The organism is Microbacterium proteolyticum (assembly GCF_030818075.1).
In the GTDB taxonomy this organism is placed as follows: domain Bacteria; phylum Actinomycetota; class Actinomycetes; order Actinomycetales; family Microbacteriaceae; genus Microbacterium; species Microbacterium proteolyticum_A.
The window spans coordinates 56,344-979,089 of the sequence record NZ_JAUSZZ010000001.1; the positions used below are offsets into that span (position 1 = coordinate 56,344).

Consider the following 922,746-nt stretch of genomic DNA (forward strand, 5'->3'; position numbering starts at 1 on the left):
CGGGACAGTTCCAGGCCTACTCGCACTACGTCATGCCCGGCGGCCTGGTGCAGTCGTTCATCGACACCATCGGCACCAGCGACAACTTCGTCCGCGGCGGAACCCTCGCACCGACCGTGCGCGTCGACATCAACGGCAACGCCGTCACGGTCGACCGCTCGTACGGCAAGAACGGGCTCGGCGCATGGGCGGACATCCCCTCGGGCTACGCGCACGAGATCGCCCCGACGCCGGACCCCCGGCCGATCGGCTGACACCCTTCCCTCGAACGGGGCCCCGCTGCGGCGGGGCCCCGTTCCCCCTTTCCGCGGTTCGCGCGCGGCCGGCTGCGGGCATCTCACCCGCCCCCTCGCCCGTCGTCACCCCCTGGCGGACCACCGCGTAATCTGGGTCTCACCACCCCCCGGGGGCGGGGTGCCGAGGAGTTCCGGTGCTGATGAATGCCACGACGATGGCCGACGCGATCCTGCATGCCCTCGGAGGGCCCGACAACGTCGCGTCCTCGACGCACTGCGCGACGCGTCTGCGGGTGAACCCGCGGGATGCGGCACGGGTGGATGCCGCCGCACTCGACGCCGTCCCCGGCGTCCTGGCGACGCAGGTGGTGGGTGAACAGGTGCAGGTCGTGGTGGGCCCGGGCCGGGTGGACGAGCTCGCCGCGGCATTCGCGCGGGTGCTCTCACCCGAGCCGACGGTCCCCACGCGCCGCCTTCCGACTCGCGTGATCAGCGTGATCGTCGATGTCTTCACCCCGCTGCTGCCCGCGCTCGTGGCCGGGGGCCTGCTCACCGCCATCCACAACGTGCTCGCCGGCCCTGGCGCGTTCGGTGATCTGGCCGCAGTGGAAGCCGTACCGGAGTTGCGAGGTCCGGTGGCCCTGGTGGGCATGCTGGGCGCGGCGGTCTTCGCCCTCCTGCCCGTGCTGCTCGGCTTCGCGGCCGCCGGACGCTTCGGCGGGAGCCCCTATCTCGGTGCGGCGATGGGCGCCGCCCTCGTCGCCGCCCCCGGACTCGCCGCCGTCTCGGCGCTGCCGGCCATCCACCTGACCCCCAGCACGGGGTGGGTGCTCGACGGGATCGACGTGCTCGCCATCGATTACCAGGGCACGGTGCTCCCGATCATCGTGATCTGCTTCGTCCTCGCCCGCCTGGAGCGCTTCTTCGGTCGGCGGCTACGGGGTTCGGCTCGAGTGCTGCTCGTGCCGCTCCTGACGTTGCTGACCACGGGGCTGCTGGCCTTCCTCATCCTGGGCCCGACGCTGCGCTTCCTCGGCGACACCGCCGCCGAGGGCATGGAGTGGCTGTACACGAGCGCCGGAGTGGTCGGCGGCACCGTGGTGGGCGCGGTGTACTCACCGCTCGTGGTGACCGGTCTGCATCAGGGATTGATCGCGATCGAACTGGGCCTGCTGTCGACCGGCGGATCGTTCATCTTCCCCATCGCCGCGGCCGCCAACGTCGCCCAGGCAGCGGCCACGCTCGCGATCTGGGTCTCCGCACGGCGCGGGTCGCGACTGCGCGCACTCGCGGCGACGGCGACCGTTCCGGCGGCGCTCGGCATCGCGGAACCGGCGATATTCGGCGTCACTCTGCGGCTGCGCGCACCGTTCGCGATCGCCGTCGGCGCGACGGCCGTCGCCGCGACCCTCCTGGCGGCGATGCACGTGCAGGCCGTCACCCTCGGGGCGGCCGGAGTCTTCGGCTTCGTCTCGATCGCCCCGGGCCGGGTCGGACCGTTCCTGGCGTGCCTCGGGGTGTCGATCGTGCTGTCGTTCACCGGGACGCTCCTGTGGGCACGCTGGCGGCAGCGGGGCGGGCGTCCGCTCGAGAGCGACGGGGCCACCGAGCCGAGCGACGAGACGACGGTCCGCTCCCCGGCGGCGGGGACGCGGCTCGACGTGTCCGCCCTGGCCGACCCGGTGTTCGCCGCCAGGGCCCTGGGCCCGACGTCCGCGGTCGCGCCGTCCTCGGGTCTCGTCTCCTCCCCCGCAGCGGGAACGATCAGCGCCATCGCGGCCGCCTCGCACGCGTACGGCATCACCACCGACGACGGCACGGAGCTGCTCGTGCACGTGGGAATCGACACCGTGCGGTTGGCGGGCCGAGGGTTCCGGCCGCTCGTGCGCGTCGGCGACCGGGTCGCCTCCGGCGATGCGCTCGTGCATGTCGACCTGGCCGCGGTGAGGGGGGCCGGGTTCGACCCGGTCGTGCTCACCATCGTCACGAACGCCGACGAGCACCAGTACACCGACATCGCGGGGGGCTCCGAGGTCGCCGTGGGGACGCCCCTGATGCGGCAGACGCGCGTTGCGAAAGAAAACTGATTAACCGCTTGACCATCCTCTCGACCGCTTGCTAGCGTCTGCGTAACCGATTAACCATCCCGGTTCATCGGTCGCCGTGAGTCTCAACGAGGAGTCATCCGCATGCACGAACGAGGGTTCTTCCGCCCGCCCCACGCCTGGGTCGGCGACGTCATCCCCTGGCAGGAAGACGGACGCTTCCACCTCTTCTATCTGCACGAGTCCCGCCGCACCCCCAAGGTCGGCATGCCCTGGCACCGCGTGATCACCGACGACCTCGTCACCTTCACCGAGACCGGCGAGGCGGTGGCCTCCGGCGGCCCGGATGCCGACGACTTCAACGTCTACACCGGCAGCGTCGTCGTCGAAGACGGCATCCACCACGTGTTCTACACGGGGCAGAACCCCGCCCACGTCGGCTCCGACGGCCTCCCCCTGCAGCTCGTGCTGCACGCCACCAGCACCGATGGCATGCGCACCTGGCAGCGCCACCCCGAGCACACGTTCGGCGCGACGGCCGGCTACGAGACGGCCGACTGGCGCGACCCGTTCGTCTTCCGCGACGAGGCCGCGGGTCTGTGGCGCATGCTCGTCACCGCCCGCCACGCCGAAGGCCCCGAGCGTCGGCGAGGGGTCATCGCCCAGTGCGTGTCGCGCGATCTCCTCACCTGGGAGGCCGCGGAGCCGTTCTGGGACCCCCGCCGCTACATCGCGCACGAGTGCCCCGAGGTCTTCGAGTGGAACGGCTGGTGGTACCTGGTGTACTCCGAGTTCAGCGAGTCGTTCACCACCCGATACCGCGTCTCGCGGAGCCTCCACGGCCCCTGGACGGTTCCCGCCGACGACTCCCTCGACGGGCCGCGCGTACTACGCGGCGAAATCCGCAGCCCGCGACGGTCGGCGCTTCTTCTTCGGCTGGATCGCCTCCCGCGAGGGCGGAACCGACGACGGCGCCTGGCAGTGGGCGGGAACCCTCTCGGTGCTCGAAGCCGAGCAGAACCTCGACGGAACGCTCCGCTTCCACCCGCCGCGCGAGCTGGTGGAGACCTTCGACAGGGGCGTGGCCGCCGCGGCATCCGGCACCGTCCTCTCGGCCCCCGACGGCTACGCCGGTCTCGTGTTGACCGAGACGATCCCCTCGACCTTCCGCGTCGACGCCGTGTTCGACATCGCCGCGGGCACGACCGAGTGCGGGCTGCTGCTGCGCGCGAGCGCCGATGGCGACGAGGGCTACGCCCTGCGCCTCGAGCCCCGGCGCAACCGCCTGGTTCTCGACCGCTGGCCGCGCCGACGCACCGGCGGCGAGCAGTGGCAGATCTCGGGCGACGTGCCCTTCGCCGTCGAGCTGGAACGCCCGGTCGACCTCACCCCGGGTCCGCACCGCATCGAGGTGATCGTCGACGGCGACCTGTGCGTCGCCACTGTCGACGGCGCCGTCACTCTCAGCACGCGTCTCTACGACCGCACCGCCGGCGGTGTCGGCGCCTTCGTCGGCGAAGGCAGCGCCACGATCCTCAGCCTCGACGTGTCCACACGAGAAGCGCGCTTCCCCGCCTCTCAGCGCGACGACCTCCTCGTCGCCTCCTCCTGAGCCCACCCGCACCCGCACCACACACATCAATGGAGATTCACATGGTCAACCACGCCCGCACGGCATCCTGGCTCGCCCTGGCAGCCGCCACCGCCGTCGTCCTCTCCGGCTGCGCCGGCGGCGGAACAGGGGGAGACCCCACCGACGTCAACCCCGAGGGCGAGATCACGCCCCGCGAGATCTCGTGGCTGCTCTCGCGCCCGGCCGACGGCGGGGTCATCACCGCGATGCAGAAGATCGCGGACGAATACGCCGCCGACCACCCGGGCTTCGCCCTCAACCTCATCACCACGCCCGACCGGCCCAGCTACATCCAGAAGTACGAGACCCTCGCCGCGGCGAACAAGCTGCCCGAGCTCTTCGACACCGATGCCACCCCTTTCGCGCAGAAGCTCGCCGAACAGGGCCGCATGGTCGACGTCGATCTGCTGCTGGACGACCTGGGGCTCGCCGACGACTACCGCGAGGCGGCGCTGAACTACCAGCGCTTCGACGACGGGTCGCTGTACATGGTGCCGTTCGAGTTCCAGCTGGAGTTCTTCTGGTACAACCGCGACCTGCTGGCCCAGGCCGGTGTCTCGGTGCCCGCGACCCTCGACGACTTCGCCCCCATGTGCGAGGCGCTGCGCGCCCAGGGCGTCACCCCGATCGCCCTCGACGGCGCCGACGGCTGGCCCCTCGAGCGCTACATGGCCTACTACCCCTTCCGTCAGGCGGGCCCGGAGTACGTGCAGGAGCTCAAGACGGGCGAAGCGAAATTCTCCGACGCCCCCGGCCGCGCCGCCGCCGACTGGCTGTACGGCCTCGGTCAGGCCGGGTGCTTCCAGGAGGGCTTCTCGTCGACCGGCTATGCCGACGCCCAGGCGCAGTTCACCTCGGGCAAGGCCGCGGTCTACAACATCGGCACGTGGGAGCTCGCGAACCTCGCCACCGACAAGCTCGACGCGGGCGTGCGCGACAGCGTCGACTACTTCACGCTTCCCACCCTTCCGGGAGCGGTGACCGCCGACGACGAGTACGTCGCCCCGTCGGGCATCGGAATGGCGGTCAACGCCTCGACCTACGACCCCCTGGTGCGCGACTTCCTCGCCTTCGCGCTCGAGCGCTACCCCGCCGAGGTCGCCGCTTCGGGCGCCCTGTCTCCGACCACGGATGCGGCGACCGAGATCCCGGCGAACGCCACGCCGCTGTACACCCGGGCGATCGAGCAGGCCGGCGAGGTCGGCGAGGAGCTCGCGATGCCCTGGGACACGCAGCTCGACCCCGCCACCAACACCCGCCTCCAGCAGGAGTTGACCCTCCTCGTGCAGGGCGACATCACGCCCGACGAGTTCGTCAGCACCATGGATGCCGCCCTGACGGAGAACGTCGGTGACTGACACGCTCGCACCGAGCCGGCCCCGCGTCACCGGGGCCGGCCGGCCCGCCCCCCGCCGCCGTCCGCTCAGCACCTCGATGCTGCCCCGGCGTTCGGGCCTGGCCGTCGCCGTCTTCCTCGTGCCGCCGCTGCTGCTGTACGGCGCCGCCGTGCTGCTGCCCATCGTGCAGTCGCTTGTGCTGAGCCTGTTCGAGTGGGACGGCATCACCGACCTCGAGTTCGTCGGGCTCGACAACTACGTCAAGATGTTCACCCGCGACGACGTCTTCTGGACCGCGTTCGGCAACGCCCTCGGCTACCTCGCGATCTGCCTCGTGCTGCAGCTCGGCGGCGCTCTCGCGGTGGCGGGGCTGCTCACCGCCCTCCCCCGGGCGCGCGAGCTGGTGAAGACCCTCTACCTGCTGCCGGCCGTCATCTCCACCGTGGCGATCGCCTTCCTGTTCCTGCGGGTCTACTCGCTCGAGCCGGTGGGTCTCGTCAACCAGCTGCTGGCGTGGGTGGGCCTGGAGGGTCTGCAGACGGCGTGGCTGTCGAACGTGCAGACGGTGCTCGCCGCGGTGTCGATCCCCGAGGGATGGCGTTTCACCGGCCTCTACATGCTCATCATCTACGCGGCCCTCATCGCGGTGCCGAAGGAGCTCGAAGAGGCCGCGCGCCTCGACGGCGCCTCGTGGTGGCAGACGTTCTGGCGCATCCGCTTCCCCTACATCCGCCCGGTCTGGATCACCACGACCGTCATGGCGACCACCTTCGCCCTGCGCGGCTTCGACATCCCGTACCTGCTCACCAACGGCGGGCCCGGACAGTCGTCGGAGCTGTTGACCACCTACATGTACAAGACGGCCTTCGTCCACACCGACTACGGCTACGCCAGCGCGATCTCGGTCTTTCATCGTCGTGGAGTGCCTGGTCGCCGTCGGCCTGATCTTCCTGCTGCTGCGTCGGAAGGACGCGTGATGAGCACGACCCTCGCCCCCGCCCCCATGGCATCCGTTCCCCTCGAGCCCGCACCCGCACCCCGGCGCGTGCACCGCTCGCCGCGCCTGCGCGTGCAGCGCACCCTGCTGACCGTCACGGTCGTGCTGATCGTCGTGGTCCAGGTGTACCCGTTGCTGTGGCTGTTCCTCACCAGCTTCCGCACCGCGAGCGACTTCGCCGGCGGCGACCCGTTCGCCCTCCCGCGCGAGTGGACGCTCGAGAACTACTCCCGCGCGTTCGGCACCGGCAACCTGCTGCTGAACATCGGCAACTCGCTCATCGTGACCCTCGGGGCGAGCGCCCTCATCGTGGTGGCGGGCATGATGGCCGCCTACGCGCTGCAGGTGCTGGGCTTCCGGCTCAGCGGGTTCGTGCGCGCGCTGTTCCTGCTCGGCATCATCGTGCCGGTGCAGATCGCGCTCGTGCCGCTGTTCATCGACTACTCGCAGGTGGGGCTGCTCGACACGCACCTGTCGATGATCCTGCCGCTGGCGGCGTTCTCGCTGCCGATGGGCGTCTACCTGTTCTCGTCGTTCTACGAGTACATCCCGCGCGAGCTCTACGAGGCGGCGTCCCTGGACGGTGCCGGCCCGTACCGCATCTTCCTGCAGATCACGACGCCCCTGTCGGTGAACACGATCATCACCGTCGTCCTGGTGAACAGCATCTTCATCTGGAACGACTTCATCTTCGCGAACACCTTCGTGCTCTCCGACGGGCTCAAGACCATCCCGCTGGGCCTGCAAAACTACATCGGAGCGATGGGCAACACCGACTGGACGGCGACGTTCGCCGCGGTGTGCGTCACGGTGACGCCGCTGCTGCTGGTGTTCCTCGTGCTCAACAAGGCGATGATCGCCGGGCTCGAGAGCGGAGCGACCAAGGGATGAACGCGAGGACCCCCTCATGACCCACGACCATGCGCGACGTGGCGAAGGCGGCCGGCGTCTCGGTCGCGACCGTGTCGCACGTCGTCAACGACAAGCCCGGCGCCCGCATCGGCGAAGACGCGCGGCGCCGGGTGCAGGAGGCCATCGTCGCCCTGGGCTACCGCCCGAACGCGCTGGCGAAGACGCTGTCGGAGGGGAGCTCGCGCTTCATCGGGCTGGTGGCGGATGCCATCGCCACCACGCCCTTCGCCGGGCAGATCATCCACGGCGCCCAGGACGAGGCCTGGCGGCACGGTTTCGTGCTGCTCGTGGCCAACACCGAGGGCAACGCCGCCGCCGAGAACGACGCGATCGCGATGATGCTGGAGCACCAAGTGCGCGGCATCCTGTACTCCACCTGGTACCACCGCGAGATCGAGGTGCCGCCGCCGCTGCAGCACACCGAGACGGTGCTGGTGAACTGCTTCGCCGCCGACGACTCCTTCGCCGCCGTCGTCCCCGACGAGGAGCAAGGGGGACGCACCGCCACTGAGCAGCTGCTGGCGGCCGGGCATCGCCGCATCGCGTTCGTGAACACCACGTCACCTTCGCCGGCGCAGGTCGGTCGCCTCGCCGGGTACCGGGCAGCCCTCACCGCCGCGGGTGCCGACGTCGACGACGCCCTGGTCTTCGAGGCCGCTCCCGAGCAGGAGGGCGGCTACGACGTCGCCGAGGCCGTGGTCGCCTCGGGCGCGACGGGCGTCTTCTGCCACAACGACCGCGTCGCGATGGGACTCTACGACGGCCTGCGTGAGCGCGGGCTGCGCATCCCCGACGACATCGCCGTCATCGGCTTCGACAACCAGGACGTCATCGCCGCCCACCTGCGGCCCCCGCTGTCGACGGTCGCCCTCCCCCACTACGAGCTCGGTGCCGCAGGGGTGCGCACGCTGCTCGGTCTCGAATCGCCCACCACCGGCGCGCGTCAACTCATCGCATGCCCCTCCATTCCGCGAGAGTCCGTATGAGCCTTCCCCGCCCGCGCTTTCACCTCACCCCCTCCCGCAACTGGATGAACGACCCGAACGGGCTCGTCTTCACGGGCGACCGCTGGCACGCGTTCTTCCAGTACAACCCCGAGGGCAACGACTGGGGCAACATGAGCTGGGGCCACGCCTCCAGCGCCGACCTTCTGCACTGGGACGAGCATCCCGTGGCGCTGCCGCACCGCCCCCGTGAGCAGATCTTCTCGGGGTCCGTCGTCGCCTCCCCCGGTGACACCCTCACCGCGTACTACACGAGCGCGTACGACCGCGGCATCCAGGCCCAGTCGCGCGCGACCAGCGTCGACGGCGGCTTCACGTGGACCCCGGATGCCGCGAACCCGGTGCTCGATCGCTCGAGCTCCGACTTCCGCGACCCCAAGGTGGTCCGCATCCCCGGCGGCGGGTGGCTCATGCTCACGGTCGAGGCGGTGGAGCGCCGGGTCGTGTTCTACGCCTCCGACGACCTGCTGGCCTGGAGGGAGGCGGGCTCGTTCGGCCCCCTCGGGCCGGAGGGCGTCGTGTGGGAGTGCCCGGATCTCGTCCACCTGCCCGTGGAGGGCACCGCGGAACGGGCCTGGGTGCTGCTGCTGAGCACCAACCCCGTCGGCGACGACGCCGACCCCGCGGGCTCCGCGATGCACTACGTCGTGGGCGAGCTCGCGGGCGGCGTCTTCCGCTCGGACGCCACGGACCTCCGCCCGCTCGACCACGGCCGCGACCTGTACGCGGGTGTCACCTTCGACAGCGCCCCGGGCGGTGCCGCGGTGATGCTGGGGTGGATGAGCAACTGGCGGTACGCCCACGTCGTACCCACCGCGCCCTGGCGCGGAGCCATGTCGCTGGCGCGGACGCTCGGTCTGCGCCGCATCGACGGGGCGTTGCACCTCGTGCAGCGGCCCGTCCTTCCCCCCACCGCCACGGGCGATGCGGCCCTGCTCACCGTCGAGCCGCACGCGGTGATCGAGGTGGCCTGGGACCCCGCCGCGACGGGAGCCGTGCGCGTGCGGCTTACCGGAGAAGGGGATGCCACGGTCGACGTCGTCCACGATCCCGGTGCCCGCACCCTCAGCGTCGCCCGAACGGGTTCCGCCGCGGAGGCCCTTCACCCCGACTTCCCCGGCGAGCGCGCGGCGCCCCTCGTGGGGGCGGCGGGTGCGCTGACGCTCGTGATCGACGGCCCGCTGCTGGAGGTGTTCGCCGACGACGGCGCCACGGTGCTCTCGCACCTGGTGACCCTCGGTGGCGGGCCGCTCACCGTCTCGGTCACCGCCGAGACCGCGGTCGTCCCCGCCGTGCGCGTCAGCGCGGTCGGCGACATCACCGCCCAGGAAGGTCCCGCGGCTCCGGCGGCCGCGTGACCGCTGTCTCCCCGAACCGCCGGCCACCACCCGGCGGGTGCGTCGTCGCGCCCGCCGATCACGAGGAAGTGAGAAGCACCATGCCGTTCGAGATCTCCCGTCGCGCCCTCCTGCAGGGCGCCGGGGCCGGGGCCTTCGGCCTCGCCCTGGCCTCCGTCGCTCCCCCGGCCGCCCAGGCCCAGACCGCATCGCAGCGCGCGGTGTTCCACATGACGCCGCCCGCCGCGTGGCTGTGCGACCCGCAGCGCCCCATCGTCTCGGGCGGGCAGTACCAGCTCTACTACCTGCACTCCGACGTGAACAACGGACCCGGCGGATGGGACCACGCCACCACCGACGGCGTGAGCTTCACGCACCACGGCACGGTGATGCCGCTCACGAACGGCGTGCCGGTGTGGTCGGGGTGCCTCGTCGTCGACACCGCGAACACCGCCGGATTCGGGGCGGGGGCCGTGATCGCCCTCGCCACCCGACCGACCGACGGCATTCGCAAGTACCAGGAGCAGTACCTGTACTCCTCGCACGACGGCGGCTTCAGCTTCACGATGCTGCCCGACCCCGTGCTGGTCAACACCGACGGTCGCACCGCGCAGACCGCCGCCGAGATCGACAACGCCGAGTGGTGCCGCGACCCGAAGGTGCACTGGGACGCCGCGCGCGGCGAGTGGGTGATGGCGCTCGGTCGCGCACGGTACGCCGGGTTCTACACCTCGCCGAACCTGCGGCAGTGGACGTGGACGAGCAACTTCGACTACCCGAACCCGCAGCTCGGCGGCATCGAGTGCCCCGACCTGTTCGAGATGACGGCGGACGACGGCACGCGTCATTGGGTGCTGGGCGCCAGCATGGACGCCTACGGAATCGGTCTGCCCATGACGTACGCCTACTGGATGGGCACGTGGAACGGCACCCGCTTCGTCGCGGACGACCTCACTCCCCAGTGGCTGGATTGGGGATGGGACTGGTACGGCGCGGTCACCTGGCCGAGCATCGAGGCCCCCGACACCACGCGCCTCGCGATCGGGTGGATGAACAACTGGAAGTACGCCGCCCGCGACGTCCCCACCGACGTCACCGACGGGTACAACGGCCAGAACTCGATCGTGCGCGAGCTGCGCCTCGAGCGGCAGTCCGGCGGCTGGTACAGCCTGCTGAGCGCCCCCATCGCCGCCCTCGCGGGCCGTGCCACCTCCACGGTCACGCTCCCCGACCGCACGGTGGACGGCAGCGCCGTCCTGCCGTGGAACGGGCGGGCCTACGAGCTCGAGCTCGACATCTCGTGGACGGATGCCACGAACGTCGGCGTCTCGGTCGGGCGGTCGGCCGACGGCTCCCGGCACACGAACATCGGCAAGTACGGCTCCGACCTCTATGTCGACCGCGGTCCGTCCGAGCGCAGCGGCTATGCACTGGCCCCGTACACGCGCGCGGCGGCCCCCATCGACGCCGCCGCCCGGTCGGTCCACCTGCGCATCTTCGTCGACCGGCAGAGCGTCGAGGTGTTCGTCAACGCCGGCCACACGGTGCTGTCGCAGCAGGTGCATTTCCTGGAGGGCGACACCGGGATCTCGCTGTACACCGACGGCGGCCCGGCCCGGTTCTCCGGCATCACGATCCGCGAGTTCGGGGTGCCGGTGTAGGGGAAAGAGGGGGATCGACCGGGGGCGCCCGCGCCGCGGCCCCGGTCGCTATCACAGCCGGGCTCGAGCAGTCCAGGCCCCGGCACCGCAGCGGCATCCCGTAGAATCATCCGGAGCAAGGGGAGTACTCCCACCGCGACGATCTCGTCAGTACGGTTCACGCCATCGTGAGCCCGGGACGTCGGCCCCATCGCCGGGTGGAGGAGACCTTGGTGTCCTGCTGTACACCTTTTTCCCTTGGAGGCCGTCTTGGGCGTCACCCCCCTCGTCTGGATCATCACCATCGCGGTCACGATCGCGTTCTTCGTCTTCGAGTTCTTCGCCCACGTGCGAAAGCCCCACGAACCGACCGTCGGCGAGTCCGCTCGCTGGTCGGCGTTCTACATCGGCCTGGCGCTGCTGTTCGGCGTCGGCATCGGCGTCTTCTCGGGGTGGACCTATGGCGGTGAGTACTTCGCCGGGTATCTGACCGAGAAGGCGCTGTCGATCGACAACCTCTTCGTGTTCCTGATCATCATGACCGGGTTCGCGGTGCCGAAGAAGTACCAGCAGAAGGTGCTGATGATCGGCATCGTCATCGCGCTCATCATGCGCGGCGCATTCATCGCGGTGGGTGCGGCGCTCATCGAGAACTTCTCGTGGATCTTCTACATCTTCGGCGCGCTGCTGCTCTTCCTCGCCTACCGTCAGGCGTTCTCGCACGGCGACGACGACCCCGCCAACGGCAAGTTCATGAAGTTCGTCCGTCGCATCCTCCCCGTGAGCGAGGAGTACAACGACGACAAGCTGACCGTCCAGAAGAACGGCAAGCGCTTCGTCACCCCGATGCTGCTGGTCATCATCGCCATCGGCTTCATCGACCTCGTCTTCGCGGTCGACTCCATCCCGGCGATCTACGGCCTGACGCAGGAGGCGTACATCGTCTTCACGGCCAACGCCTTCGCGCTCATGGGTCTGCGCCAGCTCTACTTCCTCATCGGCGGTCTGCTGGAGCGCCTCGTCTACCTCGCACAGGGCCTGGCCGTCATCCTGGCCTTCATCGGCGTCAAGCTCGTCCTGCACGCCATGCACGTCAACGAACTCCCGTTCATCAACGGCGGCGAGCCGATGCTGTGGGCGCCGGAGATCCCGATCTGGTTCTCGCTGCTGTTCATCGCCGCGACCGTGGCCGTGGCGACGTGGCTGAGCCTGCGGAAGACCCGCAACGACGCAGAGAAGAACAAGCGCGAGACCTTCGACGGCGAGAAGGTCATCCACGCGCCGGAGGACTGACCCCCGCGTGGGGCCCGTGGCATCCACCAGTCCCCTGACGAGCGAGCACAGCGGGCCCGCGGCGTGAGCCGCGGGCCCGCTGTCGCATCTCACGCCTGTGCGCAACCCCGACGATCACGTCAGGGCGTCGGCCTACCGTTGCCGGCATGACGCGATTCGGCTACACCCTCATGACCGAGCAGAGCGGCCCGCGGGCGCTCGTGGACTACGCCGTCGGCGCCGAGCGCGCCGGCTACGACTTCCTGGTCTCCAGCGACCACTACTCCCCCTGGCTGACCAGCCAGGGCCACGCCCCGTACGCCTGGACGGTGCTGGGAGCCGTCGCCAACGCGACCACCGACGTCGAGCTCATGACGTACGTCACCTGCCCCACGGTGCGGTACCACCCCGCGGTCGTGGCGCAGAAGGCGGCCACGCTGCAGCTGCTGTCCGACGGGCGCTTCACCCTCGGGCTGGGTTCGGGAGAGAACCTGAACGAGCACGTCGTCGGCGAGGGGTGGCCCGCGGTGCACGCGCGCCAGGACATGCTCGTCGAAGCCATCGAGATCATCCGCGCCCTGCACACGGGCGACCTCGTCACCTACGACGGCGAGTACTTCCGCGTCGACTCGGCCCGCGTGTGGGACGCGCCCGACGGCGGCGTGCCGATCGGCGTGGCCGTCTCGGGCGAGCACTCCATCGCCCGCTTCGCCCCGCTCGGCGACCACCTCATCACCACCGAACCGGATGCCGAGATCGTGCAGGGCTGGGACGAGCACCACGAGGGCGAGTCGCGCAAGATCGGCCAGATCCCGATCAGCTGGGATCCCGACAAGGATGCCGCGATCGCCCGCGCGCACGACCAGTTCCGCTGGTTCGCCGGCGGCTGGTCCGTGAACGCCGACCTGCCGACTCCGGCGGGTTTCGCCGGCGCGTCGCAGTTCGTGCGCCCGGAAGACGTCGCGGAGTCCATCGCGTGCGGCCCCGACCTGGACGAACTCGCCGAGAGCGTGCGCCCCTTCATCGACGCCGGGTTCACCGACATCGCCATCGTGCAGGTCGGCGACGAGCAGCAGCAGCGCTTCGTCGACGAGATCGCCGAGCCCCTGCTGGCAAAGCTCCGCGCGCTGTGAGGCGCCGGGGGGCGCGGACGCGGCGCGCCCCCTGGCATCCGTCGACCGGGTGAGCCCGTCAGGAGCGCAGCGACGCTGAGCCCAGCGTTCTCTCCACGGTGATCTCGAGCACCACGCGCTCCGGGTTCACGCGCGGTTGCCGGTAGCGGGCCGCATACAACGCGACGGCGTGCGCCACGGCATCCGGATCGTCCGTGACCCGGGCCGGCCCCTCGAAGCTCAGCCAGCGCCCGCCGTCGACGGAGCAGACCGAGGCACGACCGCTTCGCGCGGCGTTGACGAACTTCTGGGTGCCACGCGACCCGATGACGCGCACGATGCCGTCTTCGTAGGTGAACCCCACCGGAACGGCGTGCACCCGCCCGGAGCGGCCGATGGTCGAGAGGGTGGCGAGGTGGTGTTCGCTCAGGAAGGAGCGCGCGTCGTCGGTCAGCACTACTCCAGCGTGCCACGCGGCAGCAGGTCGGTCACCGTCTTCGACCCCGAATCCCAATGGCGCACCCCGGTCGCGGTGACGGCCAGTTCGCCCTCGCCCGCGTCGGAGAGCACCGCGAGGGCCTCCCCCACCCGATCGAGGGGCACGCGCCGCGCCAGCGTCACGTGGGCCGTCCACTTCCCCGGGTCGGGTGTGGACGGCATCGTCTCCGGCGCCGGCGAGCTCGTGGACGCGAGCGTGGAACGCGAGCAACGCCGTCGACGGGATGACGGAGCGGGCGATCACCCGCGAGCGCCCGGCCCCGAACAGCAACGGCGCGCCGAGCGTCAGCGCGAGCGGAAGGTCGGCGGCGAGGGCGGCGAGGTCGGGCGGCGCCAGTTCCGGGCGGACGAGCAGGGTGATGTGCGGACGGTTGCTCTCGCCGGTGTGCCGGGCCTGGCTCGGCAGATCGGCGGCGATCATCGCGTCCCACTCTCGACGCACCGCCGCATCAGAGGCCGCGTCGAAGACGAGCTCGAGGCTGACGACAGCGCTCATGGGCGCGTCACCGCGTCGACCACCATGCCGCCGCGACCAACAGCGGCTGGAAGAACAGGCGGACGAAGCGCTTGCGGTCTGTGTCGAGCCCGAAGGCGGAGCGGCCTTTGCGCCACTGATCGATGTTGCCGGGAAAGATCGCGACGAAGAACGCCGTCAGCGCGGCGCCGACGCGCCGACGCTCCCGCGGGAGGGCGACGAGGGCGAGCCCGAAAGCGGCTTCGACGACACCGGATGCCACCACCACGGCGTCCCGATCCAGCGGGCCGTGCTCGACGAGGGCGTCGGGCACCTGCGCCTGGAAATCACGCCGGGCGAAAGTCAGGTGGGCGATACCGGCGAACATCATGGCCGAAGCCAGCAGCCAGCGCACGACAGATCTCATGCTGCGACGGTAGTTCGCCGCCGGAGCCTCCTCCCGGGGTTGACGAACGTGAGCTCGTCCCTTCTGCTCGCTACGGCCTTCGTCCCGATTGCGCAACCCCGCGTGGTGACGAGTCAGCCCCGGTTGACTGGATCCATCACCGAAGGAGGTGCACCATGACCATGACGAACGCCACGTCCCCCGCGATGCGGGAAGAGGATCTCGATGCCCTCCTCGTCCGAGCGGCGGCCGGCGATTGCGACGCATTCGTCGCGTTCTACGACGCGACGGCGCCGCGTGTCTACGCGATCCTGCTCTCGTTGACCGGGGTCGCCGCGGAGGCCGACAGGCTGATGGAAGGCGTCTACGTCGAAGCCTGGGAGCGCATGCGAGGGCGAACGGCCCCGCCCTGTCCCGGCTTGCACTGGATGTCGGCCCTCGCGCACCGCAGCGTCGCGAGCCGCTGACCCGGCGGCACGTCCGTCAGCGGGCGTCGGCCCTCTGCGGTGCCGGACTGTCGTGCGGGTCGAGATCGATGGTCAGCCCGCTGGACGAGTTGGCGGCGTTCGCATACGTCTGCAGCAGGGCGTTGTCGAGGGTCTCCGGCTCGGCGGCACCGAACACGAACCGCAACGGGATCGACGGCTGGATCCAGATCGTGCTCCGACCGGACTGCTCCCCCATCGGATGACGCCACGACATCGTGAAGCTCTCCCCCCGGCGGAGCTTGGTCGCGATGACGACCTTCACGTGCGCGAGGAGCCGGTCGGGGATGTCGATCGGGCTCGGGGACGAGCCATAGAACAGTGAGCCCATCAGCCTCTCCTTCCGGGACACCCGGCCCTTTGGATTTTACGAGGTCGCCTCACCACCGCAAAGGAATTCGCGATGAACACCCGGCACGGCGGCGCCTCCAGCCTCAGCCCGCCAGTTCTCCGGCGTGAGTCGGGTCGGCTCAACTAGACTGTCGGCACGGGTGGCAGAGCCTCGAGGAGACGCATGACGATCGAGACCGAAGATGACGCCGTGACGACCGCCGCCCGTGCGGTGGAGCGACTGCGCCTCGCCGAAGCCCGCTTGGCACGCCGACGCCAATCCGAGTGCGGCCCGAGCGAGAACGCCCGCGCAGCCATGCGTCTGGTGCTCGAGCGCGCCGACGCCCACTCCACGGTCACCCCCACCGAGATCGCGCACTACCTCGGCATCTCGGCCGCGTCCGTGACGGGCATGCTCGACCGACTGCACGCGGGCGGGCTCATCGACTTCGTCGTCAACCCGGCCGATCGGCGCAGCAAGTTCGTCGTGCCGTTCGACCGTGCGACGGATCCGGATGCCATCGACCCGGTCACGGCGCGGATTCGCGCCTTCGCCGCCGAGCTGCCCGACGGCACGGCCGGCCACGTCGCAGCGTTTCTCGACCGCGTCCGCGAGGTCGTCGACACCGAGTGCGCCTGATCTGCGGGGTCAGGCCCGAGGAGCCCCGTCGGGGTCGGGCTCGGCGATCACAGTCAACCCCTGCGGGGCGCTCGCCTCGTTCATCAGGTCGTCCACCCACCGCCGGTTGAGGTGCGGCAGTCGGCTCCCGTAGAAGTGGAACACCAGCGGGATCGACGGCGAGATCCACAGCGAGCGCGTTCCACTGCCGTCGGCCATGGGGAAATGGAACATGAAGGGCTCGTTGCGTCTGAGCTTGTTCATGAACACCACGCGAAGGTGGGACAGGGTTCGGTCCTCGATGTCGAAAGCCTGCCCGAAGCTGTTGTAAACCAGTTTTCCCACAATGACAATCTATAGCCCTGCTCGGACTAATCATTCAGGAGCCGGCGGGCAGGGAGCCGGATAAAGTGCTGCTCGTGCCGGCACCGCACTCGACCTCGACCCGACGCCCGCTGCCGCGCGGTCCGCTGATCGTGGGCGCCCTGCTCGTCGTGCTCGCGCTGATCGTCGTCTTCGCGGTCGGTCGTCTGACCCTCGCCGCGGCGGATGCTGCGTCCGCCGCAGCGCCGGCCGTCGGCACGCGGATCCTCGCCTCCAGCACCTCGACGGCGGCGCGTGCGTCCGTGTCCGGGGGCGGTGCACGCGAGACCGCCGCCGCGGACTGGCTCGCGAGGCAACCGACGACGGTCTGGCTGACCCCGGAGGGCGACCCGATCGACGCGGTCCACGACCGGGTCGTGCGTCTCGCCGATGAGGCGCGCGGCCAGGATGCGGCGCTCTCGGTGGCCGTGTACGGACTCCCCGACCGCGATTGCGGCAGTCATTCCACGGGCGGCCTGGACCCGGAGGACTACGCCGAGTGGACGTCCCGCATCGGACGAGCCCTGGCATCCGCCGCCGGTCTGCAGAAGATCGTGATCCTCGAACCCGACAGCGTCGCGCTGTCACCCTCGTGCGGCTCCCTCACGGAGCGCGCAGGGTACCTGCGGACGGCGGTCGACAACCTCTCCGGTCCCGGCACCTGGATCTACATCGACGCGGGCAACTCCGCCTGGCACCCGGCCGAGGAGATGGCAGAGCTTCTACGGGCGACGGGATTGCTGTCGTCGGTGCGCGGAGTCGCGCTGAACGTCTCGAACTACCAGGACACCGCCTCCGAGTTCGCCTACGCCCACGAGCTGTCCGACCTGCTGGGCGGAACGCACGCGGTCATCGACACCTCCCGCAACGGCGCCGGTCCGGCAGGGGCGCAGTGGTGCAACCCGGCCGGCCGACGCGTGGGGAGCGAGGGGGGGTCCTACGGAGACGGTGTCGTCGACACGAATCTCTGGATCAAACCCCCCCGGCGAAAGCGACGGCGCGTGCAACGGTGGCCCCGCGGCCGGTGCGTGGTGGCCGGATGCCGCCATCGAGTTGACGAGAGGGCTCGTCTGACCCGCACCCCCGGGGGGTTGCGTCGCGAAATGTGTCAAGATTGCGCTCGTCGCTATGCGACACCGCGTCTCGGGGGAGAATGCGGGCGCGAAAGCGCGAATGCGGAGGAGTGGGTCAGATGAGCGACAACCTGGAGCGCGTGAAAACGGCGGTGATCGTCGAGGACGATCCCGATATCCGCCACCTTCTCGCCGAGGTCCTCGAGTCGGCAGGCTTCTCCACCGTGTCCGTCGGGAACGGTATCGACGGGGTGCGCGCCGTGATCACCTATCAGCCGCTCATCACGACGCTGGACGTCAACATGCCCGGCATCGACGGGTTCGAAGCCGCCCGGCGCATCCGGCAGCAGAGCGACACGTACATCATCATGCTGACGGGACTGGAAGAGGAGGCCGATGTCGTGCTCGGCCTCGGCGCCGGCGCCGATGAGTACGTGGTCAAGCCGTTCCGTCCGCGAGAACTCCGCGCACGGATCGAAGCCCTCCTGCGCCGACCCCGTGCCGGCGAGCCCGGTGCGCCGAGCACCGCGCCGCGCCAGGAGCGGGTCGGCCCGTCCTTCCCCACCGCCCGCCCCGAGAGCGAGGCCGCGTCGCCGCCCGCTGGAAGCGAGGTCGTCGTCCTCCCGCCGCCGGCGGGAGAGGTGGCGGAGGACGCGGGACACGCCTGGCTCGTGCACCGAGACCTGCTGCTCGACCCCGACAGCCGACTGGTGCGATTGAGTGGCGACGACCTGGAACTCACCCGCACCGAGTTCGATCTGCTCGCAACGCTCATGGAGTCCAAGCGGCGCGTCCGCAGCAAAGCCGATCTGACCCTGGTCCTGCGCGGCGAGTCCTACGTGACGAGCTACTTCGTCGGCGATGCCGACAAGCGGGCCATCGAAGCGCACATGACCAACCTGCGTCGAAAGCTCGGCGACAATCCCGCCAATCCCCGCTACATCGAGACCGTGCGCGGGGTCGGGTATCGCCTGACCTCGGAGCTCGTCGCCTCCTGATGCCGGCGGCGACGGCGGATGCCTCGGCCGCGGTCGTGACCGAGGCATCCATTTCTCCGATCGTTCGGGCCATCGGAGCCGGGAGTTCGTCAGACCTTGAAGCCGTGCTGTCGACGAACGAGCTTGGAGAACATCATCAGGGTCTGCAGCACGGTGACAACGCCGACGATCGGCCACCCGACCCAGAGGATCGAGGACTGCGCGAGCGGTCCCACGAGCACCCAGATGACGGCGAGCGCGATCGCCACGGCGACGAGGACGACCAGGGGCACCCAATGGCCCAGTCCTCCACCGCGCTCCGCCTTGGCCTGCATGGCCCAGTTGTCCACCTTCTTGCGAGACAGGAAGCGCGACCACGAGCGGACGAAGTGACTGATGCGCACCCACATGAACACCTCCGCGGGCACGAAGAGCACCGCGAAGAGGATGTCGGTGCGATCGACCTTCGCCATGGTGCACGCGATCCGCAGGTTCAACAGCATCGCCACGGCCGGCGGAATGAGCCACCACGGCGAGAAGGCGTACGCCCCGATCGAGAGAGACCCGGCGAGCAGCGTCAAGAAGGCGACGCGGACGAAGAGGTTCGTCAGCATGCCGAAGTTCTCGAATTACCGCAGACGCAGGTTGGGGTGGAAGGGCTGGCCCTTGGTGTCCCCGCGTTGGCCGGGCCACATGAGCTCGATCGCCCCGTAGGTCCACTTGACCTGCTGGGCGTCGTACGCCGAAAGGGTGGTCATCCCGCCCACGTCGGCCCGGGCCACGGGGCTGATCTTGGTGAGGTAGCCGGCGCTCTTGATCTGCAGGGACAGCAGGGAGTCCTCGACCTCGGAGTCCTTGACCCACGGGGTCGACTGGTGGTTCTGCGCCATCGCGTCTCGCAGTGCGGTGGTGGAGAAGATGGAGAACTGACCCCCCCAGCACCGCCATGTTGCGGCCACGCAGCATGTTCTGCAGGTTGAACGCGGCGAACTGCGTCCGTTGCCCGGCGATCAGGAACCGTGCCATCGCCCCCCGGATGGGCGCGTCGTCGATGGTGTAGATGGCCGAGATCCCGCCGATGCGGGAGTCGGAGACGGCCTCCGCCTCGAGGTACTCCACGGCGCGGGGGTCGGCGACCGTGTCGCCGTCGACGCCCAGGAGGTAGTCGTAGCCTTCGACGAGGGAATAGCCGTAGTTGAGGGCGCCGACCTTCTTGTCGGGGTTCTTGCCGATGTCATGAACGAAGACCTCGGTGAACTGCTCGCCGAGTTCGGTGTGCAGCTCGTGAGGACCGCTGTAGTTCGAGGCGATCCTGACGGTGGCGTCCGAGGTGTTGTTGACGACGACGTGGATGACGTCGGGCACGCGGGTCTGTCGCAGCAGCGCCTCGATGACACCGGCGATCGACTCCTCCTCGTTGTAGGCGGGGATGACGCACCCGATCGTGGAGCGGTGGACGCAGGAGTCCTCCAGGATCGCCGCGAAGTCGTCGACGAAGTGCTCCTCGTGCTCGTTCGCATGCTCCTGTGCGTGCGGACGCAGCTCTCGCGCGGGAGCGGTGAAACTTCGCACATCGGTCATGGCGGTGCCCTCCGTTCGGTGATCGCTGTGTCGGCCGGTCCCCACTCTGGATCCTCGCCCGCAACACGTCCGCCGCGGCGGAGCACCGTCTCCGCAAGATTGCCTCAAGATTCTCCGCGCTCGCAGAAGGAGGCGGTCATCTCATGATCCTTCTCGCCCTGTTCTCCGCCATCACCGCGGCGGGTGTGGCGCTGGCGATCCTCCTCCTCGCCTACGGCCGCCCCGAGGACGACCGTGGTGGCGCCCGCGCGGAGATGGTGCGCTACTTCGGGATGGCCGCCTTCGCCGCTTTGCTGTGCGGCGCCATGAACGCTCTCGAGACGGCGGGCGGCGGGGTGGCGGCCGCGGCGAGCGGCAATGCCACGAACGTGATGTCCGTCGGATTGTTGTGGGCGGGTGCGCGGCACCTCAACCATCGACGCGCCGTCGGCGCGATCGGGATCGCCGCGGTGGGGATCTTCCTGCTCGGTCTGACCTTCCTCATCCCCCTCGAGAACGCGACCCTGCTCAAGACCGCGGGACTGGGGGTGTTCGCCGTCATGGGGGCTCTCGAGTGCGCGCGGCGCCCGCTCGGCGACCTCCGGGGCAGTCGCCTCCTGGCGTGGACCCTCGGTCTCTACGCCGCGTACAACCTCACGCGTCTGATCGTGGTCGCCGTGGTCGGCACCGCTCCTCTCCTGGAGCCGGGTCCGATCTCCGCCGAAGCGACCGCGCTGGTCAGCGCCGTCACCATCGCCCTCGTCTCCATCGGTACGGTCCGCGTCGGGCGGCAGCTCGACGACCGGCCGTCGCCCGGCACACGAGCCCACGATCGGGGAGTCCTGCGGCGCGAGACCGCGCGCCTCATCGGCGCACACGGGAGCGCGCGGATCACGCTCGTGCAGCTGCCCGAGCTGGATCTGATCCGCACCGCTCACAGCGTCGCCCACGGGCGGGAGATGCTGCGGGCGGCGGCCGGCGCGGTCGACGACGCACTGCCCGAGGTGGTGACGGGTCTGCCCGGGCGGGACACCGTGTTCGCGGTCTCTCCCGTGAGCGTCGAGACCGACTGGATCGAGTCCGCGGTGCGACGCGCCTTCGCACGTCGCATGCCCTCATTGGACTGCGTCGACGTTCCCGACCTGCTGTTCGAGCACCGCGTCATCCGGTCGGTCGACCCTCTGTCGTCCCTCATGAGGACGGCCCGTCAGCGGGTGAGCCGTGCCGACCGCTGACAGGCCCGCGCCGACACCGCGGGGGGCGGAGAGCGCAGGCGCACCGGGCTCCCCGGCGTCTGGATCCCCTCTCGATAGGGTCGAGGCCATGGCATCCCCGAGGAGCGGCGTCCCGGCCCCCTCGGTCGCCGCGCGCGACGACGACACGAGCGGTCCCGGTGGGCGGACTCGGTCGGTATGGCTTCTCCAACTCCTGCTCGGCGCCAGCGTCATGATCACCGTGCTGCTGGTCCAGCTGATCGAACCGACGTTGTTCTCCCACTGGCCGTTCTCTTCCGGCGTCGGCGTCGTGATCGCCCTCACCGCGGTGGCCATCGTCATGCCCTGGCACCGGCTGCCGCGCGCCACGGTGTCGGTGATCCCCTTCGGCGACATCCTCGCCGTCGGGTTGATGAGCGTCGGGACCGACCTCCGGTTCGGATTCTTCTGGGTCTTCCCCATCATGTGGATCGCCGCCTACTTCTCGTTGGTGACCCTCATCTCCGCTCTCGGATCCATCGCCGTCATCATCCTCCTGGACGCGACGCTGAACGCCACGGGGCCCTCGTCGGCGCTCCGACTGCTCGTGGTCCTGCTCTCGCTGACGTTCATCGCCATCACCGCGTACCTCTCCGCCCGGCAGACCCGCGCCTTCAAGCAGCTGCTCAGACGCCAAGCCAGACGCCTGCAGGGCACGCTTCAGCGGGTGTCGGGCCAGGAACGACGCGTGTCGCAGATGCTGAACGGGTTGGATACCGGCATCGCCCGGCTCTCAGCGGAGGGAGAGGTCCTCGCCCTCAATGACACCTACGTCGCCCTCTACGGGATCGAGCGCGACGAGCCCCAGCGCCCCGGGCGTTCGGTCGAGTACTCGACCCTGCACGGCGACCCCCTGCCCGACAACGAGCGCCCCTTCGCCCGCGCCGCGCGAGGCGAGCAGTTCGATGACGAAAGGGTGTGGCTCTACGATGCGCGCGGCGACTGGCACGCGCTGTCGGTGTCGACGCGTCGACTGGCCTCCTCCGGCGAGCCCGAGAGCACGCTGCTCATCGTGCACGACGTGACGGCGCTGATCGAGTCCGAGCGCGCGCGCGAGCGGTTGGCGGCAACCGTGTCGCACGAGTTGCGCAATCCCCTCACGGCCATCATCGGTCATGCGGACCTCGCCCTCGACGGCCCCGACCTCCCGCCGAAGGTCCGGGAGCAGCTCGAGGTCATCTCCGCCGCCGGTGAGCGCATGCAGAAACTCATCTCGGAGATCCTCGCGGCGTCGCGAGGGGTGTTCCGCGAACCCGCGGCCCCCGCCGCCGCCGACGCCAGCCGCATCATCGCGTCGTCTCTCGAATCATTCCGCCCCGTGGCCGACGCGCGCCGCGTGCGCGTGACCGACGAGCTGCCGCCGAGGGCCGACGTGGCCGGAGACGGTTTCCGCCTCCGGCAGGCCTTCGACAACATCCTCAGCAACGCCATCAAGTACACGCCCCCGGGCGGCACGGTCCTCATCACCGCGGAGACCTCGCCGGACGATGTCATCCTGCGCTTCGTCGACACCGGGATCGGCATCCATCCCGACGATCTGGAACGCGTCTTCGACCCCTACTTCCGGGCGCGCACAGCCCGGGAGAGCGCGACACCGGGGACCGGGCTGGGAATGGGGATCATCCGCAGCATCGTCGAAGATCAGGGGGGCTCCCTCTTCCTCGACAGCGAACTCGGCGTCGGCACCACCGTGACCGTCATCCTGCCCGCGCTCCCCGTCGACCACGCCGGGTGAGCGCGGCGCGTGCGTCCGAGGCGGTCACCCGCCCGACGTGCCGGTGCCCTCCACGATCGCCACGGTGAGCGAGTCGGTCGCGGTCTGCTTCGCGTACTCGTCCGAGGTGGGGGTCGTCTGCACCAGATACTCGAAGGTGAACAGCAGGGCGACGAAGGTGGCTTCGGGGGGCACCTCCCCGACGGTGAAGGTCTGGGAGTAGCTGTACGGGGAAAGCACCAGGTATCCCGGCGCACTCGTCTCGTCGGTCTGAGAGGGCAAAGGGGAGAGCGACTCATCGGCGTTGCCGGGCACGGCGGTCATCGTCGCGCGCTCCAGGTACACCTTCTGGCCGTCGTCCGGGGTCACGGTCGTGACCATCGACACGCTGACCGGTTTGAGAGCGGTCGCCGTCCAGCGATTCATCCCCAGTTCCGACCAGTAATCGACCTGCGCCGCCACCGCCCCGGCGGTCAGCGAACGCTGCGTGGACCCCGTGGACAGGTCGTTGGGCACGGGCTGACGCGGGGCCGAGCCGGTCGTCTCGCTTCCCGTGGGGGTGGGCACTGCGGTGCTCTGCGCCCAGGGCGGCGAGCCGCACCCCGCCATCGCCAGGACACCCGCCCCTGCAGACATCCCCACCAGAAGCCTGATGCCTCGCACACCGAGTCCCATGCGTTCTCCCCCGAGTCCGTTGGCTCAGTGTAGGGCGAGAGAGCGCACGCCCCGTCGGGGGACCTTCCCGCCCTCGCGATGTGCTAGCGGAGACCGCTGACGCGGAGCGCCGTCACCTCAGCCGTGACGAGGATCGGCAGGTGATCGCTCAAGCCCTGCGGGAGCGTCTTGATGTGCGCGATGTCGAAGCCGACGGATGTCGCGAAGTCGTAGTGCCCACGGAAGAAGCGATAGCGCGTGTAGGTGCGCGCATCGCTCAGGGTGAGCTCGTAGCCCTGGTCGCGGACCTTCTGCCCCAGGTTCTCCTTGAAGACCGGGTAGTTGTAGTCCCCGACCATCAGCGCCGGAAGGCCGGGCCCGAGATTCTGCAGCTCCGTGAGCGCCGTCCGGATCTGATGCCGGCGCAGGGAGTTCAGCGCGGTCAGCGGCGCCGCGTGGAACGAGGCGACGATCACGTCGCGACCGGTGTCGATGTCGCGCAGCCGGACCCCCAGCATCCGCTCCTCCGCGGGTTTGAGGACGTAGTCGTGCAGCGACTTCTTGAGCGAGAGCGCCCGCACCTCCTCGGCGCGGAAGGTGTTCTCGCGGTAGTACACGGCCAGGCCGAGCCTGTTGCGCTGGGTCGCCTCGGCCAGGCGCAAACCGCCGACCTGATCGGGGATGTCGCTGGTGTCGCACTCCTGCAGACACAGCACGTCCACCTCGTGCTTCTCGACGAGCGCGGTGAGCTCCCCGGCGGCGCGGTGTTTGTTGAGGTTGTACGAGATGACCTTCATGGCGGTGTCAGCATACGACTGTCGGCGATGGGGCCTCCGAGGGTTGCGTCGCCCTCGGAGGACGGGATCAGGATGCCGGGTCGTCGGCATCCCGCCGATTGCGCGTCTGCTGCGCACGCGCCGCCAGCAGGTCGTCGGCCGGGTAGCCGACCTCGGCGAGGACGAGGCCCCGCGCGGCCAGCACCTTCGTCTCGGGGATCCGCAGGCGGGCATCGCGGATGGCCACCACGTCGTCGATGGCGATGCGTCCCTCCCCCACGGCGACGCACGCACCGACCAGCGCGCGGACCATGCTGTGGCAGAAGGCGTCGGCGCGCACGTTGGCGACCAGAACACCGTCCTCGCCGCGACGCCAGTCGTATTCGAGCAGGGTGCGGATCGTGGTCGCCTCCTCGCGCGCCTTGCAGTAGGCGGCGAAGTCGTGCAGGCCGATGAGGCGCGAGGCGGCGGCATCCATCGCCTCGAGGTCGAGCGTGCTCCGCAGGGACGTGGTGCGCAGCCGGTCGAGGGGGTCGTAGCCGGTGGTCGCGTCGGCGAGCCGGTAGGAGTAGCGGCGCCACACGGCCGAGAAGCGGGCGTCGAACCCCTCCGGTGCCCGTGCGGTCCGGCGCACGGTCACGTCGGGGTACAGACCCAAGACGCCCCGCATCCTGCCTGCGAGAGCGGCCACGGCGTCCGTCTCGTCGTCGTCACGGCGACGCCGCGGCAAGCGCGCGATCTGATCCTCGTCGAGGTCGAGATGAGCGACCTGTCCCGACGCGTGCACACCGGCGTCGGTGCGACCGGCGACCACCAGTCGCGGCGTCCCTCCGACGATGCGCGCGAGCGCCGCCTCCAGCTCCCCCTGCACCGTCCGCAGTCCCGGTTGACGGGCCCAACCTCGGAAGTGGGTGCCGTCGTAGGCGATGTCGAGGCGGATACGCACCCCACCAGCCTACGAGCGCGTCGCCGCCCGGGAACGACGATGCCCCCATCCGGAACCGGATGGGGGCATCGTGCGCGGTGAGCAGGGCTCAGGCCTTGGCGTCGTCCGTGACGGCGTCCTCGGCAGCCGCCTCGGCGGCGGCGCCCTCCTCGGGCGACTCGGCGCCGGCGTCGGCGGCCTCGTCGGGGGTGTTCTCCTCGGCGGGGGCCTCGTCGGCGACGGGCTCCTCGGCGGCCGGGGCGGCCGCGGCGGCGGGAGCCGCAGCGGACGCGCTCGACGCCTTCTTGGCGACGGGCTCGAGCACGAGCTCGATCACGGCCATCGGGGCGTTGTCGCCCTTGCGGTTCCCGACCTTGGTGATGCGGGTGTAGCCGCCGTCACGCTCGGCCACCAGGGGCGCGATCTCGGTGAAGAGGGTGTGCACGACCTCCTTGTCGCCGATCACGCTCAGCACGCGACGACGCGCGTGCAGGTCGCCGCGCTTGGCGAAGGTGATGAGGCGCTCGGCGAGCGGACGCAGGCGCTTGGCTTTGGTCTCGGTCGTCTTGATGGACTTGTGCGTGTACAGCGCTGCGGCGAGGTTGGCGAGAAGCAGACGCTCGTGGGCCGGGCCGCCTCCGAGGCGGGGACCCTTCGTGGGCTTGGGCATGTCGTGTTACTCCAGTGGAAGGTGCGGTCGGGTCCGACCGGGGTCAGACGGTCTCTTCGTCGTAGCCGCTGTAGAACTGGGCGCCGTCGAAACCGGGCACCGAGTCCTTGAGCGACAGGCCGAGGGAGGTGAGCTTGTCGCGCACCTCGTCGACCGACTTCTGACCGAAGTTGCGGATGTTCATCAGCTGCGTCTCGGAGAGGGCGACCAGCTCCGAAACGGTGTTGATGCCCTCGCGCTTGAGGCAGTTGTACGAGCGGACCGACAGATCGAGGTCTTCGATCGGCATCGACAGCTCGTTCGAGAGGACGGTCTCGACCGGCGCGGGGCCGATCTCGATGCCCTCGGCCTCGACGTTCAGCTCGCGGGCGAGGCCGAACAGCTCGGTGAGGGTGCGTCCGGCCGAGGCGACGGCATCGCGCGGGGCGATGGATGCCTTGGACTCGACGTCGAGGACGAGCTTGTCGAAGTCGGTGCGCTCACCGGCACGGGTGGCGTCGACGCGGTAGCTGACCTTGAGCACCGGCGAGTAGATCGAGTCGATCGGGATCTGACCGGCCTCGGCGTACTCGTTGCGGTTCTGCGTGGCCGAGACGTAGCCGCGGCCGCGCTCGATCGTCAGCTCGAGCTCGAACTTGGCGGTGTCGTTGAGCGTGGCGATGACCAGCTCGGGGTTGTGCACCTCGACGCCGGCGGGAGCGGAGATGTCGGCGGCGGTGACCTCACCGGCGCCGGTCTTGCGCAGGTACGCCGTGATGGGCTCGTCGCGCTCGCTCGAGACGACCAGCTGCTTGATGTTCAGGATGATCTCGGTGACGTCTTCCTTCACGCCCGGGATGGTGCTGAACTCGTGCAGGACGCCGTCGATGCGGATGCTCGTGACGGCCGCGCCGGGGATCGACGACAGGAGGCTGCGACGCAGCGCGTTGCCGATCGTGTAACCGAAGCCGGGCTCCAGCGGCTCGATGACGAAACGGCTGCGGAACTCCCCGATCTTCTCCTCGGTCAGAGTGGGACGCTGTGCGATGAGCACTATGTGTTCCTTTCGATCACGTGCCCGCTATATGACACGTGTAATGGGGTGAGGTGTTGAGTTGTACTCGCGGGACGCCGCGTCACCTGAGCGGTGCGGTGCGGCATCCGGAAGTCTTCTTCGCGCGGGAGCGCGGCGTTCCCGGGGAGCGAAGGTGCTCCCCGGGAACGGACGCGTCAGACGCGGCGACGCTTGGGCGGACGGCAGCCGTTGTGGGCCTGCGGCGTCACGTCCTGGATCGAGCCGACCTCGAGGCCGGCCGCGGTCAGCGAGCGGATCGCGGTCTCACGACCCGAACCCGGACCCTTGACGAAGACGTCGACCTTCTTGACGCCGTGCTCCTGAGCCTGGCGAGCGGCCGACTCCGCGGCCATACCGGCGGCGTACGGCGTCGACTTGCGCGAGCCCTTGAACCCGACACCGCCGGACGAAGCCCAGCTGATGACGGCACCCGAGGGGTCGGTGATCGAAACGATGGTGTTGTTGAACGTCGACTTGATGTGGGCCTGACCCACGGCGATGTTCTTCTTCTCCTTGCGGCGCGGCTTGCGCGCGGCGGACTTGGCCTGTGCCATGTGCGTTCTCCTGAATCCTGACGCTCAGCCCGCGGCTTAGCGCGCCTTCTTCTTGCCGGCGACGGTGCGCTTGGGGCCCTTGCGGGTGCGCGCGTTCGTCTTCGTGCGCTGACCGCGCACCGGGAGGCCGCGGCGGTGGCGCAGGCCCTCGTAGGAGCCGATCTCGACCTTGCGGCGGATGTCGGCGGCGACCTCGCGACGGAGGTCACCCTCCACCTTGTAGGTGCCTTCGATGTGGTCGCGCAGCGCGACCAGCTGGTCGTCGGTGAGGTCCTTGACGCGGATCTCCTGGCTGATGCCGGTCGCGTTCAGGATCTCGACGGAGCGGGTGCGACCCACGCCGTAGATGTAGGTAAGTGCGATCACCACGCGCTTGTCGCGCGGGATGTCGACGCCGGCGAGACGTGCCATGCGGCTCTCCTCAGAGTGTCGTGGAGGTGTGGAGCAGGATCGGTGCTCGGGCCTCCGACCCGAGGTGTCCCCCGGCCGCTTCCGCGGACGGGATCTGATCCTGCCGATGTGTATTCAGTTGGAAAGGTTGTGCGAACTGGAAGAGATCAGCCCTGGCGCTGCTTGTGGCGCGGGTTGCTCTTGCAGATCACCATCACGCGCCCGTGACGACGAATCACCTTGCAGTGGTCGCAGATGGGCTTGACGGAGGGGTTGACCTTCATGATGTTCCTGTTTCGCTGTCTTCGAATCGCCGGGGCGGTCGTTACTTCTCGGCCGGACTCAGCGGTAGCGGTAGACGATACGACCGCGGGTGAGGTCGTACGGGCTCAGTTCGACGACGACGCGGTCCTCGGGGATGATGCGGATGTAGTTCTGTCGCATCTTGCCCGAGATGGTGGCGAGCACCTTGTGACCGTTGGTCAGTTCGACACGGAACATCGCGTTGGGCAGTGCCTCGGACACCGTGCCCTCGATCTCGATGACACCGTCTTTCTTCGCCATAAACTCGCTCACGCTCAGTTGCAGACCGGCCGGTCTGCGGTGGATGGGGTTTCGGTGCCTCGACACGCCAAGGAAGGCGCAACGCACCAAAGATCAAGCATACGTGGTAATGCCCGCCCAGGCAACTCGCCGGGAGTGTCGTCACCCGTTCAGGCGGTCGACGATGTCCTTCTGCGGGTCGCCCGTCAGGTCGGGCTTGTTGGTCAGGGTGGTGCCGTTCACGACGATCGTCGGTGTGGCGATACCCGTGGCGCCCTCCTGCAGAGGCGTCTTGGCCGTCATCGCCGTCACGAAGCGGGTGTACGTGCCGTCCTCGATGCAGGTCGCCACGGCATCCGATGCCCCGACCGAAGTCGCGACCGAGGCGAGGGTGGCGTCGTCGAGTCCCGCCGTGTTCTCCTTGGGCTGTTGCGCGTACAGCGCCTTCACGAACGCCGACACGTTGGCGGGGTCGTCGACCGCGACGCAGTAGGCGGCGTTCGCCGCACGCGTCGAGTACTGCGTCCCCTGCGAGAGGCGGTCGAGGATGGCGATCGGGTGGATGTTGAGGGTGATGGTTCCCTCGTCGACCAACTGCTGCAGCGTCGGCCCGTAGGCCTGCTCGAAGGAGTTGCACACGGGGCACATGAAGTCCACGTAGGTGTCGACGGTCTGCGCTCCCGACCCCACCGCGATGGCGCCGGTCGCGGTGTCGACCGCCGACGACTCCGGGAGCGTCCCGGGAGACGTCGCCTGGCTGTTGGCGAACCAGACCACCCCGCCCACGATGAGGACGACGACGAGCACGGCCGCCGTCACCCCGAACGCGAACCAGTTTGTGGACTTCCGTGCGGCAGCCATCATCAGTCGATCTCCTTCGGCACCACGCCGAACGGCGCGAGCTTCTCGGCACCGCCGTCGTGAGCGGTGAGCACCCAGATGCCCCCATCATGCACGGCGACGCTATGTTCCCAGTGGGAGCCGGCCGTGCCGTCGACACTCGACACGGTCCAACCGTCGTCCTCGACGAACGTCGCCTGGTCTCCGATCACGACCATCGGCTCGATCGCCACGGCGAGTCCGGGGCGGACGTCGGCGCCGCGCTCCGGGGTGGCGTAGTTGAAGATGCTCGGCGACTCGTGCATCTTCCGCCCGATCCCGTGCCCGACGTAGTCGCGCAGGATGCCGTACCCGCCCTCGGGTGCGTGCGTCTGGATATACTGCTCGATCGCCGCGCCCACTTCACCCAGGTGGGTTGCGCGGCTCAGGGCGGCGATACCGGCCCACAGCGACCCCTCGGTCACCTCCGACAGACGTCGGCGGGGCGCGACCACCTCTTCCGGGGCGTCACCCGGAACGATCACGGTGAACGCCGAGTCGCCGTTCCACCCTCGGAACTCCGCCCCCGCGTCGATCGACAGGATGTCCCCGGCCTCCAACGGACGATCGTTCGGGATGCCGTGGACCACCTGCTCGTTGACCGACGCGCAGATGGTGTGGCGGTAGCCCCGGACCATCTGGAAGTTCGACACGGCACCACGCGAGGTGATCAGAGCGGATGCCGCGGCGTCGAGCTCGAGGGTCGTGATCCCCGGCTCGACCAGGGCCCGGACGGCATCCAACGCATCGGCGGTGATCAGACCGGGCTCGATCATCGACCGCAGGTGCGCGGGCTTCTTGTAGACGGAGGAACGCAGACCCACGTCACGCAGCCGGCGACGCGAGGAGGCCGCGTGCCTCGAGGGCCGCGAAGATCCGGGCGGTCACCTCGTCGAGGCTGCCGACGCCGTCGATACGGTCGACGATCCCGCGGGTGCCGTACACGTCGAGGATCGGCGACGTCTCACGCTCGTAGATGCCCAGGCGGGTGGCGATGGCCTCTTCGGTGTCGTCGGAACGCCCCTGCTCGACCGCGCGGGCCGTGAGACGCGAGATCGACTCCTCGCGCGGCACGATGAGGGCGATGACGGCATCGAGCGACTCGTCGCGACCCTCGAGGAACTCGTCGAGGTGCATGACCTGCGCGAGATTGCGCGGGTAGCCGTCGAGGAGGAAGCCCTCCGCCGCGTCGGACTGCGCGAGACGGTCGCGCACGACGGCGCTCGTGAGCTCGTCGGGGACGAGGTCGCCCCCGTCGATGATGGCCTTCACCTGCTGGCCCAACTCGGTGCCCTCGGCGACGTTCGCGCGGAAGACGTCGCCCGTGGAGATCACCGGGATGCCGAGCGCCTCGCCGACGCGGACGCCCTGCGTGCCCTTGCCCGATCCCTGGGGCCCGACGATCAGAAGACGCGCGGTCATCGCAGCAACCCTTCGTAGTGACGCTGCTGGAGCTGAGCGTCGATCTGCTTCACGGTCTCGAGGCCGACACCGACGATGATGAGGATGGAGGCGCCACCGAACGGGAAGTTCTGGTTGGCACCCACGGTCGCCAGCGCGACCAGCGGCAGCAGCGCGATGAGACCGAGGTAGATGGACCCGGGCAGCGTGATGCGCGTCAGCACGTAGTCGAGGTACTCGGCTGTCGGCCGGCCCGCGCGGATGCCGGGGATGAACCCGCCGTACTTCTTCATGTTGTCGGCGACGTCGACCGGGTTGAACGTGATCGCGACGTAGAAGTACGCGAACCCGATGATGAGCAGGAAGTAGATCAGCATGTACAGCGGGTGGTCGCCGCGCGTGAGGTACTGCGAGATCCAGGTGACCCACGGCGCCGGCTCCTGGCCGGGCTGCGGCTGGTTGAACTGCGCGATGAGGGCGGGGATATACAGCAGCGACGAGGCGAAGATGACGGGTACCACGCCGGCCATGTTGACCTTGATCGGGATGTAGGTGTTGGTCCCGCCGTAGGTGCGGCGGCCGACCATGCGCTTGGCGTACTGCACGGGGATGCGCCGCTGAGACTGCTCGACGAACACCACGAGGGCCACGATCACGATGCTGACGGCCAGGACGAGGAGGAAGACCTCGACACCGCGGGCGTTCAGGATCGACAGCATGGCGCCGGGGAAGGTGGCGGCGATCGAGGTGAAGATGAGGATGGACATGCCGTTGCCCACGCCGCGCTCCGTGACGAGCTCGGCGAACCACATGACCAGACCCGTGCCGGCGGTCATGGTGATGATCATGAGCAGCTGCGCCCACCAGATGTCGTTCGTGAGCAGCTGCTGGCACTCGGGGACGCCGGCCGAGCCGAAGAGCTGGCCCGAACGCGCCACCGTCACGAGGGTCGTCGACTGCAGCAGTGCAAGCGCGATCGTGAGGTAGCGGGTGTACTGCGTGAGCTTGGCCTGGCCCGCCTGGCCCTCTTTGTAGAGGGTCTCGAAGTGCGGGATGACGACGCGGAGCAGCTGCACGATGATCGTCGCCGTGATGTACGGCATGACGCCGAGAGCGAAGATCGACAGCTGCAGCAACGCGCCGCCCGAGAAGAGGTTCACCAGGGACAGCAGCCCCTCGGTACCGCCGGACTGGGCCAGACACTGCTGGACGTTGGGGAAGTCGACGAAGGGCGTCGGCACATGCGCACCCAGCCGGTACAGGGCGATGATGCCCAGCGTGAAGGCGATCTTCCGCCTCAAGTCGGGCGTGCGGAATACCCGCGCGATGGCGCTGAACAAGGGAGGATCCTCCAGAACGATCTCGGCGCACAGCGGGGCGCGCACCGAATCAGCCTAATGCAGAAGGGGCCGACGGCCCTCAGGCCGCCGGCCCCTTCTGGGTCGGGCGTCAGTTGACGGAACCGCCGGCGGCGACGATCTTCTGCTCGGCGGAGCCGGAGACCTTGTCGACGGAGACGGTCAGCGCGACCGAGATGTCGCCGGTGCCGAGCACCTTGACCTTCTCGTTCTTGCGCACAGCGCCCTTGGCCACGAGGTCGGCGACGGTCACGTCGCCACCCTGGGGGTAGAGCTCGCCGAGCTTGTCCAGGTTCACGACCTGGTACTCGACACGGAACGGGTTCTTGAAGCCGCGGAGCTTCGGGGTGCGCATGTGCAGCGGCATCTGCCCACCCTCGAAGCCGACCTTGACCTGGTAACGGGCCTTGGTTCCCTTGGTACCGCGACCGGCCGTCTTACCCTTCGAGCCCTCACCGCGACCGACACGGGTCTTCGCGGTGCGAGCGCCGGGGACGGGACGCAGGTGGTGGACCTTGAGCACGCCGGGGCGCGCCGCGGGGGCTTCCTTCTTCTCGGCCGTCTTGGCGGCCGATGCCTTCTTCGGGGCGTCGACCGTCGCGGTCTCGTCCTTCTTGGCAGCCATTAGTCGATCTCCTCAACCTTGACGAGGTGGGCGACGGTCTTGACGTAGCCGCGCGTCTGCGCGTCGTCGGGACGGACGACCGAGTCGCCGATCCGCTTGAGACCGAGCGAGCGCAGCGTGTCACGCTGGTTCTGCTTCTCGCTCACCTTGGACTTGATCTGCGTGACCTTCAGACGCTCGGCCATCAGGCACCTACCTTCTGAGCGGCGGCCTCGGCGCGCACGAGGCGGGCCGGGGCGACCTGGTCGAACTCCAGTCCGCGGCGGGCGGCCACGGCGCGGGGCTCCTCGAGCGCCTTCAGCGCCTCGACGGTCGCGTGCACGATGTTGATCGTGTTCGACGAGCCGAGCGACTTCGACAGGACGTCGTGGATGCCGGCGCACTCGAGAACGGCACGGACGGGGCCACCGGCGATAACACCGGTACCGGCGGCGGCGGGGCGCAGGAGCACCACACCGGCAGCGGCCTCACCCTGGACGGGGTGCGGGATGGTCGAGCCCGAGCGGGGAACGCGGAAGAAGTTGCGCTTGGCCTCTTCGACACCCTTCGAGATGGCGAGGGGGACTTCGCGGGCCTTGCCGTAGCCGACACCCACCACGCCGTTGCCGTCACCGACGACAACGAGTGCGGTGAAGCTGAAGCGACGACCACCCTTGACGACCTTCGACACGCGGTTGATCGTCACGACGCGCTCGAGGAACTGGCTCTCGTTGCGGTCGCGCGAACCACGGTCACGCTGGTTGGTGTTGCGCTCGCGACCACCGCGACGCGGCTCGCGCTCACGCTCGGCGGGCGCCGTGGCCGCAGCCGCACCCTCAGCCGGGGCAGTCTGGTCGGTCACTTCGGTCTCCTTGTTGTCACTCACAGGTTCAGCCCTCCTTCGCGAGCTCCGTCGGCGATCGCGGCGACGCGGCCGGCGTAGCGGTTTCCGCCACGGTCGAACACGACGTCGGACACGCCCACGGCCTTGGCACGCTCGGCGACGAGCTCGCCGACCTTGCGGGCCTTGGCGGTCTTGTCACCGTCGAAGCCGCGCAGGTCGGTCTCGAGGGTGGAAGCGGAGGCCACGGTGTGGCCCTTGCTGTCGTCCACGACCTGGACGAACACGTGGCGCGCGGAGCGCGTCACGACGAGACGGGGGCGCAGCTCGGTGCCCACGACCTTCTTGCGAAGACGCGCGTGGCGACGAGCACGAGCGACGGACTTTGTCTTGACAGCCATGGTCACTTACCACTCTTTCCGGCCTTGCGGCGGACGACCTCGCCCGCGTACCGCACACCCTTGCCCTTGTAGGGCTCGGGCTTGCGGATCTTGCGGATGTTGGCTGCGGCCTCGCCGACGGCCTGCTTGTCGATGCCGCTCACGGTGAGCTTGTTGTTGCCTTCGACCGTGAGGGTGATGCCCGCGGGCGGGTCGATCAGGACGGGGTGCGAGAACCCGAGAGCGAACTCGACGGAGCTGCCCTTCTGGGCGACGCGGTAACCCGTGCCGACGACCTCGAGGCCCTTGGTGTAGCCCTGGGTGACACCGATGATGTTGTTGTTGATGAGCGTGCGGGTCAGGCCGTGGAGCGACCGCGACTCGCGCTCGTCGTCGGGGCGGGTGACGAGAACCTGGTTCTCCTCGACCGAAACCTCGAGGGGCTGCGCGACGGTGAGCGCGAGCTCGCCCTTCGGGCCCTTGACGGAGACCTCCCGGCCGTTCACCGAAACGGTGACGCCGGCGGGGATGTCGATGGGAAGACGTCCGATACGCGACATTCTCAGATCACCACACGTAGGCGAGGACTTCCCCGCCGACGCCCTTCTGCTCGGCCTGACGGTCGGTGAGGAGACCGGAGGAGGTGGACAGGATGGCGACGCCGAGCCCGCCGAGGACCGTGGGGACCTCGGTCGACTTCGCGTACACGCGGAGGCCGGGCTTGGAGACGCGCTTGATGCCGGCGATCGACCGCTCGCGGTTCGGGCCGTACTTCAGGGTCAGGTTGAGGGTCTGGCCGACGCGCGCGTCCTCGACGCTCCAGTCGGCGATGTAACCCTCCTGCTTGAGGATGGCGGCGATGGTGGTCTTGAGCTTGGAGCTCGGCATCGACACGGAGTCGTGGTGCGCCGAGTTCGCGTTGCGCAGACGGGTCAGCATGTCTGCGACCGGGTCTGTCATCGTCATGTGTTGCTTCTTTCTTTCATGAGGTTTCGGCTGCCGTTACGCGACAGCCGACCTTCGATGAGGGGCCCCCGGGAACCCGGGGGCCCGAGGGGTCAGGCCTGCGCGTCGGCCGACTGGAAGGGGAAGCCGAGCTGGCGGAGCAGCGAGCGACCCTCGTCGTCGGTCTTGGCGGTGGTGACGATGGTGATGTCGAAACCACGCACGCGGTCGATGCGGTCCTGGTCGATCTCGTGGAACACGGACTGCTCCTGGAGACCGAAGGTGTAGTTGCCGTTGCCGTCGAACTGCTTGGCCGACAGACCGCGGAAGTCGCGGATGCGGGGCAGAGCGAGGTTGACGAGACGGTCCACGAACTCCCACGCGCGGTCGCCACGCAGGGTGACGTGCGCGCCGATGGCCTGGCCCTCGCGCAGCTTGAACTGCGCGATGGACTTGCGGGCCTTCGTGACGATGGGCTTCTGGCCCGTGATCTTGGTGAGGTCGTCGACCGCGCCATCGATCACCTTGCTGTCGCGAGCCGCCTCGCCGACACCGGTGTTCACGACGACCTTGACCAGGCCGGGGATCTGCATGACGTTCGCGTAGCCGAACTCCTCCTGCAGGGCCTTCTTGATCTCGGTGTTGTACTTCTGCTTCAGGCGGGGCTGGATCTTGCCAGCCACCGCGGCAGTGTCGGTGCTCATGTTCAGAGGTCCTTGCCGCTCTTCTTCGCGAAGCGCACGCGGACGGTGCGCTTGACGCCGTCCTTCACCTGCTCCTCGACACGGTGGCCGACGCGGGTCGGCTTCTTGGTCGAGGGGTCGACGATCGCGACGTTCGAGATGTGGATCGGGGCTTCGAACGTCTCGATGCCGCCGGTCTTGGTGCCGCGCTGGGACTGGCCCACGCGGTTGTGCTTGGTGACGTAGTTGACGCCCTCGACGATGACGCGGTTCTGCTCGGTGAGGACCTCGAGGACCTTACCCTGCTTGCCGCGATCGCCGCCCTTGTCCTGCTTCTTGCCCGAGATGACCTGGACCAGGTCACCCTTCTTGATTTTCGCCATGATCAGATGACCTCCGGGGCGAGCGAGACGATCTTCATGAACTTCTTGTCGCGAAGCTCACGGCCGACCGGTCCGAAGATACGGGTGCCGCGGGGCTCCCCGTCGTTCTTCAGGATCACGGCGGCGTTCTCGTCGAACTTGATGTACGAGCCGTCGGGACGACGGGTCTGCTTGACGACACGGACGACGACGGCCTTGACCACGTCGCCCTTCTTGACGTTTCCACCCGGGATCGCGTCCTTGACCGTGGCGACGATGACGTCGCCCAGGCCGGCGTAGCGGCGGTTGGAGCCGCCGAGCACGCGGATGGTGAGCAGCTCCTTGGCGCCGGTGTTGTCGGCGACCTTCAGCCGGGATTCGTTCTGAATCACTGTTTACTCCTTGGGTTCCAAGCGAGCCGCGAGGCTTACTTGGCCTTCTCGAGGATCTCGACCAGGCGCCAGCGCTTGGTGGCGCTCAGCGGACGGGTCTCGTTGATGACGACGAGGTCGCCGATGCCCGCCGAGTTGGTCTCGTCGTGCGCCTTGACCTTGGAGGTGCGGCGGATGACCTTGCCGTAGAGCGGGTGCTTCACGCGGTCCTCGACCTCGACGACGATCGTCTTGTCCATCTTGTCGCTGACGACGTAACCACGACGCGCCTTGCGGTAACCGCGGGCGTTCTCGTCACGGACGTCGTGCTCGGCGTGCTCGTGGCCGGCGACCTGCGCCTCGGCCTTCTTCGCGGTAGCCATTACTCCGCCTCTTCCTTCGCGGCGTCGTCAGCGGCATCCGCCTTCTTCGCCTTGCTCTTCTTCGCCTTCGCCGGAGCCTCGACCGGAGCCGGGGTGGCGCGGATGCCGAGCTCGCGCTCACGGATCACCGTGTACAGACGCGCGATGTCGCGCTTGACTGCACGGATGCGGCCGTGGCTCTCGAGCTGGCCGGTGGCCGACTGGAAGCGCAGGTTGAACAGCTCTTCCTTGGCCTTGCGCAGCTCCTCCACGAGGCGCTGGTCTTCGAACGTGTCGAGCTCGCTCGGGGCGAGCTGCTTGGTGCCGATCGCCATTACGCGTCGCCCTCCTCGCGCTTGATGATGCGTGCCTTCAGCGGCAGCTTGTGGATGGCTCGGGTCAGTGCTTCACGAGCGAGTTCCTCGTTGACACCGGCGACCTCGAAGAGGACGCGACCCGGCTTGACGTTGGCAACCCACCACTCGGGGGAACCCTTACCGGAACCCATGCGGGTTTCGGCCGGCTTCTTGGTGAGCGGACGGTCGGGGTAGATGTTGATCCACACCTTTCCACCACGCTTGATGTGACGGGTCATCGCGATACGAGCGGACTCGATCTGACGGTTGGTCACGTAGGCGGGGGTCAGAGCCTGGATGCCGAACTCACCGAACGACACCTGGGTGCCGCCGGTGGCCTGGCCCGAGCGACCGGGGTGGTGCTGCTTGCGGTACTTGACCTTGCGGGGGATGAGCATTACGCCGACGCTCCTTCTGCCACGGGGGCCTCGTTGCGCGGGCCACGGCGACGGTCGCCACCACGGTCGTCACGACCGCGCGACTTGGGCGCGTTGGCCTGCTCGCGGGCGAGCTCCTTGTTGGTGAGGTCGCCCTTGTAGATCCAGACCTTCACGCCGATGCGGCCGAAGGTCGTCTTGGCCTCGTAGAAGCCGTAGTCGATGTTCGCGCGGAGCGTGTGCAGGGGCACACGGCCTTCGCGGTAGAACTCGGAGCGGCTCATCTCGGCGCCGCCGAGACGACCGGACACCTGGATGCGGACACCCTTGGCGCCGGCGCGCTGCGCGCCCTGCAGACCCTTGCGCATCGCGCGACGGAACGCCACGCGGGCCGACAGCTGCTCGGCCACACCCTGCGCGACCAGCTGAGCGTCGGCCTCGGGGTTCTTGACCTCGAGGATGTTCAGCTGGATCTGCTTGCCGGTGAGCTTCTCGAGGTCGGCGCGGATGCGCTCGGCCTCGGCGCCGCGGCGACCGATCACGATGCCCGGACGGGCGGTGTGGATGTCGACGCGGACGCGGTCACGCGTGCGCTCGATCTCGATGTTGCTGACACCGGCGCGGTCGAGCGACGTGGTCAGCAGGCGACGGATCTTGATGTCCTCGGCGAGGTAGTCGGCGTAACGCTGACCGGGCTTCGTCGAGTCCGAGAACCACCGCGACACGTGGTCGGTGGTGATGCCGAGGCGGAAGCCGTACGGGTTGACCTTCTGTCCCATTACTTGCTCGCCTTCTTGTTGGCGCGAGCCGGGGCCGCCTCAGCGGTCTCGGGCGTCGCGAGCACGACCGTGATGTGGCTCGTGCGCTTCTTGATCTGGAAGGCGCGACCCTGAGCGCGGGGCTGGAAACGCTTGAGCGTCGTGCCCTCGTCGACGTACGCGTTCTTCACGTACAGGTCGGCGTCATCCAGGTATTCGTTCGTCTTGTCGGCGGTCACGCGAGCGTTCGCGATGGCCGAGGCGACGAGCTTGTAGATCGGCTCGCTCGCGCCCTGGGGCGCGAACTTCAGGATGGCGAGGGCCTCTTCGGCCTGCTTGCCCTTGATGAGCGCGACGACACGACGAGCCTTCTGAGGGGTCACGCGGATGTGTCGCACACGTGCGATGGACTCCACCATTTCTCTCTCCTCCTCGGTCGCCTTAGCGGCGACGGCCCTTCTTGTCGTCCTTCACGTGGCCGCGGAAGGTGCGGGTGGGCGAGAACTCGCCCAGCTTGTGGCCGACCATGGTCTCGGTCACGAACACAGGGATGTGCTTGCGACCGTCGTGCACGGCGATGGTGTGTCCCAGCATGGCGGGGATGATCATCGAACGGCGCGACCAGGTCTTGATGACGTTCTTCGAACCGGCTTCGTTCTGCGAGACGACCTTGCGAAGCAGGTGCTCGTCGACGAAGGGGCCCTTCTTAAGGCTGCGAGGCATCTTCCTCTACTCCTACTTGCGCTTCTTGCCGGCGGTGCGACGGCGGACGATGAGCTTGTCGCTCTCCTTGTTCGCGTGGCGGGTGCGGCCCTCGGCCTTGCCCCACGGCGAAACAGGGTGGCGACCACCGGAGGTCTTACCCTCACCACCACCGTGCGGGTGGTCGACCGGGTTCATGGCGACACCACGCACGGTCGGGCGGACGCCCTTCCAGCGCATGCGGCCGGCCTTGCCCCAGTTGATGTTCGACTGCTCGGCGTTGCCGACCTCGCCGATCGTCGCGCGGCAGCGCACGTCGACGTTGCGGATCTCGCCCGAGGGCAGACGCAGCTGCGCGTAGGGACCGTCCTTGGCGACCAGACGCACCGAGGCGCCGGCCGAACGGGCCATCTTCGCACCGCCGCCGGGACGCAGCTCGATCGCGTGGATCACGGTACCGGTGGGGATGTTGCGCAGCGGCAGGTTGTTGCCGGGCTTGATGTCGGCACCGGCGCCGGACTCGACGACGTCGCCCTGCGACAGCTTGGCCGGGGCCAGGATGTAGCGCTTCTCGCCGTCGGCGTAGTGCAGCAGCGCGATGCGCGCGGTGCGGTTGGGGTCGTACTCGATGTGCGCGACCTTGGCGTCGATGCCGTCCTTGTCGTTACGACGGAAGTCGATCAGACGGTACTGACGCTTGTGGCCACCACCGATGTGACGCGTGGTGATGCGGCCCTGGTTGTTGCGGCCACCGGTCTTCGACAGCGGGCGCAGCAGCGACTTCTCGGGCGTCGATCGGGTGATCTCGGCGAAGTCGGCCACCGACGAGCCGCGGCGACCGGGCGTCGTGGGCTTGTACTTGCGAATAGCCATTGTTCTTGTCCTCTATCCCGACCGTCAGCCGACAGACGTGAAGATGTCGATGGTGCCCGACTTCAGCGAGACGATGGCGCGCTTGGTGTCCTTGCGCTTGCCGATGCCGAAGCGGGTGCGACGGGCCTTGCCCACGCGGTTGATCGTGTTGACCGAGGCCACCTTGACGCCGAAGATCTTCTCGATGGCGAGCTTGATCTCGGTCTTCGACGAGCGGGGGTCCACCAGGAAGGTGTACTTGCCCTCGTCGATGAGCGAATAGCTCTTCTCGGAGACGACCGGCTTCAGGATGATGTCGCGCGGGTCCTTGTTGACGGCGGTCATGCCGAGACCTCCTCGGTGGCAGCGCTCTTCGACGCGACGAATGCGTCGTAGGCGGCCTTGGTGAAGACGATGTCGTCGGAGACGAGCACGTCGTAGGCGTTCAGCTGGCCGAAGGTCAGCACGTGGACGTACGCGAGGTTGCGCACGCTCTTGATGGTCAGCTCGTCATCGCGGTCGATGACCACGAGGACGTTCTTGACGGCACCCAGGGCGGTCAGCGCGGTCGCCGCGGCCTTGGTCGAGGGAGCGCCCTCGATGCCGAAGCTGTCGACGATGTGCAGACGCTGTCCACGAGCACGGTCGCTCAGCGCACCCAGCAGGGCGGCGGCGATCATCTTCTTGGGGGTGCGCTGGCCGTAGTCACGGGGCTTCGGGCCGTGGACGATGCCACCACCGGTCATGTGCGGCGCGCGGATCGAACCCTGACGGGCGTTACCCGTGCCCTTCTGCTTGAAGGGCTTGCGGCCGGCACCGGAGACCTCGCCACGACGCTTGGTCGAGTGCGTGCCCTGGCGAGCCGCGGCGCGCTGCGCCACGACGACCTGGTGGATGAGGGGGATGTTCGTCTTGACGTCGAAGAGGGCGGCGGGCAGCTCCACGGAGCCGGCCTTGTTGCCGTCGGCCTTCACGACGTCGAGCGCGAGAGTCGAGTCAGCCATGATCAGGCACCCTTCACTGCGTTGCGGACGTAGACGATGCGGCCACGAGCACCGGGGACGGCGCCCTTGACGAGCATCAGACCCTTCTCGGCGTCGACGGCGTGCACCGTGAGGTTGAGGACGGTCACGCGCTCGCCACCCATACGGCCGGCCATGCGCATGCCCTTGAAGACGCGGCTGGGGGTCGACGAGGCGCCGATCGAGCCGGGCTTCCGGTGGTTGCGGTGCGCACCGTGCGATGCCGAGACGCCCTTGAAGTTGTGGCGCTTCATGACACCGGCGGTGCCCTTGCCCTTGCTGGTGCCGACGACGTCGACCAGCTGGCCGGCCTCGAACAGGCCGTCGACGGTGAGCTCCTGGCCCAGCGAGTAGTCGGCGGCGTCCGCCGTGCGCACCTCGGTGAGGTGGCGGCGCGGGGTCACGCCTGCGGCGTCGAAGTGGGCCGTGAGGGGCTTGTTCACCTTGCGCGGGTCGATCTGGCCGTAGCCGATCTGCACGGCGTTGTAGCCGTCCTTCTCGACCGAGCGGAGCTGGGTCACGACGTTCGGGGCGACCTCGATGACGGTGACGGGAACGAGCTTGCCGTTCTCGTCCCACACCTGGGTCATGCCGAGCTTGGTGCCGAGGAGGCCCTTGGAGATCTTGGAGTTGATGTCAGCCATGTCGAACCTCAGAGCTTGATCTCGATGTTGACATCGGCCGGGAGGTCGAGACGCATCAGCGAGTCGACGGCCTTGGGCGTCGGGTCGATGATGTCGATGAGGCGCTTGTGGGTGCGCATCTCGAAGTGCTCGCGGCTGTCCTTGTACTTGTGGGGCGACCGGATGACGCACACGACGTTCTTCTCGGTCGGCAGGGGAACCGGGCCCACAACGGTGGCGCCGGCACGGGTCACGGTGTCGACGATCTTGCGCGCCGACGAATCGAGGCCGGCGTGATCGTACGACTTCAGGCGAATGCGGATCTTCTGTCCCGCCATTGTCTGCTCTCTCTCTTTCTCGCGTCTTACCCGACCTGGGGCATTGGACGCACGGTGGTGCTGATGCACCCTGGCACTTCCCCTCGCTCGCGCGAGAGATGCTGCACCGCTGTTCAGCTGTCAAACCGGAAGCCATGGCGTCCGGCCCGCCCCTCGCACGCACGCGTGCGAATCCCGTGAGGGATGAGGGGGTTCGGTGTGTGTTCTGCTGCCCGCGGCCCAGGACCCTGCGCTCGCGCGCCGCCTGTGCACTGCCGTGACAGTGATCCTGGCGCGCGCCGAGCGCACGCCGGAATGTGGAACTGGTCTAGTCTACGTACCCGTCGGGCGTGTCGCAAACCCGGGCGTGTCGCGTGCAGAGATTCTTCAGCAACGCCGCCCCGGCGGAACGCGACGGCGCCGCCCCCATCGGGAACGGCGCCGTCGCGTCGAAGCGATTCAGGAGTTGCCGAGGTTCTTGTCGATGTTCGCCCGGACCTCGTCGACCTTGGCGTGATGCTCGGCCGGTACGACCTTCTTGATGGCCTCGGACGCCCCATCGAGCACCTTGTCGCTGACCTCTTCGGCCTTCTCGCTCTTGAGCGCCTCCTCGATCTTGTCGCGGTTGTCGTCGAGGAGCTTCTTGCCCTTCGCGATGATGTCGTCCACGCCGCTCATTACGTCTCCTCACCGGGCCGACCACCGTGCCGGCCTCCCGGAACATCATGGTGGCGCGCCGCCGCCGGCGGAAGCCCCGGCATCCACCCCGGGAACGACGAAGGCCGGGCCCGAAGGCCCGGCCTTTGCCGAGTGAAGTCGAAGAGACTTACTTGATGATCTTGGTCACCGTGCCGGCGCCGACGGTGCGGCCACCCTCACGGATCGCGTAGCCGAGGCCCTCTTCCATGGCGATGGGCTGGATGAGCTCGACCGACATCTCGGTGGTGTCACCGGGCATGACCATCTCGGTGCCCTCGGGCAGCGTGATGACGCCGGTCACGTCCGTGGTGCGGAAGTAGAACTGCGGGCGGTAGTTCGTGAAGAACGGGTTGTGACGGCCGCCCTCTTCCTTGGACAGGATGTACGCCGTGCCCTCGAAGTTGGTGTGCGGGGTGACCGAACCGGGCTTCACGACGACCTGGCCGCGCTCGACGTCGTCACGCTTGGTGCCGCGCAGGAGCAGACCACAGTTCTCGCCGGCCCAGGCCTCGTCGAGCTGCTTGTGGAACATCTCGATACCGGTGACCGTGGTCTTCTGCGTCGGGCGGATGCCGACGATCTCGACCTCGGAGTTGATGCCGAGGGTACCGCGCTCGGCGCGGCCCGTGACGACCGTGCCACGACCGGTGATGGTGAAGACGTCCTCGATGGGCATGAGGAACGGCTTGTCCTTGTCACGCACCGGGTCGGGGATGGACTCGTCGACGGCCTCCATGAGCTCGACGATCGAGTTGACCCACTGCTCGTCACCCTCGAGAGCCTTCAGGCCCGAGACGCGCACGACGGGGGCGTTGTCGCCGTCGAAGTCCTGCGACGACAGCAGCTCGCGGACCTCGAGCTCGACGAGCTCCAGGATCTCCTCGTCGTCGACCATGTCGCTCTTGTTCAGGGCGACGAGCAGGTAGGGCACGCCGACCTGCTTGGCGAGCAGGACGTGCTCACGGGTCTGGGCCATCGGGCCGTCGGTCGCGGCGACCACGAGGATCGCGCCGTCCATCTGCGCGGCACCGGTGATCATGTTCTTGATGTAGTCGGCGTGGCCGGGCGCGTCGACGTGAGCGTAGTGACGCTTGGGGGTCTCGTACTCGACGTGCGAGATGTTGATCGTGATACCACGCTGACGCTCTTCCGGCGCCGAGTCGATCGACGCGAAGTCACGCTGAACGTTGGTGGCCGACGGGAACTTGTCGGCGAGCACCTTCGAGATGGCAGCGGTGAGCGTGGTCTTGCCGTGGTCGACGTGACCGATCGTTCCGATGTTCACGTGCGGCTTGGTCCGCTCGAACTTGGCCTTAGCCACTGGGTCCTCCTCAGGACGTTGGTTGCGAGGTTCCGGGCGCTGGATTGCGACCGGTTCTTCGCAGGGATGGTTCTCAGATTACTAGAGAGTCGATGTTCAGTTTGAGTGGATGCCGGGAACCCGGGCAGAAGCCGGGCGCCCGGCATCCACGAGAGCGGTGTTACTCGCCCTTGTTCTTCTGGATGATCTCGTCGGCCACGGCCTTCGGGACGTCGGCGTAGCTGTCGAACTCCATGGAGTAGACGGCGCGGCCCGAGGTCTTCGAGCGCAGGTCGCCGATGTAGCCGAACATCTCGGACAGCGGGACGTTCGCGCGGACGACCTTGACGCCGGCGGCGTCCTCCATCGACTGGATCTGGCCACGACGGGAGTTCAGGTCGCCGATGACGTCGCCCATGTACTCCTCGGGAGTACGCACCTCGACGGCCATGATCGGCTCGAGGATGGTGGGGTTGGCCTTGCGGACGGCCTCCTTGAAGCCCATGGAGCCGGCGATCTTGAACGCCATCTCCGAGGAGTCGACGTCGTGCGAGGCACCGTCGAGGAGGATCGCCTTGACGCCCACCATGGGGTAGCCGGCGAGCACGCCGACGTTCATGGCGTCCTGGAAGCCCTGGTCGGTCGGCGAGATGTACTCGCGCGGGATACGACCACCGGTGACCTTGTTCTCGAACTCGTAGGTCTTGTCGGCCGTGACCTCGAGGGGCTCGATCGCGAACTGGATCTTCGCGAACTGACCCGAACCACCGGTCTGCTTCTTGTGGGTGTAGTCGTGACGCTCGACCGACTTGCGGATGGTCTCGCGGTAGGCCACCTGGGGCTTTCCGACGTTGGCCTCGACCTTGAACTCGCGCTTCATGCGGTCGACCAGGATGTCGAGGTGGAGCTCGCCCATGCCCTTGATGACGGTCTGACCGGTCTCGGCGTTCTGCTCGACGCGGAACGTCGGGTCTTCTTCGGCGAGCTTCTGGATGGCGACACCCAGCTTCTCCTGGTCGGCCTTGGTCTTGGGCTCGATGGCGACCTCGATGACCGGCTCCGGGAAGGTCATCGACTCGAGCACGACCTGGTTGGCCGGGTCGCAGAGGGTGTCACCGGTGGTGGTGTCCTTCAGACCGATGACGGCGTAGATGTGACCGGCGGTGACCGAGTCGACCGGCATCTCCTTGTTGGCGTGCATCTGGAAGATCTTTCCGATGCGCTCCTTCTTGCCCTTGGTCGCGTTGACGACCTGGGCACCGGAGTCGAGGTGACCCGAGTACACGCGGATGTAGGTGAGGCGACCGAAGAACGGGTGCGTCACGATCTTGAACGCCAGGGCCGCGAAGGGCTCCTCACGGTCGGCGTGGCGCTCGATGACGACCTCTTCGTCCTTGGGGTCGTGCGCCTCGATGGCCGGCACGTCCAGGGGCGAGGGGAGGTAGTCCACGACCGCGTCGAGCATCGGCTGCACGCCGCGGTTCTTGAACGCCGAACCGCACAGCACGGGGTAGAGCTCGGAGTTGATCGTCATCTTGCGGATGGCGCCCTTGATCTCGGCGACCGTGAGCTCCTCACCGCCGAAGAACTTCTCGAGGAGGGCGTCGTCGGACTCGGCGACGGTCTCGAGCAGCTGCTGACGGTACTCGGCGGCCTTGTCGGCGAGGTCGGCCGGGATCTCCTGGATCTCGTACTTCGCGCCCATGGTCACGTCACCCTTGGCGTCACCGGGCCAGACCAGCGCGCGCATCTCGACGAGGTCGATGACGCCCACGAAGTCGTTCTCCGAGCCGATGGGCAGCTGGATGACCAGCGGCTTGGCCTTGAGGCGGTTGACGATGGTGTCGACCGTGAAGTAGAAGTCGGCACCCAGCTTGTCCATCTTGTTGACGAAGCAGATGCGGGGGACGTCGTACTTGTCGGCCTGACGCCACACGGTCTCGGACTGGGGCTCGACGCCCTCCTTGCCGTCGAAGACGGCGACGGCACCGTCGAGCACGCGGAGCGAGCGCTCGACCTCGACCGTGAAGTCGACGTGGCCGGGGGTGTCGATGATGTTGATCTGGTTCTTGTCCCAGAAGCAGGTGACGGCGGCGGAGGTGATCGTGATGCCACGCTCCTGCTCCTGCTCCATCCAGTCGGTGGTCGCGGCACCGTCGTGCGTCTCACCGATCTTGTGGTTGACGCCCGTGTAGAACAGGATGCGCTCGGTCGTCGTGGTCTTGCCGGCATCGATGTGCGCCATGATGCCGATGTTGCGGACCTTGTGAAGGTCGGTGAGCACGTCTTGTGCCACGGGTGTCTTCCTTACCTGTTGGGAGGTTGATGCCGGGCCCATCGGAGGGTCCGCGACCGGGGTGCGGCCACGGACCCTCCGCGGGTTTTACCAGCGGTAGTGCGCGAAGGCGCGGTTCGACTCGGCCATCTTGTGGGTGTCCTCGCGGCGCTTGACCGCGGCACCGAGGCCGTTCGAGGCGTCGAGGATCTCGTTCTGCAGACGCTCGGTCATCGTCTTCTCACGACGGCCCTTGGCGTAGCTGACGAGCCAGCGCAGCGCGAGCGTGTTCGCGCGGTGCGGCTTGACCTCGACGGGAACCTGGTAGGTCGAGCCACCGACACGGCGGCTCTTGACCTCAAGGGTGGGACGGACGTTGTCGAGCGCCTTCTTGAGCGTGGCGACGGCATCCTGGCTGTTCTTCGCCTCGACACCCTTGAGGGCGTCGTAGACGATCGACTCGGCGATGGACTTCTTGCCGTCGACGAGGATCTTGTTGACCAGCTGGGTGACGACGGGAGCGCCGTACACCGGGTCGTTGACGACGGGACGCTTCGGGGCGGGACCCTTACGAGGCATGGTTCTCAGCCCTTCTTCGCGCCGTAGCGGCTGCGAGCCTGCTTACGGTTCTTGACAGCCTGGGTGTCGAGCGCACCGCGGACGATCTTGTAACGGACACCGGGGAGGTCCTTCACACGACCACCGCGCACGAGCACGAGCGAGTGCTCCTGCAGGTTGTGGCCCTCACCGGGGATGTAGGCGGTGACCTCGGTCCCGTTGCGCAGCTTCACGCGAGCGACCTTGCGCATGGCCGAGTTCGGCTTCTTGGGGGTCGTGGTGTACACACGGGTGCACACGCCGGCCTGCTGGGGGTTCGACTTCAGCGCGGGAGCCTTGGTCTTCGAGACCTTCGGCGAGCGGCCCTTGCGAACCAACTGCTGAATGGTTGGCACGTTCTCTCCTTGATTGGCTGGGGGGGGTTCCTCTCGGTCCCACCCAGGTGCTGCACGGTGACAGCGGTCGTGTCTCCCCCGACACCTCGCTCATCTTGCGATTCGTGACGTGTCGGGCTCACGTGTGATCCACCGCGCGACAGAATGATCGGACGCGATTGTGGTGGATATGCCGTGGGGGCGACCTGTTCGCAGATCGATCCCTGAGATGGTGCGAGCGTTGATCCGCATGACTCGCCCGAGGGCATGACGCACGGCGCGCGTGAACGCACACCCGCTCAATGATACGCGCTCCCCGGGGGTGGGGCAAACGTGTGCAGCTGCCCGTCGCGCCGCCTCCCGCATGCCGTGCGCTCAGCCGAGCAGGAGGACGACGCCGACGACCGCAAGCGCCACCACCGCCGCACTCACGACCGCGAGAACGAGAAGGCGTCCCCCTCCCCGAGCCCGGCGAGGGTGCACCGACGCGGCATCGCCCACCCGTGTCGTCGGGTCGGCGGGGGCCCGGGACACACGGACGGGCGCGTGGACGCGCGGCGCGTACGTCTCGCGCTGCAGTGCCGCGGGCACATGCGCCTCGCGCACCCCGTCGCGAACACCCTCGGCTTGCGCCCGGAATCCGTCGCGTCGGCGCAGACGGGCGCCGGCGGCGGTGTCGTCGGCGGCGATGTCGTCGGCCGCGGTGTGGGAGGCGACGGATGCGGCGGGAGGAGTGTCGGTGGCGTCGGTGTCGGAGGGAGGAGTGTCGGCGGCGGCGCGGTCCGCCTGGTCGTGGGCGTCGCCGGCGGCCGCGCCGGGATGGATCGCCCGAACGAAGGCGACGGCGTCGGTGGGGGCGCTCCCTGCGCGCGCCGCGTGAGGGTCGTCCGGCAACCCCGCCGTGTCGCGGCCGTGGTGGGGCGCCGACGCGGTCGCGGCATCCGCCGCGCGGCGGGAACGCACCGTGACGTCGGCATCGGCTTCGCCTGGGTGCTCTCGGGCACGCCGGTCGCCCGCACCCGAGGGCACGGTGTCGCCGTCGGGTGACGCCGACGCGTACTCCCCCGTCGCCCCGGTGGGGATCTCGGCGAGCGGCGCATCGGCCGTCGGATCGGCGGGCCGCGACGGCGTCGTCTTCCCCGGCCGCGTCTCGGCCCGACGCGACACACCCGCATCGTCGAGCTGCTCATCCTCCCGGATGACGTCATCGCGGCTGCGGGTCGCGCCGCGTCGCGACCGGATCGTCGCGTCGTCGTCGTCCGACGGCGGCAGCACCGGCCATGCCCGCAGGCGCCCCGCCCAGAGCGTCACATCGTCGGGGTCGTCCTCGCGTACTCCGTCATCGCTCACGCGTCGCTCCGCGCCAGCCGGACCTCCGCGTCCCCGAGGAAGAAGCGCGCACCGGCCTCGATCTCCTCCCCGCGCGGGGCCTCGACGTCCGTGCCCATGACAGTCGCGAACAGCACGCCGTTCGTGGAGTCCAGATCGGTCACGAACCAGGTGTCACCGCGCAGATTCAGGCGCGCATGCGTCTTGGACACCGTGCGCGTCTCGTCGGTGATCGCCACGAGCTGGGCATCGGGGTGGGCGGCATCCGGTGCGGGTCGGCGTCCGAGGATGACGACATCGGAGGTCAGCGCGATGGGCGTACCGCTCGGGGGGACGAGCATCCACGGGATGCGCTTGCGGCGCGTCACGACGGTGCGGTCGAGCGCATCGAGGTCGTCGTCGCCGGAGAGCGAGGGAACCTCCGACTGCGAGTAGAGCGACGACACGGAGGTGCGCGCCGACCGCGGAGTGCCCGCCTCGGGCACCTCGGAGACCGCGGAGACCGCCTCGGACAGCTCCGGGAACTCCTCCCCGGGCGCGAGTACCGATGCGCGTGCGATCGGCGTCGTCTCGGGCGAGGGACGGGTCAGGGGGACATCGGCGGCGGGCGCCTCCTCCACCACCGCGCGTTGCGTCCGCCGGGATGTCGGCGGGACCCACGGCGTGACGGGTCGTTCCGAAGGGACCTCGGGGTCGTCGTCGCGCGACCGTTCATCGAACGCCGGGGACGGCGCTGGGCCGCTCGCCTCCCCCGGTCCGTCCGCGGGTGCCCCCGGGTCAGGGAGGGCGGCGTCACCGCCCGCACGGGGTGTCTGCGGCTCCACCGACTCGTCGTGCGGGACGGACACCGCCCGCAACGCGTCGAGGGAGTGACCGCGGCGCGGGCCGGCGGCGCGGGGGCGGACGTCCTCGCGCAGGGCGTCGAGGACGTCCGACACCGCCCCTTCGGGCACGGAGTCGTTGCGACCGTCTCGAGGGTCGTCGTCGGAGCGGCGACGCGGAGGGAACGACACCGGCGCCGGATCGCCGGGCGGTGCCCAGTCGGCGGCGGCCGGAACGGCATCCGCCAACGATCCGGTGGGCGCAGCGAACGGCGTCAGCACCGGTGCCGACGGAGGGGTGGCCTCCGCCTCGCGGCGCTCGGGGTTCGAGCCGTCGATGCCTCCCACAGGATCGGGTGCCCAGCCGTCGCGGGCCGGGCTCGAAACCTCGGTCGTGCGCTGAGGATGCGGTGTCCAGGCTCTGAGCGCCGGGCCGGATGTGCCATCGGCACCCTGCGCGTGCGGAGTCACCCCGTCGCCGGCCGGGCTCGAGACCTCGGCCGGGCGCTGAGCCTGCGGTGTCCAGGCGCTGAGCGCCGGGCCCGATGCGCCGTCGGCACCCTGCGCGTGCGGAGTCACCCCGTCGCCGGCCGGGCTCGAAACCTCGGCCGGGCGCTGAGCCTGCGGCGTCCACGCGCTGAGCGCCGGGCCCGATGCGCCGTCGGCACCCTGCGCATGCGGCGTCCACCCGCTGAGCGCCGGGCCGGACGCACCTTCCGCGCCCTGCGCATGCGGCGTCCACCCGCTGAGCGCCGGGCGCGACGCGTCGCCCGCGGTCGCGGCATCCGGTGTCCATCCGCCCACGAGCGGCACCGAGGCGGGGGCGTGGTCGTTCCCGCGGCGGAACGGCCCGACGCGCTCCTCCGAGCGCTCGTCCGCCTGGTCACCGGACCAGTGCGCCGATCCCCATCCGAGGATGCTGGCCCACACGACGGGAACGAGGGCGCCGACGACGGTCAGCCCGGCACCGCCGCCGAAAGCCCTGGTGATGCGGTGGACGGCGACGATGAAGACCACCGCGAAGGCGATCGCGCCGAACAGGGGCACCACGTTGAGCAGCACGAGCCACGGCGAGAACTCGCCGCGCTGGAGGATCGTCGCGACGTTGACCACGGGAATCCAGGCCTTCCAGGCGGGCTCCCCCATCTTGTGGAACATCGCGACCAGGGCGAGCGCGAACCAGACGTACAGGACGACGATCAGCGCGAGCGACGCCATCCCGAGAAGAACCAGTGTCGAGTCGGTCATGTCGTGTCGCGTCCCGCCGGGGCGGCGGAATGCTTTCCCCTCTCGTCGCGATGCGGCGGCTTCCGGCGCGGGCGGCGCGGGGCGACGAACCGCAGGAATGATCTCAACGATACGGCCGCGCGCAGACGCTGCCACAGACGCGGGCTGCGCAGCGCGCGTCGCTCCTCGTCGACGATGCACCAGAACGCGGCCGCGTCGTCGGCGCTGACCGTGCCGGCTGAGAACACCGCCCGGTCGGCGTCGTCGGCCAGGCGGATGCCGGCGGGGGTCGCGAACGCCACGGCGACTTCGCGGCGCGTCGGCGCACGCGGCACCGAGCGTCGAGCGTCGACCCCGGCATCGACGTACTCCTCCCAGCCGCCCGCGATGGCCGCACGCGGGTCGGGATCGCCGCGGCGACCACGGCGGCGCAGCAGCTTCACCAGGACGATCGCCAGGAAGGGCCCGAGCACGACCAGAAGGGAGAGCACCAGGATGCCCCCGACGCGGAGGACGGTCCACAGCCGGGTCAGGTCGAGTCCGGTGTCCGTCCGCTGGTCGTCGTCGCGGGTGTCATCCTCCTGCACCGGCTCGGGCGGAACGACCTCCTCGACGGTGTCGGGCCTGACCTCGGTGACGTTCTCGGGATCCTGCTGCTGCGTGAGGTCGAGGCTGGGCGACTTCTCCCACTGCGGCGTGGCGTCGATGGGCGCCCAGCGTCCGTCCGTGCCCTGCACCTCGGTCCACGCACCGACGTCGCGCGCGCGGCACACCCCCGCGGCGCACGTGGGCAGGGTCGGATCGACCGAGCTCAGCCGGGTGCCGACCACGACGCGGGCGGGGAAGCCCAGCTCGTGGGCGATGAGAGCCACGGCCACCGCGAACTGCTCGTCGTCGCCCACGGCCGCGACGAAGTTGTCGGATGCAGCGGCTCTCGGATCGTCCTCCCGTTGCAGCAGCCTCTCGAACATGCGGTCGACGCGCGCGACCGAGTGCCCCGACGCGCTCGGCTGCAGCTGATACCCCGGCAGATCGGCCGTCCAGGTCGGGGGCGCCGCCCCCTCGAGGGCGAGGCTGTGGCTGAGGTACCCGCGGTCGCGCAGGAGTCGCACCAGCGCCTGCAGCGCGGCGCCGTCCGACCCTGTCGCATGCTCCTGCACCCAGCGCCGGAGGTTGTCGCCGCCCGCGACGCCCGTGCTGTCGGCCGGGGAGGTCAGCGTCGCGAGCTCGACGGCATCGGGCTCGACCGCTCGAAGGAGATAGCGGTCTCCCGGTCGCAGCCCGCCCTCCGCGATCTGCACCCCGGCCTGCGCCTGGGCGCTGTAGTAGAACCGGTCGGCCAGGACCGTCCGCCGGTCGCCCTCGAACGTCGCCTGCGACAGGCGACCGGCGGTCGGCATCCACAGCCCGGCGAGATCGACGATCTCGACCTCGGCCTCGACGGCACGCCCCTCGCCGGCGTCACGGGAGGACGGCAATCTGACGAACCCTCCGCCCTCGCCGGAGGCTCGGAAGGTCTCGCCGTCGTACTCGTCGAGTGTCGCGATGCGGATGCGCTCGGGAAGCTCGCCGCCGCCGACACGGAACAGAACGTCATCGGAGCGGGTATCGGAGAACAGCGCACGGTACTCGGCCAGGGGACTCGCCGCCTCGGCGATCTGCCGCTCGGGCCCCGCAGCCGACCGGAGCACACGGCGATCGGCATCCCGAGCCGCCGACGGGACGACCGCCACCGTCGCCACGACCGCGACGACGACCATGGCGGCCCCCAGCGCCGCACGACGGCTTCCGGCGCGAGAACCCGCTCGACCGGCGTTCGCACCCGCGACGCCACCGGTGCGGGACAGGGCGCGCGCACGGTCGTCGCGGGCGCGCCAGGCCAGCCAGAGCACCGCGGCCAGCAGTGCTCCCAGACCGACGGCCGTCTCGACGGGCGCGGGGACCTCGAGGGGTCCGATCGACGAGACGGCGCTCGTGACACCCCGGCCGAAGAACAGCCCGAATCCCGTCATCCCCATTCCCGCGACCACGGCGAAAGAGGCGCTCCTGCCGGAGCGGACCGAGAACGCCAGCGTCATGGCCGTTCCCACGAGGAAGACCACGAGGGCCGGGACCAGGAGGTTGCGGTAGGTGCCGACGGGCAGATCGACCGTCACCAGGTCCTTCCAGGCGACCACCACGCCGGCGAATGCCTCTCCGAGTCCGCTCATCGCATCGACGAACGACGTCATCCGCGACGGCACCGCCACGGGGACGGCCAGCGCGGCGAACGCGACGATCAACGCCGCCGCGAGCGCCCATCCGCCCCACCGGCGCCACGACACCAGCGCGACGACCGCCGCGCCGACGACCGCGGCGACCACCACCAGCAGCAGAAACGCTCCGGTCGCGTACACGGGCCACGCGGCGACGGCGGCCAGGACGACGCTCACCGCGGTGTAGACGCCTCCGGCCACCCACCGGGGAGCCGACGACGGTTCGATCACGCGGGCAGGCGAGGCCGCGTCACGGCGCGCACTCACGAGGCCGCCCCCCGCACCAGCAGCCCGGAGAGATCGTCGAGGGGTGCCGATGGTGAGCACCGTGAGTCCGGCCACGCTCTGCATCCTCGGGTGCGCGCGTTCGTCGCAGATCACGGCTGCCACCGCGGTGTCGGCGGGGAACGCCAAGGCGGCGAGCCGCAGACGCGAGACCGGGACCGCCGACCCGACGACGACGAACGCGATCGACAGGCGTTCGTTCGCTTCGGATGCCAGGCGGCACACGTCCTCCACCGGCATCGTGTCGTCGTGCCGCTCGAGGCCGCTGAACCCGTCGAGCATCGCTCGCGGCGACGCCACCGGGAGATGGCGGATCGCGCGCAGCCGCCCCTTCACCACGCGCGGGATCTCGGACCCGGTGACGACGTCGATGTCGCGGGCGTCGCGGACGGCGCGCAGACCCAACGACGCCGCGGCCGAGACCGCGAGCTCGTACTCGTCGGCATCCGTGTACTCCGTCGTCGCCGCGGCGAGCACGACGGCCATGCGCGAGCGCCGGGACTCTTCGTACTGGCGGACCATGAGCCGTCCGGTCTTGGCGGTGGACTTCCAGTGCACCTGGCGCCGCGCGTCGCCGGGCACGTACTCGCGGATGGCGTGGAACGACATGTCGGCGTCCACGAGGCGGCGCGTCGCAGCCCCCTCGAGGTCGCGGATCAGACCGGCGCTGGTCGAGGGCAGTCCCACCGTGCGCGGATGCACGAACAGGTCGTGGACGTCGTCGAACGTATGCGCGCGCCGCAGCAGACCGACCGGGTCGCTGCGGACTGTCGTCACCGGCCCGATCCGCACGACGCCGCGAGGAAGCGGGGGGACCTCGAAGGGCTCGGCGCTCGTGTGCCCCGGACGGAGGAACGGCACCGCGAACTCGACGAGCCCACGGCCGACCGGGATGTCCAGCCGACCGGGCAGTGCGGGCCGCGCGCTGTCGTTGCGCACGACGATCCGCCCGGTCACGCCGTTCCCGGCGACGACGCGCTCGTGCTGCAGCGCGAGGTCGACGTCGTAGGCGCGGGCGCTGAAGAGGAACGGAATGCTCATGGCGAGCAACAGCAGCGCCGCCGAGCCCGCGACCATCCACTCGACCCACCCGAACAGGATGCCGAGCAGCAGCCCGACCGTCGCGGCGGCGGCCACGACGGTTCCCGCCGGCCGCACCGTGCGTCCGGCCCAGCGCCCGGCGGCCACGACCGCATCGGCGAGAAGGCGCCACAGCTCGGTCGCGCGCACGATGGCACGGACGACCCGACGCCGGCGGCGCACCGCGGTCGAGGTGATCGACGTGCGCGAGGCGGTGCGCATCGTGCCGGCCGACGTGCGGGTCACGCGCGACGCGGTCAGATCGGTCTCGGGCACGGCTCACCACCCGTCGACGGCGGCGCCGGCTGCGCTCGGGGCATCGTCACGCGCTCTCGCGCTGCGTGGGCGGGAGCGTGTCGAGCAGCACCTGGCCGATCACGGCCTCCGGGGTGACGCCGTCGAACTCCGCCTCCGGGTGCAGGATCAACCGGTGCGAGAGCACGGCCACGGCGAGAGCTTTCACGTCGTCCGGTGTGGCGTACGTGCGGCCCTGAGAGGCCGCACGGGCCTTCGTCGCCCGCGTCAGGGCGAGCGCGCCGCGGATGCTCACGCCCAGGCGCACTTCGTCGGCCGTGCGGGTGGCATCCACGAGCCGGGCGATGTAGTCGAGGACGAGCGCATCGACGTACACGGATGCCGCGAGATCGGCCATGCCGACCAGGACCTGCGGGGTGACGATCGGGCGCAGGTCCGCCGTGGCGACCGGGGCGCCGTCGAGGATGCGGACGGTCGCGGCGTGGTCGGGGTACCCGAGCGAGGTGCGCAGCAGGAAGCGGTCCAGCTGCGCCTCGGGGAGGCGATAGGTGCCGGCCTGCTCGACGGGATTCTGCGTCGCCAGGACGAGGAAGGGCACGCCCACCTGACGCGAGACGCCGTCGATGGTGACCTTCCCCTCCTCCATGACCTCCAGCAGCGCGGACTGCGTCTTGGGGCTCGCGCGATTGATCTCGTCGGCCAGCACGATGTTGGCGAAGATCGGGCCGGTGTGGAACTCGAATGACCCGGTCTTCTGGTCGTAGACGGTGATGCCGGTGATGTCGCCGGGCAGCAGGTCGGGCGTGAACTGGATGCGGGTGTTCGTGCCCTGCACCGACTGCGCGACGGCCCGGGCGAGCGATGTCTTGCCCGTGCCGGGGACGTCTTCGAGCAGGACGTGACCGTCGCTCACCATGGCCGTCAGCACGAGCTCGACGACGTGGCGCTTGCCGAGGACGGCGCGCTCGACGTTGTCGGCGATCTGCGAGAAGGTCTGGGCGAACCAGGTGGCCTGCTCCTGGGTCATCGTCATGAGCGTGTTCCTTCGGACTGTCGGGGGAATGGATGCCGGGCCGGCGGGGATCAGGGAGCGGCGGTGCCGGGTGTGCAGGGGCCGTCGAGCTTCGCGGTGGCCGGGTCGAGGTTCCAGCCGGGCTTCGACCAGTCCACGGCGACGGTGATGTTCTCGACCCGGGTGGCGCCGACCGGGACGAGGGTCGGATCGCCGTCGACCGTGGGGAGCACCCCGCCGTTCTCGTCGCGATAGACGACGGAGTCGTAGGTGGGGACGATGTTCGCCCGATCGCCCGCCGACGTGCCCTCGGCGCGGAGCCTGCCGCCGCCCTCGCAGCTGGCGATCTTCCACGACGCCTGCACCTGGTACGGCGCGCTGCCCTCGGCCGGCTTGACCACGCCGCGTTGCGACTGCGTGCCCCAGACGTCGTGTTCGAAGTACACGAGGATGTTCGGGTCGCGGTCGAAGACGGTCGATCCCGGACCCCAGTTCTCGTACTTCACCTTGTTGCGGCGCGGCGGGGGGCTGCCCGCCTCGATCTTCGGGACGAGGTACCACCGGGCGCTGTTGCCCTGGACCTCGGCTCGGGGATCGACGCGGAAGGTGTAGCCGCTCGGAGCCGCGCTGTCCTGTGCCACGTCGATGCTCTTCTTGATGCCGACGGCGCCGTACGACTCCCCGCGGAAGAACGTCTCGACGCACAGGGTGTAGTCGTAGGTCTCGCCGTTGTCGCGGCCCGGGAACTCCTCGCGCGCCGACCCCGCCCCCGGCTGGCAGCGCGACCGGCCCTCGGAGATGTCGTACTTCAGCTCGACACCGGTGCCGTTGGGCTGAGCGGAGCCGTCGGCCACGACGGTGGACTTCTCGTTGCCCGTCGAGCGCGAGGTGAGGTTGAGGACGAGGTTCTGCGCCGCCCCGACCCCGTGCGCGACGCCGATCAGTTCGCTGCCGTTCGCGGAACCTCCGAGACCCGGTGGCACCGTGAAGCGCGAGATCGGGCGGACGGTGATGCTGGTGGCGTCGTTGGAGCCCACGACGAACCCGCGCACGGGAACGACGTCCTGGTTGCGCCCGACGTCGACGCGGACGGTCTCGCCGACGGGGCTGGAGATCTCGAGCGTGCCCGTCTCGGCCCCGTCCACGCCGCTGACGACGAGATCCGCAATGCCTCCCTCGCCGTCCGTCTTCACTGGCGTGAAGGCCAGCTCACGCGGCTTGTTCGGGGCGCGGTACGCCCACCCACTCGTGCGCACCGCGCCGCGCGACTCGCCGACGGCATTGACCGCGGTGACGACGTACTCCCGTTGCTCGCCGTTCGGCGCGGAGATCGGCGGGCACGACCCGTCGGATGCGCACCGACCGACGACCTGCCCTCCGGTGCGCACGGTGAAGCCGGACACAGCGGGGTATGCGCGCCCGGACTCCCCCGTGTCCACGCGCAGGGTCAGGGAGCCGTCGGCGTAGGCCGTCTGCCGCACGCTCGCGGGGGCGCGGGGGTAGCCCAGCAGGTCGAGGACGACGCGGGCGTCGCGGGTGGACGCCGTCGTGCGCCCCTGGGCGTCACGGAGCGTGACGCTCGCGCTGCAGGTCGACCCGGGGGCGTCCTCGCTCCAGGACGCCGCGATGCTCGTGGGGGAGGCGACGGAGAAGCTGATGCCCGCGCACGCGGCCGTCGGGCTCACCGCGACGACCTCGAGCGGGGTCCGCGGGAGCGGATTGACCTCGCCCGGGATGCCGATGACGCCGATCGTGCAGGCGCTCCCCGACGCTTGCGAGCACTGCGACGACGTCGTCCCTCCCTGCGGGAGCGTCGACGGCGCCGCGCCCACACGCAGCGTCAGACGAGCCGGACTCACGGCGGCGTGACTCGTGATGGAGATCACGGCGGCGTTCTCGGCGCCGGGCACGGCGCGGTCACTGCCCGTCACGGTGACGATCGATCCGTCGAGGGAGACCGTGAAAGCAGACCCGGAGTACTCGAAGGCGTAGCGCACGCCGGCCTCGTCCTCCCGACCGAGCTGCCACGTGGTCATGTTGCGCAGATCGAAGGTCTCGGTCTCGCCGGGTCCGACGGTGAGGGCCCCGGGTCGCAGCTCGGGCTGCGGGTCGCGCGCCACGACGCCGATCGGGACCGTGAGCACCGTCCATTCGTCGCTCCCGGCTGCCCGGACCGGTACGCGGCAGGCGTCCGTCCACGGGGAGCCGCTTCCGGCGTCGTAGGTCACGACGGAACCGGCGACGGTGCAACGCCCTTCGGCGCGGACGCCGGTGGGGGTGACCTCGGTGCCGACCTCGAGCGTGGCGCGACGGGGAAGGGCCACGAGGGATGCCATGTCGAACGAGATGGACGCGAGCTCGTCGACCCGCTGCGCGGCGTTGGGACGCAGGGACAGGTTCAGATCGTCGTCGCCGGGGATGCGCAGGAACGCGTAGGTGGTGACGTCGGCGTCATCGACACGGCCGGTCACCGCGAAGGGGATCACCCGCCTCGTCGCCGGCAGCTCGCCGGAGAGTCGTCGGCCGTCCAGACGCACGTCAGCCGGGTCGCCCCACAGGCCCACGTCGAGATCGGCGACGTCGCCGCCCGACCAGGTGGCCTTGCCGGCGAGCACATCGACCCCCGTGACGAAGTCGTCGCGGTTCTCGACGGTCAGCACGGTGTCGGCGACGACCGGGTAATCGGGCACGCTCTCGCGCACCACCTTCACCACGATCAAACCACGCCCGGTGTTGCCGGAGTCCGAGGCGACGTCGTAGAGGAACGACAGGGTTCCCGGCTGCTCGCCGGCGCGGATCACGACGGCGGTGTCCGTCACGGTGTCGATGAAGGCGTCCAGACGCGCGAACTCCGGATTGGCGCTGCCGTCGACGAGTTGCTCGGGCAGATCGGGGCGCACTCCCGTGAGGGCGAGTCGCCCCTGCGTGGGGTCGATGTCGTTGGCGAGCGGGCTGACCCGAATGGTGCGATCGGGCCCCGCCTGCACCTGCACGTAGTCGGTGAAGGTGATCGGGCTCGGGTTCGCCTCGGCTTCCAGGACTCCGATCCGTACCGTCCCCTCCCCCGTGAGCCCGGCGGAGTCGGACACCCGATAGCGGAAGGACACCTGCCCGCGGTCACCCGGGATCGAGGAGTACACGATCGCCGACCCGTCCGGGGAGACGGATGCCGTGCCGCGATCAGGCTGCACGACGATGCGATCCAGGGTCACCGCGTCGCCGTCGGGGTCGATGCCGAAGGCGGGGAAGTCGATCGAGGTCGTGCCCCCGCTCAGCACCCGGCCTTCGAGGTCGTCGGGCAGCGGCGCCCGGTTCTCGTCCGGACTCAGGACCGTGATGCGCACCGTCGCCTCGTCCCACAGGGACGGGGTGCCGGTGCTCGACACACGGTAGGTGACCTCGTAGGCGCCGGGCGTCGTGGGGGCGAGGTAGCGCAGCAGTCCACCCGAGGCGAAGGCGAGGCCGTCCGCGGCAGGAGCGGCCTGGATGCTCGAGGGGTCGAGCGTCGGTCGCCCGCCCGCGGGAGAGATGTCGTTGTCCAGCACGGGGATGTCCACCTGCGCGCCCACGCGGACGGTCACGGTGTCGTCGACGGCGATCGGCGCGATCTCCGGTGCCGGTGGCAGCAGGTAGACCGTCGCCTCGCCCTCCACGCGAGATCCGTCGTCGTCGGTGCCGTCGCTCACCGCGTATGTCACCGTCCCGAGCAGCCCCGCCGACCCATCGGAGGTGCTGCCGGAGATGCGCAGATCGTTCTGGCCGACCGTGTCCACCGTGAGCGAAGCGCCATCCTCGGCTTCGGCGACGACGTCGCTGAGGAGCAGCACGCGACCCGTCGGATTGGAGACGGCACGGAAGACGTCGAGGGTGGCGTCCTCTTGCGGGCGGACGAAGGCGACCACGGGCGACGTCGACAGCTGGGCCGGGGCGTCGGCCGGCAGCAGGGTGATGCGCGCGGTCCCGTTCGCATTGCGGCCGCCGCCGTCGACGGTGAAGTCGACGCGGTAGACACCCGGCTCCGCGGCGGTGAGTTCGAACGCCGTGCTGCCTCCGACGACCGTCGCGGTCGCGGCCGCGCCGTCGAGGACGCGGACGGAGGAGAGGGTGACGTCGCCGGCGGTGCCCGTGACGTGCGGTCCGACGTCGACGGGCACGGACGAGCCGACGGTGTCGACGACGGCGAACGACTGCACCGAGAGGCCGGGATCGGGAGCGACGCGGACCACGAGGGCCTTGGTGGTGGTCGCACCTGCCGTATCGGCGACGGTGACGTCGAGCTCGATGTTCTGCTCGCCACCGGACCCGTCGTCGGCATGCTGGTAGACGACGTCCCCGCCGGGGGTGGCGGCCACCGAACCGACACCGCCGGGGTTCGTGACCGAGAGAAGGAGGAGCGGGTCACCCTCGGGGTCGACCCATCCGGGCAGCACCGGCACCGTGATGGTGCCGCCTCGCGCGACCTCGGGCGTGGGCCACGGCTGCAGGCACGTCGGGACCCCGCACCACACGGGTGCGGTGTTCGCAGCGGGTGGCGACACCGTGAGCGTCACGGTGGTGGCGGCGGAGGTCAGACCGTCAGCGGTGGTGCCGTCGGTCACCGCGTACGAGAAGGTCGCGGTGCCCGCGGCGTCCGGAGCCACTCGCACCGCGAGCCGCTGGCCGGAGTCGGTGAGGGTGAGCGCGCCGAAGCCGGGGTCGAGACCCGTCACGCTCTCACCGACCACGCTCAACACGTCTTCGTTGGGATCGTGGTCGTTGAGCAGCACGGGCAGGGTGACCAGGCGGCCGGAGCGTACGCCGAACGCATCGGGCTCGGCGATCGGGGGCTTCGGATCGAGCACGACGCTGAGCTGCTCCTCGCTCTGCACCGCCGTCTGCTCGGTCCGATCGTCGAGCGACCAGTTCTGGCTCGACGCGACGAGCGCGCCGTCGGGCACCGTCCACACCCACCCGGTGCGCGTCTCGTTCAGGATGATGGCGTGGTCGGTCGCGACGAAGACGGGGCGGCGCTGGTCGGGCATTGTCGCGCCGGCGTAGTCGAGCCCGGTCTCGCCCCGGTCGGACCGCCAGAGCGTCCCGCGGGAATCGCCGGGGAGCAGCCACGCGGCGTACGCGACACCCAGATGCCACACGGGCCGGGCCGGCTGCCCCAGGACGTTGCCGCCGCCGCCCACCTCGCGGCGCGGCGCGGAGCCATCGGTGGGGATCGTCCACAGCGACTGATCGTCGGCGAGGAAGACGGCGCGGGCATCGGGATCGGCATCTCCCACCACGACCTGGTCGCCGGTCTCGATGTCGACGGGGTCCTCTCCTCGCACCCACACGCGCCCGACCTCGGAATCGATGAGCACCCAGGTGTCGCCCGCGGCCGAGAGCACCGGCGCCGCCGTGTCGGCGTCCAGGGCGTCGCGGCCGCGGAGTTCATCGGAGTCGATGTCGTAGCGGATCACGGACGCATCCGCGGAGGAGTAGGCGAACAGCATCCCCCGGTCATCGAGCGCGAGTGCATCGGCGGTGTAGGCGGCGGCATCGTCGTCGCCGGCGACGCCGAAGGGATCCAGCTCGGCGGCGACCTGCCCGGCGCGGCTCAGACGGCCGGCGAAGAGGGTTCCGGCATCCGTCCGGTACACGACGAAGTCCCCGGCCGTCACGACCGACGTGGTCCCGGGGGGCGTGTCGGGGGCCGCCTGCAGCTGCTCCTCCTGCAGGTCGATGGGCTGCGCCTCGTCGATGCGCGTGAGCTTGCTGAAACTGTCGGTGAAGAGATACGCCCCGTCGCCGGCCTGCGCGACCTGGCTGGGGTTGCCGGCCGCGCGCACCGTGTCGAGTTCGCCGACCGCGGTGTTCACCCGGGCGTAGCGCTGCCCCTCGCCCGTCTGCAACGCCCACACCGACGTGTCGACCTCGGGCGTCTGCTGGGCGTCGAGGCCCGGCCAGACGATGCTGGCCGTCACGATCAGCGCGGCCGAGACCACCGCCGCGGTGACTCCGGCGAGCGTGGTGCGCCTCATCGGAGCACGCCCGTCGCGACGAGGGCGGCCGCCAGCACGCCGCCGGCGGTGACGACCGTGGCCGCGGCGAGCACCCACGGCAGCGGGTGGAACCGGCGCGCCGCAGGGGCCGCGATGTCGGTGTCCTCATCACGGGCGTACCCCGCGACTCCGGCCGACGCGCGGTGTTTGCGCGAGACCTCGCGCTCGACACGGGTTCGCACGGGCCCGCGCAGCGTCCCGTCGGCGAAATCGACGGAGCGTGCCGCGGGTGCCCACTCGGCGGCGGGCACCTCGAGCGGAGTCGCTGCGAGGCCCTCCTCGGTCTGCACAGCCTGGAGCGCCTCTCCGAATTCGCGGGCCGTGGGGTAGCGATCGGCGGGATTGCGCGACATCGACCGAGCGAGCACCCGTTGCAGCGCCGCCGGGACGTCGGCGCGCGAGATGTCGGTGTACGAGGCGCGGGCAATGCGCCGACGCAGCTGCTCCCGGGAGTTCTGCCCCTTCTCCCGACGCTCGAAGGGGCTGTGACCGGCGAGTAACGAGTACACGGTGGCGCCCAGGCTCCACACCTCGCTGGTGACGGTGCCGGCGTTCTGCTCGGACACGACCTCGGGGGCGCTCCACGGCACCGACATGGCCATCATCTCGTCGGCGCCCTGTCGGGCGAGCGACGACGAGATGCCGAAGTCGGCGAGCACGGGGGCGCCGAAGGTGGTGACGAGGATGTTGCTGGGCTTGACGTCGCGGTGGATGAGCCCGGCGTGGTGGGCCGACTCGAGAGCGCCCGCCATGCGCACGCCGATGGACAGCACCTCCGCCACCGGCATCCGCTCGACGCGGAAGCGCTGCGCGAGCGAACCGGGGCAGTACTCCATGACGATGTAGGGCCGGCCGTCGGCCGAGATCCCCGCCTGGTAGACGGTGACGATCGATGGGTGCGCCGACAGATGGGCCAGCACGTCGGCCTCGGCGTTGAACATGCGCAGGAGATCGGGATCGCGGACGTCGCTCGGCAGGACCTTCACCGCCACGTCGCGGCGCGGCATGTCTTGGCCGTAGAGGAAGACGTCGGCGAAACCACCCGAACCGAGCGGACGGATGTACGCGAGCCCGGGCAGGATGGGCGGCGACGAGGGAAGTCGCTGCGGCATCGAGCTCCCTCCGGACGATGCGTCCGCGACACCACCGGCGAACGACCCGACGATGCTAACAAAGTCGCATGGTCGCCCCCGCCGCGCATCCACAGGCGGTTCAGGATGCCGGGGGCTCGGACTCCCGCGGATCGAAGGGGGCGTCGAGGGAACGGGTCAAGTCGTCCAGCAGGGCCGCGATCTGGGGCTCGACGTACTCCGCGACCGCCGCCTGGATGCGCAGGCGATGGTGCAGGAGGATCGAGCACACCTCCCGGCCGATCATGTTCGCGTAGTCGTCGGCGAGCCCGACCTCCTGGCGCAGCGCCGCCTTCGCGGCATCCGACAGCGGCGGAAGGGCCGGAATCGCGGCGTCCTCCTCGGCGGCCAAGCCCGACAGCGTGAAGAGGAACGGCGACCCGGGCTCGGGGTCGGGGTCGAGCGGCATCCCCTCGAACTCCGGTTCGAGGCCCTCCGACGGGCGGTAGGAACGGCGCCGGTTGCGCTCGGCCTGCTGGTCGAGCTCGGCCTGGAGCATCGGGAGGTTGCGGGAGGTGTACTCGGCGACGGCATGGTCGACGATCCCCTTCACCCGGGTGGACAGCCCGTGCTGCACACCATGCGGCACGTCGGCGCCGAGGCCCGCGGCGGAGAGCACCGGCGACCCGAAGCATCGCCGGCAGGGCGCGACGCGTCCACGATGGTTCGCCGGCTCCCACCGGGGCAGCCAACGCAGCCAGGCGTCCACCGCCTGACCGACCTGGCTCTCGAGCGACCGCTCCACGTCTCTACGCTAGTCCGACACGCCCGGGAACAGCCGGATGCCACGATCACCGCGCGTCTGGAGGCCCGTGCTCGTCGTCCTCCCAGCTCCACCGCGGGCCGGTGGTGCGTGCACGGACCAGGAAGACGCCGAACAGCGCCGCCGCGAATCCCGCACCCGCGACCACGGGTCCGGCGAAGCCGACCGCGACGCTCCCGGCGGCGGCGACGCCGCGGGCGAAGTCCGCTCCGCTGACGAGGGCACCGACCACGACCCCGGCGACCTCCCCCACGTAGGCGGCGATTCCGCACGGCACCGCGGTGAGATAGCTCGGCGGCGCCGCCCGCAGGCCCCAGAGCAGAACGCCGGCGAAGGACGCCAGCGCCGCCAGTTGACCGATCACGCCGGGGACCGCACCGAGACCCCGCACCGGGATGACGTCGGCGTCGAGCACGAGGCTCACCACCCCGAGGGCCGCGATGGAGAGGGCGATGAAGACGACGGAGGCGAAGACCACCGCGACCGGCGGGGTGACCCCCGCCGGTCGCGGCTCGTTCGTCATGGCATCCGTCTCAGCGCTGCGAGAGCTGAGGACCGGCCTCGAGCGTGCGCTCGTACTCGCGCTGCGCCTCGGCATTGAGTTCGGTCACGCGGCGACCGCGGGCCGCCACCCACGCGCCGAACCAGACGGTCAGCTCGCGACCCAGCACGAACGCGACGATCGCCAGGGGTGCGAGGACGTTGCCCTGCAGGAGCTCGACCGACTCGCGCGCCGTGATCATCCAGAACGGCGCGGCCAGGAGCACGCCGAGAAGGTGACCGGCCCACGCGATCACACCGACGACGAGACCCCACACCACCCAGTGGCCCCAGCGGCCGCGGTTGATCAGCGCACCCAGGAACCAGAAGCCGATGTAGAAGGCGACGGTGGGGACCCACAGGCCCCACGTGGTCAGCGCCGACAGCGCTGCGGTCCCCAGGTCGGCGATCTGGAGTCCGTCTGTCAGCAGGCGCAGGCCGAGGATCGCCGCCAGGTAGAGGGCGGCGAACGCCAGGGCCGCCAGCAGACCGATGGCCCCCGCCGCGCCGCGGTTGCCGCGCGGGCGCGGAGCCTCGGGTGCCTGGACGAAGATGGGCTGGGGTCCACCGTAGGCACGGGTCGGTTCCTCGGAGGCCGGCGTGGTGGCGGCTGCGGCACCGGCGGCGGCAGCGCCCGTTCCGGCGACGGCCGCGGTCTCGGCGGCCGGGGAGACCGTCGTGGGGGTGTCGTCGTGGTGCACGGTCGACGAGGTCGACTGCTCCGGCTCGGCGGAAGCGGCGTACGCGGCCCAGCGAGCGTCTTCGTCGTCGAGGTCGACCGACGATGCGGGGGCCGCGGGCGACGCGGACTGCGGCGCGACGGGTGAGGCGTCGTGCACGACGGGCGCCGGGTGGTCGCGACGCTCGTCGACCGCCGCGGCGGCGTCGCGCTCCTGCTGCTCGCGGTCGCTCCAGGCGGCCGCGGCCGCCTGCGGGTCGACGGCATCGCGACGGGCGGCCTCGGCGTCGGCGAGACCCTCGTGGGCTCGACCCACGACGTCGTGCGCGTCGTCGGTCGGCTCGACGACGGGGTCGCCGTACGAATCCTTCGGTGCAGCGACCCGGTCGCCGCCCGACGTGTTGTCGCTCATGGGATCTCCTCACGCGGTGATTGCGGCGCAAGGCTAACCCGCCGGCGGCGACGCGACGCTTAGGCGTGCCGACGGAAGTGCGTCTCGACCGTGTCGGAACCTCGGCCTAGGGTGTTGCCATGCCCCGTCGCCCGCCCCGCCCGGCCGTTCCCGCGGTCCTCGTCGGTGTCGCCGTGCTCGCGCTGACCGCGTGCGCCCCCGCCGCCGAGGAGGCGGCCCCCGACACCCCGTCCCCGGTCTCCTCCTCGCCGACCCCGTCGAACATCCCCACGTTCTCGCGGGCCCCCACCGACGTGCGTCTCCCCGCGGACTGCAAGGCGATGCTCTCCGCCGACGTCCTCGCCCAACTGGGCACGGTCCCCCTGAACGACCCGGCGCTGGGCGCATCCGGCGTACAGCCCGACGGCTCGCTCATCTGCATCTGGCGCGACCCGGGAGCCGACACGACGGGGCTGACGACGACGATCTCGCGGATGAACCGCGGGCCGGCGCTCGACATGCTCAACGATCTGGTGTCCACCCAGGGGTTCAGCTGTTACACCCCCGACGCCGGCACACGCTGCGAGAAGACCTGGATCAACGACACCTACCCCGTCAACGACGGGCGCACACTGTACTGGCGCGCGACGACGTGCTGATCGACACCCAGTACTCCAATCTCGCCCCGACGGGTTACACCTCGAGCATCATCTCGTCGATCTTCGGGTGACGTCCCTCCCCCGTCATCCTCCGAAGAAGGCGTGGGATGCCGCGTCCTCGGCGTAGCCGTCCGGCATCCAGCCGCTGAGCGTCGACGACACCCACCGATCGCCGCGCAGATCGTGAACCTCGTCGACCTCGCCGGTGGTCCGGACGCAGTGCGTCACCGCGGGCTGCGACGCATCGGGCGCCGACGTGCACGCGAAGCCCTGGGAGGCGAGTGCCGCCACCGCCGCCGCGGCGCCCTCCGGTGACACGGTGGACACCGTGGTCTCGAGGAAGCGACCGCCCACGCCCCGCCAGTGGCACGTCACGACCGTGGTGGGCTGGGCCGCCGCGACGGCCTCGGGAGTCGACAGCGCCGCCGTGCGCCGCTGCGACAGCAGTGCGTCGGGTGACCACACCAGCGACGACCACATCGGCTGGGAGTAGAGGCGCCGGCACTCGGTGGCCGGGGTCGCGGGCTCCGCGTCGACCGTCGCCGACGGGCTGGTGACGCTGCGGAGAGTGTCCCCCACGAAACCGATCGCTCCGGGGATGCCGGGGGCGGCGAGCACCCCCAGGCCCAGCACCGCAGCCAGACAGAACAGCCCCACGGGCCATGCCAGCCACAGGCTGCGTCCACCGATCCGGGCCATGCATTCCTCCGCGACAACGGTAGGCGCACTCCCCCGGCCTCGACGGCACCCGACACGCCGCGTGCCGTACGCGTCACGAACGGGATACACGCCGGACATGACGAAGGCCCCCGGCAGAAGCCGGGGGCCTTCGTTTCACCAGGATGCCGCGCCGAGGCATGGCATCCGTCGATCGGGGTGGAGCCGGACGTGCCGGCTCCACCCGTCATCAGTTGTCTTCAATCGGCTCGGTCGAGCGAGCGAGCTCGCTCTCCTCTCGCCTCGATCAGTTGTAGGTGCCGGGCGTGAAGTCGTCCGTCGAGAAGCTGTCGAAGTCGACGTAGCTCAGATCGGCGTCGGAGTACGCACCGTCGGACGCGAAGATGCGGTTGGGGTACCGCTCGCTCTTGGCCTCCTCCGTCGCCTCGACCGTGACGTTGCGGTACTTCGCAAGACCGGTTCCGGCGGGGATGAGCTTTCCGATGATGACGTTCTCCTTGAGGCCGACGAGCGGGTCGCTCTTGCCCTCCATGGCCGCCTGCGTGAGGACGCGGGTGGTCTCCTGGAACGACGCGGCCGACAGCCACGACTCGGTCGCGAGCGACGCCTTGGTGATACCCATCAGCTCGGGACGACCCGACGCGGGACGCTTGCCCTCGCCGACCGCCTCGCGGTTGATGGTCTGGTAGCGCTTGAAGTCCACCAGCTCACCGGGCAGCAGGTCGGTGTCGCCGTGGTCGACGACGGTGACCTTGCGGAGCATCTGTCGGACGATGACCTCGATGTGCTTGTCGTGGATCGGCACACCCTGCGAGCGGTACACGCCCTGGACGCCGTTGACGAGGTACTTCTGCACCTCGCGGGCACCCTGCACGCGCATGACCTCCTTGGGGTCGAGCGTTCCGACCTGGAGGGGCTCACCCACCGAGACGTGCTGGCCGTCCTCGACCAGGAGCGTGGCGCGCTTCAGGACGGGGTAGACCACCGGCTCGTCGCCGTTGTCGGGCGTGAGGATGACCTTCTTGGCCTTGTCGGTCTCGTCGATCGTGATGCGGCCGTCGGCCTCGGCGATCGGCGACGCACCCTTGGGGGTACGGGCCTCGAACAGTTCCTGCACGCGGGGAAGACCCTGCGTGATGTCGTCGGCCGACGCCGAACCACCGGTGTGGAAGGTACGCATCGTCAGCTGGGTACCGGGCTCACCGATCGACTGGGCCGCGATGATGCCGACGGCCTCGCCGATGTCGACGATCTTGCCGGTGGCCAGCGAACGACCGTAGCACTTGGCGCAGACACCGACGGCCGAGTCGCAGGTCAGCACGGAGCGGACCTTGATCGTCTCGACGCCACCGGCGACCAGCTTGTCGATGAGCACGTCGCCCACATCGTCGCCGGCCTCGGCCAGCACGGTGCCCTGCGCGTCGACGACCGCCGTGGCGAGCGTGCGGGCGAACACCGAGTTCTCGACGTTGGCGTCCTTGACCAGGTCACCGGTCGAGCCCGCCGCGGCGATCGGGAGCTCGAGGCCCTTCGACGTGCCGCAGTCCTCCTCGCGGATGATGACATCCTGCGAGACGTCGACGAGACGACGGGTGAGGTACCCCGAGTCGGCCGTACGGAGGGCCGTGTCGGCCAGACCCTTACGGGCACCGTGCGTCGCGATGAAGTACTCGGCGACCGACAGACCCTCGCGGTACGAGGAGATGATCGGGCGCGGGATGATCTCACCCTTGGGGTTGTTCACCAGACCACGCATACCCGCGATGTTGCGGATCTGCAGCCAGTTACCACGGGCGCCCGACGACACCATGCGGTTGATGGTGTTGTCGGCGGGGAAGTTGTCCCGCATCGCCTTCTGGACCTCGTCGGTGGCCTCGGTCCAGATCTTGATGAGCTCCTGACGACGCTCGGCGTCGGTGGTGAGACCCTTCTCGTACTGGCCCTGGACCTTCGCGGCCTGCTTCTCGTAGCCCGCGACGATCTCGCCCTTGTTCGGGGGCGTGAGGATGTCGCTGAGCGCCACGGTGACACCCGAGCGGGTGGCCCAGTAGAAGCCGGCGTCCTTGATCCGGTCGAGCGATGCCGCGACCTCGACCTTGGGGTACTCCTCCGCCAGCTTGTTGACGATCTGCGACAGCTTGCCCTTGTCGGCCTGTTCGCGGACGAACGGGTAACCCTTGGGGAGCGTGTCGTTGAAGATCGCCTGGCCGAGCGAGGCGTCGACGAGACCGTGCTTCTCGTAGCCCTCGGGCGCCTGGCCCTCGAGGAACGACAGGCCGGGGATGCGGATGCGCGCCTTGGCCTGCAGGTCGAGGGTGCCCTCGTCCTTGGCCAGGATCGCCTCGCCCACCGAGCCGAACGCACGGCCCTCGCCCACCGCACCCTCCTTGAGGGTGGTGAGGTGGTGGAGGCCGATGATCATGTCCTGCGAGGGCAGGGTCACCGGGCGGCCGTCCGACGGCTTCAGGATGTTGTTCGAGGCGAGCATCAGCACACGGGCCTCGGCCTGGGCCTCGACCGACAGCGGCAGGTGCACGGCCATCTGGTCACCGTCGAAGTCGGCGTTGAACGCCGCGCACACGAGCGGGTGCAGCTGGATGGCCTTGCCCTCGACGAGCTGGGGCTCGAACGCCTGGATGCCGAGACGGTGCAGCGTGGGTGCACGGTTCAGCAGCACGGGACGCTCGCGGATGATCTCTTCGAGCACGTCCCAGACCTCGGGACGGTAGCGCTCGACGGCACGCTTGGCGGCCTTGATGTTCTGCGAGTGACCGAGGTCGATGAGGCGCTTGATCACGAACGGCTTGAACAGCTCGAGCGCCATCTGCTTGGGCAGACCGCACTGGTGCAGCTTCAGCTGGGGACCGACGATGATGACCGAACGACCCGAGTAGTCGACGCGCTTTCCGAGCAGGTTCTGGCGGAAACGACCCTGCTTTCCCTTGAGCATGTCGCTCAGGGACTTCAGGGCGCGGTTGCCGGTACCGGTGACGGGGCGACCGCGGCGGCCGTTGTCGAACAGGGCGTCGACGGCCTCCTGCAGCATGCGCTTCTCGTTGTTGACGATGATCTCGGGGGCACCGAGGTCGATCAGGCGACGGAGGCGGTTGTTGCGGTTGATCACGCGACGGTACAGGTCGTTCAGGTCGGAGGTCGCGAAGCGGCCACCGTCGAGCTGGACCATCGGGCGCAGCTCCGGCGGGATCACCGGAACGACGTCGAGCACCATCGAGGCCGGCGTCATGCCGGTCTGCAGGAACGAGTTGACGACCTTCAGGCGCTTGATCGCACGGATCTTGCGCTGGCCCTTGCCCTCCGAGATCTGCAGGTGGAGGCTGTCGGCCTCGGCCTGCAGGTCGAAGGTCTCGAGGCGGCGCTTGATCGACTCCGCACCCATGTGAGCCTCGAAGTACTGACCGAAGCGGTCCTGCAGCTCGTGGAAGACGTCGTCCTCGGGCTTGAGGGCACCCACCTCGAGCGTGCGGAAGTCCTCCCACACGCGCTCGAGCTTGGCGATCTGCTCGTCGGCGTTCTTGCGGGCCGCCGTCATGTCCTTCTCGGCGGCGTCCTTGACCTTCTTCTTCTGGTCGGCCTTGGCGCCCTCCGCCTCGAGGGCGGCGAGCTCCTCCTCGAGCTTGGCCAGGCGCGCGGCGATGCGGGCATCGCGGCGGTCGCCGAGCGTCTTCAGCTCGAGACGGATGTTGTTCTCCTGCGTGGCGAGGTCGCGGTGACGAGCATCCTCGTCGACCGAGATCACCATGTAGGCGGCGAAGTAGATGACCTTCTCGAGGTCCTTCGGCGCCATGTCGAGCAGGTAGCCCAGGCGCGAGGGCACGCCCTTGAAGTACCAGATGTGCGTGACGGGCGCGGCGAGCTCGATGTGGCCCATGCGCTCACGGCGGACCGAGGACTTCGTGACCTCGACGCCGCAGCGCTCGCAGACGATGCCCTTGAAGCGCACGCGCTTGTACTTGCCGCAGGCGCACTCCCAGTCGCGGGAGGGTCCGAAGATCTGCTCGCCGAAGAGACCGTCCTTCTCGGGCTTCAGCGTGCGGTAGTTGATCGTCTCGGGCTTCTTGACCTCACCGAAGGACCAACGACGGATGTCGTCGGCGGTGGCCAGACCGATACGGATCTGATCGAAAGTGGTTGATTCGAGCACTGGTTCTCCTGTGTCGGAATTCTCTGAAATCTGAGCTGGGTCGCTGAGCTGGAAGCTCAGATCTCGTCGATCGACGAGGACTCGAAGCGGCTGGAGATGTTGATGCCGAGCTCCTCCGCGGCGCGGAAGGCGTCGTCATCCGTGTCGCGCAGGTTGACCGCGGTGCCGTCGGCCGAGAGGACCTCGACGTTCAGGCAGAGCGACTGCATCTCCTTCATGAGCACCTTGAAGGACTCGGGGATGCCGGGCTCCTGGATGTTCTCGCCCTTGACGATGGCCTCGTACACCTTGACGCGGCCGAGGATGTCGTCGGACTTGATCGTGAGGAGCTCCTGCAGCGCGTACGCGGCACCGTAGGCCTCGAGCGCCCACACCTCCATCTCACCGAAGCGCTGGCCACCGAACTGGGCCTTACCGCCGAGCGGCTGCTGGGTGATCATCGAGTAGGGGCCCGTCGAACGCGCGTGGATCTTGTCGTCGACCAGGTGGTGCAGCTTCAGGATGTACATGTAGCCGACCGAGATGGGCGCCGGGAACGGCTCGCCGGAGCGGCCGTCGAACAGGCGCGTCTTGCCCGAGCGGTCGACCAGGCGGTCGCCATCGCGGTTCGGGATCGTCGAGTCGAGCAGACCCGCGATCTCGTCCTCGAACGCACCGTCGAACACGGGGGTCGCGACCTTCGTGCCGGGCGCGGCCTCGCGGGCCGACTCGGGCAGCTGCGCGGCCCACTCCGGAGTGCCCTCGACCTTCCAGCCCTGCTGGGCGATCCAGCCGAGGTGGAGCTCGAGGACCTGACCGAAGTTCATGCGGCCCGGGATGCCGAGCGGGTTGAGGATGATGTCGACCGGCGTGCCGTCGGCGAGGAAGGGCATGTCCTCGATCGGGAGGATCTTGGCGATGACACCCTTGTTGCCGTGGCGGCCGGCGAGCTTGTCGCCCTCGGTGATCTTGCGCTTCTGGGCGATGTAGACGACGACGCGGCGGTTGACGCCCGAGCCGAGCTCGTCGTCGCCGTCTTCGGCGTTGAACTCCTTGACGGCGATGATCGTGCCCTGCTCGCCGTGGGGCACCTTCAGCGAGGTGTCGCGGACCTCGCGGCTCTTCTCGTTGAAGATGGCACGGAGCAGACGCTCCTCGGCGCTGAGCTCGGTCTCGCCCTTGGGCGTTACCTTGCCGACGAGGATGTCGCCGGGACGCACCTCGGCGCCGATGCGGATGATGCCGCGGTCGTCGAGGTCCTTCAGCAGGTCGGGGCTGACGTTGGGGAGGTCACGGGTGATCTCCTCCTTGCCGAGCTTGGTGTCGCGCGCGTCGACCTCGTACTCCTCGATGTGGATCGACGACAGGGTGTCGTCCTTCACGAGGTCCTGGCTGAGGATGATCGCGTCCTCGAAGTTGTGACCCTCCCAGGTCATGAACGCCACGAGGAGGTTCTTGCCGAGCGCGAGCTCGCCGTTCTCGGTCGCGGGACCGTCGGCGATGACCTCGCCGGCCTCGATGCGCTCGCCGGCCGAGACCACCACGCGCTGGTTGTACGAGGTGCCCTGGTTGGAGCGGTCGAACTTGCGCAGGAAATAGTCCTGCGTGCCGCCCTCGTCGAGCTGGATGGTCACGACGTCGGCCGAGACCTCGAGCACCACACCGGCCTTCTCGGCGGTGACGACGTCACCGGCGTCGATCGCGGCGAAGCCCTCCATACCGGTACCCACGACGGGCGACTCGCTGCGGACCAGCGGCACGGCCTGGCGCTGCATGTTCGCACCCATGAGGGCGCGGTTGGCGTCGTCGTGCTCGAGGAACGGGATGAGCGAGGTCGCCACCGACACCATCTGGCGCGGCGAGACGTCCATGTAGCCGATCTCGTCGACGGGGAACAGGTCGACCTCGCCACCCTGGCCGCGGCGGGCCAGGATGCGGTCCTCGACGAAGTGGCCGTCAGCCTGGAGGGCGACACCGGCCTGGGCGACGATGTGGTCGCTCTCTTCGCTGGCGGTCAGGTAGTCGATCTGGTCGGTCACGCGGCCGTCGACGACGCGGCGGTACGGCGTCTCGATGAAGCCGAACGCGTTGATGCGCGCGAACGAGGCGAGCGAGCCGATCAGACCGATGTTCGGGCCTTCGGGCGTCTCGATGGGGCACATGCGGCCGTAGTGCGAGGGGTGCACGTCACGGACCTCGACGCCGGCACGCTCACGCGACAGACCACCGGGACCCAGCGCCGACAGGCGGCGCTTGTGGGTCAGACCCGCGAGCGGGTTGTTCTGGTCCATGAACTGCGACAGCTGCGAGGTTCCGAAGAACTCCTTGATCGCGGCGACGACGGGGCGCACGTTGATCAGGGTCTGCGGCGTGATGGCCTCGATGTCCTGCGTGGTCATGCGCTCGCGCACGACGCGCTCCATGCGCGACAGACCGGTGCGCACCTGGTTCTGGATGAGCTCGCCGACGGCGCGGATGCGACGGTTGCCGAAGTTGTCGATGTCGTCCGTGTCGAGACGGATCTCGGCGGCCTGGCCGCCGCGGACGCCGTCGAAGGTAGCGTCGCCGCGGTGCAGACGGACGAGGTACTTGATCGTCGCGACGATGTCGTCGACGGTGAGCACCGAGTCGCTGAGCGGCTTGTCGAGGCCGAGCTTCTGGTTGATCTTGTAGCGACCCACCTTGGCCAGGTCGTAGCGCTTGGCGTTGAAGTAGAAGTTGTCGAGCAGCGCGCGCGCGGCCTCGGCGGCGACCTGCTCGCCCGGACGAAGCTTGCGGTAGATGTCGCGGAGGGCGTCTTCCTTGGTGAGGATGGTGTCCTTCGACAGCGTCTCTTCGATGGAGTCGAAGCCGGCGAACTCGGCGAGGATGTCTTCGCTGGTCAGGCCGAGGGCCTTGAGGAAGACGGTGACCGACTGCTTGCGCTTGCGGTCGATGCGCACGCCGACCTGGTCGCGCTTGTCGATCTCGAACTCGAGCCACGCACCGCGCGAGGGGATGACGCGGGCCGACACGATGTCCTTATCGGAGGTCTTGTCGGGCGTCTTGTCGAAGTAGACACCGGGCGAACGCACGAGCTGCGACACGACGACGCGCTCGGTGCCGTTGATGATGAACGTGCCCTTGTCGGTCTGGAGCGGGAAGTCGCCCATGAAGACCGTCTGCGTCTTGATCTCACCGGTCTGGTGGTTCATGAACTCGGCTTCGACGTACAGCGGTGCGGCGTAGGTCTTGCCGCGCTCCTTGCACTCCTCGATCGAGTACTTCTCGGGCTCGAGGTAGGGGTTCGTGAACGAGAGCTGCATGGTCTCGCTGAGGTCCTCGATCGGGGAGATCTCCTCGAAGATCTCCTCCAGACCGCTGATCTCGGGAACGTCGGTGCGACCCTCGGCCTGTGCCTCGGCGACGCGCGCCTTCCAGGCTTCGTTACCGACGAGCCAGTCGAACGACTCGGTCTGCAGTGCGAGCAGATCGGGAACGGTCAGCTTGTCGGAGATCTTCGCGAACGAGAGGCGGGATGCTCCGCGTCCGCTCTTCGGGGTGGTGGTGGTGGATGCGTTGCTCGCAGCAGCCAAGGGAATAACCTCCAGAAGCCCGGGCGAGGGGCTCGTGATTCCTTGTCGTCAGGTGGAGTGCGTTCCTGCCCCGAAAACCCGCTCGTCGCACACCGCGGTGAGGCGGGGACGGGCAGGCTCAGCCGACCACCATATGAGGGCAGGGGGAATCGAGGAGCGCAAAGTCCAAGCATACGCCGGAGGACTCGCCGTGTCCAGTCGAATTCTTGACGCGTTTGCGGACCTGCGGTATAACCGCGTGCGCCCGTCGAACATTCCCGCCGCCGCCGTGCTCAGACGCGCCGGAAGCGCACCCCGTCGCCCGGACGCGCCTGCGCGAGCGCGTCGAGGGCGGCATCCGGAACCACCCCGATCACGGGATACCCGCCGGTGACGGGACCGTCGGCGAGCAGCACCACCGGCCGACCGTGCGGCGGCACTTGGACCGCCCCGGGACGCATCCCCTCGCTCGGCAGCTCGCCCGACCGCGCGCGAGGAAGGGCGGGACCGTCGAGGCGGATGCCGACGCGGTCCGCATCCGCCGAGACGGTCCACGTCGCAGCCGTCATCGCCTCGAGCGCTCCGGCGGCGAACCAGTCGGCGCGGGGTCCCGCCGACAGCGGCACATCGATGAGCGCGGGCGGAACCGACCAGGGGAAGCCGTCCACGGTCGGGACAGGACCCGCCGGGGTTCCCGACCGGATGACGTCGCCCGCCGCCGACGGTGCCGGGCCGAGCCCCGCGAGCACGTCGCTCGCCATCGAGCCGAACGCGGTGGGCGAGACCACTCCGCCGCGCACGGCCAGATACAGCCGGAGTCCGGCGCGGGCGGCGCCGATCGCCAGCGTGGCGCCGGCCGGCAGATGCAGGGGCGCATAGGCATCCACCGCCCGCCCGTCGACCGACACATCGGCGAGCGCTCCGGTGACGCAGACCCAGGTGTCGTGCTCCGCCCGCGCGCGGAACCCGCCGAGCACGATCTCGAGCCCCGCCGCCGTCTCGGCGTTGCCAACGAGGCGGTTGGCGACGCGCAGAGCCCCGCGGTCGAGCGCGCCGGAGCGGGCGATACCGAGGGCCGCTCGACCGGGACGACCGAGGTCCTGCACGGTCGCCGCGGCCCCGGGGGCGAGGATCCGCAGCGCGGGTGCGGCAACTCCGTGGCCAGCGGAGGACGAGGGAAGAGCGGAGGACGGATCACCGGCATCCCGTCCTCCGCTCGCCCCGAATCCTCCGCTGATCACCGCTGCCGCGGCGATGCGTGAGCGCTCCGGCACGAACCGCACGCGCGCCCGCGGGGGGAGCAGCACCGGGTCGGCGGCATCCGGATCGAACAGCACCACGTCGGTCGAACCGATGAGCCGCCAGCCGCCGGGCGTCTGGCGCGGGTAGGCGCCGCTGAACTCCCCCGCCACGCCCAGCGCACCGGCCGGGACGCGCGTGCGCGGCGAGGCCAGACGCGGGACCTCGTACGGCCAGTCCGGGCTCACGAGGTAGGCGAAACCGGGCGCGAAGCCTGTGAATGCCACCGTCCACTCGGCGGCCGCGTGCCGGCGGACGAGCTCGGCGACGGGGATGCCGAGGGTCTCCGCCGTGGAGTCGAGGTCGGCGCCGTCGTAGCGCACGGGCACCTCGATGAGGGGGCCGGGGAGGACGGCATCCGGTCCCTGCTGGTCGCAGAAGAGGATCCAGGCGTGCACGGCGTCGCGGGACAGACGCGACGGGTCGAACGCGACGAGCACGGTGCGAGCGGCGGGGACGAGGTCGTCGACACCGTCGGGCGGGGCCGCGGCGAGCGCGGCGTGCAGCTCCAGGACGGCGGCGAGGTCCGCGACCTCGGCCAGCACCGCCCGGTCCCCGAACGGCAGGAGTCTCACCCTCGATCCGGTCGCGCCACGGCGGGACGTCACCACGGCGCGCGCACCTCGACGTCCGCGTCGTCGAGCGCGGCGCGCACGGCCCGTGCCATCGCGACCGCCGACGGGGTGTCGCCGTGCAGGCACAGGGATGCGGCATCGACGGCGATGCGCGTGCCGTCCACGGCCTCGATCTCGCCGTCACGCACGAAGCGCAGCGCACGCGCGGCGACGAGCGCCGGGTCCTCGACCACGGCGCCGGGCTCGCCGCGCGGAACGAGCCCGCCGCGCGCGGTGTATCCGCGGTCGAGGAACGCCTCGTGCACGAAGGCGAGGCCGGCGGATGCCGCGGCGTCGGCGATGGCACCCGGCATCCCCAGCACCGGCAGCGCACGCCCGAGGCGCGCCGACAGGTCGGCCACGGCCGCGGCCACAGCACGGGCCTGCCCGGGGTCCTCGGTCACCGCGTGATACAGCGCGCCGTGGGGTTTGACGTAGCGGATGTCCGCCCCGGCGGCCGCGAGCGCGTCCAGTTGCCGGGCGACGCTCGCCCGCAGCTCCGCGGGCGGCGGATCGCGTCGGACCCGGCCGAAGTTCTCGCGGTCGTCGTACGACGGATGCGCGCCGACGGCGACGCCGAAGCGGGCGGCGCGCGCCACGGCATCCGTCATCGACCGGGCATCGCCGGCGTGCCCACCGCACGCGACATTGGCGCTGGACACGAGCGCGAACATCGCCTCGTCGTCGGCCGTCGGCACTCCGTCGACGGTCTCGCCGAGGTCGGCGTTGAGGTCCACGCGCATGCTGCCCACCGTATCGCCGCGTGAGGGGTCAAGAACTGTCGCCAAGCGGGCTCGCAGGCGACAGTTCTTGACCCCTCACGCGTTACGGCGGTGTGACGATCGGGCGGGAGGGGTGGGCAGAAGTGCACCGGCGGGCGAGGATGGGGGGATGACCTCCGATGTCGCCGGTCCCCCCGCTCCGGCATCCCCTTCCCCCCTCCTCTCCGTCCGCGACCTCGCCGTCGACTTCGCCACCATGGACGGCCCCGTGCGCGCCGTCGACGGGGTGAACCTCGACATCCACGCGGGCGAGACCATCGCCATCGTCGGCGAATCGGGCTCCGGCAAGTCGACGACCGCGATGGCGATCATCGGCCTGCTGGCATCCGGTGGGCGCGTCGCCCGCGGGCAGATCCTGCTGGACGGCGAGGATCTGACCGCCTTCAGCGAAGCGCGCATGCGGCAGGTGCGCGGCCGGCAGATCGGCCTGGTGCCGCAGGACCCCATGTCGAACCTCAACCCCGTCGCGAAGATCGGCACGCAGGTCGCCGAGACGCTGCTCGCGCACGGCCTGGCCGACCGGTCGAACCTCAAGGGCAAGGTGGTCGAGGCGCTCGAGGCGGCCGGACTCCCGGATGCCGATAAGCGGGCGACCCAGTACCCGCACGAGTTCTCCGGCGGGATGCGTCAGCGCGCGCTCATCGCCATCGGCCTCGCGTGCCGCCCGCGACTGCTGATCGCCGACGAGCCGACCAGCGCCCTCGACGTCACCGTGCAGCAGACGATCCTCGACCAGATCGACAAGCAGACGAGCGAGCTGGGCGCCGCCGTCCTGCTCATCACGCATGACCTGGGCCTCGCCGCCGAACGCGCGTCGCGGGTGGTCGTGATGCACCGCGGACGTGTCGTCGAGCAGGGCCCTGCGCGGCAGATCCTCGAGAACCCGCAGCACCCGTACACGCAGTCGCTCGTCGCGGCGGCGCCCTCGGTGGCTGCGGTGCGCCTGCGCCCGGAGGACTTCCGCGGCGAGCGCGCCGTCGAAGCGGTGCGCGACAACATCGTCGAGATCACCGGCCTCACGAAGGTGTACCCCGGACGAGGCCGCAGTGAGGACTTCCGCGCGGTCGACAACGTGTCGCTGTCGATCCCGCGTGGTCAGACCGTCGCCATCGTGGGCGAGTCCGGCTCGGGCAAGACGACGACCGCCCGCATGCTGCTCAACGTCGTGGAACCGACCAGTGGCTCGATCACGTTCGACGGCCAGGATGTCGCCGCGCTCAAGGGCGAGGCCCTCCGGCAGTTCCGGCAGAAGGTGCAGCCGATCTTCCAGGACCCGTACTCGAGCCTGAACCCCATGTTCACGATCGAGCGCATCGTCGAGGAGCCCCTCTCCTTCTACAAGCGCGGGTCCAAGGCCGAGCGCTCGAAGCGGGTGCGCGAGCTGATGGATGACGTGGCCCTGCCGGCATCCATGCTCCGCCGCTATCCGTCGGAGCTGTCGGGCGGGCAGCGGCAGCGCGTCGCGATCGCCCGCGCCCTGGCGCTCTCTCCCGAGCTCATCGTGTGCGACGAGCCGGTGTCGGCGCTCGACGTGCTCGTGCAGGCGCAGATCCTCGACCTGCTCGGCGACCTGCAGCGCGAATACGGCCTCAGCTACCTCTTCATCTCGCACGACCTCGCGGTGGTGCGCCTGATCAGCGACTACGTCTGCGTCATGAAGGATGGGCGGCTGGTGGAGGCGGCATCCAGCGAAGAGGTGTTCACCAACCCGCGCGATCCGTACACGCGGCGCTTGTTGGCGTCGATCCCGGGTAACGAGCTGGGGCTCGCCGGCTGAGGCGTCGACGCGCATTCGCGTTCCCGTTAGCGTGAGTGCGGCGCGAACCCCCGCTCAGACGCGGGACATGACGCGTCGACGCGCCCGCCTCTCGGCACGTGTCCCACTTCGAGCGAAATTGCGGCGTCATTCCTGCACAGAGTGGGACATGACGGAGCGCGCGGCTGTCAGCCAGGACGCTGGGGCTCGCCGTGGCGTGTGCGTCGGTCCAGGCGTGTCCCACTTCGTGCAGGATTCCGGCGTCATTTCTGCACGAAGTGGGACACGACGGAGCGCGCAGCTGTCAGCCAGGACGCTGGGGCTCGCCGTGGCGTGTCTGCGTCTAGGCATGTCCCACTTTGTGCAAGATTCCGGCGTTATAACTGCACGAAGTGGGACACGGATGCCGACAGCGCCCGCCCACCCCCGGCATGTCCCACTCCGCGGGAAATTGCGGCGATATAACTGCACGAAGTGGGACATGACGCGCCGAGAGCGCTGGCCCCGCAGCATGTCCCACTTCGTGCAGAACCCGGGCGTCATTCCTGCACAAAGAGGGACATGGATGCCGAGGCGGCAGCGCCGACGTCCCGGGATCGGCCCCGGCGTGACCGGTGCCGGGGCGCCGAACGGCTGAGCTACCGCGCGCGGGTACGCGGGTCCATGGCTTCGCGGAGGGACTCGCCCAGCAGCGTGAAGCCCAGCGCGGTCACCGCGATGCAGATGCCGGGGAGGAACGCCAGCCACGGGGCGATGGCGAGCTCGGCCTGCGCGTAGGTGAGCATGCGGCCCCACTCGGCGGTCTGCGGGAGGCCACCGCCGAGGCCCAGGAACGACAGCGCCGCGGCGTCGATCACGGCGGTCGCGAGCGTCAGGGTCCCCTGCACGATCACGGGGCCCACGCTGTTGGGCAGCACGTGGGTCATCATGATGGTGCGGCGGCTCAGGCCCAGCGTCTGCGCCGAGAGCACGTAGTCGGCGCCGCGCTGCTGCAGCATCGAGGCGCGCAGGAGGCGCGCGAACACCGGCACCTGCGACGCCCCGATGGCGATCATGATCGCGAGCTGGCTCTGCCCGAGGATCGCGGCGATCGAGACGGCCAGCAGCAGGTTGGGCACCGACAGCAGGATGTCGACGAAGCGCATGACGAGCGCGTCGACCCAGCCACCGAACATGCCGGCGAGAAGGCCCAGCGCCATGCCGCCGATGAGGCCGAGGGCGGTGGAGATCACACCGATCTGCAGCGATGCCTGAGCTCCCCAGATGAGTTTCGACAGCACGTCGCCGCCGAAGCGGTCGAGGCCCAGCGGGAACTCGGGCCTCTCGCCGGGGCCCGGGATGTCGGTGGGCGTGATGAATCGCTGACCGGGCAGCGACTCGGCCGGGTAGGGCGCCAGCAGCGGCGCGAGGGCCGCGACGAGCAGGAACGCCAGCACGATGATCGCGCCGATCCAGGCGACGGGGCTGCGCCGCAGGCGCTGGAAGACGTCGTGCCAGAACCCGCCGCGCGTCTGGGCGGCGAGCAGCTGCGAGTCGACCACGGCGTTGTCGTCGACGGGGCCGCCGCTGGGGGCGGGAGGGAGGATGCCGGAGCTCACTGGACTCTCACTCTCGGGTCGATGACGCTGTACGACAGGTCGACCAGCAGGTTGATGAGGGCGTACGCGATCGCGATGAAGATGATGAAGCCCTGCAGCACGGGGAAGTCGCGGGTGAAGATCGCCCGAGCGAGGAACTGCCCGATGCCCGGGAAGGCGAACACCGTCTCGGTCAGCACCGCGCCCGAGATCAGCAGACCCGCCTGCAGGCCCACCGTGGTGATGACGGGGAGCATGGCGTTGCGGAGGATGAAGCGGTTGCGGAGGGTCCCCGTGCCGATGCCCTTGGCGCGACCCGTGCGCACATAGTCGGCGTTCTGCACCTCCAGCACGGAGGCGCGCGTGATGCGCACGATGATCGCGAGCGGGATTGTGCCGAGGGCGATGGCCGGCAGGATGAGGTGCACGATGGCATCCCACGAGGCGTCGAACTCCCCCGTGATGAGCCCGTCGAAGACGTAGAGGTTGGTGTAGTGCGTCGCGTCGATGCGCGGGTTCTGCCGACCGTCGGAGGGCAGCCAGCCCAGCTGCACGGCGAAGATGTACTTCAGGATGAAGGCGAGGAAGAACACCGGGATCGTGATGCCGATGAGGCTCAGCACGACGGCGGTGTGATCCCAGATCTTCCCGTGTCGGCGGGCCGCCCAGTAGCCGAGCGGGATGCCGATGCCCACCGCCACGATGAGCGCGGCGATCGAGAGCTCGAGGGTGGCGGGGAAGCGGAGCAGGAACTCCTCGAGCACAGGGCGGCCCGTCTGGATGGACGACCCGAAGTCCCCCGAGAGCAGGCGCCCGAGCCACGTGAAGTACTGCACGTAGAGCGGCTCGTTGAAGCCGTAGAGCTCGTTGATGCGCGCGACGGCCTCGGGGGTGGCGCGCTCACCGAGAAGGGCGACGGCGGGGCCGCCGGGGAGCGCGCGCACCCAGGCGAAGAGCAGGACGGACAGACCGAAGAGGGTCGGGATGAGCAGGAGCAGGCGCCTGCCGATGGTGCGGAGCACGGATTCTCACAGGGTGTCGGGGGCGGTCGAACACGGAAAGACCGCGGGCCCCGACGCCGAAACGGCGCGGAGCCCGCGGCATCCGATCACTCGGTGAGTTCGATCAGGTTGTAGACCTCGTCCTGCACCGGGCTGGCCGGGTAGGAGCTCACCCGCGAGGCGAAGGCGAGCGTGGGCACGGGGTTCGCCAGCGGCACACCGGGCAGGAACGTCGCGATCTGCTCGTTCACGGCTTGGTACGCCGGGTCCTGCTCGTCCTCGGTCGCGAGACCGCGGGCCGAGGTGAGCGCCGAGAACAGCTCGGCGTTGTCGAAGCCCCACTCGTTCGAGGCGGCTCCGAAGAACGTGCCGACGAAGTTGTCGGGGTCGTTGTAGTCGCCGGTCCACCCGAGCAGGTGGATGCCGTGGTCGCTGCCGCCCTGGATGAGGTCGAGGTACTCGCCCCATTCGTTCGACACCGGGTTGAGGACGATCCCCACGGCCTGCAGCTGCGACTGCAGGTTGGTGAAGATCTGCTCGGGGTTGGGCATGTACGGCCGCGAGATGTTGACCGGGTAGTTGAACGTCAGGGTCAGCGGGTTGGCCTCGGTGTAGCCGGCCTCGGCGAGCAGGGCCTTCGCGCCCTCCTGGTCGAATTCGTACGTGGTGACGCCGGAGTTGAAGCCGATGACGCTGTCGGGCATGAACTGGGATGCCACGGTGGTGCCCTCGGGCAGCACCTGGGTGACCAGCTGCTCCTTGTCGATGGCGTGGGCGATGGCCTGGCGCACGCGGATGTCGGCGAGCGCAGGGTCGGCCTGGTTCATGCCGAGGTAGAGGATGTTGAACGGGTCGCGGTTGACCAGCGTGTAGCCCGCGCCCTCGAGAGCGCCGAGGTCGGCGGGGGCAACGAGGTCGTAGCCGTCGATGGAGCCCGACTCGAGTGCCTGGCGGCGCGCGGTGGTGTCGCCGATCACACGGAAGATGACCTCCTGCACCTGGCCCTGCTCGCCCCAGTAGCCGTCGTACGCGCTGACGGTGGTCTCGGCGCCGGGTTCCCACGAGTCGAACTTGAAGGGGCGCGGTACCGGTGGGGTGGCCCTGCGCGTACTCGCTGAGCGTGGGCGCCTCGGACGTGCCGCCCACCTCATCGGCGCTGTACTCCTCGAGCGCGGCGGGACTCTGGATGGCGAACGCCGGCAGCGACAGCGCCGGGATGAAGCCGGCGTAGGGCTGCGTCAGCGTGATGGTGACCTCGGTGGGGCTGGCGGCCTCGCAGCCGCCGTAGATGGAGGTGCCGGTGTCGGCGTAGCCGCGCATGATCTTGCCCCAGTAGTACGACAGGCTCTCGGACTGCGCGATACCGGTGAAGTTGTTCTGGCGGTCGAAGTTGAAGCAGACGGCGTCGGCGTTGAACTCCGTGCCGTCGTGGAAGGTCACGCCCTCCTTGAGCTCGAAGGTGTAGGACAGACCATCCTCGGACTGCGTCCAGCTCTCGGCGAGCAGGGGGGCGGGGTCGGCTGTGCCGGGCGCCACGCCCACGAGGCCCTCGAAGATCTGCCGTGAGATCCGGAACGACTCGCCCGTCGCTGGCGAACGCGGGGTCGAGGCTCGACGGGTCGCCCGAGGCACCGAAGACGAAGGTCGAGTCGACGTCGCCGCCGGCCTCGCCACCACCGCCGTTGTCGTCGCGCTGACTCGTGCAGCCCGACAGGGCGAGCGCACCGATGGCGACGGTCGCGCCACCGACGAGCAGACGTCGTCGCAGAGAACTGAGCATTCGTTGCACCTTCCGGGGGGAAAGGGAGGAGGACGACGGCGTGGTCACCCCGTCGTGCCGCGCTCCACTTGCTGTGTTCTGACGACCGTACAGGGCGGGCGACCCGCCGCCCATTGCACCTTTGTATCGATCGTGTTTCGGCGCCCTGGCATCCTGCGCTCTCGATCGCTCTCGGCCGGCGCATTTCGCCTGCACCCCATCTCGCGCGGTGATCACCCTGCGTCGGGCGGCAACGCGCGGCGCAGGGCGAGGGCCTAGCGTGGAGCCATGGCCCGCATGCGCATCGAACCCGACGACGCCCCCACGGCGCGTCTGTCGGACGGCACGACCGCGCGCGTGACGCCCTCGGGCTTCGTCGCGGGCTACGAACTCGTCGTCGACGGCACCCCGCAGTCGCACGTCGACCTCGACGACCCGACGCACCTGCACTTCGAGTACGTGGCCCGCATGGGCGCTGTGATCGATCGACTTCGGATGCCGGGACAACCGCTGACCGCGGTGCACCTCGGCGCGGGCGCGCTGACCCTCCCCCGGTACGTCGAGGCGACGCGACCGGGCTCGCGTCAGCAGGTGATCGAGCTGGAGCCGGCGCTGTGGGACCTCGTGCGCGAGAACCTCCCCCTCCCCCGCGGAGCCTCGGTGCGCGTGCGCATCGGCGACGCGCGGGCGGGCCTGTCGCGGCTCCCCGCGGGACTCGCCGGCGCCGTCGATCTGCTCGTCAGCGACGTCTACTCGGGGGCGCAGACGCCCGCTCACCTGACGACCGTGGAGTTCTACCGCGAGGCCGCGCGACTGCTCGCCCCCGACGGCGTCCTCCTTGTCAACGTGTCCGACGGCCCGGGACTCGCCTTCGCCCGTCGCCAGGTGGCCACCGTCCGCGAGGTGCTGCCGGAGGTCATCGTGCTCGCCGAGGTGCAGGTGCTGAAAGGCCGCCGATTCGGCAATCTCGTCGTGGCCGCCTCGGCGGCGCCGCTGCCCGTCGAGTGGCTTCCGCGCCTGATGGCGGCGGGGCCCCACCCGGCGAAGGTCGCGCAGGGCGCCGAGATCGTCGAGTTCATGAGGGGCGCGCGGGCGGCGACGGATGCCGACGCGACGCCGTCGCCGAAGCCGTCGGCATCCATCTTCGAACGATGACGGCGGTCGGTTCGCGGCCCGACCGCGTGGCGGTTGCGCTTCGGGCGCGCGGGCGACGCACACTGGAAGTCCTGCCCGACCGAGAGGAGCGACGGTGAGCTACATCCACGGGTACGACCCCGACACGTTGCGCGAGATCACCGACTCTCGCGAGTGCGCGGAGCGTCTCGAAGAGATCGGGGAGCAGCGGAGCCTGCACGCCCTGCTCGAGCGGGTGTGGCTGCTGAAGGTGCTCGACCGCTTCGATGAGGCGCTGGAGATCTCCGATCAGTCCGTGCGCGTCGCGCGCATGGCCGGTACGCGTCGCGATCTGCTGCGCGCCCGTATCCTGCACGCCACGATCCTGCAGTGCCGCGGCGCGTTCGCCGCCGCCGAGCAGGAGCTGACGACGTGCGCGGAGGAGGCCGAGGGCCAGGGATGGGCGAGCATCGCCGCCTTCGCGCTGCAGCACCGCGGCAAGGTGCACTACGACGAGGGCGACTACGACGCCGCCCGACGCGACTTCAAGCAGGCGTTGTTCCTGCGGCAGAACGCCGGGGCCACCGACGCCCAGCTCGAATCGACGCTGCTCGCCATCGACGCCGCCGACCGTCGGCGCTCGCGCGAGGCTGTCGCGAGCTGAATGTCGTAGGTCCCGCCTAGCCTTCCGGTCATGTCCGAACTGCAGCGCGTGCGCACCTGGGCCGAGGCGCTGATCGCCCTGCATCTCGATGCGTCGTGGACGTTCGGATTCGACAACGCCAAGCGGCGCGCGGGGTTGTGCGATTACGGCCGCAAGCGCATCAGCGTCTCGCGGTACCTCGCGGCCCGCTACGACGACGACACCAATCACCAGACGCTCCTGCACGAGGTCGCACACGCCGTCGCCGGGGCGGCGGCCGGGCACGGGCCGGTGTGGAAGCGCACGGCACGCGAGCTCGGTTACGTCGGCGGCACGACGCACGCCGGAGAGACCGCGAACGAGCTCGCGCCGTGGGTGGGCACCTGCCCCGCGGGGCACATCGCCTACCGCCACCGACGCGCCACGCGCCCCACCTCGTGCGCGAAGTGCGCGCCCACGTTCGACCCGCGGTTCGCGCTGTCGTGGGTGCATCGCGACATCAGTCGGGCCGCGCGGCTCGCGGCGGCGACACCGCGCTGACGCGTCCCGCGCGCCGGGCCGCTGGACGAACGCGGGTGCCGAGCCGAGGAGACGCCGGGCAGGCGCGGACGGAGCGGCCGGCACCGGGCAGAGGCCGGCGCGAAGAGGACCGCCGGCCACCCCTGCTCAGGCTGCCGAGAACGCACCGCCCTTCAGCACCGGGACGACCGTGACCGCGTCGCGCGCGGCGGCGGCCAGCACGGCGTCGCGCTCGCCCTCGGCGGCGAGCGCACGGCCGTTGCCGCTGGCCGTGAGCAGGTGGCGCACGGCACCGCCGAGCGCGCGGAAGCCCTCGCCGGCGACGGCGGCGTCGGGCGACGCATGGTCGATGCCGAGGTCGCCGAGGGCGGCGACGACCGCTCCCGCTCCCAACAGGTCGTCCACCGCGAACCGCAGGCCCGCGGCATCCCCGTCGCCCGGGGCGCCCGCCGCGATCACCGAGATGCTCGTGCGTTCGCCACGGGCACGCTGCACCTCCATGACATGGGCCGCCACTGCGGCCGCGTTGCGGAGACCTCCGGCCACGACATGGGCGCCGGCGGCCTCGGCCGCGCGCGCCAGAGAGGCCGCCGCGTCGGCGTCGGCCGCGAGGTCGAGCGTCGCACCGTGCTCGCACGCGCTCAGAGCGTGGGCCGACAGTCCGAGCGTCTGCACGACGACCACGACGTCCGCGGGGGCGAGACGCGCGAGTCCCGCTTCGCCCCACTCGAGACGCACCTGATAGTCGGACTGCGCGTGGGCGGAGGTGTTCGGCATCCTTCGAGCCTAGAACCGGTCGAGCCGCCCGGCAGAACACGTCAAGGTGTGCGTTTCGCGCCTGGGGATCGGGCACGATCGGTGCATGCGCATCCTGCTGAAGTTCGAGATCGACTGCGACCCGGATGCCGCGTGGCGCGCCCTCCATTCGCCTCGCGCCGTCGCCGAGCTGTACGGACCGCTTCTCGAGGTCGACGCCCTGGGCGCGATGCCGACGTCATTCGCGTCGGGCGATGACGTGCCCGTGCAGATGAGCGTCGCGGGCGTGCTCCCGGTGGGCCGTCAGCTCATCTCGGTCGCCGACCGCGACACCACCGACCAGAACGGCCGCGTCCGGGTCTTCCGGGATTGGGGGGTTCCTTTGACGGGTCCGCTCTCGGTGCTCGACGTGTGGGATCACCAGATGGCCGTTTCGGCGGCCCCGGGCGACGCGAGCCGCACGCTCTGGCGCGAGCGCCTCACGATCGGCGGCGCCGCCGCCCCCGCTCTCTGGCCGGCGCTCTGGGCCACCTGGCAGTGGCGCGGCGCCCGCATCCGCGCGCTCGCCCCGACCTGGGCCTACGACCCCGAGTCAGACTCCGACGACGTGAGATGACCTCTCTGCTCGTACGCCGCGCGACGCCCGAAGACAGTCGGTGCATCGCCCACGTGTACGTGCGGAGCTGGAACGAGACGCTGGCCGGCCTCGTGCCCGATGCCGTGTCGGATCTGCTCGACCTGGAGCTCTCCGCGTGGCGGTGGAGTGTGCGCTTGCGCGGGGGGACGCCGCCGGATGCCGAGCAGCTCGGCGACACCTGGGTGGGGGTGCGCGCCGACCGGATCATCGGATTCTCGTCGGCGGGACCGTCGCGCGACACCGATCACTCGACGTCGGTCCTGGAGGTGTACGCCCTGTACGTGCTGGCCGCGCATCACGGGACCGGGGTGGGAGAGGCGCTCCTGCGCGCGGCGATCGGCGCGGAGGCGGCATGCCTCTGGGTGCTGATGAACAACCCACGGGCCCACGCGTTCTACGCCAAACAGGGTTTCGCGCCCGATGGTGCGACGCGCGTGGACGAGCGCTGGGAGACTCCGATCTGCGAGGTGCGGCTCGCGCGCGGGCGCGACCGGCGGCGCACCGGCGCCTGACCTCGGGGCGATGCGGGTCAGACCAGACCGTGCCTGTAGGCGAACACGACGAGTTGCACCCGGTCGCGCAGCGCGAGTTTCGTGAGGATGCGACTGATGTGCGTCTTCACCGTCGCCTCCGACAAGAATTCGCGCTCCGCGATCTCGGCGTTGCTCAGACCCGCTGCGGCGAGCGCGAAGATCTCCCGCTCGCGCTCGGTCAGCCCGGCGAAGGCGGCGGGGACGGGCTCGGTCGAGCCGGCCTCGGCGATGTGCGCGAACAGCTCTCGGGTGGCCGAGGCTGCGATCACGGCGGAACCGGCGTGCACCGTCCGCACGGCCGACAGGAGGAATTCCGGTTCGGAGTCCTTGAGCAGGAACCCGCTCGCCCCGCCCTGGATGGCTCGAGCCGCCGCCTCGTCGAGGTCGAAGGTGGTGAGCACGACGACGCGCGGCGGGACGGGATGACGCAGGATCTCCGCGGTGGCGGCGAGGCCGTCCATGACAGGCATCCGCACGTCCATCAGCACCAGATCGGGCTCGGTCGCGCGCACCATCTCGATCCCTTCGCGGCCGTCGGAGGCCTCGCCCACCACCTGCAGGTCGGGCTGCGAGTCCAACACCATTCTGATTCCGGCGCGGAAGAGGGCTTGGTCATCGACCAGCCCGATTCGGATGACAGCGCTCATCAGGGCTGTTCCTCTCTCGGGTCGATGCGGCTCTGCATCCACTGTGCCCGAAGTGGCACGCGGCACCCGTGCTTCGCGGCGCTTCGGGCCGGATTTCACCCGCGGGTGCCGACGGGGAGGGTCGCCGTCACGACGAATTCGCCGTACGCCGGTCCGGCGGTGAGGCTCCCCCCGACCAACATCGCGCGCTCTCGCATGCCGATGAGGCCGTGTCCGCCGGTCGGCGTCGTCGAGGCGACGACGGCCGTGGACCGAGCGTTGCGCACCGTGAACTCGACGCGGTCGACGTGCCACCCGAGGCGCACTCGGACCCGCGGATCCCCGCCATGGCGGAGGGCATTCGTCAGCGCCTCCTGCAGGATGCGATAGACCGCCAGCTGCACGGCGGCGGGAGGCTCCTCCGGCGGGACGGGGTCGACGACGACGTCGAGCACGACCCCGGCCGCCCGCATGCGGTCGAAGAGGTCGTCGAGGTCGGCCAGAGTCGGCTGCGGTCCCTCGGACTGACTGTGGCGGAGCTGGGTGAGCAGGAGACGCACGTCGGCGAGCGCGGAACGCGCCGTCGCCGAGATGGTCGCGAGGGCATCGGAGGTGACGGTACCGTCGTGGGCGGCGGCGGCGTAGCGCGCCCCGTCGGCCTGAGCGATGACAATGGCGAGGGAGTGCGCCACGACGTCGTGCATGTCGCGGGCGACGCGCACGCGCTGCTGCTCGGCGATCATCTCGACCTCCGCCGCACGCTGGGCGCGGCTGTTCGCCGCCGCCCGCATCGCCGTGCGAGCCAGCGCGCCCGACACCCACGACAGCATGAGCGCGAAACCGGCGCCCAGCAGCAGGGCGCCCGCGACGAACCACATCTCCGCCGTCGGGGGTTCGGACATCCCCCGGCCCACCAGGTAGACCGGCACGATGACCGCACCCGCGAGGGCCGAGGCGAATCCGCTCCAGAACACGCGGGGGCTGCCATAGGCGGCCGTCGCGTACAGGACGGCGAAGATCGCGAGGTCGGTCGGGGAGGGCGTCATGCCGAAGCCCATCTGCACCGCCGCGCCCACCCACGCCACGCCGAGGGCCAGCCCCGGCTGCAGACGCCGCACGCAGAGCGCCCCCGTGAAGGCGGCGACCGTCAGCACGCCACCGGTGACCTGCCCGGCATCCACGGTCCCGAGAAGCTCCACCGCGCCGGCGAGCAGCCCGAAGAACGCGGCGACCAGAAGATCGGTGACCAGCTGATAGCGGTGCAGGCGCCGGAAAGTGAGCATCGCGCCCACGCTACGCGCGGCCGGCGGGGCCCGGCATCCGTCTCGAGGTGTATCCCGCGCGGTCAGGCGGGGTAGCCGGCCGGTTCGATGGGGCGCGACTCGAAGAACGTCTGCAGCACGACCGTGGTGCGGGTATTCACCTGAGCCGCGGCACGGATGTCGCGGATGAGCGCTTCGAGGTCGCGCGGCGTCGGCACGCGCACGAACAGCATGTACGCGGCCTCGCCCGCGATGGAGTGGCAGGCTTCGATGGCTCCCAGGTGCGCGATCAGCTCGGGGGCGTTGTCGGGCTGCGCCGGATCGAGTGGCGTGATCTCGACGAAGGCCGCGAGCGGACGGCCGAGGGCTTCGGCATCGAGGACGGGTCGGTACCCCTTCACGATGCCCCGGGATTCGAGCCGGCGCAGGCGCGACTGCACGGCCGACACCGACAGACCCACCCGGTCGGACAGGTACGAGAGCGTGGCGCGGGCGTCGAGGGAGATCTCGCGCACGATCGCGGCGTCGACGGCGTCGTCGAGGCGGGGGGCGCGGGGCACGGGAGCCTCGGTCATGCGCACGACAGTACCAGGGGCACGAGATGCGGCCGTGGCGGCATCCGTAGTTTTTCCGTTAGTATCCGGTTGCCGCAGGAATATTTCCATCACCGAACGGAGGATGCCATGACCATCGCCACGCCTACCCGTGACACCGTCGATCTGATCGCCGGCCACGGCATCGACACCGTCGAGCTCACCCCCGCCTGGAGACGGTTGAAGGACGCCGCGACGGCGCTGCAGGCGCTGCAGGCGAAAGACGGCTCGATCGACGACACCGTCGCCGCAGCCCCGCTCATCGACGACGTCGTCATCGCGATCGACGCCCTCGCCCCGCTCTTCCCCCACGATGCCGCGTACCTCGCGGCCTCCGTCGCCGATTTCCATCGGTGGCGCGACCAGGGACTCGGCGTGCCCGACTTCCTCGACTCCCTGGTGGCGTTCCAGCCGCAGCAGCAGCGCGTCGACGGCATCCGTCACCTCGTCGTGTTCCCCATGTACACGCAGAACGGCTCGAGCGACCGGCACGTCGAGGCGGTGCTCGTCGAGGCGATCTGGCCCGAGTTCATCGCGCGGCTGGAGACGGAGTACACCAACCGGCTGTTCGTCTCGCTGCGCCTGATCGACTTCACCTCGGGCTACGACACCAACTCCGCGGTGCTGTTCCCCGAGACCGTCGCGATGCGCGAGGTGCCCGCCTTCACCTGGGGAGCGATCTTCCAAGACCGCGAAGCCGCCCGGTACCGTCGCGTCACCCGTGCCGCGGCCGAGATCACGAAGCTCGACCTGCCGGAGGCCGCCGCCCGCCTGCTCGACGACCAGGAGCTGGCCGAGCGCACATTCGTCATGTGGGATCTCATCCACGACCGCACGCACATGCGCGGTGACCTGCCCTTCGACCCGTTCATGATCAAGCAGCGGATGCCGTTCTTCCTCTACTCGCTCGAAGAACTGCGCTGCGACCTCACCGCGTTCCGCGAGAGCGTCGCGCTGCAGGCGCGCCTGGCCCTTCGACAGGCTCAAGGACCGGACTTGGAAGCTGCCGAGCGGGCGATGCTCGAGCACGCCGAGCTCGTGCAGTACGCGGTGATCTTCGACCGCATCTTCCGCTTCGCCATCACCGGCTCGCGCGTGCGCAACTACGACGGTCTCGGCGGCCAGCTGCTGTTCGCGTGGCTGCACCAGCACCGCGTGCTCCATTGGACCGATACGTCGCTCGCTTTCGACTGGGACGAGGTGCCCGCGGCCGTGGTCGCCCTGGCCGACGCGATCGACGAGTTGTACTGGCGTTCGATCGACCGCCCGAAAACGGCGCACTGGCTCGCCGCGTACGACCTCGTGCGCTCCGTCGTCACTCCGCACCCCGCGTCGGTGTGGGCGCGCGGGCTGCCGGATGACGTGCTCGCGGGCCTGCCGAAGGGGTACACCGACGCGGTGCTCGACGATGAGTTCCCCCTGTCGATGTTCTTCGAAGCGCTCGAGAAGAAGATGCGGCCCGTGATCGCATCGACCGAGGGGATTCGCGGAACGGACTGACGGCGAACGCGATGATCATCGACGAGGGAGTGAGCGGGCGGACGGTGCTGCTCGCGGGCGGAACGAGCGCCGCGGGCCGCGCGAGCGCGCGGGCGCTGACGGATGCCGGGGCGCGCGTCGTCGTCGTGGGGAGCGACCGGGGACGTCTCGCGCAGGTCGCCGCGGAGATCCCCGGTCTCGCGATCGAGCGCTGCGACCTCACCGACGCCGAGGAGGTCGACGCGCTGCGCGACCGCGTTCACGACGTACACGGCCGGGTGGACGGCATCCTGCACCTCGTCGGCGGATGGCGGGGCGGCGGGGGGCTCGCCGGGCAGAGCGACGAGGACTTCGCCTTCCTGCTGCGGTCACTGACGGCCTTGCGGCATGTGAGCCGCGCGTTCGATGCCGACCTGCGTGCGTCGGATGCCGGACGTCTCGCGATCGTGTCATCGACGGCGGTCGAGCGGCCCCTCGCCGGCGGCGCCAACTATGCGGCGGTGAAGGCCGCGTCGGAGGCGTGGGTGCGCGCGGTCGCCCAGGGGTACACGAAGCACGCGCGCGACGCGGGGCGGGGCACGACGGCCGCGGCCGTCATCTTCCGCGTCACGTCCCTCGACGGGCTCGAGGACGCTCTCGCGGCGTCGGTCGTGGCGCTCTGGGACGACGACGCCACGGCGTGGAACGACGTCGTGATCGACATCGAGCCGCCGGGCTGACGTCGCTCGAGCTTCACCGGTGTTCGGCTCGTGCGCGCGATGTCGGTACGTCTCAGCTCTCGTCGCGAGGCGGTTCGCCGTGCAGACCTCGCGATGCCGGTTCGGGCAGGGTCGGGCCCGACTCTTCGGCTCGCGCGGAATCGGCGCGCCCGGAACCGGCGAGGGGCACGGGCGCGGGCGTTCCAGCTGCGTCGTCGGTTTCGGCGACGTCGTCCGCCGTCTGGGCGACGTCGGCGTTGACCTCGGCCGTGCGGTACTGCTGCGACAGGATGCGGTACGACCGGGTCAGGAAGGCGAGGGAGGCCGCGACCACCATGACGAGACCCGCGAAGACGAAGACGAGCGCGATGCCGCGCGATTGACCGTCACCGAGGAGCCAGCTCCACGTGGCACGGCCGTCGGCGCCCTCCATGTAGGGGATGATCGCGAACTGGGCGATCGGGGCGATGAGGAACGACGTCACCGGCGCAGCGGCCGACTCGAACGCCGCGGCGAAACCGAACACGCGTCCTTGGGTGGCGAAGGGAACCACCTTTTGGATGACGGTCTGCTCCGCCGCCTCGACGGGCGGGATGAGCGCCATGTAGACCCAGATGCCCACGGCATAGAGCCACCACCAGTCGCGGATCACGAACACCGCTCCGAGCACACCCATGCCCATGACGATCCACAGCATCGTGCGGATGGGGTTCTTTCCCAGGCCGAACTTCGCCACCAGCCCACCACCGATGATGAAGCCCGTTGCGGTCACTCCCAAGACGACGCCCCACACCTGCACGCTGAACAGCTCGAGCCCGTACGGGTCCATCAGGGCCATGTAGACGCCGCCGATGAGGTTGTTGAACGTCGAGAAGATGATGAGGGCGAACAGCCCGGGAGCCGCGCGGACGGCGCGGACGGCTCCGCGGACATCGACCATCGGACCGGAGTCGCTCCCCGCGGTCGGGCGCTCCTCGGAGATGCGTATGGTCAGAAGGTGCACCAGAGCGACGAGAGTCAGGACGATCGCGATGACGAGGGTCCACCCCATGCCGAAGAAGCCGATCGACAGCCCGCTGAAGACGCTCGTGACCACGAATGCGAGGCCCTGCACCGTGCCGACCAGCCCGTTCGCATTCGCGTGACGGTCGACCGGCACGAGCAGGGTGACGGTGGTCGACAGGGCGATGTTGCGCATGTTCTCGATGACGGCGCCCGTGAGGATGACGCCGGAGAACAGCCAGAACCACGGCCCGCCCAGATCGAGCAGCGCCGCCTCGGGGAACGCCAGCCACAGCGCGCCCGCCACCAGGAATGCGGTAAGGGTGACGAGCCCCGAGAACACCATCACGCGATGCTTGCGGTGACGGTCGACGATCGACCCGAACACCATCGCGAAGATGGCGAGCAGCAGCATATAGGCGCCGCCGACGATGCCGGTCGCCAGCACCGAGCGCGTCTCGAGGTAAACCCAGAAGGTCAGGGCGAACCAGAGGAAGCTGGTCGTCACGTTGGCCGCGGCGGTGTTGACGAGCACCGCGAGGAAGGTGCGGTTGCCGCCGGCCGGCGCGACGGTCGACCCGGCGGGGGTGGGCGAGGGCTGGGCGTCGGACATGGCCCTCACGCTAGACCCGACCTCCGACATCGGCCAGAGCCTGCGCTGCGGCGAGCGCCGGAGGCAGCACCGGGCGGGACTCGCTCCCCGCCGGTCGCTCCGGTCGAGCCACGCGGCTGGGTCGGCGGTGTCTTCCGGGCATGATCCGTCGGCCAGGACGCCTCCGTCGGGCAGCGTCCCGCCGGGCGGAACGTCTCGGCCGGAGTGCCCCCGTCGAGCCGTGTCCCTCCGGGCAGAACCCCTCGGCCACGACGCCTCAGTCGAGCAGGCTGCGGATGTCGTCGGCGGTCAACCGCGGCCCGCCCGCGAACGCCTCTCCGCTGCCGTCACCACCGTCGAGGACGCGGGCGAACAGGTCGGCTTTCGCCTCGCGGAGCGCGACCACCTTCTGCTCGACCGTGTCGGCCGACACCAGCCGGTAGACGATGACGGGACGCGTCTGACCGATGCGGTGCGCCCGGTCGATCGCCTGGTCTTCGACAGCGGGGTTCCACCAGGGGTCGAGCAGCACCACGTAGTCGGCCTCGACGAGATTGAGGCCCACTCCGCCGGCCTTGAGCGAGACGAAGAAAGCGGGGTCGTCGCCGTCGCGGAACCGATCGATCTCTGCCTGACGGTTCGCCGTGGTGCCGTCGAGGTAACCCGACGCGAGCCCCGCCTCGGTGCACCGCTGCCGCGCCGCGCGCAGGAAGCGCGTGAACTGACTGAGCACGAGCACGCGATGCCCCTCGGCCGCGGCTTCGACGAGCAGATCTTCGAGAGCGTCCAACTTGGCCGACGGCGCCTCGCCTTCATCGACGAGCGCGGGGTCGAGCGCCAGCTGCCGCAGCATCGTCAGCGAGCGGAAGATCGCGAAGCGGTTGCCCTCGGCGTCGTCGTCGAGCAGCCCGAGCAGACGCTGCCGCTCCCGATGGAAGCGTCTGTCGTACAGCTTGCGGTGGGTGGGATGCAGCGTCACCTCGAGGACGGTCTCCTGCTTGGGCGGCAGCTCGGCGGCGACGAGCTCTTTGGTGCGCCGCAGCAGGAACGGGCGGATGCGCCGACGGAGCAGATCGAGGCGCTCACCGTCGGAGCGCTTCTCGATGGGCGTGCGGTACAACTCGGTGAACGACTCGCGGGTGCCGAGCAGGCCCGGCGCCACGAGCGAGACGAGAGCCCAGAGTTCGAGGAGGTTGTTCTCCATGGGGGTGCCGGTGATGACGAGAGTGAACGGCACGGCCAGCGCACGGGCGGCGCGGTACCCCCTCGACGACGGGTTCTTGATCTGCTGCGCCTCGTCGAGCACCAGTCCCGACCACGCGACCTCGGCGTACTGCTCCTGCTCGAGGCGGAACAGCGCGTAGCTGGTGACCACGACGTGGGCGCCCGCCGCCGCATCGTCGACGCTCGTCGCGCGTCGCGCCTGCGTCGCCGTGATCACGCGCACGTCGAGCCCGGGAGCGAACTGGGCGCATTCGCGGGCCCAGTTGCCCACGACGCTGGTGGGCGCGACGATCAGGAACGGTGCCATCGTGGGGTCGTCGGCGCGCGCGGCCTCCATCATCGCGATGGTCTGGACGGTCTTGCCGAGTCCCATGTCGTCGGCCAGGATGCCGCCGAGCCCCTGCGCCCGCAGGAAGTGCAGCCAGTCGAGACCGGTGCGCTGGTAGTCGCGGAGCGTCGCGCGCAGGCCTGACGGCGGATCGACCGGGGTCAGGGCGGCTTCGTCGGTCAGACCGCGGACGCGCAGCCACCACTCGGCCTCGTGCGCGGCGAGCATGCCGAGCTCGGACAGGTCGTCCCACAGCCCGACGTTGTAGCGGTTGATCGTCAGCTCGTCGACCGGCCGGTCGGCGAGAGCGCGGGCTTCTTCGATCACCGCGCGCAGGCGGTCGAACTCGGGGGTGTCCAGCCGCACGTACTCGCCCTCGCCGAGGAAGAGCACCCGGTCGCCGAGGGCCAGGGCGGTGTAGAGCGCGGTGAAGTCCACCTCGACCTCGCCGACGCTCACGCGCGCGTGCAGGTCGAACCAGTCGCTGCCGTCGTCGTCACCGGTGCTCAGGTGCACGACGGGCGCCTCAGGCGACGCACGATAGGCGGGGTGCTCACCCGTGAGGTGGACCCGCACGTGGTCGAGGGACTGCAGGCGTGGCAGCGCTTCGACGACGAGCAGCGCCGCCACCGCAGGAGCCAGCGGACGAGCCGGTGCCCTTCCCGTCGGGAACGGACCCGGGATGTCGATGCGCAGCTCCTCGCCGATGGCGGCGACGGCGGCCCACACCCCTCGCTCGTGGTCGTCGTGACGTCGTCCGTGCGTGGGCGAGCGGTCCCAGCGCGTCGCGAGGGTGGTGGCGCCGTCGGCGTGCTCGACGAGAACCTCCAGCACGGGGCGAGGCGCGGCCGGCACCTCCACCGTGCCCCTCGGCGACACGACCGGCGCATCGAGTTGCAGCCGCGGCAGGTATTCACCGAGGAAGGTGTCGGAGCCGCTCGCGTCGATCGTGAGCGCGCCCGATCGGGTGAGCAGCCCGCGCACCGGCCCGGTGGCAGGTGTCGAGAGACGGGCCAGCGTGATCCGCTCCTCGTCACCGTCGCGATCGGCCACGAACGCCACGGCGACGGCGGGGTCGCCGACCACCCACGACGGGAGGGAGGCCGTTTCGTCGTCGAGGCCCTGCACCACCCCTCGCACGTGCAGGGTCGAGCCCCGCCGGTCGAGCGCGACGGCGACGGTGGCCGCCTGGTCGACGATGCGGACGGGGTGATGGATACCGGCACCCGACACGAGCGGGACCCCCGCGGCGATGACGGCTTCGAGCTGCAGCCAGAGCGAATGCGGCGGAACGGCGGAGAGCGGCATCCATTCGTCGGACATGTACGCGCCGGACCCGGAACGCCCCAATCGGCCGAGGCTGTCGAGAGCGGCGCGCGCACGAGGCTCGGCCGGAAGGGTCGCGAGCGACGACCAGCCGGCGCGACCCTTGATCCACGTGCCGCGGGTGCCGCGCACACCGGGGCGGGCGGTGAGAGTGAGGGCCGTGCTGCGGCCGTAGCCTCCGCCGCGGCGGATCGCGAGGAACAGACAGAGCTCGAAGGCCGGTTCGTCGTCGACCTGGGGCGTCGACGAGAACATCTCGTCGAGCGTGCGTTGCCACTCCGGGCGTGGCGGGCGACCGGCCGCGACCATGCGGTCGAACAGGACGAGGGCGGCAGCGCAGGAATGCTCGCACTCGGGACCGCGACCGCACGAGCACCATCCCGACAGCCGCGAGAGGTCGACGGGCACCCGCAACTCGAGGTGCTCATACCCCGCCGCCCCGAACGACTGCGCCGAGACGACGAGCACGTCTCCGATCGGCCGGGCGTCGCCGACCTCGACCGAGCCGTAGACGAGCAGACGGTCGGCGCGCGCCATGGCGGAGGACGAGAACATCTCGCCGGCGATGCTGAGCGCTTCGGGATCCAACCGCATTCCTCCATTGTCGAGGCAGGCTCCGACACCCCGCCCCGATGCGGACCGCCGGTGGACGGATTCCGCATTGGGGAGGAGCCGGGAAAAGTTACGCTGGAGCGGTGACTTCCCTCCACGACACGTCGGTGCGCGGCTTCGCCTCCGACAACTATTCCGGCATCCACCCCGACGTCCTCGCCGCCATCGCGGAGGCCAACGAGGGCCACCAGGTCGCCTACGGCGAGGACGTCTACACCGAACGCCTCCAGGAACTCTTCACCGGCCTGCTCGGCGACGGCGTCGAGGCCTACCCCGTCTTCAACGGCACCGGCGCCAACGTGGTCGGACTGCAGTCGATGCTCCCTCGCTGGGGCGCCGTGATCGCGGCATCCACCGCCCACATCAACGTCGACGAGGGCGGCGCGCCGGAGCGCGTCGGCGGCATCAAACTGCTGACCGTCCCCACCGACGACGGCAAGCTCACCCCCGAGCTCGTCGACCGCGAGGCGTGGGGCTGGGGCGACGAGCACCGCGCCCAGCCGCTGGTCGTGTCGATCACGCAGTCGACCGAGCTCGGCACGCTCTACACGGTCGACGAGGTCCGCGCGCTCGCCGCGCACGCGCACGGCCACGGCATGCGCCTGCACATGGACGGCGCCCGCATCTCGAACGCCGCCGCCGCCCTCGACGTGCCGCTGCGGGCGTTCACCCGTGATGCCGGCGTCGACGTGCTGAGCTTCGGCGGCACCAAGAACGGCGCGATGATCGGTGAGGCCATCGTGGTCCTCGACCCCGCGGCATCCACGGGTCTCACCTACCTGCGCAAGCTCGACATGCAACTCTCCAGCAAGATGCGCTTCGTCTCGGCGCAGCTGGTCGCCCTGCTCGAGAACGACCTGTGGCTGCGCAACGCCCGCCACTCCAACGCCATGGCGCAGCGGCTGCGCGCAGGCGTCGAGGCCGGGCTCGCCGACGGCTCGATCCAGGGCGTGGAGTTCACCCAGCCCACGCAAGCCAACGGCGTCTTCGCGACGCTGCCGCCGGGGGTCGCCGACCGCCTGCGCACCAGCTTCCGCTTCTACGACTGGGACGAGCTGCGCCGCGAGGTGCGGTGGATGTGCTCGTTCGACACCACCGAATCCGACATCGACGCCTTCGTCGCGGCGATCGCCCGCGAGACGACGGCCTGACCCGGCTCGCCCGTCGGGCAGCGGCGGCGGTCGGGGCGACTCTCGATCCGACCGCCGCGCCGGGCGCGGAAGGCGGTGCGCGAGGGCCGCGGCATCCGATCCAGGATGCCGCGGCCGTCGCCGTTCACGCTCCGGCGAGCCAGTCGCGATAGGCGTCGAACGTGCTCTCCCGGCCGAGGAACGCCTGCACGAGCTCCTTCGCATCACGCGTGCCGCCGGATTCGAGGATCTCCCGGCGGTAGCGGGCGGCCGTTTCGACGTCGAACAGGTCGTCGCCGAAGGCCGACAGGAGGTCGCGCGCGATCACGAGACTCCACTGGTACGTGTAGTAGCAGGCGCCGTACCCGGTGAGGTGGCCGAACCCGGCGTACGAGTGCGACCCGTCGAGGGGAGCGACCGGGCTCGCCGCACGGTAGTACGCGTCGACCGCGGGCTGCAGGTCGGTCGGCCGCTCGACGTGCAGACGGTACGACGTCGTGGCGTGGCCGAGCTGCCGCGTGACCTCGAGGCCCCTCCCGAAGGCGTCGGCGGTCCGCATGCGCGCGACCAGGTCGCCGGGGATCGCTTCCCCGGCGTCGTTGTGCGCGAATGCGGCGAGCGCCTCGGCATCCCACGCCCATTCTTCGAGCAGCTGACTCGGCGCCTCGACGAAGTCCCACTCCGTCGCCACGCCCGTCCAGCGCGCCCACTTCTGGTGGCCGCCGAGGATGTCGTGGACGAGGTGCCCGAACTCGTGGAAGAACGTCACCACTTCGTCGTGCTCGAGCAGACCGCGCGAGAAGTTGCACAGCAGGACCGACTCGGGGAGCGTCCGTCCGCTGATTCCCGGGGCGAGCCCGAAGCAGGCCGCGTGGTTGTACTTGCCGTCGCGGGGGTGCAGATCGAGGTGGATCCGTCCCAGGCGCTCGTTCGCGCGGACGACGTCGTAGGTGCGGACGTCGCCGTGCCAGGACGGGGCATCGACGGGGACGTACTGCACGTCGAGGAGTCGTCCGGTCGTGGCGAGCACGCCCTCGAGCACCCGGTCGAACCGGAAGTACGAACGCACCAACTGTGCGTCGACGTCGTATTCCTCCCGCTTGAGCGTGCCCAGCACGTACCAGAAATCGGCGATGGTCACCTTCTCGACATCGGGGTCGTCACGACGCAGGCGCTCGAGGACGCGCTCGTACTCCGCCGCCGCGGCCGGGGCAGCGGCGTCGGCGACGCGCTCGAGGAACGCCGCCACTGCGGCGCTCGAGCCGATCATGCGCGTCTCGGTCTCGTAGTCGGCCCAATCGCCGTAGCCGAGCAGCGACGCCCGCTCGGCCCGGACCGCGAGCAGTTCGGCGAGCACCGGTTCGTTGTCGGGCCACGCGAGATCGTTGTAGGCACCGACCAGAGCATGACGAACCGAGCGGTCGCGGGCGTACTCGCGCACGGGCATGAGATCGGTGTACTCCGTGGTCAGCGTCACCATCCCCTCCGCATCCGCGGGATGCTCCGCGAGGAAGTCGTCGGGCAGCCCCTCCAGCGCCGATGCCGGCACGCGGATCTCCCGCCGCCCCTCGCGGATGTTCCGTGAGAACGTCAACGACAGCTCGGTGTCGCGCTCGGTCAGCTCGCGCACGCGCTCGCGGTCGGCGTCCGGCAGGTCGACGCCGCCCCGGCGGAAGTCGCGCCGCACGTGCTCGAGGAAGCGCTGCTCGTCGGGCTCGAGTCCGGCGGGATCGGCGTCGGCGAACACGCTCCACAGGTCGCGGTCGAGCAGACGCCGGGACTGCACCGCGTCGATGGCCTGCGCCTGCTTCTCGGCGGCGTCGCGCACACCCGCGTCGGGGTGCGACTCGCTGAGGAGGTGCGAGGGGGCGGCCGCTTCGGCCAGCGCGATGTCGGCCTCATTCCACAGCGCCAGGCGCTCGCGCAGCGCGAGGTCGGTCTCGGCGGTCAGCCTCGCGTCGAGCGCGGAGACGCGATCGAGCAGCTCTCGCGGACGCTCGTCGGCGAAGGCACGCCAGCCGTCGAGATCGCTCGGCAGGGTCAGGGGTTCGAGGGAGATGTCCGGCATCCTCCGACCCTAGGCAGGGCCACCGACACCGGCAACGCTCGGGGTCCGATCGAGGCTTCAGGACGTCGACCGACGCGCCCGGCGGGCGTCAGACTCAGCGGAGGGCGCCCACCGAGGCGAGGGCGAGCCGGATGAGCGTGCCACGACCGCCCTCCATCTCGTCGGAGAGGGCATCGGATGCCGCTTCCTGCGGCGAGAGCCAGGTCACTTCGAGCGCGTCCTGACGCGGTTCGCAGGTGCCCGTCACCGGCACCACGTAGGCGAGCGACACGGCGTGCTGACGGTCGTCGTGGAACGCGGTCATTCCCGGAAGCGGGAAGTACTCGGCGACGGTGAAGGGGGTCGGCGACGGCGGGAGCAGCGGGAAGGCCATCGGGCCGAGATCGTTCTCGAGGTGGCGGAAGAGGGCGTCGCGCACGGTCTCGCCGTAGCGCACGCGGCCGGAGACGAGCGTGCGGGTCATCTCCCCCAGCGGCGTCGCCCGCAGCAGGATGCCGACCTGGGTGACCGCCCCCATACCGTCGGTGCGCACCGGCAGGGCCTCGACGTAGAGCATGGGCAGACGCCGGCGCGCCTCGGCCAGCTCGACCTCGCTGAGCCAGCCGGGATTGGTGTTCGGCGTGGCGGGCGCGCCCGAGAAGGAGGCGTTGAGCGGTTCGCGCTCGTCGCCGTTGTCACCGGGTTCGGGATCGGGGGTACGCACGGGCATGTTCCCTGTATATCAACCGTCCGGCACGGATGCCGCCTGTTCGCGCTCGCAACGGCGTCGGAGCCGCGGCGGGCCCGATGTCGGAGCGGTTTGCCACAATGGCCGCATGAGCGCGCATCCCTCCCTCGATCCCGCCGTCGTGCGCTGGTCCGTGCCCGCCGACGAGCGCGGAGATCGACCCGTCCTCCTCCTCCTGCACGGTTACGGCTCGGACGAGCACGACCTCTTCGGCCTGGTGCCGTACCTGCCCGGAGGATTCGTGATCGCGAGCGTGCGCGCTCCGCTGACGCCGCCGTGGCCCATGCCGGGGGCGTCCTGGTATCCGATCGAGGGGCTCGACGGTCGTGATCCCCACGCCGTCACCCAGGCCGCGTCCGCGGTGCTGGCCTGGATCCGGGATGCCGTCGGCGACGCGCCCGTGGGCGTGCTGGGGTTCTCCCAGGGCGGCGCCGTGGCGCTGCAGATGCTGCGGGCGGCGCCCGACGCGGTGTCGTTCGCGGTGGTCCTCGCGGGGTACGCCGCCGGCGGAGAGCTCCCGGGCGACGCGGTCCTCGCCGAGCGTCGGCCTCCTGTCTTCTGGGGTCGCGGTGCTGCCGACGACGTCATCCCTTCGGCGCTCGTCCATCTCACGTCGCAGTGGCTCCCGGTGCACAGCGACCTGAGCGGGCGGGTGTATCCGGGGCTGACGCACTCGATCTCGCAGGACGAGCTCGACGACGTCCGGGCCTTCCTCGACGCGCGGCTGGCCGAGAGCGCGGTCTGAGTCCGGGCCGTCGACGGGGCGGCTGCGCGACAGGGGTGTGGCACGTCGCCGCGTACGCTGCGCCGCGGATGCGCAGGTCGCCGCGCACCTGCGCCGCGGGTGCGCATGCGGGCGAGGCGCGTCGCCCGAGCATCCTGCGCTGCAGTCAGCACACGGTCGGCGCGGGCCGGTGATGGACGCCGTCATCTGCGGACGACGACCGCGATGCTTTCGGCCAGGGCGCCGACATCGACCTCGCCGGTCGTGTCCACCTCGATGAGCGGTCCCACTCCGAGCGCGGGAACCGGTCGGCCCCACAACTCGTCCTCGGTGCGCAGGGCGTCGAGATGACGCGGATCCCTCACGCGCGCCGCGTACCGAGCCCTGACCGTTGCGATGTCGGTCACGCAGCTCACCTCCACGCAGGGTCCCGGGAGGCGGGCGACGAGCGGCCTCGTGTACTCGAACCACGTGCTGTCGATGACAGCCCCCGGGCAGGAGCGGGCCAGGCGCAGGACCGCGTGGACGGCTGCCACGCCCAGACGCTGCGAGGCCGCCACGGTTCGCGGCGGACCGAGCGCGTCCATGAGTGCTTCCTTGACCTCGTCCTTGCTCAGGTGAGGCAGTGCGAGATGGCGGGAGAGGCTCTCGCTCAGCGTCGACTTGCCCGACGCCGGCCATCCGCCCACGAGAACAAACGGACGCATCGATCCTTCCCTCCGACAGGAGCGGACGGCGGACCGCCCGCTCGTCGGCATTCTCCCCCAGATGCGGCCTCAGGACACCCGCGCCCGTTCCCACGGCGACGACGCCAGCAGGAGGGTGACGGTCGTCCCCCGAGACGACGCGGTGCTCAGGGTGCGACGCGAGACCCGGCTCCTCGCGGCGTCATCGCTCGCGCGGCGGAGTCGTCGCTCCGCCCGGAGGAGTCGTTCCGCGGCGGGCGAACGTCAACCCCGACCCGATGTCGGAGGTCCGGGAGAGGATGTCGGCATGGCCGACGTGTTGGAGAAGTTCGGTCCTGCGACGCAGGACTGGTTCCGCGGCGCCTTCACGGCCCCCACCAACGCGCAGAAGGGCGCGTGGGAGTCCGTGTCGTCGGGGCGCAACGCACTCGTCGTCGCGCCCACGGGGTCGGGTAAGACGCTGTCGGCGTTCCTCTTCGCGATCGACCGCATCTTCCGCGAGAAGTCGCCCGAGATTCCGGATGCCGAGCCCCCGCGGCGCGGCAAGAAGGCAGCGCCCAAGACCCCGGCGACGAACACGCGGGTCCTCTACATCTCGCCGCTCAAGGCGCTCGGCGTCGACGTGGAGCGCAACCTCCGCTCGCCGCTGGTCGGCATCGGGCAGTCGGCCCGGCGTCTCGGCATCCAAGTACCCGGGGTGACCGTCGGCGTTCGCTCCGGCGACACGAGCTCGAGCGATCGGCGCAAGCTCGTCACCGACCCGCCCGACATCCTCATCACCACGCCCGAGTCGCTCTACCTCATGCTCACCAGCCAGGCGGCCGAGACGCTGCGGGGCGTGCACACCGTCATCATCGACGAGGTCCACGCCGTCGCGGCCACCAAGCGCGGCGCACACCTGGCGGTGAGCCTCGAGCGGCTCGATGCGCTGCTCGAAGCGCCGGCTCAGCGCATCGGCCTGTCGGCCACCGTGCGGCCGATCGACGAGGTGGCGCGCTTCCTGGGCGGCGCACAGCCCGTCGACATCGTGGCCCCCAAGGCGACGAAGGCCTTCGACCTGTCGGTCGTCGTGCCGATCGAAGACATGCTCAACCCGCCTCCGCCTCCCGGTTCGCCCGCTCCCGACGAGGCCACCGACGGCGAGTGGTTCTCCGAGCGCCCCGAGAGCACCGAGATGGCGGGGTCGGTGTGGCCCCATGTCGAGGAGGCCATCGTCGACCGCATCCTCGAGCGGCGCTCCACCATCGTCTTCTCCAATTCCCGGCGGCTGGCGGAAAGGCTCACCGGACGCCTCAACGAGATCTACGCCGAACGGCAGGGCATCGACGTGCCCGAACCGACCGTTCCCGCGGCGACGATGGCCCAGGCCGGATCCTCGGCGGGAGTTTCCGCGATCCTCGCCAAGGCCCACCACGGATCGGTGTCGAAAGAGCAGCGCGCACAGGTCGAAGACGAGCTCAAGTCGGGAACGCTCCGCTGCGTGGTGGCGACGAGCAGCCTCGAGCTCGGCATCGACATGGGCTCCGTCGACCTCGTCATCCAGGTCGAGGCGCCGCCGAGCGCGGCATCCGGGCTCCAGCGCGTCGGCCGCGCGGGCCACCAGGTCGGCGAAGTCAGCCGCGCCGCCCTCTTCCCCAAGCACCGCAGCGACGTGCTGCACACCGCCGTCGTCACCGAGCGCATGCTGGCGGGACGCATCGAGGCCATCTCGGTGCCGCAGAACCCGCTCGACATCCTCGCCCAGCAGACCGTTGCCGCTTCGGCCCTCGGCTCCATCGACGTCGAGGAGTGGTTCGAGACGGTCAAACGCAGCGCGCCCTTCCGCTCGCTCCCCCGGTCGGCCTACGAGGCCACCCTCGACCTGCTCGCCGGCCGCTACCCCTCCGACGAGTTCGCCGAGCTGCGCCCCCGCCTGGTGTGGGACCGCGACGCCGGCACCCTGACCGGTCGCCCCGGCGCGCAGCGCGTCGCCGTCACCAGCGGCGGCACCATCCCCGATCGCGGCCTTTTCGGCGTCTTCGTCGCGGGTGAGTCGCAGAACGCCCGCGTCGGTGAACTCGACGAAGAGATGGTCTACGAGTCGCGCGTCAACGATGTGTTCACCCTGGGCACCACGAGCTGGCGCATCGTCGAGATCACCCACGATCGGGTCAATGTCGTGCCCGCTTTCGGGCAGCCGGGCAAGCTGCCGTTCTGGCACGGCGACGGCATCGGCCGCCCGGCCGAACTGGGCGAGGCCCTCGGCAAGTTCTCGCGTGACATCGCGGGCGCCGAGCGCGCGAAGGCCGAGGAGCGCCTGCGCGAGTCGGGGCTCGACGACAACGCGATCACGAACCTGCTGTCGTACCTCGCCGAGCAGCGCGAGGCCACCGGCAGCCTGCCGACCGACCGCACGCTGACCGTCGAGCGCAGCCGCGACGAGGTCGGCGACTGGCGCATCATCCTGCACTCGCCGTACGGCATGCAGGTGCATTCCCCCTGGGCACTCGCGGTCAACGCGCGGATCCGCGAGCGCCTCGGCGTCGAGGGCGCCGCCGTCGCGAGCGACGACGGCATCATCGCCCGCGTTCCGGATGCCGCGGCCGAGCCTCCCGGCGCCGACCTCTTCGTCTTCGAGCCCGACGAGCTCGAGCAGATCGTCACCGACGAGGTGGGCGGCTCGGCGCTGTTCGCCTCGCGCTTCCGCGAGTGCGCCGCGCGTGCCCTGCTTCTCCCACGCCTGAACCCCAACCGCCGCTCGCCGCTCTGGCAGCAGCGCCAGCGCTCCGCCCAACTGCTCGAGGTCGCCAAGCGCCACCCGGCCTTCCCGATCATCCTCGAGACGCTCCGTGAGGTCCTGCAAGACGTCTACGACCTGCCCGCGTTGCTGCGGGTCACCCGACAGATCGGCGAGCGCCGCATCCGCCTGGTCGAGATCACGACATCGCAGCCGTCGCCGTACGCCCGTGACCTGCTCTTCGGTTACGTCGGCGCCTTCATGTACGAGGGCGACTCCCCGCTCGCCGAGCGCCGCGCCGCCGCGCTGTCGGTCGACCCGGCGCTGCTGAGCGAACTGCTCGGCAAGGTCGAGATGCGGGAGCTGCTCGACCCCGACGTCATCGCGCAGTTCGAACGCGAGGCCCAGCGCCTCGACCCCGACCGTCGCGCCCGTGGGGTGGAGGGTGTCGCCGACCTGCTGCGCATCCTCGGACCGCTCGACGCGACCGAGGTGGCGGCCCGTCTGGACGCCGAGGGCGACGCTCTCACGGAGGCGGAGCAGCACCTCGCGACCCTCGTCGACGACCGCCGGGCCATCCGCGTCACCATCGGCGGCGTCTCCCGCGTCGCGGGCATCGAAGATGCCGGCCGTCTGCGCGACGCGCTCGGTGCGGCCCTGCCCGTCGGCATCCCGAACGCGTTCCTCGAGCCCCTCGCCGATCCCCTCGGCGACCTCGTCGCCCGCTATGCCCGCACGCACGCCCCCTTCACGACCGACGCGGTCGCAGAGCGCCTCGGTGTCGGTGTCGCCGTCGCAAGGCTCACCCTGCAGCGACTCGAGTCCCAGGGGCGTTTGGCGAGCGGCTTCTTCCTCCCGGAGGCCTCGGGTGGCGCGCGGGGCGACGACACCGAGTGGTGCGATGTCGAGGTGCTCCGCCGCCTGCGCATGCGTTCGCTCGCGGCCATCCGCGGAAGCGTCGAACCGGTGCCGCCCGCGGCGTATGCGCGGTTCCTCCCCGTCTGGCAGCACCTCGGCCGTCCGCTCGAGGGCATCGACGGCGTGCTCGCGGTCGTCGAGCAGCTCGCGGGCGTACCCATTCCGACGAGCGCGTGGGAATCGCTCGTCCTCCCCTCTCGCGTCGCCGATTACTCCCCCGCGATGCTCGACGAACTCACGGCGACCGGTGAGGTGGTGTGGTCGGGTCACGGCACGCTGCCGGGACGTGACGGCTGGATCGCCCTGCACCCGGCTGAAGCCGCGCCGTTCACCCTGCAGGACCCGGAGGATGCCGATGACCCCGCACCCGACTCGCTCGAGGCGCGAATCCTCGCCGCGCTGATCGGCGGCGGCGCGTACTTCGCGGCGCAGCTCAAACAGCTGACGGGCGCCGAGAACGAGCAGTCGGTGAACGACGCCCTCTGGGCGCTGACCTGGGCGGGCCGGGTCACCAACGACACCTTCGCGCCCGTGCGCACCCTGTTGAGCGGCGGCGGGCAGTCGCACCGCGTCGCCCGCCGAGCCCCCCGCGCCCGCATGTACCGCGGCGCGACCATGCCCCGCGCCACCGCCGCGCCCCGGCCGCCCTCCCTCGGCGGACGGTGGTCGCTCCTGCCGGAACGGGAACCGGATGCCGCGGCACGCGCCACGGCAACGGCCAGTCTCCTGCTCGACCGCTACGGCGTCGTCACGCGCGGCGCGGTGCAGTCGGAAGGCGTGCCGGGTGGCTTCGCGCAGGTGTACCGCATCCTCGCGGGCTTCGAGGAGGCCGGACACTGCCGACGCGGCTACGTCATCGAGAAGCTCGGCGCGGCCCAGTTCGCCGCGTCGGCCACCGTCGACCGCCTCCGCGAGTTCGCCGCCGTCGCCGACCCACCGCCCCTGCGCACCGTCACGCTCGCCGCGACCGACCCCGCGAATCCCTATGGCGCCGCACTCGCGTGGCCCGGGCTCGAGGGGGTCACTCACCGACCGGGTCGCAAAGCGGGCGGTCTCGTCGTGCTCGTCGACGGCGAGCTGACGCTCTATCTCGAACGCGGCGGCCGGAGCGCGCTCGCCTTCCGCGACGACGAGGCAGCGCTGCAGGCCGCGACGCGCCACCTCGCCGAGACCGCGAAGAAACGGCGCCTGGACACCCTCACCATCGAGCAGGTGAACGGCGAGTTCGTCTACGGCACGGCGGTCGGCCGCGCGCTCCGTGAGGCCGGGTTCGTCGAATCGCCCAAGGGGCTGACGCTCCGCAAGCTGACCGCGGGTGACACCCTCCGGGAGGCGGCGCGTGCCTGAATCATCGGTCCCGCCCACGAGCGAGCACCGCACGGCGCACGCGCCCGCCCCGCGAGGAGGAGCGTGCCGTGCCCGAGGGTGACACCGTCTACCGGGCGGCCGCCAAACTCACCGCGGCGCTGGCGGGCAAGGTCGTCACCCGCTTCGACATCCGCGTGCCCGGCAGCGCCACCGCCGACCTCCGCGGCGAGACGGTGCACGAAGTCGCCGCCCGCGGCAAGCACCTGCTGCATCGCATCGGCGGCTACACACTGCACTCGCACCTCAAGATGGAGGGGCGGTGGGACGTCTACCGCCCCGGTGAGAGATGGCGGCGACCGGCGTTCAAGGCCCGCGCGATCGTGGGCGTCTCCGGCGCCGACGCCGTCGGCTTCGACCTCGCCATGGTCGAGGTGCTGCGCACGGCCGACGAGCACACGGTGATCGGACACCTCGGACCCGACCTGCTCGCGGACGACTGGGACGAGGCGGAGGCCGTGCGCCGCGTGTCCGCGGACGAGCGTCCCGCCCACGTCGCCCTGCTCGACCAGCGCAACGTCGCCGGGTTCGGCAACGTCTACGCCAATGAACTGCTGTTCGTCCGCGGAATCGCCCCGACGACGCCCGCGACCGCAATCGACGCGCAGGCCACGATCGCCCTCGGCGAGCGCATGATCCGGGCGAACCTGCCGCGACCGGAGCGCACCTTCACCGGCGACAGCCGACCCGGCCGACGCTTCTGGGTCTATGGCCGCGAAGGCGCGCCCTGCCGCCGGTGCGGCACCCCCATCCGCGCGACGAGTCTGGGCGCCTCGGCGACGAGCGAACGTAACGTCTACTGGTGCCCCACCTGCCAGCCCGGCTGAACACCGCGCCTGAGGGCATCGGAAGCAGCCTGCATCGCCGCCTGCCCTCGGCCCGCGTGCGCACCGAACCGCGGCTCGACGTGGAAAGCTGCGAACCCGTCGTCACGGTCGTCCACCACGCGCCCGGCATCCACGCTGCCGCCGTCACGCGCGCCCGCGCCGCGCCGCGCCCGCGCCACCCGTCGCACGCCACCCCCGCCGGCATCCGCGCTCCCGCGTCCCGCACGCCCCCGTCATCCCCGGCGGCGCCATCCGTCGCACGCCACCCCCACCGGCATCCGCCCTCCCGCGTCCCGCACGCCCTCGCCATCCCCGGCGGCGCCGCCCACCCCACGCCCGCACCCCGCGACGGCTCTTGAACGATCACGCACGACCTCTCGGCGCCCACCTGTCAACCCGCCCGCGGGGACCCGTCCGACGTGCGAGAAAAAGGGGACGGTGAACGCCCGGACAGGTCTCTCGACATCGAGAAAACCGATCGCGGGAGCGGCGACGAAGAACCATTCGAGGGAATGAAGGGTCTTCACGACCTGTTGTCATACATGTCGGCTCACCCGATGACCGACCGGAGGGGATCGTGGGAAAGAACTACATCGACATCGAGAACGACCACGGCGAGACGCTGCGCTACCGCAAGCACGTCAACGGTCGAGGCCTCGTCGCGCACGGCGCGAAGGTCCACCCGACGGCGCTGGTCGAGAACGGCGCCTACGTCGAACCCCGGCGTGCAGATCGCCGCGGGTGTTCGTGTCGGCCGCGGCGCGTGGATCGAGTCGGACGCCGTGATCGGACCGGAGGCGCACATCGAGCCGCACGCGCACATCTGCGCCGGGGCCGTCATCGGCGCGGGCGCCCACATCGGCGTCCGGACGCAGGTGGGCCACAACGCCCGCATCGCCGTCGGCTCGCTGATCGGCGACGACGAGATCATCAACGACGGCGAAGCCGTCGCCACCGACCGCCGGGGGCTACGCCTGGCCGCGTGAGCCACCGCACCCACGGCATCCACGACCCGCACGACTCCTCGGAGCGTGCGGGTTTGTTCGTTCCCCCACGCCCGGGCACTCCGGCCGCGAACCGGCGCAGCCGTCGCACCCGCCCCGCGAGTCCCACAGCACCCACCCCGCCGCGTGACCACTATGACCGAAAGTCGCGCACGCCGCGGTCCGTGGCGATCCTGGTCAGGCACGGTTGGGGCGACCGTGCTACTCAACGTTCGATGAGGAACGGGGTGAGAGGTGCAGACGCGACGGTCGTGGAGCATCGCCGGCCGGGTCTTCGGCATCCAGATGGGCGCAGTTCTGGGCGCGCTCGGTCTTCTCGTCACGGCGCTGAGCATCGAGGCGCAGTGGAACGCCGAGAGCGAGGCACGCGACCGCAGCCTCTCGGTGTGCCGCATGCTGGCATCCACGCCCGAGGTCGTCGACGCGTTCGCGGACGCCGATCCGACCGCCTCGCTCCAGCCCCGCGCCCGGTCGGCGATGGCGGCATCCGGTGTGGACTTCATCACGATCATGACCACCGACGGCGTCCGCCTGACGCACCCCAACCCCGACCAGATCGGCAAGCAGTTCCTCGGCACCATCAGCGCCGCTCAACGCGGCGAGACTCTCGTCGAGACCTTCACCGGCACGCTCGGGCCGTCCGTGCGTGCGGTGGTCCCGATCGTCGACAACGACGAGACGCTGGTGGGCATCGTGTCAGCGGGGGTGACGACCCGGCAGATCTCGGATGCCGTACTCCCGCGGCTGCCGCTGATCCTCGTGCTCGCGTGCGTCATCGTGGCGATCGGTACCGCGGCGGCCACCCTGTCGCGACGGGTCGTGCGGCGCGTCGCGGGCGACCTGGCTCCGCAGCGCCTGCGGGGCATGGTGGCGTTCTACGAGTCCGTGCTCCACTCGGTGCGCGAGGGCGTCGTGATCACCGACGAGCGGGGAGACGTCGTGCTCTACAACGACGAAGCGGCCGATCTGCTCGGTCTGCCGCCCTCCCCCGGCGGTGGTGTCGAGCCGACCCCCGCGGCCGATCTCGGCGTCTCGCCCGACCTCGCGCGCATGCTCGCCAGCGGCACACGCGCGGTGGAGGAGATCCACGCCGGCGCCGACCGCGTGCTGCTGGTCAATCAGGAGCCGATGACACCCTCCGGCTCCCTGCGGGGCGGAAAGAGCGCACCGGGCGCCGTCATGACCCTGCGGGACCACAGCGCGTTGACCGCCCTCAGCGGCGAGCTCGACAGCGTGCGCACCATGTCGGAGGCGCTGCGCTCGCAGACCCATGAACACTCCAACCTCCTGCACACCATCGTCGGTCTACTCGAAGCCGGTGAGGTCGAGGAGGCGGTGGACATCATCGAGGAGTCGAGCCAGGCGAGCCAGAAGCTCACCGACCGCATCGCCGGCGCGCGTCTGGAACCGGCGCTCTCGGCGCTCCTGCTCGGTAAGGCCGCCACGGCCAACGAGTGGGGCGTCGCGTTCGGGGTGTCGCTCGATCAGGATCTCCCCCTGCCGTTGACGCCCACCGAGCTGGTGTCGGTGGTAGGGAACCTGGTCGACAACGCCCTCGAGGCCGTGCGCGGCCTCCCCGACGCCGCCGTGACGGTGGAGGGCCGGGCCGCCGGCACCGACACGGTCCTCTCGGTGCGCGACACCGGCCGGGGCCCCCGCGACGACCGCGTCTTCGAGCGGGGTGTCACGACGAAGTCCGGTCCGCACCGCGGCATCGGGCTCGCCCTCGTCCGCTCCATCGTGGAGGGACGCGGCGGCCGCATCGACTTCCTGCCCGGCGGCGGCAGCCACGTCCAGGTGCGACTGCCTCGAGACGAGGCCCGATGATCCGCACATTCGTCGTCGAAGACGACCCCCGGGCTCTGGCCACGCACGTCTCCTATCTGGAGCGCCTGGGCGCGTTCGAGATCGTCGGCGTGGCGGCGACCATCGCGTCGGCGCAAGAGGGTGTGCTCGCCGCGCATCGTGGCATCCCTCCCCTCGATCTGCTGTTGATGGACCTGACCCTCCCCGACGGCCGGGGCACCGATCTCGCGCGCTTCCTGCGCTTCCACAGCGTCGACGTCGACATCATCGCCATCACCGGCGACCGCAGCGTCGACGCGGTCCGCACCTGCCTCGCCCTGGGCGCCGTGCAGTACCTCATCAAGCCGTTCGGCTTCCGGACGTTCAAGGACCGCCTCGACGGCTACCTGCGATACCGGCGGGGGTCGGATGCCATCGACCGCCGCACGACGCAGGAGGAGATCGATGCGCTGCTGACGATGCGCCGGACCGGGCCGACGGCGCTGCCCAAAGGACTGACCAAGACGACCTACGACGTCATCTGCGAGCACGTGCACCGGCACGGCCGTCCGACCTCGGCGACCGAGGTGGGGCTGGCGTGCGGAGTGTCGCGAGTCACCGCCCGCCGCTACCTGGAGCACCTGGCCGACCTGGGGCTGTGCGTGCGCACGCACCGGCCGGGCGGTATGGGTCGGCCCGAGATCGACTACGTCTGGAGCGCGTGAGCGTGGCCCCCGGGGATTCCGGGGGCCACGCCCGTGACCTCACTCCGCGTCGGCGAAGATGACCTGGCGGCGCGTGCGCATGCGCGGCAGCGCGGCCACGACGAGGATGACCACGGCCAGCAGGAGGAGCGTGCCCGAGATGGGCCGCGTGACGAACTCGGTCACATCGCCCTGCGAGATGATCATCGCGCGCCGGAAGTTGCGCTCCAGCAGCGGCCCGAGCACGAAGCCCAGCAGCAGCGGCGCCGGTTCGCAGCCCGCCTGCAACAGCACGAACCCGAGCAGGCCGAACACCGCCACCATGAGCACGTCGTACGGGTTCCCGCTGATCGAGAAGGTCCCGATGGCGGCGAAGACGACGATGGCCGGGAACAGCGCCCAGTACGGCACCCGCAGCATGCGCACCCAGATGCCGATCAGGGGCAGGTTCAACGCGACGAGCATCAGATTGCCGACCCACATCGACGCGATCAGGCCCCAGAACAGCACCGGCTCGGTCTCCATCACCGTCGGCCCGGGCTGGATGCCCTGGATGATGAAGGCGGCGAGGATGAGAGCCATCACGGGGTGCGCCGGGATGCCGAGGGTCAGCAGCGGGATGAACGAGGTCTGCGCCGCGGCGTTGTTGGCCGACTCCGGACCCGCGACCCCCGCGATCGCCCCGCGTCCGAAGGTCTCGGGCTTCTTCGAGATCTTCTTCTCCATGGCGTAGGAGGCGAAGGATGCCAGGATGTGGCCGCCCCCGGGAAGGATGCCCAGGCCCGAGCCCAGCGCCGTTCCGCGCAGCGTCGGGCCGATCATGGCGCGGCGGTCCTCGCGGTTGGGCCAGAGCCGCGACAGCTTCGCCAGCACGGGATTGCGCGATTCCGGGTTGGCGAGGTTGCGCAGGATCTCGGCGATGCCGAAGATGCCCACCGCGAGCGAGACGAAGTCGAGACCGCCGTCGAGCTCCCGGATGCCACCGGTGAACCGCGCGTCACCGGTGAAGCTGTCCTGTCCCACGGTCGAGAGCAGGATGCCGAGCACGATCATGCCCAGCGCCTTCAGCGTCGATCCGCTCGCCAGCGCGATCGAGGCGATCAGTCCGAGGATGACGAGGGCGAAGTACTCGAACGCCCCGAAGCTCAGCGCCACGGTCGCCAGCGGCGGGGCCGCGACCGCGAGGATCAGGGTCGCGATCGTGCCCGCGGTGAACGACGACAGGGCGGCGACGGCGAGCGCCGTGCCCGCCTTGCCCATCCTCGCCAGCTTGTGTCCGTCGATGGCCGTGACCGCCGACGACGATTCCCCCGGCAGGTTGATGAGGATCGCCGTCGTCGACCCGCCGTACTGCGCGCCGTAATAGATGCCGGCGAGCATGATGATCGCCGTCACCGGCTCGCCGAACGCGAACGTCAGCGGCAGCAGCATCGCCACGGTCGCGGTGGGGCCGATGCCCGGGAGCACTCCCACCGCCGTTCCCAGGGCGACGCCCAGCAGGCAGAACAGCAGGTTCTCCCACTGGAAGGCCGTCGCGAGACCCAGCATGAGGTTGTTCAGCAGGTCCACGTCATCCTCCGATCCACGGTCCGATGACCGGCACGTTGAGGCCGAGGCCGAGCGAGAAGACCAGGTAGCACAGCACGGTCAGCGCCACGCTGGTCAGCAGCGCCTGCTTCACCGTGGTCTCCTTGCGGGCGAACGACACCGCGGCGACCGCGATGAAGACCGACAGCAGCAGTCCCAGACCGTCGATGGCGACGGCGAAGAAGACGATCGTCGCCATGATGATCAGCAGCGGACGCCACGGGATGCGCCCGAAACCGAGCGGCGCCCCGCGTTCGAGGTCGCCGACCACGGGCGTCGGACGGGTGACGAAGGGCACACCCTCCGCCTGCGACGCCTTGGCGGCGGCGAGCGCCTCGAAGGTCGACTCCTCCGCCATCTGCTCGGCCGTCGCGGGCTCCTCGACGAAGGTCTCCTGTCGGCTGGGCGCGACGAAGGCCTTCACCAGGACGGCGATCCCGAGGGCGACCAGCAGCAGGGCGATGCCGAGCGGGAAGGCACCCGGACCCATGGCGAGGGGAGTACCGAGTTCGTACCCGAGGGAGGCGACGGCGAAGATCGCGCCGAGGGCGAGGAAGACCCCGCCCCCGACGAGATCGGCCGGTGAGGGCTTTGGGGCTCCGCGGAGCGAGACGGGCTCGCCCCGCGGAGTGATCTCGGCGATGTCAGTTCCCCTTGCCGAGGAGGTCGCCCCACAGCGCGATCTGGTCGCTGAGCTGGGTCGACAGCACCGACGGCGCGGCCTGCTCGGCGCTGACCGGCGAGGTGCCGAGCTCTTCGAACTGCGTCTTCACCTCGTCGTTGCCGAGGGCCGTGATGAGCGCTTCGTTGAGTACGGTCACGACGTCCTCGGGGGTGCCGGCCGGAGCGTACAGGCCGTGCCAGATGCTCACCTCCACGTCGGGCAGGCCCGCCTCGGCGGTGGTGGGCACGTCCGGGAGCACGGCGACGCGTTCGGGGACGGTGACGGCGTACGCGTCGACGGCGCCGGAGAGGATCTGGCTCGCGGAGTTCGTCGTCTGGTCGCACAGCAGGTCGACCTGCCCGCCGAGCAGATCGGCCATGGCCGGTCCCGTCCCGTCGTAGGGCACCTCGGTGAGCGTGACGCCGAGGGCGTCCTGCATGAGGGTCGCGCACAGGTGCGAGGCGGACCCGACGCCCGCGTGGGCCAGGGTCACGGTGGACTCGTTCGCCTCGATGTACTCCACGAGCTCTTCGAAGGATGCCGGACCCAGGCCCGTCTTCGAGAGGATCGCCATCGGCACCTCCGTCACGAGGCCCACCGGCTCGAAGTCGGCGACGGGGTCGAAGTTCAGGTCGGGGTAGAGCGTCGGTGCGGTCGACATCCCGATGTGGTGCAGCAGCAGGGTGTAGCCGTCGGGGTCGGCCTGCGAGGCTTCGCCGGCGCCGACCGTGCCGCCGGCGCCCTCGACGTTGTCGACGACCACCTGCACGCCCAGTTCCTCCCCGAGCGGTTCGGCGAGGATGCGGGTGACGGTGTCGGTCGGGCCGCCGGCCGAGAAGGGCACGATGACGTCGATCGTGTCGGAGGGGTAGGTGTCTCCGCCACCCCCACCGCCGGCTCCGCCGGAGCAGGCGGCGAGCGAGAGGGTCAGGGCGAGTCCGGCGGAGCCGGCGAGAAGGAAACGGGAACGCGTCATTGCTGTGTCCTTTGCGTCTTCATCGACTTGGTCGACCGCGACGTCGGTGTCGCAGTGGCCCCATGCTGCGGGTCGGGAGTGCCCCCGGCAACGGCTCCGGCGCGACCACTATGAACGCAAGTCCGACGCCCGCCGCCCGGCGGTGAACACTATGAACGCAAGTCGTCGACCCTCGGACGCCGAAACCGCCTCGGGCCACCCGCACGCGGCATCCTGACGCGATGCGCGTTCGACGAAGTCGAGTCTGGCAGGCGCCCCGCGCCACCCGGCCCCGGCCTCACCGGCCGCCGGGCCGGCTCAGGCGAGCAGCGTCAACACCAGGCCGATCAGGGGCAGGGTGCCCTGGATGGCCGCGGGCCGCAGGTACCGGCGTCCCGACGTGACGAGCACGAGCGCCGCAGCGAGCATCGAGCCGAGCGAGAACACCAGCAGCGTCCGCCCGGCGACGTCGTCGAAGCCGTTCACGATCCACAGCACGATGCCGATAGCCGCGCCGATCGCGAGGAACAGGTTGTAGAAGCCCTGGTTGTAGGCCATTGGCCTGGTCGCATCGGCCGTGCCCTGATCGGCGACGCCGAAGGTCTTCCACGTTCCCGGCTGGGTCCAGCGGATGCTCTCGAGCACGAAGATGTAGACGTGCAGCAGGGCGGCGAGCCCCGCGAAGACCAGAGCGAGAAGGCCGACCATGCGTCTACGCTACCGCCGGCGGTTAGCCTGGACCCATGGCGAACGGCGGCGGATCCCGAGGACGCACCGGTCGGCCCCACCGCGCCGGGGGCGCGAAGCCGGCCCCCTCTCGGACGAAGGCTCCGAAGCGCGATCGTCCGGCTCCCCCCGTCCGCGAGGAGCCGCGCCACTTCGTGCTCGGAGCGATCCCGGGGGCCACACCGGGCAAATGGATCGACCTCTGGCGCGAGCGGATGCCGCACGTGACCCTCACCCTCCGCGAGATCACGGTCGCCGAGCAGCGATCCGCTCTCGACGAGGTGGACGCTGCCCTCGTCCGGCTGCCCGTTGCGGCATCCGACGACCTGCACGTCATCCCGCTCTACGAGGAGCAGCCGGTCGTGGTGATGTCGGCCGACTCCGACCTGACCGCGGCCGACGAGCTGGAGCGCGCCGATCTGGCGGGCGAGGTCGTCATCGTCCCCCTCGACGACGTCTTGCGCGTGGAGATTCCGGATGCCGTCGCCCCGGCGTTCGCCGCCCCGGCCGACACGGCCGAAGCGGTCGCCACCGTCGCGGCCGGAGTGGGGGTCGTGATCATGCCGATGTCGCTGGCCCGCGCTCATCAGCGACGCGACGTCGAGTACCGCGTGCTGCGCGACGGGCCGGGTTCGACGGTCGCGCTCGCGTGGCTGCGGGAGCGCACCACCGCCGACGTCGAGGCATTCGTCGGCGTCGTGCGCGGGCGGACGGCTCGCTCGTCTCGCTGACGCACATCGCGGTCGCCCTCAGGCGGGACAAGACCGCGCGCCGGGGCCAGGCCGTGGCTCCGGCTCCCGCTCCGGCTCCGGCTCCGGCTCCGGCTCCGGCTCCGGGCCCAGCCTGCGGCGCCGTCTGCGGTGCCGGCCCCGCCTCCGCCGCGCTCGCCGACGCACGCATAAACGCAATCCGCGCGCAGAAACACGCTCTCGTCACGTTTCTGCGCAGGAATCGCGTTTATGCGCCGGCCGAGGCGACCCGGCGGAGCCGTGAGCAACGTTGCGCCGCGTTTCCCACCCCCGGTCACCGTGACGGCCGCGCGCATAGAATCCCTGGGTGACCGCGCCCCTGCTCTACGTCTGCGTCCGGCCGCAGCGTGCTGCGGCCGTGGCGGAGTGGGCGTCGTTCCGCGACGGCCTGGGCGTCGGCGACGACGACCTCGTCCACCACGATCTCGTGCGCGAGCCGCTGCCGCTCGACCTCGAGCGCTACGCCGCCGTCGTGGTCGGCGGGAGCCCCTTCAACGTCACCGATCCCGACAAGACCGACGAGCAGCAGCGCCTCGAACGCGACCTCGAGCGTCTGGCGGCGACCGCGATCGAGGGCCGCACCCACGCGCTGTTCACCTGCTTCGGCATCGGTGTGGTCACGCGCCTCCTGGGCGGGACGGTCACCCTTCAGCACCCCGAGGGCACGGGTCCCGCCGACATCTCGCTGACCGACGCGGGCCGCGAGGACGAGCTGTTCGGCATCCTGAACCCCCGCTTCGAGGCGCTCACCGCGCATAAGGAGGGCGCCGACGCCGTGCCGCCCGGTGCGACGCTGCTCGCGGAGAACGACGCCTGCCCGGTGCAGGCGTACCGTGCCGGGGCCGGGCTGTGGGCGACGCAGTTCCACCCGGAGCCGACGACCGACGCGTTCGTGGCGCGCATGCGGGTCTACCGCGACGCCGGGTACTTCGACGCCGAGGCCTTCGACGAGGTCTCGGCGCACGTGCGGTCGGCGTCCGTCGAGCAGCCCACGCGCCTGCTGCGGTCCTTCGCCGCACGCGCGGTCGCGGCCTGAGACGTCCCGTCCGGCCGCCCCGGGAAGCGACGAGCGGCGGGCCGATGCCGCGCAGCGCCCGCACCGGGTCCGTCATCGCCCACCGGGACCGCGGAATCGCGAGGGGCCGCGTGGCATCCACGTCAAGCCCACCATCGACATTTACCTAGCTTTTCTAGTGTTCTCGGTATGAACACAGCAACTCAGTGGCGGGGCGCAGACCTCGCGCGTCAGATCGTCGTGCTCTCCGCGGTGTCGTTCATGCTCATCGCCGCCGTCATCGGAGCGGGCGCGTTCGGGAACTCGGCGGTGCAGGATCAGCAGGGCGGCGCCCTCGACACGGATGGTTCCTACCTCGCCCCCGCCGGCCCCGCGTTCTCCATCTGGTCGGTGATCTACCTCGGCCTGATCGTCTACGCGGTGTGGCAGGCTCTGCCCTCCCAGCGGACGAACCCCCGTCAGCGCGCGCTCGGGTGGCTCATCGCCCTCACGATGACGCTCAACGGCCTCTGGCTCGTCGCCGCCCGCTTCGGCACGCTGCTGCTCACCGTCGTCGACATCGCGCTCCTGCTCGCGGCCCTCGGCTGGACGTTCCGAGTCGCCGTCGCCACTCGCGAACCGCGCGGCGGCGTCGCCGACTCCGTCCTCATCGACGGCGTGACGGGCCTGCACCTCGGGTGGGTCACCCTGGCGACCGTGGCGAACATCTCCGCGTACCTCACCACCGTCGTCCCGCCCCGCTGGGAGGACGCAGCGGATGCCATCGGCATCGCGGTGCTGGTCGTGGTCGCCCTCATCGGTCTCGCCATCGCGTGGCGGAGCGGCTGGCGCATCACCCCCGCCCTGGCGCTCGCATGGGGCCTGAGCTGGCTCGCGGTGGAGCGCTTCACCGGCGAGCCGCAGAGCGGCCCGATCGGCGCGACCGCACTCGTCGTCGCGGCCGTCGTGCTGCTGCCCCCGGCCATCGTGAGGGTGCTGCGTCTGATCCGCCCGAGCGTCGACTGACCGCGTAACCCCGCGGCATCCGCCTGACAAGAGGGGCGGATGCCGAAGGCGCGGGGAGTGTAATCGAGCGGTGGACTCGCTGCCTCTCCCCCTGCTCGTGATCATCTTCGTCGCCGCCGCGGCTGTCGTCTGGGTGGCCGGCATCCAGCTGTCGAAGGCGACGGATGTCATCGACGCGCGCCTCCATCTCGGCAGCGCCCTGGGCGGTCTCATCGTCCTGGCGGTGGCCACCAACCTCCCCGAGATCGCGATCACCGTCTCGGCCGCGGTGTCGGGCAATCTCGACGTGGCCGTCGGCAACATCCTCGGCGGCATCGCGCTGCAGACGGTGGTTCTCGTCATCCTCGACGCCTTCGGCAAGCGGGGCCACGGGGTGAAGCCGCTCACCTACCGCGCGGCATCCCTGACGCTTGTGCTGGAGGGGTTGGTCGTGGTGGCCGTGCTGGCCGCGGTCATCGCCGGCAGCCAGCTCCCCGACGGCCTCGAGGTGCTCCGCCTCACCCCCGATGTCGTGCTGATCGCTGCCCTGTGGATCGTGGGGCTCCTGCTCGTGCAGCGAGCCGGATCGAATCTGCCGTGGCACGAGGACGGGCGGGCTCCCGACGCGAGCCCGAAGCCGCAGAAGAGCGAGAAGAAGATGAGCACGAAGAAGGCCTTCGTCGTGTTCTCGATCTCGGCTCTCGCGACCCTGGTCGCCGGTGTCGTGCTCGAGCGGTCCGGTGATGCCGCGTCGTCGCAGATCGGCCTCTCCGGCGTGCTCTTCGGCGCCACCGTGCTGGCGCTGGCGACGTCGCTGCCCGAGATCTCCACCGGTCTGCAGGCGATCCGCCAGGGCGACGACAACCTCGCCATCAGCGACATCTTCGGCGGCAACGCCTTCTTGCCCGTGCTGTTCCTGCTCGCAACGGTGATCTCGGGGTCGGCGGTGCTCCCCCGGGCGAATGCCGCCGACATCTACCTCACCGCCCTGGCCGCACTGCTGACGCTGGTCTACGTCGTCGGCCTGATCTTCCGGCCGCAGCGGCGCGTCATCGGCATGGGTATCGACTCGTTCGTCGTGCTCGTTCTCTACGCGGTGGGGATCGGCGGGCTGTTCGCGATCTCCGGTTGAAACCGGCACCCGCGAGCGACGTCACTGCGCGTGTGGGCGTCCGGTCACCGCGTGCGTCGCCGCCACCCCTCGACGACGCGACGCCGAAGTGCACCCTGTTCGGGGAGCGAGACGTCGAACCAGATGGCGAGGATGCGCGACACCGCAGTGACCGCCACCCCGACTCCGCCCGCCACGATCAAGGGGACTCCCGCAGCGGCGAGACCGCAGATGGTCACGCTTCCGGCGATCGCCGTTGCGGAGTACAGCGACCGGATCTCCATCGCCGCGGGTGGCACGCCCAGCATGAGGTCGCGCAGGATCCCTCCCCCGACGGCCCCCAGGGTGCCCACCAGCACCGCGGGAAACAGCGTCAAGCCCGAATCGAGCGCCTTGCAGGTCGACAGCGCGGCGAACATCGCGATGGCCAGCGCGTCGAGATAGTCCGCAGCCGACGTCACCTGGTCGAGCAGCGGAGCGATCAGGATGCCGATGAAAGCCGCACCCATGGCCGTGGGGACGTAGTACGGCTGCTGCAACGCGGCGATCGGGACCTCCAGCAGCACGTCCCGGATGACCCCTCCGCCGAGGGCGACGAGGATGCCGATGAACGCGACCCCGAGGAAGTGGATGCGGCGGGAGTCGCGTATCGCGTAGGCGAACGCCGACCCCTGCAGCCCGCCGAGAACGACGCCGCTCAGGTCGGCCCAGAGGGGGACTTCGAATGATGGGGACAACGGCGTCCCACCTCTCCAGCGCAACTGCGCTCACGGACACGTCCGACGGCGTGTGCCGTCAGTGTAGGCCGCCGACGATGAGAGCGGCCGCTCAAAATCCGCTGTCCAACGTCGCCGATTCGCACCCGCCGGCCACCCGCACCGGGCACAGGACGGCCCCGCCCCCAGAGGGACGGGGCCGTTCATCACCGGTCAGAGAGCCGGACCCACGATCGCGCTCGCACCCGCGGGAACGGAGACTCCGGTCCCGTCGAGCGTCACACCTTCCGCCGTCGCCAGCAGCACGCGTGCCCCCGAGGAGACGGATGCCGTGGCCTCGGCATCCGAGAGGTTCACGACGACCACGAGATCACCGCGACGCAGCTCGTAGACGCGACCGCCGGTCGCCTCGTGCGCCGCGGCCGAGAGGCCCTCGCGCGACGGGTCGGTCAGTTCGGGCCGCTCGCGGCGCAGCTTCGCGAGCTCCCGGTACAGGCCCAGCAGCTGGGCGTGATCGCCCTCGCCCACCTCGTCCCAATCGAGCTTGGAGTTCTCGAACGTCGACGGGTCCTGCGGGTCGGGGACGGTGGACTCGTCCCAGCCCATCTTCTCGAATTCGGCGATGCGCCCCTCGGCGGTGGCCTTGCCGAGCTCGGGCTCGGGGTGCGAGGTGAAGAACTGCCACGGCGTGGTCGCCCCCCACTCCTCGCCCATGAAGAGCATGGGCGTGCCCGGGGCGGTGAGGGTCAGCACGGCGGCTGCCGCGAGCCGGTCGTAGCCGAGCGTCTGCGACAGGCGGTCGCCGGCGGCGCGGTTGCCGATCTGGTCGTGGTCCTGCGCGAAGGTCACCAGGCGCCAGTTCGGCACGTCCTTCGGGATGGGCTTGCCGTGCTTCTCCTCGCGGAACGACGAGTACGTGCCGTCGTGGAAGAAGCCGCCCTCGCTCACTTTGCGGAACGCGTCGATGTCGGCGAAGTCCTCGTAGTAGCCGATGGTCTCGCCGGTCAGGGCCACGTGCGCGGTGTGGTGCCAGTCGTCCGACCACTGGGCGGTGAGCCCGTAGCCGCCGGCCTCGCGCGGGAGGATGAGCTTGGGGTCGTTCATGTCGCTCTCGGCGATGGTGGTCAGCGGGATGCCGCGGTGCGCCGACAGGGCGTCGGTGCGCTCGGCGATCTCCTGCAGCACGTGCGGCTCGCGGTGGTCGAGCAGCGCGTGCACGGCATCCAGCCGAAGACCGTCGACGTGGTAGTCGCTCATCCACATCAACGCGTTCTCGACGATGTAGGCGCGCACGGCGTGCTCATCGAGGTTGACGGAGTCGCCCCACGTGTTGCGGCTGCCCTCGCGCAGGTACTCGCCGAACTCGGGCAGGTAGTTGCCCGACGGACCCAGGTGGTTGTAGACGACGTCCTGGATGACGGCGAGGCCCGCCGCGTGCGCCGCGTCGACGAAGCGCTGATACGCCTCGGGTCCGCCGTAGGCCTCGTGCACGGTGTACCAGAGCACGCCGTCGTAGCCCCAGTTCCAGGTGCCGTTGAAGCCGTTCACCGGCAGCAGCTCGACGTGCGTCACGCCCAGGTCGACGAGGTGGTCAAGGCGGCCGATCGCGGCATCCAGGGTCCCCTCGGGCGTGAAGGTGCCCAGGTGGAGCTCGTAGATGAGACCACCCGCGAGTTGCTTGCCCGTCCAGGCGGCGTCGTTCCACGCGTACACGCTCGGGTCGAACCACGCCGACGCCTCGTGCACACCGCCCGGCTGCCGGCGCGAGCGCGGGTCGGGGCGCAGGTCGTCGCCGTCACCGAGCACGAAGCCGTACCGCTCCCCGTCGGCGAGGTCGACCGGCGCCGTCCACCAGCCGCCCGAGGCCGACGCCATCTCGATGTCTTCGATCACGGTGTCGCCACTGTCGTCCAGCCGGCGCAGCCGCACCCGCTCGGCCTTGGGCGCCCAAACGTCGATGCTCATGATGTGTCCTTACGCGTGAGGGGTCAGAAAGTGTCGCCGGGCGATGCGTGAGGCGACAAAATCTGACCCCTCACGCGCCGAGAGATCAGAAGATCAGCAGGGCCACCGGGTAGACCGAGAGGAGATCGGCCAGAGGCGTGGGACCGCCCGTGAACGAGCGACCGGTCAGCACGTCGATGAGGGGCGTGTCGGGCAGCAGCACCACCGTGTCGCGCCACCCGCCCGCAGCCGCCAGACCGTGCGGCAGACGGGTCGCCACGGCGAACACACCACCGCGGTCGAACGCGACGACGTGATCGGATGCCACGCCCGCGGCCTCCAGCGGACGGTAGATCTCGAGCGGGTGCTCGCGGCGCAGGCGCAGCGCACGCGAGGTCACGAGCAGCTTCGCCGCACCCGTGGCATCCACCGCCGGAAGAGCAGCACCGGGCGCATCGAGCGAGGCGAGCAACCGGCGACGCTCGGCGAAGTCGACCGCGCGCCGGTTGTCGGGGTCGACCAGCGACTGCTCCCACAGCTCCGAGCCCTGATACACGTCGGGGACGCCCGGGCCCAGGAGCTGCAGCAGCTTGGCCGACAGGCCGTTCGACCAGCCCGCGGCCGAGATCTCGTCGACGAAGGCGCGCACCCGCTCGGCGGCGGGGCCGGTGGCCGCGTCGACGACCGCGTGCATGCGCTCCTCGAAGGCCTCGTCCTGCTCCCACCAGCCGGTGACCTCGCTCGCCTCGCGCGCCGCCTTCTCGGCGTAGGCGTGCAACCGCTCGCGGTACACCTTGAGACCCTCCGGAGTGGATGCCGACTCCGGCCACGCCCCCACGATGGCCTGCCACAACAACGCGTCGAAGGGTCCGTGCCCGGTCGAGGCGATCTCGCGGAACTCGCCCAGCACCTCGGCCCAGCGCGCGGGGATCTCCGCGAGCACCGCGATGCGGGCGCGCGTGTCCTCCCCGCGCTTGGTGTCGTGGGTCGAGAGCGTGGTCATGGCCGTTGGCCACGACGCGTGACGCAACGCCTGGGCGGTGTGGAAGCCCGCGACGTCGAGCGAGAACTGCCCCGGGTCGCCGCCGACCTCGGTAAGCGAGCCGAGTCGCGTGTAGCGGTAGAACGCCGTGTCTTCGACGCCCTTCGCCATCACGGGACCGGTCGTCTGCTGGAAACGCCAGGCGACCTCGAGGCTCGTGTCGGCGAGCACCGGCACGAGCTTCTCGATCACGTCGCCGAGCTCGGGGCGACGCACCTCGGCCTCGCCCGCGGCGGCGTCGAGGTGCTGACGGCCCGCGGGAAGGTACGAGCGGTACACGGGGAAGCACGCGAGGAGCTCGGCGAGCGCATCCTGCAGCACGTCGGCCCCGAACTCCTCACGCAGCGCCGACGGCAGCCCCCGCACCAGGCGGCGGATCTCCGACACCTGGATCGAGTCGGCGATCTTGCGCTTGGTGTCGTGGATGAGGTCGTGCCAGCCGGTGAGCGCGGGCAGGTCGCTGTCGGTGCGCAGTCGCGCGTCGAGGGCGTCGAGCGCGGCCTCTCCCGCGGGGTCGGTGAGCACGCGGTCGATCTCGGCGAGCGCGTCGTACCCGGTCGTGCCGGCGGTCTTCCACCACGACGGCAGTGCTTCGCCGTGCTCGAGGATCTTCTCGCCGAGCACGTACCCGACCTCCCCCTCGCCCGCTTCCTCGAGCGCGACGGCGAGCTGGTCGAGGTAGCCGCCCGGGTCGACGAGCCCGTCCGGGTGGTCCACGCGCAGGCCGTCGGCCAGGCCCTCGCGCACCCAGCGCAGGATCTCGGCGTGGGTCGCCTGGAACACCTCGGGCAATTCGACGCGCACGCCCGCGAGGGTCGTGACGGCGAAGAAGCGGCGGTAGTTGAGGTCGGCCGCCTCGTCCTGCCAGAACCGCAGCTCGAAGTTCTGCGCGTCCAGCAGTGCGACCAGGGCATCGCGCGAGCCCGAGGCCGCGGCATCCGTTCCCGTTCCCGGCGCCACCGGGAAGACGTTGTCGTAATAGCGGATCAGCCCGTCGGGGGCGTCGGTCGCCGGCGTCGGATCGTACGAGATCTCGTCGATCACGGCGTCGAGGTGGTCGCCCAGCACCGGCACGCGCAGCTTGCCGCCGCCGAACTCCCAGTCGATGTCGAACGAGTCGGCGTACGCGGAGGCACGACCCTGGCGCAGCACGTCCCACCACCACGCGTTCGTGCGCGGTTCCGAGACGCCCATGTGGTTGGGCACGATGTCGATCAGGATGCCGAGATCCTGGGGCCCGCGCCGCCGCGACGAAGCGGTCGAGACCCGCGGCACCGCCGCGAGCGGGGTCGACCCGCGTCACGTCGACGACGTCGTACCCGTGGTCCGAACCCGGGGTGGCCTCGAGGATCGGCGAGAGGTACGCCCACGAGACCCCGAGGTCACGGAGGTAGTCCGTGACCTCGGCGGCCTCGTCGAGCGTGAACGATTCGCGGATCTGCAGGCGGTAGGTCGAGAGCGGATGCCGCATCGGAATCACAGCTCCGGCTTGGGCGCCTGGCCGGGCAGGTCGTCGCCACCGATCACCTGGATCTGCGCCGTGAGCGAGGCGGCCACCGAGTGGTCGACCTCGGGCTCGGGCAGGTGGTGCTCGCGCAGCACGATGAGCGACTTGGGCTCCAGCGGCAGCGTCTCGCCCGGGCTGAGCGGCTCGGTGTTGGCCCGCTCCCCCGCGGTGTCGACGTAGGCGTCCCACTTCGGGGCGTACTCGAAGTCGGGAAGCTGGAAGTCGACCGGCTCGTCGCCGGCGTTGAACAGCACGAGGAAGTGGTCGTCGCTGATCGACTGGCCGCGGCGGTCGCGCTCGCGGATGCCCTGCCCGTTGAGGAAGACACCCACCGCGCGGCCGAAGCCGTTGTCCCAGTCCTCGGGCTGCATGAGCGAGCCGTCGGGACGCAGCCACACCACGTCGGGGATCGGCGCCCCCTCCTCCATCTTCACGGGGCGACCGTCGAAGAAGCGGCTGCGGCGGAAGGTGGGGTGCTGCTTGCGCAGGCGTGCGAGGGCGGCGGTGAACTCGATGAGCGGGGTGTCGATGCTCGACCAGTCCACCCAGGTGATCTCGTTGTCCTGCGCGTAGCCGTTGTTGTTGCCGCCCTGCGTGCGGCCGAGCTCGTCACCGTGCAGCAGCATCGGCACGCCCTGGCTGAGCAGCAGCGTGGCGATGAAGTTGCGCTGCTGCTGCGCGCGGCGCTTCAGCACCTCGGGGTCGTCGGTGGGGCCTTCGACGCCCATGTTGCTGGAGCGGTTGTGCGATTCGCCGTCGTTGTTGTCTTCGCCGTTGGCGTCGTTGTGCTTCTCGTTGTACGACACGAGGTCGCGGAGGGTGAAGCCGTCGTGGGCGGTGACGAAGTTGATGGATGCCACGGGGAAGCGGCCCGAGTGCTCGTACAGGTCGGCCGATCCCGTCAGGCGCGACGCGAACTCGGCGAGCGCCTGCGGCTCACCGCGCCAGAAGTCGCGGACGGTGTCGCGGTACTTGCCGTTCCACTCGGTCCACTGGGGCGGGAAGTTGCCGACCTGGTATCCGCCGGGGCCGACGTCCCACGGCTCTGCGATCAGCTTCACCTGCGAGACGATCGGGTCCTGCTGCACGAGTTCGAAGAACGCCGCGAGGCGGTCGACCTCGTAGAACTCGCGGGCGAGGGTGGATGCCAGGTCGAATCGGAAGCCGTCGACGTGCATATCGAGCACCCAGTACCGCAGCGAATCCATGATCAGCTGCAGCGTGTGGGGGTTGCCCACGTTCATGCTGTTGCCGGTGCCGGTGTAGTCGGTGTAGTACCGCTTGTCGTCGTCTTCGAGGCGGTAGTAGGCCTCGTTGTCGATGCCGCGCATCGACAGGGTGGGGCCCATGTGGTTGCCCTCGGCGGTGTGGTTGTAGACCACGTCGAGGATGACCTCGATGCCGGCGGCGTGCAGCGCCTTGACCATCGCCTTGAACTCCTGCACCTGCTGGCCGTGGTCGCCGGTCGAGGAGTAGGTGTTCTGCGGGGCGAGGAACGCGATGGTGTTGTAGCCCCAGTAGTTCGACAGCCCCTTCTCGATCAGGGTGGAGTCGTTGACGAACTGGTGCACGGGCATCAGCTCGATGGCGGTGACGCCGAGCTTCTTGAGGTGGTCGATGACGGCCGGGTGGGCGATGCCGGCGTAGGTGCCGCGCAGCTCTTCGGGCACGTCGGGGTGCAGCTGGGTGAGGCCTCTCACATGGGCCTCGTAGATGAAGGTCTCGGAGTAGAGCGTCTTGGGCTGCCGGTCACCCGACCAGTCGAAGAACGGGTTCACGACCACGCCCTTCATCATGTGCGGGGCGGAGTCCTCGTCGTTGAACGAGTCGGGGTCGCCGAACTCGTAGCTGAAGACGGCCTGACCCCAGTCGACCTGCCCCTCGACCGCTTTCGCGTAGGGGTCGAGCAGGAGCTTGCTCGCGTTGAAGCGCTTGCCGCTCGCGGGGTCGTACTCACCGTGGACGCGGTAGCCGTACCGCTGCCCCGGGAGGATGTTGGGGAGGTAGGCGTGCCAGACGAACGCGTCGACGTCGATCAGCTCGTAGCGCGTCTCCGTGCCGTCTTCGTCGAAGAGGCAGAGCTCTACCTTTTCCGCTCCTTCACTGAACAGGGCGAAGTTCGTCCCGTTACCGTCGTAAGTGGCCCCGAGGGGATAACTGGATCCTGGCCATACCTGCTGCACGTCGCTCACGATAGACCAGCGTCGTTTCCGGCTCGGGCCGCAGTCATCGCTGTTGACACTCACCACCGCCGCGGCTATGCGCGCGGGTCTCTATGCACGCTCCGGAGGGTGGCGCAACAACTCGATGCGCTCGTCGAGATAGCGCGCGAGGGGCATGTAGCCGCCGGCCGTGCTCCACCGCACGACCACCTCTCCCCCGCGTACGGCCAAGGGCGTCGAGGTCCTCTCCAGACGGGCGGGATCGAGGCGGTGCCACCCGATGTGCACCGTCTCCCCCTCGGGAACGCCGCCGCGCGCGGCCGCTGCCGCGAGCTCGGCGCGCCGCCGCTGGGACTCGGCGGCGAAACCGCGGCGCACCTCCGCCCGGGAGCGCACGATGTCGCCGGTGGCGAGAACCTCGTCGTCCGTCAGCAGCAGCACGCCGAGGTGCCACGCCGTCCCGCGGGGGACGATGCGCGCTGCGCGCGGGATGCCGAGCAGCCGGCGCCCCTCCTGCAGCTCGCCGATCCGCTCGCGCGGCGCGTCCGCCAGCGCCGCTCGTGCCGCGGTCAGGAGCGCGTTCGGCGTCGGCTCGTTCATCCGTCGCCCCCGTCGTCTCGCTGAGCCTCGGCTCGCTCGACCGCACGTCGGGCGGCGTGCACCGCGTCGGCCGCTGCCGCCCGCTCGCCCTCGCGACGGTCCACCACCGCGTCGGCCTCGGCGGCGTCGTCCTCGGCGCGCGCGAGGTCGGCCCGAAGGGCGTCGACACGCTCATGCGCCCGATCGGCCCTCTCGCGCGCCGCGTCGAGCTTCTTCTCGACCGATGCCTGCTCGCGCTCCGCGCCGGCGCGCGCTCGCTCGGCCTCGCGCACCGCCCGCTCGGCGGCCTTGCGCGCCCGGCGGGCCGCGAGGTCGTCACGCGGTGGCGGCGTCGGCAGCGCGGCGGGAAGCGACCCGGCGACCGACGAGGCGAGGGCGTCGCCGTCGAGCGCGGCCAGGTCGACCGCGGCCACGAGACGCCCGGTCAGGATCGCCGCGGCGGCGGTCTCGTCGACGATCGCCGCGTTGACGCTCTTCTCCACGGCATCCGCCATCGCCGAGCTCAACGGCGTCCCGGCGGCGGAGGCGAGCTCGGCCGCACGGCGGGCGAGGGCCGACACCAACTGGCGCCGCTGACGTCCCAGGCGAGCGAGTTCCGCGGCATCCCGGTCGTCCTGCGCTTCGTGCAGTGCGCGCGAGAGCTCGACGGCCTCGCCCAGCTGTCCGTCCCGCACGAGCAGATTCACCGCCCACGCGGCGACCGTGGGCTTGCGCAGCTTCGCGACGCGGCGGCCGACGGCGCCGCCCGCCTCGGCGGCCCGCTCATTGCGGGCGGCGGTGAAACGCGCGGGCGGAAGGATCAGCAGCTCGGCGGCGACCTCGTCGAGGCGGGCGTCGTCGTCGCTCATGCATCCATTGTCCCCGCACGCGCGGAGGGCGGCCAGGTCAGAGCGGGACGAACCCCGGGCGCGGCCCGCGGATCTCGCGGTGCAGCCGTTCCATGCGTGCGTCGAGCTCGGATGCGGTGTCGGCGGCGTTCTTCAGCTCGGCGAGCAGCTCCTGCGGGACGAGACGGTCGTACTTGTAGTAGATCTTGTGCTCCAGGCTCGCCCAGAAATCCATCGCGATGGTGCGGAACTGCACCTCGACGGGCACGTCGACCCGCCCTGTCGAGAGGTAGACCGGCACCTCCACGATGACGTGCAGACTCTTGTAGCCGTTGGCCTTCGGCTCGGCGATGTAGTCCTTCACGTCGCGGACGGTGATGTCGTCCTGACGGGTGAGCAGATCGGACAACCGGTACGCGTCATCGACGAAGCTGCAGGTGATGCGGATGCCGGCGATGTCGGTGATGGCCGAGCGGATCGAGTCGAAATCCGTCTCGATACCCTTCCTGCGCACCTTGTCGACGAGACTGTCGGGTGACTTCACCCGACTGGAGACGTGCTCGATCGGGTTGTACGCGTGCATCTCCTGGAACTCTTCGCGAAGGATCGAGATCTTCGTCTCGATCTCAGCGAGCCCGAAGCGGTACTCCATGAGGAATCGCTGGAACTCGTCACGAAGCGCGCGAAGGGCAGCACTGGAGACGGTGATCTGCTGATCGTCCAGCGGGTCCGTCATGCAACCGACGGTAGTGACGACGACTACGAGGCGGCTGGGAGCCCTCAGCGTCTCTCCGGACGCGACGCGCGCGGAACCAACTCACCGTCGATGACGTCGATGCCGATCAAGCCGCGGAAGACCTCCGGCAGGTCGTCGGGATCGTCCGCCGGCTGTGGATGCGGGGGAATCGGGGGGTGTGTCACGGCGCTCTCCTTCCGTGCTTTCCCCCACCATGACAGGCGTCTCCTCCGCCGCCCGGTGGTCTTGACACCGGCCATCGGTCCGCATACTCCGTCGGCGCACTGGCGTATCGTGGCCGCATGGGCACCATCCATTACGGCGGAAGCGGCACGACAGTCCACATCGAGGACCGCGCTCTGGCACACCTGAAGGTCGTGATCTCGACGAAACTTCGCCGCGGCGAGTGCTTCACCCTGTCGTGGCGTCATCGCGACGACGAAGAGCGCGGACGCAGCACCCTGTGGCTGCATCCGGCAATCCCGCTGCGTTTCGTTTTCGACGAGGCCGAGCCGGCGGCCCTCAGCCGCGAATGGATCGAGCGCCTTGCCGACTCCGCCAACTCGTCGGGCGGCATCATGCTCGTCCCCGAAGACATGAGCCCCGCCGAGCATCCGAACCCGAGCTGAGCGGCGACAGCCCTCAGACGGTCGATCGGGCCTCAGCCCTCTTCGACGTGGGCGTCTTCGCTGGGTTCCGGCGTGATGGCGAGCCCGTTGGGGCCGGAGGCTGCCAGCATCAGGTCTTCGACCCACACGCGGTTGATGCGCGGCTGGCGGCTGCCGTAGAAGTGGAACTGAATCGGCACGGACGGGTGCATCCAGAAGCTGCGACGACCACTGCCGTCACCGACCTCGACGTCGAACATGAACGACTCCGACCGGCGCAGCTTGTTCATCACGACGATGCGCAGGTGCGCCAGCGTGCGGTCATCGATGTCGACCGCGTTGGCCACCGTGTCGTAGATGAATCTGCCCATACAAGCGAGCCTAGTCGAGGAACGCACAGCGTCATCCGCTTTCCGAGTTGCCATGTCGGCCCACCCGAATCAACCCCTCGGGAGTCTCGTGGGCGCCGCGACTAGCGTGCCGGTGTGGGAACGCTTTACTACGGCGACGTCGCGACGCCGATCGAGATCGACGACCGGGCACTGGCGCACGTGAAGGTGGTCATCGCCACCAAGCTGCGCCGCGGCGAGAGCTTCACCCTGTCATGGACGCACGGACCCGACCAGGAGGTCGGGCGCAGCACGGTGTGGCTGCACCCCTCCATCCCGCTGCGCTTCGTGTTCGACGAACCCGAGCCGGCACTGTTGAGCCGCGCGTGGATCGAAGCACTGGCCACCTCGGCGAACTCGTCCGGAGGCTTGCTCCTGGTCGAGGAACCCGAGCACCCGGGGACCTGACTCAGCCGCTGAGCTGATCGAGGATCTCGCGCGCTCCCTCTTCGACCGCAGTCGGCACCACGAGCGGACGACCCGCCGAGAAAGCCTCCCATTCGCGCAGGACGACGCCCTCGACGTGGGCCGGGTCTTCGCGCGGATACTCGGCCCGCAGACGGGCGACGACGTCGCGGAAGGATGCCACGGGCACTCCATCGATTGCGGCGACGACCTCGCGGGGGCCCGCGTCGACGCTCGTATCGACCGCGCGTTCGTCCATGCCTTCATGGTTTCACGCCGCCGGGCGGCGGCCTAATGCTCTCGGGACGAGAAGTTCGGCGATCTACCGAACCGCAGCCGGGGTGACGCCTCGGTCAGTGGGCGGAACCGGCCTCGACGGGGTGCGGGTCGACCTGGTCGACGGCGTCCTGCAGCCGGCCCAGGCAGGCCATGACCGCCGCGCTCTCTTCCGGCGTCATGTCGACCACGGCGGCCATCATGCGCGAGTGCATCGACCCGAGGGTCGCCCGCACCTCGGCGTCGCTCTCGGCCGTGGCCACGATGAAGATGCTGCGGCGATCGGTGGGGTGCGGCTCGCGGACCACGTGACCGGTCTTCTCGAGGCGGTCGACGATCGCGGTGGTCGAAGCCGTGGAGACCCCGAGGTAGCGCGTCAGCTCGCTGGGCGAGACCCGTCGGTTCTGGCCGGCTGCCTTCAACAGGTAGCGGAGCACGAGGAGCTCGTTCTCCCCCATCGACATCGACTCGCGCGTCCGGCGGCGCATGGCCACCTCCGCGGCGCGATAGACGCGGAAGGCCTGGAGCACCTCGACGGCTCGCCGACGACGATCCTCCTCGCTGGCGCCGTACCAGTAGCGCGCTGATTCCGACCGGGGTTCCACCAGGGCATCCTACGGCAGCTCCGCCGTCCAGCCCCCTGCCGAGGCGCCGCATCGGCGGGTAGCATCAAATACAACGCTTGGCTACTTGATCGGAAGTCGAGACACTCACCCATCGAGACAACGGAGGAGGCGAGATGCGAAACCCGGCAACGGCGGACGACGTGGTCAAGGCGCTCAACGACCTCACCGACTCGGGGATCGCCTCGGAGCGCACCGCGTTGCAGTCGCTCGGCATGGGACCGAACGACGCGAAGGTGCTGCGGTTCCTGCTCCAACGCAAGCGTGACGACGAGCCCGTCACTCCGCGCATGCTGGCATCCATGCTGGGCATCTCGTCCGCGGCCACCACGGCGCTCATCGACCGCCTCGCCGAGAGCGGCTGGGTCGCGCGCGAGCCGTACCCGGGCGACCGGCGTTCGATCGTGGTGCGCGAGACCATCGATGCCGACTCGCCCGCGCGCCGGATCCTGTCGGTCCGACGCGCCTCCGCGGCCGCGGCCGCCGAGCGTCTCGGGCCCGCCGAGCGACGGATCGTGGCCGATTTCCTCGAGGACCTCGCGCGCGCCGAGACCGAGGACATGGGCGAGATGTGCCCCCGCGACGACGAAACGCCCCGCACCTCCTGAGAGGTGTCGGGGCGCTCGCGCGTCCGCTCACTCGGTCTAACGGCCGGTCTCGGACTGCAGACGCTCGATCTGCTCGGATGCTTCTGCTTTGGTCAGGTCGGCGGGGATCTCCTCGCCCGCCTCGCGGGCCAGGGTGTCGAGGTAGCTGCGCTGCGGAGCGGTCATCGGCTCGTCACCGGTGACCCAGTCGGAGGGGTCCTTCTCGGCGGGGTTGTCACCCTCGCGAACGGCGCCCAGGGTCTCTTCTTCACGGGAGGAATCGCTCATGGCCCGAGGCTAGGCGGCACGTGCGACACCACCCCCGGGATTGACAGCGCGTCCAGGGGCGTACGGCATCCTGGTCGGATGCCGGATGACTCACGCCCCGTCGATGTGCAGGTCGAGACCTTCCACCGCGGACCGGCGCGTACGCGCGTCACGCGGGTGGGCACGGGGGCGACGACGGGGCGGTCCTTCGTGCTCGTCGCCGGAATCGGCGTCGCCTCGACCTACTTCGAGTTCCTGGCTCCCCTCCTGGCCGAGGAGGGCGACGTCTACGCCCTCGATCTGCCCGGCTTCGGCGGGGTACCGGCATCCGGCGAGCACCCGACACCGCGGTTCTTCGCCGACCAGGTGGAGGGGGTCATCGATCACTACGGCCTCGCCGACCCCGTCCTGATCGGGCATTCGATGGGGACGCAGGTCGTCACCGAGGTGCTCGCCCGACGGCACGACCTCTCGCACGCGGTGCTGGTGAGTCCGGTCGTCGACGAGACCGAGGCGAACGCGCTGCTGCAGGCCGTGCGCTTCGCACAGTCGACCGTGCGCGAGTCGGTGCACATCGCGCTGCTGGCCGTGTCGGCGTACCTCCTCTGCGGCTTCCTCTATTTCTTCGAGACGCTGCCGCACATGCTGCGGTACCGCATCTCGGACCGCATCGGCGCGGGTCGCGCCACCGTTCTGCTCATCCGCGGCGAGTTCGACCGCCCCTCGCCCCGTCGGCTGCACTCGCGACTCGTGGCCCGCGCAGCCTCCGGCCGTCGCTGGGAGATCGAGGGCGCCGCGCACTGCGTCGTCAACAGTCATGCGGTCGGTGTCGCCCGGCTGACGATGAGCCACGTCCGCGACGAGCTCTCCTCGAAGGGACGGATGCCGGCCGCCGACGCCGCCGTGCCGCCCGCCGCGCACGCCGACGTGCGCATGGTGCTCGGCGCGATGGCGAGCCGCCTCGCGGAGTGGGTCAGCGCCGCCCGGAAGGACGAGCACGGCGTCGAACGGGCCAAGGCTCGCCACGCGCGCGTGCTGTGGAATGCGTACCGCCCCTCGCGATGAGAGGTACCCCGGTCTGCGCGGGCGGGCAACCCCCGCGACGGCAATGGCCCCAGAGCCCACCATGGTGACGGTGCCGTCCCTCCCCCGCGCCACCCGTTCATGAAGCTGCCCGCATCCCTGGATCCCCGCCGCTGGTGGGCCGATGCGGTGACCCCCGACCGCCTGCTGCTCGCCGCGAAGACCGCGGCGGCGGCGGCTCTGGCCTGGTATCTGGCGCCCTTCGTGCCGCTCGCGCAGAGCGAGTACTCCTACTACGCCCCGCTGGGCGTGCTGGTGAGCATGTACCCCACGGTCGCCCGCTCCGCCTCCAGCGGTCTGCAGGCGGTCGCGGGCCTCGCGCTCGGCATCGGGCTCGGGCTCGCGAGCCTGGCGGCGGTCGGTCTGGGGGTCAGCCGCATCGCAGCGGTGGCCGCCGTCATCCTCGCGGGGGTGCTGCTGGCGGGTGTGCGCGCGCTCGGCGCGGGTCGGGACTGGGTCGCGATCGCGGCACTGTTCGTGCTCCTGCTGGGTGGTGCCGACCCCGACGGCTACTCGCTGTCGTATCTCATGACGATGGCCTTCGGGGTGCTCGTGGGAGTCGTGGTGAACCTCGTCGTCGTGCCGCCCCTGCGCGTCGGGCGCGCCGACGCCCGGCTCTCGCGTCTGCGTGATGACCTCGGCGAGGCCCTCGGCGGGATCGCCGCGTCGCTCGCCGGCCGCACCTTCGATCCCGACGCCGCAGACGCCGCCACCGCGCGGCTGACGGGCACCCTGGCCGATGTGCGCGACGAGGTCGAACTGGCGGACGAGAGCCGCCGCTACAACCCGCGAAGCCGGCGCCTGCGGGTTCCGCGCGGTCTCAACGGTCGCCGCCTCGAGGCGCTCAGCGCCACCGCAGACGCCACCCGCGAACTTTCGTCGGCACTCGCGCGCCTGACCGCCGGACCCGACGCCGACACCGGTCTGCCCGGCGACGCCCGGCGAGCCCTGGCCACGGCCATCGAGGCGGTGGCGCATCTCGTGACCGCACCCCCCGAGCCCGACGCGACCGCGGCGCCGCTCCGCTCCGCGGAGCGCGCCCTCGCCGGATACACCGATCGCCTGCGAGCGCTCGAGGCGCACCAGGAACCGCTCGACGCCTGGGAGGCCGCGGTGAGCCTTCGTCGGGTGATCGCCGCGAGCGTGCCGTTCTCCACATCGGATGCCGACGCCCGGGGCCGCTGAGACGTCTCGCTGCCGGCATTCGCGAGGACGACGGCATCCCGATGTCCAGCGGGTCTCGCGTCAGAGGAGAACCGGACGCGTCAGCCTGTCGCCAGCGGCACGCGCAGGATCTCGTCGTCGCTGCCGCCGGCGCGGTCGGTGTCGCTCGTGACGAACCACAGGTCGCCGTCGGGAGAGAGCACGGCGTCCCGCAGACGCCCGAACTCCCCCACGAAGTACTCCCGCGCCGAGACGGGATCGGCCGTCGGGACGACCCGGAGCCGCTGTCCACGGAGATTCGCGATGATCACCGACCCCTCCACCACCGCGAGACCGCTCGGACTGGCGTCCGCGGGCGCCCACTGCTGAACCGGGTCGATGAACCCCTCCCGTCCGCCGATCCCCTCGACCTCGGGCCACCCGTAGTTGGCGCCCGGCTCGATGATGTTCAGCTCGTCCCAGGTGTCCTGCCCGAACTCCGATGCGAACATCGTGCCGTCGGCATCCCATCCGATGCCCTGCGGGTTGCGGTGGCCCAGGCTCCACACCGGCGACCCGGGGAACGGATTGTCGTCGGGGATCCCGCCGTCGGGCGTGACGCGCAGGATCTTGCCTCCGAGCGACTCGGGGTTCTGCGCGGCGCCGGGGTCGGCCGCATCCCCCGCCGTCACGTAGAGCATGCCGTCGGGCCCGAAGGCGATGCGCCCGCCGTTGTGGATGCCGGCGGACGGGATGCCGTCGATCACGATCTGCGCCGACCCGAGCGAGAACGATCCGGGCTCCCCCTCGAGAGCGAAACGCAGAACGCGATTGCCGTCGGCGGTGGTGAGGTAGGCGAAGACGGCATCGTCGGCGTAGGCGATGCCGAGCAGTCCCCCCTCCCCGCGCGCGGCGACATCGGGAACCTCGCCCACGACACGGGTCTGCCCGCCCGCGATCTCGAGGATCTCGCCAGTGTCGCGCTGGCTCACCAGCGCCGTGTCGTCGACGAAGGCCACCGACCATGGCGTCGTGAACCCGGATGCCACGACCTCGGGCGCGCCGGCCGGGAAGACGGCTCCGGGCGTCGATGCGGCCGGACTCGCGCTCGGCGCGAGGGTCGGCGCGGAGGGCGTCGGCGCGGCCGGGGTCACGGCATCCGTCTCCCTCTCCCCGACGCAGCCGGCGAGCGCGACGAGGGAGAGCACGAGACCCACCGCGGAGGAGCGCCGGGCGCGACGACCGCCAGGGGTCGAGCGCCGGGCGGAGCGGGGTTCTGCGACGTCGATCATGGGGCCTCCTCGGCGCGGCGGTCGCGTCCGTCCTACCCGCCGCACCTGCGAGCACCCCGGGAGTTGCGCCCGCGCCCGTCGACCTGCGTCACATCTGCGCGTAGCGCGCGCGGGCGAAACAGAACACGCCGTACACGACGAGACCCGCGCCCACCAGCCACAGCACGACCTGGCCGAACGGGAGTCCGGCGAGCGAACGCAGGGCCGAGTCGATCCCGCCGGCGGTGTTCGGGTCGTGCGTGAACGCCGCCACGACGAAGAGGATGCCCGCCACCCCGACCGCGATGCCCTTGGCGACGTAGCCGACGGTGCCGAAGGTGCGGATGCCGCGGCCCCGGTTCCCGCTCGGGATCGACATGTGCTTCTTGAAGGCACGCGTGACGCCGCGGATGACGAACGCGACGCCGATCGCGGCGACTCCCAGCCCCACGATCACGAGGAGGGCCACGCCTCCCGGCATGGCGAGCACCTGCGCGGTCAGCGTCTTGGACGACTCCGCCGACTCCGACCTTCCGCCCACGGCGAGTGTGAACGCCGTCGCGGCGATGGCGATGTAGGCCACCGCGGTGCCGACGAACTTGGCGCGGTGCGCCCACCGCTTCTTGGCATCCCCGTCATGCTCGACGACAGCCTCGGCGATCTGCCAGACCGCGAGAGCGGCCAGGCCCACGACGATCACCCACAACAACAGAGGTCCGAACGGCGTGTCCCGCACCTGCTGGAGCGCACCGCTCTGGTCGGCGTTCTCGCCCCCGCCGCCGGTAGCGATGCCGATGGCGATCAGGCCGATCACCAGGTGCAGGAGCCCGAGCACGACATAGCCGACACGGGCGGCGACTTCGAACGGACGGGAGTCCTGGACCTTGTCGGCGGCAGCGGATGCGGAAGTCATCCGCGAACGGTATCGCTCACTCGGGCGACCGGGAAAGGCGTTGCGCCCGGCGCACGCGCCACACCTCGATCAGCGCCCACACAAGGGTCGCGACGGCCACGCCCTCGAGGAAGCCGGCCACGACGTCCGACAACCAGTGGGCGTGCAGGTAGGTGCGGCTCCACATCATCAGCACCACCCACACCGTCCCGGCCGCCCAGACCCACCGGCGGCGGAGGATCAGCCCGAGGGTGATCACGATGGTGGTCGCCACGGCGGTGTGGCCGGAGGGGAAGGAGGTCGCCATGGTCTCGGCGAGGGAGCCGGTCGGCCGGGCGCGCGCGATGACCGCCGCCAGGGGCGCACCGATGAGCACCACCAGCGCGATGGCTCCTCCGACGTTCAGCGCGTCCCACGGGCGTCGCCGCAGGAGGAAGACGATCGTCGTCGCGACGCCGATGACGATCATGCCGATGGTGCCGCCCACGATCGCGGGGACCCACGCGACCAGGACCCCGATCGGATGGGCGAGTGCCGACATCGCATCGTCCCACCACTCGTCGACCGGGAGCGGCGCCGATCCACTGAGCTCGACGGCGAAACGCAGGCCCACGAACAGCACGGTCGCGATCACCCCGGCCACGAGGGCGACCGGTCGGCGGTGATCCGCCAGCGGGCGGTCGGGGAGCACGGCGGCGTCGTCGGTGGTGGCATCCATGCCGGAATCCTGCCAGGGCCGATCACGCGACCGGGAGCGCTTGCATCCGGCAGACGCATCGCTCTCCGGCGGGCGTCCCCGGCCGACCTGGCGTTTCACGAGTGTTTCCGCACGTGAAATCCCGGCAACGACTGCCCGATCCGGCTCGATCAGTGTTCAGTCAGGGCTTAACGTCGTGCTCACCGGGGGCGACCGAGGCCGCCCTCGCGGGAGGGGATGACCACCATGACGACGACGGATGACAAGGCCGCGAAGGCGGCCGCACGCAAGGCGCGGTCCCGCGAGAACGGGGTCGACACGATCCCGCCGCTGGCCAAGCTTTTCCCCCTCGGCCTGCAGCACGTGCTCGCGCTGTACGCCGGTGCGGTGGCCGTGCCGCTCATCGTCGGCGGCGCCCTCGGCTACAGCGCGCAGGACCTGGCGTTCCTCATCAGCGCCGACCTGTTCATCGCGGGCATCGCCACGATCGTCCAATCGGTCGGGTTCTGGCGCTTCGGCGTCCGGCTGCCGCTCATGCAGGGGGTGACCTTCGCCGCCGTCGGCCCGATGATCGCGATCGGCACGCAGCACGGCATCCAGACGATCTTCGGTTCGGTGATCGCGTGCGGGCTCTTCATGATCCTTGTGGCGCCGTTCTTCGCGCAGCTGTTGCGGTTCTTCCCGCCGATCGTCACGGGCACCGTCATCCTGATCATCGGGCTCTCCCTCATGCGCGTCGCGGCGGGCTGGATCACCACCGGCGCGACCACCGACGAACCGGGCGCCTCGCCCATCAACATCGCCTTCGCGTTCGGCACGCTGCTGGTGATCGTGCTGATCGAACGCTTCGCCCCCGCGGCGATCGCGCGGGTGTCCGTGCTGCTGGGGCTGGTGATCGGAACGATCGCCGCGTTGTTCGTGCCGGGCATGGTCGACTGGTCCAACGTCGGCGAGGCCGGATGGTTCGCGATCGTCACGCCCTTCCACTTCGGGCTGCCGGTGTTCGAGTTCGCGTCGATCCTGTCGATGGTCATCGTCGGCATCGTGATCATGACCGAGACGACCGGCGACATGGTCGCGGTGGGCGAGATCGTCGAGAAGCCCGTGAACCGGCGTCAGTTGGCCGATGGCCTGCGGGCCGACGGCCTGGGCACGGTGCTCGGCGGCATCTTCAACACGTTCCCCTACACCGCCTTCGCGCAGAACGTGGGCCTGGTCTCACTGACCGGCGTGCGCTCGCGCTACGTCGCCACGATGGCCGGGGCGATCCTGGTCGTGCTCGGCGTGGTGCCCAAGGTCTCCGCGATCGTCGAGGGCGTGCCGCGTGCGGTGCTGGGCGGCGCGGGCATCGCCCTGTTCGGTATGGTCGCCGCCAGCGGCATCCGGACGCTCGCGAAGGTGAAGTTCAACAACAAGAACGTGCTGATCGTCGCCCTGTCTGTCGGTGTCGCCCTGCTGCCCACCGTGTCGCCCACGATCTACGACCGCTTCCCGTCCTGGTTCCAGCTGATCTTCGACTCGGGGATCTCGGCCGGCGCCATCGTGGCGATCCTGCTCAACCTGCTGCTCAACAGCTCCGACGTGCGCGCCCAGGCCGCCGACGAACCGGCGCTCGGGGCGTACGACGCGGTCCGCGGGCCCGCTGCAGCCGCTCTCGTGCACCCGGAGGCGGAGGGGACGGGGCTCATCCCCACCACGGCGCTCGACGAGCCCGACGGGAAGAAGGCCACGCCGCCCGTGTGAGCCGCGCTGCGGCGGGGCGCACCCTGAGGAAGCGACGCCGCGAGGCCGCCCGGGCGCACTCCTGGCAGCGACCCGCACGGGAGGGGCGGCCTCTCGCCCCGCCGGGAGTGACAGCGAGTACGGTGGGAGTCGGCGAGCGCACCGCGGTGGTCCTCGCCCCCGCCTATGACGACATCACCCTCCCTCGCCACCCTCCGACACTTCGGACCGGTGCTCATCGTCGGCGACGGCCGGATGGGCCGAGCCCTGGCCGGCGCCCTCGACGCTGCCCGCGTTCCCCTGCTCGGGCCCGCGGGCCGCGGTGAGACCGGCGCCGACGCCGGCATCGTGCTCCTCGCGGTCCCCGACGCCGCGATCGCCGACGCCGCGCGCGCCATCGCGCCGGGGAGGTTCGTGGGGCACCTCTCGGGCGCGTCCGACCTGTCGCCCCTGCGCGGGCACGAGGCGTTCAGCATCCATCCGCTCATGACGGTGACGGATGCCGGAGCCTCCTTCGCCGGAGTGACGGCGGCGCTGTCGGGCTCGACGTCGCGCGCCCTGACGATCGCCGAGGCCCTCACCGAGGTGCTCGGGATGACGGGTGTCACGGTTCGCGACGAGGACCGCGCCGCGTACCACGCCGCCGCGTCCATCGCCGCGAACTTCCTCGTCACGCTCGAAGGAATGGCGGAAGATCTGGCGGCGACGGCCGACGTCGAGCGCGACGCGCTCGTCCCGCTCGTGCGGGCGGCCGTCGCCAACTGGGCCGAGCACGGCGCCGCCGCCGCCCTCACCGGCCCCGTCTCCCGCGGGGACGACGCCACGATCGCGCGGCAGCGTCAGGCCCTGGTCGAGCGGCTGCCCGAGCGGGTGGCTCTCTTCGACGCGCTGGTCGACGCCACGCGCGACCTCGCCGCGGCCCGGTCACCGAAAGAGGCGACGACGTGACCCTTCGCATCGTGCGCAGCGTGGCCGAGCTGCGCGCGGCGCTCTCGCCGCTCCGCGCGGGCCGCATCGGATTCGTCCCCACCATGGGCGCTCTCCACGAAGGGCATCTGTCGCTCCTGCGCGCCGCCGGGGCCGAGAACGACACGGTGGTGCTCTCGATCTTCGTGAACCCCACCCAGTTCACCCAGGCCACCGACCTCGAGATGTATCCGCGCACCGAGCAGGACGACGTCGCGCTCGCGGCGGGGGCCGGCGCCCACCTGGTCTTCGCGCCCTCGGTCGACGAGATGTACCCGACCGGCTTCGCGACGACGGTGTCGGTCGACGCCGCGATCACCGAGACGCTGGAAGGCGCCGTCCGCGGACGCGCCCACTTCGACGGCGTCGCCACCGTCGTCGCCAAACTGCTGCTCGCCGTGCTCCCCGACCGCGCGTATTTCGGCGCCAAAGACGCCCAGCAGGTCGTGGTGGTCAGGCGCATGGTCGCCGATCTCGGCATCCCCGTCGAGATCATCCAGCGCCCGACCTCGCGCGAGGACGACGGTCTCGCCCGTTCCAGCCGCAACACCCGCCTCTCGCCCGAGGAGCGGGAGATCGCGACGGCGGTTCCCCGCGCGCTCCGCGCGGCGCAGGATGCCTTCGCCACCGGCATCCGCGATGCCGCCGCCCTGACCGGGGCCGTGCACGACGCACTCGACGTCGCAGGGCTGACCCCCGAGTACATCGCGCTCGTCGACCCGGACAGCCTCGAGCCCGTGGCATCCGTCGCGCGCCCCGCACTGCTCGCCGTCGCCGTGCCCGTGGGCTCGGTGCGACTGATCGACAATGTCTTCCTCACTCCGGGCATCGACGACCGCATCCCGCTCGGCGCGATCGAGGTGAGCCACCGGTGACGGGTGCGAAGGTCACGCTGCGTCGCCTGCGCGAGCTCGCCGAGACAGGCACCCCGATCGTCATGGTGACCGCGTACGACTTCGTGTCGGGACGGGTCGCGGAGCGGGCCGGCGTCGATGTCGTCCTCGTCGGCGACTCGGGGGCGCAGGTCGTTCTGGGCCTCCCCGACACGACCGCGGTGACGCTCGACGAGATGCTGACCCTCGCCAAGGCCGTGCGCCGCGCGGTCACGACCCCCCTGGTGGTCTGCGATCTGCCGTTCGGCTCGACCGAGGTGAGCGACGAGCAGGCGGTCACGACGTCGGTGCGCTTCGTGCACGAGGCCGGTGCCGACGCGGTGAAGATCGAGGGCGCAGGCCCCGCGCGTCTGTCGCGGCTGCGGGCGATCGTCGAAGCCGGCATCCCCGTCGTGGGTCATGTGGGGCTCACCCCGCAGACCGCCACCGCGCTCGGCGGCCTCCGCGCCCAGGGCCGCACGGTCGACGACGCGATCCGCGTGGCCCGTGACGCCCTCGCCGTGCAGGATGCCGGGGCGTTCGCGATCGTGATCGAGGCGGTGCCCGCCGTGGTGGTCGCCGAGATCCGCCGCGCGCTGCGCATCCCCGTCATCGGGATCGGTGCCGGGGCGGCGGACGGGCAGGTGCTCGTGCAGCACGACCTGCTGGGTGTCACCGAGGGCCGTGCCCCCGTGTTCGTGAAGCGCTACGCGGCGCTCGGCGAGGCGATGATCGACGCCGTGGAGGCGTACGCGAGCGACGTCCGAGCGGGCACGTTCCCCGGCGCGGAGCACGTCTACCCCGCCTCCGACGAGGTCGCCGCGGCCGTCCGCGCTGTCATCGACGCGCAGTGAGACCGCGCCCCGGCAGAGGGCGTACGATCGGCGTTTCCGCTTGCCCGGGGACCCTGGCTCCGTCGTAATCTGGGGCATGGCGCACACATCGAGTACCGACCGGGCAGGCACCGTCGTGGCCGTCGTCGGTGAGTCTTCTGCTGATGCCCTCGCGGCGTTCGAGGGCCTGCCGGGGGTCGCGACGCTGTCGCTGCGCGACAGCGAACCCGGGCTCGCGGCGCGGCGCATCGGGGCGGCTCGCTCTCCTTGGGTGGTCCACGACGCGGATCCCCTCGTGCACGTCGCGTCGGCCTGGGTGGAGCTGTACGAGGAGCGTGCGACACTCGGCACGCTCGAGGCGGAGGTCGACAACGCGCTCGACAGCTTCCAACGCGGCGACGCGATCATGCCCGACTACTACGTCGTCCTCGATCCCGACACCGCCGACACCACGTGGCGGCACTGGTGGTGCGGGGCTCTCGGTCACCGCGCGCCGCGCCGCGTCCTTCCCGCGCAGGCACCGGCCAACCCCCGGGACCGCGCGCTGCGAGCGCTCCTCACCGCCCTGCCGACGTCCCGCCCGTGGCCCGACCCGACTGCGTGGCTCCCGGGGCTGGCGTTCGAGGTCCCCGATCGGGTGGGGTTGCGCGACCGCGGGGTGGCTTGAGGCGGCGGAGTGGTCGCCCTCGTCTGGCAGCGTGTTGGATCGTGGCCCGGATCGCGCACGGATTGGGTCACGCCGCGGGGCGGAAGACGAGAGAACCCCCGCCGGCGCTGAGGCTGGCGGGGGTTCTGTCGTGTATTTCGTGGCGGTGACGGTGGGATTTGAACCCACGTGCACCCCGTGCGGCGAGTCGGGCTTTCGTCGAAGTCGCGTCATTCCGGGCTGTTTCGATCACGCAAGGGTGCGGAAAGATATCATCAATCTCGACAGTTGTTGCCGCCCCGTTGCCACGTTGGCCCTTTGCAGGTGTCTGGTACAAACCCACCTAGTCGGTAGAGCCTGGCTAGGTTGTGCTGCTTCGACGAATGACAATCTGTGAGGAAACCGACTTCCATTTTGGCTCGGGCGGTGCCGGCTGAGTGTCTGCAAGCTGGCTGTGGCGGTCTCGCACGTGCGGGAGATACACGTGCGATGCGCTGAGCACGGCCGCGAGGGTCTCTCGAAGATACGAGCGCTGGACCTTCTTCAAAGTCGCCGAGGTGAAACGGTCTTGTTCTTCGCACTCGAAAACCACGACACCGGTCTTGCGGTTGTCTCGGTCAAGACGTTCGGCGTAGATGCTCCGAGAATGCATGGTAAGCGCCGCGGCCTCAGCCGTGGTGAAACCCTGCGACACCAACGAAGCTTCCCACGCCTCGCGGTCAGCGTGCTCGTTGTTCTCGATCACGAATTTCTTGGCCCACGCCACCCCGATCGCCCCCTGGGACAACGGATAGGAGCTGCGCCCGCGTTGCTCCAGAAATGGGTTCGATGAGCACCTAGCGACGAGGATGAATTCGTCATCCTCTACGGAGTACACCGAAACGCGCGTATCCACCTCTTGGTCACAGACGTACGTGTGCAGCTGCAGGAGAATTTCGTCGAGCGCGCCCTGCAAGGCGGCCCGGTGCGCTTCCACGTCCTCCGCGGATCTTTCCCGCTCCGACGAGAGCTTCTCCTCTGCCGCGGCCTTCTGCCGCTCGAGATCCGCGTAGGTCGGCTTGAACCAAACAAAGACACCGAACACCCACAACAAACCCAGAACCAGGCCGACGATGAGCCAGACGACCGCGGGCCACTCGAAGACGCCGGGTATGCCATACGTCCCTGCAATGGTGAGGCAAGCGGACACCGCGATCGACAGAAGGACCTGCGCTGGGTCGCGCAGCCCTCGCAACCGCCAGTAAATGCGCGTTACGCCCGCGACATGATCGTGCGGCACGTCTGGCGTCGCGCTAGGCGAGCGCGAGCGCCGAGAACGCGCCATCAGGTCAAGCGCTCACGAGCTGCGAGCGGACTCGCCTTACGTCGTCGGAGCTGTTCACGCTGGATGCGATCTGGAAGGCGTGCTCGAGGAGCTCTGTAGCGGCGTCTTCGATGTGACCCGCGTCCATCCCGTTGAACCGCAGCCCAACCTGAATGTTGCGGGTGTCCGCGTCGGGGCGCACAAAGTACGCCGTAACAGCGGCCATGCCTAGATCAGAGATAGCGACGCCGACAGCGTGCTCGAGGTTCTCGACGAGCGACGACCACGGCGCAGTGGCCTCGCTGCTTACCTGTACAACCGTGGTCAGTTCGACAGCCACATTCGCCTCCTGCGAGTAGATAGCCGCCACCCGCGTTGTGGGCGGTCCACCTCTGAAAGTGGGGTGCTCCTGGTGCCCTCGCGGGGTGCAGACGTTTCGGTCTTACTTCTTCGATACTAGGGGCTTGGCGCCGAGCTCGGTGCGTCTTGCCAGCCAGGTTTCCTTCTGCTTCTGAGGGGCCGAGCACATACGGAGTACTGGTGCGAAGCGAATCCTGGGGGTAGTGCATAGCTACCCCTTCGAGTCAGAACCCAATGCCGCGGAAGCTTGGACCGTCCGCCTGGTCACGCGGCAGCAGACGTGGGGCCGGCGGCGGTGGCATCTTCCTAGGGGGAGCGACGTCGAGCACGGCCACAGGACCGAGTAGCGGGAAAATCGTTACGTCGCCCTCGTCGGACTGGAAATGGTACGCCGACGAGCTGTCTCCCGTCGCCACAATCTCCGTTAGCTCTGCGTCCACTTCTTCGGCCGTCTTACCGGAGTCCTTGAGGGCATACCGAACGCCCCCGTAGTGCACCTGTACCGTCATGCGACTGAGCCTAGACGCCCGCGAAGCGTCACCAACTGCTGATGATTGGCACACGACCATCTGCGAGCGCCGAGCGCCCATTTTCCCAATGCTTGGAGCCCCCGACCGCCGGACCGATGCTCGTCGCTCATCGGACGAGGCTCCCGCGGAGGGTGTCGAGCGCTGCCTTCGCGGCGTCATCGTCAGTGAGCGGAGTCCCGTCATATCCGCGGCTGGCGAAGGTGAACGCGATCCCCGCCACAGTGACGTCGACCTCGAGCTGCGAGTGCCGGGCACGCCGGTCTGTGCCGTCGTAGTAGTTGTGACGGGTCTTCACCTGGATGCGGGCGACGTCGCGCAGCTTGTGGACAGACACAGTCGTCTCCGCGGCGTCGGCCTTGATGGTGACGGCCGTTGCGACGACGACGACATCGGTGTGCAGGACCGCGAGGCTGCCGGTCCCGTTCTCGTCGAGCTTGCCTGCGATCGCGACGGGCATCCGATATTCCCCGCCAGCTAGGAGCACCGCCGAGATGAGCTGCCCCACTGTTCGGGCGCTAACGCCGGACGACCCCTCCGAGTCGCTCAGCGCTTCGTCCCACCCTCGGAGGGATCGGATACCGCGGTATATGTGCTCGGGTGGTTGCAGCTCGTTGCCTATCATGCGGGGCACGATACAGGCGGCCTCCGACATTCCGATTTCATGGCCCGGGCTGCGCCTGGTGCACTATCCCTCCGATGAGTTCGCGCAGAACGTCCGCTCGCGCTGGGGGCGGCCACTCAACCCACGCGCGCACCAGCCTAGCGAATGCGGTGTCGTCACCGTTTAGGTTCGCCGCCACCAGCCGACCCGCCATCAGCGCCGCTTCGGTGGTTGTGTCATCGACATCGGGATACCAAGTCTGAGTGCGCGGGTCGGGGGCCACGGTCTCGGATGCCAGTTCAGCGAGATGGATGAGGGCATCCATGTCGCGGCGGCGGTAGTGCCAGCTGTGCTTGTCGATCCACGTCTCGAGGTCATCGCGGTTGCCGGTTTGGAGTGAGGAGCTCAGGGTTACGAGAGCGCAGTCGGCCATCCGGCTGAGGGGCGATGCTCTGTCATGGCGCGATTCTGCACCAGTCGCCGGTTAGAATCCGTGCGCGTCGAGGGCACACTCCAACGACTCCTGTTGCTCGCGCCACGACGCGAGGGTCGAAGCCGTAGAAGGTGTTCCCGGTGCTGACGAAGCCGAACGCAGCACCGGTGGTCGAGGCCGCTGTGGACGCCGGTGCGGACGCCAGCGCGGGGTATGGCAGGATCGGCCAGAGGTTGGACGGCTGCCGATCTCGCCGTCGTGCGCGTTCCGGAGCGTTCCGGCGCGGATGGCGCGGCGCAGGCGATCGACGCCCTCCTGCCCACAGGCCATGTCGACCTCGTCCGGGGGAAGCATGTGAAGCTCGACACCTACGCCGACCTCTTCGACGCCGACTTGGACGGCGTTGCCACGGCGCTCGACGAGGCCCGACGCTCAGCAGGTGTTGCCGAAACGTTGCCACGGATGCACGCGACCTAGTGACGAAGGCCCCGCCTACCGCGTGATTCTGCGGGAGTCGGGGCCCTCGTGGTGGCGGGCACACTGAGGGAACGTTGGCACGCAGATTGCTGGTCGCGCGCAGTCTCGCACCGCGACGCGCTTGACGTGTTTCCGGCGGATCGACCGCAGCTCCGTGCGAGACTCGTCGCTGTGCAACCGCTGGAACCCGTCTGTCGAAGAGTCCCCGATAGCACTGGCACAGTACGCGGGAATGACACTTCTCATTGACTCGAGCGTGGTGATCGCCGCCGAGACGTTCGACGGCCAATTGGCGGAGTTTTAGACCGACGCCGGCGAACTCACACGGCAGGTGTCGGCATATGGTCCACATGGTGGTCGTGCACTTGCAACACTCGAAGACGGGGGAGAGACGATCCTATACGCTTTCTGGCAGTGGGACGTCCCGTCCCCATAGCGTACGCGTCTCTCATGCTCCAAGCACATGCTTGACCAGTTCCCAACGCATGTTGCCAACGACATGCGCGACGCGCGGAATCTCGTTTCGAAAGCCAGGAGCATCCAGCGAACTCAGGGCGCTTCAACTTCCCTGCCGCAGGGGTAACGACCGGGGCTCGAGTCGTGTCAACGATCGCGTAAGTTTACGTGGACTGTCGACTGCACTGCCTGTATGTTCCTGTTGCCGATCGCGGTCTGATGGGCCGCCGGAACCTGATCCCTCCATTCGGCCACTAGGGCTTGCAAGTGCGCAACGTCCGCCTCGTCGACAATCTCCGCGTCGATCACATCGGCGAGCTCGTCCAGTGCGCGCTGGCTGTCTGGGTATCTCTCGACCCCATCCAACTCGTCAGTGGACGACAACCTTTGCCGAAGCCACGACACCACCTTTGCCCCAACTTTGGACGTCTCATCGACGACACCGGACGCGGTCTTGTCGATCCCCCTCTCGCAGACTTTCGCGACCAAGGCGGCCGCAATCGCACCCAGAGTGACGGAAACTGGCTCAACCATCCACGAGCCTCCTGACATTTCAGATAGGGATTACACACTCATTTCTAGCCTCGCGGCACCGCGAGCTTAGCGGCTGCCGGGTGGCCGCAGAGAGCACGAACCCATGAATGCACTCCACGAGGATGCAGGCGGTCGACGAAAGCGCGGCACCGGCGACTTCGACGAAGCGCATGCGCCTCCAGCATCGCTCGGCGCGGCATAATCACTGGAGTGGGGTGTAGATCGTGCCGGCTCGATCAGAATCTGAGCTGCGACGAGATTGGAGTTTGAGAATCGGCAGCACAATCGAACCGTCAACGCCTAGGCCGCCAGCGAGTGTGCACCAGTCCGTGACAGGTCACCATAATGTTGTTGCTGTCAACTCTACGGTCACCATTTCTGCAAGCACCGGCGGGCAAGGTGAATCACAGTCATTCGATTGGCACTCTCTCCTGCAAGCCGCCAGCGCCTCGGTTCTTGAGATACGAGCCAATGTCCTTATGCCGGTCGCGAGTGGAATTTGGACAGACTACGACACGCTAGCGACTGTCCTTCCTGAGGGGACGCCGGATGATCCGCACGCGTTGCGCATCAGGTCGAGCACGGGTGAGCACTTGCAGTGTGTGCGAATGGTTACGCACGGGAACGGCGTGACCCTCCTCAATGTGGAGCCGAGGAGCGATCGGGAATCTGGCATCATCCCTGCGCTGTGCAACTCGCTGCTCAGCGAAGGTGAGAGCGTTGTCGGAACCATGAGTAACGATCCGACCGCACCGGAAAGGCTTGAGCAAATTGACTTCTCCGCCGTTGCGGGCGGCGCCGAGAACGGTTCGTGGGCCGTCAGGGAGATCAGGGGCCTTCCGTCAAATCGCGACGTGAGCGGCGCGGCCGTCTTGAACCTTCGCACCGGTGGTGTGTGCGGACTGCTCTCTCGCGGGCCCCAGGGTGACTACACAATCGTGGCGCTCGCGCAACCAGCGTGGGAGCACGCGCATGAGTCGTGGAAGGATGCGCTAACATCCAGCCAGTTGCATGCCGGGGCGTGGCCATGGCCACCGAAGGAAGTTCGTCAGTATCTGCGAATGCTCGCCCACTTCTGCACCGAGCATCCCTACCCAGCAGCGATCTTTGAGGCCCCGCCCCCACCACTGGAGCGGGTGCATGTCAGGCAGGCCACCGTCTCCATCGGTCCAGGGTCGGCATCGGGCACCGGGGACGCAAGCACCTCGGAGCCGATCGAGTCGATCCTCCAGGGTGGCCTGCTAGTCGGCCCTCCCGGTGGCGGTAAATCGAGCGCGCTTCGGAGGTTGTGCGCTGAGCAGGCCGACCTGATCCTGCGCGGAGAATCGGGGCGAGTTCCGATTCTCCTGCATGCATCGGAGATAGATCTTGATGCCCCCCTGTCGCAATCATTAGTTCGGTCATTGAACCGCTCACTTTTTCATAACGAACCAGTATTGGGAGACCATTTCTTCTCCACACCCCTCGGCGCAGCAAGGAAGTGGCACTACTTCATCGATGGCCTCGACGAACTCCTTGATAGAGAAACGCGCAAAAAACTTTTGGCGAAGCTGGCCCTAGCGCTTGGCAACGCTATGACCGATTCAGTCACAGTAGGGTCGCGACCGCTTCCCCCTGACGAAGTCCGAGCATACCTTAAGCATCAGTTGCCGAATCGCGCGTGGATAATCCAGAGCCTCTCCCCAGACGGCGTCCGCGAGTTCATTCGCGGATGGTTCGATGCGCTCGGCCTGGACGAAGTCGAGAAGCGGGTCGCCAGCCTTATCTTCGACCTTCGCCAGGCCGGCGCAGATGAACTAATGACAAATCCGCTCATGCTGACAATGATATGTCAGCTGCACTACAGGAAACCCACTGAAGGGCCACCGTCTAACCGAACCGCGCTCTTCGACCGATACCTCGAGGCGCTTAGAGAAAAATTCTTTGACGCGGAATCAAACGTGCAGAAGCACGCGAGAAGCCGCTTGGAACGTTTCGGCCAGCAAGCGACAGCGTGGGGTGAGCACGCGATCCTAAGCATGTACGAATGCCTCGGCCACGTCGCGCTTGAGTGGCTTCGCGACGATGCGCCGCCCACTCTACCGGCTCTCGTCGCTGCTCTGCCGCCACCACCCCGCGGTATACCCGGCTCCGGAACGACCGCGCTCGTCGGGGAACTTGCAACGAGAACTGGTATTGCCTCGTCGACTGAGCCAGACCTCGTCTTCATTCACCAGACGCTCGCTGAGCATGTGGCGGCGTGGCGACTTCGAGCCGATTCTGGGGCTTCGATGGCGAGTATCGGCGTGCTATCCACTAAGTCACACCGACTTGGTTCAAACTGGTCGTTCCTGAGGTTTGTGGCGAACGCCTGGATAGACGTCGATGCATTTTGCACCTGGCTCGCAGCTAACCTCGTGGCTGAGCCTGCATCCACGGTGAGGTTCATTGCTCAACTCGCCTGGGACGGCGTCCCAATTCCTCCGTCGCTCGCTCCCTCATTACTCAATGCAATCGGTCGGCAGCTAAAGGGAGCTGCGAGCGACACGAGTGAGCTCATCGACTCTGTACGGATCTTGTCGGATGTTGCTGATCCGACTGAAGTGAACGACGCCCTCGCCAATATCGTAGTCGGCAAGTTCCCCTCAGACGCGCGCCGCTGGGCAATCGTCACCCTAGCCGGGCGTGTTGGCTACACGTCCTCGACACACATCCGTCGCTCGCTCCCGTCGCTCGAGCAGGTCCGGCCCTCCGTTGACGTCGTCACGTCACTACTGTCAGCCCAGTCAGACTTGTTTCGGCAGCCACACTCGGCGCAGGCTATTCGCGAGGCTGGCCTCGCGTTGCTCAGTGATCCTCAGGCGGGTCTGCGTCGGTTGGTGCCTCGAATCTTTTCCCGTTCGGCGCGGCGTGATGACGTCGAGCAGCTTCTTCGGACGGTGCACACACACCATCGAAAGGGCGATCTCTCGATCGTCGCACGCGCGTACGACGTGGCCGATGGCGCGCATACGGGTCAAGTGCGACAGAGCGGTGAGCCTTACATTAGCCACCCGCTGGCGGTCGCGCAGATCCTCGCCGAACTGGGCATCGGCCCCAAAATTATTGCCGCGGCGCTGCTCCACCGCACAGTCGAAGACACCGACTATCAGCTCAACGAACTCACCGCTGACTTCGGCGACGAGGTGGCGATACTCGTCGACGGGGTGGCCAAGCTAGACAAGGTCAAGTACGGCGACAGCGTTAACGCCGAGACCGTGCAAAAGATGATCGTGGCAATGTCGAGAGACATTGGGGTCTTGCTGATCAAGCTCGCCAATCGCCTGCACAACGCGCGTACGTGGGGATTTATAGCGCCAGAGAAGGCACGCAAGATGGCGACCGAGACTCTTGAGGTCTATGCTCCACTGGCCCACCGCCTCGGTATCCAAGCCATCAGGAGCGAGCTCGAAGACCTGTCGTTCGCGGTGATGCACCCCACGCTCTACGCCGAGATCGAGAGCCTCGTCTCTCAACGCTGTCCCGATCGCGAGCGGTATGTGCAAAACGTCATCGACGCGGTCGACGCCGACCTTCGCGAGTTGCGCGTGCGCGGTCGGGTCGTGGGCCGTGCCAAGCCGCTGTACTCGATATATCAGAAGATGGTCGTGCGAGGTCGCGAGTTCGACGACATTTACGACCTCATCGGCATCCGCATCCTGGTGGGCACCGTTCGCGACTGCTACGCCGTGCTCGGCGCCATCCACGCTCGCTGGACCCCGCTGCCAGGGCGCTTCAAGGACTACATCGCCACGCCCAAGATCAGCCTGTACCAGTCGTTGCACACGACAGTGATCGGCCCCGGTGGACGCACGGTGGAGATCCAGATCCGCACCCACGAGATGCATCAGCAGGCCGAGTCCGGCGCCCCTGCTTATTGGAAGCGCAAGGACCAGGCCGCGGGCGGCAAGCCCGGCACGGAGTCCGTCGATGCCGACATGGCGTGGATCGCCCACATCTCCGACTGGCAGGCCGAGACCGCCGACCCGGGGGAGTTCCTCGATTCGCTGCGGTTCGAGATCGGCGCCAAAGAGGTCTACGTCTTCACCCCGAAGGGCCGAGTCGTCGGTCTGCCTACGGGCGCGACCCCCGTCGACTTCGCGTATGCCGTGCACACCGAGATCGGCCACCGCACCATGGGTGCGAAGGTCAACGGTCGTCTCGTGCCGCTCGAGTCGACGCTGCAGAGCGGCGACGTCGTCGAGGTGTTCACCTCGAAGGATCCCGACGCCGGCCCGAGCCAGGACTGGCTCGGCTTCGTCGAGACCAGGCGGGCGCGCAACAAGATCCGCGAGTGGTTCACGAAGGAGCGGCGCGAAGAGGCGATCGAACAGGGCAAAGACTCGATCGCCCGGGCGATGCGGCGGCGGAACCTGCCCCTGCGCTTGATGAGCCAGGGCTCTTTCACCGAGGTCGCTCGCCTCTTCCGCTACGAGAACGTCTCGGCCCTGTACGCCGCGGTCGGTGAGGGTCACGTGTCGACGCAGTTGGTGATCGAGAAGGTCGCCGCTCTCGTCAGCGCCGAAGAGACATCGACGGGCCCCATCGACCTGCCTCAGGTCGGACGCAGCCGCGCCCCGCGCGGGGGCGACTCGGGCGTGCTCGTGCGCGGCGCTCCCGACATCCTCATCAAGCTCGCGAAGTGCTGCATGCCGGTTCCCGGCGACGAGATCGTCGGCTTCGTGACCCGCGGGAGCAGGGTCTCGGTGCATCGCGCCGACTGCACTAACCCTCCCTCCCTGCGGACAAACTCCGAACGTCTCGTCGAGGTCGCATGGGCCCCCACGACAGAGAGCGTGTTCCTTGTGCGGATCCGGGTCGAGGCGCTCGATCGCACAGGACTCCTCAGGGACGTCACGGATGTGCTCAGAGCGCACCACGTTAACATGCTGTCGGCGACGGTCTCTGTGACCACTGATCGACTGACGCTCAGCCGCTTCATGTTTGAAATTGGCGACACAGTCCACCTCGATCGCGTATTGAACGCGGCGCGTCGGATCGAAGGCGTTTACGACGTTTACCGTGACACGTCAACGTGACTAGCAGAAAAACACTGAGTCGGCGGTTTCGATCGCGGCGCGAACAGCGCTCGCTGCGGAGTGCAATGCGAAGCAGACCGCACGTGATCTCGGGATCAGCGAGTCGTGCCTGCGGAACTCAACGAACCCGTGACGCGCTCGAATCCGGCCGCAAGGCCGGTGTCACGACCGATGAGCACAAAGAGGTCGTCGAGCTGAGGCGCCGCAATCGCGTGCTCGAGATGGAGAACGAGATCCTCAAGCGAGTCGGCGTACTTTGCTAGGCAAAAGCCCCGGCCCGGTTTGCCGCCGGGGCGGGAGACGTCAGAACCCCCGCCGGCGCAAGGGCTAACGGGGGTTCTGACGTTTGTTTGATGGCGGTGACGGTGGGATTTGAACCCACGGTAGGGGGTTACCCTACACAACTTTTCGAGAGTTGCACCTTCGGCCGCTCGGACACGTCACCGCCGACCAGCTTACGACAGATCAGCGGATGCCGCGAATCGTGGGCCACCGCCTCGGCGCCGCGCGTGCCGAAGTCCGGAAGAACCGGCGCTTTCGGCGCTTGAAACGCCCCGTCGGTCGTGGTGGGGTCGACATCTCTGGAGTTCGGCACAACCCTCGTCCCCACCCCGCACGGACGAGCGCGCCGCCCCACCCGGCCGCACCTCCCCTGGGTCCGCCGAGCCCACGGCATCCACTCATCCACCGTCGAAGCACCGCACTGGAACCAGTCACGACCCGCTGCCAGGATCGAGCCATGAGCGTGATCGAGAACTCCAAGCTGACGGTCGTGGGAGCGGGAAGCGTGGGGGCGAGCGTCGCGTACGCGGCCCTGATCCGCGGCTCGGCGCGGCACGTCGCGCTCTACGACATCGCGACCGACAAGGTCGAAGCCGAGGTGCTCGACCTCGCGCACGGCACGCAGTTCACCGGTTCCAGCGACATCACCGGGGGCAGTGACGTCTCCGTCGCCGAGGGCTCGCACGTGGTCGTCATCACCGCCGGCGCGAAGCAGAACCCGGGGCAGACCCGCACCGAGCTCGCCGCGACGAACGCGCGCATCATCCGCGACATGATGCCCCAGCTGCTGGAGGTCGCCCCGAACGCCGTCTACGTCATCGTGACGAATCCGTGCGACGTGCTGACCGTGCTCGCGCAGGAGGCCACCGGCCTGCCGACGCGCCGCATCTTCGCCTCCGGCACCGTGCTCGACACCTCGCGCCTGCGCTGGAAGATCGCGCAGCGCGCCGGGGTGGCCACCTCCAGCGTCCACGCGTGGATCGTCGGCGAGCACGGCGACACCGAATTCCCGCTCTGGTCCACCGCCACGATCGGGTCGGTGCCCATCACCGAGTTCGACCTGCCGGACGGCACCCGCTTCGACCACGACGAATTGGATGCCATCGCCGTCGACGTCCGTGACGCCGCGTACAAGGTCATCAAGGGCAAGGGAGCGACGAACTACGCGATCGGTCTGTCGAGCGCGCGCATCGTCGAGGCCATTCTGCGCGACGAGCACGCGATCCTGCCGGTCAGCACCGTGCTCGACGACTTCCACGGCATCAGTGGCATGGCGCTGTCCGTCCCGTCGATCGTGAGCGCGACGGGCGCCGTGTCCGTCACCGGCACGCCGTTCTCCGACGGAGAGGCTGCGCTCCTGCGTCGGTCGGCCGACGCGCTGACCGCGGTCGCCGACTCGCTCCGCGCCTGACCGTCTGGCCGCGGGCGGGCAGCGGGCGGCGGGCGGCGGGCGGCGACGCACCCCCACGCATAAACACGTTCCGTGCGCATAAACACGTTCCGTGCGCATAAACACGTTCCGTGCGCGTAAACACGCAGCGAGCGTGTTTACGCGCACGGACAGTGTTTCTGCCACGACGCCGGCCTGTGAGCAGTGGCGGATGCCGCGGCCTGCGGGGCCTCCGCGCTGCAGGTCCTCCGGGCTGCAGGAGCTTCGGGCTGCAGGAGCTTCGGCCGGCGGGGCCGCCGGGCCGCGGGGCTCCCGGGCCGCGGGGCCCCCGGGCCGCGGGGCTCCCGGGCCGCGGGGGGCGCTGGCCAGAGGCCGGGATCGCCTGAGCGCCCGGGTGCGAGCGCGCGGCGCAGCGCACGCGTAAACACGTTCCGTGCGCATAAACACGCAGCGAGCGTGTTCCTGCGCACGGAACGTGTCTATGCGTGTGGCCGAGACGGGAAAGCGACGATGGATGCCAGCACCCGGGGCCGGCGATGTCGGAGGCCCCGCATAGCCTGGATCCATGGCATCCCGACGTCCCGCTGCGACCCCCGCTCCCTACCGCTGCACCGAATGCGGATGGACGACGCTCAAGTGGGTCGGTCGTTGCGGCGAGTGCCAGTCGTGGGGCACCGTCGTCGAGGCCGCCGAGCAGACCGGGATCGTGCGCTCCATCGTCCCGGTGGCCCCCGGGGCCGCGCGCGCGGCTCGGCGCATCACCGAGATCGACACGCAAGACGCACCCCGCCGCACGAGCGGGGTGGGCGAGTTCGACCGCGTCCTCGGCGGGGGCATCGTGCCGGGCGCAGCGATCCTGCTGAGCGGCGAACCCGGGGTCGGTAAGTCCACCCTCCTGCTCGAGGTCGCCGCGCAGAGCGCGCGGGCCGGGCGGCGCGTGCTCTACGCGAGCGGCGAGGAGTCCGCGGCGCAGGTGCGGCTCCGCGCCGAGCGCACGGGCGCGCTGCACGACGAGCTCTTCCTCGCGGCCGAGACCGACCTCGCCACGATCCTCGGGCACATCGATCAGGTGGAGCCGGGCCTGCTCATCGTCGACTCGGTGCAGACGGTGTCGTCGGCGCACAGCGACGGCGCGGCGGGCCAGCCGGCGCAGGTGCGCGAGGTGGCGTCGGCGCTCATCCGCGTCGCCAAAGAACGCGGGCTCCCGGTCATCATCGTCGGCCACGTCACGAAAGACGGCTCGATCGCAGGCCCCCGCATCCTCGAGCACCTGGTCGACGTGGTCTGCCACTTCGAGGGCGATCGTCAGACGTCGCTGCGCTTCGTCCGCGCGCTCAAGAACCGCTTCGGCCCCACGGACGAAGTGGGCTGCTTCGACATGACCGGCACCGGCATCGCCGAGGTCGCCGACCCGAGCGCGCTGTTCCTGGGCCATGGCGAACCCGAGCCGGGTACGTGCGTCACCATCGCCATGGAGGGGCGCCGCGCCCTGCCTGTCGAGATTCAGGCGCTGGCCGTGCGCCAGACCGCGCCGAACCCTCGACGCATCGTCAACGGGGTGGACTCCTCGCGTGTCGCGATGGTGCTCGCCGTGCTCGAGAGCCGGATGGGGCTGACGCTGTCGGATCGCGACGTGTACGTGTCGACCGTCGGGGGCGTGCGGCTGGTGGAGCCGGCCGCCGACCTCGCGATCGCGATCGCCGTGGCAAATGCCGTGAAGAACCGGAAGGTGTCCAAGCGTCTCGCCGCCATCGGCGAACTCACGCTGACGGGTGAGATCCGCAACGTCACGCAGGCCGCGCAGCGGGCGTCCGAGGCGAAGCGGCTCGGGTACCACACCGTGCTCGACGCATCGTCGCGCAAATTGGCGCAGGCGTTGAACGAACTGCAGGTGCGGGGTATGCCGCGCGACGACAGCGAACCGGGGTTCTGAGCGGTCCAGGCGGCTCCGCGACGGGAGTTCGGTGACCCATCGGGCGGAAACTGGCGGGTCAGGCCTGAGGCCGAAGACCTGCGCGTCCGGCTCGGGCGGAAGACCGGCGGGTCAGGCCCGGGGGCGTAAGACCCGCGAGTCAGGCCTGCGCGAGCGAACAGACGAGTCCGGCCCGAGCGGCAGACCCCGTGGGGCCAGGCCTGCGTGAGAGACCCGCGGGTCGGGCCCGGGTGGAAGACCCCGGCGGGTCAGGCCTGAGGCCGAAGACCTGCGAATCCGGCTCGGGCGGAAGACCCGCCGGTCAGGCCCGGGGGCGTAAGACCCGCTGGCCAGGCCTGCGCGAAAGAACAGGTGAGTCCGGCCCGGGCGGAAGACCCGGGGGCCAGGCCTGAGCGGAAGACCCGCGGGTCAGGCCCAACGGGAGAACAGGCGCGTCCGGCCCGCAGGAAAGACCGGCCGGTCAGGCCAGGGCGGAAGAACAGGCGAGCGCGCAGAGCGGCGTGGCAAGACTCAGCGCACCAGGCTGCGCGGTTCAGCGGCCGGGAGGAGCGGACCGACGGCGGCGATGCGGCGACGTCATGCCCAGAACGGCGGGGATGACAAGTCCGGCGGCGCACACGGCACCGGCGATCAGGTACTCCATGTCCCCGAGTCTTGCACGAGGGCCTCACCCGCGCGAGTTCGATACTTCATCCCCACGCCATACCCGGGTGCCCCCGTGCCCGATCGCGTGAGGGGTCAGTTTCTGTCGCCGGGAGCGCGGCTGAGCGACAAAAAATGACCCCTCACGCGGCCGAGAACGGTCCCGCCGCGTCAGGCGTCGAGCGCGGCGATGAGGTCGGCGGGTGCTGCCTGGATCGGGTGCGGCCCCGCGATGTCGATGAACACCGTGGTGATGGCATCCTGATGCGCACCCAGGAACGCCCGCAGCCACTGCGGCGACTGCAGCGCCACGTGCGGCGGAAGCGTCTCGGGCTTGTGGGCCGCGTCGCTGAACAGCAGCAGAGCGACCTGCCCGGTGTTGGGGTCGCGGTAGGTCCAGACCTCGCCGACGCTGAGCGGGTTGTCGGCGTCGCCCGGCGTCATCAACGGCACGACGGTGGGGCCGTGGCGCAGCGCGAACGCGATGGCGGCCATGTCCTGCGTCTGCAGCGCGTCGGTGAGCGCGGTGTTCTTGAAGTCCACGTCGACCTTCTTCCCCTTGCGCTTCTTTCCGGCCATCCCCCGAGCCTAATCGCGCCGCAGCAGCCGCACCGCACGACGGTCCGGGGCGCAATCCGCCGTTCGATACGGGGGATCGACCGCCCCGACCGGAAGAATGCGGCCGAACCGGTCAGAGCACCGAGTCCGCGCAGAATCCGGCAGGCCCAGCCCGCACGCCACCCCCGCACGCGCCACGCGATCACACGCCGCCACCGCCGCCGCGCCCCGCACAACAGGCGCCGCCACCACGCGTGACTTCTACGCCAGGAACCCTCGCAGCAGCGCCTCCGACCCGGCGAGGTGGTCGCGCATGGCCGCATCGGCGGCATCCGGTCTCCCGGCGAGGATCGCCGACACCACCGCCGCGTGCTGCGACGTGGAGTGGTCGATGTTGCGCGGCAGCAGGGGGAAGGTGTCGAGCCACGCGTTGACGCGCGCGCGGTTGTCGGCGACGAGCGGTACGAGTGACGGGATGCCGCTGAGCTCGGCGATCGTCAGGTGCAGCAGCGTGTCGAGTCGGCGGTAATCGGCGCCCTCCGCGCGAGCGGCTGCCTCGTGGCGCGCCCACAGCACATCGCGGTCCTCGGCCGACAGCGTGCGCTCGGCGGTTGCCCGGGCCGCGCCCGTCTCCAGCACGCAGCGCAGAGCGATGACGTCATCGAGCTCGGCGGGCGAGACGATCGCGGGTTCGGACGGGCGCGGCACCGGGTCGACGACGAAGGTTCCCCCGTACCGACCGCGACGCGTCTCGAGCCACCCGGCGTCGGCGAGCTCGCGGATCGCCTCGCGCACGGTGTCGCGGCTCACGCCGTACAGCACCGCCAGTTCACGCTCGGCGGGCAGCGACTCCCCCGGCGCGACGAGGCCCAGCCGCACCGTCTGCACGATGCGGGCCGTGGTGTCTTCGAGCGCGTTCCCGCTGCGCACGGGCCGATACACGGCCCGGCGCAGGTCGTCGAGGGGCGCTTCGCTCACCCTGTCAGCCTGTCATGCCACGGTTCACAGGGGCGTGACGTACGCGTTGGTGATACCGCCGTCGACGACGAACGCCGTCGCGGTGATGAAGGACGCGTCATCGGATGCCAGGAAGGCCACGGCAGCAGCCATCTCCTCCGGCTCCGCGAACCGGCCCATCGGCACGTGCACGAGCCGGCGCTGCGCCCGCTCGGGATCCTTCGCGAAGAGCTCCTGCAGCAGGGGCGTGTTGACCGGCCCCGGGCACAGGGCGTTCACGCGGATGCCCTGGCGGGCGAATTGCACACCGAGCTCGCGGGTCATCGCGAGCACGCCGCCCTTGGAGGCGGTGTACGAGATCTGCGAGGTCGCCGACCCCAGCAGGGCGACGAACGACGCGGTGTTGATGATCGACCCCTTGCCCGCGGGCACCATGTGCCGCAGCGCCGCGCGGGAGCAGAGGTACACGCTCTTGAGGTTGACGTCTTGCACGCGGTCCCACGCGGGCAGCTCGGTCGTCTCGATCGAGTCGTCGTCAGCGGGCGAGATTCCGGCGTTGTTGAACGCGATGTCGACGCTGCCGAGGTCGGCGGCGACACCGTCGAAGAGCGCGTCGACGGATGCCTCGTCGGCGACGTTCACCTGCCGGAACACCCCGCCCACCTCGGTCGCGGCGGCGGTGCCGGTCGTCTCATCGAGGTCGGCGATGACGACGCGGGCGCCCTCGGCGGCGAAGCGACGGGCGGTGGCGAGGCCGATGCCGCTCGCGCCGCCGGTGACGATGGCGACGCGGTCGCGCAGGCGCTGGGTGAGGTCGATGGTCATGTGCGGTGGTTCCTTTCAAGCTGACCCTCGTCCCAGCTATGGCTGGTTGCGAGCCTGCTGAGCAGCCATATGCGGGACGAGGGGCGTCACAAGTGGGACGAGGGGTGAGGGACCGACGTCACTCGGTGGCGTAGAAGACGTTCTTGGTCTCGGTGAAGTGCTCGGCGGCATCCGGTCCGAGCTCGCGGCCCAGGCCCGAGGCTTTCATGCCACCGAAGGGTGTGGAGTACCGCACCGACGAGTGGGAATTGACCGACAGCACGCCGCTGCGCACCCCGCGCGACACCCGGATGCCGCGGCCCAGGTTCTCGGTCCAGATCGAGCCCGCGAGGCCGTAGGCGGTGTCGTTGGCCAGGCGGATGGCATCCGCTTCGTCGTCGAAGGGCAGCACCGCGAGCACCGGCCCGAAGACCTCGTCGCGGGCGATGCGGTCGCCGGGCTGTGCGAGCACGACCGCGGGCGCGAACCAGAAGCCGTCGCCCTCGGGCGCCGATCCGCGGAAGGCGACGTCGACGCCGTCGAGGAAGCCCTGGACGGTGGAGCGGTGGGATGCCGAGATGAGCGGGCCCATCTGCGTGTCTTCGCTCGTGGGGTCGCCGACCTTCCACGCCGCGACGGCGGGTTCGAGCATCTCGAGGAAGCGGTCGAAGACGCGGCGCTCCACGAGCAACCGACTGCGGGCGCAGCAGTCCTGCCCGGCGTTGTCGAACACCGAGCCGGGGACACCCGCTGCAGCTCTCTCGAGATCGGCGTCGGCGAAGACGATGTTCGCGCTCTTGCCGCCCAGCTCGAGCGTCACGGGCTTGAGCAGCTGCGCACAGCCCGCGGCGACCTCGGTGCCGACCTCGGTGGAGCCGGTGAAGACGACCTTGTGCACGTCGGGGTGCGAGACGAAGCGCTGGCCGACGACCGAGCCGGAGCCCACGACGACCTGGAACAGCCCCTCGGGGAGTCCCGCCTCGAGCGCCAGCTCGCCCAGGCGGATGGCCGTGAGGGGCGTGAGCTCGGCGGGCTTGAGCACGACGGCGTTGCCCGCGGCGAGCGCGGGCGCGAAGCCCCACGCGGCGATCGTCATGGGGAAGTTCCACGGCACGATGATTCCGACCACGCCGAAGGGCTCGTGGTAGGTGACGTCGAGTCCGCCTGCGACGGGGATCTGCGACCCGATCAGGCGTTCTGGCGCGCCGGCGTAGTAGTTGAGCACCTGGGCGACATGCTGCGCTTCCCACCGGGCCGACCCGATCGGGTGGCCGGAGTTCTTCACCTCGAGCTGGGCGAGTTCCTCGACGTGCTCCTCGACGACGCGGGCGAAGGCGCGCAGGGCGTCGGCGCGGGCGACGGGGGCGAGCGCCGCCCACCCGCGCTGGGCGCGCACGGCGTCGGCGACCGCGGCATCCACCTGATCGATCTCGGCGCGCTCGAGCGTGGTGATGGCCGAGCCGGTCGTCGGGTCGATGACGGTGAAGCTGCTCATACGGGGACTCCCTGGGGCTCGGAGGATGCGGCGGACGGTGCGGTTTCGCCGTGACGTGCCGCGCGATACGCCGCCGCCGCGGCGACCAGCCCGAGGAACAGCCGCCGGTCCTCGGCGTTCTCCTCCGGATGCCACTGCACGGCCACGACGTAGTCGTCGCCCTCGGTCTCGACGGCCTGCACGAGCCCGTCGTCCGTGCGCGCGGTCACGCGGAGGCCCTCGCCCACCCGGTCGACGCCCTGATGGTGGTAGCTGTGCACGGTGAGGGATCCGGCCCCGACAAGGCCGGCGAGCCGGGTGTCGGCATCCACCTCGACGACGTTCTCGGCGAAGACCCCGCCGCCGATGCGGTACCGCTCGGTGCCGAGCGCCTCGGGCAGGTGCTGGTGCAGCGTGCCGCCGAGGGCGACGTTCAGCAGCTGCAGACCGCGGCAGATACCGAAGACCGGGATGCCGCGCTCCCGCGCCCCCGCGAGCAGCGCGAGCTCCCACGCGTCGCGGTCGGCGCGCGCGGGGTCGGTGAGCGGGTGACGCTCGGCGCCGTAGAGCTCGGGCTGCACGTCGAGGCCGCCGGTGAGGATGAGTCCGTCGAGACCGTCGAGCACGGCCGCGGCGGCCTGCTCGGGACGGGGCTGCGGGGGCAGCAGCACGGCGGAGGCACCCGAGGCCGTCACGGCGTCGAAGTACTGCTGGGGCAGGAACGAGGCGCGGACGTCCCAGACGCCCTGCTTCGCGCGCTCCAGATAGGTCGTGAGCCCCACGACGGGGGTCCTGCTCGGATCAGAGGCGCTCGAAACCACGCACCCGCTCCCAATCGGTCACGGCGGCGTCGAAGGCTTCCACCTCGATGCGCGCCTGGTTCAGATAATGTTCGACGACATCGTCGCCGAAGGCTGCACGTGCGATCGTCGACTCGCTGAAGAGCCGCGCCGCCTCGCGCAGGGTCGTGGGGAGCGTGTCGACGCCGGCGTCGTACGCGTTACCGGTGAGCGGTGCGGGAAGCTCGAGCTCGTTCTCGATGCCGTACAGACCGCCCGCGATGATGGCCGAGATCGCGAGGTAGGGGTTCACGTCTCCCCCGGGCACGCGGTTCTCCACGCGCAGCGACGAGCCGTGGCCGACCACGCGCAGGGCGCACGTGCGGTTGTCGACGCCCCACGCGACGCCGGTCGGGGCGAACGACCCCTTCGCATAGCGCTTGTACGAATTGATGGTGGGGGCGTACAGCAGCGTGAACTCGCGGAGGGTCGCCAGGATGCCGGCGATCCAGTGCCCCATGAGCGGGCTGAAGCCGTACTCGCCGTCGCCGGCCATCACCGCCGACCCGTCGTCGCCGCGCACGGAGAGGTGGATGTGACAGCTGTTGCCCTCGCGCTCGTTGAACTTCGCCATGAAGGTGAGCGACTTGCCGTGGCGGTCGGCGATCTCCTTCGCGCCGTTCTTGTACAGCGTGTGGTTGTCGGCGGTCTCGAGCGCCTCGGCATAGCGGAACGAGATCTCCTGCTGGCCGTAATTGCACTCGCCCTTGACGCCCTCGCAGTACATGCCGGCACCGTCCATGCCGAGGCGGATGTCGCGCAGCAGCGGCTCGAGGCGCGTCGTGGCGAGCAGGTTGTAGTCGACGTTGTAGTCGGTCGACGCCCTCAGCCCGGTGTACTTCTTCGCCCAGGCGTCGCGGTATGAATCGTCGAAGACGATGAACTCGAGCTCCGTCCCCGCGTAGGCGGTGAGCCCGCGCTCGGCGAGGCGGGCGCGTTGCGCGTTCAGGATGCCGCGCGGCGACTGCCCCACGTGCGTCCGGTCCTCCCACGCGAGATCCGCCATCACCAGCGCCGTGCCCGGCTGCCAGGGGATCAGGCGGAGCGTGTCGAGATCGGGCACGAGCAGCATGTCGCCGTAACCCTTCTCCCAGCTCGACATCGCGTAGCCGTCGACGGTGTTGAGGTCGACGTCGACCGAGAGCAGGTAGTTGCAGGCCTCGGCGCCGTGCGGCAGCACCTCGTCGCGCCAGAAGCGCGCGGCGACGCGCTTGCCGACCAGACGCCCTTGCGCGTCGGGGAAGGCGACGACGACCGTGTCGATCTCGCCCGCGTCGATCGCGGCATCCAGGTCCGCAGTCGTGAGAGTGCCCGCCATGGTGTCTCCTCGCCGGCTCGGTGCCCTTCCGAACGAAGGACGTAACGAGGAACTTACACGCCAAAGGCAGACAGGTCGACCAATGAAGGGCCATGATCTTCCGCAAGGCGAGCCTGACGCCTGCCCGCATTCCTCTGGAGGTCACATGTCCACCTCGAGCAGTTCAGCCAGAAAGGTCGCCGGGGCCACCTATACGGCCACCGACGCCGCGTACTTCGAGAAACGTACCCTCAAGCGCTCGGCGGGAGTGTGGGGCCTGTGGGGTCTCGCCGTCGCCGCCGTCATCTCGGGCGACTTCTCGGGGTGGAACTTCGGCATCGGCTTCGCCGGCTTCGGCGGCATGCTCATCGCCTTCGTCATCCTCGTGGTCATGTACTACGGCCTCACGTTCTCGATCGGCGAGATGGCCGCAGCCATGCCGCACACCGGCGGCGCCTACTCGTTCGCCCGATCCGCGATGGGGCCGTGGGGCGGTCTCGCGACCGGTCTCGCCGAGACCATCGAGTACGTCGCCACCACCGCCGTCGTGGTCTACTTCTCGGGCCAGTACGCCGACTCGGCCCTCGAGCTGCTCACGGGGGTGAGCCTGCCGGCGTTCGTGTGGTGGATCATCCTGTACGCGCTGTTCATCGCCCTCAACGCCGCCGGCGCCAACATCTCGTTCGGCTTCGCAATCGTCGTCTCGGTCATCTCGATCGGCATCATCGTCGTGTTCGGCGCGATGGCCCTGTTCTCGGGTGCGTTCGACTGGGGCTCGCTGTGGAACATCGCCCCCACCGACGGCAACACCGCGTTCCTGCCATTCGGCGTCGGCTCGATCCTCCTCGCCCTGCCCTTCGCGATGTGGTTCTTCCTCGGCATCGAGGAGCTGCCGCTCGCCGCCGAGGAGTCGCACGACCCCGCCCGCGACATCCCGCGCGCCGGCCTCTGGGCGCGTGGCACGCTCATCGTCACCGGCCTCATCGTGCTGTTCCTGAACACCGGCGTCCTCGGCACCGAAGAGACCGGCGGCTCCCTCGAGCCCCTTCTCGACGGGTTCCGCGCGATGGTCGGCGATCAGGCCGCGGCACTGCTGTCGCTCCTCGCGCTCGTCGGGCTGCTGGCATCCCTCATGGGCATCATGTTCGCCTACGGCCGCAACATGTACTCGCTCTCGCGCGCCGGCTACTACCCGCGCTGGCTGTCGCTCACCGGCGCCCGCAAGACGCCGTGGGTCGCGCTCGTGTTCGGTGCGGTGCTCGGGTTCCTCGCGCTGGTCATCGTGCAGGCCGCGGGCGGCGACACCAGCCCCGCCGGCGCGATCGTGCTGAACATCGCGGTGTGGGGTGCGGTGCTGGCGTACTTCCTGCAGATGGTCGCCTTCATCGTGCTGCGGAAGAAGTTCCCGAACGCAGTGCGTCCGTACAAGAGCCCATGGGGCCTCTTCGGCGCCTACTCCGCCGCGATTATCGCCGCGGTGGTGTTCTTCGGCCTGCTGCTCAACCCCGCCTACCTGCTGGCGATCGTCGCGATCATCGTCGTCTACGCGGTGATCTTCGTCGCCTTCGCGGTCTACGGCCGGCACCGCCTCGTGCTCTCCCCCGAGGAGGAATACGCCCTGTCGGGCGGCCTGCACGGCGACCCCCAGAAGGAGGGCTACGACGCGATGGAGGGCGAGGTCTTCGGTGAGAAGCGCTCCTGAGCGACGACGAGAGGGGCGGATGCCACGGCATCCGCCCCTCTCAACGTTTCTCCCCCTCGCGCTCCGGCCGCGCGGAGCCTGGTGCTCGTCGCTTACGGTCGGGGGTTGAGCTCCGCTTGGCGATGCCCGGCTCCGGTTCGGAGCGGGTTCTCGAAGCCGGGGGTTCACGCCCCGAACGGGGACTCCCGCCCCGGGCGTCACGTCACTGCAGGATGAACGACGCCGTCCCGGCCGACGGGATGCCGCCGATCGAGACGCTCAGGTGATACGTCGCCCCGCCGCCCGGAGCGTACGGCCGTTCGCCGCCGCACGAGCTCACCGACGACCGCGTCCGATCCCATGTCAGCGGCGCCGAGCTCGAGACCACCTGCCCCGCAGCGAGGGTGACCTCCATATCGCTCGGCTCGGACTGGCAGTCCGTCGAACGCCACCACACGTCGGTGCCGCTGGTGACCGTGAACGACTGCGCGCTCGTGCCGACGTTCATCGTGCAGGGGGTGGCCGACGTGTTCGCCAGGCGGATGGACAGCTGAGGGTTCTCGCCCTGCGCGTACTCCGTCTTGTCCGACAGCGCCTCGACGGTGATCATCGCGGCCGTGCACTCGAGAGGGCCGGCCGGCGCACTCGGCGTCGGTGTCGCCGTCGGCGCGACCGAGGTCGCCGTGGCGCGCGCGGATGCCGAGGCGGAGGGAGCGCTCTCGGCGGGTGCACTGGGGGTGGAAGCGGAGGTCGGGGCGGCGGTCGGTGCGACACGCCAAGGCGGAGCCGCGACGAGCCACACGACGAGGCCGATCACGATCAGGGCGAGCAACCCTGCCGCGAGACGACGTCGACGGTAGACCGCCGGGGACTGCCTCCGCCTACGGGGGGCATCGGTCATGCTTCCAGGGTAGGCGTCGCGGCTGAGGCGTCTCTCCACGGCGCGCTCGGATTCACCCGCTCACCGCGACGGCGGGCCGTCGACCTCGCTCAGAGGTGCTTGAGCATGCGCGTGTTGCCCAGGGTGTTGGGCTTCACGTGCGCCAGGTCGAGGAACTCGGCGACGCCCTCGTCGGGGCTCCGCACGAGCTGCGAGTAGACGTCGGGGTCGACCACCTGCTCACCGATCTCCGAGAAGCCCCGGCGTGTGAAGAAGTCGACTTCGAAGGTGAGGCAGAACAGTCGCGAGACGCCTAGTTCGCGTGCCCGCTCCTCGAGGGTTTCGACGATCGCGCGGCCGACGCCGTGATGCAGCCAGTCGTCGTGCACGATCAGGGTGCGGATCTCGGCGAGGTCGGCCCACATCACGTGCAGCGCGCCGCATCCGATCACGACTCCATCGACCTCGGCCACGACGAACTGCTGCACCGAGCCGTAGAGGACGACGAGGTCCTTACCCAGCAGGATGCGCTTCTGGACGAACGGCTCGAGCAGCTCGTGGATGCGGCGGACGTCGGCGGTTCCGGCGGGGCGGACGACGAACGGCGCGGGAGAACTCATCGTCCCAGCGTACGACGGATGCCAGGATCACCCACGCCGAGATGACCGCCTCACCCCGAGATCACGCAGGTCTCCGCCCCATCGTCGGTCCGCTCGGGAACGGCCGGTCATCTGGCGCTGGGGGCCGGCGACGCGAAGGGGCCCGGATGCCATGGCATCCGGGCCCCTGTCTGCTCGTGCGTCAGCTACCGGCGACGATGTCGGGGGTCGCGGTGATCTCGCCCGCCGTTCCGACTCCGAGGGCGACCTTCTCACCGCGCGGGCTGGTCTCGAACGAGAAACGCCCGTTCTCGACGCCGACCTTCACGTGGTCGCCCGCCTCGAGTTCGCCGTGCAGGATCTTCTCGCTCAGCCGGTCCTCGACCTCGCGCTGCATGGCGCGGCGCAGGGGCCGGGCACCGAGCGTGGGGTCGAAGCCGATCTCGATGAGCTTGTCCTTCGCGTCGTCCGACAGCTCGACCGTCATGTCGCGATCCAGCAGGCGATCGGCGAGACGCTTGACGAACAGACCGACGATCTGGCGAAGCTCGTCCTTGTTCAGCTGCGGGAAGACGATGACGTCGTCGACACGGTTGAGGAACTCGGGCTTGAAGTGACGCTTCAGCTCCTCGTCGACCTTGCCCTTCATCCGCTCGTACGAGGTCTGCGCGCTGCCCTCGACCTGGAAGCCCACCGGGCCACCCGCGATCGCCGACGAGCCCAGGTTGGTCGTCATGATGATCACGGTGTTCTTGAAGTCGATGACGCGGCCCTGACCGTCGGTCAGGCGACCCTCTTCGAGGATCTGCAGCAGCGAGTTGAAGATGTCGGGGTGGGCCTTCTCGATCTCGTCGAAGAGAACGACAGAGAACGGCTTGCGGCGCACCTTCTCGGTGAGCTGGCCGCCCTCTTCGAACCCGACGAACCCGGGAGGGGCACCGAACAGGCGCGAGACGGTGTGCTTCTCACCGAACTCCGACATGTCGAGGGAGATCAGCGCGCCCTCGTCGTCGAAGAGGAACTCGGCGAGCGCCTTGGCGAGCTCGGTCTTTCCGACGCCCGTGGGGCCGGCGAAGATGAACGAACCGCTGGGACGCTTGGGGTCCTTGAGGCCCGCGCGCTGACGACGGATCGTGCGCGAGAGCGCCGCGATCGCCTCTTCCTGGCCGATGACGCGCTGGTGCAGCGCCTTCTCCATGAACATGAGGCGGCTGGACTCCTCCTCGGTGAGCTTGAACACCGGGATGCCGGTCGCCTGCGCGAGCACCTCGGCGATCAGGCCCTCGTCGACCACCGCGTGGGAGGCGACGTCGCCCGAGCGCCACTGCTTCTCGAGGCGCAGGCGCTCCGCGAGGAGCGACTTCTCCTCGTCGCGCAGGGCAGCGGCCTTCTCGAAGTCCTGCTCCTCGGAAGCGAGCTCCTTCTGCTCGCGCACCTTCGCGATCTTCTCGTCGAACTCACGGAGCTCCGGCGGCGACGACAGGATCGACAGACGCAGGCGAGCGCCGGCCTCGTCGATCAGGTCGATGGCCTTGTCGGGGAGGAAGCGGTCGCTGATGTAGCGGTCGGCGAGGTTCGCCGCGGCGACGATCGCGCCGTCGGTGATCTGCACCTTGTGGTGCGCCTCGTAGCGGTCGCGCAGGCCCTTCAGGATGTTGATCGCGTGGGGCAGGCTCGGCTCGGCCACCTGGATCGGCTGGAAGCGGCGCTCGAGCGCGGCATCCTTCTCGAAGTGCTTGCGGTACTCATCGAGCGTCGTGGCACCGATGGTCTGGAGCTCGCCGCGGGCGAGGAGGGGCTTGAGGATGGATGCCGCGTCGATCGCGCCCTCGGCGGCACCGGCACCCACGAGGGTGTGGATCTCGTCGATGAAGACGATGATGTCGCCGCGCGTGCGGATCTCCTTGGTGACCTTCTTCAGGCGCTCTTCGAAGTCACCGCGGTAGCGGGAACCGGCGATGAGCGAGCCGAGGTCGAGCGAGTAGACCTGCTTGTCCTTCAGCGTCTCGGGCACGTCGCCCTTGACGATGGCCTGGGCGAGACCCTCGACGACCGCCGTCTTTCCGACACCGGGCTCACCGATGAGGACGGGGTTGTTCTTGGAGCGGCGCGACAGGATCTGCATCACGCGCTCGATCTCCTTCTCGCGCCCGATGACGGGGTCGAGCTTGTTGTCGCGCGCGGCCTGCGTGAGGTTGCGTCCGAACTGGTCGAGAACGGCCGAGCCGCCCTGCGCACCGGAGGTCTGCTGCTCGCCGGCGCCGGTGGCAACTCCCGCGGGCTCCTTGCCCTGGTAGCCCGAGAGCAGCTGGATGACCTGCTGGCGCACCTTGTTGAGGTCGGCGCCGAGCTTGACCAGCACCTGGGCCGCGACGCCCTCGCCCTCGCGGATGAGGCCGAGCAGGATGTGCTCGGTGCCGATGTAGTTGTGGCCGAGCTGCAGCGCTTCGCGCAGCGACAGCTCGAGCACCTTCTTCGCGCGCGGCGTGAAGGGGATGTGGCCCGTCGGCTGCTGCTGACCCTGGCCGATGATGTCCTGCACCTGCTCGCGCACGGCGTCGAGCGAGATGCCGAGCGACTCGAGCGCCTTGGCAGCGACACCCTCACCCTCGTGGATCAGCCCCAGCAGGATGTGCTCGGTGCCGATGTAGTTGTGGTTGAGCATCTTCGCCTCTTCTTGGGCGAGGACGACCACACGACGGGCACGGTCGGTGAATCTCTCGAACATCTCAGTCCCTCCAGAAATGGGCTGACAGGCACGCCTCCGCGCGCCGTACAACGAGAGTAACCAGCGGCCGGATGCCAGGGACGCGTGTTCGCCGTGGGCATACCGCCATGAGTGCAGCTCTTGCAGAACCTATCGATCATCGTTATCTTATCGATCACCGATAACAACGATCATCGATAAGGAGCGATCATGGCATCCCCCCGATCCACCCCTCGCACCCTCTCCCGAGGCGATACCGGAAGCTTCCTGCTCTTCATGGTGGCCGGAGTCGCCATCGCGGGGTGGGCAGTGGTGCGCAGTATCGGCAACATCATCGCCGCCGTCGGCAATCGCGACGTGCGCGTCCCGGTCGAGTTCCTCGGCACGGTGGCACAGGCGCCCATCGGCCCCGGCGGGGCCCTGGTGCCCGTCCAGCTCACCGACGCCGTCGTCACCGCACCGTCGCTCCCCCTCGCCTCGCTGTGGGCTCTGTTCCTGGCCGAGGGCCTCTTCGCCGCCTCGGTCGCGACGGTCGTGACGCTGCTGCTGGTCCTGTGCATCGGCATCCTGCGCGGGCGCATCTTCAGCCGTCGACACACCCGCCTCGTCGCGGCCGCCGGCGTCGTCTCGCTCATCGGCGCGATCGGCGTGCCGTTCTTCCACAACATGGTCGCGAACGGCGCTCTCGCCTGGCTGTCGGAACGCACGTACGACCGCGGGTTGACCCAGCAGATCGACCTGCCGGTCCTCATCGTCATCGGGTTCGTGGCGGGCCTGTCCAGCACGGTATTCGCGGTCGGCGACCGCCTCCAGCGCGACACCGAGGGCCTCGTATGACGCCGGCGGTCACGGATGACGGGCCGACCGGCATCCATTGCCGTCTCGACGAGCTCCTCGAGGCGCGGGGCATGACGCTCACGCGCCTCAGCGAGCTGGTCGGCGTCTCGGTCGTGAACCTGTCGGTGCTGAAGAACGACCGCGCCCGGGCCATCCGCTACTCGACGCTCGCGGCGATCTGCCGCGTGCTCGAGTGCGAGGTGGGCGACCTGCTCGTCGTCGAGCGCTGACGCCGCACCGGCGCCCACACGCGCCGCGCACAGCGGCGCCGCGCACATCGCTACCGCGCCGCGACACGCAAGCGGAGGGCAGCCGATGCCGCTCGTGAACGGTGGAGACCTCCGGCGTGGGGAGGAGCGTCAGCGGGTGCCGAGGACGGAGATGGGGTCAGGCGCCTGCACGTTGCCGCCCGACAGCACCAGCGACACGGCACCGTCGCCCGCTACGGCGCCCACATCGGCGAGCGTCACGCGGGGCGCGAAGTCCATGGTGCAGACCTGGTCAGCCGGGGGCTCCGCGAACCGCACCGCCACCCGGTCACCGTCGGCGCTCACCGATTCGACGGTGGGCACGCAGCTGGAGCTGCCGTACGTGACGATCGCGACGAGCGACGAGCCGGCCCATCCGGCGCTGGGCGCGAACTCCTCGGATGCCGCGGGCGCCTCGTCGAGCGCGGCGAGCACCGCCTCGCCCTCCGCGGCCCCCGTCACGCGCAGCGTCAGACCGGCACCGGGGTCGACGCCGGCCGGGAGAGTCACGAGGGTGGCGCGCGGTGCCATGTCGCGCGTGCACGGCTCCTGCGAGGGCTCGACGAGGTCCACCGTGACCGCCCCGTCCGTGTACTCCGGCTCCCCGTTGACGGTGGGGATGCACGACGAGCTGCCGGAAGTGATGACCGCGACCGCGCGGCCCGCGTCGACCCACGCGGCCTCGATCTCGCCTGCGGGCGCGGGGGACACGGCATCCGCAGACGCCGGAGAAGACGGCGACGATGCCGCACCGGACGCGCACCCCGTGAGGGCGCCGGTGGCGAGCAGGCCTGCACCGAGCAGGCCGATGAGGGTCAGACGATGACGGGACATGCAAACCTCCGGGGGGTCGGTTCTTCCACATGATGGCGAAGATTCCTGGATGCCGGCGGCGAATGCCGCGCCACCTCACTGCAGCGCGGAGGTGAGGCGGGCCAGGTTGTCGAGGATCGTCGAGCGCAGCGGCTGGCGTCGCCACTCCTCGATCGTGAGCTGACGGCTGAGCCCCCGGTAACGGTCTTCGACGGCGCGCATGTCGCGGACGAACTCCTCGCCGCGTACGAGCATCGAGACCTCGAGGTTCAGACCGAACGAGCGCATGTCCATGTTGCTCGAACCGATGACGGCGACCTCGTTGTCGATCGTCACGCTCTTGCTGTGCAGGATGAAGGGCTTGCGGTACATCCAGATGACCACCCCCGCACGCAGGAGAGCCTCGTAGTAGCTGCGCTGAGCGTGGTAGACCATCGCCTGGTCGCCCTCCTCAGAGACGAACAGTTCGACGTGCACGCCGCGCTGGCAGGCCGTGGTGATGGCGAGCAGCAGAGCCTCGTCGGGAACGAAGTAGGGGCTCACGATGATGATGCGCTCACGGGCGGCGAACAGCAGCCCGAGGAACAGCTTGAGGTTGTTCTGGAAGTCGAACCCGGGACCCGAAGGCACGATCTGACAGTCGAGGTCGCCCGGTCCCGACGTCACGCTGAACAGGTCGATCTCATGCCGCAGCGTCTCATCGGTCTCGCTGTACCAGTCGGAGAGGAATACGGCGTTGATGCTGGCGACGACCGGACCCTCGACGCGCACCATGAGGTCGACCCAGTGCAGCCCGCGACGGATGTTCTTGCGGAGGTTGTACGAGGAGTCGGTGACGTTCTGCGAGCCCATGTAGGCGACGTCGCCGTCGATGACCAGGAGCTTGCGGTGGTTGCGCAGATCAGGACGCTGGTAGCGCCCGCGCAGCGGCTGCACCGGCAGCATCAGATGCCAATGCGCGCCCATCGCGTCGAGGCGGCGCACGGTCCGACGGTAGAAGGGTTTGCCGCGGTTGGCCCAGTGATCGAGCAGGACCCGCACGACGACGCCGCGGTCGGCGGCCTCTTCGAGCGCGCGGAAGAAGTTGTCGGTCGAGTCGTCGGACTGCAGGATGTAGAACTCGACGTGCACGTACCGTGTCGCCCGGCGGATCGCCTCGGCCATGGCATCCAGGCTGTGCTGGTAGTCCGCGATCAGCGTCGCGGCGTTGTCACCGGCGAGCGGCATGGCGCCGAGATTGCGATTGAGGCGCACCAACGCCCGGAACCAGTCCGGCGCATGCGGACGGAGCGTTCCGAACTCGAGGGATGCGCTCGTGTCGTGGATGTACTGGTTGATGGCGGCCTGCTTGCGGCGGCGTTTACGCGGGAGGCGCGGGTTTCCGATGAGCAGGAACAGGAAGACCCCGACGAACGGGATGAAGTAGATGGCCAGGAGCCATGCCATCGCCGCGGTGGGACGGCGGTTGCGCGGCACGATGATGACCGCCGCGATGCGGACCACCAGGTCGACGACGAACAGCGTGATGACGAGCCAGCTCGCGTCGAACGTGGCGTTGATCACGGGTCCTCCTGGACGGGTTGTGGACCCAGCGTAGCGACGGCCTCCGACAAGGGCCGTCCGAGCGTCAGTTCGCCGAGCCGTCGCCGGTGCGCGCGACCGGCGGGAGGCCCCGCTTCGCGCGTTCCTGCGCCTCGATCTTGGCGTAGACCTTGCGCTCGGTGCGGTCCATCCGGATGACGTTGCGGAGGATGAAGAAGAACACGACCGAGACGACGAGGGTCGGCAGAAGCGCCCACAGCACCGCGGTCCAGGTTTCGTCCATGCTCCGAGGATACCTGCGGCGCCTGGGCGGACGCCCGCGCAGTCCTCCTCCCCAGCTGCGAGAGTCGCCGAACACTCCACGATCGAGCGAATCCGCCCGGCGGCGGGCCTCCCTGAACCGTCACCCTCGACGCATGACCACCACCGTCGTGCGGGCCACCTCGTCGCCCGCCTTCCTCGCCCTCGTCCCGCACCTGCTCGAATGCACGCCCCGTCGGAGCCTCGTCATCGTCCCCTTCAGCCGGGGGCGCTCGTCGGGGGCGATGCGCGTCGACCTGCCTCCGGCCGGTGACGCACCCACCGAGGAGGGAGTCGCCTCGACCGTCATCGGCATGGCGTGCAAGGTGACTCTCACCGACGCCGTCGCCATCGCGGTCTACACCGACGACATCGTGTCGGGCGACGGCACCCTCCCCCACACGGGACTCGTGGATGCCGTACGCGCACGCGCCGACATCTGCGGGCTGCGGGTGGTCGACGCGCTCGTGGTCGGTACGGACGCGTGGGCGAGCTACCTGGAGCCCGCTACCCGAGCGCATCCGCTCGCCGAGATCCAGGATGCCGCCGCGAGCGGGCCGGAGCATGACGTGAGCGCAGACCACCTCGCCGCGGCTGAACTGCCGGCGGCGTCGCAGGACGACGCACGGCGGATCGAACAGCTTCTGGTCGACGTGGAGCACGCGCTGAGCCGGTCCCGGGATCGCCGGCGACTCTCCCCCGCGCGACGCGCCGCCGCCGACGCCGTTGCTGCCGAGATCGCCGATGCGCCGCATCTCTTCGAGAACGTCGTGGTGCTCCCGTCCGAGCAGTTAGAGCTGACGCACCTCGCCGCCCTCGCCTTCTGCCTGGAGCGACCCGCGCTGCGCGACGTCGCCCTCATGCAGTGGGCGTGCGACCTCACGACCGGAGACGCGGTGTTCCGGGCGCAGACCGCCTTCCGGGCCGGCGAACCCTTTCCCGAGGATCTCGCCCGTCCGATGTGGGGGGAGGGCGCGCGACCCGATCCCGCACGCCTGCGCCTCGCTCTCGAGCTGTGCCGGAACGTGGCGTCATCGGTCGCGCGCGAACGGCGACCGGGTCCCCTGGCCGCGTGCGCGTGGCTCGCGTGGGCGTCGGGGCGGTCCACGCACGCCGCGGCGTACACCGATGCGGCCCTCGAGATCGACGGCGCGCATGGACTCAGCGAGATCGTGCGCGCGATGGTCGACGCGGGACGCCTCCCGGAGTGGGTGTTCGAGCGCCCTACTTCACCAACGGGAACAGGATCGTCTCGCGGATCCCGAGTCCCGTGATCGCCATGAGCAGGCGATCGATGCCCATGCCCATACCGCCGGTCGGCGGCATCCCGTGCTCGAGAGCCCGCAGGAACTCCTCGTCGATGGGCATGGCCTCGTCGTCACCGCGCGCGGCGAGCTTGGCCTGCTCGGTGAAGCGGTGACGCTGGATCACGGGGTCGACCAGTTCCGAGTAGCCGGTGGCCAGCTCGAAACCGCGCACGTACAGATCCCACTTCTCCACGACGCCGGCGATCGAGCGGTGCTCGCGGACCAGCGGACTGGTGTCGACGGGGAAGTCCATGACGAAGGTGGGGCGCGTGAGACCCGACTTGACGAAGTGCTCCCACAGTTCTTCGACCCACTTGCCGTGCGTCTCGTGCGGAGGGGCATCGACCTCGTTCTCGGCGCCCAACGCGCGCAGCTCGTCCAACGTGGTCTCCGGCGTGATCGAGCGACCCGCCGCCTCCGACAGGGAGTCGTACATCGAGATGCGGTCCCACTCGCCGCCGAGGTCGTACTCGGTGCCGTCGGCCCACGTGACGGTGGTGGAGCCCGCGACGGCGATCGCGGCATCCTGGATGAGCGACTGCGTGAGGTCGGCGATGCCGTTGTAGTCGGTGTAGGCCTGGTACGCCTCGAGCATCGCGAATTCGGGGCTGTGCGTGGAGTCCGCGCCCTCGTTCCGGAAGTTGCGGTTGATCTCGTACACGCGGTCGATGCCGCCGACGACCGCGCGCTTGAGGAACAGCTCGGGGGCGATGCGCAGGTACAGCTCGGTGTCGAAGGCATTGGAGTGCGTGGTGAAGGGGCGTGCGCTCGCACCGCCGTGCTGCACCTGCAGCATCGGGGTCTCGACCTCGACGAAGCCGCGATCCCCGAACGTGCGACGCAGGCTCTGATTGACCTTCGCGCGAGCCAGCACGGTCTCGCGGGCGCGGTCGCGCACGATGAGGTCGAGGAAGCGGCTGCGAACGCGGCTCTCCTCGCTCAATTCCGTGTGGAGGTTGGGCAACGGCAGAACGGCCTTCGCCGCGATGCGCCACTCGGCGACCATGATCGACAGCTCGCCGCGGCGGCTGGAGATCACCTCGCCCGAGACGAAGACGTGATCGCCGAGGTCGACGAGCTCCTTCCAGGCCTGCAGCGACTCCTCACCGACGTTCGCGAGCGAGACCATGGCCTGGATGCGACTGCCGTCGCCCGCCTGCAGCGATGCGAAGCAGAGCTTGCCGGTGTTGCGGCTGAACACCACGCGGCCCGCGACGCCCGCGGTCTCGCCGGTCTCGGCGCCGGCTTCGAGCTCGCCGAAGCGGGCACGCAGCTCCGGGATGGTCGCGGTGACCGGGACGGCGACGGGATACGGGCCGCCGGCCGCATCGGCGCGCTCGGCGAGCAGGCGCTCGCGCTTCGCCAGGCGTACCGCCTTCTGTTCGAAGACCTCGTCTTCGGTCGGTTCGGCGGCGTCGTTCGCGGGCGCGTCGGTCATCACAAGGCTCCTCGGGGTCGTCCCCAGTCTATTCGCCGCGCTCGGATGACCTTCGGCGGCCGTCGCTCCCGGCCCTCGCTCCAGCGCGGCCACCCAGCGGCACGCGGCGGACCGACACCGCCGGCGACGTCACCGTTCCTCGCCGACGAACGCCCGGCGCGGACCGGCGCACGTGTCGGCCAGCCGGCTTCCCGACGCACCGGGATCCGCCCCGCGGGCGAAGCACCCGGGTCCGCGCCGGTGCGCGGCCCTCGACGAATCGGTTCGCCGGCACACCGCCACACCGGGTTCACTGCGGCGGTTGCGACATCGGGCCCGGCATCGCGCGGCGCTCTGCGCCCCCGGCAAAGCACGCGCCCGTCGCCCGCGTCAGCGAAGCGAGATCTCGGCGTTGTCGATGAACCGGTGCCCGCCCACGGTCGCGGCGATCAGAGCGAGAGCGCGCCCGCGGTGACCGTCGTCGACGGGCAGGAAGGTGGCGGGGTCGACCACGCTCAGGTATTCGAGCGCGATGCGCTGCTCGCCCATCAGCGAGGACTGGGCGGCCGCGATGCACGCGTCCACCCCCAGGTCGGAGTTGGATGCCGCGGCCTCGAGCGCCCGCGGGAGCTTGGCCGCCGCGCGGCGGTCGGCGGGCTCGAGCAGAGCGATCCGGCTCGACACCGGGAGGCCGTCATCGGTGCGGACCGTCGGGACCGTCGCGATCTCGATGGCGAAGTCGAGGTCGCGCACCATGCGCCGCACGAGGAAGGCTCGCTGCAGGTCGCGCTCCCCGTACACGGCGACGTCGGGGCGGATGAGGTGGAACAGCTTGGCCTCGACGGTCAGGACGCCATCGAAGTAGAAGGGGCGCACGCGGCCCTCGTAACGCAACCCGACGTCCCCGGCCGAGACGCGGGTGGTGGACGTGCCCGCGGGGAGGAACTCCTCGGCCGTGGGCGCGAAGACGACGTCGACGCCGAGGTCGCGGAGCACCCGCTCGTCAGCCTCCGGCGACCGGGGGTACGACGAGGTCTCTTCGGCGGTGCGGAAGCGCAGCGGGTTGACGAAGGTCGACACCACCACGACATCAGCGCGTTCTCGCGCCTCGTGGATGAGATCGACGTGGCCGTCGTGCAGGGCGCCGAGAGTCGAGACGAGCGCGACGCGAGGGCCGCCGGAGGATCGGTCTGCGCCTCGGATGTCGCCGAGTCGGGTGCGCAGATCCTCGAGGGTGCGGATCATCCGTCGATCGTAGCGTCGCCGTCGGGGGTGCGACGTGCGGAGCCCTCGGCGAGCGCCTGGTCGACACTCGACCGCACCAGCGCGGACAGGTACCCACCCGGGTTGTCGACCCCCACGCGCGTGAGCAGCTCCGAGGACTGGCGGACGATCGACCGCGAGAACTCGGTCGCCGTCGCGATGGCCTCGGCGTACGTCGCGCGGTCCTCCTCCGCGACCACCACCGGCTCGCACCCCAGTTCCACCGCCAGCGCCTGCGCGATCGGCAGGACGGGAGCCGGGGCGGTGACGGCGGCGTATGCCTGGGCCAACTGCCGCAGGTCGATCGATGAGGCGCCGGTGAACGCGATGGCCGGGTGGATCGCGAGCGGAATGGCACCGCGCCGCGCGGCGGGATCGAGCACCCGCGCGCCGTGGGCCGGATCGGTGTGCAGCACGAGCTGGCCCGGCTGCCAGGCCCCGAGGTCGGCCAAGCCGGTCACCAGACCCGGGAGCTGGTCGTGCGGGACGGCGATGACCACCAACTCGCTGCGCCGCACCACTTCGTCGGCGGTGAGCACGGGGAGCCCGGGGAGGATGGCCTCGACCCGGTCGTCGTCCGAGCCCGAGGTGATGCCGACGAGGGCGTGGCCCGCTCCGGCGAGCGCGGCGGCGATGACCGGCCCGACCCGTCCGGCGCCGATGACGCCGACGCCGAGGCGTCCGTCGCGGCCGCTCATCCGGCCCACCGGTGGCTGCGGTCGCTGGCGGCGGCCGCGACGCTCGCGTGCGCCGTGCGCTCGAACATCCGCACCGCCGCATCGCGGTCGAGGGCGCCGACCGAGGTCTGCACCGTACCGGCGATCACGTGACCGGTGAGCGTCGCGGCACCGAAGGCGCGCGCCAGCGGACCTTGATGCAGCCCCACCGATTGCAGACGCGCGAGCGGGAAGATGCTGAGCGATCGCCGGACCCACCCCCGCCGCATGAGGAGAGCACTGTCGTCGAGGAACACGCCGTTGCGCCGCCACGAGAACGGTCGCAGCCACCGGGCGCGCGGCGGGGTCGTCACGTAGGGGTCGTCGTCCACGGGACCCAGGATGCCGTCACGGAACACGCTCGTCCACTCGCCGCCCGTGAGCGAGGGGGCGAGGATCGCCAGCACGCGTTCGACATCGGCGCGCGTACCGATCGGCAGAACGGCGGCGAACTGGTCGGTGCTGGTGTCGGTCGAGGACCGGCCCGACAACCTGTTGACCGACACCGCCCACCACCCGAACGGGCGCCAGAGCACGGGTTGACGCACCTCGATGGCGTGCACGCGTCCGGGCGGCACGATCTCGGACACGGTCGTGAAGAGACCGAAAGTCACCCGCACACCATCGGCCGTCGGCGCGATCGAATACCGCAGACCGCGCGCGATGGACCGCACGTAGTACGCCACGAACGCGAGGAACATCGGAACGATCGTGAACAGCAGCCACAGCGTCGACAGAGACGCCGCCACCACGATTCCCACGACGAGGGCGAGGAGGAACACCGTCGAGCCGCTCAGCACCCGGGATGCCACGAGCCGGCCCACCGGAATGCGCACGATGCTCTCCGGCTCGGCGTCGGACAAGTCCTCACCGTCGACGAGACCCTGCAGACCGGAGCCGACGGCGGCCGCCGCCTGGCGCGCGAGCGACTCTCGCCGCTCTTCGGGCGTGCGTTCTCGCGCGAGGCGACGCCCGGACGCGAGACGGAGGATGTCACCGCGGATGGCCTCGGCATCCTTCGCCGACAGGTACTCGAGCCTGACGTTGGCGTCGAGCCCCGCCCCGACCACCTCGAGCTTCGCGAGCCCGAGCAGGCGGGCGATCATGGGTCGCGTCAGATTCACGCCCTGCACGCGGTCGAGCGGCGCGCGCCGGTGCGTGCGGAAAAGAACGCCCGAACGCACCTCCACGTCGTCGTCACCGATGCGGAGCATGTGGAACCGCCACGACAGCCGGAAGAGCACGATCAGCACGATGAGGATCGCGACGGTGGCCCCGCCCGCGATGAGGAGGAGGTTGTTGGCGAAGAGGAAGTCGACCGGGTCCGGCGGGACCGCCCCCGGCGGCAGGTCGGTGAAGACGGGGAAGAGGAACTCCACGAGCCTCTCACGGAGATTCGCGATGACGACGCCCACGATGACGAGCAGCGTCAGTCCCCCGCGCAGCAGGGGCGTGAGCGGATGCAGCCGGTGCCACTCTCCGTCGCTGTACGGCGACCGGACGGCGGCGCGCCTGGCTCCGGGGACCGGGGCGCTCGCGGCCTCCGACGCCGACGCACCCTTCGCGGTCGCACCCGCAGCCGCCGCAGCCGCTGCACCCCCAGCCGCCGCACCCGCGGCAGCCACCTCACCCGCAGCAGCCACCTCACCCGACGGCACCACGCCCGCCGCGCCCGTCGACGTCGCTTCTGTCGACGCCGCTCCCGCCGCATCCACGGCACCACCAGACGCCCCGTCCGGCGCACACGCCGGCACCGCACCCGCGGCATCCTTCACACCCGGCGGCACCGCACCCTTCACACCCGGCGGCACCGCATCCGCTGGCGAAGCCCCCGCCGGCGCCGCCCCCGCGGCGTCGACCCCCTCCGTCGGCACCGCGCCCGCGTCCCCCTCGCGCGACCGAGGGGTCTCCTCCTCGCTCACAGACCCGTCCGGCGCGTCTCGGCCACGGCGACGAGGGTGTCACGAAGATGCTCGGCCGCCTCCTGCGTCAGGCCGGGGATGGTGACCCCCGTGGACGCAGCGGCGGTGACGAGTTTGAGCTGGGCGATCCCGAAGCCACGGTCCAGCGGGCCGTGCGTGATGTCGACCAGCTGCATGCGGCCGTACGGGACCGCCACGACGCGCTGCCACAGAATGCCGCGACGGAACACGAGGTCGTCATGACGCAGCTGGTAGCCGAATGACCGGGCCTGTCGCGGAGTGATCAGCAGACCGATCGATGTCACGAGCAGGATGACGGTCGCCGGGATCCACTGCCACCACACGCCGGTGATCACCTGGGCCGCCACGGCGACCGCGGCCACGAGGAGGATGACGGCGCCCTGCGTGATGAGCTGCACGCGCACGTAGGCGCGGGCGAGCTGATGCCACGTCCCATCGCCGAGAGGCAGTCGACGTTCAGACCGTGACTCGAGAATGCGATCGTAGGTGCGCTCGTCCAGCACCGCGTCCCCCTCGCGCCGACGTGCCGAACCCCCGTCCCCGTCCCCACGCGGACCCGCGAACCCGGTCCCGTTGAACCCGGTGCCGAACTCGTCCACGGCCTCGGTCCCGACCCCACGCGAAGCCTCGACCACGGGCCCGACCGCCGCCGCGACGCCCGCCACGCCTCCAGCCGGAGCCTGGTCGGCCTCTCCCGCGGACTCAGGCCTCGACGGGTCCGGTCGGGGTGTTTCCGGTGGTGTCGTCATCGTCGTCCTTCCGGAGGGTGCACAACTGCTCGGCAACGAGTCCTGCGACGACCAGGATGACAGCGCACACGAGCGTCGCGATGATCGTTCCCATCGAGCCTAGCGACGGCGTCACGGGCCGGGTCGTGAGGTAGACGATCAGCCCCAGGGAGAAGCCGAGCGAGAGCGCTCCGAGCAGTGACGACGCCTTGGCGAGCATCGCGATCCGAAGCGCCTGGAAGGGGTTGATGCGCCGACCGCCGCGACCTCGGGCGGCGCGGTACACCGGCACGGCCAGCATGACGATCACGACGCCGAGCAGCACGAGGATCGTCGGCAGACTGGCCGCCGGCGAGAACGTGGCACGTCCCATCGCGGTCAGCACCGTGTCGAGGATGAAGCCGGCCGCCCCGCCGATGAGGAGGGCGATGACCAGGATGCCGGCACCCGTGCGCCTCATCGCCGCAACCCCTCGAGCAGGTCGGCGACGCGACCGCGCCCGGGGATCTCGGCATCCGGGGCCACTTGCACCCACGGCGCGAGCACGAACTCGCGCTCGTGGGCGCGCGGGTGCGGCACGACGAGGTCGTCGCGCTCGATGACCTCGTCGCCGTAGACGATGAGGTCGAGGTCGAGGGTGCGGTCGCCCCAGCGCTCGCGACGCACGCGTCCGTGCCGCGCCTCGATACGGTGCAGCGACGCGAGCAGCTCGGTGGGCGCGAGCCTCGTGCGCAGCAGGGCGACGGCGTTAAGATAGCGGGGGGCGTCCTCGTTCTCACCCTCGAGGGTGACCGCCACGGTCTCGATCGGCTCCGACACGCGCACGTCGCTCGTCAGCGTCAGCCGGGTCAGCTCGTCGACGGCGGCGGCCAGCGTCTCGGCGCGTCGACCGAGATTGGCGCCGAGCGCCACGACCGCCTCGACCGGGGTCGATCGGGGCGCCTCCCCCATACCGTGGGCCAACCGCACGCTCATGAGCGGCTCCGCGTGATGGTCACGGAGACGTCGCCGAAGGGCACGGGGATCGGCGCCTGCGGCTTGTGCACGGTGATGGTGACGGCATCCACACGGTCGTCTGCGAGCACGTCGTCGGCGAGGCGCTGCGCCAGCGTCTCCAGCAGGTCGACGGGCTCCCCCGCCACGATGGCGACGAGGCGCTCGGCGAGTTCGCCGTAGTGCACCGTGTCGACCACGTCGTCGGTCTCGGCCGCCCGCCGCAGCGACAGGGCGAGCACCGCATCGACGACGAACTCCTGCCCCTCCCGCTTCTCGTCGGCGTACACGCCGTGGTACCCGTGGGCGCGAACGCCCGTCAGGGTGATGTGGTCGACGGCTTCCATCAGGCCTCCCAAGCGCGGGCGACGGCGAGCGCGTCGCGGGTGGTCGGTACATCGTGCACGCGAACGGCCCAGGCGCCCGCGCGGGCGGCGAGGACGCTCGTGACGGCGGTGGCGAGATCGCGGCGGGCGAGGTCGGCGTCCTCGCCGAGGGCGTCGGCGAGGAAGCGCTTGCGGCTGGTCCCCACCAGCACGCGCGAGCCGAGCGCACCCAGCGCGGGCAGCGCGCGCAAGGTCTGCCAGTTCTGCGTTCCGCGCTTGCCGAACCCGATACCGGGGTCGACGACGATGCGCGACGGCTCGATCCCGGCGGCGACCGCGGCCGAGATGCGTTCCTCGAGCTCAGCGGCGACCTCGCGGGCCACGTCGGCGTAGTCGGCACGCGCGTACATCTCGGTGGAGGGCCCGCGCCAATGGCCCAGGGCGATGTCGGCGCCGGTCTCGGCGACGGCGTCGAGCATGTCGGGGTCGGCGAGCCCGCCCGAGACGTCGTTGACCAACCGCGCGCCCGCAGCCGCCGCGGCCGCCGCCGTCGTCGCGTTCATCGTGTCGATGCTCACGAAGAACCCCTCGGATGCAAGGGCCTCGACGACGGGCAGCACGCGCTGCTGCTCGACCCGGGGCGCCACCCGGTCCGCTCCCGGCCGCGTGGACTCGCCGCCGACGTCGAGCAGGTCGGCACCCTGCGCGCGGAGGGTGCGCGCGTGCGCGATCGCGGCATCGGGGTCGAGGTAGCGTCCGCCGTCGCTGAAGGAGTCGGGGGTGACGTTGACGATCCCCATGATGAGGGTCACGCGCGCGCCCCGATCAGCGCGACCAGTTCGGCGCGGGCCGCCGGTTCGGTGTAGGTGCCGCGCGCGGCGATGGTGACGGTGGACGCGTCGGGCTGCCGCCCGCCGCGCATGGTCACGCACTCGTGGGCGGCGTCGAGCACGACAAGCACCCCGCGGGCGTCGAGCGCCGCATCGATCGCGTCGGCGATCTGCTCTCCGAGGCGCTCCTGCACCTGAGGGCGGGCGGCCAGGACGTCGATGACCCGGGGCAGCGCGCCGAGGCCCACGACCTCCTCGCCCGGGAGGTAGGCCACGTGGGCCCGGCCGCGGAAGGGCAGCAGGTGGTGCTCGCACATCGAGCGGAACGCGATGTCGCGCACCATCACCGCACCGGAGGGCAGCGTGTCGGGCGCCGGTCCCCGCGACACCGAGATGGTGTGTGCGAGGGGGGCACCGGCATCCTGACCGACCCCACCGAAGAACTCGGCCCAGGAGTCGGCGACACGCGTCGGCGTCTGGCGGAGGCCGGGACGATCGGGGTCCTCCCCGATCGCCTCCAGCAGCTCGCGAACGAGCCCCGCGATCCGTTCTCGATCGACGGCCACGGCGCGTCAGGCGGTGGCCGGGCGCGTCTGTCCGCTCGGACGAGGCTGTGCCTGGGTCTGCGTCTGCGCCTCGGCCTCGGTGGATGCCGCGACGCCCGCGAGCTGGTCCCGGCGCGGGACGTTGACCGGAGGCAGCGTCGAGACTGGACGGTCGCCCGACGACAGCCACTGCGGACGCGGGCTGAGGCGCTTGACGTCCTTGAAGATGTCGGCGAGCTCGTTGTGGTCGAGCGTCTCCTTCTCGAGCAGCGCCAGCGCGAGCCGGTCGAGCACCTCGCGGTTGTCGTTGATGACCTGGTACGCCTCGTTGTGCGCCTGCTCGATGAGCGCGCGCACCTGGGCGTCGACGCGTTCGGCGATGCGCTCCGAGAAGTCGCGGCCGTGGCCCATGTCGCGTCCCATGAAGACCTCGCCGGACGACGACCCGAGCTTGACCGGGCCGACCTCGTTGGTCATGCCGTACTCGGTCACCATCTTGCGGGCGATGCTCGTGGCCTTCTCGATGTCGTTCGAGGCACCGGTGGTGGGGTCGTGGAAGACGATCTCCTCCGCGACGCGGCCGCCCATGGCGTAGGTCAGCTGGTCCTGCAGCTCGTTGCGCGTCACGGAGTACTTGTCGTCGAGCGGCAGCACCATCGTGTAGCCCAGCGCCTTGCCGCGCGGGAGGATCGTGACCTTGGTGACGGGGTCGGTGTGGTTCATCGCCGCCGCCGCGAGCGCGTGACCGCCCTCGTGGTAGGCCGTAATGAGCTTCTCTTTGTCCTTCATCACGCGGGTACGGCGCTGGGGACCGGCGATCACGCGGTCGATGGCCTCGTCGAGCGCGCGGTTGTCGATGAGCTGCGCGTTGGAGCGCGCCGTCAGCAGCGCGGCCTCGTTGAGGACGTTCGCGAGGTCGGCTCCGGTGAACCCGGGGGTCTTGCGGGCGACGACCTCGAGGTCGACGGAATCCGACAGCGGCTTGCCGCGGCCGTGCACCTCGAGGATGCGCTGGCGGCCCTTGAGGTCGGGGGCGTCCACGCCGATCTGGCGGTCGAAGCGGCCCGGGCGCAGCAGGGCGGGGTCGAGGATGTCGGGGCGGTTGGTCGCGGCGATGACGATGACGTTGACCTTGGGGTCGAAGCCGTCCATCTCGACGAGCATCTGGTTCAGCGTCTGCTCGCGCTCGTCGTGGCCGCCGCCCATGCCGGCACCGCGGTGGCGGCCGACGGCGTCGATCTCGTCGATGAAGATGATGGCCGGGGAGCTCTCCTTGGCCTGGTTGAACAGGTCGCGCACGCGGCTCGCGCCGACGCCGACGAACATCTCGACGAAGTCCGAACCCGAGATCGAATAGAACGGGACGCCCGCCTCACCGGCGACGGCGCGGGCGAGCAGGGTCTTGCCCGTTCCGGGAGGGCCGTACAGCAGCACGCCCTTCGGGATGCGGGCGCCGACCTCTTCGAACTTCTTCGGGTCCTTCAGAAACTCCTTGATCTCGTCGAGTTCCTCGATCGCCTCGTCGGAACCCGCGACGTCCTGGAAGGTGACCGTCGGCGTCTCCTTGGTGACGAGCTTGGCCCGCGACTTGCCGAACTGCATGACCTTGCTCCCGCCACCCTGGGCGCTGGAGAGCAGCCACCAGAAGAGCAGACCGAGGAGCACGAGCGGGAGCATCAGGCCGAGGAAGCTGTCGAACCAGCTGGGCCGCGGCACGACGTCGTTGAAGCCGTCGGCGGGGGCTGCGGCGTCGATCGCGTCGGCCACCTCGGTCGCACGGGCCTGGCCGTAGTAGAACTGCACGGTGTTCGCGCCCTCGAAGGGTTCGGACAGCGTGAGATCGACGCGCTGATCGGGGTCGTTCGTCACCACCTGGGTCACGGTGCTCCCCTTGAGCAGCTCCAGACCCTCCTTCGTCGACACCTGACGGGCGCCGGTGAGGTTGGAGATGAGGGAGAAACCGATGACCAGAAGCAGAACGACCAACAGAACGTAGATGATCGGGTTGCGCGTGATCTTCTTGAAATTCATGGTGGGCGAGCCCAGCCCTTTCGTGATCCTCCGCAGAAATGCGGTCGCATCAGGCTAACGTGTGCGGACTATGCCGGGCCTGTGCGTTCGTTTTGGGCGTACAGAGCGCGGATGCCGGGGCGTCCCCGCCGTGCGCACTCCCTCGCTCCCGACCCGCCGGCGTCCCTCGCTCCCGGCGTGCGGCCGCCGCTCTCAGGAGTAGACGTGCGGCGCCAGCACCGCGACGTCGCGGAGGTTGCGGTAGCGCTCGGCGTAGTCGAGGCCGTAGCCGATCACGAAGTCGTTGGGGATGTCGAAGCCCACGTAGCGGCAGTCGACCTCGACCTTCATGGCGTCCGGCTTGCGCAGCAGCGCCAGCACCTCGACCGACGCCGCGCCGCGCGAGGCGAAGTTGTCCAGCAGCCAGCTCAGCGTCAGGCCCGAGTCGATGATGTCCTCGACGATCAGCACGTGCTTGTCGGTGATGTCGGTGTCGAGGTCCTTCCGGATCTGGACGACACCGCTGGAGCGGGTGCTGGCGCCGTACGACGACACCGCCATCCAGTCCATGGTGATGTGCACCGGCAGGTGCCGCGCGAAGTCGGCCATGACCATGACCGCGCCCTTCAGCACGCCGACGAGCACGACCTCGCGGCCGTCGTAGTCGGTGACGACCTGCGTCGCCAGTTCGGCGAGCTTCTCGTGGATCTGCTCCTCGGTGAGGAGGACTTCGCTGATGTCGTCGGAGATGTCGGCCGCGCGCATCCCGAAAGTCTACGTCGCCGGGTTCCGGATGCCGCCCGGCGCCTCGGCCAGGGGCGGAGCACACCGCGAAGGAGAGATCAGGATGCCGCGCGCGCGGTGATCTCGATCCGGGTTCCGACGCGACGGGCGATGCATCCGGGCAGGTCGATCGGCCCCTGTCCACGCCAGTCGACGGCGAGCCGGGCGACCTCGAGCGTCTGCGCCCGCGTCAGCGAGACGCCGAACTCGCTCTCGACGACGTAGCGGACGATGCGGTTGCGGAGAGCTGCGGGATTGGCGGCGAGCGCGGCCACCGAGATCGAGATGCCCGCCTCGGCGTGCTCGACGATGTCTTCGATCGTCTCGTCGATCATGTCCTGGAAGGCCTCGGCATCCTCTCGCAATTGCTCCGCCGTGCGCGCGAGCGCCTCGGCGACCCCCGGACCCAGCTCCTGCTCCAGCACGGGCATCACGCGGCTGCGCACCCGCACCCGGCTGAACGCGGGGTCGGCGTTGTGCGGGTCGGACCACGGCTCCAGACCCTCTGCGGCGCAGGCCGCGATGGTCGTCCGGCGACGGATGCCCAAAAGCGGGCGCACCCAGCGCGGCCCCGTGGCATCCCGTCGCTCGGCGGGCATGCCGGCCAGGCTCCGCCCACCGGATCCGCGCGCGAGACCGAGCAGCACCGTCTCGGCCTGGTCGTCGAGCGTGTGCCCGAGCAGCACGGTGCCTGCGCCGATGTCCGCCGCCGCGCGCGCGAGCCCCGCGTATCGCGCGGCGCGCGCCGCCGCCTCGGGGCCGTCGTCGGTGCCGACCTCGACGGTGACGACCCGGGCGGCCAGGCCCAGCGTCGTCGCCGCGGCCGCCGCCGCGGCTGCCACGGCATCCGACCCCTGCTGAATCCCGTGGTCGATGACGACGGCCTCGGCGTGCACCCCGCGGCGCGCCGCTTCGAAGGCCGTCGCCGCCGCGAGGGCGAGCGAGTCCGCGCCGCCGGAGAGGGCGACGACGACGGGACCGTCCGTCGTCTCCAGCAGCGCGCGCACAGCGCGGCGTACCTCGGCGACGGCGGGGTCGAGTCCCGGGCGGTGTTCCATATCAGCCACGGTATTCGCCCCCGCCGACAGCGGTGGCCCCTCCCCGCAGGCTCAGCCCAGGAGATCTGCTGCGCCGCCCGTGCGCGCGGGCCCGAGCACCTGGGATCCGCCCGATTCTCCTGCATGGCGTCGGTGTGTGTGGCCGCGGCGGGCGCCCGGATAGGCTGAGCGCGGAAATCCACAGACTTGAAGGAGCACGAGTATGGGCGCATACGACGCCGTCATCGAGATCCCCCGCGGAAGCCGCGTGAAGTACGAGGTCGACCACGGCACCGGCCGCGTCTACCTCGACCGCATCCTGTACACGGTGTTCGGGTACCCCGCCAACTACGGCTTCTTCGAGAACACCCTCGGTGAAGACGGCGACCCGCTCGACGTGCTCGTGCTGCTCGACCGCGAGCTGCACCCCGGCATCCTCGCGAAGGTGCGCCCCGTCGGCGTGCTGAAGATGAGCGACGAGGCCGGCGGCGACGACAAGGTCGTGGCCGTGCTGGCGAAGGACCCGCGCTGGGACCACATCCAGGACGTCGCGGACATCGACGAGTGGACGAAGAAGGAGATCACCCACTTCTTCGAGCACTACAAGGACCTCGAGCCCAACAAGTGGGTCAAGGTCGACGAGTGGGCGGATGCCGCCGAGGCCGAGCGCCTGGTGGGCGAGGCGTTCACGCGCTTCGACGAGCACGACGCACAGACGAAGACGCAGGGTTCGGGCGAAGCCCCCAACACGCTCTGACGCTCCGCGTACGACGAAACCCCCGGTCGACCGACCGGGGGTTTTCTCGTGCAGCGACTCAGACGTCGACGCCGCGATCGCGCAGCCAGGGCGCGGGATCGGTCGTGCCGCCCCACGGCGGGTAGACCTCGAAGTGCAGGTGGCAGCCGAACGAGTTCCCCGTCTGACCGGTCGCCGCGATCTGCTGACCGGCTTCGACGCGCTGGCCGTACGACACGTAGATGCCGCCGTTGACGATGTGGCCGTACCCGGTTCCGGAGCCGTCGTCGTGGGCGATGCGGATGTAGTTGCCGAAGCCGCCGTTGTAACCGGCGTACGTCACCCGACCGCCGGACGCCGCGTAGATGGGCGACCAGCAGCTCGCTCCGAAATCGAGTCCGAGGTGCCACGTGCTCGCGCAGTAGCTCGCGTTGCACTGACCGGAGCGCGGACCGTAGCCGGACGACGTGTACGCCGCGGACGGTCGGGCCCAGCCGCTGCCGCTGACGGATCCCCCGCCGCCGCCACCACCGCCGCCGCCGCCACTGTCGCCTCCGCCGCCGCTGCTGCTCCCGCCGCCACCACCGCTGCTGCTGTTCTGACGCGCTTCGGCTTCGCGCTTGCGGCGCGCGGCCTCCTCCGCGTCGCGGGCGGCGGCCTCTTCGCGCGCCTTGCGCTCGCGCTCCTCACGGGCCTTGCGCTCGGCTTCGACACCGGCCTGGTAGTCGGCGACGGTCTTCGCCGTGGTGTCCTGCAGCGCGGCGAGCTGAGCCTCGAGCACGACCTGGTTGGCCTGCTGAGCGGCGAGCGCTTCCTGCGCGGCCTGGGCGGCCTGCTGAGCGGCCGCCATCTTCTCTTCGGCGATCACGCGCAGACGCTCGCGTTCGGCGGTTGCGTCGTCAGCCTGACTGCTGAGGTTCTTGGCGTTGTCGCGCGCGGCGACCGCGGCGGCGTACACCGAGCGGTTGCGCTCGAGCAGCTTGTCCATCGTGCCGAGCTTGGCGAGCAGGTCGTCGGCGGAGGCAGCGGAGCCGGAGAAGAACAGGTCGAGCGAGGTGTCGTCGCCGCCGGAGCGGTAGAGCTGCGCGGCGACCTTGCCGGCCTTGTTGGCGGCATCCGTCGCCCGGTTCGCCTCAGCATCGGCCTGCTGGCGGAGTAGCTGGGCACGGTAGTCGGCGTCCTGATACGCCTGCTGCGCGGCGAAGTACTCGTCGGACCGGGCCTTGACCTCCGCCTGCGTGCGCTCCACCTCGGACTGCAGTCCCTGGATGAGCGACTGGATGCGGGTGATCTCGGCCGACTTGGCGGCCTCATTGGCCCGCGCCGCCTCGACATCGGCCCACGAGGGGTAGTCGGCAGCCAGCGCGGGAGTGGCGAATCCGGATGCCACGGAGCCGAAGGCTCCGAGGGCGACAGCGCCGAGAGCACCGATCTTGAGGGCGCCCCGGCGGTCGAACGTCGGCCACAGCCGCCGCTGCTCACTCGTCGAGGGCGCGCAGCCGCAATCCTCGGGGGGTTCGGGGCGCTCGAGCGTCACGGGATACCTCATCTCACCGGTCGCAACTCGGCCAACAGTAGCAACACGAGTCACAGGCACAACAGGGCGAGTTCCCGCTGCCACGCCCCATCTTGCGGTCGCGACACGCTCGGGACGCGCACGCCACGCCCTCGATTGGCAATCTTGAAAGATGTGAAGTAGGCTCGGTCGTCGGCAAGCGAGGTTGAAATCGCAAGGTTTCAGGCTCATCCGGCCCCATCGTTTAGCGGCCTAGGACGCCGCCCTTTCACGGCGGTAGCACGGGTTCGAATCCCGTTGGGGTCACTTTCCGAGAAAATAACTAAATACGCATGGCCCTGTAGCGCAGTTGGTTAGCGTGCCGCCCTGTCACGGCGGAGGTCGCGGGTTCAAGTCCCGTCAGGGTCGCTCCACAGCGACGGGCCTTCTTTCGAGAAGGCCTTTCGTTTCGGAAGCGGCAGACATGCCGCTCGGCTCTGTAGCTCAGTTGGTAGAGCGCACGACTGAAAATCGTGAGGTCACGGGATCGACGCCCGTCGGAGCCACAAGGATGACCGTTACAGTCCTCCCAGAAACCCTCGCCTAGCTTCTACATGGCGGGGGTTTTGCTTTGCCCCTGTGAGGCCTTCACTCACGGGGCCTCTCCGTTTCCGGATGCCACTCCCCCGGCATCCCCCGCTCGCATCCGCACCCGGGCGACCCGACGCCGCGCCGAGATGACCGGCGATGCCCAAGATGACCGGCGTTGCCGGCCGATCGTGCGTGATCTCGGCGAACGCGGGTCATCTCGCCGGCGCTTGGGCCGCGCGTCGCCCGGCGCACCCGCGGCGCACCGCGGCACCCGGGCCGCGCGCGCCGTCCCGCGGCGACACCACGCCCAACCGGGCCGCGCGGCATCCCGCGGCGGCACCACGCCCAGCCCGGCCGCGCGTCACCCCGCGGCGGCACCGCGCGGACCATGCCCGGGCCCCGCGACGCCCATGACGCCCGCCCCACATCAGGGGGTGGTTACGCGGCGCCACCGAGCGGCGCTACTATTTGTTTGACTTTCAGCAAATACCTGGCGCCCGACCGAGTCCCTTCAGCCGTCCGCCAGGCTTCTCACGAAGAGGCCCCGATGTCAGACATCACCCAGAGCCGCCGCGCGCATACAGCGGCGAACGACACGGTCATGACGCACCGCATGATCATGTTCGTGATCTTCGGCCTCATGGCCGGCATGTTCCTTTCCGCCCTCGACCAGACCGTGGTCGGCACCGCCATCCGCACCATCGGCGACGACCTGCAGGGCCTCAGCCTGCAGGCGTGGGTCACGACCGCGTACCTGATCGTCTCCACGATCTCGACGCCCATCTACGGCAAGCTCTCCGACATCTTCGGTCGGCGCCCCCTCTTCCTGATCGCCATCGTCATCTTCATCATCGGCTCGATCCTCGCGAGCTTCGCGCAGTCGATGGTCGAGCTCGCCGCGTTCCGCGCGATCCAGGGCCTCGGCGCCGGCGGCCTCATGTCGATGCCCTTGGCGATCATGGGCGACATCCTCGCCCCGCGCGAACGCGCGAAGTACCAGGGCTACTTCCTCGCCGTCTTCGGCATCTCCAGCGTCATCGGACCGCTCGTCGGCGGCTTGTTCTCCGGCGCGAGCGAGATCCTCTTCCTCACCGGCTGGCGCTGGGTCTTCCTCATCAACGTGCCGATCGGCATCGTGGCCCTGGCGATCGTGTGGCGGTTCCTCCACATCCCCAAGCAGCCGCGCCACTCCGTGCGCATCGACTGGTGGGGCGCCACCACCGTCATCGTCGCGCTCGTTCCGCTGCTCCTCGTCGCCGAGCAGGGCCGCGAGTGGGGCTGGGGCTCCCCCATCGCCCTCGCCTGCTACGTCGTCGGGGCCCTCGGCATCCTGGCCTTCGTCATCGCGGAGACCAAGATGAAGGACGACGCGCTCATCCCCCTGAAGCTGTTCCGCTCGCCGACGTTCTCGATGGCGACCGTCATCGGTGTGCTGGTCGGCTTCGGCATGTTCGGCGCGATGCTGACCCTGCCGCTGTACCTGCAGCTCGTGCTCGGCTCGAACCCCACCCAGAGCGGTTTCGAGATGCTGCCGATGATCCTCGGCCTCATGATCGCCTCGATCGCGAGCGGTCAGCTGATCGCGCGCACGGGCCGGTACCGCATGTTCCCCATCCTCGGCACGCTGCTGATGTCGGTCGGGTTCTTCCTGCTGACGTTCCTGAAGTACGACAGCCCGTACTGGCACGTCGCCATCGCGATGCTCGTCATCGGCCTGGGACTCGGTCAGCTCATGCAGACGCTCACCATCGCCAGCCAGAACTCCGTCGGCGTGCGCGACATGGGCGTGGCCACCAGCGGCTCGACGTTCTTCCGCCAGATCGGTGGAACGCTCGGCACGGCCGTCCTGCTGTCGCTGCTGTTCACCCTCATGCCGTCGAACATCATCGGCTCGTTCAGCGACCGCGCCACCCTGACCGACGCGCTGGATGCCGCCTTCGATCCCGCGACGGCGTCGGCTCCGGCCAACGAGAAGATCATGTCGTCGATCTACACCCCGATCGTCACCCAGACGACGGATGCCGTGACCCAGCAGGTGCAGCAGGGCCTGCAGCAGGCGGAGGATGCCGCGACCCAGGCCGTGGCGCAGCAGGTGGCCGCGGGACAGATCCCCGCCTCCGCGCAGGCGCAGGCGAGCCAGGCCGCGGTCTCGCAGGCGATCGCGGCCGCGACGACTGAGATCCAGCAGCAGGTGCCGGTCGCGCGCGTCGCCGCCGACGGCACGGTCAGCCTCGACTTCTCCGACGCCGACGACCGCGCCGCCTTCGTCGACACCGTGGCGACCACGCTGACCGACGAGTTCACCTCGGGCGACCAGGACACCACCATCGGCGGCTCGACGCTCGACGACACCTCGTTCCTCGTCGGCGCCGACCCCCGCCTGACCAAGCCGTTCCTCGTCGGCTTCAACTCCTCCGCGACGAGCGTCTACTGGGTGGCGATGGGCGTCGTGCTGCTCGCCTTCGTGCTCTCGCTGTTCTTCCGCACCCCGCCGCTGCGGGCGAAGTCGGCCCTGCAGGAGGCCGCCGACGAGCGCCGCGGCAAGGATGACGAAGAGAAGCGCGCCGCCGAGGCGGCGACGCAGACCGGCGCGCTGCTCACGCCGTGAGCAGAACGAAGGGCGGGGCCGTCGTGAAGACGCGCCCCGCCCTTCGGCGTTTTTGGACCTGGTCGCGGCTCGCATTAGATCCCGCAGCCGCTTCGACGTCACCGCGCTCGCACGAGACGCCCGTGACCCGGCATCTCTGTCCCACTTCTGATGGGTCAGCGCCGCCGCCACCCGCCAGACGTGGACATGCACCGCCATCAGGGGGACGGGGTGTGTCGAGGGATGCCGACCGGGCGCCGCACCCGCGCGGCCTCATCCCGCAGCGGGCATCACCCGCGGGTGGCGGCCGGGGTCACACCTTCTCGCGGGCCCGCAGGTCTTTCCGGAGGATCTTGCCCGACGCGGACTTCGGCACCGCATCGATGAACTCCACGCGCCGCACCTTCTTGTGCGGCGCGACGTGCTCGGCCACGAACGCCATCACGTCGTCGGCCGAGAGGCCGGCATCCGGTGCCGCTACCACGAACGCCTTGGGGATCTCCTCGCCGTCGTCGCCGCGGACGCCGATGACGGCGGCATCCTGGATCTTCGGATGCGACAGCAGCAGCGCCTCGAGCTCGGCCGGGGCGATCTGGTAGCCGTGGTACTTGATGAGCTCTTTCAGCCGGTCGACGATCGTGAAGTACCCGTCGACGTGGTGCACGCCGATGTCGCCCGTGTGCAGGAACCCCTCGGCATCCAGCGTCTCGGCCGTCGCATCGGGGCGGTTCAGATAGCCGAGCATGACGTTGGGCCCGCGCACCCAGATCTCCCCGGGCGCGGTGAGGCCGTCGTCACCGTGCTCCTCGAGCTCCGCCCCTGTCTCGGGGTCGACGAGCTTGGCGTCGCAGTTGGGGATGAGCACACCCACCGAGCTGACCGGCATTCCACCGTCGACCGGGATCGCGTGCGACACCGGGCTCAACTCGCTCATGCCATACCCCTGGAAGAACCGGGCACCGATGCGCCGGCCGGCGGTCTCGGCCGTCTCGCCGTCCAGGGGCGCAGCCCCGGAGAACACGCTGTGCACGCTCGACAGGTCGAACTGCTCCACCGCGGGGTGCTTCGCGAGGGCGACCGCGATGGGCGGCGCGATGAAGAGGAACGTGCAGCGGTGGTCCTGGATGACGCGCAGGAACTCCATCAGGTCGAACCGCGGCATCGTCACGAGCGTCGCGCGCTGGCGGAGCGCGAGGTTCAGCAGCACCGTCATGCCGTAGATGTGGAAGAACGGCAGCACGGCGAGCACGCGATCGTCGGGCCCGATCTCGATCACCGGACGGCACTGGTGCACGTTCGCCACCAGGTTGCGGTGCGAGAGCATCACGCCCTTCGGGGTGCCCGTCGTCCCCGAGGAGTACGGAAGCACGGCGACGTGCGTCGCGGGATCGATCGAGACCGCCGGCGGCGTCCGCCCCTCGCTCAGCAGCGCACGCAGGTCGGGGTGCCCTTCGGCACCGTCGAGCACGATCACGCGATCGTCGGGGATGCCGACCGCCCGCGCCGCCTCGAGCGCCTGCGGCAGCAGCGGCGACATGGTCACGAACCAGGTGGCCGCGGCATCCCGAAGCTGGTTCTCGATCTCGTGGGCGGTGTAGAGCGAGTTGATCGTCGTGATGGCGGCCCCCAGCCGCAGGATGCCGTGGAACACCGTCGCGAAGGCGGGCACGTTCGGACAGAGCATCGCGACCACGGTGCCGACGTCCACGCCGCGGGCGGCGAGCGCGCCCGCGAACGCGTCGACCTGCGCGCGGAGGGATCGATACGTCGTCTCGGCACCGCTGGCCGGGTCGACCAGGGCCACGCGGTCGAGGTCGGCGTCGTCGAGCGAGCCGAAGAGGTAGTCGTAGATGCTGTCGTCGGGCACCTCGACGGGCGGGTGGGGGCTGTGGAACACGGTTCTCTCCCTCGAAACGCGGGCGGCCTCGTCGCCGTGCAGTCATCCTGACACCGCCGGTACCCGGTGTCACCGATCGTGAGGACGAGTCTCAGGATGCCGGGAGCCGCCGCGCAGCGACACGCGGCGCGGTCGGACGACGGCGAACACGACGCCGCCGACGGCCCCCGGGAGCGCGCCGGGCGGAGGTGCGCAACGCAGGAGGATCACCGACGCGGCCGATCGCCGCCCCCGGAATCACGGGATCGCGCGCGTGGGTCACCCCGCATCTCCGGAGTTGTGCACGACGCGAAACCCCGTCGGCCCACGCCAGAGCGAGCACGGCGCGAAACCCCGTCAGCTCACGCCAGACCGAGCACGACGCGAAACCCCGTCAGCTCACGCCAGACCGAGCACGGCGCGAAGCCCCGTCGGCTCACGCCAGACCGAGCACGGCGCCAAGCCCCGTCAGCTCACGCCAGACCGAGCACGACGCGAAACCCCGTCGGCCCACGCCAGAGCGAGCACGACGCGAAACCCCGTCAGCTCACGCCAGAGCGAGCACGACGCCGCCGGCGGCCCCCACCAGAACGACCGCCCACGCCGGCGTCCGGAACGCCGTCAGCAGCACGAAGCCGACCACCGCCAGCACGAGCGGCCCCGGCCCCGTGATCGCGGTGGAGAAGACGGGTGCGTACAGCGCCGCCCCCAGGATTCCGACGACGGCGGCGTTCGCCCCGCGCATCGCCGCCCGCACGCGGGGCCGCGTGCGCACGGCATCCCAGAACGGGAGCACCCCGACCAGGATCAGGAATCCGGGGAGGAACATCGCGCCGAGGGCGAGAGCAGCGCCGAGGATCCCGCCGGGTCCGGCGGTCGAGACGGCACCGAGGTACGCCGAGAACGTGAACAGCGGCCCGGGCACGGCCTGCGCGGCGCCGTAGCCCGCGAGGAACGACTCCGGCGACACCCAGCCGGTGTCGACGACGCCCGCCTGCAGCAGGGGCAGCGCGACGTGGCCGCCGCCGAAGACAAGGGCTCCCGCGCGGAAGAACGCGTCGACGAGGGCCGCGGTGCTCGACCCCGTGGCGGCGGCGAGCAGGGGCAGAGCGATCAGCCCGCCGGTGAAGAGGACGAGGCACGCGATCGCGACCCCGCGGCGCACGCCGAAGGACGCGAGCGTCGCCCCGGCGGACTCCTCGACACCGCGCAGCAGTACGAGCCCGGCGACCACCCCGAACGCGAGCGCGCCCAGCTGACCGGGCGCCGCGGGGAGCAGGAGCGCCAAGCCGAGGGCGATGACCGCGATCCCGGCCCGCGTCGCGTCGGGGGTGAGTGTGCGCGCCATTCCCCACACCGCGTGCGCCACGATCGCGACGGCGACGATCTTGAGCCCCGCGAGGATGCCGGCGCCCACGGGACCGCCGAGGGAGGCCGCGCCGGCGGCGAAGGCCACGAGCAGGATCGCCGACGGGAACGTGAAGGCGGCGAAGGCGGCGAGCGCGCCGAGGATGCCGGCGCGCTGGAGCCCCATCGCGAAGCCCACCTGGCTCGAGGCCGGTCCCGGCAGGAACTGGCACAGGGCGACGAGGTCGGCGTAGGCGCGGTCGTCCATCCACTTGCGTCGCTCGACGAGATCGTCGCGGAAATAGCCGAGGTGCGCGACCGGTCCACCGAACGACGTCAGCCCGAGGCGCAGGAACGCGAGGAACACCTCGCCCACGCGACCCGCTTTCTGCACCCCGATATCTTCCCGCGCCGGGGGAAACAGCGGGTGAATCCTCAGACGAGGGGCCGCTCGAGGAGCCCGTCGACGAGCCGCAGCGTCGCGGCGGTGCAGTGCTGGTCCTCGGTGATGTCGGCACCGGCGACGGCGTCGAGGAAGCGACGCACCTCCCCGATCATCGAGTTGTCGTCGGCCGCCACCGTGATCTCCCGGGCCGAACCACCTCGTGGGGTCAGCACGAGCCGACGCGGGGCGTCGATGGCATCGATGAGCAGCGACCCCTCCTCGCCCTGGATCTCGCTCGGCAGGCTCGTGTCGGTGATCTTCGACCAGGCGATGTCGGCCGCGAAGCCCGGATACGCGGCCAGGGCGCTGCCGAGCCCGTCTGTTCCCGACGCGATCCCGACGCGCAGGCCGAGCACCTCGTGCGGTTCGCCGAACAGGTGCACCAGCGCATGCAGCGGGTAGACGCCGAGATCGCGTAGGGCGCTCCCGCCCATCTCGGGGTCGAGGATGTTCGTCTGCCGCCCGGCGAGCACCTCGTCGTATCGCGCCGATCGCTTCTCGTACCGGAGCGAGACCCTGCGTACGCGCCCGATCTCCGCCAGCGCCGTCTTGACCGCGGCCAGTCCCGGGTCGTACGCCGTGCGCATGGCCTCCAGCAGCACGACACCGCTCCGGCGGGCGTGCGCGACAGCGGCATCCCAGTCCGGGGCCGTCAGAACCGCGGGCTTCTCCACGAGCACCGGGATGCCGGCATCCACCGCCGACGTGATCTGTGCGGCGTGCACGGAGTTGGGGCTGGCGAGGTACACCGCGTCGACGTCGGGCGCGGCGAGCAGATCGTCCAGACCGACGGAGAAATCCGGGGCGCCGATCCGCTCGGCGAACGACCGCGCCTGCTGCGCACGTCGAGAGCTCACCCGGCTCACCTCCGCGCCGTCGACCGCGTCCACGGCCTCGGCGAAGCGCTCGGAGATGGAACCGGTACCGACGATGCCGAAGCGGATCATCCTTTCATTGTGCCGTGACCGCCTCGCCGTGGCGCAGATCGTCCCGGCTTTGCGCGCATCGTCCCGTAGGATCGCGCCGAACCATCCGCCGACCCGAGGCATCATGACCGCCACACGAGCCGAGCACCGTCGTCGCACCTCGCGACGCGTGCGTCTTCGCCGCACCCTCGTCGCGACCGTCGCCGTCGTGCTGATCGCGGGCGGTGTCACCGTTTTCGCCCTGTCGCGCGGCGCGGCCTCGCCCCCCGCCCCCGCCCCCGTCGCCGACTCGACCTCGGCCCCGGCGCCGCCCCCCAGCCCCACGCCCACCCCGCTGACGCCGGCCGAGAAGCTGCTCGCGACGACCACCGACCCGAAAGCGTGCGCGGTGTCGTTCACCGGCGACGGCATCGCCCTCGACCCGCGGGTGCAGACCGAGGACGCCCGGTACGACGGGCTCCCCCTCCCCCGCGCGGACGGACGCGTCTTCGCGGGGTGGTACGCCACGGCGGCCGATGCGACCTCGCTGAACGCCGCCGAGCGCATCAACGGTGCTGACCTCGTCGCCTGCACCGACCGGCAGCGCACCCTCTACGCGGCATGGACGACGCCAGAGGCGAACGCGGCGGAGGACACCGAGCTCCCCATCCTCATGTACCACCAGTTCACGACCAAGCCCGAGGGCGAGGACAACTGGCTCCGGGGCAACTACGCGTACATCGGCGACTTCGACGCGCAGATGGCGCACATCCAGGACGGGAAGTTCTATCTGCCCACGTGGGACGAGGTCAGTGCGTTCATCGACGGCGCGCTCTTCCTCCCGAAGCGGTCGGTCGTGATCACGGATGACGATGCCGACAGCACCTGGCTCGAGCTCGCCGCCCCGATCGTCGACGCGCGGAAGCTGCTGACGACCTCCTTCGTGATCACCTCCGCGCGCACCGAACCCACCCCCAACCGCTTCGTGATGCAGCGCTCGCACACGCACGACATGCACCGCGCGGGCGCGAACGGCAAGGGCCGCATGGTCAACGACGACGCAGACACCATCGCCGCCGACCTCGAGACCTCGGCGAAGATCCTCGGTGCCAAGGAGGTCATCGCCTACCCCTACGGGCACTACGACGACACGGCGAAAGAGGGTGTGCGCCGCGCGGGCTTCGAGCTCGCCCGCGGTATCGAGCCCGGGTACGTCCGTATCGGGACCGATAAGCTTGCTCTGCCCGTCGTCCGCATCGACTACGGCATGACCGTCGAAGACCTCGAAGCCAAGATCGGCTGACCACGCCCCGCCGGCACCCGCACATCGTCGCGCACTCGGCCCGGGGCGGGCATCCGCTAGCTCACAGGTACGTCCGCCACAATCCTCTGGGCGCGCGTGTCAGCCTCACTACGCTGTGCCCTCTCCGATCTCCCACGAAAACGCGAGTACCCATGGATCTTTCCGTCATCGTTCCGACCTTCAATGAGGGCCCGAACGTCGCCGAACTCGTGCGTCGCACGACGGATGCCATGGCGGGCCGCGTCGTCGAGGTGATCTTCGTCGACGACTCCACCGACGACACCCCCGACGTCATCCGCGCGGTCGCCCGGACCGCGTCGATCCCGGTGCGCCTGATCCACCGTAACGACCCCGTCGGCGGGCTCGGCGGTGCCGTGGTCGAAGGCATCAAGGCCGCCGCCTCCGATCGGTGCGTGGTGATGGACGGCGACCTGCAGCACCCGCCGGAGGTCATCGCCGACCTGTACGCCCGCGCCGAGCAGGGCGACGTCGACGTGGTCGTGGCCTCCCGCTACGTCGCCGGAGGCACCTCCGACGGCCTCGCGAACGCGGTACGCACCGCCGTGTCACGCGCGTCGACGCTGCTGACCAAGGCGATGTTCCCCCGCAAACTGCACAACTGCTCCGACCCGATGACCGGGTTCTTCCTCGTGGACCGCCGCGCCCTGGACATCGACACGCTGCAGCCGCGCGGATTCAAAATCCTGCTGGAGATCCTCGCCCGCACCCAACTGCGCGTCGCCGAGGTCCCCTTCTCGTTCGCCGCGCGCTTCGCCGGCGAATCCAAGGCGTCGTTCAGCCAGGGCATGCGGTTCCTGCTGCAGCTGACCATGCTCCGCTTCGGTCGCATGTCCGCGTTCGCCCTCGTCGGCGGGCTCGGCGCCCTGGCCAACCTGGCGATCATGTGGGCGCTGCAGATGGTCGGCGTGCAGTACATCGTCGCCGCGGTCATCGCGAGCGTGGTGACGATCGTGGCGAACTTCCTCGCCCTGGAATACCTCGTCTTCGCCGACATGCGCGCCGAGTCCGGGCTCATGCGCCACCGCTTCATCAAGTCGTTCACCTTCAACGGCATCGAGGCGATCGTGCGCATCCCCGTGATCTGGGTACTCGTCAGCCAGGCGCACATCCAAAGCGTCCTCGCCGCCGCCCTCACCCTCATCGCCGCGTTCGTGGTCCGCTTCGTCTTCCACGCCCTCGTCGTCTACGCCCCCAAGAAGAGCCGCGTCGGCAAGGCCGTGCGCGCCATCGAACCCCTCGAAGACGAAGTCACCGCCTGACGTCGCCGGGCGCGAGACGTGCCCGTGCAGCGCGGCTCGTGCGGGCGAGGTCGCGCTGCCTGGCTTGCCGCTCCGGCGCGCTCGGTCCGGCTGGCGCGGGCCGGCTCACTCGGCTCCGCTCGCGGGCGGGACCGCTCAGCGCGTGCGACGCGGCCCGGCTCCGTCGGTCCGGCCCGAGCGCACGGCCCGGCGCGCGCGGCGAGCCTGCCCTCGGCCCGCATCTTGCCGCGAGCCGTCCCCATCCCGGCGCCCTCACCGGCATCCGCTGTCGGTGCTCCGGCGTACGCTAGGGGCATGTCTTCCGACGCACCCATCCGTATGTTCGGCGCCGACTGGTGCCGCGATTGCATCCGCACGAAGAAGCAGCTCGACGAGCTGGGGATCGACTACGAGTACGTCGACCTCGTCGCCGACCCCGCGGCCGCCGACGTGGCCAAGGAGATCTCGGGACGCACCAGCATCCCCGTCGTCGTCTACCCCGATTCCAGCCACCACGTCGAGCCCTCCAACGCCGACGTCGAGGCCAAGCTCCGCGAGCTGTCGCTGATCTGAGCGGGTCGGCGTGAGCCTCTCCGCCGCGTGGCCCGTCCGGCGGGCCCTCACCGCCGAGACCGGCACCGCGTTGCCGCCGTTCGTCGATCATCACGTTCATCTGCACCTGATCGACGCGGCGGGCCTGCCCGTGCGCGGGATCGCCGCCGTGGTCGACCTCGGCGGTGATCCTGCCGCTCTCGCGCGACGGTCGACCGGTTCCCCTCGTGCGACATTCGCGGGGGCCTTCCTCACCGCGCCCGGCGGTTATCCTCAGGGCCGCTCCTGGGCTCCGGCTGCCACGGTGCACATCGTCCACAACGCGTCCCTGCACCCCGGTGTCGAGGGTGGCGCGCAGACCGCTGTCGACGCGCAGGCGGATGCCGGGGCGTCGGTCATCAAGGTGGCGCTCCACGCGGATGCGGGGCCGGTCGTCTCCGACGAGGTGCTGACGGCGATCGTGGTCGCGGCCGGCGAGCGCGGCCTGCCCGTCGTGGCACATGCGCAAGGCGCGGGCCAGGTCGAGCGCGCCCTCGCGTTCGGAGTCGCCGCCCTCGCGCACACCCCCTTCGACGCCCCCGTTTCGCGGCGCACCCTGTCCCGCGCGATCGCCGCGGGGCAGGCCTGGATCTCGACGCTCGACATCCACCGCGGTGGCGCCCGCGCGCAGGCCATCGCGAACCTGCGGGCGTTCGCAGCGTGCGGTGGACGGGTGCTATACGGCACCGACCTCGGCAACGGCCCCTTGCCGGTCGGCCTGAACCGTCGCGAGCTGCTCGCCCTGCACGAGGCCGGCGTGCGCGGTGACGCCCTCGTCGCGTGCCTGGCCGACCCGTGGCCCCGGGCGGAGACAACGAGCGCGGTCTCGACCTTCGTCGCCGGTCCCGTTCCCACCCATCCCGACGACCTGCCGACCTGGCTCAGCCAGGGCACGGTCGTCGCCAGCGAGGAGCTCACCCGTGTCGACTGACCCCACCCCCGACTTCGGATCCGTCGATGCGCTCGAGGTGCCTCCGGTGTCTCTCGAGGCCGAGGCGGCGGCACTCGACACCGACGATCCTCTCGCGCATCACCGCGCGGCCTTCGTCGGCGCCGAGACGTCGCTGGTCTACTTCGACGGCAACTCGCTCGGGCGCCCCCCGCGCGCCACCGCCGACCGCCTCGCCCGCTTCGTCACCGACGAGTGGGGCGGTCGCCTCATCCGCGGGTGGGACGAGGCGTGGATGCAGCTCCCCTTCGAGATCGGCGACCGCATCGGGGCCGTGGCGCTGGGCGCGGCATCCGGTCAGACGGTCATCGGCGACTCGACCACGGTGCTGCTCTACAAGCTGCTGCGAGCGGCACTGGACGCGCAGACCGCCGCCGACCCTCGGCGCAACGAGATCGTCGTGGGGCGCGACGACTTCCCCACCGACCGGTATCTCGTGGAGGGCATCGCCGCCGAGCGCGGAGCCCGCGTCGTGTGGGTCGACGTCGACACCTCGCGCGGAGTGGATGCCGAGCTGCTCGGCGCCGCCGTGAACGAGCGCACCGCGGTGGTGCTGCTGAGCCACGTGTCGTACCGCTCCGGCTATCTCGCCGACGGCGCGGGCCTCACGCGCATCGCCCACGACGCCGGAGCCCTGGTGCTGTGGGACCTGTGCCACTCGGCGGGGTCTGTCCCGGTCGAGCTCGATGCGTGGGGAGCCGATCTCGCCGTCGGCTGCACGTACAAGTACCTCAACGGCGGACCGGGGTCGCCCGCTTTCGCGTACGTGGCCGACCGCCATCAGGGCACGCTGACGCAGCCCGTGCAGGGATGGATGGGTGCCGCGGACGTCTTCTCGATGGGGCCGGTGTACCGCCCCGCCGACGGCATGCGCCGGTTCCTGTCCGGCACGCCCCCGGTCCTGGCGATGATCGCGATGCAGGACACCCTCGACCTGCTCGACGAGGCGGGGATCGACGCGGTCCGGGCGAAGTCGACCGCGCTGACGGCGTTCGCGGTGCGGGTGGCCGACGGCATCCTGCGTCCCCTCGGGGTGCGGCTCGCCTCGCCGCGCGACGAGGCCGAGCGCGGTGGACACGTCACTCTCTCGCACCCGGCGATGCGGGCCGTGACCGCGCGGCTGTGGAAGGGCGATGTCATCCCCGACTACCGGGACCCCCACGGCCTGCGGATCGGACTCTCGCCTCTCTCGACGAGCTTCACCGAGACGCTCACCGGCCTGCACGCCGTCGCCGACGCGCTGCGCACGGAGAGCTGAGTCGGCCCCTCCCCACGAAGAGCGCACGCCTCCTCCCCAGGCGGACTTCCGGCGGAGTCCGGGGGCGCACATCGGGAGTCACGCGCCTGCGAGGGCTAGCCTCGGATCATGCTCGATCCCCTCCTCGTCGTCATCGCCGGCGTCGTGGTGATCGCCCTCGCCACGGTGATCGGTCCGCGTTTCAACGTCGCGGGCCCCCTCGTGCTGCTCGCCGTCGGCGCGGGGATCAGCCTGCTGCCGTTCGTTCCGCCGTTCGCGGTGGATCCCGAGATCATCCTCGTGGGCGTCCTCCCCCCGCTGCTGTACTCCGCCGCCGTGCAACTTCCCGCCATCGAGTTCCGCCGCGACTTCGCGCCCATCGCCGGCCTGTCCGTCGTGCTCGTCGTCATCAGCTCCGTGCTGCTCGGACTCTTCTTCTGGGCCGTGATCCCCGGCCTCGGGCTCGCCCTCTCCATCGCCCTGGGGGCGATCCTCAGCCCGACGGATGCCGTGGCCACCTCGATCGCGAAGCGGCTGGGCATCTCGCCGCGCGTGGTCACGATGCTCGAGGGCGAGAGCCTGCTCAACGACGCCACGGCGCTGGTGCTGCTGCGCACGGCGGTAGCCGCCGTGGCATCCGGATTCGCCTTCGGAGACGCGGTGGCGGACTTCGCGTGGGCCGTCGCGGTCGCCCTCGTGCTCGGCGCCGTGGTCGGGTGGGTCAACCTGCGGGTGCGCGAACGGGTCGCCAACCCCGCGGCGAACACGGCGCTCAGCTTCACCATCCCCTTCCTCGCCTACCTGCCCACCGAGCACCTCGGCGGATCGGGATTGGTCGCCGCGGTCGTCGCGGGCATCGTGACCGGCCAGGGCGCCGCGCGCCGCTTCACCCCCGAGCAACGCATGAGCGACCGCCTGAACTGGCGGACGGTCGAGCTCGTGCTCGAGGGCGGGGTGTTCCTCGTCTTCGGTCTCGAACTCAAAGACATCGTCGGCGCGAACCTGCGTGAGCACGAGGGCCTCTGGCACGGGACGTGGCTGGCGCTGAGCGCGCTCGGGATCGTGATGATCGTTCGCGGTCTCTGGGTGTCGGGGTTGATCTGGGTGCAGGGGCTTCGCGGGCGACGCCACGCGCGGAGCCAGGACCGGATCGAGGGGGCGCAGGAGCGGCTCGACCAGTTCGAGCAGGCCTACCGCGAGACGCCCGAGCGGTTCGGCATCCGGGCCGCGGATCCGGTCCGCACCCAGCGGCGGATCGGATGGATGCGCACGCGCATCCGGCGCACGCTCGCCGATCTGGACTACTACCGCGACGCCCCGCTCGGGGCGCGCCACGGAACGGTCATCGTGTGGGCCGGCATGCGCGGTGTCGTCACGCTCGCCGCCGCGCAGACGCTGCCGGGAGACACTCCGCAGCGCCCGCTGCTGATCTTCGTCGCGTTCCTGGTGGCGCTGTTCAGTCTGGTGCTGCAGGGGCTCACCCTCTCGCGCGTCGTGCGCGCGGTGGGTCTCTCCGGCGACGGCGGGGAGGGGCCGACGCGCGAGGAGCAGCGCGCCCTCGACGCCGAGATGCGCGAGGCCGCGGGCGCCGCCCTGCGCGCGGGCGCTCTGCGGCGGCGAGACGGCGCGGTCTTCCCCGACGATCTGCTGCACCGCGCGGGCGCCCGCATCGTGCAGCCACCCGACGAAGACGCCTCGACACGGGTGCGCGACTTCCTCGAACTGCGACTCGCGTCGATCGAGGCGATGCGCCGCTGCCTGCACGATGCGGGACGCGACGGTCGCTACAGCACCGCGGCCCTGCGGCACGCGCTCGCCGAACTGGATGCCGATCAGCTCAGCCTCGAACTGCGACTCGACGACGGCGACGAGGACTGAGGCCCGCTCGACCGATGCGCGCGGGCGGTGCCCGATTGCCGCCGCCGCGCGGGGACGATGCAGGGGGGCGTGAGGCAGAATGGAAGCGGAGGTCTCCATGAGCGATTCGATCCCGACGCTGCCGTCATCCTCGGATGTCGCCGGGACCGGCACCGTGCCGCACGTGCACGACGCGGCCGAGTGCCCGAAGTGCTTCACCGAGCTTCAGGACGACCGCGACTGGTGGCGCGCGCGTCCCGCGGGTTCGCGGCTGGTGGGCCTGGTCGTCTCGCGCCCCGACATGCCCTCCGTCGTTCAGCAGCGCGACGATCTCACGCGCTTCGGGGTGCCGATCGAAGGCTTCCGTCATCCGGCGCCGGAGACCCTCGAGGATTGGGGGAACCGGCTCGATCGGTTCTTCGGCACGCTGAGCCGTGGCGATGTGCTCGTCGTCGCCAGCCTGCGCGCGCTCGGCGCGACCCGCGAAGACGAGACCCGCGCCATCGCCGACCTTCGTCGGCGCGGCGTGATGGTGAAGGTGCTGCCGCACGGAGACCGGCACCTTCACGATGCGGCGGTGAGCACCCGCGGCTGACGGACGATCGGCACCCGCGCGGCGCGGCGCTGAGCACCCGCGGCCGACGCACGAGCATCCCCACCTGCACCATGCGGCGCTGAGCTCCCGCGGCCGACGCTGCAGTGTCCAGCTGCACGACGCCGCGCAGAGCGCCCGCGGCCGACGCACCAGGACCCCCCTGCCCGACGCGGCGCTGACCACCCGCGGCCGACGCACCAGGACCCCCCTGCCCGACGCGGCGCCGAGCACCCACGGCCGACGCACCAGGACCCCCCTGCCCGACGCGGCGCCGAGCACCCACGGCCGACGCACGACGATCCGCACCAGCCCGACGCGACGCTGAGCACCCGCGGCCGACGCGCGTGTTTCGCCGACCGTCCGGTCGAGACGCGAGAGCAGGGCCTGTCCGGGTGTCAGAGCTCTTCCGCTGATGCGGCCTGCGCGTCCCACGCGCCGCGGACGGAGGCGGTGTCGTAGATGATGTGCAGGGTCTGGATGCGACCGTCGGGTGCGAGCTCGGCGACGTCCACGACCGTGAACGGCGCCGGCGATCCGTCGGCGAGCACCCAATCGAACCGGAACCAGAAGCTGATGACGGGCGCGCCGGTGGCATCGTGCATCGCGCTGAGCAGAGTCAGACGCGATGAGGCCGTGTCCGCGAACAGCTCCGGGTAGAACTCAGCCGGACTCCGGGTTCCGTAGAGCGGCGAGTGCACCGTCGCCGACGGGGTGAAGAGCACCAGGACGCTCTCGAGATCGCTGCGCTCGAGGGCCGCAAGGTATCGGTCGACCAGGACGGACGGGCTCACCGCACGGCCCCGGAGAGTTCGTCGCGGCCGACATAGCGGGCCAGGTGCTCCGCGGTGAGCGTCGACCGCGCCGCGACCAGGTCGGCCGGGGTGCCCTCGAAGACCACGTCGCCGCCGTCGTGGCCGGCCCCGGGGCCGAGGTCGATGATCCAGTCGGCGTGCGCCATGACGGCCTGGTGGTGTTCGATGACCACGACCGTGTTACCGGCATCCACCAGCTGGTCGAGCAGACGAAGCAGCGTGTCGACGTCGGCGAGGTGCAGCCCTGTCGTCGGCTCGTCGAGCACGTACACGGCACCCGTCTTCGCCATGGAGATCGCGAGCTTCAGGCGCTGACGCTCACCCCCGGAGAGGGTGTTGAGCGACTGCCCGAGGGTCAGATACCCGAGACCGACGTCGCGTAGTCGCGCCAGCACCGCGACGGCCGGCCCCTTCACGAGGAACTCCGATGCGTCGCTGACCGACATGGCCAGCACCTCGGCGATGTTCTTGCCGTCGAGGGTGTACTCCAACACCGCGCCGGAGAAGCCGGTGCCCGCGCACAGCTCGCACACCGTCTCGACCGTCGACTGGAAGCCGAGCTGCGTGACGATCACGCCCAGACCCTTGCAGGCGGGGCAGGCGCCCTCGCTGTTCGCGCTGAACAGCGCGGGCTTCACGCCGTTGGCTTTGGCGAAAGCGGATCGCACCGCGTCGAGGATGCCCGTGTAGGTGGCGGGGCTGCTGCGCCGCGATCCCTTGATGGCCGTCTGGTCGACGACGACGACGTCGTCGAACGCGGGCAGGTTGCCGTGGATGAGCGACGATTTGCCGGACCCCGCCACACCGGTCACCACCGTCAACACGCCGCGGGGGACGTCGACGTCGACATCACGGAGGTTGTGCTGCGAAGCGCCGCGGATCTGCATGACCCCGGACGCGAGGCGGACCTCGCCCTTCAGTTCGGCGCGGTGATCGAGGAAGCGGCCGGTGAGCGTGTCGGACGCCCGCAGCCCGGCGACGTCGCCCTCGTACTGCACCGTGCCGCCGGCTCGGCCGGCGCGGGGGCCGAGGTCGACGACGTGGTCGGCGATCTCGATGACCTCGGGCTTGTGCTCGACGACGAGCACCGTGTTGCCCTTGTCACGCAGCTGCAACAGTGTCTCGTTCATGCGTTGGATGTCGTGGGGGTGCAGCCCGGCCGTGGGCTCGTCGAAGACGTAGGTGATGTCGCTCAGGCTGGAGCCGAGGTGCCGGATCATCTTGGTTCGCTGCGCCTCGCCGCCCGAGAGCGTGCCGCTCGCGCGGTCGAGCGAGAGGTATCCGAGCCCGATGTGCACGAACGCGTCGAGGGTGTCGCGCAGCCCCTGCACGAGCGGGGCGACCGTGGGGTCGTCGATGGTGCGCACCCAGGCGGCGAGATCGGTGATCTGCATCGCCGCGGCATCCGCGATGTTCACCTCGCCGATGCGCGACGAGCGCACTCCCTCGTTGAGGCGCGTGCCCCCGCACGCGGGACACGCGACGAAAGTGACGGCGCGGTCGACGAACGCGCGGATGTGCGGCTGCAGAGAGTCGCGGTCTTTCTGCAGCATGCTCTTGGTGACCTTGGGCACGAGGCCCTCGTAGGTCATGTTCGTGTTGGCGATGCGGACCTTCGTCTGCTCCTTGTAGAGGAAGTCGTGCCTCTCCTTGTCGGTGAACCGCCCCACCGGCTTGTCGCCGTCGAAGAAGCCCGACTCGCTGTACACCCGCACCATCCACCCGTCGGCGGTGTACCCGGGCACGAGGATGGCTCCGGCGTTCAGCGAGAGCGTGGGATCGACGAGCTGATCGAGGTCGATGTCGCTGACCTGGCCGAGGCCCTCGCAGTCGGGGCACATGCCACCGGTGATCTCGAAGGAGCGGCGCTCCTTCTGGCCCTTCTTCGCCCCCGTCGCGATGGTCACCGCACCGGCTCCCGAAATGGACGGCACGTTGAACGAGAACGCCTGCGACGACCCGACGTGCGGCTGCCCGAGCCGGCTGAACAGCACGCGCAGCATCGCGTGGACGTCGGTGGCGGTGCCCACCGTGGAGCGGGCGTTGGCGGCCATGCGCTCCTGATCGACGCGGATGGTGGCGCTGAGGTTCTCGAGTGCATCGACGTCGGGACGGGAGAGCTCGCCCATGAACTGCTGCACGAAGGTGGGATAGGTCTCATTGATGAGCCGCTGCGACTCGGCGGCGATCGTGCCGAAGACGAGCGACGACTTCCCGGAACCGCTGACGCCGGTGAACACCGTCAGCCGGCGTTTGGGCACGTCGAGATCGACGTTCTTGAGGTTGTTCTCGCGCGCACCGCGGACGCGGATGACGTCGTGGGCGTCGGGATCGGTCACGGGTGCCTCCTCGGGATCGTCCCCAGTGTGGCGGAGACCTCCGACATCCGCGAGACGCCACGGAATCCGTGCGCACGACGGCGGAGATCTCCGCCCTGGACCCCCGACACCGGCGTGTACGCCACACTTCCCGCCGCTGCGCACGCCGTGGCATCCGCCCGAACGACACACACCGCGGCATCCGCCCGAACGGCAGATGGCGCACACCAGACACCGCCCGCAGACGGCACCCGGAAACGACGGTGCCCCCGCAGACGAATCTGCGGGGGCACCGGAAGAGCGTGTCAGCCCTGGGCGCGACGGTTCGTGCGAGGAGTGCGCGCGCCGACGACCATGCCGGTCGTGGGGGTACCGGATGCCGAGCGGCCCACGCCCTGCGTCCGACCGGCGCCCGCACCGGCACGCTGTCCGCCACCGGCACCCTGACCGCGACCGGCGCCGGAGCGCTGGCCCTGGCCGCGACCGCCCTGGGGAGCGTGACCCGCGGCCGCCGCCTCGGCCGGCTGGCCGGATCCGCCGCGACCGCGACGACGGCGCCCGCCGCCGGCCGGCGCGGCATCCTGACCCTGCGCGCGCTCGGCGCGCTTGCGCTGCGCGTTCGCGCCCTGCGAGCGTCCGCCGCCCTGGGGCTGCGCGACGACCGGCTCGGGCTTGACGTACGGTGCGACCTCGCCGACCAGTGCGACGACCTCGGGCGACGTGGGGGTCACCGGGGTGGGCGTGGCCGAGATCTTGGCCTTGCGCAGGATGTCGAGGGTGTCGCGACGCTGCTCGGGCAGCATGATCGTCACGACGTCGCCGGCCGTGCCGGCGCGGGCGGTGCGACCCGAACGGTGCAGGTACGCCTTGTGCTCGACGGGCGGGTCGACGTGGACGACGAGCTCGACGCCGTCGACGTGCACGCCGCGGGCGGCCACGTCGGTGGCGACGAGCACCTTCGCGCGGCCGTCGCCGAACGCGGCGAGGTTGCGGTCGCGCTGCGGCTGCGACAGGTTGCCGTGCAGGTCGACCGAGGGGATGCCGGCGGCCGTGAGCTGCTTGGCGAGCTTCTTCGCCTGGTGCTTGGTGCGCATGAACAGGATGCGACGAGCCGTACCCGACGCGAGCGTCTGCACGAGGTCCTTCTTGGCATCCGCATCGGCGGGCGCGAAGACGTGGTGGGTCATCGCGGCGACGTGGGAGTGCGCCTCGTCGACCGAGTGCAGCACCTCGTTACGGAGGAAGCGCTTGACCAGCTTGTCCACACCGTTGTCGAGCGTCGCCGAGAACAGCAGGCGCTGGCCGTCGGCGGGCGTGCGCGACAGCAGACGCGTGACGCCGGGGAGGAAGCCGAGGTCGGCCATGTGGTCGGCCTCGTCCAGAACGGTGATCTCGACGTCGCCCAGGTTCGCGAAGCCCTGGCCGATGAGGTCTTCGAGGCGACCGGGGCACGCGACGAGGATGTCGACGCCGGCGTTCAGGGCGTCGACCTGGCGCTTCTGGTTCACGCCGCCGTAGACGGTGGTGGTGACGAGACCGAAGGGGGCGGCGAGGGGCTTGATGACCTCGTCGATCTGGTTCGCCAGCTCGCGGGTCGGGGCGAGCACGAGGGCGCGCGGCTTCCGGCCGCGGCGGCGGTCGGTCTTCGACGCGAGGCGGGCGACGAGGGGCAGCGAGAAGGCGAGGGTCTTGCCCGAGCCGGTCTTGCCGCGGCCGAGCACGTCGCGACCGGCGAGCGTGTCGGGCAGGGTGTCGGCCTGGATCGGGAAGGGCTCGTTCTTGCCCTGCGCGGCGAGAACGTCGACGAGGGGGGCGGGCACGCCGAGGTCGGCGAAAGTCTGAGACGTCATGGATACTCCTGCCGCGGCGCACGCGCGCACGGCGGTTCGGGATGCCGCGATGCTGCGGCTGCAATGGGCGAAGGCGCCGGGTGGCGCATCCGTTCGCCGTGAAGGTCAAAGGCCCGAGAAGAAGGGGCCGGTGCGTTCGACGACGCTGGGAGCGAGAGCTCCGCGAATCAGTCTACCGGGTGAGACGCCGATCTCCCTCGCGCGGGGGATCCGTCGCCGCGCGGCCCGGCGTAGCGTCGGAATCATGGACACCTCATCGATGATCATGGGCGCCTCCATCGCGTCGGTCGCCTGGATCGCATTCCATCCCTGGGCGAAGCTTCGCCGCCTTCGCGAGATCGAGTCGCAGAGCGCCTCGGACACCCCCGACGCATAGACGACGGCCGCACCGACGTCGTCGCGCGGCGGTGCGCCAGCACCCCGCGACGTCGACGAGAGCCGCGCTGGACGGATCGCATGAGTGCCGTCAGCATGGCTCTCATGTCTCGACCCGACACGGCGCTGATCTCCGCCATCGCCCGGATCGCGCGGACGACTCCCGTCGAGGGCGTTCGGATCGTGGGCATCGATGGTCCCGCAGGCTCCGGGAAGAGCACGCTCGCCGAACCTGTGGCGCGCACATTGGATGCTCCGCTCATCCAGGTCGACGACTTCGTCTCCTGGGGGGATTTCGCTGGGTGGTGGCCGCGTTTCGACCGACAGGTCGTCATGCCCCTCATGCAGGGACGCGACGCCACCTATCAGCAACGCGACTGGTCGGACTGGCGCGGTGACAGCCTCGGCTCGTGGCGCACCGTGACATGGAGTCCGTTCGTCGTGATCGAAGGGGTGACCTGCACACGCGCCGCCGTCGCCGATGTGCTCGCCTGTCGCGTCTGGGTGAACGCCCCGCCGCAGGAGCGCCTCGCCCGGGGACTGGCGCGAGACGGTGCCGAGCACCGCGACCTCTGGGAGCAGTGGATGCGCGAGGAGGATGCGTTCTTCGCGGCGGATGCCACGGCATCCCGCGCGGACGTGCACGTCCGCGCGGGGACGCCCGAGGGCTGACGGGCCTCGTGGGCTGACGGGCCTCGTGGGCTCACGCGGATGCGCGCCAGCACCCCGCGACGTGGTCGTCGACCATGCCCGACGACTGCATGAGCGCGTACATGGTCGTGGGGCCGACGAAGCGGAATCCGCGGCGACGCAGCTCCGTGCTCATCGCGGTCGACTCCGGCGTCACAGCCGGCACGTCGGCGAAGGTCGTCGGCGGCTCGTGCACCGCGGGGGCGAACGACCACATCAGAGTGTCGAATTCACCCTCGGCCATGCCCGCGACGATCGAGGCGTTGCCGATCACGGCCTCGATCTTGCCGCGGTGGCGGATGATGCCGGCATCCTGGAGCAGACGTTCGACGTCGTCGGAGCCGAAGCCCGCCACGATGGCGGGCTCGAACCCGTGGAAGACCTCGCGGAAGCGCGGACGCTTGCGCAGGATGGTGATCCAGGCGAGACCCGCCTGAAAGCTCTCGAGGCTGAGCTTCTCGAAGAGCGGACGGTCGCCGCGTAATGTGGTGCCCCACTCCTCGTCGTGGTAGCGCTGATACTCGGCATCCGCTCCCGCCCATGCGCAGCGGGTGACGCCGTCGGAACCGATCGTGAGGTCGCTCATGACGCCAGGCTAGGGTGTCTCCCGGAACCGCGGTGCGGACGCCGGGAGCTTCCCACACGAGGCTTCCGGGCGACCCGCACCCCCACGACGGTGGACGAGGCGCCGACGGAGCATGGATGAACGCCTTTCGGCAGAGCGACTGGGATGCCAGCCCCCGGTACCCCTCGAACGTCGAGGCTCCATACCTCATGAGCACGGGTGTCGTGACCGGCGAGGATCGCGGCGCGCGGCCCCTCTCGCCTCCGCACGCGCACGCCGACGCGATGCTGGCGTGGTGCTACCGCGGCACCGTGTGGGTGCACCTGCGCGACGCGATGTGGCAGCTCGCTCCCGGTCAGGGCATCTGGGTGCCCCCGGGGGTTCCGCACACCGCGCATCACGAGCAGGACTCCGTCGGCTGCTACACCTACCTGCCGGCATCCGCCGCCACGGCGCCGACCGACGGGATCCGCCGGGTGCTCGTCCCGCGCGCGGTGCAGGAGATGCTCCTGCACCTCGGGATCAACGACATGCCGACCGGTCCGCGTGTGCGGATCCAATCCGTTCTGATCGAGATGCTCCAGCAGCCCATCCCCGATGCGCTCGCGGATCGAGGCGAGGTTCCACTCCCGACGGATGATCGCGTGCGCGCGCTCGCGCAGTCCGTGCTCGACGACCCGGGCGACCCGCGCAGCGTCGCCGAGCTGTGCGCGGCGCACGGACTGCACGAGCGCACTGTGATGCGGATCTTCCAGAGCGATGTCGGTATGAGCTTCGGCAAGTGGCGCACCGGCGTGCGCCTGACCCTCGGGGCGCGGCTGATCGTCGACGGGATGCCGATCGGTGCCGCCGCGCACCGGTGCGGCTACGCGACGACGAGCGCATTCTCGGCCAGCTTCAAGGAGCGTTTCGGAATCACTCCCCGCCAGCACGTGGCCGGGGTCCATGCCGACGCCGCCCACCAGTCGTACTGGCGCTGACCCGGGAGGCCGGAACGGACGGTTGTCTGTTCGCCGACATATCTCGTCTGTCAGTCGACACCACGGAGGAGAAGCACCTCCTACCATCGGCATGTTAGGCAATGCTTACCTAACCCGCCGCCACGGTGGCGCTCCCCTTTCCCCTCCCCGAAGGAGAACCATGACGCACGCTTCCGCGCGCCCGAGAACCCGCCGCCGTGTCGCGCTGGCTGCGGCCATCGCCGCCGCCCTGAGCCTCGCCGGCTGCGCGACGCCCGCGGGCACCGAACCGTCCACCTCGGCGTCGACCGCGGCATCCACCGCCACGGTGACCATCGAGCACGCCTACGGAGGGACCGTCATTCCACACAAGCCCCAGCGCATCGTGACCCTGGGATGGATGACCTCGGATGTGGTCGCAGCTCTCGGCACGAACCCGGTCGGCATGGAGGAGGTCTGGGGCACCGACGAGAGCGGCTACCAGCCGTGGTTCGAGGAGTACGTCACCGAGCAGTACGGCGAACTGCCCACCCTCATCCCCCCGACCGAAGACGGCCCCAACTACGAGGCCATCATGGCTCTGCAACCCGACCTCATCCTGAGTCTCTACTCGGGCATCACCGACGTCGAGTACGAGCGCCTGAGCGAGATCGCCCCGACGGTGCCCTACCTGGAGCGACCGTGGGACGCGGGCACGTGGCAAGACCTGACCCGCGTCGTCGGCAGGGCGATGTCGGAAGACGCCCGGGCCGAAGCTCTCATCGCCGACACCGAGGGGCAGATCGCCGACCTCGCCGCCGCGCACCCCGAGTTCGAGGGGAAGACGTTCGTCTGGGGCCTGACCCTCGATGAGGGCGGCACCGACCTGGGCGTCTACCTGTCGTACGACCCCCGCGTACGCATCACCGAGGCGCTCGGCTTCGTCTCGACGTCGGCGATGGACGAGTTCGCATCCACCGCCGAAGGCGATAATTGGTACTCGGGCGTCAGCCTCGAAAGGCTCTCCGACGTGCAGGCCGACCTCTTCGTCGGATGGGGCAGCGGTCGCGATCAAGCGGAATACAGCGTGCAGAACAAAGTGTTCTCGCGGTGGGCACCGATCGCCGCCGGCGCGTACGTCTACTACACCGACGCCACCGACGCCTCCGCGATCAGCGCGCCCACGGTGCTCTCGCTGCCCTTCATCCTGCCGCGCTACGTCGACGACCTCGCCGCCGCCCTCCGGGGCGAACCGACGATCGCCGCACAGTGACGACGAGGATGTCGCGGCCGGCGCCACCCCCGGCTTCGTCCGCGACGGATGCTGGCACCGACGTCCTCGATGGCGGTGCGGAGGTCCGGGCAACCGGGTCTCCGCACCGCACCGGGGTGCTCCTCACCGGGGTGCTCATCGCTGTCGTGGCGCTCGTTCTCTCCGTCATCGCGTCGCTCGCAGTGGGCAGCCGGGCGATCGACCCGGCGACCGTGCTCGCCGCCCTGTTCTCCTACGACGACAACGACCCGCTCCACGTGACCGTTCTCGACCTCCGCCTCCCCCGCACCCTGCTCGGCGTCGTGGTGGGAGCGGCGCTCGCCGTCTGCGGAGGGCTCATCCAGGCCTTCACACGCAACCCGCTCGCCGACCCCGGCATCCTCGGAGTCAACGCCGGTGCGTCGTTCGCCGTCACCTTCGCCGTCGGAGTGCTCGGGCTCACGGCCCCCGGGGCTTACGTGCCCTTCGCCCTCGGCGGGGCGCTCCTTCTCACCGTGCTCGTCTCCGCGCTCGGATCGTTCGGAGCCTCCGGCGCCACCCCGATGAAGCTCACTCTCGCCGGCGTGGCACTGGGCGCCGCCGTCAGCGGGCTGACGACCGCGATCGTGCTGCGCGACACGGACACGCTGCAGGTCATGCGGTTCTGGGGCGTCGGCTCCATCGGCGGACGCACGATCGATCAACTCTCCTGGGCCGCGCCCCTCATCGCCGCAGGCCTCGCCATCGCTCTGCTCTGCGCGCGCTCGCTCAACGTGCTCGCTCTCGGCGACGACGTGGCGCAGTCGCTGGGCGCCCGCATTCGGGTCACCCGCGTTCTGGTGGTCGTCGCGGTGACCCTGCTGGCGGGCATCAGCGTCGCCGCGGCCGGACCGATCGCCTTCGTGGGGCTCATGATCCCCCACGTCGTCCGCTGGTTCACCGGCCCGGATCAGCGGTGGGTGCTGACGTACTCGATGATCGTCGGGCCCGCGTTCCTCCTGCTCGCCGACGTCCTGGGCCGGATCGCACTGCCGAACGGCGAACTGCGCGTCGGTATCGTCACCGCCCTGCTCGGGGCACCCACCCTCGTGCTCCTCGTGCGCCGCAAGCGGGTGAGCGGGTTATGACCCTCTCGCAGAATCCTCCCGTGGAGACCGCCCCCGCACCGGCCGGGGCGGCGTCCGTCGACTTCGGCCGTCGACTCCTTCGGATCGAGACGACGCACCTCGGCGCCCTGATCCCCGTTCGCGCGGTGCTCGTGAGCGCCCTCCTCGTCGTCGTGATCATCGCGGTGGGCGTGTTCTCGCTGACGATCGGCGCCTATCGACTCGACATCACCAGCGTGCTGCGCGCCGTCGTCGACCCCGCCTCCGACCCGCACGTGCGTCAGGTCGTCTTCGAATGGCGCTTGCCGAGGGTGCTGTTCGCCGTGCTGTGCGGCGCCGCGCTCGCCCTGGCCGGTGGGATCTTCCAGTCGCTGACTCGCAATCCGCTCGGCTCGCCCGACATCATCGGCTTCGGTATCGGCGCGGAGTTCGGCGTGACGGTGACGATGATCGTCTTCGCGTTGAACACCTACGCCTTCAAGGCGGCGGGCGCGCTCGTCGGCGGCCTCCTCACGGCTCTGGTGGTGTTCCTGCTCGCGAGCAAGAACACGATGTCGTCCTTCCGGCTGATCATCGTGGGCATCGGCGTCTCGGCCGGTCTCGGCGCCCTCACGTCCTGGATCCTGATCTCGGTGAGCGTCGAGAAGGCCATGATGGCGGCGACCTGGGGCGCAGGATCTCTCGCCTCCCTCGGTTTCGACCAGCTCCTCCCCGCATCGGCCGTGTTCGTCGTGGTCGCGCTGGCCGCTCTGCCGCTGAACCGCACCCTCCCGGTGCTCGAGATGGGGGATGACGCGGCGACGGCTCTCGGCATCCGTCCCGCGCGCCTTCGACTTCAGGCCATGGTTCTCGGCGTGGCCCTGGTCGCGCTCGTCACCGCCGCGGCGGGGCCCATCTCGTTCATCGCGTTGGCCGCCCCGCAGATCACGCAGCGCCTCGTCCGCTCCCACACGCCGATGGGCACCGTCCCCCTGGCGCTGACCGGCGCCGCGCTCGTCGTCGTCTCCGACGCCGTCGGGCAGCTCCTCGCCGTGCCGGTCGGCGTGGTGACCCTGTCCGTCGGCGGCCTCTACCTCGCCTGGCTTCTCGCCGCGCAGTACGCGCGTCGCGCGTGAAGGGAATTCAATGACCACATCGCTCACAGCCCGCGACATCAGCCTGGGCTACGCAGACACGCCCATCGTCTCGGCCCTGTCGCTGGAGGTGCCCGACGACTCCTTCACGATCATCATCGGCCCGAACGCCTGCGGGAAGTCGACCCTGCTGCGCGGTTTTGCACGTCTGCTGCGCCCGACGACCGGGACCGTGCTGCTCGACGGCGCCGAGCTGGCGTCGTACAAGCCGAAAGAGGTCGCTCGCCGGCTCGGGCTCCTCCCGCAGTCGTCCATCGCGCCCGACGGCATCACCGTCGCCGATCTCGTCGGCCGAGGACGCTTCCCGCACCAGAGCGCTCTGCGCACGTGGAGCCGCGCCGACGAGCACGCCGTCGCCGCCGCGATGGCCGCCACCGGCGTGACGGATCTCTCCCGCCGCCTCGTCGACGAGCTCTCCGGCGGCCAGCGGCAGCGCGTCTGGGTGGCGATGGCCCTCGCCCAGCAGACCCGGCATCTGCTGCTCGACGAGCCGACGACGTTCCTCGACATCGCCCACCAGATCGACCTCATGGAGTTGTTCGCCGATCTGCACCGGGAGGGCACCACCCTGGTCGCGGTGCTGCACGACCTCAACCATGCCGCCCGCTACGCGACCCATCTCGTGGCGATGCGCGATGGCGCGATCGTGGCCCAGGGCGACCCGCGCACGATCATCACCGCCGAGCTGGTCGACGCCGTGTACGACCTGCCCTGCCGCGTCATCACCGACCCCGTGTCGGGGACCCCGCTCGTGCTCCCGCTCGGCCGACGGACGCCGTGACGTACACACCGCGGCGACTCTTCGCGATCGCCCTCGCCTCGGACGGCCGGGGTCTCGCCCTGGCCGCCGCGACCGCGTTGCTCATCGCGCACGCGCTCGCGGAGGCGGCGATCCCCGTGCTGATCGGCGCCACGATCGACCTCGCGGTGCTCCCCGCTCGGCCGGATGCACTCGCCCTGTGGGTCGGTCTGCTCATCGCCACCTTCCTCATCCTCACCACGAGCTACCAGACGGCGTCCCGCCTGATGGTGACCGTCTACGGCCTCGGCGAACAGGCCCTGCGCCACCTGACGCTGTCGCGGATGCTGCGCCCGCGTCTCTCCCGACGCGCGGTCAGCCCCGGCGAAGCGCTGACGTATGTCACCTCGGACACCTACCGCGTCGCGGGTGTCGCCTGGTCGGTGGCGCAGCAGAGCGCGACGATGGCCGCCATCATCGGCGCCGGGCTGGCGATGCTCGTCATCTCGCCCATCGCGACGGCCGTGGTCTTCGGCTCGACCATCGCCATGATGATGGTGATGCGCGTCGTCTCTCGCCCGATCGAGCGGCGAGGTGCAGCGGAACAGGAAGCCGCCACCGAGGCGGGGGGCCGTCGCCGCCGACTTCATGAGCGGCTTCCGCGTCCTGGTCGGCATCGGGGCGCGCGAGGAGGCCGTGCGGCGCTACGTCGCCGCGAGCGACGTCTCGCGTCGAGCGGCGACCGCCGCCGGCCGCTCCCTGGCCGCGTCGGAGGCCGTCAGCGGTGCACTCGCCGGCGTCGTGACGGCCGCGCTGGCGGGGATGTCGGCGTGGTTCGCCGCCGAGGGGCGCATCAGCATCGGGGAGCTGATCACGGTGCTCGGCCTGGCGCAGTTCATCAGCGGCTATCTCGCGGAGGCGGGGTCGTTCCCCTCGAACTGGATCCACAAGCTCGCCTCCGCCACGCGTCTCGCGCACCTCATCGGCACCGGCGATCTGCTGGATGCACCGGCCGCGCACCCCGGCCGGCCGGCGGTCCGCGGCGACGACGTGGTCCTGGTCTTCCGTGCCGGCGCGTCCGGCTCCCCGCTCGTCGAGGTGAGAGCGGGGGAGCTGCTCGGCATCCGCCCGCCCGACACCGAGACCGCGCGCGCCCTGTCGCGCCGGTTGGGCCTGCGGACACGGCTCGAGCCCGGCGCCGTCGCCCTCGCGGTCGACGGTGTGCTTCAGGATGCCACCCGTTTCGACCCGGTCGACTATCGCCGCCGCGTGGTCTCGGCCCCGCACCGACAGACCGTCACCGGCGGCACGCTGCGCGACGCCGTCCGCGGTCACGGGTCGAACGAGGCGCCGTGTCCGGAACTCGTCGCGATGGCGGCGCTCGACGACACGGTGACGCACGTCGGGGGCTGGCACGCGCAGGTCGGCGAGGGGGGCCGCCGGCTGTCGGGAGGACAACGCCAGCGCATCGGCATCGCCCGCGCGTTGCACGCCGACGCCGACGTGCTGGTGCTGGACGAACCGACCTCCGCGCTCGACCCGGTGACCGAGGCGCAGGTCGCGCACGCTCTCGCCGGCCACCGCACGACGACGGTCGTCATCACGACCTCGGCGGTGCTGCTCGGCGCGTGCGATCGGGTGGTCGATCTCGCCCCCGATGAGGAGGGCGTCCGATGAGCGATCCGTCGCGCGCCACGCTGCCCCTCGCCTCCGCAGCCCGCGTCCGCCGCGTCGTCGGCGCCCGGCTGCGGCGGCACCGCGGTCGGACCGTGACCGTCGGGGTGCTCTACCTCGCGGCATCCGGCCTCGCGCTCATCCTCCCCGCATCCCTCGGGTGGATCGTCGACGCCGTCTCGACCGGTTCCGGCATGCCCACGATCGGCGGGGTGGTCGCGCTGGCCGGGCTGAGCGCGATCGCCGCGGCCCTCGTCCTCTCGTTCGCGGCCCGCGTGCTCGTCGGCCTGGTGCAGGACGTTCTCGCCGGCCTCCGTGAGGACGTGTTCGCCTCGGCCATGCGACTACCGGTCAGCACCGTCGACGACGGCGAGACCGCCGATCTGGTGTCGCGGGTCACCGGCGACGTGGAAGCCGTCGCCGAGGCCGGGGGGAACGTCGCCCCCACCCTGCTCTCGGCGGCGTTCGCCATCGCGACCTCGGTGATCGCGCTCGCGGTGATCGACCCCCGGCTCGCCCTCGCCGGACTCGCCGCGGCCCCCTTCTACGTCGTGGGCACCCAGGCCTTCCTCCGTCGCTCGCGCGTGGTGTTCCGCGACGTCCGGGCGAGGGAGGCGGCGCGGAGCCAGGCGGTCCTCGAGACGGTCGAGGGCATCGAGACCCTCACGGCCTTCGGCGAGCAGGAGCAGGCGCTCGAGCGGGTACGCGCGCGCGCCCACAGCGCGATCGAGGTGCAGGTCGAGGGCGTGCGGGTGTCGAACCGTCTGTTCCGCTGGATCAACGGCGGTGAGCTCATCGGGCTGTCCGCGATCCTCATCGCCGGTTTCCTGCTGCAGTCGGCCGGGGCCGTCACGGTCGGGATGGTCACCACCGCCGCGCTGGTGTTCCACCGCCTCTTCGGGCCGGTCGGCCAGGTGATCTTCGGCCTCGACGAGATCCAGCGGGCGACGGTCGGTCTCGCCCGGCTCGTCGGGGTCATCGACCTCGCACCACCGGCATCCCCCCTCCTGCCCCCGACGGCGTCCGCGGAGACTCCCGCGGCGATCGAGGTTCGTGGGGTGACCTTCCTCCACCCCACGACGGGCCGCGGCATCACCGATGTGACGCTCCGCGTTGCTCCCGGCACCACCACGGCGCTCGTCGGCAGTTCCGGATCGGGCAAGAGCACCCTCGCGCGGGTCGTCGCCGGGCACTATCCGCCGACCGTCGGCAGCGTGCACCTCTCCCCCGGCACCGTGCGTCCGTATTACCTCTCCCAGGAGCTGCACCATTTCCGCGGCACGATCGGCGACAACCTGCGCTTGGTCGCCCCCGGAGCGCGCGACGCCGATCTCGTCGCGGCGCTGCGGTCCGCGGGAGCCGAGTGGGCGGTCGACGCCCTCGAGGCCGAGACAGGCCCTCACGGGGATCCGTCCGTCTCCGCGGCCGTCCCGCTCGACGAGGGGCGCATCCAGCAGCTCGCGATCGCACGTGCTCTCCTCGCCGACCCGGTGGTGGTCATCCTCGACGAGGCGACAGCCGAGATCGGCGGGCATCACCGGGATGCCGTGGAGAGCGCGCTCACCGCGCTCTGCCGGGGACGCACGGCGCTGCTCATCGCGCACCGTCTGCCCCAGGCGGCCACGGCCCGACAGATCGTCGTGTTCGCCGACGGTCGCGCGACGCAGCGCGGAACGCACGCCGCGCTCCTCGCGACCGAAGGCCCCTACCGGCGCGCCTGGGAGATCCAGACGCAGCACGAAACCGATTCCCCCACCCCCGCTGGGGCTCCGCGTGAGCCCGACGAAACGGAGAACCCGTGAAGATCCACCGTGGCGTCGTCCTCCGGACGACCCCCCTGTCGCCCACCCTGACCCGCGTGACCCTCGGAGGACCCGGCATCCGGGAGTTCGTCAGCACCGGCATCGGAGACGAGTACGTGCGCGTGTTCTTCCCGCACGGCGACGACCCGACTCAGGTCTCGCTGCCGGTGCCCACGGAGGACTGGTGGGAGACGCCGGAGGGCGCCCCCGAGGCGCCGATGCGCACCTACACGATCAGCGGCGTGCGACCGGATGCCGGCGAGGTCGACATCGACTTCGTGCTGCACGCCGCCGGGGTCGCGGGCCCCTGGGCGGCCCGCGCGGAGCCCGGCCACGTGCTCGGCCTCAACTCCCCGACCGGCCTGTACCGTCCGCCCGCCGGGATCGCGTGGCAGGTGCTGGTCTCCGACCTCACCGGGCTGCCCGCTGTCGCACGGATCGCTGCGGATGCTCCGGTCGGCGTGCGCACACGGATCGTGCTCGAAGTCCCCGACGACGCCGACCGCGTGCCCCTCGCCGTCGGTCCCGATGTCGAGATCACCTGGGTGATCGGCGGGAACGGACGGCGCCCGAGCGCACTGGGGCAGCTCGTGCGCGCGACGGTCGACGACCGCCTCGACCTCGACCGGGGGTACGTGTGGGTCGCCGGTGAGACCATCGCTCTCCGCGATGCGCGCACGTACCTCCGCCGAGAGCTCGGGCTCGCGGCATCCCGGTTCAAGGTCGTCGGGTACTGGACTCCGATCGCGGCCTGGGACGAGAAATTCGCGGCCCTGCCTGACAGCGTGCGGCGCGAGCTCGACGCGATCTGGGCGCACCAGGATGACGCCGAGGTCGAAGATGTGCAGCTGCGGTACGAGGAGAAGCTCGATCAGCTGGGGCTGTGAGCACCCTCGCCGACCGGCGAGCGGATCCCTGCCCGGTTCGTCGCCCGTTCCTCCGTCGGCAGACGGGCCCGCGGACCGACGAGCCGGTTCCGCGCCCCGTTCGTCGTGTGTCCACCCGCCCTGCAGTGACGCGACCGGCGAGCGGGGCTGCCGCTCGCCGGTCGCGTCGGTTCCGAGTCGCCCTCAGGCCGTCGGCTTCTTCTCGGGTACCGGAGCATGTCCGGATGCCGCGAGCTCGGCGTAGTACGACGCCGCCTCGTTCTGCGCGGTCGTCCTCGACGCCCGTCGCGATCGACGCGCGGATGTGCTCGGGGCCGTAGCCGAACGCGTCGACGAGGTCTTGCGCGTGCGGGCGGAGCCGCGCGCAGAGCCGGTCGATGTAGCTCGACACGGCCGCGCCGCGCTGCGTCGACAGGCGCCCGTTGATCAGGTACCAGGCGAGGTGCTTCTCGATCAGCTGCAGGCCGAACAGGTCGCGCAGCCACGTGAGCACCCGCAGGGTGTCGGTGTCGTCGATGCGGTTGATGGCGTCGGTGAACGCCTCCCACTGCAGCAGTTCGCCGTGCGCGCGGGCCGCCTCGATCAGCTCGGACTGGTTCTCGTTGAACAGCGCCGCCGCGTCTTCCCGCGAGAGCTTGGATGCCGGGCGCAGCCGCCCCGCGATGTCGGCGATCATCTGCTGCACGCGGCCGGTCAGCAGTTCGTGCTGCTGCTCGGCGCGGAGCCCCTTCTCGATCGAGCGGGCCGTCGAACCGAAGTCGCTGACGGCCTGGCCGAGCTGACGCATACCGGCGCCGTGGAAGAGCTTGCCCGCGGTCTGACCGACCGCGAACGCGGCGAGCTGCTTGGCATCCTTCCCCTTGAACTGCCGCGCGTAATCGGCGAGCAGGCGCTTGCCGACGAGCTGCAGCAGGACGTTGTTGTCGCCCTCGAAGGTGACGTAGATGTCGAGGTCGGCGCGCAGGCCCACCAGACGGTTCTCGAACAGGAAGCCCTGACCGCCGCACGCTTCGCGGGACTCCTGCAGCGTGTCGAGCGCGTGCCAGGTGGACAGGGGCTTGAGCGCCGCGGCGAGGGTCTCGAGGTCTTCGCGGTCGGCGTCGGTGTCGAGCGCACCGCTGAACACGCCGTCGAACTTCTGTAGGAACTCGTCGTGCGCGAAGATCTCGGCGTACGTCGTCGCAAGACGCGGCAGCAGGCGGCGCTGGTGCTTGCCGTAGTCGAGGAGGGTGACCTCGGGCGTGCCGCTGCCGGAGTCGAACTGGCGACGCTGGTTGCCGTAGGTGATGGCGATGGTCAGACCGATGGCCGACGCCCACGCCGCCGCGCCGTCGAGCGAGACCCGCCCCTGGACGAGCGTGCCCAGCATGGTGAAGAAGCGGCGACCGGGGCTGGCGATGTCGCTGGAGTACGTGCCGTCGGCGGCGACGTCGCCGTAGCGGTTCAGCAGGTTCGTGCGGGGGACGCGCACGTGGTCGAAGTGCAGGCGACCGTTGTCGATGCCGTTCAGGCCGCCCTTGAGACCGTCGTCCTCGCCACCGATTCCGGGCAGGAAGTCACCGGCGTCGTCGCGCAGGGGCACGTAGAAGCAGTGCACGCCGTGGTTGACGCCCTGGGTGATGAGCTGGGCGAAGACCGTCGCGGCCTTGCCGTGCAGCGCTGCGTTGCCGAGGTAGTCCTTCCATGCCCCGCGGAAGGGGGTGTGGATGACGAATTCCTCGGTGTCGGGGTCGTAGGTCGCGGTCGTGCCGATCGCCGAGACATCGGACCCGTGACCGGTCTCGGTCATGGCGAAGGCGCCGGGGATCTCGAGGCTCATGATGCCGGGCAGCCACTTCTCGTGGTGCGCGGCGGTGCCCAGCTGGAGCACGGCGGAGCCGAAGAGCCCCCACTGCACGCCCGACTTGATCTGCAGGCTGGGGTCGGCGGCGACGAGCTCTTCGAAGCCGGCGATGTTGGCGCCGTTGTTCTCCTCGCCGCCGAAACGCTTCGGGAAGGCCCGGTGCACGGCCTTGTTCTGCACGAGCAGGTGCAGCTGGCTGAGGGTGCGCTCGCGGTGGGCGTCCATGCCGAGGCTGTCGTCGCGCCACAGCGCGGGATCTTTGATCATCTCGCGCGCCTCGCGGCGAGTGTCGGCCCACGTGCCGAGCAGCAGGTCGGTGACCCGCTCGGTGTCGATGCGGGCTTCGGCTGCCTCGGCGGCCGTGTGGGCGGCGGTGGGCGCACCGCCGACGGGAGTACGCGTGCTCATGGCGGGCGTGGTGGGACGGACGGCGGCGTCGGTCATCTTCGTCACCTTTCGACGGGAACGGATGCCATAACGGTAGATGTTCCACAATGACTCGACAATCATTGTGTGAAATCGACACAACGCGGTCGGGCGACGTGGGGCCAAGTCGTTGTGGACGGTCAACATTCTCGACGCGCGGGCGCGGTGCCCGGTGGCGGGCAGGTGTGCGCGCTGCTGTCACCAGAACAGGGAAATGCCCCGAAAACAGGGCGTCTGAGCGGGCGCACTCAAGTGGTCAGTGCAACACCCTGATTGAGGGGGTGGGCGGTGTTCAGTGTGTTGCGGAGTGTGAAGCGGGAGTTTTGGCGAGGTATCGCGGCGGGATTGTCGACGGCGGATGCGGCGGGGGCGGCGGGCGCGTCGCGGCAGGGTGCGGAGAGATGGTTTCGGGATGCTGGCGGTATGTCACCGTTGTCGTTGTCTGATCCCTCGGGTCGGTTTCTGACCCTTCTCGAGCGTGAGCAGATCGCTGTTGGAGTGGCGCGGGGCGAATCGATCCGTCAGATCGCTCGGGGCCTTGGCCGGCATCCCTCGACGGTGCTGCGGGAGTTGCGTCGCAATCGCGGCAATCTGCCGCGCTACCGGGCGAAACGCACGATGCGCCCGCCCACCCAGTCGGTGTTCTACTCACCCTCGACCGCGCAGGGCCGCGCGGATCGGCGCCTATCGCGCCCTAAGCCATCCAAGCTCGCTTCGCAGCTCTCGCTGCGGGTCGAGGTGCAGCGGCGGTTGAGGCTGGGACACTCCCCGCAGCAGATCAGCCGACGCCTGCGGGTGGACTTCCCGGATGATGAGAGCATGCGCATCTCGCACGAGGCGATCTACCGGTCCCTGTTCGTGCAGGGTCGCGGTGAGTTACGCAACGAGCTCACACGGGCGCTGCGCTCAGGCCGCACCACCCGCAAGCCCCGCGCCCGAACCCAACGTCAAGCGGCCGCAGCGGCCGGGCCAGGAAAGATCCCCGGGATGGTGATGATCTCCGACCGTCCCGCCGAAGCAGAAGATCGCGCCGTCCCCGGCCACTGGGAAGGGGACCTCATCATCGGCAAGGACGGTCTGTCACAGATTGGAACCCTGGTCGAACGCGCCACCCGGTTCGTGATCTTGCTGCACTTGCCCGCCCGCCGAGACGCCGAGACTGTCGCCGATCAGATGATCCAACAAATGCGGCGACTGCCCGACCTGCTGCGACGATCCATCACCTGGGACCAAGGCAAGGAGCTGTCCGCCCACGCCAGGATCACCGTCGAAGCCGACCTGCGCGACGGGGTCTTCTTCTGCGACCCGCACTCACCCTGGCAGCGCGGAACGAACGAGAACACAAACGGCCTGCTCCGGCAATACTTCCCCAAAGGCACCGACCTCTCCGGCTACACCGCCGACTACCTCGACTACGTCGCCACCCAACTCAACGACCGCCCCCGCATGACCCTCGACTGGGCCACCCCCACCGAAGCCCTTGAACGACTACTCTCAACCCCACCAGACAACGGTGTTGCACTGACCGCCTGAAACCGCCGCGAAATCCGCCCTCCTCTCGTGGCGATCCCCTGTCCTCGGCGCAGCGGCGGGCGGGCAGTCCGGCCCGCGGGCAATTCGGGCGCGGCGGGTGGCACGGCCGGTGGGTAGCCCGGCCGGGGGTAGCCCGGGCGGGTGCCCGGCAGCAGGCAGGCGCATCCGCGGGCGCCACCAGAACAGGGAAATGCCACGAAAACAGCGCGTCTGAGCGAAATCCGGCCTGTTCTCGTGGCATCCCCTGTTCTCGGCGCAGCGGCCGGCGGGCAGTCCGGCCAGCGGGCAGGCGAGCGCGGTGGCCGACGGCGGGTAGCCCGGCCGGCGGGTCGCCGGCAGCCCGACCTCAGTTGGCGGCGACGACCGTCAAGATGCCGTCGCCGTAGGCCTCGCGCTTCTTCGCGCCGATACCGGTGATGCCGTCGAGATCGCCGACGGAGGCGGGCCGGGCGGCCGCGATGGCGCGGAGCGTGGCATCGCCGAACACGATGTACGCCGGCACCCCCTGCTCGCGCGCCTTCTCGGCCCGCCAGGCGCGAAGCGCCTCGAACAGATCGCGGTCGTCGGGTGCCACGTCGTCTGCGCGAGACGTGCGCTGGCGGCTGCCCCCGCCACCACCGCCCGCGCGGCCGAGCACATCGCGGCGCAGCGGAACGGCCGCTTCGCCCCGCAGCACCGGGGCCGACGCCTCACTGAGGGCGAGGGTGCCGTAGTCGCCCTGCGCGACGATGATGCCGCGGGCGAGCAGCTGGCGGATGACGCTGCGCCAGTCCTGTTCACTCAGATCGGCGCCCAGGCCGTAGGTCGTCAGGCGGTCATGGCCCTGCTGCGCGATGCGTTCGGTCTTGGCCCCGCGCAGGATGTCGATCAGGTGTCCGGCACCGAAGGCCTGCCCGCGTTCTCGCTGGAGCCGCACGATCGTCGACAGGAGCTTCTGCGCGGCGATGAGGCCGTCCCACGTGTCGGGCGGCGTGAGGCAGGTGTCGCAGTTGCCGCACGGTACGGAGCGTTGCCCGAAGTAGTCGAGGAGGTTCTGCCGCCGGCATCCGACCGTCTCGCACAGGGCGAGCATGGCGTCGAGGTGCTGGCCGAGGCGCAGCTTGTACGAGCGGTCGCCCGGCGACTGATCGATCATGCGGCGCTGCTGCACGACATCGCCGAGGCCGTAGGCCATCCAGACGACCGAGGGGTCGCCGTCGCGGCCGGCGCGCCCCGTCTCCTGGTAGTAGCCCTCGACCGACTTGGGCAGGTCGATGTGGGCGACGAAGCGCACGTCGGGTTTGTCGATGCCCATGCCGAAGGCGATGGTCGCGACCATGATGACGCCGTCGTCGCGCAGGAACCGCGATTGATTCGCCGCCCGGACCGAGGCGTCGAGACCCGCGTGGTACGGCAGGGCGTCGAGGCCCTGCGTGCAGAGGTACGCGGCCATCTGCTCGACGCTCTTGCGGCTGAGCGCATAGACGATGCCGGCCGAGCCCTCGGGCTGCCCCTTGATGAACTGCACGAGCTGACGCCGCGGGTCGACCTTGGCGTCGATGCGGTACTGGATGTTGGGCCGGTCGAAGCTCGCGACGAAGCCGCGGGCGTCGCGCAGACGCAGGCGCTCGACGATCTCCTGCGCGGTGGCCGGGGTCGCCGTGGCGGTGAGGGCCATGCGGGGGACGCCGGGGAAGCGGTCGGCGAGGTCGCCGAGGGCCAGGTAATCGGGGCGGAAGTCGTGACCCCACTGCGATACGCAGTGCGCCTCGTCGATGGCGATGACGCTGAGGCGGCCGCGGGCGAGGAACGCGAGCGTCTGCGCGCCGTTCAGGCGCTCGGGCGCCACGTACAGCAGGTCGAGTTCGCCGGCGAGGTACGCCTGCTCGACGGCCTGGCGTTCGGCGGGCGCCTGGGTGGAGTTGAGGTAGCCCGCGCGGACACCGCTGGCGATGAGCGCCTCGACCTGGTCGTGCATGAGGGCGATCAGCGGACTGACGACGAGCCCCGTGCCCGGGCGGACCAGCGCCGGCACCTGGTACGTGACGCTCTTGCCGCCGCCCGTCGGCATGAGCACGACCGCGTCGCCGCCGGCGACGACGTGCTGCACGATGTCGGCCTGATCGCCGCGGAACGCGTCGTAGCCGTAGACCTCGTGCAGCACCTCTCGCGGGTCGCGGCCGGTGAAGTCACGCACGGCGGGCAGCTCGCGCGCGGTACCCGTCGCCGCGACCGCGCGAGCGAACGGCGACGACGGGTCGACGGGCGGCGGGGGCGCGTCGAAGTCGTCGGGCGGAGCGATCTCATCGGGATCCCACACAGCGCCCGCGTACGGGTCGTCGGGGATGTCGTACGGCTCGGGCGTCACGTCGGCGTATGACTCTGGTGCAGCGCCGGGATATGTCACCCCACCACGGTAACCCGGGGTACCGACACCGACGGCGCCCCGGCATCCGTCGGTGGAGGCCGGGGCGCCGTCGTGGGCTGTGGAGGACGGGAGACGGACGTGGCAGACGTCCTCCGCCGACGGGCCGCCTCGACGCCACCGCGCCATGCCGGGACCGCCGAGGCCTCAGCCGAGCGTGCGGGTGAGCGGAGTCGGCGGCGCGGTCACGGGCGCGTCCAGGTCGATACGACGTGCGGCGCAGCCGGTGCAGCGGACATACCGCACGCGCCCCTCACTGGTGAGATGCATCGACTCGGTGCGCCAGGCGTGCTCGTGGGCGGTTGCCGCGACGGCGAGGGAAGAAGGGCGAGGCGCAGTCATGGAACCAGCGTGATGTCACGCCGTTGAGCACTTCAACCCTTACAGCAGGCGTCGTCGTCACGACGCCGACCGGCCGAAAGTCCGAACCGCGTAACGGCCTCGAAATGCCACTCCAGTGTTCATGAAATCTACATCTCGTAGCGTCGGACCAGCTGGCATCGCGTATTCGGGATGCCGCACCCTCACCCATGAAGCACCAAGGCTTACTGGAGACACAGCAGATGACGTTCCTTTCCTCCCGACGCGCGAAGCGCGTCGTCGCGGCCCTCGCCGGGGTCGCTCTCACCGCCCTCGCCCTCACCGCCTGCGCCGGCGGGTCCGGCTCGAGCGGCGAGTCCGCCGACACCTCCGCAGAGGGCTACGGCGATCTCACCCTTCAGCTCAGCTGGATCCTCAACGAGGAGTTCGCGGGAGAGTACTTCGCCGACAGCAAGGGCTACTTCGCCGAGGCCGGCTTCTCCGGCGTCAACCTCGTCCCCGGCCCCTCCACCGGCGTCGCGGAGCTGCTCTCGGGCAGCGCCGACGTCGCGCTCAGCGACGCCGTCTCGGTGGGCTCGGCGGTCGCGTCCGAGGGCGCCCCGGTGAAGATCATCGGCTCGACCTTCCAGCGCAACCCCTTCACGATCCTGTCCCTCAAGAGCGGCGGCGACATCACCACCGTCGACGACCTCAAGGGCAAGAAGATCGGCATCCAGGACTCGAACACGTCGCTGTTCAACGCCTTCCTCAAGGCGAACGGCGTCGACCCGAGCGAACTGACGATCGTGCCCGTGCAGTACGACCCGGCGCCGCTCGTCAACGGCGAGGTCGACGGCTTCATGGCGTACCTGACCAACGAGTCCATCACGGTCGCGGCGCAGGGCCTCGAGGTGAGCAACCTCCCGTTCGCCGACAACGGTCTGCCGTTCGTGGCCGAGACCTTCGTCGCGACCGACGAGACGATCGCCAACGAGCCCGAGAAGCTCAAGGCGTTCCTCGCGGCCGAGATCCGCGGCTGGACCGACGCGCTGAAGGACCCGGAGGAGGGCTCGCGCCTGGCCGTCGAGGAGTACGGCAAGGACCTCGACCTGAACCCGCAGAACTCCCTCGCCGGCGCGAAGGCGCAGAACGAGCTCATCGTCTCCGACGAGACCGCCGAGAACGGCCTGTTCTCCATCAGCGCCGACCTGCAGGAGGCGACGGTCAAGAGCCTCGCCGACGCCGGTCTCACGCTCGAGGCGTCGCAGCTGTTCGACCTGAGCCTGCTGCAGCAGGTCTACGAAGAGAACCCCGACCTGAAGAACTACGCGGGCTGACGACCCCGCGGGAAGAAGCCATCGTGACCGATACGGCTCTCCAGACCGGTGCCCAGGCGAACAGCCTGGGCACCGGCCTCCAGATCACCGGCCTGAACAAGGTCTTCAGCGTGGGACGCAAGAGCGTCGCCGCGCTCCAAGACGCGAACCTCCACACCGACAAGGGCACGTTCCTCGCCCTGCTGGGCCCCTCCGGGTGCGGCAAGTCCACGATCCTGCGCATCCTCGCCGGACTCGAGGACCCGACCAGCGGCACGACTCGGGTGGACGGCAAGAGCCCGAAGGAGTTGCGTCGCGGCAACGAGCTGGGCATCGCGTTCCAGGACTCCGCGCTCCTGCCGTGGCGCAGCGTCCAGTCCAACATCCAGCTGCCGTTCGAGGTGGCCGGCAAGCCCGTCGACAAGGCGTACGTCGCCGAGATGATCGAGCTGGTCGGGCTCAAGGGCTTCGAGAAGGCCAAGCCCGCACAGCTGTCCGGCGGCATGCGCCAGCGCGTGTCGATCGCGCGGTCGCTCATCATGAAGCCGTCGGTGCTGCTGTTCGACGAGCCTTTCGGCGCTCTCGACGACATGACGCGACAGAAGCTCAACCTCGAGCTGCTGCGCATCTGGACCGAGAAGCCCGCGACGACGCTGCTGGTGACCCACGGCATCTCGGAGGCGATCTTCCTCTCCGACCAGGTCGCGGTCATGAGCCCGCGCCCCGGTCGGATCAAGGAGGTCATGCAGATCGACCTCCCGCGGCCGCGGACACCCGAGATGATGCGCACGCCCGAGTTCCACGCGTACGTCGACCAGGCCTCCGAACTGCTCTTCGGCGTCGGGGGCGCCGCCACCGATGACCACTGAGGTCCGCAAGGGCCGCGCCATCCAGTGGGAGGACGTGCGCCTCCCGGCATGGGTCACCGGCCTCATCGGCGGCGTGGCGATCGTCCTGCTGTGGTGGATCCTCGCCGCGACGGTGTTCTCGAACGTCGGTCCCGGCGGGGTCCAGGCCATCCCGACCCCCCTGCAGGTCGTCCTCGAATTCGGGGCGACCGGGTGGGACTTCTACGCCCGCAACCTCAGCGTCACGCTCGCCGAGGCGGGCACCGGCTACCTGTGGGGCAACGGTCTCGCCCTCCTCCTGTCCGCGCTCGTGCTCGTCGTGCCGCGCCTGGAGGGGGTGGTGATGCAGATCGCGATCATCACGTACTGCATCCCGATCGTCGCCCTGGGACTGATCCTCATCGTCATCGCGCCGCTCCCCCAGCCGGGGCAGCTGTCGACGACGGCGATCTTCCTCGCCGCGCTCAGCTGCTTCTTCACGACGGTCGTCGGTGCCCTGCTGGGCCTCAAGGCCGCCGACCGGGCGAGCCTCGACGTCATCACCGTGTACGGCGGCTCCCGGCTCACCCAGCTGCGCAAGGTGCGACTGATCGCCGCGCTGCCCGCCATCCTCAACGCGCTGCAGATCGCCGTGCCCGCCGCCTTCCTCGGTGCGGTGCTGGGCGAGTTCTTCGGCAAGATCACCGTCGGCATCGGTCCGGCGATGATCGCCGCGCAGCAGGCGCTCAATGCCCCGCGCGTGTGGGACATCGCCCTCGTCTCGGGTGCCGTGGCCCTCGCCGGCTACGGACTCCTGGGGCTGATCTCGCGGGCCGTCGCGCCCTGGTCGAAGGGAACGAATCGATGACCGATGCCGCCGTGGCCTCGCTGAGCACGCCCGCCTCCGAGCAGCAGCTGTCCGAAGCCGGACGTGCCACGCCGCCGCTTCCGGGTGGTCCGCGCTCCGATCTGTCCGCCGACATCCGCCGGGCGACGCGACGCGCGACCCGCCAGGCGCTGGGGCGGAGTCTGCTGACGTTCGTCCTCACCATCATCGCCGTCATCGTGATCTGGGTGGGTGCGCTCGCCCTGTTCGGGGTGTCGACCTACGTCGGCAAGGGACCCCTGGACGTCTGGAACTTCCTGTTCACCGTCCCCGCCGCCGAGGCCAACCGCGCACAGCTCTTCGGTCAGCTCGGGGTGACCATCGGTCACTCCGCCGTCGGCTTCGGCGCCGGACTGCTCGTGGCCCTCGTCGTTGCGACCGTCTTCCAGCTCAGCAAGGGTGTCGAGCACGCGCTCATGCCGCTCGCGATGCTCCTGCGTTCGGTGCCGCTGGTGGCGATGGCGCCCGTGATCATCCTCATCTTCGGACGCGATTTCGCCTCCGTCGCCGTCATCGGCGGCATCGTCGTGCTCTTCCCGGCACTGGTGAACATCGTCTTCGGTCTGAAGTCCGCGACGCCGCAGATGAACGACCTCGTCACCGTGTACGGCGGGGGCGCCTGGACGCGCCTGCGCAAGGTCGCCCTGCCCAACTCGCTGCCCGAATTCTTCGCGGCGGTGCGCATCTCGGTGCCGGGCGCCATCACGGGAGCTCTGCTCGCCGAATGGCTCGCGGTGGGCGGTGGCATCGGCGGAGCCGTCGGCGGCTATATCGCCGGTGCGCAGTTCTCGGCCGTCTGGACGGCGGTCGTCCTGGTCACGGGAACGGCACTCGTGCTGTACAACCTGGTGCAGATCCTCGAATCCGTGGTGCTCGCGCGCATGGGCATGGCAGCCCGCCTCTGATCACGGGATGCGGCGACAGCGGCATCCATTTCTCCTCCACCCGAGGCGGCACCGACCGCCCCTGCCCGGAAGCACCCCATGACCGACATCACCGCCTTCGCGTTCGGCCTGCCCAAGGCCGAGCTCCACCTGCACCTGGAGGGTACGCTCGAGCCCGAGCTGAAGTTCGCGCTCGCCGCGCGCAATGGCATCGAACTCGCGGAGAAGACCGTCGAAGAGGTGAAGGCGACCTACGACTTCACCGACCTGACGAGCTTCCTCGCCGTGTACTACCCGGCGATGCGCGTGCTGCAGACCGCCGAGGACTTCCACGACCTCGCCTGGGCCTACCTGCAGAAGGCGAAGGAACAGGGCGTCGTCCACGTCGAGATGTTCTTCGATCCGCAAGCGCACACCAGCCGAGGCGTGCCGTTCGAGAACGTCATCACGGGCTACCGGCGTGCCGCACTGCGTGCGCAGCAGGAGCTGGGCGTCTCGGCCGAGCTCATCCTCTGCTTCCTCCGCGACTTCTCCGCCGAGTACGCCATGGCCACGCTCATGGAGGCGTTGCCGTACAAGGCGTGGATCCTCGGCGTGGGCCTCGACTCGGACGAGCGCGACAACCCGCCGGCGAAGTTCGCCGAGGTCTTCGCCCGCGCCAAGGCCGAGGGTTTCCTGACGACGATGCACTGCGACATCGATCAGGTCGGCTCGATCGACAACATCCGCGCGGTGATCGAGGAGATCGGGGTGGACCGCATCGATCACGGCACGAACATCGTCGAGGATCCGTCACTGGTCGCTCTCGCCAAGGAGCGCGGCTTGGGGTTCACCACCTGCCCGGTGTCGAACTCGTTCGTGACGAGTCAGATGAAGGCCGACGAGATCGTGGGACTTCTGCACGAGGGCGTCCGGGTCATGGTGAACTCCGACGACCCGGCGTACTTCGGCGCGTACGTGGCGGAGAACTACGTCGCGCTGGCGAAGCAGGCAGGGCTCGAGGCGGCTGACCTCGCCCAGCTCGCGATCAACTCCTTCGAAGCGTCGTGGCTCACTCCCGCGCGTCGTGACGCGTACGTCGCCGAGGTGCGCGAGTACGCCGCAGCACACGGCGTCATCCTCGGCGACTGAGCGCGATGGCCTCGTCCTGCGCGTCCGGCATCGGGGTCGACGCGGACGAGTCGGTCGCGAACCGACGGCTCGGCATCCGCCACGCACGTGCCATGACGCTCGACCAGCCGGCGGATGCCATGGCACTGCCGCACCCGTTCCTCAGCCGGCTCGAGCGCGGGCCGGCCCTCCCGAGCCTGTCGTGGTGACGCAGGGCGTCGACGTGCACCCGAGGAAGGACGACGCATGATCTCGCTGCCCGACTACCTGCAGCTGCTGCCGAAGACCGAGCTGCACTGCCACCTGACATCGACCATCCGGGCGGCCACGCTCCACGAGCTGGCCACGCGATACGGCGTACCGCTGTGGACCGATGACATCCAGAGACTGTTCGACTTCGCCGACCTGGTCGACTTCTTGCGCGGGTGGCGCGTGGCCCACGAGGTGCTGCGCACCCCCGACGACATCGCCCGCGTGGCCTGGGAGGGCGTCGAGGACGCGGTGCCCGACGGGAACCTGCGCTACCGCGAGTACTACGTCAACCCGCAGTATTTCGCCCATCACGCGACGCCTCTGTCGTACACGGAGGTCGTCGACGCGGTGATCGCGGGACTCTCGCGAGCCGAGCGCGACTTCGGTGTCGGGTTCCGCGTGGTCGTGGCGATCAACCGCCGCGAGTCGGCGGAGGCGGCCGTCGATCTCGTGAGGGAGATGATCGCGCACCCCCGCCCGGAGGTGGTCGGGATCGGGCAGGACGACCTCACGCCCGAGAACACCGAGGATCCGCTGCGCTTCGCCGACGCCTACGCGCTGGCCGGCGCGCATGGCCTGCGGCGCACGGCGCACGTGGGCGAGACGCCGACGGCGAGCCCGGAGAACGTGCGCACGGCGATCGAGGTGCTCGGCTGCGACCGCATCGACCACGGATACCGTGTCGTCGACGACCCCTCCATCCTCGCCCTCGCGCAGGAGCGAGGGATCGGCTTCGCCACGACACCGTGGTCGACGACGATCTGCTCGGGCTGGACGCTCGACGAGAGCCACCGCATCCGGACCATGGTGGATGCCGGACTCCCGGTGTCGGTGTCGACCGACGACGCCCTGTTCTTCCGCACCGACCTCGGCCGCGAGTACCGCGAGGGCCTCACCGCCCTCGGTCTGGACGCCGAGGACGCGAAGCGCATCGCGCTCGCCGGGATCGACATGGCGTTCTGCAGCGAATCCGACAAGCAACGGCTGCGCGCCGATTTCCGTGCGGCCTTCCTCGTTCTCGACGCGCTCCTGGAGCGCTGAGCAGCGACGCGCGCGAGCACGCCAGCGCCATTTCGCGGCGCGCAGTGCGCCGCGTTGCGCGGAGGTCCGGAAGACAGGCGGGTATCCACGTGCTGTAATGCACGTGTGCATCTCAACCCTTACGGTGAATATGCCGTGCTCCTCGCCGCGTCGCTCGCGAACGACTGGCCGGCCGACCGCGAGGGCATCGAGCGGCGCACGCGGGAGAGGGGGATGACGATGACCTTCCCCGTGGCATCCGACGATCACGAACGCACCCGCGCCGTCATCGACGACTGGCTGCGGGTGGTGGACGCCGCCGATCCCGACGAACGCGCCGCCCTGCTGAACGCGCAGATGGCCGCGGTCACGGCCTACCCGAGGTTGACCGATCACGACGGGGAAGGTTGGCACCTGCACTACCGCGACAGCGACGCGGCCCTCCCCCGCGTGCTCGCCGCCGTCATCTCGGTCGGCACCTCGCTGCACTTGGTCACCCGCGGAATGAACCGGCTCGGCCGCTGCGCCGCCACCCCGTGCACGAACGTGATCGTCGACGTCACGCGCAACGGCCGACAGCGCTACTGCTCGGTGCGCTGCGCCAACCGCGCCGCCGTGCGGCGGCACCGCGCCCGCGGGTGAGAGCCGTGTCGCGCGCTGCCGGCAGGGAGGGCCGCCCCGCATAAACACGAACTGTGCGCAGAAACACGCCGAGAGCATGTTTCTGCGCACGAATCGTGTTTATGCGTGATGGCGGGCCGCGGCGTGCGGGTCCGCGAGACGGCGGACGGGATGCACCCCGACACCCGGCTCAGCCGAACGACACGTCCCGCCGCCGCCGCGACATCGCCCAGCTGACCGCCCACGCCAGCAGGAGCACGGCGACGATGACGAAGCCGAACACGTCGAGATCGGTCGCGGCGACCGCCCGCGCCGGCGCCCAGCCGACCCCGACCACGTCGACCAGCACGCCGCACATGCCCACGACGCCGACCACGAGCGCCACCGTGATCGAGATCGACATCAGCGCGATGTTGTAGCGACGCCGCCGGCCCGGACGATCGGTCGACCAGCGGTAGATCCGCGCGGTGACGATGCTGTTGAGCCCGTCGCACGCCGCCATCCCCGCCGCGAACAGCAGCGGCACGACCATCGCCGCCTGCCACGGCAGCGCGGCGCCGGCCCCACCGGCGAGCACGAGGATCGCGATGGTCGAGGCGGTGTCGAAGCCGAGCCCGAAGAGCAGGCCCACGATGAACAGCTTCCATGGGGCGTCGAGGGTCGCCGACAGGCGACCGATCAGCAGCGACACCGGCCCGGTGCCGGCGGTGTGACGGGCGCTCCTCCCGCGGATCAGTCCCGCCAGGATCACCAGGTTCACGGCGGCCATCGCCAGCAGGAACACGCTCGACACCGTCGGCCCCCACACCCCCGTCACGGCGGCGAGCGGGGACTCCTCCGAGCCGAGCTGCGAGGTCAGCGCTCCTACTCCCGCGGTGACGAGGCCGACGGCCACGACCACGACCGTGGAGTGCCCGAGCGCGAACCACAGGCCGACCCCCGAGGGGTCCTTGCCGTCGTCGGTCAGCTTGCGACTGGTGTTGTCGATGGCGGCGATGTGGTCGGCGTCGAAGGCGTGACGCACCCCGAGCAGGAACGCCGTGACGGCCATCCCCACCCCCGCGGTGGTCGTCCCCAGCGACGCCTCGCTCGGCACGAGCACGAGCGCCATCAGGGTCCAGCTGACGGCGAGCAGGAGGACGATGGTCAGCAGCACGCCGCGCGCCGCCGGAGTCAGCCGGCGCACGCCAGCACCTCCTCGTCGCGTCGTGAAGCGACGGCGGCGCGCCACAGCTCCCCCAACGGGCTATGGTGCGCCGCGTCGCCGAGGTGGCGCAGCGTGGTGCCTTCGCCTGCGAGATCGAGCCGCGCGATGCCCGTCTCGTCCACCGGGCCGAGTCGCTCGCCGAGCACCACGATGCTGTCCATCACGCGGGCTCGACCGAGCACCCCGGGCTCCGGCCGGTCGCCCTGCACCTCGAGCGTCTCGCGCAGCAGGGGCCCCGCGGCATCCGTGGCATCCAGGTCGGACGACAGACGCCCCCCGGACTCCCCTGTGCGCCCGAGCACGAGCGTCTCGCGCAGAGCGACCGAAGATCCGGATGACAACCGCAGCACCGTCGAGCGCAGGAGCTCCCCGTCGGCGGTGACCACCGTGGGCAGTCCCTCCCAGGTGAGGCGCGCCCCGGGGGCGAGGGTGATGGCCGCGTGCCAGCCCGAGGGCTCGTCGCCGAGGTCGGGCCGGCCGTAGACGACGAGTCCGCCGATGTCGACCAGGTCGAGCGTGCACCCCTCCCCCACGCGGATGTCGAGGTGCACGTGATCGCCGGGGAGCAGCATCGCGCGCCCCGCGACGAGGGCGACCTCGACCCGGCGGCGGCGCCGCGCGACCAGGCGCGGGACGATGAGCTCGCCCGCGAGGGAGTACGCCGCGTCCGTACCGCGCGGCGCGACCTCGACGATCGTCGTGCTCACCCGAGCGCCCCGGCGGGCGCGTGGTCGTGCGGGTGCGCGTGGTCGTGCGGGTGCGCGTGGTCGTCGTGCGAATGGGAGTGCGCGCGATCGCCGCCCTCGTGGTCGTGCACGTGGAGGTAGCCCTCGCCGTCCTCGTCGGCGTGGAAGTGCGGCGCCATCGGGCCCGGGTCCTGCGGCACGTGCGAACCGTCGACATGCGCGGCGATCATCGACAGCACCCAGCTCTTCAGCGTCGCCACGGAGTCGGCATCCGTCCGCGAGAGCGCCAGCACGACGCGGCCGTCGCGGGCCTCGGTCGCGTCGGCGACCATGCGGGGCACGTCGACGCCGACGTACGGCGCGAGATCGGTCTTGTTCACCACGAGCAGGTCGGCGCGGGCGATGCCGGGGCCGCCCTTGCGGGCGACGTCTCCGCCGCCGGCGACGTCGAGCACGAAGATCTGCGCGTCGACGAGCGCGGGCGAGAACGTGGCCGTGAGGTTGTCGCCGCCGGACTCGATCACGACGAGGTCGAGCGGAGCGAAGGCGCGCTCGAGGTCTTCGGCGGCGAGGAGGTTGGCGGTGGGATCGTCGCGGATCGCCGTGTGCGGGCAGGCCCCCGTCTCGACGGCGACGATGCGCTCCGGATCGAGCACGCCGGCCGAGCGCAGGAAGCGGGCGTCTTCGTCGGTGTAGATGTCGTTGGTGATGACGCCGATGCGGATCTCGTCGGCCAGCGCCCGGCAGAGGGTCGCGATCAGCGAGGACTTGCCGGTGCCGACGGGACCGGCGACGCCGAGGCGCAGGGCGCGGGTGGGGGTGTTCTCAGGCACGGAAGAGCCTCCTACGGGATCGGGCGTGGGCTTCGGCCCACGCTTCGGACTGCGGCGCGGATGCCGCGGGGATGTCGGACGGATCGGTGAGGGATGCCACCTCGTCGAGGCGGTCGTCGACCTCGGCGCACACCGCGGTGACGAGCGAGACGAGTTCGAGGGGGTCGCGGGGTTCGAGCTTGAGCACGGCCGCGGTCGCGGCCTGCAGGTCTTCGTAGACGACGACGCGCGCGAGCTCGCCCGCGCCGATGCCGAGACCGGATGCCAGGACGCCGAGCACGCACGGGCGCGGGGGCGGCACCGGCCGCTGTCGCCACGCCGCGAGCGCGCCCTCGTCGGGCAGCAGCTCCGCCCCGACGCGGAGGTAGCCGCGTGCGAGCAACCGCGACGCGTCGCGCTGGGCGGCGCTCGGCGTGCGCGCCTCCCAGGCCCGCTCGACGGGGTCCAGATCGGCACCCGCGCGATGCTGTGCGAGCGTCACCACCGCCGTGCCCGCCTCCACGAGCGTCGTCGTGCGGACGCGCGCCCGCAGCAGCGCCGGCAGCTCCGCGGGGTCGAGACCGGCCAGGAGCGCCGGCTCGACACCCGCGGACTGCGCGTGCCCGCCCGAGGGCAGGCGGGCGTCGGCCAGCAGGAGCGTGGCGAACAGGGGCGCGACGGAGGCCATCAGAACAGCTGATAGAGCTGAGCGAGCGGGAGCGCGGAGGCAGGGGCCTCCTCCACTTTCTCGCCGTCGATGCTGATGTCGAACGTGTCGGGGCGGATGTCGATGCGCGGCAGCGCGTCGTTGTTGCGCATGTCGGCCTTCCCCACCTCGCGGGTGGACTTCAGCGGCAGGAGGCGGCGCGACAGGCCGAGCCGCTCTTCGAGGCCGGCGGCGAGCGCGTGCGGCGACACGAACGACACCGAGAGCGTCGCGCCGATGGCATCCGCGAACGAGGGCCGCATGAGCACGGGCTGCGGGGTGGGGATCGAGGCGTTCGGGTCGCCGAGCGCACCCCAGACGAGCCCGCCGCCCTTCATGACGACCGCGGGACGGAAGCCGAAGAAGCGCGGGTCCCACAGCACCAGGTCGGCGAGACGCCCGACCTCGATCGACCCGACCTCGTGGTCGATACCGTGCGCGATGGCCGGGTTGACCGTGTACTTCGCCACGTAGCGACGCGCGCGCTCGTTGTCGGCGGGCAGGCTCATGCCGAGGCTCCCGCGCCGCGCCTTCATGACGTGGGCGACCTGCCACGTGCGCGTGATGACCTCGCCGATGCGTCCCATCGCCTGGGCATCGGACGACGTGATGGAGATGGCCCCCATGTCGTGCAGGATGTCCTCGGCCGCGATCGTGGTGGCCCGGATGCGCGACTCCGCGAACGCGAGGTCCTCCGGCACCCCCGGGTTGAGGTGGTGGCAGACCATCAGCATGTCGAGGTGCTCGGCCACCGTGTTCACGGTGTGCGGCAGCGTCGGGTTCGTGGATCCCGGGATGACGTACGGCAGGCTCGCGATCGAGAGGATGTCGGGCGCGTGCCCACCGCCGGCGCCCTCGACGTGGAAGGCGTGGATGCTGCGCCCGGCCATCGCGTCGATGGTGGATTCCACGAAGCCCGCTTCGTTGAGCGAGTCGCTATGAAGGGCGACCTGCAGCCCCCAGTCCTCGGCCGCCTGCAGGCTCGCGTCGATCGCGGCGGGGGTCGAGCCCCAATCCTCGTGCACTTTGTAGCCCGCGGCCCCGGCGAGCGCCTGCTCCTCGAACGCGGCGCGTGAGACGGTGTTGCCCTTGCCCAGCAGCAGCACGTTCACCGGCAGCCGGTCGAGCGAGCGATGCATCTGCTCCAGATGCCAGGCACCCGGCGTCACGGTGGTGGCCTTGGACCCCTCCGAGGGACCGGTGCCGCCGCCGACGATCGTGGTGATGCCCGCGGCGAGCGCCTCATGGATCTGCGAGGGCGAGAGCAGGTGCACGTGGGAGTCGATGCCACCGGCGGTGAGGATGCGTCCCTCTCCGGAGATGACGTCGGTCGAGGGCCCGATCACCAGGCGCGGGTCGACGCCGTCGGCGATGTCGGGGTTGCCGGCGCGGCCGATCCCGACGATCCGCCCGTCGCGGATGCCCACGTCGGCGCGGACGATGCCCCACCAGTCCAGGATGATCGCGTTTGTGATGACGGTGTCGAGGGCCCCGTCGGCCCGCGACCACGTGCTCTGCGCCATCGACTCGCGGATGGACTTGCCGCCGCCGAACACGGCCTCCTCGCCGCCGACGGTGAGGTCCTGTTCGATCTCGATCCACAGATCGGTGTCGCCGAGGCGGATCTGGTCGCCAGCGGTCGGTCCGTAGATGCGCGCGTAGCGCTCCCTGTCGATGCGCATGATCAGCGCGTCCCCTCGGTATCGATCTGGATGCCGGGAACCCGGCGTGCGCCGCGCAGCGCCACGGCCGCGACCCGCTTGGACACACCCGGCTCGAACCGCTCCGACGTGCCCGAGGGGATGTCGAGGCGGAAGCCCTCGGCATCCGCCCGGTCGAATGCGAGCGCCGTGTTGACCTGCGCGAGGTGGATGTGGGAGCCGATCTGCACGGGACGGTCGCCCGTGTTGACGATGACGAACTCGCGGCGCTCGTCGGGCCCGCGGTCGGCGTTCAGCTCGATCGACCCGGGGCGCACGCGGATCGCGCCGGGCCCATCAGACGTACCTGCGGCCATGACGACTCCTCAGTCGATCGGGTGGTGGAGGGTGACGAGCTTGCGCCCGTCGGGGAAGGTCGCCTCGACCTGCACGTCGGTGAGCATGTCGGCGACGCCGTCCATGACGTCGGCGCGGCCGAGCACCGTCCGGCCCTCGGTCATGAGCTGGGCGACCTCGGCACCCTCGCGGGCACGCTCGATGACCCAGGTCGACAGCAGGGCGACGGCTTCGGGATGGTTCAACCGGATGCCGCGTTCCCGGCGGTCGCGCGCGACCATGCCGGCCACGGCGAGCAGCAGCTTCTCGGTGTCTGCGGGCGACAGATGCATGCGCCTCGTGCGTCCTCTCTCGAGCGCGATCGTCCGATGGCGCCCGTCCGGTGTCGTCCCTGGCATGCCGCTGACATCGGGTGGAGGTCCGGCGGCGTCCAGGAGGTGTCATGAGTCTGTCACTGCGGCCGCCGTCGCGTCCGGGGTGGAGCACCGTGATGACCGGTTTTTCCGCGAAAAGACGCGGGTTTTAACGGTTCGAGCCGGGAAGGTTTTACAAACTCGACACGATCGAGAAATGGCAGGGTAATGCCGCGGGCCCACTGTGAGACCACCCGAAGCCGGCGGCGGAGTTCTGCCGCCACCGGCATCCGAGCGAGGAACGATCGCACCACCGAGGGCGGCCCCTGCCGCGTCACCGCCCCCCGGACGTCGCCTCGAGATTCCGGCGGGATCGCGCACCACCTGCACCTCCCTCACACCGAAACGGAGCACAGCATGACCACGATCCGACGACCGCGCCTCCGGGCGCTGCTGACCCTCGGAGCCCTCACCACGACAGCCGCCCTCGTGCTGTCGGGCTGCGGCGCCAAGGCCGGGGACGCCACCGCGGGAGCCTCGGCCGAGGCCGGCGCCAGCTGCGTCGACACCTCCGGCGACACCATCAAGCTCGGCTTCCTCAACTCCCTCACCGGCGGCATGGCCATCTCGGAGAAGACGGTCTCGAACGTGCTGCACATGGCCGCCGACGAGATCAACGCCGACGGCGGCATCCTCGGCAAGCAGATCGAGTACGTGCAGGAAGACGGCGCGACCGACTGGCCGACCTTCGCGGAGAAGACCGAGAAGCTGCTCACGCAGGACTGCGTCGCGGCCATCTTCGGCGGCTGGACCTCGTCGTCGCGCAAGGCCGTCAAGCCCGTCGTCGAGAAGAACAACGGCCTCTTCTTCTACCCCGTGCAGTACGAGGGCCTCGAGTCGTCGCCGAACATCTACTACACCGGCGCCACCACGAACCAGCAGATCATCCCGGCCATGGACTTCCTGGCCTCCCAGGGCGTGAAGAGGCTGTTCCTCGCGGGATCGGACTACGTCTTCCCGCGCACCGCGAACGCGATCATCAAGCTGTACGCGGCCGAGCTCGGCATCGAGATCGTCGGCGAGGAGTACGTCCCCCTCGACAAGGACGACTGGACCACGCAGGTCGCCAAGATCGTCGCCGCCAAGCCCGACTACGTCTTCAACACCATCAACGGCTCCTCCAACGTCGGCTTCGTGAAGGCCTACTACGACGCCGGTCTCACGCCCGAGACGACGCCGATCATCTCGGTCTCCATCGCCGAAGAGGAAGCGCCCGCGATGGGCCACTCCGTGACCGGCAACTACGCCTCGTGGAACTACTTCCAGTCGCTCGACACCCCCAACAACCCGAAGTTCATCGAGGACTGGAAGGCCTACCCGGGCAGCAGCGGCGTGACCAGCGACCCCATGGAGGCCGCATACATCTCGATGTACCTCTACAAGGCGCTCGCGGAGAAGGCCGGCTCCTTCGACGTGAATGCCATCAACGCGGCGGCCAAGGCCGGCGGCATCACGGTGGACGCTCCCGAGGGCGTCGTGACGCTCGACGGTGACAACCACCACATCTCCAAGCCCGGTCACATCGGCCGCATCAACGACCAGAACCAGTTCGACATCGTCTGGGCGTCCGACGGCTTCATCGAGCCCGACCCGTACCTCGAGGGCTATGACTGGTTCCCGGCCGACGTGCGCGATGCGCTCGTGAAGGCCGCGGGCTGACCCCTCCTCACCCGGGCTCCGGGTCGGCGACGACCCGGAGCCCTCCCTCTCGCGTCGCCCCGGGCGACGCCCCCGCACTCCGAAAGAAGGGAGGCACCGCATGGAAGCTCTCATCCCACCCCTGCTCAACGGCACGGCGCTGGGCGCCCTGCTGCTGCTGGCGGCCCTCGGCCTCACGCTCACCTTCGGGCAGATGGGGGTGATCAACATGGCGCACGGCGAATTCATCATGGCCGGCGCCTTCGTGGCCTACCTCACCCAACTCGTCGTCCCCGACAGCAACATCTCGATCCCTCTCGCTCTCCCCGTCGCCTTCCTGATCGCGGGCCTGTTGGGCCTGCTGCTGGAAGCGTCGATCATCCGCTGGATGTACCGGCGCCCCCTCGACACCCTGCTCGTCACGGTCGGTGTCTCGCTCGTGCTCCAGCAGATCGCGCTGCAGATCTTCCCCGCCCAGGGCGTTCCCGTGGAGAACCCCGAGTGGCTGCAGGGTCAGATCGAGGTCTTCGGCTACGCCTGGCCGCTGCGTCAGGTCTTCACCATCGTCCTCGCCGCCATCTGCGTCGCCGCCCTCGCCGCGTGGCTGAAGTACAGCTCGTTCGGGCGCCGGATCCGCGCCACCGTGCAGAACCGCGACCTCGCCGAGACCGTCGGCGTGCGCACCCGCTCGGTGGACCGCCTGACCTTCTTCATCGGTTCGGGTCTCGCCGGGGTCGCAGGCGTCGCGGCATCCCTCATCGGCGGAACCAACTCGCAGATGGGCGCGCAGTACATCATCCCGGCGTTCCTCGTTGTCGTCGCCGGGGGCATCGGCCAGATCGCCGGAACGGTGATCGCGGCGTGGGCCGTCGGGGTGGCGATGTCGCTGTTCGCCGACTGGACCACCGGCAGCCTCGCACAGGTCATCGCCTTCGCGCTGGTCGTCGTCTTCCTCCAGATCCGCCCGCAGGGGCTGTTCTCCGTCCGCACCAGGGGGCTCGCATGAGCGTCGTGAAGAGACTCGCCCCGTGGGGCTCGCTGATCGGCATCGCCGTGTTCGCGGTGCTGCTGCTCGCCGTCGCGCCGCTGGTGCTGTCGCCGCACTGGATCAACAACCTCGGCAAGTACTGCGCCTGGGCGATCGTCGCCGTCGGCATCGGTCTGGTCTGGGGCCGCGGCGGCATGCTCGTCATGGGCCAGGGCGTCTTCTTCGGCCTCGGCGCCTACGCCATGGCGATGCACCTCACGCTCGAGACCGCCGGGCCCGACGCCACCCCGACCTTCATGATCCTGTACGACCCCCTGGCATCCATCCCGGCCTTCTGGGAGCCGTTCCGCAGCGACGCCTTCACCCTCATCGCGATCGTGCTGCTCCCGGTGGTGGTGGCCGGCATCCTGGGCTTCGCGCTGTTCAAGCGGGGGGTCAAGGGCGCCTACCTCGCGATCCTGACGCAGGCGCTGGCCGTCGCGCTCGCCGTGTTCATCAGCTCGACGATCCGCGAGACCGGGGGCGACACGGGTCTGAGCGGCTTCACGTCCTTCTTCGGATACGTCCTTGACGACGACGCCAACAAGCTCATGCTCTTCCTCATCGCCGCGAGCCTGCTCATCGTGTGCATGCTCGTGTCGTGGCAGCTGCGACGCAGCCGCTTCGGCGAAGTGCTGCTGGCGACCCGGGATGCCGAGGAGCGCGTGCGCTTCCTCGGGTACGACCCGGCCAACATCAAGCTCGTCGCCTTCGTGATCGCCGCGGTGATGGCCAGCATCGGAGGCGCGATGTTCGTCCCCATCGTGGGCATCATCACGCCGCAGGAGATCGGCGCCTCGGCATCCATCCTCATGATCGCCGGTGTCGCGCTCGGTGGCCGCGCCTCGCTGTTCGGCCCCGTCCTGGGTGCGATGGCGATCGGCTGGGGGCAGTCGAGCCTCGCGTCCGGATGGCCCGAGGGCTGGGTGTACCTGCTGGGTCTCGTCTTCATCCTCGTGACGCTGTTCCTGCCGGGCGGGCTCGCGTCGCTGATCAGCACCGGCATGGCATCTCTCAGAGGTCGGCGCGGGGCTCCCGCTTCGCGCGAGCAGGCGTCGGTCCCCGAGAAGGAGTTGGCATGAGCCGCGAATTGCGACCGGCGTCGGTGGAGGTTTCGGACCTCACCGTGACTTTCGACGGCTTCGTCGCCGTCGATCACGTCGACCTGACCCTGCGTCCCGGCGAGGTGCGCTTCCTCATCGGTCCCAACGGCGCGGGCAAGACCACACTCGTCGACGCCCTGACCGGCCTTGTTCCGGCCACCGGCACGGCGATGTTCGAGGGCCGCGACCTCGTGGCGATGAAGACGAACCGCATCGTCCGCGCGGGCGTCGGCCGCACCTTCCAGACGGCCACGGTGTTCGACGAGCTGTCGGTGCTGCAGAACCTCGACATCGCCGGGGGGCTTCACCGTAAGGCGTGGCAGCTGGCGTTCGCCCGGAAGTCGGTGCCCGAGTACGTCGAGCGGGCGCTGGAGACCATCGGCCTGCAGGATCTGCGCGACCGCCCCGCCGGCATCCTGGCCCACGGGCAGAAGCAATGGCTCGAGATCGGGATGCTGCTCGTGCAGGACGCGCGCGTGATGTTCCTCGACGAACCCGTCGCCGGCATGAACGGCGACGAGCGCGACGAGACCGGCGAGCTGCTGCGGCGCATCGGCGCCGACCGCACCGTCGTGGTCATCGAGCACGACATGGACTTCGTCCGCGCCTACGCCGATTGGGTGAGCGTGCTGCACGCCGGCGCCCTGCTCACCGAGGGCACCGTGGAACAGGTGCAGGCCGACCCGCGGGTGCAGACGGTCTACCTGGGATCCGCCGCCGACGCGGCGGTCGAGAGCGAGGGGAACCACTGATGCTGGAGATCATCGGCGTCACCGCCGGCTACGGCCGCACCGAGGTGCTGCACGACGTCTCGATCGCGGTGCCCACCGGCGGGGCGGTGTCGGTCATGGGCCACAACGGCGCCGGCAAGACGACGCTCCTGCGGGTGGCCACGGGCCTGCTGCCCGTCATGCGCGGCCGCGTGCTGCTCGACGGCGAAGACGTCACCCGGATGCCGCCCTCCAAGCGCGTCGAGCGGGGCCTGGGATACGTGCCGCAGGGGCAGCAGTGCTTCCCGCAGCTCACCACGCGCGAGAACCTCCAGCTGACCATGAAGAAGCAGTCCGACCTCGACGAGGTGCTGAGCCTGTTCCCCGTGCTCGAAGAGCTCTCCACCCGCCGCGCGGGTCTGCTGTCGGGCGGGCAGCGACAGCAGCTGGCGATCGCGCGGACGCTGTTGACCAAGCCGCGCCTGCTCGTGCTCGACGAGCCGACCGAGGGCATCCAGCCCAACGTCGTCGCCGACATCGAACGCGTCATCATCGACCTCACCCGCCGCGGCGACCTGTCGGTGCTGCTCGTCGAGCAGCACGTCGGGTTCGCGCTGCGCTCGACCGACCGCTTCTACGTCGTGAAGTCCGGCCGGGTCACCGTGAGCGGCGAGGGCGGAGCGGATGCCGTGGGGGCGGTCCGCGAAGCCATGGCGATCTGAACGCGTTTCGTCTTGCCACGGCAACGCGCGGGAAACGCGGGGCGGCGAGGATTTCTCCGCAGGGAACGAGCGAGGTGAGCGTGCGCGAACGGGCGGCGGGAGGCAGACGCCTCCGCGGTGACGCGCGCGCCGCCGCGGAGGACAGTCTCGAGGACTACGCCTTCCGGTATGTCCCTCGCTCGTTCCGCCGGTGGAGCGCGGTGTCGGTCGGGGCGACGGCGCTCGGTTCCATCGCCTTCCTGGCCGACTTCTCGATCGGAGCGAGCATCGGTCTCGAGCACGGCGCCCAGAACGCGGCTCTCGGTGTGCTCGTGGCATCCGTCATCATCTTCGCCGTGGGATTCCCGGTCGCCTTCTACGGCGCCCGGTACAACATCGATCTCGACCTCATCGCCCGCGGATCCGGCTTCGGTTACTACGGGTCGATCATCACCACGATCATCTTCGCCGGGTTCACCTGCATCTTCTTCGCGCTCGAAGGCGCGATCATGGCGCAGGGCCTCGAGGTCGCCGCCGGCGTGCCCCTGCCCATCGGATACGCGATCTCGACCATCGTCGTCGTGCCGATCGTCATCTTCGGAATGCGGGCGCTGGAGCGGCTGCATTTCTGGACGACGCCGCTCTGGCTCGTCCTCGCGCTCGTGCCCCTGGCGTGGGTGCTCATCTCGCAGCCGAGCACCGTGGCGGGCTTCTGGTCGTTCGCCGGGGAGTCCGACGGCACGGTCTCGCTCGGAGCCGTCGCGTCCAGCGCCGCGGTCTGCTTCGCCCTGACCCCGCAGCTGGCCGAGCAGATCGACTACATCCGGGTCATGCCGCCGCTGACCGGCGCCAATCGGCGCTCGTGGTGGACGGCGTTCGTCTTCAGCGGACCGGGCTGGGTCATCTTCAGCGGGACGAAGCAGATCATCGGCATCTTCCTGGCGGTCTACCTGGTGACGAAGATCGACCCGTCGATCGACGACGACGCCGTCGAGCCGGTCAAGCAGTTTTTGGGGCTCTACGAGTCGCTGCTGCCCGAATGGGTGGCCCTCGTGCTGGTGCTCGTGCTCATCGTCATCGCGCAGGTGAAGATCAACGTCACCAACGCGTACTCGGGGTCGCTGGCGTGGTCCAACGTGTTCACGCGGACGACCAAGCGCTACCCGGGCCGCACCGTCTTCGTGGTGTTCAACCTCGTCATCGCGCTGTCGCTCATGCTGATGGACGTCTTCAGCCTCATCTCGTTCGTGCTGAGCCTGTACGCCAACGTCGTGATGGCGTGGCTGGTGACCATCTCGGTCGACATCGTCGTCAACAAGCACGTGCTGCGCCTGTCTCCCCGCTTCCCCGAGTTCCGCCGCGGCATGCTCCACGACTGGAACCCCGTCGGGCCGGTCTCGGTCGGCCTGGCATCGGTCGCCTCCCTGCTGTGCTTCGCCGGCGTGTTCGGCCCCGGGATGCAGCCCCTGTCGGTGCTCGTCGCGATCGGCGTGGCCGCCGTCGTCACGCCGACGGCGGCGGTGGTCACGCGGGGCCGGTACTACCTGCGCCGCCGCTCCGACGGCATCCCGCTCCCCCTCCTCGACGAGGACGGGAACCCCTCGGGTGAGCGCCTTCGTTGCCACGTGACGGGCTACGTGTTCGAACGGCCGGATATGCTGGTGTCGGCGGAAACCGGCCCCGGGGGCGAGGTGCAATACGTCTCGTCGCTGGCGTTGACGCTCGACGAGACGGATCGCTACGTGCTTCCCCCCGAGCCGTTCGACACCGCCCGCGACGACCGTCAGGAGGCGAGATGAACGACGAAGCGCTGGGATCGACCCCGTCCCTGCTCGCCGGCGCCGCCGTGCTGCTGCGGGAGCGTACGTTCGAGGACATCTCGTACGCCGACATCGCCGACCTCGCCGACGTGTCGGAGCGCACGGTCTACCGCCGGTTCCCCACCCGCTCGCACCTGCTCGAGGCGCTCGCCGTCTGGGTCGAGGATGAGCACCTGCCGCTGGCCGCGTTCCACACCCTCGCGGAGTTCCGCGCCGCGGTCCACGCGCGCTTCCGCGCTTACGACGCCCAGCCCGCCCTCGCGTTCGTGGCGGCACGCGGCGCCGCCCTGTCGCCCACGGGCCAGCGTTCGGCATCCGTCCTCACCGAGGCCATCGTCGCGATGCTGGCCGAGACGGCGCCCCACCTGAACCGTCGCGACGCCCTCCGCGCGGCCGCGACCCTGCGCTCGTTCGCCTCGGCAATGTATTGGGCGCGACTGCGCACCTCGTTCGACGCGGATGCCGAGACCACCGCGCGCCTGTTCGACAGCGCCGTCGACCGCGTGCTGCCCGCCGCCACCGGGGCCGCGCGGGCGGCGTGATGGCCGCGCGCAAGACGCAGGACAGCACCCCCGGCACCGAGACCGCGATCCTCGTCGCCTACGCCGAGCTCATCGAAGAGGTCGGCACGGATGACGTGTCGTTCCGCATCATCGCCTCGCGCGCCGGCGTCGGAGAACGCACGGTCTTCCGCTACTTCCCCGCCCGCGCCGACCTGCTGCTCGCGACCGCCGCGTGGATCGAGGCCACGATCTTCTCGCGGGCGGCGTCGGAGTCGATCTTCGACGTGCCCCTCGCGATCCGCGAGACGATGGCGGCCTACGAGCGCCGCCCCGAGCTGGCGCACGTCGTGGCCGAGACCGCGATGCGCGGCGTCAACGGCGCCGACCCCGCCCCGCACCGCGCGGAGTTCGAGCGCCTCCTCGACCGCGAGGTCACCGACCTCGACGACGACGAACGCCTCGCGATCGTCACGGCGTTGAGCCACCTCGACTCCTCGACCACGTGGGTCACGATGCGGCACGAGCTCGGCATGCGAGGGCGCGACATCGCGGATGCCGCGGCGTGGGCCGCGGAGGCAGTGCTGGACCCGCTGCGGGAGCGGGCGAAGGGCGCCTGAGCCTGGCGAAGGGGGCCTGAGCCGGGCGGCGCCGAGGCGTAGGCGGCGGCGCGGGCGGGGCGGGCGGGGCGTTTCGGCTGGCGAGGGGGGCGACCGCGGCATAAACACGATTCCTGCGCATAAACACACCGACAGCGCGTTTCTGCGCACCGATCATGTTTATGCGCGGCGGCGCAGACGCGCAGCGGCGGCGCGGGCTCGCGCGGCCGCGCCGTGGCTGCGCGCGGCCGTTCGTACGTGCCGCGCGCAGCGCTACAGCGTGAGGCACGGCGCTCCTCCGCGGGAGGGCGACGAGTGCCGCGCGAAGCGGGGCGGTATCAGCGCTCGATCCGCCCTCACACGTCGGGCGTGTGCAGCCGCGCGAGGTACCGCTCGACCCGCACGGGCGCCCCGCCGCGGTCGAGCAGGGAGACCACCACGATCACGACCGTGGTGAGCGGAATGGTCCAGGCCGCCGGCTGCGTGAACAGCACGGCCCAGTCGCCGGCTCCGCGCAGGGTCCCACCGACCAGCAGTGCCGCACCGCACGACACGGCTCCGACCACCATGCCCGCCACGGCTCCCCGGGCGGTCAGGCGCGGCCACCACACGCCCAGCAGCAACACCGGCGACAGCGTCGACGCGGCGAAGACGAACACCACGCCGACGCTCGCGACGAGGCCCGCGGGCTCGGTCAGCAGCGCCACGACCAGCGGCACCACCGTGCACAGCACGGCCGAGAGGCGGAACGAGCGCACGCCACCGCCGAACACGTCCTGACTCACCACCCCGGCGAGAGAAACGACGAGCCCCGACGAGGTCGCCAGGAACGCGGCGAACGCCCCAGCCACGAGCAGCGAGGTCAGCAGTTCGCCCATGACTCCCGGGAACACCCGTGACGGAAGCGCGAGCACGACTGTGTCGGCGACTCCGGGCTGAGCGAGATCCGGCGCGACAACCCGCGCGATCAACGCCATGGTCGAGGACACCATGTAGAACGCGCCGATGAGCACAATGACGACCACGGTCGTGCGTCGCGCCGAGGCACCGTTGGGGCTCGTATAGAAACGCACGAGCACATGAGGCAGACCGATGGTGCCCAGGAGCAGGGCGAGCAGCAGCGAGACCGTCGCGTAGCCGTCGATGGCGCCGGGTCCGCTTTCGACGGGGAAGACCCGCGCCGGGTCGATGTCGGTGCCGCGATCCGAGAGCGCGATGAGCAGGAACACCGCGGGCACGAGCAGGGCCGTGAGCTTCAGCCAGTACTGGAAGGCCTGGACGGCGGTGATCGCTCGCATCCCGCCGGCCGCGACGATGCCGGCGACCAGCACGGCCACGAGCACCCCGCCCATCCATGGCGGCACGTCCGCGACGACGCCGAGAGCCAGCGATGCCCCGTGCAGCTGCGGCACGATGTAGAGCCAGCCGATCACGAGCACCACGATGCTCGTCACGCGGCGAACCGCGCGGGACTCCAGCCGCGCTTCGACGAAATCGGGAATCGTATAGGCGCCGCTCCGACGCAGAGGGGCGGCGACGAAGAGCAGCACGAGCAGGTATCCGGCCGCGTACCCGATCGGGAACCAGAATCCCTCCGCCCCCGACAGCAGCACCAGGCCCGCGAGGCCCAGGAACGTGCCGGCCGACAGGTACTCGCCACTGATGGCCGAAGCATTCCAGATGCTTCCGACACTGCGCGAGGCGACGAAGAAGTCGCTGCGGGTGCGGGAGGAACGGATGCCGGCGAAGCCGAGCACCGCGGTCGTCACCACCAGCAGCCCGACCGCGGCGAGGTCGAGCACGGGGTTCACACCGGCTCCTCGTCGGGCGCGGCCAGCTGCCGGTAGCGTCGCTCGTTGCGCGCGGCGGCGCGCGCGTAGATGAGCGCGAAGACGAGGATGACGGGATAAAAACCGTACGCGTGCAGCAGCCACGACAACGGCACCGAGAACAGCGGAGGATCACCCAACGACGGCAGCGCGGCGATGACCCCGGCCAGCGCCGCCGCCACGACCAGGAACGCGGCGACGCACCCGAGCGCGAGACGCAGCTGCGCGCGGACCAGCCCGCGCGAGAACACCTCGTCGGCCTCGTCTGCCAGGTGACCCGGCAGAGCGAAGCCACGGGTCGCCGGGCGCGACACCCGACCCGCGGTGGATGCCGTGACCCGCACGCGCGGCAGGGGACGCGGCTCGTCGGTCATGGCATCCCATCGTGGCATCCGGAACCGCTCGCGTCGATGCGTGCGACGACCCGATGGATGCCGATGACTTGCGCCAAATGTACGCGAACGCGCTCATGCGGCGAGCATTTCCCGCAAGTCAACACAGAGGGCGGCGCCGGCAGCGCGGCATCGCGACAGCTGAGGGGCACGGGGGGCGCGGGGGCGCGGCAGGCCCTCGGGGCGCGGCTCGTCGGTCCTGGCATCCCGTCGTGTCGTCCGGGATCGCTCACGTCGACGAGCGCGACGACCCGATGGATGCCGATGACTCGCGCCGTATGTACGCCGACGCGCTGATCCGGCGAGCATTTCGCGCAAGTCAACAGAGAGCGCGGCGCCGGCAGCACGGCATCGCAACAGCCGAGGGGCGCGGGCGCGGCAGGCCCCCGGGGCGGCTCGTCGATCGAGGTATCCCGTCGTGTCGTCCGGGACCGCTCACGTCGACGAGCGCAACGACCCGATGGATGCCGATGACTTGCGCCAAATGTACGCGAACGCGCTCATCCAGCGAGCATTTCCCGCAAGTCAACAGAGAGGGCGGCGCCGGGCGGGGCGCGGCGGCGCAGGAGCGCGTCAGCGCAGCAGCGCGTCGCGGACGGCGGGCAGGAGGCGCCGGCTCACCGGGAGCTCGATCTCGGCGAGAACCACCGTGGGCGCCGACCCCGCCAACCGCACCTCGGTCACCGCGTCGCGGTGCACGAGATATGAGCGGTGCACGCGGACGAAGCCGGCATCCGCCCATCTCTCGGCGAGGTCCGACAGCGGGATGCGGACGAGGTGATCGGATGCCGCGGTGTACAGCCGCGAGTAGTCGCCGTTCGCCTGCACCCACCGCACCTCGGCGCGGCGCACCAGGCGGGTCGCCGACCCGACCGTCACCGGGATGGTCTCGTCGTCGACGGGCTCGGCGCCCGCCCCGGACGCGAGCGCCCGCCCGAGGGCCCGGTACAGCCTTTCCGCCCGCACGGGCTTCAGCACGTAGTCCACGGCCTCGAGGTCGAAGGCCCGCACGGCTCCCGAGTCGTCCGCCGTGACGAACACCACCGCGGGCCGCGTGCGGAGCCCTGCGAGCGCGCGAGCCAGGTCGAAGCCCGTCATCCCGGGCATGTGCACATCCAGGAACGCCACCGCGACCTCTCCGCGCTCGAGCACCCGAAGCGCCTCGGCACCTCCGCCCGCGGCGTGGACGACGTCGACGCGCGGGTCGGCGGACAGCAGCGCGACGAGCTCGCGCAGTGCCGGTTCCTCGTCGTCGGCGACGAGAACCTCGACGCTCATGCCCGTGCCGTCTCGTGCTGGGGCTGCGACTTGGGCACGCGCAGCCGCACCGATGTCCCCGAGCCGACGTTGGTCTCGACGACGAGCCCGCCGCCCGGCCCGTAGAGCTGCCGCAAGCGCGCGTCGACGTTGCGCAGACCGACGTGCGTCGAGGGCCCGTCGAGGTCGAGGAGCGCAGCGAGCTCGCCGGGATCCATCCCCACGCCGTCGTCGTCGACGATCACCTCGGTGTGCGTGCCGTCGTCGATGGACGTCACGGTGAGCACTCCGCCGCCCTCGCGTTGCTCGAGGCCATGACGCACGGCGTTCTCGACGAGCGGCTGCACCGACAGGAACGGGATGACGGTCGCCAGCGTCTCGGGGGCGATGCGCAGGCGCACGGTGAGGCGGTCGCCGAACCGCGCACGCTCCAGCTCCAGATAGGAGTGAATGCTGCGGAGCTCCTCCGACAGGGTCGTGAACTCGCCCTGCCGGCGGAAGGAGTACCGCGTGAAGTCGGCGAACTCGAGCACGAGGTCGCGCGCACGGGGCGGATCGGTCGAGATGAAGGACGCGATCGCGGTGAGCGCGTTGTAGATGAAGTGCGGGCTGATCTGCGCGCGCAGGGCCCTGAGCTCCGCCTCGGCGAGGGCGGCGCGCGAGGCGTCGAGCCCCGCGAGCTCGATCTGGGCCGCGCACCAGTCGGCGACATCCCCGGTCGCGCGCACGAGCGGAGCGCGCACGTCGCCCGCGAAGGCGACCACCGCACCCCATACCCGCCCGTCCACGACGATCGGCGCACCCACGGCCGCCTCGCCGGCCTCCGTGAACACCTGCTGGCGCCCCGACTCGTAGACCCGCGCCGCGACGCGACGGGCCGCACCCGCGAGCGCTTCGGGCCCGTCGACCGCGACCCGGTCGGCCGCCGACTCCACGATGGCCACCGCGTCGGCGCCGAGCAGCACGCGCAGGTGCTTCGCCGCACGGGCGGCATCCGGTTCGTCGCGTCCGCCCCGCAGCGCCGCCGCGGCGGCCGCCGCGACGTGCAGGGTGCGGTGCGTCGCCCGCTCGGCATCGCTCCCGAGATCCCGGGGTGCGAGGGCGAAGCGACGCGCGTAGACGAGCACGAGCGTCAGCACGGCACCGACGACCACGCCCGCGGCACCGGCGAGCAACGGAGCGTCGAGCATTGTCGCAGCCTACTCAGCAGCAGCGCGCACCCGGGTTGGCGTCTTGCTCGGCCGTGCGCTGCCGCCAGAACTGCCGCTCCGTGAGCGGTGTCGCCTCGGGGTGCTGGGCCTTGAGGTGCGCCACGTAGACGTCGTACGCCCGGTCGCCCATGAGCGTCGTCACGTACCACCGGATGCCACGCCCCGCCCGCACCACCTGCGCGCCGAAGCGGTGCAGGGGGCCGGGGGTCGTGGCATCCATGTCGGTCATCGTCACTCGATCAGTGGTGCGAGGAGGCGGTCGGCCGAGCCGGGTGGTCGGCCGGGAGGGCCTCCCACTGCTTCTCGATCTCGCGCTCCTCCTTCGTGGCGAGGAAACCCGCGGCGGCGAAGCGGCGCGAGGGCACCGGAGCGTCCTCGAGGTTCTCGCCGCCGCCGGCGCGCAGCGCCTTGACCGTCACGATCACGGCCATGACGATCACGATGATGGCCAACGTCACGAAGATGACCGACAGCACGCCCTGCACGAAGGTGTTGCGGACGACGGCTTCCATCGCGGCGACGCTCTTCGCCGTGCCGAACTCGGTCTTGCCCTCGGCCAGCGCTCCGCGGAAGGCGAAGTGGTTGGCCCAGTATCCGACCGCCGGGACCGGCGAGAAGATCTTGTACATGGATGCCGTGATCGTCACGACCGCGGCGAACGCCAGCGGCAGCGCGATGATCCAGAGCCACCGGAAGTACGACCGGCCGCGCTTGGCGACGATCGCGAGCACCACGGCGAGCGCGATCGCAGCGAGCAGCTGGTTGGCGATGCCGAAGAGCGGGAAGAAGGTGTTGATGCCGCCGAGCGGGTCGGTCACACCGAGGATGAGGATCGATCCCCAGCCGGCGACCATGATCGCGGTGCAGATCCACGCACCGGGCCGCCACGAGAGGTCCTTGAACTTCGGGATGACGGTGCCGATGGAGTCCTGGAGCATGAAGCGGGCCACGCGGGTTCCGGCATCCACCGCCGTGAGGATGAACAGGGCCTCGAACATGATCGCGAAGTGGTACCAGAACGCCATCATCGCCTGACCGCCGAGGGCCTGCTGCATGATGTGCGCGAGACCGAGCGCGAGGGTCGGGGCGCCGCCGGTGCGCGAGACGATCGAGCTCTCGCCGACCGCCGCGGCGGTGGACGTGAGCATCTCGGGCGTGAGGTTCACGCCGGCGAGGCCAAGACCGTTGACGAATGCGACCGCCCCCTCGACGGTGCCGAGCGTCGCCGCGGGCGAGGAGTTCATCGCGAAGTAGATGCCGCGGTCGATCGAGAGGGCCGCGACCAGCGCCATGATCGCGACGAACGACTCCATGAGCATGCCGCCGTAGCCGATGAAGCGCGTCTGGCGCTCCTTCTCGACCAGCTTGGGGGTGGTGCCCGAGGCGATCAGCGCGTGGAACCCGCTCAGCGCACCGCAGGCGATCGTGACGAAGAGGAACGGGAAGATCGGGCCGCTGAACACCGGACCCGTCTGCCCGCCGGCGAACTCGCTGAACGCGGGCACCGAGATCTCGGGGCGCACGAGCACGATGGCACCGGCGAGCATGACGATGACGCCGACCTTCATGAAGGTGGAGAGGTAGTCGCGGGGCGCGAGGAGCAGCCAGACGGGGAGGACCGCGGCGACGAAGCCGTAGATGATGATGCCCCACGCGATGACGGTGCGGTCGAGGTGGAATGCCGCGTAGCCCCACTCGGTGGAGGCGACCCAGCCCCCGGCGACGATCGCGCCGATCAGCAGCACGAAGCCGATGATCGAGATCTCGGTGATGCGGCCCGGGCGGATGTAGCGCAGGTACAGGCCCATGAACAGGGCGATCGGGATGGTCATCGAGACGCTGAAGACACCCCACGGGCTCTCGCCCAGGGCGTTCACGACCACCAGGGCGAGGATCGCGACGATGATCAGCATGATGAGCAGGCTCGCGATGATCGCGGCCGTGCCGCCGATCTTGCCGAGCTCGTCGCGCGCCATCTGCCCGATCGTGCGGCCGCCGCGGCGCATCGAGAAGAACAGCACGAGGTAGTCCTGCACCGCGCCGGCGAGGATGACGCCGACGATGATCCAGATCGTGCCCGGCAGGTAGCCCATCTGCGCAGCGAGCACCGGGCCGACGAGGGGGCCTGCGCCGGCGATGGCGGCGAAGTGGTGGCCGTAGAGCACGCGGCGGTCGGTGGGGACGTAGTCCTTGCCGTCCTGCTTGCGCTCGGCGGGGGTGGCGCGGCGGTCATCGGGGCGCGTGATGTAGCGCTCGATGACCTTCGAGTAGAAGCGATACCCGATGAGGTAGGTGCAGACGGCGGCGAACACGAACCAGATCGCGTTCACCGTCTCGCCGCGGACGATTGCGAGCATCGTCCAGCCGAGACCACCCAGCAGGGCGATCCCGATCCAGAGGGCGATCTTCGCGGGGGTCCATCTGCTGCGGAGCTTGTCGGGCTCCACCGCGACGGGGGGAAGGGTCGGGTCGGTGACGACGTCGTCGTCGACGGAAGCGCTCATGGGATCTCCTGCTCGCGGCACTGCGGACTCGCCGACGATATGCGTCGCTTCGACCCCGTGTCAGCGGCATCCGTCGATCGTGCGGTGAACGGCGGGTTCGGTGCGACGAGCGGTGTCCGCCGGTCGCAGGATCGCCCCCGGCCCGGCACCTGTCGAAAGTCCCCGAACCTGTCGAAGGTCCCTGCACCCGTCGAAGGTCCGTGAGCCTGTTGAAGGTCCCTGAGCCTGTCGAAGGGACCCACCCGCAAGACGCCCGGGGGCTTCGACAGGCTCAGCCACCTCCCGCCCCGGACCCTCAGCTTGTCGAAGGGACCCGAGCCGCGCGACGCCCGGGGGCTTCGACGGGCTCAGCCACCTCCCCCGTCCGGTCCCTGAGCGTGTCGAAGGGACCGGATGCCGTGGTGTCGAGGGGGTGCGGAACATCCATGCCAACGCATACGTTCCTTACGGAGACGAAAGACAGGAGACCCTATGGCTGACGAACTGACCGTGACCCGCAACGACGAGGCGCGCCGCTACGAGATCCACGTCGACGGCGACCTCGGCGGTTTCATGGAGTTCCGCCCCGCGGGCGAGGGCCGCGTGGACCTCCCCCACACCGAGCTCGACCCGGCCTTCAAGGGCCGCGGATTGGGCAAGGCGCTCGCAAGCGAGGCGCTGTCGGATCTCGCGCAGCGCGGGGACAGCGTCATCCCCTCCTGCCCCTTCGTGGCCCACTACCTGCGCGAGCACGAGGTGCCCGGCCTCGAGATCGAGTGGCCGGAAGAGTCGGATGCCGCAGACTCGGCGGCACCAGGCGAACCGTCGTGACCCGGCTCGACGTCGCACCCCCGGCATCCGAGGGGCCGGTCGCCTGCGACGGACCGCGTGCCCTCGTGGTCGAGGCTCGGGAGGTGCCGCTCGGCGGCGTGCGCGGCATGGAGGTGCACCGCACCCTCCCCCACCGCGCGCTGCCGATGGTGGGCGCGTGGTGCTTTCTCGACCGGTTCGGGCCGCAGGACACCCTCATGCGCGTCGAGCCGCACCCGCACATCGGTCTGCAGACCGTGACCTGGCCGATCATCGGCGAGGTGCGGCACCGGGATGCCGTGGGCAGCGACGTCGTGGTGCGCCCCGGTGCCCTGAACCTGATGACGAGCGGGGCCGGGATCTCCCACTCCGAGTACTCGGTCGGCGAGCAGCCGATCCCCCTCGACGCGTTGCAGCTGTGGGTCGCCCTCCCCGAGACGCGCCGCCACGGCGGTCCCGACTTCGAACGGCACGAGGACCTCCCGGTGCTCGAGCTGGGTGAGGGGGCCGACGCGGTCGTCGTCATGGGGTCGCTGGGCGCGGTCGAGTCCCCCGCCACGGTGCACACCCCGATCGTCGGCGCCGAGTTGCGCCTCCCGGCCGGGGTCGACGTGCGCGTCCCGCTGCGACCGGACTGGGAGTACGCCGTCTACGGCATGACCGGCGCCGCTGAGGCCGTGACGGGAATGGATGCCGTCGACGCCGACGCCGCGCGCCGCCCGTCCGTCTCGGCGGAGCAGGGCACCACGGCATCCGTCGATCACACCCGCCTCGTCTACCTCGGCAAGGGTCGCGACCGGTTGGAGTTGCGCAGCGAGGAAGGTGCCCGGGTGTTCCTGCTGGGCGGGGAGCCGTTCGAGGCCGACATCGTGATGTGGTGGAACTTCGTCGGGCGCTCCCACGACGAGATCGTCGAGGCGCGCGAGGCCTGGGAGGCGCATTCCGACCGGTTCGGCGTCGTGGTCGATCACGGGCCCGAGCGCATCCCCGCGCCGCCCCTGCCCGCCGTGCGGTTGACGCCGCGGCGGCGGAGGAGCTGACGCCCGGCGACGGGGGCGACGCCGAGACTCGGCGGCACCTCGTTTCGGGGCCGAGACGGATGCGTTCTCAGACGGCCCGGCACCAGAACCTGCTTGCCGGGATGCTGCTCGCGGCCGCGATCGGCGGGCGCCCGATCGCACGGGTGGTGCTTCCTGCCCGCCGAATGACCCCGCCGTTGTCGCGAGCCCACCTCTGCGACAACGGCGGGCGCCGAAAGCACCGGCGCCAAGTCGACGCACCGGTTGCATGTATCTCCCTCAGAAGAGCCCGGCACGGCCGGCACTTCGGGGCCGACGCAGCTGACGCCGGTCAGAGAAGCGGGAACCGGCGCGAGGTGCGGCTCATAGCGTTCTGCGCGTGAGTCGTGAGGCTGCGGGCTGCGAATCGGCGAGTTCTCACGGCGCGGACGGCCGAAGATGGTCTCGCGAGACCGTCCTCAGAATGAGCCGTAGCGCTGACGAGGGTCGATCAGGTCGAATCCTGGAGCGACCGGCACAGCGGTGCCGTCATCCCAGATCGCCTGACGACGCAGTCGACCATGGTGCTCGCTGTGGCGCTGCATGAGCTCGATCACATTGCCGTCGGGATCGGCGATGTACACCTGCTCAACGTAGTCATCGCGCACGCGGTAGCCCCCGACCCGCTCGATGCCCCGCTCGCGGAGCCGGTCGATGTAGACACTGACGTCCTCCACCATGAGCGCGTAATGGGTGACGAGGCCGGTGCTGAGTTCGTCGGTGCTCCAGTTCGGCGTGTGGCTGGCGAGGTGGCCCGGGCGTCCTTCCTGCACGACGTGCACTTCCGCGGTGCCAATGAGGAAGTACGCCCCCTTGAAGACGAAATCCCGCGGGCGGACGTCTTCGACGGCGCCCATCACGGTGACGTAGAACTCGCGAGCGACGTCGAGGTCGGCGACGACGATGCAAACGTGGTGAAGGGCGGGTGCCGGCGATGTGGTCTCGGAAATCATCATTGATCCTCTCTTCGGAGATCCCCATCGTGGGGCTCATCGACGAAGCGACGAACGACCCTCACTCATTTGCGCGTGATTGCGGTCATCTGTTCGAATCCAGCCCCGAACCGACACAGGACGTAGGCGAGAGGGGCGTCGATGGGTTCACTGGGGCGACCCTTACGCAAAGGAGCGTCCGTGCCTCTCATCGCAGCCCTCATCGCCATCGTGGCGAGCATCGTGGTGCTACTCGTCCTTATCGTCCGAATGCGGATCCATCCGTTCATCGCGATGTCCGTCGTCGCGATCGTCCTGGGCCTGATCTTCCAAGTCCCGCTCGTGGACGTCCCCGGCAGCGATCCTTTGCAGCCGGGCATCTTCACCGTGCTCCTGACCGCCCTGAACCGGAGCACGGCGCACATCCTCATCCTGGTCGGGCTGGGCTGCATCATCGGCGAGATCATCGCGCGCTCCGGCGGCAGTGAGATTCTCGGCCAGAAGCTTCTCCAGCTGACGGGCCCGCGACGCGGGGTGTTGGCGATGGCTCTCGCCGGGCTCCTCGTGGGCAGCACGATCTTCTTCGACACCGCCGTCATCCTCCTTGCACCCGTGGCGATCGCCGTCGCGCGCCAGGCGGGTCGACACGTGGCCGTGATGGCGGTGCCGATGGCTGTCGCCGTGCTCGCGGTACACGCGATCATCCCGCCGCACCCGGGCGCGGTCGCCGTCGCCGTCGCCCTCGACACCGACTACGGACTCCTGATCGCGCTCGGCATGCTGTGCATGCTGCCGGGCGCCGCTCTCGGGTGCTGGTGGGCGTACCGTCGCGCGACGAAGCTGGAGCAGCGGGGTGTCCTCGTAGCCGAGGGGACATCCGACGACGATGACGCCCCGTCCGGCGGGAGCGTCAGCGGCGCGTCCAGCGGTCGCCCCGCGACGAATCTCACGGTGCCGGTGCGAACGGCGACAGCCACCCAGACCGACATCGTCGCTGGCATTCTCCCCAAGCTGCTGACGGTGCTGCTGCTGCCGGTGGTCCTCATTCTGGTCGCGACCTTGGTCAGTCAGTTCCTGCCGAGCGTGCACAACGTGGTCACCGACGCCCTCCGTTTCATCGGTGTTCCCGAGATCGCGCTCATCATCACCACGGTCGTCGCCTACTTCACGTTGCTGTCCCGTGCGCAGCGCAGCGCCACCGGAATGACCGAGGTGGGACGTGTGGGCCTGCGCCCCGTCGGCGAGATCGTGCTGTCCACGGGCGGTGGCATCGCCTTCGGCGGCATCATCGCGGCGACCGGGATCGGGCAGTCGCTGGTGAACGCACTGAGCGCAGCCAACATGCCGGTCGTCATCTTCGGCTTCCTGCTCGCCTTGGTACTGCGTGCCACCCTCGGAACCACAACGGCAGCAGTCACGACGGTGGCGACCCTGCTGGCAGGGTCGATCGATCTCGCCGCCTACGGACCGCTCCACGTCGCCCTGCTCACGGTGGCGATCTGTGCGGGAGGCGTGTGCCTCTCGCACGTCAACGATGCGGGGTTCTGGGTGCTGTCGCGCTACTTCACGATCTCCGAGTTGGTCATGCTGCAGACGTGGACGGTGGCGGTGACGATCATGGGCGTGGTGTGCGGTGCGCTCGCAACGACGCTGTGGGTGCTCATTCCGTTGACGAGCTGACGGGCTCACTCAAGATCGCGCGTGCCGTGGTCTCGTCGGTCACCAGATCGGTGACAAGAGCCGACGCGACCGCGGCTCGCGCGATGGGCGCTTTCTCGGGGGTCCAGACCAAAAGGACGCGGCGCGCGACGCGGCGCAGCTCGGTAGGGCTCGCCCCCACCCGAACGGCGTCCAAGACGGACGGAATCTCACGCCCCCGTGAGTCGAGGAAGATGCCGAGGCAGTGGCCGACGGCGCCGGCCGCTGCGGCTTCGGTCAGGGTCTGCTGCGAGACCGGCGCATGAACTCCCGTCCCATCGAACCGGCGCATCGAGCCGGCCCCGAACAGAGCGGCGTCGGCTTGGACGGCGCTCTCGATGGCCGCTCGAATGCGGGATCGCGCGGCGGCGGAGAATTCGCGCTCCTCTAGCCGGCGGATGAACGGGGCGGGAATGGGGCGGTGGACGGCCTTGATCGTCTGTGCGAGGTCGCCACCGGCTACCATGCCGGCCGTGCGGTCGCTCGAACCGAGAAGCTCGGCGACGAACGCTAATTTCGGGAGCAGGTGCCCGGCTCGCACCAGCGGTGCGGTCGTGCGACTGGAGGCGATGGCGAGAGTCCCGCCTTCGGGGAGGTGTGAGGCCAGGACTGCGGCCGCGTGCGCCCCCAGACGCCACCGGTGTGCGGCGTCGCCCCGGTGTAGCGCGGGCATCACCCGGCAGGCCTGCAACTCGGCTGCAGCTCGGGAGCTGCTCGCCCGCAGGGATGTGAGAAGCTCGCGTTCGAGCCCCCGATCGCGGTCGACGGGAGCACCGACGTCGAAGCGAACCACCCCTCGCCGTCGTGCCTCCTCGAGCAGACGGGAGATGCTGACCCGGCTGAACGCGAACTCGTCTCCGATTTCCTGCTGCGTCATCCGCTGTACCCAGAATCGATGGGCGACCTGCTGCAACAACTCGTCATGCCGTTTCTCTCGCGCGGCGATGTCATCCGATGCGTCGTCGTCATCGACCATGCGGTGCCTCTGCGCTGACGACAGGCAAGGGTGGGGCCTCGTCCGTCGGCATCCCGATTGCGAGGATCGCCGACAGCGTTGCGGACGTGACCTTCGACCGTGACGAGCGTGCATCGGTTCCCCCGGCGATGGCTATGACGGTCGATCGGCCGACCCCGGTCAGCTCTGCGATTTTCCGGAGCGAGTATCCGTGCGCCTGCCACGCCACGATTCGTGTCGCGGCGTGGCCCGCGTCGACGAGCGTCTCACGTTCGGGAGTTCCCGCTCGGCGTGACAGTACGCGCTTGTGGGTGTTGCGGGCGTCCGCACAGGTCACCCCCGACTCGTCTTTCTCGCAGGTGTCGCGGTTCCGGCATCCGGCGAAGTACCCGGCGTTCGTTCCGTGAGGAATGGGCGCCCCGCGACCGCGGCCTCGGCTCTTCGCGTACTCGGTGGCGTACGAGCGTTTCGCCTCGACGCACGTGCGCAGCCCCGCCCGCCACTGTGGGCATTCCCGATGACCGCGACAGCCTCGGCGGTATCCCCACACCGTTCCATGTACGGGTAGTGCGACGGCGGGAGCGGCCGCCGCCTCCGCGGGTGGGGGCGTCAGCGATGGCGCGGCCGTGAGCACGACGCGTCGCAGTCGGGTTGTCGCCGGCAACCGGCTGAGGCGGAAATCGGCTTGGCGGGCGATGTGCGCATCGACGCACGTCAGTATCTCCGACGAACCGTGGTGCTGGCACCCCCCGCGAGAGCGGCAGCCCTGGGCGTAACCCTCCGGAGTTCCGTGCAACACCATGGACGTGCTCCCCCCCTGGGTCAGTGGGTGTCCTCGGCCTCGATCTCGGTGCGGTCGCCCGACCAGAGGGTGTGGAAGGTGCCCTCCTTGTCGATGCGACGGTAGGTGTGGGCGCCGAAGAAGTCGCGCTGGCCCTGGATGAGGGCGGCGGGCAGGCGCTCGGCGCGCAGGCCGTCGTAGTACGCCAGCGACGAGCTGAACGCGGGGGCGGGGATGCCGGCGGCGGCGGCGAGCGAGACGATGTTGCGCCACGGCGACTGTGCGCGGCCGAGCGCTTCGACGAAGTACGGCGCGGTCAGCAGCACGGGCAGCTCGGGCTCGGCGTCGTAGGCTTCGGCGATGCGGTTGAGGAACTGCGCGCGGATGATGCAGCCGCCGCGGAAGATCTTCGACACCGCGCCGAGGTCGATCGCCCAGTCGTACTGCTTCGCGCCGGCGCGGATCTCGTCGAAGCCCTGGCTGTACGCGACGATCTTCGAGGCGTACAGCGCCAGGCGCACCTGCTCGATGATGTTGTCGGCGTCTTCGCCGGTCAGGTGCTCGACGCCGAACGAGACGTCGGGGCCGGGAAGGTCGCGGGAGACCTCGCGCTGCTCGGGGTGGCTGGACAGCGACCGGGCGAAGGTGGCCTCGGCGATGCCCGAGACGGGCACGCCCAGGTCGAGCGCGGTCTGCACGGTCCACGCGCCGGTGCCCTTGGCGCCGGCCTGGTCGAGGATGATGTCGACGAGCGGCTTTCCGGTCTCGGCGTCGACCTGACGCAGCACCTCGGCGGTGATCTCGATGAGGTACGACTCCAGCTCGCCGCGGTTCCACTCGGCGAACACGTCGGCGATCTCGGCGGGGGTCTTGCCGGTGGCGTGACGGATGAGGTCGTAGGCCTCGGCGATGAGCTGCATGTCGGCGTACTCGATGCCGTTGTGCACCATCTTCACGAAGTGGCCGGCACCGTCGTGGCCGACGTGCGTCACGCACGGCTCGCCCTCGGCGACCGCGGCGATCGACTTCAGGATCGGGCCGAGGGTGGCCCAGGCCTCGTCGGAGCCGCCGGGCATGATCGAGGGGCCGAGGAGCGCGCCCTCCTCACCGCCGGAGACACCCATGCCGACGTAGTTGATGCCCGTCTCGCGCACGGCCTTCTCGCGGCGGATCGTGTCGGTGAACAGCGCGTTGCCGCCGTCGACGATGATGTCGCCGGGCTCGAACACCTTCACCAGCTCGTCGATGACGAAATCGGTGGGGCGGCCGGCCTTGACCATGATGATCGCGGTGCGCGGCTTTGACAGCGACGCGGCGAAGTCCTCGTACGAGAACGACGGCACGAACTCGGCCTCGGGGTGCGCCTCGAGCAGCTCGTCGGTCTTGGACCGCGACCGGTTGAACACCGCCACGGTGTTGCCCTCGCGGCTGGCGAGGTTGCGCGCCAGGTTCGAGCCCATCACGGCAAGACCCACCACGCCGATGTTCGCGGTGGCGCTGCCCTGACCCTCCGGCGCGGAGTCGGCCTCGGCCGTGGGGCGGTCGACCTCTTCGATACCGGGCGCACCCTCGTGCACCTGCGCGGCCTCGTGCGGGGCCTGGTCCTGGTCGGTCGAAGGGCCGGTCGGGGAGGAAGTGGACGTCATTCGTTGCTCCGTCTTCAGGTGCGAGGAAGGGTGATCAGGCGAAGTCCAGAAGGACCTTGCCGGATCGGCGGGGGTCGGCTGCGACGTCAAAGGCGGTCACCGCATCGGCGACCGGGAAGGTGTGGGTGACGACGGGGCCGACTGCGAGCGACTGGTCCGTCAACGCCCTGATCACCTCGTCGATCTCGTCGTTGAAGCGGAAGGAGCCAGCCAGACGCAGCTCCCGGGTGATGGCGGTCGCGAGCAGCGCCGGCTGCTCTCCCGCGGGAATGAGACCGACCATGATCACCTGTCCGCCGCGCGTCGCCGCCGATACCGCGGACGCGAGCCCGCGCGGGTTACCCGAGCTCTCGAACACCACGTCGGCATCGACATGCGCGATGGTGTCGGTGTCCGTCGCCCGCAGACTGCGTGTCGCTCCCACGCGCGCGGCGATCTCGAGCGGCTGCTCGTGCAGGTCTACGGCGATGATCTCGCGCGCGCCCACGCGTCGTGCGGCGGCGACGATCAGCGCACCGATCGGTCCGCTACCGATGACAAGCACGCGCTTGTCGCTCAATCGGTCGGCGCGTGACACGGCGTGCCAGGCCACCGCTGCGGGCTCGGCAAGCGCAGCCACTTCGAGTGACAGGTCCGCCGGTAACGCGCGCAGCATCCTCGTCGGCAACGCGATCCTGCGCGCGAAACCGCCATCGGTGTGCGGAAAGCGCGCCGCGCTGCCGAGGTAGGTCCCGCCGGACAGGTTCGGCTTGTCTGGCGGGTAGCGAAAGTCGGGGCGGCCCGGCGTGGCGGGGTGCACGGTGACCGGTGTTCCGGCTGCGGGCCCGGATCCGTCGGCGGCGCCGACGAGCACGGTGCCCGACAGTTCATGCCCGAGCACCATCGGTGCTCGGAGGATTGATTCGCCCGCCGCGCCGTGCTGCCAGTAGTGCAGGTCGGAGCCACAGATTCCGCCGAAGGCGACCGAGATGACCGCTTCGTCAGCTCCGGGCTGGGGTTCCGCCAGTTCTTCCACGCGCAGGATGCCCCCACGTCGGCGATGACGGCCAGGTTGGGTTGCACGATGGCCACTTTCCTTTCTCGGTCAGACGATGACGGTCATGCCGCCGTCGACGAACAGCACGTGCCCGTTGACGAAATCGGATGCGGGCGAGCTGAGCATGACGACCGGTCCGCCCAGGTCGGCGGGCGTCCACCACCGTGCGCGGAGGCGATGTTGACGATCTTGCCGCGGCCGCGGGTGATCATCGCTTTGGCGACTTCTCGTCCGACGAGGAAAGCGCTGGTCAGGTCGATGGCGATGACGCGGTCCCAGTCCTCCCGCGAGACCTCGAGCAGCGGCTCGCGATGCTGGATACCGGCATCGTTCAGCAGGATGTCGATTTCACCGATCGTGGACTCGATGTCGACGAGCGCGATACGGTCCGTCGGATCGAACAGGGGCGACCCGGTCATGAAGTTCGCTCCGCCTCGACACGAGAGGTCATGGCTGCGTCGATGGTTTCGAGGAGTTCTTCGACGGGTGCGGCGGCGTTGACCGTGACACCGCGCTCGGCCGGTAGGAGCGTCTCCAGCGTCGCGAGTTGAGACTTCAGGAGCGACGGGGGCATGTACTCGTGGGCGCGTGAACTGACGCGGTCGCCGAGCGTGTCGGCATCCACGTCGAGATGAACGAACAGGGTGCGCGGTGCCGAAGCTCGCAGCATGTCGCGATACTTCTTCTTGAGCGCGGAGCACGCGATCACGGGTACCGTTCCCCGATCATCCGCGTTCAGGCGTGCTGATACGACGGCCAGCCACGGTGCTCTGTCGTCGTCGTCAAGAGGGACGCCCGAGGCCATCTTCGCCTTGTTGGCTGCGGGGTGGAGGTCATCGGCATCCACGAAGGTCCGCCCCCATCGCTCCGCGAGGGCCGAGCCCATCGTCGTCTTTCCGGATCCGGAGACCCCCATGACGACGACTGGTGTGTCCGGCGCGGGATCGACGACGGAGGTCATGCGGTCACCACCGTCCGATCGCGCCAGCTGGTTGTATCGAGCACGGCACGGTTCACCACGAAGGTGGGGGCCTCGCCGGCGAGGGTCTGAACGATTGCGCGGACGGCGCTCCGACCGTTGCCGAGCGACATCTCGTCGGTCCACCCGACGCAGTGCGGCGACAGCAGGACGTTGTCCATCGAGCGCAGCGGGCTGTCGACCGCGAGCGGCTCGGCCTCGAATACGTCGAGCGCCGCGGCACGCAGCCCTCCGTCCTGCAGCGCCGCGATGAGAGCCTCCTCGTCGACGATCGGACCCCGCGCGACGTTTACGAGCGTGGCGGTCGGCTTCACTCGAGCGAAGAAGTCGGCATCGAGCAGGTGGTGGGTCTCTGGCGTCAGCACAGCCATCACGACGATGGCATCGCACCGCGACGCGAGGTCGTCACGGCTCACCAGTTCGGCACCGAACTCCTCGGCGCGTGACAGGGGGCAGTAGGGGTCGTACGCGAGCAGTTCGACGTCGAAAGGCGCCAGGAGTCGCGCGAGGTCGGTGCCGGTGCTGCCGAAACCCACGACTCCGACGGTCGTGCCCGTGAGCCCCCGGCCCATCCACGACGTGCGCTCATCCCACCGGTCCTCGCGGACGAGGCGGTCTTTGATGCCGAGGTTGAGCAGACCGCCCAGGAGCATGCCGATCGCCGCCGTCGCCACCGGGCGCCGCGCCCCGTCGGGGGTGATGGTGACGGCCACGCCCGCGGCCGTGCAGGCGTCGAGGTCGACCGCGTCATAGCCGACGCCGAAGCGCGCCAGGACCAGGGGCGGCGACGATACTCCGGCGAAGGTCGTCGCATCTACGGCGGGGGCGGCGAACAATACGGCCGGTCGACCGTCGACGTCCTCTGGACGCAGGACGGCGACATCGTCGGGCAAGTACTCCCAGGCGATGCCGGCCTCGTCAAAACCGGACAGGCCGATGTCCCCCCAAACGTTGTCGCCTTCGGCGTTCAAGAAGTCGCGACTGATTCCAACGGGTCTCATGGTACTCCTTAGAAGACGGCGGTCGGGTTGACGGGAGAGCCCGTGCCCGCGGGGACGAGCAGCGGCGCGACCGTGAAGAGGAACTCGTAACGGTTCTCCTCCGCGGCGACGACCGAGAGCTGTTCGAGGTCGAGGTTGTCGAGCAGCGGGACCCCCAGCGCGGTCAACGCGAGGATGTGCACCGGCGAATGGATGCCGGGAGTCGGCGATGGGCGCACATCGCTGTCTCCGTCGGAGCCGAGCAGGGCGATCCCGCGCTCGGCGAGGAGCGGCATCGCCGTCGCGTGCAGGCCCGCGCTGAGGTCAGACGAGTCCCAGGGGCCGAGAGAGGAGCGACGCGCTTTGTGCCCCGTGCGCAGGAGCACGGCATCGGCATCACCGATGGAGACACCGAGCACCTGTTCCGCCTCGCGCAGGTCGTCTTCGTACACGGCTTCTCCGGGCTCCAGCCAGGAGAAGCCCTTCACGACGGGCATGTCGATGAGCACGCCGCGTCCGACGAAGGAGCCGAGCTTGGCGACGGAGCCGTAGCCGGCACCCGTGGCGTTGACGACGTCGCGGCTGCGGGCGCCGCCGAACAGCTCACCGCGGTACGCGATGTGCGAGAGGGCATCGAGGTGCGTCGTCGATTTGCCGTGGTATTCGATGCCGATGAAGTCTTTGTTGGTGGACGGCTCGGGAGCCTCCCGGTCGCCGAGGTCGAGCATCATGTGCATCGCCGGGCGCCGATTGTCGATCTCAGGTTCCGTCGGCCACGGGAGCGTCGTCTGCACCACGCGGCCGGATCTCACGGTGGCGGCCGCGGCCGCGGCGTGTGCCGGGGTGAGTCGGTTCCACGCTCCCCGTTCGGGGTCGCTCCAGGTGTCCCACTGTTTGAGACGCTCGTACAGCTCGTCGAAGTCGGCCTGATCGATCGGTTCGGTGGCGCGGATCTGGCGCGCTGCGGAGGTATCGGTCATGACGGAATGCCCTTTCTCGGGGGTGGCGGGGCGGACGCACGTCGTCCACCCCGCCGGAGGGGGTTCTACTTGCCCCAGACCTTCTTGTAGATGTCGCGGTATCCGCTCGCCGGGTCGTACGTGTCACCGGCGGGGACGTTCTGCTTGGTGATGAGCGCCGGAGCGGCCACGAAGCCCGACCACTCCTCGCCGGCGAGGGCGCGGTTGGCCTCGTCCACGAGTTGCCAGCCCTGCAGCAGCAGGGGCTCGGCGACGGTGGCCGCCTGGTAGTCGACCGAGCGGATGCGCTGGAACTCGGCGGCGTCGCCATCGCCCGCGGCGACCGACTTCGGGGTGCCGGCCGGGTCCTTGCCGGCGGCGCGAAGCGCCTGCTGGGCCCCGCCGAAGTAGTTGCCGTTGATGGCCATCAGATAGGTGAGCTTGTCACCGTTCTCCTGCAGCAGGTTCGAGATCAGACCGGGCATGCGCTGGTCGGCCTCGGCGATGGGCGAGTCCTGGTACGACAGCACCGAGCAGCCGCTGCACGCTTCGATGTACGCCTTCATGGCATCCGCCTTCAGCACGGCGATGTCGTACTGGCCGTCGGTGAAGATGGCCGCGCCCGCCGTGCCGTCCGAGTCCGCGACGGCGTACGCGCCGGCGAGCTGCGACACCGTGAGGGGGTCGGTGGTCACATTGGTGAACAGGCCGTTGCCGGGACCTGTGGCGGGGCCGGCGTGCCAACCGATCACGGGGATGCCGGCGCTTTCGGCCGACGCGATGGTTGCTGCCTGCTCGGTCGGGTCGAAGCCGCCGAGGATGATGGCGTCGGGCTGGGCGGCGATCGCCTGATTGAGGGCGTCGGAGCGACCCTGCGCCGAGGCCTTGCCGTCATACGAGTCGACGGTCCAGCCGATGGCCGCGGCCGCCTCGGTGACGCCCTCGCTGACGGTGTTGATGCCACCGTTCGTCAGGTCACTGCCCACGTAGGCGACGCGGGCACCCGGCTTCTGCGCCGTGGGCCCCGTGCTGGGCGGGGTGAAGCCCTCGCTTGCGGTCAGGCTCTTCTCGACGAGCTCCTTCGAGAACTCGACCGCGTCGCCGGTGGGGAGGATGGAAGAGAAATCCTCCTCGGGGGCTGCCGAGGCCGAGGCGTCGCCGCTGCCGTCGGCTGCGCTGCCGACGGATCCGCTGGAGCAGCCGGTGAGGCCCAGGGTCAGTGCGACGGGCAGCGCCAGTGCTGCGAGCAGGACTCGCCGCTTCGATGTGATGGTCATGAAACGTCCTTTCGTGCTGTGGTGATGGGAGAGGAGTCCCCTGACGCGACGGCATCGGAGGCCCCCGACGAGCCGACGTCGGGTGAGGCGATGCCGGGTGAACCGGTGCCGGGTGCGGGCGACCCGGTGGTCAGCGGGGCGGCGTCGGCTCTCGTGGTGCGCCGCCGCGTGGCGAGGGAGGCGATCGTGATCGCGGCAACCAGGGTCAGGCCGTTGAAGAGCGGCTCGAGGTAGAACTGCCCCGGGAAGAGCTGCTGCAGGCCCGAGATGCCGATGGTCGCGATGGTCACGCCGAGGATGGTGCCGAGTCCGTTCACGCGGCCCGGACGGATGGTGGTCGATCCGAGGAAGGCGGCCGCCAGAGCGGGCAGCAGATACTCGGGACCGATGTTCGCCTGGGCGACACCGGCCTGACGAGACGCGAGCAGGATGCCGGCGACTCCGGTGAGCATGCCCGACGCGACCATCGCACCGACGACGTACTTGCGGCGGGCGATGCCGGTCAGAGTGGCTGCGGCGGGGTTCGCGCCGACGGCGTACAGGTAGCGTCCGACGGGGAAGTAGTCGAGGACGATCCAGACGACGAGCGCGAGGATGATCGCGATGACGAACGGGCCGGGGATGGGACCGAGGCTCCAGCGGGAGAGCTCGTCGAAGGCGACGGCGCGCGCCCCGTCGGAGTCGGTGACCTGGCGGCCGCCGGTGTACCAGTAGGTGATCGCGAAGATGACCTGGCCGGTGGCGAGCGTCGCGATGAACGCGTCGACCTGCGCGAGCTCGACGAGCAGGGCGTTGAGGAGGCCGATGACGCCGCCTCCGACGATGACGAGCACGATGACGAGGCGGTAGTCCAGGCCCTCGATCTGCCACGACAGCGCCATGACCTGCCAGAGGCCCACGCCATAGCCGATGGACAGGTCGATCTTGCCTGTGACCATGGGGATGGTGACGGCGATCGCGAGGATCAGGAGGACCGCCTTGCTCGACGCGAGCAGCTGGAAATTCAGCAGCGAGGCGAACGTGTCGGGCCGCAGCGCAGCGAACAAGACGAAGAGGCCGATGGTGAGCAGCACCATCCCGTAGTTGCTGGTGAGCTTGTTCCAGAAGCTCGCACCCCTCCCGGGTTCCAGCGCCGTCGACTTGACGGACGTGTTCATGGTCATGCTGCACTCTCCTGGGATGTGGGGTCGGCGTAGGAGACGCGTCCGAGATCGGATGCCGCCGAGATGAGGTGGGGGATGGTGACGTCGTCACCGGTGAGTTCGGCGACGACGCGGCCGCGTCCGAGCACGATCGCGCGGTGGGCGATCTTGGCGACTTCCTCCATGTCCGTGGAGACGACGATCGCTCCGGTGCCCTGTTCGACCACGCGGCCGAGGAGTTCGTAGATCTCGGCCTTTGCGCCGACGTCGACGCCCATGGTGGGTTCTTCGAGGATGACGACGGCGCGACCACGGCCGAAGCAGCGGGCCAGGATCACCTTCTGCTGGTTGCCTCCCGAGAACGTGTCGAGAGGGAGTCCCGGGTCGTCGGGGCGGATCTGATACGGGGCGAGGATCGCTGATGCCTCGGCCGACTCGGTTCGTGCCGTGCGCGGTTGCCACGCGCGTCGCCCCCAGACCGCCGGGTTGAGGAAGAGGTTCTCGCTGACCGACAGGCCCGCACCGACGGATTCAGACTCACGGTTCGAGGTCGCGAAGGCGACGCCCGCGTCGACGGCGTCACGGGGAGAGCGCGGTCGGAACGGCGCTCCGTCGAGTGTCATGCTGCCCGCCTGCGGGCGGGTGGCGCCGGCCATCGCTCGGCCGAGGGCTTCCTGGCCAGCGCCGCGCAGACCGCAGATCGCCAGAATCTCGCCCGATCGCACGTGGAGGTCGATCGCTTCCGTGCCATCGACGCGGAAGCCCTCCAGGGTGAGTCGTGTCTTTGTGCCGGGTTCGCCGATCCGTGGGACGGTCGTCTCGCGTCCGACGATGAGTTCGACGAGTTCTTCCGGGCTGATCTGCGAGACGGGGCGGTCGGCCACGACGCGACCGTTGCGCATCACGACCGCGCGCTGACTGATCTGGTAGACCTCGTCGAGGCGGTGCGAGACGTAGATCATGCCCACGCCGCTGTCGCGGAGGGTCCGCAGGACCGAGAACAACCGCTCCACGTCGGCAGCGGGCAGCGATGCTGTCGGTTCGTCGAGCACGAGCAGTTTCGGTTTGCTCACGAGACCGCGCGCGATCGCGAGCAGGCTGCGCTCCGCGCGCGGGAGGTCGAAGATGCGCTGCTCAGGGTCGATGCCGCCCCCGATGCTCGCGAGGACCTCCGCCGCCTGCGCGTTCATCCGGTGCTTGCTGATCAACCCGAGCTTGTTGCGGGGGTAGCCGAGACCGAGGGCGATGTTCTCGGCGACCGTCATCCACTCGATGAGGCCGAGGTTCTGGTGCACGAACGAGATCTGCTTGCGCACGGTGGGCGTCGCCGCCGCGCCCAGGATGGTGATCTCGCCGGCGTCCGGTTTGTAGACGTCGGCGAGCATCTTGATGACGGTCGACTTGCCCGCTCCGTTTTCGCCGAGGAGGGCGACGATCTCGCCTTGGTCGACGGAGAAGGAGACGTCGTCAACGGCTCGGGTCGCGTAGAACGACTTGGTCAGTCCTGAAACGTTGAGCAGTCGGGCCTGCTCGAACGATGTGGGTGCGTCCACCACGAACATCTCCCTTGATGTGTTGCTGTCGTGGACGAGACAGTATCACTAGGGTGAACGCGGTTCAATAGAGTGAACGATTACAGGTTGCTATGTGGCTGCATGGGGTTCTCGAGCAGCCGCTCGAGCTCGCGGAGCTCGCCGACGATCGCTTCTCGCTGGAGCGTGGAGGTCGCCGAGGTCAGGAAGGAACAGCCGATAGCGATCGCGGGGGAAGAGCTGGAGCGTGGCGGCATCCGGACGGCGACGCCGGAGATACCGGGGTGCACCCCACCCTCGTCCAGGGCGTAGCCACGTTCGCGCACCCGTGCGAGCCGATCCATCAGCTCGGGCAGGTTCCGCACACTCTCGGACGTGCGCATGGGGAACGAGTGGGCATAGCGGAAGCGGTCGGCAATATCCTCGTCCGGAAGCGCCGCGAGGAGGGCGTTGCCTACTGCCGTGGACGCCGCGGGGAACCTGTCACCGAGGTTGGCCGTCAATCGCAGAGGGGATCGCCCCTCGTGTCTTGCGAGATAGATGACGTCCGATTCCTGCAGCATCGCCATCTGCACGACTTGTTCCGACAGCGTCGGCGCCTCGTTGCAGAAGCGATAGAACTCGCGCACCTCGTTGAACGAACGCAGATACGCTCCGCCGAGTTCGACTGTTCCGTGTCCGAGGACGTAGCCGCTGCCGACTCGGCGGATGAGGTTGGCCTCCTCGAGAACCGTGCATAAGTACGACGTCGACGACTTAGCCGCTTCGAGCGTGCGCGCAAGATCGGCAAGGGCGACCGGCTCTCCCTGCGCTTGGGCCAGGATGCGGAGAATGTACACACCCCGTGTCAGCGCCGGCGCGGGGTCTCGATCCCCTCCAGTTCGATCGCTGGACATGTTTTCTCCCGTTCCGCGCGCCCGATCAAAGCAAAAAGCAGCGTGAGGATGGCCGCCTCACCTTGAGCCTTAGACCTTGACCGTATCTACAACACCGCGGACGAGATGGGCACGGCCCATAAAGACTTCTCGAGCTGACGGCGTGCGACTTGCGGTCCGGTTCTTCCTAGTGAACAACGTTCCGCATGTTGAACGCGCTTCTGCCGGATTCCCCGCGCGCCCTCGCCGAGCTCATCTCGGCGGGATGCGGCGATCGCGATGTCGCGGTCACTCGACGTTTCGTGGCCGGTCGTCCGAACGACGTCATGTGAGCATCGCCCTTTCCCAGGTTGCAAAGCGTCTCCAAAGCCATATGATGGCTGACACCTGACCGCTGATGGTCAACCACGAAGGAGTGAGACGATGAATGAAGCGCACGCGCTCCGCGGCTTCCCCGCCGCCCGACCGGTTCCCGCCGACGACGTCCGTTCAGCCTCACAGGCCCTCGGCTCGCGCCTCGTCGTGCTCGACGACGACCCCACCGGCACGCAGTCGGTCGCGGACCTCCCCGTCCTGACCCGATGGGCGACGCAGGACTTCGCGGCGGTCTTCGCCACCGACGCCCCGGCGGTCTACGTTCTGACGAACGCCCGGAGCCTAGGCGAGACCGATGCTCGCAACCGCAACCGCGAGGTGGCCAGAAACGCTCTCGCGGCTGCTGATGCGGCGGGGATCGATGTCGAGTTCGTCAGCCGCGGCGACTCCACCCTGCGCGGACACTTCCCGCTTGAGCCCGACACCCTCGCTGACGCGATCGTCGAAGCGGGCGGACGCGCCGTCGACGGCGTCGTCATCGTCCCCGCCTTCCCGGATGCCGGGCGGGTCACCATCGGCGGCGTCCACTACATGCGCGACGGTGACGGTCTGCAGCCCATCGGCAACACAGAGTTCGCCCGTGACGCCACCTTCGGCTACCGCAGCTCGGAGCTCGCCGCCTGGGTCGACGAGAAGTCCGGCGGTCGGTATCCCGCCGCCTCCGTCATCGTGGTCGACCTCGCCGTCATCCGCTCGGGCGCCGACGCGGTGGCGGACGCGATCCAGGATGCCGCCGACCGCACGCCCATCGTGTGCGACGTCGTGACCGAGGACGACCTGCGCCTCATCTCCCTCGGTCTGATCGAAGCGCGCCGACGCGGCAAGGCTCTGCTTTCGCGTGTCGGGCCGCCCTTCGTCCGCGCGCGAATCGGCGCCGAACGCCGCGAGCCGCTCACCGCCGCAGAAATCTTCCCCGGCGGGGGTGATGACCGCGGTGGGCTCATCGTCGTCGGTTCGCACGTCGCCGTGACCACCCGCCAGCTCTCGCGGCTGCGCGAGAGCGTCCCCGACCTGACGGACATCGAGATCGACGTCGCGCGCGTGCTCGACCCCGCCGGGGCGCCCGCCTACCTGCGCGGTATCGCCGACCGTGTCGTGGCGGAGCTCGAGGCGGGCGACGTCGTGGTGAGTACGACCCGCACGGTGACCACCGCCGCCACCGCCGACGACAGCCTGCACATCGCCCGCACCGTCTCGGCCGCCGTCGTCGACGTCGTGAAGGACGTCACCGCCCGCACCCGTCCGCGCTTCGTCGTGGCCAAGGGCGGCATCACCTCCAGCGACGTCGCCGCGCACGGCCTCTCGATGCACCGAGCGACCGTCCGCGGGCCCATGCTGCCCGGGATCATCTCGCTCTGGGAGCCCGCCGACGGCCCGGCCGCCGGCATCCCGTACGTCGTGTTCGCGGGCAACGTCGGTGACGACGAGGCCCTCGCCCACGTCGTGTCCACCCTCACCCGCACCCCCGCGGCCACGACCGGCCGCTGATCCCTCTCTGAAAGCGAAGGAGCTTCCCCTCATGACCACCTCCACCGTCGCCGTCCTGGGCCTGGGCGCCATGGGCCTTCCCATGGCCACGCGCCTGGCCACCGGGCTCGCCGTCCACGGCTTCGACATCGCCCCCGCCCGTCTCGCCCTCGCCGAGGACCAGGGCGTAACGCCCTTCCCCTCGGCCCGCGCCGCCGTTGCCGAGGCCGATGCCGTGCTGCTCGCCGTGCGCGACCAGTATCAGCTGGACGACGTGCTCTTCGGCGAAAGCGGCATCGCCACGGCCCTGCGTCCGGGCTCGGTCGTCATCCTCACCAGCACCGTCGGCACCGCCGGCATCCGTCCCGTCGCCGACCGCCTCGCCGATCTGCACATCGACCTCGTCGACGCTCCGCTATCGGGCGGACCTGTTCGAGCCGGGCAGGGCGACCTGCTCATCGTGGTGGGTGCCTCCCCCGCCGCGCGAGAGAAGGCCGCTCCCGTCCTCGAGCTGCTGGCATCCACCCTCACCATCGTCGGCGACAACGCCGGAGACGGACAGGCCCTCAAGACCGTGAATCAGCTGCTGTGCGGCGTCCACATCGCCGCAGCCGGCGAAGCCCTCGCCCTGGCCGACGCTCTCGGCCTGGACCCCGAGAAGACGCTCGAGGCACTGATGGGCGGCGCCGCGGCGTCGTTCATGCTCGGCAACCGCGGCCCGCGCATGCTGCAGGCCTACGACGACGAGGGCGCCGAAGTGCTCAGCGCGCTCGACATCTTCGTCAAAGACATGGGCATCGTCGGCGACGCCGCCCGACGCGTCGGCCTCCCCACTCCAGTCGCCGCAGCGGCGGAGCAGCTCTACCTCACCGGTCGCTCGCAGGGCCTCGGTTCGGTCGACGACTCCGCCGTCATCCGCGCGATCGCACCCGAGCGTCGCAACGGCTGACCCCGCCCGAACAAGGAATCGAAGGAGATCCCGACATGCCCCTCGTCCTCACGGCCGACACGCCGCCCATCGCGCCCGTGGTGGAATTCGGCACCGGCGCCCTGCTCGCCATCGCCGCCGCCGGCATCGCTCTGCTGCTCGTGCTCATCATCCTGTTCAAGGTGCACGCCTTCGTCGCCCTGCTCATCACGAGCGTCGTCGTGGCCATCTCGGCGCAGATCCCGGCCGGTGACGTCTTCACCCTCGTCGCGAACGGCGTCGGCTCCACGATGGGCAAGGTCCTCATCATCATCGCCCTCGGCGCCATCCTCGGTCGCCTGATCGAGGTGTCCGGCGGCGTGCAACGCCTCGCCGAGAGCTTCACCGACCGCCTCGGGCCCCGCCGGGTGGCCATCGCGCTCACCATCGTGGCCTTCGTCGTCGCCATCCCCGTCTTCTTCGAGGTCGGCGTCATCGTGCTCGTGCCGATCCTCTACGCCTTCAGCAAGATCGCCGGCGTGAAGCCGATCGTGTTCGGTCTGCCGATGTTCGGCCTCATGCTAGCCGTGCACGTGGCCGTTCCGCCGCACCCCGGCATCGTCGCCGGGGCCGGCGTCTTCGGCGCCGACCTGGGCCTGGTCACCGCGATCGCCCTGCCCATCTGCGCCGTCCTCGGCTTCCTCTGCTTCTGGGTCGCCCGCATCATGAACCGTCGAGAGTACGACCTCGCCCCCCGCGTCGCCACGCAGATGGCCGAGTTCGGCGAGACGACCACCGTCATCGAGTCCCGCCGCGCCGACGGCACGGTGATGGCGCCGCCGAGCACCGGCACCGTCGTCGGCCTCATCGCTCTGCCCATCGTGCAGATCCTGGTCGGCACGATGCTCGCCCTCAGCCTGCCCGCCGACTCCGCCGGGCGCGGTATCGCGACTTTCATCGGCACCCCGGCGCTCGCCCTCCTCGTGGCCGTGATCGTCGCGTTCTTCGTACTGCCCGTCCGTCGCCGCTGGGGTCTCGCCCGCACCAACGAGGTCTTCGAGAGCTCGATGCCCCCGATCGCGTCGATCCTGCTCGTCGTGGCCGGTGGCGGTGTGTTCGGCGCCGTGCTGCAGGCCTCGGGCATCGGCACCGCCCTGTCGGTGACGCTGGAGAACCTCGGCGTGCCCCTGCTGGGCGCGGCGTTCCTCATCACGCTGGCGCTGCGCGCCGCGCAGGGGTCGGCCACGGTCGCCATCGTCACCACCGCGAGTCTGCTGGCCGCGGCCATCGCCGAAGCCGGCTACACACCCGTGCAGATCGCCGCGATCGCCGTGGCCGTCGGGTTCGGTTCGCTGGGCCTGTCGATGGTCACCGACGCCGGTTTCTGGATCGTCACGCGCTACCTCGGCCTCACGGTCGCCGACGGTCTGCGCACCTGGACGGTGCTGACGACCATCCTGGGCGTCGCCGGCTTCCTGCTCACCTGGGCGGTGTTCGCCCTCGCCGGCTAGGACGTGCGTTGTGCATCGCCGGGTCGGGGACGGTCGTTCCCCGGCCCGGCGATTAGGTTTGAACGGAAGGGGGATGCCATGGCACGACGCTCACGTGTCGACGAGGTGGTCGACGGGCTGTTCGACGACATCGTCGCGCGCCGTCTCGTCGCCGACGAGGCGCTGCCCAGCGAGAACGAGCTCGGCGAGCGATTCGAGGTGAGCCGGGTCACCGTCCGCGAAGCGGTGAAGGTGCTGCAGACACGCGGCATCGTGCGTGTCGAGAGCGGACGCGGATCGTTCGTTCAACCGCTCGCCCACTGGACGTCGCTCAGCGCGGTGCTGGCCGCCACCTCGGCCAGCGGCGACTCCTCCGCGGCGGAGCAGCTAATCGAACTCCGGCGCATCTTCGAAACCGGCGCCGCAGCCCTGGCGGCCGAGCGTGCGCAGCCCGACGAGCTGGATGCCATCGGCGCCGACCTCGCGGTGATGCGCACGGCCCATGCGGCCGACGATCTGGCATCCTTCGTCGCCGCCGATCTGTCCTTCCACGACCGCATCCTCGCGGCGTCTCGTAACCCGTTCCTCACGGTGATGTTCGCGCCTCTCACGGAGGTGCTCTCGGAGCGGCGGGCGCAGACCTCGCGCGTGCCGCTGATCCAGCAGAACGCCCTCGTCGAGCACGCACACGTTCTCGACGCACTCCGCAGCGGCGACCCCGAAGCATCGCGCCGCGCGATGGACAGGCACATGCAGCAGACCCTCGACGACCTCCGCCGGTACGTTCTCTCGCCGAGAGAGCGAGAGGACAAAGCCTCTCGCTGACGGATCGGGCGGTCCCGCTGCCCTATCCGTCGGTTGTCGGTTTCAGCGTTCTCGGCGCTGCGAGAGTGGTGCATTGCGCACGACCGAGAAGACGATGTCGCTTCCATGGGGAGAAAGGTCTCACGTGGATTCTGGTCCTCGCGGACGCGTTGGGTGCGTCCTCTGTAACGGTCGGCGCCGCGGCCACGGTTCATCTTCGGGACATTCACACGCCCTGCCTGCGCACTCCTTCAACGTCTCACCCGTGTCCGGTCGACCCGCGTCACGTCGACTCCGGCTTCATGCCCCGACCGCGGCACGCGCAGCGACTGAGGTCGACCGCAGACCGTTCACCCGCGACAACACAGCGGCACCCGAGCCGAAGCCCGGGCGCCGCAGTGATCGAGCGGTGACTACCGCAGCACGATGAACGCGCTGACGGCGTTGGAGGACTGCACGGTGGTGCTGCCGCCGTAGCTGACCTTCACCACCTTGGCGCCGCGCGTCTGCGGGTCGAGGGTGATGGTCGCGCGGCCGCTCTGGAGGGTGGCGGTGTACGCCTTGCCCGCCACGGTCACGGTCACATCGCCTTGCGCCGCGGGGCCCGCGGCCGGGCTGACGCGCACGGTGACCTTGTACGTGTCGCTCGTGCGACCCACCCAGGGGCTCACCGTGACCTGCGTGCGCGAGGACACGACGGCCGGCACGCCCGCGCTGTCGGCGGTTCCCGTGAGGCCCGTGGCCGTCGAGGTCGCGGTCACCCGCACGCTCAGCACACGGCCGAGGTCGGCGCGCTGCACACGGTACGTCTGCGACGTGGCGCCCTCGATCGGTTCACCGTCTCGGAGCCACTGGTAGGTGGTGGTCACCTCGGCGGGGTTCCAGGTACCGGGCGTGGCCTGCAGGGTGCGGTTCAGCGCTGCGGTCCCCGACACGGTCGGCGCCTCGACGGCGACGGGCGCCGCCTCTCCGGAGTCCACGGTGAGCACCGTCTGCACCGAGGACTCGCCGTAGGTCACGACGCCGAGGTAGCGCGTCGCGGGCGCGAGTCCCTGCCACGACAGGTCGTAGGCCACCGGGGTGCCCTGCTCGACGGTCAGCGGGTTGGGGGTGGCCGTCAGCTGACCCTCGCCGCCGGGGGCGACGTTGGCGTAGGTCATGTCCCACGTGAAGGGCGCGGTGAACGAATAGACGTTCGCCTCGACGAGGTACGTGCCCGGGGTGGGATCAGGAAGCGACACTCGCTCGTCGGCCGAGGCGGTCGCCGAGGTGAACCGCTCGTAGTACCGCAGGTCGTCGGGGCTGACGACGCGCGAGACGAACAGGTCGAGGTCGCTGCCGTCGTCGTCCGAGGAGTCGAGGTCGAAACGCGAGAGCGTCGTGCCCTCGGGAACGTCGACGATCCACCGCACGTAGCCGTCGGCGTCACCGGAGTCCTGGTTTCCGCTGTGGCCCTCGACGGGGTTGTCGGCGTCGGTGAGCAGCGTCTCCGCCGTCAGGCCCGACAGCGTCAGCGGCAGCTCTCCGGTGAAGCCGGGGAGGATCTCGACGTTCGTGCTGCCCGATGCTCCGGTGCCCGACACCTCCGCGGGCGCCTCGGCGGTGGCCGGGTGGATCGCGATGGGCGAGCGCACCTGGGTGTCCCCGCTCGTCCACGTGAGGAACCCGGTCGTCCACTGCTCGGCCGGAGCGGTCGTGCGGGTGAACGTCACCGTGAAGGTCTGCTCCTCCCCGGCGGCGGCGAAGTCCAGCGTCGACGGCTCGACGACGGCATCCACTCCGGGCACCTCGATGGATGCCGTGAAGCTGCCCGCCTGCGTCGAGGTGACCGTGCGGGTGACCGTCTGCGGCTTGGCCAGCGAGCCGATGGAGATCGACGCGAGGTTCAGGTCGCTGCCGTCGATGGGTTCGACGCCGAAGTCGTAGAGTCCCTTGCCCTGCAGGAAAGCCGCCCAGTCAGCGGAACCGTTCAGATAGAGCAGACCCGGGTCGAAGTACTTCGTGGGATCGACGTGGCCGGCACCCTGCGCGAACGGATCCTCCACATCGGCGCCTTCGGCGTCGACGGTGTCGTACGCCGTGGTCATCATCGCCGACTTCACCTCGGCGGGCGTGGCCCGCGGACGCTCCCCGAAGTAGAGGGCGGCGAGGCCCGCGACGTGCGGGGACGACATCGAGGTGCCCGACAGGAACTCGTACGCCGGGTCGGCGCCGGGCGCGTTGGCCGCGGCGGCGAGGATCGCGACACCGGGAGCCGAGACGTCCGGCTTCAGGATGTCGCTGCCGTCGGCCAGCATCGGTCCGCGGCTGGAGAAGCCCGCGACCTGCGGCGTGGGGGTGACCTCGTCGGTGATGTTCTCGCCGATGAGGGTCGCCGTGGCATCCGGGGTCTCGCGCACGTACGACAGCAGCGCGTCGCGATACTGCGCGTCGAGGTGCACCGTCGGCACGGAGTGGAAGTCGTTGTCGACCGACGCGGGGGTGACGTTGACGAGGATCATGCCCACGCCGCCGGCGTTCTTCACCTCTTCCGACTTCTCGACACGGGCGTTCTGCCCGCGGTCGCACACCACGATCTTGCCCGCGACCTTCGCGGGGTCGAGCGTTCCGAGGAAGCACAGCGCCGCCTGCGCGGGGTCGGCTCCGGATGCCGCGACGTCGCCGGCGTAGACCACGGGAGCCATGACCTCCTGGTCGGCGGGGACCGAGATGGAGGCGCCGGCGGCTTCGAAGCCGTTTGGCAGCGTCACGGTGCCCTCGTAGGTCGGGATCGTCGAGGCGGCGACCGTGGTGTACCACGGCGAGGCGTGATCGGCCGTCGAGGCGCCGGGACCGGAGTTGCCCGCCGAGACGGCGACGAAGATGCCCGCGGCGGCGGCGTTGAAGAACGCCTGGTCTTCGAGCGCGAATGTCGAGCTGGCCGCTCCCCCGCCGATGGAGTAGTTGATCACGTCGACACCGTCGGTGACGGCGGCGTTGATCGCGCCGAGCAGGTCGCTGAGGGCGCAGACGTCGTCGGACGTCACCAGCGGGTCAGGGCCGGCCCAGCACGCCTTGTACGCCGCGACCTTGGCGGCCGGGGCGACGCCGGAGACGGCGCCGAAGTCGAGACCCTCCACGGTGGCGTCGACACCGTTGTTGCCGGCGGCGGTGCCGGCGGTGTGCGAACCGTGCGTGTCGCCGTCGCGCGGGGAGCGGTAGTCCGCCTCGAACGTGAACCCGGACGCGGCAGCGCCCGTGTCGAAGTACTTCGCGCCGACGAGCTTGGTGGTGTAGTCCGACGACGACCAGCCGTTGCCCTCGGCGACCCGAGCCGAGCGGAAGTCGGTGCCGTCCGCCTTGCGGTAGACGACGTCGTTGCCGTCGATGTACGGCTCGTCACCGGGGGTGGTGCCCAGAGGGTCGCCCGCGAACGAGGGGTTCTCCGGGGCGATGCCGGTGTCGATGACGCCGACCACGACGCCCTCGCCCGCGGCATCCGTGCCGCCGACGCGCTGCCACACGCCATTGTCGCCCTCGAGGCCGAGGAACTCGGTCGAGGGGACGGCGTGAGGGTGGCGGATCTCGTCGGGCACGACCTTCAGGACGCCGTCGGTCGCGGCGAGCTTCGCGGCCTGGTTGGGGTCCATCTGCGCGCTGAAGCCGTTCACCGCCACCGTGTAGGTCGCGTCGGCCTGGACTCCGACCTCCCGTGCGACGTCCTGTTGCCGCTGCTCGAGGAAGGCCGAATACTCCCGCACCTCGGGGGTGGTGGGATCAAGCCGCGCGTCGTCGGACTTCGTGGCGTCGAAACCGGGCACACCGCCGTCGTACGTGGCGACGGGGGCGTCGTCGAGCACGACGATGTAGCTGCCCGTGGCGGACTCGATGGGTGTGGGAGGCGTCACCCCCTCGCCCACCTCGGCGGCCAGCGCGGGCGTGACTCCGGCCGCGGTGAACAGGCCGGCCACGGCGATAGCCGTGACCGAACGCAGGGTTCGACCCATTTTGCGCTCCAATTGGGGGATGTCGTGAGCGATGTGCGCGGCATCAGCGACGCGCGTTGCACAAACCTAACTCACGGCATATTCATCATCAACAGAAAAAGTCGCCGCATAGACGAATGTCACAGGCCGGAAATGTGCCGATGGTTCATTGGTCCTGGGCCCCCACCATGCGGGGCTCGAGGTGGCCGCCCGCGTTCGCCCGAATCGCGCCATGCCCCACCTAGACTGCGACGAAACCGAGGAGGAGCCGCCATGCCCCGGCGCCGTCGCACCGTCGCACAGCACGCACACCTGCCCTCCCCCCATCCCCTCGGCCAACTCGCGACGCTCGTCGCCGTGGCCGTCGTGGTCGCGGTCGTCTCGGTGATCGGCGTCGTGTCGTACACCGCGTACGACCTCACGGCGGAGTTCGTCGAGGAAGCCGTCGTCGTCCAGAATCAGCCCCCGGTGCCGCCCGATCTCGGTCAGCTCGAAGGCGGCGTCAACATGATGGTCGTCGGCATCGACGCCTGCGAGGAGAACCTGATCGCGCTCTTCGGCGAGCGGTGCGAAGGGCCCGACTCCGAGGGGCGGCTCAACGACGTCAACATCCTCGTGCACATCTCGGACGCGCCTCGCAAGGTGACCGTCGTGTCGTTCCCCCGCGACCTGGTGTTCGAAGCCCCGGCGTGCGACACCTCCGACGGCGGCCGGTTCGACGGGGGCTCCCTGCAGATCAACGAGCTCTACACGTACGGCGGACTGTCGTGCGTGATCACCGCCATCTCCGACATGAGCGGGCAGCAGATCCAGTTCGGGGCGATGGTCACCTTCGGCGGGGTCATCGAGATCACCAACGCGATCGGCGGGGTGGAGATCTGCCTCGCCAGCGACATGCGCGACGAGAACACCGGCATCGACTGGAAGGCCGGTCCGCGCACCATCCAAGGCATCGAAGCCCTGCAGTTCCTCCGCACCCGCTACGGCGTGGGCGGCAGCGACCTGGCGCGCGTGAGCAATCAACAGCAGTACATGTCGCGGCTCGCGCGCAAGCTCGTCAGCGAGGAGGTGCTGTCGAACCCCGCGACGCTGTTCCGCCTGGCATCCACAGGGCTCCGGAACGTCACGCCCACGCAGAGCCTGACCAACCCCCTCACGCTGGTGCAGGTGGCGCAGGCGGTGAAGGACGTCCCGTTCGAGGACATCGTGTTCGTGCAGTACCCCACGGTCGAGGCGCCGTCGGACGCCAATCGCGTCGCGCCCGACTATTCCGCCGCGGAGGTGCTCTGGGACGCCCTCGCCGCCAACCAGGCCATCGAGGTCACGGGTGACGTCGCCGTCAACGGCGGCACGGTCGTCGCGGACCCGACACCCGCCCCCGACGCCTCGCCGACGGAGGACGCCGTGCCCGCCGAGGAGGTCGAGCCGGGCGACATCGACCCCTCGAGCGGCGCGGTCGCGCTGCCGCCCTCGATCAGCGGTTCGAGCGCGGCGCAGCAGACCTGCAGCGCGGGCGTCGTGAACTGACCGGGGCGGACCTCGCCTCGGCTGCTCGCTGCCTCGCGGGAGCCGCCGGGCGCTGACACGTCGGAGGGGTCGGCAACCCTGCCGGCCCCTCCCTCCCGCACCGGTGATGGCGGTGTGAACCGCCTCCCGGCCTCAGACGCTCTGATGCTCGCGCGGCGTGCGCCGCGCCCGCGCTCGCGAGACGACCGGCGGGACGACGATCAGCAGCGCGGCGAACACCAGCACACCGAGAGCGGTCGGGCTCTGCAGCATGATGCCGAAGTTGCCCTCGCCCAGCGCCGAGGTCTGCACGAGCGCCTTCTCGAACAGCGGTCCGAGGACCAACCCGAGCACCAGGGGCGCGATGGGCAGGTCGAGCTCCTTCATCAGCCAGCCGACCAGGCCGAAGACCAGCACGATCCAGACGCTGAACATGTTGTTCGACACGGAGAAGGCTCCGATGATGCTGGTCAGCAGGATGATCGGGTAGAGGTAGCCGTACGGGATCCGCAGCATCTGAGCGAACACCGGTGCCAGCGGCAGGTTCAGCAGCAGCAGGATGACGTTGCCGATGAAGAACGACACCAGCAGACCCCAGACCAGCGCGGGCTGCGTCTCGAACAGCAGCGGTCCAGGCTGCAGCCCGTAGACGGTGAACGCGCCGAGCAGGACCGCGGTCGTCGCCCCACCGGGGATGCCGAGTGACAGTGTGGGCACGAAGTTCGCGTTCGCAGCCGCGTTGTTCGCGCTCTCCGGTGCCGCCACTCCCTCGATCGCACCGCGACCGAACGACGCGCCGTTGCGCGAGACGCGGCGCTCGATGCCGTAGGCCATGAATGAGGCGAGGGTGGACCCGGCGCCCGGCAGGATGCCCAGAAGGAAGCCGATGCCGCTCCCACGAAGGATCGCCGGACCGCTCTGCATGATCTCGCGACGCGAGATCACCATGTCGCGGAACCGCGCCCGGATCGGAGCGGCCGCACCCACACGGATCTGCCGCAGCACCTCCCCCAGAGCGAAGAGGCCGATCATGACCTCGACGAAGGGGATGCCGCCCAACAGGTTGACGTCGCCGAAGGTGAAGCGGGCGTCACTGAAACCGGATGCCACGCCTACCGTCGACAGGAGCAGTCCGAGGACGGCCATCATGGCGCCACGGATCAGCGCCCCACCCTGGAAGGTCACCACGATGACCAGACCGAGGATCATGATCGCGAGATTCTCGACCGGTCCGAATGCCAGGGCGAGCTGCGCCAGCGGAGGCGCCAGGGTCATCAAGAGGACGAGAGAGAGGATCGCCGCCACGAACGACCCGATGGCCGAGATGGCCAGGGCTGCGCCCGCTCTCCCCTTTCGAGCCATCTGATAGCCGTCGAGTGTGGTCACCACGCTCGCGGCCTCCCCCGGCGTCGAGATGAGCACGGAAGTGATCGTCCCGCCGTACTGCGCGCCGTAATAGATGCCGGCGAGCATGATCAGCGCGGTGACCGGCTCGAGCGCGAACGTCAGCGGAAGCAGAACAGCGACGCCGGTCGTGGACCCCAGCCCCGGGAGGAGGCCGATGATGGTTCCCGCGAGCACCCCGACGAAGCACCAGAGGATGTTCTCGAAGGTGAGAGCTGTCTGGAAGCCCAGCAGAAGGTTGTCGAACATGATCTACAGCACCCCTAGCAGTCCGGTGGGCAGGGGCACACCGAGGAAGACGCGGAAGACGACGTGGAACAACGCGACCGTGACGGCCGTGATGATCACGGTGGACAGGATGCGGCGGTGCTCGACGACGATCGAGACGAAGATCATGAGGCTCGCCAGCGCCAGCAGCAGCCCGATCAGCGGCACGAGCAGGATCGCCGCCAGCAGGGCGGCGATGACGAGGACGAGCTGACGGTTGCGGGCGCGCTGATCCCGACCGAAGATGTCGAGCTCGGGCGAGGTCTGCACACGGTCCGTCGTCGCGGGTGCCGACTCCAGGATCGAGTCGGACACCTCCTCGGCGAGCGTCTCGATCTCGGGTCGCCTGCGGATCTGATGCACCAGGTCCACCAGCGCCAGGACGAACACGACCGCTCCGCATAAGGCCGGGAGAAAGCCGGCGTCGACCAATCCCTCGTCGTCGACGTAGCCGTAGGACGCGGCTCCGATCACGGCCGCCGCGCCCAGCAGGGCCACCGTCGCGGAGGCGACGATGTTGGCCCTGCGGAGCACACCGGTCATCGGAGCACGGCCTCGAGGTCTGCGTTGTTGCCCTCGAGATAGGCGACGAAGTCGTCGCCGTACGCGGCGTCGGGCTGCATGAGGTTGCTCTCGATGTACTCGGTGTAGGCGTCGCTCGTCGCGAACTCCTCGGCCGCATCGATCCAGAACTGCCGGGCCTCCTCGCTGATACCGCCGGGTGCGATGAAGCCGCGGTACTGGGCGAAGGCGACGTCGATGCCCTGCTCCGACGCGGTGGGGATGTCGGAGAGTGCCTCGTACTCGTATCGGTCGTCGGCGAAGGCGCAGAGGGCTCGCAGGTCGCCGGATTCGATCTGGCCCAGCACTTCGCTGGGGTTCAGGGAGGCCACGTCGACCGTTCCGCCGAGAAGACCGGCGAGCACTTCGCTGCCCGACTCGTACGGAACGCGGTCGAAGGTCACGTCCTGGTCCTGCTCGACGAGCGTGAAGACGATCTCGTCGAGGCTCGTCGCTCCGGAGACGGCCGCGATGACGCGTTCGGACTCGGCGGTGTCGACGACCTGCTCGCAGGATTCGAACGGCGAATCGTCACGGACGACGAGGAGGGTGTAGTCGTCACCGAGCTTCATGATGGGCGTGAACGAGGTGTAATCGAACTGCACGTCCTGCGTGAGAGGGAGCGCCAGCAGCGCGGTCTCGGAAGCGAGCAGGATTCCTTCGTTGCCCTGCTGGCCGAGGAAGTAGGAGTAGCCGACCGCGCCGGATCCTCCCTCGCGGTTCTCGGTGGTGATGTTGACCCCGGCCGCCTCCTCGAGGCCGGAGGCGATCGCGCGGCCCGACACGTCGGAGCCGCCTCCCGCCGAGAAGGGGACGATCATGACCGCGCTTCCGGGTCCGGAGTCGCCGCCGGTGCCGGCGGTGGCGCCGCATCCCACGAGAGCGAGGGCCGACAGGCCGATCACGGGCAGGCCGATACGGGTGAGTTTCACAATGATCCTTCGTTGGAGTGGTGAAAGCAGAGTGGTGAAAGCAGAGTGGCGAGAAAGGGTGAGCGAGTGCCGTGCCGCGAAACAGCCGCGGCGGAGGAGAGGGCGGTGGTGTCAGGAGGTCGCGAGCGTTGCTGCACGTCGACGCGCGCCGACGCCGACAGCGACGGAGAACGCGTTCTCGTAGGCGCCCGTGTTGACCGCGCGCCGGCCGACGAGCGGGAACGCCGTCCCGTGTGCGGGAGTGCAGACCGGCACGCTCAGGCCGCCGGCCATGGTGACGCCACGGTCGAAGCCGAGGAGCTTCACCGCGATCTGCCCCTGGTCGTGATACATGGTCAGGATGCCGTCGAACGCGCCGTCGCGCGCGTGGATGAAGATCGTGTCGCTCGGGAACGGGCCGGCGGCATCCACTCCGCGGTTCTTGAGTTCTTCGACGGCGGGGGCGATGACGTCGATCTCCTCGCGCCCGAACGTACCGTTCTCGCCGGCGTGCGGATTGAGCGCGCAGACGCCGATGCGAGGGTTGGCGATGCCGCGGCCCTTCAGCACCTCTTCGAGGAGCTGACCGCGCTCGACGACGAGGTCGAAGGAGATGTTGTCCGCCACCTGGGAGAGGGGGACGTGCGAGGTGACCCGGCCCGTGACGAGTTCGGGGAGGATGTTGAGCTCCGTCGCGGCGGTGCCGTCGTCGAGGACGGTCTCGAACCACGCCATCTCGTCGTTCTCGGTCATACCCGCGAGGTGCAGCGACGTCTTGTTCAGCGGAGCGAAGACGATCGCGTCGATCTCCCCCGCCTTGGCCATCTCGAGCGCGCGCCGCAGGTTGGACATCGCCCACTGTCCGCCCTCCCGGGTGGCGACACCGCGCTCGAAACGGTCGACCGGGCGGTGAGCGCTGTTGTCGACCAGGGTCGGAAGCCCGGTGCCGCGTTCGGGCGACCACGCGAAGTCGACGCCCGCGTCGGTCATGGCATCGGTCAACTCCTGCTCGTCGGAGATGAGGAAGATCTCTGCGCGTCCGCGCGTCTCGGGCGTCGCCAACTGCCGGGCGACCAGTTCCGGGCCGACCCCGGCGGGGTCGCCGAAGATGAGGGCGATACGGGGAGTGTTCTCGGTCACAGCGATGGAGTCCTTTCGATGGATGCCGCGGCGTCGGTGATGCCCGTCCGGCTCGGCGACGCGACGCTTCGTCGCGACATGAGGTGGGTGAGGTAGCGGCGATTCGCGCCGCAGACGCTGAGCGAGTCGCCGCCGTAGTGCTCGCAGGTGATGACGCCCCGGTATCCGACGCGGCGGGCGATATCGAGGACGACGCGATAGTTGATGACGCCGTCTCGCAGGGTGCTGGGTGCAGTGGCGATGTGCTCGCCGTCGGGGGTCTCGTCGCGCAGATAGTTTTTGGCGTGCCAGTAGTTGGCGTACGGCAGAGTGGTCTCGTAGAGCTCGAGCCAGGACTCGACGGGTCGGTGGAGACGGATGAGGTTGCCGACGTCGGGGTTCAAACCGACGTTGGTGAGCCCGACCTCCTCGACGAACCGCACGGCGCCGGCCCCGGTCCCCAGGTAGGTGTCTTCGTAGAGCTCGAGCGAGAGCTCCAGACCGAGTTCTGCGGCGTGGACGCCGAGCTCGCGGATGCGCCGCACGGCGAGCGCGCGCATGTCGTCGTCATCGGGGTCGCGGGGGCCGGGTGCCGTCCAGAACCACAGCGCCCGTTCCTGCTGCGGCGAGAACGGGTGGTGCAGGCCCGTGGAGTACACGCTCACGCCGAGTTCGGCCGCGGCATCGAGGGAGGCGTGGTGGTAGGCGAGGTTCTGCTCGCCGCGGTCGGGGGCGATGACGCTCGCCCGCTGCACGTGCAGTGCGGGGATGTCGAGCCCCACCGAACGCGTGACGCTCACGAGCTCGGACCGTCGGGATGCCGTCAGATCGGCCACCCGGATCCACGCGTCGCTGATCTCGACGGCGCCGAACCCCTCTGCGGCGACATCACCCAACTGCTCGAACCAGAAGCCCGCATCGGCGGACGTGGCGGGGCGTCCGTGGGGATCTGTCGCTGACAGCCCGAGCACACAGCTCGCAAGCTGCCAGGAAAGAGGAGTCGTTTGCATGTGATCACTTCGTCGTGAGGCCACCGCGGGGTCGCGATTAAAAAGATCCTATATAAAATTGAGAGAAGCGCAAGGGGCGTCCGCCACCGCGCCCCGCGACGACGCGAGGGGATCGCGTCTCAGCCGGCTTCGGCGGCGCGTGCCGATTCGATCGCGCGGGCCTTGACGTTGCTGACGTGCGACCGCATCGCATCCACGATGCCCGCGACCTCGCCCACCCGGAAGGCATCGACGATCGCGTCGTGCTCGGCCACGGCGAACGCCACATCATTGGTGCGGCCCATGGAGCTCTGCCGACGCCGATGCATGTGCGTCCCCAGGGACTCGGCCATCTGCTGCAGGTGCGTGTTCTCGCACCGGTCGAAGATGGCCTGGTGGAAGCGCCAGTCGGCGTCGAAGTACTCGGACAGTCGAGCCGCCATGCGCGGATCGTCGTCGTCGAGCTCGAGGACGGCGTCGGCAGTGCGGTGGTGACGCTCCTCCGCTTCGACGAGTCGGGGCAGCAACTCCCCCGCCCGTGGCGCAGCCAAGGCGGCGGCCCCGGTCTCGATCACGATGCGCGCGTCGAAGAGTTCCGCCGTCTGCGCAACGGAGAGCGGTGCCGCAACGCGGTACCCCCGTCGCGCTTCGCGTGACACGAGACCGGTGCGCTCCAGCTGCACGAGCGCCTCGCGCACAGGTGTCGGCGAGACGTCGAGCTCCTTGGCGAGGATGTCGATGCCCAGGCGGACGCCCGGTTGCACCTCGCCGTTCATCAGGCGGTCGAGGATGACGTCATAGACGCGGTCACGCAGCACACGTCGTTCGACAGCGCCCGTGATCGGCACGCTTTCCTGGAACAAACTCATCGATCGACCCCCTGTCGGCCTCAGCCTACTGGGATCGGGTGCACTCGATTCGATCTTTAATTTCCTCTTTTCTATATAAAATACGTATGCTGTTCGGAGGTGCGATGGCGCACCACGGACTCGGATGAGAGGCCCCATGAGTTACCTGCACAACGACCCGTCAGTTTTCCGCGAGGAGATGATCGACGGCTTCGTCGCCGTCCACAGCGACCTCGTCCGCCGCGTGAGCGGCGGCGTGGCACGACGCCACGCCGCGCCCGAGGGCCACGTCGCCGTCGTCGTGGGCGGCGGATCAGGCCATTACCCCGCGTTCGCGGGGCTGGTGGGACCCGGCCTCGCCCACGCGGCAGCCATGGGCGGCGTCTTCGCCTCGCCGTCCGCGGCGCAGGTGGAGGCCGCCGCGCGCGCGGTCGACACCGGAGCGGGAGTCCTTCTCGCGTACGGCAACTACGCCGGCGACGTGCTCAACTTCGACAGCGCTCAGGCAGAGCTGCGCGCCGACGGCATCCCGTGCCGCAGTGTCGCCGTCACCGACGACATCGCCAGCGCGGGGCCCGATGAGCAGCACCGCCGCCGTGGCCTGGCGGGTGACCTCGTCGTCTTCAAGGCCGCCGCCTGGGCCGCTGAGCAGGGCCGCACGCTCGATGACGTCGCCGAGGTCGCTCAGCTCGCGAACGCCCGCACGCGCACGCTCGGGGTCGCCTATACCGGCTCCACGCTCCCCGGGGCCGATCAGCCCCTGTTCACGATCCCCGACGGGCGGATGGGGCTCGGTATCGGCATCCACGGCGAACCCGGTCTCGACGAGCTCCCTGTCGCCAACGCCGACGAGACGGCCGCGATGATGATCGACCGCCTCCTGGAGGAGAGCCCCGCCGACGCCGGGCGACGGCTCGGCGTCATCGTCAACGGGCTGGGCTCCGTGAAGGGTGAAGAGCTCTTCGTGTACTTCGCCGGTGTGCGGCGCCACCTCCTCGCCCGGGGATACGACCTCGTGGCACCGCAGGTCGGCGAGTTCGTCACGAGCTTCGAGATGGCGGGTGTCTCACTCACGCTGGTCTGGCTCACCGACGAGCTGGAGGCGGCGTGGTGCGCCCCCGTCTGGACGCCGTCCCTGCGAACGGGCGCCACTCCCCCGCCCGATGCCACCCGGCTCGCCGACGACGTCGAGGGTACGGCCGTCGACGAACCCGTCGACGGCGGGGACGCGACGTCCGATCGAGACCGGGCCCTGGCGATGGCCGTCTCGCGTGCATTCGCCGCCGGTGCGGCTGCGATCGACGCGGAGGTCGACGATCTGGGGCGTCTCGACTCCATCGCCGGCGACGGCGACCATGGCATCGGCATGCAGCGGGGGATCACGGCCGCCGCCTCGGCTGCCGCCCTCTCGGTCCGGCACAGCAAGGGACTGGCGGGGACCCTGGATGCCGCGGGACGCGCCTGGGCCGAGAAGGCGGGTGGCACGTCCGGAGCCCTCTGGGGGCTCGGCTTGCGGACCGCCGCGGCCCACCTCTCGCGTTGCGACGACGCCACGGAGGCGGACATCGCCACCGCGGTCGCCGCGGGCATCGCCGCCATCCGCGAGAAGGGCGGGGCCCGCGTCGGGGACAAGACGATGGTGGATGCCGCCGCCCCCTTCGCCAAAGCCCTCGCCGCTCGAGGCGGCGACCGTTCCGCCGCGTGGCTCGCGGCAGCGGGCGCGGCCTCACGGGGTGCCGCCGAGACCGCCCGGTTGGGAGCCCGGACGGGCCGCGCCCGGGCACACGGCGACAAGGGCATCGGGCACCCCGATCCCGGCGCCGTCTCCTTCGCCCTCCTGGCGAACGTCGCCGTCACCACCCTCCTGCCCACACTCACCGAAGGTGCACACTCATGACCCCTCTGCGCATCGTCGTCGGCTCCGACGACGCCGGCTACGACTACAAGACCGCGCTCAAGGCAGACCTCCAGAACGACCCGCGGGTCGAGGTCGTCGATGATGTCGGCGTCGCGGATGACGGACACACGGCCTATCCGGTGATCGCCGTCGAGGCGGCCGAGCGTGTCGCCCGCGGCGAGGCGGACCGCGCCCTGCTCATCTGCGGCACGGGCCTGGGTGTCGCCATCGCGGCGAACAAGGTGCCCGGCATCCGGGCCGTGACCGCCCACGACAGCTTCTCGGTCGAGCGCGGCGTGCTGTCGAACAATGCCCAGGTGCTCACGCTCGGACAGCGGGTCATCGGTCTCGAATTGGCGCGTCGACTCGTTCGGGAATGGCTCTCGTACACGTTCGACGAGTCGTCGGCCTCCGCGGAGAAGGTACGCATCCTCTCGCAGTACGAGAACAGAGACGACCGGGACTCGTGAGCGTGGCCCCTGTCGTCGTCGCCGTCAGTTTCAAGGCGTATCTTTCCCACGCCACGGCGATCGACTGGGTTCGGGCGGTGGCCGGCGCACCGATTCCTCACGGGGTCGAGGTCGTCGTCTTCCCCTCGTTCCTGTCGATCCCCGGCGCGGTCGACGCCGCCGGGGGGCGGCTCTCCATCGGCGCGCAGAACCTGCACTCCGCGGAGGGGGGCGCGTTCACCGGCGAGGTGACGGCCCCTCAGATCCGGGAGGTGGGATGCCGGTACGTCGAGATCGGGCACGCGGAGCGCGAAAACCTCTTCGGTGAGACGGAGGCCGACATCGTCGAGAAGATCCGCCTTGCGCAGCGGCACGGATTGATCCCCCTGCTCTGCGTCGGCGAGCCGACCCCCGGTTCGGCCGCGGATGCCGCGGCCTGGTGCCGCGAGAAGGTCGCGCGCATGCTGCGCGCCGCGCAGTTCGCCGGGGACATCGTTGTGGCGTACGAGCCCGTCTGGGCGATCGGTGCCGAGCGCCCCGCTGACCCCGCGCACGTCCGTACCGTCGCGGCGGCATTGCGCGAAGCCCTCTCGACGGCGGTGCCGAGCGGTCGGAGCGCCCGTGTCATCTACGGCGGCGCCGCCGGGGAGGGCACGCTCCCCGAGCTCCGGGGTGACGTCGACGGGGTCTTCCTGGGCCGCTTCGCCCACGATCCCGCTGCCATGAGGCGGATCCTGGCGGAGGCCGCCGACAGCGCCGTCGCCGCGTTCGAGATCCGCGGCTGAAGGGACCCCTCCGTGTCGCGCCGGATCGATGCTTCGGTTGTCGGCGCACACTGGTCCGCGGCGGGCAGCACGGTGCCGGGCCGCGGCCCGCGTTCCCGACAGGGCGAGGCGGCGTGGATGCCGGGGTGCCCGGCATCCATCGTCAATACGTCGGAGCGGCGGGCAGGCCGAAGAATTCCTCGAGCGTGGTGTAGCCGCCCTCGTGGTAGGCGCGGGCGAGCTCGGGGCCGATGTAGCGCAGGTGCCACGCCTCGGGCTCGTAGCCGCTGACGCTCTCGCGCCCCTCGGCGTAGCGCGTGATGAAGCCGAACTCCCAGGCGTGATCGCGTACCCACGCGCCCTGCGGTGAACCCGCCACGTCGTCGAGGGTCGCGCACGAGCCGTCGCACGGCACGATGTCGACGGCCAGTCCCGTCTGGTGTTCGCTGAAGCCGGCACGCGCGCTCTCGCGATCCGCTTCCTCGACCCCACCCACCGAGACGCGGCCGGCGTACGTCGACTGCTGCGTCGAGTAGGAGCGGAAGGCGCTGAGGTATCCGATCTCACCCGCCCCGGCGTCGGAGGCGGCACGCACCATCTCGGTCAGCGCACCCGCCGCCCGTGCCCGGAGCGCCGAATCTTCGAGGGCGCGCACGTTCGCAGGCATGACGAGGTCGCCGGCGCGGTAGTCGACCGGGTCGAGCGGGCGTTGCTTGTTGACGACGACCCATTCACGGTTCGGGTCCGACAACGACACGCACGGCGCGATCCCGGATGCCACCGCTGCGCGGAAGGCGCTTCCGCCCCCGGCGGCCGCGATGACGGCGGTGTCGTCGCCCGACGCCAGAGCCGCGGTGAACGCCGGGTCGTCGCAGGGAGTGGCGGTCGCGGCGACGGCCGCGAGCTGCGGAACGGGAAGACCTCCGGCGGGGACGGCGGGTGGGCCCTGGACAACGGTCGTCGTCGCCTCCCCCGGCGCCGCCTCGCCCTCGTCGCGCCCGCCCGCGGTCGCGGCGGCGCCGATGGCGACGACCCCCGCCACCGCGACCACGACGGCGGCCGCCAGCACGCTCGCGCGGCGACGTCGGACGGCGAGGGGCAGCCCACGCGCGGCCACGAGCGCCCGGATGCCGGAAGGTGTCGTCGTGACCGCCCTCCGCTCGCGACGGGTCGGGCCGTCGGCGGCGGCGACCTCGTCGGGCGAGACCTCGGCGGGTGAGACCTCGGCGGGTGCGGCGGACTGCACCGGCAACGCCGCCGTCGCCAATCGCTCGGCCTCCGCGCGCGCGGCGCGGCGGGGCGAGAGCTCGGGATCGGGGGGAATCACTCGACCCATTCTCCCGTGGCAGGCCCGACGGGTCGAGCCCACCACCGGGACGCGGTCGCACGGCGCTTGCCCGACGGCCGTGTTGTCGGCAGGCTGAGGACGCCGAGACCGAACCGGAGGGACCATGCTCGACGAGGACGACCGACGCCTCATGCACGCCGTCCACGCGTATCTGCAAGACATGCATCGCATCGTCCAGTCCGACTCCGCCGGCCATCTCTCGCCCCTGGGCGACGAACTGAGCGCCCACCTCGGGGTCGACGCCCTCACCCTCCCCGTCACGACCGAGTCGCTGCCCGCGCACCGTTACGTCGACGCCGACATCGCCCTCGACGAGCTCATGGCGCGGTGCGGCGGACGCCTGATCGGCGTGACAGGAGGCGAGCAGCGGCTGCACGTCTCGGCATCTGATCTCCTCTCCGGCGGGTACGCACACTTCGCGCCGGGCCCGGTCTCGTACGAGGTGCGCGACGTCGACGCTGATTCGCAGCGCCGGGTCGTGGCGTTCGGTGTGCGACTGCTCGTGTTCGACGGACATCCCGTGGCGATCGTCCAGCGAGCGGCGAACCCGCGGTCGATGCCGCCCCAGTCCCAGCTCGAGCTGATCGGGGCCGACGCGGATGCCACGGCGGCCGCACTCGCCGAGATCCGCCGCCTCATGGTCGAGCGGAGCGTGCTGCGCGGACAGGTGCTGTCGTTCGCGCCGACCGAATACGGACACGAAGCCGGGGCGACCTTCCTCGCCCGCCCCGAGGTCGCGGCCGACGACATCGTGCTGGGCGAGGGCGTCCTGCAGCGCATCGTCGACCACGTCGTCGGCATCGGCGACCACCGCGACGCACTCCGCGCCGCCGGACAGCATCTCAAGCGCGGCGTGCTCCTGTACGGCCCGCCTGGGACGGGGAAGACGCTCACCGTCCGCCACCTGCTCTCGCGTACGCCCGGCACGACCGCGGTCGTGCTGACCGGCTCGAGCGTCCGCTTCGTCAAGGCCGCCGCCGAGATCGCGCGCACATTCGCCCCGGCACTGGTCGTGCTCGAGGACATCGATCTGGTGGCGGCCGACCGCGGCTTCTCGCCCGAGCCGGTGCTCTTCGACGTGCTCGACGCGCTCGACGGGTTGGAACCGGATGCCGACATCGCTTTCGTCATGACGACCAACCACGTGCAGGTGCTCGAGGAGGCCCTGGCCGCCCGTCCGGGCCGCGTCGACCTCGGCGTCGAGATCCCACTGCCCGACGACACCGACCGCAGACGCCTGTTCCGGCGGTACGCGCAGGGGCTGCCGCTGTCTCCGGATGCCCTGGATGCGGCCGCCGACCGCGCCTCCGGGACGACGGGATCGTTCGCGAAGGAGCTGCTTCGCGGTACGGTGCTGCGCGCGGCACTCCGTGGGGCGGAGGCGCCCGACGACGACGACCTCGCGGCGACGCTCGACGGGCTGCTCGACTCGGGCGCGGCACTGACCCGCGTGCTGCTGGGGTCGCCGCCGCAGCTCGTGCAGCGCGTCACGGCCCCGTTCGAGGAGGCACCGTTCGCCGCAACCGGGGCCCATGCTCGGCGGCATCCAGACTCCCTTCTCGGTGGTGGACGAGCAGGTCGATCCCGTGGAGTTCCACGACGGGGCGCTCGTCGACGTGACACCGCCGACGCACGAGCTCGCCATCCCGATGCCCGTATGGCACACGGTCTACGCCACCCTCGGCAACACCGGTGCGGTCGAGCGGGTCGGGGGCGATCCGGACGTCGCCGCCCGCTCCGATCGCATCCAGAACGCCGGGAGCACGGCCGCACGACGACACCCGGGTCCCCTCACCGCTCACGGCTGGCCGCGCGACGATGACGCCCTGACGGTGCCGCTCGCCGACGGTGACGAGGACTTCCTCGTGGAGATCCTCGCGAGATGGCGACGAGTGAGCCTGCTGCAGGCCGTCGGAGACGACGTCGATGAGGAGACGTGGCGCGAGCAGGAGGAAGGGCTCGACGCAGACGCCCGCGCTTTGCGGTTCTTCATGGAACGGCTGCGTCACTGACGGACGGAGGGGCACCGCCTCGGCGCGGTGACCGGGGCGCGCTCGTCCCGTGGTCCAGGTCGAACGGAGCAGTGCTCGTCCCGCGCGTGTACGAATCTGGCTGTCTTATTGCTTGCACTTGCTTAGAACATGTGTTCGACTGTGATGATGAGGTGGCAGGGTCAGCAGCTGGGCGTCGACGATACGGCGGCACTTCCCGGCATGGAGCGCATGGACAATCTCGTGCGCTCGGTGACGACGCCCGAGTTCGCCGGGATGACGTTCCACGAGGTGATGGCGAAGAGCGCTCTCAACCGTGTGCCCGGCGCCTCGGCGATGCCGTTCGACTGGACGGTGAATCCGTACCGGGGCTGCACTCACCAATGCGTCTATTGCTTCGCTCGAAAGACGCATGAATATCTCGACCTCGATTACGGCGCGGATTTCGATTCGCAGATCGTCGTCAAGATCAATGTCGCCGACGTCTTGCGGACCGAGCTGCGGCGCGGCTCCTGGGCGCGCGAACCCGTCATGCTCGGCACGAACACCGACCCGTACCAGCGCGCTGAGGGCCGATACCGGCTCATGCCCGACATCGTGGGGGCGCTGACCGAGACCGGCACCCCGTTCTCCATCCTCACCAAAGGCACACTGATGCGGCGGGATCTCCCGCTCCTCACCGAAGCGGCACAGCAGGTGAAGGTGACACTGGCGATGTCGATCGCCGTCTTCGACGACGCCCTGCAGCACTCGATCGAGCCCGGCACACCGAGCGCCGAGGCGCGGCTCGACACGGTGCGCGCGGCGACGGCGGCCGGCTTCCGGGTGACGGTGTTCCTCATGCCGATCCTGCCGCACCTCACCGACTCCATCGCCGTACTCGACGACGCCCTCGCCCGCATTCGAGCGGCCGGGGCGGTACGGGTGGTCTACGGCGCCCTGCACCTGCGCCCCGGCGCGAAGCAGTGGTTCCTGCAGTGGCTCGAGCGCGAGCACCCGCATCTCGTGTCGTCGTACCGCGGGCTCTATCCCGGTGTCTCGGTCTCGGCGCCCAAGGCGTACCGCACCTGGCTGGGCAAGCGCATGCGCCCCCTGCTGCGCATGCATCGCCTCGACGGCTGGGACGAAGACGAGCACCCGCGCGGGCGGCCGCAGCCCGGCCTCGCGGCGCGCACGCCGGCGACGAGCGGCCTCGGGCCGGTGCGGAGCACGGGGACTCCGGCATCCGTTCGCCCCCGCGTGGCACCGGCGAGTGAGCCGACGCTTTTCTGACGCAAAGCGCCCCGCGAGCGAGCGGGCGGTGCTGCGAACGCCGCAAGGCCCCCGCCGCGCGAAGCGACGGGACGCCCACGCCGCGCCGGCGAGCGAGCCGACGCTGTCCTGAACGCAAAGCGCCCCGCGAGCGAGCGGGCGGCGTTGCACACACCGAAAGGCCCCCGCCGCGCGAAGCGACGAGGGCCTTTCGAGGAGGTGATTACGCGGTGACGTCGGCGACCTGACGACCCGACAGCTCTTCGAGCAGATCGTCGCCCAGCTGCGCCGGCTCGAAGGGCGCCTCGATCTCGGCACGGTCGAGGAGCTCGGTCATACGACGCTGACGCTGACGCGTGATGAGCGTCACGACCGTGCCGCTGCGGCCCGCGCGGCCGGTGCGGCCCGAGCGGTGCAGGTACGTCTTGTATTCGTCGGGGGCGTCGGCCTGGATGACCAGGTCGATGTCGTCGACGTGGATGCCGCGGGCGGCGACGTCGGTGGCGACGAGCACGTTGACGCGACCCGAGGTGAGCTTCTCGAGGTTGCGCGTGCGCTTCTGCTGATTCAGATCACCGTGCAGGGCGACGGCGGCGATGCCGGCCTCGTCGAACTGCTCGGCGAGCATCTCGGCGTAGGCGCGGGTGCGGGCGAAGACGAGCGTCTTGCCGTCGCGGTCGACGAGCGAACCGAGGATCTCGGCCTTGTCGCGGTGATCGATCACGAGCACGCGGTGATCGATGGTGCCCGAGTCCTGGTCTTCGCCGGCCACCTCGTAGACGGCGGGCTCGACGAGGAACTCGTCGACGAGAGCCGCGACCTCACGGTCGAGGGTCGCCGAGAACAGAAGCTTCTGGCTGCGGTCGGCGGTGGCGCGGAGGATGCGCTGCACCGGCTCGAGGAAGCCGAGCTCGCACATGTGGTCGGCCTCGTCGAGCACCGCCACCTGCACCTGCGACAGGTCGAGCTTGCCCTGGTTGAGCAGGTCTTCGATGCGACCGGGCGTGCCGATGACGATGTCGACGCCCTTCTTCAGCGCGCCCACCTGGCGCGCCTGGGGAACGCCGCCGTAGACCTGCGTGGTGAACAGGCCCACGCTGCGCGCGATCACCTGGACGGTGCGGTCGATCTGCAGCGCGAGCTCGCGGGTCGGCGCGAGGATGAGGGCCTTGGGGGCCCGGCCGAACTCACGGCGCTGACCCGCCTGCGCGCGCAGGATGCTTTCGACGAGCGGCGCGCCGAACGCGATGGTCTTGCCCGAGCCGGTGCGGCCGCGGGCGAGCACGTCACGGCCCTCGAGAATCGGCTTCACCGTGGCTGCCTGGATCGGGAACGGGCTCGCCGCTCCGAGACCCTCGAGGGCCCGGACGATGTTGTCGCCGAGTCCCAGCTCGGCGAAGCCGACGCCGGTCTCGGTCGCCGCGTCCACGGCCTGCGCCTGGAGACGCTCATGGACGACGTCCACGCGCTGCTCGTGCTCGGCCGAACGCTTAGGGGTCGCGTTCCAGTCGCTCCGGCTCGGGCCGTCGGCGCGGCGCGGACGGTCATCGAACGAACGGGCGGGGCGGTCGTTGCGGTCGAAGGAACGCGCCGGGCGGTCGGCGCGGTCGAACGAACGGGCGGGACGCTCGTCACGCGCGGGACGCTCGTCACGACGGTCGAACGAACGCGCCGGACGCTCGTCGAACGAACGACGCGGGCGCTCGTCGCGATCGAAGGAACGCGCCGGGCGCTCGGTCCGGTCGAACGAACGAGCCGGACGCTCGTCACGCGCAGGACGCTCGTCACGACGATCGAACGAACGCGCAGGACGCTCGTCGAACGAACGACGCGGGCGCTCGTCGCGATCGAAGGAACGCGCCGGGCGCTCGGTCCGGTCGAACGAACGCGCCGGACGCTCGTCACGCGCAGGACGCTCGTCACGACGATCGAACGACCGGGCCGGACGCTCGTCGAACGAACGACGCGGACGCTCGTCGCGGAACGACGGGCGGGCATCGCCGAACGAGCGGCGGGTGTCGCGGTCGACGCGCTCCCCGCGCGGAGCACGGTCGTCGCGGCCGAAGGAGCGGGTCGGGCGATCGCTGCGGTCGAACGAACGCGCCGGACGGTCATCGCGGTCGAAGGAGCGCGCGGGGCGGTCGCCGAAAGAGCGCGCCGGGCGATCGTCGCGGCGTCCGGCCGTGGCATCCCGATCCGAACGACCGAAACGGTCATCGCGGGCGGACGTGCGGATGCTGCGGGCCTCGTCGCGGCCGGCACGGTCCGACGCGCTCCAGCGGCGCTTGTCGGGGGCGGTCTCCGCCTCGGGGCGGTAGCCGCGGTGGTTCGGGCTCTTGCTGCCGGGCTTGGCGGGACCGTCGGCACCGGGGCGGCGCTTGCGGTCCTGGAACGAGGTCTTCGCGCCGTAGCGCGGCTCGAAGTTCTTGGCGGCGCGGCCGCCGGCGGGCTTCTTGTTCTTGGGCATGACGATGTCCTTCTGGGTTCTGTTTCGCGCGAGACAGCGGCACCGCGTCGTGCGGTGCGAACCCGGACTTCCGTCGGCCGGGGGCCATTCACTGATGATGGTCGAGGCCGCGATCGCGTCCTGTCCATCGGCCCCTTGGACTCACAAACCCATCCGCGCATCACACGCGGTGTCCAGAGCCGACCGCACAACGTTACAGGCATCGCCTGTGAATGGCATCCATGTCCCCATTCGTGCGGATTCGACGCCCTTTCCTTGCACGAAGCGGGACACCCCTCATCGCCCCACCCCTCACGCCCCGCGCCCATGTCCCCATTCGTGCGGACTCACGCCCCGACCACCGCACGAAGTGGGACATGCCTGCCCGCCCCGCACGACCGATGCTCATGTCCCGATCTGTGCAGACTTCGGCCCTCCGTATTGCACAAAGCGGGACATGCCTTTCCTGCTCCGGCAAAGACCCGCCCTGCACGAAGATGGACGCATGGCAGACACCGACGCCCACCCCATCACGGTGGCGATCGAGCGGCGCATCGACCCGACGCGCACCGCCGAAGCGACCTCCTGGATGCAGGCCGGCACCGACCTCGCGACCGCTTTCCCGGGCTTTCTCGGCTCGGGGTGGGTGCGCGCGGGCGAAGACAGTGACCTCTGGTACATGCTGTATCGCTTCCGCGACCTCGGCACGCTCGAAGGATGGGAGACCTCGTCGCAGCGGCAGTGGTGGCTGGACTCCGGCCGCCCCTTCGCCCGCGAGGAGCGCGTCGAGCGCCGCACCGGTATCGAGGGCTGGTTCGACGCCGCCTTCGGGTCGGTCGTGGAGCGAACGGATGCCGCGACCTCGCCCGTTCAGCAACCGGTGCCGCTCGCACCGCCCCGCTGGAAGCAGGCCGTCACCATCTGGGTCGGATTCTTCCCCACGAACCTCCTCGCCTCGTGGCTGCTGGGCTTCGTGCCCGGCTTCGCCGAGATCCCGCTCGTACTGCGGGTGCTGGCGACGACCCTGATGCTCACCCCCGTCATGACCTACGCGGTGCTCCCGTGGGTCACCCGCCTGCTGCGCCCCTGGCTACAGCGTCCGCCCCGCTCCCGAAAGGCTTCGCCATGACCGCCGACCCCACCGGCCAGCGCTTCCACCTGCGCGGTCCGCACTCGTCCGCCGAGATCACCCAGGTGGGCGCGGCACTACGCGCCCTGACGGTGAAGGGCGTCGACCTCGTTCCCGGCTATCCCGACGACGTGCCCACGCCCGCGGCATCCGGTGTGGTGCTCGTGCCGTGGCCCAACCGCATCCGCGATGGGAAGTACGCCTTCGACGGTCAGGACCTGCAGCTCGCGATCAGCGAGCCGAAGTTCGGCAACGCCAGCCACGGCCTGCTGCGCTTCGGCATCTATCAGCCGGTCGAGCACACGGACGAGCGGCTCGTGCTGGCCGCCGATGTCGTGCCGCAGACGGGGTATCCCTTCCACCTGCGCACGCGCGTGACCTACACGCTGCAGCCCGACGGGCTCCACGTCGAGCACCGCATCGAGAACATCGGGGCCGCGGCGGCACCGGTCGCTCTCGGCATCCACCCGTATCTGCAGATCGGCGGGGTGGCGACCGAGGATCTCGTCATCCACTCCACCGGCACCACGACCCTCGTGGTCGACGAGCGCAATATCCCGATCGACGAAGTGCCGGTCAGTGCCGCGAACGACCTCCGCGCCGGTCGGCGTCTGGGCGACGCGACGCTCGACAACGGCTATCGGGGACTCGAGCGGGATGCCGAGGGGCGCGCGCGCCACACGCTCACGGCTCCGGACGGCCGTCGGCTCGAGCTGTGGCAGGACCGGGGGTTCCGGTGGGTTCAGGTGTTCACCACCGACCGCTATCCGGGGCGATCGCTGGCCGTCGCGATCGAACCCATGACGGCACCGGCGAACGCCTTCGCGACGGGGACGGACCTCGAAACGCTGCAGCCGGGTGCCGAGCTGACCGGCGAATGGGGTATTCGCTTCTCCTGAGCCGCCACCTTTGTCCCCCAAATGGGGGACATCAGAATTGCCTCGCGACCGGGATAAAGAAAGAACAAGCCTCACCCTTTCGCGCTCACAAAAGCTACCATTTGCGGTGACGGTTTTCCGTCGAGGCCGGGGCGGCCGAGAACCACGGCTCTCTCGGTATATGTCCGTATGAGCCGACGGGGGCCGAGGATCCCAGGTTCTGGGGGTCCCGTTCCGTCCCGAGGAAAGACCCCCCACATGAGCATCCCCGCGCTCCGTTTCGTCGACCCCGCACACCTGCGAATTCCGCGGTTCGGCGGCCTCTCGCGTCGCCTCGCGGGCCTGCCGTCGCTGCACGTCGGCGCGGCCGTGCTGTCCGTTCTGCTCGGCGGACTGCTGCTCTCGATCGCGACCACGCGCGACCCGCTGTGGTGGCACCTGCACTTCAGCCAGCTGGGGATCTTCGGCGACCTTTCGAGCGCGTTGTTCAACACCACGCTCAAGGTGAGCGGCGCGATGGTCGTGGTTTTCGCCCTGTTCGTCCGACGCGACATCCTGCGACTCGGGCGGGGCCCGGTGCGCCGCGGATCCGCCACCCTCGCGTGCGTGTGCCTGAACGTGGTCGGCATCAATCTCGCCCTCGTCGGCTGCGTTCCGCTCAACACCGACAAAGACCTGCACGATCGCGTCGCCGGGATGATGGTGCTCGGCTTCCTCGCGCTCCTGGTGAGCGCTCCGATCATGCTCCGCCGGCTCGGCGCACGCATGACGATCAGCACCGGTGTCGCTCTGGTCTGGCTCGTCATGTCCATCACGCTCTTCGTCACCGCGACGATCAACCTCGCCCTGTTCGAGACCATCTCGTGCGGCGCGATGTTCGCCTGGTCGGGCATGCTGACCCACACCCTCGGCAACCGGACCGTCTTGAAGTCGGCCGCTGCGGAGGCCGACGTGCGCGCCGCGTGCGCCGGAGGCCGGCGCGTCCGGCGCTCGCTCCCCGCGCGGCGCCGCGCTCTCATCGCGAGGGTGCCGCGACCGTCGCAGCGCCCGCGCATCCGATCCACCGCGCTGACGGGGCGAGCGGCCGTGCCGCTCACCACCGGTGCGAGCGGTCACTCCGCGCGAGCGGCGAGCGCCCGCTCCGCCGCTCCGGACCCGAACGTCGAAGCGGCCACCGAGACGCACCGCCCGCATCACCTGATCACGCGCGCCTCGACCGTCGGGGCCTCCCCGCACCGGCGCAGGGTCACCTCGACGCCACCCCGCCCATCATCGGCGACGCACCCCACCGCCGTCCGCTCCGAAGTCGATCAGTGTTGCGCGCGGAAGGCGCGACGCGTCACCGGATGCTCGTCGTCGTGCCTGCGTGCGTCGTCCGTACGCTCGTCGTCGGCGCGCACGTCGCCCACGCGCTCGTCCGCCGCGGGGCCGCGCGCGGCCCGCCGCGCCCGGCGCCGCTCGCTCGCACCCTCGACGAGGTTGTAGAGCGTCGGCAGGACGAGCAGCGTCAAGAACGTCGACGACACGAGACCGCCGATCACCACCACCGCGAGCGGCTGCGAGATGAAGCCGCCGTGCCCGGTGATCCCCAGCGCCATGGGCACGAGGGCGAAGATCGCCGCGAGCGCCGTCATGAGGATGGGCCGCAGACGCCTCGCTCCGCCCACGATGGTCGCGTCGTGCACACTGAGGCCCCGCGCCCGGTACTGGTTGACGAGGTCGATGAGCACGATGGCGTTGGTCACCACGATGCCGACCAGCATGAGCGCACCGATCATTCCGGCCACGCCGAGCGGCACTCCGGTGATCAGCAGCATGAGAATCGCACCAGTCGCGGCGAACGGCACCGAGACGAGCAGCTCGAGCGGCTGACGCAGCGACTTGAAGGTCGCCACCATCACGACGTAGACGATGAGGATGGCCGCCAGCAGCGCCAGGCCCAGCTGGGTGAAGGCGTCCTGCTGATCGCTGACCACGCCGCCGACCTCGGCACTCGCCCCCTCGGGCAGCTGCACCGCGGCGAGCGCGTCGCGCACCGTGGTCGAGGAGGCACCGAGGTCGTCAGAGGTCGGGGTGACGGTGATGGATGCCGTGCGCAGGCCCCGAGCTGTGGTGATCGACGGCGGCGTCTGACTCTCGTCGACCGTGGCGATCTCGTCCAGCCGCACGGTTCCGGTCGCCGTCGGCACCTCCAAGGCGCGCAGGTCGTCGATGGTCTGCGGCGGGTTCGCCGTGGCGAGGTACACGGTCACCCCGCGGCCGTCCAGCTCGACCGTTCCCGCCTGGCGGGGTTGCTGCGCTCCCGACACGAGGGCGCCGACGGCCTGCTCCGACAGTCCGCGCTCCGCGGCGGCGGCACGGTCGACCCGCACGGAGACGAACGGGAGGGATGCCGACAGGCTGCTCGTCACCTGACCGATGCCGTCACGGCCCTGGAGCTCGGCGACGACGGAATCACTCGCCTCCTGCAGCGACTGCCCGTCGGCCGCGGTGACGTCGACGGTGATGTCGGTGGATCCGAACCCGCCGCCGGCGGCCCGCACCTCGATCTCGCCGGCATCCGTCAGCGCTTCGAGCGCGGTCCGTACGCGCTCCCGCAGCTCCACCTGGTCGGCACCGGACTCCGAGGTGATCGAGTACGTGATGCCCGTGCCGCCGCCCGAGAAGGCGTCGCGCAGAGCCGATCCGCTCGATCCGATGGAGGTCTGCACCGTCTCCACGCCCGGCGTCTCGAGCAGCACGGCCTCCACTCGTTGAGCGGCCGCGTCTTCGGCATCCAGGCTGGGGGCCGAGCCGATCTTCTGCGTCACGGTGAAGGTGTTCTGACCCGAGTCGCCGAGGAAGTCGGTTTTGAGCAGCGGAACGGTGGCGACCGTGCCGCCGAGCACGAGCACCGCGAGGATCAGCGTCACCCACGAGTGCTTCAGGGTCCAGCTGAGCACCGGCACGTACGCCTTCTGCAGACGCGAGGGAGGTGCGTCGGGCGCCTCGGGGTCGATCGGGTTGCCCTCGGCATCCCGGACCACGGTCCCGGGCTTCAGGAACCACGACGCCAGCACCGGCACGATCGTGAGCGAGACGAGCAGCGACGCCGTCATCGCGATCGTGACGGTGAGCGAGAAGGGGCGGAACAGCTCGCCCGTGACGTCGCCGACGAACGCGATGGGCAGGAACACCGCGACCGAGGTGATCGTGGATGCCGTGATGGCAGCCGCCACCTCGCGCACCGCCCGGACGATGGTGGGGATCTTGGGAGCGTCGCCGACGTAGTGGCGTTTGATGTTCTCGATCACGACGATGGAGTCGTCGACCACCCGGCCGATCGCGATGGTCAGGGCGCCGAGGGTGAGGATGTTCAGCGAGTAGCCGAACGCCTGGAGTCCGACGAACGTGATGAGGACGCTCGTCGGGATCGAGATCGCCGTCACGAGCGTCGAGCGCACCGACAGCAGGAACACCAGGATGACGATGACGGCGAAGACGAGGCCGAGCAGTCCCTCCTGCGCGAGAGCGTCGATCGACTGCTGCACGTACGGCGCCTGGTCGAAGACGACCGTGAACGTCGCCCCCTCGCCGAGGGAGGACTCCAGGCCGGGCAGCGCCGCCAGCACTCCGCGCGAGACGTCGACGGTGTTGGCAGCGGGGAGCTTGGTCACGGCGATCGTCAGCGCGGGCTGGCCGTCCACGCGCGACCGCGTCGTGACGGGATCGGCCTGCAGCTCCACGCCGGCGACATCGCCGATCGTGGTCGCCCCCGCGGCGATCTGAGCCGCGTCGGTGGGCACGAGCGGGAGCGCCGCGATCTCGTCGACGCTGGTGAGCTTCGACCCGGTCTGCACGGTGAGCGTCTCGTCGCCCTCGGTCAGCGAGCCACCCGGGAACAGGATGCCGTTGGCGTCCAGCGCATCGGTGATCGCCTGCTGGCTGAAGCCGCGCTCGGCGAGCCGGCCGGCGTCGGGGGTGACGGTGACGCGCTGGCCGGTGCCGCCGACGATCTGCGCGGCGTTGACCCCGTCGACGTCTTCGAGGTCGGGCACGACGCTCGTCTGCAGGATCGACTGGGTGGCCTCGGCGTCGGAGAACCCGGTGACGGCGAGCTGGATGACGGGGAAGTCGTCGATGCTGGCGGAGGCGACGGTGGTGTCGGCCGACTCGGGCAGTTGATCGTCGATGCGGGCGATCGCAGCGAGGATCTTCTGCTGCGCCGCCGCCAGGTCGGTGCCATAGGTGAAGGATGCCGACACGATCGAGGAGTTCGTCGTGCTGGTGGCCGTGGTCGACTCCAGGCCCTCGACACCGCGGATGGCGCTCTCGATGGGCGTCGACACGTCGGCTTCGACGACCTCGGGCGAGGCCCCGGGGTAGGTCGTGACGACCGCGAGCTGCGGGAACTCGATGGAGGGGATGAGCTCCTGCTTCAGGCTCGTCAGAGCCAGGCCACCGAAGATCGCCGCGACGATCGTGACCAGGGCGATGAGGGCACGGTTCTTCAGGCTCAGTACGGCCAGATACGACAAGAAAGACCCTCCGGGATCACAGACCCGATACAGGTGTGTATCGAGGGCCAGTATCGCATGGCCGCAGAAGCGGTTGCCGGGGCTGTGGACAAGACGACGGGCCTCACGGCGAATGCGCAGTGTCGCGGAAACGCTCGGCGAGAGCGCTCCGCCGCACCTTCCCCGCGTCGTTGCGCAGCGGCGTCTCCGACACGTGCAGCGCGGCGGGCGCGCGGGCGCCGAGGAGCTCGCGCACGTGGGCGGCCACGGCACCCATGTCCGCGTCGGCATCGACCAGGAAGACGACGGCATGGGCCACCTGACCGAGGTCGTCGTCGCCGACGCCGAATGCGACGGCCTCCGCCACGGCGGGGTGCTCCTCGAGGACCGCTTCGATGAGGGCGGGGGCGATCTTGTCGCCGCCGCGGTTGATCACGTCGTCCGCCCGGTCGTGAAGGAAGAGGTATCCGTCGTCGTCGAGATGGCCGATGTCGCCCAGCGTGTCCCATCCCGCGTCGTCGCGCCGCGAGGTCGCACCCATGTACGCGTAGGCGGCGGTCTCACCGCGCCGCATCCACACCAGCCCGCTCGCGCCCGCGGGGAGGTCTCTCCCGTCGTCGTCGCGGATGCGGATCTCGGTGCCGCCGATCGGCCGACCGACGCTGCCCGGCCGCTCGAGCCATTCGGTACCGGTGATGCGGGTGAGGCCGTTCGACTCACTGCCGGCGTACACCTCGTCCACCCGCTCGGCACCGATCCAGTCGAGGAAGGCGCGCTTCAACGCCGGCGCGCACGGCGCCCCCATGTGCAGCACGCTCTCGATGCTGGCCACCCGCTCGGGCGCCCGCACCTCGTCCGGCAGACGCAGCAGGCGCGCCATCATCGCGGGCACCAGCAGTCCCCAGGTCGCGCAGTGCGTCTCGACGGCGTCGAGCCAGCGCTCGGGGTCGAAACGATCGAGGATGATCAGACGATGCCCCGTCAACATGCCGCGGAAGGCATACGTGAAGACGGCCGAATGCCAGAGCGGTCCCGCGACGATCTGCGTCGCCGCCCGCGGGAGGAAGGCTGCCACTGGTCGCGAAGGGTCGATGGTCCCACCGGCAGCCGCCCGCACGATCTTGGGGCGTCCGGTCGATCCCGAGGTGGCCGGAGCTTTCCAGCACGAGGCCGCGATGTCGGGCAGCACGCCCGCGCGCGGCGCGACGCGAACGTCCGGCAGCCATTCCACATCAGGTGACGCGGGCCGACCTCCGATCGCGAGCGCCGGAACGGCGATGTCCTCGAGCGCACCCCTCTCGGAGGCGGTCAGGTCGGTCGAGAGCGGCTGAGGCGTCGCCCCGGCGCGCCAGATGCCGAAGCACGCGACGACGAAGTCCCGGCCGTTGGGCAGCGAGACGGCGACGAGGTCATCGCGCCGCACGCCGCGGTCGACGAGCTCGTGCGCGAGCGCCGAGGCCGCGGCATTCAACTCCCCCGCCGTCATCGTCCCGACGCTGTCGATCACGACCGGCTCGTCGGGGTCAGCCCGGGCGCGCTCGGCGAGGATCGCCGAGAAGGTGCGCGTCGTCATCGCCGGCTCGTCAGCGGTACGCGGGCGTAGAACTCCTCGTGCGCCCGCGCGGCGCGGTCCCAGGTGTGGGCGCGGGCGAGCTCGACCCCGGCGGCCGTGTCGACCGACGCCCGTCCGCGTAGCACCGCGTCGAGCTGGGCGGCGATCTCGAGCGGCGTCGACGCGTAGAGCACGGCGTCGCCGAACACCTCGCGGATGACCGGCAGATCGCGGGCGACCACCGGCGTGGCGGCTGCGAGCGCCTCCATCGCCGCCAGGCCGAAGCCCTCCTTGGTCGAGACGAAGGCGAGCGCCCGCGCCTCGGCGACGAGGGCCGGCAGCGCCGCGTCGTCGACCGGCCCGAGGATGATCGGACGGATGCCGAGCTCCGCCGCGCGCGCCTCGAAGCGCTCCCGGTACTCGCGGTAGTCGAACAGCGTCTCGCCGCCGCCGAACACCAGGCGCAGGTCGGGGTGCGCGTCGCGCGTGAGGGCGTAGGCCTCGAGCAGGTCGATCGAGCCCTTGCGCGGCTCGATGCCCCCGAGGGCCAGCACGTACGCGCCGAGCTGCGTCCGCCACTGCGCGCGGGCATCGGCTGCCGCGGCCGCGGCGGCGAACCGTTCGGCATCCACCCCGTTCGCGATCACCTCGGGGCGTACGCCATACCCCTCCTCGACCTCGCGCGCCACCGCGTGCGAGACGCACAGTCGGGCGACCGGCTCGGTGACGGCGCGGTCATGGCACGCCACGAGCTGGGGCGTCGTGAAGGTGTCGAGGTGGTGGATCGTGCGGACGACCGGGATGCCGCGACGAAGCGCCGCGTTCGCCGAGATGCAGTCCTGCGCGTGGACGATGTCGGCATCCGAGTCCAGGGCCGCGGCCATCAGCTCGATCGAGCGCTCGATGCGCTCCCCCACGCCCTCGCCGTCGCGCGGTGGGAAGGGCACGACGCGCACCCGCACGCGCGGGTCGACCGGGCGGAAGAACGAGGTGTCGTCGCCGCGCCCCAGCGTCCACACTTCGACCTCGTGGCCGCGCGCGGCGAGCGCCTCGGCGAGCGCGAGGGTGTGCACGACCCCGCCGCGGGGCTTGGTGGAATAGGTCAGCTGCGCGATGCGCATGGGTCGTCCTTTCCGCGGCGAGCGCGCGGCCTATGCCGGCGCGCTGAGCCGGTAGGCGTGTTCGGCGCGCTGCGCGAGGTGGTTGAGCGAGCGGCGCGCGCGGGCGATGTCGCTCGAGACGTCGGCCTCCGCGACGGCGAGCCCACCCTTCGCCCAGGTCTTGGCGACGATCTCGCCCGCGGGGTCGACGACCTTCGCCTGCCCGAGGAAGCGCAGTCCGCCCAGCACGCCCGTCTGGTTCGACGACACGAGGTAGACCTGGTTCTCGGCCGCGCGCGCGCAGTCGTAGAGGTCGAACAGGTGGGCCTGCCGGTCGTTGCGGATCCGGTCGGACCGGTCGGTCACGCTCGCCGGCCACGCGCTCAGGCACGCGATGACCTGGGCGCCGTCGAGCGCGACCGACCGTGCCGCCTCGGGGAAGGTCTTGTCGAAGTCGATCAGCATGCCGATACGACCGACCGGGGTGTCGAACGCGCGGAAGTCGTCGCCGGCGGCGTACACCTCCGATTCGCCCAGCGGCAGATGCACCTTGCGGTGCACCCCGAGGATTCCCTCCCCGTTGACGCAGACGGCGGTGTTGTACCGCCGCTCCTCGCCCCCGTCGACGGCACGCTCGGCGATCCCGAAGCACACCGTCATGTCACCCGCGAGAGCGACGATCGCGGCGACCTCGGGCCCGTCGATCTCGACGGAGTGCGGGATGCCGTCGCCCTCTTCCACCGGGTGGTGCAGGTCGAGCAGGTAGCCGCCGATCGTGGCATCCGGGAGCACGAGAAGGTCGACGCCGCGGTCACGCGCGTCCTCGACGATGCCGGGGAGCTTCGCGAGCGTGCGCTCGACGTCGCGACCGAAATGGGCCGCCACCGCAGCCATCGTGACGGATGCCATTCCCCGAGAGTACGCGGTGGCCGTTCAGCGCACCGCGAGGACGCTCCGCGACCCCGCCACGATCGAGGCGGCGACGTGCTCGGCATCGCGGGCGATCGCATGGAAGCGCCCCGATCCCCACGTGTGCAGCCAGGGGAGTCCCACGAACGTGAAGCCGGGCACCGCCGTTTCTCCGCGCTCGTGTGCGGGGTGACCGCTCGCGTCGAGCACATCGAGGTCGCCGAGCCACGACCAGTCCGCGCGGAAGCCGATGGCCCAGACGACGGCGTCGATCTCGTCGAGGTCGAGTCGGGTGGGGCCTCCCGCGGGCGTCCACACCGGCTGATAGCGCGGCTCGACCGGAGCGTCGATCCCCTCGCGGGCGATGTAGGCGTCGATGTCGTTCTTGATCGACTCGGCGACCGCGTCGGCCCGGTCGAGGTTGGCCGCGAGGCTGTCGTCGAACGCGAGGGTTCCGTCGGCGATGCCGATCGCCCGCCCGTGCAGGCCCATCCCCTGCGCCGCGAAGAGGCGGAGGTCGATGTCGCGTCCGCCGTCGCGCCCGGTGACGTAGTGATTTGTCGCCGCGCGTTTGGCCGCGGCCTGCTCCCCCACCGGCACGTCGTAGACGCCCATGTCGGCGAGCCACGTCATGCAGTCCCGCCCGCGATAGAACCGCGCCACGCGCGGCGCGCGCCCCACGGCGAGGTGCACCTGGCGTCCCTCGAGGTGGAGGTCCTCGGCGATCTGCGTGCCCGACTGCCCCGTCCCCACCACGAGCACCGAACCCGGGAGCTGTCCCGCGTTGCGGTAGTGGTGCGAGTGCAGCTGCACGACGCGCTCGGGCAGGTCGTCGGCCCACGACGGCGTGATGGGGCGGTGATAACCCCCGGTCGCCGACGTGACGGCATCCGCGGTGATCTCGCCCGCACTGGTCTGCACGACGAACACGCCGTCGTCGCGGCGGTCGACCCGCCGTACCTCCACGCCCTCGGCGATCGGCGCGTCGAACGTGTCGGCGTAGCGGCGCACCCAGGCGTAGACCTCGTCGCGGGTCATGAACCCGTCGGGGTCGGGGCCGTCGTAGGCGTAACCGGGAAGCCGGCAGTGCCAGTTGGGGGTCACGAGGGTGAAGTTGTCCCACCGCCCGTCGCGCCACTCGTGCGCCGCGGACTCCCGCTCGATCACGACGTGCCGCACCCCCGCCTGCGCGAGGTGCCAGCTGACCGACAGGCCGGCCTGCCCGCCGCCGACGATGACCGCGGGGTAATGATCGCCCGGCTGCAGGTCGACGGCGATCATGACGCACCCACCGGGAGGGGAGGCTCCATGCGCAGCACGGTGACCTCTCCGTCGGGGTAGGCCGTCGCCGCCCGCACGATCTCGTCACGGGATGCCATGGCCGAGGTGCACGCGAAGCCGTAGGCGGCCCGCACGCGTTCGCCCGCGGCATCCAGGGCCTCGCTCGATCGCGCGACGAAGTCGGCAACGTCGTAGCGGCTGCCGGTGGTGAGGTAGTCGTGCATCACGAGGCTCGGCGAGTAGTGCGAGGACTCGACACCGTCGGGCCAGCGCACCGCGAAGCGCATCTCAGGCACGGGCCAGCTCCTTCCATCCCTCGACGTGCTCCCCGACCGTCTCGGCGACCGAGGCGTAGACGTCGGGTCGCCGGTCGCGCAGGTGGAACATGCCCCCGCGCATCGTCCGGAACGTCTCCTCGATGTCGATCTCGGCGATGGCGAGCCCGGTGCCGAGAAGCGTCGTCGCCAGGATGTTGCCGCCCGGGTCGACGACCTTGGCGTTGCCGACGTAGCGGAGCGATCCGAAGGTGCCCGACTGGTTGGATGCCATCCAGAACACCTGGTTGTCGAGGGCCCGCGCGATGTCGAACTGGTTGAACCGGTAGGTCCACCGGTCGTCCTGCAGGTTCTCGGCGGTCGCGGTGCGCGCCGCGGGCCACGCCGACATGCTCACCACGATCTCGGCACCGTCGAGGGCGAGCATGCGCGCGGCCTCGGGGAACGCCTTGTCGTAGCAGATCTGCATGCCCACGCGCCCGACGGGGGTGTCGAAGGCGCGATAGGTGTCACCGGCCGAGTACGACATGTTCTCGCCCAGCGGCTGGTGCACCTTGCGGTACGAGCCGTAGATGTTCTCGCCGTCCAGGCACACCGCGGCGTTGTACCGCGTCTCCCCGTCGTCGGCCAACTCGCAGAAGCCGATCGTCACGACCATGTCGCCGACGAGCTCCTGCACGCGGGCGATCTCGGGTCCGTCGAGCCGGATGGCCGGCGGCATCGAGCGCTTCGTGGTCTTGACGGTGTCGCCGTGGTTGCCGAGCGAGGAGAGGTATCCGCCGATGGCGGCCTCGGGGAACGCGAGGAACGACACCCCCGCGGCGCGCGCCTCGGTCACCAGGTCGGCGATGAGCGCGTAATTCTGCTCCAGGTCTCGGGTGAAGTTCGCCGAGACGGAAGCGACTTTCATGGTCATGCCGGGGCTCAGAGGTTGTAGGTGGAGTTGATGATTGCGCCCTTGCGCGCGTAGTAGATGAGCGCGTCCTGCACGTCGAGCGGGTGCGCGGGGATGACGCCCTCGATGAGGTCTTCCTCGCGGATGCCGTGCAGGGCCAGGCCGAAGCGGCAGCAGTAGACCGTGCCGCCCTCCTTGATGAACGTCTCGAGCGAGTTGTTCATGTTCAGCTCGCCCGGGAAGCCCGCGTCGCCCGTGGTCGGGAAGCCGCGGTTGGCGGTGGCGGCCAGCGTTCCCGGACCGTACAGGTAGATGGCCGACTCGAAGCCCTTCCGCAGGGCGCGGGTCGCCTGGAGGATCGCGACGAAGCTCACCGAGGACTCGTGCGGGATGCCGTGGATGAGCGTGAAGTAGGTCTCGCCGTCCTCCGCCTGGAAGTCGGGGAAGAGCTTGGTCGAGCCGTAGATGTTGCTGCCCTTGGGGAGCGAGGGGTGGGGGACCTCGCCGAGGGACTTGGCGATGTTCTCGGCGATCTGAGCGTCGATGTCGGTGGTCATGATGATGTCCTTCGCGTCGGTGGAGCCGGGGATGGAGCGTCTGTCTGGTACCAGGCTGGTCGCTTGGTGTTTCGAATTGGTTTCGTTCGGAAAGAGGTTGCGTTACGCCTGGCCGAGGCCGGTGGCATCCGTGTCGAGCGCACGGGTCTCGACGCCGTCGGGCCACCGCAGCACGACGCCGGGCTCGGCGCTCAATTCGCCGATCGTGGCCGAGTGTGCGAGCGGCGAGGGGATCTCGGGCGCATCGGCGGTGAGCATGCCGTACCCCGGGAAGCAGGTGAGCCAGTCGCCGAAGGCGACGTCGGGCGGCGCGGGGATGTCGGCCACGTCGATGCGCGCGCCGGTGCCCGACGCCTCGGCGAGCATCGCCGTCGTGCCGACGATGCCGGCCATGCTGACGTCTTTCGCCGCAGCCGGCCGGTGCGCGGCGAGGAGCCCCGCCAGGTGCCGCAGCTCCTCGCCCGTCCGGGTGGAGGTCGAGTCCCACTGGCGCCCCTCGAAGCCGCGGCGCCAGCGGCCGTGCAGATCGACGGTGAGGCCGAGCCGGTGCCCCGCCCGCCCGCCCCCGCCGGGGATCGGCGCGGTCGTGCGACCGAGCGCCGTCACCGCCAGCGACGACGCCCCCCGCAGCTGCGTGTGCCCGCCGAGCACCGGCACGTCCCACGCGACCGCGGCGCTGCGCAGCCCCGAGACGATCCGGCGCACCGCCGACGGGGTCGCGGCCGACACGGCATCCATCAGTCCCACCGCCCGCGCACCCATCGCCGAGAGGTCGTTGACGTTGACCAGCACTCCGCACCATCCGGCCCACTCGGGGTCCTTGTCGATGAGGGCGGGAAGGATCGCGTCGGTGGCGACCACGACATCGGTGCCCGACACGAGCGCGCCATCGTCTCCCACCCAGCCGTCGCCGCCAAGGGCCTCGGGATGGTCGTCGCGGATGCCGGCGAGCACGTCGCCGAGGGGGAGCTTCATGGCCCCGACGAGGTCGGCGATGCGGTCGATGGGCCAGCGCATCCGCACGTGCGGGGCGCCGCCGATCACGGCCTCCCCCCAGCGCACCCACCCGAGGTGACGGAAGAGGGGCTCGTTGCGCTGCTGCACCGTGGCGTCGAAGCGCAGCACGCCCCGGCTCACCGCCTCACGACACGCTTCGCGAACGAGAGCGGAACCGATCCCGCCCGTGTGCCGAGCACCGCGCCGCACGACGAGACGCCCGCCCGTCCACCAGCCGATGTCGCGCGCGGTGGCAGGCGCGAGTCGCACCCCGCCGAGCACGTCGCCCGCGGCGGTGGCCGCGACCAGCACGACCGTGCGGGGGTCGTCGTCGATGTCGTCGTGGTCGGTGCCGGCGAAGAGCCCCTGCTCGCCGACGAACACGTCGCGCCGGATCGCGCGGTACGCGGCGAGATCCGCGGCATCCGCCACCCGGATCACCCACGCGGGCGCCTCCTGCGCACGGGGTGCGCCGGTCAGCACCGGCACGTCGAACATCACGCGCCCGCCGTCTTGAGGATGCTGCACGCGCCGCACGCGGCACACCCGGCCTTCTGATCCTCACCGCGCATGCCGGCCGCGTGCAGCAGCCCCGCGACCCGCGACGTGATGTCGTCGACGACCGCGCGGTGCGGGGCCGGCACCTTGTCGACGTCGGTGGCGAGCGTGCCTTTGAGCGGGCGGAACGGCACGACGAACGGGTAGACGCCCATCTCGATCAGCTCGCGCGCCCCCTCGACCGCCTCGTCGGGGTCCTCCCCCATCCCGACGATGAGGTAGGTCGACACCTGGTTCCAACCGAACACCCGCACGGCCTCGCGCCACGCGGCGCGGTACTCGTCCATGCTGACGCGGGACTTGCCCGGCATCCATCGACGGCGCACGTCGTCGTCCATCGACTCCACATGGATGCCGATGGATCGAGCGCCCGCGTCATAGAGGTCGGTGATCGCCTGCAGATCGGCCGGGGGCTCGCACTGCACCTGGATCTCGAGTCCCGGCACGGCGGCCTTGACCGCGCGCACGCAGCGCGCGAGGTGTTTGGCGCCGCGGTCCCAGCCGTTCGAGGTGCCGGTGGTCATGACCATGTGCGTCACGCCGTCGAGCCGCACGGCGGCCTCAGCCACTTCGGCGAGCATCGCGGGCGTCTTGACCGCGATGGTCGTGCCCGCATCGAGCGAGGCCTCGATCGCGCAGAAACGGCAGCGTTCGCTCTCGTCGTATCGCACGCACGTCTGCACCACCGTGGTGGCCAGCACGTTCTTGCCGTGGAGCTTCGCGATCTTGTCGTACGTCACGCCCTCGTCGGTCTGCAGGTCGTAGAACTTCGGCCGCACCACCGGGGCGACGTCGAAGCCGAGATCGGCACCGTCGCGGGTGAGGCGCCCGGACGCGGTGATCACGTACGGGCTGTTCGGGTTGAGGGGGATGGCCGCCCCGTCACCGTCGACGACGAAGTGGCCGTCGTCGCTGGGTCCGGCTCCGCCGGTGCGGCGCACGGGGGCGTCGCTGCGGACGCCGAGCAGGGCTAGGCTGACACGGGTCGACACCCGGTCACGATCGACCGGTGCACACGCTGAGACGTTGTCCATGCGTCCAGTGAAACGACGGGATGTTTCCACACGACGACGACCGGATAGCAGTCGTGTTTCGCCCGGCGGGCCGCCCCGATTCGCGGGACACCCGGATTTCGGCCGCTCGCGGAGCGCGTTCCGTGAGCCCGCCGGAGGTTCCGGAGCAGTCGGAGATTCTGAGCCTGCCGCGGGCCCCTGGGCCTGTCGAAAGCCTCTGGCTCGTCGAAGCGTCCGCGAGCCGCCGCGGGTCTCCCACCTGAGCCCGAGAAGCCGCCGCAGCTCCGTCAGCCCGCCGCCGGTCCCTGAGCCTGTCGAAGTGCCCCGATCCTGACGCCGCCTCCCCAAGTTGTGGACCATCGACCGTGCCGCGGAAGCGCTGCGCGAGGCCTGCCCCCGACGTCACGTGGCATCGCAACGAGAAACCGAGGTGCGAAACCACCGGTTGCGCGTCAGGGTGTCGTGACGTCGTAGGTGATGCGCACGAGCCCGTCGCTTGCGGTCGAGTGGTGTCCGCGGAGGGTCAGGAGGACGTCGCGGTCCAGTTCGCCGAAGAGTCGGGTTCCCCGGCCGAGAAGAATCGGGGCGATCGAGACGGTGAGTTCATCGATGAGGCCCCGAGAGATAGAGGCCCGGATCGTTTGCCCCCCATCGACGTAGACGCGCTCAGCATCGCTCTCCGTGAGGAGTGCTCCGACTTCGTCCACGGACCGGGCAACATCTGCCCTGTCGGAGGTGTCGAGCGTCGAGCTGAGGACGATGACCCGTTTTCCTTCGAAGGGCCACTCACCGAATCCGAGGACGGTCTCATAGGTGGTGCGCCCCATGACGAGGGTGTCGACGGTCGGGAAGAACGATTCCCAGACGAGGGCGGGGTTCGTCCCCCCGTCGGTGACATGTTGGCGAGGTTCGGGCGTCGTCAGCCAAGACAGATCGCCGTCGGGCTTCGCGATGTAGCCATCCAGGCTCGTTCCGATGAAGACGCATCCGCGCCAGGTGCGATGAGCGGTCATGAAGACCATGATGCTCGGGAGGTCGGACATCGAACGGCCTCGACTGCCGGTGCGAGACCGATCGGTTCCGCACCGTGAACCGGTGCCTCGCGCGAGCCTCGGCCAGCTGAGTAACGGGTTCTCGTCTCAGGCGAACTCGCGCAGCTCGCTGGTCATGTCGCCACCCGCGTCGCCCGTGTTCACCGTCCCCTTGGGCTCGAAGAGGAGGGCGTGTACTTCTCCCGTTGCCCTCGGGCAGTGCTCAACGCCTTGGGGGACGACGAACACGTCGTTCGGACCGAGGATGACATCGCGGTCACGCAGCTGGATGGTCAGCTCGCCGCTGACGACCATGAACAGTTCGTCGGTGTCGGGGTGCGTGTGCCAAACGAACTCGCCGTGCAGCTTGACCACCTTCACGTCGTAGTCATTGATGCTCGTCAACCGGTGAGGCTGCCAGTACTCGGTGATGGTCGAAAGGGCGTCGCGCACGTTGCGCACGTCGTCTGTCATATCACAAAAGTGTATTGAAGCGGCATTGCGTCGCATGACGTTGGCCGATGGTGCAAGATCGATCGGTTTCGCACCACCCGGTCGCCTTGGAAGATGGGTTCATGGGACCCCGTGATGGCGACGCCTCCCTCTTTCCAGGAGCGAGGGCTCTCCCGCAGCCGATCCCCAGACGTGAAGCGACCTACCGGCCGGCGCCGGAGTCGGAGCTGCCGGTGCGGTACGCCGTGGGCTACGGCACTTATGCGAACCGACTCAGAACGCGGGGGATGTCTCCTGAGACGCTGGCTGGCGACCTGCCCGCTCTGATGAAGGTGCTCTCGGAGGATGCTGATCTCGATACCGAGTCGCTCCACTCAGCTGCAATCTTTCTCGGCAACAGCGTCGCGGCCCGATACCCGTCCGCCACCTGGTCAGTGATGGACGAGCTGCGGATCGGACCGGGAGGTGTTGGCGGTGCGCCACTCCTCACCATCATCACGCAGCTCCAACAAAATGCCACCCGCCTCACGGACTTCATGGAAGCTCTCGAGCGATACATGACTGGTCCTGGCGGGACCAGTCCATCGCGGACACCCACGCTCGACACATGAGGCGGGGTGCGAAATCGATCGGTTTCGCACCAGTTGAGTCACGATTGCCGCGGTTGCTGGTGCTCGGCGCGATGTGGCGTCGGTACCCGCCGAACGGGTGACATCTGCTGAGTACGTCTGCTATGACGACGAGGGTGAACACGCCGAGGTCTTCCCTCTACGCACCGACCGCAGCTGATTTGGCGCGCGGCAAGCCGTGCAAAACGCATTGGATTGGTGCCGGTTCATGGCCTACGAGCCGTCATAGGCTGCCCCCGTGGGGCGGCGGAACTATCTCATCGAGGGTGGCTCGGGCACGGGCAAGACGGCCGTTTGCCACGAGCTGCGACGCCGTGGGTACCACGCGATCAACGGCGACAGGGAGTTGGCGTATCAGGGCGACCCGCAGACGGGCGAGCCGGTGACGGGCGTCTCCGGCGTCGCAGCACACCGTCATCATCTGTGGCGGGTGGAGCAGGTGACAGCGGCTGTCGCGGATGATGAGGAGCCCGTCACGTTCTTCTGTGGGGGCTCGAGAAACGCCGCACAGTTCCTGCATCTGTTCGACGCCGTCTTCGTTCTGCGGGTCGATTCAGAGACGTTGCGCAGACGTCTGGACGCACGCCCTCGTGACGAATGGGGCGGCCAAGGCCGCCACGCGGAACGAGAACTCATCGAACGGCTGCATCTAGGTGGCGAGGAGATTCCCGCCAGCGGTATCCCGATCGATGCGACGGCCCCTTTGCATGCCGTGGTCGATGACATCCTCCGACGAGTGAACTCGGGATGAGCCTGGTGCGAAACCGATCGGTTTCGTACGCCCGGGAGGCCCGCCGATCAGGTGGGCCGCAACCAGGAAGCAGCCGCTGAGCCCGTCGAAGGGACCCGGGGAACCCTCAGGCCGATGAGCCGAGCGCGAGCCCCGCTGTCGCCGCGACGACGGAGCCGACGAACGAAGCCGCCGCGTACACCGTCGCTGCCCGTCCGCGACCCTCCTCGGCCAGCAGCACCGTGGTCGCCGCGACCGCGCTGAAGGTGGTGTAACCGCCCAGCAGCCCCGTTCCCACGATCCACCGCCACGCCTCGTCTGCGGGCAGCATGCTCAGGATGCCGAGCGCGAACGCACCCGTGACGTTGACGATGAGGATCCCCCACGGGAATCGTTCGCCGGCGACGCGACGGATGCCGGCGTCGAGGAGGAACCGCAACGCCGCGCCGGCACCGCCCGCGACCGCAACCGTAAGGAAGACGAGAGGCGTCACCGCTGCGTCCGCCCGCTCCGACCGAGCACCAGTCCGCCCCACGCCGCCCCGGTGCCCAGCACCACCGAACCGATGCCCCACCACAGCAGCCCGGGCTCCGCCGCCTCGACCGCGAGGGCGCTGTAGGTCGTGAAGCCACCGAGCACGCCGGTTCCGAGGAACAGCTGCACGCGCTGCGCGCCCGAGGATGCCGGCATCCGGGACCGCCACCCCAACAGGATGCCGATGGCGAACGCGCCCACGATGTTGAGGAGCGGCACGAGGGTGGAGCCGATACCGTCGCCGATGGCCAGGGTCAGACCCGCGCGCAGGGCTGTGCCGATCGCGCCGCCGACCGCGACGAGGCCGACATCACGCCACATGCTCACCGCGTGATCCTATGCCCGCCCCTCGTGCCGGTTTGATCGCGTGGCGACACGACGGCGAGGACGGCCTCTCGAGCGGCTGATGCGAAAGGGCGGGATTCCGTTTCGCATCGCTTCGCATTTCGCACCGGGTTTTTGCACCGCGGCGCCGCGCGACTTGTGAGTCACGGTGCTTGGTGGCGGCGTTCTGATATCGCTACGTGGCGTGCCTACAGCAGCTCGGTTCGGATGCGAGCGGTGACGGCCTCGCGGAGAGGGCGGACGTTCTCTGCGCTCCAGTCGGTCGGGTCGGGGAAGGACCATTCGAGGTAGCGGCCGGTGGGGGTCGCGGGAAGCGGCAGTCCGGGCTTCATGGCCACGACGATGTCGGCCGTCTCGATGTCTTCGGCGGTGACCGCGCGCGGGGTGCGGTCGCTGATATCCAGGCCGAGCTCTGCGACGGTCGCGGCGATCGCCGGGTTCACGTTGTCGGCGGGGGTGATGCCGGCGGAGGTGGCGGTGAAGCGGTCTCCGGCGAGGATCTCCAGGAGCCCGGCGCCGAGCTGGGAGCGGCCGGCGTTGTGCTTGCAGAGGAAGAGGACGGTGGGGGTGCTCATGTGGGCGCTTCCGGATGGTTGGCGGTCGGGGTCGGGAGGATCTTGGTCAGCGGCGGTGAATGCGCTGTAAACCGTGCCGCTGAGGAGGTGGGGGTGTGGCGGGGGGTGAGGAGTCGGACGCCTGCCCAGCCGAGGGCGGCGCCGAGCAGTTGCGCGGCGATGAACAGCGGCGCGGATGCTGGTGCGATGCCGGCGAAGGTGTCCGAGAACATGCGGCCGATGGTGATCGCGGGGTTCGCGAAGCTGGTGGAGCTGGTGAAGAAGTAGGCGGAGCCGATATACGCGGCGACGGCGCCGGCCGCCCAGGCGGAGCGGCCGCTGCGGGCGAGGATGAAGATCACGGCGACCAGTCCGGCGGTCGCGACGACTTCCGCGATCAGGTGCCCCGGGGTGATCCGATCCGTGGTGCTGAACGTGACGGGCGGGAGGTCGAACATGATGTTCGCGAGGACGCTACCCGTGACGCAGCCGAGGATCTGCGCACCGATGTAGGGGGCGATGTCCCGAGCCCCGCGGTATCCGAAGGCGAGGTCGACGAGGGAAACGACGGGGTTGAAGTGGGCCCCGCTGATCGAGCCCAGCACGGTGATGAGCACGAACAGGCCGAACGCGGTCGCGATCGCGTTGATGAGCAGCTGCACGCCGACGTCGTCGGAAAGGCCGGTCGCGGCGATCCCGGAGCCGACGACCATCGCGGTCAGGGCGGCGGAGCCTGCGAACTCGGCAGCGACACGGCGAAGCAAGGCGGTGGGGGCGGGAGTCACACGCCTAGCATCGCATAGACTCTCATCTATGGATTCCACCGGTTCGACCAGTGCCCTGCGATTGCTCGCGGATCCCACCCGGGCGCGGATCGCCTCGATGATCCTCGACAGCCCGGACGGGCGCCAGCTCGTCGGCAAGATGGCCGACGCGCTCGAGCTGCGCCAGCCCACGGTCAGTCATCACGTGCGCGCCCTCGCGGCGGAAGGCATTCTCGTGCGCCAGCCGGAGGGCCGGAACGTCTGGTATTCGATCGCCCCGGATCAGCTCGACCGGGTGAGCGACTATCTCCGCCTGCCACCCGAGTCCGCGCCCGTCGACGGTGACGTCCTCGAGCGGATTGTCGCGGACCTCTCGACTCGGTTCGCGGGCACCTTCTCCCGGGGGACTGTCGAGCGATACGTGCGCGAGAGCCGCGACCTCTTGGCTGAACGTGCGCACCTGACCCGGCGTCTGCCCTCGATGACGTCGCGCTTCGCCGCCGACCGCCTCGACGCGCTGCGCGCCAGCACGGACCCCGCTCGAGAGGGCGGCATCCCGGATGTGCTCTTCGTGTGCGTGCAGAACGCCGGCCGCTCACAACTCGCTGCCGCGATCCTGCGCCACCTCGCGGGCGACCGGGTGCGCGTGCGTACCGCGGGCTCGGCCCCCGCGGACGCGGTGCGCGCGGTCATCGTCACGGCACTGGACGAGATCGGGGTGCCGGTCGCCGGGGAGTACCCCAAGCCGCTGACCGATGAGGTGGTCCGCGCGTCCGACGTCGTGATCACGATGGGGTGCGGTGACGCGTGTCCGATCTACCCGGGCCGCAGCTACCTCGACTGGGACCTCGAAGACCCGGTGGGCCTGCCCTTGACGCGGGTGCGAGAGATCCGCGACGACATCGACGCGCGCGTGCGCGCTCTGCTCACCACCCTCGAGGTGAACGCGGCGTGAACCTCAGCGGCGGCCACTAGCCAAACCCATAGATGTGCGTCTATGGTTTGAGGTGTTCGAGGAAGGAACACTCATGACCGAGAAGCCCACCGTCCTGTTCGTCTGCATCCACAACGCGGGTCGCTCGCAAATGGCCGCCGGCTACATGCGCGCCCTCTCCGGCGGTGCCGTCGACGTGCTGTCCGGCGGCTCCGAGCCCGGCGACCAGATCAACCCGATGGCGATCGCAGCGATGGCGGAGGAGGGCATCGACATCTCCCAGGCCGTCCCGACGCTGATGACCACCGAGCAGGTGCGCGAGTCGGATGCCGTGATCACGATGGGCTGCGGGGACGTTTGCCCGATCTTCCCTGGCAAGCGTTACGAGGACTGGGCCCTCACCGACCCCAAGGGCAAGAGCCTGGAGGAGGTCCGCCCGATCCGCGACGACATCAAGGCCCGCGTCGAGGCCCTGCTCGCTGAACTGCTGCCCGCAAAAGTCTGACGACGATGAGCGACTTCACCAACCGCCGCCCCCTCCCGGGGCTGGTGTACCCGGAGGCGTACCTCGCCCGGCTCGCGGATGAGCTGAGCCGGAAGTTCACCGGGATCTTTGCGACCGAGACCGTCGAGCGGTACGTGCTCGAGTCCTACACCGGCCTGCTGCGCACCTCGAAGGTCAAGGCGCACCTCGCCAGTCAGACCGTCCGGTTCGCGACCGACCGTCTGACCGCTCTCGCTCAGGCGAAAGGCGCGATCTTGCACGACGTGCCGGAGGTGCTGTTCATCTGCGAGCAGAACGCCGGCCGCTCGCAGATGGCTGCCGTCATCACTGCCTCCCTCTCCGGCGGCCGTGTGCACGTGCGCTCCGCCGGCTCCATGCCGGCCGCCGAACTGAACCCGTCCGTGGTCGAAGCGATCACGGAGCTGGGTCTCGATATCGCCGAGGCGTTCCCCAAGCCCCTCACCGATGACGTGGTGCAGGCCGCCGACATCGTGATCACGATGGGCTGCGGCGACGCGTGCCCGATCTACCCGGGCAAGACCTACCAGGACTGGGACCTCACCGACCCGGCCGGCCTCCCGCTCGAGGAGGTCCGCACCATCCGCGACCAGATCACCACCAAGGTCGAGGCGATGCTCGCGACCCTCGGCGTCACCCCCACAGGAGTCCCCTCATGAGCAGCATCGAGAACGTCGTCGTCGTCGGCTCCGGCCCCGCCGGTTACACCGCCGCCATCTACCTCGCCCGCGCCGGCCTCGCCCCGATCGTGCTCACCAGCGCCGTCGAAGCCGGCGGCGCCCTCGTCAACACCACCGAGGTCGAGAACTTCCCCGGCTTCCCCACCGGGATCATGGGCCCGGACCTGATGGAGAACATGCGCGCCCAAGCCGAACGCTTCGGCGCCCGCATCATCTACGACGACGCCACCGCCCTCGAGCTCACCGGCCCGGTCAAGACCATCACCACCGGCTACGGCGACACCTACCGGGCGCACACCGTCGTCCTCGCGATGGGTTCCGCCTACCGCAAGCTCGGCATCCCCGGCGAGCCGCACCTCACCGGCCACGGAGTGTCCTGGTGCGCGACCTGCGACGGATTCTTCTTCAAGGGCCAGGACATCGCCGTCGTCGGCGGCGGCGACTCCGCGCTCGAAGAGGCCATGTTCCTCACCCGCTTCGCCAACAGCGTCACCCTCATCCACCGCCGCGACTTCCTCCGCGCGTCAAAGATCATGCAGGACCGCGCCCTCGCCAACCCCAAGATTCGCGTGCTTTGGGACACCGAGGTCACCGAAGCGGTCGGCACCGACCGCCTCACCGGCCTGCGCCTGCGAAACACAATCACCGGTGAGGAGTCCGAGCTGGCCGCGACGGGCCTGTTCATCGCGATCGGCCACGACCCCCGCTCCGAACTCGTCCTCGGCCAGGTCGACGTCGACGCCGACAACTACGTCCGCGTCGACTCACCCACCACCCAGACGAACCTCCCCGGCGTCTTCGCCGCCGGCGACCTCGTGGACCACCGCTACCGCCAAGCGATCACCGCAGCCGGCACCGGCTGCGCAGCCTCCGCCGACGCCGAGCACTACCTCGCCGCCAACGGCCTCGCCAGCTACGCCCAGCAGGAGACAGCCGAACTGGACGACACCCTCACCCGGTAGGTGCTCCGCGGGTGATGAGCGTTAGACGCCGGTGAGCATCCCCGCGAGGGAATCGAGCGCACCCGGGACCAGGGAGAAGTACGCCCACGTGCCGCGCTTTTCGCGGGCCAGAATCCCAGCGTCCACGAGGATCTTCAAGTGGTGTGAAACCGTGGGCTGACTCAGGCCGATTGGCTCCGTGAAGTCGCACACGCACACCTCGCCCGAGCTGCTCGAGGCGACGATCGACACCAGGCGCAGCCGCGCCGGATCTGCCACCGCTTTCAGCGCCCGCGCCAGCAGCTCTGCACCCTCAGCGCTCAGCGGCTCGCGCGCGAGCGGCGCGCAGCACTCAGCCACCGCCGCGGTCAGAGTCAGCTCGATCATCGCCATGCATCCACCTTTCCACACATTGACAGACATCGATATAGCGGGGCAGACTCGGTTCATCGATGTTCGTCGATGTTGAGGAGTGCACCTGATGACCATGCTGCTGACCGTCCCACCCCGCACCGACGAGCGCCGCCTCACCGGCCTGCCCATCGCGGTAATCGGCGCCGGCCCCGTCGGGCTCGCCGCCGCCGCGCAGCTGCTCGAGCGGGGCCTCGACGTCGTGGTCTACGAAGCCGGCGACAGCGCCGGGGCTGCCGTGCGGCAGTGGGGGCACACCCGCCTGTTCTCCCCGTGGGCGTACCTGGTCGACTCCGCCGCTGCACGCCTGCTTGACGCGGCTGGCTGGGAGGCGCCCGCCGCGAAGAAGCTGCCCACCGGGCACGAGTTCGTCCGCGACTACCTCACGCCCCTCGCCGGGACACCGCAGCTCGCCCCGGTCATCCGGTACCGCTCCCGCGTCACCGCCGTGACCCGCGAAGGCATGGACCGCACCCGCTCCACCGGCCGCGCCGCGACCCCCTTCCTGCTGCGCCTAGACACTCCCGAAGGCGTCACCGACGTCACCGCCCGCGCGGTCATCGACACCTCCGGCACCTACTCGACACCCAACGCCCTCGCCTCGGCCGGCCTTGACCCGATCGGCACCGCCGAGGTCGCCGAGCACCTCAGCCTCGCGCTGCCCGACGTCCTCGGCGCCGACCGCGCCCGCTTCGCCGGGAAGAGCGTGCTCGTCGTCGGCGCCGGCCACTCCGCCGCGAACACCCTGATCAAGCTCGCCCGACTCGCCCGCGAAGAACCCGGCACGAGCATCACCTGGGCGATCCGTGGCACCAGTCCGCTGCGCGTCTTCGGGTCAGGCGAAGACGAGCTCGAGGAACGCGGCAAGCTCGGTGGCACCGTCCACCAGCTCGTCCGCGACGGCGCGATCACCCTCCTCGATCGCTTCGAAATCGACCGCCTCGAGAAGACCACCACCGGCCGGGTCGCCGTGCTCGGACGCCGCCGCAAAGGGCGCGAGAGCGTCGAGGCCGACGTCGTCGTACAAGCCACCGGGTTCCGACCCAACCTCGACATGCTGCGCGAGATCCGCGTCTCCCTGGACGAGATTGTGGAAGCGCCCCGCGCCCTCGCGACGCTCATCGACCCGAACCTGCACTCCTGCGGGACTGTCGACCCCCACGGTGTCGCCGAGCTCGCCCACCCCGAGCCAAACTTCTACATCGCAGGCATGAAGTCCTACGGCCGCGCCCCGACTTTCCTACTCGTCACCGGTTACGAGCAGGTCCGCTCCATCGCGGACGAGCTCGCAGGCGATCACGCCGCCGCCCGCCGCGTGCAGCTCGTCCTCCCCGAGACCGGCGTCTGCTCCACCGAGATCGGATCCGCCGGAGGGAGCTGCTGCTCATGACTGCCGTCCGGGCGATGCTTCCCGAAGACTGGAAGCAGGTCGAGGCAATCTATATCGAAGGGATCGCCACCGGACACGCGACCTTCGAGGCCGAACCGCCCACCTGGGAAGAATTCGACGCCGGCAAGCTGGACGTGGGGCGCCTGGTCGCCGTCGACGGCGACCGCATCCTCGGCTGGACGGCGCTTTCCCCGGTCTCGGCACGACCCGTTTACTGCGGAGTGGTTGAGCACTCCGTCTACATCGCCGTGACCGCCCACGGTCAAGGCCTGGGGACGCTGCTACTCGACGCCCTACTCACCGCCACCGATGACGCGGGCCTCTGGACAATCCAATCGAGCATCTTCCCCGAGAACATCGCAAGCCTCGCCCTGCATGACCGCGCTGGCTTTCGCCGCGTCGGCACCCGTAACCGCATCGCTTACATGACCTACGGACCGGCGGCTGGCTCATGGCGCGACACAATTCTCATCGAACGACGCAGTCCGGCCGTTCCGTAACGGGATTGTTCAGCGGATGCTTGGGCGGTCGAACCGGCGAGTCAGCCCGCCGAGGCTAGCTCGTGCGCATCCGCAGGAAGATAGATGAACGACTGCGGAACCGCGGGTCGTGGTGTGAAATCGGTGAGCGCGAGGGAGTCTGGGAAACGCTCCGCTGTTGCTACGACAATGGCGACAGCCGAGACGGCATCGCCGTAATAGGCGAAGAACGCGTCTTTCTCGATGACGCCGACAGCGCCGAACCGTTCCCAGATGCGCGCCGGGGTGTCGGTGATCATCTCGCTAATCGTGAACTGGCCGATGACCTGGCTCGTGGGGGCAGTGGCGTAGATGAGGACAGTGCGGATGTCCTCGGCAAGGCGTCGTTTGCGGAACTCGACGCGCTTGCGACCGTCGACGATTGCTTCCGCCCAGCGTTGATGGATCGACATCAGAGCGACTCGGTCAGCTGCTGCTGCACCCATGCGACTCCCTCCTCGTCTTTCACGCGAACGACCGACTGCGGCCATGATGTTACGACCCTACGTTCCACCAGTTCCGTCAACGGCCAGGGCTGCTCGATGAACCGGTCCTGTCGGAAGAGGATCGTCAAAACGGCCTTCCCCTCTTGGTGCATCGCGGCGACCTCGGCGGCTGAGTACACAGTTCGCTTGAAGGACAGTTCGATGGTGGCTATCGGGTCAGCTGAGCGGTGTGAGCGCTCCGCAACACCCACCGCAACGATCGAACCGTCTCCTCGAACCCCGCCCTGGCTGCGATAGAACAACAGCGTCGACCCCGGTGGGATCTCCTTGGTGGGGCTGCGGCAGAGGTAGGCCTTCCGTATGGCGTTGCCGTGCGCTTTCGGCGTTGAGAAGGTATCGGCGAGCATCGTCGCCCCCATCGTGCCGACGACCGTCGCGTCAGGGAACAAGTCGTCGTACCACTGGGGTGTGATCGGGATCACAAAAATCGGGTTGCCTGGCTGGATTGCGGGTGGCCCGTAGGCGATGTGGAAGTCCAGGCCGTTCAAATGTGACGCGTTAGGCGGATCTAGGTGCTTGAGCCAGATCTGTTCGTCCGGGTCGCTTCCCTTGTCGGTGACGTAGGCGAACCCGAAGTCGGTCAGAAACTCGAGGAGTCGTTCGTGTCGGGTGTTGACCTCGACGAACATGTCGCCGGGGCGGCCCGGTTCGGCCGCGGCCCAGCGCAATACGGCCTTGAGAAGCAACTCGCCGTATCGTTTACCGCCGGCCGTATCACCAACCTTGAACGTCGACAATTTGATCGCTGGTCGACCTCGGTCCACTGGGTGCGTGTCCATCATCTTCACGAGCGCGAGTGCCTCGTACCGCGAGCTGTTGTCGCGAATGACCCATGCGCGTCGAGCGAGCGAATCCTTCTTGACCTTCGCGATCCAGGTGTCGAACCCCGGGTAGTCCTCGCGAAGTGAGTTAAAGAACGTCTGGGACGTATCGAGCTCGTTGGTCCGCAGGCGCTCGACCATCGGGGGTGGCGGAGGCGCGTCCGGATGCCAGGCGGCGAGCTGCGCAGCTGCCTCACCGGTTCGCAAGACTCGGTGCTCCAGCCCCAGCCGCGCTGCACGCTTTCGGAGCCGGCCGTCGTTCGTGATGAGGAAGTGCACGCCCTCCGCGTGCAGAGCGGCGAGGATGCGCGCGTCTCGCTGATCGTTCGGTCCTGCGGGATCGGGGAATACGTCCCGCACATCGGCCGGCACATCGACCTCGGCCAAGGTTATGTACTTCTTGTACGCAGCCAGATTCTGGGCGCGATGAACCGGATCACTCGTCTCGGCAAGGTCATCTCGCGTCGCCGGATGCACGAAGACGTGGTGTCCATTCTGGGCCGCGAGTCTCAGGAAACTACTTACCGCGGGGTGGGCGTCCTCAAGCTCGCCGTTGAATGGCTCAGCCGCAATGATGACGTTCGAATCGATGAGGAACGACATCTCGGTTTGCATCGGTCCGTCCCCCCACCGTCAGCGAGAGCATCTCACGCCCGTGAGCAACTCCTGCGGAACTGCGCGGCGCTCCTATGAGTATCGCCTCACGAAGCTTCCGCTCCAGGGTCCGCTCAGAAAACAGTAGCTTTCTGAGACGCACCGACCGGTCACCGTTCCACTCTCAGCGAATCCGGATTCTCAGGACGTCGGCTGTCTCGAAAAGACGTCTTGCTGTGTTTCGTCTCAGGAGGGGCCGCGGAGGGCGTTTTCGAGTCAGAATGGGCTCGTGAGGCTTCTGGGGTATACGCGGGTGAGTACGTCGAGTCAGGACGCGCAGTTGCAGCTCGATGCGCTCGTAGCCGCCGGGGTGCAAAAGCGCGACGTCTTCGCGGATGTCACCTCGGGGAGCAAGGCCGCGATCGAGCGGACCGGGATGAGGAAGCTCCTCGAGTACGCCGAGGACGGCGACACCGTCGTCGTGTGGCGAGTCGACCGCCTTGGCCGATCCCTCATCGACGTGCTGAACACCGTGAATCTGCTGCGCGAGCGCGGCGTGCAGGTGCGGTCTATTTCGGATGGCATCGATCCGTCGACGTCGACGGGCCGGCTGATGTTGAACATGCTCGCGACGCTCGCGGAGTACGAGCGGGAGCTCATCGTGGAACGTGTCAACGCCGGCATAGCGGCCGCTCGGGCGAACGGGACCCGGTTCGGTCGGCCTCTGTCGGACCCGGTCGTGATCGCGGACAAGCTCGCAATCGCCGCGGATGCGCGAGCGCGCGGGCGCACCGCTGAGGACGCTGCTCGTCTCGTCGGGTGGAGTCGCGCGACCCCTCTACCGCCACCAGCAGGCCCACGCGGCCCGCGAGAGCGCAGCGATGTAGCGGCTTATGGATGGCCTCGAGCGGTGGCGGATCCTCCAACTTCACGTGGAAGATCAGGTCCCCCTCGCGGCCATCGCCCGCGAGAGCGGCATCGGCACGCGGACGCTACAACGCTGGCATCAGCTCTACAAGAAACACGGGCTCGCAGGACTCGACGACACTGCACGAAGAGACAAGGGCAGCCGGCGCACTGACCCCGCAACCGTCGCCACCATCGAGCGGCTCGCCCTGACCCGGCCTCGTCCGTCAATCGCGACGCTGCATCGACTCATCGTCGAAGAGTGCCTACCCGAGAGTAGGCCGGCGCCGAGCTACGCGACCGTCCGCCAGATCGTGCAGGCCCTCGACCCCGCACTCGTCACCCTCGCGTTGGAGGGTCCCGCGTCCTACCGCAATCGTCACGAGCTGGTGTTCCGCCGTCGTGCGGAACGGCCGAATCAAATCTGGCAGGCCGACCATACCGAACTCGACATCCTCATCATCGGCGCGAACGGGAAGCCCGACCGCGCCTGGCTGACCACCGTCATGGATGATCACTCCCGCGCGATCTGCGGCTACATGGTCTTCACCGGAGCGCCCTCGTCACTGAACACCGCTCTCGCGTTGCGGCAGGCGATCTGGCGAAAGACCGACCCTGCGTGGGCGATGTGCGGAATCCCCGACGTGCTGCACGTCGACCACGGCTCCGACTTCACCAGCCACCACCTCGAGCGCACCGCCGTCGAGCTGCACCTCCGGCTCATCTTCTCGACTGTCGGCCGGCCCCAGGGGCGCGGCAAGATCGAGCGGTTCTTCGGCACTATCAACACCGAAGTCCTCCCGACCCTCCCCGGCCACCTCGGCTCCGGGAGTCGCAACCCGCAGCCCGTGCTCGATCTCCCGGGCGTGGACCGAGCGATCGGCGCCTTCATCGCCACGTACAACCAGCGCACCCATCAGGCGCTCGGTGTCTCCCCGCGCGACGCATGGGTCGCGGACGGTTGGCTACCCCGCATGCCCGACACCCTCGACGAGCTCGACGGCCTGCTGCTCACCGTCCCCACGCATCGGACCGTGCAACGAGACGGCATCCACTTCCAAGGCCAGCGCTACCTCGCGCCCACCCTCGCCCCGTTCGTCGGACACACCGTCACCATCCGCTACGACCCCCGCGACGTCTCCGAGATCCGCGTCTACGACCACGACACCTTCGTCTGCGTCGCCGTCGACGAAGCCCACCCCAACACCCGCCTCAGCCTCCGAGACATCGAAGCCGCCCGCCGCGCCCGCCGCCACGAACTCCGCCGCACCATCAACGACCGCATCCCCACCATCGCCCACCGCGAACAACCCCACCTCGCGGACCCGACCCCACCCAAGCAACCACTCCGCACCTACGAGGAGGAGTGATGACCCAGAGCTTCATCGTCACGAAGGAACACCGCCGCTTCACCGAATTCGCGAACGCGGTGAAGAAAGAACGCACCATCGGCATCTGCCACGGTGACGCCGGAGTCGGAAAGACCAACTCCGCCCGCCGCTACGCCAACTGGGACACCCTCGAGCCCTTCATCACCGCGTGGGGCCCGCGGAGCGAGGACGACGCGAAACATTACGCGCTCGCGCATCGTTCCCGCACCGTCTTTTACACACCCGAAGTGCTGCCGCGACCCAGGGACCTCATGCAAGAGATCAGGAGATGGCGGGCCAAAGTCGGCATCTGCATCGACGAACACCTCCGCACCATCGGGAAAGTCACCGGCGTGAACACCGCCGACACCACGCGGTGGGTTCAACTGCTCATCGTCGACGAAGCCGAGCGCCTCACGCCCACCGCGCTCGAGCTACTCCGAGACGAACATGACCGAACCCATCTCGCGATCATCCTGATCGGCATGCCCGGCATCGACCACCGCTTCCGCCACTACCCCCAGCTCTACAGCCGCCTCGGCTCCTCCCACCGCTACCGCGCCCTCGGCCGCGACGAACTCCTCTTCGTCCTCGACCGACACTGGAAACGCCTCGGACGCACCCTCAACCCCGACGACTTCACCGACGCCCAAGCCGTCGCCGCCATCGAACGCATCACCCGCGGGAACTTCCGCCTCCTCGAGCGGCTCTTCCCCCAGATCAACCGCATCCTCAAGATCAACGAACTCGAGACGATCACCGACGACGTCGTCGAAGCCGCCGCCAGCGTCCTGGTCATCGGAAGCTGACCGGCGCCACCGAACGATCACAGAGCACCGCCATGAAGCTCGCAACTCCACAGCGCGACTTTCCGCGCCGCGCACGGGCTCGGCTCACGGACGCGTTGGGGGTGCGAAACCGATGGGTTTCGCACCATTATCGCGCTCGTGCCTGCGCTTCAGCCCGGGTGCAAACGCGATCGCAATTCCCCGATCGCGTTCGACGATCCTTTGGATCCGGTCTGCCCCACACACTCAGCCGCGTTGACGTCAGGAGCAGCAGATTGCAGGATCAGGCGTCATGACCAGCGCCGGGTTTTTCATCGAGACCGTTCCGCACGGCAAGTTATCTGCGACCGACTTGACGAGTCTGACTGAGTTGTTCGACCGGGAGTATCAGACCAGTTTCGGACCCTGGAACCCGGCGCAGCCATATGGATACGCACCGCACGACGTTCATGTGATTGCTCGGTCCGGTACGTCGATCGTCGGACACGTGGGATGGGCGGAGGACCATCCTCGTCGGAACGTCGGAGGTAGTGATTGCCGGCGTCGGCGGAGTTCTCGTGTCGCTATCGACGCGCGGGAAAGGGGTGGGGAACCACCTCATGCGACACGCTGCCGGCTCGATGGAAGACGCCGACGGTGTGGAATTTGGCTACCTCGGATGCCGAGAAGAGGTGGTCCCCTTCTATGTCTCATGTGGGTGGCGCCGGATCTCTGCAGCGGAGCGGTTTATCTCGCGCGACGGTTCTCCCGTCGTGGAAGCCGCAGGGCACCCTCTCTTCATCTTCCCGGTGACCAGCGGTGTCGACTCTTGGCCGCACGGGACGGTCAATCTGCGCGGCCGCGCATGGTGACCGTGAGTCCCCCAGGCCACGCTGGCGATAACGAACAAGCTGTCCAGGGGTAGATGACGCAGCCTTCTTGCGTCCGCGGAGTCCAAGCTGTGAGGTGCGAAACCGATGGGTTTCGCACCACACGACGACCCGAGGACGCGACCCCGTGTGGAGCGCGGCGCTGACAGTCGCGCTTGTCGCGTCACTCAGCGTCCGATATGGCGGTGGGCCGAGCGTCGTCTGCTAGGCGGGCGGAGCAGGGGGCTTGTTTCGTCGCCACATGCGGATGCCTTGCACCACGGCGCCCACACCGAAAACCGTCACCACCGGAACGGCGATCCACATGGGAATTCCTCGTCCGCTGCTCTCGGAAAGATCGAAGAAGATGAGCCCGGCGATGCCGCCCAGGGTCAGCAGGGACCCCATCACGATCAAGATTTGGGGCCGTGGCGCGGTCCTGTGGTGCGACACCGTTGTACTTCATCCGGCCTCCAGCCTCAGTCGGAGAAGACTTTCATCTGGGCGACCTGGTGCGCTACTGCTTGCCGGCATCAGTCCCGTGCACCCGCTCGAACGCACGCACCTTTCGCCGATAGCGAGCGAGCTGAATGAGACCGAAGACCAGGTAGCTGAGAAGCGCTTGGGCCCGTGTGCCATAGCCGTCCGACGCGCGAGGCGATGACAAGCCGTGATCGGGGGTAGGCCATCGGTAGGTGGTCGGCTGATGTGCCGGTGTCGCGGCGATAGTCGCCCGACCCGAAGGCGAGGCGGAAACATCCCTGAGCTGTCGCAATGCTCACGGCGTCTTCGACACCCACGGCGGATTCGTCGAGGGCGACGATGGGGGTTCGGCTTCCGAGCCGGTCGAAAGTCTCGGTGACCTGGGCGCCACTCTCCGTCTTGGCAAGGACAACCCCGGCGAGGCCGGGGAGGTCTTTCAGTGCGTCGACGTCGTCTGACCAGAAGTCCGAGGCCCGATCATTAATGCGCACCCACGCCCCGTTTCCTTCGGTGCTGAGCCAATCTATGACGTCGTTGCGTGCAGCCGGCTTGGCGGCCGGGTCGACGGCATCCTCAATGTCGAGGATGATCTGGTCGGCGCGCGAGGACTGGGCGGCGTCGTACTGGTCTGTATGGGTCGCGTTGACGAGGAGCCACGACCTCGAGATGTCGGCCGGGATGGGGCGTCGAGCGTTGGTGGCCCCGCGCGATGCTGTCTGTGTGGCGGGGAGCGTCATGTGTGATCTTTCCTCCGGGTCACTGAGCGTGACCGGCGATGGCGGTGATGAGGGCGCGGGTAGGAATGGAAGGAACCGCGCCGTGTTGCTGGACGGAGAGACTTGCTGCCGCGGTGGCGTAGATGGCCGCCGCTTCCAGGGCTTCAGGGTCAACGGGCCAGGGGCGCAGTTGGGTGACGAGGGCACCGCAGAACGTGTCTCCCGCCCCGGTGGTGTCAACAACAGCCACTTTTCGGCCGGGAATACGGGCGGTGATCTGCCCATTCACGGCGATGATCGCTCCCGCACCTCCCAGAGTTACGATGACGGCTGGACCGCGTGTGGAGAGAGCTCGAGCACTTTTCTCAGGCTCAGCGGGGGTGCCGGTTTCCGCTACCGTGGCGGCTTCGTGTTCGTTGACGATGAGAAGGTCTACAGCGTCGATGAGGTCTTCTGGAAGCGTGTGGCTGGGGGCGGCGTTGAGGACGACATAGGTTCCGGCTGCTTTCGCGGTTGAGGCCGCCTCGAGGACGGTGGGCACCGGAACCTCCAGCTGCATCAGGAGGATGTTGCTGGAAGCGATAAGGGCCTTTTCTTCGTCCCTGAGTTGGGTCAGCTTCGCGTTGGATCCGGCGTCGACGATGATCGCGTTTTCTCCGTCTTTGGATACGGAGATGACTGCTGTGCCGGTCGGTGCTTCGACGTTGCGGGCGGTGACAAGAATGCCGGCTTCGCGCATTTCGTTGGCAAGCCACCGGCCGCCTTCATCGTCACCGAGGGCAACGATGAAGGCGGTCAGTGCGCCGCTGCGGGCGGCGGCGACGGCTTGGTTGTTCCCCTTGCCCCCTGGGACCGTCTGGTGCCCGGTTGAGAGGACCGTCTCACCGGGGCGTGGGATGGACTCGACGTCGTAGACCAGGTCGCGGTTGGCGGAACCGAGTACGACGACATGGGGCTTGGGGAAGGTCACAGCGGCTTACTCGACGCCGGCGGGAACGCGTGCGAGCGCGTTCAGTCGATCGAGGTCGGCGTGCGTGCGTGCGAGGTCGGCGTCGATGATCTCCTCGGCGACGGTGGCGAGCATGTCGGCGTAGTGGTCGAAGTCCATGCGGCTGGCGGTGGCGATGTCGCTGAGCCAGTTCTGGTCGATGACCTCGTTTCCGCCGAGGCCGGCGGCGATCGCACCGGCCATGCTGGCTATGGAGTCAGCGTCTCGGCCGTAGTTGATCGAGCCGAGCACCGTCTTGCGGAAGTCGCCCTTATGCGCGACGAGCATGCCGAGCGCGATGGGGAATTCTTCGATGGACTTCGTGCGGGAGGGGATGCGCGCGTCGAGGTGAGGCTCGCGGTACTTCTCTCCAACCGTGTCGAACGGGCGGATGGCGTCTCGGAGGGCTTCGCCGATCTCGTCGTCGGTGGCGGTGTCGGGCAGTGCGCGGGCTGCGTCGACGACGGCTTGGAGCGCGAGCTTGGTGCCGTCGTGGGCGAGGGAGATCGTCGCTTCGACGACGCTGTCGACGGTTGCGCCCGGTGCGAGGGCAGCGGCGACGGAGGCCGCGAAGACGCCGGCTGCTTCACGTCCGTAGCTGGCTTGGTGTGCGCCGGCGATGTCGATGGCTTCGATGTAGGCGGCGCGGGGGTTGCCGGCGTTGACGACGCCGGTGGGGGCCATGTACATGGCGGCGCCGCAGTTGACGGCGTTGCCGACACCCGCCTCACGGGGATCGACGTGGCCCACCTTGATGCGCGAGACGATCCATTTCTCCGGCAGGAAAACGCGGTGCAGGAGGATCGCTTCGCGTTCGAGCTCGGGGACCCAGCGGAACTGGGTTTCCAGCAGCGGGATGAGTTCTTCGCTGAAGGAGTAGGCGTCGAGGTGGTCGCGGCGGGCGGCGTAGATCTGCACGAGCGCCTGTGTCATGAGGGTGTCGTCGGTGATGTGGCCGTCGCCCTTGTGGTACGGGCTGATGGGGCGGTGGGTCTGCCAGTCGGCGAAATACGGGGGGACGATTCCGGTGACGCGTCCGCCGTAGCGCTGCTGGATCTGCTCGGGGCTGAATCCTTCGGTGGCGCCGCCGAGGGCGTCGCCGATCGCCGAGCCTGCGAGCACTGCGGCTGCCCGCTCTCGAATCCATGACATAGCTGTTCCTGCTTTCTGATCGTTCGTCGTTGGTACGCGCAGGGTGCGGGCCGTCTCCCGCACCCTGCGCGGGTCTTACTGGCCGGTGATGGTGTTCCAGCCGTCCGTCCATTGCGTCGCCAGCTCGTCCTTGGTGATCGAGCCGGCGAAGTACTGCTGGAGGCCGGGGGTGGCGTACTGCAACTTCCACTGGGGGTAGTCGAGCGTCTTGGTGAAGGGGGCACCGGTCAGCTCTTCACCGGTGGCCAGCAGCGGCTCCCAGATGGGGATGTCAGCGGTCGCGGTGGTCAGGTCCTCGAGGGCGCTGGTGGGCACGGGGCGCAGCCAGTCGCTCTGACCCAGGCGGGAGATGTTCTCGGCCTGCATGAAGTACTCGAGGAACTGGGCGGCTTCCTCGGGGTGCTTGCTCTGCGCGGCAACCGAGACGGTCTGCGGGTTAGCGGCCTGGGCTGCGCCGTCGTCTCCGGCCAGGGCGGGCAGGACCGTGAAGTTGAAGCCTTCGGGTGCCCCCTCGGTGAGCTGCTGGGCGAGGTAGCTGGCACCGATGAAGATGGCGTAGTCGCCCGCGAAGAATCCGGGGACAACGTCCGCGGTGGACTGCGTCACGGCCGTGGGGTCCATGGTTTTGTCGTCGAACAGCATGCCGTGCAGCTGTTCGGGGACTCCGAGTTCGGCGTCTGTGACGTCGATGGTGGCCGAGCCGTCGTCGGCGACGTCGAAGAACGTGCCTCCGTAGTTGAGCGCGGTGTTCATCATCGCGGACGCCGGCTGCTTCAGTCCCCACCCGACGCCGTAGTGGTCGGCGGTGGTGAGCTTCTTCGCGAGCTCTCGCAGCTCCGTCCACGTCAGGCTGTCACCCTCGGGCATCGAGACTCCGGCTGCGGCCAGGAGGTCGGTGTTGACGAAGGCGACGTAAGACTGCACCAGTGTGGGGGCGGCGATGATCTGATCGTTGATCGTGACGATGTCCCAGAACTTCTCGGGGACGTCTGCCTTGAGGTCGTCGGAGATGTAGGGCGTGAGGTCGGCGAGGTACCCCTGGTGGGCGAAGCCGGCGAGGTCGGAGGCCTCGTCGTAGATGACGTCCGCGGGGGTGTTGCTCTGGAACTGGGTGACCAGCTGGTCGTGGACGTCGTCGTAGTTGCTCTGCAACACGGTGACCTGGACGTTGGGGTTGTCCTGGTTCCAGGTGTCGATGATGTCGTTGGTGGCCTCCACCGTGGCGTCCTGGAACGCAACGCTGAGGAAGGTCAGCTCGACCGGGCCGTCGCCCGAGCTTCCGCCGGCATTGCAGCCGGCGAGGGTGAGGGCGGTGATGGGGAGCAGTGCGGTGCAGGCGAGGAGTCTCTTGTGGTTCATTGCGGTCATACCTCCGTTGGTGTGATGCGGGTGTTAGCCCTTGACTGCCCCGGACAGCAGTCCGGAGGAGAGCTTGCGTTGGATGAAGGCGAAGAAGATCAGGCCGGGGATGGTGGCGATGAGGGAGGCTGCGGCGAGGGGGCCGAGTTGGACGATGCCTTCGGCGCCGACGAATCGGGCGAGGGCGAGTGGCAGCGTTTGGATGCGTTCGTCGCGGATGGTGACGAGTGCGAAGAAGAAGTCGCTGTAGGCGGTGACGAACGTGAACAGGCTGGTGGCGACGATGCCGGGGGCGAGTACCGGGAGCACGAGGGAGACGAGGACGCGGACGCGGCTTGCACCGTCGATCGCGCCGGCTTCTTCAATCTCGATGGGGATGCTGCGGATATGGCCTTGCAGCATCCAGAGCGCGAAGGGGAGGCACCAGACGGAGTAGACCAGCGTGAGTCCGAGGAGGCTGTTGACCAGACCGATATTCGTCAGCAGTAGGAACAGCGGGATCACGATGAGGATGAACGGGAACATCTGGCTGAGCAGGATCCATCCGAAGGCGACGCCGCGGATCTTGGAGCGGGTGCGGGAGAGCACGTACGCGGCGGGGATGGAGATGACAACGACGGCGAGTGTGGTCGCGCCGGCTACGAGCAAGCTGTTGCCGAGGGCCCCGATCAGGTTCACCTTCTCCAGGGCCGCGGTGATGTTGCCCAGATACAGCGAGCTGGGGAACAGGCCCGTGGTGACGGACTGCAACTCGCTCGGTGTCTTGAGTGTGGCGGTGACCAAGAACAGCAGGGGGAAGCCGAGGAAGAAGATGTAGCCGAAGAGGGCCAGGTACTGCAGGGGCCGGAAGATGCGGCGGCGGGTCCGCATGGTGAGCGTCCGGGGGCGGCGGATGGTGGCGGTGGTCATGACTGACGCTCCTTTGCCTGGCGGCGGAGGTAGAACACCAGCAGGGCCGCGATGATGAGGACCATGACGTTGCCCATTGCGGAGGCGTAGCCGAAGTTCCCGTATTTGAAGGCTTCGTTGTAGGCGAAGAGCATGGGCAGCATGGTCTGGCCGCCCGGCCCGCCGGCGGTCAGCACGTACACGAGCGCGAACTGGTTGAAGTTCCAGACGAAATCGAGCGTGGTGATGGCGAAGATGATGGGAAGCAGCGACGGGATGGTGACGCTGCGGAATCGACGGAATGCTCCGGCGCCGTCGAGAGCGGCGGCTTCGTGCAGATCCGAGGGGACATTTTGCAGGCCAGCCAGGAGAGTGACGGTGGTCTGCGGCATGCCCGCCCAGATCCCGACGACGATGGCGGCGGGCAGCGCGAAGGTGGGGTCTCCGAGCCAGTTGATGTCGCTGGGGAGGCCGAGCGCGGCGAGGGTGCTGTTGACGGGTCCGGCGGTGGGGTTCAGCATCAGGCGCCAGATGATCGCAATGATCACCGGCGGAATCGCCCAGGGAACGAGCGCCAGCACGCGGGCGACGCCGCGGAAACGCAGGTTCATGTTGAGCAGGAGCGCCAGCCCCATCGACGCGAGGAACTGAAGGATGGTGACCGAGAACGCCCAGATTAGACCGACCCGGAACGACTGCCAGAACAGGTCGTTTCCGAGAAGTTCGGTGTAGTTGTCGATGCCGTTGAAGTTGACGGGGCGGTTGTACCCGGCGGCTGCATCTGTGAACCCGAGGAGGATGCCCTGCACGAGGGGGTACACGCTCAAGACGACGACGGGGATGAGTGCGGGCAGCAGCAGCAGCCACATTTCTTTCGAGCTGCCGGTGGCCGAGTAGGCGCGGCGCTTCTTGGTTTTCGTGGGTGTGCCAGGCAGGCGGTTGTCAGCCCGCATCAGGGGTGGTTCGCGTAGTTCAGTCGACATTGACGTCTCCGGACTGGGTAGAAGATCGAGCCACGAGTGAAGGCATCACCGTGGCGGTTTCAGGGGGGCGAGTTGGGTCCTCGAAGCGAGCGAGGAGCAGCTGGGCCGCGAGACGGCCACGTTCGGCCGATTGCAGCGACACAGTTGTGATGGACGGGTTGTAACTGGCGGCGTACTCGGTGTCATCGACGCCGGTGACCGCGATGTCGTGAGGCACCCGTAGCCCTGCGGCGAGGCAGGCGTTGATGATCCCGACGGCGAGAAGGTCGTTGCCGCCGACAATGGCGTCCAAGCCCATCTCTCCGCACCGGTCGAGGATGCGCTGTCCCGCTGCGCGGCCCGCTTTGATGGTGAAATCTGTTGCGATTTCCATGAAGCAGCCGTCAACCGCGATCCCCGCCGCTTCCATCGCTGCGAGATAACCGTGCCGGCGGGACACCCCCGGGTTGGTGTTGAGCGGACCGTTCACAAAACCGATGCGACGTCGCCCCAGCGACTGCAAGTGCTCCACGGCGAGCTGCACCGCGTGGCCGGAGTCGACGCGGACCATGTCGACGGGCACATTTCCTTGAAGCGAACCGATGACCACGACGGGGACGATGAGCTCGCTCAACGCACGACGCAACGATGGGGACACTCGGAGGGGCGAGATGATGAGCGCGTCACCGACACCCATGTTCATGCTCTGAACCAATGCCACCGTCTGCTCGACGTCGCGTCCGGTGGTCGTGACGCTCAGCCGGATGCCTGTGTCGGCGAATTCGCGTTCGATGGCGCGCAGCATTGCCACGTAATTGAGGTTTCCGATGTCGTCGACGGCGAAGAGCACCTGACGCGTGCCGCCGAGACGAAGTGAGCGCGCGGTGGCGTCAGGGACGTATCCCACGCGCCGCGCCGCGCGACGAACTTTCTGTACCATCGCGACGCTCGCCGATCCTCCAGTCAGCGCACGAGAGGCGGAGGCGAGCGAGACGCCGGCAGCGGCGGCGACCTCGTGGAGCGTTGCTCGTTCGATGGTCATGAGAGTCCTTTGCGTCATTGCGAAGACCGGAAACGTTCCCAATTTTGGAAACGTTTCCAATTTGCCTTGTGGGCGAGCCCGAAGACTGTAGGTGATGAGGGGGGCTAGCGCAAGGTTGCGAATCCGCCTGTTGATCGTCGAGCGCATGCAGGTGCGAAACCGATGGGTTTCGCTCCATTTCGCCGCCGGGAGGTCTGCGGCAGCCCCGTCCCGCAGACCGGATTCACGGCCGTAGTGCTATCCGGGGACGCTTGCCATAGCGTCACTGAGGGGAGCCCTCGTCCTGACGATCACGCTCGCGACGCCGAAACCCCGAGCGTCACCCCTGTCCGGGTGCTCCATACACTGAGCCGTCGGGCAGTGGAGGGCAGGTGGCGGTGGCGGTCTGTGCCGCGACTTCGGCACGGATCGCAACGTCCCCCTCTTTCTTCGCGAGAGTGTAGACGATCCCTTCCTGCGCACCGGGGGCGGGAACGTATCCGACGGTAGCGGAATCGACCGGTCCCCATTCCTCGGTCGCGGGACCGAAGTTCGTCGTCACCAGGTCAGCGGTCGGGTTCTCGATCAGCCAATTGGCCGCGTCGACCACAGTTGTACCAGGGAGGACCCAAAACCCTTCCAATCGTTCGTAAGGGCCGCATGGCCACCCGGTGTACGAGGAGAACCTGCCGGGAGACGTGTCAGTGCGTACCGCTCCCGGTGGAAGGCTGGCCGCGTCGAGCCAGGCCTGGGCCTGCGCGAGCGCCGCGGCATTTCTCACGGCATCCGTCGGCGATTCACTGGGCGGGGCGTGAGCAGCCACCTCGTCTCCGGCCCCCGGGGTGACCTCCGTACCGGACGCGCACCCGGCGAGAGCCGAAACGGCGATGAATAACGCACTGGGTACTACGAGGAATGGTCGACGCCGCATGATCACACCGTAACGTCGGACACAGAGCCCAGCTGATCACCGTCAACCCCGGCGCGATCCGCGCAACCATCGCTCACGGCGGCATGTCACCTCGCTCCGACTCGCCACTCGCTCCATCCGCGCCGATGGAGACAATTGCGTGAACAGCGGGCTCGCGCCATAGCCGTCGACGGCTGCGGGGCCCTAGGGTCGGCATCGATGGGAGCACCGTGCTTCCGCTGGGGGATCGACATGTCATTGTTCTCACGCGCCACCGCGCGACACTCGCTCGCCGTCGCGGCGGCCGTTCTGATCGCGGGCTCCGTGCTCGCTCCTGCGGCCCACGCCGATACCGGGCCGGCCACCGGGACCATGGTCGGTCAGGTGCTCCTCGAGGGACCGCCGGACTACGCTCCGGCCGCGGGTACCGAGGTGTTCCTGTTCCCCGCCGACGGTGAGCGCAGAGACGCCCACCGTCGTCGCGACGACCGCCGAGGACGGCACGTTCGCGGGCGACGTGATCGCCGGGTTGGAGTACGAAGTCGTCGCGCAGGTCGAGGACGGCCTGCACGTGTACCGATACCTGGGCGCCACGACGAGGAACGGCCCGGGAAGCACCTTCACCGTCGCCGCCGGAGAGACACTCGTCCTCCCCGAGTACGTCTTGCCGCTGGGCGCGACGATCAGCGGTCACGTCGAAGCGGACGACGGCGGCCCCGTCTTCGTGACGGCCTCTTCCGGTGCCTTCGGCCTCAACTTCTCGGCGCGAGCAGACACCGACGGTGACTACACGATCCGAGGAATCGAACTCGGCACCTACATCGTGACCTTCGAGGACAGCACCAGTCGCGAAGAGCCCCGGCAGTGGTGGCCCAACGCGCCGACCGAAGACGGCGCCCAGCCCATCGTCGTGACCGACGTGGATCAGGCCTTCACCGGCATCGACGCCGACCTGCGCACCCCGCGCACGAACCCGCTCGACTCCGCTCCGTGCATCGACCGCGCCTCCTGGACCGTTGCGAAGGCCACTGCCGCGGCCCGCGCGTACCTCCGCGACCATCGCGACCCCGCTGCACTGAAGGGGCTCACCCGCGCCGACGTGCAGCACTATTTCGCGCGCTGCGCCTGACCGACTCCACGACGGAGCGGCCGCCGTCTTCACGTCGGCGGCCGCTCTCATGGCGATCGACCTGCGTCGAAAGCCGACCAGCCCTGATACGACCCGCCGAGCACCGCGGCAACCCCCGAGACGGCAACGCCCGCTCGCCGGGATGATCACGTCGTCCGAGTCGAAGGGGAGGAGCGTCATGGCCAGATCGAGAACCGTCCGCCTGCTCGCGGTGGCGGCGATGTCGCTGCTGCTCGCGGGGTGCGGCATCCACATCCCCTCCGATCCCGACGGCACGCTCGCGCACGTCGAGGGCGGCGTCCTGCGCGCGGGCGTCTCGCCCAACGGCGAATGGGTCGAGATCGGTGACGCCGAGCCCACGGGTATCGAGGCCGAGGCCCTCGCGGACTTCGCGGCGTCGCTCGACGCCGACGTCGAGTGGACGATCGGCTCCGAGGAGTCGCTCGTCCGAGGGCTCGAGGAGGGCGACCTCGACGTCGTCGCCGGGGGCCTGACCGACAAGACGCCCTGGACGACCAAGGCCGGAACGACTCGCCCCTGGGCCGAGACCACGCTCGACGACGGCAAGAAGGTGCAACTCGTGATGCTGGTGCCCCTGGGCGAGAACGCCTTCCTCTCTCACCTCGAGACCTTCCTCACCGCCGAGGCCGAGCGGAAGGGGATCGCGCCGTGAGCGGCGAGACCGTGCGCTTCGGGCGCACCGAGTTGCCGCCGAAACAGGTCGAGGCCCTGCGCCGGGCTGTGCACCTGGAGTGGGTCACGATCGGCCTGCTTGTGATCACCGCGACGCTCGTGTTCATCGTGCTCGGCAGCTCGCAGGCCATGAAGGCGGCCTGGTCGGAAGATCTGCTGTCGTTCATCCCGCCGATCGCGTTCCTCATCGCCGTGCGACTCGCGCGGCGTCCGCCGACGAAACAGCATCCCTACGGCTTCCACCGCTCTGTCGCGGTCGGCCACCTCGTCGCCGCGGTCGCCCTCACCGGCATGGGCACGTTCCTTCTCGTGGACTCCGCGATCAACCTCCTCCGCGGCGAGCACCCGACGATCGGCACGGTCAATCTCTTCGGCGTCACGATCTGGCTGGGCTGGCTCATGATCGCGGTGATGGCCGTCACCGGCATCCCTCCCGTGATCCTCGGTCGCCTCAAGCTCGGTGTCGCGCGCGAACTGCACAACAAGGTGCTCTACGCCGACGCCGACATGAACAAGGCCGACTGGCAGACCTCGCTCGGCACGATCGTCGGTGTGCTCGGCATCGGAGTGGGCCTGTGGTGGATGGATGCCGCGGCCGCCATCTTCATCTCAGGCAGCATCCTGCACGACGGCGTCAGCAACCTGCGCGCGGCGGTCGTCGACCTGATGGATGCCCGTGCGACCACCTTCGACGACAACCATCCGCACCCGCTCGCGGGCCGCGTCGACCAGTACCTCGCGGGGCTGCCCTGGGTCGCCCGGGCCGGCAGCCGCGTGCGCGACGAGGGCCACGTCTTCCACATCGAGGCATTCGTCGTCCCGCGTCGCAGAAAGGTGGCGCTCGCCGACATCGAGCGGGCACGTCAGGGCTGCGTGGCCCTGGACTGGAAGGTGCAGGACGTCGTCATCGTGCCCGTTCCCCGCTTGCCCGACGTCGTCGACGCGGTCACTCCCCCAGGATCAGACGCCTGATCGCGGCATCCTTCGATCCGCCGAGGTCCATCGTCCTCCCTCGGCGATACAGCGAGAACACGCGGGGGTCGATGTAGCTCGACCGCGCGACGGCGGGGGTGTTGCCGAGCGCCTCGGCCGTCGCCCGGACGGCCGCGACCTCCGCCTTCTTCCGCTCGTTCTTGCCCCCGGTGGTGCCGGCCTTCGCCAGCGACTCGGCGGCGAGGATCGTGCCGCGGAGCGTCCGGAAGTCCTTGGCACTGAAGGGCCCGCCGGTGAGCGAGCGCACGTACGCGTTGACGTCACCCGTGGTGAGCGGCACGCGCCGACGCCCCTTCCGGTAGCTGAGCAGTGCCGCGCGAGAGCGGCCGAGGGCGAGCTCTTCGACGATGGATGCCAGCTCCGCATCGCGCACCGACAGCTCGGCGCGTTTGCCGCTCTTCGCCGGGAACGACAGACGGATCAGATCGCCCTCGACCGTGGCATCCCGTCTCTGCAGGGTGGTCAGCCCGCGACTGCCGTTGGTCACGAAGTAGCGGGCGTTGCCCACGCGCGGCGCGACGAGGTCGAGGAAGCGGAACGACACCGCCAGCACGCGCTCGCGGTCGGCCTCGGCGCGGCGCAACGACTGCGTCACGCGGGCACGCGCCCGCGGAAGCGCCTCGGCGAGTTGCAGCGCCCGGGCGAACTTGCCTTTGTCCTGCCGCTTCGCCCAGTCCGCGTGGTACGTGTACTGACGGCGGCCGGCTTCATCGGTGCCGACGGCCTGGATGTGCGCGTTCGGCTCCTTCGAGATCCACACTTCGCGCCAGGCCGGTGGGATGACGAGCCCCCGCGCGCGCTCCGCCTCACGCTCGGGCACGGCGGCACCGGTGTGATCGACGAAACGGAATCCCGAGCCCGACCGCACCCGACGGAAGCCGGGGTCCTCGTACGGTCGGACGCGGATGAGGCGGGGCATCGGCGTCAGTGGTTGCGGAGAAGGTCGATCAGCTCCGCCTTCTTCTTGCCCGAGTAGCCGGTGATGCCGAGCTCCTTGGCGCGCTTCTTCAGCTCGTCGACGGTGCGGTCCTCGTAGTTCTCGGCGTGACCGCCCTTCTCGCCGACCTTGTCGCGACCCTGCGCGGCGGCGGCGTTCGAGATGCGCGCCGCCTTCTCCTTCGAGTCGCCCTGCTTTCGCAGCTCCTCGTACAGCTCGGGGTCTTTCAGGCTGTTGGATCCTCGTCCCTGGGGCATGACGTCTCCCTCCGTCGGATTTTCGACGCTACGGGCGGGAGCAGCTGCGGGTGCGCGGGGTTGACAAGGCGCGGTTACCAGCCGTGCCGCCGCAGCGTCAATCCCGTGGAGGCACGCGTTTCGCCGGTGCGACGGTGAGCCCGATCACCCGCCGGGGGTCGCTCTTCGGCGGATGCAGAACAAGGAGCTCTCGTGAACACCGTCCTGATCATCGTCATCGCCATCGCGATCGTCATCGCCGTCATCAGCGGTCTGAGCGAGGCGGCGGGCTTCCTGCTCTGGAGTGCCCTCGTTGTCGGCCTCATCGCTCTCGCCGTCCTGCTGTTCCGGGTGTTCAAAAATCGGGGGCGCGTCTGAGACCCAGGAGCCGCGGCGTGTTTCGGGGACCCGTCGCCCTCCTCTCCCGGCGGGTTCGCCCCGCCCCGGATGCCACGCGCTCACGTCAGCGCGTGGCATCCGTGTTTCCGCCCCGAGCGTTCGCCCGTCGCCACGGAAGGTGGGCGACGGCCCAGGTGCGGAACCGCGTGCGAGGGAGCATCCCCGCTCGCACCCTTGACGTAAACGCGATATATCGCGATACTCGGCTCAACGCGATATATCGCGAGTGAGGAGCCCAGTAATGGAGAAGTGGATCATCCACCCGGGAGAGACGCGCGTCATCGACCTTGATGCCGTGCGCGAGCTCAAGATCGGCCTGGTCGGCGGCCAGGTCGACGTGATCGCGCACGACGAGACCGACACGCGCATCGAGGTGCACGGGGTCACCGTGAAAGATCTCCGCATCGAGCTGGCCGACGGCCGCCTCGAGATCGACCACCCGCAGCTGCGGTGGGACAACTTCCTCGAGGTGTTCCGCAACTTCGGCGCGGGCGGCCCCAAGGCCGAGGTCAGTGTCGCGGTCCCCCGCACCGTCGCCCTGACGCTCGGCGTCGTCAGTGCGAGCGCGCTGGTCTCGGGCCTGCGCAGCGGCGCGCGCCTCAACACCGTCTCGGGCGACATCATGGTCGACGGCCTGGTCGGCGACGTCGACCTGAACGCCGTCTCGGGCGACGTGCAGGTGCGCGAGCTTGATGGAGGCCTCAGCGCCAACAGCGTGTCGGGTGATGTCGCCGCGACCGGTCGCATCACGAAAGCCTCGATCGACACCGTCTCGGGCGCAATGCTCGTCGACTCCACCGGACCGACGCAGTCCATCTCGCTCAACTCCGTCAGCGGCACGGCGACCGTGCGGCTGGACCGCTCGCTTCCCGCCAACTACGTCTCGCGCTCGGTGAGCGGCCGCGTGCAGATCGACGGCCAGGTGCGCTCCGGCAAGGGGCCCACCAGCTTCACCGGGTCGACCGGCGCCCTCGCCGGGTCGTTCGTCGACGTGCGCGCCAACACCGTCTCGGGCGAGATCACGGTGCTGCGCCGGGGAATCTCGGGCCTGCGTCCCGAGGAGCTCGCCGGAGAGGAGGAGTGGTGATGAGCCCCGTCTTCTCGCACGGCGACCTGCGCCTGTACATCCTGAGCCTGCTCGACGAGGCGCCGCGCCACGGCTACGACCTCATGCAGGCGCTCACCGAGCGCACGGGCGGCACCTACTCGCCCTCCGCCGGCACCATCTACCCCCGTCTGTCCAAGCTCGAGGAGGAAGGCCTGGTCACCAAGACCGTCGACGGACGCAAGACCGTCTACGAGATCACGGATGCCGGCCGAGCCGAGGTCGCAGACCGCACCGGAGACCTGGAGGGCATCCAGGCGGGCCTGGCCGACAGTGTCCGCCTCATCGCCGACGAGGTACGGGGGAGCGTTCGGGATGCCATGCGGAGCCTGCGCGCCGACCTCGCCGCCGCGTCTCGCGAGGAACGGGAGCAGGCTCAGGCCGCGCAGGCCGACGACCCCCGGGCGCGCAGCCGCGAGCAGCTGTCGCGCGCGGACGCGGCCATCACTGAGTTCCGGGGTCGCGTGCGCTCGGAGCTGCGGTCGCACGTCGCCCGCGGCGGCGAGCTCACGGCATCCGGAGTCGATGAGATCGAAGCGGCGTTGCGACAGGCCTCCGAGGCCGTCGCCCACGCGATGCGCGGGTGAGCGTCACTCCCACGGCAGCTGATCGTCGGCGCCGACCGGGTCGCCCTGCGGGACGACGAGCACCGGTCGGCGCTGGCGGTGGCTGAGCCGGGCGGCGACCGATCCGGTGAGGAATTCGCGCAGTGACTCCCCGAGGCCCCGTCTGCGTGTCCCCACCACCAGCACCGAGGCACCCACGGCATCGGCGAGGCGGATGAGCGCGAGCGCCGGATCGCCGATCTCCTGCCGGACGCTCCACGTCACCGTCTCGTCGGCGAGCGTCTTCTCCGCGGACCGCCGCACGTCGTCGAGCGCCGCCTTGGCCGCGGCCCCCGCGACGTCGAGCGTCGATGAGTGCACGTAACCGTCGGGGTCTTCGAACGCGACGAACCTCGTGGTGTCGACGTGCACGACGATGAGCTCGACATGCGCGAGCGCCGCCTGACGCGCCGCCTCGCGCACCACGCGCGTCGACTGCCCGGGCACGACGCCGGCGATCACGGGTCCCACCGGGGGACGGGGCTGATCGGTCATGGAAACTCCTCTCAGGCGCCCGCCGACGCGGGCGGAGGCCGCACGACGGCGGAGCCGGAATGCGCCGTGATATCCTGGGTGTTACTCTTACCGGCTCGGTCCGGAACCGCAATACGCAGGGCCCACAGCGCGGCCCTCGACGTCGATCGTGAGGGGGTCTCGCATGGGGCGTGGCCGTCAGAAGGCGAAGAACACCAAGATCGCCCGTGAGCTGAAGTACGACACCTATTCGGTGAACTACTCGGCTCTCGAGCGCGAATTGGGCGCACCCGAAACGGGTGAAGACGCGTACGTCGACAAGTGGGCCGACCAGTACAGCGACGAATACGAAGACGAAAAGGCCTGAGAGCCTCCCCCGTCGCGAGCCGGTGAGCGCAGCGGCGCGGAAAATACCCGATCAGGTGTCGTCGGCCCACGCGCGCCCGGTTCGGCGCTCCCATGCCTCTTCGATCGTCTCGTTGCGCGCGACGATGACGGATGCGGGGATGATGCACAGCACCGCCGCACCGATCAGCACCATCCCCGCGGTCCACCCGCCGGTGAGCTCGTGCGTCAGACCGATCGACAGCGGCATCAGCGCGGCGATGCCGTAACCGACGCTCTGAACGATCCCGCTGAGAGCGACGGCCGTTTCGTGGGAGCGCGTGCGGAGGCCGAAGAGCACCAGCACCATCGGGAACATCAGCGGCACCAGCCCGACGAGCACGACCCACAGGGTCGTCGCTGCGGTCGGCGCGAACAGCAGGCCCACGATGCCGACGACCCCGGCGAGCAGCGCGACCGCGTAGAACGGCGTCGTGCGCCGCAGGCGTCCGACGAGCAGCGGAACGATGAGCGCCACCGGCATGCCCATGAACGAGAAGAGCGCGAGCAGGCCGCCCGCCTCGGCGGCATCCACGCCCGCGATGTCGATCAGCATCGGCGGGAGCCAGGCGAAGAGTCCATAGGCCACCGACGAGTTGACGGCGAAGGTCGCGACGAGCGCCCAGGTCTGCGGCACGCGCACGACGCGCGACAGCACCGAGGCCCGCGGCTCCTCGACCACGTCGTCGCGTGCCGCGCGGGCGCGCAGGCTCATCGCGACCCACGGCACGACGGCCGCCACGGCGATCGCCGCCCACACCAGGAAGGACCCGCGCCAGCCGATCGCGTCGGCCAGGGGAACGGCCACGAGCGGCGGGACGAACGTCGCGATCGCCATGGCGCTCGAATACACGGTGGTCAGCAGACCGATGCGGCCCGGGAAGTACTTCTTCACGACGGCAGGGAGCAGCACGTTGGCCACACCGACGGCGGCGAACACTCCCGCCGTCGCCCCCAGCAGACCCACCGCGTCGACCGCGATCGCCCGCAGCACGAGCATGACCGCGGCGATCACCGCGGCCGCGAGCACCAGGCGTTCCAAGCCGATGCGGCGCTCGATCGCGGGGGCGAACATCCCCGCGAGCGCGAACGCCGCCGGAGGCGCCATGCCGATCAGCCCGACCACCGCGGCGGGCACGTCGAAGTCGCGCTGGATCGCCGTCAGCAGCGGCGACAGCGACGCGACGGCGATCCGAAGAGTCAGTGCGAGCAGGACGACGGCTGTCGCGGCGAGCGCGAACATCCCCGCCCCGCGGCGGGTCAAGACTCCTGGCTGCCCTCGACCCAGGCGAGGTACTCCTCCGACACGGTGCCCGTGACGTACCGGCCGTCGAAGCAGCTCATGTCGAGGTCGACCAGGTCGGTACCCTCCATGATGGCCGCCTTGAGATCCTCGACCTCCTGGTACACCAGGTAGTCGCAGCCCAGCTCTTCGGCGATCTCGGGGATCGTGCGGCCGTGGGCGACGAGCTCGTGACGCGAGGGCATGTTGATGCCGTACACGTGGGGGAACCGCACCGGCGGAGCGGCCGAGGCGAACGTCACGCTGAGGGCACCGGCATCCCGAGCCATCTGGATGATCTCGCGGCTGGTGGTGCCGCGCACGATCGAGTCGTCGACGAGCAGCACGTTCTTACCCTGGAACTCCGTCGACATGGCGTTGAGCTTCTGACGCACGCTCTTTTTGCGCACCGCCTGGCCCGGCATGATGAACGTGCGGCCGACGTAGCGGTTCTTGTAGAAGCCCTCGCGGTACTCGATGCCGAGCTTGCGCGCCACCTGCATCGCCGCGGGGCGCGCGGAGTCGGGGATCGGCATGACCACGTCGATCGCGCCGGCGGGGGTGTACTTCGCGACCGTGTCGGCGAGGCGCTCACCCATGCGCAGGCGCGTCTCGTACACCGAGACGCCGTTCATGACGGAGTCGGGGCGGGCGAGGTACACGTACTCGAACGAGCACGGCGCGAGCGTCGGATTCGTCGCGCACTGCCGCGCGTGCATCGTGCCGTCGAGGGCGATGAAGACCGCCTCACCGGGCTCGATGTCGCGCACGACCTCGAAGCCGGCGTTCTCGAGCACGAGCGACTCGGACGCCACGATCCATTCGTCGCGCGGCTCGCCACCGGGCACCTGTGCTGCCGGGCGCTTGCCGAGGATGAGCGGGCGGATGCCGAACGGGTCGCGGAACGCGAGCAGGCCGTAGCCGGCGATGAGGGCGATGGAGGCGTACGAGCCTTCGACGCGCTCGTGCACGCGCCCGACGGCGCGGAAGACCTGCTCGGGATCGAGGTCGGGCCCGGCGATCTCGGACTGCAGCTCGGAACCGAGGATGTTCACCAGCAGCTCGGTGTCGCTGCTCGTGTTGAGGTGGCGGCGGTCCTTGCTGAACAGCTCCTGGGTGAGCTCGCGCGTGTTCGTGAGGTTGCCGTTGTGCACGAGCACGATGCCGTAGGGCGCGTTGACGTAGAAGGGCTGCGCCTCTTCTTCGTTCGACGCGGTGCCCTTGGTGGCGTAGCGCACGTGGCCGAGACCGATGTCGCCGAGCAGGGCGCGCATGTCGCGGGTGCGGAAGGCCTCCCGCACCTGGCCGCGGGCCTTGTGGATGTGGAACACGCCGCTGGACTCGGCCGTGGCCATGCCCGTCGAGTCCTGTCCCCGGTGCTGGAGGAGGAGGAGCGCGTCGTAGATCTCCTGGTTGACCGGGCCCTGCCCGGCCATGCCGACGATGCCGCACATGGGGTGTTACTTCGCTCCGTTCGCCGGCGCACCGGCATCCGCGTACGAGCCGACCAGGCGCACCGCGCCCCCGTCGACGCCCTTCGCGCCCTGTTCGTACTCGCCCTCGGGCCGCGCGTCGTCGCGGACGACGCCGATCTGCCACGTGGCGATGCCCTCGGCCGTGAGCGCCGCGATCGCGGCATCCGCGGTCTCGGGTGCGACGACGGCGAGGAAGCCGATGCCGAGGTTCCAGGTGCCCTCGGTCGAGGTCAGCTCGAGCCCGCCGATGTCGGCCAGCACCCGGAAGACCGGGAGCGGGCTCCACGTCGAGCGATCGACGTCGACCCACGTGTTCTGCGGAAGGACGCGGGCGAGGTTGGCCGCGATGCCGCCCCCGGTGACGTGGCTGAGCGAATGGATGCCGGAACCCACCGCCGCATCGCCGAGCAGGCGCAGCAGCGGGGAGGTGTAGAGGCGGGTGGGCTCGAGCAGCGCCTCGCCCCACGTGCCGCCGAGGTCGTCCGAGGCCGCACCGTAGGCGATGCCCGCGCCGGTGATGATGTGGCGCACGAGTGAGTAACCGTTGGAGTGCAGGCCGCTGGAGGCGAGCGCCAGCACGACGTCGCCGCTCTTCACGCGGTCGGCGCCGAGGACGCGGTCGGCCTCGACGACACCGGTCGCCGCTCCCGCGACGTCGTAGTCGTCGATGCCGAGCAGGCCCGGGTGCTCGGCGGTCTCGCCGCCGACGAGCGCGGTGCCGGTGGCGGAGCAGCCGCGCGCGATGCCCGCGACGATGTCGGCGATGCGCGTCGGCACGACCTTGCCGCACGCGATGTAGTCGGTCATGAACAGCGGGCGCGCCCCGACCACGACGATGTCGTCGACGACCATGCCGACGAGGTCTTCGCCGATCGTGTCGTGCTTGTCGATGGCCTGCGCGATGGCGACCTTGGTGCCGACGCCGTCGGTGCTGGTCGCGAGCAGCGGCTTGGCGTAGTCGCGCAGCGCGGAGGCGTCGAAGAGGCCGGCGAAGCCGCCCACGCCACCGAGCACCTCGGGGCCGTGCGTGCGGCGCACCGCGGACTTCATCAGTTCGACGGCGAGGTCTCCGGCGGCAGTGTCGACGCCGGCAGCGGAATAGGGGTTCTCGTGGGGAGCGGAAGCCACACCCCCAGGATACCCGGGGTCGGCGCGCGCCCGCGCCGCGCGGCCGGGGAGGCACCACGGGTGAGGAACGGAGGACCGAGGACGAAGGAAGGATCCCGTTGCGCGCAGCATCGTCTGCTCGCGAACAGCGGCCGGTGTCCGCAAGGCCTATCCCGCAGGGCTCGACGCGTCCCTACAATGACGCCATGACGGGCGGCCAGCCGGAGTGGGTGATCCGCGAAGACGCGGCCAAGTCGGTGCTCGTCGCCCTGTATCTGCGCCAGGTGCTCGGCATCCGCTCTCCCGAGGAGCTGCCGATGCTCAGGCGGGTTCCGTCGTACGCGCTCGACCGGCGGACGGATGCCGCGCACGCACAGCTCGAGCGGGAGTGGCGCGGCTTTTGGGCGATGACCGTCGAGCCGCAGGCGCATCCGTCACCGGTGCCGCTGGAATTGGTCGACGGCTTCGAGGGCCTCATCGCCCTGCCCGTCGAGGGTGCCGACGTGCTCCGCCGGGCCATCTCCGCGCACGCCGACGACGCGGTCGACTTCGCCCGGCTCGCGCACGACCGCTACGGGCGGGAGTCCGCCGCCCGGCCGGGGGTGTCGTACCGGGCGTACGCCAGCGCGATCGCGGCGCACGAGCGGACGGTCGGCCGGCGCGCGCATTCGTTCGAGCTGAACGTTCAGGTGCTGCCGCTGTCGCAGCGCGGGGTGTGGTGGATCGGCTCGCTGACGGTGGCGGTGACCGACGGACTGCGCAGCGATGTCGTGGCCTTCGACACCGCGATCCACCCGATCATCGCGGAGCTGGCCTGAGCGTCAGATCTCGTACTGCTCGTGGTCGACGATGACGCGACGCGTGCGGCGACCGAGCACCCGCTCGAACACCAGCGCCACGATCGCCCCGAGGGCGATGCCCGCGACCACGCAGATCAGCGCGGTGAAGCCGAACACCTGCAGCTCGGAGTACACCACCTGGGTGTACGGGCTGATGTCGGATCCGTCGATCGCGACCGTGAGGATGAGGGCGACCAGGATGCCGAGGAACGCCCCCGCCGCGAGGAACACACCGTACTTCGGGGCGCGACGCACGGTCGCGGTCTCGATGTCGTCGCGGACGTACACCGGTCGTTCGGGGAGGGGCTGATCGGCCATGCGCCCATTCTCCCACCGCCGACGTGACCGCGGGTCGTGGCTTTTCGGCGTCGAGACGCCGGTCACCGGTGGCGCGGGCCGGCTCCCCCGCGCCGAGATCACACGTTCTGCGCGAGATGACCCGCTGTTCGCGCGAACGACGCGTAATCTCGGGCAGAACGTGTCGTCTCGGCGGGCATCCCGGCAGCGGGGCGGCGGGGCTACGGCCGCAGGGGCAGCAGTGCGCTCAGGTCGGCGCGCACGCCGGAGGCGACGATCCGGCCCGCCGTCACGGCATCCGCCCAGTGCTCCTGGCCCGTCGCGACGGCGATCCAGGTGGCGGCGTCGGTCTCGACGACGTTGGGCGGAGTGCCCCGCGTGTGACGCGGGCCCTCGATCACCTGCACCGCACCGAAAGGCGGCACCCGCATCTCCACGGAGTTGCCCGGGGCCTTCTCGACGAGCAACTGCAGCAGGTACCGCACCGCCGTGGCGGTCGCGGGGCGCGGCGCGTCACCCGCGGCGACGGCGGCGAGCGCTGCACGACCGTCTCCGGTCTCGATGCGGCGGGGAGGCATGGCATCCACGCTACCCGCGTCCTCGGGCTCGGTGAGCGTCGCCGGCCCGCGCCCCGTCGGGGCCCGCCGCGCCACGTCATGGTCGGGGCACAGCCGCCCGCGGCACGTCACGATCGGGGCACGCCGCGCGCCACGTCACGCTCGGGCCCCACTGCACGCGCCCCGTCACAAGCCGCACCTTGACCCAAGGCAGGAGAACCGCCGATCGCGCGCGGCGCGCGACCGCGAGAACCGTGGGACGCTCGGCGGGGACCCTGCGTCGTGTCCGCGGAAGGCCGTGTCGGCGTCGCTCGATAGGCTGACGGGGTGAGAATCCTGGTCCTCGGTTCGGGCGCGCGCGAGCACGCCATCATCCTCGCCCTGCGTTCCGAGGAGGAGCAGCACGCGATCTTCGCGGCCCCCGGCAACGCCGGCATCGCGCGCGAGGCCCACCTGGTCGACCTCGATCCCTTCGACCCCACCGCGGTCCTCGAGTTCGCCAAGGCCGAGGCCGTCGATCTGGTCGTCGTCGGTCCCGAAGCTCCGCTCGTCGCCGGGGTCGCCGATCCGCTGCGCGCCCACGGCATCCCCGTCTTCGGTCCGGGCAAAGCCGCCGCGCAGCTCGAGGGCTCGAAGACCTACGCCAAGCGGATCATGGATGCCGCGGGCGTCCCCACCGGACGTTCCGCGCGCGCGCACGACGTGGCATCCGTCGAAGCCGCCCTCGACGAGTACGGCGCCCCGTACGTGGTGAAGGCCGACGGGCTGGCCGCGGGCAAGGGCGTCATCGTCACGTCCGACCGCGACGCCGCCGTCGCGCACGCCCAGACCTATCTGCCGAACGGCGCCGTGCTGATCGAGGAGTTCCTGTCGGGACCCGAGGTGTCGCTGTTCTTCCTCAGCGACGGCGACCACGTGGCCCCGCTCAGCCCCGCGCAGGACTTCAAGCGCCTGCTCGACGGCGACGCAGGCCCCAACACCGGCGGCATGGGCGCCTACTCGCCGCTGCCCTGGCTCAGCGAGCGCTTCGGCGGCGAAGACGAGTTCGTCGAGCACGTCACGCGCGAGATCGCCGAGCCCGTCATCCGGCAGATGGATGCCGAGGGCACCCCGTTCATCGGACTGCTCTACGCCGGCCTCATCCTCACCGAGCGGGGCGTGAAGGTCATCGAGTTCAACGCCCGCTTCGGCGACCCCGAGACCCAGGTCGTGCTGCCGCGACTGGTCGACCCGCTGTCGCGTCTGCTGCTGGCCGCGGCATCCGGCACCCTCGAGGACGAGCCGCGCCCCGCCTTCGCGGAGGCCACCGCCGTCACCGTCGTGCTCGCCAGCGAGGGCTATCCCGAGGCGCCGATCACCGGCCGCGTGCTCACGGGCATCGACGAGGCCGAGGAGGTCGACGGCGTCCACGTCGCCCACGCCGCGACGGCGCTCCGCGACGGAGAACTCGTCGCGACCGGCGGCCGCGTGCTGAGCGTCGTCGCCACCGGAACGACGTTCGCCGAGGCGCGTGAGGCCGCCTACGCCGGGCTCGAGCGGATCGGCCTCGAGGGCGGGCAGTTCCGCACCGATATCGCCGCGAAGGTCGCCCTGAGCTAGTCGCGCCGGCCCTGCCCGAGGCCGTGCCCGAGGGAGAACATGTGACCAGCGGAGGACGCGGAAAGCCGCATCCGTCCTCCCCTCGCCACATCTCCTCCGCCCATCACTTTTCGGCGACCCGACGTCGAGGCCCCCCGCAACCCCCGGCGACCCGCATCTTCCCGCGACACCCGCGCCGACCGTGCCCGAGGGAGGACCGGGGGCCAGCGGAGGACGCCCGTGCCGCACCCGTCCTCCCCTCGCCACATCTCCTCCGCCCATCACCGCCCCGGCACCGCACCGCCCGCGCCACCCGCACCCCGCGCGCGTCCGCACCCCGCACACCCCGCGCGCACCCGCGCACCCGGCCAAGCCCGCGCACCCCTGGGACCCCCTTCCCTCGCCCCATCCCGCGCGCGCCGCTAACGTGTCGGCCATGGTCGACAGGGATGCCATGGCACGGGGCCGCGAGGTGTTCGACCCGATCGCCGACCGCCTGTGCGCGCTGCCCGGCGTGGACATCGGCCGGATGTTCGGCACCGAGGGGCTGCGGATCCGCGGGAAGGTCTTCGCGTTCGTGGTGCACAACGGCTCGCTCGTGGTGAAGCTGCCGGAACGGCGGGTCGGCGAAGTGGTCGGCGAGGGCGTCGGCGCGCCCATGGTCATGCGCGACAGGCCGATGCGCGAGTGGGCGGAGATCCCGCTCGACGCCGGGGCGGAGCGCTGGGTGCAGCTCATCGACGAGGCGCGGGTGTTCGTCGACTCGATCACGCCGTAGCCTCGACCGGTGCGGACCACCACCGCTGCGTATGAGGCGCGCGCCGACGAATACATCCACCTGCTCGGGTCGATGGAGGCCGTCCACCCCTCCGACCGGCAGCTCGTCGACACCTGGGCGTCGACCCTCACCGGGCCGGTCCTCGACGCGGGATGCGGACCGGGCCACTGGACGGCTCATCTCGCCGATCGGGGCCTCGATGTCAGCGGCGTCGACCTCGTGCCGCGATTCATCGCCCACGCCGCGGCGGCGCATCCCGGCATCCCGTTCCGCCTCGCAAGCATCGACGACCTCGACGCGGCATCCGCGTCACTCGGCGGCATCCTGTCGTGGTTCTCGACCATCCATCACGACCCCGGCTCCCTCAAGACGCCGCTGGGCGAGTTCGCCCGCGTCGTCCGGCCGGACGGCGGTCTGCTGCTCGGCTTCTTCACGGGGGCGGAGGTCGAGGCATTCGACCATGCCGTCGCAACGGCCTACCGGTGGCCGGTCGCGGAGATCCGCCGGCGCGTGGATGCCGCGGGCTTCGACGTCGTCGAGACCCACACGCGCGAGACGCGCGGCGCGCGACCCGTCGGCGCTCTGGTGTGCGTGCGGCGGGGGTGACCGCGGCCGAGACACCCTCGTCGACGGGGAAATCCTGACGCCAGGATGTCACCGTCGCGGCGCGAAGATCGCCTCGATGTCTCGATGAGCCCGGGGCGGCACCCCGCGCCCCAAGGGCTGCCCCGGCGCCTCGAGGTCACTCCTGAGCGGCGAGCATCGCCTCGATGTCGTCGACGAGCCCCGACGCGCCCGGCGCGACAGCGATGGCCTCACCGATGCGTCGGGCGTTCGCCGCGAAGGACGGGTCGGCGAGGACGCGCTGAACGGCCGAGCGCACGGCATCCGCAGTCGGGCGTCCGGTGCGCAGGTTCACCCCCACGCGGGCGTGCTGCACGCGTGCGGAGGTCTCGACCTTGTCTTCCGAGTCGCCGGCGATGACGATCGGCACGCCGTGGCGCATCGCGTGGTGCAGACCCCCGTAGCCGCCGTTCGTCACCAGCACGCTGGTGCGGGCGAGGAGGTCGTCGTAGGGCAGGTAGGCGGCGGCGAACGCGTTCGCGGGGAGGACGGGCAGCGTATCGACGGGACGGCCGCCCGTCGTCACCGCGACCTGCACGGGGAGGTCGGCCAGGGCGGTGAGGGTCGGCTCGATCACCTCGCTGTAGTCGGTGTTGGCGACCGTGCCCTGCGTGACGTGCACGAGAGGGAGGGCGGGGTCGAGGTCGTCGAACCAGGCCGGCGCGGGGGTGGGGTGCGTCGCGGCGGTGGCCATCGGCCCGTAGAAGCGCAGGTGGGCGGGTGCGTCGCTGCGACGGTACTCGAACTCCGCGACCGTGAACTGCGCGAGCAGGTCGCTGCGCGACAGGGCATCCATGAAGAACGCGCCAGCGAGCGGTGGCGCACCCACCCCGATGAGGAACTCGTCGAGCGAGCGGTGCACCGGCCGCAGTACGGCTTTCGCCGTGACGCCCAGGATGCGATTGCGCAGGCGGTTGAGCAACGGATGCGCGAGCGGCGTGATCCCCAGCCCGTACGGTGCCGTGTCGCGACTGGAGAAGCCGGCGGGCCCGATGCCGCAGAGAACGGTGAGCGGGCGGTCGGACGGATGGCGCGCGAACAGCGTCTGCACACCGAGGAAGGTCATGTCGTGCAGGACGACGTCCGCGGGTTCGTGACGCAGGATCTCATCGAGCGCCGCGGCCGCCGGCGCCGCGGGGTCGACGAACGCCCGCTCGACCCCGCGGTTGATGGTGGCCAGCCCGCGATCGCGTTGGTCGTCGCCCGCGCCGACCCCGTCGAGCGTGTCGGCCTCGGGCGGAAGCGGAAGGAAGGGGATGCCGGCATCCTGAACCATCCGTCGGTAGTTCGCGCCGGTGAGCATGCGCACGCGCCATCCGCGTCGGTGGAGTTCTCGGGCGACGACGAGCAGCGGGCCCACGTGGCCGACGGCGGGCATGCTGCACAGCAGAGCGGAACGGGTCATGTCTTCTGTCCTTCGATGACGGGCCCGCCGCGCGGGCAGGGCTACGAGAGGTTGTCGGCGAGGTGACCCAGCTGCGCCGTCAGCCACGAACGATAGGCGTCGACATCCCATCCGCGCGCGACGGTGAAGTGCGTCCAGGGGTCGGGGCCCGTGATGAGGCCCAGGACGTCGGCCGCGAGCGCGACCTGGTCGACGCGGATGCGGTCGCGCTGCAGGAACCAACCGGCCGCGATGGTCATGTCGCGGTGGCGGCGCAGCTCGAGATCCTCATAAGCCGTGCGCACCTCCTCGTCGCTGTCGGCGGCGGCGAGCATGGCCCGGACGATGGCCGCGGAGCGCTGATTCGCCTCGATCAGGAAGTCGACGTACCGCGCGATGGCGGTGTCGGTGTCGGGCTCGCTCATGATCGCGACAAGTTCGGGGCGCTCGGCGAGGGAATGCCGTCCCTCGTCTCCCGCGAACGTGCGCTCGAAAGCCGCGATGAGCAGCGAGTGCTTGGGGCCGTTGAGGTGCACCGTCGGGATCGACACCCCCGCCTCGGCGGCGATCGCCTTGATCGAGGTGGCCACGTATCCGTCCCGGATGAACAGACGGGCCGCCGCATCGACGATGTTCGCGCGGGTGGCGGCGGCATCCGCCTGCCGCCGGGGGGAGTGATAGCTGCGGGGCACGTGGAGAACGCTACTTCGCGGCGCTGACGTCCGCCCGGGCGATGAGGGTCCCCGCGACGATCTGGGCCCCGGTCGAGACGAAGTACATCGCGTCAGTCAGCAGCTGGCTGGAGGGGTCGTTGGCGACGGCGCCGAGGGCGAAGCCGACGAGCGAGAGGACGAGGATCGCCCACCGCGCCGCGCCGCGAAGCACACCCGCCCGGGCGATCGCGACGCCGCCGAGCACGAGCAGCATGCCCTGCACGGCACTCACGCCGAGCACGAAGGCCATCGCGCCGACGCTGGGCGTCGCGGTCGGCATGAGGTAGGTCACGACGAGGTAGAGGCTGTGGTTGGCGAGCAGGAACGCACCGAAACCGAGCAGCGCGAGCTTGCCGACGAGCGACGAGCCCACGGCGCCATGGCCATCACCGCGCCCGAGGGCGAGGGGGAACATCGCGGCGATCTGGGCGAGCACGCTGCCGAGGAACAGCACCCAGAAGGCGGCCGCCGGTGCCGGATCGGTCGCCACGTCGGCGCCGACCTCGAGGGCGGTGGCGCCGGTGAGCATGACCCCTCCGGCGAGGATCGGGATGCCGGCGGTGCGGGGCCAGGACGCCGCGGCGGGGTGCGCGGCGGTCGGGGCGGAACGGCGTGGGGCGGTGGCGGTGGCGGTGGCGGTCAAGGTCGGGCTCCTTCGGGCGTCGGGCGGGAGTGGACGACCGTGTCGCGGCATCCGTTGTCCATTTTGACTATAGTGCCGTATAAGTCAATAGCCCGACCCCCGCTGACGCGGGAACGACGAACGCCGCCGCCCCTCGACGGGACGACGGCGTTCTCGAGTCGTCGCTACTCGCCTGCCGCGGCCGGCGCGGCCTGCGCCTGCGCCGGAGCCGCGTCACGCGGAGACCCGTGGGGGCGGATCACCGAGGGGCGCCGCATGAACAGCACGGCCACAAGACCCACGACGATCACGGCCACCGGGAGCAGCAGCGACTGCCCCATCGCCTGCGAGAAGCCCTGCACCACCTGCGGCGGCACCGAACCGCCACCGAAGCTCGCCGACGCGTCGGCGGCACCCGGCAGGTTCGCCTCGAGACGGGCCTGCATGAACGCGGCGATGGATGCCGAGCCGATGACCGAGCCGACGGTGCGGGTCGTGTTGTAGATGCCCGCACCGGCGCCGGCCTGACGCGGCGGCAGATTGCGCGTCGCGGTGGTGGCCAGCGGCCCCCACATGCCGGCGTTTCCGACACCCATGAGCGCCGACGGGATGAGGAACACCCAGATGGGCGCGTCGTTCAGGATCAGGGCGACGTAGATGCCCAGGGAACCCGCGACCAGCAGCAGCCCCGGCACGAGGAGGAAGCGCGGGTCGGTGCGGTCGAGGAGCTTGCCCGCGAAGGGTGCGAGCACGCCCGAGAGGATCGCGAGCGGCACGAGCAGCAGGGCTGCCTCGGTGGGCGTCAGACCCCGCGCGAGCTGCAGGTAGAACATCTGCGGCAGCGCCATGCTCGTGACGGTGAAACCCACCGTGGCGATCGCGAGGTTCGCGACCGAGAAGTTGCGGTCCCGGAAGAGCTCGAGCGGCACCAGAGGCTCGCTCGTGCGGCGCTGGGTCCAGATGAAGACGCCCATCACCACGACACCGGCGGCGACCATGAGCCAGATCCACGCCGCCCAGGCGTAGTGCTCGCCCTCCTGCAGGCCGAACACGATGAGGAACAGGCCGATGGCGCTCAGCACCACACCGAGGATGTCGAACTTGTGCGCGGTGCGGGGCAGCTGCGGCACGAGGATGAGCGCCGCGATGAATCCGATGACACCCACGGGGATGTTGATGAAGAAGATCCACTCCCACCCGAGGCCGTCGACGAGCAGCCCGCCCGCGAGCGGACCCACCAGCACGGCCACGCCGGCGGTCGCACCCCAGAGGCCCATCGCCGCGCCTCGGCGCTGGGGCGGGAACGTGCGGGTGATGACGGCCATGGTCTGCGGCGTCACGAGCGCAGCACCCAGGCCCTGCACGGCGCGGGCGACGATGAGCATCTCGAGCGACGACGACAGGCCGCACGCGAGGGAGGCGAGGGTGAAGAGCGCCAGACCCGCGAGGTAAACGTTCTTGGGGCCGAAGCGGTCGCCGAGTCGACCCGTGATGAGCAGGGGCACGGCGTAGGTCAGCAGGTAGGCGCTGGTGACCCACACGACGTTGTCGAGGTTGTTGGTGTTCGGGTCGAGCGCGGCCTTGATGGCGGGGTTCGCGACCGAGACGATCGTGGTGTCGACCAGGATCATGAAGAAGCCGATGACCAGCGCCCAGAGGGCGGGCCAGGGGCTCTTGGCCGGGGTCGTGAACGATCCGGTGCGGATCGACCCGGAAGACGGGGATGCCGCGGAGGCGGCGCGGGAATTGGTCATGGGGTGGTCTCCTTTGAGACGCGGTGCTTCTTCTGGATGTGTTCGGGGATCTCGGCGATGCCCCACGGCAGGGAGCGATCGGACAGGCGCGCTCGGAGCGAGTCCTGCCATGCGACCTCGGCGTCGAGCAGAGCGGCCTGCCGCTGCAGTTCGACGAGGAATTGCTCGGGAGTCTCGCTCTCGGCGGCCCTCCCAAGGCCCGCGCGGTGCTCCTCGACGGAGGAGATGAGCAACGCACGGCGTCGATCGAGCAGGGCGACGACCTCGTCGCGCTCGAGATTGTGGGCCTCCGAGAGCGCGACGCGGAAGTCGCTGGGCCGGTCGATCTGCGGCAACTCCGACCGCACCCAGTGCTCGACGGCGTGACGACCGGCATCCAGGAGGGTGTACGTCGTGCGCTCGGGGCGATTGCCGTCGCGGTCGACGCCGACCTCGGCGAGCAGGCCGTCCCGCTCGAGCCGCGCGACGGTGTGGTAGATCGTGCCCTTCTGCAGGGGCACGAGGCGATCGTCGCGGCGCTCCTTCAACAGGCGCATCAGCTCGTACGGGTGCATGTCGGCCTCGCGGAGCGTGGCGAGGATCATGACCGCGAGCGGGGTGAGGCGGGTCGCGTCCGGCATCCGTCCTCCTCATGGTCCGTGTCGACTAGTCCACGTGGACTATACGCCTATGTCGACACGAAGCCAACCCGCGCGCTCGCCCGATGCCGTCCGACGACACGGGAATCGTCAGGACGATCGACCCGCGCGAGCGTCGACCGCGGGGCGGCGCGCACCACGACGCCCCGCGCCGCAATGGCACGGGGCGTCGGTGCGACGACGATCAATCGCCGACGAGCACCTCGCCCGTCGTGCCCGAGACGATCAGGTCGGCGCGTGAGCGAGTGGCCTCGATCATGACCGCATTGACCCCGTCGACCTCGCGCGCCCAGGCGGCCGCTGCTTCCGGCGTGCGCCCGCCCCGGGTATGGCGGTCGATCAGTCGCGCCTCGCGTTCCGCCGACGGTGTCTCGCAGAACCAGACCTCGTCGAGCGCCCCCCGGACTCGCCCCCACGGCTCGTCCTCGACGAGCAGATAGTTCCCCTCCACGACGACGATGCGCGCCGCCGGTTGGATCGCGATCTCGCCCGCGACCCCCTCGTCGACCTCGCGCCGGAAGCTCGGCGCGTAGACCGTGTGATCCGTCTCCTCTCGCACACGACGCAGGAGAGCGAGGAACCCCCATCCGTCGAAGGTGTCCAGCGCTCCCTTGCGCTCACGACGGTCGAGCCGGTCGAGCGAGGCGTTCGCGAGATGGAAACCGTCCATCGGAAGCGCCGCGGCCCCACCGCCGCGGCGCTCGTTCAGTGCCGCGACGACAGCCGCGGCGAGGGTCGTCTTGCCCCCGCCGGGGCTCCCCGCGATGCCGAGGAGGAAACGTCCATCCCGCTCGGCCGCGGCCGCTTCGACGCGCGCGGCCAGCGCCGCGACCGCGAGCGCGGGAGGGGCGTCAGGCGCCATGACCCGCTTCGATCTGCGCCGACATGAAGGCGAGCGCGTGGCGGGCGAGTGCCGGACCGTCGTTCCACAGGTTGCGCCAGATCGCGAGGTCGTTCGACAGGGTCGGCGAGACGACCGCCGACGAGAACGACTCGAAGGTGATGGGGCCGGTGTAGTCGATGTCGGCGAGGGCGTGGAAGAACGCCGTGAAGTCGAGGTGACCCGAACCGAGGTAGCCGCGGTGGTTCTCGCCGATGTGCACGTACCCCAGGCGATCACCGACCAGGTGCACGGGACGCACGAGATCGTCCTCCTCGATGTTCATGTGGTACGTGTCCAGGTGGATGACGACGTTGTCGTGCCCGATGTCGTCGGCGAGTCGCAGCGCGTCGGCGGCGGTGTTGATGACGTTGGTCTCGTAGCGGTTGCAGATCTCGAGACCGAGCGTCATGCCCTTCGCCTGCGCCTCGACGGCGAGGTCCTTCAGGGTGGCGACGACATTGGCCCGGCCGGCGCTCGACAGCTGGTGGCCGTACTTGCCCAAGGCGCTGTACAGGGCACCGGTGAAGTGCGTGCCGCCGAGGTCGTACGTGATCTGCAGTGAGTCCTGCAGCAGCTTGGCGCCGCGCGCGACCACCTCGGGGTCGTCGCTGGAGACGTCGGCGGCGAAGGCGAGACCGCGCGAGCAGACGATGCCGAGACCGGCGGCCTCGAGCTTGGTCCGCGCGTCGGCGACGTCGAGGGAGGTGGCGTCGTGGAGCGAGAGCTCGAGGATGTCGTAGCCGGCGTCGCGCGTCTGGTCGATGATGACGCTCATGTCATCGGGCGTCGTGCCGCCCGCGAAGACGAGGGCGTGGACGCCGAGGGGGTTGGTGGACATGGTGGTTTCCTTACAGAGGACGAGGGATGGGGAGGATCAAGCGGGGACGGTCTCGGCCAGACGCGACCGCAGGAAGGCGAGGGAGTCGGCCGCCAGCGCGTCGGGGTCGGACCAGTGCGGATGCCAGAGACCGATGTCGATGGACGACTCGTCGCCGATGACGACGGGTGAGAACGACTCGACCGTGATGGGTCCGTCGAAGCGGGCGTCCGCGAGGTCGGAGAGGAGCCGCGTCCAGTCGATGGTGCCGGTGCCGAGGATGCCGCGGTGGCTCTCACTGGCGTGGAGGTAACCGAGCCGGTGTCCGGCGGCCTCCACCGCCTCGGTCAGGCTGCGCTCCTCCATCGCCGCGTGGAACGTGTCCAGATGCACGACGACGTTGGACGCGCCGATGTCGTCGACGAAGCGGGCCGTCTGCGCGGCGGTGTTCAGCAGATTGGACTCGTACCGGTTGACGTACTCGACGCCGAGGGTCACACCCGTGCGTTCGCCGATCGCGGCGACGCGGCGGAGCACCTCGAGCGAGCGCTCACGCGCCTCGACGGTGGGGAGCCGGTCGTAACGGCCCATCGCCGAGAAGACCACTCCGCCGACGAAGGTCGCCCCGATGTCGGAAGCGAAGTGCATCGCCTCCGTGAGGCGGCGCTCCCCCCGCTCGCGCCGGGCGGCATCGGCATCCGAGATGTCGTCGTCGAAGGTCAGCGCGAGCGACACGCTGGCGTCGATCCCGTGGGCCTGCAAGGCCCGCGCCGTGTCGCGCGCGTCCTGGATCGACCGGTCGATCGCGGGGATCTCGATGAGGTCGTACCCCGCGGCGGCGGCCGCCCCGATGGCCCGGTCGGCGGCGGCGGGGGTCCAGTCGAACCCCCACACGCCGGCATGGATGCCGAAACGCTGTGCCATCGCTTCAGGCGGCCTTGGCGCCGGTGATGAGCGCGACCAGCTCGTCGCCGTCGGTCTCGGCGGCGCGACGTTCGGCCACGGCCAGTCCCCCGCGCATGACCCAGACGTGGTCGGACAGGCGCAGCACCTGATCGAAGTTGTGGCTGATGAGCAGCACGGCGACGCCCTGGTCGCGCAGTTTGCGGATGGTGCCCTCCACGCGCGCCGTCTCCTGCACGCCGAGCGCTGCGGTCGGCTCGTCCATGATGACGATCGACCCGCCCCACCCGGCGGCGCGCGCGATCGACACCGCCTGACGCTGACCGCCCGACAGGCGGCGCACCTTGCTGGTCACCGGCGGCACGTTGACGGCGAGATCGGACACGAGCTCCTGCGCCGTGGCACGCATGGCCTTGCGGTCGAGGAAGCGGAACGGCCCGAACCCGGTCGTCTTCTCGCGCCCGAGGAAGAAGTTCTGCCAGACGGTGAGGTCTTCGACGAGGGCGAGGTTCTGCTGGACGGTCTCGATCCCGTGCTCGCGCGCGGCCAGCGGGGTGTCGAGGTGCACGTCGCGACCGTCGAGGGTGATGGTGCCGGTGTCGGGCTTGTGGATGCCGGAGAGGCAGCGCACGAGCGTGGACTTGCCCGCACCGTTGTCGCCGATGAGGGCGGTGACCTCGCCGCGACGCATGGTCATGCTCGCGCCGCGCAGCGCGTGGACGCCCCCGAAGGACTTGGTGATCTTCTCGGCGGAGAGGACGATGTCGTTCCCGCCCGGAGTGGCAGTGGTCATTTCTTCTGGAACCTCGTGAGAAGGGCGGCGAGCACGACGACGAGACCGACGGCGAGCGGCTGATAGAACTGGGACACACCGACGAGCGTCAGCCCGTTGCTGAGTGCGGTGAGCAGCAGGGCACCGAGCACGGGGCCGACGATCTTGCCGCGGCCACCGGTGAGGGCGACACCGCCGAGCACCACCGCGGCGATGGAGTTGAGCAGGTACTGCGTGTTGATGGCCGGCTCCGCGGCACCGATACGGGCCACGAGCAGGATGGATGCCACACCGGCCAGGACCGCGGCCAGGACGTAGACCGCGATGCGCACGCGGGAGGCGTTGATGCCGTTCGCGACGGCCGCCTCCTCGCTGCCGCCGACGGCCTGCACGTGCAGGCCGAAGCGCGTGCGGAACATCACGATGCCGAACACCACCGCGATGACCACGGCGATGAGGAAGGGGAACCCGAAGATCCCGAGGGAGCCGGAGGTCAGGCGCAGCAGTTCGGGGCTGGTGAACGAGATCGGCTTGCCCTGGGTGAGGATCAGGGCCAGGCCCGTCGCCACGGACAGCGTTCCGAGCGTGGCGATGAAGTCGGTGACCTTGCCGGTGGCGATGAGCAGGCCGTTGGCCAGACCCACCACGCCCGCGGCGAGGATGGCGACGAGCGCGGACAGCCAGAACCCGAACCCGGCTTGCCAGGCCAGGCCGAAGCCCACGGCGCCGAGAGTCATGGTGGCGGAGATCGACAGGTCGATCCCGCCGGTGGTGATGACGAAGGCCTGCGCCACGGCGAGGATCACCAGGATCGCGGCCGCGATGAGCATCGCCTGGATGTTGCCGAGGGTCAGGAAGGAGGGGCTGAGGATCGCGAACACGATCACCAGGAGGACGAGCCCCACGGGGGCGGCGTTCTCTGCCCAGAAGCTGAGGCTGCGCGCGTCCTTGCCCAGCGCGGCCAGGCGCGTGGGGGGAACGTCGAGCGTCGTCGTTCTCAACGGAGATGTCATGACGAAAGCGGGCTTTCTCGAGAGGGTGGAGAAGGAAGCCGGGGCGGAGGACGCTCCGCCCCGGCGCGGCGATCGGCCTCAGCCGAGCAGGTCGGCGAGCGGGTTGGTGAACTCTTCGAAGGGCTGCGGGAACTTCGAGATGGCGTCGGAGGCGTTGTCCTCGGTCACCAGCGCGGTGGGGGACTCCACGTTCGCGGGAAGCTCGCCGCCGTTCACGGCGACCTCGCAGGCCTGCACGCCGAGCTGGCCGATCGCGAAGGGATACTGGGCGACGGTGGCCGACAGGCCGCCGGCGGCCACGGACTCGAGGGCGTCCTTGTTGCCGTCGACGCTTACCACGACGATCTGGCCCGTCTTGCCCGCGTTCTCGACGGCCTTGACGATGCCCAGGCCCATGTCGTCGTTCGCGGCGAAGAAGGCGGCGATGTCGGGGTTGGCGGCGATGATGTCGGTCGCCTTGGTCAGCGCGAGCTCGCGCTTCCAGTCGGCGGCCTCCTCCTGCACGATGTCAAGGCCGCTCGCCGCGGCCTTGAAGCCGTCGATGCGTGCGGCGCTGGTGACGTTGCCGGCGACGCCGCCGATCACGGCGACCTTCGCGCCGGCCGCGACCTTGCTTGCGACGAACTCGCCGGCCTTGCCGCCGGCCGCTTCGTTGTCGGTACCGATGTAGGTGGCGGGGGTGACGCCGGCGGCGGAGGCCGCGTCGGCGTCGAGCGGCTGGTCGATGTTGACGACCGGGGTGCCCTTGGCGGCGATCGGGGCGAGGGCCTGGATCAGGTTGGTCCCGCTGATGGGGTTGATGATGAAGCAGCCCATGTCCTGGCCGGCCAGGGTGGCGAGCTTGTCGGCCTGACCGGTGGAGTCTCCGGTGTCGGCGGCCGCCTGCACCGAGACGGTCACGCCGTCGGTCGAGGCGGTGTCCTCGATGCCGTCCTGCATGGCCTGGAAGAAGGGGTTGTCGAGGCCCTTGATGACGGCGGCGATGGAGGTCGAGCCGGAGGCGCCCTCCGCGGTCGTCGCCGGAGAGGAGCATCCTGCGAGCGTGATCGCCAGGGCGGCAGCAGGCGCGGCCAGGGAGACGATGCGGCGCTTCGAAGCGTCGGTGCGGAACATCTCTGTCCTTCGGAGGTTGGGGCACCACTGCGTGCCGGTAACATCAATGTAGCCGCGCTTTCGTATTGCCACAACACAAAAGATAGCCGTCTTTGAGGTTTCGGTTACGATGTGATCACGCTGACGAGGAGGTGACGTGATGACGGATGTGGGATCGCACGAGAGCGACGTGCTCGGGCTGTTCCGAGAGCATGGTGCGCTGAGCCGCACCGATGTCATCGCGCTGTCGGGCTTGTCCCGCTCGACGATCAACCATCGCCTGGCGGCCCTCACGGCGGCGGGGCTGCTGCGCCCCCTGGAAGGGGGAGAGTCCACCGGAGGCCGCCCCTCGAGCCGCTTCGCCTTCCGCGCCGATCGGGCCGTCATCCTCTGCGCCGATATCGGAGCGACCGGATTCACGGCGGCCGCCTGCGATCTCACCGGAACCCCCCTCGCGCAGGCGAACGTGGCGATCGACGTCTGGGAGGGGCCGGAGCCGGTCCTGGGCGCGATCCTGGAGAGCTTCCGCTCCCTGCGTCCGGAGACGGACGTGTGGGCCATCGCCATCGGCGTCCCCGGGCCGGTGGAGTTCGCCGCGCACCGCGTGGTCAATCCGCCGATCATGACCGGATGGGATCGCTTCGACATCGCCGCGTGGTTCGCGAGCGCGTACTCCGCCCCCGTCATCGTGGAGAACGACGCGAACGCCCGCGCCGTCGCCGAAGCACGTCATCACCGCCTCGACAACGTGATCGCCCTCAAGCTCGGAACGGGCATCGGCGCCGGCCTCGTCTTCAACGGCCAGATCATCCGCGGAGACAAGGGTGCTGCGGGAGACATCGGACACACCCGCGCCCGTCATCGTGGAGTCGCCCGCCCGCGAGTGCCGGTGCGGCAGCTTCGACTGCGTCGAGGCGTACGCGGGGGGCTGGGCGATCGAGCGCGAACTCGAGCAGGCGGGGCTGACGGTCGCGGGCGTCCGCGGCATCGTCGAACTGGTGGCGCGCGGTGACATCGACGCCGTCAGGAGGGTTCGCGGCGCCGGGCGGGTCATCGGCGACGCCATCGCCGATCTGGTCAGCATCCTCAATCCCCGTGCCATCGCGCTGTCGGGTCAGCTCGCCGACTGCGACGAGGTGCTCATGTCCGGCATCCGCGAACGCGTCTACCAGCGCGCGACGCCGCTCGTCACCCGCGACCTCACGATCGCCCGATCCGACCTCGGCTCGCTCGCCGGGGTGATCGGCCTCGCACTGATCGCCAGCGACGCGATCCTGCAGCCGGCCTCGCTCGACACCATCCTCGAACGAGCGACCGCTCCCGCCTGATCGCGCTCGTCAGCTCCGGTCGAGTCCGGCGGCCTCCCTGGTCGACGCCCCCTCGGTCGACGCCGCCCCGCGAACTCTGCCCCACGGCATCGGGATGCCGAAGATCCCGCGCTGATTCGGCTCCTCCACCTCGAGGCCGTAGTGCTCGCCGATCGAATCGCGCAGCTGCGCCCGCTCGGCCTTGTCGTAGGCCCGCAGCTCGCGGCGGAAGGCGACGACCGTCGCGCCGCAGATGGCGAGCAGCACGACGCTGAACGGCAGCGCGATGCTGATCGCCGCGGTCTGCAGGGCGGTAAGGCCACCCGCCAGCAGCAGGGCGAAGGCGATGAGCGAGGTCGCGAGGGTGAAGAAGATGCGCACCCACCGCTTGGGCTCCTCCTCGCCGCCCGTGGCGATCATGCCCATCACCAGCGCGCCCGAGTCGGCCGAGGTGACGAAGAAGATCCCGATCAAGATGAGGAAGCCGACCGACAGCACGACCGGGCCGGGCACCCCCTGGAGCATCTGGAACAGCGCCGTCGACACGTTGACCGAGCCGTCAGCACCGACCAGGGACACCGTGCCGGTCAGCTCGCCGTAGATCGCGGTGCCGCCCAGCACCGTGAACCACAGGATGCCGACGAGGGTGGGCACCAGGATCACTCCGGTGACGAACTCGCGCACCGTCCGCCCGCGCGAGATGCGGGCGATGAAGATGCCCACGAAGGGTGCCCACGAGATCCACCAGCCCCAGTAGAACGCCGTCCACGTGCCCTGCCACGCGACACCCTCTTCACCCGAATAGGCGCTGGTGGTGAACGACAACCCCACGAAGTTCTGGATGTAATTGCCGATCGACTGCACGACGTCGCGCAGGAGGAACTCGGTGGGGCCGGTGAACAGCAGGTAGAGCATCAGCACGCCGGCGAGCACGAGGTTGATGTTGGACAGCCATTTCATGCCCTTGCCGACGCCCGAAAGCACCGAGAACAACACGAAGCCCGTGATGATCCCGACGATGATCGCCTCGCTGATCACCGACGGCGACACCACGCCGAGGTAGTCGAGCCCGGCGCTGATCTGGATGACGCCGAGGCCGAGCGAGGTGGCGACGCCGAAGAGCGTCCCCACGAGCGCGGCGACGTCGACGGCGTTGCCCCACGCCCCCTGCACGAGGCGGGCGCCGAGGATCGGTTCCAGCGCCCACCGGATGGTGCGGGGACGCTTGCGGCGGTGGAACGCATAGGCGAGGGCGAGGCCGATGACGACGTAGATCGACCAGGCGTGCACGCCCCAGTGCAGGAACGTCTGCGACATGGCCTGCTGCGCCAGCTGATTCGGCGTCCCCGCGACACCGGGCCGTGGATCGATGAAGTGGCTCAGCGGCTCGCTCACGCCGTAGAAGACGAGCCCAATGCCCATGCCGGCGGCGAACAGCAGCGAGAACCAGGACATCGTCGAGAATTCGGGCTCGTCGTCGTCCTTCCCGAGTTTGATGCCGCCGAATCGGCTGAAGCCCATGGTCAGCGCGAACACCACGAAGAACGCGGCGATCAGCACGTAGTACCAGTTGAAGGCGGAGACGATCGAGGTCTGCACCGCCCCGAAGGTCGCCTCCGCGGCATCCGGGAACAGCATCGCGAACGCGATGAACGCCAGGGCGATCGCGGCGGCCGGCCAGAAGACCCACCCCCGGATCGTCCGGGGGCGGGTGCCCGGGTGCGGACCGACGGATGCCGTGGAGTGGGGGGATGCCTCGGTCATGGTTCCAGGCTAACCAGGCGCCTTCCGACAGCAGAGGGGAAGGCGCGCGGCGGACGGCTGTGACACAATCCCGGGCCCGCACCGGCACCCGCGATAATGGTCAGGTGACTTCCGCTCCCCCGCTCGAGCTCGCCGGCTGGCGCCACGTCTACTCCGGCAAGGTGCGCGACCTGTACGTGCCCGCAGACACGGCCGAGGGCGCCGCCCCCGCTCACCTGCTCGTCGTGGCCAGCGACCGCGTGAGCGCTTTCGACCACGTGCTCTCGCCCGGCATCCCCGACAAGGGAGCACTGCTGACCACGCTCAGCCTGTGGTGGTTCGACCAGCTGGCCGGTGCCGACGGCGGTCGCTCGATCCCGAACCACCTCGTGCCCGACCATGCCCTCGCGGGCGACGACGCCGTGACCCTGATCCCGGATGCCGTGCAGGGGCGCGCGATGCTCGTGCGCTCGCTCGACATGCAGCCGATCGAGTGCGTGGTGCGCGGCTACCTGACCGGCTCCGGCTGGGCCGAGTACCAGTCGTCGGGCACTGTGTGCGGCATTCCGCTGCCCGAGGGCCTGAACGACGGCGACCGCCTGCCCGAACCGCTGTACACGCCCGCGTTCAAGGCGCCGATGGGCGAGCACGACGAGAACATCAGCTTCGAGCGGTCCGTCGAGATCGTCGGCGCCGACACCGCTGAGGCGCTGCGCGACCTGTCGCTCGAGATCTACCGCCGTGCGTCGGCGACCGCGGAGGCGCGCGGGTTGATCCTCGCCGACACGAAGTTCGAGTTCGGCTTCGACGCCGACGGCGTGCTGACACTGGCCGATGAGGTGCTGACGTCGGATTCGTCGCGGTACTGGGATGCCGAAGCGTGGCGCACCGGCACGACCCCCGCCGAGCGCATGGCGAGCTTCGACAAGCAGATCGTGCGCAACTGGCTCGCCGCCAACTGGGACAAGCAGGGCGAGCCGCCCGCCCTCCCGGCGGAGATCGTCGAGCGCACCCGCGACCGCTACGCCGAGCTGTTGCAGCTGCTCACGGCCTGACCGCGCACCGGCGGAGGCTTCGACAGGCTCAGCCACCGGCCCTCTGCAATCGGTCCCTGAGCCTGTCGAAGGGACCCCCGACCTGAGGCTTCGAAGGGCTCAGCCACCGGCGGAGGCTTCCGCAGGCTCAGCCACCGGCCCTCCGCAATCGGTCCCTGAGCCTGTCGAAGGGACCTCCGACCCAAGGAGACACATGTTCCGCTGGAAGCTGCACGGCAACGGGCGCACCGTCGAACCGGGGGCCGTCGTCGCCCCCGACGAGCGCCTGACCTGGGGCGCCACGATCGCGATCGGGCTGCAGCACGTCATCGCGATGTTCGGCGCGACGTTCCTCGTGCCGGTGCTGACCGGGTTCCCCGTGTCGACAACACTGCTGTTCTCGGGCGTGGGCACGCTGCTGTTCCTCCTCGTCACGAAGAACCGCCTCCCCAGCTACCTGGGCTCGTCGTTCGCGTTCATCGCGCCCATCACCGCCGCGACCGCCACCGCCGGCACGGGTTCCGCCCTCGCGGGCATCGTCGCCGTCGGCGTGCTGTTGGCCGCCATCGGCTTCGTCGTGCAGTTCGTCGGCCTCGGCTGGGTCGACAAGGTCATGCCGCCCGTCGTCGCCGGCGCGATCGTCGCCCTCATCGGCTTCAACCTCGCCCCCGTCGCGTGGTCGAACTTCCAGCTGCAGCCGCTGCCCGGCACGATCACGCTGATCGCCGTCATCCTGTTCAGCGTGCTGTTCCGCGGCTTCCTCGGGCGCATCTCGATCTTCCTCGGCGTGATCGTCGGCTACGTCGCGACGGTGCTCATCCAGGCCGCCACGGGCGAGACGCTCATCGATTTCGCCGCCGTCGAGGCCGCTCCCTGGGTCGGGCTGCCGACGTTCCAGGTCGCGGACTTCGCGTCGCCCGCGACCTGGTCGGTGATCGCGATGTTCCTCCCCGTCGTGCTGGTGCTCGTGGCCGAGAACGTCGGGCACGTGCGCGGTGTGGCGGCGATGACGGATGCCACGGCCAACCGCTCCACCGGACGCGCCCTCATCGCCGACGGCGTCGCCACCACCCTCGCCGGAACCTTCGGCGGCTCGGGCACGACGACGTACGGCGAGAACATCGGCGTGATGGCCGCGACGCGCGTGTACTCGACGGCGGTGTACTGGGTGGCCGGCCTGACCGCGATCGTGCTGAGCCTGTCGCCGAAGGTCGGCGCGGTGTTCAACACCATTCCGCCGGGGGTGCTGGGCGGTGTGACGACCGCGCTGTACGGCCTCATCGGCATCATCGGCATCAAGATCTGGGTCGACAACCGCGTCGACTTCTCGCGCCCGGTCAACCAGTACACCGGCGCCGTGGCCCTGGTGCTCGCGATCGCCGGCTTCACGATGCAGTTCGGCGACTTCCAACTCGGCGCCATCGTGCTCGGCTCTGTCGCCGCCCTGGTGATCTACCACCTCGGCAACGCCATCGCCCGTGCCCGCAAGACCGGCGCCGACGACGGCGGCCCGATCCCCGCGGTGGGTCCGCTGGGCGGCGACCCGCGCTGACGCCCGGGCGGCGGCGACCCGCCCCCCGCGTCGGCCCGCCGAGATCACCCGCGATTCGCGAGCTGACCCGCAATTGCGGCGAATCGCGTGTCATCTCGGGGGACGGGGGTGATCTCGCCGGGCCACCTGGCCGCGACCCCGGGCGGACGGCGCCCGCGGGAGGACCGTGAGCCGTGAGCGGTGGCCCCGCGCCGTGGCCCTGCGCCGCGGGCAATGGGCCGCGAGCGGTCAGCCGTGTGCCGCACCGCGCACCGCCTCGCAAGAGGGACCGGCACGCGTCGTCCCCTCGGTAACGTCGGCCACCCGGGCGGGCACCGACCGGCGCCCCGCCACCGACGACGAGAGGCACTCTCATGGCATCCGACATCTCCGACCCCTCGCAGGCCGCCGCCGACGAGAACGCCTACGAGGGCGCCGACGTCGAGGTCTCGCCCACCGAGGACGCATCCACCGACCCCGAGGGCGAGCCCAAGCCCGGCGGTCTGGGGGGCGACGGCACCATCCCGAGCAACCCCGACGGTGTCGCCGCGGGCCTCTCCGACACCGCCTCGCACTTCAACCCCGAGGAAGACGAAGAATCGGCGTGATCCGTCCGCGCGGTCGGTCCCGGTGACCGGCCGCGCCCGCCCGGACGGAGCGCGGCCCCGCGGCTCCCCGGCCCGGTCGCCGGCTCCCCTGGCCGGTAGAATGGACGGCGGTGCGTCGGGAAGTCTGGTCGACAGTCGATCGATCGACCCTCGAGGAGCAGTGATGAGCCCTGACACCGTGCGCGCACCGAGCTGGCCCGGCTACGCCGAAGTCCACCGCGTCACCACCCTCCTGCGCCGGGAGTCCGTCGGCGGGATGCTGCTCGTGAGCGCGGCGATCGCCGCCATCGTCTGGGCGAACTCCCCCGCGTCCGATGCGTACTTCGCTCTGCGCGACGTCCGATTCGGCTTCGCCTCCTGGCACCTCGAACTCAGCGTGGGCGCCTGGGCCGCCGACGGACTCCTCGCGGTCTTCTTCTTCCTGGTCGGCCTCGAGCTCAAGCGCGAGATGGTCGCGGGGAGCCTCCGCCGCTTCGACACCGCCATCGTCCCGGTCACGGCCGCCTTCGCCGGTGTCGCGGTGCCCGCCCTCATCTACGTCGCCGTGGTGCACACGCAGCCGAGTCTGCTCGCGGGTTGGGCGATCCCCACGGCCACCGACATCGCGTTCGCGGTCGCCGTGCTGGCCCTGGTCGGCTCGCACCTGCCCGGGCCGCTGCGGATCTTCCTGCTGACCCTGGCGGTGGTCGACGACCTCATCGCGATCGCCATCATCGCGATCTTCTACACCAGCGACATCTCGCTGCTTCCGCTCGCCGTCTTCATCGTGCTCGTCGGGGTCTACGGCGTGATCGCCCACCGCGGCCGCGCGTGGTTCGCGCGCACGCCGTGGGGCGCGTGGGTCGTGCTGCTGCCGATCGGCTTCGCCGCGTGGGCGTTCCTGCACGCATCCGGCGTCCATGCCACGATCGCCGGCGTCGCCCTCGCCTTCACGGTTCCGGTGGCCGCGTCGCGGCGCCGACCCCAGACACGGGGCATGGACCTTGCGGAGCAGTTCGAGCACCGCTTCCGTCCCCTCTCGGCGGGCATCGCCGTGCCGATCTTCGCGTTCTTCGCCGCGGGCGTCTCCGTCGGCGGCGGCGACGGCCTGCTCCGCGCCCTGGCCGACCCCGTCACGATCGGCGTCGTCGCGGGGCTCGTGCTGGGCAAGCCCCTCGGCATCCTGCTCGGTGTGCGCCTGCTCACGCTCGTCACGCGCGTTCGCCTCGACCCGGCGCTGAAGTGGATCGACCTCGCGGGAGTCGGGCTGCTGGCCGGCATCGGATTCACCGTGTCGCTGTTGATCGCCGAGCTCAGCTTCCCCGCGGGCTCCCCGCACACCGACGACGCGAAGATCGCGATCATGGTCGCCTCGCTCGTGGCATCCCTTCTCGCCTCCGCCGTGCTGCTCGTGCGCAACCGCCGCTACAAGCAGCTCGCCCTCGCGGAAGAAGTGGATGCCGACGGCGACGGCGTGCCCGACGTGTACCAGCAGCCGGTCGACCGCGACCGCTGAGGCTCAGGCGGGGATCCGCGAAGCGGTCCCCGCCGCGGCCGCGTCGACGCCGACGGCGCCGTGGGGCGCCGCGTCAGGACGACGCGCGTCGCACGATCTCGGTCGGCAGGATCGTCGCGTGCGCCGCGGGGCGCCCCGCGAGGAGGTCCAAGAGCACGGATGCCATCCGCCGTCCCTGCTCGAGCGAGGGTTGGCGCACGGTGGTCAACGCGGGGGCGAGCGCTGTCGAGACCGACGAGTCGTCGAACCCGATCACCGCGACATCGCGCCCCGGCTCGACACCCCGCGCCCGGAGCGCCGCGTACGCGCCGCGCGCCATCAGGTCGCTCGCGACGAAGACGGCGTCGAGTCCGTCGGTCGCGGTCAGGATGCGGTCCATCGCCAGCGCTCCGCCGCTCTCCGAGAAATCCCCGCTCTCGACGGCGACGGGAGTGAGCCCCGCAGGGGCCATCGCGTCGTGGAAACCCCGCAGGCGGTCGATGCCGGCCGTCATGTCCGCCGGCCCCGACACCGTCGCGATGCGGCGATGACCGCGCTCGATGAGGAAGGCGGTGGCGGCCCGGCCGCCCGCGACGTTGTCGACGTCGACGTAGTAGTCCTCGTCGCGCACCCGCGCCGGCCGACCCCCGTAGACGAGAGGAACCACATCGGGGATGCGCTCGAGGAAGGTGTCGCTCGTGTGGTGCGAGGCGACGATCGCCCCGTCGACGCTGCCGCCGCGGAGGTAGGCGAGGGCCTTGGCGCTCGCGTCGTCGCTGGCGATCAGCATGTTCATCAGGTAGTCGCTCGCGGCGACCACCTCGCTGATGCCGGCGACGATCGAGGCGAAGAACGGGTCGCCGAAGAACCGGTCGGTCTGCTCGGGGATGACGAGCGCGATCGCCCGCGTCTGCCGGCTGGCGAGCGAGCGCGCCGCCCGGTTGGGCTCGTACTGCAGCTCGTCGATCGCACGGCGCACGGCTTCGAGGGCGGTAGGCGAGACCGCGGTGGAACCGTTGACCACGCGCGAGACCGTCGATCGCGAGACGCCGGCGCGGGCCGCCACTTCTTCGATCGTCGCACTTCCCCGTACGGGTGCGAGCTCCATCGCGGTGCCTCCTCGGCCCTCAGGCGACGGTCACACCGCGGGTTCGGTGGCCAGTGCGCGATCGGCGATGATGCGAGCGTAATGCCGGCCCGAGTCCTTGATCGTGCGCTCCTGGGTGCCGTAGTCGACGGCGACGATCCCGAACCGCTTGGCGTATCCCCAGGCCCACTCGAAATTGTCCATGAGCGACCAGTAGAAGTAGCCGCGCACGTCGACGCCCTTGTCCACGGCATCCAGAACGGCCCGCAGGTGCGCGTCGACGAATGCCACCCGCTCGGCGTCGTGCACGCGGGTCGCCCCGTCTTCGACGACGACCTCGTCGTCGAAGGAGGCACCGTTCTCGGTGACGTAGAGCGCGGTACCGGCGGGGGCGGCGTACTCCTCGCTCACGTGCTCGAGCAGGCGGGTGAGCCCCTCGGGCTGCACCTCCCACCCCATGTTGGTGCGCGGGAGGCCCCGGTCGTGCCAGAACAGGTCGTCGTGCGCCGGGAACGGCTTGCCGATCGGCCGCGCGGTGGGAGCGTCGCCCGCGGGCGGGTCGACCTCGGGCGCCGTGCCGCCGACGAACTCGCCGTGGTAGTAGTTGACCCCCAGCGAGTCGATGGGCGTCGAGATGATATCGAGGTCGCCGGGCTGCACGGCATCCGCCCACCGGGCGACGGCCTCGGCGTCGGTGTCGCGGAAGTCCTTGATGATGTCGGCGGGATACTGCCCGCGGAACACGGGGTCGAGGAACCAGCGGTTGAACTGCCCGTCCACGCGTCGCGCGGCGTCGAGGTCGGCCGAGTCCGCCGGGTTCACGGCATCCGCCACCGTGAGGTTGAGCGTGAGACCCAGGTTGAGCGAGGCATCGCGCGCGCGCAGCTCGCGCACCGTCTGCCCGTGCCCGAGCAGCAGGTGGTGAGCTGCGAGCATTCCCTCGGCCTGAGAGTAGTGGCCGGGGGCGTGCGCGCCGGCGGTGTAGCTGAGGAACGACGAGCACCACGGCTCGTTCAGCGTCGTCCACACGTTCACCCGATCGCCGAGGGCGTCGTGCATGTCGAGCGCGTACTCGGTGAAGAGGTCGCTGGTCTCGCGCACCGTCCAGCCGCCGCGATCCTGCAGGGCCTGCGGGAGGTCCCAGTGGTAGAGGGTGAGCCAGGGGAGGATGCCGGCATCCAGCAGCTCGTCGACGAGCCGCTTGTAGAAGTCGACGCCCTTCGGGTTGAGCGCGCCGCCGTCCGGGCGCACGCGCGACCACGACGTGGAGAAGCGGTAGGTCTGCAGTCCGAGCGTCTTCATCAGCTGCACGTCGTCGGCATAGCGGTGGTAGTGATCGCACGCGACGTCGCCGTTGTCGGCGTTGATCACGGCCTCGGGCACGCGGCTGAACGCGTCCCAGATGGATGCCGTGCGGCCGTCCTCGAACGCCGCTCCCTCGATCTGATACGCGGCGGTGGCGGCGCCGAAGAGGAAGCCGTCGGGGAATGCTCGGGTGTGGGACATCGATCGGGTTCCTTCCGTGTGCGCGAGGGGCATCCTCGCACCGCCGCTCACATCATGCCACGTCGGTGTGGGAGCGCTCCCACAAGCGCGAGACGGCGCGCTCTCGGCATCCGGCGGGGCGCGTCGCCTCTTATAGACTTGACATACACAACACCACCGACTCCGGGAGCTGCAGTGCCCACCATCGTCGTCGACGTCATGCCCAAGGCCGAGCTTCTCGACCCCCAGGGAAAGGCCGTGGCCGGAGCCCTCTCGCGTCTCGGCGAGCACCGGTTCTCCGATGTGCGCATCGGCAAGCGGTTCGAGCTGACCGTCGACGGCGAGGTCGACGACGCCACGCTCGCGCGAGCCCGCGAGCTGGCCGACGAGATGCTCTCGAACGCCGTCATCGAAGACGTGGTCAACATCGAGGTCGTGGAATGACCGCCCGCATCGGCGTCATCACCTTCCCCGGCTCGCTCGACGACCGCGACGCGCAGCGCGCGATCCGCCTCGCCGGCGGCGAGCCCGTCGCCCTGTGGCACGGCGAGCACGACCTGAAGGGCGTCGACGCCCTGGTGCTCCCCGGCGGTTTCAGCTACGGGGACTACCTGCGCGCCGGCGCCATCGCCGCCTTCGCGCCGATCATGGCCGAGGTGAAGGACGCCGCCGCCAAGGGCATGCCCGTGCTCGGCATCTGCAACGGCTTCCAGATGCTCGTCGAGGCGCACCTGCTCCCCGGCGGCCTCATCCGCAACGCGCACCAGCAGTTCATCCGCCGCGACCAGCGCCTGCGGGTCGAGAACGCCTCCACCGCCTGGACGAGCGACTTCGCCGAGGGCGACGAGATCGTCATCCCGCTGAAGAACGCCGACGGCGGCTACATCGCGGATGCCGAGACTCTGGCTCGCGTGAACGGCGAGGGCCTCGTGACTTTCCGCTACCTGGGCGTCAACCCGAACGGCTCGCTCGACGACATCGCCGGCCTGACGAACGAGCGCGGCAACGTCGTGGGCCTCATGCCGCACCCCGAGCACGCGGTCGAGCCGGGCTTCGGCCCCGCGATGCCGGCCGCCATGCGCTCCGGGCGTCGACGGCCTGGGCTTCTTCACCTCGGCGATCGCCGCCGTGGTGGGCGCCGCGGCCTGAGTCCGTTCGCGCGGTCGCGCTCGGCGCGCTCGGCCTGAGTCCGCCCGCACGGCGCGCGCCGCGCGGGGGCCTGCCGGTGCGCGCGCTCGGCGCCCCGCCGCACAGCGTCGAGTGCGTGACGAGCGGAGGACCAGGAACCAGCGGAGCATTCCACGCCCCAAAAACCTCCTCCCCCGGCCCCGCATCCTCCCCTCATCACGGCATCCCCACCGCTGCCCCGATGCCGCGGTAGCGTGAGGGCGTGACCGACGAGCGCGCCCCCGACCAGGACGCGCTCATCGACCGCATCCGGCATCTCTGGCGGGCGGATGCCGAGACGCTTCCCTCCGAGCCCCGCCTGGCCGAGCTCACCGGCGCGAGCCGCAACTCGGTGCGCGAGGCGCTGATCCGCCTCGAGGAGCGCGGGTACGTGCACCGCACCCAGGGCGCGCGCACCTCGCCCAACCGGCGGCTCCCCGGCGTCGGCCGACGCATCGACGAGCAGTTCGATCACTCCCTCTCGATCCGCGCGGCGGGCTACGAGCCCACCCTCGAGGTCGTCGCGGCCAAGCGCGTGACCCTCGATGCCGGTGACGATCGCTACGACGACCTCCCCGATGGCACCGCGGTCCTGCGCACGCGCAAGATGTGGCGGGTCGACGGCGCGCCCTACGCCCTCGCCGAAGATCTCGTGCCGCTCCCCGACGACGTAGACCTCGACCCGCGGCGGCCGGTGTTCGACCTCGCGGAGGCGGCCAACGGCATCCGGGTCGCGTGGGAGACGCTGTGGATCGGTGCCATCGCCCTCGACGCGGCTCGGGCGGAGGTCTTGGATGCCGAGCCCGGTACGCCCGTGATCGAGATGACGTATTGCGGGTACGGCGCCGACGACCGCATCGGGTACTGGTCGCGCGAGGTGCAGCTGGCCGCGCCCGCGGGTCTGCGTAACGCGCTGATCCGACGCGTGCGGTCCTGACGCTCCGTCGGTCTCCCCCTCCCACGGGGGTGGTCTCGCGCTGACTTGCGCCATCTGCACGCGAAAAGGCCTCGACCGCGTACATACGGCGCAAGTCACCCCGACGCCGCCGCCGTGACTCGCGGCACATGCACGCGAGAAAGCCTCGACCGCGTACATACGGCGCAAGTCACCCAGACGCCGCCGCCGTGACTCGCGGCATATGCACGCGGAAAGGCCTCGACCGCGTACATACGGCGCAAGTCACCCAGACGCCGCCGCCGTGACTCGCGGCATATGCACGCGAAAAAGCCTCGACCGCGTACATACGGCCGAAGTCACCGGTGGCGCGGACGACCCAAGTCACCGGGGATGCGGCGGGCCGACGTCGGGTGCCCGCACGGAGCCCGCACCCGGCGGCGTCCGTACGCCCCACGTCAGCGGGAGGGGCGCGAGGGCACGGGTTTCAGGCACGTAAAGGGACGGTGACGATGTTCGCCCTGCTGGTCGAGAACTTGTTGGACAAGTGTACGCTCGCCTCACCCGACGAAAGCGAGCTGTCATGCCCGAGACACTCACCCCCCATCGCCTCACCTCGGAGATCGTCAGCCCGGAGGCGTTCGAACCCTATGGCGTAACGCTGACCCCGATGAAGGACGGCACCCCCTTCACCGCCGAAGAGGCCGTGCTCGACGTGTCGAACGGCATCCCGCGCTTCTACCTCATGCACCTCGAAGACAAGCCCGCGGAGTTCGTCCGCGTCACGCGGCACCTCGAGACGACGCAGACGCTCCTGTCGGTCGGCGACGTCGAGTGGACCATCGCGGTAGCCGCACCGGGCATCGACGAGCCCACACTCGACGACCTGCGCGCCTTCCGCATCCCCCCGCGCACCGCGATCACCCTGCGCAAGGGCACATGGCACGCGGGCCCCTTCTTCGCCGAGCCGAGCATGGACTTCGTCAACCTCGAACTCGACGACACCAACGTCATCGACCACCACAACCACCGCCTCGACGACGCCTACGGGGTGCGCGTCGTGATCGACGCGCAGTGAGCGTGCTCACCGCCCTTCCCGACGCCTCGTCGCGTCTCGCCGCCCTCGAGCGCGACGCGGCGCACCAGGCCGCCCTCAGCGCGGGCGACGGGCGCTCGTGGGTCGCCGCACGAGACGGCGTGCGGCCGGTCGTGATCGTCGGCGCGGGGCAGGCGGGGCTCGTCCTCGCCCGCGGGCTGCGGCGGCGGGGCATCGACGACGTCGTCGTGCTCGACGCCTCCCCCGCCGACGCCACCGGACCGTGGACCACCTACGCCCGCATGCACACGCTCCGCACACCGAAAGACATCGCCTGGCCCACCTGGGGCACCCCCGCCGTAAGCCCCCGGGCCTGGTTCGAGGCGGTGTACGGCACCGAGGCGTGGGAGCGGATCGAGTACTTCCCGACCACCGCGTGGCAGGGCTTCCTGCAGTGGTACCGGCAGGTGTCCGACATCACCGTCGTCCCGTCGACCCGTGTGACGCGGATGCTGACCACCACGGCAGACGGCCCGATCGAACTGCACCTCGACGGGCCCGACGGGCAGTGGCTGCTGCCCGCGCACCACGTGGTGCTGGCCACCGGCATCGAAGGGGCCGGAGGTCGCCACCTCCCCGCCCTCCTCGACGGTCTCCCCGCCGAACGGGTGCACCACACGCACGACGACATCGACTTCGACTCTCTCGCGGACCTGCGGATCGGCATCCTCGGCGCGGGGACGGGCGCTTTCGACAACGCCGCGACAGCCCTCGAACACGGCGCGGCGAGCGTCGACGTGCACATGCGCCGCCCCGCGATGCCGCAGGTGAGCCCCTACCGGTGGATGGAGTTCGCCGGCCTCATCGAGAACTACGGCTCCTTCGCCGACGCGCAGAAGTGGGCGTTCAACGTGCACCTGTCGGCGGTCGACCAGCCCGCGACGCAGAATGCCCTGTGGCGCGCGCACGCCTTCGACGGCTTCCGCTTCCTCACGTCGTCTCCGTGGGAGCGCGTCGAGTGGACGGGCACCGACATCGCGGTCACCACGCCGCACGGCATCCATCGTTACGACGTGGTGTTCGCGGCGACGGGGATCGTCGCCGATCTCGCGCGCCGACCCGAGCTCGCCGCGGTGGCACCGGATGCCGTGCTGTGGAGCGACCGGCTGACGCCCGAGGCCGTCGCACAGAACCCCGGTCTGGCCGCCTTCCCCTATCTCGACGACGACTTCGGTCTGGTCAGCCGGAGCGCGCCCGAGCGATCGGCACTGTCGCGCATCCACATGTTCAACCACGGCGCGCGCATCAGCCAGGGGATGCTGGGCCATCAGATCCCCGGGCTCGTCGGCGGCGCGACCAAGCTCGCCGCGGCGCTGTCACGGCGCCTGTTCGAGCGCGACAGCGACGCCCTGCTGGCGGAGTACCTCGCGTACGACGTGCCCGTCGGGGTGCACATCGGCCGCCGCGCGGCAGCGCCTCTTCCCGTGACCTGAGGAACACGACGCAGGAGTTCCGGGCTCCAGCCCCAGCGGCCTGCGGCCCGCGAGATCTCCCGCGTTGCGCCCGGCCGGGCTCCCTCGAGCCGACGAGCCCCGGACACTCGACGACCTCGTGCCGTGCAGGGCTGCCGTGGCCCCCGAGCCGGAGTCGCGCCCGCGCGAGCCTCCGGACCCGCGTCGGCGGTGGCGTCTGCGAGGTCGAGTCACTTAGCACACGGGAAAGAAACGCGCTTCTTTCGGTCATAGTGTTCTGAACGACCGGCCATCCTTGCCCTAGCGTCAACGCATGGTCTCGCCCTCCGGCGCTTCAGCCGCGCTCACGCCCGCCGTTCCCCCCGCCCCGCGGGCGGACGTGCGTGCGGTGTTCTTCGTGTCCGACAGCACCGGGATCACGGCCGAGACCCTGGGCAGCGCACTGCTCGCGAACTTCCCGGGCGCCCGCTTCGAGCGCCACACCGTGCCGTTCCTCGGCAGCGTCACCGCCGTGGACGCGGTGGTCGCCCGCCTCGAGCGCGCCACCGCGGCCGGCGCGGCCCCGATCGTCTTCGCGACGGTGAAGGATGCCGGCATCCGCGCCTGTCTCGCCGACGCCGCCGCGGTGGTCATCGACCTGCTGGCCGGCCACCTGACCGAGCTCGAGGCCGAGCTCGGCGCCACCGCCGAGACCCGCGCCGGGCAGTATCACGGGCTCGGCGACCTCGAGCAGTACTTCCGCCGCATGCGGGCCGTGGAGTTCGCGATCGAGCACGACGACGGCCAGAGCGGGCGCGACCTCGCCAGCGCCGACGTCATCATCGTCGCCCCCTCCCGCTGCGGCAAGACCCCGACCACGATGTACCTCGCGCTGCACTACGGGCTGCTCGTGGCGAACTACCCGCTCACCGACGACGACTTCCCCACCGAAGGACTGCCCCGCATCGTCGCCCCGCACGCCGACCGCTGCTTCGGGCTGACGACGACCGCCCTGCGCCTCAGCCAGGTGCGTCACGAAGCGTCGCCCCCACTCGACGTATTCCAGTCTCGCCCAGTGCACCCTCGAGATCCGCCGGGCCGAAGACCTCTACCGCCGCACCCACATCCCGTTCCTCAGCTCCGCGACCCGGAGCGTCGAGGAGATGTCCGCCGTGATCCTGCAGTCCATGAACCTGCGCGACCGACCCCACGAAAGGCCCACACCATGACCAACATCCTGCGCTTCGACGAGATCGGCATGAGCGACCTCGCCCAGGTCGGCGGCAAGAACGCCTCGCTCGGCGAGATGGTCTCGCACCTGGCATCCGCCGGCATCCGGGTTCCTCCCGGGTTCGCGACGACCTCCGATGCCTTCGGCCGCTTCCTCGCCGAGGGCGGACTCGACGACCGGATCCGCGCGGCGGTGGAGGGGATCGACGTCGACGACGTCGCCGCCCTGAGCCTGCTCGGCGGGCGGGTGCGGGCGTGGATCGAGGAGCAACCGTTCCCCGGCGACCTCGAGGCCGATATCCGCACGGCCTACGCCGAACTCGTCTCGGGTGAGAAGGATCCGGATGCCGTGACCTGGGCCGTCCGCTCCAGCGCCACCGCCGAGGACCTTCCCGACGCGTCCTTCGCGGGGCAGCAGGAGACCTTCCTCAACATCGGCGGGATCGAGAACATCCTGCAGGCCATCCGCCGCGTGTTCGCCTCGCTTTACAACGACCGCGCGATCGCGTACCGGGCGCACCACGGGTTCGATCACCACGAGGTGGCGCTGTCGGCGGGCGTGCAGCGCATGGTGCGCTCCGACGTGGGGGCGTCGGGCGTGATGTTCACCCTCGACACCGAGTCGGGCTTCGACGACGCCGTGTTCGTCACGAGCTCGTACGGCCTGGGCGAAGCGGTGGTGCAGGGAGCGGTCAACCCCGACGAGTTCTACGTCTACAAGCCGGGCCTGCGCGCCGGTCGCCCCGCCATCCTCAAACGCAGCGTCGGCGAGAAGGCCATCGCGATGCGGTACTCCGACGGGCAGCACGTCGACGGCAGCACGGCCTTCGTCGAAGTGGATGCCGACGACCGCACGCGCTTCTCGATCACCGACGCGGAGGTCGAGGAGCTCGGCCGCATCGCGCTGGTGATCGAGGAGCACTACGGCCGCCCGATGGACATCGAATGGGGCAAGGACGGCGTCGACGGGCAGCTCTACGTGCTGCAGGCCCGCCCCGAGACGGTCGTGTCGCGCCGGACGGCCAACGTGCTCAGCCGCTTCGTGCTCGCCGAGCGCAGCGCCGTGCTCGTCGAGGGGCGCGCGATCGGTCAGCGCATAGGCGCGGGACGCGTGCGCGTGCTCACCTCCCTCGATCAGATGCACGACTTCGCCCACGGCGACGTGCTCGTGGCCGACATGACCGACCCGGACTGGGAGCCGATCATGAAGCGCGCCTCGGCGATCGTCACCGACCGCGGCGGCCGCACCTGTCACGCCGCGATCATCGCGCGCGAGCTCGGCATCCCCGCCGTCGTCGGCACCGGTGTCGCCACGCACGCGCTGAAGGACGGGCAGGAGGTGACCGTCTCGTGCGCCGAGGGCGACGACGGCCTCGTGTACGACGGCATCCTGAGCTTCGCCGAGGAGCAGACGGAGCTCGACCGGATGCCGGCGGCCCCCGTGAAGATGATGATGAACGTCGGCACCCCCGACCAGGCCTTCGCCTTCTCGCGCCTGCCGCACGCGGGCGTGGGCCTCGCGCGGCTGGAGTTCATCATCAACCGGCAGATCGGCATCCACCCGCGCGCCCTGCTCGAGATCGACCGGCTCGACGGCGCCCTCGCCGACGACATCCGCGCACGTATCGCGGCCTACCCCTCGCCGCGGGAGTACTTCGTGCAGCGCGTGGCCGAGGGGGTCTCGATGATCGCCGCGGCCTTCGCGCCCGAGCCCGTGATCGTGCGGCTGTCGGATTTCAAGTCGAACGAATACGCCAACCTCGTCGGCGGGACGCTCTACGAGCCCGACGAGGAGAACCCGATGCTCGGCTACCGGGGCGCTGCGCGCTACGTCTCCCCCGAGTTCCGCGCCTGCTTCGACATGGAGTGCGAGGCGCTGCGGCGCGTGCGCGACGACATGGGCCTGACGAATGTGCAGATCATGGTGCCGTTCGTGCGCACGGTCGGCGAGGCGAAGGCGGTCATCGAGCTGCTCGCCGCCAACGGCCTGCGGCGCGGCGAGAACGGCCTGAAGGTCGTCATGATGTGCGAGCTGCCGGCCAACGCCATCCTCGCGGAGCGGTTCCTCGAGCACTTCGACGGCTTCTCGATCGGCTCGAACGACATGACGCAGCTGACCCTCGGCCTCGACCGCGACTCGGCGCTCATGGCCTCCGCCTTCGACGAGCGCGACCCCGCGGTGCTGCACCTGCTCGGGCTCGCGATCGATGCGTGCCGGCGCAACGGCAAATACGTCGGTATCTGCGGGCAGGGGCCCAGCGACCACCCCGACTTCGCGCAATGGCTCGTGGCCCGCGGCATCCAATCGCTCTCGCTCAACCCCGACACGGTCGTGGAGACCTGGCTCGCGCTCGCGGCGAACGATCGGCCCGCCGCCGAGATCCTGACGCAGGCGCACCTGTCGCGGCTCTGACAGCGGGCGGCGCGGCCGCGACGAGGGGTGACCCCGTCGTGGGCGCGCCGCCCGGGAACACGGCGGCTTCGGACGGCGACCGCCCGTCAGCGAGGCCCGCCCCGCCGAGGGCGGGACGGGCCTCGCGCGCACTCCGCGCTCGAGATTCCGTGGTCAGTGAGAAGGAACGTCTCCCTGCTGCCAGAGCGGAGTGAGGGTCACTCGCCGGAAGAGCCAGGTGTCGCCGTCGCGGACGATCTCGGCGTCGTATCGCGCGACCGCGATCCACGCGGCCTTCCCGGCCTCCTCGGGGTAGATGTGGGCCGCGTGGAGGTTGGCGGTCACGGTCATCCGTCCGCCGTCCTGCACGGCGAGCACATTCGTGATCATGTGGTGGGTGCAGGCGAACCGGCCGAGGTTCACCTCCGTCTCGGCCGCGAGCCGGTCGCGCGGGACGGGGTCGCCCCACGGCAGCCGGAGCTGACCGTCGGCGCTGTAGAGGCTCTGATACCCCTGCCAGTCCTTGCTGTCGAGCGCGTGCGCGAACTCGCTGAACCGGTGCCCGGCGATGACCGAGGCGATCTCGGCCTCGCTGAGCGACATGGACGCTGTCATTCGGTCTCCTTCTTCTTTTCGTGCTGGGGGGCCGCACCCGTCGGCAGCCGCCCGGACCCGGGGGTGGTCGCGACGGTCACCGGGCATCCCCCGTCAGGGGACGTTGACCGCGCAGGAAAGCGGCGACGAGGCCGCCGAGGACGATTCCGAAGACGCCGATGATCCCCACCGCTGCGGCGAGGGAGCCCGTGGCCGCGGCGAGCGCGGCGACCACGAGGGGGCAGATGAACTCGCCGAGGAAGAGCGAGGAAGTCCACACTCCGCTCGCCCGGCCACGCAGCTCGAAAGGGATGCCCGAGATCGCCCACGTGATGAGGGTCGGCAGCAGGAGCCCTCCGCCGAATCCGGCCACCACCGCACCGACCATCAGCAGGGGAACACCACCGGCGACCATGACGACGACGTACCCGATACCGGTCAGCCCCAACGACGCCGAGAGCAGGACGCGCACCCCCAGCCGCGCGAGCGGCTGGAAGAGGAACGAGCCGGCGGCCGTTGCGAGGGAGGCGAGGGCGGCGAGGCTCCCGAGGGTCGCCGTCGCCGTGACGCCACGCTCGGCGAGCAGGAACGACAGCTCGACGATGAGCGCGTAGAAGAGCACTCCTGCGGCGAACGACACGACGACCGGAAGGAGGAGGGGCCGCCACTGCATCGGCGCCAGACGCTCCGCCTTCTGCTCACGTCCGTCGTCGTTCTGCCGGATGGGCCAGATGACGACGATGGCGGCCACGGCGATGATCGCGCTGACCGCGTAGAGCCAGAACGGCGCGCGCCACCCGGAGGCGCCCAGCGCACCGCCGAGGGCGAGGAGGACCGTCGCGGCGATGGTGGTGACGGCGGCCTGCAGCCCGAGATAGCGGGCGCGCCGGGCCCCGAAGAAGTAGTCCGCGATGGATGCCGTGCAGCAGACCATGATGAACGCCTCGGCGACGCCGACCAGCGCGCGAGAAGCGAGGACGCCGATCAACGAGTCGAGCCAGAGGGGCGCCGTCCCCACGACGGCGTAGCCGAACAGGGCGACGACGAGCACGCGCTTGCGGCCCCAGCGATCTGCCAGGCTTCCCGCGAGGGGCGCCAACAGGGCGATGAACAGCGCCGGGACGGTCAGGGTCAGGGGGACCAGGACCGTCGAACCGGGCACGGCGGCGAACTCCGCGGCCATCGCGGGGAGGACCGGGGCGAGCAGGACGGCCCCCAGAACCGAGAGGCAACTCCCCGCCAGAAGCAGGGTGATCTCTCGGAACCCGGCGGGTCGTCCGGTGACCGGGTTGACGCGGGCTTGGTCGCGAACGAGGGCGGTGCTCTCGGTGGTGATGTTCGTCATCGAACTCTCCTGTACGGATCCGTGGACATGAGACCGGACGCATCGTCGGGACGGCGCGTCCGATGAATGCGAGCCAATGCTCACATGACTGCGGGTCAGAGGTCGATACTCCCGTCGACCGTCCGATCTATCGCGGTCATAAACGCGAGTGATCACTCACGTCGCAGCGGCTATCCTCGAGGGATGACGTCGGCACCGCGGGCGCACCCACGACCCCAGCAGGCCCGCAGCCGGCAGACGGAGCACCGGATCCTCGCCGCGGCGATACGCGTGCTGGGCGAGGCCGGCGCGGAAGGACTCACGACCAGCAGCGTGAGCGCCGCAGCAGGCGTCTCCGTGGGCAGCCTCTACCGCCGGTTCGGCGACAAGCAACGCCTGCTGCTGGCCACGCAGCGCGAGCTCCTCCGAGAGGTGGAGGGTCGACTCGTGGATTCGGTCGTGGAGATGGCGCCCGAGGTCGCCGAGGACCCGCGCGCCACCATCCGGTACATGACCATCGCGATGGGCCGGGGATTCCAGCTCAATCCCGACGCTCTGCGCGCGATCATGCTCGTGGGGCTGAGCGATGCGACCGTCTTCGAAGCCGGCCGCCATCTGAGCCTGCGCGCCCGCCGCCTGTTCGCCACCTCCGTGCTGCGTCATCGCGACGTCATCCGCCACCCGGACCCCGTCGCCGCCGTCGACTTCGCGTACCGCCTCGTGCACTCGTCGTGCGCTCACCGGCTCCTCGAGGGGGAGTTCCTGGACTCTCCCGCCCCGGACACCTGGGAGAGGATGCTCGACGAGCTCTCGACCGTGAACGTCGACTACCTCGTGGGGCGGGAATCCGAAGACAGGGCCGGAAGCCGAGATCTTTCCGTTTGACAGCGGCGCGACCGGGTGTAATGTGACCTCAGCATCTTCGTGATGCGAGCACTGGTATGTAACTCGTTTCGAGCGAGGCAAGGCCTGAGCTTCGACCAACACCGTTGGTCAGAGTTCGGGCCTTTTTTGTTGCCTTTTTTCCGCGAGTTCGATGACGAACGACAAGGAGTACGGTCATGGCCACCGTCAACTACTCGACCCTGGCGGGCGACGTCCTCACCGCCGTGGGCGGCGAAGACAACGTCGCGGGAGTCGTGCACTGCGCGACCCGCCTGCGCTTCACCCTGCGCGACCGCGCCCGCGCCGACAAGGATGCCGTCACCGCGCTGCCGGGCGTCATCACCGTCGTCGAGAACGGCGGGCAGTTCCAGGTCGTCGTGGGCAACAACGTCTCCAAGGTGTACGCGGGCCTGCCCGCGTCGCTCACCGACGGGGACCGCAACCCCGCCGCGGACGGGGGCGGGCAGAAGGCCGGCATCCTCTCGCGGGTGATCGACGTCGTCTCGGCGATCTTCGCGCCGATCCTCGGCGTGCTCGCGGCGACGGGCATCCTCAAGGGCCTGCTGATCATCCTCTCGACCACGGGCGTGCTGCCCTCGTCGTCGACGACGTACCAGGTGCTCTTCGCCACCGCCGACGCGTTCTTCGCGTTCCTGCCGATGCTGCTCGCCGTCACCACGGCCCGCAAGTTCGGCGCGAACGTCTTCACCGCGATGGCCGTCGCGGGCGCCCTGATCTACACGAACCTCGTCAACGTCACCTGGGTCATCGACGGCGAGCGCGTGCCGATGACGATGCTGGAGTACCTGCGCGCCGGCAACCCCGTCGACTTCCTCGGCATCCCGGTGCTGCTGCAGACCTACACCTCGTCGGTCGTGCCCATCATCCTGGCCGTCTGGCTGCTGTCGTACGTCGAGCGCCTGGCCAACCGGTTCATCCACGAGGCGGTGCGCAGCTTCATCACGCCGCTGATCAGCCTCGTGATCGTCGTCCCCGTGACGCTTCTCACCATCGGTCCCGCCGGCACCTGGGTCAGCGCCCTCATGGCCGACCTGATGACCGGCGCCTACCAGTTCTCGCCGATCGTGCTCGGCATCCTGATGGGTGGCCTGTGGCAGGTGCTCGTGATCTTCGGCGTGCACTGGGGCATCGTGCCGCTGTTCATCAACAACATCGCCAACACCGGCTTCGACTACATGAAGTCCGCCGCCTTCCCGGCCGTGCTCGCCCAGGCCGGTGCCGCGCTCGGCGTGACGCTGCGCCTGCGCGAGAAGAAGACGAAGGCCCTCGGCTTCTCGGCGACGCTCGCCGCCGTGTTCGGCGTGACCGAGCCGGCGATCTACGGCATCACCCTCCCGCGCAAGCGCGCGTTCCTCGTCGCGGGCATCTCGGGTGCCATCGGCGGCGCGATCGTGGGCGCGGGCGGCGTCAAGGTGTTCTCGACCGGAGCACCCGGCCTGCTGACCCTTCCGATCGGCATCGATCCCTCGGGCGACCCGACGAACTTCCTCTGGCTGATCGTCGGCACGATCGTGGCCTTCGTGCTCTCGGCCATCGGCACCTACTTCTTCGGGTTCAGCCGCGCCGACCTGGCGAAGGACCGCGCCGCCGCCGCGGCCGAGCGCGCCCCCGTCGAGGCGGCACCCGCTGGTGCGTCGCCCGCTGACGCGTCGCTCACCGTGCTCTCCCCCGCGCGCGGCGAGATCGTCGCCCTCTCCGAGGTGCCCGACAAGGCGTTCGCCTCGGGCGCGATGGGGCAGGGCTTCGCCGTGCGACCCGCCGACGGCGCCTTCGTCTCGCCCGCAGCCGGCGAGGTGGTCGTGGCGCAGGGCCACGCCTACGGCATCAAGACGGCCGACGGGGCCGAGCTGCTCGTGCACATCGGCATCGACACCGTCGGTCTCGACGGCGCTCCCTTCACCCCGCGCGTCGCGGTCGGCGACACCGTGGCGGCCGGGGCACCCCTGGTCGACGTCGACCTCGCGGCGATCCGCGCGGCGGGACTGGATGCCATCACCCCGGTCGTCGTGATCAACAGCACCGACTTCGGCGCGTTCGAGGTGCACGGCGTGGGTGCCGCCGCCGCGGGTGCACCGGCCCTCGTCGCGACGAAGGGGATCTGATGCAGTACCGCGAGCTCCCCGACTTCCCCGCCGACTTCTTCTGGGGCGGATCGACCTCGGCCTACCAGGTGGAAGGGGCCATCGACGAGGACGGCAAGGGCCCCTCGGTCATCGACGCGAACAACGTCGGCCGGGCCGACCGTACGGCCTACGCCGTGGCGAGCGACCACTACCACCGCTACGCCGAGGACATCGCCCTGATGGCCGAGATCGGCTTCCGGGCGTACCGCTTCTCGATCGCCTGGACGCGGATCATCCCCGACGGCGACGGCGAGATCAACCCGCTCGGCGTGGCGCACTACCACGCGGTCATCGACGAGCTGCTGGCCCGGGGCATCGAGCCGATCGTGACGATGTACCACTTCGACCTCCCGCAGGCGCTCGCAGAGAAGGGCGGGTGGTCGAACCGGGCGACCGCCGACGCGTTCGTGCGCTACGCGGAGGTGCTCTACCGCGAGTACGGCGACAAGGTGCGCTGGTGGCTCACGATCAACGAGCAGAACATGATGATCCTGCACGGCACCGCCCTCGGGGTGAGCACGGGCGACGCCGCCGACGCGAAGCGCGATCTGTACCAGCAGAACCACCACATGTTCCTCGCGCAGTCCCGGGCGATGGCGCTGTGCCACCGGATGCTGCCCGAGGCGAAGATCGGCCCGGCCCCCAACATCGCCTACGTCTACCCGGCCTCCAGCAAGCCGGACGACGTCGTCGCCGCCGACGACTGGAACGCGGTGCGCAACTGGCTCTACACCGATCTCGCCGTGCACGGCCGGTACAACTCGCTCGCGTGGGCGTACCTGGTCGAGCGCGGGTGGGAGCCGACGATCGAGCCGGGCGACCTGGAGGACCTGGCATCCGCTCGCCCCGACTTCGTGGCGTTCAACTACTACGCGACCCAGACCGTCGCGGCATCCACGGGCACGTCGGCGGACCTTGCGGCTCGCCCCGGCGACCAGCAGATGGTCCGTGGCGAGGTGGGGCTGTACCGCGCCACGCAGAACCCGAACCTGCCGACCAATGCGTTCGGGTGGGAGATCGACCCGGTCGGCTTCCGCACCACGTTCCGCGCCCTCTGGGACCGCTACCGCCTGCCCCTGCTGGTGACGGAGAACGGCCTCGGCGCGTTCGACACCCCCGAGGAGGACGGCTCGATCCAGGACGACTACCGCATCGACTACCTGCAGCGTCATCTCGAGCAGATGCGCCTGGCGATCGCCGACGGCGTCGAGGTGCTGGGGTACTGCCCCTGGTCGGCGATCGACCTCGTCTCCACCCACCAGGGGGCCGCGAAGCGCTACGGCTTCATCTACGTCGACCGCGGAGACGACGACCTGCGCACGCTCGCGCGCACCCGGAAGAAGTCGTCGTACTGGTACGCCGACGTCATCGCCACGCGCGGTCGCGCGCTGGAGTCGGCGGCCACCGCCGAAGCGTGACAATGGGGGGTGGGGCCCACCGGCACCACCCCCCACCGCGTCGCCCGCCCCGCGGCCCGCCGCGGCATCCAAGGAAGATGCAATGGAGATCATCCGGGTTCTGAACAACAACGCCGCCATCGTGCGCGGCGACGACGATGTCGAGATCGTCGTCCTCGGCAAGGGCATCGCTCACGGGAGGAAGCGCGGCGAGCGCCTCGACGACACCACCGTCATCGACCAGGTCTTCCGGCCCGACTCCCGGCATCCGGTCGAGCGGATCGCCGCCTACCTGTCGGACATCCCCCTCGACGTCGTGCGGTGCGCCGCCCTCGTCGCCGAGCGCGCCCACGACCGGTTGGGGATCCGCGTGTCGCAGGCGCTCATCCTCCCCCTCGCCGATCACCTGGCGTTCGCCATCGATCGGGTGCGCCAGGGGATCGAGATGGACTACCCCCTGCGCTGGGAGGTGTCGCAGCTGTATCCCCGCGAGGTGGCGGTCGGGCGAGAGGCGGTGGATCTCGCCGCCGCACGCCTGGGCGCCGTGCTGCCGGCCGACGAAGCGATCTCGTTCGCGCTGCATTTCGTCAACGCCGCGTTCGCGTCGGAGGGCATGGCCCCCACCATCCACATGACCGAACGCATCGGTCGGGTGCTGGAGGTGGTGTCGCAGTCGATGGGGGTGACCCTGGATGCCGAGTCGATGAACGTCGCGCGTTTCGTCACGCACCTGCGGTACCTCTTCGTGCGTCTGGACGCCGACGCGCTGTTCGACGACCCTTCCGCCGAGTTGCTCAGCGGCATCCGCGCCTCGCATCCCGCCGCCTACGCCTGCGCGCAGCGCGTGCGCTACCTGCTCGAGATGGGCGGGGCCCGCCTCACCGAGGACGAGGTGCTCTACCTGGCGCTGCACGTGGCGCGGGTCACCACGCGCGCCGAGACCCGCACGGAGTGAGGGAGGAGGGCGGCGCGAGACCTCCGGGTCAGGGGGTCGCGACGGTGACGTCGAAGCTCACGCGCTGGCCGTCGGCTCCCGCGATCCACGCCGAGGTCTTGCCCGGCTTCTGAGCGAAGAACGCCGCGTCGCCGGTCCCGTCGGATGCTTCGAACTGAACGATGCTTTCGTCGTCCGAGCCGCCCGTGCCCGGGAAGGTCCGTCCCTGAGGGGCCTCGAGCACGACCAGGAGCGCCTGACCCGGTTCCAGCGTCACCGCACCCGCGGCCAGCTGGCTGGGCGTGGCGATCAGGGGAGCCACGGGTGCGTCGATGACGTCGTCGGGTGCGGGGACGCCGTCGATGAAGGTGCTGTCGTTCGGCGCGACGGTGTTCTGCAGGGCGCTGACCGCCGTCCCGCCGATGAACCCCACACCGCCGACGAGGATGACGCCTGTGGCGATGGTCACCGCGGTGAGGGTTTTGATGTTCATGAGGAGAGGCCTTCCAGTGAGACCGCGGCCCGTTCCGGTGAACGGGCGATCATCGCGGCGTGCACTGTGCTCATGGCCGCGACCGTGCCGCGTCTTTCACGTCTCCCGACATTTTTTCTTCGACGCCTCGCGGCGAAGGCCTCGGCCGGCAGCGGGCCTCTCGATCCCGTGCACACGCGTGTGATGAATCGTTCCCCAGCGCGGACGACCTCTTCTGCGGCACGATGCGGGCTGCACCGGACCGGAAGACGCGGAGACGGGCCGGCTCAGTCGTGTCGCCCGGCGGACGCGTTCTCGCTCCCGGGGCCCTCCGAGATGTACTCGTCGGTGGCATCCCTCATCGCCATCAGCACCGCTGAGAACTCAGCGAGGAACGCGGGCGAGTGCCCGGCGAGCATCGTGTCGAGGCGCCGCCCGAGAGGCGCGAAGAACTCGTCGGCGAGCCGCTGGACCTCGGGTGTCGAGTGCAGTGTCACGACCCGCCGATCCGCCTGCGTGCGGCTGCGGGTTACATGGCCGACCGCTTCGAGCCGGTTCAGAAGGGTCGAGGTGGCACCGAAGCTGAGTCCGATCTGGTCGCTCAGTCTCGCCGGCGACAGCGGCGTGCCGCGCTCTTCGGCCCCGAGGATCTCGATCATCGCCGCCGCGTCCGTGGAGTGCAATCCCGCGTATGCGGCGAAGGCTCGAGCGACCTGCGAATACGTCGCACCGTAGGCGCGGAGTGCGTCCGTGACCGAGTGCGAAACCGGGTCCAGCGCCTGAGCGGCGTCGTCGTCACCCATGAAGCCCCCGTCCCGACGTCCTGCGATCGGACTTGCAGGTTATCACTTCATCAAGTTATTCTCCCGAGGAACCATTCTACGGTGAAACTATTTGAGGAGTGACAATGCCACGATCCGAGAACGCGCGCCGCTGGGTCGGCTTGATCGCCGTGGCTCTGGGGGTGGCCCTGATCGTCGTGGACACGACGATCGTCAACGTCATCACCCCCTCGGTGATCGACGACCTGGGCATCGACTCGAGCCAGGCGCAGTGGATCCAGGAGTCGTACGCGATCGTCTTCGCCGCGCTGTTGCTCGTCGTCGGTCGCATCTCCGACCTGTGGGGGGCGAAGACGGTATTCCTCGCCGGCGTCGTCGTCTTCGGTCTCACGAGCTTGCTCGCCGGTCTCGCCCCCACGGGCGAGATCCTCGTGCTCGCCCGCTTCCTGCAGGGCATCGGCGCCGCCGCCGTGCTGCCGACCTCGCTCGCCCTGCTCAACGCGATGTTCGTCGGCGCCGCGCGCGGCAAGGCGTTCGCCGTCTGGGGCTCGACGATCGGCGCCGCCACGGCGCTCGGCCCCGTCCTCGGCGGGTGGCTCTCCGAGCACGCGTCGTGGCGCTGGGCGTTCGGCATCAACATTCCGCTGACGATCGTGATCGTCGTCATCGGCGTGCTGTTCCTCCTCCAGCCCGCCCGCTCGCGTGGCGGCGTCGACGTCATCAGCGCCGCCCTCTCGGTCAGCGGTCTCGGACTGCTCGCGTTCGGGCTCGTCGAGGGTCGTGTCTACGGCTGGATCATGAGCGAGAACGCCTTCGAGGTCTTCGGCGTGCGCTGGGACTCCGGCCTGTCCCCCGCCTTCGTCGCGCTCGTCGCCTCGGCGCTGCTTCTGGCCTTGTTCGTATGGAGGCAGGCGCGGCTCAGCCGCCCGGGCAGCCGCCACCAGCCGCTCATGGACACGCGCCTGTTCTCGATCGCGTCCTTCCGCAACGGCAACGTGGCCACCCTGATCATCGGGCTCGGCGAGTTCGGCATCATCGCCGTGCTTCCCCTCTGGCTGCAGTTCACCCTCGGCTACTCGCCTCTGCAGGCGGGCCTCGCCCTCGTCCCGATCGCGATCGGCAGCTTCGTCGCCAGCGGCATCAGCTTCCCCCTCTCCAACCGCGTCAGCGCACTGGCCTTCGTGCGACTCGGGCTGGTGCTCGAGGTGCTCGGCCTCGCCGGCCTCGGTCTGGTCGCGGCTGTCACCGACGCCTCGTGGCTGCTCATCGCGGTCGTCCTCTTCTTCTACGGCGTGGGCGTCGGCTTCGCCACCGCGCAGGTCACCAATGTCGTCCTCGCCGACGTGCCCGCCGAAGAGGGCGGCCAGAGCTCCGGCATCCAGAGCACCTTCCGCCAGCTCGGCTCGGCGCTCGGGATCGCGGCGCTCACGACCGTCTTTTTCTCGACCTTGGGCGGGGGACTGCAGAACAGGCTCGAGGCCAGCGGGTATGCCCCTTCCGACGCGAAAGACTTCGCCGATGCCGTGACCGACAGCGCCGGCGCGGCCATCGAGCCGATCGGTCAGGTACCGGGCCTCGAGAACGTCGCCGACCTGGCGCGTCAGGCGATGACGGATGCCGTGGCCTTCGGCGCCGTCCTCGCCGCCGGGTTCTTGGTGGTCGGCGTCATCGCCACCTTCCTGATCCCCTCACGCCCGGCGGGCGTCGAGGCAGCGCGCGACGTCGAGCGGCAGGCCTCCTCGGCGACTGCCGCGACGGAGGTGGCGCGATGATGGCGCGCCGGCGCGTCCTCATCAGCGCGCCCTCGCACCTGCGGCGTTGGCCGTGAGGTGGCGCGCCGCGCGGAACCGGAGCGGCGATCCGAGTCCGGAACGGTTCGAGATGCGTGGGGCGCGCCCCACCGCGGCCGAAGCGCCCTCCCCGGCGCCGCGCGTGGCGCGGGTCGCCGCGCGCAGCGAGTGAGAGACGCCCGCGCGGGTCGTTCCCGCGCGGGCGGCTCTCATCGTCCGGCGCCGACCGTCGAGCGCGAGGACGCCGCCTCGAGGAGGACGCTCTGCAGCTGCGCGCAGAGGGTCAGGATGCGCGCGTCGTCGAAACGTCGGCCCTGCACGGTGACGCCGACGGGAACGTCCTCGGCGAGCGCCGGGATCGTGACCATCGGCGCGCCGAGGATCGTTCCGGGTCCCGTGTGCCGGGTGTAGAGCTCGAAGACCGAGATGTCGCGGTCGCGGTGCCGGGTGCTCGCGCCGCCGCCGGACGGCGGGGCCGGCGCCGGCGTGGTGGGGAAGACGAGTGCGTCGACACCGTCGCGGTCCATCGCGTCCGCCGCGAGCCGGCGCGCGTCGAGCACCAGCGACAGTGCCCGTGCGTACTCGTCGGCCGTCACCGGACGCTCGGCGATCGCGTCGAGGAACGCCGCGACATCGGCCGTCTCGACGCCCGACCGCAGCGCCGCGAACGCCTCGTCGGGCGCCAGATGCAGAGCCCGAGCGGCCGCCGAGGCGAGCTCGCGTGGAGCCTCCCAGCCCACGACGAGCGGTTCGGCGGGGCGGGTGCGCACGAGCACGTCCGAGAGGTCCACCTCCACGACATCGACGCCCGGTCGCCACGCGTCGAGCGTGCGGTGGAACGCCTGCTCGGTCCGCGCGTCGAGGTCGTGAAGGAACGCGGTCGGGATGCCGAGCCGCGGCCGCTCGACCGGGGGTGCCGCCGTGCTGCTGGTGACCCAGGAGTCGACGCGCGCGGCCTCCACGACCGTCGCGGCGAACACCCCCGGGGTGTCGCGGGTCCACGACAGGCCCACGATCCCCGCCGTGGGCCACCGCCCCGTGCTGGGGCGGAATCCCACGACACCGCAGTTGCTGGCCGGGATCGAGACCGACCCACCGGTGTCGGTGCCCAGCGCCAGCGGCACGAGCCCCGCGGCGACGGCGGCGGCGCTCCCGCCCGACGAGCCGCCGGCCGAGAGGTGCGGGGCCGACGGGACCCGCGCCGGGCCGTAGGCGGCGTTGTCCGAGGTCACCCCGAGGGCGAGCTCGTGCATGTTCGCCATGCCCATCACGACCGCCCCGTGGTGGCGGAGAGCCGCCACCACCGGGGCGTCGGCATCCTCCGCCGCCACGTCGAGGACGCGGCATCCGGCCGAGCGTCGCAGTCCGCGAACGGCGATGTTGGCCTTGACGGCCAGGGGGAACGCGTCCGAGCTCTCGAGCGACGCGAGGGATGCCTCGTCGGCCCGCTGCGTCCAGATGCCGTGGTCGTCGGACATCGCCGTTCGCGTCGACGTCATGCGGAGATCTCCTCCAGCGAGCGGTTACGGGTGCGGGGAGCGAGGAGGTTGACCAGCGCGCCGACGATGAGGAAGGCGATGAGCCCCAGCAGCGACCCGAGCAGCGGGAACTGCGAGAAGATGCCCACGAGCAGGAAGACGCCGAGCCCGCCGCCGACGTGACCGATGCTGTCGGCCAGGGCGTAGGCGGTCGTGCGGAAACGCGTCGGGAAGCTCTCGGCCGTGAGGGCGTACTGGGCCGGAACCCAGATGTTCTGGCCGAAGAACACCACGATGGCGCCGAGGAAGGTCGCCGCGGTCGCCCCGCCGCCGCCCACCACGACCAGCGCGCCGACGACGGTGATCGCACCGCCGATGAGCATCCACCACTTGCGCTCGACACGATCGACCACCGAGCGGGCGACGATCGCCGCCAGGATGAAGCCGGTCAGTCCCACGGCGCTGACGATGCCGGCCTCCGCCGGGGCGTATCCCTGCCGCACGAGCACCGAGGTGAAGGCTCCGGCGAAGGCGTAGAGGGTGATGTAGCCCAGCAGCCACGCCATGCCGATGACGAGCAGACGCCGCAGGTAGACGCGCGAGGTCAGCAGCTCGCGCACGGCCGAGAACGTCCCGCCGACGGTGACCTCGGTCGTGTCGCTGTCGCCCTCCGAGGCGGGCAGGAGCGCGTGCCGGCGGGTGGCGAGCTTCTCCATGCGCTCGACGACGACGGCCGCCTCGTCGTCGCGTCCGCGGCTGGCCAGCCAGCGAGGCGACTCGGGCAGGGCGATGCGCAGGACGATCGAGAACGCCGCCAGGATCGCACCGACCGCGTAGACCCAGCGCCACCCGGCGGTGAAGGTGTCGGATGCCAGGGCGAAGGGCAGACCCTGCGGCCACGGCGTCATGGGGGTGGTGAGGAACAGACCCAGCCAGATGCCGAGCGCAGCCCCCAGGGCCGCCATGAAGAACAGCACGCTCGTGTAGCGACCGCGCATGCGCCGCGGGGCGATCTCGCTGACGTACACGTTGATGATGGCGAGGTCGGCACCGATTCCGATGCCGGTGATCAGGCGCGAGAGGCTGAAGCTCGTGGCATCCCCCGCGAAGGTCGAGAAGAGCGAGCCGAGTCCCGTGATCACCATGGCGATGATGAGCAGGCGGTGGCGTCCGAAGCGGTCGGACATCGGCCCCAGGATGAGAGCCCCGATGCCATAGCCGACGAGGCTGAGGAAGATGGGCAGGCCGATGAACTGGTCGGCGGTGGCCGGGGTGCAGCCGCCGATGATCTGGGCGCACGTCTGCACGAACGAGACGTTGATGTTGAAGACGTCGTACTGGACGAAGAGCATGCCCAGGCCGATGGTGAGGACGGAGATCGCGCTCAATCCCCACCGGGGGAAGCGATCGAGTCGGGACAGGGGCGAGACCCCCGTGCGCAATGTGGACATTTCTCTCCCGGAATGCTGGAACGGTTGCGTGCGACCCAGCATTCTCGACGCGTCAGCGCGCCGACATCGTCATTAATGACGAGGGGCGCGGGCCGCCATCGCGAGCGAGGTGCGGTTCTGGGTTCCGGTCTTGGCGAACGCCTGGGCGAGGTGGGTGCGCAGGGTCGGCAGCGAGATGCCCAGCCGGTCGCAGATCGCCCGGTCGGTCAGTCCCTCGCCCACCAACGTCGCGATCTCCCTCTGCCGCGGCGTGAGGGCGGAGGTCGCCAGCGGTTCCGTGCTCCAGAGCCGGTGCATGAGGTCGCCGATCGCCTGGAGCTTGCGGACGTCGTCGGGGGTGAAGGCGCCGCGCCGCTGCGAGCGCCACACCCGCAGGTCGATGGATCCGACCACGGGATGGGGGGCGAAGTAGTTCATGCCGTGGAACATGCCGGAGCGGAACAGGAAGTCGCGGACGAACTCGTCACGGGTGTCCCGCTGCGGGCTGATGGCAGATGCCCCGCGGACTTCGAGGAACCGAGGGGTCATCGTGTCGATGTGCCGGAAGCGCGCGTCGTACGCGCGGAGGTTCTCGTCGTCGAACTGCACCCCCACGGGGTCGGCGTACGGACCGGCCGACGTCCACCGGTACGACACGAACGTGTCTCCCGCCACGGCCCTCAGCAGCTGGCGCCCCAGTCGCCGGCGCCGCTCGGGCAGGGGCGCGTCGGCGGTGAGGGTCTCCATGATCTTCCACGACACGTGGCTCACGGCATCCTCCTGTCGCGCAACGTCGCGCCGACCCTATGGGCGTCATCGACCGCCTGTGTTTCACAGATGTGAAATGTGCTCGACGGCAGTGGACGGGGCGTCGTCGCGCCCGTCTGGTCGGTGACGATACCGCGTCGGGCGGCCCGACGCGCCGTGCCGCGCACCGTCGCCGTCATCTGTGCTATCTTTTGGGTACTAACTCCCCTAAAGATAGGAACATCATGGCAAAGGTCGTCGTCTTCGGCTCCACCGGCTACGCGGGCAGCAACATCGCCGCGGAGCTCACCCACCGCGGCCACGAGGTCGTCGGGGTCTCGCGCTCGGGCGGCGAGACCGCCGAGGGCGCGGCATCCGTGGCCGGGTCGATCTTCGACGAGGCGTTCGTGCGCGAGGTCACGGCCGACGCGCAGCACATCGTCGTCGCCCTGCCCGCGACCGCGCGTCAGGAGGGCGAGCCGAACCTGATCGCCGCCCTGCCCGCGGTCGTTTCCGCCGCGCTGGCGGCGGGAGCGCGCCTCGGCGTCGTGGGCGGCGCCGGTTCGCTCGCCGTCGCCGAAGGCGGCCCGCGCCTGGTCGACACCGACGAGTTCCCCGCCGCCTTCGTGCCCGAGGCCCTCGCGCACGGCGAGATCCTTGACGCGCTGCGCGGCAGCGACGCCGCCCTCGACTGGTTCTACCTCAGCCCCGCCGCCACCTTCGGCTCGTGGAACCCCGGCCAGCGCACCGGAACCTTCCGCCTCGGCGGCGACGTGCTGCTGGCGGATGCCGAGGGCACCTCGGCGATCTCGGGCGCCGACTACGCCATCGCCTTCGCCGACGAGATCGAGCAGCACGCTCACCCCCGCGCGCGCTTCTCTGTGGCTTACTGAATCCCGACCGATCGAGAGGACGCCCATGGACGAGGTACTCGGCTTCGACCCGTACAACCCCGACTGCCCCAGCCGGCAGCTGGTGGACCGGATCGGCGACCGCTGGACGATTCTCGTCATCGGCGTCCTCTCGGACGGACCCGCGCGCCACGGCGATCTCGCACGACGAGTCGCCGGCATCTCCCCCAAGATGCTCTCCCAGACCTTGAAGGGTCTCGAACGCGACGGTCTGCTCACCCGCACCGTCCAACCCACGAGCCCGCCCCACGCGATCTACGAGCTCACCGACCGCGGTGCGAGCCTCGGCCCTCTGCTGCTCGCCGTCGAGAACTGGGCACGCGCCCACATGCAAGACGTGCTCGACGCGCGTCACGCGTTCGACGAAGCCGCCCCCCGATGACAGGACACCCCATGCACGACCTCCTCTACGTCTTCGACGCCTACTGCGGCTGGTGCTACGGCATGGCGCCGGCCCTGCACGAGCTGGCCGCCGATGACGACATCCGGATCACCGTGGTCCACGGCGCTCTGTTCTCGGGCGCGAACTCCGCCCCGATCGGGCGCTTCGGGCACATCCCCGACGCGAACGCCCGCATCGCCGAACTGACCGGGGTCGCCTTCGGCCCCGACTACGAGCGCCTCCTGAGCGAGGGCCGCACGCTGCTGGACTCGGATGCCGCGGCCCGCGGTCTCGCCGCCCTGCGCGCGAGCGCGAGCGATGACCGCGCGCTCGAGATGGCGGCGGCCATGCAGGCGGCGTTCTACCGTGACGGTCGCAGCCTCTCGGATGCCGAGACCTACGCCGCCATCGCGGACGACCACGGACTCGACGCCGACGCCGTGCGGCAGCAGCTCGACGACGACGTGATCGCCGGGCAGGCCCGACGGGACCAGGACTGGCTCGCCGATCTCGGCGTCCACAGCTACCCGATGCTGCTGCTGCGGCGCGGTGACGAGCTCGTGCAGATCGGGAGCCCCACCGCGTCGGCCGCGCAACTGCGGGCGCAGATCGCCGCCGCGGCGCGGGTCGTGACGGCACCGCGCGAGGCCACCGCGGGGCTCGCCTGCAGCCCCGACGGGTGCGCCGACTGAACGCGCGCCTCACCATGGCCTGAGCCGCGTCGTCGCTGATCCCGGGGCGGCCGGGTGCGCATCGTGCGGCGCGTGGGACTCAGAGCAGTCCCGCCCCCGCGAGGATCGATGTGTGCTTCAGGTCGGAGGCGACGACCGTCATCCCCGCCGTGATGCCGGGGTGGGTGTGCTGCGTGATGCTGCGGACGAGGCTCTGCGTCACCGCGTCGTCGCCCACCTCGGTCAGGGTGTCGTTGATGATCACGGCGTCGGGGTCGAAGACGTTGGCGACGCTGCCGACGGCACGGCCGATCTGCCAGCCGATGTCGGCGAACAGACGCCGCACGGCAGGGTCGCCCTGCGCCGACGCGGTCGACAGTTCCTCGTACGCCTCCGCGTTCATGTCGACCCCGCGCGCCTGGAGGAACAGCCGGAGCTGGTTCGCCGTCTCGGCGGCGAGGCATCCACGTTGCCCGCAGGGACAGATGACGCCGTCGGCGTGAACGCTGACGTGACTGATCTCACCGGCGAAGCCGCGCGCCCCCTCGAACACGCGACCCTCGACGACGATGCCGGAGCCGATCCCCTCGTGACCGATCCCGAGGACGATGAAGTTCTTCCTCCCGCGCCCCGCCCCGAGGCGGAGTTCCGCGAGGGTCGCCAGCGTCGCCCCGTTGGCGATGGTGACGGGGAGCCCGAGCGCCGACGAGAACTCGTCGACGGTCGCACCGTCGGTCCAGCTCGGCATGAGCGCGCGCGCACCGGCCGGATCGACGAGCTGACGCTCGTAGTCCACCATCGTCGGAAGCCCGAGAACCGCGCGCGCCGGGTGGCGCCCCTCGTCGCGATCGAGTGAACGTGCGAGCGCGACGAGGGTGCCCACCGTCTGCGAGCGACCCCGCGCAATATCGGCATTCGCTTCGGCGACGGACAGGATCGCTCCCGCGGAGTCGACCAGCGCAACCCGGAGTCTGTCGGGGGAGATGTCGGCGGCGAGCGTGACCTCTTGTCGCACCGGGAGGCGCAACACCCGCGCGGGGCGGCCCACCCCGCGGTCGGGTCCGCGGTCGGCGTCGGCTTCGTCGACGAGCCCGGCCTGCTTCATGTCGTCGACGATGCCGCCGAGCGCACGACGGGAGAGCCCCGTCACCTCCGCCAGTACGGTCCGACTCGCCTCGCCGCTCTGACGCAGGTGTTCCAGGATGCGCGCGCGGACGTACTGCTGGAACGCCGAGACGGCGGACTGATCGGAAGACACCTCAGCACTCTACTCGGGCGGAGCAATTAATGTCATTCGCTTCGCAAAATTATGTACGCCGTCGCCTGCGCGACGTTCGAAGTTTCGGGTAATAGCGGGGATCATGCCCGCCGCGCCCCGTTATATTTCCGGCATGTTGAGGACCTATTACGTTTCACGTGGTCCTTAATTACGTGACGCAGCGGTCTGTTTAGATCCTCTCAGTTCCCAAATTCGCAAAGGACTGTTGTGATCTCTCTCCCCACCCTCGGCCGACCGGGCGTCGATGACCCCGTGCTGGCGCGCATCCGCTCCCTCGACACCGCGCCGACGGGCTTCGGCGCGGTCGCGACGGTCGACGAGCAGTGGAAGACGCGCGCGTCGGCGACCTCGACCTCGGTGCGGGAGGGGATGACCGTCCTGGTGAAGGACAGCATCGACGTGGCGGGCCTGCCGACCACCGCGGGGTCCCGCGCGCTCGCCGAGTCCGTTCCGGACCAGGATGCCGAGATCGTCGCGAACCTCCGTCGAGCCGGCGCCGGCATCGTCGGCAAGACCAACCTGCAGGAGCTCTGCGGTTGGGTCACCTTCGCCGCCCCGGGCGGGTACAGCGCACGGGGAGGATCGCCCCGCAACCCCCGTGGGCACCGCTTCCCGACGGGCGGATCGAGCTCGGGATCGGCCGCGGCCGCGGCTGCCGGCCTCGTGGACGCCACGATCGGCACCGACACCGGCGGGGTCGATCCTCGTTCCGGCGGCGAACTGCGGCGTCTACGGTCTGCGTCCCACCGTCGGGCTGTTGTCGCGGCGCGGAGCACTGCCGATCACCCTCGCACAGGACACCCCGGGTCCGCTGGCGCTGCGCGTCGCCCACCTCGCGGCCGCACTCGGCGGCATGCGCCCCGACAGTCATCGCCGGTACCTCGACGCCCTCCGCACCGACCGCCTCGCCGGCGCGCGCATCGCCCTCTGCCTCGCCGGCCCCGAGGCGGACGCGCAGAGCGCGTGGGCCGACGCGGTGGCGACGCTGGTGAACGCGGGAGCCGACCTGCGACCCGCCACCACGGCGATCCCCGTCGACGGGCCCAGCGACCTCCTCGTGCCGGCGTTCGACTTCCGCGACTCGGTCGGCGACTACTTCGACGCCCTCCCCGCCGGCTCCCCCGTCCGCGACTTCGACGCGCTCTACGCGCACTACCGCGACGCGACGCCCCACGAGCAGCCCTACGGCATCGACAACATCGAGGCCTCCGCACGGGTGGACCTGAGCGCCGACCGCGCCTTGCGCAACCGACTCCGCGCCGACGAGCACGACGCGGCACGGCGCGTGCTCGACCACCTCCGCGAGGTCGACGGCGTCGACGCCGTGCTGTTCCCCGGTCCGCTCGCGACATTCCTCGCCAGTAAGTCCGGCCACCCCGCCCTGGCATTGCCCGCCGGCACGCTGCCGGGTGGCCGCCCCTTTGCCCTCAGCCTGCTCGCCACCCGCCCCGACGACGAGCAGTACCTGCTCGATCTCGCCGCCGCGTGGGAGCACCTGAACGGCCCCACTCCGTCCGCCTGTCCCTGACCCACCCCACCTCGACGCGTTCGCGCATCACCCACCCGAAGGAGCTCCTCCCATGCCACGCCCTCTCCGCGTGACGGCGGCCATCGCCCTCTCGCTCTCCGTCACCGCCGCCCTCGCGGGCTGCGCCGGGTCGTCGTCGGCCTCCTCGACCGACGAGCTCGACATCGCCACGACCGTCAGCGCGGTGAGCTTCGACCCGTACCTGGCCGACTCCGGTCCCTCGATCTGGATCCTGCAGCCCGCGTACGAGACGCTCATCACGAAGAACGTCGACGGCACCTACACGCCCGGCCTCGCCTCGGCGTACGAGTACCTCTCCCCCACCAGCTTCCAGCTCACCGTGCGCGACGGCGTGACCTTCTCCGACGGCACCGCCCTGGACGCGGCCGGCGTGGTGGCGAACCTCGAGCGCGTCAAGACCGTCTCGGGTCCCGCGATCGGCAACGCGGCGGCGATCGACACGATCACCGCGACGGACGCCAAGACCGTCCTCATCACGCTGTCGGCGCCCTTCCCCGCGATGGAAGACCTCCTGTCGCACAACGTGGGCATGATGGTCAGCCCGGCCGACCTCAGCAGCCCGGACCTCGCCACCGAGCCGGCGGGCACCGGCCCGTACGTGCTCGACACCGACGCCACCGTGTCGGGTGACCACTGGCGCTTCGTCCGCAACGCGGACTACTGGGGCGATGCCTCGGCCTTCTCGTACGACGCGTTGGAGTACAAGTACTTCACCGACCCGTCGTCGACGCTGAACGCGGTGCGCGCGGGCACGATGGACATCGCCCTCGGCAACACGACGACGGCCGAGGCGGCGAAGTCGGCGGGGCTGCAGATCGTCACGCAGGCCACCGACACCTGGGGACTCGTCCTCGGCGACCGCGCCGGCACCAATCAGCCGGCTCTCGGCGACGTCCGCGTGCGCCAGGCCCTGAACTACGCGATCGACCGCGACGCGATCACGAAGGCGGTCGTCGGCGAGTACGGCAGCCCCGCGCACCAGTACTTCGGAACCCAGACCACCGGCAACGTCCCGGCTCTCGACGACGCCTACCCGTTCGACCCCGAGAAGGCGAAGGAACTGCTGGCCGACGCCGGGTACGCGAACGGCTTCACGTTCGCCGTCACCGCGGTCCCCGGCATCCACGACGCCATGGTCCAGGCCATCCAGGGGTACCTCGCCGAGGTCGGGGTGACGATGACCATCGACCAGGACGGCGACTTCTTCGCCAACGTGCAGGCCGCGAAAGACCCCGCGTACGCCCTGACGTACACCCAGGGTGACATGTACACGACGCTGGCCCCCATCGTCACCCCGACGGGCGTGCTCAACCCCTACAAGTCGTCGGACGAGCGGATCAACAGCCTGTACGCCCAGGCCGCCGCGTCGAGCGACCCCGCCGAGCAGACGTCGCTGTACCAGCAGATCGCCCAGATCGTCTCGGACGACGCGTGGTTCCTGCCGGTGTACTACGCCGACGTGATCGTCTACGCCTCGAAGAACGTCGAGGTGAAGCTGTGGCCCGGCGAGGGCTACCCCTGGATCTACGCCTGGTCGCCGATCTCCTGATGCCCCGCGGTCGGGGGCGGGGCCGCGAGCCCCGTCCCCGACCCCCACCCCCGCGTTCCTCCTCCGGAAGGAGAATCCCGTGCTCTCGGTCATCGGACGCCGTCTCGCGATCGCCGTCCCCCTCGTGCTCCTCGTCTCGCTGCTGACGTTCCTGCTCGTCCCGCTCATCCCCGGCGACCCCGCCGCGACGATCCTGGGCAACACCGCGACACCCGCACAGCTCGCGTCGCTGCGCGACGCGCTAGGCCTGGACCGTCCGCTGTTCGAGCGCTACCTCGACTGGCTCACCGCGGCACTGCGGGGGGACTTCGGCACCAGCTTCTACGACCACTCCCCCGTGCTGGACACCATCGCCGCCCGCATCCCCGTCACGTTGAGCCTCACCCTCGCCGCGACCCTGCTGTCCCTGGTCGTCGGCGTGGGGCTGGGGGTGCTCGCCGCGGTGCGCGGCGGCCTCGTCGACCGCGCCGTGCAGCTGGTCTCGGTCGTCGGCATGGCGCTGCCCAACTTCTGGCTCGCGCTCGTCCTCGTGCTCTGCCTGGCGATCTGGGTGCCGATCTTCCTCCCGTCGGGCTACGTCCCGTTCGAGGACGACCCCAACGGCTGGCTGCGCAGTCTGACGCTGCCGACGATCGCGCTCGGGCTCGCCTCGGCGACCGCGATCGCCCTGCAGACCCGCGCCAGCCTCACCGATCTCGCACGACGCGACTTCGTCCGCATCCTGCGCGCGAAGGGCGTGTCCCGCACGTCGATCATCACGAAGCACCTGCTGCGCAACGCCTCGGGCCCCATCCTGACGGTGACCGGCCTGCAGTTCGTCGGCATGCTGGGCGGCGCGGTCGTGATCGAGCAGGTGTTCGCGCTCCCCGGGCTCGGCAGCCTCATCTTCGCCTCCGTGTCGAAGCTCGACGTTCCTCTCATGCAGGGGGTCGTTGTCGTCATGACCCTGCTCGTGGTCGCCGTGAACCTCCTCACCGACCTCGTCTCCGCCTGGCTCAACCCGAAACTGAGGTGACCATGTCCACCGCCCTCTCCCCCGCGCCCGCGGTCCCCACTGTCCGGACCCGCCGCGCCCGCCCACGAATCTCGGTTCCGCTGGTCCTGGCACTCCTGTGGATCGCGATCGTCGTGATCGGTGCGATCGCCGCGCCGCTGCTGACCCCCTACGACCCGGTCAAGCAGGACCTGGCGAACACGCTCGCCCTCCCGACCGCCTCGCATCCGCTCGGAACCGACGGCCTGGGGCGCGACATCCTCAGCCGCCTGCTCCACGGCGGCCAGGTGAGCCTGCTCGGCGCCCTGCTCGCTCTCGTGGTCGCCTTCGTCATCGGCGTGCCGGCCGGGCTCACCGCGGGCTACTTCCGCGGGGGCCGCTGGGATGCCATCTCGGCGCGCATCATCGACCTGCTGCAGAGCGTGCCGGTCATCGTCATCCTGCTCACGATCCTCGCGGTGACCGGGAAGAACGTGTACACGGCCATGGCGGTGTTCGGCCTGATCGTCTCGCCGGTGTTCTTCCGACTCGCCCGCGACGGCGCCGCCGCCACGAGCGCGGAGCTGTACGTCGACGCGGCCAAGGTCTACGGACTGCGCTCGCCCCGGATCATCGCCCGCCACGTGCTGCCGAACGTCCGCAACCCCCTGATCGTCCAAGCCACGATCGTGCTGAGCCTCGCGCTGCTCACGCAGGCGGGCCTCAGCTACCTGGGGCTCGCGAGCCCTCCCCCGGCGCCGAGCTGGGGCGGATCCGTGGCCGACGCGAACACCTACATCAACCAGCAGCCGTGGATGCTCGTCCCCTCCGGTCTCGTCCTGGTGCTGACGATCCTCGCGTTCACCGTCGTCGGAGACGCGGTGCGGGATGCCATTCCCGGAAACGCCGGCACCGGGCGCGGCGTGATGGTCGCGCGGACCCCTCTTCCCGCCGACGCCACCCCGGTGGACCAGCGGGGCTCGATGCTGTCGGTCGTCGGGCTCTCTGCCGCCGCCGGCGAGACGCCCCTGCTCACCGATGTGTCGTTCGAGCTGCGGCGCGGCGAGATCCTCGCCCTGGTCGGCGAGTCCGGCTCCGGCAAGACGATGACCGCCATGTCGATCATCGGTCTGCTGCCGACCGGCGTCGAGGCGACCGCGGGACGCATCGTGCTCGACGGCGACGATCTGCTCACCCTCCCCGAGAGCGAGCTGCGCCACGTCCGCGGCCGTCGCATCGCCTACATCGGCCAGGAGCCGATGGTGAGCCTTGACCCGGCGTTCTCCGTCGCGCACCAGATCGACGAGTCGCTGCGGCTGCACCGCACGCTCGACCGCCGCGCCCGCCGGGACGAGGTGCGCCGGCTGCTCGCGCAGGTGAAGATCGCCGACGTCGAGCGCGTCGCCCGCTCGTTCCCCCACGAGCTGTCGGGCGGGATGGCCCAGCGCGTCTGCATCGCCATGGCCCTGGCCGCCGAGCCCGAGCTGCTCATCGCCGACGAGCCGACCACGGCACTGGACGTCACCGTCCAGGCCGACATCCTCGAGCTTCTGCGCGAGCTGTGCCGGGAGCGGACGATGGCGATGATCATCGTCACGCACGACTTCGGTGTCGTCGCCGACGTCGCGGACCGCGCGATCGTGATGCTGCACGGGCGCATCATCGAGAACGCCGCCGTCGAGGAGCTCTTCGATCGCCCGAGCCACGAATACACGGCGGGCCTGCTCGCCGCGAACCCCGCGATGCGCGGCGACGAACACGCCGTCTGGTATGCCGATGAGGAGGCGAGCACCCGATGATGACCACCACGACACCCGCGCCCGCGACCGACGGGACACTCCGCGTGAACGACCTGCGCGTCACCTACCGCAAGCGCGGTCTGTTCACCCCGGCGTACACCGCGATCGACGGCGTCTCGTTCGAGCTGAAGCCCGGACGCACGCTCGGCCTCGTCGGCGAATCCGGCTCCGGCAAGAGCACCATCGGACGCGCGATCCTGGGCCTCACCCGCGTGGCCGGGGGACACATCTCGTACGACGGGCGAGACATCACGCACCTGCCGCTCGCCCGTCGACGCGAGGTGAGCACGCAGATCCAGGTCGTCTTCCAAGACCCCTACAGCTCGCTGAACCCGTCCCTGACGGTGGGCGACATCCTCACCGAACCGCTGCTGGCGCTTCGCCGGATGACGCGGGCCGAGGCGGACGGCATCGTCCGCGGCCTCCTCGACCGCGTCTCCCTGCCCGGAAACGCCGTCGACCGCTACCCCCGGGAGTTCTCGGGCGGACAGCGCCAGCGCATCGCGATCGCCCGCGCGCTCGCGGTGTCGCCGCGACTCGTCGTCTGCGATGAGCCCACGAGCGCGCTGGATCTCACCACGCAGGCGCAGGTGCTCGACCTCATGGCAGAACTGCAGCGCGACCTCGGCGTCAGCTACCTCTTCATCTCGCACGACCTCGCCGTCGTGCGCCAGGTCTCACACGAGGTCGCCGTGCTCAACAAGGGCCGGATCGTGGAGTTCGGCCCCACCCGCACCGTGACCGAGACGCCGGCCGACGACTACACGCGTCTGCTGCTCGCCGCCGCTCCCGTCCCCGACCCTCGCCTGCAGCAGGAGAGGCGCCTCGCCCGCCGCGCCCTGCTGGCCGGCGCCTGACCGTCCCCGAAGGAGCCCCCATGGCCCAGATCACCCTCGCAGCCGTGCAGTCCGAGCCGGTGTGGTTCGACCTCGACGGCACGACCGACAAGACCGTCGCCCTGATCGCCGAGGCGGCCGCCCACGGCGCGCGTGTCATCGCGTTTCCCGAGACCTGGCTGCCGGGCTACCCCAGCTTCATGTGGTTCGGCGACGAGGACTACCGCGCGCCGTTCCGACAGCGCTACCTCGAGAACTCGCTCGTGGCGGGCAGCGCGCAGCATCGGCGGATCGAGACGGCGGCGCGAGAGGGGCGCATCACCGTCGTCCTCGGTCTGAGCGAACGCGTGGGCGACGAGCTCTACATGGCGCAATACGTCATCAGCGACGACGGCATCACCACCATGAAGCGGCGGAAGCTGAAGCCGTCCGCGGTCGAGTGGGACATCTTCGCCTCCGGATCCGGTGCCGATCTCGAGGTCGTCGACAGCTCCATCGGCCGCATCGGTGCCCTCAACTGCTCGGAGAACCGCCGTCCGCTCCTCCGACACGCCCTGTTGTCGCAGAACGAGCAACTCCATGTGGCCTCCTGGCCGCACTTCGGGCTCTATCCCGGGTTCGTCCCGATGAGCGCCGAGGCGAGTATGGCCGCGAGCTCGCAGTACGCCGCCGAGGGCGGTGTCGTGACCCTCGCCCCGACCATCGTGGCCGGCGCCGCCTACCTCGAGCTGCTCGAGCTCCCGGAGGGCGAGAGCGATCGCATTCTCAGCGGCGGCGGTTCCACGCGCATCTTCGGACCTTTCGGTGAGAGCATCGCCGAACCACTCGCCCCCGAGGCCGACGGCATCCTGTACGCCACCGTGGACGAGTCCCTCCTCCACCGCGACCAGGAATACGACGCGGACCCGACCTCCATCGTCAAACCGTGGTGAGCGCCCTGGCGGGCGGAGAGGATGCCGCCCGGCCCGGGCGTTCGGCGATCGCGAGCTTCGCCGTCCCCGCCTTCCGCGCCTACGCGGCCAGTGCGCAGGTCGCGTTCATCGGCTCGTGGATGCTGGGCACGTCGCAGAGCCTGCTCGTGCTCGATCTCAGCGGCGGCAGCGGTGCGGTGCTCGGCATCACCGCGGCGATCCAATTCGTCCCGCTCCTGGTCCTCGGCCCCGTGATCGGCGTGCTCGCCGACCGGTGGGGACCGCGTCGCCTGCTCATCGCCGGGGAGAGCACGATGGCCCTGGTCGGGCTCGCGCAGGCGACGTCGCTCCTGCTGGGGATCATGACCCTTCCCCTCGCGCTCGTTCTGGCCGCGGTCTACGGCCTCGGCTCCGCGCTCGAGAGCGCGATGCGCCCCACGGTGATCACCGAGATCGTGCCGGCCCGCGTCCTCTCGAACGCCGTCGGCCTCAACACCCTGTTCTTCCAGCTCGGCCGGCTGGTCGGTCCGAGCGCGGCGGGGTTCCTCATCGCGGGATTCGGGAACGGCCCGTCCTTCGTCGTCGGCGCCACCGCCCTCGGCGTCTTCGCCCTCGTGCTGACCCGGCTGCCCCGCCGGCGCGACGGCCACCCCGACGGTGACGAGGCCATTCCCGCGGGGATGGGACACGCGGTGCACTTCGTCCTCACCGAACCGCGCCTGCGCCTCGTCTTCGCGCTCACCGCCGTCGCGGGCCTCATCTCCCCCAACATCCTGTCGATCGCGACCCTGGCCGCAACGCAGGACTTCTCCGCGGGGGCGACCGGCGTCGGCCTGCTCGGGTCGGCACTCGCGGTCGGCACCATCGCGGGGGCTGCCCTGACGGCGGTGCTCGGTCGGGTCACTCCCCGCTCGATCGCCGCGGCCGCCCTCGGCGTCTGCCTCCTCACCGCGGCCACCGGTGCGCTGCCGACCTTCCCCCTGTACGCGGTCGGCCTCGTCCCGGCGGGGATCGCCTCCATGCTGCTCATGGCGCAGGGCGCCGCCTTCGTGCAGCTGGTCACCCCGCGGGCGTTGCGCGGCCGCGTCAACGCGCTGTTCGCGATGGTCACGCTCTGCGGCATCCCCCTCGGCTCTCCCGTCCTCGGGACCCTCGCGGATGCCGTGGGGGCGCGATCCGCCTCCGTCCTCGCCGGAGCTGCCGTCGCCCTCGCCCTCGGTTTCGTCCTCCTCGCGCTGCGCGGCGGGTTACGGCGCGCGTGACGCCGGCGGCGCACCGGTCGGCGGGTCTCCGCGCGTGCCGTCCTCCCGGCCCGAGGACTCCGCGGCGAACGCCCGCACGGCATCTTCCAGCACGGTGAAGAACCACCGGCGACCCGCGGTCGAGTGGTGGGCGGCGTTGGTGAACAGCCGCACGTCGAAACTCTCGACCAGCTCGCCCAGCGGACGCGCCCGCAGGGGCCACCGCCGCGCGAACATCGCCGCGACGCGTCGCGGCACGATCGCCGCGTCACCCGAGCGCACCAGCGTCTCGGGGAGGGTCGAGAAGTGATGCGCCCGCAGCACCGCGCGCGGCGTGATCCCCGCCTCGTCGAGTGCCCGGCCGACGCGGTCGTGACCCGACGACGAGTCGATCAGGGCCAGGCGCAGCGTCGCCAGCTCGGCGGGCTCGACCGGCACGCCGACGAGATCGTCGGGCCAGGTCGCCACGCAGACGTAGGTCTCGGTGAACAGGTCGGTCGTGACGGTGCGCCCCGTGGGGGCGGCGCTGCTGACGGCGGCGTCGACCTCTCCGCTGAGGATCCAGCGGTCCACCGCGTCGACGTCGATGGGCACCACGTCGAGGCTCACGCCGGGCGCCTCGATCGACATGCGCTCCATGAGGGGCGGCAGGTAGGCGTACTCGCCCATGTCGGTCAGCGCCACGCGGAATCGGGAGCGGGCCGTGAGCGGGTCGAACTCCCGCCCCGCGACGACGTCGTCGATGGCGTCAATGGACGACCGGGCGACGGTGTAGAGCTGCTCCGCCCGCGCGGTCGGCGTCATCCCCCGGGCCGAGCGGACGAAGAGGGGGTCGCCGAGCTCCCCGCGCAGCCGGCCCAGCGCGTAGCTGACCGAGGGTTGGGTGACGTTGAGCGCTCCGGCCGCCCGCGTGAGGCTGCGGCGCTCGTAGATCGCCACGAAGGTGCGCAGCAGATCGAGATCGATGGATGCCATGTGCTCGCCCTTCCGCCGAACCTTTATAGAGGGATTCTATGGTCGGCATCCGAACCTTCGTCTGGACCTCTCGGTGTCCGGCGTCTTGAATCGAGAACAGCGCACGAACACGCGCGAAGGGAAGAGTGCAATGACGCAGACATGGTCGCCGCGGCGCGTCGCGATCCTCGGGGCATCCGGTCTCACCGGTGCGGGCCTCGCCCATCAGCTCTCGCTCAGCGACGACTACGACGAGATCCTGCTGTTCGACCTCAAGCAGAACGTGCTGCAGGCGCACGCGATCGACATGCGCGAAGCGCAGATCGTCGCGGGACGCACGCGGGCCCGGCTCGTCGTCGTGCCGCTCGACCGCGCGGCCGAGCAGGAGCCCGTCGACCTCGTGGTGTTCGCCGCTTCGCTCCCCGAGACGCCGGACGGAACACGGGAAGCGTTCCTGCAGGGCAACCTCGGGGTGCTCGACGCGGTGCGTCCCGCCATCGAGGCGCTCGCGGGCGAGACGGGCCTCGTCATGATCGTCACCAACCCCGCCGATGTGCTGGCCACCTGCCTCGCGCACACCAGCGGCATCCACCCCGCGCGGATCTTCGGCTACTGCCTCAACGACAGCGCCCGCTTCATCGCCGCGATCTCGCGGGAGCTGCAGGTGGACCCGGGCCGCCTCGACGCCCTCGTGATCGGCGAGCACGGCGACGGTCAGGTGCTCGTGTGGAGCGGTGTCACCCTCGACGGCGCTCCGCTCGCCCTCGACGCCGCGCAGCGCGCGCGGATCGACGCCGACGCCCGCGGCTGGTTCCGCCGGTGGTCCGACCTGCGGCCGGGCCGCAGCTCCGGGTGGACCACGCCGGTGGGCTCCGCCCGCACGATCGCGCAGCTCGCCGCCGGCGTGCCGGTGCCGGTCGCGGTGTGGCGACGCGACGGCGACAGTAACGACTCGCACACGACGTTGCTCGCCGTCGTGCGCGACGGCGCGGTCGTTCCCACGCCACTGGACTACCTCGACGACGCCGAACGCGCCGCCGTCGACGAGGCCTCCGCGGCCCTCGCCGACAAGGCCCTGCGCGCCGCCGCACTCACGCACTGACACACCGAAAGGGGACTGACCGATGACGTTCTTCGACCCGCAGACCTGGGATGGCCGCTACTTCGACGGATCGTGGGTGAGCACGCCCGACACCGCCGCGGTGGTCTCGCCCTCGACCGGCGAGACGATCGGCCGGGTGGCCGCAGCCACCGCCGCTGACCTCGACCGCACGGTGGACGCCGCGCGCCGCGCGCAGACCGCGTGGGCCGCCGCCCCCGCCGAGGAGCGCGCCGCCGCCATGCGTCGCGCCGCGGCGATCATCGAGGAGAACACCGAGACCCTCGCCCGCTGGCTCAGCGACGAGGCCGGTTCCGCGCAGGGCAAGGCCCACTTCGAGGCCAGCCTCGTCGCGAACGAGTTCCACCTCGCCGCAGCCACCGCGATGATGCCGTACGGCCAGCTGCTGCGCTCGGCCCGTCCGCGCCTGAGCCTCAGCCGTCGCCGCCCCGTCGGCGTGGTCGGCGTCATCTCGCCGTTCAACTTCCCCGGCATCCTGTCGGCGCGCTCGATCGCCCCGGCTCTCGCCCTCGGCAACGCCGTCGTGCTCAAGCCCGACCCGCGCACGAGCGTCAGCGGCGGCCTGTTCTTCGCCGCCGTGCTCGAGGCGGCCGGTGTTCCCGCCGGGGTGTTCTCGGTGCTGCCGGGCGGCGTCGAGGTGGGATCGGCACTCGTCGAGCACCCCGCGGTGCCGATCATCTCGTTCACCGGGTCGACCGAGGCGGGGCGCATCATCGGTGCCCGCGCGGGACAGCTGCTCAAGCGCGCGCACCTCGAGCTCGGCGGCAACAATGCCCTCGTCGTGCTCGGCGACGTCGATGTATCGGCGGCGGCATCCGCCGGCGCGTGGGGATCGTTCCTGCACCAGGGCCAGATCTGCATGACCACCGGGCGTCACCTCGTGCACGACAGCATCTACGACGAGTACGTCGAGGTCCTCAGCGCGAAGGCGTCCGCCCTGCCCGCGGGCGACCCCTCCACGGGGGTACCGCTCGGACCGATCATCGACGAGCGCCAGCGCGACAAGATCGCCGCGATCGTGAGCGAGACGGTCGATGCCGGCGCGCGGGTCACCGCGGGCGGCGGCTACGACCGGCTGTTCTTCGAGGCCACCGTCCTCGCCGACGTCACCCCCGAGCACGCCGCGTTCCAGAAGGAGATCTTCGGCCCCGTCGCCCCGGTCACGCGCTTCGGCTCCGTCGACGAACTCGTCGAGCTCGTCAACGCGAGCGACTACGGCCTCTCCCTCGGCATCCTGGCGAAGGACGCGTTCCGCGCCTACGAGCTCGCGGATCGCCTCCCCAGCGGCATCCTGCACATCAACGACCAGACCGTCGACGACGAGTCGCAGGCTCCGTTCGGCGGCGTCGGCGCCTCGGGCACGGGCGCCCGGTTCGGCGGGCACGAGGCCAACATCGAGGCGTTCACCGAGACCCAGTGGGTCACGATGCAGGCCGACGTCGCGACCTACCCGTTCTGATCTCGCGGAGGAATCCCCCATGTCCACTCCCGACGTCGCCCAGGCGTTCTACGAGGTGCTGCGCGCACGCGGTGTGACCCGGATCTTCGGCAACCCCGGCTCCAACGAGCTGACGATGCTGAAGCACCTGCCCGACGACATCGACTACGTCCTCGCCCTCCAGGAGGGCGCGGCGGTGGCGATGGCCGACGGCTACGCGCAGGCGTCGGGGTCGCTGGGTGTGGTCAACCTGCACTCCTCGTCGGGCACGGGCAACGCGATGGGCAACCTCACCAACAGCGCCGCCGCGCACGCTCCCGTGCTCGTGCTCGCGGGGCAGCAGAGCCGCCGCTACGTGCCGCTGAACGCGATGCTGACGAACGTGGATGCCACGCGCCTGGCGGATCCGCTCGTGAAGTTCTCGGCCGAGCCGCTGCGGCCGGAGGACGTGCCCGCGGCGGTGTCGCAGGCGGCGCTGCTGGCGCTGTCGGCGCCGACCGGACCCACCTCCGTCTCCGTCCCGCTCGACGACTGGGCGCGCCCCGCCGACGAGCGCGTCGCCGCCGGACTCGCGTCGCGGTCGGTGGCGGCGGCCCCGGTGCTCGCCGACGCGCACCTCGACGAGATCGCGGCCCAGCTCGACGCCGCGTCGTCACCGGTGCTGGTGCTCGGACCGGGCGTCGACACGGATGCCGGATGGGCGGCCACGCGCGCACTCAGCGAGCGCCGCGGCCTGCCGGTGTGGGTCGCGCCGAGTCCGTCTCGCGCACCGTTCGCCACGCGGCATCCCCACTTCCGCGGCATCCTGCCGACCGGGCTCGGGGCGGTGGCCGACGTGCTCGCCGACCACGACCTCGTCGTGACCCTCGGCGCCGCGGTGTTCCGGTACCACCAGTTCGTGGAGGGGGCTCCCCTCGCCCCCGGCACACGGTTGGTGGGTGTCACCTCCGACCCCGGCGAGGCGGCGCGGGCCGCCGCGGGCGCGATCTTCGTCGGCGACCCCGTCGACGCCGCGGCGCGACTGGCATCCCGCGTCCGACAGGGCGAGTCGCCCGCGGGCGCCGCCTTCGCCCCGGATGCCGCTCCTCCGGCGACGGACGGACGGTACTCGGCGCCGGCGATCCTCGACGCGGTCGACCGCGCGAAGCCCGACGACGCCGTGATCGTGCTCGAGTGGACCTCGGCGGATGCCCTGTGGGCGCGCCTGACGTTCGATCGCGCGCAGTCGTACTACTTCCCCGCGAACGGCGGTCTCGGCTGGGGACTGCCCGCCGCGATCGGCGTGCAGCTCGCCGACCCGGGCCGCCCGGTGATCGCGCTCATCGGCGACGGGGCGATGCAGTACACGCCGGCGGCGCTGTGGACGGCGGCGCGCTACGGCATCCCCGTCACCTTCGTGATCGCGCAGAACCAGGAGTACGGGGCGCTCCAGCGCTTCTCGCGCATCATGGACGTCCCCGACGGCGGGTACCTCGACATCGACGGCCTCGACCCGTGCGCGATCGCGCGCGGCTACGGCATCGACGCCCATCATCTCGACGACCTCGACCAGCTCGAGGACTTCGTCGCCGCGGCCTCGGCCGCTCCCGGCCCACGGCTCGCCGTGGTCCCGCAACTGTCCCAACGCTGAATCCCTGCCTACCCGCCGCGACGGTCACGTCGCGGCGTCGACAACGATGTCCAAGGAGTCCTGCATGTCCGCTGAATCCTCACGCCGCTCGGGTGGTTTCACCCCGACCGGCACCATCTCGACCGCGGCGGACCGTCGCCGTGTCGTCTTCGCCACGGTCGTCGGCACGACCGTGGAGTGGTACGACTTCTTCCTCTACTCCACCGCCGCGGGCCTGGTGTTCGGCCAGCTGTTCTTCGCCCCGGCCGGGCCCGGGTTCGCGCAGATCCTGTCGTTCCTCACCGTGGGGCTGAGCTTCCTGTTCCGCCCGCTCGGCGCGTTCCTCGCCGGTCACCTCGGCGACAAGTACGGCCGTCGCATCGTCCTCATGCTGACGCTGATCCTGATGGGCGCGTCCACGACGCTCATCGGCGTGCTGCCGACGTACGACGTCATCGGCATCGCCGCCCCCATCCTGCTGATCCTGCTGCGCATCCTGCAGGGGATCTCGGCCGGCGGCGAGTGGGGTGGCGCGGTGCTCATGGCGGTCGAGCACGCCCCCAAGACCAAGCGCAGCCTCTTCGGCGCCTCCCCGCAGCTCGGCGTGCCGCTCGGTCTGCTGCTGGCCAGCGGCATCCTCGCCCTGATGGCGCTCATCGCGCCGGGCGACGCGTTCCTCGCGTGGGGCTGGCGCGTGCCGTTCCTGCTGTCGTTCGTGCTCATCCTCGTCGGCCACTACGTGCGCAAGAAGGTCGAGGAGAGCCCGGTGTTCGTCGAGCTGAGCGAGCGCAAGGAGAAGACCCAGGCGCCGATCGTCCAGCTCTTCCGCAAGCACGCCGTGCTCGTGATCATCGCCGCGCTCGTGTTCGCGGGCAACAACGCCGTGGGCTACATGACCACCGGCGGGTACATCCAGCGCTACGCCACCAATCCCAACGGGCCGGTGGGGCTGGCCACCGCCGACGTGCTCGGTGCCGTCACCCTCTCGGCCGTGTCGTGGCTGGTCTTCACCGCGATCGGCGGGTGGATCGGCGACAAGATCGGCCGCCGCAACACCTACTTCGTCGGCTGGGCCGCCCAGCTCGTCGGGGTGCTGCTGCTGTTCCCGCTCGTCAACACCGGCAGCGTGGGCATGCTGGCCCTGGGCCTCGTCGTGCTCACGGTCGGCCTGGGCCTGACCTACGGGCCCCAGGCGGCGCTGTACGCCGAGCTGTTCCCGGCATCCATCCGCTTCTCGGGGGTGTCGATCTCGTACGCGATCGGCGCGATCCTCGGCGGGGCCTTCGCCCCGACCATCGCTCAGGCGCTCGTCGACGCGACCGGCGGCACGAACGCGGTCACCGTCTACCTCGCCGGCATGACGGTCATCGGCTTCCTCGCCACCCTGCTGCTGCGCGACCGCAGCGGCATCCCGCTCGGCCCCGACCACGAGGCCGAGCAGTCCGTCAGCCCGGTGCGCGGTCTGCAGCGGGCCTGACCCGGTTGCACGGCCTCGTCCCGCGTCGCGCGGGGCGGGGCCGTGCCGCGCGGGCTCGGCCGTTCTTCGGATCGAACGCCCGCATTTTTCTTCCTTGTCAAACAGACTGACTGTTCATACAGTCAGTGCAGATCACTCCGGAGGTTCCCATGTCCGACACGCTGTCCCCCACCGCCGCGGCGCTCACCGCACCCGACGGCACGCGATTCCGCGATCTCGACCACGACGGCATCATGGCGGTCTACGAGAACCCGACCGCGAGCATCGACGACCGCGTCGACGACCTGCTGTCGCGGATGACGCTGGCCGAGAAGGCCGGCCAGATGTTCCAGTCCGTCATCGAGTCCGGACGCGGCGGAGTCGTCGTCGAGCACGACACCCCCGACGATGACATCGTCGGAGCCGAGCGCTACAACAAGACGGCGACCAGCGACCTGCTCGGCGAGAAGCACATGACCCACTTCAACGTGCTCGAGCTCGAGAGCGTCGAGCAGGCCGTGGCCTGGAGCAACGCCCTGCAGGAGGCAGCGTCGCGCACGAGACTCGGCATCCCCGTCACCCTCTCCACCGATCCGCGGCATGCGTTCGTCCGCAACGTCGGCGCCTCGCTCCCCTCCGCGTTCTTCTCGAAGTGGCCGGAGCCCCTGGGCCTTGCCGCGCTCCGCGACGTCGACACGGTCCGGGAGTTCGCCGACATCGCGCGCGCCGAGTACGCCTCCGTCGGCATCCGCGCCGCACTCCACCCCACCGTCGACCTCACGACCGAGCCGCGCTGGGCGCGGCAGATCCACACGTTCGGAGAGGATGCCGAGCTCGCCTCCGCCTACGTGCGCGCGTACCTCGACGGGTTCCAGGGTGCCGAGCTGGGTGCGACGTCGGTGGCCTGCACCACCAAGCACTTCCCCGGAGGCGGTCCCCAGAAGAACGGCGAGGACGCGCACTTCCCCTACGGGCGGGAGCAGGTCTACCCCGGCGACAACTTCGACTACCACCTCGAGCCCTTCCGTGCCGCGATCGCGGCGGGCACGGCGGGCATCATGCCCTACTACGGCCTCCCCGAGGGGCTCGTCCTCGACGGCGAGCCGGTGGAGGAGGTCGGGTTCGGCTTCAACAAGCAGATCCTCACCGGTCTCCTGCGCGAGAAGCTCGGCTACGACGGGGTCATCTGCACCGACTGGGCCCTCGTGCACGGGTACACCACCCCCGGGCGGGAGCTGCCCCCGAAGGCGTGGGGCATGGAGCACGCCGACGCACGCACCCGCGTGAAGAAGATCCTCGACGCCGGAGCCGATCAGCTCGGCGGCGAGAAGTGCCCCGAGATCGTCGTCGACCTCGTCGAGAGCGGCGAGATCGCCGAGCAGCGCATCGACGAGTCGGTGCGGCGGCTGCTGCGGGTGAAGTTCGCCCTCGGCCTCTTCGACGACCCGTTCCTCGACCTCGACCACGCACGCGCCGTCGCGGGGGCCGCCGACGCGGTCGCGGCCGGTCACGCGGCCCAGCAGCGCAGCATCATCGTCCTGACCAACGGCGACACCGGCCGCGCGGTGCTCCCCTTCCGCACCGGTCTGCGGGTCTACGCCGAGGGCGTGGACCGGGCGATCCTCGCCGAGTTCGCCGAGGTGGCGGACGATCCCCGGGATGCCGACATCGCGATCCTCCGCGTGAAAGCGCCGAGCGAGGTGCGACAGACCTTCTACTTCGAGACGTTCTTCCACCAGGGCTCGCTCGAGTTCTCGCCCGACGAGGCCGCCCACATCGACGCGCTCTGCCGCGCCGTCCCCACCGTCGTCGACGTGTTCCTCGACCGACCGGCCATCCTCACCGACGTCGTCGCCGCGGCGGCGGCGGTGACGGGATCGTTCGGCAGCGGAGACCGGGCGTACCTCGAGGTGCTCTTCGGCCAGGCGCGCGCGGAGGGGCGGCTGCCGTTCGAGCTCCCCTCGTCGATGGCCGCCGTCGAGCGTTCGCGCGAGGACGTGCCCTTCGACACCGAGGCACCGCTGTTCCCCTACGGACACGGCCTCACGACCCCCGCCTGACCCCCTTCCCCCTCGTCAAAGGAGACACCATGACACAGACACAGCATCCTGTCCCGGCGGCCGCCGGCAGCACGGCCGAGAGCACCGCCGAGCGGATGATGCGGCTGACGGGCCAGCACGTCGGCGCCGGCTTCATCACCCGTTACGTCCTCGGCCAACTGGGGGTGTGGATCGCCCTCATGACCCCCGCCGCCGTCACCCTCTCGCTTCGCGTCGGCGACGTGGATCCGGCGAACAAGGCGGCATCCCTCTCGCTCATCGCGGGGCTCGGCGCCGCCTGCGCGCTGTTCGCCAACCCGATCTTCGGGCGCCTCAGCGACAAGTCGACCTCGCGCTTCGGTCAGCGGCGCCCCTTCATCCTCGGCGGCGTGCTGGTGGGGATCATCGCGACGTTCTTCCTCGGAGCGGCGACGACCATTCCGATGATCGCCGTCGCGTGGTGCATCGCGCAGGTCGGCTTCAACACCGCCCTCGCCGCCACCGTGGCCGTGCTGCCCGAACGCGTCCCCGCGCACAAGCGCGGTCGGGTGTCGGCGTGGCTCGGCTCCGGCAGTCAGGTCGGTGCCGTCGCCGGGACGTTCCTCGTGCAGGGGACGGGCACGCAGGGCGTCTGGATGTTCCTCGCCCCCGCCGCGCTCGCCCTCGTTCTCGTGGTCGTCTTCGTCGCCGGCCTCAAGGAAGCGCCGCGCACCCGCGCGGAGGTCGGGCGGTTCCGTCTCGCCGACATCTTCACCGCGCTGTGGATCAACCCGTTCCGCTTCCCGGCCTTCGGACTCGCGTGGGTGGGTCGCTTCCTCGTCTGGACCGCGCTGGCCCTGCTGACGACGTACAAGACCTACTTCCTCAGCGACCACCTCGGCCTGCCCAAGGAGGCGCTGCCGAATCTGCTGTTCATCTCCATGCTGGCCCTCGCCGCCAGCGTGTTCGTCAGCAGCCTCCTCGCGGGCTGGCTGAGCGACATCGTGAAACGACGCAAGGTCTTCGTCATCGCCGCCTCGCTCGGCTACGCGGCCGCGATGATCGTGGTGGCCACCGCCACCGGCTTCGACGGGTTCCTGCTGGGCGTCGTCATCGGCGGTCTGTCGCAGGGGGCGTACATGGGCGTCGACTACGCGCTCGTCTCGGACGTGCTGCCCGACTCCGACACGGAGGCCGCGAAGGGCATGGGCGTGTTCAACCTGTCGAGCACCGTGCCCCAGACGGTCGCCCCCGTGCTCGCGCCGGTGCTTCTGCTGATCGGGGCGACGCCCGGCAGCCAGAACTACGTCGCGCTCTACGTCGGCGCGGCGGTCTTCGCCCTGCTGGGCGCCGCGGCGATCGCCGTGATCCGCGGCGTCCGCTGAGGATCCTGGGGCGGCGGTCCGCGGGACCGCCGCCCTAGGATGAGAGCCATGCCTCGCGCCCCCCGGATCGTCGCTCAAGGCGACTCGACCCGGGAGGCCATCTTCACCTCGGCCGTGCAGAACTTCGGCCGATTCGGCTACCGCGGAACCTCGCTCGCCCGCATCGCCGCGGACGCCGGCATCGTGCAGTCCGCGATCCTGCACCACTTCGCCACCAAGGAGAAGCTGCTCCTGGCCACTCTCGAGCGCTTCTACGACGAACACGGCACGCTGCGCGACCCCGAGGGCCGGGGGATCGACGAGATGCCGGTGCCCGACTACCTCGAGCTGGCCGCTGCGACGAACGAACGTCGCGCAGACCTGGTGCGCTTCTACGCGGTGCTCTCGGCCGAGAGCACGACCGAACAGCACCCCGCTCAAGAATTCTTCCGCGCGCGATTCACGCGGATGCGCGGTCATCTGACCGACAAGATCCAGGCCGAGTGGGGCGGTGCGCTCTCCCCCGAACACGCGCGCGATCTGGTGACCCTGGCGGTCGCGGCCCTCGATGGTCTGCAGACCCAGTGGATCCTCGATCCCCGCGTCGCGATGACCTCGTGCGTCGCCCTCCTGCGGCGAGTGCTCTCCCCCGCCCACGACGCTGCCGCCGACGCGGACTGAGCGCGCCGGCGCCGACGGGTTCGGACGACCCTCGCGCGGGCCGCGCCCGCCTCGCCGCCGCCGTGGCGGCCCGCCGACCCCCGATCGGCTCGGCTCTCGAGCCGATCAGCGCGAATCGACGTCGGCACCCGCCCAGAGGTCGCCGCACTCGACGAGGTCGGCGCCCTGCGCGATGAGGTAGGGGCGGGCGCCGATGTCTCCCCGGATCAGCCCCGACAGCGGCTTCCAGTGCGCGCGCCCCAGCAGCACGGGGTGACCGGGTCGACCCGCGTAGGTCGCCTGCGCGAGAGCCTCCGGCCGCGCGCGGCGCATCACCCGGGCGACCGCCGAGGGGAGCAGGTCGGGGGTGTCGACGGGGACGACCACGGCGGCGACAGCGGGGCCGCCGGCCAGGGCACGCAGCCCGCTCCGCAGGGAAGCCGACATCCCCTCCGCCCAGTCCTCCGCGCGCACGATCCGCGCGGTGCGAGGGACGAGAGCCTGCGCCTCGTCGGCGCCCGCGCCCAGCACGACGGTGACGTCACGGCATCCGCCCTCGACGAGAGCACGCACCGCCAGCGCCACCCACGGAGCCCCGGCGGGCGTGCGCGCGAGGGCCTTCGGGCCACCGAAGCGCCGCCCCGCACCGGCGGCCAGCACCAGCCCGGAGACGTGGTCGGCAGGCTCAGGGGGCATGGTCACGACAGCGTAGCGTGCGTGAAACACGCCCCGGCTACCGTCGACCGCATGCTCGATCTGGCCGCCGACCTGGTGCCGCTGATGGATGCCGGGGTGCCCGTCGCAGCTGTCACGGTCACCGCCGTCGTGCGAAGCGCACCCCGCGGCGTGGGGGCCACTCTGGCCGTGACGCGCGACGCGCGCGTGATCGGCTCGATCTCGGGCGGCTGCGTCGAGAGCGATGCCGTGATGCTCGGCCTCGACGCGCTGCGCACCGGATCGGTGCGGCGAGCGCGCTTCGGCTTCACCGACGACGGCACGGTCACCCCCATCGCCGCGGGCCTCGCCTGCGGCGGGGCGGTCGATGTCGTGGCCTATCCGATCGACGACACCGTGCGGCCCGCGCTCGAGGCGGCGCGAGCCGGCCGCGAGGCGACGCTGCGGCTTGACCTCGACGGCGAGCCGCTGGTGCTGCACCGCCCGGCCGCACCGCGCCTGATCATCCTCGGTGCCGGCGAGCACGCGGCGGCGCTGTGCCGGGTGGGGGCGGCCGCCGGGTTCGCGGTGACCGTCTGCGACGACTGGGCGCTGCTCGTGACCCCCGAACGCTTCCCCGAGGCGACCGAGCTGGTGGTCGCCGCGCCCCACGAGTTGCTCGCGACGCTCGACGACGTCGACGAGCGCACCGCCGTGTGCGTGCTGACGCACGACGAGCGCCTCGACGTGCCCGCCCTGCGCACCGCGCTGCGCATGCCGGTCGGCTTCGTGGGCGCCATGGGCGCGCGAGCAACGGTGGCCCGCCGGGCCGGCCTGCTGAGAGCAGCAGGGGTGACGGATGCCGAGCTCGCCCGGCTGCACTCCCCGCTCGGCCTCGATCTGGGCGCCAGCACGCCCGAAGAGACGGCCCTGTCGGCCATCGCCGAGATCGTGGCCTCCCGCAACGCCGCCGGCGCCCGCCCGTTGCGCGAGGGCACCGGTCCGCGGCTGCACGGTGGGCCCGCACGGATGTCGGACGACTCCTGCGCCGTGAGGAGCGCATGAGCACCATGATCGTGCGCGGCGCCGTCGCCGTGGTCGAGGCCGAGGGGCGCGTGCGCACCGGCGACGTCGCCATCGTGGACGGGGTGATCGTCGACGCCGCCGTCGACTCCTCCGGCGCCACGACCGTGGATGCCACCGGGTGCGTCGTGACGTCGGGGCTCGTCAACGCCCACCACCACCTGCTGCAGACGGCGTTCCGCACGCTCCCGGGCACCCGCGGCATCCCGATGCGGGAGTGGCTGCCCGCGATGGCCTCGGCGTACGCCGAGGCGGGAGTCGATCCCGAGCTGACCGGGCTCGCCGCGCGAGCGGGGCTCGCCGAGGCGCTGCTGAGCGGGGTGACCACCGTCGCCGACCACCACCTGACGTGGCCCCGCGGTGCCGACACGGTCGGCATGGCGCGGGCGGCGGCGGCTGCCGCAGCCGACCTCGGTGCGCGCCTCGTGTTCGTGCGGGGAGCCGCGCGCGACGATCCGCAGGAGGCCGCCGCCTCGGCCGAGGCGATCGTGCGGGCGCTGCTCCCGGGCGTCCACGGCGGCGTCTCGGACGACGGCATGCTGCAGGTCGCGGTCGGACCGGCAGGTGTCCACAGCGACCCGCGCGAGACGTTCGCGCTGCTCGGCGAGGTGGCCGAGAAGCACGGGCTGCGTCGGCGCACCCAGGCGAACGAGGTCGTCGACGTCGAGATCGCCCGGGAGCGTTACGGCCGCCGACCCCTCGACCTGCTCGAGGAGTGGGGCTGGCTCGCCCCCGACGTCACCCTCGCCCACCTGTGCGACGTCACCGACGCCGAGATCGGCCGCCTCGCGGCATCCGGGGTCTCCGCCACCCACGCCCCCGGCTGCGACGTGCCGATGGGGTGGGGGGTCGCGCCCGTGCGACGCCTGCGCGACGCCGGGCTCGCCGTCGGGCTCGGAACCAGCGGCGGCGGCAGCAACGACGCGGGCCACCTGCTGGCCGACGCGCGCCTCGCGATGCAGGTCTCCGCCCTCGTGGGGTCGCAGCTGCCGGCATCCGAGGTGCTCGCCCTTGCCACCACGGGGTCGGCCGACGGGCTCGGTCGTCCGGAACTCGGGCGCCTCATGCCCGGCTCCGCGGCCGACCTGTGCCTGTGGGACGTCTCGGGTGTCGCCAACGCCGGCGTCGCCGACCCGGTCGCCGGGCTCCTGTGGGCCGCGCCGGGCCGGAAGCCCCGAACGGTCGTCGTCGGCGGACGTCTCGTCGTCGACGACGGACGACTCCTCACCGCCGACGAAGACCAGATCGTCGCCCACCTGTACGAGAGAGTGCGACGATGACCACCATGGCCCCCGCGATCGATGTCGACGACGCCCCCACCGGCGACGAGCTGCTCGGCGCGCACCTGCGCGGCCTGCGCAAGGCGCGCGGCCTGACGCTGACCCAGCTCGCCGAGGCGGCGACCCTGTCGCACCCCTTCCTCAGTCAGCTCGAGCGCGGTCTCGCCCGACCCAGCATGGCGAGCCTGGAGCGCCTGGCCCGGGCGCTCGGCACGAGCCGTGTCGAGCTGATCGCGGCCTCCGAGCCCCCGCGAACGGACCAGGACTCCCGACCGTCGTTCGTCGGGGCCGACGACGGCGTGATCGGCCCCTACGCCGAGGGCACCGCGCGACTGCTCGCCACCGGCCCCCGACGCTTCGAACCGCTGGAGTTCACCGGCTCGAACGCCGAACCGGGCGATCACTACGTGCACGACGAAGACGAGTTCCTCACCGTGCTCGAGGGGTCGATCGTCATCTCGCTCGGCGTCTACGGCGAGCGCACCCTGCGGGTGGGCGACTCGGTGTACTGCCGCTCCGGCACCCCCCACCGATGGCACTCGCCCGACGGCACGACCTACCGTCTGCTCATCGTGAAGGACATCGTGCACGGCACCGGCGACCACGACGGTACCGGCGCATGAGCGGGGGCCTGACGTTCGAGACGGTGGTGCGCGCGCGGCGGGATGCCGCCGACGGCATCGTCCTGCTCGACCTCGAGCGCACGACCGGCACGCTGCCGCACTGGTCGCCCGGCGCGCACATCGACGTGGTGCTGCCCGGCGGCATCGAGCGGCAGTACTCGCTGTGCGGCTCGGTCGCCGAGCGCGGCACGTGGCGCATCGGCGTGCTGCGCGAGCGCGAGGGGTCGGTCTGGCTGCACGAGAACGCCGTCGAGGGCGCGACGCTCCGCGTGCGCGGACCGGCGAACCACTTCCTCTTCGCGCCGACGGCCGGCCGCACCTACGTCTTCGTCGCGGGAGGCATCGGGATCACCCCGATCCTGCCCATGATCGAAGCCGCCGAGGCGGCCGGGGCCGCCTGGACACTGCTGTACGCCGGTCGCTCGCGCGCGACCATGGCCTTCGTCGACGATCTCGTCGAGCGCTACGGCGAGCGGGTCGAGATCTACGCCGCCGATGAGGGCCGACGCCTCGACCTCGGCGAGCGCTTCGGCACGCCGGTCGCGCGCACCGTCGTCTACGCGTGCGGTCCCGCGCGGCTGCTCGAAGGACTCGAGGATGCCATGGCCGCCTGGCCCGGCGGGAGCCTGCACGTCGAGCGGTTCGAGGCGAAGGTGCTGGGCCCGCCGGTGTGGGCGGAGCCGTTCGAGGTCGACCTCATGCTGTCGGGCGTGACGGTGACGGTGCCGCCGGAGCGGTCGGTGCTCGACGTCGTCGAGGAGGCCGGCGCGATCATCCCCTCGAGCTGCCGCGTCGGCACATGCGGCACGTGCGAAGTGGCCATCGTCGACGGCGAGGTCGAGCACCGCGACTCGGTGCTCTCGCCCGAGGAGCAGGCGGCCAACCGCACGATGATGGTGTGCGTCTCGCGCGCCGCATGCGAGCGGATCACGCTCGAGCTGTAGGTCCCTTCCGTCCGGCGGATGCCGCGAGCGGCGGCGCCAGGATCGCGGCGACGACGAGCGGGGCGGCGAGGAAGAGCCAGGCGGCCGCCGGGGCGTCGGACCAGCCGAGCAGAGCCCCGACGACGATGTTGCCGACGAGCACGGCGACGCCGCCGCACGTCGAGAGCAACCCGAAGAACGACCCGGTGGGACGTGCACCCGCGAACCGCGGGACGAGGCCCTGCGCGGTGGGGTTCGTCGTGAGATGCCCGAGGATCACGAGCACGGCGGCGACGAACACCGCGACGATCTGCGCGGCGGCGGCGAGCGGGAGCACCGCGGACGCGGCGATCACGGCGAAGCCGGCGGCCGAGACCCCGTATCCGGCTCGCAGCGCACGTGCGGCGCCGATTCGGAGGCACCACCGCGACACCGGCAGCTGCAGCACGAGTGTCAGGGCCGACACCCATGCGAACATCAGCGCCACCAGGCCCGCGCCCCCGTCAGCGCGACTGAGCTGCAGCGGCAATGCCAGATAGAGCTGATTGAAGGCGAGCAGGTCGGCGGCGTGCACCGCCGAGAAGCCGACGAATCGGCGATCGCGCAGCGACCACCACCGGCCATGGACACCGAGTGGTGGCGCGGAAGCCGCTCGCCGAGGGAGCGCGACGGCGAGGAACACGCCGATGAGCACGAAGAACGCAGCGCCCGCGAAGGCCACCACCACGAAGCCCCACCCCAGCAGCGCCGCCCCGGCGAGGGGACCGATGACCGCCCCGAGCTCGCCCGCCACGCTCAACCATGCGAACAGCGAGGCACGGGAGCCGGATCGAGCGGGGGCGCGGCGCTGCTCGGCATCCGCCACGAGCACGTTGATCCCCGGCGAGAACAACGCCCCGCCCAGTCCCGTCAGCACCGTTCCGGCGACGAACGCCGCGAGCTGCGGCGTCGGAGCGAGTAACGACAGGGCAAGGGTGGCGAAGCCCAGCACGCGCACCGCGCAGCCGGTGAGGATCGTGCGTCGCGCGCCGAAGCGATCGACGAGCACCCCGCCCACGAGGAACATGCCCTGCTGCGCGAACGTGCGTACCCCCAGCACCAGACCGACCGCGGCCGCGGCGAGTGCGAAATCGTCGCTCAGCACGAGCGCGAGGAAGGGGACGACGGCGAAGAAGCCGACGTTGAACAGCAGCTGCGTGGCGAGCAGCACCGGGATCGGCGCGACGGCGCGCGCGGCGGGTGTCGAGGGCACGAGGACTCCGGGAGGTGGGGCGGGGGCGAGCGGCGCCTCGAAGATCCTTTCACCTCGTCACGGCGGGGCGGCACCGCCTGCGGATGAGGTTTGTCACGAGGGTCACGCCGAAGAAATACAGCGGAAACGCGTGGTTCCTAGCATCGGATCATCACCGGATGTTGGTCACACCAACACTGACGCAGCCACCCCGACTGCTCACCCGGCAGCCACCCCGACTACTCACCCGTCTGTCGCGGTTCCCCGTTCGAAGCCTGCATTCTCGCCCTCCCGGAGGCTCTCGTGTCCGCCGCTCCCGCCCCCTCGATCGCCGCCCTGCGCGGCGTGCGCCTCGCTTCGGGCGCGGTCGTCGACATCGCGATCGACGGCGACGAGGTGCTCGCGGTCGTCCCGGCGGGCAGCCCCCTCCCCGACACCGACGGCGAGTCTCTGGACCTGAACGGCTACCTGGTCACTACGGCCGGCGCCGAGCCCCACGCCCACCTCGACAAGGCGCAGTCGTGGGATGCCATTCAGCCCCCGTTCGGCGACCTCGAGCGCGCGATCGACAGCTGGCACGCCTTCGCCCTGACGCTCGACGAGGACGACACCCTCGACCGGGCGCGCGCCACGGCGCTGCGGATGCTGGCATCCGGCATCACGGCGATCCGCACGCACGTCGACCTGCTCCGCGGCGAAGACGCCCTGACCGGAGTGCGCGCGCTCGTGCGCCTGCGCGACGAGCTCGCCGGGCTCATGGACATCGAGCTCGTCGCCCTCGGCGGCCCCACCGTGACCGACGACGTCTTCGAAGCGGCGCTCGACGCCGGCGTCGATCTCGTGGGCGGCGCCCCGCACCTCGCCGACGACCCGATCGCCGACCTCGAGCGACTGGTCGCCCTGGCCCGGCGCCGCGACGTGGGCCTCGACCTGCACACCGACGAAAGCCTCGCCGGAGCCGACACCCTCGCCGCCTACGCGCGGGCGGTGACGGGCTGGCACCGCCCGCGCACGGCCGGGCACTGCGTGCGCCTCAGCATGATGGCCGAGGCCGACCTGGCCGCGCTCGCCGACGGCATCCGCTCCGCCGACATCGGCGTGATCGCCCTGCCCATCACCAACCTCTACCTGCAGGGGTGGGGCCGAGACCACGCCGTTCCCCGCGGGATCGCCCCCATCGGCCGCCTCAAGGCCGCCGGGGTGCGCGTCGCCGCCGGGGCCGACAACGTGCGCGACCCCTTCAACCCCGTCGGGCGCTGCGACCACCTCGAGACCGCGTCCCTGCTGGTCAGCGCCGGCCACCTTCCGCCGGACGAGGCGATGAATGCCGTGACCGTCGGCGCCCGAGACGTGATGGGCCTGCCGTTCGCCGGTCCCGTCGCCGGCGCGCGCGCCGACCTCGTCGCCGTCAAAGCCGCCTCGCTGGGGGATGCCGTCGCCTTCGCCAGCGCCGACCGCGTGGTCATCCACCGCGGTCGCCTCGTCAGCCGCACCACCGTCTCGACTCAGACGGCGACCGCTCTCGCCCACGTGTCCGCATCCGCGGCCGCACCGGCCGCCGAACCCACCCGCCCCGCCGCACCCGCGACGGCATCCTGACCGCCCCTGAACGGAAAGTGAGCGCCCCCGTGACCTTGGCCTCCCCCGCCCCGGCATCCGTCGCGGATCCCACCGCGCCGATCCTGGATTTCCACAACGTCGCCATGACGTTCCCCAACGGCACCACCGCCCTCTCCGGTGTCGATCTCACCGTCAGCCGCGGAGAGTTCGTCAGCGTCGTCGGTCCGTCGGGCTGCGGAAAGTCGACCCTGCTTCGCATCGCCTCCGGTCTCGAGCACGCCAGCGAGGGCACGGCGACGGTCAACACCGACCGCATCGGCTACGTCTTCCAGGACGCGACGCTCCTCCCCTGGCGCGACGTCCAGTCCAACGTCGAACTGCTGGCCGAGCTCAACTGGCAGCCCAAGCGCGTGCGCACCCCGAAGGCGCAGTGGGCCATCGACCTGGTCGGCCTGAAGGGCTTCGAAAAGCACCTGCCGAAGCAGATGTCGGGCGGCATGAAGATGCGTGCCTCGCTGGCGCGCTCCCTCACCCTCGACCCCGAGCTCTTCCTCTTCGACGAACCGTTCGGCGCCCTCGACGAGATCACCCGCGAACGCCTGAACGACGAGCTCATCAAGATCTTCGTCGAGCAGAAGTTCGGCGGGCTCTTCATCACCCACTCGGTCTCCGAGGCCATCTACCTCTCCACCAAGGTCGTCGTGATGTCGGGACGCCCCGGCCACCTCGTCGACACCTTCGAGGTCCCCTTCGACATGCCCCGCGACCCCGAGATCCGCTACACCGCGGAGTACGCGAAGCTCGTCGGCGAGGTCTCCCACGCCCTCCGGGAAGGACACTCATGAGCACCACATCGGCAGAACCGGTCTCCGTCGAGTCGCCCGCAGTCGCGGCATCCACTCCCCCGCTCACGCCCCCGCCCGCCCGCCCGAAGGCCGGCACCCGCGGGTTCGGCGCCCGCCTCGCCCTGATCGCCCCTCCACTGGCCGTGCTGGTGGTGCTCCTCGGCGTCTGGTACGCCGTGTCCATCGGTCTGGCCGCATCCGGCAAGGGCTTCCTCATGCCGATGCCGCACGAGATGTTCACGAAGGGCTTCTTCGACCCGCAGGTCGGCGCGGACATCTGGATCGCGCTGTTCCGCACCACCGGTGTGGCATTGTCGGGGCTCGCGATCGCCATGGTGATCGGCATCGGCTGGGCGATCGCGATGTCGCTGGCCCGCTGGGTCGAGCGCTCCACCTACGCCTACGCCGTCATGCTCCAGTGCATCCCGATCCTCGCGCTCGTGCCGCTGGTCGGCTTCTGGTTCGGCTACGAGTTCCTCGCCCGCGTCATCGTCTGCGTGCTGATCGCGCTGTTCCCGATGGTGTCGAACACGCTGTTCGGCCTGCAGTCGGTCGACAAGTCGCAGCGCGAGCTCTTCCGCCTGCAGAAGGCCAACAAGTGGACCGTGCTCACCAAGCTCACCCTCCCCGCGGCGCTCCCCTCGATCTTCGTCGGCATGCGCACCTCGGCCGGACTCGCCGTCATCGGCGCGATCGTCGGCGACTACTTCTTCCGGCGGGGTGAGCCGGGCATCGGCTCGCTGATCTCCAACTACCAGTCGCGCCTGCAGAGCGCCGAGCTCTTCGCCGCCATCCTCGCGGCGTGCCTGCTCGGAGTGGCGATCTTCGCCTTCTTCGGCTGGCTGTCGAAGGTGGCCGTCGGCCGCTGGTACGACAGCGCCTCCTGACCCGCACCTCTCCCCTTCCGGATGCCGCGCGTGCGCGCCGTGCGCGCGGCGGTGTCCGGCGTACCCGAAAACACCCGCACCCGAGAACACCCTCGTCACAGAAAGCGAACCAGCATGCAGCGCTCCACCCTCGTCCGCGGCACCGCCGTCACCGGCGCCGTCGCGATCGCCCTCACCCTCACCTCCTGCGCCGGCAGCGCCGCGGAGACCGCGCCCACCGCCGCCGACATGGAGATCGGCTCCGTCGACCTCTCGGCCGACTGCCCCTCCACCATCGTCATCCAGACCGACTGGAACCCGGAGGCCGAGCACGGTCACCTCTACGAGCTGCTCAAGGACGACTACACGGTCGACGCCAACACCAAGGCCGTCAGCGGCCCCCTGATGTCGGACGGCGAGTTCACCGGCGTCAACGTCGAGATCCGCGCCGGGGGACCTGCGATCGGCTTCCAGACCGTCTCGGCGCAGATGTACCAGGACGACGCGATCACCCTCGGCTACGTCAGCACCGACGAGGCGATCCAGCTGTCGGGCACCACGCCCACCAAGGCCGTCATGGCGCCGCTGGACATCAGCCCGACCATGGTCATGTGGGACCCCACCACCTACCCCGACGTCAAGACGATCGATGACGTCAAGGGGGCCCTCACGGCCAACGGCGGCGTGTGGCGCTACTTCGACGGCTCGGCCTACATCGAGTACCTCAAGAGCGCAGGTCTCGCGGATGCCGCCATCCTCGACGGCTCGTACGACGGCACGCCGTCCAACTTCGTCGCCGCCGGCGGCAAGGACATGCAGCAGGGCTTCGCCTCGGCCGAGCCGTACGTCTACGAGAACGAGGTCTCGGCCTGGGGCAAGCCCGTCGACTTCGCGCTGATCCACGACGCCGGTTGGCAGACCTACCAGTCGTCGATGTCGGTCAAGGCCGACCAGTTCGACGAGCTGTCGCCCTGCCTGACCAAGCTCGTGCCCGTGCTGCAGAAGGCCGGCGTCGCCTACTACGAGGACCCGTCCGCGGCGAACGCGCTCATCCTCGACCTCGTCGACCAGTACGCCACCGGCTGGACCTACACCGAGGGCGTCGCCGACTACTCCGTCAAGACGCAGGTCGACCTCGGCCTGGTCGGCAACGGCACCGACTCGACCTACGGCAACTTCGACGACGCCCGCTTCGCGGACTTCTTCGAGAAGGCGAGCAAGGTCTACACCGACCTGGGCACCCCGCCCGCGTCGGGCTACACCCCGGAAGACCTGTACACGAACGAGTTCATCGACACCTCGATCGGGTTCTGACCGCCCCGGCCCGGTCCGCCTCATGCGGGCCGGGCTGTCCGGTGTCACCCCGTCGGAGGCTTCGACAGGCTCAGCCACCGCCTCCCACCTGAGCGTTCGGCCCCGCAGGTCCCTGAGCCCGTCGAAGGGACCGGCACCCCCGCACCCCAAATCCCTGAGCCCGTCGAAGGCACCGGCACCCCCGCACCCCAAATCCCTGAGCCCGTCGAAGGCACCGGCACCCCCGCACCCCAAATCCCTGAGCCCGTCGAAGGGACCGGCACCCCCGCATCCCAGGTCCCTGAGCCCGTCGAAGGGACCGGCACCCCCGCATCACCCCGGTGACGTCGACAGGCTCAGCCACCTCCGCCACCGGCATCCACACCCCCACGTTCCACCGGAGAAATTCCCATGAGCGACACCGCCACCCGCGTCCTCTCCCTCGAAGACGAACTGCTCGACCTGCTCGGCCCCGCCGCCGTCAGCACCGAACCGCGCGTGCGCGAGCGCGCGAGCGTCGACGGCTCGCCGATGTCGCCGATCATCGCCGCGAAGCTCCCACTGGGTCTGGCCGACCTCGTCGTCTTCGCCGGCAACGCCGAGCAGATCGCCACGGCCGTCGCCGCGGCATCCCGTCACGGTGTTCCGATCACCGTGCGCGGCAAGGGCACCGGCAACTACGGGCAGGGCATCCCGATGCAGGGCGGCCTCGTCATCGACACCACTCGCGCCAAGGCGATCGTGGAGGTCGGCGACGGCTTCATCACCGCCGAGGCCGGCACACCGATGGTGCTGCTCGAACAGGCCGCGTGGGCGAGTGGCCAGGCGTTGTGGATGTACCCCTCGACCGCGCAATCGACCATCGGCGGGTTCCTCTCCGGCGGCTCCGGCGGCACGGGCTCGATCGAGCACGGCTCGAACGACCGCGGCTTCGTCTCCGCGCTCGACGTCGTGCACGCCGACGGCAGCGACGAGATCCACCACGTCGAGGGCGACGAGGCCCAGAAGTACGTGCACAACTACGGCACCGCGGGCGTCATCGTCCGCGCGACCGTCCGCCTCGAGCCGCTCCGCGAGTGGCGCGGACTCTGGGCCAGCTTCCCCGACTTCGCCGGCACGCTCTCGGTGCTGCAGACCATCGGCAACCTCGACCCCACCCCGCGTCTCGTCTCCGGCGACGGGCCCGAGATCTCGGCATCCCTCCCCGCCGACGAGGCGATCCCCGAGGGCCGATCGAGCCTGCGCGCGATCATCGACGCCTCCCTCATCGAGGAAGTGACCGCCATCGTCGAGGGCGCCGGCGGCCGCGTCGAGGCCGTGCGCGAAGGGCCGCAGGCCAGCATCCGCATCTCGATGCTGAGCTACAACCACCCCATCGAGTGGTACCAGAAGAGCCAGCCGCACGAGGTGTTCCACCTGGAGGTCGCCGGCAGCCCGCTGGCCGACGACATCGAGGCCGTCGAGGCGGTGTTCCCGGGCGGCAAGCTGCACATCGAGTCGACCAAGCAGTGGCCCATCGGCATGCTCGCCGCGCCCTACGTCAGCGAAGAAGACGTGTACCGCGGCATCGCCGACCTCAACGCGATCGGGGTCGGCGTGCACAACCCGCACCAGTGGAACGTCGACTTCAACGTCGAGCAGACGGCGGAGACCGCGCGCGTCACCGACCCGAACGGGCTGCTCAACCCCGGCAAGCTCAACCCGTCGTACGACGGTCCGCGCAAGGGCGCGATCCGATGACGCGCCTGCTCGCCGAGCTCAGCGGACCGGCTGCGGCCGAGGCGCTCACCGAGAAGTCCATCCTCGTGCTGCCCACGGGCGCGATCGAGCACCACGGTCCGCACCTGCCCCTGGCGACGGATGCCATCGTGGCCGAGGCCGCGGCGACGGCCGCCGTCGCGCGCGCCGCCGAGCAGGGCCTCGACGTGTGGCAGCTGCCGACCCTGTCGATCACGAAGTCGGACGAGCACTCGTGGGCACCGGGCACCCTGTGGCTGACCCCCGAGACGATGCTGCAGACGGTGGTCGACATCGGCCGATCGATCCTCACCACGCGCGCCCGCACGCTGGTCTTCGTCAACGGCCACGGCGGCAACGTCGCGCTGCTGAACGTCGCGAACCGGGAACTGCGCCGCCGCTTCGGCCTGCGCACCTTCTTCATGCCCGCCTCGCTCGTGCCCTCGTTCGATGGCACCGACGGGACCCCCGACGAGCACGGCACCGGCATTCACGCCGGCTACGGCGAGACGAGCATGATCATGCACCTGCGCCCCGAGCTCGTCGACCCCGCGAAATTCCACGCCACGGTGCCCGCGCACATCGGGGAGTTCCGCCACATCGGCTTCAACTCCAAGCCCGTGACCTTCGGCTGGCTGTCGAACGACTTCGGCCCCACCGGCGTGCTCGGCGACCCGACCGGGGCGAACGCCGAGGCCGGCGCGAAGATGTTCGAAAAGAGCGTGTCGTTCGTCGTCGAGGCGCTCGAGGAGATCAGCCGATTCGACTACACGGCGTGATTCCCGCACGGCGGGGTACACAACTCCTGCAGATGCAGCCCGTGGGCTCGTCCGTCCGGGCCGACACGACGTCGCGCGGGAGTTGTGCGCCGCGCAGTGCCCTGCGACCGGAGCGTCGGGGCCTCCCGGCACAACTCCTGCATCGAGGGCCTGCCACCCCCGGGCAGCGGTCTGAACGGCCGATCCGCAGGAGCTGTGCACGCGGGGGTGCGAGCTCGTGAGCGCCGCGGCCGACACCGCGCAGGGCGTCCGGGCGTACGGGCAGGTGCTGCGCCTGCCCGGCGCGCGGTGGTTCGTCGCCGCCGGGATCCTCGCCCGCTTCCCGCGCGCGACGCTCTCGCTCGGCATCATCCTGCTCGTGTCGGCCGCGACCGGCAGCTTCGCGTCGGCGGGTGTCGTGGTGGCGCCCCTCGTCGTCGGCATGGCCGTGGCCGCGCCGCTGTGGTCGTCGCGCATGGACCGGTTCGGCCAGGGTCGCGTCATCCTGGTGTCCCTTGGATGCCTCGTGCTCGCGGCATCCGTCCTGCTCGCCCTCGTGCTGGCGGGAGCGCCGTTCTGGACGTGGCTCATCGCCGCGTTCGTGACCGGCGCCGCCACCCCCGACCTCACCTCGGCCGTGCGGGCGCGCTGGACCGTGCTCGCGCCCGAGTCGCAGCGCGGGGCGGCCCTGGCGCTGGAGACGATCGCCGATCAAGTGGTGTTCATCAGCGGTCCGCCCGTGATCACCGTGGTGGCGGCCGCGCTCGACCCGGCCGTGGCGATGGTCGGCTCATTGGCCTTGGGCGTCATCGGCGGGGTCTGGCTCGCGTCGCAGCGGCGCACGGAGCCGGCGCCGAGCCCCGGCCCCGCACAGCGCCGCCTCGTGCTCCCGCCCCTCGGGGTGGTGCCGATCGCCCTGGCCTGCATCGCGCTGGGCGGGGTCTTCGGCGCGTTCGACGTGGGCGTGGTGGGCTGGGCCGAGCTGAGCGAGCGGCCGTGGCTCGCGGGACCGGCGTTCAGCGCGCTGGCCGGCGCCATCGCCGTGGGCTCGATCATCACGGGTGCGAGGGCGTGGCGGATGTCGCCCGCCGCCCGCTTCATCGGCTTCGCGGGGCTCGCCGCAGCGGTGGCGCTCCTGCTTCCGCTCGCCGAGGGAACGGCTCCGCTGCTGTTCGTCGCGATCCTCGCGCTCGGACTCACGGTGTCGCCGGTGATGGTGTCGGGGATCCTCGTGGCATCCGCTCGCGCCCCCGAAGGCCGCGTGACCGAGACCCTCGCCTACCCGACCGCGGCCATGTCGCTCGGCGTGCCCATCGGCGGCGTCATCGCCGGAGCGGCCCTGGATGCCACGGGCCCCGCCGCCGCGCTCATCACCATCGCGGTCTCGCTGGTGTGCGCCACGGCCATCGCCGCGGTGGGCGAGGCGCTGCTGCGGCTGCGGCGGCGGCGGCGGCGCCGAGACCGTTGAGTGTCCAGAACACGCCGCATCGGCGCAAGGGTTCGCGGCGTGTTCTGGACACTCAAGCGGTCGCGGTATCGAGCGCCGTGCCGAGGTGACGCAGGATCGAGACGTGGCCGTCGTCCGGGTGCAGGTCGACGGTGGCGCTCGGCAGCGCGGATGCGAGCATCCTCGCGTGCGCGGGCGGAATCACACGGTCGCGCTCGCCCTGCACGAGAAGGACGGATGCCGTGACATCGGCGAGATCGAAACCCCACGGCCGCGTGAAAGCGAGGTCGTCGTCGATGAGCCCGTCGGGGCCGTCGGCTTCGGCCGCGCCCGCGTCGCGTGCCAGCCCGGCCCACTCCCCCTCGAGCGCCGCGAAATCGGCATCCACGAATTGCGCGGGATCGAACACGTCGGTCTCCGCGAAGCGTCGGCGGGCATGCTCCCCCTCGGTCGCGGCTCGCAGGCCGCCGGGCGCCCGCATGCCCTCGAACCAGGCGTCGCCACCGGTGAACGGCGCCGGGGACGCGAACGCGACCACCGCGCGGACGCGCTCCGGCATGGCGACAGCGCACGCGAGCGCGTGCGGTCCCCCGCCGGATGCGCCGACGGAGATCACGGATGCCACGTCGAGCGCATCCAGCACCGGCCGGAGGCCCGTCGCGACGTCGGCGACGGTGCGACCCGGTATGCGCGCAGACCCCGCATACGCCGGACGGGCGACCGAGACCACAGCGAGCCCTCGGCCGTCGGCAGCCGCGTGGACGGGTGGCAGGATCGCCCCGGTCTGCGGCGAGCCGTGGTGCCACAGAAGGATGTCCCGCCCGGCGACGTCGGCGTGCGAGGTGTGCACGTCCAGCCCCGATATCTCTCTGCGCATGTGGCCAGGGTGCCACGCCACGGGGACCCGGGGCTCGCCGCGCGTGCCCACACCGCGGGGCCCGCAGCGGGCACGACGGCGGGCGTCGGCGCCGGCACGCCGCGCGGGGTCGGCCGGCGGCGTGGCGGGCACGAACTCCGCCGTTCGGCTCGCGAGACGAACCGGTCTCGGCGACCGTGGACCGAGGCGGTCAGCGGGTCAGAGGATGACGCCGAACTCCTCCGCCAGGGCCGGCAGCTCCTCGTGCAGCACGCGCGAGGCCTCGACCGCCAGCGGGTTCGTCGAGACGCCGCTCTCGTTGACGAGCTTGCCGCCGACGTAGACCTGCTGCAGGTTGCGCAGACCGCAGGCGAGGACGTAGCTGCGCACGGGATTCCACAGCGGCCCGACGTCGGGCAGCCGCGGGTCGACGACCACGAAGTCGGCGAACTTGCCCACCTCGAGGCTGCCGACGCGGTCGTCGACGCCCATGATCTCCGCCCCGCCGAGGGTGTGGAGGCGAAGGACTCGCTCGGGCATCATCGACAACGGGTCGTGGGTGCGGGCGCGCTGCATGAACATGCCCATGCGCATGTTCTGCCACGGGTCGGCGACATCGGTGCAGGCCTGGTCGTCGAGGCCCATGCCGACCTTCATGCCGAGATCGAGCATCTCGGGCACGTGGGCGATGCCCGACGCGAGACGCCCGTTGGACGCCGGCTGCCACGACATGCTGGCGCCGCCGGCGGCGGCATCCTGAATGATTTCCGGCGTCGTCTGGATGAAGTGGCCGAACATCATGCCCGGGCGGAGGGCTCCGGCGTTCTTGTAGAGCTGGAACTTGGTCTGCTGGTGCTCGATCGCCTCGTAGGTCTCGAGGAAGTGCGCCTGGTTGGTGACGCCGAAGCGGTCCATGACGGCGACCTCGATCTCGGCGGCGTCGGGCCGCGTCGACCACTGCACCTGGCCCATGATCGACGCGCCGAGGGCGATGTCGGGGTCCATCGCGAGCACGTGATCGAGGGAGGCCTCGAAGCGCGCGAAGATCTCGTCGTCGGTGCCGACGGTGGCATCCAGGGCGATCGAGTCGACGAAGCGGAGCCCGGCGTCGTAGCATCCGTCGGCCTGGCGGGTGTGCCAGGCGTGGTCGCGCAGGGTGCCGCCGCCGTCGGCGCGCTTGCCCTCGACCATCGGCTCCCAGGGCAGGAGCGGATCGGTGAAGTTGTACGCCGTGGTCACGCCGTTGGCGAGGAAGTCGAGCGAGCCGTGCAGGGTCGCCCAGTAGCTCTGGTCGGGCGAGGCGTTGTTGAGCACGCTGAACATCGAGGTGCACCAGCCGTAGAGCGTCTGATCGACGCCGAGGCCGCGCGAGCCGCTCGTGAAGAGGTGGCTGTGCGACGAGACGAAGCCGGGGGCGACGAACTTGCCGTCGACGTCGAGGATCTCGTCGGCGGTGACGCCCGGGTCGGGGTCGCCGGCGCCGATCGCGGCGATGCGCCCGTCCTGCACGAGCATGTAGCCGCGCTCGATGTAGCCGGGGTCGTCGGTTCCCGCGGGGACCGTGATGAGGCGTGCGTTCGTGACCAGGAGCGACATGTTGATGACGGTAACAATGGCGTGTTTCCGCAGTGTTCCGAGCGTGCGGCAGGTCGTTTGCAGGGGCCGCAGCGACTGCGATCCCGCGACGAGCGCCCCGGCGCGTCTCCGCCGCATCCCCGGCGGAGGGCGGACAAGCCGCGGGGCGCGGGGCGGCCCTGGTGAGTTTCTACGCGCCTGGACCGGGGGACCCGGGGCGGTTCGCGGCCACTCGGGGCCGGAGAGATGCAGACTTCAGGCGAACGCGCGACGCACGGCGGGCGCGATGTCGGCGAGCACCTCATCGCGGGCCGGGGTCGAGGGGAAGACCAGGAACAGGTGCGGTACGCCCGCCCGACGCACGAAGTCGACGGGGACTCCGGATGCCGTGAGCCTCTCGGCGTACTCCTCCGCCTCGTCCGAGAGCGGGTCGACGGCGGCTGCGACGATCACCGCCGGAGCCGAGCCGGTCAGCTCCGGCGAGCGCAGCGGAGCGGCCTCGATCGGGATGCCATCCGCGCCCGACCCGGGCATCGCACCCGCCCCCGCAACCGTGTGGCCGGAATGCACCCCCCAGTGCGCCCCCGACTCCGGCGCGGAGACGCCGGCATCCGCTCTCGGCGCGGGGGCGCCCGCATCCACCCCGCGGGCCGCGTCGGGCTCCGGCACAGAGAAGGACCGCTGCGGCGACACGTCGGCATCCCGGAGGTACTTCTCCCAGTACCACCGCATGCCCTTCGCCGTCAGGGGCAGGTTGTCGGTGTGGGCGCGGTAGCTCGGCCGGTCGAGGTCGGGGGCGTCGAGCACGGGGCACAGCAGAACCTGGATCCGGATGCCGGGAGCCCGGCCCTCTCGCGAACGCAACGCGAGTGCGGCGGCGAGGTTGCCCCCGGCGCTGTGTCCCGCGACGCCGAGGAGGGCGGGATCGATGAGCCCACCCGCTCCGCCCGAGGCGAAGCGCAGCGCCCGGTCCAGGTCGTCGAGGCCGGCGGGGAAGGGGTGCTCGGGCGCGAGTCGGTAGTCCACGCTGAGCACCTGCGTGCCGGTCGCGACGGCGAGCGCGCGGCACAGCGCGTCGTTGTTGTCGAGGTTGCCGGCGACCCAGCCGCCGCCGTGGGCGAAGACGAGGGTGCCGCGGTGCCCGGCGCGCGGGCGGTACAGGCGCAGGGCGAGGCCCTCGGCATCCGTGTCGATCGACTCGACGTGCTCGTCATCGGGCAGGCGCACCCACGACGGATTCGCCCGCAGCTCGGCGATGCGCGCGGCGTCGTCGCCGTCGGCATCCGTCGCCCCCGAGGGGATCGTGCCCGCCTGAGCGGCGAGCCGCGCGAGGTGCGCCCGCACGTGGGGGTCGGTGATCGCGGGGTGGACGGTGTCGCTCACGGTTCTCCTGGGTCGATCGTTCGGCGCGGTGACGGCGCCGCCCGGTGTCTCCGCGTCCACGGCGGCCGGATGCCACGCGGTCGGTCCGATGGCCGGACGAGCCGGGCGCCGAGAGCGAGCGTACGGGCACGGCGCGGGCGATCGGCCGCGCGCCGAGCACGCGTTACCGCGCGGAAACACGGGCGTCGCGGGCACCTCGCCCATGGACGCGTGGCCTCTCCCGAACGGCGGGCGGCGGGCAGCGGGCGGTGAGCGGCGGGCGGCGGGCGTCGGGCGGCGGGCGGCGGGCAGTGAGCGGCGGGCAGCGGGCAGCGGGCAGCGGGCAGCGGGCGGCGGAGGGCGGGGCGGCGGGCGGCGGGCGGCGGGGGGCGGGGGGCGGGGGCGGGGGGCGACGATCCTCGCGGCTCAGCGCTTCGTCGTCATCCGCACCGTCGACGCCCACGGCCCGTGGACGGCGGCCGCGCGGTACCGGCTCCTCCCTCGCGGCATGTCCGTCGAACACCGGTCGAGGCGCGGGCCCCGCCCGGCGCGTTACGTCACCGAAACAGCGCCGTCGCCCGGCCGTCCACCCGCGGGCGTACCGTGCGGCCGGGGCGTACCCGACGTCCCTCCCCCCGAGAAGAGGTTTCATGTTCCAGCGCGTCATCGTCACGGGCGGATCCGGCGGCATCGGCGCCGCCATCGTCGATCGCTTCCTCGCCGACGGCGCCCGGGTCGTCGTGCTGGATCGTCGCGCACCGGCCGAGGGGTCGGCATCCACGTTCGTCGCGGTCGACCTGCTCGACCCGGTCGACACGCGCCGCGCGATCGGCGACGCCGTCGCCGAACTCGGCGGTGTCGACGTGCTGGTGAACTGCGCGGGGATCTTCCAGCACGTGCCCCTGCTCGACATCACGGTCGAGGACTGGGATCGCGTGCTCGACGTCAACGCCCGCGCCACGCTCGTCACCATGCAGGCGGTCGCCCCGGTCATGCTCGAGGCGCGCGGCGGCGCGATCGTCAACATCGCCAGCATGGCCGCCAAGCTCGGCGGCGGCGGCGAGGCCCACTACGCCGCCTCGAAGGCCGCGGTCGTCGCCCTCACCCGCGCCGGGGCGCAGGAGTGGGGGTGCCACGGCGTCACCGTCAACGCCGTGTGCCCCGGGTACGTGCTCACCGACATGGGCGCCGACACCCGGTCCGAAGCGGACATCGCCGCGTGGAGCGCGAGGTCTCCCCTCGGACGGCTCGGGATGCCGGAGGACGTCGCGGGAGTGACGCACTTCCTCGCGTCGCCGGCCGGCGGATACCTCACGGGTCAGGCCATCAACGTCACCGGCGGGATGCTGATGCACTGAGGCGGTCGCGGCATCCCGTGCCGAGCTCCGGAGAAGTCGCACGGGCCGCCGGTTCACGCGGGCTTCGCCGCTCGCGCCGCGATGTTTCTCCGGAGTTCGGCACGCGCACGAAAGCGGCCCCGCGCATCGCGCGCCGGGGCCGCATCCGCGCCGGGACGGCCGGTGCCTTACACGCGGGCCTTGACCCGGAGCGTGCGGGCGGGCGCCGTCTTCGCGTGCGTCGCGTAGATGACCAGGCCCACGAAGGTGAGCCCGCCGACGAGGTTGCCGAGCACGGTCGGGATCTCGTTCCAGATGAGGTAGTCGCCGATGGTGAAGTCACCGCCGAGCATCAGGCCGATCGGGAACAGGAACATGTTGACGACCGAGTGCTCGAAGCCCATGTAGAAGAACAGCATGATCGGCATCCACATGGCGATGACCTTGCCCGGGAGGCTGGTCGACATCATGGCGCCGACCACGCCGGTCGAGACCATCCAGTTGCAGAGCACGCCGCGCACGAACAGGGTCAGCATGCCGGCGAGGCCGTGCTCGGCGTACCCGACGGTGCGCCCCTCGCCGATGTGTCCGATCGCCTTGCCGACCTCGCTCACGTCGGACGAGAACCCGAAGGTGAAGACGATCGCCATGAGCAGGGCGACGGTGATCGCCCCGCCGAAGTTGCCGAGGAAGACCAGGCCCCAGTTGCGCAGGACGCTGCCGAGCGTCACCCCCGGCCGCTTGTCGATCCACGCGAGGGGAACGAGGGTGAAGACGCCCGTCAGCAGGTCGAAACCGAGCAGGTACAGCATGACGAAGCCGACGGGGAACAGCAGGGCGCCGATCAACGGCGACCCGGTCTGCACGCTGATGGTGACGGCGAACACGGCGGCGAGGGCGAGGATCGCCCCGGCCATGTAGGCGCGGATGAGGGTGTCACGGGCCGACAGCGAGACCTTCGCCTGGCCGGCGTCGATCATTTTGACGGCGAAGTCCTTCGGGGCTACGTAGCTCATTGCTGTGTCCTCTTCCCCGTCACCACTGGTACTTCAGGAACTTGCCGTCGATGACGATCCGCACGCGGTCACCGTCGGGGTCGGCACGGCGGTCGATCTCGACGTTGCAATTGATCGCGCTCATGATGCCGTCGCCGAACTCTTCGTGGATGGCCTCCTTGAGGGCCGGGCCGTAGACGCCGAGCAGCTCGTAGAAGCGGTAGATCGTGGGGTCGGCGCGCAGCTCGTCGCCGCGCACACGGTAGGGCTGCTCCTGCAGCGTCGCGACGGTCTCGTCGTCGAGCGCGAGCAGCTCACCGGCCTGTGCGGCGAGGTCGGCGGGCAGCGCGTGCGAGCCGAGAAGCGCCGCGATGGTCCACAGCAGCGGGCGGTCGAGCGCTGCTGCGAGGTCTGCCCACGAGTGCTCGGACCGTGCGACGGCCCTGCGGACGGTGTCGGTCGCGTGGTCGCGACGTGCATTCCAGTCGGTCATATCCATCTCCGTGAAGTCGTGCGATCGGGCGGGTCACCGATCGGGTGTGAAGCCCACTGTCGAGGCGAGAGCACCTCCGTCCACAGGCTTTTCCCGCATGTCACCCGACGATCTGCGCACGGTGAGGCAGGCTTCACACGCACGAAACGACCGGGCAACAGGGGCGCGCCGACACGCCGCCTACCGTGGTGGCCATGGACGCGGTCACAGACGGGATGCCGCACGACGCGACGTTTCTGTCGACCGTGCTGCGCGATGCCCCGCTTCCCCTCTGGGTGATCGACGGGCGCGGACGGGTCGCTCTCGCCAACGACGCCGCCGCCCGCTTCCTCGGCCACCGGCACGGCACCGACCTGCTCGGCGGCGCGAGCCACGACCTCTTGCACCGTCATCGCCCCGACGGGTCGCCGTACCCGAAGCACGAGTGCCCGATCATCCACGCGAAACAGCCGGTCGCCGCCTCGGAGTGGTTCGTCACGCAGGCCGGCGACGTCCGGCCGGTGCGCTGGTCGACGCGGCCCCTGGCCGGCACCGACAACGTGCTGCTGAGCTTCGCGGCGCTGAGCGGGCCCGCGGGCGGCGCGGCTGGTCTCGCACCGGCACCGCGCGAGACCCGGGCGCAGACGCGCGCACGGCTCCTCCACGAGATGAAGCGGTCGATCGCGTCGCGCATGACCGACCCGCTGTTCTCCACCACGACGCTGGCCGCCGACGCCCACCTCTCGGTGCGCTCCGTGCAGGCGATCTTCGCCGAGGCGGGAACCTCGCCCGCCGCCGAGATCCGTCGACACCGGCTGGAGCACGCGCGCGTGCTGCTCGAGCAGGGCGAGAGCGTGCAGTGGGCGTGCCATGCGTCGGGCTTCCTCGACGCCGACAGCTTCGCGCGGGCCTACCGCCAGCACTTCGGCTTCGCGCCGAGCCGCACGCGCGAGCCGTAGGGCACCCGCGTTCGACGCGGGCTCGCCCGGGCGCCGTGTCGTTCTCGTCGCCGGTGGCCCGGGCCACTGTCGTCCTGCCCGCAGGTGGCCCCGGGACCACTTCCACCGCCCCGGGGCCACCCGCTGGACGCCGCGCGGTGACATAAGCCCGCACGAAGCGCGAGCCGCGCGCCCGCTCACCGCAGGTGGCCCCGGGGCCACTTCCACCGCCCCGGGGCCACGCCACGACACCGCGCCGCGACGCCGCGCGGCAGAAAACGCGCGCCCGCTCACCCGCAGGTGACCCCGGGGCCACATCTACCGCCCCGGGGCCACGCCACGACACCGCGCCGCAGAGAACGCGCGCCCGCTTACCGCAGGTGGCCCCGGGGCCACATCCACCGCCCCGGGGCCACGCCGCGACACGACGCCAGAACACCGCACCGCACCGCACCGCACCGCACCGCACGACATTCTGATCGAATGGATGCCATGACCACCTCGCTCGCCACCGGCCACGAGCCGCGCCCCGACACCCTCGCCATCCGCCCGGTCGCTCCGGACGAGCACGCCGAGGCGGGACGCCTGACCGCGGAGGCCTATCGCACCAGCTACGAGGGCCTCACCGAGGGGTACCTCGCGTCGCTGGCCGATGTCGAGGGCCGCGTCGCGCAGGGCGAGGTGTGGGTCGCGCTCGACGGCGACGAGCTGGTGGGAACCGTCTGGGTTCCCCGCCCCGGCGGGCGCCTCTCGCCGCTGGCACAGGAGGGCGAGCTCGACTTCCGCCAGCTCGCGGTCGCCCCGTCCGCCCGCGGGCGCGGAGTCGGCGAGGCGCTGACGCGGCACGTGATGGCCCTCGCGCGCGAGCGCGGCGCGGATCGTGTGGTCATGAACAGCGGCGCCGAGATGCTCGGTGCGCACGCGCTCTATCTGAAGCTCGGATTCCGACGGATGCCCGAGCGCGAGTACCCGGTCGAGGTGGCGCCCGGGCGGTTCCTCGACCTGTGGGCGTTCGGCTACGACCTCTGACCTCACGCGGAGCAGGGGTCGCTCGACCGGGAGGAACCGCCCGTCAGCGCAACCGCCGCGCGATCTCCGCCAGCGCCTCCGCGAACGCCTCCTCGCCGCCGTCGCGCCCGCCCGAGAGGTTGACGCCCACGACTCCCGGCAGCGCGAGCATCTCCTCGGCGAGCGCGACGGCCAGGGCGATACCCTCGGCGCGCGGGTCGCGGGCTCCGCGCACGCGGGCGAGGAACCCGTCCGGCAGCACGAGCGTCGTGAACGACTCGAGCAGGTCGGCGGAGGCGTGGTCGACGACGACCGGCACGCACGGGATGTAGCGGATGCCGTCGCCCACCTCGTCGATGAACCGGGCGACCGCACCCGCCCCACCGGCGTGGTTGACGAAGCAGACGTCGGCGCCCGCCCGCTGCTTCTCGCGCAGGCGCGCCGCCCGTCGGTCGACGGGAGGGGCCGCGGGGGACGCGGCGACCGACACGACGTGCCCGGCCGCCCGGGCCAGCGCCGTCGCCTCCGTGGAGTCGAGGTCGAACACCGGCGCCGCGTCCGGGCGGTGCCCCGTGCGGGTGTGGTCCCCGGTCACGCAGTGCACCCCGGCCACCCCCTCCACGGCGAGGGCGGCCAGCTCGCCCTCGATCGCGACGCGGTTGCGGTCGCGCATGTTCAGCCCGGTCCATACGCGCAGCCCTCGTCGCTGCAGCAGGTGCGCGCGGTAGGCGGGCGGGAACTGCACGCGCGCGCTCCCCGCGTCGCCCGCGAGCACGGCATCCACTTCTCCGCCGAGGATGCCCGCGCACGCGTCGATGGATGCCACGCTCAACGCGCGCGCGGGGAGGTCGGCGATCACCCACGGGCGTGTGCCGAGGGAAGCGAGGGTGGCGGACGCGGCGGCGGTACGGCCGGCGACGGCCGGGACGGTCGCGCGGTCGACACCCGTCCACGGCACGGTCGGGCGGGCGAGGAATGCGCAGCGATGATCGGCGTCGATCTCGCAGGAGCCGTCGAAGCCGACGCCGCCGCAGGGCCCGTACTCCATGCGCTTGGGGCACGCGGCGATGACGGGCAGCACGGTCATGTCGGGAAGTGTAGGAAGCGCGTGTTTCCGCGAATGTTCGTGGCGGCAACACTGCGGAAACGCGCGCTCCGTACGCTCGTCGATACCCGCAGCAACCCCGGAGGTCGGCATGATCACGGCAGGCACCACGTTCGGCTCCGATGTCGACGACATCCACACGCTCGTCGACGACCCGTTCGGCCTGATGCTGCAATGGCTGCCCCCGCACGACAGCGAGCTGCGTCCGCTGGCGTCGCTCGCCACCATCGGGCGCGACGGCCTCCCCTCACTGCGGCACGTGCTCGTGAGCGACCGCGACCACACGGGTCTGTACTTCCACACCGACTCCGCCAGCGCGAAGGTCGCGCAGATCGCCGCCAACCCGGTCGCGGCGATGTCGATCGCCTGGCCCGACCTCAGCAGGCAGCTCGTCGTACGCGGCATCGTGGAGCGCGTGAGCGCCGCCGACGCGGCCGCGACCTACGCCCAGCGCTCGCGCTACCTGCAACTGCTCGCGTGGCTCAACACCGACGAGAACGCCCGTCTGCCCGAGACGGAGCGACACCACCTGTGGGCCGAGTTCGACGAGTCGCACCCCACGTTGACCCCTCCGCCGCGGTGGGTGGGCTTCCGCGTGCGTCCGGTGACCTTCGCCTTCTGGCGCGGCGACCCGCTCGGGCAGAGCACGCGTCAGCACTACCGCCTCGAGAACGGTCGGTGGTCGGGCAGAATCGTCGCGGGCTGACGCATGGACATCACCACGATCACCTCTTTCCGCTCGGCGCGCACGCGCGACGACCTCGCCCTCGCACCCGGCGAAGTCGTCATGGCGGGCGGCACCTGGCTGATGAGCGAGCCGCAGCCCGGAACCACGGGGTTCGTCGACCTCACCACCCTCGAGTGGCCCGACATCGAGATCACCGACGAGGGGCTGCGCATCGGCGCGACCTGCACGATCGCGCGCCTGCTGGCGTGGGTCGAGCACGAGGCGCCCGCGGCCTGGACCTCGCTCGCCCTCGCCCGCCCCTCCGCCGACGCGCTGCTGGCGTCGTTCAAGATCTGGAACACCGCCACCGTCGGCGGCAACGTCTGCCAGGCGTTCGCGGCGGGAGCGATGATCGCGATGCTCTCGACCCTGGATGCCACGGCCCTGGTGTGGACGCCCGACGGCGGCGAGCGCCGAATCGCCGTGGCCGACCTCGTCGTCGACAACGCCGCGACCTCCCTCGCCCCGGGCGAGGTGGTGCGCGCCCTCGACGTCCCGGCGCGCGCCCTCGCGTCCCGGGTGGGCCTGCAGAAGATCGCGCTGGCCGAGCTCGGTCGATCGGGTGCCGTCGTCACCGCCCGAGTCGACCCCGACGGCTCGGCGGTCTTCGTGGTCACGGCGGCGGTGCGCCGACCCCGCGTGCTGCGATTCGGTCGCATCCCCGGCGCCGGGGAGCTGCGGGATGCCGTGGCCACCGCGCACGACTTCTACACCGACCCGTTGGGCAGTGCCGACTGGCGGCGGGGCGTGAGCGTGGTACTCGCGGAGCGGGTGCGCCAGGGGCTCGCGCGCACGCTGCAGGAGGGCGCGGCGTGACCGCCGGATCCGGCGCCGTGCCGAATTCCGGAGGATCCGTCACCGAGTCCCGCGCGACCCCCCACGACGCGTCCCCCATCGACCAGAACACCGGAGTACGGCACGCTCGCCGGCGAGCTGCCCTCCGTCGAGGAGCCATCACGTGAGATTCGAGGTCAACGGCATCCCCATCGAGGCGGATCCGAGGCCGGGTCAGAGTGCGCGCACACTGCTGCGCGAAACCGGCCATGTCGAGGTGAAGAAGGGCTGCGACGCGGGCGACTGCGGCGCGTGCTCGGTGCTGCTCGACGGCACGCCGACCCACTCGTGCATCATTCCGGCGATGCGCTTGAACGGGCGCGCGATCACCACCGCCGCGGGACTCGCCCCCGCTGACGAGCTCCACCCCGTGCAGGAGGCGCTGGCGAACGGCTTCGGCTTCCAGTGCGGCTTCTGCACGCCGGGCATGAGCGTGACCGCCTCGACGCTGGCATCCGGCGACCTCGACGATCTCGACCGCCGGATGAAGGGCAACCTCTGCCGCTGCACCGGGTACCGCCCGATCCGCGACGCCATCCGCGCGTCGGTGCTCGGGCCCGTGCGCGAGACCGGCCCCCGGTGCGACACCGCCCCCGCGGGCGGCGCCCCCCGCGTCTGCGGCGACGGCACCGACGCTGACTTGCGGCATATGCACGCCGACGACGCGACCGCACGTACACACCCCGCAAGTCACCAGGGTGCCGGCGAGGGCACCGACGCTGACTTGCGGCATATGCACGCCCAGGACGCGGCCGCACGTACATATGGCGCAAGTCACCAGGGTGTCGGCGAGGCCGACGACGCCGGACCGAGTGCGGGGGCCGGGCCGAGTGCGGGGGCCGGGCCGAGTGCGGGGGCCGGGCCGAGTGCGGGCACCGGGCGGATCGGCACCTCGACCGTGCCCGAGGCCGCGCGCCGCATCGTGCAAGGCCGTGAGCCGTTCACCTTCGACAAGCCCGTCCCCGGCGGACCGCCGCTCGTGCTGCGCGTGGTCACCTCGCCGCACGCGCACGCGCGCATCGTGTCGATCGACACCGCGGCCGCCCTCGCGGTCCCCGGCGTCGTCGCCGTCTTCACGCACGAAGACGTCCCCGACGTGCGGTACTCCACGGGCCGCCACGAGCACCGCACCGACGATCCCGACGACACCCGCATGCTCGACGACGTCGTCCGTCACGTCGGCCAGCGCGTCGCCGCGGTGATCGGCGAGACCGCGGAGGCCGCGGACGCCGGATGCCGCGCGGTGCTCGTCACGTACGACGTGCTGCCCGCGGTGTTCGATCCGGAGGAGGCCCGCCGCCCGGGTGCGCCGCTGCTGCACCCCGACCGCACTCCCGAGGAGCGCGTCCTCGCAGCCGGGCGCAACGTCGTCGCCGGATTCCACACCGGCCACGGCGGCGACATCGACGCGGCTCTCGCCGCCAGCCATACGACCGTGACGGGTGAATGGCGTTCGTCGCGCGTCACCCACGCGGCCCTCGAGACGCACGGCGCCGTCGGGTGGCTCGACGACGACGGGCGGCTCGTCATCCGCTCCTCCACGCAGGTACCGTTCCTCGCGCGCGACGAGCTCGCCCACATCTTCGGCCTGGAACGCGACCGGGTTCGCGTCTTCGCGGCACGAGTCGGCGGCGGCTTCGGCGGCAAGCAGGAGATCTTCACCGAAGACCTCACGGCCCTGGCCGTGCTGAAGCTCGGCCGCCCCGTCGCCTACGAGTTCTCGCGCACCGATCAGTTCGTGCGGGCATCGCTGCGGCATCCCATGCGCGTGCGGGTGACCCTCGGATCGGATGCCGGGGGCACCCTCACCGCGATGAAGCTCGACGTGCTCAGCGACACCGGCGCGTACGGCAACCACGCGATCGGTGTGCTGTTCCACTCGTGCGCGGAGTCGACGACGCTGTACCGGGTGCCGGTGAAGTGGATCGACGCCGAGGCGGTGTACACGAACAACCCGCCGTCGGGCGCGTTCCGCGGCTACGGACTCGGGCAGGTGGTCTTCGCGGTCGAGTCGGCTCTCGATGCGCTCGCGCTCGAGCTGGACATCGACCCGTTCGACCTCCGCCGCATCAACGCCGTCCGCGCGGGCCATCCGCTGCACCCCGACGACGACGAGAAGTACGAAGAGGATCTGATCTGGGGCAGTTACGGCCTCGACCAGTGCCTCGACCTCGCGCAGAACGCCCTCGAGCGCGGCAACGGCGTCGAGGCACCCGAGGGGTGGCTCGTGGGCGAGGGCATGGCCGCGGCGATGATCGCGACCATGGCGCCGCGCGGGCACATCGCGCACACCACGGCGACCCTGCGCCCCGACGGCACGTACCTGCTGCGCGTCGGCACGGCCGAGTTCGGCAACGGCACCTCGACCGTGCACCGTCAGATCGCGGCGACAGTGCTCGACGCGCCCCTCGACCGCCTCGAGCTCTGGGCCGCCGACACCGACGCCGTGCGGCACGACACCGGCGCCTTCGCCTCGGCCGGAACGGTCGTCGCGGGCAAGGCGCTCTTCGGTGCGTGCGCGGCACTGCGACGACGGATGGCGGAGATCGCGGCGGAGTTGGCGGGAGCGGATGCCGCGGGCGCCGAGCTCGTGGCATCCGGAGTCCTGGTGGGGGGCGAGGTCGTCACCTGGGCGCGGATCATCGCCGCCGCACCCGCCGGGTACGTCAGCCCCGAGGGACTGACCGCCGACGGCGCGGAGTACGGCGATCTCCGATCGCTCGCGTTCAACGTGCACGCGGCGCGCGTGGCGGTCGACCCCGAGACGGGCACCGTCAAGGTCCTGCAGTCCATTCAGTCCGCCGACGCCGGCGTCGTCATCAACCCGGCGCAGTGCCGCGGCCAGGTCGAGGGCGGCGTCGCGCAGGCGCTCGGCGGAGCACTGTACGAGGAGGTGTACGTCGAGGACGGCGTGGTGCAGAACCCGGTGTTCCGCACGTACCGTGTGCCGCAGTTCGCCGACGTCCCCGACACCGAGGTGTACTTCGCCGACACGGACGACAGCCTCGGTCCGTTCGGGGCGAAGTCGATGAGCGAATCACCCTACAACCCGGTGGGAGCGGCGATCGGCAACGCCGTGTCTCGCGCCCTCGGGCGCCGCGGGTATGAATTGCCGTTCTCTCGCGACCGGGTGTGGAGGCTCGCCGGCGGGCGGTGACGAGACCGCCGTCAGGCGCTCGGACCGGCTCCTCGTCTCCGGGAGCATCGGTCCCTTTCCCGGCATGGGAATCGACCCTTTCCCTTTGATGGCCTCGGTCCACAATGTCGTAGGCTTTTGCTGGCGGGGAACCGCCTGCGGACACGAGGAAAGGGTGCAGAAAGTGCCGTTTCGCAGCAAAGACACGTTGCAGGCCTGGCTCGATGAATTCGCCGCGATCAGATCCGCCGGCGCGGTAGCGGCGTACGTCGCCGATCAGGAGCCGGTCGACGGCGTCGACGACGGCCTCGTCATCTTCCCTCTGTCCAACGCGACGACGTCGGTGTACCTCGCGCCGATGGCGGTCGGTGCCCCCGATTGGCGCGTCACCTTCGAAGCGCAGCCGGACGTGACGGAGCTCGCGCCGAACGCCGTATACGACCTCTGCCGCGAACTCACCGCCGCCGCGGACCTGTGCGCCTTCCTCCAGCGCAAGTCCGTCGAACACATGGCGCAGTTGGCGGCTGACGCCGAGGCCTGATTCAGGCCGCCGGAACGCCCGTCACTGCGGCGCGGTCGACGCGCGCCACCTGCTCCTTCGCCGCGAGGGTCGCGTGCCGCATGAATGCCGCGAAATCTTCTTCGACCTTCGGATCGAGCTGTTCGATGATGTTCCGGAACGTGTTCTGGAAGTGCGCCAGCTGAGACCACGGCTCTTTCTCGAGGTCGATCGCCAGGTGAATGTGATTGACACGGCGGTCGTTCTCATCGGGCTCGCGACGCATGATGCCACGGCGGACCAAGCGCTCGACGAGCGTGGTGATACCCGCTGAAGTCACCCCGAGGTGCGTGGCGAGTTCGGAGGGCCGCACGCCCGGGTTGATGCTGACATACGCGAGCGCCTTGGCGTCGAGCTCGTTCACCCCGAGCTGTTTCCGCGCACGGGCGGCTGCGTCGTCTCGTTCCCAGCTGTACAGCGCCAGCGCTGCCATGAGGGGGGACGTCTCACCCGTTTCAGCGTTCATCCATCACTCCCGAGGTCGTATTTCCTTCCATCATACCTAGCGCCCTAAAGTTCTGACGCTGATCTTCACCTCTCCTGATCTTCAGCCCTGGTGACACTCAACAAGATTACCTAAGCTCGTTGACTACCTGCTAGGTTGATCATCACCGGGCAGTACTTGTCCGCCGCACCGGAAGGATCAGGACCGTGACCAGCACCGCATTCCCCTCAGCACACGCGACGCGTCTGCGTCGCACCACCTTCGTCCCCTCCCCCGCCGATGTGGCCGCTCGTCGGCTGTACATCGGCGTGAGTGCGGCCGCGGCGCTGGTTTCGACCGTCGCGATCGCCGTCGTCACCCCTCTCGTCTTCTGATCTCGCAACCCCACAGGAAGGACCGACCATGGGCCAGCTCTTCTACGGTTCGAACCCCGAGCCGATCGTGATCGACGACCGTCTGCTGCAGTACCTGCAGGTCGTGCTCTCCACGAAGCTCCGGCGCGGCGAATCGTTCACGATCACCTGGACGGACGCGGAGTCCGGTCACCTGCGCACCACTCTCTGGATCCAGCCGGCCATCTCGCTGCGGTTCCAGTACTCCTCCGCCGACGCGGAACGCCTTTCGGGCGGCTACCTCCGTCAGCTCGCCGACCAAGCCGCGATGTCGTCCGGGCTCCTGCTGAACGCCTCGACCTGGCAGCAGCAGGAAGACGCCCACCGCGTGCAGCTCGCCGCTGCGGCGTGACCACCGCTGAAACCCCGGTACGAGCCCGCCCCTGACGGGGCGGGTTCGTCGTTTCCCCATTTCCCAGGAGCAGGACCCATGCCCTTCCACAGCAAGAAGACCCTCGAGCACTGGGTGGCGGAGTTCGTCGAGGTCAGAGGCGGTGCCGAGGCCGTTCGCGTCGTCGTGCAGGAGACACCGGGTGACCAGGACACCGGTCTCGTCATCGTGCCCCTGGAGAATGCCCCCCACACGGTCTGGATGGAGCCCCGGTCAACGGGCGACGACCTGAACTGGCACGTCGTCATCGAACAGTCCGACAGCCCCTTGGATCTGACCAGCTTCGAACTGAACGCCCTCACCCACGAGTTGCAGATCGCCGCCGAGCTGTGCGCATTCCTGCAAGAGAAGTCGCTCGGCTCCTTCGACTTCGAGGCCGAGTCCAGCGCGGAGTCCGAGGCGCCCGCGGAATAGGGGCCTCGCGACGAAGGCAGCGTGGTCCGGTGACCGCGGGCTCCGGCTCGCGTCCTCTGCGAGCGCTTGCCGATGTGCCGGTGCGCGGACGACGAGCGGATCGTCAGATCGGCGTCGCTCCACCTCGCACCCGGATGCCGCCGACCGGCGGAACCTCCACGGCCAGCACGCTCGGCCGGCCGATGTGCCGCCCCTGCTCGACGGTGAAGCCGAACGGTGCGGGCACCCCGATGCGGTCGCGCAGGTAGGCGCCCAGCGAGGCCGCGGCGGAGCCCGTCGCCGGGTCTTCGGTGATGTCTGCGACCGGGAAGAGGTTTCGCGCCTCGGCGACGAGCCCGTCAACGATGTCGCCGGCGACGTGCACGACGATCACGGTGCCCTTCCAACCGCGCTCGTCGAGGAGTGCGCGCATCGCCGCGGCGTCGAAGACGAACGAATCGAACAGGTCGCGGGAGGCGAGGGCGACCACCGGGTGCAGGTTTCCGGCGAACGACTGGGCCAGCGGCATCCGCTCGTCGAGGTCGTCCGCAGACACGCCCAGGAGGGCGAGGAGACGGTCGGCGACCTCGGGCTCCAGATCGATGACGTACGGCTCGACGCTCGTGAACCCGGCCACGACGCGGCCGTCCGGACCGGGCTCCGTCGTCACGTCGACCGACCCTGCGGCGGTGTCGAAGACGAACTCCCCCGGACCGTCCACCTCGGCGAGTGCGACGGCGGTCGCGATGGTGGCGTGCCCGCAGAACGGCACCTCGTCGTCGGGCGAGAAGTAGCGGACGCGAATGCGCCGCCCGTCGCGCGCGGTGACGAACGCGGTCTCGGGGTGTCCCAGGTCGGCGGCGATGCGCTGCATCTGCGCGTCGTCGAGGTCCGCGGCCTCCAGGACCACCCCGGCGGGATTGCCGCCGCCGGGTTCGGCGGCGAAGGCGAGCAGTTCGAGGATGCCAGGAGCGTCGGTCACGAGTCGATTCTCGCCCCGATGCCCTCGAAGAGACGCGGGCCAATCCGTGGTGAGTGGCCGCTCCCTCCCCGGGCTCGGGGCGGGTGACGCCGGCGAGCACGGTGTCGCTCGACCTGCTCGCCGGAGACGACGCTCGTCCGGTGCGGTGGTCAACGCGGCTCCGCCCCCAGGTGCAGCACCGCCTCCGCGAAGGCGCGAAGGCCCGCCGCGACGTCGACGGCCGTGACCGCTTCGTCGGGGTGGTGGCTGATGCCGTCGGGGTTGCGGAGGAAGAGCATGCCGACCTCGGTGATCGCCCCGATCGACATGGCGTCGTGGCCGGCGCGGCTGAAGAGGGTCGGGGCCTCGCCGCCGATGCCCGCTCGCACGACGTCTTGCAGCAGGGGGGCGCAGAAGACGGCCGGCGCGCTGTGCACCTCGCGGGCGTGCCAGCGCAGACCACGACGGCCCATGATGGCATCCAGGTCGCGGGAGATCTCGTCCCACGTGTGGTCGCGGGTGGCGTCGAACTCCCCGCGCAGGTCGAGGGAGAAATGCGCTTCACCGGGCACGACGTTCACCGCCCCCGGGAACGCCTCGAGCTGCCCGACCGTGCCGATGATGTGGTGCTCGCCGCGGCAGATGCGCTCGACCGCGAGGGCCGCTTCGCTCGCCCCGAGCAGCGCGTCGCGGCGCATGTCGTAGGGCGTGCCACCGGCGTGCCGGGCTTCGCCCTCGACCACGAGCTGGAACCGCCGGGCGGACGCGATGGACGACACCGCCGCGAGAGCCTGCCCGCTGCGGTGCAGTTCCGGCCCCTGCTCGATGTGCGCCTCGAGGTACCCCACGAGTTCGTCGGGGCGGCGGGCGGCTTCGCCGATGCGGCCGGGGTCGAGACCGAACTCGCGGAAGGCCTGCCGCAACGTGTAGCCGTCGGCATCCGTGAGGTTCCACCAGGCTTCGTCCCACTGCCCCGCGACGGCCGACGAGCCGAGCAGCGCCTTGCCGAAACGCGTGCCCTCCTCGTCGCTGAAGGCGATGACCTCGAGCGCGAACGGGAACGGACTGGATGCCGCACCCTCGTCGTCGACGCGGCGGACGAGCCGGACGACCTCCAGGGCCATCAGCACGCCGACGATCCCGTCGAAGCGTCCGGCATCGGGGACGGTGTCGAGGTGGGAGCCCAACAGCAGTGCGGGGGCGTCCGGAGCGCCGGCAGGGGCGAGGCGACCCACCTGATTGCCCGCGGCATCCTGACGCGTGCTCATGCCGAGCTCGCGCATCCACTCGGCGGCGAGACGGTTCACCCGGGCGTGCTCGGGCGACAGGTAGACCCGCGTGATGCTCCCGGGCGTGGCGGTGACGCGCGCCAGCTCTTCGCAGCGGCCCATGACACGGCGTGCGGCCGAGGCGATGCGCTCGGGGGCGACCTGCAGGCGGGTGGCTGCGCTCACGGGAGCCCTCCACCCGTGCGCGGCTCCGGCCACTGAGGTGCGCCGACGGAACGGGCGAGGAACGTCATGAGCGCGCTCCCGCGTACACGCCCTGCGCCGCCTCCACACCGCCGCCCGCCGGCACCGCCGCGCCGTGACGGCGCAGCACCGCCTCGAGCGCGGCGAGGGTGGTGAGCACGGCGTCGGTTCGCGCGTTGTACCCCATCGTGCCGATGCGCCAGACCCGGCCGTGCAGCGGTCCGAACGAGGTGCCGATCTCGATGCCGAAGTCGCTCAGCAGCTCCGCGCGCACGGCGTCGCCGGTCACTCCGTCGGGGATCTCCACCGCGACGACGTTGGTCATCTTGTGTGCGACGTCGCCGAAGACCGTCAGCCCGAGGCCCTGGACGCCGGCGAGCATCGCGTCGCCGTGCAGCTGGTGTCGCGCGATCACCGCATCGCGGCCCTCGAGGAGCAGCACGCGGGCGCACTCGCGGGCCCCGTAGAGCATGGTGGTGGCCTCGGTGTGGTGGTTCAGACGTCGCGGGCCCCAGTAGTCGAGGATCATCGCGAGATCGAAGTAGTTGGAGCGGATGAAGTCGGATGCCACGGCATCGCCCTCCTCGCGGATGCCCGCCTCCACCCGCGCGCGGGAGCGTGCCACCTCGACGGCGCGCTCCGACAGGCTGATCGGCGCCGAGCCGGAGGGTCCGCCGAGGCACTTCTGCAGGCCCGCGGTCGCGGCATCCAGGCCCCACGCGTCCATCTCGAACGGGTTGCCGCCGAGGGATGCCGTGGCGTCGGTGTAGAAGAGTGCGCCGTGGGCCGCGCAGATCTCGCCGATCTCGTCGAGCGGCTGCAGCATGGTCGTCGACGTGTCACCCTGGACGCACGCGACGAGATGCGGCTTCACCCGCTCGACGGCTTCGCGGATCGCCGACACCGGGAAGACCTCGCCCCACGGCACCTCGATGGTGTGCACCTCGGCGAGCGCACGCTCGGCGATCTCGGCCAGCAGGTGGCCAAAGCGTCCGAAGACGGGGACGAGCACGCGCTGCCCGGGACGCACGAGCGAGAGGATCGCGGCCTCGATACCGGCACGGCTGGTGCCGTCGATGAGCACCGTCGCGTCGTTGTCGGTGGCCCAGACCTGGCGGTACAGCTCCTGGGTCTCGCTCATCGTCGCCGTCATGAACGGGTCGTACTGGCCGACGAGCGGCGCCCCCATCGCGCGCAGAACGCTCGGGTAGGCCGAGATCGGGCCGGGGCCCATCAGCAGGCGGGCGGGCGGGTCGATGGGGCCGGGGAGGGTGCTGTTCACGAGGTCTCCGTGGGACGAGAGCGGGCGATGAGGGGAGAAGGGACCGGCGCATCCGGCCGGGCGGGCACCGGTGTGCGGAGCGCGGACCGGACTCGCGCACCCTGGCGGGCCGAGCGGTCGCGCCGACCGGGAAGCCGCGGGGCGTGGGCCGCGGAGGTCGCACTCCTCGAGGACCGCGCAGGGATCGGGGTCATGATCGGCTACCGGATGCCACGAGGGCGGCGAGCCGGCGGGCGAGACGCACGAGCGCGATATCGGTGCCCGCGCGCGAGACGAGGCACACGCCGACGGGCGCACCATCGACCGTCAGCAACGGCACCGACACCGCCGGGAGCCCCGCGACGGCGGCCGGCGCCGTCATGCGCAGGGTCGCCGCGCGAACGGCATGCACGTCGGCGGTGCGCTGCGGGGCGGGCCCGGGAACCGTGGGGAAGATCAGCACGGCGCCGTCGACGAGCTCGGCCAGGTGCGCCGCGAGCGGGTCGAGCTCGGCCCGCGCCGCCCGTTCGTCGGCGGCCGTGATCTGCGCGGCGACGCGGAAGCGCTCGGCGACGGCGGGCCCCACCGCCCCGGGGTGCGCGCGCAGCCAGTCGCCGTCGTTGCGCCAGGCCTCGGCGCCCTGGACGGTGCGGAAGGCGGCGAAGGTGGCATCCAGGTCGCCCGTGTGCACGGCGCGGAAGGAGGGCGGATCGTCGGATGCCGCGAAGGCGGCCAAGAGCTTCGAGAAGGCCTCCCGCGTGGCGGCGTCGGCGCAGTCGAGGATCTCGTCGGGAACGAGGAAACGCCACGGGAGGTCGTCGCCGGAGGCGCCGTAGACGTTCTCGGTCGAGGCGGACCCGTCGTAGCTGAGGCACCAGTCGGCGACCCGCTGCAGCGTCTCGCCGTCGCGCGTGAGCCAGCCGATGGTGTCGAACGACTGCGCGAGCGGGAGCATGCCCTGGCGCGGCACGAGGTCGTGGGTGGTGCGCAGGCCCCACAGTCCCTGGTACGAGGCGGGCACGCGGATGGAGCCGGCGGTGTCGGTGGCCAGGCCGATGTCGGCGTGGCCGAGCGCGACGGCCGACGCCGGTCCGCCCGACGACCCGCCGGGCAGGGCTCCGACCACCGCGCCATTGGGCGGGGTGCCGTAGTGCACGTTGTCGCCGGCGATCGAGTAGGCGAACTCGTCGGTGCGGGCGATGCCGCGCAACGACGCCCCGGCACGGAGCAGGTCGGCGACGGCGGGCGCGGTGGCCTTCTCCGGCCGCGCCTCTTCGAGGAACGTGGGGTTGCCCGCGCCGATGCGGAAGCCGGCGATCGCGAAGAGGTCTTTCACGGCGACGGTGAGCCCTTCGAGCGGCCCCTCCCACGCGCCCTGCAGGAACGGGTCGCCGACGCTCCGCCAGATCGTGCGGTCGAGGGCGGGGGTGCGCGGGGTGACGTGAGCGGCGGTGATGAGCCACTGCCCCTCGACGCGCTCCCACACCTGGGTCTGCAGGCCGCGGCCCCCGCCGACGAACTGCGACACCGACATCAGCAGCGCGATGTCGCCGTCCGAGCTCTCGCCCTCGTTCGCCGTCGCGAGCGGACGGTAGTGGATCTCGGCGATCCGCCGCGGCGGGACGCCGCCGCGCAGCGACCGGAACCCGCTGATCGCGTCGTGGCCGACGAGGAGCCCCGCGGCGTCACCGCGCAGGGTGTCGGGACCGGGCGCGAAGAAGGCATCGAGGGCGTCGAGGTCGTTCGCGATGATGGCGCGCTCGTACGCGTCGAAGGCGTCTCGCAGGTCTGCGGGCATGTCCACGGTCAACGCCCCGCCCCTTCCTGTCGCGCGTCGGGTGTCCGCGGCATTCGGCACACAGCCGTCTGAAGGCGGCGTTTCGCGGACACTCGATTCTTCCTGTCGGTCGTGGGCGACGGCGCCTCGGCACGGGCCAGGGCGACGGCCAGCGCGGGGGTCACGCGGCGCCTCCCTCGTCGTCGCGCGCGGGTGTCTCCGACGCGGGAGCGGAAGAGCCGGTGGATGCCAGCGGCTCCGGCTCCGCGCTCGGAACCCCCGCGAAGTCCGCCTCGCGGATGCGCGCGTGCACGCCGGAGACGATGTCGACGACCTGCGAGATGTCGAAGTCGGTCGCGGCGCTCAGGTAGGCGTAGGCGAGGTGCTCGTCCATGCCCCAGCGGCTGCCCAGCAGCGACAGCGACGCACGCACGCACGCCCGCATCGCGGCATCCAGATCGGGGTCCATGCCCGTGGGCACGAGATAGTCGGGCGTGCGCACCAGGGGTCCGGTCACCTCGCCGAAAGCGGCGCGCGCGGAGTCGGCGGGGATCACCTCGAAGCGCAGCGTGGCGCGCAGCGACGCCTCGAGGGCGGTCAAGGCCACCTCGCCGTCGCCCTGGGCGAAGTGCGGGTCGCCGACGTAGGCCAGGGCTCCCTCGACCTGAACGGGGAGGAAGAGCGTCGTGCCCTCGACGAGGAGGTTGATGTCGATGTTGCCGCCGTGCGTGCCGGGCGGCACCGAGTGCGGACGTTCCTCCCCCGCGACGGCGACGCCCATCGTGCCGAGGAACGGCGCGAGGGGGAAGGCGACGACGGGCTCGGCGCCGTCGACCAGCGGCAGGGTGCCGTACAACGCACCGTCGCGCTCGGCGACGGCGGCGAACACGCTGACGTTGTGCTCACCACGCGGCAACTCGCCCACGAGGGCGCCCTTGCCGTGACGGTTCGAGATCACGCCGTAGGGAACGCGCGGCACCAGCGTCTCGACCGTGATCTTGAGCAGATCACCGGGCTTCGCGCCGCGCACGTGCACCGGCCCGACGACGACGTGCGGTCCGTCGGCGAAGGGGTCGCGCGAGACGGATGCCGCGATCTCGATCGCGTCGTCGAGCACCGCTTCGGGCGCGACCCCGTGGGCGGCGAAATAGGCCGCAGGGTCTTTGCCCTGATCGTCGAGGATGCCCTCATGGCTCACGGTGTCGAACGTGACGCTCTCACCCGAGGCGATCTCGAGCACGGGCGCATCGCCGGCGCAGGGAAGCCGCCCCCACAGGACGGTCTCGGGCGTGGCGCGGAGGTAGTGGTCGCCGGGGGTGGCGCCGACGCCGGGCTGCAGGATGGGGACGGGTGTCGAGGCCTGCGTCCCGCCGGCGGTCGGCAGGGACGTCACGCCGCTCACGCCTCGACCGCCGCGGCCGCGCGGAGGATCTCTCGCCCCTCGCGCTCGGTCACCGGCGCTCCGCGGCGATACACCGACTCGCCGCGCAACCACGTTTCGCGCACGACACCGGTCAGCGTCTGGCCGTGCCAGGGCGTGACCGGGTTGCGGTACTCGAGGGTGGCGGCATCCACCACGAATTCTTCTTCGGGGGCGAAGGCCACGAGATGGGCGGGCGCGCCGGCCGCGATGACGCCGAGGCCCTCGAGGCCGGCGATGCGCGCCGGACCGGTCGTCATGAGCGGGAGCAGGCTCTCGAACGACAGCCCTCGCGCGCGAGCGGTGGAGTGCACGGCCGAGAGGCCGGTCTGCAGCCCCGCGATCCCGCCCCAGGCGAGGCCGAAGTCGGGGTTGCCCTTGAGCTCGACGGTGGCGGGCGAGTGGTCGCTCACGATCGCGTCGACGGTGCCGTCGACGACACCCGCCCACAGCAGATCGCGGTTGTCGCCGCCGCGGATGGGCGGGCAGCACTTGAACGCGCCGGCACCGTCGGGAACGGCCGACGCATCGAGGGTGAGATAGTGCGGGCACGTCTCGATCGTGAGACGCACGCCCTCTGCCTTCGCGGCACGCACGTCGTCGAGCGCGCCGCCGTCGGAGACGTGCACGATGTGGGCGCGGGCACCGGTGCGGCGGGCGGCCTCGATGACCCGCTGGATCGCGGCGCGTTCGCTCTCGGGCGGTCGGCTGGCTTCGAAGTCGCTGTAGCGCGGGCCGAGTTCGCCGTCGGCGTGCAGGTGCGCGGGGTCTTCGGCGTGCACGATCAGCAGCCCGTCGAAGGCGGCCAGTTCGGCGAGGCAGCGCTCCAGCTGCTCCGCATCGAGGTGGCCGAACTCGTCGATGCCGCTGGGCGAGAGGAAGCATTTGAAGCCCACGACGCCCGCGTCGGCGAGCGCACGCAGCGAGCCGAGGTTCTCGGGCACGGCACCGCCCCAGTAGGCCACGTCGACCGCGAGCTTGCCCGCGGCGGCGGCCCGCTTGGCATCCAGCGCGTCGACCGTCGTCGTCACCGGCGAGCTGTTGAGGGGCATGTCGACCACGGTCGTCACACCGCCCGCCGCCGCGGCGGCGGTGCCCGTCAGGAAGCCCTCCCATTCGGTGCGGCCGGGTTCGTCGAGGTGGACATGCGAGTCGACCAACCCCGGCAGCAGCACGGCGTCGCCGGGGAGGACGGTGTCGGCCGCCGCGTCGAACGCCTCGACGGCGGAGATGACCCCGTCGTCGATCACGACGGTGGCGGGTGCGAACGCGCCGTCGAGGTAGACGCGGCGGGCGGCGATCCGAGTGCTCATGGCATTCACGCTATGCGCCACGCGTTTCACTGATGTAACCGTCATCAACATTCATGCGAAAACCCCGAGATTCACGGCCTGGGGAGAAGGCGCACGACCCGCGGTGGTCGGGGCGGTGGCGTCCGCGCCCGCGGTTCGGGGCGCCGCAAGTGGCCCCGGGGCGTCAGAAGTGGCCCCGGGGCCACCTGCGCACGCCGGCTCCGTCGCACCGACACCGGCGAACCCCCGCGGCGGCCGCGCGTACTCGTCGCGCTTGCTCGTGCCGAGGCCCATGCGCACCATCCCGGATGCCATGCCCACGGCCGCCGCAACACCGTCGACCACGGGCACGCCGAGGCGGGCCGTGAGCTCGGTGCACAGGTCGGCCATGCCGGCGCAGCCGAGCACGATCACGTCGGCTCCGCCCGCGGCGGCCTCGGCGCCGTACCGCTCGATGAGCGAGACCGCCTCCGACCCCGTGTCCTCGAGGTCGAGCACCGGGATGCCGGTCGCCGCGAGCGACACGCACGCCCGCTCCATGCCGTAGCGCGACACGAGGTCGTGCGCGCGGCCGAGGGTGCGGCTGAGGGTCGTGACGACCCCGAAATGCCGCCCCGACACCGCGGCCAGGTGCATCGCCGCTTCGGCGATCCCGATCACCGGCACCTCCACGAGCTCCCGCGCCGCGTCGAGGCCGGGATCGCCGAAACAGGCGATCACGTACGCGTCGGCGGGGTCGGAGCCGTCGCGGTCGGCGGCGACGAGCTCGACCACGGCGGCAGCCGCCGCGATCTCGTCGGTGTGGCTCTCGATCGCGGCAGCGCCGGTCGCGGGGCACACGGCGTCGATGACGACGTCGGGTCCCGCCACCCCCCGGGCGGCGTCCGCGATCTTCGCGGTCATCGCCCGGGAGGTGTTGGGGTTGATGAGCAGGATCCTCACGCGGTGGCATCCGTTCGCGGTGCGTTCGGCGACGCCTGCACGGGAACCTCGGCCGAGATGGGTGCCGGCTCGGATGCCGCAGTCGCGGCCGCTCCGTCGACGGTGCCGTCGGAGATGCCCTCGGTCTCGCCGTCGAAGGTCGGGACGCGGGGGTCGAGACGCTCGAAGAGAAGGAAGAGCACGTAGCCCAGGCCGCAGCCGATGAACCAGCTGTAGTCGCTGATCGCGGAGATGTTGAACAGACCCAGGTCGGCGAAGAGCTTCGGGAAGATCGCGATCGCGACGGTCGGGACACCCGCGGCGATGACGGCCTTGACCGCGTTCGGGTTGAAGCCGTTGCGGTACCAGTAGGGCCCCTCGGCATCCATCGTGAACATCGCGTCGACCTTCACGCGCTGGCGGGCGGCGATGTAGTACCCGGCGATCAGGATGCCGAACAGCGGGCCGATCAGCGCGCCCAGCACGCCGAGCGAGTAGTGGATGGCATCGCTGTTCGAGTACCAGTTCCAGGGCATGAGGAACGTCGAGCCGACGGCGGCGATCATGCCGCCCGCGCGCCACGAGATCTTCTTCGGGGCGACGTTGGAGAAGTCGAAGGCGGGCGAGATGAAGTTGGCGACGATGTTGATGCCGACGGTGGCGGTGACGAAGGTCAGGCCGCCGAGCAGGATCGCGAAGGGCGTGTCGATCTGCTCGACCGTCTTGATCGGGTCGGTGATGAGCGAGCCGAAGACGGGCACGGTGGCCGAGGCGGTGATGACGGTCAGCAGCGAGAAGAACATGAAGTTGATCGGCAGACCCCAGAAGTTGCCCTTCTTCACCGCGGCGAAGCTCTTGCCGTAGCGGGCGAAGTCGCCGAAGTTGAGCATCGGGCCCGAGAAGTACGACACCACCAGAGCGATGGCGGCGAACATGACGGGGATCGACGCCCAGAAGTCGAGCTGCGTCGTCGACAGGGTGAAGGAGATGTTCTGGATGCCGGCCTGCGAGACGAGGTAGACGGCGAGGACGATCATGACGACGTAGACGGCGGGACCGGCCCAGTCGATGAAGCGGCGGATGACCTCCATACCGTTCCAGAACAGCAGGAACTGCGCGACCCAGAGGATCGCGTACGAGATCCAGCCGAGTGCCGACAGGCCCGCGAACGACACGTCGAGCAGCGCGGCCGATCCGGGCACGAACTTCAGGAAGATGATGTTGAGCGATTCCGCCGCGAGGAACGTCTGCACGCCGTACCAGGCGATGGCGATGAGGCCACGGATGATCGCGGGGATGTTGGCGCCGCGGATGCCGAAGACCACGCGGTTGATCACGGGGTAGGGAACGCCCGTCTTCTGGCTGGGCTTGGCGACCATGTTGGCGAAGACCTGCACGATGACGATGCCCGCGATGAGGGCGACGAACACCTGCCAGGACTGCAGGCCGAGCGCGAAGAGCGAGCCGGCGGTGACGTACCCGCCGACGGAGTGCACGTCGCTCATCCAGAAGGCGAAGATGTTGTAGCTCGACCACTTCTGCTTGCGCAGCGGTGCGAGGTCTTCGTTGGCGAGACGGTCGTCGTACTGGGGCTTCATGTTGCCGCCCCCGTGGGGGTGGCCGGCGGCCTCCACGAGATCGTGGGGGCCGGTGAGCGGTGTGGATGTCATGTCGTTCCTCTCGGGGCGAAGGATGCCACGACGTGGAGTCCGCGGCCTGAGTGGTGCACGTATGTGAAGTTATTGGTTCACACGACCGCGGGGGTTTCGCGTTTGTAACGGGCATGTGAAGTCGATCCTTCACACCCCTCACGCTTCTAGACTCGGTGCATGTCGCACCCCCACCTCGCCGACGCCGTCGATCCGGATGCCGCCATCACCGACCCCGACGCGCGGTCCGCGCCTGCGGACGCCGGCAGCGCGGCATCCGACGCCACCACGTCCGTCGGCGCCCGCGTCCGCGACCTCCGCCAGGCCCGCGGTATCTCGGCCCGCGCGCTCGCCAAGACGTTGGGCATCTCCCCCAGCGCGGTGTCGCAGATCGAACGCGGGGTGATGCAGCCGAGCGTCTCGCGGCTCATCGCCATCACCGACGCCCTCGGCGTTCCGCTCGTCGCGGCCTTCGATCCGGCATCCGACCGCCCCACCGAGCCCGTCGGCCCTTCGGGCTTCACCCTGCAGCGCGCCGGGCAGTCGCCCGACATCGTGCTCGACAGCGGCGTCTCGTTCCGCCGCCTCACCCCCGGCACCTCCCCCGGCGTCGACTACTTCGAATCGATCTACCCGCCGGGAGCCGCCGCGCACGGCGCCGACGGGCTCTTCCACCACGAGGGGTACGAGGTCGGCACCGTCGTCGCGGGCGAACTCACCATCGACTTCGAGGCCGAGCGCGTCATCCTCCGGGCCGGCGACGCGATCAGCTACCCCTGCTCGGTCCCCCACCGCCTGCACAACACCGGCGACGTGGATGCCGTGGCGCACTGGCTGATCGTGCACGCCTGACGCCGGGGGCGGCGGCGGTCTCCCGCGCGGACGTGGCCCCGGGGCCACTTCCCGCGCCCCGGGGCCACCCGCGCACAAGGCCGGGCGGGCTCCCACGACCCCCCGCGCGGACGTGGCCCCGGGGCCACTTCCGGCGCCCCGGGGCCACCCGCGCACAAGGCCGGGCGGGCTCCGACGACCCCCCGCGCGGACGTGGCCCTGGGGCCACTTCCGGCGCCCCGGGGCCACTCCCGGCGCCCCCTCGCGGACGACCAGGCAGAGCCCCCACGCCGGCCCGAATGTTCCCCACAGCAACATCGCCGACACATCCCGCTACAGCGTCGTAACGCGCGCCGCCTAGCCTGGCGACATGCACCTGCAGCACTTCCACGCCCTCGACGAAGCGGATGCCGCAGCCGTGGCCCGCGTCTGGGCCGACATCCCGGGGTGGGTCGACGCCGTCGTCGCCGCCCGCCCCTACGCCGACGTCGACGCCCTCGCCGCCTACGCCGGCGACCTCGCCGCGGCCTGGTCGCCGCAGGACCTCGAGGCAGCGCTGCACGCCCACCCGCGCATCGGCGCGAAGGTGTCGGGCGACGGTGCCGAGGCCGCGGCATCCCGTCGCGAACAGGGCTCGATGGCCCACGCCGCCGATGACGACGTCGCCGCGATCGCCGCCGGCAACGCCCTGTACGAAGAGCGTTTCGGCCGCGTCTTCCTCATCCGGGCCGCCGGTCGCACCCCGGGCGAGATGCGCGCGGAGCTCGAGCGGCGTCTCGACAACGACCCCGACGCCGAGACCATCGAAGCCACACGTCAGCTCGCCGAGATCGCCCTGCTGCGCCTGCGCACGACCTTCGCCGACGACGCGCCCGCCGAGCCCGAGGACGCCGAATGACCCACGTCACCACGCACATCCTGGATGCCACGGCCGGCACGCCCGCCCCCGGAGTCGCCGTGACGCTGGCCCGACTGGGCGGCGACACGATCGTCGAGGCCGTCACCGATGCCGACGGGCGCCTCGCGCTCGGCCCCGACCGGCTCGACGACGGCGATTATTCGCTGACCTTCGCGACGGGCGCGTACTTCCGCTCGCGGGGCGTTTCGTCGTTCCACCCGATCGCGACGATCGCCTTCACCGTCTCGGGCGAGCAGCACCTGCACGTGCCGCTGCTGCTCAGCCCCTTCGCCTACTCGACCTACCGCGGCAGCTGAGGAGAACGCCCCATGAAGGTCATCGTCATCGGCGCCGGCGTCGGCGGCACCTCCGCTGCGCTCGCCCTGCAGAAACTCGGCCACGAGGTCGTCGTGTACGACCGCATGCGCGAGAACCGCCCGGTCGGCGCGGCGTTGTCGCTGTGGTCGAACGGCGTGAAGGTACTCAATTGGCTCGGCCTCGGACCGCAGGTCGCCGCTCTGGGCGGCCGCATGGACGACATGGCCTACTACGACGGCCACACCGGCGAGGAGCTCTGCCGCTTCAGCCTCGCCCCGGTGACGGAGCAGACGGGCCAGCGGCCCTACCCCGTCGCCCGCGCCGACCTGCAGCAGCTGATGATGGATGCCGTCGGCTCGACGCACATCCACCTCGGTAAGCAGGTGGTCTCCGTCGCGGACGACGGCGAGACGGTCACCGCCACCTTCGCCGACGGCTCCAGCGACACCGCCGACATGCTGATCGGCGCCGACGGAGCCCGCTCGATCGTGCGCGACTACGTCACCGAGCCCACCGGCATCCGGCCCGAACGCACCTACTCCGGCTACGTCAACTACAACGGCCTCGTCGCCGCCGACGAGCGCATCGGGCCGGTGGATCAGTGGACGACGTACGTCGGCGACGGCAAGCGCTGCGCCGTGATGCCGGTCGCCGGCGACCGCTTCTACTTCTTCGTCGACGTGCCCGGCCCCTCGGGCGTGGTCGAAGACCGCATGGCCGCGATGGAGCAGGCCTTCGGGTCGTGGGGCGCGCCCGGTGTGCGGGCGCTTCTCGACGGGATCGACCCCGACGAGTCGCTCAACCGGGTGGAGATCTGGGACATCGACCCGTTCGACACGTGGGTGCGGGGCCGCGTGGCGATCCTCGGTGACGCCGCGCACAACACCGCCCCCGACATCGGGCAGGGCGCGTGCTCGGCGCTCGAGGACAGCTTCGCCCTCGGCATCGTCTTCGCCACCGCCACGCTCGGCATCGAAGACTCGCTGAAGCGCTACGAGCGCATCCGCACCGAGCGGGCGGGCGATCTGGTGCTGCGCGCCCGCAAGCGCGCGCACGAGACGCACGCCTTCGACGTCGAGGCGACCCAGGCCTGGTACGACGGGCTGCGCCGCGAGGACGGCTCGGGCGTCATCCGCGGCATCGTCGGCAACATCGAGGGCAGCCCCGTCGAGCTCGGCGCGAGCGTGATGCGCTGAGGCGGAGCGCGCCTCCCGCGGCGCGTCGCGGAGCGCGCCTCCCGCGGCGCGTCGCGGAGCGCGCCTCCCGCGGCGCGTGGTGCTGTGGCGCACGTCCGGCGACCCCCATCCCGCCCGGTCCGCCGTCCGCCCGGTGCTGCCGCAACGGTGCGCTGCCCGCGCGGTCCCGCCGCAGCGGCGCAACCGCGACGGTGAGTCCGTCCGCGCGGTCCCGCCGCAGCGGCGAGCGAGCCCACGCCGTTCCAGGGCCGCGCGCGTCCGCGAAGGTCGAGCGGCCAGCGGGCCCACGCCGTTCCCGGGCCGCGCGCGCCCGCGAAGGTCGAGCGGCGAGCGGGCCCACGCAGGCCGAAGGAGCCCAGCCGGGCTCAGGCGACCGCGAGCTGGCGGGCCACCCGCGCGATGCGCGAACGCAGCTCCGCGACCGTGTCGTCGAAGTCCTCGGCGTTGCCGCTGCGCGCAGGGTCGCGGATCGACCAGTGCACGTCGTCGCGGCCGCCCAGCTTCTCGTGGGCGTGGTCGCACACGGTGATGAGGAAATCGCTCGACCGCGCGACCTCGTCGAGCGCGAGCGGGACCGCCGCCTCATCCAGGGGGATGCCGTGGCGACGTGCCGCGTCGACGGCGCCGGGGTTCACCCGGTCGGCGGGGTCGGTCCCCGCGGAGGCCACCGGGATCGAGCTGTGGGCAGCCCAGATGGCTCGAGCGAGCTGCGACCGCGCCGAGTTGGCGGTGCACACGAAGACGACCCGCCCGGCGACGGGTCTGGGCTCCAGGGCGAGCGTTGTGAAGGCGTCCGGGATGAGCTGGAGGTAGCTGCGTCGACCGTCCGACTCGGAGCGGATCCGCTGCGCGATCCCGCGCTCCCGCAAGACGTTGGCGTGGAAGGCGACGAGGTTGGACTTCATCCCGAGCGCGGACGCGATCTCGCTGGAAGACATGTCGCCGACGCTGAGCAGGTCAACGATACGGAGGCGACTCGGATCGCCGAGCGCGGCGAAGGCATCGGCCCGCCGCTGAAGATCGTCCATTATGCACCCCCCTCCGCCATCGTGCCATGGGTGAGCCCGACCCGGTTTAGCTCAGTAGCGTTTGAGCGACCACGACGGGGTGCGTCGCAGGACTCTGCCCCGAGCGGCCCCTGCCCCGCAGAGCTCGGAAGGACTTCTCATGGGAATCGGAAGCGGCATCGCCCTCTTCGTCATCGGCGCCATCCTGGCGTTCGCGGTCAACCTCGACCTCGGCGGCGTCGCCGATCTCACCCTCATCGGATACATCCTCATGGTGGCCGGTGCGGTTGTCTTCGTGCTCAGCCTGGTTTTCCTCCTCCGTCGCCGGTCGGTCGAGTCGACGACGCGCACCGCCGTCGACCCCGCGAACGGCGCACAGGTCACCACGCGTCGCACCCGCGACAACGGCGACACGGTCGTGTGACGGAGCCGACACTCCGAGATCGCAGCCGCGCAGCGCGGCGGGGAGCGGGCAGAGGCGCGTCGTCCATCCCGGTCCTCGGCGATGTCTTCGCGGGGCGATACCGGCTGCTCGAACCGATCGGAGCGCACGACCGCGGCCGACGCGTCTTCCGCGCGCGCGACGACATCCTTGCTCGCGACGTGGCCGTGGCCGTGTTCACCGTCGACGCCGCGCAGCCCCGGAGGCTGACGGGCGCCCGGACCCTCGCCGCGCTGGATCACCCGTCGCTGATCACTCTGTATGACGCCCAGATCACCGCCGACGGCAAGGCGTACGTGGTCATGGATTTCATCGGCGGGCCGTCACTCCGCCGGCTCGTCGAGCAGACCGGCCCGCTCGCCCCGGATGCGGCTGCCGCCGTCGTGTCGGACGTCGCCCGTGGCCTCGCCGCCATTCATCACCTCGGCATCGTGCACGGACGGGTCGCGTCGTCGAACGTGCTCCTGCGTCCTCGGCGCGACACGACGCGCCCCTTCGCGGCGGTCCTCACCGGCTTCGACATCACCCACCTGCGGGGTGAGGATCCGCACCCCGCGCGCGGGCGGGCGTACCTGACCCCGGAAGAGCTGCGCGGCGAAGCGGTGCGGTCCGCGTCCGACGTGTACGCGCTCGGGCTGCTGGCCCTCGAGGCGCTGACCGGCGAGCCTCCCCTGCGCGGCGGGCCCATCCAAGACCTCGTCCTCGCGCCGCTGGCCTACGACCCCGACATCCCCGACCGCTTCGGCACCGGCTGGCGCGCCCTGCTGACGGCGATGACCGACCCCGATCCGGGCGCACGGCCCACGGCCGCGGAGGTCGTCGATCTCGTCGCCGAGGTGCGCGAGGGCGGCGGTATGCCACGACGCGATCCGTCCTCGGCGGGGACGATCTCCGAGCCGGTTCCGGCGAGTCGAGCGGTCGATCTCCTGCGCGACACCTCCGCACGTCGGCGACCGGCGATCTGGACGTGGGTGACCCACTACCGGTAAGCACGCCTCGTCATCGGTCCGCGCGCCGATCCTCGCGGACACGTCCCCACCGCGCGAGGAGGTACAGGGCCACGCCGACCGCGAGCAGCACCGCCCCGAAGAGCCATACCGTCAGGCTCTGCTGACTCAGCAGCAGCAGACACGAGGCGATGCCGAGCACGGGGACGAAGGTCCACACGCGGAAGTGCTCGTGCTCGACCCGATCGCGACGCAGCACGAGCACCGAGATGTTCGCACTGAGGAAGACGAACAGCAGCAGGAGCACGACCGTCTCGGCGAGCAGGCTGAGATCGCCCACGAGGGTCAGCAGCATGGCGACCGCGGTCGTGGCGATGATCGCCACCCACGGCGTGCGCCGGCGGGGCAGGACGCGCGAGAGCACTCGCGGCAGCAGGCCCTGCTCGGCCATGCCGTAGGTGAGCCGACTGGCCATGATCATCGTCAGCAGCGCACCGTTGGCCACGGCGATCAAGGCGATCAGGCTGAACAACCACGACGGCACACCGACGCCGCTCGCCTCGACGACCGCGAGCAACGGCCCGCTCGACGCCGCGAGCTCGTCGGGCGGCAACGCGATGCTGCTGGCCAGACCCACGAGCACGTAGACGAGGCCGGCCGTCGCGAGGGCGGCGAAGAGCGCGCGCGGGTAGACCTTGGACGGCTCCGTGACCTCCTCGACCATGTTGGCCGAGGTCTCGAAGCCCACGAACGAGTAGTAGGCGATGACCGCCCCGGCCAGGACGGCGCCGGCGACACCGGTCCCCTCGGGCGGTTGCGCGACGCGCGCGAGGTCGCCGCCGTTCCCGCCGATCAGCACGCCCACGACCACGACGACGATGACGAGACCGCTGACCTCGATCACGGTCATCACCACGTTCGCACCCAGGGATTCGCGGATGCCACGGGCATTCAGCGCCGCGACGACGGCGAGGAAGACGATGGCCACCGGGACGACGGGCAGGTCGACGAAGGTCGAGAGGTACTCGCCCGCGAAGGCGATGGAGAGCCCCGCGGCGCTGGTGACCCCCGCCGCCAGCATGCTGAAGCCGATGAGGAACGACACCAGCGGGTTCTTGAACGCCCGTTCCGCGAAGACGGCCGCACCCCCTGCGCGCGGGTACTTCGTGACGAGCTCGGCGTACGAGCCGGCGGTCAGCAGCGCGAGCAGGAGGGCTGCGAGCAGAGGTGCCCACAGCATCCCGCCGACCCGCTCCGACAGGACCCCCATGAGGGCGTAGATCCCCGCCCCCAGCACGTCGCCGAGGATGAAGGCGAACAGCAGCGGACCGCCGATCCCACGCCGGAGGGTGGAGGGCTGATCGGAGGTCTCGGTGCTCATTCGGCCGACCGTAGGTCCGATCCGGGCGGTACCCGAAGCGGGTTGACGCGACGCCCGGCACAGTGCTGTCCGTCACCGGCGCGGACGGGTCGGCCCCAGGGCGCGCGCGTCGCCGCCGGTCGGCCTCACCCCTCGGTGGGCTTCGCCGTTGCGCCGTGCGCGTCGCGGGCAGCCAGCAGACCGCCCGCCGCGGCCGAGCCGGCCGCGACCACCGCCATCGCGCCGAGCGCGAGGGGCAGAGCGGATGCCGCGGCGACCGCGCCAACCAGGATCGGACCGCCCGCGTCGCCGATCTCGCGGCCCAGTTCGGCGCTGCCCATGGCGCGGCCCATCCGGTCCGCGGGCGTGGTGGCCGCCAGGCGGGCGAACCCGAGCGGCGTGATGATGCCGACACCGAGCCCGACCAGCACCGCAGCAGTCAGGAGCGACGGCAGCGACGGCGCGACCGCGACCAGCGCGAGGCCACCCACGAGAAGCACCGCGCCGGCCGTCATCGTGGGGCCGACGAGGTGTGCGGCCGAATCATGGATGCCGCCGACCCGCGGCTGCGCGACCGCGGAGACGACCGCGATGACGCTGACCACCCCCATCCCGACGACGGGGTTCACCCCGAGCTGCGCGGCGACGAGCGGGAAGAAGCCGACGGCGACCCCGAGGGTGGCCGTCGCCGTCGCGAGCAGGACCACCGGGCCGAGGAAGGCCGGGGCCGTGGATTGTCGGACCAGCTCCCGCACGGTGACCCGCTGCTTCGGCAGCACCGGCAGCGCGGGGATGCGCCAGGCGGTCAGGGCCGCGGCGGCCGCCGCGAGCACCGCCAGCGCCACGAACAGGGCGGGCAGACCGAGCCACAGGATGAGCACGCCGCCGAGGATCGGGCCGCCCGCGTAACCCAGGCTCTTCCACGATCCGTAGCGGCCGAAGGAGCGCCCCGCCTGCCCGGGCCCGACGAGCCGCGCCACCGCCGACGAGGATGCCGGGGAGAACGCCGCCGCCGCTCCGCCCTGCGCCAGACGGGCGACGGCCAGCAGCACGGGGCTCGCGGCGAACGCGCCCAGCACCGACGCCGCCGCGAACACCAGCAGACCGCCCACGATCACCGGCTTCGTGCCGATGCGGTCGCTCAGCGCGCCGAACAGCGGCTTGAGGATCACTTCGGCGATGTCGTACAGCGCGAGGATGAGTCCGAGCGCCCAGAACGTCAGTCCGATCTCGTCGGTCTCCGTCCCGAGGGCCGCGGCCACCCCGTGCGCCCCGAACGCGGTGGTGAACCCGGCGAGGTACAGCGGGCTCAAGCGGGGAGGCGGCGTCACCCGGCTCATCGTACGAGCCCCCGCGTCCGTGCCGTCCTCAGCGCGGCGACCAGGTGACGGCGAGCACCGTGACGTCGTCCTCCTGCTCTCCGGCTGCCGCGCGATCGACGAGGTCGGCCACAAGGGCGTCGATGTCGTCGTGCTGGTCGAGGAATCGGGCGTAGCTCTCCACCGAGTCCAGCGACCCTCCGAAGAGGTCGAGCACGCCGTCGCTCACGCTGACGAGGGTGTCGCCCGGCCCCAGCCGGGTGCGCGAGCTCGCCCAGCTCGCCCCCACACCGAGGGGCAGATGGCCCGACCGCAGGAACTCGGCGCTGCCGTCGGCCCGTTTCAGCACCGTCAGGCCGTGGCCGGCATCCACCCACGACAGGATGCCGTCGGCGTCGATGCGCGCGTGGAAGCACGTCGTGAACTGGGTGCCGATCAGGTCGGCGGGGCCGGTGCGCAGACCCACCGCGGTGCGGCAGAACGCCGCAGCCGGGTCGATGTCGTCGAGACTGCTGCGGATGACGGTGCGCACGGCCGCGGCGATCATGCCGGCGCCGACGCCCTTGCCCATGACGTCGCCGAGGGTAAAGGCGGCACCCCCCTCGGGCGTGGGGTACCAGTCGAAGAAGTCGCCGCCCACGGTCCGCGCCGGGACGCACGCCCCCGCGATGCGGAAGGCCGCCGGCAGCTCCGACCCGTCATCGGGTTGGAGCGAGCGCTGCACCAGGGCCGCCGCCGTCACCTCGGCCTCCGCGATGCGCCTCCGGTCCTGCGAAGACGTGAGTTTGCGCAGCGAGCGCCGCGACAGCTCGTTCACGACCGCACCGACGGCGGCGTACACCAGCATGGCGATGAGCAGGCGCACGAACTCGCTCGGCGTGATGCCGCGGTACTCGGACAACACGATCGGCAGCAGCAGCGTCGCGCACACGCCGGCCAGCGGCACGAGCACGCGCCAGCGGCCGGGACCGGCGGCGATCCAGATCACCGGGAGCACGATGATCGCGAGGAACACCGACTGACTGTCGCCCGTTCCGTAGCGCAGGAGACCGATCGCGAGGAAGTCGCCCAGGGGAACGACGATCTCCCACCGCCGCAGCATCGGCCAGCGGCCCATGGCGGCCGAGACTGCGAGGAGAACCAGCGCCAGCGCGACCCCCTGCCACATCCGCGCCGGATCGGTCACGAGCAGCCACGGCACCGCCGCGCTCGCCACGGCGGCCACGACCACGAGCGTGGCGACGAGCCCCTGCTTGGCCACGGCCTCCCACGACCGGTGGACCGCCGGGAACACGCGTGCCTCCCCCCTCGATGCATGGGCGCGCGTGCGCGGCAGTTGCTGTGTCACGCCATCAGTCAATCGAGCGACCGGCGCCGGGAGGGCGTTCTGTTCGCGAACCGCAACGCCGGTGACCCGGATGCGCAAGATCGGCGACGCTCTGCCGCGAGGATCGGGGACCGCGCCGAGACCGCGCGATGCGGCCGGGGTCAGACGTGGAACACCGCATGCACATCGCCGCCGAGCACCTCACGACCGCCGAGCGCATCGATCTCGAGCAGCACCGCCGTGCCCACCACCTCTGCGCCCAGGCGCGCCACCAGCTCGCGTCCGGCCTCCAGCGTGCCGCCGGTGGCGAGCACGTCGTCGAGCAGCAGCACGCGCGTGCCGGCGGGGAGGTCGTCGTGCATCTCGATCTCGGCCGTGCCGTACTCCAGCGCGTACGAGACGGTCGCCGCGGGGCGGGGCAGCTTCCCGGCCTTGCGGATGGGCACGAGCCCCTTCCCGGCCGCGATGGCCGCGGCACCGGCGAGGAGGAAGCCGCGCGCCTCGATGCCCGCGACGACGTCGAAGCGCCCCTCGAAGGGCTCGATGAGCGCGTCGATCGTGGTGCGCAACGCGGCGGCATCGGCCAGCAGGGGCGTGATGTCGCGGAAGACGATGCCCGGCTGCGGGTAGTCGGGGATGCTGCCGATCAGCGATTCGGCGCGGGCGAGGGCGGAGGCGTCGGGCACGGCCTCAGCCTAGCCGCCCCTCCCTCTCGTCCCCCAGGTCGCCGGCGACTCCTCCCCGACCGTCTCGACTCCTCCCCGACCGTCGGCGACTCCTCCCCCGTCGCGCCCCTCCCCCGGGCCGCCCCCCTGTCCCAGGACCGCCCCTCCCCTCTTCCCGCTGACTTCGGCCAAATGCACACGCACACCCACCCCGCGCGTACACACGGCGCAAGTCACCGCCGGATGCCAGCCCCCTCGCCCACGCCACCCCCCGCTGACTTCGGCCAAATGCACACGCGCACCCTCCCCGCGCGTACACACGGCGCACCTCACCGCCGGATGCCAGCCCCCTCGCCCACGCCCCCCCGCTGACTTCGGCCAAATGCACACGCGCACCCACCCCGCGCGTACACACGGCGCAAGTCACCGCCGCGCGCGACGTCGCCGCCACGCAACGCCGGCACGCCGGCATCCACGCCCCGCCCCGCCCGGGCCCACGCCCAGCTCCAGCTGACTTCGGCCAAATGCACACGCGCACCCACCCCGCGCGAACATACGGCGCAAGTCACCGCCGGGCGCGACGCCAGCGGCACGCCGCGCCGCGCGCGACGTCGCCGCCACGCAACGCCGGCACGCCGGCATCGACGCCCCGCCCGCCCGGGCCCACGCCCTGCCCGCCCGGACCCACGACCCGCCCGTCCAGGCCCACGCCCAGCTCCCGCTGACTTCGGCCAAATGCACACGCACACCCACCCCGCGCGTACATACGGCGCAAGTCACCGCCAAGGCGCGACGCCAGCGGCACGCCGCGCCGCGCCGCGCGCGACGTCGCCGCCGCGCGGCGCCGCGCCCGGACCCCCGCCACTTGACACCACTGCAAGCGCTTGCACTAACGTTGCCGCATGACTTTCACGCAGGAAGACGCGCGTACCGAACTCGCCTCGGCGCCCGGAGCGGAATGGTGGCGCACCGCCGTCATCTACCAGATCTACCCCCGCTCGTTCGCCGACGCGTCGGGCGACGGCCTGGGCGACCTCCCCGGCGTCACCGCGCACCTCGACGACCTGCAGACCCTCGGGGTGGATGCCATCTGGCTCAGCCCCTTCCAGACGTCGCCGCAGAAGGACGCGGGCTACGACGTCGCCGACTACCGCGATGTCGACCCGATCTTCGGCACCCTGGCCGACTTCGACACGATGCTCGCGGGCGCGCACGAGCGCGGCATCCGCGTGATCGTCGACCTCGTGCCGAACCACTCCAGCGATCAGCACGAGTGGTTCCAGCAGGCGCTGAAGGCCGCGCCGGGGAGCCCGGAGCGGGCCCGCTACATCTTCCGCGACGGCAAGGGCGCGAACGGCGAGCTGCCCCCCAACAACTGGGAGAGCGTGTTCGGCGGCGGAATGTGGACGCGCGTCACCGAGGCCGACGGCACGCCCGGCCAGTGGTACCTGCACATCTTCGACGAGAGCCAGCCCGACTTCGACTGGACCAACCCCGAGGTGCGCGCGGAGTTCCGCGACGTGCTGCGCTTCTGGCTCGACCGCGGGGTCGACGGCTTCCGCGTCGACGTCGCGCACGGCCTCATCAAGGCCGACGGACTGCCCGACTTCACGCCCGACCCCGAGGGCGGTTCCATGGGTGGCGACACCGCCGAAGTGCCGTACTGGGGCCAGGCCGGTGTGCACGAGGTGTGGCGCGAGTGGCACGAGGTGCTCGCCGCGTACGACGGCGATCGCGCGCTGTGCGCCGAGGCGTGGCTGCCGACGGTCGAGCAGACCGCGCTGTGGGTGCGTCCCGACGAGATGCACCAGGCGTTCAACTTCCACTACCTCGAGACGAAGTGGGATGCCGCAGCCCTGCGCGCCGTCATCACCGAATCGCTCGCGCAGTACGGCGCCGTCGGCGCCCCGAGCACGTGGGTGCTGTCGAACCACGACGTCGTGCGTCACGCGTCGCGTCTCGCGCTGACGGCCGAGAACCCGCAGGGCGCGGGCATCGGTCCGAAGTCGCCCGGCCAGCCCGACCCCGTCAAGGGGCTCCGCCGAGCCCGCGCGGCCACGTCGCTCATGCTCGCCCTTCCCGGCTCGTCGTACCTGTACCAGGGCGAAGAGCTCGGCCTGCCCGAGGTGATCGACCTGCCCGACGACGCCCGTCAGGACCCGACGTGGTTCCGCACGAACGGCGAGCGGTATGGCCGCGACGGATGCCGCGTGCCGCTGCCGTGGACCGCGGACGCCCCCGCGTACGGCTTCAACACCACCGGTGCGTCGTGGCTGCCCCAGCCCGCGGAGTGGGCCGAGCTGGCGCACGACGCGCAGGTCGACGACCCCTCCTCGACGCTCTCGCTGTACCAGGCGCTGCTCGCCGAGCGCCGCGAGCGCAACCTCGGCGCGGGCGGTCTCGAGTGGCTCGACGGGTACGGCGACGACGTGGTGGCGTTCCGCAACGGCACGCTGACCGTGATCGCGAACCTGGGCGACGCGGCTGTCGCGCTGCCGGCCGGCGAGGTTCTCGTGGCCAGCGGTCCGGTCGACGGCCACAGCCTTCCCACCGACACGACCGTCTGGATCGCCGCGGCCTGAGCCGCGGCATCCATCGCTCCACAGAGAACGAACGAGACCGTGGTCGGCATCGACGACGTCGCGCGCGCCGCGGGCGTGTCGACGGCCACGGTCTCGCGGGCGCTGAGCGGCCGCGGGCCGGTGTCGCGCGTGACCCGCGAGCGCGTGCTCGCGGCAGCCGATCGACTCGGCTACGTCGTGTCGGCGGCCGCGTCGAGCTTGGCGACCGGACGCACGCGGGCCGTCGGCGTCGTCGTGCCGTTCCTCGACCGGTGGTTCTTCAGCACCGTGCTCGCGGGCATCTCCGACGCGCTCGTGCGCCACGGCTACGACATCACCCTCTACAGCGTGAGCGCCGACGCCGGCGAGCGTCGGCGTGTGTTCGACGACCACCTGCGGCGCCGCCGCATCGACGCCGTCATCACCATCGCCCTGGAATCGGATGCCGAGGAATCGGCGTCTTTGCGAGGCCTCGGGGTGCCGATCGTCGCGATCGCCGGACCCAATCCCCTGCTGACGACCCTCACGGTCGACGACCTGGCGGTCGGCCGACTCGCGACCGCGCACCTGCTCGAACTCGGACACCGGCATCTCGCCCACATCGGAGCGGATGCCGTGGCGGATGCCGCGTCGTCGGTGCCGACGCTGCGGCGCCGCGGCTTCGAACAGTCGCTCGCCGAGGCGGGCGTCACCGCCGCCGAGGTGGAGCCAGCCGACTTCACCATCGACGGCGGGTCGGCGGCCGCGACGCGGGTGCTGTCGCGCGGCGAGCGCCCCACGGCTCTGTTCGCGGCATCCGACGAGATGGCGATCGGGGCCATCCTCGCCGCCCGCGCCTTGGGGTTGCGCGTCCCCGAGGATGTCTCGATCATCGGCGTCGACGGCCACGACCTCGGCCGCTGGTTCGGCCTGACGACGATCGACCAGTTCGCGCGCGGCCAAGGTGAACGCGCGGCCGAGGCGGTGCTCGATGCGCTCGACGGGCGCCCGCCCGCCCCCGGTCGGGGCACGCTGCCCTTCGAGCTGGTCGACCGCGGTTCCACCGCGCCCCTCGCGCACTGAGGCGGGGACCAGTCGCAGACGAGCGCATGTGCGACGTCACCCGGGAACCGCGGCGACCGAGGCGATCACCCGCGGCGGGCGGTCAGCGCGAGGTCGATGCCGTCGCGGGGACCGCCGCCGACGGGGAACGCTCGCGAAAAGGTGTTCGTCGGGGCGACCCACCATCGCCCCGACGAACGTTCATGCGGTGATCGGGTCCGGCTTTCGTGCCGGACCGCCGTCGCCCGCTGTCTCGGCGATGGGGTTGGCGACGAGCCACCGAGCGGTGGCGACGTCGGTGATGAGGACGTCGATCCACCGTCCGGCGAGGGAAGCGCGAATCGCCTCCCACTTCCTCTCGCCGCCGGCGACGCCGACCCGGCGCGGGATCCTGCGCATCTCGTCCGCGCTGATGCCGACGGTGCGGGTGCCGAAGTCCGTCTCGACGAGCCGGCCGGTGGCGTCGAAGAACTGCAGGCAGATGTCGCCCACCGCGCCGGCTTCGCTGAGCTTGGCGAGCTCGCCGGACGGCACCGCGTTGCCGGAATCCTTCAGCATCGGCGACGGGGCGATGCTGCCGATCCCCGCGACGAGGACCGTGAGCCTGCTCCATTCGTCGACGGCTTCACGAGAAGACGTGTCGGCGAGGATGGCGTCTCGCACGACTTCGCTGGCGACCACACCCGGGGCGGAGAAGAAGACGGGTACCGCTCCCGTCACCGCGGACAGACGTTCGACGAGGTGCGTCGCCTTCACCTGGATGGTGGGCGCGCCCAACCCGCCGAGAACCTGCACGATCACACTGGCGGTGCTGACGTTCTTCGGCACCATCTTGTCGACGGCGGCGAGCAGGGTCGACGACCACGACGAGATCCCGACCCGGTCGTGACCGGTGAGTGTCGTCTCGAAATAGGCGGCCGTCGCGCCGCTGATGGACGCGAGGATGGAGGCTTCGTCGTCGGACGCGCTGTCCGCGATCACGACGTCGGCGAGACCGTAGAGGTCTCGCACCTCGTCCTCGAGGTCGGAATGGACCGTGGGGGGTTGAACGACCACGGTGCGGACGATGCCCAACTCGACGGCCTCTTTCAGCAAGCGCGACACCCTGGACTGGGAGATGCTCAGTCGCCGGGCGATCTCCGGTTGACGGACGCCGCGCTCGTGATAAAGACGCGCCACTTTGGTGATGAGGGGCAGCCGGTCGGGCGAGACCCGCGTGGCCGAGACGCGTGCCATCAGACCGCTCCGATGCTGCTGCGGTCACCCGAGCGGTCTCGGAGGAACCTGATGAGATCGGCGACCGTGATGACCAGCACGTCGTCGCGCTGACCCAGCTCGAGCAGACCGGGCAGACGCATCATCTCGCCGTCCTCGGCGACGATCTCGGCGATACCGGCGACGGGGCGGAGTCCGGCGAGCATCATCAGATCGACGGCCGCTTCCGTGTGACCGTCGCGCTCGAGCACGCCGCCCTCGACGGCCCTCAGCGGGAGGATATGGCCGGGCCGGGTGAGGTGAGCCGCTTTCGTCCCCTCGTCGGCGAGCAGGCGCAGCGTGTGGGCGCGATCCGTGGCGCTGATGCCCGTCGCGAGTCGGTCAGCGGCATCGACGGTCACGGTGTAGGCGGTTCCGCGGGGGTCCTCGTTGTTCGCCACCATGGGCGGGAGGTCCAGTTCGTCGGCGATGGCGTGCGTGAGCGGTGCGCAGATGAAGCCGGAGCTGACTCGCACCGTCCACGCCACCACATCGCGGGTGACGAGTTCCGCGGAGAAGACGATGTCGCCCTCGTTCTCGCGGTCCTCGTCATCCGCGACGATCACTGCCCGCCCGGCTCGGAGAGCCGCGACGGCTTCGGGAATGGTGGCAAGTGCCATGGGAGAACGACCTCTCGATTCGGTGGTCCTCTGATTATCCATTCAGTTCTGGCGCACCGTTCATTCGTTTCGCAGTGGGTCGGCGCCTGCTCACCAGATGGTGAAGCCGCCGTCGACGACGAGGTCGTGCCCGGTGAGGAACGACGCAGCGGGAGAGAGCAGGAACACGGCGGGGCCGGCCATCTCCTCGGGCTGGGCCGTGCGCTGCATCGGCGTCTCCGACGCGAAGACGGCCACCTGCTCGGCGACTTCGGGGCGGCTGTTCATCGGCGTCATGGTGTACCCGGGGCTGAGGGCGTTCACGCGCACGCCCCGCGTCGCCCATTCCGCGGCGAGCGACTTCGAGAGATGGATCACCGCTGCTTTGGCGCTGTTGTAGTGCGCCTGCGTCAATCCTCGGTTGGCGATGGATCCGGACATCGACGCGATGTTGACGATGGACCCTTCACCGTGCGCGAGCATGGCCCGCGCCTCGGCCTGGCAGGAGATGAAGACGCCCGTGACGTCGATGTCGTACAGGCGCTTCCACATCGACAGTTCCATGTCTTCTGCGGGGGCGGCGTTCGCGATGCCCGCGGCGTTCACGGCGAGCGTCAGAGGTCCCAGCTCGTCTTCGATCTTGCGCACGGCGGCGGCCATCGAGTCCGGGTCCGTGACGTCGGCGGGGGCGGCGATGGCACGTCCGCCGGATGCCTCGATCGCGGAGATGGTCGCGGAGAAGTCTGCTGAGGGGAGGTCGACCAGTCCGACAGCCGCGCCGTACTCGGCGGCGACGATGGCGATGGCTTGGCCGATCCCGCTGGCCCCACCCGTGACGAGGGCGGTCTTCCCGTCCAGCGCGAAAGTGACGCCGGGGTAGTGCGTGGTCATGTGTGTACTCCGTTCGATGAGAAGACGTAAGGGTCAGCGAGTGGCGAGCGCCATCACCGCGTTGGCGGTCGCGTCCTCGCTGGGGAGGATTCCCTGGTTGCGGCCGCGAGCGAGCACCATGACTCGGCTCGCGAGCCCCAGGACTTCGTCGAGGTCGCTGCTGACGACGATGACGGCTGTTCCCCGGGCCGCGAGGTCGCGGATGACGTCGTAGATGGCGGCGCGCGCACCCACGTCGATGCCTCGAGTCGGCTCGTCGAGAATGACGACCTTGGGATCGCGAGCCAGCCACTTGCCGATGACGATCTTCTGCTGATTGCCACCGGACATCGAGGATGCGGGGAGGGCGAGCTGGCCTTTCACCCTCATCTGTTTCATGATCTCGTCGGTGAACGCCCGGACCCGCTTCGGGGCGATGGTTCCGAGCGCGCCGCGCACCCGGTCCATGTTCGGCAGGACGAGATTCTCCTCGATGCTCTGCGAGAGGATGACACCCTGATGCTTGCGGTCCTCGGGGATGAGGACGATGCCCTGGGCGATGGCATCCTTGGGGCGTTCGGGGCGCAGGGGAACACCGTCGAGCTCGATGCGTCCCGAGGACACGCCGTCCGCGCCGCCGATGGCACGCACGAGCTCGGTTCGCCCGGCCCCCACGATGCCCGCGATGCCGAAGACCTCTCCCTTGTGGACCTGGAAACTGACGTTCTCGAAGCGTCCGTTGCTGCCGGTGAGGCCCTCCACCGTGAGCGCGACCTCAGGGCGGTGCGCGGGCATGTCGGGGAACAGTCGATCGACCGAGCGTCCAACCATCTGCGCGACGAGCTCGTCGGGGTGGACGGTGGCCTCGGCATGCTCGGCGATCTTCTGGCCGTCCCGCAGCACCACGATGCGGTCCGCGATGACCGCGATCTCGGCGAGTCGGTGGCTCACGTAGATGAACGACACTCCCTCTTCCCGGAGCGACTTCACGGTCTCGAAAAGGGCGTCCGTCTCCGCCTGGCCCAGGGCGGCGGTCGGCTCGTCGAGGATGAGAAGGCGCGCATCCAGCGTCAGCGCCTTCGCGATCTCGACCTGTTGCGCGCCCGCGACGCTGAGGTCGCGGGCGAGCAGGTCCATCGAGCCCTGGAAACCGAGCCGGCGCAGGTGCTTCTCTGCGACGCGCTTCATCTCAGCGGTGTTGACGAACCCGCTTCGCGTCGGCCACCGACCGATGACGACGTTCTCGGCGACGGTCAGGTCAGGCAGCAGGCGGGTCTCTTGATGGATGAGGCCGATCCCCACGCGGATGGCCTCGGCGGGGCTCGCGGGGGCGTAGGGCTCGCCCTGCCAGGTCATCGAGCCGGTGGTCGGGGTGGTGACGCCGGCGATGATCGACGACAGCGTCGATTTGCCGGCTCCGTTCTCGCCGAGGAGGGCGACGACTTCGCCCGGGTGGATACGCAGGTCGACGTCGACGAGCGCCTTGGTGCCGGGGTAGATCTTGGAGACGCCAGTGACGACCAGGTCCCGATCTGTGTCTTCGATGGGCATGTCCTTCTCCAATGCACGCGCAGGGGAATGGTGAGGGGAGGGTCCCCGGGCCGGTGTCGGCCCGGGGACCCCACCGGTCACGGGTGGGTTTCGATGAACGGCTCGACGTTCTCGGGCGTGGTGAGCACGCCCTCCTGCAGCTGCTCAGCGGGCAGCTCCTCGCCGTCGATGAGCTTGACCGCCGACTGCACGGCGAGCTTGCCCATCCCCTGCGTCGGCTGCGTGATGGTCGCGGCGAGGTTGCCGTCCCGGACGGCCTCGAGGCCGGCGACGTCACCGTCGAACCCGACGACGAGAACGTCGACGCCGGCGGCGCGAGCCGCCGCAGACGCGCCGAGCGCGAGCGCATCGGCCTGACCGAAGAACACGCTGATGTCGGGGTTGGACTGCAGCATGTCGGTGGCGATGTCGTAGCCCTCGTCCTGCGCCCACTGCGCCGACGCCTGCTCGGCCACGATCTTCAGGTCGGATCCTTCGAGCGCGGCGGTGAAGCCTTCCTCGCGGGCGACCTGCGGGGTGGTGCCGATCTGACCCTGCACGACGCCGACGTTCCCGGTGCCGCCTGTCTGTTCGACGACCCACTCGCCCAGAGCCTGCGCGGCCGCGACGCTGTCGGTGGCGATGAAGGTGTCTCCCGGTGCCCCCTCGGGGTTGCGGTCGACGGTGACGATGGGGATGCCGGCATCCTTCGCCGCGCGGACGGGCACGGTGGCCGCGGTCGCACCCGCGGGGATGTAGATGATGGCGTCGACGTTCTGGGTGATGAAGTCCTGGATCTGGCTGACCTGGGTGTCGGAGTCGCCCTTGGCATCCGACACGATGACCTCGACACCTTCGGCCGCGGCCTCGGCTTCGACCGACTGGCGGATCTGGTTGAAGAAGTCGGCCTGCAGGTTGGCGACGGCCAGACCGATGGTCTTCTGGCCGTCGTCACCCCCGCCGATGCCGGAGGACGAGCAGGCGGTGAGGGATGCGGCGATGACAACCGCCGTGACACCCGCTGCGATCTTGCGAAGCATTCTTTCCTCTTTCTTTGTGCCGGTTCACCTTCTTCGGTGCACCGGTGCTTTCCGATGGTGTGGGGAGGGGACTCAGGCGCGCCGGCGGCGCAGGACGTCGGCCATCACGGCGACGGCGATGACCAGACCGATGACGATCTGCTGGAGGAAGGGCGAGACGCCGAGGAGGTTCAGTCCGTTGCGGAGGAAACCGATGATCAGGACGCCGATGATGGTGCCGGTGATCTTCCCCGACCCGCCGGTGAGGCTCGCGCCGCCGATCACGACGGCGGCGATGACGTCCAGCTCGTAGCCGGTTCCGGCGGTCGGCTGGGAGGAGTCGAGCCTGCTGGCGAGGATGATGCCGCCCACGCCGGCGAGGGCTCCCGCGGTGACGTACACCCAGGTGGTGGCGCGCTTGACGGGGATTCCCGACAGACGAGCGACCTCGGAGCTGCCGCCGATGGCGTAGATGGAGCGGCCCCCGGTGCGGTACTTCAGGTACGCCCACGTCAGGGCGTAGAGCAGGACCGCGACGATGATGGTCACGGAGAAAAAGCCGAGGAACCGGTCGGCGGACAGGTTGAAGAACCACTCCGGGTACCCGACGATCTGCTGACCGTCCGTGATGATGTTCGCCAGCCCTCGGGCGACGGACATCATCGCGAGGGTGGCGATGAAGGGTGGGAGCATCGCTCTGGTCACGCCGAGACCGTTGATCAAGCCGGCCGCGGCGCCGACGGCGACCGCCGCCAGCATGGCGAGGGGCAGCGGCCACCCCCCATCGTGCGACAGCCAGCCGAGCACCATGGTGGACAGACCCAGGATGGCGCCCACGGACAGGTCGATTCCGCCGGTGATGATGACGAGGGTCGCGCCGATGGCGAGGACACCGAGGACGGTGACCTGGTCGACGACGTTCACGAAGTTGCGGACCGTGAAGAAGTTGGGCGCGAAGATCGACAGGATGACGAAGAGACCGATGAGGCCGATCAGGCTGCCGCCGCTCCCGTGGAGGTAGGTCGCGAGGGAGCGCTTCGTCGTCGGCGTCGCCGACGTGGGAGGTTGTGCGATGGCTGAGGTCATTTCATGCTCCGTTGGATGATCGATTCGTGGGTCAGTTCATGAACATGCCGCCGTCGATGTTGACGGCTTGTCCGGTGATGTACTCGGCGGCGTCGGACGCCAGGAAGAGCAGCAGGTTGGCGATGTCCTTCGCCTCCGCGGGTCGTTTCAGGGGGATCGCGTCGATCCATTCCCGGATGAGCTCGCCCGGGGCGTAGTGGCCGAGCCGGCGGCCCCATTCGCGATCGTTGTAGTCCCACATGTCGGTCTGGACGATTCCGGGGCAGTACGCGTTGACCCGGATGCCGTCCTTCGCGAGCTCCTTCGCGAGCGACTGCGTGAGGCCGATCACGCCGAACTTGCTGGCGGCGTAGTGGGGGGTGAAGATGAACCCCTGCCGCGCCTGCCCCGACGCGGCGTTCAGGATGACTCCGGAACGGCTGCGGCGAAGCAGCGGCGCCGCCTCCCGGCATCCGAGGAACATCGCCGTGGTGTTGACCGCGAGAACCCGCTGGAAATCGTCGAGGGAAAGGTCGTCGAGGTCGGAGATCGTGATGATGCCGGCGTTGTTGACCAGGACGTCGAGCGAGCTCCACCGCTCGTCCGCTTCGGCGAAGACGCCGCGCATGGCCGCCTCGTCGGTGACGTCGGCGCGGATGCCGTGAGCGTCGAGCCCATCGGCCCGCAGCTGTTCGGCGGCATCCTCCACGACGGCGTCGCGGTCCACGAGCAGCACCGAGGCGCCGCTCTCCGCGAACGCGCGTCCCACCGCCAAACCGATACCGCGACCGGCGCCGGTGATGACGGCGCTTCTTCCGGCGAAGTGCCCGGCGTACATCGGGGACGCCACAGTGGTGGTCATTGCGTGCTCCTTCGCAAGCAGGACGAGGGGATCAGATGAGGGTGGAGGGTTCGCTGACGCGGGGGGTGTCGACACCCAAGGAGCGCCCCAGAGCGTCCAGCCAGGTGTGCCGGCGTTCCTCCGCGGCCGCCGGTCCGGCGTTCGGGGTGAAGGCGGTGATGGCGGGACGGATCTCGTCGAGCCGTTCGTCGGTCCAGAGGCCCGCGGCGAGGCCCGCCATGTGCGCCACCCCCAGCCCGGACAGCGCCGGGTTGTCGGGACGCATGACCGCGCGCTCGCTCGTGTCGGCCTGCAGCTGCATCAACCAGTCGTTGCGTGCGGGACCGCCGTCGACCAGGAGAGCGTCGATGGCCGTGCCCGTGATCGATTCCGCCGCCTTGGCGACGTCCTCGATCTGCAGGGTGATGGAGTCGAAGGCGGCGCGGGCGACGTGGGCCGGAGTCGTGCCGAGATCGAAGCCGCTGATGACGGCTTTCGCCGACGGGTTCCACCACGGTGCTCCGATGCCCGCGAACGCGGGCACCAGCGCGACGCCGGCGGCATCCGGAACCGTGCGCGCGAGCTTGTCGAGCTCGTCGACGTCGCAGGCGAACAGTCGCGACAACCACAGCACGGTCGCACCCGTCGACAGCACGTTCCCCTCGAAGGCCCGCGCCACGTGCCCTCCCCGTGACCACGCGATGGTTTCGACCAGCGCGGTCGAGTTCCACTCATCGCCGCCGGTGTCCGAGAGGCCCATGATCGACGACCCGGTGCCGTAGGTGACCTTGACCGACCCGGGACGGCGCGCACCGTGAGCGAACAGCGCCGAGTGCGAGTCTCCGAGGACGGCGTTGATGCGAACATCGGCACGCAGTCCCCGGATGCCGGCCACCGGCCGCGACGCCTCGTCCGACGCGGCGATACGGGGCAGCGCCTCCGCGGGGATGTTGAACAGCGTCAGGAGCCCGTCGTCCCAGCGGCCCGTCCGGATGTCGAGCAGCTGGGTCCGGCTGGCGTTGCCGATCTCGATGCGGTGCTCGCCGGTCAGCCGGAACATCACCCACGAGTCGACGGTGCCGAGAGCGATCTCACCTCGTGCACAGCGCGAACGATCCGGGTCGATCTCGTCGAGCAGCCAGGAGAACTTCAGAGCGGAGAACATCGGATCGAGCGGAAGGCCGGATGTCCGACGCACCCACTCCCCGTGGTCGTCTGCGGTGAAGCGGCGCGCCGTGTCGGCGGTACGCCGGTCCTGCCACCCGATGACGGCGCTCAGCGCCTCACCGGTCCGGGGGTTCCACGCGACAGCGGACTCGCGCTGGTTGGACAGACCGATCGTCGCGACGCGGTCGCCCATCCGCCCGGCGATCATCTCGAGCGTGCGGCGCACGCTGTCGAAGATCTCCTCCGCGTCCTGCTCCACCCAGCCCGGAGCCGGGTGGAGCTGACGCAGCTCGATGAGCGCCGAGTCGACGATGTCGCCGGCGAGGTCGACCGCCAGAGTCTTCGTCGAGCTGGTCCCTTGGTCGATCGCGACGACCACGGCGTCGTCGCGGAGAAGCTCACCCATCGCTCAGAGCGTCCTCGGCCGCGTCCCGGATGTGAGCGGCGGTGAGACCGAAGTGGTCGAGGAGCCACGCGGTGTTGCCCGTCGGAGCGAATTCCGAAAGCCCGAGGATGCGCACCGGAGGTCGCGAACCGGCCGGCAGCTGCGAGACCACGGAGGCGACCGCCGCGCCCAGGCCACCGGCGACATTGGCCTCTTCGGCGGTGACGATGGCGCGTGTCTGCCCGGCTGCGGCCGTGATGGCGTCGATGTCCAGCGGGGCGAGGTAGGCGGCGTTGAGCACGCGAACCGACAAACCGCTCTCCGCGAGCGCATCCGCGGCTTCCAGGGCGCGCGAGACGGTGGTTCCGGTACCGATGAGGGTGACGTCGCTGCCGTCGCGCACGGTCTGGAACGTGCCGCGTTCGAGACCCGAGGAGTCGGACGAGACGTCCGGCACCTTGAACCGGCCGACGCGGATGTAGGTCGGGCGCGGGTTCTCGACGGCCTGCCGAACGGCGAGACGGGTCTGGTGTCGGTCGGCCGGGACGACGATGTCGAGCCCCGGAAGGGCGCGGAGCCAGCTGAGGTCTTCGACCGAGTGGTGGGTCGGGCCGAGCTCGCCGTACGCCATGCCCGGTGACATGCCGCAGAGGATGACGTTGTGCTGACTGTAGGCGACGTCGGCCTTGACCTGCTCGAGTGCGCGTCCGGTGAGGAAGGGACCCGCAGCGCAGACGAAGGGGATGTACCCGGCGCTGGCGAGGCCGGCCCCGACGCCGACCATGTTCTGCTCGGCGATACCGACGTTGATCAGGCGGTCGGGGAATTCGGACTTGAACGCACCGAGGTTCGACGATCCGACGGAGTCGTTGCAGACGGCGACGATGCGCTCGTCGGTACGCGCGAGCTCGACGAGCTCCTCAGCGAAAGCGGTGCGGTTGTCGTATTCGGCGACCGTCGTGCTCGAGGCGACTTCTCTGCTCATGCCAGTTCCTCCATTGCCAGGGCGACCTGCTCGGCCGACGGGACCTTGTGGTGCCACTCGACGCGGTCTTCGATGAACGACACACCCTTGCCCTTGATCGTGTTGGCGATCACGGCGACGGGTTTGCCGGTGCTCGACGGCGCGAACGCGCCGAGGAGCTGGTCGTAGTCGTGCCCGTCGACGCTGCGCAGTTCGAATCCGAAGGCGAGCAGCTTCTCGTCGAGGGGGTCGAGCGAGGACGTGTCCTCGGTGCGCGCGCCCTGCTGGAGCCTGTTGCGGTCGACGATGGCGGTGAGGTTGTCCAGGCCGTAGTGGGCTGCCGTCATCAGCGCCTCCCAGTTGCTGCCTTCCTGCATCTCGCCGTCGCCCATCACGGCGAACACCCGCGCTCCGTTGCCGGCGAGCTTGGCGGCGAGGGCTTGACCGACGGCGACGGGAAGGCCGTGTCCGAGGGGGCCGGTGTTCGTCTCGACGCCGGGCACCTTGTTGCGGTTCGGGTGGCCGTTGAGGGCGGAGTCCGCGTCCATGAACGTGCTCAACGCTGAGGCGGGGAAGTAGCCGGCGCTGGCGAGTGTGACGTACAGAGCGGCGGCGCAGTGCCCCTTGCTCAGGATGAACCTGTCGCGGCCTTCCAGGTCGGGGGTGGCCGGGTCGATGCGCAGCACGGCGTTGTACAGGACGGTGAGGATGTCCGTCACCGAGAGGTCGCCGCCGATGTGCCCCTGGCCGGCCTTGTCGATCATCTTGATGATCTCTCGGCGGGTGGCTTTGGCCCGATCGGTCAGGAGCGCGTCGCGTTCGACGGCGTCGGCCCCTGCCACAGCTGAGGTCAGTTCGCGCCATTGCTCGACCTGACGAGTGTCCGTTGTTAGCATCGTTGCATACCTAGTCAGTAGTGGTCTGTTATGTGGTTTCACAGTACACGACCACCTGAGACGCAGGAACACTTCGGCGAAAACTGGGCGGAATTCCTGGCAGAGGCACATTTCAGGCAGCTGATTGCTCAATCATGTAGCGACATCGGGCGCGTTCTGCCTCCAGTTGACGGATTTTCCTCCGCGCTGAGAACACGCGTCCGCGGCGCGACGGCGGTCCCGCGGGCGCAGAGCGCGCCCGTCGCGGATGGGCCCGAAAACGCACAGCGGAGCGGCGGCGTCCGACGCTCGCGCCGGCGTCGAATGCGCATTCACGCGGCCCCGCCCACTCAGACACGGGCCACCTCACCGCATCAGGCACGCGGCCCCGCCCACTCGGACACGGGCCACCTCACCGCATCAGGCGCGCGGCAGCGTCCGCTCGGACACGGGCCACCTCACCGCATCAGGCACGCGGCCCCGCCCACTCGGACACGGGCCACCTCACCGCATCAGGCGCGCGGCCCCGCCCACTCGGACACGGGCCGCCCCTCCGCGTCAGGCGCGCGGCATCGCCCGCCCGGACACGGGCCACCCTCCGCGTCAGGCGCGGGGCCGCGCTCCTCGTGCAGCCACCGCTGCCGACGCGCTCGAGGGTGGGCGCAACCGACACGATGGACGAGATGGCGAGCGCTGGATACGGCTCGCGCGCCTGCGGGCACCGGTGAACCGGCCGTCGCGGTGAGCGACCTGCGTACGGCCGGAGCGGCTCAGTGCGACCGCGCGCGGCAGCACGCGTTCAGAGACCGGAACCGGCCAGCGACCCCGTCGTCTCCACAGCCTCGGGATCGTAGAGCAGGCAGAAGATCTCGCGGTCTCCGACCTCCCACGTCTGCTGCGTCGGCCCCACGTAGTAGTAGTCCAGCCGGGAGTCCTGGTACGACGCCCCGACGTAGCCGGTGAAGGCGGCCTCGCACCCGTCCAGGGCCGCGGATTCGATCGCCGCGTCGCCCGGATAGTCCCCGCCCGCGACGTCGAAGCCGCCGAACGCCTCGTACGAGTGCGGTTGGGCGCAGTCCACGATGTTGTCGGAGGTGACGAAGCCCCCGGCGAGTTCGTCCAGGCACGCACCGACGACCAGACCGGAGGGGTCGAACGGCGCCTGCTCGTCGGGCGCGACGGACACCCCGCCCTCCTCCGGCGGTGCGTAGGGATCGGCCACCGCACCGGATCCGGCGGCGAACAATCCGAGCCCCAGGCCAGCGACGACGAGGCCGGCGGACACGACGGTCAGGACGCTGCCGGCGACGATGCCGCCGATCGCCAGGCCGTGACCTTTCTCGCCGGTCCGCTTGATTTGCGAGAGGGCGATCGCGCCCGTCACGACACCGGCGAGGGGGACGATGAAGCCCAGCACGATCGCCACGATCGCGGTCACGTTGGTGTGTCCGGATGCCACGGCGTCCGGCGCGGCCGGACGCTCGGCCAGCGCAGTGGCGTACCCCGTCGTCGCCGGAGCACCGGGGTAGCCCGCCACCGCCGCGGTCGCAGATCCCGACGACGACGGCGCGGCGGGGATGGGCGGAAGCGCTCCGGCCGCGGGTGCGGCGAACGCGAGCAGTCCCTGCTGCGCCAGCCGGGCACCGACGAGGCGCGCTGCCTCCCGCGCCGCTGCGCCGCCGCCCGGGGCAGCCGTGGAGTCGAAGACCGCGAGCGTACCCTCGGGCACCGCGGAGAGATGCACCTCGAACCCATCAGGTGTGCCGGCAGAGCCGCTCGAGACGACGAGCGCCGTCGGCGTCCGGCTCGCATCGAATCCCTGCTCGGACAGGGCCGCGGCGACGGCATCGCGCGCCGCCTCCTCGGGGAGGGAGAGGCGCAGTTCGGCGGCCGCCATGGGTGCTCCTGATCTCGCTCGCCGCGGGGCTCGCGACGTCGGTCCAGGTTAGCCCGCGCGTCGCACCGACATCGATGACCTCAGCGGATGCGGCCGATCAGGTCGTCCCGGGTGAGACCGTCCGCCTCGGCCAGGACGGCTCGCGCGGCATCCCGAGCATCCTCCACGTTCCACAGCAGCACACCGACGACCCGGTCGTCGTCGAGGTAGTAGACGACGCCGCGCTCGGGGTCGATCCAGTCCTCGACGGTCTCGAGCGACGAGTCGAGCGTGCCGACGGCCTCGTACCGGATGCCGAACACCGCCGAGTAGTAGTACGGCGTGTGCATGTACGGCTCGGCGGCACCCGCGAGGTTCCGGCCGGCGGCCTTGCCCTGCTCGTTCGCGTTGTCGACGTGCTCGACGCGGCGGCGGCCGAGGAGGCGGTCGGGGTAGCTGGCGACATCGCCCGCGGCGTAGACATCGTCGACAGACGCACGCAGCTGCGCGTCGACCACGACACCGTCGTCGACGTGGAGCCCGGCCTGCTCCGCCAGGTCGGATGCCACCTCGATGCCGAGGCCGCTCACCACGGCATCCGCCCGCACCTCGTCGCCGTTGTCGAGCTCGAGGCGGGCGCCGGTGGCATCCACCTCTCCGCCGGCGACCTTCGACCCGGCCACGATCTCGACGCCGGCGTCGCGGAAGAGCTTCTCGAAGCGCTCGGCGAGGGCGGCGGGGAAGACGCTGTCGCCGAGGACGGCACCGGTGTGCACGAGGACCGTGTCGACGCCGTTCTGCACGAGCGCCGCGGCGAGCTCGGAGCCGATGTACCCGCCGCCGACGACCGCGATGCGCCCGACCTCCGTCGACAGGGCGCGCAGGCGCCGGTAATCCTCGGCGGTGCGGAACGTCAGGGCGCGCTCCCCGTCCGAGTGGTCCTCGACGGGCAGGGCCACGGGCTTTCCGCCGGTCGCGATGAGCGCCTTGCCGTACGAGAACGTCTCGCCGTCGGCATCCACCTCATGCGCCTCGGGGCGGATGGCCGTCGCGCGCGTCTGCAGCCGGATGTCGGCGCCGGTGTCGTCGGCCGTGCCGAGCGGCACCTTCTCCCAGGTGAACTCGTCGTCGGTCCACAGCTTCTTGCTGAGGGCGGGGCGCGTGTACGGCTCGTCCACGTCGTCGCTCAGGATGCCGATCGTTCCGTCCGCGTCGAGCTCACGGATGCCGCGGGCTGCAGTGTCGGCGACCATCCCGCCGCCGACGATGAGGTAGTCGAAGTGTGTCGTCGTCATGCGGTCAGCCTCGCCGCCCGACCTGACCGGATCGGACGGCTTGCGGGGGCCCGCGGCATCCGGTAGCGCTTCGCGGCCTCGCGGTGCGCATCCTGCTGCGCGCGGCCCGACCTCGCCCCCCACGACCCCGCGACGCCGCACACCACCCCAGGGCATGAGAGTCAGGCCGCGAACTAGGCTCGGGGCATGAGCGTCGACCTCGAGAGCCTGTACACCGACCTGCACTCCCACCCCGAGCTGTCGTTCCAGGAGACGCGGACCGCCGGTGTCATCGCCCGGCACCTCACCGACCTCGGACTTCCCGTCGAGGAGGGCGTCGGGCGCACCGGCGTGGTCACGCGGATCGACAACGGCGACGGCCCGGTCGTCTGGTTGCGCGCCGACATGGACGGCCTGCCCGTCGAGGAGCAGACCGGCCTCGCCTACGCCAGCACTGCGCGCGGCACCGATCCCGCGGGCAATGCCGTGCCCGTCATGCACGCGTGCGGGCACGACATGCACGTCACGGCGCTGATCGGCGCGCTCGAGAAGCTCGTCGCGACGCGCGATGAGTGGTCGGGCACGATCGTGGCGGTCTTCCAGCCGGCCGAGGAGTACGGCGCCGGCTCGCAGGCGATGATCGCCGACGGTGTGCTCGAGCGCTACCCGACGCCCGACATCGTGCTCGGCCAGCACGTCACGCCGCTCCCCGCCGGTGTCATCGGCGTGCGCCCGGGCACCCAGATGGCGGCATCCGACGGGCTCACCGTCGTCATGCACGGCCGCGGGGGCCACGGCTCGCGCCCCCATTCGACGATCGACCCCATCGTCATGGCCGCCGCCACCGTCATGCGCCTGCAGACCGTCGTCTCACGCGAGGTCGACCCGCGCGACGTCGCCGTCGTGACCGTGGGGTCCATCCACGCAGGGCTCAAGAACAACATCATCCCCGCCGAGGCGAAGCTCGAGTTGAGCCTGCGCTACCCCGACGACACGGCCCGCGCGCGCGTGATGAGCAAGGTCGAGCGCATCATCCGCGCCGAGGCGCAGGCATCGGGCGCCGCGCAGGAGCCCACGATCACCACCGACCACACCCTCCCGCCCACCATCAACGACGTGGATGCCACGGCCCGCCTCACCGCAGCGTTCCGACGCTCGTTCGGCGAGGCGTCGGTCGTCGACCCCGGCATGTTCACCGGCAGCGAGGACGTGTCGTGGTTCGCGCGGACGTCGGGCGCGCCGCTGGTGTTCTGGTTCTGGGGCGGCGTCGACCCGCAGGTCTTCGCCGATGCGCTCGCCGGCGGCACCATCGAGCGGGACATCCCCACCAACCACTCGCCGTTCTTCGCCCCGGTGATGCAGCCGACGATCGACCGCGGTGTCGAGAACCTGGTCGTGGCGGCGCGCGAGTTCCTCGGCTGAGATCGCGGGCTCGGCTGGTTCCGGTCCCTTCGACAAGCTCAGGGACCTCCCCCGCCAGGTGGCTGAGCCTGTCGAAGCCACCCGGCCTCGCGGGCCGTTAAACGGTCCCTTCGACAAGCTCAGGGACCTCACCCGCCAGGTGGCTGAGCCTGTCGAAGCCACCGGGTCCCGCATGCCGCTACGCGGTCCCTTCGACAAGCCCAGGGACCTCCCCCGCCGGGTGCCTCAGCCTGTCGAAGCCACCGGGTCCCGCATGCCGCTACGCGCTCCCTCCGACGAGCTCAGGGACCTCCGACGAGCTCGGGGGCCGCTGGCCGACCCAGGGCCCCCTCCCCCGCCAGGTGGCTGAGCCTGTCGAAGGCACCGGACGCGCCGGTCACTTGATGCCGCTGCGCGCGAAGCCCGCCACGAAGTACCGCTGGAAGACGAGGAACACGATCGCGATCGGCACGACGTTCAGCAGCGCGTAGGCCATCGTCGCCCCGTAGTCGCTGCCGAACTGCCCCTGCAGGTACAGCAGGCCGATGGGCAGGGTGAACAGGCGGTTCTCGCGGAGTGCGATGAGCGGCCAGGCGAAGTCGTTCCACGACGACAGCAGGCTCATGAACACCAGCACCGCGATGAGCGGCTTCGACAGCGGCAGCACCACGCGCGTGAAGGTCTGCAGGTGTCCGGCGCCGTCCAAGCGGGCGGCCTCGATGAGTTCACGAGGGATGCCGAGCATGAACTGCCGCGCGAGGAACAGCCCGAACGCGGATGCCGACACCGGCAGGATCACCGCCCAGTACGTGCCGTAGAGGCCCGACGCCGTGACGATGCGGAACAGCGACACCATGATCACCTGCACCGGCAGCACGAGGGTCGCCAGTGCCAGGAAGAACAGCGCGGTCGATCCGCGGAAGCGCAGCTGCGCGAAGGCGTAGCCGGCGAGCAGGCTCGTCGTGACCGAGATGAGCGTGACCACCACCGCGATCGCGACGGAGTTGCCGAACCAGGTCGCGACGGGGAACGACGAGAAGACGCGCGCGAAGTTCTCGAACGTGACCTCCCGCGGCCACAGCCGCAGCTCCCGCCCGCCGAGCAGCTCGGCCCGCGACGAGAACGCCACGGCGAGCATCCAGTACAGCGGCGATATCGCGGCAAGGGCCACCACCGCGACGATCAGCGTGCGCACGACGAGTCCGCCGCGCCGCGACCGAACGGCCACCCGGCGCCCGGCGGTCACGGTCGGCGGCGCCACGGGAGAGACGGATGCCACCCGCTCGTCGATGCTCACTCGACCACGTCCTTCGTGCGGCTGGCGCGGTACTGCGCCGCCGCGAACACCAGGGCGAAGACGAACAGCACCATGCCGATCGCGGCCGCGTAGCCCTGGTCGCGCGTGACGAAGCCGGTCTCGTACGCGTAGGTGACGAGCACCGAGGTGGCCCCGCCCGGGCCTCCCCCGGTGAGCACGAACACGATGTCGAACACCTGGAACGAGAAGATCACGTTGAGCACGACGAGGAAGAACGTCGTCGGCCCGAGCAGCGGAACGGTGACGTGGCGGAACCGCTGCAGCCGGTTCGCCCCGTCGAGCGTCGCCGCCTCGTACAGGTCGGGGCCGATGCCCTGCAGCCCCGCGAGGTAGATGAGCATGTTGAAGCCCGTGCGCCACCAAACCGTCGCCAGCACGATCGTGGCGAACGCCGGCACGGGGTCGGACTGCCAGGTCACCGGCGAGAGTCCGACGGCGCTCAGCAGGCGGTTCAGGATGCCGGAATTCTGATCGAACATGAGCACGCCGATGAGCGCGGTGGCCACGCCCGACACCGCCATCGGCAGGATCAGCAGCGAGCGCCAGAGCGGGCGCGCCGGCAGGGCGGTGTTCAGCAGGGTCGCCGCCACGAGCCCGAGCAGCATCGACAGCGGCGTGACCAACGCGGTGAACAGCAGCGTGTTGCCCAGCGCTCGCCAGAACAACGGCTCGCTCGCCAGGCGCGCGTAGTTGTCGAGCCCGGCGAACTCCCCCGCTCCGAAGCCGTCGGTGCGCTGCAGGCTGACCAGGAACGCACCCCCGAGCGGCACGAGCACGAACACCAGCAGCAGCAGATAGTTCGGTGCGACGAAGCCGTAGGCGGCGAGCGCCTCGCGCCGCGCCCCCGGCCGCCGCGGACGTCGAGTCTGCTGCGTCCGCGGCGCCGGGATGGCGAGCGTGTCAGCCACCGGTGGCCGCTCCGATGCCCGACTGCAGGTTGGTCACCGTGGTCGCGGCATCCTGTGCTCCGGTGAAGGCGAGATCGAGCTGCTCCTTCAGCACCGGGATGATCGCCGACATCGACGGACTCGCGACCTGCGCGACGTCCTGCGGCTGCACGAGCGACGCCTGCCCCGCGAACACCGGCGCGAGGTCGGGGCGCACGTCGAACTCGAGGTCGTCGTTCAGGAGGTCGGCACGGGTGGGGAGGAGGGATGCCGCGCGGCAGAAGTCGCGCATGGGGTCGGCGTCGGTGACGAACTCCAGGAACGCCGCCGCGAGCTCCGGCTGCTGCGTGTTCGCGGTGGCGACGAGCGCGTTGCCGCCGAAGTCGCTGCCGGCGCGAACATTTCGGGGCGCGAAGGTCGCCGTCCATTCGAAGTCGGCGGTCTGCTCGGCATCCGGAATCTGGAAGGCGCCCGACCACACCATTGCGACCGACTGCGAGAACCACGACTCGGCCGCGTAGCTGGAGGACGCGATCGTGTTGTTCGCCGGCACGTAGTTCTTGGTGAAGAAGGAGCTCGAGAACGCCACCGTCTCGCGAGCGGCGTCGGAGTCGATGGCCGGCGTCTTCTGGTCGGACTCGAGGAATGCCCCGTCGGACTGGAACAGCAGGCTCAGCCAGCGGGTGACGCCGTTGCCCTGCCAGTTGTACGCCCAGGGCCAGCGGTCGGCGGGGAGCCCGGCGCGCAGGCGCTCGCCGAGCGCGTCGAGCTGGTCCCACGTCCACGCCTGGTCGGCCGAGGTGGGGATCTCGGACGCGTCGATGCCCGCCTGACGGAACAGGTCGAGGTTGACGAGGATCGCCGAGGTGTCGGTGTGGTGCGGCAGGCCGAACGTGCCGTCCCCGTTCTGCACGGCGGCCCACGCCTGCGGGGTGAACTGGCCCTGGCGGTCGGCGGAGAGCAGCGGCGTGAGATCGAGCAGCTGGCCGCGACCGGCATAGGCGCCGAACGTGTAGTAGGGCACGCGGAAGATGTCGGGCGGGTTGCCCGCCTGCAGCTGCGCGTCGATGTTCGTGAACATCTGCTCGTAGGGCACGGCATTGAGCTCCACCGTGGCGCCCTCGTTCGCTGCTTCGAACGCGGCGATGGCGGCGCGGAAGCCCGCCAACTCGGCATCCGTTCCCCAGGTGGTGAAAGTGAGGGTGCCCTGGCGTCTTTCGGCGGGGGCGGTCTGGACGAATCCGCAACTCGCGAGCAGGAAGGGGAGCGCGAGGGCTCCCGATCCGGCGAGGAAGGTACGGCGTGTCAAGGACATGGGCGAACTCCGATCGTTGTCGTACAACGAGGAGCGGACGCCGGGGCTGCGCTGCTGCTCGGGCACCGAAGATACGCGTGCGAGTGCACCCCCGGGGAGGGGTTGCGCATCGCGTCCGAACCTGCGCAGCTCGCCGGTCGCACTAATTCGCGCCCGAGAAGACCCCCGCTCCGTGGGGGCGGAGCGGGGGTCGGGGAACGGTCTCACAGAACGCGTTCGCCGGGCTTTCGCCCGTTGGTCGATCGTCGTCTCGGTGACGAAGCAGCGTCAACAGATGATTCGAAAAGCGAAGCAATAGCACCGTAAAGGCATGCTGAGATGCTTCATCCGATGAAGCTTCCGGCGAGCGCCCCGGCTGACCCCGGCCCTGAGGCGGCGTCCCGCCAGGGACGGCACCCCGCCGAGCTCGTCCCAACGTCGTCGGCGCCGCTCGCACCCCTCCGCGGCCGCCGACGCCAGCCCCTGTCGCGAAAAATGTGCGACCCAGTACGGTGACCCCGTGACGTTCAATGACAATGCGCGGGTCGGCGGCAACAAAGCGCGCCGGCGGGGTGGAACCGTCGCTGCCGTGGGCGGCGGCACCGTCGGTCTCGGTGCGATCATCGTGCTGCTCTTCTCGGCCTTCACCGGCACCGATCTGACGCCCTTGCTCGGCGGCGGCCAGGCTCCCGCCGGGCCGGGCAGCGGAGGCGAGGAGATTGCCAACTGCGAGACCGGTCAGGATGCCAACCGCGACGACGCCTGCCTTCTGGCCGCGGCGTCGCTCAACATCGACCAGTTCTGGGCCGAGCGCCTCGACGGATACCGCGAGCCGCAACTGATCATCGTCGACGGGGCGACGTCGAGTTCGTGCGGCACCGCGTCGAACTCGACGGGTCCGTTCTACTGCCCGCCCGATGAGGCCGTGTTCGTCGACCCGACGTTCTTCGCGATCCTGCGGGAGCAGTTAGAAACGACCGCAGGGCCGCTCGCGCAGCTGTACGTGCTCGCGCACGAGTACGGCCATCACGTGCAGAACCTCACCGGCGTCATGCAGCAGTACCCGAACAACGGCACCGGCCCCGACAGCAACGGTGTGCGCACCGAGCTGCAGGCCGACTGCTATGCCGGAGCGTGGGTCGCCGCGGCCGGCGAGCAGGTCGACGAGAACGGCACGCCGTATCTGCAGCGGCCGACGCCGCAGCAGATCACCGACGCACTCTCCGCGGCGGCGGCGGTCGGCGACGACCACATCCAGGCCGAATCCGGCGGTGTCGTCAACCCCGAGAGCTTCACGCACGGCTCCAGCGAGCAGCGAACGCGCTGGTTCGACGTCGGCTACGACAGCGGCGTGAACGCCTGCGACACCTTCTCGGTTCCGGGCCAGAGCCTGTAGGACACGCCCGTCCGTCCCCGTCGCGACGACAGGGGATGCGACGAGAACAGGCCGATCCCGCGCACATCGGCATGTTCTCGCCGCATCCCCTGTTCTCGTGACCGCATCCGCCAGCTGTTCGCGTCGTCCAGCCTCACCGACCGGAGGACCGCGGACGCCCGCCGGAGCACCGCGCATTCCGAACGAGCGGTACCTTTCACCCCGGATGCCACGACCCGGCCGGCCTGCGGGCGCCGGGTCGTGGCATCCGTGATTCGGGTGCCGGTCAGTCCTCGCGCGTGCGGGTGCGCAGGATGACGACGATCAGCACGCCCACCAGCACGACCACGCCGCCGCCGAGCAGCAGGCCGAGCGTGACGCCCGACATGCCGCCCGTGGCCTCCGGCGCCGTCTCTTCGGCGACCCCCGCCGCGCTCGCGCACGGGGAGGTCTCGGCGCCGGCCGACACGCTCTCACCGGTGGAGGTGAACGGGATGACACCCGAGACGGGGTGCCCGTCCGACGAGACGGCTCGCCACTCGACGGAGTAGTCGCCGGGGGCACCGAGGGCGACGGGGAGCGTGAGCGTCGGCCCGGCGAGTTCCGCGCACCCGCTCTCGTAGTGGCGCCCGTCGGGGCCGACGACGATGACGATGTTGCCGCCGTCGGCGCCGAGGAGGTTCGCGCTGAAGTCCAGGCGCACCTCCGACAGCGACGACACCGAGTCACCCTCGGCGGGGAGAAGACGACACCAGCGAGTCGTGGGCGGAGGCGGCGGTCGCCCCGCCGAGGGCGGCGGTCATCGCGGCAGCGACCACCACCGCCCCGGCGAGCGCCCGGCGCAGCAGCGTCCGGGATGCCACGGTCAGCTCCGCTTCGGGCGACGCGCGAACGCGAGGGCGCCGAGCACGGCGCCCGCCGCGGCGACCACGAGCGCGGCGATGCTGAGGCCCAGCGCGACGCCCGACGAGTCGGACGATGCCGCCGCCGTCTCGTGCTCCATCGCGGGGGCCGCGGTCGCCGTGCCGTGGCTGCCGTGGCCGCCGTGGCCGGCGGTGGGCGGCGTGTCGTTGACGTACAGGACGGGTGCCGGCTCCAGGGTGTCGTCGGCGGCGACCTCGTCGGGCGTGGCCGCCCAATCGACGACCGTGCCGTCGGAGTACGTCTGCGCGGCCGGCAGCACGAGGTATCCGGTGTCGGGCACCGGCCCCAGCACCGCGGAGAAGATCTGGAACTGATCCTGGCCGATGCCGACGCCCGGGTCGGCCTGCCAGACGATCTTCAGCGCGGCATCCGAGATGGTGTTGCCGTCCACCTCGACCGGCTCCGGGAGTGCGCCCTTCTCGACGGTCGCCGTCCATCCCGCGACGGGCTGCACGAGGACGGCGCTGAGCGGGGTGTCGGTGGGGAGCGTCACCTCGAGCTTGACGGTGGATGCCGTCTCCGACTCGGTGGGCACGCGGAAGTTGACGGTGGCGTAGCTGCCGGGGGTGGCGGTGTTCGGGTTGACGGTGACGTGCGCCGAGGCCGCGAGCGGGGCGGCGACGGCGAGGGCCGCACCGGCGGCGAGGCCCACGAGGGCACGACGAAGAGAGGTCTTGCGAGACATGAATGCTGCTTTCTGAGAATGCGCACGCCGAGGAGGCGCTTCGCGCGGGATGAGGGGTCGAGGTCACGCCGCGAGCGGCGGACCCCGGTGCCTCATGGGCGACAACACCGTCATCGCCGTCGTCAGAAGCAGAGGCTCGGGCGCCGGCCCGGTGGCATCCCCCACCGGAGGGAGCCCCGAGAACGGCCTCAGCGCGCGGATCGCCGCCGCGAGGAAACGCACGACGGCCTGAACGGCACGCTCGCCCCGCCCGAAAGCCGCGATCGTCACGAGCGCGGCGACGGCGTGCGCGACCCACATCCACGGCGAGGTGGCCGCATCCGCCGCGTGCAGGTGCGGTGCGGCCGCGGCATCCACGAGGGCGGCAGCCACGTGATGGTGTCCGGCACCCGCGGGTGCATCACCGCTTCGCAGGTCGAGCGCGAGCAGCGTGTGGAACAGCGCCTGGCTCAGCACGACCGCGATCGACAACCGCCCCCACGACAGCGCCCGGCCGGCCAGCAGCACGCACACCGGCACCGCCAGACACAGCGCGACGACGACGTTGAGCACCGGCGGTAGTGCGGCGCCGACCGAGGCGTGGGAAACGGTTGCGACGAAGGTCGCCAGGGATGCCGCGGCGACACCGCGACCCACGCGCTGCGCGCGCCCTGCTCTCGACGACATCCGACTCCCTCCCTGCCAGCCTAAGCGGCGCGGGGGGCGCAGCGCCGGTGGTGCTCCGGCGTCGAGACGTCGGCGGCTCGGCGGCGGTGGTTCTCTGGTGCCAGACTGCGGCGCTCGGGCGGCCGTCGTGCCCGGTGCCGAGACTGCGGTGCTCGACGGCGGTGGTGCTCCCGCGTCAAGACCGCGACGCCTGCAATTGCGCCTAACGGCGGGCGGATTCCCGGACTCGCTGGAGCGGGGCACCGCCCACCGGCGTGTCGGCCAAGAGCTCCGCGGTTGTGCGCCCCCGGCCCCGGCATCCGCGGTCAGTGCAAGCCGGAGCGCAGCGCCTCCCACGCGTCGTGTGCGGCGTCGGCGAGCAGCTCGACGTCGGGCACCGCGTCGGGATCGACGCAGAACCCCACACCGAGCCACCGGTCGTTCGAGATCGCGGCGACCCGCAGGGCATGACGCGGACCCGGTTCCGACGAGGTGTACACGTGTCCCACGCGTCGCCCGGCGATGGCCACCGGCACCCGCGGCCCGGGCACGTTCGAGATCGCGAGGCCGAACTCCCGCGGATCGTCGGCAAGGCTCCGCACCCGCGTACCGACGGGTCCGGCGGCGGCCAGCGCGTGGAACAGCTCGTCGAGCGAGCGGGCGTCGTGGGCGTGCTTGCGGACGCGCATCTGCGCGCTCAGCAGATCGAGTCGGCGCAGGTCGTCGGGCTCGTCGAGATGGAGTCCGACGTCGACGAAGGAATCCCGGTTGCCGGATGCCGCGGCATCCTCCCCCTTCTCGTGCAGGCTCACCGGGACCTGGGCATTCATGCGGGGTGTGTGGCCGTGGTGCAGGAGGCGCCGCCGCAGCGCCCCGGCGATGACGGCGAGGAGCACGTCGTTCACCGTCGCGTGCTGCGGACGCGAGGCGCCCACGGACCGCGCCTCGGAGAGCGGCACGTCGACGAAGGCGAGCGCGCGCCGCGCGGTGATCGGACGGTCGAACGGCGAGCGCGAACCCGGGTGACCGAGCTCGCGCGCGAGGGTCATCGGCATCCGCTCCCACTCGCTCCACCGCGTCGGACGGGCTGCGGGGTCACGCACACCGACCTCGTGCGCCGGGGCGTCGTGCGGCTCGAAGATCACCGACTCGAGGAAGCGCACCGCGGTGAGCCCGTCGGCGAGCGCGTGATGCAGGCGGACCGCGACCGCCTCGCGCCCGTCGGTCAGCGGGCCGACGAGGTCGACCGTCCACAGCGGACGGGACCGATCGAGAGGCTCGGACATCAATCGCCCGACCACTGCGCGCAGCTCGACGGGGTCCTGCGCCGCGTGTCGGCGCACGTGGTGCGCGAGGTCGACATCGTCGACGTCGACCCACGCGGGTCCGTCACCGTCGTCGATGACGACCTGACGGCCCCGGGGAAACGCGGCCAGCCGCGCCGCGACACTGCCCCGCACCGCTTCGAGATCCAGTGCCTCGCCGGGCTCGAGCACGAGCAGCTTGAGGGCATGTCCGTGCACGACGTCGGACTCCAGCGCGAGGATGCGCGCGTCGGCGGGCGTCAGTGCCTCTCTCATGCGGCCAACGTAGCGGGCGGCCGATCCGGGTGCACCGGGGCACCGCCCTTTCATGCGCGGTGGTGGCGGCGGGGTGGAAGCGAGACGCCGGTGCACTGCTCGAGAAGCACCCCTGCTCCTCTTCACCGGACGCATCGCCGACGCCCGAACGGCTGGCGCGTAAGGGTCAGATCGGGTTTTGAATCAGTTCGGCTTTTGCACGGGGGTTTTGCACCATGCCGATGCGCGGGATTCCGCACCAGGTCGACGGGCCGCGGGGGTGGTGCGAAACCGATCGGTTTCGCACCACCGACAGTTGCGCGGGAGGCAGATTGCCAACAGCATTCACGTGTGGCGACAGATCCCCCCAGAGTCCGCTGGCTCCTACTGATCATGGGCGTTGTGGTCATCGGCATCGGGGCCGCTGTTACAGGGTTCATCCCGGACAACGAGCCGTTCGGTCGCCTGCAGATCCCTGCCGGAACCTACGGGCCAGTCATCATCACGGCAGGCGTAGCAATGGTCGTCTACGGCGTCATCGTCATCCTCAGGGGGCCTCGACGCTAGCAACCGCTGAAGCGACGCAAAACCGATCGGTTTTGCACCACCATCACGCTCGCGGCGCCGATGCCCGATAGTTGACCCGTGGACGACAGCAGCGCAGCTCTGGCCGACGCCGATGTGGCTGCACTCCTGCGGATCCAGCGCGCGGCCTACCAGGTGGAAGCGGGTCTGATCGGTGATGAGCGCATTCCTGCTCTTCATGAGACTGAGGTGGACCTGCGCGCTGCCGCGCTCTGGTGGATCGTGGATCGCGATAGCAGCGGGTCAATCAGGGGTGCAATCGCATTCCACGTTGAGGACGATGAGGTGGATATCCACCGGTTGGTGGTCGATCCCACGTCCCACCGACTCGGTATCGGACGTCGACTCGTCCGCGACGCGATGACTCACGGGTCCCGCATCGTCGTGTCGACCGGACTTCTGAATGGGCCGGCTCGAAACCTTTACGAAGGCTTGGCGTTCACGCATGTGGGCGATCGCGAAGTGATCCCTGGCCTCTGGGTCAGTGATTACCGCTGGGAGCGTCCCTAAGCGAGCGAAACGGATTGGTTCCGCACCACTACTGGCTACGCCGTGCTCGAGCCCGCGTGCAGCGACTAATCGCGGTCAGGACCGTTGTACGCGGCGTCATAGGCCGTCTGAGAAATGGAGTTTCTCCACGAGAAGAACTCATGACCGGACTCGGCCCATGATCCATTTGCGTTGTAGAACGCCTGTTCATCGCGTTCATGCTTCTGCCAGCTCTCCTCGTACTGCGCGGAATCGGTAACTCTGACCACGGAGACCACCGAGCCCCAAGGAAAAAATGTGCCGCGGCTTTCGTCAAGGTCGGCATCCTCGACTTTGCTGCTGTCGCCCTCGAACAAGGGCATGCACCGGCCACCGTGGCTGTGCACGTGCAGTCCTACTTGATCGGCGAAGACCACTCGACCCTGCAGTCCATTGCGGTCGAGATTCAGGCGCGCGCGTTCCTCTTCGTCACGAACGAAGGGATACGCCTCCTCGGTTAGGACCACATTGACGACATCTCCCCGAGACAAAAATTCCGCTACGCCCATTGCATCCTCCTAGTCCAGGTGACCTGCACGCCGCGAAGGGCGAACCTGTCACCTCATCAGCTCAGGGTCATACTGAAGCACGGAGCACTTGCCCGCGTCGACCGCCCCGGCCCGAACTAATCGGTTCGCACCGCGCACCTCGCACCAGCCGGGGAAGCCGTTAGCGGCGCGACACGCCGCCCGTTTGCGAACCGGTCGGTCTCTCTTGCCGTATGGTTAACGCACTCCATCGGATTGAGTCCGGAGGAGGCTGCGACGGGCGAAACGCCTGAAGCGGATACTCAACCGGATTGAGTCTGGAAGAGGAGCAACACCCCACGCAACCGGCGAAACGCTGGAAGCGGATACTCAACCGGATTGAGTCCGGAAGAGGAGCTACACCTACGTAACCGGCGCGATGCTGGGAGCGGACACTCAACACCCTCGTAACTGGCGAGATGCTGGGAACGACCAACGAGTGAGGGCGCGATGCCCGCACATCATCATTTTGAGGCGCGATGCCCGGATGATGTGCAAGATTGCCACTTCGGGCGGGACCCGAGGTGGCCAAGTGGACGGCACCGGGAGTGCCGGAAGCAACCGGCGAGCACAACGGATGTTCGGAAATCTACGTGTCCCCAGGAGGACGCTACGTAGTCCGAACTCCGCGGGCTCTTATGCCGGTAAATATTCTCGACTTACGCAACCGTCTACCATCAACGCCTGTCCTGGCTGGCGCTAGTTGGGAGACGCGATGCTCGACGTCGCTTCATTGGCGGTGGATCTCTCACCGGCCGCAATTATTGTCAGCTTGCTCGGTCTGCCGATTGTGTACGTGGCGGCCTTCAATACAGGCCCTGTCGGCAAAACCGCACGCGAAGTGTTGGCGATGTTCCTCCGCCGCCCCCCAAAATGACACGCTGCACCATCCTCGGAGCCCCCTGCGCAACGTTCTGACAGGTCACGCAACCCGTGGACGCACACAGCCTCCGGTGCGATGGTGTGCGCATGTCTCAGAAGCGGTCGAAGCTCGCTCAGGCGGCGTTGGTGTCTAACGGCATGGTGTGGTTCGGTGCGTCGTTCATGCTCTTCGCGATCGCGGCGGAGCAGACGGCGGCGGTGTTCGCCGGCACGTGGCTGAACGTGCTCGGGTGGGCGATCATCCTTCTCGTCGCCGCGGGCCTGGCCGTCGTCGGCGTCATCGAGAACGTCAACATTCGCGCGGGCAAGAAGTACAAGCCGCGGCCGCGCAGCTGACCGTGCTCGAGCGGGGAACCCGCGACCCTCGTTGGAGGGGGGTCGAGGGGGTCTCCCCCTCGTGCGGGGCCGGCCCGGTCAGGGTCGGCCCGCCGCCATGCTCAGAGCGTGAGCGTGTGCAGCACCGTCGCCGCGGTGCCCGTCGGGGTGCCGTAGTCCGTGGCGTGCAGCGTCGCGGCCCGGTTGGTGATGAGGTCGAGCGCGACAAGCTCTTCTTCTGACTCGTCGGTCATGTCGCCGGGTTCGTCCTCCCATTCGCGCAGAACGCGCCCGGCGACGTCGACCACGCGCCACAGCCCCCATACGTGAGCGACTGGACCGGTCATTAGGTAAACACCAGGGCGGTCGCGGTGGGCCAGCCGTGCGCGGCCGCGGCGACGATGAGCGCGTGCGCGGCCGCGGCGATCCGGTCGACGTCGCCGGATGCCGTGGCGGCGTTAACGGCGGCTTCCGCCTCGCGCAGCGCCGCGGTGTGTCCCCACACGTCGACGTCGACGGCGGGTGTCGTGGTGGTGGTCATGGTGCGCCTTCCTGTGCAGCTGAGGGTGATGCCGCGGGGTGAGAAAGAGGGTGAGAAAAGGGGGTGATGCGGCAGGGTGATGCCGCGGGTGACGGGGACCGGCGTGAGCCGGTCCCCGTCCGGTTGGTCAGGCGAGGCCCGCGGCTTCGGCGGGGGTGGTGTCGCCGGTGACGATCTGCTCGACCGGGGAGAGGGTGTATCCCCACGCGGCGAGCTGGCGGAACAGCGCGGCGGCGCGCTCGTCGCCGCGTCGCCACGATTCCTTACTGGTGTTGGACTCAGCCCCGGCGAGAACGACCGCCAGGGCCACCAGGCGGGCCTTGCCGGGGTTGGCCTCCACCAGCGCGGCCAGGGCGTCGGTGCGGAAACCGGAGGGCCGCTCGACGCCCAGGAACGTGTGCGCGAGGTCATTGCCGCCCGACATCGCGGACGACACCGAGAACCGGTGAGCGGTCAGGCCCAGCGCGATCACCCGGTCAGCGTCCTTCGGCAGCGTCTTGCGAGACAGGAACGTCGCGATCCATTCGCGGCGCACCGTCTCAGCGGCGTTCCACGCCTTGTTGTTGGCGATGAGCGCCTTGCGCTCGGCGGAGCGCTCCACGCGCTCTTCCTCGATCTGCTCCGCGGTCAGCGGCTCGGCGGGCACGTCGCTGGGGTAGGCGAAGACGAAACCGGCCCCGGTGGGGTCCTGCACGAGGTACGTCGCATTGATTTCGCCGTAGTAGTTCACCTCGATCAGCACCCCGCGCGCCGGGACGGCGGCGATGTGCTGGGCGGTGACCTGCTCGCCCTCCGCGGTGCGGAGCTTGCGAAGGATCACCCACGAGCTTTCCTCCCCGTACGCCTCGCCACGGGTGAGCACCTGAAACCCGTTGTCGATGTGTTCCTGCTCGACGGCGGCGAGGTTGGCCTTTTCCGCGGCGTCGTCGCGGAGGCTCTGCGCGGTGTGCTCGAACTGGGTCGGGTCGGTGGTGGCGACCTCGATCAGGTGCGCACGGGCGTCGGCGTCGTCCTCGAACTCCAACAGCACCGCGGCCTGGTCGAGCGTCAGCGCGTGCTCGTGGAGAGCGGACGTGACCGTGGCGGACTCCGCGACGGCGAGCCCCTTCTTCACCGCGTCGGTCTTGGTGCCGGTGCGCTTGGCGGTCTGCGCGGCGCTGATGCCCTCAAACGCCAGCTGCGCCCACGCGGCGGTGCGATCCGCGGTGCTGAGGTCGGCGCGCTGGTCGTTCTCGATGATCTGCTGAATGATCCGGTCCGCGGTGGTGTCGTCGCCCTCCACCACGTAGACGGGGACGGTAGGCACCTCGGCCTCGCGGGCTGCGAGGGTGCGGCGCTGACCAGCGCGGACGATGACGTTTCCGTGCTCGTCGCGGCGGGCGAGAATCGGGGTGATGACGCCGTTCTCGCGGATCGACGCGATGAAATCCTTCGTCACGGGAGCGCTGGTGCGCACGTTCGCCTCGATGACGAGGGTGGTCGGGTCGATGTGCTCGATGGTCCCGGTTCCGGTGGTGATGCTCACGATGGTTTCTCCTTGATCGGTGTGCGATCATGAAGGCGACGGGTCCCGTGGTACTTCCATTACTACGGGGCTTTTGTCGTCTTCCAGATCGTTTTTCTTTGCCTCTCCGGCGAGTGAAAACCAACTGAGCGGAGGCGGCGGAGTGACGTCTTTCTCGGGCGAAATAAGGGAGCTTGCGACCGCGTCCGAGAAAGACGGCACGTAGCCGATGGAGCGAAGTAGGTTGAAACCGCGGAGAGGTGAAGAAAACGGGGAAACCGGGCCGCGTAGCGGCTCGCTCCGGCGGTGCTCCGTCACCGCTGCGCGGGCGGAGCTCGCGCCCCGCCGCAGGCGGAACACCGGGGAGCGTGAGGGAACGCCCCTCACCGGCCGGCCTCGGCCGGACCACGCCCCTCCCCCGCGAAACTGCCGGCGTCGTCGGGCGACGAACTGATAGCCGTTCGTGCCCCACAATCGTGCTGTGGACCCCGACCAGCGCAGCAACGCCAAGAGCCCGAACGGCACGGTCACGAGAGTGCGGTGGTGGCGTCGGTTTGGCACGCTCGTCACCGCTGGTGTGGTTCTCTACGTCATCGTCGGCGGCGTCCTCCTCCTGAAGGTTCCTGACCGCCTGCTGGCGAACTGGTTCCCCGACCTCACTTCACAAGAACGTGCCGCATTCCTCGGCCCGGCAACGACTGCCGTGCTGTTCGCGCTCGGCGGGACCATCGCACTCGTCGGCGTCGGCCTCAGCCTCTCCCGCCACCGTCAGGAGCTCGAGGCGGCGGCACGCGATCGGGAACGGCTTCACGACGACAGGGAACGGGAGCAAGCGCGGCGCGACGAGGTCGACGCGCAACGGCGCATCGAGACAGAGAGAGCATTGCGGGAACGGTTCGTCACGACCGTCAAGCTCCTCAGCGACACCGCACCCGTCAACCGTCAGGCCGCCCTCTTTGCCCTAGGCGCCCTCGCAGACGACTGGGATGCGTTCGGGAAATCCGACGAGGTGCAGGTGTGCATCGAGGTCCTCACCGGCTACCTCCGCGCGCCCCGCTCGGACGAGATGCTCGGTCCACTCAGCGAGGAAGAACACGACCAGCTAGACCCCTCCGAGCGTCGCGAAGCTCAACGCACAACTCCGCAGGAAGTCTCCGTCAAACAAGCCGGCTACGCCGTCATCCGCACACATCTCCGGGAAGATGGGCCAGCCCGCTGGCACAACCGCGTCCTCAATCTCGCCGGTGCGCACATCGACTTCACCGTGGACCTCAGCTTGACGACTATCGCCAACGGCGGAGCCGTGATTCTTGCCGAAGCGAAAATCACCAACCGCGGGGCCGTATACCTCTCCGGCGCAACCATCACCGATCGCGGGTCCGTGAACCTCACCGGCGCGACCATAACCAACGGCGGGTACGTGCTCCTCGCCAGCGCGACCATCACTAACCGCGGGTCCGTGAGCCTCGACTTCGCGAGTGTCACCAACGGCGGGGTCGTAAACGTCGACAACACGACAATCACCAATAGCGGGACCATTAATTTCTCCGACGCCACCATCACCGACCGCGGGTACGCGAACCTAGACTTCGCAAAAGTCACCAACGGCGGGTGGGTGACTCGCCCAGACGGGACGCGCCGCCCTCCCATAAAGCCCCGTTGATTACGTGCGTGGTTGCTACTCAGCCGCGGCGCCGCCGCGCGGCGCGCGCGGGGAGCGGGTGACGACGGCGGTCGCGCGGGAGAGGTCTGAGCCGATTGCGTCGGCTTCGAGGACGCGGCCGTGGCGGCGGTCGTCGCCTTCGCCCCATGCGACTGTGCGCTCGTGGCCGACGACGATTACCGCGTCACCCTTGTGCAGCGACGCGAGCACGTGTTCGCCCAGTTCGAACTTTGCTTCCACGAAATGCGTCGTCGGGGCCTCGTGCGGGGTCCACTCCCCCGCGCGGTACTCGCCGGTGTTCTCGATCACGCGCAGCTTCACGATCTGCACGCGACCCGCCTGCACGGCCTCGGGGTCGACCGCGAGGTTGCCGGTGATGGTCCTGGTGCTCATCTGTCGTCTCCTGCTCGTGCGGTTCGTTCTCCCCGTCGACGCCGACGGGATGCCGGTCCTCGGATCGGCCTCGGGGGTTGGCGCAGCGTCATCCTCAGGAACGCTCAGACCCAGATGTTCATGGTCGCCATCCTCGAAGTCTCAACAAGATGACAAACCTTGTCATTCGCCTCTCCGCGCCGCGCATTCTCGATTCAACGACCCACATGATCACGGTCGACCGTCGGGCTCACCACGCCCGCCCGGTCGTCGACGAGTCGGCGACGGCCCAGCCATCCGGTGAGTCCCCGGCCGTCGCGCCAGACGAAGAGCAGAGCGACGGTGGCGAGTCCGAGCGCGAACGCCGAGAGCGACCACGGCGCCGGCAGAGCGCTGAGCACGGTGAACGCCCCGGCACCCGTGACGAAACGCAGCGGCCGTGCCGCCCACCGCGGCAGCACGCCGTCGGTGAAGCGCACGCGCGTCGCGAGGTCGCCGATCGAGCGACCCGTCGCGAGCACCACGACCAGCCAGAGCCCCGCCGAGACGACGGTGCCGGCGAGGGAGGCGACCTCGTCGGTCGAGAAGGTCGCCGACTCCCCGAGGGTGAGGCTGATCGCCGCCTGCACCACGACCGACACCGCGAAGCCGACGAGCCCGACGCCCACGACGTCGCACACGATGCCCAGCACACGACGGCGACGGGTCACCGGGCGCGGGGTCTCGGCATCCGGAGCCTTCCTCGCCCCGCGATGCTGCGCCGGCACGGCGAACGCCACGAGCGAGCCGAGCAGCGCCCCCGAGGTGTTGGCGATGAGGTCGTCGACGTCGAAGACGCGATATGCGCACGGGAAGATCCCCCACACCCCGGTGAGCTGGGTCGTCTCGATGATGGCCGAGATCCCCAGTCCGGCGAGTCCTGCGATCAGGATGCCGCGCCCCCCGAGCACCCGGAGGAAGAAGCCGAGCGGGAGGAAGAGCAGCACGTTCAAAGCGACCTGCAGCACGACGGGATCGGTCAGGTAGCGGCCCGAGACCGCGACGGCGGCGCGGATATCGTCGACGAACTCGAACGGGCGGAGGTTCACGCCGCGGCAGCGGAAGTCGTCGGTCTCGGGCATCGGGACGAGCGTGTACGTCCAGATCGCCCAGAAGTACACCGCGGCGCCCGCCCACAGCGCGGTGCGCGCGAGAGTCAGCCCGCCGCGACGGCGGTAGCTGATCGCCACGAAGGGCACGAAGGCGAGCACCGCCACGACGGCGCCGGCCAGCACCGCGAGAACGCCCGATCCCAGGATGTCATTCACGTCGCGAGCATAGGGAAAACCCCCGCGTCGCGCGGGAGACTGGGGGAATGACCCGCGCCGAGCATCTCCGAGACGAGATCGGTGCCCGCATCGACGACACCGGTTTCACCGCGCATGGCCTGCACGTGCGGGTCGGCGACGACGTCGCGACACGGCGGTGGACCCCCGATTCGCGCGAAGAGATCCATTCCGTCTGCAAGGCGATCGCTGTGCTCGCCGTGGGCATCGCGGCGGATGAGGGGCTGGTGACGTTCGACACCCCGGTGAGCGAACTGCTGCCCACCGCCGCCGCCGCGACCCTATGGCAGCTGCTGACGATGACGAGCGGCATCGACTTCGCGTATTCAGAGACGATGATGACGGACTGGCCCGACCTCGCCGCCGAATTCCTGTCCCGTCCGTCGCGCGGTCGGGTCTTCCAGTACTCCAACGCGAGCACCTACACCGCGATGCACGCCCTCGCTCAGCGCACGGGCGACGTCGAGGCGTACCTGCGCACGCGCCTGTTCGCGCCCCTCGGCCTCGCAGACATCACCTGGCGCCGCTGCCCGCACGGCCGCGTGCTCGGCGGCGAGGGCATCGCCCTGCGCACCGACGAGATGGCGCGGCTGGGCCTGCTCCTCCGTGACCGCGGGATCTTCGACGCACGACGCCTCGTCTCGGCCGGAATCGTGGATGCCATGCACGCGGACTGGGTGACCACGGGCAGCGACGCGGACGGTTACCGCCGCTACGCCCTCGCGGGATGGGAGGGACCCGGTGACGCCTGGCGGCTGCACGGCGCGCACGGCCAGCTCGTCATCTTCGCCGGCGACGCCGTCGTCACCGTCAGCGCCTCCGACCACGGCGGCGCCGATGCCCTCGCCGCCTTCGTCGCGGCCTGTGCGAGTCACTCCTGCGGGTCGTAGTCGTACCGGGTAGCCGGGATGCCGCATCGTTCGCGGATGCGACGGGCGACGGCGACGGATCGTTGCGGAGGAGATGCCGCGGAGACAGGGGCTTCATTCCGCCTCTGCCGACGAGCGACCAGACGGTGAACGCCGAGCGCGCCGGATTGCGCAGAACCCCCAGTACGCGTAATGTCGCGCGCCGTGACTGACGAAAGTCGCGTTGACGGCGAAGAGACGCCGATCGCGAAACGCATCCTGATCGGCGAGCCCCTCACGTCGGAAAAGCTCGACGAGCAGCTGCTGCCCAAGAAGATGGCGCTGCCCATCTTCGCCTCCGACGCCCTCTCCTCCGTGGCCTATGCGCCGCAGGAGCTGCTGATGATCCTCCTCATCGGCGGAACGGCCCTGCTGACCCTCAGCCCGTGGGTCGCGATCGCGGTCGTCGTGCTGCTGGTCGTGGTGGTGCTCAGCTACCGCCAGCTCATCAAGGCCTACCCCTCGGGCGGCGGCGACTACGAGGTCGCGAGCAAGAACCTCGGCGAGATCCCCGGCGTCGTCGTGGCGGCGGCCCTGCTGGTCGACTACGTGCTCACGGTGGCCGTGTCGGTGGCATCCGGTGTCGACAACATCATCTCGGCGCTGCCGGAATTGAACCCGTTCCGCGTCGAGATCGCCGTCGGGTTCGTCATCCTCATCGTCATCGTCAACCTCCGCGGCGTGCGCGAGGCGTCGAGCGTCTTCGCGATTCCGACCTACCTCTTCATCGGCTCGGTCGCGGTCATGATCGTCGTGGGCCTGGCGCGCACGCTGGCGGGCGACGCCCCCGTCGCCTCCAGCGCGCAGTACGCCGTGGAGGCGGAGTCGCTCACGCAAGCGGCCCTCATCCTGCTCGTGCTCCGCGCGTTCTCGAGCGGCTGTTCGGCCCTGACGGGTGTGGAGGCCGTGTCGAACGGCGTCCCCGCGTTCCGGATGCCGAAGATCCGCAACGCTCAGACCACGCTCACGCTCATGGGCGGCATCGCCATCCTGCTGTTCGCCGGTCTGACCGCCCTCGCCCTGATCGCGAACGTGCACTACGCCGAGAACCCCTGCCATCTCATCGGCTTCGACTGCGCCAACAACCCGCAGCCGAGCCTGATGGCCCAGGTCGCCGCCGCGACCTTCGGTGCGGGCAGCATCTTTTTCTTCATCATCCAGGCCGCCACCGCGTGCGTGCTGCTGCTGGCGGCCAACACTGCGTTCAACGGCTTCCCGCTGCTGGGATCGGTGCTCGCCCGCGACGGCTACGCCCCGAAGGCGCTCAACACCCGCGGCGACCGCCTCGTGTACTCCAACGGCATGATCATCCTCGGCATCGTCGCCATCGGCGTGCTGATCGTCTACCAGGCCAACCTGACGACCCTGATCCAGCTGTACATCATCGGCGTGTTCGTCTCGTTCTCACTCGGCCAGCTCGGCATGGTCCGGCACTGGCGCCGCGTGCTGCGAGGGCTGCGCGACCTGCCCCCCGAGGCGGCCAAGCAGCAGTCGGCGGCCTACGAGCGGCGCTCGGCCATCTCGGGCCTGTGGATCAACTCGGTCGGCGCGGCCATGACCGTGCTCGTGCTGCTGATCGTCACGATCACGAAGTTCACGCACGGTGCGTGGCTGGTCTTCATCGCCATCCCCATCCTCGCCACGCTGATGGTCGGGGTGAATCGCTACTACCGCGACGTCGAGCACGAGATCCGGATGGATGACACCGTGCACTTCGGGTCGTCGGGCGACGTCGCCATCGTTTTGGTCAACCGCCTGCAGAAGCCCGTCATGAAGGCGATCGACTACGCCCTCGCCGCCAAGCACGACAAGACGCTCGCGGTGCACGTGGCGATCACCGACGAGGATGCCGCGAAGCTGCAGCGGGAGTGGGCCGAGCACGACATCCCGGTGCCGCTGGTGATCATCGAGTCGCCGTACCGCACGTACACATCGCCGGTGTCGACGTTCATCAAGCGGTACCGCGAGAAGAACGGTTCGGCCGTGGTGACGGTCTACCTGCCGCAGTTCATCGTGGGCCACTGGTGGGAGTCGATCCTCCACAACCGCCGCTCGCGCCGACTCGCGCAGCAGCTCATGCTCGTGCACGGCGTCTCGATCACGCTCGTGCCGTGGCTGCTCGACTCGTCGGAGCTCATCTACGGCCGCCGCTCGCGCCCCCTCCCGGGTCAGTCCCGCAGCGGACGCCCCGTCGCCGCGGCCCCCGCGCCCCGCGCGAAGAAGACCCCGTCCGGCTCGGCATCCTGAGCCCCTCCGGCGCCCCCGCCCTCGTGGTGGGGGCGTCGGCGTTCCGGTCGGCTGCTCCGATCGCCGGTCTCGACCACCCGCACGCGCGGAAGAGAACGTGGCGGTGTCGGCGACACTCACGCGCCGTTCACCGCAGACAGGTCAGTCCGTCGGCCGCTGACGCATGCGCTTCACGTCGGTGCGACGCTGCTTGGCCTGCAGACGGCGTTCCTTCGAACCGCGGGTGGGCTTCGTCGCGCGCCGCGGCGGGGCCGGCGGACGCACCGCGTCGGCGACGATCGCGGCGAGGCGCTCCCGCGCGGCGTCGCGATTGCGCAGCTGGTTTCGGTGCTCGGATGCCACGATGATCAGCACCCCGTCGATGAGGCGTCCCTCCAGCCGCTGCCGGAGCCGCTCGCGCTGCACGGCGGACAGGGCGCGGGAGCCCGCGGCATCCCACCTCAGCTCCACGCGGGAGTCGGCCGTGTTCACGCCCTGCCCGCCCGGTCCCGACGACCGCGAGAAGCGCCATGACAGCTCGGCGGCGGGGATCACGAGGCCAGCCATCACCCGCACGCCGGGGCTGTCGGGAGAGGGCATACCTCCATCTTGCGCCCGGTGGCCGGGGGGGGTCGGCGCCCGGCCCGGACACGACGGAGGAGTTGCGGCGCGCGGCCCGCGCTCACCACGTCTCCTGCGTTGCGTCATCCGGGGCAGGCGCCCACGAACCGCGACCGGACGCTGATCCCCGTGGCAGTCACACCCCCGGTTCCCGCCCGGCGCCCGGCGCCCGGCGCGTGAGCACCCCGTATGCGTCCGCCCGCGAACCGTAGGGAAACCGTGAGGACGCCCGGATGCCGCCACCCGGCGGAGTTGGATCGACCAACGTGCCGCCCCGCGGCGCCCGCGAACCCCGCGGACCACCCGAACCTGGAGTCGTCGTGCTCGATGCCGTCTTCCTCGCCGCAATCGTCGCGCTCTTCGCGCTGATCGCCCTCGTCGCGAAGGGGGTCGAGAAGCTGGGCCCGGAGGCCCGGACCTCGTCGCCCCGCGCCACCTCCTCGTCCGCCCCGGCGGCCCGTGAAAGCCGGGGCGACCGGCCATGATCTTCTTCTCGATCCTCGCCGCCGTGCTCGCGGTCGCGGCCGCCGTGTACCTCGTGGTCGCCCTCGTGCGTCCGGAGAAGTTCTGACATGGATGCCGGAATGATCTGGTCCCTCCTCCTGACCAGCCTCACCCTGATCGCCGCCCTGGGCCTGGCCTATCGCCCGCTCGGCGACCACATCGCCCGCATCTACACCGGCGAGCGCGATCTCGCCGTCGAGCGCGGCATCTATCGTCTGATCAGCGTCGACGCGCGCAGCGCCCAGACGTGGCAGGCGTACCTGCGCTCGGTGCTGCTGTTCTCGTTCGTCGGCGTCGTGTTCGTCTACGCCCTCCTGCGCCTGCAGCCGCTGCTGCCGTACTCTTTCGACCTCGAGGCGCCCGGTGAGGCGCTGTCGTTCAACACGGCCGTCTCGTTCGTGACCAACACGAACTGGCAGTCCTATTCGGGCGAAGCGACGCTCGGGTACACCGTGCAGTTCGCCGCGCTCACCGTGCAGAACTTCGTCTCGGCGGCGGTCGGCATCGCAGTTGCGGTGGCCCTGGTGCGCGGCTTCGCGTTCCGCCGGAGCGGCGTGATCGGCAACTTCTGGGTCGACCTGGTGCGCGGCACCTCCCGTCTGCTGCTGCCGTTCTCGATCGTCGCGGCGGTCGCGCTGCTCGCTGGCGGCGTCATCCAGAACCTCAACGGTTTCACGGATGCCACGACCCTCGCGGGCGCCGCACAGTCGATCCCGGGCGGGCCCGTGGCATCCCAGGAGGCCATCAAGCTGCTCGGCACGAACGGCGGCGGCATCTTCAACGTCAACTCGGCGCACCCGTTCGAGAACCCGACGCCCTGGACCAACCTCCTCTCGATCTTCCTCATGCTCGTCATCCCGTTCTCCCTCCCCCGCGCCTTCGGCCGCATGGTGGGCGATGACCGGCAGGGGTACACGATCCTCGGTGTGATGGGCGCGATCTTCGTGGCATCCACGGCTCTGCTCACGTGGGCCGAGATGGCCGGCGCCGGCACGGCCCCGAAACTGGCCGGCGGCGCGATGGAGGGCAAGGAGGTGCGCTTCGGCATCTTCGGATCGACGCTGTTCGGCTCCACGGGCACCCTGACCTCGACCGGTGCCGTGAACTCGATGCACGACAGCTACACGGCGCTGGGCGGCGGGATGCCGATGCTCAACATGATGCTCGGCGAGGTCGCCCCCGGCGGCGTCGGTTCGGGCCTGTACGGCATGCTCATCCTCGCGGTGATCGCCGTGTTCGTCGGCGGGCTGCTCATCGGCCGCACGCCCGAGTACCTCGGCAAGAAGATCGGGCCGCGCGAGATCAAGCTCGCGAGCCTGTACATCCTCGTCACGCCGACGCTCGTGCTGGCGGGAACCGCGCTGAGCTTCGGGGTTCCCGGCATCCGTTCCGACGTCGAGAGCACCTCGATCCTCAACCCGGGCGTGCACGGCCTGAGCGAGGTGCTCTACGCCTTCACCTCGGCGGCCAACAACAACGGCTCGGCTTTCGCGGGGTTGACCGCGAACACCCCGTGGTTCAACACCGCGCTGGGCGTCGCGATGCTGCTCGGGCGGTTCCTGCCGATCGTGTTCGTGCTGGCCCTCGCGGGTGCTCTCGCGGCACAGGATGCCGTGCCCTCGACCGCCGGAACCCTCCCGACGCACCGCCCGCAGTTCGCGGGCCTGCTCGCCGGCGTCGCCGTGATCGTCACGGCCCTCACCTATTTCCCGGTCCTCACCCTCGGACCCCTCGCCGAAGGACTTGCGCTCTGATGTCCACCGCCACCGTTTCCCAGGTCCCCGACCCGGTCGAAGGGCCGAACCCTGCGCTCGATCGCTCGGTCCCTGAGCTTGTCGAAGGGCCCCGCCGCGCGTTCAGCGCCGCGCAGATCGTCGCCGCCCTTCCGGGCGCGGCGAAGAAGCTCAACCCGGCCGCCCAGTGGCGCAACCCCGTGATGTTCCTGGTGTGGGTCGGCGCGGCGCTGACGACGCTCATCGCGGTCGCGGAACCGTTCCTCGGCGGCACCGACGCCAGCCTGCCCTTCGGCTTCACGTGGGGCATCGCCGTGTGGTTGTGGCTCACGGTGTTCTTCGCGAACATCGCCGAGTCGGTGGCCGAGGGCCGCGGCAAGGCGCAGGCCGCGACGCTGCGCAAGACGCGAACGACCACCTCGGCCCGCCGCGTCGTCTCGTACTCCGCCGCCGACCCCTCGGCATCCGGCGCCGCGACGCAAGACGTCCCGTCGGGCGACCTGCGCGTCGGCGACATCGTGCTCGTCGAGACCGGCGAGCTCATCCCGGGCGACGGCGACATCGTGCACGGCATCGCGACCGTCGACGAATCGGCGATCACGGGCGAATCCGCCCCGGTCGTGCGCGAGTCGGGCGGCGACCGCAGCGCCGTCACCGGCGGCACGCGCGTGCTCAGCGACCGGATCGTCGTGAAGATCACGTCGAAGCCCGGCGAGACGTTCGTCGACCGCATGATCGCGCTCGTCGAGGGCGCCTCGCGCCAGCGCACGCCCAACGAGATCGCGCTGAACATCCTGCTCGCGAGCCTGTCGATCGTGTTCGTCGTCGTGGTGCTCGTGCTCAACCCGATCGCCTCGTATGCGGCATCCCCGGTGTCGATCCCCGTGCTCGTGGCGCTGCTCGTGTGCCTCATCCCGACGACCATCGGCGCGCTGCTGAGCGCCATCGGCATCGCCGGCATGGACCGCCTCGTGCAGCGCAACGTCCTCGCCATGTCGGGCCGCGCGGTCGAGGCCGCGGGAGACGTCACGACCCTGCTGCTCGACAAGACCGGCACGATCACCTACGGCAACCGGCGGGCCTCGGCGTTCGTCCCGATGCCCGGCGTCGGCGCGCCGCTCGTCGCGGAGTACGCCTCGCTGTCGTCGCAGGCCGACCCGACGCCCGAGGGCGTCTCGGTGGTCGAGCTCGCCGCGTCCCAGGGGATCGTCGCCGAGATGCCCCGCGGCGCGGAGCCCGTGCCCTTCACAGCGCAGACCCGCATGAGCGGCCTCGACCTCGCCGACGGCACACAGGTGCGCAAGGGCGCCGCATCCGCCGTGGTGGCCTGGCTCGCGGCATCCGGATCTCCCGTTCCCGAGGCGCTGCGCGCGCAGCTGCAGAGCGAGACGGATGCCATCGCCCAGTCGGGCGGCACGCCCCTGGTCGTGGCGACGCTGTCGGGCGGCGAGGGCCGCGTGCTCGGCGTCATCCACCTCAAAGACGTCGTGAAAGACGGCCTGCGCGAGCGCTTCGAGGAGCTGCGCGCGATGGGAATCCGCACCGTGATGATCACGGGCGACAACCCGCTCACGGCCAAAGCCATCGCGGCCGAGGCGGGGGTCGACGACTTCCTCGCCGAGGCGACGCCGGAAGACAAGCTCGCCCTCATCCAGCGCGAGCAGCAGGGCGGCAACCTCGTCGCCATGACCGGTGACGGCACGAACGACGCTCCGGCGCTGGCTCAGGCCGACGTGGGCGTCGCGATGAACACGGGCACCTCCGCCGCGAAAGAGGCCGGCAACATGGTCGACCTCGATTCCGACCCGACCAAGCTCATCGACATCGTCCGCATCGGCAAGCAGCTGCTCATCACGCGCGGCGCGCTCACGACGTTCTCGCTCGCCAACGACATCGCGAAGTACTTCGCGATCATCCCGGCGATGTTCATGGGCGTCTTCCCGGGACTTGCGGTGCTGAACATCATGGGGCTGCACTCCCCGGCATCCGCGGTCACCAGCGCGATCATCTTCAACACGATCGTGATCATCGTGCTCATCCCCCTCGCCCTGCGCGGAGTGAAATACCGCGCGGCGAGCGCGTCGAGCATCCTCAGCCGCAACCTGCTCGTCTACGGGCTCGGCGGCGTCATCGTCCCCTTCCTCGGCATCAAGCTCATCGACCTCGTCGTGAGCCTGCTCCCCGGCTTCTGAAAGGCCCCGTCATGCGCACCACCCTGCGTACCGCCGGCGTCGCCGTCCGCGCGATGCTCGTCTTCACCGCCCTGCTCGGTGTCGGCTACATGCTGCTGATCACCGCGGTCGGCCAGGTCACCCTCCCTTTCCAGGCGAACGGATCGCTCGTGCGCTCGGCCGACGGCACGGTCGTCGGCTCGCAGCTTCTCGGGCAGTCGTTCCAGGATGCCGACGGCCAGGCGCTCCCGCAGTACTTCCAGTCGCGTCCGTCCGCGGCGGGCTACGACTCCGCCGCCTCGACCGGCTCGAACCTGGGGCCGGAGAACAGCGACCTCATCGCCGCGATCGCCTCGAACCGTTCCGCTTTCGAGGCGCTGAACGGTGCAGGGGCGGTCTCCGCCGACGCCGTCACCGCCTCGGCCTCGGGCCTCGATCCCGACATCTTCGTCGCGAACGCGGAACGCCAGGCCGCACAGGTCGCCGAGGCCCGTGGCATCCCCGTCTCCGACGTCGAGGCGCTCGTCGCGGAGCACACGCTCCCCCGCGACCTGGGATACCTCGGCGACCCGCGCGTCAACGTGCTCGAGGTCAACCGCGCGCTCGACGCGCTGTGAGCGACGAGAATCGCTGACATGGCTGTCGCCGCGTCCCCCGCCGCCGTCGCGCCGCCGCCCGCGCGGCGGCGGCGCCGTGCGCGGCGGGCGGGCGCCCCCACCCTGTTGAGGGCGCTCTCCCGCCTGTTGAGCGTCCAAGACACGCCGCTGGGCCGGGTCCGATGCGGCGTGTCCTGGACACTCAACGTCCCTCGCCGCCCCACGCGCAACGCGACGCCGAGGGCGCTCTCCCGCCTGTCGAGTGTCCAAGACACGCCGCTGGGTCAGGTCGGATACGGCGTGTCCTGGACACTCAACGCTGACCCGGCGCGTCGACGCGGAAGGAGCGCGGCGTGAAGCGCGGACGCCTCCGGGTCCTCCTCGGCGCGGCGCCCGGCGTGGGCAAGACGTACGAGATGCTCGAGGAGGGCCGCCGCCTCGGCGCCGAAGGCCGCGACGTCGTCATCGCCATCGTCGAGACGCACGGCCGTGTCGCGACGGCCGCGCAGGCCGAGGGTCTCGAGGTCGTCCCGCGGCGCGCGGTCGCCCACCGCGGGGTCGCGCTCGACGAGATGGACCTGGATGCCGTGCGGCAACGGCATCCGCAGATCGCCCTCGTCGACGAACTGGCGCACACCAATGCCCCCGGGTCCCGCAACGCCAAGCGCTGGCAGGACGTCGAGGAGCTGCTCGCCGCGGGCATCGACGTGATCACGACGGTGAACGTGCAGCACATCGCCTCGCTCAACGACGTCGTCGAGAAGATCACCGGGGTCGTGCAGCGCGAGACGGTTCCGGATGCCGTGGTGCGCGCCGCCGATCAGATCGAGGTCGTCGACCTGGCACCGCAGTCGCTGCGCGACCGGCTCGCGGCCGGATCGGTCTACCCCGCGGAGCGGATCGATGCCGCCCTGTCGAACTACTTCCGTCTCGGCAACCTCACGGCACTTCGCGAGCTCGCGCTGCTGTGGCTGGCCGACGAGGTCGACTCGGCCCTGCAGCGCTACCGCCTCGAGCAGGGCATCGAGGGGGCGTGGCAGGCGCGCGAGCGCGTGGTCGTGGCCCTCACCGGCGGCCCCGAGGGCGAGACGCTGCTGCGCCGCGGTGCACGAATCGCGGCGCGATCGGCGGGCGGGGAGCTGCTCGCCGTGCACGTGTCGACGCAGGACGGCCTGCGCGGCGGCTCCCCCGGCGCGCTCGAAGAGCAGCGCGCCCTCGTCGAGTCGCTCGGCGGCACCTACCACCACGTCGTCGGCGACGACACCGCGCACGCGCTCGTCGAGTTCGCGCGCTCGGTCAACGCCTCGCAGTTGGTCATCGGCGTGAGTCGGCGGGGTCGCCTGGGTGCGGCGCTCACCGGCCCGGGCATCGGCGCGACCGTCATCCGGGCCTCCGGCGACATCGACGTGCACATCGTCAATCACGCGCGGGCGGGCGGGCGCTTCGCCCTGCCGCGCCTGACCGGTCCGGCACTCAGCGCCAAGCGGCGAATCCTCGGCTTCCTCATCGCCCTGGCCGGTGGGCCGCTCCTGTCGTGGCTGCTCATCGCGACGGGCACCGACGATTCGATCACCACCGATGTGCTCGCCTATCAGCTGCTGGTCGTGGTCGTGGCGCTGACGGGCGGCATCTGGCCGGCGGTGTTCGCCGCGGTGCTGTCGGGGGTCACGCTCGATTTCCTCTTCATCGACCCGCTCTACACGGTCACGATCAGCGACCCCGACCACGCGCTGTCGCTCGTGCTGTACGTGGTGATCGCGGTGCTCGTGAGCATCGTCGTCGATCAGGCCGCCCGCCGCGCCCGCGCCGCCCGCCGGGCGGTGGCCGAGTCGGAGCTGCTGGCCACGGTCGCCGGCAGCGTCCTGCGCGGCGAGAGTGCTGTGCCCGCGCTCGTGAGCCGCGCGCGCGAGGCCTTCGGCATGGCGGGGGTGCGGCTCGTCGCGTCCGACGGCTCGGTGCTCGCGACCGACGGGGAGCCGCTGCGCGACGGACGCCTGACCGCCGTGCCCGTCGGTGAGGGCCGTGCGATGCTCGAGCTGCACGGCCGGGTGCTGGATGCCGCGGAACGCCGCCTGCTCGACGTCGTCGTCACGCAGCTCGCCGCCGCCCTGGAGCGCACCGATCTGGCGGAGACCGCGGCGGAGGCGGGAGCCCTCGCCGAGACTGACCAGGTGCGCAGCGCTCTGCTCTCGGCGGTGAGCCACGACCTGCGTCGACCGCTCGCCGCCGCCGTCGCCGCGCTCGGGGGCCTGCGCGCCGCGGGCGACACCCTTTCGGCCGACGACCGCCGCGAGCTGCTCGAGACCGCCGACGAGAGCCTCGCGACCCTGTCGGTGCTCGTCACCGACCTGCTCGACGTCAGCCGCGTGCAGGCGGGTGTGCTGGCCGTCTCGCTGACCGAGGTGGATGCCGCCGGCGTCGTGCTCGCCGCCCTCGACGAACTCGACCTGGGTCCGGATGCCGTGGAGCTGGCCCTCGACTCCGACCTGCCGCCGTTGCGCGCCGACCCGGTGCTGCTGCAGCGCGTGCTCGTGAATGTGCTGACCAACGCCGACCGGCACACGCCCGAGGGCCGGCGGGTGCGCATCGCCACGAGCCGGCTGGGCGGCACGGCCGAGATCCGCGTGATCGACCACGGGCCCGGCATCGCCCCGGAGCGCCGCGACGACATGTTCTCGCCGTTCCAGCGTCTCGGCGACACCGACAACACCGCGGGCCTGGGCCTCGGCCTCGCGCTCTCGCGCGGCTTCGCCGAGGGCATGGGCGGCACGCTCACCCCGGAAGACACCCCGGGCGGCGGTCTGACGATGGTGGTCGCCCTGCCGGTGGCCGCCGATCGACCCGAAGGTGATGCGTACACGGTCGACTCCGCCACGCCGAGGGCACCGCTCGGACGATCCGTGACCCGCGGACGCTCGCCTGCGGTCCGGGGCGACGAGCCCGCGGCATCCGGCCCGCCCGCGTCCGCCGACCGCACTTCCTCCAGGCCGGGCGTCGTGCCCGTGGCATCCCGATCCCGAAAGGACTCCCCGTGAAGGTCCTGATCGCCGATGACGACCCGCAGCTCGTGCGCGCGCTGCGCATCACGCTCGCCGCACACGGCTACGACGTGGTCGCCGCCGCCGACGGCGCCGCGGCCATCACCCTCGCCGCCCAGGCGCACCCCGACATCGTGCTGCTCGACCTCGGGATGCCGCACCTCGACGGCGTGCAGGTGATCCACGCGCTGCGGGGGTGGACGACCGCGCCCATCATCGTCGTCTCGGGCCGCACCGGTTCGGCCGACAAGGTCGAGGCCCTGGATGCCGGCGCCGACGACTACGTGACGAAGCCCTTCCAGATCGACGAGCTGCTCGCGCGCCTCCGGGTCCACGCGCGGCGGTCGATCCCGGCATCCGGGGAGTCCGTCGTGCGTTTCGGCGACGTCGAGGTCGACCTCGCCGCGAAGGCGGTGCTGCGGGCGGGAATCCGCGTGCACCTGACGCCGACCGAGTGGCGGATGCTGGAGTTCCTCGCCCGCAATCCGGGGTCGCTCGTCACCCGGCAGACGCTGTTGAAGGAGATCTGGGCGAGCGAGCAGGTCGCCGACAGCGGCTACCTCCGGCTTTACATGTCGCAGCTGCGCAAGAAGCTCGAGGCCGACCCGTCGGCACCCCGGCACCTGCTCACCGAGCAGGGAATGGGGTACCGGCTGGTGGTGTGACGCCGCGGGCTGTCGAGTCGCCTCCGACGACGAGGCATCGTCTGCCCGCTGCACCGGCGCATCAGTACAGCTCGGGCCGCCGATCGGCGAACAGGTCGTTGTGCGGCGGAAGGCGCTTGTCGCCGACGGCGGGGATGTCCAGGTCGGCGATGGCGACGTGAGACTCGTCGGGATGGGCCGCGATCCAGCCGTCGCCGTCGATGACGGCACTCCCCGAGGTCCAGGCGACACCGCGCTCCTCACCGCGACGATCGGCGACCACCGTTGCCAACCGGGACGACCGCGCCGCCGCCATGGCCTGGATGATCTCAGGAGGGTGTTCCCCGGCCGGCCTGGCCACCGCGGGCCAGTTGACCGGGAGCGCCAGCAGCTCAGCACCCGCGAGTGCGAGCCGGCGCGGAACCTCGGGAAACTCGTTGTCGTAACAGATCGCGACGCCCAGAGTGCCGACCGGCGACTCCACCACGGTGCCGGCGGAATCCCCCGGCTCGAAGAACGCCCGCTCGATGCCCCAGAGATGCGACTTGCGATAGTGCGCCAGCGATGCCGACCGCGTGAACACCACGGCGGTGTTGAAGAGCGCACCGGACGTCGCCTCGGCGTACCCGACCACCGCCGTCGCACCCTCCGGAAGCGCGGCACGCAGCAGCGCAAAGCGATCATCGTGACGATCCAGGGCAGCTGTGCGCGCCTCCGCCGCGTCAGCGAAGACGTAGCCGCTCAGCGCCAGCTCGGGAGCCACGATGAGGGACGCACCGCGAGCGGCGGCCGAAGCGATCGCATCGGCGACACGTCCGACATTGCCATCGACGTCGCCGAGGACGACGTCCGGCGACACCGCCGCCGCTCGCAGGGTGCGCACCTCAGTAGATGTTCGCGAGCTCGAGGGGCTCATCGCCGCGCATGCCGGCGATCTGCGCCCGCAACGCGATGTCATCCCACAACCGCACCTCGCGAACGAGCTTGCCGTTGTGGAAGGTGAACTGCGAGATGCCGAGCACATCGACCGGCTTGCCCGTCAGCGGGCCGTAATTCGACCTGCCGACATAGTCGCCCGTGAACTTCCACGTCACCGCGACCCGAAGGCCCGCGTATCGCACGTCGTAGTTGGTCTGAATGTCACGCACCTCGAACTGCCCGGCGGGGAATGCCTCGAGGAATCGCAGAAGCGCTCGACGGTACCCCTCGGGGCGGATCACGGTGCGGTTGCCGACGGTGAGGAGCGTCAGGTCGCGGTCGAAGAACTGCTCGACCTGATGCAGGTCGCGCTGATTCCAGACCACGTCGATGAGCTCCAGCACCCGCTCGACTTCCGGACGGTAGTCGTCGGGGCGCGGACCCGAGTCGCCCGCGGCGATGGGGTCGACCGGCGCCGGTTCCAACCACGACCCGCTGTACCCGCGGAACGACTGCGCGCGGGCCAGTTCGTCGACGTCGAGACCGTGATACAGAGCCCCGGCGAGGCTGTCGCGCACGACCCACTCCTCGACCATGCGCCCGCGGCGGTACAGGCAGTTGGCGATCGTCCGACTCACCTCGGGAGAGTGCAGGTGGCCGGAGAACACCAGATGCGAGCTCAGGAACGCATCGTCGCCGCGCGCCTCCCACACGACGTCTTCCGCCTGACCGGTGCGGTCGGGAGTCGCCGAGATCCGCATCAGGGAGCCCTCGATGACCTCGTCGCGAGTCGTCGAGGTTCCGAGCGAGCCGTGCACGATCGAGTCGGGCTCGTAGTTCTCCCGGATGTAACTGATCGAACGGTTCACCCAGATGAGGTCGGTCACCTCCCGGATGAAGTCATCGGGGTCCGCGTAGGGCTGATAGGCGATCGGGTCGAGGGGCATGGGTTCTCCTTGCGGTGGTGAAAGATGCGGTGGCGATACGGGGGGGGAAGACGGAACCGGATGGGCTGATCTAACCCCCCGCGGACGGCAGGACCCCGACCGTCGACCGGTCGACGTATCTGGTGGAGAAGGTCGCGGAGTGGAAGGCGTCCGTCGAGCCCTCCAGCCGCGCGGTGATCAACCGGGCCGTCTCGCGCATCATCGCCTCGAGGTCGTATGCGATCGACGACAGCTGGATGATGTCCCACCGAGCCGGTGGGAGGTCATCGAACCCGATGATCGAGACGTCGCGCGCAGGGACCGCTCCCGCACGCCGTAGGGCGTTCAGCGCACCGATCGCCACGACGTCGTTCGCCGCGAAGACGAGCGTCGGTCGAGCATCGGCCAGCAGCTCGGTCATGGCGCGGTCACCGGTCTCGGTGTCGTAACCGCCGCGACGCACGAGGTGTGCGGGCAGGTGGATGCCGTGCCGACGCAGGGCGTTGCGCAGCGCCGCCTCGCGAGCGCGTCCGGTGCTCGTGTTCTCGGGACCGAGAATCGCCGCCACCCGACGATGACCGGCGGCGACGATGTGCTCGACCGCCGCCTCGTGCCCGGGGACGGGGTCGACGACCGTGGCATCGGCCTCGACGAAGGAGCCGGTGCGGTTGAAGTAGACGAACGGCACGGACCGGTCGTGCAGGCGCGCGGGCGTGGCCGAATCGAGCGTCGCCGTCGCGAGGATCACGCCGGCGAGACCCCCCGCGATGAGGCGGTCGGCGATCGCGGCGTCCTCACCGGACTCGGTGTGCAGCATGAGCTGATAGCCGTAGCGTTCCAGTTCGCGGTGGGCGGGAGGGATGAGCTGGGCGTAGAACTGGTTGTCGAGATCGGTGACGAGCAGACCGACGCGACGACTGCGTCCTGACGACAGCGAGCGCCCGGCTTCGCTCGGCACATAGCCGAGCTGTGCGGCGGCCTCGCGGACGAGGTGCTTGGTGCGCGGCGAGACCTTCGGGTGATCGCTGAGCGCCCGTGAGACGGTCGCCTGTGAGACGCCCGCCAGCCGAGCGACATCGTGACTCGTGACGCTCATCGCGGGTTCGCCCCCGTCATCCCTTCACCGAGCCGTCGCTGAGTCCGGCGACCAAGTACTTCTGCGCGACGAAGGCGATGGCGACGACGGGGAGGGTGAGGAGCATGGCAGCCGCTCCGGCCTGTTGCAGCATCGGGAGCGTCTGCCCCAGCTGGGTGGCGATGAACACCGGCACCGTCTTCGACGAGCTGTCGGTGAGCACGACGGCGGTCAGGTACTCCTGGAACGCGAACAGGAAGACGAAGATGCCCGCGGTGGCGATTCCGGGGGTCATCAGCGGAATCATCACGCGGCGAAGGATCCCGATCCTGGTGCACCCGTCGATCATGGCAGCCTCGTCGAGCTCCCTCGGGATCTCAGCGAAGAAGTTCCGCAGCAGCCAGATCGTGAACGGTTGGTTGATGGCCACGAGGGCGATCGCCATCGCGAACGTGGTGTCGTAGATGCCGAGCGCGCGGCTGATGTCGTACATCGGGAGCACGACGGCGAAGCGCGGAAGCGAGCGGAAGACGAGCGCGAGAACGAGCAGGATCGCCGAGACGTAGCTCGGGAATCGCGAGAGGGCATACGCGGCCGGAACGCCGATGACGAGGGCGATGATCGTCGAGACGATGGCGACGACGACCGTGTTGGTGAGATAACTCGCGAAGTACGTCGTCTCCCACAGGTCGACGAACGCCTGGAAGGTGGGGGTGTAGCCCCCGAGGACCGGGGGGTTCTTGAACGCGATGTCCGTCGGCTTCGTGACCGAGAGCAGCATCCAGATGAACGGGCTCATGAAGAGCAGACAGAGCGCTCCGAGCAGGATGCCGGTCACGAGCGGTGGACGGGTCCGCTTGCGGCGCGCGGAGACGACAGGCCCCGCAGTCGTGGTGGTCGAGCGGAGTTCGGCAGTGGTGAGGCTCATCGTGCGGCCTTCGCTTCCTTGAAGATCCCGCGGATGAACGGGATGAGCATGACGAGGATGATGAGGATGGTCAGCACGTTGATCGCGCTACCGAGGCCGAGGTTCTGCGCGCCGTTGGCGAACGCCACCGAGTAGACGTAGAGCTGGATCGACTCGTTGCCGATGACCGATGCCTGTGGAGAGAGCGCAACGAGACTGTCGAAGACGCGCAGCACGTCCATGATCGCGATCAGGGTGACGAAGCCCATCACACCGCGGATCGTCGGAATGATGATGTGCAGATGCGTCTGGAAACCGTTGGCCCCGTCGATGCGTGCGGCCTCTTTGATCTCCTCGGGAACACCCTGCAGACCTGCGAGGATGATGAGCATCGCGAACGGCTGCAAGGTCCAGACCTCGTTCGCGATGATGAGGACCTGATTCCAGAACGGGTCGGTGAACCACAGGACCTGCTCACCACCGAAGAACTCGATGAGGCGGTTCACGACGCCGCCGAAATTGTCGTTGAACAGCCACGAGAAGGCGACCGCCGCCACCAACGAGGGAAGCACGTACGACACGAGCAAGATGCCCAACACGAGAGGGCGGGTCTTGCCGAGGCGGTTCAGACCGACGGCGATCAGGTAGCCGAGCACGAGGAGGATCGCCGTCACGATCAGCGTCGTGGAGATCGTGAACACGACGGCCCGCCCGAAGCGCGCGTCGGTGAGAGCAGCGGCGTAGTTGTCGAAGCCGATGAAGCTGCCGCCGGTACCATAGGCGACCTCCTCGAGGCTCCATTGCACCGTGCGGAACAGCGGGAACGCGAGGAGCCCGCCCATCACCAGCAGGCTCGGGGCCATGAGGTACCAGAATTCACGCGTTTTCATTGGGGGGACGCGTTCCTCTCGTCGGGGCCCGTGGCCGGCCGGTGCGGGCCGACCACGGGCGGGATCGGGTTATGTGGGACGGTGCGTCAGCGGACGCCTTCGCCCTGCGTCTGCATCTGAGCGAGGCCGTCCTCGATCGAGATGTTGCCCAGGAGGATGTTGGCGAGGGTGTCCGTCGTGGCGACGGAGACGTCGGCCAGGATCGGCGAGACGATCGCCGGCATCACCGACACGATCGATTCGTTGGCGGCCGTACCGTACGGCGAGTTCTCGTCGGTCACCATGCCGGCACGGGCCGGGTAGGCGGCGGGCACGGAGGCGGCGGACGCCTCTTCGCCCACCGAGGACGCCATCATCTCGAACAGCATGTCGTGGTCGAGTTCGGTGTTGAACGGGATCGACCACCCGTCGATCGAGACGCGGTTGTACGCGTACTCCGCCTCGGCCGTCGCCTTCGGCGGTGCGGCGAAGGCGATGTCGTCGAAGTACTCGCTGTTGGCCTCCAGGGTCAGGTCGCTCATGCGACCCGAGAACATGATCGACATCGCGGCCGTGCCGTTGAACATCTGCTGCTGCACGGCGGGCTGGTCGAACGTCAGAACCTGGGGGTCCATGTACTGCTTGAGCTCGGTCATGATCCCGAGCGCTGTGCGGGCCTCGTCGGTGTCGAGGGTGACGTTGCCGTCGGTGTCGACGAAGTCGCTGCCGAGCGAGTTCATCATCGCTTGGAAGCTCGTCGAGACGTCGGACGTCGCGAGCCACGGCAGGGCGATGGGGTACTCCATCGTGCCGGCGTCGCGAATCGCCTGCGCGGCCGACATCATCTCGCCGAACGTGGTCGGCACCTCCAGGCCGAGCTCGTCGAAGACGTCTTCGCGGTAGGCGAGGATGAACATCTGGCCCTGCATGGGCAGCGCATACAGCTGCCCGTCATAGGTCAGGGCGCTGAGCATCGACTCGCTGAGTTCGTCGAGCGCGTATTTCTCGCTGTACTTGTCGAAGAGGTCGTTCAGCGGCACGAGCTTGTCTTCGCTGGCCTGCCCGGGAATGGCGAAGCCGTAGTTCTCGAGGATGTCGTACGTGCCCGAGTCCCCCGACAGGGTCGCGGTCGTTTTCGTCACCTGTCCGCCGAAGTCGATGGGGTCGTGCACGAGCGTGACATTCCCGGTGGAGCAGCTCTCGACCATGGTGTCGGTGAAGGGGTCGATGGCGGAGGAGTTGTAGGCGAGGACGTTGACCGTCGTCGCGGACTCGGGCTGCGTGTAGTCGCATGCAACCTCCGTCGAGTTCTCGTTGGTGGTGCGGGTTCCCGCGCCACATCCGGTCAGGGCGACCGCCACCGCTGCTGCTCCGGCGACGACCGTGATGAGTCGTTTCTGGGTGAAAGGCATGCGGCCAATGTATCCGTATACATCGCTGATTTGGCGACTCAATTGCTACGGTTTTGTAAACAAGATTGCTTTCCTGATCTGGGAAAAAAAGAGCGCGAAAATTTGGGCGCACCAACGACCACCCCGTGGCCAGAGGGCCGACTGGATGATGGGTGGTACGCCTTTTGTTCGGCTATTCGACGGCGGCATCCGATCGTGTGTCGGGGAGCCGGACCGCGGGTACGAGGGGGATCATCGAGATGTCGAGCACACCCCCCGTCGCAGCGGGGACGATGATCGCGCCCGGCACCGGGAACGTGGCGCGGTCGCGCGGAGGGCCATCATCGCCCTCCACCCCGTCTCGCACGCCACACGGGCAGGATGCGCGCGTCGAGCGCCATCGCCGCCAGTGACAGAAGCTGGATGACGACGACGAACCAGAACGCGCCGACCGATCCGGAGGCGACCGCCACGGCATCCGACGACGAAGCGCCCGCGGGGATCGCGAAGGCGAGGGCGACGCCGGCGACGCCGACGCCGCCCGCCGAGGCGAGTTCGCGGAGGGTGCTGTTGATACCCGCGCCCGCGCGTCCGCCGTGACGTCCATACGACATCGTCAACCGTGTCGAGAGAGGCGAGGAACACAGCCCGCCGCCGATGCCGATCACCACGAGCGCGGTGACGTAGAGCGGAAACGGACCGTTCGCGCCCCAGACGATCACGCCGACGAACCCGATGCTCGAGCTGAGCAGGCCCGCCGCGACGACGCGACCGAGTCCCCAGCGGTGCACGAGCGGCACGGTCGCGTAGGTGACCAGGAACATGGCGATCGAGATCGGCACGAGCGAGAGACCGCTGACGCCCGCGCTCAAGCCTCGCACCGTCTGCACCAGGTGCGCGTGAAGGGAGAACAGGGTGAACAGCCCGATGAACGTCGCGGCGATGCCGAGCGAGGCCGCGCGCACGGACGGGTCTCGGAAGATCGCCACGTGAAGCAGGGGATGGCTCGCGCGCCTCTGCGAGACGACGAAGGCGACCGCGGATGAAGCGGCGACGACGATCGGGATCACCAGCAGGACGGGGGTGCCGAGCAGCCTCGGCGCCTCGATCACCGCAACGAGGGTGGCGACGGCCGCGACGACGAAGAATGCCGTGCCGGCGAAGTCGAGCGGCGCATGCACATCAGCTCGGGCGCGGAGGCCGACCACGCTGACCACGAGGATGATGGCCAGGAGCGCCAGGGGTGCCGTGACGGCGAAAGCGCTGCGCCAGCCGCTGGACGCGACGAGAGGTCCACCCAGCCCGTTGCCCACGATGCCCGCCAAGCTCGTCGATGCGGTCCACGTCGCCACGATGGTGGCCCGCCGCATCATGCCGCTGCGGTGCAACAGGATCGACAGTGTCTGCGGCAGCGCCACGCCCGCGCCCACCCCTGCCAGCGCGCGAGAGCCGATCAGCAGCGGCATGCCCGACGCGAGGAGCGCGACGGTGCTCGCGATGCCGAAGAGCGCCAGGCCCCCGATCAGGACACGTTCCTCGCCGAAACGGGCCCCGATCATCTCCGCCGGCAGCAGCAGACAGGCGAAGGCGATGACGTACGCGTCGACGAACCACGTGAGCTCGGTGGATGTCGCATGCATCGAGCTGTTCGCCAGCACCGGGACCGACAGGTTCGCCAGGGAGACGGCCGACATGAGCAGGACGACCGCGCCGCACAGGATGGCGAGGTCGCGGCGACGTGTGGGCGCGAAGGTCACGAAAGCACCGCCCGGCGGAGGGGAGGGACTCCGGAGGCGCATCCGATACCGAGCGGTTGCGCCCGCGCTCTGCGCGACACGTCCGCCTGTCGTGGCCTCTTCGAGGTGCGCTGCATCCGCTGCCTGACTCGCCTTCGTGGGATTCGACACCGAGGACGACGCACTCGCCGCGCGCGCCCCGCCCACGGTGACGGTCATCGCTCGAGGCGCTCCAACCGCATCGTGGCGGTTGCCGAGTGCGCCGCCATGCCCTCGGAGTCGGAGATCGTCTGGACGGCAGGCGCGAGCTCGAGCGTCGCTTCGCGGGCGATCCGCTGGTAGGTGAGCGGCTTGACGAAGCGCGCCACGGACAGCCCGGCACTGTGCTTCGCCCCGCCCGCGGTCGGCAGCACGTGATTGGTGCCGGCCATGCCCTTGTCGGAGTACGCCACGGTGCTCCACGAGCCGAGGAACAGCGACCCGTAGTTGCGGAGGCGATCGTGGTACCACTCGTCCTCTCGCGTGATCACCTCGAGGTGCTCGGGCGCCAGATCGTCCATGAGCGTCGCCGCGACCTCACGGTCGGTCGCGACCGTCACCACGCCGTAATCGCGCCACGCGGGGCCTGCGATCGACTGGGTGGCGAGCACCGCCAGCTGCCGGTCGACGGCGGCGATCACCTCGCGTCCGTGCGCCTCGGACGTCGTCACGAGTGCCGCGGGGGAGTTGGGACCGTGCTCGGCTTGCCCGAGGAGGTCGGCCGCGACGATCTCAGGGTCGGCGCTGTCGTCCGAGATCACCGCCACCTCCGAGGGACCCGCGAGCAAGTCGATGGCGACGGTGCCGAACAGCTGCCGCTTCGCCTCCGCCACGTAGGCGTTGCCGGCGCCGACGAGCATGTCGACGGGCAGGTCGTCGAGCAGGCCGTACGCCATCGCGGCGAGGGCCTGCACGCCGCCGAGGACGATGACGCGGTCGACGCCGGAGAGGTGAGCGGCATAGACGACGGCGTCGTTCGCGGCGCCGTCGGGCTGCGGCGGCGAGCAGGCGACGACGGTCGGAACGCCCGCTTCCTTCGCGACGCCCACCGTCATGAAGGCGCTGGCCGTCAGCGGGAACCGGCCGGCGGGAAGGTACGCACCCACCCGCGAGATGGGGATGTACCGTGCCCCGGTGACGAGGCCGGGGACCAGCTGGACCTCGAAATCGACGAGCTTGGCGCGCTGTTCCGCGGCGAAGGCACGGGTGCGCTCGGACCCGAGCTCGATGGCGGCGCGGAGGTCCGGGTCCAGGCGGTCTCCGCTCGACGCGATCTCCGCAGCTGTCAGCTCGATGTCGCGCCCGTCGTGTCCGTCGAGGTCGCGTGCGTAGTCGAGCACGGCATCCATGCCGCGTCGCTGGATGTCGAGCAGCATCCGGGACACGGTCTCCGCCACCGCAGGATCGCGTTGCGCGGCGGGAGCGTCGATGAGCGGCTGCTTGAGGTGGACGAAGGATCCGGCGAGGCGGTCGAGCACGGGTGAGCTGTAGCGCATACCAGCACGCTAGGGGTGCGTCAGGCATCGCACAACGGCGTATCAAACGATCAAAAACATCGGGTTTACCATTGGCATGTGACCATCACGCAGCTCGTCGCCTTCCTCGCCGCCTACCGGCTCGGTTCTTTCACCGCCGCAGCCGCAGAGCTCGCGACGACGCAGGCGTCGATATCCGAGCTCGTCGCACGGTTGGAGCGGGAGGTCGGAACGCGGCTGTTCGTGCGCGGCCGGAGGGGACTCGGGCCGACCGAGGCGGCGATCGCACTCGCCCGGTACGCCGAACTCGCTGTCGAGGCGGTCGACGGCGGACTCGATGCCGTTCATTCGGTGACCGACCTCAAGACGGGCACCTGCACGTTCGGCGTGCTCCGCAACGCCGCCTACTACGACCTCTCGGACCTCGTTCAGCGCTTCCACGCCCTCCATCCCGGTGTGAAGGTCCGACTCGTCGGACTCAATTCCGCGCTCGTCGCCGAGTCGGTGTCCTCCGGCGAGATCGAGGCGGGCCTCGTCGTGCTCCCGGTCGACGAGGCAGGGCTCGACGTCCGCCCGCTCGCACGCGATGAAGTGGTGTACGTCTCCGCTACACGACGTACGGCGGACGGTCCGGTGACGATCGACGAGATGTGTGCGGCGAAACTCGTGCTGTACGACGCGTACGCGGGCTGGCGTGACCCGACCCGTCGTCAGCTGCGTGACCGAGCCGCGCTCGCGGGCCTGACCATCGACCCCGCGATCGAGGTCGAGCACGTGGAAACCGCACTCGCACTGGTGGCGACGGGCTCGGCCGACACCATCGTGTCTCGACGTATCGCCGAGGGTCCCGCCTTTCCTTCCGGTCTCACGGTCACCTCGTTCGACGATCCGCTGTACGACACGATCGCGCTCGTGCAACGCCGAGGGGCGCACCTGTCCACGGCGACCCGCCGCATCGTCGAGCTCGCCGTCGCGTCGCTCAGGACCGCGGCACTCACGGACCTCCAAGACAGACCACCCCGTCCCGCCCGCACCGGAACGTGAGGAATGCCGCGATCCGAGCGAGGCACGGGAGTCTCGGCGCTCGGAATCGAGCGAGGGCGAGCAGGAGTCGATCGACGTATGCGGTTGAAGATCTCGCGAGGGGGGTCGACGGATGGACGGAGTCGCTCGGTGTCGCCCGGTGTCGGGCAGCTCCTTCTGTTCCGACGCCTCGATGCGGGCGTCTAGCGTATGGTTCGAGCGGCCGCCGCCGCTGAAGGGGAAGATGTGACGACGACCGAAGACCCGTTGCTGGCGGAGCAGGTGTACCAGCGGCTACAGGAACGCGTGCTGAACGGACACATCCCCCCGGGCGCCGCGCTGAGCGTGCCCCGGCTGGCGGCCGATCTCGGCGTCAGTCGTAGTCCGGTGCGCGAGGCGGTGCAGCAGCTCATCGCGATGGGTCTGGCCGTGCACGTGCCCTATGCGGGGGCGCGGGTCCGCGCGCTCGACGAAGACCTCGTCGACGACGTGTTCGAGCTGCGCGAGAGCCTCGACGCCCTGGCCGCCCGACGGGCGACGACCCGCGTGGGCGCCGAGGTGATCGATCAACTCGACGCCCTCATCGACGAGTCGCGCCGCGCGCAGGAGCGTGGCGCGGAGGCGGCCGAGATGGCATCCCTCGACGTGCGGTTCCACGCGCTGCTGCGCGATCACGCGGGCAGCGAGCCGCTGGCGATGGCCCTGGTGCGCTTGGAAGCGCTCGGGCATCTCATCTCGGCCGACATGTGGGGCAAGACCCAGAACAGCGACCCGGCGATCGCCGAGCACGAGCAGATCGTCGCCGCCGTGCGCCGCGGTGACGCGCAGGCCGCCGGTGAGCTGGCGGCCGCCCACGTGCGCTCACTGGCCGTCCGACGCCGGCGATCGGCGCAAATTAACATGTAATTCACGCGCGCGAAGCGCCAACGAGGCGTTAGCAGCGCATGATCGATCCTGCGGGCGACGGATTACATGTATTCGCGCCGGGCGCACCCTCCGTGCGTCGATTCCTCGGCCCTCGGGCGGAAAAGGATCATCATGAACGACAACACCTCCCTCATCGAGCTGGAGAAAGAACGCCGCATGGGCGGCGAAGGCACGATCGACAGCACGCGCGAGCTGCGCCGCATCGACCTGAGCGACTTCGACCGTCGCCGCGACGAGATCGCCGATCAGCTGTGGGCGGCGGCCACCGACATCGGCTTCTTCCAGATCGTCAACCACGGCATCCCCGCCGAGGTCATCGATCGCGCCTTCGAGATGTCCGAGCGCTTCTTCGCGCTGCCCCGTGAGATCAAGGACCAGTACCCGCTGCGCAAGCAGGACAATGCCGGGTACGAATTCCGGTCCCAGGTGCGCCCTTCGATCGGCGTGCCCGATCAGAAGGAGTCGTACCAGGTCACCCTCCCCCACATGGACGGTCTCTGGCCGACGGAGGAGGAGCTCCCCGGGTTCCGGGATGCCGTGCTGGACTTCGAGCGCCGCTCCTGGGCACTGGCCATGAAGGTGCTGTCGTGCTTCGCGCAGAAGCTCGCCTTCGACACCGATTTCTTCGAGAGGGCGCACGACCCCGCATCGCCGAACTACCAGAGCGCGCTGCGCCTGCTGCACTACTTCGCCGTGCCGCCGGAGGCGCGCGACCACGACGCGCCGTGGCGCGCCGGGGCGCACACCGACTTCGACGTCCTGACGCTGCTGTACCAGCGCGACGGACAGGGCGGTCTCGAGGTGCTTCCGGGCCGTGAGATGGCCACCGAATCGTGGACGCCGGTCGAACCCACCAGCGACTCGATCACGTGCAACATCGGCGACATGCTGATGCGCTGGAGCGACGACGCCCTGCCGTCGAACTTCCACCGCGTGCGCGGCCCGCGCGCCGGCGACAACCAGGACGCGCGGTACAGCATCGCGTACTTCGCGCAGGCGGACCGCGACGTCGTGATGGAAAGCCCGAGCGGGGCGTGGGAGCCGATCACCGCCCGCGACTACCTGCTCGAGCGTATCCGCGCGAACTACGGCAAGTGATGACGGCGAAGCCCCCGCACCCGGTGCGGGGGCTTCGCCGTGGCCCCGGCCTGCTCCTCACGCCCCGGTCGGCTTGGTGCTGACGTCGATCGCCGGCATCCACGAGGCGGTGCGAAGTTCTGCTGCACGACGCGTGGCGTGCGCTGGCACCTGATCCAAGACACCTTGAGGCCTCTCCGCCGCGCGCGCCGTAGCCTGGAGGGGTGACACTCTCCTTCGATGTCGACGCCGTGCGCGCCGACTTCCCCCTCCTCGAGACCGAGATCGACGGCCACCCGCTCGTCTACCTCGACTCCGGCGCGACCAGCCAGAAGCCCCGTGCCGTGCTCGACGCCGAACGCGACTTCCTCGAGCGCGCGAACTCCGCCGTGCACCGCGGCGCACACACACTCGCCGCCGAAGCGACCGAGCTGTTCGAAGACGCCCGCGTGACCGTCGCCGAGTTCGTCGGCGCCGAGCCGGAGCAGCTCGTGTGGACCTCCGGCGCGACCGCCGGCCTCAACCTCATCGCGGGAGCTCTCGGCTACGCCGCCCTCGGCCGCGGCGGGGCGGATGCCCGAGCGCTGGCGCCGCGCGAAGGTGACGAGATCGTCGTGACCGAGGCCGAGCACCACGCCAACCTCATCCCGTGGCAGGAGCTCGCCGGCCGCACCGGGGCGCGCCTGCGCCACATCCCGGTGCACGACGACGGCACCCTCGACATGCGCGCCGCAGCCGACCTCATCGGCGAGCGGACCAAGATCGTCGCCTTCCCGCACGTCTCGAACGTGCTCGGCATCGTCAATCCCGTCGCCAAGCTCGTCACCCTCGCCCGCGGCGTGGGTGCGCTGACCGTGCTCGACGCCTGTCAGTCCGCTCCGCACCTCGCGCTCGACCTCCCGGCATCCGGTGTCGACCTCGCCGTGTTCTCGGGGCACAAGGTCTACGGCCCGTACGGCCTCGGCGCGCTGTGGGGTCGTGAGGAGATTCTCGCGGCGCTGCCGCCGTTCACCACCGGCGGGTCGATGATCACGACGGTCACCCTGGATGAGGCCGAGTACCTCCCGCCGCCGCAGCGCTTCGAGGCCGGGACGCAGCCGGTGTCGCAGGCCGTGGCGCTGGCGGCCGCCGTGCGCTGGCTGGGCGCGCACGACCTCGCCGCTGCGCACGCGCACGAGGCCGCACTCGAGCGGCGCCTGCGCGAGGGGCTGCGTTCGATCGACGGCATCCGCCTGCTCGGAGACACGGATGCCGCCGAGCGCGTCGCTCTGCAGGCCTTCGCCGTCGACGGGGTGCACGCGCACGACGTGGGGCAGTTCCTCGACAGCCGCGGCGTCGCCGTGCGCGTCGGCCACCACTGCGCGCAGCCGCTGCACCGCCGGTTCGGCCTTACGGCATCGGTGCGGGCGAGCGCCGCCATCCACACGACCGAGGCCGAGGTCGACACGTTCCTCGACGCGGTGTCGGGCGTGCGCGGATTTTTCGGCGTCACGACGGCGGGAGTCGGCGCATGAGCGGGCTGCGGGGGAGTCTGGCCCGCCGGGGTCGGATCGAGGTCGGCGCGTGAGCGGCCTCGAAGCGCTATACCAGGAGCTCATCCTCGACCACGCCAAGAACCGTCGCGGGTTCGGTCTGGCCGAGCCCGGCGCGCACAGCGCCACGGTGCACCAGCGCAACCCGATCTGCGGCGACGAGATCACGCTGCGCGTCGACGTCGACGGTGACCGCGTGGCATCCGTCACCTGGGAGGGCGCGGGCTGCTCGATCTCGCAGTCGTCGGCCTCGATGCTCGTCGCACTGCTGCGGGAGGACGGCGGAGACGAAGGGATGCCGCGCGCCGACGTCGAGGCGCTGATCGCCGAGTTCCGCGAGGCGCTGCGCTCGCGCGGCAAGGTCCCTCTCGACGAGGAGACGTTCGCCGACGCCGCCGCGCTCTCGGGCGTCTCGAAGTACACCGCGCGCGTGAAGTGCGCGATGCTCGCCTGGGTCGCGCTGGAGGAAGGGCTGCGGCAGGCCTGAGGTCGCGCGAGCGTGGGACAGCCTCCGCACCGGGGCCGCGCACAACCTCCGCGATGCGCATGAACTCCGTCGCCCACGACCGAACCCGGCTGAGGTTGCGCACATCGCCGAGGATGCGCGCGCACCCTGCGGCCCCCGTGCCGACGGCCCCGCCGCAAGATGACCGCGCGCTGGCCGCACACAACCTCAGCAATACGTACAAACTCCGTCGCCCACGACCGAACCCGGCTGAGGTTGCGCACATCACCGAGGATGCATCCGCCCCGACGCGCGCTACCCTGCCGTGAGACCCGAGAGGACGGATGCCATGGCCACCGGATTCAGCGACGAAGAACGCGCGGCGATGAAGCAGCGGGCCGAGGAGCTCGCGGCCATGAAGGGCCTGAAGGGCCTGGCCAAGCTGCAGAAGGAGAACGAGGCCTGCCTCGAGGCGATCGAGAAGCTCGAGGGCGTCGACCGTGCGATCGCCGAGCGGGTGCACGTGATCGTGATGGAAGAGGCCGGACACCTCGATCCGAAGACGTTCTACGGCTTCCCGGCCTATGCGAAGGACGGCAAGGTGGTCGTGTTCTACCAGCCGGCCTCGAAGTTCAAGACGCGCTACGGCACGGTCAGCTTCGACGAGACGGCGCAGCTCGATGACGGCCCGATGTGGCCGGTCTCGTTCGCGGTGCTCGAGGTGACCGCCAAGGTGGAGCAGCGCATCCGCGAACTGGTGCGCCGGGCGGCTCCTCCGGCGTGATCCGCCGGAGACGCGATCGCCCCGGCGGATCCGCCCTCACGCGCCTGTCGCGGCCGGGCGGGCCGTCGGCAGATCAGCTCCTGCCCGAGCGACGGTGATCGCGGCCAGCTCGACCGCGCGCGTTCCGATCCGCGTGAGCGCGTCCTCGTCGAGCCCACCGCCGGTCGCATCCGGATCGCTCAGCACGTCGTCGATGAGACTCACCATGAACGTGTCGCCTGCGCCGATCGTGTCGATCACGTTCACCCGCGGCGCCGGAACGGCGACGCGACCGTGAGCGCTGGCGAGCACCGACCCCGCGGCGCCCCGAGTGACGGCGGCGAGCTTCACGGCGCCGTGGAGCAACCGATCGAGCACCGCGTCGATGCTCTCGCCGGGGAAGAGGAAGTCGGCATCCTCGTCGCTCATCTTCACCACCTGGCTGCGGCGCGCGAGCGCTTCGAACCGCGCCACGGCGGGCTCCCGCGCGCCCACGAGGGCGGGGCGGATGTTGGGGTCGAGCGTGATCGTGGTGCCGGCCGGCGCGGCACGAAGCACCTCGTCCACGGCATCCGCCCCGGGCGCCAGGAACACAGCCAGCGAACCCGTATGGATGACGCGGCTCGTCAGGTCGCTCGGGGATTCGAACCGACCCCATGTGATGTCGAAGTCGTATTCTGCGCTCCCGTCGGGGCCGATGGTGGCGACCGCGGTGGAGGTGTGATCCGCCGGAGCGCCGACAACCTGCACGCCGGAGGCGCCGAGGTGCCCGCGGATGCGATCGCCGCGGTCATCGTCACCGAGCTGCGTCAGGAGCGCGACGGAGCGGCCGAGCCTGCCCAGGCCGAGGGCGACGTTCGCGGGGCTTCCGCCGACGTGCTCGGCGTCACCGCCCAGCGGGGTGCGGGTGATGTCCATGAGCGCCTCGCCGATCACGAGGGCGTCGAATTCGAGCACGTCTTCCTTTCCGCCGGTGACGGCACTGATCGCCTTCTCGCCGGCCGGTACCCGGCGCGCGCCCCATCGAAGGCGAGCCGGTTCCGGCACCCGCGCATCCACGCACGGGCGCGAAAGCGGTGTCCGGTCAGGTGAGCTCGGACGCGACCGAGCCCACTGCGAGTTCTCACCGGCCGGACGCAACCATACCGCGGCGCCAGGGGGACGAACCGTTCCGCACCGGCTGGCTCGCGAGGATGACGTCGCCGCGAGGGAGTTCCGCGGGCTCCCTCGCGGCGTGGGGACGCTCCCGGTCTCGTGACGTGGGATGCGGAGGTTCGTGTCGGGGCGATCTCTGCCTCCCGCTTCGAGCAAGCTGAAGGGCACCGCCCGTCCGAGCTCGGTCGCCGTCAGACCAGCACCAAGCGCTCCATCCGCTGGAAGCTCTTCTCCATGCCCTCGATCATGCCGGTGGCGAGCACGGCGTCGCGGGTGGCGGCATCCGGGTACTCGATCAGCAGCGTGACGAGGGTGACGCCGTCCTCCTCGTAGAACGACAGGTCGTTCGTGGTCGAGGGGTAGTCGGTGCCGGTCATGTGCTCGGTCTGCACGATGCGGCGCGGCTCGTCGATGAGCAGCGTCTCGCCGTCGAAGCCGAAGCCCTCGCCCTCCGTGCCGGGCTCGGGCTCCCAGGCGATGCGGTAGCGGCCGCCGACCGTCGCATCCACGTCGCTCACCGTCATGCGCCAGCCGTCCGGGCCGAGCATCCACTGCCGCATGAGGTCGGGGTCGACGTGCGCGCGCCAGACGAGCTCGCGCGGACCGTCGATGAGTCGGGTGATGCGCACGTGCTGGTCGTCGAGGATCTCGAGCTGCGTCCCCTTGCCCTGCGCGAAATCCCGCAGGCCCTGCAGCACGGCGTCGAGCTGGTTCGTCGCGAGCGTCATGCCCTCGACCATGCCCATCGCCACGACCTGCTCCAACGCGTCGGCGGAGGCGAAGTGGGTGACGTTCGTCAGTCGCGCGCCCTCGGGGGTGGCGTCGAACGAGAAGACCATCCGCATCGACGGCATCCCCTCGATGACCTGGCCCTTCTCGTCGGCGAACGCGTCGATCACCTCGAAGCCGCGGGGCTCGTCGATCGCCGTGAATTCCCACACCCCGCCCGCGCTCTCGCCCTGCGGCGAGGTCATGGAGTAGATCGCCCGCCCGCCGACGCGGAAGTCGAACGCCTCGAAGGTGGCCGGCCATCCGGGAGGGCCCCAGAAGCGCTCGAGCTGACGCGGGTCGGTGAACACCGCCCACAGGCGCTCGGGGGCGACTGGGAAGTCGGCGACCAGGGTCATGGTGAGAGCTTCGGCGTCGCTCTCGACGGATGTGACGGGCATGACGGACTCCTTCGTCGGTTCAGTTCTCGGTGGGTGGGGTGGATGCCGGCGACCCGGGCTGGGCGGCCCGGGTCGTGCGGAGGGGGGATGCCGTGGCATCCGGTGTCTCGGCGTCCGGCTCGGCCAGGAGCGCGTCGAGACGGTCGATGCGTCCACGCCAGAGGTCTTCGTAGGAGCGCAGCAGTCGCTGTACCCGCTCGAGGGCAGCGGGGTCGGCACGCACGAGTCGCACTCTCCCTTCCGCCCGTTTGGTGATGAGCCGCGCCTCGGCCAGCACGGCGATGTGCTTCGACACCGCCGCGAAGGACATCGCGTACGCGGCCGCCAGCTGCGTCACCGACTGCTCGGAGACGAGCGTGCGCCGCACGATGTCGCGCCGGGTGGCATCGGCCAGGGCGTGGAGGACCCGGTCGATGTCGGCATCCGTTTGTTGTTCAACCATTTGGTTGTACGTTAGCGCGGCTGGGAGCGAACGACAAGAGGTGGATGCCGGCAGCCTCAACCGTCCGTGTCAAGCCAGGACGCGATGTCGACACCGTGGTTGTCGGGCGAGGCGAGGGTCCAGAACGCCGGCGCCTGCGAGTCGTCGACGAGTCGTCCTCCGGCGGCGAGCGCGGCATCCACGCGCGCCTGCGCCTGCGCGGCGGGGACGAACACGTCGAAGTGGCTGCGTCCACGCTTCGGCTCGTCGCCGGTGACGGGGTTGAACGCCAGATCCGGCGCAGTGCGGAGGGCCTCGACGGCGTCGGTCTCGCCGACGGGCAGGTAGCCGAGTGCGGCGAGGAAGAAGGGGCGCACATCGGCTTCGGAGTGCTGGGCGATGTAGATGCTCACCGACTGCACGGCGCCGGGGTCGGCTCGCAGGCCGAGTCGGGCCGCCGCCGCCGACACCGCTGCGGCGAAACGCGGCGCGGCCGGGGGAATCCCGCCGATGGCCCACGGCGGCACCCGCACGATGACCGCCTCCGGCCGCACATCGATGTCGGGCAGGATGCCGTGCTCCTCCGCCGCCGCGGAGATGGGGTCGACGAGGCTCGCCGCGTGCCGCAGCGACGAGGCGCGGAACACCGCCTGGGCGCCCGAGCTCACGACCCGCCAGTCGTCGACTCCGACCTCGAGATGGAACTGCTTCGAACTGATCGTCTGCGCGTCCTGGGCCATGTCGACCATGAGAGACCACCGTCGTCCGGAGCGCAATGGCATGCGCGACCACGACGGGTCAACCCGGGCGCCCTCCTTGCTGGGCGATCCGCGCGCCCGCGTCGAAAAGGCCGCGGGCCTTGCTCTGACGCCCGCCGGGGCGGACGGCGGATGCCACCGTGTCGACATCCAGGTCGTGCCCCTGGCGGTCGGGGCGCTTCCAGGCCACGGGGCACCCGTCAAGGCGATGGGTGCGGGTGGGGCGGAGGCGAGCATCATCAGACCCCACCTCACGCGGCGCTCTTACGTGGCGGTGACACCAACCGAACGAAGGAGCCGCATCATGGCGACACAGGTCAGCACGGCACTGCTCGTCCGTCTCGAGGCGCGACCCGGCCGAGAGGACGACGTCGTCGCCTTCTTGAACCAGGGGCTGTCGATCGTCGACGGAGAGCCAAAAACCGTGCGGTGGTTCGCTCTGCGCTTCGGGGCCACCTCGTTCGGCATCTTCGACGCCTTCCCCGACGACGACGGTCGCCAGGCGCACCTGTCGGGAGAGGTCGCGAAAGCGCTCGACGAGAACACGGGCGTGCTCTTCGACGTGACCTCGTTCGAACAGGTCGACGTCGTGGCAGAGAAGCAACCCGCGTAGTCATGGAGCGGCGACCGTTCGGCCCCCTCCCCACCGAGGTCTCGGCCATCGGGCAGGGCACCTGGTTCATCGACGACGGCCACCGCCCCACGGCGGTCGACGCCCTGCGGCGCGGCCTCGACCGGGGCATGACGCACATCGACACCGCCGAGATGTACGGAGACGCCGAGATCGTCGTCGGGGAGGCCGTCGCCGGGCGCCGCGACGAGGTGTTCCTCGTGTCGAAGGTGCTGCCGAGCAACGCGTCGCGGAGGGGCGTCATCACGGCGTGCGAGCGGACGCTCTCGCGCCTGCGCACCGATCGGCTGGACAGCTACCTGCTGCACTGGCGCGGACCACACCCGCTCGACGAGACCTTCGCCGCCTTCGAGCAGCTGCGCGAACAGGGCAAGATCCGGTCGTGGGGCGTGAGCAACTTCGACGTGGCCGACCTGGACGAAGCCTGGCGATCGGGCGGCGAGGGGCATCTGGCCTGCAACCAGGTGCTCTACAACGTCGAGGAGCGCGCCATCGAGCACGCTGTGCTGCCCTGGTGCGAAGAGCACGATGTCGCCGTCGTCGCCTACAGCCCGTTCGGCCACGGCGACTTCCCGGGACCGCGGTCGCCGGGCGGCCGTGTGCTCGCGCAGATCGCCGCGGACCACGGCGCGACTGCGCGCCAGGTGGCGTTGCGCTTCCTGGTGCGACGGCCGTCGGTCTTCGTCATCCCCAAGGCATCCACACCGGCGCACGCCGACGACAATGCGGGCGCGGGTGAGCTGCGACTGAGCGACGCCGAGATCGATCGCATCGACGCGGTGTTCCCGCGCGGACCGCGGCCGCGGCGGCTTCCAATGCTCTGACGCGTCCGGCGCGGCGAGGGACGCCAGCGGGTGGGGCTCCCCCGGTCTCCAGAAGAGCGTTGCTCCACGCCCGGCGACCTGGACCCAGTGGCGTTCTAGCCCCGCAATGCCTGCAGGAGCGCGCCCACCGGGTGATCGCTCTCGATCGGGTGGCGCAGGGGGAGGTCTTCGACGCACTCGTAGCGATTGCGTCGCCCCTCCTTCTCGCGCTTGAGGTAGCCGGCATCCACGAGGTCGGCCAGGATGCCGTGCGCCGTTCGCTCCGTGATGCCCACGGCATCCGCGATCTCTCGCACACGGGCGCCGGGATCGCGTGCGACGTAGATGAACACATGGGCGTGGTTGGTGAGGAACGTCCATGTCGTCATCGACACAGCATACGAACTCGCAGTACCGGAATCAAAGCACCGGTTATCTGTTGCCTGTTTTTTGACACACGCAATTTTTTGCATGTAACGTGCTGCGCATGTCGCTCCTCGCCCCGCTCACGATCGCCGCGCTGGTCGCCGCGGTCGTCGCCGCCCTCCTTCCGGATGTCGCGCGTCGGCGCACCCCGGGGTCGCTCGCCACCTGGCCCGCTGCCGTCGCCACGGTGTTCGCCACCGTGGGCCTCGCTTCGGCCCTCGCCACCGACGACGACATCGCCGGCGCCGCCCTGATGCTGCTGGTCGTCGCCCTCACCGCGGTCGTGCAGACCTACGCGAGCCGCACCCTGCGGGGCGACCCCCGTTCGCGCGGCTTCTTCGCGCTGTCGTCCCTCGCCGCCGTCGGGTCGGTCACCGCCATCGCGGCGGACGACGTGGTGCTGCTCGCCGCCGGGTGGACCGTCGGCACCGTCAGCACGATCGCCCTCGTCTCGACCGGCGGCGCCGGGCCGCAGACCCGCGTCGCGGTGTCGCGCAGCGCCGTCGCGCTGCTCGCCGGAGACGCGGCCCTCTGGGCGGCGACGGTCGTCGCGGTCGCCTTGACCGGATCGACCTCGCTCGCCGCCCTCGCCACCCTCGACCCCGGCGCGGCGGCGACCGTGAGCGTCCTCGTCGCCGGCGCAGCCGTCGCCCGCGCCGGGTCGTTCCCCCTGCACGGATGGCTCCCCGCCACCGCGGCGGCGAGCACCCCGGTGTCGGCTCTCCTGCACGCGGGTTTCGTCAATGCCGGTGCGCTCCTGCTCCTGCGTACCGCGAGCGTCCCCTCCGCCGTCGGTCCGTGGGTCGTGGCCGCCGCCGGTGCGATCACGATGATCATCGCCACCCTCGCCATGCTCACGCGACCCGACGTGAAGGGGCGTCTCGTGCACTCGACCGCGGCGCAGATGGGCTTCCTCCTGCTGGCGTGCGGCCTCGGCGCCTTCGGCGTCGCGCTGGTCCACGCGATCGGGCATGCGCTCTTCAAGGCGAGTCTGTTCCTGGGCGCCGGCTCCGCGGTCGAGCACGCGGTGAAGCTGCGCGCGAGCGCGCGATCGACGCGCTCCGCCCGGGGCGCGATCCTCGGCGCCGCCGCCGTCCTGGTCACCGGGGCCGTGACCCTGGTCGCTTCTGGAGCGGCCGACCACGGGGCGGCGGTGCTCCTGCTCTTCGCCGGGGCCACCGCGACGACCGCGGGAGCGCGCATCGGTGGGAGCGGCTCACCCGTCGGTGCACGGGCCGCCCTGCTCACGGGCCTGGTGGCGCTCACCGCCGCCTACATCGCGGTCGTCTTCCCCGCGGCCGAGGAGCTCGTGCCGGCGAAGGCCGCCGACCCCGCCCCCGCGGCCGTCGCCGCCGTCGTCTTCGTGATCGCCGCCGCCTCGGCCCTCGCCGCGCGTCAGTCCGGCCGGATCGGCGATCGCCTCTTCGCCCTCGCCTTCTCGTGGGGCCGTCCACCGCTGCCCCCCACCCCGCCCCGCATCGACACGTCCTGGACCCCCGCACCCGTGGACGGTCCCCTCGAGTACCGGAGATTCTGATGACCGCCCTCGCCTCCTCTCCTTCGCCCGCCGTCATCCGGGGCTGGGTCGCCGCCGCCGGCCGCAGCATCTCGCCGCACTTCCCCCTCGAGACCTTCATCGCCCGCAACCCCGTCGCCGCCTACGAGTCCCTCGACTGGGACGAGGCGATCCAGCGGATCGCCCGCGAGCACGGCATCCTGCTGTCACTTCCCGAGCAGCGGTTCCGCGACCTGTACGGCCGCGGCCGGATCACCCCGTCCGACCTGCACGCGGCCCTGCGCTTCACCGTGCCCGAGGCACGTTCGTCCCGCACCCTACGCATCGGCGGCACAGCCGCCACGGTCGAGGAGGTCCTCGGACACGACCTGCTGGTCGCTCCCCCGATGACCGCGGCCGCGCCGGAGCCGACCCCGGCTGCGCGACTCTCGCCCCGCCTGCATGCGCGTATCGACGACCTCACCGGCCGGTGGATCGCGAGCGCGCTCGGAACCGCGCCCTGGTCCCGGACGGCGACGGGCGAGAGCATGTGGAGCGCGTGGCGGCGCCTCGCCGGGCTCGACCCGACGCTCTCACGCCGGGTGCGCCACGGCATCCGGACCTCTCCCGTCGACCCCGCCGAGGCGATCGGCGCAGCGCTCCGGCGGTGGGAGATCGACGGGCCGGTTGCGGAGTCGTTCCTCCGCGCGCACGTGCTCGCACAGCCGGGCTGGGCGGGGCTCGTCAGACACACCACCGCCCCCGGTGTCGACCTGGTCGCGCTCGTCGCCATCCGCACGACGCTCGAGTGCCTCCTGCTGCCCTCCGACGCCGTACTGCCCAAGATTGCACCGAGCGAGAAGGCCGCCGCGGGCGACACCACCCGGGTGCAGGCCGTCGCCCGCGCCCTCGGGGTCGACCCGATCGACACCGGCGTGCGCCGTGCTCTCGCCCCCGTGCTGGCGCTTCTCGACCCCGCGGCCCGTCTCGGCGTCTGGCAGGAGGCGTTCGAACGAGGCGTCGCGCGCGATCTGGTCCCGGCGACGGTTCCCGCGGTGCGCCCGAGCGAACCCCCTCGCCGGCCGCTCGCCCAGGCCGTGTTCTGCATCGACACGCGATCCGAGAGTTTCCGGCGGCGCCTCGAGGAGCGGGGCGACATCGAGACCCTCGGTTTCGCCGGGTTCTTCGCGGCGCCCATCTCGTTCCGGCCCGCCGACGGCTCCGCCGAGGTCGCGTCGTGCCCGGTGCTGCTCACGCCCCGCGTCGCCATCACCGAGTCGTCCGTCGAACGCGACGCGATCGCCCGCTGGAAGCGGCGGCGCACGGCGAGCGTGGAGCGGGATGCCACCGTCGACGCGCTCAAGGAGTCGGCCGTCGCGCCCTACGCCTTCGCCGAGACCGCCGGGTGGCTGCTGGGAGCCGCGAGTGCGGTGAGGACTCTCGCGCCGGAGGGCTGGCGGGCGCTGGTGTCGCGGGTGCGACTTCCGAAGCCGCACACCCACGTCGACGCGAACGTCGTCTTCACGCTCGAGGAGCGAGTGCTCTACGCCGAGACGGCGCTGCGCATGATGGGTCTGACCGGCGGCTTCGCACCGATCGTCCTGCTGTGCGGGCACGGCGCCACGGTGTCGAACAACCCGTTCGCGTCCGCCCTGCAGTGCGGGGCGTGCGGCGGCCACGAGGGCGAGCCGAACGCCCGCGCGGCGGCGATGATCTTCAACGACCCCGAGACGCGTGCCGCGCTGGCGGGTCGCGGCATCCGCATCCCCGCCGACACACTCTTCGTCGCCGCGCAGATGGACACCGTCACCGACGAGGTCGCCCTGCTGGAGCCGTGGGCCATCCCGGCGACGCACGAGACCGCCGTGCTCGAGCTGACCCGACAGCTCGAGCACGCGCGAATCCAGAACACCGCCGAGCGCAGTGCCGGCCTGCCCGGGGCGGGCGGTCCGGACGACGCGCTCCGCGACACCGAACGCCGGTCGGCGGACTGGGCCGAGGCGTATGCGGAGTGGGGTCTGGCGGGCAACGCCGCGTTCATCGTCGGTCCGCGGTCGATCACCGCGGGCGTCGACCTCGGTCGCCGGGCGTTCCTGCACAGCTACGACGCCGCCGCCGACCCCGATGGGTCGGGCCTGGAGACGATCCTGACCGCGCCGATGATCGTGGCGCAGTGGATCAACGCCCAGTACACGGCCTCGACCGTCGCGCCCGACCGCTTCGGCGCCGGCCCCAAGCCCCTGCACAACGTCGTCGGCACGGTCGGCGTGCTCTCGGGATACGGCGGCGACCTGCGCCTCGGGCTGCCCTGGCAGTCGGTGGGCGTCGGACGCGCGGCCCGGCACGAGCCGATCCGTCTGCAGGTGTTCGTCCAAGCCCCCCTCGCGCGGGTCAACGACATCATCGACGCCTCCGAGTCCGTCCGCACCCTCGTGACCAACCGCTGGATCGCCCTGCGCGTTCGCGAGCACGCGAGCGCCGGCTGGATGCGCTGGGGCCGGTACGGCTGGCAGGCCGACGACCTCGACACCACCGACCGCTCCGGCGTCACCGCCACGCACGGACACCGACCCACCACCGAGGAGATCCACTGATGAGCGTGTCCGAACTGACCCCGATGACCAAGATCGAGGTGGTCGTCGCCACCGACGACGTCGCCGACGTGACCGACCTCATGCAGTCTCTGGGCGCGCGCGGCTACACGGCGATCACCGGTGTCGCCGGGGTGGGACACCACGGCCCCCGCGGCGGTCGCCTGCTGTTCAACGACCACGACACCCTGACACTGCTGGTCACGGTGGTCGCGCCCGAGAAGGCGGACGCGATCGTCGCCGGCATCCGTCCCGTTCTCGACCACGCGTCGGGAGTGATGTTCGTCTCGCCGACCGCCGTCAGCCGCGCGGACTACTTCGCCTGATGTCGCACACCATGATGTCCCGCTCGCTCGCACCGCCGTCGCTTGCTCTCGCCGGGGCGACCGTGGCTTTCGGGACCCTGCACGGCAAGGAGGAGGCCTTCGCCCCCGCGTTCGCCCGCTGGCTCGGTGCCGAGGTGCGCCCCTCGACGGCGCTCGACACCGACGCCCTGGGCACGTTCACCGGCGACATCCCGCGCCGCTTCACTCCGGAAGACGCGGCGCTGACCAAAGCCCGCGGCGCCGCCCGCGAACTCGGCACCGCCGCGGGCCTCGCGACCGAGGCGTCGTACGCGCCCGCCCTGGGCGGCTTCGGACCGATGCTGCACGAGGAACTCGCCGTCTTCGTCGACGTCGATCACGGCATCCATGTGAGTCACCGGCTCCGTCGGCACACCCACGTCACCCCGCGGCGCGTCGTGCGCAACGAGAGCGAGGCCCGCCGTTACCTCTCGCGGGCGGGGTTCCCCCACCAGGGGGTCGTGGTCCGCACGGGCGAGGAGCTCGTCAAGGGCGTCCAGGATGCCGCCGTCATCCTCGATCGGGTGCGCCGCGGTCCCGTCGAGCTCGAGCCCGACCTGCGGGCGCACATGAATCCCGAGCGACGACGTGCCCTGCGGCGATTGTCGTGGATGCTCGCCGCGCGGCTCCGAGAGCGCTGCCCCGGGTGCGGGTGCGCGGGCTTCGGGCCCCTCGGCGTCGTGCGAGGTCTCCCGTGCGCCGCCTGCGGTGCCGCGACATCGCAGGTGCGGAAGGAGGTCGACGGCTGCCCCGCGTGCCCCGAACAGCGGGAACGTCTGCGACCCGAGCGAGCGGCCGACCCCGCGTGCTGCGATGCCTGCAATCCGTGAGGGAGTGCTCCTCGCGACCCGAGCGACAGTGGTGCGCGTCGGCTGCGACTCATCGACGCCGGGCTCGAGCAGGCCCGCGCGCGAGCGTGGCGCTATCGGACGAGCAGGTCGAGCGGTGCGTTGGGGAGCACGACCCAGCCCTCCCGGCGAGCGGTGTCGAGCATCTCGGATGCCGGCGGGTCGAACGATCCGAGCGCACCGGCCCGCGTCGAGAGCGCGGCGATCACGGCGTCGAAGGCGTCCGCCTTGGCCACGGCCGCCGGGGCGAAGGGACCGAGGTCGAGCCACGGAGCGTGCTGCGCCAAAGTGTCGAGCAGGACCGCCCGCCGCGCGGCATCCACCCGGTAGCCCGTGGTGTCGAACCCCCACAGCCGCAGCGAGCCGCCCGGGTAGACCTCGAACAAGCGCCCCTCCGCCGCCCGGTCGACGGCGACGCCGGCCTCGGCGAGGCGACGCAGCAGACCCGCTCCCCGCAGGGCGGTCACACCGAGCCGGTCGGTCGAGACGCTGAGGGGCCACCGGCCGATGCGGTCCTTCACCACGTGATCGGTGTGCCGGTACACCAGGGGACGGCGCCACTGGGCATGACCCTGGACGGGCCCGAGCAGCGGTGCCGTGTCGGCGTGATGGGCCTGCACGAAGTCGACGAAGGCGTCGGGCCAGCCGAGCGGGCAGTCGACCCCGAGCCACGCATCGCCCGACGACACGGAAGCCACGATGTCGACATCCTGCACACCGACCTCGAGGCGCGTCAGGCGGGCCGAGCCGGGGGCCCAGACGATCTCGGCGAGCGCGGTGCCCGCTGCCCCCGCGGCGAGGTCGATGCCGATGGTTCTCATCGTCCGAAGCATAGGGCGGTAGACGAGCGGAGGCCCGGACCGTGGCACGGACGGTCCGGGCCTCTCCCGGGGCGGACAGGCGGGGTCAGCCGCCCAGGAACGGAACCACGAAGAGCGCGATCGTGATCACCGGGCCGATCACGACCATGGAGAGACCCCAGATCGTCAGGTGCCGGTAGAGGCGCGGCCTGTCGTCCTCGTGTGCAGAGGCGACGATCGTGGCGCCGGTCGTCCCGAACGGTGCGCAGTCGACGAGCGATGCCGAGATCGCCAGCGCGTAGATGAAGCCCGTCATCTCGAGTCCGCCGCCCGGCAGCAGCAGCGGCACGGCGAGCGGGACGAGCGCACCGATGATGCCGATCGTCGACGCGAAGGCGGACACCAGACCGGCGATGACGCACAGGACGAAGGCCGCGATCAGCGGCTCGTCGACCGAACGGGCGAACTCTCCGAGCTGATCGATGGCGCCGAGCCGCGTGAGCACGCCGACGTAGGTGATGATGCCGCCGAGAAGCAGGATGGTGTTCCAGTCGACCTTCGCCAGCCCCTCGCGGCCGGCCTTGGGGTTGATGAAGGCCAGCAGGACAGCGAGCGTCAGCGCCACGGCACCGAGATTCAGGTCGACGTCATTCAGCGTGAGGGTGAAGAAGGCGATCACCAGGACCGGGATCGAGACGAGAGTCGCCAGTTGGTAGCCGGTCAGCTTCTGCATCGCCGTCTGCTCGAGCACGGCAGTCCCGCCGCCGGGGCGGGTCGTCAGTCCCGTGCCGCCCACACCTCCGGTCTCGCCCGTGTCGAGGTCGGCCGCGACCGTCTTGGCCGCGCGACCGCGGGAGAGGAGTTCGCGCCCGCCGAAGAGGAAGAAGGCGACGGCGACGATCACGGTGTTGATACCGACCGAGAGGCCGAACATCAGCGCAGCGTTGTAGGGGATGCCGGCCGTGGTCGCCACGGTCAGCACGGTGATGCCGACGATGCTCGTCGGTGCGAGCGCTCCACCGACGATCGCCGAGCTCATGGCGATCCCCATCATCGTGGAGTGGATGCGGTGCTTGTGGGCGAGACTCATCGCGATCGGCACGAGGGTGAAAGCAGCGTGCGAGGTGCCGAGGCAGGCGACCAACGTTCCCACGGCGAACATGGCCCACGGGATGAGGGCGATACGGTCGCCGATCAAGCGGACCGAGCGGTCGACCAGCCAGTCGATCGTGCCGACCGCCCGTGCGATGCCGAACAGATAGGTGATTCCGAGCAGGATCAGCAGAGCATCGACCGGGAAGCCGCCGAGGACGTCGTCGAGCGACTCTCCGACGAGGAGCACGCCGATCACGCACGCGGCGACGAGCGCGAGGGCGCCCATGTGCACGTTGCGGATGGCGGAGATGGCGAAGACCGCGACGAGCACGATCAGGGCGATGATCTCCACGCTCATGCGGTCATCCCCCGAGGCGGGGCGGAAAGGGTCTGGTCACGGTGCATCGTCGTCGATCTCCTGGGGTCGAGGGGGGAATTCAGGCGCCGAGCGTGAGCCCGGAGCGATAGGCGGCGGCGACGGCATCGTGGACGCCGTCGAGGTCGTCGAAGCGGACGAGGGCGCCCGCGGCGACGGCGGTGCGCAAGCGAGCACCGGAGAGCAGGTAGTAGGGCGCGATCTCCCCGGCATCCGGGTCGACGAGAACGGGAGCCACTCCGCTGATCTCGTGATGGTGCCCCTCGACGCGGAACGACGTTCCGTCGGGAAGATCGGTCGCGGCGCGAGCCGCCAGCACGGTGTGCTGCCGCGGCTCCGGAACGACCGCTGTGTCATCGACGGCCGCCGCGATGGTGAGGGGGGTCTCGACCCCCATGAAGTGGTACGGCCAGTAGATGCACGCGTAGCGGCCGTCGCGACTCACGACATGGCCCTTGCCGCGCAAGATCTCCCAGGTGACGGCGTCGCCGGTGCGGACGATGGCGAACACGCCGCCCGCGAAGCTCGCCTCGCCGGGAAGACGCAGCATGGAGAAGACGTCGACCACACCGGTCGAAGCGAGCAGTCCGCCGTCTGCGCGCTCGGCGTAGACGTCGGCGAGCTCATCGGGACGCACGACCGGATAGTGCATGGTCTCGACGTCGACCGTGGCGCCGCTGTACAGGGAGACGACGTTCATCTCGCACGAGTCGGCCGCGGCCGCCCGCTTGAGCCCCGCCACGGCTGCCGCCCGCGCCGCGAGGGTGGCAGGCAGGTCGTCTCCCCTGTCGAGGAGCTCGGCCAACGCAGGGGCGTGCTGCTCCACACCGTTCTGGTCGACCACACCTGTCCGGGGGTCGAAGGCGAGGTCGTACTCACCCGACTTGCCGAGGGCGACGATGTCGAAGCCCGTCGCCAGCACCCATGCCGCAAGACGCAGGAGGTTCGCGGGCTGATCTCCATCGCCGGGGAGGTACCGCACTCCCCGGGCCCGCGCGCGGGCGCTGAGGGCGACCCCGGCGACCGTCTCGACCTCCTTGCTCACCATGACGACGTGCACACCGGCGCCGATGGCCGCGTCCGCGTACGCGTAGCCCGCATCGATACGCCCGGTCGCCTCGACGAGCACGTCGACGTGGTGCCACGAGACGTGCGCGGCGTCGGCGACCACCGCAACACGACCCGCCTCGACCGCTGCGGCGGTATCGGCGGCATCCCCCACCGTCGTGACGCCGTCGGCGGGTACACCGAGATCGGCCAGCATGGCCCGGACGCCGTCCACGTCGGGGTCGATGAGTTGAACGGCCCGCATGTCGGGCAGGCGTCGCAGCTGATCGAGCAGGGTGCGTCCGTATCCCCCGTTGGCGCCGGTCAGGGCGATGCGGATCGGGGCTGGACGGTGCTGTGCCGTGCTGTGGATCACCGTTGTTCCTTTGACGTCGTTCGAAGCGGGGCGAGCGTCGAACAGCTCGCGATGCTTCGCAACTGTAACCGTGTCTCACAAATTGTCAAAGTATTCTCTCAAATATTCACATAGACTGTCATTACCCCAGGGATGAGACACCGACGGAGGGTCCTGCATGTACATCGGAGCCATCGCCGACGACTTCACCGGAGCGACCGATCTCGCCATCGCTCTGCGTGAGCGCGGCCTGCGCACCACCGTGGTGGTCGGCGAGCACGACATTCCCCGCGATCACGACGCCGCGGTGGTGGCGCTGAAGTCACGCACCGCGCCGGCGGGCGAGGCGGTTTCGTCGTCGCTGCGCGCACTCTCACGACTCCAGGCAGCCGGCGCAGAGCGCATCTACGTCAAGTACTGCTCGACGTTCGACTCCACCGACGAGGGCAACATCGGTCCCGTCCTCGACGCGGTCACCGGTCGCGTCGGCGTCGACCGCACGGTCGTCGTGCCCGCTTTCCCCGCGAACGGACGCACCGTGCGGGAGGGCCGCCTGTACGTCGGCGCAGACCTCCTGGAGGACTCGCCCATGCGGCACCATCCGCTCACGCCGATGACCAGATCACGCGTCCGCGACATTCTGAGCCCGCAGACCCGGGCCACCCTGACCGAGATCCCCCTCTCGGTGGTGCGCCGCGGCCCCGCCGCCCTCCGGGCTGAGATCGACCTCGCACCCGCGGGGTACGTCATCCCGGATGCCGTCACGGACGCCGACCTCGCCACGATCGCCGCCGCGACCCCCCACCTGCGCGTGATCTCGGGCGGTGCGGCGCTGGCCGCCGGGCTCCCGGCGCCCGCTACCTCGCGCGCGAGTGTCTTCCCGAGCGTCGGTCCCGGGCGCCTCGTGGTGTGCGGGTCGGCCTCCGCCGCGACCCGCTCCCAGATCGCCCACGCCCGCCAGAACGGGGCGACGGCGGAACGGATCGATCTGGACGCCGCGGTCACCGAGCCGACGGTCGAGATCGCTCGCCTGTCTGCGTGGGTGCGGGCCCTTCCCGCCGAGGCTCTGCCCCTCGTGTACTCGGTCGGGGATGCCACCGATGTGCGCGTGGGCGAGAGCGACACGTCCGCCGCCGTCGAACGCGTGCTGTCGGGTCTGGTCGCCGCCGTCGTCGGGGCCGGCGACGTGCACCGCATCATCGTCGCGGGCGGAGAGACCAGCGGAGCGGTCGTGCAGGAGCTGGGCATCGCCGCACTCGAGATCGGCCCCCGTCTGGCGGCCGGCGTGTGCTGGAGCGCCGGGGTCACGGCATCCGGAATCACGGTCGCCGTGGCCCTCAAGAGCGGCAACTTCGGTGCCGACGACCTCTTCACCACCGCATGGAAGGCCCTGAAATGAGCGTTATCGACGATCTGATCGCTGCCGGACGCACACTCGTCGACGCCGGTCTCAGCCCCGGCAGTTCGGGCAACGTCAGTGTGCGCGACGGCGATCGACTGCTGATGTCGGGCACCGGCACACGCCTCGGCGAGCTCACCGTTCACGACATCGCCGTCCTCGACGCGCGCGGGGTCGCGCGCAGTGCTGTGCGCCCCTCCAAGGAGGTCTCCCTGCACGTGGCGATGTACGAACGCACCCCGGAACACACCGCGGTCGTCCACGTGCACTCGCCGTCGACGGTCGCGCTGTCGTGCCTGCAACCGTGGGCCGACCACAGCGCCGTGCCGCCGCTCACCCCCTATGCCCTCATGCGGGTCGGCCAGGTGCCGCTGCTGGACTATGTACCGCCGGGCGACCCCGCAATGGGAGACCTGATTCGCGACTGCCCCCATCCGTTCCGTGCCGCGCTGCTGGCCAACCACGGCGCCGTCGTGGGGGGCGTCGACCTCGCGGGCGCCGTCGACAGCGCGATCGAACTCGAGGAGGCCTGTCGCATCACGCTCCTCACGCACGGGATGCCGCGTCGACTCATCGCCCCCGACCAGGTGCGGGCACTCACGGCACGTTGGGGCACCCCGTGGTCGGAACCCGCGTCGGTAAGCTGAGCGGGACTGAAGGAACAGGATGACCGACGCCTCCCCGATGATCCCCGACCAGCGGCGCGCGAGCATCGTGCAGAGCCTGCATCGCGAGCGGGTGCTGAGCTTCCGTCAGCTGAGCGACCTGCTCGGGGTCAGCCAGATGACCGTTCGGCGCGACGTCGCGGTTCTCGAGGAGCAGGGTCTGGTGCAGGCCACGACCGGTGGCGCCAAGCTCGCTCCCCGCCTGGTGTGGGAGCCGTCACGAGCCGAGAAGGCGTCGAGCGAGATCGCTGAGAAGAACCGCGATCGCCCGGGCGGCGTCGACCCTCGTACGCGACACGATGACGGTCTACCTCGACGCGGGCACGACGGCCCACGCGATGCGGCCGTTCCTGGAGCACGTGACCGACCTGACCGTCGTGACCAACGACCTCGCGACGGTCCAGGCCTTCATCGACCATCCCCGCGCCGACCTGATCTGCGTCGGCGGACGGGTCGACCGCACGAACCTCTCGACGATCGGGCGATTGACCCGCCTGTCCCTGGCCGAACTGTCTCTCGACCTGGCTTTCATCTCCTCCAGTTCGTGGGACCTCGGCCACGGCGTCACCACCCCGGTGGAGGCGAAGATCGAGGCCAAGCGTGCCGCCGTCGAGGTGGCCGAACGCTCCATCCTCATCGCCGACAGCTCGAAGTACGGACGGTTCGCCAAGTACCGCGCGCTCCGCCTCGACGAGCTCGCCACGATCATCACCGACGCCACCCTGCCAGATTCTGACGCGGAAGCTCTCTCATCGGCTGGTGTCGAGGTCGTCCGCGCTTAGCCCGAGCGCAACCGCTCGCCGCCCGCCACCTCACCTGGGAGGATCAGCGCATGGCAGACGACGATCTCCCCGATTCGCTGGAACCGGCGACCGGCGTCCCGCCGCGCGACGAACCCCCACCGCCGCCCACGCCGAAGGGCGATCTGCGCATCGCGTCAGTCGTCGCGATCGTGACGGGCGCCGTCGTCATCGCGTGGTACCTGTTCGTCGTCACCGCGAGCACCATCTCGGAGCTCGACAACCTCGCGTGGATCCAGATCGGCATGTGGGTGCTCGCGGGGGTGTCGTTCGTGTGCGGCATCCTGAGTCTGAACGCCCGCATGGCGCGCGAGCTCGCCGCGGCCGGATTCATCGCGGGCGTCGCGGCGGGGCTGCTGTCGATCTCGATCGGCTTCTTCAGCGGGCTCGAGCTGCTGAACTGACGCGGGCGCCGGCGCGGAATAGGTGCGCTGTCCGGTGGGTTGCTGCACGCATGACGTCTGAGCTCGCCCTCGAACGTGCCCTGTCCGCAATCGACGTGCGTCCCGGCCGCGCCGGGCAGCGGGCGGTCGGGGCGGGTGAGAGCCTGACGCTGGCGCCGGGAGCGGCGACGCTGATCTACGTCCGCACGGGCGAGCTCACGGGTCACGCGGCGGAAAGGTCGGCCTGCTCCCTCGACGCCTCGACAGGGGCGGCCGCCGTCGTTCCCGCTGACGGTCGCACGCTGCTCGCGGGCGATGCCTTCATCTCGCTCGGATGCCTCGCCCTCGCACTCGTGTCGCGGTCGGGCGCCGAGGTGACGGTCGTGCCGCTGGAGGTCACGCCGACGCCCGACACCATGGCGCTCCCGCCGGTGCTGTTCGTCAGCGGCTTCGCCCGGGCCGAACCCGCGGCCGCCGGGCTCGCGGCGCACCTGGGCCTGCCCGCCCCCGGCGCGCCGACCGGCCGTGAGGGGGACGAGACCATCTGCAAGCTGATGGTGGCGACGGTGCTGCTCTCGGCCCTGCGCGCGTGGGCGTCAGCCGGGCGCGACGCGACGTGGCCTCCGCCCGTCACCGACCCGTTCCTCGCGCGCGTCGTCGCCGCCGTCGACGCCGATCCCGGGCGGGAGTGGACCATCGACCACCTGGCCGCGCTCGGGGCGATGTCGCGCTCGGTGTTCGCGGCACGGTTCCGGGAGGTCTTCGGCACGTCGCCCGCGGCGCACGTGACCGAGGTGCGCATGCGGCGAGCGCGACAACTGCTCGAGGCGGGAACCCCGGTGACCGAGACGTCGCGCGCCCTCGGCTACGGCTCGGACGAGGGGTTCCGCCGCGCTTTCCGCCGCCACACGGGCGTCGCGCCGTCGGCGTGGCGGGCGGGTCGGCGGTCGGTGGCCACCTGACCGCTGAGCCGGTCGCGAGGAGAGCCGGTGGACCGGCGGAGCTCCGCCGCAGCTCAGCCCCGCCCGGCGCGCGGGGCCCGCACCGACAGCCCGAACAGGACGGCTCCGACCACCAGCAGCGCGACGCCGATGGCATCCACCGTCACGACCCCCGCCGCATCGACGAGGATGCCGCCGACGCCCGCCGCGATCACGATCGCGAGCTGGAACCCGCTCACCATCAGGCTGCCGCCGGCCTCGAGGCGGTCGGGCATGTAGTGGCCCACCCACGTGTTCACGATGATCAGCCACGACGAGAAGAAGAAGCCCCATACCGCCACCGCGATCGCGACGGCGACCACGGCATCCGGCAGCAGCACGAGCGCCGCGATCGACGCGGCGATCACGAGCGGTCCCGCGACCGCGAGGCGTCGGAAGGCGCGGTCGACCACGACGCCGACGACGATGTTGCCGATGAGGCCGCCCACCCCGAACAGCGCGAGAAGCAGCACGATCGTGCCGGCATCGATGTCGGGAATGCGCTCGAGCGACAGACGCACGTACGTGTAGGCCACGAAGTGGCCGAGCACGACGAGCACGTGACCGATCATGGCGCCGCCGACGCCGGGGCGACGCAGCGTGTCGAGCAGGATGCCGAGGCTCGACGCCGCGGCCGGCGGCACCGGCGGCAGCGCGAGGCGCACCGCGACCCCGACTGCGGCGGTGACGACCGCGATCGCGAGAAAGGCGAGGCGCCAGTCGAGGAGCTCGCTGAGGGCGACGCCGATCGGTACGCCGGCGACCGTGGCCAGCGACACCCCCGCCGAACCGAACATGAGGGCTCGGCCGATGCGATCGGGACTCGCGAGGCGCGCCGCCACGGTGATGGACATCGACCAGAACGAGCTGATCGCCGCTCCCAGCAGGAAGCGTGCGACGAGGATCGCCGGCAGGCTGGGAGCGAGCGCCACGACGAGGCTGGACAACGCGGCTGCCGCCGCCGCGCCGACCAGCAGGGTGCGGCGATCGAGGCGCGGCAGCAGCAGTCCGATGGTGGGGGCGAACAGCAGCCCCGCCAGCGCCGTGACGGTGACCGTCTGTCCGGCCTGACCGGGAGTGACCCCGAGCGACGCGGCCATCTCGGTGAGCACGCCGTTGGGCAGGAACTCGGCGGTGACGAGCAGGAAGCTCAGGAGCATCACGACGATGAGACCGCCATACCGCAGGACGGACGGCCCGGCGACGGGGGTGGGAACGGGGGCGGTGGTGGTCATGCTCCGATCGTTGCGGACCACGGCCTTACAAGCCGGGCCGTTCGTCCGCGGTATCCGACCGATCGTCCGGGGCGGGACGATGTGCGGGAGAGCGTCAGGGTGCCTCGGGGGCAGACGACAGGCGCACCGCCCGCTGAGCCCGCCACACGAGCAGCAGCCCGGCGGTCCAGAACGGCACCTGCACGAGCTCGGCCAGCCGGAAGGCGGCGGGCGAGTACTCCGCCCCGCCGGCCTGCAGGGTGAGCGCCGCCCCGATCGCCAGGATGACGAGGATGCTCGACGAGAAGCCGGCCCCGTTAACCACTCCCGACGCGGTACTCAGCCGCTCCCGCGGGTTGTGGTCGCGCACGATGTCGAACGCGACCATCGAGGCAGGTCCCCCGGCGCACATCGCGAGGGCCAGCACGACGAGCAGCGGCAGCGGCGCCCGATCGGGGAACGCCAGGACCGCCGCCCAGGATGACGCCTGCACCGCCACGAGAGACACCACGAGCGCCGTGCGGGCGTGCGGGAAGCGTCCCGACACCGCGCCGACGAGCGGCCCCAGAACGATGCCGCCGACGACGTAGACCGAGAACAGGGCGCCGGCCGTGCCGGCATCCAGTCCTTGCCCGGCGACGAGGAACGGGAAGCCCCACAGGATCGCGAAGGCGTTGCCCGAGAACGACGTGACGAAGTGCACCCAGAACGCCAGGCGGGTGCCCGGCGACCTCCACGCCTCGCGTACCGCGCGCGCGACCGGAGTGCGTTCGACCACCGCCGGGCGACGCTCGCGCACGATGACCGCGACCAGCACCGCCGTCAACACCGTCACCCCGCCGAGCGAGAGGAAGGCGGCCGTCCACCCCGAGAGCCCGACGAGGGCCGCGAAGGGCACGACGCTGATGATCTGACCGAATTGGCCGAGCAGCCCCGTCACCTGCACCGCGGTCGGGGCGATTCGGCGCGGGAAGCGCATGCCGATGACGCGCAGCACGCCGGGGAAGATCGCGGCCTCACCGGCGCCCATCAAGAGGCGCGCGGCGATCGCGACCCCCACGTCGGGAGCCGCGGCGAGGAGCACCTGTGCGGCGGCCATCACGGCCATGCCCGCCGTCAGCACGATTCCCGCGCCGAAGCGGTCGAGCAGCAGACCGACGGGTAGCTGCAGCGCGCCGTAGATGCCGAGTTGCACGACGGCCAGCAGCGACAGCGTCGCCGCGGTGATCGCGAACCGGTCGGCCGTCTCGATGCCCAGGGCGGAGAGCGACGTGCGGTTCACGATCGACACGACGTAGGCGACGACCCCGACCGACCACACGGCGAGCACGGCGGCCCTGAGCCGCGACGGGGACGACGGCGCGAAGGTCGGGATGGTGGCCGTCATCCGCGCGTCAACCGGAGCGTCACGACCTGGAACGGACGCAGCTCGAGGGCGATCGCGTCACCTTCGTGCGCGAGGCGCCGCGAGCGGGCCATGTCGTCGCCGAGCGGGCGCTCGAGCAGGTCGACCTCCTCGACGGAGGCGACGGCGAACCCGGGCACGAGGGTCGTCGCCGCGCGGCGGCCCAGCGCCTCGTACACGCGCACGATCACATCTCCCGAGCGGTCGTCGGCGAGCTTGACGGCCTCGATGCGCACGCCTTCGTTGTCTGACCGCACGACGCTCCACGGCTCGACGGTGCCCTCGGCCGCGGGGCGGCGAAGCGCCAGGTTCTGCTCGTAGCCGGATGCCACGACCGCGGCGATGTCGGCACCCGGGTGCACGGCGTAGCGGAACACGTGGTGACCGGCATCCTGGATCGGGTCGGGCGAGTTCGCGGCGCGCACGAGGCTCAGGCGCACCTCGGTCTCGACCTCTCCCGACGCCCCGACGGTGCGCTGGTGATGTCGTGGCCGTAGGTGGCGTCGTTCGTCACGCCGATACCGTAACCGGGTTCTTCGACGTGCACCCAGCGGTGCGCCATGACCTCGAACTTCGCGTCTTCCCACGAGGTGTTCGTGTGGGTCGCACGGCGCACATGCCCGTACTGGATCTCGGCGCTGTGGTGGTGCGCATGCACGACGAACGGCAGCGAGGCCTTCAGCAGCTTCTCGCGCTCGTTCCAGTCGAGGTCGACGGCGAAGTGCACGCGCGCGTCGTCGGCGTTCACCGCGATGGTCTGCGTCAGGCGCGACGTGCCGAACGAGCGGGTCACGACGACCCGGGCGCGCAGGTCGCCGTCGACGACCAGCTCGACCGCGTCGGCGGCATCCAGGTCGTCGTATGTGTAGCGATAGTGCGCGTCGATGTCCCACGCGTCCCACGCGTTCGGCAGGTCCTGGTGCAGCTGCAGCAGGTTGGCGACACGGCCGGCGGGCACGAGCTCGCGGTTCTCGGCGAGGTCGACGATCGAGGTGACGAGCCCGCGGGCATCGACGGTCACACGGACGAGCCCGTTGTCGAGCACGATGGCGTCACCGTCGCGCTCGGCGGTCACCGGGTGCGCGGGCGTGACCGGGACGAGGGATGCCACGCCCAGCGCCGGCGTCTCCACCAGCGCGAGCGGGGTGCCGTCGGCATCCAGGGCCAGGGACCGGCGCGCGTGGTCGGCGGAGTTCACGACCGCGGCGGACAGGCCCGCGGCGGCCAGCGCCTCGGCGATCGAGCGCTCGAGCTCGGCGAGCGCGATGGCGTAGTCCTCTTCGTTCTGCTCGTGCACCCACTGGATCGAGGAGCCGGGAAGGATGTCGTGGAACTGCTGCAGCAGCACGCCCTGCCACAGTCGGTCGAGCGCCTCGTACGGGTATTCGGCGCCCTTGAGCGCTGCGGCGGTCCACCACAGCTCGGCCTCGCGCAGGCGGTTCTCGGCCTCACGGTTGCCGCGCTTCTCGCGGGCGTGCGAGGTGAAGGTGCCGCGGTGAAGCTCCAGGTACAGCTCGCCGACCCACACGGGGGCGTCGGTGTATTCGGCCTGGGCTGCGGCGAAGAATTCGTCGGGGTGCTCGATCTCGACGCGGGGGGAGCCCTCGAGCGACTCGACGCGGCGCTGGCGCTCCATCATCTCGCGGATGGGTCCGCCACCGCCGTCGCCGTAGCCGAAGGGCACGAGCGAGGTCGTGGCCTTGCCCTTGTCGCGGAACTGACGCACGGCGTGGTGCAGCTCCTCGCCCTCGAGCGTGGAGTTGTAGGTGTCGATCGGCGGGAAGTGCGTGAAGATGCGCGAGCCGTCGATGCCCTCCCACCAGAAGGTGTGGTGGGGGAACTTGTTGGTCTGGCTCCACGAGATCTTCTGCGTGAGGAACCAGTCGAGCCCCGCGAGCTTGGCGATCTGCGGGAACGCGGCGGTGTAGCCGAACGAGTCGGGCAGCCAGATGCCGTGCGTCTCGACGCCGAGCTCGTCGCGGAAGAAGCGCATGCCCTGCGTGATCTGGCGCACCATCGCCTCACCGCTGGGCAGGTTGCCGTCGGGCTCGACCCACTGCGAACCGACGACGATCCACTGGCCCGCGGCGATCACGGCCTTGATGCCCTCCCACACGTGCGGGTAGCGCTCCTTGACCCACGCGTACTGCTGCGCCGACGACGCGGCGAAGCGGAAGTCGGGGTACTGCTCGGCGAGGGCGAGCACGTTCGAGAACGTGCGGGCGGTCTTGCGCTTGGTCTCGCGGATGGGCCAGAGCCACGCGGTGTCGATGTGGGCGTGACCGATGCCCGAGAGGCGGTGGGCCGAGGCGGATGCCGGGCGCGAGAGCACGTCGACCAGCTCGGCGCGCGCGCTGGCGGCGGTACCGACGATGTCGTCGAGCCGCAGCACGTTCAGCGCCCGCTCCAGCGCCCGCATCACTTCGTGGCGGCGGGGCTCGGTCTCGGGCAGCTCCTTCATGAGCTGATAGAGCACCTCGACGTCGAACTGCAGCCCCCACACCTCGGGCTCGAACACGGCGAGCTCGGCAGTGCGGAAGGTGTAGATCGGCTTCTCGGGCGCGGTCTTCTTCGAGCCGAATTTCGTCGGGATGAAGTCGTTGACCAGGATGTCGGGGTTGGCCGCGGCCTCGACGAAGAAGTGCACGGGCTCGCCGCCGGCGGCCTCGTCGGTCAGGCGCACGTAGTGGTTGCGGGGGTGGATGCCCTTCACCTGCACGCCGTCGGCGGTGTGCACGAGCGCCTCGGCTTGGTTGCCGGGCCAGTCGCCCTGGAAGCCCGGGTCGAGCAGCAGCTCGACCGTGCGGCCGGCCCAGTCGGTCGGGATCTCGCCGCTGACCTCGAACCACCATGTCGACCACGCGCGGCCCCAGCTGTCGCCGACGGCGAAGGGCGCGTAGTCGGCGGCGAGGGCCTCGGATGCCGGGACGGGCTCGTCGGGCACCATCCAGGCTTTCAGTGCGACGGGGACACGGGCTGAGTAGACGGCGGGAACGATGCGCTCGGTGAGGACGCGGTGGATGCGCTCTTCGACGAGCGTGAGGTTCTGGTGCACGGTGGTCTCCGGTTCGGGGGGCGCGGCGGTTCGTGTCCGCGCGACGCGGGATGCGGGGAGGGTGTGGCGTGGTGCGGGGGTACGGTGCCGTTCGGGCCGGCGCCGCACCCCCGGGTTCAGCGGAGGTACGACAGGTCGGCGAAGCTGGAGCCGGCGTCGTCCAGCAGGGCGCGGGCCACGCGTACCGAGTCGATGAGCGGGTGGTGGGCGAGGGCGCGCAGGGCGGCCGCGCGCGAACCACCGAGGGCGGCCTCGATGGTCTGCCGCTCGACGTACTTCACGGTCGTGACGAGCCCCAGCCCGAAGGCGGGGACGGCCGCGCTCTCGATGGGGCGCGGGCCGTCGGCGCCGACGATGCAGGGCACCTCGACGACGGCCTCGCTGTCGAGGCCCGCGAGCACGCCGCCGCCGGGGACGTTGAGGATGAGACGGGCCGACTGGTCGTAGGCGATCGCACGCATGAGCGCGATCGCGACGTTCTCGTACCCGCCCGAGACGAGGTCTTCTTCATCGCGGTCGCCCATGCCGGCGGAGTCGCGGTTGGTTGCCATGTAGGTGACCTCGCGCTCGTGGCGGCAGGCCTCCCAGGCGGCGTGCGGGCGGGGGGCGGTCGCAGCCTCGTCCCAGAAGCCGGCCTGCTGGTCGAGCAGGTAGCGCCCGCGGGTGGTCGCGGCGTACTGGTCGGCCTGCAGCACGTCGCGCCGGTACGAGTAGTAGTGCAGGTACTCGTTGGGCAGCGCGCCGAGCGTCTGGATCCAGTCGGCGCCGAACAGCGCCCCCTCCTCGAACGACTCGATGCGCTCGGGCGAGGCGAGCAGCTCCGGCAGCAGGTCGACGCCGTCGCGGCGGAGAGCGGTGAGCCAGCCCAGGTGGTTGAGGCCCGCGTACTCGATCTCGACGTCGGCCGAATCGCGGATGCCGAGGGCTCCGAGCGCTCGACGGGCGAGGCCGATCGGTGAGTCGCAGATACCGATGACGCGCTTGCCGAGCACGCGGCCCATGGCCTCGGTGACGACGCCGGCGGGGTTGGTGAAATTGATGACCCAGGCGTCGGGGGCGACCCGCTGGATGAGCTCGGCGAGCTGCATGGCCACCGGCAGCGTGCGCAGAGCGTAGGAGATACCGCCGAAACCGACGGTCTCCTGGCCGATGACCCCGTGCGACAGGCCGATGCGCTCGTCGGTCGCCCGACCCGCCATGCCGCCGACGCGGATGGCCGAGAACACGAAGTCGGCGCCGCGCAGGCCCTCCTCGGCATCCGTGTGCACGCTCACGCGCGGCGCGTCGGGGAAGTCCCGCGCCTGATCCTCGAGGATGCGGGCCATCGTCCGAAGCCGCGTGCCGTCGGTGTCGATGAGGGCGACCTCATCGACACGGCCCGGGTCGCGATCCAGGAGGAGGGCGCGGTAGACCAGAGGGGTGCGGAATCCTCCGCCACCGATCATGGCAAGCTTCATGCGGTCACAATCTCGACATTCCGTCGGCCCAGGGACTCGACGATCGGGCCCTCGAGCGGCGCATCGGTGATGAGCCGCCGCAGGGCGAGGGGCAGGGCGATACGCCCGGCGCCGCTGCCGGGGAACTTGCTGTGGTCGGCGAGCACCGTCGCCGCGTCGCACGCGGCGAGCATGGCCTGCTTGATCGGCACTTGCGCGAGGGTCGTGTCGCGCAGATCGCCCTGCGGCGACATGCCGCTGACGCCGAGGAAGGCATGATCGGCGCGGATGAGGCGCAGCGATTCGGTCGTGAGGTGGCCGGCGACGCTGCGATACACCGGGTCGTAGTCGCCGGGAAGCAGCACGAGGTGCGTCTCGCGCTCGTCGCGCAGCACGTCGTAGATGGCGAGGTTGTTGGTGATGACGGTCACCGCACGGCCGCGCAGCAGGCGGGCGAGCTGCAACGTCGTCGTGCCGACGTCGAGGATGACGGCCTGACCGTCGTGGATGGTCGCGGCCGCGGCCTGCGCGATGCGCTCCTTGCCCTCGCGGTTGACCGGCTCGACGGTGGCGAACGGGGCGTCGCCCTCGCTCATCACCGCACCGCCGTGCGTGCGGCGCAGCAGCCCCGCCTCGTCGAGGCGCTGCAGATCGCGACGGATCGTGGCGATGCTCGAACCGGTCGCTTCGGCGAGCTCGGCGACCGTGGCGGCCCGAGCGGAACGCAGGTGCTGGAGGATCTCGCGATCTCTGACGTCTTTCATGGTGCGATCACCATAGCGCTCAAAATCGCTCAGTAACAAAATGTTTACACGCAAAAATTTGCGCGGTCCTGATCGCTCGGTGCTATAAACGGTGCAACGCCCCCGGTCGTCACCGCAGAGAGGAGGGGCCATGACGGTTGCATCCCGCCCCACCCCCCGCCTCCTGACGGCGGGGCAGCTCTTCCTCGATCTGGTCTTCGCCGACCTGGCCACGGCCCCGCGCCTCGGCGAGGAGCACTGGACCCCCGCGTTCGGCTGGGGCCCCGGCGGTATCGCCAACTACGCCATCGCCGCGGCTCGCCTCGGCGTGGACACCGTGCTCTGCGCCGACGCCGGCACCGACGCCCTCTCGGGCCTGGTGCGGGAGCGACTCGCCGACGAGGGCATCGCCGACGGCATCCGCGAGGTGTCCGACTGGGCCCTGCCCGTCACCGCCGCGATGAACTACGACGGTGACCGTGCGCTCGTGACCGGCGGACGCCCCGCTGCCCCGATGGCATCCCTCCTTCAGAACGCGCCCGTCACTCCTGTAGCCGCTCTGCACATCGACGACTCGGTGTCGGAGTGGGTGCGCGAGCGCGCCGCCGCCGGCACCAAGGTCTTCGCCGACATCGGCTGGGATGCCGATGAGGACTGGGACCTCGCTGCCCTCGACGTGCTCGACGGATGCCACGCCTTCCTCCCCAACGAGGCCGAGGCCCGCGCGTACACCCGCGCCGACGACGCCCGCGCAGCCGCCCGCGCTCTCGCCGAGCGCGTACCCCTGGCCGTGGTCACCCGCGGCGGCCACGGCGTGATCGCCGTCGACGCGGCGACCGGAACCGAGGTCGAGATCGGCGCTGTCGCCATCGACTTCGTCGACGCGACCGGCGCCGGCGACGTCTTCGGCGGCGCGCTGGCCGCCGCCGAGCTGACGACGTGGACGCTTCGCGAACGCGTCGAGTTCGCCACCCTCGTCGCGGCCATCACGGTGTCGCGTCCCGGCGGCGCGGCAGCCGCTCCCCGTCTCGACGAGTTGCTCCCCTGGCTCGACGCCCACCCGGCGGCCGCCGACCCGGCGCGCTTCGCCTTCCTCCGCGCCGCGCTGCACGACGGCGCATCGCCTTTCGCCGCCCCACCCCGCCCCACCCCGTCCTCACACCGCACCCGAATCTAGGAGTGAACCGCTCATGATCACCCTCACCCCGCGCCACCGACGCGCGCTCGGCACCGTCGCCGTCGCCGCCGTCGCCGCCGTGTCCCTCTCGGCCTGCTCCGGCGGTGCCGGCGGATCCTCCGACGGCCCCCTGACCCTGTGGACCTGGCCCGGCGGCATCGGCGAGAGCGTCGTGGACGCGGCCAAGACCGAGTTCCCCGACGCGAAGCTCGAGGTCACCACCATCGGCGACGACGTGAAGCAGAAGCTCGTCACCGTCTTCACCGGCCGCAGCGGCATCCCCTCCATCACGGGGATCAAGGGCGAGGACATGCCCTACTTCCTGCAGCAGGCCGACCTGTTCACCGACTTCAAGACCCTCGGCATCGACGACAAGCTCGCCGACTTCCCCGCCTGGAAGCTCGCCGAGGCCACCACCGCGGACGGCAAGCTCATCGGCCTTCCCACCGACATCGGCCCCACCGCGCTGTACTACCGCACCGACGTGCTCGCGGCCGCGGGCCTTCCCACCGACCCGGCCGCCGTCGCCGAGGCCACCAAGACCTGGGACGACTACTTCGCCTTCGGCGAGAAGCTCAAGGCCGCCACCGGCGCGTACCTCGAGGTCTCGATGGAAGACGTCTTCACCAAGGTCATGGGCCAGGGGGAGACGAAGATGGTCTCGCAGGACGGAGAGTTCCTCGGCGACAGCGCCCAGGTGAAGAAGGCCTGGGACACCGCGATCGAGGCGAACGAACGCGGCCTGGTCGCCGGCATCCAGGACGGCAGCCCCGACTGGGCCGCCGCGGTGAACAACGGATCTCTGCCGACGCTCCTCGGCGCCGCGTGGTACCAGGGCGACATGAAGAGCAACGCGCCCGACACCTCGGGTAAGTGGAACGTCACCGCGATGCCTGGCGGCCCGGCGAACATCGGCGGCTCGTTCCTGACGATCCCGGCCTCGACGGGCAACACGGAAGAGGCGGTCAAGATCGTCGAATACCTCCTGGATGCCGAGAACCAGGCCACCACGTACACCGAAGTGGGCAACTTCCCGTCCTCCACCGCGGCACTGAGCCAGCCCGCCCTGCAGGAGCCCGACCCGTTCTTCGGCGGCCAGGTCACGACCGACGTCTTCCAGGCCGCGTCCGAGAAGATGCCCATCAGCTACACCAGCCCGATCGACAACGAGCTGCAGGCCCCCTTCATCACGGAGCTGACGAACGTGCAGTCGCAGGGCAAGGACCCGAAGCAGGCGTGGAACGACGCACTGACCGCCGCCCAGCAGGTGTGGGAGCGCTCTAAGTGACATCCGCCACGCGCGTCATGACGGCCTCGGGGGTGCGCCCCAGCGCGCGCCCCCGGGGCCGGGGCCTCATCCGGCACTGGCCGATGTATGCGGCCATCGCCCCCTTCTTCCTGCTCTTCCTGGGCTTCGGCCTCTTCCCCACCGTTTACTCGCTCGTCCTGTCGTTCCAGGACTGGAACGGCCTGGGCGCGGCGAAGTGGACGGGCATCGACAACTACACGCGCCTGTTCACCGACCCCACGTTCTGGCTGTCGGTGCGCAACACCTTCGTCATCTTCGTCCTGTCGACGTTCCCGATGCTCATCATCGCGGTCGCCGTCGCCGCCATGCTGAACAACGCCGTCCGCTTCAGCACCGCCTTCCGCATCGCCTACTTCGTACCGAACATCACCTCGGTCGTGGCGATGGCGGTGCTGTTCGGCTCGATCTTCGGCGAGAACTTCGGGCTCGCCAACGCCGCCCTGCATTCACTGGGGCTCCCCGGCGTGCAGTGGCTGTCGACGCCCTTCGGCATCCAATTGACGATCTCGATCCTCATCACGTACCAGTGGACCGGGTACAACGCGATCATCTTCCTCGCCGGCATGCAGTCCATCGGCAGCGAGGTCTACGAGGCCGCCAAGCTCGACGGCGCCGGCCCCATCCGCAGCTTCTTCTCGATCACGCTGCCGCTCCTGCGCCCCACGATCATCTTCGTGCTCGTCGTCTCGACCGTGACCGGCATGCAGAGCTTCACCGAAGCCCAGGTGCTGACGGCCAGCTCGAGCACCACCAACCCGAACAGCGGCGGTGCGGGTCAGGGCGGTCTGACGATGGTCCTGTACTTCTACCAGCAGGCCTTCAGCTACAACCGCTTCGGGTACGGCGCCGCGATCGCGTGGGGCGTGTTCCTCATCGTCGTGATCTTCACCATCATCAGCTGGCGCTTCACCGCCGGCAAGAAGGAAGACAAGGCCCGCGCATGACCCTCACCACGCCCCCGCCCGCCACGGTCACCGAGCACATCACCACCGCCGGTGTGCCCGTGCGCCGCCGCCGCAAGGCGACCCCCGGCCGCGTGCTGCTGTACGGCGTGCTCACCGCCGGCGCGGTCGTCTCGCTCTTCCCGCTGTACTGGCTCGTGGTCATGGCCAGCAACTCCACGAGCGACATCTACACGACCCCACCGACCTTCGTCCCGGGACCCCGCCTGTTCGACAACATCGGTGCGGTCTTCTCGCGCATCGACTTCGCGGGCTCGCTGCTCAACACGGTCATCGTCGCGTGCAGCGTGACGTTCCTCGTGCTGGTGTTCGACTCGCTCGCCGCCTTCGCGTTCGCGAAGTTCGAGTTTCCGCTGCGTCGGACGCTCTTCACGATCACTCTCGTGACCTTCATGCTGCCCATGCAGCTGGCCGTCATCCCGCAGTTCATCACCATGACCAACCTCGGCTGGGTGGGCCAGCTTCAGGCGCTCATCGTGCCCGCCGCGGCCAACGCGTTCGGTATCTTCTGGCTGCGGCAGTACATGGTGGCATCCATCCCCGACGAACTCATGGATGCCTCGGTGCTCGACGGTGCGGGCTTCTTCCGACAGTGGTTCACGGTGTGTCTGCCGCTGATCCGCCCGGGCCTGGGCTTCCTCGGCATCTTCACCTTCATCGCCGCGTGGAACGACTACCTGTGGCCGCTCGTCGTGATGACCAACCCCAACCAGGTGACCCTGCAGGTCGCGATGGCGCAGCTGAACACCGCGTTCGGCCAGGACTACGGCATGGTCATGGCGGGGGCCCTGCTCGCCGTGCTGCCGCTGCTGATCGTGTTCCTCATCGGCGCCCGCCAGTTCATCGGCGACATCGCCAAGGGCGCGATCAAGTGAGCGTGACCCTCCCTCCCGCCCTGGTTCCCGTCTCCCCGACCACGCGCGTCATCGTCTGCGCGACCGACGAGATCGGCGAGGTCGCCGCCGGCATCGTCGCGAGCGTCGCCCCCGCCGGCGTGCTCGGCGTCGCCACGGGATCCTCCCCCCTGGCGCTGTACGCCTCGCTCATCCGACGGCGGGCCGAGGGGCTGCGCACCGAGGGGCTGCGCCTGTTCGCCCTCGACGAGTACGTCGGGCTCGCCGCATCCGATCCGTGCTCGTACGCGGCCTACGTGCGCTCGGTGATCGCCGGGCCGCTCGGCATCCCGGCCGACAACGTGCGGGTGCCGAGCGGCTCGACCGCCGCCGACGGCGCGGCGTACGAGCGCGCCATCGCCGACGCCGGGGGCGTCGACGTGCAGATCGTGGGCATCGGACGCAACGGTCACATCGGCTTCAACGAGCCCGGTTCGGATGCCGAGACCCGCACGCGCGTGGTCGAGCTCGACGAGAGCACGCGCCGCGCCAACGCCGAGCACTTCGGCGGCGATCTCGCCCAGGTGCCGACCCATGCGATGACCCAGGGCGTCGCGACGATCCTCTCGGCCCGGCGGATCGTGCTCGTGGCCGCCGGCTCCGCGAAGGCGGCCGCCCTGCGCGCCGCCTTGACCGGCCCCGTCACCGCCGACATCCCCGCCTCGTTCCTGCAACGGCATCCCGACGTCACCGTCGTGGCCGACCCCGACGCCCTCCGAGAGGACCGATGACTCACCTCGGCGATCCCACCCCCGGATCCGACACCCGCCTCCCCCCGCGCGCCTGGCTGCGATCCGACGCCCCGGTCCAGAGCCTCGACGGCGACTGGGCCTTTCTTCTGCACGACGCCGACCCGGGCGACGACCTCGACGGCCCGCCCCCGTTCGCGGCCGTCGACGCCGATGTCTCGGCGTGGGACCGCATCCCCGTGCCCTCGCACTGGGGCCTGCACGGGCACGGGCACCCCACGTACACCAACATCCGGTACCCCTTCCCGCTCGACCCTCCGCACGTGCCCGACGCCAACCCCACGGGCGACCATCGGCGCACCTTCGACTGGCATCCTTCGTTCTGCCCCGACGGACGCACGCTGCTGCGTTTCGAGGGGGTCGAGTCGCTCGCGACCGTGTGGCTGAACGGCACCGAGATCGGCTGGTTCACCGGCAGCCGGCTCATGACCGAGTTCGACGTGACCGACCACCTCGTCGACGGCGAGAACGTGCTCGCCGTCCGGGTGCACCAGTGGTCGGCCGCGAGCTACCTCGAAGACCAGGACCAGTGGTGGCTGCCCGGCATCTTTCGCAGCGTCTCGCTGCAGGGCCGGCCCGCCGACGGCCTCGACGATGTCTTCGTACGCGGCGACCGCGACCCCGCGACCGGCGTCGGAACCCTCGACGTGCGCCCCCGCGGCGGCTGGCCCGTGACCGTGACGGTGCTCGAGCTCGGCATCCATGAGACCTGGGCTTCAGAGGGCGCGGTGGTCCCGCTCCAGATCGACGCCGTCGACGCCTGGACGCCGGAGACCCCGCGCCTCTACGACGTGGAGGTGTCGACGGATGCCGAGACGGTGCGCCTGCGCGTCGGCTTCCGCCGCATCGAGATTGCCGGCGACCGGCTGCTCGCCGACGGCCGCCCCCTGATCTTCCGCGGCGTGAACCGCCACGAGACCGACCCCGACCGCGGCCGGGTGTTCGACGAGGACTACGTGCGCGGCGAGCTCGAGCTCATGCGGCAGCACAACATCACCGCGATCCGCACGGCGCATCAGCCTCCGCACCCGCGGGTGCTGGAACTGGCCGACGAGATCGGCTTCTGGGTCGTGCTGGAATGCGACCTCGAGACCCATGGGTTCTGGGACGTCGAGTGGACGGGCAACCCCGCCGACGACCCCGCCTGGCGCGACGCGTGCCTCGACCGCGTCCGCCGCACGGTCGAGCGCGACAAGAACCACGCGAGCGTGGTGATGTGGTCGCTCGGCAACGAGTCGGGCACCGGCCGAAACCTCGCCGAGATGGCCGGGTGGATCCGCGAGCGCGACGACTCCCGCCCCATCCACTACGAGGGCGACTACGGCGGGGCGTACACCGACGTCTACTCGCGCATGTACCCCACGATGGAAGAGATCGCCTCCGTGTGCGGCGATCAGACCATGGCCGTGCACGAGATCGGCCCGGCCGAGGGCGCACGCCAGCGGGCGAAGCCCTTCGTGCTGTGCGAGTTCGCGCACGCGATGGGCAACGGCCCCGGCTCGCTCGCCGACTACGAGCGGATGGTGGAGCAGTACCCCCGCCTGCACGGAGGGTTCGTGTGGGAGTGGCGCGACCACGGCATCCGCACCCGCACCGCCGACGGCACCGAGTTCTTCGCCTACGGCGGCGACTTCGGCGAGCCCGTGCACGACGGCGTCTACCTGATGGACGGCCTCGTGCTCTCGGACGGCACGCCCTCGCCCGGCTTGGGCGAGCTCGCCGCGGTATGGGCCCCGGTGACGCTCGAACACGTCAGCGGGCGCTCCTGGCGCGTGCGCAACCGGCAGCACTCCCTCTGCACCGATCACCTCGACCTGCGCTGGCGGGTCGAAGACGACGGCATCCGGGTCGCCGACGGCGCGCTCCCTGCGCCGATCCTGTCGCCGGGTGCCGAGACGGTGATCGAGCTGCCAGCGGCGGGGATCCCGGATGCCACCGGCGAGCGCTGGATCACGCTCGAGGCCGTGTGGCGCGATGCTCCGGCGTGGGGGGCCGCGGGGCATGTCGTCTCGCGCGCGCAAGTGCAGGTGAATGCCGCTCCCCCGCGCCCCGCGCGCGCGGCCGCGGGCGGTTGGCGCGGCGACGCGCTGGGCGACGCGGTGTTCGACCGACGCGGCGCGCTCGTGCGCTGGCGCGACCTCGAGGTGTCGGGGCCGCTGCCGGAGCTGTGGCGCGCACCCACCGAGAACGACCAGCTCGACGGGCAGGGCTCGTACGAGACCGCCGACCCGGCGCTGACGAACGGGCGCGGCGACGAGAGCACCCCGGCGTCGTCGGTGCGGTGGCTCGAGCGTGGCCTCGACCGCCTGCAGCACCGCGTGCTGTCGGTCGAGCGGACCGAGCAGGGGCTCGTGCAGCGCGTGCGGTCGATGGCCGCCCACAGCGCGCAGGGCATCGAGACGACGTTCGCGTGGCGCCTCGACGGCGACGGGCTGCGGCTGCACACCGACATCCGCCCGTTCGGCCCGTGGGACTGCACCTGGCCGCGCGTCGGCGCGCGCATCGGTCTGCCCGGCGCCCTCGCCGACGAGCCGGCACGGTGGTACGGCACCGGACCGGCGGAGTCGTACAGCGACAGCGCCGAGGCCGCCTATGTCGGCCGCTTCGAGGCCGCCGTCGACGAGCTCGGCGTCGCCTACGGCCGCCCGCAAGAGACCGGGCACCGCCCGGGTCTGCGCGCCCTCGACCTCGGTCCGCTGCACCTGCGCGCCGTCGCCTCGGGCTCGACCGGGCTCCCCGGCTTCCAGCTCGACCGCCACACCGCGCAGGAACGCACCGGTGTCGCGCACGCGCACGAGCTGCCGCCGTCGCAGGGCCTGTGGCTGTACCTCGACGCCGCCCAGCACGGCCTCGGGTCGCGCGCATGCGGGCCCGACGTGCTGCCGCGCCACGCCCTCTGGCCCCGCGCGGTGTCATGGACGGTGGTGTTCGAGTAGGCGGAGTGTGGAGGGCATAATCGATGGCCCCGTTTTTATGAGATAGTGCCCTAAGTCAGAAAAACGGGGCAGCCTCTTATGAGTTCTGAACAGCAGCCGACACCTGTGGACGCCGCCGCCGAAAGCGAGCGGACGGCGTCCCCCGACGCTGGCCCCGCAGGCGAGCAGCGTGACACTCCCTGGCCGCCCGTCGACCACGAAACGCGAGGATGGGTGCCGGCTGCGGCCATCGGCATCCGCGCCGCGCGCGCGGGTTATGCCCGTGTCGATTACGAGGCATCCGTGCCCCCGTCGATCGCCTCCCTGCATCCTGTGCTGATGCCCCACATCGCCGCAGAGGCGGAGGAAGCCGCGGCTGAACTGACGCGGTTCGACGCCGAGCTCGGCAGCCGGGTCGCCGGTTTCGCACCCGTTCTCTTGCGCTCGGAGGCCGCGTCCTCGTCGCAGATCGAGAATCTCACCGCATCCGCCCGTGCGATCTTCTCCGCTGAGCTCGGCGCAAAGGGATCCCGGAACGCTGAGCTGATCACCGCGAACACCCGCTCGCTGCAGGCGGCTCTCGAGCTCGCCGAGCAGATCACGCCCGACAGCATCGCGTCGATGCACCGCGTGTTGATGGAGTCGCAGCCACGGCACACCCCCGGCGAATATCGGACGGAACAGGTGTGGATCGGCACCCGGAGCGACTCACCCGTCGACGCCGAGTTCGTCCCTCCACACCACGAACGCGTCGCGGATCTCGTCGAAGACGTCGCTCGTTTCGCCGCCCGTTGGGATGTGCCGTCGCTCACCTCCGTCGCGATCGCCCACGCACAGTTCGAGACGATCCACCCGTACACCGATGGCAACGGCCGAACGGGGCGAGCCCTGGCGCAGTCGATGCTCCGATACCGGGGCGTCACGACGAACGTCGCGATCCCCGTGTCGGCAGGCCTCCTGGCGGACGTCGACGGATACCACAGCGCGCTGACCGCTTACCGCCGGGGAGACCCGAACCCGATTGTGCGGGCCTTCGCATCCGCGGCCTTCCGCGCCATCGCGAACAGTCGCGAACTCGTGTCCGCCATCGACGAGATCCGCGCGGCGTGGGGTGACCGACTGACCGTCCGTCGCGACTCCAGCGCCTGGCGACTGCTCGACGTCTTCGCCCACCGACCTGTGCTCGACTCCGCGACCGCCGCTGCGGAACTCGGTATCTCGCAGCCGAACGTGTACCCGCCGCTGAGGGCGCTCGTCGACGCGGGAATCGTGCGCTCCAAGGCGGAGCACAAGCTCGGACCGTTCTGGCGCAGCGAGGAGATCCTGGACGCCATCGACGCGTTCGCGGCGAGGGCGGGGCGCCGTCAGCGCAACTGACTCGCCTGCGACGACGCCCGCGTCGTGGGCTCGTTGCCCAGCGCTCAGACCTCGACGCCTTCCCCCGCGTACGCCGGCCCGACGTACCGCGCAGACGGGCGGATGATCTTCGCGTCGCGCGCCTGTTCGAGCACGTGCGCCGTCCATCCGATCGTGCGGGCGAGCGCGAAGGTCGGGGTGAACATCGCGCGCGGAATGCCGCACTGCTCCATCACGACGGCGGCGTAGAACTCGACGTTCGCGTGCAGCGGGCGCGCGGGCCGGCGCGCCGCCAGCTGCCGCTCCGCCTCGACCTGGAACGCCAGCGCCTGCGTCACACGCGACCCGCCGAACCCGAGGGCGACCTCGCGCAGGAGTTCCGAGCGCGGATCCGCCGTGCGATACACCGCGTGCCCGAACCCCATCAGCCGTCGCCCCGCCGCGAGCTCCCCGGCGATCCACGCCCCGGGGCCGTCGCCCGCCCGATCCAGGCTGTCGAGCGCGCGCGCCGGGGCTCCGCCGTGCAGCGGGCCCGAGAGCGCTCCGAGGGCTCCGGTGAGACAGGATGCCATGTCGGCCCCCGTCGAGGCGATGACCCGGGCTGTGAAGGTCGAGGCGTTGAAGCCGTGGTCCATCGCGGCGACGAGGTAGGCCGAGAGAGCGTGCACGTGCGCGGCATCCGGGATCTCGCCCGTGACGCGCTCGAGGTAGTCGGCGACGACACCGCCGCCCGTCCGGGCTCTCGCCGGTGCGACGTCGGCGGCGCCGGGGCGCCGCGTCACGGTCGCGGCGAGCACGACCGGAGCGATCGCCGCGAAGAAGACCGCCTCGTCGAGACGGCCCGCTTCATCGAGATCGAACAGCGCGGAAGACCCCCGGGCGGATGCCGCGAGCGTCCATACCGCGCGAAGGGCGGCGAGCGGCTGGTCGGTGCGCTCGACGACCGCGGCGAGGAGCGCCGGCATCCGAGAATCCGTGCGGGCGGCGGCGACGCGCGCGGCGAAGGCGGCACGCTCGGCGTCGTCGGGCAGCCCACCGACCACGAGCAGCTGCCAGACGTCTTCGAACGAGCGGGTGCGGGCCAGCTCCACCGCCGATCGGCCGCGGTACTGGTAGAACCCGCCGTCGCCGTCAACGTCGCTGATGGTCGTCTCGGCCGCGACGACGCCGTTGAGGCCGCGGGGCACATCGATCAGATCGCTCATGCGCTCAGTGTGCGAACATGACCAACACAGCGTCAACGTTGATCGGATCAAGATGGCATCCCCTCTCCCCCGCCTCTCGGCCGCCCAGGTCGCCGCCCGCCTCGGCGTCAAACCCGAGACCGTCTACGCGTACGTCTCGCGCGGGTTGCTCACCCGCGAACGCCACGCGAATGGCTCGACGTTCGACGCGCTCGAGGTCGAGGCCTTCGCGGCGAGCCGCCGGCGCACGGCGACGCGCGCTCCCGCCCACCCCACCACCGGGATGCCGCTGGCCGTCGTGCAGACCGACATCGCCGACATCGAAGACGGCGAGCTGCTGTACCGCGGTCGCCGGGCCCGTGATCTCGCCGCTCAGCCGTTCGCCGAGGTCGTGGCGTGGCTGTGGGGCGCGGAGCGCACCGACGCACCCGACCCGGCCATCGGCAGCGCGCGCGAGATGATCGCCGCCCTGCCGCCGCACGCGGGCGCCATGGACCGCTTCCGCGCTGCGCTCACCGGCTTCGCCGCCGACGACCCGCTCCGCCACGACACCTCGGCGGCCACGCTGCACCGCATCGGGTGGACCTTGCTCACCGGCCTACCCGTCGCCCTCGGCGGCGACCCGCACGTCGACATCGCGCGCTCGCTCGTGAGCGCCTGGGGCGCGACGAATGACGCGGCCGTCGCGGCGGTGAACGCGGCCCTCGTCCTGCTCATCGACCACGACCTCGCGGTGTCGACCTTCGCCGCGCGGGTGGCCGCCTCGGCCCGGGCCGACGGCTACGCCGCGGTCGGCGCGGCCCTCGGCGCGGCCGACTCGCCGCTGCACATCGCCGCCGCGACGCGCGCCGCGCACCTGCTCTCGCGGGTGAGCCGTGGCATGGATGCGGAGCGGGCCTTGGCCGAGGCGGTGCAGCACGGGCACGGCATCCCGGGCTTCGGGCACCCGCTCTACGACGGCATCGACGACCGCGCCGACGCGCTCCTCCCCCTGATCGCGCGGTTGCGCGACGGCGAACGGACGATGGATGCCGTCCGCCGCCTCGACGACGCCGTCACGCACCGCACCCGCTCGCGGCCGAACGTCGACCTGGCGCTGGCCGCCCTGGCATCCGCCGCCCGTCTGCCCGACGACGCGGCGAGCACGATCTTCGTGCTGGGGCGCACCGCAGGGTGGATCGCCCACATCGCCGCCGAGTACGCCGAGCCCGCGATGCGGCTACGACCCCGGGGTGAATACGTCGGCCCGTGAGCGCCGACGCGCCGTCGGGCGTCGGCGGAACGCCTCAGCCGGGTGCGCGCCGTCGGGATCGTAGACCGGGAGGAACACGATCACGGCCTCTTCGTAGGGGTGCACCGCGCTTACGGCATCGCGAACCGCCCGGGCGTCGGCGGCGTCGCACAACGCCTCGACACGGAACTCCTCACCGCGCTGCACCTCGCCGACCTCGCCGTCGTACGGTGTCGCCCCTGGCAGCGGCCGCCAGGTGCCCGACACCCGCCAGAACGTCGTGCAGCGGTCGTACGCGCCGATCCGCCCCGCGCCGGCACGATCGAGCGCCTCGATCACGGCATCCACGTGGCTCTCGGGAACCGAGACCTCCACCTTCAGGCGCGTCACTCGCGCTCGCCCCAGCCCTTCGCCATCTCGACCACCGCGGCGACGGCGGCCTCGGTGTCGGCAGGCGACCCGCCGGCGCGGCCCGCCACGAGCCCCGCGACGAACGCGCTCAACGGAGCGGCGGGCCGGGCGACGCCGTTGGCGACGTCGCGCGCCAGATCGAGGATCAGCGAGATGGGGATGTCGCCCTCGACCAGGCCGAAACGCTCCGCCAGCGCGGCGCTCCAGTCGTTCAGGGCTTCGGGCGGCAGGGTGCGGGACTCGGTCATGGCTCCTCCTCGGGCGGCTTCTAGATCGTCCCACGTGTCGATGTCGCGCGTCAGGTCGGGCGAGGCCGCGACGGTGGCGATCGCCAGCCCGCCGAGCAGCGCCCGCATGGACGCGTCACGACCTCGGTCGGGCAGACCGGATGCCGCCGCCCGCAGCGCCGCGGTCCGGTAGCGGCCGATGAGCCACTGGCGTCGGCCGTCGTCGAGACACACCCCGTCGACCCCGGGCGGCAGCCGGTCGGGCAGTGCCGCCACCGCCGGACCGGCGGTCGGCAGGTCGCAGGCGACGACGTAGACCTCGTCGGCATCCACCGCGTCGAGAGCCGCCACGATGCCGGCGACCGGCCCGCCGAAGGGCGGATCCTCGCGCACCCAGGTCACCTCGATGGCGTCGTCGAGCACGGGGGCCGCGACGATGACGCGCCGCGCTCCGCCCGCTCGCACCGCGTCGATGGCCGCCCGAAGCAGCGTCGAGCCGCGCACCTCGAACAGCGGCTTGACCGCGCCGCCGACGCGCGAGCCGCGCCCGCCGGCCAGCAGGACCGCGTCGACGCTCACCACAGCCAGACCGTCACCGGATTGCCCTCGGCGAGATCGTCGGCGCGGGGAGGGATCACGGCCAGGGCGTCGGCCTCGCCGAGACCGCGTGTTCCGCGCGCGGTCGGGCGTGCGAGCCACCGGGCGGGGTCGGTGCGGTCGAGCGCGACGGGGACGTACTGCGTCTTGTCGGCGCGCCCGCGCCACCCCGCGGCGAGCGCGACGCGCACCGTCGCGCGGCCGAGGTCGGCGGCCGACTCGAGCGCACCGAGGGCCGGCCGCACGAACAGCTCGAACGACACGGCGGCGCTGACCGGGTTGCCCGGCAGGCCGAACAGCAGCGTGCCGGCGGCAGTCCGCCCGAAGCCCTGGGGCTTGCCGGGCTGCATGCGCACGGTGTCGAAGCGCATGAGGTCGCCGAGGGTGTTCTTCACCACCTCGTAGGCCCCCGCGCTCACCCCACCCGAGAACACCACGATGTCGGCACCCGCGGCCTCGGCGGCGGCGATGGCCTGTCGCGGGCCGTCGCCGTCGTCGCCCACGCTGGTACGCAGCACCACCTCGGCCCCGGCCTCCTCGGCGAGACCGGCGAGCAACGCACTGTTGGACTCGGGGATCTGCCCGCGGCGAAGCGGCTCACCCGGGGTCACGAGCTCCGACCCCGTCGACACCACCGCGACGCGCGGCGCGCGCGCCACCGACACGGTGCCGACCCCGGATGCCGCGATCGCACCGATCCGCGCGGCGCTGAGCCGGACTCCCGCGTCGACGACGAGGTCGCCCGCGCGCACATCGGAGCCGCGGCGGCGGATGTGCGCGCCCGCGCCTCTCGGGGCGACGAGGACGGTGACCGGTTCGAGGCCCCCGGCGAGGCCGCGCTCGGTCTCTTCGAAGGGCACCACGGCATCCGCGTCGGTCGGTACGGGCGCCCCGGTCATGATCCGCGCCGCGTCTGCGGCATCCATTCGGGGGTCCGCGTCGGTACCGGCGGGCAGGTCGGCGATGACGCGCAGGGTCACCGGAACCCCCGCGACCTCGCGCACGGCGAAGCCGTCCATCGCCGAGCTGTCGAACCCCGGCACGTCGACGGCGGCGAAGACCGGATGCCGCAGCACCCGGCCCCGCGCGGAGGCGACGTCGCGCGTCTCGGGCGCGAGCGGCACCACCGCCTCGAGGACGGCGGCGAGGTGCTCGGCGACGTCGATCACGGGCATGCCTCCAGCGTAGGGGGGAGCTTCCCGCGCGTCGGCGCTGTTTGGGCGGGACGCGGCGCTGAGCGCTGCGACGGGGCGGGGCGGTGCGGGGCAGGGCGGCGCGGGGCGGGGCGGCGCCGTGCGGTGCCGCGCGGAGGACAGGTGCCGAGCGGAGGACAGGTGCCGAGCGGAGGACCGCAACCCGCCCCCGCATCCTCCCCTCCCCCCACGTCCTCCCCTCATCCCACCGCAACCGCGTCGACCACCGCCACCGCCGCCCAACCGACGCCGCCCACCGCCGCCGCCGCAGCCGCCCGCAACGCCGCGAGCCCTGCGTCACCCGCCGCGCCGCCGCGACGTGCTGGCCGTGCTGAGCCGTGCCGTGCGGTGACGAGCGGCGGACAGGTGCCGAGCGGAGGACCGAAACCCGCCCCCGCATCCTCCCCTTCCCACAGGTCCTCCCCTCATCACCGCCACAAGCCATACCCGCCGCAACTCCGCCCACCGCACACCGCAACCCCGCCCCGGCGGCCGCACGGCGCTCTACCGTGGCTGCATGGACGACCTCACCTACGACGAGGTCGGTGCGACCGCCGGCGAGCTGCCCCCGGGGTACCACCACGTGCGCACGCACCGAGTCATCGGGCAGGGTCGTGACGACTTCGAGCGAGCCGCCGACGCGCTCCTCGCGGGCGAGGCGCAGCGGCGGGCAGGTGCGCGGGTCGAGGCGTCCGAGACGCCGTTCCGCGTCGGCACCCGCGTGACGATGCGCCTGGGGCTCGGCATCCTGAGCTTTCGCATCCCGTGTCTCGTCGTGTGGGCCGAGCGCACCGACACGTCCGCCGGTTTCGCGTACGGCACGCTGCCGGGCCATCCCGAGCGCGGGGAGGAGCGCTTCACGCTGACACTGCAGCCGTCGGGCGAAGTGGCGTTCGACATCGTCGCGTTCTCGGCGCCGGGCCGCTGGTTCACCCGCGTCGGTGCACCGTTCGGACGCCAGGTGCAGGCGTGGATGACGCGGCGGTACCTGCGGGCGCTCTGACGCTGCTTCCGCCGCTCTGGTGGTGGTGAGCGGAGGACATGTGACGAGCGGAGGACCGGATCCCGCCCTCGCGCCCTCCCCACCCCCACGTCCTCCCGCCGTCACAGGCGCCGCACCGCCACAGCCGCACCGCCACAGGCGCCGCGCCACGGCCGCACCACACCACAGCCACCGCGCCGCGCCGCGCCGCGCCACAACCGCATCACAGCCGACCAGGAAGTGACGCCGCGAGCGATGGATGCCGTGCATCTGAGCCCCGACACCCTGCCACTCGTGCGCGCGGTGCGCAACGGCCTCGACGAGAAGTCAGCACTTCTCGAACCTGGCGAAGCGGCTCTCGATGGCGAGACCCTGCGCGAGAGGAGAAGACGATGAACGAAAAGACACCCACCCGGTCCCCTCACCGGTCGTACCGGTGACGCTGTCCTCCTCGGCTCCCGCCGCCTCCCCCCGGAAGGACCGCCGCCAGCCACGCCAGAAGGTCAAGTACAACCGCCGCGAGGCGATCGCGGGCTACCTCTTCATCTCCCCGTGGATCATCGGGTTCCTCGTCTTCACCGCCGGGGCCATGATCTACAGCCTCGTCATCTCGTTCTCGAGCTACAACCTGGCGATCGGCGCCGCCCGTCCCGTGGGGGCGAGCAACTACGCCCAGCTGTTCGAAGATCCGCGCGTGGCGGTGTCGCTCGGCAACACCCTGTTCTACGCCGTGATGGCGGTGCCGCTCGAGATCGCCTTCGCCCTGTTCCTCGCGCTGCTGCTCAGCCGCGTCGGTCGCGGCGCGGGCGTCTTCCGCACGCTCTACTACCTGCCCAAGATGACGCCGGCCGTAGCGACGGCCGCAGTGTTCTTCCTGCTGCTGAACGGCAACTCGGGCGCGATCAATCAGGCCCTCGGGGCCGTCGGCATCCAGGGTCCGCAGTGGCTCGTCGACCCCGCCTGGGTGAAGCCCAGCATCGTCATCATGGCGCTGTGGACGGTCAGCGGCACCATGGTGATCTTCCTCGCCGCCATCAAGAACGTGCCCGTCGATCTCTACGAGGTCGCGCAGATCGACGGGGCGGGACCGATCCGCCGCTTCTTCTCGATCACGCTGCCAATGATCTCGGGTGCCATGTTCTTCAACGTCATCGTGCTGACGATCGCGGCATTCCAGGTCTTCGACCAGGCCTATCTGCTGTTCTGGCGCGATCAGAGCAACGCCTCGCCCGAGGCATCCCTCTTCTACGCGATCTACCTCTTCCAGCAGGCGTTCCGGCAGTTCAACTTCGGCTTCGCGGCCGCGATGGCCTGGCTGCTGTTCGTGATCATCCTGCTCATCACGCTCGTGCAGGTGCGGCTCGGCAACCGCTTCGTCTACTACGAGGGGGACCGCTGATGGCCACCACCCTGCAGACGCCCGGGGTGGCCAACGCCCAGCCCGAGCTCGTGGCATCCACCGCCCGTCCTCCCAAATGGCGTCGGGCGCTGAAGCAGCCCAAGACCCTCGCCGGCCGCGTGCTGCTCGCCGTCGTGCTGGTGTTGTTCGCGCTGCTGTTCCTCTACCCGTTCGCGTGGCTGCTGGCGGCGAGCCTCAAGCCCCGCGGCGAGGTGTTCGACAACGCCCTCATCCCGAAGACGTTCACCCCCGGCAACTACGCCGAGGTGTGGAGTCAGCTGCCGCTTCTGAACTGGATGTTCAACAGCGTCGCGATCGCCCTGCTCGCCGCCACCACCGTCGCGGTGATGAGCTCGGTGGTCGCGTTCGGGTTCGCGTACTTCCGCTTCCCCGGCCGCGGGTTCCTCTTCGGGCTGGTGCTGGCGACGATGATGCTGCCGGGTGCGGTGACGATGATCCCGATCTACCTCGTGTGGAAGGAGACGGGGCTGCTCGGCACGTGGGTTCCGCTGTGGGGCATGAACCTCTTCGGCAGCGCCTTCTACATCTTCTTGCAGCGGCAGTTCTTCCTCGGCGTCCCGCGCGAGCTGTTCGAAGCGGCGCGCCTCGACGGATGCAGCGCGTGGGGCCTGTTCTGGCGCATCGCGATGCCGCTGTCGATCCCGTCGTTCATCATCGTGTTCCTGTTCGAGTTCCAGGCCAGCTGGAACAACCTGCAGGCCGCGCTCATCTATCTGAACGCCGGGTCGGTCGAGGACTTCACCGCCCCGCTCGGCATCGCGTACGCCATGACGAAGTACAGCCCCAGCGCCGGAGGCCAGGGCGACTACCAGTACGTCATGGTCGCCTCGCTGCTCGTGACCCTGCCGATGCTCATCATCTTCGCCTTCGGCCAGCGCTACTTCGTCGAGGGCGTGGCCACCCAGGGCCGCAAAGGCTGACCGTTCCCCCCTGTCTCGAAAGGACACCCATCATGCGAATGCGCTCCCTCGCCGGCGTCGCCGCCGTCACGGCATCCATCACCCTTCTCGCCTCCTGCAGCGGCGGAGGCGACGCCTCCGAGCAAGCCGCCGACGTCGACTTCGGTGCCGAGCCCAGCGGTACCCTCGCCGCATGGGGCTTCGAGAACGCCGACGACGTCGGCCAATCGCGCCTCGACCACGCGGCCGCGCAGCTCTCCGACGTCGATGTGACCCTGGATGCCACGGCCTTCGACGCCCAGAAGTTCACCACCCGCATCGCGAGCGGTGACGTGCCCGACGTCGTGCAGATGGACCGCCGCTACGTCACGACGTATGCCGCCCAGGGACTGCTCATGCCGCTCGACGCATGCTTCGAGGCGAAGGGGGTCGAGCCGACCGAGCGGTGGTACCAGAACGTGGTCGATGACGTCACGTACGAGGATGCCGTGTACGCGGTGTCGCAGTTCTACCAGCCGCCGGCGATCCTGCTCAACATGAACGTGCTGAATGAAGCGGGCGTCACCCCCGACGAGTTCGACACGTCGAACATGGACGGTCTGCTGGCCGCCATCGGCAAGATCTACCAGGCCTCGGGCAGCACCCCCACGCGCCTCGGCTTCGACCCGGTCGCCACCGGTCAGGGCGGCCTGTGGGTGCTCGGAATGGGCGGACAGCTGACGGATGCCGACGGCAAGCCGACCCTCGACGACGCCTCCAACGCGGCGGGCATCGACGCGCTCAAGCACATCACCGATGCGCAGGGCGGCTACGCCGCGGTGAAGAGCTTCACCGACTCGTTCGACACCTTCGGCGACGCGAACCAGTTCGTGCAGAACCAGGTCGGCGCACAGGTCGCGAACCAGTGGTACCCCAACGTGCTCAGCGCGACGCGCGACAAGATGTCGCTGCAGGCGGTTCCGTTCCGGGATGCCGAGGGTGAGCCGTTCTCGCTCGCGTCGGGGACCGCGTTCGTGATCCCCGTCGGCGCGAAGAACCCGGCAGCGGCCTGCGCGTGGATGACGGAGCTCACCTCGACCGACGCGTGGATGGCGGCGGGCGAGGCGCGGGCCGCGACCATCGAGAGCAAGGGCGGACTGAACACGGGCCTGTTCACCGGGTCGCCTGAGGCCGACACGATGATCCGCGATGAGTTCGTCGTGCCGACCGGCGACGAGGGCTTCGACCAGGTGATCTCGACCTACTACGACGTCGTCGAGAACGGGAAGTCGTTCGGCTCGTCGCCCGCGGGGCAGGACATCCAGAACGAGCTGAACAACGCCATCACGGCCGCGCTGCTCGGCGACAAGACGACCGAGCAGGCTCTCGCCGACGCGCAGCAGGCCGCGCAGCGGGCCTACGACAACGCGACGGCGAACTGACAGCGAGGGGGCGCCCGCTCCTGGGCGGGCGCCCCTCTGACCTTCGAGGCTGGGGCCCGCTGATCTTTGACACTGGGCCCCGCCGACCTTCGACGCTGGGGCACGCCGACCTTCGACGCTGGCGCCCGCTGACCTTGGACGCTGGGCCCCGGCGACCCTTTGACGCTGGGCGCCGGCGACCCTTCGCCGCTCAGCTGCGCCGACGGCGACGAACGGCGAGGGCGACGGCCCCGGCCAGCAGCAGCACCACCCCGGCGACACCCGCGACGATGACGCCGGTGCTGTCCGTTCCGGTCACGGCGAGCCTCTTCGCGCTCAGGGATGCCGTGGGTGTCGGCGCAGCGGCGGCCGCCGAGGGCATGGATGCCGGCGCAGTCGGCGCGGACGGGGTCGGGCTCGGCTGCGGCGCGGCGGCGAACGTGACCGTGTACGAACGCGACGTCGTCCCGCCCGGACCGGAGACTTCGACCGTGAAGGTGAACGACCCCGCCTGCGACGGTTGACCCGAGATGACCCCGGTCACCGGGTCCAGCGTCAACCCGGGCGGCAGCGCCCCCGCGCTCACGCCGAAGGCCAGCGGACCGGTGCCCGTGGCATCCACCGTCTGCGAATACGGCGCACCCACCGTGCCGTCGGCGACCGAAGGTGTGATGATCTGCGGCGGGGCAACCCGCGCGAACACGATGTGCGTCATCGCCGGCTGCGTCGCCGTGCCATCCTGCGTGGTCTGGGTGAAGATCACTCCCGGAGGGCCCTGCTGCACCGTCGCGGTCGGCGACGAACCCCGGGGGCTCGTGCCCGACGTCGGCGTCGGCACGCCGGCGCCGATCAGCGTCAGGGTCCCGGGGGCGCGAAGCGGCCCGTTCCCGAACGTGTACCCCGAGCCGAGCGCCGCACCATTGGCTCCGCCGCTGGGTGCGGTCGACGCGATGAGCTCACCGCCCGACATCGTGATGTTCGCGCCGGGGCTGTCGATCACGCCCCCGATGCCGGCGCCCTGGGTGGCGGTCGCGGTGATCACGCCGCCGGTGATGGTGATGTTCCCTCCGGATCCCCCGGCCGCCCCACCGATCCCCGGACTTCCGCAGGTGCCGTGGGCGGTGATGGTGCCGCCGGTGATCGTGATGTCTGCAGCGACGGTGTTGTACTCGCCCGCCCCGATTCCGGGACCGCAGTTGTTCGTCGTCGCGGTGACGTCGCCGCCGTTGATGGTGATCGAGCCGCCTCCCGAGAAGGACAAGTTCGCTCCCCCGATGCCGGCGCCGTCTCCGACCGTCGAGACGTTGATCGTCCCGCCGTTGATGATGATGGTCCCGAGGTCATCGCCGTTGTGGGCGCCGATCGCGGCCGACAGCACTCCCCCGCTGATCGTCAGGGATCCTCCGCCCGTGGCGTCGATGGTGAGGGTCTTGCCGGCACTGACATCGATGCCCGCGTCGGGGGAACTGGGCCCCCCGGGGTTGAGCACACTCGTCAAGGAGTGGCCGTTCAGATCGAAGACGACGTTCGACCCGACGGGCGGATTCAGCGACAGATTGGCGGTCGGCGACGCGGGCGACGTGATGTCGGCCCCGAGGCAGATCACCGCACCCGAGAGCGGCGCGTTCGCGAACGCGTCCTGGAGGTCGGTCCAGGTCGTGGGGGTCGTGGTGCAGGCGGCGGCCATCGCCGGTGCTCCGGCGCCCACGGCGACGCCGGAGGCGACCAGGCCGAGCGCCAGAACGGGAACGAGAGCCTTGGTGGTGCGCATGAATTGTCCTCGGATTCGTTTCGGTGCGACGACGAGCCGCGTTCAGTTGAGTCGACGGCGGCGCAGGACGCCGGCGAGAGCCCCGGCAAGCAGCAGCGCCGCCCCTGCCGTCCCGGCGACGATCAGTCCTGCGGTGTCTGCGCCGGTGGCGGCCAGCTTCTTCGGGGCCGCGGGTGACGCGGCCGCCGGCGAAGCGGCCGAGGGGGATGCGGGCGCCGGAGTGACCGACGGTGTAGCCGTTGCGGACGGTGTGGACGACGGTGCAGCGGCGAGCATCACCGTGTACGAGCGCGACGTCGTCCCGCCCGGGCCGGAGACCTCGACCGTGAAAGTGAACGACCCCGCCTGCGTCGGCTGACCCGAGATCACCCCGGCCACGGGGTCCAGCGTCAATCCGGGCGGCAGGGCCCCGGCGCTCAATGCGAAAGTCAGCGGGCCGGTGCCCGTGGCGTCGAGCGTCTGCGAGTACGCCGCCCCGACCGTGCCGTCGGCGACCGTGGGCGTCGTGATCTGCGGGGCGACCGGGCGAGCGAAGACGATATGGGTCCGTGGACCGTCCGTCGCCGTCCCGTCCTCGGTGGTCTGCGTGAACGTCACCCCGGGAACACCGGGCTGCACCGTCGCCATCGGCGACGACGCGCGCACGCTCGACCCCGATGTCGGTGTCGGCACGCCGGCGCCGATCAGCGTGAGGGTCCCGGGGTCGCGAAGCGGCCCGTTGCCGAACGTGTACCCCGTGCCGAGCGCCGCACCGTTGTATCCGCCGTTGGGCACGGTCGACGCGGTGAGCTCACCGCCCGACATCGTGATGTTCGCACCGGGGCTGTCGATGGCGCCGCCGATTCCGGCGCCCTGGGTGGCGGTCGCCGTGATGACGCCGCCGGTGATGGTGATGTTCCCGCCGGATGCACCGCCCGCCCCGCCGATGCCCGGACTTCCACACGTGCCGTGAGCGGTGACGGTGCCGCCGGTGATCGTGATGTCGGCGGGGACGCTGGCGTACTCCCCCGCTCCGATGCCGGGGCCGCAGCTGTAGGTGGTGGCGGTGATGTCCCCGCCGTTGATGGTGATCGAACCACCCCCGATCATCGAGAAGTTCGTTGCCCCGATGCCGGCGCCGTCCCACAGAGTGGAGACGTCGATGGTTCCGCCGTTGATGATGATGGTGCCGAGGTCGTTGCCGTTGGATGCGCCGATCGCGGCCGAGTACGCTCCCCCGCTGATGAGAAGGGAACCGCCGCCCGTGGCGTCGATGGTCAGGGTCTTCCCCGCGTCGACGTTGATGCCCGCGACATCGCTGTTCGAGCCCCCGCGGTTGAGCACCCGCGTCAGACTGTGACCGTTCAAGTCGAAGACGAGGTCGGATCCGCCGGGCTGGCTGAGCAGCATGTTCGCCCCGGTCATCGGCGATGCCGCGGCATCCGAGATGTCCGCCCCGAGGCAGATCACGCCGCCCGACAGGGGCGCGTTCGCGAACGCGTCCTGCAAGTCGGTCCAGGTCGTGGGGGTCGCGGTGCAGGCCGCCGCCGCGACCGGCGAGGCCGTGCCGACGGCGAGCCCGGACGCGATCAGCCCGATCGCCAACGCGCTGACGGAGGCCGTCGTGGGGAAACGCTTCATGAGCAATCGATTCGTGAGGACGGCCGACGCTCGGAGGTCATCGAGGAATGCGGTCGAGAGGCGCCCCCGCGCTCACCGCTTCGTCGACTTCGGCGAACGGGTACGTACCGAAGGGGAACGCTGCCCATCATGCGTGCATGCGCTTCCCGAAAGGGCTGCGCAGCGACGGTTGTCCACTTTCGGTGACAGCTTCGCTGCGACCCTCGTCCATCCGAGACACCCCGCCCGGCCATCTCGCCGCGGACGCCGTCCCGCAGCTGCGTCGACCGTCCGTCGCGCCGCGCAATGCGATCCGCCGAGAAACGCGAAGGGCGCCCCGGCCGAAGCCGGAGCGCCCTGTCGTGATCCGTCGGTCAGGGGCGGGGACGGTCGTCCTCCACCACTGACTGCACGCTGTCCGTCGCCGGCGTCGTGTCGTCGGCGCGCACCTCGTCGGCGGCGATCGCGATGTCGATCGCAGCGTCTTCGAGTGCCTCGGCCACCACGTCGCTCACGTCACCCCGATCATCCTCAATTGCGTTCGCGGCGGGACGCGACGGCTCGAGGCCGTCCGTGACGCGATCCGCGGCCGCGATATCCGCGTCGGCGTTTGTGGCTGCGACGCGCTCGCGCGCAGCCTTCACGGTCTCATCTACGGCGGCTGCGGCACCGGCGGCGACGTCCTTCGTCTTCGCCACGGCGGCGTCGACTGTCTCGGACGCGCTGGCGGCGACATCCCTCGACTTCGCCTTCACGTCCTCGGCCGCGGCCGAGGCCTGAGCCGCGAGGTCCTTCGACCGCGCCTTCACGTCGTCGACCGCTTCCGATGCGCGGGCGGCCACGGCATCCGCCTTCTCCTCCGCTTCGTCGACGACGTCGCGGTCGAACGGTCCGAAGACACCCGTCACGATCACGTTGACGTCGATCGTGCCGCGCCCGAGGGGCTCGAGGGCCGAGCGCACCGCGGTGCGTACCGCCTCGGAGACCTCGCGCAGCTTGTGCGGGTAGTCGACGACGAGCGAGATGGTCGCGGAGACGGAGTCCGCACGGTCGGTGTCGATCTTGACGCCCGGCGCGGTGCTGGCGAGGCCGACGCGCTCGCGGACGGCATCCGAGGCGCGGCCGATCAAGCTCCCGAGCGCGTGCACGCCGGGAACGGATGCCGCCGCGGTCGCCGCCAAGGATGCCGCGGCGTTCAGATCCGGGGTGTCGACGGTGGTGTCGATGGTGGTCATGACCTCTCCTCGGGAGCTCGTCAGTGCACGCGGGTCGTGTCGCGCGCGAGTTTCGCGCGGAGCCCGCTGTGGATGGAGATGTAGGCGCGCAGGTTCTGCCCCGTCAGCGTCGCCAGGTTGGTGACGAGGGTGTCCACGTGCTCCGCGACCTCGCGGGGGGAGGTGTTCTGGCGGGGGGTGACCGACACGTGCAGCACGGACTCCTTGCCGACCTCGCCCGCGGTGACCTTGGAGGAGAGGATCTCGTCACGCTCGGCGAGGGCGTTCTTCAGCGCCTCCGACGCGAACCCGTCCGTGATCGTGATGCGACCTTCGGCGTTCGCGCTGCCGGTGGACTGCAGCGGCGCCTGACGGCGGCCGCGCACGGCGGACGCGGCGATCGCGATCAGAATGATCGCCAGGACGACGATCGCCGCGACCGCGCCCCATCCCGCCGACTCGCGACCGAGCGAGACGAGCCAGCCCTGGAAGCCGCCCATGACGGTGGTCCAGGTGGTCGCCCCGTCGGGCAGCAGCCCCACGGCGAGGGCGAGCGCGCCGAGGGCGAGCAGCACGAGGGCGACGAGGAAGAGCACGAAGCGGTTCAGACCGCGTCGGGTGGCGTTCATCAGGACTCCTTCGTGTCGGGTCGCTGCACCCGCACGACCGTGCGGACGGAGGGGGTGAGCTTGTAGGTGGCGATCTCGGCGTCGACGGTGCGCTGCAGGTCTCCCTGATCGACAGGGATGCCGACCGGCGGGCGCACGGTCACGTCGACGGTGCGGTGGGCGACGCCGACGACGATGTCCTCGCGGGCGATGCCGGACTCGTTGCTGAGATGCTGCGCCAGAGCGGATGCCACGACGCCGTTGTCGACGACGACGGCACGCTGTCCGAGGCCCATCTCGTGCTTGGACAAACGCCCGGGCTTGAGAGCCAGGACGAGCACGATCAGACCGAGGATCGCCAGGACGACACCCGCGACGATGAACGCGGCCGGCATCAGAGCGGTCGGCGCGGCCACGACGGCTTCCAGCGCGGGGCCGGGGGCGACCAGCAGCGGCTGGGCGCCCGTGAGGCTCAGAATGATCTCGACGGCGGCGTACGCCAGCGCGAGAAGCAGCAGCACGACCACGACGAGCATGGCCACCGTGCGCGGCGAATGGGTCTCACGGCGCACGACGGTGCGGAGCACGGAGTCGCTCATCACAGCACTCGCTTTCGTTGAGGGGCGGAAGCGCCCGAGACGGTCACGTCCACGCGCGACACCTCCCGGCCGAACAACCGGGTCAGGCGCAAGCGCAGCTCGGCCTGCGCCGCGCGGGCGGTCTCGAGCACCGGGGTCGCCGCGTTCACCGCGGCGGTGTCGTCCAGCCGCGGCACGGGGAACGCCGAGGTGACGCGCACCACGGCGGTATCACGAGCCGAGACGATCTCGACGCGCACATTCTTGGCATCCACCCCGATCACATCGGCGGCCGCGCGCTCAGCCACCTTCTGCAGCACCCGATCCGCGACATTCACGCGACCGGCCGGAAGGCCGCGGCCGGCAGCCGACGAGCGGCTGCCGACCGCGGAGGGAGCCGTGACGGTGGTCACGACGTGCTCCGACCCGTGAACGCGTTGACGATGTTGCGGAAGTCCAGCTCACCCGCCGTGACGCGCGCAACGACCGCACCGATGACCATGAAGAGGGCCACGAGGATGAAGCCCCAGAATCCGAAGATGAGGGCGCTGAGGGCGAGCACGAGCCCGAACAGGGCGCCCTTCGTCGTGGCGCTCACTGGACGCGCTTTTCGTTGTCGTCGTCGCTGTTGTCGTCGCCCGGGATGTGGACGTCGTTCACATCGACATTGACCTCGACGACCTCGAGACCCACGAGACGGTCGATCGCGGCGGCGACGCGGCTGCGCACCTCGTCGGCGACCTCCTGGATCGGCACGCCGTACTCGACGACGATCGTGACGTCGGCGGCGACCTGGGTCTCGCCGACCTCGACCTTGACGCCCTGCGTCAGGTCGGTCGCGTTGATCGCGTCGCGGATGGCGCCGAGCGCACGGGCTCCGCCGCCACCGAGGGCGTACACGCCCGAGACCTCGCGGGCGGCGATGCCGACGACCTTGCCGACGACGCCATCGGCGATCGTGGTCTTGCCGTCGGTGTGCGTCTGCTGACCGCCGACGGGACGGTTCACACGCGACGCCGCCTGGGGGACGTTCTTCGCAGCGGGGGTGGTGGGGGCGTCAGTAGCCATGTCCGTATACCTTTCCGATGTCATGGCCCGGGTGTCCGGGGTGGGCGCTTCGGCCCACATGACTAAGACGTAGCGGGCCCGGATAACGTCACGTCTGAGCTTGAAAAATTCGGGCGGATCTGTATGCGAGCGCATACGTACGGCCTTCACCCGCGGAATTCCGGGCCCCCGGCGGCATCCTGCCCCGCCGACCGGTGGCGAGTGGAGGGCCGGGGAGAAGCGGAGGACGGATGCCGCGACTGCATCCTCCGCTCGGCCCTGCTCCTCCGCTCGCTACGCTGGTTCGCTGGGCCCGTGCCGCCCCGCCACGCACGGGCACCCATCACGGGCGGGGCGGTCGTCACACTCGTCACCCCGGGGCGCTCATCACCCCCGCCACGCCACCCCACGGGCGGCGGGAACCGCCCCCGCCCGTCGAGACCGCGCTTACGCTCGATCCATGTCCCCCTTCTTCCCGGTCGCGCGGTTCTGAGATGGGCCGCCTCACCGCCTCCCGCCGCGTCACGCGCATCACCCTCGACGGGGTGAACCGGCAGCGGCCGGATGCCGTGGCCGTCGAAGAACCGCTCGAGATCCGGGTGGCGGGCGCCCCGCTGTCGGTGACCATGCGCACGCCCGGTCACGACGTCGAACTCGCCGCCGGCTTCCTGGTGTCGGAGGGCGTCCTTCATCGTGGCGACCAGTTCGCTCGCGCCATCCACTGCGGAGGGCCGGGAACGGGGGGCGCCGACGGCAACACCTACAACGTGCTCGATCTGACCCTCGCCCCGGGAGTGGCCCTGCCGTCCCGCGACATCGCCCGGTCGTTCTACACGACGAGCTCGTGCGGCGTGTGCGGCACGGCATCCATCGACGCTGTGGAGAAGGTGTCGAGCTACGACGTGTCCTCCGACGGCATCCAGGTGTCCGCGAACGACATCGCCGCCTTCCCCGACCGCCTGCGCGAGCAGCAGAAGACGTTCGACAAGACCGGCGGGCTGCACGGCGCGGCACTGTTCGACGGCGCGACGGGCGAGCTGCTCGTCGCCCGCGAAGACGTCGGCCGACACAACGCGGTCGACAAAGTCGTGGGGTGGGCGCTGCTGAACGACCGGTTGCCGCTGCGCGGAACCGTGCTGCAGGTGTCGGGCCGCGTGAGCTTCGAGCTGGTGCAGAAGGCCGTGATGGCCGGCATCCCGATCCTCTCCGCCGTGTCGGCGCCCTCCTCGCTCGCCATCGAGCTCGCCGAGCGCGCGGGGCTCACCCTCGCCGCGTTCGTGCGCGGGTCGAGCATGAACCTCTACACCCGCGCTGATCGCATTCGGGTTCCATCCACAACCCCCGCAGCAGAAGAGGTCGCGAGCGTACGCTGACCACGTCCGGATGCCACGAGCCCGGCGCCACGATCATCGGAGGGTCGAAGATGGGTGAGTCCTTCGGACTGACGACCGAGAAGCCGCGTCAGGGGGGCCTCGGCCCGCGGGTCGACGGCGACTGGTCGAGCACGGGCGCGTACGAGCACCCGGCCGCCGGATGGGGGGCCGCACTCACCGTGGGCAAGGTGCTGCTCGAGCAGCGTCAACCGGTCGCGGGCACCAAGGCAATGTTCACGATGAACCACCCGAAAAGCGGCTTCGACTGCCCGGGGTGCGCGTGGCCCGACGACAAGGGCGTCACCCTCGACATCTGCGAGAACGGCATCAAGCACGTCACGTGGGAGATGACGCACAAGCGCGTCGGCAAGGAGTTCTTCGCCGCGCACTCGGTGACCGAGCTGTCGCAGTGGAGCGATTTCGAGCTGGAGGACGCCGGACGCCTCGTGGGCCCGATGGTCTACGACGCCACCACCGACCACTACGTCCCCATCTCGTGGAACGACGCGTTCCGCCTCATCGCGCAGCAGCTGACGGCGCTGGAGTCCCCCGACCAGGCGGCGTTCTACACCTCGGGTCGCCTCAGCAACGAGGCGTCGTTCCTGTACCAGCTGTTCGCCCGCGAACTCGGCACGAACAACCTCCCCGACTGCTCGAACATGTGCCACGAAGGCTCGGGCCGCGGGCTCACGGCATCCCTCGCCACCGGCAAGGGAACCGCCGACCTCGAGGACTGGGAGAACGCCGACGCCCTCTTCATCCTGGGGGTGAACGCGGCGTCGAACGCCCCCCGCATGCTCACGAGTCTCGCGGAGGCGATCGATCGCGGCGCGCAGATCGTGCACGTCAATCCGCTCCGCGAGGTCGCGGCCACCCGCACGATCGTGCCGCACGAGATCGTCGACATGGCCACCTTCCACTCCACCCCGACCAGCACGATGAATCTGCAGGTGCGCCCCGGCGGCGACCTGGCCCTGGTCCGCGGTATGGCGAAGGTCGTCTTCGAGGCGTCGAAGACCGACCCGACCGCACTCGACCAGGCGTTCCTCGATGAGTACACGTCCGGGTTCGACGACTACCGCGCGCTCGTCGAGGCGACGTCGTGGAGCGAGCTGGTGGAGCAGGCCGGCCTCACCGAGGCCGAGATCCGCGCCGCCGCCGCCGTCTACCTGGCCTCCGAGCGGTGCGTCATCAGCTGGTGCCTCGGCGTCAGCCAGCACCAGCACGGCGTCGACACCGTCCGCGAGATCGTCAACCTCCTGCTGCTGCGCGGCAACGTCGGGCGGCTGGGCACCGGGCCGTCGCCCGTGCGCGGACACAGCAACGTGCAGGGCAACCGCACGTGCGGCATCAACCACAAGCCCACCGAGGAGTGGCTCGCGAAGCTCGACGAGGTGTGCGGCATCACCTCCCCCCGCGAACCCGGCCTCGACACCGTCCACACCGTGGCTGCCCTGCATCGCGGCGACCTCAAGGTGTTCCTCGGCATGGGCGGCAACTTCGTGCGTGCGGCTCCCGACACGAAGCTCACCGCCGAGGGCATGAGCCGGTGCGAGCTGACCGCGCACGTCAGTACGAAGCTGAACCGCAGCCACCTCACCCATGGCAAGCAGGCGCTCATCCTCCCCTGCCTCGGCCGCACCGAGCGCGACGAGCAGGAGAGCGGGCCCCAGTCGATTTCGACCGAGGATGCCATGAGCGCGGTCATACTCTCGCGCGGCTCCCGCAAGCCCGCGTCGCCGCACCTGCTCAGCGAGCCCGAGATCATCGCGCGGATCGCCCGGGCGACCATGCCCGATTCGGCGACGCCCTGGGACTGGTACGTCGGCGACTACGACCGCATCCGCGACACCATGTCGCGCGTGCTGCCCGGCTTCGAGGGCTTCAACGAACTCGTGCGGCAGCCGTACGGCTTCCGCATCCCTCAGCCCGCCCGCGAGCGCGTCTTCCGGACGCCCTCGGGGAAGGCGGAATTCTCGGATGCCGCGCTGCCCGACGTCATCCCGGAAGAGGCCGACGTGCTCGTGCTGCAGACGATGCGCTCGCACGACCAGTGGAACACCACGATCTACTCCGCTGACGACCGCTACCGCGGTGTGCGCAACATCCGCGAGCTCGTGTTCATGAACCGCCGCGACATGAAGGAGCGCGGGATCGCCGAGGGCGATCTGGTCGACATCGTCGCCACCTCGCGCGACGGGTCGGTGCGGAGCGTGACGGCCTTCCGGGCGCTGGAGTACGACACCCCGCGCGGCAGCGCCGCGGGCTATTTTCCTGAGCTGAACGTGCTGCTCGGACCCGACGACTACAGCCGCCAGAGCGACCAGCCGCTGATGAAGGACATCCGGGTGCGCATCGCGAAGACCGTCGCCTGACGCGCCCTCTCCCCGCCGATCCCTGCGCGCGCGATCGTCCCCGAGGGGGGAGTTCGTCACAACCCGGCCGAACCTCCGTTGACGACGCGTCGCCCACGTATTCCGCGCCTGTGAACACCGCTGACCGTCGCGACACGCGGGAGGGGCGTACCGGCGTCAGCGACGAGCCCACCGCGGCGCGCGCTCGGGCCGGGGTCCGATGCCGACGAGGAACGCCGGAATGACACTCAGACCCGGGACGATCCGAAGCAGGATCCCGGCGGCGCGCGGCAGGATCGCGGCGTTCCGCCCCTCGATCACCGGTGCGATCGCACGGGAGTGCACGAGACGCTGCAGCGACTGCATGACCGCCGTCGGCAACCGCCGGCGCCGCTGGACGCGAGCGAGCAGGCGCCCCGACCGCGGACCCGCCAACGACCCCCGCCGCAGCGGCCCGGCTAGCAGTCGCGCCGCGGCTACGGCATCCTGAACCGCCAGGTTGATGCCCACGCCCCCGGCGGGCGACATGGCGTGCGCCGCATCGCCGATGCAGACCACACCGTTGGCGTGCCAGCGGCGCAGGCGATCGACGCGCACGTCGAGGTGTTTGACGTCGTCCATCGTCGCGATCGAGGCGGTGTCGCCGGCGAGGTCGGGCAGCAGCTCTGCGACATCGGCCCGGAACGCGTCGATTCCGGCGGCGCGGAGCGCGGCATCCGTGCCCTTGCGCGCGATCCACGCGACCTGCACGTACCCTCGGCGCGGGATGGGGATGCCGATCCGGCCCCGGCGGATGCGCGGGAGGAGCACGTCGGCGAGCCGCTGGTCGGTGGTGATGCGGAACCACCACACGTCGAACGGCACGGGGAACTCCCGGAGCGGCAGATCGAGCGCGCGCCGCACGGTCGACCATCGGCCGTCGGCCGCGACGGTGAGATCCGCCCGCACCTCGCCGTCACCCTCGGGCGAGCGGAACGTCAACCCACGAACGCTCCCGCCGCCCCGCAGCACCCCCGTGACCTCGTGCTCGCGCAGCAGGGTGAAGGTCGGCTCGGCCGAGGCGGCTTCGGCCAGCAGATCGAGCAGGTCCCACTGCGGAACCATCGCGATGTAGGGGTGGGGCGTCGGCAGTCGTGTGAGATCGGCGACGACGACCTCCGGTCCGGCTTCCGTCGGCAGGCGCAACTGGCGCACGTGCGACTGCGGCAGTCGGTCGAAGCGCGCGAACAGGCCGAGGTCGTCGAGCAGGCGCAGGGTGGAGGGGTGCACGGTGTCGCCGCGGAAGTCGCGGAGGAAATCGCGATGCTTCTCGATCACGGTGACCCGGATGCCGCGTCGCGCGAGCAACAGCCCGAGAACCATTCCGGCCGGTCCGCCACCGGCGATCACGCACGTGGTGCGAAGGGTCTGCACGGCCATGGGGTCCTCCCGATGTCACCATTGTGCTCCCCCGGGGGACCGCGATCCAGGCCCCGACCGGCCGGCGCTCCCCCGGTGTCGGACACGCCCGTCCGTGCACGTTCCGCGAAGCGCCGGGCGCACTTGACACCGCGGAGCCGCGTCCACTTGACTGGCGATCACAAGGCTTGTGAGCGATAACAGCGATGTTTGCGAAGCGGGCGCCGACCCGACGGTGCCGCAGCCCTGCGGAGGAGACCGGGTCGTCACGACACGACGCTCTCGTCTCCCCCTCCGACCACCGCCGGGGCGACCCGACGACGCGAAAGGCACCGCATGTCACGGACGACGACGTCCCCGACGGGACTCCGCTCCCTCACGAGTGCCGCGACGGCGAAAGCCCTCGGCGCCGCGCTGCTGGCGGTCGTCATCGCCCTCGCGACGTTCGGGACCGCGGCACCCGCCGCCGCCTCCGACACGGGGCCCGCGGTCAGCGCGGTCGCATCCGCACGATGCGCGGCCGGGAAGGTGCTCCTGGTCACCCGGGCGACGAACGACAGCGACGCGCCGGCGACCATCACCATCACGTCGGCGTGGGCATCCAAGACGCACACCGCGGTCGCGGCGGGCGCCACGGTCTCCACCTCGACGACGGTCCGCGCCGCCGCGGTGGAGGCGGGCACGGTCCAGGTCACCTCGACGGCGGCCTCGGGCTCGCGCACCGTGAGCGCACCGTTCGCTGCCACGCGCTGCTTGGGGACGCCTGTCGCCCCGGTGGGAACAGGCCCCAACCAGGAGATCCGGAACCAGCAGAACACCCTCTGCCTCGACGACTACAACTACGACACGACCCCCGGCGCCGAGGTGCGCCAGTGGACGTGCATGGAGGGGCAGAACCAGCTGTGGGGGATCGCCGACCGCGGCAACGGCTATGCCGAGATCAAGAACACCTATAGCGGTCTCTGCCTCGACACGCGCAACAGCGGCCCGGGCGTGCACCAGTGGACGTGCGGCACGGGCACCGGGCAGCAGTGGCAGCTGACCGACGTCGGCGGGGGCTGGACCGAGATCCGCAACAGGTCCAACGGCCTCTGCCTGGAGAGCACCGCGTCACCGATCGACGGCGGTGTGCTCGCACAGGTCGCCTGCAACGGCACCGGCGTCCAACGCTGGCGCCTGACCGACCCGAACGTGTCGAAGATCACCTACACGCTCGCGCAGTCGTCGAACCCGTCGGCTGACGAGATCGACGCCTACGCCCGCATCACCGACGCGATGGACCGCGCGGTGGCCCGCTTCAACAGGTTCAACAACACCCAGCTTCACCTTCGCGTGTCGTACGCTCCGGGCGTCGCCACCGCCGACGCAACCATCAACGGCGACGTCCGGTTCGGCGCCGACCGCTCGTACATGGTCGAGGGGACGGCTCTGCACGAGATGTCGCACACCGTGGGAGTCGGCACTGCATGGAACTTCCAGGCCAAATGCGACGCGCAGGACTGGCCCGCGGCACTGCCGCTGCTGAGGTCGTGGGACGGCGACGATGCACGGATCAACTGCGGCGGGAGCCACATGTGGCCGTATGGATTGAACTACTCCTCGGAGTTCAGCGAGACGGCGTTCGATCGCAACGTGCGGCTGGTGCAGGCGATGAAGCACGACGGGCTCTGACATCGAAGACCGGAGCGCTAATATCTGCGTATGCACGTAGATAACCAGCCAGCGAGCTTGGGGCCCGAGTCGGAATACGTGGAGCTCGCGGTCGAAGTGTTCGCGATGCTCGCCGACGCGACGCGGGTCAAGATCATCCTGGCGTTGCGCGGCGCAGGCGAGATGTCGGTGAACAGCATCGCCGAGGCCGTCGACAAGAGCCCGGCCGGCGTCTCCCAGCATCTGGCGAAGCTTCGACTCGCCCGCATGGTCTCGACGCGGCGCGAGGGCACGACCGTGTTCTACCGCCTCACCGATGAGCACGCGTCGGAGCTCGTCATCGCCGCGGTCAATCAGGCCGAGCACGTCGTCGGCGCACCGGCGCACCACCTCGGCGGGCGGGTCGGCACGTGAGCGATCGCGCGCGCCCGCCCGGGGCGCCGGATCATGCGCACACCCACGATCGCTGGCGCGGGCGCGACCACGACCACGACCACGACCACGACCACGACCACGACCACGCGGGACCCCACGACCACGCGGACCACCACCCCCACCAGCACGACCACGCGGACCACCACCACGACCACGCGCATCCGCACGGGGGAGCGAAGGACTTCCTGTACGACCTGTTCGTGCCGCACACGCACGATCCGGCCGACGCGATCGACGACGCCATGCAGGCGAGCTCCGCCGGGATCCGCGCGCTGAAGATCAGCCTCTTCGTGCTTCTCGGCACGACGGTCCTGCAGGCCGTCGTCGTCGCCTTCACCGGCTCGGTGGCGCTCCTCGCCGACACCATCCACAACTTCGCCGATGCCCTCACCGCCGTCCCGCTCTGGATCGCCTTCGTCCTCGGACGCCGCGTGGCCACCCGTCGGCACACCTACGGATACGGCCGAGCCGAAGACCTCGCCGGCATGTTCATCGTCTTCGTCGTCGCCCTGTCGGCGGTGATCGCCGGGTGGGAGGCCATCGACCGCTTCCTCACCCCGCGCCCGGTCGAGCACCCCTGGCTCCTGGTCGCGGCGGGCCTGATCGGCTTCGCGGGCAACGAAGCGGTGGCCATCTACCGCATCCGCGTGGGCCGCAGAATCGGGTCGGCCGCGCTCGTCGCCGATGGCGTGCACGCCCGCCTCGACGGCTTCACGTCGTTGTCGGTCGTGCTCGGCGCCGTCGGCGTCCTTCTGGGGTTTCCGCTGGCCGACCCGCTCATCGGCCTGCTCATCTCGATCTCGATCATGGTGCTGCTGTGGGGGACGGTGAAGTCGATCGGTGCGCGTCTGATGGATGCCGTCGAACCCGACCTCGTGCATCGCGCCGAGCATGCCCTCGTTCACGTCGACGGCATCCACGCCGTCCGCGACGTCCATCTGCGGTGGATCGGGCACCGTCTCACGGGCTCTGCCACGGTGGAAGTCGCCGCGCCCGACCTGGTCGGCGCGGCACGAACCGCGGCGCGCGCCGAAGAGGGAGTCCGGCGCGCCCTGGGCAACCTCGACGGCTTCACCGTCACGCCGACGCCGTCGGGCGACGCCGTGCGCACCATGGAATAGCGGCCGCCCGGCGCACCCCTCGGTCAGAGGTCCAGGTGCGTGAGGGCGGTCGCCGTCGTGCGGCGCACCGCGTCGATCGGGTCGGACCAGGCCTGCTCCCGGCCGACGGTTTCCGTCAGGGAGAACGCCGTCGCGGTCCCCGCCGGGGCAGCGACGACGCCCGCGACCACCAGGGCCGGCACGCTTCGCGCGGCCGCGAGGGCGAGCACGTGGCCCGGGCCCTTGCCCGCCAGGGTGGTCGCGTCGAACTCCCCCTCGCCGGTCAGCACGAGATCCGCGGCCGCGATCGCGGCGTCCAACCCGAGCGTCTCGGCCACGAACGCCGCCCCGTCGACCAGCTCCGCCCCGGCCGCCGCGAGGGCACCCGACAACCCGCCCGCCGCTCCGGTGCGCGGCACGCCCCGCACGTCGACCCCGAAACAGCGGGCCCAGTCCGCGGCATCCGTCTCCAAGCGCGCCGTGAGGCGCGCGACCATCGGACCGTCGGCCCCCTTCTGCGGTGCGAACACCCGCGCGGCCCCCGCGAACGTGACCGTCGTGTCGGTGAGCACCACGACCCGGCCCGCGGGGAAGGGCACGCGGTCTCCCAGCGCCTCGATGGCCCCGCGCCCGCCGTCCGTCATCGCCGAGCCGCCCATGCCGACCAGCACCCGGGTCGCCCCGGCGTCGAGGGCGAGCGCGATGAGTTCGCCGACGCCGCGGCTCGTGGCGTTCCACGGGTCATTCGCCGCTGCTCCTCCGGCGAGCACGAGCCCGGATGCCGCTGCCGACTCGATCACGGCGGTGTCACCATCGAGACGCCAGCCGGCATCGACGGAGAGGCCGAGCGGCCCGGTCACGGTGGTGCGACGGTTCGCCCCTCCGAAGGCGTCGAGCGTGCCGTCGCCACCGTCGGCCATGGGGATGACGGTGATCACCGCGGCGGCCCACCGCTCGCGGACGGCCGCAGCCATGGCATCCGCCGCTTCGACCGCGGTCAGGGTGCCCTTGAACTTGTCGGGGGCGATGACGATGTGCAAACGGCGGTCCTTCCCGCCCGAGGTGAGCGCTGATCAGCCTACGTCGGGCGTGTACAGGGGCCCCGGCCGCCGCCACGGGGGCGGCCGGGGCGGTTGTCGTTACGACGCGGACGTCTCGCGACGGCGACGCGTGCGGACCCACTGCAGGCAGCCGTACACGCTGATGAGCAGCCAGAACCCCTCGATCACGGCGGACGAGAGGTTCCAGTGCGCGGCCAGCGAGACCAGCACCAGCACCGACGCGACGGCGTTCAGCAGCGAGTAGCGCAACTGGTCGACCCGTACGCGGCCGATCTGCAGGAGGAAATACGTGACGACGACGAGCGCGACACCGACGAGGCCGATGATGTTGGCGAGCTCGGATGAAGACATGACGACGATCCTTTTCGAACCATCCCACCGCGCCCGGGGCGGTCGGTGGGAACTTTGAAGATGCGAGTGCCGGGGTGGCAGTCGCGCGAGGCCGTGCGGCCGTCTCAGAGTCCGAAGTCGTCGTACACGCTCGGAAGACTACCGCCGGCGCGGCGTCCAGGTGGAGGGATGCCGCGACAGGATGTGCCCGAAGGAGCGCGATGACCCGTGAGAACCCGCACTCCGTGCGCTTCGCGAAACCCGCGTGATCGTGCTCGGCATCTCGGGTGAGGACGACTTGATGGATGCCGAACTCGTCACGGTTCTGAGGAGGTCGTGCCGCCGCACCTGCCGTGACTCGAGCTGCACAACCTCAGCGATGCGCACAACCTCAGCCCGGATGTCACGGAACGCGCTGAGTTTGCGTCCGTGACGGAGGTTGTGCGCACACCCGGCGGCTGTCCCGCCCCCACACCCGGGCAATGTCGGGCCACCCAACTAGACTGATCACCGTCCGGCCCCTGCGATTCTTGGAGCTCAGCCGCGTGACCACCCCGAACCCCTCCGACGCCCGTACGGCCCTGGCCGACACCGTCGAGAACGCGATCGCCACCCCCGAGAAGGACCAGCCCTACGGCGCCCTCGGCCTGAAGGATGACGAGTACGCCAAGATCCGAGAGATCCTGGGCCGCCGCCCCACCAGTGGCGAGCTGGCGATGTACTCGGTCATGTGGAGCGAGCACTGCTCGTACAAGTCGAGCAGGATCTACCTGCGCCAGTTCGGCCAGAAGGTCAGCGACGAGATGAAGACCCGCCTGATGGTGGGCATGGGCCAGAACGCCGGCGTCGTCGACGTGGGCGACGGCTGGGCGGTCACGTTCAAGGTCGAGTCGCACAACCACCCCAGCTACATCGAGCCCTTCCAGGGCGCGGCCACCGGCGTCGGCGGCATCGTGCGCGACATCATCTCGATGGGTGCGCGCCCCGTCGCCGTCATGGACCAGCTGCGCTTCGGCGCCATCGACCACCCCGACACCCCTCGCGTCGTGCACGGTGTCACCAGCGGCATCTCGTTCTACGGCAACTGCCTCGGCCTGCCCAACATCGGCGGCGAGACGGTGTTCGACGCCGTCTACCAGGGCAACCCGCTCGTCAACGCCCTCGCGGTCGGCGTCATGCGGCACGAAGACATCAAGCTGGCCAACGCCACCGGAGTCGGCAACAAGGTCGTGCTGTTCGGCGCCCGCACGGGCGGCGACGGCATCGGCGGCGCCAGCATCCTGGCATCCGACACCTTCGCCGACGGCGGCCCCACCAAGCGCCCGGCGGTGCAGGTGGGCGACCCGTTCGCCGAGAAGGTGCTCATCGAGTGCTGCCTCGAGCTGTACCGCGACGACCTCGTCGAGGCCATCCAAGACCTCGGCGCGGCCGGTATCTCGTGCGCCACGAGCGAGCTCGCCGCCAACGGCGACAGCGGCATGAAGGTCGAGCTGTCGAAGGTGCTGCTGCGCGACCCCTCGCTCACGCCCGAAGAGATCCTCATGTCGGAGTCGCAGGAGCGCATGATGGCGATCGTCGCGCCCGAGAAGCTCGACGCGTTCCTCGCCGTCGTCGGCAAGTGGGACGTCGAGACGAGCGTGCTCGGCGAGGTCACCGGAGACGGCCGACTCGTCATCGACTGGTACGGCGAGCGCATCGTCGACGTCGACCCCTCGACCGTCGCGGTCGACGGGCCCGTCTACGAGCGCCCCGTCGCCTACCCGACGTGGATCGACGCGCTCCAGGCCGACTCCGCGGCATCCCTCCCCCGGGCGACGGATGCCGAGACCCTCCGCGAGCAGTTCACGACCCTCGTCGCGAGCCCCAACCTCGCCGACACCTCGTGGATCACGAACCAGTACGACTACTACGTTCTCGGCAACACGGCGCTGAGCTTCCCCGACGACGCCGGCATGATCCGCGTCGACGAAGAGACCGGCCTGGGCTTCGCGATCGCCACCGACTGCAACGGCCGCTACAACCAGCTCGACCCCTACAACGGCGCGAAGCTCGCCCTGGCCGAGGCGTACCGCAACGTCGCCGTCACGGGCGCCGTGCCCACCGCCGTCACCGACTGTCTCAACTTCGGCAGCCCCGAGAACCCCGAGGTCATGTGGCAGTTCAGCCAGGCCGTCGAGGGCCTGAGCGATGGATGCCTCGAGCTCGGCATCCCGGTCACGGGCGGCAACGTCTCGTTCTACAACCAGACCGGCGACCAGCCGATCCACCCCACCCCGGTCGTCGGCGTCATGGGCATCATCGACGACGTCGCCGCCCGCATCCCGAGCGGCTGGCAGGATGCCGGTGAGAACCTCTACCTGCTGGGCGTCACCGCCGACGAGCTCGACGGATCGCAGTGGGCCGGCACGATCCACGACCACCTCGGCGGCCGTCCGCCGAAGGTCGACCTGGCGCAGGAGCGCAAGCTCGCCGAGCTGCTGCGGGCCGCCGGGTCGCAGTCGCTCGTCTCGAGCGCGCACGACCTGTCGTCGGGTGGTCTGGCCCAGGCCCTCGCCGAGGGCGTGATGCGCTTCGGCGTCGGCGCCCGCGTCTGGCTCACCGAGCTCATGGAACGCGACGGCGTGGATGCCACGGCCGCCCTGTTCAGCGAGTCCACCGCCCGAGTGCTGGTGAGCGTCCCCCGCGAGGAAGACGTGAAGTTCCGGGGCCTGTGCGACGGCCGCGGCTACCCGGTGCTCCGGATCGGCGTCACCGACGTCGAGCCCGGCACCGAGGCGGCCCTCGAGATCCAGGACGTCTTCACCGTGCCCGTGTCGGAGCTGCGCCGCCTGTCGAACGAGACGCTGCCCGCCGTGTTCGGACCGACCGTCGCGGAGCCCGTGGCCTGAGCCGGCGCGTCGCGCGGTCCACGGTGGCCGCGCGACGCCGGTCTCGACACGCACCACGACCACCACCCGAGAGGAGTCGCGCGATGACCGATGACGACGACGACATGGCCGCGTTCAGCGACAAGCATCAACGCCGCGTCAAGGTCACCGCGTGGATCGTCATCGCCGCGCTCATCCTCACCGGCGGGGGCGCCACCGTCATCTCGCTGATCCTCGGCTGAGTCGCCCACCCGGGCACGGTCCGCCCGAGGGCTCACCCTGCGTCGTTTCCGCACGCGCGAGGCGACGGAACCGGCGGCTCACCTGCGCAAGAGAAACGCTCGCAGGTCGCCTGCCAACAGGTCGGGGTGCTCCATGGCGCCGAAGTGCCCACCCGACGAGAACCGCGTGAAGCGCGCAGTGGGATACCACCGCCGTGCGAACGACTCGACACCGTGGTCGATGTCGTGCGGAAACAGGCCGAAGGCCGTCGGCACCGTCACGCGTCCGCCGGTGGGGGGAAAGCGCCGCCGATCGAAGTAAACCCGGGCGGCACTCCCCGCCGTGCGGGTGAACCAGTGCAGCGACAGGTTCTCGAGAATCAGTTCGAGGGGGATGCGCGCGAACACGTCGCCCTCCCCCCACGCCTGGAACTTCTCGAGGTACCAGCTCGCGAGTCCCGCCGGGGAGTCGGTGAGTCCGGCCGCGAGGGTCTGCGGTTTGGTGCGTTGCGCAGCCGCATACGCCCCTTCGCTCTGCTCCCACGCCGCGGTGGCATCCACCCACCCCCTCTCCTCCGAGGTGAGGTGCGGGTCGCCCTGGGCGCGCCACAGCGGGACGTCGGACAGATGCAGGCCCGACACCAGGTCGGGGTCGAGAAGCGCGACCTGGTCGGCGATCGCCGTGCCCAGGTCGCCGCCGTGTACCGCGAACGAGCCCACGCCGATCGCCTCGACCGCCGAGACGATGCGCGAGGCATTCCACCGTGGTCCGCCCTCGTCTCGACCGGGAGGGTCGCTGTACCCGAACCCCGGGATGCTGGGCACGACCACGTCGAAATCGGCGAGACGTTCCGCCACGCCGCGGAAGCGGAGGAAGCTGTCGGGCCAGCCGTGGATCAACACGACGGCGGGCGCGCCCGGTGTGCCGGCGCGCCAGAGGTGGACGCGACGGCCGGGCTCGCCGACGAGCAGGTGGCGCTCCGATCGCAGTCGCTCCTCGACGCTCAACCAGTCGAACCTGGCCCATGCATCCAGGACGCGTCGGAGCGCCGACGGCCGCGTCCCCCGCGACCAGTCGTCGCCCACGTCGTCGGGCCAGCGCGTCGCAGCGATACGGCGACGCAGGTCGTCGATGTCTTCGTCGGTCGTGACCGGGTCGAGCCGAGTGATCATGCCCCCACCCTCACACGGACGGCGTCAGTACTCGACCAACGGGCGGATCTCGACCGTCCCGTACAGCGGGGCGCGACGCGCATACTCGGCCGCGGCGTCGAGGTCGGCGACCTCGAGCAGGTAGTACCCCGACAGCGCCTCAGAGGGCTGCGGGGCGACATCCGGATGCCGGGTGATCGACGTGACGGTCGCGCGCGCATCCCCCGCCGGGCCGAAGCGGCCGGTGTCGGTCACGACCCCGTCCGCGCGCAGGGACTCCTCGAACCGCGCCCACGCGGCGTAGTCCTCTTCTGCGTCACCACCCTCGTAGCTGCCGTCGGACCACATCACGAGCATGACCTTCATGACGACCCCCCGTCGCAACGGTCCCACTCTCGCAGCCATCGCCCCGAGAGGGAAGATTCACCCGGCCATCCCGGGCAGGACGGCGATGCGTATCCCGGCCTGACGCCCAGCCGGGTGTCGGAAGCCCGACGTAGCATGGGGGCGTGGAACCGCTGCTGGCATTGTTCGCCGACTGGTGGTGGATCGGCCCCGCTGCGGCCGGTGCGGGCACCGTCGGCTGGGTCGGCGTGCGCCGAACGCGTCGTCGCGTTCTGACCGCCGGCGCGAGCGCCCCGGGCGTCACGACCACCGGTGACCGCGCGGCTCGTGCGTGGGCGTCGCGCCCGCTCAGCAAGTCGGCTGCGCGCCGGCTCGAGCTGGATGCCGCGCAACTCGACCTGCAGAACGCGCGACTCGCCGTCACCCGCGGACGCGCCGACGTCAAGGTCGCCGACGCCGAAGTGGTGCGCGCTCAGGCGGAACGCGCGGCATCCCGCGTCTCGGCCGACGTCGTCGCCGCAGCTCGCGCCCGCCTCATCGACGCGCAACGCGATCTCCGTGCGGCCGCGGCCGAGGTGCGCGCCCGCCGGGCGGGCGTCAAGGCGGCCAAGGCGATGCTCCCGGCCATCCGCTCCGGCACGGCCCCGTTGCCGATCGTGCGCCTCCTCGCCGAACACGACGCGATCCTCGCCCGGTGGATGGCGTACGAGACAGACCTCGCGCTCGCGATCGACTACCCGGTGATGACCGACCCGCGCTCCCCGCTGCTGGCCGAGTTCCTGCGCGCGCACGAGCGAGCCCAGTGGCTGCGGCCGGCGACGCCGCAGACCCGCCTCGAGCCCGCCGAGTTCCTCGCGTACCGCGACGCGGTCCGCCGGGCCGCGCACGCCTTCGACCGTGCCGAGCAGGCAGCCCGGCGGGGTCCCCAGCAGCCGAGCGTCGAGGCGGGTGACGCGTGGGGTCGAGTGGCATCCGATCTCGCCGACACCGCGCAGCGTGCCCTCGCCCGCTCCCTCGACTCGATGGGACGCGCCGCAGCGCGCAGCTGGACGGAGCGAGGCGCGAAGCGCACCGTGAAGACCGACCCGGCGAGCGAGCCACCGGCTCCGAGCCCCGGCCCGACGCCGAACGGCGGTCCGGTGTGGCCGCCCCCCGCCCGCGACCGGCCGCACCCGCCGGCATCCTGAGTCGGTCATCGGCGACCGGCGTAGCATGACGCCGTGACGGAGTTCTTCGCTTTCCTCGGATCGCACTGGTGGATGGTCTTCCCCCTGTTCGGGATGACGATGGGCGCCGTCGGCGCGGCCGGCAAACGGCGTGAACTCGCCGAGCGTCGTCGCCATCGCGAGCGCATCGAACTGATCCGCGCGCAGGGCGGCTCCGCGCCGGCCGGCTCCGCGCCGGCCCCGGTCGCCGCGGCCGCACCGGCGCCCATCACCGACGACCAGCGCCGGGTCACCGAGGCGCAGGATGCCGTGACCCACCGCTGGCTCGAATACGAGCTCGACGCGGCGAAGCTCATCAGCTTCCCCGCGATGAGCGATGGCCGGCAGCCGCTGACCGCCGCGTTCCTCCGGGCGAAGAAGGCCGCCGACAACCTGCGCCCGCGAGACGGCGAGACGCTCTTGAGCGAGCGCCTGCGCGAATACCGCGAGGCCGTCACCGACTACGAAGTCGCCTTCGACGTCGCCGAGCGGGACGCCCGCCGAGTGAAGGACGCCGCTTTCACGACCGACGAGCGGAAGCGCCTCGATACGGCCAAGCAGCTGCTCAGCGTCGCGACCGACCAGGCCGCGACACCCAACGAGCGGCAGCTCGCCTATCGACGCGTCCGTGAGGAGCTCGACGGACTCATCTGGCTGAGCGACGAGGCGGTCGACGTGCTCGAGAAGAAGGTGGCGCTGGAGCTTCCTCGCGCCGCCGACCCCGCCCCGCGCACACCGCCGGAGCCCGCGGTCTGAGGCGCCGGGCGCCCGTCGACCCTCGCAGACCCGCGCCCATCTCGCAGATCGAGCGCGGGAAGCTGCGAGATCCGCGCCGAACTGCGAGCTGCGCGGCCCCGCGCCCTTCGTCGTCGGGCGCATGGCGCCGTGCGACGCCGACCTCGCAGACCGCCCGTCGCACGCTGCGAGCTGAACGACCACGAGGGCACCGCGGCCGCAACCCCGTGGTCGGGGGCGCTCCCGCACGTGCAGAAGAGCGCTGATCTCGCAGACCGAGCGCCGAGAGCTGCGACTTTCGCGCCGAACTGCGAGTTGCGCCGCCCCGCACCCGCCGGCGACAGGATGCCGCGCCCTCCGACGTGCGGTTCCTCGGGGGCCCCGCGAGGCACAGCCTGAGCTTTTAGGTCGTCCGGCGAATGCGGACCGGGCCGCGGGCCGTGGTCACGTCCACGACTTCGCCGCGCTGCGTCACCTCGACCTCGCCGAGACCGACCAGCTCGTGCGCGGCGTCGCGCGCCGGTTGCATGAGGTCGCGCCAGTCGTCACCGCCGACCGCACGGGCGGCCTCGGACGGGCAGATGGTCTTCCCGGCGTCGCGCGCCGCGAGGAGTTCGCGAATGGATGCCACGAGCCGGGGGTCCGCACCAGACGACGGGGTCATCTGTCCAGTCTCCCTCCGCACCGCGGCACCGGGGTCAGAATGACCCGGTGACCACCGAGCGCCACGCACCCGACCTTCCCGGCCGCGCCGTCATCGCGCAGCGATGGAGCCGCGCCGTCTTCGTGCACTGGCGCGTCGATCCGGGCGAGGTCGCGCCCCTTCTGCCGCCCGGCACCCGCCCCGATGTGCACGACGGGTCGGCGTGGGTCGGGCTCGTCCCGTTCGTTCTGAGCGAGTTCCGCTTCCTGCCGCTGCCCGCGGTGCCGTTCGTGGGGAGGTTCACCGAGATCAACGTGCGCACCTACGCCGTCGACGACGAGGGCCGTCGGGGGGTGGTGTTCCGCACCCTCGAAGCGGAGCACCTGGCCCCGGTCCTGGCCGCACGCGCGCTGTTCGGCTTGCCGTACCGCTGGGCGCGTGCCGGGGTGCGCAGCGACGGGCCCCGGATCGAGTACCGCTCGCGGCGGCATGGCACCCGGCATCCGGGAACACGTCTGCGCGCAGCCCTGGGAACCGAGCCGGTCGATTCACCCCTCTCCCGCTTCCTCACCGCCCGCTGGGGCTTTCACGAACGTCACCTCGGCCGGACGATCTGGGCCGCGAACAGCCACGAGCCGTGGCCTCTCGTCGCCGCGGAGCTCGAGGCGCTCGACGACGACCTCGTCGCCGACGCCGGATTCCCGCAGCTCGCCGGCCGCTCCCCCGACTCGGTCCTCGCCATGCCCGCCGACCACCCCGGCTTCATCACGCGCTTCACCGCGGCGCGGTCGATCGCCTGAGCCGGGGATTCACCGCCCGACGGGCTTCCCGCCCGATGGGCTTTCCGCCGAACGGGCTTCCCACGGAACGAGCTTTCCGCCGAACGGGCTTCCCGCCCGACGGGCGGGAAACGGCTTCGGGACGGGTCGCGCGACGCGGAGCCGAAAACTCAGTCCGCGGCTTCGGCCGCGGCCGAGCGGTGGTGGCGGATGACCTCGGCGACGACGAAGTTGAACCACTTCTGGGCGAACGCGGGATCGAGGTCGGCGTCTTCGGCAAGACGCATCAACCGAGCGATCTGCTGCTCTTCGCGAGCGGGATCGGATGCCGGCATCCCGTGCTGCGCTTTGAGCACACCCACCTGCTTCGTGCAGCGGAAGCGCTCCGCCAGGAGGAAGATCAGCGCGGCGTCGATGTTGTCGATGCTGCCGCGAAGCCCCTGCAGGATCGTCGAGGGGTCGGCGTCGGTCATGTGTCCTCCCAGATCGCTCCGACCCTACCGTGTGGGTCTATGGTCCGTGCGCCACGACCCGTGAGACCTACAGTGTGACCATGAGCCGATCGACGCGTCCCGATCCCACGTCCGCGGGCGCCGAGGCCGGCGTGCCGACCTCCCGCGACCGGCCCGTCTGGACCGGTGTCGCCCGCCCGTACGCCGCGGGGTTCTTCCTCACCCTCGGCGGCCTGACGGCCATCCTCCTGGCGCTCGCGCTGTCGAACCTCTCGACGGTCCTCATCTACATCGCGATCGCGCTGTTCGTGGCCCTGGCCCTCGACCCCCTCGTTCGGATGCTGGTTCGCCGGGGGCTCTCGCGCGCCTGGTCGATCGTGATCGTGTTCGGTGGGCTCGCCCTGATCCTCGCGGGCTCCCTCTGGCTCCTCATCCCACCGGTGGTGCGCCAGGTCGAGCAGTTCATCGGCGACATCCCCGCCTTCGTGAACGATGTGATCGACAGTGACGCCGTCCGCTGGGTCGAGACGAACTTCGGCGACAGTCTCGGCGACATGCTGCAAGAGGTGCAGAGCTTCGTCACCAACCCGACGAACATCGCCGCCGTCGGCGGCGGCCTCCTGCAGGTCGGCATCAGCATCGGCGCGTTCATCTCGGGGGCGATCATCGTGCTGGTCCTGAGTCTGTACTTCCTGGCATCCCTGCCCCGGATGAAGAACAGCCTCGTCCGCCTCACGCCCGCCCGGAGCCGCGCGACCGTCGCCGACATGACCGGGCAGATCACCGACTCGGTCGGTGGCTACCTCGCCGGCATGGTCGTTCTCGCCCTGTGCAACGCCGTCTTCGCCTTCATCGTCTTGACGATCGTGCAACAGCCGTTCGCGGCGCTGCTGGCGGCCCTCGCCTTCGGCATCACTCTGATCCCCCTGGTGGGTTCGGTGCTGTTCTGGGCGACCGCAACGTTGTTCACGCTGATCGTCAGCCCCACCGCGGGACTCATCTTCGCGATCGCCTACCTCGTCTACATGCAGCTCGAGGCATATCTCCTCACTCCGCGGGTGATGAGCCGCACGATCTCGATCCCGGGCGCCCTCGTCGTCATCGGCGCTCTGGTCGGGGGCACCCTGCTCGGCCTGCTCGGCGCTCTCGTGGCGATCCCCGTCACGGCGTCGGTCCTGCTGATCGTCAAGCAGATCGTCATCCCGAGACAGGATGCCAAGAAGTAGCTCGCCCGCTCCGGTTGAGGCGCTGGACGACGAGCGAGCGGCGCGCGCCGTGCCGGGCCCGGTGGGTCGGACCCCGCGAGGGGGCGCCGCGTGGCGCACCCCGGCGAGGCGGCGCCGTGTGGCGCACCCCGGTAAGGCGTCCGGATCGCACAGGCGGCGTGCCCCGCGGAGCGCCCGAGGTGCGCTGCTCACCGCCCCCACGGCAGCGTTGGGTGTGAGGCGCTCAGCGCATCGGTAGCAGGCGCGTCGGCGACGGCGACGGCGTGCGGTGGCGCACCCGTCCCGGAACGCCGGTCCGGAGATCGAGCGGCAGGGACACGATCTCGTCCGCTCGCTGACCGGCGACGAGGAGGGTGTCGTGGACGACGACGTGGTGTCGCGGCCAGTGCGTTCCGGTCTCGGCGAGCGCGGTCAGTTGCAGCGCGTTTCCGGCGCCGCGCACCGCGAGCACGCCGACGGTGTCGCTGCCCCGCACGCCGGCGTACAGCGTCGATCCGTCGCGGCTCGCGCAGAGCTCGGCGGCGGTGTCGGTATCGAGGGTGCCGAGCAGCGGCTGGCCCGAGATCACGTGCCACCGGCCTGTGCGGTCGGCGGCCAGGACGAACACCTCGCGGCTGAGTTCGGCGACGACGTAGAGGTGGCCCGACGGGTGCCAGAGGCCGTGCCGCGGACCGCTGCCCTTCGGCAGCACGACCTCCTGCGCCAGGCGGAGTGCGCCGACCCCGGGCCGCCAGAAACGGACGAGGTCGAGCCCCATGTCCGTGGTGGCGATGAGTCCGCCCGGCAGGAACGTGGCGTGGTGCGCTCGCGAGACGCGGGCGCCGGCCGCCGCTTCTTCCGACTCGGCATCCGTCTCGGGCACCTCGTCGTACGCGGGGACGAGGTGCGAGAACTCCTCGCCGGCCGCCGCGCGTAGCGCACGGGCAGCGGCGGCGAGATCGGGCACGACGGCACCCGACACGCGTGCACCCGTCGAGACGGTGTCTTCGCCCGGCGCGGAGCCGTAGGGGTCGTTCGCCTCCTCGGCCACGAACGGACGCGACGGTCGGCCCGCGGCATCCAGGTCGATCCGCACCACGCGACCGTCGCCCCAGCAGCTCGCGACGAGGAACGACGCGTCGGGCGCGACGGCGACGTGACAGACAGCCGCACCCGCCTCCACGGGAGGGCCCGCCGGCGCGAGGCGCGTCTCGGACGTGCGGCGGTACGCCTGCACCGTGCCGTCGGACTCGAGCGCGGCGTAGAGCACGTCGAGAGTCGGATGCGTGGCGATCCAGGAGGGCGAGCCGGGCGCCGCGACCGCCGTGCCCACCATCCCGAGCGGACCCCCGGCGCCGGGTGCGTCGGCCTCGCCGGCCTGCAGGATGCCGATGCCCTCCGCCGACCCCGTGTCGGGGGCGTAGGCGCCGACCCAGAAACGCATCAGTCGATGAGGTCGTGTCGCACGATGACCTGGTCGCGCGCGGGGCCGACACCGACCACCGAGATGCGGGTGCCGCTCATCTTCTCGAGCGCCAGCACATAGTCCTGCGCGTTCTGCGGGAGGTGATCGAACGTGCGGGCGGTGGAGATGTCTTCGCTCCAGCCCGGGTAGTACTCGAGGATCGGCTTCGCGTGGTGGAAGTCGGTCTGGTTGACCGGCAGGTCGTCGAACCGTTCGCCGTCGACGTCGTACGCGACGCACACGGGGATCTGCTCGAGACCCCCGAGGATGTCGAGCTTGGTCAGAACGAGGTCGGTGATGCCGTTGATGCGCGTCGCATACCGGGTGATGGGGGCGTCGTACCAGCCGACCCGACGGGGGCGACCGGTGGTGGTGCCGAACTCGAAGCCGCGCGAGCGCAGCCAGTCGCCGTTCTCGTCGAACAGCTCGGTCGGGAACGGACCCGAGCCGACGCGCGTCGTGTACGCCTTGACGATGCCGACGATGCGGTCGAGGCGGTTGGGACCGACGCCCGATCCGGTCGATGCGCCACCGGCGGTGGCCGACGACGACGTCACGAACGGGTACGTGCCGTGGTCGACATCGAGCATGGTGGCCTGGCCGCCCTCGAACACGACGACGTCGCCGGCCTCGAGGGCATCGTTGAGCAGCAGCGACGTGTCGGCGACCATGGGACGCACGCGCTCCGCGTACGACAGCAGGTCTTCGACGATCTCGTCGGCCGTGATCGAGCGGCGGTTGAAGATCTTCACCAGCAGGTGGTTCTTCTGGTCGAGCGCCCCCTCCACCTTCTGCCGCAGGATGTTCTCGTCGAAGAGGTCTTGCACGCGGATGCCGACGCGGTTGATCTTGTCGGCATAGGCGGGGCCGATGCCGCGCCCGGTGGTGCCGATCATGCGCTTGCCGAGGAAGCGCTCGGTGACCTTGTCGAGCGTGCGGTGGTACTGCGTGATGAGGTGCGCGTTGGCGCTGATCTTGAGCCGGCTCGTGTCGAGGCCGCGGGCGTTGAGCGCCTCGAGCTCGTTGAAGAGCACCTCGAGGTCGACCACGACACCGTTGCCGATGACGGGGGTGACCCCCGGAGACAGGATGCCGCTCGGCAGCAGGTGCAGCGCGTACTTCTCGTCGCCGATGACGACGGTGTGCCCGGCGTTGTTGCCGCCGTTGAACTTCACCACCCAGTCGGTACGCTCACCGAGCAGGTCGGTGGCCTTGCCCTTGCCCTCGTCGCCCCACTGGACGCCGACGATCACGATTCCGGGCATGTGCGCTCCTCGCGTCTGATTCCGGCGGTACACCCCATCCTATCGAGCGGGTCCGACATCGCCGGGCTCGGGCCGGACCCCGCGCCCGCTCGATTCCGCACGGCTCGACGGTGCGCGACACGACGAGTGGGGCGCTCTGCAGAAGCGGGGGGAGAGAGGTGCAGTGGATCAGGGAGAGACCGCGGTCGGAGCGCGGAGCACCCGTGCGTGGCCGCGCACGAACACGGCCACGACCCCGACGAAGGTCGCGGCCGCGAGGACGACACCGGCGAGCAGGAACCCACCGGCGGGGGCGACGACGGACTGACCGGCGAGCGCCTGGCCGGTCAGCAGTCCCAGGAGGATGAGGAGCGCGACGCTCGCGACCGCGACGAGCTCGAGCCGCAGGCGTGCGTCGCGAAGGACGCGGATTCTCCTCCCGGCGAGCTCCAGACCGAGGACACCCAGCGGCAACAGCTGCAGCGCGTGCATGCCCACGAAGTGCGGTACCCGCAGGTCGCCTCCTTCCGTGCTCCATCCGAAGAAGGGCAGCCCCGCGCCGCCGTCCGGGACCCCGACGGCGTGCGCCCCGACGATCCCCTCGAAGTCATCCAGTTGCGCCTCGGTCGGCCCGGTCATGAAGAAGGCGACGGCCATACCGATGAGCCCGATGCCGACGCCGGCGCGGACGGCGAGCGTGCGTGCGCGATCGGGCGTCGGATTGAGCACGAGTGCGACCGCGGCGGCGAGCCCCGCGATCCACAGCGCCGCGATCGAGGCACCCATGACCACCCAGAGCGTGCTGTTCAACGGCGTGGTGACGTTGAAGTGGCTCGTCGTGCCTGCGGCTGCGGCGCCGGTGATGATCACGATCTCCGCAACGATCGCGACGGCGGTCACGGTGCCCGCGATGTCGGCCACGCGTCGCCATCGCCGCAACTGTCCGATCATCCACGCGATCGTGATGGCATACAGTCCCAGCGAGATCGCGAACTTCATCGGCTTGAACCAGGCATTCTGACCGAGGATCTCGCGTGGGTCGACCACCGCGGCGACGCCGGTGACCAGGACCAGACCTCCCATCGCCGCAGCGACGACGACGAGCGGGCGATGCCACCGGTCCGGCAGGGGAAGGGCGCTGCTGATGCTGTTCACGATGGACTCCCGGTTCCGGTCGGTTCAGATGGGGCTGGAGGACCCAGCTCCGGCGACGTGCGTGCCGACGGCGGCTTCGTCCCGGAGAACATCGGCGACGAGATGCGCGAGCAGGTCATCCGACACCTCGGAGTTGCGGAAGAGGGTCAGGTGAATGAGCGGCCCGATCAGGGCGGCCGTCGCCGCACGCACGTCGAGAGCGGGGCGCAGCCCCTCAGCGGTGCGCGCGAGGTCGAAGCTCGCGGACAGTCGGCGTTCCACTTCCTCGAAGAACTCGTCCCGACGGACCGCGACCTCCTCGTCCCACAGGGCCTGATGCATGAGCGTCAACGTCGCGACGCCGACTTCGGGCAGGGTCAGTCGGTCGACGAGGGTCCGCAAGCTGGCCACCAGCCAGTCGCGAACGGGCACGGTGGGGTCGACGAAGAACGGGAGCTCACTGCCCAGAATCGTGTGGAGGAGCAACTCGCGGGTCGTCGGCCAGTGCCGATACACCGTGGCTCTCCCCACCCCGGACTCGGCGGCGACGCGTTGATGGGTCACGGCCGACGGCCCCTCGCGGGTCAGGAGCCGGATCGCCGCATCTTCGATGATCGCTCTGCTGCGCAGGTGGCGGGGATCGGTCACGCCACGTTCTGAGACAGATTGTTTCATACATGACAGTGTGGCACGACTCCCCCTGTGAGGCAAGACGTCTCACAGATGTCGCATCAGCCCGCGCCCGCACGATGAAGAGCGGTGGCACCGCCGTCGCGCGCCGCATCACGCTCGGGCGCCGCGCCGTCGGCCACGGGTTCGCCCACCGCGCAATGACCGGCGGTGACGATCGATGACGCTAGCGCGGCCGAGGCAGACCGAGCAGATCGAGGGTGGTGGCTCCCTCGAGGATCCGTCGTCGCATTTCGTTCTCCTTGCGCTCCCGCTCGTGCCCCCTCTCGATGGCCTGATCGAGTTCGACGGCCGGGACGACGACGAGTCCGTCGGCGTCTCCGAGAATCGCATCGCCGGGATGCACGAGTTGTCCCCCGATCGTGACCGGGACGCCGACGTCTCCGCGCTGCACCTTGGTCGTCTTGCGGATGCACACACCGCGGGTGAAGACGGGGAAGCCCGCCGCGATGATGTCCTGACTGTCGCGAACGGCACCGTCGATGACCAGAGCCGCCAGGCCCCGCTGTTGCGCTGCGAGAGTGAGGACGTCGCCCCAGGGACCCGCTTCGACGTAGCCCCCGGCGTCGACGACGAGAACGTCGCCGGGACCCGCGTGGAGAAGACCGACGTGGATGAACCAGTTGTCCGCCGGCTCCAAACGGATGGTCACCGCTCGTCCGGCCACGCGCGACGTCGGGTCCAGGGGCTTGATCGCGGGGTCGATGGCACCCCGCTGCCCGTTGGCCTCGTAGACGGTCGCCGCACCGAGGGCCGCGAGGGCGGTGTAACGGGGGTCGGGCATGAGGTCTCCTTCTGTCAGGGGGAGGTCAGACGCGCACGGCGTCGAGAGAACGCCACTCGCGCAGAGCGGCGATATAGGCGATCCGCATCAGCTCGATCGCGTCGGGCATGGCATGGCCGCGTGCGGTGAGGTCGAGCAGATCGCGGGGGTCGAACATCAGGTTCAGGAGGAAGAGGGCGCTCTCGAAGCGGTCCTCCTCGATCTGCTCCGCCTTCAGCAGCCGTCGCAGCGGTCGCTCCCACGCCTCCCGGGTGGTGGCGATCAAGGGATCCTGCGCGTCCAAACGCTCGAGATATCCGCGACGCGACCGCAACTGCACCAGTCCGGACCCGTAGACCTCGATGATCGATCCCCACTCGGTCAGGACCTGGGCGAACAGATGGATGCCAGGGGCCTCGCATTCGTGCGAGAAGTCCCTGAGCTGCGCGAGGACCTCGATCATGTAACGCCCCAGCAGGGCGTCCGTGGAGGCGTAGTAGCGGTACACCGTCGGCGCCGACAGACCGGCCCTGTCCGCAACGGCGGGGATGTTCACCCCCGTCGGATCATCGCGGAGAAGCTCACCGGTCGCGCGCAGGATCGCCCGGTTGTTTCGCACGACGTCTTTGCGGGGCCTTCTCGCCACGGGTGGTCCTTTCCTCAAAGCACGAAGAAAAGCTAACACAGCTCTCACTTCATGCACGAGACCCATCATCTCGGATCACCGTCTCGAAGGGATCCGCGATGTTTCACCCGTGTTTCTGGCGCTGAAAGTTTCTGCGTCGCGCTTGCATCTCCCCCTCCGCCGCCGCAGCATAAACGCAACACCGTTTGTGTTTTAGGAGCAGAGATGACGCGCACCATCGATCTCATCGCCGACGTCGGCGAGGGGTACGGCCCCTGGGGGCTCGGCGACGACGCCGAGCTGCTTCCTCTGCTCACGTCCGCCAACATCGCCTGCGGCTTCCACGCCGGAGACCCCGCGGTGATGGAGTCGACGGTGTCGAGGTGCCGGGATCTCGGAGTCGCGGTGGGAGCCCACCCCGGGTTCGACGACCGTCGCGGGTTCGGCCGCCGCACGATCGAGATGACCGCCGACGAAGTGCGTCAGGACGTGCTCTATCAGCTGGGCGCGATCTCGGCGTTCGCACGAGCGGAGCAGGTCCCCCTCGAACACGTCACGCCGCACGGACGCCTCGGCAACCTCAGCATGACCGACCGGACCTACGCGACGGGCATCGTCGACGCGGTCGAGAAGTTCGACCCGACACTGCCGATCGTGACCCCTCCCGGCGTGATCGTCGACATCGCCCGCGCGCGCGGGCTGACCGTGGCCCGCCTGGTCCTCGCGGACCGCGCGTACGAGCCCGACGGAACGCTCGTCTCGCGACGCCGGCCCGGGGCCGTGCTCCACGATCCGGAAGAGATCCTGGACCGACTCGCCCAGCTCGTCGAGACGGACACGATCACGGCCGTCGACGGCACCGTCATCCCGGCCGACGCCGACTCGATCCTCCTCCACGGCGACACGCCGGGGGCGGTGTCCCTCGCCCTCCGCATCCGCGACACGCTCCGCGAGAGCGGAGCCCGCATCGCCCCGCTGCGGGAGGTCCTGAACCCATGAACGCCGCCCGCGTCACGCCGTACGGGGACTCGGCCCTCCTCGTCGAATCCGATGCACCGCACGTCACGCAGAGGTGGGAGGCCGCCCACCGGCTCGGCGCCTCGCTGCGCGCGTCGACTCCCCCCGGTGTGGAGGGGATCATCGCCACTTTCGACACCCTGGTGGTGGAGTTCGACCCGCTCCGGACGGATGTCGCCGATCTGACCTCCCGTCTGCTCGCGGAGAGTGCCGCCCCGGCCCGTGGGACGGCTCCCGGCCGCGAGTGGATCATCCCGATCCTCTACGGCGGCGACGCCGGCCCCGACATGGTCGCGGTCGCCGACGAACTGGGCATCACGCCCGACGACTTCGTCGATCAGCACTCCTCGGCGTCCTGGCGGGTGGCGTTCAACGGGGCACCCGGCGGCGCGCCGCTGCACGAAGGGTCGCCGTTCGCATCATCGATCCGCCGACGTCCCGAACCGCGCATCCGCATTCCGGCCGGTTCGCTCGCCGTCGCGGGTCATCAGGGCACCTTCTACACGATTCCCGCTCCCGGAGGCTGGCGACTGATCGGTCGCACCCCGCTGCGCCTCATCGCGCCCGAGCGCCCCGAGTTCGTCGCCATCCAGCCCGGCGACATCCTGCGTTTCCGTCCGATCTCGGCCGCCGAGTTCGCCGCGACCGAGCCCCAATTCGTCGGGAGTCGGCGATGACCGCGAGTCTCACGGTCCTCGAGGCCACCCGCGCCGCCGTGACCGATCTCGGCCGGTTCGGGTCTGCTCATCTCGGCATCCAGGTGAACGGCGCTGCCGACCAGGTGTCCGCTCGCACGGCGAACATCCTCGTCGGCAACGGCGACGGCGCACCCGTGCTCGAGACGTCCCTCACTCCCCTCGGCGTCCGCACGCAGACGACGGCACTCATCGCGGTCACCGGTGCCGTCGGCGCCGCCACGATCGACGGCGTCGAGCTGCCCCTGCGCACGCCCGTGCTCACCTGGCCCGGCGCCGAAGTGCGCATCGAGCCGGCGAGGGCCGGAGTGCATTCGTACCTCGCGGTCCACGGGACGATGCGCGGCGACCTGTTCCGCGGAAGTGTCGCCGTCGACCCCCTGCTGGGGCGCGGTCGTCGACTCGCCGTCGGCGACTCGGTCGAGGTGGACGACGCCGACGTCAACCTGCCCCCCTTCCTCCCCCTCTTCCGCCTGAACGCGCCGGCACCGGAGCACACGCACACGTGGACCCTGGACGTCCTCGCGGGCCCGGAGGCCGGACAGTTCCCGGGCCTGATCGATGCGCTGCCCCACACCGTCTTCACGGTCGGCACGGACAGCGACCAGGCCGGCACACGTCTGGAAGGCCCGACGTTCCGGCGCATCGCCTCGGACGAGATCCTCTCGCGCGGTGTCCCGCTGGGTGCGGTGGAGATCCCCCCGGCGGGCGGGCTGATCGCCCTCCAGCGTGGGCGCCCCATGACCGCCGGCTACCCCGTCGCCGTCGTCGTCGCGCGCGCCTCGCACCACCTGCTCGCGCAGGTCCGCCCCGGCGACGACGTGCGTCTGCGACTCGTCGACCGCGCCGACGCGGTGCGTCGCCTCGCCGACATCGACACGTCGCTGTCCGATCTGCGTCGGCGGGCCGCCGCGATGTACGACGCCTGCGGTCTCTTCGACCGTTCCCAAACCTGCTCCACCCTCTCACCCGCACAGAAAGCGAGCGCATGACCACCACCTCTGCCGCACCGCAGACGCAGCTCAGCAAGAAGCAACTCCGCAAGGTCGTCTTCGGAGGCTCCGCCGGCGTCTTCGTCGAGTTCTTCGATTACGGCATCTATGGATTCCTCGCCAGCACCATCGCGCTGGTCTTCTTCCCGCCCACCGCACCCACCGCGGGCATCATCATGACCTGGGGGATCTTCGCCCTGACGTTCCTCGTCCGCCCGATCGGCGGACTGGTCATCGGCTCCATCGCCGACCGCATCGGACGCCGCCCCGCCCTCGTCCTCTCCCTGACCCTCATGTCCGGTGCGACCGTCGGCATCGGCCTCCTGCCCGGCTACGCCGTCATCGGGGTGGCTGCCCCCATCCTCCTGCTGCTCCTGCGTCTCATCCAGGGCTTCTCCGCCGGCGGCGAGGTGGCCAGCGCCTACTCGTTCGTCGCCGAGAACGCCCCGAACCAGTCCCGCGGTTTCCTCACCTCCCTTCCCCAGGTGGGCTCCTACCTGGCCATGCTGTGCGGCACCAGTCTCGGCGTCGCCCTCGCGACCTTCCTTCCCGCCGGCTCGCTCGAGGAGTGGGCATGGCGCGTGCCGTTCCTCGTCGCCGCGCCCCTCGGCCTTCTCGGCTTCTGGATCCGCCGCAGCCTCGACGACACCGTGGCATTCCTGGAGACCAAGAAGAACGACGACGTGGCGCACAACCCGCTCGCCGAGACCATCCGCGACAAGAGCGTCCTGCGCAAGGTGTTCTTCGCCGTGGCGCTGGCCCTGCTCAACAGCAGCGGCTACTACATCCTCTTCAACTACATGCCGAGCTTCCTCACGCGCGAATTCGGGTTCACGACCGGCAACGGTCTGGCCATCACCTCGCTGTCGATCGTCGTCATGCTCGTCGCGATGCCGACGCTCGCCCGCCTGTCCGACCGCATCGGCCGCAAGCCGGTCATGCTCGCCGCCGCCGCCACCTCGGCGATCGCCGCCATCCCCGGGTACGCCCTCGCCTCGACGGGCGACTTCGGACTCGCCGTCCTCGGCGCGGCGCTCATGGCCCTGTGCTTCGCCGGTCACTCCGCCCTGATCGCGGTGTGTCTCGTCGAGCTCTTCCCCACCCGCGTGCGCGGAACCGCGTATTCCCTGGGCTACAACATCGCCACGGCCATCTTCGGCGGGGCGGCCCCGCTCGTGATGACGAGCCTGATCGCGGCGACCGGGCAGACGGCGATCCCCGCCTACTACGTCGTGCTCACCGCCGTGGGCAGCGGCATCGCCGCTCTCTTCATGAACGACGGAGCACGCAAGCCCATCCAGTGACCGGAGGGCGGAGGTCGGAAACGGCCTCCGCCCCCAGCACCGCATCGAGGACACCGATGACATCGCCCTCCCTCCGCTCGTTCTGCTGGGTGTGCGGCCTCACGGCCACCCCCGCCTGCCAGACCCACGCCCCGCCCCTCGTCGTGCCCCGACACGACGGCACACCCTCCCCCCAGGAGTGACATTGCTCTCCCCCGCCCTCACGTCCTCACCCACCGTCACCGACCGCATCACCGCCGCCTCCCGCCGCCCCGCCGGGCTGGGAGCGGTGCCGGCGGGTGCGATCTCCTTGGCGATGGGTGAGCCCGACGCCGACACCTCCCCCGCCATCACTGCCGCCGCGGTCACCGCCCTGCGCGCCGGACGCACCCGCTACGAAGCCCTGACCGGAGCGCCCGCGCTGCGCAGCGCCCTCGCCGAGCACATCACCGCCGGCACCGGCCGGCCCACCAGCGCCGCCGAAGTGGTCACGACGCACGGAGGAAGCGCGGGGCTGGCGGCGACGATGCTCGCCTTGCTGAGTCCGGGCGATCGCGTGATCGTGCCCGAGCCGACGTACTCGCTCTACACCGACCACCTGGCCATGATCGGCGCGGAACAGGTGTGGCTCGCCCCCACCCCCACCGGTCGCATCGACCTCGTCGGGCTGCGCGCCCTCGCCGCTGACGCACGCATGCTCGTGCTGTGCAATCCGGCGAACCCCACCGGCGCCGTCCACACCGCGGCCGAGCTGGCCGAGATCGCCGAGATCGTGGCCGCGCACCCGTCGCTGATCCTCGTTTCCGACGAGGCGTATTGCGACATCGTCTTCGACGGCGCCGACTTCCTCTCCGCCGCCGCCCTCCCCGGCATCCGCGAGCAGGTCGTCCTCGTCGGCACGTTCTCGAAGTCGTACGCGATGACCGGGTGGCGCCTGGGCTACGTCGTCGCGAACGAGGAGCACGCCGCACGCATCAATCTGGTGCACCGCACCCTGAACGGCGCGCTCAGCACGTTCGTCCAGGACGCCGGCCTCGTCGCCCTGCGTACCCCTCCCGGCGAGCTGGCGCGGATGCGCGACACGTATCAGCGCCGCCGCGACCTCGTCGTCCGGCACCTCGATGGCATCCCGGGCATCGACCTGGCCCGTCCCGCCGGCGCGTTCTACGCCTTCCCGCGGGTGCACACGGACGTCGATTCGCAGACGCTCGTGCAGCGTCTGGCCGAAGGGGGCGTCCTGCTGCGTGCCGGCTCGGAGTACGGTCCGTCCGGCGAGGGACATGTCCGCCTCTCGTTCGCCTCGGACGAGGCGCACCTCGAGGAAGGGCTCCGGCGGTTCGTCGACGTCGCCCGCCGCCTCATCCGAGAGTGAGCGACAGCGTCGCGGTCCGTCGTGGGGCGGATGAGCCGGGAGGTGTCGACGGACGCGCCGCGCGCCGGGCGCGGGTAGCCTGAGGCGATGCTGCGTTCGCGCGAATGGGCCCTCGGATGGAACGTCGCGCGCATCGCCGTCGCGGTGCTGATCGCGGCAGCGGTTCTCGCGCAATTCGCGGCGAGCGTGTCGGAAGCCGTCGCCCGCGGCCGCGACGTGGCGACGGTGATCGCCAACTTCTTCAGCTTCTTCACCATCCTGTCGAACGTGTCGGCGTGCGTCGTCCTGGTGCTGCTCGGCATCCGGTTCCTCGTGCGACGCCGCACCACCGACGTCGATCCGGCCCCCGTCGCCGCCGCCCTCGCCTGGGTGTCGACCTACATGATCACCACGGGCGTCGTCTACAACCTGCTGCTGCGCGATCTGCCGCTGCAGCCCGAGACGGTCGCGTGGTCGAACGAGGTCATGCACGTCTGGGGGCCGCTGTTCCTCCTTCTCGACGTACTGATCGGGCCGAACCGCCGGCGCCTGCCCTGGGCGGCGGCGTTCGGCGCCGCGATCTTCCCGATCGCGTGGATCATCTACACCCTGCTGCGCGCACCGCTCATCACGAACCCCACGACGAAGGCGCCGTTCTGGTACCCCTACCCGTTCCTGAACCCCGAGACGGGCGGCTGGGGGCATGTCGTGATGTACATCATCGTCATCGCCCTGGCCATCATCACCCTCGCCTTCGTCGTGGTCGCGGTCGGCCGCCGACGCGGCATCCGGAGCACCTGACCAGGTCGGACGGTCCCCGGATCAGGATGCCGCGCTGCGCGATGCGCGCGGGAGCATCGCGCCCCGGCGAACTCCGGCCACGGCCATGACCACACCGGCGGCGAGCGCGATCACGATCAGCACGAGCGACCCCTCTCCGCCCATGACTCCGCCGGTGAGCCACTCCGGTCCCGACAGCTCGGCGCGGAGCAGGCCGTCTCCGGCCTCGGACCCCGACACGTTCAGACCGAACAGCGCGCTCTGCGAGGCGTTGAACGCCAGGTGGAGCGCGATGGGCAGCCACAGGCGACGCGTGAGGAACCACGCCATGTTGAGCAGCAGGCTCGCCGAGAGGAAGACGTAGACGGCGGCGACGGGCCCGGCGGGCGACGAGAAGGAGTGCACGAGTGCGAAAAGCACGCTGACGATCGCCAGAGCGCCCCACGACCCGACCCAGCCGTCGAGGATGCGCAGCAGGAAGCCGCGGAAGAAGATCTCCTCGACGATCGCGGGGCCGACGCCGAACATGATCCCGGTGAGCACGCCCCATCCGAGCTGCACCTCGGTGACGCGGTAGACGCCGATCGCCGCGAGAAGGCCGACCGTCGCCGCCACGACGCCGAAACCGACGAGCAGCCCGATTCCGATCTCCGAGACCGCACCGGCACGGGAGAACTCCGTCACCCGCCGGCGCGAGACGAAGCGCACCACGAGGACGAAGCCCAGGATGCTGAATGCCGCTCCGACGAGGAAACCCACGGGCGCGGCGGGTCCCGGCGCGGAGAGGATCTCCCCCACCGAGACGACGCCCGTCGCTTCAGCGGTCACCGCGAAGACGAGCACGGCCGCGAGCGTGGTCAGCACCCGGGATCCGACGAACACCACGAGCCCGAGGAGGAGTTGAAGGATGCGACGTCGCTCGGGCTGACGGACGTCGACGGTCGGGTGGAGCTCGTGAGGATTGCGCTGCATGTCCATCCTTTTCGCTCAGGGGCTGTCCGCATCCTATCCACGGCCGGCTCGCGTGCGTGCGCCGCGGTCGATGCCCTCCGCCCCTCCGGTCAGCGCGGCGGCGACGCGGGGGATGGCTGTGGGAAGCCGACGTGCTCGTCATCGCGCCGTCATCCGCGCACCACGTCAGGCGGAGAAGGCCCCGGCTGGCCGCCGCGTCGTCGGCCGAGGCCGGACTGCGACGCGGTGCACCGACGAGGAGCGGCGCCGGCGACCGACCGATCTTTTCGCGTGATGCGTACCGCGCGTCGCGTCTCTCGCGCCTCGGAGCCGTGGGCCGTATCCGGAAAAAGCTTTGCATAGGCATAATGAATCACCCGTTTTGCCTGAAGAAAGCACCAAGATATGCCGATGTCTCCAAGGTCCTGGAGGAGTCGCTTCATCGCGGGCGCCCTCGCCGCCGCCCTGTCGTTCTTCGTCGGGGCGCCTGCTTCGGCACGGGAGGTCTCGTCCGCGACGACTCCGAGCAGCAACCCCCTGGCATCCGGTCCGGCGATGCCCACGTACTCCGCCGCGGCCGAAGCCCAGAAGGCCGCTGCGGCGGCCGGGCGCACGAGCGTGGCGAAGCAGATCGGGGTGATCGCGAGCCAGCCGACCGCCGTCTGGCTGGGCGAGTGGTACGACGACGCGGCGCTCGTGCGCGTGCTGCGGGCGGAGTCGGGAGCCGCGATCCAGCAGAAGAAGACCGCGGTCTTCGTCCTCTACGCGATTCCGGCCCGCGACTGCGACTTCTACTCCTCCGGGGGATTCGACGCCGCCGGGTACCAGCGGTGGACCCGCCTCATCGCGCAGACGCTGCGGGGAACGCCCTCCGTCGCCATCGTCGAACCCGACGCACTGTCCATGCTCGGACAGTGCGACGGGCAGGGAGACCGCCTCGGTCTCATCGCCGACGCGGTGCGCGTCCTGGCCGACGCGGGGGTCCCCTCGTACATCGATGCCGGCAACTCCAACTGGATCCCCGCCGAGACGATGGCGGAGCGCCTGCGTGCCGCGGGAGTGGCGAGCGCCCGCGGCTTCTCCACCAACGTCTCCAACTTCAAGCTCACCGCCGACGAGCAGCGCTACGCCGAGAGCCTGCGGACGCTGCTGGGAGGCACCGCCCGCTACGTCATCGACACCTCGCGCAACGGCCGCGGCTGGACCGGCGACTGGTGCAACCCCTCAGGGGTCGGCCTCGGCACGACGCCGCGGGCCGTCTCCGGCAGCGGTGGCCTCGACGCGCTGCTGTGGATCAAGCGTCCGGGCGAGAGCGACGGCGAATGCAACGGCGGACCGGCCGCCGGCAGCTGGTTCGAGAAAGCGGCGCTCGACCTGGTCGCGCTCCGCAGCAAGTAGACGCTTTACCCTGGTGCACGTGCGCATTCGACTGATGTCCGCGGCCGTCGCCGCCTCCGCCCTGCTCCTGCTCGCCGGCTGCGCGTCGACCGAGCCGGCTCCGGCGACGAGCCCTTCGAGCGAGAGCACGCCGAGCGCCGGCGCCGTCTCGGGCGACTGCTCCTACCCGTCGTCCGGCCAGCCCGCCGTCGATGTCACACCGCCGGCGGCGGGGACCGAGCAGCCCACCGGCGAGGTGCAGGCGGTGCTGCAGACCTCGGCGGGCGACATCCCGCTGACTCTCGACGGCGAGCGCACCCCCTGTACGGTCGAGAGTTTCGTCTCGCTCGCGCAGCAGCAGTACTTCTCTAACACCGAATGCCACCGGCTCACCACCTCGGGCATCTTCGTGCTGCAGTGCGGCGACCCCACCGGCACCGGACGCGGCGGCCCCGGTTACCGCTTCGCCGACGAGCTCGACGGGACGGAGACCTACCCGGCGGGCACCGTCGCGATGGCCAATGCGGGCCCGGGCACCAACGGGTCGCAGTTCTTCCTCGTATACGAAGACACCGAACTCGCCCCGAACTACACCGTGTTCGGCACGATGTCGCCGGAGGGCCTGTCGGTGGTGCAGCAGATCGCCGCGGGCGGCACGGCAACCGGAGGCCCCGACGGCGCCCCCGCGAACCCGGTGACCATCACCGGCGTCACGGTCGGCTGACCCCTCCTCCCCTGCACCGAAGGTCCCCGGGTCGTCGCACCGCACCGGGGCTCGTCATCGCGCCGCAATAGAATCGAGAGCATGTCCAAGGTCCTTCAGTCCCTTCCCGTCGGCGAGCGCGTCGGCATCGCGTTCTCGGGTGGTCTCGACACCTCGGTGGCCGTCGCGTGGATGCGCGACAAGGGCGCCATCCCCTGCACCTACACCGGCGACCTCGGGCAGTACGACGAAGACGACATTGAGTCGATCCCCGGTCGCGCCACCCAGTACGGCGCCGAGGTCTCGCGCCTGGTCGACTGCAAGACCGCGCTCGTCGAAGAGGGCTTCGTCGCCCTCGCCTGCGGCGCGTTCCACATCCGCTCGGGCGGCCGCACCTACTTCAACACCACGCCGCTGGGCCGTGCGGTCACGGGCACGCTCCTCGTGCGCGCGATGAAGGAGGACGGCGTCGACATCTGGGGCGACGGCTCCACCTACAAGGGCAACGACATCGAGCGGTTCTACCGCTACGGCCTGCTTGCCAACCCCGCGCTGCGCATCTACAAGCCCTGGCTCGACGCCGACTTCGTCACCGAGCTGGGCGGGCGCAAAGAGATGAGCGAATGGCTCGTCGCCCACGATTTCCCCTACCGCGACAGCGCCGAGAAGGCCTACTCGACGGATGCCAACATCTGGGGCGCCACGCACGAGGCCAAGACGCTCGAGCACCTCGACGTCTCGCTCGAGATCGTCGAGCCCATCATGGGCGTGCGCTTCTGGGACCCGGCGGTCGAGATCGAGACCGAAGACGTCACAGTCGAATTCGAGGCCGGTCGCCCGGTCGCGATCAACGGCACGCGCTTCGACGACCCGGTCGCGCTCGTCCGCGAGGCGAACACCATCGGCGGCCGTCACGGCCTCGGCATGAGCGACCAGATCGAGAACCGCATCATCGAGGCCAAGTCGCGCGGCATCTACGAGGCCCCCGGCATGGCGCTGCTCTTCCTCACGTACGAGCGCCTGGTCAACAGCATCCTCAACGAGGACACCCTGGCCACCTATCACGAGCAGGGGCGGCGTCTCGGTCGCCTGATGTACGAGGGCCGCTGGCTCGAGCCGCAGTCGCTCATGCTGCGCGAGTCGATCCAGAAGTGGGTCGGATCGACCATCACCGGGTCGGTCACGGTGCGCCTGCGCCGCGGTGAGGATTACACGATCCTCGACACCGTGGCATCCGGCATGTCGTACTCGCCCGAGAAACTCTCGATGGAGCGCGTCGGCGACGCCGCCTTCGGCCCGGTCGACCGCATCGGCCAGCTCACCATGCGCAACCTCGACATCGCCGACTCGCGCGCACGGCTCGAGCAGTACGCGAGCCTCGGCCTCATCGGCGGCCCGACCGGCGAGCTCGTCGGCGACGTCGCCGCGGGCGGCGCCCACGAGATCACCGAGCCCGCCGCACCGCTCTCGGCCGACGGCGAGCGCCTCGCCGAAGCGACCGACGCCGCGGGAGAGTCCGCTGCGTTCGACTCCGGCACCGACTGACGCACACCTTCGACGAGAGCCCGCGGCGCGCAGCGTCGCGGGCTCTCGTGCGCTCGGCGTCGCCCCCCCCGGTGACTTCGGCCATATGCACGCGAAGAGTCCGCCCCGACGTACATTTCGCGCAAGTCAACGATCAAAGGACCGCGGGCGACGCGCTCGGAGCCCGACCCCGCCGCGACGCGCTCGGAGCCCGACCCGCCGCGACGCGCTCGACGCCCCGACCCGCCGCGACGCGCTCGAGGCCCGGGATCGGTGACTTCGGCCATATGCACGCGAGGAGCGCGCGGGGCCCGACCCCGCCGCGACGCGCGCGGGGCCCGACCCCGCCGCGAGGCGCTCGGGCCCGGGATCGGTGACTTCGGCCATATGCACGCGAGGAGTCCGCCCCGACGTACATTTCGCGCAAGTCAACGATCAAAGGAGCGCGGGCGACGCGCTCGGAGCCCGACCCGCCGCGAGGCGCTCGGGGCCCGGCATCGCTGACTTCGGCCATATGCACGCGAGGAGTGCGCCCCGACGTACATTTCGCGCAAGTCAACGAGGAAAGGCGCACGGGCGACCCGCCGCGACGCGCGCGGGGCCCGGGATCGCCGCGACGCGCTCGGGGCCCGGACCCGCAGCGAGGCGCTCGACGCCCGGCATCGGTGACTTCGGCCATATGCACGCCCCGAGTGCATCTCGGCGTACATTTCGCCGAAGTCAGCGAGGGGGCGGCGGCCGAGGGTGAGGCGCGGCGGCGGCGCGCGGGTCGCGGCCCAAGAAACTACACACACGTGTGCAACTTCGGCGTACACTGGGCCGTCGTGAGCACCTCCACCCGCCGCGACGCCGTCGAGAACCGCGCCGGCATCCTCCACGCCGCCACCGCGGCCATCGGACACGACCCGCGCGCGTCGATCGACACCATCGCTCGCCGCGCCGGACTCTCCCGCCGCGCCCTGTACGGCCACTTCGACGACCGCAACGCCATCGTGCGCGAGGTCATCGCCGCCGGCGCCGAGCGTTTCAACGCCATCGCCGCGGGCATCGACGACGCCGACTCGCGCGTCGCGCTGGCCCGCCTGGCATCCGAACTCTGGCGTGAAGCCGCGCACGTCCAAGCCGCTGCGGCCCTCGCGCTCGACGACGCCCACCTCGCCGAGACCTCCGCGGCCCTCGCGCCGCTGCGCCGCCGCATCGCCCAGATCGTGCGCCGCGGACAAGAGGCCGGAGAGTTGCGCACCGACCTCCCCGCCCCCACGCTGTCGCGCCTGCTCGAAGAGACCGGCCGCACGGTCGTCGCGCGCGTCGACGCCGAGAGCGCGACCGCACGCGCGATCGCCGTCTGCGCGGTGCTCGGCATCGCGGGGCTCTCGTGGACCGAGGCGCGCGCGCTGCTCGCCGACCACCCCGATCTGGAGGCGTCGTGAAGATCGTCGTCGACGCCGTCGCCAAGGGCCGCAGCGCCCTGCCCGAGACCTCGACGGCGTTCGAGACCGGCCGCGCGAGCCTCGTCGTCGCGGAGACCGAGCAGCGTCCCACGGTGCTGGGCCTCGTGGCATCCGGCCGCATGAAGACCGATCGCGGCACCGTCACCGTCGACGGACGGGTGGATGCCAGGACCCTGCGCCGCCGCATCGCCCTCGTCGACGCGCCCATCGTCTCCGAGCCCGAGCCGAACGTCTCGGTCACCGGCGTCGTCGCCGAAGAGCTGATGTTCGCCGGTCACGCGCCCACCCCGTTCGCCGCCGCCCGCTGGCTGGCGGGCATCGGGCTCGACGCGATCGCCGGCCTGCCCATCGGCACCGTCGAGCCGTCGGCGCGCATCCGGCTGCTGCTCGAGCTGGCGACTCTCCGCGCCGACGTCGAGGGGCTCGTGCTCGTCGCCCCCGATCGGCACGGTGGCGAACCGCTCGACTGGTGGCGGATCGCCGAGGAGTTCGCCGAGCGCGGCTACGCCGTGCTGGTGATCGCCGGGCACGCCTCGCGCACCGCCATCGACGCCCGGGAGGTCGCGAAGTGAAGATTCCGCAGATGATCACGGCGGAACTGCGCCGCCTCACGTCCACGCGCATGTCGGTCATCGCCCTGATCGCTCTGCTCGCCGTGCCGATCTTGTACGGCGGGCTGTACCTCTGGGCGAACCAGGACCCCTACGGCAACCTCTCCAACGTCCCCGTGGCGCTCGTCGTCGACGATCAGGGCGCCGAGGTCAACGGGCAGCAGCGCAACCTCGGCGACGAGGCCGCTGAGCAGCTGGTCGACAGCGACACGTTCGAATGGCACCGCGTCTCGTCCGACCAGGCCGACGCGGGCCTGCATGCGGGCGACTTCGACTTCATCGTGATCTTGCCCGCCGATTTCACGGATGCCGTGGCCTCGCTGTCGAGCGACAGCCCGCGCCAGGCCGACATCGAACTGCGCACGAACGACGCGAACAACTACCTCGCCTCCACGATCGGCACGCAGGCGGTCGCGCGGATCCAGGCATCCGTCGCGCAGAAGGTCATCGACGAAGCGGGACTCACCCTGCTCGACGCCTTGCACACCATCCGCCTGAAACTCGTGGATGCCACCACCGGGGCGACCCAGCTGGTCGACGCACTGGCGACGGCGAAAGACGGCTCCGCGCAGCTCGCGAGCGGCTCGGCGACCCTCGCCGACGGCGCATCGCAGCTGGCCGACGGCACCGCGCAGCTCTCGGCCGGCGCGAACCAGTTGCGCGACGGCAGCGCCCAGCTGCGCGACGGCTCCGCGCAGGTCGCCGCCGGTGCGCAGCAGGTCGCGGGCGGCGTGGACCGCATCGACGCCGCCGCCCAGCGGGTGGGTTCTGCCGCCGGCGATGCTGCCTCCCTGCTGCCCCAGGCGCGGGCCGACATCGCGCGGGCCCTGACCGACGCGGGCCTCGACCAGGCGCGGATCGACGAGATCCTCGCCCGGCTCGACCCGGTCGGCGACCGCCTCGCCACGGCGAACCAACGCGTGCAAGACACCGTCGCCCAGATCGACCAGCTCGACGCGGGAGCCCGGCAGGTCGCCGCGGGAAGCGCGACCGTCGCCACCGGCGCGGCGAGCGCGGCCGACGGCGCCTCGGCCCTCGCCGACGGCGCGGGCACCGCGGCATCCGGTGCCGCGCAGGTTCGCGACGGCTCGGCTCAGCTGCGCGACGGCGCCGCCCAGCTCGACGGCGGCATCGGCCGGCTCTCGACGGGGGCGACGCAACTGCGCGACGGGCTCGCCGCGGGGGTCGAGCAGATCCCCGACTCCGACGATGCGACCCGGCAGGCCCAGGCCCAGGCGATCTCCGACCCGGTCGCGGTCGGCACGAGCGCCCTGACGAAGGCGCAGAACTACGGCGCCGGTCTCGCCCCGTTCTTCGCCGCCCTGGCGGGCTGGATCGGCATCTACGCGCTGTTCCTCATCGTCAAGCCCGTCTCGAAGCGCGCGATCACGGCGCTGCGGTCTCCCGTGCGCGTGACGCTCGCGGGCTGGCTGACCCCGGCGGGACTCGGCGCCCTGCAGATGGTGGGGCTGTTCACGGTGCTCGCGATCGCACTGCAGTTCTCGTTCGCAAACCCGGCTGCGGCCCTCGGCATCCTGCTCTTCGCCTCGGCGACGTACGCGGCGATCGTGCTCGCGCTGAACGTCTGGCTCGGTTCCGTCGGGCAGTTCCTCGGACTCGTTCTGATGGTGCTGCAGCTCGTCACCGCCGGCGGGACCTTCCCGTGGCAGACGCTTCCCGCGCCGCTGGCGGCGCTTCATCATGTGCTGCCCATGGGGTACGTGGTGGATGCCATGCGGCAGGTCATGTACGGCGGCGACCTCTCGCGCGTCGGGCCGGACCTGCTGGTGCTGGGCACGTGGATGGTCGGCGGCGTGCTGGTGGCGGCGATCGGCGTGACGCGGATGACGCATCACCGCACCCTGAAGGACCTGCAGCCGAGCCTGATCGGCTGACGCGGGTCCCGGCGGCTCCGGCCCGTTCCGCGGTGTCCGGTGATGTCCGGCGGCTCCCGGAGTCTTATCCGCGGCCCCGAGCCTGTCGAAGGGACCGGGCCGCACCCCGCGGCTGACCCGGCCGGAACCGCGCTCCCTCCCGCTCGGCTCAGGCCGCATCCCGCCGCCGCGCCGGGCGGGCGACCACGTCGCCGAGAACACGCGCGAACTCCGAACCGACCCTCTCGGGACTCAGCCGCCGCGCTTCCTCGCGGGCACGTCCGGCCACCTCGCTCCGCAGGGCGTCGTCGGTGAGGAGTTCCGTCAGGGCGGCCGCGACCCCCTCGACGTCGTCCGGCGGGATCAGGACTCCCCCCGTGCCCACGTACTCCCGAGGGCCGTACCGCACGTCGAACGCGACGACGGGCAGGCCGCTCGTCAACGCCTCGCCGATGGCGAGGTTCTGCCCTTCGAAGGCGCTCGTGGAGAGGAAGACCGCGGAGGTGCGCATGGCATCCCGGACATGGTCGGAGAATCCGTGCAGATGAACGCTCTCGGTCAGACCGCGCTCCTCGACGAGGGTGTGCAGCACGTCGCGCAGCGGACCGTCGCCGTAGATGTGGAGCTGCGCGTCGGGTACGTTCTCGAGCACCCGCGGCCATGCCGAGATCGCGGCGTCCACGCGCTTCTGAGCGACGAGCCGGTTCACCATGAGCACCTCTCGGGCTCCTCGCCTCGGACGACCGAGGTCGGGCTCGGCAGCCACCGTCGGCGTCGCCGGGATCGGCGTGGGCAGGGCGACGAAACCCTCGTGCCCGCCGAAGCGCGCGGCCACGTCGCTCATCTGCGAGGCCGTGGGCCAGACCACGGCGTCGAAGCGGTCGAGGAGGCCCAGCCATCGGCGCCACCCGTCGTCGCGCACGGCCGACCCGGGCTCGTACGGCGGCGCGAGATGCGAGTTGTGGACGGTGTGGACGATGCGCAGGTGCGGATCCGCCCAATCGGCGATCACTTCGCCGAGCTGCTTGGACTCGCAGATGAGGACGATGCATCGCTGGTCGTCGCCGGCGCGCGAACGCAGCTGCGCCACCACCCGGGTCAGCCACGCCCGCCATAGCTCGCTGAACCCTGCCACCGTTCGAGGGCCCTGCTCTCCCGGCACGACGACGGGCGCTGTCGTCAGATACCAACCGGGGTCGCCGCTGATCACGGGAAGCGAGACCACCTCGCGTCCCGCGGCATCTCGGATGACGCGATAGGCGGTCTCGGGGTCGGGCCGGCCGTCGCGCGCCTGCCCGTACAGCCACGACGAGTCGTCGCGGAGCTCCTGGAAGAGATTCCGCGTCTCGAACTCCGCCTGCGCATCGTCTCGCGACACCTCGGCGCGGTCGTCGGCGGCGGCGACGTCGAACGTCAACAGCAGGGGACGCGCCACTCCGATCGAACGGAGGAGGCGGAGACGGGCGGCGACCGCCACGGCGTAGCCGCCGTCACGGTCGGGGGCCAGACGGCTGGTGAGCACGACGAAGTCGGCGTCGGGAGGCACAGACATGGGGGGTCCTCTGGGGGGCACAGGTGACCGAACGCTAGGCGTGTCTCGGCGCAGTGCCCAGGGCGTTGCTCACGGGCGGAATTCGTGCTGGGGGCGCCCCGGCTCGGCGGCGTTCGAGGGCGAGGGGGAGTCGTCGGGTCCGGTGAGGGAGAAGACGATGCCGTCACCGCGGGTCATGTCGCGGGTGCTCTCCCCGCGCGAGACGTGGGCGAGCGCGACATGCGGTGGTCGCCCTCGCGGGACGGCGGAAAGCGGAGAACGGGACCGGGGGCACGGCCACGATGGTGGCGGCGCCACCCAAACGGGTCCCTCACCGAACCTTGGGCGTTCCTAAGAGCAGGATCCGCCGGGACCGGAGACAAGCGGCACCCGAGGGGCCCGACCAGCCCGCGCCGAGGCCGCAGCCTTCGGCTTCACGCCGGCAGTCGCACCTCGAACACCGTCCGCCCCGGCTCGCTCTCGACCGTGATCGTGCCGCCGTGCGCCTCGGTGATCGCCTGCGCGATCGAGAGTCCGAGCCCGGTGCTCCCGGCATCCCGGTTGCGCGCGTCGTCGGCGCGGGCGAAGCGGTCGAAGAGCCGATCGGCCACACCCGGATCGATGCCGAGGCCCGTGTCGACCACGCGCAGCACCGCCTCGGTCCCCTCGCGCGCGAGCGACAGCGTCACCGTCGTCCCTGCCGGGGTGTGCGTCTGGGCGTTTCGCAGCAGGTTCGCCACGACCTGCCGCAGCCGGTTTTCGTCGCCGGTCACCGAGATGAGGTCGTCGGTGACGTCGAGGCGCCACTCGTGCGTCGCATCCGCCGCCTGCGCGTCGCTCACGGCATCCACCGCGAGAAGAGTCAGCTCGACCTCGTCGCGGCGCAGCGGCTGGCCGGCATCCAACCGTGCCAGCAGCAGCAGGTCGTCGACGAGGGATGCCATCCGCTGCGCCTCCGATTCGATCCGGTCGAACGAGCGGGCCTGGGTCGGCGTCATCGGCGCATCTTCGCCGAGGGAGAGCTGCGCGTAGCCGCGGATGCTCGCCAGCGGCGTCCGGAGCTCGTGACTGGCATCCGCGATGAACCGCCGCAGTTGCTCCTCGCTCTGGTGCCGCGCGGCGAGGGAGGACTGCACGTGTCCGAGCAGGTCGTTTCAGCGACGAGCCCACCCGGCCCACCTCGGTCGCCGCGTCGGTGTCGGCGGGTTCGACCCGGTCGGGGATGTCGACGCTGCCCGCGCTCAGCGAGAGGGTCGCCACGCGCTGGGCGACCCCCGCCACCCGGTCGAGCGGGCGCAGGCTGCGTCGGACGAAGAGCGACAGGCCCAGCACCGCGATCAGCAACGTCACGGCCGACACGGCGACGAGAATGACCGTCAACGCCGAGGTGGTGGCGGTGACGTCGGACTGCGAGCTGCCGACGACGACGGTGGTCCCGTCGTCGATGGCCGCAGCCACGCGGAAGGCGCCGAGATCGCCGCCGAGATCGACCGTGGTGGGCGTACGGTCGGTGGGTACCGCGCGGAGAGTCGCGATCTGCTCGTCGCTGAGCGCGACCGGGGTTCCGTCGGCCCGCGTATAGCCCGCGCGTTCGACGGCGCCGTCGCCGCCGATCACCGCTTGCAGGGTTCCGATGCGTTGCGCCGGCCGGTCGTCATCCAGCCCCGCCGGGCGCGAGCCCCCGCCGGGTGGCGAGAACCCGTCGCGATCGACCGCGAACGACAGTCCCTCGCTCACCTGCTGGTCGAGACGGTCGAGGGTGAAGGAGCGCAGCGCCACGATCGTCGCCAGACTCATCGCGACGAAGGCCAGGGCGACCAGCACACTCGTGCCGACGACCAGGGTGCGCCGCAGCGTCCAGCGGGCCCGCGTCATGACGCCTTGATCGTGTAGCCGACCCCGCGCACCGTGTGGATCAGGGGCTCGCCGAGCGTGTCGATCTTCTTGCGGAGATACGAGATGTAGATCTCGACGACGCTGCCGTTGCCGCCGAAGTCGTAGCTCCACACCTGATCGAGGATCTGCGCCTTGCTCAGGACGCGGCGGGGGTTCTGCATCAGATAGCGCAGGAGCTCGAACTCCTTGGCGGTCAGTTTGATCGGGATGCCACCGCGCTCGACCTCGTACGATTCCTCGTCCAGCGACAGGTCGCCGACGCGCAGTCGCGGATCGGCGTCGGCGACCGCTGCGACGTGTCGGCGGGCCATGCCGCGCAACCGCACGATGACCTCCTCGAGATTGAACGGCTTGGTGACGTAGTCGTCGGCCCCCGCGGAGATGCCGGCGATGCGATCTTCGACGGCATCCTTCGCGGTCAGGAACAGGACCGGCGCGTCGTTACCGGCCGCCCGCACCCGAGCCAGCAGCTCCATGCCGTCGAGCCCCGGCATCATGATGTCGAGCACGAGCAGGTCGGGGGCGAATTCGCGGATGACGTTCAGCGCCTCCTGACCGTTCGCGGCGGTGCGCGCCTCCCAGCCCTCGTTCTGCAGCGCCATGCGGAGCAGGTCGCTGAGGTTCGCCTCGTCGTCGACGACGAGCACGCGGATCGGTGAGCCGTCGGGGCGGGCGAGTGGGGCGGGGCGGGAGGTCACGAGAGCCAGCATGCACGCTCCCCGCCGCCCGTGTCACGCGACATACGTGCTTCATAGGAACCGTGAGGGAGCGGTGAGGGTGCCGTTCCTACCGTCTCCTGAGACGGCCGCACCCCGCGTCCGGAAGGAGAAGTATGTACGGCACCTACCTGCGGCGCGAGCTCGCCGGCCGCACGAAACAGACCGTGATCGTCGCGGTCGGCCTCGCGATCGCCATCGCCCTCGTCATCGTCGTCAACGCCCTCTCGGCGGGCGTGCGCGACGCGCAGTCGCAGGCGCTGTCGTCGGTCTACGGCGTCGGCACCGACCTCACCGTGACCGGCGCGCAAACCGAGCCCGGTCAGGGCGGCGGGCCGCGCTTCGATTTCGGCGCCGACGAGGGTGAGACCAGCGACGGCACGACGGCTCTCAGCCAGTCTCGGCTGATGACCGACATGCGACGCGGCACGCTCGACGCCTCGACGGTGCCGACGGTGGCCGGCCTCGACGGCGTCTCGGCCGCCACGGGCGCACTGTCGCTGACCAACACGACGTTCTCGGGCCAGCTGCCCGACCGTAGCGCCCAGACCGAAACCGCACAGGGCGAAGGGATGCCGCAGCAGCCGCCCACCGGCGGTGGCCCCGGCGGCGAGGGCGGCAGTGCGTTCGGCATCGACTCGTTCAGCGTGCTCGGCGTCGACCCCGCGGCGTCCGTCGGCCCGCTCTCCTCGGTCACCGTCAGCGAGGGCCGCGCACTCGACGCCTCCGACGCCGGCGCGAACGTGGCCGTGGTCGACGCCACCTACGCGGCGAGCGCGGGTCTGTCCGTCGGCGGCACGGTCGATGTGGCCGGCACGGCGATCCAGATCGTCGGCATCGTGGCATCCGCCTCCGCCGAGGCCGACACGGCCGCCAACGTCTACCTTCCTCTCGACGTCGCCCAGACGCTCGCCGGTGTCGGCGATGTCGTCTCGACCGTGTACGTGCAGGCGACATCGGCGGATGCCATCGACGCGGTGCAGAGCGAGGTCACCGCCGCGCTGCCCGACGCCACGGTCAGCTCGCAGTCGGAGCTCGCCGCGAGCGTCTCGGGGTCGCTGTCGAGCGCGTCGGCGATGATCTCCAACCTGGGCACCTGGCTGTCGGTCGTGGTGCTTCTGGTCGCCCTCGCCCTCGCCGTGCTGTTCACGATCTCGGGCGTCGCCCGCCGCACGCGCGAGTTCGGCACCCTCAAGGCCATCGGATGGTCGAACGGCCGCATCGTGCGCCAGGTCGCGGGCGAATCGCTCGCGCAGGGCCTCATCGGCGGGATCGCCGGACTCCTCCTCGGGCTCGGCGGCATCCTGCTGGTCAACGTCATCTCGCCGACCATCTCGGTGACGTCGGCGACCCCGGCCGGCGGCCCCGGCGGGCAGGGCGGTCCCGGCATGGGCGGTCCCGGCGGCTTCGGCCAGGCCGCCGCGCAGGCGACCGACATCGTGCTCAGTGCACCGGTGACCCCCGTGGTCGTCGTGGCGGCCGTGGGCATCGCCGTGCTCGGCGGTGTGCTCGCCGGTGCCTTCGGCGGGTGGCGCGCCGCGCGTCTCAGCCCCGCCGCCGCCCTCCGCTCGGTCGCGTGAGCGGCATCCCCCGTCCTTCGAAGGAGAACACCATGACCCTCATCGCCACCACCACCGCCTTCAGCCTCCGCGGCGTGACCCGCACCTACCGCCAACGGGACCGCACCGTGCAGGCCCTCGCCGGGGTCGACCTCGACATCGCCGCGGGCGACTTCGTCACCATCCAGGGACCCACCGGCGGCGGCAAGTCCACGCTGCTGCAGATGCTCGGCGCCCTCGATCGCCCGTCGACCGGCTCGGTGATGCTCGGCGACGTCGACATCGCGCAGGCCTCCCCCGCACAACTCGGGCGGCTGCGCGCCGAGGAGATCGGTTTCGTCTTCCAGGGCTTCAACCTCATCCCCACCCTCACCGCCGCCGAGAACGTCGACATGGGCCTCGAGCCGCTCGGACTCGACCGCGACGAGAGGCGGCGGCGCGTGACGGAGGCCCTCGCCCGCGTCGGCCTGGCCGACCGCGCCGACCATCGCCCCGGCGAGATGTCGGGTGGCCAGCAGCAGCGCGTCGCGATCGCCCGCGCGGTCGCGAAGCAGCCGCGGGTGCTGCTGGCCGATGAGCCGACCGGCAACCTCGACGAGCGCATGCGCGACGAGATCCTCGATGTGCTCACGGAGCTCAATGCCGAGGGCCTGACCCTCGTCGTCGTGACGCACGACTCCGCCGTGGCCCGCCGCGCCCGCCGACGCCTCCGCCTGGCGAAGGGCGTGGTCACCGACATCACGCGCGACTGACCCGTCTGCGCCTTCGTGACGAGCGGAGGACCAGGGACCCGGGGAGGACGATGCCCGGCTCGCGGTCCTCCGCTCGTCCCCCGCCCTCCGCTCCTCACGCACCCCGCTCGGCCCCGCGGGCGCCGCCCGTGACCAGCGGAGGACCAGGGACCAACGGAGGACGAAACTCCCGGCATCCGTCCTCCCCTCCTCCCCCACCCTCCGCTCATCACGCACGGCCCGAACCGGCGCGAGCCGCACCCCCCGAACCGGCGCGAGCCCCCACCCGCGGATGCCCCGAACACCGCACGCGTCTGCAGCGACCAGATCATTCGCCCGACGCGTCAAGTCCCACCGGCCCTCCGGCATCCGTCCCCTACATTCGAGGCACGCCTCATGAAGGGATGCCATGGCCGCCCGCAACACGCGCTTGATGCACTGCACCCCCGACGACCTCTTCGCCGTGCTGTCCGACGGATGGCTCTACCCCGTGTGGGTCGTGGGCGCGGCGCGCATGCGCGACGTCGACCCCGAGTGGCCCCGGGAGGGCGCCCGCATCCACCACTCCCTCGGCGTCTGGCCCGTGATGATCCACGACGAGACCGAGCTGGTGGAGTGGGACCCGCCGCGCCGCCTGCGGCTGCGGCCGGAGGCCGGCATCCTGGGCCGTGGAGTCATCCGCATCGACGTGCGCGAGCATGGCGACGGGATCGCGGTGACGATCCTCGAAGAACCCGTCTCCGGCGCGGCGTCGGTGCTGCCCTCCCTGCTGTGGAAACCGCTGCTGACATTGCGCAACCACGAGTGCCTCAACCGCCTGGCCTTCCTCGCGGAGGGCCGCCGTCAGGAGCGCAAGGCGCGCGAGCTCGACCATCGCACCCGCACGCCCGAGCCCGCCGACGGCAGCCCGTCGCCCGAGGCGCTGCGCGACGTGCGCGAGGCCGGCGTCTGACTCAGCTCTCGGGCCGGGTCTCGGCTCCGGTCGCTCCGGGCTGCTCGGTGCTGTGGTGCAGCTCGTCGACGAACAGGTTGGCCTCGTCGGTCGTGCGGTTGCGGTAGGCCGCGCGGCCCACCATGTGCGCGGCGAGCGGAGCCGTCGCGAACTGGATGAGCACGATCGGGATGCCGAACGCCAGTGCCTCCCACGAGCGCAGCGTCAGTTCGACGGCGATCACGATGAGCAGCACGCCGAGCACCTGGGGCTTCGTCGCGGCGTGAAGGCGCGTGGGCACGTCGCGCCAGCGCAGCAGACCGATGGTCGCGGTCAGGCAGAGCACCGCGCCGATCAGCACGAGCACGAGCGCGATGGTGTCGAGAACGGCCTCGATGCTCATCTCGGGTTCTCCTTCCGCGCGACGAAGCGGGCGACCGCGATCGAGCCGAACACGCCGATGGCTGCGATCACCAGCATCGCCGGGAGGGAGCGCGTGTGGTGGTTGATCACCATGTCGGCGCCGAGGATGCAGACCACCTCGGTCAGCAGCACGTCGGCGGCGACGGCGCGGTCGAGGATCGAGGGTCCGATGACGAGGCGGATCAGCGCGAGCACGGCCGCGACGGCGAAGACGACGAGGATGACGGCGACGAGCACGGTGGTCATTGCGAGGCCCTCCGCCCTCGAGCGGTCGGGTCGGCGTGGTGCGCCGAGCTGTCGGCGATGCGGGCCCGCAGCTCCTGCAGCTCCTCCTTCGACCCCACGGCTCGCGTGATGCGCGCTTCCCACCCGAGCACGATGCGGCGCTGGTGCTCGGCATCCTGCTCGCTTCGCACCCCGATGGTGTGCAGGAACAGCGTGCGGTTCTCGCGATCGACGTCGACGATGAGCGAACCCGGGATGAGGGATGCCGTGACCGCCGTGTGCGCCATGATCACGTCGTCGTCGACCCGGAGCGGCACCGCGATGATCGCCGCACCCGGCTGCCGCCGGACGTCGAGCACCTGCCATGCGACGATGAGGGAGCCCTTGACGACCGCCCCGAGGAACGTGACGACGAAGACGAGGCCGTACCAGAGGTTGATGCGGCCGGAGAGTTCCACCGGCGGCAGGCGGAACACGCGGGTGACGAACACCGCCATGACGAGGCCGGTGATGAGGGCGAGCCAGGTCAGCTGGCCCCAGAGCAGCATCCACAGGGCGACGAGCCACACGAGGAACGGCAACTGGTGCAGGAAGAGCGACACCTGGGATCGACGCGACGGACTCATTCCTCACCCGCCTGTTCCTGGAGCTGCACGAGCGAGACGCCCTCGGCCACCCGCTCCCCCGCCCGGAGGCACATGTCGAGCAGCGGCCCGGCGAAGACGGTGAGCGAGAGGGTCACCGCGACCATGCCGGCGGTGGCGATCGTCATGATCCTGGGAATGGTGCGGCGCTCGGTCGAGATCGCCGCGGCCGGGGCATTGCCGAGGTAGGCGATGCGCTCGGTGGTCTCGGCGGAGTCGTCGTCTTCGCGCCAGAACGACAAGTTCCACGCGCGCATGAGGGCGTAGAGCGTCAGGATGGAGGTGACAACGCCGCCGACGATGAGCACCATCATGACGGGCGTGCCCACCTGGGCGCCCGCGTCGAAGAGCGCGAACTTGCCGATGAAGCCCGAGAAGGGCGGGAGGCCGCCGAGGTTGATCGCCGGCAGGAAGTACAGCACGGCGAGCACGGGCGCCCCCCGCATGAGGCCCTTCACCTTGAGGATCGAGGTGCTGCCCGCGCGCCGCTCGATCAGGCCCACCGCGAGGAAGAGCGTCGTCTGCACGATGATGTGGTGGACGATGTAGTAGATCGTCGCGCCGATCGCGAGGGGTGTGTTGATCGCCAGCCCGAAGATCATGTAGCCGATGTGGCTGACGAGCGTGAACGACAGGATGCGCTTCAGCTCAGCCTGTGCGACGGCGCCCAGGATGCCGACGATCATCGTCGCGAGCGCGACCATCATCAGCAGGAAGTTGATGTCGTTGCCGACGAAGAGCTGCGTCTCGGTACGGATGATCGCGTAGACGCCGACCTTGGTGAGCAGGCCCGCGAACACCGCCGTGACCGGCGCCGGAGCGGTGGGGTAGGAGTCGGGCAGCCAGAACGACAGCGGGAAGACCGCCGCCTTGATGGCGAAGGCGAGCAGCAGCATGAGGTGCAGGATCGTCTGCGTGTCCTGCGGCAGCAGTGCCATGCGCTCGCTGATCTGCACCATGTTGACCGTGCCCAGCGCGCCGTAGACCATGGCGATCGCGGCGAGGAAGAGGATCGACGACACCAGCGACACGACGATGTACACGACGCCCGTGCGGATGCGCGACTCCGTGCCGCCGAGGGTGATCAGCACGTAGGACGCGACCAGCAGGATCTCGAACCCGACGTAGAGGTTGAACAGGTCGCCGGCGATGAAGGCGTTGAAGATCCCGGCGCCGAGGATGAGGTAGGCCGGATAGAAGATCGAGACCGGGGTGTCCTCGTCGTTGTCGGCAGCACCCTGACCGATCGAGAAGAGCAGGACCGCGAGCAGCACGATGCTGGTGATGACCACGAGCAGCGCGGCGAGGACGTCGACGTACAGCACGATGCCGAACGGGATGTCCCACCCCGCGATCGCCACCGCGAGGGGGCCGCTGGTGTCGACGGCGACGAGCAGGATCGCACCCAGCACGAGCACCGCCGCGAGCGAGGCGACGGAGACGACGATCTGCACCTTCTTGCGACGGCCGAAGATGAGGTTGATCGCGGCGCCGATGAGCGGGATGCCGACGAGCAGGGGAACGAGCGCGCTCATGAGCGATCACCGTCCTGGAAGTCGCTGCGGTCGTCTTCGCGGCCCACGGCCACCCGGTCGACCGGCGCGTCGTCGACCAGGGACGACAGGTCGCCCTGGTTGAGCACGCGGATGGGCGAGGCGACGTCGCCGACGAAGTCGGTGGTGACGTCATCGTCGTCGGAGCGCGACTCCTCATCCATGGCATCCTCGACCTCCTCGTTCGTGCGCGCGCGCAGAGCGAGGTCGTCGGCGTCGTCGATGACCGTGTCGGCCTGGCCCAGTTGCCAGGAACGGTAGATGAGCGCGAGCAGGAACGCGGAGATGCCGAAGGTGATGACGATCGCGGTGAGCGTCAGGGCCTGCGGCAGCGCGTCGGACATGTCGGCGGCATCCGTCTCGCCCCCGTCGTAGAACGGGGCACGACCGGGGACGCCCATGACGACCAGCAGCAGCAGGTTGGCCGCATTGCCGAGCAGGAGGAACCCGATCAGCACCCGGGTGAGGCTGCGTTCGAGCATGGCGTACACGCCGCAGGCGAAGAGCACGGCCATGACGATGATGAGGACCAGGGAGATGCTCACGAGGTCACCACCTCCGCGTCCTCGGGCAGCTGCGACTGCCGGTCGACCTCGGCGCCGAGGCTGCGCAGCACGTCGAGCACGAGGCCGATCACGACCAGGTACACGCCGATGTCGAAGATGGTGCTCGTCACGAATTCCCAGTGGCCGATGAGCGGCAACTCACCCTCGAACGTGAAGCTCTGCAGCGGGGCGAAGCCGAACAGCAGCGGTGTCAGGGCGCACAGCACCGCGATCACCATGCCCGCACCGAGCAGTCGCCCGGCGTCGGTGGGCGCGGCGGCCCCGAGCTCCCAGCGCCCGCCGGCGATGTATCGCATGACCAGGCCCATTCCCGCGACGAGACCGCCCGCGAACCCGCCGCCGGGGAGGTTGTGGCCGGCGAAGAGCAGGTAGAGCGACACGATCATGATGGAGTGGAAGAGCACCCGGATGACGATCTCGAGCAGGATCGACCGGTTCTCGGGCTGCACCTTCGCACCCGACACCAGCCAGGCGCGCGGGGCGCCGGTCTCGCCGACGCGCTGCGCACGCACGCCCTGGTCGGTCTCGACCAGCGGCCGACGGCGGCCGAGGCCGACGACGCTGCGCGCGGTGCCGGAGCGGCGGGCGAGGTTGTCGCTGCGGTCGGTGATGAAGACGAGGGATGCCACGCCCGTCGCCGCGAGCACGAGCACCGACAGCTCGCCCATGGTGTCCCACCCGCGCAGGTCGACCAGTGCCACGTTGACGACGTTGCGCCCGTGCCCGATCTCATAGGCCAGCGGGGGCCACTCGAGCGAGATCGGCAGGTCCTGCCGGGCACCGGTGGCGACGATGGCGACGAGCGCCATGGTGAGGCCGACGCCGGCGCCCAGGACGGCCCGGGCGAGGGGCGCGACCGACTCGTTCTGCTCGCCCATACGCGCGGGCAGGCGCCGCAGGACCAGGGCGAACACCACGAGGGTCACGGTCTCGATGAGCACCTGGGTGAGCGCGAGGTCGGGGGCGCCGCTCGTGGCGAAGAGCACCACCATGCCCAGTCCGGTCACCGACACGAGCGCGACGCCGGTGTAGCGCTTGCGCGCCCGCACCGCCAGGATGCCGGCCGCGATCATGATGGGAGCGGAGATCAGCTGCGCCGGTGACTGCCAGGCGTCGAGCTGCGCGCGCCACTCCCGCGAAGCCAGGAGGGCTGTGCCCTCGGCCAGGACGAGGACGACGAAGATCGTGCCCACGTAGAACGGCAGCGAGCCGCGCTGGAAGCGCGCGGTGATCCACTCCGACGAGTGGTCGATGGAGCGCAGCGTGAGGTTGTAGGCGTCATTCGCGGTGAAGGGCAGGACGCGACGGCGCTTGTGGAGCTGCGTCTTGCGCACGAGCCAGAACACACCCGCGCCGAGCGCCAGCGTCCCGAGCGAGATGAACAGCGCGGGCTCCAGGCCGTGCCAGAGTGCCAGGTGGTACGGGTAATCGGGGGCGGGCACGCCAGGCGTCGCCTCCGGCAGTGCGTCGGCGTAGGGCGCGAGCCAGAGGTCGACGATCGGCGACAGCGCACCGAGCGCGAGCGTGGCCGCGGCCAGCAGCACAGGCGCCGACAGGAAGCCGATGGGCGGATCGGGCCAGTCGGTCGTCTCGACGTCGCGCTTGGTCCCGTACGCGCCCCAGAGGAACCGGATGCCGTAGGCCGCCGTGAGGGCGGACCCGAGCACGATGCCCAGCGGCGCGACGACGCCCCACCCCGCGCCGGCCTCGGCCTCGTGCAGGAGAGCCGTGAGTGCGGTCTCCTTCGCGACGAAGCCCAGCGTCGGAATGACACCAGCCATGGACGCGATCGCGATCAGGGAGGCCGTGGCCATCACCGGCGCCTGACGCCAGAGGCCCGAGAGCTGACCGATGTCACGGGTGTTGAGCTGGCGGTCGATGACGCCGACGATGAGGAACAGGCACGACTTGAACAGCGCATGACTGAGCAGCAGCGCGACGCCGGCGAGGGCGGCATCCCGCGTTCCGTAGCCGAGCATCACCGTCAGGAAGCCGAGCTGACTGACCGTGCCGAAGGCGAGGATGCGCTTGAGGTCGCGTTCGCGCAGTGCCTGGAACCCGCCGAGGAGCATGGTGAACACGCCCAGCGTGATGAGGGTCGGGCGCCAGAAGGGCGTCTCGGCGAAGCCGGGGGCCAGGCGTGCGATGAGGTAGATGCCGGCTTTGACCATCGCCGCCGCGTGCAGGTACGCGCTGACCGGGGTCGGCGCGGCCATGGCGCCGGGCAGCCAGAAGTGGAACGGGAAGATGGCCGACTTGCTCAGCGCGCCGACGAGAAGCAGGAGGACGGCGATGTCGGTGATGGTGCCCGTCGGCGGCTCGGAGAGGATCGTCGACAGACTCGACGTACCCGCCTCGACGACCACCAGCACGACGCCGATCAGCATGACCAGGCCGCCGAGGGTCGTGACCAGGAGCGCCTGCAGGGCCGCTCGCCGGCTGGCGGATCGGGCGTGGTAGTAGCCGATGAGCAGGTACGACAGCACGCTCGTGGCTTCCCACAGCATGATGAGCACGACGATGTCGTCGGTGAGCACGAGCCCGTACATCGCCCCCGCGAAGGCCAGGAGCACCGCGGAGAACTGCCCGACGCCCTGCGTCTTGCCGCGGAAGTACCAGCGGCAATAAAGCATGACGAGCGCACCGACGCCGGTCACGACGAGGGTCAGCAGCCAGCCCAGTGCATCCATGCGCATCGAGAGCGAGACGTCGATCGCGGGAATCCAGCGGTATTCCTCGAACGGAATGTCGCCGGCGAAGACGGAGGGAGCCAGCACGATGGCATGGACGAATGCCAGGGCGGGGAGGACGGCGGCGACGTAGAACGCGCGGGGTCCGATACGCGAGACGAGCCACGGCAGGAGCAGGGGAAGCGCCGCGAACGCGCCGAGGAAGATCAACATGCGCGGGCCTCCTCGGGGTCGACGGGCAGGTGCCCGGGCTCTCGGGGTGTCGAACCTATTCTATGCGGAGCATGAGACACCCACGTACCCGACGACCTCACCTACGGGCGGGCGGTCCTGTCGTGGTGCCGACCCGGAAGACGCATTCGAGGTCGAGTCCCGACGGGACGGCGTCCTCGAGCATCGCCGCGACCGCTTCCCCGGCGGCGCGGCCCTTCGCGGTGGCGGGCTGCACGAGGGTCGTCAGCATGTGAGGAGCAAGCCCGTCGACGACGACGCCGTCGAAGCCGGTGACGCTGACGTCCTGGGGCACGCGCAATCCGGCCTCTTCGGCCGCCCGGATGACGCCCGCGGCCAGAAGATCGCTCTGCGCGATGACGGCCGTGGGCCGGTGCGCCGGGTCGGCGAAGATCGCGCGACCGGCGATGGCGCCCTCGTCGATCGAGCTGGTCGCCGCGGCGAGCGCGGGCGCGTCGGGGAAGATCTGGCGAGCCCCCCGCAGACGGTCGGCGGTCACGTCGACGCCGATGGCGGCGTCATCGGCCAGCCATCCGCGTCGCCGGGAGGCGTCCACGGGCAGGGTGACGATCACGACGTCCCGGTGCCCGAGTCCGGCGAGGTGACGCGCGGCTTCGCGCTGCGCGTCGGCGTTGTCGAGCAGCACGCGGGGGATCCCCTCGCCCGCGTCGCCCTCGACGACGACGACCGGGATGCCGCGACCGCGGACGATCTCGAGCGAGTCGCGCATGCGCGGGCTGCACCCGATGAGCACGGCGGCGTCGATGGGAGCGGTGTGCAGCGACGGCTCGCTCACCGTCACGCCGTCGTCCCTGAGCAGCAGGAGGGCCGCGCCCAGGCGCGAGACGCCGTCGGCGAGACCGTCCATCATGTGGGTGGTCACGGGATCGAGGAACGCCGTGCCGAGGTGCTGATCGAAGACGACGCCGACGATGCCGGAGCGGCCGCGCCGCAACGACGCCGCACGCGGATCGGGGCCGGTGTAGCCGAGGCTCTCGGCCGCGGCGAGCACACGGGCGCGCGTCGCCTGGGAGGTGGGCGTCTTGCCGCTGAAGACCACCGATGCGGTCGAGGGTGAGACGCCGGCCTCTCGGGCGACATCGCTGATGGTCGCGCGACGGGAACTCACAAGGTGATGCTACCCGCGGCGCAACAGGATGCCGAATCGATTCGATCAATCTCGAATCGATTCGGTACAGTGGCCTCATGCATCCCACGCTGACCCGCTCCCAGCTCGTGCGCTGGCACATCGCGATCTGCGCGATCTTCCTGGCCTGCGGACTGGGAGTCGCCACGTGGGCGTCGAGGGTGCCGGCCATCCGCGAGTCTCTGCGCATCGAGAACTCCGGCGTGGGCCTGCTGCTGCTCGGCATGGGAGTGGCATCCATCATCGGTCTGTCGATCGCCCCCGCGGTGATGGCGCGTCTCGGTGCACGCACCGGCATGCTCGTCACCCTCTCACTGGGCGGCGTCGGGCTCACCATCATCGGCTTCGGCGCCGACTCCTTGCAGCTCTTCGGCGTCGCCCTGGTGGGTCTCGCCCTGTTCGGGTTCGGCAATGGCGCCGTCGACGTCATGATGAACGTCGAGGGCGCCGCCCTCGAGAAGGCCACGGGCCGCACCATCATGCCGCTCCTGCACGCCTTCTTCAGCTTCGGCACCGTGATCGGCGCGGGCCTCGGGTTCGTGGCGGTGAGCGCCGGTATCCCCGTGGTCGCCCACTGCGTCTCCATGGGTGTCGTGGTCATCGTCGTGGCGTTCGTCGCGGTGGCCAATGTTCCGCACACCCCCGTCGCGATGGACGCTCCCGCCGACGAGGAGCGCGCGCACTGGCGCGAGCGCCTCGCCGTCTCGCTGCAGGCATGGCGTGAGCCGCGCACGTACACGCTCGGCGTGATCATGCTGGGCATGGCCTTCGCCGAGGGGAGCGCCAACGACTGGTTGCCCTCCGCGGTGGTCTACGGTCACGGGGCCCCCGAGGAGGCCGGTCCCGCGGTGCTCGCCGTCTTCTCCGTCGCCATGACGCTGGGGCGCATCGTCGGTGGTCCCGTCGTCGACCGCTTCGGACGCGTTCCGGTGCTGCGCATTCTCGCCGTCACCGCGGCCGCGGGTCTGCTGCTGTTCATCCTCGCTCCGTTCGGTCCACTCGTCTTCGTGGGTGCGGCACTCTGGGGCCTGGGCGCCTCGCTCGGTTTCCCTATCGGCATGTCCGCCGCCGCCGACGACCCCGCGAAGGCCGCTTCGCGCGTCGCCGCCGCGGCGACCATCGGGTACGTGGCGTTCCTCTGCGGCCCCCCGATCCTCGGGTGGATCGGCGACCACATCGGCCTGCTGAACACCCTGCTGATCGTGGTCGGGCTGATCGTGGCATCCGGGCTGTTCTCGGGTGCCGCCAAGCCGCTCCCGGTGACCGAACCCGTCGAGGAACCCGCGCGCCGCGAGTGAGCGCACGTGGTGCTCCTCGGGGAACGTGACCGGAGGAGACGGCCTCGCGAACTCGCCACCGCCCTCGCGGTCCGCCTGCGAGAGACACCTCGACCCCCAGGTCATCGGATGCCGGTCCCTCGCCGAGTTATCCACAGATCGGTGAACGCCCCGTCGCCGCATCCGGCTTCTTCCTACCGTGGAGTCATGAGTGGGCGGTATTCGATAGACGTAGCGGGGTTCCTCTCGACCACCGACACCGTGGCGACCGCGCTCGAGTCGCTCGGGCAGGCCGTGAGCGACGGCCTGGCCGCCCTCGACCGGGTCGTCCACGTCCTAGCGAACGAGCGAGGCCTCCTCGCCGCACTGCACGGTGCGACCGACATCCGGCGACGGACCGGACGCGGAGCGGTGCAGCATGGCGGCGACGTCGTGATCGCGGCAGGTCGGATCGCTCTCGCCTACGTGCAGGCGGACGGCGAAATGGCATCCACCACGACTGCTGCCGAGACGGCGGCGATCCTTCCTCACACGCCGGTCGTTGGATGAGGGCCGCCGTCCATCCCCATGACGACCCATCCGATCGATAATCACAACCTCATCGCCAGTCGAGACGCGGAGAATCACTCCGCTCTCGAGGACATCTACCGGGAGGTTCGCAAATGACACACCGGCCTCTCAACACGCTTGTTCTGGGGGTCATCGTCATCCTGTTACTCGCGAGCTGCAATTCCACCAACGAAGGATCGAATGTGGACGAATCTCTCACGGTCACCGAGGCGAAGAATGTCGCGCAAGTCATGGAAAGGGAGCTCGCCGCCTTCGTTCCTCAGGATCTCGTCGCGTACACAGACCAGCGCTCTGCCGGCGTGCTGCTGCGCTGCAGCACTCAGGGGACATATCAGTGGACGGGTTCGACGACAGTCCGCATCGTGGCCGGAAAGCGTGTGGATGCCGCAGCAATGACGTCCGACATCGTCGCCGCCTATGACGGCCGAGGGACGCTGGCCGCATCGGTAGAGCGGACATCCGATGGCGAACCCCGGGCCCACATCGTCGGGCCTGCCGGGGCCGGCTACCTGGTGTCCGAGGACCCTGACCGAACCGGCGTTCGCATCGCCTCTTTCTCGCCCTGTTTCCACCTCCCGGCGGACATGTCACCTGGGGACACGTACTGATCGGCTGGCGTGGATGAGGTCATGAGCGCCACCGCCGTGAAGGTGGGGCGCACCGACGGCCGAGCGCATACGCAGCCGCGGCGAACCTTCCGGTATCGCAAGCGACCTGCAGATCGGACTGGACCAATGAAGCGCACCACGACAGTTCTGACAACGTTCTCGGTCTTGCTCGCGGCACTGAGCGGGTGCGCCCCAACCGAAGGAGCCGGCAAAGTAGACCGATCCCTGTCCCTGAGCGAAGCGAAGTCCATCGCCCAGAAGATGGAGGTGAAGCTGGCCAGCTATGTGCCGAAGGAGGCAGTGGCGTCCGTCGAGCAGCGATCCACAGGCGCGTTGATCTCCTGCGATCGCGACCGCGGCTACCAGTGGTCGGGGCGCACGGACGTTGTTTACAAAGACGGAGCGTCGATCGATCCACAAGACCTCGTTGACGTCATCCTCGCGGCATACGACAACCAGAAGGGGTTCCAGGCCGAATCGGCCCCGACCGTCGACCAACAGCCCGGGGTCCACGTCGCCGGGTCATATGGCGCCGGCTACCTCGTGAACGAGAGCGTCGACCGCGCTTCCGTGCAGATTCTTTCCTTCTCGCCGTGCTTCGTCCTGCCTCAGGGGATGTCACCAAGCACGCAGTACTGAGCAGCGTGCTCGGCTCGAGGTGTTTCACGGCAGTTCTCGTGTCGGTCGGCGATAACACCGGTCCGTTCGCCACCAACATGCTTCGAAAGGTCCAATGATGCGAAGTCGCCCTGGCCTCGCAGTCCTCACTGCGTGCGTCCTGGTGACGATCGGATGCACCCCTGAGACGGGAGACGCCCCCGTGGAGACGAGCCTCACGGTCGATGAAGCGAAGAGCATCGCTCAAGAGATGGAGATGACGCTCGCCGGCTTCGTCCCCGCCGATGAAGTCTCCGCAGTCGACCAGAAACCGACCGGCGTGCTCATGTCCTGCACCGAGGAAGGCAGCTACCAGTGGTCTGGGCAGACGAAGGTCGTTCTGAACACGGACAGAACGTACGACGGCGCCGCCGTCACGGAAGCGATCGCACGAGCGTACGACGATCGCTCCTCCTACCGGACAGAGACGGATCTGACGACAGACGGGGAGTTGAGAGCGCACGTCATCGGGAGCAACGGGCAGGGATATCTCGTCGCCCTGTCCGTGGACAAGACCTTCGTGCAGATCCTGTCCTTCTCCCCGTGCTTCGTCCTGCCCGACGGAATGTGGCCGGGTGGGCAGTACTGAGCGAGAAGCGCCACAGACCGCAGCGCAGACGCACTCCTTCGCCCGCCCCGGGCGGCAAGGGAGGCGGCGACGATCCGGCGCGACTCCTGGGACAATGGGGCGGTGCGTCTCGTCATCGCCCGTTGCTCCGTCGACTACACCGGCCGCCTCAACGCGCATCTGCCCCTCGCCACCCGACTGCTCGTGCACAAGGGTGACGGCAGCCTGCTCGTGCACTCCGACGGCGGCTCCTACAAGCCGCTCAACTGGATGAGCCCGCCCTGCGCGCTCACCGTGGAACAGCCCGACGAGGTCGACGTCGAGGACGGGGTGATCCAGCGCTGGCGCGTCACGCACGCCAAGACCGGCGACGCGCTCCTCGTGCGCATTCACGAGATCGTCCACGACACCGCGCACGACCTCGGCGTCGACCCGGGCCTCATCAAAGACGGCGTCGAGGCCGACCTCCAGCGGCTCCTCGCCGAGCAGGTGTCGGTCGTGGGCGAGAACCTCACCCTCGTGCGTCGCGAGTACCCCACGGCGATCGGCCCCGTCGACCTGCTGCTGCGCAACGACGACGGCCCCGGCACCGTGGCCATCGAGGTCAAGCGGCGCGGCGACATCGACGGCGTCGAGCAGCTCACGCGCTACCTCGAGCTCCTCAACCGCGACCCCCTGCTCGCCCCGGTCACCGGCGTCTACGCCGCGCAAGAGATCAAGCCGCAGGCCCGCGTGCTCGCCACCGACCGCGGCATCCGGTGCCTCACTCTCGACTACGACGAGATGAAGGGCGTGCAGTCGGGCGCTCCACGCCTGTTCTGAGCACACACCGGAGGCAGGCGGGGACAGAGGCTTACGCCTCGGCCTGAAGCGATCGAGGGATCTCCGCCCGGCATCCGGTCGACGAGGCGGGATGCCGCGCCGGTAGCGTGGGCGCATGCCCGAACGCTCTCCCTTCTCGTGCGTCCTGTGGGACGTCGATGGAACACTCGTCGATGCGTCGGAGGGGATCCTCCGCCGCCTGACCATCACCCTCGACCACTTCGGGCGCACGCCGCCGACGCGCGGAGAGTTGTCCCGCTGGATCGGCCCGCCGATGTTCGAGTCGTTCCAGGTCAACGTCGGCATGAGCCCCGAGCAAGCCGTCGAAGCCGTGGCGTTCTACCGCGGCCTCAACAAGAGCGAGGGCTACACCGTCAGCGCACAGCTGTACCCGGGCGTCGCCGAGCTGGTGCACGATCTGCACGCGGCGGGCGTGCCGCAGTCGACGGCGAGCTCGAAGCCCGAGGTGCAGGTCGTCGCGCTCATGGACCACTTCGGCCTCGCGCCCGACCTCGAAGCCCTGGTCGGCGCGACTCTCGACGAACGCACGCTGAGCGCGAAGTCCGACATCGTGCGCGAGGCACTGCGCCGGCTCGAGGTCGCTGGCGCGGATGTCTCGCGACCCGTCCTGATCGGCGATCGTCATCACGATGTCGAGGGTGGTCAGGATGCCGGGGTCCCGGTGATCTTCGTGAGGTGGGGTTTCAGCTGGCCGCACGAGGCGGAGGGAGCCCAGGCCGCGGTCGACGACGTCGATCAGCTGCGCGCTCTGCTGCTCGTCGACGAGGCGCCCATCGCGGGAGCGGACGCCGATGCCTGATCTCGGGTGGGTGGGACCGGCAGCGATCATCGTCGCCGCGGCCGCCCTCCTGGTGCTGACGGTGATCGTCGTCGTGCGCGCGCAGCGCCGCTCACGGCGCGTCCGGGCCGCGGCCTCGCAGGCGGTGTCCGAAGCCGCGGCGGCTCTGCTCGCGCTCGATGACGCGGTCGACGGTCTCGACCTCGACTTCGAGGCCGCCGATGCGCTCGAATCGGCGGATGTGCCGTCCGACCTCCGCCGTTCGCGCGCGACGGCGCACCGTGTCCGCGACCGGGGCTACAGCGACGTGATCACCCTCGACGCCGACACCGGTGTCGCCGCCCGCCGCCGCGATCAGGCCCGACGTGTGCGCCAGGCCCTCGCGGTCCAGCACGAGCGCGTCGCGGAGACGCGCACACGGCTGACGGAGTGGGCAGGCTCTCACCGCACGCCCGACCGGCTCCTCGCCGCCGCCCGCCGCCGCCGAGACGAGGTGGCGGCGACGTCGGGCGATCCCGGGCCCTTGCTCGCGGCTCTGCGGGCGCGCTTCGACGAGCTGGATTGGGCCGACGCCGCGTCTGCCGCCGAGGGGGCGTCGGCTGCGCTGGCCGATGCCGATGCCGCCCTCGCCCGCGCGACGAACGATTCCGCGCCCGGCCATCTGCGCGACGCCATCGCGGCTCTCCATCGCGCCGATCGTCACCTTCGCGCGGTCGAGGAAGATCATCGCGTCGCCCTGCAGGCCGCCGACAACGCCGTCGCCGAGGCGCAAGCGGCGCGCAGCGAACTCGATGAGGCGATCGAGGTGGCGACCTCGCGACCCGAGGCCTGCCGGGAAGACGCTGCCGAGCGTCTCCGCGCCGCGACCGCCGAGCTCGACGACGCCGCCGGCTCCGCGGCGCGGCGCCCCCGCGAGACCATCGCCACCGTCGCGCGCCTGCGCGAGGAACGCGACCACCTCCTCGGCGACGCCGTCAGCGTGCGTCGTCGTGTCGAGGCCGCACGCGCTGCACTCCCCGGAACCCTTGCCTGCGCCCGCGCGGCACTGGCATCCGCCGAGCGGCGCGACGCGGGGAGCGAGGATGCCGCACACGACGACGACAATCGCATCGCTCACCGCCTCCGCCTCGAACGGGCGCGCCGTCACCTCTCCGCGGCCCGAGCTGCGACCGATGCCACGCAGGCCCTCGCCGACGCGCGTACCGCCTGGGCAGCGGTGCGCTGAGACGATGTATCTCCTGTACCGCGACGAAGCCGACCTCACCCGGATCGGCGCCGCCCTGACGCGGGCGTTCCTGCCGAACGCGACGATCCGGCAGTTCGCCGCAGCAGGAATCGACCTGGTGCGGCAGGACACCTGACACGTCCCGGGCCGACGACGGTCGGCCGGTGGGGTTTCGCCGGGCTCGGCGACTCAGAGCGGGCGGATGTTCTCCGCCTGCAGGCCCTTGGGACCCTGGGCGATGTCGAACTCGACGCGCTGGTTCTCCTCCAGCGAGCGGTAGCCGCCGGACTGGATCGCGCTGTAGTGCGCGAACACGTCCTGACCGCCGTCATCCGGGGCGATGAAGCCGAAGCCCTTCTCCGAGTTGAACCACTTGACCGTGCCCTGCGTGCTCATCGTCATGCCGTTTTCCGCTTGAGCCGGCGCCGAGCGCGCCGGTCTGTGCCCCCACGGTAACGGCGGACATCTGAACGCGCACGGGTCCGTGACACAAACGTTGCGCGGGCCGACACGGAGCCGAACGCGATCCGAGCCCATACGACGCCCGGGCTGAGCGATGCTCGAAGCCCGGGCGTCGACGGATCCCCCCGGATATGTCACGCGAGGCGTGACGAGATGACAATACCGGCGTCGGGGCGCGCGCGCGACACGAAAACGGAGATTCCGTCAGATATGACGATGTTCTGTGCTAACGGAACCCGTAAACTCCGCGTGATGAATGATCGCCGTCGCGCTTCGGCTCTCGTCGACGAGGCGTACCGCTCCCTGGGTGAAGCCATCGTCGACGGCCGTCTCAAACCCGGTGACCGCCTGCGCGATGTCGAATTGGCGCAGCTGATGGGCATCTCCCGCACGCCCGTGCGCGAGGCCCTTCAGAAACTGGAAAGGATCGGCCTCGTCGAGATCGCAGCCAATCGATACACCCGCGTCTCCGCGCTGTCCGATCGCGCTCGCACCGACATGCGGGAGTACGCCGCGCACACCATCGCCGGCGCGCTTCGCTTGGCCGTGCCGCGATGCACCGACGAGGAGATCACCGTCGCCGTCGATCTCGTCGATCGGGTGCGCGACGCCGAAACCTCTCGCGCCTACGTCGCCGCCGTGATGGCCTTCTACGCTCACATGGCGTCAGCGTCTCGCAACATCCCCTACATGAGAGCGCTGCAGCAGACCGACCTCGTGCTGCGACGCAACCTCGACGGCTGGGGGAGCGTCACCGACGGCACGCGCGAGGCGCTCTTCCGTCACCTCCGTGCGCAGATCACCGCCCGCGACGCGAACGGGGCCACGTGGACCTTCCTCGCCCTGCACGGTTACGCGTGAGCGCACAAGAGCGTCCGGGCGGCGTTCGAGGGCCGCTAACGTGTCGCCATGCCTCGCATCCACCTGCATGAACTCGAGGACGTCGATCGGGATGCCGCGTTCTCGGCCGCGCGTGCCAGCCGGTCCGCGTGGCGCCGGGCGGCGTTCGACGATCGGCCGGCATTCGACGCCTGGACGGAACGGCCCGACGTCGCCGCACATGCCATCCTCGAGGATGACGCGGTGGTCGGTATCGCCGCGGCGATGGACGTCGAGGGTGAGCGGGAGATCCTGCTCGCCGTCTCCCCCGACGCCGACGTCGACGCGCCCACCGAGGCGCTGCGACTGCTGACCACCCAGGAGGCCGAGCGGCCGCTGTACGCCTGCGTCGCCGCGACGGACGCGCCGTCTTTCGACGTTCTCGCCCGCTTGGGCTTCGTCGAAGACCGGCACGACGGCGACGATGTCGTCCTCGTACTCCCGCCGACTCTGGAGTGACCCGCTGCGGGCCTCCGAAGCGGTCCCGATCTCGAGGACGGACGACCGCTGAATCGGTCAGCTGACGCGCTTCGCCGCCTTCTTCAGCTTCTCGAGGGCTTTCGGGAGGCGCTCGAGATGCTCTGCGGCCCGTGCCGAGGCGGCCCCCGCGACCGCGTCGTACGGCCCCGTCTCCTCCTGCGCCGTGAAAGCGCGACCACGGAGCCGGGTCGCCCGATCCGCGAGCAGCAGCTCGTCGCGATGTTCGCCCAGCAGCTTGTGGATTCGCTTCGCTGCGCGTCCGAGGCGGCGCCCGTCGGCGCCGACCACATCGGAGTCGGCCCGATCGATCGCTTCCGCGAGGTAGCGCGTCCGCCGTGCCGCCTTGCGCACGGCGTGCAGCCGCTCGAGGGAGTCATCGCTGCGTCGCGCCGCGCGCGATACGCGACGGACCTCCGCGCGGAGGAGACGGCGGACCACCTTTTGGGCGGGAACCTCCGGATCGTCGAGGTCGAACCTCAAGCCGGCTTCGCGCACCGCTCGGGTCCGGGTACGACCGGCCTCGGTCGCGTTCTCCTCCACGACCCGATCATGCAGGTGGCGGTAGGCAGCGCGCTCATCGCCCACCAGGCGGCGACGCGCATCGGCATCATCGATACCGCACTCCGCAAGGGCTTTCTCGGCACGGTCTGCGCGGACTTCGGCATCCCGCGCCTCCCCGAGCGTCCGACCCCACGGGGCCAACGCTGCGCTCAGCTCGCGCGTCTGCCCGGTGGAGGTGGTCGACGCGAGAGCCTTTGCGACACTGCGCAGTCGTCGGACGGAAATCCGGTGCTGGTGCAGCCCGTCGGGTTCGTCGGAAAGAGCGGCAGCCTCGGTCGACTCGACGTCGGCTGAGGCCGTCTGCAGGATGCGACGGGCCAGGGTCAGGGCGGAGGTCGTGTCTCGTGGCATCCGCTCACGGTAGGGCGTCCGGTGCCGACGCGCCGCTGGGTTGACGAGCTCGGGTACCACGTCGTGGTTCGTTCGCGCGCGGTGCCGAGGGGAGCGGCGTGCCCGCGAACGGAGAAAGGCCCGGGGCGCGGTCCCACCGCCCCGGGCCTTTCTGGAACCGACGTCAGCGCGTGGCGCCGCGGCGGTTCACGATGAGGCCGTAGATGAGCAGGACGATGATCGAGCCACCGATGGCGAGGAGCCAGGTCTGGATGGAGAAGAAGTCCTGGAGAGGCGCGTTGAACAGGAGCGAGCCGAGGAACCCGCCCAGCAGGGCGCCGACGACGCCGAGCAGAAGCGTGACGAACCAGCCGCCGCCCTGCTTACCGGGGAGGATCAGCTTGGCGATGGCGCCGGCGATGAGGCCGAGGAGAAGAAATCCGAAGAATCCCATTGTTGTTCCTTTCGCGAGTGTGAACCGATGCCCGCTCGGGGCGGAGCGCTCGTTGTATCCAGGGTCCTCCCAGGAACGCATTCGCGGAGGTGGGTTGCGCATGGACCGGATTTCTGGGTGAGGAACGTGTGCGGCCGCTCCGGCGGCCGTCGCCCCTCCCCGATCGACGCTGTTTGTCGATCGCGAACAGAAGCGACCCCGATCGATCAATACCCATATAGCGAATTCGAAGAAAGTCCCCATCAAAGATCGGAAGTGCTCGGTATGATTGGTCTCGTGTGGGGGCACAATGGGAGGGGAGTGCAATGGCACTCGAGCAGGTATTTCGTCGTCTCGATGACCTGGACGGATCCGAGTTGGACTTGGATTCCACCCCGGTCTCGTTCGCGCTCGAAGGGGTTCAGTACTCCATCGATCTGACGCGAGCGAACGCCGAGAAGCTCCGCGAGGCACTGGCACCGTTCATTGCAGCTGCGCGGACGGAGGGCTTCGAACACGCTCGTCATCTGACACGGTCGCAGCGCACGATGAAGCGCCGCGCCATCAGGGAGTGGGCGCGCGCGAACAATCTCCAGGTGTCTGACCGTGGTCGCATCAGCGATGCGGTCCTCGACGCATACGCCTCACAAGGAGCAACGCGGTCCCGCTACTGAGGGGCACGCCCGACGACTCCCCCGGGTCATTTCGAGATTCACTCCGCATGTCACGGCGTCGTGATGATTCGCGGGAGATCCGACGGCGCTTTCATATCCTCTCGGTCGGCCTATGCCGGAGGCGTGGGGAGCGAGGCGTGCGCGACATCGACTTCCGCTTTCGGGCGGAAAGTCGGTGCACGGCCATGCAGCCGTATGGCCGTGCGCGCGTGCCTTCTTTGTGCCGGGCCGTGAGCGAATAGCAGTGAATCGCCCGTCGAGCCCGTTTGTGCTGGCCTGGGAAAGGCCCACGGGAGGACTCCGGCGCCACCTCTGACAGGGTGGGGGAACGACGCTCCCCGACGGATGCGCTGCGCGGGGCCGGCGGCGGGGCCCACCCCTGCACGGGTTCACGCCCTCCCGCTCCCGCAGACAACGAAGAAGGCCCCGGGATGAACCCGGGGCCTTCTTCGTTGTGTGCGCGAGGGGGGACTTGAACCCCCACGCCCGTGAAGGCACTGGCACCTGAAGCCAGCGCGTCTACCTATTCCGCCACTCGCGCATGCGCGGCATCCAGGATGCCACGCGACCAACTTCCCGAGAATATCACGGCCAGGACCGCGTCACGAAATGCGGACCACGACGCGGCCTTCCATCACCTGCCCAGCCGTGCTGACTACGATGTGCCTACTGGTCTGCCGCCCGAAGGAGTCTTGTGGGACTACTCGACAGTTTCGAGAAAGGTCTCGAGCGCGCCGTTAATGGCGCGTTCGCGAAGACCTTCCGCAGCGGCATCCAGCCGGTGGAGATCGCCTCCGCGCTGCGCAGTGAGCTCGACAAGAAGGCCGTCGTCGTCACACGCGACCGCATCCTCGCTCCGAACACCTTCGCGGTGCGCCTGTCGGCCGCCGACGACGAGAAGATGAGCGCTCTCGGATCCACCCTCGTGTCCGAGCTCGACACGCTGGTCAAGAAGCACGCACGCGAGCAGGGCTACTCCTTCGCGGGTCCCGTCGCCATCTCCATCGAGCGCGACGCCTCCCTGTCGACCGGGACACTTCGCGTCGATTCCCAGACCACCGAGGGCCGCATCGCCTGGCGCGGCGTCGTCGACATCGACGGCACCCGCCACCCGCTCACCGCATCCCGGACCGTCATCGGTCGCGGCAGCGACGCGGACATCACCATCCCCGACGCCGGCACGAGCCGCAAACACGTCGAGATCCTGTGGGACGGCGAGCGCGCCATGGTGCGCGACCTGGGCTCGACCAACGGCACCACGCTGAACGGGCGCAAGATCTCCGAGGCCGCCCTCCCGCCCGATTCGACGATCTCGATCGGCCGCACCAATATCGTGTTCCGTGTGGTCGCGCAGGCGCAGCCGCCGCGGCGCCCACAGGCGCCCGACGCCACGAGCATCTTCGACGTCCGGGAACGGGGACCCCACTCATGAGTCAACTGACTCTTCTCCTTCTGCAGGGCGGGTTCCTCGTGCTGCTGTGGTTCTTCGTGTTCGGGGTCGTCTACTCGCTGCGCGCCGACCTTTTCGGCGTCAAGGTGCGCAAGCTCCCCGAGCCGGCGGCACCCCCCGCTCCGGCCGGTGCCGCGCCCGTCGCCTCCCCCGACGCGGTGACGACCCAGGTCAAACGTCCCGCCGCTCCGGCTCCCGCCCCGGCCGGCAGCCTGGCCACGACCTCGGCGGTCTCACGCATCGTCATCACCAGCGGACCCAAAGCGGGTCTCGAACTGCCGCTGGGGACCGAGCCCCTGACCATCGGCCGCTCGAGCGAGTCGGGTCTCGTCATCCGCGACGACTACACCTCCAGCCACCACGCCCGTCTCGTCCTCTGGGGCGATCAGTGGATGCTGCAGGACCTCGATTCGACCAACGGCACCACCCACGACGGGGTGCGCGTCGCAGCTCCGGTCCAGGTCAAGGTGGGCGCGCCCATCAAGGTCGGCGCGACGACGTTCGAGCTGAGGACGTAAGCCACCTCCATGGTCTTCCAGGGCTCGAGCGCGGCCATCTCCCACACGGGCAAGGTGCGCTCCAACAACCAGGACTCCGGTTACGCCGGGTCCAACCTCTTCGTGGTCGCCGACGGCATGGGCGGTCACGCGGGCGGCGACGTGGCTTCGAGCCTGGCCATCGGTCGCCTCACCGAACTCGACCAGCCGTTCCGCTCGCCCACCGAAGCCGAACACGCCATTCGCGAGGCCCTCGCCGACACGGCGACCGAGTTGATCGACACCGTCGCGAGTCGTCCCGAGCTCGCGGGCATGGGCACCACGGTCAGCGCGCTCGTGATGGTCGACGACTACGCCGTGATCGGCCACATCGGTGACTCGCGGATCTACCTCTACCGCGACGACACGCTCACCCAGATCACCGCCGACCACACCTTCGTGCAGCGGCTGGTGGACTCCGGCCGCATCACTCCGGAAGAAGCGCGTTATCACCCGCGTCGCTCCGTGCTCATGCGCGTGCTCGGCGACATGGACCCCGACCCCGAAGTCGACAGCTTCATCATGCCGACGCAGGACGGCGACCGTTGGCTGCTGTGCTCCGACGGACTGTCGGGTGTCGTCGACGACGACCACACGGCCAAGACCCTCGCGCTGGGCATGCCTCCGGCGCGCACGGCCGACGCGTTGCTGAAGCAGGCGCTCGACGGCGGTGCCCCCGACAACGTCACCGTGGTGCTCGTCGACGTGGGGGGCCAGCATCCCGTCTTCATCGGTACCCCGACGATCGTCGGCTCGGCATCCAATCCTCGCGGTGTCGTCGTCCCGGCCGCCCGCACGGGCCGCGCCGGCTGGCTGCACCACGCGCGTCAGGTCGCCAACGAGCCGACGCACTTCGAGCCCGCCGCGGAGTTCCTCGAGGAACTCATCGAAGAAGACCGGCGCCGCGCGCGCCGCCGCCGCCTGGGCTGGCTCGCCGCACTGATCATCGTGCTCGTCGGACTCGGACTCGGCCTGTACGGCGGATACACGTGGACGCAGTCGCGGTACTACGTCGGCACCGACGACGACTCGGTCGTGATCTACCGGGGCATCCAGCAGTCCATCGGTCCGCTCTCGCTCTCGACGGTCTACGAAGACACCGACGTCACCCTCGACGAGCTGTCGGAGTTCGACCGGCAGACGGTCGAGACCACGATCTCGGCGAGCTCCCTCGCCGACGCCCAGCGCATCGTGGATCGTCTGCGCCCCGCGGAGGAGGTCAGCGGATGACGAATCAGAAGCTCACCCGGTCGACGGAGGACGTCTCCACCGACACCGCCGTCATGCGGGCCTTGAAGAAGATCCGCGTCCCGGCGACGCAGCGCAACCGCGAGCTGGGACTGCTCGTGTTCGCCATCGCCGTCTACGGCGCGGCGGTTTCGCTCGTGCAGCTCGGCGCGACCGGTGCGGTGGAGACGGGCTTCCTCATCCTCGCCGCCGTTCCCGCGGTGCTCGCCCTCGTCATGCACGTCGTGCTCCGCCTGCGTGCCCGCGACGCCGATCCGTTCGTGCTGCCCATCGCCACCGTCCTGACGGGTCTGGGTATCGCGATGATCTACCGGATCGACCTCGCCGAGCGCCTCACCGGCTGGGATGCCACGGGCAACCGCCAGATCGCGTGGGCCGTCATCGCGATGATCGCCGCGCTCGCGGTGCTGATCTTCGTCCGCAACTACCGCGTGCTGTTCCGCTACACCTATCTCTTCGGTCTCGTCGGTATCCTTCTCCTGCTCCTGCCGTTCGTGCCGGGTCTGGGCACCGATCAGAACGCCGACGTCTGGGTATCGCTCGGCTTCGTGTCGTTCCAGCCGGGCGAGCTCGCGAAGATCTGCCTGGCGATCTTCTTCGCCGGCTACCTCGTGCGCACTCGCGAGAGCCTCACCTCCACCGGCACGCGCTTCCTCTTCATGACGTGGCCGCGCGCCCGCGAACTCGGTCCGGTGCTCATCATCTGGCTCGTCTCGCTGGGCATCATCGTGCTCCAGCGCGACCTCGGCACCGGGCTGCTCATCTTCGGCATGTTCGTCGCGATGCTCTACGTCGCCACCGGCAAGACGAGCTGGGTCCTGATCGGTCTGATCCTCGTCGCGACCGGTGCCTTCCTGGCCTCTCGCGTGCTGCCCTACGTCCAGGGCCGCTTCGCCAACTGGCTGGGGGCGTTCGACCCGGAGGTCATCGACCGCGACGGCGGCAGCTATCAGCTGGTCCAGGGCATCTTCGGGCTCTCGCACGGCGGCCTCTTCGGCACCGGGCTCGGGCAGGGGCGTCCGTACATCACGCCGCTGTCGCAGAGCGACTACATCGTGCCCAGCCTGGGCGAGGAGCTCGGCCTCGTGGGCCTGTTCGCAATACTCGCGCTCTACATGGTGTTCACCAGCCGCGGCATCCGGATCGGGCTCGCCGGCCAGGACGACTTCGGCAAGTTGCTCGCCACGGGCTTCTCGTTCACCATCGCGCTGCAGGTGTTCATCATGGTCGGCGGTGTCACCCGGGTCATCCCCCTGACGGGCCTGACCACCCCCTTCCTGGCCGCCGGAGGGTCGTCGCTCATCGCGAACTGGATCATCGTGGCGTTCCTTCTGCGCATCTCCGACGCCGTCCGCAGTCGCCCCCGGGTGGTGATCGGCTGATGCGCCACCCCCTGCTCACCGACGCCCCGATGAGGGAGGAGGCACCGTGACCACCGAGCTCCGACGCCTCAGCATCGTCATGCTGGCGATGTTCCTGGCGCTGTTCACCTCGACGAGCATCATCCAGGTCGTGCAGGCCGGCGCCCTGACCAACACCGCGGGGAACACCCGCGCCCTGTACGACTCCTACGAGGTGCAGCGCGGTTCGATCATCGCCAGCGGTACGGTGATCGCCTCCTCGGTCCCCTCGAACGACGTGTACAGCTGGCAGCGCCAGTACACGGATGCCGAGATGTGGGCGCCCGTGACGGGGTGGGTGAACCCGGTGCTCGATTCGCGGACGCGCATCGAGGCGACCGAGAACGGCGTGCTCAGCGGATCGGACAACGCCGACTACTTCTCGCGCATCGAACGCGCCGCGACCGGTCAATTGCCGCGCGGCGCCAACGTCGAGCTCTCGCTCGACGCGGACGTACAGCGGGCCGCGTGGGACGCACTCGGCGACCAGCAGGGCGCCGTCGTCGCGATCGAGCCCTCGACCGGCCGCATCCTCGCCATGGTGTCCAAGCCCAGCTTCGACACGAACACCCTCGCGTCCCACGACACGGATGCCGTGAACGCCGCATACGACCAGCTCGTCGCCGACGCGGCCAAACCGCTCGACAACCGCGCCATCGAGGGCGACCTCAACCCTCCGGGCTCGACGTTCAAGCTCGTGGTGGCCTCAGCGGCCCTCGCATCCGGCCGCTACACGCCCGACTCCACGTTCCCCAATGTCTCGGCGTACACGCTGCCCGAGTCGACCAACGTCGTCAGCAACGCCGGAGGGGGGTCATGCGGCGGCGGCGACACCGTGACCATCGCGACCGCGTTGCGCTTGAGCTGCAACATCCCCTTCGCAGAGCTCGCGGTCGAACTCGGCGACGACGCCATTCGCGCGGAAGCCGAGAAGTACGGCTTCAACAGCGAGTTCTCGATCCCGCTGCGGTCGACGGCATCCACCTATCCGGCCACGCCCAACGCGCCCCAGACCGCTCTGAGCGGCTTCGGTCAGGGCGACGTGCGCGCAACGCCGCTGCAGATGGCGATGGTGTCGGCGGGTATCGCGAACGACGGCGTCGTGATGAACCCGCGGATGGTGGACCGCGTGATCCGGCCCGACCTGTCGGTCGCAAGCGAGGGCACCAGCACCGAATTCGGTCGGGCTCTCGAGTCGTCGACCGCGGCACAGATGGTCACCATGATGACGGCGAACGTCCAGGACGGCGCGGCATCGAATGCAAGAATAGACGGGGTCCAGGTGGCGGGTAAGACCGGCACCGCGGAGAACGATTCCCGTCCCTACACTCTCTGGTTCACCGGCTTCGCGCCGGCGGAAGACCCCCGGGTCGCCGTCGCCGTGGTCGTCGAGAACGGTGGTGGCCAGGGGCAGAACGGGAGCGGCAACGAGATCGCCGCCCCGATAGCGAAGAAGGTCATGGAGGCGGTGCTGGGGCGATGAGACCGACACAGGGTGTGACCTTCGGCGGGCGGTACGAGCTGGATTCGCGGATCGCGATCGGCGGCATGGGCGAGGTCTGGGAAGCGACCGACCACGTCATCGGACGTACCGTCGCCATCAAGATCCTCAAAGACGAATACATGGGCGACCCCGGCTTCCTCGAGCGTTTCCGCGCCGAGGCCCGGCACGCGGCCCTCGTCAACCACGAGGGCATCGCGAGCGTGTTCGACTACGGCGAGGAAGACGGCAGCGCCTTCCTCGTCATGGAGCTCGTGCCCGGCGAAGCCCTGTCGACCATCCTCGAACGCGACGGGTCGCTCTCCACTGACAAGACCCTCGACATCGTCGCCCAGACGGCCGCCGCTCTTCAGGCCGCGCACGCCGCCGGGCTCGTCCACCGCGACATCAAGCCGGGAAACCTGCTGATCACGCCCGATGGACGCGTCAAGATCACCGACTTCGGCATCGCCCGCATCGCCGACCAGGTGCCCCTGACCGCCACCGGGCAGGTCATGGGCACCGTGCAGTACCTGTCGCCCGAGCAGGCATCGGGTCACCCGGCGTCGCCGGCCACCGACACGTACTCGCTGGGCATCGTCGCGTACGAGTGCCTCGCCGGCAAGCGTCCCTTCACGGGCGAGTCGCAGGTCGCCATCGCGATGGCGCAGATCAACGAGCAGCCCGCGCCCCTGCCCGCCACCGTCCCGGTGCCGGTGCAGAACCTCGTCATGGCCATGATCGCCAAGAAGCCGGAGGATCGGCCGGCGTCATCGGCCGCCGTCTCCCGCGCCGCCACGGCCCTCCGTCGCGGTGACCTCGCCGCCGCCGCCGCCGCCGTGCCGGCCGTCGCCGCAGGTGCCGCCGCCGTCGACGAGGCCACGCAGTTGCTGACCGCGGGTCAGACGGCCGCCGCAACGCGGCTCATGCCCACGCCCGCCGCGGCCACGTCGCTCGTGACCGAGGAGCACATCGAAGAAGATCAGGCCCCGCAGAAGAAGCGGTCGCGCTGGACGTGGCCGCTCGTCGCGCTCATCGCCCTGCTCGCCCTCGTGCTGGCGGTCACGCTCTTCAATCTGCTCTCGAACCAGGACGAGCCCACGCCCGCGCCGTCGAGCCCGACTCCCACCGCGACGCCGACGCCGTCCCAGACGTCCGCGACACCGACGCCGACACCGACGTCTCAGCGCGTCGAGGTCTCGTCGCTCGGACTGCAGGGCAAGACCTGCGACGACGCCCGGGCCATTCTGGAAGACAACGACCTCGTGGCCGACTGCCAGGTGGGCAATGCGGCCACCTCGGCGGACGACGTGGGACTCATCTACGACGTGAACCCGACCGGACGTGTCGATGCGGGCACCACCATCACGGTCCGGTACTACGGCGACGAGACTCCTCTTGAGACGCCTGGCACGCCGACTCTGCCCGGCTCGTCGGTCTCGGCCGGAAGCGACATCCAGGTCGCGTGGCAGCAGTACACGTGCCCGTCGGGAACCGGCTCGGTGACCTCGTACAACTTCACCGCGACGAACGGCACGTTCAACACGAACGGGCAGTCGACGGCATCCTTCAAGCCCGAGGCGCGCAACGCCGCGCTCAAGGTGAGCAACTCCGCCGGCCAGACCCTGCGGGTGACCTACACGGTCAGCTGCTCGGGCATCGGCGACCGTCAGGCCGGGCCGTCCGGCGAGGCGTCGGCGTCGATCACGGGGGGCGCGAGCCCGAGCCCGACCACGAGCCCGACCCCGTCGCCGACCAACTGATCGCCCCCTTCACGCCCAGGAGCTTCTTTCGTGACCACTGAGACGCGCGTCCTGTCCGGGCGCTACCGCGTCGACGACCTCATCGGTCGCGGCGGCATGGCGAGCGTCTACCGCGGGTACGACGAGACGCTCGGCCGCACGGTGGCCATCAAGATCCTGAAATCGGACCTCGCCGGCGACGCCGCCTTCCGCACGCGCTTCCGCCTCGAAGCGCAGGCGGCCTCGCGCATGGCGCACCCCACCATCGTGCGTGTGTTCGACGCGGGCGAGGACGCCGAGGTCGGCGTCGACGGGGTCGAGCATCCCGTTCCGTACATCGTGATGGAGCTCGTTCAGGGTCGTCTGCTGAAGGACGTCATCTCCCAGGGCAACGTGCCGACCGACGATGCACTGCGCTACGTCGACGGCATCCTCGAAGCCCTCGAGTATTCGCACCGCGCCGGGGTCGTGCACCGCGACATCAAGCCCGGCAACGTCATGATCACCGACTCCGGCCGGGTGAAGGTCATGGACTTCGGCATCGCCCGCGCGGTGTCCGACTCGTCGTCGACGGTGGCGGAGACCACCGCGATCGTCGGTACCGCCGCCTACTTCTCGCCCGAGCAGGCCAAGGGCGAGTCGGTCGACGCCCGGGCCGACCTGTACTCCACCGGCGTCGTCCTATACGAACTCCTCACAGGGCGACCGCCGTTCCGCGGCGATACCCCCGTGGCTGTCGCCTATCAGCACGTCAGCGAAGCCCCGCTCCCGCCGAGCGAGATCGACGATTCGATCCCTCGAGCGCTGGATGCCGTCGTGCTGCGCGCCCTCGCCAAAGACCCGTTCCAGCGTCCACAGGATGCCGCGAGCTTCCGCGAGGCCCTCGACGAGACGATCGACGGCAAGGCGCCCACCAAGCGGCAGATGTCGGCACTGTCGAATGAGCTGTACGGGCCCAACCCGCGGCAGGCGGCCGAGACCGCGCGCTCGCTCCGGCAGCTCAGCACGGACACGACGATGCGCCGCACGCAGGCCGGGCCCCCCGTGGCCTGGATCTGGGCCGGCGTCAGTGTGCTCGCCGTGCTGCTGGTGGCCGTGCTCATCTGGGTGATGCAGATCCAGCCGGCCCGGGAGGTACCGACGGCGTCTCTCAGCGTGCCGAACGTCGTCGACATGTCGTACGACCGCGCGGCGGAGACGCTGGTGGGTCAGCAATTGACCACGGCGCGCGTGAACCAACCCGACGAGAACATCGCCGCCGGCAACGTGGTCAGCACCGTTCCCGAGGCGGGCACGACCGTCGCGGCCGGCCAGAAGGTCACTCTCTACGTCTCCACCGGACCGGACACCGCAACGGTTCCGACCCTCGAAGGCATCAACGAGAACGAGGCGCGCTCGGCGATCGAAGGGGCCGGACTGTCGGTCGGGTCGATCCGTCGGCAGAACGACCCGGCCCTCGCCGAAGGGACGGTCATCTCGTCCTCTCTCGAGTCGGGTACGGCTGTCGCGAAGGGCACGACGGTCAACCTCATCGTCGCCAGCGGTCAGGTCGTGATCGTCGACTTCACCGGATACACCGTCGATGCCGCCCGGCGCGAGCTGGAGTCCGAAGAGAAGCAGTTGACCGTCCGGACGCAGGACGACCCCGGATGCCGCGCCACGACGCCCCCGACGGTTGCGACGCAATCGCTGGCACCGGGCGAGGTGCCCGTCCACAGCGAGATCACGCTGACGGTGTGCACGGGTTCCTGACCCCACGCGGGTGAAGCAGGGCGCCGCGCTTCCTGGCACCGGGCAGCCCCGCGTCCTCGAGCCAACGGCCGAGCAGAAGGTGCCCACCCTCGGTGAGCACGCTCTCCGGGTGGAACTGGACGCCCTCGATGGGCGCGGCGCGGTGCCGGAGGCCCATGATGACTCCCCCCTCGGTCCGGGCCGTCACTTCGAGGTCGGCAGGAAGCGATGCCGGGTCGACGGCGAGCGAGTGGTATCGCGTGGCGATGAACCCGTCGGGGAGATCGTGGAACACGCCCGCGCCGCTATGACGGATGACACTCGTGATGCCGTGCAGCAGCTCCGGAGCGTGTCCCACTTTCGCGCCGAACGCCGTCGCGATGGCCTGGTGGCCCAGGCAGACGCCGAGGACGGGAACGCCCTCCGCGTATGCGGCTCGCACGACCTCGACCGAGGAACCGGCGTCGTCGGGGTGACCGGGGCCGGGGGAGATGAGGATGGCATCGACGTCGCGAACGATGCGGCCGGGAAGTTCCGGCTCGTCCGCCGGGCGCATCACGGTTTCCGCTCCCAGGTCGCGGACGTAGCCGGCGAGGGTGTGGACGAAGCTGTCGCGGTTGTCGACGACCGCGACGCGCCACGCCCTCACTCGACCGTGACCTCCTGGGGATAGACGATGTCGCTCACCCAGGGGAAGACGTAGAAGAAGAGTCCGTAGAGCACCGCAGCGAGCAGCACGAGGACGATCAAGAGGCGCACCCACCACGGACCGGGCAGGACTCGCCAGAGGGCTCCGTACATCAGGCGACTCCGGTGGTGAGGGAAAGCGGCGGGCCCGCGTCGGTGCGCGGTGTGAACGATTCGAAGACGCCGTAGGCGATGGCCCGCTCGGAAAAACCGTAGCGAGGGCTGCAGGTCGTCATGGTGATGACGCGGTCGGTCGCCTCGACCTGGGGCTGTTGCGGGAGCGGCAGCAGCACGTCCACACCGTCGGGACGGACGTACTCGAGGTTGCGGAACCGGTACGTGAACCAGCCCTCCTGCATTTCGATCACGACGGCATCACCGACGCGCAGCGAGGGCAGGTCGGCGAAGGGCGCCCCGTGGCTTCCGCGGTGGCCGGCGATGGCGAAGTTGCCGACTCCGCCCGGCATCGCGGTATCGGGGTAATGCCCGAGGCCGATCGGGTCGAGCGTGCGTGAAGCACTGACCCCTCCTGCGACGGTGAAGTGGTAATCGGGTCCCAGACGCGGGATGTGCACCACGCCGAAGCGTTCGGCATCCGCCGGCTGCTCGAGGGCGGGCGGGTCGGCCGTCGCCGGCCCGGCGGGCTGGCCGGGCTCGGCCGGCGCGGCGGATGCGCTCGGAAGCGGGGGGACGGGATCCGCCGCCCACTGCTCGCTCAACTCCTTGCCCTGGTCCTTGAACTGCGCCCCGATGATGGCATCGCCGATCCACAACTGCCACACCACGAAGAGCAGCACGACGACTCCGGCCGTGACGAGCAGGTCGCCGATGACGCCGATCACCGACACACCCCGACGGCGCGCGGGTGCGGGTGCCGGCGCGGTCTCGGACGCCGCGCGCCGGGCGCGACGGGTCTGCGGCTGCGTGTCGGTGTGCACGGGGTGCAGTCTAGTTCCGTGGGTTCGGCGACACCTGAGCATTAGACTGTGGCCCATGGCTCGAACTGGCAAGGGCGACGACCCGATCGCTGAACGCAACGACGGCAACGCGGCTCCGAACCCGGTGTGGTTCCTGCCCATCATGATCGGTCTCATGCTGATCGGCCTGGTGTGGGTCCTGGTGTTCTACCTGAGCAACTCAACTTTCCCCATTCCCGGTATCGGCGCCTGGAACCTCGTGATCGGCTTCGGCATCGCCTTTGTCGGCTTCCTGATGACTACCCGGTGGCGCTGACTTACACGCGTGTAATTCATCCCCACTTGTGGACGGGGCTGTGGATAACTCCTACCCGAGGGTGAAGGCCGGGATCGCGAGAAGCGCGATCAGCGCGATGCCCAACCCGACGAGAAGGCCGATCTGCACGCCTCGTTGCGACGCCGCCCGCGTACGCGCGTAGACCAGGCCCACGAGCGCCCCGGCCGCCAGGCCCCCCAGATGCGCCTGCCACGAGATCCCCACCGCGGTGAGGGAGGCGATGAAGTCTCCCGAACCGATGGCGTTGATGGCGGCGAGGACGAACGGCCACGCGAAGTTGACGGCGATGAGGATGCCGATCACCCGGATGTCCGCGCCGATGTGGCGGCCGATCACGAGCAGCGCGCCGAAGAGGGCGAAGATCGCTCCCGATGCCCCGACCGTCCACACTCCCGGCGCGAGCAGCGTCACAGCGACCGAGCCGCCGAGGGTGCCCAAGAGGTAGAGCGCGAGGAAACGGCCGCGCCCGAGCAGTGGCTCGAGGCTGCGACCGATGAACCAGAGAGCCGCCATGTTGAGGGCGACGTGGAAGAAGCCGTCGTGCACGAGCGCGACGGTGAAGAGGCGCCACGGCTGGAAGACGCCGGCCTGGGGCAGCACGAAGTAGCTGTTGAACGCCAGAAGGCTGGAGACGATCCCTCCGAGCCCGGGGATCAGACCGATGATGTACACGAGCCCGGTGATGGCGACGATCGCGAGCGTCACCCGCGGGCGACCCGTGGCGACCACCGTCATCGACCGTGACGCCCAGCGACGTTCCGCCTTCTTCTGGGCGGGCGTCTGCGCCGCCTGCTGCTGCGCCATGCACTCCGGGCAGATGACGCCGACGGCGGCGGGGGTGCGGCATTCCGAGCAGACGGTGCGCATGCACCGCTGGCACAGGACGAAGCTCTGCCGATCCGGATGCCGGTAGCAGAAGTTGTCGCTGTTGCGCCGGAACTCCTCAGTGGTGGACACCCGCCGCCGCCCGGAGAGTCAGACCGAGACGACGTCGACCGACTGGAGCACCACGGGCTCGATCGGACGGTCGCCGGCGGCGGTGGGGACCGACGCGATCGCGTCGACCACGGCCTTCGAGGCGTCATCGGCGACCTCGCCGAAGATGGTGTGCTTGCCCTGCAGCCACGGGGTGGGGTCGGTCGTGATGAAGAACTGGGAACCGTTCGTCCCCTCCGCCTGACCGGTGATCGCGTTGCGACGCAGACCGGCATTGGCCATGGCGAGCTTGTAGGGCGCGGTGAAGTCGAGCTCGGGGCTGATCTCGTCGTTGAACGTGTAACCGGGGCCGCCGATGCCCTGTCCGAGGGGGTCGCCGCCCTGGATCATGAAGTTGGGGATGATCCGGTGGAAGATGACGTCGGTGTACAGGGGACCCTCGCCCTTGGCGCCGGTGGCCGGGTTGGTCCACTCCTGCGTCCCGTCGGAGAGGCCGATGAAGTTGCGGACCGTCCGGGGAGCGTGGTCTCCGAACAGGTTGACGACGATGTCGCCGTGGTTGGTGTGCAGGGTCGCGACGGCGGTGTGGTGTGCCATGGGTACATTCTCTCAGAGTTATCTGCAAGGGTCGGCGGGCCGGGCGGCCCGTTCTGGCAAGATGAACGCAACGTACATCCCATCGATAGGGAGGATCAGCCGTGGGCCTCAGCCGCAAGAGCAAGAAGGAACTGCGCAAGCTCCAGAAGCACGCCGCCAAGGTGTGGGAGTCGCAGCAGGTGCTGCTGGGCGAGAGCGGGAAGGTCGCTCGCGAAGCCGGCCACCAGCTCGGTCGCTTCAGCCGCGAAGACCTCGTCCCCGCCGTGCAGGACGGCTACGGCAAGTACGCCGCGCCGTACGTCGACAAGACCGTCAAGGGCACGAACCGCTTCCTCAGCCACAAGGTGGTCCCGGCTGCCGGCGCCGTCGTGGGCGGAGCTCTGTCTGTCTGGGATGCCGCGGGCGATACACGTGACCGCCTCGCCAAGGGCAAGGGCTTCGAGCTCGACACCCACAAGTACGCCAAGCGGGCCGAGAAGTACGGCAAGCAGGCCACCAAGCGCCTCGCCAAGAAGCTCCCGTCGCAGAAAGAGGGCATCGGCGCCGGCGGCGTCATCGCCATCATCCTCGGCGTCGTCGCAGCCGCCGGTGTCGCGTACGCCGCGTGGCAGACCCTGCGCGCCGACGACGAGCTGTGGGTGGCCGACGACCCGCTGCGCGCGCCGGACGCGTGAGCGACCCCACCACGAGAGTCCGAGAGGCCGCGCGCGAGCGCGGCCTCTCTGTCGATGTGCGTGAACGTCCCGAGGCGTCCAGCGTCGACGAGGCCGCCGAACTGCTCGGGATCCCGTCGGCATCCATCGTGAAGACGCTCGTCGTGAAGCGTTCCGACGACACGTATCTCTTCGCACTCATCCCCGGCGATCGGGCGATCTCCTGGCCGAAGCTCCGAGCCCTCGTGGGCGTGAACAAGCTCCGCCTGCCGGAGCCCGAGCTGGCGCGGGCGGCGACGGGGTACGAGCGCGGCACGATCGTGCCCATCGGCAGCAGCACCGCCTGGCCCGTATACGCGGATGAACGAATCGTGGGCACCCGGATCGCGATGGGCGCCGGCGCACACGGCTACAGCCTCTTCGTCGACGCCGACGACCTGATCGCCGCCTACGGCGCCGTCGTCGCGGACATCAGCGCCGACCGGGGGTGATGCCGTCCACCCGGGGAGCCGCGGATGGCGGGAACTCGCGATCGACGAGCACTCGGAGAATCAACGCGCCGCGTCGACACCAGTCGACGCGGGGAGTCTCGCCATTCGCAGCGCGATGTCGACGAGTTGCACGCGGCGCAGTTTGCGCACCGCCGGCATCGTGAACCACACCGCTCGATCCGTGGACCCGTCCATCTCGTGACGCAGTCGTCCGCCGACGACGTGTGCGCGATAGACGATTCGGAGGGTGCGCAGGGGTACCGCCGCATCAACGTCAAGACGCGAGGCGGCCGGGATGACCCGCGAATGGATGCCGAGCAGCTCGTCGATGGCGATCCAGTATCCGCTCTCTTCCTGGGCTTCGCGGCGAGCGGCGTGCTCCGGGTCTTCTCCGGGCTCCAACCCTCCACCCGGCAGCGTCCACGCCGAACGACGACCCTCGACCCAGTGCGCGAGCAGCAAGCGATCGGCGTCGTCGGTGATGACGGAGTACGCCGCGACTCGCATGTCCATTGCGACACACTAGCGGCGTGGGCATCAGCGTGCTCGCGGGGAATCCGTCATTCCCGCCCGAGCGAATCCAGTCCTGCACGAGTGCCGTCGCCGATCGCCACCGCCGCCTGCAGGCTTGCGCGTCACGACCGGGCTGTCGGCGACACTACCCAGGCGCGCATGGAACGCGTCTAGGGCGGACCAGTCGGTGCCCGTCGCGATGCGCACCATCCCCTCCCAGCAGAACGTCAATCTCCGCTCGCCGGGCAGCTCCGCGAGCGTTCCTGCGGCCGCGGAACAGATGGGGGCCCAGGCGGGTCATCGCTCCCGGCGGCCCTCACCGATGTGCCAGGAATACAGGAGTCCGTCTCCGCGCAACAGCTCGGCTCCGACCGCGCGCTGCTGGTACACGACGGGGTTGTGCGATGAGAGCGTGCGCGCATTACGCCAATGCCGATCGAGCCTTCGCGCTTCGCTCGTCGCAGACGCGCCACCCACCTCGAACAGACTCGTCGTCGCCGTCAGCACGGCATCGGTCACTGTGGACTGCGCCTGAACGGCGGCGAGTTCAGCGAGTCGAACGTGGTCGGCGGCATCCGGCGCGTCGCTCGCCACCGCCTCGTGCGCGGCCTGCACGACCCGGGCCGCGGCAAGCGTGGTCGCTTCTGCTGCGTACACGAGTCCGGCGATCCGACCGACGACCTGCTGCACGAGCGGATCGTCCGCGGCCTGGTCGGCGAGTCCCTGGCTGTACACGCGCGTGCGGGTGCGCACGAAGCCGACGGCATCCCGAAGCGCAGCACGCCCGACTCCGACGAGGGCGGCGAGGAGGACGAGCTGGAGGAACGCGGTCGTGTGCGTCGGCGCAGCAACGATCGGCGTCAGGTCGGCTGGATCGACGGCGACGTTCGCGAACGTCGTCGTCCCGCTGCCCGTCACTCGCTGCCCGAAGCCGTCCCAGTCGTCTCTCCGGTCCACCCCGTCGGCACGAGCGTTCACGATGACGCTGACCTGCTTGTCGTCGTCATCCAGCGCGGCGACCCAAATCCAGTCCGCGAACAGCGAGCCGGTGCTGTAGTGCTTCGCGCCATCGAGGCGGAGTCCGTCGGAGGTGCGCCGCACGCGCGTGTTGAATGCGCCGACTCCGGCCGAGGAACGTTCGCTCGTCGCGTTGCCGAGCAGCGCCCCGTCAACCACCCGCGCGAGCCACACTTCCCTCCGCGGGTCATGCGGTCGACTCACCCACCCCTCGACTGCCGAAACGTGCGCACGGAGAAGCTGCGGCAGGTTGGAGTCCGCTTCGCCGAGCTCGATGAGGAGTCGGAACAATTCGACCACGGTGGCCCCTGCGCCGCCGGACGCGACGGGAATGGCTACCGCGCCGAACCCCTCCGCACGCAAGAGTTCGATCTCATCGAACGGGAGACGCCGATCGCGTTCACGGGCGGTCGCCCCCTCGGCGATCCGGGCGAAGATCGGCCGGTATCGCTCGGCCAGAGCTGCGTAGCGAGATTCGTCGGCGACGACACTCATGCGTTCGCCCCTTCTGCGGATCGAGCCGCGGTCATCGGTGTGGTCGTTCCCGCGCTCACTGATGGATCCGTGGAGCGGAACGCACCCCGGTACGCGGCGGCCGGGTGCGTCTCGGGGAGCAGCGGACCCGCGCCGAACAAGCGCTCCCGAAGGGACCCCGGCGGGTAAGCGGTGCGGTAGCGTCCTCGACGCTGAAGCTCCGGCACGAGCAGATCGACGACGTCCGCGAACGTCCCCGGCGACACGTACTGGACGACGTTGAACCACGTCGACGCCGGTCGCCTCGGCGATCTCCTCGACGCGGTCGGCGACCTGCGCGGCCGTACCGCTCACGAAGAATTCGTCGCGCTCGGGGAACGCGAATCGCTCGACGATCGTCCGACCGGTGTCGCTGCTCTCGAGGCTCGTGATCTCCTTCTCGTACGACTCGATATGCCCACGGCGGGAGTACTGCAGAACCTGGCCGGGCGCGAGTGCTGCGACATCGATACCCGTGCCACCGCCGAAATGCACGAGGTACCCCTCGATGTCGCGCAACCCGAGCAGCTCCTCCTTCTTGAGCCGGGCCTCGGCCTCTGTCTCCCCGATGATCAGATTGAGCCCCGCGAAGGCTCTCACCGCATGGCGACCGCGACCGATCTCCTCAGCACGGTCGCGGATCTCACGGACATTGGCCGCCACACCCGCGAGCGTCTGCGCAGACACGAAGACGCCCTCCGCGTTGCGCGCGGCGAACTCCTTCCCGCGGCCTGAACTGCCGGCCTGGTAGATCACGGGTGTGCGTTGCGGACTCGGTTCGGACAGGTGCGGCCCGTCGACGGTGAAGTACTTTCCGACGTGTCCGATCTCATGCACCTTGCGCGGATCGGTGTAGCGTGCCGCGGCACGGTCACGCTCGACGGCATCCGCTTCCCACGAGCCCTCCCAGAGCTTGTACAAAACGTCCAGGAACTCCTCCGCGAGCTCGTAACGGTCGTCGTGCCGGACCTGCTCGCGCAACCCGAAGTTGCGCGCCGCGTCCGGCAGATAACCGGTGACCACGTTCCACGCGACGCGGCCCTTCGTCAGGTGATCGAGAGTCGAGAACCGGCGCGCATTGCCGAACGGCGGCTCGTACGTCGTCGAAGCCGTCACCGCGAAAGCCAGATGCCGCGTCACGGCCGCCATGGCCGGCACGATGAGGAACGGATCGTTGTTGGGGATCTGGATGCCGCGCTCGACGGCCGCATCTCGGCTTCCGCCGTACACATCGTAGGTGCCGACGACATCGGCGATGAACATGGCGTCGAACAAACCGCGCTCGAGCAACTGAGCCGTCTCGGTCCAGTACTCGAGATCGGTGTACTGGTGCCGGCGGTTGTCGGGATGCACCCACAGCCCGTGGTTGATGTGGCTGACGGTGTTCATCTCGAACCCGTTCAGAATGAGTTCGCTACCCATGGTGCAGAGTCCTTACTGAGAGCGCCGCGGCAGGTCGACGACCGACGCGAGCAGCTGACGGGTGTAGTCGTGCTGAGGGTCGCGGAAGACGCATTCCACGCTGCCGCGCTCCACGACGCGGCCGTCCTTGAAGACCAGTACATCGTCGGCGATGTGGCGCACGACACCGAGATCGTGGCTGATGAACAGGTAGCTCCGCGTCAGCTCACGCTGCAGGTCCGCCAGAAGGTCGAGCACTTGCGCCTGGATCGAGACGTCCAAGGCCGATACCGGCTCGTCCAGTACGAGGATGCGAGGCTGCAGTGCGAGAGCGCGGGCGATCGCGACGCGCTGACGCTGTCCGCCGGACAGGGTGATCGGGCGGCGGGGCCCGGTCGCGGCGGGAAGGCCTACCTGGTCGAGCAGTTCGATCGCGCGCGCTGTCCGTTCTGCGCGCGGGGTCCCGCCGGCCTCGAGAGCGTTCAGCAGGATGCGTCGCACCGTGTGGCGGGGATCGAACGAACTCAGTGGGTCTTGATTCACCAGCTGGACCTCGGGCCGAAGAGTGCGACGGTCGCGCTCGCGGCCCGGCACCCAGGGCAAGCCGCCCAGTTCCACGGTGCCCGCGTCCGGCGCGACGAGGCCGAGGACGATACGCGCGACGGTCGACTTCCCCGACCCGGACTCGCCGACGATCCCCAAGGTGGTCCCGGACCGTACGGTGAACGACACGTCGTCTACGACACGCCGACGTGTACCGTCGGGTCCGCGGTACTCCTTGATCAAGCCGCTCGCAGCGATGCCCGGCGCGACCGAATCGAGTCGATCTGCGCGCTCCCTCCGCGATTGGACGCGCGCGACCGGAGCATCGGAAAGCCGAGACCCCTTCGGGTGCGCGCCCGGCACCGCCGCGAGCAGCCGCTTCGTGTACGCATGCTGCGGATCGAGCAGCACCTGCTCCGTCGTGCCGGACTCGACGATCCGGCCATGTTGCATAACGGCGATCTCATCGGCGACTCGACTGACGACGGCGAGGTCATGGGAGATGAGGACTATGCCGGTCCCGGCGTGCGTGAGGGCGTCGAGCAGGTCGAGGACCTGCGCCTGGACGGTGACGTCGAGTGCTGTCGTCGGCTCATCGGCGATGAGCAGTCGAGGCTGCAGAGCGATCGCCTGCGCGATGAGGGCTCTCTGACGCAGACCTCCTGACAGCTCCCCTGGCCGTTGCCGACGGCGGAACTCCGGGTCGGGAACGCCGGCGCGGCCGAGCGCCTCGATGATCCTCTCGCGGCGAGCCCGGGGTCCGCCGAACCGATGCAGCTTCAGCACCTCCCCGATCTCGCGACCGATCGGGCGCAGCGGGTCGAGAGAGACGAGTGCGTCCTGGAGGACGTAACCGACTTCGTGCCCACGGATCCGGCGCCAGTCGCGTTCGCCGAGGGCTCTCGCATCCCGGCCGAGCACATCGCGGCGGGTGGCGGTCACCCGGGCGTCCGCTCCGTTGAGGCCGATCAAGCTGCGTGCTGTCACGGTCTTACCGGAGCCCGACTCGCCGACGAGCGCGAGCGTTCGACCCGCCTGGAGGCGGAGCGAGACATCGTGGACGACGGGAACGATTCCCCGCGGAGTCTGGAAGGCGATATCGAGCCCCTCGACGCGGATGAGCTCGACCGGAGCGGACGCCGTGGCGGCCACGTAGATGTCGGTGTGCACCTCAGATGTGGGCACGATCAAACCTTCCCTTCCACACGGCGCTGGACGTAACGGCCGACAACGCTCGTGGCGAGCGCGCTCGCCGAGATAGCGATCCCTGGGAAAACGGCGATCCACCAGGCGAGTTGGATGTAGTTGCGCCCGTCGGAGAGCATCGTGCCCCACTCAGCGGCGGGCGGCGCCGCCCCGAGCCCAAGGAAGCTGAGGGCCGAAGCCCACACAATGGCCTGACCGACGCCGAGAGTGGCCAACGCGAGCAGTGGTCGGGCGACGTTCGGCAGAATCGTCCGGCCGAGGATCCGAGCGGGCGTGAGGCCCAGGCCCACGTTCGCCTCGACGTATCCGGACGACAGCACCTGAAGCGTCTGCACGCGCAGAATGCGCGCGTACCCTGGCGCGGAGCCCAGACCGACGGCGGCGACGACGGTGGCGAGGCCCGGCCCCGCGATTGCGATGAAGATGAGGGCGAGCAACAGACTCGGGAACGCGAACATCACCTCCACGACGCGGGAGATCACGGCATCCACCCGGCCCCCGGCCACCGCGGCGGTCACGCCGAGGAGCGCTCCGACGCCGAGCCCGACGACGGTCGCACCCAGGCCGACGGCGAGCGACTGACCGGCACCTTCGACCACACCCGGGAGAAGACGTCGCGCCCGATCTGGTCCGTGCCGAAGAGGTGGTCGCTGGTCGGTGCCTGCAGATTTCTGGCCGCCTCGACAGCGAACGGGTCGTGTGGCTGCAGGAGCGATGGCCAGAGCGCGCTCGCGGCGAGCGTCAGCAGGAAGAGGGTCGCGATCACGACGCCGACCGGTACTCCGCGCAACCGGGCGACGATCCCGCCGCGGTCGACGAACGCCGCGACAGCCGCGCGATCGTCGAGAGGGGATGTGGGGGTGGTCATTCCGACTCCGTCCGTACGATGCGGGGGTCGACGATGCGCGACGCTACGTCGACACCGAGATTGACGACGACATACACAAGGCTGATGAAGAGCACCACTGCAACGACAATCGGGGAGTCGCGCGCGACGATCGCATCCACGAGGCTGCGGCCGAGTCCCTGTCGAGCGAAGATCACCTCGGCGACCACGGCGCCACTGATGAGCGAACCGACCGCCCAGCCGGACAGGCTGATTGCAGGGAGGAGTGCGTGCCGGAGACCGTGCACGACGCGGACCCGCCACTCCCCCGCCCCTCGCGCGCGTGCAGTGAGCACGAATGGTTGGGCCAGGGCGTCGTCGAGGGCCTCACGCGTCACCTGAGCGAGGAATCCGGCGAGGGGAATCGCCATTGCGAGCGCCGGCAAGACGATCGTTCGCGGGTCCGACCCGGATGGCGGCACCCAGCGCAGCGTGAACGCGAACACCACGAGCAGCACGAGCGCGATCCAGAAAGGGGGGATCGCGGCGAACACGACCTCCACTCCCCGACCGATTGCATCAGCCAACCGCCCGCGCCGGACGGTGAACAGTGCGAGAAGCAGCGCCAGGGTCCATGCGGCGACGATGGACGCGATCGTGAGCTGGAGCGTCGGTCCCACTTGCGGCAGCAGATAGGTGATGACGGGCGACTTCTTCACGTACGACATCCCGAGGTCGCCGTGCAGAATGTCCCCCAGGTAGTTCAGGTACTGCACGACGACGGGTTGATCGAGCCCGTACTGCACGCGCGCGGCTTCGATCGTCGCCTCGCTCGGCGCGGACCCGGGGCCGCCGAGGATCGTCAGCACGGGGTCGCCGGGGATGAGCTTGAGCGCGAGGAACGCGAGCGACACAGCGGCCCAGACCACGAGCACCGACCCGAGGGTCCGCACGAGCACGCGGCGGAGCCAGGTGCGGCCGCTTGTGATTCCGGACACGGACTCGGGTACACCGGTTGAACGGGAGGCCGTGGTCCCGCGTACAAGCGAGACCACGGCCCGGACCCCGGTCATCAGCCGACCACCTGCGCGTCGTAGAGGTATGGCAGCGACAGCGACGGCTCGACGACGACGTTCGAGACCGCATCCTTCCGGCTCGCGAGATCGGTGCTCTGCGCGTACAACGTCACCTGCAGGGCGGCATCGCTGATGATCTTCTGGGCGTCGTCGTACAGAGACCGGCGCTGGTCGACCGTCGTCGTCGCGAGCGCATCGTTCAGAATCTCGTCGAGCTGAGGGTTGCTGTAGCCCGAGCCGTTCGGCACCCAGCCCGAGGATTGCAGGTACTCCGTCGAGAACACGATTCGCAGCACATCGGGGGTATTGGTGTTCCAGTACTGCGTACGCAGGTCGTAGTCAAAGGTGCTGCTGCGTTTCGTCGTGGTCGCCGAGTCGGCCTGCTGCACATCGAGGTGGAAGCCCGCCTTCTTGACGTTCGCCTGTATCTGGGTGATCAGATCTGTGAGAGCGGCAGGGTTGTCGGCGGCTGTGTACGGGTAAGAGATGCTCAGTCGCTGGCCGTTCCTGGTGCGATAGCCGTCGCTATCTCGCGCGGTCCAGCCGGCCGCATCGAGGAGCGCATTGGCTCTGTCGAGGTCGAGGTCGTAGACGTGTTCGAAGTCCGGCGAGTAGAAAGGAGTGACCGAACTCAGCGGGCCACCTACGTATGTCGCGGTGCCGAGGAACACGCTGTCGATGCTCGTGCGAGCATCTGCGGACAGCAGGAAGGCCTGTCGCACCGACAGATCGTCAAAGGGCGCGCGGGTCACATTGAGCTGCAGCGAGGTCGGGTTGCCCGGGCGCTCGTAGCGGCTGACTACGACGTTCGGGTCTCCCGAGGCTTCCTCCGTATTCTCGGGCGGGAGCGAGTCGATCACGTCGACGTCCCCGGTGCGCAGCGAGCCGTATCGGCTGGCGTTCTCCGGAATGATGCGCCAGGTGATCTTCGCGATGGACGCGGGGCCGCTGTGCTCGGCATACGGCGGAGCGCTGTTGTACTCGTCGTTGCGCTCCAGCACGACCTCCTGCTGGGGCGTGTACGAAACGATCTTGAAGGGGCCGGAGCCGACCGGCGAGGCGCAGTTCTCCTCCTGCGGCCGAGCGAGCGCGGTGGGCGACTCGATACCGAGGAACGGCTGAGCGAGAACCTCCAAGAACGCGGCGTACGGACGGTTCAGCGTCACCACGGCAGTCGTGTCATCCACTACCTGGGTGCTCTCATACGGCTTCAGGTAGCCCCCGGCCGTACCCGACTGTGTCGCCGGGTCGACCATGTGGTCGAGGTTCGCTTTCACGGCTGAGGCGTCGAAGGGCGTTCCATCGGTGAACGTCACATCGTCTCGCAGATGGAATGTCCACGTGAGAGCGTCCGGCGACACTTCCCAGGAAGTCGCGAGCCACGGGTGGATGTTGCCCTGCGCATCTTGCGACACCAGGGAGTCGAGGTATTGCGCCGCGATACTCGCCTGCGGCATGTCACCGCCGACGTGGGGGTCCAGGCACGAGATGTCCTTGCCTGTCGCGTAGACGATGGAGCTGTTATCGGCGGTCTCGCCGGGCGCGGAGCAGGCGGTCAACGCCAGCGTGCTTGCGCTGACGACGGCCAAGAGGATCCCGGCGCGGTGGAGGAGGGACGACATGATCTCGCCTTCGATCTGTGGGGTGACGATGCAAGGGGGACGGCGCAACGATAGGAAGCTCCGCGAGGAGGCTTCGCCTCGTTCCGTAGCAATACGTCACTTCTTCACGAGACCGTGAGCCACCCCGGGGTGCGCGTTCTTGTGTCTGCGAAAGCCGTCGGTCCGATTCGCCGGCTGACACCGCCGATGTGCTGGTAGACGAGCCGCGGATGTCCGAGAGAGGTATCGGAGATCTGCGACGGAAACGACAAGCAGTCGTGGGAACGGTCGCCGAAGTAGTAGCCCCCGTTGACGCCCCGGTGCACGTTGCGCCGGATCGCCTCGATGACGCTCGTCGACAGGTCGAGGCGCGACGCGGTTGCCCAGCCGTGGGCGATGACGCCCACCATGTCGAACTGCAGACCAGCGGTGAGCCATGGCGTCGTGTGGTGCATGTGCGCGAAGTCGCGTTCGAAGTTCGCGCTGATCGCGTCGCGCGGACGGCCGCTGTTGCTCGCCCAGACGAAGCCTTCGGGCGGTGGTACCCGCAGCTCGGGTGTGCCGGGCACCCACAATCCGAAAAGCAGCGACGGAAATGAGCTCGCCTCGAAAGCCTCGAGGAAAATCGAGACCAGATGAGGGTCGAAGGAGGCCAGCAGCACCGCACTCGGCGGGTCGTTCCGCAGGTCTTGCACCGCCGATCGCCACGACGCCTCGTCCCGGGCCTCGACGAGGTCGACTCCCTTGATCGGCGCTCCGCCGCGACCGCGACGGATCGGGCCGACGACACCGGGGTCCTCGCCGAGCACCACGACGCGGCCATCGCCGGCAGGGATCCTCTGCTGTCTGATCGCATCTCTCACGAACGAGGTGAACGCCGTCCCATAGACGTCGACGCTCGGGCATATGCGATAGGTAAAGGGCCCATGACGGCCCGCCGGTCCGTCGTGCACATTGTGCAGGACGGGGATCTCCCGCTCCCCCGCGTTCTCAAGGAACCGCTCCGCGGAACCCGCACCGTGGAAGTAGGTGAGAGCATCGATCGCGCCAGCATCCCAGCCGTCCAGCACGGCAACCGGATCTCCGTCTACGGGTACCGCCGCCCACCGCAGCTCGATCGGTCGGTCACGAACGCCGCCGCGGCGGTTGATCGTCTCGAGGGCGAGTTGTGCGCCGCGCCGAAGATCTGCGCCCGTGCCCCCGTCGGGTGCCACGGCGCCGATCACGAGAGGCCGTCGGGGCGCGAAGAAGCTCGGTGACACGCGGCGCACGCCGGAGGAGGCTGTGGCGTTCGCGGCAGCCGTGTGCGCCGGGCGCGGTTCCGAGATCCGTCGCAATCCTTCCTCGACGGCGATCGTGGCCAGGACGCTCCGACGCCGCTGGCCGAGTTTCGACAGCAAGTGTTCCACGTGCGAACGGACCGTGCTCGCGCTCAACGCCAGGGAATCGGCGATGGACTGATTCGTCTCACCGAGGGTGATCAGGGTCAGCACATCGAGTTCTCGAGCGGTGAGACCGTAAGGAGGGGGCACCTTCGTCGCACTGAGCTCGACGGTGAGCCGGTCGGTGCCGGCGGGTCCGACCTCGATCCGGAACCAATCGCGGCCCGTCACGAGGAGGCCGCGCACGGGCGCCGACCGGCGGGCATCGAAGTGCAAGACCAGTTCGCGCAGCCCGTCATGCGCGTCGAAGAACGCGGAGTCCGACGCCGAAAGTCCTCGCTCCGTGCGCACGAGCCAACGTACGTGCGGCTCCTCCTCAAACGATGGGGCAGACATGCTCCAAGTATTTGTCGTCCTGCCATGGGTCGAATGACCCATGTCATATTGAGTCGAACCGCGCGTCTCCTCTTGAGTCGAACCGCGTAGGGACGCGACTGGCCACGTTCTCCTGGCTGGAAGGAGCGACGACTGAGACGCCGGAGGCTCGACCGGTTCAGCGCCTCGTGTGCGGTGGTCAACGGGCGAATCGGCTGCCGCCGCGCCAGACGCATGCATCACCTCGGTACAGGCGTTAGACACCGCGGCAAACGCTTCATCCCCATCGCCGACGACCACCCCACGTTCGTCCACACCGACGCCGGCTGCATGATCGCGACCAACGCCATCAGCATCTCTGGCACGACAGAACGAAAGAGCCCGGCCGATGGCCGGGCTCTTTCTCGTGGAGATGTCTCTCGTGAGCGACTCACGTGCCGCCCATCTCACGACTCATCTTCGATTGTGGAGCCTAGGAGATTCGAACTCCTGACATCCTGCTTGCAAAGCAGGCGCTCTACCAGCTGAGCTAAGGCCCCGCGAGGGGAGGGGTGGGGCTACCAGGACTTGAACCTGGGACCTCTTCATTATCAGTGAAGCGCTCTAACCGCCTGAGCTATAGCCCCGTCTCGCTGACGTGATGTCAACCTCGAAGACTTTACCGGAATCCCGAGGTTTTCACGAATCGAGGTCAGTTCGAGGTGAAGCCGACGAGCAGGCCGCCCGTCACCTTCACCGCGAGGTTGTAGATCCCCGCCATCACGGCGCCCAGCACCGTCACGACGACGAGGTTGAGGATGGCGATGATCGCGGCGAACGCCATGACCTGCGGAAGCCCCACGTACTGCGACAGGTTCGCCGAGCCGTCGGTGAAGCTCATGAAGAACTCGTCGAGCTTCGGAAGCAGCGTCGCAGCCACCACCAGGTAGAGCAGGAAGTACGACACCACCGTCACGATGGCCAGGGCCACCGCCGCCAGGAACGACAGCTTCACCGCCGACCAGAAGTCGATGTAGACCAGGCGCAGACGCACCTGCTTCGCCGGGGTCTTGTGCGTCGACTTCTTCGCGAGCTTGTCAGCTACCGTGCTCATGCGTCAGTACTTTCCTCGGTGGTCTCGGGGGCGGAGGCGGCGGCCTCGTCCGCGGGGGATGCGGTGGGCTCCGTGGTCGTCTCCGTCGTCTCGGCCAGGTTCCGCTCGGCATTGCGGGCGATCGCGATGATGCGGTCGTCGCCACCGGCACGGGCGAAAACGACACCCATGGTGTCGCGACCCTTGGCGGGTACCTCGGCCACGGCAGAGCGTACCACCTTGCCGCTGGCAAGAACCACGAGCACCTCGTCGCCCTCCGACACCATCATTCCGCCGGCGAGGACACCCCGATCGTCGGTGAGGCGGGCGACCTTGATGCCGAGACCGCCGCGGTTCTGCATCCGGTATTCGGTCACCGCGGTGCGCTTGGCGTAGCCGCCTTCGGTCACGACGAAGACGAATTCGTCGTCCTTCGCAACGGATGCCGAGAGCAGGCTGTCGCCCTCTCGGAAGTCCATGCCCTTCACGCCCGACGTCGACCGGCCCATCGGCCTCAGCGCGCTGTCGGTGGCGGAGAAGCGCAGCGACATGCCCAGACGGCTGATAAGCAGGATGTCGTCACCCTCGTCCACGAGGAGCGCGCTGACCAGCTCGTCGGCCGCGCCCGGCTCGCCCTCGTCGCCGTCCTCGGTCGCCTGGCCGCGGAGCTTGATGGCGATGACGCCGCCCTGTCGGTTGGTGTCGTACTCGGCGAGGCGCGTCTTCTTCACCAAGCCCCCGCGGGTGGCGAGCACGAGATACGTCGAGACGGCGTAGTCGCGGATGTCGAGGATCTGCGCGATCTCCTCGTCGGGCTGCAGCGCGAGGAGGTTCGCGACGTGCTGACCCTTGGCATCCCGACCCGCCTCCGGCACCTCGTAGGCCTTCGAGCGGTAGACGCGGCCCTTGTTCGTGAAGAACAACAGCCAGTGGTGCGTGGTGGTGACGAAGAAGTGCTCGACGACATCGTCGGCGCGCAGTTGTGCGCCCTTCACGCCCTTCCCGCCGCGGTGCTGCGAGCGGTAGTTGTCGCTTCGCGTGCGCTTGATGTAGCCGTCGCGGGTGACGGTGATGACCATCTCTTCTTCGGCGATGAGGTCTTCGATCGACACGTCGCCGTCGAACCCGTGGAGGATCTCCGTCCGGCGGTCGTCGCCGAAACGGTCGACGATCGCCGTGAGCTCGTCACGGATGATCGTGCGCTGACGCGCGGGCGTGACGAGGATGTCGTTGTAGTCCGCGATGCGGGCCTCGAGCTCGGTCGCCTCGTCGACGATCTTCTGGCGCTCCAGGGCCGCCAGGCGACGCAGCTGCATGTCGAGGATCGCCTGCGCCTGGATGTCGTCGATGTCGAGGAGCTTCTGCAGTCCCTCGTTGGCATCCTGGGCCGTCGGGGAGCGGCGGATGAGCGCGATGACCTCGTCGAGGGCGTCGAGCGCCTTGAGGTATCCGCGCAGGATGTGCATGCGCTCCTCGGCCTTGCGCAGGCGGAAGCGGGTGCGGCGGACGATGACGTCGATCTGGTGGTCGATCCACAGACTGATGAAGCCGTCGAGCGAGAGCGTGCGCGGCACGCCGTCGACGATGGCGAGCATGTTGGCGCCGAAGTTCTCCTGCAGCTGCGTGTGCTTGTACAGGTTGTTCAGCACGACCTTCGCGACGGCGTCGCGCTTGAGCACCACGACGAGGCGCTGCCCGGTGCGGCCCGAGGTCTCGTCGCGGATGTCGGCGATCCCGGTGATCTTGCCCTCGCGTGCGAGGTCGCCGATCTTCACCGCGACGTTGTCGGGGTTGACCTGGTACGGCAGCTCGGTGATGACCAGGCACGTACGGCCCTGGATCTCCTCGATGTTGACGACGGCCCGCATCGTGATGGAGCCGCGGCCGGTGCGGTAGGCGTCCTTGATCCCGCGCGTACCGAGGATCTGCGCCGCCGTCGGGAAGTCGGGCCCGGGAATGCGCTCCATGAGCGCCTCGAGCAGCTCTTCGCGCGTGGCATCCGGATTCTCCAGCGCCCAGAGCGCGCCGGCGGCGACCTCACGGAGGTTGTGGGGCGGGATGTTGGTGGCCATGCCGACCGCGATGCCGACGGAGCCGTTGACCAGCAGGTTGGGGAAGCGCGAGGGCAGGACGACGGGCTCCTGCGTCTGACCGTCGTAGTTGTCCTCGAAGTCGACCGTGTCTTCTTCGATGTCGCGCACCATCTCGAGCGCGAGCTGCGACATCTTCGTCTCGGTGTACCGCGGGGCGGCCGCCCCCTGGTTGCCCGGCGAGCCGAAGTTGCCCTGCCCGAGAGCGAGCGGGTACCGCAGCGACCACGGCTGCACCAGGCGCACGAGGGCGTCGTAGATGGGGGCGTCACCGTGCGGGTGGTAGTGACCCATGACCTCGCCGACGACGCGGGCGCATTTCGAGAAGGACTTGTCGGGGCGGAAGCCGCCGTCGTACATGCCGTAGATCACGCGACGGTGCACGGGCTTGAGACCATCCTCGACGCGCGGGAGCGCGCGGCCGACGATGACGCTCATCGCGTAGTCGAGGTAGCTCCGCTGCATCTCGAGCTGAAGGTCGACCTGGTCGATCTTGCCGTGGTTGTGCGCGGGATCCGACCGGACGTCGTCGGGCTCGGGCGTGATGTCGTCAGCCATGTCTTCTCAGTTTCGTAGGGCGTCGTCGTTCGTCGTGCGGGACGAGATCAGATGTCGAGGAAGCGGACGTCTTTGGCGTTGCGCTGGATGAAGCTCCGGCGCGACTCGACGTCTTCGCCCATGAGCACCGAGAAGATCTCGTCGGCCGCGGCCGCGTCGTCGATGGTCACCTGGCGCAGCGTCCGCGTCTCGGGGTCCATCGTGGTCTCCCACAGTTCGTGGTCGTTCATCTCGCCGAGACCCTTGTAGCGCTGGATGCCGTTGTCCTTCGGGATCCGTCGGCCCGATGCCTGGCCGTCGACCAGCATCGCGTCGCGCTCCCGGTCGCTGTAGGCGTACTCGTGCGGGTGGTTGGACCACTTCAGGCGGTACAGCGGCGGCTGTGCGAGGTAGACGTATCCGGCCTCGATGAGACCGCGCATGTAGCGGAACAGCAGGGTGAGCAGCAGCGTGGTGATGTGCTGGCCGTCGACGTCGGCATCGGCCATGAGCACGATCTTGTGGTACCGCGCCTTGGCCATGTCGAAGTCCTCGCCGATGCCCGTGCCGAAGGCCTGGATCATCGCCTGGACCTCTTTGTTGCCCAGGGCGCGATCGAGGCGCGCGCGCTCGACGTTCAGGATCTTGCCGCGCAGTGCCAGGATCGCCTGCGTGTGGGGATCGCGGCCCTGCACGGCGGAGCCGCCGGCGGAGTCACCCTCGACGAGGAAGATCTCGCTGATGGACGGGTCTTTCGACGTGCAGTCCTTGAGCTTGTCGGGCATGGCCGCCGACTCGAAGACGCTCTTGCGGCGGGCGGTCTCGCGCGCCTTGCGGGCGGCCAGACGGGCGGTCGCGGCATCGATCGCCTTGCGGATGATGTTCTTGGCCTGGCTCGGGTTGCGGTCGAACCAGTCGCCGAGCTTGTCGCCGACCACCTTCTGCACGTACGCGCGCGCCTCGGTGTTGCCGAGCTTGGTCTTGGTCTGGCCCTCGAACTGCGGCTCCGAGAGCTTCACCGAGATGACGGCGGTCAGCCCCTCGCGGATGTCGTCACCGGTGAGGTTGTCGTCCTTCTCCTTGAGGAGGTTGTTCGCGCGCGCGTAGCGGTTGACGAGCGTCGTCAGGGCCGCGCGGAAGCCCTCTTCATGGGTGCCGCCCTCGTGCGTGTTGATCGTGTTGGCATAGGTGAAGACGTTCTCGGTGTACGCCGTCGTCCACTGCATCGCCAGTTCGAGCGCGATCTTGCGCTCGGTGTCTTCGGACTCGACCTCGATGATCTCGTCGTTGACCACGTCGGCCTTGCGCACGCGGTTGAGGTGCTCGACGTAGTCGACGAGACCGCGCTCGTAGAGGAACGTGTCGTGACGAGCCTCGGTGACCTCTTCGCCGGGTTCACCCTCGGTGATCAGCGACTGCGGTCGCTCGTCACGCAGACTCAGGCGCAGTCCCTTGTTGAGGAACGCCATCTGCTGGAAGCGCGTGCGGAGGGTGTCGTAGTCGAAGTCGACGGTGTCGAAGATGGTGGCATCCGGCCAGAACGTGATCGACGTGCCGGTCTTCTCGCTCTCCTCGCCCTTCGCCAGCGGGGCGAGGGGAACCCCACCGTCGCGGAACGACTGACGCCACACGTGCCCCTGTCGCTGCACCTCGACCTCGAGGCGGGTGGACAGCGCGTTCACGACCGAGGAGCCGACACCGTGGAGACCACCGGAGACCGCGTACCCGCCACCGCCGAACTTGCCGCCGGCGTGGAGCACGGTCAGGACGACCTCGACGGTGGACTTGCCCTCGGTGCGGTGCATGTCGACCGGGATGCCGCGACCGTTGTCGATCACGCGCACCGCGCCGTCGCTGAGGATCGTGACGTCGATGGTGTCGCAGTAACCCGCGAGGGCCTCGTCGACGGAGTTGTCGACGATCTCCTGCACCAGGTGGTGCAGGCCCCGTTCGCCGGTGGAACCGATGTACATACCGGGCCGCTTGCGAACGGCCTCGAGTCCTTCGAGCACCTGAATGGCGTCTGCCCCGTACTCGTTGGGAACCTTCGCCGTCGGGGACGCTTCGGGTTCCTCGGAAACGCTGTCGGGGTTTTCGGACGTCATGAGTACGCGCGCTCCAGATCGGTTCGTCGGAACCTCCATCCTATCGCGCCCGGTCTCGTCGAACGGTGTGTGCGGCCCGTTGCGGGGAGAAATCACCTCGATCCGGGATCGACCATGGTCTAGCCGTAGGTATCGCGCGGACCACGGCCTGGAACGGCTCTGGGCCCCCATTTCCACGAGGGGACGTCGGGTCCGACGAACCGGATCGCCTCGACGCCCGCGTCGGGGAAACGTCGGATGATCTCGGAAAGGATGTGCGCGCGCATCAGTTGCAGCTGTTTCGCCCAGGCGGTGGAGTCGGCCTGGACGGTGAGTGTTCCGGCGTCGAGAGCCACCGGCCGCGTGTGCGCCGCGGTGTCCGCGCCGGCCACCTCGTCCCACGTACGCACCAGGTCCTCACGCGACAGCTGGGGCTCCCAGCCGGCCGACTGCGTGAGCGCGGAGAGCACATCTCCGAGACCCCGGGGATCGCGACCGGGAGAGAAGGGGGCGTTGTCCCCGTCGTCCGTCCGTCGGCGACGCTTCTTCTTGCGATACGGGGAGGGCTCCAGTCCGCGCAGACGGAGGTAGGTGGCCAGGGTCTCGGGCAGCTCGGGCTCGTCACTCATCGACCGGCTCCTCGATCCGGCCCGCCTCGACCCGCACGACGTGCGCGCGCAGCGCGTCGGGCACGTCTTCTTCGACGGCCGACGTCACGATGACCTGTTCGTATCCGCCCGCCAGCTCAGCCAGGCGCGCACGCCGGCCCGCGTCGAGCTCGGCGAACACGTCGTCGAGGATCAGGACGGGGTCGCCCAGGCGCGACTCCGCTCGGAGGAGCTCGGCGGATGCCAGGCGCAGCGCGAGCGCGACCGACCAGGACTCCCCGTGAGAGGCGTATCCCTTGACCGGCAGTCCGCGCACCTCGAGCACCAGGTCGTCGCGGTGCGGACCGACCAGGGTGAGCCCGCGCTCGAGCTCGGCCGGGCGGCGCGCGGCCAGCGCGGCGCGGAACTGCTCGGCGAGGGGGGCCGACGATCGGTCCGCCGCGGCCGCGGACCCTTCTTCGGGGTCTCCCCCGCCCACCGACAGCGCCCACGTCAGTCGAGGGTCGTGATCTGCGCCGGCGATCGCCGCGTACGCGCGGGCCACGGGCGCGGACAGATCGGATGCCAGGGCCAGACGCTCCTCGATCACCTCGGTGCCGAGGGTGATGAGTTTGTCGTCCCACACGTCGAGGGTTCCGAGGGCATCGGCGCGCAGGCCGCGAGCGCGCGCCGACTTGAGCAGCGCGCTGCGTTGACGCAGCACGCGGTCGTAGTCCGCGAGAACCGCGGACATGCGCGGTGTGCGTTGCACAATGAGCTGGTCGGCGAAACGTCGCCGTGCCGAGGGATCGCCCCGGACGATCTGCAGATCCTCGGGCGCGAACAGCACGACCTGCGCGTACCGCGGCAGCTCGGAGGTGCGGACGTTCACGCCGTTGACCCGCGCCTTATTCGCGCCCTGGCGGTTGAGCTGCAGCTCCAGCAGCACGCTCCGCTCACCGTGGGCGAGCCGCGCGCGGACGATCGCGGCATCCGTTCCGTCACGGACCAACGGCGCGTCGGTGGAGACACGGTGGGAACCCAACGTGGCCAGGTAGGCGACGGCTTCGACGAGGTTCGTCTTGCCCTGGCCGTTCCGCCCGACGAAGACGTTCGCCCCGGGGGAGAGCGAGACATCGGTACCCGCGTAATTGCGGAAGTCCTTCAGTCCGAGCTGCTCCACGATCACCGGGTCAGACTACCCGCCACCTCCGACACGGCGACGGGACCGGGCTCAGCGCAGGAGGAGGTTGGGCTGCAACAGGTACTTGAACGTGCCTTCGCCGCCCTTGTCGACCGAGGTCTGGGGGGTCACGAGGACCGGGCTGAGCTTGTTGGCGTTGTCACTCGAGGTGAAGGTGATGCGCGTGAATTCGCTGCGCACCGCGCCGAGCGACTCGAGGAGGTACTGCGGGTTGAGCCCGAGGGTGACCTCATCGCCCACCAGCGTCGCGTCGACGGATTCCGTCGCGCGCGCCTGCTCCGTGCCGGAGGCGTCCATCGAGACACCGTCGGGGCCGAAGGTGAACCGCAGCGGAGCCGAGCGATCGAGCACGAGCGCGACGCGGCGAACGGCCTCGGCCAGGTCGGCGGTGTTCACGACGCTGTGGTGCTCGGTCTGCGCGGGGAAGAGCCGACGGACCGGGGGGAAGTTGCCCTTGATGAGCAGCGATGTCACGGTCTTGTTGCCCGACGAGAAGGCGATGATCTCGCGGTCGCCCGACCCCGAGAACGCGATCGAGATGTCGCCGCCGTGCGCGAAGGTCTTGCCGACCTCCTGCAGGGTTCGTGCCGGCACGAGCGCCGATGTGGGCTCATCGGATGCCGCGGACCCGCCGTCCCAGGGGATCTCGCGAAGCGCGACACGATAGCGGTCGGTGGCGACGAGGCTCAGCTGCGTACCGGTGACCTCGAGCTGCACGCCGGTCAGGACGGGGGTCACATCGTCGCGGGAGGCGGCGAAGGCGACCTGGGCGATGGCGGTGGCGAACTCGTCCGCGGGCACGAGCCCGGATTCACCGCTCACCTCGGGAATGGCGGGGTATTCCTGCACGGGCATGGAGGCGAGAGTGAATCGCGCCGAACCGCAGGTGAGCAGGATGCCGCCGTCGTCGTCGACTGCGATCTGGATCGGGGCATTGGGCAGACGGCTGGCGATGTCGCTGAGGAGTCGACCGTGGACGAGGATCGTGCCGGGTTCGTCGACGGTGGCCTCGATCGTGGTGCGCGCGGACGCTTCGTAGTCGAATGCAGCCAGGGTCAGACCCTGCTCGCCGGCCTCGATGAGAACACCCGCCAGGATCGGCTGAGGGTTGCGCTGGGGCAGGAGCTTGACCACGAACGAGACGGCTTCGCTGAACACATCGCGATTGACGTGGAACTTCACGGGCGCTCCCTTGACGGCGGGTATGGCTTACCCATGCTAGTGCCCCCTTCGCGACGAGCACGTCGAGCGTCGTCGGCACGGCAAGGTCATCGAATCTGCCTTAACGAAGAGTTCAAGTCTTCATCTTGTTAACCGCTGTGGAGAGTGTGGATAACTCGCGACACGCGTGTTAACAGCAGGCGAAGACGGCGTCTCCGGCTGTGGACGACCTGCGGACAGAGGCGTGTGTTAACAGGATCGAGGGCAGCGGGCGGCCATGCCTCCTCCACAGAGTTAACAGGTTCGTGCACACCTCATCCGCAGGAAATGCGAGTTATCCACAAGTTTTCCACACTGTGTAGAACCCCCTGAAAGATGTGTCTTGAGAGCGTCTATATGCCTGATGAGCGGGCGAAAACGGCGAAGGGGCCCTTTCCGTGATCGCGGAAAAGGCCCCTCTGGAGATCGGCGCTCAGCGCATGCGCCCGAGCTGGCTCGTGATCTCCGACACCTGGTTGAAGATGGATCTGCGCTCCTTCATCAGGTCGCTGATCTTCTTGTAGGCGTACATCACGGTCGTGTGATCGCGGTTGCCGAACAGCTGGCCGATCTTCGGCAGCGACAGGCTCGTGCGCTCACGACAGAGGTACATGGCGATCTGACGTGCGGTCGCCACCGCCTGCGACCGGCTCGAGCCGTAGAGATCGTCGACGGAGAGTTTGAAGTACTGCGCCGTGGCCGTGATGATGTCGGTCGGCGAGATCACGTTGGCGTCGTCCTGGTCGATGATGTCCCGGAGCACCGTCTGGGCGAGCGACATGTCGAGGGTCGAACGGTTCAGGCTCGCGAACGCCGACACGCGGATGAGGGCACCCTCGAGCTCGCGGATGTTCGACGACACGACCGTGGCGATGTACTCGAGAACGTCGTCGGGGATGAGGAGCCGCTCGCTCTGCGCCTTCTTTCGAAGGATGGCGATGCGCGTTTCGAGGTCCGGTGCCTGGACGTCGGTGATCAAGCCCCATTCGAAGCGGCTGCGCATGCGATCTTCGAACCCGGTCAACTGCTTGGGCGGCAGGTCGCTGGTGATGACGACCTGCTTGTCGTGATCGTGCAGGGTGTTGAACGTGTGGAAGAACGCCTCCTGCGTCTCCGCGCGTCCCTGCAGGAACTGGATGTCGTCGATGAGGAGGATGTCGACGTCGCGGTACCGCGCCTGGAAGGCGGAGCCGCGGTTGTTCGCGATCGAGTTGATGAAGTCGTTCGTGAATTCCTCGCTCGACACGTACCGGACGCGGATGCCGGCGTACATGCTCGCGGCGTAGTCGCCGATCGCGTGGAGGAGGTGCGTCTTGCCGAGCCCCGAATCACCGTAGATGAAGAGCGGGTTGTAGGCCTTGGCCGGCGCCTCGGCGACGGCGACCGCGGCCGCGTGGGCGAACCGATTGGACTGCCCGATGACGAAGTTGTCGAAGGTGTACTTGGGGTTCAGGCGCGTGTCGTTGCGGGAGGCCGGCACGATCGGTTCGGGCACCTGGTCGATGACGTTGGAGTGCGCGGGCATCGCGGGCACCGAGGGGGTCCGGTCGCCGACGGGGGTGACCGGCGTCCGGTGGGACTCGACGATGTCGGGGTTGACGACCACCCGGAACATGCCGATGTCGGGATCGCTGCCCTGCACGTGAGCCAGCGCTTCGAGGATCGGCGCGCGCATGCGCTTGTTGAACTGCGCCGCGGTCAGATCGTTCGGCACGTCGAGATAGAGCGTGCCGCCCATGACACCCTGCGGGACGGCCAGATTGAGGAAGCCGTGCAGCTGCGGGGTGACGCGATCGTCGGTGAGAAGATGGTCCAGCACGGCTGACCAGACGGGGACATCCGGTACTTCGTGCAAAGACATATCCCCTCCGGGATCTAGACGCGACGGGCGATCGACGAGTCGCGCCGAACCTGTGGATAACTTCCGGGGCCACGCTAGTTCGCGGCTCTCGCGGAGCAAAATCCACTGTAAGACCCGTCCGCGTGTCTTTGCCACGCCTGTGGACAACCCCTGGGGATAATGGGCGGTCGCGTTCTCGGTTTGAGTTAACGGCCGGTACGACGTAGCCTTAGTCGGTTGACTTATGCCTATACGGCAGTCCCGACCCCGTCCCCGGCAGAAGAGCATCGGGCGACACCACCTCCGGAGTGACCCATGAGCAAGCGCACCTTCCAGCCCAACAACCGTCGTCGTGCCAAGAAGCACGGCTTCCGTGCCCGCATGCGCACGCGTGCCGGCCGCGGCATCCTCTCGGCGCGTCGCGCCAAGGGCCGCACCGAGCTCTCGGCCTGACAGACCCGGTGCTCGCGAAGCCGAACCGACTCACCCGCGGATCGGACTACAAAGCCACAGTCCGACGGGGTTCTCGTTGTGCCGGAGCGCACACCGTGACCTACGTCGGAGTGTCGGATGAGTCCACTGCACCGCGATTCGGCTTCATCGTGAGCCGACAGGTCGGCTCCGCTGTCACCCGCAACACCATTCGTCGCCGCCTCAAGGCGGTGTGCGCCGAGGCGCTCCCGACCATTCGCGGGGGCGCCTCGGTCGTCATCCGAGCGCTGCCCTCGGCGGCGACGGCCGATTATGCGACGCTTCGCGCGGACGTCGTGAGGTGCCTCGAACGGAAGGCGTCGGCATGAGCGTCTCGACCCTTCCGACATCGGCCACCGGCTCCGGTCGGCTCACCGCCGATGTGGTGCTGGCATCCGTTCCGCTCCTCCCCCGGAACGCCGGACTCGTTCTGCTCCACGCCTATCGAGCGACGATCTCGCACGTCTACGGCGACGTGTGCAAGTACTACCCCTCCTGCTCCGCCTATTCGGTGGGCGCCGTGCAGCAGCATGGACTCGTGAAGGGCGTCGCGTTCACCGCCGCCCGCCTCGCACGCTGTCATCCCTGGGCTCAGGGTGGCATCGACGACGTCCGTCCTCACCGGGCCTTCCGTCACGAACTCACACGGCACGGTTTCGTCGTGCCCGCCCGAAAGGACTGATCGTGCAATTCGATCTCATTGGGACCATCCTCTGGCCGCTGAAATGGGCGGTCGAGCTCGTGCTCGTGGGGTGGCACTCCCTGTTCACCGCGCTCGGCATGGCGCCGGCCGCGGGCCTCACCTGGGTGCTCTCGATCGTCGGCCTGGTGCTCATCGTCCGTGCTGCACTGATCCCCCTCTTCGTGAAGCAGATCAAGAGCCAGCGCAAGATGATGGAGATCGCTCCCGAGTTGCGCAAGGTGCAGGAGAAGTACCGCGGCAAGAAGGATCAGCTCTCTCGCGAGGCGATGAGCCGCGAGACCATGGCTCTGTACAAGAAGCACGGCACCACTCCTGTCTCGAGCTGCCTGCCCCTGCTGGTGCAGATGCCGATCTTCTTCGCACTCTTCAGCGTGCTCAACGACGTGGCGAAGCACGCCACCAACAACCAGGGTGGTGTGGGCCTGCTCACCCCCGAGCTGACGCGCGAGTTCTACGACGCCCGGTTGTTCGACGTGGCATCCATGCATGTCAACCTGGTCACCGCGTGGGGTCAGCCCGATGGTCAGATCACCGTCGCGATCTTGTTGACCCTCGTCGTTCTGATGATCGCATCGCAGTTCTTCACGCAGCTGCAGATCATCTCGAAGAACCTGTCGCCCGAGGCCAAGACCGGTCAGGCGTACCAGATGCAGAAGATCATGCTCTACATCCTGCCGCTGGCCTTCATCTTCTCCGGTGTCTTCTTCCCCCTCGGCGTCGTCATCTACTGGTTCGTCAGCAACCTGTGGACGATGGTGCAGCAGTTCATCGTCATTCGCGAGATGCCGACTCCCGGTTCCGACGCCGCCAAGGCACGCGAAGAGCGTCTGGCCCGCAAGGGCAAGGCCATCGATTCGTCGGGCAAGGTCGTGCCGATGGAGAAGTACCAGGCCGAGCAGCAGCGCCTGCTGGAAGAAGCCGAGCGTGCGCGCGCTGCCGCTCCCAAACGTCAGCAGCCCGTCGGTAAGCAGCGGGCGAAGAAGCAGCAGTCCGCCAAGAACGCGGGTGCGGCGGGCGGAACCGCCGGCGCCCCCGGATCCACACCCGCCTCCTGACCACCGGAGATCACGATGACGACGTCCGATCAGATCGCACCCGAGCAGACCACCGCCACCGAAGAGCAGCTCGAGCAGGAGGGCGACATCGCCGCCGACTACCTCGAGGGCTTGCTCGACATCGCTGACATCGACGGCGATCTCGCCCTGGATGTGCGCGCCGGCCGGGCCTACGTGTCTGTGGAGGCGGACGACGCCGACGCGCTCCAGAGCATCTCGCACCCCGACACGGTGCAGGCACTGCAGGAGCTCACCCGCCTCGCCGTGCAGAGCTCGACGGGTCGCTTCTCCCGTCTGATTCTCGACATCGGTGGGTCCCGCGACGCTCGTCAGCGTCAGCTCGAGACGCTGGTCGACCGCGCGATCGCGCGTCTCCAGGAGGGCGCGTCGCAGGCTTCGCTCCCCGCGATGTCGAGCTACGAGCGCAAGCTGGTGCACGACATCGCGGCGGACCGCGGCTACGCCTCCGAGTCCTTCGGCGAGGGCGCGGAGCGACACACGGTTCTGCGACGAGGCTGAGCTCAGGATGCCGGAACACCTCGAAGCGGAGCCCGATGCAGCCGCACAACTCTTCGGAGACCGCATCGAGACGGCCCGGAGGTTCACCGCGAACCTCGCGGCGTACGGTGAAGAACGCGGGCTCATCGGCCCGCAGGAGGTTCCGCGTCTGTGGACGCGTCACATCCTGAACAGTGCGATTGCTGCTCCGTTCTTCACGGGGTCCGCCGTCGACGTCGGGTCGGGCGCAGGTCTTCCGGGGCTCGTGCTCGCGATCGCGCGGCCGGACGTGGAGTGGACGCTCATCGAACCGATGGAGCGCCGAACCGCGTGGCTCACGGAGCAAGTCGCCGACCTCGGTCTCGAGAATGTGTCGGTCGAACGGATGCGCGGCGAGGAGTGGGCGCGCGGTCGGGTGTTCGACGTGGCGACCGCGCGGGCGGTGAGTGCCCTGCGCACGCTTCTTTCGTTCACCGCTCCCCTGGTACGCCCGGGTGGACGACTGGTCTTCCTGAAAGGCGCGAACGTCGCGGGCGAGATCGAGGCTGCGTCCAAACAGATCCGCAAGTACGGTCTGCAGGACGTGGCCGTCGAGGTGGTGGGTGAAGGGCTTCTCGATGAGCCCACCCGCGTCTTCTTGGCAACCGTCACCCGCTGACCCTGTCAACATGTAAACATGTCCTGTTCGCGTTGGACACCTCGCATTCTTCGATAGCTGGTGTGTCGCGGTCGTCCGCGTGAGCCGCATCCGATGGGGCGCGCGTCGATCGGCGTCGCGCCGGTGGCGCACATCCCGATGCACGACGGAGCCTTGGTCCGGAGCTCGTTCTCTTGAAGTGCCTTCGGCGCCGTTCGTTCTCCTCCTTCGGCCTCGTTCGCAGGCAACGGTGGTGCGCGTCGTATCGACGTGAGGGCGGGCGGACGCGACGTCGTGCGTTGTGCAAACGCGGACGTGGGTTCGTCTACTCATCTCCACGGTGAGGTCCGCTCGCTCTCTCATCCCCAGTGGCTGCGCATCGTCACGTACCGTTGAGTCGGATACCCAGCGCTGGGGAGTAAGCAAGCCGTGGCCGGTCCGGGCGAAGCCGCCCGTGAGAGAAGCACGGGCACCGTGATTCTGCGTCGTCGATGTTCGCCGTCGCAGCAACACGCTGCGCTCCCCCGGTGATCGGCGCCGGTATCGAGCGGATGCAGGCGGTGTAAGGAATCGTTGAGGCTGTGTCCGTGCCTCAACACCGAGGTAGCCGGTTGCCGTCGTTCGCCGGGGTGAGAGTGAGATCCGACGGGTACAGCGTGGGTTGGGACCGACGCCGAGGGGCGCTCGGGATTCCGACGATGAAGAAGGGCGTGCGCCGGTTTGGCGCTTCCGAGGTCTGGGACATCGTTCTCGGCGCCCCGGGCCCACCCGCTCCCCCTGCACGGCTCCGTCGCTCGCCGAGTGTCTCGGCGTCGAATCACGGGGTTTGGGAAGCTTCCCTTAGCGAAGGCGAGGCCGCGGGGTGACCGCGGTCCGCAGCGGCGGCCGAGTGGATGGATGTCTAGCGCGAGACGTGGGGTTCGCAAGGATCAGCTCCCCCGGAAGCTGTCGGGACGCCGGGGTGTCCGCGCGAGCACCGCCGCATGCGTGCATCTGTGCGCGGGGTTCATGATGGGGTGAGCGAGTGACGACGGCTTGCATGACATCGCGGGCAGACAGTCGGCGTCGTTTCACGTGAAACATGGGATGCCGATGGTCCGTCACATGGTGTCGTGGAGGTGTGGGCGCGCGCTGTTAGCGATCGGTAAACGTGCATGGATCGCCAGAGGGAGATCACGGGTCCCGCCTTCGATCGCTCGAAGGCCGATGTGAGACTCGCATGCGACCCGCGAGCCGGTATCGCAGCAGGCGGATCAATCCTGGTCGGATCTGCACGGGTGAGGGGACGACGAGCGCCAACCCGTCCGCGCCATTGTCCGCACGTCACGGACCCCCGCGCTTGACCGCGACGTCGTTGTGCCCCGCGTCCATCGTGTTTCACGTGAAACAGACACGCTTGCCACCCAAGGAGAGCTACCCCGACGGGGGTGCTCGCCATCGGTGGAGACCTGCCTCGACCATGGGCAGAGGCGCTGAGCAGCCAGTGCGGTTCAGCGCGTCGAGGAGGGAAGCGAACGGCGGGTGTCGAGTGGTGGCGAGTCGAGAACGCCATGTGTACAGCCAGATCGTCGAGGTCCAGGTGCAGCGTGAGCCTTGCAGGCTGAGGCGTCGGCCGTCCGATTACGACGCGCGTCGAATGTCATTCCGAACCGCGCCCCGCATCCGAAGAGGGTGCGTGAGCCGGAGGGCGATTGATTCACGGAAAGGTGCAGACATCCATGCCTTCTCCCCTCCCCCGTTCGGTCGCGTCATCCCGCGCCGCCGATTCGGCGTCCGACGACCATGGGGCATGGTCGACCACCTCGCGTGGAATCTGGTGTTGGTGAACCTTGTGTCAGGGCGACGCGGCATGTGCGAGTCCGGCGGTGGATGTGGAGCACTGGCGTGGGGTGCCTCGAAGCCAGTTCATCCGTCAGCTGACGCAGCGACCAAGAGCTGGAGCGCGAGCCCCCCATAATGAGCTGAGTCTCCCTTGACGGCCTGCAGCCGGCCGCCGAATCGATGTTTCACGTGAAACGAAGCGGCGATGTGGTCGTGACAGCGTGAGCCGCCATGCGTGGCACAGCAGAGTGTTTTTTCCGAACGTGCTCGGAAGCGTTAGGGCGGCGGGCCCCGTCGCGCACACGCACAGTGTTGCACTGCGCGTCAAGGAAGATCAGACCGCCGCTGCGCGTGGCGGCACATCGTCGGCATGGTCGGTCTTGTCAACACATCGCTGGCCGCGGCATCTGAGTGCGTGCAGTCGTACGCTGATGACTCATGTGCGAATATGCCGTGTGGCCCCGGGGTGGGCTGCTCCGTCTGGATCGCGTTTGACGCTCCGCGGCACGCTGTGGGGGCGTCTGCATAGATGCCGCGGCCATCCCGTGAACAACGGACCTCCGCAGCCGCGGCGCACATGGCGACCAAGGCCCAATTGGCCTCCGCGGCGCAACCCCTCGATCGCCCTATGTGCGGTCCGCATGAGTGTGCCGGTTGACGAACGGCGTCGTGACGCTCGGAAAGAACGACCACAGTGCCGCTGTCGCGCAGCCTGGCTGCGACGGACTGCCGGCATGAGAGGCGATGGAGTCGGCTTGGTGCATCGGTGTTGCTCAGCGCGACGACCCCGCGCCCAGTGGATCCTTGACAAACGTCCGTCACGAGGGACCGTCCGGTTTGCAACCCGGGCGCAGCGAGGGGTGCCAGGCGAAGCGCTCCTCGATCACGACCTCCTGAAGTGCACCCGTGTGTGATGCCTGTGGTCGGGCGCCGAACGCTGTGCCGGGAGGAGGTGGTCGGTGATGGTGACGTCGCGGGCGACATCGCACGCACGAGGCGCGTTGGCGGTCTCGGCAAAGGTTGTGAGATGTGTCATCCGCCCTCGGAGTACTTCAGGTAGCCACCCGATCGAGGTGCCGTCGGTCCAGAGCGTGCGGTGACATGACTGTGATCGAGATAACCCGATCCTGAGCCAGTGCCGGAGGTGGCCCGAGCGACCCGTGGGGGCAGAACGATGATGCAGAGGTGGGGAGAGGTTGGTCGTTGTGCCGGGGATGGCGTGGGATCACAACGCCATTGGTGGTGGAGGAGGTGCCGCCCGATCCCATGGCAAGCGACGTTTCACGTGAAACGTCAACGCTGGTGCGGCGGCCGAGACGCTTGGGCCGATGCGCCCCCGGGTCTGAAGATGCTGGGACTCCGCGTCGAATCGAGTGCCGAACCAGCTCGGCTTGATCTCTTGGGAGCCGACCGGAACGGGCCGCTGTCCCGCCACGGTGGGATGAAGGTCCCGCTGACATCACCCGGGCGGAGTGCGGAACGGCACGCTTGTAGTGCCCGAGAACTGACAGGCGGCGTTTCACGTGAAACGTGCCGCTCACCACGCCAATGGACTGGCGGTTATCCGAGATGAATCTCACTGCGCGGTCGATACCGGCCCGCCGGTCGTGGTGAGGCGCTGAGACTCGTGTTCCGCTCCGAACCCGACAGGGCGGGCGCGGGAAGAAGAGGCAGCGTGGAAAGAACCGCAACCGAACGCGCCGCACTTGCCGCCACCGTTCAGCGCGCTGCCCGGATCACCCGAACGGCGGTCATAGGCGGAGGGTTCAGCGCGGCGATGGGCGCACCCTTAACTGATGACAGCGACTGGTCTGAATGAAGACCAGTACGGTTCTGGGAACGAGCAGTAAGCCCACTGAAACTCGATCGCGCCGCACTTCGCATTTCATCGAAGATCTGCCGCGGCCATCGTGGGTGGTTTCGACGGCGAACGGGAGCCGCGAGGGCACGGCCCACGCGCAAGACCGTAGACCACGTGCTTCTGAATTGGCACGAACGACAGAGACGATTCCCCGCCCCGAGGACCGGTTTGCTGAAGGTGGAGCTCGGCCGCCCCGTTTCACGTGAAACATCCGACGCACCGTCGCGAACCGTCAGGATCTGCACCCACACCGGCTACCGTGAAGGAACCCGGCGCATTAAGGAAAGAAGGGATCCGTCGCGGGTTGCCGAGCGCCGACGATGTCGGAGGACTGCAGCGGCCGTCGGTGAGGTGGACACCGTCGGAATCTGTCAGCTCACCTGTCGCAGGCGACGAGGCGGCAACGCGGGCGCTGCTGCAGCGTCCGCGCTTCGTGTGCGGCGCCACCGCCCGCGCTGCGGCCCGAGTCGGCTGGAACAGGCGGCCCCTCCGCGTCGCGCTCCCCTGGCGCGGTCGGCGGGTGATGTCGGATCCCGCGGGTAGACTGAGCGAGTTGGCGACGGTGAGAGGTGTTTCACGTGAAACAGTCCGGTGAGGCGTCATCCTCGTTTTCGCTCGATGACTCCCCCATCGCCCGTGAGATCGCCGATCTGTCCGCGCGACGACGCGCGCTCGAGGCGGTCGAGGTCGAGCTCAGCGGACGAACACGCATCCTGACCGTGTCCAATCAGAAGGGCGGGGTCGGTAAGACGACGACAGCGGTGAACATGGCCGCAGCGCTCGCGTCGATCGGTGCTCGCGTGCTGGTGATCGATCTCGATCCGCAGGGGAATGCGTCCACAGCGCTCGGCGTCGCACACCACGCGGATACCCCCAGCATCTACGACGTGCTCATCAATGAGGTTCCCCTCGTCGACATCGTCCAGACGAGCCCGGAAAGCCCCCGGCTTCTGTGTGCGCCCAGCACCATCCACCTCGCCGGCGCGGAGATCGAACTCGTTTCGCAGGTCGCACGTGAGCACCGCCTCCGCGGCGCCCTCCGCGACTACCTCGCCATCGAGGACAACCATCTCGACTTCGTCATCATCGATTGCCCTCCGTCACTCGGCTTGCTGACGATCAACGCGTTCACCGCAGCGGACGAGGTCATGATCCCGATCCAGTGCGAGTACTACGCGCTGGAGGGTCTCAGTCAGCTCCTCGGCAGCGTGCAGATGATCCAGAAGCACCTCAACCCGACTCTTCATGTGTCGACGATCCTGCTCACGATGTATGACGGGCGCACGCGGCTGGCCCAGCAGGTCGCCGACGAGGTCCGGTCGCACTTCACACGTGAGGTGCTCGAGACGGTCATTCCCCGATCGGTTCGCGTGTCCGAAGCGCCGAGCTTCGGACAGACTGTCATCGCCTACGATGGCCAGTCGGCGGGCGCGATCGCCTACCGCGAAGCCGCGGTCGAGATCGTCGCTCGCGACACCACCGAGAAGGATTCCTGATGGCAAAGAGGACCGGCCTGGGCCGCGGTATTGGCGCGCTCATCCCCACCGCCGAACCGTCGGAGGCGCGACCGGTCGATGTGTTCTTCCCCGGCGGATCCGCGGCGGAGAAGACCGGGTCATCCGAGGCGGCCTCTGTGAAGGCGGTCGGAGAAGCGGACCAGCTGGTCTCCGTTCCGGGTGCGCGGCTCATTCACATCGATCCGGCATCCATCGTGCCGAACCCACGGCAGCCGAGAACCAATTTCGACGCCGACGATCTCGCTGAACTCGTGCATTCCGTCCGCGAGTTCGGCGTCCTTCAACCTGTGGTCGTGCGCGACAAGGGCGACGGGACGTATGAACTCATCATGGGCGAGCGGCGCACACGCGCGTCGCGAGAGGCGGGTCTCGAGAGCATTCCGGCCGTCGTCCGCGAAACGGACGACGAGTACCTGCTCCGCGACGCGCTGCTCGAGAACCTGCACCGCTCCCAGCTGAATCCGCTTGAAGAGGCGTCGGCATATCAGCAGCTGCTCGAAGACTTCGGCATCACGCAGGAGGAGCTCGCAACGAGGATCGGCCGCTCACGGCCTCAGATCAGCAACACCATTCGACTCCTGAAGCTGCCGGTCCCCGTGCAGCAGCGCGTTGCGGCGGGCGTCCTCAGTGCCGGACACGCGCGCGCCATCCTCTCTTTGAACGACCCTCGCGAGATGCAGAAGCTCGCGGACAAGATCGTCAACGAGGACCTCTCCGTCCGCGCAGCGGAGGCGGCGGCGAAGATGCCCGGTGTGGTGCCCGTACGCCAGAAGCCGCGGTCCGGCACCCGTCAGGCCGGCCTCGACCAGGTCGCGGAGAGGCTCGGCGACCGGTTCGACACGAAGGTCCGCGTGTCTTTGAACGCGAAAAAAGGCCAGATCAGCATCGATTTCGCATCAATTCAGGACCTGAACCGCATCTTGTCGACGCTGGGGGAAGAGGCCTACACGGGCTGACGCTCCCTGAGGCGATAGATGCGAGAACGCGCTCGACGGGTCCGCGGGTAGGCCGCTCGACGTACGCTGGAATGGTGACAGCGAACGACGACACCATCCGCCGCCGTGCCAGCCTCGAGCTGTTGCGCGCCGAGGCGTCCGACGAGCTGGCGGTCCTCATCCACGAACGCCTGCGCGGCGGTGAGGACCCGTGGGACTTCATGGAAGACCTGCCGAGCGTCGATGAACTGGTCGTCCTGACGCTCCGCGCGGAGAACATCGCCGAGAACGGTGGCCAGCGTCCGAACCGTTCGCGCAATTATCGGGTGCTGAGGCAGATCTCCCTCGACTATCCCCCTCTGACGCGAGCGGTGTGGCGCATTCTGGGCGACGAGGAGCCCCACCGACGGTGGGACGCCAGCGTCCGTCTTGACGCGTCCTGAGGGCCGTCCTGAGGGCTGTCACCGGCTGACTTCCTCGATCTGCGTACGGTCGGTCGGAGCCGACCTGCGATTCGGGGCCATGAACGCCACACGCGGCCTCGCTCGCGCGGCGTGGACCACTGACGTACCGATACCGCGCGATCGCGGCCGGGGCTCGGCATCCGGATACACGAAAGTCCCGGATCCGTTCGGACCCGGGACTTTCGTGAAGACGTGTCAGCCGATGAACGGCGCGAGGTCCTGCTCGAGCGCGAACTTGGGCTTGGCGCCGATGATGGTCGTCTTGACCTCGCCGCCCTGGAACACCTTCATCGCGGGAATCGAGGTGATCTGGTACTTCATCGCGAGGTCCGGGTTCTCGTCGACGTTGAGCTTGAGGATCGTGATCTTGCCCGCGTTCTCGTTCTGGATCTCGTCGAGCACGGGAGCGACCATGCGACAGGGGCCGCACCACTCGGCCCAGAAGTCCACGAGCACGGGGCCGTCAGCCTGCAGGACGTCCTGCTCGAACGTGGCGGAGGTCGTCGCCTTGGCAGTCATTGCATTTCTCCTTAGATGGAAGCGTCAGTAGATGAAAACGCCGGTGAGCGCGGTTTTGTTCCTCAGACGACCGCGGCGTCGGGGAGGCCCTCGATGGGGCTTTCCGACACGGCGGGTTCGCCGGCCTCGCCGCGGGCGGCGAGGAAGTGCTCCACGTCGAGGGCGGCGACGGTGCCGCTGCCCGCGGCGGTGATGGCCTGGCGGTAGGTGGGGTCGATCACGTCGCCGGCGGCGAAGACGCCTTCGACCGACGTGCGAGAGGACCGGCCGTCCACCCAGATGGTGCCCTGGTCCGTGAGCTGCAGCTTGTCGTGCACGAGGTGCGTGCGCGGATCGTTGCCGATCGCCACGAACAGACCGTCCAGGGGCAGCTCGCGCGTCGTGTCGTCCACGGTCGACCGCAGACGCACACCGTTGACGGCGTCGTCACCGAGGATCTCGTCGACCGCGCTGTTCCAGATGAACTCGATCTTGGGATTGGCGAAGGCGCGCTCCTGCATGATCTTCGAAGCGCGCAGCGAGTCCTTGCGGTGGATGACGTACACCTTGGAGGCGAACTTCGTCAGGAAGTTGGCCTCTTCCATGGCGGAATCGCCTCCGCCGACGACCGCGATGGTGCGGTCACGGAAGAAGAAGCCGTCGCACGTGGCGCACCACGACACCCCACGGCCGGAGAGGCGTTCTTCGCCCTCGAGGCCGAGCTTGCGGTACGCAGAGCCGGTGGCGTAGATGATCGACACGGCCTCTTCGACCTTGCCGCTGCCGAGGGTGACCGTCTTGACGGGGCCGTCCAGCTGGAGCGAGACGACGTCGTCGTAGAGCACCTGCGCGCCGAAACGCTCGGCCTGGGCCTGCATCTTGGCCATGAGGTCGGGACCCTGGATGCCGTCCGGGAAGCCCGGGAAGTTCTCGACCTCGGTCGTGTTCATGAGGTCGCCGCCGGCTTCGACGGAACTCGCGACGACGAGGGGCTCGAGATTGGCTCGGGCGGCGTAGATGGCTGCCGTATAGCCGGCCGGGCCCGATCCGATGATGATGACGTGACGCACGGTTGCGCCTTCCTCTCGTTGATTCCGTCGGATGAAACCCATGCTAGCCGTGGGCTATTCCACGGCCGCGGGGTCAGCGCTTGGGGAGGAACCGCCGACCGAGTGCGAGCGCGGGCTCGAGCTCAGGCGCTCTCAGGAGGGCCAGGATGCCGAGGTACACCGCGAGCACGACCGAGCCGATCAAGGCCGCTCCGACGGCACCGCCCAGCTCGCTGTCGGAGATCCACCCCTCCGTTCCTCCGCAGACCAGAACGACGGCCCAACCGGCGCCGGCAGCGGGAAGGGCGACGAGGGCGAATCGTCCGAGAGGGACCACCCACTCGCGGAACCCGATGCCGCCGAGACGACGGTGGAGGATGACGGTGGCGATGACCAACTGCACGATGCTGGCGAAGGACTGCCCCAGTGCGATCGCTGCTGCGAGTTGTCCGATCGGGATGATGCCGGCGGCGAGGAGCTGGCCGGCACCGATCGCCGTCACAACGACGAGGACCCCCTGCACGAGAGTGAAGAAGAACGGGGTGCGCGTGTCGTTGAAGGCGTAGAACGTGCGTTGGACGACGAAGAGCACCGCGAGCGGGAGGAGGCACGTGAGGAAGCACAGCAGCACGGGAGCTGCGGCGAGAGCCTCACCCGAGGTGTTGGTGAACACGCGCGACGCGGGCACGGCAGCCACCGCGAGAGCGGCGGTCGCGGCGACGATGAAGAGGCCGAGCACGCGGATGCTGCTCACGATGTCGGCCCGCACATCGTCGTCGCGACCGGCTGCGGCATGCTCGCTGAGGCGTGTGAAATACGGCGTCCCGATCGAGAGCACGATGACCGAGTAGGGCAGCATGAACACCAGCCAGGCGTTCTGCGTGGCCAGAACGGCGGGTCCGTCTCCCGTGGCCTGCCACAGCACGCGCGACTGCACGATGCCCGCGAGCTGGCCGACGATGACCATCAGGAAGGTCCAGCCCGCCAGGCGGCCGATGTTGCGCAGGCCCACACCTCGCCAGTGGAAGTCGGGGCGGAGCTGCAGGCCCGCGCGGCGCCAGAAGACCAGCAGCACCACGGTCTGCAGCACGATGCCGCCGGTGGTGATGCCGCCGAGGAGGCCGATCATGAGCGGTGTCCACTGGCTCACCGCAGGGTTCGGCCCGCCGAAGACCCAGAGGAACCCGGCGAAGCCGACGATGGACACGACATTGTTCACGATCGGCGCCCACGTGTAGGGCCCGAAGACGTTGCGCGCGTTGAGGATCTCGCCGAGCAGGGAGTACAGCCCGTAGAAGAAGATCTGCGGCAGACACCAATAGGCGAACGCGGTCGCCAGGGCGATCTGATCGGGCGACGCGTCCGCCGAGGTGTACAGGGCGACGATCAACGGTGCAGCGATCATGGCGATCGCGGTGACGACCAGGAGGATCAGGGTGCCCAGCGTGAACAACTTCGACACGAATGCCCGGCCACCGTCGTCATGCGCCGCCGCCTTGACGATCTGCGGCACGATGACCGCGGTGAGCACGCCGGTGGAGATGACCGCGTAGATGTTGTTCGGCAGCGAGTTGGCCAGACCGAACGCGTCGCCCGCGAAACTCTCGACCGAGCCGACGATGCCGACCAGCACCACGATCCGCAGCAGGCCGGTCACCCGCGAGACGATCGTGCCGGCGCCGATGAGCACACTCGCCCGTCCGATACTGCTCACGGTCGTGTCTCCTGCTCGATGTGGGGGGTGTCGATCGCGTCTTCGGCGTCGCCTTCGGCGTGGCCGCGGCCGTCGGCATCCGGGTCCTTGATCCCGATCCCGTCCACCGGGGCATCGGCATCCTGAGTCGAGGCCGACTCCGCACCGGCGCGGACACGGCGGCGGCGCGCGACCGTACGCCAGACGCCCAGACTGAGGAAGCCGATCACGAGCGCGACGATGACGACGAGCCCGATGCTCTCCCATTCGGCCCGCACCTCGACGTCGACGCGCTGGGGCGCTCCGACCGGCTCGCCGGTGGGGCTGTACAGCTGAAGGTCGACGGCGACCTCGCCGTTGGCGATCCGCGCTTCGACGGGCACCTCCACGCGCGTGTTCGCGGCTGCCTGCGCCTCGACCGTGGTGCGGTCCTGGACGCGGAGTCGCGCGTCGTTCGGACGGGCGGCGAGGACGACGGTCACCGGCCACGGCAGATCGTTGCGCACCCACGGCCGAAGCGGTGCACTGGAGCTGACGAGACGGAAGTCGGAGGAGAGGATGCCGACGGAGCCCAGCGTCGTCTGCGTGCCGGCGCGGTGGTCGGCGACGGCCGAGCGCGCGGCATCCCCCGTCCACGAGACGCTGATGACCTGCAGGAGTTCGGCGCGCTCGCGGCCGGTGAGAAGCTCCGGCTGCGCGAGGATCGTGGCGAATCGGTCGACGGCCTGCTCGTCGGCGAGCAGTTCGCCCACCTCGGCGACGCGGGAGGAGTCGACGGACGGCGCGGCGAGCGAAATCTCGGATGCCGGTCGACTCGCGACGGCGTCGAGTGTCGATCCGACGAAGCCCGGCGCGGCCGAGACGAGGCCGAGGGCTGCGCGCAGGCTCACTCGGGAGCGGTCGGTGCCGCGGTCGAGGACCGCGAGAACGGGCTGGTCGCCGGCAGCGGCGCGTGCGACAGCCAGGTAGCCCTGGGCGGCGGCGAGGGAGGCACCCCGTCGCGTCGTGTCGTTCTCCCCCGCGGCGGCGGTCAGCGCGCGTGACACCTCGGCGTCGTACACCGGGGTCGACACCCCTCCCACCGCGCCCGTGGCGGGACGCGCCCCGGAGACGTTCGACGAAGCCAGCAGCACGCGAGTGGGCTCTTCGGGGGTGCCGGAGGCGCCCAGAGCGGCCACCGTCTCGGGCCCCGCCGAGCCTGTGGCCGGCCAGAACACATTCGATCGGGCGGTGCCGATGTCGAGCAGCGTCGACAGCGATGGGTACGTGGGGTGTCCCGGGCTCGACGAGGCGGCAGGCTCCGGACTCGACACGGCCGAGACCGCCGGTGCGGGCCGCGTGAAGTCGGCTTCGACCATGTACGACTGCAACGAGGTCGGGCCCAGCGGGGCGCCGAGACCCGCCTGCACCTGGGCGGCCACGTCCGAATCGCCGTACGTGAGGGCGAAGCGGTCGTTGGGCAGGGCGAGCAGGCGCTGCAACCACGCGACGGCGGTGGGCGGGGCGGCGGAGCCGAGTACGCGGATGGCCGCCGGGATGGCCGGGTCGACCGCCAGGGTGGCCGTAGTGCCGTCGACGGCGTCGAGCTGCGCCGACAGGGCGCCGTCAACCGCCGTGAGCTCCGCGAGCTCATTGCCGGTGAGCAGACCCCGCGTCATGGGTGCTGCCGTGATGGGGACCACGAGGGCGATCGGTGTCGCGGTGCCGTCAGCGGGGACGACCACGACACTGGATGCCGTCCGACCCCCCGCCGCGACCAGCACCGGGTAGACCCCTGCGGGGCGTGCGGCCAACGTCGGGTCGGTGGGCGGAAGGGTCACGGTGGTGGAGGCCTGCGCGCCCGGGTCGGCGGCATCCACGGATCCGACGGCGACCTGCTGCATCGTCTGGCCCGTGGCGTCGCCGTCGAGCCAGCGGTCGAGGGCGACGTCGTCGCCGAGTGGTGCCGAGCCGATTGAGAGGGCGACAGGGGTCGCCGACGTGGCGGTGGAACCCGCCGACAGGGTGACGACGACCGAGAGGGGGTCACCGGGGCGCAGGATGCCGTTCGCCGCCGGGGCGGCCGAAAGCACTGACGGGGTGGTGTCGCCCGCGGGCGTCGGGTCGGGGGTCGCGGCGACCGCGGCAGCGGAGGGCAGCACGACACCGAGCACGAGGGCACCGGCGGCGAGGGTCGCCAGGAGTCGGCGCGCGAGAGGGCGCCGCAGCACGGGTGGGCCCGGAGGCGGGGAAGTCACGGTCATACGAACGTCGGGTGGCACGAGGGGGCCTCGCATCGCGACGAGTCTAGGCCCGAGTCCCTTCACGCCCGCCGATAGCCTCGCCCAGACGGTTGAATGGACCGGTGCTCCCCGAACCGGACCCCCGACTCTGTCACGCGCTCTCCCTCGATCTGCGAGGCGCCGGCTACGCGAGTGCCGCGCTCCGCGATGCCTGGGGAACGGAGGCCGACGACGCCGTGGCCCGGGGCCTGCGTCGCCCGGCCGAACGTGCTCTCGCGAACCGGACGGATGCGCTCGCCGTGCTGGGTCGGCTGTGGGCGCTCGGCCTCGCGGTGAGCCGCGCGCAGGCGGAATCGGCTCTCCCCACGGTGGGCGTGGACGGCGCGGTGGCCCTCGGGCTCGCGCGCGTCGACGGTGACGATCTGCATCCCGAGGTGCTCGTGCGCCCGCAGGCGTTCGCCGACGACAGCGGCGAGGTCGAATGGTGGATCGCGAGCGACCTCGATGAGGCCGCGTTGCAGGGCCCGCTCCCCGAGGACCACGTGCTCGGCGTCGGCGGAGCGTCGCAGACGCTGGCCCGCCTGCAGCTGACGCGCCCGGCGCGGACGGCCCTCGACATCGGAACCGGATGCGGCATCCAGGCGCTGCGCCTGCGTCGTCTGGTCGCGCACGTCGTCGCGACCGACATCTCCCAGCGCGCCCTGCGCTTCACGCGGCTGAACGCGCTGGTGAACGGCGTCGACGGGATCGAGACACGGCACGGGTCGCTCTTCGAACCGGTCGCCGGCGAGACCTTCGACCGGGTGGCATCCAACCCCCCGTTCGTCATCACGCCCCGCGTCGAGGGGGTGCCGGCATACGAGTACCGCGACGGCGGGCTGGAGGGCGACGCGCTCGTGGCCGCCGTCGTCGCGGGCGTCGGCGCGCACCTCTCCCCCGGCGGTGTCGCCCAGTCGCTCGGCAACTGGGAATACCGCGCGGACGAGTCGGGACTCGACCGGGTGCGCTCCTGGGTCGGCGACGACATGGACGTCTGGGTGATCGAGCGCGAGGTGCTCGACCCCCTCGCGTATGCGGAGCTGTGGGTGCGCGACGGCGGCACCGTGCCCGGCACACCCGCCTACGCGCGGCTCATCGATGCGTGGCTCGAGGACTTCGCCCGTCGGGGCGTGACGGGCATCGGGTTCGGATACGTGCTGTTGCGGAAGCCCCTGGCCGGCGGCCCGACGCTGGCGCGGTACGAGCGCGTCGCGGGCGGCGGGGAGGCCGCCTTCGGACCGCACCTGGCCGCGTGCCTGGCCGCACACGACCGCGCGGCGCTCCTCGACGACGACGATCTGTCGACCAGCGTGCTGCAGGTCGCGCCCGATGTCACCGAGGCGCGGCACCATCGGCCGGGCGAGGCCGATCCGTCGGTCATCGAGCTGCACCAGGGCGGCGGGTTCGCGCGGCGCATCGAGGTGGACCCGGCGCTCGCGGCGCTCGTGGGCGCGTGCGACGGCGACCTGGCCGTGGGACCGCTCATCGACGCGATCGCGCAGTTGATGGAAGTGGATGCCGCGCACCTCCGCGCCGATCTGCTGCCTCGCGTGCGCGAGTTGCTGGTGACGGGGTTCCTCGCGTTCGCGGACTGAAGACGCCTGGCCTCGGCCCACCGGCTTCAGGGCCTCCGCGGGGGCGGAGGCTGAAAAGCGCTGTCGGCGCCCCCGGATAGGCTCGAAGGCATGCTGAACATGGCGGAGGGTCTCGCGCGCCTCGAGGAGCTCGCCGCGCACCCCGTGGTCGTCACCGTCGCCCTTGCGTTCGCCGAAGCGGGGCGGGATCTCGCGATCGTGGGCGGCCCCGTGCGCGACGCGCTGCTGGGCCGCACCACCCACGACTTCGACTTCACCACCGACGCCCGCCCCGACGAGATCCTCGCGCTCGTCAAGCCCGTCTCGTCGACCCAGTGGGACGTCGGCCGCGCCTTCGGCACCATCGGTGCCCGCGTGAAGGGGGAGCAGGTCGAGATCACGACGTTCCGCGCCGACAGCTACGACGGTGTGACGCGCAAGCCCACCGTGGAGTTCGGCGACACACTGGAGGCCGACCTGTCCCGCCGCGACTTCACCGTCAACGCGATGGCCCTGCGCGTACCCGCCCGTCAGCTCGTCGACCCCACGGGCGGCGTCGAAGACCTCATCGCCGGGCGCCTGCGGACCCCGATCGACCCCGCGGTCAGCTTCGGCGACGATCCCTTGCGCATGCTGCGCGCGGCGCGCTTCTCGTCGCAGCTCGACTTCGCCGTCGACCCCGAGACGCTCGAGGCCGTGGCGGAGTTGCGTGCGTCTCTGGCGATCGTCAGCCCCGAGCGTGTGCAGGCCGAGCTCGTGCGCCTGTTGCAGACCGACGACCCGGTCCGCGGCATCCGCGTGCTCGTCGAGACCGGTCTGATCGAGGAGTTCCTCCCCGAAGTACCGGCGCTGCGCCTCGAGGTCGACGAGCACCACCACCACAAAGACGTCTACGAGCACTCCCTCACCGTGCTGCGACAGGCGATCGCGCTCGAGAAGAGCCGGCATCCGGATGCCGCCCCCGACGTGCCCCTGCGCCTGGCCGCATTGCTGCACGACATCGGCAAACCCGCCACCCGGCGCCTCGAAGACGGCGGCGGCGTCACGTTCCACCACCACGACGTCAAGGGCGCGCGCATGGCCCGCAAGCGCCTGCAGGCGCTTCGGTTCGATGCGGCGACCATCACGGTCGTCGCACGGCTCGTCGAGCTGCACCTGCGCTTCTTCGGGTACGCCGAGGGCGCGTGGACGGATGCCGCGGTGCGCCGCTACGTGCGCGACGCCGGCGACGAGCTCGAACGCCTGCACATCCTGACGCGCGCCGACGTGACGACGCGCAACAAGCGCAAGGCTCAGCGCCTGGCATCCGCCTACGACGACATCGAGGCCCGTATCGCCGCCCTGCGCGAGCAGGAGGAGATCGACGCGATCCGCCCTGAACTCGACGGCAACCGCATCCAGGAGGTGTTGGGGCTCACGCCCGGCCGCGAGGTCGGCGAGGCGTACCGCTTCCTGCTCGACCTGCGCCTCGACGAGGGCGTGGTGGGCGAGGAGGTCGCCGAGCAGCGCCTGCGCGAGTGGTGGGCCGCGCGGGACTGAGGAGGGCCGTGCGGCCCTCGGGTCGTCGTCCGTGGCCCCGGGGCGCGATCGGTGGCCTCGGGGCGGCGAGGGCGTGCGGATACGACGTCAGGGACGTGCTCCGCGTGCCCCCACACGCCGGACCACGCCCCTGACGGGTCGCGGAGGTCACTCCTCCGCATCGACCTCCCCGGGTCGCTGCGCCGCGAGCGCCGCCGTGACCAGGTGAGTGAGATCGATGCTCACGATGCGCGGCTCGTCGCTCACGGCGTGGCCGTGCCCGGAACCGTGGTCGGGGTCGGCTCGGCGGTCGGGGACGGTTCCGCGGTCGGAGTGGCGCTCGCCGTGGGCGCCGCGGCGCTCGGAAGCGGCTGGACGCGGTCGAAGGGGAACGGCAGCAGGGTGGCGTTGCGAAGGTCGTACGCCTCGTCCCAGGTCTGTTCTCCGGCCGGGATCTCGCGCAGGGGGAAGACATTCCACGCGTCGGTGCCGCCCGGGATGACGTACGGCACGGGCACGGGTCCGCCGCCCCCGGAGAAGTACGAGTCAGAGCGCTGGGTTCCCCCGTCTCGTCCGACGGTCGTGAGTGGGTCGCCGTCCTGGTCGAAGAGCTGCACCGCGGGAATCGGATTGCCGTCGGCGTCGAAGGCGTAGATGTTGCGGATCCGTTCGCCGTCGACCGAGAGGCCGGGCGTGGAGGGGGGTGCCGCCATGCTGTCGTTCGAGGATGCCCACACCATGTTCTGCAGGCTGCTGCCGAGGCCCGCGACCGTGAAGGGCGCGAGCAGGAGAGCGAAGACGGTCGCCGTCGTCCGCAGTCCGCGGACGATGGCGTTGGGTGCCCATCTGCCGCGACCCCACTGCACGCTCACTAGGAGCAGGGCGGTCATGAGCACGATGCCCGGGAACTGCACGGCACCGATCAAGTGGGCGACCGGTCCGGTCATCCAGCCATACCCCGACCACAGGAACGGGGCGATGAAGAGGTAGAGCACGACCGCGCGAAGGACCCACCACAGCGGCCGCAGGGATGTCGAAAGGTCGAGCAGCCAGGCTCCCGCGGGACTCCTGCGCACGAAGGAGCCCGTCTCGCGCCAGCCGTCGCGCACGATCTGCAGGACCGGCGTTCGCTTCCCGCCCGTCCGCACGCTGCGCTCAGGAAGTCCCGCGGCCGCACGGAGTTCTTCGGCGTAGGTCGTGGCATCCGGAAGCTCGAAGGCGTCGCCCGCCTCGGCGGCCTGATCGGACAGATCGGCTTCGAGACCGTCGAGCAGGTCGTCGACGTCGTCGGAGGGGAGGTCGTCGAGATGCGCGCGCACCGCAGCGGCGAACGCGCGGATGTCGTCGCGGACCGGCGTGGTGGTGATCATCGTGCGTCTCCGATCGTGCGCAGCTTCGTGGTGGACGTGCGGTCGTCGAGGAGCGTGGTCATCGCCGACGAGAAGTGCGCCCAGCTGTCGCGCTGCGCATCGAGCAGTTCGCGGCCCTGGGCATTGATGGCGTAGTACTTGCGGTGCGGTCCCCCGTCGGACGGGACGACGTAGCTCGACAGCGCCCCCGCGGAGTACAGCCGGCGCAGAGTCCCGTAGACCGACGCGTCCCCCACCTCGCCCAGTCCTGCATCCCGCAGGCGCCGCACGATGTCGTACCCGTACCCGTCGTCGTGCTGCACGACCGCGAGCACGGCGGCATCCAGCACCCCTTTCAACAGCTGCGTCGTATCCACGCGGCCCCCTTCGCTTGTCTGCCTCGGACAGTACCACGCGATACGCAGTAGTGCGTAGTGCGGGATGCCCGCCTTTTATCAGGGGGTCGGCAAGGTGGAGTCCACGCCTGCGGCGTCGCCGCTGACGTTCCCGGGACGCGTGTCGTGCCTGAGAACCGCATGACGCCCCCTCCCGTCCGGCGAGAGGGGGACTTACACTGAAGACTCCTCCGTCACCGTCGATGGGAAGAACGTGCCCTCTCCGTGGTCGCGACCTTCGATCTCCCCCGAGAACTCGGGCCTGATGATCGCGCGTGCCCACGACGAACTCCTCGCCGGCAATGACGATCGGCGACTCGCCGATGTGCGACCGCTCGTGCGGGAATCGTGGCGGCGGTCGTTGGCATCCCTCGTCGGCCCCGAGGGTCTGCCGACCCTCGACTTCTCCCGCGAGGAACTCGACGAGTACCGGCGACAGCATCCTCTCGCCGGCGTGATGGACATGGTGCGGGCGCTTCTCCTGCCTGGCACCGCCGAGGAGTCCGGCGTCGTCGTGGCGGTGGGCGATGCGGCGGGACGTCTGCTGTGGGTCGAGGGCGATCGGCACGTGCGCACGCTCACCGGCGGCATGGGTTTCGTGGCCGGGGCGAACTGGGCCGAGGAAGTGGTGGGCACTTCCGCACCGGGAACCGCGCTCACTCTGGGGCGTTCGGTGCAGATCCGCGGTGCGGAGCACTTCAATCGCCTGGTGCAGCCGTGGTCGTGCACCGCAGCGCCCGTGCACGACCCCGAGACGCGTCGCCTGCTCGGCATGATCGACGTCACCGGCGGACCCGAGGCCGTCACCCCGCAGGCGCAGCTGCTCGTGGATGCCACGGCCCGGGCGATCGAGAACGAGGTCCTCGTGGCGCGGCTGCGGGCGCAGTCGACCCCTCCGCCCCGGAGGGCGTCGCCGTCGCGGATGGTCTTGCACACGCTCGGCCGCGACCGGGCACTGCTGGAAGTGGGAGGGTCGGGGCTCGAACTCAGCGCTCGACACGCGGAGATCCTGACGCTGCTCGCCGTGCACCGAGAGGGCATGTCGGCCGAAGCGCTGAGCGAGGCGGTGTACGGCCACTCCGCTGTCGAGACCCTGCGGCCCGAGATGGTGCGGCTGCGGCGTGCACTCGTTCCCTTCGCACCGTCGCTGGTACCCGCATCGCGACCGTACCGTCTGCCCGACGTCATCGAGACCGATGCGCAGCACGTGCTCTCGTTGCTCGACCGGGGTGCTCATCGCGTCGCCCTCGCGGCCTGCGCGGGCCCCGTGCTCCCCCAGTCGGATGCGCCGGGCATCGTCGAGCTCCGGGAGTCGGTGCGCGCGGCCCTGCGGGAGACCCTGATGGCCGAGGCGGGCGTCGATGTGCTGCTCGCCTTCGCCGACACCGCGGACGGGCACGACGACGAGGAAGTGCTGAGGCTGTGTCTGTCGATGCTGCCCGCCCGCTCGCCCAAGCGTGCCGGACTCGTCGCGCGGATCGAGCGACTGGAGCGGGAGTGAGGGTGCGGGGCGACTTGTCGCCCCTTGCGCGTCAGGACGAGGGGCGGCTTGGCGGCGACGGCGTCCCCGGCGCGCAGTGATGGGCCGGAGCCGACCCCCGATGTCGGAGCCCCTCGTTACGCTGAACATATGGACGAAAACGCGCTGGACATCTTCTCGGCAGCTCGCGCCCGTCGCGACGTGGGGCGCATCCGCGAGGCGCTCGCCGAGGTCAAGGCGGGCGACGTCGCGCGGGTGATCGTGCGTTCTCCGCGCTATGGTCTGTACGCCCTCGAGGGCACCGTGCGCATCGGAGTCGGCGGCCAGCCGCTGGTGGGTGACGTCATCCTCGCCACCAGCGCCGAGATCCAGCGCATCGACCTCGGTATCGACGCCCCGCAACCGGCGCTCGAGGCCGACGTGGTCGACCCGTCCACGCTCCCCCACGGCACGCCCGTGCGCGTCACCTTCCTCACGCCGACGCACCAGACGTTCGCGCTGACCGGTCCCATCACGGCCGGCAACGACCGCTTCCTCCTCGTCGGTAGCTGGATCGTCGCAGACGACCGCGCCATCGCGCCGCGCGTACAGAGCATCGAGCGTCTCGACGACGTCGACCTGCACGAGGTCAACGTGCCGCCACTGCGCTCGGTGCTCGCCGACGCCGACGCGTAAAGGGCGGGTTTGGCGGCGCGGTGTTCGCTGACGCCGTCGCGGAAGGGGCGGGGTTGGTGGCGCGGTGCTCGCTGTCACTGACGCGTAGAGGGCGGGTCTGGCGGCGCGGTGCTCGCCGACGCTGACGCGTAGTGGCGGGCCCGCGGCGGCTGCGCACCCGTCGTCCGCGCCGGCAGAACGGATGCCACGGCCGCGGGGTCGTTGCATCCGTCGATCGCGGGTGAGACCGGCGTGGGTCCGCCGACGGTGCCGAGCGCGCCCGCGCCCCGGCCGCGCCGTCGCTTGGCCCTCGCCGAGATCACATGATCTCGCCGAGATCACCCGTGTTGGCGCGGAACGGCATGTGATCTCGGGCGGATCGTGTGATCTCGGCGCACGCCGCTCCACCGCGTGCAATCGGATGCAACCTCTGTCGGCGTACGGTCGCCGCATCGCCGCCCCACACTCGACCGCGGCGATTCATGACCGTCGAAGGAGACCAGCATGACCATCGTCGAAGAAGGCGTCTCGAGCGTCTACGCCGCCCCCGGCACCCGCGGATCCGTCGCCGAGTACCGCTCGCGGTACGGCCACTACATCGGCGGCGAGTGGGTCGAGCCGCACAGCGGCGAGTACTTCGAGAACATCACTCCCGTCACCGGCAAGCCGTTCTGCGAGGTCGGTCGCGGTGACGCGCACGACATCGACCGGGCGGTGGATGCCGCATGGAAGGCGTTCGCGTCGTGGAAGAAGACCACGCCCGCCGAGCGCAGCGTCATCCTGAACAAGATCGCCGACCGCATCGAGCAGAACCTCGAGAAGATCGCCGTCGCCGAGACGTGGGAGAACGGCAAGCCGGTGCGCGAGACGCTCGCCGCCGACATCCCGCTCACCGTCGACCACTTCCGCTACTTCGCCGGTGTGCTGCGGGCGCAGGAGGGCTCCCTCAGCCAGCTCGACGACAACACCGTGGCGTACCACTTCAACGAGCCCCTCGGAGTGGTCGGGCAGATCATCCCGTGGAACTTCCCCATCCTCATGGCGGCATGGAAGCTCGCTCCGGCCCTCGCCGCGGGCAACTGCGTCGTGATCAAGCCGGCCGAGCAGACCCCGGCATCCCTGCTGTTCCTGTTCGACATCATCGGCGACCTCCTGCCGGCCGGTGTCGTGAACATCGTCAACGGGTTCGGCATCGAGGCGGGGGCGCCGCTCGCACAGCACAAGCGCATCCGCAAGATCGCCTTCACCGGCGAGACCACGACCGGCCGCCTCATCATGCAGTACGCGTCGCAGAACCTCATCCCGGTGACGCTCGAGCTCGGCGGGAAGAGCCCGAACGTGTTCTTCGAGGACGTGGCTCGCACCACCGATGACGCTTACTACGACAAGGCGCTCGAGGGCTTCACGCTGTTCGCGCTGAACCAGGGCGAGGTGTGCACGTGTCCCTCGCGGGCACTCATCCAGCGGTCGATCTACGACCAGTTCCTCGGCGACGGCCTCGAGCGGGTCAAGAAGGTGCGCCAGGGCAATCCGCTCGACCCCGAGACGATGATCGGCGCGCAGGCCTCGAACGACCAGCTCGAGAAGATCCTGTCGTACATCGACATCGGCAAGGCGGGCGGCGCGAAGCTGCTCACCGGCGGTGAGCGGGTCGACCTCGGTGGTGACCTCTCGGGCGGCTACTACGTCGCACCGACGGTGTTCGAGGGCACGAACGACATGCGGATCTTCCAGGAGGAGATCTTCGGACCGGTGCTGTCGGTGACGTCGTTCGACGACTTCGACGACGCCATCTCGACCGCCAACGACACCCTGTACGGTCTCGGAGCCGGTGTCTGGAGCCGCAGTGGCGACATCGCCTACCGCGCGGGTCGGGCGATCGAGGCCGGCCGCGTCTGGACCAACACCTACCACCAGTACCCCGCGCACGCCGCGTTCGGCGGGTACAAGCAGTCGGGCATCGGCCGCGAAAACCACCTCAAGATGCTCGACCACTACCAGCAGACGAAGAACCTGCTCGTGTCGTACGCCGAAGGGGCGATGGGCTTCTTCTGATCGGCAGGGCGCCGGGGCTCGCGGGCCCCGGCGCCGCGCTCCTGCGCTCGTGGGGGCTGGCGGCACCCGGAGGCACGCTGTGCCCGCCTGATCATGTCCCACTTTGTGCGAGTTCGCCGCCGCTTTCTCGCACGAAGTGGGACACGGCTCCGGCGCGTCGTCCTCTGTCGGGGATTGCGGCACCACGTGGAGCGCCATGTCCGGGCCGTGCGCTTTCGGACTTTCGCGTCGCACGAGGTGGGACACAGTGTCCGTCCGCCGCTGAAGGCGGGGCGCCGGCGGCCGAAACGTCCCCGTTCGTGCCGGCCGGGGACACCCCGCTCGCACCGGGCGGGACATGACTACTCAGAGCAAGGAGAAGAACGGATGCCGGAGTTCTCACGCGTCGAGGTGACGGATGCCGCTGCCGCACTGCTGCGCGACCTGACGGCGAAGCACGGCCCGCTGATGTTCCATCAGTCCGGTGGCTGCTGTGACGGCAGTTCTCCCATGTGTTACCCGGTGGGGATGTTCCTCACCGGCCCGAGCGACGTGCGCCTCGGCGCGATCGACGTCGGTCTGGATGACCCGATCGAGGTCTACATGTCGGAGTCGCAGTTCGAGTACTGGAAGTTCACCCACCTCACCATCGATGTCGTGCCGGGCCGCGGCGCCGGCTTCTCGGTGGAGGGTCCGACGGGCATGCGGTTCCTCATCCGGTCGCGGATGTTGACGGAGCCGGAGGCGGTGGCGTTCGGGGTGCAGACCGTTCGCGAGTAAGGGCGGCCCGCCAGAGACGGTCGCTTATGAAGGCGGTGAGGGCGAAAGCCGTCACGAGGACCGGTACCGACAGCACAGCTCTGGGTGCGAGGCCGCCCACCAGGAAACCGATCAGCGTGATCGAAAGCCCGGCGGTGATGCTCGTCCGTGGTCGCAGCGGGTCGACGAGAAGGCCGATGCCGATGCCGATCAGAGCGACGAAGACTCCGACGATGACCGCGAGGTCGACTGTTTCGTTCATGGTGAGCACCTCCGCACGCAGTGTCGTTCGAACTGCCAGCGTGGCACGCGCGATGGCCGCGGTGTGGTGGTTTCACCCCCCAGGCTCCGCCGATTCGCCCGAGGGTAGTCGCGCGGTGTGGTCGTCGTCCCTGCAGAACCGGCCCGCGCGTTCGGCCCTTTCGCGCTCGACCACGAGCGTCGCTTCGAGCCCGTGCGCTGGGGTGGCTGCAGCGCGGCCAGCGTTGCGTGCCGCGCGCGTTCTACCCCTACGGTGCGGGTGGAGGCGGGGTGGGGAGCCCGCCGTAGTAATCGAGCGGGTTACCGGGCACGCAGATGCCGCCGAGGCTGATGGCATAGGTGGGAGACGTGGCGAAGGAGATGGCCTTGACCGGTCCCCCTGAACCGAACACGACGATGACCGGGTCGGTGACGACGCGGGAATCGATTCCGATCGACGTCCAGTAGTCCACGACGCGTTGGGCGTCGGCCGCCGGGTCGGTTCCGGGCGTGCCGGCGTATCCACCGTGACCGAAGGTGACGCCGGGGCGGTCATCGATCTGGCAATCCTGGGGGATGGGCTCGCCCTGGGCATCCCGCACCCAACCCGTGGCACCGGAGGCGGCCATGGTTCCGTCGAGCACGCTCATGGTCTGATCCCGTGCCTGTTCGGGTGTCATGTACTCGTTCTCCTCCGTCGTTGTGCAGCCCGTCATGAGTGAGGCCGCTACGGCGACCGTCACGAATGCACGTGCAACTCTCGCGCTCACAGTCCGATTCCCGGTGCTCTCATGACGTCCCTCCAGAACGGTTCTCCGGGGCTCGGGCCCTTCGGGACCGCTGGCGTTGTCCGACCACCTTGACCGGTTGTCGCGAGCGCGGCGTTACGAAGCGCTTCGGTGCCCTTGTCGAAGTACCCCCAACCCTGACCCGCCGGGACAAGAGCGCTGTGGTCGGTGACGGGATGCATTCCATTGTCACCGTCGGTGCGAAAGCTTGAGCGCCGAAGGACGGTGAGACGGGATCTATCGGGTGCGCCGGACTTGTCCTACCCGTCCAGGCCCACTGATCCCCTTGCCCGTTCTCCATCACGGGGATGACGTTCCGAGCCTGTCCTGCGTACACCGCGTTCGCTCGGATGTCGGCCGCCGAATCCACGGCGGCTGGGAGGCCAGCGGAACCGACGGCGACAAAGGCGTCCACCTCCGGTGTCTCGGGCAGGGTCAACGCGATTGCCGAGGTCGTCGTGCCGTACGAGTGGCCGATCACCGAGAGCGCCGGACCATCCGGTCGAGCGGCGACCAACCCGCTAAGAGCCCGGCTGAGCTGCAGCCCGCCTTGTTCGGCATTCGCGTCGTCGAGGACCTGGAATAGGCCCTGGCTGAGAGGGATCGGAGGCGTCTCGTAACCGATCCACGCGACGACCGCGTTTCTCGTCACCGGGGACACGCGCGATTGTTCGTCGAGGATATTCTGCGCAGCAGCTGCCCAGCCCGTCATGTCCTTCGTCGTCGTCCCCATTCCAGGAACGGCGTAAGCGACATTCGTAGCATCGTCGAGGTCGCCAATCGACACGGCGGCTAACGGAGGATCGTCCGATGTGAGCGAAACGAGAGACCGCGGGGCTCGGTTCGGTGGGGATGCCAGGGCCACCTCGATGTTCAGAAGGTTGTCCAGCCGCTCTCGCAGGATCTTCAGTCGAGAATCACGCCCCCCACCCGCTCCGCCGACGGGGTTCCACGCGGGATCGTCTCTCTTACGCTCCGCTTCCAGCGCCTCTCGGGCTGCTGCGATCGCGTGCGTCAACGCCAGTCGATTCGCATCGTCGCGCGACGCATAGTCGACTCCCTCGAGGTTTCCGACGATGAGCGGCGCTCCTGAGATGAGAGCGTCGGCACGCGCGCTATCGAGGGTCCGCCACCAGGCGGCAACGTCCGAGGCCCCCGGTGGATGGGCTCGAAGCATCCGCTCCCAGTCGGGGTGTTCACGCAGGAGCTCCGCGACGGCGTCCATGTCGCTATCGGCGAGACGCTGAAGGATTTTCATCGAAACCGTCGCGCAGAAAGCGGCGCTCTTCTGACCCCACGTCAGCGATGGAATTCTCGGAGAACTCGACGTCCATGTCATCGGCGAGACCCCGTCGGCGTCGCCTATCCGACTGAGGTCGCGCTCGCACTCCTCCAGCGCAGCGAAGACGAGTGCGCGCAGGCTCGCGCATCGTTCCTGCAATTCCGCGTTCTGCGAGAACCCGTAGGGACCCCATCCCGCCAGAGGATCACTCGGGTCGTCGCGGGAGCCGGTCTCGCTTCTGCGATACGCCAGGACGGTGGCGCGGTGGGCGGCGATATCGCTGATGAGCTGAGTGCGCGTCCACTCCAGCGCCGCCAGCGTCTCAGCCAGCGTGCTCAGAGCGAGGGATGCCGTTACGGAGGTGTCCCTGAAGTCGGTGGCCGCCGCAGCCGTTGGCTGCATCGCGCTCACGGCGCGGCCGGTGTCAGGGGTGTCGAAGACCTGGGGCAATGTCCGCCACCTCGCGGAGGCATCGGCGACGCACGCGAACACCGTGCGTCCTGACGACGCCATGGCGTCTGCGGCAGCGATGAGAGCAGCCGGGTCGACAGGAAGGTCGGGGACGGCGCCGACATCGATGAGGGCGCTCAAAAGACGACCGATCCGGAGCCGCGTCTGTAGGAGGTCTCAGCGGTACTTTTCGCCACGGCATCCGTCTGCACCGCCATCTCGTCGTCGCCCGCGATGTAGGCGAGCGTGGCGTCTTGCACTCTCCGAGCGACATCACCCGCGTACGACGCCATGCCGGGACCGCTCCGGCGGCGGGTCGAGAAGACCGACACCAGGACCTTCCTGACGTCGGAAGCGTCGGGGCGGAGTGAGGCGATGGCGTCGTCGACCGCGATCAACGTCTGCGCGACGGCCTCGATGACGTCATCGAGGTGCGCCGAGACATCGGACATGACGTCTGCGACGCCGGTGGCATCCACGGAATATCGCATGCGACACACCCTAGGGAAGCTGGGCAGGCCGGGAGGGCGGGGTGTGGATAACTCCACCCTCCCGGGAAACGGAATCACCCCATCGGTGCGCAGGGCCTCATGCCGGCTTCGATGCGCGGATCGTGTAGCTCAACGGCATGACCGAGGGTTGCGCGGCCAGCGCGTACTCGCCGTCGGGGCGCTGGGTCATGCGGCCCGGGAGGGCCTCCCACGGCACGCTGTCGTGCTCGATGAGCGCGTCGAGGCGGAGGTCCTGGTCGAGCAGGGCGGTGACGATCTCGCCGAGGCCCCGGTTCCACTCGTATGTGCGGGTCGACGTCAGTGGCGCGGAGACCTCGACGTAGGTGCTCTCGTCATCCCACTCGAGGGGCGTGCTCTGCTCGAAGTAGGGAAAAGCCAGCGACAGACCGGGGAGCGTCTCGTTCATGGACCACAGGATCGGATGCCCCTCGCGAAGATGCAGCGTGCCCCCGGGAGCCAGCAGATCGGCCACGATGCCCGCCCATTCCGTGATCGAGGGCAGCCAGCACAGCGCGCCGATACCGGTGTAGACGATGTCGAACGTTCCGCGGGGCAGCACCTTCGCGGCATCCCGGACGTCGGCCTGCACGTAGTCGATGTCGGCACCGGCCTCGTCAGCCAGACGGCGAGCCTCGACGACGGCGTTCTCGGAGAAGTCGAGGCCGGTCACCCGCGCACCCAGGCGCGCCAGCGAGAGGGTGTCGGTGCCGATGTGACACTGCAGGTGCACGGTACGCCGACCGGCAATGTCGCCGAGCAGTGGCAGGTCGAAGCGGACGACGTCGGAGAGCGCGTCCGCGTCGGCGACATAGCGCTGCACTCCGTAGCCCGAGCCGTCGCGGGCCGCATGGAGCGTCGCACGCTCGTCCCAGTTGGCGCGGTTCGCATCGATGTAGTCGGAGGTCATGGCATCCCTTCCCGCTGGCACAGCCTTGACACGATACAGAGTCCGGATGCCGAGCACCGTCTGCCCGAGCACGGATCGCCGGCGACGTGACCCTACGTGACAGCCCGTTCATCTCGATGTCGGAGGCTCGCGTTAGCCTGGCGGCATGTCGGGCAAGATCTATGTCATCCACGAGAACCCCCAGTGGATTCCGCCGTTCGCCGCGGCGTTCGAAGCCGAGGGGGTGCCGTTCGAAGAATGGCTGCTCACCGACGGATCGATCGACCTCGCGGTCGAGCCGCCCGAAGGCGTGTTCTGGTCGCGCCTGAGCGCCTCCGCGCACACGCGCGACCACGCGCACAGCAAGGAGTTCGGGCGTGCGGTCCTCCGCTGGCTCTCGTCCTGGGGCCGCACGGTCATCAACGGCGCCGACGTGCTCGAGCTCGAGGTGAGCAAGGTCGCGCAGCACGCGGCGCTGCGTCACGCCGGCATAGACGTGCCCCGCACGGTCGCCGTCTTCGGCACCGACGTCCTCGTCGCCACGGCCGAGGACTTCGGCGCACCCTTCATCAGCAAGCACAACCAGGGCGGCAAGGGTCTGGGTGTTCGCCGGTGGGATTCGCTCGCCGAGTTCGCCGAGTGGGTCCACTCCCCCGCCTTCGAGCCCTCTCCCGACGGCATCACGCTGCTGCAGGAGCTGCTGGTCGCCAAGGCCCCGTTCGTCACCCGCGCCGAGTTCGTGGCCGGTGAATTCGTGTACGCCGTGCGCGTCGACACCAGCGCCGGCAGCTTCGAGCTGTGCCCGGCGGAGGCGTGCGCGCTGCCCGGCGCCGATGGCGTCGAGCCCGAGCCGCTGTTCCGGCGTCGCGACGACGTCGACCAGGCCCTCATCGACGGCTACCTGGCGTTCCTCGCGGCGGAGGGCATCGGGATCGCGGGTATCGAGTTCATCGAGACGCGCGACGGTCGGACGGTCACGTACGACGTCAACACCAACACCAACTACAACCCCGACGTCGAGGCCACCGCTCCGCGCTCCGGACCGCGGGAGATCGCCCGCTGGCTCGGCTCGCTGCTGCCGCGAGAGGTCGTGAATTCGCGTGGTTGAGCCCGCAGCGCCCTACTCCGACTGGGACGGTTTCGGTTTCGCCACGCGCCAGGTGCACGCCGGCGAGGTCGAAGATCTCACGCACGGGTCTCGCATCACGCCGGTGCATCTGTCGGCTGCCTACCGGTTCGCGTCGTTTCAAGAGGCGACGGATCGCTTCGCGGCTGCCGACCTCGGTCACCTCTACTCACGCAACCTGAACCCCACCAACCAGGTCGCCGAGCGCCGGCTCGCATCGCTCGAGGGTGGTTCGGGCGCGCTCGTCGTGGGATCGGGCCAGGCGGCGATCACCATGGCGCTGCTGGGCCTCGCCGGAACCGGCGAGCACATCGTCTCGACGGCCAGCATCTACAGCGGCACGCGCGTGCTCTTCGACCGCACCTTCGCCCGCATGGGCGTGACGGTCGAGTACGTCTGGGACCCGCTCGACGAAGCCGAGTGGGACGCGCTGATCCGTCCCGAGACGAAGGCAATCTTCACCGAGACGCTGCCCAACCCGAAGAACGACATCGTCGACATCGCCGCGGTGGCTCGCGTCGCCCAGCGACACGGTCTCCCCCTCGTCGTCGACAACACCATTGCGACCCCGTTCCTCATCCGCCCGATCGAACAGGGTGCCGACATCGTCGTGCACTCCGCGACCAAATTCCTGTCGGGGCATGGAGCGAACCTCGCCGGGGCGGTGGTCGATGGCGGAACGTTCGACTGGGCGGCATCCGATCGCCCCTACCGTGGGCTGACCGAGACGCCCATCGCCGAGCACGCGTCGCTGGTCGACGCATTCGGCGACCGCGCGTTCGAGCTCTACCTGCGATTCGGCATCGCCAACGACACCGGCCCCGCTCTCTCGCCGTTGAATGGCTTCCTGTTGCAGCAAGGCATGGAGACGCTGTCGGTCCGCATGCGCCAGCACCTCGCCAGCGCGCGGACGATCGCCGAATGGCTCGAGGGCCAGGATGCCGTCGAGAGCGTCGACTACGCCGGACTCCCGTCGCACCCGCAGCACAACCTCGCGGTCCGCGACTACGGCGGACTCTCGGGCTCGGTGTTCTCCTTCACCGTGCGCGGTGGACGGGACGGTGCCGAACGCTTCTTCAACGCGCTGCGCCTGTTCAGCCGCATGACGAACATCGGCGACACACGTTCGATGGCGCTGCACCCCGCGACGACGACGCACCTCGGCTTCACACAGGAAACCCGCGACCGCCTGGGTATCGGCGACGGTCTCATCCGTCTCTCGATCGGTCTCGAGGATGCCGAAGACCTCATCGCCGACCTCGAGCAGGCGCTCCGCGCGGTGTAGGCGCGCGATAGGCGGTATAGGCGCGCGATCGGTCGAGAACGGCCGTTCGCGCGTCGTGCGGTGATCCTGGGCGCCGTTCGGGGTCGTTTGGCGTCGAGTGTCCAAGACACGCCGCGTGCCACCGGGCACTTGCGGCGTGTTGTGGACACTCGACAGGTTGCGTAGGCAGCTTCCGGCGGCGGCCTCTACGGGCCGAGTGACGGTGCGCCCGGTCCGGCTGCGGTACCGTCCGGCGTCATCGGGCGTTGAGCGTCCACAACACGCCGCATCGACCTCGGCCCGCGCGGCGTGTTTCGGACACTCAACAGGGTCGCGCGGAGGTAGCGCGGCGTCGAGCGCGGCACCTGTCCCAGCGGGGTCGAGGCCCGCGCGGCATTGACCTCAGGCGTCGCGCTGCGCCTCGAGACGCCGTACGCGCGGGATCACCTCGGCGGCGAAACGCTGCATCTCGGGCAGGTGCGGCGAGAACTGCAGCAGCAGGGTCGAGACACCCACGTTGGCGAACGCCACGATTCGCTCGGCGACCTGGTCAGGGGTGCCGACGAGGTTCGGCCGGAGGCCTCGGTTCGACACCGAGTACTCCTTGAGATCGACCTGGGTGTCGAGCTTCGACTTGCTCACGAAGTCCTGGTACGACCCGTACGCCGCTCCCCCGCGCACGTCCGTGATGCGATCGATCTCGGCCTGCGCCTCGTCCTCGGTGTCGCGAACGATCGCGTAGGCCGCCATGCCGAACGCCTCGAACGGGGTCGCGCCGGCCTCGGAGCGGCGGCGGCGCATGTCGGCCACCTTCGTCTCGAGCTCGTCGAGCGTGCCGCCGTGGGTCAGATACGCGTCCGCGAAGCGGGTGATGGCCGTGCGTCCCGCCTCGCTCTCGCCGCCGGCGTACAGCCGCGGCTGAACCTGCGGCTTCGGCTCGGTGTACGTGCCCTCGGTGCGGTAGTACTCGCCCTCGTACGCGAAGGGCGTCTGCGACCACAGGCCCCGCAATACCTCCACCCACTCGATGGTGCGCGCGTACCGGTCGTCGTGCGCGCTGAAGAGCCCCTCGTACTGCTTGGCCTCTTCTGCCCACCACGCCGAGACGACGTTGAGCGTGAAGCGGCCGCCGCTGATCTCGTCGATGGTCGCCGCCTGCTTCGCGGTGTGGAACGGGTTGTGGAAGCCCGGGCGCACCGCCGTCATCAGCTCGAGCGACGAGGTCACCGCCGCAAGGGCCGCGGTCACCGCCCACGCGTCGAGCGAGGGCGCTTCGACGCCCTTGATGTCGTTGAGGTTCAGCTCCGGAATCAGCGTGAGATCGAAACCGCCTTCCTCGGCGGCTCGGGCGATCTCCGCGATGTGGGAGAAGGACGCGGGGGTGTGCTCGTCGTCGACATTGCGCAGCCACCCGCCGAAGATCGGGGTCCAGTAGCCGAAACGAACGCGCTGGGAGGATGTCATGCATCCATCCTCACGGGCTGAGAGAGAGGGAGCGTCACACGGCGAAACGGGCCGTCACATGTCGTTGACGTGTCGGCGGGCGGGTGCGACGGTTGCCGGGTTCCGATCCGCGAGGAGGATGCCATGACCGAAACCACCCCCACCCACGAGCCGTTGAAGTTCGCCTACTGGGTGCCCAACGTCAGCGGCGGGCTCGTCATCAGCTCGATCGAGCAGCGTACCGATTGGGGCTACGACTACAACGTCAAGCTGGCGCGGACCGCGGAGCGGGTCGGCTTCGAGTACGCGCTGAGCCAGGTGCGCTACGCCTCCAGCTACGGCGCGGCACAGCAGCACGAGTCCACATCGATCAGCCTCGCCCTGCTGCTCGCCACCGAGAAGCTCAAGGTCATCTCGGCGATCCACCCCGGCATCTGGCATCCGGCCGTCCTGGCGAAGTTCATCAACACCGCCGACCAGTTCTCGCACGGCCGGGCGGCGGTCAACGTCGTGAGCGGCTGGTTCAAGGACGAATACACCGACCTGGGCCTCGAGTGGCTCGAGCACGATGAACGGTACGAGCGCGCGGCGGAGTTCATCCAGGTGCTGCGGGGCCTGTGGACGCAGGAGAAGTTCTCGTTCCACGGGAAATACTACGACATCACCGATTTCACGCTGCGGCCGTTCCCGTACGAGGTACCCGGGCGCGCGCACCCGGACATATTCCAGGGCGGGAATTCGACCGCTGCACGCTTCAACGGCGGTGCGTACAGCGACTGGTACTTCTCCAACGGCAAGGACTTCGACGGGTTCACCGAGCAGTACGACGACGTCACGCGCATCGCCGCCGAGCACGGCCGCCGCACGCGTTTCGGTCTGAACGGATTCGTCATCCAGCGCGACAGCCGGGCCGAGGCCGAGCAGCAGCTGCGCGAGATCATCGCCCACGCCGATGGCGGAGCGGTCGAGGGCTTCCGCAAGAGCGTGCAGGAGGCCGGCAACGCCACGACAGACAAGAAGGGCATGTGGGCCGACTCGACCTTCGACGACCTCGTGCAGTACAACGACGGCTTCCGCACGCAGCTCTTCGGCGACGCGCAGCAGATCGCCGAGCGGATCATCGAGTACAAGAAGCGTGGCGTCGACCTGTTCCTGCTCGGCTTCCTGCACTTCCAGGAAGAGCTGGAGCGATTCGGCGAGACGGTCATCCCCATCGTGCGCGAGCTCGAGGCCGACCTCGCTCGCACGGGCGACCCCATCGGGGTTGCCGCGCGGTGATCCCGTGACTCGGAAGGGGCCGGATGCCATGGCATCCGGCCCCTTTTCGTCACCCCGCGACGGGAGCGGGATCAGCGCATTCGACGCGAGCGGCGGAGAAGGACGATCGCGAGTCCCGCGATCAGCGCGCCGCCTCCCATCATCACTGCCGGCAGCGCCGGGGTTCCGCCGGTCGAGGCCAGGCGCCCGACGGACGCTCCCGCCGACGCGGACGTCGACGGCTGCGGCACCGCGCCGGAACCGGACGTGTTCGTCGGCGCCGGTGTCGGGACCGCGGTGGGACTGGGGCTCGGGACGACCGCCATGCGCGCGGCCACCGTCGACGGTGCCGATGCGAGGAGGGTCCTATCGGGCGCGGATGCCGTTGCGGTCGCCGTGTTGGTCACGGAGCCCGCCGCGACGTCGGCCGTGGTCACGACGTAACTCGCGCTGAACACCGCGGATGCTCCGGGGGCCAGCGGCGCCACGGTGGCCGGGCTGACCGCGCTCATCGTGCCGGAACCCGAGAACGCGTTCTCGACGATGCGGACACCGGAGAGCGTCACGTTGCCGGTGTTCTCCACGGTGAAGCGGTAGGGGACGGTGTCACCCACGGCGAAGATCGTGCCCGGCGGGGCGGCGATCGCCTTGTCGAGCGTGAGGGCCGGTGCGGAGCGGATGGGCAGGGCCGCGGTCGAGGCGGCGGAGGTGACGGTCGAACGCCGGGAGAACTGGGCGGAGGCGGTCGCGGTGTTCGAGAGCGAACCGGCGTCGACATCGGCCTGGGTGAGCGTGTATCCGGCCGTGAATGTGGCCGTTGCGCCGGGAGCGAGGGAGCCGACCGTTGCGGGGGTGACGGTGCCGAGCTGTCCCGTACCGGAGAACGATCCCTCGATGATGCGCAGGTCGCGCACGGCGAGACCCCCGGTGTTCTCCACCTTGAAGGTGAACATCACGGTCTGGCCGGCGACGTAGGGACCGGATGCCGACGGCGACACGGTCTTGGTCAGCGCGAGGCCCGCGCACAGTCCACTGTCTTGCGGGGAGCTTGCACCCCAGAAGTACAGGCCGGTGGAGGCGATGCTCGTGACGGCGATCGGTGCCGTGGATGCTGACGTGGGCAGGCTTTGGACGGCGTAGATCTCCCCCGAACCGCTGGGCAGGTAGATAACACCGGCCGACTGCGCGGCGCTGAAGGTGGGGGGTACCGTCCCGATCTCCACGACCGAGTTGTCGGGCTTGATGCGGAACAGGGGTGCTGACGCCGGTCCCGGTTCCGACGGCGAGGATGTCACCGTCGGCGAGGGAGAGGAAGTCGCCCGCGGAGCCGAAGCCGGCCGGGAACGATGCCCGGAACGGAGTTGCGACGCCGGTGGTGGGGTTGATCTGGAAGATCTGGGTCGTTCTGCTGCTTCCGGTGAGCAGGCTGCCGTTCGGCAGGGCGCTGAGGGCGTTCGATTCATAGCCCACGGGCAGTCCGGTGAGGGGGATGGCGGCCACCTCGCTGCCGGTCGTCGCGTCGATCTGCCACAGCATGCTCTCGCGGACCCCGTACAGGGTGGTGCCGTCGTCGTTGAAAGCGATGTCGTAGTAGTCACCCGACAGGGGGACCGAGCTGAGCAGGGTTCCGGTGGTCGAGTACTCGTTCAGCAGGGGACGACCGGCCCCCGTGGGCGTGTTCGCGTAGATGGTCGCCGGCTGACAGGAGGGGGCAGCCTCTGCGGCGGGTGCCGCGATGATCGGAGCGGCAAGGCCGAGGGTCGTCGCGAGCAGCGACATCGCGGTCACGGCGACCGCTCGCATCCGTCCGTGACGCGTCCGACGAACACGTCCGGGACGACCGAGAGGCCGTTCGGGGCGAAGAGGCAGTGAGGAAGTGGGGGCCACGAGGTCTCCTGGAGCATCGGGTGAATCGGCATTCCGCGCGGGGTGAGGTGTCGGGGGATTTCGGTGACGCGTGCGGAGGGAGCGAAGGGCACCGTGCGCGCTCCGCGCGACGTCCTGAAGCTAGCGGGCGGGAGACGGACGCCGGGAAGTGGGGCGCCCGGACGTCAACTTCGGGCTACGGAGGCCTCCGCATCACCCGCATGCGACGGGCGATCATCCGGCCGTGGTCGTCGACCGGACCCGTATTGACTCACGCGATACGACCTTCTCCGGGCCCGCGTACTCGCCGTACGGGCGAGCCCGGCTCCGCCGATCGAGAGCTCTCCCATGCCGCAGATGCACGCCCCTCGCACCGTTCGCACCGACTCCACCCGATCGGCGCCCGCGCTCGACACCGACCGCCCGGAACGGGCTGAGTCGGTCCGGACCGTCGGGATCGACGCGCCTCCGACGCGGACACCGGTCGGACGGGAGGGCGAGCGCGAGCACCGGGAGGCCGTCGCGTTCTTCCGCGGTGCCCTCGTGGCATCCGCTGTCGTCGCGCCCTTCTGGGCTGCCGTCGCGATCGTGGCCTGGCTCGTCACTCGGTGACGACGGACGGCGCGGCGGTCACGGGTCCTCGACGAGACGGTCTCCCGTGGCGGCCTGCATCCACAGAGCGAGTTGGACGCGGTTGCTCGTCCCGGTCTTGTCCATCGCCCGCGAAACGTAGGTCTTCACCGTGTTCGGACTCAGATGAAGAGTGAGCGAGATCTCTTCGTTGCTCGCGCCCGCGGCGACGAGCTCGACGACCTGCAATTCGCGATCCGACAGGACGGCGCGGTCGATGGGCGCGCTCCGTTCCTCACCGACGAGCGCGGCGATCAGGTCAGCGGCGGGAGCCGTCTTGGGGATGAAGGTGTCGACGCCGACGTTGCGTGCGTCCGCGTGCAGTGCCGCATCGCCGATCGACGACATCAGCACGATCCGCAGGGCGGGGTGGAGCATCCTCACCCGGCGCGCCAGCGACAGCCCGGACTCCTCGGGCATCACGACATCCATCAGCAGGACGTCGGGGTCGTACTCGGCGAGGGCGGGGAGCAGGCCGGTCCGACCGGAGAGGTCGGCCACCACGGTCACCTCGAGGCTCCCGCGCAACAGCAGGCGGATGCCGGTGCGGACCAGCTGATCGTCGTCGACGACGATCACGCGTTTCGGATGGCGAGACACCGGCACCGACTTCCCTCTTTCTTCGCCCACGGGGGCGCGCGTGCGGGCCGTGTGCGACGTACAAGCCCGCCCTGGGGCCACGCTATCGACAATGCGGGTGCGCAGCGGGGGAGGAACCGGGCCGCGCGTCAACTTGCAGTGACATCGACGATGCGGCCGGGTTTCGACGCGGGAGCTTCTCCGCATGGCGAACGGGGAAGACCGCCCCGCTTCGACGGGTCGGGAGAGCGACCGCCTCGCCGCGTGACGGCGTGGTTCGTGCTCGCCGGGGTGGCGGCCGGCGCAGGGCAGTTCCTCGTTGCGGTCGCTCTGGGGGCGGGCACGGTCGGTGCGGCACTCGCAACCGTGGTGGCGTCCATCTCCTTACTCCTGACCATCGGCGCCGGCGGGGCCGGGATCATCGCCGCGCACCAGCGCCGCAATGACACGGAATCCGGCCGCGAGCTCGAGCACGTGCTGCGCGAGGCGCCCCGTATCTCCGAGCGGGCCGCCGCCACGGAGCGCGCTCGCATCTCGCGGATTCTGCATGACGACCTCGGTCACAACCTGGCCCTCATCAATCTCTTCGTCAGCAGCATCGAGACGGCCGACCTCACCGAGGAGGAAGTCCGGGAGGCCCTCGCGACCATCCGCGAGCAGAATCACGCTGCTTCGCAGGCGCTCGTCCAGGCGCTGGACGGGCTTCGCGGTCAGCCGCCGGCGGCTTCGTTCGGTGATCGGCTCGAGGAGCTGACGGGCGACGTCGAGCGAGCCGGACTCCGGATCGAAACCGATTTGCCGTCGGATCTCTCCGTGGGGGTCGGCGATGCGGCGCTCGTTCTGCGCACCATCCGCGAGGGTCTGACCAACGCGGTGAAGTACGCCCACCCGGCACGTGCGCGGGTGGCGATCTCGGTGGACGGTCGCACGTCGACTACGACCGTCACCATCACCAACCCGGTGCCGCGGGACGCGCGGCAGGGCCCGCGGACATCGAGTGGGAGCGGGATCCGCCGCCTGCGGGAAGACGCGAGCGCCATCGGAGCGACCGTCTCGTTCGTCATCGACGACGATCGCGCCCGCCTCTCGCTCGTGCTGCCGTCGGTGCGTGCGTCCTGAGATGTGGTGGATGCCGTCGTCGCGACGCCCCGCGCACGCTCAGGGCCGATCCACGCCCTCGAGCATCGCTCGCGAACGCTCCGTCTGCGCCCGCAATGCCTCGGCCAGGGCGGCCACGGCGGGGATGCGCAGGGCATCGTCGCGCGCGATCATCCAGTACGGCAGTCGTTCGGCGATCTCGTCGGGGAGGAGCCGCTCGAGATCATCGTGCCGGTCGGCCGCGAAGCACGGCAGCATCCCGATGCCGGCCCCCGCGCGCGTCGCCTCGACCTGCACCAGGACGTTCGTCGAACTGACCCCGTCGCGCATGCGCGGGACGACACGACGGGGAAGATCGAGCGCCTCGACCTGCAGCATCGAATCGACGAAGTAGACGAGGCGGTGCTGTTGCAGCTCGTCCCGGGTGCGCGGCCGTCCGAGCTGCTCGAGGTATGCCCGCGAGGCGTACATGCCCAGGGTGTAACGCCCGATCTCCACCGCCTGGCCGCGTGAGGTCTGCGGTTCTCCCACGACGACCTCGAGGTCGAGGCCGGGGCGGTGCAGGGTGGCGCGTCGCTGTGCCGTGACGATCTCCACGGTGAGAGACGGATGCCGCCGGCGCAGTGCCGCGATGGCGGGGGCGGCGATGTACGCGCTGAAGCCGTCCGTCGCCGACATGCGGACGACGCCCGACACCGGGTCGGGTTCGTCTCCGCCGCCGGCCAGGTGCGACATGGCCGCCTCGATACGGCCCGCCGTCTCGACCGCGTGGCGACCGAGCGCCGTCAGCTCCCATCCGCGTCCCGATGCCGAGACCACGCGGCCGCCCAGAGCGTCCTCCAGCGCGGCGATACGGCGGGCGACGGTGGTGTGGTCGACGCCGCGGACGGCGGCTGCCGCCGTATAGCGGCCGGTGCGCGACACGGCCAGCAGCGTGAGGAGGTCGTCTGCGCGCACAGTGGGGGCATCCATGTGTGCAATTCTGCACAGCCCCAGCGCAGGCTTGGGCATTGCCGCGCTTTCGCCGCCCGCTCAGACTGATCCGCGGATGTCACCGTCGACACCGAAGGAGCAGCATGGACACCCCCACCCGCGCGCGACAGAGCGCCGAGCCCTCCACCCACCGGATCCGCCGGGTGGTCGCCGCCTCGATGGCCGGCACCGTCGTCGAGTGGTACGAGTTCTTCCTCTACGCCACCGCCGCCAGCCTGGTCTTCGGCACGTTCTTCTTCCCCTCGTCGGGCTCGCCGCTCGACGGGATCATCGCCGCATTCGTGACGTACGCGGTCGGCTTCGTCGCGCGACCCCTCGGCGGCATCGTCTTCGGTCAGATCGGCGATCGCTTCGGCCGCAAGCCCACGCTGCAGGCGACGATCATCATCGTCGGCGCCGCGACCTTCCTGATGGGATGCCTCCCCGGTTTCGCGAGCGTCGGCTACTGGGCTCCGGCGATGCTCGTCGCCCTCCGTTTCATCCAAGGCTTCGCCGTGGGCGGCGAGTGGGGAGGAGCGGTCCTCCTCGTCGCGGAACAGAGCCCCGATCGCCGCCGTGCGTTCTGGTCGAGCTGGCCGCAGGCGGCTGTGCCGGTCGGCAACCTGCTGGCGACGCTCGTGCTGCTCATCACGTCGTTCGTCCTGAGCCCGGCGGCGTTCCTCGACTGGGGATGGCGCATCGCGTTCTGGCTGTCGGCGGTGATCGTGCTGGTCGGCTTCTGGATCCGCCGCCACGTCGAGGAAGCGCCGATCTTCCTCGAGGCCAAGGCGCAGGTCGAGCAGGAGAAGGCGACCTCGTTCGGTGTCGTCGAGGTGCTGCGCCGGTACCCGAAGGGTGTCGTCCAGGCGATGGGCGTGCGGTTCGCCGAGAACATCGTCTACTACATCGTCGTCAGCTTCTCGATCGTCTACTTGAAGATCGTCCACTCGTACGACACGAGTCAGCTGCTGCTTGCGCTTCTCATCGCGCACGTCGTGCACTTCCTCGTCATCCCGCCGCTGGGCCGACTCGCCGACCGCATCGGCCGCCGCCCGGTGTACCTCGCGGGAGCGATCCTCAGCGCGACCTGGGCGTTCTTCGCCTTCCCGATGTTCGACACGCTCAACCCCGTGGTCATCGTGCTCGCGGTCACCATCGGGCTCGTCTTCCACGCCGGCATGTACGCCCCGCAGCCCGCCGTGATGGCGGAACTCTTCCCCACCCGCATGCGCTACTCGGGCGTCTCGCTCGGCGCGCAGGTCACGGCGATCCTCGCCGGATCGCTGGCTCCGATCCTGGCGACGCAATGGCTGCGCGACTTCGGCTCGTGGCTGCCCATCGCGATCTACATCGTCGTGGCGTGCATCGTGACGTCGATCGCCGTGCTGTCGCTGAAGGAGACCCGCGGCATCTCGCTGCGCGACATCGACGCGGCCGACGCGGAGCGCACGCGTCGCGACGCCGCGAAGGGAGCCGCATGAGCGCGGATCTCACGGGCCGGCGCGCCCTGGTCACCGGGGGCGCGAGCGGTATCGGCGAGGCGATCGCACGCGCCTTCGCCGGCGCCGGTGCCGAGGTCACGGTCGCCGACCTGAACGCCGAGGGCGCCGACCGGGTCGCCACCGAGATCGGTGGTCGCGCCTGGGCGGTCGACCTCTCCGACACCCCGGCGCTGCGCGAGCTGACGCTCGACGTCGACATCCTCGTCAACAACGCCGGCATCCAGCACGTCAGTCCCATCGAACAGTTCGACCCCGAGCGCTTCTCGTTCATGCTGCGGCTCATGCTCGAGGCACCGTTCCTGCTCATCCGCGCGGCACTCCCGGGCATGTACGCGCGCGGCTTCGGCCGCGTGCTCAACGTGTCGAGCGTGCACGGCATCCGGGCATCGGAGTACAAGTCGGCCTACGTCACGGCCAAGCACGGCCTCGAGGGTCTGTCGAAGACCACCGCACTCGAGGGCGGTCCGCGCGGCGTGACCAGCGTGTGCATCGATCCGGGCTACGTGCGTTCGCCGCTGGTGGAGAAGCAGATCGCCGACCAGGCCCGCAGCCACGGGATCGCCGAGGAGGAGGTGCTCGAGACGGTGCTGTTGAAGGATGCCGCGATCAAGCGCCTCGTCGAACCCGCCGAGGTCGCCTCGCTGGCGCTGTGGTTGGCCGGACCCGACGCCGCCATGGTCACCGGCGCGAGCTACACGATGGACGGCGGGTGGTCGGCGCACTGACCGCGCGTGTCGACGGCGGCCGAGCGTCGTCGTGGAGTGCGGTGGCCGATCCTGTCGAAGTCACCGACCCGCGGCTCCAGAGGCTCCGCCGAACGTCTGACCCGCCGCGGTCAGTTCCCGAGCACGTCGACGACGATGCTGAAGAGCCACCACCCGCCGACGGCGAGCGCGACGACGACGGTCACCCACGAGAAGCCCCGGCGCAGGCGTCGCCCGGGCGCCGCGACGCCCGCGGGCGGGGGAGTGAGCAGGGTCGAGGGCTGCGGGAGGCCGGATGCCGCGGCGCCGCCCGTCGGAGTGGCGGTCAGCCGCTCGTCTCGCCATCGTGCCCACTGCGCGAGCTTGTCGTCGAGGGCGGCGATGGTCGACATGACCCACTGCCAGGTCGCCGAGTCGAGCGTCGACAGGTCGCGCCGGGAGTAGAGGAACAGCCAGTCGTCGATGATCTCGACGTCGAGCTGAGCGGCGTTGTCGATGAACCGCGCCATGACGTCGGGCGTGAAGAGGTAGAGCGCGTCGCGCTCGTAGCCCTCGGGGCAATACAGCGCGAAGTGCTGGTCGAAGTCGCCCTCGAGGCTGAGCCGTTGCGCGCGGCCGAAGGTGACCGGCAGGTTGGAGCCGCCGAACAGGCCGTTGTTGCCCACGGCATCCAGAACGATGTGGGGGAGCGGAGTGTCGAGGCGCAGCGCGGCATAGCCCCAGCGGTGGGTCTGCTTGTTCTTGCCCGATCCGGTCTCGTAGCTGTAGTTGGCCACCTCGACGAATCGCGGCGTCTCGCGCCGCATCAGGTCGTGCGTGCCCCGGTCGCGGCCGATGTCGAAGATCATCCCCGGCAGGGGCGGGTCGGAGTACCCCGGATGCCAGGTCATGCCGTTGGCGCGCGCGAATCGATCGAGCCGGTACCGGCGGACCGCCGCCGCTCCGAAGCCCCGCAGGATCGTCACCGCGACGATGACGACGATCGCGAGGACGACGATGAGCGGCAGGGCGACGAGCGGATCGCCGCTGTCGCCCGCGACGAACGAGACCGCGATGGAGAGGAAGATCGGGACCACGACGAGGGCGAACGCCAGCCCCACGAGCGAGAGGATGACGATCGACAGGGTGCGTCCTCGCAGAGCCCCGCGGGTGCGCAGCTCGGCCGTGAACGCGCGGACCGCCGCCTTGTCGACGGGACCGGTCAGCGGAGCGGTGTCGAGCTGCGCTGGTGTCGTCATGTGTCGCCTCCCCTCTTCCGACCGTATCGGGACCGTCCGACATCGGGGAGGGGTGGGTCTGGTGGCCGGGGAGGGCAGCGCCGGAGGCGGACCGGCGGGGGCGCGCTGGAGGCGCCTGCGGGGCGGGTTGCGTCTCTTCTGGGCGCCCGTTGCGCGCCCCCGTGCCCGAAGCTCGCCCCGAAACGCTCGACGTCCCGGAACCCCACCCCACACGGGCCCCGACCTCGCGATTCCGGGGTGCCCGCGGCATCCGTTAGACTACGAAGGTTGTCCGGCGACGCCTCTGCGCGTGTGAGCCCGTGACGACGTGCAACACACCCTCCTGCTGCCGGGAAATGCCCGTCAGCCGTTCTAGTCCGAAGGAGGTGGGTTAGTGACGCACCAGTACGAACTCATGGTCATCTTCGATCCCGAGGTCGACGAGCGCCAGGTCGCTCCGAAGCTCGACGGATTCCTCAAGGTCATCACGGCCGATGGAGGAACCATCGACAAGGTCGACATCTGGGGCCGCCGTCGCCTGGCTTACGAGATCCGCAAGAAGAACGAGGGCATCTACGCCGTCGTCAACTTCGTCGCGACCAGCGAGGCCACGAACGAGCTCGACCGTCAGCTGAAGCTGAACGAGCAGATCATGCGCACCAAGGTTCTGCGCGCCGAAGAAGCGATCGCACAGGTCGCCGCCGAGGCCAAGCGCTCCGAAGAGAAGGCCGCCCGCAAGGCCGCCGCTCCCCGCAAGGTCGAGTCCGCCGAGAAGGCTGCGAAGTAACGACGATGGCCGGCGAAACCGTCATCACCGTCGTGGGGAACCTCACCGCTGACCCCGAGCTGCGTTACACGCAGAACGGGCTTCCGGTGGCGAACTTCACCATCGCGTCGACCCCCCGCACGTTCGACCGTCAGGCGAATGAGTGGAAGGACGGCGAGGCGCTCTTCCTGCGCGCCTCGGTGTGGCGCGAGTTCGCCGAGCACGTCGCCGGTTCGCTGACGAAGGGCAGCCGTGTCATCGCGACCGGTCGCCTCAAGCAGCGTTCGTACCAGGACCGCGAGGGCAACAACCGCACCTCCATCGAACTCGAAGTCGATGAGATCGGCCCCTCGCTCCGCTACGCGACCGCCCAGGTCACCCGTGCCGCCGGTGGCGGCGGTGGTGGCGGCGGCGGCCAGCGCCCGCAGGTGCAGCAGTCGAACGACGAGCCGTGGTCGACCCCCGGCTCGAGCAATGGCGGCGGCAACAGCGGCGCGGACGCGTGGAGCACTCCTGGCTCCTACGGAGACGACACCCCGTTCTGATCTTCGCTGCGCCTCTCGGCGCGACGACCCCCGAAATTCCGGATGCCATGCCCCGGTCCGCGTGACCGCTTCGGCATCCGAACCACACGAAAGAAGGAAGCATGGCTGGCAAGGCCACTGGCGACCGCCGCAAGCCGCGGAAGGGCGCGAAGAACGCAGCCCCCGCGAAGGCGATCCGCGTCGGCGTCATCGACTACAAGGACGTCGCAACCCTCCGCAAGTTCATCTCGGAGCGCGGCAAGATCCGCGCCCGTCGTATCACCGGTGTCTCCGTGCAGGAGCAGCGCCTGATCGCCCGCGCCATCAAGAACGCGCGCGAGATGGCTCTCCTGCCCTACGCCGGCGCCGGCCGCTAAGGAGCACCCGATGGCAAAGCTGATTCTCACGAATGAGGTCACCGGGCTCGGTAGCGCCGGTGATGTTGTCGAGGTCAAGAACGGGTACGCCCGCAACTACCTCATCCCGCAGGGCTTCGCCGTGGCCTGGAGCCGTGGTGGCGAGAAGCAGGTCGCGTCGATCCGCGCCGCTCGCGAGTCCCGCGCGATCCACGCCCACGAAGACGCCGTGGCACTGAAGAACTCGCTCGAGTCGAACACCGTCAAGCTGTCGGTCAAGGCCGGCAACGAGGGTCGCCTCTTCGGTTCGGTCAAGCCCTCCGACGTGGCCGACGCTGTGAAGGCCGCCGGTCTCGGCGAGCTCGACAAGCGCAAGATCCAGATCACCTCGGCGATCAAGTCGGTCGGCGAGCACGAGGCGACCGTTCGCCTGCGTGACGACGTCACCGCCGTGATCACCCTCCAGGTGGTCGCCGCGAAGTAATTCGCTGCACTCTCGAGAACGGCCCCGTTCCTGCTTCGGCAGGGCGGGGCCGTTCTGCGTGTCGGCGGGGTGGGGTCGTTTGGCGTGTCGGTGGGGTGGGGTGGCCGTGCTGCGTGTCGGTGGGGCGGGGTCGTTTGGCGTGTCGGTGGGGTGGGGCGGCCGGTCCGCGTGTCGGTGGGGTGGGGTCGTTCTGTGGGTCGGGCGGTGGGGCGGCCGTTCCGCGTGGCGGCGAGGCGGTTCTGCGTGTCGGGCGAGGCGGGGTCGGGGCGGTGCGGTGCTTTCGGGGCGCGCGGGTGGCCCCGGGGCGCCGTGCGTGGCCCCGGGGCCACCGGCGCACCGCTTCACGGCGCACCCTTCCCGTCCTCGGGTGGGGAAACCGCCGCCCCCTCCGCGCAGGACGGGCGACGGCTTCGGCGGCCTCGCCCATTGGGGCCAGCCGCGCGTCTCCCGGCCCGTCCATCGCCCGGATGCCGCGACCCTAGGCTGATGCCGTGACCGAAAGCCGCGAACCCGAGCGCCTCGTACGGCGCTTCGCGCGCGAGACGAACCTCCTGATCGCCGGTCGACCCTTCGCGGTGCGCGGCGAGAACGCGCCGGCCCTGCACGATCTGCTCGCGCGGCTCGGTGGCATCCCGAGTCCTTCGCCTGCTCCCGGCCGCGTCGAGTTCGATCTGGATGCCGGCACCACGCTGCTCGACGGAGCGACCCTGCCGGAGCGCGGGGACGCGGCCGGCCGCATCGGGTTCGCCCGCATGCACATGCCCGTCGCTCGGGCGATGGCCGACCGCCTCGACCTGAGCGGTCTGCGAGTCGGTGTGGCGATGGTGCTCGAGCCGAAGACGGCCGTGCTGTCGCTGCTGCTGCGCGAGCGCGGTGCCGAGGTGTCGGTGTACGCGCACCCCGATGAGACCGATGTCGCGGTCGCCGAGGAGCTGCGATCGCGCGGCTTCTCCGTCACGGCCGACCCGGATCTCTCCGGCGACGCGGAGCGCGTCGCCGCGCTCGCGTTCCTTCGCGCGGGCATCGACGTGCTGCTGGACGACGGCGCGCACCTCATCCGTCTCGCCCACGAAGACGACCCCGCCCTGCTGGACGGCTGGATCGGCGCGTGCGAAGAGACGACGAGCGGCCTCACACCCCTGCGGCGGATGCAGCATGCCGGCATCCTGCGCATCCCCGTGATGGCGGTCAACGACGCCCGCATGAAGACGATGTTCGACAACCGGTACGGCACGGGGCAGTCGTGCGTCTTCGCGATCGCCGACCTGCTCGAGGAGCGGGGGATTGCGCTCACCGACCAGCCGGCCCTCGTGCTCGGATACGGTCCCGTGGGGCAGGGGGTCGCGGCGCACCTGCGCGCCTTCGGCGTCGAGGTACGCGTGGCCGAGACCGACCCGGTGCGCGCGCTCGAGGCCCGGCACGACGGGTTCGTGACGGGGCCGGCGGTCACCTTGGCATCCGGTGCCCTCGTCGTCTCGGCGACGGGCGTCCCCGCGACGGTGACACCCGACATCGCCGCTGTCGCGCGCGCGATCGCGGTGGCCGGGGGAGTGCCCGGCGAGGTCGTCCCGCTCGCTCGACCGTCGTCGGGGCCGGGCGCCATCCTCGACGGCGCTCTCTCGGGTGCGGGCGCGCCGGGTGCGGTGTCGTTGACTTCGGCTAAATGTTCGCCGGACGGGCTTCCTGGCGGTCATTTGGCGCAAGTCAGCGGGGAGGGTGTGGGTGCGGAGGGTGCTGTGTCGTTGACTTCGGCGGAATGTTCGGCTGACGCGGTTTCTGGCGGTCATTTGGCGCAAGTCAGAGGGGAGGGTGTGGGTGCGGAGGGCGTTGTGTCGTTGACTTCGGCGAAATGTTCGCCGGACGGGGCTCCTGGCGGTCATATGGCGCAAGTCAGCGGGGACGCAGGTGAGAAGGGTGCGGGCGCGGCGCTGCTGCTCGGCGGTGGGGGAGCGGTCAACATCACCGCGGCCGAGGGCAACCCCATCGAGATCATGGACCTGTCGTTCTCGGTGCAGCTCGCGGCGCTGGGGGAGCTGCTCGCGCGTCGACCCGGGCCCGGCGTTCATGCCATCTCGTCCGAGGTCGACGACCTCGTCGCCCGTACCGCCCTGGCCGTCCGCGGTGCGGCGATCGACCCGCCTCGCGCGCTCGACGTCGACGGGCTCGACGACTGGCGCTCGCCGAGATACCGCGGCGGTGACGGGTGAGCGTCGTGCTGTACTCGGCATCCCTCGTTCTGCCGATCACGGCGCCGCCGATCCGCGAGGGGGCGATCGCCGTGGCCGACGGCAGGATCCGCCACGTCGGCGACCGCGGGTGGGTTCGGCGTGAACTGCACCTCCGCGGGGTCGCCTTCGACGAGGTGCACTGGCCGGGCGTTCTCACCCCGGGACTGGTCAACGCGCATTCGCACCTGCAGTACACGGGCATGGCCGAGCTCGGTCGCGGCTCGTACGACGGCTTCGACGACTGGGACGAGGCGTTCACCCCGGTCTACCGCGCCGGTCGCGACTGGGCCGCGGATGCCAGGACCGGCGCGCTCGCGATGATCGCCGCGGGCACGACCGCGGTGGCCGACATCGCCACCGACGTCGCCGCAGCGTCGGCGCTGCACGACGCACGGCTGCACGGCATCACCTATTGGGAGGTGATGAGCTGGACCAACGCCGCGTGGGCGGAGCGCGGCCGCGACGAGGTGCGGGAGCGGCTCGACGCACTGCCCGCCCCTCCGGGGACGGGGCTGTCGCCGCACGCGCCGTACTCCCTCGACGTGGAGCCGCTGCTGGAGATCCCCGACATCGTGCGCGAGCGGGGGAGTCGCCTGCACCTGCACCTCGGCGAAGCGGCCTTCGAGCGCGAGCACGGCGAGGCGGAGCCCTGGCAGGCGCGACGGCCGGAGAGCTTCCGGGCCCTGCGCGACGAGGGCTTCGGCACGGGCGCGACGGAGTTCGTCGACGAGCTGGGTGTGCTCGGGCCCGACTGTCACGTCGCGCACGGCGTCTACATGACTGCCCGCGACCGGGCGATCCTGCGGGCGCGTGGCACGAGCGTGGCGCTGTGCCCGCGCTCCAACGCGGTGATCGGGTTGGACGAGCCGCCGGTGGCGGCCTACCTGGTCGAGGGCAACGCGCTGGCCGTGGGCACCGACTCGCTGGCATCCAGCCCTTCGCTCGATCTGCTCGCCGACGTGTCGGTGCTGCACCGTCTCGCGCGGACGCAGGGGTACTCCAACCGCGACCTGGCGCCGCTGCTCCTGCGCGCGGCGACGCTCGGCGGGGCGCACGCGATGGGTCTCGACACCGGACCTGCCCGCACGGGGTACCTCGCGGTCGGCGCCGTGGCCGACCTCGCCTTCTTCGACATCCCGATGTCGGAGGTCGATGACACCATCGAGCACCTGGTGGTCGGCGGCGCGGGTTCGGCGGCTGCCACCTTCATCGACGGCGAGGCCCGATGGGTCTCGGCGGGGTTCACGACACAGACCGGAGTTCGCGCATGACCGACCGCCCCGAGACCGCCCGTCTGCTCGACCTGGAGCCGCACCCTGAGGGCGGGTGGTTCCGGCGCATGTGGACCGGCACCTACGAGGTCGACACCCCCACGGGGGCGCGGCCCGCCGCGACGTGCATCCACTATCTGCTGACGCCGGGCGAAGAGAGCGCCTGGCACGTCGTCACGAGCGACGAGCTGTGGCTCTGGCATGGACCGGGGGCGCTCGAGCTGTCGCTCGGCGGCGACGGAGCGGCGCCGGGCGAGGTGCACGTCGTGACGCTCGGACCCGACCTGGCCGCCGGGCACGTGCTGCAGCACACCGTGCCCGCGGGGGTGTGGCAAGCGGCGCGACCCGCGGCCGAGCAGGAAGTCGTGGTGAGCTGCGTCGTGTCGCCTGGTTTCAGCTTCGAGGACTGGCGTCTGGCATAGCGCCGCCGCAAGTCTTCGCGTTTCTCCGCTGAGCGACACCGAAACATGCGCTCGATACCATATGCACCACACAGCACTCCGGGGATGACCCCGATACGTCCACGAGGAGACACCGTGACCGTTTTCGCACGCCTGCGTCGCACCGCCGCCCTGACCGCCGTCGTCGCCGCCACCGCCCTCTCGCTGACCGCCTGCGCGTTCGCGCCGACCGGCTCCGATCCGGCAGCGCCCGCCTCGGAGGGCGCCCTGCAGACGGTGACCCCCGGCAAGCTCACCATCGCGACGGGCGAGCCGGCGTTCTCGCCGTGGGTCGAGAACGACGACCCCGCCTCGGGTGAGGGCTTCGAGGCCGCCGTCGCCGACGCGGTCGCGACGCAGCTCGGCTTCGACAAAGAGAACGTCGTCTGGGTGCGCTCCACCTTCGACAGCGCCATCGCTCCCGGGGCCAAGGACTGGGACCTCAACTTGCAGCAGTTCTCCATCACCGAGGAGCGCAAGCAGGCCGTCGACTTCTCGTCGCCGTACTACACCACGACGCAGGCCGTCGTGACGACCGGGTCGTCGCCCGCGGCATCCGCCACCACCGTGGCTGAACTCAAGAACGTCCCCGTCGGCGTGATGAGCGCGACCACGAGTTACTCGGTCGCCGAGGAGCAGCTGGGTACCGCCAACCTCAGCGTCTTCAACTCCAACGACGACGCCGTCGCCGCCCTGCAGGCGGGCCAGGTCGATGCCATCGTGGTCGACCTGCCCACCGCCTTCTACCTCGCCGGTGCCGTGCTCGACGACGGCGAGGTCGTCGGTCAGCTGCCCGACTCCTCCGCCGGCGGCGACGAACTGGCCTTCGTGCTGCCGAAGGGGTCGGCTCTGACCGCGCCGGTGTCGGAAGCGGTCGACGCCCTGCGCGCCGACGGGACCCTCGACGAGCTGCAGCAGAAGTGGCTCGCCGACGCGGTCGACGCGCCCGTGCTCGGCTGACAGTCGTGACATCCCCGTCGGCCACCGCGTGGCACCCGAGCGAGCTCGAACTCGCACGGCGTGCCACGCGGCGGCGGCAGTCGACGCGGTCGGTGCTCATCGCGCTGGTCAGCTCGGTGGTGTTCGTCGTCGTGGTCGGCTGGGCGATCCTCTCCAGCCCCGGCTGGGAAGACGTGCGGCGGAGCTTCTTCGACGTCGACATCGCGATCGCGGTCTTCCCCGCGATCCTCACCGGCCTGTGGGTCAACATCCAGGTGCTGATCGTCGCCGCGATCGCCGCGGCGATCCTCGGGATCACGTTGGCGATGCTGCGCTCGCTGCGGGGCCCGGTGTTCTTCCCCCTCCGCGCGCTCGCGACCATTTATACCGACCTCTTCCGTGGCATCCCACTGCTGATCGTGCTGTACCTGGTGGGCTTCGGTCTGCCGGCGCTGGGAGTCTTCGGTCGCGTGCCCGCGGTGCTGTGGGGGACCGTCGCGATCGTGCTGACGTACTCGGCGTACATCGCCGAGGTGCTGCGCGCGGGGATGGAGGCGGTGCACCCGTCGCAGCGCGTCGCGGCCCGTTCGCTGGGCTTGACGCACGGTCAGACGCTGCGGATCGTCGTGATCCCGCAGGGCGTGCGCAAGGTCGTCCCGGCGCTCATGAACGACTTTGTGTCGATGCAGAAAGACGTCGGTCTCATCTCGGTGCTCGGGGGAGCAGTGGATGCCGTGCGCGCGGCACAGATCGAGGCGGCCCAGCTTTACAACTTCACGCCGTACATCGTGGCCGCTCTGCTGTTCGTGGCGATGGCGCTTCCGATGATCCGCCTCACCGACTACGTCTCGGCGCGACTGGCGAAGCGCGAGCAGATGGGCGGTGTGGTGTGAGCGTGCTCGACGTGCTGCGCGTGCGCAAGGCATTCGGTGATCACGTGGTGCTCGACGGCATCGATCTCTCGATCGAGCAGCACGAGGTGGTCGTGCTGATCGGCGCCTCGGGGTCGGGCAAGTCGACGCTGCTGCGCACCATCAACCTCATCGAGCGCGTCGACGACGGGCAGATCCTGCTGAGCGGCGACGACCTGACCGACCCGACGATCGATCAGGATGCCGCCCGCGCCCGCATCGGCGTGGTCTTCCAGCACTTCAACCTCTTCCCGCACCTGCGGGTGATCGACAACGTCACCCTCGCCGCGCGCAAAGTGCACCGGATGCCGAAGCCCGAGGCCTACGCCCGCGGTACCGAGCTGCTCGAACAGCTCGGGCTGGGTGCCAAGGCCCGCGAGTTCCCCGACCGGCTGTCGGGCGGGCAGCAGCAGCGCGTCGCCATCGTGCGCGCCGTGATGACCGACCCCGAACTGCTGCTGCTCGACGAGATCACCTCGGCGCTCGACCCTCAGCTCGTGGGCGAGGTGCTCGACCTCGTCCGCGTGCTGCGAGACCGCGGATCCACCATGCTCATGGCCACGCACGAGATGTCGTTCGCCCGCGAGGTGGCGGATCGCATCGTGTTCATGAAGGGGGGGCGCATCGTCGAGCAGGGTCCTCCGTCGCAGATCCTCGACGATCCGCAGCATCCCGACACCGTCGCGTTTCTCGAGCGGGAGCGGCGCGGCGGGGCGCTCTGAGCCGCCTTCAGACACCGGTTCGCCGCGGCCGGTGGGCAGTTCTTCACCGTCGCGCCTTCTAGCCGGCTCGGCTGCGCACGGCGACACCGGCCGCCGGGGGTGGGCCCCGGCAGCCGGCGTCTGCGGCGTCGCGCGCTTGTTCGTCAGGCCATGCGGTTCCGGCGCGACCTCGCGATCAGTCCGGTGACGAGCAGGGCGAGGGCACCGACGCCCAGGCCCCACACACCGCCGAGGTCACTCCCGGTCACGGCGAGCGTCCGAGGAGCGGATGCCAGAGGCAGCCCCGTCGCGGAGCTCACCGACGCCGTGGTGCCCTGAACGGGCATGGACGTTGCCGAGGTGCCGGGGTTCCCCGGCGTTCCGGGGTTTCCCGGGTTGCCGGGCGTTCCGGGGTTCCCCGGGTTGCCGGGCCTTCCGGGGGTGCCAGGGTTGCCGGGCGTTCCGGGGGTGCCAGGCGTGCCGGGTGTTCCGGGTGTTCCGGGTGTTCCGGGGGTTCCGGGGGTTCCGGGGGTGCCGGGGGTTCCGGGGGCTCCGGGGGTGCCGGGGCTGCCGGGAGTCCCCGGGGTGCCGGGGGTGCCAGGTGTGCCAGGAGCGCCGGGGGTTCCGGGGTTCCCCGGGGTGCCGGGGGTGCCGGGCGTGCCGGGGTTCCCCGGGGTTCCGGGCGTTGCCGGGGTGCCGGTGTGCGACCCGCCGGTGTGGCTGTCGCCGATGATCGACACGGCGTTGCCGCCGACGGTGACGGGCAGCGAGATCGGGGCGATCAGCTGGTTGCCGCCGAGGATGCTGTCGGTGCCGCCCGTGGTGGGGTCACCCGCGTGTCCGCCGTTGGCGCCGCCGGTTGTGGTGGTGTCCTCCGAGGTGCTGTCGCCGACGACGGAGATGGCGTTGCCTCCGACGGTGACGGGCAGCGAGATCGGGGCGATCAGCTGGTTGCCGCCGAGCAGGCTGTCCGCGCCGGCCGTGCTGACGTCGCCGACGGAGCCCGCCGAGCCACCTGCGTCGGTCGTTCCGCCCGAGGTGGTGGCATCTGTGCTGTCGCTGTCGCCGATGACGGAGACGGCGTTGCCGCCCACGGTCACGGGAACGTCGACCGAGACGACGCCCTGGTTGCCGCCGGTCAGGCTGTCGGTGCCGCCGGTGGTGGCGTCACCTGCCTGCCCGCCGCCGCTGGCGCCGCCCGAGGTGGTGGCATCCGTGCTGTTGCTGTCGCCGACGACGGAGACGGCGTTGCCGCCCACGGTCACGGGAACGTCGACCGAGACGACGCCCTGGTTGCCGCCGGCCAGGCTGTCGGTGCCGTCGGTGGTGGCGTCACCTGCCTGTCCGCCGTCACTGCCGCCGCCTGAGGTGTCGGCGTCCGTGCTGTCGCTGTCGCCGATGACGGAGACGGCGTTGCCGCCCACGGTCACCGGAACGTCGGCCGAGACGACGCCCTGGTTGCCGCCGAGCAGGCTGTCCGCGCCGTCGGTACTGACGTCGCCGCCGGAGCCGGCCGAGCCGCCTGAGCCGTCCGACCCGTCCGAGGTGGTGGCATCCGTGCTGTCGCTGTCGCTGTCGCCGACGACGGAGACGGCGCTGCCGCCCACGGTCACTGGGACGTCGACCGAGACGATGCCCTGGTTGCCGCCGAGCAGGCTGTCGGCGCCGTCAGTGCTGACGTCGCCGACGGAGCCGGCCGAACCACCTGAGCCGTCCGAGCCGTCCGACGTCGTGGCATCCGTGCTGGTGCTGTCGCCGACGACCGAGACGGCGTTGCCGCCGACCGTCACGGGCGCGTCGACCGCAACGACGCCCTGGTTGCCGCCGAGCAGGCTGTCGGCCCCCGAGGGTTCCGCGGCGTTCGCGACGCCGCATCCGAGGACGACCAAGCCGCCCCCGACGAGCGCGCCCATGAGGACGCGCGAGTGGATCTTGCGCATGAGAGTTTCTCCTGAAGGTGAGTGAGGGTGCGCGTGCGCGCGGGATCGTCTGCCGTGCGGAGCACGGCGCGACCGGCCTCAGTCAGGAGAAGCGTCGGTGTCGTAGACGGGGATGGCGGGGAGGTCGTCGTCGACGGCGCCCCCGTGAGCCAGAAGGGCCAGAGCCGCCGAGAATGCGCCAGGCTCCAAGGTGGCGGCGGTGGCACCGCCCGCTCCCGAGCCCGTGGATGCCGAAGATCCGGCGCCCGCACCCGCACCCAGGGTCAGAGCGACCACGTCGTCGGTGGGGGAGCCGTCGGAGGGCGACGGGGCATCCGCCGAGGAGGGGACGGATGCCGTCGCCACGGCGTCGAAGAAGCGCGCGATGCGGTCGGCCGACGTCGGCGCCGGGGCGGACACGGTGGCGGTCTGTGCAGGAGACGTCGGTGCCGCAAGAGCAGGGGCGATGGCGTCCGGCGCGGTCGGCGTCTCGCTGCCCGCGGGTGCCGTCGGCGTCACGGGAGGAGCCGTGCGGCCCGGTGCGGACGGCAGAAGCCCGCCGGCTCCACCCGGAACCGCGGGCACGATCGGGGAGATCTCGGGCACCGTGCCCACGACGACCGGCAGGGTTTCGTCGACGGTGCCGGCGACATCCGTGACGATTGCGCCGAGCCCGGTGTGCTCGACCACCGCACCCACGACGGGGAGGGACTCGGCGGTGTCGACGACCGGATCGACGACCGCGCCCACCACGCCTGATGAAGCGACCTCGGTCACGACACCCGTGACGGCACCGAGGGTGCCGGTGACGGCCGTGTTCGCCGTGTCCCCCGCGCCGCTGAGGATCGTGGTGGCGGTGCCGACGGTGTCCACGACCGCGCCGCCCGTGCCGATGGCATCGGGAACGACCTCGCTGATGGCATCCGGAACGACCGCGCTGACGGTGGCGACGACGGCAAGGGCGGAGTCGGTGGCCGGCGCGACGACGTCCGCTCCCGAAGCCGGAACCACCTGAGCGACGGATGCCACAGACTCACCGGCCATGTCGGCCACAGGGCTCACGACGACCGCCGCCACGGGCTCGACGACCGCCTGTGCGGCCATCTCGACGACGTCTGTCGTGGGCTCCACGAGGGTTGTCGGCTGGACCGCGGCGGTAGCGACAGGCTCCACGACGGCGGTGGGAGCGGGGTCGACGACGGTGTGAGCGGCGGGCTCGACGACGTCATCGGCGACGGGCTCCACGACGTCGGCCACCGACGGCGGCACCGCAGCGGCAGCCGGCGCCACGACGGTGGTGGCGACGGGCTCGACCACGTCGGTGGCGACCGGCTCCACGACATCGGAGGCGGTATCGGTCACCGCATTCACCGTTGTACCGGCGCCGCCCAGCAGACCCGACCCGGAGTCGGCGGCGAACGCCGAGGAGGCGGATGCGAAGAGAGAGATCAGGGCGACGGCGAGGGCCACGAGCAGGCCGAACAGGAACACGCGCAGTATGCGCGGCGCCCCTGACCGCCACGTGGCATCCATGATTCGCCCCCCATGGTGAATCGCCGACTCCTCCAGAGCGGCGACGATACGCCCGAGTTCATCCGGGCGAAAGTGTCGGGGGTGAACTCTGCGTGATTCGTCCGTGGCCGCTGGATAAACGGCGACACGCCGCGCGTCGCCGAGATTTGACAGGACGCCGACGATCGGTAGGGCCTCGGCCGAGTTATCCCCCGAGTTGTACACATGCGTTTGTCAAGTCGGAGAACCTTCAAGGCCTACTTCAACCCGGATTTCCCCACACATCCTGTGGACAAGAAAAGCCCAGGTCAGGATGCCCATACGGGCCGCAATCCACATTCATCCACCGAGTTCTCCACAGGAGTTGTGCACAGACACGGCGGCGTTTCCCGCACACTCTCCACAGAGTTATCCACAGGCCTGTTTGCATGGGGAGGAGGCGATATCTAGCGTGGGGGCAGCCCTTCGGGCACACCGGTCACCATCCGCGCGCGTCGATGTCGGACGTGGGTGATTCGATGCCTCCGAGGACGTTCCACCACTCGCCACCTCCCTCCGTTCGCGCCCGCGCGACGAAGCGGTGCCGGGGCGCCCGAGATCAGAAGGAGAGCCTGTGTCGATCGCTGACATCGCCGAAGAACGTCTCGGAAAAGCACCGCGCCCCGAGCGCACGCCCCCGCACGACATGCTCGCCGAGCAGAGCGCGCTGGGCGGCATGCTTTTGTCGAAGGATGCCGTGGCCGATGTCATCGAGACCCTTCGCGGTCCCGACTTCTACGTGCCCAAGCACGAGCTGATCTTCGAGGCCATCCTCACGCTCTACTCGCACGGCGAGCCCACCGACGTCGTCGCCGTCACCGACGAGCTCATCAAGACGGGCGAGCTGCAGCGCGCCGGGGGAGCGGACTACCTCCACACGCTCACCTCGATCGTGCCGACCGCGGCCAATGCCGGGTACTACGCGTCGATCGTCTCGGAGCGCGCGATGCTGCGCCGCCTGGTCGAGGCGGGCACCCGCATCGTGCAGATGGGCTACGCCGGCGAGGGCGACCCGGTCGAGCTCGTCAACAGCGCCCAGGCCGAGATCTACAACGTCTCGGGCGACGACAGCGCCGAGGACTACATCCCCCTGACGATGGCGGTGGATGCCGCGGTCGAAGAGATCGAAGCCGCTCGCGGTCGCGACGGGTCGATGACCGGCATCCCCACCGGCTTCGCCGGACTCGACCAGCTGACCAACGGCCTGCACCCGGGTCAGATGATCGTGCTCGCCGCCCGCCCCGCCATGGGTAAGTCGACGCTCGCGCTCGACTTCGCCCGCGCAGCCGCCATCAAGTCGAACGCGCCCTGCATCTTCTTCTCGCTCGAGATGGGTCGCAGCGAGATCGCCATGCGCCTGCTCAGCGCCGAGGGGCAGATCCCCCTGCAGAGCATGCGCAAGGGAACGCTCGACTCCCGCGACTGGACCACCGTCGCCGCCACCCGTGGCCGCATCAACGACGCCCCCCTCTACATCGACGACAGCCCCAACATGACGCTGGTCGAGATCCGCGCCAAGTGCCGTCGCCTCAAGCAGCGTGAGGGTCTGAAGATGGTCGTCATCGACTACCTGCAGCTGCTCACCAGCGGCAAGCGCGTCGAGTCGCGCCAGCAAGAGGTCAGTGAATTCTCGCGTGCGCTGAAGCTGATGGCGAAGGAGCTGCAGGTTCCCGTCATCGCCCTCTCTCAGCTGAACCGTGGCGCTGAGCAGCGCGCCGACAAGAAGCCGGCCCTGAGCGACCTACGTGAGTCGGGCTCGATCGAGCAGGATGCCGACATGGTGGTGCTGCTGCACCGCGAGGCCGCCTACGAGAAGGACTCCCCGCGCGCGGGCGAGGCCGACCTGATTGTGGCGAAGCACCGTAACGGTCCGACCGACACCATCACCGTGGCGTTCCAGGGGCACTATTCGCGGTTCGCGGATATGGCGCCGGGGATGTAGTCGAGAACCCGGCCCCCTCGGCGTCACGGCCGAATCTTGTTCTTGTCTCACCGGTCTCGGACCTGGCAGCGGCCGCCCGACTTCCACGAGCGGACGCTCGGTTTCGACGCGGCGTGCTCGGGACGGCTCAACCGTCCTGCGGCTATCTCGTCACCGCCACCCGCGTCGCCCAGACGTGCCGCTGACGGGGTCGCGGAGCACCCGGACGTCCCAGTCGCGGGCGGGCAGGACGAGGCGGGCACCGGCCAGGTGCAGGGGTTCACGGACCCGGAGGGCAACGTGTTCTCCGTCTTCGACCAGCCGCGGAGCTGACCGACTGACTGCCTGCGACTTCGGTTCTGCCGCGGGCACCTCTGCCGATGTGTCGGACCGCACCGCGACCGTTCGACCAGACGGCAGAATGCGCGGAACCGGGACGGCCGTACTGTCGCTCTTGCGCCTGACGGCGCCGATAGAGGAGGACAGGATGGCAAATCAGTCGCTGGTCGACGTCGCGGTGGTCTCGCACTGGATCGACGGAGCGGAGCGTGCCTCGACCTCGGGCCGGACGGCGCCCGTGTACAACCCCGCGACCGGTGCCGTGCAGGCCGAGGTGGCTCTGGCGAACCAGGACGAGATCGATCAGGCGATCGCGTCCGCCGAGGCGGGGTTCCGCGTGTGGTCGACCTACTCGATCGCCAAGCGCCAGGCCGTCCTCTTCGCCTTTCGCGAGCTCCTCAACGCCCGAAAGCCCGAGCTGGCTCGCCTGGTGACCAGTGAGCACGGCAAAGTCGTCTCGGATGCCATGGGCGAGATCCTCCGCGGCCAGGAGGTCGTGGAGCTGGCCACCGGGTTCCCGCACCTGATCAAGGGCGCCTACAGCGAGAACGCCTCCACCGGCGTCGACGTCTACTCCCTCAAGCAGCCGCTGGGTGTAGTCGGCGTCATCTCCCCCTTCAACTTCCCCGTCATGGTGCCGCTGTGGTTCGTTCCCATCGCTCTCGCGGCGGGGAACGCGGTCGTGCTGAAGCCCTCCGAGAAGGACCCGTCGGCGGCGCTGTGGATGGCAAAGCTGTGGAAGGAAGCCGGGCTCCCCGACGGCGCGTTCACCGTCCTTCAGGGCGACAAGCTCGCCGTGGACGGTCTGCTGACCAGCCCGGTCGTGCAGTCGATCTCGTTCGTCGGGTCGACGCCGATCGCGCAGTACATCTACGAGACCGCGTCGAAGAACGGCAAGCGCGTGCAGGCCCTGGGTGGGGCGAAGAATCACATGCTCGTCCTGCCGGATGCCGACCTCGACCTCGTCGCCGATTCCGCCGTCAACGCCGGTTACGGTGCGGCCGGTGAGCGCTGCATGGCGATCAGCGTGGTCCTGGCGGTGGAGCCCGTCGCCGACGACCTCGTCGCGAAGATCACCGAGCGCATCAAGAAGCTGCGCATCGGCAACGGCGCGGGTGTCGACGGCGTCGAGCCCGACATGGGTCCGCTGATCACCGACGTGCACCGCGACAAGGTCTCGTCGTACGTCGACATCGCCGAGGCCGACGGCGCCAAGATCGTCGTCGACGGGCGCAACTACGAAGTCGCCGGCCACGAGGACGGCTTCTTCTTCGGCCCCACCCTCATCGACGGCATCCCCACCACGAGCCGGGCGTACACGGAGGAGATCTTCGGGCCCGTCCTCTCCGTCGTGCGGGTCTCCTCCTACGAGGAGGGCCTGGACCTGATCAACAGCGGCGAGTTCGGCAATGGCACCGCGATCTTCACGAACGACGGAGGAGCCGCCCGCCGCTTCCAGAACGAGGTGCAGGTCGGCATGATCGGCATCAACGTGCCCATCCCGGTCCCCGTCGCGTATCACTCGTTCGGCGGGTGGAAGAAGAGCCTGTTCGGCGACGCCAAGGCGTACGGTGTGCACGGCTTCGACTTCTTCACCCGCGAGAAGGCCGTCACCAGCCGCTGGCTCGACCCCGCCACCCACGGCGGCATCAACCTCGGCTTCCCCCAGAACAGCTGAGGCTCCCTGCCCCCTCGCGCGAGTCGCCAGGATGTGTCGCTTCCGGTCATGCCGCGGCGACACATCCTGGCGACTCACGCGTCGGTGCGGGAGGCTCGGCGTTCGTCATTCCGCCGTCAGCTGCAGCGCGTTCCACAGCTCGGCGCGGCCGGCGAAGCCGTCGAGGTCGAGCCCGAGACGCACGGCTGCGCCGTCGACGCGGTGGCGCAGGGTGTGACGGTGGATGCCGAGCTCGTCGGCCGCCGGTCCCCACGAGCCGTTGTGCTCGAGCCACACCTCGAGGATGCGCCGGAGCTCGACGTCGTCGGCGAGGGGGAGCAGGATGTGGCGGGCGACCTCGTGCGCGCGCGTCTGCTCGAGATGCCCGAGGATTCCCGCACCGGCGAGCTCGTCGAAGAACACGACGGGCTGTCGCGCCGAGCTGCGCTCCTCCGCGCGACGCGCCTCGGTGAGCGCCACCGCGAAGTCATCCCACCCCACACGCGACGACACCCCGCCCGTCGGACCGTGCGGTGCCGCCGCGTCGAAGAGCCCCGCGTCGTCGCCGTCGCGGAACACGGCCACGACGTGCTCGCCCTGCTCGGCGAAGAACAGCGCACCGGGACGCTTCTCGGCCACCACCTCGAGCGCCGGGATCAACGGGTGCGTGTCGAGCGCGTCATCCGAGTGCGCGACGGCGAGGCGGGCCACGCGGATCGGCTCCGCCGGCAGACGCCCCCACAGGTGACGCACCGTGTCGCCCGCGACCCCCGTCACGCCCGCGGCGAGCAATTCCAGGATGCCGCTGCGCAAACGCCGACGTGCGATGTCGAGCGTGCTGCTCTGTTCGAGCGAGATGCTGGCGAGGGCGATCACGCTGTCGACGAGGTCTTGCCGCGCCCGGTCGAAGGATTCGCCGGCGATGCCCACCGCGAGCACTCCCCGGAGCTGTCCGCCCTGGCCCAGGGTCTGCAGCATCACCTCGCCCACCCCGCCGAGGCTCACCCGGGCGGCCGCCGCCCGTCGGCCGGCCAGGACGGTGCCGACCGCTTCGCTCACGTCGTCTTCGAGCGCGGTGGGGACACCGCTCGTCTGCGGCACGAGCACGCGCGCCCCGGCCGCGTCGAACAGCGCGACCCACGTCTGCAGCGCCTGCTCGAGTTCGCGCAGGATCGCGCTCAGTCCGTCGGGGCGGAGCGCGGCCCGCGCCACCCGCCGCTGCGCGAGGAGGGAGCGTTCCAGGCGCGCGCGTTCGTCGGCGGCCGTCGCATCGGACACCGCCTTGATGATGCCCATGAACGGCGTCTCACGTGACACCTCCAGCAGCGGCAGACCATGCCGCGCACATTGCTCGATCAGTGGGGCCGGCACCTCCGACAGGAGGATGCCGACCGAGACGCCGAGAGCACGCACCCCGAGACCGACCAGGCGCGCGACGTAGTCGCCCGGGTCGGCGCTGTGCGGAGGGAGGAACGGCGCGCCGTCGGTGAGCAGCAGGCCGCCCGGCTCGAGCCACGGCGTCGGGTCGGGCAGATCGGAATTGTGCGCCCACGCGAGCGGAGCCGCGAGGGTCGACTCGTCGACGGATGCCAGGGGCGTCAGGCGGAAGGTGGGGTCGGCCATGAGTGAGCGCAGGTCAGCGGGCACGCGGCATCCCCTCTTCTTCCAATCTGCCGTTCGGTCGATCAGGGCTGAAGGCGAACGACACATCGGCATCGTATCGGTCCGCTTGCGAGAGCAGGATGAACGCGACGACCATTCCGAGCATCGAGGACCCATGACACTCATCGCAGACGCCGCCCCCGCCACGCCCAACGCCGACATCTCGGAGGCCGACCGCACCCACGTCTTCCACTCCTGGTCGGCCCAAGGCTCGCTCGCGCCGATGCCGATCGTGTCGGGCGCCGGATGCGTGGTGTGGGATGCCGAGGGCAACGAGTACCTCGACTTCTCGAGCCAGCTGGTCAACGTGAACATCGGCCACCAGCATCCAAAGGTCGTCGCGGCCATCCAGGCGCAGGCGGAGCTGCTCACCACCGTCGCGCCCGCCCACGCGAACGCCACCCGCGCACAGGCCGCGGCGATGATCTGCGAGGTCGCTCCCGCGGGCTTCTCGAAGGTGTTCTTCACCAACGGCGGGGCCGACGCGAACGAGAACGCCATCCGCATGGCCCGCCTGTTCACCGGCCGCGACAAGGTCATCTCGCGCTACCGCTCGTATCACGGCAACACCGGTGCCGCGATCGTCGCCACCGGCGACTGGCGCCGCATCCCCAACGAGTACGCCCGCGGCCACGTGCACGTCTTCGGCCCCTACCTGTACCGCTCGGAGTTCTGGGCCACCACCGAGCAGGAGGAATGCGCGCGAGCGCTGCACCACCTCGAGCGGGTCGTACAGGCGGAGGGGGCGTCGACGATCGCCGCGATCCTGCTCGAGTCCGTTCCCGGCACGGCGGGCGTCATGACGCCGCCGAAGGGCTACCTCGCCGGTGTCCGCGAGATCTGCGACCGCTATGGCATCGTGCTCATCCTCGACGAGGTCATGGCCGGATTCGGGCGCACGGGGGAGTGGTTCGCGTTCGACGCGCACGGCATCACCCCCGACCTCATCACCTTCGCCAAGGGCGTCAACTCGGGCTACGTGCCCGTCGGCGGCGTCATCATCTCCGACGCGATCGCCGCTCACTTCGACGACCGCGTCTTCCCCGGCGGACTGACGTACTCGGGTCACCCCCTCGCCGCGGCGAGCATCGTCGCCGCCGTCGGCGCCATGCGCGAAGAGGGGATCATCGACAACGCCCGGCGCGTGGGTGCCGAGGTGATCGGGCCGCGACTCGCCGCACTCGCCGAGCGTCACGAGCTGATCGGCGAGGTGCGCGGGAGCGGCGTGTTCTGGGCGATCGAGCTCGTCGACGACCGCGAGACGCGGACGCCGGTCTCGGCCGCGACCATGGGCGCCCTCAAAGCCGCGCTGCTGGGCCGGGGCCTGCTGCCCTTCGTCGCCGACAACCGCATCCACGTGGTGCCGCCGTGCGTCATCACCGATGACGAGGCCCACCGAGGCCTCGACATCATCGACGCGGTGCTCACCGAGTTCGCCTCGGCGCGCTGACGCGGATCGGACACCGGCCGTGTCGACCACCCTCGTGCCCCCCGTCCCCCGCCATCGCGACATGATGACCGCACCCGCCGCCGCGATCGCCGCGCGTCTGCACCGCGCCGGCGGGGGCGCGCGCGGCCCGCTCGGCGACGCCCGGGCGCAGTTCGAGGCGGCGAGCCGTCTGCTCGGCCTCGACCCCGCCCTGCACGCGGTGCTGAGCGTGCCGCACCGCGAGATGACCGTCATGCTGCCGCTGCGGCGTCCCGACGGCACGACCGAGATGGTGGCCGGTCACCGCGTGCAGCACTCGCTCGCGCGCGGCCCCGGAAAGGGCGGCATCCGGTTCAGTGCCCACGCGGACCTCGACACCGTGCGCGCTCTCGCGATGTGGATGACGTGGAAATGCGCGCTGTTCGACCTGCCGTTCGGTGGTGCGAAGGGTGCGATCGCGGTCGACCCCGGTGGCCTCGGACGGGGCGAGTACGAGCGTCTCGTGCGCCGCTACGCCCGGGCCGTGGCCCCCATCACGGGGGCGGACACCGACATCCCGGCGCCCGATGTCGGGTCCGGCGCCGACGAGATGGCCTGGATGATGGATGCCGCGCCGGCCGGCGGTGCGGGGTGGGGCGTCGTCACCGGCAAACCGCTCGCGCTCGGCGGCTCGCAGGGCCGGGCCGCCGCCACCTCGCTGGGTGTCGCCACCGTCGCACTGCTCGCGCTAAGGCGTGCCGGGATCGACCCGCGTGAGGCGACAGCGGCGGTGCACGGGTTCGGCAAGGTCGGTCGGGGCGCCGCCCTCGAGCTCTCCCGCGCCGGCGTGCGAGTGACTGCGGTCGCCGACGTGCGAGGCGGCACACGCGCCCTCGACGGCCTGGACCTGCCCGCGCTCGCCGCCCACGTCGATGCCACGGGCAGCGTCGCGGGATTCCCCGACGGCGATGCGCTCGCCGCGGCCGACGTGCTCACCGAGGCCGTCGACGTGCTCATCCCCGCCGCCGTCGAGGGTGTCATCACCCACGAGAACGCCGACCGCGTGAGCGCGCGCATCATCGTCGAGGGGGCGAACGGCCCGGTCACCTCGACGGCGGAGGCCGCGCTGCGCCATCGCGGGATCGAGATCGTGCCCGATCTGCTCGCCAACGGCGGGGGCGTCGTCGTCAGCTACTTCGAATGGGTGCAGGCGCGGCAGGGATGGTGGTGGGATGCCGCCGACGTCGAGCACCGCCTCGCGCAGCGTATGAGGGAGTCGTGGCGGCTCGTCGCGGACCGCGCGTCGGCGGAGGGCGTCGACCTGCGCACGGCGGCGACCGCGCTCGCCGTGGAGCGGGTGGCGGCGGCCGTGCGCGCGCGCGGGTCGGAGGGCTGAGCCGGAGCGGTGGTCGTGGCGCCGAGCCCGTGCGGGCGGGTCAGAAGGCCGCCCGCACGGCCTCGCGCTCGGCGACGGTGAGATCGGCCTCGTAGAAGCGGTAGATGCTCTCGACGCTCGCCTGGCGTGCGGCATGCGCGTCGCGTGAGCGGATGATGTTCACGAGCTTCGTGCCGTCGGCGGCGCTGCGCCGCAGCAGAGCGGTCGGTTCGCGATGCGACGCGATGCGCCCGCCCATGAGGTCGGTCATCGTCTCGCTGACGACGCTGCCGCACACCGCGATCAGGCTGTTGTGCGCGGCCGCGCGGATGGTGTCGTGAAAAGCGCGCACGAGATCCGGGTAGAGGGTGACGTCACCGGAATCGACGCAGTCGTGCAAGCGCTGCGAGTTCTCGTCGATGCGGTCCATCTGCTCGTCGGTGTGGTGCTGCGCGGCCAGGAAGCTCGCCGTCCCCTCGAGGAACAGCCGGAACTGCAGCAGCTCGGCGCGGCTGGTCGCGCTCCGCGACAGCTGGCCGAGCGACTTCTCGAGCAGACGCGGGGTGAAGGCCGCGATCACCGGCCCCCGCGGGTCGCCCGGGCGGGACTCCACCACGCCGGTCGCCTGCAGCACGCGCAGCGCCTCGCGCACGGTGGCGCGACTGACCGAGAAGTCCTCCATGAGCCGGCGCTCACCGGGCAGGCGGTCGCCCGGCTGAAGCTCGCCGGAGTCGACCGCGGCCTCGATCTGCTCGACGATTCCCTCGTACGCGCTGACCTTCTGAACGGGGGTGAACGCCACTTTTTGTCCCTCGATTTCGGTGGAGGACGCGCCGTGTAAACAGTCTGTTTCCTGGCTTGCTCCGCTCTGGGCGTCATCCTATCGTTCGATTACTGGTCAGACCAGTAAACCGGTTCTGTCGTCCATTGACGCCCCTACCCAGGAGTAACCCGTGACTCTTCTCTCCCGCCGCTCCGGCGCCGCCGCTCTCGGTGCGGCTGCGCTCGCGCTCGCGCTCACCGCGTGCGCGGGCAGCACCACACCCGCCGAAGGTCCCGCCCACGACCCCGTCGCGACCATCGGACTGACCGGCGAACCGGTCAACTTCGACCTCACCACCACCTCGGGCGCGGCCATCCCGCAGGTGCTGCTCAACAACGTCTACGAGACCCTCGTCTCGATCGACCAGGACGGCGAGCTCGCCCCGCAGCTCGCGACCGCGTGGACGGTCAGCGACGACGGCCTCACCTACGACTTCACCCTTCAGGAAGGTGTCACCTTCTCGAGCGGCGCCGAGTTCACCGCCGACGACGTGAAGTTCTCGCTCGAGCGGGTCAAGACGAACTGGACCATCAACCAGGGCAAGATGGCCCTCCTCGACCACGTCGAGGTCGTCTCGCCCACCGAGGCCCGTGTCATCCTGACCACGCCCAGCAACTCGTGGCTGTACAACATGGCCGGCACCGTCGGCATCATGTTCGACACCGACGGCGTCGCCGACCTGGCCAACACCCCCGTCGGCACCGGCCCGTTCACCATCACCGAGCGCGTGCAGGGCGACCACATCTCGCTCGCCGCGCGCGACGACTACTGGGGCGAGGCGCCCGCGATGCAGGACATCACGCTGCGCTACTTCGCCGACGCCACCGCGAGCACCAACGCGCTGCGCGCCGGTGACGTCGACATGCTCTACAACATGCAGGCGCCCGACCTCGTCTCGCAGTTCGAGACCCGACCCCGCCTTCCAGGTGCTGCAGGGCTCGTCCAACGGCGAGATCCTGCTCGGCCTCAACAACCAGGCCGCGCCCTTCGACGACGTGCGCGTGCGCCAGGCGATCGCGTACGGCATCGACCGTCAGGCGGTTCTGGATGCCGCGTGGGCCGGCTACGGCGAGCTCATCGGTGCGATGGTGCCCCCCACCGACCCGTACTACGAAGACCTGAACGACCTGTACCCGTACGACCCCGACAAGGCGCGCGAGCTCCTCGCCGACGCCGGTGCCGAGAACCTGTCGGTCACGTTCAAGGTGCCCACGCGTCCGTACGCCACGGCGGTCGCCGAGGTCGTCGTCTCGCAGCTCGCCGAGATCGGCGTCACCGCGACCATCGAGACCCTCGAGTTCCCCGCGGTGTGGCTCGACGAGGTCTTCACCAAGGACGACTACGAGATGACGGTCATCCTTGCGGTGGAGCCGCGCGACATCCTCACGGTGTTCAACGACCCCGACTACTACATCGGCTACGACAACGCGCAGATCGCGCCCATCGCTGCCACGGCCGACGCGGGCACGAAGGAGGAGTGGGTCGAGGGCATGAAGAAGGTCGCGAAGATCACCGCCGAAGACGTGGCATCCCTCCCTCTGTTCCTCTTCCCGAACATCGTCGTGGCGGATGCCGGGCTGCAGGGCATCGCGCCCAACGCGGTGACCGAGTCGCTCAACATGACGAAGCTCGCCTGGAACTGACCCACCCGATTCGATCCTGAAAGGGGGCGACCGTGCCTCTCCGTCTTCTCAAGCTCGCAGGGACCTTCCTGGCCACCGTCTGGGTGTCCACGCTGCTGGTCTTCCTGCTGCTGCGGGTCATGCCCGGAGACCCGGCCACGGTCGCCCTCGGGACCGACGCCACGGCCGAGCAGCTCGACGCCTGGCGTGCCCAGTACGGCACCACCGCACCGCTGTGGGAGCAGTATCTGCAGTGGATCGGCGGCATCCTGCGCGGTGACTTCGGCACCTCGTACGTGACGCAGGCGCCGATCGGACCCACCCTGGTCGAGCGGGCCCAGGTCACGCTGCTGCTGGTCGTGCTCGCGATGGTCGTGGCCCTCGTCGTGGCCGTGCCGCTGGGCACGCTCTCGGCGATGCGCCATGGCAAGGCCAGCGGTGGGGTGGTGTCGGCTCTCTCGCAGGTCGGCGTCGCCCTCCCGAGCTTCCTCGTGGGGATGCTGCTGATCGCCGTCTTCGCGATCCAGCTGCGGCTGCTCCCCTCCGGCGGGTGGCGGTGGGGACCCGACGTGCTGCGGTACGCGATCCTGCCCGTGCTCGCCCTCGGGTCGGTGCAGGCCTCGATCCTCACCCGGTACGTGCGTTCCGCCGTGCTCGAGATCAAGGGTCAGGACTTCCTGCGCACCGCCCGCTCGAAGGGACTCACGGCCAACGCCGCGCTCGTGCGGCACGGCCTCAAGAACGCCGCGGTGCCGGTGCTGACGGTCGTGGGCGTTCAGCTCGCGGGCCTTCTCGTCGGCGCCGTCGTGGTGGAGCGGGTGTTCGCCATCCCGGGCCTCGGCAGCTACCTGGTCGACGCCGTCGCCAACCGCGACCTGCTGGCCGTGCAGAGCATCGTGCTGCTGCTCGTGCTCGCGGTCGTCGTCATCAACTTCCTCGTCGACGTGGCCTACACCTCGATCGACCCCCGTCTCCGGAGGGCCTGATGTCCACGACTCCTCTCACCGACCGTCCGGCCCCCGGCACCGTCTCCGAGGCGGCCGTCCGCGTCCGCCGCGAACACCGACCGCTCGAGCCGGGCCTCGTCATCGGCGGCTCCCTCATCGTGCTGGTGGCGCTGACCGCGCTGGTCTCGCTCGTGTGGACGCCGTACGACCCGACGATGGCCGTGGCATCCGATCGCCTGCAGCCGCCCTCGGGCGCGCACTGGATGGGGACCGACCGGTACGGCCGCGACGTGCTCTCGCAGGTCATGGCGGGGGCGCAGATCACGATGCTGGTCGGCACGATCGCGGTCGCCATCGGCCTGGTGATCGGCGCGCCGCTCGGCATCCTGGCCGGGATGCGTCCGAAGCGGGCCGGAGTGCTCGTCATGGGCGGCAGCGATGTGCTCATGGCCTTCCCGGGCCTGCTGCTGGCCATCGTGTTCGGTGCGGTCTTCGGCGGCGGCACCGTCACGGCGATGATCGCCCTGGGCATCGGTTCGGCACCGGCGTTCGCCCGGGTCGCCCGCGCCGGCACCCTGCAGGTGATGTCGATGGACTACGTGTTCGCGGCGAAGGCCGCCAACCGTCCCGAGATCGCGATCGCGCTGCGGCACGTGCTGCCGAACATCGGCGGGATGCTGATCGTGCAGTGCTCGGTCAACTTCGCCATCGCGGTGCTCGCCGAGGCGGGGCTGTCGTTCCTGGGTCTCGGGACGATGCCGCCCACCCCGTCGTGGGGCCGCATGCTGCTGGATTCGCAGCAGTTCCTCGGTGTGAACGACTACCTCATCATCTTCCCGGGTCTGGCGATCGCCGTGGCCGTGCTCGGGTTCAACCTCTTCGGCGACGGTCTGCGCGACCGGCTCGATCCCACACTCAGGAGTCGATGATGTCCACCGTTCTGCAGTCAGGCCCCGTGGGCACCCCTCCGGTGGAGGGTCGCGCCGTCGATGTGGCGGGCCTCACCATCCGCTCCGGCGACCGCACGCTCGTGTCGGAGCTGTCGTTCCACATCGAGCGCGGCGAGCGTGTCGGACTGATCGGCGAGTCGGGTTCGGGCAAGTCGCTCACCTCGCTCGCGGTGATGGGTCTGCTCCCCGCGAACCTCCGGGCCGAGGGCAGCGTGCTCGTCGGCAGCGACCCGCGCAACCTGGTCGACCTGGGTGAGCGTGAGCTCGCCGGCATCCGCGGCACGCGGTCGGCCATGGTCTTCCAGGAGCCGATGACCGCGCTCAACCCGCTCATGCAGGTGGGTCCCCAGATCGCCGAGGCAATGATCGTGCACGGCACGCAGCGCGACCGCCGTGCGGCGACCGCCCGCGCCCTGCAGCTGCTCGACGATGTCGGCATCCCGTCGCCCGCCGAGGCTGCGCAGGCGTACCCGCACCAGCTTTCGGGCGGCCAGCGGCAGCGCGTGGTGCTCGCCATCGCGCTGGCGAACGACCCCGAGCTGCTCGTGTGCGACGAGCCGACGACGGCGCTCGACGTGACGGTGCAGAAGCAGGTGCTCGACCTGGTGCTCGCGACCGTGAAGCGCCGCGATACGGGTCTGCTCTTCATCACGCACGACCTCGCCGTGGTCGGCGAGACGTGCGAGCGGGTTCTCGTGATGAACAAGGGCGAGGTCGTCGAGCGCGGCACGATCGATCAGATCTTCACGCGCCCGCAGCACCCGTACACGCGCGGGCTGCTCGCGGCATCCGATCTCTCCGCGACCGACGATCAGGGGAAGCTGTTCACGGTCGCCACCGCGGCGAACTACCGCCCGGGTCACGCGGTCTCGCGCATGACCGCCGCCGCCCCCGAGGTGGCGGGCGACGTGGTGCGGGTCGAGAACCTCACCCGCGTCTACAAGTCGCCGCGCACGTCGTTGTTCACCGCCCCGCGCGAGGTGAAGGCGCTGAACGGCGTCTCGTTCTCGATCGCCGCGGGCGACCGGTTCGGCATCGTGGGCGAGTCGGGGTCGGGCAAGTCGACCCTGCTGCGTCTGCTGTCGGGACTCGACCAGCCGACGTCGGGCGAGCTCGAGGTCGTGGGCCGGAGCCTCGTGAAGGCCGGCGCGAAAGACCTGGCCGAGCTGCGCCGCAACCTGCAGATCGTGTTCCAAGACCCGATGGCCTCGCTCGACCCGCGCATGCGCATCCGCGACATCGTCGCCGAGCCGCTGCTGAACGCCGCGAACCTCGAGCACGGCACCGCCATGAACGCCAAGGAGCGGGCGGATGCCGTGGCCGAGATGATCGAGGCGGTGGGCCTGCCGCGTGATGCGGTGGACCGCTTCCCGCACCAATTCTCGGGTGGTCAGCGCCAGCGCATCTCGATCGCGCGGGCGCTGGTGTGCCGGCCGCGCATCCTCGTTGCCGACGAGCCGGTGAGTGCCCTCGACGTGTCGGTGCGTGCGCAGGTGCTGAACCTGCTCGCCGACCTCGTGGACGAGTACCGTCTGACCCTCATCTTCGTCTCGCACGACCTCCACGTCGTGCGGTATTTGTGCGACCGCGTCGCGGTCATGCGCAAGGGCGAGATCGTCGAGCAGGGTCCGACCGAGTCGGTCTACGCATCCCCCCAGCAGGAGTACACGCGCGTTCTCATCGACGCGACTCCGACCATCAGCCACGTGCAGGAGACGCGATGACCGCGCAGCCCACCATCACCCCCGCGATCGAGATGACCGGGGCCGCCCTGACGGCGGCGTACGCGTCGGGGGATCTCACCCCGGTGGATGCCGCCGAGTCGGTGCTCGCCGACATCGCCGCCCGCAACGGCGTCATCAACGCCTTCACCGACCTCGATCCCGCCCAGGTGCTCCAGGATGCCGCGGCCTCCGCCGCGCGGTGGGAGCGCGGCGAGCAGCGGGGTCCGCTCGACGGACTGCCCGTCACGGTGAAGGAGAACTTCGTGCGCGCCGGCATTCCGGCGCACGCGGGTGTCGCCGGGACGGCCGGTGTCGTGCCCGAGCGCGACTCTCCCGTGGTGGAGCGCCTGCTCGAACAAGGTGCGGTCATCGTCGGGTCGACCACGATGCCCGACTGGGGCATGCTCTCGTCGGGGGTGTCGAGCCTGTCGGGCATCACCCGCAGCCCGTGGAACCCCGAGTGGACGGTCGGCGGCTCGAGCTCGGGCGCGGGAGCGGCCGCCGCGGCCGGCTTCGGCGTCGTGCACATGGGCACCGACATCGGCGGCTCGGTGCGGCTGCCCGCCGCGTGGACGGGTGTCGCCACCCTCAAGCCGAGCAACGGCCGCATCCCGCTCGACAACCCCTACTTCGGGCGCTCGGCGGGTCCGCTGGCGCGCACGGTCGCCGATGTGGCGCTCGGCATGCACGCCGTCGCGCGCCCCGACGAGCGCGACTACACCTCGCTTCCGCATGCCGACATCGACTGGCTCGACCTCGACACCGACGTGCGGGGGCGCCGCATCGCCGTGCACCTCGACCCGGGCGCGGGCATGCCCGTCGATCCGGAGGTGCGGGCCGCGGTGCTGCGCGCGGCGGACACGTTCGCCGACGCCGGAGCCGAGGTCGTGGAGCTGCCGGCGTTCATCGACGACGGCATTCTGCGCGACATCGACGACTTCTGGCGCATCCGCTTCTGGCGCACCTACCTGGGCCTGTCGCACGAGGCGAAGATCGCGGTGCTGCCCTATATCGCCGAGTGGGTGCACCCCGGCTCCGACATGACGGGCCGTCGTGCCCTGGAGGCGTACGAGACGTTCGGTGAGCTGCAGAAGCGCACGGTCGCCGCGACCTCGCCGTTCGACGCCGTGCTCGCCCCGGTCGCCCCGATGGCGGCCTTCCCCGCCGAGTGGCCGATGCCGTGGGGCTTCGACGCGAGCGAGGCCATGTCGCACATCGCGTTCACGCTGCCGTACAACATGTCGGGTCAGCCGGCGTCGTCGATCAACTGCGGGTTCACGGCGGATGGGCGGCCGATCGGGTTGCAGATCTCCGGGCGGCGGTTCGCCGATCTGGAGACGTTGCAGCTGACGGCTTGGTATGAGGGGGCGCGGCCGGTGGATGCGAGGCCGGTGTTTCCGAGCTGAGCAGACTCTGGCGGATGGATGCCGTGGGCTCGCGTGACGGCGTGGGGTTGCGGTTGTTCGGTCAGCGGGCGGTTCCCGGTAGAGGAGTCAGTCGCTTGGCGACTCCGCAGTCTCTCGCTCCGACAGGGGGCCACTGTGTCGTTGTTCGAGCAGATGTCGCGGCCGGACACGGGACTGTGCCGGCGATGTATCGTCCTACGTTGTCCCGCTCAGGGAGGGTGCTTCTACTTGTCGGGAAGACGGCCCTGTCCTGCACCGGGGTCGAGCAAACCCTGACCCGACGCCAACGCCCATGCCTTATGGTGCTCCACTCGGACAGTCCCAGCCGGTCATTCTTTCAGTGCCCATAAAGACCGGACCGACACGCTCTTTTGCGGCATTTTTTAGCTCCGACGTAGACGCTGAGCGCCTCCGTCCACCTCGAGGACTCGCGTAGTCCCACCACTACCGTCGTCGCCCCCGCCTCGTTAATACCGCGGATCACCTCATCGTGCGGGTGCCCATATGCTCCAGAGGCTCCGAACACGTGGGTTGGAAGGCGCGTGGGATCGGGATCAAACCCCTGAAGCAACTCGATTTTCCAGTCATCGCGCGCGCCATGATGCGAGGGAGCAAAAGTACCCACGAGGGGTTTACGGCTGTGGAACGCGGTGTTGACCTCGTTCACGCGAGCCTTCGACCGCAGATCCGCGTCTCCCAAACCCAGCCATCCTGGCCGAGGCCCCCAGGCCCCGATTTCTGCGCGCTCGGCGGGGTTAGCACGTGCCCTGTAGACACGCGATCGCGAATTAGGCGGAGGCCCGGAATACAACATCATAGATGTCAAGTTCTTGTTGAACGAGGATCCGACGGTTCGCATGGCCTCCTCGTAAGCATCCGTCAGAAGCTCCCTATGGTTCCGTACGAGGTCGTTGACCTGAGCAGGCTGATCGAGATCCCTGGCGTCTGTGATGAGCTTGGCCCTGATGAGCGCACTGACGAACGCTGGAGAAGCATCTAGGGCCTGCTGGGCCACGAAGGTCACCCACTCCCAAACAACTTCCCCATCCGTCGACGCGGTTATCCGTGCGGGCTCGACGTCGAGTATGAGGTTCGCATCAAGCTGAGCTCCAGCAACTTCATCCCTGGTCAGTCCCTCCGGGGCCTCTGTCACGCCCCGATTGAGTGGGATATCTGCAGATGTCGTGGGTCCGATCACCACAACGCTCGCTGGCTCTGCCTGGCCTTGCGTCAAAGAGGTCAGTGCGCCAGGCGGATTGATGATGAGCTCCTCGTAGAAACCCTGGACATCTGGCGGGGCCTCGGTGAGGCCCAATGTCAGATTCGCTGCGAAAGTCAATAACCTTTCAACGGCAGGGACCATGGGTATGAAAAAGCGGTCTACTGTTGCGCCAGCGATCAAGGACGGCAGCCCGGACACATGGTCGAAGTCGAAGTGCGAAAGAAACAGAAGGCGGATGTGCTGCGTCCGTTCGGCGCTGACTCCGACCTCCCGTTGTAGTGAGGCCTGATTAGGCGCCCGATCGAGGGCGCCGCAGTCGTACACGTAGTCCACCGCGCTGGCGGATGACTCGATTCGGCCGCTATGGAAAAAACCATTCCCAACCGCCCATTGAGTCCTGCTCACATTCAACTTCACGACCACGTCGACCCCCTCGGCACTCTTGACCCGCCATCCAACGCGCATTAACCCCCACGTCTATCAGACGCGACGCTCGAATCTGCCATCGAGATGGCAGATTCTTGGTCAGGGGCACTTGTGATTACTCGGGAAAGATCTCAATCCATCGCACCGCTTCGGGCCGGGGTGAGGGAGCGGCCCATGAACTGGTCGCCATTGAGCAGACTAGATCCATGTCCAGGCACTTACCGCTGATGCGGGCGGTCGCTGTGCTCGCGCTATGTCTTCTCTCGACCGCCTGCTCGCCCTCGAGCGACAACCCGGCAGCTGCCGGGCGTGGGGGTGCCGCGCGGGCGGTGCGCCTGCCCGACACGTCGGGCGGGTTCGACTACCAGCTCGGCGGCAAATATTCGCCACCGTCCGGGGTCACGATCGTCGAGCGCGATCGAACCGCCGATCCTTCCGGTGCGGGGTACGACATCTGCTACGTCAACGGCTTCCAGACCCAGCCAGACGAGTCCGAAGCCTTCGTTGTGGCCCACCCCGAGCTATTCGTGCAGACCGGGGCCGGCCCGCTCGTCGACGAGGGGTGGCCCGACGAGTACCTCTTCGACACCTCGACCGCTGACAAGCGTGCTGCGCTCGCCGAGCTGGTGGGGGAGTGGATCGACGGATGCGCTGCCGACGGCTTCGCTGCAGTGGAGATCGACAATCTCGACTCGTACCCGCGGTCGGGCGGAGCCCTCACGGTCGACGACAACCTCGCCCTCGCCGCAACCTATGCACAGCGCGCTCACGCCGCGGGGCTCGCCATCGCGCAGAAGAACACGGTCGATCAGGTATCCGCGCTTCGCGCCCGGGGGTACGACTTCGCGGTGACCGAGTCGTGCTCCGAGTTCGAGGAGCACCACGGGGTACACCGCGGAGTACCCCGTGGTGCTCGACATCGAGTACGGCGAATCCGCGCTCGATCACTGGCTCTTCAAGCAGTGGGTGGCGGAGGTCCAGAGGACGCGTCACCGTTGACTGGCGGCGGGTACTCCGGTACGTCACCCGCGACACCTGAGCAGTTCTGCGCTACGCCTCGCGGAGGTCGCGCAAGTGCGGCTGCGCACCCTGACACACGGCACTGATTAAGCGCTCGATCAGCGTTGCGCGCTCGCGAAGGAAGCCCTCAAAGTCGGGCTTCACCGCGTCCCGCAGCTCCGCTCCGGCGGGCTGGTCGTACGGTCCGGCCGACGCGACCGCTTCGTACGGAACGAGGTGGGAGTCGAGACGGTCGCGGACGTCGCGCGGGTCAGGGGCGCTCTCCGCGCGTCGCTCGAGGTACGCGATGGGGTCTGACCTGCCGATGGTCCGGTTGGTCTTCCAGGTGATGAGCACGCAGTTCAGCGCGAGCATCGAGCCGGTGCCAGCTTCGGTAAGGAGCTGGTTGGGGAACACGCGGTGATACTCGCGTCGGGTCACGTTCGCCGCCGAGATGACGGTGTCGTCCGCGAAGTCGCGGGCACCGAGGTAGTTCGACGCCGCGAGCACGGCGCGCGAGAGCGAGTTCTTGTTGCGCGGCCAGGGAGCGCTCATCAGCTCCCGCGCACCAGGCAGCGGGTAGAGGTCGTCGCTGAACACGGGGACGCCGCTGTCATCGCCTGTGCCCCCAGAATCGCCGAGAGGCCGCGATAGTCAGCGAACGCCCGCGTAGCGGCTGTCGCCTCGTAACGGTTGGTGAAGAACGACCGCCACGCGTACCGACGCATCAGTCGATCCACGCTGGCGCGCCTTTCCCCATCCTCCGGGGCATCGGCGAGGAGCGCAGCGATCACAGGGAACGGAACGGCGGAAGGCAGCCGCTCGCCGTCAAAGATCCGAAGCGACTCCATCAAATGAATCGCCCGGGCGAGCCCGCGCTTCATCCGGGGGCCAGTTCTCGACGAACACTGCGTAGTCCATGTCGAAGTAGCCCCGCTGATTTGGGAGCTTGTGCTGAAGCAGCGCCGAGGTCTGGAGAACCGCGTTATCGAGTGAGAGGAAGTGCCTTGGCCTCGCGTGCTCAGCATCGAGTGCTGACTCCATCTCTTTCAGCCGGTTACCTGTCGCACCCTCAAGCTCCGCAACGACGATGTCGTAGGCCTTCAGCGGCTTAGCGTTCGTGTTCATGTTCACGAACACGCTGAGCGCAGTGTCCTTACTTGTCGTCGCCGGAAGGCGGAGGTACGGCAGGTTGGGGTGCCGGACTGTCTAACGCTTCGCGTTTATTAGCGTCTTCAATTTGTCGCGTAACGCGGTCACGTTCGCAGATATCTCTTTGAAGACGGAGATCTCCGTGACATCTGCGCCGGGCTCCAGGTGGCTCGTCGCCGTGTCCACCCAGTTGGTGACCTCGTCGCGAGCAGGATCCAGGAGACGTACGGGGGCGAGGCCCCGACGGAGACACTCCCGCGGCGAGTCAACCCACACCGGGAACCATGTCCCGCTGCCGTTGAACCAACGCCGCTCCACGCGGACCGAGACATCGTCGTCATCGTTGCGCGGGTCGTCATCGAGCTCCGGAACGTGAAGGAAGTATGTGAGCTTCTCGTCCTTGTCGCGAAGCGCGCGGTACAGGGCGGTGAGTCGCTGCTGACCGTCCAGGAGGTGCTCGGTCACCGACTCGCTCGTCTCCGGCGCCGACTTCAAAGGGCGAGAGACGAACTGCTCTCTGTCGCCCACGTTGAGCACGAGCGCGACCCCGAGAGGGAGGTCGTGGATGACGGTGTTCAGCATCGACACGACCCGCTTGGGCTCCCACGCCACCCCTCGCTGGAAGCTCGGCAGACGCAGTTGGCCGCGGTCGACGCTGATTAACCAGTCCTTCACCGTGCGGTTCTGTGCTTCGCTACCTGCGCCCATAGCCGGTGTCCACTCCGAATGCTCCACTGCGACATACGTGGGGACTCTTCCCCACGAGCCATCCTGCAGTATCGCTGCAGGATGGCTCGAGACTGGCTCGCGGCCTGCGGTGCGTGGGGAACTTGACCCGCCCGCTGCGGGTTCGATGTCGGGTGTGCCGCGTAATGTTGGCCGCAGCGCAGCAATGAGACGCTGCGCTTTCGTAGGCCCGGCGAGGGTGGGGAAGTGCCAGCGGTGAGTGAAGCGAACCAGCAGCTAGCGCGAGCGTTGCGTAGTCAGATCAAGTCTCGGGATCGTGTTCGAAACCTCGCGGAGGTGTATACACATCAGCGAGAAGTCAACGCGATGCTCAATCTTGTGCCCGACATGTTCCCGTCCGTTCAAAACCCAGGCAACACCGACCGCAAGTTCTTCGAGCCGTCCTGCGGGTCCGGGAACTTTCTCGAAGAGATTCTCGAGCGCAAACTCGCTTTCGTGACGACGGAGCGGTACGGAACGGGCCAGCGCTATGAACACCGCATTCTCCGCGCACTGGCCAGCATCTACGCCGTCGACATCAACGAGGAGAACGTCGAAGAGTCTCGAGATCGTCTGCGTGCTGTGATCACCTCCCACATCGACAATGACATGAACACGCGTGCAGTGTCCGCGGGCTTTTCGGACGCGGTCGAGGTCATCCTGGAGACGAACATCGTCCTTGGCGACTCCATGCTGCGACGCGGCGACATCACGCTCGTCGACTACCAGCCTGGCAAGACCGGCACGTTCACACGCGAATGGTCGCAGTTGGACGCACAAGACGGTGACCTCTTCGCGTTGTTCGCACCTCGAGACGGCGCGCCAGTGCATTACCGGGATCTCCGCTCTAGTCCGGAACCCACGGCGTCGGCGGGAGGCTCGCGATGACCGTCCTCGCCACGAGCCGGAAACACATCCCCGACATCCTCGATTGCCTAGCGCAACTCTCGAACGACGAGGTTCCCACGCCGCCCAAGTTCGCCAACCAGATGCTCGATATTCTTCCGCCGTCGGTGTGGAGCGACCCCGACCTCAAGTGGCTGGATCCGTTCGTAAAGTCCGGGGTCTTTCTTCGCGAGATCGCGACTCGTCTCCTGGCGGGACTGGCGGAGTGGGAACCGGACTTCGAAAAACGTCGCGACCATATCTTCCGGAACATGCTGTTCGGAACGTCGATCACAGAGATGACAGGTCTTGTCGCGCGTCGAAGCCTGTACTACTCGCGAGATGCGTCCGGAGAAGTGTCTGTCGTGCAGTTCGATACGCCGGACGGAAACGTGCCCTTTGTCCCCGCGTTTCACACGTTCAAGAACAAACGCTGCGTCATATGTGGCGCTTCGGAAGACATCGAGCGCGGCGAGAATCGCGAGAATTACGCATACTCATTCATCCACGGGGCATACCCGACCGAGGAGCTGAAAGACATGAAGTTCGACGTCATCGTCGGGAACCCTCCATTCCAAATGGAGGACGGTGGCCACGGCACGAGTGCGACGCCGATCTACCAGAACTTCGTCGAAGCCGCCATCGACATGAATCCGCGCTACGTATTGATGATCACACCTTCACGATGGTTTGCCGGGGGCAAAGGCCTCGACAAGTATCGAGACCGCATGCTCAACGACCGACACATGCAGCACCTCGTCGACTACCCCAAGCTCTACGACGGATTTCCCGGAGTGAAGGTGCGCGGCGGGGTGTCGTATTTTCTCTGGAGCCGCGATCATAACGGGCCATGCACGATACAGACGATGTGGGATGGCAAACCCGTCGGGGAGCCGGTGGCGCGATATCTGAATGCCTACGATGTGCTCGTCCGGCGCAATGAGGCCATCAGCATCCTGGAGAAGGTTCGAGCGAAGGGTGAGCCGACTCTTGAGTCACGCGTTTCCAGCAGAAAGCCGTTCGGGTATCCGACCAACTTTCACGGCGCGCCATCGCCCACAGGCTTGACCGACGCGGTCAAGCTGTTCGGTTCGCAACGGGTGTCATGGGTTGAACGCTCGACGATTCCGCTTAACGACGCGTGGATCGATGACTGGAAGGTCTTCGTCACTCGAGTGCAAGGGACCAGCTCCGCGGTCGAGACGATGTTTCTCGGCCGTCCAATCGTTGGAGGCCCCGGCACCGCATCTTCGGAGACCTATCTCGTAGCTGGAAGGTTCAAAACGTCGGCGGAGGCGGAATGGTATGCGGCCTACCTTCGGTCGCGCTTCGCACGGTTTCTCGTGTCGCTGCGCAAGTCGACGCAGGATGCCGCACGGGGCGTGTACTCGTTCATCCCTGACCTCCCCATGGATCGCCAGTGGACGGACGAAAAGCTTTACGAGCGGTATGGACTTACCGACGACGAGATCGAGTTCATCGAGTCGCAGGTAAGAGAGATGCCGGCCAACGCACAGGTGGTGGACGAGTGAGCGTCAACCCGAACGATCCGTCCGTCCCGAAACGCATCTACGCTGTCACGGCCGACGGCGGTCGCGATGTCGAATGGTCCCGAGACGTGAACGGGACCATCATCACGGGCACCGGGCGCATTAAGGTCGGCGACACCACCCTCGGCGAAGGCAAGCAGCGCGTGAAGCAGTGGGCCGGGACGATGTTCCCCGGACTGGCCGGTGTCGACATCCTCCTGGATGAACTTGCCGATAAGTCGGAGGGCACGTATTTCCGCGACTATGCAGTCCACAATGTCCTGACTGACGCAGGCGTACGACGTGACCAGGAATGGTTCGAGTGCACCCTTGATGAAGTGCGTGCCGCCATTGTCGCGGTTAGGCAGAACCGCCCGTACGACGTGAAGCGGATCCTGGACTTTGGCCTTCGCCCCGAGCAGCAGGACGCAGTCGATGAGACTGCTCGGTATTTCAAACAGCACGCCGGCGAGAGTGGTGCGTTGCACTACTTGTGGAACGCGAAGATGCGCTTCGGCAAGACGTTTACGGCCTACAAGTTGGCCGCCGACATGCATTGGTCGAGAGTGCTCGTGCTCACTTACAAGCCCGCCGTGCAATCCGCCTGGAAGGACGACCTTGCGTCCCACGTGGATTTCGCGGACTGGAGGTTCGTCGACCGTACCGTTGACAGCGACGACGCCGACCAGATCGCATCCAGTACAGCTCCGTTCGTCTGGTTCGCGTCTCTCCAAGACCTCAAGGGCAAGACGGCGGATGGTCGGATCAAGAAGCATAACGAGACGATCCACCTTATTGACTGGGACGCCATCTTCATCGACGAGTATCATTTCGGTGCTTGGCGGCAGACCGCCCGGGACCTTTATGACCCGTCCGAGACGGCGCTTGCCGAAGAGGAGGCGCCAGAGGACGACCTCGTCGAGGAAGACTTCGGGCTCAAGGCGAAGCATTACCTCTACTTGTCCGGCACCCCGTTCCGAGCCATCACGAATGGCGAGTTCACCGAAGACCAGGTCTTCAACTGGACGTACATCGACGAGCAGAAGGAGAAGGAGCGGTGGTCGAATCCTGACGTCGAGAACCCGTACCTGGACCTTCCGCGAATAGAGATGTACACCTACCGCATGGGTGCCGCCGCCGAAGCGTGGGCCGACGACGGTGAGTTTAACGGCTTCTCGCTGAATGAGTACTTTCGGGCAGCGAAGAAGGATGGCGGCGGAAAGTACGACTACGGCTTTGCCGATTCCGACCGTGTGCTGGAGTTCCTCGAGATGTTGCGCGGGAAGCTGTCCGACCAGCAGAAGACGCACATTATCAGCGGGCAGAAGCCCCCGTTTCCCTACGAGTCGGGCCGGTTTGCATACGGCATCCGACACTCGGTTTGGTACATGGACGATGTCGCAGCTTGCTGTGCGATGAGGGATCTCCTGGAGGGGCACCCGTACTTCAAGGACTTCGTCATCCACGTCGCCGCGGGCGCGCGCGCTGGCCAGGGCGCGAAGGCGAAGAAGCCCGTCGAGGATGCCATCGCGTCGGCAGAGCGTGACGGTAGGGCGGGCTCGATTACTCTGTCGTGCGGCAAGCTCATGACCGGCGTCACCATCAAGCAATGGGGAGCCATCTTCATGCTCCGCAGCCTTAAAAGCCCCGAGTCGTACTTCCAGGCAGCGTTCAGAGTGCAGTCACCGTGGGCTATCTCCCGGGCCGGCGAGCCCAAGAAGGTTGTGAAACCCACTTGCTACGTGTTCGAGTTCGATCCGAATCGTGCGCTCAGCCTCCTCGCGGAGTACGGCACGAAACTCGCCAATAGTGAGAAGGAGCAGCCGGAGAAGGTGCTAGGCGAGCTCATCAACTACCTGCCGATCTTCGCGTTTGATGGCGCACGTATGGCCAAGCTCGACGCCACCGAAGTCCTCAACTGGGCGTCTGCGGGAATCGGCGCGACGGCGTTGGCGCAGCGATGGAACTCGCCCCTACTTGTCGATGTCAACGATGCGACCTTGCAACGACTTCTCGGCAGCCCGGAACTACTCGCGTCGCTCGAGCAGATCGAAGACTTCCGCAACCTCTCGACCGAAGTTGGCAAAATCATTACGGCCAACAAGAAGCTCAAAGACACCAAGCGCGAGAAAGCCGAGAAGGGTGAGCCGCTCGACGACGATGACAAGCGACAGGCACGCGAGAACGCGAACAAGCGGAAGGAGATTCGAGAGAAATTGCAAAAGTTCATCGCGCGCGTCCCGGTGTTCATGTACCTCACTGACCATCGCGAGAGCGCACTGGTCGACGTCATTACCTCGCTCGATCCTGCGCTCTTCGAACGAGTGACGGGTCTCACCATCGGCGACTTCACGATGCTCGCGGACCTCGGCGTCTTCAACACGCAGCACCTTAACTTCGCGATTCACCAGTTCCGCCAGTTCGAGAACGCGAGCTTGCGATACGCCGAGGAGGATCCGTTCCAAGCACTCGGTGGCAAGGTCGGCGTCTGGGACACGGTCGTGGATACCGGTCCAGAATCCAGCTCACCTCCTGTCCAAGCGCCGTAGGTTCCACGGTTCCGCCGCCCCAGGATGTCTGAGGCGTCTCATAGCATGGGCCAAACGTCGGTGCATACCCCACGGGCGCTCAGCGCGAAATTGTTGCGCGCGATTCGACCGGGGTTGGCGATGGCGGGGCGACCGACGGCGATGAGGTCGGCGATGTTCTCCTCGACGGCCGTGACGGCCTCGTCGCGCGTGGTCATGCGCGAGAAGCCGGAGTTGACGATGAAGGTGCCGCCGAAGGTGCGGCGGAGATCCTGGATGAGGTCGCTCGAGCGGTCGGCATCTAAGAGCCGGCGGGCGGCCGCGACGCGAAGCAGGTGCGCGCCGCGACCCTGAACGTCACTCCGCCGCGACCGACACACTCCACGTCACACCGAACCGGTCGGTCAGCATCCCGAACCCCGCGCTCCACGCCGATGCGGCCAGGGGCTCGACGATCGTGGCATCCGCCGCCAACCCATCCCAGTAGCCCTGCAACTCCTCGAGCGTGGGCGAGCTGATCGCGACGAACACCGCCTGGTCGGTGATCGTCGTGTTGTTCTCGCGGTGGGTGGCGCCGCCGCCGGCGATGCCGCCCTCGGTGCGGTCGGGGATGTCGTAGCCCATGAGGCGGAAGCCGTTCTCGGCGGCGACGAGGCCGAAGACGACTTTGTCGGATCCGGGGGTCTCGGCCGGCATCCCGAAATCGGCGTAGGTGGTGACGACGAGGTGTCCGCCGAAGACGGACTGGTAGAACGCGAGCGCCTCACGGGCGTCGCCGCGGAAGTTCAGGTGGGTGGTGGTCTGCACGGACATGTCTGCTCCTCGATGTGTCGGCCCGCGGGGCTCGTACATCGAAGATCTCAGCCATGTAGGTCGGGTTCTGTCCGGTACTCGAAATATCGTGGATGCCATGGCCACGACGTCTCGTTTGCTCACCCTGTTGTCGCTCTTGCAGGCTCGGCGCGACTGGCCGGGATCGGTACTGGCGTCGCGGCTTGAGGTCAGCGATCGCACGGTGCGGCGCGATATCGACCGTCTGCGCGAGATGGGCTACCGCATCGGCTCGACGATGGGCCCCGACGGCGGCTACCGCCTCGAAGCGGGCAGCGACATGCCTCCGCTGCTGTTCGACGACGATCAGGCGCTCGCGGTCGCGATCGCGCTGCGTGCGGCCCCGGCGCTGGGGGCGGGCATCGGCGAGGCGGCGGTGCGCGCGCTCGCGACCATGCGGCAGGTGCTGCCGTCGCGGCTGCGGCATCGGCTCGACGCGGTCGAGGTGACGACGGTCGGGCGTGCGGGCGAGGCGCCAGCGCCGGTCGTTCCGCTCGACGTGCTGTTGTCGCTCGCCCAGGCGCTGCGCGACCGGGTGACGGTGCGCTTCGACTACCTACCGCGGGGCGAGGGAGACGCGCAGGCCCGTCGGGCGGAGCCGCATCACCTCGTCGCGTCGCAGGGCCGGTGGTACCTGCTCGGGTGGGACCTCGACCGGGAGGACTGGCGGTTGTACTCGGCGGATCGAGTGCGACCGCGGATGCCGTCGGGGGCGCCGTTCACGCCGCGGGTCGTGCCGGGCGGCGACGTCGACGCGTTCGTTTCGGCGCGATTCAAGGGGTCGGACGTGAACGAGTGGCCCTGCCGGGGGACGGTGTTGCTGCATGCGCCGGCTCGCGACGTGCTGCCCTTCGCGGGAGACGGTGTTGTCACAGCCGTCGACGACGACCGCTGCACACTTGAGGTGGGGTCGTGGTCGTGGGGTGCGCTCGCCGCATCGTTCGGGCGGTTCGAGGTGCCGATGGAGGTCTTAGGGCCGCCGGAGTTGGCGGAGGCGTTCGCGGTGCAGGCGGGGCGGTTCGCGGCGGCGGGCACTTCCGCGGCGGAGTCCCGGCGAGGAAGCTAGCGACATGACCCAACCCCTCCGCTACGCCATCAACGTCACCCTCGACGGCTGCGTCCACCACGAGGCGGGCCTGCCGCCGGACGCCGAGTCCATGGCGTTCTGGACCGACGAGCTGCGCCGCTCGGGCACCCTGCTCTACGGCCGCGTGACGTACGAGCTCATGCAGGGGGCGTGGCGTCGACCGGAGTCGGGGGAGTGGCCCGAGTGGATGGATGCCAGCGAGGTGGCGTTCTCGGAAGTGATGGATCCGATGCGGAAGGTCGTGGCATCCAGGTCTCTCGACGTTGTCGATTGGAATGCCGAGCTGATCCGCGGCGATGTGGTGGAGGCCGTTCGGGCGCTGAAGGAGCGTTCTGGCCGGGGGATCGCGCTGGGCGGTGTGCAGCTGCCGGCGGCGCTCGCCGCGCACGGGCTCATCGACGAGTACACATTCGTCGTGCACCCGGTGATCGCGGGGCGAGGGCCGCGGTTGCTGGATGGCATCCGGGATCAGATGACGCTCGAGCTGGTGGAGCAGCGGTCGTTCGGGTCGGGTGCGTCGATGCGGAGGTACCGTCCCGTCCGCTGAGATGCACCCGCTCGACCGCGGGACCCCACACGCCGCCGGCCGACCCGGGGCCGGCGGGGATGCGCGGCCGGAGCGGATTGAGACCGCCGCCGCCGCCGGCGCGGATGCGCGGCCGGAGGGGATCGAGATCGACCGCCGCCGGCTGTCGGTCGCGGCGCTCGAGTCGGCGGGCCCGCCGAGCGCGCTCGCCGAGTCGCAGGATGCCGACGCCCGCTGAAGCCTGAGTGCGCCTGGGGCGTCAGGTATGAATCCGCTGAGCGCTTCGTAGACTGATCGCGGCTCGCCCGTCTCCGGGGAGCATTTCTACTCTGGTCACGGCTTTCGACGTGACCCTTTCCGTGGGGGAAAACATCTTGACCGATTCAACAACTCCGACCGCACCCGCAGGCTGGTTCCCCGCGGGCGTCGATGGGCAGGAGCGCTACTGGGACGGCGCCGAGTGGACCGACCAGGTTCGCCCCGTTGTGACCGATCCCGCTCACACGGGTCACGAGGTCGTGCCGCAGACAGCGCCCGCATCCGAGAAGAAGGCGCGCAACGTGCTCGGAATCGTGGCGCTCGCGGTGGCCGCCGTCGGATTCATCTTCGCCTGCATTCCCGGTGCGCTGATCGTCGGGTGGATTCTGCTCCCGATCAGCTTCATCCTCGGCATCGTCGCCCTCTTCCAGAAAGATAAGCCCAAGTGGCAGGGCGTGACCGCGATCATCGTTTCGGTCGTGGGGACGATCGTCGGGGCGGCCGTGTTCATCGCGGTCGTGGCCGGTGCGTTCAGCGACGCGGTGGACAGCACCGTGACCGGGGAGATCGGCAGCTCCGACGTGGTCGAGGAGGGGTCGACCGGCGAGGCGCCGAGCACCGCGCAGGAGCCGGCCGCGGCCGCCCAGGACCTGGTGGTGGGGGAGACCGCCTTCGGCATGGACACCGAGAGCGGTGTGGGGTGGTACGCCGTGCAGCTCACCAACCCCAACGAGGACTACGTGTACGGCAATGCCGGTATCGATGTGGAGGCTTACGACGCGAACGGCGTGCTGATCGACACCGGCACCGACTACAGCACGATCCTGACGGGCACCTCGTGGTACGTCGGGACGTTCTTCAACGTGGGATCGGCGCAGATCGACCGCATCGAGGTGCGCGGACCGACCTCCGACGCGGCCACGTATTCACCGACCTATGAGACGGGAACCTTCACCGTGGGCGAGGTGACGACGGGCTCCGAATTCGACTGGCTGACCGTGAACGGCACCCTCACCAGCAAGTTCTCCGAAGACCAGGACATGGTTCGCGTCGACCTCCTCGCCCGCGACGGCGGCGGGAAGATCGTCGGTGTCAACTTCACCTACACGGATCGGGTGCCCGCGGGCGGCACGGTCGCGTGGAACGTTCCGTTGTGGAGCGTGCCGCTGGACAGCACGGTCGAGGCCTACCCTCACCTCTGACGCCGGGCAATGAGACGAGGGCCACGGGGGACGATCCTCCGTGGCCCTCGGTCGCACATCGACCGTGTGAGGGGGAACTCGCGGTCCGCGGTCAGGCGGACCGCCGCCCCGGCCCTCTCTCCGCGTCAGCCCTGCAGCACGGGGTAGTCGGTGTAGCCGCGCTCGCCGCCGCCGTAGACCGTGGCCTGGTCGACCTCGTTCTCGTCGGCGCCCTGCTCCCAGCGCGCGACGAGGTCGGGGTTGGCGATGGCCGGGCGGCCCACGGCAACCAGGTCGGCGATGCCGTCGGCGACCGCCGACACGGCCTCGTCGCGGGTGGTGACCGCCGAGAAGCCGGAATTCACGATGAACGTGCCGCCGAAGGCGCGGCGGAGGTCCTGGATCAGGTCGCCGGCGGGGTCGGCGTGCAGCACGCTCAGGTACGCCAGGCCCAGGGGCGCGAGGCCGGCGATGAGGGCTTCGTAGGTGGCGCGGGTCTCGGCGTCGTCCTTCTCCCACACGTCCTGGATGTTGTGGGCGGGCGAGATCCGGATGCCGACGCGGTCGGCGCCGACCTCGGCCACGACGGCCTGGGCGACCTCGATGACGAAGCGGGCGCGGGCCTCGGGCGATCCGCCGTAGGCGTCGGTGCGCTGGTTGGAGGCGGGGGAGAGGAACTCGTGCAGCAGGTAGCCGTTGGCCGCGTGCAGCTCGACGCCGTCGATGCCGGCATCCACTGCCTTGCGGGCGGCGGCGACGAACTCGTCGCGCACGGTCGCGAGCTCCGCGGTCTCGAGGGCGTGGGGCGTGGCGTAGGGCACCTTCGAGCCGTCGGCGAGGCGCACATCGCCGTCGATCGCGATCGCCGAGGGGGCGACGATGCGGTCGGTGCCGGTGATGGCGGGGTGCGTGACGCGTCCGCCGTTCATGAGCTGCATGAAGACGATGCCGCCCTCGGCGTGCACGGCATCCGCCACCTTCGCCCACCCGGCGGCCTGCGCGTCGGTGACGATGCCCGGCTGACCCGGGTACGCCTTCGACTCGTCGCTGGGGTAGACGCCCTCGGTGACGAGCAGGCCGATGCCCGCGCGCTGCGCGTAGTAGGTCGCCACGAGGTGTCCGGGAACGCCGTCGGCGCCGGCGCGCAGGCGGGTCATCGGGGCGAGCGACACACGGTTACGGACGTCGACGGCGCCGACGGTGGTGGGGCTGAACAGGCTCACGAGAGTCCTTTCACGGGGGAACAGGGCCACGGCATCCCAACGAGGGGAGGCGGCTGCCTATTCCACCGGGGCGATCTGACGCGGCCGGGAGGCTTGACGCGCGAGCGAGATCGACGATGTACGGGCGCAGTGGGCCGTCGAGATGGGACTGATCCGCATCGGCGAGGCCGTCGCGAAGATCCCCGCGCCCGTTCGCGAGTGTTTCGACGGTCAGCCGTGGCGGCAGATCATCGACATGCGGAATCTCGCCGCGCATCCGGGGTTATCGGGGGCGATATACCTCCCCCCCCCCGGCCAGCTCGTCAGGGGAGGACGAGCACGGCGCCCGGGTCGCACGGAGAATACATATGAGGCGTCCATCGGGTGTGCCGCGTCAATCAGGTCGAGCAGTGCCGAAGACGGGGAATCGAGCGGCCCAAAAAGCAAAATGGGGTAACAGCGTGCCGCGCCCCCACGGGAGAAAAGAGCGGATGCCAGCCCCCTGGCATCCGCTCCCGCGCCCTCCCTTATGGGCGCCGCACCTCCACCGTCAGCGGCTTGCTCGTCGTCGTGCCGACGGCGTTGGTGAACTCGACGCGGTACGTGTGCGTCCCGACACTCGCCCCGGTGACCGGGGTCCGGGCCGTCTGCGCGAACGGGGTGCGCGGGGTCAGCGCGCCCTCGGCGATGACCGTCTCTCCCTCCAGGAAACCGGTAGCTGGTCGCGTTCGTTCCCGAGCGCAGGGTGGCGGTCAGGGTGAAGGCGCCGTCGCCGTCGCGATTGTCGTGCGTGAGCACGGGAGTGGCAGGCAGTGCCTTGGTGACCTTGACCGTCGTGCTCGTCGTCGCGGTCACGCCCTTCGAGTTGGCCAGTTCGCCGGTGTAGACGTACGTGCCGTTCTTCTTGCCCGACACCTCGACCTTCGCGGACTGGGGGGCCGTACCTCGGTACTCCAGCGGGACGGTCGCGATGAGCGTCCCGTTCTCGTACAGGCGGAACACCGTGGCGTTCTCTCCCTTGAGCAGCGTCATCTTCACCGCGTAATCACCGTCGGCGAACAGGTTGTCGTGCCACAGCTTCGCCTTGCCCGGCTTGGCTTTCGCGCCGTCGGGCACGGTCACGGGCGCGGACCATTCCGACTTCGCCGACTCTCCGGCGCTGTTCACCGCGGTCACCGCGAATCGCGCCGTCGTGCCGGGCTTCAGGCCGGTGACGGATGCCGTGAGCGAGGTGGTCGTCGCCACCGCGGCATCCACCCCCTCTTGATAGACGCGGTACTCCGTGACGGGAGACCCGCCGTCGCCGGCCGGAGCCGTCCACGAGACCGTGGCGCCACCGGTCTGCGGGGTGGCGGTCACGGCGGTGGGGGCGCCCGGTGCCTCGACGTTCTTCCACATCGTGGGGATGAGGGGAGTGACGCTGATCCGCTCGATCACGGCTGTCCCGCCCTCGGACCACGCGCTGATGCGGTCGGCCTCGGCGTTCGGGAACACCTGGTCGGTGATCGTGGTGCGCCCGCCCGCCGCGAACAGCTCCACCGACGCGCGATCGAGGTACGCCTCGACGGTGACCGTGCCGTCGGCGAGGGCGACCGGTGCGTCTTCGACCGAGGCGAAGGCCGGGTGGAAGTCGACGTTGCCCGAGTCGCGCCGGTCGACGAAGACGCGTCCGCTGGTGGTGTCGTAGCCGATGCGGGTGCCCGACGTGTCGTCGCCGAAGACGGTGATGCCCGCCTGCGCCGCGTCGCCGGGACGCAGGGTGAGGTCGACCTTCACGACATCACCGCTCAGCTGCAGATCCGTCGGGCCGTCGACCGCCACATTCGTGCGGGTCTGCGCATTCGTGGCATCCAGTTGCCCGTCGATCTGGGGAACGACCTTCTGCGTGAGGCGGGGACCCTCGGCGGTCGCGGTGAGCGCGACCTCGCGGGGCAGAGCCATCGAACTGCGCCAGGGGGAGGTGGGGATGTCGTTGGCGTAGTCCCAGTTGTTCATCCACCCCTGCATGACGCGGGAATCGGTGTCGGGGGTGCCGGAGTACGTCACGGTGGCGTAGTAGTCGCGGCCCCAGTCGAGCCAGTCGTAGCTCTCGAGCCGGGTGGGCGCGGCCTGGTCGGCGAACATCACCTGGTCGAGCAGGATGTGTCCCCACCCGAAGCGGTTGTTGTCGATGACCCGGATGCTGGCCTGTCGGCCCGTGAACTCGGCGACGTTCCAGCTCGCCCAGTCGAGGTTCTCGCTGTTCGCCCCGGTCGCGGTCCGCACGATCTCTCCGTCAACGACGAGGTTGACGCTCGTCTCATCGCTGCGCACCTGGGCGGGCGTATCGCCGACCACGACGTGGTCGAAGGTGAGATGCCCCCAGCCGCCCGTGGCCTCGTCGCGGATGCGGATCTGCGCCTGCTTCCCCGCGAATTCCGCGGCATCCCACGACACCCAGTTCAGGGCACCGGCCTCGGGCCCGGTCTGTGAACGGACCACCTGCCCGTCGACGACGAGCTCGGCCTGCAGGGTGCCGTCGGTGCGCTTGCCGCCACCGATGAGGAACGACACGTAGTCGCCATTCAGCTCGAACGCGGGAGACAGCATCTCGCCGGTGTTGTCGTCGCCGCGCGGCCCGCCCTCCCAGGTGTTGATGCGCTTGGCGCCCAGGTAGTAGTCGCCGCCGGCGGTGGAGGGGTTGCGCGCCGGGTCGGTGGCGAAGTCGCCGGTCAGCTGCCACCCGCTATCGGCCAGGGTCTGGCCGTCAGGGAGCTCGAAGTCGAACACCGTCGTGCCCGCGGGCGGGTCGTTCGTCAGCTGGGTGCCGTCGACGTGCGGATGCCGTCCGCCGCCGACCAGGAGGTTGATGTACGGGTCGGACACGGTGAACGTCGGCGACTCCAGCGTGCCGACCGGCCAGTCGCCGTCGTGGAAGCCGTTGACGAGACCCGGTCCGACGAAGCCGGTCACCGCGCTCTGGCCCTCGAGGGCGCCGGATGCCGGGGTGAGACCCCACGGTCCGTCCTTCCAGTTGCCGGGTTCGTTGCCGACCGTCCAGCCGTCGAAGGTGCCGTCGTCGAAGCCCGCGGACACCTCGCCCGCCGGGACGTCCTGCGCACCCTGCGTGCTCTCGCTGGTGAAGGTGGTGCCGTCGAATTCGCCGACGAAGTACTGGCCGCCGCTGCCGCCCCCGACGGCACCCGGGTTGAGGTTGACGACCATGACCCACTTGGTGTTGTTCGGGTCGCCGTCGACGGGCAGCTCGAACAGGTCGGGGCACTCCCAGATGCCGCCGGTGGAGTTGGCGGGGCCGAAGTCGGAGAGGTAATCCCAGTCCTTCAGGTTGGTGCTCTTGTAGAGCACGACCTTGTGATCCAGCGCCTCGACCGCGGCCATCACCCAGTACGCGCCGCCGGGGCCGTCGTACCAGAACACCTTGGGGTCGCGGAAGTTCGCCGAGCCGCGGTCGAGCACCGGATTCTGCTCGTACTTCGTCCACGTGTAGCCGTCATCGAGGCTGTAGGCGAGCGACTGCGCCTGGAGTCCTGCGTGCGTCGGGTGGGCCGCTTCGTAGGCGCTCGTGTAGACGGCGATGAGCGGTGGGTTCGTGCCGTCGCCGAACCCGGAGGTGTTGTTCTCGTCGACCACGACGGAGCCCGAGAAGATGCTCTCGATCGCTTGGCCCTGCTCGTTGAGCGTCTGCGGGATGGCCAGGGGCTGCTCGGTCCACGTGAGCAGATCGGTGCTGGTGGCGTGCCCCCAGCTCATGTTCCCCCACCGGTCGCCGTAGGGGTTGTGCTGGAAATACAGGTGATAGACGCCCTTGTGGAAGACCATCCCATTGGGGTCGTTCATCCAGTTCTTCTCGGGCGAGAAATGCACCTGGGGACGGTATTGCTCGTCGCCGAGTCCAACGGATGCCGCGGACGTGGATGCCGCGGACTGCCGCACCGCGGGGAGGGGATCGGCGTGGGCGGGGGCGATCGCGACGACCCCGAGGGACGTCGTCACCGCCACGGTGGTTACGGCGGCGAGGGTTCTGAATCGGTTTCCGGTCGGGCAGATGTTCACACGCGCTCCTTTGTGCGTGCCGCCGTGAGGCAGCGGCTGACATCGGTGTCAGCTCGTTTCGCACAGACGCTAAGCGGTGCCGAACGGGCTCGTCAAATGGTTAACCGAATTAACCATTGTTAACCAGAGAAAAGGCGACCGAGACGGTGCCGTGAGGTGCCGCCACCGTTCGCGGCGGGCGCCTCCCGGCGCTCCGGCCGGGGCGCGTGTTGAGCGGAGGACCGGGGGCGAGCGGAGGACGGATGCCGCGCACGCGTCCTCCGTCTGTCACATGTCCTCCGCTGATCACGGACCCGGGCGTGCGATCCCCTGGTCGCGGCCCCGGGCGTCCATTCCTCCGCTGCGCACGGCCCCGGGCGCGCGATCCTCCGCGCACGGGTACCGAAACCCCGCGCACGGGAACTCCGCGCGACCACCGTGAGCCCCCGCCGCCGTACGATGGGGCCTCCCGCACCCGCCTTGGAGGACCGCTCGATGACCGAGAACCCCCTCGCCCACCGCGTCGATTACACGCTCGACGAGCTCGACGACGCCGCGCTCACGGCATCCCCTCTCGCTCTTCTGCGGCGCTGGCTGCAGGATGCCGCAGACCTCCCGGAGCCGAACGCGATGGTCGTCTCGACGGTGGATGCCGCGGGCGCGCCGACCTCGCGCACGGTGCTGCTGCGCGGGATCGACGACGACGGCGCGTTGTGGTTCTTCACGAACCGCGAGTCGCGGAAGGGGCGGGCGCTGGCCGGGAACCCGGCGGTGTCGATCCTGTTCCCCTGGTATGGGCTGCAGCGGCAGGTGATCGTGCTCGGCACGGCGACGCCCCTGCCGGCGGAGCGGGATGACGCCTACTTCGCGTCGCGGCCGCGCGGTTCGCAGCTGTCGGCGTGGGCGAGCCATCAGTCGGAGCCCGTTGCATCCCGTGCTCTTCTCGAGGAGCAGATGGCGGCGGTGTCGCAGCGGTTCGGGGACGACGAGGCCGTGCCGCGGCCGCCGCACTGGGGCGGGTACCGCGTGGAGCCGCGCGAGATCGAGTTCTGGCAGGGGCGGCCGTCGCGGCTGCACGACCGGATCGTGTTCCTCCGCGACGGCGACGGGTGGACGGGGATGCGGCGGCAACCGTGAGGCGCGTCCGTGTCGGCGCAAGAGGAGACGGCGAAAAACGCCCCGCGCCGTAGATTCGTGGCATCCGCTCCCGCGGAATGACCACGCGCGATTCCCCTGTGAGGCGAAACCATGGCGAAGAAGAACGCGGACAAACCCGACCTCGACGACAAGGCATTCGTCCAGGCGACGTCCGAGGCCAAGTCCCGGTACGGCCGATTCAATCTCGCGATCGTCGGGAGCTCGGGCGTCGGGAAGTCGTCGCTCGTCAATGCGGTGTTCGGCCGCGACTGGGCGAAGGTCGGCCGCGGCCTGCCTGTCACCAGGGGTGTGCAGTTCTACAGCGACGACTCGCTGGGGATCTGGGATGTCGAGGGATTCGAAATCGGCTCGCCCATTCCTCCCGACCAGCAGCTGCGGAACCACCTCGACGCCATCGCCGCGCAGTCCGGCGATCAGCAGATCTCCGTCGTCTGGTACTGCGTGAAGGCCAACGACGACCGGCTCACCCCCGCCGACATCGCGATGATCCGCGAGCTGGATGCCCGGGGTCTGCCGGTGATCCTGGTGCTCACGAAGGTCGATTGGATCAAGAATCCGCTCACCGGCAGCCAGGGCGTCGCGAAAGACGTGCAGGCCTTCGTCGACTGGCTCCACGACCCCGTCGACCAGACGACCGGCGAACGCATCGATGTGCCGTATCGCCGCGTCATCCTCACCTCCACCCGAGACCGGCACGGGAAGGGCAAGGGGCACGGCCTCGGTGACCTTGTCACCGAGACGCTGGCCCTCGCTCCCGAGCGCGACAAGGACGCCTTTCGCATCGCACAGCGCCTCAACCTCCCGTGGAAGCGCGAGATGGCCCGGCCGATCATCGCCACGGCGGCCGCAGCGGCAGCGGGGGCTGCGACCGTTCCGCTTCCTGTCTCGGATGCTCTCACTCTGGCGCCGATCCAGCTCACGATGATGGGGCGGATCGCCGCCATCTACGACCTCGAGGTCAAGACCATGCTGTCGGCGGGAGCCCTCGCCCAGTTCGGCGTGCAGGTCGCCGGGCGGGCGCTGGCGACCAGCTTCCTCAAGCTGATCCCCGGTGCCGGCATCGTCGTCAACGCCGCGGTGGCCGGTGCGCTTACCGCGGCGACGGGGGAGAGCTGGATGAAGATCTGCGAACTGCTCCACACCGGCAAGATCGACGTGCGCAAGCTCGACCAGGAGTGGTCGAAATACGCGCCGAGCTTCATGGACGTCGCGCGCAAGCTCGTCGAGCGGCGCGTCGGCCGGACGTAGCGGCGTCGGGCGGGCTCATCCGGGCGCGTGATGAGCGGAGGACGTGGGGTGGGCGGAGGATGGATGCCGTCGGGGCGTCCTCCGTTTGCCCCTGCTCCTCCGCTCGTCACGTCCTTGGGCATGGTTTCGGTTGCGGCGTCGCTCCGGCGACGGCCGCGGCCCGCTTGGGTGACGGCGGCGGCCGGCTTGGGTGGCTGCCGCGGAGTGAGCGTCGGCGGCTCGGTGGTCGTTGCCCCGCGCGTGATGAGCGGAGGACGTGGGGTGAGCGGAGGATGGATGCCGTCGGGGCGTCCTCCCGTCGCCGCTGCCCCTCCGCTCGTCACGGCTGCGGATGCGGCTCGGCCAGCACGACCGGCGCAACCCACGAGCGGGTGACCTCGGACCGCTGGGCGGCCTCGAATGCCAGCATCGCAGCGCCCACGCGGCCGGCGTGCGAACCGAGCGCCGCCGTGACCAGGCGCGGGGCGTCGCGCCAGGCGAGGGCCGCGGCGAGGCGCGCGCGCAGGGGGTCGACGAGCACGTCCCCGGCCTGCGCGACGCCACCACCGAGCACGATCACCTCGGGGTCGACGAGCAGCGTGAGGGTCGCCAACCCCGTCGCGAGGGCGTCGAGTCCCTCCGACCACACGCGCGCCGCGACAGGGTCGGTGTCGACGCGGGCGGCGATGGCGGCGGCATCCGGGGGCTCGACGAGCAGGTCGTCGCCGAGGAGTGAGGTGGCTGCGGCGTAGCGGCGCGCGAGGCCCGCGCCCGAGAAGTACACCTCGAGGCACCCGCGCTGTCCGCACGTGCACAGCTCTCCGCCGGGGACGGCGGGGATGTGGCCCAGCTCGCCGGCTCCCGCGATGGCACCCTCGACGGCGCGTCCGTCCGAGGTGATCGCGGCGGCGACGCCGGTGCCGATCGCGGCGAAGACGGCATCGCCCGATCCGGCGGCGGCGCCCAGGGCGCGCTCGGCTGCGCCCGCCGCGCGCACGTCGTGACCCACCGCGACGGGGAGGCCGATCGCCTCGCTGAGGATTCGCGCGAGGGGCACGTCGGTCCACCCGAGCGTCGCGGCGTAGAGGACGGTGCCGGTGGCGCTGTCGATGAGCCCGGGGCTCACCACACCGGCGCCCACGACGGTGCGGCCCATGGCATCCGCGGCTTTCATGAGGTCGCGGAGCAGGTCGGCGATCCGCGTGACCGTCTCGGCGCCCGAGCTACCGGTCGCGATGCGAGCGCCGCGGAGCACGCGTCCATCGACGTCGACCAACGCGCCCTTGGCGGAGGTGCCGCCGATGTCGACGGCGACCACGGCCGGGTGCGAACCGTCGGCCGGGCCCGGAGAGCCAGGCATCACGCGCCCGTCGCTGTCGACCGGCGCGCCCTTGGCGGAGGTGCCGCCGATGTCGACGGCGACCACGGCCGGGTTCGACGGCTGCGCGGTGTCGGCCTGGATCCGGGAGCTGCGTATCAGCCCCCCGTCGGCGACCACGGCCGGGTGCGGCGGGAGCGCGCTCGCGGCAGCGGCGGCGACCGTGTCACGGACTACCGACTCGTCGGTCACGAGGTGCCCGCGATCGGAGGCGATTTGTGCGCGCAGATGCACTTCGCGCACCCCCGTGCGGGCGATCAGCGCCGCCACGTTCTGGGCGCGCACCGATCCGCCGGCCAGCACGATCGGCATCCGGGAGTTGTCCGACCGTGCGTGCAGGGCGCGGAGCACGTCGGCCCCCTCCTCCGCCGTCGCAGCCCCGCCCGAAGTGAGCACCCGCTCGACGCCGTGCTGCGCGAGGGTCTCGTAGGCGTCGACGAGGTCGACCGTGTCGTTGAACGCCTTGTGGAAGGTGACCGGCACGGTGCCGGCAGCCTCGCGGATGGCGGCGAGAGCCGGAACGTCGACGCGGTTCTCGGCGGTGAGGGCGCCGAAGACGATGCCGACGCGGACGCTGCTCGTCTCGGCCAGCGCAGCGATCGCGCGGGTGTCGGCGACCATCACGCGCAGCTCGTCGTCGGAGTACACGAAGTCGCCCCCGCGCGAGCGGACCATGATCTGCACGCCCACGCGGTGAACCGACGCGAGCACCGTCTGGATCATGCCGAGGCTGGGAGTGGTGCCGCCCTCGAGCAGATCGGCGCAGAGCTCCACGCGATCGGCGCCCGCGCGTTCGGCGGCGAGCACGCCGGCGAGGTCGTCGACGCAGATCTCGACGAGCGCGCGAGGGACGCCCGCGGCGAGGGATGCCGTCACCGCGACACTCCGACTTGCTCGTGGGTCTCGCGGGCGACGGCGAGGGGCGCGCGGGGCGGCGCGGGCGGTGTCACGGGCCTGGATCCTTCCCGCGGTGTCGCCCGCGATGTCGATCTGTCGACGCGGGGTGAGTCCTCGAGCGTCGGTGGATGAAGACTGTCAGTACCGTGTTACGCGGATGATTCGATGCCACCCGACTCCACGGCGTGAAACGCTGGACGCACGATGACCGACTCCACGCCCGCCGATCGCCTCCGCGCCGCCCTCGCGCACTCCGACGCCTCCGCGCGGCTGCAGACGGCGCTCGCCGCGGGAACGCGGCCCCACGACAGCTACATCGCCGAGCTCGTCGCCCGGTGCGCCGTCGAGAGCGACTTCTTCGTGCGCGACATGCTCACGTGGGCGTTGACGCGGCACGACCCCGCGCGGGCGGTCGCGGCGCTGCTGCCCGAGGTGGGGTCCGACGTGCCGCAGGCACGCAGTCAGGCGCTGCACACGCTGTCGAAGATCGGCGATCCCGCCGCGTTCGCCGTGATCACGCCGGCGGTGCTGCGCGACCGGCACCCCGAGGTGGCACGGGCGGCGTGGCGCACGGCATCCGGTCTCGTTCCCGACGACGCGCACGAGGCGCTCGCCGACGAGCTCGCCACGCAGTTCGGCCGCGGCGACCACGACACCCAGCGGAGCCTCAGCCGGGCCTTCGCGGCGATCGGATACCGCGCCGAACCAGCCGTCGAGCGGGCGGCGGCGTCGCCGTACGACGTCGTCAGCGCGCACGCGCGGGCCACGGCGATCGTCATGGACGACCCCGACACGGAGTTCGCCGAAGCGGTGGTGGAGGCGCGACGGGTGGTGGCGCAACGGGCGCTGCCTGCGGAGGACTGACCGAGCGGCTCTGAGCCTCGCGCGGCACGGCTTGGGCGGCTCCGTCCGGCCCGAGTCGCCCAGAGCAGCTCCTCAGCGGGGCTGCTGAGCGAGCCGTGTCACCGCAGGGCGTACTGCCACACCCGCGGCACGGCCCCACCGGCGACCCACTCCCGCAGTATCTCGACGCCCCAGAGGTCGAGTCCCCACGTGTCGGGAACATGGATGCCGCCGATACCCGCGGCATCCGGTCTCTTCGTCCGCCGAGCGAGGCCGTCGGGCAGGCGGCTTCCCTCGAGGTCGAGGATCGGATCGACCACGACGACCTCATCGCCCTCGGGGAGGGTGCGTGCGCGTTCGACCAGCGCCCGCACCTTCCAGTGCTCCCACATCACGTTCGGGCCGGTGTCGACGCGGTCGTCGGTGGGCGGCGCGGGAAGTTCGGCGGCATCCGGGAATCGCACGGCATCCTCCAGCCCGATCTCGGCGGCCAGTGCCTGCAGCGCGCGCGGGTCGATGAGACGGCCGGTGTTCCAGACGACATCGACACCGTCCGCGACGAACTCGCGAAGGGCTCGGTGCACGTCGGGGCGGAAGAAGAAGCGTCCGTCGGCCGTCACATCGGCGTCGTCGGGAACGGGCAGGGGTGCTTCCTCCCTGCCCTCGCGCATCGCCGCATAGGCGCGGATCGGCGAGTCGATCTCGACCAGGAGGGTGCCGTCGACGCTGAGGAGAATCGTTCGCCGGGCCATTCGTCAAGTGTGCCTCCCGCTCGCCCGTCAACCCCTACCCCCTATCGGGGATCTCCCGACCACGGGGGAGTACCGTCTCTCAAGGTCTGCGCGACTCCACGTGCTCAGGTCGACCCCCCAACGGTGTCGTCGACGGGCATCTCGTCGCGCTCGCACGCGACACGGGAGGCGACCATCACCACCACGATGACCGCGCCCCCGCTGGCGACGGCCCCCGGACCCCTCGACCGCGTGCGCACCCTGCCCTCGCTCACGGGCCTGCGGTGGGCGACGGCGATGCTCATCTTCGGCCACCACATCATGGCGGTGCAGTACATCGCCGGTACGGCGGGCGACGTGTGGAGCTTCGTCTTCGAGGCGGGCAAGACCGGCGTGACGCTCTTCTTCATCCTCTCGGGCTTCGTGCTGGCGTGGGGCTACAAGCCGCAGCAGAGCGCCCGCTCGTTCTGGTGGCACCGCGTCGCGCGCATCTACCCGCTGCACGTCGTGGGCGTCGGGCTCGCGCTCCTCGCCGCCGCGACCCTCGTGCCCGAGATCCGAACCGACGGCGCCGCACCGCTCATGGCCAACGTCTTCCTCGTGAACGGCTGGGTGCCCGACTGGTGGCAGGCGGGAAACCCCGCAAGCTGGTCGCTCGTGTGCGAGGCCTTCTTCTATCTCGGCTTCCCGCTCCTCATCCGTCCGCTCGTGCGGGCGTCGAATCGCGCACTGACGGTCGTGGTCGTGGCATCCCTCGTTCTGGTCGCCCTGGCCCCGCAGATCGCCGCCCTCGCTCCGGGCGTGCTGTCGTCGGCATCCACTCCCCTCCTGCGCCTGCCGGAGTTCGTCGTCGGCATGACCGTGGCGCTGATGCTGAAGCGCGGACGATGGATGCCGCTGCGCCTGTCGATCGCGCTGCCCCTGGCCGTCGCCGGATACGCGCTGTCGGAGGCGCCGATGCTGCCGGGCACCGACGTGCACCCCGGCCTCGCCGCCACCGTCGGGTTCTACGCGCTGCTCATCGCGTCGCTCGCGAACGCCGACGCCCGCGGACGCTCGACGTTCCTCGCCCGGCCGCTCTGGCAGGAGCTCGGGCGGGTGTCGTTCGCGTTCTACCTCGTGCACCTGCTGGTGATCGCGTCGGTGTCGTCGGGGTGGCCCGGCGGGCATCCGGAGCTTCCGTGGCAGCGGGCGCTGCTGCTCGCGCTCGCCGCGTTCGGCATCGCGCTGGCGATCGCGTGGGCGATGCACAGGCTGGTCGAGATTCCGGCGCAGCGGTGGCTGCTGCAGTACGACCGGTCGCGTGTGGCGGCGCGGCCCGCGTCGACCCTGGTCGCGGAGGACGCGCGCGCGTAGGCTCGCCCGATGTACTCACTCGCCGGACCGCACGTGCTCATCCTGCTTCTGACGTGGGGCCTCGGCCTCGCCCTGATCGGCGGTGCCGTCTATGTGGCGGTGCGCCTTGCGGTGCTCCACGCGCTGAAGGCGCACACGCGCTGGCTCGGCGAGGGCGGCGCGGGGGCGGCGGGGCGCCCGGCGGGGCCGAGCGAGGGCTGACGCGGGGGTATCGCCGCTCCGCGCTGCGGTGCGTCCCCGTGCCCCTCCCCTTCCCGGTGACGTGCGCACCCCGTGGCCCCTCCCCTTCCCGGTGACGTGCGCACCCGCGGGCCCCTCCCCTTCCCGGTGACTTGCGCCGTATGTACGCGGCGAGGGCGGTTTCGCGTGCATATGGCGCGAGTCATCGAGTTTCCCATGACTTGCGCGGTATGTCCGCGGCGCGGGGTACTTCGCGTGCATATGGCGCGAGTCATCCAGTTTTCCCGTGACTTGCGCCGTATGTCCGCGGCGCGGGTGGTTTCGCGTGCATATGGCGCAAGTCACCGAGTTTCCCGTGACTGGCGCGGCGTCGGCACCTGTTCTCCACAGATCCCGTGTTCTCGCGCGGTCAGGGGGGCGGGAGCGGCCAACCGACCGGGTCACCGCCACGGAGCCGACCGGGCCGGAAACGCCGAAGGGGCGCGCCCTCCCGGCCGCGCCCCTCCTTCACACGACGACTCAGTCGTCAGCGACCGGCGTCCACGCGCCGGTCGCGACCGGCTCGGGCGCCTGCACGCCGACGAACCGTGCGAAGCGGAAGTCGTCGAGCAGCGGCGACGGCGCGCCCGTGACGATCTCCTCGGCGACGAGCTCGCCGAGGATCAGCCCCAGCGTCGCGCCCGAGTGCGTGAACAGCGCCGACAGGTTCTGGATGCCGGGAACCTCGCCCACGGCCGGGTCGCCGTCGCCGGGGATCGGCTTCAGTCCCGCGCCGACGCGGGATGCCGTCAGCTGCGGATGACCAGCGAGCACGCGCGACGCCTCTTCGAGCAGGCCCGCGACCGACTCGTCCGGCACCGTGAGCGAGCCGTCGTCGGCGACCTGCACGGACTGCTCGGCCCAGTCGGCATCCAGCACCAGACGCCCGTCGGGCGTCGGCCGCACGGCGACGCGCGGCGTGTTGAGCACGGTCTGCACCGGAACGTCGACCGGGTCGGTGAAGAGCACGAAAGCCGCGGGGGTGGCATCCGGGATCGTCACACCGAGGGCCGCGAGGTCGGCGGGAACGGCGGGACCGGTCGCGAGCACGACGTGGTCGGCCTCGATGCGGCTGCCATCGGCGAGCACGACACCCGTCGCCACGCCGTCCTGCACGTCGACGCGCGCCGGGCCCACGTTCTCGCGCACCTCCGCACCGGCGGCGACGGCGTCGGTCACGAGCGCGGCGATGAGGTCGGGCATGTTCACCCAGCCTTCGCCGGGGTTGAAGATCGCGCCCTCGGCGGCGACGGCCTCAGGGTCGACGTCGGGGGCGACCGAGGCGATGTCGGCGCGATCGACCCAGACCGCGTCGTAGCCGTTGCGGCGCTCGAAGTCGAAGGTCTCGCGGAAGCTCTCGCCGGGGCCGGCCCATTTGAGCGCGCCGTCGAAGCGCAGGTACGCCTCGCTGCCCGGGTGGTGAGCACGCCACGAGCGGTAGCGGTCGATCCCCGCGATGCGCAGGTAGTGGTAAGCGGCGGAGCGGTCACCTGAGGAGTTGAGCCAGGCGATCGAGCGCCCGGAGGCGCCGTCGGCGAGGGCTCCCTCGGTCACGAGCGTGACGTGGACACCGGCGCGCGCGAGGTGCGCGGCGGTGGAGACGCCGAGGATGCCGCCGCCGACGACGGCGACGTGATGAAGACTGGTCATGGAGGTGTCTTTCTTCCGGGGGGAGTCAGGCGGAGACGGATGCCGCGGCGTGTACGCGCTCGATGATCTCGAGCACCGCGACGGCGTCGTTTGGGTCGACGGGGAGCGGCCCGTGGCCGCGGAGGGCCGGGGCGAGCGCGCGGTAGAACGCGCCGTAGTCGCCGGGCAGGGTGGGGTGCGTCCGGGTCTCGTCGCCGGCGCCGAGGGTGCCCCAGCGCTCCTCGGGCACCGCGCCGAAGCCGGGGTCGCCGGGGAGGGCGCCCGCGATGAGCGCGGGCTCCTGCGGGTCGAGACCCCACGTGGTGTAGCCGGCGCGCGAGCCGAGCATGTGGAACCGCGGTCCCGTGAGCGGCGCGACGGCGCTCATCCACAGGTGCGACATCGTGCCCGAGGCGTGCCGCAGCGCGACGAACACGTCGTCGTCGGCCGCAGTGGCTTCGCGCCGCCGGTGCACCTCGGCGGACACGTCGTCGACGGGGCCGAACAGCTGCACGGCCTGGTCGATGAGGTGGGTCCCCAGGTCGTACAGGATGCCACCACCGTCGGTGACGCCGGCCTCGGTCTTCCACGAGGTCGGCGGCTCAGGCTTCCACCACTCGAAGCGCGACTCGAAGCGCCGCACCTCGCCCAGCTCGCCGCTGTCGACCAGGGCGCGGAGGGTCTGGAAGTCGCCGTCCCATCGCCGGTTCTGGAACACGGTGAGCGTGCGGCCGAGGCGCTCGGCCTGCGTGATGAGCGCGCGGCCCTCGTCGGCGGTCACGGCGAAGGGCTTGTCGACCACGACGTCCAGACCGGCATCCAGTGCCCGCTCCGCCAGCGACGCGTGGGTGCCGCTGGGCGAGCCGATGACGACGAGGTCGAGCTCCGCCGCCGCAGCCCAGACGGCGTCGACGTCGGAGACCACCCGGGCGGACGGATGCCGGGACTCGGCCTCGGCGCGACGCTCGGGATTCGCCGTGACGATGAGGTCGAGTCGGTAGTCAGGGTCAGCCTCGAGGAAGGGCGCGTGGAACACACGGCCCGAGACACCGAAACCGATGACGGCGGTGCGGATGGGCGCGCTGCCGGTGCCCGCCGCGGGGGTGCGGGCCGTCATCACAGCACCTCCGAGAGGAAGCGCTGCAGGCGCGGGCTCTGCGGCCGTTCGAACAGGTCGGCGGGGGTGCCGGCCTCGACGACGCGTCCCTCATCCATGAAGACGACCTGGTCGGCGACCTTGCGGGCGAAGCCCATCTCATGCGTGACGACGAGCATCGTCATCCCCCGCTGCGCGAGGTTGGCCATGAGGTTGAGCACGCCCTTCACGAGTTCGGGATCGAGGGCGCTCGTGGCCTCGTCGAACAGCATGACCTCGGGCTCCATGGCCAGGGCCCGCGCGATCGCGACGCGCTGCTGCTGGCCACCCGACAGGTCGCGCGGGCGGTGATCGCTGCGCTCGGCCAGACCCACCTCGGCGAGACGCTCGGCGGCGATCCGGCGCGACTCGGCCGCCGACAGGCCCTTCACGTGCCGCACGGCGAGCGCGACGTTCTCGAGCGCGGTGTGGTCGGGGAAGAGGTTGAAGTGCTGGAAGACCAGGCCGATGCGTTTGCGCACGGCATCCGGTTTCTGCGTGAGAACGCTCTCGCCCGCCAGGAGCACATCGCCGGATTTCGGCTCGTGCAGGCGGTTCACTCCGCGCAGCAGCGTCGATTTGCCGGAGCCCGAGGGGCCGATGATGCAGGTCGTGGTGCCGGGCTTCACGTCGATGCTCACCCCGCGCAGCACGTCGATGTCGCCGTACGCCATCGTGAGGTCGCGGAGTTCGAGGCTCGAGCCTTCGTAGAGGTGCCCGTCGGTGACGGGGACCGGGGAGGTGTACGTCATGTGTTCGCTCCATACGTGAGGGCGGGGCCGGGGGTGGTCTCCTCGACCTCGTCGAGGCCGCTCTTGGGCGGGGTGGGCTTGCGCCGGCCCGTGCGGAAGCGGTTGTCGAAGTAGTTGACGAGGTGCGTCAGCGGAACCGTGATCACGAGGTAGAACACCCCCGCCGCGACCAGCGGCGACAGGTTGCCGGTGAGCACCGCGGCATCCTGACCCACCCGGAACAGCTCGCGCTCCGACACGAGCAGGCCCAGGAAGTACACCAGCGACGAGTCCTTCACGATCGCGATGAACTGGTTCACCAGCGCCGGGAGCACCCGCCGCACGCCCTGGGGCACTACGACCAGGCGCATGGCCTTGCCGTAGCTCATGCCCAGGGCGCGGCAGGCCTCGAGTTGACCGCGGTCGACGCTCTGGATGCCGGCGCGGAAGATCTCGCCGATGTACGCCGAGGCGATGAGCGAGAGGGCCAGGATGCCGAGAGGGTACGGCGACGGACCGAACAGCTGCTGGCTCAGCCGGGCGAAGCCCTGACCGATCAGCAGAATTGTGAGGATCGCGGGGAGCCCCCGAAAGATGTCGGTGTAGATCCGCGCCGGGGTGCGCAGCCATCGCGAGGGCGAGATGCCCATGATGGCCACGATCATGCCCAGCACGATGCCGATCACCGTGGCGCAGACCGAGATGACGAGGGTGTTGACGAGGCCGGTGCCCAGCAGCTGGGGGAGGACCTGCGCCATCGCCTCGAAATCGAGGAACGTCTTGACGAGGTTGTCGAGCCAATCCATCGGGGGCTCCTTTCAGATGGCCGCGGGGCGGCCGATCAGTTGCTCGCCGAGGGCGAGGGGCTCGAGGTCTGCTCCGACGAGGGGAGGTACTGCTCGGGCATCGGCGAGCCGGGGAACCACTTCTGGTACAGCTCCTTCCAGGTGCCGTCTTCCATCGCGGCGTGCAGGCCTTCGTTCAGGGCGTCCTTGAACGCGTCATGTCCCTTGGCGATCGCGAAGCCGGCGGGGGCGTCGAACGAGGGGATGTCGATGGCGTTCACCAGGCCGTATTGGGCGGCATACTCCTTGGCGGCCTCGTAGTCGAGGAAGTGGGCGTCGACCGAGCCACTGTTGACGGCCGAGATGGCCGAGTTGTTGTCGGGGAAGCGTACGAGCTCGGTGTCGGTGAAGTTCTTGACGGCGTAGGCCTCCTGCAGGGTGCCCTGCACGACACCGAGGCGCTTGCCGGCGAGATCGTCGACATCCGCGATGCCGGCCGAGGGGCTCGCCATCACGGTGAGGTAGCCGGCGAGGTAGCCGTCGGAGAAGTCGACGGTCTTCTCGCGCTCGGCGGTGATGCCGATGGCGGCGACGCCCACGTCGAACTGGCCGTTGGAGACGGCCGCGAGCAGGCCCGAGAAGTCCTGACCGGTGAAGACGACGTCCTCCACGCCGATGCGCGAGGCGACGTCCTTGAACAGCTCGACGTCGAAGCCGGTGAACTCGCCGGTCTCGTCGGTGAAGGTGTAGGGCTTCGAGTCGCCGAGGCTGGCGACGCGGATCTGGCCGGGAGTGATGAGGTCGTAGGGGTTGTCTTCACCGGACGACGAGGCGGCGGTGCCGCTGCAGGCGGTGAGGGCGATGGCGGCGGCGGCGACCAGGGCGCCGGCGAGGGTGCGGCGCAGGTTCTTGCGGGTGATCACGGTGGGTCCTCTCGGATGCGGGGAGGTGGGGCACGGGATGACGCGACGCGAGCGGTGAGGCTCGGGTGGGTCGCGGGGAGCGGCGCGGGCATGGGCCGGTGCGTCGCGGTGGAGCGGCGGTGCTGTGGTGGAGCGGCGGTCCCGGGAGGCGGAGCGGGGGTGGTGCGACGCGGGCGGTACCGAGGTGCAGTCGTGATGCGGGTGGTGCAGGTGGAGCGGCGGTGCTTCTTGCGGTGAGACCGGTCTCAGTCGGCTAGGGTGAGACCGGTCTCAATTTGTTTTCCCGCAACGTACGCCAAGATGGCGGGAACCGTCAACTCACGACTCCGGAAGCGAAGCGATGTCTCACGACAGCGACACGGGTGCAATCCGCCGCGAGGTGACGGTCGCCGATGTTGCGGGCGCGGCCGGGGTCGCGAAGGCCACCGCCGCGCGCGCGCTCGGCGATTACGGTGCCGTCAGCGACAGCGTGCGCGACCGGGTGCTCGCCGCGGCCGACCGGCTCGGGTACCGCCCCAACGCGCTCGCCCGCACGATGAGCACCGGCCGGTCGAATACCCTCGGCATCGTCGTCGGCGACATCGAGAACCCGTTCTTCGCTCAGGCGACGCGGGGGGCATCCGATGTCGCAAGCGCTGCCGGGCTCGACTTCATCCTCTCCAACTCCGACGAAGACCCCGTCGTCGAGGCGCAGGCCATCGCCGTGCAGCTCGCCAAGCGCGTCGACGGGCTGCTCCTGGCACCGGCCTCCTCGGTCGACCCGACCAACCTCCGCAGCGTCATCGACGCCGGCCGCCCCGTCGTGCTATTCGACCGGGTGGTCGAGGGCGTCGAGGTGGATGCCGTGATCGCGGCCAACCGCAGCGGTGCACGCACCGCCACCCGACTCCTGCTGGATGCCGGCCATCGGCGCATCGCGTTGATCTCGACCCTCGAGCACGACGACGTCTATCGCGCCGGGGCGATGCTCACGATGTCGTCGGTGGCCGAACGCGTCGACGGGTTCGTCAGCGCGCTCGCCGATGCCGGGGTGGCCGACCCCGCGTCGTTCGTGCACCTGAACGCCCGCCGCGACGGCGTCGACACGATCGCGCGGCGGCTGCTCACCGACGGCTCGGGCATCACGGCGATCATCGGCTCCGACAGCCTCATCGCGCTGCAGGTGTTCCGTGTCGCGCGCGAGTTGGGGCTCGGCATCCCGACCGATTTGTCGCTGATCGCGTTCGACGACGCCGACTGGACGTGGGTGTCCACCCCGGGCGTCACGGTCATGTCGCAACCCATCCACGAGATCGGCGCCGAGGCCGCCCGGCTACTGCTGCGGCGGGTGCGCGGCGACGTCGCCCCGCCCGTCGTGCGCGTGCTCGATCAGAAGCTCATCGAGCGGGGGTCAGTGGCGCCGCCGCGGCGCTGACTCCCTCGCGCCCTCCCCTTCCCGTCGACGAGCGTGGCCCCGCGCCCCTCCCTCTCCGAAGACGTGAGCGCCCCGCGCGCCCCTCCCTTTCCCGGTGACTTGCGCCGTATGTACGCGTCGCGGGCGGTTTCGCGTGCATATGGCGCAAGTCACCGAGCTTCCTCGTGACTGGCGCCCGCGGTACGGGGGCGGAGGGCTGGGGTGAGTGCTCCCGCCCGTCGCCGCGAGTTTCCCCGTGACTTGCGCCGTATGTACGCGGCGCGGGCGGTTTCGCGTGCATATGGCGCGAGTCACCGAGTTTCCCCGTGACCGGCGCCCGCGGTACGGGGGCGGAGGGCTGGGGCTCCCGTCCGTCGCCCCGACTTTTCCCGTGACTTGCGCCGTATGTACGCGGCGCGGGCGGTTTCGCGTGCATATGGCGAAAGTCATCGAGTTTTCCCGTGACTTGCGCCGTATGCGCGCGGCGCGGGGCATGTCGCGTGCACGTGGCGCAAGTCACCGAGTTTTCCCGTGACTTGCGCCGTATGTACGCGGCGTGGGCGGTTTCGCGTGCATATGGCGAAAGTCATCGAGTTTTCCCGTGACTTGCGCCGTATGCGCGCGGCGCGGGGCATGTCGCGTGCACATGGCGCAAGTCACCGTTCGGGAAGGGCCGGCGACAGAGCGCGACACGCCCGGCCCACCCACTCTTCAGCAAGCCCCCGATACACTGCCCCGTGCCCGAAACACTGCTGAGCCCCGACCGCGATGCCGCGCGGTCGGCATCCATCGATCCGTTCGAGCTCGAGATCGCGCTGCGCGTCATCGACGCCGCCTCCTCGCTCGACCACGACGACCCCGCCTACATCGCCCTGCGCCGCCAGACCGGCAAGCTCTACAAGGACGTCAAGCGGCAGTCGCGCAAAGAGAAGCGTCAGCGCATCGCCGAGGCCGACCGCGCCGTGGTCGCCGCCACCGCGACGGGGGCCCCGGATCGGATCGATGACGAGACCCGCGGCATCCCGCTGGCCGCCCGCACGTCGATGCCGTTCGCGGGCGAGCTGATCAAGGCCCGCGCCTGCTACATCTGCAAAGAGGACTACACCCTCGTCGACGCGTTCTACCACCAGCTCTGCCCCGACTGCGCGTCGAGGAGCCACGAGAAGCGCGACGCGCGCACCGACCTGACCGGGCGCCGGGCGCTGCTGACCGGCGGCCGCGCGAAGATCGGCATGTACATCGCGCTGCGGCTGCTGCGCGACGGCGCCCACACGACCATCACCACCCGCTTCCCGCGCGACGCGGTGCGGCGCTTCTCGTCGCTGCCCGACAGCGCGGACTGGATCCACCGCCTCAAGGTCGTCGGCATCGACCTGCGCGACCCCGCCCAGGTGATCGGGCTCGCCGATTCGGTGGCATCCGAGGGTCCGCTCGACATCCTCATCAACAACGCAGCGCAAACCGTGCGGCGCTCGCCGGGTGCGTACAAACCCCTGGTGGATGCCGAGTTGGCACCGCTTCCCGACGGCCCGCTGCCCGAGCTGCTCACCTTCGGCCACACCAACGACGCGCACCCGCTCGCGCTCGCGCAGTCGGTGTCGTCGCACCCGATCCTCGCATCGGCGGCGCGCACGGCCGACGAACTCACCGCCGAGGCGATGGCCGCCGGCTCCTCGTCGCTCGAGCGCCTGATGACCGGCACCGCGATCGACGCGGGCGGCCTCATCCCCGACGAGGACCGCATCAACAGCTGGACGCAGCACGTCGACCAGGTCGAGCCGCTCGAGATGCTCGAGGTGCAGCTGGCGAACATGACCGCGCCGTTCCTCCTGGTCAGCCGCCTGCGTCCCGCGATGGCGGCATCCACCGCGAAGCGCAAGTACATCGTCAACGTCTCGGCGATGGAGGGCGTGTTCGGCCGCGGCTACAAGGGCCCCGGCCACCCGCACACGAACATGGCGAAGGCGGCGCTCAACATGCTCACGCGCACGAGCGCCCGCGAGATGTTCGAGTCGGACGGCATCCTGATGACCGCGGTCGACACCGGCTGGATCACCGACGAGCGCCCGCACTTCACCAAGGTGCGCCTGGCCGAAGAGGGTTTCCACGCCCCGCTCGACCTCGTCGACGGCGCCGCGCGCGTGTACGACCCGATCGTGCGCGGCGAAGCCGGCGAGGACCTGTTCGGCATCTTCTTGAAGGACTACCGCAAGAGCTCGTGGTGAGGATGCCGCGCGGCTCCGCGGCGTGAGGTTCCTCAGCCTGTCGACGTGAGGTTCCTGAGCCTGTCGAAGGGGCCGGAGACTTCGACGGGCTCAGCCTCCTGCGTGCAGACTCGCGTGAGGTTTTGTGCCTGTCGAGGTGAGGTTCCTGAGCCTGTCGAAGGGGCCGGAGGCTTCGACGGGCTCAGCCTCCTGCGTGCAGACTCGTGTGAGGTTCTTGAGCCTGTCGACGTGAGGTTCCTGAGCCTGTCGAAGGGGCCGGAGGCTTCGACGGGCTCAGCCTCCTGCGTGCAGGCTCGTGTGAGGTTTTCAAGCCTGCCGACGTGAGGTCCCTGAGCCTGTCGAAGGGGCCGGAGGCTTCGACGGGCTCAGCCTCCTCGGTCGCGCGTCCGTGCGTCCCGGTCGGGGTCTCACTGAGCGCAGACCCTGCGCGGGCTCGACGCGGAGCGCCGGCCGGGCGGGCGCCGCGGTGTCAGGCGGGCAGGAAGTACTGGCGGGCGAGCGGGGCGATCTCGATTCCGGATGCCGTGGCGGCGGTGACCCAGCGGAGTTCTGCGATCTCGGCATCCGGCACCGGACGCTGGTCGCCGATGTCGGCGCGGAACACCTCGGCCACCACCTCGAAGCCCGGCTCGTTCGCGGCGGTCGCTGTGTAGCTGCCGAGCGGCACGAGGTGCGCGGGGTCGAGCCGCAGACCGATCTCCTCCTCGAGCTCGCGGGCGAGCGTCTCCGCGGGCGTCTCGCCAGGCTCCGGCTTGCCGCCGGGCTGCATGAACGCCGTCGTTCCGGCCTTGCGCACGAGCAGCAGGCGACCGTCCGCGTCGGTGATGACCGCGGCCGAGACGTGGATGAGGCGCGGGGTCGTGGCATCCGGGATCACCCCCGCACGGTAGCACCCGGGACGGGGCGAGCATGTCACGCCGAGGATCCGCGACCCGCCGGGCAGGCGCGGGGGCTTCAGCCGATCAGGATCCGCGCGCGACCCGCGATGCGCACCGAGGCGGCGGGCACGCCGTAGACCTCCGTCACCCGCCCGGCCGAGAGGGACTCGTGCGGGGGACCGTCGGCGAGCACCCGACCCCGGTCGAGCAGGACGACGCGCGTGCAATAGGCCGCGGCCAGGTCGAGATCGTGCAGGGTCAGCACCGCGGTCGCGCCGGTGTCGCGCAGATGAGCGAGGAGCGCGTGCTGGTGGCGCAGGTCGAGGTGGTTCGTCGGCTCGTCGAGCAGCAGGAGGTCGGCCTGCTGCGCGAACGCCCGGGCCAGCAGCACCCGCCGCCGTTCGCCGCCCGACAGTGCGTCGAGCGTGCGGTCGAGCAGATCGGTCAGGTCCCATCGCGCGGCCACCTCGGCCACGACCGCGTGATCGCCGGTGTCGTAGCGGTGCCAGTCGCCGCGGCCCGCCGCGCGTCCGAGCAGCAGAACGTCGCGCGCGCGGTAGGGGAGGTCGGTGTGCTCGTCTTGTGCGACGAACGCGATGTGCCGCGCGCGTTCGCGCTCGCGAAGGGTCGTGAGGTCGCGACCGTTCAGCCGAACGGTGCCGGCCGCCGGACGTGCCAGCCCCGCGAGGGCCCGCAGCAGCGACGTCTTGCCCGCGCCGTTGGGTCCGACCACGGCGACGCGCTCGCCGGGGGCGAGGGCGAGCGAGACGCCCTCGACCACCCGGCGACGGCCGTGCGCGACGGCGATGCCGTCGGCCGACAGGAGCGGGGGATGCCGGTGGGGTTCAGCCGCGGCGTGCCCCGCCGCCTCGGCCGGCGCTGCGCCCGCGCCGCGTGCCCCCTCCGGCATCCCGTCGTCAGCCATTCGTCCCGGCGACGATCTGCTCCAGCCCCGCAACCGCGGCCGGCGACGGGCTCGACGTGTCGGCGCTGACCATGACGATCCGGCCGGCCTTCACGGCATCCAGATCGGCGATGCCCGGCTCGGCGAGCAGCTTCTCGCGCGCCTGCTGTTCGCTCTCGCCGTACAGACCGTACGTGAGCACGAGCCAGGTGGGCTGGGCGGCGAGCAGGCTCTCGGCCGAGACGGTCAAGTAGGCGTCCGTCTGGTCGGCGTACACGTTGGACAGGCCCGCGCCCGTCAGCACCGCCTCGGGCATGCCGGTGCCGCCGTAGGCCGAGATCGGGTCCTCCGACGAGAAGTAGTACACCCACGCGGCCGAGTCGCCGGTGGCGGGGCGCGAGGCGGTCTCGACACGCGCGTCGAGGGCATCGGCGGCCGCATCGGCCGTCGCCTCGGTGCCGAAGACGGTGCCCAGGCGCCGCACGTCGGCGGTGATGGTTCCGAGGTCGACGCTCCCGGTCTCGGTGGTGGCGTCGTGACCGCATTCGCCCTGGACGGTCAGGACGGGGATCCCGGCGGCCTTCACCTGCACCGGGTCAGCGGTGAAGAGGCCGTAGCCGAAGACGAGGTCGGGGGTCGCGCCGACGATCGCCTCGGTGGTCGGATCGGCGGGATCGATGATGAGGTCGCCGGACGGCGGGTCGGTGAGGGTGGCGGGCAACGCCGCACCGAACTCCGCCGTGCGTGCGGTGATGGCCGAGCTGGCGCCCGCCGCGTCGAGCAGTTCGACCGCCGCGGTGCCGACGGTGAGCACGCGCTCGGGGCGCTTCGCGATCTGCACGTCGTCGCCGCAGTCGGTGACGGTGACGGGATATCCCCCTCCGGCCGACGCCTGCGGGGCGGTCGCGGCGGGTGCGGCGCAGCCGGCGAGCACGAGGGCGGATGCCACGAGGGCGGCGGTGGAGAGGGCTGGGCGCGAGGGCGAGGACATGGGTTCCTTTCGGGTGGTGTCACGCGTCGCGGGTGCGGCGCGCGATGAGGAGCAGGAGCAGCGGGGTGCCCAGGAGGGCCGTGAGGATGCCGAGCGGGATCTCGCGCGGGGCGAGCACCGTGCGGGCGAGGGTGTCGGCGGCGACGAGCAGCACGCCACCGAGAAGCGCGCTCGTCGGCAGCAGCAGACGGTGCGTCGCGCCCACGAGCCCGCGCGCGAGATGCGGCACGACGAGACCGACGAAGCCGATCGCGCCGCTGACGGCGACGGCGGCGGCGATCGCCACGGCCGTGACGATCGCGACGTTGCGGCGCAGGCGGTCGGGGTCGCTCCCGAGGCCCCGCGCGACGTCGTCGCCGAGTCCGATGGCATCCAATCGGCGTCCCCACATCACGAGCACGCCGAGGGTCGCGAGAAGCGCGAAGGCGACGAGGGGCAGGTCGTCCCACGCGGCCTGGCCGAGAGACCCGAGCATCCAGAACGTGATGGCGCGGATCGCGTCGCGATTGTCGGACAGCACCACGACGAGATTGGTCACGGCCGACAGGGCGTACCCCACGGCGAGGCCGGCGAGCACGAGGCGGCCCGATCCGAGCCGCCGACGGGGGCCGACGAGTGCGAGCACGATGATCAGGGCGAGGAGCGCGCCGAGGAAAGCACCGCCCGAGGTGCCGACGGTGCCGGCCAGAGCGCCGAGACCCAGGGCGATCACGGCGGCCGCCCCGAGGGACGCGCCCGAGGTGATGCCGAGCAGGTACGGGTCGGCGAGGTCATTGCGCACGACCGCCTGCAGGGCTGCGCCGCTGAGAGCGAGGATCGCGCCGACGCAGAGGCCGAGCAGCGCGCGCGGTGCCCGTAGTTGCCACACGACGGTGTCGGCGAGGCGGGCGGTATCCGTCGTCGCGGACCCGCCCGTCGCACCGCGGAGCAGGGCGTCGACCACGTCGCCGGGCGAGAGCACGACCTGGCCGACCGCGATCCCCAGCACGAGCACGACGGGAACGAGCGCGCACAGGGCGCCGATCGCCGCTCCCGCCCGCACCGAGCGGGAACGCGGACGCGCCGTCGACTTGACGGCGGTGACGCGGGCTTCTACGGTCATGGGTCTAGATGATAACCATTCTCAATAAGGTTCGCTGACATGATCCACCTCCGACTGCTGCGCCTCTGGCACGGCCACCGCGGCTCCCTCGCCGGGCTCGTCGCCGTCGGCGTGACGATCTCGCTCGCGTGGGCGGCTCAGGCGCTGCTGCTGTCGCACCTGTTCGCGGCCCTCCTGCGCGGAACCTCCCTCGTCGACGCCGATGTCGCACCGGCGCTCGCCGCGCTGGCGGCGGTCCTGCTCGTGCGGCCCGCGCTCGCCCTCGTGCGCGCCGCGGTGGCGCACCGGGCGATGGATGCCGTCAAGCGCGATCTGCGCTCCCGCGCCTTCGCCGCGCTGATCGAACGCTCCGCCACGCGCCCCGGCGACGGGCGCAGCGGCGGCGATCAGGCCACCGTGGTCGACGGGGTGGAGAACCTCGACGCGTACCTGTCGTCGTACGTGCCGCAACTCGCCGTCACCGGCATCGTGTTCGCCGGGGTCGGGACGGCGCTCGTGCTCGTGGACCCGCTCATCGGCACGGTCGCCGTGCTCGCCGCGGCCCTGCTGCCCCTGGCGCCGCGACTGTGGGACCGGGTGCTCGCGAAGCGCGGCGGCGACCACTGGGAGGCCTACCAAGACCTGCACGCCGAGTTCGTCGACTCGATGCACGGCATGACGACACTCGTGGCGTTCGGTCAGGAGCAGCGTCGCGAGCGCGAGCTCGCCGCCGCCTCCGACACCCTCCTGCGCCGGACCCTCCGCCAGCTCAGCGTCTCGCTCGTCGAGTCGGGGCTGTCGCAGTTCGCCCTGCTCGCGGTTCCCGCTCTGGTGCTGGTGCTCGTGGCCGCGCGGGGTGAGCAGCTCGGCGGGTTCGCGGTGTTCGCGGCCCTGCTGCTGTCGATCGAGCTCGTGCGGCCGCTGCGCGAGCTCTCGGCGGCCTGGCACGCCGGGTATCTCGGCACCTTCTCGGGGCCGCCGGTGCTCGACCTCGTCGCCGCCGACCGCGGTCGGTGCGATGTGCTCCCGGTCGACAGGGCCGACGTGGCGCTGCCGCTCGTCGTCGAGGGCCTTCGGGCACGGCATCCGGGGGCGAAGACGGATGCCGTGACCGAGGCCACCTTCCGGATCGATGCCGGGCTGACCGCCGTCGTCGGCCCGACCGGGGCGGGGAAGTCGTCGATCGCCGCCGTGCTGGCGGGGGTGCTCCCGGCGGAGGCCGGTGACATCTCGTTCGGCGGTCGACGGGCGGATACGGCGGAGGACCTGCGGGCGCGCGTCGCGCTCGTCGCGCAGGATCCGGCGCTGTTCACCGGCGACGTGCGATCGGAGATCGCCCTCGGCGCTGCCGGCCGCGCCGTCGACCTCGCGGCGGTGGCCGCCCGGTCCGGGATCGGCACCGGTGAGACGGCCCTCGCCCTCGACACGGCGCTCGGCGACGGCGGGAGCGTGCTCTCCGGCGGCCAGCGCCAGCGCGTCGCCATCGCCCGCGGCGACGCGCAGCAGCGCCGCGTCCTCGTGCTCGACGAAGCCACCTCGGCCCTCGATCCGGCGTCGGAGGCGCGGCTCATCGGGGCTCTGCGTGCGGCGCACCCCGACGACGCGATCGTCGCGGTCACGCACCGCCTGGCCGTCGCCGAGGCGGCGGACCGGGTGATCGTCGTCGTCGGCGGCCGGGTGGTCGAGGCCGACGATCCGCGGGTGCTGCGCGCCCGGGACGGGGCGTACGCGCGGCTTCTCGCGGCGGAGGGGCGCGAGCCCGCGCGCGAGGGCGACGGCTCGGCCGACGACACCACTCTTGAGGCTCCGGACTCCGACGCCCCCGCACACGCATCGCAGGGAGCCCCCGTATGACCGCCCTGCGCCCTCTCGTGCTGCTCGTGCCGTACCTCCGCCGCCGCCGTGGACTGTTCCTGGGCGTCGTGGCCGTGGTCAACGTGGGCATGCTCGCGAGCGTCGCCGTGTCGGTGCTGTCGGTCTCGGCGGCGGCGTCGCTGGTCACCGCCGACGACGCCGGACGCGCCCTGGCGCTCGCCCTCGTGACCGCGGTGGTCGCGAGCGTCGTGGTCGCGGGTCTGGCGGCGTGGGGCGAGCAGTGGTTCGCGCACGTGCTGGCGTACCGCGTGATCGACGCGCTGCGCATCGACGTGCACCGCACGATCGCGCGCCTCGCACCCGTCGGTCTCGCCCGCCGCCGCACCGGCGACACGGTCGCCGCGGCGATGGGCGACGTGGAGTCGCTCGAGTGGTTCGCCGCCCACACCGTGGCCCAGGTCACGGCCGGCGCGCTCGCGTGCGCCGTGATCGACACGTCCGCCGCGGTGCTGTTCGGGCCGGTGTGGCTGTTGCTCGTGCCGGCCCAGGTCGCCCTGGTGCTCATCCCGCTGGTGTTCGTCCGCCGTGCCCGCCGGCAAGGCGAGGCGTTGCGCGCCGCTCTCGCTCGCGTGTCGGCGCGCGTGCTCGCCGCCCGGTCAGCGGCGCGCGACGTCGTGCTGCTGGGCCGTGTCGACATCGAGGCGCATGCCGTGGCGGATGAGACCGGCGCGGTGCAGCGCACGCGCCGCGGCCTCGCGATGCGTGCGGGGGCCGAGCAGGCGTGCACCGACGCGATGACCGTGGTCGTGCTGCTGACGACCCTGCTGCTGGCGGGCTCCGCCGTCGCCGGGGGGATGGATGCCGCGGTCGCGCCGCCGCTCGTCGTGCTCGCGGCCGCCGCTCTCGGGCCCGCCGGGATCGCCGCGGGGGCCCTGGGCCGCGTGGGCGAGACGGCCGAGGCGGCGCGCCGGGTCGAGACGGTCCTGAGCGCCCCCGACGTGCGGCCCCCCGATCCCGCGGTGGCCTCCCGCGGCGAGGTGCGCCTCTCCGGCTCCATCGATGCCCGAGCTCTCACCGCGACGTACCCCGGCACGGCATCCCCCGCCCTCGCCGAGGCCGACCTACGGATCGATCCCGGCGAGCACGTCGCCGTCGTCGGGCCGAGCGGCGCGGGGAAGACCACCCTCGCCCTCGTCCTCGCGCGGTTGCTCGGGAGCGACGGCACGCTCCGCATCGACGACATCGACACCGCCGCCGAGGCCGGGGCTGAGACGAGGCGGCGCGTGGTGCTGGTGCCGCAGCAGCCGCACGTGTTCCGCGCGAGCGTGCGCGAGAACCTGCTGGCCCCGGATGCCGATGACCCGACCCTGTGGAACGCGCTCGAGCGCGCGCGGCTCGCCGAGCACGTCCGGCGGCTGCCCGAGGGCCTCGACACGGTGCTCGCCGAGCGCGGGGCGACGTGGTCGGGCGGTGAGCGGCAACGGCTGGGGCTGGCCCGCGCGCTCCTGCGCGACCCGTCGGTGCTCGTGCTCGACGAGCCCACCGCCAGCCTCGACACCGCCACCGAGGCGGAGTTCCTCGCCGCCCTCTCCAGCGCCCGCGCCGGCCGTACGACCATCGCGATCACGCACCGGCCGACCCTCATGCGCGCGATGCACCGCGTGCTGTTCGTCGACGACGGCCGCGTGGTCGACAGTGCTCCGCACGACGATCTGCGTGCGCGGTCGCCGCGCTATCGCGCCGTCGTCGACGGCGCCACCGAGACCTCACCCGCACATCCGCAACCCGAGAGGAGGTGACACACATGTCGCAGATCACGATCGTCGCTGTCGAGGAGCAGCGCGCCGCCGAGTCGGTGCTCGCTCCGAACTCGAACCACCACGGCCACGTGGCCACGTCGTTCGCCTGGGCGTGAGCGTCGGCGCGCGGGTCCGGTTCACGCCGGGCCCGCGCGTCCGCCGTCACGACACGCACCGATGCCTCGCGCTTCCCCGAGCTCGTCGACGGAGCCCGGGCCGACGGCTCGAGGGTGCTTCGACGGGCTCAGCCCCCGGGCGTCCCCTGGTGGCCCGGCCGAGACCCTGCCGCCCGTGGCGCCCCGCGGCCCCGAGCTCGCAGGTGACCCGGCCGGCCCCTGCCGCCCCTGGCATCCCGAAGGTCCAGAGCTCGTGGGTGGCCCGGCCGAGACCCTGCCGCCCCTGGCATCCCGAAGGCCCAGAGCTCGTCGACGAGACCGGACCGCACCCCTGACCGAGGAGACCCCATGACCCCCGCCCCGCTCATCGTCGATGCCCGCCCGGCGCGCACCGGCGTCGAGATCCGTCCCCTCGACGAACGCCGGAGCCTGCTCACGGTCGGTGAGCGTCACCACATCGTCGACGTCCCCGCCGCGGTCGTGCAGGTGCTGGTGTGGGCCTGGCACGAGGGCCGCGACGACCTCGTCGGCGCCGAGTTCGCCGCGGCTGCCGAGGGACTCCGTCCCCTGCTCGCCGCCGCCCGGCCGGACGCCGCACCTCCGGGCACCGCCGCCATGGCATACCCACCCGCCGTACGCCCCGCGACGGGCCCGGCCGTGCGAGCCGTGCTCGCCGGTGACGACGACGTCGTGACCGCGGCCCGTGCACGCCTGCGCCCCGACGACGACGCTCAGCCCGCCCCCGAGGCGGCACCGCGCACCGTCGCCACCGCGGCCTTCTCGGCATCCCGGCTGCTCGTCGTCGCCCTCCGCGGCGGCCGGGAACGCGAGTTCGTCGACCTTGACCGCATCTGCCACGACCTGCGCGTGCCCTGGCTGCCGGTCGAGCTGTCCCGCGGGCGACTGTGGGTCGGCCCGCTCGTCACGCCTGGTGTCGGGGCGTCGTACGAGGACGCCGCGGCCCGGCGCCTGGCATCCGCCCGTAACGCCGACGTGCACCGCGCCCTGCGCACTCCCGCCGTGGGAGGCGATCAGGGACCGGATGCCGCTGACCTGCCCGGTCTGCTCGACGCGATGTGGGAGCTGGCCGCGGCCGCCGCCGAGGCCGTCGCGGGCGCCGCCCTCGACGAGGCCCCCGGCGATGTCGTGCACGAGCTGTGGCTGGACGACGGCGAGGTGCGCCGCGCGGCGCACCCGGTACTGCCCCTGCCGCACCGGCGCACGCGTCACCGCCCGCACGGTGTCGACGACCTGATCGACGAGCGCACCGGCGTCATCACGCGCATCCGCGACGTCCGCCACCACGGCCGCGTGCCCTCGGGGCTGGTGACCCGCCAGGCCGACGTCGCCGACATTCGCGCCGTCACCTCGTGGGCCAACAACGTGCTGTGCCAGGGCTCGGCCTTCGACGACGCGGACTCGGCGCACCACGCCGCGGTGGGCGAGTCGGTGGAGCGGTACTGCGGCAACATCCTCGACACGCTGCCGGTGCGCCACGGCTCCTTCGCGCAGCTGCGTCGCGCGGGCGTCCCCGCACTCGATCCCCGCCGGCTGGTGCTGTACAGCGAGCAGCAGTACGCCGCCCCCGGATTCCCGTTCGTGCCGCTCGACGCCGACCTGCCCGTGCACTGGGTGCCGGGTCGCTCGGCGCTGACCGGACGCGAGGTGTGGGTGCCGGCATCCCTCGTCTACGTCAACTGGTACTCGGCCGACGTCGCGGCAGCGCCCCCGACGAACTTCTGCGCCTTCGCGGGGATCGCCGCGGGACCCAGCGAGGACTTCGCCGTCACGAGCGCGATCGAAGAGGTCGTCGAGCGTCACGCGACGATGGTGTGGTGGCTCAACGCCCAGCCGCTGCCCCGCGTCGAGGGGGTGCCGACGCCACCGCTCGCCGCGGGGACGCGGGCGTCGTTCGTGCATCTCGACAACGAGTTCGATGTTCCGGTGGCCGCGGCGATCGTGCACGACGACGACGATGCGCTGGTCAACGTGGGGTTCTCGGCCCGGCCCGACTTCGCATCCGCTGCATCCAAGGCCCTCACCGAGGCGTACACGCTCCAGGAGGGCTCGCGCGACCTGCTTCACGCCGACGGCCTGCACTGGAGGGTGATGACGGAGGGCGAGCTGAACGGGCGCGCCTTCAAACCCTGGCGCGCCGACCGCCGCTACCTCGACGACTTCCGCGCCGACATGCACGACTGCGACGACCTCATGGTGCAGCAGCAGGTCTACCTCGACCCGCGGGCGGGCCGCCGCATGAGCCCCCTGCTCGAACCGGCCACCACGCGGTCGGTCGAGATGCTTCCGCGGATGGCCGAGCGCTCCCGGGTCGCCATGATCGCCGGGCTCGAGCGCGCCGACATCGAGCCGATCGTCGTCGACATCACCACGCCCGACGTCGCGAGCGCGGGGCTCCGCGTCGTGCGGGTGATCGCTCCCGGCACCATCGGCAACGCCCCGGCCGCTTTCCCCTTCCTCGGGCACGGCCGCGTGCAACGCATCGCGGTCGAGCTGGGGTGGCGCGACGAGCCGCTGCCGGAGTCGCGGATCAACCTGTTCCCGCTGCCGCATGCCTGATCTCGTCGCCCGCCCCGTGCGGCTGCGGCATCCGCCGCCCTTCCCGTCGACCTTCCAGCACCTGCAGATCGCGATGCCGGCGGCGGCGGGCGTTGATGCGCACGCGGTCGTGGTCGACCTCGCCGACGGGGTCGACGAGCGCCTCGTCGACGAGGCCGTACGCCGGCACTGGTGGTCGGCCGATCACGGTCAGCTGACGACGCGGCGGGCGACGGCGCGACAGCTCGCCGACGAGGGAGCGCCGGTTCTCCGACCGAGCGCCCTCGGGTGGGTCGACCCGGCCGAGCGCGCGCTCCCCGGTTTTCCGCTCGCCCCCGACGACGACGACAGCGAGCGTCTCTGGGTGCGCGCGCGTCGCGACGACGCCTGCGGCTCGGCGGAGGGATGGATGCCGTACACCCTCGCCGTCGCCCGCTCCGGCGACGCGCGTCCCGACGAACCGCTCGTGCACCCTCCGCTCCTCGGAGGCTTCGGCGCGGGAGTCGATCCTGGTGCGGCCCTCGACGCGGCGTGGAGAGCCGTCGTCGTGGAAGACGCGCTCTGGTGCTGGTGGACGGGTTCGGTGCCCGCGGCGTCCGTCGACGCGGCGCCGGAGGTGCGTCGCCTGTGGGCGGATGCCGACCTCGAGCTGACGCTGCGTCTTGTCGATGTCGGCACGCTCGGCCCCGTCACGGTGGCCGCGGTCGACGACACGACCGTGCAGACCGTCGGGGGCGGGTGGGGTCGCGACGGCACGGCGCAGCGCACGGCGATCGCGCGCGCCCTGTGGCAGCTCGTCATCGCGCGCGAACTCGACGATCCGGCCACCTCGCTCTCCGGTCCCGGTGTCCTCGCCCACCGCCCCGACCGCCGGTACCTGCCGCGGTCCCCGTCGGAGCGTCGGCGCCTTCTCGACCCGCTCGCGCACGTGCAGCTGGCGCTGGATCCACGCTCACGCGGCGACCTGCGGCGCCTCCTCGGCACCGGGGACGGGATGCCGCCCGCGCCGCGCGCCGGGGACGGGATGCCGCCTGAGCCGCCCGACGGCGCCGCGACGCCGCCCACCGGGGACGGGATGCCGCCAGCGCCGCGCGACGGGGCCCGGATGCCGCCCGTGCCGCCCGAAGGTGCCCCGACACCGCCCACCGGGGACGGGATGCCGCCCGCGCCGCGCGACGGGGTCCGGCCCGCGCCGGTCGGCGACGCCGAGGTCCGGCCCGGAGCCGCCGTCGAGACCTGGTCGGTCGCTCTCGCCCCCGACGGGCGGGTCGTGCGGGTGCTGTCCCCGGCGGCGATCCCGCTTCCTCTGGGCGCTTTCCGGCTCGATCCGGCGCTCGTCGCCCGAGCTTCGCGGCGCACGCACCGGCTGCCGACCCCGCGTGCGTTCGAACAGGCTCCCTTCCCCGGTTGGTGAGCGGGGCAGGACCGGCGCCCCGGGCACGACCGGCGGATCGATACGACGAGCGATGCCGTTTCGACCTCGCCACCGGGGTGATTGATGGTTCATTCATCGTGCTCAGCGGTCCATTCACGCCATAATCACGGAAGGAGGTTCGACTCAATGATGATCAGAACGATGGCGGCGGTGCTGGTGGCATCCGCTCTCTCGGCTCCCCTGGCAGTGCAGGGCGGGCCGACGGTCGACGCGAACGGTGACGCGATGATCGTCTCGGTCGACATCCCCGCGCGCACCGGCGCTCCGACGCCCCCGTCCACGGCAACACCGGCCCCGCCCGCGACCCCGGTGCCGACGGCGACCGAGAACCCCGCACCCGCCGCCCCGGGATCGGATGCCGATGACCTCCGCCCGGGCGCTCTCCCGGCCACGGGCGGAGAGATCGCGCTGTGGGGCGCGGCAGCGGGACTCGTGGCACTGACCGCCGGTCTCGTGATCCGCGCCGGGCGTCGCCGACGCGTCTGACCGGGCGACCCACCGGTCCGTACGCCCCTCGACCCGAGAGGTGTCTGCGGCGTCGACGCGCTGGGCGGGTGACCCACCGGTCCGTACGCCCCTCGACCCGAGAGGTGTCTGCGGCGTCGACGCGCTGGGCGGGTGACCCGCCGGTCCACGCGCCCCTCGACCCGCGACATGTCTGCGTGGCCGACGCGTCTGACCGGGTGACCCACCGGTCCACGCGCCCGTCAACCCGAGACGAGTCTGCGTTGCCGACGCGTCTCGCCCGCCCCCGCGCCGACGGTCCCTCGGCGTCGAGCTTCCCCGGGGGCCGCACAGGTGCCGAGGAATAGACTGGACGGCATCCACTCCGCTTCTCCGGGACCCTCCGTGACCACTTCCTCCTCGCCGCGAGCCTTCGACGTTCGCCACCTGCAGCTCGCGCGTGCCGCTTTCGCCGCCCTCGCGGCGATCATGGTCACCTTCTCCTCCGACCACTCCGCCCCGCTCGGGCTCGGCGTGTTCAGCGGTTTCGCGCTCGCCACGGGGCTCGTGTTCGCGCTCGCGGCCTGGCTGGTCTTCCCCCGCGACGAGCGCATGATCCCGGTCCTGCTGGCATCCGTCTCGATCATCGCCGGTCTGGTCACGAGCGTCGGCAGCTGGCGCACGACGGGCGTCTTCTTCGGCGTCGTCATCGCCTGGGCCATCGTGTCGGGACTCATCGAGCTGCTGGGCGCTCTGCGCGACCGCAAGGCGGGCCGCACCGCCGGTGTGCGCGACGGTGTGCTCGTCGGCATCCTGGGTCTCGTGCTGGCCGTCGTGCTGCTGCTGACGCCGATGCAGTACGCGCTCGACTACGACATCACCGGTGCCGGTTCGTTCACGCTGACCGGCATCACCATCGCCGTGGGACTCTTCGGCGGATACGCGGCTGTCATCGCCGTGTTCCTCGCCATCGCGGGCTTCTCGCCCCGCCGCCCCGAGCCCGTTCCGGCCGTATCCCCCGAGGAGGCCGCGTCATGACCGACAAGCCCACCACGCGTAAAGACCTGATGAAGCCCGTCCAGCTTCTCGGGCTTGCCTTCGTCGCCGCCCTGTTCGCCGGGTTCGTCACGCTGATGTCGATGGGCTTCTTCCAGACGCGCCCCGCGGACCAGCTGCAGAACGCCCTCGTCGTGGCACTCGTCGCCGCGGGCGCGACCTTCATCGTCGTCCTGGTGAGCGTGGCCCTCATGCTGCTCGTGATCGACCCTTCCACGGTCACAAAGACGGTCGATCGTCCGCTGCTGCTTCCCACGGACGCCTCGGATGCCGCGACCCCCGGCGCGACGACCCCGGGCGCCGCCCCCGCGACGGAGCGCTCCGTCGACGCCGAGCCTTCCGCCGACCCCGGCGACGGCCCGTCGTCGCCGAAGGCCTGACGGCATCCCTCTCGCTCCCGAACGGGGCCGGAGCCCGAATAGCCTCCCGACCGGGTGATCAGGGCTCGATCGGCATCTTTCCCGCGAACCGCTGGGCGATGCCCGTGCGTGCCCGTGCCCGTGCTCGTGCTTCGCGTCGTGGGGGGAGGGCGTGGGGTGAGCGGAGGGTGTGTTCGGCGCGACCTGTCCTCCTTTCGCCCCTGGTCCTCCGCTCGTCACTGGAAGCGTGCACGCGCTCGCGCCTCGGCCGGTTCCACGCCCGGGAGCTCACACCGCTCGCGGGCCGCTCACACCGGCCGCGGGCTGGTCAGGGCCGCCGCGGGTCGATCATCGTCATCCCCGCCGGTGACGCGGTGTCCATGGTGGGCAGCAGGTCGGCCGCCTGGCCGAGGCCGACCACCCGTTCGATCAGCTCCTGCGGACGCAGCGCGCCGCTCTCGATGAGCGACAGCATCTCGGGGTAATCCGCCGCGGCCATGCCGTGGCTGCCGAGGAGGTCGAGCTCCCAGGCGATCACCCGCGCCATGGGCATGGCGGTCATCCCGTCGGTGGTGGGCAGCAGGCCGACCTGCACGTGGCGACCCCGACGCCGGAGGCTCAGGATGCCATCCCGCGCTGTCTGCGCGCTGCCCACCGCATCGATCGAGACGTGGCTTCCGCCGCCGGTGATCTCGTGGACAGCGGCGGGGATGTCGGAGCCGTCGGCGACGAGCGTGCGTTCGGCGCCGAGCCGACGGGCGATGTCGAGCGCCGCGGGCGTGCGATCGACGGAGATGACCCGGGCACCGAGGGCGGCCCCGATCATGACGGCGCTCAAGCCCACGCCCCCGGCTCCCACGACCGTGATCCACTCGCCGGCCTGCACGCGGGCGCGGGCCGTGAGTGCCCGGTACGCGGTGGCGAAGCGGCATCCGAGGGCCGCCGCCGCCTCGAAGGAGACGCTGTCGGGGATGCGGACGACATTGGTGTCGGCGGCGCGCAGCACCACCCGCTCGGCGAAGGAGCCCCACTGCGTGAAGCCGGGCTGCTGCTGGTCGGGGCACACCTGCGCGTTGCCGCTCAGGCACCACTCGCAGGCGCCGCACCCCATGACGAAGGGGACGGTGACGCGGTCGCCCACCGTCCAGCGCTTCACGGCGGCGCCCACCTCGATGATCACGCCCGCGAGCTCGTGGCCCGGCACGTGGGGGAGGGCGACGTCGTCGTGGCCGACCCACGCGTGCCAGTCGCTCTTGCACAGGCCCGTGGCGTACACCTCGACGACGACGCCGTCGGCCGGAGCGCGGGGCGCCTCGACGTCACGCACCTCGAGTGGCTCGGCCAGGGCGTCCATGATCATCGCGCGCATGGCATCCATTCTCCCGCGAGCGTGGTGAGCGTTCAGAGCACGCCGCGGCTCGCGCGATACCTCGGCCCCCGCGCGCACCCTGACCCGGCCGCGCGATCAGCGATCGCGGGCCGGGCGGAGGGAGGTCGGGTCAGCGGCAGGTGGCCGCCGGGACGGGCACAGTCTGCACGCCGCGGGCATCGCCGGCCGTCGCGGTGACCGTCACCGAGGCGGCTTCGATGGCGGATGCTCGCGTCGCCTGCGCGACGGATGCCGACGATCCGGGCTTCATCGCGGTCAGAGTGCGCTGGCCCCAGGGTGAGGAGACCTCGGCGGTGACCGGCTTCGTGTCGTCGTTGCGCACCGTGGTGACGACGGTCACGCGTCCGCCGATGCAGCGCGTTGTCACCGTGGCGGTGGTCTTCGGCGCCACCGCGACCTCGACCTCGGGCACCACGATCTCGGGGATCTTCAGGTACGACCCCGGGGTTGCGAAGGTGAGCCGCAGCCCGGTGGCGCGGACCGGCTCGAAGCTCAGCACGGTCTTGGTGTTGTTGACGACCGAGGGTGCCGTGCCGGTCGGCGTGACCGGCGTCCACGCGCCCTCCGGCGTGCGGTACTCGGCGGTCACGCCGGTGACGTTGCCCTCGATGTTGGTGAACTCGACGCTGCCGATGCCGTGGGTCTTCTGCGTGGTGAGGGTGAAGGTCGAGCTGTCCTTCAGGGCGGTGTCGCTCCACGTCGACCACGAGGTGCCGCGGCGGCCGTCGCAGGCGAGGCCGGGCGCCATGGTCTCGTAGCGGGTCTGCCAGAACGAGGCGGTCACCGACGCGTCGGAGGCACGGCACACGTTCAGCGTCCCCTGGCCCCAGATCGACACCTCGGCGATGGACTGCCAGGTGTTCGTCTGCGTGGTCATGCGCAGGCGCAGGGCGCTCATCGGCGCGAGGGAGCGGGTGTCGAGCGTCACCACGGGGGCCGGCTTCGCGGCATCCTGAACGACGTCGGCGGCCACGGTGGACGGCACCCAGGCGCCGTTCGCATCGCGGTACTGCACCTCGATGCGCGAGGGCCAGGTGGCGGTGGGGCCGTCCTTGTAGGTGTCGACGACGACCGAGTCGATCGTGCGAGCGGTCTCCCACTCGAACGTCAGCCAGCTGTCGCGGGGGTAGCCGCTGCCCGACCAGTCGTCCCAGCCCTTCGCCGTGCTGCCGTCGATGACCGTGCGGGCGAGGTCGTTCCGGTGGGATGCCGAGACCCCGGCCTCGGGCGCGATCTGCACGATCCCGGGCTCGGCGACGTCGACCGTGCGGGTGAACGTGCGCCCGGCGGTGAAGTCGGCGTCGGCGGCGAGGGTGCCGGTGAGCGTGCGGGTGCCCAGACGCGTGGTGTCCAGCGACGACCAGGTCACCGCCACGTCGGTGCGGCGACCGTCGACGTCGACCGCGACCGACGTCGGGAGGCTGGTGGTGGATCCGCGGCGGACGCTGTCGGGCAGGCGGTCGTCGACGACCTTCCACGTGCCGTGGCCGAAGCCCTTGTCATCCCAGTACGAGGCATCCCACCCCGTGCCGTAGCGCGCGGGGTCTTCCGCCGCCGGGTTGTGCATCTCCAAGCGGCCGTTCTCCCCGACGGTGAGGGGAAGCCAGACGTAGGTGGAGTCGGCCCTGCCCTCATTCCAGCGGTCGCCCATGTAGACGAACTTGCCGGGCTCGAGCTCGAAGACGTTGGTGGTCTGCGAGCCGAACGTCGTGCGACGGGTGTCGCCCACCGAGAGCAGGCCGTCGCCGCCGTCGGGGATGCTGCTGTAGTACGTGTTCTCGTGCACGTCGCCGGCCTCGATGCCCCGGATCCACGTTCCCATGAGGTTCTGCGTCGTGTAGTGCGTCTGCGGGTTCGGCGCCCACCCGGTCGCCCCCGAGGTCACCACGCTGTACGTGCCGTCGCGCTCGAAGATCGCGGGGGCCTCGAGGTGTCCGCACTCCTTGACGATCTGGAAGTCCTCGCCCCGCACCGGCGCTTCGGGGGTGCCGTCGGCGAAGATGTACGGGTAGCGCCCGTCCTCGGAGTACTGCTTCACCCCGAGCGTGTCCCGGTCGGTGGTGTGGGTGACGTTCGTGTAGGTGTCATCCAGCTCGGCGACGTAAAGGGTGTAGTTCTCCTCCGACGAGTACGAGATGTACGCCGTGCCGTCGTCATCCTGGAAGACGGTCATGTCCCGCGCCTGACCGGGCACCGCGTATTGCGTGCAGGCCTGGTAGTTCGCGCGGTTGGGCATGCGGAAGGCGCCCGTCATCCGGAAGGGCCCCGCGGGGGAGTCCGCCACGGCCACCGCCGCCATGGAGCGCGCGTAGGTGCTGCCGCCGGGCTCGGTCCGGCCGTCGGCGTGCCACCACATGACCCACTTGCCGGTCTTTTCGTTGTGCAGCACCTTGGGCCGCTCGAAGATCGCCGTGTCGTCGGAGTTCTGCGTCGAATTCAGGTGGTAGGCGAGCGCGTCGATCTTCTCGGTGCGCGGCTGGCCGTTCTCGTCGACGGTGTCGTACAGCTCCTCGAAGTACGGCGTGAGCAGGTCGTCACGGGTCGAGATGCTCCGCAGCGCCGTGCCGAGGTTGGTCCAGTTCACGGCATCCGTCGACCGGTACACGCCGACGCCGGGGCTGTTCCAGTACCCGTTCGTGCGGTCCTCGCCGTACCAGTAGTAGACGGTCTGCCCGTTCTCCTCGGTCGTGACGACCTGTCCGCCGTGCGCCTGGATGTGACGCCCGTCGGTGTCGTACCACTTGGGCTGGAAGTAGTTCGCGGAACCGGCGCCGGGGTCGGCGAGGGGCTGGAAGTTCGTGTACGTGATCGGCGGGTCGGTGCGCGGCACCCCGTCGTTCGGGTCGGTGGCGACTCCCGTGGCGGCGGTCGCGGTCAGGGGGGATCCCAGGGCTCCGGCGAGCAGAGCAGCCGTTGCGGCGGCCAGCAGGCGGGGCATGAGCGGGCGTCGAGGCGTCATCGCGTCTGTTCCGATCCGCGCCGCGGCACTGCGGCGCTGAGCGACCCGGGGGTCGGGGGGATGTTGACGTCAACACACTACGGGGCAGGTCGTCGCGGCGTCCAGGAGTTTCTGCTCGAACCGCGCGACGAACAGGCGTTGAGTGTCCACGACACGCCGCTGTCACACGGGTCCCAGCGGCGTGTCTTGGACACTCAACGGGGGTGCGAGGCACGGAAGCGCAGGGTGACGCGCGCGCCACCCCACGCCTTACAGCGAGTCGACCACCCGCGACGCTAGCCCCGCGTACGCGGCGGGCGTGAGGGCGAGCAGGCGCTCCTTCGCGGCATCCCCGATGTCGAGGCCGCGCACGAACTCGGCCAGCTCGGGGGCGCCGACCCGGCGGCCGCGCGTGAGGTCCTTCAGCAGGGCGTAGGGGTCGGTGATCTGCGAGCGACCGGCCGCGATCTCGGCGCGCACCACGGTCTGGATGGCCTCGGCGAGTACCTCCCAGTTCACGTCGAGGTCGGCGAGCAGCACGTCTTCGGCGAGCGAGATCTCGGTGAGCCCTCGCTGCAGGTTGTCGAGCGCGAGCAGCGAGTGGCCGAAGGCGACGCCGATGTTGCGCTGCGTCGTGGAGTCGGTCAGGTCGCGCTGCAGGCGGCTCGTGACGAGGGTGGATGCCAGCGTGGCGAACAATCCGCCGGCGATCTCGAGATTCGCCTCGGCGTTCTCGAAGCGGATCGGGTTGATCTTGTGCGGCATCGTCGACGAGCCGGTGGCCCCGGCGACGGGGATCTGGGTGAAGTACCCGAGCGAGATGTAGGTCCAGATGTCGGTGGCGAGGTTGTGCAGGATGCCACCCGCGTGCCGCGCGCGGTCGTACAGCTCGACCTGCCAGTCGTGCGACTCGATCTGCGTCGTGACCGGGTTGAAACCCAGGCCGAGCGACTCGATGAACTCCCGGGTCAGCGACGGCCAGTCGACGTCGGGCTCGGCGGCGACGTGCGCCGACCAGGTGCCGGTCGCGCCCGAGAACTTGGCGAGGTACTCCCCGGCATCCAGCTGACGGATGACGCGCTCGAGGCGCCACGAGAAGACGCCGATCTCCTTGCCCATGGTGGAGGGCGTGGCGGGCTGGCCGTGGGTGCGCGAGAGCATCGCGGCGTCGCGGTGCTGGACCGCGAGCTCGGCCAGGGCCGCGGTGACGGCGCGGAGCTTCGGCAGCCACACGCGCTCGACCGCACGCTTGACGGTCAGGGCGTAGGCGGTGGAGTTGATGTCCTCGCTGGTGCAGGCGAAGTGCGTCAGCTCGGCGAGGGCGGTGAGGCCGAGGCTGTCGAGGCGGTCGCGCACGAGATACTCGACGGCCTTCACGTCGTGGCGCGTGACGGCTTCTTTCGCCGCGAGCCAGGCGATCTCGTCGGCCCCGAAGTCCTCGTAGAGTGCGCGGAGCTTGGCCCGGTCGGCATCCGACACCGGCGACGTGCCGAACAGCGAGCGGTCGGTCAGCGCGAGCAGCCACTCCACCTCGACCTCGACGCGGGCGCGGTTCAGGCCCGCCTCCGACAGGTAGTCGCCGATCTCGGACACGGTGGCGAAGTACCGGCCGTCGAGCGGGCTGAGGGGCTGCGGAGGCAGAGAGGACACGGGTCTCCCGAGGATCGCGCGAAAGGGTCAGCCCGCGGAACGGATGGCGGGCTCGAGCTGCCGGAACAGAGCGCGGCTGGCGCGTTCGATCATACCGAGCACCTCGTCGAACATCGGGGCCCCGGCGTAGTACGGGTCGGGGACGTCGAGGGTCTCGGCATCCGGAAGGAACGACTGCAGGAGGGCGATCTTGTCGGCGTCGTCGTCGTCGCGGGCCCAGCCGCGCAGGACGCGCTCGTGGCTGCGGTCGAGCGCGACGACGAGGTCGTTGTGCGCGAAGTCGGCGTACTGGAATTGCCGTGCGCGATGCGTGGCGCCGTCGTAGCCGAGCCGGTCGAGGGCCGCGATGGTGCGGTGATCGGCGCGCTCGCCGACGTGCCAGTCGCCGGTGCCGGCGGAGCTCGAAGCGATGCGGGCCCCGAGGCCGGCCGATGCCGCGAGGTGGCGGAAGACCACGTCGGCCATCGGCGATCGGCAGATGTTCCCGCTGCACACGAACACGACGCGAAAGGGCGCGTCGGCGGTGGCGGTCATCGTTCCATCATGGCGGGAGCGCGGCGCGACCGCACGCGTCGATTCCGCACGAGGGAGCTTCGGCCCTTCCTCGCCTCCGGTCGCGGGCGGGGTCCCTGCCCGTCGGCACGCTCAGGGCTGCAGCGCCGACCCGAACGGGGCCTCAACGGCGTTCGCGGTCCTCCCGGCGTGAGCGCAGGATGCCGCCCAGCACGGCGTTGATGATGCCGATCAGGAGCGCGGCGACCACCGTGAGCCAGAACTCGCCGGTGCGCAGACCCCAGTCCCAACTCTCCGTGATGACCGCCGTGAGCCACAGCAGGAAGCCGTTGATGACGAGCGAGATCAACCCGAGGGTGAGGATGTAGAGCGGGATCGCCACGATCTTCACCACAGTGCCCACGATGCTGTTCACCAGCGCGAAGATCAGGCCCACCAGCAGCAGGGTGAGCAGCACCTGCAGCCCGTCGCCGGGCGCGAACGGGATGAGACGCACCTGCAACGCGGGCAGGAGCGTGACGATCCAGATGGCGAAAGCGTTGACGGCGACGCGGACGACGAAGCGCATGCCTCCAGCCTGGCACGTGCCGACGCCGGACGGCAGGGCGTTGCGAGCGATCGAGGCGGCGTGAGGGCGCCGCGGATGCCGGCATCCATCGGTTCAGGAAGGAGGGAGGCCTGACGAAACCGGAGGCCCCGCGGATAGGCTCGCGGGGTGAGCGAAGAGAAGGTCCTGCCCCGTATCCGTCCCGAGATCGCCGCGCTGCCCGCGTACCGACAGGGCCGCCCGGCCGGCGCCGACGCCTTCAAGCTCTCGAGCAACGAGAACCCCTTCGAGCCCCTCTCCGGCGTGCTCGAAGCGGTCGCCGCCGCGGGTGCCTTCAACCGGTATCCGGATGCCACGGCCGCACGCCTGCGCGAGCGTCTCGCCGCGCGGTACGGCGTCTCGCCCGACGAGGTGCACGTCGGTGCCGGCAGCGTCTCGCTGCTCGCGCAGCTGTTGTTGGCGACCTCCGGCCCCGGCGACGAGGTCGTCTACGCCTGGCGGTCGTTCGAGGCGTACCCCTCGCTCGTCGCGGTGACGGGTGCGACGAGCGTGCAGGTGCCGCTGACCGCCGACGCCCGCCACGATCTGCCGGCCATGGCCGCCGCCGTCACCGAGCGCACCCGCGTCATCCTGATCTGCAGCCCCAACAACCCCACCGGCACCACCGTCGGCTACGACGAGTTCGCGGCCTTCGTCGACGACGTGCCGCGCGATGTGCTGATCGTCCTCGACGAGGCCTACGGCGAGTTCGTCACCGACCGCGGCTCGGTCGAGGGCGGGCGCGTGCGCGCCGTGCTCGACCGCCCCAACATCGTCGTGCTCCGCACCTTCTCCAAGGCCTACGGCCTGGCGGGCCTGCGCGTCGGCTACGCCATCGGCAACGAGGCGGTGCTCGACGCCGCCCGCAGCACCGCGATCCCGCTGTCGGTCACCGCCGCCGGCGAGGCCGCGGCGCTGGCGAGCCTGGATGCCGAGAGCGAGCTGTTGCACCGGGTCTCGGTCATCGCGGATCGGCGCGACCGACTGGTCGATCGCCTGCGCGACGCCGGGTGGGACGTTCCCGACGCGCAGGGCAACTTCGTGTGGCTGGCTGCGGGCGAGCGCACCGTCGAGGTGGCTGCCGCGTTCGATGCGGCCGGGCTCATCGTGCGCCCGTTCGCGGGTGACGGCATCCGCATCTCCATCGGGGAAGAGGAGTCACTGGACCGCGTCGTCGAGGTCGCCACCGCCACCGCGCCGCGCTGACGCGGCCGACCGTGCCGCGCTGACGCCGGTGCCCCCTCTCCGGTGACGTGCGCCTTCGGTACGCGCGGGATCGTTTCCCGCGTACATCTCGGTGAAGTCAACGGGCGAGGTCCCCGCCCTTCAGGCCCGTGAAACCTTCGTTGACTTCGGCCTTATGTACGCGCGGGGTGCTTCCGCGCGAACATTTCCTCGAAGTCAACTTCAGGCGGCGCGGTACGGCTCGGCGCGGCGCGGCTCGGCTCGGCGCTGCACGGCACGCGCGCACGCACACCACGCGACCGAGTTGTCAGACGTCGACGGCGAATTCCGGCATCCGTTGTGCACCTCATGCGGTCGCCTGCATGGGCCGGGCGTTAGCGTGGGGGAATGACCCCGCTCGACGACCCCGCTCTCGTGCGCGTTCTGGCAGCCGACGGCACGCTGGCGCCGACGCCCGCCGCCGAGCGCTACCTGCCGCTCATCGACGCCCTGACCGACGCCGAACTCGAGACCTTCTACCGCGACATGGTCTCGATCCGCGCGTTCGACGTGCAGGCGACCAACCTGCAGCGCCAGGGCCAGCTCGCCCTGTGGCCGCCGTCGTTCGGGCAGGAGGCGGCGCAGGTCGGCTCGGCCCGCGCCGCGCGCGCGCAGGACCACATCTTCCCCTCGTACCGCGAGCACGTGGTCACCCGCATCCGCGGCGTCGACCCGCTCGACATCATCCGCCTCATGCGCGGACTCACGCACGGCGGGTGGGACCCGACCGACCCCAAGAACGGCAACACCCACATCTACACGCTCGTGCTCGGCGCGCAGACGCTGCACGCCGCGGGCTTCGGCATGGGGCTGGTGTTCGACGGCAAGTGCGGCACCGGCGATCCCGAGCGCGACGAGGCCGTCATCGTCTACTACGGCGACGGCGCGTCGAGCCAGGGCGACGTGCACGAGGCAATGGTGTTCGCGGCCAGCTTCCAGACCCCGCAGGTGTTCTTCCTCCAGAACAACCAGTGGGCCATCTCGGTGCCTGTCGCCACGCAGTCGCGCTCGCCGCTGTACAAGCGCGGTGAGGGCTACGGCATCCCGAGCCTGCAGGTCGACGGCAACGACGTGCTCGCCAGCTACGCCGTGTCGAAGGTCGCCCTCGACGAGGCCCGCGCCGGCGGCGGCCCCCGGGCGATCGAGGCGATGACCTACCGCATGGGCGCACACACGACCAGCGACGACCCCACGAAGTACCGCACCCTCGACGAAGAGAAGGCGTGGGCCTTGCGCGACCCGATCGCCCGCATGCGCACCTACCTCGAGGGGCGCGGCGCCTCGCAGCAGTTCTTCGACGATGCGGATGCCGAGGGGGCTGCGCTCGCCAACGACGTGCGCGTGCGCACCAACGAGCTCGGCGCGATCCCGCGGTCGCACATGTTCGAGAGCGTCTACTCCGAGGCGCACGCGCTGATCCAGGAGGAGCAGCGCTGGCTCGACGACTACGAGGCGTCGATGGAAGGGGGCGCCCAGTGAGCGAGAACCTGCCGATCAGCCGGGCGCTGAACGCGGGCCTGCGTCGCGCGCTCGAGACCAACGACCGCGTGCTGCTCATGGGCGAGGACATCGGCCCGCTCGGCGGCGTCTTCCGCGTGACCGAGGGCCTGCAGAAAGACTTCGGGCCGCGCCGCGTGATCGACTCGCCGCTGGCGGAATCGGGCATCGTCGGCAGCGCGATCGGCCTCGCGATGGGTGGTTTCCGGCCCGTGCTCGAGATCCAGTTCGACGGCTTCGTCTTCCCCGCGTTCGACCAGATCACCTCGCAGCTGGCGAAGCTCACGAACCGCCACGAGGGCGCGCTGCAGATGCCCGTCGTCATCCGCATCCCCTACGGCGGGCACATCGGCGCGGTCGAGCACCACCAGGAGAGCCCCGAGGCGTACTTCACGCACACCCCGGGCCTGCGCGTGGTCAGCCCCTCGAACGCGAACGACGCCTACTGGATGATCCAGCAGGCCATCGACTCGCCCGACCCGGTGGTGTTCTTCGAGCCCAAGGCCAAGTACTGGCAGAAGGGCGAGGTCGACACGACGGCGCCGGCTCTGCCGCTCCACGCGAGCCGAATCGTGCGCCGCGGCACCGACGTGACCCTGGTCGGTCACGGAGCCATGGTCACGACCCTGCTGCAGGCGGCCGCGCTCGCCGAGAGCGAGGGCACGAGTTGCGAGGTCATCGACCTGCGCTCGCTCTCGCCCGTCGACTACGGCCCGCTGCTGGACTCCGTGCGCCGCACCGGCCGCATGGTCTACGCGCAGGAGGCGCCGGGCTTCACCTCGCTCGGCTCCGAGATCGCCGCCACCGTCATGGAGAAGGCGTTCTTCGCGCTCGAGGCGCCGGTGCTGCGCGTGTCGGGCTTCGACGTTCCCTTCCCGCCCGCGAAGCTCGAGGGCACGTACCTGCCCGACGCCGACCGCATCCTCGAGGCCGTCGACCGGTCTCTGGCTTACTGACCGCCTCTTCCGCATTCCGTTGCGGCGATGCCGGTGACAAGCTGGCTCCCGAGCAAAGGACACACCGTGACCGATCAGACCTTCGTTCTCCCCGATGTCGGAGAAGGCCTCACCGAGGCCGAGATCGTGCAGTGGCGCGTCGCCCCCGGTGACAGCGTCGCCGTCAACGACGTGATCGTCGAGATCGAGACGGCCAAGTCGCTCGTCGAGCTGCCCTCGCCGTACTCCGGCACGGTCGGCGAGTTGCTGGCATCCGAGGGGTCGACCGTCGAGGTCGGCGCCCCGATCATCACGATCGGGTCTGCGGATGCCGCGCCCGCGGCGCCCGCGGCCCCGACCACCGTTCCCGAGCCCAGCGACCCCGGCGGCGCGGTGCTCGTCGGCTACGGCACGGGCGGCGCGGTGTCGTCGCGGCGACGCACCCTTCGACAGGCTCAGGGACCGTCCGCCGAGCGCCCGGTGAAGGCGTCGGTCGGGGTGGTCGCCAAGCCCCCGATCCGCAAGCTCGCGCGCGACCTCGGCGTCGACCTCGCCACCGTGACGCCGAGCGGTCCCGCCGGCGAGGTGACCCGCGACGACGTCTTGAAGCACGCCGAGCAGGCGAGTGTGTTCCGCAACATCGAGACGCCCGCGTGGGGCGAGGTGCGCGAGGAGACGATCTCCGTCGCCGCGCCGGCGGCTCCCGCTCGTGTCGAGGACCCCCGCGAGGAGTCCATCCCCGTCCGGGGCGTCCGCAAGGCCACCGCCAACGCGATGACGTCGAGCGCCTATTCGGCTCCGCACGTGTCGGTGTGGGTCGACGTCGACGCCTCACGCACCATGGAACTGGTCAAGCGTCTGAAGGCCTCGCCCGACTTCGCCGACGTCAAGATCTCGCCGCTGCTGATCATGGCCCGCGCGGTGATCTGGGCGCTGCGCCGCACGCCCATGATCAACGCCGCCTGGGTCGACACCGACGCCGGCGCGCAGATCAGCGTGCGTCACTACGTCAACCTCGGCATCGCCGCAGCCACCCCGCGGGGGCTGCTCGTGCCGAACATCAAAGACGCGCAGAGCATGAACACCCGCGAGCTCGCCAAGGCGCTCGAGCACCTGACGCTCACCGCGCGCGAGGGCAAGACGAGCCCCGCCGACCAGACCGGCGGCACGTTCACGATCACCAACATCGGCGTGTTCGGAGTGGATGCCGGCACCCCGATCATCAACCCCGGCGAGGCCGGCATCATCGCGCTCGGCGCGATCCGCCAGAAGCCGTGGGTCGTCGACGGCGAGGTGCGTCCCCGCTGGGTGACGACGGTGTCGGGCTCGTTCGATCACCGCGTGGTCGACGGCGACGGCATCTCGCGGTTCATCGCGGATGTGGCATCCGTGCTCGAGGAGCCGGCGCTGCTGCTCGACTGATGTGAGACATCACGGGATCTAGGAAATTGACACCTTGAAGATGATCTGCGTCATGGGAGTTGGTTCAGGTCGTCGCAATCGATCCAAGCGTCCAGGGTTAGAGCACCTACGCGCGAAGCGGGTGACGTGCGAGGTAGTTGGAGCGGCGTGCCGATGCCACTCGAGGCTTCGTCGCAACCGGACCTCCGGATCGGTGACGCCCGCGCATCATTCGCGACTTCTGGCTTCGACCGACTCCGAGAACCGCGGCGATGGCTGATCGTCCACCGCATCGCGCGGTTCCGTCGGAGCTGTGCCCAGCGTGGCCCGACGCGCCATGCTCCGACCGGGACGCGGAAACGGCTCGCCTGCTGGCAGCGAACTTGCGGAAGGCCATGGCGGGTCAGAGTGCGCGGAGCGTTGCAGCGTCCGCCGGCGTGAACGAGAAGATCATCCGGAAGGTGTTGGCGGGTGCCTCATGGCCGGAGTTGCGAACGATAGCTCGCCTCGAACGTGCGCTCCGAGTACAGCTCTACCCACGCTGAAGGTCAGCCGCTCTGTCTCGGGGGACTGCGCGAGATCCTCCCGGTGTTGCGTTCGGGTACCGATGATCTGGGGACTTGGGCGCGAGGGCTGGATGCCACGGTGCCTTGCGGCGATGACGGTCGCCATCACATAGACGACGTCGCGGACGGGCACTAGAACAGGGTCCGCGCAGACGCAGCACGGCTCGCCCCCGACGTCCCTGGGGGGCAAGGTGTGGCCAATCCCACTCTCGCTGATGCCGGCGGATGAGTCGCTTCTAAATTGGCGTGGCCGCCGAGATAGGCGAGCTGACCTCGGTGAAGCCGCTGAGGCTATCGGTGACGCTGTCGGGCCGTCCTGGACACCTCACAGACGGACACTCGGGACCTCGGGGGATCTCTGTGTACTGCCGAGCTCACCGGTCACGGAGTAGACCTCGTCCGAATGGAAGGCGGGATCACTGCCACCGGAGTGAGCTAGGAGGCTGTCGGTCGCTCGAGCGACTCCTCCCAGAACTCCGACCCCACAATGGTTGCGCCTGTGACGCGGAGGTTCAGCGGGAAATCCACGCTCCCCGCGACATAAATCGAGCGAGTCTCGTCGTGCGCGATGCCTGAAACTACTGTGCCCCCGTCCCACGGCGGCCTTGCCGCACCCTCGAACGGCGACGTCGAGTAACCGATGTAGGTCCGCGCCCCCACAATGCCGGACCGCGGGGGGAGGATGTTTATCCGAGCATCGGTGAGGTCGTGACCGCGCCACGTGATGTCGATGCGGAAGTTCACACCCTCGCGGTGAATTGACACGACCGCGACTGGGGTCGGCAGGGCTCGCGGGGTCTCAGACAAGGCGGACTCGAGTTCACGGGCGCCCCCCTCCACGAGATGCACTCGAGGGGTACGTGGGGTGCCATCCCGATCCTGGGGATGTGCGTGCGTTGCGATGAGCGCAGACCGAAAATCCACAATCTCTCGATACGCCTGTTCGCGTGGTCGCGTCTTGTCCAAGATCGTGATGGTCCGGCGTTCATCGGCATTCAACCAGTCACGGATCATGGAGTTGATGTGTGGGTCACTGAACGAATAGCCCACAACCACGAGATGGTCAGCGCGGTTCAGCGCCACCCGTGCCGCTGCATTCAACAGCAGGGTGGGCCCATCCGTCGCGAGTTTCTCGCGATCACCAACCACGATCCACGGAGTCGCCCGTATGTTGCGGCCAGGCTTGTCGACTTCACCGGGAGCCACAATTTCTAGTGTGGGAGAGGCGAGAAGCGCTTGAAACCCATGCGGCCGTTCCGTTTCTCGCCAGTCGAGTGATCCGTGCAGTTTGAGCAGGTTAAGCGTTCCATCCACCTGGTCGAAATCGAGCGGCTGTCCCGGGCGCCAACCTTCAATTCCTCGATTGACGTTCACGCCCAATGCCGTCGCGGCAGTCTCCACGGTCAGGTCGTAGTTCAGAGTCATCACGTCCAACCCCCGCGCCTGTGTTTCCGCTATACGAATGAGCGGCTGCAGGTAGGAGACGTCGTATGGCGGGCTGAGCAAGTCGACCAACGTACGGAGGATGAACGATTCTGCGTCGGCGAAAGGCTCGCCGAGGTCAGGCTTGATGGCAGCGCGAGCAATGCGCGCGATATCGCGAGCGACTGCGTCTCCGTGGACGAAGGAGGACCCTCCCAACGCCTTCTCGATGCTCTCCACGACAGCGGTTCCGGATCGAGACGGCAGGGCTTCGCTTGCAAAGTCCGAAAGCGCGGGAGACCACGAAGCAACGAAGGGGGACACTTCGTGGTGGTCCCTGTCTCGCAGAAGACGGACAGCCGATATCGACCTCGCGGTCGGCCGTCCCGTAGGACCGTGGGCGGCGTGGTGGTCCTATCGGGCGACAGGTGATACCGCGCACGCGTCGGCAGACTCTCGCGGGCAGTGTGCAACCGCACCAGTCTTGACGCCCGAGTCGAGATCGTGGTGCAGCCCTCGCGCCCGTCAGGGGATGGCGGACGTCACCGCGGCGAAGGCGTGGGGGGACCGGTCGGGGTCGCCGCAGGGTAGGGGTCGTGATGCTCATCTTCCGCCTGTTCGCCGCCATGGTGCGTGGACTGCTGCACCTGGCGGTCGGCCGTCCGACGGCCTTCACGGCCGTGCCGGCTGAAGCCGCAGATCGCCTGGCCACCCGTCCGGGTCCCGCCATCGACGACCAGTTGGGCCATAAGAGTGAGGCTCTCGAGATGCTCGTTGGTGCTGGTCTTGGCGGGTGCAGCTACGACTGCAGCGCTACCCGGCGAGCATGCGCGCGGCCCGCCAACAGGCGCCTCGCCGGCGCTCGATGTCTGGTGCGGGTCTCGTCATCGAGCGTGACCGTGCCTCCTCGCGCTCGGGCCGTACAGCTGAGAGCGAGGTTGGGTTCGGAGTTCGGGCGGCTTGAGCGTCTCCGCAAGCGCCGTCGCGTGGGCCAGCCTCGAATTCTGCGGCCGGCTTCGACGGTAGCCGCGCATCGAGCGGCGCCATTGCGAGGTGGCCGGGCCGCGAGCGCGCAAGCGCCGTGGGAGCGAGGCGTGCCAGCGGACACGACCGCGTCCCCCGGTCCTGCGACAGCAGGTCGGAGCCGCTCGCGGGCGGGCTTGAAGCAGTATCAGCTGGGGCTATCTCGGCCAGCACCGCCTCAGAACGAGGTGCAGCAGCCGAGGGCGGCTACCGTGACACCATGGACGAACACGCAGACGACAGCGGGGCCGGTGAGGCGGACGACACCGTGCGCGAAGCTCCACCAACGGGGTCGGCGTCAACCACGGGGTCACTACCCGCGACAGACGAGGTGCTGAGAAAATTCGCTGCCCTCGGTGCTCAGCAAGCGTTCCAGCTCGATCCGGCCTTGGTGTCGCAATTCACAGCGGCGTCGATGGTTTCATTGTCCACGCTCCCGCAGGCGCTGCTGGGTAGCATCGCTGCCTCTGTCCCGCCTCCTCAACTTCCTCCCGAGCTACTGGCGCAGTTCGCGGCGCTCGCACCGTCCACCCGCCTGCCCGCGTCATTTTGGGAGTCGGCGGCCTCCACAGTCAAATACCTGGGGCAGTCCGCGTCGGTAGACGCGCTCTACAGCGAAGCGCATCTGCGCGCCGCCAAGAGCGGGCACGCCACCTCTCCCCGGGCGACCCGCACCGCCGAGTCGTTCTTCAATGACCGCGCCGTCGAGATCACATCCGTGGACGCTCTGCTAAGCGCTTTCGCGACGATTCAACAGAAGCAGCGCGCCCACCAGCTGGTCTGGCGTGGGCAGCAAAATGCCGGCTGGTCCGTGCACAGCTCCCTCTACCGTCGGCTCGGCGACGACGGCGTCGTCGACGAGGACCGACTCATCGAAACCGAAATCGACACCTTCGCCGCCGCCGCGACCTGGGGGACGTCGTCGCATCGACCACTCGAGTTCCTCGCCACCCTGCAACATCATGGGGCGCCCACCCGCCTACTGGACGCGACAACCGACCCGGAGGTCGCGGCGTGGTTCGCGGTCGAGGCCGATCCCTCCTTGGACGGCTCCGACGGTCTAGTACTGGGTTGGGGGCGGGCGCCGCGGACCAAGACGGGTATTGCAGAACCAGACCAGACCCTCCCCCAAGACACGGAGGTCCCGTTCTGGCACGCGTGGACCAACGAGGAGGAACGTCGCCGTGTGGACTGGGGCACAGGTACGAAGACTTGGACGTGGTTCCCGCCCGCCCTGAACGAGCGCATGCGTGCGCAGAGGGCCGGGTTTGTTCTAGAGGCAGGTCCGATCCTTTCGACCGATGTCGTGGCGGTGTTCACTGGCGCGATGCCGACGGACTGGAGAGCATCGGAAATCGCGCGCGCCACCTCCGTCATCGGACTGCCTTCCCGCCACGACGTGAAGACCAAACGCAATGAGGCGAACCTCGTCCCGCTGTTCACCTTCCGCATCGCGTCCAAAGCCAAGCCGCAGATCCGGGACTACTTGGCGTCGAAGGGCCTGACCTCGTCCACGATCTATCCGGACCTCGATGGCCTTGTCCGCCATCTTGTCGGACCGTTTGGTCCACGTTGATCGTGACGTCAAGCCTGGCAGGTTGCTGGGCGCCGACTAGAGCGACTATGTCACGCGGCCGTGCAAGCAGAGCCGGACAGGACGTGCTGTCGAATCCGCCGCGGCTGAGAGGCTTGCGGCTCGATTGTCGGTCGAATCTGTTGCCGGGGCCGGCGCTTGCTTCCTCGCCCGGGTAGTACGGCTCCAATCGCGCGCGAGACCGGCGAGATTGGGCGAGATGCATAGGGCTCGATGGCCCGTAGGACTGCGAGGGCGAGACGCAGTTCGCCAAGTCGCTGCGCGTGAGCACGTCGAGCCGAGCGGATAGCGTCAGCCCGCCCCATCCAAGGTGATCGGCGCGAGCTTCTTGAGGAGCTTTTTCGGTCCTACGGCTGTAAAAGCCACATGGAGCACCGTTTTATCTCCCTCGCCAGTGATGTTCATGACCTCTCCGGATCCGAAGTCCGGGTGGAAGAGTCGCTGGCCGACATCTATCTTCAACCCGCTGTTGTCGATCAACCCCCGGTGTGTCTGTGGCCAGTCGAGGAAGCCCCTCTCCCGGCGCACGAGTGAGTTGACGCCGAGACGGATTTCTTCGAGCACCTCCTCCTGGCTTCGCGGGCGTGGGGCGTCCGCGGCGTCAATAGGAGCCGCGGCTAGGGCGAAAGCCGCTTCCAAGGCGGGCCATCCGTCGTCGGTGAGGACTTTGAGCGAATGATCGTTTGGCAGGCCGCCGGTGGCCTGCTGCAGTCGTTTCCAGAGCTTATCGAGGTCGGCTCTGGACGAGCCCAATGCGTTCTGAAATTGGTCGAGGGGGGAGATGAGCTCGCTGCGGTCGAGGTCGACCAGCACCGGAATGACGCTCCCACGACTGGTCTTACCCGCGAGAGCGCCCGCTTCAAAAAGCAGCCAGGGTGAGATGAGATTCGACCGGCTGACGAGAAGGATGCCGAGATCGGCGCCGTCGAGTTGGGCGTTGATGACGGAGAGGAAGCGCTCGCCGGGGGCGATGTCGGCGTCAGAGAGGAAGGTCTCCACATGGCCCGCGAAGGCGGCGTCGAGGAAGGCCTTCAACACATGACCGAGCTCTCGGGTCTGTTCGCCGGACCAGCTGATGAAGACATTGAGGGCGGGCATCCCATGAGTATGACAAGTCCGCCACTACGCTCGGTTCGAGGTTGCCGCCATCGCGCCCGAATACCGGGTTGTCCGGCTGGGCGAGGACATCGAGGGGATGATCTCCGCCGCTCAATCGGAGTCCACCCGTACGTGCGAGCTCTGTGCGGACAGGGCGTGGCCGTACCCGCAGGGGGACTGGCTGATCACCCGCCGCATCGACCACGCCAGAAGTCGCGGTGCGCACCGCGCCACAACCGAAGCGGACATCGCCGAAGCCATGCCGCGCGCCACCGAGAGGGAAATGGTGTTCGCAATCTCGGCCGGTGTGCCCGTCTTCCGCGTTCACCGCGGACGCGCTCCGTGACAACGACGCGTACCTCGCCGCATCGTCCGAGGTTGACGTCGCGGAGATGTCAACCTGGCTGACGGGCACTGCCGTGGCTCGCGACATGTCGGTCGGCGTCGCCGAGGTCGAAGACTTACGCGACAGAGCAGAGCTGTACACGGGGCGCATGCGCAACGTCCGGTATAGGTATCCGTGCTGGCAGTTCGACCAGCAGAACAAGCCATTGCGTGGCCTCGCGGTCGTGCTCGCCGCGCTCGGCGACGATTATCCAGTCAGCGTCAGCACTCTGGCGACCGCGCCCGATGAAGAGCTGGACGGGTTGTCTATCGCCCAGTGGTTGGACGCGGGAGGGGGCCCGCACCGTGCCGCGGCTTCCCTCCGGGACACCGAGATGTTCTGAGGCAGCCGTCGAGGGCGGGAGGCGCCACGGACCTCAGCTCGCCGGTGGCTGCTGCTGCCCCCCCCGCCTCGCCGCCGCTCGGCGCGGATCGGTTCAGGACGCGAAGTGAGCTGACGAACGAAGGACATCAGCGAGAGATATCCGCGCTCGCGTCCCCCAGCCGGACAGCACCTTTCGAATGGGTTACGGGCCGTGCCCGCCTTTCGAATTCGCGCCCTTCGGTTAGTCGGCCCACAGCGGGCCTACCTTGTCAATTTTGCGGATGGAGACGGCAACCAGGAAGTCAGTAACCTGTCCATAATTGCGGGCGACATCAGTACCGGTAAAACCACTGTTCTTGAATTCATAGACTGGTGCCTCGGTGGGAAGGAGCATCCGGAGCATGACGAGGTGCTCGTCAACGTGCGATCAGCCCAGCTCGCCATCGACGTGCCCGTTCCAGGCGGTCCGCCCGCCCGCTATGTCATCGAACGCGCGCTCGGCGGCAAGGCCACGAAGGCGTACCTCTACACCGGTGATCTGGCAACGATGCCGGATACACCGGTCCGGTCCTTCACCTCGGACCCCGCGGATCCCGAGTCGCTGTCCCATTACCTTCTTCAGCTCTGCGGGCTGAGTGGACTACGACTCGATCAGTCACCAACCCAGGACGAGTCCAAAACGAGCGCTCTCAGCTTTCGCGACCTGCAGCCCCTGTGGTTCCTGACAAACCGGCGCCTCGACAGTGGAGACCTGGCGTATGAGCGGCAGCCGCACCGCTTCATAAAGCTGAACCAGGTCGTGGACATCTTCTTCGGCGTCTCTGACAACGAGCAGTCCGTCTTGTCCCGGGCTGTGGAGGAACTCGGTACCGAGGAGCGTGAACTCAGGCGGGCCGTCCAAACCTTGCGCAGCTTCATGGACGACGCGGGCTACACCTCCATCGCCGAGATCGAAACTGAGTTCGACGAGGTTCGGGTTCGGATGGCCGAGCTGAACGCTCGGCGGCAGGTCATCGACTCGTCCATCGCGGCACGGGGAGAGTTCACCGCGGAGCTTCGGGAGTCCTTCTCGGCGAGCGAGCAGGAAGCGCAAGCCATTCAAGCTCAGCTACGAGACCGGGATGCGCTCGCCAAACGACTGGAACCGCTTCGTGCGCAGTACGCGGATGAGATTCGAAGACTCGATCTCGTGGCCGAGTCTCAGAACCTCTCTGATTCGCTCACAATCGTGACCTGTCCCGCTTGCCAGCGCAGACTGTCCTCCGCCCCGCAAGTTGTCGACGGACGCTGCACACCGTGCCACTCGCATGTGGGTGACGGTGACGACGGAGCCGAGGAGCCCCTGGATATCAGCGCAGAACGGCGCAACCTCGTTCGGCGGCTGAACCAACTCCTCGATTTCTCCAGAGAGGTGCGTTCCGAGGGCGACGCGCTACGTCGGAAGCTGGCAGCGGCCAACCTCCGAGTTCGTGAGACGCAGGCTGCGCTCGACAAAATCTCGGTCGACGTAGCGTCGCCGTTCCTAGCTGAACGTGACTCGATCCAACGATCAGCCGCTGATGCCCGTGTCGTCCTTGAGTCGTTGTGTCGTGCCCGCCAGATGCTGCTGCAACTCCAGCAGAAGGAGGTTGAACTCCTGCAGACGGCCGCCGCGCTCAAGCAGGCAAAGGCGCGAAAGGCGCAGTACGTTGCTTCGTCGACGCCGCGCGACACTGTCCTTGCTCGGGTGGGCGACCGGCTTCACGCCATACTGCGGGAGTTCGATTACCCAAAGGTTGACCTCGTTCACGTCGACCGCTACCTCGTGCCTCACGTACGCGGGCGGCGGTACGACAAGGTGGGCTCCTCAGGTGCGATGACTCTCATCGCCCTGGCTTGGGAGCTCGCCCTGTTCGAACTGGCCTTTGAGATGGGAAGCGGTCACCCGGGCTTCGTCATCATCGACTCCCCCCAGAAGAACCTCATCCCGGGCAATGCGTCCGGACCGCCCGTCACTCCTCAGGCGGGTGAGGAAGGAGGCGCCGAGATGACGGCACTTATTTCCGCCAGCGGTCGAAACATCGTTGAGAAGATCTATCGTCACCTGGACAACTGGCTTTCTGCCCATCCATCTGCGCAGATCATCATCGTCGACAACCAGCCGCCGTCAGTAGCTGAGCAGCATGTCGTTGTCAGGTTCTCCCAAAATCCGGACGACCCGCCGTACGGCCTCATCGACAACGAAGACGGATGGGTGGCTGAGGCCGCCCCGCTCTAAAGAGAGGCGTCGGATAGGGCTTCGTAGCCTGCATCCATCGAGAGCGGCACCATGTCGTCGGGTCCGGGCTCAGAGTCACTGGGCGGCCCAGGGGCGACATCCACGAGGGCGCTGATCCCTCACGTGGGACGCACTCCGCGCCAGCGCCAGCCTTTGCGCTGCGGCGCAAGATGGACCCGCGCGGCCTGCATTGAGATCCATCGCACCGTGGCGCGACCCACTGCTGCACAGCGTTGTGAGCTCATGGCCGCGTCGCATCAGGCCTCTCGAAGGTCCGTGCGCCACCATCGAGAGGGCACGCGCAAGGACTGCAGCGCGAGCCGACGCCGACGAGCTCGAGACGTGAGGGGCATCCGTCAAAGCCGGTGAGGAGCTGCCGGTCAGTGGGTCCTCGACCGGATATCCAGGTGGCCCGACTGACACGATCTACACAGACGTCTTGACCGGTTGCCCTGTGCGGCTAGTATGAGGAACAGAGAAATGGACGTCTTGCAGGGCAAGGCTTCCTGATCTACCGCAAGCGCACGACGCCTGTTACCTATTGACTGAGGGTTTCTGGGCTGGGGTGCGTCGCCCTTGAGGTGAACAGTCGTTCATGGTGGTAGTGAAGGTTCGGCAACTGTTTCTCGCGTCATCTTCAGGTAGCTCCTGAGGATAAGGAAACTACGCGAGGAGCTGGACATGACCGACCCGTCGAGAGAGAAAGACAACCGCATACGCGGTTCTAAGGCCCACGCGCAGGCCTCTGTCGATGCTCCTCCGGGATCTGGTAGTCCAGCTTCTCAGACCTCAAACAGAAGCGGGACTGCCGAGGTGGCGTCAACAGACGCCCCTCGGCAGTTCACCGCCGCCGAGGTGCTTTCCCTTCTGGTGGACGCGATTGCGCAGCTTGAGACAGCGGGCAAGGTCCCACTCGCGGCTGGTGTCTCCGCGCGGATGAGGACGATGCTCCCGGGGTTCTCCGTTGAGCAAACTGAGTTCGGGTCGTTCCGCGAGATTACGCAAGCCGCGGAGGAGGCCGGTCTCGTCGCCGTCACCCGCACACCCAACGACTTTGCGCTCAGACTAGTCGCGCGGCCGGCGTCGCCCGATCTGCGCGGCGCAACGCTAAAGACTGACTTGTGGCGCGCCATCCAGGACACGGACGCTTCCGTCGGGTACGTCTATGACCGTGTCACCCGTCGTACCGCCCGCGTGGCCGGTACGACCACCGAGCACGAAGTCGCGGTGCAAACCCTTTCTAAAGAAGAACTGCTCGGTTTAATGCGCGAGTTCGCCGCCGCGCAACACGGCTCTGACGCTACGGACCTGACGTCGGCACTTGAGCAAACTGAAGGAGCTCAAGCGTTCCGCCTCGTGACCAATCGGGCTGAGCCCTTGAAGCGGCGATGGAATCGCACCCTTCGTGGTCGAGTCCTCGAAGTGGCCGTGTCCTGGGCGACTAAGAACAGCATTCCCCTCACTCACATTCTCGAAACCCGAGACGGGAAGCTGGCCCCCAGCGCCCGAGTGATTCCCACCACTGGTAGGGAGGGGATGGCCATCGACGCCGAAGTGACTGCTGAAGGAGAGTCTGAGCTGAGGCGCGAAGTTCTGGCAATCCTGGCGGCCATGCCGCTTCACGAACTCCTCCGGTTGCCCATCCCGCTCGGGCACGCGCTGAAGCGGTAGCGGCGTGCCCGCGGTCGACCTCCGCGAGCTCGTCAAGAACCCCATCCACTTGACGGGCTCGCTCGTTGCGCATGGGAGCCCACATCCGCTACACGAAGCTATTTCTCGATCTCGCGAATTCACCTCCGACGAGGCGGCGCCGGTGCGTATACCCGCGGGTGGACGCGGACTTGACCAGCTCAGATATGTGCTCGCGCAACCGATAAGCGGAGTCGACCCCGCCCGGGCTCATGAGGCCCTTGTCCGCATGCTCGCGGAGACGAAAGGGACTGTCCTACTGCCGGGACACCCGGCTGCTTCGGCGGAAGGTTTGGACGCCTCCCAGGCTGCCCGGGTGCGTTCCGCTCTCCTGTGTGCCGTTTTCGCCGACGCTGATGAGAGAATCATCGACGGTGAGGTCGAGTTCCCCCGCATGGGTGCGGTCGGGGTGCTGTCCGTGCTCCCGAGCGACGTTGATAAGAAGGTGATTGAAGGCGCCTGGCTCGATGTCGGATGGTTTCATTCCACAACCACGATGGCGGAAAGCATCGCCAAGGTGCCCGGTCTCGTGGCGCTTCCCCCCAAGGCCCACCGCCTCGTGCAGATTCTCCTCGCAGACGACCTCGTTGATGAGGACCCAGCACTGCTCGAAAACCTCGCTCGCTTCGCGCATGTTCTCGGTGTGAAGCCCATCATCCACAGGGTGGTTGCGGATCGGGCGGGAGGCGTCGCCACGGATGTCTTGCGCACAAACCCGAGTGAACTCCTAGTCATCGGAGCTGGGGTGCATGATGCGCCCGTCAGTGCTTTTACAGCTAGATATGGCGGGTCCAACCTCCATCGCTCCCTCGCTGATAGCGGCGAGGATGCTTTCCGATGGTTCGCGGAAAACCTGCCTCGTATTGTCGGTGTCGGTCCTGCTCTTATCGGGCTCAGGGCGCTGATGGCAGATCCCGCCCGGCCGCCGTTGCCAGTGCGGAGCCCGGACCTCTGCCGCCATCATGGGTCGAACGTCTACGTACGTGACGCAACGAGCAAGATCTGGTGGACGAGAGACTTTGCGCAGCACGGCGGCTCGATCTTCAAGACTTACCTGCAAATAGACGGGCAGCTGCGCTGGCAAGCAGATCATGACGGCGACGGGAAGGTCATCACGAAGAAGTGGAAAGGGTCCGAGGGACGGACGATTCATATGCGCGAAACGACTGTCTGCTCGAATCCGGCGAAGCACACCAGCTGACCTCGAAGCGCATCCGGCGGTCGACAGAAGTCGTCTGCGGTGCTGTCACGCCGGGGTCGGGACAAGGCTCGTCCTTCCCAATCACTGCACTCTCATGGGTGCCTCCAGCGGTACGGCTGCATGCCGACTACCCGGATCTCGCGCTTGGCTTCCACGGGTCGTGCGAAGAAATCGGATCTCGCGCAGCTGATCACACGGTTTGACGAACCATCCGAACGGGAAGGATTCGCGCGTCGTCAAATCGCCTGGATCACATGCGTCGGATCTAGTCCATCCCCAGGGACGTCTCATAACTGAGCAATCCCGTCCGCTCTCTCGCCGGTCGCGTCGAAGGGTGTCCAGGTCGCGCGACCCGCGTGGCCCGCGTGGCCCGCGTGGCTCGCGTGGCTGGAGTGCTCGGTGTGGCCGGCATGCCTCTCCACCGACGGAACGGTCGACGGTCGACCGATTGGGGGAGGCGTAAGGTACCACCTTCGATCTATTCACGTGCATCTTTTTGGTCTTTCTTGAGCAAGAATGATCAGGAGGAATCGACAGGGAAAAACCTATGGAATGCCTCAGTGTGTGTTCGCGTCTCGCTCACTTTCTCTCGCGGTCGGCTCCTTAGCGTCGGACATGCGGCGGAGATGCCGTCCACACCGACCTAGGAGAACACCTCGTGACCAGCTCGCCCTCGGCCGCCCGTCGCCGCCGCCTCGTCCTTCCCGTCGTCCTCGCCGGAAGCGTCGCCTCGCTCATCCTGGCCCTCGGCCTCTCGCCGACCGTCGCCGCATTCACCGCGTCGATCCAGAACACGGTCAACACGGCCGCCACGGGCGTGCTCAGCATGCAGGAGTCCAACGCCGACGGCACCGTGCGCTGCAACAGCACCGACGGCGGCTCGATCTCCTCCAACGCCGCCACGTGTTCGACCATCAACAAGTACGGCGGCAGCACGACGATGGTCCCCGGCCAGACCGTCACGAGCAACATCTCGATCACGAACACCGGCACGGTCGCCGCGAAGACCTTCAGCCTCACCCCCGGCGCCTGCGCGCAGTCGGCCAACGGCTCCGTCAACGGCTCGGCCACCGACCTGTGCACCAAGATGACCCTCGTCATCACCTCGGGCAGCACGACGATCTACTCCGGTTCGCTCTCGGGCTTCAGCGCCCCCGTCGACGTGCTCGCGAAGACCACCGCCACCTCGGTCGACCCCGGTGCGACCGTGCCGTTCACCTTCGCGGTGACGCTCCCCGCCGGTGCCGACAACACCTACCAGGGGCTCAAGGCGTCGCAGGCGCTGACCTGGACCTTCAACTCCTGATCCGGGAGAGCTGTACCCGATGACCGACATCGTGGCGACCACGACCCGAGGACGCCGCCGAGCCCAGCTCGCGGCCGCGATTCTCATCGCGCTCCTCGCGGCCGTGGTCGCCACGGTGCTGTCGCTGACGGGGGCCCGCCTGTTCGTGATCGAGACGGCGAGCATGGCCGAGACCGCGCCCGTCGGCACACTGGTCGTGGCGCACCCCAAGCCCGCCTACGCCGTCGGCGACGTCATCACCTTCGTCGTCGACGGGCGCACCGTCACCCACCGCATCGTGGGTGTGCAGGAGGGGCGGTTCATCACCCAGGGCGACCTCAACGGTTCGCCCGACGCGTGGCAGCTCCAGCCCGATCAGATCGTGGGCACCGTCGTCGCGATCGTCCCCGGTCTCGGCTTCCTGCTCAAGGCCGCGCCGGTGTTGTTCCTCGCCGGCATCGTCGTCGAGACCGTCGCCCGGCTCATCGGCGGGAAGCGGCGCGGATGGCGGGTCGGATTGCGACTGACGGGCTGGTCGGTGGCCGTCAGCGGGTTGTCGTTGTGGCTGCGCCCGTGGTTCAACGTGCAGATGATGGACTTCCGCGCCGCCGACGACGGTTCCGGGGCCCTGATGCACATCGTCAACACGGGTCTCTTCCCGGTGCTGGCGGGGGCGACGCGTCTGGTCAGCGGGGAGGACGGCGTCATCCTGTCCACCGACCAGCTCCCTTCGGGTGCCTACGCGCTTTCGCCGACGCCCGACCCCGACTGGCCCGTGCGGGTGATGCTCATCGCGTTCTGCATGGTTCCGTTCCTGGCCTCCCTGCTGGTCCGCGCCGACGACCCGCTTCCCGTGCAGGGCGGGCTGCGTGTGCGGCCCGACCGGAGCGCACGCGGGTGGGTGCTCGTGCCCATCGCCGTCGTCACGATCATCGCCGTCGTCGTGCTCACCTCCGTCTCGTCCTCGCAGGCGGCTCTCGCCGCGTCGGTCAAGAACGACACGAACAGCACCGCGACCAACACGTACTTCACGTGCCGGGGCGCTGCGCAGAGTGTCGGGCGCAGCGACACCCACGCCGCCTATTCGGTCGAGGGGACGGGACTGCTCGGCCTGAACCTGCTGACCATCGAGGCCGACATCGCGGGCCCGAACCGCACCGGCATTTATCGCAAGGCGATGACGACGACGAGCAGCGTGGCGTGCCCCCGCGATCAACCGCGCCGCGCGGTCGTCTTCGACGGGTCGCAGTGTCTCTACATGCCCGCCCAGGGGCAGCGGAACGACCCGGACTTCTTCACGGCCGAGGCCTGGTTCTCGACGACGTCGCGGACGTCGGGGAAGATCATCGGCTACGGCGACGGGGCGACCACCGACAACACTTACTGGGACCGGCACATCTGGATCGACACGTCCGGGCGCCTCAACTACGGACTGTTCCCCAACGCGCGAGTGGTCCTGTCCACCCCTGAGGGGCGTTCCTACGCCGACGGGGCGTGGCACCACGTGGCCGCCACGCTCTCGAGCGCGGGGGCCTCCTTCTACGTCGACGGCGCCCTCGTCGGCACCTCGCCGAGCACCACCACCGGGCAGAAATACACCGGCTCCTGGCGCATCGGCTGCGGAAACCTCACCAACTGGACGTCCAACCCCTCGAGCTTCTTCACCGGCACGATCCAGTACGCCGCGGTCTACACGCGCGCGCTCACGGCGACCGAGATCGCCGCGCACGCCGCCGCGGGGCGGTGAGCACGTTCCGGTCGATCCGTCGAATCGGTTTCCCCGCGTGACATCGCATGACGAGCCGTAACGCTCCGACTTGGGCATCCCGTATGCATGTGGTGGCGTGGAGCTATGACTTCACGCACCACCGCACGCCTGGCCACGATCCTCAGTGCATCCGCTGCAGCTCTCCTCTTCACCCTCACCGGTTGCGCCGGTGGTTCCGGCGCGGGAGACGACTCCTCGCGCATCGTCATCGGCGCCGACGACGGCAACGAGGCGCACTGGACGGTGCTGAAGCAGAAGCTCGCCGACGAGGGCATCGACCTCGAGGTGCGCACCATCAATGACGGCGTGCAGCTCAACCAGGGCGTGCAGGACGGCGAGCTCGACGTGAACCTGTTCCAGCACCTCATCTACCTGTCGCAGTTCAACGTCGAGAACAACGGCACGCTCGTGCCCGTCGGCGCGACCGCGGTGTACCCGCTCGCGCTGTACTCGGAGCAGTACACCGACGTGAAGGACCTGCCCGAGGGCGCGACCGTCGCGATCCCGAACAACCCCACCAACCTCGCCCGGGGCCTCCTCAACCTGCAGACCGCGGGCCTGCTGACCCTGAAGGACGGCGGCACCGCGCTGTCGACGCCCGCCGACATCGAGACGACCAAGGTGACGCTGCTCCCCGTCGACACCAACCAGACGGTGACCGCCCTGAAGGACGGCAGCGCCCAGGCCGCCATCGTCAACAACACCCAGGCGCAGAAGGGCGGGCTCGGTGACGAGCTCATCATCTTCAAGGAAGACCTGAACAACCCGCAGCTCGCGCCCTACATCAACGCCTTCGTCACGCGCGATGACAAGAAGGACGACCCCCGCTGGGAGAAGCTCGTCGCCGCCTACCACTCGCCCGAGGTCGAGGAAGCCGTCACCGAGCTGAACCAGGGCAACCTGCAGTTCAAGACGGAATGGACCGGCGCGCAGCTGCAGGACGAGCTGACCAGCCTCGAAGACGCCCTCAAGGCCCAGAAGGGATGACCGCGGTCATCGAGCTGCGGAGCGTCACCAAGAGCTTCCGCACCGATCGCCGCACCTCCTCCACCGCCGTCGACGACGTGTCGCTGACGGTGGAGGAGGGGTCGATCGTCGGGGTCATCGGCTACTCCGGCGCCGGCAAGTCGACGCTCGTGCGCCTGCTGAACGGCCTCGAGCAGCCGACGTCAGGCACCGTCGAGGTGCTCGGCGTCGACGTGGGGGCGGCATCCGAGGCGAAGCTGCGCGACCTGCGGCGCCGCGTCGGCATGATCTTCCAGCAGTTCAACCTCTTCTCGTCGCGCACCGTCGCGGCCAACGTCGCCTACCCGCTCAAGGTCGCCGGGTGGAAGAAGGCCGACCGCGACAAGCGCGTCGCCGAGCTGCTCGACTTCGTCGGCATCGGCGACAAGGCGAAGCAGTACCCGCGGCGCCTGTCGGGCGGCCAGAAGCAGCGCGTCGGCATCGCCCGGGCCATCGCGACCGACCCCCGCATCCTGCTCGCCGATGAGGCGACGAGCGCGCTCGACCCGCAGACCACGGCTGAGGTGCTCGACCTGCTGCGCGAGATCAACCGACGCCTGGGGATCACCATCGTCGTCATCACGCACCAGATCTCGATCGTGCACGAGCTGTGCGACCAGGTCATCGTCATGGAAGGCGGCCGCGTCGTCGACAGCGGCGACACGTATCGCGTCTTCGCTCACCCGCGCGCCGAGCTGACCAAGCGCTTCGTCGCGGCGGTCACCCAGGGCGTGCCGTCGGGCGAGGCGCTGTCGGCGCTCGCCGCGGGCGGGGGCGACCTGGTCAGTGTCGAGGTGAACGAGTTCACCAGCGAAGACGTCTCCGAGGTGTTCCACCGTCACGGCGCCCGGCACTCGGTCGTCTACGGCGGTGTCACCGACGTGCTCGGCAAGCAGCTCGGCACCCTCACCTACCGCGTGCACGCCGAGAACCTGGACGCCATCGTGGCCGAGCTGCGCGCCCACACCGACGTCGTCGTGCCCACCGTGGAGGCCCGCGCATGAACAAGTGGGACACCCTCACCCCGGTGCTGCTGCAGTCCATCGGCGAGACCGTCTACATGGTGGCCGTGTCGCTGCTCATCTCGGGCGTCGCGGGTCTCGTCATCGGCGCGCTGCTCTACGCTACCCGGCCCGGCAACCTGTTCGAGAACCGCGTGGTCTTCGCCATCGCGAACCTCGTGATCAACGTCATCCGACCGATCCCCTTCATCATCTTCCTCACCGCGGTGGCCCCGGTCACCCGCGCCGTGACGGGGACGACCCTGGGGACGGATGCCGCGATCGTGCCGATCACGATCATGGCCACGGTCGTGATCGCCCGCGTCGTCGAGCAGAACCTCGTCGCTGTCGACCCGGGCACCGTCGAGGCCGCCCGGGCCGTGGGGGCCCGCCGCATCGGCGTGCTGTTCGGCGTCGTCATCCCCGAGGCTCTGGCCCCGCTGATCCTCGGCTACACGTTCATGTTCATCGCGGTCGTCGACATGTCGGCGATGGCGGGCTACATCGGCGGCGGCGGGCTCGGAAACTTCGCGATCATCTACGGCTACCAGCAGTTCAATCAGCAGGCGACGTGGGTGACCGTGGCGATCATCGTCGTGATCGTGCAGGCCGGCCAGCTCCTCGGCAACGCCCTGGCCCACCGCATCCTGCGCCGCTGATCTCTCCTCCGGCGAGCTCGCGGCCGTCGCAGCGCCCCCGGCGGCATCCAGAGCGTCGAGTGTCCAAGACATGCCGTCCCTGTGTGGGAGCACGCGGCGTGTCTTGGACACTCGACCGGGGTCTCGCTGCGCACGTCGCCTCCGACAGGCTGCGGCGCGGTCTCGCGTCGAGATGGTTGAGCGTCCAAGACACGCCGTCGAGGGGGGCCTGCGTGCGGCGTGTTCTGGACACTCAACGTGGGGAGGGGCGCGCCGGGGCCCGAGGCGGGGCGAGCGGCCGCGCCCCCGGCATCCGCACCTACCCTCAGAGGGTGAGCATCGTCCGCACCCTCGCCCGCTGGCTGCTCGGCGTCGCGCTGCTGTTCACGGGCACCGCGCACCTCACGTTCGCGCGCGACGAGTTCGTCGCCCAGGTGCCATCGTGGCTGCCGCTTCCGGTCGACGTCACCGTCATGGCATCCGGGGTCGTCGAGATCGCGCTCGGCCTCGCCCTCCTCGTCCTCGGTCGCTTCCGTGTGGCGGTGGGCTGGATCGTCGCGGCCTTCTTCGTCGCGATCCTCCCCGGCAACATCGAGCAGTTCATGCGGGGGACCGATGCGTTCGGCCTCGACACCGATCTCGCCCGCGGCATCCGTCTGCTCTTCCAGCCTCTGCTGGTGGTCTGGGCATTGTGGTCGACCGGTGCGTGGAAGGCGTGGCGGGGGCGACGACGAGCCCGCGGGCGCTGAGCCGCGGCGGTGCGCTGATCTGCGCGGCGGCGGACGCCGAGGGCCCCGGGCGCTGAGCCGCGCGGCGTTCTCCGCTGCGGGCGCCGACCCCTGATCTGTGCGGCGGTCGACGCCCTGGGCGCCGACCCCTGATCTGCGCGGCGGTCGACGCCGCGGGTGCCGACGGCGAGATGCCGATGTCCCCACGCCGGTGCGGGCGCCGGCCACCCTCGGCCCGTTGCGCCGGGAGTCGGCGATGGCCTCCGAGACGATGACCCCGCCGATCACCGCTTCACCCGCCGTCAGTCGTCGTCGCCGTCGTCGTTGACGTCACCGTCATCGGCATCGTCGCTGTCGTCGTCGTCGTCATCATCGTCCGGGGCGACCGGCTGCGGCGCGGGCGGGTCCACGGGCTGCGGCGCGGGCGGGTCCACGGGTTGCGGCACGACCGGGGCCGGGCGCGCCGGTGACGGGTCCGCCGGAGGGTCGGAGATCTGCTCGCCGGGGACGAGGGAGGGCGCGGGTGTCGACGACGGAGTGACCGCGGCGGGGCCGCCCGTGAGGGTTCCCCCCGGCAGCACGTGTTCGGCGACGGTGCGGGGCTCGAAGGCGGTGGCGACGGCCGCCGTGGTGCAGACCGCGCCCACCGCGGCGGCGGCGATCAGGGCGGTGCCGATCCAGGCGCGACGTGACATTGCGAACTCCTCCTCGTCGGGGTGCTCTCACTCTCCCGCGAGCCCGTAAGGCTGGGGGAAGACGATGATGAGAGCGTTCTTATTTCGATCGGCCGCGGTGGCGACCGACGGCATACTGAGGACCATGGGAACCGCCCACGCGTCCGCCACGGGCGCCGGGTGGACGGTACGGACGCGCATCGTCATCGTCATCACCGTCGTCGCCGCGATCGGTCTGCTGTCGGTGGGGGCGGCGGTCTACATCGTCGAGCGCGCGCGGATCCTCGCCGCCGTCGACAACCGGCTCGAGGCGGCGCAGAAGTCCGCGCGCGCGCTCGTCGCCGTCGGTACCGGCGACACCCCGTGGGCGTCATCGACGGCTGCTCTCGAGGCGACCGTGACCCGCATCAATCCGGACGACAACACCGGCGCGCTCGGTGTCATCGACGGGGTCGCGGCGTTCATCCCCGGCGTCCCCCTCGATGTGGATCTGCGGAGCGCCCCGGGCTTCGTCGAGCACGTGAGCGCGGCGGCCGCGCAGGACCCCGTCATCGGGACGTACGCCGAGGAGGGCGTCGCCTGGCGGTATCTCGCCGCGCCGATCGCGATCGACGGCTCGCCGGAGCCCTCGCGCGTCCTGTTCGTGACGGCCTACGACCTCGACGGCGAACTGTCGGAGTTCGACGCCGCCGCGCGGGTCTACCTGATCGCCGCGGCCGTCGTCCTCATCGTCATCGCCGCGAGCGCCGGGTTGGTCGCGGCGCGTCTGCTGCAGCCCCTGCGCCGCATGCGCGAGACGGCGGCGCGCGTGTCGGCGCGGTCGCTCGCGGAGCGGCTCCCCGTGGAGGGCAACGACGACGTCTCCGCCCTCGCCGCCACGATGAACGACATGCTCGATCGCCTCGACGACGCGCTCGGTGCCCAGCGCATGCTCCTGAGCGACGTCGGGCACGAATTGAAGACGCCGGTGACGATCGTCAGCGGCCACCTCGACGTGATGGACGTCGACAATCCCGTCGACGTCCGCGAGACGCGCGCGCTCGTGCTCGACGAGTTGGCGCGGATGGGGCGCCTCGTGCAGGACCTCGCCTAGGAGGCGGCGCTTCGCGGCCCGAGCCCGATGCGCCCTCAGGTGACCGACATGGGCGCTCTCGTCGAGCGGGTCGCGGTGAAGGCGCGCGGTATCGAGGGCGCCGAGGTGCAGTTGGGGCGCACCGCCGCGGCGTACGCGCTCGTGGACCCGGCCCGGATCACCCAGGCGCTGCTGCAACTGGCGCAGAACGGCGCGAGCCACGGCGGGGGAGACCTGCTGATCGGCAGCCGCCGCCGCGGGGCCGCGCTGGAGCTGTTCGTCCGCGACCACGGCCCGGGGGTGCCCGCCGACCAGCGCAAGCGCATCTTCGACCGCTTCCACCGCGGGGTCGGCGACGACGGGCGCGGCGCCGGCGGCAGCGGGCTCGGCCTCAGCATCGTGTCGGCGATCGCCGAGAGCCACGGTGGCACCGCACGCGTGCAGGACCCCGCCGAGGGCCCGGGGGCGGAGTTCGTCCTGAGCGTCCCCGTCGTCGACGCGGTGGCCGCTCGAGAGGGCCCGGGCCAGCCCGGCATCGCCGTTCCCCCGCGTCCACCGCTCCCCGACACGGTCCGCACGTCGAACCGGAGGGAGGGCTGAAATGGCATCCATCCTCATCGCCGATGACGAGACCCGGATCTCGGCGTTCATCGACAAGGGACTGCGCGCGGCGGGGTACGCGACGCGGGTCACGGGGAACGGGCGCGAGGCCCTCGATCTGGCGATGTCGGGGGAGTTCGATCTTGTCGTGCTCGATGTGAACCTCCCCGGGATGACCGGATTCGAGGTTCTGGAGCACCTGCGGGGTTCCGGCTCGGCCGTGCCCGTCATCATCCTCACCGCGCGCGTGGAGCTCGAGGACACCGTCGCCGGTCTCGAAGGCGGCGCCGACGATTACCTGGGGAAGCCGTTCCGGTTCGACGAGCTCGTCGCACGTATCCGCCTTCGCATCCGCCGCGAACCGGCGGCGGCGGCGCTGGAGCTCCGGCACCGCGACATCGTGCTCGACGTGCGCCAGCGCACCGCCGCCGTCGCCGGACGGGAGATCGTCCTGTCGGCTCGGGAATTCGCCCTCGCCGAAGAGTTGGTGCGCCACCCCGGTCAGGTGCTCAGCCGGGAACAGCTCCTCAGCCGCGTGTGGGGGTTCGACTTCGACCCCGGGTCGAATGTGGCCGATGTCTACATCGGCTACCTGCGCCAGAAGCTCGGCGCCGACCGTATCGAGACCGTTCGCGGGGTGGGTTACCGCCTCGTCTGACCGGCGTGCAGTGCGAGCCATCGCCGGGCAGTGGCGTGCCAGGCGGGACGGAAGAGGTACACCGCGCCCAGGCGCAACCGGCTCGACGTCTCGTACGCGTTCATCCGCCGCGGGTCGACCCCCGCCCGACTCGCGACGCGGTCGACCGCGGACCGTGCCGCCTCCGCACGGGATGCCGACATCCGTCCCTGCGCGTGGCGCCAGGCCACGTGGGCTCGCAGGTTCGCCAGGTCCAGGGCGGGCTCGGCCCGCGCCGCGGTGTCGAGGTCGATGAGGCCGGCGCGGCGACCGTCCCACAGCACCTGCTTGTCGTGCAGGTCGCGGTGCGCGGGGACGAAGTGTCCTCCGGCGTCGACGAGGAGGGCCTGCGCCGCGCGGTCGAAGGCCGCCGCCGTCGCGGCACGGGAGCCGGCGGCGACGGCGTGATCGCGCCAGCGCAGAAGGACGGCCGCCTCGTCGTCGGGGGTGTGGACTGCGCCCTCACCCCCGGGTGGCATCGCGAGCACCTCCCCCCAGCCCCGGGCCCACCCCGACCAGGCGGCGCAGACGTCGTCGTCTGTGAGGCGGGCGTCTGCGCCGAGGTCGTGCAGGGTGCGCCCGCTGATGCGCGAGAGGTGCACGCAGCCCGCCGCGTCACGGACCGTGACCTCGGGTGTGACGAAGCCGCCGCGGAACGACCCGGCGTCCGCGTGCGCGCGTGCGAGAGAGGCGACCGCCTCCGGCCGGACCACCTTGAGATAGCCCGAGTCGTCGTGCGTCCGCAGCACGGCGCGTCGTCCTCGGCGCCAGGAGATCACCGTCCCCGCGGCCGCAGCCTCCGCACGGGCGGGGAGGTGGCGGTCGCGCCCGACGGGCGAGAGCTCCTGCTGTCCGTCCCGCCAGCGTCCCGCACGGATGCGGCCGTCGGCGTGCTCGAGCTCGAGATCGTATCCGCGTGAGCTGGGCCAGGCGCGGCGCACCGTCCACGTGCCGAAGGCGTCGCGCACCTCGCGCGGCACCGGCATCACCGCAGGTCCTCCGCACGCTCGAGCCGCTCCGCCACCGTCGACCACCAGCCCGGCTCGCAGCGGCGGAACGGCTCGATCGCCCGTGTGAGCGCGCACAGCGGGGTCCAGGCGCGCCACTCCTCGTCGGTCACGGGGCCTCCGGCCGCACGGTAGGCGGTGACGAGCTCGTTCGTGATCGAGATGTCTCCGGTGCGCAGGAACTCCTCGACGGCGAATCCGGCCAGGTCGAGGGCGGGTTCGCCCGCACCCATCCGGTCGAGGTCGATCAGCCGGATCTCGCCGTCCGCGCCGAGCAGCACCTGGTCGGCGCTGAAGTCGCCGTGCACGACGGCGCGTTGACGCCGGGGAGGCAGGTGCCGGGCCAGACCGACGGCTCTCCGCGCCGCGGACGGGAGGACGCTCGCGATCGCGCGCGCGGCGTTGCCCGCCCGCGCGCCGGGGTCGTCGGCGTCGTCGGCGCCGTCGACGGGGAGGGCGTGCATCCGGGCGAGAGCCCTCCCGGCGGCCTGCGCGTGTGCGGGAGAGATCGTCGTGGCGAGGTCGCCGATGCCCCATGAGGGCGTCGCCCAGGTGTGGTCGGCCGCCACCAGGCGGGGGAGGAGGGTGGGGAGCCCCGCTTCCGCGAGCCGCCGCGCTCGCCGCAGCGCCGCGGGCGCGCGGCCGGGAGCTGTCTTGGCGTACTCGCCGCCGAGGCGCACGACGAGGCGCCGGCCGGGATTGTGGCGCACGATCACGGCATCCGCCCATGCGGGCTCGCGCCGCTGCGCGTCGATCACGGCCCGGGCGAGCACACGGTCGCTGCGAGCAGGCCCGAATACGGCCCAGGGGACGCCGGGCAGTGGCCGGACCTCCGCGCTCCGACCGAGCGCCGACTCCGGCTTGTCGGGCCCTGCCCACGCGCCGGCCCAGAACGCTCCCGCCGGAGTGGTGAAGGCGGTCAGCACGCTCGTGCCCGGCTTGTAGCGCAGGTGTCGCACCTGCACGGGGGCGCCGAGGATGTGGGCGAGCGACACCGGGTCGAGCAGCGTCGCGGCTCCGGGCAGGTCGGTGTCGCGGGCGGCGATGTCGTCCACGGCGTTCACGTCTGCGACCCCGCTCCGGCGTGCGCTGCTCGTTCGTCCTCGGCGTGACGCACCCAGGCGTTCAGCCGCGAGCCGTGGCCGGCGAGGAGATCGTGCGGTGCGCCGTCCTCGACGATGCGTCCACCCTCCAGCCAGACCACCCGATCGGCCGAGAGCGCCTGCGTGACGTCGTGCGTGATCGACACGGTCGTGCGCCCCCTCGTCAGTTCGCGCAACGACTCGGCGACCAGAGTGCGGGCATGCGGATCCAGCCCCGTGGTCGCTTCGTCGAGGACGACCACCGGGCTGTCGCGCAGCAGGGCGCGCGCGATGGCGATCCGCTGGCGCTGGCCGCCGGAGAGCGTGCCGCCTCGTGCCCCGAGCACCGTGTCGTAGCCCTCGGGCAGCGCGCAGACGAAGTCGTGCGCGAAGGCCCGTCGCGCGGCGTCCTCCACCTCGGCGTCCGTGGCGCTCAGGCGTCCGTAGCGGATGTTCTCGCGCACGGACGTGGCGAACAGCACGGACTCCTGCAGCAGCAGCGACACCGAGGAGCGGACGCTCGCCACCGTGGCGCGGGAGATGTCGATCCCGTCCAGCCGGACCCGACCGGCGCGGGGGTCCGCGGTGCGCACGAGCAGGCCGGCCAGAGTGGACTTGCCCGCGCCTGACGGACCCAGCAGACAGACGTGCTGACCGGCCGGGATGTGCAGGGTCAGATCCCGCAGCACCGTCTCGCCGCGCCCGTCGTCGACCTGCACCGCCTCGAAGGCGACCTCGCCGCGCAGCCGCGGGAGGTCGGCCGCGTGCGGGCCGTCGGCGATCTCCACCGGCTCGGCCAGCAGGTCGGCGACGCGTTCTCCCGAGGCCGCCGCCCGTGCGATGCGGCCGGTGTACTTCGCCAGGTCTTTCAACGGTCGCATCGCGAGCTTGAGGTAGGCCACGAAGACCACGAGGTCGCCGGGGGTCATGCTGCCCGACAGCACCTGCCACCCGCCGCCGATCAGCACGGCCGCCGTGGCGAGACCGACGATGACGTCGGTCCGGCGCTCGAGACCGGCTGCGAGGCGCCGCGCGCGAACGCCCTGCGTCAGCGCACGGTCGTTGCCCGAGGCGAACGCACCCGCCAGCCGGTTCTCCAGGCCGTATGCCTGCACGACGCGGATGGCGCCGAGTGCTTCCGATGCGGTGTCGGCGAGCGCGCCCTCGCCCTTGCGCGTCGTGCGGGACGCCGCGGTGATGCGCTGCGAACTGCGCCTGGACGACACCGCGTACAGCGCGGCTGCGGCGACGACGACCAGGGTCAGCAGGGGATCCATGAACGACATCACCACGACCAGCACGACGAGGGTGAGGATGTTGCCCACGAGGGGGAGACCCGCGGTGACCGCCACCTCCTGGAGCCGCCCGATGTCGCTCACGAGGCGTTGCACGACATCGCCCGACGACGCCGTGGAGTGGTAGCGGGCCGAGAGCGACTGCACGTGGGCGAAGACCCGGGCGCGCAGTTCGGTGGCGACCCGGGAGCCGACGAGGGCGAAGGCGACGGTGCTCGCGTACGCGGAGACCGCGCGCAGGACGATGAGTCCCAGCAGCAGCGCGGCGCAGGCCACGAGCAGCCCCAGTGAGGCCTGGGGGATCCCGGCGGCGGCGCCGGTCGATGCGCCCAGGCTCACCGAGACGGAGTCGACGACGAACTTCAGCGGCCACGGCTCGAGGACGCGGAACACCACGTCGGCGAGCAGCGCGACCATCCCGAGGACGATGAGCGATGCTTTGCCGCGCAGGTGCGGGCGCACGATCGCGAGGCTGCGTCGCAGCGCCCGCGGGGCGGGGGTCCTGGCGCTCTTCACGAGGTCACCGCCGGGTGGAGCGCCCCGAGGATCCCCGCGAGCACCCCACTCCACCCGTGCTCGGACACGGCCTGCTGGCGCGCCTGATCGGCCAGGCGCCGATGCATCGCGGGGTCGTCGATCAGCGTCTGCAGCGCATCGGCGAGGGAATCGACGTCGCCCGGGCGGGTGATCAGTCCGGTGCGACCGTGCCGGACGAGCGCGGGCACTTGCCCGACCTCGCTCCCGACGACGGGCACGCCCGCCGCCAGATATTCGTAGACCTTGAGGGGCGAGAAGTAGTCGTCGTGCGCGCGGTAGGGCGCGGCGCCGATGTCCATCCGCGCGAGCATGTCGGGAATCTGCTCGGGCGCCACCGCCCCGGTGAACTCGGTCTCCACGCCGAGGGCGCCGGCGCGCCGTTCGAGGCCGGCGCGCTCGGGGCCGTCACCCACGACGAGCAGTCGTGCGCGGCGTCCGCGGCGGGTGAGCTCGGCGACGGCATCCACGAGGACGTCCACTCCGTGCCAGGGCTTGAGGGTCCCGACGAAGCCGACGGTGGGCGCGGCGTCCGCCGCCCGGCGCCTGAACGGGGGACGGATGCGGTCGGTGTCGACGCCGTTGGGAGCGACCAGCGGATGCCGCGCGCCCTGCGCCCGCGCCCACGCGGCGACCGGCTCGGAGACGCACGCGACCACGTCGGCCGAGGTGAGCGCCCGCTCGGCGATCGCCACCGCGGCGGCCTCGTCGACCAGCTCGCGGTGTCGGCGCTGCTCCTGCACCAGGGGCGCGTTGACCTCGAGCACGCCGGGCACGCCCAGGGTCTCGGACACCCGGGCGCCGCCCGCCGAGAACAGCGAGAACCGCTCGTACACCAGGTCGCATCCGTCGGCGAGGATCGCGTCGCTCAGGTGCTGCGCGGCATCCTGGATGCCGCGTTCCCGCTGCGCCGTGTCCGCTCCCGTCACACGCCGCTCGATGAGGCGCACGCCGGTGAGGTCGGCCGGCACGCGGTCGCCCCGTCGGCTGGCGTACACCGTCACCTCGTCGCCACGAGACCGGAAGGCCCGGACGATCTCCTGCACGTGGACGCTCGCGCCCTTGGTGCCGAACACGGGCACCCCGGGGTCCGCCACCAGATAGGCCACGCGCATCACGCCACCCGCTTCCGGTCGTCGGCGGCGACGGCCGCGGTGAGTGCGGCGAGGCGCGCGGCCTGCCGGGTCGCGTCGAAGTCCCGCTCGATGAGCCCGCGGGCGCGGCGGGTGGTCGCCTCGACGGGGTAGTCCGTCCGAGCGACGCGCCGGAGACCCGCGAGGAGTGAATCTCCGTCGCCGGGGACGCAGAGGATGCCGGTCCGGCCGTCCTGGATGATCTCGGGGATTCCCGTGACCGCCGTCGAGACGCACGGGACCCCGCTGGCCATCGCCTCGAGAAGCACGGTGGGCAGCCCGTCGGCGTTGCCGTCGGCCGCGACCAGGCAGGGCGCGACGAAGACGTCGGCTTGGCGTAGATGCGCCGAGACCTCGCCCTGCGGGAGGGGACCGAGGAAGCGGATCGCCGGGGACCCCGCCGCCTGCGCCCTCAGCTGCGGGGCGAGCTCCCCGTCGCCGACGATGTCGAGCGTGGCATCCCGGCCCTCGTCGCGCAGGCGCTCGACCGCGTCGATGAGGAGAGAGAACCCCTTCTTCTCCACGAGCCGCCCCACGGCGAGCAGCCGCAGCGGCCCCTGACGCGGTCGGCGGGCGACGAAGGGGAACCGGGCGAGGTCCAGACCGTTGTAGACGCGCTCGATCGACCCCGACGAAGGGAAGCGGTGCCGGAGGTGCTCGAGGTTGAAGTCGCTCACGGTCACCGCGAACGCGGCATCCCGGAGCTTGCGCTCGAGGTCCCGGGGGTCGACGTCGGCGTGGAAGATGTCTTTGGCGTGCGCGGTGAAGGAATAGGGGATGCCGGCGAGCAGCGCCGCCAGCCGCGTCACCGTCGTCGCCGTCGAGGCGAAATGCGCGTGCAGGTGCGTCACTCCGCGGTCGAGGGCCTGCCGGGCGACCTCGACCGCCTGGAGTGCGTCGTCGGCGTCGGCGGACAGGAGCTCCGGCAGATGGCGGGCGACGGCGGCGGTCAGACGGGCGTCTGTCTGCGCGCGTCGAAGGCCGTCCCAGGCCGACGACAGTCGCCGCGGCACGGGGACGGCGCGGACGGGGGCCTGCACCCGCGCCAGCTCCGCGTGGAAGCGCGTGTCGTCGTTGGGGCGCAGGGCGAAGATCTCCAGCCGTTCGCCGAGCGCCTCACGGGCGATGATCTCGGTGACGATGAACGTCTCGGAGAAGCGCGGGTACATCTTCAGGACGTATCCGATGAGCGGGGACGTGTCAGACGGCATGAGCGGTGACTCCTCGGGTCGACGGGGCGATCAGCTGCGCCGCGAGCGCCGCGGTCTCGGCGATGCCGTCGAGCTGGACGCCCTCGCGCGGGCAGCGGGTCAGGTGGGTACGGCGGAAGAACTCGGTGACGGCCCGATCGTCGAGGCGGTCGGCGTCCACGGTCTCGATGACGCCCTTCTGCTCGAGGGCGCGGGCGCGGATGCGTTGCTCGTCGCGGCGTCCGCAACGGGGTACGACCAGGGCGGGCGTGGAGGTGTGGAGCACCTCGCAGACCGTGTTGTACCCGCCCATCGTCACGACCGCCGCCGCGCGCTCGAGCAGGGCCGGCAGGTGGGGCACGCTCTCGACGACCTCCACCGAGGGGTCGGTCGCGGCGCGGCGGACGCGGTCGCGATCGGCCGGTGACATCTGGGGGCCGGTCACGACCAGATGACGATGCCCGTGCGGGACGGTCGCGGCGGCCGCCGCGACGGCGACCTCGACGCCGTCGGAGCCGCCCCCGACCGTGGTGAGCACGAAGGGGCCGTCGGCTGCGGGGGGCGGCCCGGTGGGCCGGCCGTGCGCGAGGTAGCCCGTGTAGCTGATGAGCGGTGCGAGACCGGGCGGTGTCTCGCCGCTGGTGCGCAGGTCGTGCACCCCCGGGTCGCCGTAGACCCACACCGCGTCGAAGTGCTCGCGGACGGCGCGGGCCCCGCCGAGGGCACGGAACTCCGCGCGAGCGGCGGCGGGACGGTCGAGGACATCGCGCAGGCCCAGGACCGTCGCGCACGACGGATGGACGGCCCGCAGCTCCCGCAGCGCATCGCGCAGCTCGCCGTGCACGCCGAACGGGTGGCGGTCGACGATGAACAGGTCGGGCGCGAAGGCGCGCAGCACGCCGGTGACGGCGCCGGCGCGCATGGCGGTGACCCGCTCGATGTCCGTCGCGAGGTGGCGCGAGCGGTACCCGCTCTCGTCGACCGAGACGCTGGGCACGACGACCCAGTCCCACCCGGCGGGCGCGGGGAAGGCGGTCGCCGAGGCCTGGCCGGTGACGAGCACCCCGGTGACCTCCTGCCCGAGGAGGTCGGGCAGCATCCGGGTGAGGGCGTGCGAGATGGCGAGGTTGCGTCGTACGTGTCCGAGCCCGACGGAGTCGTGCGATGACAGGGCGATCCGGTAGACCACAGCATCCTCCTGGTGGTCGGGCGCGAGGTGCGCCGCGTCCGCGGGGGGTTGCCCGCGGTCCCATGCTCACGACACGCGATAAAGGAGGACTAAGCCCAATGCGAGAAGGTTCTTAGAGACCGCGCCGCACAGCCGTCGGCGGCGCCCACGCGCGACGGTCGGCGCCACCGTCGGCCGGGGGAACGGCGTCGGCCGCCGCCCCGCGCGGCTATCAGCGCCCGGTGGGGCCGGTTCCGTGCGCGGGTCGGCGCGGGACGTGCCGCCGTCGGCCCGGCGGAACGTCGACGACCGCCGCCCCGCGCGGGCATGCGCGGACCGGGGGATGACGCTCGGCGACCGGTCGACGCCGCGGTCCGCGGTCGCCAGGCTGAGCGGATGCCGCGACCGCGCCGGTCAGCCCCGGCCGGCCTCCGCGCGCAGCACGTCGGCGAGCACGTCGAGACCGCGGTGCGCGTCGGCGTCGCCGATCACGGCGGGCGGCACGACGTGCACGCGGTTGTCGGCGGTGAAGCCGAGGACGCCGCGCTCGAGCATCGCGGCCTTGATCGCGCCGACGCGGGCGGCGGCGAGCGGCTCGCGGGTGGTGGGATCGGCGACGAGCTCGACGGCCCAGAACACGCCGCTGCCGCGCACCTCGCCGACGAGCGGCGACTCCTCGGCCAACGCGTGCAGGCGGGGGCCGATGACCTCGGCGCCGATGCGGCGGGCGTTCTCGATGACACCCTCGTCGGCCATCGCCTCCTGCGCGGCGACGATCGAGGCCGCGGCGAGCGGGTGGCCCGAGTACGTCAGGCCACCCGGGAAGACGCGGTCGTCGAACACCGAGGCGATGGCATCCGAGATGATGACGCCGCCGACGGGCACGTAGCCGGAGTTCACACCCTTGGCGAAGGTGATGAGGTCGGGACGCACATCGAAGGCATCGAACGCGAACCACTCGCCCGTGCGCGCGAAGCCCGCCATGACCTCGTCGAGGATGAGCAGGATGCCGTAGCGGTCGGCGATGGCGCGGACGCCGGCGAGGTAGCCGGGCGGCGGGACCAGGATGCCGGCGGTGCCGGGGATGGTCTCGAACAGGAACGCCGCGATGGTGTCGGGGCCCTCGGCCTGCACGGTGCGCTCGAGGTGACGCAGCGCCCGCTCGCACTCCTGCTCCGGGGTCTCGGCCCAGAACTCGGAGCGGTACAGGTAGGGGCCGAAGACGTGCACGTGAGCGCGCGAGTACTCGTTCGGCATCCGTCGCCAGTCGCCGGTGGCGACGATGGCTGCGCCCGTGTTGCCGTGGTACGAGCGGTAGTGGGAGACGACCTTGTCGCGCCCGGTGGCCAGGCGGGCCATGCGGATGGCGTTCTCGTTGGCATCCGCGCCGCCGTTCGTGAAGAAGACCTTGCGGAAGCCCTCCGGGGCGCGCTTCAGGATCAGCTCGGCGGCGTGGGCCCGGGTCTCACTCGCGTGGGCGGGCGCGACGGTGGTCAGCTGGGCGGCTTGCTCCTGGATCGCCGCGACCACGCGGGGATGCTGATGCCCGATGTTGACGTTGACCAGCATGCTCGAGAAGTCGAGGTAGCGCCGCCCGTCGGCGTCCCACACCTCCACGCCCGACCCTCCGGCCAGGGGCAGCGGGGCGAGCGCCGCCTGCGCGGACCACGAGTGGAAGACGCTCCGGCGGTCGCGCTCGCTGATCTCGGCATTGCGGGTGGTCGTCGAAGGAGTCGCCATGTCACCAGTGTGCGACGGGCCGTCGCCGTACGCCGATCACGGATTCGTCGGTAACCTCGTCCCACGCTCGACAGATTGGCCACTCATGCCGGCATCCCTCCGCGGACTCCTCGAGGCCGACGCGTTCGACCTGCGCCCGCTCACGCCGATCACCGACGACGCACTCGACCGCCCGATCTCGTGGGTGCACAGCTCCGACATGCTCGACCCCACCCCGTGGCTCGAGCGGGGCAACCTGCTGCTCACGAATGGCGCGCAGTTCGCGTCGGATCCGGATGCCGCGGAGGTCGCGGCCTATTGCCGGCGGCTGCGCGAACTGGGGGCTGCCGGGCTGGGCTTCGCGGTCGACATCATCCATCCGGAGGTCCCCGCCGCGGTCGTCGCGGCGTGCGTGCGCGAGGGGCTGCCGATCATCCAGATCGCCGGGCCCGTACCGTTCATCGGCATCATCCGGCTGGTGGCGGACCTCATCGCGGCCGAGCGGGCCGCGCGCTTCTCGTGGCTGCTCGACGCGCAGCGGTCGGTCGCGCGCGCCGCGGTGCGCGACGACGGGCTGCGCGAGATCCTCCGCACGCTCTCCCGGCTGCTCGGCACCTGGGTGGAGCTCTACGACGCGGCGGGGGCGCGCATCGCGCTGCCCGGCCTCGATCCCGTTCCACCGGCGCTCGAAGCCGCCGTGGGTCGGGAGGTGCGGATGCTGCTGCAACGACGCACGGCCGCGAGCCTGCTGATCCCCCCGCCCGACGGCGCGCTGCTGCAGACGATCGGGCAGAGCTCGCGGCTTCGCGGGGTGCTCGCCGTGGGGGCCCGCGAACCCCTCGATCCGGCCGGGAAGGACCTGGTCGCAACGGTGGTGGCGCTGGCCAGCGTGGCGCTGGAGCAGCAGCGGCAGCTGCAGGGCGCACTTCGCGGCGTTCGCGAGAGCGTCGTCGAGCTGCTGATGAGCGAGCAGGCCGGTGCCGCCCGGAAGGTCGCCGACATCGCGCTCGGCGGACTGCCGGCGGGTTCGACGCACGTCGCGGTGGCACCGGGGGCGGCGGATGCGGCCGGTCTTCTCGACGAGCTCGACATCGTCGCGGCGACGCCCGAACACCTGTTCCACGCCCGACACGGCGCCGACGTCGTCGTGATCTACGGCGACGGCGACGAGGCGCGGGAGGGGGTGGCGGCGCTCGTCGAACGGCGCGGTCTGCGCGTCGGCTCGTCGCCGCACGCCCCCGGCGAGTCCTTCGCGACGGCCGTTCGCCAGGCCGCGTATGCGTCGCGCTCCGCGGTGCCGGGGCGCGTGAACGCGTGGGACGCCCTGCCCGGGCGCGTCCTGGTCGGAGCGCTGCGCGAGGGCGGCGGTGAGCTGCTCGCGCAGAGCCTGCTGCGACCGCTCGACGCGTTGGCAAGCGACGAACGCCGACGGCTGCGCGACTCCGCACGCGCGTGGATCGAGGCGAACGGCGCCTGGGATCCGGCCGCGCGGGCGCTCGGCATCCATCGCCACACGCTGAAGGCGCGGATCGCGCAGCTCGAACGCGTCATCGAGCTCGATCTGTCGACGTTCGCCGGTCGCGCCGAGCTCTGGGCCGCGCTGGAGCTGCACACGCCGAGCGCGTGAGGGGTCAGGAAGTGTCGCCCCGCGCATGATCCGCCCTCGCCGCGCGCCGCCCCCGTCTGCGATGCGCCCTGCCCGCGCATGACCCGTCAGTGACGCGCGTGAGGGGTCAGGAAGTGTCGCCCCGGCGCGCTCGCGGCGACACTTTCTGACCCCTCACGCGAGGACGGGCGGAGGGCCTCAGCTGTTCTGGGGGAAGCCGAGGTTGATGCCGCCGTGGGTGGCGGGGTCGAGCCAGCGGCTGGTGACGGCCTTCTCGCGGGTGAAGAAGTCGAAGCCGTGCACACCGTACGCCTTGGCGTCGCCGAACAGGCTCTTCTTCCACCCGCCGAACGAGTGATACGCCACCGGCACGGGGATGGGCACGTTGATGCCGATCATGCCGACCTGCACCTCGTTCTGGAAGCGGCGGGCGGCGCCGCCGTCGTTGGTGAAGATCGCGGTGCCGTTGCCGAACTCGCCGCTGTTGATCAGGGCGAGGCCCTCGTCGTACGAGGCCACCCGCACCACCGAGAGCACCGGGCCGAAGATCTCCTCGGTGTAGGCGCGGGATGACGTGGGCACGGCGTCCAAAAGCGTGGGGCCGAAGAAGAACCCGTCCTCGTGGCCGTCGACGGTGTAGCCGCGGCCGTCCACGACGACGCGAGCGCCGTCGGCTTCGGCGATGTCGACGTAGGACGAGACCTTGTCGCGGTGCTGTCCGCTGATCAGCGGACCCATGTCGGGTTCGACGTCGGCGGCGCCGTTGCCGATGCGGAGCTTGGCGATGCGCTCCGTGACCTTGGCGACCAGCTCGTCCGCGACGGGTTCGACGGCTAGGACCACCGACACGGCCATGCAGCGCTCGCCGGCGGCGCCGAACCCGGCGTTGACGGCCGAGTCGGCGACGAGGTCGAGGTCGGCATCCGGGAGCACGAGCATGTGGTTCTTCGCGCCGCCCAGCGCTTGCACGCGCTTGCCGTTCTTCGCCGCGGTCTCGTAGATGTACTGGGCGATGGGGGTCGACCCCACGAACGAGATCGACTGCACCTCGGGGGAGTGCAGCAGCCCGTCGACCGCGACCTTGTCGCCCTGCAGCACCGTGTAGGCGCCGTCGGGGAGCCCGGCCTCCTTCCACAGCTGCGCGAGCCACAGGGATGCCGAGGGGTCCTTCTCGCTGGGCTTGAGGATGACGGCGTTGCCCGCGGCGAGGGCGATGGGGAAGAACCACATCGGCACCATCGCGGGGAAGTTGAAGGGGCTGATGACCCCGACGATGCCGAGGGGCTGCTTCAGCGAATAGACGTCGACGCCGGTGGAGGCGTTCTCGCTGTAGGCGCCCTTGATCAGGTGCGGGAACCCGGTGGCGAGCTCCACGACCTCCTGGCCGCGGGCGATCTCGCCCATCGCGTCGGAGAGCACTTTGCCGTGCTCGGCGGTGAGGATCGCGGCGAGCTCGGTCTTGCGCGCGTTCAGCAGCTCGCGGAAGGCGAACAGCACGCTCTGGCGCTTCGCGATCGAGAAGCCGCTCCAGACGTCGAAGCCGCGCTGGGCCGACGCGAGGGCGGCGGCGATGTCGGCCTCGTCGGCGAGGGCGACGTGCGCCTGCACCGCGCCGGTCGCCGGGTTGTAGACGGGTGCGGTGCGCCCGCCTGCGGAACCGGCGGGGGCGCCGTCGAACCAATGCGCGATGACGGGGAGGTCGTTGTCGGTCATGCGTTCAGTAAACGCCGGGAGACTCCCGATGCGCCCCCGCCAAACCGGCGGGACCCAGGACGTTCGCGGGACAGTTCGGCAGAGGTGTTGCGCGGCGGAGAGGGCGTCTTGCTGAGAACATCGTTTGGCTTGCCCGCTGAGTTTGAGAACGATTATCACCGCCGTTACGGTGTCCGTATGACCCGTCGCATTCTCGCCCCCGCCGTGCTCGGTGCTGCCTCCGTCCTCGCGCTCGCCGGTTGCGCCGGTGGTGCTCCCTCCTCCTCCGTCTCGGGTGCCGCCGAAGACGGCAAGATCGCCGTCGTGGCATCCACCGACGTGTACGGCTCGATCGCCGAGGCCATCGGCGGCGACTACGTCGACGTCACCTCGATCATCACCTCGTCGTCGCAGGACCCCCACGAGTACGAGGCGACCGCGCAAGACCAGCTGACGCTGAAGAACGCCGGTCTCGTGATCGAGAACGGCGCCGGCTACGACTCGTTCATGGAGTCCCTGATCGAGGCGAGCGGCACCACCGCTTCCGTCATCACGGCCGTCGAGTTCAACCACGACTACCCGGGCGCCGCGTCGCACGACGACGCGCACGGCGACGAGGCGACCGCCGAGCCGAGCGCGAGCGCCGACGAGCACGCCGAGGGCGACGGCCACGACCACGCCGAGGGCGACGGCCACGACCACATCGAGGGCTTCAACGAGCACGTCTGGTACGACCCGCACACGGTCGAAGACCTCGTGAACGAGATCGCCGAGCACCTCGGCGAACTCGCCCCCGACCACGCGGCCGACTTCACGGCCAACGCCGAAGCCTTCACGGGCGAGATCGCCGGACTCGAGGACTCCCTCGACCAGATCAAGGCGAAGGATGCCGGAGCGAAGGTCTTCGTGACCGAGCCGGTGCCCGTGTACCTCATCGACGCGGCCGGGCTCGACAACGCGACGCCGAACGAGTTCAGCGAGTCGGTCGAGGAGGGCCAGGACGTGCCGCCGGCGACCCTGCTCGAGTCGCTGCAGCTGCTCGATTCGGGTCAGGTCCGCGTCATGATCGTCAACCCGCAGACCGGCGGCGCCGAGACGACCCAGGTCGTGGACGAGGCGAAGTCCAAGAACATCCCGGTGATCGAGTTCACCGAGACGCTCCCCGAGGGTCAGACTTACATCTCGTGGATGCAGAGCAACATCACGGCGCTGTCCGACGCGCTGGCGGCGTGACCGCCGGAGCGCCGCTGCGCATCCGCGGCGCCGCGCTCGAGCGGGGCGGCACCGAGCTGTGGTCCGGGCTCGACCTCGAGGTCGAGCCCGGAGAGCTCGTTGCGGTGCTCGGGCCCAGCGGTTCGGGGAAGACGACGCTGCTGCGCGCGATCCTCGGCCTCGAGCGGCTGAGCGCGGGGTGCATCGAGGCGCTCGGCGCACCCGTGCGCCGCGCGGGCAACCGCCGCATCGGGTACATCCCTCAGCAGCGTCCGCTGCCGCGCGAGACACCCCTGCGGGGCCGCGACATCGTGGGCCTCGGCGTCGACGGGCATCGGCTCGGCCTGCCGCTGTCGCGCAAGAAGGACCGCGCGCGCATCGACGACCTGCTCGAAGCCGTCGGGGCGAGCGCCTTCGGCGACCGTCCGGTCGGGCTCCTGTCCGGCGGCGAGCAGCAGCGTCTGCGGGTGGGCCAGGCCCTGGCCGACGACCCCGCGCTGCTGCTGTGCGACGAGCCGCTGACCAGCCTCGACCTCGCCAACCAGCAGGCCGTCGTCCGCCTGATCGACCGGCATCGTCGCGAGCGCGACGCAGCCGTCCTGCTGGTCACGCACGACATCAATCCCGTGCTGTCGCGGGTCGACCGCATCCTTTACATCGCCCACGGCCGCTTCACCCTGGGTGTGCCCGAGCAGGTGCTGACCACTGAGACCCTCAGCGCCCTCTACGGCGCCCCCGTCTACGTGGTGCGCGCCGGCGGGCAGCTCATCGTCGTGGGGGCACCGGATGCCGATGAAGCCCATCACCACCACCATGACGAGGACCACGCATGAACTGGGCGGATGTCGGCGACGCGCTCTTCGGCGGGGTGAGCCAGTACGGCGCGATCCTCGAGCTCGTGCAGAACTCCGTCTACGCGGGTGCCGTGCTCGGCCTCGTCGGCGGCCTCATCGGCGTCTTCGTCATGCAGCGCGACATGGCCTTCGCCGTGCACGGCATCAGCGAGCTGTCGTTCGCGGGAGCAGCGGTGGCGCTCCTGGTCGGATTCGACGTCGTCTCGGGGTCGATCGTGGGCTCGCTCATCGCCGCGGCGCTCATCGGCCTGCTCGGCGCGCGTGCGCGTGACCGCAACTCGATCATCGGCGTGCTCATGCCGTTCGGGCTGGGTGTCGGCATCCTGTGCCTGTCGCTCTACAACGGCCGCAGCGCCACCCGCTTCAGCCTGCTCACCGGTCAGATCGTGTCGGTGCAGAGCGAGCAGCTCGGCTGGCTGGTCGTCATCGGCGTCGCGGTCCTCGTCGCCCTCCTGCTCATCTGGCGTCCCCTGCGGTTCGATTCGCTCGACCCGCAGTCCGCGGCGGCGCGCGGGGTGCCCACCACCGCGGTGTCCCTGGCGTTCATGCTGCTGCTCGGACTCATCGTGGCGGTCGCGGTGCACATCATCGGCGCCCTGCTCGTGATGGCGCTGCTGGTCACCCCCGCCGCGGCCGCGATGCGCGTGGCATCCGGTCCGCTCTCGGTGCCCGTGCTGGCGGCGCTGTTCGGCTTCGTCTCCGCCGTGGGCGGGGTCCTCCTCGCCGTCGCGGGGACTCTGCCGGTCAGCCCGTACATCACGACGATCTCGTTCGCGATCTATCTCGTGTGCCGCCTGGTCGGCGCACGTCGCGAGCGCACGACCCGCGCCTTCTGACCGCGGCGGGCGGCGCGCGCCCCACGATCGCGAGCGGCGCTCGCCTCGGCCGGAGGGCCGCGCGTCCCACGCCGGAGGGCCGCGCCCCGCGCCCGGGGGCCGCGCGCCCCACGCCGGAGGGCCGCGCGTCCCACGCCGGAGGGCCGCGCCCCGCGCCCGGGGGCCGCGCCCCGCACCCGGGGGCCGCGCGCCCCCGCACCCGGGGGCCGCGCGCCACGCGCCCGGAGGCCGCGCGCCCCACGTCCGGGGGGTGGTGGAGCGACCGGGCGGAAGACGGTCGACGACGCCCAGCCGATTCACCGATCGCGCCGATAGACTCGCGGCCATGGTTCAGCGCAATACGTGGCAGCGCGAACGCGTGCGTGAAGCCCTGTCGGGTGCAGGCGGGTTCGTCAGCGCGCAGACGCTGCACGCCACCCTGCGCGACGAGAACACCGGCATCGGCCTGGCCACCGTGTACCGCACGCTCGCGGGCCTCGCGGCGCGCGGTGACGCCGACTCTCTGCAGAGCCCCGACGGGGAGAACCTCTTCCGCGCGTGCGAGACGCGCGGTCACCACCACCACCTCATCTGCCGGTCGTGCGGCAAAGCGGTCGAGATCGCCGCGACCGACGTCGAGGAGTGGGCGCACCGCACCGCCGCGCAGCACGGTTTCAGCGAGGCCGAGCACGTCGTCGACATCTTCGGCATCTGCGCGGATTGCGCCCGCGACCGGACTCGCGAGCGTGGCGACGAGTAGTCGCACCACGGCACCGCCGTCGCAGCGCTCGGGCGCTTCCCGCACCCTCGTCGCTGTCGGCCTGGGTGTCGTCGTGGTCGCGGCGCTGTTCCTGGTCGACGCGCTCGCCCCGGCCTTCTTCGCCGCGCCCCTGCCCACGCGCGCGCAGGACGGACTCACCCTGGCGCTGAGCGTGCTGATCGAGTCGCTGCCGTTCGTCGTCCTGGGCGTGGTGCTCTCGATCATCGTGCAGGTGTGGGTGCCTCCGGGCACGATCGAACGGTGGATGCCGCGCGCGCCCTGGGCGCGCCGGGCGGTGCTGTCGCTCCTGGGCATGTTCATCCCGGTCTGCGAGTGCGGCAACGTGCCGTTCGCCCGTGGCCTGCTCATGCGCGGCTTCGGCGTCTCCGACACGCTGACCTTCCTCGTGGCGGCGCCGATCGTGAACCCGATCGTCATCATCTCCACGCACGCCGCGTTCGGCTTCAGCGACGGCATCCTCGTCGCGCGCCTCATCGGCGGGTACCTCGTCGCCAACCTCATCGGGTGGCTGTACAGCCGGCATCCCGATCCCGACAGGCTGCTCACCGAACGCTTCCTCGAGACGTGCGAGATCATCGTGCAGGAGCGCGGCGACCGCGGCCGCCGCACGCTCGCGCAGTTCGTCGTGGAGCTGCGCTCGGTCATGCCGGCGCTCATCATCGGCTCCCTCCTCGCCGGTGCCGTGCAGGTGCTCGTGCCCCGCAGCGCCCTGCTGGCGATCGGATCCGACCCGGCGCTGTCGATCGCGGCGATGATGCTGCTCGCGATCGTGGTGTCGCTGTGCTCCAACGTCGACGCGTTCTTCGCGCTGTCGTTCGCCTCGACGTTCACCCCGGGCTCGATCGTCGCTTTCCTCGTGGTCGGCCCGATCATCGATCTCAAGATGATGGCGCTGCTGCGGACGACGTTCACCACGCGGGTGCTCGTCGGGATGACGGTGGTCGTCGTGCTGTTCGCCTTCGCGCTGGGAACGGTGGTGAACCTCCTTGTCTAGATCCGCCGCCCTCGCCACCCGCTGGCTCGGCGTGGGGCTCACCGCGTGCCTGTCGATCACCACCATCACGCTGTGGCTCACCGGCCGCATGGCGCTCTACATCAACCCCGATTCGGCGTGGTTCGCCGTCGGCATGGCCTTCCTCGCGCTGGTGGGGGCGGTCGCCTCGTTCACGCTGCCGCTCGGCGCCGAGGCCGACCACGGGCACGATCACGAGCACGGGCACGCACCGGCGGCCGCCTCGGCGCGGCGCGAGGCGTTCGCCCACGCGGACCACGAGCACGCCGACCCCCTCGACGAGCACGACCACGCCGCTCACGAGCACCTGGCCGCCCGCCCGCGCCTGACGCCCGCCGGCATCGCCGCGTTCACCGGCGGCGTCCTGGCCTCGGGAGCCGTGGTGGCGGTGCTGTTGACACCGGCGGCATCGCTGTCGACCGAACTCGCCGTCTCCCGCGACGTGGGAGCCCCGCCGCTGTTCGCCGGCTCCGACGTCGTGACCCTCGCGGCGTCGGGCGATACCTCCCGGTTCGGAATCGGCGACTGGTCGGCGGTGTTCGCCCACGCGACCAACCCCGAGACCTTCGACGGCAAACCCGTCACCCTCACCGGATTCATCACCCCCGGCGGTGACGGCGCCAGCTTCGACCTCACCCGCCTGGTCATCACGCACTGCGTCATCGACGCCCAGACCGCGCGTCTGCCTGTCGCGGCGTCGGGGGCGGCGCCGGCGACCGGGCAGTGGGTGACGGTCACCGGCACGGTGCGATCCAGCGGCGACGGCCGACTCGAGGTGCACGCCGAGCAGGTGGCATCCATCGACGAACCGGCAGATCCCTATGAGTACTGACTCCCGGCGCACGCGCGCGCGCCGCCGGCGGGGACGCGGCTTCGCGATCGCCTTCGCCGCCGTGCTCGTCGCGCTCGTGGTGGTGGGCGGTGTCGGCGGCGTCGTGGCGGTCGCCCAGGGGCCCCGGGTCACCGACGTGCAGGTCGATCCCGCGGCCGCCGTCGCGGCATCCGGGTCGCGCGTGATCCTCACGACCACCCAGTCGCTGGAGACCGTCGACGCCTCTCAGGTCGAGGTGGAGCCCGCGACGCCGTTCACCGTCGACACGGCCGGCCGCAGCGTCGGGGTGCGCTTCACCCTGCCGTTGCGCGACGACACGGACTACCGGATCACGGTCAACGGGGTGAGTGGGCTGGGGGCGGGGCCCTCATCGACCCTCACCGAGACGTTCCGCACGCCACCTCTGCAGGCGTACCTGATGCAGCGCGGCACGCCCGAGGGCGACACGATCTTCCGCACCGACCTGCGGGGCGAGGCGGGGTTGCCGGTGTTCGTGCACCCGCACATCGAGGACTTCCGCGCGACGGCGAACCACCTCGTGATCTCGGTGCGCGACGGCGACACCGCCCGCGTGATCGTCACCGACCCCGATGGCGGCAACCAGCGCGACATCGCCCTGCCCGGGCCGGGTTTCGTCACCAACCTGCAGTCCGCCGATCGGGGCGAGCGCGTCGGCTTCACCTTCTCGGATGCCGACCTCAGCGCCGCCGGGGGGCGCGAGAGCCGGCTGTTCACGGCGTCGGCCGCCGATGACGCGGCCCCCACCGAGGTCGGCCTGAACGGTGGCGACGTGCGCATCGCCGATTACCGCTTCGTCCCCGACACCGACAGCATGCTCGTGCTGACCTTCGACTCGCGCCTGCTCCTGACCGACGCCGAGGGCGGTAACGCGGCGCCCCTGGGCAGCGCCGTCTCGATCGACGGCATCGCCCGCGGGTCGTCGATCGCGGTCGTCGAACGGCTCGAGGGCATCCGCGAGATCGACCTGACCGACGGGTCGGAGCGGGCCCTCGTGCAGCCGGTCGATCCGCCGGGTCTGACGGGGCGGGCCACCCCCGTGCCCGGAGCCGACGCCGGCACCATCCGTTCCTTCGCCGACATCAGCGCCGACGGCGTCTCGCGCTCGACCACCGTCGCGCACGTCGACACCGACGGCGCCGTGCGGTCGTTGCTCGAGGTGTCGGGCTCCGACACCGTGCTGCAGACGTGCGTCTCACCCAGCGGGCGCTACGTCGCCGTGCTGATCGCGCCGCGGGCGGTCGACAACCCCTTCGACCGGTATCAGCTCCCGCTGCCCGAACGCCTGCTCACCCACCTGGTGGAGGTCGACACGGGGCAGGAGATCGTGGCTCTGCAGGGCTTCGACCTGTCGTGGTGTCAGGTGCCGCCGCAGTGACGCGACCCGTCTCGCGCGACGATCTGTCGCCGCTGCCCCTCGAGGTCGCGCCGCGGCTGCTCGGCGCCCTGCTCGAGACGGTCGTCGACGCCGAGCGGGTGGTCGTGCGTCTCACCGAGGTCGAGGCCTATCACGGCCTCGGTACCGGCGACCGGCCCGACCCGGGCTCGCACGCGCGCAGCGGACCGACCGCGCGCAACGCCACCATGTGGGGGGAGCCGGGACACCTCTACGTGTACCTGAGTCACGGCATCCACTCCTGCGTCAACGTGGTGTGCGGTCCCGACGGCGTCGCCGGCGGTGTGCTGCTGCGCGCCGGCGAGGTGGTCGAGGGGGCCGAGATCGCCGAACGGCGCCGCCTCGCGCGGCGCGGGGTCGTCCGCGCCGCGCGAGATCTGGCCCGCGGCCCCGGACGGTTCGGTGACGCTGTGGGCCTGCGCTACCCCCTGCATGACGGCATCGACGCCGTCACCGGGGCGGAGCGTGCGGGTGCGCGGGCGCGGCTGCTGCTGCCCGACGCAGCACCGACGGTCGTGGCGACCGGGCCGCGCGTGGGTGTCGCGGGCGTCGCCGGCACCGACCTCTTCCCCTGGCGCTTCTGGATCGACGGGGATGCCACGGTCTCGCCGTTCCGGTGGGGGCGTGGCGCCGCCGAAGCAGCCGCTCGTCGAGTCGACCCTTCGGCAGGCTCGGGGCAGGCGAGCCGCCCGTGCTAGACTGACCCCTTGTCTGCGCGCACTCCAGCACGCAGTTCGCATCCCATCTCCTGAACGTGGCTTTTCGTCGTGCTCAGGCGGGGTGCAGACAAGGGATCTTGGGTGGCACCGTCCGGTGTCACGGTACAGAAGGAGACATCACCATGGCAGCAGTGTGCCAGGTGACTGGAGCGGTTCCCGGCTTCGGTCACAACATCTCGCACTCGCACCGCCGGACGAAGCGCCGCTTCGACCCGAACGTGCAGAAGAAGACCTACTTCGTTCCGTCGCTGGGTCGCAACATCAAGCTCAACGTTTCGGCGAAGGGCATCAAGGTCATCGACGCTCGCGGCATCGAGTCCGTCGTCCGTGACCTGCAGGCGAAGGGCGTGAAGCTGTAATGGCGAAGAAGGCTCAGGACGTTCGTCCGATCATCAAGCTGCGTTCGACCGCCGGCACGGGGTACACCTACGTGACGCGCAAGAACCGCCGCAACAACCCCGACCGCATCGTGCTCAAGAAGTACGACCCCGTGGTCCGCAAGCACGTCGACTTCCGAGAGGAGCGCTAAGCACATGGCTAAGAAGAGCAAGATCGCGCGCAACGAGCAGCGCAAGGTCGTCGTCGAGCGCTACGCCGCGAAGCGCGCCGAGCTGAAGAAGACCCTGGTCGACCCGACCGCCACCGACGAGGCCCGTGAGGCCGCGCGCGTGGGTCTGCAGAAGCTCCCCCGCAACGCGTCGCCCGCGCGCGTGCGCAGCCGCGACGTCATCGACGGCCGTCCCCGTGGCGTCCTCACGAAGTTCGGCGTCTCGCGCGTCCGCTTCCGCGACATGGCCCACCGTGGCGAGCTGCCCGGCGTGACCAAGTCGTCCTGGTAAGCACCAGACACCCGCACGAAAGGCGGGGGTTCCTCACGGAACCCCCGCCTTTCGTCGTTGTCAGGCGTCGACGGCGGCCAGGCGTTCGACGGCCTCCGCCCGCCCGGTCACGCCGAGCTTCTGATAGATCGAGCGCACCTGGCTCTTGACGGTGTTCAGCGAGACGCCGCGCTTGCGTGCGATCTCCACGAGGCTGAGCGACCCCAGGAGCAGGTCGGCCGTGGCGAGCTCGGTCCGAGTCAGACGGACCGTCGCCGTGACGGGCTGGCGCGCCTGGGTGTCGGGAGTGGCCACCTGGGCGAGCGCTGCGCGCAGGTACGGCATGATGTCGGCGAGTTCGGGGTCTTCCGCGGCAACGGCGTCCATCAGCGCCCGGGTCTCCTCGAACGGGAGCATGAGGAACGGCGTCGCCGACGAGCCGGTCCGCACGATGAGATGGAGCGCAGCCTCCATGCTCTGGCGTGCGCGCCGGGTGAAGCCGAGCCGCTGGAGCGCGACGGCGCGGCGCACCAGCAGCGGCGTCAGCGTGCGCAGGCAGTGATCGGTCTCGGATGCCACGCATCCCTCGGTCTCGAGCAGCAGCTCGCGCTCGCGCCCCAGGCGCAGGAGGGCCGCGGTGCGCTGCATCGAGAAGCAGATCCCGTGGCCCTCCGGCGTCTCGTACGGTTCGAGGACGGAGAGGGCTTCGCGGGACTCGCCCTGCGCGACCAGGATGTCGGAGAGCACGCTGACCAGGAAGTACCTCATGACGCGATGGCTGCTGAGCCGGCGACTGCCGTGCAGGAGTCGGCGAGCCTCGGCACGGCCGGCGCCGAGGTCGCGGCGGAACATCATCGCCATCACCTCGATCGCGCGCGCGGAGTATCCCCAGTAGGGGTCTTCGGGCTGCACGCGGCGCATCGTCCCGGCGGCTTCGAGCAGCCGGCCGACGTCGAGGCGGGCGGAGGCGATCAGCGCGTCGGCGAGCACCACCAGATAGGCGGTCTCCGCGTCATCCCACCGTCTCGCCTCGAACAGCTCGCTCGCCTCCGCGCGGGCCGTCTCCGCCGAGATGTACTCGCCGTTCAGGGCGTGCCCCAGGGCTTGCACCGTCAGCGCTCGATAGCGGGTCGCGTCGGAGTCGGCGAAGAGGAGCGCTTCCGCGCCGAATCGTGCCCCCATCTGGGGTGAGCCGAGCGCGTTGTAGTACTCGCCGACACTGGCGTACAGCTGCGACCGCACGCTCGACGACAGCGAGGCGGGGCGCGTCAGGCGGACATCGTCGAAGTAGCGGGTGACGACGGAAGCGCCGTCGGCGAGGGCGTCGCGCCGTGCGCGAGCGGCCAGCAGCGCTGCGAGAGTGAGGGCCGTGGTGTCGGTCCAGACGGCGGGCGCCTCGGGCAGTTCCGCTTCCGAGAGCAGGGCGAGGTGGCGCGCGGAAGGGACGCCGTGGCCGGGCGAGAGGCGCAGTGCGGTCGTCGTGCCGGCCGCGCGGAGTGCCGTACGCGCCTCGATCGAGGTGGCCATTCCGGGCATGGTCCCCTCCCAGGTCAGCGCCGTCAGCTGGAGGAATCGGAAGGGGTCGGGGCCCCGCGATTCGTGCGGCACATCATACTTCCGGTGTGTCGCGCAAGACGTGTGTGCGGTCGGATCCCCCGGGAACACGGGGTGAGCGGCGTCAAGATTCGCCCGCGGAGCGCTCTGACTTAACCCGCTCAGCCCCGACGCGCGTGCTCCGACTCGCTCGCTCCCCATCCGTCGCTTGGGTCACGTCGGTCCCTCCGGCACCACGACACGCCGCCGGATCAGCGCCTCAATGCGTCAAGATCCGCGTGATTCCGCGGTTCGGTTGATACTGTCGAGGCGGTCTCCCGACCACCGAGGAGAATTCCTCCTCGTCCGAGTAACGAGAGACGGCTTTCGCCGCCGTCTGGAGGACAACCACATGGCCGACAAGTCCATCACCAAGACCGAGCTCGTCGCGAGCATCGCCAGCGCGACCGGGCAGAGCCAGTCCGCCGTGTCGGGCGTGCTCGACTCCCTCTTCTCCACCGTCTCCGAGGCGGTCGCCAAGGGCAGCAAGGTCTCGATCCCCGGCTGGATCGCCTTCGAGCAGGTCGCGACCTCGGCTCGCACGGGCCGCAACCCGCAGACGGGCGAGGAGATCTCGATCCCCGCCGGCAAGCGCGTCAAGGTCACCGCGGGCTCCAAGCTCAAGGCCGCCGTCAAGTAAGACGACCGCGAGGTTTCGAGGGGGGATGCCCAGCGGCATCCCCCCTCTGCCGTCCCCGCGGGACGTAGGCTGGTCGGGTGAATCCCCGACTTCTGCGTGTCGCGGGACCCGTCATCCTGGTCGCGGTCTCCGTCGTCGCCGTCGTCGCCGGACTCGCCTTCGGCGGGGGCGCGGCACCCGGCCGGCTGGCCGACGCCGGACCCGTCGTGCGCTGGGGCCTTCCGATCGCCGCGATGACGGTCAATCTCGCCGCGGCGACGATGGTCGGGTCGCTGGTTCTGGCCCTGTTCGCCCTCCCGGCGGGGGAGCGACCCTTCGAGGTCGCGCTCGACACCGCGTCGATCGGTGCGGCCGTGTTCACGGTCGCCGCGGCCGTGACGGGATACATGACGTTCCTCAACGTCTTGAACGCCACCCCGACCCTCGATGCCGTCTTCGGGCAGCAGCTGGGGCGCTTCCTGGTCGAGAGTCCGCCGGGGCAGGCCTGGCTGATCACGACGATCGCCGGAGCGGTGCTCACGGTGCTGACCTTCGCCGTGCGTTCGTGGATCCCCACCCTGATCGTCGCCATCCTGGCGATCGCCTCCCTGATCCCGATGGGCACGCAGGGCCACTCCGGCACCGAGGCCAGCCACGACGCCGCGGTCACCTCGCTCGTGCTGCACATCATCGCCGCCGCGGCCTGGCTCGGCGGGCTCATCCTGCTGGTCGTCGTGCGCCCGGTCATGTCGCGGGGGCAACTCCAGACCACCCTGCTGCGCTACTCCTCGGTCGCGCTCGTCGCCTTCGTCGTCGTCGCGGTCTCGGGCACGGTGCGCGCGTCGATCGGCCTGCTGGGCCTTGAGAACCTCTGGTCGGCCTACGGCGCGCTCGTGCTGGTCAAAGTGGTCGCGCTGCTGGCCATGGGGGTGCTCGGCGCCTGGTATCGGCGGCGGCTCATCTCCCGCATGGCCGACGAGCCCGGGTCCGCCCGGTTCTGGGGCGTCGTCACGCTCGAACTCGTCTTCATGGGCATCGCCAGCGGTGTCGCGGCCGCCCTCGCCCGCACACCCCCGCCCGCGGAGGCGCCCCTGGTGGGCACCACCCCCGCCGAGGTGCTCACCGGCGCTCCGCTGCCGCCCGAGCTGACCCTGGAGCGGTGGTTCACGGCGTGGAACGTCGACCTGCTCTGGACCATGATCGTGGCCTTCGGCGTCTTCTTCTATCTGGCGGGGGTCTGGCGGCTCCTACGCCGCGGCGACTCCTGGCCGATCCACCGCACGGTGCTATGGTGCCTCGGGATGCTCGGGGTGTTCTGGGTGACGTCGGGACCGATCAACGTGTATCAGGACTACCTCTTCAGCATGCACATGATCGGACACATGCTGCTGTCGATGGCGATCCCGCTGATGCTCGTCTTCGGTGCCCCGGTCACGTTGGCCGCCCGGGCGATCCGCAAGCGCGACGACGGGTCGCGCGGCGGGCGCGAGTGGATCCTGTGGGCGGTGCACAACCCGGTCGCGAAGGTGCTGACGAACCCGTACGTCGCCGCGGGCCTGTTCATCGGGTCGCTGTGGGCGTTCTACTACACCGACCTGTTCCGGTGGTCGCTCTACGACCACGTGGGCCACATCTGGATGGTCGCCCACTTCCTCGTCACCGGGTATCTCTTCGTGCTCAGCCTCGTCGGGACCGACCCGGTGCCGTTCCGCCTGCCGTACCCGATGCGCCTGCTCGTGCTCATCGCGATCATGGCGATGCACGCCTTCTTCGGCATCGCCATCATGATGAACTCCGGCCTGATGGTGTCGGAGTGGTTCGGGGCGATGGGCCGTACGTGGGGTGGAACCCCGCTGGAGGACCAGTACGTCGGCGGCGGCGTGGCCTGGTCAGTCGGTGAGATCCCCACCCTCCTCCTGGCGATCACCGTCGCCATCCAGTGGAGTCGCAGCGACGAGCGACAGCAGAAGCGGCGTGACCGGCATGTCGACCGCGTGGGCGACGCCGAGCTCGACGCCTACAACGAGGAGCTGGCGCGCCTCGCCGCCCGCGACGCGCGCGTGGCCGCCCGCGGGAGCCGCTGAGCGAAGGTTTCGCCGCCGCGGCCCCGTGCCGCCCCCCCGTGTGCGCAACGGCGGGGATCGGGGACCGCACCCGAGCGGTGGATGCCGCGTGGCGGCGTGTCGGGCGAGGGTTCCGCCGCTGTGCGCGCGGCATCCGTCCGTCGGCGCTGCTCCGTCAGCCCCTCAGTCGGAGGAGGACCCACCGACGAGGATGGACGCCGACCCATCGGGCTGAACGGTGATCTGCCCGTCGACGGTGAAGTCGACGTCCTCCTCGACCGTGCGGACACTGCCGTCGAAGATCGAGCGGATGTCGACCTCGATGTGCGCGACCGCTTCCGCGGGCGGGATGCGCCACCCCGCGCCGTCGGGCTGCAAGGTGACCGTCGGCTGTCGGACGATCGACCAGGACGGTTCGTCGTCGATGCGGTTGCGCACCGTGAAGCCGAACGGACAGCCGGTGGGCTGCAGCACCTTCTGCTCGGCGCACGAGGAGAGGAAGTCCTCGACGCGCTCCTGCACGACCCCGAGGAACTCCTGGGTCGGCTGCGCCTCCACGTCGACGGGGATCCCGGCCAGCGGCGCGTCGGCGAGCACGGCGACACCGGGGGTCGACGAGATGGCCGTGTCGACGGCGACCGAGTACAACCCGGGCGAGAAGACCAGCAGCGGGAGGGCGGCGGTGGGGTCGGCGTCGGCGCCCTCGATCGAGACCTGCCGCTTGTCGACGTCGAACCCGTTCACCGCGAAACGCATTGAACCCTGGACCGAGAGGTTCATCACCGAGAGCGGGCTGCGGGCGAAGCGCCAGCGGGGAAGCAGGGTGCTTCCGGTGTCGTGCTCGACGTCGAAGGTGGTGGTACCCGAGTATCCGCCCACCGAGTAGGAGACGGTGACGCGCGTGCGGTCGCCCTCGACGCTCTCGCCGGTGACCACGGCGTTCGTCACCGTCTGCAGGGCGTCGGGACGCAGGAGGGCCTCGGATGCCGTGGCGGGCAGACCCGCCGCCTCGAGTTCGGTCGAGTCGATGGCGACGCCCGGGACGGCGAGGGCTTCGGCGGCGCGGTGGTCCTGCAGCAGGTCGAGGTAGTGCAGCACGAACGCGCGCGGGCTGTAGAACTCGCGGTACAGCGACGCCGCCCCCGCGCCGAGGGCGGCGAGGAGCAGTACGCCGATGAACACCATCACGGGGATCTCGAGCCGCGGACGTGCGCCCACGCCGCGGACGCCCTCGGGCGTCGCGGTGCCCCCGCCGGCGTTGCTCACGCCTCCAGTGTAGGAAGGAGTCCTGTGGGGGTGCCGCGTGCGTTACGCCACGAGCGACTGCACGACGGCCACGGCCGCGAGCTGCCCGCCGGCGATCGCCGCCGCGAGCGAGAACATCGGTCCCGGCAGGTGGTCGGGCTGGGCGATGTCGCCGACCGCGTAGACGCCTTCGACGCTCGTGCGTCCGAACGCATCGGTGCGCACGGCGCCCGATTCCTGGCGTTCGAGACCGAGTGAGTCGACGAGCTCACCGCGCACGGTCCACGTCGGCGCGACGAAGGCGCCGGCCACCTCGAGCGCGGTCCCGTCACCCAGCCGCAGGAGCAGTCCGTCGTCCCTGCCCTCGACCGCGCTCACGTCGGTCGGGGCCACGACATGGACCTCGGATGCCACCGGCTCCAGCATGCGCGCCAGGACGGCAGCGTGCGGCGAGGCGTTGACGACGGCGACGGGGCGGCCTGCGAACTCGTGGCCGTGGCAGAACGGGCAGTTGGCGACCGTGTCTCCCCAGTGGTCGGCGAGGCCGGCGATCGGGGGGAGCTCGTCGGCCACGCCGCTCGCGAGGATCACCGCGTGAGTGCGGAGGGTGTCGCCGTCCACCGTCACCGTCAGAGCGTCGCCCTCGCGCACGACATCGGTGACCGTGGCATCCCGGATCTCCACGGTGTCGTACGCGGCGATCTCGGCCCGGGCGAGGCGGCGGAGCTCCGCCGGATCGCGGCCGTCGTTGGTGAGCAGGTTGTGCGCGTGCCGGACGGTGCCGTTGCGGTACTCGCCCGAGTCGAGCAGCAGGGTGCGCCGGTGCATCCGGCCGAGTGTGAGCGCCGCCTGCAGGCCCGCGGGGCCGCCTCCGATGATGATCGCGTCGTACACGATGGGCTCCTTCCGCTTGTGTTCGCGTCCATCGTGTGACTTCATGTCGACATGAAGTCAAGCGGTGAGTCCATCGGCGAGGCGGCGGCGCGATTCGGGCTCGACACCCACGTGCTGCGTCACTGGGAGGACGCGGGGCTGCTGCACCCCGCCCGTGATCCAGCCGGGCGCAGACGCTTCGGCGACGACGACGCCGTGCGCATCGCGGTGATCCTGCGCAACAAGGCGGCGGGGCTCTCGCTCGATCAGATCCGCGTGCTGCTCGACGACGACGCCCCCGACCGGCACCGGGTGCTCGAGGAGCACGTCGCCGAGCTCGACCGCCGCGCCGCCGAGATCGCCGAGGCGCGGGCGATGACCGAGCACGCGCTGCGGTGCCGGTCGCACGACATCGCGCAGTGCCCGCGGTTCCGCAGTCACGTCGCCGACGTGCTCTCGGGCGAAGCGCGCTGGCTGCTCCTCCACACCGAGCCGGCGGGCGGCCCTGTCGGCTCGTCTCCGCCCCGTCGCGATCACGCGGAATAGCATGGGCCGGTGACCACGCCGCCTCTCTCCGCCGAACAGCAGGCGCTGTTCCGGCTGATCGAGGACACCCGCGAGCACGTCTTCGTCACCGGCCGCGCCGGCACGGGCAAGTCGACGCTGCTGCAGCACCTGGCGTGGAACACGAAGAAGCAGATCGCGGTGTGCGCGCCGACGGGCGTCGCGGCGCTGAACGTCGAGGGGCAGACGATCCACTCGCTGTTCCGTCTGCCGATCGGGCTCATCGCGAACGGCGACATCGACCAGAACGACGCCACCCGCAAGATCCTCAACGCCATCGACACCCTCGTCATCGACGAGATCTCCATGGTCAACGCCGACCTGATGGATGCCATCGACCGCTCGCTGCGCCAGGCCCGCGGTCGTCGCTCCGAGCCGTTCGGCGGCACCCAGATCGTCATGTTCGGCGATCCCTACCAGCTGGCACCCGTCCCGCCGCGGGGCGACGAGATGCGCTACATCCGCGACCACTACCGCTCGTTCTGGTTCTTCGACGCGAAGGTGTGGTCGGGCGAGGCGGCGAGCGACGGGCTCATCGACATCGGGCGGCACGGCGCCGACCTGCACGTGAACGAACTCGTCGAGATCCACCGGCAGTCCGACCCCGGGTTCAAGACGTTGCTGAACGCGGTGCGCTACGGACGCGTGACGGCCGAGATGGCCGGCATCCTGAACACCGCCGGAGCGCGCACGCCCCCGCATCCCGCCGACGGCGAGCACCCGGTCATCACCCTCGCCACCCGCAACGACCGCGTCAACACGATCAACCGGCGCCACCTCGACGAGCTCGTGGGGCGGACGCAGACGGCGAACGGCGAGATCTCGGGTGACTTCGGCCGGGGTGAGGCGAACTATCCGGCCGAGATGGAACTGACGTTGAAGGTCGGCGCGCAGGTGATGTTCCTGCGCAACGACGCCGGGCAGTTCGGCGAGGCGCCGCGGTGGGTCAACGGAACGATCGGCACAGTCACCCGCATCGCCGGCGACAGCGTGCGCGTCGAGGTCGACGGCATCCAGCACGACGTCGAACCGGCCGTGTGGGAGAGGTACCGCTACGCCTACGACCCGGGCACCAAGAACCTGTCGCGCGAGATCGTCGCCGAGTTCACGCAGTTTCCCCTGCGACTCGCGTGGGCGGTCACCATCCACAAGTCGCAGGGCAAGACCTACGACCGTGCGGTCGTCGACCTGGGTTCGGGCGCCTTCGCCCCCGGGCAGACCTACGTCGCCCTCAGCCGCCTGACCTCTCTCGACGGCCTCTACCTGACGAGGCCGCTCCGCCCCGGCGACATCCGGGTCGACGAGGACGTGCGCCGCTTTATGAAACAGGCGTGGCTCTCGCGGCAGGATGCCTCGGTAGCCCGGGAGGCCTGAGCGTCAGGCGGCGCCGACGGCCTTCGCGCGGGTGAGGTCGGCGAACAACTCCGTCGTGAAGCGGTAGGCGACGAGGACCTCGGCGATGACGCGCTCCTTCTCGGCGTCGTCCCACGGGGCGGCGTCGAGCTGTTCGCGATAGACGCTCTTGAACGCTTTGGGGTCGGCGATGTCGCCGAAGAGCAGGAACCCGATGCCGTTGGTCTCGAACCCGAAGCGGCGCTGCATGAGGCGCCCGATCGACGGGCCGCCCGAGAGGTCGCCGAGGAAGCGGGTGTAGTGGTGCGCGACGAAGCCTCCGGGCCACGTCGCCGCCACCCGTCGGATGCGAGAGACATACGCCTGCGTCGTGGGGAGCGGGTGAATCTCGTCGCGCCAGTCCTCTCCGATGAGGAACGCGAGGTCGGCTTCGAGAGCGGGCAGGCGAGAGTGCCTGTCGCGGAGGAACACGGATGCCACCGGGTCGGCGCGCATGCGCGCGGAGGCCTCTTCGAGGGCGGCGTAGAGGAACCAATGCTGCGCGATGAGGGCGATGTAGTCGTCACGGGTGCCGGCGCCGGTGAGCAGATCGGTCATGAAGCCGTCGCACTCACGAGGCGAGTGGGCGCTGCTGGAGCGCTCCCTCAGGGCCGCGGAGAACGGGATGACGACGTTCATGCGGCCATCATACGCAAAAGGTTAGGTTTGCCTAACCCCTTCTTCTCCTTCTGGTGCAGCCGACGGGCAGTCGTGATGCAGACGTGACGACGCGGGGGCGCAACCGACAGTTCCGCTCCCGTGCCGTGTGTTTGAATGCATCGGGAGCGCGCTTCGTCGTGCGCGGAAACGCTGGGGGTTCACATGCCGAGGTGGCATCGTTCCGCGGCCGTCGCCATCGCCGGTGCGGCCGTGCTCGCCGTCGCGCTGAGCGGCTGCACGAGCCAGATATCGGTGTCGATCGACATCCCGGCGCAGGTGGACGCCCCGCTTCCCGAAGCGACGGTCACCGAGATGCGCGACGCCGTGACCGCGGCGATCACCGCCACCGGTTCGACCGGCGCCATCGTCGGCGTCTGGGCGCCGTGGAGCGGGAGCTGGATCTCCGGCGTGGGAACCCAGAGCCCCGGCGGAGCCGAGGTGACCGACGACCTGCAGTTCCGTGCCGCCGACGTCACCGGTGCGATGACGTGCGACGCCCTCTACCGCCTCGCCGCCGACGGCCGGCTCTCGCTCGAGGACCCGCTGACCCAGTGGGTGAGCAACGTGCCCGGATACGAGGACATCACCCTGCGCGAACTGTGCGACGGCACGTCGGGCCTCGCCTCGTACACCTCGAGCCTCGACGGTCTCGTGCTCGGCAACCCCGACCGCGTCTGGAGCGCGCGGGAGCTGATGGCGTACGGGATCGCGAAACCGCGCCTGAACGACCCTGGCGTGTCGTTCGCGTCGTCGCCGACGAACTTCCTGCTCGCCGGCCTCGCCGTCGAGCGGGTCACCGGTCAGTCGCTCGCCGAGGTGATCGCCGAGCGGGTGACGACCCCTCTCGGCCTCGAATCGACATCCATTCCCGCGCCCGAGGCCGCCCCTCCCGGCGCTTCGTCGCTCACGGGCCACTGGTCGCAGCCCAACGGCGACGGCGCCTACGACTGCGCCGCACCGCTGGAGTTCACCACGATGTCGTCGAGCTACGGCGCCGCCGCATCCGGAGGGGTCACGAACATCCGCGACCTCGGACGGTACGCGCAGGCTCTCGCCACCGGCGCCCTTCTGCCCGACGGCAACGACCGCTTCGCCAACCCCGTACCGGTCTCCGCCGACCAGCCGACGTGGTTCACCGCGGCGGGCGGGGCCTATCAGGCGGGGTCGCTGATCGGACAGTTCGGCTCCACGCCCGGCTACATCGTGGGCGCCTTCGCCGACCCGACGACGGGGATGTCGGTCGCCGTCGTGCTGAACAACTCGGCGGGCAACGAGAACACGGGCGCCTGGCTCGCGTGGGAGCTCGCGGCGATCGCCTCGAAGGCCCCCGCCGCGCAGGGCCAGAGCATGCCCGAGGCGGGGCTGCCGTGGACGGCGGACCAGATGCGCGAGAGCATCGCCGCCAACGCCATCTGCGCGCCCCCCGCCGGATGACCGGACGCGGCGGGCAGGGCTCGGCCGCCGCGCTCGTGCTGGTGGGCCTGGCGTGTCAGGAGGTCGGCGCGTCCTTCGCGGTCATGCTGTTCCCCCAGACCGGCCCGCTGGGCATCGTCATGCTGCGGCTGGTCTTCTCGGCGCTTCTCCTGCTCGTCATCGCCCGGCCGGGTCTGCGCGGGCACAGTGCGTTCGCGTGGCGCTCGGTCGTCGGATTCGGTCTGGTGCTGGCATCCATGAACGCGCTGTTCTACCTGGCGCTGGAGCGCCTGCCGCTCGGGGTGACGGTCACCATCGAGGTGCTCGGTCCGCTGACCCTGTCGATCCTCACGGCGACGGGGGTCGCCCGGTGGCTCTGGGCGGGGCTCGCCCTCGCCGGCGTCATCGCCCTCGGGGCGGGCGGCTGGGACCGACTCGATCCGCTGGGGGTCGTCTTCGCGCTGGGCGCTGCCGTGAGCTGGGCGCTGTACATCCTCGCGTCGGCGCGCGTCGGCCGTGAGTTCCCCCGTCTCGACGGGCTCGCGCTCGCGATGACGGTGGGCGCGGTGATCGCACTGCCGTTCGGCATCTGGCAGGCGGGCCCGGCGCTGCTGCGCCTCGACCTGCTCGCCCTCGGGGCGGCCGTCGCCCTGTTGTCGTCGACCATCCCCTACGCCCTCGAACTCGTGGCGCTGCGACGCCTCCCGGCCGCGGCCTTCGCGATCCTGATGAGCCTCGGGCCCGCGACCGCGTCGATCGCCGGCTTCCTGCTGCTCGGTCAGCACCTGTCCTGGCTCGAGATCGCGGGCATCGCCCTGGTCATCGCGGCCAGCATCGGCGCGGTCGCCGCCGCGGCCCGCCGGGGCGCTGCCGTACGGCATCCAGGACCCGACGCCGACGAGCCGCTGAGCGAACCCGTCGGCTGACGGCGGGGGCGAGGCGGTGTCGTGACAGGGCACGGCGATGCACCCGCTCGTCGAGCACCGGCTGAACGGATGCCATCGCGGCGCCGTCCGCGCAAGGGGGCCTCGACGCCGGAGGAGGCTCGCGAGGATGACGGCATGAGCGACGACGACGACCAGACCCGCAAGGACTTCGACGAGGCGGTCAACATGACCGCGAGCGAGCTGAAGAAGTGGCTCGACACCGACGAGTCGAAGTCGGTCGGACAGAAGAAGGACGGCGGCGAATCGACCGGCCACGAGAGCGGCCGGCACATCGTGCGCATCCTGGAGAAGAAGAAGGCCGACCTGACCGACGACGACCTGAAGCACATGCGAAAGGTCGTCGGCTACGTCAAGCGCCACAGCGCACAGAAGCCGAAGGGCGACATCACCGACACCGACTGGCGCTACTCGCTGATGAACTGGGGCAACGACCCCAAGAAGTAACCGACGGCACAGGCCGCGGGGGTACAACGGAAGCATGCCCATCATCGACAGCGCCGTGTACGTCGACGGTCACCGCATCGAGAATCCCACGAGCCTCGACCAGACCTTCGAGTACATGGAGGCCCACGGCGGAATGGCCTGGATCGGGCTGCTGCGCCCGTCTGCCGACGAACTCGAACGCGTCGCCGCGGAATTCTCCCTGCACCCGCTCGCCGTCGAGGACGCCCTCACCGGCCACCAGCGCGCCAAGCTGGAACGCTACGGCGGCAATCTGTTCGCGGTGCTGCGCCCGGCCCGCTACATCGACGCCAGCGAGACGGTCGAGTTCGGCGAACTGCACGTGTTCATCGGGGCCGACTACGTCGTGACCGTGCGCCATGCCGAGGTGCCCGACCTGTCGCGGGTGCGCCGACGCCTCGAGAAGAACCCCGACCTGCTCGCCCGCGGGCCCGAAGCGGTGCTGTACGCGATCCTCGACGAGGTCGTGGACCAGTACGATCCCGTCGCCCGCGGCCTGCAGAACGACGTCGACGAGATCGAGGACCAGCTGTTCGGCACCGGCGGTGCCGAGCTGACGCAGCGCATCTACCAGCTCGCGCGCGAGGTGATCCACTTCCAGCGAGCCGTCGAGCCCCTGCGCGACATGCTCGAGTCGCTGCTGCGCGGCGCCGAGAAGTACGGCGTCGACATCGAACTGCAGCGCGCGCTGCGCGACGTGCTCGACCACGTGCTGCGTCAGTGCGAGAAGCTCACGGCGCTACGGGCGATCCTCGACAACGCCCTGACCGTCAACGCGACCCTGGTCACGCAGCGGCAGACCGAGACGTCGCTCGAGCAGAACGAGCAGGTCAAGAAGATCTCGGGGTGGGCCGCGATCCTCTTCGGCCCGTCGCTGGTCGGCGCGGTCTACGGCATGAACTTCAAGAACATGCCCGAGCTCGACTGGCAGTTCGGGTACCCGATGGCGCTGGCACTCATGGTGGCGGTGTCGGTCGGGTTGTGGCTGACGTTCAAGTGGAAGAAGTGGCTCTGACCCCTGGCATCCGGATGCCGGGGACGCTGTGAACAGGGCGCTCCACGGCGTCGTCGACTGGTAGCGCGAGCGGGCGCTGACCCGGTGGGTCGCGGAACGCTCGAACGAGGATTGATTCGGCGCGGACGCTGGACAGGCGCTGCGTAAATCGAATGATGGGAGAGTGACCGACTCCACTCCCCGCTCGGGCGACTCCGCCGAGCCGATCCACACCTCGACCGTCGAGCTCGAGGACAGCGGCTATCACAAGGGCCTGTCGTCGCGTCAGGTGCAGATGATCGCCATCGGCGGTGCGATCGGCACCGGGCTCTTCCTCGGCGCCGGTGGCCGCCTCGCGCAGGCCGGTCCCGCCATCGTCATCTCGTACGCCGTGTGCGGCGTCTTCGCGTTCTTCATCCTGCGGGCGCTCGGCGAGCTGGTGCTGCACCGGCCGAGCTCGGGGTCGTTCGTGTCGTACGCGCGCGAGTTCTTCGGCGAGAAGGCCGCCTTCGTGTCCGGGTGGTTCTACTGGATCAACTGGGCGATGACGACGATCGTCGACATCACCGCCGCCGCCGTCTACATGAACTTCTTCGGCACGTACGTCCCCTGGATCGGCGCCGTCCCGCAGTGGCTGTGGGCGCTCATCGCGCTCATCGTGGTGCTCGCGGTCAACCTCGTCTCGGTAAAGGTGTTCGGCGAGCTCGAGTTCTGGTTCGCCCTCATCAAGGTCGCGGCCCTCGTGGCGTTCCTGCTGGTCGGCATCTACTTCGTCGTGTTCGGCACGCCCAACGGCTCACCCGTCGGCTTCTCGCTCATCGCCGACAACGGCGGGTTCCTCCCCAACGGCATCCTGCCCGCCATCCTGCTCATGCAGGGCGTCGTCTTCGCGTACGCCTCGATCGAGCTGATCGGCACCGCCGCCGGTGAGACGAAGAATCCCGAGAAGGTCATGCCCCGCGCCATCAACTCGGTGGTGCTGCGCGTGGCGGTGTTCTACGTCGGGTCGGTGCTGCTGCTGTCGCTGCTGCTCCCGTTCACGGCCTACTCGGCCGACGAGAGCCCGTTCGTGACCTTCTTCGCCTCGATCGGCGTGCCGGGCGTCGACGTCATCATGAACATGGTCGTGCTGACCGCGGCGCTGTCGTCGCTGAATGCGGGGCTCTACTCCACGGGACGCATCCTGCGGTCGATGGCCATCGCCGGTTCCGCCCCGCAGTTCGCGGCCCGCATGAACAAGGCGGGCGTGCCGTACGGCGGCATCGCCATCACCGCGGCCGTGGCGCTGCTGGGCGTCGTGCTGAACTTCTTCGTCCCCGCCGAGGCGTTCGAGACGGTGCTGAGCGTGGCCTCGGTCGGCATCATCTCGACCTGGGCGACGATCATCATCTGCCAGATGCGGCTCAAGCAGCTCGCCGACCGCGGTGAGCTCGTTCGGCCGTCGTTCCGGCTCTTCGGGGCGCCGTACACGAACTGGGTGACGCTGGTGTTCCTCGCGAGCGTGCTCGTGCTGGTGTTCATCGACTCCCCGGCGACGCTGGTGGCCACGGTCGTCGCGGTGATCGGCATCGTCATCGGCTGGTACGCCTGCCGCACGCGCATCGCCGAGCTCGCGGCGGAGCGCGAGGGCTACACCGGCACGCACCCCGTGGTGCCGAGCCCGTTCCCCAAGACGTCCGACAACGCCTGAGTGTTCCGCGCTCCGGCGCGGTCGCGTGGCGTTCCCGACCGGGGGTGCGTCGCGGCGTGACGCGTCCGCTGGGGCGCCGGTGCGGGTGTGACCGCCCGGGGCGTGTCGTTCGCGCCCCGACCGGGGGATCCCGCTCCATGACGCGCGGGCCGGTTCACCTGGGCGGGCAGGGGAGTGGATGCCGGGGACTCGGCGTGCGAGTCGGGGTGCGTTTCCCGTGTGGGGCTTCTGTTTCGCGCCCCGCACGGCGGGTCCCGCCCGAACTCGTCGGCCGGTTCCCCTCCGCGGACGCGTGCCGGGCGAGGCCCGGGCCGGGCCGGGCGGCTTCGGCCGGTTCCCTTGCACGGACGCGTGCGGGGCGTGGCCGGGCCGGGCCGGGCGGCTTCAGCCGTCGAGGGGCCAGCCGCAGTAGGCCTCGGCGAGGTACGCGCGGCCGTGTTCCGACTCCACGACGGTGCGCAGCTCGCCGAGCTGGCGGCGGCGGTCGAAGTCGGTGGCATCCGGGGCCACGTGCAGCAGGCTCGTCATCCACCACGAGAAGTGCTGCGCCTTCCAGATGCGGCGGCTGGCCGTCTCGGGGTAGGCGTCGAGCAGGCGCTCGTCGCCGGCGAGCAGCAGATCGCGCAGGGCCGCGGCGAGCAACCGCACGTCGGCGATCGCGAGGTTCATGCCCTTCGCGCCCGTGGGCGGAACCGTGTGGGCCGCGTCGCCGACGAGAGCGACGCGGCCGCGGCGCAGCTCGTGCGCGACGAAGCTGCGGAAGCGCAGCACGTCGCGCTGGAAGATCGGCCCCTGCTTGAGCTCCGTGCCGGGCACGCGCTTCTGCAGCTCGTCCCACAGCTGCGCCTCGCTGTACGCGGCGGTGTCGGTGTCGGGGTCGCACTGGAAGTACATGCGCTGCACGGTCGCCGACCGCTGGCTGACCAGGGCGAAGCCGTCGGGGGAGTTGCTGTAGATGAGCTCCTCGCTCGAGGGCGGGGCCTCGCACAGGATGCCGAACCAGGCGAACGGGTACTCGCGGAAGTAGCCGCCGGTGCTCGACCCGGTGACGGCTGCGCGGGCGACGCTGCGCGAGCCGTCGGAGCCGACGACGAACTCCGCCTCGATCTCGAAGGGGGCGCCGTCGGCGTCGCGGGCGATCACGCGCGGCCGCTCCCCGTTCTCGACGCTCTCGGCGGTGATGCCGAAGCGCACGTCCTGACCCGCCTCCAGTCGCGCGGCGATCAGGTCCTTCAGCACCTCGTGCTGCGGGTACAGCCAAACGGCCCGGCCGACGGATGCCCCGAAGTCGATGCGGTGCCCCTCGCCCTCGAAGCGCAGTTCGATGCCGTCGTGGCGATGGCCGACGGTGCGGGCGCGCGAGGCCGGGCCGATGGTGTCGAGCAGCTCGACGGTGCCCTGCTCGAGGATGCCGGCGCGGATGGTGCTCTCGATCTCGTCGCGCGAGCGCTGGTCGATGACGACCGATTCGATGCCGGCCTGCTCGAGCAGGTGCGACAGCAGGAGGCCGGCGGGGCCGGCGCCGACGATGGCGACGCGGGTGCGGATGGTGGTGGTCATGGCGTCTCCTTCGACGGTGGCTGTGGTCGATGGTGCCCGCAGCGCATCCTTCTGGCTAGCTGACTCCCATTGATCGGGATGCCGCGCGGCATCCAGATCGCTGGCGATGAGCGTCGTGTCGAGGGCGGTGACTTCGGGGAAATGTACGCCGGGAGAGGGTGGAGGCGTGCATTTGGCCGAAGTCATCGGGGATGCGGCGCGGTGCGGCGGGTGGCGCGGCGGGCGGGCGGCACGGCGCGGCGCGGGTGGCGGGGTATCGCGCGGGTGGTGGGCCGGGGGTGGGCGGTGACTTCGGGGAAATGTACGCCGGGAGAGGGTGGAGGCGTGCATTTGGCCGAAGTCAGCGGGAACGCGGCGCGGTGTAGCGGGTGGCGCGGCGGGCGGGCGGCACGGCGCGGCGCGGGTGGCGGGGTACCGCGCGGGTGGTGGGCCGGGGGCGGGCGATGACTTCGGGGAAATGTACGCCGCGGGAGGGTGGGGGCGTGCATTTGGCCGAAGTCAGCGGGGGTGCGGCGCGGCGCGCGGCGGGCGGCACGGCGAGGCGCGGAGGGGCGCGGCGCGCGGCGCGAGCCGCGGAGGGCGGCGGACGCGGCGGGCGGCGGACGCGGCGGGCAGTGGGCGCGGCGGGCGAGGAGGCCGGAGGGGGAGGAGGGGCGGGAGGGGGAGGAGGGGTCAGCGGCGGTAGCCGAGGGCGCGCTCGGTGTCGCGGGCGGCGCGGTGCAACTCGACGAGGGCGAACTGCGTCTCGGCGTCGCGCGGCAGCACCACCGACAGAGCGGCGATCACCGCGCCGGTCTCGTCGCGGACGGGCACGGCGACGCCCGTCGAGACCTCGTCGACGTACCCGGGCGCGATGACGCGGCCGAGCGTGCGGATCTCGGCGAGGGTGCGGCGAAGCGCCGCCGGGTCGACGATCGTCTCGGGTGTGACGCGGGGGAGGGGGCCTGCCAGCACTCGCTCTTGCAGGTCGTGTGGGGCGAATGCCAGCAGCACCAAGCCCGACGACGACGCGTGCACCGGCAGGCGCCCCGCGACCCGCGTGATGTTGGCGCCCGAGTCGGGAGCGCTCAGACGCTCCAGGAACAGCGCCTCGTCGTGCTCGAGGATCGCGAGCTGCGTGTGTTCGCGGACGCGCTGCTGCACGCGCTCCATGTACGGAAGGGCCGCCTGGCGCAGGCGCAGGGCGTGCGACGAGCGCGTCGCCAACTCCCAGAGCCGCATGCCCACGCGGACGCGGCGCTCCTCGTCGCGCTCGAGCAGGCCGGCATCCACCAGCTCGTTGACGATGCGGTGCGCCGACGAGCTCGGCAGGCCCGCCCGCCGGCCGATGTCGGCCGTCGTCTGGGCGGTGCGCGTGGGGGTGAACGTCTCGAGGATGCGCACGAGCCGGTCGGTCACAGAGTCGCCGGAGGGGGAGTTGGCCACGACTCCAGGATGCCACGACTCCCATTCAGTGGGAACGGTCTGGCTTCCCGCCGGGCGGTGTCGGACGATGGAGGCGTCGAAGGAGACCCCATGTCCCACACCCCCGCCGCGGCGCCCGAGACGCTGCTGGCCGCCCCCGACCAGGCGTCGCAGTCCGAGATCGTCGACGAGATCCGCGCCCGTCACGCCGAGCTCGCCGCGCTCGAGGCCGCCGGGGAGCGCGTCGCCGCCACCGCGCACGACTTCCCCGCGTACCGCTCGAGTGTGCTGCGGCATCCGACCAAGAACCCCAAGCTCGTCGACCCCGAGACGATCGAGCTGTTCTCGCCCGCGTTCGGGCAGCGCGACGTCGCCGCGATCGAGTCCGACCTCACCCTGCAGCACGCCGGGGAGCCGCTGGGCGAGCGCATGAGCGTGCAGGGGCGCCTGCTCGACTCGTGGGGGCGGCCGATCGCGAATCAGCTCATCGAGATCTGGCAGGCGAATTCCGCCGGGCGCTACATCCATCAGCGCGACCAGCACCCCGCCCCGCTCGACCCGAACTTCACCGGCGCCGGGCGCGCGGTCACGAACGCGAACGGCGAGTACCGCTTCACCACGATCAAGCCCGGGCCGTACCCCTGGAAGAACCACCGCAATGCGTGGCGTCCGGCGCACATCCACTTCTCGGTGTTCGGCTCGTCTTTCACGCAGCGACTCGTGACGCAGATGTACTTCCCGGGCGATCCCCTCTTCGCGCTCGACCCGATCTACAACAGCATCCACCGGCAGAAGGACCGCGACGCCCTCGTCGGCGTCTACGACCACGACCTCACCTCGCCCGAGTGGGCGACGGGGTACCGCTTCGACATCGTCGTCGACGGACCGGATGCCACCTACTTCGAGCAGGAGGGCGAGTGAGATGACGACGACATCGATTCACGGAGAGGTCCCTGAGCCTGTCGATGGGGTCCCTGAGCCTGTCGATGGGGTCCCTGAGCCTGTCGAAGGGCCCGCCAAGACCCACCGCCCGACCCCCGGCCAGACGGTCGGCCCCTTCTTCGCGTACGGCCTCGAGTTCCCGAAGCAGCACCAGGTCGCGTTCCCGCACTCGCCCGGGGCGATCGTGCTGGGCGGCACCGTGTACGACGGCGCCGGGGCGCCCATCCCCGACGCGCTGATCGAGATCTTCGGGGCGGATGCCGACGGCTCGGTGCCGCGGGCGCGCGGCGCGTTCCGCCGCGACGACCACACGTTCACCGGCTTCGGTCGCGCCTTCACCGACGACGAGGGGCACTTCGAGTTCTGGACGCGCGAGCCCGGCGGCATCCAGGGCCGCCCCGGCTTCTTCGCCGCGATCGTGTTCGCCCGCGGCCTGCCCGACAAGCTCCACACGCGCATCTACTCGCCCGCCGATGAGGCCGCGCTCGCCGCCGACTCGCTGCTGGCCTCACTGACGTCGGAGGAGCGCGCTAGCCTCATCGCGACGCGCACGCCCGACGGCGGTCTGCGGCACGACATCCGGCTGCAGGGCGAGAAAGAGACGGTGTTCCTTGCCTTCTGAGGCCTTCGATCGCGGGCTGCTCACGCCGGTGGCCGTCGGTCACGATGCCCTCGTGTCGGATGCCTCGGTGCTCGACGCCCTCGTGCGGGCGGAGTGCGCGCTCGTCGCGGCCTACGCCGAGCTGGGCGTGGCGCCGCAGGAGGCTCGTGCCGAGATCGACCACGTCTTCGGCCTCGACGAGAAGGGCGGTGCCCCGTCGGCGACGCTCGACGTCGACGCACTCCTCTCGGCCTCGGTGGCGGGCGGGAACCCCGTGATCCCGCTCGTGGGGATGCTGAAGGACCAGGTGCCGGCGGCTCACCGCCCCTGGATCCACCGCGGCGCGACGAGCCAGGACATCCTCGACACCGCCCTCATGATCGTCGCGCGCCGCGCTGTGGAGCAGGTGCGCGCCTCGCTCGGGAACACGGCCGAGTGGCTGCGGCAGCTGGCCGGGCGTCACGCCGACGACGTGGCCGTCGCGCGCACGCTGACCCAGCACGCCGTGCCGACCACCGTGGGCGCCCGGGCGGCGACGTGGGTGCAGGCGATCGCGCGCGCGGCATCCCGTCTCGATGCGCTGACCTTCCCGGCGCAACTCGGCGGTGCGGGCGGAACGCTGGCGTCGTTCGTCGAGATCACCGGATCGGTGGATGCCGCGGCCGCACTGCCCGCGGCCTACGCTCGGGCGACGGGGCTCGACGCCCCCGACGCGCCCTGGCACGTGACGCGCTGGCCCGTCACCGAGCTCGGCGACGCCCTCGTGCAGGCGCTCGATGCGCTCGGCAAGTTCTCCGCCGACGTCGCCACCCTCAGCCGCACCGAGATCGGCGAGGTCTCGGAGGGCGTCGGCGGCGGATCGTCGGCGATGCCTCAGAAGCAGAACCCCGCGGAGGCGGTGCTCATCCGTTCCGCCGCTCTCCGCGCGCCGCAGTTGGGCGCGACGCTGCACCTGGCGGCATCCCTCGCCGTCGACGAGCGCCCCGACGGCGCGTGGCACGCCGAGTGGCCGACGCTGCGCGACCTGCTGCGGCTGGCGCTGGGGGCGTCGTGGCACGCCTCTTCCCTCGCGGCGCACCTGCGGGTGGATGCCGTGGCGGCGGCGCGGAACGCGGGGATCACCGGCGGACGCGTCGTGAGCGAGCGCCTGCGCGGCGTGCTGGTGCCGCTGATCGGCGCTGCGCGATTCGCGGAGCTGCTGAACGGCTCCGATGGCCTGGCCGCGCGGCTCCGGGCGCTGCCCGAGGCCGCCGGGCTCGACGTCGACGCCCTGCTCGACCCGCGGGCGTACGTCGGACTGGCGCCGCGGCTCGCGCGCGGCGGGGCGGCGGGCGCGCGCGAGGGCGGCGACGCCGGAACCGCGGGCGATCGCCGAGACCGCCCGGGATCTGGCAACAACGCGTGCGGGGTGGGCGCATGAGTGCGGTTCCGCTGATCTCGCTGACGGCCCCCGTCGGGCCCGCCGAGGCGCCGCTCGTGGTGGTGGGACCCTCGCTCGGCACGTCGACCATCCTGTGGGACGACGTCGTGCCGCTGCTCGCCGACGACTACCGCGTCGCCGCCTGGGACCTCCCGGGCCACGGCGCCGGACCCGTCGCGCGGGAGCCGTTCACGGTCGCCGACCTCGCCGACGCGGTCGCCCGGGCCGTTCCCGACGACACCTTCCTCTACGCCGGCGTCTCGCTCGGCGGGGCCACCGGCCTCGAGCTCGCCCTGCGGCACGGCTCGCGTCTGCGGGGCGCCGCGATCGTGGCATCCGGAGCCCAGCTCGGCGACCCCGCCGCCTGGCACGATCGCGCGGCGCAGTCGCGGACGCAGAGTACCTCGAGCCTCATCGTGCCCTCCGCGCAGCGCTGGTTCGCGCCCGACTCGATCGCTCGACGACCCGAGCTGACCGGTCGTCTGCTGCACGCGCTTCAGGATGCCGACGACGAGAGCTATGCCCGCTGCTGCGAGGCGCTCGCCGCGTACGACGTGCGGTCCTCGCTGAGCGGGATCGAGGTGCCGGTCCTGGCCGCCTGGGGCGCCGTCGACGCCGTTGCGCCCGAGGCCAAGGCCGTCGAGATCGCGGAGGGCGTGCGCGACGGCCGCATCGCCCGCATCGACGACGCCGGGCACCTGCCGCCCGCCGAACAACCCGAGGCCGTGGCGGCGCTGCTGCGGTCGTTCTTCGCATCCGTTTCTGGAAAGGACGCCTGATGCCCACCGATCAGGAACGCTACGACCAGGGCATGGCCGTGCGCCGCGCCGTGCTGTCGGACGCGCACGTCGACCGCGCCACCGCGGCCGCAACCGACCTCACCGCGGACTGGCAGGACTTCATCACGCGCGTGGCCTGGGGCGATGTGTGGTCGCGCCCGGGCCTCGACCGCCGCTCGCGCTCGGTCGCCGTGCTCAGCTCGCTCATCGCGCACGGGCACCACGAGGAGCTCGCGATGCACCTGCGGGCGGCGCTGCGCAACGGTCTGACGATCGAGGAGATCCGCGAGGTCATCCTGCAGGCGGCGATCTACTCGGGTGTCCCGGCCGCGAACACCGCGTTCCGCATCGCGTCCGAGGTGTTCGGCGCCCTGCCCGGTGACCAGGCTCCGGGCGCGGCATCGAACGCGACCCCGGGAACCCCGGCGTCCGCATCCGCGGACGTTTCGGCATCCGCTCCCGCCGGAACCCCGGTCTCGGCGCCCGCCGACGTTCCGGCATCCGCTCCCGACGAGGGAGGCGCGAAGTGATCGACAAGACCGTGCCCGACGTCGCGGCGGCCGTCGCCGGCATCCCCGACGGTGCCACCGTGATGATCGGCGGCTTCGGCCGCGCCGGGCAGCCCGTCGAGCTCATCGACGCGCTCATCGCGCACGGCGCGCGCGAGCTCACCGTCGTCAACAACAACGCCGGCAACGGCGACACGGGCCTCGCGGCCCTGCTCGCGGCGGGCCAGGTGCGCAAGATGATCTGCTCGTTCCCGCGGCAGAGCGACTCATGGGTGTTCGACCGGCTGTACCGCGAGGGGAAGGTCGAGCTCGAGCTCGTGCCGCAGGGCAACCTCGCCGAGCGCATCCGCGCCGCGGGCGCCGGCATCGGCGGCTTCTTCACCCCCACCGGGTTCGGCACGCAGCTGGCTGAGGGCAAGGAGACGCGGCGCATCGACGGCCGCGACTACGTGCTCGAGTATCCGATCCACGCCGACGTCGCGCTCATCAGCGCGCGAGCCGCCGACCGCTGGGGCAACCTCGTCTACCGCGAGACCGCGCGTAATTTCGGGCCGATCATGGCCGCGGCTGCGACGACCACCGTGGTGCAGGTCGACGAGATCGTGCCGCTCGGCTGGCTCGACCCCGAGACCGTGATCACCCCGGGGTTGTACGTCGACCGCGTCGTCGCGGTCGGGGAGCGTCCGTGGCTGCGCGACGGCGAGTTCGTGGGAGGCGTCGACATCGAGGGTCGGCCCCTCGCACCCGAGGAGGGTGCGGCATGAGCGTGTGGACCGCCGAGGCCGAGTCCCGCGGCGCGGATCCGCGCACCGACGAAAGGGCAGCACAGTGACCACCCGCATCTCCCGGCGCGACCTCGCCGCCCGACTGGCATCCGACATTCCCGAGGGCGCCGTCGTGAACCTGGGCATCGGGGCGCCCACCCTCGTGGCCGACTACTTGCCCGAAGGCCTCGAGATCGTGCTGCACACCGAGAACGGCATGCTCGGTATGGGCCCGGCGCCCGAGCGAGGGCGGGTGGATCCGGATCTCATCAACGCGGGCAAGCAGCCGGTCACGGCGCTCGCCGGAGCCGCATACTTCCACCACGCCGACTCGTTCGCGATGATGCGCGGCGGGCACCTCGACGTGTGCGTGCTGGGGGCGTTCCAGGTGTCGGCGACCGGCGACCTCGCCAACTGGTCGACGGGCGAGCCCGGGGCCATCCCGGCGGTGGGCGGCGCGATGGACCTCGCCATCGGCGCGAAGGACGTCTACGTCATGACCGACCTGCTGACGAAGGGCGGCGAGCCCAAGCTCGTCGAGGTGTGCACCTACCCCCTCACCGGCGTCGGATGCGTCTCGCGCGTCTACACCGACCACGGCGTCTTCGACGTCACGCCTGACGGCTTCCGCGTGCGCGAGCTGTTCGGCGACAACACGCATGACGAGATCGAGGCGCTGCTCGGTCTGGAACTGGAGGCCTGAGCCATGCCCGCATCCTTCGTGTACGACGCCGTGCGCACTCCGTTCGCGCGGCACGGCAAGGCGTTCGCCGACGTACGCCCCGACGATCTCGCCGCCACCGTCATGGCATCCGTCGTCGAGCGCACCGGGATCGACCCCGCGCGCATCGAGGACGTGATCTTCGGCGACGCGAACCAGGCCGGCGAGGACAACCGCAACGTCGCGCGCTTCGCCGCTCTGCTCGCGGGCTTTCCGTCGTCGGTGCCCGGCACGACGATCAACCGCCTGTGCGGTTCGTCGCTGGATGCCGTGATCCAGGGTTCGCGCGCCATCGAGGCCGGCGATGCCGACATCATCCTCGCCGGCGGCGTCGAGTCGATGACCCGCGCGCCCTTCGTGGTGGAGAAGAGCCCGCGGCCCTTCCCCGCCGCGAACCAGACGATGTGGAACACCTCGATCGGCTGGCGCATGACCAACCCGCGGCTGCGGAAGGACTGGACGATCTCGAACGGCGAGAGCGCCGAGAAGCTCGCCCAGATCTACGACGTCTCGCGTGAGGAGCAGGATGCCTTCGCCGCCCGCAGCCACCGCCTGGCCGCCGCCGCGTGGGCCGAGGGCCGGTTCGCCGACGAGATCGTGCAGGTCGAGGGGCACGAGCTGGCCCGTGACGAGGGCATCCGCGACGACTCGACCGCCGAGGTACTCGCGGGCCTGCGCCCGGCGTTCCAGAAGGACGGCACCGTGACGGCCGGCAACTCCTCGCCCATCAACGACGGCGCCTCGGCGGTGCTGCTCGGGGCGGAGGGAGCCCTGGATGCCGAGCCCCTGGCGCGCATCGCCGGTCGGGCCGCGTTCGGCAACGACCCCGACGTGTTCGGCGTCGCCCCGGTCGAGGCCGCGAACCGCGCGCTCGCCCGCGCGGGCCGGTCGTGGAGCGACGTGTCGTTCGTCGAGCTCAACGAGGCGTTCGCGTCGCAGTCCCTCGCGTGCGCGAAGCTGTGGACCGAGCTCGACCCGTCGACGCTGAACGAGAACGGCGGCGCGATCGCGATCGGACACCCGCTCGGCGCTTCCGGTGGGCGCATCATCGCCCGCGCCGCGCACGAGCTGAAGCGCCGCGGCGGCGGCGTCGCGGTCACGGCGATCTGCATCGGCGTGGGCCAGGGCCTCGCGGTGGTGCTGGAGCGCTGAGTCCCGGCATCCGGGCTACCTCTTGCTCCGGGGGCGCGCGCATGCGTGTCCCACTTCGTGCGGGTTTGGGCGGCTGGGGCTGCACTTTGCGGGACATGGGGTGCGGTGGGTGAGCTGAGCCGTGGGTGGGCTGTGCCGTGGGTGGGCTGTGCCCTGGGTGGGCTGTGCCGTGGGTGGGCTGTGCCTTGGGTCGGGGTGAGCGTGTCCCACTTCGTGCGGGTTTGGGCGGCTGGGGCTGCACTTTGTGGGACATGGGGTGCGGTGGGTGGGCTGTGCCGTGGGTGGGCTGTGCCGTGGGTGGGCTGTGCCGTGGGTCGGGGCGCGCGTGTCCCACTTCGTGCGGGTTTGGGCGGCTGGGGCTGCACATTGTGGGACATGGGGTGCGGTGGGTGGGCTGTGCCGTGGGTGGGCTGAGCCGTGGGTGGGCTGTGCCGTGGGTCGGGGCGCGCGTGTCCCACTTCGTGCGGGTTTGGGCGGCTGGGGCTGCACTTCGTGGGACATGGGGTGCGGTGGGTGAGCGGAGCCCGACGCGAGGTTCGTATGTCCCACTTTGCGCGGTGTGGGGGTGCTCCAGACAGCCGGTTTCGGGACATGGTCTGTGCACAAGTGGGACGAGGGGTCGCTGAGTGGGCGCAGGACGCAGGACGCAGGACGCGGGACGGGTGCGGGAGCAGGTGTGAAGCCGCGGGTGATGCGCGGCATCAGAACCTCTTATGTCTGAAAGAGGCCAAAGCGGGGTAGCGTCGAAGCGAACCACAGAGAGAGTGAGCGACGATGCTTCTCGAAAGAGACCTCATCCAGTCCGTCGGCTTCCGCAACGTCCGCGAGGGCGGTGAGATCACCGGCTTCCAGTTCCGCGTCCGGATGCCGTCGTACCGCGGCATGGCGGCCTCGCTGATCGACGGCATCGGCGTCCGCATCCCGGGTCTGGTCGACGTCGCGCCCGACGTGCCGCTGTGGACCCTGCAGGGCGGGACCTACACGCTCGCCGAGCTGTGGGACGGCGACGGCGTGCGCTGGCCGCTCGAGGACGCCGCGATCATCACCGTGCCGCTTCCCGGTGGTCTGCCCGACGGGGTGCACGAGTTGTCGATCGAGCTGCGGCTGCGGATGTCGTACATCCCGCAGGAGCACCAGCCGAGCACCTACCGGGTCACCAAGCACGTCACGCTCGCGCCCGAGGCACCCGGCGCCCCGTTCCGATACGGCGTCTCGCTCTACAGCTACATGAGCGATTTCGGCACGGTCATGGACCTCGAGACCGCCATGGCCTCGATCGCCGACCTGGGGGCGACGGGCCTGGAGATCCTCGGCGAAGCGCACGTGCCGAACTACCCGAACCCCACCGACGCGTGGGTCGAGCAGTGGTTCGCCCTGCTCGAGAAGTACGGGCTCGAGCCCACCAACATGGGCTCGTGGATCGACACGCGCCTGCACTCCAGCGGCCCGAACGGCCGTGACATGACGGTCGAGGAGGGCACGGCGGCCCTGCAGCGCGACCTGCGCCTGGCCAAGCGCCTGGGCTTCCGTTTCGTGCGACCCAAGATCGGGGTCGTCTCGGGCGATCTCGTCCCGCACCCGATCTGGACCGAGGTCGTCGAGGCATCCCTCCCGCTCGCCGAAGAGCTCGACGTCATCATCTGCCCCGAGATCCACTCACCGACCCCCATCAAGCACGAGGTCGTCGACGACTACATCGCCCTCATCCACCGCACCGGTACGAAGCACTTCGGCCTGCTGCTGGACACCGGCATCTTCCAGGACCGCCCGATTCCGCTGAAGCCCGGTGAGCTGCCGGGCCAGCGCCCGGCGTTCCTCGACGGCATCCACGTCGACCCGAACGATGTGTTCGACGTGATCGAGAACGTCGTGTTCATCCAGGCGAAGTTCCACGACATCGACGAGGAGCTCGACGACAAGCAGATCCCCTGGGAGCCGGTGCTGAAGGCCCTCAAGGACGCGGGCTACACCGGCTACCTCTCCAGCGAGTACGAGGGAGAGCGTGAGCCGTGGCGCTCCATCGAGCAGGTGCGCCGCCAACACTCGCTCATCCGCCAGATCGCCGACCGGATCTGAGGAACGTCATGCCCAACGGACTCATTCACGACGACAGCCTGCGCGCGCACCCCGAGGGACTCGCGCTGCGGCTCACGATCCCCTGGTACCGGAGCCTCTGGCTGTCGTCGGTGACGACGCTCGACCTGACCGTCGACGGCGAGCAGGTGGATGCCGACGACCTCCGCGTCGAGTTCGGTGACGCCTCGTACCGACTCGACGAACTCCCGCAGCAGAGCGAACGGCTCTGGTTCCTGCAGGAGCACCCCCTCCTCGTCGCCCGCCGCCCCGAGCCGGTCGCCCTCGGCGAGACCCACGACGTCGTGCTGCACGGCGAGCTGCGCCTGCCGTACATGCAGATCGCCCCCGGGCAGGACGGCGGGCCGGGGCTCTACGTGCCGAACGTCGTGCACGACGTGAAACCCCTTACGGTCGTCGATGCGGATGCCACGCCCCCGGCGCTCGTGTCCGACGTCACGCCCCCGCCGCCGGCCGCCGACGACGATCCGTTCCGCCTCGGCCTGACGCTGTACTCGGCGAGCGCGGAGTTCCGCGCCGGCTACTACGACTTCGACGGGCTGCTGGACCGGGTGGCGGAGCTGGGGATCGGCCCGGGCATCGAGATCGTGGCATCCCAGGTGCTGCCGACCTACCCGGTCGTCTCCGACGCGTTCGTCGACACGTGGCGCGCGGCGTTCGACCGGCACGGCTTCGTCGCCAGCTCGTTCGGCGCGAATCTCGACATGGGGCGGCGTCGCGACCGCGACATGACGCCCGACGAGGAGTTCGCGTTCTCGAAGCTCATGTTCGAGGGGGCGAAGAAGCTGGGCTTCCCGCTCGTGCGCATCCAGAGCGCCAAGCCCGAGCTGCTGCGTCGCCTGCTGCCGATCGCCGAAGACCTCGAGCTGAAGCTCGCGTACGAGATCCACGCCCCGATGGGGCCGAACGCCGAGCCGATTCTGCGCGTGCGCGAGACGTACGCCGAGCTCGACTCGCCCCTGCTCGGCTTCGTCGCCGACTTCTCGTCGACCATGCACGCCATGTCGCCGACGCTGCTGCGGGCCGTGCAGCGCGCCGGGCTCGACGAGGAGGCGGTCGCGAAGCTGCAGGAGATCTGGACGACGGATGCCACGATGCAGGCGCGCCAGCAGGAGTTCATCGCGTACCTGCGCGGACGGGACTTCGACCCGGGCCGCCTCGGTGCCTTCGCGCACCTCGCGTTCAACATGCACGGCCACGTCGACCCGCGCGAGTGGGCCGACATCATGCCGCAGATCCTGCACGTGCACGCGAAGTTCTACGACATCGACGACGCGGGGCAGGAACCGGCCATCGACTACCCGGAGCTCGTGCGGGTGTTCGTCGAGGGCGGCTACCGCGGCTTCTGGTCGAGCGAGTGGGAGGGTCACGCCTTCGCCGAACTCGGCGAGGTCGACCCGCTGCTCTTGGTCAGGCGCCAGCACGACCTCATCCGCGCGTCGATGCGGGCGGTGACGGCGGGGGTCTGACGCGCCGCCGGGTGGGCGAGCCCGGGTATCTCGGACACGTGACCCCACCTCGAAGGGCGGGCGGGAATTACGCGGTTGTAGTTTCGAAGCTTCGCTCGGAGCGGCGACTTTCCACAGGGCGTGTGCACAGAGAACCGGGGTTTACGCACACCTCTCCACAGAGTTATCCACAGGTGTGAGGGAATTCTCTCGTAGGGGCGTGCGGCCCGGACCGGGTGAGGGGTCGGATGCCGAGCCGTCGGGCGTCCACGAGACTCCGTCGGGGTGTTTCCGAGGCTCGACGCGGTCGCTGTCGCTGTCGCTGTTACGGTCGCGGCTCGCGTGGCGCGGGGCGCAGGGCCGCGGGCGGAGCGTCACGGGGCGCGGGGCGTAGGGCCGCGGGCGGAGCGTCACGGGGCGCGGGGCGCAGAGTCGTAGGCCGCGCGTCGCGGGACGCCGGGCGTGCGACGGGGTGGGGCGCGTGGCGCGTGGCGCAGGCCGCGCGTCGCGGGACGCCGGGCGTGCGACGGGGCGGGTCAGTGTGGCGCGGTCAGTGTGGCGCGTGGCCCGCGGCGATCACGCGACCGGCCTCGGCGAAGAGGCCGCGCATCCACTCGTGCTCGGGATCCCGGTTGTGCGAGGGATGCCACCACAGCGCGCTCACGATGGGAGTCGCCACGAACGGCAGCGGCACCACGCGGATCCCGCCGATGCGCAGCAGGTGCGGGGCCAGGGCCGACTGCACCAGTCCGACGCGGCGTGTGCCGCTGATGAAGTGACCGACCGACAGGAAGCTCTCCAGCACGACCTCGATGTGCGGCTCGACGCCGAGCTGCTGGATCTGTCGAGCGGCCGAGGTGAAGGCCGAGCGCGACTGGAAGGTCAGCACCCACGGCATGTCGGCCAGGTTCTGCATCGTGAGCTCGTCGCCGACGGCGTCGTTGTCGTCGGCGACGACGGCGAGCCAGTCGTCCTGCCAGAGGTCGAGGTAGGGCAGGTCCGAGACCGGCCCGTGGGGGATCACCATCGCATCGGCCGATCGCAGTCGGGTCGCCGCGTCTTCGACGATGCCGGGATTGTGCAGCATGAAGCGGAAGCGCACCCCGGGCGCGCGCTCGGCGGCGAGTTGCGACACGATCGTGCCGACGGTGACGAAACCGTAGTCCGACCCGTAGATCGAGAACTCCCGCGCGGACTCCGACGGCGACCACGACGCCTGACTCTCGAAGACGCGCCGGGCGGCCTCGAGGGCCGTGCTCGTGTGGTCGGTGAGACGGATCGCGAACGGGGTCAGCTCGTAGGTGTTGCCCCGACGCGCGAGGATCTGGTCGTTGAAGTGCGTACGCAGGCGCGAGAGTGAGGCGCTGAGGGCGGGCTGGCTGAGGTGCAGGCTTTCCGCCGCGCGCGTGACGCTGCGCTCCGTGAGCAGGGCGTCGAGCGCGACGAGGAGGTTGAGGTCGAGGCGCGAGAGCGTCGCATGATCGGTCACCACGTCGTGATCCTTCGTCGGGGGAGCTGTGGCGAAAGTGTATCAATCACGTCTATGCCGGTGCTAGTGCGTATATCTCTGAGCGATGCGTGTTCTGCGGCGCCGCCCCTTATGCGCCGCATCGCAAAGACTTATGTGCTTTTCTGGCGCATCGCGCCGATACTGAGTCACACAGCACAGGCGCTTCCGCTGAAGGGACCGCCGACAACGACGTCAGAAAGGCTGGCCCATGGCTCCGCAACGCCGCTTCACGCGTATCGCAGGTCTTCTCGTTCTTCCCGCCACCGCTTCCCTCGTGCTCGCCGGGTGCTCCGGCTCCGGCTCGGGCGACGCCTCGCAGGGCGGATCGAACTCGTTCTCCCTCACCTACGCCACCTCCAACAACATCGAAAGCCCCTTCGAGGCGCTGGCGAAGAAGTACATGGAGGCGAACCCCGATGTCACCATCACCCTGAACCCCCAACCGAACGACACGTACGGCGACACGCTGCGCACGCAGCTGCAGGCGGGCAACGCCTCCGACGTCCTCGAGACCGAGGCGGGGAGCGGCCAGACCCGCAGCATCATCCCGCTCGCCAGGGCCAACTTCCTCGAGCCGCTGCCGGAGTCGGTGAAGGACGTCATCCCGGCGGGCAGCGAAAACCTCGTGACACTGGACGGCACCATCTACGGCCAGCCGTTGGGCATCTCGTACGCCGGTCTCATCTACAACGAGGTGGCGGCCACCGCGGCCGGCATCACCTCCTTCGCCACGACCGAGAACGAGCTGATCACGCAGTGTCAGGAGGCGAGCGCGGCGGGGAAGAGCCTGTTCGTCCTGGCGGGAGCGACCGTGCCGAACGCCGGCATCACGGCATCCATCGTCGCCGCCACCCGCGTGTACGCCGAGACGCCGGACTGGAACCAGCAGCGACTCGACGGTGAGGTGACCTTCGCCGACAGCGCCGGGTGGAAGGACACGCTCGAGACCGTCAAGAAGTTGTACGACGAGGGCTGCTTCCAGGCGGGGGCGGAAGGCGCCGGATTCGACGCCATCACCAACGGCCTGACGTCGGGAACGAACATCAGCTTCTTCGGCCCCGTTTCCAACGCCGCGCAGCTGCAGTCGGCCGCTCCCGAGCAGAAGTTCGTCGCCCAGGCGTTCCCGCCGGCCACGGCCGGTGACAAGTCCTTCGGCGTGGCCAGCCCCACGTATTCGCTGTCGCTGAACGCCGCCTCCGCGAACAAGGACGCCGCGAACGCCTTCCTCGACTGGGTGGCCGCGCCCGAGCAGGCCAACCTGTTCGCCGATGTCTCCGGGCTGCTTCCCGTCAGCGGCCTGTCGTCGCTCGACCTGTCCAGCACGATCTACGCCGACGTCGCCGATCAGATCGAGAACGGTGACTACACCCCGCTGGCCAACTCCGACTGGCCCAACGCATCCGTCTACGACGCCCTCGCGACGGGCGTGCAGGGACTGCTGACCGGGCAGAGCACGGTCGAGAGCGTCCTCGCCTCGCTGGACACCGCCTGGGATCAGTGAGTCCCCGCCGGCCGGAGCGCTCGCGCTCCGGCCGGCGCATCCCCCACGACGACGGAGCAGAGGGCGACATGACAGCGACATTGCAATCCGAGACCGAAGCGGTGATCGTTCCGCGACGCAACGGTCACCGCCGCCGGGTGCGGCCACCCCGCCGGCCGGGCCTGTTGAAGTTCGGTTACTGGTGGTGGGCCCTGCCCGGCATCCTGATGGTCCTGGCCATCCACTACGTCGCGACGACCGTCGGCGGGTTCTTCTCGTTCACGAACTGGACCGGAATCGGGGACTTCGACTTCGTCGGGTTTGAGAACTTCCGGAGGATCTTCGCCGATCCCACCAAGATCGCGGCCCTCGGCAACACGCTCTTCCTCGCCTTCGCTTCCGTCATCCTGTCGAACGCGGCGGGCCTCGGGATCGCGGTCGGCCTGAACCGCGTTCTGAAGACCCGATACATCCTGCGCACGCTGTTCTTCATGCCGGTGGTGCTCAGCCCGCTGGCGACGTCCTACATCTGGAAGTTCATCTTCCAGTTCGACGGTCCGCTCAACGTCATCCTCCGGGCGGCCGGGCTCGGCGACTACGCCAAGACCTGGCTGGCCGACCCGGCGTGGGCCATCTGGGCGGTGCTCATCGTCGTGGTGTGGCAGAACATCGGCTTCGCGATGGTGATCTACATGGCGGGCCTCGCCGCTGTCCCCGTCGAGATCGAGGAAGCCGCGGCCATCGACGGCGCGAACCTCTGGCAGCGCTTCTGGCACGTCACCATTCCCTCGATCCGTCCCGCGATCGCCATCGCCACGACTCTCGGTCTCGTCAACGGTCTGCGCATCTTCGACCAGATCATGGCGTTGACCGGCGGCGGCCCCGCCAACGCCACCGCCACTCTGGCCACCGAGGTCTACAAGCAGGCCTTCTCACTGGGCAACTTCGGCTACGGCGCGGCCCTGGCGCTGTTGCTCACCGTGATCATCCTGGCCTTCGCCGTCGTGCAGCAGCGCGCCGGTCAGGGCCGCAACGCGGAGGACTGACGCACGATGTTCCGCTACACAAAACTCTCAGCGCTGCGCGAAGTCGGTTTCTGGATCGTCGCCCTGCTGTATCTCGCACCGTTCTACCTGCTCGTGACGATCTCGCTGAAAGGCGACCAAGAAAGCGTGTCGTCCTCGCCGCTGGCTCTGCCGACGGCTCCCTCGTTCGACAACTTCGCGAAGGTGCTGAACGCGACGGGCAACTCCAACGTCGTGCTGGGCCTCGTGAACAGCGTCATCATCACGGCGGGCAGCATCGTCTTGATGGTGCTGCTCGGCTCTTTGACCGGCTACGTGATCGCGCGCTCGACCCGACGGTGGAGCCGCGGCGTCTACTACCTGTTCCTCGTCGCGATCGTCCTGCCGACGCAGCTGGGTACCGTCCCGCTCTACATCGGCGCGCGGACACTCGGTCTCACCGGTACGACGTGGGGCATGATCCTGCTCTACTCGGGGATGCTGATGCCGCTGGCGATCTTCCTCTACGCCGGGTTCTTCCGCGGGCTCGGCACCGAGTACGAAGAAGCTGCGGCCATCGACGGGGCGTCCCGCACGCAGATCTTCTTCCGTATCGTCCTGCCCCTGATGTCTCCTGCGACCGGAACCGTGGCGATCCTCGCGGGGCTCATCGTCTGGAACGACTTCTTCACGTCGCTGATCTTCCTCGGGGGCTCCAAGTCGCAGACGCTGCCGGTCGCGATGTATTACTACATCGGCTCGCTGGTCTCTCAGTGGAACCAGATCTTCGCGATCGTCATCATCTCGATGATCCCGATCCTCGCGTTCTACCTGTTCGCACAGAAGCGATTCATCCAGGGATTCGCCGGCGGGCTGAAGGGCTGAGACGTGACCGACAATCGTGCGGCGTTCGAGGCGTTCTGCGACCTGTTCTATACGCAGAAGCGCGTGGCGGCGGCCTTCGCGTTCCTCGTCGCGGACGACTACATCCAGCACAATCCGAACGTGCCCGACGGCCCGCAGCCGGCGATCGACATGCTGACGCCGAAGTTCGACGGCTCCCCGGACGCCCGCTTCGAGATCCAGCGCATCCTCGTCGACGGCGACCTGGCGATGGTGCACGTCAGAGCGAGCCTCCCCGGCCTGCCCGTCGCGGCCGTGGCCGACATCTACCGATTCGAGAACGGCCGGATCGTCGAGCACTGGGACGTGTTGCAACCCGTCCCGGCGCATGCCGCTCACGATCACCCGATGTTCTGACCACCAGGAGACCCGCTCATGTACCAACTCGCCCCCAACATCGAACTCCTCTTCACGGAGGCCGGCGACTACCACGACCGCGTTCGCGCGGCGGCGGCGGCCGGCTTCGACGCCGTCGAGATGTGGGGTCCGACCGGTGTCGATGCGCCCGCCAAGCCGAAAGACCTGCCGGCCCTCAAGGCCGCACTGCAGGAGTCCGGCGTGCAGCTGACGGCGCAGCTCGCCGAACCGCGGACGCAGTTCATGATCCCGCCGTGGGACCACTCGGAGTTCTTCCGCACGCTCGACGAGAGCGTCGAGATCGCCCGGGACCTCGGCTGCCCGCGCATCGTCGTCGGCAGCGGCACGGGCTTCGGCGGGTGGAAGCGACAGGTGCAGCTCGACAAGCTCATCGAGATCTACCGCAAAGCGATCGCGCAGATCGAGGGGACGGGCGTGGGCCTCGTGCTCGAGCCGGTCAACGTCCGCGTCGACCACCCCGGCTCGCTGCTCGACCGCACCGCCGAGGCCGTCTACGTCGCGCGGGGCGTCGCCTCGCCGCAGTTCGGCGTGCTGTACGACATCTACCACTCGGCCGTCGAGGGCGAGGACATGCAGGCCGAGCTGGCGAACGCCGGTGACCTCATCCACTACGTGCAGCTCGCCGACGCCCCGGGCCGGGGTGAGCCCGGCACGGGGAACCTCGACTGGAACGAGCGCTTCCGGCTGCTGCGCGACAGCGGCTACGACGGGCCGGTCGGTCTGGAGTACTACCCGACCACCGCGTCGGAGGCCTCGGTCGCGCACGTCGTCGAGATCGCGCGCGCGGCATGAGCGCTCGGGAGTACCCGACCGCGGTCGACGTCGTCATCGTCGGCAGCGGACCGACCGGCTCGGCGTATGCGCGCATCCTCTCGGAGCGCGCGCGTGGAACCACCATCGCCATGTTCGAGGTGGGGCCGACGGTGTCGGATCCACCCGGCGCGCACGTGAAGAACATCGCCGACCCCGCTGAGCGGACCCGCGCGCAGGTGGCCTCGGAAGGGCCGGGCGAGCGCGGCGAGAAGGTCGCCAATCCCGGCGCGGCGAGGGCCGGCGTGCGCGGCGCGCGTCCCGGCACCTTCCTGCTCGACGACGGCTACGCCTTCGAGGGTGAGGACGGGATGCCGGTGGTGGCGATGTCGAGCAACGTCGGCGGCATGTCGGCGCACTGGACGGGCGCCTGCCCGCGCCCGAACGACAGCGAGCGCATCGAGTTCCTCCCCGATCTCGACGAGCTGCTCGACGAGGGCGACCGCCTGCTCGGCGTCACCACGCACGCCTTCGACTCGGCACCGTTCGGGGCGATCGTGCGCGAACGGCTCTCGACCGCGGTCGACGCGGGTCGCGTCGACGAGACGAAGGTGCAGCGGATGCCGCTCGCCGTTCACCGTCGCGACGACGGGGCGCCTGGTGTGGTCGGGCTCGGACGTGGTGCTCGGCGAGGCGACGCGGGAGAACCCCGGGTTCTCGCTGTTCGACGAATCCCTCGTGGTGCGCGTGGTCGTCGAGGGCGGCCGCGCCGCGGGGGTGATCGTCCGCGATCTGCGATCGGGCGAGGAGCACCGGGTCGCGGCGCGCTTCGTCGTCGTTGCGGCCGATGCGCTGCGGACGCCTCAGCTGCTGTGGGCGTCGGGCGTGCGTCCGGAGGCACTGGGGCGCTACCTGAACGATCAGGCGCAGGTCGTCTTCGCCTCCCGGCTGCGCGACATGCCGCCGCTCGCGGAGGACGCCCCGACGGCCGGGCTCGCGGAGTACAGCGGTGTCAGCTGGGTGCCGTTCACCGACGACATGCCGTTCCACGGCCAGATCATGCAGCTCGACGCCTCGCCCATCCCGCTCGCCGAGGACGACCCGGTCGTGCCGGGGTCGATCGTGGGACTCGGACTGTTCTGCGCGAAGGACCTGCGGGCCGACGACCGCGTCGTCTTCGACGACGAACACGTCGACGGATACGGGATGCCGGCTCCGCGCATCCATTACCGCCTCACCGAACGGGACCACGGGGTGATCGAGCGGGCGCGGCAGGAGATCGTGCGCTTGGCCGAGGCCATCGGCGACCCGGTCGGCGATCGGCCCTTCACGCTGCCGCTCGGTTCGTCGCTGCATTACCAGGGCTCGACGCGGATGGGCCTCGTGGACGACGGCACGAGCGTGTGCGACCTCGACAGCGAGGTGTGGGGTGTGCCGGATCTGTTCGTCGCCGGCAACGGCGTCATCCCGACCGCGACCGCGTGCAACCCGACGGTCACCTCGGTGGCGCTCGCCGTGCGAGGAGCCCGCAAGATCGCGGCCGTGCTCTCTCAGGAGCGGACTTCGACGGTCTCGGCATCCGCTTGATCCTTGCTTATGTCTAAATTAGACATTAGACTGCAGAAATAAGGACAAAGAAGTTCGCGGCATCGGCCGCACCGACGAGGAGGTCATGGTGATCCCGGATCGCATCATCGAGCAGGGCACGCTCACCGCCCGCGAGGGACGGGTGTCGGTGGAGGTTCGCCTTCCCTGGTACCGGGCACTGCCGGCATCCTGCATCTCCGGAGCGAAGCTCGCCGTCGACGGCGTCGAAGCGCCCGCGGAGTCGCTGCGCTGGGAGATGAACGGCGAGGAGTTCACCTTCGTCGAGATGAAGACGAACACCTCGGAGTGGTGGTTCCCGACCGATTCCGCGGTGCTGTCGGGAGACTTCTCCGTGGATGCCGGGGAGCACGAGGTCCGCGTCGACCTCGAGCTCTTCATCCCGTACATCATCATCGCCGACGACCAGGTGCTGCACATCGAGGAGCACGACACGAAGACGATGACCGTCCGCCAGGTCGAGGAGGCCCGCGCATGACCCTTCGACAGGCTCAGGGACCCCTTCGACAGGCTCAGGGACCCCTTCGACAGGCTCAGGGACCCCTTCGACAGGCTCAGGGACCCGAGCTCGGCACGCCCATCCAGGGCGTCACCCTCTACAGCTTCACCCGTGCGTTCCACGGCCGCGAGTACGACCTCGACCAGCTCATCCGCAAGACCGCGGCCGAGGGTTTCGGGCCGGGTCTGGAGATCATCGGGTTCTCGAGCTTCCGCGGCTTCCCCGAGATCGACGACCACTTCGCCGGCCGCTTCGGCGACCTCATCGACGAGGTGGGGCTCGTCCGCACCTCGCTGGCGGTCAACGCCGACATCGGCCTGCGCCCCGACAGGCTCATGGACCAGGACGAGCTCATCGCCTACATGCGCAAGCAGATCGCCGCGGCGGCCAAGCTCGGCTTCCCCATCGCGCGGGTGCAGATCTCGCTCACGCCCGACTCGATGGAGGCCCTGGCCCCCATCGCCGAGGAGTACGGCGTGACGCTCGCCCTCGAGGTGCACGCCGACCAGTACGCCTCGCACCCCCGCATCCTGGCTCTGCGCGACCGTTACGAGAAGGTCGGCTCGCCCTTCCTCGGATTCACGATGGACTGGGGCGCCACCGTCACCGGTTTCGCGCCCTCGCTCATCGAGGCCTATCGCCGCCGGGGTGCGTCGGAGGAGCTGCTGTCCGCGGTCGTCGCCCTCTGGGACGAGTACTACGAGCAGGGTCCGCCCGCCGATCAGGCCGACCACGGTCAGCGTTTCGGCCGCTTCATCGGGCTCGCCCACCAGCACGGACGCCCCGACCTCGGCATCGACTTCGGCATCAACGGCACCGGGCTCTTCGGGCCGGCGCGCGTGGACGACTGGCTCGAGATCTTCCCGTGGATCCGTCACGTGCACGGCAAGTTCTTCGGCATCGACGACAACGGCGACGAGCCGTCGGTGCCCGTGGCCGACCTCATCACGCTGCTGGTCGAGAACGGCTACAGCGGCGCCGTGTCGAGCGAGTACGAGGGGTGGCACTGGAACCACTGGCAGAGCCCGTTCGAGATCATCCGCGGTGAGCAGGTCATCCAGCGTGCGGCGGCCGAGAAGGCCGGCTCGCACATGGTGACGGATGCCGTGGCCGCCCGCCGCGCCCTCAACGCCCACCTCGCGCACGCCGTGCGCGTCTGACCCTTCGACAGGCTCAGGGACCCCCTTCGACAGGCTCAGGGACCCCTTCGACAGGCTCAGGACCCCGGCAGAGGTGGCTGAGCTTGTCGAAGCCCCCCCCCGTCCCCCCTCCCGCCCCGACCCAAGGACCGGAAATGACGAACGACACCAACGGCATCGCCGGAACAGGCATCAAACTCGGCACCACTCTCTACTCGATGACGAGTGAGTTCGCCGCGGGGCTCTACACCCCCGAGACACTCATCAAAGAGGTGCACGATCAGGGCATCGGCCCCGGCGTCGAGTTCAACTTCGCCCAGCTGCTGCGCTCGTACCCCGACGTCGACGCGGAGTTCACGAAGCTCTGGTTCGACTCGCTCGAGACCTACGGGCTCGAGGCGAGCGCCGTCGGCACGAACCTCGACATGGGGCGCCGAAAAGACCGCGATATGACGCCGGACGAGGAGCACGACTTCTTCGCCCGCCAATTGAAGTCGGCGCACACCCTCGGCTTCAAGACGGTCGTCATCCGCTCGGCCGGCAAAGAGCTGCTGCGGAGCCTGCTGCCCCTCGCCGAGAAGTACGACCAGCGGCTCGGCTACGAGATCCACGCGCCCTCGGGCCCGAACGACCCCAAGGTGCTCGAGATCCGCGAGGTCTACGACGAGCTCGGCAGCGACCGGCTCGGCTTCACCGCCGACTTCTCGTCGACCATGCACTCGCTGTCGCCGACGCTGCTGCGCACGCTCGGGCAGATGGGCATGGACGAGAAGCACTTCCCGGTCATGGAGGAGATCTGGCACGAGCCCACGCCCATGCACGTGCGCAACCAGAAGTTCGAGGACTACCTGTCGGGCGAGGGCGTCGACTTCCTGCGCTTCGGGCCGTTCACCCGCCTGGCGTTCAACATGCACGGGCTCGTGCCGCCGGAGGAGTGGCTCGACATCATGCCGCAGATCTTCCACGTGCACGCGAAGTTCTACGACATCGGCGCCGACGGCGAAGAGCCCGCCATGGACATCCCGCGCATCGTGAAGCAGTTCGTCGAGGGCGGGTACCGGGGTTACCTCTCGAGCGAGTGGGAGGGCCACGCCTTCGCCGACCTCGGCGAGGCCGACCCCATCGACCTCGTCAAGAAGCAGCACGCGCTCATGCGCCAGGCCATCGAAGACACCGTCGCGGCGCACCAGCCCGCGTGACGACAGCACCACGAAGGAGTCACCATGTCGAACACCACCACCGACGTCTCGGTCGACCAGCTCATCGCCGAAGTCGCGCGCCTGCGCGAACAGGTCGAGGCCGCGCACGCCCTCGCGCAGCGCGCCGAGGACCGCGGTCAGGTCGAGAACCTGTTCAACCGCTACATGTTCCTGCACAACGCCTTCGAGGACGAGCAGATCATCCCGATGTGGGTGAAGGAGGGCACCGAGGGCATCCGTGCGCGCTACACCAACGCCGGCCAGTACACGACGTGGCAGAGCGTCACCGACTACCACCGCGGTCGCCCCCACCCCGAGGGCAAGCTCATCCTTCACACCACCAACACGCCGGTGATCGAGGTCGCCGCCGACGGCAAGACGGCCAAGGGCGTCTGGCTGATGGCCGGCACCGAGTCGGGGCTCACCGACCCGAAGGTCGCGGAGGCGTTTCCCGAGATGTACTCGCCCGACGAGGTGCTCGGCAAGAAGGTCTGGGCCCACTGGGTGTGGTGCAAGTACGCCATCGATTTCCTCAAGCAGGACGGCGAGTGGAAGTTCTGGAAGTTCCGCTGCTACGAACTCGCCCGCGCGCCGTTCGAGGAGAACTGGGTGAGCTTCGGCCTGAAGAACCAGGGCGCGTTCGACCTCGACCTCATGTACTTCGGCGACGACGGAAAGCCCGTCTTCATGCCGAAGGCCGACGAGCCGGTGCCGTCGACGAACCACCCGTACAGCCCCGAGACCACGCAGAAGCTCGAGCCGGTGCCGCCGGTGCCGCACCAGAGCTTCACCGACACCTTCGCCTGAGAGACACCATGGCCACCCACAACTCGCTCTTCGCCGAGAAAGACGTCCGACGCACCGACGACGGCCTCGCCGTCTCGGTGCAGCTGCCCTGGTACCGGAGCCTCTGGCTGTCGGCGGTGGACGACGTCGCCGTCACCGTCAACGGGGTCGCGGTGCCCACGGACGACATCCGCTTCGCTCTCGAGGGGCGCGAGTACCGCGTCGAGGAGCTGCCCGAGCAGTCGGAGACGCTGTGGTTCGTCGCCGACCGCCCCGACGTGCTGATCCACCTCGACACCCCGCCCGCCGCGGGCGAGACGGTGACCGTCGAGGTCGTGCTCACGATGCGTCTGCTCTACATGCAGATCATGCCGGGCGTCGACGGCGGCCCCGGCCGCTACGTCACCAACCGGGTTCCGGTCGAGCGCGAGCTGGTGCTGTCGTGACCCTTCGACAAGCTCAGGGACCCCATCGACAAGCTCAGGGACCCCTGCGGGTTGCGATGATCGGCTACGGCTTCATGGGCGCCGCGCACTCGGTGGGCTGGCGCCAGGCGCCCCGCATGTTCGATCTGCCGCGCGCGGTCGAGATGACCGTGGTGGTGGGCCGGAACGCGGATGCCGTGGCATCCGCCGCCGAGAAGTGGGGATGGGCCGAGTCGGCCACCGATTGGCGCGAGGTGATCGCCCGTGACGACATCGACATCGTCGACATCGTCACGCCCGGCGACTCCCACGCGGAGATCGCGATCGCCGCCCTCGAGGCCGGCAAGCACGTGCTGTGCGAGAAGCCGCTGGCCAACACCGTGGCCGAGGCCGAGGCGATGGCCGAGGCGGCCGAGCGGGCCCGTGCCCGTGGCATCCGGTCGATGGTCGGATTCACGTATCGCCGCGTACCGGCGGTGACGCTGTTGCGCGACATGATCGCCGAGGGCGCTGTCGGCACGGTGCAGCAGGTGCGCGCGGCGTACCGGCAGGACTGGCTCGTCGACCCCGAGATGCCGCTCGCGTGGCGCCTGCAGAAGGAGCACGCGGGCTCCGGCGCGCTCGGCGACATCGGTGCGCACATCATCGACATGACCCAGTTCGTCACTGGGCAGGGCGTCGAGAAGGTGTCGGGCACGATCGACACCATCGTCGCCGAGCGCCCGTTGCCCGCCGACGGCTCGATGGGGCTCGCCAAGGGCGCCGGCGCAGGGGAGAAGGGCGCCGTGACGGTCGACGACGTCGCCCTCTTCACCGGCCGTCTCGCGAACGGTGCGCTGGTGTCGTTCGAGGCGACGCGGTTCGCGACCGGACGCAAGAATTCGCTCACCATCGAAGTGTCGGGCGACCGCGGCGCGCTCGCGTTCGACCTGGAAGACCTCAACAGCCTGCGGTTCTACGACCGCACGGCGCCCGAGGGGCGCCAGGGCTTCACGCAGGTGCTGGTGACCGAGCCGCAGCATCCGTACGTCTCGGCGTGGTGGCCCGCGGGGCACATGCTCGGCTACGAGCACGGCTTCAGCCATCAGGTCGTCGACCTCGTCGCCGCGATCGACGTCGGCACCGACCCGCACCCCTCGTTCGACGAGGGCCTGAGCGTGCAGCGCGTGCTCGACGCGGTCGAGCGCAGCAGCGCCGCCGAGTCGGCCTGGACGCGCGTGGGCGCACCCGTTCCCGCTCTCTGACATCTCGCGCGCGCCCGTCCGGGGCGCCTCGCACCCGTGCCGCGCATCCACACGCGGTGCGACCCCGCCTCGAAAGGACCCTGCCATGGCTCGCCCGATCACCCTGTTCACCGGTCAGTGGGCCGACCTCCCCTTCGAAGAGGTGGCACGACTCGCGGGCGAATGGGGCTACGACGGCCTCGAGATCGCCTGCTGGGGCGACCACATCGACGTCTCGCGCTGGGACGACGCCGACTACGTCCAGTCGCGCCTCGACATCCTCGAGAAGAACGGCCTGAAGGTGTGGACGATCTCCAACCACCTCGTCGGCCAGGCCGTCTGCGACGACCCCATCGACGAGCGCCACCACGACATCGTGCCCGCGCGCGTGTGGGGCGACGGGGATGCCGAGGGCGTACGCCAGCGCGCGGCCGAAGACCTCAAGAACACGGCGCGCTTCGCGGCGAAGCTCGGAGTCAAGACGGTCACCGGCTTCACGGGTTCGAGCATCTGGAAGTACGTGGCGATGTTCCCGCCGGCCTCCGAGGCCATGATCGAGGCCGGGTATCGCGACTTCGCCGAGCGCTGGCATCCGATCCTCGATGTCTTCGAGGAGGTGGGGGTGCGCTTCGCGCTCGAGGTGCATCCGTCCGAGATCGCCTACGACTACTGGACGGCGAAGAAGACGCTCGAGGCGATCGGACACCGCCCCAGCTTCGGGTTCAACTTCGACCCGTCGCACTTCGTCTGGCAGCAGCTGGACTCGGTCGCGTTCGTGCTCGACTTCGCCGAGCACATCTTCCACGTGCACTGCAAGGAGTCCACGACCAACCTCGACGGGCGAAACGGCGTGCTCGGCTCGCACCTGTCGTGGGACAACCCGCGCCGCGGGTGGACGTTCGTCTCGACCGGACACGGCGACGTGCCGTGGGAGCCGCTCTTCCGCGCGCTCAACGCCATCGGCTACGACGGCCCCACCAGCGTCGAGTGGGAGGACGCCGGCATGGACCGTCTCGTCGGCGGGCCCGAGGCGCTCGCCTTCGTCCGCAAGCTCGGCGAGATCACCCCGCCGCGCCAGCTGTTCGACGCGGCCTTCTCGAACAAGGGATGACCCGGTGATCGACGTTCTGATCCTCTCGGGGCATATGACCACCGAGCACGACAATGCCCACCGCAGCTTCCGCCTGCACAACCAGTGGATCACCACGCTGCTGGAGGACACCGGCCGCTTCACGGTGCGCGTCGTCGAGGACCCGCGGGGGCTCCCGGCCGCCGTCATCGACAAGTACGACGTGCTCATCGTCATCTTCGAGGGCCGCGACGGCTACCACGACAAGGCCGTCGGCTTCGGCGAGGAGACGGATGCCGCGATCCTGCGCTTCGTGCACGACGAGGGCAAGGGCATCGTCTGGTTCCACGGCTCCGCCGCCCAGGAGGATCGCTGGGGCTACCCCGAGGAGTACAACGTCATGCGCGGCGCCAAGCTCAGCGCGTGGGAGACGGGCCTGCGCCCCCGCCCGTGGGGCGAGGCGCAGCTGCACACGGCCGAGCCGCGGCATCCCATCACCGAGGGCATCAACGCCACGTGGACCGTCACCGGCGATGACATCCTCGTCGGCGTCGAGATGTACGACGGCGCGCAGGTGCTGCTGACGACGTTCGACGACCTCGAGGCCTACGAGAAGGCGCCGGTGTGGCCGATGTCGCACTACCCCGTCGACATTCCGCCCGAGGGCATCGCCGCCCTGCCCGGGATCAACACCGAGCAGCCGCTGGCGTGGATCAACGAGTACGGGGCGGGGCGCTCGTTCACCATCACCATCGGGCACGACATCGACACGTTCCGCCGCATCGAGTTCATCCGCCTGTTCCCGCGCGGCGTGGAGTGGGCGGCGACCGGCGAGGTGACGCTGACCGGCCCCGACCGCCGCGGCGACCGCCGCATCAACCCCTGGCCGTACTACAACGGCGAGGGGTGAGGCGCGGCGGCTACGCGCCCAGCCTCGTGATCCCGCGCCTCGGCTCACGCGAGGCATCCGGGCCCGTCCGGTCGCCCGGCGACGCGAGCGGTACCACCATCGGTGTGCCCGTCTCCGGATCGGACAGGATGCGACAGGGGAGTCCGTACACATGCGCGACCATCTCGGCCGTGATGACATCCGAGGGCGCACCCGCGGCGACGACGTGACCTTCCTTCATGACGATCAGGCTGTCTGCGTATCGCGCCGCCTGGTTCAGGTCGTGCAAGACGACCACGATCGTCCGGGCGTCGTCGTCGCGGAGACGTCGGAACAGGTCGAGGAGCCCGTACTGGTGGGCGATGTCGAGGAACGTCGTCGGCTCGTCGAGCAGGAGCAGGGGGGTGTCTTGCGCGAGCACCATCGCGAGCCAGACGCGCTGGCGCTGACCGCCCGACAGTTCGTCGACGAGCTGACCCGAGAGATCGGTCGTGCCGGTCACCTCCAACGCCCGCTTGACCGCGTGCTCGTCGGTTTGCGACCACCGATCGAACGCTCGTTGGTGTGGATGCCGCCCGCGCGCGACGAGGTCGGCGACACGGATGCCCTCGGGTGCGGCGGACGTCTGCGGCAGCAGCCCGAGGCTGCGCGCCAGCTCCTTCGTCCGAAAGGCGGCGACGTCTCGTCCGTCGAGCAGCACGGACCCCGCGCTCGCGGGGAGAATGCGCGCCATGGCGCGTAACAGCGTCGATTTGCCGCACGCGTTCGGACCGATGATCGCGGTCAACGAGCCGGCGACGATGTCCATGGTCACACCGTCGCAGACGACACGACCGTCGTAACCGACACGCAGGTCGTCGGTGCGCAGGAGAGTGCTCATATCTTCTGGGTCCTCCGCAATTCTGTCGCGAGCAGCCACGCCAAGTACGCGCCGCCCAGGGCTGCAGTGACCACGCCGACGGGGAAGCCGAGGCGCTGGGCGAGGATGTCGGACGCGAGAAGGACGCTCGCGCCGACGAGGGCTGAGCTCGTGAGGTTCAGTCCGGGAGAGCGCGTCAGCCTCCGGGCGATCTGTGGAGCCGCGAGGGCGACGAAGGAAATGGGGCCGGCCGCGGCGGTGACCAGCGCCGTGAGGGCGACTCCGACGACGACGGATGCCGATCGCACGGCGTTGGCACGCACCCCGACGCCGCGCGCCGCGTCGTCGCCCGATTCGAGTTGGCCGATGCTCGGCGCGAGGACCGCGAGGGCGACGACGAGGATCGCGAGGACTCCGGCGAGGGGGACGAGTTGCTCGTACCCGAGACCGTTCAGAGACCCGGGCGGCCCACACGGCCGCGAGCATCGCGGTGTCGACATCGACGAAGAGCATGAGGGCCGAGTTCAGCGACGACAGAAGCGCGCCGACCCCGATCCCCATGATGATCAGACGGAAAGGCTGGGCGCTTCCGTTGCGAGTCGCCAGCGCGTAGACGAGGACCGCGGTCGCGCATCCCCCGACGAGGGATGCCGCGGCGACGTCGAGGTATCGCGTCGACCCGAACCCAAACATCATCACGACCGCGCCCGTATACGATCCCGAAGAGAAGCCGATGACGTCGGGTGAGCCCAGCGGGTTGCGCGTCAACGACTGGAAGATCGCACCCGAGAGGGCGAGCGCCACTCCGCACGCCAGCGCGAAGAGCGCACGCGGCAACCGCCACCCGGTGACGAGGAGTGTGGTCTGGGTGTCCGCGGTTCCGATGAGCGCGGAGGCGACCTGGGCCAGGCTCAGCGGGTACGTTCCGACGGAGACCGCCACGATCGTCAACGAGAGGGCGGTGACACCGAGAACGGTTCCGACGATCGCGCTGCGACGACTCCAGCGACCGGAGAGTCGCCCCCGGCGGAAGATGAGGACGCGATAGCCGAAATCGGTTCTCGCGTCCGCGTCCGCGGTGAGGGCATCAGAGGCTGTCACAGTCCGCTCGCCATCCGGCGCCGTGCGAGCAGGATCAGCACGGGCGCGCCGATGATCGCGGTGACCAGGCCCACGCGGAGTTCGCCGTTGGGGAGGATGATCCGCCCGACCACATCGGCGAGCAGCAGCAGGATGGGGCCGCACACGAGCGTGTAGAGGGCGATCCACCGCTGGTCAGGACCGACGAACCAGCGCACGACGTGCGGAACCATCAGACCCACGAACGCGATCGGGCCCGCGAGGGCCGTCGCCGTTCCCGCAAGCAGCGTCACCGCCACGATCACGCCGACACGCACGGTTCCGGTGCGCACGCCCAGTGACGTGGCGAGCTCGTCACCGAGGGCGAGAGCGTTCAGCGAGCGCGACACCGCGAGCGACAAGACCAGCCCTCCCACAATGAGCCAGGAGAGGCCGACCACGACGCCGAGGTCTCTCCCTCCGATCGATCCCACGCCCCAGAATCGAAGATCCTGGAAGGCGTCGCGGTTCGCCAGCGTCAGGGCGGTGGTGACGCCGCCGAGCGCAGCACTGATCGCGACGCCGGCCAGTGTCAGCCGGATCGGGTCGGCCTGTCGATGGCCGAGCGAGCCGAGCATGTACACCAGGACGGTCGCACCGGCGGCTCCACAGAGCGCGAACCAGACGTATCCCCACGGGGCTGTTACGCCGAAGACTCCTACGGCGATGGTCACGGCGAAGCTCGCTCCCGCATTGACGCCGAGGATCCCGGGGTCGGCGAGAGGGTTTCGAGTGAAGGCTTGGATGAGCGCCCCGCACATTCCGAGGGCGGGGCCGACGACGAGCGCCGTGACCGTCCGCGGCACGCGAAGCTGGAGGACGATGAGGTGCTCGTCGTTCGCGGGGTCGAACTGCGTGAGCGCCGCCCACACGGTCGGGAGGGCGATATCCCGCGCTCCCACCCCGAGACTCAGCACGACGGCGGCTCCGAGGATGACGACGCACCCGACCAGACCGCCCATGCGAGGGCCGTTCGCGGTGACGAGGCCCGCACGGCGGGCCTCGAGCCGCAGGCCGTCGGCGGCCGTCGGGGACTGTCGGCGAGAGATGGTCGGCATCCCTCAGAGTCCGGCTGTCTCGTACATCTCTGAGATCTGGTCGGCGATCTCTTCGGCGTCGCCCTCGCTGGCGTAGAGCGCATCGAGCCGGTCGTGGAACTCCTTCCCGAGCTGCTCGTAGCGCGCTTCCCACTCCTCCGCGTGGTCGGTCCAGTACCCCACGCACTTGTACGCTTCGCCCGCCAGCCGACGTTCGTGTCGGAGGTACTTCCGGGCGTCGCGGGTCAGACGGGTCTCGCCCGCGACCCACACGTACGTCTCCTGGTCGATGTTTGCCCGGCGCAGGGCGCTGACCAGCGCGCTCGGGGCGCGACCGTTCCCACTTCCTCGCAACCAGACGTAGGCGGGATGGATGCCGATCGCTTCCACGCCGAGCTGATGTTCGCTCGTGGGCACCTCGGCGATCACCGTCGTCTCGATCGCGGCGCCGGTCAGTTCCGCGATCCGGAGAGCCGCGGGAAGGGCGGGCTGGTCCGCGAGAAGAACCTGGCGGCGTGCCCACGAGGGACGGTCGTAGAGGGCGATGGGCGGGGTGAGCCCGACCTGCTGCCCGACGCGTGCCTGTGCCGCCCAGGCGGCCGCGACCCCACCCTCGTGCGACACGAAGTCGACGTCCACGGAGCCGGGGCGGTGCGCGCGCATCGTGTAGGTCCGCATGACGGAGGGCTCGACCCCTTCCGGGTAATCCCACCCGCGGCCGGCGACGAAGGGCAGTCGTACGTGCTCGTCGGGCTCGTCGGGGAAGAAGAGACGGACGTACTCGTCCCCGATGCCGGTCGTGGGGTAGTCGCTCATCTCCGGGCCGCCCAGAGTGACGCGGACCATTCCCGCCCCGACGCGGGCCACCGCCGTGACCTCGGCGACGTGGACGCGGGGCGCGTATGTCGACGGGAGACCCGGGTAGGTGTCGCGCACGTTCATTCGGCGGATCCTGATGCCGCGCGGACGGCGGGCGTACCCGCGACAGCGGACGAGAGGTCGTCGAGGAGCCCTTGGTCGATCGCCCACGGGACGCTCAACACCGACGGCACGGTGATCGCTGCCAACAGCGGAGGGTCCTGAACGTAGAAGTACCGTCCTTCCGCGATCGGTGCCCACCGAGCCATGAGCGGATTGGCCAAGGTCTGGTCGATCTTCTCGGGACTGTTGGCCCAACCGACGTAGACATCGGTGGAGAGGGTGTCCACGTTCTCGAGACTGACGTAGCCGTAGTACTGGTCGGCGAAAGTACCCACCGCCTCGTTCACCGACGGGGCATCGATCATCCCGAATCCGCGGAGCAGGTTCGTGCGAGGGTCTTCGGGCGAGTAGACCGCGAGGTCCGTCATGCCGTCCTCGACCCATTCGCCGAAGATGAAGCTGCGTCCCGCGAGCTGGGGGTGGTCGTCGGCGGCCGCGCTGATCGTGTCCGTCGTCTGCGCGATGAGCTCTCGCGCTCGATCGGAACGTCCGAGAACGGTGCCGGCGAGCTGCACGACATCCGACCAGCCGCCGTACGTCCACGGCGTCTGTGCGTAGGGAATCGTCGGGGCGATGTCGCTGAACTGCTTGTACTCCGCCTCCGTCATCCCCGAGTACGGGGCGAAGATCACGTCGGGCGCGTAGCTCAGCACCTCTTCGGGGTCGTAGGAGCCATCGCCGTCCGCGGTGAGCACCGGAGGGAGATCGGCGCCGAGCTCACCGGTCACGTAATCGGTGAACCACTCGGTGTAACCGTCCGTCGTGCCGTACTCGTGTGGCACCGCCACGGGGACGACACCCAGGGCGGCGACCGCGTCCTCCGCGCTGCTTCCCTGGACCACGACGCGCTCCGGGGCGGCGAGGATGGTCGTTTCCCCGTGCGCGTGAGAGATGGTCACCGGGAATTCGTCGGGGGAGTCGTTCGATGGCGAGATCGGGGCGGGTGACGCACAACCAGCGAGCGCGAGGACGCTGACGAGAACGACGGTTGCGGCCGAGCGGAGATGAAGAGACATTGCGGTCCAGTCGGGTGTTCGGTGATCAGGTAAGGCAAACCTAACTACACCGTACGCAATCACTCTGTCGTGCAGAGGACAGAATGTGACGCTGGCGCGACAGTTCAGCGGTGATGACCCGCGCGATAGGCACGAGGGGGCTGCTGGAGGATCCCGCGGAAAGCCGCCGTGAACGCACTGTTGCTCGTGTACCCCACGCGACGAGCGACAATCCCGACGGGGATGCCGTCTTCCAGGAGGCGGATGGCGAGGGCGAGGCGGGCGCGTGTCCGCCATTGCGTGAACGTCCATCCCGTCTCCGCTTTGAACACTCGCGCGACGGTGCGCGAGCTGTGCGCGGTCAGGGTCGCCCACTCTTCGAGCGAGCGGTCGTCGGCGGGGTCGTGCGCGAGGGATGCCGCGATCGGGGCGATTCGCTCATCGCGGGGGAGAGGGAGCTCGATGTGAGGTCGGGTTTCGCGGGTCACGAGGTCGAGGCACACCGTCTGCGCGCGCAGACGCTGTGCGCGCGGCATCCCCGTGAGCTCGAGGTGCTGCAGGAGCTCCCTGAGAGCGGAGCCCACCGTGACGTACCCCACCTCGTCGAGAGGGGCCGACGCCATTCCCGTGTCGATGAATGTCACCGCCAGTGTGGACTTCAGAGACCGGCTCGCGCTGTGGACGGTACCGGCGGGAACCCACAGCCCTTGACCCAGCGAGAGAGGCCACTCGCGGTCGTCGGCGACGAGGGTCGCCGTCGCGCGCTCCGGATAGAACACCGCGTGCTCGACGTGGGCGTGCGGCTCTTCGCGGCATCCATTCTCGTCGTCCACGTATCGGAGAGCGAGTGACCTCTTCGTCAGCAGGTACCCGGTGGGAACGATGGCGGCCGTGCGCTCGACGTCTCGTCGCGGTACAGGCATGGGCTGTCAGTGTAGTGGCGGGGTGGGCGCCCGAGGGCGAGCCGGCTCTGCACGCGGCCCGCGGCCTCACCCCAGAGACGGCACATCGTTCGAAAGACGCGCGGCGGGGCTGCAGCCGCAGACCGTTTGCCGCGGCGGTGTCACGAGGACAGGGGATGCCACGGGAACAGGCGGTTTCGGCGTGGATCGCTCTGTTTTCGTCGCGGAGCCTGTTCTCGTGGCGGGGTCGGCGGGGGCAGCGGTCCGCGGCGGTGTCACGAGGACAGGGGATGCCACGGGAACAGGCCGTTTCGGCGGGCGGATCGCCCTGTTTTCGGCGTGGAGCCTGTTCTCGTGGCCGTCGTCCCGTGGGGCCTGACGACGCCGCTATCGTCGGGACCATGACCGATGACCCCGCGCAGCCCGTCGTAGAGACCGCCACTCTCGCCGATGTCGACGCGCTGCTGGCATTCTGGGCGATCGCGGGCGAGAACGACGCGCGGCCGAGCGACTCGGCCCCGGTCGTCGAGGCGCTGCTGCGGCGCGATCCGGACGCGGTACTCGTCGTCCGCGCGGACGGTCGGATCATCGGCACCGTCATCGCGGGCTGGGACGGATGGCGCGCCCACCTCTACCGTCTCGCCGTCCACCCGGATCATCGTCGGCAGGGCATCGCCCACCTCCTCCTGGACGCGGCCGAGCACCGGCTGCGCGTACTCGGGGCGGGCCGGTTCGACGCGATGGTGCTCGACGGCAACGCCCTCGGCTCATCCGCCTGGGCGGCGCGGGGGTACGCGCCGCAGGGGCAGTGGCGGCGCTGGGTGCGCTCGGCGCACTGAGCCCCGGCATCCTGTGTCACGAGAACAGGGGATGCCGTGGGGACAGGCCGTTTCGGAGTCGACCGCCCTGTTCTCGTGGCGGAGCCTGTTCTCATGACGGCGGTGGCGCCTGCGGTCCGCGGCCGTGTCATCAAAACAGGGGATGCCACGAGAACAGGCCCTTTCGGCGGGCGCACTCAAGTGGTCAGTGCAACACCCTGATTGAGGGGGTGGGCGGTGTTCAGTGTGTTGCGGAGTGTGAAGCGGGAGTTTTGGCGAGGTATCGCGGCGGGATTGTCGACGGCGGATGCGGCGGGGGCGGCGGGCGCGTCGCGGCAGGGTGCGGAGAGATGGTTTCGGGATGCTGGCGGTATGTCACCGTTGTCGTTGTCTGATCCCTCGGGTCGGTTTCTGACCCTTCTCGAGCGTGAGCAGATCGCTGTTGGAGTGGCGCGGGGCGAATCGATCCGTCAGATCGCTCGGGGCCTTGGCCGGCATCCCTCGACGGTGCTGCGGGAGTTGCGTCGCAATCGCGGCAATCTGCCGCGCTACCGGGCGAAACGCACGATGCGCCCGCCCACCCAGTCGGTGTTCTACTCACCCTCGACCGCGCAGGGCCGCGCGGATCGGCGCCTATCGCGCCCTAAGCCATCCAAGCTCGCTTCGCAGCTCTCGCTGCGGGTCGAGGTGCAGCGGCGGTTGAGGCTGGGACACTCCCCGCAGCAGATCAGCCGACGCCTGCGGGTGGACTTCCCGGATGATGAGAGCATGCGCATCTCGCACGAGGCGATCTACCGGTCCCTGTTCGTGCAGGGTCGCGGTGAGTTACGCAACGAGCTCACACGGGCGCTGCGCTCAGGCCGCACCACCCGCAAGCCCCGCGCCCGAACCCAACGTCAAGCGGCCGCAGCGGCCGGGCCAGGAAAGATCCCCGGGATGGTGATGATCTCCGACCGTCCCGCCGAAGCAGAAGATCGCGCCGTCCCCGGCCACTGGGAAGGGGACCTCATCATCGGCAAGGACGGTCTGTCACAGATTGGAACCCTGGTCGAACGCGCCACCCGGTTCGTGATCTTGCTGCACTTGCCCGCCCGCCGAGACGCCGAGACTGTCGCCGATCAGATGATCCAACAAATGCGGCGACTGCCCGACCTGCTGCGACGATCCATCACCTGGGACCAAGGCAAGGAGCTGTCCGCCCACGCCAGGATCACCGTCGAAGCCGACCTGCGCGACGGGGTCTTCTTCTGCGACCCGCACTCACCCTGGCAGCGCGGAACGAACGAGAACACAAACGGCCTGCTCCGGCAATACTTCCCCAAAGGCACCGACCTCTCCGGCTACACCGCCGACTACCTCGACTACGTCGCCACCCAACTCAACGACCGCCCCCGCATGACCCTCGACTGGGCCACCCCCACCGAAGCCCTTGAACGACTACTCTCAACCCCACCAGACAACGGTGTTGCACTGACCGCCTGAAACCGCCGCGTCAATCGCCCTGTTTCCGGCGCGGAGCCTGTTCTCGTGCTGGCGCCGACGTGGCGCGCGCGGTCGCAGCGGTCCGCAGCGGCGTTACGAAAACAGGGGATGCCACCGGAACAGGCCGTTTCGGCCTCGATCGCCCTGTTCTCGGGGCGAAGCCTGTTCTCGTGGCAGGTCACCCCCGGTGGAACGGGCAGCCCGACGGCGCGTCCGCGCGGCGCACACGGCCACCGGAACGCGGCTTCGTCGGCATCCGTCGCCTGTTCACCTCGAGGCCCCGGCCGCTGATGCGGATGCGCGGGTCGCTGAGGGCGGAGATGGATGCCGCGAGCCCGGCGATCGCGAGCTTCTCGCCGGGGCAGCGGTGTCCGGTCGCGACGTCCGCGCCGCCGTGCGGGACGAACGCCGCGAGAGCCTCGTAGTCGTCGACGCCCCGGAATCGTTCGGGGTCGAATGCCGACGGGCGCTCCCACTCGCGGGTGTCGGTGTCGGTGCCGAGGATGTCGAGCACGACCCGGCCGCCGGCGGAGACGCGCTCGCCGTCGAGCTCGACGTCGGTCACGGCCCAGGCGGGCAGCATCGGAACGAAGGGTGCGGTGCGGCGGATCTCCTGCGCGAACATCGTCGCCAGCTCCCCGCCGACCAGCGTGCCGCGCTCGGCGGCCTCGGCCGCGATGCGCTCCCGCCATTCGGGGCGGTCGTGCAGCTCCTTCGCGGCGAACGCGACGAAGCGCGAGACCGCGATCATCGGGCGGAAACTGTTCTGCAGCTCGACCCCGGCCCGTTTTGCGGGCAGCAGCTCGCCGTCGCGGTCGCGATGCCAGGCCCAGGCGTGCAGCGCGGTGCCCTCGGCGGGGTCGAGGGTGCCCGAGCGGACGGCCTCGATCAGCTCGGCGGCGTGCCGGTCGGACCAGCGGCGGTTCAGCAGCGCCAGGGCGAACTCGGGCGAGTACGGCACGCCGAACCCGTCGACGATCTGCGCCTGCCGCTTCGCCCACCGCGTCTGCGCCGCCGGCGTGCCGGGGATGCCGGCCCACCGCATGATCGCGCGACCGAGGGCGCCCACCGCCGCCTCGTACGCGCTGCGCTCGCCGCCGGCGATCCACGCGTCGAGCTCTCCGCGCCACTCGCGATCGAGTTCGGGGAGCAGTCGCGCGACCTCGACGTCGTCGTACAGCACGTCGACGAAGGTCGACTTGCGGTGGCGGTGCTCGTCGCCGTCGAGGCTGTGCACGGAGCCGTGGCCGAAGAGCGACTCCTGGATGAACGCGGGCATCGCCCCGTGGCGGCGGGTGAGCGACTCGTCGTAGAAGAGCCGCACCCCCTCCTCGCCCCGCACGAACAGCGCCTCGCGCCCCAGCAGGCGGAACGGCACGGCGCGCGCACCGCGGTCGGCCCGGCGCCAGAGGTGGGCGCCGAAGTCGTAGCCGCGCACGAGGAGCGAAAGCGAGTCGTCGCGGAGCAGGGCGAGGGGGGATGCCATGCCCGTCACGCTTCCACGCCCCCTCGCCGTCGCCGAGGGGGCGGCGCATCCCCACCCCGTGTGCTACCGCGCCGCGCCGCGCCGACCCGCGCGAGGGGTCAAGATCTGTCGCCCCGGGGGCTCCCTCGGCGACAGAAATCGACCCCTCACGCGGCGGCGCGCGGCGAGCGCGGCGAGCGCGGCGGGTAATCAGGCGCGGACCCGCGCGCCCTCGAGGAGCGGGCGCAGCACCTTCTGCACGTACCAGCCGGCCACCATCGTGCTCTCGGCGGGGTGGGGGCTCTGGTCGGACTCGACGACGATCCAGCCGCGGTAGCCGTGCTCGGCCAGCGCGCCCACGAAGCCCTCGAAGTCGACCAGCGCGCGTTCGTCGCTCGGCTCGAAGAACCAGCGGAGGATCTTCCGTGCACCGCCCTCGGTGCGGATGAACTGCTCCGCATGCGGCGTCGACGCCTCCTCGTCGTCCACCGTCTCGCGCGCGTCCTTGAGCTGCACGTGCACGACGCGGCCGGCGTGGCGGCGGTAGAAGGCGACCGGGTCGATGCCGGCGATCGCGTACTCGGCGGTGTCGATCGCGAGGCCCACGGTGTCGGCATCCGTCGCTGCGAGCAGGCGCGAGATGCCGTCGTCGAGGCGGAGCGCCGAGAGGAAGTCGACGTGCAGGCCCAGCGTGACACCGTCGGCGGCGATGGCCGCGCCGACGGCGTTCCACAGGCTCGCGAGCACACCGATCTGCTCGGCCGACAGCGCGCCGGTCTGCCAGGCCGACGGCGCGGCCCGCACGACGAGGACGCTCCCGCCCAGCCGGCGGATGGCGTCAGAGAACCAGCGCGCGGTGCGCACGATCTGGTCGACCGCCGCGGGGTCGAGCGGGTCGGGCCCGCGGCCCATCTCGACCTCGAAGCCGACGGAAGGGTCGTACACGTAGCTGCTCACGGCGTCGATCGCGCACGAGGCCAGGAACTCCTTGAAGCCCTCGACCGAGCCGTACAGGTCGGCGAGCTGCTGGGGTGTGCCCAGCGGTTCCCACGGCCCGAAGCTCTCCGCCGTCAGTTCGACGCCCGAGAAGCCGCTGATCGACACGGTCTTGAACGCCCGCTCGTGTTCGCGCGTGCGCACGAACGAGTCGATGTTGGTGTCCCACTGGTTGATGGCGTAAGCCCAGCGCACGTCGCTCATCGCGCGACCTCCTCGGTGTAGATGCCGTCCAGCACGTTCTTCGCGTACCACCGGGCGATGGCGGTGCTCTCGGCGTAGTCGCCGCCGAGCTTGTCGGCCTTGTCGTGCTCGACGCTGATCCAGCCGCTGTAGCCGTGGTCGCGCACCGAGCGCATCATGGCCTCGAAGTCGACGAGCCCCTCGTCGGTGCCCATCTCGTAGAACCATTTCTCGGTGGTCTTCGCCGAGACCTCGGCATCCGGGAACATCCGGTAGTCGTCGTTGACGTCCTTGTGCCGGGTGTCTTTGAAGTGGAAACCCGTCACCCGCTCGTGGTGCTTCTCGTACACGTCGACGGGGTCGACGTCGGCGATGCAGTGCTGCGCGGTGTCGACGAAGAACTTCACGTACCGCGGGTCGGCGTACGAGTAGAAGCGGTCGATCTGATCGCGCGTGCGGATGCCGGCGTAGAACTCGTGGTGGCAGGTGAGGTTGACGCCGTACTGCTGCGTCAGCTCGCCCACCTTGCCCCACACGTCGGCGGCGTGCTTCAGACCGTCGTCGGGCACGCCCGCCTCGTCGAAGTAGCGCGAGCCCGGCATGACGATGATGTTGTCGAGCTGGATGCCGGACCACATGTCCAGCGTCCGCTGGAAGTCCTCGATGATCGTGGGGTGCGTCGCCGGCACCTCGGGGGCGTACCGGTCGGGCGAGTAGTACACGCCGTGGAAGGTGTTGACGATGCGCTCCAACCCCTGCTCCTGCACGAACTCCTGGTAGTTCGCGACCGAGCCGTACTGCTCGAAGATCTGCCAGATGCGGAAGTCGAACGTGTCGATCGCGTCGAAGCCGACAGCGGCGACCTGCTGCAGGAAGCGCTTCATGGCCAGCTTGGACTGCCACTGGTCGTAGGGCCCGGCGGGGCCCTGGGCCCGCCAGTGATCCATGTAGCTCCACTTGATCGTCATTACTGCTCCTCTTGGTCGGTACGTGTGCGCGTGAGTCGCCACGATGTGTCGCCGCGAGCGTGCTCGGGGCGACACATCGTGGCGACTCACGCGGCGGGTGGGGCGGAGAGTGCGGCGGCGGCCAGGGCGAGATGACGCGAGGTCATCTCCCACGGGTCGTCGTCGAGCCACTCCTGGCCGCCCCACTCGCTGCAGAGCGTGCCGGTGAATCCCGCCGCGGCGAGGGCTGTGCCCACGTCGCGAAGGGGGTCGGAGAGACGGTCGTCGTCGTCGACGAGGTCCCAGAACTTCAGGTGCACCGCCCCGACGAGGGGGAGGACGGATGCCAGATCAGCGACGCGCGAACGCCCGAACCGCACGAGCAGGTTCATGTACAACGTGTGAATGGGCCCCGGCACCCCGCCCGAGCGCAGCTGGTCGAGCACTGCTTCGTGGGTCGCGGGATCGCGCCACTCGCCGCGGAGGCGCCGGACGAGGTCGGCGGGGAGGCCGCCGCGCTCGATCTCGTCGAGATAGGTCACGGGCAGCGCCGGCATGAGCATGCTGATGTCGAGCAGCAGCCGCACGTGCGGGGAGTCGAGGTCGGCGATGCGGTCGTACGCGTTCGGGCGGGCGGCGGGCGTCTCGTGCCCTTGCGCCTCCTCGTAGAGCACGAGGTCGAGCTCCTCCAGCAGCGGCACGAGATCGTCGAGCAGTGAGCCCGCCTGGCCGATCGGCAGGCGAACGCCCGCGGCGCCGGCCTGAGCCGCCGCGCGCAGCTGCGGTTCGAGGAACGCCCGGCGCTCGGCATCCGTCCGCCGGCGCCCGCGGTCGAACTCGTCGATGCTCACGCCGACGACGCTGACGCGGCCGCCCGCGGCGGCCAGGCGATCACGGAAGGTCTCGGCGTCGGCGGCGGACGGCGCGGGGAATCCACGCCACATCTGACCCAGTTCGATCTCGATCGCGGCGGCGATGTCCCGCTCGACCAGCGTGAGCGCCAGGTCCGGGGCGGTGCGTTCGGCGCGGATGACCTCGGGGGTGAGATTGAACGCGCTGGCGGAGAGCGTCCAGCCCGCGGGGAGGCTCATGAGGTGCCGTCCACATCGCGCGACACGCTGCCGGCGGCGGCGCCGGTCGTCAGCGGACGGGTGAAGGCGAAGGGAATGCGCAGCGGCTGGTCCGGTCCGCCGGGGAGATAGGGGATCTCGAGGCGGAACGACACCGACACCTCATGGATGCCGGGGCTCACGGCATCCGGGATCTGCAGTACGACGCGGTCCTGGAGGTACCACCAGGCGTCTTCGTCGGCGAGGGCTGCGGCGCTGACCCGGCGCGCGCCGAGGGCGATCGCCGGCTCGGTCGCGTGTCCGTCGATCTGCACCACCGGCTCGAGGAGGCCGGCCAGTGGAAGCGAGCGGATCCACGGCAGCGACAGACGGACCTCGGCCCCGTCGGCGGTGGCGCGCAGCGCGTCGTCGCGCAGAGCGGAAAGGGTCATGGCGGGCACGTCCTCGTGTCACGGCGCGCCGCACGGCGCGCTTCCGCCTACAAGCTACTCAATAATGTCGAATTAAGGAAGAAGTCGGACGCTCGCACCATGGACCGCCGCCACCGTGGGGCGTCCCTCGGCGAACCAGCGGGGCAGAGACACCTCGAACAGCTGCTCGAGAGCGAGGTCGACGCCGCCGCGCACCGGCGCACTGCTGTCGCTCTCGCTGGTCCTGATGTCGAGATCGCGAGTGGCCAGGGGCAGCGACAGCTCGTACACGCGCTGGCGGATCTCGGCGAGGAACAGCTCGCCCGTCGACGCCACCGCGCCGCCGACCACGATCACGCCGGGGTTGAACATGTTCACGAGGGCGGCCACCGCCTCCCCGACCTGCCGGGCCGCGGCCTGGACGAGCGAGATGGCGAGGGGGTCGCCGCGCTCCGCCGCACGGGCCACGTGCTCGGGGGTCAGCTCTGTTCCCGCGGCGACGGCGTCGGCGAGGGCGCCCGTCGCCCCACCGTCGATCGCGGCGCGCGCGTCGCGCACGAGCGCCCATCCGCCGGCGACGGCCTCCAGGCAGCCGGTCTTGCCGCAGCGGCACACCTGCTCGGCGCCCGGCACGCGGACGTGACCCATGTCGCCGGCCGCACCGTTCGCGCCGCGATGCAGTCGCCCGTGCGAGACGAGCCCCGCGCCGATGCCCGTGCCCACCTTGCAGTAGATGAGGTCGATGCTCTCGTCGCGACGGCGGGCGCGCTCGCCCGCAGCGAGGAGATTGACGTCGTTGTCGACCCAGACGGGGGCGTCGTAGCGCTGCTCGAACGCCGTGCGGACGTCGTAGCCGTTCCACCCGGGCATGATCGGCGGGGCGACCGGGCGGCCGGTCTCGAAGTCCACCGGCCCGGGCAGGCCCACGACGAGCGCCCAGACCGGGGTGCCGTCGCCCGCGGCGAGCAGCTCGTCGACCATGGCGGTGGCCGTCGCGAGGGTCTCCTCGGGGCCGCGCGCGATGTCCCACGCGCGGTGGGCCTCGGCGAGGATGGCGCCGTCGAGGTCGGTGACGCCGACGTGGATGTGCAGGCCGCCGAGGGCGCACACGACGATGCGTCCACGCTCGGTGCGGAAGCGCAGGGTGCGCGGGGCGCGGCCCCCCGAGGAGGGGGCGTACTCGGCATCCTCGAGGAAGCCCATCTCGACGGCGCGGTCGACGCGCTGGGCGACGACGCCGCGTCCGAGGCCGGTCACGCGTCCGATCTCGGGCCGGGTCACCGCGTCACCGAGGCGCACCATGTTGACGATGCGCAACAGGCTCGTGACCTCGTCGGTCTGGGCGCCGAACCGCAGGGTGGACACGTTGGCCATGCGTTGATTTTCACACAGGAGAGGCCTCCCGCTGCCGCAGAGCCGTGGTCTATAGTCCGTGAGAGACACACTTCTGCGTGATTCGTGCTGAAGTGGGCGAGGGGGCCGGGATGACGTGGGGCGTGGGCATCATCGGAGCGGGCCCCGGCGTCGCGGCGTTGCACGCGCCGACGCTCGCGCGGACCGGCGGCGATTTCCGGCTCGTGCACGTCAGCGACGCCGGGAGCGGGCGGGCAGCGCTCGTCGCCGAGCGGTTCGGCGCGCGGGCGTCGACGGGCATCGACGCGCTCCTCGCCGATCCGGACGTCGATGTCGTCGCGGTGTGCAGTCCTCCCGCGCAGCATGCGGCGCACGTGCGGGCCAGCCTCGCTGCGGGGCGGCGCGCGATCTTCTGCGAGAAGCCGCTCGCCGACACGGCCGCGGAGGCGGAGCGACTCGTCGCCGAGTGCGCCGCGGTCGGAGCTCTGCTCGTCGTCGGAGCCAACCACCTGTTCGACCCCGCGTGGGGGCGCGCCACTCACCACATCGGTGCTCTGGACGGGCGCATCGCCTCGGTCACCGTGACCCTGTGCCTCTCGCCCAACGACCGCTACCACGCGCTGACGATGGGGGAGCGCCTGCCCGCGGCGGCGCCGCCGCGGCGGCCGCCCCTCGACCTCGACGACCCCGAGCAGAGCGCCGCGATCGTGCGACAGCTCGTCGCCGGTCTCGGCGTGCACGACCTTCCCCTCGTCCGCGACCTCCTGCCCGCGGCTCCCGAGCTGGTGTGGGCGCGGCCCGTCGCGCCGATCGGGTTCGACCTGGCGCTCCGGGCGGACGGGGCGCTCGTGCGATTCACCGCGGTCATGCTGCCGGAGGGCGCGGATTCGCTGTGGCGCGTGAGCGTGGCGACGGCGGCGGCTCGCGTCGAGATCGAATTCCCGCCCCCGTTCGTCCACGTCGGCGGCGCCCGCACCACGGTGCGCGACGCGCAGGGGGTGCGAACGGTCTACCCCGTCGACCGACGCGACGGGTACGAGGTCGAGTGGCGGGCGCTCGCCGCACTGCTGCGCGGAGAGTCCGCGATGGAATACGACGAGCTCCGCGCGGACGCGGTGTTCGTCACGACCATCGCCGATGCGGCGGCTGCCGCGGTGCGGGCGGGGGGCATGCGGTGACCCCGCACGACGTGCTCGCCGACGCGGCACCGTACCGGGCGGCCGTGGCCGAGCTCGCCCCTCGGGTGCGCCTCGGCGACGGTGCCGGCGGTATCCGCGTGGTCGAGGGGCGCGGTGCCTGGTGGGAGCGGCTCGTCGACGCGGCGGCCTTCGTCGTCGACGAGCCCGACCCGGCGCCGGCCGTGGTCCACGAACGACTCGGTGCGATCGGCGTTCCGGTCGTGGTCGTGCGCCGCCGCCTGCGCCCCGATGTCGTCGTCGATGCGCGCGCCGGAACCGCCGTGCCGCATCACATCGTGGTCGACGCCTGGGGCGGGCGGACGGATGCCGCGGCGCTCCTGCGTGACGCGGTCGGATGGGCGCGGGTGCTCGCCGGCGGCCCGCTGAGCGTCGTCGGTCGCGCCGACACGACCTCGGCGACGACGGTCGCCCTGCGCGGTGCAGGGGGTATCGGCGCAAGCGTGACCCGGGCGATCGGCGGCGGGGTGGGCGGCGCGCTCACCGCCACCGCCCTCGGCCCGTGCCGCATCGAGGTGCGGGTGGACTCGGCCTCGCCGCTCTGCGAGGTGGTACTCGAGGACGAGGAGGGGCGTCGGGCCCGTCCCGTCCGTCGAGAGTCCCCGGAGCGTCTCGCGCTGCGACGGATCGTGGATGCCATCGAGGCGGGCGCTGCGCTGACCGACCTCGACGAGCTGTCGGCGGATGACGCGGTCATCTCGCATCCGCTCCGGTGAGCACGGCCGCCCTCGTCGCAGCATGTCCCCGTCGTGGCGGGTTGCGGACCCCGGGGGTGGCCGAATGTGGGGGACATGTGCCGTCACACGGGGGACGCGCGCCGTCCTCCCTCCGCGCAACGCTCCTCAGCCCGCGCAACGCTCCGCAGCCCGCGCAACGCTCCGCAGCCCGCGCGATGCCCCGCAGCCCGCGCGACGCCCGCCGCTCCGCGCGATGCCCCGCCGCTCCGCGCAACGCCCCGGCAGCCGCGCGCCAGCCGCCACCCGAGACGGTCGAGCGAATAAGCCACCCCGATACCCGGCATCCACAGGATCGGCTTCCCTGATATCGGCTTCGGTCGGATAGTGGAAAAAGAGTCGGAACGACCCGATTCACCGAAAGGATCGAAGATGATCAAGCTTCTCTCTCATCTGTCGTTCGTCGCGATCACGACTCCTGATGTCGAGGCCTCGGTGGACTTCTACGTCAACCAGGTGGGGCTGACCGGGGTCGCCCGCGAAGACGACCGCGTGTATCTCCGCTGCTGGGGCGACTACTACGCCTACTCCGTCGTCGTGGCGAAGGGCGACGAGCCCACGCTCGAGACCATGGCCTGGCGCACGTCGTCGGCCGAGGCGTTGGAAGAGGCCGCCAAGCGCGTGCAGGCCGCGGGCATCGAGGGCGAGTGGTTCGAGGGCCGGGGCATCGGCCGCGCGTTCCGCTTCACCGGCCCCTTCGGCCACAACATGACCCTGCACTGGGACGTCGAGCGCCACCGCGCCGAGCCGCACACGGCCTCGATCTTCCCCGACCGTCCCGAGAAGCGCAGCCCCGTCGCCGGCGCCCCGCGCCAGCTCGATCACGTCACCGTCGCCACGCAAGACGTCGACGCGTTCGTGCAGTGGTACGTCGACACGCTCGGCTTCCGCTTCATGGCACGCACCGTGCTCGACGAGGCACCCATCTCGGTGTTCTCGGTGCTGACGACCAACGAGAAGTCGCACGACCTGGGCGTCGTCCTCGACGGCTCGACCCGCGCCGGCCGCATCAACCACTACGCCTTCTGGGTCGACACCCGCGAGGAGCTGCTCATCGCCGCCGACACGCTCATGGAGAACGGCATCCCGATCGAGTACGGCCCCAACATCCACGGCATCGGCGAGCAGACGTTCCTCTACTACCGCGAGCCCTCGAGCCTGCGCATCGAGCTCAACACCGGCGGGTACCGCAACTACGTGCCCGACTGGGAGGCCAACACCTGGAAGCCGTCGCAGGGCTCGAACAACTTCTACCGCAACGGCCGCATGCCGATGTCGATGACCGAGTCGTTCCCGCCCGCCGACGGCCCCAGCGCCACCGAAGAGGGCGTGCCCGACGAGATCAAGGACGCCCTGCTCAACCCCTACGCGGTCGAAGGCCGGGGCTGAGCGACGATCCCGGTCGGGGAAAGTGAGCACCACCATGACCACCGCATCGTTCGCCCTCGCACGCTTCCGAGACGGGGATGCCGTGCGCGTCGGCCTCGTGGCCGGCGACCGCATCCGCCCGCTCGACGACGACGAGCTGGGCGGGGGTCTCAACGCGTTCCTCGCCGACCCCGACTGGGATCGCCTCGCCGCATTGGTCGACGCGCCGGGGGAGTGGCATCCCCTCTCCGATGTCACTCTCACGGCGCCCGTCGAGCCCCGGCAGGTGCTGCAGACCGGCGCCAATTACCGCCAGCACGTGATCGAGCTGGTGGCCGCGGGCCTGACGCAGAACACCGACCGCACGCCCGAGGAGGCCCGCGCGTTCGCCGCCGACATGATGGACGAGCGCGCCCGCAGCGGCGAGCCGTACTTCTTCATCGGCCTGACCGCGTGCGTGGTCGGCGACGACGTGCCCCTCGTGCTCCCCGCGTACAGCGAGGTGCACGACTGGGAGCTGGAGCTCGCCGTCGTGATCGGCCGCGAGGCATTCCGCGTCTCGCGCGAGGACGCGCTCGACCACGTCGCCGGGTACACGATCGTCAATGACATCACGACGCGGGACCTGGTGTTCCGGAAGGACATGAAGGAGATCGGCACCGACTGGTACCGCTCCAAGAACGCCCCGGGGTTCCTCCCGACCGGGCCGCTGCTCGTTCCCGCCCGCTTCGTCGACCCCGCCGACACCCCCGTGCGCCTCGAGCTGAATGGACAGGTGATGCAGGATGCCCGCACCTCCGACCTGCTCTTCGACGTACCGGCGCTCATCTCGGCGGCATCCCAGACCCACCCGTTGCTGCCCGGCGACCTGCTGCTCACCGGCAGCCCGGCCGGAAACGGGCAGCACTGGAAGAGGTTCCTGCGCGACGGCGACGTGATGACGGGAACCATCGGCGCGCTCGGCACGCAGGTCGTGCGGTGCGTGGCGGAGGGGGCGAAGTGACCCTCGAGCAGGCTCAGGGACCGGATAGGGCTCAGGGGCCGGAGGCGGGTCGGGGGGCCCTTCGACAGGCTCAGGGGCCGGCGCCGTCGGAGGACCCGGCCGACCTCGACCGGCAGAACCCCGAGGCCGAGATCGCCGCGCGCGCCGAGGCCTACCGCAATTGGGGCCGCTGGGGCGAGGACGACGTGCTCGGCACCCTGAACTTCATCGACGCCGACAAGCGCCGCCAGGCAGCCGCGCTCGTGCGCGACGGCGTCTCGATCTCGCTCTCGCAGCGCTTCGACACCGACGGTCCGCAGAAGGGCTGGCGCCGCCGGACCAATCCGGTGCACACGATGACCGACACGGGAACGGATGCCGAGCGCGGCAACCAGGGCTTCCCGCACGGCATCGGCGGGGCGGATGACGTCATCTCGATGCCCCTGCAGTGCTCCACGCAGTGGGACGGCCTCGGCCACATCTTCGACCACGGGTTCGCCTGGAACGGTCGCCGCGCGGGCGACGTCGTCACGAGCGACGGCGACCTGGTCACGGGCATCGAGCACGCGGCATCCGTCATCGTCTCGCGCGGTGTGCTGCTCGATGTGGGCCGCCACCTGGCGCCGGAGACCGGCGAGCTCGCCGACGGGTACGCGATCACCGTCGCCGACCTCGAGGCCTGTGCCGCCGCCGAGGGCGTCGAGGTCGCGCGCGGCGACATCGTGCTCGTGCGCACCGGCCACTACACCCGCGCTCGCCGCGAGGGCTGGGGCGACTACGCCGGCGGACCGGCGCCCGGCCTCTCGCTCACGACGGCCGGGTGGCTGCACCGCACCGAGATCGCCGCGATCGCGACCGACACCTGGGGCTTCGAGGTGCGGCCAAATGAGTTCGACGTGCCGGCGTTCCAGCCGCTGCACCAGGTCGTCATCCCCAACCTCGGGCTCACCATCGGCGAGATGTGGAACCTCGACGCCCTCGCCGACGCCTGCGCCGATGCGGGACGCTGGGAGTTCTTCCT

The 922,746-nt window shown here is 70.1% G+C and carries 836 protein-coding genes, 7 tRNA genes and 22 pseudogenes (2 of these 865 cut by a window edge); 432 read left to right on the forward strand and 433 right to left on the reverse strand.

Features of this window, described 5'->3' with window-relative positions:
- The 11 genes and pseudogenes from QE392_RS00290 to QE392_RS00340 all read left to right on the forward strand — a co-directional run.
- Positions 1–254: the 3' portion of a glycoside hydrolase family 68 protein gene (locus tag QE392_RS00290; RefSeq protein WP_307446252.1), read on the forward strand. Its footprint begins 1,366 nt before the window's first position; the window shows 254 of its 1,620 coding nt (coding positions 1,367–1,620); the start codon falls outside the window, past its left edge; the stop codon is at positions 252–254.
- 182 nt (positions 255–436) lie between these two features.
- Positions 437–2,323: a glucose PTS transporter subunit IIA gene (locus QE392_RS00295; protein ID WP_307446255.1), complete on the forward strand. Its 1,887-nt coding sequence runs from the start codon at positions 437–439 to the stop codon at positions 2,321–2,323.
- Positions 2,324–2,425: 102 nt separating this feature from the next.
- Positions 2,426–3,893: pseudogene (locus QE392_RS00300) on the forward strand (family 43 glycosylhydrolase).
- Positions 3,894–3,934: 41 nt separating this feature from the next.
- On the forward strand, positions 3,935–5,272 hold the full coding sequence (locus tag QE392_RS00305) for an ABC transporter substrate-binding protein (protein ID WP_307446259.1): 1,338 nt from the start codon (positions 3,935–3,937) through the stop codon (positions 5,270–5,272).
- Between the two features lie 76 nt (positions 5,273–5,348).
- A pseudogene (locus QE392_RS00310) lies at positions 5,349–6,228 on the forward strand (carbohydrate ABC transporter permease).
- Positions 6,228–7,139 carry a carbohydrate ABC transporter permease gene (locus QE392_RS00315; protein WP_307446262.1) on the forward strand — a complete coding sequence of 304 codons (912 nt, stop codon included), beginning with the start codon at positions 6,228–6,230 and terminating at the stop codon, positions 7,137–7,139. Before QE392_RS00310 ends, QE392_RS00315 begins: the two are co-directional and overlap by 1 nt.
- Positions 7,140–7,168: 29 nt before the next feature.
- On the forward strand, positions 7,169–8,146 hold the full coding sequence (locus QE392_RS00320) for a LacI family DNA-binding transcriptional regulator (RefSeq protein ID WP_307446264.1): 978 nt from the start codon (positions 7,169–7,171) through the stop codon (positions 8,144–8,146).
- Positions 8,143–9,522 carry a glycoside hydrolase family 32 protein gene (locus QE392_RS00325; RefSeq protein ID WP_307446267.1) on the forward strand — a complete coding sequence of 460 codons (1,380 nt, stop codon included), beginning with the start codon at positions 8,143–8,145 and terminating at the stop codon, positions 9,520–9,522. Before QE392_RS00320 ends, QE392_RS00325 begins: the two co-directional genes overlap by 4 nt.
- Positions 9,523–9,602: 80 nt before the next feature.
- The gene (locus QE392_RS00330; RefSeq protein WP_307446270.1) at positions 9,603–11,162 is read left to right on the forward strand and encodes a glycoside hydrolase family 32 protein; all 1,560 of its coding nucleotides are present in this window, start codon (positions 9,603–9,605) and stop codon (positions 11,160–11,162) included.
- A 249-nt stretch (positions 11,163–11,411) separates the two neighbouring features.
- Positions 11,412–12,434, forward strand: coding sequence for a TerC family protein (locus QE392_RS00335; RefSeq protein ID WP_307446273.1), 1,023 nt, complete (start codon positions 11,412–11,414; stop codon positions 12,432–12,434).
- 146 nt (positions 12,435–12,580) lie between these two features.
- A complete protein-coding gene (locus QE392_RS00340) occupies positions 12,581–13,546 on the forward strand; it encodes an LLM class F420-dependent oxidoreductase (protein ID WP_307446276.1) in 966 nt (321 codons plus the stop codon).
- 58 nt (positions 13,547–13,604) lie between these two features.
- Here the strand turns inward: QE392_RS00340 and QE392_RS00345 are convergent, their stop codons facing one another.
- Together QE392_RS00345 and QE392_RS00350 are read right to left on the reverse strand one after the other, a co-directional pair.
- The gene (locus QE392_RS00345; RefSeq protein ID WP_307446278.1) at positions 13,605–14,519 is read right to left on the reverse strand and encodes a PPOX class F420-dependent oxidoreductase; all 915 of its coding nucleotides are present in this window, start codon (positions 14,517–14,519) and stop codon (positions 13,605–13,607) included.
- Between the two features lie 7 nt (positions 14,520–14,526).
- A complete protein-coding gene (locus tag QE392_RS00350) occupies positions 14,527–14,904 on the reverse strand; it encodes a DoxX family protein (protein ID WP_307446281.1) in 378 nt (125 codons plus the stop codon).
- A 155-nt stretch (positions 14,905–15,059) separates the two neighbouring features.
- Between QE392_RS00350 and QE392_RS00355 the strand changes: the two genes are divergently transcribed.
- Entirely contained in the window at positions 15,060–15,350 is a 291-nt protein-coding gene (locus tag QE392_RS00355; protein ID WP_307446284.1) for a hypothetical protein, read from the forward strand.
- A 16-nt stretch (positions 15,351–15,366) separates the two neighbouring features.
- Here the strand turns inward: QE392_RS00355 and QE392_RS00360 are convergent, their stop codons facing one another.
- On the reverse strand, positions 15,367–15,699 hold the full coding sequence (locus tag QE392_RS00360) for a DUF7882 family protein (protein WP_307446286.1): 333 nt from the start codon (positions 15,697–15,699) through the stop codon (positions 15,367–15,369).
- A gap of 183 nt (positions 15,700–15,882) precedes the next feature.
- On the opposite strand from QE392_RS00360, the gene QE392_RS00365 reads away from it, so the two are divergent.
- Positions 15,883–16,338, forward strand: coding sequence for a MarR family winged helix-turn-helix transcriptional regulator (locus QE392_RS00365; RefSeq protein WP_307446289.1), 456 nt, complete (start codon positions 15,883–15,885; stop codon positions 16,336–16,338).
- A 9-nt stretch (positions 16,339–16,347) separates the two neighbouring features.
- Here QE392_RS00365 and QE392_RS00370 read toward each other — a convergent pair whose 3' ends face one another.
- On the reverse strand, positions 16,348–16,662 hold the full coding sequence (locus QE392_RS00370; RefSeq protein ID WP_307446292.1) for a DUF7882 family protein: 315 nt from the start codon (positions 16,660–16,662) through the stop codon (positions 16,348–16,350).
- A gap of 74 nt (positions 16,663–16,736) precedes the next feature.
- On the opposite strand from QE392_RS00370, the gene QE392_RS00375 reads away from it, so the two are divergent.
- Complete coding sequence (locus QE392_RS00375; RefSeq protein WP_307446295.1) at positions 16,737–17,876, forward strand: glycoside hydrolase family 6 protein; 1,140 nt, start codon at positions 16,737–16,739, stop codon at positions 17,874–17,876.
- On the forward strand, positions 17,873–18,751 hold the full coding sequence (locus QE392_RS00380; protein WP_307446299.1) for a response regulator transcription factor: 879 nt from the start codon (positions 17,873–17,875) through the stop codon (positions 18,749–18,751). Before QE392_RS00375 ends, QE392_RS00380 begins: the two co-directional genes overlap by 4 nt.
- A gap of 89 nt (positions 18,752–18,840) precedes the next feature.
- Here QE392_RS00380 and QE392_RS00385 read toward each other — a convergent pair whose 3' ends face one another.
- From QE392_RS00385 to QE392_RS00395, 3 genes and pseudogenes are all read right to left on the reverse strand, one after another.
- Positions 18,841–19,344, reverse strand: coding sequence for a hypothetical protein (locus tag QE392_RS00385; protein WP_307446304.1), 504 nt, complete (start codon positions 19,342–19,344; stop codon positions 18,841–18,843).
- A gap of 15 nt (positions 19,345–19,359) precedes the next feature.
- The gene (locus tag QE392_RS00390) at positions 19,360–19,689 is read right to left on the reverse strand and encodes a hypothetical protein (RefSeq protein ID WP_307446308.1); all 330 of its coding nucleotides are present in this window, start codon (positions 19,687–19,689) and stop codon (positions 19,360–19,362) included.
- A 124-nt stretch (positions 19,690–19,813) separates the two neighbouring features.
- Positions 19,814–20,311, reverse strand: a pseudogene (locus QE392_RS00395) (glycosyltransferase); the annotation flags it as partial.
- Between the two features lie 143 nt (positions 20,312–20,454).
- Here QE392_RS00395 and QE392_RS00400 point away from each other — a divergent pair.
- The gene (locus tag QE392_RS00400) at positions 20,455–21,525 is read left to right on the forward strand and encodes a hypothetical protein (RefSeq protein WP_307446311.1); all 1,071 of its coding nucleotides are present in this window, start codon (positions 20,455–20,457) and stop codon (positions 21,523–21,525) included.
- 88 nt (positions 21,526–21,613) lie between these two features.
- Positions 21,614–23,278 carry an ATP-binding protein gene (locus QE392_RS00405; protein ID WP_307446314.1) on the forward strand — a complete coding sequence of 555 codons (1,665 nt, stop codon included), beginning with the start codon at positions 21,614–21,616 and terminating at the stop codon, positions 23,276–23,278.
- Positions 23,279–23,302: 24 nt separating this feature from the next.
- On the opposite strand, the gene QE392_RS00410 is transcribed toward QE392_RS00405, so the two are convergent.
- The 47 genes from QE392_RS00410 to QE392_RS00640 form a co-directional block, all read right to left on the reverse strand.
- The gene (locus QE392_RS00410) at positions 23,303–23,824 is read right to left on the reverse strand and encodes a hypothetical protein (RefSeq protein ID WP_307446316.1); all 522 of its coding nucleotides are present in this window, start codon (positions 23,822–23,824) and stop codon (positions 23,303–23,305) included.
- A 191-nt stretch (positions 23,825–24,015) separates the two neighbouring features.
- Positions 24,016–24,708: an endonuclease/exonuclease/phosphatase family protein gene (locus tag QE392_RS00415; protein WP_307446319.1), complete on the reverse strand. Its 693-nt coding sequence runs from the start codon at positions 24,706–24,708 to the stop codon at positions 24,016–24,018.
- A gap of 67 nt (positions 24,709–24,775) precedes the next feature.
- Complete coding sequence (gene truA / locus QE392_RS00420) at positions 24,776–25,633, reverse strand: tRNA pseudouridine(38-40) synthase TruA (protein WP_307446322.1); 858 nt, start codon at positions 25,631–25,633, stop codon at positions 24,776–24,778.
- A gap of 88 nt (positions 25,634–25,721) precedes the next feature.
- A complete protein-coding gene (rplQ, locus tag QE392_RS00425) occupies positions 25,722–26,282 on the reverse strand; it encodes a 50S ribosomal protein L17 (RefSeq protein WP_307446325.1) in 561 nt (186 codons plus the stop codon).
- 43 nt (positions 26,283–26,325) lie between these two features.
- A complete protein-coding gene (locus tag QE392_RS00430) occupies positions 26,326–27,315 on the reverse strand; it encodes a DNA-directed RNA polymerase subunit alpha (RefSeq protein ID WP_058230893.1) in 990 nt (329 codons plus the stop codon).
- Between the two features lie 176 nt (positions 27,316–27,491).
- Complete coding sequence (gene rpsK / locus QE392_RS00435; RefSeq protein ID WP_013583990.1) at positions 27,492–27,890, reverse strand: 30S ribosomal protein S11; 399 nt, start codon at positions 27,888–27,890, stop codon at positions 27,492–27,494.
- 36 nt (positions 27,891–27,926) lie between these two features.
- Complete coding sequence (gene rpsM / locus QE392_RS00440; protein WP_076673723.1) at positions 27,927–28,301, reverse strand: 30S ribosomal protein S13; 375 nt, start codon at positions 28,299–28,301, stop codon at positions 27,927–27,929.
- 146 nt (positions 28,302–28,447) lie between these two features.
- Positions 28,448–28,564, reverse strand: coding sequence for a 50S ribosomal protein L36 (gene rpmJ, locus QE392_RS00445; protein WP_005050492.1), 117 nt, complete (start codon positions 28,562–28,564; stop codon positions 28,448–28,450).
- A gap of 58 nt (positions 28,565–28,622) precedes the next feature.
- A complete protein-coding gene (infA, locus tag QE392_RS00450; protein ID WP_013583992.1) occupies positions 28,623–28,844 on the reverse strand; it encodes a translation initiation factor IF-1 in 222 nt (73 codons plus the stop codon).
- A 141-nt stretch (positions 28,845–28,985) separates the two neighbouring features.
- On the reverse strand, positions 28,986–29,687 hold the full coding sequence (locus tag QE392_RS00455; RefSeq protein ID WP_307446330.1) for a DsbA family protein: 702 nt from the start codon (positions 29,685–29,687) through the stop codon (positions 28,986–28,988).
- A complete protein-coding gene (gene map / locus QE392_RS00460) occupies positions 29,687–30,526 on the reverse strand; it encodes a type I methionyl aminopeptidase (RefSeq protein ID WP_307446334.1) in 840 nt (279 codons plus the stop codon). The genes QE392_RS00455 and map overlap by 1 nt, the downstream gene beginning before the upstream one ends.
- 1 nt (position 30,527) lies before the next feature.
- Positions 30,528–31,124 carry an adenylate kinase gene (locus tag QE392_RS00465; protein WP_307446337.1) on the reverse strand — a complete coding sequence of 199 codons (597 nt, stop codon included), beginning with the start codon at positions 31,122–31,124 and terminating at the stop codon, positions 30,528–30,530.
- Entirely contained in the window at positions 31,121–32,443 is a 1,323-nt protein-coding gene (gene secY / locus QE392_RS00470; RefSeq protein WP_307446340.1) for a preprotein translocase subunit SecY, read from the reverse strand. Before secY ends, QE392_RS00465 begins: the two co-directional genes overlap by 4 nt.
- A gap of 109 nt (positions 32,444–32,552) precedes the next feature.
- A complete protein-coding gene (rplO, locus tag QE392_RS00475) occupies positions 32,553–33,086 on the reverse strand; it encodes a 50S ribosomal protein L15 (RefSeq protein WP_307446343.1) in 534 nt (177 codons plus the stop codon).
- Complete coding sequence (rpmD, locus tag QE392_RS00480; RefSeq protein WP_013583998.1) at positions 33,086–33,271, reverse strand: 50S ribosomal protein L30; 186 nt, start codon at positions 33,269–33,271, stop codon at positions 33,086–33,088. The genes rplO and rpmD overlap by 1 nt, the downstream gene beginning before the upstream one ends.
- Positions 33,271–33,951, reverse strand: coding sequence for a 30S ribosomal protein S5 (gene rpsE / locus QE392_RS00485; RefSeq protein ID WP_373426424.1), 681 nt, complete (start codon positions 33,949–33,951; stop codon positions 33,271–33,273). The genes rpmD and rpsE overlap by 1 nt, the downstream gene beginning before the upstream one ends.
- Complete coding sequence (rplR, locus tag QE392_RS00490; protein WP_043361012.1) at positions 33,948–34,307, reverse strand: 50S ribosomal protein L18; 360 nt, start codon at positions 34,305–34,307, stop codon at positions 33,948–33,950. Before rplR ends, rpsE begins: the two co-directional genes overlap by 4 nt.
- 2 nt (positions 34,308–34,309) lie before the next feature.
- The gene (rplF, locus tag QE392_RS00495) at positions 34,310–34,846 is read right to left on the reverse strand and encodes a 50S ribosomal protein L6 (protein ID WP_058623966.1); all 537 of its coding nucleotides are present in this window, start codon (positions 34,844–34,846) and stop codon (positions 34,310–34,312) included.
- Between the two features lie 7 nt (positions 34,847–34,853).
- Positions 34,854–35,252 carry a 30S ribosomal protein S8 gene (gene rpsH, locus QE392_RS00500; RefSeq protein ID WP_307446349.1) on the reverse strand — a complete coding sequence of 133 codons (399 nt, stop codon included), beginning with the start codon at positions 35,250–35,252 and terminating at the stop codon, positions 34,854–34,856.
- Between the two features lie 92 nt (positions 35,253–35,344).
- Positions 35,345–35,935 (reverse strand): 50S ribosomal protein L5, encoded by a 591-nt coding sequence (rplE, locus tag QE392_RS00505; protein ID WP_307333097.1) that lies wholly within the window; start codon positions 35,933–35,935, stop codon positions 35,345–35,347.
- Between the two features lie 2 nt (positions 35,936–35,937).
- Positions 35,938–36,297, reverse strand: coding sequence for a 50S ribosomal protein L24 (gene rplX / locus QE392_RS00510; RefSeq protein ID WP_077049576.1), 360 nt, complete (start codon positions 36,295–36,297; stop codon positions 35,938–35,940).
- Positions 36,298–36,299: 2 nt separating this feature from the next.
- Positions 36,300–36,668, reverse strand: coding sequence for a 50S ribosomal protein L14 (gene rplN / locus QE392_RS00515; RefSeq protein ID WP_013584005.1), 369 nt, complete (start codon positions 36,666–36,668; stop codon positions 36,300–36,302).
- A 35-nt stretch (positions 36,669–36,703) separates the two neighbouring features.
- Positions 36,704–37,030 (reverse strand): 30S ribosomal protein S17, encoded by a 327-nt coding sequence (gene rpsQ / locus QE392_RS00520; protein WP_058596244.1) that lies wholly within the window; start codon positions 37,028–37,030, stop codon positions 36,704–36,706.
- A complete protein-coding gene (gene rpmC / locus QE392_RS00525; RefSeq protein WP_058623969.1) occupies positions 37,030–37,344 on the reverse strand; it encodes a 50S ribosomal protein L29 in 315 nt (104 codons plus the stop codon). Before rpmC ends, rpsQ begins: the two co-directional genes overlap by 1 nt.
- Positions 37,344–37,763 carry a 50S ribosomal protein L16 gene (gene rplP / locus QE392_RS00530; RefSeq protein WP_077049577.1) on the reverse strand — a complete coding sequence of 140 codons (420 nt, stop codon included), beginning with the start codon at positions 37,761–37,763 and terminating at the stop codon, positions 37,344–37,346. The genes rpmC and rplP overlap by 1 nt, the downstream gene beginning before the upstream one ends.
- A complete protein-coding gene (gene rpsC / locus QE392_RS00535) occupies positions 37,763–38,521 on the reverse strand; it encodes a 30S ribosomal protein S3 (protein WP_058230882.1) in 759 nt (252 codons plus the stop codon). The genes rplP and rpsC overlap by 1 nt, the downstream gene beginning before the upstream one ends.
- Positions 38,521–38,919, reverse strand: a complete 399-nt coding sequence (gene rplV, locus QE392_RS00540; RefSeq protein WP_013584010.1) for a 50S ribosomal protein L22 — start codon at positions 38,917–38,919, stop codon at positions 38,521–38,523. The genes rpsC and rplV overlap by 1 nt, the downstream gene beginning before the upstream one ends.
- A 22-nt stretch (positions 38,920–38,941) precedes the next feature.
- Positions 38,942–39,223 carry a 30S ribosomal protein S19 gene (gene rpsS / locus QE392_RS00545; protein ID WP_013584011.1) on the reverse strand — a complete coding sequence of 94 codons (282 nt, stop codon included), beginning with the start codon at positions 39,221–39,223 and terminating at the stop codon, positions 38,942–38,944.
- 12 nt (positions 39,224–39,235) lie between these two features.
- Positions 39,236–40,075 carry a 50S ribosomal protein L2 gene (rplB, locus tag QE392_RS00550; RefSeq protein ID WP_013584012.1) on the reverse strand — a complete coding sequence of 280 codons (840 nt, stop codon included), beginning with the start codon at positions 40,073–40,075 and terminating at the stop codon, positions 39,236–39,238.
- Positions 40,076–40,099: 24 nt separating this feature from the next.
- Positions 40,100–40,399 (reverse strand): 50S ribosomal protein L23, encoded by a 300-nt coding sequence (rplW, locus tag QE392_RS00555; protein WP_144829723.1) that lies wholly within the window; start codon positions 40,397–40,399, stop codon positions 40,100–40,102.
- Positions 40,396–41,058, reverse strand: coding sequence for a 50S ribosomal protein L4 (gene rplD / locus QE392_RS00560; protein ID WP_307446362.1), 663 nt, complete (start codon positions 41,056–41,058; stop codon positions 40,396–40,398). The genes rplW and rplD overlap by 4 nt, the downstream gene beginning before the upstream one ends.
- Positions 41,059–41,060: 2 nt before the next feature.
- Positions 41,061–41,720 (reverse strand): 50S ribosomal protein L3, encoded by a 660-nt coding sequence (gene rplC, locus QE392_RS00565; protein ID WP_307446365.1) that lies wholly within the window; start codon positions 41,718–41,720, stop codon positions 41,061–41,063.
- A gap of 8 nt (positions 41,721–41,728) precedes the next feature.
- Positions 41,729–42,037: a 30S ribosomal protein S10 gene (gene rpsJ, locus QE392_RS00570; protein ID WP_013584016.1), complete on the reverse strand. Its 309-nt coding sequence runs from the start codon at positions 42,035–42,037 to the stop codon at positions 41,729–41,731.
- A gap of 438 nt (positions 42,038–42,475) precedes the next feature.
- On the reverse strand, positions 42,476–42,694 hold the full coding sequence (locus QE392_RS00575; RefSeq protein WP_307446368.1) for a hypothetical protein: 219 nt from the start codon (positions 42,692–42,694) through the stop codon (positions 42,476–42,478).
- A 148-nt stretch (positions 42,695–42,842) separates the two neighbouring features.
- Positions 42,843–44,036 carry an elongation factor Tu gene (tuf, locus tag QE392_RS00580; RefSeq protein ID WP_307446371.1) on the reverse strand — a complete coding sequence of 398 codons (1,194 nt, stop codon included), beginning with the start codon at positions 44,034–44,036 and terminating at the stop codon, positions 42,843–42,845.
- Positions 44,037–44,196: 160 nt separating this feature from the next.
- The gene (fusA, locus tag QE392_RS00585) at positions 44,197–46,311 is read right to left on the reverse strand and encodes an elongation factor G (protein ID WP_307333110.1); all 2,115 of its coding nucleotides are present in this window, start codon (positions 46,309–46,311) and stop codon (positions 44,197–44,199) included.
- Between the two features lie 87 nt (positions 46,312–46,398).
- Positions 46,399–46,869, reverse strand: a complete 471-nt coding sequence (gene rpsG, locus QE392_RS00590) for a 30S ribosomal protein S7 (RefSeq protein WP_013584050.1) — start codon at positions 46,867–46,869, stop codon at positions 46,399–46,401.
- A 5-nt stretch (positions 46,870–46,874) separates the two neighbouring features.
- Positions 46,875–47,243: a 30S ribosomal protein S12 gene (gene rpsL / locus QE392_RS00595; RefSeq protein ID WP_013584051.1), complete on the reverse strand. Its 369-nt coding sequence runs from the start codon at positions 47,241–47,243 to the stop codon at positions 46,875–46,877.
- Between the two features lie 354 nt (positions 47,244–47,597).
- Positions 47,598–48,572 carry a hypothetical protein gene (locus tag QE392_RS00600; RefSeq protein ID WP_307446376.1) on the reverse strand — a complete coding sequence of 325 codons (975 nt, stop codon included), beginning with the start codon at positions 48,570–48,572 and terminating at the stop codon, positions 47,598–47,600.
- A complete protein-coding gene (locus QE392_RS00605) occupies positions 48,569–50,620 on the reverse strand; it encodes a DUF5684 domain-containing protein (RefSeq protein ID WP_307446382.1) in 2,052 nt (683 codons plus the stop codon). The genes QE392_RS00600 and QE392_RS00605 overlap by 4 nt, the downstream gene beginning before the upstream one ends.
- Positions 50,617–54,495 carry a DUF58 domain-containing protein gene (locus QE392_RS00610; protein WP_307446385.1) on the reverse strand — a complete coding sequence of 1,293 codons (3,879 nt, stop codon included), beginning with the start codon at positions 54,493–54,495 and terminating at the stop codon, positions 50,617–50,619. The genes QE392_RS00605 and QE392_RS00610 overlap by 4 nt, the downstream gene beginning before the upstream one ends.
- 46 nt (positions 54,496–54,541) lie before the next feature.
- On the reverse strand, positions 54,542–55,507 hold the full coding sequence (locus QE392_RS00615; RefSeq protein WP_307446388.1) for an AAA family ATPase: 966 nt from the start codon (positions 55,505–55,507) through the stop codon (positions 54,542–54,544).
- A gap of 50 nt (positions 55,508–55,557) precedes the next feature.
- Positions 55,558–61,497 carry an Ig-like domain-containing protein gene (locus QE392_RS00620; protein ID WP_307446391.1) on the reverse strand — a complete coding sequence of 1,980 codons (5,940 nt, stop codon included), beginning with the start codon at positions 61,495–61,497 and terminating at the stop codon, positions 55,558–55,560.
- On the reverse strand, positions 61,494–62,630 hold the full coding sequence (locus QE392_RS00625) for a serine/threonine-protein kinase (protein ID WP_307446394.1): 1,137 nt from the start codon (positions 62,628–62,630) through the stop codon (positions 61,494–61,496). The genes QE392_RS00620 and QE392_RS00625 overlap by 4 nt, the downstream gene beginning before the upstream one ends.
- Before the next feature lie 100 nt (positions 62,631–62,730).
- Entirely contained in the window at positions 62,731–63,393 is a 663-nt protein-coding gene (locus tag QE392_RS00630; RefSeq protein WP_307446397.1) for a spermidine/putrescine ABC transporter substrate-binding protein, read from the reverse strand.
- A 46-nt stretch (positions 63,394–63,439) separates the two neighbouring features.
- Positions 63,440–63,934 (reverse strand): hypothetical protein, encoded by a 495-nt coding sequence (locus QE392_RS00635; RefSeq protein WP_307446402.1) that lies wholly within the window; start codon positions 63,932–63,934, stop codon positions 63,440–63,442.
- A 10-nt stretch (positions 63,935–63,944) separates the two neighbouring features.
- On the reverse strand, positions 63,945–65,042 hold the full coding sequence (locus QE392_RS00640; RefSeq protein WP_307446405.1) for an ABC transporter: 1,098 nt from the start codon (positions 65,040–65,042) through the stop codon (positions 63,945–63,947).
- A gap of 119 nt (positions 65,043–65,161) precedes the next feature.
- On the opposite strand from QE392_RS00640, the gene QE392_RS00645 reads away from it, so the two are divergent.
- Positions 65,162–65,680 (forward strand): hypothetical protein, encoded by a 519-nt coding sequence (locus QE392_RS00645; RefSeq protein WP_307446408.1) that lies wholly within the window; start codon positions 65,162–65,164, stop codon positions 65,678–65,680.
- Positions 65,681–65,764: 84 nt separating this feature from the next.
- On the opposite strand, the gene QE392_RS00650 is transcribed toward QE392_RS00645, so the two are convergent.
- The 5 genes from QE392_RS00650 to QE392_RS00670 all read right to left on the reverse strand — a co-directional run bounded on the left by QE392_RS00650 (position 65,765) and on the right by QE392_RS00670 (position 76,709).
- Positions 65,765–66,379, reverse strand: coding sequence for a hypothetical protein (locus tag QE392_RS00650; protein WP_307446412.1), 615 nt, complete (start codon positions 66,377–66,379; stop codon positions 65,765–65,767).
- Positions 66,380–66,644: 265 nt separating this feature from the next.
- Positions 66,645–70,520 (reverse strand): DNA-directed RNA polymerase subunit beta', encoded by a 3,876-nt coding sequence (rpoC, locus tag QE392_RS00655; RefSeq protein ID WP_307446415.1) that lies wholly within the window; start codon positions 70,518–70,520, stop codon positions 66,645–66,647.
- Between the two features lie 56 nt (positions 70,521–70,576).
- Entirely contained in the window at positions 70,577–74,074 is a 3,498-nt protein-coding gene (gene rpoB / locus QE392_RS00660; RefSeq protein ID WP_307446418.1) for a DNA-directed RNA polymerase subunit beta, read from the reverse strand.
- A gap of 272 nt (positions 74,075–74,346) precedes the next feature.
- The gene (locus QE392_RS00665; RefSeq protein ID WP_307446421.1) at positions 74,347–75,927 is read right to left on the reverse strand and encodes a 5-oxoprolinase subunit B/C family protein; all 1,581 of its coding nucleotides are present in this window, start codon (positions 75,925–75,927) and stop codon (positions 74,347–74,349) included.
- 29 nt (positions 75,928–75,956) lie between these two features.
- Positions 75,957–76,709 carry a 5-oxoprolinase subunit PxpA gene (locus tag QE392_RS00670; protein ID WP_307446423.1) on the reverse strand — a complete coding sequence of 251 codons (753 nt, stop codon included), beginning with the start codon at positions 76,707–76,709 and terminating at the stop codon, positions 75,957–75,959.
- 148 nt (positions 76,710–76,857) lie between these two features.
- Between QE392_RS00670 and QE392_RS00675 the strand changes: the two genes are divergently transcribed.
- Entirely contained in the window at positions 76,858–78,525 is a 1,668-nt protein-coding gene (locus QE392_RS00675) for an ABC transporter ATP-binding protein (protein WP_307446425.1), read from the forward strand.
- Between the two features lie 617 nt (positions 78,526–79,142).
- Here the strand turns inward: QE392_RS00675 and QE392_RS00680 are convergent.
- From QE392_RS00680 to QE392_RS00690, 3 genes and pseudogenes are all read right to left on the reverse strand, one after another.
- Positions 79,143–80,102, reverse strand: a complete 960-nt coding sequence (locus tag QE392_RS00680; RefSeq protein WP_373426425.1) for an ABC transporter permease — start codon at positions 80,100–80,102, stop codon at positions 79,143–79,145.
- The gene (locus tag QE392_RS00685) at positions 80,099–81,103 is read right to left on the reverse strand and encodes an ABC transporter permease (protein ID WP_307446428.1); all 1,005 of its coding nucleotides are present in this window, start codon (positions 81,101–81,103) and stop codon (positions 80,099–80,101) included. The genes QE392_RS00680 and QE392_RS00685 overlap by 4 nt, the downstream gene beginning before the upstream one ends.
- 86 nt (positions 81,104–81,189) lie before the next feature.
- Positions 81,190–82,862: pseudogene (locus QE392_RS00690) on the reverse strand (ABC transporter substrate-binding protein).
- Between the two features lie 267 nt (positions 82,863–83,129).
- Between QE392_RS00690 and QE392_RS00695 the strand changes: the two are divergent.
- The 3 genes from QE392_RS00695 to QE392_RS00705 all read left to right on the forward strand — a co-directional run bounded on the left by QE392_RS00695 (position 83,130) and on the right by QE392_RS00705 (position 85,137).
- The gene (locus QE392_RS00695; RefSeq protein WP_307446430.1) at positions 83,130–83,996 is read left to right on the forward strand and encodes a spermidine synthase; all 867 of its coding nucleotides are present in this window, start codon (positions 83,130–83,132) and stop codon (positions 83,994–83,996) included.
- 94 nt (positions 83,997–84,090) lie between these two features.
- Entirely contained in the window at positions 84,091–84,618 is a 528-nt protein-coding gene (locus tag QE392_RS00700) for a hypothetical protein (RefSeq protein WP_307446431.1), read from the forward strand.
- 30 nt (positions 84,619–84,648) lie between these two features.
- Positions 84,649–85,137 (forward strand): SprT-like domain-containing protein, encoded by a 489-nt coding sequence (locus tag QE392_RS00705; protein WP_307446434.1) that lies wholly within the window; start codon positions 84,649–84,651, stop codon positions 85,135–85,137.
- A gap of 126 nt (positions 85,138–85,263) precedes the next feature.
- Here the strand turns inward: QE392_RS00705 and QE392_RS00710 are convergent, their stop codons facing one another.
- Positions 85,264–85,893, reverse strand: coding sequence for a 2-phosphosulfolactate phosphatase (locus QE392_RS00710; protein WP_307446436.1), 630 nt, complete (start codon positions 85,891–85,893; stop codon positions 85,264–85,266).
- 85 nt (positions 85,894–85,978) lie between these two features.
- Between QE392_RS00710 and QE392_RS00715 the strand changes: the two genes are divergently transcribed.
- Positions 85,979–86,488, forward strand: coding sequence for a hypothetical protein (locus tag QE392_RS00715; RefSeq protein WP_307446439.1), 510 nt, complete (start codon positions 85,979–85,981; stop codon positions 86,486–86,488).
- Positions 86,485–87,021, forward strand: a complete 537-nt coding sequence (locus QE392_RS00720) for a GNAT family N-acetyltransferase (protein WP_307446442.1) — start codon at positions 86,485–86,487, stop codon at positions 87,019–87,021. The genes QE392_RS00715 and QE392_RS00720 overlap by 4 nt, the downstream gene beginning before the upstream one ends.
- 17 nt (positions 87,022–87,038) lie before the next feature.
- Here the strand turns inward: QE392_RS00720 and QE392_RS00725 are convergent, their stop codons facing one another.
- The 3 genes from QE392_RS00725 to QE392_RS00735 all read right to left on the reverse strand — a co-directional run bounded on the left by QE392_RS00725 (position 87,039) and on the right by QE392_RS00735 (position 89,505).
- Positions 87,039–87,689 carry a response regulator gene (locus tag QE392_RS00725; RefSeq protein WP_307446444.1) on the reverse strand — a complete coding sequence of 217 codons (651 nt, stop codon included), beginning with the start codon at positions 87,687–87,689 and terminating at the stop codon, positions 87,039–87,041.
- 95 nt (positions 87,690–87,784) lie between these two features.
- Positions 87,785–88,951, reverse strand: a complete 1,167-nt coding sequence (locus QE392_RS00730; RefSeq protein ID WP_307446447.1) for a sensor histidine kinase — start codon at positions 88,949–88,951, stop codon at positions 87,785–87,787.
- 62 nt (positions 88,952–89,013) lie between these two features.
- A complete protein-coding gene (locus QE392_RS00735; protein ID WP_307446451.1) occupies positions 89,014–89,505 on the reverse strand; it encodes an Lrp/AsnC family transcriptional regulator in 492 nt (163 codons plus the stop codon).
- 108 nt (positions 89,506–89,613) lie between these two features.
- Between QE392_RS00735 and QE392_RS00740 the strand changes: the two genes are divergently transcribed.
- A complete protein-coding gene (locus QE392_RS00740) occupies positions 89,614–91,023 on the forward strand; it encodes a DUF6421 family protein (RefSeq protein WP_307446454.1) in 1,410 nt (469 codons plus the stop codon).
- Positions 91,024–91,034: 11 nt separating this feature from the next.
- Positions 91,035–91,721 carry an SDR family oxidoreductase gene (locus QE392_RS00745; RefSeq protein ID WP_307446456.1) on the forward strand — a complete coding sequence of 229 codons (687 nt, stop codon included), beginning with the start codon at positions 91,035–91,037 and terminating at the stop codon, positions 91,719–91,721.
- 52 nt (positions 91,722–91,773) lie between these two features.
- On the opposite strand, the gene QE392_RS00750 is transcribed toward QE392_RS00745, so the two are convergent.
- Positions 91,774–93,315 carry an MFS transporter gene (locus tag QE392_RS00750; protein WP_307446458.1) on the reverse strand — a complete coding sequence of 514 codons (1,542 nt, stop codon included), beginning with the start codon at positions 93,313–93,315 and terminating at the stop codon, positions 91,774–91,776.
- A gap of 256 nt (positions 93,316–93,571) precedes the next feature.
- Entirely contained in the window at positions 93,572–96,766 is a 3,195-nt protein-coding gene (locus QE392_RS00755) for a DEAD/DEAH box helicase (RefSeq protein ID WP_307446460.1), read from the reverse strand.
- A gap of 101 nt (positions 96,767–96,867) precedes the next feature.
- Between QE392_RS00755 and QE392_RS00760 the strand changes: the two genes are divergently transcribed.
- The gene (locus tag QE392_RS00760) at positions 96,868–97,935 is read left to right on the forward strand and encodes a threonine aldolase family protein (protein WP_307446462.1); all 1,068 of its coding nucleotides are present in this window, start codon (positions 96,868–96,870) and stop codon (positions 97,933–97,935) included.
- A gap of 124 nt (positions 97,936–98,059) precedes the next feature.
- Here the strand turns inward: QE392_RS00760 and QE392_RS00765 are convergent, their stop codons facing one another.
- On the reverse strand, positions 98,060–99,982 hold the full coding sequence (locus QE392_RS00765; protein WP_307446464.1) for a M3 family metallopeptidase: 1,923 nt from the start codon (positions 99,980–99,982) through the stop codon (positions 98,060–98,062).
- 94 nt (positions 99,983–100,076) lie between these two features.
- Positions 100,077–100,691, reverse strand: coding sequence for an NUDIX hydrolase family protein (locus QE392_RS00770; RefSeq protein WP_307446466.1), 615 nt, complete (start codon positions 100,689–100,691; stop codon positions 100,077–100,079).
- 106 nt (positions 100,692–100,797) lie between these two features.
- On the opposite strand from QE392_RS00770, the gene QE392_RS00775 reads away from it, so the two are divergent.
- Positions 100,798–101,454: an alpha/beta hydrolase gene (locus QE392_RS00775; protein WP_307446467.1), complete on the forward strand. Its 657-nt coding sequence runs from the start codon at positions 100,798–100,800 to the stop codon at positions 101,452–101,454.
- Between the two features lie 182 nt (positions 101,455–101,636).
- On the opposite strand, the gene QE392_RS00780 is transcribed toward QE392_RS00775, so the two are convergent.
- Entirely contained in the window at positions 101,637–102,140 is a 504-nt protein-coding gene (locus QE392_RS00780; protein ID WP_307446469.1) for an AAA family ATPase, read from the reverse strand.
- A gap of 286 nt (positions 102,141–102,426) precedes the next feature.
- Between QE392_RS00780 and QE392_RS00785 the strand changes: the two genes are divergently transcribed.
- From QE392_RS00785 to QE392_RS00810, 6 genes are all read left to right on the forward strand, one after another.
- Positions 102,427–107,100 carry an ATP-dependent helicase gene (locus QE392_RS00785; protein WP_307446472.1) on the forward strand — a complete coding sequence of 1,558 codons (4,674 nt, stop codon included), beginning with the start codon at positions 102,427–102,429 and terminating at the stop codon, positions 107,098–107,100.
- A 68-nt stretch (positions 107,101–107,168) separates the two neighbouring features.
- The gene (locus QE392_RS00790) at positions 107,169–107,945 is read left to right on the forward strand and encodes a DNA-formamidopyrimidine glycosylase family protein (protein ID WP_307446475.1); all 777 of its coding nucleotides are present in this window, start codon (positions 107,169–107,171) and stop codon (positions 107,943–107,945) included.
- Positions 107,921–108,304, forward strand: a complete 384-nt coding sequence (locus QE392_RS00795; RefSeq protein WP_307446478.1) for a hypothetical protein — start codon at positions 107,921–107,923, stop codon at positions 108,302–108,304. The genes QE392_RS00790 and QE392_RS00795 overlap by 25 nt, the downstream gene beginning before the upstream one ends.
- 366 nt (positions 108,305–108,670) lie before the next feature.
- Positions 108,671–108,931: a hypothetical protein gene (locus QE392_RS00800; protein WP_307446482.1), complete on the forward strand. Its 261-nt coding sequence runs from the start codon at positions 108,671–108,673 to the stop codon at positions 108,929–108,931.
- A 252-nt stretch (positions 108,932–109,183) separates the two neighbouring features.
- The gene (locus QE392_RS00805; RefSeq protein WP_307446484.1) at positions 109,184–110,776 is read left to right on the forward strand and encodes a sensor histidine kinase; all 1,593 of its coding nucleotides are present in this window, start codon (positions 109,184–109,186) and stop codon (positions 110,774–110,776) included.
- Complete coding sequence (locus QE392_RS00810) at positions 110,773–111,459, forward strand: response regulator (protein WP_307446486.1); 687 nt, start codon at positions 110,773–110,775, stop codon at positions 111,457–111,459. The genes QE392_RS00805 and QE392_RS00810 overlap by 4 nt, the downstream gene beginning before the upstream one ends.
- A 39-nt stretch (positions 111,460–111,498) precedes the next feature.
- Here the strand turns inward: QE392_RS00810 and QE392_RS00815 are convergent, their stop codons facing one another.
- The 4 genes from QE392_RS00815 to QE392_RS00830 all read right to left on the reverse strand — a co-directional run bounded on the left by QE392_RS00815 (position 111,499) and on the right by QE392_RS00830 (position 115,352).
- Complete coding sequence (locus QE392_RS00815) at positions 111,499–113,007, reverse strand: tripartite tricarboxylate transporter permease (RefSeq protein WP_307333191.1); 1,509 nt, start codon at positions 113,005–113,007, stop codon at positions 111,499–111,501.
- 1 nt (position 113,008) lies between these two features.
- Entirely contained in the window at positions 113,009–113,515 is a 507-nt protein-coding gene (locus QE392_RS00820) for a tripartite tricarboxylate transporter TctB family protein (RefSeq protein ID WP_373426426.1), read from the reverse strand.
- Between the two features lie 154 nt (positions 113,516–113,669).
- Complete coding sequence (locus QE392_RS00825; protein WP_307446489.1) at positions 113,670–114,665, reverse strand: tripartite tricarboxylate transporter substrate-binding protein; 996 nt, start codon at positions 114,663–114,665, stop codon at positions 113,670–113,672.
- Positions 114,666–114,962: 297 nt separating this feature from the next.
- Positions 114,963–115,352, reverse strand: coding sequence for a DUF1304 domain-containing protein (locus QE392_RS00830; RefSeq protein WP_307446493.1), 390 nt, complete (start codon positions 115,350–115,352; stop codon positions 114,963–114,965).
- Between the two features lie 173 nt (positions 115,353–115,525).
- Here QE392_RS00830 and QE392_RS00835 point away from each other — a divergent pair, with 173 nt between their 5' ends.
- The 4 genes from QE392_RS00835 to QE392_RS00850 all read left to right on the forward strand — a co-directional run bounded on the left by QE392_RS00835 (position 115,526) and on the right by QE392_RS00850 (position 119,250).
- Positions 115,526–116,101: a LysR substrate-binding domain-containing protein gene (locus QE392_RS00835; RefSeq protein WP_307453978.1), complete on the forward strand. Its 576-nt coding sequence runs from the start codon at positions 115,526–115,528 to the stop codon at positions 116,099–116,101.
- Positions 116,102–116,426: 325 nt separating this feature from the next.
- Positions 116,427–117,155 carry a glutamine amidotransferase-related protein gene (locus QE392_RS00840; RefSeq protein WP_307446496.1) on the forward strand — a complete coding sequence of 243 codons (729 nt, stop codon included), beginning with the start codon at positions 116,427–116,429 and terminating at the stop codon, positions 117,153–117,155.
- Positions 117,156–117,323: 168 nt separating this feature from the next.
- On the forward strand, positions 117,324–118,139 hold the full coding sequence (locus QE392_RS00845; protein WP_307446499.1) for a TspO/MBR family protein: 816 nt from the start codon (positions 117,324–117,326) through the stop codon (positions 118,137–118,139).
- Positions 118,140–118,209: 70 nt separating this feature from the next.
- Complete coding sequence (locus QE392_RS00850) at positions 118,210–119,250, forward strand: sodium:calcium antiporter (protein WP_307446501.1); 1,041 nt, start codon at positions 118,210–118,212, stop codon at positions 119,248–119,250.
- A gap of 44 nt (positions 119,251–119,294) precedes the next feature.
- Here the strand turns inward: QE392_RS00850 and QE392_RS00855 are convergent, their stop codons facing one another.
- The 8 genes and pseudogenes from QE392_RS00855 to QE392_RS00890 all read right to left on the reverse strand — a co-directional run bounded on the left by QE392_RS00855 (position 119,295) and on the right by QE392_RS00890 (position 128,948).
- Positions 119,295–119,966 carry a trimeric intracellular cation channel family protein gene (locus QE392_RS00855; RefSeq protein ID WP_307446504.1) on the reverse strand — a complete coding sequence of 224 codons (672 nt, stop codon included), beginning with the start codon at positions 119,964–119,966 and terminating at the stop codon, positions 119,295–119,297.
- Between the two features lie 192 nt (positions 119,967–120,158).
- On the reverse strand, positions 120,159–121,910 hold the full coding sequence (gene treZ, locus QE392_RS00860) for a malto-oligosyltrehalose trehalohydrolase (protein WP_307446507.1): 1,752 nt from the start codon (positions 121,908–121,910) through the stop codon (positions 120,159–120,161).
- An 85-nt stretch (positions 121,911–121,995) separates the two neighbouring features.
- Positions 121,996–124,402 (reverse strand): annotated as a pseudogene (gene treY / locus QE392_RS00865) (malto-oligosyltrehalose synthase).
- 5 nt (positions 124,403–124,407) lie between these two features.
- Positions 124,408–126,630, reverse strand: a complete 2,223-nt coding sequence (glgX, locus tag QE392_RS00870) for a glycogen debranching protein GlgX (protein ID WP_307446510.1) — start codon at positions 126,628–126,630, stop codon at positions 124,408–124,410.
- Between the two features lie 81 nt (positions 126,631–126,711).
- Positions 126,712–127,200, reverse strand: a complete 489-nt coding sequence (locus QE392_RS00875; RefSeq protein WP_307446512.1) for a glutaminase — start codon at positions 127,198–127,200, stop codon at positions 126,712–126,714.
- Entirely contained in the window at positions 127,197–128,048 is an 852-nt protein-coding gene (locus QE392_RS00880; RefSeq protein WP_307446516.1) for a transposase, read from the reverse strand. The genes QE392_RS00875 and QE392_RS00880 overlap by 4 nt, the downstream gene beginning before the upstream one ends.
- Before the next feature lie 37 nt (positions 128,049–128,085).
- Positions 128,086–128,763: a GTP pyrophosphokinase gene (locus QE392_RS00885; protein ID WP_307446519.1), complete on the reverse strand. Its 678-nt coding sequence runs from the start codon at positions 128,761–128,763 to the stop codon at positions 128,086–128,088.
- Between the two features lie 44 nt (positions 128,764–128,807).
- Positions 128,808–128,948 carry a hypothetical protein gene (locus QE392_RS00890; protein WP_307446521.1) on the reverse strand — a complete coding sequence of 47 codons (141 nt, stop codon included), beginning with the start codon at positions 128,946–128,948 and terminating at the stop codon, positions 128,808–128,810.
- 117 nt (positions 128,949–129,065) lie between these two features.
- Here QE392_RS00890 and QE392_RS00895 point away from each other — a divergent pair, with 117 nt between their 5' ends.
- A complete protein-coding gene (locus QE392_RS00895) occupies positions 129,066–129,392 on the forward strand; it encodes a DUF7882 family protein (protein ID WP_307446524.1) in 327 nt (108 codons plus the stop codon).
- Positions 129,393–129,424: 32 nt separating this feature from the next.
- On the opposite strand, the gene QE392_RS00900 is transcribed toward QE392_RS00895, so the two are convergent.
- Positions 129,425–129,742, reverse strand: a complete 318-nt coding sequence (locus tag QE392_RS00900; protein WP_055959437.1) for a DUF7882 family protein — start codon at positions 129,740–129,742, stop codon at positions 129,425–129,427.
- A gap of 114 nt (positions 129,743–129,856) precedes the next feature.
- Here QE392_RS00900 and QE392_RS00905 point away from each other — a divergent pair, with 114 nt between their 5' ends.
- Positions 129,857–130,168 carry a DUF7882 family protein gene (locus QE392_RS00905; RefSeq protein ID WP_307446526.1) on the forward strand — a complete coding sequence of 104 codons (312 nt, stop codon included), beginning with the start codon at positions 129,857–129,859 and terminating at the stop codon, positions 130,166–130,168.
- A 1-nt stretch (position 130,169) separates the two neighbouring features.
- On the opposite strand, the gene QE392_RS00910 is transcribed toward QE392_RS00905, so the two are convergent.
- A complete protein-coding gene (locus QE392_RS00910; protein ID WP_307446529.1) occupies positions 130,170–130,424 on the reverse strand; it encodes a three-helix bundle dimerization domain-containing protein in 255 nt (84 codons plus the stop codon).
- A 94-nt stretch (positions 130,425–130,518) separates the two neighbouring features.
- Complete coding sequence (locus QE392_RS00915) at positions 130,519–131,046, reverse strand: MarR family winged helix-turn-helix transcriptional regulator (protein ID WP_307446532.1); 528 nt, start codon at positions 131,044–131,046, stop codon at positions 130,519–130,521.
- Positions 131,047–131,180: 134 nt separating this feature from the next.
- Here QE392_RS00915 and QE392_RS00920 point away from each other — a divergent pair, with 134 nt between their 5' ends.
- A complete protein-coding gene (locus QE392_RS00920) occupies positions 131,181–131,672 on the forward strand; it encodes a MarR family winged helix-turn-helix transcriptional regulator (protein WP_307446535.1) in 492 nt (163 codons plus the stop codon).
- A 36-nt stretch (positions 131,673–131,708) separates the two neighbouring features.
- Here the strand turns inward: QE392_RS00920 and QE392_RS00925 are convergent, their stop codons facing one another.
- Positions 131,709–131,939, reverse strand: coding sequence for a DUF3072 domain-containing protein (locus tag QE392_RS00925; protein ID WP_307446538.1), 231 nt, complete (start codon positions 131,937–131,939; stop codon positions 131,709–131,711).
- 78 nt (positions 131,940–132,017) lie between these two features.
- Between QE392_RS00925 and QE392_RS00930 the strand changes: the two genes are divergently transcribed.
- Both QE392_RS00930 and QE392_RS00935 read left to right on the forward strand, forming a co-directional pair.
- A complete protein-coding gene (locus QE392_RS00930) occupies positions 132,018–132,983 on the forward strand; it encodes an alpha/beta fold hydrolase (RefSeq protein ID WP_307446543.1) in 966 nt (321 codons plus the stop codon).
- Positions 132,984–133,082: 99 nt separating this feature from the next.
- On the forward strand, positions 133,083–134,186 hold the full coding sequence (locus tag QE392_RS00935) for an FUSC family protein (protein ID WP_307446548.1): 1,104 nt from the start codon (positions 133,083–133,085) through the stop codon (positions 134,184–134,186).
- 80 nt (positions 134,187–134,266) lie between these two features.
- Here QE392_RS00935 and QE392_RS00940 read toward each other — a convergent pair whose 3' ends face one another.
- The 3 genes from QE392_RS00940 to QE392_RS00950 form a co-directional block, all read right to left on the reverse strand.
- Entirely contained in the window at positions 134,267–135,436 is a 1,170-nt protein-coding gene (locus tag QE392_RS00940; RefSeq protein ID WP_307446550.1) for a PQQ-dependent sugar dehydrogenase, read from the reverse strand.
- 88 nt (positions 135,437–135,524) lie between these two features.
- Positions 135,525–136,328, reverse strand: a complete 804-nt coding sequence (locus QE392_RS00945) for a DUF1206 domain-containing protein (RefSeq protein WP_307446554.1) — start codon at positions 136,326–136,328, stop codon at positions 135,525–135,527.
- Positions 136,329–136,344: 16 nt separating this feature from the next.
- Positions 136,345–137,025, reverse strand: a complete 681-nt coding sequence (locus QE392_RS00950; RefSeq protein ID WP_307446557.1) for a phosphatase PAP2 family protein — start codon at positions 137,023–137,025, stop codon at positions 136,345–136,347.
- Between the two features lie 225 nt (positions 137,026–137,250).
- On the opposite strand from QE392_RS00950, the gene QE392_RS00955 reads away from it, so the two are divergent.
- From QE392_RS00955 to QE392_RS00975, 5 genes are all read left to right on the forward strand, one after another.
- Positions 137,251–138,747: a nucleobase:cation symporter-2 family protein gene (locus QE392_RS00955; RefSeq protein WP_307446560.1), complete on the forward strand. Its 1,497-nt coding sequence runs from the start codon at positions 137,251–137,253 to the stop codon at positions 138,745–138,747.
- Between the two features lie 165 nt (positions 138,748–138,912).
- A complete protein-coding gene (locus QE392_RS00960; protein ID WP_307446563.1) occupies positions 138,913–139,674 on the forward strand; it encodes a DUF2520 domain-containing protein in 762 nt (253 codons plus the stop codon).
- Complete coding sequence (panC, locus tag QE392_RS00965; protein ID WP_307446566.1) at positions 139,671–140,567, forward strand: pantoate--beta-alanine ligase; 897 nt, start codon at positions 139,671–139,673, stop codon at positions 140,565–140,567. Before QE392_RS00960 ends, panC (QE392_RS00965) begins: the two co-directional genes overlap by 4 nt.
- Positions 140,564–141,418 carry a 3-methyl-2-oxobutanoate hydroxymethyltransferase gene (gene panB / locus QE392_RS00970; protein ID WP_307446569.1) on the forward strand — a complete coding sequence of 285 codons (855 nt, stop codon included), beginning with the start codon at positions 140,564–140,566 and terminating at the stop codon, positions 141,416–141,418. The genes panC (QE392_RS00965) and panB overlap by 4 nt, the downstream gene beginning before the upstream one ends.
- A gap of 76 nt (positions 141,419–141,494) precedes the next feature.
- A complete protein-coding gene (locus tag QE392_RS00975; protein WP_307446571.1) occupies positions 141,495–142,064 on the forward strand; it encodes a hypothetical protein in 570 nt (189 codons plus the stop codon).
- 340 nt (positions 142,065–142,404) lie between these two features.
- Here the strand turns inward: QE392_RS00975 and QE392_RS00980 are convergent, their stop codons facing one another.
- The 4 genes from QE392_RS00980 to QE392_RS00995 all read right to left on the reverse strand — a co-directional run bounded on the left by QE392_RS00980 (position 142,405) and on the right by QE392_RS00995 (position 144,693).
- The gene (locus tag QE392_RS00980; protein ID WP_307446574.1) at positions 142,405–143,322 is read right to left on the reverse strand and encodes a hypothetical protein; all 918 of its coding nucleotides are present in this window, start codon (positions 143,320–143,322) and stop codon (positions 142,405–142,407) included.
- Positions 143,323–143,371: 49 nt separating this feature from the next.
- The gene (locus QE392_RS00985; protein WP_307446579.1) at positions 143,372–143,686 is read right to left on the reverse strand and encodes a hypothetical protein; all 315 of its coding nucleotides are present in this window, start codon (positions 143,684–143,686) and stop codon (positions 143,372–143,374) included.
- Positions 143,687–143,930: 244 nt separating this feature from the next.
- Complete coding sequence (locus QE392_RS00990; RefSeq protein ID WP_307446582.1) at positions 143,931–144,215, reverse strand: hypothetical protein; 285 nt, start codon at positions 144,213–144,215, stop codon at positions 143,931–143,933.
- Positions 144,216–144,342: 127 nt separating this feature from the next.
- Entirely contained in the window at positions 144,343–144,693 is a 351-nt protein-coding gene (locus QE392_RS00995; RefSeq protein ID WP_307446584.1) for a hypothetical protein, read from the reverse strand.
- 790 nt (positions 144,694–145,483) lie between these two features.
- On the opposite strand from QE392_RS00995, the gene QE392_RS01000 reads away from it, so the two are divergent.
- The gene (locus QE392_RS01000) at positions 145,484–145,747 is read left to right on the forward strand and encodes a hypothetical protein (RefSeq protein ID WP_307446585.1); all 264 of its coding nucleotides are present in this window, start codon (positions 145,484–145,486) and stop codon (positions 145,745–145,747) included.
- Between the two features lie 603 nt (positions 145,748–146,350).
- On the opposite strand, the gene QE392_RS01005 is transcribed toward QE392_RS01000, so the two are convergent.
- Positions 146,351–146,737 carry a hypothetical protein gene (locus QE392_RS01005; protein WP_307446588.1) on the reverse strand — a complete coding sequence of 129 codons (387 nt, stop codon included), beginning with the start codon at positions 146,735–146,737 and terminating at the stop codon, positions 146,351–146,353.
- Between the two features lie 2,822 nt (positions 146,738–149,559).
- Between QE392_RS01005 and QE392_RS01010 the strand changes: the two genes are divergently transcribed.
- On the forward strand, positions 149,560–151,794 hold the full coding sequence (locus QE392_RS01010) for a RelA/SpoT family protein (protein WP_307453981.1): 2,235 nt from the start codon (positions 149,560–149,562) through the stop codon (positions 151,792–151,794).
- 354 nt (positions 151,795–152,148) lie between these two features.
- Here QE392_RS01010 and QE392_RS01015 read toward each other — a convergent pair.
- Positions 152,149–152,239: transfer RNA gene (locus tag QE392_RS01015), tRNA-Ser, on the reverse strand.
- Between the two features lie 294 nt (positions 152,240–152,533).
- On the opposite strand from QE392_RS01015, the gene QE392_RS01020 reads away from it, so the two are divergent.
- Complete coding sequence (locus tag QE392_RS01020; protein WP_307446591.1) at positions 152,534–153,487, forward strand: L-lactate dehydrogenase; 954 nt, start codon at positions 152,534–152,536, stop codon at positions 153,485–153,487.
- Between the two features lie 544 nt (positions 153,488–154,031).
- Entirely contained in the window at positions 154,032–155,399 is a 1,368-nt protein-coding gene (gene radA / locus QE392_RS01025; RefSeq protein ID WP_307446594.1) for a DNA repair protein RadA, read from the forward strand.
- Between the two features lie 813 nt (positions 155,400–156,212).
- Here radA and QE392_RS01030 read toward each other — a convergent pair.
- The 6 genes from QE392_RS01030 to QE392_RS01055 all read right to left on the reverse strand — a co-directional run bounded on the left by QE392_RS01030 (position 156,213) and on the right by QE392_RS01055 (position 161,991).
- Positions 156,213–156,620 carry a dehydrogenase gene (locus QE392_RS01030; protein WP_307446597.1) on the reverse strand — a complete coding sequence of 136 codons (408 nt, stop codon included), beginning with the start codon at positions 156,618–156,620 and terminating at the stop codon, positions 156,213–156,215.
- Between the two features lie 240 nt (positions 156,621–156,860).
- Entirely contained in the window at positions 156,861–157,577 is a 717-nt protein-coding gene (locus QE392_RS01035; RefSeq protein ID WP_307446601.1) for a FadR/GntR family transcriptional regulator, read from the reverse strand.
- Between the two features lie 24 nt (positions 157,578–157,601).
- Entirely contained in the window at positions 157,602–158,381 is a 780-nt protein-coding gene (locus QE392_RS01040; protein ID WP_307446604.1) for a 3-oxoacyl-ACP reductase, read from the reverse strand.
- A gap of 118 nt (positions 158,382–158,499) precedes the next feature.
- A complete protein-coding gene (locus tag QE392_RS01045) occupies positions 158,500–159,855 on the reverse strand; it encodes an aldehyde dehydrogenase family protein (RefSeq protein ID WP_307446606.1) in 1,356 nt (451 codons plus the stop codon).
- Complete coding sequence (locus QE392_RS01050) at positions 159,852–160,655, reverse strand: gamma-glutamyl-gamma-aminobutyrate hydrolase family protein (protein WP_307446609.1); 804 nt, start codon at positions 160,653–160,655, stop codon at positions 159,852–159,854. The genes QE392_RS01045 and QE392_RS01050 overlap by 4 nt, the downstream gene beginning before the upstream one ends.
- Positions 160,636–161,991: a glutamine synthetase family protein gene (locus QE392_RS01055; RefSeq protein ID WP_307446611.1), complete on the reverse strand. Its 1,356-nt coding sequence runs from the start codon at positions 161,989–161,991 to the stop codon at positions 160,636–160,638. Before QE392_RS01055 ends, QE392_RS01050 begins: the two co-directional genes overlap by 20 nt.
- 145 nt (positions 161,992–162,136) lie before the next feature.
- On the opposite strand from QE392_RS01055, the gene QE392_RS01060 reads away from it, so the two are divergent.
- Positions 162,137–163,672 (forward strand): amino acid permease, encoded by a 1,536-nt coding sequence (locus QE392_RS01060; protein ID WP_307446614.1) that lies wholly within the window; start codon positions 162,137–162,139, stop codon positions 163,670–163,672.
- A gap of 202 nt (positions 163,673–163,874) precedes the next feature.
- Here the strand turns inward: QE392_RS01060 and QE392_RS01065 are convergent, their stop codons facing one another.
- The 3 genes from QE392_RS01065 to QE392_RS01075 all read right to left on the reverse strand — a co-directional run bounded on the left by QE392_RS01065 (position 163,875) and on the right by QE392_RS01075 (position 167,858).
- Positions 163,875–164,552, reverse strand: a complete 678-nt coding sequence (locus tag QE392_RS01065) for a hypothetical protein (RefSeq protein ID WP_307446617.1) — start codon at positions 164,550–164,552, stop codon at positions 163,875–163,877.
- 89 nt (positions 164,553–164,641) lie between these two features.
- Positions 164,642–165,151: an amino-acid N-acetyltransferase gene (locus QE392_RS01070; RefSeq protein ID WP_307446619.1), complete on the reverse strand. Its 510-nt coding sequence runs from the start codon at positions 165,149–165,151 to the stop codon at positions 164,642–164,644.
- Positions 165,152–165,332: 181 nt separating this feature from the next.
- Positions 165,333–167,858 (reverse strand): ATP-dependent Clp protease ATP-binding subunit, encoded by a 2,526-nt coding sequence (locus QE392_RS01075; protein ID WP_307446621.1) that lies wholly within the window; start codon positions 167,856–167,858, stop codon positions 165,333–165,335.
- 189 nt (positions 167,859–168,047) lie between these two features.
- On the opposite strand from QE392_RS01075, the gene QE392_RS01080 reads away from it, so the two are divergent.
- Together QE392_RS01080 and QE392_RS01085 are read left to right on the forward strand one after the other, a co-directional pair.
- Entirely contained in the window at positions 168,048–168,674 is a 627-nt protein-coding gene (locus tag QE392_RS01080) for a hypothetical protein (RefSeq protein WP_307446624.1), read from the forward strand.
- On the forward strand, positions 168,671–168,904 hold the full coding sequence (locus QE392_RS01085) for a helix-turn-helix domain-containing protein (protein ID WP_307446627.1): 234 nt from the start codon (positions 168,671–168,673) through the stop codon (positions 168,902–168,904). Before QE392_RS01080 ends, QE392_RS01085 begins: the two co-directional genes overlap by 4 nt.
- Before the next feature lie 129 nt (positions 168,905–169,033).
- Here QE392_RS01085 and QE392_RS01090 read toward each other — a convergent pair whose 3' ends face one another.
- The 3 genes from QE392_RS01090 to QE392_RS01100 all read right to left on the reverse strand — a co-directional run bounded on the left by QE392_RS01090 (position 169,034) and on the right by QE392_RS01100 (position 171,560).
- On the reverse strand, positions 169,034–169,756 hold the full coding sequence (locus QE392_RS01090; protein WP_307446630.1) for a hypothetical protein: 723 nt from the start codon (positions 169,754–169,756) through the stop codon (positions 169,034–169,036).
- A 75-nt stretch (positions 169,757–169,831) separates the two neighbouring features.
- Positions 169,832–171,298: a cardiolipin synthase gene (gene cls, locus QE392_RS01095; protein ID WP_307446633.1), complete on the reverse strand. Its 1,467-nt coding sequence runs from the start codon at positions 171,296–171,298 to the stop codon at positions 169,832–169,834.
- A 64-nt stretch (positions 171,299–171,362) separates the two neighbouring features.
- Positions 171,363–171,560 carry a hypothetical protein gene (locus QE392_RS01100; RefSeq protein WP_307446636.1) on the reverse strand — a complete coding sequence of 66 codons (198 nt, stop codon included), beginning with the start codon at positions 171,558–171,560 and terminating at the stop codon, positions 171,363–171,365.
- A 133-nt stretch (positions 171,561–171,693) separates the two neighbouring features.
- Here QE392_RS01100 and QE392_RS01105 point away from each other — a divergent pair, with 133 nt between their 5' ends.
- Positions 171,694–172,851 carry a DUF4192 family protein gene (locus QE392_RS01105; RefSeq protein WP_307446639.1) on the forward strand — a complete coding sequence of 386 codons (1,158 nt, stop codon included), beginning with the start codon at positions 171,694–171,696 and terminating at the stop codon, positions 172,849–172,851.
- On the opposite strand, the gene lysS is transcribed toward QE392_RS01105, so the two are convergent.
- The 13 genes from lysS to tilS all read right to left on the reverse strand — a co-directional run bounded on the left by lysS (position 172,802) and on the right by tilS (position 185,496).
- Positions 172,802–174,322 carry a lysine--tRNA ligase gene (gene lysS, locus QE392_RS01110; protein WP_307446642.1) on the reverse strand — a complete coding sequence of 507 codons (1,521 nt, stop codon included), beginning with the start codon at positions 174,320–174,322 and terminating at the stop codon, positions 172,802–172,804. The genes QE392_RS01105 and lysS overlap by 50 nt on opposite strands.
- A gap of 369 nt (positions 174,323–174,691) precedes the next feature.
- Positions 174,692–175,546 (reverse strand): pantoate--beta-alanine ligase, encoded by an 855-nt coding sequence (gene panC / locus QE392_RS01115; RefSeq protein WP_307446646.1) that lies wholly within the window; start codon positions 175,544–175,546, stop codon positions 174,692–174,694.
- The gene (locus tag QE392_RS01120) at positions 175,543–176,262 is read right to left on the reverse strand and encodes a DUF2520 domain-containing protein (RefSeq protein ID WP_307446649.1); all 720 of its coding nucleotides are present in this window, start codon (positions 176,260–176,262) and stop codon (positions 175,543–175,545) included. Before QE392_RS01120 ends, panC (QE392_RS01115) begins: the two co-directional genes overlap by 4 nt.
- Entirely contained in the window at positions 176,259–177,995 is a 1,737-nt protein-coding gene (locus QE392_RS01125) for a PH domain-containing protein (RefSeq protein ID WP_307446652.1), read from the reverse strand. The genes QE392_RS01120 and QE392_RS01125 overlap by 4 nt, the downstream gene beginning before the upstream one ends.
- 203 nt (positions 177,996–178,198) lie before the next feature.
- Positions 178,199–178,726: a PH domain-containing protein gene (locus tag QE392_RS01130; RefSeq protein WP_307446655.1), complete on the reverse strand. Its 528-nt coding sequence runs from the start codon at positions 178,724–178,726 to the stop codon at positions 178,199–178,201.
- A gap of 199 nt (positions 178,727–178,925) precedes the next feature.
- Positions 178,926–179,411, reverse strand: coding sequence for a DUF3180 domain-containing protein (locus tag QE392_RS01135; RefSeq protein ID WP_307446658.1), 486 nt, complete (start codon positions 179,409–179,411; stop codon positions 178,926–178,928).
- Positions 179,408–179,926 carry a 2-amino-4-hydroxy-6-hydroxymethyldihydropteridine diphosphokinase gene (gene folK / locus QE392_RS01140; RefSeq protein ID WP_307446662.1) on the reverse strand — a complete coding sequence of 173 codons (519 nt, stop codon included), beginning with the start codon at positions 179,924–179,926 and terminating at the stop codon, positions 179,408–179,410. The genes QE392_RS01135 and folK overlap by 4 nt, the downstream gene beginning before the upstream one ends.
- Complete coding sequence (gene folB, locus QE392_RS01145) at positions 179,923–180,291, reverse strand: dihydroneopterin aldolase (protein ID WP_307446665.1); 369 nt, start codon at positions 180,289–180,291, stop codon at positions 179,923–179,925. The genes folK and folB overlap by 4 nt, the downstream gene beginning before the upstream one ends.
- On the reverse strand, positions 180,291–181,082 hold the full coding sequence (gene folP, locus QE392_RS01150) for a dihydropteroate synthase (RefSeq protein ID WP_307446669.1): 792 nt from the start codon (positions 181,080–181,082) through the stop codon (positions 180,291–180,293). The genes folB and folP overlap by 1 nt, the downstream gene beginning before the upstream one ends.
- A complete protein-coding gene (gene folE / locus QE392_RS01155) occupies positions 181,079–181,666 on the reverse strand; it encodes a GTP cyclohydrolase I (protein ID WP_307446671.1) in 588 nt (195 codons plus the stop codon). The genes folP and folE overlap by 4 nt, the downstream gene beginning before the upstream one ends.
- A gap of 6 nt (positions 181,667–181,672) precedes the next feature.
- Positions 181,673–183,676: an ATP-dependent zinc metalloprotease FtsH gene (gene ftsH / locus QE392_RS01160; protein WP_307446675.1), complete on the reverse strand. Its 2,004-nt coding sequence runs from the start codon at positions 183,674–183,676 to the stop codon at positions 181,673–181,675.
- 192 nt (positions 183,677–183,868) lie between these two features.
- Entirely contained in the window at positions 183,869–184,420 is a 552-nt protein-coding gene (hpt, locus tag QE392_RS01165) for a hypoxanthine phosphoribosyltransferase (protein WP_307446678.1), read from the reverse strand.
- Positions 184,421–184,497: 77 nt separating this feature from the next.
- Positions 184,498–185,496, reverse strand: coding sequence for a tRNA lysidine(34) synthetase TilS (tilS, locus tag QE392_RS01170; RefSeq protein WP_307446681.1), 999 nt, complete (start codon positions 185,494–185,496; stop codon positions 184,498–184,500).
- 202 nt (positions 185,497–185,698) lie between these two features.
- Here tilS and QE392_RS01175 point away from each other — a divergent pair, with 202 nt between their 5' ends.
- Positions 185,699–186,232 carry an inorganic diphosphatase gene (locus QE392_RS01175; protein ID WP_058230797.1) on the forward strand — a complete coding sequence of 178 codons (534 nt, stop codon included), beginning with the start codon at positions 185,699–185,701 and terminating at the stop codon, positions 186,230–186,232.
- 58 nt (positions 186,233–186,290) lie between these two features.
- Here QE392_RS01175 and QE392_RS01180 read toward each other — a convergent pair whose 3' ends face one another.
- On the reverse strand, positions 186,291–187,748 hold the full coding sequence (locus QE392_RS01180; protein ID WP_307446684.1) for a M23 family metallopeptidase: 1,458 nt from the start codon (positions 187,746–187,748) through the stop codon (positions 186,291–186,293).
- A gap of 212 nt (positions 187,749–187,960) precedes the next feature.
- On the opposite strand from QE392_RS01180, the gene QE392_RS01185 reads away from it, so the two are divergent.
- From QE392_RS01185 to QE392_RS01200, 4 genes are all read left to right on the forward strand, one after another.
- Positions 187,961–188,033: transfer RNA gene (locus tag QE392_RS01185), tRNA-Glu, on the forward strand.
- A 28-nt stretch (positions 188,034–188,061) separates the two neighbouring features.
- Positions 188,062–188,135 (forward strand) — tRNA-Asp (locus tag QE392_RS01190).
- A gap of 64 nt (positions 188,136–188,199) precedes the next feature.
- A tRNA-Phe gene (locus QE392_RS01195) sits at positions 188,200–188,272 on the forward strand.
- A gap of 572 nt (positions 188,273–188,844) precedes the next feature.
- On the forward strand, positions 188,845–190,905 hold the full coding sequence (locus tag QE392_RS01200; RefSeq protein WP_307446688.1) for an MDR family MFS transporter: 2,061 nt from the start codon (positions 188,845–188,847) through the stop codon (positions 190,903–190,905).
- A 292-nt stretch (positions 190,906–191,197) separates the two neighbouring features.
- Here QE392_RS01200 and QE392_RS01205 read toward each other — a convergent pair whose 3' ends face one another.
- From QE392_RS01205 to QE392_RS01215, 3 genes are all read right to left on the reverse strand, one after another.
- A complete protein-coding gene (locus QE392_RS01205; protein WP_307446691.1) occupies positions 191,198–192,781 on the reverse strand; it encodes an AMP-binding protein in 1,584 nt (527 codons plus the stop codon).
- Between the two features lie 526 nt (positions 192,782–193,307).
- The gene (chrA, locus tag QE392_RS01210; RefSeq protein WP_307446693.1) at positions 193,308–194,501 is read right to left on the reverse strand and encodes a chromate efflux transporter; all 1,194 of its coding nucleotides are present in this window, start codon (positions 194,499–194,501) and stop codon (positions 193,308–193,310) included.
- Positions 194,502–194,542: 41 nt separating this feature from the next.
- Entirely contained in the window at positions 194,543–195,499 is a 957-nt protein-coding gene (locus QE392_RS01215; RefSeq protein WP_307446696.1) for a Gfo/Idh/MocA family protein, read from the reverse strand.
- A 103-nt stretch (positions 195,500–195,602) separates the two neighbouring features.
- On the opposite strand from QE392_RS01215, the gene QE392_RS01220 reads away from it, so the two are divergent.
- The 7 genes from QE392_RS01220 (at position 195,603) to QE392_RS01250 (ending at position 203,248) form a co-directional block, all read left to right on the forward strand.
- Positions 195,603–196,760, forward strand: a complete 1,158-nt coding sequence (locus tag QE392_RS01220) for a polysaccharide deacetylase family protein (RefSeq protein ID WP_307446699.1) — start codon at positions 195,603–195,605, stop codon at positions 196,758–196,760.
- A 152-nt stretch (positions 196,761–196,912) separates the two neighbouring features.
- A complete protein-coding gene (locus QE392_RS01225) occupies positions 196,913–198,040 on the forward strand; it encodes a glycosyltransferase (protein ID WP_307446702.1) in 1,128 nt (375 codons plus the stop codon).
- Between the two features lie 294 nt (positions 198,041–198,334).
- A complete protein-coding gene (locus QE392_RS01230; protein ID WP_295839326.1) occupies positions 198,335–198,592 on the forward strand; it encodes a glutaredoxin family protein in 258 nt (85 codons plus the stop codon).
- Between the two features lie 10 nt (positions 198,593–198,602).
- Entirely contained in the window at positions 198,603–199,541 is a 939-nt protein-coding gene (locus QE392_RS01235) for a hypothetical protein (protein WP_307446706.1), read from the forward strand.
- A complete protein-coding gene (locus QE392_RS01240) occupies positions 199,531–200,817 on the forward strand; it encodes a kynureninase (protein ID WP_373426427.1) in 1,287 nt (428 codons plus the stop codon). The genes QE392_RS01235 and QE392_RS01240 overlap by 11 nt, the downstream gene beginning before the upstream one ends.
- Before the next feature lie 108 nt (positions 200,818–200,925).
- On the forward strand, positions 200,926–202,674 hold the full coding sequence (locus QE392_RS01245) for a cation:proton antiporter (RefSeq protein ID WP_307446711.1): 1,749 nt from the start codon (positions 200,926–200,928) through the stop codon (positions 202,672–202,674).
- A gap of 97 nt (positions 202,675–202,771) precedes the next feature.
- On the forward strand, positions 202,772–203,248 hold the full coding sequence (locus QE392_RS01250) for a dehydrogenase (protein WP_307446714.1): 477 nt from the start codon (positions 202,772–202,774) through the stop codon (positions 203,246–203,248).
- Positions 203,249–203,643: 395 nt separating this feature from the next.
- Here the strand turns inward: QE392_RS01250 and QE392_RS01255 are convergent, their stop codons facing one another.
- From QE392_RS01255 to QE392_RS01265, 3 genes are all read right to left on the reverse strand, one after another.
- Complete coding sequence (locus tag QE392_RS01255; protein WP_307446716.1) at positions 203,644–204,039, reverse strand: nuclear transport factor 2 family protein; 396 nt, start codon at positions 204,037–204,039, stop codon at positions 203,644–203,646.
- Positions 204,036–206,399, reverse strand: coding sequence for an excinuclease ABC subunit UvrA (locus QE392_RS01260; protein WP_307446718.1), 2,364 nt, complete (start codon positions 206,397–206,399; stop codon positions 204,036–204,038). Before QE392_RS01260 ends, QE392_RS01255 begins: the two co-directional genes overlap by 4 nt.
- Positions 206,400–206,683: 284 nt before the next feature.
- Positions 206,684–208,228 (reverse strand): DEAD/DEAH box helicase, encoded by a 1,545-nt coding sequence (locus QE392_RS01265; RefSeq protein ID WP_307446721.1) that lies wholly within the window; start codon positions 208,226–208,228, stop codon positions 206,684–206,686.
- A 244-nt stretch (positions 208,229–208,472) separates the two neighbouring features.
- Between QE392_RS01265 and QE392_RS01270 the strand changes: the two genes are divergently transcribed.
- Complete coding sequence (locus QE392_RS01270) at positions 208,473–208,604, forward strand: hypothetical protein (protein WP_307446724.1); 132 nt, start codon at positions 208,473–208,475, stop codon at positions 208,602–208,604.
- A gap of 104 nt (positions 208,605–208,708) precedes the next feature.
- Positions 208,709–209,275 carry a uridine kinase family protein gene (locus QE392_RS01275; protein WP_307446727.1) on the forward strand — a complete coding sequence of 189 codons (567 nt, stop codon included), beginning with the start codon at positions 208,709–208,711 and terminating at the stop codon, positions 209,273–209,275.
- Between the two features lie 31 nt (positions 209,276–209,306).
- On the opposite strand, the gene QE392_RS01280 is transcribed toward QE392_RS01275, so the two are convergent.
- A complete protein-coding gene (locus tag QE392_RS01280; protein WP_307446730.1) occupies positions 209,307–209,879 on the reverse strand; it encodes a DNA-3-methyladenine glycosylase I in 573 nt (190 codons plus the stop codon).
- 116 nt (positions 209,880–209,995) lie between these two features.
- On the opposite strand from QE392_RS01280, the gene QE392_RS01285 reads away from it, so the two are divergent.
- From QE392_RS01285 to QE392_RS01325, 9 genes and pseudogenes are all read left to right on the forward strand, one after another.
- Positions 209,996–210,838 carry an AraC family transcriptional regulator gene (locus QE392_RS01285; protein WP_307446733.1) on the forward strand — a complete coding sequence of 281 codons (843 nt, stop codon included), beginning with the start codon at positions 209,996–209,998 and terminating at the stop codon, positions 210,836–210,838.
- A 160-nt stretch (positions 210,839–210,998) separates the two neighbouring features.
- Complete coding sequence (locus tag QE392_RS01290; RefSeq protein WP_307446736.1) at positions 210,999–212,069, forward strand: ABC transporter substrate-binding protein; 1,071 nt, start codon at positions 210,999–211,001, stop codon at positions 212,067–212,069.
- Between the two features lie 116 nt (positions 212,070–212,185).
- Positions 212,186–213,175: a FecCD family ABC transporter permease gene (locus QE392_RS01295; RefSeq protein ID WP_307446738.1), complete on the forward strand. Its 990-nt coding sequence runs from the start codon at positions 212,186–212,188 to the stop codon at positions 213,173–213,175.
- Between the two features lie 20 nt (positions 213,176–213,195).
- Positions 213,196–214,269: a FecCD family ABC transporter permease gene (locus QE392_RS01300; protein ID WP_307446740.1), complete on the forward strand. Its 1,074-nt coding sequence runs from the start codon at positions 213,196–213,198 to the stop codon at positions 214,267–214,269.
- Between the two features lie 10 nt (positions 214,270–214,279).
- Positions 214,280–215,068, forward strand: a complete 789-nt coding sequence (locus QE392_RS01305) for an ABC transporter ATP-binding protein (protein ID WP_307446743.1) — start codon at positions 214,280–214,282, stop codon at positions 215,066–215,068.
- A gap of 116 nt (positions 215,069–215,184) precedes the next feature.
- Positions 215,185–215,595 (forward strand): annotated as a pseudogene (locus QE392_RS17465) (hypothetical protein); the annotation flags it as partial.
- A 79-nt stretch (positions 215,596–215,674) separates the two neighbouring features.
- Positions 215,675–216,703 carry an ATP-binding cassette domain-containing protein gene (locus QE392_RS01315; protein ID WP_307446749.1) on the forward strand — a complete coding sequence of 343 codons (1,029 nt, stop codon included), beginning with the start codon at positions 215,675–215,677 and terminating at the stop codon, positions 216,701–216,703.
- Positions 216,700–218,502 (forward strand): ABC transporter ATP-binding protein, encoded by a 1,803-nt coding sequence (locus QE392_RS01320; RefSeq protein ID WP_307446752.1) that lies wholly within the window; start codon positions 216,700–216,702, stop codon positions 218,500–218,502. Before QE392_RS01315 ends, QE392_RS01320 begins: the two co-directional genes overlap by 4 nt.
- Positions 218,499–219,389: a siderophore-interacting protein gene (locus tag QE392_RS01325; protein WP_307446755.1), complete on the forward strand. Its 891-nt coding sequence runs from the start codon at positions 218,499–218,501 to the stop codon at positions 219,387–219,389. Before QE392_RS01320 ends, QE392_RS01325 begins: the two co-directional genes overlap by 4 nt.
- Before the next feature lie 183 nt (positions 219,390–219,572).
- Here the strand turns inward: QE392_RS01325 and QE392_RS01330 are convergent.
- Positions 219,573–221,676: pseudogene (locus tag QE392_RS01330) on the reverse strand (acyl-CoA dehydrogenase family protein).
- A 255-nt stretch (positions 221,677–221,931) separates the two neighbouring features.
- On the opposite strand from QE392_RS01330, the gene QE392_RS01335 reads away from it, so the two are divergent.
- Positions 221,932–223,191, forward strand: a complete 1,260-nt coding sequence (locus QE392_RS01335; protein WP_444875307.1) for an IS30 family transposase — start codon at positions 221,932–221,934, stop codon at positions 223,189–223,191.
- A gap of 346 nt (positions 223,192–223,537) precedes the next feature.
- Here QE392_RS01335 and recQ read toward each other — a convergent pair whose 3' ends face one another.
- A complete protein-coding gene (gene recQ, locus QE392_RS01340) occupies positions 223,538–225,577 on the reverse strand; it encodes a DNA helicase RecQ (RefSeq protein ID WP_373426428.1) in 2,040 nt (679 codons plus the stop codon).
- 165 nt (positions 225,578–225,742) lie between these two features.
- The gene (locus QE392_RS01345) at positions 225,743–225,937 is read right to left on the reverse strand and encodes a hypothetical protein (RefSeq protein ID WP_307446762.1); all 195 of its coding nucleotides are present in this window, start codon (positions 225,935–225,937) and stop codon (positions 225,743–225,745) included.
- A 221-nt stretch (positions 225,938–226,158) separates the two neighbouring features.
- Between QE392_RS01345 and QE392_RS01350 the strand changes: the two genes are divergently transcribed.
- The 8 genes from QE392_RS01350 (at position 226,159) to QE392_RS01385 (ending at position 232,832) form a co-directional block, all read left to right on the forward strand.
- Positions 226,159–227,232 carry an ABC transporter substrate-binding protein gene (locus QE392_RS01350; protein WP_307446765.1) on the forward strand — a complete coding sequence of 358 codons (1,074 nt, stop codon included), beginning with the start codon at positions 226,159–226,161 and terminating at the stop codon, positions 227,230–227,232.
- A 23-nt stretch (positions 227,233–227,255) separates the two neighbouring features.
- Complete coding sequence (locus tag QE392_RS01355) at positions 227,256–228,080, forward strand: ABC transporter ATP-binding protein (RefSeq protein WP_307446767.1); 825 nt, start codon at positions 227,256–227,258, stop codon at positions 228,078–228,080.
- On the forward strand, positions 228,070–228,906 hold the full coding sequence (locus QE392_RS01360; RefSeq protein WP_307446770.1) for an ABC transporter permease: 837 nt from the start codon (positions 228,070–228,072) through the stop codon (positions 228,904–228,906). The genes QE392_RS01355 and QE392_RS01360 overlap by 11 nt, the downstream gene beginning before the upstream one ends.
- Positions 228,903–229,829, forward strand: a complete 927-nt coding sequence (locus QE392_RS01365) for an ABC transporter permease (protein ID WP_307446772.1) — start codon at positions 228,903–228,905, stop codon at positions 229,827–229,829. Before QE392_RS01360 ends, QE392_RS01365 begins: the two co-directional genes overlap by 4 nt.
- A 78-nt stretch (positions 229,830–229,907) precedes the next feature.
- A complete protein-coding gene (gene add, locus QE392_RS01370) occupies positions 229,908–230,939 on the forward strand; it encodes an adenosine deaminase (RefSeq protein ID WP_307446775.1) in 1,032 nt (343 codons plus the stop codon).
- A 5-nt stretch (positions 230,940–230,944) separates the two neighbouring features.
- Complete coding sequence (locus QE392_RS01375) at positions 230,945–231,127, forward strand: hypothetical protein (RefSeq protein WP_307446779.1); 183 nt, start codon at positions 230,945–230,947, stop codon at positions 231,125–231,127.
- Positions 231,128–231,164: 37 nt separating this feature from the next.
- On the forward strand, positions 231,165–232,211 hold the full coding sequence (gene add, locus QE392_RS01380) for an adenosine deaminase (protein WP_307446782.1): 1,047 nt from the start codon (positions 231,165–231,167) through the stop codon (positions 232,209–232,211).
- Positions 232,212–232,316: 105 nt separating this feature from the next.
- Positions 232,317–232,832: a CGNR zinc finger domain-containing protein gene (locus tag QE392_RS01385; protein WP_307446785.1), complete on the forward strand. Its 516-nt coding sequence runs from the start codon at positions 232,317–232,319 to the stop codon at positions 232,830–232,832.
- A gap of 169 nt (positions 232,833–233,001) precedes the next feature.
- On the opposite strand, the gene QE392_RS01390 is transcribed toward QE392_RS01385, so the two are convergent.
- Genes QE392_RS01390 through QE392_RS01420 form a run of 7 tightly spaced genes read right to left on the reverse strand, consistent with a single transcriptional unit; the run spans position 233,002 to position 238,551 of the window.
- Positions 233,002–233,997, reverse strand: coding sequence for a HoxN/HupN/NixA family nickel/cobalt transporter (locus tag QE392_RS01390; RefSeq protein ID WP_307446787.1), 996 nt, complete (start codon positions 233,995–233,997; stop codon positions 233,002–233,004).
- Positions 233,985–234,725 carry an urease accessory protein UreD gene (locus QE392_RS01395; RefSeq protein WP_307446789.1) on the reverse strand — a complete coding sequence of 247 codons (741 nt, stop codon included), beginning with the start codon at positions 234,723–234,725 and terminating at the stop codon, positions 233,985–233,987. The genes QE392_RS01390 and QE392_RS01395 overlap by 13 nt, the downstream gene beginning before the upstream one ends.
- A complete protein-coding gene (gene ureG / locus QE392_RS01400) occupies positions 234,722–235,537 on the reverse strand; it encodes an urease accessory protein UreG (protein WP_307446791.1) in 816 nt (271 codons plus the stop codon). The genes QE392_RS01395 and ureG overlap by 4 nt, the downstream gene beginning before the upstream one ends.
- Positions 235,530–236,204 (reverse strand): urease accessory protein UreF, encoded by a 675-nt coding sequence (locus QE392_RS01405; RefSeq protein ID WP_307446794.1) that lies wholly within the window; start codon positions 236,202–236,204, stop codon positions 235,530–235,532. The genes ureG and QE392_RS01405 overlap by 8 nt, the downstream gene beginning before the upstream one ends.
- A complete protein-coding gene (locus QE392_RS01410) occupies positions 236,204–237,904 on the reverse strand; it encodes an urease subunit alpha (protein ID WP_373426429.1) in 1,701 nt (566 codons plus the stop codon). Before QE392_RS01410 ends, QE392_RS01405 begins: the two co-directional genes overlap by 1 nt.
- Positions 237,905–237,906: 2 nt before the next feature.
- Positions 237,907–238,239 carry an urease subunit beta gene (ureB, locus tag QE392_RS01415; protein ID WP_307446797.1) on the reverse strand — a complete coding sequence of 111 codons (333 nt, stop codon included), beginning with the start codon at positions 238,237–238,239 and terminating at the stop codon, positions 237,907–237,909.
- A gap of 9 nt (positions 238,240–238,248) precedes the next feature.
- Positions 238,249–238,551, reverse strand: coding sequence for an urease subunit gamma (locus tag QE392_RS01420; RefSeq protein WP_307446799.1), 303 nt, complete (start codon positions 238,549–238,551; stop codon positions 238,249–238,251).
- Between the two features lie 438 nt (positions 238,552–238,989).
- Between QE392_RS01420 and urtA the strand changes: the two genes are divergently transcribed.
- From urtA to QE392_RS01460, 8 genes are all read left to right on the forward strand, one after another.
- Positions 238,990–240,291 (forward strand): urea ABC transporter substrate-binding protein, encoded by a 1,302-nt coding sequence (urtA, locus tag QE392_RS01425; RefSeq protein WP_307446802.1) that lies wholly within the window; start codon positions 238,990–238,992, stop codon positions 240,289–240,291.
- 100 nt (positions 240,292–240,391) lie between these two features.
- On the forward strand, positions 240,392–241,276 hold the full coding sequence (gene urtB, locus QE392_RS01430) for an urea ABC transporter permease subunit UrtB (protein WP_307446805.1): 885 nt from the start codon (positions 240,392–240,394) through the stop codon (positions 241,274–241,276).
- Positions 241,273–242,379, forward strand: coding sequence for an urea ABC transporter permease subunit UrtC (urtC, locus tag QE392_RS01435; RefSeq protein ID WP_307446808.1), 1,107 nt, complete (start codon positions 241,273–241,275; stop codon positions 242,377–242,379). Before urtB ends, urtC begins: the two co-directional genes overlap by 4 nt.
- The gene (gene urtD, locus QE392_RS01440; protein ID WP_307446811.1) at positions 242,376–243,152 is read left to right on the forward strand and encodes an urea ABC transporter ATP-binding protein UrtD; all 777 of its coding nucleotides are present in this window, start codon (positions 242,376–242,378) and stop codon (positions 243,150–243,152) included. Before urtC ends, urtD begins: the two co-directional genes overlap by 4 nt.
- Positions 243,152–243,832, forward strand: coding sequence for an urea ABC transporter ATP-binding subunit UrtE (urtE, locus tag QE392_RS01445; protein WP_307446814.1), 681 nt, complete (start codon positions 243,152–243,154; stop codon positions 243,830–243,832). The genes urtD and urtE overlap by 1 nt, the downstream gene beginning before the upstream one ends.
- A 74-nt stretch (positions 243,833–243,906) precedes the next feature.
- Positions 243,907–245,610, forward strand: a complete 1,704-nt coding sequence (locus QE392_RS01450) for a purine-cytosine permease family protein (protein ID WP_307446817.1) — start codon at positions 243,907–243,909, stop codon at positions 245,608–245,610.
- The gene (locus QE392_RS01455; protein ID WP_307446820.1) at positions 245,607–246,173 is read left to right on the forward strand and encodes a TetR/AcrR family transcriptional regulator; all 567 of its coding nucleotides are present in this window, start codon (positions 245,607–245,609) and stop codon (positions 246,171–246,173) included. Before QE392_RS01450 ends, QE392_RS01455 begins: the two co-directional genes overlap by 4 nt.
- Positions 246,173–246,751, forward strand: a complete 579-nt coding sequence (locus QE392_RS01460; protein ID WP_307446824.1) for a TetR/AcrR family transcriptional regulator — start codon at positions 246,173–246,175, stop codon at positions 246,749–246,751. The genes QE392_RS01455 and QE392_RS01460 overlap by 1 nt, the downstream gene beginning before the upstream one ends.
- Before the next feature lie 335 nt (positions 246,752–247,086).
- Here the strand turns inward: QE392_RS01460 and QE392_RS01465 are convergent, their stop codons facing one another.
- From QE392_RS01465 to QE392_RS01490, 6 genes are all read right to left on the reverse strand, one after another.
- Positions 247,087–248,541: a sodium/solute symporter gene (locus tag QE392_RS01465; RefSeq protein ID WP_307446827.1), complete on the reverse strand. Its 1,455-nt coding sequence runs from the start codon at positions 248,539–248,541 to the stop codon at positions 247,087–247,089.
- On the reverse strand, positions 248,538–248,933 hold the full coding sequence (locus QE392_RS01470; protein ID WP_307446831.1) for a heavy metal transporter: 396 nt from the start codon (positions 248,931–248,933) through the stop codon (positions 248,538–248,540). Before QE392_RS01470 ends, QE392_RS01465 begins: the two co-directional genes overlap by 4 nt.
- A 591-nt stretch (positions 248,934–249,524) precedes the next feature.
- On the reverse strand, positions 249,525–250,229 hold the full coding sequence (locus QE392_RS01475) for a LytR/AlgR family response regulator transcription factor (protein WP_307446833.1): 705 nt from the start codon (positions 250,227–250,229) through the stop codon (positions 249,525–249,527).
- Positions 250,226–251,398, reverse strand: coding sequence for a sensor histidine kinase (locus QE392_RS01480; RefSeq protein ID WP_307446836.1), 1,173 nt, complete (start codon positions 251,396–251,398; stop codon positions 250,226–250,228). The genes QE392_RS01475 and QE392_RS01480 overlap by 4 nt, the downstream gene beginning before the upstream one ends.
- 13 nt (positions 251,399–251,411) lie before the next feature.
- Positions 251,412–251,648 (reverse strand): YbdD/YjiX family protein, encoded by a 237-nt coding sequence (locus QE392_RS01485; protein WP_307453990.1) that lies wholly within the window; start codon positions 251,646–251,648, stop codon positions 251,412–251,414.
- A 10-nt stretch (positions 251,649–251,658) separates the two neighbouring features.
- Positions 251,659–253,923 carry a carbon starvation CstA family protein gene (locus QE392_RS01490; RefSeq protein WP_307446839.1) on the reverse strand — a complete coding sequence of 755 codons (2,265 nt, stop codon included), beginning with the start codon at positions 253,921–253,923 and terminating at the stop codon, positions 251,659–251,661.
- A 471-nt stretch (positions 253,924–254,394) separates the two neighbouring features.
- On the opposite strand from QE392_RS01490, the gene QE392_RS01495 reads away from it, so the two are divergent.
- Together QE392_RS01495 and QE392_RS01500 are read left to right on the forward strand one after the other, a co-directional pair.
- Positions 254,395–254,733: a GNAT family N-acetyltransferase gene (locus QE392_RS01495; protein WP_307446842.1), complete on the forward strand. Its 339-nt coding sequence runs from the start codon at positions 254,395–254,397 to the stop codon at positions 254,731–254,733.
- On the forward strand, positions 254,730–255,752 hold the full coding sequence (locus QE392_RS01500; protein ID WP_307446845.1) for a pirin family protein: 1,023 nt from the start codon (positions 254,730–254,732) through the stop codon (positions 255,750–255,752). Before QE392_RS01495 ends, QE392_RS01500 begins: the two co-directional genes overlap by 4 nt.
- Positions 255,753–256,189: 437 nt before the next feature.
- Here the strand turns inward: QE392_RS01500 and QE392_RS01505 are convergent, their stop codons facing one another.
- Positions 256,190–256,723 (reverse strand): VOC family protein, encoded by a 534-nt coding sequence (locus QE392_RS01505; RefSeq protein WP_307446848.1) that lies wholly within the window; start codon positions 256,721–256,723, stop codon positions 256,190–256,192.
- A 180-nt stretch (positions 256,724–256,903) separates the two neighbouring features.
- On the opposite strand from QE392_RS01505, the gene QE392_RS01510 reads away from it, so the two are divergent.
- Entirely contained in the window at positions 256,904–258,382 is a 1,479-nt protein-coding gene (locus tag QE392_RS01510) for a GntP family permease (protein ID WP_307446851.1), read from the forward strand.
- Here the strand turns inward: QE392_RS01510 and QE392_RS01515 are convergent.
- The 12 genes and pseudogenes from QE392_RS01515 to QE392_RS01565 all read right to left on the reverse strand — a co-directional run bounded on the left by QE392_RS01515 (position 258,363) and on the right by QE392_RS01565 (position 270,583).
- Positions 258,363–259,277, reverse strand: a complete 915-nt coding sequence (locus tag QE392_RS01515) for a sugar-binding domain-containing protein (RefSeq protein ID WP_307446854.1) — start codon at positions 259,275–259,277, stop codon at positions 258,363–258,365. The genes QE392_RS01510 and QE392_RS01515 overlap by 20 nt on opposite strands.
- A gap of 900 nt (positions 259,278–260,177) precedes the next feature.
- On the reverse strand, positions 260,178–261,782 hold the full coding sequence (gndA, locus tag QE392_RS01520) for an NADP-dependent phosphogluconate dehydrogenase (protein WP_307446857.1): 1,605 nt from the start codon (positions 261,780–261,782) through the stop codon (positions 260,178–260,180).
- A 34-nt stretch (positions 261,783–261,816) separates the two neighbouring features.
- Positions 261,817–262,806, reverse strand: a complete 990-nt coding sequence (locus QE392_RS01525) for a zinc-binding dehydrogenase (RefSeq protein ID WP_373426491.1) — start codon at positions 262,804–262,806, stop codon at positions 261,817–261,819.
- A 60-nt stretch (positions 262,807–262,866) separates the two neighbouring features.
- Positions 262,867–262,944 carry a hypothetical protein gene (locus QE392_RS17470; protein WP_373426492.1) on the reverse strand — a complete coding sequence of 26 codons (78 nt, stop codon included), beginning with the start codon at positions 262,942–262,944 and terminating at the stop codon, positions 262,867–262,869.
- An 80-nt stretch (positions 262,945–263,024) separates the two neighbouring features.
- A pseudogene (locus QE392_RS17475) lies at positions 263,025–263,237 on the reverse strand (SDR family NAD(P)-dependent oxidoreductase); the annotation flags it as partial.
- Positions 263,234–263,779, reverse strand: a complete 546-nt coding sequence (locus QE392_RS01535; protein WP_307446863.1) for a gluconokinase — start codon at positions 263,777–263,779, stop codon at positions 263,234–263,236. The gene QE392_RS01535 and the pseudogene QE392_RS17475, both read right to left, overlap by 4 nt.
- Entirely contained in the window at positions 263,776–264,798 is a 1,023-nt protein-coding gene (locus QE392_RS01540) for an NAD(P)-dependent oxidoreductase (RefSeq protein WP_307446865.1), read from the reverse strand. Before QE392_RS01540 ends, QE392_RS01535 begins: the two co-directional genes overlap by 4 nt.
- 8 nt (positions 264,799–264,806) lie before the next feature.
- Positions 264,807–265,757, reverse strand: coding sequence for a cyclase family protein (locus tag QE392_RS01545; protein ID WP_307446868.1), 951 nt, complete (start codon positions 265,755–265,757; stop codon positions 264,807–264,809).
- A gap of 65 nt (positions 265,758–265,822) precedes the next feature.
- Positions 265,823–267,013: a substrate-binding domain-containing protein gene (locus QE392_RS01550; protein WP_307446871.1), complete on the reverse strand. Its 1,191-nt coding sequence runs from the start codon at positions 267,011–267,013 to the stop codon at positions 265,823–265,825.
- The gene (locus tag QE392_RS01555; RefSeq protein ID WP_307446874.1) at positions 267,010–268,176 is read right to left on the reverse strand and encodes an ABC transporter permease; all 1,167 of its coding nucleotides are present in this window, start codon (positions 268,174–268,176) and stop codon (positions 267,010–267,012) included. The genes QE392_RS01550 and QE392_RS01555 overlap by 4 nt, the downstream gene beginning before the upstream one ends.
- Positions 268,173–269,711 (reverse strand): sugar ABC transporter ATP-binding protein, encoded by a 1,539-nt coding sequence (locus QE392_RS01560; protein WP_307446876.1) that lies wholly within the window; start codon positions 269,709–269,711, stop codon positions 268,173–268,175. Before QE392_RS01560 ends, QE392_RS01555 begins: the two co-directional genes overlap by 4 nt.
- 77 nt (positions 269,712–269,788) lie before the next feature.
- Positions 269,789–270,583: an IclR family transcriptional regulator gene (locus QE392_RS01565; protein ID WP_307446879.1), complete on the reverse strand. Its 795-nt coding sequence runs from the start codon at positions 270,581–270,583 to the stop codon at positions 269,789–269,791.
- A 185-nt stretch (positions 270,584–270,768) separates the two neighbouring features.
- Between QE392_RS01565 and QE392_RS01570 the strand changes: the two genes are divergently transcribed.
- The 5 genes from QE392_RS01570 (at position 270,769) to QE392_RS01590 (ending at position 275,626) form a co-directional block, all read left to right on the forward strand.
- Entirely contained in the window at positions 270,769–270,894 is a 126-nt protein-coding gene (locus tag QE392_RS01570; RefSeq protein WP_307446882.1) for a hypothetical protein, read from the forward strand.
- Positions 270,895–270,985: 91 nt separating this feature from the next.
- A complete protein-coding gene (locus tag QE392_RS01575) occupies positions 270,986–272,425 on the forward strand; it encodes a four-carbon acid sugar kinase family protein (protein WP_307446885.1) in 1,440 nt (479 codons plus the stop codon).
- Between the two features lie 31 nt (positions 272,426–272,456).
- Positions 272,457–273,353, forward strand: coding sequence for an NAD(P)-dependent oxidoreductase (locus QE392_RS01580; protein ID WP_307446888.1), 897 nt, complete (start codon positions 272,457–272,459; stop codon positions 273,351–273,353).
- 35 nt (positions 273,354–273,388) lie between these two features.
- Positions 273,389–274,822 (forward strand): GntP family transporter, encoded by a 1,434-nt coding sequence (locus tag QE392_RS01585; RefSeq protein WP_307446890.1) that lies wholly within the window; start codon positions 273,389–273,391, stop codon positions 274,820–274,822.
- 78 nt (positions 274,823–274,900) lie between these two features.
- Positions 274,901–275,626, forward strand: coding sequence for a FadR/GntR family transcriptional regulator (locus QE392_RS01590; protein ID WP_307446893.1), 726 nt, complete (start codon positions 274,901–274,903; stop codon positions 275,624–275,626).
- Between the two features lie 392 nt (positions 275,627–276,018).
- On the opposite strand, the gene QE392_RS01595 is transcribed toward QE392_RS01590, so the two are convergent.
- Positions 276,019–279,591, reverse strand: coding sequence for a S8 family serine peptidase (locus QE392_RS01595; protein WP_307446898.1), 3,573 nt, complete (start codon positions 279,589–279,591; stop codon positions 276,019–276,021).
- A gap of 252 nt (positions 279,592–279,843) precedes the next feature.
- Between QE392_RS01595 and QE392_RS01600 the strand changes: the two genes are divergently transcribed.
- Positions 279,844–281,097 (forward strand): LCP family protein, encoded by a 1,254-nt coding sequence (locus tag QE392_RS01600; protein WP_307446902.1) that lies wholly within the window; start codon positions 279,844–279,846, stop codon positions 281,095–281,097.
- A gap of 132 nt (positions 281,098–281,229) precedes the next feature.
- Here QE392_RS01600 and QE392_RS01605 read toward each other — a convergent pair whose 3' ends face one another.
- The 6 genes from QE392_RS01605 to QE392_RS01630 form a co-directional block, all read right to left on the reverse strand.
- On the reverse strand, positions 281,230–282,729 hold the full coding sequence (locus tag QE392_RS01605) for a tripartite tricarboxylate transporter permease (RefSeq protein ID WP_307446905.1): 1,500 nt from the start codon (positions 282,727–282,729) through the stop codon (positions 281,230–281,232).
- Between the two features lie 3 nt (positions 282,730–282,732).
- Positions 282,733–283,290, reverse strand: coding sequence for a tripartite tricarboxylate transporter TctB family protein (locus QE392_RS01610; protein WP_307446908.1), 558 nt, complete (start codon positions 283,288–283,290; stop codon positions 282,733–282,735).
- A complete protein-coding gene (locus tag QE392_RS01615) occupies positions 283,287–284,240 on the reverse strand; it encodes a tripartite tricarboxylate transporter substrate binding protein (protein WP_307446911.1) in 954 nt (317 codons plus the stop codon). Before QE392_RS01615 ends, QE392_RS01610 begins: the two co-directional genes overlap by 4 nt.
- Positions 284,241–284,351: 111 nt before the next feature.
- Positions 284,352–285,359: a 4-hydroxythreonine-4-phosphate dehydrogenase PdxA gene (locus tag QE392_RS01620; RefSeq protein ID WP_307446914.1), complete on the reverse strand. Its 1,008-nt coding sequence runs from the start codon at positions 285,357–285,359 to the stop codon at positions 284,352–284,354.
- Positions 285,356–286,348, reverse strand: coding sequence for a sugar phosphate isomerase/epimerase family protein (locus tag QE392_RS01625; RefSeq protein WP_307446919.1), 993 nt, complete (start codon positions 286,346–286,348; stop codon positions 285,356–285,358). Before QE392_RS01625 ends, QE392_RS01620 begins: the two co-directional genes overlap by 4 nt.
- A 119-nt stretch (positions 286,349–286,467) precedes the next feature.
- A complete protein-coding gene (locus QE392_RS01630; RefSeq protein WP_307446922.1) occupies positions 286,468–287,196 on the reverse strand; it encodes a GntR family transcriptional regulator in 729 nt (242 codons plus the stop codon).
- A gap of 136 nt (positions 287,197–287,332) precedes the next feature.
- On the opposite strand from QE392_RS01630, the gene QE392_RS01635 reads away from it, so the two are divergent.
- Genes QE392_RS01635 through QE392_RS01645 form a run of 3 tightly spaced genes read left to right on the forward strand, consistent with a single transcriptional unit; the run spans position 287,333 to position 290,306 of the window.
- Positions 287,333–289,072, forward strand: a complete 1,740-nt coding sequence (locus tag QE392_RS01635) for a dihydroxyacetone kinase family protein (protein WP_307446925.1) — start codon at positions 287,333–287,335, stop codon at positions 289,070–289,072.
- Positions 289,069–289,542, forward strand: a complete 474-nt coding sequence (locus tag QE392_RS01640; RefSeq protein WP_307446929.1) for a ribose-5-phosphate isomerase — start codon at positions 289,069–289,071, stop codon at positions 289,540–289,542. The genes QE392_RS01635 and QE392_RS01640 overlap by 4 nt, the downstream gene beginning before the upstream one ends.
- Complete coding sequence (locus tag QE392_RS01645; RefSeq protein ID WP_307446934.1) at positions 289,539–290,306, forward strand: triose-phosphate isomerase; 768 nt, start codon at positions 289,539–289,541, stop codon at positions 290,304–290,306. Before QE392_RS01640 ends, QE392_RS01645 begins: the two co-directional genes overlap by 4 nt.
- A 142-nt stretch (positions 290,307–290,448) precedes the next feature.
- Here the strand turns inward: QE392_RS01645 and QE392_RS01650 are convergent, their stop codons facing one another.
- A complete protein-coding gene (locus QE392_RS01650) occupies positions 290,449–291,612 on the reverse strand; it encodes a M15 family metallopeptidase (RefSeq protein ID WP_307446937.1) in 1,164 nt (387 codons plus the stop codon).
- Positions 291,613–291,736: 124 nt separating this feature from the next.
- Here QE392_RS01650 and QE392_RS01655 point away from each other — a divergent pair, with 124 nt between their 5' ends.
- From QE392_RS01655 to QE392_RS01665, 3 genes are all read left to right on the forward strand, one after another.
- Positions 291,737–293,455 (forward strand): AAA family ATPase, encoded by a 1,719-nt coding sequence (locus QE392_RS01655; protein WP_307446940.1) that lies wholly within the window; start codon positions 291,737–291,739, stop codon positions 293,453–293,455.
- A 10-nt stretch (positions 293,456–293,465) separates the two neighbouring features.
- Complete coding sequence (locus QE392_RS01660) at positions 293,466–293,645, forward strand: hypothetical protein (protein ID WP_307446942.1); 180 nt, start codon at positions 293,466–293,468, stop codon at positions 293,643–293,645.
- A gap of 147 nt (positions 293,646–293,792) precedes the next feature.
- Positions 293,793–294,896 carry an Rv2578c family radical SAM protein gene (locus tag QE392_RS01665; protein ID WP_307446944.1) on the forward strand — a complete coding sequence of 368 codons (1,104 nt, stop codon included), beginning with the start codon at positions 293,793–293,795 and terminating at the stop codon, positions 294,894–294,896.
- Between the two features lie 202 nt (positions 294,897–295,098).
- Here QE392_RS01665 and QE392_RS01670 read toward each other — a convergent pair whose 3' ends face one another.
- Entirely contained in the window at positions 295,099–297,342 is a 2,244-nt protein-coding gene (locus QE392_RS01670; RefSeq protein WP_307446949.1) for a DEAD/DEAH box helicase, read from the reverse strand.
- 484 nt (positions 297,343–297,826) lie between these two features.
- Here QE392_RS01670 and QE392_RS01675 point away from each other — a divergent pair, with 484 nt between their 5' ends.
- The 3 genes and pseudogenes from QE392_RS01675 to QE392_RS01685 all read left to right on the forward strand — a co-directional run.
- Complete coding sequence (locus tag QE392_RS01675) at positions 297,827–298,450, forward strand: antibiotic biosynthesis monooxygenase (protein ID WP_307446953.1); 624 nt, start codon at positions 297,827–297,829, stop codon at positions 298,448–298,450.
- On the forward strand, positions 298,447–299,349 hold the full coding sequence (locus QE392_RS01680) for an aldose 1-epimerase family protein (RefSeq protein ID WP_307446955.1): 903 nt from the start codon (positions 298,447–298,449) through the stop codon (positions 299,347–299,349). The genes QE392_RS01675 and QE392_RS01680 overlap by 4 nt, the downstream gene beginning before the upstream one ends.
- A gap of 237 nt (positions 299,350–299,586) precedes the next feature.
- A pseudogene (locus QE392_RS01685) lies at positions 299,587–300,216 on the forward strand (DUF998 domain-containing protein); the annotation flags it as partial.
- Positions 300,217–300,638: 422 nt separating this feature from the next.
- Here QE392_RS01685 and QE392_RS01690 read toward each other — a convergent pair.
- The 12 genes from QE392_RS01690 to QE392_RS01745 all read right to left on the reverse strand — a co-directional run bounded on the left by QE392_RS01690 (position 300,639) and on the right by QE392_RS01745 (position 314,465).
- A complete protein-coding gene (locus QE392_RS01690; protein WP_307446958.1) occupies positions 300,639–303,845 on the reverse strand; it encodes an efflux RND transporter permease subunit in 3,207 nt (1,068 codons plus the stop codon).
- Between the two features lie 103 nt (positions 303,846–303,948).
- Positions 303,949–305,397 (reverse strand): AMP-binding protein, encoded by a 1,449-nt coding sequence (locus QE392_RS01695; RefSeq protein WP_307446961.1) that lies wholly within the window; start codon positions 305,395–305,397, stop codon positions 303,949–303,951.
- Positions 305,394–306,497 (reverse strand): MSMEG_0565 family glycosyltransferase, encoded by a 1,104-nt coding sequence (locus QE392_RS01700; protein ID WP_307446964.1) that lies wholly within the window; start codon positions 306,495–306,497, stop codon positions 305,394–305,396. The genes QE392_RS01695 and QE392_RS01700 overlap by 4 nt, the downstream gene beginning before the upstream one ends.
- A 30-nt stretch (positions 306,498–306,527) precedes the next feature.
- Positions 306,528–307,385 carry a carbon-nitrogen hydrolase family protein gene (locus QE392_RS01705; protein WP_307446966.1) on the reverse strand — a complete coding sequence of 286 codons (858 nt, stop codon included), beginning with the start codon at positions 307,383–307,385 and terminating at the stop codon, positions 306,528–306,530.
- 24 nt (positions 307,386–307,409) lie between these two features.
- Entirely contained in the window at positions 307,410–308,666 is a 1,257-nt protein-coding gene (locus QE392_RS01710; protein WP_307446969.1) for an MSMEG_0569 family flavin-dependent oxidoreductase, read from the reverse strand.
- Entirely contained in the window at positions 308,663–308,953 is a 291-nt protein-coding gene (locus tag QE392_RS01715) for an MSMEG_0570 family nitrogen starvation response protein (RefSeq protein WP_307453992.1), read from the reverse strand. Before QE392_RS01715 ends, QE392_RS01710 begins: the two co-directional genes overlap by 4 nt.
- A gap of 1 nt (position 308,954) precedes the next feature.
- A complete protein-coding gene (locus QE392_RS01720) occupies positions 308,955–309,857 on the reverse strand; it encodes a carbon-nitrogen hydrolase family protein (protein ID WP_307446972.1) in 903 nt (300 codons plus the stop codon).
- A gap of 8 nt (positions 309,858–309,865) precedes the next feature.
- Complete coding sequence (locus QE392_RS01725; protein ID WP_210072631.1) at positions 309,866–310,393, reverse strand: MSMEG_0572/Sll0783 family nitrogen starvation response protein; 528 nt, start codon at positions 310,391–310,393, stop codon at positions 309,866–309,868.
- A gap of 102 nt (positions 310,394–310,495) precedes the next feature.
- A complete protein-coding gene (locus QE392_RS01730; protein WP_307446976.1) occupies positions 310,496–311,917 on the reverse strand; it encodes an MSMEG_0567/sll0787 family protein in 1,422 nt (473 codons plus the stop codon).
- Positions 311,887–312,981 (reverse strand): MSMEG_0568 family radical SAM protein, encoded by a 1,095-nt coding sequence (locus QE392_RS01735; RefSeq protein ID WP_307446979.1) that lies wholly within the window; start codon positions 312,979–312,981, stop codon positions 311,887–311,889. Before QE392_RS01735 ends, QE392_RS01730 begins: the two co-directional genes overlap by 31 nt.
- A gap of 431 nt (positions 312,982–313,412) precedes the next feature.
- On the reverse strand, positions 313,413–314,003 hold the full coding sequence (locus QE392_RS01740) for a dihydrofolate reductase family protein (protein WP_307446981.1): 591 nt from the start codon (positions 314,001–314,003) through the stop codon (positions 313,413–313,415).
- Between the two features lie 96 nt (positions 314,004–314,099).
- Positions 314,100–314,465: a cupin domain-containing protein gene (locus QE392_RS01745; protein ID WP_307446984.1), complete on the reverse strand. Its 366-nt coding sequence runs from the start codon at positions 314,463–314,465 to the stop codon at positions 314,100–314,102.
- A 266-nt stretch (positions 314,466–314,731) separates the two neighbouring features.
- On the opposite strand from QE392_RS01745, the gene QE392_RS01750 reads away from it, so the two are divergent.
- Positions 314,732–315,055, forward strand: coding sequence for a hypothetical protein (locus QE392_RS01750; protein WP_307446987.1), 324 nt, complete (start codon positions 314,732–314,734; stop codon positions 315,053–315,055).
- A gap of 256 nt (positions 315,056–315,311) precedes the next feature.
- Complete coding sequence (locus QE392_RS01755) at positions 315,312–315,824, forward strand: nucleoside kinase (protein ID WP_307446991.1); 513 nt, start codon at positions 315,312–315,314, stop codon at positions 315,822–315,824.
- A gap of 106 nt (positions 315,825–315,930) precedes the next feature.
- On the opposite strand, the gene QE392_RS01760 is transcribed toward QE392_RS01755, so the two are convergent.
- The 4 genes from QE392_RS01760 to QE392_RS01775 all read right to left on the reverse strand — a co-directional run bounded on the left by QE392_RS01760 (position 315,931) and on the right by QE392_RS01775 (position 318,021).
- A complete protein-coding gene (locus QE392_RS01760; protein WP_307446992.1) occupies positions 315,931–316,296 on the reverse strand; it encodes a fluoride efflux transporter FluC in 366 nt (121 codons plus the stop codon).
- Positions 316,293–316,658: a fluoride efflux transporter FluC gene (locus QE392_RS01765; protein WP_307453994.1), complete on the reverse strand. Its 366-nt coding sequence runs from the start codon at positions 316,656–316,658 to the stop codon at positions 316,293–316,295. The genes QE392_RS01760 and QE392_RS01765 overlap by 4 nt, the downstream gene beginning before the upstream one ends.
- Before the next feature lie 212 nt (positions 316,659–316,870).
- Positions 316,871–317,257, reverse strand: a complete 387-nt coding sequence (locus tag QE392_RS01770; RefSeq protein ID WP_307446995.1) for an arsenate-mycothiol transferase ArsC — start codon at positions 317,255–317,257, stop codon at positions 316,871–316,873.
- Positions 317,254–318,021 (reverse strand): aquaporin, encoded by a 768-nt coding sequence (locus tag QE392_RS01775; protein ID WP_307446999.1) that lies wholly within the window; start codon positions 318,019–318,021, stop codon positions 317,254–317,256. Before QE392_RS01775 ends, QE392_RS01770 begins: the two co-directional genes overlap by 4 nt.
- A 28-nt stretch (positions 318,022–318,049) precedes the next feature.
- On the opposite strand from QE392_RS01775, the gene QE392_RS01780 reads away from it, so the two are divergent.
- The 4 genes from QE392_RS01780 to trxB (QE392_RS01795) all read left to right on the forward strand — a co-directional run bounded on the left by QE392_RS01780 (position 318,050) and on the right by trxB (QE392_RS01795) (position 321,099).
- Entirely contained in the window at positions 318,050–318,955 is a 906-nt protein-coding gene (locus QE392_RS01780) for a metalloregulator ArsR/SmtB family transcription factor (RefSeq protein ID WP_307447002.1), read from the forward strand.
- A gap of 73 nt (positions 318,956–319,028) precedes the next feature.
- A complete protein-coding gene (locus tag QE392_RS01785) occupies positions 319,029–319,439 on the forward strand; it encodes an arsenate reductase ArsC (protein ID WP_307447005.1) in 411 nt (136 codons plus the stop codon).
- A 5-nt stretch (positions 319,440–319,444) separates the two neighbouring features.
- Positions 319,445–320,116: an arsenate reductase ArsC gene (locus tag QE392_RS01790; protein WP_307447008.1), complete on the forward strand. Its 672-nt coding sequence runs from the start codon at positions 319,445–319,447 to the stop codon at positions 320,114–320,116.
- Complete coding sequence (trxB, locus tag QE392_RS01795) at positions 320,113–321,099, forward strand: thioredoxin-disulfide reductase (protein ID WP_307447010.1); 987 nt, start codon at positions 320,113–320,115, stop codon at positions 321,097–321,099. The genes QE392_RS01790 and trxB (QE392_RS01795) overlap by 4 nt, the downstream gene beginning before the upstream one ends.
- Positions 321,100–321,120: 21 nt before the next feature.
- Here trxB (QE392_RS01795) and QE392_RS01800 read toward each other — a convergent pair whose 3' ends face one another.
- On the reverse strand, positions 321,121–321,471 hold the full coding sequence (locus QE392_RS01800; RefSeq protein ID WP_307447013.1) for an ArsR/SmtB family transcription factor: 351 nt from the start codon (positions 321,469–321,471) through the stop codon (positions 321,121–321,123).
- A gap of 88 nt (positions 321,472–321,559) precedes the next feature.
- On the opposite strand from QE392_RS01800, the gene QE392_RS01805 reads away from it, so the two are divergent.
- Positions 321,560–322,879: an FAD-dependent oxidoreductase gene (locus QE392_RS01805; protein WP_307447016.1), complete on the forward strand. Its 1,320-nt coding sequence runs from the start codon at positions 321,560–321,562 to the stop codon at positions 322,877–322,879.
- Positions 322,876–323,379, forward strand: a complete 504-nt coding sequence (locus QE392_RS01810; protein ID WP_307447020.1) for a GNAT family N-acetyltransferase — start codon at positions 322,876–322,878, stop codon at positions 323,377–323,379. Before QE392_RS01805 ends, QE392_RS01810 begins: the two co-directional genes overlap by 4 nt.
- A gap of 41 nt (positions 323,380–323,420) precedes the next feature.
- Here QE392_RS01810 and QE392_RS01815 read toward each other — a convergent pair whose 3' ends face one another.
- Both QE392_RS01815 and QE392_RS01820 read right to left on the reverse strand, forming a co-directional pair.
- The gene (locus tag QE392_RS01815) at positions 323,421–323,843 is read right to left on the reverse strand and encodes an ASCH domain-containing protein (RefSeq protein WP_307447023.1); all 423 of its coding nucleotides are present in this window, start codon (positions 323,841–323,843) and stop codon (positions 323,421–323,423) included.
- Positions 323,810–325,327 carry a hypothetical protein gene (locus QE392_RS01820; protein WP_307447026.1) on the reverse strand — a complete coding sequence of 506 codons (1,518 nt, stop codon included), beginning with the start codon at positions 325,325–325,327 and terminating at the stop codon, positions 323,810–323,812. The genes QE392_RS01815 and QE392_RS01820 overlap by 34 nt, the downstream gene beginning before the upstream one ends.
- 280 nt (positions 325,328–325,607) lie before the next feature.
- Between QE392_RS01820 and QE392_RS01825 the strand changes: the two are divergent.
- The 4 genes and pseudogenes from QE392_RS01825 to QE392_RS01840 all read left to right on the forward strand — a co-directional run bounded on the left by QE392_RS01825 (position 325,608) and on the right by QE392_RS01840 (position 329,233).
- Positions 325,608–326,205, forward strand: a pseudogene (locus QE392_RS01825) (recombinase family protein).
- 6 nt (positions 326,206–326,211) lie between these two features.
- Entirely contained in the window at positions 326,212–327,594 is a 1,383-nt protein-coding gene (locus QE392_RS01830; RefSeq protein ID WP_307447029.1) for a Mu transposase C-terminal domain-containing protein, read from the forward strand.
- Positions 327,594–328,403, forward strand: coding sequence for an AAA family ATPase (locus QE392_RS01835; protein WP_307447031.1), 810 nt, complete (start codon positions 327,594–327,596; stop codon positions 328,401–328,403). Before QE392_RS01830 ends, QE392_RS01835 begins: the two co-directional genes overlap by 1 nt.
- A 536-nt stretch (positions 328,404–328,939) precedes the next feature.
- Positions 328,940–329,233, forward strand: a complete 294-nt coding sequence (locus QE392_RS01840; RefSeq protein ID WP_307453995.1) for a GNAT family N-acetyltransferase — start codon at positions 328,940–328,942, stop codon at positions 329,231–329,233.
- 222 nt (positions 329,234–329,455) lie between these two features.
- On the opposite strand, the gene QE392_RS01845 is transcribed toward QE392_RS01840, so the two are convergent.
- The 9 genes and pseudogenes from QE392_RS01845 to QE392_RS01885 all read right to left on the reverse strand — a co-directional run bounded on the left by QE392_RS01845 (position 329,456) and on the right by QE392_RS01885 (position 337,409).
- Positions 329,456–329,638, reverse strand: coding sequence for a hypothetical protein (locus QE392_RS01845; protein ID WP_307447033.1), 183 nt, complete (start codon positions 329,636–329,638; stop codon positions 329,456–329,458).
- A gap of 230 nt (positions 329,639–329,868) precedes the next feature.
- Positions 329,869–330,450, reverse strand: a pseudogene (locus tag QE392_RS01850) (HpcH/HpaI aldolase/citrate lyase family protein); the annotation flags it as partial.
- Positions 330,451–330,469: 19 nt separating this feature from the next.
- Positions 330,470–331,399 (reverse strand): ribokinase, encoded by a 930-nt coding sequence (locus QE392_RS01855; RefSeq protein WP_307447036.1) that lies wholly within the window; start codon positions 331,397–331,399, stop codon positions 330,470–330,472.
- Between the two features lie 6 nt (positions 331,400–331,405).
- Positions 331,406–332,569: an ADP-ribosylglycohydrolase family protein gene (locus tag QE392_RS01860; protein ID WP_307447039.1), complete on the reverse strand. Its 1,164-nt coding sequence runs from the start codon at positions 332,567–332,569 to the stop codon at positions 331,406–331,408.
- A gap of 75 nt (positions 332,570–332,644) precedes the next feature.
- The gene (locus tag QE392_RS01865) at positions 332,645–333,937 is read right to left on the reverse strand and encodes an ABC transporter substrate-binding protein (RefSeq protein WP_307447041.1); all 1,293 of its coding nucleotides are present in this window, start codon (positions 333,935–333,937) and stop codon (positions 332,645–332,647) included.
- Between the two features lie 24 nt (positions 333,938–333,961).
- Positions 333,962–334,837, reverse strand: a complete 876-nt coding sequence (locus QE392_RS01870) for a carbohydrate ABC transporter permease (RefSeq protein ID WP_307447044.1) — start codon at positions 334,835–334,837, stop codon at positions 333,962–333,964.
- Positions 334,834–335,769 carry a carbohydrate ABC transporter permease gene (locus tag QE392_RS01875; protein WP_307447047.1) on the reverse strand — a complete coding sequence of 312 codons (936 nt, stop codon included), beginning with the start codon at positions 335,767–335,769 and terminating at the stop codon, positions 334,834–334,836. Before QE392_RS01875 ends, QE392_RS01870 begins: the two co-directional genes overlap by 4 nt.
- Positions 335,770–335,788: 19 nt before the next feature.
- Positions 335,789–336,820 (reverse strand): LacI family DNA-binding transcriptional regulator, encoded by a 1,032-nt coding sequence (locus QE392_RS01880; RefSeq protein ID WP_307447050.1) that lies wholly within the window; start codon positions 336,818–336,820, stop codon positions 335,789–335,791.
- A gap of 319 nt (positions 336,821–337,139) precedes the next feature.
- Positions 337,140–337,409 (reverse strand): hypothetical protein, encoded by a 270-nt coding sequence (locus QE392_RS01885; RefSeq protein ID WP_307447053.1) that lies wholly within the window; start codon positions 337,407–337,409, stop codon positions 337,140–337,142.
- A gap of 754 nt (positions 337,410–338,163) precedes the next feature.
- Between QE392_RS01885 and QE392_RS01890 the strand changes: the two genes are divergently transcribed.
- The 3 genes from QE392_RS01890 to QE392_RS01900 all read left to right on the forward strand — a co-directional run bounded on the left by QE392_RS01890 (position 338,164) and on the right by QE392_RS01900 (position 340,503).
- Positions 338,164–338,838, forward strand: coding sequence for a carboxypeptidase-like regulatory domain-containing protein (locus QE392_RS01890; protein ID WP_307447056.1), 675 nt, complete (start codon positions 338,164–338,166; stop codon positions 338,836–338,838).
- A gap of 178 nt (positions 338,839–339,016) precedes the next feature.
- Positions 339,017–339,511 (forward strand): hypothetical protein, encoded by a 495-nt coding sequence (locus QE392_RS01895; protein WP_307447059.1) that lies wholly within the window; start codon positions 339,017–339,019, stop codon positions 339,509–339,511.
- On the forward strand, positions 339,508–340,503 hold the full coding sequence (locus QE392_RS01900) for a cation diffusion facilitator family transporter (protein ID WP_307447061.1): 996 nt from the start codon (positions 339,508–339,510) through the stop codon (positions 340,501–340,503). Before QE392_RS01895 ends, QE392_RS01900 begins: the two co-directional genes overlap by 4 nt.
- On the opposite strand, the gene QE392_RS01905 is transcribed toward QE392_RS01900, so the two are convergent.
- Together QE392_RS01905 and QE392_RS01910 are read right to left on the reverse strand one after the other, a co-directional pair.
- The gene (locus QE392_RS01905; protein ID WP_307447063.1) at positions 340,478–341,443 is read right to left on the reverse strand and encodes a DNA topoisomerase IB; all 966 of its coding nucleotides are present in this window, start codon (positions 341,441–341,443) and stop codon (positions 340,478–340,480) included. The two genes, QE392_RS01900 and QE392_RS01905, sit on opposite strands and share 26 nt — an antisense overlap.
- 5 nt (positions 341,444–341,448) lie before the next feature.
- Entirely contained in the window at positions 341,449–341,718 is a 270-nt protein-coding gene (locus QE392_RS01910; RefSeq protein WP_154921742.1) for a DUF7218 family protein, read from the reverse strand.
- Between the two features lie 192 nt (positions 341,719–341,910).
- Between QE392_RS01910 and QE392_RS01915 the strand changes: the two genes are divergently transcribed.
- The 3 genes from QE392_RS01915 (at position 341,911) to QE392_RS01925 (ending at position 343,788) form a co-directional block, all read left to right on the forward strand.
- Positions 341,911–342,075 (forward strand): hypothetical protein, encoded by a 165-nt coding sequence (locus QE392_RS01915; protein ID WP_307447069.1) that lies wholly within the window; start codon positions 341,911–341,913, stop codon positions 342,073–342,075.
- A gap of 262 nt (positions 342,076–342,337) precedes the next feature.
- The gene (locus QE392_RS01920; protein WP_307447072.1) at positions 342,338–343,183 is read left to right on the forward strand and encodes a DUF4097 family beta strand repeat-containing protein; all 846 of its coding nucleotides are present in this window, start codon (positions 342,338–342,340) and stop codon (positions 343,181–343,183) included.
- Positions 343,183–343,788, forward strand: a complete 606-nt coding sequence (locus QE392_RS01925) for a PadR family transcriptional regulator (RefSeq protein ID WP_307447075.1) — start codon at positions 343,183–343,185, stop codon at positions 343,786–343,788. Before QE392_RS01920 ends, QE392_RS01925 begins: the two co-directional genes overlap by 1 nt.
- A 3-nt stretch (positions 343,789–343,791) precedes the next feature.
- On the opposite strand, the gene QE392_RS01930 is transcribed toward QE392_RS01925, so the two are convergent.
- A complete protein-coding gene (locus QE392_RS01930) occupies positions 343,792–344,301 on the reverse strand; it encodes a universal stress protein (protein WP_307447078.1) in 510 nt (169 codons plus the stop codon).
- A 163-nt stretch (positions 344,302–344,464) separates the two neighbouring features.
- Between QE392_RS01930 and QE392_RS01935 the strand changes: the two genes are divergently transcribed.
- Complete coding sequence (locus tag QE392_RS01935; RefSeq protein ID WP_307447081.1) at positions 344,465–344,647, forward strand: DUF3073 domain-containing protein; 183 nt, start codon at positions 344,465–344,467, stop codon at positions 344,645–344,647.
- A gap of 51 nt (positions 344,648–344,698) precedes the next feature.
- On the opposite strand, the gene QE392_RS01940 is transcribed toward QE392_RS01935, so the two are convergent.
- From QE392_RS01940 to purM, 3 genes are read right to left on the reverse strand one after another with little or no spacing between them, the layout of a single operon-like run.
- Positions 344,699–345,928 (reverse strand): MFS transporter, encoded by a 1,230-nt coding sequence (locus QE392_RS01940; RefSeq protein ID WP_307447084.1) that lies wholly within the window; start codon positions 345,926–345,928, stop codon positions 344,699–344,701.
- The gene (gene purF, locus QE392_RS01945; RefSeq protein WP_307447087.1) at positions 345,925–347,400 is read right to left on the reverse strand and encodes an amidophosphoribosyltransferase; all 1,476 of its coding nucleotides are present in this window, start codon (positions 347,398–347,400) and stop codon (positions 345,925–345,927) included. The genes QE392_RS01940 and purF overlap by 4 nt, the downstream gene beginning before the upstream one ends.
- A 6-nt stretch (positions 347,401–347,406) precedes the next feature.
- Positions 347,407–348,549 carry a phosphoribosylformylglycinamidine cyclo-ligase gene (purM, locus tag QE392_RS01950; protein ID WP_307447090.1) on the reverse strand — a complete coding sequence of 381 codons (1,143 nt, stop codon included), beginning with the start codon at positions 348,547–348,549 and terminating at the stop codon, positions 347,407–347,409.
- Between the two features lie 185 nt (positions 348,550–348,734).
- On the opposite strand from purM, the gene QE392_RS01955 reads away from it, so the two are divergent.
- Positions 348,735–349,346: a zinc-binding alcohol dehydrogenase gene (locus QE392_RS01955; RefSeq protein WP_307447092.1), complete on the forward strand. Its 612-nt coding sequence runs from the start codon at positions 348,735–348,737 to the stop codon at positions 349,344–349,346.
- 3 nt (positions 349,347–349,349) lie between these two features.
- Here the strand turns inward: QE392_RS01955 and QE392_RS01960 are convergent, their stop codons facing one another.
- Positions 349,350–349,685, reverse strand: coding sequence for a potassium transporter Trk (locus QE392_RS01960; protein WP_307447094.1), 336 nt, complete (start codon positions 349,683–349,685; stop codon positions 349,350–349,352).
- 200 nt (positions 349,686–349,885) lie between these two features.
- A complete protein-coding gene (locus QE392_RS01965; protein WP_251536524.1) occupies positions 349,886–350,242 on the reverse strand; it encodes a sterol carrier family protein in 357 nt (118 codons plus the stop codon).
- A gap of 306 nt (positions 350,243–350,548) precedes the next feature.
- On the opposite strand from QE392_RS01965, the gene purD reads away from it, so the two are divergent.
- The 3 genes from purD to QE392_RS01980 all read left to right on the forward strand — a co-directional run bounded on the left by purD (position 350,549) and on the right by QE392_RS01980 (position 353,183).
- Complete coding sequence (gene purD / locus QE392_RS01970; RefSeq protein WP_307447098.1) at positions 350,549–351,820, forward strand: phosphoribosylamine--glycine ligase; 1,272 nt, start codon at positions 350,549–350,551, stop codon at positions 351,818–351,820.
- Between the two features lie 415 nt (positions 351,821–352,235).
- On the forward strand, positions 352,236–352,577 hold the full coding sequence (locus QE392_RS01975; protein ID WP_307447102.1) for a hypothetical protein: 342 nt from the start codon (positions 352,236–352,238) through the stop codon (positions 352,575–352,577).
- A 9-nt stretch (positions 352,578–352,586) separates the two neighbouring features.
- Positions 352,587–353,183 (forward strand): class I SAM-dependent methyltransferase, encoded by a 597-nt coding sequence (locus tag QE392_RS01980; RefSeq protein ID WP_307447105.1) that lies wholly within the window; start codon positions 352,587–352,589, stop codon positions 353,181–353,183.
- A gap of 136 nt (positions 353,184–353,319) precedes the next feature.
- Here QE392_RS01980 and QE392_RS01985 read toward each other — a convergent pair whose 3' ends face one another.
- From QE392_RS01985 to QE392_RS02035, 11 genes are all read right to left on the reverse strand, one after another.
- The gene (locus tag QE392_RS01985) at positions 353,320–354,606 is read right to left on the reverse strand and encodes a glycosyltransferase (protein WP_307447109.1); all 1,287 of its coding nucleotides are present in this window, start codon (positions 354,604–354,606) and stop codon (positions 353,320–353,322) included.
- Between the two features lie 41 nt (positions 354,607–354,647).
- Entirely contained in the window at positions 354,648–355,277 is a 630-nt protein-coding gene (locus tag QE392_RS01990) for a TetR/AcrR family transcriptional regulator (protein WP_307447113.1), read from the reverse strand.
- Positions 355,278–355,287: 10 nt separating this feature from the next.
- Positions 355,288–355,941: a hypothetical protein gene (locus QE392_RS01995; RefSeq protein ID WP_307447117.1), complete on the reverse strand. Its 654-nt coding sequence runs from the start codon at positions 355,939–355,941 to the stop codon at positions 355,288–355,290.
- A gap of 164 nt (positions 355,942–356,105) precedes the next feature.
- Complete coding sequence (locus QE392_RS02000) at positions 356,106–357,674, reverse strand: MFS transporter (protein ID WP_307447119.1); 1,569 nt, start codon at positions 357,672–357,674, stop codon at positions 356,106–356,108.
- Entirely contained in the window at positions 357,671–358,294 is a 624-nt protein-coding gene (locus QE392_RS02005) for a PadR family transcriptional regulator (RefSeq protein ID WP_307447124.1), read from the reverse strand. Before QE392_RS02005 ends, QE392_RS02000 begins: the two co-directional genes overlap by 4 nt.
- A 202-nt stretch (positions 358,295–358,496) precedes the next feature.
- A complete protein-coding gene (locus QE392_RS02010; RefSeq protein ID WP_307447127.1) occupies positions 358,497–359,174 on the reverse strand; it encodes a nucleoside/nucleotide kinase family protein in 678 nt (225 codons plus the stop codon).
- Positions 359,164–360,033: a sugar phosphate isomerase/epimerase family protein gene (locus tag QE392_RS02015; protein WP_307447131.1), complete on the reverse strand. Its 870-nt coding sequence runs from the start codon at positions 360,031–360,033 to the stop codon at positions 359,164–359,166. Before QE392_RS02015 ends, QE392_RS02010 begins: the two co-directional genes overlap by 11 nt.
- Positions 360,034–360,069: 36 nt before the next feature.
- A complete protein-coding gene (locus QE392_RS02020; RefSeq protein WP_307447136.1) occupies positions 360,070–360,936 on the reverse strand; it encodes a sugar phosphate isomerase/epimerase family protein in 867 nt (288 codons plus the stop codon).
- Positions 360,937–360,940: 4 nt separating this feature from the next.
- The gene (locus tag QE392_RS02025; RefSeq protein ID WP_307447139.1) at positions 360,941–361,708 is read right to left on the reverse strand and encodes an ATP-binding cassette domain-containing protein; all 768 of its coding nucleotides are present in this window, start codon (positions 361,706–361,708) and stop codon (positions 360,941–360,943) included.
- A complete protein-coding gene (locus tag QE392_RS02030; protein ID WP_307447143.1) occupies positions 361,705–362,700 on the reverse strand; it encodes an ABC transporter permease in 996 nt (331 codons plus the stop codon). The genes QE392_RS02025 and QE392_RS02030 overlap by 4 nt, the downstream gene beginning before the upstream one ends.
- A gap of 78 nt (positions 362,701–362,778) precedes the next feature.
- A complete protein-coding gene (locus QE392_RS02035; RefSeq protein WP_307447146.1) occupies positions 362,779–363,813 on the reverse strand; it encodes a sugar ABC transporter substrate-binding protein in 1,035 nt (344 codons plus the stop codon).
- 139 nt (positions 363,814–363,952) lie between these two features.
- Between QE392_RS02035 and QE392_RS02040 the strand changes: the two are divergent.
- Positions 363,953–364,642, forward strand: a pseudogene (locus QE392_RS02040) (ROK family protein); the annotation flags it as partial.
- A gap of 13 nt (positions 364,643–364,655) precedes the next feature.
- Positions 364,656–365,120 (forward strand): ROK family protein, encoded by a 465-nt coding sequence (locus QE392_RS02045; protein ID WP_373426430.1) that lies wholly within the window; start codon positions 364,656–364,658, stop codon positions 365,118–365,120.
- A 9-nt stretch (positions 365,121–365,129) separates the two neighbouring features.
- Here the strand turns inward: QE392_RS02045 and QE392_RS02050 are convergent, their stop codons facing one another.
- Positions 365,130–366,863 (reverse strand): BCCT family transporter, encoded by a 1,734-nt coding sequence (locus tag QE392_RS02050; RefSeq protein WP_307447151.1) that lies wholly within the window; start codon positions 366,861–366,863, stop codon positions 365,130–365,132.
- A gap of 104 nt (positions 366,864–366,967) precedes the next feature.
- Between QE392_RS02050 and QE392_RS02055 the strand changes: the two genes are divergently transcribed.
- From QE392_RS02055 to nhaA, 4 genes are all read left to right on the forward strand, one after another.
- A complete protein-coding gene (locus tag QE392_RS02055; RefSeq protein ID WP_307447156.1) occupies positions 366,968–367,897 on the forward strand; it encodes a phosphoribosylaminoimidazolesuccinocarboxamide synthase in 930 nt (309 codons plus the stop codon).
- Between the two features lie 193 nt (positions 367,898–368,090).
- Positions 368,091–369,428 carry a uracil-xanthine permease family protein gene (locus tag QE392_RS02060; protein ID WP_307447158.1) on the forward strand — a complete coding sequence of 446 codons (1,338 nt, stop codon included), beginning with the start codon at positions 368,091–368,093 and terminating at the stop codon, positions 369,426–369,428.
- 353 nt (positions 369,429–369,781) lie between these two features.
- On the forward strand, positions 369,782–370,015 hold the full coding sequence (locus QE392_RS02065; protein ID WP_307447161.1) for a hypothetical protein: 234 nt from the start codon (positions 369,782–369,784) through the stop codon (positions 370,013–370,015).
- Positions 370,016–370,178: 163 nt separating this feature from the next.
- Positions 370,179–371,510, forward strand: a complete 1,332-nt coding sequence (gene nhaA / locus QE392_RS02070; RefSeq protein WP_307447164.1) for a Na+/H+ antiporter NhaA — start codon at positions 370,179–370,181, stop codon at positions 371,508–371,510.
- Between the two features lie 73 nt (positions 371,511–371,583).
- Here nhaA and QE392_RS02075 read toward each other — a convergent pair whose 3' ends face one another.
- Both QE392_RS02075 and QE392_RS02080 read right to left on the reverse strand, forming a co-directional pair.
- Entirely contained in the window at positions 371,584–372,597 is a 1,014-nt protein-coding gene (locus QE392_RS02075; RefSeq protein WP_307447166.1) for a LacI family DNA-binding transcriptional regulator, read from the reverse strand.
- A gap of 30 nt (positions 372,598–372,627) precedes the next feature.
- Entirely contained in the window at positions 372,628–374,082 is a 1,455-nt protein-coding gene (locus QE392_RS02080; protein WP_307447169.1) for a glycoside hydrolase family 1 protein, read from the reverse strand.
- A 174-nt stretch (positions 374,083–374,256) separates the two neighbouring features.
- Between QE392_RS02080 and purS the strand changes: the two genes are divergently transcribed.
- The 7 genes and pseudogenes from purS to ppsA all read left to right on the forward strand — a co-directional run bounded on the left by purS (position 374,257) and on the right by ppsA (position 382,253).
- Positions 374,257–374,505 (forward strand): phosphoribosylformylglycinamidine synthase subunit PurS, encoded by a 249-nt coding sequence (gene purS, locus QE392_RS02085; RefSeq protein WP_307333504.1) that lies wholly within the window; start codon positions 374,257–374,259, stop codon positions 374,503–374,505.
- Positions 374,502–375,210, forward strand: a pseudogene (gene purQ / locus QE392_RS02090) (phosphoribosylformylglycinamidine synthase subunit PurQ). Before purS ends, purQ begins: the two are co-directional and overlap by 4 nt.
- A 241-nt stretch (positions 375,211–375,451) precedes the next feature.
- On the forward strand, positions 375,452–376,165 hold the full coding sequence (locus QE392_RS02095; protein ID WP_307447172.1) for a GntR family transcriptional regulator: 714 nt from the start codon (positions 375,452–375,454) through the stop codon (positions 376,163–376,165).
- Between the two features lie 541 nt (positions 376,166–376,706).
- Complete coding sequence (locus QE392_RS02100) at positions 376,707–377,201, forward strand: ureidoglycolate lyase (protein ID WP_307447175.1); 495 nt, start codon at positions 376,707–376,709, stop codon at positions 377,199–377,201.
- On the forward strand, positions 377,198–378,652 hold the full coding sequence (locus QE392_RS02105) for an FAD-dependent oxidoreductase (protein WP_307447178.1): 1,455 nt from the start codon (positions 377,198–377,200) through the stop codon (positions 378,650–378,652). Before QE392_RS02100 ends, QE392_RS02105 begins: the two co-directional genes overlap by 4 nt.
- Before the next feature lie 292 nt (positions 378,653–378,944).
- Positions 378,945–379,595: pseudogene (locus QE392_RS02110) on the forward strand (kinase/pyrophosphorylase); the annotation flags it as partial.
- Between the two features lie 240 nt (positions 379,596–379,835).
- Positions 379,836–382,253: a phosphoenolpyruvate synthase gene (gene ppsA / locus QE392_RS02120; protein WP_307454001.1), complete on the forward strand. Its 2,418-nt coding sequence runs from the start codon at positions 379,836–379,838 to the stop codon at positions 382,251–382,253.
- A 153-nt stretch (positions 382,254–382,406) separates the two neighbouring features.
- Here the strand turns inward: ppsA and QE392_RS02125 are convergent, their stop codons facing one another.
- Both QE392_RS02125 and QE392_RS02130 read right to left on the reverse strand, forming a co-directional pair.
- The gene (locus tag QE392_RS02125) at positions 382,407–382,847 is read right to left on the reverse strand and encodes a nuclear transport factor 2 family protein (RefSeq protein WP_307447180.1); all 441 of its coding nucleotides are present in this window, start codon (positions 382,845–382,847) and stop codon (positions 382,407–382,409) included.
- Between the two features lie 76 nt (positions 382,848–382,923).
- Complete coding sequence (locus QE392_RS02130; RefSeq protein WP_307447183.1) at positions 382,924–384,171, reverse strand: MFS transporter; 1,248 nt, start codon at positions 384,169–384,171, stop codon at positions 382,924–382,926.
- Between the two features lie 183 nt (positions 384,172–384,354).
- Here QE392_RS02130 and QE392_RS02135 point away from each other — a divergent pair, with 183 nt between their 5' ends.
- The 4 genes from QE392_RS02135 (at position 384,355) to QE392_RS02150 (ending at position 389,531) form a co-directional block, all read left to right on the forward strand.
- Positions 384,355–385,035 (forward strand): TetR/AcrR family transcriptional regulator, encoded by a 681-nt coding sequence (locus QE392_RS02135; RefSeq protein WP_307447186.1) that lies wholly within the window; start codon positions 384,355–384,357, stop codon positions 385,033–385,035.
- Positions 385,036–385,211: 176 nt separating this feature from the next.
- On the forward strand, positions 385,212–387,158 hold the full coding sequence (locus QE392_RS02140; RefSeq protein ID WP_307447189.1) for a beta-glucoside-specific PTS transporter subunit IIABC: 1,947 nt from the start codon (positions 385,212–385,214) through the stop codon (positions 387,156–387,158).
- The gene (locus QE392_RS02145; protein WP_307447191.1) at positions 387,158–388,597 is read left to right on the forward strand and encodes a glycoside hydrolase family 1 protein; all 1,440 of its coding nucleotides are present in this window, start codon (positions 387,158–387,160) and stop codon (positions 388,595–388,597) included. Before QE392_RS02140 ends, QE392_RS02145 begins: the two co-directional genes overlap by 1 nt.
- Positions 388,598–388,679: 82 nt before the next feature.
- The gene (locus tag QE392_RS02150) at positions 388,680–389,531 is read left to right on the forward strand and encodes a PRD domain-containing protein (RefSeq protein WP_307447193.1); all 852 of its coding nucleotides are present in this window, start codon (positions 388,680–388,682) and stop codon (positions 389,529–389,531) included.
- A 28-nt stretch (positions 389,532–389,559) separates the two neighbouring features.
- Here the strand turns inward: QE392_RS02150 and QE392_RS02155 are convergent, their stop codons facing one another.
- Complete coding sequence (locus tag QE392_RS02155; protein WP_307447199.1) at positions 389,560–390,003, reverse strand: hypothetical protein; 444 nt, start codon at positions 390,001–390,003, stop codon at positions 389,560–389,562.
- Between the two features lie 266 nt (positions 390,004–390,269).
- A complete protein-coding gene (locus tag QE392_RS02160; protein WP_307447203.1) occupies positions 390,270–390,785 on the reverse strand; it encodes a MarR family winged helix-turn-helix transcriptional regulator in 516 nt (171 codons plus the stop codon).
- 104 nt (positions 390,786–390,889) lie between these two features.
- Between QE392_RS02160 and QE392_RS02165 the strand changes: the two genes are divergently transcribed.
- A complete protein-coding gene (locus tag QE392_RS02165) occupies positions 390,890–392,536 on the forward strand; it encodes an MFS transporter (RefSeq protein ID WP_307447207.1) in 1,647 nt (548 codons plus the stop codon).
- A 227-nt stretch (positions 392,537–392,763) separates the two neighbouring features.
- On the opposite strand, the gene QE392_RS02170 is transcribed toward QE392_RS02165, so the two are convergent.
- From QE392_RS02170 to QE392_RS02180, 3 genes are all read right to left on the reverse strand, one after another.
- On the reverse strand, positions 392,764–394,053 hold the full coding sequence (locus tag QE392_RS02170; RefSeq protein WP_307447209.1) for an amidase family protein: 1,290 nt from the start codon (positions 394,051–394,053) through the stop codon (positions 392,764–392,766).
- On the reverse strand, positions 394,050–395,483 hold the full coding sequence (locus QE392_RS02175) for an MFS transporter (RefSeq protein WP_307447211.1): 1,434 nt from the start codon (positions 395,481–395,483) through the stop codon (positions 394,050–394,052). The genes QE392_RS02170 and QE392_RS02175 overlap by 4 nt, the downstream gene beginning before the upstream one ends.
- Before the next feature lie 72 nt (positions 395,484–395,555).
- Positions 395,556–396,233 (reverse strand): helix-turn-helix transcriptional regulator, encoded by a 678-nt coding sequence (locus QE392_RS02180; protein ID WP_307447213.1) that lies wholly within the window; start codon positions 396,231–396,233, stop codon positions 395,556–395,558.
- Between the two features lie 221 nt (positions 396,234–396,454).
- Here QE392_RS02180 and QE392_RS02185 point away from each other — a divergent pair, with 221 nt between their 5' ends.
- Genes QE392_RS02185 through QE392_RS02195 form a run of 3 tightly spaced genes read left to right on the forward strand, consistent with a single transcriptional unit; the run spans position 396,455 to position 398,194 of the window.
- A complete protein-coding gene (locus QE392_RS02185; RefSeq protein WP_307447216.1) occupies positions 396,455–397,102 on the forward strand; it encodes an NAD(P)-dependent oxidoreductase in 648 nt (215 codons plus the stop codon).
- Between the two features lie 25 nt (positions 397,103–397,127).
- Positions 397,128–397,502 (forward strand): winged helix-turn-helix transcriptional regulator, encoded by a 375-nt coding sequence (locus tag QE392_RS02190; protein WP_307447219.1) that lies wholly within the window; start codon positions 397,128–397,130, stop codon positions 397,500–397,502.
- An 11-nt stretch (positions 397,503–397,513) separates the two neighbouring features.
- On the forward strand, positions 397,514–398,194 hold the full coding sequence (locus tag QE392_RS02195; protein ID WP_307447220.1) for a DsbA family protein: 681 nt from the start codon (positions 397,514–397,516) through the stop codon (positions 398,192–398,194).
- A 79-nt stretch (positions 398,195–398,273) separates the two neighbouring features.
- Here the strand turns inward: QE392_RS02195 and QE392_RS02200 are convergent, their stop codons facing one another.
- A complete protein-coding gene (locus QE392_RS02200; protein WP_307447223.1) occupies positions 398,274–399,431 on the reverse strand; it encodes an ROK family transcriptional regulator in 1,158 nt (385 codons plus the stop codon).
- A gap of 273 nt (positions 399,432–399,704) precedes the next feature.
- On the opposite strand from QE392_RS02200, the pseudogene QE392_RS17480 reads away from it, so the two are divergent.
- From QE392_RS17480 to QE392_RS02235, 8 genes and pseudogenes are all read left to right on the forward strand, one after another.
- Positions 399,705–400,130: pseudogene (locus QE392_RS17480) on the forward strand (amidase family protein); the annotation flags it as partial.
- Positions 400,051–400,980 carry an amidase family protein gene (locus tag QE392_RS02205; protein WP_373426431.1) on the forward strand — a complete coding sequence of 310 codons (930 nt, stop codon included), beginning with the start codon at positions 400,051–400,053 and terminating at the stop codon, positions 400,978–400,980. The pseudogene QE392_RS17480 and the gene QE392_RS02205, both read left to right, overlap by 80 nt.
- 52 nt (positions 400,981–401,032) lie before the next feature.
- Positions 401,033–402,550 carry an ABC transporter substrate-binding protein gene (locus QE392_RS02210; RefSeq protein ID WP_307447229.1) on the forward strand — a complete coding sequence of 506 codons (1,518 nt, stop codon included), beginning with the start codon at positions 401,033–401,035 and terminating at the stop codon, positions 402,548–402,550.
- A gap of 79 nt (positions 402,551–402,629) precedes the next feature.
- Positions 402,630–403,565, forward strand: a complete 936-nt coding sequence (locus tag QE392_RS02215; RefSeq protein WP_307447232.1) for an ABC transporter permease — start codon at positions 402,630–402,632, stop codon at positions 403,563–403,565.
- A gap of 2 nt (positions 403,566–403,567) precedes the next feature.
- Positions 403,568–405,322 carry a dipeptide/oligopeptide/nickel ABC transporter permease/ATP-binding protein gene (locus QE392_RS02220; RefSeq protein ID WP_307447235.1) on the forward strand — a complete coding sequence of 585 codons (1,755 nt, stop codon included), beginning with the start codon at positions 403,568–403,570 and terminating at the stop codon, positions 405,320–405,322.
- The gene (locus QE392_RS02225; protein ID WP_307447238.1) at positions 405,322–406,179 is read left to right on the forward strand and encodes an ATP-binding cassette domain-containing protein; all 858 of its coding nucleotides are present in this window, start codon (positions 405,322–405,324) and stop codon (positions 406,177–406,179) included. Before QE392_RS02220 ends, QE392_RS02225 begins: the two co-directional genes overlap by 1 nt.
- Before the next feature lie 20 nt (positions 406,180–406,199).
- Positions 406,200–407,090 (forward strand): carbon-nitrogen hydrolase family protein, encoded by an 891-nt coding sequence (locus QE392_RS02230; protein ID WP_307447242.1) that lies wholly within the window; start codon positions 406,200–406,202, stop codon positions 407,088–407,090.
- Positions 407,084–408,331 carry an MFS transporter gene (locus QE392_RS02235; protein WP_307447244.1) on the forward strand — a complete coding sequence of 416 codons (1,248 nt, stop codon included), beginning with the start codon at positions 407,084–407,086 and terminating at the stop codon, positions 408,329–408,331. Before QE392_RS02230 ends, QE392_RS02235 begins: the two co-directional genes overlap by 7 nt.
- Here the strand turns inward: QE392_RS02235 and QE392_RS02240 are convergent.
- Positions 408,317–409,285 (reverse strand): LysR family transcriptional regulator, encoded by a 969-nt coding sequence (locus QE392_RS02240; RefSeq protein WP_307447248.1) that lies wholly within the window; start codon positions 409,283–409,285, stop codon positions 408,317–408,319. The two genes, QE392_RS02235 and QE392_RS02240, sit on opposite strands and share 15 nt — an antisense overlap.
- A gap of 130 nt (positions 409,286–409,415) precedes the next feature.
- Between QE392_RS02240 and QE392_RS02245 the strand changes: the two genes are divergently transcribed.
- The 7 genes from QE392_RS02245 (at position 409,416) to QE392_RS02275 (ending at position 418,950) form a co-directional block, all read left to right on the forward strand.
- Positions 409,416–410,366 (forward strand): lactate/malate family dehydrogenase, encoded by a 951-nt coding sequence (locus tag QE392_RS02245; RefSeq protein WP_307447251.1) that lies wholly within the window; start codon positions 409,416–409,418, stop codon positions 410,364–410,366.
- Positions 410,367–410,388: 22 nt separating this feature from the next.
- Positions 410,389–411,843 (forward strand): aldehyde dehydrogenase family protein, encoded by a 1,455-nt coding sequence (locus QE392_RS02250; protein WP_307447254.1) that lies wholly within the window; start codon positions 410,389–410,391, stop codon positions 411,841–411,843.
- A 19-nt stretch (positions 411,844–411,862) separates the two neighbouring features.
- Complete coding sequence (gene mdlC / locus QE392_RS02255) at positions 411,863–413,452, forward strand: benzoylformate decarboxylase (protein WP_307447258.1); 1,590 nt, start codon at positions 411,863–411,865, stop codon at positions 413,450–413,452.
- Positions 413,453–413,516: 64 nt separating this feature from the next.
- A complete protein-coding gene (locus tag QE392_RS02260; RefSeq protein WP_307447261.1) occupies positions 413,517–414,908 on the forward strand; it encodes an MFS transporter in 1,392 nt (463 codons plus the stop codon).
- A 149-nt stretch (positions 414,909–415,057) separates the two neighbouring features.
- Positions 415,058–416,947 (forward strand): glycoside hydrolase family 3 protein, encoded by a 1,890-nt coding sequence (locus QE392_RS02265; protein ID WP_307447264.1) that lies wholly within the window; start codon positions 415,058–415,060, stop codon positions 416,945–416,947.
- A 29-nt stretch (positions 416,948–416,976) separates the two neighbouring features.
- A complete protein-coding gene (locus QE392_RS02270; RefSeq protein WP_307447267.1) occupies positions 416,977–418,290 on the forward strand; it encodes an MFS transporter in 1,314 nt (437 codons plus the stop codon).
- 48 nt (positions 418,291–418,338) lie between these two features.
- A complete protein-coding gene (locus QE392_RS02275; protein WP_307447271.1) occupies positions 418,339–418,950 on the forward strand; it encodes a TetR/AcrR family transcriptional regulator in 612 nt (203 codons plus the stop codon).
- Positions 418,951–419,055: 105 nt separating this feature from the next.
- Here the strand turns inward: QE392_RS02275 and QE392_RS02280 are convergent, their stop codons facing one another.
- A complete protein-coding gene (locus tag QE392_RS02280) occupies positions 419,056–419,625 on the reverse strand; it encodes a nucleotidyltransferase family protein (RefSeq protein WP_307447276.1) in 570 nt (189 codons plus the stop codon).
- Positions 419,626–419,676: 51 nt separating this feature from the next.
- Between QE392_RS02280 and QE392_RS02285 the strand changes: the two genes are divergently transcribed.
- Genes QE392_RS02285 through QE392_RS02300 form a run of 4 tightly spaced genes read left to right on the forward strand, consistent with a single transcriptional unit; the run spans position 419,677 to position 423,513 of the window.
- On the forward strand, positions 419,677–420,648 hold the full coding sequence (locus tag QE392_RS02285) for an XdhC family protein (protein ID WP_307447279.1): 972 nt from the start codon (positions 419,677–419,679) through the stop codon (positions 420,646–420,648).
- On the forward strand, positions 420,645–421,946 hold the full coding sequence (locus QE392_RS02290; RefSeq protein ID WP_307447281.1) for an amidohydrolase family protein: 1,302 nt from the start codon (positions 420,645–420,647) through the stop codon (positions 421,944–421,946). Before QE392_RS02285 ends, QE392_RS02290 begins: the two co-directional genes overlap by 4 nt.
- Positions 421,943–422,569: a helix-turn-helix domain-containing protein gene (locus QE392_RS02295; RefSeq protein WP_307447284.1), complete on the forward strand. Its 627-nt coding sequence runs from the start codon at positions 421,943–421,945 to the stop codon at positions 422,567–422,569. Before QE392_RS02290 ends, QE392_RS02295 begins: the two co-directional genes overlap by 4 nt.
- Positions 422,566–423,513, forward strand: a complete 948-nt coding sequence (locus tag QE392_RS02300) for a PDR/VanB family oxidoreductase (protein ID WP_307447287.1) — start codon at positions 422,566–422,568, stop codon at positions 423,511–423,513. Before QE392_RS02295 ends, QE392_RS02300 begins: the two co-directional genes overlap by 4 nt.
- Here the strand turns inward: QE392_RS02300 and QE392_RS02305 are convergent.
- Positions 423,497–424,744, reverse strand: coding sequence for an MFS transporter (locus tag QE392_RS02305; RefSeq protein ID WP_307447290.1), 1,248 nt, complete (start codon positions 424,742–424,744; stop codon positions 423,497–423,499). The two genes, QE392_RS02300 and QE392_RS02305, sit on opposite strands and share 17 nt — an antisense overlap.
- A 282-nt stretch (positions 424,745–425,026) precedes the next feature.
- Between QE392_RS02305 and QE392_RS02310 the strand changes: the two genes are divergently transcribed.
- The 7 genes from QE392_RS02310 to QE392_RS02340 all read left to right on the forward strand — a co-directional run bounded on the left by QE392_RS02310 (position 425,027) and on the right by QE392_RS02340 (position 433,250).
- Positions 425,027–426,322, forward strand: coding sequence for an amidohydrolase family protein (locus tag QE392_RS02310; RefSeq protein WP_307447293.1), 1,296 nt, complete (start codon positions 425,027–425,029; stop codon positions 426,320–426,322).
- Positions 426,323–426,351: 29 nt separating this feature from the next.
- Positions 426,352–427,128 (forward strand): ABC transporter ATP-binding protein, encoded by a 777-nt coding sequence (locus QE392_RS02315; protein WP_307447295.1) that lies wholly within the window; start codon positions 426,352–426,354, stop codon positions 427,126–427,128.
- Complete coding sequence (locus QE392_RS02320; protein WP_307447298.1) at positions 427,125–428,015, forward strand: ABC transporter permease; 891 nt, start codon at positions 427,125–427,127, stop codon at positions 428,013–428,015. The genes QE392_RS02315 and QE392_RS02320 overlap by 4 nt, the downstream gene beginning before the upstream one ends.
- Before the next feature lie 114 nt (positions 428,016–428,129).
- On the forward strand, positions 428,130–429,308 hold the full coding sequence (locus tag QE392_RS02325; protein ID WP_307447301.1) for an ABC transporter substrate-binding protein: 1,179 nt from the start codon (positions 428,130–428,132) through the stop codon (positions 429,306–429,308).
- A 390-nt stretch (positions 429,309–429,698) separates the two neighbouring features.
- A complete protein-coding gene (locus QE392_RS02330) occupies positions 429,699–431,027 on the forward strand; it encodes an FAD-binding oxidoreductase (protein WP_307447305.1) in 1,329 nt (442 codons plus the stop codon).
- A complete protein-coding gene (locus tag QE392_RS02335) occupies positions 431,024–431,803 on the forward strand; it encodes a creatininase family protein (protein WP_307447308.1) in 780 nt (259 codons plus the stop codon). Before QE392_RS02330 ends, QE392_RS02335 begins: the two co-directional genes overlap by 4 nt.
- Before the next feature lie 217 nt (positions 431,804–432,020).
- Complete coding sequence (locus QE392_RS02340; protein ID WP_307447313.1) at positions 432,021–433,250, forward strand: MFS transporter; 1,230 nt, start codon at positions 432,021–432,023, stop codon at positions 433,248–433,250.
- A 52-nt stretch (positions 433,251–433,302) separates the two neighbouring features.
- Here QE392_RS02340 and QE392_RS02345 read toward each other — a convergent pair whose 3' ends face one another.
- From QE392_RS02345 to QE392_RS02355, 3 genes are all read right to left on the reverse strand, one after another.
- On the reverse strand, positions 433,303–434,106 hold the full coding sequence (locus QE392_RS02345) for an alpha/beta fold hydrolase (RefSeq protein ID WP_307447316.1): 804 nt from the start codon (positions 434,104–434,106) through the stop codon (positions 433,303–433,305).
- Positions 434,107–434,304: 198 nt separating this feature from the next.
- A complete protein-coding gene (locus QE392_RS02350) occupies positions 434,305–435,681 on the reverse strand; it encodes an amidohydrolase family protein (RefSeq protein ID WP_307447320.1) in 1,377 nt (458 codons plus the stop codon).
- Positions 435,682–435,915: 234 nt separating this feature from the next.
- Positions 435,916–437,043 carry an alpha/beta hydrolase gene (locus tag QE392_RS02355; RefSeq protein WP_307447323.1) on the reverse strand — a complete coding sequence of 376 codons (1,128 nt, stop codon included), beginning with the start codon at positions 437,041–437,043 and terminating at the stop codon, positions 435,916–435,918.
- Between the two features lie 629 nt (positions 437,044–437,672).
- Between QE392_RS02355 and QE392_RS02360 the strand changes: the two genes are divergently transcribed.
- Positions 437,673–438,380 (forward strand): SDR family NAD(P)-dependent oxidoreductase, encoded by a 708-nt coding sequence (locus tag QE392_RS02360; RefSeq protein WP_307447326.1) that lies wholly within the window; start codon positions 437,673–437,675, stop codon positions 438,378–438,380.
- A gap of 167 nt (positions 438,381–438,547) precedes the next feature.
- Here the strand turns inward: QE392_RS02360 and QE392_RS02365 are convergent, their stop codons facing one another.
- Positions 438,548–439,375: a formate/nitrite transporter family protein gene (locus QE392_RS02365; protein ID WP_307447329.1), complete on the reverse strand. Its 828-nt coding sequence runs from the start codon at positions 439,373–439,375 to the stop codon at positions 438,548–438,550.
- 19 nt (positions 439,376–439,394) lie between these two features.
- Complete coding sequence (gene cynS / locus QE392_RS02370) at positions 439,395–439,847, reverse strand: cyanase (protein ID WP_307333552.1); 453 nt, start codon at positions 439,845–439,847, stop codon at positions 439,395–439,397.
- A gap of 194 nt (positions 439,848–440,041) precedes the next feature.
- Between cynS and QE392_RS02375 the strand changes: the two genes are divergently transcribed.
- Both QE392_RS02375 and QE392_RS02380 read left to right on the forward strand, forming a co-directional pair.
- Positions 440,042–440,785: a helix-turn-helix transcriptional regulator gene (locus QE392_RS02375; RefSeq protein ID WP_307447332.1), complete on the forward strand. Its 744-nt coding sequence runs from the start codon at positions 440,042–440,044 to the stop codon at positions 440,783–440,785.
- A 471-nt stretch (positions 440,786–441,256) separates the two neighbouring features.
- Complete coding sequence (locus QE392_RS02380) at positions 441,257–441,793, forward strand: GNAT family N-acetyltransferase (protein WP_307447335.1); 537 nt, start codon at positions 441,257–441,259, stop codon at positions 441,791–441,793.
- Positions 441,794–441,836: 43 nt separating this feature from the next.
- On the opposite strand, the gene QE392_RS02385 is transcribed toward QE392_RS02380, so the two are convergent.
- The gene (locus QE392_RS02385) at positions 441,837–442,859 is read right to left on the reverse strand and encodes a methylenetetrahydrofolate reductase C-terminal domain-containing protein (RefSeq protein ID WP_307447338.1); all 1,023 of its coding nucleotides are present in this window, start codon (positions 442,857–442,859) and stop codon (positions 441,837–441,839) included.
- Between the two features lie 109 nt (positions 442,860–442,968).
- On the opposite strand from QE392_RS02385, the gene QE392_RS02390 reads away from it, so the two are divergent.
- The 4 genes from QE392_RS02390 (at position 442,969) to QE392_RS02405 (ending at position 448,115) form a co-directional block, all read left to right on the forward strand.
- A complete protein-coding gene (locus QE392_RS02390; RefSeq protein ID WP_307447340.1) occupies positions 442,969–443,583 on the forward strand; it encodes a pyridoxamine 5'-phosphate oxidase family protein in 615 nt (204 codons plus the stop codon).
- Between the two features lie 3 nt (positions 443,584–443,586).
- Positions 443,587–444,420, forward strand: coding sequence for an FAD binding domain-containing protein (locus QE392_RS02395; RefSeq protein WP_307447343.1), 834 nt, complete (start codon positions 443,587–443,589; stop codon positions 444,418–444,420).
- Positions 444,421–444,562: 142 nt separating this feature from the next.
- Entirely contained in the window at positions 444,563–447,595 is a 3,033-nt protein-coding gene (locus QE392_RS02400) for a molybdopterin-dependent oxidoreductase (RefSeq protein WP_307447345.1), read from the forward strand.
- Positions 447,596–447,659: 64 nt separating this feature from the next.
- A complete protein-coding gene (locus QE392_RS02405; protein WP_307447348.1) occupies positions 447,660–448,115 on the forward strand; it encodes a hypothetical protein in 456 nt (151 codons plus the stop codon).
- Between the two features lies 1 nt (position 448,116).
- Here QE392_RS02405 and QE392_RS02410 read toward each other — a convergent pair whose 3' ends face one another.
- Entirely contained in the window at positions 448,117–448,599 is a 483-nt protein-coding gene (locus QE392_RS02410; RefSeq protein WP_307447351.1) for a MarR family transcriptional regulator, read from the reverse strand.
- A gap of 185 nt (positions 448,600–448,784) precedes the next feature.
- Here QE392_RS02410 and QE392_RS02415 point away from each other — a divergent pair, with 185 nt between their 5' ends.
- From QE392_RS02415 to QE392_RS02425, 3 genes are all read left to right on the forward strand, one after another.
- A complete protein-coding gene (locus tag QE392_RS02415; protein WP_307447354.1) occupies positions 448,785–448,952 on the forward strand; it encodes a hypothetical protein in 168 nt (55 codons plus the stop codon).
- A gap of 28 nt (positions 448,953–448,980) precedes the next feature.
- Positions 448,981–449,322 (forward strand): DUF7882 family protein, encoded by a 342-nt coding sequence (locus tag QE392_RS02420; RefSeq protein WP_307447357.1) that lies wholly within the window; start codon positions 448,981–448,983, stop codon positions 449,320–449,322.
- A 78-nt stretch (positions 449,323–449,400) separates the two neighbouring features.
- Positions 449,401–449,775, forward strand: coding sequence for a hypothetical protein (locus QE392_RS02425; RefSeq protein WP_307447361.1), 375 nt, complete (start codon positions 449,401–449,403; stop codon positions 449,773–449,775).
- 103 nt (positions 449,776–449,878) lie between these two features.
- Here QE392_RS02425 and QE392_RS02430 read toward each other — a convergent pair whose 3' ends face one another.
- The 8 genes from QE392_RS02430 to QE392_RS02465 all read right to left on the reverse strand — a co-directional run bounded on the left by QE392_RS02430 (position 449,879) and on the right by QE392_RS02465 (position 460,528).
- Positions 449,879–450,736, reverse strand: a complete 858-nt coding sequence (locus tag QE392_RS02430; protein ID WP_307447364.1) for a PhzF family phenazine biosynthesis protein — start codon at positions 450,734–450,736, stop codon at positions 449,879–449,881.
- A 149-nt stretch (positions 450,737–450,885) separates the two neighbouring features.
- A complete protein-coding gene (locus QE392_RS02435) occupies positions 450,886–452,169 on the reverse strand; it encodes an allantoate amidohydrolase (RefSeq protein WP_307447367.1) in 1,284 nt (427 codons plus the stop codon).
- A gap of 64 nt (positions 452,170–452,233) precedes the next feature.
- Positions 452,234–453,421, reverse strand: a complete 1,188-nt coding sequence (locus tag QE392_RS02440; RefSeq protein WP_307454004.1) for a pyridoxal-phosphate-dependent aminotransferase family protein — start codon at positions 453,419–453,421, stop codon at positions 452,234–452,236.
- Between the two features lie 238 nt (positions 453,422–453,659).
- Positions 453,660–455,246 (reverse strand): AtzH-like domain-containing protein, encoded by a 1,587-nt coding sequence (locus tag QE392_RS02445; protein ID WP_307447370.1) that lies wholly within the window; start codon positions 455,244–455,246, stop codon positions 453,660–453,662.
- 160 nt (positions 455,247–455,406) lie between these two features.
- Complete coding sequence (locus QE392_RS02450) at positions 455,407–456,618, reverse strand: acetamidase/formamidase family protein (protein WP_307447373.1); 1,212 nt, start codon at positions 456,616–456,618, stop codon at positions 455,407–455,409.
- A 5-nt stretch (positions 456,619–456,623) separates the two neighbouring features.
- Positions 456,624–457,958, reverse strand: coding sequence for an allantoinase AllB (allB, locus tag QE392_RS02455; protein ID WP_307447376.1), 1,335 nt, complete (start codon positions 457,956–457,958; stop codon positions 456,624–456,626).
- Between the two features lie 51 nt (positions 457,959–458,009).
- Positions 458,010–458,879, reverse strand: a complete 870-nt coding sequence (locus QE392_RS02460) for an aspartate/glutamate racemase family protein (protein WP_307447379.1) — start codon at positions 458,877–458,879, stop codon at positions 458,010–458,012.
- Positions 458,876–460,528: an NCS1 family nucleobase:cation symporter-1 gene (locus tag QE392_RS02465; RefSeq protein ID WP_307447382.1), complete on the reverse strand. Its 1,653-nt coding sequence runs from the start codon at positions 460,526–460,528 to the stop codon at positions 458,876–458,878. The genes QE392_RS02460 and QE392_RS02465 overlap by 4 nt, the downstream gene beginning before the upstream one ends.
- A gap of 159 nt (positions 460,529–460,687) precedes the next feature.
- On the opposite strand from QE392_RS02465, the gene QE392_RS02470 reads away from it, so the two are divergent.
- The 4 genes from QE392_RS02470 to hpxO all read left to right on the forward strand — a co-directional run bounded on the left by QE392_RS02470 (position 460,688) and on the right by hpxO (position 463,750).
- Positions 460,688–461,359: a helix-turn-helix domain-containing protein gene (locus QE392_RS02470; RefSeq protein ID WP_307447386.1), complete on the forward strand. Its 672-nt coding sequence runs from the start codon at positions 460,688–460,690 to the stop codon at positions 461,357–461,359.
- A 349-nt stretch (positions 461,360–461,708) separates the two neighbouring features.
- Positions 461,709–462,236, forward strand: a complete 528-nt coding sequence (uraD, locus tag QE392_RS02475; protein ID WP_307447388.1) for a 2-oxo-4-hydroxy-4-carboxy-5-ureidoimidazoline decarboxylase — start codon at positions 461,709–461,711, stop codon at positions 462,234–462,236.
- Positions 462,233–462,553: a hydroxyisourate hydrolase gene (gene uraH / locus QE392_RS02480; protein WP_307447390.1), complete on the forward strand. Its 321-nt coding sequence runs from the start codon at positions 462,233–462,235 to the stop codon at positions 462,551–462,553. The genes uraD and uraH overlap by 4 nt, the downstream gene beginning before the upstream one ends.
- Before the next feature lie 12 nt (positions 462,554–462,565).
- Positions 462,566–463,750 (forward strand): FAD-dependent urate hydroxylase HpxO, encoded by a 1,185-nt coding sequence (gene hpxO / locus QE392_RS02485; RefSeq protein WP_307447393.1) that lies wholly within the window; start codon positions 462,566–462,568, stop codon positions 463,748–463,750.
- Positions 463,751–464,115: 365 nt separating this feature from the next.
- Here hpxO and QE392_RS02490 read toward each other — a convergent pair whose 3' ends face one another.
- On the reverse strand, positions 464,116–464,688 hold the full coding sequence (locus QE392_RS02490; RefSeq protein ID WP_373426432.1) for an arsenate reductase/protein-tyrosine-phosphatase family protein: 573 nt from the start codon (positions 464,686–464,688) through the stop codon (positions 464,116–464,118).
- A 229-nt stretch (positions 464,689–464,917) separates the two neighbouring features.
- Between QE392_RS02490 and QE392_RS02495 the strand changes: the two genes are divergently transcribed.
- Together QE392_RS02495 and QE392_RS02500 are read left to right on the forward strand one after the other, a co-directional pair.
- Complete coding sequence (locus tag QE392_RS02495; RefSeq protein ID WP_307447400.1) at positions 464,918–465,181, forward strand: DUF6458 family protein; 264 nt, start codon at positions 464,918–464,920, stop codon at positions 465,179–465,181.
- Positions 465,178–466,188 (forward strand): protein kinase domain-containing protein, encoded by a 1,011-nt coding sequence (locus QE392_RS02500; RefSeq protein WP_307447403.1) that lies wholly within the window; start codon positions 465,178–465,180, stop codon positions 466,186–466,188. The genes QE392_RS02495 and QE392_RS02500 overlap by 4 nt, the downstream gene beginning before the upstream one ends.
- A 10-nt stretch (positions 466,189–466,198) precedes the next feature.
- Here QE392_RS02500 and QE392_RS02505 read toward each other — a convergent pair whose 3' ends face one another.
- From QE392_RS02505 to QE392_RS02520, 4 genes are all read right to left on the reverse strand, one after another.
- Positions 466,199–467,527, reverse strand: a complete 1,329-nt coding sequence (locus QE392_RS02505; protein WP_307447407.1) for an APC family permease — start codon at positions 467,525–467,527, stop codon at positions 466,199–466,201.
- Positions 467,528–467,652: 125 nt separating this feature from the next.
- Positions 467,653–468,846, reverse strand: coding sequence for an MFS transporter (locus QE392_RS02510; RefSeq protein ID WP_307447409.1), 1,194 nt, complete (start codon positions 468,844–468,846; stop codon positions 467,653–467,655).
- Between the two features lie 28 nt (positions 468,847–468,874).
- The gene (locus QE392_RS02515) at positions 468,875–470,119 is read right to left on the reverse strand and encodes a PP2C family protein-serine/threonine phosphatase (RefSeq protein WP_307447411.1); all 1,245 of its coding nucleotides are present in this window, start codon (positions 470,117–470,119) and stop codon (positions 468,875–468,877) included.
- A 194-nt stretch (positions 470,120–470,313) separates the two neighbouring features.
- On the reverse strand, positions 470,314–470,838 hold the full coding sequence (locus QE392_RS02520; RefSeq protein ID WP_307447413.1) for an adenine phosphoribosyltransferase: 525 nt from the start codon (positions 470,836–470,838) through the stop codon (positions 470,314–470,316).
- Between the two features lie 881 nt (positions 470,839–471,719).
- On the opposite strand from QE392_RS02520, the gene QE392_RS02525 reads away from it, so the two are divergent.
- Positions 471,720–473,399: a glycoside hydrolase family 13 protein gene (locus tag QE392_RS02525; RefSeq protein WP_307447416.1), complete on the forward strand. Its 1,680-nt coding sequence runs from the start codon at positions 471,720–471,722 to the stop codon at positions 473,397–473,399.
- A gap of 39 nt (positions 473,400–473,438) precedes the next feature.
- Complete coding sequence (locus QE392_RS02530) at positions 473,439–474,440, forward strand: LacI family DNA-binding transcriptional regulator (RefSeq protein WP_307447419.1); 1,002 nt, start codon at positions 473,439–473,441, stop codon at positions 474,438–474,440.
- Positions 474,441–474,620: 180 nt separating this feature from the next.
- Here QE392_RS02530 and QE392_RS02535 read toward each other — a convergent pair whose 3' ends face one another.
- From QE392_RS02535 to QE392_RS02590, 12 genes and pseudogenes are all read right to left on the reverse strand, one after another.
- The gene (locus QE392_RS02535) at positions 474,621–475,655 is read right to left on the reverse strand and encodes a sugar-binding transcriptional regulator (protein WP_307447422.1); all 1,035 of its coding nucleotides are present in this window, start codon (positions 475,653–475,655) and stop codon (positions 474,621–474,623) included.
- A gap of 35 nt (positions 475,656–475,690) precedes the next feature.
- Positions 475,691–476,293: pseudogene (gene ribB, locus QE392_RS02540) on the reverse strand (3,4-dihydroxy-2-butanone-4-phosphate synthase); the annotation flags it as partial.
- A gap of 90 nt (positions 476,294–476,383) precedes the next feature.
- Positions 476,384–477,163, reverse strand: a complete 780-nt coding sequence (locus QE392_RS02545) for an SDR family oxidoreductase (protein ID WP_307447426.1) — start codon at positions 477,161–477,163, stop codon at positions 476,384–476,386.
- A 33-nt stretch (positions 477,164–477,196) separates the two neighbouring features.
- Positions 477,197–478,693 (reverse strand): sugar ABC transporter ATP-binding protein, encoded by a 1,497-nt coding sequence (locus QE392_RS02550; protein WP_307447428.1) that lies wholly within the window; start codon positions 478,691–478,693, stop codon positions 477,197–477,199.
- Positions 478,694–478,770: 77 nt separating this feature from the next.
- Positions 478,771–479,712: a substrate-binding domain-containing protein gene (locus tag QE392_RS02555; protein WP_307447431.1), complete on the reverse strand. Its 942-nt coding sequence runs from the start codon at positions 479,710–479,712 to the stop codon at positions 478,771–478,773.
- Positions 479,713–479,784: 72 nt separating this feature from the next.
- Complete coding sequence (locus tag QE392_RS02560) at positions 479,785–480,777, reverse strand: ABC transporter permease (RefSeq protein WP_307447434.1); 993 nt, start codon at positions 480,775–480,777, stop codon at positions 479,785–479,787.
- A 31-nt stretch (positions 480,778–480,808) separates the two neighbouring features.
- Positions 480,809–481,618: an SDR family NAD(P)-dependent oxidoreductase gene (locus QE392_RS02565; RefSeq protein WP_307447436.1), complete on the reverse strand. Its 810-nt coding sequence runs from the start codon at positions 481,616–481,618 to the stop codon at positions 480,809–480,811.
- Positions 481,619–481,649: 31 nt separating this feature from the next.
- Positions 481,650–483,170, reverse strand: coding sequence for an FGGY-family carbohydrate kinase (locus QE392_RS02570; protein ID WP_307447438.1), 1,521 nt, complete (start codon positions 483,168–483,170; stop codon positions 481,650–481,652).
- Positions 483,163–484,134 (reverse strand): transketolase family protein, encoded by a 972-nt coding sequence (locus tag QE392_RS02575; RefSeq protein ID WP_307447441.1) that lies wholly within the window; start codon positions 484,132–484,134, stop codon positions 483,163–483,165. The genes QE392_RS02570 and QE392_RS02575 overlap by 8 nt, the downstream gene beginning before the upstream one ends.
- Positions 484,131–485,009, reverse strand: coding sequence for a transketolase (locus QE392_RS02580; protein WP_307447444.1), 879 nt, complete (start codon positions 485,007–485,009; stop codon positions 484,131–484,133). Before QE392_RS02580 ends, QE392_RS02575 begins: the two co-directional genes overlap by 4 nt.
- Before the next feature lie 778 nt (positions 485,010–485,787).
- The gene (locus tag QE392_RS02585) at positions 485,788–486,885 is read right to left on the reverse strand and encodes a DUF4190 domain-containing protein (RefSeq protein WP_307447446.1); all 1,098 of its coding nucleotides are present in this window, start codon (positions 486,883–486,885) and stop codon (positions 485,788–485,790) included.
- 80 nt (positions 486,886–486,965) lie between these two features.
- Positions 486,966–488,159: an NAD(P)/FAD-dependent oxidoreductase gene (locus tag QE392_RS02590; protein WP_307447449.1), complete on the reverse strand. Its 1,194-nt coding sequence runs from the start codon at positions 488,157–488,159 to the stop codon at positions 486,966–486,968.
- A 186-nt stretch (positions 488,160–488,345) separates the two neighbouring features.
- On the opposite strand from QE392_RS02590, the gene QE392_RS02595 reads away from it, so the two are divergent.
- Positions 488,346–489,560 carry an amidohydrolase gene (locus QE392_RS02595; RefSeq protein ID WP_307447453.1) on the forward strand — a complete coding sequence of 405 codons (1,215 nt, stop codon included), beginning with the start codon at positions 488,346–488,348 and terminating at the stop codon, positions 489,558–489,560.
- A 376-nt stretch (positions 489,561–489,936) separates the two neighbouring features.
- Here the strand turns inward: QE392_RS02595 and QE392_RS02600 are convergent, their stop codons facing one another.
- Genes QE392_RS02600 through QE392_RS02610 form a run of 3 tightly spaced genes read right to left on the reverse strand, consistent with a single transcriptional unit; the run spans position 489,937 to position 493,059 of the window.
- Positions 489,937–490,836 (reverse strand): carbohydrate ABC transporter permease, encoded by a 900-nt coding sequence (locus QE392_RS02600; RefSeq protein ID WP_307447456.1) that lies wholly within the window; start codon positions 490,834–490,836, stop codon positions 489,937–489,939.
- Positions 490,833–491,765: a carbohydrate ABC transporter permease gene (locus tag QE392_RS02605; RefSeq protein WP_307447459.1), complete on the reverse strand. Its 933-nt coding sequence runs from the start codon at positions 491,763–491,765 to the stop codon at positions 490,833–490,835. Before QE392_RS02605 ends, QE392_RS02600 begins: the two co-directional genes overlap by 4 nt.
- Complete coding sequence (locus QE392_RS02610; RefSeq protein ID WP_307447462.1) at positions 491,758–493,059, reverse strand: ABC transporter substrate-binding protein; 1,302 nt, start codon at positions 493,057–493,059, stop codon at positions 491,758–491,760. Before QE392_RS02610 ends, QE392_RS02605 begins: the two co-directional genes overlap by 8 nt.
- Before the next feature lie 499 nt (positions 493,060–493,558).
- On the opposite strand from QE392_RS02610, the gene ypfJ reads away from it, so the two are divergent.
- The gene (gene ypfJ / locus QE392_RS02615; RefSeq protein ID WP_307447464.1) at positions 493,559–494,434 is read left to right on the forward strand and encodes a KPN_02809 family neutral zinc metallopeptidase; all 876 of its coding nucleotides are present in this window, start codon (positions 493,559–493,561) and stop codon (positions 494,432–494,434) included.
- A gap of 265 nt (positions 494,435–494,699) precedes the next feature.
- On the opposite strand, the gene QE392_RS02620 is transcribed toward ypfJ, so the two are convergent.
- From QE392_RS02620 to QE392_RS02640, 5 genes are all read right to left on the reverse strand, one after another.
- Entirely contained in the window at positions 494,700–495,134 is a 435-nt protein-coding gene (locus QE392_RS02620; RefSeq protein WP_307447466.1) for a copper resistance CopC family protein, read from the reverse strand.
- A 4-nt stretch (positions 495,135–495,138) separates the two neighbouring features.
- Complete coding sequence (locus QE392_RS02625; RefSeq protein ID WP_307447468.1) at positions 495,139–495,276, reverse strand: hypothetical protein; 138 nt, start codon at positions 495,274–495,276, stop codon at positions 495,139–495,141.
- A 2-nt stretch (positions 495,277–495,278) separates the two neighbouring features.
- Positions 495,279–496,022: a YcnI family protein gene (locus QE392_RS02630; protein WP_307447472.1), complete on the reverse strand. Its 744-nt coding sequence runs from the start codon at positions 496,020–496,022 to the stop codon at positions 495,279–495,281.
- A gap of 63 nt (positions 496,023–496,085) precedes the next feature.
- Positions 496,086–496,688: a hypothetical protein gene (locus QE392_RS02635; RefSeq protein ID WP_307447475.1), complete on the reverse strand. Its 603-nt coding sequence runs from the start codon at positions 496,686–496,688 to the stop codon at positions 496,086–496,088.
- A gap of 305 nt (positions 496,689–496,993) precedes the next feature.
- Entirely contained in the window at positions 496,994–498,247 is a 1,254-nt protein-coding gene (locus QE392_RS02640; RefSeq protein ID WP_307447479.1) for a wax ester/triacylglycerol synthase domain-containing protein, read from the reverse strand.
- Between the two features lie 330 nt (positions 498,248–498,577).
- Here QE392_RS02640 and QE392_RS02645 point away from each other — a divergent pair, with 330 nt between their 5' ends.
- Together QE392_RS02645 and QE392_RS02650 are read left to right on the forward strand one after the other, a co-directional pair.
- The gene (locus QE392_RS02645) at positions 498,578–498,793 is read left to right on the forward strand and encodes a hypothetical protein (protein ID WP_307447482.1); all 216 of its coding nucleotides are present in this window, start codon (positions 498,578–498,580) and stop codon (positions 498,791–498,793) included.
- A 78-nt stretch (positions 498,794–498,871) separates the two neighbouring features.
- Complete coding sequence (locus QE392_RS02650; protein ID WP_307447487.1) at positions 498,872–499,321, forward strand: GNAT family N-acetyltransferase; 450 nt, start codon at positions 498,872–498,874, stop codon at positions 499,319–499,321.
- Positions 499,322–499,386: 65 nt separating this feature from the next.
- On the opposite strand, the gene QE392_RS02655 is transcribed toward QE392_RS02650, so the two are convergent.
- A complete protein-coding gene (locus QE392_RS02655; protein WP_307447490.1) occupies positions 499,387–499,848 on the reverse strand; it encodes a hypothetical protein in 462 nt (153 codons plus the stop codon).
- Between the two features lie 733 nt (positions 499,849–500,581).
- On the opposite strand from QE392_RS02655, the gene QE392_RS02660 reads away from it, so the two are divergent.
- Positions 500,582–500,743 carry a hypothetical protein gene (locus QE392_RS02660; protein WP_307447493.1) on the forward strand — a complete coding sequence of 54 codons (162 nt, stop codon included), beginning with the start codon at positions 500,582–500,584 and terminating at the stop codon, positions 500,741–500,743.
- 92 nt (positions 500,744–500,835) lie between these two features.
- The gene (locus tag QE392_RS02665) at positions 500,836–501,084 is read left to right on the forward strand and encodes a hypothetical protein (RefSeq protein ID WP_307447498.1); all 249 of its coding nucleotides are present in this window, start codon (positions 500,836–500,838) and stop codon (positions 501,082–501,084) included.
- Between the two features lie 101 nt (positions 501,085–501,185).
- Here QE392_RS02665 and QE392_RS02670 read toward each other — a convergent pair whose 3' ends face one another.
- From QE392_RS02670 to QE392_RS02680, 3 genes are all read right to left on the reverse strand, one after another.
- Positions 501,186–501,410 (reverse strand): hypothetical protein, encoded by a 225-nt coding sequence (locus tag QE392_RS02670; RefSeq protein WP_307447501.1) that lies wholly within the window; start codon positions 501,408–501,410, stop codon positions 501,186–501,188.
- Positions 501,410–501,604 (reverse strand): hypothetical protein, encoded by a 195-nt coding sequence (locus tag QE392_RS02675; protein WP_307447505.1) that lies wholly within the window; start codon positions 501,602–501,604, stop codon positions 501,410–501,412. The genes QE392_RS02670 and QE392_RS02675 overlap by 1 nt, the downstream gene beginning before the upstream one ends.
- 127 nt (positions 501,605–501,731) lie before the next feature.
- Complete coding sequence (locus QE392_RS02680) at positions 501,732–503,129, reverse strand: ParB/RepB/Spo0J family partition protein (protein ID WP_307447510.1); 1,398 nt, start codon at positions 503,127–503,129, stop codon at positions 501,732–501,734.
- Between the two features lie 460 nt (positions 503,130–503,589).
- Between QE392_RS02680 and QE392_RS02685 the strand changes: the two genes are divergently transcribed.
- Positions 503,590–504,771, forward strand: a complete 1,182-nt coding sequence (locus tag QE392_RS02685) for a hypothetical protein (protein ID WP_307447513.1) — start codon at positions 503,590–503,592, stop codon at positions 504,769–504,771.
- Positions 504,772–504,786: 15 nt separating this feature from the next.
- Here QE392_RS02685 and QE392_RS02690 read toward each other — a convergent pair whose 3' ends face one another.
- A complete protein-coding gene (locus QE392_RS02690; RefSeq protein ID WP_307447516.1) occupies positions 504,787–505,164 on the reverse strand; it encodes a single-stranded DNA-binding protein in 378 nt (125 codons plus the stop codon).
- A gap of 194 nt (positions 505,165–505,358) precedes the next feature.
- Positions 505,359–506,450 carry a VanZ family protein gene (locus tag QE392_RS02695; protein ID WP_307447519.1) on the reverse strand — a complete coding sequence of 364 codons (1,092 nt, stop codon included), beginning with the start codon at positions 506,448–506,450 and terminating at the stop codon, positions 505,359–505,361.
- A 47-nt stretch (positions 506,451–506,497) separates the two neighbouring features.
- Between QE392_RS02695 and QE392_RS02700 the strand changes: the two genes are divergently transcribed.
- Positions 506,498–507,358, forward strand: coding sequence for a serine hydrolase domain-containing protein (locus tag QE392_RS02700; protein ID WP_307447522.1), 861 nt, complete (start codon positions 506,498–506,500; stop codon positions 507,356–507,358).
- Positions 507,359–507,529: 171 nt separating this feature from the next.
- The gene (locus tag QE392_RS02705) at positions 507,530–509,623 is read left to right on the forward strand and encodes an APC family permease (protein WP_307447525.1); all 2,094 of its coding nucleotides are present in this window, start codon (positions 507,530–507,532) and stop codon (positions 509,621–509,623) included.
- Between the two features lie 141 nt (positions 509,624–509,764).
- On the opposite strand, the gene arfB is transcribed toward QE392_RS02705, so the two are convergent.
- Positions 509,765–510,202 carry an alternative ribosome rescue aminoacyl-tRNA hydrolase ArfB gene (arfB, locus tag QE392_RS02710; protein WP_307447530.1) on the reverse strand — a complete coding sequence of 146 codons (438 nt, stop codon included), beginning with the start codon at positions 510,200–510,202 and terminating at the stop codon, positions 509,765–509,767.
- 341 nt (positions 510,203–510,543) lie between these two features.
- On the opposite strand from arfB, the gene QE392_RS02715 reads away from it, so the two are divergent.
- The 7 genes from QE392_RS02715 (at position 510,544) to QE392_RS02745 (ending at position 518,930) form a co-directional block, all read left to right on the forward strand.
- Positions 510,544–510,708, forward strand: a complete 165-nt coding sequence (locus QE392_RS02715) for a hypothetical protein (RefSeq protein WP_307447533.1) — start codon at positions 510,544–510,546, stop codon at positions 510,706–510,708.
- Positions 510,705–510,794: a K(+)-transporting ATPase subunit F gene (gene kdpF, locus QE392_RS02720; RefSeq protein ID WP_307447535.1), complete on the forward strand. Its 90-nt coding sequence runs from the start codon at positions 510,705–510,707 to the stop codon at positions 510,792–510,794. Before QE392_RS02715 ends, kdpF begins: the two co-directional genes overlap by 4 nt.
- 13 nt (positions 510,795–510,807) lie before the next feature.
- Positions 510,808–512,481 (forward strand): potassium-transporting ATPase subunit KdpA, encoded by a 1,674-nt coding sequence (gene kdpA, locus QE392_RS02725; RefSeq protein ID WP_307447537.1) that lies wholly within the window; start codon positions 510,808–510,810, stop codon positions 512,479–512,481.
- Complete coding sequence (kdpB, locus tag QE392_RS02730; protein WP_307447541.1) at positions 512,481–514,652, forward strand: potassium-transporting ATPase subunit KdpB; 2,172 nt, start codon at positions 512,481–512,483, stop codon at positions 514,650–514,652. The genes kdpA and kdpB overlap by 1 nt, the downstream gene beginning before the upstream one ends.
- Positions 514,653–514,663: 11 nt before the next feature.
- Positions 514,664–515,248 carry a K(+)-transporting ATPase subunit C gene (gene kdpC / locus QE392_RS02735; RefSeq protein ID WP_307447544.1) on the forward strand — a complete coding sequence of 195 codons (585 nt, stop codon included), beginning with the start codon at positions 514,664–514,666 and terminating at the stop codon, positions 515,246–515,248.
- A 332-nt stretch (positions 515,249–515,580) separates the two neighbouring features.
- Positions 515,581–518,262, forward strand: a complete 2,682-nt coding sequence (locus QE392_RS02740; RefSeq protein ID WP_307447548.1) for an ATP-binding protein — start codon at positions 515,581–515,583, stop codon at positions 518,260–518,262.
- Positions 518,259–518,930, forward strand: coding sequence for a response regulator (locus QE392_RS02745; protein WP_307447551.1), 672 nt, complete (start codon positions 518,259–518,261; stop codon positions 518,928–518,930). Before QE392_RS02740 ends, QE392_RS02745 begins: the two co-directional genes overlap by 4 nt.
- A gap of 61 nt (positions 518,931–518,991) precedes the next feature.
- Here the strand turns inward: QE392_RS02745 and QE392_RS02750 are convergent, their stop codons facing one another.
- From QE392_RS02750 to hisD, 8 genes are all read right to left on the reverse strand, one after another.
- A complete protein-coding gene (locus QE392_RS02750) occupies positions 518,992–519,792 on the reverse strand; it encodes a nitrilase-related carbon-nitrogen hydrolase (RefSeq protein WP_307447554.1) in 801 nt (266 codons plus the stop codon).
- A 1-nt stretch (position 519,793) separates the two neighbouring features.
- Positions 519,794–520,774 carry a nuclear transport factor 2 family protein gene (locus QE392_RS02755; protein WP_307447556.1) on the reverse strand — a complete coding sequence of 327 codons (981 nt, stop codon included), beginning with the start codon at positions 520,772–520,774 and terminating at the stop codon, positions 519,794–519,796.
- Between the two features lie 70 nt (positions 520,775–520,844).
- On the reverse strand, positions 520,845–521,849 hold the full coding sequence (locus QE392_RS02760; protein WP_307447558.1) for a LacI family DNA-binding transcriptional regulator: 1,005 nt from the start codon (positions 521,847–521,849) through the stop codon (positions 520,845–520,847).
- Between the two features lie 16 nt (positions 521,850–521,865).
- Positions 521,866–522,756 carry a carbohydrate ABC transporter permease gene (locus tag QE392_RS02765; RefSeq protein WP_307447560.1) on the reverse strand — a complete coding sequence of 297 codons (891 nt, stop codon included), beginning with the start codon at positions 522,754–522,756 and terminating at the stop codon, positions 521,866–521,868.
- The gene (locus QE392_RS02770) at positions 522,753–523,625 is read right to left on the reverse strand and encodes a carbohydrate ABC transporter permease (RefSeq protein WP_307447562.1); all 873 of its coding nucleotides are present in this window, start codon (positions 523,623–523,625) and stop codon (positions 522,753–522,755) included. Before QE392_RS02770 ends, QE392_RS02765 begins: the two co-directional genes overlap by 4 nt.
- An 86-nt stretch (positions 523,626–523,711) precedes the next feature.
- Complete coding sequence (locus tag QE392_RS02775; RefSeq protein WP_307447564.1) at positions 523,712–525,016, reverse strand: ABC transporter substrate-binding protein; 1,305 nt, start codon at positions 525,014–525,016, stop codon at positions 523,712–523,714.
- Between the two features lie 320 nt (positions 525,017–525,336).
- On the reverse strand, positions 525,337–526,752 hold the full coding sequence (locus QE392_RS02780; protein ID WP_307447565.1) for an MFS transporter: 1,416 nt from the start codon (positions 526,750–526,752) through the stop codon (positions 525,337–525,339).
- A gap of 194 nt (positions 526,753–526,946) precedes the next feature.
- Positions 526,947–528,266 carry a histidinol dehydrogenase gene (gene hisD, locus QE392_RS02785; protein ID WP_307447566.1) on the reverse strand — a complete coding sequence of 440 codons (1,320 nt, stop codon included), beginning with the start codon at positions 528,264–528,266 and terminating at the stop codon, positions 526,947–526,949.
- A 78-nt stretch (positions 528,267–528,344) separates the two neighbouring features.
- Between hisD and QE392_RS02790 the strand changes: the two genes are divergently transcribed.
- From QE392_RS02790 to QE392_RS02815, 6 genes are all read left to right on the forward strand, one after another.
- The gene (locus QE392_RS02790) at positions 528,345–529,289 is read left to right on the forward strand and encodes a LysR family transcriptional regulator (RefSeq protein WP_307447568.1); all 945 of its coding nucleotides are present in this window, start codon (positions 528,345–528,347) and stop codon (positions 529,287–529,289) included.
- Between the two features lie 225 nt (positions 529,290–529,514).
- A complete protein-coding gene (locus QE392_RS02795) occupies positions 529,515–530,174 on the forward strand; it encodes a GntR family transcriptional regulator (protein WP_307447570.1) in 660 nt (219 codons plus the stop codon).
- A gap of 132 nt (positions 530,175–530,306) precedes the next feature.
- Complete coding sequence (locus QE392_RS02800) at positions 530,307–531,293, forward strand: isopenicillin N synthase family dioxygenase (RefSeq protein ID WP_307447572.1); 987 nt, start codon at positions 530,307–530,309, stop codon at positions 531,291–531,293.
- A 203-nt stretch (positions 531,294–531,496) separates the two neighbouring features.
- Positions 531,497–532,786, forward strand: a complete 1,290-nt coding sequence (locus QE392_RS02805; protein WP_307447574.1) for a SufS family cysteine desulfurase — start codon at positions 531,497–531,499, stop codon at positions 532,784–532,786.
- A gap of 49 nt (positions 532,787–532,835) precedes the next feature.
- Positions 532,836–533,291 (forward strand): Fe-S cluster assembly sulfur transfer protein SufU, encoded by a 456-nt coding sequence (gene sufU, locus QE392_RS02810; protein ID WP_307447576.1) that lies wholly within the window; start codon positions 532,836–532,838, stop codon positions 533,289–533,291.
- Positions 533,292–533,598: 307 nt separating this feature from the next.
- The gene (locus QE392_RS02815; RefSeq protein WP_307447578.1) at positions 533,599–534,033 is read left to right on the forward strand and encodes a hypothetical protein; all 435 of its coding nucleotides are present in this window, start codon (positions 533,599–533,601) and stop codon (positions 534,031–534,033) included.
- A gap of 36 nt (positions 534,034–534,069) precedes the next feature.
- Here the strand turns inward: QE392_RS02815 and QE392_RS02820 are convergent, their stop codons facing one another.
- The 5 genes from QE392_RS02820 to QE392_RS02840 form a co-directional block, all read right to left on the reverse strand.
- Positions 534,070–535,059, reverse strand: coding sequence for a carbohydrate kinase family protein (locus QE392_RS02820; RefSeq protein ID WP_307447580.1), 990 nt, complete (start codon positions 535,057–535,059; stop codon positions 534,070–534,072).
- 299 nt (positions 535,060–535,358) lie between these two features.
- Complete coding sequence (locus QE392_RS02825) at positions 535,359–536,336, reverse strand: SRPBCC family protein (RefSeq protein WP_307447582.1); 978 nt, start codon at positions 536,334–536,336, stop codon at positions 535,359–535,361.
- 19 nt (positions 536,337–536,355) lie between these two features.
- Positions 536,356–536,778: an ArsR/SmtB family transcription factor gene (locus QE392_RS02830; RefSeq protein ID WP_307447584.1), complete on the reverse strand. Its 423-nt coding sequence runs from the start codon at positions 536,776–536,778 to the stop codon at positions 536,356–536,358.
- Positions 536,779–536,834: 56 nt separating this feature from the next.
- Positions 536,835–537,506: a VOC family protein gene (locus QE392_RS02835; protein ID WP_307447586.1), complete on the reverse strand. Its 672-nt coding sequence runs from the start codon at positions 537,504–537,506 to the stop codon at positions 536,835–536,837.
- 49 nt (positions 537,507–537,555) lie between these two features.
- Positions 537,556–537,705, reverse strand: coding sequence for a hypothetical protein (locus QE392_RS02840; RefSeq protein WP_307447589.1), 150 nt, complete (start codon positions 537,703–537,705; stop codon positions 537,556–537,558).
- 114 nt (positions 537,706–537,819) lie between these two features.
- On the opposite strand from QE392_RS02840, the gene QE392_RS02845 reads away from it, so the two are divergent.
- Together QE392_RS02845 and QE392_RS02850 are read left to right on the forward strand one after the other, a co-directional pair.
- Entirely contained in the window at positions 537,820–538,128 is a 309-nt protein-coding gene (locus QE392_RS02845) for a putative quinol monooxygenase (protein ID WP_307447591.1), read from the forward strand.
- A gap of 2 nt (positions 538,129–538,130) precedes the next feature.
- Positions 538,131–538,970, forward strand: coding sequence for an aldo/keto reductase (locus QE392_RS02850; RefSeq protein WP_307447593.1), 840 nt, complete (start codon positions 538,131–538,133; stop codon positions 538,968–538,970).
- Positions 538,971–539,065: 95 nt separating this feature from the next.
- On the opposite strand, the gene QE392_RS02855 is transcribed toward QE392_RS02850, so the two are convergent.
- Positions 539,066–539,338 (reverse strand): helix-turn-helix transcriptional regulator, encoded by a 273-nt coding sequence (locus tag QE392_RS02855; RefSeq protein WP_115916228.1) that lies wholly within the window; start codon positions 539,336–539,338, stop codon positions 539,066–539,068.
- 98 nt (positions 539,339–539,436) lie between these two features.
- On the opposite strand from QE392_RS02855, the gene QE392_RS02860 reads away from it, so the two are divergent.
- The 4 genes from QE392_RS02860 to QE392_RS02875 are packed head-to-tail and all read left to right on the forward strand — an operon-like array spanning position 539,437 to position 544,635.
- The gene (locus tag QE392_RS02860; protein WP_307447595.1) at positions 539,437–540,912 is read left to right on the forward strand and encodes a proton-conducting transporter transmembrane domain-containing protein; all 1,476 of its coding nucleotides are present in this window, start codon (positions 539,437–539,439) and stop codon (positions 540,910–540,912) included.
- Positions 540,912–543,464, forward strand: coding sequence for a DUF2309 domain-containing protein (locus QE392_RS02865; protein WP_307447597.1), 2,553 nt, complete (start codon positions 540,912–540,914; stop codon positions 543,462–543,464). The genes QE392_RS02860 and QE392_RS02865 overlap by 1 nt, the downstream gene beginning before the upstream one ends.
- The gene (locus tag QE392_RS02870; protein ID WP_307447600.1) at positions 543,464–543,787 is read left to right on the forward strand and encodes a P-II family nitrogen regulator; all 324 of its coding nucleotides are present in this window, start codon (positions 543,464–543,466) and stop codon (positions 543,785–543,787) included. Before QE392_RS02865 ends, QE392_RS02870 begins: the two co-directional genes overlap by 1 nt.
- Positions 543,787–544,635 carry a DUF6671 family protein gene (locus QE392_RS02875; protein ID WP_307447603.1) on the forward strand — a complete coding sequence of 283 codons (849 nt, stop codon included), beginning with the start codon at positions 543,787–543,789 and terminating at the stop codon, positions 544,633–544,635. The genes QE392_RS02870 and QE392_RS02875 overlap by 1 nt, the downstream gene beginning before the upstream one ends.
- Before the next feature lie 92 nt (positions 544,636–544,727).
- On the opposite strand, the gene QE392_RS02880 is transcribed toward QE392_RS02875, so the two are convergent.
- The 3 genes from QE392_RS02880 to QE392_RS02890 form a co-directional block, all read right to left on the reverse strand.
- Entirely contained in the window at positions 544,728–545,474 is a 747-nt protein-coding gene (locus QE392_RS02880; protein WP_307447606.1) for a DUF429 domain-containing protein, read from the reverse strand.
- Between the two features lie 85 nt (positions 545,475–545,559).
- A complete protein-coding gene (locus QE392_RS02885) occupies positions 545,560–546,906 on the reverse strand; it encodes an SLC13 family permease (protein ID WP_307447608.1) in 1,347 nt (448 codons plus the stop codon).
- Between the two features lie 79 nt (positions 546,907–546,985).
- Positions 546,986–548,347: a homoserine dehydrogenase gene (locus QE392_RS02890; protein WP_307447612.1), complete on the reverse strand. Its 1,362-nt coding sequence runs from the start codon at positions 548,345–548,347 to the stop codon at positions 546,986–546,988.
- Between the two features lie 157 nt (positions 548,348–548,504).
- On the opposite strand from QE392_RS02890, the gene otnK reads away from it, so the two are divergent.
- The 6 genes and pseudogenes from otnK (at position 548,505) to QE392_RS02915 (ending at position 552,535) form a co-directional block, all read left to right on the forward strand.
- Complete coding sequence (gene otnK, locus QE392_RS02895; protein WP_307447615.1) at positions 548,505–549,725, forward strand: 3-oxo-tetronate kinase; 1,221 nt, start codon at positions 548,505–548,507, stop codon at positions 549,723–549,725.
- Entirely contained in the window at positions 549,722–550,372 is a 651-nt protein-coding gene (locus QE392_RS02900) for a class II aldolase/adducin family protein (protein WP_307447617.1), read from the forward strand. The genes otnK and QE392_RS02900 overlap by 4 nt, the downstream gene beginning before the upstream one ends.
- A 37-nt stretch (positions 550,373–550,409) precedes the next feature.
- Positions 550,410–550,523 (forward strand): annotated as a pseudogene (locus QE392_RS17485) (DeoR family transcriptional regulator); the annotation flags it as partial.
- A gap of 166 nt (positions 550,524–550,689) precedes the next feature.
- Positions 550,690–551,172 (forward strand): DeoR/GlpR family DNA-binding transcription regulator, encoded by a 483-nt coding sequence (locus tag QE392_RS02905; RefSeq protein WP_307447620.1) that lies wholly within the window; start codon positions 550,690–550,692, stop codon positions 551,170–551,172.
- Positions 551,173–551,222: 50 nt separating this feature from the next.
- On the forward strand, positions 551,223–551,594 hold the full coding sequence (locus tag QE392_RS02910; protein ID WP_307447624.1) for a hypothetical protein: 372 nt from the start codon (positions 551,223–551,225) through the stop codon (positions 551,592–551,594).
- A 50-nt stretch (positions 551,595–551,644) separates the two neighbouring features.
- The gene (locus QE392_RS02915) at positions 551,645–552,535 is read left to right on the forward strand and encodes a helix-turn-helix domain-containing protein (RefSeq protein ID WP_307447628.1); all 891 of its coding nucleotides are present in this window, start codon (positions 551,645–551,647) and stop codon (positions 552,533–552,535) included.
- A gap of 53 nt (positions 552,536–552,588) precedes the next feature.
- On the opposite strand, the gene QE392_RS02920 is transcribed toward QE392_RS02915, so the two are convergent.
- The 5 genes and pseudogenes from QE392_RS02920 to QE392_RS02940 form a co-directional block, all read right to left on the reverse strand.
- Positions 552,589–553,788, reverse strand: a complete 1,200-nt coding sequence (locus QE392_RS02920; protein WP_307447633.1) for an MFS transporter — start codon at positions 553,786–553,788, stop codon at positions 552,589–552,591.
- A 94-nt stretch (positions 553,789–553,882) separates the two neighbouring features.
- Positions 553,883–555,154, reverse strand: coding sequence for an MFS transporter (locus tag QE392_RS02925; protein ID WP_307447636.1), 1,272 nt, complete (start codon positions 555,152–555,154; stop codon positions 553,883–553,885).
- Positions 555,151–558,227: pseudogene (locus QE392_RS02930) on the reverse strand (alpha-mannosidase). Before QE392_RS02930 ends, QE392_RS02925 begins: the two are co-directional and overlap by 4 nt.
- Positions 558,228–558,343: 116 nt before the next feature.
- The gene (locus QE392_RS02935) at positions 558,344–559,684 is read right to left on the reverse strand and encodes a 6-phospho-beta-glucosidase (protein ID WP_307447639.1); all 1,341 of its coding nucleotides are present in this window, start codon (positions 559,682–559,684) and stop codon (positions 558,344–558,346) included.
- The gene (locus QE392_RS02940; RefSeq protein ID WP_307447642.1) at positions 559,681–560,427 is read right to left on the reverse strand and encodes a DeoR/GlpR family DNA-binding transcription regulator; all 747 of its coding nucleotides are present in this window, start codon (positions 560,425–560,427) and stop codon (positions 559,681–559,683) included. Before QE392_RS02940 ends, QE392_RS02935 begins: the two co-directional genes overlap by 4 nt.
- Before the next feature lie 130 nt (positions 560,428–560,557).
- On the opposite strand from QE392_RS02940, the gene QE392_RS02945 reads away from it, so the two are divergent.
- The 7 genes from QE392_RS02945 (at position 560,558) to QE392_RS02975 (ending at position 569,788) form a co-directional block, all read left to right on the forward strand.
- A complete protein-coding gene (locus QE392_RS02945) occupies positions 560,558–561,583 on the forward strand; it encodes a PfkB family carbohydrate kinase (RefSeq protein ID WP_307447645.1) in 1,026 nt (341 codons plus the stop codon).
- Positions 561,584–561,596: 13 nt separating this feature from the next.
- Complete coding sequence (locus QE392_RS02950) at positions 561,597–562,871, forward strand: ABC transporter substrate-binding protein (RefSeq protein ID WP_307447648.1); 1,275 nt, start codon at positions 561,597–561,599, stop codon at positions 562,869–562,871.
- Entirely contained in the window at positions 562,868–563,836 is a 969-nt protein-coding gene (locus tag QE392_RS02955; RefSeq protein WP_307447651.1) for a carbohydrate ABC transporter permease, read from the forward strand. Before QE392_RS02950 ends, QE392_RS02955 begins: the two co-directional genes overlap by 4 nt.
- A complete protein-coding gene (locus QE392_RS02960) occupies positions 563,833–564,729 on the forward strand; it encodes a carbohydrate ABC transporter permease (RefSeq protein ID WP_307447654.1) in 897 nt (298 codons plus the stop codon). The genes QE392_RS02955 and QE392_RS02960 overlap by 4 nt, the downstream gene beginning before the upstream one ends.
- 2 nt (positions 564,730–564,731) lie before the next feature.
- Complete coding sequence (locus QE392_RS02965; protein WP_307447657.1) at positions 564,732–565,478, forward strand: glucosamine-6-phosphate deaminase; 747 nt, start codon at positions 564,732–564,734, stop codon at positions 565,476–565,478.
- Positions 565,475–568,432, forward strand: a complete 2,958-nt coding sequence (locus tag QE392_RS02970; RefSeq protein WP_307447660.1) for a glycoside hydrolase family 2 TIM barrel-domain containing protein — start codon at positions 565,475–565,477, stop codon at positions 568,430–568,432. Before QE392_RS02965 ends, QE392_RS02970 begins: the two co-directional genes overlap by 4 nt.
- A 213-nt stretch (positions 568,433–568,645) precedes the next feature.
- Positions 568,646–569,788: a Fic family protein gene (locus QE392_RS02975; protein ID WP_307447665.1), complete on the forward strand. Its 1,143-nt coding sequence runs from the start codon at positions 568,646–568,648 to the stop codon at positions 569,786–569,788.
- 44 nt (positions 569,789–569,832) lie between these two features.
- Here the strand turns inward: QE392_RS02975 and QE392_RS02980 are convergent, their stop codons facing one another.
- Entirely contained in the window at positions 569,833–570,972 is a 1,140-nt protein-coding gene (locus tag QE392_RS02980; protein WP_307447668.1) for a citrate/2-methylcitrate synthase, read from the reverse strand.
- 52 nt (positions 570,973–571,024) lie between these two features.
- Between QE392_RS02980 and QE392_RS02985 the strand changes: the two genes are divergently transcribed.
- Entirely contained in the window at positions 571,025–572,203 is a 1,179-nt protein-coding gene (locus tag QE392_RS02985; RefSeq protein ID WP_307447671.1) for a citrate synthase, read from the forward strand.
- Here the strand turns inward: QE392_RS02985 and QE392_RS02990 are convergent.
- From QE392_RS02990 to QE392_RS03000, 3 genes are read right to left on the reverse strand one after another with little or no spacing between them, the layout of a single operon-like run.
- Positions 572,171–572,572 (reverse strand): hypothetical protein, encoded by a 402-nt coding sequence (locus tag QE392_RS02990; protein ID WP_307447674.1) that lies wholly within the window; start codon positions 572,570–572,572, stop codon positions 572,171–572,173. The genes QE392_RS02985 and QE392_RS02990 overlap by 33 nt on opposite strands.
- Positions 572,569–573,402 carry an NTP transferase domain-containing protein gene (locus tag QE392_RS02995; RefSeq protein ID WP_307447678.1) on the reverse strand — a complete coding sequence of 278 codons (834 nt, stop codon included), beginning with the start codon at positions 573,400–573,402 and terminating at the stop codon, positions 572,569–572,571. The genes QE392_RS02990 and QE392_RS02995 overlap by 4 nt, the downstream gene beginning before the upstream one ends.
- A complete protein-coding gene (locus tag QE392_RS03000; protein WP_307447681.1) occupies positions 573,396–574,592 on the reverse strand; it encodes a molybdopterin molybdotransferase MoeA in 1,197 nt (398 codons plus the stop codon). Before QE392_RS03000 ends, QE392_RS02995 begins: the two co-directional genes overlap by 7 nt.
- 535 nt (positions 574,593–575,127) lie before the next feature.
- On the opposite strand from QE392_RS03000, the gene QE392_RS03005 reads away from it, so the two are divergent.
- From QE392_RS03005 to QE392_RS03025, 5 genes are all read left to right on the forward strand, one after another.
- A complete protein-coding gene (locus QE392_RS03005; RefSeq protein WP_307447683.1) occupies positions 575,128–575,613 on the forward strand; it encodes a DUF1990 family protein in 486 nt (161 codons plus the stop codon).
- 234 nt (positions 575,614–575,847) lie between these two features.
- Positions 575,848–575,988, forward strand: coding sequence for a hypothetical protein (locus tag QE392_RS03010; protein ID WP_307447687.1), 141 nt, complete (start codon positions 575,848–575,850; stop codon positions 575,986–575,988).
- A gap of 46 nt (positions 575,989–576,034) precedes the next feature.
- Positions 576,035–576,991, forward strand: coding sequence for a carbohydrate ABC transporter permease (locus QE392_RS03015; protein WP_307454006.1), 957 nt, complete (start codon positions 576,035–576,037; stop codon positions 576,989–576,991).
- Positions 576,991–577,932 (forward strand): carbohydrate ABC transporter permease, encoded by a 942-nt coding sequence (locus tag QE392_RS03020; protein ID WP_307447689.1) that lies wholly within the window; start codon positions 576,991–576,993, stop codon positions 577,930–577,932. The genes QE392_RS03015 and QE392_RS03020 overlap by 1 nt, the downstream gene beginning before the upstream one ends.
- Before the next feature lie 32 nt (positions 577,933–577,964).
- A complete protein-coding gene (locus QE392_RS03025; RefSeq protein WP_307447692.1) occupies positions 577,965–579,332 on the forward strand; it encodes an ABC transporter substrate-binding protein in 1,368 nt (455 codons plus the stop codon).
- A 190-nt stretch (positions 579,333–579,522) separates the two neighbouring features.
- Here QE392_RS03025 and QE392_RS03030 read toward each other — a convergent pair whose 3' ends face one another.
- The 8 genes from QE392_RS03030 to QE392_RS03065 all read right to left on the reverse strand — a co-directional run bounded on the left by QE392_RS03030 (position 579,523) and on the right by QE392_RS03065 (position 586,149).
- Positions 579,523–581,082 (reverse strand): putative Ig domain-containing protein, encoded by a 1,560-nt coding sequence (locus tag QE392_RS03030; protein WP_307447695.1) that lies wholly within the window; start codon positions 581,080–581,082, stop codon positions 579,523–579,525.
- A gap of 42 nt (positions 581,083–581,124) precedes the next feature.
- Positions 581,125–582,702, reverse strand: coding sequence for a putative Ig domain-containing protein (locus tag QE392_RS03035; RefSeq protein WP_307447698.1), 1,578 nt, complete (start codon positions 582,700–582,702; stop codon positions 581,125–581,127).
- Between the two features lie 353 nt (positions 582,703–583,055).
- Positions 583,056–583,916, reverse strand: a complete 861-nt coding sequence (locus tag QE392_RS03040; RefSeq protein WP_307447700.1) for an Asp23/Gls24 family envelope stress response protein — start codon at positions 583,914–583,916, stop codon at positions 583,056–583,058.
- 20 nt (positions 583,917–583,936) lie between these two features.
- A complete protein-coding gene (locus QE392_RS03045) occupies positions 583,937–584,524 on the reverse strand; it encodes a hypothetical protein (RefSeq protein WP_307447702.1) in 588 nt (195 codons plus the stop codon).
- The gene (locus tag QE392_RS03050; protein ID WP_307447705.1) at positions 584,524–585,102 is read right to left on the reverse strand and encodes a DUF6286 domain-containing protein; all 579 of its coding nucleotides are present in this window, start codon (positions 585,100–585,102) and stop codon (positions 584,524–584,526) included. The genes QE392_RS03045 and QE392_RS03050 overlap by 1 nt, the downstream gene beginning before the upstream one ends.
- Positions 585,102–585,494: a hypothetical protein gene (locus QE392_RS03055; RefSeq protein ID WP_307447708.1), complete on the reverse strand. Its 393-nt coding sequence runs from the start codon at positions 585,492–585,494 to the stop codon at positions 585,102–585,104. The genes QE392_RS03050 and QE392_RS03055 overlap by 1 nt, the downstream gene beginning before the upstream one ends.
- Positions 585,491–585,679 carry a DUF2273 domain-containing protein gene (locus tag QE392_RS03060; RefSeq protein ID WP_307447711.1) on the reverse strand — a complete coding sequence of 63 codons (189 nt, stop codon included), beginning with the start codon at positions 585,677–585,679 and terminating at the stop codon, positions 585,491–585,493. Before QE392_RS03060 ends, QE392_RS03055 begins: the two co-directional genes overlap by 4 nt.
- Positions 585,676–586,149, reverse strand: coding sequence for an Asp23/Gls24 family envelope stress response protein (locus tag QE392_RS03065; protein ID WP_307447714.1), 474 nt, complete (start codon positions 586,147–586,149; stop codon positions 585,676–585,678). Before QE392_RS03065 ends, QE392_RS03060 begins: the two co-directional genes overlap by 4 nt.
- A 473-nt stretch (positions 586,150–586,622) precedes the next feature.
- On the opposite strand from QE392_RS03065, the gene fdhD reads away from it, so the two are divergent.
- Positions 586,623–587,501: a formate dehydrogenase accessory sulfurtransferase FdhD gene (gene fdhD / locus QE392_RS03070; protein WP_307447717.1), complete on the forward strand. Its 879-nt coding sequence runs from the start codon at positions 586,623–586,625 to the stop codon at positions 587,499–587,501.
- Positions 587,502–587,551: 50 nt separating this feature from the next.
- Positions 587,552–589,876 (forward strand): FdhF/YdeP family oxidoreductase, encoded by a 2,325-nt coding sequence (locus tag QE392_RS03075; RefSeq protein WP_307447722.1) that lies wholly within the window; start codon positions 587,552–587,554, stop codon positions 589,874–589,876.
- A 156-nt stretch (positions 589,877–590,032) separates the two neighbouring features.
- Here QE392_RS03075 and QE392_RS03080 read toward each other — a convergent pair whose 3' ends face one another.
- Positions 590,033–591,274 (reverse strand): FAD-dependent oxidoreductase, encoded by a 1,242-nt coding sequence (locus QE392_RS03080; protein ID WP_307447725.1) that lies wholly within the window; start codon positions 591,272–591,274, stop codon positions 590,033–590,035.
- 315 nt (positions 591,275–591,589) lie between these two features.
- On the opposite strand from QE392_RS03080, the gene QE392_RS03085 reads away from it, so the two are divergent.
- Genes QE392_RS03085 through QE392_RS03095 form a run of 3 tightly spaced genes read left to right on the forward strand, consistent with a single transcriptional unit; the run spans position 591,590 to position 594,459 of the window.
- A complete protein-coding gene (locus tag QE392_RS03085; protein ID WP_307447730.1) occupies positions 591,590–592,924 on the forward strand; it encodes an RICIN domain-containing protein in 1,335 nt (444 codons plus the stop codon).
- 30 nt (positions 592,925–592,954) lie between these two features.
- Positions 592,955–593,317: an ArsR/SmtB family transcription factor gene (locus QE392_RS03090; RefSeq protein ID WP_307447733.1), complete on the forward strand. Its 363-nt coding sequence runs from the start codon at positions 592,955–592,957 to the stop codon at positions 593,315–593,317.
- The gene (locus QE392_RS03095) at positions 593,314–594,459 is read left to right on the forward strand and encodes a cation diffusion facilitator family transporter (RefSeq protein WP_307447736.1); all 1,146 of its coding nucleotides are present in this window, start codon (positions 593,314–593,316) and stop codon (positions 594,457–594,459) included. The genes QE392_RS03090 and QE392_RS03095 overlap by 4 nt, the downstream gene beginning before the upstream one ends.
- A 23-nt stretch (positions 594,460–594,482) precedes the next feature.
- Here the strand turns inward: QE392_RS03095 and QE392_RS03100 are convergent, their stop codons facing one another.
- Both QE392_RS03100 and QE392_RS03105 read right to left on the reverse strand, forming a co-directional pair.
- Positions 594,483–595,478, reverse strand: a complete 996-nt coding sequence (locus QE392_RS03100; protein WP_307447738.1) for a glycerate kinase — start codon at positions 595,476–595,478, stop codon at positions 594,483–594,485.
- Between the two features lie 99 nt (positions 595,479–595,577).
- Positions 595,578–595,850, reverse strand: a complete 273-nt coding sequence (locus QE392_RS03105) for a CBU_0592 family membrane protein (protein ID WP_307447741.1) — start codon at positions 595,848–595,850, stop codon at positions 595,578–595,580.
- Between the two features lie 524 nt (positions 595,851–596,374).
- On the opposite strand from QE392_RS03105, the gene purL reads away from it, so the two are divergent.
- Together purL and QE392_RS03115 are read left to right on the forward strand one after the other, a co-directional pair.
- On the forward strand, positions 596,375–598,717 hold the full coding sequence (gene purL, locus QE392_RS03110) for a phosphoribosylformylglycinamidine synthase subunit PurL (RefSeq protein ID WP_307447743.1): 2,343 nt from the start codon (positions 596,375–596,377) through the stop codon (positions 598,715–598,717).
- An 83-nt stretch (positions 598,718–598,800) separates the two neighbouring features.
- Positions 598,801–598,938 (forward strand): hypothetical protein, encoded by a 138-nt coding sequence (locus QE392_RS03115; RefSeq protein ID WP_307447746.1) that lies wholly within the window; start codon positions 598,801–598,803, stop codon positions 598,936–598,938.
- A gap of 78 nt (positions 598,939–599,016) precedes the next feature.
- Here QE392_RS03115 and QE392_RS03120 read toward each other — a convergent pair whose 3' ends face one another.
- Both QE392_RS03120 and QE392_RS03125 read right to left on the reverse strand, forming a co-directional pair.
- A complete protein-coding gene (locus QE392_RS03120; RefSeq protein ID WP_307447749.1) occupies positions 599,017–600,090 on the reverse strand; it encodes an epoxide hydrolase family protein in 1,074 nt (357 codons plus the stop codon).
- 24 nt (positions 600,091–600,114) lie between these two features.
- Positions 600,115–600,435: a YciI family protein gene (locus QE392_RS03125; RefSeq protein WP_307447755.1), complete on the reverse strand. Its 321-nt coding sequence runs from the start codon at positions 600,433–600,435 to the stop codon at positions 600,115–600,117.
- Between the two features lie 143 nt (positions 600,436–600,578).
- On the opposite strand from QE392_RS03125, the gene QE392_RS03130 reads away from it, so the two are divergent.
- Positions 600,579–601,601: a hypothetical protein gene (locus QE392_RS03130; RefSeq protein WP_307447757.1), complete on the forward strand. Its 1,023-nt coding sequence runs from the start codon at positions 600,579–600,581 to the stop codon at positions 601,599–601,601.
- A 33-nt stretch (positions 601,602–601,634) separates the two neighbouring features.
- Positions 601,635–602,375, forward strand: coding sequence for a hypothetical protein (locus QE392_RS03135; protein WP_307447760.1), 741 nt, complete (start codon positions 601,635–601,637; stop codon positions 602,373–602,375).
- A 382-nt stretch (positions 602,376–602,757) separates the two neighbouring features.
- Here the strand turns inward: QE392_RS03135 and QE392_RS03140 are convergent, their stop codons facing one another.
- Positions 602,758–603,018 (reverse strand): DUF3253 domain-containing protein, encoded by a 261-nt coding sequence (locus tag QE392_RS03140; protein WP_307447762.1) that lies wholly within the window; start codon positions 603,016–603,018, stop codon positions 602,758–602,760.
- 47 nt (positions 603,019–603,065) lie between these two features.
- Here QE392_RS03140 and QE392_RS03145 point away from each other — a divergent pair, with 47 nt between their 5' ends.
- A complete protein-coding gene (locus QE392_RS03145; RefSeq protein WP_307447765.1) occupies positions 603,066–603,797 on the forward strand; it encodes a YqjF family protein in 732 nt (243 codons plus the stop codon).
- 149 nt (positions 603,798–603,946) lie between these two features.
- Here QE392_RS03145 and QE392_RS03150 read toward each other — a convergent pair whose 3' ends face one another.
- Positions 603,947–604,249, reverse strand: coding sequence for a chorismate mutase (locus QE392_RS03150; protein ID WP_307447767.1), 303 nt, complete (start codon positions 604,247–604,249; stop codon positions 603,947–603,949).
- An 80-nt stretch (positions 604,250–604,329) separates the two neighbouring features.
- Between QE392_RS03150 and QE392_RS03155 the strand changes: the two genes are divergently transcribed.
- Positions 604,330–605,454 (forward strand): AI-2E family transporter, encoded by a 1,125-nt coding sequence (locus QE392_RS03155; RefSeq protein WP_307447770.1) that lies wholly within the window; start codon positions 604,330–604,332, stop codon positions 605,452–605,454.
- 223 nt (positions 605,455–605,677) lie between these two features.
- Here the strand turns inward: QE392_RS03155 and QE392_RS03160 are convergent, their stop codons facing one another.
- The 6 genes from QE392_RS03160 to QE392_RS03185 all read right to left on the reverse strand — a co-directional run bounded on the left by QE392_RS03160 (position 605,678) and on the right by QE392_RS03185 (position 611,375).
- Complete coding sequence (locus tag QE392_RS03160; RefSeq protein ID WP_307447772.1) at positions 605,678–606,877, reverse strand: lactonase family protein; 1,200 nt, start codon at positions 606,875–606,877, stop codon at positions 605,678–605,680.
- A complete protein-coding gene (locus QE392_RS03165; protein ID WP_307447774.1) occupies positions 606,877–608,163 on the reverse strand; it encodes an adenylosuccinate synthase in 1,287 nt (428 codons plus the stop codon). Before QE392_RS03165 ends, QE392_RS03160 begins: the two co-directional genes overlap by 1 nt.
- 168 nt (positions 608,164–608,331) lie before the next feature.
- Positions 608,332–609,297, reverse strand: coding sequence for a hypothetical protein (locus QE392_RS03170; protein ID WP_307447777.1), 966 nt, complete (start codon positions 609,295–609,297; stop codon positions 608,332–608,334).
- A 24-nt stretch (positions 609,298–609,321) separates the two neighbouring features.
- Positions 609,322–609,924 carry a TetR/AcrR family transcriptional regulator gene (locus QE392_RS03175; protein WP_307447782.1) on the reverse strand — a complete coding sequence of 201 codons (603 nt, stop codon included), beginning with the start codon at positions 609,922–609,924 and terminating at the stop codon, positions 609,322–609,324.
- 208 nt (positions 609,925–610,132) lie between these two features.
- The gene (locus tag QE392_RS03180; RefSeq protein WP_307447785.1) at positions 610,133–610,750 is read right to left on the reverse strand and encodes a 4-carboxy-4-hydroxy-2-oxoadipate aldolase/oxaloacetate decarboxylase; all 618 of its coding nucleotides are present in this window, start codon (positions 610,748–610,750) and stop codon (positions 610,133–610,135) included.
- 25 nt (positions 610,751–610,775) lie between these two features.
- Positions 610,776–611,375 (reverse strand): TetR/AcrR family transcriptional regulator, encoded by a 600-nt coding sequence (locus QE392_RS03185; protein WP_307447788.1) that lies wholly within the window; start codon positions 611,373–611,375, stop codon positions 610,776–610,778.
- A gap of 204 nt (positions 611,376–611,579) precedes the next feature.
- Here QE392_RS03185 and QE392_RS03190 point away from each other — a divergent pair, with 204 nt between their 5' ends.
- The 6 genes from QE392_RS03190 (at position 611,580) to QE392_RS03215 (ending at position 617,493) form a co-directional block, all read left to right on the forward strand.
- Positions 611,580–612,353, forward strand: a complete 774-nt coding sequence (locus QE392_RS03190) for a LamB/YcsF family protein (RefSeq protein ID WP_307447791.1) — start codon at positions 611,580–611,582, stop codon at positions 612,351–612,353.
- Positions 612,350–613,048 (forward strand): 5-oxoprolinase subunit B family protein, encoded by a 699-nt coding sequence (locus tag QE392_RS03195; protein WP_307447793.1) that lies wholly within the window; start codon positions 612,350–612,352, stop codon positions 613,046–613,048. Before QE392_RS03190 ends, QE392_RS03195 begins: the two co-directional genes overlap by 4 nt.
- A complete protein-coding gene (locus tag QE392_RS03200) occupies positions 613,045–614,058 on the forward strand; it encodes a 5-oxoprolinase subunit C family protein (RefSeq protein WP_307447795.1) in 1,014 nt (337 codons plus the stop codon). The genes QE392_RS03195 and QE392_RS03200 overlap by 4 nt, the downstream gene beginning before the upstream one ends.
- Positions 614,055–615,362, forward strand: a complete 1,308-nt coding sequence (locus tag QE392_RS03205; protein WP_307447797.1) for an MFS transporter — start codon at positions 614,055–614,057, stop codon at positions 615,360–615,362. The genes QE392_RS03200 and QE392_RS03205 overlap by 4 nt, the downstream gene beginning before the upstream one ends.
- Before the next feature lie 178 nt (positions 615,363–615,540).
- Entirely contained in the window at positions 615,541–616,713 is a 1,173-nt protein-coding gene (locus QE392_RS03210) for a pyridoxal phosphate-dependent aminotransferase (protein ID WP_307447800.1), read from the forward strand.
- Between the two features lie 87 nt (positions 616,714–616,800).
- Positions 616,801–617,493, forward strand: coding sequence for a Pr6Pr family membrane protein (locus QE392_RS03215; protein WP_307447803.1), 693 nt, complete (start codon positions 616,801–616,803; stop codon positions 617,491–617,493).
- Between the two features lie 21 nt (positions 617,494–617,514).
- On the opposite strand, the gene QE392_RS03220 is transcribed toward QE392_RS03215, so the two are convergent.
- A complete protein-coding gene (locus QE392_RS03220; RefSeq protein ID WP_307447806.1) occupies positions 617,515–618,444 on the reverse strand; it encodes a CPBP family intramembrane glutamic endopeptidase in 930 nt (309 codons plus the stop codon).
- 390 nt (positions 618,445–618,834) lie between these two features.
- Here QE392_RS03220 and QE392_RS03225 point away from each other — a divergent pair, with 390 nt between their 5' ends.
- The 6 genes from QE392_RS03225 (at position 618,835) to QE392_RS03250 (ending at position 625,984) form a co-directional block, all read left to right on the forward strand.
- Positions 618,835–619,821: a glycoside hydrolase family 6 protein gene (locus QE392_RS03225; protein ID WP_307447809.1), complete on the forward strand. Its 987-nt coding sequence runs from the start codon at positions 618,835–618,837 to the stop codon at positions 619,819–619,821.
- Positions 619,822–619,840: 19 nt separating this feature from the next.
- Entirely contained in the window at positions 619,841–620,524 is a 684-nt protein-coding gene (locus QE392_RS03230) for a peptidylprolyl isomerase (protein ID WP_307447812.1), read from the forward strand.
- Positions 620,525–620,605: 81 nt separating this feature from the next.
- On the forward strand, positions 620,606–622,048 hold the full coding sequence (gene argG / locus QE392_RS03235; RefSeq protein ID WP_307447815.1) for an argininosuccinate synthase: 1,443 nt from the start codon (positions 620,606–620,608) through the stop codon (positions 622,046–622,048).
- A gap of 803 nt (positions 622,049–622,851) precedes the next feature.
- On the forward strand, positions 622,852–623,457 hold the full coding sequence (locus tag QE392_RS03240; RefSeq protein ID WP_307447817.1) for a TetR/AcrR family transcriptional regulator: 606 nt from the start codon (positions 622,852–622,854) through the stop codon (positions 623,455–623,457).
- Positions 623,454–624,050, forward strand: coding sequence for a hypothetical protein (locus QE392_RS03245; protein WP_307447820.1), 597 nt, complete (start codon positions 623,454–623,456; stop codon positions 624,048–624,050). Before QE392_RS03240 ends, QE392_RS03245 begins: the two co-directional genes overlap by 4 nt.
- Positions 624,047–625,984 carry a YhgE/Pip family protein gene (locus QE392_RS03250; RefSeq protein WP_307447822.1) on the forward strand — a complete coding sequence of 646 codons (1,938 nt, stop codon included), beginning with the start codon at positions 624,047–624,049 and terminating at the stop codon, positions 625,982–625,984. Before QE392_RS03245 ends, QE392_RS03250 begins: the two co-directional genes overlap by 4 nt.
- A 148-nt stretch (positions 625,985–626,132) precedes the next feature.
- Here the strand turns inward: QE392_RS03250 and QE392_RS03255 are convergent, their stop codons facing one another.
- The 3 genes from QE392_RS03255 to QE392_RS03265 form a co-directional block, all read right to left on the reverse strand.
- Positions 626,133–627,515 carry a glycosyltransferase gene (locus QE392_RS03255; protein ID WP_307447826.1) on the reverse strand — a complete coding sequence of 461 codons (1,383 nt, stop codon included), beginning with the start codon at positions 627,513–627,515 and terminating at the stop codon, positions 626,133–626,135.
- 413 nt (positions 627,516–627,928) lie between these two features.
- A complete protein-coding gene (locus tag QE392_RS03260) occupies positions 627,929–628,630 on the reverse strand; it encodes a sensor histidine kinase (RefSeq protein WP_307447829.1) in 702 nt (233 codons plus the stop codon).
- 735 nt (positions 628,631–629,365) lie between these two features.
- Positions 629,366–630,100, reverse strand: coding sequence for a response regulator transcription factor (locus QE392_RS03265; RefSeq protein WP_307447831.1), 735 nt, complete (start codon positions 630,098–630,100; stop codon positions 629,366–629,368).
- A 122-nt stretch (positions 630,101–630,222) separates the two neighbouring features.
- Between QE392_RS03265 and QE392_RS03270 the strand changes: the two genes are divergently transcribed.
- From QE392_RS03270 to QE392_RS03280, 3 genes are all read left to right on the forward strand, one after another.
- Positions 630,223–631,686, forward strand: a complete 1,464-nt coding sequence (locus QE392_RS03270) for an ABC transporter permease (protein WP_307447834.1) — start codon at positions 630,223–630,225, stop codon at positions 631,684–631,686.
- Positions 631,687–631,718: 32 nt separating this feature from the next.
- Positions 631,719–632,417, forward strand: a complete 699-nt coding sequence (locus tag QE392_RS03275) for an ABC transporter ATP-binding protein (RefSeq protein WP_307447840.1) — start codon at positions 631,719–631,721, stop codon at positions 632,415–632,417.
- 388 nt (positions 632,418–632,805) lie between these two features.
- Positions 632,806–633,348, forward strand: coding sequence for an SRPBCC family protein (locus tag QE392_RS03280; RefSeq protein WP_307447845.1), 543 nt, complete (start codon positions 632,806–632,808; stop codon positions 633,346–633,348).
- A gap of 1 nt (position 633,349) precedes the next feature.
- Here QE392_RS03280 and mnhG read toward each other — a convergent pair whose 3' ends face one another.
- The 7 genes from mnhG to QE392_RS03315 all read right to left on the reverse strand — a co-directional run bounded on the left by mnhG (position 633,350) and on the right by QE392_RS03315 (position 640,788).
- Complete coding sequence (mnhG, locus tag QE392_RS03285; RefSeq protein ID WP_307447847.1) at positions 633,350–633,730, reverse strand: monovalent cation/H(+) antiporter subunit G; 381 nt, start codon at positions 633,728–633,730, stop codon at positions 633,350–633,352.
- Positions 633,727–633,996, reverse strand: coding sequence for a monovalent cation/H+ antiporter complex subunit F (locus QE392_RS03290; protein WP_307447850.1), 270 nt, complete (start codon positions 633,994–633,996; stop codon positions 633,727–633,729). The genes mnhG and QE392_RS03290 overlap by 4 nt, the downstream gene beginning before the upstream one ends.
- Positions 633,993–634,601 (reverse strand): Na+/H+ antiporter subunit E, encoded by a 609-nt coding sequence (locus QE392_RS03295; RefSeq protein ID WP_307447853.1) that lies wholly within the window; start codon positions 634,599–634,601, stop codon positions 633,993–633,995. Before QE392_RS03295 ends, QE392_RS03290 begins: the two co-directional genes overlap by 4 nt.
- On the reverse strand, positions 634,598–636,154 hold the full coding sequence (locus tag QE392_RS03300) for a Na+/H+ antiporter subunit D (RefSeq protein ID WP_307447856.1): 1,557 nt from the start codon (positions 636,152–636,154) through the stop codon (positions 634,598–634,600). The genes QE392_RS03295 and QE392_RS03300 overlap by 4 nt, the downstream gene beginning before the upstream one ends.
- Entirely contained in the window at positions 636,151–636,717 is a 567-nt protein-coding gene (locus QE392_RS03305; protein ID WP_307447859.1) for a Na(+)/H(+) antiporter subunit C, read from the reverse strand. Before QE392_RS03305 ends, QE392_RS03300 begins: the two co-directional genes overlap by 4 nt.
- On the reverse strand, positions 636,714–639,641 hold the full coding sequence (locus QE392_RS03310; RefSeq protein ID WP_307447862.1) for a Na+/H+ antiporter subunit A: 2,928 nt from the start codon (positions 639,639–639,641) through the stop codon (positions 636,714–636,716). The genes QE392_RS03305 and QE392_RS03310 overlap by 4 nt, the downstream gene beginning before the upstream one ends.
- A gap of 97 nt (positions 639,642–639,738) precedes the next feature.
- Entirely contained in the window at positions 639,739–640,788 is a 1,050-nt protein-coding gene (locus tag QE392_RS03315; RefSeq protein ID WP_307447867.1) for a LacI family DNA-binding transcriptional regulator, read from the reverse strand.
- Between the two features lie 77 nt (positions 640,789–640,865).
- Between QE392_RS03315 and QE392_RS03320 the strand changes: the two genes are divergently transcribed.
- The 9 genes from QE392_RS03320 to QE392_RS03360 all read left to right on the forward strand — a co-directional run bounded on the left by QE392_RS03320 (position 640,866) and on the right by QE392_RS03360 (position 647,468).
- Entirely contained in the window at positions 640,866–642,104 is a 1,239-nt protein-coding gene (locus tag QE392_RS03320) for an MFS transporter (protein WP_307447870.1), read from the forward strand.
- Positions 642,105–642,290: 186 nt separating this feature from the next.
- A complete protein-coding gene (locus QE392_RS03325) occupies positions 642,291–642,632 on the forward strand; it encodes a hypothetical protein (protein WP_307447875.1) in 342 nt (113 codons plus the stop codon).
- A gap of 203 nt (positions 642,633–642,835) precedes the next feature.
- The gene (locus QE392_RS03330) at positions 642,836–643,261 is read left to right on the forward strand and encodes a hypothetical protein (protein ID WP_307447879.1); all 426 of its coding nucleotides are present in this window, start codon (positions 642,836–642,838) and stop codon (positions 643,259–643,261) included.
- A gap of 21 nt (positions 643,262–643,282) precedes the next feature.
- The gene (locus QE392_RS03335) at positions 643,283–643,900 is read left to right on the forward strand and encodes a hypothetical protein (protein WP_307447881.1); all 618 of its coding nucleotides are present in this window, start codon (positions 643,283–643,285) and stop codon (positions 643,898–643,900) included.
- 181 nt (positions 643,901–644,081) lie between these two features.
- Positions 644,082–644,507, forward strand: a complete 426-nt coding sequence (locus QE392_RS03340) for a hypothetical protein (RefSeq protein ID WP_307447884.1) — start codon at positions 644,082–644,084, stop codon at positions 644,505–644,507.
- 102 nt (positions 644,508–644,609) lie between these two features.
- The gene (nucS, locus tag QE392_RS03345; protein WP_307447887.1) at positions 644,610–645,308 is read left to right on the forward strand and encodes an endonuclease NucS; all 699 of its coding nucleotides are present in this window, start codon (positions 644,610–644,612) and stop codon (positions 645,306–645,308) included.
- Positions 645,309–645,423: 115 nt separating this feature from the next.
- Positions 645,424–646,128: an HAD hydrolase-like protein gene (locus tag QE392_RS03350; RefSeq protein WP_307447890.1), complete on the forward strand. Its 705-nt coding sequence runs from the start codon at positions 645,424–645,426 to the stop codon at positions 646,126–646,128.
- Positions 646,121–647,332, forward strand: coding sequence for a hypothetical protein (locus tag QE392_RS03355; protein ID WP_307447893.1), 1,212 nt, complete (start codon positions 646,121–646,123; stop codon positions 647,330–647,332). The genes QE392_RS03350 and QE392_RS03355 overlap by 8 nt, the downstream gene beginning before the upstream one ends.
- A gap of 4 nt (positions 647,333–647,336) precedes the next feature.
- Positions 647,337–647,468 (forward strand): hypothetical protein, encoded by a 132-nt coding sequence (locus QE392_RS03360; protein WP_307454187.1) that lies wholly within the window; start codon positions 647,337–647,339, stop codon positions 647,466–647,468.
- 53 nt (positions 647,469–647,521) lie between these two features.
- Here QE392_RS03360 and QE392_RS03365 read toward each other — a convergent pair whose 3' ends face one another.
- Entirely contained in the window at positions 647,522–647,728 is a 207-nt protein-coding gene (locus QE392_RS03365; protein WP_307454008.1) for a cold-shock protein, read from the reverse strand.
- Positions 647,729–648,046: 318 nt separating this feature from the next.
- On the opposite strand from QE392_RS03365, the gene QE392_RS03370 reads away from it, so the two are divergent.
- Positions 648,047–648,655 (forward strand): GntR family transcriptional regulator, encoded by a 609-nt coding sequence (locus tag QE392_RS03370; RefSeq protein WP_307447896.1) that lies wholly within the window; start codon positions 648,047–648,049, stop codon positions 648,653–648,655.
- 48 nt (positions 648,656–648,703) lie between these two features.
- Entirely contained in the window at positions 648,704–649,132 is a 429-nt protein-coding gene (locus QE392_RS03375) for a GNAT family N-acetyltransferase (RefSeq protein WP_307447899.1), read from the forward strand.
- Between the two features lie 57 nt (positions 649,133–649,189).
- Here QE392_RS03375 and QE392_RS03380 read toward each other — a convergent pair whose 3' ends face one another.
- On the reverse strand, positions 649,190–650,065 hold the full coding sequence (locus tag QE392_RS03380; protein ID WP_307447903.1) for a CHAD domain-containing protein: 876 nt from the start codon (positions 650,063–650,065) through the stop codon (positions 649,190–649,192).
- A gap of 163 nt (positions 650,066–650,228) precedes the next feature.
- Entirely contained in the window at positions 650,229–650,498 is a 270-nt protein-coding gene (locus QE392_RS03385; RefSeq protein ID WP_307447906.1) for a GlsB/YeaQ/YmgE family stress response membrane protein, read from the reverse strand.
- 305 nt (positions 650,499–650,803) lie between these two features.
- On the opposite strand from QE392_RS03385, the gene QE392_RS03390 reads away from it, so the two are divergent.
- Positions 650,804–651,151 carry a histone-like nucleoid-structuring protein Lsr2 gene (locus QE392_RS03390; RefSeq protein WP_307447909.1) on the forward strand — a complete coding sequence of 116 codons (348 nt, stop codon included), beginning with the start codon at positions 650,804–650,806 and terminating at the stop codon, positions 651,149–651,151.
- Between the two features lie 457 nt (positions 651,152–651,608).
- On the opposite strand, the gene QE392_RS03395 is transcribed toward QE392_RS03390, so the two are convergent.
- Positions 651,609–651,692: transfer RNA gene (locus QE392_RS03395), tRNA-Leu, on the reverse strand.
- Between the two features lie 153 nt (positions 651,693–651,845).
- On the opposite strand from QE392_RS03395, the gene QE392_RS03400 reads away from it, so the two are divergent.
- The 7 genes from QE392_RS03400 to pknB are packed head-to-tail and all read left to right on the forward strand — an operon-like array spanning position 651,846 to position 660,759.
- A complete protein-coding gene (locus tag QE392_RS03400; protein ID WP_307447912.1) occupies positions 651,846–652,583 on the forward strand; it encodes an FhaA domain-containing protein in 738 nt (245 codons plus the stop codon).
- A complete protein-coding gene (locus QE392_RS03405; protein WP_307447915.1) occupies positions 652,580–653,119 on the forward strand; it encodes an FHA domain-containing protein FhaB/FipA in 540 nt (179 codons plus the stop codon). Before QE392_RS03400 ends, QE392_RS03405 begins: the two co-directional genes overlap by 4 nt.
- 9 nt (positions 653,120–653,128) lie before the next feature.
- The gene (locus tag QE392_RS03410; RefSeq protein ID WP_307447918.1) at positions 653,129–654,367 is read left to right on the forward strand and encodes a PP2C family protein-serine/threonine phosphatase; all 1,239 of its coding nucleotides are present in this window, start codon (positions 653,129–653,131) and stop codon (positions 654,365–654,367) included.
- A complete protein-coding gene (locus QE392_RS03415; RefSeq protein ID WP_307447921.1) occupies positions 654,364–655,767 on the forward strand; it encodes an FtsW/RodA/SpoVE family cell cycle protein in 1,404 nt (467 codons plus the stop codon). Before QE392_RS03410 ends, QE392_RS03415 begins: the two co-directional genes overlap by 4 nt.
- 46 nt (positions 655,768–655,813) lie before the next feature.
- Positions 655,814–657,268 (forward strand): peptidoglycan D,D-transpeptidase FtsI family protein, encoded by a 1,455-nt coding sequence (locus QE392_RS03420; RefSeq protein ID WP_307447924.1) that lies wholly within the window; start codon positions 655,814–655,816, stop codon positions 657,266–657,268.
- Positions 657,265–659,028, forward strand: a complete 1,764-nt coding sequence (locus QE392_RS03425) for a serine/threonine-protein kinase (protein WP_307447927.1) — start codon at positions 657,265–657,267, stop codon at positions 659,026–659,028. Before QE392_RS03420 ends, QE392_RS03425 begins: the two co-directional genes overlap by 4 nt.
- A 30-nt stretch (positions 659,029–659,058) precedes the next feature.
- The gene (pknB, locus tag QE392_RS03430) at positions 659,059–660,759 is read left to right on the forward strand and encodes a Stk1 family PASTA domain-containing Ser/Thr kinase (RefSeq protein ID WP_307447930.1); all 1,701 of its coding nucleotides are present in this window, start codon (positions 659,059–659,061) and stop codon (positions 660,757–660,759) included.
- Here pknB and QE392_RS03435 read toward each other — a convergent pair.
- Genes QE392_RS03435 through QE392_RS03445 form a run of 3 tightly spaced genes read right to left on the reverse strand, consistent with a single transcriptional unit; the run spans position 660,731 to position 662,363 of the window.
- Positions 660,731–661,387 carry an anthranilate synthase component II gene (locus tag QE392_RS03435; RefSeq protein WP_307447933.1) on the reverse strand — a complete coding sequence of 219 codons (657 nt, stop codon included), beginning with the start codon at positions 661,385–661,387 and terminating at the stop codon, positions 660,731–660,733. The genes pknB and QE392_RS03435 overlap by 29 nt on opposite strands.
- A complete protein-coding gene (locus tag QE392_RS03440) occupies positions 661,384–661,539 on the reverse strand; it encodes a hypothetical protein (protein ID WP_256334149.1) in 156 nt (51 codons plus the stop codon). Before QE392_RS03440 ends, QE392_RS03435 begins: the two co-directional genes overlap by 4 nt.
- The gene (locus QE392_RS03445) at positions 661,539–662,363 is read right to left on the reverse strand and encodes a class E sortase (protein WP_307447939.1); all 825 of its coding nucleotides are present in this window, start codon (positions 662,361–662,363) and stop codon (positions 661,539–661,541) included. Before QE392_RS03445 ends, QE392_RS03440 begins: the two co-directional genes overlap by 1 nt.
- Positions 662,364–662,418: 55 nt before the next feature.
- Here QE392_RS03445 and QE392_RS03450 point away from each other — a divergent pair, with 55 nt between their 5' ends.
- Positions 662,419–662,658 carry a cell division protein CrgA gene (locus QE392_RS03450; protein WP_307447942.1) on the forward strand — a complete coding sequence of 80 codons (240 nt, stop codon included), beginning with the start codon at positions 662,419–662,421 and terminating at the stop codon, positions 662,656–662,658.
- A 51-nt stretch (positions 662,659–662,709) separates the two neighbouring features.
- Here QE392_RS03450 and QE392_RS03455 read toward each other — a convergent pair whose 3' ends face one another.
- Both QE392_RS03455 and QE392_RS03460 read right to left on the reverse strand, forming a co-directional pair.
- Positions 662,710–663,636, reverse strand: coding sequence for a rhomboid family intramembrane serine protease (locus QE392_RS03455; RefSeq protein WP_307447945.1), 927 nt, complete (start codon positions 663,634–663,636; stop codon positions 662,710–662,712).
- An 18-nt stretch (positions 663,637–663,654) separates the two neighbouring features.
- Positions 663,655–664,212 carry a peptidylprolyl isomerase gene (locus QE392_RS03460; protein WP_307447947.1) on the reverse strand — a complete coding sequence of 186 codons (558 nt, stop codon included), beginning with the start codon at positions 664,210–664,212 and terminating at the stop codon, positions 663,655–663,657.
- Positions 664,213–664,313: 101 nt separating this feature from the next.
- Here QE392_RS03460 and QE392_RS03465 point away from each other — a divergent pair, with 101 nt between their 5' ends.
- Both QE392_RS03465 and QE392_RS03470 read left to right on the forward strand, forming a co-directional pair.
- The gene (locus QE392_RS03465) at positions 664,314–664,886 is read left to right on the forward strand and encodes a DNA helicase (RefSeq protein ID WP_307447950.1); all 573 of its coding nucleotides are present in this window, start codon (positions 664,314–664,316) and stop codon (positions 664,884–664,886) included.
- A complete protein-coding gene (locus tag QE392_RS03470; protein WP_307447953.1) occupies positions 664,883–665,356 on the forward strand; it encodes an aminoacyl-tRNA deacylase in 474 nt (157 codons plus the stop codon). The genes QE392_RS03465 and QE392_RS03470 overlap by 4 nt, the downstream gene beginning before the upstream one ends.
- A gap of 60 nt (positions 665,357–665,416) precedes the next feature.
- Here QE392_RS03470 and QE392_RS03475 read toward each other — a convergent pair whose 3' ends face one another.
- The 17 genes from QE392_RS03475 to dnaA all read right to left on the reverse strand — a co-directional run bounded on the left by QE392_RS03475 (position 665,417) and on the right by dnaA (position 686,444).
- A complete protein-coding gene (locus tag QE392_RS03475; protein ID WP_307447956.1) occupies positions 665,417–665,869 on the reverse strand; it encodes an NUDIX hydrolase in 453 nt (150 codons plus the stop codon).
- 297 nt (positions 665,870–666,166) lie between these two features.
- Positions 666,167–668,821, reverse strand: coding sequence for an NtaA/DmoA family FMN-dependent monooxygenase (locus QE392_RS03480; RefSeq protein WP_307447959.1), 2,655 nt, complete (start codon positions 668,819–668,821; stop codon positions 666,167–666,169).
- A gap of 12 nt (positions 668,822–668,833) precedes the next feature.
- Complete coding sequence (locus QE392_RS03485; protein ID WP_307447965.1) at positions 668,834–670,528, reverse strand: dipeptide ABC transporter ATP-binding protein; 1,695 nt, start codon at positions 670,526–670,528, stop codon at positions 668,834–668,836.
- 2 nt (positions 670,529–670,530) lie between these two features.
- A complete protein-coding gene (locus tag QE392_RS03490; protein WP_307447968.1) occupies positions 670,531–671,067 on the reverse strand; it encodes an ABC transporter permease in 537 nt (178 codons plus the stop codon).
- A complete protein-coding gene (locus QE392_RS03495) occupies positions 671,064–671,417 on the reverse strand; it encodes a hypothetical protein (protein ID WP_307447971.1) in 354 nt (117 codons plus the stop codon). The genes QE392_RS03490 and QE392_RS03495 overlap by 4 nt, the downstream gene beginning before the upstream one ends.
- Complete coding sequence (locus QE392_RS03500; protein ID WP_307447974.1) at positions 671,414–672,373, reverse strand: ABC transporter permease; 960 nt, start codon at positions 672,371–672,373, stop codon at positions 671,414–671,416. The genes QE392_RS03495 and QE392_RS03500 overlap by 4 nt, the downstream gene beginning before the upstream one ends.
- Before the next feature lie 74 nt (positions 672,374–672,447).
- On the reverse strand, positions 672,448–674,073 hold the full coding sequence (locus tag QE392_RS03505; RefSeq protein ID WP_307447977.1) for an ABC transporter substrate-binding protein: 1,626 nt from the start codon (positions 674,071–674,073) through the stop codon (positions 672,448–672,450).
- Positions 674,074–674,177: 104 nt separating this feature from the next.
- A complete protein-coding gene (locus tag QE392_RS03510; RefSeq protein ID WP_307447980.1) occupies positions 674,178–676,109 on the reverse strand; it encodes a LuxR C-terminal-related transcriptional regulator in 1,932 nt (643 codons plus the stop codon).
- 166 nt (positions 676,110–676,275) lie between these two features.
- Positions 676,276–676,348: transfer RNA gene (locus QE392_RS03515), tRNA-Ala, on the reverse strand.
- Between the two features lie 13 nt (positions 676,349–676,361).
- Positions 676,362–676,435 (reverse strand) — tRNA-Ile (locus tag QE392_RS03520).
- A 65-nt stretch (positions 676,436–676,500) separates the two neighbouring features.
- Entirely contained in the window at positions 676,501–676,902 is a 402-nt protein-coding gene (locus QE392_RS03525; RefSeq protein ID WP_307447983.1) for a DUF3566 domain-containing protein, read from the reverse strand.
- Positions 676,899–679,529 (reverse strand): DNA gyrase subunit A, encoded by a 2,631-nt coding sequence (gene gyrA / locus QE392_RS03530; RefSeq protein ID WP_307447986.1) that lies wholly within the window; start codon positions 679,527–679,529, stop codon positions 676,899–676,901. The genes QE392_RS03525 and gyrA overlap by 4 nt, the downstream gene beginning before the upstream one ends.
- 47 nt (positions 679,530–679,576) lie before the next feature.
- On the reverse strand, positions 679,577–681,613 hold the full coding sequence (gene gyrB, locus QE392_RS03535) for a DNA topoisomerase (ATP-hydrolyzing) subunit B (RefSeq protein ID WP_307447988.1): 2,037 nt from the start codon (positions 681,611–681,613) through the stop codon (positions 679,577–679,579).
- A 119-nt stretch (positions 681,614–681,732) separates the two neighbouring features.
- Positions 681,733–682,221, reverse strand: coding sequence for a DUF721 domain-containing protein (locus tag QE392_RS03540; protein WP_307447991.1), 489 nt, complete (start codon positions 682,219–682,221; stop codon positions 681,733–681,735).
- Positions 682,214–683,368 carry a DNA replication/repair protein RecF gene (gene recF, locus QE392_RS03545; RefSeq protein WP_307447996.1) on the reverse strand — a complete coding sequence of 385 codons (1,155 nt, stop codon included), beginning with the start codon at positions 683,366–683,368 and terminating at the stop codon, positions 682,214–682,216. The genes QE392_RS03540 and recF overlap by 8 nt, the downstream gene beginning before the upstream one ends.
- 45 nt (positions 683,369–683,413) lie before the next feature.
- Entirely contained in the window at positions 683,414–684,565 is a 1,152-nt protein-coding gene (dnaN, locus tag QE392_RS03550) for a DNA polymerase III subunit beta (protein ID WP_307447999.1), read from the reverse strand.
- A gap of 451 nt (positions 684,566–685,016) precedes the next feature.
- Positions 685,017–686,444, reverse strand: coding sequence for a chromosomal replication initiator protein DnaA (gene dnaA, locus QE392_RS03555; RefSeq protein WP_307448003.1), 1,428 nt, complete (start codon positions 686,442–686,444; stop codon positions 685,017–685,019).
- Positions 686,445–686,738: 294 nt separating this feature from the next.
- Between dnaA and rpmH the strand changes: the two genes are divergently transcribed.
- The 9 genes from rpmH to QE392_RS03600 all read left to right on the forward strand — a co-directional run bounded on the left by rpmH (position 686,739) and on the right by QE392_RS03600 (position 696,364).
- Positions 686,739–686,876, forward strand: coding sequence for a 50S ribosomal protein L34 (gene rpmH / locus QE392_RS03560; RefSeq protein ID WP_055952712.1), 138 nt, complete (start codon positions 686,739–686,741; stop codon positions 686,874–686,876).
- 8 nt (positions 686,877–686,884) lie between these two features.
- Positions 686,885–687,223: a ribonuclease P protein component gene (gene rnpA / locus QE392_RS03565; RefSeq protein ID WP_307448006.1), complete on the forward strand. Its 339-nt coding sequence runs from the start codon at positions 686,885–686,887 to the stop codon at positions 687,221–687,223.
- The gene (gene yidD, locus QE392_RS03570) at positions 687,220–687,576 is read left to right on the forward strand and encodes a membrane protein insertion efficiency factor YidD (protein ID WP_307448008.1); all 357 of its coding nucleotides are present in this window, start codon (positions 687,220–687,222) and stop codon (positions 687,574–687,576) included. Before rnpA ends, yidD begins: the two co-directional genes overlap by 4 nt.
- Complete coding sequence (gene yidC / locus QE392_RS03575) at positions 687,576–688,652, forward strand: membrane protein insertase YidC (protein WP_373426493.1); 1,077 nt, start codon at positions 687,576–687,578, stop codon at positions 688,650–688,652. Before yidD ends, yidC begins: the two co-directional genes overlap by 1 nt.
- A gap of 15 nt (positions 688,653–688,667) precedes the next feature.
- On the forward strand, positions 688,668–689,171 hold the full coding sequence (locus tag QE392_RS03580) for a Jag family protein (protein WP_307448015.1): 504 nt from the start codon (positions 688,668–688,670) through the stop codon (positions 689,169–689,171).
- Positions 689,172–689,178: 7 nt separating this feature from the next.
- Entirely contained in the window at positions 689,179–689,808 is a 630-nt protein-coding gene (gene rsmG, locus QE392_RS03585; RefSeq protein ID WP_307448018.1) for a 16S rRNA (guanine(527)-N(7))-methyltransferase RsmG, read from the forward strand.
- Between the two features lie 4,230 nt (positions 689,809–694,038).
- On the forward strand, positions 694,039–694,965 hold the full coding sequence (locus tag QE392_RS03590) for a ParA family protein (RefSeq protein WP_307448020.1): 927 nt from the start codon (positions 694,039–694,041) through the stop codon (positions 694,963–694,965).
- On the forward strand, positions 694,965–695,942 hold the full coding sequence (locus tag QE392_RS03595; protein ID WP_307448023.1) for a ParB/RepB/Spo0J family partition protein: 978 nt from the start codon (positions 694,965–694,967) through the stop codon (positions 695,940–695,942). Before QE392_RS03590 ends, QE392_RS03595 begins: the two co-directional genes overlap by 1 nt.
- 74 nt (positions 695,943–696,016) lie before the next feature.
- Entirely contained in the window at positions 696,017–696,364 is a 348-nt protein-coding gene (locus QE392_RS03600; protein WP_373426433.1) for a tryptophan synthase subunit alpha, read from the forward strand.
- Between the two features lie 216 nt (positions 696,365–696,580).
- Here QE392_RS03600 and trxA read toward each other — a convergent pair whose 3' ends face one another.
- From trxA to QE392_RS03620, 4 genes are all read right to left on the reverse strand, one after another.
- On the reverse strand, positions 696,581–696,904 hold the full coding sequence (gene trxA / locus QE392_RS03605; protein WP_307448028.1) for a thioredoxin: 324 nt from the start codon (positions 696,902–696,904) through the stop codon (positions 696,581–696,583).
- A 62-nt stretch (positions 696,905–696,966) separates the two neighbouring features.
- Entirely contained in the window at positions 696,967–697,953 is a 987-nt protein-coding gene (trxB, locus tag QE392_RS03610; RefSeq protein WP_307448031.1) for a thioredoxin-disulfide reductase, read from the reverse strand.
- Between the two features lie 73 nt (positions 697,954–698,026).
- Entirely contained in the window at positions 698,027–699,646 is a 1,620-nt protein-coding gene (gene murJ / locus QE392_RS03615; protein WP_307448034.1) for a murein biosynthesis integral membrane protein MurJ, read from the reverse strand.
- Positions 699,643–701,868, reverse strand: coding sequence for a DUF6049 family protein (locus tag QE392_RS03620; RefSeq protein ID WP_307448037.1), 2,226 nt, complete (start codon positions 701,866–701,868; stop codon positions 699,643–699,645). The genes murJ and QE392_RS03620 overlap by 4 nt, the downstream gene beginning before the upstream one ends.
- A 101-nt stretch (positions 701,869–701,969) precedes the next feature.
- On the opposite strand from QE392_RS03620, the gene QE392_RS03625 reads away from it, so the two are divergent.
- Complete coding sequence (locus QE392_RS03625; protein WP_307448040.1) at positions 701,970–703,481, forward strand: DUF7059 domain-containing protein; 1,512 nt, start codon at positions 701,970–701,972, stop codon at positions 703,479–703,481.
- 90 nt (positions 703,482–703,571) lie between these two features.
- Positions 703,572–704,999 carry a CCA tRNA nucleotidyltransferase gene (locus QE392_RS03630; RefSeq protein ID WP_307448042.1) on the forward strand — a complete coding sequence of 476 codons (1,428 nt, stop codon included), beginning with the start codon at positions 703,572–703,574 and terminating at the stop codon, positions 704,997–704,999.
- Positions 705,000–705,241: 242 nt separating this feature from the next.
- On the opposite strand, the gene QE392_RS03635 is transcribed toward QE392_RS03630, so the two are convergent.
- Together QE392_RS03635 and QE392_RS03640 are read right to left on the reverse strand one after the other, a co-directional pair.
- Positions 705,242–706,348: a hypothetical protein gene (locus tag QE392_RS03635; RefSeq protein ID WP_307448045.1), complete on the reverse strand. Its 1,107-nt coding sequence runs from the start codon at positions 706,346–706,348 to the stop codon at positions 705,242–705,244.
- A complete protein-coding gene (locus QE392_RS03640) occupies positions 706,345–706,704 on the reverse strand; it encodes a PadR family transcriptional regulator (RefSeq protein WP_307448048.1) in 360 nt (119 codons plus the stop codon). Before QE392_RS03640 ends, QE392_RS03635 begins: the two co-directional genes overlap by 4 nt.
- 232 nt (positions 706,705–706,936) lie before the next feature.
- Between QE392_RS03640 and QE392_RS03645 the strand changes: the two genes are divergently transcribed.
- The 4 genes from QE392_RS03645 to QE392_RS03660 all read left to right on the forward strand — a co-directional run bounded on the left by QE392_RS03645 (position 706,937) and on the right by QE392_RS03660 (position 711,670).
- Positions 706,937–708,223, forward strand: coding sequence for a GAF domain-containing protein (locus QE392_RS03645; RefSeq protein WP_307448050.1), 1,287 nt, complete (start codon positions 706,937–706,939; stop codon positions 708,221–708,223).
- Positions 708,224–708,352: 129 nt separating this feature from the next.
- Positions 708,353–708,877 carry a hypothetical protein gene (locus QE392_RS03650; RefSeq protein ID WP_307448052.1) on the forward strand — a complete coding sequence of 175 codons (525 nt, stop codon included), beginning with the start codon at positions 708,353–708,355 and terminating at the stop codon, positions 708,875–708,877.
- Positions 708,878–709,360: 483 nt separating this feature from the next.
- Complete coding sequence (gene exaC, locus QE392_RS03655; RefSeq protein ID WP_307448055.1) at positions 709,361–710,911, forward strand: acetaldehyde dehydrogenase ExaC; 1,551 nt, start codon at positions 709,361–709,363, stop codon at positions 710,909–710,911.
- Between the two features lie 366 nt (positions 710,912–711,277).
- Complete coding sequence (locus QE392_RS03660) at positions 711,278–711,670, forward strand: DUF779 domain-containing protein (RefSeq protein WP_307448059.1); 393 nt, start codon at positions 711,278–711,280, stop codon at positions 711,668–711,670.
- 488 nt (positions 711,671–712,158) lie between these two features.
- On the opposite strand, the gene QE392_RS03665 is transcribed toward QE392_RS03660, so the two are convergent.
- The 4 genes from QE392_RS03665 to QE392_RS03680 all read right to left on the reverse strand — a co-directional run bounded on the left by QE392_RS03665 (position 712,159) and on the right by QE392_RS03680 (position 715,828).
- Positions 712,159–712,569 (reverse strand): hypothetical protein, encoded by a 411-nt coding sequence (locus QE392_RS03665; RefSeq protein ID WP_307448062.1) that lies wholly within the window; start codon positions 712,567–712,569, stop codon positions 712,159–712,161.
- A 109-nt stretch (positions 712,570–712,678) separates the two neighbouring features.
- Positions 712,679–714,550 (reverse strand): alpha/beta hydrolase, encoded by a 1,872-nt coding sequence (locus tag QE392_RS03670; protein WP_307448065.1) that lies wholly within the window; start codon positions 714,548–714,550, stop codon positions 712,679–712,681.
- Positions 714,547–714,900 carry a DUF6507 family protein gene (locus QE392_RS03675; RefSeq protein WP_307448068.1) on the reverse strand — a complete coding sequence of 118 codons (354 nt, stop codon included), beginning with the start codon at positions 714,898–714,900 and terminating at the stop codon, positions 714,547–714,549. The genes QE392_RS03670 and QE392_RS03675 overlap by 4 nt, the downstream gene beginning before the upstream one ends.
- Before the next feature lie 97 nt (positions 714,901–714,997).
- A complete protein-coding gene (locus QE392_RS03680) occupies positions 714,998–715,828 on the reverse strand; it encodes a class I SAM-dependent methyltransferase (RefSeq protein ID WP_307448070.1) in 831 nt (276 codons plus the stop codon).
- A 145-nt stretch (positions 715,829–715,973) separates the two neighbouring features.
- Between QE392_RS03680 and QE392_RS03685 the strand changes: the two genes are divergently transcribed.
- Positions 715,974–716,915 (forward strand): ATP-grasp domain-containing protein, encoded by a 942-nt coding sequence (locus QE392_RS03685; RefSeq protein WP_307448074.1) that lies wholly within the window; start codon positions 715,974–715,976, stop codon positions 716,913–716,915.
- Positions 716,908–718,218 carry an O-acetylhomoserine aminocarboxypropyltransferase/cysteine synthase family protein gene (locus QE392_RS03690; RefSeq protein WP_307448077.1) on the forward strand — a complete coding sequence of 437 codons (1,311 nt, stop codon included), beginning with the start codon at positions 716,908–716,910 and terminating at the stop codon, positions 718,216–718,218. Before QE392_RS03685 ends, QE392_RS03690 begins: the two co-directional genes overlap by 8 nt.
- A 381-nt stretch (positions 718,219–718,599) precedes the next feature.
- Here QE392_RS03690 and QE392_RS03695 read toward each other — a convergent pair whose 3' ends face one another.
- Entirely contained in the window at positions 718,600–719,661 is a 1,062-nt protein-coding gene (locus tag QE392_RS03695; RefSeq protein WP_307448081.1) for an LLM class flavin-dependent oxidoreductase, read from the reverse strand.
- Positions 719,662–719,784: 123 nt separating this feature from the next.
- Here QE392_RS03695 and sfnG point away from each other — a divergent pair, with 123 nt between their 5' ends.
- On the forward strand, positions 719,785–720,918 hold the full coding sequence (gene sfnG, locus QE392_RS03700) for a dimethylsulfone monooxygenase SfnG (protein ID WP_307448085.1): 1,134 nt from the start codon (positions 719,785–719,787) through the stop codon (positions 720,916–720,918).
- A gap of 71 nt (positions 720,919–720,989) precedes the next feature.
- On the opposite strand, the gene QE392_RS03705 is transcribed toward sfnG, so the two are convergent.
- Positions 720,990–722,192: a DUF7507 domain-containing protein gene (locus QE392_RS03705; protein WP_307448088.1), complete on the reverse strand. Its 1,203-nt coding sequence runs from the start codon at positions 722,190–722,192 to the stop codon at positions 720,990–720,992.
- A gap of 919 nt (positions 722,193–723,111) precedes the next feature.
- Here QE392_RS03705 and QE392_RS03710 point away from each other — a divergent pair.
- A complete protein-coding gene (locus tag QE392_RS03710) occupies positions 723,112–723,375 on the forward strand; it encodes a hypothetical protein (RefSeq protein ID WP_307448091.1) in 264 nt (87 codons plus the stop codon).
- 18 nt (positions 723,376–723,393) lie between these two features.
- Here QE392_RS03710 and QE392_RS03715 read toward each other — a convergent pair whose 3' ends face one another.
- Entirely contained in the window at positions 723,394–723,972 is a 579-nt protein-coding gene (locus tag QE392_RS03715; RefSeq protein WP_307448094.1) for a response regulator transcription factor, read from the reverse strand.
- 264 nt (positions 723,973–724,236) lie between these two features.
- On the opposite strand from QE392_RS03715, the gene QE392_RS03720 reads away from it, so the two are divergent.
- Complete coding sequence (locus QE392_RS03720) at positions 724,237–725,091, forward strand: sensor histidine kinase (protein WP_307448096.1); 855 nt, start codon at positions 724,237–724,239, stop codon at positions 725,089–725,091.
- A gap of 39 nt (positions 725,092–725,130) precedes the next feature.
- Here the strand turns inward: QE392_RS03720 and QE392_RS03725 are convergent, their stop codons facing one another.
- A complete protein-coding gene (locus QE392_RS03725; RefSeq protein WP_307448099.1) occupies positions 725,131–726,042 on the reverse strand; it encodes a LysR family transcriptional regulator in 912 nt (303 codons plus the stop codon).
- Between the two features lie 104 nt (positions 726,043–726,146).
- On the opposite strand from QE392_RS03725, the gene QE392_RS03730 reads away from it, so the two are divergent.
- On the forward strand, positions 726,147–727,523 hold the full coding sequence (locus QE392_RS03730) for an MFS transporter (protein ID WP_307448102.1): 1,377 nt from the start codon (positions 726,147–726,149) through the stop codon (positions 727,521–727,523).
- Positions 727,520–728,269 carry a 3-hydroxybutyrate dehydrogenase gene (locus tag QE392_RS03735; RefSeq protein ID WP_307448105.1) on the forward strand — a complete coding sequence of 250 codons (750 nt, stop codon included), beginning with the start codon at positions 727,520–727,522 and terminating at the stop codon, positions 728,267–728,269. Before QE392_RS03730 ends, QE392_RS03735 begins: the two co-directional genes overlap by 4 nt.
- 110 nt (positions 728,270–728,379) lie before the next feature.
- Here the strand turns inward: QE392_RS03735 and QE392_RS03740 are convergent, their stop codons facing one another.
- Complete coding sequence (locus QE392_RS03740; RefSeq protein ID WP_307448109.1) at positions 728,380–729,486, reverse strand: hypothetical protein; 1,107 nt, start codon at positions 729,484–729,486, stop codon at positions 728,380–728,382.
- Between the two features lie 373 nt (positions 729,487–729,859).
- On the opposite strand from QE392_RS03740, the gene rpsF reads away from it, so the two are divergent.
- From rpsF to QE392_RS03790, 10 genes are all read left to right on the forward strand, one after another.
- Positions 729,860–730,252, forward strand: coding sequence for a 30S ribosomal protein S6 (gene rpsF, locus QE392_RS03745; RefSeq protein ID WP_013584644.1), 393 nt, complete (start codon positions 729,860–729,862; stop codon positions 730,250–730,252).
- A gap of 5 nt (positions 730,253–730,257) precedes the next feature.
- Positions 730,258–730,776 (forward strand): single-stranded DNA-binding protein, encoded by a 519-nt coding sequence (locus QE392_RS03750; RefSeq protein ID WP_307334042.1) that lies wholly within the window; start codon positions 730,258–730,260, stop codon positions 730,774–730,776.
- A 101-nt stretch (positions 730,777–730,877) separates the two neighbouring features.
- Entirely contained in the window at positions 730,878–731,132 is a 255-nt protein-coding gene (rpsR, locus tag QE392_RS03755; RefSeq protein WP_013584646.1) for a 30S ribosomal protein S18, read from the forward strand.
- A 10-nt stretch (positions 731,133–731,142) separates the two neighbouring features.
- On the forward strand, positions 731,143–731,595 hold the full coding sequence (rplI, locus tag QE392_RS03760; RefSeq protein WP_307448111.1) for a 50S ribosomal protein L9: 453 nt from the start codon (positions 731,143–731,145) through the stop codon (positions 731,593–731,595).
- Between the two features lie 491 nt (positions 731,596–732,086).
- The gene (locus QE392_RS03765) at positions 732,087–733,802 is read left to right on the forward strand and encodes an adenosylhomocysteinase (protein WP_307448114.1); all 1,716 of its coding nucleotides are present in this window, start codon (positions 732,087–732,089) and stop codon (positions 733,800–733,802) included.
- Complete coding sequence (locus QE392_RS03770; RefSeq protein WP_307448117.1) at positions 733,799–735,094, forward strand: amidohydrolase family protein; 1,296 nt, start codon at positions 733,799–733,801, stop codon at positions 735,092–735,094. The genes QE392_RS03765 and QE392_RS03770 overlap by 4 nt, the downstream gene beginning before the upstream one ends.
- Positions 735,091–735,516 (forward strand): cupin domain-containing protein, encoded by a 426-nt coding sequence (locus QE392_RS03775; protein ID WP_307448120.1) that lies wholly within the window; start codon positions 735,091–735,093, stop codon positions 735,514–735,516. Before QE392_RS03770 ends, QE392_RS03775 begins: the two co-directional genes overlap by 4 nt.
- Positions 735,517–735,630: 114 nt before the next feature.
- Entirely contained in the window at positions 735,631–736,494 is an 864-nt protein-coding gene (locus tag QE392_RS03780) for an ABC transporter substrate-binding protein (RefSeq protein WP_307448123.1), read from the forward strand.
- 5 nt (positions 736,495–736,499) lie between these two features.
- Complete coding sequence (locus tag QE392_RS03785; RefSeq protein ID WP_307448126.1) at positions 736,500–737,366, forward strand: amino acid ABC transporter permease; 867 nt, start codon at positions 736,500–736,502, stop codon at positions 737,364–737,366.
- Entirely contained in the window at positions 737,363–738,106 is a 744-nt protein-coding gene (locus QE392_RS03790; RefSeq protein ID WP_307448128.1) for an amino acid ABC transporter ATP-binding protein, read from the forward strand. The genes QE392_RS03785 and QE392_RS03790 overlap by 4 nt, the downstream gene beginning before the upstream one ends.
- Before the next feature lie 143 nt (positions 738,107–738,249).
- Here the strand turns inward: QE392_RS03790 and QE392_RS03795 are convergent, their stop codons facing one another.
- Together QE392_RS03795 and QE392_RS03800 are read right to left on the reverse strand one after the other, a co-directional pair.
- Positions 738,250–740,025 (reverse strand): beta strand repeat-containing protein, encoded by a 1,776-nt coding sequence (locus QE392_RS03795; protein ID WP_307448131.1) that lies wholly within the window; start codon positions 740,023–740,025, stop codon positions 738,250–738,252.
- Positions 740,026–740,103: 78 nt separating this feature from the next.
- On the reverse strand, positions 740,104–741,495 hold the full coding sequence (locus QE392_RS03800; protein WP_307448134.1) for a hypothetical protein: 1,392 nt from the start codon (positions 741,493–741,495) through the stop codon (positions 740,104–740,106).
- Between the two features lie 706 nt (positions 741,496–742,201).
- Here QE392_RS03800 and dnaB point away from each other — a divergent pair.
- Entirely contained in the window at positions 742,202–743,497 is a 1,296-nt protein-coding gene (dnaB, locus tag QE392_RS03805) for a replicative DNA helicase (protein WP_373426494.1), read from the forward strand.
- A gap of 466 nt (positions 743,498–743,963) precedes the next feature.
- On the forward strand, positions 743,964–745,493 hold the full coding sequence (locus tag QE392_RS03810; protein ID WP_307448140.1) for a CoA-acylating methylmalonate-semialdehyde dehydrogenase: 1,530 nt from the start codon (positions 743,964–743,966) through the stop codon (positions 745,491–745,493).
- Positions 745,494–745,598: 105 nt separating this feature from the next.
- Here the strand turns inward: QE392_RS03810 and QE392_RS03815 are convergent, their stop codons facing one another.
- Positions 745,599–747,119 (reverse strand): PucR family transcriptional regulator, encoded by a 1,521-nt coding sequence (locus tag QE392_RS03815; protein WP_307448143.1) that lies wholly within the window; start codon positions 747,117–747,119, stop codon positions 745,599–745,601.
- 130 nt (positions 747,120–747,249) lie between these two features.
- Here QE392_RS03815 and QE392_RS03820 point away from each other — a divergent pair, with 130 nt between their 5' ends.
- Both QE392_RS03820 and QE392_RS03825 read left to right on the forward strand, forming a co-directional pair.
- Positions 747,250–748,584: an aspartate aminotransferase family protein gene (locus QE392_RS03820; protein WP_307448146.1), complete on the forward strand. Its 1,335-nt coding sequence runs from the start codon at positions 747,250–747,252 to the stop codon at positions 748,582–748,584.
- Between the two features lie 19 nt (positions 748,585–748,603).
- A complete protein-coding gene (locus tag QE392_RS03825) occupies positions 748,604–749,938 on the forward strand; it encodes a Glu/Leu/Phe/Val family dehydrogenase (RefSeq protein WP_307448149.1) in 1,335 nt (444 codons plus the stop codon).
- A 40-nt stretch (positions 749,939–749,978) separates the two neighbouring features.
- On the opposite strand, the gene QE392_RS03830 is transcribed toward QE392_RS03825, so the two are convergent.
- Positions 749,979–750,719: a FadR/GntR family transcriptional regulator gene (locus tag QE392_RS03830; RefSeq protein WP_307448151.1), complete on the reverse strand. Its 741-nt coding sequence runs from the start codon at positions 750,717–750,719 to the stop codon at positions 749,979–749,981.
- A 343-nt stretch (positions 750,720–751,062) separates the two neighbouring features.
- On the opposite strand from QE392_RS03830, the pseudogene QE392_RS03835 reads away from it, so the two are divergent.
- The 6 genes and pseudogenes from QE392_RS03835 to QE392_RS03860 form a co-directional block, all read left to right on the forward strand.
- A pseudogene (locus tag QE392_RS03835) lies at positions 751,063–751,581 on the forward strand (ABC transporter substrate-binding protein); the annotation flags it as partial.
- Between the two features lie 85 nt (positions 751,582–751,666).
- A complete protein-coding gene (locus QE392_RS03840; protein ID WP_307448154.1) occupies positions 751,667–752,383 on the forward strand; it encodes an ABC transporter substrate-binding protein in 717 nt (238 codons plus the stop codon).
- Between the two features lie 32 nt (positions 752,384–752,415).
- Positions 752,416–753,348 carry an ABC transporter permease gene (locus QE392_RS03845; protein WP_307448157.1) on the forward strand — a complete coding sequence of 311 codons (933 nt, stop codon included), beginning with the start codon at positions 752,416–752,418 and terminating at the stop codon, positions 753,346–753,348.
- Positions 753,348–754,238 (forward strand): ABC transporter permease, encoded by an 891-nt coding sequence (locus QE392_RS03850; protein WP_307448162.1) that lies wholly within the window; start codon positions 753,348–753,350, stop codon positions 754,236–754,238. Before QE392_RS03845 ends, QE392_RS03850 begins: the two co-directional genes overlap by 1 nt.
- Positions 754,238–755,983 (forward strand): dipeptide ABC transporter ATP-binding protein, encoded by a 1,746-nt coding sequence (locus QE392_RS03855; RefSeq protein ID WP_307448164.1) that lies wholly within the window; start codon positions 754,238–754,240, stop codon positions 755,981–755,983. Before QE392_RS03850 ends, QE392_RS03855 begins: the two co-directional genes overlap by 1 nt.
- A complete protein-coding gene (locus QE392_RS03860; RefSeq protein WP_307448166.1) occupies positions 755,980–757,389 on the forward strand; it encodes an amidase in 1,410 nt (469 codons plus the stop codon). Before QE392_RS03855 ends, QE392_RS03860 begins: the two co-directional genes overlap by 4 nt.
- 337 nt (positions 757,390–757,726) lie before the next feature.
- On the opposite strand, the gene QE392_RS03865 is transcribed toward QE392_RS03860, so the two are convergent.
- Positions 757,727–759,034 carry a hypothetical protein gene (locus QE392_RS03865; protein ID WP_307448168.1) on the reverse strand — a complete coding sequence of 436 codons (1,308 nt, stop codon included), beginning with the start codon at positions 759,032–759,034 and terminating at the stop codon, positions 757,727–757,729.
- 209 nt (positions 759,035–759,243) lie between these two features.
- Here QE392_RS03865 and QE392_RS03870 point away from each other — a divergent pair, with 209 nt between their 5' ends.
- On the forward strand, positions 759,244–760,143 hold the full coding sequence (locus QE392_RS03870; protein ID WP_307448170.1) for an endo alpha-1,4 polygalactosaminidase: 900 nt from the start codon (positions 759,244–759,246) through the stop codon (positions 760,141–760,143).
- On the opposite strand, the gene QE392_RS03875 is transcribed toward QE392_RS03870, so the two are convergent.
- From QE392_RS03875 to QE392_RS03885, 3 genes are all read right to left on the reverse strand, one after another.
- Entirely contained in the window at positions 760,088–760,636 is a 549-nt protein-coding gene (locus tag QE392_RS03875; RefSeq protein ID WP_307448173.1) for a hypothetical protein, read from the reverse strand. The two genes, QE392_RS03870 and QE392_RS03875, sit on opposite strands and share 56 nt — an antisense overlap.
- A 228-nt stretch (positions 760,637–760,864) precedes the next feature.
- Entirely contained in the window at positions 760,865–761,164 is a 300-nt protein-coding gene (locus QE392_RS03880) for a hypothetical protein (protein WP_307448175.1), read from the reverse strand.
- Between the two features lie 81 nt (positions 761,165–761,245).
- On the reverse strand, positions 761,246–761,896 hold the full coding sequence (locus QE392_RS03885; RefSeq protein ID WP_307448177.1) for a DUF262 domain-containing protein: 651 nt from the start codon (positions 761,894–761,896) through the stop codon (positions 761,246–761,248).
- Positions 761,897–762,211: 315 nt separating this feature from the next.
- On the opposite strand from QE392_RS03885, the gene QE392_RS03890 reads away from it, so the two are divergent.
- From QE392_RS03890 to QE392_RS03900, 3 genes are read left to right on the forward strand one after another with little or no spacing between them, the layout of a single operon-like run.
- Positions 762,212–762,802 (forward strand): hypothetical protein, encoded by a 591-nt coding sequence (locus tag QE392_RS03890; protein WP_307448179.1) that lies wholly within the window; start codon positions 762,212–762,214, stop codon positions 762,800–762,802.
- Complete coding sequence (locus QE392_RS03895) at positions 762,799–764,331, forward strand: Eco57I restriction-modification methylase domain-containing protein (RefSeq protein ID WP_307448181.1); 1,533 nt, start codon at positions 762,799–762,801, stop codon at positions 764,329–764,331. Before QE392_RS03890 ends, QE392_RS03895 begins: the two co-directional genes overlap by 4 nt.
- On the forward strand, positions 764,328–766,877 hold the full coding sequence (locus tag QE392_RS03900) for a DEAD/DEAH box helicase family protein (protein WP_307448183.1): 2,550 nt from the start codon (positions 764,328–764,330) through the stop codon (positions 766,875–766,877). Before QE392_RS03895 ends, QE392_RS03900 begins: the two co-directional genes overlap by 4 nt.
- A gap of 38 nt (positions 766,878–766,915) precedes the next feature.
- Here QE392_RS03900 and QE392_RS03905 read toward each other — a convergent pair whose 3' ends face one another.
- Positions 766,916–767,236 (reverse strand): hypothetical protein, encoded by a 321-nt coding sequence (locus tag QE392_RS03905; RefSeq protein ID WP_307448186.1) that lies wholly within the window; start codon positions 767,234–767,236, stop codon positions 766,916–766,918.
- The gene (locus QE392_RS03910) at positions 767,214–767,669 is read right to left on the reverse strand and encodes a VOC family protein (RefSeq protein WP_307448189.1); all 456 of its coding nucleotides are present in this window, start codon (positions 767,667–767,669) and stop codon (positions 767,214–767,216) included. The genes QE392_RS03905 and QE392_RS03910 overlap by 23 nt, the downstream gene beginning before the upstream one ends.
- A 97-nt stretch (positions 767,670–767,766) precedes the next feature.
- Between QE392_RS03910 and QE392_RS03915 the strand changes: the two genes are divergently transcribed.
- The 4 genes from QE392_RS03915 to QE392_RS03930 all read left to right on the forward strand — a co-directional run bounded on the left by QE392_RS03915 (position 767,767) and on the right by QE392_RS03930 (position 770,760).
- The gene (locus QE392_RS03915; protein WP_307454011.1) at positions 767,767–768,753 is read left to right on the forward strand and encodes a helix-turn-helix transcriptional regulator; all 987 of its coding nucleotides are present in this window, start codon (positions 767,767–767,769) and stop codon (positions 768,751–768,753) included.
- Between the two features lie 4 nt (positions 768,754–768,757).
- Complete coding sequence (locus QE392_RS03920; RefSeq protein WP_307448192.1) at positions 768,758–769,321, forward strand: dihydrofolate reductase family protein; 564 nt, start codon at positions 768,758–768,760, stop codon at positions 769,319–769,321.
- A gap of 1 nt (position 769,322) precedes the next feature.
- Entirely contained in the window at positions 769,323–769,538 is a 216-nt protein-coding gene (locus QE392_RS03925; protein ID WP_307448195.1) for a hypothetical protein, read from the forward strand.
- A 136-nt stretch (positions 769,539–769,674) separates the two neighbouring features.
- Positions 769,675–770,760: a DUF2510 domain-containing protein gene (locus QE392_RS03930; protein WP_307448198.1), complete on the forward strand. Its 1,086-nt coding sequence runs from the start codon at positions 769,675–769,677 to the stop codon at positions 770,758–770,760.
- A 125-nt stretch (positions 770,761–770,885) separates the two neighbouring features.
- On the opposite strand, the gene QE392_RS03935 is transcribed toward QE392_RS03930, so the two are convergent.
- The gene (locus tag QE392_RS03935; protein ID WP_307448202.1) at positions 770,886–771,962 is read right to left on the reverse strand and encodes an alkene reductase; all 1,077 of its coding nucleotides are present in this window, start codon (positions 771,960–771,962) and stop codon (positions 770,886–770,888) included.
- Between the two features lie 142 nt (positions 771,963–772,104).
- Here QE392_RS03935 and QE392_RS17490 point away from each other — a divergent pair.
- Positions 772,105–772,158 (forward strand): annotated as a pseudogene (locus tag QE392_RS17490) (hypothetical protein); the annotation flags it as partial.
- 14 nt (positions 772,159–772,172) lie between these two features.
- Here the strand turns inward: QE392_RS17490 and QE392_RS03940 are convergent.
- Complete coding sequence (locus QE392_RS03940; protein WP_307454014.1) at positions 772,173–775,778, reverse strand: GH32 C-terminal domain-containing protein; 3,606 nt, start codon at positions 775,776–775,778, stop codon at positions 772,173–772,175.
- Positions 775,779–776,468: 690 nt separating this feature from the next.
- Here QE392_RS03940 and pdxH point away from each other — a divergent pair.
- Both pdxH and QE392_RS03950 read left to right on the forward strand, forming a co-directional pair.
- Entirely contained in the window at positions 776,469–777,110 is a 642-nt protein-coding gene (pdxH, locus tag QE392_RS03945; RefSeq protein WP_307448205.1) for a pyridoxamine 5'-phosphate oxidase, read from the forward strand.
- A 111-nt stretch (positions 777,111–777,221) separates the two neighbouring features.
- Positions 777,222–778,379: a GTPase gene (locus QE392_RS03950; protein ID WP_307448208.1), complete on the forward strand. Its 1,158-nt coding sequence runs from the start codon at positions 777,222–777,224 to the stop codon at positions 778,377–778,379.
- 319 nt (positions 778,380–778,698) lie between these two features.
- Here QE392_RS03950 and QE392_RS03955 read toward each other — a convergent pair whose 3' ends face one another.
- Positions 778,699–780,612 (reverse strand): copper homeostasis protein CutC, encoded by a 1,914-nt coding sequence (locus tag QE392_RS03955; protein WP_307448212.1) that lies wholly within the window; start codon positions 780,610–780,612, stop codon positions 778,699–778,701.
- Positions 780,613–780,837: 225 nt separating this feature from the next.
- Between QE392_RS03955 and QE392_RS03960 the strand changes: the two genes are divergently transcribed.
- Complete coding sequence (locus QE392_RS03960; RefSeq protein WP_307448215.1) at positions 780,838–781,497, forward strand: HEAT repeat domain-containing protein; 660 nt, start codon at positions 780,838–780,840, stop codon at positions 781,495–781,497.
- Between the two features lie 98 nt (positions 781,498–781,595).
- On the opposite strand, the gene QE392_RS03965 is transcribed toward QE392_RS03960, so the two are convergent.
- Positions 781,596–782,228, reverse strand: a complete 633-nt coding sequence (locus QE392_RS03965) for a hypothetical protein (RefSeq protein WP_307448218.1) — start codon at positions 782,226–782,228, stop codon at positions 781,596–781,598.
- Between the two features lie 186 nt (positions 782,229–782,414).
- On the opposite strand from QE392_RS03965, the gene QE392_RS03970 reads away from it, so the two are divergent.
- Both QE392_RS03970 and QE392_RS03975 read left to right on the forward strand, forming a co-directional pair.
- A complete protein-coding gene (locus QE392_RS03970; RefSeq protein WP_307448221.1) occupies positions 782,415–783,563 on the forward strand; it encodes an acyltransferase family protein in 1,149 nt (382 codons plus the stop codon).
- A gap of 9 nt (positions 783,564–783,572) precedes the next feature.
- The gene (locus QE392_RS03975) at positions 783,573–783,764 is read left to right on the forward strand and encodes a hypothetical protein (protein ID WP_307448224.1); all 192 of its coding nucleotides are present in this window, start codon (positions 783,573–783,575) and stop codon (positions 783,762–783,764) included.
- 498 nt (positions 783,765–784,262) lie between these two features.
- Here the strand turns inward: QE392_RS03975 and QE392_RS03980 are convergent, their stop codons facing one another.
- The 5 genes from QE392_RS03980 to QE392_RS04000 are packed head-to-tail and all read right to left on the reverse strand — an operon-like array spanning position 784,263 to position 788,982.
- Entirely contained in the window at positions 784,263–785,432 is a 1,170-nt protein-coding gene (locus QE392_RS03980) for an NAD(P)/FAD-dependent oxidoreductase (RefSeq protein ID WP_307448228.1), read from the reverse strand.
- Positions 785,433–785,457: 25 nt separating this feature from the next.
- Positions 785,458–786,528 (reverse strand): Gfo/Idh/MocA family protein, encoded by a 1,071-nt coding sequence (locus QE392_RS03985; RefSeq protein WP_307448231.1) that lies wholly within the window; start codon positions 786,526–786,528, stop codon positions 785,458–785,460.
- Positions 786,528–787,298, reverse strand: coding sequence for an amino acid ABC transporter ATP-binding protein (locus QE392_RS03990; protein WP_307448239.1), 771 nt, complete (start codon positions 787,296–787,298; stop codon positions 786,528–786,530). The genes QE392_RS03985 and QE392_RS03990 overlap by 1 nt, the downstream gene beginning before the upstream one ends.
- Positions 787,295–788,083 carry an amino acid ABC transporter permease gene (locus QE392_RS03995; protein ID WP_307448243.1) on the reverse strand — a complete coding sequence of 263 codons (789 nt, stop codon included), beginning with the start codon at positions 788,081–788,083 and terminating at the stop codon, positions 787,295–787,297. The genes QE392_RS03990 and QE392_RS03995 overlap by 4 nt, the downstream gene beginning before the upstream one ends.
- A 35-nt stretch (positions 788,084–788,118) precedes the next feature.
- Positions 788,119–788,982 carry an ABC transporter substrate-binding protein gene (locus QE392_RS04000; protein WP_307454016.1) on the reverse strand — a complete coding sequence of 288 codons (864 nt, stop codon included), beginning with the start codon at positions 788,980–788,982 and terminating at the stop codon, positions 788,119–788,121.
- A 343-nt stretch (positions 788,983–789,325) separates the two neighbouring features.
- On the opposite strand from QE392_RS04000, the gene QE392_RS04005 reads away from it, so the two are divergent.
- Together QE392_RS04005 and QE392_RS04010 are read left to right on the forward strand one after the other, a co-directional pair.
- The gene (locus QE392_RS04005; protein WP_307448251.1) at positions 789,326–790,399 is read left to right on the forward strand and encodes a LacI family DNA-binding transcriptional regulator; all 1,074 of its coding nucleotides are present in this window, start codon (positions 789,326–789,328) and stop codon (positions 790,397–790,399) included.
- Between the two features lie 716 nt (positions 790,400–791,115).
- Positions 791,116–792,603 (forward strand): SDR family oxidoreductase, encoded by a 1,488-nt coding sequence (locus tag QE392_RS04010; RefSeq protein ID WP_307448254.1) that lies wholly within the window; start codon positions 791,116–791,118, stop codon positions 792,601–792,603.
- A 469-nt stretch (positions 792,604–793,072) separates the two neighbouring features.
- Here QE392_RS04010 and QE392_RS04015 read toward each other — a convergent pair whose 3' ends face one another.
- The 4 genes from QE392_RS04015 to QE392_RS04030 form a co-directional block, all read right to left on the reverse strand.
- Positions 793,073–793,480 (reverse strand): NUDIX hydrolase, encoded by a 408-nt coding sequence (locus QE392_RS04015; RefSeq protein WP_307448259.1) that lies wholly within the window; start codon positions 793,478–793,480, stop codon positions 793,073–793,075.
- A gap of 77 nt (positions 793,481–793,557) precedes the next feature.
- The gene (locus QE392_RS04020) at positions 793,558–794,406 is read right to left on the reverse strand and encodes an ABC transporter ATP-binding protein (RefSeq protein ID WP_307448262.1); all 849 of its coding nucleotides are present in this window, start codon (positions 794,404–794,406) and stop codon (positions 793,558–793,560) included.
- On the reverse strand, positions 794,399–795,376 hold the full coding sequence (locus QE392_RS04025) for an ABC transporter substrate-binding protein (protein WP_307448265.1): 978 nt from the start codon (positions 795,374–795,376) through the stop codon (positions 794,399–794,401). The genes QE392_RS04020 and QE392_RS04025 overlap by 8 nt, the downstream gene beginning before the upstream one ends.
- A 19-nt stretch (positions 795,377–795,395) precedes the next feature.
- The gene (locus tag QE392_RS04030) at positions 795,396–796,478 is read right to left on the reverse strand and encodes a FecCD family ABC transporter permease (protein ID WP_307448268.1); all 1,083 of its coding nucleotides are present in this window, start codon (positions 796,476–796,478) and stop codon (positions 795,396–795,398) included.
- A 39-nt stretch (positions 796,479–796,517) separates the two neighbouring features.
- Between QE392_RS04030 and QE392_RS04035 the strand changes: the two genes are divergently transcribed.
- The 7 genes from QE392_RS04035 to QE392_RS04065 all read left to right on the forward strand — a co-directional run bounded on the left by QE392_RS04035 (position 796,518) and on the right by QE392_RS04065 (position 806,058).
- A complete protein-coding gene (locus tag QE392_RS04035; RefSeq protein ID WP_307448270.1) occupies positions 796,518–798,311 on the forward strand; it encodes an ATP-binding cassette domain-containing protein in 1,794 nt (597 codons plus the stop codon).
- Positions 798,308–800,071: an amino acid ABC transporter ATP-binding/permease protein gene (locus QE392_RS04040; protein WP_307448273.1), complete on the forward strand. Its 1,764-nt coding sequence runs from the start codon at positions 798,308–798,310 to the stop codon at positions 800,069–800,071. The genes QE392_RS04035 and QE392_RS04040 overlap by 4 nt, the downstream gene beginning before the upstream one ends.
- A gap of 464 nt (positions 800,072–800,535) precedes the next feature.
- Positions 800,536–802,764 carry a TOMM precursor leader peptide-binding protein gene (locus QE392_RS04045; RefSeq protein ID WP_307448276.1) on the forward strand — a complete coding sequence of 743 codons (2,229 nt, stop codon included), beginning with the start codon at positions 800,536–800,538 and terminating at the stop codon, positions 802,762–802,764.
- The gene (locus tag QE392_RS04050) at positions 802,757–804,157 is read left to right on the forward strand and encodes a YcaO-like family protein (RefSeq protein ID WP_307448278.1); all 1,401 of its coding nucleotides are present in this window, start codon (positions 802,757–802,759) and stop codon (positions 804,155–804,157) included. Before QE392_RS04045 ends, QE392_RS04050 begins: the two co-directional genes overlap by 8 nt.
- Positions 804,158–804,304: 147 nt before the next feature.
- Complete coding sequence (locus QE392_RS04055) at positions 804,305–804,664, forward strand: LPXTG cell wall anchor domain-containing protein (RefSeq protein ID WP_307448281.1); 360 nt, start codon at positions 804,305–804,307, stop codon at positions 804,662–804,664.
- Between the two features lie 363 nt (positions 804,665–805,027).
- Complete coding sequence (locus QE392_RS04060; protein ID WP_307448284.1) at positions 805,028–805,660, forward strand: acyl-CoA synthetase; 633 nt, start codon at positions 805,028–805,030, stop codon at positions 805,658–805,660.
- The gene (locus QE392_RS04065; protein ID WP_307448287.1) at positions 805,657–806,058 is read left to right on the forward strand and encodes an amino acid transporter; all 402 of its coding nucleotides are present in this window, start codon (positions 805,657–805,659) and stop codon (positions 806,056–806,058) included. The genes QE392_RS04060 and QE392_RS04065 overlap by 4 nt, the downstream gene beginning before the upstream one ends.
- Positions 806,059–806,365: 307 nt before the next feature.
- Here QE392_RS04065 and QE392_RS04070 read toward each other — a convergent pair whose 3' ends face one another.
- From QE392_RS04070 to QE392_RS04090, 5 genes are all read right to left on the reverse strand, one after another.
- Positions 806,366–807,406 carry a zinc-dependent alcohol dehydrogenase family protein gene (locus tag QE392_RS04070; RefSeq protein WP_307448291.1) on the reverse strand — a complete coding sequence of 347 codons (1,041 nt, stop codon included), beginning with the start codon at positions 807,404–807,406 and terminating at the stop codon, positions 806,366–806,368.
- Between the two features lie 130 nt (positions 807,407–807,536).
- A complete protein-coding gene (locus tag QE392_RS04075; RefSeq protein ID WP_307448294.1) occupies positions 807,537–810,365 on the reverse strand; it encodes a discoidin domain-containing protein in 2,829 nt (942 codons plus the stop codon).
- A 270-nt stretch (positions 810,366–810,635) separates the two neighbouring features.
- The gene (gene purB, locus QE392_RS04080) at positions 810,636–812,015 is read right to left on the reverse strand and encodes an adenylosuccinate lyase (RefSeq protein WP_307448297.1); all 1,380 of its coding nucleotides are present in this window, start codon (positions 812,013–812,015) and stop codon (positions 810,636–810,638) included.
- A gap of 27 nt (positions 812,016–812,042) precedes the next feature.
- Complete coding sequence (locus tag QE392_RS04085; protein ID WP_307448301.1) at positions 812,043–812,549, reverse strand: low molecular weight protein-tyrosine-phosphatase; 507 nt, start codon at positions 812,547–812,549, stop codon at positions 812,043–812,045.
- Positions 812,550–812,691: 142 nt separating this feature from the next.
- Positions 812,692–813,096: a phage holin family protein gene (locus QE392_RS04090; RefSeq protein WP_307448304.1), complete on the reverse strand. Its 405-nt coding sequence runs from the start codon at positions 813,094–813,096 to the stop codon at positions 812,692–812,694.
- Positions 813,097–813,243: 147 nt separating this feature from the next.
- On the opposite strand from QE392_RS04090, the gene QE392_RS04095 reads away from it, so the two are divergent.
- The 4 genes from QE392_RS04095 (at position 813,244) to QE392_RS04110 (ending at position 818,192) form a co-directional block, all read left to right on the forward strand.
- Positions 813,244–814,320, forward strand: a complete 1,077-nt coding sequence (locus tag QE392_RS04095) for a histidinol-phosphate transaminase (protein ID WP_307448307.1) — start codon at positions 813,244–813,246, stop codon at positions 814,318–814,320.
- A gap of 366 nt (positions 814,321–814,686) precedes the next feature.
- Complete coding sequence (locus QE392_RS04100) at positions 814,687–815,817, forward strand: thiamine pyrophosphate-dependent enzyme (RefSeq protein ID WP_307448311.1); 1,131 nt, start codon at positions 814,687–814,689, stop codon at positions 815,815–815,817.
- Positions 815,814–816,791 carry an alpha-ketoacid dehydrogenase subunit beta gene (locus tag QE392_RS04105; RefSeq protein WP_307334217.1) on the forward strand — a complete coding sequence of 326 codons (978 nt, stop codon included), beginning with the start codon at positions 815,814–815,816 and terminating at the stop codon, positions 816,789–816,791. Before QE392_RS04100 ends, QE392_RS04105 begins: the two co-directional genes overlap by 4 nt.
- Before the next feature lie 66 nt (positions 816,792–816,857).
- Positions 816,858–818,192 carry a dihydrolipoamide acetyltransferase family protein gene (locus QE392_RS04110; protein WP_307448316.1) on the forward strand — a complete coding sequence of 445 codons (1,335 nt, stop codon included), beginning with the start codon at positions 816,858–816,860 and terminating at the stop codon, positions 818,190–818,192.
- A 980-nt stretch (positions 818,193–819,172) separates the two neighbouring features.
- On the opposite strand, the gene QE392_RS04115 is transcribed toward QE392_RS04110, so the two are convergent.
- Positions 819,173–820,399: an SIR2 family protein gene (locus QE392_RS04115; RefSeq protein ID WP_307448320.1), complete on the reverse strand. Its 1,227-nt coding sequence runs from the start codon at positions 820,397–820,399 to the stop codon at positions 819,173–819,175.
- 1,003 nt (positions 820,400–821,402) lie between these two features.
- On the opposite strand from QE392_RS04115, the gene QE392_RS04120 reads away from it, so the two are divergent.
- The gene (locus QE392_RS04120; protein ID WP_307448322.1) at positions 821,403–822,758 is read left to right on the forward strand and encodes an FRG domain-containing protein; all 1,356 of its coding nucleotides are present in this window, start codon (positions 821,403–821,405) and stop codon (positions 822,756–822,758) included.
- Positions 822,759–823,067: 309 nt separating this feature from the next.
- Here QE392_RS04120 and QE392_RS04125 read toward each other — a convergent pair whose 3' ends face one another.
- Positions 823,068–823,874: a toll/interleukin-1 receptor domain-containing protein gene (locus QE392_RS04125; protein ID WP_307448325.1), complete on the reverse strand. Its 807-nt coding sequence runs from the start codon at positions 823,872–823,874 to the stop codon at positions 823,068–823,070.
- 392 nt (positions 823,875–824,266) lie between these two features.
- On the opposite strand from QE392_RS04125, the gene QE392_RS04130 reads away from it, so the two are divergent.
- The 10 genes from QE392_RS04130 to QE392_RS04175 all read left to right on the forward strand — a co-directional run bounded on the left by QE392_RS04130 (position 824,267) and on the right by QE392_RS04175 (position 836,176).
- Positions 824,267–824,602, forward strand: a complete 336-nt coding sequence (locus tag QE392_RS04130; RefSeq protein WP_307448327.1) for a hypothetical protein — start codon at positions 824,267–824,269, stop codon at positions 824,600–824,602.
- A 192-nt stretch (positions 824,603–824,794) separates the two neighbouring features.
- Positions 824,795–826,840 (forward strand): hypothetical protein, encoded by a 2,046-nt coding sequence (locus QE392_RS04135; protein ID WP_307448330.1) that lies wholly within the window; start codon positions 824,795–824,797, stop codon positions 826,838–826,840.
- Positions 826,841–827,521: 681 nt separating this feature from the next.
- Positions 827,522–828,511 (forward strand): hypothetical protein, encoded by a 990-nt coding sequence (locus QE392_RS04140; RefSeq protein ID WP_307448332.1) that lies wholly within the window; start codon positions 827,522–827,524, stop codon positions 828,509–828,511.
- 334 nt (positions 828,512–828,845) lie between these two features.
- Positions 828,846–829,730: a hypothetical protein gene (locus QE392_RS04145; protein WP_307448335.1), complete on the forward strand. Its 885-nt coding sequence runs from the start codon at positions 828,846–828,848 to the stop codon at positions 829,728–829,730.
- Between the two features lie 658 nt (positions 829,731–830,388).
- Complete coding sequence (locus QE392_RS04150; RefSeq protein WP_307448338.1) at positions 830,389–831,036, forward strand: hypothetical protein; 648 nt, start codon at positions 830,389–830,391, stop codon at positions 831,034–831,036.
- A gap of 19 nt (positions 831,037–831,055) precedes the next feature.
- Positions 831,056–832,762, forward strand: a complete 1,707-nt coding sequence (locus QE392_RS04155) for a signal peptidase I (protein ID WP_307448341.1) — start codon at positions 831,056–831,058, stop codon at positions 832,760–832,762.
- A 105-nt stretch (positions 832,763–832,867) separates the two neighbouring features.
- The gene (locus QE392_RS04160) at positions 832,868–833,770 is read left to right on the forward strand and encodes a MetQ/NlpA family ABC transporter substrate-binding protein (protein ID WP_307448344.1); all 903 of its coding nucleotides are present in this window, start codon (positions 832,868–832,870) and stop codon (positions 833,768–833,770) included.
- On the forward strand, positions 833,767–834,792 hold the full coding sequence (locus tag QE392_RS04165) for a methionine ABC transporter ATP-binding protein (protein WP_307448346.1): 1,026 nt from the start codon (positions 833,767–833,769) through the stop codon (positions 834,790–834,792). The genes QE392_RS04160 and QE392_RS04165 overlap by 4 nt, the downstream gene beginning before the upstream one ends.
- The gene (locus QE392_RS04170) at positions 834,789–835,448 is read left to right on the forward strand and encodes a methionine ABC transporter permease (protein WP_307448349.1); all 660 of its coding nucleotides are present in this window, start codon (positions 834,789–834,791) and stop codon (positions 835,446–835,448) included. Before QE392_RS04165 ends, QE392_RS04170 begins: the two co-directional genes overlap by 4 nt.
- A gap of 311 nt (positions 835,449–835,759) precedes the next feature.
- Positions 835,760–836,176 (forward strand): DoxX family protein, encoded by a 417-nt coding sequence (locus QE392_RS04175; protein WP_307448352.1) that lies wholly within the window; start codon positions 835,760–835,762, stop codon positions 836,174–836,176.
- Positions 836,177–836,457: 281 nt separating this feature from the next.
- Here QE392_RS04175 and QE392_RS04180 read toward each other — a convergent pair whose 3' ends face one another.
- A complete protein-coding gene (locus QE392_RS04180; protein ID WP_307448354.1) occupies positions 836,458–836,850 on the reverse strand; it encodes a hypothetical protein in 393 nt (130 codons plus the stop codon).
- A 124-nt stretch (positions 836,851–836,974) separates the two neighbouring features.
- Between QE392_RS04180 and QE392_RS04185 the strand changes: the two genes are divergently transcribed.
- From QE392_RS04185 to QE392_RS04195, 3 genes are read left to right on the forward strand one after another with little or no spacing between them, the layout of a single operon-like run.
- Positions 836,975–837,922 (forward strand): HAMP domain-containing protein, encoded by a 948-nt coding sequence (locus QE392_RS04185; protein ID WP_307448357.1) that lies wholly within the window; start codon positions 836,975–836,977, stop codon positions 837,920–837,922.
- Between the two features lie 48 nt (positions 837,923–837,970).
- Positions 837,971–838,501 (forward strand): sensor histidine kinase, encoded by a 531-nt coding sequence (locus QE392_RS04190; protein WP_307448363.1) that lies wholly within the window; start codon positions 837,971–837,973, stop codon positions 838,499–838,501.
- 1 nt (position 838,502) lies between these two features.
- Positions 838,503–839,159: a response regulator transcription factor gene (locus QE392_RS04195; RefSeq protein WP_307448366.1), complete on the forward strand. Its 657-nt coding sequence runs from the start codon at positions 838,503–838,505 to the stop codon at positions 839,157–839,159.
- On the opposite strand, the gene QE392_RS04200 is transcribed toward QE392_RS04195, so the two are convergent.
- From QE392_RS04200 to QE392_RS04230, 7 genes are all read right to left on the reverse strand, one after another.
- Entirely contained in the window at positions 839,144–840,163 is a 1,020-nt protein-coding gene (locus QE392_RS04200; protein WP_307448369.1) for a hypothetical protein, read from the reverse strand. The two genes, QE392_RS04195 and QE392_RS04200, sit on opposite strands and share 16 nt — an antisense overlap.
- Positions 840,163–841,239: a phosphotransferase family protein gene (locus QE392_RS04205; protein ID WP_307448372.1), complete on the reverse strand. Its 1,077-nt coding sequence runs from the start codon at positions 841,237–841,239 to the stop codon at positions 840,163–840,165. The genes QE392_RS04200 and QE392_RS04205 overlap by 1 nt, the downstream gene beginning before the upstream one ends.
- Positions 841,240–841,244: 5 nt before the next feature.
- The gene (locus tag QE392_RS04210; protein WP_307448376.1) at positions 841,245–843,077 is read right to left on the reverse strand and encodes an ABC transporter ATP-binding protein; all 1,833 of its coding nucleotides are present in this window, start codon (positions 843,075–843,077) and stop codon (positions 841,245–841,247) included.
- Positions 843,074–844,210 (reverse strand): glycosyltransferase family 4 protein, encoded by a 1,137-nt coding sequence (locus QE392_RS04215; protein WP_307448378.1) that lies wholly within the window; start codon positions 844,208–844,210, stop codon positions 843,074–843,076. The genes QE392_RS04210 and QE392_RS04215 overlap by 4 nt, the downstream gene beginning before the upstream one ends.
- The gene (locus QE392_RS04220) at positions 844,210–845,439 is read right to left on the reverse strand and encodes a glycosyltransferase (RefSeq protein ID WP_307448381.1); all 1,230 of its coding nucleotides are present in this window, start codon (positions 845,437–845,439) and stop codon (positions 844,210–844,212) included. Before QE392_RS04220 ends, QE392_RS04215 begins: the two co-directional genes overlap by 1 nt.
- Positions 845,429–846,607 carry a glycosyltransferase family protein gene (locus QE392_RS04225; RefSeq protein ID WP_307448383.1) on the reverse strand — a complete coding sequence of 393 codons (1,179 nt, stop codon included), beginning with the start codon at positions 846,605–846,607 and terminating at the stop codon, positions 845,429–845,431. Before QE392_RS04225 ends, QE392_RS04220 begins: the two co-directional genes overlap by 11 nt.
- Positions 846,608–847,000: 393 nt before the next feature.
- On the reverse strand, positions 847,001–848,326 hold the full coding sequence (locus QE392_RS04230) for an aspartate aminotransferase family protein (RefSeq protein WP_307448386.1): 1,326 nt from the start codon (positions 848,324–848,326) through the stop codon (positions 847,001–847,003).
- Between the two features lie 85 nt (positions 848,327–848,411).
- Here QE392_RS04230 and QE392_RS04235 point away from each other — a divergent pair, with 85 nt between their 5' ends.
- A complete protein-coding gene (locus QE392_RS04235) occupies positions 848,412–849,932 on the forward strand; it encodes a PucR family transcriptional regulator (protein ID WP_307448389.1) in 1,521 nt (506 codons plus the stop codon).
- 177 nt (positions 849,933–850,109) lie between these two features.
- Here QE392_RS04235 and QE392_RS04240 read toward each other — a convergent pair whose 3' ends face one another.
- Entirely contained in the window at positions 850,110–851,624 is a 1,515-nt protein-coding gene (locus QE392_RS04240) for a CoA-acylating methylmalonate-semialdehyde dehydrogenase (RefSeq protein WP_307448392.1), read from the reverse strand.
- 177 nt (positions 851,625–851,801) lie between these two features.
- On the opposite strand from QE392_RS04240, the gene QE392_RS04245 reads away from it, so the two are divergent.
- From QE392_RS04245 to rpsN, 11 genes are all read left to right on the forward strand, one after another.
- The gene (locus QE392_RS04245) at positions 851,802–852,836 is read left to right on the forward strand and encodes a metal ABC transporter solute-binding protein, Zn/Mn family (RefSeq protein WP_307448394.1); all 1,035 of its coding nucleotides are present in this window, start codon (positions 851,802–851,804) and stop codon (positions 852,834–852,836) included.
- Positions 852,833–853,648: a metal ABC transporter ATP-binding protein gene (locus QE392_RS04250; RefSeq protein WP_307448398.1), complete on the forward strand. Its 816-nt coding sequence runs from the start codon at positions 852,833–852,835 to the stop codon at positions 853,646–853,648. The genes QE392_RS04245 and QE392_RS04250 overlap by 4 nt, the downstream gene beginning before the upstream one ends.
- A complete protein-coding gene (locus tag QE392_RS04255; RefSeq protein WP_307448403.1) occupies positions 853,645–854,505 on the forward strand; it encodes a metal ABC transporter permease in 861 nt (286 codons plus the stop codon). The genes QE392_RS04250 and QE392_RS04255 overlap by 4 nt, the downstream gene beginning before the upstream one ends.
- Positions 854,506–854,830: 325 nt before the next feature.
- Positions 854,831–855,244 carry a Fur family transcriptional regulator gene (locus QE392_RS04260; protein ID WP_307448405.1) on the forward strand — a complete coding sequence of 138 codons (414 nt, stop codon included), beginning with the start codon at positions 854,831–854,833 and terminating at the stop codon, positions 855,242–855,244.
- Positions 855,231–856,259 (forward strand): permease, encoded by a 1,029-nt coding sequence (locus QE392_RS04265; protein ID WP_307448408.1) that lies wholly within the window; start codon positions 855,231–855,233, stop codon positions 856,257–856,259. The genes QE392_RS04260 and QE392_RS04265 overlap by 14 nt, the downstream gene beginning before the upstream one ends.
- Positions 856,252–857,109, forward strand: a complete 858-nt coding sequence (locus QE392_RS04270; protein WP_307448411.1) for a TIGR03943 family putative permease subunit — start codon at positions 856,252–856,254, stop codon at positions 857,107–857,109. The genes QE392_RS04265 and QE392_RS04270 overlap by 8 nt, the downstream gene beginning before the upstream one ends.
- A complete protein-coding gene (locus tag QE392_RS04275) occupies positions 857,099–858,505 on the forward strand; it encodes a hypothetical protein (protein WP_307448414.1) in 1,407 nt (468 codons plus the stop codon). The genes QE392_RS04270 and QE392_RS04275 overlap by 11 nt, the downstream gene beginning before the upstream one ends.
- The gene (locus QE392_RS04280) at positions 858,502–859,221 is read left to right on the forward strand and encodes a DNA-3-methyladenine glycosylase (protein WP_307448417.1); all 720 of its coding nucleotides are present in this window, start codon (positions 858,502–858,504) and stop codon (positions 859,219–859,221) included. Before QE392_RS04275 ends, QE392_RS04280 begins: the two co-directional genes overlap by 4 nt.
- A 143-nt stretch (positions 859,222–859,364) precedes the next feature.
- Positions 859,365–859,601: a 50S ribosomal protein L28 gene (gene rpmB, locus QE392_RS04285; protein WP_055832508.1), complete on the forward strand. Its 237-nt coding sequence runs from the start codon at positions 859,365–859,367 to the stop codon at positions 859,599–859,601.
- Positions 859,601–859,771 (forward strand): 50S ribosomal protein L33, encoded by a 171-nt coding sequence (rpmG, locus tag QE392_RS04290; protein ID WP_013584775.1) that lies wholly within the window; start codon positions 859,601–859,603, stop codon positions 859,769–859,771. The genes rpmB and rpmG overlap by 1 nt, the downstream gene beginning before the upstream one ends.
- A gap of 4 nt (positions 859,772–859,775) precedes the next feature.
- On the forward strand, positions 859,776–860,081 hold the full coding sequence (rpsN, locus tag QE392_RS04295) for a 30S ribosomal protein S14 (RefSeq protein WP_013584776.1): 306 nt from the start codon (positions 859,776–859,778) through the stop codon (positions 860,079–860,081).
- A 60-nt stretch (positions 860,082–860,141) separates the two neighbouring features.
- Here rpsN and QE392_RS04300 read toward each other — a convergent pair whose 3' ends face one another.
- Positions 860,142–861,587: a helix-turn-helix transcriptional regulator gene (locus QE392_RS04300; protein WP_307448421.1), complete on the reverse strand. Its 1,446-nt coding sequence runs from the start codon at positions 861,585–861,587 to the stop codon at positions 860,142–860,144.
- A 418-nt stretch (positions 861,588–862,005) separates the two neighbouring features.
- Between QE392_RS04300 and QE392_RS04305 the strand changes: the two genes are divergently transcribed.
- Both QE392_RS04305 and QE392_RS04310 read left to right on the forward strand, forming a co-directional pair.
- Positions 862,006–862,293 carry an HU family DNA-binding protein gene (locus QE392_RS04305; protein WP_013584778.1) on the forward strand — a complete coding sequence of 96 codons (288 nt, stop codon included), beginning with the start codon at positions 862,006–862,008 and terminating at the stop codon, positions 862,291–862,293.
- A 77-nt stretch (positions 862,294–862,370) separates the two neighbouring features.
- Complete coding sequence (locus QE392_RS04310; RefSeq protein WP_307448426.1) at positions 862,371–864,356, forward strand: cytochrome c oxidase assembly protein; 1,986 nt, start codon at positions 862,371–862,373, stop codon at positions 864,354–864,356.
- A 162-nt stretch (positions 864,357–864,518) separates the two neighbouring features.
- On the opposite strand, the gene QE392_RS04315 is transcribed toward QE392_RS04310, so the two are convergent.
- The gene (locus tag QE392_RS04315; RefSeq protein ID WP_307448428.1) at positions 864,519–865,601 is read right to left on the reverse strand and encodes a hypothetical protein; all 1,083 of its coding nucleotides are present in this window, start codon (positions 865,599–865,601) and stop codon (positions 864,519–864,521) included.
- 42 nt (positions 865,602–865,643) lie between these two features.
- Positions 865,644–866,474 carry an NAD(P)/FAD-dependent oxidoreductase gene (locus QE392_RS04320; protein WP_307448432.1) on the reverse strand — a complete coding sequence of 277 codons (831 nt, stop codon included), beginning with the start codon at positions 866,472–866,474 and terminating at the stop codon, positions 865,644–865,646.
- A gap of 51 nt (positions 866,475–866,525) precedes the next feature.
- On the opposite strand from QE392_RS04320, the gene QE392_RS04325 reads away from it, so the two are divergent.
- Both QE392_RS04325 and QE392_RS04330 read left to right on the forward strand, forming a co-directional pair.
- On the forward strand, positions 866,526–866,999 hold the full coding sequence (locus QE392_RS04325) for a MerR family transcriptional regulator (protein WP_307448437.1): 474 nt from the start codon (positions 866,526–866,528) through the stop codon (positions 866,997–866,999).
- Between the two features lie 9 nt (positions 867,000–867,008).
- Positions 867,009–868,391, forward strand: coding sequence for an ATP-dependent DNA helicase (locus QE392_RS04330; RefSeq protein ID WP_307448441.1), 1,383 nt, complete (start codon positions 867,009–867,011; stop codon positions 868,389–868,391).
- 3 nt (positions 868,392–868,394) lie between these two features.
- Here the strand turns inward: QE392_RS04330 and QE392_RS04335 are convergent, their stop codons facing one another.
- Positions 868,395–869,048, reverse strand: coding sequence for a biliverdin-producing heme oxygenase (locus QE392_RS04335; protein WP_307448444.1), 654 nt, complete (start codon positions 869,046–869,048; stop codon positions 868,395–868,397).
- A 183-nt stretch (positions 869,049–869,231) separates the two neighbouring features.
- On the opposite strand from QE392_RS04335, the gene QE392_RS04340 reads away from it, so the two are divergent.
- From QE392_RS04340 to QE392_RS04360, 5 genes are all read left to right on the forward strand, one after another.
- Positions 869,232–870,503, forward strand: coding sequence for a serine hydrolase domain-containing protein (locus QE392_RS04340; protein WP_307448447.1), 1,272 nt, complete (start codon positions 869,232–869,234; stop codon positions 870,501–870,503).
- Positions 870,500–871,408, forward strand: a complete 909-nt coding sequence (locus tag QE392_RS04345; protein ID WP_307448450.1) for an EamA family transporter — start codon at positions 870,500–870,502, stop codon at positions 871,406–871,408. The genes QE392_RS04340 and QE392_RS04345 overlap by 4 nt, the downstream gene beginning before the upstream one ends.
- 135 nt (positions 871,409–871,543) lie before the next feature.
- A complete protein-coding gene (locus QE392_RS04350) occupies positions 871,544–871,873 on the forward strand; it encodes a DUF3140 domain-containing protein (RefSeq protein WP_307448452.1) in 330 nt (109 codons plus the stop codon).
- Positions 871,874–871,907: 34 nt separating this feature from the next.
- Complete coding sequence (gene corA / locus QE392_RS04355; RefSeq protein WP_307448455.1) at positions 871,908–872,906, forward strand: magnesium/cobalt transporter CorA; 999 nt, start codon at positions 871,908–871,910, stop codon at positions 872,904–872,906.
- A gap of 163 nt (positions 872,907–873,069) precedes the next feature.
- The gene (locus tag QE392_RS04360; RefSeq protein WP_373426434.1) at positions 873,070–874,575 is read left to right on the forward strand and encodes an amino acid permease; all 1,506 of its coding nucleotides are present in this window, start codon (positions 873,070–873,072) and stop codon (positions 874,573–874,575) included.
- Between the two features lie 384 nt (positions 874,576–874,959).
- Here QE392_RS04360 and QE392_RS04365 read toward each other — a convergent pair whose 3' ends face one another.
- Positions 874,960–876,135 carry a 4-hydroxybenzoate 3-monooxygenase gene (locus tag QE392_RS04365; RefSeq protein WP_307448458.1) on the reverse strand — a complete coding sequence of 392 codons (1,176 nt, stop codon included), beginning with the start codon at positions 876,133–876,135 and terminating at the stop codon, positions 874,960–874,962.
- 672 nt (positions 876,136–876,807) lie between these two features.
- Entirely contained in the window at positions 876,808–877,560 is a 753-nt protein-coding gene (locus QE392_RS04370) for an IclR family transcriptional regulator (RefSeq protein ID WP_307448461.1), read from the reverse strand.
- 90 nt (positions 877,561–877,650) lie between these two features.
- Between QE392_RS04370 and pcaH the strand changes: the two genes are divergently transcribed.
- From pcaH to QE392_RS04420, 10 genes and pseudogenes are all read left to right on the forward strand, one after another.
- Complete coding sequence (pcaH, locus tag QE392_RS04375) at positions 877,651–878,460, forward strand: protocatechuate 3,4-dioxygenase subunit beta (RefSeq protein ID WP_307448464.1); 810 nt, start codon at positions 877,651–877,653, stop codon at positions 878,458–878,460.
- 1 nt (position 878,461) lies between these two features.
- Positions 878,462–879,103 (forward strand): protocatechuate 3,4-dioxygenase subunit alpha, encoded by a 642-nt coding sequence (pcaG, locus tag QE392_RS04380; RefSeq protein ID WP_307448469.1) that lies wholly within the window; start codon positions 878,462–878,464, stop codon positions 879,101–879,103.
- Positions 879,093–880,502 carry a lyase family protein gene (locus tag QE392_RS04385; protein ID WP_307448472.1) on the forward strand — a complete coding sequence of 470 codons (1,410 nt, stop codon included), beginning with the start codon at positions 879,093–879,095 and terminating at the stop codon, positions 880,500–880,502. Before pcaG ends, QE392_RS04385 begins: the two co-directional genes overlap by 11 nt.
- A complete protein-coding gene (locus QE392_RS04390) occupies positions 880,499–881,281 on the forward strand; it encodes an alpha/beta fold hydrolase (RefSeq protein WP_307448474.1) in 783 nt (260 codons plus the stop codon). Before QE392_RS04385 ends, QE392_RS04390 begins: the two co-directional genes overlap by 4 nt.
- Positions 881,281–881,652: pseudogene (gene pcaC / locus QE392_RS04395) on the forward strand (4-carboxymuconolactone decarboxylase); the annotation flags it as partial. The gene QE392_RS04390 and the pseudogene pcaC, both read left to right, overlap by 1 nt.
- A gap of 155 nt (positions 881,653–881,807) precedes the next feature.
- Positions 881,808–882,554, forward strand: coding sequence for a 3-oxoacid CoA-transferase subunit A (locus tag QE392_RS04400; protein WP_307448479.1), 747 nt, complete (start codon positions 881,808–881,810; stop codon positions 882,552–882,554).
- 64 nt (positions 882,555–882,618) lie between these two features.
- Entirely contained in the window at positions 882,619–883,257 is a 639-nt protein-coding gene (locus tag QE392_RS04405) for a 3-oxoacid CoA-transferase subunit B (RefSeq protein ID WP_307448482.1), read from the forward strand.
- Between the two features lie 3 nt (positions 883,258–883,260).
- On the forward strand, positions 883,261–884,427 hold the full coding sequence (locus QE392_RS04410) for a thiolase family protein (RefSeq protein ID WP_307448486.1): 1,167 nt from the start codon (positions 883,261–883,263) through the stop codon (positions 884,425–884,427).
- Between the two features lie 774 nt (positions 884,428–885,201).
- Positions 885,202–886,503 carry a C-glycoside deglycosidase beta subunit domain-containing protein gene (locus QE392_RS04415; RefSeq protein ID WP_307448490.1) on the forward strand — a complete coding sequence of 434 codons (1,302 nt, stop codon included), beginning with the start codon at positions 885,202–885,204 and terminating at the stop codon, positions 886,501–886,503.
- A gap of 8 nt (positions 886,504–886,511) precedes the next feature.
- A complete protein-coding gene (locus tag QE392_RS04420) occupies positions 886,512–887,990 on the forward strand; it encodes a C-glycoside deglycosidase beta subunit domain-containing protein (RefSeq protein WP_307448493.1) in 1,479 nt (492 codons plus the stop codon).
- Positions 887,991–888,519: 529 nt separating this feature from the next.
- Here QE392_RS04420 and QE392_RS04425 read toward each other — a convergent pair.
- Positions 888,520–889,458 (reverse strand): LysR family transcriptional regulator, encoded by a 939-nt coding sequence (locus tag QE392_RS04425; protein ID WP_307454020.1) that lies wholly within the window; start codon positions 889,456–889,458, stop codon positions 888,520–888,522.
- 229 nt (positions 889,459–889,687) lie between these two features.
- Here QE392_RS04425 and QE392_RS04430 point away from each other — a divergent pair, with 229 nt between their 5' ends.
- From QE392_RS04430 to QE392_RS04495, 14 genes are all read left to right on the forward strand, one after another.
- Positions 889,688–890,980, forward strand: a complete 1,293-nt coding sequence (locus QE392_RS04430) for an ABC transporter substrate-binding protein (protein WP_307448496.1) — start codon at positions 889,688–889,690, stop codon at positions 890,978–890,980.
- 68 nt (positions 890,981–891,048) lie between these two features.
- Positions 891,049–892,005 (forward strand): carbohydrate ABC transporter permease, encoded by a 957-nt coding sequence (locus QE392_RS04435; protein WP_307448498.1) that lies wholly within the window; start codon positions 891,049–891,051, stop codon positions 892,003–892,005.
- 6 nt (positions 892,006–892,011) lie between these two features.
- The gene (locus QE392_RS04440) at positions 892,012–892,848 is read left to right on the forward strand and encodes a carbohydrate ABC transporter permease (RefSeq protein ID WP_307448501.1); all 837 of its coding nucleotides are present in this window, start codon (positions 892,012–892,014) and stop codon (positions 892,846–892,848) included.
- Positions 892,849–892,851: 3 nt separating this feature from the next.
- Positions 892,852–893,223 (forward strand): nuclear transport factor 2 family protein, encoded by a 372-nt coding sequence (locus QE392_RS04445; protein WP_307448504.1) that lies wholly within the window; start codon positions 892,852–892,854, stop codon positions 893,221–893,223.
- An 18-nt stretch (positions 893,224–893,241) separates the two neighbouring features.
- Positions 893,242–894,036 carry a TIM barrel protein gene (locus QE392_RS04450; RefSeq protein ID WP_307448508.1) on the forward strand — a complete coding sequence of 265 codons (795 nt, stop codon included), beginning with the start codon at positions 893,242–893,244 and terminating at the stop codon, positions 894,034–894,036.
- 618 nt (positions 894,037–894,654) lie between these two features.
- Complete coding sequence (locus QE392_RS04455; RefSeq protein ID WP_307448511.1) at positions 894,655–895,581, forward strand: GMC oxidoreductase; 927 nt, start codon at positions 894,655–894,657, stop codon at positions 895,579–895,581.
- Positions 895,582–895,666: 85 nt separating this feature from the next.
- Positions 895,667–896,077, forward strand: a complete 411-nt coding sequence (locus QE392_RS04460) for a C-glycoside deglycosidase beta subunit domain-containing protein (protein WP_307448514.1) — start codon at positions 895,667–895,669, stop codon at positions 896,075–896,077.
- On the forward strand, positions 896,074–897,258 hold the full coding sequence (locus QE392_RS04465) for a sugar phosphate isomerase/epimerase family protein (RefSeq protein ID WP_307448517.1): 1,185 nt from the start codon (positions 896,074–896,076) through the stop codon (positions 897,256–897,258). The genes QE392_RS04460 and QE392_RS04465 overlap by 4 nt, the downstream gene beginning before the upstream one ends.
- A 134-nt stretch (positions 897,259–897,392) precedes the next feature.
- Entirely contained in the window at positions 897,393–898,436 is a 1,044-nt protein-coding gene (locus tag QE392_RS04470) for a sugar phosphate isomerase/epimerase family protein (protein WP_307448521.1), read from the forward strand.
- A gap of 24 nt (positions 898,437–898,460) precedes the next feature.
- Positions 898,461–899,243 (forward strand): nuclear transport factor 2 family protein, encoded by a 783-nt coding sequence (locus QE392_RS04475; RefSeq protein WP_307448524.1) that lies wholly within the window; start codon positions 898,461–898,463, stop codon positions 899,241–899,243.
- A gap of 8 nt (positions 899,244–899,251) precedes the next feature.
- Positions 899,252–899,668: a C-glycoside deglycosidase beta subunit domain-containing protein gene (locus QE392_RS04480; RefSeq protein WP_307448527.1), complete on the forward strand. Its 417-nt coding sequence runs from the start codon at positions 899,252–899,254 to the stop codon at positions 899,666–899,668.
- A 56-nt stretch (positions 899,669–899,724) separates the two neighbouring features.
- The gene (locus tag QE392_RS04485) at positions 899,725–900,891 is read left to right on the forward strand and encodes a Gfo/Idh/MocA family protein (protein ID WP_307448531.1); all 1,167 of its coding nucleotides are present in this window, start codon (positions 899,725–899,727) and stop codon (positions 900,889–900,891) included.
- Between the two features lie 85 nt (positions 900,892–900,976).
- Positions 900,977–901,981 carry a sugar phosphate isomerase/epimerase family protein gene (locus tag QE392_RS04490; protein ID WP_307448534.1) on the forward strand — a complete coding sequence of 335 codons (1,005 nt, stop codon included), beginning with the start codon at positions 900,977–900,979 and terminating at the stop codon, positions 901,979–901,981.
- 4 nt (positions 901,982–901,985) lie between these two features.
- A complete protein-coding gene (locus QE392_RS04495; protein ID WP_307448537.1) occupies positions 901,986–902,849 on the forward strand; it encodes a ThuA domain-containing protein in 864 nt (287 codons plus the stop codon).
- Between the two features lie 10 nt (positions 902,850–902,859).
- Here the strand turns inward: QE392_RS04495 and QE392_RS04500 are convergent, their stop codons facing one another.
- The 7 genes and pseudogenes from QE392_RS04500 to QE392_RS04530 form a co-directional block, all read right to left on the reverse strand.
- Positions 902,860–903,708, reverse strand: coding sequence for an ABC transporter ATP-binding protein (locus QE392_RS04500; protein ID WP_307454022.1), 849 nt, complete (start codon positions 903,706–903,708; stop codon positions 902,860–902,862).
- A complete protein-coding gene (locus QE392_RS04505) occupies positions 903,705–904,187 on the reverse strand; it encodes an iron chelate uptake ABC transporter family permease subunit (RefSeq protein WP_307448541.1) in 483 nt (160 codons plus the stop codon). The genes QE392_RS04500 and QE392_RS04505 overlap by 4 nt, the downstream gene beginning before the upstream one ends.
- A 25-nt stretch (positions 904,188–904,212) precedes the next feature.
- A pseudogene (locus QE392_RS04510) lies at positions 904,213–904,788 on the reverse strand (FecCD family ABC transporter permease); the annotation flags it as partial.
- A complete protein-coding gene (locus QE392_RS04515; RefSeq protein WP_307448546.1) occupies positions 904,785–905,864 on the reverse strand; it encodes a FecCD family ABC transporter permease in 1,080 nt (359 codons plus the stop codon). The pseudogene QE392_RS04510 and the gene QE392_RS04515, both read right to left, overlap by 4 nt.
- A gap of 3 nt (positions 905,865–905,867) precedes the next feature.
- Complete coding sequence (locus QE392_RS04520; RefSeq protein ID WP_307448549.1) at positions 905,868–906,785, reverse strand: siderophore-interacting protein; 918 nt, start codon at positions 906,783–906,785, stop codon at positions 905,868–905,870.
- Complete coding sequence (locus QE392_RS04525; RefSeq protein ID WP_307448552.1) at positions 906,782–907,723, reverse strand: ABC transporter substrate-binding protein; 942 nt, start codon at positions 907,721–907,723, stop codon at positions 906,782–906,784. Before QE392_RS04525 ends, QE392_RS04520 begins: the two co-directional genes overlap by 4 nt.
- Positions 907,724–907,944: 221 nt before the next feature.
- Positions 907,945–908,742, reverse strand: coding sequence for an AraC family transcriptional regulator (locus tag QE392_RS04530; RefSeq protein WP_307448556.1), 798 nt, complete (start codon positions 908,740–908,742; stop codon positions 907,945–907,947).
- A gap of 380 nt (positions 908,743–909,122) precedes the next feature.
- Here QE392_RS04530 and QE392_RS04535 point away from each other — a divergent pair, with 380 nt between their 5' ends.
- A complete protein-coding gene (locus QE392_RS04535) occupies positions 909,123–909,560 on the forward strand; it encodes a GNAT family N-acetyltransferase (protein ID WP_307448559.1) in 438 nt (145 codons plus the stop codon).
- Positions 909,561–909,761: 201 nt separating this feature from the next.
- Positions 909,762–911,021: an IS30 family transposase gene (locus QE392_RS04540; RefSeq protein ID WP_444875307.1), complete on the forward strand. Its 1,260-nt coding sequence runs from the start codon at positions 909,762–909,764 to the stop codon at positions 911,019–911,021.
- A 178-nt stretch (positions 911,022–911,199) separates the two neighbouring features.
- Here the strand turns inward: QE392_RS04540 and QE392_RS04545 are convergent, their stop codons facing one another.
- The 6 genes from QE392_RS04545 to QE392_RS04570 all read right to left on the reverse strand — a co-directional run bounded on the left by QE392_RS04545 (position 911,200) and on the right by QE392_RS04570 (position 917,466).
- Positions 911,200–912,507, reverse strand: coding sequence for a cytochrome P450 (locus QE392_RS04545; RefSeq protein WP_307448562.1), 1,308 nt, complete (start codon positions 912,505–912,507; stop codon positions 911,200–911,202).
- A 189-nt stretch (positions 912,508–912,696) separates the two neighbouring features.
- A complete protein-coding gene (locus QE392_RS04550) occupies positions 912,697–913,686 on the reverse strand; it encodes a sugar phosphate isomerase/epimerase family protein (RefSeq protein WP_307448566.1) in 990 nt (329 codons plus the stop codon).
- Positions 913,683–914,633: a sugar phosphate isomerase/epimerase family protein gene (locus QE392_RS04555; RefSeq protein ID WP_307448569.1), complete on the reverse strand. Its 951-nt coding sequence runs from the start codon at positions 914,631–914,633 to the stop codon at positions 913,683–913,685. Before QE392_RS04555 ends, QE392_RS04550 begins: the two co-directional genes overlap by 4 nt.
- An 86-nt stretch (positions 914,634–914,719) precedes the next feature.
- Entirely contained in the window at positions 914,720–915,703 is a 984-nt protein-coding gene (locus QE392_RS04560; RefSeq protein WP_307448572.1) for a restriction endonuclease subunit R, read from the reverse strand.
- Entirely contained in the window at positions 915,700–916,113 is a 414-nt protein-coding gene (locus QE392_RS04565) for a hypothetical protein (protein WP_307448575.1), read from the reverse strand. Before QE392_RS04565 ends, QE392_RS04560 begins: the two co-directional genes overlap by 4 nt.
- A gap of 72 nt (positions 916,114–916,185) precedes the next feature.
- Positions 916,186–917,466, reverse strand: coding sequence for an ROK family protein (locus QE392_RS04570; protein ID WP_307448578.1), 1,281 nt, complete (start codon positions 917,464–917,466; stop codon positions 916,186–916,188).
- Between the two features lie 110 nt (positions 917,467–917,576).
- Here QE392_RS04570 and QE392_RS04575 point away from each other — a divergent pair, with 110 nt between their 5' ends.
- The 5 genes from QE392_RS04575 to QE392_RS04595 form a co-directional block, all read left to right on the forward strand.
- The gene (locus QE392_RS04575) at positions 917,577–918,623 is read left to right on the forward strand and encodes a Gfo/Idh/MocA family protein (RefSeq protein ID WP_307448581.1); all 1,047 of its coding nucleotides are present in this window, start codon (positions 917,577–917,579) and stop codon (positions 918,621–918,623) included.
- Entirely contained in the window at positions 918,620–919,357 is a 738-nt protein-coding gene (locus QE392_RS04580) for a hypothetical protein (RefSeq protein ID WP_307448584.1), read from the forward strand. Before QE392_RS04575 ends, QE392_RS04580 begins: the two co-directional genes overlap by 4 nt.
- A 390-nt stretch (positions 919,358–919,747) precedes the next feature.
- The gene (locus QE392_RS04585) at positions 919,748–920,764 is read left to right on the forward strand and encodes a VOC family protein (RefSeq protein WP_307448587.1); all 1,017 of its coding nucleotides are present in this window, start codon (positions 919,748–919,750) and stop codon (positions 920,762–920,764) included.
- Between the two features lie 34 nt (positions 920,765–920,798).
- Positions 920,799–921,746, forward strand: coding sequence for a fumarylacetoacetate hydrolase family protein (locus QE392_RS04590; RefSeq protein ID WP_307448591.1), 948 nt, complete (start codon positions 920,799–920,801; stop codon positions 921,744–921,746).
- Between the two features lie 131 nt (positions 921,747–921,877).
- Positions 921,878–922,746, forward strand: partial view of a cyclase family protein gene (locus QE392_RS04595; protein WP_307454023.1) — the 5' portion only. The gene runs 67 nt beyond the window's last position; the window shows 869 of its 936 coding nt (coding positions 1–869); its start codon is at positions 921,878–921,880; the stop codon falls past the right edge of the window.

Excerpts from the sequence above, each read along its gene's own strand:
- QE392_RS00725 (WP_307446444.1), bottom strand. The coding sequence starts at position 87,689 with ATGAGCGCTGTCATCCGAATCGGGCTGGTCGATGACCAAGCCCTCTTC.
- QE392_RS04050 (WP_307448278.1), top strand. The coding sequence starts at position 802,757 with ATGCCTGATCTCGTCGCCCGCCCCGTGCGGCTGCGGCATCCGCCGCCC.
- QE392_RS03045 (WP_307447702.1), bottom strand. The coding sequence starts at position 584,524 with ATGAACGCCACCCGACGCGGTCTGAACCGCTTCGTGCTCTTCCTCGTC.
- QE392_RS02670 (WP_307447501.1), bottom strand. The coding sequence starts at position 501,410 with ATGACCGGTCCAGTCGCTCACGTATGGGGGCTGTGGCGCGTGGTCGAC.
- QE392_RS03125 (WP_307447755.1), bottom strand. The coding sequence starts at position 600,435 with ATGAAGGTCATGCTCGTGATGTGGTCCGACGGCAGCTACGAGGGTGGT.
- QE392_RS02870 (WP_307447600.1), top strand. The coding sequence starts at position 543,464 with ATGAGCGTGTCCGAACTGACCCCGATGACCAAGATCGAGGTGGTCGTC.
- QE392_RS02320 (WP_307447298.1), top strand. The coding sequence starts at position 427,125 with ATGAGCACCACATCGGCAGAACCGGTCTCCGTCGAGTCGCCCGCAGTC.
- QE392_RS03710 (WP_307448091.1), top strand. The coding sequence starts at position 723,112 with ATGCCGCAGATGCACGCCCCTCGCACCGTTCGCACCGACTCCACCCGA.
- QE392_RS01420 (WP_307446799.1), bottom strand. The coding sequence starts at position 238,551 with ATGCATCTGTCGCCCGCAGACACCGAGAAGCTGCTGCTCGCCGTGGCC.
- QE392_RS03620 (WP_307448037.1), bottom strand. The coding sequence starts at position 701,868 with ATGACCGTGACTTCCCCGCCTCCGGGCCCACCCGTGCTGCGGCGCCCT.
- QE392_RS00400 (WP_307446311.1), top strand. The coding sequence starts at position 20,455 with ATGATCCTTCTCGCCCTGTTCTCCGCCATCACCGCGGCGGGTGTGGCG.
- QE392_RS02190 (WP_307447219.1), top strand. The coding sequence starts at position 397,128 with ATGGACGAGGTACTCGGCTTCGACCCGTACAACCCCGACTGCCCCAGC.
- QE392_RS00875 (WP_307446512.1), bottom strand. The coding sequence starts at position 127,200 with ATGAACGAGCCGACGCCGAACGCGCTCCTGACCGCGGCACGAGCGGCG.
- QE392_RS03870 (WP_307448170.1), top strand. The coding sequence starts at position 759,244 with ATGTCCAGGCACTTACCGCTGATGCGGGCGGTCGCTGTGCTCGCGCTA.
- QE392_RS03115 (WP_307447746.1), top strand. The coding sequence starts at position 598,801 with ATGACCGATGACGACGACGACATGGCCGCGTTCAGCGACAAGCATCAA.
- QE392_RS02250 (WP_307447254.1), top strand. The coding sequence starts at position 410,389 with ATGACGTTCTTCGACCCGCAGACCTGGGATGGCCGCTACTTCGACGGA.
- QE392_RS02945 (WP_307447645.1), top strand. The coding sequence starts at position 560,558 with ATGACGGTTGCATCCCGCCCCACCCCCCGCCTCCTGACGGCGGGGCAG.
- QE392_RS03740 (WP_307448109.1), bottom strand. The coding sequence starts at position 729,486 with ATGACGACACCAGCGCAGCTCGACACCGCTCCGCTGACCGGTCCCGTC.
- QE392_RS03195 (WP_307447793.1), top strand. The coding sequence starts at position 612,350 with ATGAACGCCGCCCGCGTCACGCCGTACGGGGACTCGGCCCTCCTCGTC.
- QE392_RS04450 (WP_307448508.1), top strand. The coding sequence starts at position 893,242 with ATGTACCAACTCGCCCCCAACATCGAACTCCTCTTCACGGAGGCCGGC.
- QE392_RS04530 (WP_307448556.1), bottom strand. The coding sequence starts at position 908,742 with ATGCCTGTACCGCGACGAGACGTCGAGCGCACGGCCGCCATCGTTCCC.
- QE392_RS02390 (WP_307447340.1), top strand. The coding sequence starts at position 442,969 with ATGATCACGGCAGGCACCACGTTCGGCTCCGATGTCGACGACATCCAC.
- QE392_RS02240 (WP_307447248.1), bottom strand. The coding sequence starts at position 409,285 with ATGGCATCCATCGATCTCGATCTGCTGCGCACCTTCGTGGCGATCTAC.
- QE392_RS00295 (WP_307446255.1), top strand. The coding sequence starts at position 437 with ATGAATGCCACGACGATGGCCGACGCGATCCTGCATGCCCTCGGAGGG.
- QE392_RS04430 (WP_307448496.1), top strand. The coding sequence starts at position 889,688 with ATGGCTCCGCAACGCCGCTTCACGCGTATCGCAGGTCTTCTCGTTCTT.
- QE392_RS03370 (WP_307447896.1), top strand. The coding sequence starts at position 648,047 with ATGAATGATCGCCGTCGCGCTTCGGCTCTCGTCGACGAGGCGTACCGC.
- QE392_RS01215 (WP_307446696.1), bottom strand. The coding sequence starts at position 195,499 with ATGATCCGCTTCGGCATCGTCGGTACCGGTTCCATCTCCGAGCGCTTC.
- QE392_RS04030 (WP_307448268.1), bottom strand. The coding sequence starts at position 796,478 with ATGACCGTAGAAGCCCGCGTCACCGCCGTCAAGTCGACGGCGCGTCCG.
- QE392_RS02800 (WP_307447572.1), top strand. The coding sequence starts at position 530,307 with ATGAACGACAACACCTCCCTCATCGAGCTGGAGAAAGAACGCCGCATG.
- QE392_RS03505 (WP_307447977.1), bottom strand. The coding sequence starts at position 674,073 with ATGTCGTCCCTCCTCCACCGCGCCGGGATCCTCTTGGCCGTCGTCAGC.
- QE392_RS03280 (WP_307447845.1), top strand. The coding sequence starts at position 632,806 with ATGGCCGCCCGCAACACGCGCTTGATGCACTGCACCCCCGACGACCTC.
- QE392_RS00455 (WP_307446330.1), bottom strand. The coding sequence starts at position 29,687 with ATGATGGCTGCCGCACGGAAGTCCACAAACTGGTTCGCGTTCGGGGTG.
- QE392_RS01320 (WP_307446752.1), top strand. The coding sequence starts at position 216,700 with ATGAGCGATCCGTCGCGCGCCACGCTGCCCCTCGCCTCCGCAGCCCGC.
- QE392_RS01905 (WP_307447063.1), bottom strand. The coding sequence starts at position 341,443 with ATGCCCCGCCTCATCCGCGTCCGACCGTACGAGGACCCCGGCTTCCGT.
- QE392_RS02065 (WP_307447161.1), top strand. The coding sequence starts at position 369,782 with ATGGCATCCGACATCTCCGACCCCTCGCAGGCCGCCGCCGACGAGAAC.
- QE392_RS01305 (WP_307446743.1), top strand. The coding sequence starts at position 214,280 with ATGACCACATCGCTCACAGCCCGCGACATCAGCCTGGGCTACGCAGAC.
- QE392_RS02140 (WP_307447189.1), top strand. The coding sequence starts at position 385,212 with ATGGCCACCGTCAACTACTCGACCCTGGCGGGCGACGTCCTCACCGCC.
- QE392_RS02875 (WP_307447603.1), top strand. The coding sequence starts at position 543,787 with ATGTCGCACACCATGATGTCCCGCTCGCTCGCACCGCCGTCGCTTGCT.
- uraD (WP_307447388.1), top strand. The coding sequence starts at position 461,709 with ATGCACCTGCAGCACTTCCACGCCCTCGACGAAGCGGATGCCGCAGCC.
- QE392_RS03895 (WP_307448181.1), top strand. The coding sequence starts at position 762,799 with ATGACCGTCCTCGCCACGAGCCGGAAACACATCCCCGACATCCTCGAT.
- QE392_RS04350 (WP_307448452.1), top strand. The coding sequence starts at position 871,544 with ATGAGCGACGACGACGACCAGACCCGCAAGGACTTCGACGAGGCGGTC.
- QE392_RS02150 (WP_307447193.1), top strand. The coding sequence starts at position 388,680 with ATGGAGATCATCCGGGTTCTGAACAACAACGCCGCCATCGTGCGCGGC.
- QE392_RS02330 (WP_307447305.1), top strand. The coding sequence starts at position 429,699 with ATGAGCGACACCGCCACCCGCGTCCTCTCCCTCGAAGACGAACTGCTC.
- QE392_RS01220 (WP_307446699.1), top strand. The coding sequence starts at position 195,603 with ATGACCGCCACACGAGCCGAGCACCGTCGTCGCACCTCGCGACGCGTG.
- QE392_RS02300 (WP_307447287.1), top strand. The coding sequence starts at position 422,566 with ATGAGCGGGGGCCTGACGTTCGAGACGGTGGTGCGCGCGCGGCGGGAT.
- QE392_RS04475 (WP_307448524.1), top strand. The coding sequence starts at position 898,461 with ATGTCGAACACCACCACCGACGTCTCGGTCGACCAGCTCATCGCCGAA.
- QE392_RS01715 (WP_307453992.1), bottom strand. The coding sequence starts at position 308,953 with ATGCGCTTCGCGGTGCGCTGGCCCGACGGTGTCGAGTCCTCGCACTAC.
- QE392_RS02385 (WP_307447338.1), bottom strand. The coding sequence starts at position 442,859 with ATGACCGTGCTGCCCGTCATCGCCGCGTGCCCCAAGCGCATGGAGTAC.
- corA (WP_307448455.1), top strand. The coding sequence starts at position 871,908 with ATGCCCATCATCGACAGCGCCGTGTACGTCGACGGTCACCGCATCGAG.
- QE392_RS03750 (WP_307334042.1), top strand. The coding sequence starts at position 730,258 with ATGGCCGGCGAAACCGTCATCACCGTCGTGGGGAACCTCACCGCTGAC.
- QE392_RS01745 (WP_307446984.1), bottom strand. The coding sequence starts at position 314,465 with ATGACAGACGACGTGCGCAACGTGCGCGACGCCCTTTCGACCATCACC.
- QE392_RS01245 (WP_307446711.1), top strand. The coding sequence starts at position 200,926 with ATGCTCGATCCCCTCCTCGTCGTCATCGCCGGCGTCGTGGTGATCGCC.
- QE392_RS01265 (WP_307446721.1), bottom strand. The coding sequence starts at position 208,228 with ATGACGTCTCAGACTTTCGCCGACCTCGGCGTGCCCGCCCCCCTCGTC.
- QE392_RS01740 (WP_307446981.1), bottom strand. The coding sequence starts at position 314,003 with ATGTCCGACCTCCCGAGCATCATGGTCTTCATGACCGCTCATCGCACC.
- QE392_RS03030 (WP_307447695.1), bottom strand. The coding sequence starts at position 581,082 with ATGCGCACCACCAAGGCTCTCGTTCCCGTTCTGGCGCTCGGCCTGGTC.
- urtD (WP_307446811.1), top strand. The coding sequence starts at position 242,376 with ATGAGCCGCGAATTGCGACCGGCGTCGGTGGAGGTTTCGGACCTCACC.
- QE392_RS01090 (WP_307446630.1), bottom strand. The coding sequence starts at position 169,756 with ATGTCCCGTCATCGTCTGACCCTCATCGGCCTGCTCGGTGCAGGCCTG.
- QE392_RS01820 (WP_307447026.1), bottom strand. The coding sequence starts at position 325,327 with ATGTCGTTCCTCATCGATTCGAACGTCATCATTGCGGCTGAGCCATTC.
- QE392_RS00640 (WP_307446405.1), bottom strand. The coding sequence starts at position 65,042 with ATGAGCGACAACACGTCGGGCGGCGACCGGGTCGCTGCACCGAAGGAT.
- rplD (WP_307446362.1), bottom strand. The coding sequence starts at position 41,058 with ATGGCTGACTCGACTCTCGCGCTCGACGTCGTGAAGGCCGACGGCAAC.
- QE392_RS03405 (WP_307447915.1), top strand. The coding sequence starts at position 652,580 with ATGAGTCAACTGACTCTTCTCCTTCTGCAGGGCGGGTTCCTCGTGCTG.
- QE392_RS04195 (WP_307448366.1), top strand. The coding sequence starts at position 838,503 with ATGGCATCCATCCTCATCGCCGATGACGAGACCCGGATCTCGGCGTTC.
- QE392_RS00950 (WP_307446557.1), bottom strand. The coding sequence starts at position 137,025 with ATGGATGCCACCACCGACGACGCCGCCGTGCTCCCCGACCGCCCGCTG.
- QE392_RS01625 (WP_307446919.1), bottom strand. The coding sequence starts at position 286,348 with ATGCAAACGACTCCTCTTTCCTGGCAGCTTGCGAGCTGTGTGCTCGGG.
- QE392_RS02920 (WP_307447633.1), bottom strand. The coding sequence starts at position 553,788 with ATGACCACCACCGCCCCCGTTCCCACCCCCGTCGCCGGGCCGTCCGTC.
- QE392_RS02900 (WP_307447617.1), top strand. The coding sequence starts at position 549,722 with ATGAGCGTTATCGACGATCTGATCGCTGCCGGACGCACACTCGTCGAC.
- urtE (WP_307446814.1), top strand. The coding sequence starts at position 243,152 with ATGCTGGAGATCATCGGCGTCACCGCCGGCTACGGCCGCACCGAGGTG.
- QE392_RS03970 (WP_307448221.1), top strand. The coding sequence starts at position 782,415 with ATGACCGCGCCCCCGCTGGCGACGGCCCCCGGACCCCTCGACCGCGTG.
- QE392_RS04300 (WP_307448421.1), bottom strand. The coding sequence starts at position 861,587 with ATGGCCACCTCGATCGAGGCGCGTACGGCACTCCGCGCGGCCGGCACG.
- QE392_RS02585 (WP_307447446.1), bottom strand. The coding sequence starts at position 486,885 with ATGGCGGCCGCCGAACTGCGCCTCTCCCTCCCCGAGGAGGCGGCGCGC.
- otnK (WP_307447615.1), top strand. The coding sequence starts at position 548,505 with ATGTACATCGGAGCCATCGCCGACGACTTCACCGGAGCGACCGATCTC.
- QE392_RS03155 (WP_307447770.1), top strand. The coding sequence starts at position 604,330 with ATGAGCCGATCGACGCGTCCCGATCCCACGTCCGCGGGCGCCGAGGCC.
- QE392_RS04570 (WP_307448578.1), bottom strand. The coding sequence starts at position 917,466 with ATGGCCAACGTGTCCACCCTGCGGTTCGGCGCCCAGACCGACGAGGTC.
- QE392_RS01880 (WP_307447050.1), bottom strand. The coding sequence starts at position 336,820 with ATGACCATCGAACGAGCAACGCTCCACGAGGTCGCCGCCGCTGCCGGC.
- QE392_RS02815 (WP_307447578.1), top strand. The coding sequence starts at position 533,599 with ATGGCCACCGGATTCAGCGACGAAGAACGCGCGGCGATGAAGCAGCGG.
- QE392_RS03165 (WP_307447774.1), bottom strand. The coding sequence starts at position 608,163 with ATGCCCGGAATCGTGATCGTCGGCGTCCAGTGGGGCGACGAGGGCAAG.
- tilS (WP_307446681.1), bottom strand. The coding sequence starts at position 185,496 with ATGGAACACCGCCCGGGACTCGACCCCGCCGTCGCCGAGGTACGCCGC.
- QE392_RS02170 (WP_307447209.1), bottom strand. The coding sequence starts at position 394,053 with ATGACGTCGACGCGAACGGCGATGTCCGACGACCACGGCATCTGGACG.
- QE392_RS02185 (WP_307447216.1), top strand. The coding sequence starts at position 396,455 with ATGGCAAAGGTCGTCGTCTTCGGCTCCACCGGCTACGCGGGCAGCAAC.
- QE392_RS04220 (WP_307448381.1), bottom strand. The coding sequence starts at position 845,439 with ATGCCGTCTGACACGTCCCCGCTCATCGGATACGTCCTGAAGATGTAC.
- QE392_RS02125 (WP_307447180.1), bottom strand. The coding sequence starts at position 382,847 with ATGACAGCGTCCATGTCGCTCAGCGAGGCCGAGATCGCCTCGGTCATC.
- QE392_RS02660 (WP_307447493.1), top strand. The coding sequence starts at position 500,582 with ATGCTCGACGTCGCTTCATTGGCGGTGGATCTCTCACCGGCCGCAATT.
- QE392_RS02770 (WP_307447562.1), bottom strand. The coding sequence starts at position 523,625 with ATGAAAACGCGTGAATTCTGGTACCTCATGGCCCCGAGCCTGCTGGTG.
- QE392_RS03105 (WP_307447741.1), bottom strand. The coding sequence starts at position 595,850 with ATGTCTTCATCCGAGCTCGCCAACATCATCGGCCTCGTCGGTGTCGCG.
- QE392_RS03480 (WP_307447959.1), bottom strand. The coding sequence starts at position 668,821 with ATGGGTAGCGAACTCATTCTGAACGGGTTCGAGATGAACACCGTCAGC.
- QE392_RS01700 (WP_307446964.1), bottom strand. The coding sequence starts at position 306,497 with ATGCGCATCGCGCAGCTGACCTATTCCACCAAGCCCCGCGGCGGGGTC.
- QE392_RS01640 (WP_307446929.1), top strand. The coding sequence starts at position 289,069 with ATGACCCCTCTGCGCATCGTCGTCGGCTCCGACGACGCCGGCTACGAC.
- QE392_RS01495 (WP_307446842.1), top strand. The coding sequence starts at position 254,395 with ATGGCTGACGAACTGACCGTGACCCGCAACGACGAGGCGCGCCGCTAC.
- QE392_RS02635 (WP_307447475.1), bottom strand. The coding sequence starts at position 496,688 with ATGTCGTCGAGAGCAGGGCGCGCGCAGCGCGTGGGTCGCGGTGTCGCC.
- rplC (WP_307446365.1), bottom strand. The coding sequence starts at position 41,720 with ATGGCTGACATCAACTCCAAGATCTCCAAGGGCCTCCTCGGCACCAAG.
- QE392_RS00385 (WP_307446304.1), bottom strand. The coding sequence starts at position 19,344 with ATGCTGACGAACCTCTTCGTCCGCGTCGCCTTCTTGACGCTGCTCGCC.
- QE392_RS03270 (WP_307447834.1), top strand. The coding sequence starts at position 630,223 with ATGTACGGCACCTACCTGCGGCGCGAGCTCGCCGGCCGCACGAAACAG.
- QE392_RS04275 (WP_307448414.1), top strand. The coding sequence starts at position 857,099 with ATGAGTACTGACTCCCGGCGCACGCGCGCGCGCCGCCGGCGGGGACGC.
- QE392_RS17470 (WP_373426492.1), bottom strand. The coding sequence starts at position 262,944 with ATGCTCAGCTCGCCCGCATCCGATTTCGTCAACGGGCACGTGCTGTTC.
- QE392_RS02925 (WP_307447636.1), bottom strand. The coding sequence starts at position 555,154 with ATGACGGCCACCATCCCGACCTTCGCGCCGTCGTCCCCGTCGCGGCTC.
- QE392_RS04590 (WP_307448591.1), top strand. The coding sequence starts at position 920,799 with ATGACCACCGCATCGTTCGCCCTCGCACGCTTCCGAGACGGGGATGCC.
- QE392_RS02155 (WP_307447199.1), bottom strand. The coding sequence starts at position 390,003 with ATGAACATCAAAACCCTCACCGCGGTGACCATCGCCACAGGCGTCATC.
- QE392_RS02935 (WP_307447639.1), bottom strand. The coding sequence starts at position 559,684 with ATGAAGCTTGCCATGATCGGTGGCGGAGGATTCCGCACCCCTCTGGTC.
- QE392_RS01135 (WP_307446658.1), bottom strand. The coding sequence starts at position 179,411 with ATGAGGCGCACGGGTGCCGGCATCCTGGTCATCGCCCTCCTCATCGGC.
- QE392_RS01830 (WP_307447029.1), top strand. The coding sequence starts at position 326,212 with ATGGATGGCCTCGAGCGGTGGCGGATCCTCCAACTTCACGTGGAAGAT.
- QE392_RS03795 (WP_307448131.1), bottom strand. The coding sequence starts at position 740,025 with ATGCGCAAGATCCACTCGCGCGTCCTCATGGGCGCGCTCGTCGGGGGC.
- QE392_RS04200 (WP_307448369.1), bottom strand. The coding sequence starts at position 840,163 with ATGCCGGTGCCGCGCGAGGTGCGCGACGCCTTCGGCACGTGGACGGTG.
- QE392_RS03325 (WP_307447875.1), top strand. The coding sequence starts at position 642,291 with ATGAGTGGGCGGTATTCGATAGACGTAGCGGGGTTCCTCTCGACCACC.
- QE392_RS01770 (WP_307446995.1), bottom strand. The coding sequence starts at position 317,257 with ATGAGCACCCCCACCGTCCTCTTCCTCTGCAAGCACAACGCCGGCCGC.
- QE392_RS01975 (WP_307447102.1), top strand. The coding sequence starts at position 352,236 with ATGGTCGACAGGGATGCCATGGCACGGGGCCGCGAGGTGTTCGACCCG.
- QE392_RS04235 (WP_307448389.1), top strand. The coding sequence starts at position 848,412 with ATGCCGGCATCCCTCCGCGGACTCCTCGAGGCCGACGCGTTCGACCTG.
- QE392_RS01790 (WP_307447008.1), top strand. The coding sequence starts at position 319,445 with ATGAGCGACTTCACCAACCGCCGCCCCCTCCCGGGGCTGGTGTACCCG.
- QE392_RS01470 (WP_307446831.1), bottom strand. The coding sequence starts at position 248,933 with ATGACCGACGAGCCGCGTCCCCTGCCGCGCGTGCGGGTCACGGCATCC.
- QE392_RS04190 (WP_307448363.1), top strand. The coding sequence starts at position 837,971 with ATGGGCGCTCTCGTCGAGCGGGTCGCGGTGAAGGCGCGCGGTATCGAG.
- QE392_RS00730 (WP_307446447.1), bottom strand. The coding sequence starts at position 88,951 with ATGCTCACTTTCCGGCGCCTGCACCGCTATCAGCTGGTCACCGATCTT.
- QE392_RS03665 (WP_307448062.1), bottom strand. The coding sequence starts at position 712,569 with ATGACACCCGAACAGGCACGGGATCAGACCATGAGCGTGCTCGACGGA.
- QE392_RS02825 (WP_307447582.1), bottom strand. The coding sequence starts at position 536,336 with ATGCCCGTCACATCCGTCGAGAGCGACGCCGAAGCTCTCACCATGACC.
- rplB (WP_013584012.1), bottom strand. The coding sequence starts at position 40,075 with ATGGCTATTCGCAAGTACAAGCCCACGACGCCCGGTCGCCGCGGCTCG.
- QE392_RS02245 (WP_307447251.1), top strand. The coding sequence starts at position 409,416 with ATGACGCAGACATGGTCGCCGCGGCGCGTCGCGATCCTCGGGGCATCC.
- QE392_RS03725 (WP_307448099.1), bottom strand. The coding sequence starts at position 726,042 with ATGGATGCCCCCACTGTGCGCGCAGACGACCTCCTCACGCTGCTGGCC.
- rpsQ (WP_058596244.1), bottom strand. The coding sequence starts at position 37,030 with ATGGCTACCGCGAAGAAGGCCGAGGCGCAGGTCGCCGGCCACGAGCAC.
- gndA (WP_307446857.1), bottom strand. The coding sequence starts at position 261,782 with ATGACGTCCACTTCCTCCCCGACCGGCCCTTCGACCGACCAGGACCAG.
- rpsM (WP_076673723.1), bottom strand. The coding sequence starts at position 28,301 with ATGGCACGTCTCGCCGGCGTCGACATCCCGCGCGACAAGCGCGTGGTG.
- QE392_RS04545 (WP_307448562.1), bottom strand. The coding sequence starts at position 912,507 with ATGGCATCCCCCCTCGCCCTGCTCCGCGACGACTCGCTTTCGCTCCTC.
- rplR (WP_043361012.1), bottom strand. The coding sequence starts at position 34,307 with ATGGCTGTCAAGACAAAGTCCGTCGCTCGTGCTCGTCGCCACGCGCGT.
- QE392_RS01710 (WP_307446969.1), bottom strand. The coding sequence starts at position 308,666 with ATGATCGCCGTCGACCTGCAGCCGGGCGATCATTACCCCGCGGTCATC.
- QE392_RS03350 (WP_307447890.1), top strand. The coding sequence starts at position 645,424 with ATGCCCGAACGCTCTCCCTTCTCGTGCGTCCTGTGGGACGTCGATGGA.
- QE392_RS01230 (WP_295839326.1), top strand. The coding sequence starts at position 198,335 with ATGTCTTCCGACGCACCCATCCGTATGTTCGGCGCCGACTGGTGCCGC.
- kdpA (WP_307447537.1), top strand. The coding sequence starts at position 510,808 with ATGATCTGGTCCCTCCTCCTGACCAGCCTCACCCTGATCGCCGCCCTG.
- QE392_RS04120 (WP_307448322.1), top strand. The coding sequence starts at position 821,403 with ATGGACGAACACGCAGACGACAGCGGGGCCGGTGAGGCGGACGACACC.
- QE392_RS01315 (WP_307446749.1), top strand. The coding sequence starts at position 215,675 with ATGAGCGGCTTCCGCGTCCTGGTCGGCATCGGGGCGCGCGAGGAGGCC.
- QE392_RS04410 (WP_307448486.1), top strand. The coding sequence starts at position 883,261 with ATGCCCGCATCCTTCGTGTACGACGCCGTGCGCACTCCGTTCGCGCGG.
- QE392_RS00975 (WP_307446571.1), top strand. The coding sequence starts at position 141,495 with ATGGCGCACACATCGAGTACCGACCGGGCAGGCACCGTCGTGGCCGTC.
- urtC (WP_307446808.1), top strand. The coding sequence starts at position 241,273 with ATGAGCGTCGTGAAGAGACTCGCCCCGTGGGGCTCGCTGATCGGCATC.
- QE392_RS01805 (WP_307447016.1), top strand. The coding sequence starts at position 321,560 with ATGACCATGCTGCTGACCGTCCCACCCCGCACCGACGAGCGCCGCCTC.
- QE392_RS02280 (WP_307447276.1), bottom strand. The coding sequence starts at position 419,625 with ATGCCCCCTGAGCCTGCCGACCACGTCTCCGGGCTGGTGCTGGCCGCC.
- QE392_RS00605 (WP_307446382.1), bottom strand. The coding sequence starts at position 50,620 with ATGACCGACTCGACACTGGTTCTTCTCGGGATGGCGTCGCTCGCGCTG.
- QE392_RS02495 (WP_307447400.1), top strand. The coding sequence starts at position 464,918 with ATGGGAATCGGAAGCGGCATCGCCCTCTTCGTCATCGGCGCCATCCTG.
- QE392_RS02760 (WP_307447558.1), bottom strand. The coding sequence starts at position 521,849 with ATGAGCGTCACGAGTCACGATGTCGCTCGGCTGGCGGGCGTCTCACAG.
- QE392_RS01555 (WP_307446874.1), bottom strand. The coding sequence starts at position 268,176 with ATGACCATGAACACGTCCGTCAAGTCGACGGCGCTGGAACCCGGGAGG.
- QE392_RS02275 (WP_307447271.1), top strand. The coding sequence starts at position 418,339 with ATGCCTCGCGCCCCCCGGATCGTCGCTCAAGGCGACTCGACCCGGGAG.
- QE392_RS03380 (WP_307447903.1), bottom strand. The coding sequence starts at position 650,065 with ATGCCACGAGACACGACCTCCGCCCTGACCCTGGCCCGTCGCATCCTG.
- QE392_RS00645 (WP_307446408.1), top strand. The coding sequence starts at position 65,162 with ATGCCCCGTCGCCCGCCCCGCCCGGCCGTTCCCGCGGTCCTCGTCGGT.
- QE392_RS02100 (WP_307447175.1), top strand. The coding sequence starts at position 376,707 with ATGCCCGAGACACTCACCCCCCATCGCCTCACCTCGGAGATCGTCAGC.
- QE392_RS04390 (WP_307448474.1), top strand. The coding sequence starts at position 880,499 with ATGAGTGCGGTTCCGCTGATCTCGCTGACGGCCCCCGTCGGGCCCGCC.
- QE392_RS01120 (WP_307446649.1), bottom strand. The coding sequence starts at position 176,262 with ATGAGCGGCCGCGACGGACGCCTCGGCGTCGGCGTCATCGGCGCCGGA.
- QE392_RS01910 (WP_154921742.1), bottom strand. The coding sequence starts at position 341,718 with ATGCCCCAGGGACGAGGATCCAACAGCCTGAAAGACCCCGAGCTGTAC.
- QE392_RS03440 (WP_256334149.1), bottom strand. The coding sequence starts at position 661,539 with ATGTACGGAGCCCTCTGGCGAGTCCTGCCCGGTCCGTGGTGGGTGCGC.
- QE392_RS00650 (WP_307446412.1), bottom strand. The coding sequence starts at position 66,379 with ATGGCCCGGATCGGTGGACGCAGCCTGTGGCTGGCATGGCCCGTGGGG.
- dnaB (WP_373426494.1), top strand. The coding sequence starts at position 742,202 with ATGCTCGCCGAGCAGAGCGCGCTGGGCGGCATGCTTTTGTCGAAGGAT.
- allB (WP_307447376.1), bottom strand. The coding sequence starts at position 457,958 with ATGAGCACTCGGATCGCCGCCCGCCGCGTCTACCTCGACGGCGCGTTC.
- QE392_RS02030 (WP_307447143.1), bottom strand. The coding sequence starts at position 362,700 with ATGACATCTCCGTTGAGAACGACGACGCTCGACGTTCCCCCCACGCGC.
- QE392_RS00465 (WP_307446337.1), bottom strand. The coding sequence starts at position 31,124 with ATGACCGCGCGTCTTCTGATCGTCGGGCCCCAGGGATCGGGCAAGGGC.
- QE392_RS02545 (WP_307447426.1), bottom strand. The coding sequence starts at position 477,163 with ATGACCACGCACTACCCCGGCGTCACTTTCGCGCTGGACGGGAAGACC.
- QE392_RS03880 (WP_307448175.1), bottom strand. The coding sequence starts at position 761,164 with ATGAACACGAACGCTAAGCCGCTGAAGGCCTACGACATCGTCGTTGCG.
- QE392_RS02640 (WP_307447479.1), bottom strand. The coding sequence starts at position 498,247 with ATGAGAGAGGCACTGACGCCCGCCGACGCGCGCATCCTCGCGCTGGAG.
- QE392_RS02470 (WP_307447386.1), top strand. The coding sequence starts at position 460,688 with ATGTCGCACCCCCACCTCGCCGACGCCGTCGATCCGGATGCCGCCATC.
- QE392_RS02075 (WP_307447166.1), bottom strand. The coding sequence starts at position 372,597 with ATGGAGCTCGCACCCGTACGGGGAAGTGCGACGATCGAAGAAGTGGCG.
- rpsG (WP_013584050.1), bottom strand. The coding sequence starts at position 46,869 with ATGCCTCGTAAGGGTCCCGCCCCGAAGCGTCCCGTCGTCAACGACCCG.
- QE392_RS03680 (WP_307448070.1), bottom strand. The coding sequence starts at position 715,828 with ATGACCTCCGACTACATCGATGCGAACCGCGCCAACTGGGACGAGCGT.
- QE392_RS02160 (WP_307447203.1), bottom strand. The coding sequence starts at position 390,785 with ATGGGTGACGACGACGCCGCTCAGGCGCTGGACCCGGTTTCGCACTCG.
- QE392_RS04305 (WP_013584778.1), top strand. The coding sequence starts at position 862,006 with ATGGCCGACAAGTCCATCACCAAGACCGAGCTCGTCGCGAGCATCGCC.
- QE392_RS00695 (WP_307446430.1), top strand. The coding sequence starts at position 83,130 with ATGGCCCGCATGCGCATCGAACCCGACGACGCCCCCACGGCGCGTCTG.
- QE392_RS03540 (WP_307447991.1), bottom strand. The coding sequence starts at position 682,221 with ATGAGTGACGAGCCCGAGCTGCCCGAGACCCTGGCCACCTACCTCCGT.
- QE392_RS00900 (WP_055959437.1), bottom strand. The coding sequence starts at position 129,742 with ATGGGCAGATTCATCTACGACACGGTGGCCAACGCGGTCGACATCGAT.
- QE392_RS00360 (WP_307446286.1), bottom strand. The coding sequence starts at position 15,699 with ATGGGCTCACTGTTCTATGGCTCGTCCCCGAGCCCGATCGACATCCCC.
- QE392_RS00945 (WP_307446554.1), bottom strand. The coding sequence starts at position 136,328 with ATGACTTCCGCATCCGCTGCCGCCGACAAGGTCCAGGACTCCCGTCCG.
- QE392_RS04100 (WP_307448311.1), top strand. The coding sequence starts at position 814,687 with ATGACCCCGCTCGACGACCCCGCTCTCGTGCGCGTTCTGGCAGCCGAC.
- rpsR (WP_013584646.1), top strand. The coding sequence starts at position 730,878 with ATGGCTGGCAAGGCCACTGGCGACCGCCGCAAGCCGCGGAAGGGCGCG.
- QE392_RS01635 (WP_307446925.1), top strand. The coding sequence starts at position 287,333 with ATGAGTTACCTGCACAACGACCCGTCAGTTTTCCGCGAGGAGATGATC.
- QE392_RS04085 (WP_307448301.1), bottom strand. The coding sequence starts at position 812,549 with ATGACCGCCACCGCCGACGCGCCCTTTCGCGTCGTGTTCGTGTGCAGC.
- QE392_RS00620 (WP_307446391.1), bottom strand. The coding sequence starts at position 61,497 with ATGAGGCGCACCACGCTCGCCGGAGTCACCGCGGCGGTGGTCTCGGCC.
- kdpB (WP_307447541.1), top strand. The coding sequence starts at position 512,481 with ATGTCCACCGCCACCGTTTCCCAGGTCCCCGACCCGGTCGAAGGGCCG.
- QE392_RS02395 (WP_307447343.1), top strand. The coding sequence starts at position 443,587 with ATGGACATCACCACGATCACCTCTTTCCGCTCGGCGCGCACGCGCGAC.
- QE392_RS01475 (WP_307446833.1), bottom strand. The coding sequence starts at position 250,229 with ATGAGCGTCGAGGTTCTCGTCGCCGACGACGAGGAACCGGCACTGCGC.
- QE392_RS02860 (WP_307447595.1), top strand. The coding sequence starts at position 539,437 with ATGTCGCTCCTCGCCCCGCTCACGATCGCCGCGCTGGTCGCCGCGGTC.
- QE392_RS01490 (WP_307446839.1), bottom strand. The coding sequence starts at position 253,923 with ATGAGCGCTTCCGTCGACGACGACGTCGTCACCGACCCGACCCTTCCC.
- QE392_RS00635 (WP_307446402.1), bottom strand. The coding sequence starts at position 63,934 with ATGACGAACGAGCCGCGACCGGCGGGGGTCACCCCGCCGGTCGCGGTG.
- QE392_RS03365 (WP_307454008.1), bottom strand. The coding sequence starts at position 647,728 with ATGAGCACGCAGGGCACGGTCAAGTGGTTCAACTCGGAGAAGGGCTTC.
- QE392_RS02445 (WP_307447370.1), bottom strand. The coding sequence starts at position 455,246 with ATGCCCGCAGACCTGCGAGACGCCTTCGACGCGTACGAGCGCGCCATC.
- QE392_RS00705 (WP_307446434.1), top strand. The coding sequence starts at position 84,649 with ATGTCCGAACTGCAGCGCGTGCGCACCTGGGCCGAGGCGCTGATCGCC.
- QE392_RS01585 (WP_307446890.1), top strand. The coding sequence starts at position 273,389 with ATGCCCCTCGTCCTCACGGCCGACACGCCGCCCATCGCGCCCGTGGTG.
- QE392_RS00765 (WP_307446464.1), bottom strand. The coding sequence starts at position 99,982 with ATGCCGGACATCTCCCTCGAACCCCTGACCCTGCCGAGCGATCTCGAC.
- QE392_RS01085 (WP_307446627.1), top strand. The coding sequence starts at position 168,671 with ATGACGCCGGCGGTCACGGATGACGGGCCGACCGGCATCCATTGCCGT.
- pdxH (WP_307448205.1), top strand. The coding sequence starts at position 776,469 with ATGACCGAGAACCCCCTCGCCCACCGCGTCGATTACACGCTCGACGAG.
- rplX (WP_077049576.1), bottom strand. The coding sequence starts at position 36,297 with ATGGCGAAAATCAAGAAGGGTGACCTGGTCCAGGTCATCTCGGGCAAG.
- QE392_RS02535 (WP_307447422.1), bottom strand. The coding sequence starts at position 475,655 with ATGGCACGCGTCTCGGCCACGCGGGTCTCGCCCGACCGGCTGCCCCTC.
- ftsH (WP_307446675.1), bottom strand. The coding sequence starts at position 183,676 with ATGAATTTCAAGAAGATCACGCGCAACCCGATCATCTACGTTCTGTTG.
- QE392_RS02210 (WP_307447229.1), top strand. The coding sequence starts at position 401,033 with ATGCCACGCCCTCTCCGCGTGACGGCGGCCATCGCCCTCTCGCTCTCC.
- QE392_RS03410 (WP_307447918.1), top strand. The coding sequence starts at position 653,129 with ATGGTCTTCCAGGGCTCGAGCGCGGCCATCTCCCACACGGGCAAGGTG.
- QE392_RS03920 (WP_307448192.1), top strand. The coding sequence starts at position 768,758 with ATGACCCAACCCCTCCGCTACGCCATCAACGTCACCCTCGACGGCTGC.
- folB (WP_307446665.1), bottom strand. The coding sequence starts at position 180,291 with ATGGAAGCCGTCGACCACATCACCCTGACGGGCGTTCGCGCCCACGGG.
- QE392_RS03150 (WP_307447767.1), bottom strand. The coding sequence starts at position 604,249 with ATGACCGACGCCGACCCCTCGACGATCCTGCAGGGGCTTCGCGGCAGC.
- QE392_RS01040 (WP_307446604.1), bottom strand. The coding sequence starts at position 158,381 with ATGACCATCGACCTCACCCAGCGCCTGCGCGACCGCGTCGCCATCGTC.
- QE392_RS03965 (WP_307448218.1), bottom strand. The coding sequence starts at position 782,228 with ATGGCCCGGCGAACGATTCTCCTCAGCGTCGACGGCACCCTCCTGGTC.
- QE392_RS03735 (WP_307448105.1), top strand. The coding sequence starts at position 727,520 with ATGAGCGCGGATCTCACGGGCCGGCGCGCCCTGGTCACCGGGGGCGCG.
- QE392_RS02135 (WP_307447186.1), top strand. The coding sequence starts at position 384,355 with ATGACGTCGGCACCGCGGGCGCACCCACGACCCCAGCAGGCCCGCAGC.
- QE392_RS02230 (WP_307447242.1), top strand. The coding sequence starts at position 406,200 with ATGGCCCAGATCACCCTCGCAGCCGTGCAGTCCGAGCCGGTGTGGTTC.
- QE392_RS02550 (WP_307447428.1), bottom strand. The coding sequence starts at position 478,693 with ATGCCCATCGAAGACACAGATCGGGACCTGGTCGTCACTGGCGTCTCC.
- QE392_RS02425 (WP_307447361.1), top strand. The coding sequence starts at position 449,401 with ATGCCCTTCCACAGCAAGAAGACCCTCGAGCACTGGGTGGCGGAGTTC.
- QE392_RS04435 (WP_307448498.1), top strand. The coding sequence starts at position 891,049 with ATGACAGCGACATTGCAATCCGAGACCGAAGCGGTGATCGTTCCGCGA.
- QE392_RS01540 (WP_307446865.1), bottom strand. The coding sequence starts at position 264,798 with ATGAGACCCGTTGGAATCAGTCGCGACTTCTTGAACGCCGAAGGCGAC.
- QE392_RS03320 (WP_307447870.1), top strand. The coding sequence starts at position 640,866 with ATGCATCCCACGCTGACCCGCTCCCAGCTCGTGCGCTGGCACATCGCG.
- QE392_RS00625 (WP_307446394.1), bottom strand. The coding sequence starts at position 62,630 with ATGCCGCAGCGACTTCCCTCGTCGCCGCCCATCCTGCCCGGGCTCGCG.
- QE392_RS02035 (WP_307447146.1), bottom strand. The coding sequence starts at position 363,813 with ATGTTCCGCACCGACGCTTCGAAGCGCCGCATCGTCTCCCTGGCCGCG.
- QE392_RS03850 (WP_307448162.1), top strand. The coding sequence starts at position 753,348 with ATGTCCACGACTCCTCTCACCGACCGTCCGGCCCCCGGCACCGTCTCC.
- QE392_RS02380 (WP_307447335.1), top strand. The coding sequence starts at position 441,257 with ATGACCACCTCGCTCGCCACCGGCCACGAGCCGCGCCCCGACACCCTC.
- QE392_RS01405 (WP_307446794.1), bottom strand. The coding sequence starts at position 236,204 with ATGGCCTCCGTCGCGCCCCTGTTCGCCACGCTCCTGCTGGCCGACGCC.
- QE392_RS01665 (WP_307446944.1), top strand. The coding sequence starts at position 293,793 with ATGAGGTGGCAGGGTCAGCAGCTGGGCGTCGACGATACGGCGGCACTT.
- rpmD (WP_013583998.1), bottom strand. The coding sequence starts at position 33,271 with ATGGCCGAGCGTCTGAAGGTCACGCAGATCAAGTCCAAGGTGAGCGAG.
- QE392_RS04460 (WP_307448514.1), top strand. The coding sequence starts at position 895,667 with ATGGTGATCCCGGATCGCATCATCGAGCAGGGCACGCTCACCGCCCGC.
- cynS (WP_307333552.1), bottom strand. The coding sequence starts at position 439,847 with ATGACCGACTGGAATGCACGTCGCGACCACGCGACCGACACCGTCCGC.
- QE392_RS04240 (WP_307448392.1), bottom strand. The coding sequence starts at position 851,624 with ATGACCGACAACGACCTCCCCGTCATCGCGCATTGGTTCGACGGCGCC.
- QE392_RS02565 (WP_307447436.1), bottom strand. The coding sequence starts at position 481,618 with ATGACCACCACTGTGGCGTCCCCGATGTACGCCGGGCACTTCGCCGGA.
- QE392_RS02700 (WP_307447522.1), top strand. The coding sequence starts at position 506,498 with ATGACCCGCGCCGAGCATCTCCGAGACGAGATCGGTGCCCGCATCGAC.
- QE392_RS02970 (WP_307447660.1), top strand. The coding sequence starts at position 565,475 with ATGACTCACCTCGGCGATCCCACCCCCGGATCCGACACCCGCCTCCCC.
- QE392_RS04055 (WP_307448281.1), top strand. The coding sequence starts at position 804,305 with ATGATGATCAGAACGATGGCGGCGGTGCTGGTGGCATCCGCTCTCTCG.
- QE392_RS02590 (WP_307447449.1), bottom strand. The coding sequence starts at position 488,159 with ATGACGACGACACACTTCGACTACCTCATCGTCGGCGGCGGGATGGTC.
- QE392_RS01735 (WP_307446979.1), bottom strand. The coding sequence starts at position 312,981 with ATGGACAACGTCTCAGCGTGTGCACCGGTCGATCGTGACCGGGTGTCG.
- QE392_RS03810 (WP_307448140.1), top strand. The coding sequence starts at position 743,964 with ATGGCAAATCAGTCGCTGGTCGACGTCGCGGTGGTCTCGCACTGGATC.
- QE392_RS01765 (WP_307453994.1), bottom strand. The coding sequence starts at position 316,658 with ATGTGGCGTGATGTCGGCCTCGTCGCGGTCGGCGGCGCGATCGGCACA.
- QE392_RS04035 (WP_307448270.1), top strand. The coding sequence starts at position 796,518 with ATGATCCACCTCCGACTGCTGCGCCTCTGGCACGGCCACCGCGGCTCC.
- QE392_RS04260 (WP_307448405.1), top strand. The coding sequence starts at position 854,831 with ATGGTTCAGCGCAATACGTGGCAGCGCGAACGCGTGCGTGAAGCCCTG.
- QE392_RS01105 (WP_307446639.1), top strand. The coding sequence starts at position 171,694 with ATGACCACCACCGTCGTGCGGGCCACCTCGTCGCCCGCCTTCCTCGCC.
- QE392_RS02290 (WP_307447281.1), top strand. The coding sequence starts at position 420,645 with ATGAGCACCATGATCGTGCGCGGCGCCGTCGCCGTGGTCGAGGCCGAG.
- QE392_RS01280 (WP_307446730.1), bottom strand. The coding sequence starts at position 209,879 with ATGAGCGACCTCACGATCGGTTCCGACGGCGTCACCCGCTGCGCATGG.
- QE392_RS01955 (WP_307447092.1), top strand. The coding sequence starts at position 348,735 with ATGACGGGCGGCCAGCCGGAGTGGGTGATCCGCGAAGACGCGGCCAAG.
- gyrA (WP_307447986.1), bottom strand. The coding sequence starts at position 679,529 with ATGGCTGACGACATCACGCCCGAGCCCGACGACGTCCGGTCGGATCCC.
- QE392_RS02570 (WP_307447438.1), bottom strand. The coding sequence starts at position 483,170 with ATGGGTGAGCTTCTCCGCGACGACGCCGTGGTCGTCGCGATCGACCAA.
- QE392_RS02420 (WP_307447357.1), top strand. The coding sequence starts at position 448,981 with ATGGGCCAGCTCTTCTACGGTTCGAACCCCGAGCCGATCGTGATCGAC.
- QE392_RS03460 (WP_307447947.1), bottom strand. The coding sequence starts at position 664,212 with ATGGCACACCACACCGCCGTCGCGACCCTGCACACCAACCACGGCGAC.
- QE392_RS01705 (WP_307446966.1), bottom strand. The coding sequence starts at position 307,385 with ATGGCATCCGTCACGATGGCTGCGGTGGCGGCCCATTTCGGTCGCGAC.
- QE392_RS01000 (WP_307446585.1), top strand. The coding sequence starts at position 145,484 with ATGGCAGGATCGGCCAGAGGTTGGACGGCTGCCGATCTCGCCGTCGTG.
- QE392_RS01350 (WP_307446765.1), top strand. The coding sequence starts at position 226,159 with ATGACGTTCCTTTCCTCCCGACGCGCGAAGCGCGTCGTCGCGGCCCTC.
- QE392_RS02225 (WP_307447238.1), top strand. The coding sequence starts at position 405,322 with ATGACCACCACGACACCCGCGCCCGCGACCGACGGGACACTCCGCGTG.
- QE392_RS00315 (WP_307446262.1), top strand. The coding sequence starts at position 6,228 with ATGAGCACGACCCTCGCCCCCGCCCCCATGGCATCCGTTCCCCTCGAG.
- QE392_RS03140 (WP_307447762.1), bottom strand. The coding sequence starts at position 603,018 with ATGACCCCGTCGTCTGGTGCGGACCCCCGGCTCGTGGCATCCATTCGC.
- QE392_RS02505 (WP_307447407.1), bottom strand. The coding sequence starts at position 467,527 with ATGAGCACCGAGACCTCCGATCAGCCCTCCACCCTCCGGCGTGGGATC.
- QE392_RS02490 (WP_373426432.1), bottom strand. The coding sequence starts at position 464,688 with ATGTCTTCCAGCGAGATCGCGTCCGCGCTCGGGATGAAGTCCAACCTC.
- QE392_RS02325 (WP_307447301.1), top strand. The coding sequence starts at position 428,130 with ATGCAGCGCTCCACCCTCGTCCGCGGCACCGCCGTCACCGGCGCCGTC.
- QE392_RS00885 (WP_307446519.1), bottom strand. The coding sequence starts at position 128,763 with ATGACGGACCCGCTGGACGATCAGCAGATCACCGTCTCCAGTGCTGCC.
- QE392_RS03085 (WP_307447730.1), top strand. The coding sequence starts at position 591,590 with ATGTCACGGACGACGACGTCCCCGACGGGACTCCGCTCCCTCACGAGT.
- QE392_RS00955 (WP_307446560.1), top strand. The coding sequence starts at position 137,251 with ATGACGACGACGGATGACAAGGCCGCGAAGGCGGCCGCACGCAAGGCG.
- QE392_RS02025 (WP_307447139.1), bottom strand. The coding sequence starts at position 361,708 with ATGACCACTGCCACTCCGGGCGGGAACGACATCGTCCTCTCCGCCGAG.
- QE392_RS03595 (WP_307448023.1), top strand. The coding sequence starts at position 694,965 with ATGGCAAAGAGGACCGGCCTGGGCCGCGGTATTGGCGCGCTCATCCCC.
- rplI (WP_307448111.1), top strand. The coding sequence starts at position 731,143 with ATGGCAAAGCTGATTCTCACGAATGAGGTCACCGGGCTCGGTAGCGCC.
- QE392_RS00920 (WP_307446535.1), top strand. The coding sequence starts at position 131,181 with ATGCGAAACCCGGCAACGGCGGACGACGTGGTCAAGGCGCTCAACGAC.
- QE392_RS04170 (WP_307448349.1), top strand. The coding sequence starts at position 834,789 with ATGAACAAGTGGGACACCCTCACCCCGGTGCTGCTGCAGTCCATCGGC.
- QE392_RS03730 (WP_307448102.1), top strand. The coding sequence starts at position 726,147 with ATGGACACCCCCACCCGCGCGCGACAGAGCGCCGAGCCCTCCACCCAC.
- QE392_RS01865 (WP_307447041.1), bottom strand. The coding sequence starts at position 333,937 with ATGACCGCAATGAACCACAAGAGACTCCTCGCCTGCACCGCACTGCTC.
- QE392_RS02050 (WP_307447151.1), bottom strand. The coding sequence starts at position 366,863 with ATGACCGAGGCATCCCCCCACTCCACGGCATCCGTCGGTCCGCACCCG.
- QE392_RS03035 (WP_307447698.1), bottom strand. The coding sequence starts at position 582,702 with ATGAAGCGTTTCCCCACGACGGCCTCCGTCAGCGCGTTGGCGATCGGG.
- QE392_RS02835 (WP_307447586.1), bottom strand. The coding sequence starts at position 537,506 with ATGGTCGACATGGCCCAGGACGCGCAGACGATCAGTTCGAAGCAGTTC.
- QE392_RS04215 (WP_307448378.1), bottom strand. The coding sequence starts at position 844,210 with ATGCGCGTGGCCTATCTGGTGGCGGACCCCGGGGTGCCCGTGTTCGGC.
- QE392_RS04585 (WP_307448587.1), top strand. The coding sequence starts at position 919,748 with ATGATCAAGCTTCTCTCTCATCTGTCGTTCGTCGCGATCACGACTCCT.
- QE392_RS01630 (WP_307446922.1), bottom strand. The coding sequence starts at position 287,196 with ATGAGTTTGTTCCAGGAAAGCGTGCCGATCACGGGCGCTGTCGAACGA.
- QE392_RS00925 (WP_307446538.1), bottom strand. The coding sequence starts at position 131,939 with ATGAGCGATTCCTCCCGTGAAGAAGAGACCCTGGGCGCCGTTCGCGAG.
- rsmG (WP_307448018.1), top strand. The coding sequence starts at position 689,179 with ATGCCGGAACACCTCGAAGCGGAGCCCGATGCAGCCGCACAACTCTTC.
- QE392_RS03310 (WP_307447862.1), bottom strand. The coding sequence starts at position 639,641 with ATGTTGATCTTCCTCGGCGCGTTCGCGGCGCTTCCCCTGCTCCTGCCG.
- QE392_RS00330 (WP_307446270.1), top strand. The coding sequence starts at position 9,603 with ATGCCGTTCGAGATCTCCCGTCGCGCCCTCCTGCAGGGCGCCGGGGCC.
- QE392_RS04245 (WP_307448394.1), top strand. The coding sequence starts at position 851,802 with ATGACCCGTCGCATTCTCGCCCCCGCCGTGCTCGGTGCTGCCTCCGTC.
- QE392_RS00820 (WP_373426426.1), bottom strand. The coding sequence starts at position 113,515 with ATGGGTCCGGGTGCCTTCCCGCTCGGCATCGCCCTGCTGCTGGTCGCC.
- QE392_RS03775 (WP_307448120.1), top strand. The coding sequence starts at position 735,091 with ATGACCGACCGCCCCGAGACCGCCCGTCTGCTCGACCTGGAGCCGCAC.
- QE392_RS04565 (WP_307448575.1), bottom strand. The coding sequence starts at position 916,113 with ATGACCCTTTCCGCTCTGCGCGACGACGCGCTGCGCGCCACCGCCGAC.
- QE392_RS03960 (WP_307448215.1), top strand. The coding sequence starts at position 780,838 with ATGACCGACTCCACGCCCGCCGATCGCCTCCGCGCCGCCCTCGCGCAC.
- hpxO (WP_307447393.1), top strand. The coding sequence starts at position 462,566 with ATGAAGGTCATCGTCATCGGCGCCGGCGTCGGCGGCACCTCCGCTGCG.
- QE392_RS02830 (WP_307447584.1), bottom strand. The coding sequence starts at position 536,778 with ATGGTTGAACAACAAACGGATGCCGACATCGACCGGGTCCTCCACGCC.
- QE392_RS02375 (WP_307447332.1), top strand. The coding sequence starts at position 440,042 with ATGGACGCGGTCACAGACGGGATGCCGCACGACGCGACGTTTCTGTCG.
- QE392_RS01200 (WP_307446688.1), top strand. The coding sequence starts at position 188,845 with ATGTCAGACATCACCCAGAGCCGCCGCGCGCATACAGCGGCGAACGAC.
- QE392_RS00825 (WP_307446489.1), bottom strand. The coding sequence starts at position 114,665 with ATGACGCGTTCCCGTTTCCTTCTCGCCGGCTCCGCCGGACTCGCCCTG.
- QE392_RS03390 (WP_307447909.1), top strand. The coding sequence starts at position 650,804 with ATGGCACTCGAGCAGGTATTTCGTCGTCTCGATGACCTGGACGGATCC.
- QE392_RS01590 (WP_307446893.1), top strand. The coding sequence starts at position 274,901 with ATGGCACGACGCTCACGTGTCGACGAGGTGGTCGACGGGCTGTTCGAC.
- add (WP_307446775.1), top strand. The coding sequence starts at position 229,908 with ATGACCGACATCACCGCCTTCGCGTTCGGCCTGCCCAAGGCCGAGCTC.
- QE392_RS04500 (WP_307454022.1), bottom strand. The coding sequence starts at position 903,708 with ATGAGCACTCTCCTGCGCACCGACGACCTGCGTGTCGGTTACGACGGT.
- QE392_RS01860 (WP_307447039.1), bottom strand. The coding sequence starts at position 332,569 with ATGTCATGGATTCGAGAGCGGGCAGCCGCAGTGCTCGCAGGCTCGGCG.
- QE392_RS02465 (WP_307447382.1), bottom strand. The coding sequence starts at position 460,528 with ATGACATCCACACCGCTCACCGGCCCCCACGATCTCGTGGAGGCCGCC.
- QE392_RS00960 (WP_307446563.1), top strand. The coding sequence starts at position 138,913 with ATGACGACATCACCCTCCCTCGCCACCCTCCGACACTTCGGACCGGTG.
- QE392_RS00715 (WP_307446439.1), top strand. The coding sequence starts at position 85,979 with ATGCGCATCCTGCTGAAGTTCGAGATCGACTGCGACCCGGATGCCGCG.
- QE392_RS04345 (WP_307448450.1), top strand. The coding sequence starts at position 870,500 with ATGACCGGACGCGGCGGGCAGGGCTCGGCCGCCGCGCTCGTGCTGGTG.
- QE392_RS03855 (WP_307448164.1), top strand. The coding sequence starts at position 754,238 with ATGTCCACCGTTCTGCAGTCAGGCCCCGTGGGCACCCCTCCGGTGGAG.
- QE392_RS01270 (WP_307446724.1), top strand. The coding sequence starts at position 208,473 with ATGGACACCTCATCGATGATCATGGGCGCCTCCATCGCGTCGGTCGCC.
- QE392_RS00910 (WP_307446529.1), bottom strand. The coding sequence starts at position 130,424 with ATGGACGAACGCGCGGTCGATACGAGCGTCGACGCGGGCCCCCGCGAG.
- QE392_RS03190 (WP_307447791.1), top strand. The coding sequence starts at position 611,580 with ATGACGCGCACCATCGATCTCATCGCCGACGTCGGCGAGGGGTACGGC.
- QE392_RS03860 (WP_307448166.1), top strand. The coding sequence starts at position 755,980 with ATGACCGCGCAGCCCACCATCACCCCCGCGATCGAGATGACCGGGGCC.
- QE392_RS00720 (WP_307446442.1), top strand. The coding sequence starts at position 86,485 with ATGACCTCTCTGCTCGTACGCCGCGCGACGCCCGAAGACAGTCGGTGC.
- rplW (WP_144829723.1), bottom strand. The coding sequence starts at position 40,399 with ATGACCGCCGTCAACAAGGACCCGCGCGACATCATCCTGAAGCCGGTC.
- QE392_RS03885 (WP_307448177.1), bottom strand. The coding sequence starts at position 761,896 with ATGGGCGCAGGTAGCGAAGCACAGAACCGCACGGTGAAGGACTGGTTA.
- QE392_RS01675 (WP_307446953.1), top strand. The coding sequence starts at position 297,827 with ATGGCAGACACCGACGCCCACCCCATCACGGTGGCGATCGAGCGGCGC.
- rplE (WP_307333097.1), bottom strand. The coding sequence starts at position 35,935 with ATGAGCACCGACACTGCCGCGGTGGCTGGCAAGATCCAGCCCCGCCTG.
- QE392_RS04535 (WP_307448559.1), top strand. The coding sequence starts at position 909,123 with ATGACCGATGACCCCGCGCAGCCCGTCGTAGAGACCGCCACTCTCGCC.
- QE392_RS04575 (WP_307448581.1), top strand. The coding sequence starts at position 917,577 with ATGACGTGGGGCGTGGGCATCATCGGAGCGGGCCCCGGCGTCGCGGCG.
- QE392_RS04075 (WP_307448294.1), bottom strand. The coding sequence starts at position 810,365 with ATGCCCCGCCTGCTGGCCGCCGCAACGGCTGCTCTGCTCGCCGGAGCC.
- QE392_RS02985 (WP_307447671.1), top strand. The coding sequence starts at position 571,025 with ATGGCATCCCCTCTCCCCCGCCTCTCGGCCGCCCAGGTCGCCGCCCGC.
- QE392_RS00775 (WP_307446467.1), top strand. The coding sequence starts at position 100,798 with ATGAGCGCGCATCCCTCCCTCGATCCCGCCGTCGTGCGCTGGTCCGTG.
- QE392_RS00930 (WP_307446543.1), top strand. The coding sequence starts at position 132,018 with ATGCCGGATGACTCACGCCCCGTCGATGTGCAGGTCGAGACCTTCCAC.
- treZ (WP_307446507.1), bottom strand. The coding sequence starts at position 121,910 with ATGAGCATCGACGTTTGGGCGCCCAAGGCCGAGCGGGTGCGGCTGCGC.
- QE392_RS03450 (WP_307447942.1), top strand. The coding sequence starts at position 662,419 with ATGGCTCGAACTGGCAAGGGCGACGACCCGATCGCTGAACGCAACGAC.
- QE392_RS00935 (WP_307446548.1), top strand. The coding sequence starts at position 133,083 with ATGAAGCTGCCCGCATCCCTGGATCCCCGCCGCTGGTGGGCCGATGCG.
- QE392_RS01575 (WP_307446885.1), top strand. The coding sequence starts at position 270,986 with ATGAATGAAGCGCACGCGCTCCGCGGCTTCCCCGCCGCCCGACCGGTT.
- QE392_RS01670 (WP_307446949.1), bottom strand. The coding sequence starts at position 297,342 with ATGCCCAAGAACAAGAAGCCCGCCGGCGGCCGCGCCGCCAAGAACTTC.
- QE392_RS00745 (WP_307446456.1), top strand. The coding sequence starts at position 91,035 with ATGATCATCGACGAGGGAGTGAGCGGGCGGACGGTGCTGCTCGCGGGC.
- QE392_RS02145 (WP_307447191.1), top strand. The coding sequence starts at position 387,158 with ATGCAGTACCGCGAGCTCCCCGACTTCCCCGCCGACTTCTTCTGGGGC.
- QE392_RS03975 (WP_307448224.1), top strand. The coding sequence starts at position 783,573 with ATGTACTCACTCGCCGGACCGCACGTGCTCATCCTGCTTCTGACGTGG.
- QE392_RS01785 (WP_307447005.1), top strand. The coding sequence starts at position 319,029 with ATGACCGAGAAGCCCACCGTCCTGTTCGTCTGCATCCACAACGCGGGT.
- QE392_RS04155 (WP_307448341.1), top strand. The coding sequence starts at position 831,056 with ATGACCGACATCGTGGCGACCACGACCCGAGGACGCCGCCGAGCCCAG.
- pcaG (WP_307448469.1), top strand. The coding sequence starts at position 878,462 with ATGACGACGACATCGATTCACGGAGAGGTCCCTGAGCCTGTCGATGGG.
- QE392_RS02630 (WP_307447472.1), bottom strand. The coding sequence starts at position 496,022 with ATGTCTCGCAAGACCTCTCTTCGTCGTGCCCTCGTGGGCCTCGCCGCC.
- panC (WP_307446646.1), bottom strand. The coding sequence starts at position 175,546 with ATGATCCGCACCCTCGAGGATCTGCGCACCCGACTCGGCGACATCCGA.
- QE392_RS01275 (WP_307446727.1), top strand. The coding sequence starts at position 208,709 with ATGTCTCGACCCGACACGGCGCTGATCTCCGCCATCGCCCGGATCGCG.
- QE392_RS01290 (WP_307446736.1), top strand. The coding sequence starts at position 210,999 with ATGACGCACGCTTCCGCGCGCCCGAGAACCCGCCGCCGTGTCGCGCTG.
- QE392_RS01680 (WP_307446955.1), top strand. The coding sequence starts at position 298,447 with ATGACCGCCGACCCCACCGGCCAGCGCTTCCACCTGCGCGGTCCGCAC.
- dnaA (WP_307448003.1), bottom strand. The coding sequence starts at position 686,444 with ATGTCTTTGCACGAAGTACCGGATGTCCCCGTCTGGTCAGCCGTGCTG.
- QE392_RS03335 (WP_307447881.1), top strand. The coding sequence starts at position 643,283 with ATGAGCGCCACCGCCGTGAAGGTGGGGCGCACCGACGGCCGAGCGCAT.
- QE392_RS03685 (WP_307448074.1), top strand. The coding sequence starts at position 715,974 with ATGTCGGGCAAGATCTATGTCATCCACGAGAACCCCCAGTGGATTCCG.
- QE392_RS02850 (WP_307447593.1), top strand. The coding sequence starts at position 538,131 with ATGGAGCGGCGACCGTTCGGCCCCCTCCCCACCGAGGTCTCGGCCATC.
- QE392_RS01875 (WP_307447047.1), bottom strand. The coding sequence starts at position 335,769 with ATGCGGGCTGACAACCGCCTGCCTGGCACACCCACGAAAACCAAGAAG.
- mnhG (WP_307447847.1), bottom strand. The coding sequence starts at position 633,730 with ATGAGCATCGAGGCCGTTCTCGACACCATCGCGCTCGTGCTCGTGCTG.
- QE392_RS00740 (WP_307446454.1), top strand. The coding sequence starts at position 89,614 with ATGACCATCGCCACGCCTACCCGTGACACCGTCGATCTGATCGCCGGC.
- QE392_RS01695 (WP_307446961.1), bottom strand. The coding sequence starts at position 305,397 with ATGACGACGCGCACCTTCTCGGCGATCCTCGCCGAGCGCGCCCGGGCT.
- kdpC (WP_307447544.1), top strand. The coding sequence starts at position 514,664 with ATGCGCACCACCCTGCGTACCGCCGGCGTCGCCGTCCGCGCGATGCTC.
- rpsC (WP_058230882.1), bottom strand. The coding sequence starts at position 38,521 with ATGGGACAGAAGGTCAACCCGTACGGCTTCCGCCTCGGCATCACCACC.
- QE392_RS02295 (WP_307447284.1), top strand. The coding sequence starts at position 421,943 with ATGACCACCATGGCCCCCGCGATCGATGTCGACGACGCCCCCACCGGC.
- QE392_RS04065 (WP_307448287.1), top strand. The coding sequence starts at position 805,657 with ATGACCGACAAGCCCACCACGCGTAAAGACCTGATGAAGCCCGTCCAG.
- exaC (WP_307448055.1), top strand. The coding sequence starts at position 709,361 with ATGACCATCGTCGAAGAAGGCGTCTCGAGCGTCTACGCCGCCCCCGGC.
- QE392_RS01835 (WP_307447031.1), top strand. The coding sequence starts at position 327,594 with ATGACCCAGAGCTTCATCGTCACGAAGGAACACCGCCGCTTCACCGAA.
- rpmH (WP_055952712.1), top strand. The coding sequence starts at position 686,739 with ATGAGCAAGCGCACCTTCCAGCCCAACAACCGTCGTCGTGCCAAGAAG.
- QE392_RS00940 (WP_307446550.1), bottom strand. The coding sequence starts at position 135,436 with ATGATCGACGTCGCAGAACCCCGCTCCGCCCGGCGCTCGACCCCTGGC.
- QE392_RS00380 (WP_307446299.1), top strand. The coding sequence starts at position 17,873 with ATGAGCGACAACCTGGAGCGCGTGAAAACGGCGGTGATCGTCGAGGAC.
- QE392_RS04230 (WP_307448386.1), bottom strand. The coding sequence starts at position 848,326 with ATGGCGACTCCTTCGACGACCACCCGCAATGCCGAGATCAGCGAGCGC.
- QE392_RS00990 (WP_307446582.1), bottom strand. The coding sequence starts at position 144,215 with ATGACGGTACAGGTGCACTACGGGGGCGTTCGGTATGCCCTCAAGGAC.
- QE392_RS02845 (WP_307447591.1), top strand. The coding sequence starts at position 537,820 with ATGGCGACACAGGTCAGCACGGCACTGCTCGTCCGTCTCGAGGCGCGA.
- QE392_RS03695 (WP_307448081.1), bottom strand. The coding sequence starts at position 719,661 with ATGACATCCTCCCAGCGCGTTCGTTTCGGCTACTGGACCCCGATCTTC.
- QE392_RS01360 (WP_307446770.1), top strand. The coding sequence starts at position 228,070 with ATGACCACTGAGGTCCGCAAGGGCCGCGCCATCCAGTGGGAGGACGTG.
- ppsA (WP_307454001.1), top strand. The coding sequence starts at position 379,836 with ATGACCAACATCCTGCGCTTCGACGAGATCGGCATGAGCGACCTCGCC.
- sfnG (WP_307448085.1), top strand. The coding sequence starts at position 719,785 with ATGACCGAAACCACCCCCACCCACGAGCCGTTGAAGTTCGCCTACTGG.
- QE392_RS01580 (WP_307446888.1), top strand. The coding sequence starts at position 272,457 with ATGACCACCTCCACCGTCGCCGTCCTGGGCCTGGGCGCCATGGGCCTT.
- QE392_RS01375 (WP_307446779.1), top strand. The coding sequence starts at position 230,945 with ATGGCCTCGTCCTGCGCGTCCGGCATCGGGGTCGACGCGGACGAGTCG.
- QE392_RS01250 (WP_307446714.1), top strand. The coding sequence starts at position 202,772 with ATGAGCGATTCGATCCCGACGCTGCCGTCATCCTCGGATGTCGCCGGG.
- QE392_RS01005 (WP_307446588.1), bottom strand. The coding sequence starts at position 146,737 with ATGGTTGAGCCAGTTTCCGTCACTCTGGGTGCGATTGCGGCCGCCTTG.
- pcaH (WP_307448464.1), top strand. The coding sequence starts at position 877,651 with ATGTCCCACACCCCCGCCGCGGCGCCCGAGACGCTGCTGGCCGCCCCC.
- QE392_RS03375 (WP_307447899.1), top strand. The coding sequence starts at position 648,704 with ATGCCTCGCATCCACCTGCATGAACTCGAGGACGTCGATCGGGATGCC.
- QE392_RS04090 (WP_307448304.1), bottom strand. The coding sequence starts at position 813,096 with ATGCGCTTCGTCGTCCGCGTCGCCGTCAACGCTTTCGCCATCTGGATC.
- QE392_RS02775 (WP_307447564.1), bottom strand. The coding sequence starts at position 525,016 with ATGCCTTTCACCCAGAAACGACTCATCACGGTCGTCGCCGGAGCAGCA.
- QE392_RS01720 (WP_307446972.1), bottom strand. The coding sequence starts at position 309,857 with ATGACCATGAAAGTCGCTTCCGTCTCGGCGAACTTCACCCGAGACCTG.
- QE392_RS03040 (WP_307447700.1), bottom strand. The coding sequence starts at position 583,916 with ATGACCACCATCGACACCACCGTCGACACCCCGGATCTGAACGCCGCG.
- QE392_RS01800 (WP_307447013.1), bottom strand. The coding sequence starts at position 321,471 with ATGGCGATGATCGAGCTGACTCTGACCGCGGCGGTGGCTGAGTGCTGC.
- QE392_RS02260 (WP_307447261.1), top strand. The coding sequence starts at position 413,517 with ATGTCCGCTGAATCCTCACGCCGCTCGGGTGGTTTCACCCCGACCGGC.
- QE392_RS03205 (WP_307447797.1), top strand. The coding sequence starts at position 614,055 with ATGACCACCACCTCTGCCGCACCGCAGACGCAGCTCAGCAAGAAGCAA.
- QE392_RS04515 (WP_307448546.1), bottom strand. The coding sequence starts at position 905,864 with ATGCCGACCATCTCTCGCCGACAGTCCCCGACGGCCGCCGACGGCCTG.
- QE392_RS00415 (WP_307446319.1), bottom strand. The coding sequence starts at position 24,708 with ATGAAGGTCATCTCGTACAACCTCAACAAACACCGCGCCGCCGGGGAG.
- purF (WP_307447087.1), bottom strand. The coding sequence starts at position 347,400 with ATGTGCGGCATCGTCGGCATGGCCGGGCAGGGCCCGGTCAACCAGGAG.
- QE392_RS03050 (WP_307447705.1), bottom strand. The coding sequence starts at position 585,102 with ATGAGCGACTCCGTGCTCCGCACCGTCGTGCGCCGTGAGACCCATTCG.
- QE392_RS01605 (WP_307446905.1), bottom strand. The coding sequence starts at position 282,729 with ATGTTCGACAACCTTCTGCTGGGCTTCCAGACAGCTCTCACCTTCGAG.
- QE392_RS01070 (WP_307446619.1), bottom strand. The coding sequence starts at position 165,151 with ATGAGTTCTCCCGCGCCGTTCGTCGTCCGCCCCGCCGGAACCGCCGAC.
- QE392_RS03180 (WP_307447785.1), bottom strand. The coding sequence starts at position 610,750 with ATGCCCGACCCCCGTTACACCGCCCTCGCGGCCCTCGGTGCGGCGACC.
- QE392_RS03300 (WP_307447856.1), bottom strand. The coding sequence starts at position 636,154 with ATGAGCGCGCTCGTTCCCCTGCTCGTCGGCATCCCGCTCATCGGCGCC.
- QE392_RS01460 (WP_307446824.1), top strand. The coding sequence starts at position 246,173 with ATGGCCGCGCGCAAGACGCAGGACAGCACCCCCGGCACCGAGACCGCG.
- QE392_RS03495 (WP_307447971.1), bottom strand. The coding sequence starts at position 671,417 with ATGACCACCCCCACATCCCCTCTCGACGATCGCGCGGCTGTCGCGGCG.
- QE392_RS03090 (WP_307447733.1), top strand. The coding sequence starts at position 592,955 with ATGCACGTAGATAACCAGCCAGCGAGCTTGGGGCCCGAGTCGGAATAC.
- QE392_RS01065 (WP_307446617.1), bottom strand. The coding sequence starts at position 164,552 with ATGACCGATGCCCCCCGTAGGCGGAGGCAGTCCCCGGCGGTCTACCGT.
- QE392_RS02915 (WP_307447628.1), top strand. The coding sequence starts at position 551,645 with ATGACGTCTGAGCTCGCCCTCGAACGTGCCCTGTCCGCAATCGACGTG.
- QE392_RS04165 (WP_307448346.1), top strand. The coding sequence starts at position 833,767 with ATGACCGCGGTCATCGAGCTGCGGAGCGTCACCAAGAGCTTCCGCACC.
- QE392_RS02000 (WP_307447119.1), bottom strand. The coding sequence starts at position 357,674 with ATGACCAATTCCCGCGCCGCCTCCGCGGCATCCCCGTCTTCCGGGTCG.
- QE392_RS03265 (WP_307447831.1), bottom strand. The coding sequence starts at position 630,100 with ATGCTGGCTCTCGTGACCTCCCGCCCCGCCCCACTCGCCCGCCCCGAC.
- QE392_RS02855 (WP_115916228.1), bottom strand. The coding sequence starts at position 539,338 with ATGACGACATGGACGTTCCTCACCAACCACGCCCATGTGTTCATCTAC.
- QE392_RS01570 (WP_307446882.1), top strand. The coding sequence starts at position 270,769 with ATGTTGAACGCGCTTCTGCCGGATTCCCCGCGCGCCCTCGCCGAGCTC.
- QE392_RS00755 (WP_307446460.1), bottom strand. The coding sequence starts at position 96,766 with ATGCGGTTGGATCCCGAAGCGCTCAGCATCGCCGGCGAGATGTTCTCG.
- QE392_RS01480 (WP_307446836.1), bottom strand. The coding sequence starts at position 251,398 with ATGCTCGACGCTCCGTTGCTCGCCGGTGCCGCGGGCGTGGTCGTCGGT.
- QE392_RS00575 (WP_307446368.1), bottom strand. The coding sequence starts at position 42,694 with ATGAGCGGCGTGGACGACATCATCGCGAAGGGCAAGAAGCTCCTCGAC.
- QE392_RS03910 (WP_307448189.1), bottom strand. The coding sequence starts at position 767,669 with ATGTCCGTGCAGACCACCACCCACCTGAACTTCCGCGGCGACGCCCGT.
- QE392_RS04485 (WP_307448531.1), top strand. The coding sequence starts at position 899,725 with ATGATCGGCTACGGCTTCATGGGCGCCGCGCACTCGGTGGGCTGGCGC.
- hpt (WP_307446678.1), bottom strand. The coding sequence starts at position 184,420 with ATGCGCGCGGCCGACATCTCCGACGACATCAGCGAAGTCCTCCTCACC.
- QE392_RS03225 (WP_307447809.1), top strand. The coding sequence starts at position 618,835 with ATGTCTCCAAGGTCCTGGAGGAGTCGCTTCATCGCGGGCGCCCTCGCC.
- QE392_RS03120 (WP_307447749.1), bottom strand. The coding sequence starts at position 600,090 with ATGATCACTCGGCTCGACCCGGTCACGACCGACGAAGACATCGACGAC.
- QE392_RS03990 (WP_307448239.1), bottom strand. The coding sequence starts at position 787,298 with ATGACGTACACCTCCCCGGTCCCCGTCACCGACGGGCACCTCTACGAA.
- QE392_RS02165 (WP_307447207.1), top strand. The coding sequence starts at position 390,890 with ATGCCACGATCCGAGAACGCGCGCCGCTGGGTCGGCTTGATCGCCGTG.
- QE392_RS02595 (WP_307447453.1), top strand. The coding sequence starts at position 488,346 with ATGAGCGTCGACCTCGAGAGCCTGTACACCGACCTGCACTCCCACCCC.
- QE392_RS04560 (WP_307448572.1), bottom strand. The coding sequence starts at position 915,703 with ATGAGCCTCCCCGCGGGCTGGACGCTCTCCGCCAGCGCGTTCAATCTC.
- QE392_RS02015 (WP_307447131.1), bottom strand. The coding sequence starts at position 360,033 with ATGTCCACCAACCCCCTCGGCGTCCACGCCCTCGTCTTCGCGGGCGGC.
- QE392_RS02705 (WP_307447525.1), top strand. The coding sequence starts at position 507,530 with ATGTCGCGCGCCGTGACTGACGAAAGTCGCGTTGACGGCGAAGAGACG.
- QE392_RS04415 (WP_307448490.1), top strand. The coding sequence starts at position 885,202 with ATGCTTCTCGAAAGAGACCTCATCCAGTCCGTCGGCTTCCGCAACGTC.
- rpsN (WP_013584776.1), top strand. The coding sequence starts at position 859,776 with ATGGCTAAGAAGAGCAAGATCGCGCGCAACGAGCAGCGCAAGGTCGTC.
- QE392_RS00670 (WP_307446423.1), bottom strand. The coding sequence starts at position 76,709 with ATGCGCGTGGACCTCAACGCCGACCTCGGCGAGACCGTCGACGGAGTG.
- QE392_RS03025 (WP_307447692.1), top strand. The coding sequence starts at position 577,965 with ATGCGAATGCGCTCCCTCGCCGGCGTCGCCGCCGTCACGGCATCCATC.
- lysS (WP_307446642.1), bottom strand. The coding sequence starts at position 174,322 with ATGACCGACGCGCCCGCGAACGACGCCGCCGAACCGACCGAAGACGAG.
- QE392_RS04470 (WP_307448521.1), top strand. The coding sequence starts at position 897,393 with ATGACGAACGACACCAACGGCATCGCCGGAACAGGCATCAAACTCGGC.
- QE392_RS02765 (WP_307447560.1), bottom strand. The coding sequence starts at position 522,756 with ATGAGCCTCACCACTGCCGAACTCCGCTCGACCACCACGACTGCGGGG.
- rplV (WP_013584010.1), bottom strand. The coding sequence starts at position 38,919 with ATGGTGGAGTCCATCGCACGTGTGCGACACATCCGCGTGACCCCTCAG.
- QE392_RS01565 (WP_307446879.1), bottom strand. The coding sequence starts at position 270,583 with ATGTCCAGCGATCGAACTGGAGGGGATCGAGACCCCGCGCCGGCGCTG.
- QE392_RS02880 (WP_307447606.1), bottom strand. The coding sequence starts at position 545,474 with ATGAGAACCATCGGCATCGACCTCGCCGCGGGGGCAGCGGGCACCGCG.
- QE392_RS02335 (WP_307447308.1), top strand. The coding sequence starts at position 431,024 with ATGACGCGCCTGCTCGCCGAGCTCAGCGGACCGGCTGCGGCCGAGGCG.
- QE392_RS02405 (WP_307447348.1), top strand. The coding sequence starts at position 447,660 with ATGGGAATCGACCCTTTCCCTTTGATGGCCTCGGTCCACAATGTCGTA.
- QE392_RS00785 (WP_307446472.1), top strand. The coding sequence starts at position 102,427 with ATGGCCGACGTGTTGGAGAAGTTCGGTCCTGCGACGCAGGACTGGTTC.
- QE392_RS01535 (WP_307446863.1), bottom strand. The coding sequence starts at position 263,779 with ATGACCTCCGTCGTCGATCCCGCGCCGGACACACCAGTCGTCGTCATG.
- QE392_RS01365 (WP_307446772.1), top strand. The coding sequence starts at position 228,903 with ATGACCGATGCCGCCGTGGCCTCGCTGAGCACGCCCGCCTCCGAGCAG.
- QE392_RS03950 (WP_307448208.1), top strand. The coding sequence starts at position 777,222 with ATGGCGAAGAAGAACGCGGACAAACCCGACCTCGACGACAAGGCATTC.
- fdhD (WP_307447717.1), top strand. The coding sequence starts at position 586,623 with ATGGGCCGCCTCACCGCCTCCCGCCGCGTCACGCGCATCACCCTCGAC.
- QE392_RS02580 (WP_307447444.1), bottom strand. The coding sequence starts at position 485,009 with ATGCTAACAACGGACACTCGTCAGGTCGAGCAATGGCGCGAACTGACC.
- QE392_RS01960 (WP_307447094.1), bottom strand. The coding sequence starts at position 349,685 with ATGGCCGATCAGCCCCTCCCCGAACGACCGGTGTACGTCCGCGACGAC.
- QE392_RS01045 (WP_307446606.1), bottom strand. The coding sequence starts at position 159,855 with ATGAGCAGCTTCACCGTCATCGACCCGACGACCGGCTCGGCCATCACC.
- QE392_RS01815 (WP_307447023.1), bottom strand. The coding sequence starts at position 323,843 with ATGGGTGCAGCAGCAGCTGACCGAGTCGCTCTGATGTCGATCCATCAA.
- QE392_RS04325 (WP_307448437.1), top strand. The coding sequence starts at position 866,526 with ATGAAGTCAAGCGGTGAGTCCATCGGCGAGGCGGCGGCGCGATTCGGG.
- QE392_RS00305 (WP_307446259.1), top strand. The coding sequence starts at position 3,935 with ATGGTCAACCACGCCCGCACGGCATCCTGGCTCGCCCTGGCAGCCGCC.
- QE392_RS03675 (WP_307448068.1), bottom strand. The coding sequence starts at position 714,900 with ATGCGATATTCCGTGGATGCCACCGGCGTCGCAGACGTCATGTCCGAT.
- QE392_RS02510 (WP_307447409.1), bottom strand. The coding sequence starts at position 468,846 with ATGAGCCGGGTGACGCCGCCTCCCCGCTTGAGCCCGCTGTACCTCGCC.
- QE392_RS00340 (WP_307446276.1), top strand. The coding sequence starts at position 12,581 with ATGACGCGATTCGGCTACACCCTCATGACCGAGCAGAGCGGCCCGCGG.
- argG (WP_307447815.1), top strand. The coding sequence starts at position 620,606 with ATGTCCAAGGTCCTTCAGTCCCTTCCCGTCGGCGAGCGCGTCGGCATC.
- QE392_RS02560 (WP_307447434.1), bottom strand. The coding sequence starts at position 480,777 with ATGACCTCAGCCATCGCACAACCTCCCACGTCGGCGACGCCGACGACG.
- QE392_RS02285 (WP_307447279.1), top strand. The coding sequence starts at position 419,677 with ATGCTCGATCTGGCCGCCGACCTGGTGCCGCTGATGGATGCCGGGGTG.
- QE392_RS02345 (WP_307447316.1), bottom strand. The coding sequence starts at position 434,106 with ATGCGCAGAGAGATATCGGGGCTGGACGTGCACACCTCGCACGCCGAC.
- QE392_RS02950 (WP_307447648.1), top strand. The coding sequence starts at position 561,597 with ATGATCACCCTCACCCCGCGCCACCGACGCGCGCTCGGCACCGTCGCC.
- QE392_RS00770 (WP_307446466.1), bottom strand. The coding sequence starts at position 100,691 with ATGCCCGTGCGTACCCCCGATCCCGAACCCGGTGACAACGGCGACGAG.
- QE392_RS02410 (WP_307447351.1), bottom strand. The coding sequence starts at position 448,599 with ATGAACGCTGAAACGGGTGAGACGTCCCCCCTCATGGCAGCGCTGGCG.
- rplP (WP_077049577.1), bottom strand. The coding sequence starts at position 37,763 with ATGCTCATCCCCCGCAAGGTCAAGTACCGCAAGCAGCACCACCCCGGT.
- QE392_RS04520 (WP_307448549.1), bottom strand. The coding sequence starts at position 906,785 with ATGAACGTGCGCGACACCTACCCGGGTCTCCCGTCGACATACGCGCCC.
- QE392_RS01080 (WP_307446624.1), top strand. The coding sequence starts at position 168,048 with ATGGCATCCCCCCGATCCACCCCTCGCACCCTCTCCCGAGGCGATACC.
- QE392_RS01655 (WP_307446940.1), top strand. The coding sequence starts at position 291,737 with ATGCTCGACGAGGACGACCGACGCCTCATGCACGCCGTCCACGCGTAT.
- QE392_RS01485 (WP_307453990.1), bottom strand. The coding sequence starts at position 251,648 with ATGACCGACATGGATGCCACGACCCCCGGCCCCCTGCACCGCTTCGGC.
- QE392_RS02220 (WP_307447235.1), top strand. The coding sequence starts at position 403,568 with ATGTCCACCGCCCTCTCCCCCGCGCCCGCGGTCCCCACTGTCCGGACC.
- QE392_RS03650 (WP_307448052.1), top strand. The coding sequence starts at position 708,353 with ATGGACGAAAACGCGCTGGACATCTTCTCGGCAGCTCGCGCCCGTCGC.
- QE392_RS02940 (WP_307447642.1), bottom strand. The coding sequence starts at position 560,427 with ATGAAAGACGTCAGAGATCGCGAGATCCTCCAGCACCTGCGTTCCGCT.
- QE392_RS04140 (WP_307448332.1), top strand. The coding sequence starts at position 827,522 with ATGACCGACCCGTCGAGAGAGAAAGACAACCGCATACGCGGTTCTAAG.
- QE392_RS02980 (WP_307447668.1), bottom strand. The coding sequence starts at position 570,972 with ATGAGCGATCTGATCGATGTGCCCCGCGGCCTCAACGGCGTCGTCGCG.
- urtA (WP_307446802.1), top strand. The coding sequence starts at position 238,990 with ATGACCACGATCCGACGACCGCGCCTCCGGGCGCTGCTGACCCTCGGA.
- QE392_RS03160 (WP_307447772.1), bottom strand. The coding sequence starts at position 606,877 with ATGCGTTTCTGGGTCGGCGCCTACGCCCCCGACACGGGGTCGGCGGAG.
- QE392_RS00780 (WP_307446469.1), bottom strand. The coding sequence starts at position 102,140 with ATGCGTCCGTTTGTTCTCGTGGGCGGATGGCCGGCGTCGGGCAAGTCG.
- QE392_RS01100 (WP_307446636.1), bottom strand. The coding sequence starts at position 171,560 with ATGGACGAAACCTGGACCGCGGTGCTGTGGGCGCTTCTGCCGACCCTC.
- QE392_RS02675 (WP_307447505.1), bottom strand. The coding sequence starts at position 501,604 with ATGACCACCACCACGACACCCGCCGTCGACGTCGACGTGTGGGGACAC.
- rplO (WP_307446343.1), bottom strand. The coding sequence starts at position 33,086 with ATGGCTGCCAAGAAGGACGAGACCGCGACGGTCGACGCCCCGAAGAAG.
- QE392_RS03940 (WP_307454014.1), bottom strand. The coding sequence starts at position 775,778 with ATGAACGACCCCAATGGGATGGTCTTCCACAAGGGCGTCTATCACCTG.
- QE392_RS04045 (WP_307448276.1), top strand. The coding sequence starts at position 800,536 with ATGACCCCCGCCCCGCTCATCGTCGATGCCCGCCCGGCGCGCACCGGC.
- QE392_RS03010 (WP_307447687.1), top strand. The coding sequence starts at position 575,848 with ATGGATGCCGTGCATCTGAGCCCCGACACCCTGCCACTCGTGCGCGCG.
- folK (WP_307446662.1), bottom strand. The coding sequence starts at position 179,926 with ATGAGCGTGCGGTTGGCCCACGGTATGGGGGAGGCGCCCCGATCGACC.
- radA (WP_307446594.1), top strand. The coding sequence starts at position 154,032 with ATGGCATCCCGACGTCCCGCTGCGACCCCCGCTCCCTACCGCTGCACC.
- QE392_RS01780 (WP_307447002.1), top strand. The coding sequence starts at position 318,050 with ATGGATTCCACCGGTTCGACCAGTGCCCTGCGATTGCTCGCGGATCCC.
- QE392_RS04490 (WP_307448534.1), top strand. The coding sequence starts at position 900,977 with ATGGCTCGCCCGATCACCCTGTTCACCGGTCAGTGGGCCGACCTCCCC.
- QE392_RS01965 (WP_251536524.1), bottom strand. The coding sequence starts at position 350,242 with ATGCCTCCCCGCCGCATCGAGACCGGAGACGGTCGTGCAGCGCTCGCC.
- QE392_RS04420 (WP_307448493.1), top strand. The coding sequence starts at position 886,512 with ATGCCCAACGGACTCATTCACGACGACAGCCTGCGCGCGCACCCCGAG.
- QE392_RS03525 (WP_307447983.1), bottom strand. The coding sequence starts at position 676,902 with ATGAGCACGGTAGCTGACAAGCTCGCGAAGAAGTCGACGCACAAGACC.
- QE392_RS02575 (WP_307447441.1), bottom strand. The coding sequence starts at position 484,134 with ATGAGCAGAGAAGTCGCCTCGAGCACGACGGTCGCCGAATACGACAAC.
- QE392_RS02865 (WP_307447597.1), top strand. The coding sequence starts at position 540,912 with ATGACCGCCCTCGCCTCCTCTCCTTCGCCCGCCGTCATCCGGGGCTGG.
- QE392_RS01075 (WP_307446621.1), bottom strand. The coding sequence starts at position 167,858 with ATGTTCGAGAGATTCACCGACCGTGCCCGTCGTGTGGTCGTCCTCGCC.
- QE392_RS04340 (WP_307448447.1), top strand. The coding sequence starts at position 869,232 with ATGCCGAGGTGGCATCGTTCCGCGGCCGTCGCCATCGCCGGTGCGGCC.
- uraH (WP_307447390.1), top strand. The coding sequence starts at position 462,233 with ATGACCCACGTCACCACGCACATCCTGGATGCCACGGCCGGCACGCCC.
- rpsK (WP_013583990.1), bottom strand. The coding sequence starts at position 27,890 with ATGGCACAGGCCAAGTCCGCCGCGCGCAAGCCGCGCCGCAAGGAGAAG.
- QE392_RS01225 (WP_307446702.1), top strand. The coding sequence starts at position 196,913 with ATGGATCTTTCCGTCATCGTTCCGACCTTCAATGAGGGCCCGAACGTC.
- rpmJ (WP_005050492.1), bottom strand. The coding sequence starts at position 28,564 with ATGAAGGTCAACCCCTCCGTCAAGCCCATCTGCGACCACTGCAAGGTG.
- QE392_RS03355 (WP_307447893.1), top strand. The coding sequence starts at position 646,121 with ATGCCTGATCTCGGGTGGGTGGGACCGGCAGCGATCATCGTCGCCGCG.
- QE392_RS02130 (WP_307447183.1), bottom strand. The coding sequence starts at position 384,171 with ATGACGAACATCACCACCGAGAGCACCGCCCTCGTTCGCGACCAAGCC.
- QE392_RS02690 (WP_307447516.1), bottom strand. The coding sequence starts at position 505,164 with ATGAGCACCAGGACCATCACCGGCAACCTCGCGGTCGACCCCGAGGCC.
- QE392_RS03255 (WP_307447826.1), bottom strand. The coding sequence starts at position 627,515 with ATGTCTGTGCCTCCCGACGCCGACTTCGTCGTGCTCACCAGCCGTCTG.
- kdpF (WP_307447535.1), top strand. The coding sequence starts at position 510,705 with ATGATCTTCTTCTCGATCCTCGCCGCCGTGCTCGCGGTCGCGGCCGCC.
- QE392_RS02010 (WP_307447127.1), bottom strand. The coding sequence starts at position 359,174 with ATGGCGCCTGACGCCCCTCCCGCGCTCGCGGTCGCGGCGCTGGCCGCG.
- QE392_RS01895 (WP_307447059.1), top strand. The coding sequence starts at position 339,017 with ATGGCCAGATCGAGAACCGTCCGCCTGCTCGCGGTGGCGGCGATGTCG.
- QE392_RS04125 (WP_307448325.1), bottom strand. The coding sequence starts at position 823,874 with ATGCCCGCCCTCAATGTCTTCATCAGCTGGTCCGGCGAACAGACCCGA.
- QE392_RS03985 (WP_307448231.1), bottom strand. The coding sequence starts at position 786,528 with ATGACGGCCCGCACCCCCGCGGCGGGCACCGGCAGCGCGCCCATCCGC.
- QE392_RS01610 (WP_307446908.1), bottom strand. The coding sequence starts at position 283,290 with ATGACCGGTGTGCTCCGCAGGGCCAACATCGTCGCCTCCGCGACGGTG.
- QE392_RS04070 (WP_307448291.1), bottom strand. The coding sequence starts at position 807,406 with ATGCGCGCGATGATCATGGACGCCCTGGCCGAGCCACTCGAGGTGCGT.
- QE392_RS00325 (WP_307446267.1), top strand. The coding sequence starts at position 8,143 with ATGAGCCTTCCCCGCCCGCGCTTTCACCTCACCCCCTCCCGCAACTGG.
- QE392_RS03200 (WP_307447795.1), top strand. The coding sequence starts at position 613,045 with ATGACCGCGAGTCTCACGGTCCTCGAGGCCACCCGCGCCGCCGTGACC.
- QE392_RS00675 (WP_307446425.1), top strand. The coding sequence starts at position 76,858 with ATGACCTCCGATGTCGCCGGTCCCCCCGCTCCGGCATCCCCTTCCCCC.
- arfB (WP_307447530.1), bottom strand. The coding sequence starts at position 510,202 with ATGCCCTCTCCCGACAGCCCCGGCGTGCGGGTGATGGCTGGCCTCGTG.
- rpsH (WP_307446349.1), bottom strand. The coding sequence starts at position 35,252 with ATGACGATGACAGACCCGGTCGCAGACATGCTGACCCGTCTGCGCAAC.
- QE392_RS01935 (WP_307447081.1), top strand. The coding sequence starts at position 344,465 with ATGGGGCGTGGCCGTCAGAAGGCGAAGAACACCAAGATCGCCCGTGAG.
- QE392_RS03425 (WP_307447927.1), top strand. The coding sequence starts at position 657,265 with ATGAGACCGACACAGGGTGTGACCTTCGGCGGGCGGTACGAGCTGGAT.
- QE392_RS01060 (WP_307446614.1), top strand. The coding sequence starts at position 162,137 with ATGTCCACCTCGAGCAGTTCAGCCAGAAAGGTCGCCGGGGCCACCTAT.
- rplF (WP_058623966.1), bottom strand. The coding sequence starts at position 34,846 with ATGTCGCGTATCGGACGTCTTCCCATCGACATCCCCGCCGGCGTCACC.
- QE392_RS01055 (WP_307446611.1), bottom strand. The coding sequence starts at position 161,991 with ATGGCGGGCACTCTCACGACTGCGGACCTGGATGCCGCGATCGACGCG.
- QE392_RS03020 (WP_307447689.1), top strand. The coding sequence starts at position 576,991 with ATGGCCACCACCCTGCAGACGCCCGGGGTGGCCAACGCCCAGCCCGAG.
- QE392_RS01545 (WP_307446868.1), bottom strand. The coding sequence starts at position 265,757 with ATGACCGATACCTCCGCAGCGCGCCAGATCCGCGCCACCGAACCGATC.
- rpsS (WP_013584011.1), bottom strand. The coding sequence starts at position 39,223 with ATGCCTCGCAGCCTTAAGAAGGGCCCCTTCGTCGACGAGCACCTGCTT.
- QE392_RS00405 (WP_307446314.1), top strand. The coding sequence starts at position 21,614 with ATGGCATCCCCGAGGAGCGGCGTCCCGGCCCCCTCGGTCGCCGCGCGC.
- QE392_RS02910 (WP_307447624.1), top strand. The coding sequence starts at position 551,223 with ATGGCAGACGACGATCTCCCCGATTCGCTGGAACCGGCGACCGGCGTC.
- QE392_RS01600 (WP_307446902.1), top strand. The coding sequence starts at position 279,844 with ATGCCCCGGCGCCGTCGCACCGTCGCACAGCACGCACACCTGCCCTCC.
- QE392_RS00810 (WP_307446486.1), top strand. The coding sequence starts at position 110,773 with ATGATCCGCACATTCGTCGTCGAAGACGACCCCCGGGCTCTGGCCACG.
- QE392_RS03065 (WP_307447714.1), bottom strand. The coding sequence starts at position 586,149 with ATGGCTACTGACGCCCCCACCACCCCCGCTGCGAAGAACGTCCCCCAG.
- QE392_RS02755 (WP_307447556.1), bottom strand. The coding sequence starts at position 520,774 with ATGCCCCTCGACCCGATCGCCTATCAGCCCTACGCGGACCCCGATGAC.
- QE392_RS03080 (WP_307447725.1), bottom strand. The coding sequence starts at position 591,274 with ATGGCCGTGCAGACCCTTCGCACCACGTGCGTGATCGCCGGTGGCGGA.
- ureB (WP_307446797.1), bottom strand. The coding sequence starts at position 238,239 with ATGGCCGCAGGTACGTCTGATGGGCCCGGCGCGATCCGCGTGCGCCCC.
- QE392_RS02020 (WP_307447136.1), bottom strand. The coding sequence starts at position 360,936 with ATGGCACAGCGTTTCGGCATCCATGCCGGCGTGTGGGGGTTCGACTGG.
- QE392_RS02885 (WP_307447608.1), bottom strand. The coding sequence starts at position 546,906 with ATGAGCGTGGAGATCATCGCCCTGATCGTGCTCGTCGCGGTCTTCGCC.
- QE392_RS00895 (WP_307446524.1), top strand. The coding sequence starts at position 129,066 with ATGGGCACCATCCATTACGGCGGAAGCGGCACGACAGTCCACATCGAG.
- rpmC (WP_058623969.1), bottom strand. The coding sequence starts at position 37,344 with ATGGCGATCGGCACCAAGCAGCTCGCCCCGAGCGAGCTCGACACGTTC.
- QE392_RS00350 (WP_307446281.1), bottom strand. The coding sequence starts at position 14,904 with ATGAGATCTGTCGTGCGCTGGCTGCTGGCTTCGGCCATGATGTTCGCC.
- add (WP_307446782.1), top strand. The coding sequence starts at position 231,165 with ATGATCTCGCTGCCCGACTACCTGCAGCTGCTGCCGAAGACCGAGCTG.
- QE392_RS01845 (WP_307447033.1), bottom strand. The coding sequence starts at position 329,638 with ATGGGGTCCCTGCTGACCCTGGGCGGCATCGCCGGGCTCATCTTCTTC.
- trxB (WP_307447010.1), top strand. The coding sequence starts at position 320,113 with ATGAGCAGCATCGAGAACGTCGTCGTCGTCGGCTCCGGCCCCGCCGGT.
- QE392_RS03660 (WP_307448059.1), top strand. The coding sequence starts at position 711,278 with ATGCCGGAGTTCTCACGCGTCGAGGTGACGGATGCCGCTGCCGCACTG.
- QE392_RS04005 (WP_307448251.1), top strand. The coding sequence starts at position 789,326 with ATGTCTCACGACAGCGACACGGGTGCAATCCGCCGCGAGGTGACGGTC.
- QE392_RS04040 (WP_307448273.1), top strand. The coding sequence starts at position 798,308 with ATGACCGCCCTGCGCCCTCTCGTGCTGCTCGTGCCGTACCTCCGCCGC.
- QE392_RS04160 (WP_307448344.1), top strand. The coding sequence starts at position 832,868 with ATGACTTCACGCACCACCGCACGCCTGGCCACGATCCTCAGTGCATCC.
- trxA (WP_307448028.1), bottom strand. The coding sequence starts at position 696,904 with ATGACTGCCAAGGCGACGACCTCCGCCACGTTCGAGCAGGACGTCCTG.
- QE392_RS02440 (WP_307454004.1), bottom strand. The coding sequence starts at position 453,421 with ATGGGCCCCGGCCCGATCTCGGCCTACCCGAGCGTTCTGCGCGCGATG.
- hisD (WP_307447566.1), bottom strand. The coding sequence starts at position 528,266 with ATGCGCTACAGCTCACCCGTGCTCGACCGCCTCGCCGGATCCTTCGTC.
- QE392_RS03820 (WP_307448146.1), top strand. The coding sequence starts at position 747,250 with ATGACACTCATCGCAGACGCCGCCCCCGCCACGCCCAACGCCGACATC.
- QE392_RS02555 (WP_307447431.1), bottom strand. The coding sequence starts at position 479,712 with ATGCTTCGCAAGATCGCAGCGGGTGTCACGGCGGTTGTCATCGCCGCA.
- QE392_RS02080 (WP_307447169.1), bottom strand. The coding sequence starts at position 374,082 with ATGTCCCACACCCGAGCATTCCCCGACGGCTTCCTCTTCGGCGCCGCC.
- QE392_RS02960 (WP_307447654.1), top strand. The coding sequence starts at position 563,833 with ATGACCCTCACCACGCCCCCGCCCGCCACGGTCACCGAGCACATCACC.
- QE392_RS03635 (WP_307448045.1), bottom strand. The coding sequence starts at position 706,348 with ATGATCACCACCACGCCGGTCCGCGACGACATCCGCGCGTTCGCCGCT.
- QE392_RS04480 (WP_307448527.1), top strand. The coding sequence starts at position 899,252 with ATGGCCACCCACAACTCGCTCTTCGCCGAGAAAGACGTCCGACGCACC.
- QE392_RS04020 (WP_307448262.1), bottom strand. The coding sequence starts at position 794,406 with ATGGCTGACGACGGGATGCCGGAGGGGGCACGCGGCGCGGGCGCAGCG.
- QE392_RS04440 (WP_307448501.1), top strand. The coding sequence starts at position 892,012 with ATGTTCCGCTACACAAAACTCTCAGCGCTGCGCGAAGTCGGTTTCTGG.
- QE392_RS00365 (WP_307446289.1), top strand. The coding sequence starts at position 15,883 with ATGACGATCGAGACCGAAGATGACGCCGTGACGACCGCCGCCCGTGCG.
- QE392_RS01030 (WP_307446597.1), bottom strand. The coding sequence starts at position 156,620 with ATGGCCGGAAAGAAGCGCAAGGGGAAGAAGGTCGACGTGGACTTCAAG.
- QE392_RS04555 (WP_307448569.1), bottom strand. The coding sequence starts at position 914,633 with ATGACGATCAAGTGGAGCTACATGGATCACTGGCGGGCCCAGGGCCCC.
- QE392_RS02360 (WP_307447326.1), top strand. The coding sequence starts at position 437,673 with ATGTTCCAGCGCGTCATCGTCACGGGCGGATCCGGCGGCATCGGCGCC.
- QE392_RS00995 (WP_307446584.1), bottom strand. The coding sequence starts at position 144,693 with ATGCCCGTCGCGATCGCAGGCAAGCTCGACGAGAACGGGACCGGCAGC.
- QE392_RS03275 (WP_307447840.1), top strand. The coding sequence starts at position 631,719 with ATGACCCTCATCGCCACCACCACCGCCTTCAGCCTCCGCGGCGTGACC.
- QE392_RS00355 (WP_307446284.1), top strand. The coding sequence starts at position 15,060 with ATGACCATGACGAACGCCACGTCCCCCGCGATGCGGGAAGAGGATCTC.
- QE392_RS01020 (WP_307446591.1), top strand. The coding sequence starts at position 152,534 with ATGAGCGTGATCGAGAACTCCAAGCTGACGGTCGTGGGAGCGGGAAGC.
- QE392_RS02525 (WP_307447416.1), top strand. The coding sequence starts at position 471,720 with ATGACTTTCACGCAGGAAGACGCGCGTACCGAACTCGCCTCGGCGCCC.
- QE392_RS03215 (WP_307447803.1), top strand. The coding sequence starts at position 616,801 with ATGCTGCGTTCGCGCGAATGGGCCCTCGGATGGAACGTCGCGCGCATC.
- mdlC (WP_307447258.1), top strand. The coding sequence starts at position 411,863 with ATGTCCACTCCCGACGTCGCCCAGGCGTTCTACGAGGTGCTGCGCGCA.
- rpmB (WP_055832508.1), top strand. The coding sequence starts at position 859,365 with ATGGCAGCAGTGTGCCAGGTGACTGGAGCGGTTCCCGGCTTCGGTCAC.
- yidD (WP_307448008.1), top strand. The coding sequence starts at position 687,220 with ATGAGCGTCTCGACCCTTCCGACATCGGCCACCGGCTCCGGTCGGCTC.
- QE392_RS00880 (WP_307446516.1), bottom strand. The coding sequence starts at position 128,048 with ATGAGCGACGACGACGCCCGCCTCGACGAGGTCGCCGCCGAGCTGCTG.
- QE392_RS03005 (WP_307447683.1), top strand. The coding sequence starts at position 575,128 with ATGGACGACCTCACCTACGACGAGGTCGGTGCGACCGCCGGCGAGCTG.
- QE392_RS02060 (WP_307447158.1), top strand. The coding sequence starts at position 368,091 with ATGTTCCGCTGGAAGCTGCACGGCAACGGGCGCACCGTCGAACCGGGG.
- QE392_RS00345 (WP_307446278.1), bottom strand. The coding sequence starts at position 14,519 with ATGAGCGCTGTCGTCAGCCTCGAGCTCGTCTTCGACGCGGCCTCTGAT.
- QE392_RS02610 (WP_307447462.1), bottom strand. The coding sequence starts at position 493,059 with ATGTCCTTGACACGCCGTACCTTCCTCGCCGGATCGGGAGCCCTCGCG.
- QE392_RS02195 (WP_307447220.1), top strand. The coding sequence starts at position 397,514 with ATGCACGACCTCCTCTACGTCTTCGACGCCTACTGCGGCTGGTGCTAC.
- nhaA (WP_307447164.1), top strand. The coding sequence starts at position 370,179 with ATGAGCCCTGACACCGTGCGCGCACCGAGCTGGCCCGGCTACGCCGAA.
- QE392_RS04255 (WP_307448403.1), top strand. The coding sequence starts at position 853,645 with ATGAACTGGGCGGATGTCGGCGACGCGCTCTTCGGCGGGGTGAGCCAG.
- QE392_RS04365 (WP_307448458.1), bottom strand. The coding sequence starts at position 876,135 with ATGACCACCACCATCCGCACCCGCGTCGCCATCGTCGGCGCCGGCCCC.
- QE392_RS04335 (WP_307448444.1), bottom strand. The coding sequence starts at position 869,048 with ATGAACGTCGTCATCCCGTTCTCCGCGGCCCTGAGGGAGCGCTCCAGC.
- QE392_RS02350 (WP_307447320.1), bottom strand. The coding sequence starts at position 435,681 with ATGTCGCTCCTGGTCACGAACGCACGCCTCATCACGGTCCCCGCGGGA.
- QE392_RS00710 (WP_307446436.1), bottom strand. The coding sequence starts at position 85,893 with ATGCCGAACACCTCCGCCCACGCGCAGTCCGACTATCAGGTGCGTCTC.
- QE392_RS03220 (WP_307447806.1), bottom strand. The coding sequence starts at position 618,444 with ATGCAGCGCAATCCTCACGAGCTCCACCCGACCGTCGACGTCCGTCAG.
- QE392_RS03980 (WP_307448228.1), bottom strand. The coding sequence starts at position 785,432 with ATGACCAGTCTTCATCACGTCGCCGTCGTCGGCGGCGGCATCCTCGGC.
- QE392_RS04550 (WP_307448566.1), bottom strand. The coding sequence starts at position 913,686 with ATGAGCGACGTGCGCTGGGCTTACGCCATCAACCAGTGGGACACCAAC.
- QE392_RS01285 (WP_307446733.1), top strand. The coding sequence starts at position 209,996 with ATGAACGCCTTTCGGCAGAGCGACTGGGATGCCAGCCCCCGGTACCCC.
- QE392_RS00320 (WP_307446264.1), top strand. The coding sequence starts at position 7,169 with ATGCGCGACGTGGCGAAGGCGGCCGGCGTCTCGGTCGCGACCGTGTCG.
- QE392_RS04025 (WP_307448265.1), bottom strand. The coding sequence starts at position 795,376 with ATGTCCTCGCCCTCGCGCCCAGCCCTCTCCACCGCCGCCCTCGTGGCA.
- QE392_RS03075 (WP_307447722.1), top strand. The coding sequence starts at position 587,552 with ATGGGTGAGTCCTTCGGACTGACGACCGAGAAGCCGCGTCAGGGGGGC.
- QE392_RS01515 (WP_307446854.1), bottom strand. The coding sequence starts at position 259,277 with ATGACGCAGCAGGAAATCGGAGACGAGTTCGCGTTCAGCCGGGTCAGC.
- QE392_RS03630 (WP_307448042.1), top strand. The coding sequence starts at position 703,572 with ATGCTGAACATGGCGGAGGGTCTCGCGCGCCTCGAGGAGCTCGCCGCG.
- QE392_RS01985 (WP_307447109.1), bottom strand. The coding sequence starts at position 354,606 with ATGACCCGTTCCGCTCTGCTGTGCAGCATGCCCGCCGTCGGCCACGTG.
- QE392_RS01345 (WP_307446762.1), bottom strand. The coding sequence starts at position 225,937 with ATGACTGCGCCTCGCCCTTCTTCCCTCGCCGTCGCGGCAACCGCCCAC.
- QE392_RS01920 (WP_307447072.1), top strand. The coding sequence starts at position 342,338 with ATGGAGAAGTGGATCATCCACCCGGGAGAGACGCGCGTCATCGACCTT.
- QE392_RS00845 (WP_307446499.1), top strand. The coding sequence starts at position 117,324 with ATGAACACAGCAACTCAGTGGCGGGGCGCAGACCTCGCGCGTCAGATC.
- QE392_RS02175 (WP_307447211.1), bottom strand. The coding sequence starts at position 395,483 with ATGTCCACATTGCGCACGGGGGTCTCGCCCCTGTCCCGACTCGATCGC.
- QE392_RS01505 (WP_307446848.1), bottom strand. The coding sequence starts at position 256,723 with ATGATTTCCGAGACCACATCGCCGGCACCCGCCCTTCACCACGTTTGC.
- QE392_RS02270 (WP_307447267.1), top strand. The coding sequence starts at position 416,977 with ATGACACAGACACAGCATCCTGTCCCGGCGGCCGCCGGCAGCACGGCC.
- QE392_RS00735 (WP_307446451.1), bottom strand. The coding sequence starts at position 89,505 with ATGACCGAGGCTCCCGTGCCCCGCGCCCCCCGCCTCGACGACGCCGTC.
- QE392_RS02365 (WP_307447329.1), bottom strand. The coding sequence starts at position 439,375 with ATGAGCTACGTAGCCCCGAAGGACTTCGCCGTCAAAATGATCGACGCC.
- infA (WP_013583992.1), bottom strand. The coding sequence starts at position 28,844 with ATGGCGAAGAAAGACGGTGTCATCGAGATCGAGGGCACGGTGTCCGAG.
- urtB (WP_307446805.1), top strand. The coding sequence starts at position 240,392 with ATGGAAGCTCTCATCCCACCCCTGCTCAACGGCACGGCGCTGGGCGCC.
- QE392_RS01550 (WP_307446871.1), bottom strand. The coding sequence starts at position 267,013 with ATGACCATCACATCGAAGCGGCGAGTCCTGCTCGCAGCACTGGCGCTG.
- QE392_RS03995 (WP_307448243.1), bottom strand. The coding sequence starts at position 788,083 with ATGGATTGGCTCGACAACCTCGTCAAGACGTTCCTCGATTTCGAGGCG.
- QE392_RS00615 (WP_307446388.1), bottom strand. The coding sequence starts at position 55,507 with ATGACGATGACCCAGGAGCAGGCCACCTGGTTCGCCCAGACCTTCTCG.
- rpsJ (WP_013584016.1), bottom strand. The coding sequence starts at position 42,037 with ATGGCGGGACAGAAGATCCGCATTCGCCTGAAGTCGTACGATCACGCC.
- QE392_RS03385 (WP_307447906.1), bottom strand. The coding sequence starts at position 650,498 with ATGGGATTCTTCGGATTTCTTCTCCTCGGCCTCATCGCCGGCGCCATC.
- QE392_RS03915 (WP_307454011.1), top strand. The coding sequence starts at position 767,767 with ATGGCCACGACGTCTCGTTTGCTCACCCTGTTGTCGCTCTTGCAGGCT.
- QE392_RS03360 (WP_307454187.1), top strand. The coding sequence starts at position 647,337 with ATGTATCTCCTGTACCGCGACGAAGCCGACCTCACCCGGATCGGCGCC.
- QE392_RS04185 (WP_307448357.1), top strand. The coding sequence starts at position 836,975 with ATGGGAACCGCCCACGCGTCCGCCACGGGCGCCGGGTGGACGGTACGG.
- QE392_RS02265 (WP_307447264.1), top strand. The coding sequence starts at position 415,058 with ATGTCCGACACGCTGTCCCCCACCGCCGCGGCGCTCACCGCACCCGAC.
- QE392_RS02665 (WP_307447498.1), top strand. The coding sequence starts at position 500,836 with ATGTCTCAGAAGCGGTCGAAGCTCGCTCAGGCGGCGTTGGTGTCTAAC.
- QE392_RS04465 (WP_307448517.1), top strand. The coding sequence starts at position 896,074 with ATGACCCTTCGACAGGCTCAGGGACCCCTTCGACAGGCTCAGGGACCC.
- QE392_RS01725 (WP_210072631.1), bottom strand. The coding sequence starts at position 310,393 with ATGACCACCGACATCGACGCTCAGATCGCCGAGAACATCGCCAAGTCC.
- QE392_RS02905 (WP_307447620.1), top strand. The coding sequence starts at position 550,690 with ATGACGGTCTACCTCGACGCGGGCACGACGGCCCACGCGATGCGGCCG.
- QE392_RS02655 (WP_307447490.1), bottom strand. The coding sequence starts at position 499,848 with ATGGGCGTAGCGGAATTTTTGTCTCGGGGAGATGTCGTCAATGTGGTC.
- QE392_RS01595 (WP_307446898.1), bottom strand. The coding sequence starts at position 279,591 with ATGGGTCGAACCCTGCGTTCGGTCACGGCTATCGCCGTGGCCGGCCTG.
- QE392_RS01810 (WP_307447020.1), top strand. The coding sequence starts at position 322,876 with ATGACTGCCGTCCGGGCGATGCTTCCCGAAGACTGGAAGCAGGTCGAG.
- QE392_RS03295 (WP_307447853.1), bottom strand. The coding sequence starts at position 634,601 with ATGAGTCCGTCGCGTCGATCCCAGGTGTCGCTCTTCCTGCACCAGTTG.
- QE392_RS03925 (WP_307448195.1), top strand. The coding sequence starts at position 769,323 with ATGCACCCGCTCGACCGCGGGACCCCACACGCCGCCGGCCGACCCGGG.
- QE392_RS00830 (WP_307446493.1), bottom strand. The coding sequence starts at position 115,352 with ATGGTCGGCCTTCTCGCTCTGGTCTTCGCGGGGCTCGCCGCCCTGCTG.
- QE392_RS00750 (WP_307446458.1), bottom strand. The coding sequence starts at position 93,315 with ATGTCCGACGCCCAGCCCTCGCCCACCCCCGCCGGGTCGACCGTCGCG.
- rplQ (WP_307446325.1), bottom strand. The coding sequence starts at position 26,282 with ATGCCCAAGCCCACGAAGGGTCCCCGCCTCGGAGGCGGCCCGGCCCAC.
- QE392_RS03000 (WP_307447681.1), bottom strand. The coding sequence starts at position 574,592 with ATGCCCGTGATCGACGTCGCCGAGCACCTCGCCGCCGTCCTCGAGGCG.
- QE392_RS02005 (WP_307447124.1), bottom strand. The coding sequence starts at position 358,294 with ATGCCGGACGCGACCCGCCTCACCCCGCTCGCGGTCATGATCCTCGCC.
- QE392_RS03475 (WP_307447956.1), bottom strand. The coding sequence starts at position 665,869 with ATGGACATGCGAGTCGCGGCGTACTCCGTCATCACCGACGACGCCGAT.
- QE392_RS03290 (WP_307447850.1), bottom strand. The coding sequence starts at position 633,996 with ATGACCACCGTGCTCGTCGCCGTCATCCTCGTCGTCTTCGCCGTCGCG.
- QE392_RS01175 (WP_058230797.1), top strand. The coding sequence starts at position 185,699 with ATGGGCGCATACGACGCCGTCATCGAGATCCCCCGCGGAAGCCGCGTG.
- QE392_RS01870 (WP_307447044.1), bottom strand. The coding sequence starts at position 334,837 with ATGACCACCGCCACCATCCGCCGCCCCCGGACGCTCACCATGCGGACC.
- gyrB (WP_307447988.1), bottom strand. The coding sequence starts at position 681,613 with ATGACGTCCGAAAACCCCGACAGCGTTTCCGAGGAACCCGAAGCGTCC.
- QE392_RS04130 (WP_307448327.1), top strand. The coding sequence starts at position 824,267 with ATGTCAACCTGGCTGACGGGCACTGCCGTGGCTCGCGACATGTCGGTC.
- QE392_RS04180 (WP_307448354.1), bottom strand. The coding sequence starts at position 836,850 with ATGTCACGTCGCGCCTGGATCGGCACCGCCCTGATCGCCGCCGCCGCG.
- QE392_RS01410 (WP_373426429.1), bottom strand. The coding sequence starts at position 237,904 with ATGCGCATCGACAGGGAGCGCTACGCGCGCATCTACGGACCGACCGCT.
- QE392_RS03415 (WP_307447921.1), top strand. The coding sequence starts at position 654,364 with ATGACGAATCAGAAGCTCACCCGGTCGACGGAGGACGTCTCCACCGAC.
- QE392_RS04505 (WP_307448541.1), bottom strand. The coding sequence starts at position 904,187 with ATGTCGACACCGCGATGCTCGCGGCCGTGTGGGCCGCCCGGGTCTCTG.
- rpmG (WP_013584775.1), top strand. The coding sequence starts at position 859,601 with ATGGCGAAGAAGGCTCAGGACGTTCGTCCGATCATCAAGCTGCGTTCG.
- QE392_RS01455 (WP_307446820.1), top strand. The coding sequence starts at position 245,607 with ATGAACGACGAAGCGCTGGGATCGACCCCGTCCCTGCTCGCCGGCGCC.
- QE392_RS01930 (WP_307447078.1), bottom strand. The coding sequence starts at position 344,301 with ATGACCGATCAGCCCCGTCCCCCGGTGGGACCCGTGATCGCCGGCGTC.
- QE392_RS01750 (WP_307446987.1), top strand. The coding sequence starts at position 314,732 with ATGTCTCCTGAGACGCTGGCTGGCGACCTGCCCGCTCTGATGAAGGTG.
- QE392_RS03580 (WP_307448015.1), top strand. The coding sequence starts at position 688,668 with ATGACGACGTCCGATCAGATCGCACCCGAGCAGACCACCGCCACCGAA.
- QE392_RS01925 (WP_307447075.1), top strand. The coding sequence starts at position 343,183 with ATGAGCCCCGTCTTCTCGCACGGCGACCTGCGCCTGTACATCCTGAGC.